Raw genomic sequence first — 919175 nt, 5'->3', positions numbered from 1 at the left:
GTATGAAAGGCCAGGAAGCCTCCGACTGGATCGTGGTCGATCTGGGCGAAGTGATCGTGCACGTGATGCAGGAAGAGAGCCGTCGCCTGTACGAGCTGGAAAAACTCTGGAGCTAAGCGGTGAAACTGCAATTGGTGGCGGTCGGCACCAAAATGCCAGACTGGGTGCAAACCGGCTTTATGGATTACCTGCACCGCTTTCCCAAAGATATGCCGTTTGAGCTGACCGAGATCCCGGCGGGCAAACGCGGCAAAAACGCCGACATCAAGCGCATTCTGGACAAAGAAGGCGAACAGATGCTGGCGGCGGTGGGCAAAGGCAACCGCATCGTTACGCTGGATATCCCAGGCACGCCGTGGGAAACGCCGCAGCTGGCGCAGCAGCTTGAGCGCTGGAAGCAGGATGGCCGTAACGTCAGCTTGCTGATCGGCGGCCCGGAAGGGTTGGCGCCCGCCTGCAAAGCCGCTGCCGAGCAGAGCTGGTCACTTTCTCCGTTGACATTGCCGCATCCTTTGGTGCGCGTCCTGGTGGCCGAAAGCCTCTACCGCGCCTGGAGTATTACTACAAATCATCCTTACCACCGGGAATAGCCGGTGGTGACCGTGACAGAGTGAAATAAAGCAGCGGGATGAAAATAGAACGTAACCCTTTTCGCGACTATACGGCTGAATCCGCCCTGTTTGTACGCCGCGCCCTGGTGGCGTTCTTGGTCATCCTGGTGCTGTCCGGCATCCTGATCGCCAACCTGTATAATCTGCAAGTGGTCCGCGTCGAGGATTACCGCACCCGCTCCAACGAAAACCGCATCAAGCTGGTGCCTATCGCGCCCAGCCGCGGCATTATCTACGATCGCAACGGCACCCCGCTGGCACTCAACCGCACCATTTATCAGCTGGAGCTGATGCCGGAGAAGGTTGACGATCTCAAAGCCACGCTGCAGGCGCTGCGCACGGTGGTCGACCTGACCGACGACGACATCACCAATTTCGAAAAAGAGCGCAAGCGTTCGCGCCGTTTCGTCTCCATTCCGGTGAAAACCGCGCTGACCGAAGTGCAGGTCGCCCGCTTTGCGGTTAATCAGTTCCGCTTCCCCGGCGTGGAAGTGAAAGGCTACCAGCGCCGCTACTACCCTTACGGCTCCGCCCTCACCCACGTCACCGGCTACGTGTCGAAGATCAACGACCGCGACGTCGAACGCCTGGACAAAGACGGCAAGCTGGCCAACTACGCCGCGACCCACGACATTGGCAAGCTGGGCATCGAACGCTATTACGAAGACACGCTGCACGGCAAAACCGGCTACGAAGAGGTCGAGGTCAACAACCGCGGCCGGGTGATCCGCCAATTGCACGAGCAGCCGCCTTCCGCCGGTCAGGACGTCTACCTGACGCTCGATCTCAACCTGCAGCGCTATATCGAGCAGCTGCTGGTAGGCAGCCGCGCCGCGGTGGTGGTGAGCGATCCGCGCACCGGCGCCATTCTGGCGATGGTGTCCAACCCGAGTTACGATCCGAACCTGTTCGTGGACGGCATTTCCAGCAAGGACTATCAGGGGCTGCTGAACGATCCGAATCGCCCACTGATCAACCGCGCCACGCAGGGGGTTTACCCGCCCGCGTCGACGGTGAAGCCTTACATCGCGGTGTCGGCGCTCAGCGCCGGGGTGATCACCAAAAACACCGTGGTGTTCGATCCCGGCTGGTGGCAGCTGCCCGGCTCGGAAAAACGCTTCCGCGACTGGAAAAAATGGGGCCACGGCCGGCTGAACGTCACCAAGGCGCTGGAAGAGTCCGCAGATACCTATTTCTATCAGGTCGCCTATGACATGGGGATCGATCGGCTGTCGACCTGGCTGACCAAATTCGGTTACGGCCAGTACACCGGCATCGATCTGTCCGAAGAGCGCTCCGGCCTGATGCCGACGCGCGAATGGAAGCTGAAGCGCTATAAAAAGCCGTGGTATCAGGGCGACACCATTCCGGTGGGCATCGGCCAGGGTTACTGGACCGCCACGCCGATCCAGATGGCCAAGGCGCTGAACACCCTGATCAACGACGGCACCGTCAAAACGCCGCACCTGCTGCAGAGCACCCGCGTCAACGGCGCGCTGGTGCCGTTCAAACAGGAAGAAGACACGCAGATCGGCGATATTCACTCCGGCTTCTGGGAAATCGCCAAAGACGGCATGTACGGGGTGGCCAACCGTCCGAACGGGACGGCGCGCAAATACTTTGCGGACGCCCCTTACAAAGCCGCGGCGAAATCGGGTACCGCACAGGTATTCGGCTACGAAACTTACAACGCCCATAAACTGGCGGAGCACCTGCGCGATCACAAGCTGATGACCGCCTTCGCGCCGTTCAACAATCCGACGGTGTCGGTCGCCATCATTCTGGAAAACGGCGGCGCCGGTCCGGCGGTGGGCACCATCACCCGCCAGATCCTCGACCATATTCTGCTGGGCGACAACAATACGCAATTGCCAAGCGAGGCCCCACTGCCGCCTGGCGTAGAAGGTGACTAAGGTAGAACATGACTGAAAGCCAACAAAAAGGCTCGATCTGGACCAAAATCCACATCGACCCGACGTTCCTGCTGCTGATCCTGGCCCTGCTGGTCTACAGCGCCTTCGTGATGTGGAGCGCCAGCGGCCAGGACATCGGCATGATGGAGCGCAAGATCGGGCAGATCGTCATGGGGCTGATCGTGATGGCCGTCATGGCGCAAATCCCGCCGCGCGTATACGAAAGCTGGGCGCCCTATCTGTATATCTTCTGCGTGATTTTGCTGATCCTGGTGGACGCCTTCGGGCAGATCAGTAAAGGCGCGCAGCGCTGGCTGGATCTCGGCGTGGTGCGCTTCCAGCCGTCGGAAATCGCCAAGATCGCCGTGCCGCTGATGGTAGCGCGCTTTATGAACCGCGACGTCTGCCCGCCTTCGCTGAAAAACACCGCCATCGCCCTGGTGCTGATCTTCCTGCCGACGCTGCTGGTGGCCGCGCAGCCGGATCTGGGCACCTCGATCCTGATCGCCGCCTCCGGCCTGTTCGTGCTGTTCCTGTCGGGCATGAGCTGGAAACTGATCGCCGTCGCCGCCGTCGCGCTGGCGGCCTTTATCCCGGTGCTGTGGTTCTTCCTGATGCACGGTTATCAACGCGACCGCGTGATGATGCTGCTCGATCCGGAAAGCGACCCGCTCGGCGCCGGCTACCATATCATTCAATCCAAGATTGCCATCGGCTCCGGCGGCCTGTCCGGCAAGGGCTGGCTGCACGGCACCCAGTCGCAGCTGGAGTTCCTGCCGGAACGCCATACCGACTTTATCTTCGCCGTGTTGGCCGAAGAGCTGGGGCTGATCGGGGTGTTGGTGCTGCTGGCGCTTTACCTGCTGGTGATCATTCGCGGGCTGATGATCGCCGCCAAGGCGCAAACCACCTTCGGCCGCGTGATGGTCGGCGGCTTGATGCTGATTTTGTTCGTTTATGTCTTTGTTAACATCGGTATGGTCAGTGGCATTTTGCCGGTAGTTGGCGTACCTTTGCCTCTGGTCAGTTACGGGGGTTCGGCGCTGATAGTGTTGATGGCCGGTTTCGGCATCATCATGTCGATCCACACGCATCGGAAAATGCTGTCTAAAAGTTTATAAGAGGTGAGTAATGCGTAAGGAATGGCTTTGGATCGGCGTCGCGGCGGTATTGCTCTCCGCCTGTACCGCCCCGACCACGGAACAGCAGGCGCCACAGCAGCCGTACAACGGCCCGGTGGTGGAAATCGGTGGCGTCGAGCCTCAATATGAACCCTATAACCCTAATAACATGCAGGATTATAAGGTTAATGGCGATACTTACCGCATCGTAAAAGATCCGCAGAACTTCTCGCAGACCGGCCTGGCGGCCTGGTATGGCGAAGAAGCCAACGGCAACACCACCGCGCTGGGCGAGCAGTTCGATCCGAACGGCCTGACCGCGGCGCACCCGACCTTGCCGATCCCTAGCTATGTACGTGTCACCAACCTGGCCAACGGCCGTCAGTTGGTGGTGCGCGTCAACGATCGCGGGCCTTACACCAAGGGCCGCATCATCGATCTGTCGAAAGCCGCCGCCGATCGCCTCAACCTGTCCAACAACACCAAGGTCAAAGTCGATTTCATCAACGTGGCGCCGGACGGCACGCTGAGCGGCCCGGGCACCATCGGCACCATCGTGGCGAAACAGAGCTACGCCCTGCCGGCACGCCCGGATCTCGGCTCCAGCGGCATGGGCACCCCGATCCAACAGGACGTGCCGGTCGCCAGCGGCGCGGCGGTGCGCCCGATCGATAACAGCACCCTGCGCACCGACGACAACAACGCGCCAGCCGCCGGCGGCAACGCAACCGGCGGCCGCAGCGGTTTCCTCGGCGCGCCAAGCGCTGTACCGGCCGGCGTGCTGGAAGGATCAGAACCTGAAGCCGTGGCCGCACCGGTCGCGGCCGGCGCCGCGGCTGCCGGCATGGCTGCCGCGTCTTCCTCCGGCGGCTATGTGGTGCAGGTCGGTGCGCTGAGCAGCGCCGAGCGCGCCCAAAGCTGGCAGCAAAGCCTGAGCCAGCAGTTTGGCGTGCCGGGCAAAGTGGCGGCTAACGGCAACGTTTATCGCGTCCAGCTCGGCCCGTTCAGCAGCCGTCAGCAGGCGGCCCAGCTGCAGCAACGCCTGGCCAGCGAAGCGCAACAACAGTCTTTCGTTACTGCTGCACCCTAAGCGTTAAGCCCGGCGGGCATTCGCGGCTGATAAGCGGTTATTTAGCTGAAACATTTTCTTGCAGCTAAAAGTTCTCTAACCGCAATTAGTCAGATGAATGGGTAATGCCTGCCGGGATCGCATCTGCTATAGTGTGGCTCGTTTTTTAACTTTACTTTCACGGATGTTGTAGTCCCGATCATGAAACAAGTAACTTCTTTTCGCTTAATCAAAAGCATCGCACTCGGCACCGTTATCGCAATGAGCGCAGCCTCCGTTGCACATGCCGATGACGTTAACATCAAAACCATGATCCCAGGTGTCCCGCAGATCGATGCGGAAGCGTACATCCTGATTGATTACAACTCCGGCAAGGTGCTGGCCGAGATGAACGCCGACGCGCGTCGCGATCCGGCCAGTCTGACCAAAATGATGACCAGCTACGTCATCGGCCAGGCGCTGAAAGCGGGCAAAATCGGCCAGGACGATCTGGTGACCGTCGGTCAGGACGCTTGGGCGACCGGCAACCCGGTGTTCAAAGGCTCCTCGCTGATGTTCCTGAAGCCAGGCGATCGCGTGCCGGTCTCCAAACTGACCCGCGGCATCAACCTGCAATCCGGTAACGACGCCTGCGTGGCGATGGCCGACTACGTCGCCGGCAGCCAGGACGCGTTCGTTAACCTGATGAACACCTACGTCAGCAAGCTGGGCCTGCAGAACACCCACTTCCAGACGGTACACGGCCTGGATGCCCAGGGCCAGTACAGCTCGGCGCGCGACATGGCGCTGATCGGCCAGGCGCTGATCCGCGACGTGCCGGAAGAGTACGCGATTTACAAAGAAAAAGAGTTCACCTTCAACAACATCCGCCAGATGAACCGCAACGGTCTGCTGTGGGATAACAGCCTGAACGTCGACGGCATCAAAACCGGCCACACCGATGCGGCGGGTTACAACCTGGTGGCTTCGGCGACCGAAGGCCAGATGCGTCTGATCTCCGCCGTGATGGGCGGCCGCACTTACAAAGGCCGCGAAGCCGAGAGCAAGAAACTGCTGACCTGGGGCTTCCGCTTCTTCGAAACCGTAGCGCCGCTGAAGGTCGGTAAAGAGTTCGCCTCCGAGCCGGTCTGGTTCGGCGATGCCGACCGCGTTGAGCTGGGCGTGGACAAAGACGTCTACCTGACCATCCCGCGCGGCCGCATGAAAGATCTGAAGGCCAGTTACGTGCTGAACACCCCTGAAATTCACGCGCCGCTGGCGAAAAACCAGGTGGTCGGCAGCATCAACTTCCAGCTGGACGGCAAAACCATCGACCAGCGTCCGCTGGTGGTGATGAACGAAGTGAAAGAAGGCGGTTTCTTCAGCCGCATCGTGGACTACATCAAACTGATGTTCCACCACTGGTTCGGTTAACGGTTGAATCGGGCGAAATTGCCCCCATATACTGAATAACATTAACTCCCGCCCCGGCGGGAGTTATAATTTATAGATTAGCTAGCACTCTGGAGCGCACGCACATGCAAAAAACTAAACTGAACGAACTGCTCGAATTCCCTTGCTCGTTTACCTACAAGGTGATGGGCCTGGCGCAGCCTGAGCTGGTTGACCAGGTAGTTGAAGTGGTGCAGCGCCATGCACCGGGCGATTACAACCCGCAGGTTAAGCCAAGCAGCAAAGGCAACTACCACTCCGTTTCCATCACCATTAACGCCACTCACATTGAGCAGGTCGAAACCCTGTACGAAGAGTTGGGCAACATTGAAATTGTTCGCATGGTGCTGTAATTCCAGCATAAACCCCTGCTTATCAACCCGGGATGGCGCAGCGTCTTCCCGGGTTGCGCATTTTTGGTCAGCGAAAGGCTGGTCGCAGGCCGGAGCGCCCGGTATAATGGCTTTACCACTTCTGTAACCTGACGATGACTCTTTTGCAACCAGACAAGATCATTTTGCGTCAGCTGGGGTTGCAGCCCTACGCGCCTGTATCCCAAGCCATGCATAACTTCACCGACAGTCGTACCGAGACTACGCCGGACGAGCTGTGGCTGGTGCAGCATCACCCGGTCTTCACCCAGGGCCAGGCCGGCAAAGCCGAGCACGTGCTGATGCCCGGCGATATCCCGGTGGTCCAGAGCGATCGCGGCGGCCAGGTGACCTACCACGGGCCGGGCCAGCAGGTGATGTACGTGATGGTCGATCTGAAACGCAGCAAGGTCGGCGTACGCCAATTGGTTACGGCGATAGAAGATACGGTTATCAACACCCTCGCCCACTTCCGCCTCGAATCGCGCGCCCGTCCCGATGCGCCTGGCGTGTACGTGGGGGAGCAGAAAATCTGTTCGTTGGGTTTGCGGATCCGCAAAGGCAGCTCATTCCACGGCCTGGCCCTGAATGTGGCGATGGATCTCAGCCCCTTCCAACGCATCAACCCTTGCGGTTACGCCGGCATGCAAATGACGCAGGTCAGCGCGCTGGCGCCCGGCGTTGGCATTGAAGACATACACCCAATCCTGGTACAGGAATTTGTTCATTTACTCGGCTACCAGACGGTCGAGCTTCGTAACTGGAACCTGCACGATTATGAGTAAACCAATTCAGATGGAACGCGGCGTCAAATACCGCGATGCTGACAAAATGGCGCTGATCCCGGTCAAAACGGTGGTCACCGAACGGCAGGAGCTGTTGCGTAAACCCGAGTGGATGAAGATCAAACTGCCTGCCGACTCAACGCGCATTCAAGGCATCAAAGCCGCCATGCGTAAAAACGGCCTGCACTCCGTCTGTGAGGAAGCCTCGTGCCCTAACCTGTCCGAGTGTTTCAACCACGGTACCGCTACCTTTATGATCCTCGGCGCCATCTGCACCCGTCGCTGCCCGTTCTGCGACGTGGCCCACGGCCGCCCGATCGCGCCGGACGCCAACGAGCCGGAAAAGCTGGCGCAAACCATCGCCGACATGGCGCTGCGTTACGTGGTGATCACCTCGGTTGACCGCGACGATCTGCGCGACGGCGGAGCTCAACACTTTGCCGACTGCATTTCGGCCATCCGCGCCAAGAGCCCGAACATCAAGATTGAAACGCTGGTGCCGGACTTCCGCGGCCGTATGGACCGCGCGCTGGAGATCCTCACCGCCACGCCGCCGGACGTGTTCAACCACAACCTGGAAAACGTGCCGCGCGTTTATCGCCAGGTGCGCCCGGGCGCCAACTACGAGTGGTCGCTGAAGCTGCTGGAGCGCTTTAAAGAAGCACACCCGGATATCCCGACCAAATCCGGCCTGATGGTCGGCCTGGGCGAAACCAACGCGGAAATCGTCGAAGTGATGCGCGATCTGCGCCGCCACGGCGTGACCATGCTGACGCTGGGCCAGTACCTGCAGCCGAGCCGCCACCACCTGCCGGTGCAGCGCTACGTCAGCCCGGCCGAGTTCGACGAGATGAAAGAAGAAGCGATGGCGATGGGCTTCACCCACGCCGCCTGCGGCCCGTTCGTGCGTTCGTCTTATCACGCCGATCTGCAGGCCAAAGGGATGGAAGTGAAATAACGCGTAATAGTTTGTTACGCTAAAGACGGCGGAAACGCCAAAAAACGGATGTCCGCCAGGCATCCGTTTTTTATTGCTCGCCCTCAGACGGGATTAAACGTCTTTCTTCTCGACGCTCTGCTGAGCGGACTGGCTCTCGGCGGTGTTGCTGCCAGCGGCCGGCGGCGTGCTGTCGTCACCCACGGCTTTTTTAAAGCCTTTCAGCGCCGCGCCAAGATCGGCACCGAGCGTGCGCAGCTTGCTGGTGCCGAACAGTAAAATCACCAATACCGCAATCACCAGAAGTTTGGTAATACTGATACCTTCCATACTCACCTTCTTATCATAGAGCGCTGCGTGAACAGCGAGAAAAACTGACCTTGCCTGCGAATATTTAGCGACTTTCCCCCCGCTCGCACAACCGCAACATGTAACAGAGTGAGATCCGTCGCAGGAATGCCACGCCGCCTCACGACGTGAATCCCAGACTATTCTTAGTTTATCACCCGCATGATACGCTGCCGTGATACTTATCAGGGAGATGCCGGATGTATATTGCCCCACCCATTTTCGATGCCCGAAAATCCGGCCTCAGCTTCGCCAAACGCACCTATCTGCCCCGCGTCGCCGGTCTGGGGCTCGGCTTTATCTGCGTTTGCGCCGCACTCTATCCCTTGGCTCCGCCCACGGCGGTCTGGCTATTGCTGGCCTTTCACGGTTTTCTCTGGCCGCATCTCGCCTACCGCCTGGCCTGCCGCGCCAAAGATCCGTTCAAAGCCGAGATCCGCAACCTGCTGATCGACTCCGCCTTCGGCGGTTTCTGGGCGGCGATGATGGCGTTCAACGCGCTGCCGGCGATCGTCATCCTGTCGATGATGAGCATGAACAACATCGCTTCGGCCGGTAAGGCACTGTTTGTCAAAGGGTTGGCGATTCAATTGGCCGCGGCGGCGCTGACCGGCGCGCTGCTCGGTTTCCCGTTCCACCCGCACAGCACGCCGCTGCAAATCTATCTGTGCCTGCCGATGATCTACCTTTACCCGACGCTGCTCGGCCTGGTGACCTACCGCACCGCCAAACGGCTGGCGGAAAAAAAACAGGAGCTGCAACGCATCAGCACCCGCGATGGGCTGACCGGCTTGTACAACCGCCGCCATTGGGAGCATCTGCTGCATCGTCAGTTCGACAGTTGCCGCCGCTACCAGGACAACGCCACGCTGATCCTGATGGATATCGATCGTTTCAAAACCATCAACGATACTTTCGGCCATGCGCTGGGGGATGAGGCCCTGGCGGCGCTGGCGGAAGAGCTGCTGATTGGCTTGCGCAACGTGGATATCGTCGGGCGCTACGGCGGCGACGAGTTTGGCGCGGTGCTGCCGAACACCAGCGCCGAACAGGCGGAAACCGTCCTGCGGCGCATCCAGCAGCGGTTGGATGCCGTTATCTTCAAAGAGGCGCCACAGCTGCGGCTGCAGATCAGCGCCGGCATCGCCAACTACCACCCCGCGCTGGGCGGTTATCTGGACTGGCTGAAAGCGGCCGACGGCGCGCTTTACCGGGCGAAGCAAAATGGCCGCAACCGGCTGGAAACGGCGGTGCAGACGGGCGACTAACTTACTGGTTTAATAACTTGGCAAAATACTTCGGCGCTTCGACAAAACCTTCACGCCGGTAAAACGCATGCGCCCGCTCGCGGCGGCTGTGGCAATGGACTTCAAGCCGATCGCAGCCGCGACGGTGCGCCAGCGCCTCGCCCTCCGTCAACAGCCGCCGCCCTACGCCCGCGCCGCGCGCTCGGTCGTCGACGCAAAAATAGCTGATGCGGCCAATGTCGCCGGCCAACGCCAGCTGCGGCAGAAAATGCAGCGACAGCACGCCCAGCACCCGCTCGCCCTCCACGGCCACCAGCAGCGCCTCGTCCGGATGCGCCAGCAGCTGGCGCATTCGCTGCGGCAGAAACGCCTCGGTGCCGGGATAATCCAACGCCGTCATTAATTCGGCGATAGCCTGGCGATCGCTCAGGCGCGCCGTTCTGATTTCCATGGGGTGACCTCGCAGATTGTCGATACTACAAAATAGGCGGCGTTAGGTGTAACATCCACCGGGTACGGCAAAAAAGGCCGTGCGGCACGCTGGAGATGACATTCCTCCCTAACCGCCTTCACAGGCTGATGATGTCTACGTAACCTCTCGGAGAGAGGCGCGTAGCGTTACGCCTGTCTCTTTCCGAGCCCCGTGAATTTCTCTGATTGAAAGGTAGTTGCCCCATGTTGAGCTCTTTACTGGCCGTATTTATCGGCGGCGGCGTCGGCAGCGTTTTGCGCTGGGCGGTAAGCATGAAAATGAATCCGCTGAACGCCCACATTCCGCTCGGTACGCTGATGGTCAATCTGATCGGCGGTTTTATCATCGGCCTGGCGATGGCGATTTTCACCCGCATGACGCATCTGGACCCCACCTGGAAATTACTGATCACCACCGGGTTCTGCGGCGGCCTGACCACCTTCTCCACCTTTTCGCTGGAGGTGGTGTACCTGATGCAGGATGGCCGCTTCGGCTGGGCGCTGGCCAACATGCTGCTCAACCTGGCCGGCTCGCTGGCGATGACGCTGCTGGCTTTCATGCTGGTGATGTGGGTCAACGGGCGCTAAGCCCTTAATGTTTCCTTAATCTTGCATGCGCATAATCTCATCCAGTACTCCTGACTGGATGAGAAACCGCTATGTTTAGCCTGCCGAAAACCGCCACCGAAGCGATTGCCGTTGCGCTGTGCGTGCTGATCGTCGCCGCCTTTATCAAATCCTACCTGTTCGCTTAAGCGCCTTTTCCCCACAGCACGCGTTCATCTTGCGCCTTTCCGGCCGATTGCACTACAATTGAGAATGAACGTTCACACCCAAAAATGTGAACCCGGCTCACGCGTAGCAAAGGATCGGGCAAATGCTCCCCCCCAACGACAGTAAACAGGCCAAGGTGCAGGCCCGCCGCGATCAGATCGTCGAAGCGGCGAAAACCAGCTTCCGCCGCCACGGCTTCCACGCCGCCAGCATGGCGGAAATCGCCCAGGGCTCGCAGCTCAGCGTCGGGCAAATCTATCGCTATTTCGCCAATAAAGACGCGATTATCGAGGAAATCGTCAACCGCATCATCGCCAGCAAGATGCAGCGGCTGGAAAATCTTGGCGATCACATCAACCTGATCGCCGGCACGCTGGCGGCGCGCACGCTGTTTCAGCAGCCGGGCGAGAGCGAAACCGATCACATGCTGATGCTTGAAGTGACCGCCGAGGCCACGCGCAACCCGGTGGTGGCCAAAATGCTCAGCGATGCGGAAGCGCGGCTGTTTCGCCACGTGTGCCACAACCTGCAGCGGCTGTATCCCCATTTCAGCGCGGAAGAGATCGCCGCGCGGGTGGAGTTTATCGCCGTCATGAGCGAAGGCACCGGTTACCGCATCCTTACCACGCAAAAAGCCGATGCGTCCCTGCTGCGCGATCTGTATCAGCAGGCCATTTCTCACCTGTTCAGGAAACTCTAATCTCCCATGACCAAACACTTAGCCAGACAACGTCTGGTGTACGCCGTCGTGCTTGGCCTGTTGGCCGCGCTGGGGCCGCTGTGCACCGATCTCTATCTGCCCGCCCTGCCGGAAATGGCGGGCGAACTGAATACCTCTACCGCCGCCGCGCAGCTCAGCCTGACCGCCGGGCTGCTCGGCCTGGGCGTCGGCCAGCTGATTTTCGGTCCTTACAGCGACAAACTGGGCCGCATGCGTCCGCTGTTGCTGTCGCTGATCCTGCTGCTGGGCGCTTCGCTGTGGTGCGCGCTGGCGCCCACCATCGACCAGTTGCTGATCGCCCGCCTGCTGCAGGGCATCGCCGGCGCCGGTGGCGCGGTGATTTCCCGCGCCATTGCCCGCGATCTGTATGCCGGTCATGAGCTGACCCGCTTCTTCGCCCTGCTGATGCTGGTCAACGGTCTGGCGCCGATCGTCGCGCCGGTGCTGGGCGGCGTTATGCTGCAGGTGATGAACTGGCGCGGCATCTTCGGCGTGCTGGCGGCCATCGCCGTGCTGCTGTTCAGCCTGTCGGCGCTGAAGCTGCGCGAGTCCCTGCCGGCCGAGCGCCGCAGCCAGGGCGGCATTCTGGCGATGCTGATGTCGCTGGGCAGTCTGTTGACCCAACGCTATTTCATGGGCCTGTGTCTGACGCAGGGCTTCGTGATGGCCGGCATGTTCGCCTATATCGGCGCCTCGCCTTTCGTCTTGCAGCAGATCTACGGCCTCAGCCCGCAGATGTTCAGCCTGTGTTTCGCCATTAACGGCGTCGGGCTGATCATTGCGGCGCAGCTGGCCAGCCGCCTCAGTTCGCGTTGGGGGGAGCGCCGGGTGTTGAGGAGTGGGTTAACGCTGGCGGCCGTCGCATCGCTGTTGCTGCTGTTGGCCGCCGCGCTGCATGCGCCGCTGGTGTTGTTGCTGGTGCCGCTGTTCTTTTCGGTGGCGGTGATCGGCATCGTCGGCCCAACCGCCTCTTCGCTGGCCATGCAAAGCCAGGGTGACAAAGCGGGCAGCGCGTCGGCCTTGATCGGCGTGTGCATGTTCGCGCTCGGTGCCTGCGCCGTGCCGCTCACCGGGCTGGGCGGCACGTCCAGCTTGTCGATGGCGCTGACCATCGTCGGCTGCTACGCCGTCGCCATCCTGCTGTTCAGCCTGTTAGGCCGCCGCAGCGAGGCATAACGCGCCCAATAAAAAACCCGCTCAATGAGCGGGTTTTAAGAAATTCAGCTACGCAGCTTAGATAGCAGTAACGTTAGCGGCAGATGGGCCTTTGGCACCGTTCGTGATTTCAAATTCTACACGCTGGCCTTCAGCAAGCGTTTTGAAACCGTTGCTAACGATGGCAGAGAAGTGAACGAAAACGTCCTTGCTACCATCTTCCGGAGTAATGAAACCGAAGCCTTTGGATTCATTAAACCACTTAACGCTACCTTTAATCTTAGACATCAAACTTACCTTTAACGTGAATGAAAGACACAAAACCTGTGTCTATTACAGTACAGCAAGCAGGCAGGATTTTGTCCACCACCGCGATCACAGAAATCCGATAAAGAGTGAAAAAATCCGTGTTGTCCGGTGTAAATTGATTGCACCGGTTGCGATAAGTTACCGTGCCAGGTCAATCCTCTCCACGCGCCGGCGAACAACGAGCGAACGCCCAAACTCGCCCGCTTCCCCCAGAGTTGACGCTCCCGCGCAGACGCAATCGCTATGAAATATAACCAGATGGTCTTTTTGCTTCGGCGGCCGCTGCACTAGGGTTAGGGTTTATTTCCCACTGTGAGCCAAGCCTATGACCAGCCAGTTGGCAGACAAAATCATCGCCTATCGGCGTGAGCTGCACCAAAACCCGGAGCTTTCCAATCACGAATTCGCCACCACCGCCCGGCTGACGCGCTGGCTGCAAGAAGCGGGCATTCGCCTGCTGCCGCTGGCGCTGAAAACCGGCGTCGTGGCGGAGATCGGCAGCGGCAAGGGGCCGATCATCGCGCTGCGCGGCGACATTGACGCTCTCCCGATCGACGAAATCGCCGACGTGCCCTTCAGCTCGCAAAACCGCGGCGTGATGCACGCCTGCGGCCACGACTTTCATACCTCGGTGATGCTCGGCGCCGCACACCTGTTGAAAGCGCGTGAGGCCGACCTGCCCGGCACGGTACGCCTCTTCTTCCAGCCGGCGGAAGAGACCTTCAACGGCGCCCGACACCTGATCGACGCCGGCGCGCTGGATAACGTCGCCGCGGTGTTTGGCCTGCATAATGCGCCGGAGCTGCCCACCGGCACCTTCGCCACCCGCGCCGGGCCGTTCTACGCCAACGTCGATCGCTTCCAGATCCTCATCACCGGCAAGGGCGCGCACGCCGCCAAACCGGAACAGGGCGTCGACACCATCGTCACCGCCAGCCAGCTCGTCGGCGCGCTGCAGACGCTGCCCAGCCGCAGCTTCAGCTCGCTGGAATCGCTGGTGGTAAGCGTAACGCGCATCGAAGGCGGCAATACCTGGAACGTGCTGCCGCAAACCGTGGAGCTGGAAGGCACGGTGCGCACCCACAGCGACGCGGTGCGCCGCCAGGTGCCGGACAAGATTCGCCAGGTGATCGACGGCATAGCCGCCGCGCTGGGTGCGCAGGCCGAACTGCGCTGGCAGCCGGGGCCGCCGGCGGTGATCAATGACCCGCATTGGGCGGCGTTCAGCAAAACCGTCGCCGCCGAGGCCGGCTACCGGGTCGAAGAAGCGGAGTTGCAGATGGGCGGTGAAGATTTCGCGCTGTATCTGCATCACGTACCGGGCGTATTTGTCAGCATCGGATCCGCCAGCGAGTTCGGCCTGCATCATCCGCGTTTCAATCCCGATGAACGGGCCCTGTTCCCGGCGGCGCAATATTTCACGCTGCTGGCGGAACGCACGCTGCAACAATTAACCACCGCGCCAGAAAAAGCCCTCAGCAACGCCTGAATAACGGAACATATTATTTCCCCGACGCCGCACATGCCGCGTCGGGCCCTATTATTTTTACCCGCCGTGATATTTGCAGTTTTCAACATTTGAATATGCTGTTTTGTTGTTTTACATCCCGCCGCCGCTCATCAATAGTGAACCCATCAGACACCGCGCGCCTCTGCAGCGCATGACAGGATAATCACGATGAGCGACAACGCGAATAATCAACGGCAATTGCGCCTGGGCGCCATTCTGCATGGCGCATCGGGAAATATGTCCGCCTGGCGCCACCCGGACGCCACCGCCGACGCCAGCATTAACCTCGAATTTAATATCGCCTCGGCGAAAAAAGCCGAACAGGGAAAATTCGATTTCGTCTTCGTCGCCGATGGGTTATATATCAACGAAAAATCCATTCCGCATTTTCTTAATCGTTTCGAACCGCTCACCCTGCTGGCCGCGCTGTCCGCCGCCACCGACAAAATCGGCCTGGTGGGCACCCTCTCCACCTCCTACAGCGATCCGTTCACCGTCGCCCGCCAGTTCGCCAGCCTCGATCACCTGAGCAACGGCCGTGCCGGCTGGAACGTGGTGACGTCGCCGCTGGAAGGCTCGGCCAAAAACTTCTCGCGCACAGAACACCCGGAACACAGCCTGCGTTACCGCATCGCCGGCGAGTTTCTCGACGTCGCCAAAGGGCTGTGGGACTCCTGGGAAGACGATGCCTTCGTGCGTAATAAAGCCAGCGGCGAATTCTTCCGCACCGGCAAACTGCACACTCTCAATCACCAGGGGGAGTTCTTCTCGGTACAGGGGCCGCTGAACATCGGCCGCACGCCGCAGGGGCGCCCGATCCTGTTCCAGGCCGGCGCCTCTGAAGACGGCAAACGGCTGGCGGCCCAACACGCCGATGCGATCTTCACCCATCACGACACGCTGGAACAGGCGCAGGATTTCTATCAGGACGTGAAGCGGCAGCTGGTGGAACAGGGGCGCGAACCGGACGATCTGCGCATCTTCCAGGGCGTCAGCGTGATCGTCGGCGACGACGACGCGGACGTCGAGCGCCAGTACCAGGAAACCGCCCGCCTGGTCAGCATCGAGAACGCCCTCAACTACCTCGGCCGCTACTTCGAGCATTACGACTTCGCCCGCCATCCGCTGGACGCGCCCTTCCCGGACATCGGCGATCTGGGGCAAAACAGCTTCCGCAGCACCACCGACGCCATCAAGCGCAGCGCCCGCGAGCGCAACCTCACGCTGCGCCAGGTGGCGCTGGAAGCCGCCTCGCCGCGCCCGGTGTTCAGCGGCACGCCGGAAGCGGTGGCGGACGGTCTGCAGCGCTGGTTCGACGGCGAAGCCGCCGACGGTTTCATCATCAGCGGCGGTACGCCCAACGCCTTCGGCCACTTCGTCGATCGGGTGGTGCCCGTCCTGCAACAACGTGGCCTGTTCCGCCAGGCGTACCACGGCGACACGCTGCGCGAGCACCTGGGCCTGAAGCGCCCGTTGAACAGATTCACCCAATAATAAGATCGCTTTCAGGGATACCCGCTATGCAGAAAACCGTTACCGCCGCCCTCGTGGCGGCCTTGCTGAGCCTGACCGGCGCCGCACTGGCGGGCACCGGCATCGATTTGCAGGCCAATGAAACCCCGATCCACGCGCCGAAAAACCCGCAGGCGATCGCCAAACTGCCGGCCGATTTCCACTTCGTGAAGCCGGGCCAATTCACCGTCGCGATCGCCGCACTCAACACGCCGCCGCTGGCGCTGTTCGCCGCCGACAACCGGCGACTGATCGGCAGCGAAGTGGATATCGCACAGCTGGTGGCCGACAGCCTGGGCCTAACGCTTAACGTGGTGCAAACCTCGTGGGAAGACTGGCCGCTGGGGGTGGTTTCCGGCAAGTATGACGCGGCCATCACTAACGTCACCGTGACCAAAGAGCGCAAAACCCGCTTCGACTTCGCCACCTACCGCATCGACTCGCTCGGCTTTTATGTCAAAACCGGCGGCAAGATCGCGACGATCAAACAGCCTGCCGATATCGCCGGATTAAAAATTATCGTCGGCTCCGGCACCAATCAGGAAGCCATCTTGCTGGCATGGGACAAGCAGAATCGGCAGCAGGGGCTTAAACCCTTCCAGCCGATCTACGTGACCGACGATGCGGCCGCCACGCTGGCGATCCAATCCGGCCGGGCCGACGCCTACTTCGGGCCGAACGTGCTGGGCGCCTATAAAGCGGCGCTGAACGGCCGCACCCGGCTGGCGGGCACGGTGGAAGGCGGTTGGCCCAAGGCGGCGCACATCGCCGTCACCACCCGTAAAGGCAACGGCCTGGTGCAGGCGGTGAACGAAGCGCTGAACGGCGCGATCCGCGGCGGGCAGTACGATCGGGTGCTCAACCGCTGGGGCGAGAGCGTCGAACGCCTTGCGCAGTCGGAAATCAACCCGCCCGGCCTGGGCGACTAGGAGCGCGCGATGACGCAAGACACCTTCATTCAGACGCTGCCGACCGACCCGCTGATCGCCCCGGTAATCGAGGGGCTGTTCGGCGAATATCGCCAGCGTTACGGCGACTATTTTGGTGACCAGGAACCGGAACCGCTGGATCTGTACGCGCCGCCGCAGGGGGCCTTCATCGTGCTGCTGCGCGCCGGTGCACCGATCGCCATGGGCGCCTTCAAACGCTATGACGCACAAACCGCCGAGCTGAAGCGCATCTGGACGCGGGGCGATCTGCGGCGCCAGGGCCTGGCGCAGCGGGTGTTGCAGCAGCTCGAAACGCTGGCGCTGGCGCAGGGATATCGCCGGCTCTATCTGACCACCGGTTTTCGCCAGCCCGAAGCGGTGGGCCTGTATCTGAGCAACGGGTATCAGCCGCAGTTCGATCCCACCGTCGACAGCGAGGTTTACAGCCGCCCACCCTACGATGGCCGCCTGCCGTTCCGCAAAAGCCTGATTGCAGAGGACGCATGTTGTTGCGCGTCGGAAAGGAAAATCGCCTAAGGCCCCTTTATCTGTATCAGGAGACATGACATGTCCAAACAAGACGTCTTGAAAGTGGTGCCCGCCCGCTATCCGCTGCGGCTGATCGGCGCGCTGTTTTCGCTGTTTATTCTGGCCGCCATCGTGCAATCGGTGGCGGGCAACGCGCGCTGGGAATGGGGCGTGTTCGCCGAGTGGTTCTTCGCGCCTGCGGTGCTGGCGGGGCTGGGGCAAACCCTGCTGCTGACGCTGCTCGGCACGCTGTTCAGCATCCTGTTCGGTACCCTGCTGGCGCTGGCGCGACTGTCGCGCTCTTACCTGTTGGCGTCGCTCGCCTGGGGTTATATCTGGCTGTTTCGCTCGCTGCCGCTGATTCTGGTGCTGATCATCCTGTACAACTTTTCCTACCTGTACGACGCCATCTCGCTGGGCATTCCCTTCACCTCCGTGGTGTTCGCCAGCTATCCGACCATCGACATTCTCGGCCAATTCGCCGTGGCGGTGCTGGGCCTGACGCTGGTGCAGTCCGCCTACACCGCCGAGATCATCCGCGGCGGCATTTTGGGCGTGGATTACGGCCAGCACGAAGCGGCGGCGGCGCTGGGCCTGCCGGGCTATCGCCGCACCTTCCGCATCATTCTGCCGCAGGCGCTGCGCTCCATCATTCCGACCGGCTTCAACGAGATCATCAGCCTGGCGAAAGGCACCTCGATCGTTTACGTGCTGGCGCTGCCGGAGCTGTTTTATACCATTCAGGTTATCTATAACCGCACCCAGCAGGTGATACCGCTGCTGATGGTCGCCACCGTCTGGTATCTGTTCATCACCACCGCGCTGTCGGTGATCCAATACTACATCGAGCGCTATTTCGCCCGAGGCGCGGTGCGCGAACTGCCGCCGACGCCCTGGCAGAAACTGGCCGGCTGGCTAAAACGTTAGGAGACCCGCATGTCTGAAGCCATTGATTATTACGCCTTGCCCGAGCAGCCGGCGCGCAACCTCACCCCAGTGCCGGCGCGCGGCCTAATCGAAATCAGCAACGTCAGCAAGTTCTTCGGCAAACACAAGGCGCTGGACGACGTCAGCCTGACGCTGCAGCCGGGCACCGTCACCGTGATCCTCGGCCCTTCCGGCTCCGGAAAGTCGACGCTGCTGCGGGCGATCAACCACCTGGAACGCGTGGACGAAGGCTTTATCCGCATCGACGGCGACTACGTCGGATATCGCCGCAAGGGCAACCGGCTGTATGAGCTGAAGGAAAAGGCCATCCTTCGGCAACGCATCAACGTCGGCTATGTGTTCCAGAATTTCAACCTGTTCCCGCACCTGACGGTGCTGGAAAACATCATCGAAGCGCCGGTGGTGCACAAGATCCACTCCCGCGAACGGGCGAAAGCGGTAGCCTATGAGCTGCTGGATACCGTCGGGCTGCGCCATAAGGCGGACGCCTACCCGCGCCACCTCTCCGGCGGCCAACAGCAGCGCATCGCCATCGCGCGTGCGCTGGCGCTGAACCCTAAGGTGATCCTATTCGATGAACCGACCTCCGCGCTCGATCCCGAGCTGGTCGGCGAAGTGCTAGACGTGATAAAGGGGTTGGCGGATCTGGGCGTCACGCTGGTGGTGGTCACCCATGAAATCGGCTTTGCGCGCGAAGCGGCGGATCGGGTGGTATTTATGGTCGACGGGCAGATCGTCGAGCAGGGCGACGCCAGGCAAGTGCTGGCTCAGCCGCAGCATCCGCGCACCGTCAACTTTCTCAACAAAGTGCTGTGATCGTCGGGGCGCCGCGGCGCCCCGTACCCGAGCCGCTTACCGGCCGGCGAAACGCCGTTTCTCGGCGGCGAAATCCAGCGGGCGGATCCCCTGCTGGTTTTTGTCCTCTTCGGTCAGCAACGCCGGCGGAATAAACCAGGTCACCTCGAACAGCAGCCCGTCCGGATCGTGGCCATAAATGCTTTTGTGCACGCCGTGATCTTCTTCCAGCCCGAGAATGCCGCGTTCAGCCAGCTGGTGACGAATGCGCTCCAGCTCCTCCAGGCTGTCCACTTCCCAGGCCAGATGGTACAGCCCGGCCGGTGGCTCATGCTCCGCCGGCGGCTCGTTGTTGGCGCGAAATACCCCGGCACGCTGCTGGCCCAGGTTCTTGCTGAACAGCGCCAAATCGTGATCGTTGTCCGAATCGGCGGCCTGGGTAAACACCGCCCGATCGGGGCTGTCGGACGGCTTGAGCTTGAACCCCAACACCTGATGATAAAAGTCGGCGCTCTGCCGCACGTCGCTGACATACAGCACGGCGTGATTGAGACGTTTGATGCCCATCGCTATTCCTTTTTCGCATTGAATGAAGTCAGCATGAACATAGCATGTGGGGAGAAAGCCGCTAAATGCCGTTATCGCATGACTAAATGCCGCCCGCGCAATCTGTCGCTGCAAGGCATTCCGCGCTATCATAAGCGCTGTATAGAACCCTTTTGTGAGAATAGCGATGAACGGCAAGATAACGACTTTTTTTGAAGACAAAGGCTTCGGCTTTATTACCGACGAGAACGGAGAAAATCGTTATTTTCACGTGATTAAAGTGCAGAACCCGGAGCTGATTAAGAAAAATGCGGCGGTGACCTTCGAACCGACCAATAACACCAAAGGCCCGTCGGCTTATGCGGTCAAAGTGTTGGCGCCCAGCAAATACATCATCATCGCCAACGAAAGAATCAAGATCGCCAGCATCAAGTCTTTCAACACTTTCACCAAGGAAGTGCCGGTCAAAGCCGACGTGGATAAAGAGAACACCGTGCTGTCGGTCGGCCTGCTGATGAACCGCATTCGCCCGCAGTCCGAAGACCAGGCGCAGACCATGCAAACGCTGCGCATGCTGACCATTACCACTTTCCAGAACACCACCCATACCTTCTCCGAGCACGAGATCGATATGGATGAGACCATCAAGGCGCTGAAAAGCCTGTAAGCGCCGGTTGCCCAGCGTCGAGCCCTAGCGGAACAGGATATGCTCGACGCTGTTGCCGTTCACCACGTTGAACGACTCCACCCGATTACGCCCCTGCGATTTGGCGCGATACAGCGCGATATCCGCCATATTCATCAGCTGCTCCAGCGATTTCACTTCGTTCATCGCCAGGCTGGCTACGCCGACGCTGATGGTAATTTTCAACGTTTGTTTGCCTTCCGCCTGCAGTTCCGCCTGCTCCACCAGCCGGCGCAGATGTTCCCCCAGCGCCACGCCCTGTGCCGCCAGCGCGCGCGGCAACATGATGGCGAACTCTTCCCCGCCCAAGCGGCCGAACAGCTGATCGTGGCGCAGCTCGCGCCGCACGATGTGCGCGAACGACGCCAAAACCTGATCGCCGGCGCTGTGGCCATGCGTATCGTTGATCTGCTTGAAATGGTCGATGTCGATCAGCAGGAGCGACACCGCCTCTTTGGAGCGGTGCTTGTGCTCCAGCAGCTCGCCCGCTTTGCGCGTCATCGCGCTGCGCGCCAGCACCCCGGTCAGAAAATCGTGGTTGGCGCTGTGCTCCAGACGCCGCATCAGCTTGCGGTTGGCGGCGATAGAGCTGGCGAGGATCAGCGGCCCCATCACCAGCATGGCGATGCCCAAGCGGGCGGACATCAGCGTGTCGAGGAAGGCGTTGTGGTTGTTCGGCGTTTCGTACAGCACCAGGTTGGCGGAAATGCTGCTGATCTCGGTCATGCCGGTCAACAACGTCAGCAACGTCACGGGGAACAGCTGATAACGCACCGCGCACCACAGCAGCGCCGGGATCGGGAAGGCGATAGCGCCCGGCCCGCCGATATAGACGCTGAATATCAGCGACAGCAGCAGCGCCAGCAGCGGCAGACAGCCTTTCAAACGCCAACGCACCTGTATGCGCAACAGCTGCTTCAGCCGCGGTGCCGCCATCAGCACCGGCAACAGCAGCAAGGTCGTCGAGAACTGCTCGCTGAACCAGGCCAGCCACGCGACCACCACCGTGTTGTTGTACAGGCTGTCGTTGCGCAGCACCGACAGCGTCGACGCCACCGCCGCACCGGCCAGACTGGCGCTGAACATATAGAGTATCGCCTGGGGTTTGCCCATGCGCCGTTGCGACTGGGGCAGCATCAGCATGATGCCGTAACCGACGGCGATCAGCGACATGTTGCAGGCGTTCAGCCACAGCGCCAGGGACCAGCCTTCGCCGGTGCTGAGATCGGCGGCAACCATGCCCAGATAGGTGGTAAGCCAGCCGAGCGGCGTGGCGTAAACGGGTTTGCGCAGCAGCAGGCCGAGCAGAATCGCATTCACCGGCCAAAATAAAGAAAGCGAACCAATTGGCCGGCTAAGAATACCCACCAGAGAAAGTAAAAAGGCCAGCATGAAAAGATTGATCAGCTGAACCGTCAGAGGCAGGCCATGCCTGGCGTTTATTCTGACGTTCATCGCCTCGCCCATATTTCGCTAATAACCAGAATAATAATGTGCATACTCTCTCGCCCGGCCAGTGAGGGATAGTCAACTCGGATTTCAACCAAAAAAGCCAGACAAATCAATAATAAAAAACGTTAACATTTAATTAACAGACTTTTCTTAGCCTGATGCGACCGCGGCGGGCTCACCCGCATAGCGTCAGCAAATAATGCCGACTCTGCTGTCAGCATAGCGCATAGCGTAATAGGCCGCCGACGGCGTTAATTACATTAATAAGTTTGTGGTTATTGGTCGTTGAATGATGTTTGAATAACTACGCGATTATTTTCCTGCAACTGGGCCGCCCGTGCAATAACAACCCAAAAAAAGCCCGCATAGCGCGGGCTTGCTTGAACAACAGCAAATCGACAGTTACGACACAGCCATACGTTGCATGCCTGTGCTGCCGCGCAGTATAGCGGTGAAAGCTTAAGCAGACCTTAGCAACAAAAAACCCGGCCTAGGAACCGGGAATATTTGTACGAAATGCAGTGTTAGCCCAAGCAGGCTAATAACATTTCGCAGCTTACACGCCAATTGTGCAGAGAAAATGAACGCGGCGTCCGTTCAGTCGCGTCACTGCCCTCTCCGCACGGAAGACCTTACGCCAGTTTGGCGGCAAAACCCGCTACGCGCTGGCCATAGAGCTTGGCGGTCGCCAGATCGCCCGACAGCATCTCATCCACGCCGGCATCCGCCGGGGTCTGCACCAGCAGCCCCACCGAACCGCCCAGGTTATTGACGTCGGTGCGCTGCGCCGATTTGGTGTTGGCCGGCAGCAGCCCCAGGCTGACCCACAGGCCGCCATGTTGCGAAGCCAGCGTCTGCAGCGCGATCAACGTGACCTGCTTGTCGCCGTTCAGGCTGGCGCTGTTGGTAAAGCCGCCAAACACTTTGTCCTGCCACTTGCGGCCGAACCAGGCCTTGGAGCTGGCGTCGGCGAATTTCTTGAACTGCCAGGATGGGCCGCCCATATAGGTCGGCGAACCAAAGATGATGGCGTCCGCCTCATCCAGCGTCTGCCAGGCTTCGTCGCTGATATCACCGTTCTGGTCGATGGCGATCAGTGCCGCCCCGGCGCCTTCCGCCACCACTTTCGCCAAACGCTCGGTATGGCCGTAGCCGGAATGAAACACCACTACTGTCTTCGCCATAGAAATTCTCCACTCATTGCACAAAGGCGCCGACGGCGCCCCTCTCGCGTTCAATCTAATCAAGCGCGCAGCGGCTGAATACCGAATAAAACTGACGGTGTTATTCAAAAAAATCGCGTTATGCGCCCTGCTCTGCCTGTTGACGGGCGAAGTCGATAAAAGCACGCAGCGGGCGCGGCATTTGGCGGTTTGCCGGATAGTACAGATAGAAACCGGGGAACGGCGGCGTCCAGGCATCGAGCAGCGGCAACAACCGGCCATCGGCCAAACCGGCGGCAATTTGTTGCTCAAACAGGTAGGCAATGCCAGCCCCATCCATCGCAGCCCGCACCAAGACTTCCGGCTCATCGACTATCACCGGCCCTTCCACGGCGATCTCCTGCTTTTCACCGTCGCACTCAAACTCCCAGCGATACAAACTGCCGTTGGTCGGCCAGCGGTAATTCAAACAGCGATGTCGATGCAGATCGCCCGGTGTTGACGGCCGGCCGTGACGCGCCAAATACGCCGGTGAAGCAACGACGCGCATCCGCACCTCCCCGCCCAGCTTGACCGCCACCATATCTTTCGCCAGTTTCTCGTGCAGCCGCACGCCGGCGTCAAAACCGCCGGCAACGATATCCACCAACCGCTCCTCAACATTGAGATCGAGCGTAATATCAGGATATTGATGATGAAACGGCGCGATCAAAGGCGCCAGAAAATGTAACGCCGCCACGCGGGTTACATTAAGCCGCAAAAGACCCGAGGGGTTCTGGCGTTGCTCGACCGCCTGTGCCACCGCCGCGTCAATCTCGGCCATCGCGGGCGTCAGGCGCGCCAACATCTGTCTTCCGGCTTCAGTCAGCGCCACACTGCGAGTGGTGCGATTCAGTAAACGCACACCCAAACGCGCCTCCAGGTTGCGCAGCGTTTGGCTGAGCGCCGAAGCGGACATGCCCAAATGTGCAGCGGCGCGAGCGAAACCGCCGTGCTCAACAATCGCGGCAAAGGCGCGCAACTCGGCGAAATCACTGCCCCTCATTATGCTCTCCTTCCTTAATAATTCATGAAGATTATAGCGCATTCCTTAAACAACCTGCGGGCGCTACTGTAGACGCTACCTACACGGGAGAATGCCTATGAACACGTCACTATCGCTGGATCACTATCGTTTATTGGGCCGTTCCGGCCTGCGCGTTTCACCGCTGGCGCTGGGCACCATGACCTTCGGTGCCGACTGGGGCTGGGGCGCCGAACTGGCCGAAGCCCGCCGTCTGTTTGACGTTTATGTCGAACGCGGCGGCAACTTTATCGATACCGCCAACCGCTATACCGAGGGCAGCGCCGAACGTTTCGTGGGGGAATTCGCCGCCGGGCGCCGCGATCGGTTGGTGATCGCCACCAAATACACCCTGCCGATGCAGCCGGACGATCCCAATTCCGGCGGCAATCACCGCAAAAGCATGCTGCGATCGGTGGAGGGAAGCCTGCAACGGCTCAATACCGATTACATCGACCTGCTCTATCTGCATGCCTGGGATTTCACCACGTCGGTGGAAGAGATCATGCGCGCCATGGACGATTTGGTACGCGCCGGAAAAGTGCTGTATGTGGCAGTATCGGACCTTCCCGCCTGGCAGGCGTCGAGAATGCAAATGCTGGCGGACCTGCGTGGCTGGTCGCCGCTGATCGCTCTGCAAATCGAGTACAGTCTGCTGGAGCGCACCGTCGAACGCGAGCTGATGCCGATGGCGCAAGAATTGGGGATGGGCGTGATCCCTTGGTCGCCGCTGGCCGGCGGCGTATTAAGCGGCAAATACCGGCGGCAGGATCTGCAACCGTCGCCCGATGAAGCGGGCTCTCGGCGTGAAGCCGTGCGCGCCAAGGGGACATTGAACGCACACAATCTTGATATCGCCGACGCCGTCAACCAGATAGCTGATGAGACTGGATATTCCCCATCACAAATCGCGCTGGCCTGGACACTGCGTCACCCGATGGTCACCGCGCCGATCGTCGGCGCCCGAACCCTGGCGCAATTGGAAGATAACCTCGGCGCATTGAAGGTGGCGCTGGCGGAAGATCATTGGCGACGATTGGACGATCTCAGCGCCATCGAGCTGGGATTCCCGCACGATTTTCTCGCCCTGCCAGCCACCCGCAACATCATGACCGGCGGCGTGCATCTCGCCCGGCGCAGATAAAAAAAATCCCGCGCAAGGCGGGATAAACTTAACAGGGATGGGGTAATACACTACAGGGAATGGATAACACACAACATCATCGGGTAGAGCTACAGTACCAATCCCAATGTATAGAACTGTCATCCCCGCGTAAGTTTGCTCGGCCAGATGTAACGCCGAATGGGGAGATGAAACAACCGATAAACTCATCCACGGCCATATAGCCGAGAGTGACGCGCCCCCTTAAACCCGTTTGAATGTGAAGATGTCACTAAGCCCTCGTCATACCATGCAAACATTTACTGAATTCGTTGTTCAATCATTCATCCTTGCGCAAACAATAGCATTAAACATCAGCACAAATAATTAACAATCATAATAATCACAAAAAGTATTAATCACCCAATTCGTGAACCAGAGTCCGCCCTATCAGACCGCCATTTTTTCTTTCGCCCCCGGAAACATGGACGACAGGAAGGGCTCGGGAGAGAAACCCCATTATCGCAGTCGATTAAAATCGCCAAATAGCAACAACAAGGCAGTTTTTAAAACCAACACTATGCGAATTTAACAATACAAAAAACCAAAACATCAATTTTTTCTATTTTCATAAGCTATAAAAATAGCTCTTTTTTTCATCCTTTTTATTCTGTGACCGCCCACTCATTATTAAAAAATCAAGGAATACTCAACGACAGCCTGATTGCAGACTTATCAAGGCCTGCAGCGACACTCACCTTAAATCAGCAGAAAAAACATTAAAATAAATTAACCTTACTGATTGACTTGGATATAGCTTATAGATAAATAATATTTGCATATATTTACCTTTGATTAACAAAAGAGGACTTAACCTTACATAACATCACAATCCCTACCAGCAGCAGCGTGATGATAAAAGTCTTTTAAAAACAACAAAAAAAACCTAATCACTTCGCCAAACACAGGCACAAATGGTTAGCAAGGTAATTAAATAGATTCTAATAATTTGTTTTTGGCAGTGAATGCCCATTGCGGTATGTCGCGGGTATTTAGCTGTCTCTCACATTCAATACAGGAAGAAGCAATGAACGGAAGACAGATGTCCTCTGATAACGCCAGCGAGCAAACGCACGTCAATCACGCCCTATTGCAATTCATTCTCATCCTATTGTCAGGTTTGGGGCCAACCTCATTCCAAATTTTCCTGCCTTCAGTGCCTAGCCTGGTTAAATACTTTGAAACAACACCTGCGACCGCCAACCTGACAGTCTCTCTATCGATGATCAGTTTTGCCCTTGCTTGTCTGGTATATGGAAGATTGGCTGATCGACTGGGACGCAGAACAATATTACTGTTAGGCATGGCGATCCTGATTATTGGTAGCTTCATTTGTTTATCGGCGCAGTCCATTGAAGCCGTAATTTTGGGCCGTATTATTCAACCGGCGGGCGGGGCGGCCGGCGTTATTGCGGCGCGAATTATCGTCATGGATATCTATCACAGCGAAAAAGCGGCAAATGTCATGTCGAAACTGGTCGCTTCTATGATGATATCGCCTCTACTGGGCGTGCCATTGGGTGGTTTATTAACGGATAACTTTGGTTGGCGTTCCAATTTCATTCTGATCGGCGCTATTGCAGTCATCGTGTTTATTATCATCTTGTTCAGTCTCCCCGAAACCCGCAAAGCGCAAACTGGCGTAGAAGCAGGCAAAAGCAATCTGTTCCATGACTATGGGCAGTTGGCGAAAAACGCCACCTTTCTCGGCAATGCCTTTCAATTTGGTTTCGCTCAGTCGGCCTTTATGGCCTTTATGGCTGCCGCACCCATCGTGCTGACGCAGACCTTCCAACTTTCCGCCTCTGGCGCCAGTTTACTGCTATTGATGGTGTCTGGCAGCGCCATTATCGGTAACTTGTCGGCCAGCCGTTTACCGCAAAGTCTGTCGCTACGGCGCCGTTTGCTGTTGGGCAGCATCATCGGCTTTATTTTCAGCTTGCTCGCTCTGACGCTAAGCCTGATAAACATCTGGTCGATTCCCGCACTGGTCATCCCAACGATGGTATTCAGTATTTTCTACGGCATCACCAGCCCGGCAGCGCAGGCCGGTGCCATTGGTGCGATCAAGCCTCTGGCGGGCACCGCGGCAGGATTGAGCATGTTCATCAGTATGCTTCTCGCAAGCGTTGCCACGCAGTTTATTGCCGAGTTTAATAGCGGAACTCCCCTGGTTATTACTTTTAGCCTGGCCTTATTGGCGTTGCTCTCGTTAATTGCCGCAATTGTCACGCTAAAAAAATCTGAATAAAAATAGGAAAAATGGCATCACGGCGGGAATACAGCCCGCCAGCTATTTCCCCTTTTCACATAAAATAATTAAGGACTTAGCATGGGTAATCATTTTATCCGTGAGCTGTCTGCATCACGGCCGTCGGCCATAAATTTAATTTGCTTTGCTCATGCCGGTGGGGGTACCAGCCGATATCGTACCTGGCATGCCGAATTACAGGAATATGCCAATATTCTTATTCCCGTTATTCCCGGCAGAGAAGAACGTTTTATTGAACCTGCCTTTTCCACGCTGGAGCAAGTGGTCGATGACGTATTCGCTCGTATTAAACCCTATCTCGATGCGCCGCTGGTGTTGGCTGGCATCAGCTACGGCGGCCTGCTGGCCTATGAGATGGCAACGCGGCTGGAACAGCATGGTGCCTGCGTTCACGCGCTATTGATCGCCAGCCAGAGGTCTCCCCACTATCACAAAACTCGACAAAACTGGCATCAGATGTCGGCGGAAAAGCTGATCGATTGCCTGGTCAAACTGGGTGGCATCAACGCACAGGATGCCGCGACACCGGAATTTTATGAGCTTTTTCTGTCAACCATCCGCGCAGATTTGGAGGCGAGTGACGGCTATGCACCAACGGGTAAAGCCCCGTTGACATGTCCAATACACGTTTGCCACGGCTTGCACGACCAGGTGATCGATCGCCAGGCAACTCGCGGCTGGCTAGACGTTACCGCCAATACCGTCGAATGGCGCGAATTTAATGCTGGCCATTTCTTATTTGACGAACAAAAAGATATTTGGTTGCAAGACGTGAAAAACGTACTCGCCAGATTATCTCGGCACATGCCGCCGACATCCCAGGGGAATCATGCTCATGCCTGAATTAGAAAAAACTCTCGACAATGAATTTACCGGCATCGAACTGGCCGTCATAGGAATGGCCGGGCGTTTTCCCGGGGCAGGAGACATCGACGCTTACTGGAATAATCTCTGTCAGGAGATCGATTCCGTTACTTGGCACGCTGATTTTGCGCCGCAAGCCTCCACGGACGGTTCCTGGCACGTCCCCGCAGGCTACCTGCTAACCGATGTCGATCAATTCGACGCAAAATTTTTCGCTATGTCGCCAAAAGAGGCGGCGATCACTGACCCACAGCAACGCCTGCTACTTGAGTGCGCGTGGGAAGCGTTGGAAAACGCCGGCTATGCCGCCACATGTCACCAACAAAACGTCGGTGTCTATGTCAGCAGCGGTCCCAGCGGGTATTGGTTGCATAATCTCGCGAACAATAGGCAGCTTTGCGCCACCACCAGCAAAATGCAATTGCTGATTGGCAATGACAAGGATTACGCGGCCAACCGCATCTCCTACAAACTCGATTTGAAAGGCCCGAGCATCGTCGTTCAATCTGCCTGTTCCAGTTCATTGCTGGCCGTACACACTGCAGGCCAGTCCCTGCTGGCAGGAGAGTGTGATATCGCCCTGGCCGGTGGTATCTCACTGGAATACCCGGCTGAAGAAGGCTATCGGTATGAACCGGGCAGCATTCTCTCACAGGACGGGCATTGCAAACCGTTCAGCGAACATGCCAGCGGCACAGTGCGCGGGAATGGCGGAGGGATCGTGGTATTAAAACGCCTGGATGATGCGATCAACGATCGGGATCATATTTATGCCATCGTCCGCGGCTCTGCAACCAACAATGACGGCGCACAAAAAGTGGGATATGCCGCCCCCAGCGTCGAAGGCCAAACCCGTGTTATCCAAATGGCGCACGCTGTTGCTAACGTGACGCCCGACGCTATCGGATACGTTGAAACCCATGGCACGGCCACCAGCTTGGGCGATCCGATAGAAATCGCCGCGCTGGCGGCCGCTTTTGGCGACGACTGTCCAGCCGCAAGCTGTAAGATCGGTTCGGTCAAATCCAATATAGGCCATCTTGACGCCGGTGCCGGTATTGCCGGATTTATCAAGACCGCGCTAAGCCTTTATCACGATTATATTCCCGCTACGCTGCATTACCGGACGCCCAACCCCGCCATCCATTTCGCCGGTACCCCGTTTACCGTGACGAGTAAAGGAACTTCCTGGGAAGGAAGCTCGCCACGCAGGGCGGGAGTCAGCGCCTTCGGCATCGGCGGCTCTAATGTCCATGTCGTCATGGAGCAACCCCCGGTTTCCACCGTCTCCCCTGCCGCAGAACCCGCCACCTGCGCATTACGCTTCTCGGCCAAAAACCAGGTCGCCTTGCGCGCGACAATGCAGCAACTAGCCCATTATTTACGCAACCATACCGAGGCATCTCTCGCCGATGTCGCCTATTCGTTGGCGACAGGTCGAAAAGCGTTTCCCGTGCGCGCCGCCATAACGGCCGACAGTGTGGAAGAGGCCATCGCGCAGCTGGAAACCGAGCGAGCCAAAACCATGTGCTTCGGAGAAGCCTGCGACGCGCCGATGAAAATAGCGTTTATGTTTCCTGGCCAGGGAACACAATATCAGGGTATGGGAGCCAACCTGTATCACACCGGCGACATCTTCACCCAAGAGTTCGATCGGCTGGCGCAGCTGTTCCAACCGTTTATCGACCACGACTTACGCTCACTGTTGTTCAACAAGGCGCAGGACAATGACGAATTGCTGGCGCAAACCCGGCTTTCGCAACCGGCGATTTTCGCCGTCGAATATGCGCTGGCGAAACATTGGCTGGCTTCCGGCCTGATCCCCGAAGGCATGATAGGACACAGCATCGGCGAATATGTCGCAGCCTGCCTCGCCGGCGTTTTTACGCTTGAAGATGCCGTCAAGGTCGTTTCGGCACGCGGCCGCTTGATGCAAAGCATGGATCACGGCGAGATGTTGGCCGTCATGTCTGACGAGGCAAGCCTGCACTCTCGGCTACCCTCCGCCCTATCCATCGCGGCCGTCAATCGGCCGGCGTTGACCGTCATCTCTGGCCCCGCCCATGTTATGGACACGTTTCGCCGGTCATTGGAGCGCGAGGGCATCAGTTGCCGAGCCCTTGAAACCTCTCATGCTTTCCATTCGGCCATGATGGAACCTTGCTTGCAGGCTTTTGGTGACGTGCTGGCTCAGGTCACCCTGACACCGCCGCGTCAGCGCTTTATCTCCAATCTCAGCGGAACATGGATCACTGATGAAGAGGCGACGGCCCCTGATTATTGGGTGCGTCATCTGCGTGGCACCGTGCGTTTTGCCGATGGGTTGGCAACGCTTATCGATCAACACGCCTTCCTGTTGTTCGAGTGCGGGCCAGGCACCTCATTGAGCCAAGCTGCGCGCGCCATTGGCGCCGGCCGCAAAGATGTCAACGCCATCCCGTTGCTATCGCCCGAGCACACGGGATTAAGTGGCCCGGCGTCACTTCTGCGCATCCAGGAGCAGCGCTGGTGTTACGGCCAGACGATACCCCACTCATCGCGGGGCAACAAAATTCCGCTGCCGACTTACCGCTTTGATCGCGCCCGTCACTGGGTCGACCCTGAACCGCAAACCACTAACGCGGTGCCGGCCATCAGCGCCGTCGACAACGAAAATGCGCCTGAACAGGCGAAACCGGCGAACACCCTGGCGGAAAAACTGACGCAGCTGTGGAGCGAAGCGCTGGGAGTCGCGCATATTGAGCCGAAAGAAAACTTCTTCGACCTCGGTGGCGATTCCATTCTCAGCATCCAGATTGCTAACCGCGCGCGTACGCTGGGGTTGCATTTTGGCCCCGGAGACATCCTCGAATTTCCGACGGTGGAAAGCTTGCTCGCCGCTTTGGAGAGCCGTGCAGGGCAACGCGACGCAGCGGCGCAACCGGAAGAAGATCTGGCCAGCATTTATGCAAGCGCCTTGGAAATCCGTCCGGACGAGGCGTTCTTGCCGTTCCCACTTACCGATATTCAACACGCATATTGGGTTGGACGTAACGCGGGCAATAACTCGGGCAATGTTGCAGCACATGCCTATGAAGAGTTTGAATGCGCCGATCTGGATCTTGCACGTCTAGAACAGGCACTCAACGCCTTGATCGCTCAACACGATATGCTTAGAGCCGTCATGACGCACGACGGCATGCAGCGCGTTCTCCCCCACGTCCCCCGATATATCATTGACACTAACGATTTTAGTCAGTTGAAACCTAAGGACGCCGTGGCTCAGTTAACGGCGCTCAGGGAGCAGAAATCTCATCAGCTGATGCCCTGTGATCAATGGCCGCTGTTTGATATTTCCGCCTCGCGATTGCCCGATGGCACCGTACGGCTGCACGTCAGCTTCGATCTGCTGATTATGGACGCCTGGAGCATTACGTTATTCTGGCGCGAACTGGAGGAGCGTTATTACCACGCCGATTACCAGCCCGAATCGGTGGCCATCACATTCAGAGATTACGTGCTGGCCGAACAGCGCCTGGAGCAGAGCGCCGCCTATCAGCGCGCTCGCGACTATTGGCTTAAACGCGTCGACACTTTCCCTTCTGCCCCGTCCCTGCCGCAGCGAATCGCTCCGCAAAGCCTGGAGCATCGCCGCTTCATTCGCCGGGAAACGACGATACCTAACGCCGTCTGGCGCAAACTGAAAGACGCCGCCGCACGCCAGGGCCTCACGCCGTCCACCATATTGCTCACCGCCTATACGGAGATATTGGCTAACTGGAGCGAAACACCACATTTTTGCCTGAATCTGCCGGCTTTCAATCGTCTGGAGGTGCATCCACAGGTCGATCAGGTGATGGGGGATTTCACCTCGGTTCTGCTGTTCGAAGCCGATCTGCGGCAGGAGGAGACCTTTACTCAACGCGCAAAAAAAACGCAAAAACGCCTCTGGGACGATCTTTCTGCCTTGCAGTACAGCGGCGTAAAAATGTTGCGAGACATTGCGGAAAAAAGCGCCGAACGGCCAACCATGCCCTATGTCTTTACCAGCCTGATCTTCCCGTCCGCCGATGATAAACCGATTGTGAGCCGGCTCGGTAAATTGGTGGAAGGGATATCGCAAACGCCACACGTATGGCTCGACTGCCAGGTTTACGAAGAAAAAGGCAATCTCCTCATCAACTGGGATGCGGTCGACGGCCTTTTCGATCCTGACATGCTTGACACCATGTTTATGGACTATCGCGCATTGCTGATGCGTTTGCCCAAAGAAGAAGCCATCTGGCATGAAAACAATTGGCGCGATGCTCTGGCTCAACGCGTCAACAGCGGCGCCATCGCCGAAGCCAATCGTACGGCCGTCGCCTTTGACGAAAGTTGCTTGCATCAGGGTTTCTTGGCCTATGCAAACAAGAAGCCGTCGGCGCCCGCTATCCTGGGGGAAACCGTCCTCACCTATGCGGATTTGGCGAATATCTCCGCCCATGTGGCGCTGTCGCTGACCAAGCAGGCGCTCCAGCCCGGTGCACGCGTAGCCGTAGTCGCAGAAAAAGGCTGGCAGCAAGTCGCCGCTGTGTTAGGTATTTTGCGCGCCGGTTGCGTCTATGTTCCACTTGATCCAACCCTACCGAAGGGGCGTATGCAGGCGCTTTTGAGCGAGGCCGACATTCGAGTCGCACTAACGACGCCCGCCAGCGACGGGCGCGTTGAGTGGCCGGCAACCGTCGCGCATCTGCCCATCACTGAAGCGATGAATGCATTCACGGACGAATGGCGCGATGGCGAGATCGACGCGGCATCGCCGGCTTACATTATCTTTACTTCAGGCACGACCGGTAAGCCCAAAGGGGTCATTGTCACCCATGCCGCCGCCGCTAACACCGTTATCGATATCAATTCGCGTTTCGCTATCGGCGAGGACGATCGCGTGTTGGCACTTTCCTCACTCTCTTTCGATCTGTCGGTTTACGACATTTTCGGGCCACTGACGCGCGGCGCGGCCATCGTGATGCCGAAAGATGAGCTTGCCAAAGATCCTGCGCACTGGGAAACCTGCGTGCAGAAATACCGGGTCACCGTCTGGAACTCGGTGCCGGCCTTGGTTGAACTCTTGGTCAATCATCTGTCCGCCAATCAAAGCGAAACGCTGAGGAGCATCAGGCTGGTCATGATGAGCGGCGATTGGATCAACGTTGCTTTACCGGAGAAAATTCACCGCGCAATGCCAAACGCCCTGCGCGTCAGCCTTGGCGGCGCCACCGAAGCCGCCATTTGGTCCATTTTCCACCTCATCCAGGATATCGATCCGACGATGACCAGCATTCCTTATGGCAAGGCTTTGGCAAACCAACGTTTCTATGTTTTGGACACCCATCTTCGCCACCGGCCCGAAGGCGTTGCGGGCGAGCTTTATATCGCCGGCAAAGGGCTGGCCGCCGGCTACCTGAACAATCCCGCAGAAACGGCAGCGCGCTTTATCACCCATCCGCAAAGCGACGAGCGATTATACAAAACCGGCGATCTGGGACGCTGGTTGCCTGACGGCACCATCGAATTTTTGGGGCGCAGAGACAATCAACTAAAGATCAATGGATTCCGTATTGAAACCGGTGAAATAGAGCGCGCCGCCGGTAAACACCCGGGAGTCGATCGCTGTGTGGTTCGTCTTCACCGCCAGGACGGCTCAGCGCTGCTACTCGCCTATCTTTGCCCGAGGCAAGATGCCACGCTCGACGAAATGCAGCTTCATCGTCATTTTGCCGAACAACTGCCGGACTACATGGTGCCAAGCGTCATTATAATCCTGCCGACGTTGCCGCTGTCAGCCAATGGCAAAGTCGATATTTCACAGCTGCCGACGCCGCAACTGTCACGCCATAGCGGTGAATTTATCGCTCCGGCGGACGATATCGAGCGTCGTCTCTGCCGGCTTGGCCAGAATATTTTGGGTGGCGAGGCGTTGAGCGTTACCCAAGATCTGTTTAAATCCGGGATTGACTCACGCCGTCTCACCGATTTGGTGACCCAAATTCGCCGAGAATTTACCCCGGCATTCCCGCTTCGCGCCGCCTTTGAAACGCCCAACATGCGGGGCATTGCTGAAGCCGTCAGGAATGCGCTGGATGTGGAGCGCACCGAGGACGAACTGCCGCCTATCGTCAAGGTACCGGCCATGTCCCGCTGGCCGCTTTCCTCCGCCCAACAGCGGCTGTGGTTCCATGATCAGCTTCATCCGGGAAACTGCACCTACAACCTGGTGGAACCTTTCGAACTGAACGGCTTGCTTAATGTGGATGCCTTGTCCCAGGCCCTGCGAATCTTTGTCGCCAGACATTCGGTGCTGACATGCCGCATTCTCGACGATAGGGCTGACGCCTATATGTCCCCGTCGCTGGAGACCTCATTTCAGCTGCAGTTGGAAGAGGCGTTCGACATCCCCTCTCACGAGCGAGAGGGCTACATGCAGCGCGCACTTGCGGCCGCGGCGACACGCCCGTTCGATACCCGTTGCGGCGATATGTTCAGAGCCAGCCTCATCGCATTCTCCGCACAGTGTCACCTCCTGATCATCGCCGTGCATCACATCGTATGGGATGGCTGGTCCACTGCCATTATGGCGGGTGAGATCAGCGAGATATATAACGCTCTCGTCGCAGGGAGGACACCTGCCGAATCGTCCGACAGGCTCAATTTCCTTGACGTCGCGCAATGGGAGCAAACGCAATGCGCATCCCGGACCTTTAACACCCAATTGGATTACTGGGTCAATCAGCTCGGCGATAATCTGCCGGTGCTGGCTTTGCCGACAACGCCTGTCGATACCGGCCGTCTGACCGCTACCGGCGCGCGTCATCCTTTCCATTTAAGCGCGACGCTCACCGCACGCTTCGATGCACTCTGCGCCAAACTGGGTGTCACGCCTTTCATGGGGTATATGACCGCCTGGCAGTTGCTGCTGCATTGGTGGTGTCAACAAGACGACATCGTGGTGGGAACGGCGGCAGGCCATCGTTCCCGTCCCGAACTCGCCGGCGTCATCGGATTTATGGTGAACAGCCTCGCCATCCGCACTCGCTTCCAACGCCATGACGTCTTTGCAGATCTGTGCCTGCGCGTCAAACAAACCTGTCTGGATGCCTACCGGCATCAGGATCTGCCGTTCGATCAAATCGTCAACGCGCTGCGACCGAAGCGAAAAATGTCGCAGTCGGCGCCGATTTACCGCTCGTGGTTCGTCTTGCATGACGTAGCGACCCCGCCATGGACGTTATCAGGCATTAAGGCCACCTTGCTCGATGCGGAATTTCTGCTGGACGTGCACGACATAAAACTGTCGCTGGTTACCATACAGGGTGCAATGGAAGGCGGGCTGGATTACCGCACAGCCTTGTTTACACCCGACGTAATCGCAAATCTTGCCGTCGCCTTTACTCAGTTAATCGAGAAGGTTTCTGAGGACATGACGATCGCCTTGCCGGAAATAAAAGGCTATCTCGATGCACAACAACCAAAAGTCGATAACGCATCAGCCTGTTCAGACGAACTGCCCTCTTGGGACTTTTCGGTTAATCGCCGCAAATAAATAAGGGTTAACAATGCAAAGCATGAAAGGTATTGGACCGGAAAACCAGACGCAATCCCATACGCTGCACGCAGCCGTCTTCACTCAGGCGATGGCAACGCCACTACGCCCGGCCGTGATCGACGAAAGCGGCATAATGGACTATCAATGCTTACGGCATGCTGCGTTGAGTATCGCACAGCAATTGTCCGCGCTTAATCTGGCGAAAGAAACGGCCGTCGGCGTCTATCTTCCGCGCGATCGCTATATCCCCGCCAGCTTATTGGGCATCATGGCGGCGGATTGCGCTTATCTGCCGCTCGATCCCAAGCATCCCCAGGCACGCACCGAACTGTTGCTGGAGATCGCCCAGGCCAAATACGTCATTACAACAGCGGCGCTAGCGAGCAGGCTGCCCGACGCCATTACGCCCGTTTTCATCGACGAAAGCGTGCGCCCCGAGGCAGCCATACTGCAGCGAAACGCCTGCGCCACCCAACTGGCTTACTTTATCTTTACTTCCGGTTCCACCGGCGTTCCCAAAGGGGTGATGATCGAACACGGCAACGCCCTGTCGCTTATCGATTGGGCCCACCAAACCTATACTGACGAACAACTGTCGCAGGTCGCTTGTGGCACGTCGATCACCTTCGATCTCTCCGTCTTTGAAATCTTTGCTCCGCTTACTCAGGGCGGGTGCGTGCATATGCTGGCAGATCCCCTAGCGTTATTACAGTGGCACAAGCGTGACGATATTACGCTGTTCAATACCGTACCTTCGGTCATCAACGAGATAGTTAAAATCGGCGAGTTGCCATCCCATTTGCCGATTATCAACTTAGCCGGGGAACCGCTGCCGATGCACCTGGTGCATACGCTCAGGCGGCAATGCCCGACGGCAAAAATCTTTAATCTCTATGGTCCCTCGGAAGATACGACCTACTCCACCGGCGGTGAAGTTTTGGCCTCAGACCCGCATCCCACCATCGGCACGCCACTGACGGGCCGACGCTGTTACCTGCTTGACGCGGAAGGCAACGCCGTAGCGCCAGGAGAAACGGGGGAAATCTACGTGGCCGGCCCTGGCGTCGCTCGCGGTTACTACCATCGCCCAGAACTCAACGACGCCTTCCTGCCCGACCCCGCCGGCCCCAAAGGGGCGCGAATGTACCGTACAGGCGATTATGGCAAGCAGCTTGAAGATGGGCGCCTGCTCTACCTCGGCCGTCGCGACGACCAGGTCAAGATCCGCGGCCATCGTATCGAAATCGGTGAGATTGACGCCCTGCTCCGTCGGCATCCCGGTGTGCGAGAAGTGGCGGTGGTGGTGGTCGAATCAGCGAACAAGGGCAAATCTTTACGCTGCGCGCTGGAACTGCACTCTCCGGCGGATCGTCATGCCATTATCGCCTGGACTGCAACCCAACTGCCGGTCTACATGCTACCGGCGGAGTGGATGACCTTCGATGAACTTCCCCGTTTGCCTAACGGAAAAATTGACAGAGGCGCCTTAAGACACTGCCGAATGCAACATGAAAATCGTGCGGGCCAAGCGCCTGAAGGCGCCACAGAGCTATCGTTGGCTGGACTTTGGTGCCAGCTGCTGGACTGTGCTGACGTCTATCGCGCCGATACGTTCTTCGGTCTCGGCGGGCATTCTTTACTGCTCGCCCGACTGGCTCATGAGATCAAAAAGCAGTTTTCTGCTGACCTTGCGATAGAACAGCTCCTGGCTGCCGATACGCTCTCACATCAGGCACGGCTTATTGAACAATGGACGAAAAACGCCGATGCGCCGCCGTGCGTCGGCCATACGCGACAAATCACTCTCGAAGCACCCTGTTCGCCCTCGCAATCGAGAATGTGGATGCTGGAAAAACTGTTGCCCGGCTCGCCTCGCTACAACATTCCCACCGCTTTTCAAATCGTGGGGCCACTGGATCTGAGCCGTCTTTCCAACGCGGCGGAACAAGTCGTGATGCAACATGCCATCTTGCGTACGCGCTATGCAGAAGGCGCGCAGGGCCTGCGGCAATGCATCGCCCAAACCTACCCGCCGGTGGTCCATCATGAAAACCTGTGTGAGTGGGATGAAAAAGCAGCCTGGGAACAGGCCTGGAACCGCGCGAATGCCTTCGCTCGCACGGCGTTCGATCTGACCGGAGAAATCCCGTTCAAGGTGCTGGCCCTCAAGATCAAGCAAGACCTGCATCTGGTGGTGGTGCTGACGCACCACATCGCCGTTGACGGCTCCATGGACATCTTGCTGGCCGAACTCTCCGCGGCCTATGAGAATACGACCTCGGATACCTCTCCTGCGCCCCTCAGTTACCAAGACTATTGCCACTGGCTGACACACTGTGAAAGCCGGCAAACCGAGGCTCTGGCTTATTGGCAACAACAGCTGGCCGAACCACCGGCCGCCCCGCAACTTCCCTGCGATCGACCGCTGCCGCGCCAGGAGCGGGGGCAAGGTCGCCAGTTAAGCGTCTCCATTCCAGAAGATAAATTCATCGCGATCTCTCAGCTTTGCCGCCGACACGAAGTCTCTCTGTTCCACGGGTTACTGGCGCTGACCTGGGCTTATTTGGGGCGCCTGGCGGATACCGACGATGTCCTGTTGACCGCACCGCTACATACGCGAAACAACCACGATTTTGCCGCAACTATCGGCAATTTCGTCAATACGGTTATTTTGCGCGGCGATATGCGGCACCAGCCGCGCGTCGGTGAATTATTGCGTCAGGCCAGGCAATGTACCCAGGAAGCCATGCAGTTCGGCCAGGTTCCTTATGAAACGGTGATCGATAACGTCAAAGGACTACGCACCGCCAATGGCGCGCCGGCGCTCAACGTCATGCTATCACTGCAGCAAGAACAGCCACTGTGGACGATGAGGGATACCGGCTCCAGCCACCTGCCCATCGACTTGTTGACCAGCCGTTTCAGCCTGGGCTTCTTTTTCCGTCTCAGCAACGGCGGCCTTGAGCTGAATCTCGAATACGACACGGAACGCTTTACCGATGCCGCGGTTCAGCGCCTGATCGGCCATTGGTTCACGCTGATGAGTGCAGCGCTCGCAAACGATGAGGCCGTCGTCAATACCCTGCCTTTGCTCTCTGACGATGAGCGCCGCAACATGCTCGACGGCTGGAATGCCACGCAATGCGATTATGCCGGCGATCGGCTGGTTCATCAGCTGTTCGAAGCGCAAGTCAGTCAGGTACCTCACCACATCGCGCTATGCAATGCGCGGAACCAGATGAGTTACGCTGAGTTGGATGCGCGTGCCAATCGTTTGGCCCATTATTTGCTGGCCCAGGGATTCGACGCCGGCGCACGCATCGCTATCCTGTGCGATCGCAGCCCGGCGATGGTCATCACCATGTTGGCTATTCTGAAAGCGGGCTGTGTTTATGTGCCTTTCGATCCCGCCAGCCCTCCCGCTCGTTTTCAAGCGATGATCCGTATCGCCGGCATCACCGGTATCGCAACTGACGCGCTGTTTGCCGATACCGCCGCCGCCTTGATTGCACAAGCGCCTACCTCGTTGGCGCACGTGCACGTCGCAATAAGCGAGGACCTCTCCTGGCCTTCGATTCCCGTGGAGAGCCGCATCACATCGGATGCGCTGGCTTACATCATCTTTACATCAGGAACGACCGGCGATCCCAAGGCGGTCGCCGTCAGGCATAAACCGGTAATCAATCTGATCGAGTGGGTAAACAAGACCTTCACCGTGAACGCCAGCGACAAGTCGCTGTTCGTCACGTCACTGGCCTTCGACCTGTCCGTCTACGATCTGCTGGGCATGCTTGCCGCAGGCGGAACGATTCGCCTCGCCGACCGAGATGAAACCAGAGATCCGAGTACACTGGCCAACATCGTCTGTGCAGAGGGCATCACCTTCTGGAACTCAGCGCCCATCGCGCTCGATCAATGCGAGTCCTATTTCCCGTCGTACCCGATTCCCACATTACGCCTGGCCTTCTTGTCCGGTGACTGGATCCCCGTATCGCTGCCGGACAAGCTGCGTAAAACGTTCCCCAACCTGCAGCTGGTCGGCTTGGGCGGCGCCACTGAAGCCGTCATTTGGTCCAACTTCTTTATCATCGAGCGGGTAGCGCCGGAGCAGAGCAGCATCCCTTACGGCAAACCGATTCAAAATGCTCGCTACTACATACTGGATAAGCAACTGCAGCCCGTTCCTATCGCGGTCGAGGGCGACCTGTTTATCGGCGGCGAGGTATTGGCCGAAGGTTACTTCGGCGATCAAGAGAAAACGGTGCGCAGTTATCTGCCCGATCCATATGGCCTGACGCCAACCGCCAGAATGTATCGAACCGGCGATAGAGCCCGATTCTCTCCGGATGGCACCATCGAATTCCTGGGACGGCAAGATACGCAGATAAAAATCAATGGATACCGCATTGAAACGGGCGAAATCGAAGCTGCGCTACTCACACAACCCGGCGTAAACGGCGCTTGCGTCGTGATTAAAGGTGAGCGTCATCGCCTCTGGCTGTGCGCCTATATCGTCAGCGAGGAACACAATCAGGAGGCGATTGCACGGCTACGCGCCAATCTGCGCACCAAATTACCCGAATACATGATCCCCGCCGTATTCACCTGTCTGTCAGCATTTCCTTTAACTGCCAATGGCAAATTGGATAAACAGCGGCTCCCGGAGCCAACAACGATGAACGGTGCCGGCGATCGGCACGCCCCCCCGTCAGGACGCTATGAGATGACGATTGCCGATATCTGGAAGGACGAACTTAACTGCGAGGCACTGAACGCTACGGATAACTTTTTTGATCTCGGCGGCAACTCCGCCAGCTTGATAAGGACACACAAAACGCTGGAGAACGCGCTGAATCGCACGATCCCCATCGTCACGCTCTTTCAGTACACCACTTTGCGCAGCCTCGCCGAGTGGCTGGCCGGTCACATAGAGAACGATGCAGCGGGCGCGTCTCAGGCAACCGCACAGCGGCTCTCCGGCCGACAACGTCTAATGCAACAAAGAAAACAACGAATCACCGCCAACGACTGATCTTATTCACAGGAAAAAATGATGGATGCAGATGCCAAGCTTATCGCGCAATACCAGCCGCAGTTGGTGAAGTTGGGCGCACATAAAGTGGCTCATTTAGATGAGCCACTAATGAATCATTTAATACGAACACACCATCTTCTCAGGGAAATGGAATGTGACGAGACGATATGCTTATCCGGATTATTTCACGGCGCATACGGCACACAGGGATTACATACTGATGAGATTGGTGACATTCCGTCATCTCAAAGGGAAATTGTCAGAGCCAGTATCGGCGAAAGCGCCGAACAGCTGGTTTATCACTTCTCTGTCATGAGTTACGAATCATTGAGTAAAAGCTTCCGTAATATCCTCAAACCGGAAGGACAACCTTGTCTGAAGGATCGTAGGAACGGCCGAACACTCAACGTTTCATTAGGTCATTTCCAAGCATTGTTAGCCTTAAAACTGGCGGACGTGCTGGCACACACCCCTACGCAGAAATATCACACCTGCCTAAATCTGCCGGCGGAATACGGCATGTTTTGGGAGTTAGTCGCGGAATATCTAGGTGAAAAACCCTTGTCCATTTGGAACAAAACCATTAACGGGTAATAAAAAATGAAAACTGCAGAAAACATGGTATTACCAGAGAATAACTGGGAAGGGTTTCCCCTGTCTTTTCAACAGCAACAGCTGATTAAGCAAAATACTCGAAATAGCCCGAAATATTTCACCGCAACGTATTCTCTGTCAGGATCTTTGGACCCTAACCGTTTAATCACGGCCTTGTCCACGCTGATTACTGAACATGAGATTTTGCGAACGTCCTTCAGAAACGTGTTGGGAGAACACAGCGATGTGCTGATGGTCATCAATGAACCCTATCAGCCCGAGCTGATTATGGCGGACGGTGAGCCTTCTGACGTTAACCCGTTCAACGAGGGAGAAGCGGCATCGGCATGCGTAAGCCCCGTAGCTACAGCACGGCCACTCAAAGCCGCGCTTTACCGCATGACAGCCGACCGACATACGCTGGTGATTTCACTGCCCGCCGCCAGCCTGGACTATGTTTCCGCCGACGCGATGATGGCGGTGCTGAGCCGCCTCTATGCCGGTGAGGCTGGCGCGTCGTCCCCCATCGTACAATACGTCGATTTTGCCCAATGGCAGCGTGAGGATTTCATCCCGCAAACCGCCGTTGCTCATGTCGAGCCCAACTCTTCTTTGCGCCTGCCGCTCGAGTTCAAGTCCGACAGCCAGGATAGGCAATGCCGCCCCATAACGCTGGCGAGGGAAACACGATCTCAGCTACAAGCGCTGGCAACAGGTAACGCATTGTCCCTTCGCGCTCTGCTTTACGCTTGTTGGAGCGCTGCGTTATGGCGCATAGCGGAATATCCCGACCGTGTTGCGCTCAGCACAAACCTTGCCGGCCGCCCTTTTGCGGAACTTCAGCAGGCTTTGGGTCGCTTCGAATATGCAGTGCATACGATCGTGCAGCCCAACGCTGACATGACGTTGCTGCAGTTCGCTGAACATTGTCAGCAAGCGCTGCGACTGAGCGAGCAACAAGACGGCCGCCAGCCGGGTGATGCGCATTCAGCCGGCGAGATCGGCTATCAATTCTTCAATGCGGCGTCGGCAATCGAAACGCCCCTGCTACATTGGGAAAACCGTACCGCCATCCCTGTACCGGAACACTGCAAATTATCTCTGCAGGTGAATGCCGGTGAACGCCTCCACCTTGAGTTGCAGATACAGCAAGGCGTCTTCGATGCGGCAGGGATCGCAACGATTGAACAAGCGTTCCGCGCCACGCTGCAGGCGCTGCTCAAGACACCGCAGGCCATGCTCGATCGCTTTCCGCTTATGACTGACGATGAAACACGTATTCTGATTGAAAGCACTCATAACGCGCTGTCGTCATCGCCAGCCCTCGGTTGTTGGTACCATACTTTCAGCCGCCAGGCGGCGCAGACTCCCGATGCGCCGGCGTTAAAGTACAACTCGCGAATTTGGCGCTACGCCGAGCTGGATGCCTTCACCAATCAGTTGGCTCGCCATTTGCTGAACAATGGGGTGGAACAGGGCGCAGCGGTCGGCCTGATGCTTGAACGCAGCGATCTGGCGCTGGCAGCTATCATCGCCATCCACAAAGCCGGAGCCTGCTATGTCCCTTTCGACCCTCAACTGCCCCAGCAGCGGGTGGAGACCATTCTGAAGCAAACCAGGCCGGCACTGATGCTTGTCGCTCAAACGCAACATCGCCAGGCAAAGCTCACCCTCCCCGTGATGGCGCTGGATGCACAGTGGAATGACATTGGCGTGCTGGATGACTCCGCGCTGCCATTCACCGCGTCTGCCGACAGCCTCGCTTATGTGCTCTACACCTCCGGCTCTACCGGAGAGCCAAAAGGCGTCAAGATCGCTCATCATCAATTGCAGAACTATGTGTCCGGCATTATTGAGCGTGCGGAACTGGGTGCAGCGCTCACCTATCTCTCCATTGGCCCCATCACCACCGACTTGGGCAATACCACCCTGTTCCCCGCACTGGTCACCGGTGGCTGCATCGACATCTCACCGTTCACACACGCCGAGGATATTCAGGAGCAAATTCGCTATATGGAGCAAAGCGAGTATGACGTCCTCAAATTGACCCCTTCTCATATGGCATCTCTATTCGCGCTGGCGGACGCGCCAGCGCGCCTGATGCCTAGCAAGGCCTTATTGCTGGGGGGCGAAGTGTTGAGCTGGGGGATGTGGCGCCTGTTCAACGATTTTGCGAACGGTTGTCGCATCTACAACCATTATGGGCCAACCGAAACCTGCGTGGGCGCCATTGCGCAGCAGGTAGCGTCGGATAAATACGCCAGGCTGGCTTCCACCGTTCCCCTCGGTACCCCCTTGCCGCATGCCCGCTGCTATGTCGTCGACCCGCATGGCGCATTGCTTCCCATCGGCGTCGCGGGTGAGTTATATATTGGCGGCGAAACGGTCGCTTGTGGCTACGTGCAGAGCGCTGAAGATCAGCGTCCCCGTTTTATCGCCGATCCCTGGAGCCCGCGATCCAATGCCCGGCTTTACCGTTCAGGGGATAAAGTTCGCCGGCTTCCCGATGGCAGCCTGGAGTTCCTTGGCCGTATCGACCGTCAGTTGAAAATCCGCGGATTCCGGGTAGAACCGGCCGAAATAGAAAGAACGCTGCGCAAACATGCGGAAGTTTTGGACAGCTGCGTCGTTGAACAAGGCGAATCCGGCAGCGCGCATCTGTTGGCTTACGTGGTCCTACAAAGCGGCGACAACGGCAATGCCGATTGGTTGCGTGAGCATCTCGCCGCTTACCTGCCGGATTTCATGATCCCCTCACAAATCGTGTCGCTCTCCCGCTTCCCGTTAAACCACAACGGCAAAGTCGATCACCGCATGCTACCGGCACCGGATACACTTATCGCCGCCAACGCCGATGACTATGTCGCGCCGCAAAGCGAAACGGAAAAAAGTGTCGCGGCCATTTTCCAGGAGTTGCTGCTGGCCAACCGTGTAGGCATACACGACGACTTCTTCGACATCGGTGGGCATTCGCTTATCGCCACAAAGTTGGTCGCTCAAATCCGTTCCACCTTCGATATTCCGTTCAATCTGCGCAGCGTGTTTATGGATGCGACCGTAGCCGGCCTCAGCCGCAACATTGATAAGCAACGTCACTCTCAGGAACTGGCAATATGAACGAAACAACAAGCGGTTTATTCGTCCGACGGCGCCAGAGCCAAGGCGTATCCATCACCAGTCTGGTCACCGCGTCACCACTGACCCATGCCGGCGCTAAAGGTGTCATGTTGCGCCCGGTGCTAGCCAACCTATCCGCCCCCGAGTGGGGACAAAACAGCTGGGATTATATCGCCAGTCTGTTAGCCGAATCTGGCGCCGTTTTGCTTCGTGGCTTCAAGGTCGCGGATGTCGCGGCTTTTCGCGCTTTTGTGCAAACGTCGGCAGGCGCATTGTTGGGATACACCCACCGCTCCACGCCGCGGAGCAATATCAGCGAAGGGATATACACTTCGACCGAGTATCCGGCCGACCAACATATTCCCCAACACAATGAGATGTCCTACACCCGCAGTTGGCCCAAGCGGCTGTTCTTCCACTGCGCCGTCAAACCAGGCGCTCAGGGGCAGACTCCGCTTGCCGACAGTCAGGGTGTCTATGCGCGCCTGCCGGAAGACCTGCGCGCGCGTTTTGAAGCCCATGGCGTGATGTACGTGCGCAATTTTGGACAGGGTTTGGATCTCAGCTGGCAGCAGGTATTCCAAACGGAAAATCAGGCGGAGGTTGAGGCTTATTGCCAAGCGAACGACATCCAATGCCAATGGTTGGGGGAAGGACGCCTGCGCACACGCCAAATTTGTCAGGCGACCCTTGCCCACCCGCGAACGGGGGCGGGGATCTGGTTTAATCAGGCGCATCTGTTCCATATCAGCAATCTGCCGGCGGAAGCAGAACGTGAGTTAAGACGCGAATTCGCCGAGCATGAGCTGCCGCGCAATGCTCTGTTTGGCGACGGCAGTCCCATCCCGTCAACCGACCTGACGCTGATTCGACAAGCCTATCAACAAGAAGAAATCCTGTTCGACTGGGAACAGGGCGACATTCTAATTTTGGATAACGAAACCATTTCCCACGGCCGGCGACCATTTACGCCGCCGCGTAACATCATGGTGGCAATGACATGAGCGAATCAGGTTCATTTAAAGATGTACGTCGTGAAGTGGCGTACGCTTATGAAAAGGTGAAGTTTTTTAAAACTCACATGGAAATGTCGGGCCTACGGCCCGACGACATTAAAACCCTGGCGGACTTTAAACGCATCCCCGTCACACGCAAACTGCACTATCGGCGCAACTATCCGTCAGGGGTGTTAGCTGCCGGATTTACGCTGACCGGGCCGCATGTGATGCGCTTTCAAAGTTCGGGGACCTCAGGAGAGCGCTTGAACAGCGCGATCCTTTCCTATGACCTGGCGCGGCGACAGGCAACCAGCATGGGCGTTAATGCAAACTTCAACGCGCTGTGGCGCCCTGGTGCCCGGCCGCGCATTTGCCGCTATGCCCCGCCTAACTGCTCCGACGTAGAGTGCGGCATCGGTCTGACGACCATGGAGGAACGCACGCTGGCCGACGGCACGCTGGTCTTGCCTGTCGCTCACGACTTATTGGCGACCCCAGCCAGGATGATCAAGCAAGCGCTGGACGAAATCGCCGCCTACGATCCGGAAATTTTGGTGGTGGACCCGACGCATTTAGCCTTTTTAACTCGAGAGGCCGCCAAATTGGGACGCACTATCGTCACCACTAACAAGCTGCATATCGTTTGTGGCTATACCCATTTGACGCAGGTTGCACGACGTCAAATTCGGCACTTCTTCGGTGACGGAACACCAATCGGCAACATGCTGGGCATGTCGGAACTGGGTTACCTCGGTTTCGAATGCCACCACGGCTGTTTGCACATCAACAACCAAGACTTTTTCCTGGAGTTTTTAAGCGGGGAGCTGGAATCGGCCTTGGATGAAGTCGGTGAGTTGGTCATTTCCACCATTGATGACAGCTTGCTACCGCGCATTCGTTACGCCACCGGCGACCTGTACCGCCTGTCGTCAGAACCCTGCACCTGTGGCGCCACTTTGCCGGTAGTCAACATCGAAGGGCGCGCCACCCACAACGTCATCGGTAAAAACGGGGCGATAGTGACGCCTGCCGAGGTCGATCTGGCGGTGACCGATTGCCCAAGAATAGATTTATATAAGTTGGAACAAGACGAGCTCGGGAATCTTCGTTTTCGCTATATCCTCAATCAAGCATCATCGTCTGAGCTATTCGCATTGCAACAACGCATCAGCGCACTTTGCCAAACCCGCGACATCATTTTCGAAGCCGTGGATTACATCGCCTGCGAACGCAGCGGAAAATTCCAATCCTGCATTTCCAGATATAACGGGGCATCTCATCCATGACGAATCATTTTATTGACCGCAGTCAGTTCCCTGCGCTGATGCAGGAAATAGACGGACGGCCTCTCAACTATCTCGACAGCGCCGCGACGACCCTAAAGCCGCGCGTCATGATTGATGCCGTAACGGAGTATTACAGCCAGAACGGCGCCAATATCCATCGCGGCAAACACCGTCTCTCCGACGAAGCCTCCAATGCCTATGAAGCCGCGCGCCTCTCAGTAGCGGACTACATCAGCGCACAGGCCAACGAAGTCGTGTTTACCCACAATACGACCCATGCGCTGAACATCGTGGCGCAAGGATTGGCGCTGAGAAAATCGGATCTGGTTATCGCTGGCATCGATTCACATCATTCCCAACTATTGCCCTGGCGGCAAGTAGCCACCCTGAGGTTCATCCAAACCGATGATCAGGGCAGGATCGATTTGGATCATTTCCAGACGCTGCTCGCGCAACGACCGAAAGTGGTCGCCCTGACGCACTGCTCCAATGTCACCGGCGTTGTGCATCCCATTGAGCAGATGATCGCGATGATCCGCACACAAAGCGATGCCGTTATTGTGCTGGACGCCGCACAGTCTCTCCCGCACGGCCGTCTCAACCTCCATACGCTGGGCGCCGACTTTGTCGCCTTCTCCGCACACAAAATGCTGGGCCCAACCGGGTTGGGCTTTTTGTACGCGAACCAGCATCGCCTCGATGCACTTAAACCACTGCAATTCGGTGGCGGTACGGTTGACTGGGTGGATGCCGATAGCCAGGTCAATCGTCGGGCGCCCTATCATCTCGAGGCCGGCACGCCGGCGATTGCCTCCGTCATCGGCGCCGGCGCGACTTTTCGTCTGTTAGCCGGCTTCGATGAGACGACACGGCGTGAACACGACAAAGGTTTGGTCAACGCGCTGCTTTCCGGGGCGGCCTCTCGCCCTTATCTCAAACTTGTCGGCCCCGCTGACGGTGAAAACCGCCATGCCATAGGCGCTTTCAAGTTCTCGAGCTGCGTTTCGGTCGGAGAAATCGCCCGCTTGCTCAGCGACGCCTACGGCATTATGTGCCGCAGCGGTTACCTGTGCGCGCAACCTTTCGTCGGCACTCTGGCCGGTGGAGAGATCCTGCGCGCATCCGCCTATTTATACAACACGACGGCTGATATCGATGCCCTGTATCAGGCCCTTGATGACCTGGCGGAGTGCATGGGGCTGCCCACGGTAAACTGATGAAAAACGGCCCGGCGTTTGCAGGGCGTTTTATCGCTATAACGCGACGAGGAAAAAAAGATGCGATTGATGAACTATGCCATTTTTCCGAACCTGACGTTCTCTGACCCCTTCTGGGTACAGCTCCGGCAAGAGGCAAAAGCCTTGGCCGAAAGAGAAGGGGTGATGAGCAAACTCCTGCAGCAAGGAGTATTGCAGCATGCCACCTTCAACGAGGCGCTCGCAAACCGCCTGGCCTTGAAACTGGCCAATGACGATATCGATGCAACGAGCCTGAGAAACGTTGTTGAACAAACGCTGCAACGCGCGCCCGACATTGTCGACGCCGCATTGGCGGATATGCGCGCGGTTTACGAACGCGATCCCGCCTGCCACAGTACGATACAGATATTTTTTTTCTTCAAGGGATTCATCGCATTGCAAGCCTATCGTGTCTCACATGCGCTGTATCAGCACCAGCACCGTGAAATGGCCTATCACATCCAAAGCCGGGTATCAGAACTCTTCTGTATCGATATCCATCCGGCCGCCAAGCTGGGCAAAGGCATCATGCTCGACCATGCTCACGCGATTGTCATCGGTGAAACGGCGACGGTGGGCGACAACGTCTCCCTGCTGCATTCGGTGACGCTGGGAGGAACAGGAAAAGCCGGCGGCGATCGCCATCCCAAGGTGGGTAATGGCGCCGTTATCGGCGCCGGAGCCAAAATATTGGGTAATGTGCGGATCGGCGACAGTTGCTGTGTTGCCGCCGGCGCCGTTGTGCTCAAGGACATTCCGCCATCGGCCACGGCAGTGGGCATTCCCGCCCGGATTGTCGGCCTCTAAGCGCCTCCCACACTCCGGTAGCGGCGAAAAACTATCGGTGTGTGGGGGCTTCCGAGACATTAGGCATTTATCCGGCTATCTGAGGTCGCGCACCACGAACAGACGCGATTCGAAGCCGCCGCTCTTGAAGGTGCCGGTATTGACCCACCCCGGCGGCGAACGGCCGAAGTCCTGATTGAAATCCCCGCCGCTCACCAGCCAGACCCGGCGATGGCCTTTCGATAAAACGCTGAGCTTATCGACATAGGTCTGCGCCGCCCGATCGTGGAAAAAGGTGCCGAAGCCATAGGCATTGGGCTTGCCCGAAATGCCGTTGGGCCTGGCCGGGGTATACAGCAGGGCGCGATAGCCCTTCTTGTTGTAATACACATAGCTCAGGTAGTTGAACATGTTGCTGACCACTACCGCATCGTTAGGCTGATAGTGGCTGTTGATATAGTGCACCATCACCTTGAACTCATCTTTCTCGACCGGGTAGTCGTTACGCACGCCGCAGCCGAACAGCAAGCTGAAAAACAACAGCAAAGAGATCCCGCGCACCCGGCTTTTCGTTCCGGCGATCAGCACGCCCAACACCAGCGGAATGCCGAGCGCGGCGGAATAGAGGTAGCGATCGACAAACAGCGGCGTGCGCCAGGAAATGGCGAATACCAGCGTCACCGGGATCAGAATGCCACCAAGCAGCAACAGCGAGAATGTCCTTGGCATCACGCGCCGTTTCAGCAGCAGCGCGCACAACGCGATAAACATCGCCGGCAGCAGCCAGAGAATCGCCGTGGGATAGTTGCTGCCGTCATGGCCGGTGAGAAAACGCCAATACATTGCCGGCAGATCGCCCCAGGAAACCTGAGGGATCCAACCGACGTCGCCGCCGACCCGCAGTTCGGCGATATGCGCCAGCAGATTGAACAGCACCAGCAGCCAGGGAATGTAGGCCCCCCCAATCGCCACATTGGCCAGCCACCACGCCGGCTGCTTGATGTAACGTACGCCTTCTCGGCGGCATGACAGCGCCAACACCACCAGCCAGTGGGCGATCAGCGTGAAAATGGTGAAGTAATGGGTATAAAAGCTCAGCGTCATCAACAACGCATACAGCGCCAGATAGCGGCGGTTATCCGGCGTTTTCAGCCACTTAGCCAGCACCATGGCGGCGGCGATCGCCAGCATCCCCATCAGCGCGTACATGCGCGCCTCCTGGCTGTAACGCACCGCCATCGGCATGATTGCCATCAGCCATCCCGCTATCAGCGCCGCCCGCTCGCTGGCCAACCAACGGGTAAAGCGCATCGCCAGCGCTACCGTCGCCACGCCGAACACCAGGCTCAGCGAACGGGCGGCCATGATGCCGTCGCCAAACAGTACCATCCAGGCATGCAGCAACAGATAATAAAGCGGCGGGTGAACGTCGAAGGAAGCGTGGTACAGCAAAGCGCCCACATCATAGCGGCTGGTCAGCACGCTGGAGGCTTCATCACACCAAAAGTACCGATCCGTTAAGGAAATAAACCGCACGATCGCCGAAAACGCCACGATCGCCAACGCGTAATGTTTGTAACTGATGCCCTTTAAGCCGTTGTTGCTCAAAGAGACATTCGAAACCTGTTGCAGTGACATAACCGCATTCCGCCCAAGAGAACCACACAGTGTGGAGACGCAGCGTCATCATTGCCGACGGCGGGTAAATGGCGGGTAAATCAGTACGAAAAAATCGGCACAGTCACCGCGGCGCCGCACGACTCTCAGCGGATTTCAACGCTGATATCCGGGTAGGCCTTCTCGCCGTCGCTGAGATAATGCCCCAGCGCTCGGTAAGCCATCACGTACAGCACGGCGGCCGCGCACAGGCACAGCAAGGTCACGAGCAGGAATCTGGATTTGCGCACGATAGGCTCCATGGGGAAATTTTCGCCTATTGTAGCGCGGCAAAATAAACGAAAGTTCAATTGCCGGCGGGTCGAGCGCCTCGCACTCATTCGGCGAGGCGGCTCGTATCATTTCTTCAACATGTAGATAAACGAATCGACGGTTTCGCCGCCGGCGGTGGTGACGCTGACCGCTACCCGTTCATACCCCTCGCCTTCGAACGCATCGAGAGTCGGCCAGTGGTTGACGAGATTCGCTGAACGGAACAGAAAACCTTTCACCCGATTGCCGCTGTTATCCAACACGATGCCTGGGTAGCCCATCTCGGCGCCCCAGCCTTCGTTAAGCAGCGATCCGCCAACGCTGCCTTCTTCCCAGCTGCCGCCGATGGCTTCCATGATGTGCGCGTTGGGTCTGCCCGGCCCCAGGGTGCCGTATACGAATAAGCTTTGCATTTTTCACTCTGCCACTGACTGAAAGTTAGCGCATGAACATAGCACGACGCTCAGCGGCGAGCCAACGGGAGTACGGGTTACGCAGTCGAGTTTTCAAGGGAACGAGTAGGGGGAAGAAAATCAAGGGAGTAATGGCACGCCCTATAGGATTCGAACCTATGACCTACGGCTTAGAAGGCCGTTGCTCTATCCAACTGAGCTAAGGGCGCATTGAGATGCGGCAACCTGCGGCTGCGGGTTGGGATTATACGGTCAGAGGTTAGCGAGTCAATGCCTTTTCATGACGTTACGGCGGCGGCCGTGCTTTATGGCGCTTTTTCCGCCAGCGCCCGCGCGGCGAGGGTTCCCGTCAACCGAGCGCCGCCATGCTGAACCAGGCCGACACCTACGTAAATCGGCGCGCGTTCAGACCACCGCCGCCCATCCTCCCTCCACCGGCAAAGGCGAGCGGACTGCACGACTGCGGCGATGTCGCCCCAATCGGCATGCTCAACCACCCCCGCGTTGCAGGTCGCCGCCACCCTTTCCCCCAGTGTGGCGTCTGGGCGTGCGCTGTTTAAAGAAGCCTGGCTCCCCGATGCCCAAACCAGTAACAGCGTGCAGCCTGCCCAGAAGCAGCCCTTCATGCACATAACTTCCGCCACAGCGCATTCAGGCGTGCCCGCCACGACGGCGCCGCCTCATGCTTGCTGAGCTGATGCAACGCGGTGAGTTGCGCGCTGTCCGCCGGATGCAGTGAAGAATCGAACACCGTTTCCCCCACATGTTTAGGCTCCGTCGGTTGCTCGTCAGGCTGATGATGCAACGGGTAAAGCCGGGTTATCGCTCTCATGATCCTGCCCTCTTTCGCCCTGTGAACAGCCCCAGCGTATCCAAATACAGGTAAAAATGACGTAGAGGATCCTGAGGCCGGCATAAAAAAAGCGTAAATCGGCGTCGGCAACGGCCACGAGGGTGATTCTGCGCCTGACAGCGCGCTCAGCTTCTGCCAGAATAGCGGCATCCCCCGCTTTTCTTAATTGATGGATTTCCACACTGATGTCAGCAAAGATTATTGATGGTAAAACGATTGCGCAGCAGGTTAGAAACGAAGTGGCTGAGCAAGTGAAACAACGTCTGGCGGCCGGCAAACGCGCCCCAGGGCTGGCGGTTGTGCTGGTCGGCGAGAACCCGGCTTCGCAAATTTACGTCGCCAGCAAGCGCCGCGCCTGCGATGAAGTCGGCTTCCTTTCCCGCTCCTACGATCTGCCCGCTGCCACCAGTGAAGCCGAACTGCTGGCGTTGATCGACCAGCTGAACGCCGATGAGGAAATCGACGGTATTCTGGTGCAGCTGCCGCTGCCGGCCGGCATCGATAACGTCAAGGTGCTGGAACGCATCCACCCGGACAAAGACGTCGACGGCTTCCACCCGTACAACGTCGGCCGCCTGTGCCAACGCGCGCCTAAACTGCGCCCGTGCACGCCGCGCGGCATCGTCACCCTGCTGGAGCGTTATAACATCGATACCTACGGCCTGAACGCCGTGGTGGTCGGCGCTTCCAACATCGTCGGCCGCCCGATGAGCATGGAGCTGCTGCTGGCCGGCTGCACCACCACCGTCACCCACCGCTTCACCAAGAATCTGCGTCATCACGTCGAGAACGCCGATCTGCTGGTGGTGGCGGTCGGCAAGCCGGGCTTCATTCCGGGCGACTGGATCAAACCGGGCGCCATCGTGGTGGACGTCGGCATCAACCGTCTGGAAAGCGGTAAAGTGGTGGGCGATGTCGATTTCGACGCCGCCAGCGAGCGCGCCGCCTACATCACCCCAGTGCCGGGTGGCGTCGGCCCGATGACCGTTGCTACACTGATCCAAAATACCTTGCAGGCCTGCGAGGAATATCACGACGTTCAACCTAAATAAGTAAGGCAGTATGGAAATTTTCAATCTGGACAATCATCCCCACGTCGAACTGTGCGATCTGCTAAAGTTCCAGGGCTGGTGTGAAAGCGGCGGCGCCGCCAAAGAAGTCATCGCCGAAGGGCAGGTGAAAGTCGACGGCAAGGTCGAAACCCGCAAGCGCTGCAAGATCGTCGCCGATCAGGTGGTGGAATTCAACGGCGGCAAGGTCACGGTTAAACCCTAACCCGCAGCCATAGAAAAAGGCGCTGAATTCAGCGCCTTTTTTGTTTTTCCCTGCGGCCGGATTACTTGCGGCGCCAGGTCGTGCCCTGCGGGCCGTCTTCCAGCACGATGTTCATCTCGTTCAACCGATCGCGGGCAGCATCCGCCAGCGCCCAGTCCTTGGCGGCGCGCGCTTCGTTACGCTGTTTGATCAGCGCTTCGATCTCCGCCACTTCGCCGTCGTCAACCTGAGCGCCCCCTTGCAGGAACTGCTCCGGCTCCTGCTGCAGCAGGCCGAGCACGTTCGCCAGCTTACGCAGTTCCGCCGCCATACCGTTGGCCGCCGCCATGTCTTCACCCTTGAGGCGGTTAACCTCGCGCGCCAGATCGAACAGCGCCGAGTAGGCTTCCGGGGTGTTGAAGTCGTCGTCCATCGCTTCGCGGAAGCGGGCTTCGAACGCTTCGCCGCCGGCCGGCGCGGCGTCGGCATCGGTGCAGCGCAGCGCGGTATAGAGGCGCTCCAGCGCGGTGCGCGCCTGTTTGAGGTTCTCTTCGCTGTAGTTCAGCTGGCTGCGATAGTGGCCGGACATCAGGAAGTAACGCACCGTCTCCGCATCGTAATGGCCGAGCACGTCGCGAATGGTGAAGAAGTTATCCAGCGATTTGGACATTTTCTCTTTGTCGATCATCACCATGCCGGAGTGCATCCAGTAATTGACGTACGGGCCGTCGTGGGCGCAGCTCGACTGTGCGATCTCGTTCTCGTGATGCGGGAACATCAGATCGGAACCGCCGCCGTGGATATCGAAGTGGGTGCCCAGCTGCTTGCAGTTCATGGCGGAGCATTCGATGTGCCAGCCCGGACGGCCCGGCCCCCACGGCGACTGCCAGCTTGGCTCGCCCGGCTTGGACATCTTCCACAGCACGAAGTCCATCGGGTTGCGCTTCACATCGTCGATCTCTACGCGCGCGCCGGCCTGAAGCTGATCCAGATCCTGACGCGACAGCAGCCCGTATTGCGGATCGCTGTCGATGGAGAACATCACGTCACCGTTGCTGGCCACATAGGCGTGATCGCGATCGATCAGGCGCTGGGTGATCTCGATGATCTCGGCGATGTGCTGGGTCGCGCGCGGCTCTTGATCCGGGCGGTCGATCAGCAGCGCGTCGAAGTCGGCGTGCATTTCCGCCAGCATGCGTTCGGTCAGCTGGTCGCAGGTTTCATGATTTTCCGCCGCGCGGCGGATGATTTTGTCGTCCACGTCGGTGACGTTGCGCACGTAGTTCAGCGAATAGCCGAGATAGCGCAGGTAACGCGCCACCACGTCGAAAGCGACAAAGGTACGACCGTGGCCGATGTGACACAGGTCATAGATGGTTACCCCGCACACGTACATGCCCACTTTCCCGGCATGAATGGGTTTGAATTCCTCTTTTTGACGACTCAGGGTATTAAAAATCTTTAGCATCGGGAGATTCCGTGGTGTGCGTGATAACAAAAAAGATAACCGGGCTTCAGGTTTTCCGCCCGGTAGCGTATTGAAACCTGAAGCCTGATCTATTGCAAGGTTAAGGCCATGCTTTGCTGATTTCACGCGAATAAAATGCGCGAAATTCGGCGGCTGGCGCAATTGTTATAATATAACATAAATGCAATTACCACAGACAGTGCACGGTTGAGCCGCTGCTGACTCGCTGGGGCGGATATGTTATAAGGGCGGTCTGAATGTTCACTCGCTTTACGTGACGTCTCACTTCACCTTGTTAGGATTAAAACTATGGTTACTTTCCACACCAATCACGGCGATATCGTTATCAAGACCTTTGCTGACAAAGCGCCGGTTACCGTTGAAAACTTCCTGAACTACTGCCGCGCCGGTTTCTACGACAACACCATCTTCCACCGTGTGATCAACGGCTTCATGATCCAGGGCGGCGGTTTCGAGCCGGGCATGAACCAGAAAGCGACCAACGCGACCATCAAGAACGAAGCCAACAACGGTCTGAAAAACACCATCGGCACCCTGGCAATGGCGCGCACCAACGATCCGCACTCCGCCACCGCACAGTTCTTCATCAACGTGGCTGACAACGACTTCCTGAACTTCCGCGGCGAAAACGTGCAGGGCTGGGGCTACTGCGTGTTTGCTGAAGTGGTTGAAGGCATGGACGTGGTCAACAAAATCAAAGGCGTGAAAACCGGCCGCAGCGGCATGCACCAGGACGTACCGGTAGAAGACGTCGTGATCAACAGCGTGACCGTCAGCGAGTAATCGCGGCTGCATGAGTACGCTGTTCATCGCAGATCTGCACTTGTGCGCACAGGAACCGGCAATCACTGCCGGTTTTCTGCGTTTTTTACGGCGCGAAGCAGTTCACGCCGACGCGCTGTACATCCTCGGCGACCTGTTTGAAGCCTGGATCGGCGACGACGATCCCGAGCCGCTGCACGCGGAGATCGCCGCGGCGCTGAAAGCGCTGCAACAGGCCGGCGTGCCCTGCTACTTCATCCACGGCAACCGCGATTTTCTGCTCGGCAAGCGCTTCGCCCGCGCCAGCGGCATGCAGCTGCTGCCGGAAGAGAAAGTGCTGGAGCTGTACGGCCGCAGGATCCTGATCCTGCACGGCGACACCCTGTGCACCGACGATCAGGCCTATCAGCAATTCCGCCGTAAAGTGCACAACCCGCTGATTCAAAAATTGTTCCTGGCGCTGCCGCTGCGCTGGCGACTGAAGATCGCCGCCAACATGCGCGCCCGCAGCCAGCAATCCAACCAGTACAAGTCGGAAGCCATCATGGACGTCAACCCGCAGGCAGTCGAACAGACGATGCTGCGCCACGACGTGCACTGGATGATCCACGGCCATACCCATCGCCCGGCGGTGCACCGGCTGGCGTTGAGCAACGGCGAAGCCCATCGCGCGGTGCTGGGCGCCTGGCACGTCGAAGGATCGATGGTCAAAGTCAGCGCCGACGCCGTCGAGCTGATCCAATTCCCATTCTGAGCCCCGGACTGGCGCGCGAGTGAAAATTCGCGCTTTCGGCGGTGAAAACCGGCGACGCAACCGTTTTCCTCGCCGTGCGCTCATGGTATGCTCTACGCCCTCATTCGGCCCTCAGCCGACGCCAGACAAATCACAGGAGCCTTACACCCATGGGAGCCAACGCCGCTTCAGCCGCCACTACCGGGGCGAAAATCGCAATTGTAATGGGATCGAAAAGTGACTGGGCCACCATGCAGTTCGCCGCCGAAGTCCTGACCCAGCTCGAAGTCCCCTTCCATGTCGAAGTCGTTTCCGCCCACCGTACGCCGGACAAGCTGTTCAGCTTCGCCGAGCAGGCTACCGCCAACGGCTTTGACGTGATCATCGCCGGCGCCGGCGGTGCGGCACACCTGCCGGGCATGCTGGCGGCGAAAACCCTGGTGCCGGTGCTGGGTGTGCCGGTGCAAAGCGCCGCGCTGAGCGGCGTAGACAGCCTCTACTCCATCGTACAGATGCCGCGCGGCATTCCGGTGGGCACGCTGGCGATCGGCAAAGCCGGCGCCGCCAACGCCGGGCTGCTGGCGATGCAGATCCTGGCGCTGCACGACGCCGCGCTGGCGCAGCGTTTGGCGGACTGGCGTCGGGCGCAGACCGAAGAGGTGTTGAACCACCCCGATCCGCGGGAGGACGCATGAAGCCGGTTTGCGTACTGGGCAACGGCCAGCTGGGGCGCATGCTGCGCCAGGCCGGCGAACCGCTGGGCATCGCCGTTTACCCCATCGGCATCGATGCCGAGCCCGAGGCGGTGCCGTATCAGAACAGCGTCATTACCGCCGAGATCGAACGCTGGCCGGAAACCGCGCTAACGCGTGAACTGGCGACCCACAGCGCCTTCGTCAACCGCGACATCTTCCCGCGCCTGGCCGATCGCCTGACGCAAAAACAGCTGCTCGACCAGCTCGGCCTGGCGACCGCGCCGTGGCAGCTGCTGGCGAGCGCCGCCGAATGGCCGCAGGTATTCGCTTCGCTGGGCGAGCTGGCGATCGTCAAACGCCGGGTCGGCGGCTATGACGGCCGCGGCCAATGGCGCTTGCGCCCGGGCCAGGAAGCCGAACTGCCGGCCGACGCCTATGGCGAGTGCATCGTCGAGCAAGGCATCAATTTCTCCGGCGAAGTGTCGCTGGTGGGCGCGCGCGGCCACGACGGCCGTTCGGTATTCTACCCGCTGACCCACAACCTGCATGAAGACGGCATCCTGCGCACTAGCGTGGCGCTGCCGCAGCCCAACCCGGCGCTGCAGCAACAGGCCGAGCAGATGCTGGCGGCGATCCTGAACGAGCTGAACTACGTCGGCGTGATGGCGATGGAGTGCTTTATCGTCGGCGATCGGCTGCTGATCAACGAACTGGCACCGCGCGTGCACAACAGCGGCCACTGGACGCAAAACGGCGCGTCCATCAGCCAGTTCGAGTTGCATCTGCGCGCCATCCTTGGCCTGACGTTGCCGCAGCCGGTGGTGAGCACGCCGTCGGTGATGGTCAACCTGATCGGCACCGCCGTCAACGAACAGTGGCTGTCGCTGCCGCTGGTGCATCTGCACTGGTATGAGAAAGAGGTGCGCCCGGGCCGCAAGGTCGGCCACCTCAATCTGAACGACCCGAGCGCCGCCGATCTGCGCCAGGCGCTGCAGGCGCTGGCGCCGCTGCTGCCGGGCGAATACCAAAGCGGGCTGGCCTGGGCACAGCAGAAGCTGGCCTAAAGCACCGCCGCCGAAAGTAAAAGGGGCTAGCCTTAGGCTAACCCCTTTTTTCATCCCGCTAAGTCAACATCACCCCTCATAACTGCGGAACAGCGCCCGGCCGCGCAGCAGGCGCACGCCCAGCCAGCCGCCGCACAGCGACAGCAGCAGCGCGCTGGCCATCGGCAACGCCCACCACAGCACCGGCGTCGGCGTCCACGGGAAGTCGAATACCCGGCTCTGCAGCAGCCACAGCGCCGCCTCGGCGCCCACCGCCGCCGCGATGCCCGCCACCAGCCCCAGCAGGGCGAACTCACACCACAGCGTGCGGCGCAGCAGCCGTTTGCCGGCCCCCAGCGTGCGGTACACCACCAGCTCCTGGCGGCGCTGACGCATGCCGACCTGCACCTGCGCCAGCAGCAGCAGGCCACCGCACAACACCACCAGCACCACCATCACCTCCAGCGCGCGGCTGACCTGCTGCAGCACGCCGCCGACCTGTTTCAGGATCGCGCCGATGTCCAGCAGGCTGAGCGTCGGAAATTGGCGGTTGAGCTGGGTCAGCATCTGGCCGTCGCCGTCGTAGCGGAAGCTGGTAAGCCAGGTCTGCGGCTGGCCGTCCAGCGCGCCCGGCGGGAAGATAAAGTAAAAGTTCGGCTTCAGGCTTTCCCAATCCACCTGGCGCAGACTGGTGACCTTGGCGCTGAACGCCTGGGTATCGCCGCTGAAGGTCAGCGTGTCGCCCAGCTTGATCTTCAGCCGCCCGGCAATGCCTTCATCCATCGAGACTTCGCCGCTTTTCGGCGGCCAGCTGCCCGCCACCAGCGGATTATGATCCGGCAGATCGGCCAGCCAGGTCAGGTTCAGCTCGCGGTTCACCGCCTCGCCGCCCGGATCGTCTTCATGCACCCGCTCGGTCGCCAGCTGCTGGTTTATCTCGGTCAGGCGCACCCGGACGATCGGATAATAGGTTTCCGGCTTGATCTGGTGCTGCTGCAGGAAGGTTTTCACCTGCGGCACCTGCGCCTCGGTCATGTTGAGCAGGAAATAGTTCGGGCTGTCCGGCGGCAGCTGTTGCTGCCAGCGTTCGAGCAGATCGCCGCGCAGCACCAACAGCAGCGCCAGCAGCATGAACGACAGCGAAAATGCCGCCAGCTGGCTGATGGTCACCCACGGCTGATGCAGCAGGCGGTTAACCGCCAGCCGCAGCGCCAGGCTCTTGAGCGTGATGCGGCGCAGCAACAGCAGGCTGCCCCAGCCGATGCCGCCCAGCAGCAGCGCCAGCACCGCCATACCGGCCAGGATCGCCCACAGCAGCGTGCTGGCCCCCATCAGCGTCACCAGCAGCGCCACCACGACCGCCGCCGTCACCGGCAGGAAGTAGCGCAGCGGCCAGACGTTGGCCACCACGTCGCGGCGCAGCACCCGCAGCGGTTGGGTAGCCAGCAGCTGACGGTACGGCCGCAGCCCGACCAGCAGTGAAATCAGCACCAGCGCGCCGAGCGCCCACAGCCACGGCCAGGCGCCGGCGGCAGGCAATGCGGCCGGTAACACCGGTTTCAGCAGGCGAATCAACAGCGCTTCGAACGCCAGCCCGATCGCCCCGCCGCACACCGCCGCCAGCGCCATCACCGCCAGCCACTGGCCGACGATCAGCTTACGCAGCGCGCCGTGCCCGGCGCCGAGGGTTTTCAGCACCGCGATCAGATCGTAGCGGCTGCGGCAATAGTGGCTCATCGCCACCGCCACGGCGGCGATCGACAACAGCAGCGTCAGCAGGGCCGACAACAGCAGGAACTGTTGGGATCGCTGCAGCGACTTGCCGAGCGCGCTGCCGGACTCCTGCAGCCCGAACCAGCGCTGATCCGGCGTCAACTGCGGCGTCAGCCGTTCTTCGTAACGTTGAATATCCGGCTCGGCGCCGGCGAACATATAGCGGTAGGTCAGGCGGCTGCCCGGCTGCACCGCGCCGGTCTTATCGACGTCCGCCAGGTTGATCATGATGCGCGGCGCGGTCTGGAACGGGTTGAAGCCGGCGTCCGGCTCCTGAATGATTTCACCGGCGATGCGCAGCGTGGTGTCGCCCACCTCGAGCGAATCCCCGACTTTCACGTTCAGCAGCGCCAGCAGACGCGGTGCCACCAGCACGCTGCCCGGTTCGGGCTTGATGTTGGCCGGGCGCGTTTCCAGCTTGCCGTACAGCGGATAGGCCAGATCGGTGGCTTTCACGTCCGCCAGCTGCGGCCGATCGCCGGCATAGGTCATGGTGGTGAACGACAGCTGACGGCTCAGCTTCAGCCCCTGCTGCTGCGCGTCCAGCAGCCAGCCTTCCGGCACCGGATGCGCGCTGCGCAGCACCCGATCGCCGGCGATAAAGTCGCGGCTCTGTTGACTGAGCCCTTTGTCCATACGATCGCTGATGCTGCCCAGCGCCAGCACGCAAGCCACGGAGAGCGTCAGCGCCAGCCAAACGATCAGCAGCGACGGCGAGCGCCATTCGCGCCAGAACCAGCGCCAGATCATGCTTCCTCCCACAGCTTGCCTTCGCGCAGCCGCAGCCGCCGCTGGCAGCGCGCCGCCAGGGTTTCGTCATGGGTCACCAGGATCAGGGTGGTGTCAAAATCGCGATTGAGGGAAAACAGCAGGTCGGCGATGCGATCGCCGGTCTGACGATCGAGGTTGCCGGTCGGTTCATCGGCGAACAGCACCCGCGGCCGGCCGCTGAAGGCGCGCGCCAGCGCCACGCGCTGCTGCTCGCCGCCGGACAGCTGCGCCGGCAGGTGATCGAGCCGTTTGCCCAATCCCAGCTGTTCCAGCAGCTGCACCGCCTGCTCGCGGCTTTGCCTGTCGCTCTCGCCGCGCAGCAGCGCCGGCAGCTGCACGTTTTCCAGCGCGTTCAGCGTCGGCACCAGCATGAACGACTGAAACACGAAGCCGACGTTCCTGGCGCGCAGCGCGGCGCGGCCCTCTTCGTCCAACGCGGTCAACGACTCGCCAAGCAGGCGCACCTCGCCCTCGCTGCCGTCATCCAGCCCGGCCAAAATGCCCAGCAGGGTCGATTTCCCCGATCCGGATTCGCCGATCAGGGCGATCGTCTGCGCGGGTTTGACAAGCAGCTCGACTCCGGTAAGGATGGTGAGCTGATGCTCACCCTGACCAACGTGTTTACTAAGATGATGAACTTCAAGAACGTTTTCCGCTGGCATCTTCCCTTCCTTTTGCTGTTGGGATTATTCAGTTTACGCGCTGTCGCCGCCGATACCTTGTTGATTTTGGGCGACAGTTTAAGCGCCGGCTACCGCCTGCCGATCGAGCGGGCCTGGCCGACGCTGTTGGCCGAACAGTGGCAGAAAAAACCGGGCGCGCCGCAGCTGGTCAACGCCAGCATCAGCGGCGACACCGCCGCACAGGGGCTGGCGCGTCTGCCCGCGCTGCTGAAACAGCATCAGCCGCGCTGGGTGCTGATCGAGCTGGGCGCCAACGACGGCCTGCGCGGTTTCCCGGCGCAGGACGTACAGCGCGATCTCGGCCAGATCATCACACAGGTGCAGCAGGCCGGCGCACAGCCGCTGCTGATGCAGATCCGCATCCCGCCGAACTACGGCCGCCGCTATACCGAAGCGTTCAGCGCCGTTTACCCGGCGCTGGCCAAGCAGTTCAACATTCCGCTGCTGCCGTTCTATATGGAACAGGTGGTGGTGAAGCCGGAATGGATGCAGGATGACGGATTGCACCCCAATGGGGACGCCCAGCCGTTTATCGCCACCTGGATGGCGGAGCGCCTGGAACCGCTAGTAAAACATGAGTCTAACTAAATTAGGGTCGTACACTAGGTAAAGTTATGCAAAAAGCAGTATTGATAACCGGCTGCTCCAGCGGGATTGGACTGATTGCGGCGCAGGATCTGCGCAACCGCGGCTATCGGGTGCTGGCCGCCTGCCGCAAACCGCAGGACGTGGAAAACATGCGCCAGCTCGGGCTGGAAGGCATCGAGCTGGATCTGGACGACAGCGCCAGCGTCGAGCGCGCCGCCGCCGAGGTGATCGCGCTGACCGGTGGCCGCCTGTACGGCCTGTTCAACAACGGCGGCTTCGGCGTTTACGGCCCGCTCAGCCGCATTTCGCGCAGCCAGCTGGAGCGGCAGTTCGCCACCAACCTGTTCGGCACCCACCAGCTGACCCAGCTGCTGTTGCCGGCAATGCTGCCGCACGGCGAAGGGCGCATTATCCAGACCAGCTCGGTGATGGGGCTGGTCTCCAGCGCCGGGCGCGGCGCCTACGCCGCCAGCAAGTTCGCGTTGGAGGCCTGGTCGGACGCGCTGCGCATGGAGCTGCACGGCAGCGGCATTCAGGTCAGCCTGATCGAACCGGGGCCGATTTCTACCCACTTTAGCCAGAACGTCAACCAGGCACAGAGCGACAAGCCGGTGCACAACCCCGGCATCGCCAAGCGCCTGACGCTGCCGCCGGAGGCCATTCTGCCCAAGCTGCGCCACGCGCTGGAAAGCCCGCGCGCCAAACTGCGCTACCCGGTGACCCTGCTGGCGCACGCCATGAGCGTGCTGCGCCGCATTCTGCCGGGCCGCTGTCTGGATTGGCTGCTGCGCGGCAACGCTTAATTCGCCCGCCGGGGTTGAAGAATGGCGGCGCGCCCCCATCTACACCCCATGGCTCCGCACGATCAGAGAGAAAAAAGATGCTAGCTCAAGCTGTTGTTGATATTAACGAAACTAACCTGCACCAGACGCTGGAACAATCGATGTGCATTCCGGTGCTGTTTTACTTCTGGTCCGAGCGCAGCCAACACTGCCTGCAGCTCACGCCGGTGCTGGACAAGCTGGCGGCGGAATACGCCGGTCAGTTTATTCTGGCCAAGGTGGACTGCGACGCCGAACAGATGATCGCCTCCCAATTCGGGCTGCGCTCCATTCCGACGGTCTACCTGTTCAAAGACGGCCAGCCGGTCGACGGCTTCCAGGGCCCGCAGCCCGAAGAAGCGATCCGCGACTTGCTGCAGCGTTTCCTGCCGAAGGAAGAAGACCTGAAACTGGCGCAGGCGCAGGAACTGCTGGCCGCCGGCAACGCCGCCGAAGCGTTGCCGCTGCTGAAAGACGCCTGGCAGAGTAGCCAACAGCGCAGCGACATCGGCCTGACCCTGGCCGAAACCCAGATCGCGCTCAGCCGCAGCGAAGACGCCGAAGCGGTGCTGGCAACCATCCCGCTGCAGGATCGCGATACCCGCTATCAGGGCCTGGTGGCGCAGATTGAACTGTTGAAGCAGGCGGCGGACACGCCGGAAATCCAACAGCTGCAACAGCAGGTGCAGCAGCAGCCGGACAACGTCGAGCTGGCAGTGCAGCTAGCGCTGCAGCTGCATCAGGTCGGGCGTAACGAAGAAGCGCTGGAGCTGCTGATGGGGCATCTGAAGAAAGATCTGGCCGCCGCCAACGGCAACGCGCGCAAGACCCTGATGGACATTCTGGCCGCGCTCGGCACCGGCGACGCGCTGGCCGCTAAGTATCGCCGCCAGCTGTACTCCCTGCTGTACTGATATACCCTTCTTCTTTCCAACCGCATCGTTATCGGCTGCATGTTCGAACCCCAGTCACTTAGTTATCTAAGCTCCTGGGGTTTGTCACGTTTGCCGCCTGGACGCAACTGGAAATCCATTGGGTATATCTGTTGTCCCAAAGTAAATATTGAAGGGTATCCCCTAAATAGTTCGAGTTGCATCAAGGCGGCAAGTTTGTAAGTCCCCGGGAGCTTACTCAAGTAAGCGAGCGGGGCGCGCAAACGCAGCCAACACAGATGCAGCTTGAAATATGACGGGGATATCAGCGATAGACCCGCACCCCACCTTCCACGCCCGCCGGGCTGAACAACACCTGCCACAGCTGAATGTTGCGCGAACGGAACGCGCCGGCGCAGGCGTTCAGGTAATAAGTGAACATGCGTTCGAAGCGCTCGGAATAGCCGCCGGCCAACTCTGGCCACGCCCGTTTGAAGTTCTCCAGCCAGGCCATCAGCGTGCGATCGTAATCGGCGCCAAAGTTGTGCCAATCCTCCATCACAAAACGCCCTTCGCTGGCCTCGGCGATATGCCGCACCGAAGGCAGGCAGCCGTTGGGGAAGATGTATTTGTCTATCCAGGCGTCGACGTTGAGATCGGTCTGATTGGAACCGATGGTGTGCAGCAGGAACAGGCCATCCGGCTTCAGGTTGCGCGCCGCGACGCTGAAATAGGTCTCATAGTTTTTCGGCCCGACGTGCTCGAACATGCCGACCGATACGATGCGATCGAACTGGCGATCCAGATCGCGGTAGTCCTGCAGCAAGATCTCGACGTCCAGCCCGGCGCAGCGTGCCTGCGCCAGCTTCTGCTGCTCGGCGGAAATGGTCACGCCGTGCACCGAGACGCCGTAGTTTTGCGCCGCAAACTGCGCCAACCCGCCCCAGCCGCAGCCGATATCCAGCAGCGTCATGCCCGGTTTCAGCTGCAGTTTTTCGCAGATCATCCGCAGCTTGGCCTGCTGCGCCTGCTCGAGCGTCTGCGCCTCTTTCCAGTAGCCGCAAGAGTATTGCATGTAAGGATCGAGCATCGCCCGGAACAGGTCGTTGCCGATGTCGTAGTGCTCTTTGCCCACCTGCCAGGCGCGCTTGCGCGATTGGCGGTTGAACAGCCGGGCATAGGCAACGCGCGCGATGTCGCTCAGGCTTTTCGGCAGCCGCTCATCGACGCCGGCCTGCAGAATGCGGGTGAACAGCATGTCCAGCCGTTCGCACTCCCACCAGCCGTCCATATAGCCTTCGCCAAAACCGAGCGAGCCTTCCTGCAAAATGCGTTTGAACAGCGCCGGGTTGTGCACCCGGATATCCCAGGCGCGCGGGCCGTTGATGGCGACGCCGGCTTCCGCCAACATCTCCTCCACAATGCGATACCAGCGATCCTTCTTCTGGGCGAGTTCATCAACACTGAGCGAATCCATAACAATCCTTGGCCGAAATGTCATTTCAAAAAGCATAGTCGCAAATAAAAATGACAAATTTTTGACGGTAAATACGGGGGTGTTTTTACTCTAGCCAAGGCGAGCAACATCATGAAATGAATAAAAATTATTGAAATCATGCCATTTAGGCATACTTATCCGCGCCAGCGCGGGCGCGGATAAACCGACGGCGGCTAAGGCAAAATAGAGGTGCCGGCCTGGCCCGCCAGCACCGCGTCGATATCCTGCAGGCCACCGATATGGGCCGTCCGCCCGGTGCGATCGACGAAGCGGCTGACCGCCATGATCTTCGGCCCCATGGCGCCGTCCGCCACCGCCATCGGCGCCAGTTCCTGCGTGGTGGCGCGCCGGATAGCGCGCTGGCGCGGCGTGCCCCACTCCTGGTACACCGCGTCGGCATCGGTGAGGATCACCAGATGATCGGCCCCCACCTGCTCCGCCAACAGCGCCGCAGCCAGATCTTTGTCGATCACCGCTTCGCTGCCCGTCAGCCCATGCTCGCCGGCGATCATCGGGATACCGCCGCCGCCGTTGCAGATCACGATGTGCCGCTGCGACAGCAGCAGCGTGATCGCCTCGATGTCGAGGATCTTTTGCGGCGCCGGCGAAGGCACCACCCGGCGGATGTAGTTGCCGTCCGCCTTCAGCGTCCAGCCGTATTTGGCCTCCAGCGCCTGCCGCTGTTCCGGCGCATACACCGGCCCGATGAACTTGCTCGGCGCCTGATAATCCGCATCCTGCGCATCCACCAGCACCCGCGTCAGCAGCGTGGACACCGGCTGCTGCGGATGGCTGGCGCTCAGCTGCTGCGCCAGCATATAGCCGATCATGCCCTGGCTTTCGGCCACCAGAATATCCAGCGGATAAGGCGGCACATCGCGGTACGCCAGGTTCTGCAACGCCAGCAGCCCCACCTGCGGCCCGTTGCCGTGTACGATGGCAATGCGGTATTTCTGCGCCAGCTTGCCGATGGCGTCGGCGATAAGGGCGATGCTCTTATACTGATTTTCCGCAGAGAGCACGGCTCCGCGCTGCAATAGGGCGTTGCCGCCCAACGCAATGACCAAGGTTTTCATGGTTTGCACCCGTAGTTGAAATCATACCGTCCCGGCCGGATCCGCGATCCGGCCCTCGTGTTCACACCGCGCGCCGCACAGTGCGTTAATCGTCGTCACCCCCAGCCACACGCCCAGCAGCGTGTCCGCTCCCGAGAAGTGCCCCAGGCTCAGCACCGCCGCCACCGCCGCCGATACGCCTTCAGGCGCCCGCAGCCCCTGCGCCAACGCATGCAGCGGCGTGGCGAACAGGCCCTGCTCGGCGTAACGCAGGTAGTGCGCGCTCACCAGCGTGGTCAGCGCGTCCAGCGGTGGCGTCTGGGCGAAAAACGGCGCCAGCCCGCTAACCGGGATGCGGCTGTCGAGGTGGGCGCTCAGCAGCAGGCCGAGCAAGGTGTCGTCGTTGCTCGGCGTCAGCCCCGGCCCCTTGCCCAGCGCCTGGTGCCAGTCGACCGTGTCGCCCCGCAGCCAACGGGAAAAATCCCGCACCAGCGCGGCCGGCTCCGGCGTTAACGGCTGCCTCACCAATCGGCCCAGCTCGCCGTGCAACCCGCACTGCGCCGTGCAGCGCTGCAATACCGCCGTCAGCGGCCGATCGGCAATGGCCGCACGCGGCGCCAGCGCCAGATCCCGCGCCGCCGTGGCGGGCCGCACCAGGAGCGCATCCAACGTGATGCCTGTGGCGGAGAAAGCGCAGCGTCGTACGGACGGCACCACACGCCGCACGCGATCGAAATCCCGCGCGCCGAGCTGCCACCCCATCGGACTCAGGCCGCTGCCGGCGCGGTGCAGCGTCAGCAGCCGTGCGTTTTCCGTCAGGAAATTGATCGCGTTGTTGAAGCTGCCGACGCAGCGCAGCGCGCCGTAATCCTGCGTCGCATGGCGGCTGCCGGCCAACGCGATAATGTCCATATGCGCCTCCGTTCGCTTACGCCGTAATGCCGAGCTTGTCGGCCAGCGCTTCGATCGCTTTCTCGAAGCAGCCGAGCGGTGCACGCACCGTACCGGCGCCAATTTGCCCGACCCCGGCTTCGCGGTGGGCGATGCCGGTGTTGATCAGCGGCGTGATGCCGGTTTCCACCACCCGCCGGGCATCCAGCCCCAGGCAGGCGCCCTGGAAGTCCCAGGTCGGGATCTGCAGCATCATGTTGCGCTCGAGGTAGATTTCCGCCATTTCCTCGGAGATGTCGGTGGCGGCGCTCATGCCGCCGGAAGCCCCGACGAAGCGCGTCACGCCCGGTGCCGCCACCATCGCCGCGCCGCCAATGCCGAAGGTTTCGGTGATCGCGCTGTCGCCGATGTCCGGGTTGGCGTCTGCCTGGCTGAAGCCGGAGAAGAACAGCCCTTCCGGCGTGTTCACCGGCGCGGTGAACCAACGATCGCCCATCCCGCTGATCTTGATGCCGAAATTCTTGCCGTTGCGGGTCATTACCGTGACGATGGTGCCCTGCTCAATCTCCGCCCCGGCGTCCATCGCCGCCTTGCAGTAGGCCATCGCCAGATTGAGGAAGAACTGATCGGTGATGCTGAGGAACTGCATCACCTGCGCCAGCTCCGCCTTATCGCGCGGCAGCAGGCTGATCTCCGGCGCCAGCCTGCGCATCAGCAGCGCCGAGGCCGCGATATTGCGCTGGTGGAATTCGTCCCCCATGCTGATCGCCTGCGCCATCAGCGCGGTCAGATCGATCCCTTCCTCCAGCGTCGCCAGCACCGCTTTCAGCACCGGGGCCAGCGAGTCGCGCATCCAGCGCAGGCGCTGCTGCACGTCCTCGCCGTAGGCGCCGAAGCGCATCACTTTGCCGATGCCTTCGTTCATGTTGCAGTAGGCGTAATTGCCGTGAACGGTGTTCCTGACCACCACCATCGGCATGTGGGCCGAGGTGATGCCGCCCATCGGCCCCACCGCGCTCACGCTGTGGCACGGGATAAACTCGATTTCCCCCTGCGCCAGCAGCGCCAGCGCCTGCTGCTCATCCTGCGCCCAGCCTTCGAACAGGCAGGCACCGATGCAGGCGCCGCGCACCGGGCCGCTCATCTCTTGCCAGGTGACCGGCGGGCCGGCATGCAGCAGCTTGCGCCCTTCGGCCAGTTGCGGGATCAAGCGGTGCGCCAGATCCACATCCTGCCAGTGCGGGCGCGCCTCGCGGATACGGGCGATAACGGCGGCGTTTGCTTGCTCAATCGTTGCGTACATAGCGGTTCCTTACTTTAATTTTTTCAAGATGTTGGCTAATCGTTGATCGCCACCGGCTACCGGCGCCCACTGGTAATGCACCACCGGAATGTCGCTGGTTTGCAGGTCATCGGCGAAGCTGCGCAGCCCGGCGTTGATCACCGCGACGCCGTCCAGCAAGGCCGGCCGTTCGCGTTCGAGTGCGGGTAAGACGGGGGTAATCAGCTGATGCGCCAGCGCGACCGCCGCCGGCAGCGACGGCATCACCGCGATGCCGGCTTCCTGCAGGGTGGCGATTTGCCGCGAGCGCTGCTGCGGATCCTGTTCGGTGCCGGTGACGGTGGCGATTGCCGCCAGCGGGTGGGCCGCGCCGCGCGCCGCGCGCACGTTGGCCACCTCAGCCGCCAGCGACGCCGCCGGATCGTCCTGAGCGCCGAAGCCGATCACCACGTCCAGCAGCAACACGCCAGTCTGCGGCTGCTGCGCCAGGCGGGCGATTTCTTGATTGCGGGCGGTCGGGTCAATCATCGGGTGCGGGCGCCCCTGGGTATAAAAGTCATCGCCCATGTCGATAATGCGATGGCCGTCGGCCACCAGCATGGCGCCGCGCGGGTGTTCGCTATCCACCGGCAGGGACAGTTTTTCCGCCAGCAGCATCGCGCATTCGGCCGCCAGCGTGCCGCCGGCGTACAGCCCGGCGATTTTGCCGCCGGGGACCGCTGGCTGCTGCGCCGCCTGTTGCTGCACGCAGCCCAGCATCGCCGCCAGCCGCGCCGCTTCATCCAGCGTGGCGGCGAACGTGATGTTGCCCTCCTGGCGCACGGCGGACTGCGCGCCGAGGAACAGCGCCACCACCGGCTTGCCGAGCGCTTTCATCTCGTCGATCACCCGTTGGCGCACCTCGGGTGCCGGCGGTTTGGACACGAACGCCAGCACAAGACTCTGCGGATCCGCTGCCAGCATGCGCAGCGCGCTGATGGCGCTGATGCCGCCGATCTCCGCCGTCAAATCCCGCCCGCCGAGGCCAATGGCGTGCGAGATGCCCTGGCCTGCCAGGGTAATTTGCGAAATAAGCTCCTGAATGCCGGTGCCGGAGGCGCCCACTACGCCGATAGAGCCGGCGGGCGCCACGTTGGCGAACGCCAGCGGCGCGCCGGCGATGCAGGCGGTGCCGCAGTCCGGCCCCATCACGATCAGCCCGCGCTCGCGCGCCTTGGTTTTCAGCGCCACTTCCTGCGCCACGCTGACGTTGTCGGAGAACATCATCACGTTGCAGCCGTCTTCCAGCGCGCTATCCGCCAGCTCCGCCGCGTATTCGCCGGCGATCGAGATCAGCGCCAGATTGGCGGCGGGCAGCTTCTGCCTGGCGGTGCGCCAGCTACGTGCCCGCAGCAGTTTTTTGCCGCCCTGGCCCCCCTGCGCAATCGCCTTGAGCGCCGTCTCCAGCGCCGCGCCGATCTCCTCGGCGATCGTCTCGTCGGCGGACTCCGCTTTGATCGCCACGCAAATATCGTTCGGCGTCGCTTCGCTAAACTGCGGGTGCCAGAAACCGGTCACCTCCAATAAGGACTTATTGGCCGGTGTCCCCATCATGACGGATATTTCCTCGACCTTGGGAGATTCACTGAGTTTGCGGGAGATCAACATCAGGCTGACGGAATCCTGAAAGCTCCCCTTTTTAATAAAAGCATGGATCATGGTGATATCCTTAAGACAGCATTTAATAATATCGGCAATATTTCCCGCACCGGCGGTGCGGCGATGCATTGAATCCAGCGAAAAGGTTAATGATCAAGCTACAAATTAAAACCACGCCCAGAGGTGAGTACGGTCACACTTTATCTATTGTTAGAAAAAATAACTTAATCGCCTGAATATTAGTTAATCCAGACGGGAATAATCATTTATAAAAAAACTTCTAACAATGGCGATTTAATTCAACGAATTTTTAATCCAATCGGATAAAACGCATCTGGATCACATTATTCCCCCCCGGTATTTATACATTACAACGCAGAGGCGAATTAAATAAACCGTAGTGATAAAAGGACTGTATATGAAGGTCTCTAAACAACAATTACATCAGCTTATCCAGCAAAAAATTCACGCCGCCGGCCTGAGCCAGGAACACGCCGGCATCGTCGCCGACGTGCTGGTTCATGCCGATGCGCGCGGCATTCATTCTCACGGCGCGGTCAGGGTCGAATACTATTCCGAACGCATCAGCAAAGGCGGCACCAACAATCACCCGCATTTCACCTTTGAAAAAACCGGCCCCTGCAGCGCCATTTTCGACGGCGACAACGGCGCCGGGCACGTGGCGGCCAAGCTGAGCATGGATCGCGCCATCGAGATGGCGAAAGAGAACGGCGTGGCGGTGGTGGGCGTACGCCGCATCGGCCACAGCGGGGCACTGTCGTACTTCGTGCAACAGGCGGCGCGCGCCGGCATGATCGGCATTTCGCTGTGCCAGTCCGATCCGATGGTGGTGCCGTACGGCGGCGCCGAAGTCTACTACGGCACCAACCCCATCGCCTTCTCCGCGCCGGGCGAAGGCGACGAGCTGATCACCTTCGATATGGCCACCACCGTACAGGCCTGGGGCAAAGTGCTGGACGCCCGCTCGCGCAACGCCGCCATCCCGGATACCTGGGCGGTGGACGCCGAGGGCAAGCACACCACCGATCCGTTCGCCGTCAGCGGGCTGCTGCCGATCGCCGGGCCGAAAGGCTACGGCCTGATGATGATGGTCGACGTGCTGTCGGGCATTTTGCTCGGCCTGCCGTTCGGCAAACACGTCAGCTCGATGTATCACGATCTCAGCGCCGGCCGGGAATTGGGCCAATTGCATATCGTTCTGAACCCGGGTTATTTCACCAACGAATCCGCATTCCGTAAAAATATCAGCCAGGTCATGAAAGAATTGAATGCCGTTAAGCCGGCGCCGGGCGTCAGCAAAGTGCTTTATCCAGGGCAGAACAGCCATGCGCGTGAAATGGAAAGCGAGAAAAACGGTATCGAAATCGTCGACGATATTTATCAATACTTAATTTCAAATGCTATTTACCAGCGTTCTTACGACCATAAAGATCCCTTCGCCAGTTAACGCACTCTTATTATCGTGGGCTTTTTACGCCGCGGCTCGCGGTTGATATGTCAGAGCCGGGGAGAAAAAAGAAAACCTTCATCAGCGCGCTCAGCGCAATAGGCCGGCCGGCGGCGAATAGCATCAGCCCTGGCCGCATCGCCGCTGAGACACAACATGCGGGCAGGTAAAAATGAAAGACTTCCAACAAGAAATCCGTGATATTTCCGGCTGGTTATCGAAAATCGGCGCCGATCCCAGCGGCGGCATGACGCGTCTGCTTTATACTCCGGAATGGATCGAAGCGCAGCACGCGTTGAAAAATACCTTCGAGGCCGCTGGGCTGAGCACCCATTTTGATGCGGTCGGCAACCTGTTCGGCCGACTGGAGGGCAGCAAATACCCCGACCAGGTGATTCTCTCCGGTTCGCACATCGACACGGTGGTCAACGGCGGCAACCTCGACGGCCAGTTCGGTATCGAAGCCGCCTTCATGGCGATCAAACACCTCAAAGACACCTACGGCCCGCCGCTGCGCAGCCTGGAAGTCATCGCGCTGGCGGAAGAAGAAGGCAGCCGCTTCCCTTATGTGTTCTGGGGCAGCAAGAACATCGTCGGCCTGGCCCGGCGGGAAGACGTGCAGCACATTACGGACGCCAAGGGCGTCGGCTTCGTCAACGCCATGCGCGACGCCGGTTTCGATTTCCCTCCGCCGCATCAGCCGCTGCGCAGCGACATCGCGGCCTTCGTCGAGATCCACATCGAGCAGGGCAAGGTGCTGGAAACCGAAGGCAAAACCATCGGCGTGGTGACCAGCATCGTCGGCCAACGGCGCTATGACGTGCGTCTGCAGGGCGAAGCCAACCACGCCGGCACCACCCCGATGAGTTACCGCCGGGATACCGTGCACGCCTTCAGCCGCATCTGCTGCGAATCGATCGCCAAGGCGCGCGCCGAGGGCGATCCGCTGGTGCTGACCTTCGGCAAGGTGGAGCCGAAGCCGAACACCGTCAACGTGGTGCCGGGCTTCACCCACTTCACCCTCGACTGCCGCCACACCGATCAGGCCGCGCTGCTGCGCTTCACGCAGGAGATCGAGCAGGATATCCAGCGCATCTGCGCCGAGATGGGCATCGAGGCCGAGATCGATCTGTGGATGGACGAAGCGCCGATCCCGATGAACGAACAGCTGGTGGCCTGCGTCAGCCGCCTGTGCGAAACGCAGCGGCTGAATTACCGCATGATGCACAGCGGCGCCGGACACGACTCGCAAATCTTCGCCCCGCGCGTGCCGACGGTGATGATGTTCGTGCCGAGCATCGCCGGTATCAGCCATAACCCGGCGGAAAAAACCGCCGTCGCCGATCTGAACGAAGGGGTGAAAATCCTGGCGCAGACGCTGTATCAGCTGGCCTACACCGAACAGGGGGCCGAGGCATGAGCAACGACATCGACCCGCGCTACTGGAAAAAGATCGTCGTCGTGCTCTGTCTGGGCTGGGCGGTGATCTGGATCTATCGCACCGTCCTGACGCCGATCTTCCCCGAGATCCAACAAACCATCGGCGCGCACTCCAATGCGGAAATGGGGCTGATCGCCAGCTTCTACTTCTTCGCCTACACCGGGATGCAGATCCCGGCGGGCATCCTGGTGGACAAATTCGGCAAGAAGGTGGTGCTGATCCCGGGCTTCTGCCTGTTCATCATCGCCACGCTGCTGATCGGCAACGCCACCAGCCTGACCATGGTCTATGCCGGCAGCCTGCTGGCGGGCATGGGCTGCGGCTCTTATTACGGCTCGGCCTACTCCCTGTCGTCGGAGAATATCCCGCTGGAACGCCGTGGCCTGGCGACCGCGGTGATCAACAGCGGCTCGGCGCTCGGCATGGCCATCGGCCTGATCGCCTCCAGCCTGCTGGTGAAAAGCTTCAACATGAACTGGCAGATCATGCTGTTCATCATCACCGGCCTGCTGGTGGTGATGACGCTGGTGTTCGCCGTGGTCATCAAAGGCTCGCAGCCTCAAGCCCCGGCGGCCGTCAGCCAGACCGCTGCGCCGACGGCTGCCGAGCCCGAAGAGGACGGCCAGGCCAGCGGCCTGTTCAGCCTGCGCATGATCTCCGCCTACGCAATGTACTTCGCCACCTGCTACGGCTACTACATGATAGTCACCTGGCTGCCCTCGTTCCTGCAGCAAGAGCGCGGCTTTGAAGGGGTGGCCATCGGCTTCTCCTCCGCCCTAGTGGCGTTCGCGTCGGTGCCGGGCGCGCTGTTCTTCAGCCGCATGTCCGACCGTTTCCGCAACAAGAAGGTGCAGCTGATCATTTTCCTCGAGCTGTGCGCGGCGGTGATGCTGGTTTGCACCGTCATTTCGCCGGACTCCACCATGCTGCTGATCAGCCTGATCCTGTACGGGTTGCTGGGTAAGCTGGCGGTCGATCCGATCATGATCTCCTTCGTCGCCGACAACGCGCCGAAGAAAGGCTATGGCACCAGCTTCGGCGTGTTCAACTTCTTCGGCATGTCCTCGTCGGTGATCGCCCCCTTCCTCACCGGCGTGATCTCCGACAGCACCGGCTCCAAGGTGATGGGCTTTTACATCTCCGCCGCCATCCTGCTGGTGGGCACCGCCATTTTCTTCACCGTCAACGTCTTGATGAAACGCACTACGGCAGCCCGAACGGCCACCGAGGCCTGACGGCGCTTTTTTACCGGGCGCCGCCGCGGCGCCCTTTCAACGATCAGGAGAATCAACGTGGGTTACTTCAACAATCAAACCGGTTATCCAACCGACATTCTGTCAACGCGCGCCATCATCAAACGCGGCAACTATGCGCTGATCCCGCCGAACGGCCTGGTGCGCAACGTCATTCCCGGTTTTGAAAACTGCGACGTCACCATCTTGTCGACGCCGAAACTGGGTGCCACCTTCGTCGATTATCTGGTGACGCTGCACGACTGCGGCCGCAACACCAAAGGCTTTGGCGGCGAAGAGCTCGAAACCTTCGTGTACGTCATCGACGGCGCCATCACCGCTTCCGCCGACGCCACCGACTACCCGCTGACCGCCGGCGGCTACCTTTACTGCCCGGCGGGCGTCACGATGCGGTTGGAAAACGCCAACGGCGGCCAATCCAGCCGCCTGTTCCTCTACAAGCGCCGCTATCAGCGCATCAAGGGTTACGAGGCGCACGTGGTCAGCAACAACGTCGCCAACCTGGAGCAGATCCACTACGAGGGCATGAGCGAGGTGATCCTGCAGGATCTGCTGCCGAAAGATCTGGGCTTCGACATGAACATGCACATCCTCTCCTTCGCCCCCGGCGCCAGCCACGGCTACATCGAGACCCACGTGCAGGAGCATGGCGCCTACATTCTCAGCGGTGCCGGCGTGTACAACCTGGACAATGAATGGATGCCGGTGAAGCAAGGCGACTACATCTTCATGGGCGCCTATGTGCAACAGGCGGGCTATGCGGTGGGCCAGGAAACCTTCAGCTACATCTACTCCAAGGACTGCAACCGCGACGTCGAGCCGTAAGCGCTTCGCCGCCAAAACCAAGGCCACCTGCTCGCGCAGCGTGGCCTTCTTTTTTATTTATCCCAATCGCCGGCCGATGCGCATCGCGCGGGCGACGTTGGCGGCGCTGCGCTGCAGGTTGAGTTCCCCTTGCGACAGCGCGACCGCCAGCGTACTCAGGCGCGGCAGAATACTGAACATCGCGTCGATCCCCTGCGCGTGCAGCGCCTCCGCCCCGTCCTCCACCACGCCGGCCAGCGCGATGACCGGCAGGCCGCGCGCGCGCGCCAGACGAGCGACGCCGGACAGCGCCTTGCCGCCCAGCGTTTGGCTGTCGATGCGCCCTTCGCCGGTGACCAGCAGATCGGCCTCCGCCAGCGCCTGCTCCAGGCCCAGCGCCGCCATCACGATCTCGATGCCCGGCTTCAGCGTTGCGCCGAGAAACACCTGGCAGGCGATCCCCATGCCGCCCGCCGCCCCGCCGCCGGCGACGTGCCGCACGTCGCGGCCGGTACTCTGGCGGATCACCTCGGCATACTGCGTCAGGCCCTGTTCCAACTGCGCCACCATCGCTGCCGTCGCGCCCTTCTGCGGCCCGAACACCACCGCCGCGCCACGCGGCCCCACCAGCGGATTGTCTACGTCGCAGGCGACCTCAATCCGGCACTGCCGCAGGCGCGCATCCAGCGTACTGAGATCGATTCCGCTCAGCGTCGCCAGCTCGCCGCCGCCCCACGGCAGCGCCTTGCCGTCCGGGCGGTAGAAGCGCCCGCCCAGCGCCTGCACCATGCCGACGCCGCCATCCACCGTGGCGCTGCCGCCGATGCCGAGGATCAGGTGGCGAATGCCCTGATCCAGCGCATGCAGGATCAGTTCGCCGGTGCCGTAGCTGGTCGCCAGCAGCGGGTTACGGCGCTCGGCCGGCGTCAGCATTAACCCGCTGGCCGCCGCCATTTCGATCACCGCCGTCTTGCCGTCGCCGCTGACGCCGTAAAACGCCGCCACCCCTTCCCCCAGCGGCCCCGTGGCGGTCACGCTCACTTTGCGCCCGCCAGTGGCGGCCACCAGCGCGTCCACCGTGCCTTCGCCGCCGTCGGCGATCGGCAGGCACACGCACTCGGCATCGGGATAAACCTCGTGAAAGCCGCGCGCGATCGCCCGCGCCGCCCGCTCCGCGCTGACGCTTTCTTTAAATGAATCCGGTGCAATAACAATTTTCATGATGCCTCCTTTATTCGAGACGAAATAAAAAATGGCCATGCCTTCCCCCGCTGAAATAATCAGATGAGAAATGCACGGCGAAATAAAATAAAACTGTTGCCGACTATTTAATGAAGATAATGGGAAGTGTTATTTATTGACCCATTTCGCCGGCACGCTGTAGGTTAATATCGCCCCCAGTATCATCATTGTCGATAAGACGCACATCGCCGCCAAATTGCTGTGGGTCAGCTGTTTGAAATAACCGATGATATAAGGCGAAATAAAACCGCCGATATTGGCGATGGAATTGATGAGCGCAATGCCCGCCGCGGCGCAGGTGCCGGTAAAAATGGCGTTCGGCAGGCTCCAGAACAGCGGCGACGGCACCAGGCTCGACGCCACCGCCACGCACAGCGCCGCCATCACCACGTGCTTGTTGTCCGGGAACAGGCCGATAAAGATCAGCGACACCGCGGCGATGCAGAACGGCACGATGATGTGCCAGCGCCGCTCGCGATGCTTGTCCGAACTGCGCGCGGCCACCAGCATCGCCACCACCGCCAGCATGTACGGCAGCATGGTCAGCAACCCGATATCCATCACCGAGGTCACGCCGGTGTCGCGAATGATGGTCGGAACCCAAAACGCCAGCCCGCCCTGGCCCATCACGGTGCAGAAGCAAATCAGCCACATTTTGGTGAACGCGGACGATCTCAGCATGCTTTTCATCGTCCATTCCTGCCCGCCGGCACCGCCCTGGCGCGGCGCGCTCTGCGCCATATCCTCTTTGATCAGCGCCTTCTCCTGCGGGCTGAGCCACTTGGCGCTCTGATAGGTATTATCCAGGAAACAGAAGATGACGACGGCGATCAGCAGCGCGCGCGGGCCGCTGATAAAGAACAGCCACTGCCAGCCGGAGAGGTTCATCAGGCCGTTCATGTGCTCGATGATCCACCCGCACAGCGGGCCGCCGATGATGTTGCTGACCGGGATGCCACACACGAACAGCGCGGTCATCTTGGCGCGCTGGCTGGACGGGAACCACAGCGTCAGATAGAGGATCACGCCGGGGTAGAAGCCGGCCTCCGCCAGCCCCAGCAGGAAACGCGCCAGGTAGAATTGCCAGGGATTGGTGATAAAGATGCTCAGCATCGAAATCGCCCCCCACACCACCATCAGCAGCGCGATGATCTTTCTGGCGCCGTAGCGGCTCAGCAGAATGTTACTGGGTACCCCGGCGATGATATAGCCGATGAAAAACACCCCGGCGCCCAGCCCGTAAACGGCTTCGGCCATCGAGACATTGCCGTTCAGAATATCGGGCATCATTTGAAATTTCGAAAACGAGATCCCAACCCGATCGAGATAACCGACGATATAGCTCACTAATAAAATGGGCATAATGCGCCAGGCGATTTTTCGATATAAACGGTTTTTGTCAGGGGCGGTAAGAATATCTTTATTAATAACAGCATTATCGGTTGCCATATTCAGTGTCTCCTCGGTTGGCATCCTGCTTTTTACTTTTTATTGTGCTGAATCATTTTTTATTGGATTGGCGGGGACCCTCTTTATTTATCATAAAGAGGGCGTTATTAATGTCGAACATCTCTGATTCTAACGATAAGCCGGCAAATCAAATGCCGGGGGTGCTCTTAGCCGGCCACCCGGTGGTTGCCCATGATTTCCAGCGCCCGCACCAGCGCGGAGTGATCCAGCTCGCCGTCGCCATTGGCGGCGCAGACGTTGAACAGCTCCTGGCAGGTGGCGGTATTCGGCAGGCTGAGCGCCAGCGCCTTCGCGCCCTGCAGCGCCAGGTTGAGATCCTTCTGGTGCAGCGAGATGCGGAACCCCGGCGCGAACGCCCGCTTGATCATCCGCTCACCGTGCACCTCCAGAATGCGCGACGAGGCGAAACCGCCCATCAGGGCTTCGCGCACCCGGGCCGGATCGGCGCCGGCGCGCGAGGCGAAGACCAGCGCCTCGGAGACCGCTTCGATGGTCAACGCCACGATGATCTGGTTGGCGACCTTGCAGGTTTGCCCGTCGCCGTTGCCGCCGATCAGCGTGATGTTCTTGCCCATCAGCGCCAGCAGTGGCTGCACCCGTTCGAAGGTCGCTTCCTCGCCGCCCACCATGATGGTCAGCGTGCCCTGTTTGGCACCCACTTCGCCGCCGGAAACCGGCGCGTCCAGATACTGGGCGCCCAGCTGGTTGATACGCTGCGCGAATCGCTTGGTCTCCAGCGGTGAAATGGAGCTCATGTCCACCACCACTTTGCCGTTCAGCTTGCCGGCGGCGCAGCCGCGTTCACCGAACAGCACCTCTTCCACCTGCGGCGTATCCGGCACCATGATAAAGATCACGTCCGCCTCATCCGCCACCTGCTGCGGATCGCGGCAGGCGATGGCCCCTTGCTGCAACAGTGCCGCCGGCACCTCATGCCGGGTGTGGGCGTAAAGCGTGTGCCCACCCGCCAGCAGTTTTTCCGCCATCGGCGCGCCCATGATGCCCAGACCGATAAATCCCACTTTCATTTTCATCTCCTCAAGACAGGTATTTTTTAATCCATGACAGGCCGCTTTCCGTGGTGGTGAGCGGTTTGTATTCACAGCCGATCCAGCCGCGATAACCCATGCGATCCAGCTGCGCGAAGATAAACTCGCAGTTGATTTCACCGGTGCCCGGCTCGTGCCGCCCCGGATTGTCGGCGACCTGAATGTGGTCGATCTTCGCCAGCAGGCGCTCAAGGGTCTGCGTCAGCTCTCCCTCCATGCGCTGCATGTGGTAAAGGTCGTACTGCAGATACAGGTTGGGGCTGCCGATCGCCTCGATCAGTTCGATCGCCTGCCGGGAGGTTTGCAGGTAGAACTGCGGCATGTCGTAACGGTTGATCGGTTCGATCAGCAGACGGATATTCTGCCGCGCCAGAGCGTCGGCGGCGTAGCTCAGATTCTCTTTCACCCGTTCGTCGGTGGCGTGGCGGCCGACGGCGGGATCCGGATTGCCGATCAGACAGTTGATGCGATCGCAGCCCAGCGCCTGCGCATACTCGATCGCGCGCCCAACGCCGTCGCGGAACTCCGCTTCGCGCCCCGGCAAGCAGGCGATGCCCCGTTCGCCCGCTGCCCAGTCGCCGGCCGGCAGGTTGAACAGCACCTGGCTCAGGCGATGCGCCTCCAGTTCGCTGCGCAGCGCGGCGATCGGGTAGTCATAGGGAAACATGTATTCCACCGCGCTGAAGCCCTGCTCCTTCGCCCGGCGGAAGCGCTGCATGAAATCGACTTCGGTGAACAGCATGGACAGGTTGGCTGAAAATTTCGGCATGGTAAGGTTCCTCAACGGTAATCAAAGAAGTTGACCGAGGTCGGCGCGTCTTCCGGCGTTGCCGCCACCGGTTCGAACTCGTTGACGTTATCCAGCTCGGTGCCCATGGAAATATTGGTGACGCGCTCCAGGATGATTTCCACCACCACCGGCACCCGGTGCTGCTGCATCAGCTCCTGGGCCTGACGAAACGCCGGCGCAATCTCTTCCGGTTTGAACACCCGCAGCGCCTTGCAGCCCAGCCCTTCCGCCACCTTGACGTGATCGACGCCGTACTCGCCAATCTCCGCATTGTTAATGTTTTCAAACGACAGCTGCACGCAGTAATCCATGTCGAACCCACGCTGCGCCTGGCGGATCAGCCCCAGATAGGCGTTGTTCACCAGCACGTGGATATAGGGCAGTTTGAACTGTGCGCCGACCGCCAGCTCTTCAATCATAAATTGGAAATCATAGTCGCCCGACAGCGCGACCACCTTGCGCTGCGGATCGGCGGCGCATACGCCCAGCGCCGCAGGCAGCGTCCAGCCCAGCGGGCCGGCCTGGCCGGCGTTGATCCAGTGACGCGGTTCGAAAACGTGCAGCATTTGCGCGGCGGCGATCTGCGACAGACCGATGGTGGTGACGTAGCAGGCATCGCGGCCAAAGGCGCGGTTCATCTCTTCATACACCCGCTGCGGCTTGACCGGCACGTTGTCGAAGTGGGTTTTGCGCAGCAGCGTTTGCTTGCGCTGCAGACAGGCGGCGCACCAAGCGTCGCGATTCGGCAACTCGCCGCGCTCGAAGCGGCGCTTTGCCGTATCCACCAGCATTTGCAGCGCGATGCGCGCGTCGGAGACGATGCCCAGATCCGGGCAGATCACCCGGCCAATCTGCGTCGGCTCAATATCGATGTGCACCACCTTGCGCCCGGCGGTGTACTTGTCCACCGAGCCGGTGTGGCGGTTGGCCCAGCGGTTGCCGATGCCGAACACCAGATCCGAATCCAGCAGGTTGGCGTTGCCGTAGCGGTGCGAGGTTTGCAGGCCCGCCATGCCCGCCATCAGCGGGTGATCGTCCGGAATGGCGCCCCAGCCCATCAAGGTCGGGATCACCGGCACGTTGCAGATCTCCGCCAACTGCTGCAGCAAATCCGCCGCGTCGGCGTTGTGAATGCCGCCGCCGGCGATGATCAGCGGTTTTTTCGCCGCGCACAGCAGATCCAGCGCTTTGTCGATCTGCGCCTGGGTGGCCGCCGGCTTATAGGCGGGCAGTGAAGAGTAGGTGTCCGGATCGAACTCGATCTCCGCCATCTGCACGTCGAAAGGCAGGTCGATCAGCACCGGGCCCGGCCGGCCGGAGCGCATCAGGTGGAACGCCTGCTGCAGCACGCGCGGCACCAGCGCCGGTTCCTGCACGGTGACCGCCATCTTGGTCACCGGCTTGGCGATCGATTCGATGTCTACCGCCTGAAAATCTTCTTTGTGCAAACGCGCACGCGGCGCCTGGCCGGTGATGCACAGGATCGGGATCGAATCGGCGGAGGCGGAGTAAAGGCCGGTGATCATGTCGGTGCCCGCCGGGCCGGAGGTGCCGATGCACAAGCCGATGTTGCCGGCGGCGGCGCGGGTGTAACCTTCCGCCATGTGCGAGGCCCCTTCCACGTGCCGCGCCAGGTAGTGTTTGATGCCGCCGTGCCGCCGCATCGCATCGTAGAACGGGTTGATCGCCGCGCCGGGCACGCCGAACGCGGTGGTGATCCCTTCTTTTTCCAGCACGTGCATTGCCGCGTCTACCGCTCGCATAATTGCCATGTGATGCTCTCCTTAATTTATTGGAAAATTTTTCCAACTTAAAATTGCGGTCAAAAAAACCCGTTTGCTCATCAAACGGGGAGTCTTGCTCCGCGCCGGTTCAGCCCGGCGCGCGACGTTTACGCCTTGCTGCGCGATTCGCCCAGCGCGGCGCTGATGTCTCTGGCCACTTCACCCACCAGTTCGCCCAGCTCCTTGAACCGCTCCTTGCCGACCCGCGAACTCGGCCCGGAGATGGAAATGGCGGCGATCACGTTGTTGTTGCGATCGAAAATCGCCGAAGCCAGGCAGTTCAGGCCAAGCGCGTGCTCTTCATCGTCGATGGTGTAGCCCTGCGCCAGCGACTGATGCAGATCCTTGCGCAGCAGGTTCACGCTGGTCAGCGTCTTGGGCGTGTAGGATTGCAGCCCCGAACGCACGATCAGATCCAGCATCTCCTCTTCCGCCAGCGGGTACAGCAGCGCTTTGCCGGCGCCCGAGGCGTGCAGCGGCAAGCGGCTGCCCAGCGGCGCGCACATGCGCACCATCGCCTGGCACTCGCATTGGCGAATCAGCACCGCGTCGAAATTGTTGCGGATCGCCAGGTTGGCGGTCTCGCCGGACAGCAACATCAGCCGGCGCATGAACGGCCCGGCCACCGATACCACGTCGCGATCGTTCATGTAAGCGGAACCGACGGTGAACGACTGAATGCCGATATGCCACCAGCCCAGCTGTGGATCCTGAAAGACGAATTCCGATTTCTCCAGCACTTTCAACAATCTGAAGGTGGTGGACAGCGGCAGCTCCAGCTTTTCGGACAGCACGGAAACCGACGAACTCCCCCCGGCGTTGGCCAGGTACTGGAGGATCTCCAGCCCGCGATCCAACGCCTGCGCCCCTTTGGTGGCGCCGGCTTCGGTGGCGGGTCGTCCTTTCCTGCGTAATTCGGTCATTCAAGCTTCCTTTGTCAGTAACGGCATGGGTGACGCTATGATAAACGCCCTGCGCGGCGTGCGGCCAGCGCTATGCCAAAACTATGCGATACGGCTCCGGCAAGCGGCTGACCACGCAGTTGTCGGCACCTGCGCGATCGATGGTGAAAAAGTCGGTAACCTTCGCATAGGCAAACAGCGGATGGTGCCAGACATTGCGGTGATAGTTAATTCCCTGCTTGCCGTTGGTGATAAAGGCGCGCAGCGTGCCGATGGGGATGGTTTCGCCCGGTTCGGCGACGATCACCACGAAGCGTTCGCCGTTCATCGGCACAAAGGCCTGCGACGAGAGCGGATGCTTTTCCAACAGGGAAAAGGTCATCGGCAGATCGCAGGGTTCCGCCCGGTTGATGCTGGCCAGCACCCGGTTGCCGTCGGACACCTCTATCTTGGCGAGATCGTGATAACGCTCGGTTTTTCCGTCATTGATATGAAAGAAACGCGAGCCCTCTATCTGCAATACATCGCCGTAAGGCGCAAAGGCCGCCGGCGTTAATTCTTCGATGACTAAATCCATGTGATTCTCCCAAGCGCATGACCCAGACGGCGATTGAACGGCGATATTTCACCCAACGCCTTCACTCTAGACAGCGCGTGGTGAATTTGACAGCATTTTTTTGGAAAATTTTTCCACAACAAGATCACCCGCACACTTTACGATCGAAGAGCCATATTAATTGCTTTAAATCAATGAATTAAAAAACCGCTCAATTCATCATCGGGCAAAATGGGGCGGCGCGCGTTCATCGCTATCGGGTGATTCTGTGACCGGGATCGTGGGGTTGGGCTTTGCCGCTGCCTATCGCGCCGCAACATCAGTAGATTCTTCTCACCGATAACCGAAAAGGCGGTGTCAGCCAAGGACCCCTCATGCTGGATCACGAAACCATTCGTTCGTTTATCAAAGTTGCCGAGTGCCAAAGTTTCTCCCGCGCGGCGGAGCTGCTGCACAAAACCACCGCCACCATCAGCTACCGCATCAAAACGCTGGAAGAGAGCATCGGCACGCAGCTGTTTATCCGCACCACCCGCACCGTCAACCTGACGCCGGCCGGAGAGTATTTGCTGGAACGCTGCCGCCAGTGGCACACCTGGCTGGACGCCATGCCGGGCGAACTGCGGCAAATCAACGACGGCGTAGAGCACCAGGTGAATATCGTTGTCAACAACCTGCTGTATGACGCCGCCGCCGTGGCCGGGCTGTTGACCCACCTGCACGCCAAATACCCGTTCACCCAATTTCATATTTCCCGCCAGGTGTACATGGGCGTGTGGGACGCGCTGCTGAATGAGGATTGCCATCTGGCGATCGGGGCGGCGGGCAATGAATCGCTGGAAAACAGCATCAAGGTGCTGCCCCTGGGCAAGATCGATTGGGTGTTCGCCATCGCGCCGACGCACCCGCTGGCCGACGCCGCCGATCCGCTGAACGAAACGCAGCTGCGCCCTTACGCGGCGATCAACGTCGAAGATACCGCGCGCCATTTGGCCAAGCGCACCGCCTGGCTGCTGTCGGGCCAGCAGGAGATCAAAGTGCCGGACCTGCGCACCAAGCTGGAGTGCCATCTGCGCGGTCTCGGGATCGGTTTCCTTCCGCGCCAGCTGTGCCAAACTTACCTTGATAGCGGCGAGCTGGTGGCTAAGCAGCTCAAATATCCGCGCCAGCCCTCTCCCCTGTCGCTGGCCTGGTCCGATGCTCGCGGCGGTGAGGCGGTGCGTACCCTGATCGGCCTGTTCCAGACGCGGGATCCGCTGATCGCGGGTTTGGTCAGCGCCCTGGATTAAGTCGCGGTAACGGTAGGCATTTTTCCGGCGCTGACGTAATATCTGTTTACATATGTCTGACAGGAGGTTTGCATGCTTACTTTTATTCCCATCGTGATCGTCGTCGCACTGATTGTGGTGTTCGCCGGCGTCAAAATTGTGCCGCAGGGGTTCCAATGGACGGTAGAACGCTTCGGCCGCTACACCAAAACGCTGATGCCGGGCCTGAACCTGGTGGTGCCGTTCATGGACCGCATTGGCCGCAAAATCAACATGATGGAGCAGGTGCTGGACATTCCCTCGCAGGAGGTGATTTCCCGCGATAACGCCAACGTCGCCATCGACGCGGTGTGCTTTATCCAGGTGGTCGATCCGGCGCGCGCCGCCTACGAGGTCAGCAACCTCGAACAGGCGATCGTCAACCTGACCATGACCAACTTCCGTACCGTGCTCGGCTCGATGGAGCTGGACGAAATGCTGTCGCAACGCGACAGCATCAACAGCCGCCTGCTGCACATCGTCGATGAAGCGACCAATCCGTGGGGGGTGAAAATCACCCGTATCGAGATCCGCGACGTGCGGCCACCGGCGGAACTGATCGCCTCGATGAACGCCCAGATGAAGGCCGAACGTACCAAGCGCGCCGACATCCTCGAGGCGGAAGGGGTGCGCCAGGCGGCCATTCTGCGCGCCGAGGGGGAGAAACAATCGCAGATCCTGAAGGCCGAGGGCGAACGCCAGTCGGCGTTCCTGCAGGCGGAAGCGCGTGAACGCGCCGCCGAGGCCGAGGCGCGCGCTACCCAGCTGGTGTCCGACGCCATCGCCAGCGGTAACATTCAGGCGGTGAACTACTTCGTGGCGCAGAAATACACCGACGCGCTGCAGAAGATCGGTTCCTCCAACAACAGCAAAGTGGTGATGATGCCGCTGGACGCCAGCAGCCTGCTCGGCTCGATCGGCGGCATTACCGAACTGCTGAAAGAAAGCAAAGGCAAATAATCATGCTCGAACTGATCGCGGCGAATCCGCTGTGGTTTTGGCTCTCCCTCGGGGGCGTGTTGCTGGCGGCGGAAATGCTCGGCGCCGGCGGCTACCTGCTGTGGAGCGGCGTGGCGGCGCTGTTGGTCGGCGCTCTGATCTGGCTGCTGCCGCCGCTCTCCTGGGCGTGGCAGGGCATGATCTTCGCCGTCCTGACCGTCGTCGTCGCCTACCTGTGGTGGTACTGGCTGCGCCGGCGCCCGGCGGCCGCATCCGGCGGTTCGCCGGTGCTCAACCAGCGCAACCGCCAGCTGATCGGCACCCGCGCTACGCTGACGGAGCCGATGCACAACGGTATGGGGCGCATCAATATCGGCGACAGCAGCTGGCGCGCGCAGGCGGCAGAAGATCTGCCCGCCGGCACCGAAGTAGAAGTGGTGGCGGTGGAAGGCGTCACGCTGGTGATCCGCGCCATCAGCCGTTAATTCGAACGACAACACCCCGCCAGGTTGTTGATGATGGGGCACTCCGCCCCCTCGTCGCCCGGGCATTGGTCGGCCAGCGCCAGCAGGCGCTGGCGCATGTCGCCCAGTTCGCTGATGTGCCTTTCGATCTCCGCCACCTTCTGCAGCGTGCGCGCCTTCACGTCGGCGCTGTGGCGGGCCGGATCGTTGAACAACGCCACCAGCTCGCGGCACTCGTCCAGGTTGAAGCCCACCTGCCGCGCCTGGCGCAGCAGCGTCAGCTCTTCAACGTGCCTGGCGGAATAGTGGCGATAACCGTTATCGCTGCGGATCGGGGCGGTAATCAGCGCTTTCTCTTCGTAAAAACGAATCGTCTTGCTGGTTAGCCCGGTTTTTTTCGCGACGTCGCTAATATTCATTTTCCCTCCTTGACCTTACCCTTGCTGGAAGGTTTAAGCTCCATTCTTAGTGAAAACAGGTCAGGCGGTCAACCTTTAAACACCGCCCTTTAAGCAAGGAGTTCAATCATGTCACACACCACTATGCTGGCATTGCAGGGGCTGTCCTGCATGAACTGCGCGCAGCGGGTGAAAAAAGCCCTGGAAAGCCGCAGCGATGTCGAACAGGCGGACGTTAACGTGCATTACGCCAAAGTGACCGGCGACGCGCCGGACAGCGCGCTGATCGACAGCGTGATCGCCGCCGGCTATCAGGCCGAAGTCGCGCCGCACGCCGATACCGAACTGCAGCTGAGCGGCCTGAGCTGCATGCACTGCGTCGGCACCACCCGCAAGGCGCTGGAAGCGGTGCCGGGCGTGTTCGCCGCCGATGTCGCTATCGACGGCGCGAAAGTATACGGCGATGCCGATCCGCAGGCGCTGATCGCCGCGGTGGAAGATGCCGGCTATCACGCCAGCGTAGCGGGCGCCGTCGCCCCAAAAACTGAGCCGTTGACTGACGCAACACCTTCGTTGCCGGACGTTCAGCCAGCGGCGCAATCTCCCCTTCCGGCAACCGACGGCGCGGACGACAGCGTACAGCTGCTGCTCAGCGGCATGACCTGCGCCAGCTGCGTCAATAAAGTGCAGCAGGCGCTGCAAAGCGTTCCCGGCGTAGAGCATGCGCGCGTCAACCTGGCGGAACGCAGCGCGCTGGTGACCGGCGCCGCCGATGCGCAGGCGCTGGTGGCGGCGGTGGAAAAAGCCGGCTACGGCGCCGAAATGATTCAGGATGAAACCGAACGCCGCGAGCGCCAGCAGCAGACCGCACGCGCCAACATGAAGCGCTTTAGCTGGCAGGCGGCGCTGGGTCTGGCGTTGGGTATCCCACTGATGGCCTGGGGGCTGTTCGGCGGCAGCATGACGCTGACGCCGGAGACCCAGCGACCCTGGCTGCTGGTCGGCGTCATCACCCTGGCAGTGATGGTGTTCGCCGGTGGGCACTTCTACCGAAACGCCTGGCGCGCGCTGATGAACGGCAGCGCCACCATGGACACCCTGGTGGCGCTCGGCACCGGTGCTGCCTGGCTTTACTCGATCGCCGTCAACATTTGGCCCGATTTCTTCCCGATGGAGGCGCGCCACCTCTATTACGAGGCCAGCGCGATGATCATCGGTTTGATCAACCTCGGCCATGCGCTGGAGCAGCGCGCCCGTCAGCGTTCTTCGCAGGCGCTGGAGCGGTTGCTGGATCTGACGCCGCCTACCGCGCGGTTGGTAACCGACGACGGCGAGCGCGATATTCCGCTGGCGGAGGTGCAGCTCGGCATGACGCTGCGGCTGACCACCGGCGATCGCGTGCCGGTCGACGGTGAAATCGTGCAGGGTGAAGTCTGGCTCGATGAAGCGATGCTGACCGGCGAAGCGGTGCCGCAGCAGAAAGGTGCCGGTGACACGGTGCATGCCGGGACGGTGGTCGATGACGGCAGCGTGCTGTTCCGCGCCGCCGCCATCGGCAGCCAAACCACGCTGGCGCGCATCATCAAACTGGTGCGCCAGGCGCAGAGCAGTAAACCGGCGATCGGCCAACTGGCCGACCGCGTCTCGGCGGTGTTCGTGCCGGCGGTGGTGGCGATCGCCCTGTTCAGCGCGGCGATGTGGTACTTCTTCGGCCCGCAGCCGCAGCTGGTCTACACGCTGGTGATCGCCACCACGGTGCTGATCATCGCCTGTCCGTGCGCCTTGGGATTGGCGACGCCGATGTCGATCATCTCCGGCGTCGGCCGCGCGGCGGAGTTCGGCGTGCTGGTACGCGACGCCGACGCCCTGCAGCAGGCCAGCCAGCTGGACACCCTGGTGTTCGACAAAACCGGCACCCTGACCGAAGGGAAACCGCAGGTGGTGGAGGTCCTGACCTTCAATCAGGTCAGCGAGCAGCAGGCGATCGGCTGGGCCGCCGCGCTGGAGCAAGGCTCCAACCACCCGCTGGCGCGCGCCATCATGGAACGCGCCGCCGGGCAAACGCTGCCGCAGGTCGCGCAGTTCCGCACCCTGCGCGGCGCCGGCGTCAGCGGGGAGATCGACGGCATGCCGGTGCTGCTGGGCAACGCCGCGATGCTGGAGCAGCATCAGGTTGCGACCGCCGAACTGGAAGCGCCGATGCGCGCCCAGGCCGAACGCGGCGTGACGCCGGTGCTGCTGGCCGTTAACGGTAAACCGGCCGCACTGTTCGCCATTCGCGATCCGCTGCGCGAGGACAGCGTCGCGGCGCTGCAGCGCCTGCACCAGCAGGGCTATCAGCTGGTGATGCTGACCGGCGACAACCCGGTGACCGCCAACGCCATCGCCAAAGAGGCCGGCATCGATCGGGTGATTGCCGGGGTGCTGCCGGACGGCAAAGCGGCGGCGATCAAGCAGTTGCAGGCGCAAGGCCAGCGCGTGGCGATGGTCGGCGACGGCATCAACGACGCCCCGGCGCTGGCGCAGGCCGACGTGGGCATCGCGATGGGCGGCGGCAGCGACATCGCCATCGAGACCGCCGCCATCACCCTGATGCGCCACAGCCTGCACGGCGTGGCGGATGCGGTAGCGCTGTCGAAGGCCACGCTGCGCAACATGAAGCAGAACCTGTTCGGCGCCTTTATCTACAATACGCTGGGTATCCCGATCGCCGCCGGCGTGCTCTATCCGCTGACCGGCACGCTGCTCAGCCCGGTAGTGGCGGGCGCGGCGATGGCGCTGTCGTCGATTACCGTAGTCAGCAACGCCAACCGGCTGCTGCGTTTTAAACCCAGGAAGTGATCGCCGGGGCGCCGTCATGGCGCCCCGCTGTTTTCCGGGCTTTCCTGCGCGGCGGATAGCGTTTAGCATGAATGACGATTTTCCCTCGCCTTTCATGCTGAAACGCGCACCCGTTATTCAGGAGCCACGCCGTATGGGTCAACTGTTACGCCGCCTCGCCGCCTTTCTCGGCCTGATCTCGCCCAAACGTTACGCTTATCCGGCGTTGGACATCACTCTGCCGGGCGATCGTCGGCTGCATCTGGTGGGCAGCATCCATATGGGCACCGTCGATATGTCGCCGTTGCCGCCCCGGCTGGCCGCCCGGCTGCAACAGGCCGACGCGCTGATCGTCGAAGCCGATATCACCGATTCCGCCTCGCCTTTCGACCACGCCGAGCTGCAGCCGGCGCTGGAACAGCGCCTGTCCGCCGAAGAATATCAACGGCTGCTGGCGCTGTGCCATGAGCTTGGCGCCGATCCAGACGCCTTCGCCACCCTGCCCGGCTGGCAGGTCGCGCTGATGATGCAGGCGCGCCAGGCTCAGCGTCTGGGGCTGCGGGCAGAGTACGGCGTGGACTATCAGCTGCTGCAGGCCGCCCGGGCGCAGGACAAACCGGTGATCGAGCTGGAAGGGGCGCAGCAGCAGCTGGCGATGCTGGAACAGCTGCCGGAAGGTGGCATTGCGCTGCTGCGCGATACGCTGGAGCACTGGCACACCAACGCGCGGCTGCTGCAAACCATGGTGAGCTGGTGGCTGGACGCCAAACCGCGCGGCACGCTGGACACCCTGCCCGCCACCTTCAGCGCCGGGCTGTACGACGTGCTGATGCATCAGCGCAATCGCGACTGGCGGCGTCAGTTGGAGGCGCTGCCGGCCGGGGACTATGTGGTGGCGGTTGGCGCATTGCACCTGTACGGCGAGGATAACCTGCCGGCGATGCTGCAGCCGCAGGGCTAAAAAAGAGGCCAATATCGCTATTGGCCAGTCAAAGAGGAATTTCTTGTATTCTAGTTATACGCATAGCAACCGTGTTAACGGTTACAGTAAACAGGGTAGCAACCCGGTGAATATCTTGGCAACCCGCTTTATGTAACAGCCGCTCAGGTTGCCGGGCAGGTCGGATTTTTGTATTTTTAAAGCTGGTTATCACCCTTCCCCCGCAGGGGGCATTCTGGACAACACATCATGACGCCCGCAGTCGTTCTGCTCGAAAAACAAAAGGTCACCTTTACCCTTCATCCGTATCACCACGACAGCGACGAAACTAATTTCGGCGACGAAGCGGTGAGAAAGCTGGGGCTGGATGCCGATCGGGTTTACAAAACCTTGCTGGTGGCGCTGAACGGCGACGCCAAACACCTGGCGGTGGCGGTCACGCCGGTCGCCACCCAGCTGGATCTGAAAAAGGTCGCCCGCGCCCTCGGCGCCAAAAAGGCCGAGATGGCCGATCCGCAGCTGGCGCAGCGCGTCACCGGGTATCTGGTGGGCGGCATTAGCCCGCTGGGGCAGAAAAAACGGCTGCCGACGGTGATCGACAGCCCGGCGCAAGCGTTCGCCACCATCTACGTTTCCGGCGGCAAACGCGGGCTGGACATCGAGCTGGCCGCCGCCGATCTGTGCCGCCTGCTGGCCGGCAGCTTCGCCGACATCGCCAAGCGCGACTGACGCCGCGCGCTCAGCGGCACACCACCGTAGCGTCACAGGCCGCCAGCGTCTCGACCAGGCGGTCCTCCAGCGCCTTCACCTCCGCGCCGGGCACCAGATAGTTGTTGCTGATGATGGCGAACGCCAGCGGCCGTCCGGTCGCCGAGTCGACATAGCCGCTGAGCGACGAGACCCCGGTCATGGAACCGCTCTTGGCGTGGGCGCGGCCCGCCGCCGCCGTCTTCACCATGCGGCTCTGCAGCGTACCGCCCACCAGCAACCCCGGCTGGCCCGCGATGGGCAAGGCATTATACCAGGCGGCAAACCACGGCTGTTTCCTGGCTGCCAGCAGCAGCGTCGTCAGCTGCTGCGCCGTGATCTGGTTCATGCGTGACAGCCCGGAACCGTCTACCTGACGGTACGCGCCGGCCGCGATGCCCTGGCTTTGCACAAACTGGCCGATCGCCTGCAGGCCGGCGGCCCAATCCCCCTTGCCCTGCGTCTTGCGGCCCATCGCCTTGGTCAGTACCTCGCCGTAACCGTTGTTGGACACCTTCAGGAAGGTGACGGCCAGGCGAGAGAGCGGCGGCGAGGTTTTTTCGGCCAGCAACCGGGCATCGGCAGGGGTCACGCCCTCTTCCGCGTTACCGCGCAGCGTGATGCCGTGCGCGCGCAGCGTATGTTGCAATAAGGCGCCGATCACGCGGGCCGGTTGATCGACGGTGATCAATCGCGAGCGGGTCTCCGCCTGCGCGGCGATGGTGCCGCTGACCACGATTCGGTTGCTGCCCGGCTGGCGATCGAACGTCAGTGCGGTGTCGCCGCCGGTGGTGGTGCGGTTGACCAGCGTCACCGCGTCATTGGCGGGATAGAAACCCACCCGCCCTGGCGCACCGGCGCGGGCCCCCGGCTGCACGTCCACCCGCACCACGTTGATATCGCCACCGGGGGTAAAGGCGTAGTTCAGCGCCGAGATCGGCGCGCCGAAAGCGAAGGGTTCGTCGTCCCAGCTCCAGCCGGCGCCGAAGGGCGTTTGATCGAACGCGCTGGCGTCCAGGATCAGCCGCCCATGAATATGGCGAATGCCGCGCTGCGCCAGCGTGGCGGCGAAGGTGTCGAGATCGTCAGGGTGCAACGTCGGATCGCCGCTGCCCTGCAGATAGAGATCCCCCTGCAAGATGTCGCCGCGCTGCTCGCCGGTGGTCAGCAGCCGGGTTTCAAACCGGTAATCCGCCCCCAGCACGCCGAACGCCGCCAGAGAAGTGAACATCTTCATGTTGGAAGCCGGCGCCAGGCGCTGCTGCGCGTGCGCCTGATACAGCACGGTGCCGCTGTCGGCATCACGCACCATCACGCCGCTCGACGCGCCAACCAGCGCCTTGTCTTGGCCGATGGCCGCCAGCGCCTGGCTGAGCGTTTGCTCATGGCGTTGGCCGGATGACGAACACCCCGCCAGAGCCAGGATGGCGGGCAGCAGCCAGCCTGCGGTTTTCAACATGTCATCTCCCTGCTTGCGTTATCAAAACCAAATTGTTGCTCAGGCTATCATTGGAAGGCGGCGGCGGCGACTTTTGCGTGCGTTTGAAGGAGGATTTCGGCGGGAAAACAGGCGGCCCGCCCATGGGGAGCAGGCCGCTGCGGTGGCGATTAGCGATAAACGATTTCGCCCTTCGGTTCATAAGCCGCCGCATCCAGCGGCGAGTGTTTCTCGATGTACTGCTTGAGCACCTCGGCATCGATAAAGCCGGTGTTGACGTAGCTCGGCAGCCCGTCCAGCTTCGGATAGCCGTCGCCGCCCAGCGCGTTGAAGTTCAGCGTCGCCATGCGGTAGGTTTTATCCGCCTGCAGCGGCTGGCCGTTGATCTTCACCTCGCTGACGCCCTTGCCGTCCGCCACCAGGCTGACGTTGGCGAACTGGGCGTAGGCACCGGAATCCGGCTTCATGTTGGCCACTACCGCCAGGTACTGCTCAACCTCACGGCCTTTCATATCGACATGCACCAGGGTGTTGCCGAACGGCTGTACCTTGAGCACGTTTTTGTAGGTGATATCGCCGCTTTCAATGGAATCACGCACCCCACCGCCGCTCATCACCGCGAAGTCAGCATCGGCGCGCTCCCTCTGCGCGGCCAACATCACCCGCGCCAGGTTGGTTTGCACGAAGCGCACCTTGCTGCGATCGCCCTCCAGCTTGCCGTTAACGCTGCCGATCTTCACGCTCAGCTGCTCTTTGCCCTTCTCCTGGAACGGCGTCAGCAGCTTCATCATGGTCGGATCTTCCGCGATCTGCTGGGTGTAATACACGCGCTCGCTGGTGCCGTCCGCCTTCTCCACCTTCTTCTTCAGGTTCACCGGGATCAGCTGATAATGCACCAGCTTCAGCTCACCGTTGCGGAATTCGAAGTCGGCGCGGCCCACGTATTTGCCCCACTCATGCGCCTGCACGATCCAGGTGCCGTTCTGGCGATCCGGCGAGCACGGCGTGCCCGGCACATAATCCACCTGCTTACGGTTGTCGCCGGCCATGCACACCGGATCCTGCGAGTGGCCGCCGACGATCATGTCAAGATACCCGGCCGGCAGGCTGCGCGCCATCTCCACGTCGCCCGGCGCGTTGGAGCCGTGCTCGCCGTTGTCATAGTGCCCCATGTGGGTAGCGGCGATGATCACGTCCGGCTTCTCGTCCTTGCGCAATTGCTCCACCACCTGCTTCGCTTCCTGCGCCGGCACGCGGAACTCCATGTCGGTGAAGTATTCCGGATTGCCAATCTTGGCTGTGTCGTCGGTCGTCAGGCCGATCACCGCGATCTTGATGCCCTGCTTGTCGAACAAGGCGTAAGGCTTGAACAGCCGCTGGCCGGTGCTTTTCTGATAGATGTTAGCGGACAGCAGCGGGAAGGTCGCCCATTTTTCCTGCTGGCGCAGTACGCTCAGCGGGTTGTCGAATTCGTGGTTGCCGATCGCCATCGCGTCGTAACCCACCAGGTTCATGCCGCGGAAGTCCGGCTCGGCGTCCTGCAGGTCCGATTCCGGCACGCCGGTGTTGATATCGCCGCCCGACAGCAGCAGCAGGCTGCCGCCCTGCGCCGCCACTTCCTGACGAATGCCGTCCACCAGCGTTTTCTGCGCGCCCAGGCCGTATTCGCCGTGATCGTTCTGCCAGAAGTGACCGTGATGATCGTTGGTGTGCAGAATGGTGATGGCGTAGGTCTTATCCTTTTCCCAGGCACTGGCAGCCCCCGACAGCAACGTCAGGGAAACGGCCAACGCGCATGCGGTGGTTTTCAGCGAAAAGCGCATGGCGGATCTCCGTGTATTAAATGGCTTTTATGATGAGGGCGAAATTGTAGCGCGAATTAATGACAGCTGATTTCAAATTTTTGCGATGTGAGTCTGATTATTTCAGATATGGTAAAAATTGAGCGTCCTGCCTAAGATGTCATCTCTGTGCTCAACAACTTATCAGGCTAATAATAATATGACCGACAGTAGCCAAAGCGCGATGCCGCCCGCCAAGGGCAGCGCGGTGAAGGGAACCGCCTTCTCCATCCTTGGCGCCATCAGCGTGTCTCACCTGCTCAACGATATGATCCAGTCGCTGATCCTGGCGATTTACCCGATCCTGCAAGCCGATTTTCACCTCAGCTTCGTACAGATCGGCATGATTACCCTGACCTATCAGCTGACGGCCTCGCTGCTGCAGCCGCTGATTGGCTATTACACCGATAAACACCCGCAGCCTTACTCGCTGCCGATCGGCATGGGCTTTACCCTGTCCGGCCTGCTGCTGCTGTCGGTAGCGAGCACCTTCCCGCTGGTGCTGCTGGCGGCGGCGCTGGTGGGCACCGGCTCATCGGTCTTCCACCCGGAATCCTCGCGCGTGGCGCGCATGGCCTCCGGCGGTCGGCACGGCCTGGCGCAGTCGCTGTTCCAGGTCGGCGGCAACTTCGGCAGCTCGCTCGGCCCGCTGCTGGCGGCGCTGATCATCGCGCCTTACGGCAAGGGCAACGTCGCCTGGTTCTCGCTGGCGGCGCTGCTGGCGATCGTGGTGTTGCTGCAGGTCAGCAAGTGGTATCAACATCAGCACCGGGCAACTAAAGGGCAGCCGAAAAGCCCGTCGCTGCTGAAACCGCTGCCAAAACGTACCGTTGCCTACTCGCTGGGCATCCTGCTGGTGCTGATTTTCTCCAAATACTTCTATCTTGCCAGCATCAGCAGCTATTACACCTTTTATCTGATACATAAGTTCGGCGTTTCGGTGCAGAATGCACAGATTCACCTGTTCGCCTTCCTGTTCGCAGTGGCGGCCGGCACCATTATCGGCGGGCCTCTCGGTGACAAGATAGGGCGCAAATATGTTATTTGGGGCTCCATTCTCGGTGCGGCACCGTTTACCCTTGTTTTACCCTATGCATCCCTGTATTGGACCGGCATTTTGACGGTGATCATCGGGGTTATTCTCGCCTCGGCGTTCTCCGCCATCCTGGTCTATGCGCAGGAGCTGATCCCCGGTAAAGTCGGCATGGTTTCCGGCTTATTCTTCGGTTTTGCTTTCGGTATGGGTGGGTTAGGTGCGGCAGTTCTTGGTTATGTCGCCGATTTGACCAGTATCGAGCTGGTCTACCAAATCTGTGCTTTCCTGCCGCTGATCGGCATTATCACGGCGCTACTGCCCAATATGGAGCATAAAGCGCAATAACCCCGCTGAATGCCCGGATGAAATTATTTATTCATCCGGGTTATCCCACGGATAAACCAATGTTATTTGGCTTATCTGACACAAAATCTCCTCATTGCCGCGCCTTAAGTGAAATCCTCTGCTTTTTTACAAAAAAGGCCAAATTAGCCAAGCAAGCCGCGAACAAATGCAATAAACTAAATGTATCTTTTCGTAACTTTGTTGCGTTTCTCCCGTGCCGCGATGCATAGCCAGAAGGAGTATGGATGCATAATTCAACACCGCTCATCACCACCATCGTCGGAGGGTTAGTACTCGCCTTCCTCCTCGGCATGCTGGCGAACCGCCTGCGCATCTCCCCTCTGGTGGGGTATCTGGCCGCAGGGGTGCTCGCCGGCCCGTTCACCCCCGGTTTCGTCGCCGATACCTCACTGGCGCCGGAACTGGCGGAAATCGGCGTTATCCTGTTGATGTTCGGTGTTGGCCTGCACTTCTCTTTGAAAGACCTCCTCGCAGTAAAATCTATCGCCATTCCCGGCGCCGTGGCGCAGATAGCCGTCGCTACCCTGCTCGGTATGGGGCTGTCCAAGCTGCTCGGCTGGGATCTGATCTCCGGTCTGGTGTTCGGCCTCTGCCTCTCCACCGCCAGCACCGTGGTGCTGCTGCGTGCCCTGGAGGAACGGCAGCTGATCGACAGCCAGCGCGGGCAAATCGCCATCGGCTGGCTGATCGTCGAAGATTTGGCGATGGTGCTGACGCTGGTCTTGCTGCCCGCCTTCGGCAATATGCTGGGCAACGACAACGCCAGCAGCAGCCAGCTGCTGATGGAGCTGGCGCTGACCATCGGTAAGGTCATCGCCTTCATTGCGTTGATGATCGTGGTCGGCCGCCGCCTGGTGCCGTGGATCCTGTCGAAAACCGCCAGCACCGGCTCGCGCGAGCTGTTCACCCTGGCGGTATTGGCGCTGGCGCTCGGCATCGCCTACGGCGCGGTGAAGCTGTTCGACGTCTCCTTCGCGCTGGGCGCCTTCTTCGCCGGCATGGTGCTGAACGAGTCCGAACTGAGCCACCGTGCGGCGCACGACACCCTGCCGCTGCGCGACGCGTTCGCGGTGCTGTTCTTCGTCTCGGTCGGCATGCTGTTCGATCCGATGATCGTGATTAACGAACCGCTGGCGGTGCTGGCGACGCTGGCAATCATCGTGTTCGGCAAATCTGCCGCCGCGTTCCTGTTGGTGAAAATGTTCGGTCACTCCAAGCGCACCGCGCTGACCATTTCCGCCAGCCTGGCGCAGATCGGCGAGTTCGCCTTTATTCTGGCGGGCCTCGGCATCGCGCTCGGCATGATGTCGGAACACGGGCGCAATCTGGTGCTGGCCGGCGCCATTTTGTCCATCATGCTCAACCCGCTGCTGTTCACCCTGCTGGAGCGCTATCTGGCCAAAACCGAAACCATCGAAGAGCAAATTCTCGAAGAGGCGGTGGAAGAAGAGAAGCAGATCCCGGTGGACATGTGCAACCACGCGCTGGTGGTCGGCTATGGCCGTGTCGGCAGCCTGCTGGGCGGCAAACTGGCCGAGGCGGGTATTCCGCTGGTGGTGATCGAGAACTCCCGCCCACGGGTGGAAGCGCTGCGCGAACAGGGCATCAAGACGGTGCTGGGCAACGCCGCCAATCCGGAAGTGATGGATCTGGCGCGGCTCGACTGCGCGCGCTGGCTGCTGCTGACCATCCCCAACGGCTATGAGGCCGGCGAGATCGTCGCCTCGGCGCGCGCCAAGCGGCCGAACATCGAGATCATCGCCCGCGCCCACTACGACGACGAAGTGGCCTACATCACCGATCGCGGCGCTAATCAGGTAGTGATGGGCGAACGGGAGATCGCCAACAGCATGCTGAACATCCTGCAGCTGGACACCCTGAGCGAAGAAGAAAAAATGGGCGGCTGTCCGATCTGAAGCGCCACGGCGCACAAAAAAGGTCCGGCATTGCCGGACCTTTTCTTTTTCAGCGGGTTAACGCTCCCAGTAGGACTCTTCCAGGCTGTCTTCCCGCTCCGGCAGGCCACGGGTGAGGCGCGGCGAATGCTGGTTCAACACCTGGTAGCTGACGCGGTTGGCGTATTTGCACACCTGCGCCAGGGAGGAATAAGTCAGGTAGCTGCGCACGTGCTTGCTGGAATTCGGCACGTTATGGCGGTGATAGCCGTTGGCGGCAATATCGTGCAGCAACGCCGACAGCGCGCCGTCGCCGGCGCCGTTGGTGTTCATGATCCTCTCCGGCCCGCCCATATACGGCGCGATGTGCGAATAAACGCGCAGCGGATTTTCACAGTGTTCACGGCGCATGGCGCGGCTGAATTCGTAGCGGTTGAACTCGGCGATATGCCCCGGCAGCAGCGGGTGCTGGGTCTGGCGCTTGTTGGCCTCTTCGGTGTAGCCCGCCATATACAGGCCGTTCGGCCCGGCGGTGCACAGCACCAGATCCACCCACTCCAGCGCCATGTCCGAGGCGGTCAACGGATCGCTCAGCCCGGTCAGCTCCAGCGCTTCGTCTTCGTTCATCGCCAGAATCGTCACGTTTTCCTTCAGGAAGTCGCGCCACCACTGCGGGTTGTCGGCGATCACGTACTTGGTGCCCAGCGTCAATACCACCGGCACGTCGTGTTTTTTGGCGTATTCGATCGCCTGCAGGGTGGCGACCTTCATCGGCTCCCCTTCCTTGCAGCGCACCAGATAAGAGCTCAGCACCAGCGCCGACGCGCCAGCGATCACCTCTTCAGGAATGCTTTCCGGGCGCAGCTGGTTCATCTGGCCCGGGTTGATGGCGAAGGTGCGCTCGCCGCTTTCGCCAATCAGCGTGAAACAGCGGCCGATGGCGCCATCAACGCCCTGCAGATAGTTAAGATCGGTACGGCTGGAGGTATTGCACAGGTAACGGTAGGCATAGCTGCCGATTTTCACGTTGCTGCACATCACGCCGAGCAGCACCGAGCGATCGTCCGCCAGCACTGAATAGTTGTGCATGGTATTGCCGATGGTGCCGCCGGCGAACTGATGGGTAACCAGGTTGTTGTCATTCAGTTCCTGATACAACGCCTCGGCGACGTCGTCTTCGATCACCAGAGAGTGGCCCAGGCTCAGGCCGTAGCGCTGGACAAAAGCGTCGTCCACTTTCGCCTCGATATCCACCAGCGTCTGATCGATGCCGACGATATACGAGGTGCTGATTTCACTTTCGGGCTGGGCCTGCTGCAGAAGCGGATCGCGGGCGCTCACCGGGAAATAGTGTTTGGACTTGCGTTTACCAGGAAATTTCATGTGATTGGCGGTGGTGACGGTTTAACAAGCGGAGAATGTTAACACATCCCCGCCCGATCACGATGCATCTAATATACAGATTATGGATGATTACAGGCGCTGCGCCACCAGCTGCTGCATCATATCGATATGCGCCGGCTCGTCGTTCAACGCCGAGATATATTCAAACTTCTCGCCGCCGGCCTTGAGGAAGATCTCGCGGTTCTGTTCTTTGATCTCTTCCAGCGTTTCCAGGCAGTCCGCCGAGAAACCGGGGCAAATCAGCTGAATGTGCTTCACGCCCTGCGCCGGCAACCCCTTCAGGGTCTCATCGGTGTACGGCGTCAGCCACGGCTCGCGGCCGAAGCGCGATTGGTACGTCATCATCACGCGTTCCGGCGCCAGCGGCAGCGTGGCGCTCAGCGCACGCAGGGTGTCCTCGCAGCGCTGCGGGTAGTCGTCGCCCAGGCGCGCATAACGTTTGGGAATACCGTGGAACGACAGCACCAGCCGATCCGGCTGGCCGTGCTCGGCGAACGAGCGCTCCACGCTTTGCTGCAGCGCGGCGATGTAGGCCGGATGTTCGGCGTAATCGCGGATGAAGGCCACAGAAGGCAAACGGCGATAGCCTTTCAGCACCCGCGCCACGCCATCCCATACCGCCGCGCTGGTGGAACAGGAATATTGCGGATAGAGCGGCAGCACCACCAGGTTGGTCACGCCCTGCGCCAGCAGCTTGTCGATGGCTTCCGCCAGGCTCGGCGAGCCGTAGCTCATGCCCAGCTCCACCGGCGTATTCGGCATGCGCGCCGCCAGCGCCCGCTGTTGGCGGCGGCTGTACACCAGCAGCGGCGAGCCCTCTTCCATCCACACCGACTGATACAGCTTCGCCACGCGCGGCGAACGGATCGGCAAGATCGCGCCGTTGAGGATCGGCCACCAGATCAGCGGCGCCGTATCGACCACGCGATCGTCACTGAGGAATTCCTTCAGATAGCGTTTGACCGCCGACGAGGTCGGCGCATCTGGTGTGCCCAGGTTCACCAGCAATACGCCGTGTTTCTCTTGCTTCATCTCAGTTCCCCTCATTTCCTTTCCGGCCGGCATTCCGTTCTGGGTCGGGATGTCAGCAGCCATTAATGCCGGCTATTGTAACGGAAAAGTCCTGCGTCGAAACCGATAACAGCAACAGGCTATGCCTGTGGGCCTTCCCTTTGCGCCAGTTGCCACACCGCCGCCACGTTGCGCGCCGTCACCTGCAGATTGCGATCGGCGTCCGCCAGCGCTTCTTCCAGCGTCACGATGCGGTCGAGCACCGAAAACGCCGCGTCGATGCCGTGTTGATGCACCACCTGGTAATCCGGCGTCAGGCTGCCGGCGATGGCGATCACCGGCACCCCGTGGCGCTTGGCCACCCGCGCCACGCCGATCGGCGTTTTGCCGTGGATCGACTGGCTGTCCAGCCGCCCTTCGCCGGTGATCACCAAATCGGCATCGCGCACCGCCTCATCCAGACGCAGGGTTTCGGTGACGATCTCGATGCCCGGCCGCAAGCGCGCGCTGAGCATGCCGAGCAGCGCCGCCCCCATGCCGCCCGCCGCTCCCGCGCCCGGCTGGGTGAGCACGGCGCGGCCGGTTTCTCGTTCCAGCAGTTCGCCATAGTGATGCAGTGCCGCATCGAGCTGCGCCACCATCTCCGGCGTCGCCCCCTTCTGCGGCCCAAACACCGCCGAGGCGCCCTTTTCGCCGCACAGCGGGTTATCGACGTCGCAGGCGGCGGTTACGCTCACCCGTTGCCAACGCGCATCCAGCCCGGCGAGATCGAGGTGCGCCAGCTGCGCCAGGGCCGCCCCGCCCACCGGCAGCGGCCGGCGATCCTTATCCAACAATTTAACGCCCAGCGCCTGCATCATCCCGGCGCCGCCGTCGTTAGTGGCGCTGCCGCCGATGCCGAGAATGATCGCCTTCACGCCGCGCTCCAGCGCCGCCAGCATCAGTTCGCCGGTGCCGTAACTGGTGGTGATCCGCGGATCGCGCCGGCCAGGCGGTGCCAGATGCAGCCCGGAAGCCGCGGCCATTTCAATCACTGCGGTTGCGCCATCGCCCAGCAGGCCATAGAACCCCTGCACCGGCTCCCCCAGCGGCCCAGTGACCGTCACCTGGACGATTTCGCCGCCGGTGGCCGCCACCATCGACTCCACCGTGCCTTCGCCGCCGTCCGCCATCGGCAGCTTCACGTAGTGCACCTGCGGATAAATTTGGCGGAATCCCCGCTCGATGGCGTCGGCAACGCCGAGCGCGCTCAGGCTCTCTTTAAAAGAATCCGGGGCAATAACCACTTTTTTCAGCGTTTTCATCACTGTTCCTTATCCCGCCAGGTTAAATACGCCAAACATCAGCGCCGAGATCGTCGCGATGGTGAATCCCACCAGCGTTTCATACGGCAACAGCTTCAGCCGCTCGTGCACCGCCATATTGACGCTGCCGCCGGTAGCGTGGAAGAAGCTGCCGTGCGGCAGGTGATCCAGCACCGTGGCGCCCGCATGGATCATCGCCGCACCGGCCAGCCCGCTCACGCCCAGCTCGAGCAGCGTAGAGCTGAACACCCCGGAAGCCACGGCGGTGCCGGCGGTGGTCGATGCGGTCGCCATCGACATCAGCGCGCCGGACAGCGGCGCCAGCAGCCAGGCCGGCAGCCCGGTGTGCGTTAAGCCGTTAATCAAGACATCCTTCAGCGCCGAGTTGGCGATAATGCCCGCCAGCGTGCCGGTGCCGAGCAGCATGATCGCCACCGGCGCCATGCGCGACAGGCCGGAGACCATAAAATGATTGCACTGGCGGATACGCCCCATCAGCAGCGCGCCCGCCAACCCGCCGGCCGGCAGCGCGATCAGCGGATCGACGGCGATACCGGCGAGCGGCCGCAGCGACAGCAGCAGGATCGCCACCAGCGGCGCGCTGATCGCCGCAGCGAAGCCCGGCCGAGCCCCTTCGGCATGCTGAGTCAGCTCTTCGGCCATCACTTTGCTGCCTTTATCGCTCAGGCGACGCGCCAGCAGATAGGCCACCACCAGGCCGCACAGCCCCGGCACGATGCCGGCCATCATCACCGAAGTGAGCGGCACGTGGAAGTTGTCCGCCGCCGCAATGGTGTTCGGATTAGGTGACATCACGTTGCCGGCCTTGCCACCGCCGATCATCGCCAGCAGGATCGCCGCGCGCGAAATGCCGGCCTTCTGGGCGATCGACAGCGCGATCGGTGCGACGGTGATCACCGCCACGTCGATAAATACCCCCACCGCCGTCAGGATCAGTGTAGCCACCGCCAGCGCCAGCAGCGCGCGGGTTTCACCCACCTTGCGCACGATGGTTTCGGCGATGGTGTGCGCCGCGCCGGATTCGATCAGCACTCCGGCCAGCACCCCCGCCGCCAGAATGCGCATCACGGCGTTGGTGATGCCCTGCGCCCCGCCGATCATCAGCGTTACGGTCTGCACCAGGTCGGCGCCGCCGCACAGCCCGCCCGCCAGCGCGCCGGCGATCATGCCGTAAGCCGGTGGCACCTTGCGTAGAATCAGGACGATGGCGACGGCTAACGCCACCAGTGCCCCCAGCGTGGATACGGTTGTCATTGTTGTTTTCTCCGTGGTTGATGTGCAGGCCAACATATCCCGCGCGCCCGGCGTTGGCCTGAGGGGAAACAACAAAAAATCGCCGGGTGAACGGCGTGGAATTTGTGGGTTGGCACAACTCAGTCGTGCATCAGCATGCCGATATACAACCGCAGAGCGTCGGTTAATTGATTGATTTTCATGCCGGTTATCGCTTCGATGCGCTGCAGGCGATAGCGCAGGGTATTGACGTGGATATGCAGCTGCGCGGCGGTCTGCGTCTGATCACAATTCTGCGAAAAATAGTGGCGCAGCGTGCCGCGCAGCACGCCTTTTTCGTCCTGTTCGCCCAGCGTTCGCCAGGGGCGCCCCAGCTCCTGCGCGCGCCAGTCCTCCCCCAAATCGCACAACAGCGACGGCAGCGGGTAGTCGTGGTAGAACAGCGTGGCGTGACGCAGTTTCAGGCGCTGCGCCATCGCCTGGGTGGCGCGTGCCGTCAGGCTGGAACGGTAGGCGCTTTGCGGATCGTCATAAAAACCGCCGACGATCAAGCGCACCCGAAAGCGGTGTTTGAGTTGGTTTTGCAAACGCTGCGCCTGCTGGCGTTCCAGCTTCAGGCTCCATTCACCCTGCGCCATGCAGGCCGGGCGCAGCAGGGTCATTTCATTGAAGCCGGTAATGGCGATCAACGCATCGCGCTGGGTGGCCTCCAGCTCCGCCAGCAGCTCGCGCAGCAGGTGCGGCTGCGCCTCTTGCAGCTCGACGATCCACACGATGCGCGCCTGGCGCAGATCCAATCCCAGATACGCCGCCATCGCTTGCAGCGACGCGGTGTTCGGCTGCGGCTGCAGCAGCTGATTCGCCAGCTCTTCCCGGTAGCGCTTTTCCCACTGGTGCTGATCCAGCAGCGCCGCCTGCTCCACCATCAACTCCGCCGCCATCTTCACCAGCTCGGCGTAGGCGCGCACCTCGGCCGGTTCGCCGGAGATGCCGATCACCCCCACCCGCTGGTTGCGAAAGCTGAACGGCAGGTTGATGCCGGGCCGCACACCCTTCAGATGCTCGGCGGTGGCGCGGTCGATTTCCACCACCCGATTCTCGGCCAGCGCCAGCACCGCGCCTTCATGGCGCTGGAACAGGCGCTGCGGGTTGCCGGAGGCGATGATCACACCGTTGCTGTCCATCACGTTGACGGAATGGCTGATGATGCCCATCGCCCGCTGGACGATCTGGCGCGCGGTGGCTTCCGCCAGAAGATTGGTTTGTCTGAGCATGCCCGGCTCCCTGCTGAGGGTGAAAACGCAGGCTTGTTATACGCCATTTGGCGCGGGCGATTAATGGGCACGGCCGCAACAAGCCGCCGCGATCACAATTTGGCAGGAAAACGGCAAAAAAAAACGCCGGGCCACAGGCCCGGCGTCATGCACAATCCGCTTGCGATCAACCGAGGATGGTCGCCAGCTCTGCGCTCACTTCGGCGACCTTGCGGGTGCCGTCGATTTTGCGGTATTGGGTGTTACCCGCTGCCGCTTCTTTGCTGTAGTAAGAGATCAGCGGCGCGGTCATCTGATGGTATTCCACCAGGCGCTTGCGCACGGTCTCTTCCTGATCGTCCTTGCGCGTGGTCAGCTCTTCGCCGGTCACGTCGTCTTTGCCTTCCACCTGCGGCGGATTGAACTTCACGTGGTATACGCGGCCGGACGGCGCGTGCACGCGGCGGCCAACGATGCGGTCAACGATCAGCTCGTCCGGCACGTCGAACTCCAGCACGAAGTCCACGTTGATGCCGGCTTCTTTCATCGCGTCAGCCTGCGGAATGGTGCGTGGGAAACCGTCCAGCAGGAAGCCCTTGCGGCAATCTTCCTGAGCGATGCGCTCTTTGACCAGCGCGATCACCAGCTCATCGGTCACCAGCTTGCCGGCGTCCATGATCTCTTTCGCCTGCTTGCCCAGTTCACTGCCGGCCTTCACGGCTGCGCGCAACATATCACCGGTGGAGATTTGCGGAATGCCGTATTTCTCCATGATGAATTGAGCCTGAGTACCTTTACCAGCGCCCGGAGCGCCCAGCAGAATGATACGCATTGCGTAAATCCCCTTGCTATGTAGTTTTTATAAAATTGCGAAAACGCTCAACGATACCATTTCAGGGGGGGCAGGCTCAAGGCGCGCGAAGGAAATCGATTGCGGAATGTGCAAAAAAGCGGGCAAGCAAAAGGCGAGAAAAAGCGGGGAAAAATCGACAATGCGCCCCTAACGGTGCCGTTAAGGGCGCATATCTTCAGCTTTAGGCGGACAGTAACTTATTCATGCGGCGGATGAACAGGTTCGGATCCTCCAGCGTGCCGCGTTCAGCCAGCAGCGCCTGATCCAATAACAGGTCGATCCATTCGGCGAAATGTTCGTTATCGCCCACATCGGATGCTCGTTTGACCAACGCATGCTCCGGGTTAAGTTCGAAAATGTACTTCACCTCCGGCGCCTGCTGGCCGGCGGCGGCGAACAGCTTGGCCATCTGGGTGCTCATTTCGTCGGCGTCGGTTACCACGATCGCCGGCGTATCGGTCAGGCGGTGCGTCAGGCGCACATCCTTCACGCGCTCGCCCAGCAGGGTTTTCACGCGCTCGATGAAGGGTTCCAGCTGCTTCTCGGCGGCCTTCTGCTCTTCGGTTTCATCCGCCAGTTTATCCAGCGTTTCATCCGCTTTGCTGACCGACTGGAACGGCTTGCCGTCGAACTCGGTCAGGTAGCTCATCATCCACTCGTCGATGCGATCGGACAGCAGCAACACTTCGATGCCTTTCTTGCGGAACAGCTCCAGGTGCGGGCTGCTCTTGGCGGCGGCGTAGCTGTCGGCGGTGATGTAGTAAATCTTCTCCTGCCCTTCCGCCATGCGGCCGACATACTCTTCCAGCGACACGGTCTGCGCCGAGCTGTCGCCGTGGGTGGAGGCAAAGCGCAGCAGCTTGGCGATCGCTTCCTGGTTGCCGTTGTCTTCCGCCGGGCCCTCTTTCAGCACCAGACCGAACTGCTGCCAGAATTTCTGGTAGCCTTCGGCGTCGTCTTTGGCCAGCTTATCCAGCATCTGCAGCACGCGCTTGGTCAGCGCGCCGCGCAGGTTTTGCGTCACGCGGCTGTCTTGCAGGATCTCGCGCGACACGTTCAGCGGCAGATCGTTGGAATCGACCAGGCCACGCACGAAGCGCAGGTAGTTCGGCATGAACTGCTCGGCGTCGTCCATGATGAACACGCGCTGCACGTACAGCTTCAGGCCGTGCTTGTGATCGCGGTTCCACATGTCCCACGGCGCCTGCGCCGGGATATACAGCAGGCTGGTGTACTCCTGCTTGCCTTCCACCCGGTTGTGGCTCCAGCTCAGCGGATCGGTGAAGTCGTGAGCGATGTGCTTGTAGAACTCTTTGTACTCTTCGTCGGTCACGTCCGCCTTGCTTCGGGTCCACAGGGCCTGCGCCTTGTTGATCTTCTCCCAGGTGACGGTATCGTCTTCTTCGTTTTTGCTTTCGATCTCTACCGGCAAGGCGATGTGATCGGAATATTTGCCGATCACCGAGCGCAGGCGCCAGGCGTCGAGGTACTCATCTTCGCCTTCGCGCAGATGCAGGGTGATTTCGGTGCCGCGGGTCTCTTTGGTGATATCGGCGATGGTGTAGTCGCCTTCGCCGGCGGACTCCCAGAACACGCCTTCGTCATCGGCGGCGCCGGCGGCGCGGGTGCGCACGGTCACTTTGTCCGCCACGATGAACGCCGAGTAGAAACCGACGCCGAACTGGCCGATCAGCTGGCTGTCTTTCGCCTGGTCGGAACCGATGGATTCCAGGAACGCTTTGGTGCCGGACTTGGCGATGGTGCCGAGGTTTTCGATCACTTCTTCGCGGCACATGCCGATGCCGTTGTCGGCGATGGTGAGGGTGCGCTGCTCTTTATCGAAGGACAAGCGTACGCGCAGCTCGCCGTCGCCGGCGTACAGCTCTGGCGCGGACAGGGCGCGAAAGCGCAGCTTGTCGGCGGCGTCAGAGGCGTTGGAAATCAGCTCGCGCAGGAAAATTTCTTTGTTGGAGTACAGCGAATGGATCATCAAATGAAGCAGCTGTTTTACTTCAGACTGGAACCCGCGGGTTTCTTGACCTTTCATACTCATTGATTACCTCAAAAGACAATGGCTACCAAAATCGAACAATGAGGATCAGATGAGGGTCAGGGTCTTGTTTTTCAAGCGGACGGCGGGAGATTTTTGGCAAAAAAAAGACGGGGCCGAATGGCCCCGTCCGGGAAAACATCAGAACTTGATGGCGTGACGCCCGGCCAGCGAATGCGACAGTGTGGTGCCGTCGACCATTTCCAGCTCGCCGCCCACCGGCACGCCATGGGCGATACGGCTGGCGAGCACGCCATACTGGCCGCACATCTCGGCGATGTAGTTGGCGGTCGCTTCCCCTTCCACCGTCGGGTTGGTGGCGAGGATCACTTCGGTGATGCTTTCCTTTTCCAGCCGTTGCTCCAGGCGATCCAGACCGATATCGCCCGGCCCGATGCCGTCCAGCGGCGACAGATGGCCCATCAGCACAAAGTAGCGCCCGGCGAACTGGCCGGTCTGCTCGATGGCGTGGATATCCGCCGGGCTTTCCACCACGCAAATCTGGCCGTTTTGCTGACGACGCGGATTGGCGCAGATGGTGCAGATGTCCTGCTCGGTGAAGGTGCGGCAATCGGCGCAGTGGCCGATCTCCGACATCGCGCGCGTCAACGCCTGCGCCAGGCGCATGCCGCCGCTGCGATCGCGCTGCAGCAGCTGAAACGCCATGCGCTGCGCCGATTTCGGGCCGACGCCCGGCAGGCAGCGCAGCGCCTCCATCAGGGATTCAAGGAGCGGGCTGGTTTGCATCAGAACGGCATCTTGAAGCCAGGCGGCAACTGCATGCCGCTGGAGACGGAAGCCATTTTCTCTTTCTGGGTTTCTTCGATGCGGCGCGCGGCGTCGTTAAACGCGGCGGCGATCAGATCTTCCAGCATGTCTTTGTCGTCTTCCATCAGGCTAGGATCGATCTCCACGCGGCGGCAGTTGTGCGCGCCGTTGATGGTGACTTTCACCAGGCCCGCGCCAGATTCGCCGGTCACTTCCAATTTGGCGACTTCTTCCTGCATCTGCTGCATTTTTTCTTGCATTTGCTGGGCTTGCTTCATCAGGTTGCCCAGACCGCCTTTACCAAACATAGTCGTCTCTCGTCGCTAGGGCCGCGCACCTCGCGCGGCGTTTAAAGGGGGCGGATACTCTCTTCATCCAGATCCGCGTCGAAGAACCGGCACAGCGTCTGAATATGGGTATCCGCAACGATGGACTGGCGCGCCTGCGCCAGCTTTTCTTCATAGATGGCTTGTCGCCACTCCAGCGGGGTGCGCTCCGCCGGATTATCGTCCTCTATCACGGTCAGCTCGATCGGGCTGCCGTACAGCTCACCGAGCGCTTCGGCCAACGTCTTCTGCGCCGAAGGCGAATTCAGATGACGCTGCGAAGACCGCAGATGGAGGCAAATCTTGCCCGCTTCCGGCTGCTGCTTGAAGGCGTTCAACGCCAGCTGCTGCACCAGTTTCGGGATCTTCAGCCTGTCGATTTCCGCCGCCCAGGCGTCGCGCTCCAGCGACTCCACCACCAGCTTGGCGGCCAGCTCCGGCGTTTTCTCGTGCTCCAACGCCGTGCGCAGCGCTTTCGGCGTCGCCAGCGGTTCCGGCGCCGCTTCCGGCTCGGTCTGCGCGCGCCAGCGATAGGCTTCCGGCTTGGCCGGTTTTTCCGGCACCTTCTTCTCTGCCAGACGCTGCTGGCTACGCTCGGTCACGGAAGCCAAACGCCCCAGCGCCGAGTTTGCCGGCCGCGCTATTCCTGGCGCCGCCGGCTCATTCTTTTTTGGTGTGGATGCTCCCTGCTGCCGCTGCAGCTGGGACCGCGCTTTCAACAGCTGGGCGGTGGCATCCGGTAATGGGGTCGATGATTGTCGCGGTGGCGCGGCCGGCTGCCCTAGCGGCGGCGGCGCGTCCTGAAACTGCGGCGGCTGTTGCGCTGCGGCGGCCTGCGGCTGCGCCATCGGTGCCGGCGCGGTCTGCACCAACGCCACCGGCTCCGGGATCACCGCTTTCGGGTGAAACGCCAGCGCACGCAGCAGGGTCATCTCAACCCCCATGCGGCGATCCGGCGCATAGGCCAGCTCTTTGCGGCCCACCAGCAGCGTCTGGTAGTAAAGTTGCACATCGGCCGGCGGCAAAGTGCGTGCCAGCTCGCGCAGCCGTTGTTCCACGGCGGCGTAGTGGTTGTCGAGCATCGAAGGCAGCAGCTGCACCATCGCAATGCGGTGCAGCAGCGCCAGTGTCTCCACCAACAGGTTTTCCCAGTCCACGCCGCGCGAAGCGGCCTGCGCGACCTGCGCCATCACCTTTTCGCCGTCGGCGCTGACCAGCGCTTCGAGGATCGCCAGCGGCTGCTCGTCATCGAGCGTGCCGAGCATCTGGCTGACGGTGGCGGCGGTCACCTGCCCCTGCCCCATGGCGATCGCCTGATCGGTCAGGCTCAGCGCATCGCGCATGCTGCCGTCGGCGGCGCGCGCCAGCAGCTGCAGCGCACGGGCGTCGCTGGTGATCTGCTCCGCCGTCAGCACCGTTTCCAGCTGCTGGCGGATCTGATCGACGTCCAGCGCCTTGAGGTGGAACTGCAGGCAGCGCGAGAGAATGGTCACCGGCAGCTTTTGCGGATCGGTGGTGGCCAACAGGAATTTGACGTGCGGCGGCGGCTCTTCCAGCGTCTTCAGCAACGCGTTGAAGCTGTGGCGCGAGAGCATGTGCACTTCGTCGATCAGGTAGACCTTGAAGCGGCCGCGCGCCGGCGCGTACTGGGCGTTGTCCAGCAGATCGCGGGTATCTTCCACCTTGGTTCGGGAAGCGGCGTCGATCTCGATCAGATCGACGAAGCGCCCCTGCTCGATCTCGCGGCAGTTGTCGCATTGGCCGCACGGCGTGGCGGTGATGCCGGTTTCACAGTTCAGGCCTTTGGCCAGCAGGCGCGCGATGGTGGTTTTCCCCACGCCGCGGGTGCCCGAGAACAGATAGGCGTGATGGATCCGCCCCAGCGAGAGGCCGTTGGCCAGCGCGGTCAGGACATGTTCCTGGCCGACCACGTCTGCGAACGTTTGAGGGCGCCACTTACGGGCGAGAACCTGATAGCTCATTAATACCGGAGAAGTCGAGGAATCTGGAGGGTCATGCTAACACAGCCCCGCGGCGATCCGCGAGGCCGTTGTGCCCAAGGGGCGATGCCGCCTCAATGGCCGGCGAAGTCCACCAGGCAGTAGCAGTCGATGCCCAGCTTGTTCAGACGCGCTTCCCCGCCCAGATCCGGCAGGTTGATGATGAACGCGGCGTCTTTCACTTCACCGCCCAGGCGGCGGATCAGTTTGGTGGTCGCTTCGATGGTGCCGCCGGTCGCCAGCAGATCGTCCACCACTAGCACTTTGTCACCCGTGGTGATGGCGTCGGTGTGGATCTCCAGCTTGTCGGTGCCGTACTCCAGCTCATAGCTTTCGCTGAGCGTGGCGCGCGGCAGTTTGCCCGGTTTGCGTACCGGCACGAAACCGACGCCCAATGCCAGCGCGACGGGCGCGCCGAACAGGAAACCACGCGCTTCGGTACCCACCACCTTGGTCACGCCCGCTTCGCGATAGCGCTCAACCAGCAGCTCGATGCTGGCGGCGTAGGCCAACGGGTTTTCCAGCAGGCTGGTCACGTCGCGGAACAGGATGCCCGGCTTCGGATAATCCGGGATGGTTTTGATACTGTCTTTAATAAACTGAAGCTGCTGCGCAGTAGCGGTCATAATTGTTGCCTGATAAAACTGCCTGAAAACCGGCGCGCCGCTCACCCACCGCCCCCGGGTGAAACACACCGGAGAAGAAATGGCAGGCGATCCGCGCACGAAAACGCCCAAATCTATGCAAACTGGCGGACAAATGCAACTCTCCCCTGCATCTTTCAACCCGCAGCGTTGTTGACTGCGCGCATTCCCCCCGGTCACTTACCTAAGTAAGCTCCCGGGGATGCCTGCGTTTGTCGCCTGGCTGCGGCTTGAAAGCTATTGGGGAGTTTAAGGCACAATCAGCGCTGTTTTTGTTGCGACAGGTCAATAACCGGCAGGCGCAGCATAAAGGTCAGCAAAATGGCCAGCATCAGCAGCAACAGCCCGCGCACCCACCAGATTTTCACCAGCCACAGCGAACAGGCGAAGGTGAGCACGATCACCAGCACCGCCTTCCATTTCGCCCCCGGCGGCAGCGCGCGATGCTGCTGCCAGTGGCGCAGGTAGGGACCGAACCAGGAGCGGTGCAGCAGCCAGTGATGAAAGCGCGGCGAAGAGCGGGCGAAGCACCAGGCGGCCAACAGCAGGAACGGCGTGGTCGGCAGCAGCGGCAGCACCACGCCCAACGTTGCCAGCACCACCGCCAGCCAGCCTAAAATGATCAATAACCCACGCGTCATACGGCTCTTCGCTCCTCAATCGGTTGCCGCCTACTGTAGCATCGGCGCCGCGCCGGCGGAATATGCGTGCGGCGCTTGTTTCACGGCAGGATCGCGGGCAAGCTTACGCCTGTTGAAATCAAGAGGGAGCTTATGTGAGCACTCAGCGTCTATTACAGGTGTTGGCACAGCAGATCGCGGCGCTGGCGGCCGAAGTGACCCCGCGCGGCGATGTGCCAATCCCGCAGGCGCGCTTCGACGCCGCCCTGTTCGCCAATCGCGGCACGCGGCTGCGCGACTACCTGGCCGAGGTGGAGAAGAATTTCGCCCAGCTGCAAAGCGCCGCTAATGACAGCCGCACCAGCCAGGTGGCTTTTCTGGCCGAAAAACTGGTGGCTCAGATCGCCGCCCTGCAGCGCGAGCTGGCAACCCAGGCGCTGCGGCGCAAGAACCAGCCGAAAGAAGCCCCCGAGGCCGATCTGTACCACAAGCTGGCAGAGCATCAGGACTACGAACGCCGGCTGATCGGCATGATTCAGGATCGGGAAAGCCTGCTGGGGCGCCAGACCACGCTGGCGGCGCAGCAAAAGCTGCAGCACGAGCTGGCGGCGCTGGAGGGGAGACTGATGCGCTGCCGCCAGGCGCTGGCGCGCATCGAACGCAATATCGAGCGCAAAGAAAACGGTTTTTGAAGATTTATCACAATATTTTAATGATTATTCCCGGTTGCGCGCCGGGTTCACTATACTCTGCCGGTACGCGAGTTATTCATCCCATTAATTAATATAAGCGCAGGTGCTATGTCTCTGGAAAACGCGTCACCCGAACTGCAGCTGGCGGTAGACTTGATTTACCTGCTGGAGTGCAACGAGATCGATCCGGCCACCGCGCTGGCGGCGCTGGATATCGTCAAACGGGACTATCAGGAAAAGCTGCAGCGCGCCGGCGTCACCTCTCCCTATCTGCCTGCCGGACAGTAACCCGGGACAGCACCGCTGTCCCTATCGTTTTTCAACGCTTATCAGCCCGCCGTCTGGCCGCCGTCATCCGGCGACAGCGTTCTTTTCACTTCCTGCACTTCGTTGCCCTGCTGGTTATGCAGATACACCTCCAGCTGGTTGAAAGCGATGTCGATGTCGTTTTCCCGACACAAACGATCGATTGAGCGGTTCAGCTCGTCCACGGTGTAGCTGCGATCGCGCAGTTCGCGCACATACAGCCGCAGCTCGTGATCCAGCGTGCTGGCGCCGAAGTTGAGGAAGAACACCTGCGGTTCGGGATCGGTCATCACCCGCGGGTTGTCATGCGCCGCCTGCAGCAGCACCTTTTTCACCTTGTCGAGATCGGAACCGTAGGCCACGCCCACCTTGATCAGCACGCGGGTGATGGTGTCGGACAGTGACCAGTTGATCAACCGCTCGGTGACGAACGCCTTGTTCGGAATGATCACCTCTTTGCGATCGAAGTCGGTAATGGTGGTGGCGCGAATGCGGATCTTGCTGACCGAACCGGAGAAGGTGCCGATGGTGATAGTATCGCCGATGCGGATCGGGCGTTCGAACAGAATGATCAGGCCGGAGACGAAGTTGGCGAAGATTTCCTGCAGGCCGAAGCCCAGCCCGACCGTCAGACCGGCGGCCAGCCATTGCAGTTTGTCCCAGGAGACGCCCAGCGATCCCAGCGCAACCACGGCGCCCACGGCGGTGATCAGGTAAGTGAGCACGGTGGTGATGGCATAGGATGCCCCTTGCCGCAGCTGCAGCCGCGACAGCACCACCACCTCCAGCAAACCGGGCAGGTTGCGGGTGAGCACGTAGGCGACGATCACCGCGGCGACCGCCACCATCATGTTGCCCAGCGTCACCGCCTGCGACACGCTGCTGCCCGCCACGGTGCTGGTGTAATGCCACAGCGTGATGCTGTCCAGGTAAGCGATGACCGTCACCAGATCCGACCAAATGGCGTAGAAGGCGCTGGCGAAGATAGCAAACAGCACTAGGGTGGTCAGACGCAGCGACTGCTGGTTGATCTGATCGAGCGCCAGCGGCGGCTCTTCCACCACGGCTTCACCGCCTTCGGCCCCCTCCTTCGCCACGTTTTGCCGCCGCGCCAGCGCGCGCCGGTAGGCCAGACGCCGCGCCGCCACGCTCAGGCCGCGCAGCGCGGTCAGGTACACGATATTCCACAGGAAGAACAGATACAGGCTGTCTATCCAACGGCTGGCCAGCCGCAGCGTGGTATAGAAGTAGCCGGCGAACATCAGCCCCAGCAGGATCAGCGGCGTGGCGGCGAGCGCGGTGACCACCACCAGCCGCACGGCGTGCGAGCCCTTTTCACGCCAGCTGTCGCGGCACAGCGGGAACACCAGCACCGTGAGCAGCGCCAGCGTCAACATCACCACGATCTGGCCGATGACGTCCTCCACCAGGCGCAGCGGCGCTTTTTCGCCCAAGACCGACCAGAAGATCAGCGGCTGCAGCGCCAGCCCCAGCCGCAGCGTCTGGCGGCGGTAATGTGCGCACAGGTTGGCGCCGAAGTTAAAATGCCGCTCGGCGATGCCGCCCGGTTTCAGCATGCGGTAGCTGAAACCGAATACCAGCCATGACAGCGCCAGCTGCTGCGACAGCGCCCAGATAAAGTCGCTGATGCCGAAGTCCGCGCGATACATCCAGAAACCGACGCCGAGCAGCAGCGCGGCGCCGGGCAACACCTTCAGCAAGGTCAGCGCGATGGCCTTCGGCGTATGCAGTTGGCCATCGCGTTTAAGCTGCCCCACGTCGTTGGCCAGCTTTTGCAGATGGCCGTCGATCAGCCGGTAGCGCCAGCGCAATAGCCCGATCGCCAGCAGCATCGGGATCAGGAACACCAGCGCATTCAAACCGCCCTGCAATAACTTGCCGCCATCGAATTTGATATCGAGCCCGGCGAGCTGATCGCGCACCGCCTCAGGCATCGCCTTCAGCCACGCCAGATCGACCGGCTTGTTGCTGTTGACCCAGAAAATCTGCTGGGTCAGCGTATCCTGCAACGAACCGTAGACGCTGGTCAGCTGCTGCTGGTTGATCTGCAGGTTGATCGATAATGACAGCTGGTTGCTGAGCTGCTTGTTCAGCTGATCCAGCAGCTCGCGGCGCATGTCGACAATTTCGTTCAGCGCATCGATCACTTCCGGGCCGGCCTTTTCCTTGCTTTCGGCCACCAGCTGATTGATGTAATCCTCCCCCTTGAACAGATCGTCGCGTTGCTGATTGATATCGAACTGCTCCAGCCGCAGATCGGCGATGCGCGTGTCTATATCCGCCAGCAGCGTGCCCTGCGGCAGGCTCTGCTGCTGCTGATACAGAATGCGCGACAGCACCAGGCTGCCCTTCAGAACCTGAATCTGCTCTTTCAGGTTACGTTCCGCCTGCAGACCGCGATCGAGCCAGTTTTTGACCCGAATATTCTGCTGGAACAGGGTGTTGCTCTCTTCGGTGGCGGCGATCAGCTGCTGGCTCAGCTGGCGGTTGACGTCCAGCTGCTTGCTGACCAACTGATCGTGCTGGATATCGGTGGCGTCTTCCGGGTTCTGCGCCTCTTTGGCGGTTTTTTCAGACAGCGTCAGGCGCTTGCTGTTGACGAGCTCCTGCAGCAGCTGCACCGACCGATCCAGCGCGTCGATATGCGCCGTGGTGTAATCGCGCTGTTTTTGCAGCAGATCTTGTAGCGTGGTATTGGCTTCCAGGCTCTTGCGCTGCAGCTCCAGCTGCGCGTTGAGCAGCGCCTGTTCGGTGTTCAGCATCACCTGCTGGCTGTTGCGCAGCGAATCTTGCCCCGGCGTCTGGCCGCTGAGCTGGCTGCGGATCTCCTGCAGACGCTGCGAAGCGGCGTACATGGTGCTCTGCACCCGTTCAGGCTGGGTTTGCAGCGACACCAGTTGGCTGTTGTAGGTGGAGAGGCTCTCCTGCGCGCTTTGCAGCTCGTCGAGCGTTTGATACAGCCGGCTTTCCAGCTGGCGCAGCGACAGCGGCAGCAGCGCGGCGCGCGCGGCCGCGTTGTCCGTCGGCCGCTTCAGCGCATCCAGTTCGGCGGTGACCTGATTGAGCTTCGCCGGCGCCTGCTGCACCTGCTGTTTAAGCTGTGCGGCGTCCTGCCGGTTGCGCTCGATGGCGTCCAGCAGCTCCAGCGTACGGGTTAAATCCTGTTGGGAGAGCTTTTCGACCGGCGTCAGGGCTTTTTGCTTGTTCAGCGTTTCCAGCTGGCTTTGCACTTCGCTGCGCTGCGGCAGATCGCCGTTCAGCGCCGCCTGTGCCGGCAAGCAGCACGCAAAAATCAGGAAAAGGAGTGTCGCGGCGGCGATGCGCCGCCGGCATGCGCCGACAAACGTGAGCGGCGCCAGAGAAGGCAGAGTCAACCAGCGATGCATGATTTGGCTTCGGATCGGTAAAGAAGCCTGAAGATTATCACGATCGCCGGCGGGCAACGAACAACAAAAGCGTTGCCGGTGATGTCCCGTTGTCGCGAAATCAGAAAGTCAGCACTTTCTCCGCCGCCAGCGTCCACTGCGCCAGCTCGACCAGCGTGCCGATCGCTACGCCGTCCGCCAGCGGCAAGCGGCTGACGCCGCGCGCGTCGGCGCAGGTCTTGCACAGCTTGACCGGCACCTGCTGCGCGGTGAGGATCTCCAGCATCTGCTGCAGGTGATACCCTTCGTGCGGCTGCTGCCCGGCCAGCCCGGCCACCACCGCGTCGGACATCAGAAACAGCCGCAGGTCGAGGCTACTCTGCTGCTCTTTCATGGCAATGGCCAACCGCAGCGCATTGAACAAGGATTCATGGCCATAGGCGGCGCCATTGGCGATGAGAACGATGGATGACATGAAATCTCTCCTTATAAAGGAAGGCGGTCGGCGTCAGGCGTCGCCGCATCGGGTTTGAGGCGCAAGGTGGGGCAAAACTGCAGCATCTCCAGAAACGCATCCACCAGCGCTTCGGCTTCGGCCCGCAGATCGAAACTTTCCGGCATAAACAGCCAGTTTTCCATCAGGCCGGTGATATAACCGCGCAGGATGATCGCCGCACGGCGGGTATGTAAATCGGCGGGCAATTGCTCGTGGTGAATGCAGTTATACAGCACCGCTTCAATGCGTTCGTAGCCGGCGAGGTACAGCACCTTGCGCGAATCCAGCAGCGGCATCATTTCACCGACAAACTCGCATTTGTGGAATATAATTTCCATCAACGCCCGTCTACGGCCGTCTTCAACCGTAGACGTCAGAATGTAAATCAGAATTTCTCGGATAACCCGCAGTGGATTATCGGGAAACTTTGCCTGATACTCTGTTTCGAGCTGGTCAATTTTCGGCTCGGTAGATTCCCAAACTTCATTAAACAGGTCTACCTTATTCTTGAAGTGCCAGTAGATGGCTCCACGCGTAACCCCGGCAGCGGTGGCAATATCTGTCAGTGACGTTGCAGCAACGCCACGTTCAGAGAACTCTCTCACCGCAGCATCAAGGATTTGCTGTCGGGTTTCTTGCGCCTGCTGTTTGGTTTTTCGTGCCATGGCATTGTTATTTAGGGGGAGTGTGATTTACATACATTCGCGAATGTATGTACCATAGCACGCACATATAATTAACGCAGCAATGGGTTTTAAAGCTTGTGATCCATTGATCATTTTGAAATCGGACACTTGAGGTTTTTCTATGAACAAAAACAGAGGGTTAACGCCTCTGGCGGCCGTTCTGATGCTTTCAGGCAGCTTAGTGCTAACAGGATGTAACGATAAAGAAACCCAACAGCAAGGCGCCCACCAGCAGGCTCCTGAAGTGGGCGTGGTGACCTTGAAGGCCGAGCCTCTCAACATCACTACCGATCTTCCTGGCCGTACCGCTGCGTATCGTATCGCCGAAGTTCGCCCTCAGGTCAGCGGCATCATCCTGAAGCGCAATTTCGTTGAAGGCAGCGATATCAAGGCCGGGACGTCCCTGTACCAAATCGATCCCGCCACCTATCAGGCCAGCTACGACAGCGCAAAAGGCGATTTGGCCAAAGCACAGGCCAGCGCTTCCATCGCGCGCGTGACGGTAAACCGCTACAAGCCATTGCTGGGTACCAGCTACATCAGTAAGCAGGACTACGACAACGCCGTCTCCACGCTGCAGCAGGCGGATGCCGCCGTGGTGGCCGCCAAGGCCGCCGTGGAAACCGCGCGCATCAACCTGGCGTACACCAAGGTGACCTCCCCGATCTCCGGCCGCATCGGCAAATCCGCCGTGACCGAAGGCGCGCTGGTCAGCAACGGCCAGGCGACCGCCCTGTCTACCGTGCAACAGTTGGATCCGATGTATGTCGACGTCACCCAGTCGAGCACCGACTTCCTGCGCCTGAAGCAAGAACTGGCCAGCGGCGCGCTGAAGCAGGAAAACGGCAAGGCCAAGGTGAAACTGATGCTGGAAAACGGCGCTGAATACGCGCAGGAAGGCACGCTGGAATTCTCTGACGTCACCGTCGATGAGACCACCGGCTCCATCACCATTCGCGCCCTGTTCCCTAACCCGAACGATACGCTGTTGCCGGGCATGTTCGTGCGCGCCCGTCTGGACGAAGGCGTGCGCAGCGATGCGCTGCTGGTGCCTCAGCAAGGCGTTACCCGCAACCCGCGCGGCGACGCGACGGCGTTGGTGGTCGGGGCAGACGACAAAGTTGAGCTGCGTACGCTGAAGGCAGACCAGGCGATTGGCGACAAATGGCTGGTTACCGATGGCCTGAAAGCCGGCGATCGCGTGATCGTCTCCGGCCTGATGAAAGTGCATCCGGGCGCGCAGGTAAAAGTGCAGGAAGTTGACACTCAGGCGCAAAAACAGCCGCAGTCTGAAGCGCAGAAGTCATAAAAAGGAGCCTGTAATACATGGCTAAGTTCTTTATAGATCGCCCAATTTTCGCCTGGGTAATCGCCATCATCGTCATGTTGGCGGGGGTGCTTGCAATAATGAAACTGCCTATCGCGCAGTATCCCACTATTGCACCGCCGGCGGTGAGCATTTCCGCCAACTACCCGGGCGCAGATGCCAAAACGGTGCAGGATACCGTCACGCAGATTATCGAACAGAACATGAACGGTATCGATAACCTGATGTACATGTCCTCCACCAGTGATTCCTCTGGTAGCGTCACCATTACCCTGACGTTTGATTCCGGCACCGATCCTGACATCGCGCAGGTTCAGGTCCAGAACAAACTGTCGTTGGCCACCCCGTTGCTGCCGCAGGAAGTTCAGCAACAGGGCCTGAAAGTAGAAAAATCCAGCAGCAGCTTCCTGATGGTGGCCGGCTTCGTTTCCGACGATCCGAACATGACTCAGGACGATATTGCGGACTATGTGGCGTCCAATATCAAGGACCCGATCAGCCGTTCGTCCGGCGTGGGTGAAGTGCAGCTGTTCGGTGCCCAGTACGCGATGCGTATCTGGCTGGATCCGAACAAGCTGAACAACTACCAGCTGACGACCACGGACGTGACCTCCGCCATCACCGAGCAGAACAACCAGATCGCCGCAGGCCAGCTGGGCGGCCTGCCGCCGGTGCCGGGGCAGCAGTTGAACGCCTCGATCATCGCGCAGACCCGTCTGACTTCGCCGGAAGAGTTCGGCAAGATCCTGCTGAAGGTGAATACCGACGGTTCCCAGGTGCGCCTGCGCGACGTCGCTCACATCGAGCGCGGCGCGGAAAGCTACGCGGTTACCGCTCGCTATAACGGCAAGCCTGCCGCCGGTCTGGGTATCAAACTGGCTACCGGTGCCAACGCCCTGAACACCGCCAAAGGTGTGAAAGACGAGTTGGCCAAGATGGCGCCATTCTTCCCGCAAGGGATGAAAGTGGTTTATCCGTACGACACCACCCCGTTCGTTAAAATCTCCATCAACGAAGTGGTGAAAACGCTGATCGAAGCCATCATCCTGGTATTCCTGGTGATGTATCTGTTCCTGCAGAACTTCCGCGCGACGCTGATCCCAACCATCGCGGTGCCGGTGGTACTGCTGGGGACCTTTGCGATCCTTGCGGCGTTCGGCTTCTCGATAAACACCCTGACGATGTTCGGCATGGTGTTGGCGATCGGCCTGCTGGTGGATGACGCCATCGTGGTGGTGGAAAACGTCGAGCGCGTCATGTCCGAAGAGGGGCTGCCGCCGAAAGAAGCGACCCGTAAATCGATGGGCCAGATCCAGGGCGCGCTGGTGGGTATCGCCATGGTGCTGTCGGCAGTATTCGTGCCGATGGCGTTCTTCGGCGGTTCAACCGGCGCCATCTATCGCCAGTTCTCGATCACCATCGTGTCCGCGATGGCGCTGTCGGTGCTGGTGGCCTTGATCCTGACGCCGGCGCTGTGCGCCACCATGCTCAAACCGATCCCGAAAGGCGATCACGGAGTTAAAACAGGCTTCTTCGGCTGGTTTAACCGCATGTTCGAGAAGAGCACGCATCACTATACCGACAGCGTGGGCAACATCCTGCGCAGCACCGGCCGCTATCTGATCATCTACCTGCTGATCGTGGTTGGCATGGGCCTGCTGTTCCTGCGCCTGCCTTCCTCGTTCCTGCCGGACGAAGATCAGGGCATCCTGTTGACCATGGTGCAGCTGCCTGCCGGCGCCACCGAGTCCCGCACCAACAAAGTGCTGGAAGAAGTCTCCGACTACTTCCTGAACAAGGAAAAGGACAACGTGGTTTCGGTGTTTACCGTCGCGGGCTTCGGCTTCAACGGTAACGGCCAGAACAACGGCCTGGCATTCGTCAGCCTGAAAGACTGGGGCGAGCGTCCAGGGGCCGGGAACAAGGTCGAAGCGATCGCAGGCCGTGCCATGGGCGCGTTCTCGCAGATTAAAGAAGGCCTGGTGTTCCCGTTCAACCTGCCGGCGATTATCGAACTCGGTACCGCAACCGGCTTCGACTTCGAGCTGATTGACCAGGGCGGCCTGGGGCACGAGAAACTGACCGAAGCACGTAACCAGCTGTTGGGCATGGTTGCTCAACATCCGGACGTGCTGGTTGGCGTGCGCCCGAACGGCCTGGAAGATACGCCGCAGTTCAAACTGATCGTCGATCAGGAGAAAGCCAAGGCGCTGGGCGTCAGCATCACCACCATCAACAGCACGCTGAGCACCGCCCTGGGTGGTTCGTACGTCAACGACTTCATCGACCGCGGTCGTGTGAAGAAAGTGTACGTACAGGCCGAGGCGCCGTTCCGTATGCTGCCGGAAGACATCAACAAATGGTACGTGCGCGGTACGAGCGGCCAGATGGTGCCATTCTCCGCCTTCTCTTCGGCGAAATGGGAATACGGCTCACCGCGTCTGGAACGCTATAACGGCTTGCCGTCGATGGAAATTCTGGGCCAGGCCGCACCGGGCAAGAGTACCGGTGAAGCGATGAACCTGATGGAACAGCTGGCGTCCAAACTGCCAAGCGGCATCGGTTACGACTGGACCGGCATGTCCTATCAGGAACGTCTGTCGGGCAACCAGGCGCCGGCGCTGTACGCCATCTCGATTCTGGTGGTGTTCCTGTGTCTGGCGGCGCTGTATGAAAGCTGGTCCGTGCCGTTCTCGGTCATGCTGGTATTGCCGCTGGGGGTTATCGGTGCGTTGCTGGCCGCGACGATGCGCGGCATGAACAACGACGTGTACTTCCAGGTGGGGCTGCTGACCACCATAGGCCTGTCGGCGAAGAACGCCATCCTGATCGTGGAATTCGCCAAAGACCTGATGGAGAAAGAAGGCAAAGGCCTGATCGAAGCGACGTTGGAAGCGGTGCGTATGCGTCTGCGTCCAATCCTGATGACGTCTCTGGCCTTCATCCTCGGGGTTCTGCCGCTGGTTATCAGCAGCGGTGCAGGCTCCGGCGCACAGAACGCGGTAGGTACCGGCGTAATGGGCGGGATGATCACCGCCACCGTCTTGGCGATCTTCTTCGTACCGGTGTTCTTCGTGGTGGTTCGCCGCCGCTTCAGCAAGAAGAACGAGGACCTGGAACACAGCCATCCGGTAGAGCACCACTGATCGCTCAGTGATGTGAGCTCCACCCGATAATCGAAAAGGCCGCGCATGCGGCCTTTTTCTTTTGCTTCAGTTGCTTAATGCAAACCGTTCTCATTAATTCACTCTTGTGTGCAATTTGCGCTTGATCGTGATGCCAGGTCGGCGCATAATTATTGTTATAGTATAACATTACACGAGAGAGCCATTATGAAACCCGGCATCCACCCCGATTACCGCACCGTGGTCTTCCACGACGTCAGCGCCAATGCCTACTTCAAAGTGGGATCGACCATCAAAACCGATCGCACCATCGAACTGGACGGCGAAAGCTGGCCGTATGTCACCCTCGACGTCTCTTCCGCTTCGCACCCGTATTACACCGGCAAGCAGAAAGACTATTCCAAAGAAGGCAGCACGGCGCGCTTCCAGCAGCGCTTTGGCCGCTTTATCGGCAATAAGTAACAAGGAACCCCCATGCAGGTATTGAGTTCATTGCGTTCGGCGAAAAATCGCCACCCGGATTGCAAAGTCGTGCGTCGTCGTGGCCGCATCTATGTGATCTGTAAAAGCAATCCGCGATTCAAAGCGGTACAGGGACGTAAGAAAAAGCGTTAACTCCAAAGTGTCATCTGTCGCAAAGCCCCGTTGCTGCTCAACGGGGCTTTTTTTATGGCGAGAAAGTGCCTGTAGGCCGTCCCCCGCCGGCAGGCGGGGGCGGAGATTACTTCATGCTGTTCAGCAGCGCGTCGACATTGTGCTTGAACGCCTGCTCATAGGTGGCCGCCGGGCCGCCCGCGCGGGAGAGCGCTTCAGGGTACAGCTCGCCGCCCGCCTTGGCGCCGGTGGCGGCGGCAATCTGTTTCACCAGCCGCGGATCGGTCTGATTTTCGATAAAGTAAGCGTTAACCTTTTCCTGCTTGATCTGCTTGATCAGGCTCGCCACGTCGCTGGCGCTGGCTTCTGCCTCGGTGGAAAATCCGACCGGGGCAAGGAAGGTGACGCCATACTCTTGCCCAAAGTAGCCAAAAGCATCATGACTGGTCAGCACCTTACGTTTCTGTGGCGGTACTGCCGCGAACTGGGTTTTGGCCCACAGATCCAGCTTTTGCAGCTGCTGAATATAGTCGGCTCCGCGCTGACGAAAATAGTTGGCATCCTCGGGATCGGCGGCAATCAGGGCATTCATCACGTTGGTAGCGTACTGTACGCCGTTTTTCATGCTGTTCCAGGCGTGAGGATCGGTAATCGGTTTGCCGTCCTCTTCCATCTGACGAGTACTGATCCCCTGTGAAGCGGTGATCACCTGCCCTTTATAACCCGAGGCGCTGACCAGGCGATCAATCCACCCTTCCAGCCCCAGGCCGCTGACGAACACCACATCAGCCTGAGCCAGCTTCTTGCCGTCCTGCGGCGAGGGCTCGAAGCTGTGCGGATCACCATCCGGCCCCACCAGCGTGCTGACCTTGACGTGATCGCCGCCCACCTGTTTGACGATATCGCCCAGAATGGAAAAGCTGGCGACGGCGTCAACGGTCTTCGCCATCGCCCATGGGCTGGCCAGCAGAGCAGCGACCGCCAGCGATATAGGTAAACGTTTCATACTTTCTCCTTGCAAATGGCACTTCTCAACGGCGCACGAAGGCGCAAATGCCTCCGCGCGTTCCAAACAGGATCGAGACGAAAAAGATGACGCTGGCGCTGAGCACGATCGCCGGGCCGGCAGGCAGCGAAGCGTAATAGGACCACACCAGCCCAATCACGCTGGAAAGCGCGCCGATGCCCATCGCCGTCGCCAGCGTCTGCGGCAGATTGCGCGCCCAGAAGCGCGCGCTGGCGGCGGGCAACATCATCAGCCCCACCGACATTAAGGTGCCAAGGATCTGGAATCCCGCCACCAGATTGACCACCACCAGCGCCAGAAACAGGCCGTGGATCAGCGCCAAGCGGCGCGGCGCGTTGACGCGCAGAAAAGTCACGTCGAAGGATTCGATCACCAACGCACGATACAGCGCCGCCAGCGCCAGCAGCGAAACCGAGGCGATCGCACCGACCATCACCATGGCCTGTGCATCCACCGCCAGAATCGAACCGAACAGCACGTGCAGCAGATCCACGCTGGAACCGCGCAGCGAGACCAGCGTGACCCCCAGCGCCAACGACCCCAGATAGAACCCGGCGAAGCTGGCATCCTCTTTCAGCGGCGTGCGGCGGCTCACCAGGCCGGACAGCATCGCTACCGCCAGCCCGGCAATAAAGCCGCCCACGCCCATCGCCACCAGCGACATGCCGGAGATCAGATAGCCGATCGCCGCGCCCGGCAACACCGCGTGTGACAAGGCATCCCCTACCAGGCTCATGCGGCGCAGCAGCAGAAACACGCCCAGCGGGGCGGCGCTGAGCGACAACGCCAGGCACGCCATGAGCGCGCGGCGCATAAAACCGAAAGAGAGGAAAGGATCGATAAGCGCATGCCACAGCATCATGGCGACACCGCCCGCAGATCCGGCTGCCGTTCAGTGGCGTGATACCTCGGCACCTGCTCCAGCACTCGCTCGGCCGCGCCCCAGTGGCAAGCCTGCGGCGTCAGCAACAGCGCCTGCGGAAAATGCTCGGCAACCATCGACATATCGTGCAGCACGGCGATCACCGTTCTCCCCTGCCGGTGCAGCTGCGCAATCACCTGCAGCAAAATTTGCGTGGTGGCGCTGTCGATGCCGGTAAAAGGCTCATCCAGCAGGATCAGCGGCGCCTGTTGGACCAGCAGGCGTGCAAACAGCACTCGCTGCAGCTGGCCGCCAGACAGCTCGCCCACCGGGCTGTGCGCCAGCGCACTCATGCCAACGTTCGCCAGCGCCTCATTGACCTGGCTCGCCGCACGCTTGTTCATGCCGCCGAACATGCCGCTTTGCGGCCAACAGCCCATCGCCACCAGATCGCTCACCGCGATGGGGAACTGCCGGTCCAGCTCCGCCTGCTGCGGTAAATACGCTCTGCGCGGTGGCTTTCCGCCGCTAAAACTCAGGCTGCCTCCCAACGGCGGCAACAATCCGGCGAAGGTTTTCAGCAGCGTCGACTTACCTGCCCCGTTGACGCCCACCACCGCAGTGAGCGATCCGGCGGTAAACTGCCCGCTCAGCGGCGGGAAAAGCGGCGTGGCCCCATAGCCAATCGCCAGCTGACGCAAGGTAATCATGGCAGCGACACCGCCCAGAAAATGCCGAGCCACAGCAGGGCTAGCAGCGCAACGGCCCCCGCACAGCGCACGGCAGCGGAGGTGGTAAACAGCGAATTCAGTGACGACGCGGCGTCATGTTGTGAAGAGGGAGTCAATGTCGTGATCAACGCGATGAATTAATGGTTATAATATAACATCACACTCACTGCGACGTCTCAAGCTCTGCCGTGCCAATTAATGCAACGGAACGTAACAGCCCCGCGCAGCGCGCTCTCCCCCCCGCCACGTTCCCCCTTATCAACCTCAGGGATATTCCCGTTCGACAGAAATGTTGGCATAGGGTAAAGAACGGCGGTAAATCGAAAAATTTACCGACGAGGCCGGAAAAGGAGTAAGATAAGCAGATAACATTGCTGTTGGCCGAGATTAATGCTTGTTACCCTTGCCTGTAGCCTGGAAGTGAACGCACTTTCTGTTAAAAAATTAAAGAAAGTGATTAATGACAATATAGCGGAGTTAGTGCCGGCGCTGACCAGCGGACTCAGTTTTTATTCTGAAAGCGCACGCTATGCCGAGGATTCATTAGAAATACTTGATATAGTGCCACAAGGTGACGGCGGTTATTCAATGAGTTATCGCTATAAGTGGGGCATTTTTAATGCCTGTCTGGATATCAACAGCGAGGATATCATCAACGACAGCGTCCGGTTTCGAGTGACGGCGCGGGGTTTAATCTTCGACATCATTGATAACTCACGTCCATCAACTGCGGATGAATTGTAAGTTTACGTAATAACTGCAGGCCAAACGCGAAAAAATGATTTATATTCATTTTACGGAAAGTTTATTTAACCACCGTTAAGCTGCCTCCGTTCATGATGTAAATCAGCTTACTCACATAGTGTTATCACACCGCAATTAAGACTTACGGAGGGGATGATATGGATGAGTATTCGCCTAAGCGACACGACATTGCTCAGCTCAAATTCTTGTGCGAAAATTTGTATGATGAAGGCATCGCGACCCTGGGAGACAGCCACCACGGGTGGGTCAACGATCCGACATCCTCCGTCAACCTGCAGCTTAATGAGTTGATCGAACATATCGCTTCGTTTGTGATGAGTTATAAAATTAAATACATGGACGAATCAGACCTGTCGGAGTTAGTCGAAGAATATCTCGACGATACTTATACGCTGTTCAGCAGCTACGGTATCAATGATTCCGACCTGCGCCGCTGGCAAAAGACCAAGGCGAGATTATTCAGAATGTTCTCAGGAGAGGACATCTGTACGACAATGAAAACTTAGGGGATAATTATTCCCGAGCTATTTTACGGTTATTAAACTAAAAGGCCACCATGACTAAAACCGACTATCTGATGCGTTTACGTAAATGCACCACGATTGATACTCTCGAACGTGTTATTGAGAAAAATAAGTACGAGCTTTCCGATGATGAACTGGAGCTGTTTTACTCAGCGGCCGATCACCGTCTGGCGGAGCTCACCATGAACAAACTGTATGACAAAATCCCCACCTCCGTTTGGAAATATGTCAGGTAATCAGACCCCAACGCGTTGAGCCGATGCTTTTATCGGCTTCAATGTCCACGTTGAATACGTATTTTTCCTATTGACAATGAAATGTTAATTACGTTCATCTTTATCGTTAATAATAAATAGACACACTTCTCTGTTCCTGTTCGGGGTATAACGCGATTAACGCGTGATGACTCTCGCCCCTGCTTTACGGCCACCAGCGTAACGGCCATGCCGCCAACTCCCCTATGCTCCTCGCGGCCACGCCGCCGCACTGCCTCCGGGCGGCGTGATCGCCCCGTAAAATCAGAGCATGCGGCGCAAAATCGCCTGCCGGGCAAAACAGTGGTGTTTAATCACCGCCGCGACGTGCAGCACGATCATGGCCGACAGCGCGATACACGCATAACGGTGCACGGCGAAAAAGAAGCGGTTAACGTCGAGATTTGCAATCGGGCGTGGGAAGTCAATCGCGCCGAAAACGGCAAAGCCGTGCTCCAGCATGAGGAATCCGCTGAGCAGCACCACGAAAATCAGCAGGTAGAATATTTCGTGCAGCAAATGCACCAATCCCTTCTGGTGCCCTTGCAACATATCGCCATAGGGCACCTTCGGCCGGAAAAAGCGCCAGATAAAGCGCGCCGCCATCAGCGGTGTCAGCACCAAGGCCAACGACATATTGGTCACGGAGAAAAAAGCGAAGATGCGCGCATCCGTCATAAAATGCAGCGAATAACCAACGATCATTACGTAGATCATGACCGCGGCAATGCCCCAATGCAGTAACCGACTAAAAAGATCGTAACGGGCAGGTTCGTGTGACATAAAACTCCTTGAAAAGCGGCCATCGCTGGCCGCTTGGCTATCCGATTTACGCTTACTTTTTCAGGATCCAGGCATCCTGCCAGTTGGATCCCACGCCCGGCTCATAATGAGTCGCGCCGCTGTTCCACTGCATGCAGTAACCGCTGTAAGGGAAAGGTTTGCACTGATACACCTTACCGTTCTTCGGCTGCAGCACCGTGGTGCCGGCGGTGTATTTACTCAGCTCGTTCGGGAAGACGAAGTTGTAGTCGCCGTTGCCGCCACCGCCGGTGGAGTCTGCTTCCAGGTTGAAGTTTTCGATATCAGGCTGAATGCTCTGCCCGTTGTCGTTGCTGGCGATCACTTTCAGCATGTGGTGGCCTTCGCTGACGTTGGTCAGCGCGATGGTCAGCGGCTGGCTGGCGTCTTCCAGCGTCTCTTTCACATAGCCTTTCTCCGTCTGGCCGTGATCGTAAACGCGCGCTTCAACCGTCAGCTTGCCTTTGACCTCGGCATTGAAGGTCAGCTGGGCTTTACCGTCCTTGATCTTGGTGCTGGACAGATTGCCGATGCGGATCTCCTCGGTAATGGCCGGCGTTTCTTCCTCATAGGAGATCACTACGCTCTTCATCGGGCTACCCTGCTTGGCGAAGACCGCGTTATTGCCGAATACCGGGTTGACGTTGCCTTTGCCGTCTTTCACTCCGGCGCGCACCGTTTTCTGCTCGACGTTGATCTTGGTTGCCAGTGCGTGGCTCCAGCGGTTTTTGTCGGTCAGCGCCTCGCTGTCGATCGCCAGCTCGGTTTTCATCGCCAGCACTTCGCCGCTCGCGTCGAAGAAGCGAGCGATCACTTTATCGCCAACCTGCAGGTTTTTACCGGTGAGGGATCCCTGCAGCTGCTTGCGCCATTCGGATACGACGCCGTCGTCCTCGAAGTTGACGTCAACCACCTGATAGAAACTGTTCACCGTGTCATTGATTTCCCACACGCCGTAAATCACCTGATAGCCGGTTCTCTCCGGCACCACGCACTGGTGCACTTCGCGATCTTTTGGCGCCTGAGCATGGCCATCAACCTCGCAGAACGGCTCTTTTTCGAAAGCCTCGCGCGACAGCGGCTTGTTCACGTCCCAGTCTTGTTTGGTGATGTAGTAACGCCAGTTATTGGTTTTGTGCTTGGCGGTGTGGTACCAGGTGAACGTCTGCGGCCCCGGCTTCATGGTGTTCAACGCCCAGACGTTGACGCCCTGGCGATCCAGCGGTTCGAAGCCATTAACCCCGCCGCTGGCCAGCTGGCCGTCGAGCGGCGTAGCGCCGCCAGGGAAGCCGGAAATCTGCTCAACGCTCTGCGGTTCCCACTGCGCCCGGCCGCAGTCGGTGTTGCTGCCCAGCTTGCACTTGTAGGCGCGGCTTTCGGGAACTTCGATATACCCATGCGACCAGGCGGCCGACGAGGCAGCAAGCGTTGCCATCATCAGGGCGATTTTGGATAATTTCATTACGACTCCAGTTAAATTTATTGGATTCCAACTGAGTGAGAAGAAACTCAAAGAGATGCGGCGATACCGCGAGAGGAATAATAAGTAGAAGCCCTGAACGCCCGGCACTTAGAATGCATTAAAATAATAAAACCTAATACGGCCAAGATATTAAATGGCATGACAAACGTTTAAAATAATCCGGAAATCGCGAAGCGCCGCCTTGCGGCGAAAGAAATAAGCGCACCGTTCCTATTCCACAGAGAGAATAACGTGACATTGAAAAATATCGCCGCAGCGGTCTTGGCCTCCCTGCTGCTCTCCGGCTGCCAGCACGCCGCCAAATCGGCCCCTGACGCCGCCGCCCAACGCGACCAGCTGTCGTCGCTGGTCGGCGCCGGCTTGTTTTTGAGAGAGCGTTGCAATCGCGCCGACATCCCGGCCGACGATAAGCTCACGGCGGCGGCGCTGCAGGAAGCAGAGAAAAAAGGGTGGTCGCCGGCGCTCAATCGCGCCCAGTTGCTTGCTGCAGGTCAACGCGTCGCCGCACAGCTGGCGGCCGACGCCACGCCGCTGCAGGAGAAGTGCAGCGAATTCAATCGGTCACTGGCGCCCTTTCTAGCCCAGCTCCGTTAGCCCCCCAGCGGCAGCGCAAACCATTGGCAGGCCACCGCGCCTGCGCCCGCCGTCGCCAGCCCCGGCCCGAAAGGCAGGGGCTGAGTTCCATCACCGCCGCGCCATACGCGCAGCAACAGCCACAGCAGGCTGCCGGCGGAGGCAAACAGCAGGATCGACGGCAAAGCGGCATACCCGCCCCAGGCGCCAAGCGCCGCCAACAGTTTAAAATCGCCGTATCCCAGCCCCTCGCGGCCGGTCGCCAGACGAAATGCCCAATACAGCAGCCACAGCGTCAGATAGCCCGCCATCGCGCCGACCACCGCCGCCGGCAAAAAGGCCGGGTGCGCCAGGCAATGCCACAGCAACCCGCCCCACAACAGCGACAGCGTCAGGCAATCCGGCAGGAGTTGGCGCTCGCTGTCAATCGCCGCCAGCGCCAGCAACAACGCAACAAACGCCAGCATGAAAAACCAATCAACCCCGATGCCGAGACGCCAGGCCAGCATGATTCCCATCAGCATCAGAAATAACTCCACCAGTGGATAACGCACGGGAATAGGGCTGCAGCAATAACGACAGCGGCCACGTAACAGCAGCCAACTTAATAATGGAATATTATCGAACGCCGATAATTGTTTTATGCATGACGGGCAAAATGAACGCGGCCAAACGAGATCAAATCGCTCGGCCTGCGTTGTTTCTATTTCACGCTCAAGCATGATAGGCAGCCGATAAACGACCACGTTAATAAAACTGCCGACGCACAGACTCAACACGGCGCTAAATAACAGCCAGTGTTCATCCGCCGCCGCGTTTAGGGCGAATAGCATGATTTTTTCTGATTCCTGATGATTCGTTAGCGTGGGTTACATCGACGGCGGCGTCGTCACCTGCAGCCGGCTGACCTGCACTACGCCCGGCGCCTGCCCCGCGCGCTCCACGGTGAGCGCGAGCACGCGGATACCGTGCTCGCGCTGCAGGGCCGCCAGCCACGACAGCAGGCTTTCGAACGGCACAGGCGGCAGCCTCACCAGCATCTCCGCGTCACTCTCCGTCAGGTCGGCGATGGGAATGCGGTACGCTTGCGCGCTCTGCCGCAGCCGCTCCGGCAGTTGCTCGCGCGCAGCGGCGCCCGGCGGCAAGCGAGCCTGCAGTTGCTGGATGACACGTGCCTGCCCCTGCAGCGCCGCCAGCTGTTGTGCGCTTTTCTGCGCCTGTGAAAACTGATACAGGCAATAGCCGCAGGCTACCAACAACAACAGGCTTAACAACACCGCCCGCCGCAACGCCTTATCGTGCCATCCGATATTCATCGCTCACCTCTCACCGTCAGGACCGCCTGGTTGGGTGCGCCGCCTTCGCTGAACGTCATGCTGACCTCGCCATCGTTAACCGGTGCTGGCAGCGGCACGTCGTTTCTGTTCACCGTCACCACCAGACGATCGTCGGCAGCGTCGAAAGCCAGCGCCTGCAGCTGCGGGGGCGCCCATAAAGCGAGTGCCCCGGCCGCGTAGGGCAGCAGCCTGAACAGCTGCGGCGCATTCAGGGCGTCTTGCATACGCCGCACCTGCGCTTTCGCCGCCTGTTCCGCAAACGCCGGCGCGGTCTGGCCAGGCAGCAGGCGCTGAGACAGTACCGCTATCCGGCTCTCGTTCTGCCGGGCCATCTGTTGGTGATGCAAACCGCCCACCAGCAGCGAGCCACTGAGCAACAGCAGCGCGCAGACGGTCTTATCGGGCAGGCGACGCGGCCAGCGTACGCTCGGTTTGAAACGCCCCTGCAGCAGCGTGGCGGGGCTGCTCCAGGCCTCTTGCGCCAGTTGCCAGAGCGGATCCTCGTCAATGCGCGCCGCTTCCCAGCCCGCCGGAATCTCCCCGCCGCAGTGCAGACACCAATCCGGCGTCGGCAGCGGAGTGCAATCCCGCCAGGCATCGGGCAGCGACAAGCTCTGCCCATTCCCCGTTCGGATCAGCCAGCGATCGCGCCAGCGCAGCGCGCTGCATTGGCCCGGCAGCGGCAATGCCAGCACGTCGGGCAGCATTTTATCGGCGCGAATGCCGCAGGCGCTCAGGCGCTCGACCCAGCCCTGCATCTGCGCCAGCGCGACGCCGGCGAGGGTGAAATCACGCTGCGCCTTGCCCAGCACCGCCCAGTGCATCTGCTCGGTATCGGTCAACAGCCCGGCCTCGTGGGCGTAGGCCAGCGCCAGCGGCGTCGCCTGCCGGGCCTTGCCCTGGAATGTCGTTTGTCTCAGCACCACATGACGGGCAGGCACCAGTACCACGACTCGGCTGCCCTGCGCCATGGCTGCCAACTCGCCGCCGCCGTCGGTCAGCTCGAGGCGGGCGCCAAAGCGGCAGCGCGTCTCGCCGACGTGGCCCCAGCGCACATCGGCCATCGAGTCCTCGCTCAGCGCGATAAGCAGGATTGTGTTCGCCACCCTTTACTCCTCCCCTCTGTCGAACTGGCGTCCGCTGACCGTGATGCCTGACTGGCCCGGTTGCCACGCGCTGACGAGCCGATAGCGCCCGTCATTCAGCGTCAGCTGCAGCTGCGCAATCCAGCGGCTGTCGTCGAACTTCAATCGCTCGTCGAGAGCGTCGTCATCCAAGGCTTGCAGCGCTTTTTCCTGCGACAAAAACGTCAGCGTCTGCCACCCCTGCGGCGGGCGGGCCGCCAGCAACGTCCGCAGCCGTTCTCCGCCCAGGGCGTTCATCAGCATCGCCCGCAGCAGCGGCAACCGGGCCTCATCCACGGCGTCCGGGTTGATCTGCAATTCAGCATCCGGCGCCGCACAAAGCTGCGGCGCGAGGCGCAGGTATAGCTCACGATCGATACCGGCCAGCTCCCGCAGTTCGCTGATATCCCCCATCAGGTACCCTTCGCCATAAGCCCGGGCGACGATCGCATCGGCAATCGCGCCTGCCTGCGCGTCGGCGATGCCCAGGTTGTTCAGTAACAGCATGAATATCCGCCTCTCTTTATTGGGGGGAACCCCCTCGCTATCTCCGACCTCCGTTGGGCCGGCGGCGCGGATCAGGGCGTTTACGTTGAAACAGGCATCGACCCGGCGCAGGCGTATCGCCACTTCCCCCTCTTCGGTACGCATACTGAACGCCGCCCCAGAGGCTCCCCAGGCCTTGCGCTGCTCTCCTGCCTGCCGCCACCGCTGTTGGGCGTAGATCTCCCCGCCCAACAGCAGCCATTTCGCCCTCAGCCGATCCTGCTGAGACTGGGTGCGCGCCAGCGAACGCTGCCAGTGGTCATTGATATTGACCGCCACGATCGCCATCAGCGACATCATCAGCAGCACCATCAACAGCGCCATACCGCGTTGTTTTTTCATCATGGCCTCGCCGAGGGCAGCGCGATGATGCGCCGTATTTCCCCCAACGCGGGGGTCTCGACGGTGATCTCCACCGCCTGCGGCAGCAGCCCGCCGGCGCGCCAGGCCGTCAACCATTCGCCTTGCCGGTAAAAACGCAGGCGGAACCGCGTCACCTCCGGCAGCAACAGCACGCTGCGCGCCGTCGCCTGCGGGCTGCTCAAATTCGGGTAGCTGAGGCGCTCCAGCCGCCCCTGCCGGTGGCGATAGGCCACCCGCTCCTGCGTGGCACGCGGCAGCCGGGCCTGCGGATTCGACCAGCCGCTTCGGATCAGCAACAGCTGAAAATCCACGTCTTCCCCCTCCGCCGTCTGCAGCACCGCGAATTCCGGCGCCGCCGGCCTGCGTTTATCACCGATCGGCGCACGCGCCTGCGCATGAGCAAAATCGCGCTCGACGATCGCCAGCGCCCGTTGCAGCTGGGTCAGCTGCGTCGATTTGCGCTGGGTAATTTCGTCGTTTTTCAGCACGCCCCTGAAGACCGCCAGGGCGGTGAGCGACAGCATGGCGAACAGGGCGATGGCCAGCAGCATTTCCACCAGCGTAAAACCGCGTTGCAAAGCGCGCTTCATGGCAACCCCCGGTAAGCCTGTAACTCCGCCAGCACGTTGCGATCCTGCGGATCGCGCCTGACTTCGATCGCGATCGCCCGCATTCCGGCGTCGCTGGTCTCCTGCCCACGATAACGCCAGTGCCAGGTCTCACCGGCCATCACCGTGGTGCCCGAATGCCAGGCCAGCGTCGGCGGCTGCGGATCGAGCTGCAGCAGCGTCAGCTGGTTGTCCGCTACCCACAGCGCAACGGTCTTGGCTTCGATCTCGCTCAGGCTACGCACCTGGCCGCCGGTGCTGTTGATCAGCGCCAGGCAACCGATGGCGAAGATCATCAAGGCCACCATCACTTCCAGCAGTGTCATGCCCTGCTGGCGTCTCATTTTCCGCGTCATCGCAACGAATGTCCGTCGTTTCAAATACGAAGTAACCGGGCGCCTGCAATCGCCACAGGCACCGCCCCTGCGACAGCGCTACGCTGAACGCCGTGGTTTCGCCCCCCGGATGCAGCCACACCTGCGGCGGCCGCGCCGCCGCGTCATCGAGCGCGACGGTTTGCCCTTCAACGCTCAGCCACAGCGCGATGCCGTCCGGCAGGGCGTATGCCTCCCGGCTCGCCTGCCCCGCAGCGGCAACGCTGCGCCAACCGCCGCTGCCGAACGCCACGCCATAACTCACCCCTTCGCGCTCGGCCCGCTCGGCGAGGGCATTCAACCAATGGTTCAGCCGCTCCCCCTGCCGTGCCAACGCTTTCTCATCCGCCGGAAAACTCAGCATCACCAGGCCGCTGGTCACCCCCAGCAGCAGCAATACCAGCATGATCTCCAGCAGCGTAAAGCCGCGTATGCGCCTCATGGCGCGTCGGCGTCGGCCACCCAGTTGCCGATATCGTCATCGGTGTCGGCGATGCCGTCCGGCCCCAGAGAAAACACGTCCAGCTTGCCGTGACGCCCCGGATTACGCAGACGATACTCCTGCCCCCAGGGATCTTGCGGCAACCGGCGGATATAACCGTCTTCGGGATAATTTCTCGGGATCGGCGCCAGCGCCGGCCGGGTCACCAGCGCCGCCAGCCCCTGTTCCGCGCTGGGATAACGCCCGTTGTCCAGCTTGTACATATCCAACGCGTTCTCCAACGCGACGATATCGCTGGCGGCCTTTTGCCGATCGGCCTTCTCCTTGTTTCCCATCAGGCTTGGAATAGTCAGGCTGGCCAACAGCCCCAGAATGACGATCACCACCATGATTTCCAGCAGCGTAAACCCTCGCTGCCGCGACCTGCGCATCTTGCTGATATGACTCACTTTACTCTCCATTAACGGCATGATTAGCCGACCATATTATTGAGCTGCAATATCGGCTGCAGGATGGCCAAAATGATAAACAGCACCGAACCGGCCATCGCGATCACCAATAAAGGCTCAAACAGCCCCAGCGCCAGCGTGACTTGCCGGCCGAAGGCCTCCTGCTGCATCGTCGCCGCCCGTTCGAGCATCATGTCCAGCTCACCGCTGCGCTCGCCGGACATGATCATGTGCCGCATCATCGGTGAGAACAGCGCGGTGCCCTCAAGCGACGGCGACAATCCTTCGCCCTCCCGCACCCGCTCCATCGCCGCCAGCAGCCGTTCGCGGGCGGCATCGTTGCCCAACACGCCGGCGCTGATGCGCATCGCCTCCAGCAACGGCACCGCGCTGGCGTTCAAAATGCTCAGCGTTTTGGCGTAGCGCGCCGTGTTCACCGCCAGCGACAGCTTGCCGACCACCGGCAACCGCAGGATGAACGCATGCCAGCGCACGCGCCGCGCCGGATCCCGCAGGCGATAGCGGAACGCGCCAAGGCCCGTCAGCACCGATATCAGCGCCAACGCCCCCCATCGACGCAGCCCGTCGCTAGCGCCGAGCAGCATCCGGGTCGACAGCGGCAAGGTCTGCTTCATATGCACAAACTGTTCGATCACCTTCGGCACCACCGCCGTCAACAGGATCGCCACCACGCCGATTGCCACCGTCGTCAGCACCATCGGGTACACCAGCGCCTGCACGATTTTGTTCTTCATTTGCTGGCGCTGTTCGACGTAGTCGGCCAGCCGTTCCAGCACCGGCGCCAGATGGCCGGAAATCTCACCGGCGGCCACCATGGCGCAATAGAGGCGGTCAAAAATCTGCGGATGCTGACCCAGCGCCTGCGCCAGCGGAAAGCCCTCCAGAATGCGCTGCCGCACCTGAGACAACGCCGCCTGCAGACCTTTTTTCTCCGTTTGCCGCGCCACCGCCATCAGCGCTTCCTCCAGCGGCAGCGCAGCGGACAGCAGCGTCGCCAGCTGCCGGGTCAACAGCGCCACATCGCCGCTGCTCACGCCGCTCATCCAGCGGCCGGCAAACATGCCGGCGAAAGCGGGCCGCCTGCGTGCTTGCACCGCCAGCACCTGCCACCCCTTTTCACGCAGGCGATCGCGGGCGTGGCGCAGAGAATCCGCCTCCAACACGCCGCGCTGGGCGCGCCCCTCACGATCGCAGGCGCGATAATCAAACTTCATCGCCGTCCCCTTCGCGCGTCACTCGCAGCACTTCCTCCAGGCTGGTCTCCCCGGCGCGCATTTTGGCGATCCCATCCTGGCGCAGCGGCAGATAGCGTTCGGCGGCCAGTTTCGCGATGTCCAGCTCGCCGTCACCGCGATGGATCGCCATGCGCATCGGTTCATCCAGCACCAACAGTTCGTGCAAGCCGATTCGGCCGTGATATCCCTGCCCGCCGCAGGCCTCGCACCCCAACGGGCGCCAGCAGGTCACCGCCGGCGTCGGGGGCAGCCCCAGCAGGTGCCGCTGCGCGTCAGGCAACGCATAAGGCTCACGGCACTGCGGGCACAGCCGGCGCACCAGGCGCTGCGCCAACACGCCGCTGAGCGAACTCGAAAGCAGAAACGGTTCGACCCCCATGTCCCGCAGCCGGGTCACGGCGCCGATCGCCGTGTTGGTATGCAGGGTCGACAGCACCAAATGCCCGGTCAATGAGGCCTGCACCGCGATCTGCGCCGTTTCGCCGTCGCGGATCTCACCGATCAGCACCACGTCGGGATCCTGACGCAGCAGCGCGCGCAGCCCGCGCGCGAAGGTCATGTCCACCTTGGGATTCACCTGCGTCTGCGCAATGCCGGCCAACTCATACTCGACGGGATCTTCGATCGTCATGATGTTGCGCTGTTCATCGTTGATCTGGCTGAGCAAGGTATAGAGCGTGGTGCTCTTGCCGGAGCCGGTCGGCCCGGTGACCAAAATGATGCCGTGCGGCTGGCGGATCAGGCGCAGCAACGCCTGCTGGTGCGCCGGCGCCATGCCCAGGCTGGGCAGTTCGAGCCGCACGCCCTGTTTGTCCAACAGGCGCATGACCACGCGTTCGCCGTGGCTAGCCGGCATCACCGACACCCGCACGTCAATCGCTCGCCCGCCGACCTTCAGCGCCATGCGCCCATCCTGCGGCACGCGCTTCTCGGCGATATCCAGCTTCGACATCACCTTGATGCGCGACACCAGCAGCGCCGCCAGCTTGCGCTGCGGCGCCAAAATCCGCCGCAGCGCGCCGTCGATGCGAAAGCGGATCACCAGCTCGCTCTCGTAGGTTTCGATGTGGATATCGGAGGCGCGCTCTTTGATCGCCTCGCTCAGCAAGGCGTTGATCAGGCGGATAATCGGCGCATCGTCCTGTTCGTCCAACAGGTCTTGCTGCTGCGGCAGCTCCTCGGCCAGCGCGTAAAAATCCAGTTCGCCGCCCAGGTCGTCGATCATTTTCTGCGCCTGGCCGCTTTCCTGCTGGTAGTGCGCCACCAGCCGTTGATCAAAAGCCTCCGCCTCCAGCCGGGCCAGCGCCGGCTCGCCGGGCAGGCAGCGGTAGGCCTCCATCAATGCGGCGTGGCTTGTGTCAGGGTGACAATAAATCTGGATACCGTGCTGCCCGTCAACGGCCAGCACGCCATGCTGGCGCGCCCAGGAAAAAGGCAGCAGCGGCCCCGCAGAACGGGGCTTCACGGGCGCACTCCCCGCGAATAAAACGCGTCGATACTTGCAACGGTGGCGAGAAACGCCCGATTGTCGAGCGCCTTCTTATCGCCGGCGATCTCGCCGCGCAGTGCGTCATTCAGCTCACGATCGTCCTGCTGTTCGGCGTCGAACTTGCCTAACTTGCGTTGGCTCTGCCGGGCATATCCCTCGGTGCTGCGAATGATGGTCGGGCGGATAAACAGCATCAAATTACGCTTGCTCGCTTTGGTGGCGGTCGAGCGAAACAGCGCCCCCACCAGCGGGATCTTGCCCAGGATCGGCACGCTGCTCTCCAGCTCCGAGTTGGACTTGTCCAACAGGCCGCCCACCACTACGGTTTCGCCGCTGTCCACCAGCACCGTGTTGTTAACCGTGCGGATATTGAAGGTCGCCCCCAGCGAATCCGGCGTAGCGCCGGCGCTGTCGGCAACGCTGGAGACCTCCTGTTCGATCTGCATCAGCACGGACTGGCCCTGGTTGATCTGCGGTTTGACCTTGAGTTTGATCCCCACCGTCTTGCGCGACACGGTATTGAAGACGTTATCGCTATTGGTGGTTTGCGAACCGGTCAGGATCGGCACATCCTGCCCGACGCTGAATTCCGCCTCGGCGTTATCCAGCGTGACGATGCTCGGCGTGGCCAGGATATTATTTTGGTTGTTGCTGGCGATGGCGGTCAGCAATACGCCCCAGTTACCGCTGTAGAAACCGGTCATCAGGCCGTTGGCCTTGCCGAACACGTCGCTCATGCCGTTTTCGAACCCCGCCGACACCCCGGGCATCTGGCCGGCGAACTGCGTGCCACCACCGTATTTGTTGGCCCACTGCACGCCGATGTTCAGCCCCTGCCCATCCTGCACTTCGACGATCACCGCTTCGACCAGCACCTGCGCGCGGCGCACATCGAGCTTGGCGACCACCGCCTCCAGATCGCGCATCACATCCGGCGCGGCGGTGATGATCAGCGCATTGGTCTGCTCATCAGCCTTGATCACCACATTTTTCAGCAGCGCCACGTTGGCGGCGGCGCTCTCCTTCTCATTTTGCAGGCCCGCACTCACGCCGGTCAGCACCTCGACCAGGCTCTGCGCCTTGGCGTATTTGAGAGGGATAACCTGGGTATTGCCCTGGGTGACGCTCTTGTTATCCAGCTGGTCAATCAGTTCTTTGGCGTGTTCGCGGCTCCGATCATCCCCGGCGATCATCACGCTGTTGGTCCGCTCATCCGCCACCAGCCGCAGCGAGCTCGCGCCGGCCGTGCGCCGTTTGCCCTCTTCGCGAAACAGTTCGTTCACCATGCGCGCGATCTCCGGCGCCGCCGCATGCTTCAGCGCGAGAGTTTCGACCCGATTGCCATCGTCCTGATCCATCTCCCTGACGAGCTCGAGCAGGCCATTGACCACGCTGGCCCGGCCGGTGATCAACAACGCGTTTCCCTGCTCGTAATGCGCCACGCTGCCCACGCCGATGCTGTCGTTGAGCTGGCGCAATATCGGCGAAACGTCTTTGGCCGCGATATTGCGCAGCGGTACCACGCGCATCACCACTTCATCCCCTTCGGCGATCGCCTCGCCGCCGTTTTGTGCCAGCGCGGCTCTTTTTCCCTCTTTGGCGGCGATCACCTTCAAGACGTTATTGGGCATGCCGATGACCGTATAGCCATAGACATCCAGCACGTTGAGAAAGAACTGGTAATACTGCTTCTCGTCGAGCTGTTCATAGCTGCGCACCGTGACCTTACCTTTCACCGCCGGATCGATAATGATGGTTTTGCCCAGGTTTTTACTGACCGTATTGATAAATTCCTGAATGTCCGTGCCTTTGAAATTGGCGGAGAATTGCTCCGCGCGCGCCGCGCCAGCCAGCACAATCATGACGGCCACCGCCGCTAACGCGCGCCATAAGCCGGCGCTCCAGCCTGGGCCGGAACGATAAATAAAATGCGTAATCACAATGTCGCCTTATGCTATAAAACACCCCGCGCCGAAACGGCGCGCCGGCTACTCTTTAAACGTCAGCGTGGCGTAATAGCCGTTTTCATCGAGCAGTATTTTATTTTTCACTATCCGCACGATGACGGCATTGCTGCCGGCCAGACGGTCGCCAACGCCATAACCGGTTTGCTTGCCGCCATGCTCGACGATGACCAGGCTTTTTTTGGCGTTATCGCTGAACAGCAAACCCGCTATCTTGCCAAGCGCAGCGGCTTCCGGTGCGTTAGCCAGCAGCTCGGCACCGATCGCCCATTCGCCGACTTTATACCCGTGCGCCTTTTCGCCGTCTTTCGCCGCTTGATAGCGGCCAAACCAGTGCGCGTCATTAATTTTTCCGATGTCCTCTTCCTGAGGAAAGACAATATGGCGCCCCGGCCCGGGCGCGTTTTCACGGCTCGGCTCAACGGGCGCGCCATCCCCGGCCATCATTCGCCATCCCAGCTGAAGCATGAACGCCAGATTCGTCAGAAAAAAAAGAAGCATAAAAAAATCTATCAACCGTTTGCTCACGGCACCCCCGGTTATTCAACGGCGCCAACGCTAAGCGGAAATACCGACCACCATCGCGACGGAAAACAGCAGCGTGATGACCAGAGCCACTTTATAATTCACGGCGTCCAGCCACGTTCGCCGGCGATTATTAACCGATGACGACGGGCATTCCCCCTGCAAATTAGCGGCCGCACGCTCGCAGGCTTGAAAGCTCAACATCACGCCAAATCGGGGAATGGTCTTGATCACCTCGCCAGGAATACCGTGGCGGGAGAGCAAAGAGCGGCATTGGAATATCATCTGATAATAGTTATTGTCGCTGATGGTCTCATGGTTGCAAAACCAGACAGCGCGAATAATGTCGTTCTTCTTATAAATACCGCTCAACAGGCACAGCATGAAGCGCCGCTGTAATTCGGTCATTTCAATGAGCACATTCTCTTTTTTAAACAACAGCGTTTTTTCATTGTTGTTTAATATTACCAACTCATTTTCCAACAGAGTCTCGTTCAGGGCAATGTTATGTATGTCCATCTCTCGCCTATCAGTTTAATGAAGTTCAAAGGCCCTCTGTGCCATCACCTTTGCACGCATGCGGCGAGATGCATTTTCAATGAAAATTAATGGTTCGCCGTTTCAAGAGCGGCCTCAATTAATCATGCGAAAAACATTCATGCAACTTATTTCTTTAAAATAAACAATATAAAATTAATATGGTCACATCACATTACCTTAGATTCATTAAATCATTTAAAAACATGACGATAGCAGGTTTTATAAAATAGCTAAACCACCATTAAATTTGATTAATGATAAAGAAAATAGACATTCACGCATAATAACCCATGTTATTAGTTGCGTGCTAAAAAGGCAGGAGGCGAGGATGTAAAGGGTAACAGAAATACACCTTAAGCTCACATAAAAAACGAGATAAAAATCAGGATTCGATATTACATAAAAACATCGGCGAGTAGGCATTGCTGAACATCAACGTATTCTTGTCTACGCTGCGAATATGATAAAACGTCGATTCATTGCTGAAAAAGTAAGTATACACCTCTTCCGGCAAGGTATCGCGCGGTGAATAATTCACCTCACCATAGTGGAAACGATAGAAACTGCCTTGCGAGACATAGCTGAAATTAACCCGTCGGTTGACGAAATACTTCTCTTCACCGTCGTTGGCCAGGCCCGACAAGATCATCACGCCCTTATCGCCCGACAAAAAGATGTAGTTTATTTTTAGCGACAGCTGGATGTCATCGTGTGCCGCCTGCGCGTCCAGCGAATTGAAATAATTGAACGTGGCGTTCGCTTCGCAGGAAAAATCACCGAACTCATGATGGCTGCGAACCAGGGAATACACCACGCTGCCAGTCAACACGCACAGGCCGACCAGCGTGGCTGACAAAATATTTAACTTTTTTTCCATGCCCGGATGTACTCGCTCTCACAATTATGCAAAACGGCCGCACTGTCCTTCGTGCATTTGGCGATAAACTGGCGTCCGCTGTCTTCATTGGCATTATGAGAACGGTTAACCTTGGTAATGACAATCTCACCGGGGCGGCAACGCTGGCCATAAAGATCCTTCCTGACCAAGAACTGCAAATAGTCGTCCTGATGATTCTCCAAAAAATGGCCGGCATAGTAGATCGGGCAGCCGTTTACCGTCCCCACGTAAGACAATACCTGCTTCTTTTCACTGTCGCGATGATGTTTGTAATAGATAAAGCACAGCGCCAGAAAAGATAATGGCACGACGATCGATAAGCTGCGCAGCAGAATAAAAAAATAGTGGTGGGTGTTTTTTGACGTTGCGGTCGGCGCAGCCAAGGGAACCGGGGCATCGGCAAGCGGCGGGGGATCGGGTAAATCAATCCGCAGTCGGTCGATCGGTATTATTCTATTGAGTCTATACCCCTTTTTAGAGAGGGTAACGATCAGGCGTTCATTGAAACCGACAGACGTCAATGCCCGCCGCGTCAGGCTGATATATTGATTCAACGTCGCCGAAGAGGCGCTCAGGCCGTGATCGGTCCACACCTGCTGCAACAGCGTATCCCGGCTCACCGCCTCGTGGCCATGCTCAAGCAAACATTTGAATACTCTAGAATTAACGCTGGATAAGAAAACTTCCCGTCCCTTCTTTATACTCTTCAATGAACCGTTTTCAGTGTTAAATGTAATATCTTTATCAATGATATAAATCATGTTCAGCCTGACAGCGCACACGGGTTATTATTTAAACTTATTCAGCGAGTTCGACGACCGCCGCGAAGCGCGGATAGTTTTTTCGCACAGAGAATAAACAATACTAACGCCATCCCAACAGGCGTGCAACTTTAAGAATTTTCCCTATGCCTGCGCCATTATTTGCCCCACAAATAACGATATAAACGCTATTTTTTTCACCGTCATCGGATCTGTTGGCAACCCTATAGGGGGAGAAGGGCAAAAACGGCGCAGAGGAAAAGACGCTCGCTCGCGGCGTACGAAATGACGCTTGTGCAGCTGTCGACAGGAAGAATAACGGGGAAAAACGTTTTTGCGGGCCGCAAATGGGTGGGGACCCTGCCATCAGCCGTTAGTACTAAATTGTGTCGGTTAATCAATTGGTTATCATGGTAGTACTACAACAGTACTGTACCACTCTCGATAGTACCGTCCAGCACAAAATCTTGCAAGTTAACGTGTTTGTAAGATTGGGTACATAACGTCAACTTCTGGGGATTTGTAGTGTCGTTAGTGCTCACCAAGTGCACACAAAAAAGGGGCGACAAGCCCCTATCCGGTTACTTCTTGTCTTTTGGCGGACAAGGATCGTTACCATGCGAATCTTTTTTCGCAATCTTGCCATCCTTGTTATGGATGACAAGCTCACTCTTTTGGTTTGTAGCAATCCCTCTTGCAGCATCCACCGCAGATTGCTTTGTTGGATGCACAGAAGTCGCTTTACTGTTTCCAGCTCCCTTAACTGCCCAACCATCATCATGAGGAACAACATGCTGATCTTTACCCATTATCAGACCCTCTATTTCAATGGAAATATCAGCATATAGTTATTTTATCAATCACTCAATACTACATATTGTGTTTCTCTTTGACTTTTATCACAAAAACAAGGATGGATATCGAAAGGATTTGAACCGTTCCCCCTTACACAAACCCTTTCCTTTACCCCTTCTGCTATATCAGTCCTAAGTACGGGTAGTACTGGCAAGCATTTCCTTTTTGACACGGAACACCGTCGCCCTTCCGCAGTCGCACAACTTAGCGATCTCGTCCGGTGTGTTCTTACCTACCTGAAGCATTTCAATGATTTTGTTATGAAGCTCTTTGTTCTTCTGCTTGCCCTTGTATCTTTTGGCCTCTTTAGCAAGGGCAATCCCTTCATTTCGTCGTGATGCAATCATTCCCCTTTCAAATTCAGCTACAGCTCCCATCATGGTTAAAATCAAACGGGATTGTGGGGAGTTATCGAAACTCATAGAGTTTGCAAGAAAGCGAACAATGATCCCCCGCTCTACAAGACCATCAATCATTTCAAGTAAATCACGGGTATTACGAGCAAGACGGTCGATTGAATGAGTAATCAAGGTATCACCGTCGCGGAGGTGTGAAAGCAGGTTCAACAGTTCAGGTCTGTCACTGGTAGACTTCCCTGATTCCTTCTCTGTAATGATTTTATCGCAGATAGGTTCCAGTACTGCTAACTGACGTTCCAGATTTTGATCCTTCGTAGACACTCTCGCGTAACCAAAAATCATTTTCCTACCCTCGAACTTTATTTCGTATCATTTAAGTTAACCTAACGATACAGTATCATTTAGATCCTTTCAACCTATAAATGAGACTAAACGAGACGATAAAGTAGAGTATCGTTGGGGAGTACTCAAAAGAGACCCGTTCTATGTATTCTAATGTACTAGAGTACTTTGCCTCTCCATGTCTATAAGCGAATACAAACTGCTCACTCAGTCATCCTGCATTGTTGAACTTTTAGGCACCATACTATTGAGGCCCTTCTAGGGTAGCGTTATAGTGTCCAGATACTTTTAAGTACTGGCATAGAGGATTGCTACTTGGAACCTGATTTTAATATCTCACTAGAAGGGTTTAATACTGCTGAAGAAGCAAATGAGATAGGTAATTTAGTGCTTACCGCTACTAAAGCCCTAGCAGAACAGCATAATATGAACATTTCCAAGCTAAAAGCGATTGTCATTTCCTATGATTTTGGAACTGCCCTACAACGGGTAACCTCTAGCTACAACCATAAATCATCTAGCTCATTCACTGATAGTAAACAGGGTACGGCTGTAGGGCAACTAGTGTCGAAAATAGGGTCAAATGGGCTGTGCAATGAATATACATTAGTTTTGTCTGCTAACTTTTTTGTTGAATTGTTTAATGATGAGGGAAAGGTTTCTGTTAAAGAGGAGGGTATAAGAGCTGTCATTCATCGCATTCACCACGAGCTAGTACATGTTCATGAAAAGAATACACTTACCTGTTTAGATCAAAGCCTTAGTGTTAATGACTATGGCGAAGCACTTCTTATTTCAGCGACAAAAGCATGGTCTGAGTATCTTGCTAACTTTATGTCCTCGCGATCTGCTCCACAGGAAATTGTCGATGATTTCCTGGATAATCTTAAAACAGTCATAATTGAAGTTCCCAATGAAATTGATACATTCATCTGGAACTATAAGAATCACATAACTCCATTAGATATAATGTTTTTTGAGGTAAAAAAAAGAATAAAACTAATAATAAATTCATATGGATATGCTATTGGTTATGTTCATGCACTCAATATCAACCTCGAAATATACTTCCCGGAACTAGCTGCCATACTTTCCGATTCAAAATTAAAAAATTCCTTAGCTGACCTCAGTAATGCCTTTGAAAACTTAATGGAAAAGTATAAAAGTAACAATATTGAAGGTTACAGTGATTTTCGTGATATCACAGTAGCCGTAGACTCTATTTTCAAGGTGTTTGGCCTTATTCTAGAATGCCCTGATTGGTCTAACGAATCTAGTCTCTATGTACATGTAATATAAAAACCATTGTAATTCATAAGAATAACAAGAAGCATTATTTTCTCAATAAGTTTGGAGATGCCAGTTGGTATCTCTATTACTTATTAACTCATCTCAATTCTATACTTCATTTTCTGTTAATTATACTTACAATAGTTAAATGGAGTTTGTAACGTTGTTAGTCTTACATGGCAGTAAAGTACTTACATTTTGTAGCGGTACTGGCTCATACAACTCTCCTTGTACACCCCATACACCCCAATCTCGCAAGTACCGCAATAATTCACTATCAAAAACACCTGATACGATAACCCTCGGGCAATACTTTATTATATCCTTTAGTAGTACTGGAAAGCTGTTTCTGTAGAATTGAGTACTGAAATAGCTTTCATCTATCTTAACTGCCTCATAAAATTTACTTATATCAGATTTCAGATTATCAATACCATGACAATGGAGAAAAAGAGTATTACTACCGTGGGAAAGCGATTTCAGTACCGAATTACTCATCCCCTCAGAGATCAGTAGCTTTAGATATGGCATTGATTTTATAAGTATCTGAATGTATGCGTCATGCTTCAAAATCAATGCAGTACTTGCGTCAATACTTAGAGAGCAAAAAAGTTTGCTATCAATGAAAAATTCTTCATTGTTGGTAATAAAGTGTATTATATCAATAAGAAAAGCTCGTTTTTCTTGGATAGTCCAGCCCTGTATTATATCAATAGACAAAGGACTGAGTACGTTAAAACCGTTTTCTCGGAATGTAGTAACTACTTCTACCCCTAACAACTTCTGATCTGTGCTCATTACAGGTTGTGCAAAGTATTGGGTAATCATCGCCGAGTATCCTGACTTTTAATGTACTGATATTTTATTGTACCAGGTACGTCAGCTACAAACTAATACGACTAAAAAACACCCTATTTTTACTTTGCGTAGGAATCCCACCAACTTTATTGTTCGGAGCTGACTGGTCTGGGCAGTGAACTTATGGCAACCTTAAGAGTAGTAACTTAGCGTAGGTAGCAATAACAGAATAACAGGCTGCTATCCTCGACCTCGATGAATCCGATTTCATTGAACTTAGGCAGTGCCTATGTAAATTATTTGATTTAAAATCAATACATTTAGCAGATATTTTTATCAAAAGGATTTTTATGAGTAAGATTTCTGAGCGTTTGAAACATGCAAGAATTAGTGAAGGGTACTGTGTCATTTGTGGTTCTTTTGGACATTTGAGCAAAGATCACGTGCCGCCACGCTGTGCGACAACGATCCAACCTATGTTCCAAAAAACAGTCTCTGAACATTATTCTTCTGAGGAAATCAAGCCAATAAATGCTCATGCTGGAGCAACCTTTAAAACAATATGCAAACATTGTAATAATAACTTACTTGGAACATTAGATGCCGATATCAAAAAACCAATAGAAAAGTTTCTTTTAGAAATAAACAAATATATAACTGGCACTCATTATTATGGGAATACTATCTCAGTACCTTTCAATGCAATTCCATTTCTAAGAGCAATGATCGGCCATCTCCTAGCAGCTACTTCGGTAGAAGTCTGTAAAAAAGGACCGATTGATAGTGATTTTTATACACCACTAAGAGAATTTGTATTAGGTCGTAATATACAAATAGAAGATACTCACGATTTTTATTATTGGTTTTATCCAAACAAAACTCAAATAACAGCCCAGTTAATATCATTCTTTAACAATGGACATATATGCCATTGTAGTTGTATGCATTTTTTCCCTATGGCATTTTTAATTACTTTTAAGGGCGAAGGAACATATCCTGCACATTCAACAAAATTAAATGTTGATGATAGGAATTTATACTTTAATATGACTCAAGGAAATTTAGATTATGTCGCATTCCCATTTGTTCCCCTCAGAGGAAATCAAATGACTGTGATGACGTCTAGTTTCACTTCTGCCAGTTACCCACAAAAGTAGAAATGTCCACCAATCACATCCATCAAAAGCTGTGAGAGGTGGAAAGACTTAAATTTTTTATTTCGTATGGTTTAGGCTTGAACGGATTTATACTTCTCGATGAAAGCACTTCGTTCTAAACCAGAAGCCGACACCAGATCTTTCAGTTCTTGGTTCATGTTTCCAGTAACAGGTATCTTGTACTGTTTACCATCGACAGTTATATCAACACGTTCTCTTTTCGTTGTAACGTTAGACTTAGTTTTTGTTTTACTGCCTTTGCTTAGCGAAATGCCCAAAGATTCAATTAAGCTATTTCTTGCGTCTTCATTTAACCCGTTGATTAGTGCAGCTAGATCAGCGACTTTAGACTTATCAATTTCTTTCTTGTACTCGTCAGCCACCATAACGAGATTCTGAGAGAGACGACGTAGCTGTTCAATGAAGCGATCAGCGTCCTCTTTGAACAACTTATCAATATCAGATTTACTATCTGACAGTTTGAAATTTTTACCACTGGCACGCGAAATTAAAGTTTTGTATCCATTTACATCAAGATCGTGAACAATACCGTTATCACTCTGATTGTTAGTACTTGCCATGTATGATTTCCTTTCTAAATTGGGATATGTAGTACGATACTTATAGAAAGATAGTAATATGTCAAGCACTTAGATTATGGTGATAATATCATGAGTAAAACTAAGGCCGCTTTCGCGACCTTGTTGAACACCGAATTCATTGAGAACGTTCAAGTACCATGTATATTGGCTCACACATGCTGCCACGTTCCTGTAACCAGTAGTAATCAAGATCTGCAACCCTGTCATTCAGCCCTGAATCCACGCGGTTGATCTGTAACCGTAGACCTACTGTATCTTTGTACGATAAACCAGATTTAACATTGTACTTGTACAGAACACCGTTTTCCTCTTCAAAAACCTTGAGGAATGGAGTCATGCGTTGCTGGATCTCTTTTAAACAAATCACTTCATTATCAATCACAAATGGCTTTTCTGTTTTCCCATCTGGTGAGGTTGCTGCAACTGTAGTTAATGATGTTACAGTTAACAGTACTGCGTATAGTATTCTTCTCATTTTCCTACATCCTAAAACAAATAAAAGTAAACTGACTATTACTTTGAACATATTTGTGTGATTGTTCCGTTATGGTTAAAGTCAATGATAATTATCTTTATAGTATTATCATTCAGCACTGATACGAAATAATTATTTGATGCGTTGCCATATTTCCGAGATCCATCATCTGCAATCTTATTGAATTTTGCAGTATCAGTACTGTCATCAAACCCCGGTGTTGTCATCTTAGTACTTAATGTATTTTCAGTAATTTTGTACGTAATATTAGTCCTTTGATCTGAATAAAATCCAGAATTTTTTTTCGTTCCCTGCCGTGTCTGAGTGATTGCCTCAAATTTATTACAGGTGTAAATGTCATTCCTAGCTGTATTAGTATTACTGTTCGCTACTACTTTATCAGAGGTATTATCTTTATTATCCGACGATACAATTACAGCACCAACCCCCATAGATATAACGAAGACAAAAAAACTTAATAACAAAGATGTAAAAAACGTTCTTGGCTTCCCTAATCCCTTTGTTCTCGAACGGTTAGAGACTTTCTTAAAAGTAAGTACAGCAAGAATGATACAAATAATGAAAATAACAAACCCTGCCATAAAATCCTCTCAAAGTATACGTATTGAAAGAGATCAGAATATCATGTGAAACCACAATGATCGACAAAATCGATCGATTATCGATTTTTGATCGCTAAAATCTATCAAAATCTATTAATCATCAACAAATCAATAGGTAAAAACGATCAGAGAGCATGGGAAGTACTGAACACGCATTTCACTGCCCAAAGCAAACCATTTAACCCTTTTTAAACGCAGCCTACATAGTTCTGAGGCGTTTTTAGGGTTCATAAGTATTTGGGGTTTGATTTTGAGTTAAATCGCTTGTAGGGGCTTTCTGTACGTTTTGTCTGAAACACCATCATAGAAGGGGATTGATCGGATCAATTTTCGCTCCGCTCTGTGCAGTACTGATAGTGCTTTTGTGGTAACCGGAATTGCAGATAATTAGGTAATGCTTGTCTCAAGCACCTACTGAACCGATCAGGTTGTCTTACAGTAAGGGCTTGAACAACCCGATAACTCCGACAAGGAGCCACGCGACGCGTAGTTACTCACGGAGACTTTAGGCCAGAGGCCGACCCAAATCATTTTGATAAAGTCGGTTTGTCAGTACTGTTATCTGTTTGAGCGAGAGCGAGTAAGGGCTTTGGCGTTCTTTCGAGTACTGGCGAGAAAAACGCAAAGTTACGATCTAATATTTGTTTTTATAGAGACTAACGAGCGAAAGCGAAGTTAGGCTCTCTAGAGACGGAATATCAGTAAGACCTTTATACTTCAAAGTTATGGGTATTGGTTAATATTAATATAAGGTCGCAAGATGCCACGCATCTCAATATATAGTAGTAAAATCAATGAATAACACATCATACACAGCCACACATTCGGCCATCTTGCGAAGTAAACACTCATGTTGCAACGCGTTTATTTCGCAGAATCATCAATCATTTTCTGTAATGCGGTGATCATTTCCTGTGCAGAAAGGCCGCTATCGTACATCTTATCGATTTCATACTTCTGTACGGGTGTTATGTAGTACATGCCATCTTGTGCGGTTTTGAATAACTTTACCCCATTGTTGTGTGCCTCTACCATCGCAACGGACAATTGCTTAGTGATAGTGAGAAACTTACGTATCGTGTAATCAGAAGATGGTGAATCATCCCTATGTAATCCATTGTAGTACTGTAGCCAGTACTTAATGCTATCCCTATTCACTTTCAAACAATTGAATAGTACATAATATACTTTCTCTTTCGGATAACCTTTCTTACCTGCACATTTTGTAATAATGTCGATTACTATCCTTTTTCCTTCAATTGTTAGATCACTATACCTTTTGAAGTTGCCCGCTAATGATATAAATTCGCTGTTATCGAAATTTTGTTTTTTTCCTGCCATATTTCTCCCTATGATAGGATTCAATTAGTATTAATTTGTAGAGTTCGAATGCTAAGACTATTGTTATGATGTTTCTTAGTTGCTGGTACAATACTGATTTAAACAGTGTCAATATATCAATTGTCAACAGCGTTAATAATCTCACCTATCATTTATTTTAGAAATATATTATACCATATCTTTATTTTTCGTTTCATTTATTGCCAATGACAATATAATGCATTGTACTTACTATTAAATTATACCATTTAAACAAAAGTCATCTCATGGCAAACGTCTTACGGCTGCTGTGTTTTTTAGAATGGCTATATGTTAACGAGCAAAATTGACTCAATCAAGGAATAGTTGCAACTTTTTCTTGACAATCTCATCACTATTCAGATTTGAAAATCATATATCATTTTTGCACTATCTCTGTACTTTCTAACAGATACACCCTTCGATTAATTCGTGAGTATCTTTGTACTTCTTAACTGATACATTCATTAATGTATTTCAAATGTACTCTTGTACATTCCAAGTGGTACAGAATTCCATGCAACCGTACGATCCAATGGGATACTGGACTATAAAATATAAAAAATTAGCTGTAAATCAATACAAACACGTTAACTTGCAAGATTTTGTGCTGGACGGTACTATCGAGAGTGGTACAGTACTGTTGTAGTACTACCATGATAACCAATTGATTAACCGACACAATTTAGTACTAACGGCTGATGGCAGGGCCTCCACCAATTTGTATCTAAGTACTTAATAAGTAATGATTAAAGTACTGAAATCCCGCCTCCATAGCCTTAGTGGTACAAAAACTGTGTATCACCAGTAGGGCTTCACGATGTCTCTTATGCTCTCCCGTCAATAAGCGGGCTCTTAGTAAAGAGGCTGCTTAGAACGAGATCAAATATGCTCCAATAGATCATATAATCGCGACACAGCCACTGATTTGCCATATCTCCTGTATGTGATTGAGTTATCTGCATGTCCCAAGAATGCAGCAGCGTAATGCTCCACTACACCAGCATTTTTAAACTTAGTTGCAACGTAATGTCTCAGTGAATGAAACTCAGGAACGCCTAATCTTTTACGATAACCGCTAAACCAACGGGTGAAGTAGTGGCTATATGATCCCTTATAGAGAGTTAGCTGGGGAAATAATCTGCCTTTTTGCTTTTGTACATAGTGCAAAAAACCAATATCTATCAATTTTTTATGAATTGGTATGGTACGTTTACTGTTCTCTGTTTTAACCACTTGTCCTTCATAACGATCATCTATCCTGATGCACCACCTCCCATCATTTTTGAATATATCGTTATGATATAGTTGGCAAATTTCGTTTGCCCTCATCCCTGTAAAACGACCAAGTAAAACAATCCACCTCTTCCATTCAGGCAAAGTAGTGCTCCCATTCTCAAGATGTTTAATCTGAAAATCTGTATATGCCTCTCGCTTTTGGGATACTGGCTCACGATCCTTCTGGAGCAATCCTTCAAAAGGGTTTTGGAAATCATAGTCAGTATGATGTTTCAGCCATCGGAAAAATCCGCTGATTTTCTTAACATATTTGTTCTTCGTAGGAATGGCGACATCTAGCCCGCTAATGAATTCAGAAGCCCTACTACGCTTAAATACCTGATCAGTAAAGTTAAAGTACTTGCCAATACAGCGTTTGATAGAAGCGACTTCCCTCTCGCAAACTTCAAGGCTTTTAAACTCAACATACTGTACAGCCTGTAGTTTTAGCTCTTGGAATGACAATTCTGATTGAGGGGTTTGGCTCATACCGATTGTAGGACTGACAGTTTCAGTAATCAGCCAAGGGCGATCTGCAAAGCGTAAAGATCGCTTTGTCGCTTCAGTCTTTGAACGAGTACCTAACGAACGACGAAACTCACGACGTTTACCACAGGGTAAAACGTTAACTTTACGGTAATACCAGATCCCATGACGGGAGAGCATAAGAGACATCGTGAAGCCCTACTGGTGATACACAGTTTTTGTACCACTAAGGCTATGGAGGCGGGATTTCAGTACTTTAATCATTACTTATTAAGTACTTAGATACAAATTGGTGGAGGCCCTGCCAGCTACATCCCGGCACACACGTCACCTGCTGCGGCTGCTTCCTTCCGGACCTGACCGAGTTCACAAGTTAGTGTTGCGGGAGAACCAACAGGGCCCCCATTGACGGCTTCTGTACTCCGAAGCGGTGGGCATTATCGGCGATGCCCTATCAAATAGCAAGCCAACCGGGACCAACCGCTGTTTTCTTACCCACCTGCGCTGTGGCACACTCTCCGCCTGGGTTTTGACTCGCGCAGGAACAGCAACATGCAACCAGAAGACGCCTCTTTCAGCCAGCGGGTATTCCACATCGTGGCCGCCATTCCTTACGGCAAAGTCACCACCTACGGCGAAGTTGCCCGGCTGGCCGGTTCACCGCGCGCCGCACGTCAGGTCGGCGGCGTGCTGCGGCGTTTGCCGGAAGGCAGCACGCTGCCCTGGCACCGGGTGATCAACCGCCACGGGCAGATATCGCAGCAGGGGGAGGATTTTCAACGGCAGCGGCAGGCATTGCTGGCGGAGGGGATTATTTTCGGCCCGCACAGCACGGTCGATTTCGATCGCTACGGCTGGCGCTGGTAAAACAAAACAGCCTTTGGCCGAAGCGCAAAGGCTGTTGATTTCATCTTGCTGTACCGCAGTAAGATTACTGCATGGCGGTTGGCGCAGCCTGAATCGGCACACCCTGAACCGGAACCAGCAGCAGATCGGCACGGGTGCCGTTGCGGTTGACCACTTCCTGGATGGTGTCGGTAATAAACATCAGTCGCCCGTTGACCGTCACCGCCGCGCTCAGAATGATACGCGCATTCGGTTGGATGTCGGACGGGTTATACGGCAGCGTAAAGCTGAACGGCGCCTGTTGCCCTTCAGTGCGTACCGCGCGCTGTGCAATCACTTTAGACGGCGCATCCGCCAGCGAGGCGTCAGAGAGGGTGACCGTCAGTACGGCGTCCGGCGGCAGCGCAATGCGCTGACGTATATTAACCGAACCTGTCACCGCCGGGCCCTGAATCTGCGTTTGCGCAGCCGCCGGGTTACCGGCCGCCTGTGTAGGCACATCAGCACTCTTTTGCGCGCATCCTGCCAGCGTGATCGTCAGTGCCGCGGCACCGCCTACGATTTGCCAGAGTTTCATGGATCGGTCTCCTTTTTTATTATCAACATGTTGGTGGCTTTCACCACCGCACCTATTAAACTTAGCACAAAACACTGACAAATCCACTTTGCTCCACCTATTAATCACTTAGCCTGTCCAAAGCGCCCACTATTAAGAGCATTCTCATCGGCCCTATAACGCAAGATGTTGACGCCGCGCCGTGATATTCCGCACACTGCGCAAAATGATTATTAGAAAGGTAACAACTTTATGAGCCAGGCATTGCAAAACCTCCTCGATCTGCTGGATCTGGAGAAAATCGAAGAAGGGCTGTTCCGCGGCCAGAGTGAAGATTTGGGGCTGCGCCAGGTGTTCGGCGGGCAGGTGGTCGGCCAGGCGCTGTACGCCGCCAAGCAGACGGTGCCGGATGAACGCAGCGTGCATTCTTTCCACAGCTACTTCCTGCGCCCGGGCGACAGCAGCAAGCCTATCGTTTACGACGTGGAAACCCTGCGCGACGGCAACAGCTTCAGCGCGCGCCGCGTCAGCGCCATCCAGCACGGTAAACCTATCTTCTATATGACCGCCTCCTTCCAGAGCCCGGAGGCGGGTTTCGAGCACCAGAACCTGATGCCGGACGTGCCGCCGCCGGAAGGGCTGCTGTCCGAATCAGAGATCGCCCAGAAGCTGGCGCATATGCTGCCGGAAAAAGTGCGCGAAAAATTTATCGGCCAAAAGCCGATCGAAATGCGCCCGGTGAAATTCCACAACCCGCTGAAAGGCAGTGTGGAAGAACCGCATCGCTACGTCTGGTTCCGCGCCAACGGCAGCATGCCGGACGATCAACGCATCCACCAATACCTGCTGGGCTACGCGTCGGACTTTAACTTCCTGCCGACCGCGCTGCAGCCGCACGGCGTCGGCTTCCTCGAGCCGGGCATGCAGGTGGCCACCATTGACCACTCCATGTGGTTCCATCGCCCGTTCCGCATGGATGACTGGCTGCTGTACGCGGTGGAGAGCTCCTCCGCCTCCGGCGCACGGGGCTTTGTTCGCGGCCAAATCTACACCCGCGACGGCGTCCTGGTCGCCACCACCGTGCAGGAAGGGGTGATTCGCCAGCGCGACGCCTGATCCGCAGCATAAAGAAAGGGGCGATGTTTCCATCGCCCCTGTCGGCTTCATCATTATTTTAGTCTTTAGCGCACTGCCCTGCTTCGAGTCTTATTGGTTGTAGGCGCTCTCGCCGTGGCTGTTGACGTCCAGCCCCTCGCGTTCCTGCTCTTCCGGCACTCTCAGGCCCACCATCGCGCCCGCGATCTTGAAGGCGATAAAGGCGGCGATGCTCGACCACACCAGCGTGATCAGCACGCTCACCAGCTGGATCCAGACCTGATGGCCCATCGTCACCCCTTCGGCGTAGCCGGTGCCGCCCAGTGAAGAGGCGGTGAACACGCCGGTCAGCAGGCAGCCGACGATGCCGCACACCCCGTGCACGCCGAACACGTCGCAGGTGTCGTCCACCTTCAGCCATTTTTTCAGCGTCACGACACCCCACAGGCCGGCGACGCCGCCCACCAGGCCGATGATCAACGCCCCGCCCACGCCCACGGTGCCCGCCGCCGGCGTCACCGCAACCAGTCCGGCGATCATGCCGGAGCAGGCGCCCAGCAGCGAAGGCTTGCCGCGCAGCACCCATTCGGCGAAGGTCCAGGAGAGAATGGCGCCCGCGGTGGCGACCACGGTATTGAGGAATGCCAGGGCCGCAATGCCGTTGGCCGCGCTGGCGGAGCCGGCGTTAAAGCCGAACCAGCCGATATACAGGATGGACGCCCCGGTAAACACCATCGGCAGGTTGTGCGGTTTGAAGGCCTCTTTACCGAAGCCGGCGCGCTTGCCGATCAGGTAGGCGCCGACCAACCCGGCGCTGGCGGCGTTGATGTGCACTACGGTGCCGCCGGCGAAGTCCAATGCGCCGTCGGTGGCCAGGTAGCCGCCGCCCCACACCATGTGCGCGATCGGCAGATAAGACAGCGTGAACCACACAATCGCGAAGATCAGCACCGCCGAGAAGCGAATGCGTTCGGCGAAGCCGCCCACCACTAGTGCGACGGTGATACAGGCGAAGGACGCCTGGAAGGCGACGTGGATCATCTGGCTGATGCTGCCGGTGACGCTATCGATGCCGATGCCTTTCAGCATCGCCGTTTCGAACCCGCCAAATACCGCATTGCCCTCGCTGAACGCCAGGCTGTAGCCATACAGCACCCACAGCACGCAGACCAGCGCGAAGGTGACGGTGACCTGCGTCAGCATCGACAGCACGTTTTTGCCGCGCAGCAGGCCGCCGTAAAACAGCGCGATGCCCGGCAGCGTCATGAACAGCACCAACGCAGTGCAGATCATCATAAAGGCGTTGTCTGCCTTATCAGCGACCGCCGGGGCGGCCAGGGCCAAAGAAGGAACCAGGGTTACCGAACTCAGGCCCAACATGGATAACAGTCTTTTCATTATCAATCCATCCCCATCACTTAGCTGAGTTCGCGGTTACAGTGCCGATTCGTCGGTTTCGCCGGTGCGAATGCGGATCACGCGTTGCAACTCGGCAACGAAAATTTTGCCGTCGCCGATTTTGCCGGTGTAGGCGGCTTTGCTAATCACATCAACCACTTCATCCAACTGATCGTCAGCGATGGCGATGTCGATTTTGACCTTGGGCAGGAAGTTGACGTTATATTCGGCGCCGCGATACAGCTCGGCGTGCCCCTTCTGGCGGCCAAAGCCCTTCACTTCGGTTACGGTCAACCCCTGAATGCCCACGGAGGACAGAGCCTCGCGCACGTCCTCCAGCTTGAACGGTTTGATTACCACGGTCACCAGCTTCATATTGCCCCTCCACGAATTAAACCCAAACTCACCCCTGGTACGCGTCATATGTAGCAAGGCCTGTGCCAGATTTGATTTTGCATGACGATTCAGCGGATTAGCGGGAACGCGGGCACCATCAGACCGCGGCGCCATACCGATACCCTGAATTGATTAAATATCGCGCACTGATTTGGTGCGCATCGCGTCGAAAAAGTGCAGAAAGGGGGCATGGCGCAGGCGGGTTGCCTGCTTGTGGTGCGTGGGAAAAAAAGAAGGGCCGCGATCGCGGCCCATGCTCAGGCGGGTTGGCTCTCTTCGCGCACCGCTTCCGCCAGCTGCTCGCCCGCCAGCTGCAGCTGGTACATCTGGTAGTAGCGCCCCTGCTGCGCCAGCAGCTGCTGATGGTTGCCCTGCTCTACCGCCTGGCCGCGATGCAGCACCAGGATGGAATCGGCATCGACGATGGTCGACAGCCGGTGGGCGATCACCACCAGCGTGGTGTGCTCGCGGATCGCACGCAGCGCGCGCTGGATCGCCTGTTCGGTGCCCGAGTCGATATTGGCGGTCGCCTCGTCGAGGATCAGGATCTGCGGCGCCTGCACCAAGACCCGCGCCATCGCCAGCAGCTGTTTCTGCCCGACGGACAGGTTATTGCCCTGCTCTCCCAGCCGGGTGTGAATACCCTGCGGGAAGCCGCGCACCAGACTCGCCAGCTGCACCGTTTCCAGCGCCTGCCACACGGCGTCTTCCTCGATGTTGCGCCCCAACGTAACGTTGGCCAGCACCGAATCGGCGATCACCACCGGATCCTGCTGCACCATCGCCACGCCCTGGCGCAGCGTGCGGTGCGACAGGCTGGAGATCGGGCGGCCATCGAGACGCACTTCCCCCTCGCTGACCGGGTAATAGCCCATCAGCAGGTTGGCCAAGGTGCTCTTGCCGCTGCCGGTATGCCCAACCAGCGCCACGAAACCGCGCGAAGGCACCGCCAGCGAAATGTGCTGCAGCACCTTTTTGTCCGCGCGGTAAGCGAAGCTCAGATCGGTGATGTCGATGCGGCCACCGGCCAGCGGACGATCGTCGGCGCCGTAACTCTGCTGGCTGCGATCCATCAGCTCGAAAATGCGTTCACCGGCCACCACCGCCTGCTGCAGGATCGACTGCTGCGACGTGAGCTCGATCAGCGGTTCGTTCAGGCGCCCCAGGTAGTTGATGAAGGCATAGAGCACGCCGACGCCAATCACCCCCTCGCCGCTGAAGCCGAACAGCATCAGCAGCCCGCACAGCACCAGCGCCGAAAACAGGCTGAGCAGCGGTCGCAGCAGGAAACCGTCGAGCCGCAGGGTCTGCATGCGCGCCAGATAGTGCGACTGACTGGCGGCGCTCATGCGTTCACCGAAGCGCACCTGCTGGCGGAACTGCTGAATCACGCCCATGCCGTTGATCACTTCGTTGAAACCGTCGTTGATGTCCGCCAGATAGCTGCGCACCCGGCGCACGATCGGCGTGCTGTAGTATTGATAGATGCCCATCACCACAAACACCGCCGGGAAGATGCAGACCGCCACCAGCGCCATGCGCCAGTCGAGGCTGAACATCGCCACCAGCATGGCGCCGATCAGCGCGGCGCTTTTCAGCACCGTGGAGACCACCATCACGTACAGATCCTTGATCACCTCAGTGTCGTTGGTGACGCGCGAGATCAATTGCCCGACCGGCTGCGTGTCGAAGGCGCTGAGCGGCTGGCGCAGCGCGGCGTCCATCACGTCGGTGCGCAGCCGCTGGACCACCCCCACCGCCGCCTGGTTGAACAGCAGCGCCTGGAAGTAGTGCAGCGCCGCCGCCAGCAGCTCCAGCAGAATGTAAGCCGCCGCCAGCCCACCGACGATCGTCAGCGGCAGTTGCCCTTTGGCGACGTAATTATCGATAAAATAGCTCACCAGGATCGGCCCGGCGACTTCCGCCGCCGCCGCGATCCACAGCATCAGCACCGCCAGCCCCAGCGGTTTGCGGTACGGCGAGCCATAGGCCAGCAGCCGCTTCAGCGTCGGCCACAGCTTTTGCACTTTATTCATCGGCCAACGCCTCCTCGCCGTTTTCCGGCGCTTCATCCAGCGCCGCTTCCAGCTGCTGATAACGGTACATATCGCGATACCAGCCCGGCTGCGCCGCCAGCGCCACCGGATCGCCGCGCTGCGCAACGCCGCCGTGCTGCATCACCAGGATCTCGCTGGCTTCTGTCAAGGCCGACAGCCGGTGCGCGCTGATGATCACCGTGCGATCTTGCCCCCAGCTGCGCAGGTTGTGCAGGATCTGGTGTTCGGTACGGCCGTCCACCGCCGACAGCGCGTCGTCGAGGATCAGGATCTCCGCATCCAGCAGCAGCGCACGCGCAATGGAGATACGCTGTTTCTGCCCGCCCGACAGCATCACGCCGCGTTCGCCCACTTCGGTGTCATAGCCCTGTGGCAGCCGCAGAATGTCCTCATGGACGCTGGCCAACCGCGCCGCCTGTTCGATCTGCGCCTGCGTCGCCCCCGGATGGCCCAGCGCAATGTTGTTCGCCACGGTATCGGAGAACAGGAACGGCGTCTGGCTCACCACCGACAGCCGCGAACGCCAGTCGTCGAGTTTGACCTGCGGCAACGGCAGGCCGTGATAGCGGATCTGCCCTTGGTCGACGTCGAACTGGCGCTGGATCAGCGACAACAGCGTCGACTTGCCGGCACCGGTCGGCCCGCACAGCCCCAGCATCTGCCCCGGCTTCAGCGTCAGCGCCACGTCATGCAGCGCCGGATGCGGGTTTTCCGGGTAGTGGAACGCGCGGATATCCACGTCCAGCACGCCGCGGCCGGCCGGCAACGCCTGCGGGCCGTCCTGCACCGCCGGCGCCTCGTCGAGCAGGCTGCGGATGCGGCTGTAGGCCGCGCTGCCGCGTTCGACGATGTTGAACATCCAGGCCAGCGCCAGCATCGGCCAGATCATCAAGCCGAGATACATCACAAAGCTGGTCAGCTGCCCGAGCGTCAGCGACCCGTTCACCACCATCCAGCTGCCGCCGCCGATGGCCAGCAGGTTAGAGGCGCCGATGGCGATATAAATGGTCGGATCGAAGCGCGCATCCACCCGCGCCACGTGCATGTTCTTGGCGCCGGTCTGCGCCGCCACCTCGGCGAAGCGGTTGGATTGGTGATCTTCCAGCCCAAAGGCCTTGATCATGCGGATGCTGGTCATGCTTTCCTGCGCCTGATCGTTCAGGCTGGAAAACGCCGCCTGCGCCGATTTAAAGCGCTGGTGCAGCTGGTCGCCGTAATATTTGATGGCGATCGCCATCAGCGGCATCGGGATCAACGCCAGCACCGTCAGCTGCCAGCTGATTTGGGTGCTCATCACCACCAGCACCACCAGCCCCATCACCAGCGAGTCCACCAGCGTCAGCACGCCTTCGCCGGCGGCGAACACCACGCGGTCCACGTCGTTGGTGGCGCGCGCCATCAGATCGCCGGTGCGGTGGCGCAGGTAGAACGCCGGGTTTTGCCGGCTGAGTTGGCGGTAAAAGTTTTCGCGCAGCTCGACCGCCAGCTGGTAGGAGGCGCCGAACAGCAACACCCGCCACACATAGCGCAGCAGGTAAACGACAATCGCGGTGCCGATCATCAGCCCGAGCCAGGCCATCAGCACGCCGGTAGACATTTGTTTTTCGGTGACGCCGTCCACGATGATGCCGACCAGCTTAGGCGGCAGCAGTTGCAGGATGGCGATGACGATCAGCAGCACCACCGCCCCGAGGTAGCGGCGCCACTCCCGGCGGAAGTACCAGCCGATTTGAGCAAATAATCTCACGCAGTTTGATTCCAGGGTTTTATGGGATTTGTCTCTTTTTCTGCTTCAGCAGAGCAGGATACCACCGTTGAGCCGCCCGTCCGGTGAACTTTTCACTCCGGCACCGGCAGCGCGGTGGTGTATTTGATTTTTTCCATGGCAAAGCTTGAGGTGACATCGATGAGGCCCGGTACGCCGTTCACCAGGCGCTTATAAAAGCCGTCGTAGCTTTTCATGTCCGCCACTTCGACCTGCATCAGATAGTCGTACTCCCCCGCCATGCGGTAGAACGCCAGCACCTCGGGCATCTGGCTGGTCAGTTGCACAAACGCCTGATACCACTCGCTGCTGTGCTGCTGGGTCTTGATCAGCACGAACGCCGTCAGCCCCAGGCCGAGCTTTTCGTTATCCAGCAGCGCCACCCGGCCGCGGATATAGCCCTCGTCTTCCAGGCGCTTCAGCCGTTTCCAGCACGGCGTCGAGGTCAAATTGACCGCATCGGCCAGCGCCTGCAGCGACTGGGTGCAATCTTGCTGCAGCATGCATAGCAGCTTACGGTCTGTTTTATCTAACATAGCGGCCACCAGGAGAAAAATTTTCTCTAATTAGGCGATTAAACAGGAAAAATGGCAATCCTTTTTTCCTGCCGACAGGCTATGCTACGCCATAAACCAGCCCCCTATTTTGAGGCCAAATCATGACAAACTCTTGGGTAAAATATGCTATTGGTGAAATAGAAGCGGATTTTCAGCGCTCCGCCGATACGCACCTGATTCGCCTGAACCTGCCGGCGTTTCCAGGCATCTGCCTGTATTTGAAGGACGAGAGCACCCACCCGACCGGCAGCCTGAAACACCGCCTGGCGCGCTCGCTGTTCCTTTATGGCCTGTGCAACGGCTGGATCACCGAGAACACCACCATCATCGAGGCCTCTTCCGGCAGCACCGCGGTGTCCGAAGCCTACTTCGCTCGTCTGATCGGCCTGCCGTTCATCGCGGTGATGCCATCCTGCACCGCGCGCCGCAAGGTGGAGCAGATCGCCTTTTACGGCGGCCGCTGTCACTTCGTCGATCACGCCGCCCAGATCTACGCCGCCTCCGAACAGCTGGCGAAAGAGCTGAACGGCCACTATATGGATCAGTTCACCTATGCCGAACGCGCCACCGACTGGCGCGGCAACAACAACATCGCCGACAGCATCTTCCGCCAGATGGCACGCGAACCTTTCCCGGTGCCGAAACACATCGTGATGAGCGCCGGCACCGGCGGCACCTCCGCTACGCTGGGGCGCTACATCCGCTATCAGGGGCACGACACCCAATTGACGGTGGTCGATCCGGAAAATTCGGTGTTCTATGACTGCTTCCACCACGGCGATCGCACCCTGATCGGCAGCTGCGGCAGCCGTATCGAAGGCATCGGCCGCCCGCGCGCCGAGCCGTCGTTCATCCCGTCGGTGGTCGACAACATGCTGCGGGTGCCGGATGCCGCCAGCGTCGCCACCATTCACTGGCTGGAAGGCGTGTTAGGCCGCAAGGTTGGCGCCTCCACCGGCACCAACGTCTGGGGTGCGCTGCAGCTGGCGAAACAGATGCGGGAAAACGGCGAGCAAGGGTCGATCGTCACCCTGCTGTGCGACAGCGGCGAGCGTTATCTGGATACCTATTACAACCCGGAATGGGTCAGCAACAACATCGGCGATCTGCAGCCGTATCTGGCGCAGCTGGCGGATTTGTAACGCCAGGCTCCGGATAAAAAAAAGCCGGGTAGTCATACCCGGCCGGCTGTAAGGAGAACCTCATTCTTCGGGGGAATAGGTGAGGCAAGGTGAACGCAGCCAATGTTGTAAATAGTGGGCCACCGCCTGTTGCTGGCAATGGCCGATAACCGGTAGCTGCGGCAGCAGGGATTTCAGCTGCGGCAGGGCGTTGCCCATCACCACGCCGTGCCCCACCGCCCCCAGCATCTCTTTGTCGTTCATCGCGTCGCCGAACGCCATGCAGTCGGCCATCGTCAGCCCCAGATGGCGGCTCAGCCGGTCCAGCGCCGTGCCTTTGTTGCAACCGAGCGGCAGCACTTCCAGACAGTCGTAAGCGGAAAAGCACAGGTCTGCCTCGTCGCCCAGCTGTGCCCGCAGCTGCACCTGCAACGCCAGCAGCTCCTCGTGCGGCGCGACAAAGCACACCTTGCTGTTGCCGAACGCCGGCAGGCGGCGCACGTCAGCCAGCTGAAAACGAAAGCCGCTCAGGTGGTGCGCCCGCAGCATCTCTTCCGGCACGGGAAACTCGGTCAGCCAACCTTCATCGCGGAACACATGCATGCTGGCGCGGGTGCGCCAATGATGATGCAGCACCTCTTCGGCGACCGCCGCCGGCAAATCGGTGGCGTGCAGCTGTTGGCCGCGGTTGTCATACACTCGCGTGCCGTTGCCGGTGATCAGGTAACCCTGCAGCCCCAGCTGCGCCATGATCGGCTGCGCGTCGAGGTAGTGCCGCCCGGTGGCGAACGTCACCACCATTTCCCGCTCTACCAGCTGGTTCAGCACCGCCAGCGTTTCCGGGCCAACCCGGTGATCCGGCATCAACAGCGTGCCGTCCATATCGAAAGCAGCCAGGCGATACATAAAGACCTCTTGAATGTGAACGCGATTGCAATCCGTGCAGTATGGGATGGTATTTGCGGAAGTAATAGTGAACAATTTGAGAAAACTGTTCCGGATTTCTGCCCATGCGCCTGGTTCACCGTCTCAGCCAATATCAACGCCTGTACCAACAGCTCGGCAGCGCGCCGGTCGCCGTGACCATCGGCGAGCTGGCGGCGATGTTCTACTGCAGCGAACGGCACGCCCGCACGCTGGTGCAACAGCTGCAGGATCAGGGCTGGCTGAGCTGGTATTCGCAGCCCGGCCGCGGCAAACGCGCCCGCCTGCATTGCCTGAAAACCCCGGATGAACTGCGCGCGCAGCTGCTGCAACAGCTGCTGCAACAGGGCAACCATCAGGGGGCGCTGGAAATGGCGCAGCTCGATCCGCAGCACCTGCAGGATCTGCTCAGCCCGCACCTCGGCGGGCAATGGCAGGCCGGCAGCCCGACGCTGCGCATTCCCTATTACCGCACGCTGGAAGCGCTCGACCCACTCACGCTGACCGGCCGCGCCGAGCAACATCTGGTATCGACCCTGCACGCCGGGCTGACGCGCCTGATGACCGGTAACCCGGAACCGCAGCCCGATCTGGCGCACCACTGGCAGATTGGCGAGCACGGCCTGCGCTGGCGCTTCTTTCTGCGCAGTCAGCTGCGCTGGCACAACGGTGAACCGCTGACCGGCCAACAGCTGCTGCAAACGCTGGAAAAGCTGCAGCGCCACCCGCGCAGCCAACCCAGCCTGGCCAACGTCGCACACATCAGCCTGCCGCATCCGCTGTGCATCCAGTTCGATCTGCACCTGGCGGACTATTGGCTGGCTCACCGGCTGGCGGAGCTGCCTTGCCTGATGACCCACCCGGAGCTGCCGACCATCGGCGCCGGCCCGTTCAAACTGGCGCTGAATGAACCGCAGCTAGTGCGGCTGGAACAGCACGCCGGTTACCATCTGCAGCACCCGTATCTGGACACCATCGAGTACTGGATCACCCCCGACCTGCCCACCGCCGGCGCCGACACCAGTTGCCAGCATCCGGTGCGCATCACCATCGGTCAGCAAGACGATTTGGCGCAGGCCAGGCCGGTGCAGCGCAGCATGAGCCTGGGCTGGTGTTATCTGGCGCTGAACCTGCGCCACGGCGTGCTGAGCGAAGCCCAAGGGCAAAAGCTGCTGATGCTGATCCAGCAGTCCGGCCTGCTGAGCCGTCTACCTATTCCCAACAGCGTGATCACCCCCAGCCATGAAATGCTGCCCGGCTGGCGTATTCCCAGCCAACGGATTGAGGAAGATGTCACCCTGCCCGCCCGGCTGACGCTGCTGTATCGGCCGCCGGTCGAGCTGGAAACGGTGACGGTCGCGCTGCAGCGGCTGCTGGCGCAGCACGGCTGCGAGCTGGAAGTGCGTTACTACGCCGGTAAACGCTGGCAAAGCGAGGCGCAGATCGCCCAGGCCGACCTGCTGCTGGCAGACAACCTGATCGGTGAAGCGCCGGAGGCGACGCTGGAGAGCTGGCTGCGGCAGGATACGCTGTGGCGCGGCATCCTGACGGAAAGCCGCTGGCAGCAGCAGCAGGACACGCTGCAGCAGATCCAGCAGCTGCAGGCGCAGCAACCGCGCTTCGCACAGTTGCAGGCTTATTATCAACGGCTGATGGCCGCCGCCATCATCACGCCGCTGTTTCACTACCAGTATCAGATCAGCGCGCCGCCGCGCATGCATGGCGTTACGCTAACCGCCCACGGCTGGTTCGATTTTTGCCAGGCGTGGCTGCCGCCGCCGGTGGACGACGCACCGGCCTGAGCCGAACCGCCCTGCGCCTGGTGGCCCTTTCTGCTACTATTGTCGCCGCAACGCAATTTTTATCCTGCCGCCCGAATGTGTATCGGGAGAGGCCAAAGCCCAAAAAGGTGATTTTATGAAGCGCGCGGTTGTCGTTTTCAGCGGTGGACAAGACTCCACGACCTGCTTGATCCAGGCATTGCAACAGTATGATGAAGTTCACTGCGTCACGTTCGATTACGGCCAGCGCCATCGCGCCGAGATTGAAGTGGCTCAAGAGCTGTCGGTAGCCCTCGGCGCCAAGGCACACAAGGTGCTGGACGTAACGCTGCTCAATGAGCTGGCCGTCAGCAGCCTGACGCGCGACAATATTCCGGTTCCCACCTACGATCCCAATCAGAAAAATGCGCTGCCGAGCACCTTCGTGCCGGGCCGCAACATCCTGTTCCTGACGCTGGCGGCGATCTACGCCTACCAGGTGGAAGCGGAAGCGGTGATCACCGGCGTGTGTGAAACCGATTTCTCCGGCTATCCGGATTGCCGCGACGAGTTTGTTAAAGCGTTGAACAAGGCGGTGACGCTGGGCATCGCCCGCGATATCCGCTTCGAAACGCCGCTGATGTGGCTAAACAAGGCCGAGACCTGGGCGCTGGCGGATTATTACCACCAGCTGGATCGCGTGCGCCAGGATACGCTGACCTGCTACAACGGCATCAAGGGTGACGGCTGCGGCGAATGTGCCGCCTGCAACCTGCGCGCCAATGGCCTGATGCAGTACCGGGCCAACCAGGCGGAAGTGATGGCGGCGTTGAAACAGAAGGCCGCTCTGGCCTGAGGCAGTGACGGCGGCAGCCTCTGCCGCCCGTGAGCTTACTGCAGATTATCCTTCGGCGTGAGCGCCTCCAGGCGCTCGCGCAATTCTCCTTCGATCGGCAGCGCACGCTGCGTTTTCAGATCGACGCACACGAAAGTCAGCAGCGCGTCAGCCACCGGCGTCCCCGCCGGATCCTGCGTCACCTTTTGGCTCAGCACCCCGCTCTTGCCGTTGAGCTGCACCATCTGGCTGTCGATACGCAGCTTATCCCCCAATACCGCCGGGCTGCGGTAATTGATATTGATGTTCACCACGATGAAAGCGATGTTGTTTTCCGTCATCCAGCGGAACCCGGCCTCGTTCTCCAGCCACTCCCAGCGCGCCTCTTCCAGAAACTCCAGATAGCGGGCGTTGTTAACGTGCTGGTAAACATCAAGGTGATAACCGCGAACTTTGATAAAGGTTTGCATAGGGAACGATCGCTCCTGCCTGGTGATTACAGAAAGAGGGAGCCGCAGCGGCTCCCTCGCCCGTTTGGTCAACGCGCCAAACTGGTAAGACCTGTAAAATGTAGCAGAGGAGTGACGGCCTCAGCGGCATTTTGCCACGCAGCCGCGACCGTGATCACATTTTCAGCCGGGTGCGGTTCTTCTCAAACAGCGCCGGCCCGATGCCCGGCACCTCCTGCAACTGCTCAACCTGGGTGAACGGCCCGTTCTGCTCGCGGTAGCGCACGATGCCTTCCGCCTTCTTCAAACCGACGCCGCTCAAGGCGGCGGCCAGCTGTTCGGCGGTGGCCTGATTGATGCTGACCGCCGCCTCCTCGGCTGTCTTGGTCATCACCGATTGCCCGCCATTGCTCGCCGGTGCTGAGAGCATGGGTGCCGGCGCCTCGGCTTTATCCACCGCGGCGGCCGGCCCCGTCAGGCACAAAAGCAGCGCGGTGAGCGCAGCTTTGACGTGATGACGGTAACCTGATAACGCTTTTTTCTCTGTATGTTGCATGCTGTATCCTCCTTGTGTGTGACAGCACGGCTACCTTGCCGCGGCGGCGAATATTCAGCAATCGGCGGATATCAGATGTGGAAAAGGCCGCGAAAGCGGCCTTTGTTTGTTGCACTGCGTTGCAGAAAAATGCGGCGATTACTGAGGCTGTTGCTCAGCGGCGCCCATTTTGATCTTGGCTTCTTTACGCAAGCTCGCCAGCAGCGAATCGAAGGAAACGCCGGTCGCGCCCTCTTCCATCTTGCCGACGAAGGTTTTCATTTCGTCTTCCGGCAGCGTGCCTGGCTTCACCGCATCGAGCGCGATCAGCACCACGTTGTCCTGGCGATCCTGCGACATGCCGTACACCGGTTTGCCGTCCTGCGGGTGCGGCAGCGCGAACACGCTCTCCACCAGCTGGCTGTCTTCCGGCGCGCGCGCCATCTTCTGCACGGCGCCAAAGCTCAGGCCGGCGGCTTTCATCGCCTCATCGCCCTTGCCCTGCTTCAGCTCAACCAGCAGCTTCTCGCCCTGCAGTTTCGCTTCCTGCACCGCTTTGTTGCGCTTCACCAGCTCGGCCACGCGGTCTTTCACCTGGTCGAATGGTTCGATACCTTCCGGCTTATGGCCGCTCACGCGCACCACGAAGGCGCGGTCGCCATCTACGGTGATCACGTCGGAGTTGCTGCCCGGCGCGCCGTTCTCGCCGATCAGCGAGCCGTCGAAGATCGCCTGCACGACCGGCTTGAAGTTCAGCGCGGCAGGAATGTTGTCACGGGTAAACCAGTCGCTTTGCGCCGCTTTCACGCCGGCCGCTTCTTCAGCCGAGGCCAGAGATTCGTTGTCGCTGGTCGCCGCTTCGCTCACCTTCTGCTGCAGCGCGTAATACGCGTCTACCGCTTTCTCCTGCTGCACCTGCTTGGCGATGGCGTCATGCACTTCGCTCAGCGGCTTCACTTTCTCAGGTTCGATATCGTTCAAACGCACGATCAGGAAGCCGACGGAAGATTTCACCACGCCGGACAGCTGCCCTTTCTCGGTCAGGTTAGCCTGCTTCAGCTCGTCGGCGGTGGTTTCCGGCTCCAGCCAGCCCAGCTCGCCGCCGGTGCGGCGTGAGATGATATCGGTGGATTTCTCTTTCGCCAGGGTGGCGAAATCGGCGCCCTTCTTCAGCTCGTCCAGCACGGCGTTGGCTTCCGCCTCGGTTTTCAGCTGGATCACGCTGTAGTTCTTACGCTCCGGCTGGCCGTAGCTGCTCTTGTGCTGGTCGTAGTAAGCGCTGATGTCTTCTTCGCTCACTTTCACCTTGTCCTGCATGGACGCGGCGTCCAGCGGGATATAGCTCACCTTCACCTGCTCTGGTGCGATGAAGCTGTTTTTGTTCTGATCGTAATACGCCTTCAGTTCGTCGTCACCAGCGCTCTGTTTCGCCTGCAGCGCCTTCAGATCGATGGTCGCCAGGCGCACGTCGCGCTCCTGCAGCACCAGCGCCGCCATGGCTTGCGATTCGGACGGCAGCACGAAGCCGGACTCGCCGAAGGCCTGAATCAGCTGCTGATTGACCAGCTGCTGGCGCATCGACTGCGCGAAGTTGTCGGCGGTGTAGCCCATGCGGCCGATCAGGTCGAGGTATTTGGCGTTATCGAACTGGCCGTTGGTCTGGAAGTAAGGCGCCTTGCGGATGGCGTCCTTGATCTGATCGTCGCTGACCGCCAGGCCCAGCTTCTTGGCGTACTGGTCGAGCAGCATGTTGTCGATCAACTGGGACAACACCTGACGGCGCATCTGCTGCATGTAGCCTTCGTTGCCGGCCAGCGCGGAGAACTGGTCACCCAGCTGCTGCTGCATGCGGCTACGCTCGCTTTGGAAAGCCTGTTCCAGCTGAGCGCGTTCGATCGTCTGACCATTTACTTTCGCAGCATAATCGCCGGAGCCGCCGATCAGGTAGTTACCCACCCCGGTCAGAACGAATGACAGGATGATCAGGGCCAGGATGATTTTGAGCACGACGTGATTAGCAGCCGCGCGTAAATTGTCCATCATAGTGTGACAACACTCCGCTGTGATGTGGATTAACAACCCTTGTGCAGGCGCGTTCCCTGCGACAAAAATAAAAAAAGCGCATCAGTCCGATGCGCCTTGTATCTTACCTTACCAGCACCGCTGCGTCAGGTGATTGTTTATTACAAAACCCTGTTACGCTAAACGGTTAGACGCTAAATCAGTTTACAGCGTCTTTCAGCGCTTTCCCTGCACGGAAGGCCGGTACTTTGGCTGCCGCGATTTTGATCTCTTTACCGGTCTGCGGGTTGCGGCCGGTACGAGCCGAACGTTCACGCACGGTGAAGGAACCGAAACCTACCAGAGCCACGTCATCCCCTGCTTTCAGAGAGTCGGTAACGGAAGCGATTACTGCGTCTAAAGCACGTCCCGCTGCCGCTTTGGAAATATCAGCACCTGCGGCAATCTTGTCGATCAGTTGTGACTTATTCACTCTATCATCCCCTCTAGAATTCTATCGTCGCACCGAAAAATCCCTACGGTTGCGACAGCGCAGCTGTTATATCAATCCCATCGAACCTTAGCAAGCCACCGACTGGGTGGCAAAACGCGGGCCGACAGAGATCTAACTTAGCGGTACAAAAAAATACTGGCAAGTCCGAAATGGCTTGCCAGTATAAGTTTTATCAATGGTTTTTGCGATTCGTCACTATTTTGCCGCTACCGGCAGTGCGCCGAAGGCCGGGTTTTGCAACGCAATGTTCAAAACTTCATCGATTCGCTGCACCGGATGAATCTCCAGATCGGCGATAACATTGTCCGGGATCTCTTCCAGATCGCGCTTGTTCTCGTAAGGGATCAGCACGGTTTTGATGCCGCCGCGATGCGCCGCCAACAGCTTCTCTTTCAGGCCGCCGATCGGCAACACCTGACCGCGCAGCGTGATCTCGCCGGTCATCGCCACATCGGCGCGTACCGGGTTGCCGGTCAGACAGGAGACCAGCGCGGTGCACATCGCGATACCGGCGCTCGGGCCGTCTTTCGGCGTCGCCCCTTCCGGCACGTGCACGTGGATGTCGCGTTTCTCGTAGAAATCGGCGTTGATGCCCAATTTCTCCGCGCGCGCGCGCACCACGGTCAGCGCCGCCTGAATCGATTCCTGCATCACTTCACCCAGAGAACCGGTGTAGGTCAGCTTGCCTTTGCCCGGCACGCAGGCGGTTTCGATGGTCAGCAGATCGCCGCCCACTTCCGTCCACGCCAGCCCGGTGACTTCGCCCACGCGGTTTTCGGTATCCGCACGGCCGTAATCGACGCGCTGCACGCCCAGGTAATCCTTCAGGTTGTCGCCGTTGATCTCGATATGCTTGCGCTTCTTGTCCATCAGCAGCGTTTTCACCGCTTTACGGCACAGCTTGGAGATTTCACGCTCCAGGCTACGCACCCCGGCTTCGCGGGTGTAGAAGCGAATGATACCGATGATGGCGCTGTCGTCGACCGTCAGCTCGCCTTTTTTCAGCGCGTTGCGCTCAAGCTGCTTCGGCAGCAGGTGCTGCTTGGCAATGTTGAGCTTCTCGTCCTCGGTGTAACCCGACAGGCGGATCACTTCCATACGGTCCAGCAGCGGCGCAGGAATGTTCATCGAGTTCGAGGTGGCGACGAACATCACGTCGGACAGATCGTAATCCACTTCCAGGTAGTGGTCGTTGAACGCCACGTTCTGTTCCGGATCCAGCACCTCCAGCAGAGCGGAGGCCGGATCGCCACGCATGTCGGAAGACATCTTGTCGATCTCATCCAGCAGGAACAGCGGGTTCTTCACCCCAACCTTGGCCATCTTCTGGATCAGTTTGCCCGGCATCGAACCGATGTAGGTACGGCGGTGACCGCGGATTTCCGCTTCGTCACGCACGCCGCCCAGCGCCATGCGCACGTACTGGCGGCCGGTCGCTTTGGCGATCGACTGCCCCAGTGAGGTTTTACCCACGCCCGGCGGCCCTACCAGACACAGGATCGGCCCCTTGATTTTGCTGACGCGGCTCTGTACCGCGAGGTACTCGAGGATGCGATCCTTGACGCGCTCCAGGCCGTAGTGATCGGTATCGAGCACTTCCTGCGCCTTGACCAGGTCTTTTTTCACCTTGCTGCGCGCATTCCACGGCACCTGCAGCATCCAGTCGATGTAGCCGCGCACCACGGTCGCTTCCGCTGACATCGGCGACATCATCTTCAGCTTCTGCAGTTCCGCTTCGGTTTTCTCGCGCGCCTCTTTCGGCATCTTCGCCGCATCGATCTTGCGCTTCAGCGCTTCGTGCTCGTCCGGCGCGTCGTCCATCTCGCCCAGCTCTTTCTGAATCGCCTTCATCTGCTCATTCAGATAGTACTCGCGCTGGCTCTTCTCCATCTGCTTCTTGACGCGGTTGCGGATGCGTTTCTCGACCTGCAGCAGGTCGATCTCCGACTCCATCATCGCCATCAGGTATTCCAGACGCTCGGTGATGTCGGACATCTCGAGCACCGACTGCTTGTCGCTGAGTTTCAGCGGCATGTGGGCAGCGATGGTGTCCGCCAGGCGCGCGGCGTCGTCGATGCTGTTCAGTGAAGTCAGCACCTCCGGCGGGATTTTTTTGTTCAGCTTGATATAGCCTTCAAACTGATTGATCGCGGTGCGCACCAGCACTTCCTGCTCGCGCTCGTCGATCGCTGGCGACTCAAGGTATTCCGCCTGCGCGGCAAAATGCTCACCGCTGTCGGACAGCGTAGTGATGCGTGCGCGCTGCAGCCCCTCGACCAGCACTTTTACCGTGCCGTCCGGCAGCTTCAACATCTGCAGGATCGACGCTACGGTGCCAACCGAGAACAAGTCGTTAATGCCAGGTTCATCCGTTGAGGCCTCTTTCTGTGCCACCAGCATGATCTTCTTATCGTGATCCATTGCGGCTTCGAGGCACCGAATCGATTTTTCCCGGCCAACAAATAACGGGATCACCATGTGCGGATAAACCACCACGTCGCGCAATGGCAGGACGGGGATTTCAATGCGTTCGGAACGCTCAGGGTTCATAGAGCTCTCTCTTAGTTTAATTTCCGCCAGGTTGAGGGGGAATCTCATGAGACGCAAGCATCTAACGTTTCATAAAATCTGGTTAATGAGTATATGGGGATGAATCTCTTACATTCAACGGCAAGAATGCAGGAAAAAGAAATGGGGGATGAAATCCCCCATTTTGCTGATAACGCTCTGGTTTAACTGGCTAATTATTCGCCAGATGCCTGGGCTTCCGGCTTGCCGTAGATCAACAGCGGCTTGGATTGGCCGGCGATGACCGACTCGTCGATCACCACTTTGTCTACGCTGTCCATCGACGGCAGATCGTACATGGTGTCGAGCAGCGCGCCTTCCACGATGGAACGCAGGCCGCGGGCGCCGGTTTTGCGCGCCATGGCTTTCTTGGCGATGGCGTTCAGCGCTTCGTCGCGGAACTCCAGCTCCACGCCTTCCAGATTGAACAGCGCCTGATACTGCTTGGTCAGGGCGTTCTTCGGCTCTTTCAGGATCTGAATCAGCGCATCTTCGCTCAGCTCGCTCAGGGTCGCCACCACCGGCAGACGGCCGATGAACTCTGGGATCAGACCGAACTTGATCAAATCTTCCGGTTCGGCCTGCAGCAGCAGTTCGCCCTCGGTCGCCTTCTCGGACTCGCCCTTGACGGTCGCGCCGAAGCCGATGCCGGAGCCGGTGTTGACGCGCTGACCGATCACCTTATCCAGGCCGGCGAAAGCGCCGCCGCAGATAAACAGGATCTTGGAGGTATCAACCTGCAGGAACTCCTGTTGCGGATGCTTGCGCCCACCCTGCGGCGGAACCGCGGCGATGGTGCCTTCAATCAGCTTCAGCAGCGCCTGCTGCACGCCTTCACCCGAGACGTCACGCGTGATCGACGGGTTGTCGGACTTGCGGGAAATCTTATCGATTTCATCGATATAAACGATGCCGCGCTGCGCTTTCTGCACGTCATAGTCACATTTTTGCAACAGCTTCTGGATAATATTTTCCACGTCCTCACCCACGTAACCGGCTTCGGTCAGCGTGGTGGCGTCGGCCATGGTGAACGGCACGTCCAGGAAGCGCGCCAGCGTTTCCGCCAGCAGGGTTTTACCGCTGCCGGTCGGGCCGATCAGCAAGATGTTGCTCTTGCCCAACTCGATACCGTTGCTGGTATCGCCGTTGCGCAGGCGTTTGTAGTGGTTGTACACCGCAACCGCCAGCACTTTCTTCGCCTGCTCCTGGCCGATGACGTAGTCATCCAGGTGGTGGCGGATCTCGTGCGGCGTCGGCAGCGCACTGCGCTCACGATGCGGGGCAACTTCTTTAATCTCTTCGCGAATAATGTCGTTACACAGATCGACACATTCATCGCAGATATACACTGACGGCCCGGCAATCAGCTTACGCACTTCATGCTGGCTTTTGCCGCAAAAAGAGCAGTACAGCAGCTTTCCTGAACCGTCTTTGCGCTTATCTGTCATCAGTCAAACCTCTTCTTTAGTCTTGTCCCGCAGGAAAATCACGGCGGCAGTGCGCCCAAACTCATATCGGGAACGCCGAGGGGCCACAACAGAGCGAGCCCCTGCCCACTCTGATTACTATAGTCCATCGGCGCCGCGTGGTTCTAGCTGCGGTGTGTCAGAATGCCGTCAACCAGGCCGTATTCCACGGCTTCTTCCGCGGTCATAAAGCGATCGCGCTCGGTGTCGCGCTCGATCTGCTCCAGCGGCTGGCCGGTATGCTCGGCCATCAGTTCGTTCATGCGCGCTTTCACCTTAAGGATTTCACGCGCATGGATTTCGATGTCCGTCGCCTGGCCCTGGTAGCCGCCCAGCGGCTGGTGAATCATCACGCGCGAGTTAGGCAGGCAGAAACGTTTGCCTTTGGCACCCGCGGTCAGCAGGAAGGAGCCCATCGAGCACGCCTGGCCCATACAGATGGTGCTGACGTCCGGCTTGATGAACTTCATGGTGTCGTAAATCGACATGCCCGCGGTAATTACCCCACCCGGCGAGTTGATGTAGAGGTAAATGTCTTTTTCCGGGCTTTCCGCTTCGAGGAACAGCATTTGCGCCACGATCAGGTTGGCCATGTGATCTTCCACCTGGCCGGTCAGGAAAATGATGCGCTCTTTCAGCAGGCGGGAATAAATGTCGTAAGAACGCTCCCCGCGTGAAGTCTGCTCTACCACCATCGGCACCAGCGCCATGTTCGGTGCAAATTGATCTCGTTCGCCACTGTATGACATTACCGTCTCCTAATAGAAATTGCCTTGGCGGCCAGGGTGTCACCCTAATACGCCGATTCTACTTGAGAACGGCCATGATGACTATGCTCAAGCATTCGACCCGCGCCACACGTACCCGACGGTTATTTCATCCCGCGCACTTTGGCAAACAGCCCCAGAATTATTCTTAACAGATTGGGGGATCCCGGCGCGATTTCAAGCCCAGAGGCCGATTTTCTCCGCGCGCCGAAAACGATGCCGTTATTCTGACCGTTATCATGCCAGCCAGTTCCCCAGGCAACAGGGTAAATATAGTGCATATTGCCCCGCTTAACCTGAGATTAATCAGCAACGTGGCAAAAAGAAAAGCCCGCAACCTGAGGTTGCGGGCTTTTTCATCGTGCGCCGGTTCGCCAGGCGAAACCGGGGGCGCCGTTCATCGCGCCCGGCACGCCGGCATTACGCCTGTTGAGTCTGGTTCATCAGCTCGCTGAAGGTAGTGGCTTTTTCAGTCACTTTCGCTTTTGCCAGCAGGGCTTCAACCGCTTGCTCTTCCAGAGCCACGTTGCGCATGTTGTTCATCAGCTCTTTGTTTTTGCTGTAGAACTCGATGACTTCGCTCGGATCTTCGTAGGCAGAAGCCATTTCTTCGATCAGCGTCTTCACGCGGTCTTCGTCAGCTTTCAGATCGTTGGTGCTGATCACTTCGCCCAGCAGCAGGCCAACCACTACGCGGCGTTTCGCTTGCTCTTCGAACAGCTCGCGTGGCAGTTCCAGCGCTTGCTTCTCGTTGCCGCCGAAACGCTGTGCAGCCTGACGACGCAGTACGTCGATTTCGCCGTCGATCAGGGCAGCAGGCACGTCGATTTCGTTCGCGCTCACCAGACCGTCGATCGCCTGAGACTTGATGCGGTTACGCACGGCGCCTTTCAGCTCGCGCTCCATGTTCTTGCGAACTTCGGTGCGCAGGCCGGCAACGGAACCGTCCGCCACGCCGAAACGCTTGATGAACTCTTCGGTCAGTTCCGGCAGCTCGCGCTCTTCAACTTTCTTCAGCACGATAGCGAATTTGGCCGCTTTGCCCTTCAGGTTTTCCGCGTGGTAATCTTCTGGGAAGTTCACGTCGATGGAGAACTCTTCGCCCGCTTTGTGACCGACCAGGCCTTCTTCGAAGCCTGGGATCATGCGGCCCTGGCCCATTGCCAGTACGAAGTCGGACGCTTTGCCGCCTTCGAACTCTTCACCGTCGATAGAACCGGTGAAGTCAACGGTCACGCGATCTTCAGCTTCCGCTGCGCGATCGGTTTCTTTCCAGGTCGCCTGCTGCTTGCGCAGAGTGTCCAGCATCGCGTCGACGTCTTCGTCGTTCACTTCAACCACTGGTTTTTCAACTTCGATGTTTTCCAGGCCTTTCAGCTCAACTTCTGGATACACTTCGAATTCAACGGCGAAAGTGAAGTCTTCACCTTCTTTGTACTCGCCCGGCACGTAGTTTGGTGCGCCGGCCGGATTAATCTTTTCTTTGATGATCGCGTCAACGAAGCTGCGCTGCATCGCTTCGCCCAGCACGTCCTGACGAACAGAGGCGCCGTAACGCTGTTCCACGATGTTCATCGGCACTTTGCCTTTGCGGAAGCCGTCGATACGCACGCTTTTCGCTGCGTTGATCAGCTCTTTCTTCACCGCCTGCTTGATAGTATCAGCCGGTACAGTAATAGAGAGACGGCGCCCAAGGCCTTGAGTGGTTTCTACTGAAACTTGCATCTTGTTACCTCAAAAAAATCACAGTGCTCGGTCAACTCCGTTCCAAGAACCAGGACGGCTACAAATAAGAACCGAGTTCCCTGATGACAGAAGCGTCCCGAAACCATTCCGGAAAAATAAGACGCGACATTATAGCGGCGCATGCATGGCGAGTCGAGGAAAGCTAGGCGGCGCAGGCGCGCTAAAACTCACACTTTTGCCGATTCAATCGCCAAAAGGCCGCCAAAACAGACCGAACGTTGGCCATATTGCGCGTCGGCCGTGTCGTCGTCAAAAACAGAAACGGCCCGCAGGCCGTTTCAAAATTCGTCAGTAGTAATACCCTAATTCGAGGGCAAAGTTCCACTGATACCTGAAAATTTCCCCCTCAGGCCAGCGTCCCGGCGCCGCGGCACGGCGGCGAGGCCGGCACGGTATCCTGCAATCCCTCCCACTCTTTGAGCGTATAGGTGTGCAGCGCCAGCGCGTGTACGCCATCGGCCAGTTCTTCCGACAGTACGCCGTAGATAGAGCGGTGACGCGTCAAAAACCGTTCGCCGACGAAGCGATCGCTGACCAATACCACTTTGAAATGACTTTCTGAACCCGCCGGAACGTTATGACGATAGCTTTCATCAACGACTTCCAGATACGCGGGCTCAAACGCCGCCCTTAACTTTGCTTCTATTTGCTCGCGAATCATAGGATCTCCTTACAACACCGGCAGAGGACCGTGCCCATCTAGTTCAATATTAGCCGGTTTTCCCCCGTTTAGACCATCACCGGGACAAATTTCTCTTTTCTGCGGTCAGATGATGAGCGTCATCCCCGCCGCTTGGGGGATTATCCGATTGAGCGGGCCAAAAAAGCGTGTTTTTATCAACGGCAGGTAAAAATTTGTCACTCAGGCGCCTTCCGCGCTTCCACCGCACGGCGGCGATGCTATGATGTCGGCAATTTGTTGTCGGCTATCCCGCTCTGATTATTGCTAAATCCATCGAGAATGAGACAGAAAACATGTTAAAGAAACTTTGTCTTCCTTTGCTGGCCGCCCTGCTGCTGGCCGGTTGCGCGACCAGCAGCAACACCCTGAACGTCACGCCGAAAATCGTTCTGCCGCAGCAGGATCCTACCCTGCAGGGCATCACCATCAGCATCAACGGCGCGGATCAGCGCACCGATCAGGCGCTGGCCAAGGTGAATCGCGACGGCCAACTGGTCACGCTGACGCCATCGCGCGATCTGCGTTTCCTGCTGCAGGAAGTGCTGGAGAAACAGATGGGCGCTCGCGGCTACATGATCGGCGCCGACGGCCCGGTGGCGCTGCAGATCGTCGTCAATAACCTGTACGCGGACGTTTCCGAAGGGAACCTGCGCTACAACATCACCACCAAAGCCGACATCTCGATCATCGCCCAGGCGAAGAACGGCAACAAGCAGGTGAAAAATTACCGCTCGACGTATAACGTGCAGGGCGCCTTCACGGCCACCAACGAGAAGATCACCGACGCCGTCAACTCCGTGCTGGGCGACGTGATCGCCGACATGGCGCAGGACACCAGCGTCAACGACTTTATCAAGCAAAACGCGCGCTAATCGACGCGCCTTGCGCCGCCCGGCGGATCGGGCGGCGCAGACAGGGAACTCATGTCGAAACACTATCTGAACATCTTCACCCAGCGTAACTCCGCCATTCTGCTGCTGCTGGGCTTCGCGTCGGGTCTGCCGCTGGCATTGACCTCCGGCACGCTGCAAGCCTGGATGACCGTCGAAAACATCGATCTGAAAACCATCGGCATTTTCTCGCTGGTGGGCCAGGCCTACGTATTCAAATTCCTCTGGTCGCCGTTCATGGACCGCTATACCCCGCCGTTTCTCGGGCGGCGGCGCGGTTGGCTGCTGATCAGCCAGCTGCTGCTGGTGGCGGCGATCGTGGCGATGGGCTTCATGCAGCCCGCGCAGCACCTGTGGTGGCTGGCGGCGTTGGCGGTGCTGGTGGCGTTCTGCTCCGCCTCGCAAGATATCGTGTTCGACGCTTATAAAACCGACCTGCTGAAAGCCGAAGAGCGCGGGGCGGGTGCGGCGATCTCGGTGCTGGGCTACCGGCTGGCGATGCTGGTTTCCGGCGGCCTGGCGCTGTGGCTGGCGGATCGCTATTTCGGCTGGCAGGCCACCTACTGGCTGATGGCCGGATTGATGCTGATCGGCGTGGCCGCCACGCTGATGGCGCCGGAGCCGGATGAAAGCATCCCGGCGCCGCGCACCATGGAACAGGCGGTCGTCGCGCCGCTGCGTGATTTCTTCGGCCGCAACAACGCCTGGCTGATCCTGCTGCTGATCGTGATGTACAAAATGGGCGACGCCTTCGCCGGCAGCCTGAGCACCACGTTCCTGATCCGCGGCGTGGGGTTCGACGCCGGTGAAGTCGGGCTGGTCAACAAAACGCTCGGCCTGTTCGCCACCATCGTCGGCGCCCTGTTCGGCGGCGTGCTGATGCAGCGTCTCACCCTGTTCCGCGCACTGATGCTGTTCGGCGTCCTGCAGGCGGTCTCCAACCTCGGGTATTGGATCCTGGCGGTGACCGACAAGAGCCTGCTCACCATGGGCAGCGCCATCTTCCTCGAAAACCTGTGCGGCGGCATGGGCACCGCGGCCTTCGTAGCGCTGCTGATGACGCTGTGCAACCGTTCGTTCTCCGCCACCCAGTTCGCGCTGCTGTCGGCGCTGTCCGCCGTGGGGCGCGTCTATGTCGGCCCGATCGCCGGCTGGTTCGTCGAAGCCCACGGCTGGCCGTTGTTCTACCTGTTCTCTATCGCAGCAGCCCTGCCCGGCTTGCTGCTGCTCGGCATCTGCCGCCAGACGCTGGAACACACCCAGCAACATGGCGACTTTATGCCGCGCACCGAGTTTTCCGGATCTTACCGCTGGGCGCTGCGCCTGCTGACGCTGGGCTGTTCGCTGTTGGGCCTGTGGTTGCTGTTGCTGATCGCCAATGCGCTGGACTGGACGCAGGCACCGCTGTTGGCCGATCGGCTGCTGCAGGTCGGCGCCGCGCTGAGCCTGCTCGGCGTCGCGATGGGCAGCGCGCTGGATTACCTGGCCCTGCGCCGCACCCGTTTGGCATAATCTGACCGGCCGGCGATTTCGCCGGCCGAAAAAAAAGCGATCCGCGGGTATATTTATTTTGGTAAAAAAAGATAATCGACGCGGAAATTATTTTTTTATCCGACTGCCGCACTCGGAAATAAAATTAAATTCACCTTTAAGACACAATTATTTTACATTAAATAAACCTTTTCTGCGTATTTCCCCGCCGCGCATTTCTTCGCCAAATTCATCATACCTTTAGTTTTCCTTAACATACGGGCTGCTCGTCACGATTCAGCGTGCCAACGCGTTGTTGTCATTGGTAAATTGTCACGCAGGGTTACATCTGTGACCCCCTTAACAGAAAGTGTCAACAAGCCGCTGACACTCCCTTAAGCATGTTTACAGTACTGCAACCTTCCCGTAAAATGCCCGCACACATGAAACGACAATTGAGCCTTTGTTATTGAGGTCGTTAGATGAGACTTAAGAAATACAATAAAAGTATTGGGATGCTGTCATTAATCGCAGGCACTGTATTGCTCAGTGGCTGCGATATGGTTTTGATGAATCCCAAAGGAGCAATTGGTGTTGAGCAACGGACACTGATTATCACTGCAATCGCGTTGATGTTGATCGTGGTGGTGCCAGTTATCTTCATGGCGTTCGCCTTTGCCTGGAAGTATCGTTCTTCCAACAAAGACGCCAAGTACAGTCCGAACTGGGCCCACTCCAACAAGATCGAAGCGGTCGTCTGGACCATTCCTATCATTATCATCGCCATCCTTGGCACCATTACCTGGAAGACTACCCACGAGCTCGACCCGTTCAAGCCGATTGTCACCGACAAGAAGCCGATGACGATCGAAGTGGTGTCGCTCGACTGGAAATGGCTGTTCATCTACCCGGAACAAGGCATTGCGACCGTTAATGAGCTGGCTTTCCCGAAAGATGTTCCAGTCGAATTCAAGATCACCTCTAACTCGGTAATGAACTCGTTCTTTATCCCGCAGTTGGGTGGACAGATTTATGCGATGGCCGGCATGCAGACCAAACTGCACCTGATCGGCAACGAAGCCGGTGCCTACAAGGGCATCTCCAGCAGCTACAGCGGCGCAGGCTTCTCCGGTATGAAATTCACCGCGATCGTTACCCCGACCGAAGGCGACTTCGATCAGTGGGTGGCCAAGGTGAAGGCATCGCCTAAAAACCTGAACACCACCGACGACTTTAACAAACTGGCAGAGCCGAGTGAAAACAACCCGGTTGAGTACTTTGCCGCTGTCAAACCGAATTTGTTCAAAGAAACAATTGCCAAATTCATGGGCGACATGGATATGCACAAGGGCGCTGGCGCGCACGAAGGCATGGACATGAGCCAAGGTATGGACATGGGTGAACATGCTGCTCACGCCGGAGCCGAGGAATAACTGATGTTGGGAAAATTAACACTTGATGCGGTTCCGTACCACGAACCGATCATCATGGTCACCGTAGCCGCAATTATTGTCGGGGGCCTGGCAGTGCTGGCGCTGCTGACATATTTCGGCAAATGGAAGTGGCTGTGGAGCGAATGGCTGACTTCGGTCGACCATAAAAAAATTGGTATCATGTACATCATCGTGGCGATGGTCATGCTGCTGCGCGGCTTCGCTGACGCCATCATGATGCGTAGCCAGCAGGCGTTGGCGTCCGCCGGCGAAGCCGGGTTCCTGCCGCCGCACCACTACGACCAGATCTTCACCGCGCACGGCGTTATCATGATCTTCTTCATGGCGATGCCTTTCGTGGTCGGCCTGATGAACGTCGTGGTGCCGCTGCAAATCGGTGCGCGCGACGTCGCCTTCCCGTTCCTGAACTCCCTGAGCTTCTGGTTCTTCGTGGTGGGCGTTGTGCTGATCAACATCTCCCTGGGGGTCGGTGAGTTCGCTCAGACCGGTTGGCTGGCGTATCCGCCGCTGTCCGGTAAAGAGTACAGTCCTGGCGTCGGGGTCGATTACTGGATCTGGAGTCTGCAGATTTCCGGTCTGGGTACCCTGCTGACCGGCGTGAACTTCTTCGCCACCATTCTGAAAATGCGTGCCCCTGGCATGCCTATGATGAAGATGCCGGTGTTCACCTGGGCGGCCCTGTGTACTAACGTCCTGATCATCGTTTCTTTCCCAATTCTGACCGTCACCATCGCGCTGCTGACCCTGGATCGCTATCTGGGCACCCATTTCTTCACCAATGATATGGGCGGCAACATGATGATGTACATCAACCTGATTTGGGCCTGGGGTCACCCAGAGGTGTATATCCTGGTTCTGCCGGTGTTCGGCGTGTTCTCCGAAGTCACCGCGACCTTCTCCAGAAAACGCCTGTTCGGCTATACCTCACTGGTATGGGCAACCATCGCGATCACCGTTCTGTCGTTCATCGTCTGGCTGCACCACTTCTTCACCATGGGGTCCGGCGCGAACGTTAACGCCTTCTTCGGTATCGCCACCATGATCATTTCCATCCCTACCGGGGTGAAAATCTTCAACTGGCTGTTCACCATGTATCAGGGCCGTATCAAGCTCAACTCCGCGATGCTGTGGACCGTTGGCTTCATCATCACCTTCTCCGTAGGTGGTATGACCGGCGTTCTGCTGGCCGTGCCGGGCGCGAACTTCGTGCTGCACAACAGCCTGTTCCTGATCGCTCACTTCCACAACGTCATCATCGGCGGCGTGGTGTTCGGTTGCTTCGCGGGCCTGACTTACTGGTTCCCGAAATCCTTCGGCTTCACGCTGAACGAAAAATGGGGCATCCGCGCGTTCTGGTTCTGGATCATCGGCTTCTTCACCGCCTTCATGCCGCTGTACGCATTGGGCTTTATGGGCATGACCCGTCGTATCAGCCAGAACATCAACCCTGAGTTCCACCCTCTGCTGCTGGTTGCAGCCGGCGGTGCGGCGCTGATCGCCTGCGGCATCCTGTGCCAGCTGATCCAGATCTTCGTCAGTATCCGTGACCGCGAACAGAACCGCGATCTGACCGGTGATCCATGGGGCGCTCGTACTCTGGAGTGGTCAACTTCGTCTCCACCGCCGTTCTATAACTTTGCCGTAGTGCCACAGATTCATGACCGTGATGAATTCTGGGACATGAAAGAAAAAGGCGAAGCGTATAAGAAACCGGCTAAATACGAACCGATTCATATGCCTAAGAACACCGGCGCCGGCGTGATCATCGCCTTCTTCAGCCTGGTCTTCGGTTTCGCAATGATTTGGGAAATCTGGTGGATGGCTCTGGCCGGCTTCATCGGTATGATCGTTGTCTGGATCGGCAAGAGCTTCGATCACGATGTTGACTACTATGTGCAGGTTGATGAAATCGAGCGCATTGAGAACCAACACTACGAACAAATCCGTAAAGCAGGCGTGAACCATGTCAACTGAAACTCTGACCAATCATAACGCAGCCCATGCAGAGCATGGGCACCACGATGCGGGTGAGACCAAAGTCTTCGGATTCTGGATCTACCTGATGAGCGACTGTATTTTGTTTGCGAGCTTGTTCGCAACTTATGCAGTCCTGGTGAACGGGACCGCGGGCGGTCCCTCAGGCAAAGACATCTTCGACCTGAAGTTTGTCCTGGTCGAAACTTTCCTGCTGTTGTTCAGCTCCATCACCTACGGCATGGCGATGATCGCCATGAACAAGGGTAAAGTTGGCGGTGTAAACACCTGGCTGTTCCTGACCTTCCTGTTTGGTCTGGGCTTTGTGGCGATGGAAATCTATGAATTCCATCACCTGATCGCCGAAGGCTTCGGTCCGGATCGCAGCGCGTTCCTGTCCAGCTTCTTCGCGCTGGTCGGCACCCACGGTCTGCACGTAACTTCCGGCCTGATTTGGATCATCGTGATGATGATTCAGGTGAGCAAGTTCGGCCTGACCGCGACCAACAAAACCCGCCTGATGTGCCTGAGCCTGTTCTGGCACTTCCTGGACGTGGTCTGGATCTGCGTATTTACCGTTGTCTACCTGCTGGGGGTTATGTAATGAGCCATTCATCCCATGAAACCTCTCACGGCGGCGCAAGCCACGGCAGCGTGAAGTCATACCTGGTCGGCTTTATCCTGTCGATCATCCTGACGGTAATTCCATTTGTGATGGTAATGAACGGCACTGCCTCTCATTCCACCATCCTGGCGGTTGTTGTCGGTATGGCGGTTATCCAGGTGGTTGTTCACCTGGTTTACTTCCTGCACATGAACACCTCATCGGAAGAGCGCTGGAACCTGGTGGCATTGCTGTTCACCGCTATGATCATCGGTATCGTTGTTGTAGGTTCACTCTGGATTATGTACAACCTCAACATCAATATGATGGTCGATTAAGAGCTGAGCTGCACGTGATGATTAAGCAATACCTGCAAGTCACTAAACCAGGAATTATTTTCGGCAATTTAATTTCTGTCGTTGGGGGATTCCTGCTCGCTTCCAAAGGGAGCATCGACTATCCCCTGTTTCTCGCCACCCTGGTGGGTGTCTCGTTGGTGGTCGCGTCGGGCTGTGTGTTTAACAACTACATCGACCGCGACATCGACAAGAAAATGGAGAGAACGAAGAATCGGGTGCTGGTAAAAGGCCTGATCGCGCCGAGTGTCACCCTGGTTTATGCGACCGTGTTGGGTATTGCGGGCTTCGCGTTGCTGTATATCGCGGCCAACCCGCTGGCCATGTGGCTGGCGGTGATGGGCTTTGTGGTTTATGTCGGCGTTTACAGCCTGTACATGAAACGCCACTCGGTCTACGGCACGCTGATCGGCAGCCTGTCGGGCGCCGCGCCGCCGGTTATCGGCTATTGCGCGGTGACCAACGAGTTCGACGCCGGCGCGTTGATCCTGCTGGCTATCTTTAGCCTGTGGCAGATGCCGCATTCTTATGCGATCGCTATCTTCCGCTTTAAAGATTACCAGGCGGCCAACATTCCGGTCCTGCCGGTGGTGAAAGGCATTTCCGTCGCCAAGAACCACATCACGGTCTACATCCTGGCGTTTATGATCGCCACGCTGATGCTGACCTTGGTAGGTTATGCCGGCTACAAGTACCTGATCGTCGCTGCGGCGGTGAGCGTATGGTGGCTCGGCATGGCGCTGCGCGGTTACAAGACCGAAAACGACAGCGTCTGGGCGCGTAAACTGTTCGTGTTCTCCATCGTCGCCATCACCTCGCTGAGCGTGATGATGTCGATCGACTTCAGCGCCACGGCGGCGCCTGAAGCGCTGGTGACCTACGTTTGGTAAGCCAAATCATCTGTGAATGGGCCGCTTTTGCGGCCCATTTTATTTGTCACGCCGAAAAGCGGCCGAACTGTAATATCTGTTAAACAACATTCGATTTACCCCCCCTGCCCTGCACACTAAAATGACGCAGCTTTACAGAAGTCATGCCATCAGGCGCTGTTTCAACGTCTGATGGCATGGTTTTTACCGAGGTTTGATGTGAACGATAATTCAATGACCCCGCAGGAGCGCCGCGCCACCTGGGGATTGGGCACCGTATTCTCCCTGCGCATGCTCGGCATGTTTATGGTACTGCCGGTGCTGACCACCTACGGCATGGCGCTCAACGGCGCCAGCGAAGCGCTGATCGGCATCGCCATCGGCATCTACGGCCTGGCGCAGGCGGTGTTTCAAATCCCGTTCGGCCTGGTGTCCGATCGCATCGGCCGCAAGCCGCTGATCGTCGGCGGCCTGCTGATCTTTGCCCTCGGCAGCGTGATCGCCGCCGCGACCGATTCGATCTGGGGCGTGATCCTCGGCCGCGCGCTGCAAGGCTCCGGCGCGATCGCCGCCGCGGTCATGGCGCTGCTCTCCGATCTGACCCGCGAGCAGAACCGCACCAAGGCGATGGCGTTTATCGGCGTCAGCTTCGGCATCACCTTTGCCATCGCCATGGTATTGGGCCCTATCATCACCCACGCCTTCGGCCTGCATGCGCTGTTCTGGATGATCGCCGTACTGGCGCTGGCCGGCATTGTCATCACCCTGGCGGTAGTGCCTTCCGCCGACACTCACCTGCTGAACCGCGAGTCCAGCATCGTGCGCGGCAGCTTCCGCAAAGTGCTGAGCAACTCGCGCCTGCTGAAGCTCAACTTCGGCATCATGTGCCTGCATATCCTGCTGATGTCGAGCTTCGTGGCGCTGCCGCTGGCGATGGAAAAAGCCGGGCTGGCGGCCAGCGAGCACTGGATCGTCTACCTGGTCACCATGCTGGTATCGTTCGCCGCCGTGGTGCCTTTCATCATCTATGCCGAAAAATATCGCCGCATGAAGCAGGTCTTTATGGGCTGCGTGGCAGTGCTGTTCTGCGCCGAAGTGCTGCTGTGGCTCTCCGGCGCGCACCTGTGGGGCATCATCGCCGGCGTGCAGCTGTTCTTCATGGCCTTCAACGTGATGGAAGCCATTCTGCCTTCGCTGATCAGCAAAGAGTCACCGGCCGGCTACAAGGGCACCGCGATGGGGGTCTACTCCACCAGCCAGTTTATCGGCGTGGCGATCGGCGGCAGCCTCGGCGGCTGGCTGTACGGTTTGCAGGGGGCGGGCTTGGTGTTTATCGCCGGCGCCGTGCTGGCCGCGCTCTGGTTCCTGGTCAGCAGCACCATGAAAGAACCGCCGTATGTCAGCAGCCTGCGCATTACGCTGTCGGAACTGGCGGTGAAAGATTCGGCGCTGGAAAGCCGCCTGAAGGCGCAGCCCGGCGTGGCCGAGGCGATCGTAGTGCCGGAAGAGCGCAGCGCCTACGTCAAGGTGGATACCAAGCAGACCAATCGCGGTCAGTTGGAAGCGCTGGTCAATTCGCTGTAAAGAATCAGGGCCGGCAATGCCGGCCCCGTAGAGATTAATCGCGGAAGTTCTTGAACTGGAACGGCTGCCCCAGATCGCCGCCGCGCACCAGCGCCATCACGCTCTGCAAATCGTCGCGTGACTTACCGGTCACCCGCACTTCTTCGCCCTGGATCTGCGCCTGCACCTTCAGCTTGCTGTCTTTGATCAGCTTGACGATTTTCTTCGCCACAGAGGTTTCAATCCCCTGCTTCAGCTTGGCTTCCACGCTGTAGGTTTTACCGCTGTGGGTAAACTCTTCCGGGATCTCCAGCGCGGCGCCGTCGATGCTGCGCTTGCTCAGCTTTTCGCGCAGAATATCGAGCAGCTGCTGCACCTGGAAATCAGACTCGGTGGCAACCTTGATGCTTTGATCTTTCTCGTTTAGCTCAAAGCTGGCCGGCACGTTGCGAAAATCCCAGCGGGTGCCGAGATCGCGGGTGGCGTTCTCAACGGCGTTACGCACTTCCTGCATATCAATTTCGGAAACGATGTCGAAAGATGGCATACTTCTTCCTCCTGAATGAGTGCCTAATAGCTTAGGCGATTTTGATGCCGAGCATGATAACCGCTTTGCCGCCTCAGACAAAATCTGCTGAACGCACGCAGGGATAGCGCTTCGGGCTGCCATAAAGCCTATAGTTAATTCACGGTAATTGAGCGGTATTCCCGTGTTTCCAAGGAGACTGAATGAAAATAACCATTCTTGGTTGCGGCGCGCTCGGACAACTGTGGCTCTCCCGGCTGTATCAGCAGGGCCACGATGTACAGGGATGGCTAAGAGTGCCGCAGCCTTTTTGCGCGGTGAACGTGATAGAGCCGGAAGGCGTCTCGTTTAATCGCAACTTGCCCACTAACGATCCGCAGCACCTTGCGCAAAGCGAGCTGCTGCTGGTGACGCTGAAAGCCTGGCAGGTGTCCAGCGCGGTCAGCGCGCTGCTGCCGAAGCTGAACCCCCAGTGCGCCATTTTGCTGCTGCACAACGGCATGGGCACCCAAGAGGAGCTGCCGCCGAACGGCCAGCCGATCCTGCAGGGCACCACCACCCACGCCGCGCGCCACGAAGGCAGCACCATTATCCACGTCGCCACCGGCATCACCCACATCGGCCCGACCTCGCCGGCCGCCCAGCACCTCAGCCACCTGGCGGAAGTGCTGCATCAGGCGCTGCCCGACGTTGCCTGGCACAACAACATCGCCTCGGCCAACTGGCGCAAGCTGGCGGTCAACTGCGTGATCAACCCGCTGACGGCGCTGTACGGCTGCCGTAACGGCGATCTGCAGCGTTACCCGGAACAGATCGAAACGCTGTGCCGTGAAGTCGCCAGCGTGATGGCGATGGAGGGCTACCACACCTCCTGCGAAGGCCTGATGCAATACGTGATGGACGTGATCCACAGCACCGCCGACAACGTTTCGTCGATGCTGCAGGACATCCGCAACCAGCGGCACACCGAGATCGACTACATCACCGGCTATCTGCTGCGCCGCGCGCGCAGCCACGGCCTCACGCTGCCGGAGAATGCGCGGCTGTTTGAACTGATTAAACGAAAGGAAAATGAATATGAGCGTATCGGCGCTGGTCTGCCTGGCACCTGGTAGCGAAGAAACCGAAGCCGTCACTGCCATCGATCTGCTGGTGCGGGCGGGCGTAAAAGTCACTACCGCCAGCGTTGCCGGCGACGGCGAGCTGACTATCGTCTGTTCGCGCGGCGTCAAACTGCTGGCCGACGCGCCGCTGGTGGCGATCGTCGATGAGCCGTTCGACGCCATCGTGCTGCCCGGCGGCCTGAAAGGCGCAGAATGCTTCCGCGACAGCCCGCTGCTGGTGGAAAAGGTGCGGCAGATGCATCTGCAGGGCAACATCGTCGCCGCCATCTGCGCGGCACCGGCGCTGGTGCTGCAGCACCACGATCTGTTCCCGGTCGGCAACATGACCGGCTTCCCTGGCCTGAAAGACCAGATCCCGGCGGATAAATGGATGGAGCGCCGCGTGGTGTACGACGCCCGCGTCAACCTGCTCACCAGCCAGGGGCCGGGCACCGCGATGGAGTTCGCGCTGAAGCTGATAGACCTGCTGCTCGGCAAGGCCAAAGCGGCGGAGATCGCCGCGCAGCTGGTGCTGATCCCGGGGATGTACGATTTTCGCGACTGAGCGGCTTGCCGATAAAAAAAGGGCTGAACACCGGTTCAGCCCTTGTCGTTTATGCCGCTCCGTGCGTTACGGGCGATAAACCTTCACGTTGCTGAAGCCTTGCTCCAGCAGGTACAGCGCCTGCAGGCGGCTCATCACGCCGCGCTCGCAATACAGCAGATAGGTTTTGCTCTGATCCAGATCGCCGAACTGGGTGCTCAGCTTGTAGAACGGCAGCGCTTTCACTTCAACCTGTTCCAGCTGCAGCGGCTTCTCTTCCTGCTCGTCGTTGGAGCGGATATCCAGGATCACCTCGTCGGCGCCGAAGGCCGCGACGGTTTCCACCTCGGTTACCTGCTCCTGCGCCTGCTCGGCGATAGAGCGAATATCGACGTTCTTCGCTTCGCTCACCACCCGGTCGAGAATGCTGAAATCGAAGTGGCTCTCTTCCTCTTCGATCTTGGCCTTGATCGCTTTCACCGTCGGGCTCTTCGAAATCACACCGCAGTATTCCGGCATGGTTTTGGCGAAGTCTTCGGTGCCGATTTCGCGCGCCAGTTTGATGATGTGCTCTTTATCGTGCGAGATCAGCGGACGCAGGATCAGGGTATCGGACGCATTGTCGATCAAACGCAGGTTGGTCAGCGTCTGGCTGGAGACCTGCCCCAGCGCCTCGCCGGTCACCAGCGCCTGCACGCCGTAGCGTTCGGCCACTTGCGAAGCGGCTCGCACCATCATGCGCTTGAGCACCACGCCCATCTGGCCGTCGTCGACCTTCTCCAGGATCTCACCCACCACCGGCTCGAAGTCGATGGCGACGAAGCGCACCTTGTGCGAGCTGGCGAAGCGATTCCACAGGTAGTGCGCCACCTGCTTCACGCCGATCTCGTGCGCGGCGCCGCCCAGGTTGAAGAAGCAGAAGTGCACGCGGCAGCCGCGGCGCATCAGCATGTAGCTGGACACGCCCGAGTCGAAACCGCCGGAAATCAGCGACATTACGTCTTCCTGAGTGCCGACCGGGTAACCGCCGATGCCTTCGAGGCGGCGTTTGACCAGCATCAGCTTGTCGTCTTCGATCTCCAGGTTTACCGTGACCTGCGGGCGGGTCAGGTTAACGCGCGCGCTTTCGATGTGTTGGTTCAGGCCGCCGCCGACGTAGCGCTCCACGTCCTGCGAGTTGAACGCCTGCTTGCCGCGGCGCTTGACGCGCACGCAGAAGGTTTTGCCTTCCAACTGGGCGCGGTAGGCTTCCAGCGTCTGCTCAAAGATGTGGTGGATATCGGTATAAGCGCGATCTTCCACTTCCAGAATATGGTGGATACCGGGAATGCGCGTCAGGGCGTCGGCAATGATCGGCCGCTGGTTTTCATCTTTGGCGCGAACTTCGATATGATCCCAGTGACGGACGACCGCCAGCGTTTCATCATACTGCTTCAGGACGTTGCGAATATTGGTCGAGAGAATCTTGATAAAGCGCAAGCGCACAGATTGGCTCTTGATGGTGATTTCCGGGAACAATTTAATGATAAACTTCATGGCGGTCTTTGTTGTCAGATAAGAATTACGGCGCGGAGTATATCACCATATCGCCGTGCTCTGCGCACAAAACCACACATGAGCGCCATGATTTGCTAATCAAGATCCGCTAGGATAGGCTCTGGCGCCACGGTTCACATGATGACGTAAAAAGAAAATTATGCCGAAAAAACCAGCACAATCAGCCAGTACAGAGCAAACTGCCAGCTTTGAAAGCGCCCTCGGCGAGCTGGAAAGCATCGTGACGCGTCTGGAGTCGGGCGAACTGCCGCTGGAAGACGCGCTGAACGAGTTCGAACGCGGCGTACAGCTGGCGCGTCAGGGCCAGCAGAAACTGCAACAGGCGGAACAGCGTGTGCAGATACTTCTTAACGACAGCGCTGACGATGCGGCGCTGGCGCCTTTCACACCGGATGCCGAGTAACCGACATGTCTGAGATCGCCCCATCGGCCGCTTTTGCCGATCAACTGCAGATTTTCCGCCAGCGCGCCGATCGCGCGCTGCTGGACTTCATCGCCCCGCTGCCGTTCAACGACGGCAACATGGTGGCGGCGATGCGTCACGGCGCCTTACTGGGCGGCAAGCGCCTGCGCCCATTCCTGGTGTACACCACCGGCCAGATGTTCGGCGTGTCGCTGGCTAACCTGGACGCGCCGGCGGCGGCGGTGGAATGTATTCACGCCTACTCGCTGATCCACGACGATCTGCCGGCGATGGACGACGACGATCTGCGCCGCGGCCAGCCGACCTGCCACATTAAATTCGGCGAAGCCAACGCGATACTGGCCGGCGATGCGCTGCAAACGCTGGCGTTTTCGATCCTGGCCGATGCCGAAATGCCTGACGTAGCCCTGCGCGATCGGCTGGCGATGGTCTCTGAACTGGCGACCGCCAGCGGCGTAGCCGGCATGTGCGGCGGCCAATCGCTGGATCTGGAAGCCGAAGGCAAGCGCGTTGATCTGCAGGCGCTGGAGCAGATCCACCGCCATAAAACCGGCGCGCTGATCCGCGCGGCGGTGCGCCTGGGCGCGCTGAGCGCCGGCGAAGCCGGGCGCGCGGCGCTGCCGCAGCTGGATCGTTACGCCGCTGCGGTTGGCCTGGCGTTCCAGGTACAGGATGACATTTTGGACGTTGTCGGCGAGACTGAAAAAATCGGCAAGCGCCAGGGAGCGGACCAACAACACGGAAAGAGTACCTACCCGGCGTTACTCGGGCTTGACAGCGCGAAAGCAAAAGCGTGGGATCTCTATCAGGAAGCATTAGCTGCATTGGACACTTTGGCAGCGCAATCTTATAACACAGCGCCATTGCGAGCGTTAGCCAGCTTCATTATTGAACGCGACAATTAACGTATGACGTTAACTCCTCTGATATGAGTATCGAATGAGTCTTGATATAGCCAAATACCCAACCCTGGCGCTAGCGGAAAACCCCGAGGAACTCCGCTCACTGCCCAAAGAGAGCTTGCCGAAGCTGTGCGATGAGCTGCGGCAATACCTGCTGAACAGCGTCAGTCGCTCCAGCGGCCACTTTGCCTCCGGGCTGGGTACCGTCGAACTGACGGTGGCGTTGCATTTCGTCTACAACACGCCGTTCGATCACCTGGTGTGGGACGTCGGCCACCAGGCCTACCCGCACAAAATTCTGACCGGCCGCCGCGACCGTATCGCCACCATTCGGCAAAAAAACGGCCTGCATCCGTTCCCGTGGCGCGCCGAAAGCGAATACGACGTGCTGTCGGTCGGCCACTCGTCGACCTCGATCAGCGCCGGCCTCGGCATGGCGGTGGCGGCGGAGCGTGAAGGCAAAGGCCGCCGCACGGTGTGCGTGATCGGCGACGGCGCCATCACCGCCGGCATGGCGTTCGAAGCGATGAACCACGCCGGCGACATCAACCCGGACATGCTGGTAGTGCTGAACGACAATGAGATGTCGATCTCGGAAAACGTCGGCGCGCTGAACAATCACCTGGCGCAGCTGCTGTCCGGCAAGCTTTACTCCACCCTGCGCGAAGGCGGCAAGAAAGTGCTGGCCGGCGTGCCGCCGATCAAGGAGCTGGTGAAACGCACCGAAGAGCACCTGAAAGGCATGGTGGTGCCGGGCACGCTGTTCGAAGAGCTGGGTTTCAACTACATCGGCCCGGTAGACGGGCACGACGTGCAGGGGCTGGTTGCCACGTTGAAAAACATGCGCGATCTGAAAGGCCCGCAGCTGTTGCACATCATGACCAAGAAAGGCCGCGGTTACGCACCGGCGGAGAAGGATCCGATCAGCTTCCACGCCGTACCGAAGTTCGATCCTGCCAGCGGTACGCTGCCGAAAAGCGCCGGCGGTCTGCCGACCTATTCGAAAATCTTCGGCGACTGGCTGTGTGAAACCGCCGCCAAAGACAGCTCGCTGATGGCAATCACGCCGGCCATGCGCGAAGGTTCCGGCATGGTGCAGTTCTCCCGCGACTACCCGCAGCAATATTTCGACGTGGCGATCGCCGAGCAGCACGCGGTCACCTTCGCCGCCGGGCTGGCGATCGGCGGCTACAAGCCGGTGGTGGCGATCTATTCCACCTTCCTGCAGCGCGCCTACGACCAGCTGATCCATGACGTGGCAATCCAGAACCTGCCGGTGATGTTCGCCATCGATCGCGGCGGCATCGTCGGCGCCGACGGCCAGACTCACCAGGGGGCGTTCGATCTGTCGTTCATGCGCTGCATCCCGACCATGGTGATCATGACGCCGAGCGACGAGAACGAATGCCGCCAGATGCTGTATACCGGCTATCACTACAATGCCGGCCCGAGCGCCGTGCGCTATCCGCGCGGCACCGGCACCGGCGCGGCGCTGGAGCCGCTCAGCCTGCTGCCGATCGGCAAAGGCGTGGTACGCCGCCAGGGGGAGAAGATCGCCATTCTCAACTTCGGCACCCTGCTGCCGGAGGCCGCGCAAGCGGCGGAAGCGCTCAACGCCACGCTGGTCGACATGCGCTTCGTCAAACCGCTGGACGAGCAGCTGGTGCTCGAACTGGCCGCCAGCCATGAAACGCTGGTCACGCTGGAAGAGAACGCGATCATGGGCGGCGCCGGCAGCGGCGTTAACGAACTGCTAATGGCCAAACGCCGTCCGGTGCCGGTGCTGAACCTCGGCCTGCCGGACAGCTTCGTCTCGCAGGGCACCCAGGAAGAACTGCGCGCCGATCTGGGGTTGGATGCCGCCGGCATCCAGCGGCAAATCGAAACCTGGCTGGCGCAGTAATCGCCACTCGCGCCTGACAAAACGCCTCCGCCTTCGGGGGCGTTTTCATTTCCGCCCTCCGGGATCCGCGCTACAGTTACTGTCTGAGCTGTGAATGGGAGGCAAGCATGAAGTACCTGAAACTGGGCAACACCGATCTGAACGTCTCGCGTATCTGCCTGGGTTGCATGACCTACGGCGAACCGAACCGCGGCAATCACGCCTGGACGCTGCCGGAAGAGAGCAGCCGCCCGCTGCTGAAACAGGCGCTGGAAGCCGGCATCAACTTTTTCGACACCGCCAACAGCTATTCCGACGGCAGCAGCGAGGAAATCCTCGGCCGGGCGCTGCGCGACTATGCACGCCGCGAAGACGTGGTGGTCGCCACCAAGGTGTATTTCCCGCTGAGTAACCTGAAGCGCGGTTTATCGCGCGCCAACATCATGCAGTCCATCGACGACAGCCTGCAGCGCCTGGGCACCGACTATGTCGATTTGCTGCAGATCCACCGCTGGGATTACGAAACGCCGCTGGAAGAGACGCTGGAAGCGCTGCACGACGTGGTGAAAGCCGGTAAGGCGCGTTACATCGGCGCCTCCTCGATGTACGCCTGGCAGTTCGCCAAGGCGCTGTATACCGCCGATCTGCACGGCTGGACGCGCTTCGTCAGCATGCAGGATCAATACAACCTGATTCAGCGCGAAGAAGAGCGCGAAATGCATCCGCTGTGCGCCGCCGAAGGCATCGCCGTGCTGCCGTGGAGCCCGCTGGCACGCGGCCGCCTGACCCGCCCCTGGGGCGAAACCACCGCGCGGCTGGTTTCCGACCAGTTCGGCAAGAGCCTGTATGAGGAAACTGAAGGCATCGACGCCATTATCGCCGAGCGCGTCGCCAGCCTCGCCGAGGAACGCGGCGTTTCACGCGCACAGATCGCGCTGGCCTGGCTGCTGAACAAACCGGCGGTCAGCACGCCGATCGTCGGCGCTTCGCGCAGCGAACAGCTGGACGACGCCATCGCCGCGGTCGATTTGAGTTTGTCGCCGCAAGAGGTCGCGGAGCTGGAGACGGCTTACGTGCCGCATCGGGTGACGGGATTTGAATAAGAGAGACGGGCGCGAAACAGCGCGCCCGTCTGTCAGAACAGCCCGATCGGCCAGTGGTGCCCAATCAGGTAGATGATGCCGGCGGACAGCACGCCGGCGATGATATCGTCGACCATGATGCCCATGCCGCCATGCACGTTGCGGTCGAACCAGCGGATCGGCCACGGTTTCCACATATCCAGAATGCGGAAGATGACGAAACCGGCGGCAACCCAGCGCCAGTCGTTGACCGGCAGCGCCATCAGCGTGATCCACATGCCGACGAACTCGTCCCAAACGATGCTGCCGTGATCGTGCACCTTCATGTCTTTTGCCGTGCGGTGGCAAATATAGACGCCGATGCAGATGCTGAACATCACCGCCAGCGAGTAAAGCTGCCACGGTAGCTGGATCAGCAGCAGCCAGAACGGGATCGCCGCCAGCGATCCCATGGTGCCCGGCATCACCGGCGACAAACCGCTGCCAAACCCGGTGGCCAGCAGGTGCCACGGATTGCTCATCCGCAGCCGACGCTTGGCTTCATCCATGGGTGCCCGGCTCCGCGTTGAAATGATCGAACCCAATCCAATCCAGCTCTACCGCTTCGTCGTTGCGATAATAGCGGATGCCTTCAGACAGCGGGCCAATTTGGCCGATGCAGGTGTAGTCGGCCCCGAGGTGGCTCAGCGCCACTTCCAGCGCGCCGCGGTTGATCTCCGGCACGGTGAAGCACAGTTCGTAATCTTCACCGCCCGCCAGCGCCCAGCGCAGCGCCTGCTCGGCATCGGCGTGGCTGCTCAGCGCCTGCGACATCGGCAGCTCGTCCAGCACGATGCGCGCGCCACAGTCGCTGGCCTTCAGGATATGCTTCAGATCGGAAATCAGGCCGTCGGAGATGTCGATCGCCGAGCTGGCCAGATCCCGCAGCGCCTGCCCCTGCAGCACCCGCGGCTGCGGCCGCAGATGGCGGGCGACCAGATAATCGCGCGCCGCCGCATCCTTCACCGCCAGGCGATCCTGCAGGATCGCCAGACCGGCGGCGCTGTCGCCCAGCGTGCCGGTCACATAGATCCAGTCGCCGATGCGCGCACCGCTGCGGGTCAGCGCCCGGCCGGCCGGGATCAGCCCCTGAATGGTCAACGTCATGCTCAGCGGGCCGCGCGTGGTATCGCCGCCGATCAGTTGCATGCCGTAATAGTTGAGCTGGTCGAACAGGCTGTCGCTGAAGGCCTTCAGCCAGGGCTCGTCCACCTCCGGCAGGGTCAGCGCCAGCGAAAGCCAGGCCGGATCGGCGCCCATCGCCGCCAGATCGCTCAGATTGACCGCCAGCGCCTTATAGCCGAGATCGGCCGGATCGATGTCCGGCAGGAAGTGAATGCCCGCGACCAACGTATCGGTACTGACGGCCACCAGCTGTTTTTCCGGCACTGCCAGCAGTGCGCAGTCATCTCCAATGCCCAACTGTACATCCCGGCGCACGCGCTTAAACCGGTCAAAATAGCGGGCAATGAGGTCAAATTCGCCGCATGCCATATCGATATTCCACTAGAAGAAATTAAGGCCGGGAATGCCGGCCTTAAAGTTTTACTTTTTCTTGCGAAGGGTTGGCGCCACTTTATCCAGCACGCCGTTCACAAACTTGTGGCTGTCTTCCGCGCCGAAGGTTTTCGCCAGTTCGATCGCTTCGTTGATTGCCACCTTGTAAGGGACATCCTCGCGCATTTTCAGTTCAAACAGCGCGACGCGCAGCACCGCGCGCTCCACCTGGCCCAGCTCTTCGAGCTGACGCGACAGGTAAGGCGCCATCAGTTCGTCCAGCATACCTGCATTCACTGCCGCGCCGGACAGCAACTCGCGAAAATAGGCGACGTCAACATCTTTGACATCCTGCTCCGTCAGGAACTGGTGTTCAACATCGGCAAGGTCGTTTTTAGACAACTGCCAAGAGTAAAGCGCTTGAACAGCGCACTCACGAGCGCGGCGACGAGCAGCAGGTTTCACGGAATTCCCCTTAACTAAATTCAGGCTTTAATAGCTTTGATAACATTAATCATTTCAAGTGCGGTCAGCGCGGCTTCAGCGCCCTTGTTGCCCGCTTTGGTGCCGGCGCGTTCGATCGCCTGCTCGATGCTTTCGGTGGTCAGCACGCCAAAAGCAACCGGGATTTCGGCATTCATCGCAACGTTGCCGATGCCGGAGCTGGCTTCGCCCGCCACATATTCGAAGTGCGCGGTGCCCCCACGGATAACGGTGCCCAGCGCGATAACCGCGTCGTATTTGCCGGTTTTGGCCAATACGCTCGCCGTCAGCGGCAGCTCGTAAGCGCCCGGGACCCAGACAACGGTGATGTTGTCGTCAGCAACCTGACCAATGCGTTTCAGCGCGTCGATGGCGCCTTCCAGCAGGCTGTCGTTGATGAAATTGTTAAAACGTGCAATTGCGATCGCCACACGGGCATTTGGAGTAGCAACAACACCTTCGATAACTTTCATGGGCTTTCCTTAAAAATGGGTTCAATACCCCGCAGGGGGGCGGATTCTATCATATTCTTTCATCGCCTGCGCGGCGCTTTTGTAAAACCGGCGCGCGGGCGCGAGATTCAGTGTTTCGCCCGCAGGCGCAAACGCAGATCGGGGCCGACCTGACGCACGTCGCTAAAGACGAATTCCGGCGCGTCGGCCAATCGCTCCAGGCCCGGCAGGTGGCACAGGCCACGGCCATTATCGCCCAACAGTTTCGGCGCGATGTACAAAATGAGCTCATCCACCAGGCCGGCCTGCAGCAGCGCGCCGGCCAGCGATGCGCCCGCCTCCACCCAGATTGAATTCACCTGGCGCTTGGCCAACAGCATCATCATCACCACCAGATCGACGCCGCCGCCGTGCGCCGGGCAGATAAACTGCTCAACGTCTTGCGGCCAGGCCTGTTCATCCGCCTGCAGGCGTGCCAGCCAGGTGGCGCCAGGCTGCTGCACCACGCGGTGCTGCGGGGTAATGCGGTTTTGGCTGTCGAGCAGGATGCGCAGCGGCTGGCGTAGATTGTCGCGCGGATAGAGGCGCTGCGTCTCGGCGTCCAATTCATCCCAACGCACCGTCAGCGACGGATCGTCCGCCAGCACGGTGGCGCTGGTGCTGAGAATGGCGGCGCTCTGCGCGCGCAGGCGCTGCACGTCCTGACGCGCTTCGGGTGAGGTGATCCACTGGCTCTCGCCGGAGGCCATCGCCGTGCGGCCGTCCAGCGACGCGCCCAGCTTCAGCTGCACGTAAGGGAAGCCGGTGCGCATGCGCTTGAGGAAGCCCAGATTGACCGATTCGGCCTCGGCCAGCATCAGGCCGTGCCGCACCTCGAGGCCGGCCTGCTGCAGCTTGTACAGCCCGCGCCCCGCCACCTGCGGGTTAGGATCTTGCATCGCCGCGACCACCCGCGTCACGCCGGCGGCCACCAGCGCATCGGCGCAGGGCGGCGTGCGGCCGTGATGGCTGCACGGCTCGAGCGTAACATAGGCGGTGGCGCCGCGCGCCTTGTCGCCCGCCATGCGCAGCGCGTGCACTTCCGCGTGCGGCTCGCCGGCGCGCAGATGGTAGCCTTCACCGACAATTTCGCCGTCGCGCACGATAACGCAGCCGACGTTCGGATTGGGCGCGGTGGTAAAACGCCCCAACCGCGCCAGTTCGAAGGCGCGCGCCATGTAAAATTCGTCGTGATGCATGAAAGATCCTTTAGTCTTGCAGGCGGGCAATCTCTTCGCCGAACTCGCGCACGTCTTCGAAGCTGCGGTACACCGACGCGAAGCGAATATAGGCGACCTTATCCAGCTTTTTCAGCGCGTCCATCACCAGATTGCCCACCAACTTGGTCGGCACTTCGCGTTCGCCGGTGGCGCGCAGTTGGGATTTGATATGGTTAAGGGCGTTTTCCACGTCGTCCGAGCTGACCGGGCGCTTTTCCAGCGCTTTCAGCATGCCGCGGCGCAGTTTGTCTTCGTTGAACGGCTCGCGCACCTCATCGCTTTTAATCACTCGCGGCATCACCAGCTCGGCCACCTCAAAGGTGGTGAAGCGTTCATTGCACACCAGACACTGGCGGCGACGGCGCACTTGCGAACCGTCCCCCACCAGGCGGGAATCAATGACTTTGGTATCAACGGCGGCGCAGAAAGGGCAATGCATAACACGTCCTGATAAACGTTTTTTATAGATAAAAGCAGTTTACCCCGAAGTGCAGCCACAACAAAGGGCGGCGGCCATTTGTTGCGACACGCGGCCAGGAAGCGGCACCGATATGACTTTCCCCTCCGGGCGGACTAAGCTGATAGCAGGAGATTCAGCATAGGAAATCGCCGACATGACAACCTGTTACCCCAAAATCGCCCTGCTCGCCGCCGCCGTGTTGTTGACGGGCTGCGCGCACAACGCCGCCGTGCCTCAGCTGCGCCATCAGGTCGCCGCGCTGAACCAGAAAGTGAGCGTGCTGACCGATCAAACCACCGCGCTGGAGCGGCAGAATCAGCTCAATCAGCACTCCGACAACGGCGTCTACCTGCTGCCAGCAGCCCGGAGCGCCGCCCGTTTGCAGAGCAGCCTCGGCGAACTGAGCGTTTCGCTGAGCCACATCAAGAGCGAAGCCAACGGCACGCAGGCGCAGCTGCATGTGCGCATCCTCTCGCAGGCCACGCTGCCGCCGTTCAACGCGGTGGTGGAATGGGGCCCACTGGATGAAGCCACCGGCCGGCCGTTGACCGCCGAGGCGCTGTCGCAACCGATCGCCAGCGCCGATTCACTGCTGCCAAAACCCGGCCAGGACTTCGAACTGCGCTTCAGCGGCCTGACGCCGGAACAGCTGGGCTATATCCGCCTGCACAGTCTGGTTTCGACCGCCCAACCGGCGGTGGTGCAGCCGTACTGAAACCCGAAGCAAAAAAAAGGAGCGCCATCGGCGCTCCTTCTCATTTCGCTGAATACTGCGGCGGTTAAGGCAGAATCGAAGGCTGATCTGCGCCCTCTTTTTCCACTTTTTGCTGCAGCATGTGTTCGCGTTTCATCCCCAGCTTCAACGCCAGCGCGGACGCGACGTAGATGGAGGAAACGGTACCGATCGACACGCCGATCAGCATCGCCAGCGAGAAGCCTTGCAGCATCGCGCCACCGAAGATGTACAGCATCAGCACCACCATCAGGGTGGTCCCGGAAGTCATCAGCGTACGGCTCAGCGTCTGGGTCAACGACACGTTCATGATTTCGTAAGGCGTGCCGCGGCGGATCTTGCGGAAGTTCTCACGAATACGGTCGGAAACCACGATGCTGTCGTTCAGCGAGTAACCGATAACCGACATCAGGGACGCGACGATGGTCAGGTCAATCTCGATGTGGAACAGCGACAGCACGCCCAGCGTGATGATCACGTCGTGCGCCAGCGCGATAACCGCCCCCAGCGCCAGGCGCCATTCGAAGCGGAAACCGACGTAGATCAGGATACAGATCAACGCCACCAGCAGCGCCATGCCGCCGGTTTGCGCCAGCTCGCTGCCCACGCTCGGGCCGACGAACTCAATGCGCTTCACGGTGGCGTTTTTATCCACCGAGTCGTTGATCACGCCGATCACCTTGTTGCCCAGTTCCTGGCCTGCGGTGCCGGTCGCCGGTGGCATGCGCACCATCACGTCGCGGCTGCTGCCGAAGTTCTGGATGATCGGATCCTGGAACCCGGCCTTCTCCAGCGTATCGCGCATCAGGTCGAGATTGGCCGGCTTCTCCAGGTTGATTTCAATCACCGTACCGCCGGTGAAATCCAGACCCCAGTTAAACCCGCGCACCGACATGGTGACGATCGACGCGACCAACAGCAGCAACGAGATGCCGAAGGCCACGTAGTCCCAGCGCATAAAGTCGTAGACTTTACGGCCGTAGTTGAGTTGCTCAACAGTATAATCCTGTGCCACAACGCACTCCTCAGATAGACAGCTTGTTAATGCGTTTGCCGCCGTAAAGCAGGTTGACGATGGCACGGGTACCGACAATCGCGGTGAACATGGACGTCGCCACACCGATAGCGGTGGTGATCGCAAAGCCTTTGATCGAACCGGTGCCCACTGCGTACAGGATGACCGCGGTGATCAGCGTGGTGATGTTGGCGTCGACGATACTGGAGAACGCGCCTTTATAGCCTTCATGGATCGCCTGCTGAACGGACCTGCCGTTCTTCAGCTCTTCCTTGATACGTTCGTTAATCAGTACGTTGGCGTCAACCGCCACCGCCAGCGTCAACACGATCCCGGCAATGCCCGGCATGGTCAGCGTCGCCCCTGGCAACAGGGACATCACGCCGACGATCAGCACCAGGTTGGCGACCAGCGCCGTGGTGGCGATCACGCCGAACTTACGGTACCAGACCACCATGAAGACGATGGACGCCACCAGGCCCCACAGACAGGCTTCCAGACCTTGGGTAATGTTCTGCTGACCCAGGGTTGGACCGATGGTGCGCTCTTCGACGATCTGAATCGGCGCGATCAGCGCGCCCGCACGCAGCAGCAGCGAAAGCTGACGCGCTTCGTTCGGGTTGCCGATACCGGTGATGCGGAAGCTGTTGCCCAGACGCGACTGAATGTTCGCCACGTTGATCACTTCTTCCTGTTTCACCAGCACCGCGCGGCCATTGGCGTCTTTCTTGCCGCTGTCCTTATACTCCACGAACAGGGTCGCCATCGGCTTGCCGATGTTGTCCTTGGTGAAGTTGGACATGGACGTGCCGCCGGCGCTGTCCAGCGAGATGTTAACCTGCGGCTGGTTGTATTCGTCGGTGCTCGAGGTAGAGTCGGTGATGTGATCACCGGTCAGGATCACGCGCTTGTACAGCACGATCGGCTGGCCGTCACGGGTGTATTTCACCTCGGAATCGCCAGGCACGCGGCCGTTGGCCGCCGCAGTGGCGTCCGCATTGGTGTTCACCAGACGGAACTCCAGGGTCGCGGTGGCGCCCAGAATTTCTTTGGCGCGCGCGGTGTCCTGAATGCCCGGCAGCTCGACCACGATGCGGTCGGCGCCCTGGCGCTGCACCAGCGGTTCGGCGACGCCGAGCTGGTTGACGCGGTTACGCAGGATAGTGATGTTCTGCTGGACGGCGTATTCGCGCGCTTCGCTCAGACGGGCATCCGTCAGGCTGGCTTTCATGGTGTTGGCGCCGTTGGCGGACAGCACCAGATCGCGCTGACGCGGGCCGATGTAGCTGATGGCCTGATCGCGGGCCGCATCGTCACGGAAGCGAACTTCCACGCCGTTGTTGTCCAGCTTGCGGATAGACGCATAAGGAATGCCCTTCTCGCGCAGCTCGCTGCGCAGGGTATCCATGGTCTGTTCCTGCAGCTTGCTCAGCGCGGTGTCCATGTCCACTTCCATCAGGAAGTGCACGCCGCCGCGCAGGTCCAGGCCGAGTTTCATCGGCTCTGCGCCCAGCATGGCCAGCCAGGTCGGCGTGGCCGGCGCCAGGTTCAGCGCCACGACGAATTTGTCACCCAGCTCGGTCACCAGCGCTTCGCGGGCGCGCAGCTGAACGTCAGGATCTTTAAAGCGAGCCAGGATGGCGCCATTTTCCAGCGCAATCGACTTGCTCGCGATGTTGTCTTTTTCTAATACGGTACGGACCTGGTCCAGCGTAGTTTCACTGGCGGCGACGCCGCGCGCGCCAGTGATTTGTACGGCCGGATCCTCACCGTAGATGTTGGGAAGCGCATAAAGCAGACCGACGAGGATCACGACGATCAACATCAGATACTTCCACAAAGGATAACGGTTTAGCACGGCAATTCCCTTCGGGAAAAAAGATTACAGGGCCTTCATGGTACCTTTCGGCAGAACGGCCGCCACGAAGTCACGCTTGATCATCACTTCCGTGGTGTCGTTCAGCGCGATGGCGATGATGCCGGTGTCGGCCACTTTGGTCACACGACCGATCAGGCCGCCGGTGGTCAGCACTTCGTCGCCTTTACCGATGGAGTCCATCAGCTTCTTGTGATCTTTAGCGCGCTTCTGCTGTGGGCGCAGGATCATGAAGTAGAAGATCAGGCCGAACACCACCAGCATAATGATCAGAGAGTACGGGCTTCCCTGAGCCGGAGCCCCTGCGGATGCGACGGCGTCAGAAATGAAAAAGCTCATTGAAATTCCCTCATTAAGTTATCAATTATTAGATCAAGCGTTTAAAGGCGGAATCGGCTTGCCGATCCGACCATAGAAATCCGCAACAAACTGCTCTAATTTACCCTCTTCGATAGCCTGGCGTAAACCCGCCATGAGGCGCTGGTAGTGACGCAGGTTATGAATCGTGTTCAGTCGAGCACCCAATATTTCGTTGCAACGGTCGAGATGGTGCAAGTAGGCGCGGCTGTAATGGCGACACGTGTAGCAATCACAGTCCTTATCCAGCGGAGAAGTATCATCCTTGTGCTTGGCATTACGGATTTTTACCACACCGTCAGTCACGAACAGATGGCCGTTGCGGGCGTTGCGGGTCGGCATGACGCAGTCGAACATGTCGATGCCGCGACGCACGCCTTCCACCAAATCTTCCGGCTTGCCGACGCCCATCAAATAGCGTGGCTTATCTTCCGGAATTTGCGGGCAAACGTGTTCAAGAATGCGATGCATATCCTCTTTCGGCTCGCCTACAGCCAAGCCGCCCACAGCGTACCCGTCAAAGCCGATATCCACCAGCCCTTTGACGGAAACATCACGTAAATCTTCGTAAACACCGCCCTGAATGATGCCGAACAGCGCATTTTTATTTTCCAGCTCGTCGAAACGCTTGCGGCTGCGCTCCGCCCAGCGCAGCGACATTTCCATCGAACGCTTGGCGTAGTCCCAGTCGGCCGGATACGGTGTACATTCGTCGAAGATCATTACGATGTCGGAACCCAGGTCATACTGGATTTCCATCGATTTTTCCGGGCTCAGGAACACCTTGTCGCCGTTGATCGGGTTGCGGAAGTACACGCCTTCCTCTTTGATCTTGCGCATCGCCCCCAGGCTGAATACCTGGAAACCGCCGGAATCGGTAAGGATCGGCCCATGCCACTGCATGAAGTCGTGCAGATCGCCGTGCAGTTTCATGATCTCCTGGCCCGGGCGCAGCCACAGGTGGAAGGTGTTGCCCAGCAGGATCTGTGCGCCGGTCTCTTTCACTTCTTCCGGCGTCATGCCCTTGACCGTGCCGTAGGTACCGACCGGCATAAAGGCCGGGGTTTCCACCACGCCGCGGTCGAAGATCAGGCGGCCGCGACGCGCGCGGCCATCGGTAGTTTGTAGTTCGTACTTCACAAAGCCTCCAGCATCAGAGAAACAGTCTGATGTCGTTGAAACGGGGCCGCGCCGTGGGCGCAGCCCGGGAAATTAACCGCCGACGGACTCGTTTTCCGCCTGCGGGTTACGGCTGATGAACATCGCATCACCGTAGCTGAAAAAGCGATACTGCTCGGCCACCGCCTGCTGATAGGCGTTCATGGTATTTTTATAGCCGGCGAAGGCCGACACCAGCATGATCAGGGTCGATTCCGGCAGGTGGAAATTGGTCACCAGCGCGTCGATCACCTGATAGTGATAGCCCGGATAGATAAAGATGCTGGTATCGCCGAAGAACGGCGCAATCAGCGCCTCTTTGCTGGCCGCCGCGGCGCTTTCCAGCGAACGCACCGAGGTGGTGCCCACCGCCACGACGCGTTTGCCGCGCGCCTTGCAGGCCAGCACCGCATCGACCACGTCCTGCGGCACTTCGGCGTATTCGGCGTGCATCACGTGATCTTCGATGGTTTCCACGCGCACCGGCTGGAAGGTGCCGGCGCCGACGTGCAGCGTCACGAACGCCATTTCCACGCCCTTGGCGCGCAGCGCCGCCAGCAGCGGTTCGTCGAAGTGCAGGCCGGCGGTCGGCGCGGCGACCGCGCCGGGTTTCTCGCTGTAGACCGTCTGATACAGCTCGCGGTCCGCGTCTTCATCCGGGCGGGCAATATAAGGCGGCAGCGGCATATGGCCGGCGGCGTTGAGGATAGTGAACACGTCGCGCTCGTCGTTGAAGCGCAGCTCGAACAGCGTCTCGTGGCGCGCTACCATGGTGGCGGCGATGCTCTCGTCATCCCCCAACAGCAGCTCGGCGCCCGGCTTCGGCGCTTTCGACGCGCGCACGTGCGCCAGCACGCGATGGTCGTCCAGCACGCGCTCCACCAGCACTTCAATCTTGCCGCCGCTGACCTTGCGGCCGAACATGCGCGCCGGGATCACGCGGGTATTGTTGAACACCAGCAGGTCGCCGGCTTCCAGCTTATCCAGCAGATCGGTGAATACGCCGTGCGTCAGCGCCCCGCTCGGCCCGTCCAGCTGCAGCAGGCGGCATGCGCTGCGTTCGGCCTGGGGATAGTGGGCAATCAGGGATTCGGGAAGTTCAAACGAAAAATCAGCGACGCGCATGGGTATTCACTTCTTCAATTTAGGGCTGGTTGGTAAAAAACAGGCGGCCTAGTCTAAAGCCGGGGGCGGTCAGCGGCAAGAAATAAGGAGGATTTGCCTGACTTCGGGTATAGTTGAGGGATGAATTTTCTCGCTCATCTTCACCTGGCCATGCTGGCGGACAGCTCGCTGCTGGGCAACCTGCTGGCCGATTTCGTGCGCGGCAACCCCGCCGCCGACTACCAGCCCGACGTGGTGGCCGGCATCATGATGCACCGCCGCGTCGACGTGCTGACCGACAGCCTGCCGCAGGTCAAAGCCAGCCGCGACTATTTCAGCGCCCCCTACCGCCGCGTGGCGCCGATCACCCTCGACGTGGTGTGGGACCATTTTCTGGCGCGCCACTGGCAGCAGCTGGAGCCTTCGCGCGACCTGCACCAGTTTACCCAGGAAGCCCGCAGCCAGATCGAACCTTTTCTGCCGCTCACGCCGCCGCGCTTTCAAAACCTGAACGGCTACCTGTGGCCGGAACGCTGGCTGGAGCGCTACGCCGAATTGCCGTTCATCGCCCGGGTGCTGCAGGGCATGGCCAGCCGCCGCCCGCGCCTCGATGCGCTGGCCGGCTCGTTCGCCGACGTCGAGCAACATTATCATCAGCTTGAAACACAGTTCTGGCAGTTTTACCCGCAAATGATGCGGCAGGCGAAGGACAAAGCGCTCTGAGGTCAAGCCCAAGCCATTGAAATTGCAACGCCTTGCAAGAATTTACGTTTTGCCGCTTGCCCTTTTGTGGGAAAAGGTTATTTTTAAAGCTCGCTAAATTATATCAACGACTTTGATAGGTGAAAGCTATCTCATCGATTGGTCTTTTACCCTTTATTCACCAAGTCGCGGCCCCTATACTGGCCCTTGTTTTTACATCCACCCTTTAACACCTATTACAGGAGTAATTATGGTCCTGGTAACTCGTCAAGCCCCTGACTTCACTGCAGCTGCCGTACTGGGTAGCGGCGAAATCGTTGAAAACTTCAACCTGAAGAAGCACCTGAACGGCAAACCGGCCGTGCTGTTCTTCTGGCCAATGGACTTCACCTTCGTATGCCCTTCCGAGCTGATCGCTTTCGATCACCGCTATGAAGAGTTCCAGAAGCGTGGCGTTGAAGTGGTTGGCGTTTCCTTCGACTCAGAGTTCGTCCACAACGCATGGCGTAAAACCCCTGTCGACAAAGGCGGCATCGGTGAAGTGAAATACGCAATGGTTGCTGACATCAAGCGTGAAATCCAGAAAGCTTACGGCATCGAACACCCGGAAGCCGGCGTTGCGCTGCGCGGCTCCTTCCTGATCGACAAAGACGGCATCGTGCGTGCTCAGGTTGTTAACGACCTGCCAATCGGCCGTAACATCGACGAAATGATCCGTACCGTTGACGCGCTGCAATTCCACGAAGAGCACGGTGAAGTGTGCCCGGCTCAGTGGGAAAAAGGCAAAGCAGGTATGGGCGCTTCCCCAGACGGCGTTGCAAAATACCTGTCTGAAAACGCTGCCAAGCTGTAATTTCAGCCTGATAGTGAATCAACCGGCCCACGCGGCCGGTTTTTTTATGCCCCTTTATGGGGCAGACCGCCCACCTTCAGTGCTTTATTTCCCTGTTTCCGCTCACATTTCCCACCCTGCTCGCCGCGCGCACGCCCATCTGCGGCTACTATCAATAACGCTGGCTCGCGCTTTGCAAGTGAACAGCGGCAAGCAAACACAACACAATAAAAAACTGACAGGGTAGGAATAACTATGTTTTTACAGAAATGGAGCAAACCCCTGACCATGGCGGCGCTGCTGGTCAGCGGCAGCCTGTATGCGGCATCCAACCCGGCGGTGGAAGCCAAAAACGGCATGGTGGTCACCTCGCAACACCTGGCCTCGCAGGTCGGCGTGGATATCCTGAAGATGGGCGGCAACGCCATCGACGCCGCCGTGGCGGTGGGCTATGCGCAGGCGGTGGTTAACCCCTGCTGCGGCAACATCGGCGGCGGCGGCTTTATGACCGTCCACCTGGCGGACGGCACCGACACCTTCATCAACTTCCGTGAAACCGCGCCGGCGGCGGCCAGCGCCAACATGTATCTGGATGCCGACGGCAAGGTAAAGAAAGACGCCAGCCTGTACGGCTATCTGGCGGCGGGCGTGCCGGGCACCGTGCTGGGGATGGAAACCGCGCGTGAGAAGTACGGCAAGCTGAGCCGCGAACAGGTGCTGGCGCCGGCTATCAGGCTGGCGCGCGAAGGCTTTGTGCTGACCCGCGCCGATACCGATATCCTCGACACCACCGTCGCACGCTTCAAACAGGATCCCGAGTCGGCCAAAATCTTCCTGCGCCCGGACGGCAGCCCGCTGCAGCCGGGGGACAAGCTGGTGCAAACCGATCTGGCCAATACGCTGGAAGCCATCGCCAAAGGGGGAACCGACGCCTTCTATAAAGGCAAGATCCCGCAGGCGGTGGAGGCGGCGGCCAAACAGAGCGGCGGCATATTGACCGCCGCCGACTTCGCCAATTACAAGGTCACCGAAACGCCGCCGATTACCTGCAGCTATCGCGGCTACAAGTTCGTGTCGGCGCCGCCTCCCAGCTCCGGCGGCGTGACGCTGTGCGAAATCCTCAACGTGGTGGAAGGCTACGACCTGAAAAGCATGGGCTTCAACTCGGCGGCGGCCATTCACACCATGACCGAAGCGATGCGTCATGCCTACATGGACCGCAACACCTACCTCGGCGACCCGGAATTCATCAAGAACCCGATCGACCGGCTGGTGAGCAAGAGCTACGCCGAGCAGATCCGCAAGAAAATCGTCGCAGACAAGGCCACGCCGTCGGAAAACGTGCAGCCCGGCATGGAACCGCATGAAAAACCGGAAACCACCCACTATTCGATCGTCGATCACGATGGCAACGCCGTCTCCACCACCTATACCGTCAACGGCCGCTTCGGCGCCGTGGTGATCGCACCGGGCACCGGCTTCTTCCTCAACGACGAGATGGACGACTTTACGGTCAAAGTGGGCGAGAAAAACCTGTACGGACTGGTGCAGGGCACAGCCAACAGCATTGCCCCCGGTAAGCGCCCACTATCGTCGATGAGCCCGACTCTGGTGACCAAGGACAACAAGATCTTTATGGTACTGGGCTCACCGGGCGGTTCGCGCATCATCACCATCACCCTGCAGACCGCGTTGAACGTGATCGACCACGCCATGGCGCCGCAGGAAGCGGTGGACGCACCGCGCATCCATCACCAATGGTTGCCGGATGAGGTGTACTACGAACAGCGCGGCGTTTCCGCCGATACGCTGAAGCTGCTGAGCGGCATGGGCTATAAGATGGTCGAGCAAACGCCGTGGGGCGCCGCCGAACTGATTCTGGTCGGTTTGCCGGGCGCGGCGGGCGTCAGCCCGGCCAACTCCGGCAACGACTCGGCGGTTTCCGGCAAGGTGCGCGAAGGCTATCTGTACGGCGCCAACGACGTGCGTCGCCCGGCAGGTTCTGCGGTCGGTTACTGATGTAAACGCCTACTCACTTTTATCGCGGGGGCCCTTTGGCCCCCGCAGTTGCTTTAGCCTTCGCAGCGCCACACGGTGGCCGACTCTTCCGCCAGCTGCAGGCGCAGCCCGCCTGCCGTTTCGCTCAACTCTCCCCGCCCTTCCACACGCCGCCACGGACCGCGCGCCAACAGCGGGTTGTGCGGCAGCTGCGCCTGGCCGCTGCCGTCGCGCTGCAGCGCCACCAGCACCTGCTCCTGCTGATACAGGCGCACGAACACCAGCGTTTCTCCGCTGGCATACAGCACCTGACAGCCGCCGCGACGCAATGCCACGCTCTGTTTACGCAGCGCCGCCATGCGCTGGAACAGCGCCAACAGCGGCCGGTCCCAGTCGCCGACGTCCCACGGGAACGGCTTGCGGCAGAACGGATCGTTGCCGCCGTCCAGACCAATCTCATCGCCGTAGTAGAGACAAGGCACGCCAATCCAGCTCAGCAACCACACCGCTGCCATTTGCATGCGCGCCGCGTTCCCCTGCAACAGCGTGAGAAAACGCGCGGTATCGTGGCTGTCCAACTGGTTGAACTGGATCAGCTGGCGGCCGTGCGGCAGCCCGGCGCGGTAACCGTCCATCCACTGCGCGCACCCGGCGGCGTCCAGCCGCACCGGGTGATAGGCCACGTCCAGCCCCGCCAAAAATGCCCGCACCGGCAGCGCGAACCCCATGTAGTTCATCGCCGCATCCTCCACGCCGGCGTGCAGCCAGCGGCGCGCATCGCCGAAGTGCTCGCCCAAGACGTAGGCCTGCGGGTTCTCCTGCTTCACCGCCTGATAGATGCCAGCCAGGTGGTGCAGGTTGCCGGTGGCGCCGCCGTTCTCCCCCAGCATATGCACCACGTCCAGCCGCCAACCGTCGATGCTGTACGGCGGGCGCAGCCAGTGGCGCACCACGCTGCCTTCCCCGCGATAGATCGCTTCCGCCACCTGCGGCTCGGCGAAGTTGAGCTTCGGCAGGCTGGCGTTGCCCTTCCAGTCGAGCGCGCGGCCGTCCGGGTAAAAGTTGAACCAGCCGCGATACGGTGAATCAGGGTGGTGACAGGCGCCGTTTTCGCCCTGGCGATGGCGGTCGAACCACGGATGCGAGTCTCCGGTGTGGTTGAATACCCCGTCCAGCACCAGTTTCATGCCCACCTTGTGAGTGCTCACTCGCAAACGCTGCAGCGCCGCGTTGCCGCCAAAGTGCGGATCGACCTGGTAATAGTCCTCGGTATCGTACTTATGCACGCTCGGCGCGGTAAAAATCGGGTTCAGATACAGCGCCGTCACGCCCAGCTGCTGCAAATACGGCAGTTTGGCGCTGATGCCGTCCAGATCGCCGCCGTAAAAGGTCGAGGCGGCGTGGCGATCCTCCAACGGGTGCTGCCAGTCACGCCGAATCACCTCGGCGCCGGCCGCGTGATGGCGGTAGCTGCCGCTTTGGATGCCGTGCTCGCCGCCGCTGCTGGCGAAGCGATCGGGGAAAATCTGGTAGAACAGCTGATCCGCCACCCACTCGGGGCCATGGTCGGGCTCGTCGACGGCGAACTGCGCCAGCTGGCCCGGCGGCGTTGGCGACCAGCCCTGCGGGCCGAACCACTGCTGGCGATCGGCCCACAGCAGCTTGAAGCAGTAACGCCGCGTCGGCTCGCCCTCATTCAGCGTCAGGCTGGCCTGGTAGCGCCGCATTCCCTCGTGGCGCTGCGCTTTCATCACCAGCAGCCACTCTTCGTTGTCCGGTTCGGCGCGCAAAAACACCCGTTCCGGCAGTTCATCCCCCTGTAACCACAGCGTGATATCCAAACGTTGCCCTTGCTTCACCACAAAAGGCGGGACCGGTTGATGCCAGGCGTTAAGCATACTGTTTCTCCTGCTGTACCAAACGAAATCGACGGCGTTCTTCAAGAAGCGAACAATGCCACGTTAAGTGCAACTCCCCCTCCTCTCTGGCCGCAAAACCCGGGGATGAGCCGGGGGGCGGAGACCGAAAAATAACGCTAACCCGATGTAAAAAAAGGTAAACAGGCACAAATCCTGCACGTTACCCCTTAGGCTAACGCGTTTTAAGTTTACAGGATATTTTTTGCGCATTTTTTAAGGAGCGGTAATGCAACAACAGATAACGCGCTGGCTGGAACAGTTTGGTTTGGAATTCGGCGGAGTGATGTCGCTGTTGATGGTATTGGGGTTGATTGTCCTGATCTCGGTCGCGATCCACCTGGTGCTGCACCGGGTGGTGCTGGCCGCCCTTCAGCGCCGTGGCCAGCAATCGCAGCGCGTCTGGCAACAGGCCATCACCCAATACAAACTGTTCCAGCGCGTGGCGCTGCTGCTGCAAGGGGTGATCATCAGCATCCAGGCGACGCTGTGGTTGCAGAGCGGCAGCCAGACCCAGGCGGTGATCGTCACCGCCGCGCAGGTGTGGATCCTCGCCTTCACCCTGCTGTCGCTGTTCTCGCTGCTGGATACGCTGCTGGCGCTGCTGCGCCAAAGTCCGATCTCCAATCAGCTGCCGCTGCGCGGCATTTTCCAGGGCCTGAAACTGGTGGCGGCGATCCTGATCGGCATCATGATCGTTTCGTTGCTGATGGGCAAATCGCCGCTGCTGCTGCTCAGCGGCCTGGGTGCCATGACCGCGGTCTTGATGTTGGTGTTCAAGGATCCGATCCTCGGGCTGGTGGCCGGCATTCAGCTCTCCGCCAACGATATGCTGAAGATCGGCGACTGGCTGGAAATGCCGAAATACGGCGCTGACGGTGCGGTCACCGACATCGGCCTGACCACGGTCAAAGTGCGTAACTGGGACAACACCGTCACCACCATTCCCACCTACGCGCTGATCTCCGACTCGTTCAAAAACTGGCGGTCGATGTCGGAATCCGGCGGGCGTCGCATCAAACGCAGCCTGAATATCGACACCGGCAGCGTGCACTTCCTGTCGGAAGAGGAACAGCGCCGCCTGCAGCGCAACCCGCTGCTGCACAGCTACCTGAACGTCAAGACCCAGGAGCTGAGCCAGCATAACCAGGAGATCGCCGTCGATCTGGCCTCGCCGCTCAACGGCCGCCGCCTGACCAACCTCGGCACGCTGCGCGCCTATCTGGAAGCCTATCTGCGCGCTCACCCGCGCATTCACCAGAACATGACGCTGATGGTGCGCCAGCTGGCGCCGACGCCGGAAGGCCTGCCGCTGGAAATCTACGCCTTCACCAACACCACGGTCTGGGCGGAGTATGAAAGCATTCAGGCGGATATTTTCGACCATATTCTGGCGGTGATCGACGAGTTCGGCCTGCGCGTGCATCAAACGCCAACCGGCAATGACCTGCGCGGTATGCTTCTACAAAACGCGAACGCTTCCTGACGTCGGCTGACGTAACTGTGTCTGCTGGTAATGATGTTCTTTCAATTGCCAGCAGATATCTCCATCCCCTTCTTTTCCCCGGCGAAAACGGCGTTAATGCGCCATCACCTTCACCACCGAGAGGGAAAGCCCTTGCTGAAACGGTTACGTCATCGGCTGTTTGCCCTGATGGCCACCCTGCTGTTTATCGGCTGCCTGCACAGCGCTTCGCTGGACGAAAGCCGCATGCCCCGCAATCTGCAACCTTCGCTGAGCGCCCTCAGCAGCAACATGCAGGACATTCGCGAAGTGCTGGCGCGCTGCGCCGGCGAGGAAGAGGAAGAACGCCTTAACGGCGGCGACATGCGTATCGAAGCGCGCGCCGCCGGGGAGGATGAAGTGGAAGACAAACGCTAAAAAAACACCGGCCTCAGCCGGTGTTTTTCCATTTAGTCTTGCTGCGTCGCCAGCGGCGCGCGTTTTTTCTGATGGTTGACCTTAAACCAGTATCCCGCCAGCAGCAATACCACCCAGACCAGGCCGGCGTACAGCGAGACGCGCGTGGTCGGGAAGTAGCCGATCAGGCCGATGATGAACACCAGGAACACGATCGCCACCACCGAGGTGAACACCCCACCGCGCAGCGGGAACGCCAGCTGCTTCACCTGCTCTTTGCTCAGGCTGCGGCGGAAGGCGATTTGGGAGAACAGGATCATGATCCACACCCACACGGTGGCGAAGGTCGCCAGGGACGCGATCACCAGGAACACGCTCTCCGGCATGATGTAGTTGAGGTATACCGCCAGCAGCAGCGCCAGCATCATCACCACCACCGTCACCCAGGGAATGCCGCGTTTCGACACCTTGCTGAACATCTTCGGCGCGTGGCCCTGCTCGGCCATGCCGTGCAGCATGCGACCGACGCCGAACACGTCGCTGTTGATCGCCGACAGCGAAGCGGTGATCACCACGAAGTTGAGAATGCCCGCCGCCACGGTGATGCCCATATGCTGGAAGGTCAGCACGAACGGGCTGCCGTTGGTGCCCACCTGGTTCCATGGGTAGATAGACATAATGACGAACAGCGTGCCGACGTAAAACACCAGAATGCGCCACGGCACCGAGTTGATGGCTTTAGGAATCGATTTTTTCGGATCTTTGGCTTCGCCGGCGGTGATGCCGATGATTTCAATGCCGCCGTAAGCGAACATCACCAGCTGCAGCGACAGGATCATGCCGATAAAGCCGTTGCTGAAGAAGCCGCCGTTCGACCACAGGTTATGAATGCCGGTCGGTTGCCCGCCGTTGCCGATGCCCCAGATGATGATGCCGATGCCGGCCGCGATCATGATGATGATGGTGGCGACCTTGAAGAACGAGAACCAGAACTCCAGCTCGCCGAATACCTTGACGCTCATCAGGTTGATGGCGCCGATGATCAGCACCACGCTCAGCACCCAGATCCAGTGCGGCACTTCCGGGAACCAGACCCCCATATAGATGCCGAAGGCGGTCACGTCGGCGATGGCGACGATCAGAATTTCAAAGCAGTAGGTCCAGCCGGTGATGTAACCCGCCATCGGGCCGAGGTAGTCCTGCGCGTAGCGGGAAAACGAGCTGGCCTGCGGGTTGTTGACCGACATCTCCCCCAGTGCGCGCATGATGATAAAGGCCACGATGCCGCCGATCAGGTAAGCCAGCAGCACGCTCGGGCCGGCCATTTTGATGGCGTCCGCCGAGCCGTAGAACAACCCGGTGCCGATGGCCGATCCCAGCGCCATAAAGCGGATATGACGCGTACTGAGGCCGCGTTTCAGCTTATTGTCGGGGGCCGTGGTGGGTGACTGTTGTTGCATGAAGATGACCCATAGTTTTAAACGTAAAAAAGCCACGGACATGTCCGTGGCCCTGGATTAAGCCGGGGAATTATCAGTGCGCGGTCACTCGGGAACGCGTGCACACCCGATCATAAATCGCGACCAGCACCAGCATCAGCAGCGAAGGCGGCAACCATGCCAACCCCTGCTCTGCCAGCGGCAGGTGAGTGGTCCAGGCCGGCAGCAGCTGCTGGAAACTGGAGGCTTTCACCGCGTCAAGGATACCAAACAACAGGCTGACAAGCATCACCGGCGCGATGATGCGTGGCGCGCTGTGCCACCAACGCAGGGTGAAGCTCAGCACCACCAGCACGATGCACGGCGGATAAATCGCGGTCAGCACCGGAATGGAGATCTGGATCAGGTGGCTCAGGCCGAGGTTGGACACCACCATCGAGAACAGGCCCAGGATAAATACCAGCGTCTTGTACGAGAACGGCAGGTATTGCGCGAAGAACTCGGCGCAGGCGCAGGTCAGGCCGACTGCGGTCACCATACAGGCGATGAAGATCAGCGCCGCCAGGAAGAAGCTGCCCAGGCCGCCGAAGGTGTTCTGAACGTAAGCGTGCAGGATCACCGCACCGTTGGTGGCGTCAGGCACCAGCGCGCCGCTGCCGGAGCCCAGCTTGAACAGGCTCAGGTAAACCAGCGTCAGGCCCACGCCGGCGATCAAACCGGCCAGAATGGTGTAACGGGTCAACAGACCGGCGTCTTTCACGCCGCGCGAGCGCGCCGCGTTGACGATAACGATGCCGAATACCAGCGCACCCAGCGTATCCATGGTCAGATAGCCGTTAACGAAGCCGGAGGAGAAAGGCACGCTCTGGTAAGCCGCCGTCGCCGGGATCGGCGCGCCGGCAGGCCACAGCAACGCGGCGATGCCCAATACGGCCAGCGCCACAATCTTCAGCGGTGCTAGCACGTGGCCGACGGTGTCGAGCAAGCGGCCCGGATACAGGGAGATGCCGATCACCAGCGCGAAGTACACCAGGCTGTAGATGAACAGCGGCATGGCGCCGTCGCCGGTCAGCGGGGCGATACCCACTTCAAAGGACACGGTGGCGGTACGCGGCGTGGCGAACAGCGGGCCGACGGCCAGGTAGCAGACGGTCGCCAGCAGCAGGCCGGCGCCACGGCCGATCGGTGAGCTGAGGGCGTCGATGCCGCCGCCGACGCGCGCCAGCGCGATGACGGTGATGACCGGCAGACCGACGGCGGTGATCAGGAAGCCCAGCGCCGCGGTCCAGACGTGTTCACCGGACTGCAAGCCGACCATCGGCGGGAAGATGATGTTCCCAGCCCCAACGAATAAGGCAAAGGTCATGAAGCCCAGTGCCAGGATATCTTTTGACGTTAAACGATGACTCATACGATGTCGTGTTGCCTGTTCAAATGAAAAAAATTGTCCGATAGCGTGGTGGCGTAACGCCCCACCCGGTTGCCGGCATGCCCGATCGTTGCAGCGCCAAATAAGCACCCTAAACGCAGTCGATCCGGCGTTTATGTCCCTATTCGAAAGTGGCCGCTCATGAAGATGGGCAAAATTTTAGGAGTTATAAAAATGGAGGTTTAATCCGACAACGAGGGCTAAGGTAAACGTTTATAGCGCTTCAAGGCAAGCCACACGGCGAAAAGCAGAGCTATCGACCATATAAACTTTAGCCACCAGTCGATCATATTGGCTATCAATAAATATACACTACATGATTTGTATCATTTTTGAACAACGAATTCACGAAACGTGAAGCATATACCACTTTACCGCGCGAAAACGCCAGTAAATGCCCGGTTTTCGCGTGGTATAAGCTCCATTTGGCCGTGAAAAAAGGCGAAAATTACGCCGCTTTTTGTCGCTTATTGCACCGTGGCCGACGCGAGCGGCTGCAGCCCGAGGGCCTGACGGGTCTTCTGCAAGGCGCCCGGCGGCAGCGGCAAATAGCCGTCGTGATTGACCAGGCTCTGCCCTGCGGTCGACAGCACGCGATCGAGGAACGCGGCGGTCAGCGGCTCCAGCGGTTGATTGGGGGCTTTGTTGATGTAGATATACAGATAGCGCGACAGCGGGTAGCGATCGTTGCGCACGTTGGCGGCGGTAGGCGCGACATAGTCCTCTCCCGACTCCGCCAACGGTAGCAGCCGCACGCCGCTGGCGCGAAAACCGATGCTGGCGTAGCCGATGCCGTTGAGCGAACCGGCCACCGCCTGCACCACCGAGGCCGAACCGGGCAGCTCATTGACGCGCGGCATAAAATCGCCGCCGCACAGCGCGCGCAGTTTGAAATAGCCGTAGGTGCCGGATGCCGAGTTGCGGCCGAAACGCTGCAGCGAGCGCGTCGCCCAGTCGCCGCTGAGCCCCAGCTCGCCCCAGCGCGTCAGCGGTTTGCTTTCGCCACAGCGCCGGGTGGCGGAGAAAATGCGATCGAGCTGCTGCAGATTGAGGCCGCGCAGCGGGTTGTCCTGATGCACCAACACCACCAGCGCATCCACCGCCACCGGCACCGCCACCGGCGCATAGCCGTAACGGTGTTCGAACGCCGAAACCTCGGCGGCCTTCATCGGCCGGCTCATCGGCCCCAGCTGCGCGGCGCCCGCCGCCAACGCGGTCGGCGCGGTCGACGAGCCGGCGGCCTGGATCTGCAGGTTAACGTTGGGGTAATGCCGGCTGAAATCCTGCGCCCACAGCGCCATCAGATTCGCCAGGGTGTCGGAGCCGACGCTGGACAGGTTGCCCGCCAACATGCCATCGGGCTGCGCCAGCGCGCCGCGTCCGGCCAGCAGCGCCAGGCAAAGCAACAGCCCTCGGGTTATTCGGGTCATACCGGTGTCTCGCGTTAATTTTTCACCGCATTCTCTGATAAAGCGGCGGGAACAATCAACCGGTTGGGTAAGGTAAAGATAAAGCGTGTGCCGATCCCCGGCTCGCTGAGGATCTCCAGCCGCGCGTCGTGATGGCTGAGCGCGTGTTTGACGATCGCCAGCCCCAGCCCGCTGCCGCCGGTTTGGCGCGAACGGGCCTTGTCGACGCGGTAAAAACGCTCGGTCAGGCGCGGAAGGTGTTCGGCGGCGATGCCCGGCCCGTTGTCGCTGACCTGGAACTGCGCGCCGTGCGCCGTCTGCTGCCAGCTCACTTCGATATGGGTGCCCTTCGGCGTGTGGTTGACCGCGTTGTACACCAGGTTAGACACCGCGCTGCGCAACTGGTCTTCATTACCGAACACGTTGAGCTGTTCGTTAACCCGGAAGGTGATCTCGTGATTGCCACCACTCAGCGACTGCGCCTCGCGCTGCAACACCCGCAGCATCAGCGGGATATCCACCCGTTCGTTCATGTCGACATTGGGCGCCGCCTCAATGCGCGACAGCGTCAGCAGCTGCTTGACCAACCCGTCCATCCGACGGGTCTGCTCTTGCATGGTGCTGAGTGCCTTGCTGCGCAGCGAGCCGTCCTGCTCTTCATCGCCCATCATCTCCAGGTAGCCCTGCAGCACCGTCAGCGGCGTGCGCAGCTCATGGCTGACGTTGGCGAAGAAGTTGCGCCGCGCGCCCTCCAGCTGGCGCATCTGGGTGACGTCGCGCGCCACCATCAGCAGCTGCCCTTCGGAGTAAGGCATTACGCGGAATTCGACGTAGTGTTCGTTGTTCAGCTGCAGCGTCAGCGGGCGCGAGAACTCCTGCTGCTGCAGGTAGTGGCTGAATTCCGGATAGCGCAGCAGGTTGAGGATGTGCTGGCCGTTGTCTTCCGGCCAGCGGAAGCCGAGCAGATGCTGCGCCAGCCCATTACACCAGAAGATATTGCCTTCGACGGTGGTCATCACCACCGCATCAGGCAGCGATTCGGCCCCGCTGCGAAAGCGCTTGATCAGCAGCGCCAGCTCGCGCCGGCGGCGGCGATTGCGCTGCTGCATCTGATACAGGCCATAGAACAGCGGCTCCCAGCTCCAGCGGCCGGGCGGCGGCGTCATGCTGCGGTCGATCCACAGCCAATGGGAGAGTTTGAGCTGGTTGTAGAAATTCCACACCAGCGCAGCCAGCGCGGAGGCCAGCAGGAACCAGGGCAGATAACCGAAAATCAGCCCCAGCAGTAAGGCGGGCAGACAAAAAAGAGCCAGCTCCAGAGCCAGCCTCTTCCACGACAGACGTTCTAACACGGCATATTCTCCAGCGCGGCGCGATCAGTAGCGCGTTGAGAACCGGTAGCCGGTGCCCCGAACGGTTTGAACCATTTTATCATGCCCACTGGTTTCTAACGCCTTGCGGAGCCGACGGATATGCACGTCAACGGTACGGTCTTCCACATAAACGTTAGTGCCCCAGACGTGATTAAGCAACTGCTCACGGCTATAAACCCGCTCTGGGTGGGTCATAAAGAAGTGCAGCAGCTTGAACTCGGTCGGCCCCATGTCCAACGCCTGATCGTTAGCCATCACGCGGTGGGAGGACGGATCCAGGCTCAGCCCTTGCATTTCAATCACTTCTTCCACCGCCATCGGTGAAATGCGGCGCATGACCGCCTTGATGCGCGCCACCAGCTCCTTGGGCGAGAACGGCTTGGTGATATAATCATCCGCCCCCACTTCCAGGCCGCGCACGCGGTCTTCCTCTTCGCCGCGCGCGGTCAGCATCATGACCGGAATATCGCGGGTCAGCGCTTCGCGCTTCATATGTTTGATAAACTGAATGCCGGAACCGCCGGGCAACATCCAGTCGAGCAACACCAAATCAGGGAACGGCTCAGACAGGCGCGTCACGGCGCTGTCATAATCCTCGGCTTCCAACGGTTGGTAACCATTCTGTTCCAACACAAAGCACACCATCTCACGGATCGGCGCTTCGTCTTCCACCACCAGTATGCGTCTTGCCATCGTCAATCCTGCCAATGTGTTAGCGACTTTGCGGGCGCCATTATGCGTCAGTTTTGTGACACTTTTATGAAAAAAAGCGGCTGTTATAGGCAGTAAGCATAGCGATTATTTCCCGGTGCAAAGAAAAATCATTCCGTAGTCGTCGCTATTGCGCCGGGACAGGCGCCGCCGCGGCCTTTATAATCATCGCCATTACCTTTGCATCCGGGAGTGTCATGCGCCTGATCCACACCTCTGACTGGCATCTTGGCCAGTACTTTTTCACCAAAAGCCGCGCCGCCGAGCACCAGGCTTTTCTGAACTGGCTGATCGAACAGATCGAGCAGCAGCAGGTGGATGCGCTGATCGTCGCCGGGGACCTGTTCGATACCGGCTCGCCGCCCAGCTACGCCCGCGAGCTGTACAACCGCTTCGTGGTGGAACTGCAGCGCACCGGCTGCCAACTGGTGGTGTTGGGCGGCAACCACGACTCGGTAGCGACGCTGAACGAATCGCGGGAACTGCTCTCTTGCCTGAACACCACGGTGATCGCGAGTGCGCAGGGCTCCCTTGAGCAGCAGATCGTGGTGCTTAACCGGCGCGACGGCCAGCCGGGCGCCGTGCTGTGCGCCATTCCTTTTCTGCGGCCGCGCGATCTGCTCACCAGCCGCGCCGGCGAATCCGGCGCGCAGAAACAGCAGGCGCTGCAGGAAGCCATTGCCGAACATTACCAGGCGCTGTATCTGGCGGCCTGCGAACGCCGCGAGCAGCTGGGCCTGCCGCTGCCGATCGTCGCCACCGGCCACCTGACCACCGTCGGCGTCACCACCTCCGACTCGGTGCGCGACATCTATATCGGCACCCTCGATGCCTTCCCGGCGCAGGCCTTCCCCCCTGCCGATTACATCGCGCTGGGCCACATTCACCGCGCGCAGAACGTCGCCAAGTCGGAACATATTCGCTATAGCGGCTCACCGATTCCGCTCAGCTTCGATGAACTGGGCAAAGCCAAAAGCGTCTTCCTGGTGGATTTCGCCGACGGTGCCCTGCAGCAGGTAGAAGCGTTAACGATCCCGCAGTTCCAGCCCATGCAGCTGATCAAAGGCGATCTGGCCGAGATCGAACGGCAGCTGCAGCAATTTGCCGACTATGCCGGCGAGCTGCCGGTGTGGCTGGATATCGAAGTGGCGACGCAGGACTACCTCAGCGATATCCAGCGCCGTATCCAGCTGATGGCGGATGAGCTGCCGGTGGAAGTGGTGCTGCTGCGGCGCAGCAAAGAGCAACGCCGCCAGGCGATCGCGCAGCAGGACAAGGAAACGCTGAACGAGCTGAGCGTCAACGAGGTGTTCGAACGGCGCCTGGCACAGGAGGCCGACATGCCCGAAGCGCGCCAAAGGCGGATGCATCAACTGTTCCGCCAGGTGGTCGATGCGGTGCAGCACAATCCTGAAGAGACTCACCCATGAAGATCCTCAGCCTGCGGTTAAAAAACCTCAACTCGCTGCAGGGCGAGTGGAAAATTGACTTCACCGCCGAGCCGTTCGCCAGCAACGGCCTGTTCGCCATTACCGGCCCGACCGGCGCGGGCAAAACCACCCTGCTGGACGCCATCTGCCTGGCGCTGTACCACCAGACGCCGCGTCTCAACGTCACGCCGAGCCAGAATGAACTGATGACCCGCCACACCGCCGAATCGCTGGCGGAGGTCGAATTCGAGGTCAAGGGCGTCGGCTATCGCGCCTTCTGGAGCCAGCGCCGCGCCAAAAACGCGCCGGACGGCAATCTGCAGGCGCCGAAGGTCGAACTGGCGCGCCGCGAGGACGGCAAGATCCTGGCAGATAAAGTGCGCGATAAGCTGGAGATCACCGCCGCCATCACCGGGCTGGACTTCGGCCGCTTCACCAAATCGATGATGCTGTCTCAGGGGCAGTTCGCCGCGTTCCTCAACGCCGACGCCAACGATCGCGCCGAGCTGTTGGAAGAGCTGACCGGCACCGAAATCTACGGGCGGCTGTCCGAACAGGTGTTCGAATCCCACAAGCAGGCCAAAACCGACCTGGATGCGTTGCACCAGCGCGCCAGCGGCATCGAGCTGCTGAACGATGAACAGCGCCACTCCCTGACTGAACGGCTGACGGCGCTGAGCGCGCAGGAAAGCGCTCTCGGCAAGCAAACCCAGCAACAGCAACAGGCGCTGAGCTGGCTACAGCAATGGCAGCGCCTCCAGCAACAGCAAAACGAGGGGCAACGGCGGCTGGAAACCGCCCAGCGCGAGCAGGCCGAGGCCGCCCCGCAGCTGCAGCGGCTGGCGCTGAGCGAACCGGCCGAGAAATTGCGGCCGCTGCGCGGCGAACGCGATCGCTGCCGCGCCGAGCTGCAGACGATACAACAGCAGGCAGCCCAGCTGACGCAGCAACAGGAGCAACACTCGGCGCAGCTGGCGCCGCTGCAGCAGGCGGTGGAAAAGGCCCGTCTGGCGCAGCAAGCCCATGCCGAGCATATGCGGCAGCAGCAACAGCTGATCGATGACCAGGTCGCCCCGCTCGACCATCAGATCGCCCAACTGCAGTCGACGCAGGCCGAGCGGCGACAGGCCGGCGATGCCGCCACGCAGCAGTGCGCCCAGCAGCAGACCGCACTGGAGCAGCTCACCGCCCAGCGCAGCCAGCTGACGGCGCAGGCCGCACAGCATCAGCAGCAGCTGAACGCGCTGACCGAAGCGCTGGCCGCTCAACGGCAACGGCAGCAGGCGCTGGAGGCGCAAACCCCGCTGGCCCCGCTGCGCCAGCGCCTGAGCGTCCTGACGGATCTGCGCCCGACGCGCCAGCAGTTATTCACGCTCGCTTCCCTTTACCGTCAGACCCGCGAGCGTCTGGCCCGGCAACAGGCGGAGCACGCCGAGCGGCAAACGCAGCTCGCCGGGCTGCAACACCAGCTGGAGAACGCGCGTCAGCAATTCAAACAGCACAAGGCGCAGCTGCAGGAAGTGGAGCGGATCCACGAGTTGGAAAAACGCATCGTCAGCCTGGAAGCGGAGCGCGCCCTGTTGCAGAGCGGCGCACCCTGCCCGCTGTGCGGCTCCACCAGCCATCCGGCGGTGGAGCAATATCAGGCGGTGCAGCCTTCGGCGACGGAACAACGCTTGGTTGAGATGCGCACCCTCGCCGAGAAACTGCAAACCCAGGGCACCGAGCTGCGCACCCGCTGTGAAGGCCTGCAAGAGCAGCAGCAACGCCAGCAGCAGGCTATCGCGCAGGATGAGCAGCAGCTGGCTGCCCAACAGCAGCAATGGCAGCAGCTCAGCGCGCCGCTGGCATTCGACTTTACCCTGGCGGAGGGCGAGCAACTCAGCGCCTGGCTGAGCGGCTGCGACGACGAAGAGCGGCGCGGGCAGCACGCGCTGCAGCAGCATGAACAGGCGGCGCAGGCGGTACAACAGGCAAAAGACGCGCTCGCCGCTCTGCAAACGCAGCAGCAGCAGGCGCAGCAACAGCTGGCGCTGCTCGAAGAGCGCTTTACGCTGCTGCAGAAAACCCACGCCGACAGCCTGCAACAGCAGCAAGACCTGCTTCAACGCTGGCAGGAAGGCGAGAAGACCCTCGCCGAGCGGCGCGCGCAGCGGCTGGCGCTGTTCGGCGAACAGCGAGTCGCCGAGGTGCGGGAACAGCTGCGCGCCAAACAAACCGCCTGTGAACAGGCCAGCTTGCAGGCCGCCGAGCAGTGGCAAAAGGCGCAGGAACTACGCGAGCGCCTGGCCGGCCAGCAGGCCGGGTTGCAACAACAGCACACCCAAATGCAGGAACGGCTGCAGCAGGCGGAGCAGCAATGGCAGCAGGCGCTGGCCGACAGCGAATTCGCCGATGAAACTGCCTTCGCCGCCGCGCTGCTGGACGACGCCCTGCGCCGCGAATTGCAGCAGCGCAAAGAGCAGCTGCAGCAGCGGCAGGTAGAGGCTGCGGCCCTGCTGGCTCAGGCAACGCAAACGCTGGAGCAGCATCGGCAGAACCGCCCGGAAGGGACGGATGAGGCCAACGCGGATCTCGACGCACTCACCCAATCGCTGGCCGAGCTGGCACAGCAGTTGAAGGCACTGCAGCTGAGCCAGGGCGAGCTGCGCAACCAGCTGGAAAGCGACGCCGCCCGCCGTCTCAATCAACAGGCGCTGTTCGAGCAAATCGCCCGCAGCCAGCAAGACTACGACGACTGGAGCTACCTCAACCAGCTGATCGGCTCGAAAGAAGGCGACAAGTTCCGCCGCTTCGCGCAGGGGCTGACGCTCGATCATCTGGTTTATCTGGCCAACCTTCAGCTCGGCCGGCTGCACGGGCGCTACCTGCTGCAGCGCAAAACCAGCGACGCGCTGGAGCTGCAGGTGGTGGACACCTGGCAGGCCGACGCGCTGCGCGATACCCGTACCCTGTCCGGCGGCGAGAGCTTCTTGGTCAGCCTGGCGCTGGCGCTGGCGTTGTCCGATCTGGTCAGCCACAAAACCAGCATCGACTCGCTGTTCCTCGACGAAGGCTTCGGCACGCTGGACGCCGAAACCCTCGATACCGCGCTGGACGCGCTGGACAGCCTGAATGCTTCCGGTAAAACCATTGGCGTGATCAGCCACGTCGAGGCGATGAAAGAGCGCATTCCGGTGCAGATCAAAGTGAAAAAGGTCAACGGGCTCGGCGTCAGCCGGCTGGAGGCGCACTTCAGGCTGGAATGATCCCGCCGTGCGCGGCACAGAAGTGTGACCGCGGCGGCACTCCGCGGTGAAAAGCGTTGAGCCGCGGCGAGCACGGGTTATTATGCAGGCATAACAGGATTGTTACTGTATCCCCTCCGCCGCTCAGGCCACAGGACAGAAACATAAAATACAGGCAAAACCTGACGCCCGGGATCGCTTCCGGGCGTCAGGTTTTTTCGTTTTCAGGATGCTGAAACACCGGGAAAGACCATGAAAATCGCTAAAATACTCAATAATAACGTGGTGATTACGCTGGACGACCGTCAGGAAGAGACGGTGGTAATGGGAAAAGGAATCGGCTTTAAAAAGAAGCCCGGCGACACGCTGGACGAAAGCCTGATCGAAAAGGTGTTCACCCATAACGGCGGCGAAATCGCCGAGCGCTATAAAGAGCTGCTCTCCGAGATCCCGCTGGCCTGCGTCACCACCGCCGACAAGATTATTACCCTCGCCCGCGAACGGCTGCCGGGCAAGTTGCATAACATCGTCTACATCACGCTGACCGACCACATCCATTTCGCTCTGCAGCGCCATGCGGAAGGGTTGGATATCAAAAATGCGTTGCTGTGGGAGATTAAAAAGCTCTATCCGGCCGAGTTCGCCGTCGGCCTGGAGGCGCTGGCCCTGATCGCCCAACGGCTGGATACCGCGTTGCCGGAAGACGAAGCCGGATTTATCGCCCTGCACCTGGTCAACGCCCAGCTTAACGACGAGATGCACAATACGCTGCACATCACCCGCGTGATGCAAGAGATCCTCAACCTGGTCAAATACCACTTCCGCTTTGATTACAACGAGGAAGCCCTGAGCTACCACCGTTTCGTCACCCATTTGAAATTCTTCGCCCAGCGCCTGCTGGGGAAAAACTACGTCGACAGCGACGACGACTCGCTGTATCAGGTGGTGAAAGAGAAATACCGTGAGTCATTCGCCTGCGCCGGCAAGATCAACCGCCACATCGAAAAGCACTATCAGCATCAGCTCACCACGGAAGAGATGATGTTCCTGACCATTCATATCGAACGGGTGCGCAGCGAAAGCGAGGAAAAATCGGCTTAACGGCGGGCGTCCGCCACCCGCACGCCGTACTGCGGAAACACCGCGTCGGCGGAGATCAGCGTCAGCCCTTCGGCCTGCGCCTGTGCGATCAGCATGCGATCGAAAGGATCCTGATGATAGGGCGGCAACTGCCCGGCCTGTTGGCAGTGAAAGGCGTCCATCGGCAGCGCCAGAAAATCTTCGGCCTCGATGATCGCAAAGATGTCTTCCGGCAGCGCCAGCTTGCCCAGCGCCTGTTTGATCGAGATCTCCCAAATGCTGGCCGCGCTGACGTACACCGCATTGCCCGGATCGGCGATCTGCCTTTTGGCATTCGCGCCCAGGCAGGCGTCATCAATCAGCCACCACAGCAATGTGTGGGTATCCAGCAGCAGACGCTTCATTCATCGCCCTCAAACAGCGCCGCAATGGCCGCATCCCCCGCGTTGAAATCCGCCGGCACGGTGAACTTGCCTTTGGCGACGCCGGGGCGGCGCGCTTCGCCCTGGATGGCGACCAGCTGTACGTACGGCTTCCCTGCTTTTGCAATAATCACGGTTTCTCCCTCCGCGGCTCTGTCCGCCAGCTGGCTCAGATTGGATTTGGCTTCGTGCATATTGGCCTGAATTGCCATACGCGTCCTCCTTAGCTAAGTTAGCTAAAGCATAAAGTGCCGTCCAGTTTTTGTACAGGGAGTCGTTTAAAGCGCGAGCAGTCTCGCGCTTTGTTGCAACGCTTAGCGCTGCTGTTGCGGCCACAGCCAGGCCGCACCGCGTACGCCGCTGGAGTCGCCGTGCACCGCCTTGCGGATCGGCGTTTCACACTCGCCGCCAAATACCCAACCTTTCACCCTTTCAGGCACCGTGCGGTACAGGCGATCCACGTTGCTCATGCCGCCGCCGAGCACCACCACGTCCGGATCCAGAATGTTGATCACGTGCGCCAACGCTTTCGCCAGCCGCATTTCGTAGCGAACGATCGCCTGCTCCGCCAGCGCATCGCCCCGCTCGCTCAGCGCCATGATCTCGTACCCTTGCAGCGCGTTGCCGCTCAGGCGCGCATAGTCGGTGGCGAAACCGGTGCCGGAAATAAAGGTTTCGATGCAGCCCGGCTTGCCGCAGTAGCACGGCACTTCGCGGGCGTAACGCAGCTCATCGTCATCCTGCCACGGCAGCGGATTGTGGCCCCATTCGCCGGCGATGCCGTTGCCGCCGGAATGCGCCTGGCCGTTCAGCGCCACGCCGGCGCCGCAGCCGGTGCCGATAATGACCGCAAACACGGTTTGCGCGCCGGCGCCTGCGCCGTCGGTAGCTTCCGACACCGCCAGGCAGTTGGCGTCGTTGGCGATACGCACCTCGCGCGCCAACAGCACCGACAGATCCTTGTCCAACGGTTGGCCGTTGAGCCATACCGAGTTGGCGTTTTTCACCCGCCCGGTAAACGGCGACAGCGTGCCGGGAATGCCGATCCCGACCGATCCCTGTTCGCCGGTATGATCTTCCGCCAGTTTCACCAGCCCGGCGATCGCCGCCAGGGTTTGCCCGTAGTCATGGCGCGGCGTGGCGATACGATGGCGAAACAGCTCCCGCCCGTCGTCCGCCAACGCAATCACTTCAATTTTTGTCCCGCCCAAATCGATGCCAATGCGCACGTTTTTTTCTCCTCGATGCAGCGCAGCGTTGCCACAGCCTAATGTAAGCGCGCGGATGAATCACCTGTTTCCCTCTCCCCGGCCAGGCCTTTTCCGCTGCGTACGGCGACGCAATTCGGAGAGAATGGGGCGATTTTTCAGCGTCAATTCGTTATCATGCCGCCCTGCTTTTGACGAATCAGCGTGCCGAACGCACGCCCAGCCAGGGATAACATTATGCTGTGGTTTAAGAATTTGATGGTTTACCGTTTGAGCCGCGAAGTGGCGTTAAACGCGGATGAAATGGAAAAACAACTCAGCGCGTTCGCCTTCACGCCGTGCGGCAGCCAGGACATGGCGAAGACCGGCTGGGTCTCCCCGATGGGCTCGCACAGCGATGCGCTGACGCACGCGGTCAACGGCCAGATCGTCATCTGCGCGCGCAAGGAAGAGAAAATCCTGCCGTCGCCGGTCATCAAGCAAGAGCTGCAGGCCAAGATTGAGCGCCTGGAGGCGGAACAACACCGCAAACTGAAGAAAACCGAGAAAGACGCGCTGAAGGACGAAGTGCTGCACAGCCTGCTGCCGCGCGCGTTCAGCCGCTTCAACCAGACCTTCATGTGGATAGACACCGTCAACGATCTGATCATGGTCGATGCCGCCAGCGCCAAACGCGCCGAAGATACGCTGGCGCTGCTGCGCAAAAGCCTCGGCTCGCTGCCGGTGGTGCCGCTGACCATGGAAAGCCCGATCGAACTGACGCTGACCGAATGGGTGCGTTCCGGCGAGATGCCGGCCGGCTTCGCCATTCAGGATGAAGCGGAACTGAAAGCGATTCTGGAAGAAGGCGGCGTGATCCGCTGCAAGAAACAGAATCTGATCAGCGACGAAATCGCGGTGCATATCGAAGCCGGCAAGCTGGTGACCAAACTGGCGGTGGACTGGCAGGAGCGCATTCAGCTGATGCTGTCGGACGACGGCTCGCTCAAGCGCCTGAAGTTCGCCGACACGCTGCGCGAGCAGAACGACGATATCGATCGCGACGACTTCGCCCAGCGCTTTGACGCCGACTTTATCCTGATGACCAGCGAGCTGGCGGCGTTGATCAAAAACACCATCGAAGCGCTCGGCGGCGAAGCCCAGCGTTAATCCCGCCGCAGAAACGACCAGGGCCCAGCATCCGCTGAGCCCTGCGTCCCCCTAACGAACAAAATTTATTTGCTCAGGTAGCGGCACAGATAGGCGGTCGCGTCGGCCACCTGCAGGTTGAACTCGCTGTGCCCCGGCACGAAGAACTTCTCGCCCGGCGTAAACACCTGCCAGTCCGGCGCCCCCGGCAGCAGCACTTTCAGCGCCCCGGTGATCACCGTCATTTCTTCCGGTTGCGCGGTGGAGAAGGTGTATTCCCCCTCTTCCATCACGCCCACGCTGGTAAGACCGATGCTGCTACTGTCAAAACCGATAGACTTCACTTTTCCGGCAAAATACTCATTCACTTTCAGCATAGACTGGCACCCGCGTAATCATCTTGATGGAAAATCCATATTGGGGGATTGCGGTTGATCTGTCACTGGTTTTTCGCGCGAAATGCGATCGCGGCGCAGAGGAAAACGCTGCAGGGCCTCTCACCGGCAGCCAGGGCTGCTGAAGCCCTGGGCGATCCCTGGGCGCAAAGCGCCTGAGGCCGCGTCGAGCGGTGACTTATCGCTATTTGAATCAGTCGATTAACTCTGCGGCCAGCTTGGCGACCAGTACGTTCGACAGCAGCACCGGCACCGACAGACGCGCCTGCAAAAAGGCGCGATGGCGCTGGTGATAACCGATGCAGTCGAGCACCACCACCTCCGCCCCCTGCCGCAGCAGTGCGCAAGCCGCCTGCTCCAGCGCGGCCTCATCTGCCAGATAGGGGCTGGCGACGGCATAGCTCGGCGGCGTCGCCAGCTGCCGCCATTTACCCGCCTGCTGCCCAACCTGTTCCGCCATCGGCACCACGATGCCGACGCGGTGTGCGCCGACGATCGCGGAGATCAACGGCGGAATAATGCGATCCGGCTCCAGCAACAGCGCCTGTTCCGCCTGCAAGCGGCCGAATTCGCCGGTGCACAGCAACAGGATCACCTGGCACCCCGCCGCCTCCAACTCGCGGATCTTCTGCTGCAACCCGCTTTCGACGCGAGCGGCACCGAGCGTCACCTGCGTGCCGTCCAACAGGCGCGACACCAGCAGCTTATCGCCCTGTTGCGGCGCATAACGCTCGGCGATCTGCCCGGCATCCAGGCCGTCCAGCAAACCGACGTGCCTCACCCGCTCCGCCGGCAGATAAGCAGACAGCAGCGGCATGATATCGCTGCGCGGCGCCTGACCGAGGGTCAGCGTGGCGAATGAAGCCGTCATGGGTCTATCTCCTTTTTTGCAGGTGGCTCAGGCTGCCATACAGCGCCAGCAGCTGGCCGTATTCGGCGGCATCGTAGAACCGGCAGGTGCCGCGGCCGAATTCTTTGGCAACTTCCACCGAGAATTTGGCCGCCAGCGCGATGTCCGTTTCGTGGCTGGCGCCGGTGCCGCAGCCCGGCACCACCGATTCGCTGCAAATCGCCACGCCGACCACCGGCGCCGCAGTAGCGGTCGAGGGCTGCAGGATGCTGTTGAGGTGATGCACGCCGTTGCCGTAAGGGGTGATGTCCTGCGTGGTGATCGGGAAGGTCACCGCTGGGCGGCCGCTGGTCATCTCCATGATGCGCAGCAGATCTTCCGCCACCCGCAGGATGTAGCCCTCTTTCACCGTCGGCGACAGCGCATAGCCTTTGTGATTGATGATGCGGTTGCCTTTGGTGGTATCGATCGACAAGATGGCGTCCGCCTCCGGCACCACTTCATTATCGTTCATCGTCACGTCATCGATCGGCGAATCCATAAAATCGACCGGATCGTGCGGGCGGGTCGGCGCGTTCGGGCAAATATGGGTGGTGACGATCACATCGCCTGGCAGCGTGTCGCCCTTACGCTGCATCTCCGCCAGCTTCAGCGCGGCGGCAATGGCAGCGATCGCGCCGTCGCCGTCGGACACCAGCCCGATACGCGTCGGCCGCGCGCCGATGCCGCCCAGGCGGCCGATAATGCCCAGCGTCGGCGCCGCACCGCCAGCGAATTTGCCTGCGCTACCGAGGATCTCGATGCGCACGAAATCGGTGCCACCCTTCGGCCCGTCGGCGCGCAAGGTGCTGGCCCGGATCGCCGGGTAAGGCGCAAACAGATCGACGACGTCCTGGCCGCTGACGAATGCGCTATCCATCAATTCAAAAACCTGCAGCGTTTGTTGCAAACTCATGGTCGTTTTACCTCACCAATGTCATCGGCAGGGGCTATTTGCCCTTGCTGGAAAAAATCGAGCTGAAGAAGTTGTAGAGCGCGTCGCCGGCGATAAACCCGGCCGCCATGATCTCCATCGGCGTGCGGCCGCGATCGCCCCAACGGCGCAGGATCGCTACGCGCAGCGCGATGCCCACCAGCACCGCCCACCCGGCCAAGGCGTTGTTGATCAGCAGGCCGGTCGCCAGCAGCACGCCGAGCTGGCGCTTAGGGCCGCCGATCAGCTGTACCACGGCGCCGGGGATCGCCCAGACCAAAAGGCTCCAGGCGATGCCCGGCTGCGCACCAGCCTCGATGGTCTTCGCGTAAACGCGCGCGACCGGCGGGATCAGGTCCTGCAGGAAATAGCTGTGATAAGAGAGGTAAACCACCGGAATGGCGATGAGGAAGGCGATCAGCGCCGCAAACAGCTGAATGCGGCGCCCCAGCAGCTCCTGCCGCAGATCCTCGCCGTAGCCGCGCAGGATGAAGCCGGCTTTCAAATCAAAGCCCATGTCGGCGAAAGCCGGCCCGGTGGCGGCGGTAAAACCGGTCAGGATGCACAGCGCCAGCGGTGGGAAACCGATCAGGATACCGACGATCAGGGTGATCAACGCCACCGCGAACGCCGGAAACCAGCCGGAGTGCATGGCGGCGATACCGACGATCAGCTCATGAACGAAAGCGGCGAACGCCGCGTAAATCACGAACAGCGCCAACATCGGCAGCGACATCTCGCTAAACAGCCCGCCGACCAGAGCCAAAAACGCGGCGATGGCGATGTAGCCGACTGCGCCCAGGCCGAGCGCTTTGCTTACCGCACTGTCCGGCTGGGTATAACCGGCGCTATCGGCGCGGCGGCTACGGATCACCTGCGCAACCTGGATCAGCGCCACCAGGCCGGCGCCGACCATCACGCCGTGCGGAATAAAATGGGCGTTGATATCAAAATCGGCTACCGGCTCGGCGTAGGCCCGCAGCAATAGCCCGACGCCGAACATGCTCAGCGCCCAGATATTGCCAATAAAAGCGGTGCCGAAGGCCGCCATGGGGATCTTGAGCATTGATCCGGCGATGCCCACCCCTACGCCCACCACCAAAAGCCAGGCCTGCTTGCCGCCGCGATCGCCGGCTTTAATCGCCTCCGCGGCGGCGACGCCGGGCGGCCAGGCATTGGCGGCGGGGAACACTTTGGTATCGAACAGGCGATAAAGCAGATAGGCGTCGAGCAGCATCGCCGCCGCCACGCCGCAGAACATCGGTAAAATAAGCTGCGGTTGCCCCATCACGTAAGGCACCGCAATCGGCATCAGCAGGCAATTGGCCGCGCCGAAGGTGGCGGAGGAGATCACCGTCTGCGCCAGGTTCTGGGTGTGCACCGAGCGGTAGCGTTGGAACATTTGCAGCGGAATACGTGCCAACAGCATGGCGATCAGCGCACCGATGATCGAGGTGTTGGGCGTCACGCCCAGCGTGGTAATCAGCTGAACGCCGATGATCGCTCCCACCACCGAAAGCAGCGCCATGACCAACAGCGTGCCGGCCTCTTTTAGCGGATTATTTGATTTCATGCTTGGTTTCCCTGAATATTCCCTGCCGCGTGGCGGAAATAACGCCAGGCGATAGCTCGCCGCGGCAGTTCCATTATTTGGAACTGCCGGCGTCATAACGTGATTATTTTCTTATTTACCCTATCTATTTATCACCAATAAAATACGGTGAAATATAATTAATGAGTTCCCTGGTGTCGGCGCTCGTTAATTATGATGCAACACGATAGCTCAGGCGCGTTATTTGATCTGCTGCCAATAATCATCGCCATATTTTTCCGCCAGTTGGCGGCTGACTGCGATTAATTCAGCCAGGACTTCCGGTACAAACGGCTGCTCCTCGCCCTGCGAGGGGAAGGACAGGCACAACCCCACCGTCTCGCTGCCGTGCTTGTTCACCAGCGCGGTCGCCAGCGAACTGATGCTGTTCAGGGTTTCATTGCACGCCAGCGACCATCCCTCACGCCTCACCTGCTGCAACTTCTGCAACAGCGCATCCAACGTTTGCGGCGCATTGGGCGAAGTCGCCCGGTAACCGCCGGCGTAACGCGCCCGAACCTGCTCGTCGCTTTCACGCGCCAATATCGCCCGGCCGACCGAGGTTTCCGCCGCCGGTGAACGGTAACCCGCCGGAGTCACCACCTGCAAAAAGTGGCGGCCGGGGAACATGCGCATCACCATGATTTCCTGCCCTTCCAATATCGAAAGGTAGCCGGTACAGGCCGTCTGGCGGCACAGCTGCGCCATACTGGCCGCCAGGCTGTCCACCAGCGGCATCGACAGGTAGTGGCTGGATGCCGCCAGCAACAGCGCGCCGATGCGGTAACGCCGGCTATCGGGATCGCGCTCCAGCATGCCCTGATTTTCCATGGTCTGCAGCAGGCGCGATACCGTGCTTTTCGGCAACGCCAGTTGGCCCACCACGTCGCTGAATGCAATGCCCGGCTGGCCATGCATCACGCGTTGTTGAGAAAAGAGTTTTAATACCGCAGCGGCATTTTCCAGCGTTGTCATGATCCGCCTTGTTCCATTATATGGAACTCAGTTCCTGTTTTATAATTAAAAACTAGAACCCGAACTCCTCAGCGTCAAGCTGTTTATTTTTTGTCAGCCGCGAAATAAAAGGCATTCGTGCTTTTTAAATGAAAATATCGCGCAGAACGCCAACTTATCCGCGCCAAATAAAATAACGATACGCTTCAAAAATAATGAATGACAGGACAAGCTGCTGAAAAATGAGTTTATCAGGAGGAGATATTGTCGCGGCTCAAAAACCCGCGCCGCGCAAACTGAAATCGATCGGCAACGTCAATTCCACCGTGCCGTTGACGTAAGCATCCGCCGGCGGCGTAGGCAACGGCGAAGCGCGCTTGACCAGCGCCTGGATTTCGCGATCCAGCGACGGCAGCCCGGCGCTGCTGACCAGCGTCACCGCCAGCACATGGCCCTGCCTGTCCAACGTGAAACGCACCTGCCCAACGCCCTGGCGCTTCAGCCGCAATGCGTCTTTGGGGTAACGCTTAAAGCGATTAAGGCGGCTGTTGATACGGCTGCGCCAGCTATCCTCCCCCGCCTGCGCATAGGGCGTCAGGCGGGTTTGCGGCGCGGCCGTTTTATCCGCCCGGCCTGGCGGCGGCGCGCCGACGCTTTGCTCCTGAACCTTCGGCGGCGCGATCGTTTTCTCCTGCGGCGGCGTGCGTGGCGGGAGGGTTTTCTTCACCGGCTTGGGCGGTTTTTTCTGCTTCGGCGCTACGGCGATGTTCGGCCGTACGGCTTCAGGCACCTTCACCGTCGGCAAGGGTTCCGGCGGCGCCGGCGGTTCAACCTGAGGCGGCAGCGTCCTTTCTCCCGGCGGTTGTTTTACCTCGGCCGGGGCCTGCGGTGCGGCGGCCATCACCACCATGACCGCCGGCGGCGGCACCCACGGCGGCGCGGCCTTGTCTCGCCAGGGCCAGAGCAGCGCCGCGGCCAGCAGGTGCAGCGCCAGCACCAGCACCAGGCAACGGCGCCAGGGCATGGCGGCGCCGGGCGCGGCGAAAGGCAGTGGAGAAACCGACATGCTCACTCTTCCGTCAGCGCCAGGTGAAGGCGATCGGTCAGCGGTTTGAACAGGTAGTTCATCATCGAACGCTCGCCGGTGCGGATGAACCCTTCGACCGGCATCCCCGGGCGGATCTCCAACCCGTTCAAGCGCTGCAGGCCCGCTTCGCTGACCTTGGCGCGCACGCTGTAATAGGGCGCACCGCTTTTCTCGTCGGTCAGGCGATCGGCCCCGACCAGCGTCACTTCGCCCTCAACGCGCGGCGTGGTGCTTTGGTTAAACGCCGAGAACAACAGCTCGACCGGCAAGCCCACCTGCACCTTGTCGATCAGCTCGACCGGGATACGCGCCTCTACCTGCAGCCCCCGATCGCTGGGCACGATCTCCATCAGCTGCTGACCGGCACCGATCACGCCGCCTTCGGTGAACACGCTCAGCCCCACCACGGTGCCTGCCACCGGCGCTTTCACCTGCGTATGGCCCAGATCGGCCTCCGCCTTGGCCAGGCGGTTATCCAGTTCGTCCAGCTTCATCCGCACCTCGGCCAGCTGGCTGCTGACCTCTTTCTGATACTCTTCCCGCCGCTGGATCGCCCGCAGCTTCAGCTCCAGGATCTGGCGCCCCAGGCGGCCGATATTGCCCGTGTCCTCGGACGCCTGGCCGTCGATCTGCGCATACTGCCCTTCCAGATCCAGCAGCCGGTTGCGCGCCACATACCCCTGTGCCGCCAGCTTGCGCATGCCTCCCAGCTGCTCCTGCAACATGGCCTTTTGCCGCTGTTTGCTGGCGTAAGACTGCCGGATCCCCTCCAGCATCGCCTGCGATCCGGCGATGCTCTCCGCGATCGCCGCCAGCTCGCTCTGCAACGCCGCACGGCGGCTGGTGAACAGCTGCTGTTGCAACAGCATCAACGACATCACCTCCGGCTCCTCCCGCCGCGCTTGCAACAACGCGGGGAAAACGATCGCCTGCAGGCCGTCGCGCTCGGCCTGCAGCCGCGCCCGCTGCGCGGCGTTGCTCAACTGCTGGCTGCGCAGCGCATCGCGCTGGGTGCGGCTGTCGACGGTATCCATCAGCAACAGCACCTGCCCGGCGCGGACCCGATCCCCCTCATGCACCTGAATTTGCGACACCACGCCGCCGCTCGGGTGCTGTACCGCCTTGCGGTTACCGGCCACCACCACGCTGCCGGAAACCGGCACGCCCTTATCCAACGGCGCCAACAGCCCCCACAGCAGGAAGCCGCCAAATCCCAGCAGCACCAGCCAGCCGCCGAGCCGCAGATGACGCCCTTCGTCGAACTGTCGGGAAAGGGCGTCGATATCGCCGGGGATCACACTCTGATTGCTCATACTTTTCGTTCACCGCTGGCCGTTTTGGCAAAGTTGGCGTAGTTGACGTTGAAGCCGCCGCTGCTGCGCCCGACGTTGGCCGGTACGGCAGCGGGCGCAAAACCAGGCAGTTTCTTCAGGATGGCGTCGCTGGGGCCGAAGTGCTGCACCTGGCCGGCGGCCAGCACCAGCAGTTTGTCGGTCGTCGCCAGGATCGCCGGTTTGTGGGTCACCAACACGATGGTGGTGCCGCGCGCCTTCAGCGCTTCGATCGCCCGTTGCAGCGCCTCTTCCCCTTCACGATCGAGGTTGGCATTCGGTTCATCCAGCACCACCAACGCCGGAGAGCCATACAGCGCGCGCGCCAGCGCCACCCGCTGACGCTGGCCGCCGGACAGGCCGCTGCCGCCCTCGCCCAGCTCGGTTTCATACCCTTTGGGCAAATGCAGGATCAATTGGTGCACGCCGGCCAGCGCGGCGGCGGCCACCACCTTCTCGGCGTCAACCTGGCCAAAGCGGGCGATGTTTTCCGTCAGCGTACCGGCGAACAGCTGGATATCCTGCGGCAGATAGCCGATATGCGGCCCCAGCTGCTGTTTGTCCCACTGCCGGAGATCCGCGCCGTCCAGCCGCACGTCGCCGCTGAGCGGCGTCAGCGCGCCGACCAGTTGGCGCATCAGCAGCGTTTTGCCGGAGCCGGATGCGCCAATGACGCCCAGCACCTCGCCGGCCTCCAGACGAAAACTGACGCCGTGCAACACCGGTACGCTCTCCCCGGGCGCAGCGGCGGTCAGCTGATTCACGGCCAATGCGCCGCTGGGCGCCGGCAGCGGCAGGCTCGCCGCCTGCGGCGGGTTGGCGGCCAGCATCACCTCCAGCCGCTGCAGGGACTGGCGCGCCGACGACCACTGCTTCCAGGCGCCGATCAGCTGATCGATCGGCCCCAGCACCCTACCAATCAGGATCGATCCGGCGATCATCATGCCCGGCGTAATGTCGCCGCTGACCGCCAGCAGCGCGCCGCAGCCCAACATCAGCGACTGCAGCGCCAGCCGCACGGTTTTCGACCAGGCGGTGACGGCGGCGATTTTCTCGCTGGCGCGGTTCTGCAACAGCAGGAACTGCTGATGCTGCCGCAGCCAGCGCAGGCGCAAGTCGGTCAGCATCCCCATGGCGGCGATGGCCTCCGCATTGCGCAGGTTACCGTTGGCCTGCTGCGTGGCGCTCAGCGCGACCCGGCCGGCCTCCGCGAGCGGCACCTGCGACACCCGCTGGTTGAGCCAGGCCAGCAGCACCAGCACGATCACTCCGGCGCTGGCCAACGCGCCAAGCCAGGGGTGGAGCAGAAAAACCACCAGCAGATAAACCGGGAACCAGGGGGCATCGAAAAAGGCGAACAGCGCATTGCCGGTGGCGAACTGGCGCAGGTTGGTCAGATCGTTCAGCGCCTGCCCCGCCAGCGGGTTGCCGGTTTTCAGGTTGGTTTCGAAGGCGGCGTCGTAGACCCGCTGATTCAGGCGCATATCCATCTGGGCGCCGAGGCGGATCACCACCTGGCTGCGCACCCACTCCAGCAGCCCCATAAACAGGTAAAGGCCGACCACCATCAGGGTCAGCATCGCCAGCGTCATGCGGTTGCCCGACGGCAACACGCGATCGTAGACCTGCAGCATGTACAGCGCCGGGGCCAGCATCAGCAGGTTGATCACCGCGGTAAACAGCGCGATGCCCCAAAATCCGCGCCGGTATGCGGCCAGCACGTTCATCACTTCTCCGCGCCTGACGGCGTTTTTCATGGCGTTTTCCATCGGCTAAAAACGAGAAAATGCCCGCCGGGGCGCGCGGCACCGGCGGGCAAACGGCCGCGATCAGGCCGCCAGCAGTTCCGGGCTGTCGGCATGCTGCACGCCCACCGCCGTCGCCGCCGCCACCTGATCGAAGGTGGAATTGACGCTCAGGCCGTAGTCGTCGAGGATGCCGTTCAGCGCGGTTTCCAGCGCGCCGGTATCGCCGGACATCAGGCCGTACACCACCTGGTGCACCACGCCATCGTGGCCCTGCGCCTGCAGGCTGCTGAGGTTCAGGCCACCGAAGCTGACGTCAGGCACCTGGATGTTGTACGGCGTGGAGCCGCCGCCGTTCAGGCCATCGCCGAACGACAGCGAATCCAGCTGGCCGTACAGGGTGTGCGCCGGGGCATTGAACAAGGTGTAGGTCAGGTTGCCGCCCGCCACGAACGAGGTAACGTTGTTGGCGGTGCTGGTCACGGCGTATTGGCTGCCGGACAGGCTGCCGCCATAGAAGCCGCCGCTGTTGGAGTCGGTGACGTTACCGTTGGTGTGGTTGATATCGCCAAATGACGACGCCCACTCGTTCAGATAGTTATGGATGCTGTAGCTGCCGAAGCTGCTGTCATAGTTGACTGAAAATGCCATTTCTCTATCTCCATTGATGAATGGCGCCCCTTGCGAGGCCGCCCTTGTGCTCAAGAATGAGCAACGCCCTTTTACTGCTTAAAAACGGTATTCCACCCCGCCCTGCACGGTGCGGCCGCGCCCCAGCGTGTTGGCCAGCGTCTCGCCGTAGCTGACGACGTAGGCGCGGTTGGTCAGGTTCTCCACCGAGCCGCGCAGCGTCAGGCTGTCGGTCAGCTTGTAGCTGGCGTACAGATCGAACAGGGTATACTTCGGCCAGTCGGCCAGGTACGGGTAGTTGGACGGCACCGAGCTGTCCTGATAGCCCGGCGCGAAGCGCACGGTCACCCCGGCGTCCAGCTTGCGATCGAAAGCGCGGCCGCCCAGCGTCACCGAGCCGCGATCGCCCGGCAGATAGGCGGCCGTGCCGAACTGCGAGCCGCCGTCGCACGTGACGGCATCATTGGACGCGGCATCCGGTTCAACATAGAAGTTGCCGCGGCGCGAACCGTCGCCGTAGCGCAGACGCCCTCCCAGCCAGGCTTTGTTCGAGCAGAACTCGTTTTTGCCGATCATGTGGGTGTAGGTCAGGTCGGCGTAGAACACCCCGGCGTCATAGTTGAGCTGGTACTCCAGCCCGCGGAAGCGGGTTTTCGACAGGTTGTTGACGTAAGCGGCATTGCCGATGCTCGGCTGCACCAGCCCCGGTTTATTGCGGTCTATCGCCAGGTTGATGTAGTTATCCACTTTGGTGTCGAAGTAGGCCACCTTGGCCACCAGCCGATCGCCCTCAAACCACAGATCCGGCTGCTGCACGTTGAACCCGACTTCCCAGGCGCGCGAGCGCTCGGCCTGCAGGAACGGGTTGGGGTATTGCGTGGAGGTACTGTGCGCGCTGCCGTTGGTCAGCGTTTCGGTGATCGCCGGCGGCCGCCAGGATTTGCCGTAGGTGGAATACAGCTCCAGCCACTCCACGCCGGGGCGCACCGCCACCGCCAGCGTCGGCGACAGTTTGCCCTGATCGCGGTCAACCGCCCAATCCTCGCGGGTGGTGGTTGAACAACCAGTCAGACGCAGCGCTTTGCAAGGATTGTCAATCGTGTAGCGTTGCCCATCCTTAGCCAAATCCGGATAGCTCAGGCCGGTCTGGCCGCGCAGGCGATAGCGGTCGTAACGTAGCCCGCCCTCCAGCGTCAGCCAGCCGTCGTAGTCGTAGGTCAGGTTGGCGAACAGGCTGGCTACCGAACGGTTGCCGGCCGGCGTCACCCCTTCCATGCCCTGGCGGGAAGAGTCGCTGGTCGCTTTGTCGTAATAGAACTCCAGCCCGTAGTTGGCGCGGAAGTCGTGCCCCGGCGCCAGGCTGAAGCGCGAGGTGTTTTGCGCCTGCGCGCCATAGGTACGCAGACGAGTGCGCGTCGCGTAGCCGTTGTCCAGCAGCGAGCTGGTGCTGTAGGTGTCGCTGTCGTCCTGAGTATCGACGTAATACAGCTTGGCCTGAAAATCGAGCCAGTTGACGCCTTCCGGCGCCAGGCTGTAGTCGAATGCCGCATTGCGCGCCATCACGTCGCTGTAACCGGTGCGCTTCCAGCCCAGTTCATAGGGCGGGCGGGTGCCCAGGTTGGTCAAGGTGCCGGCGATCGGCGACGCGGTCTGGGTCTGCAGATAGCTCAGCTGCAGGCGCTGATTGGCGGGCAGGTTCCAGCCCACCTTGGCCAGCCGCGAGTGCATGCGGTAATTTGTGTCGGGGATTTTGTTGTTCTTGATGCTCTCGGCGTAGCGATCGTAATTGCCAGTGTCGTTATTGATGCGAATGTTGCCGATGTCGCCCTTGTTGCCGGGCCAATAGTCGCCGAGGTGGCGTTCGCTGGCGGCCAGCAGGATATCGCCGGTTTCGTTGCCCAATGCCAGTATGCCGCTGCCGATGAAGTGGGTGCCGTTATCGCCGGTGCTGGCGTGCAGCTTGCCGCCCAGCTCTTTGCCCGGCGCCAGGAAATCGCTCGCGCTGACGGTATTGAAGGTGGCGATACCGCCGAGCGTACCGGCGCTGCCCATGCCGCCGGAGGTGCCCTTGTCGATGGTCACGCCGGACAGCAGCTCGGAATCGATGTACATGGTACCGTTACGCTGGCCATGGCCGCTCTTTTGAAAATTCTGCCGCATGCCGTCGATGTTCATGTTCACCCGGCCATAGTCTTGTATGCCGCGGATGTTGACCGACAGCGCCGGATCTTGCTGGCTGACGCTGGAATAGGCCCCCGTCGTCTGCTCCAGAATATCGGCCGCGTGTCGCGCCGGGCGGTTGTCCATCTGTTCGCGGCTGATGACGCTGACCGAGCGCGGTTCGTCGTAAACCCAATCGTTGGCGTTGATGCCGCCGGCGCCCAACACCGTCAGGCTATCCAGCGCCAGCGCGCCGCCGTCGCCGTTTGCCGTCGGCAACCGGCTCAATACGATCTGCCCCTGCGGCTGCAGGCGGAAAGCCACCGGATTGTCGCCAATCAAGTGCCGCAGGCCCTGTTCAACGCTCATGCTGCCGTTCAGCGCCGCCGCCTGCATGCCGTCGAGCTTCACCTCGTCGAAAAATACCTGCATATCGGCCTGCTCGGCGAAGCGCAACATGGCGCTCTGCAGCGGCTGCGCCGCAATGTTGAAATGCTTTTGCTGTGCGGCCTGCGCGCTGCTCGCGTCAGCCTGGGCGGCGAGCGCCACCGCCGGCTGAGTCAGCATCATCGCCGCCAGCGCGGCGCGTACCGCCGTGGCCAATCGGCCGGCCGGCGTGGTTCCCTTGTGAATAAACATGCGTGTGTGTTCCACCCGAAAGAATGTCAAACCAAGTGATAATGGAAATCAATCTCGTTTAAACATAAGGACGTTCCGGGAGGCAAAAACCCGTAAAGATTTTTTACAGAAAGTGAAAATAGCGGCGAAACGGGCATCCCGGCCCGCCTTTGCCGCTCAGTACAGCAGCGTGATGCCGGGGAGATTCAGCTGACGGGCGGAGAGTTCCTGACGAATGGCGCCGACGCCGTCATCGAGTTTATTGAGCGCGAACACGCCGCTCACCGTGCGTGCTCTTAGCGCGGGGTTGACCGCCACGATGCGGGTTTCGCGATAGCGATTGAGCTGCGCGAGCGCCTGCGCCAGCGGTTGGCGGTCGATCACCAGCCAGCCGCGCCGCCAGGCGTCATCACCGGCCGCTTGCCGCGTCAGCCACAGCAGGCCGCTGCGGTAATGCGCCGCCTGACGTTGCGCGACCACCAGCGAGCGCTCGCCGCGCTCGAGCGTCACCCGCACACTGTGCTGATGCACGCTGACATCCACGCCCTGCTCGGTGCGCGCTACGCTGAACTCGGTGCCCAGCGCCTGCGTGACGCCATTTTCCGCCTCCACCCTGAACGGGCGACGTTCCGCCCCGCCCAGCGGCGCGACGATAAAATAGGCGGTGCCGCGCAGCAATCGCACCTTGCGCTCGTCTGCAGAATACGCCAGCGCGATCGCGCTGCCGCTGTCCAGCGCCACCCGGCTGCCGTCCGGCAACGCAACTTCGCGCACCTCGCCGCGAACGGTTTGATAATCCGCCTGCATGCCGATCCACAGATCCGGCCCGCGATAAACGCCGAAGGAAACGGCGATCGCCACAGCCGCCGCCACCGCCCAGCGTGGCCATCGATGGCGAGAGGGCGTTTTCAGCGCCGCCACCTGCGGCTGTAAGGCCTGCCGCTGCTCTGGCGGCAACTGCCCCAGCGTCGTCCAAAGCTGGCGCGCCTGACGCAGCGCCGCCGGATGCTGCGGATCATCGGCCAGCCAGGCGTCCAGCGCTTGCCGCCGTTCGGCGGGCAGCGCCCCTTCGGCCAGGCGTACGGCCCAGGCGGCCGCCTGCTGTCGCGCCTGCGCGGTTAGCGGTTTCATGATGACGTAGCCCCCTGTTTTTTCTGGTTATAGGTTAAGACGTCTGAGGGCGGATAAACCCGTAAAAAAATTGCCATTATTGTTCTTCCATACGCGCCATCAGCCGCTCGAGCGCGCTGGCCAGGTGTTTTTCCACCGTGCTGAGCGACACGCCCAGCTGCGCCGCCACCTGCGCCTGGGTCAGGCCATCGAGCCGGTTAAGGCGGAAAATCTGCTGCGTGCGCGACGGCATGCCCGCCAACGCCTGTTGCAACAGCTGCAGCAGTTGGCTATCGATCGCCAGTTGTTCAAGCGCCGGTTCGCCGGAGGGATACTGCGCCAGAATGTCGTCTTCTACCGCTTCGGTCTGCCGCCGCTGCTGCTGGCGCAGATGGTCGAGCATCAGGTTTTTGGCGGTTTTATACAGGTAGGCCTCAATATCGAGAATGTTACCCTGCGGGTATTGCTCGGTAAGGCGGGTAAAACTTTCCTGCGCCAAATCCGCGGCCAGCTGAGGGTCGCGCAGTTTGGCGTTCAAATAAGTTTGCAGCGGCCGCATGTGGCGCAGAAACAGCGCCTGCAACTCGGAATTGGACATCTCTTTTCCCAGAAGTGAAACACCCAATAGGGGCGATAAAAATCACATAAATGATTATCATTATCAATATTGTTCTGGGAAATATGTGCTAAGGCGGGGATAAACAGGAAACCGGCCTGACGCCGGTTTCCGCTGGGCTGCAGGTCAGAGCTCTAACGCCTCGTCCTCATAGCGATGCTTGGCGTCGAGCGCTTCCTGCTCGGTTTCATGTTCACTGAGCAGCGTATTCGGCTCAATGTCGTCGGTGCGCACTTCAAAACGGCGCAGATGCAGGCTCGGGTCGCCCCGAAACACCTCTACGACGCGGGCGCTCCGTGGATAAGCAGGTTGATCATTTTCGCGCATGCCGTTCTCCCGTGTGTTTCACACAGTAGCAAGTATAGCAGCCGCCCTCATTCCGACACGCGCGAGCCAAGATCGCGATCGCCGGGGGAGCCCGCCAACAGCTCGGTCAGTTCGTCACAGGCGCAAATGCGGCCCTCACGCACGGTGAAGTGCGCCAGCACCCGCACGCGGCTGCAGGAACCATCGCACTTTTCCAGCTCGACCAGATGGTGGGTCAGCACCGCCTCGCCCTGCTCCGCCGCCGCGATCACGCTCAGCGTCATGCGGCGGGTTTGCCGCTTCAGCAGCGCCATGTGTTGCTCAAACTGCTCGAAGTTCAGCGCCTTGCCATCCACCTGCTGGCGGTAGCCCGCGCTGAAGCGGGCGGCGATCTGCGCCGGGCGATGTTCCGGGCTGGCGACGACCTGCTGCAGCGTATCGAGTACCAGATCCAGTGGGGTAAGTTGAGTCATCACGTTTCTCCGAAATAGGGTGAACGACGATCCTATCCCGCTCAGGCGATGGCATAATAACCACATCAAGACTTTTAGTAACGTTAAACGGCCAACATGACGCAGATCCGCAGCCAACGCCTTCAGCATGAAAAAAAACACCTGACGCCCTGGCACCGGCACGAAGGCGGCCAGATCTATCTCTTGACGCACGGCATGCTGGCCATGGAACTCCCGGGCCGGCAATGGGCGATCGCCGGCGGTACGCTGGGCTGGCTGCCGCCGGGATGCGCCCATCAGGCGCTGGCCTGCGGCGACGTGGCGGGCTGGAGTCTGTATCTGCCGGTGGAAAGCCTGCCGGAGATGCCGCCGCAGCCGCAGCTGTTCACGGCCTCTGCGCTGTTGCAAGCCCTGGTGGAGCGCATCGCGCAGTTTCCCGCCGGCCCGCTGAGTGCGCCGCAACAGCGGCTGCTGCAGGTGCTGCTGGACGAAATGCACGCGGCAAGCCGCGCCCCTTTGCAATTGCCGCTGCCGCAGGACGCACGGTTGCTGAACATCGCCCGGGCGCTGCTGAACGATCCCGCCAGCCTGCGCAGCCAGCGCGACTGGGCCGCCTGGGCCGGGCTCAGCCCGCGCACCCTGAGCCGCCGTTTTCTGCAGGAAACCGGCATCAGCTTCGCGCTGTGGCGCCAGCAGGCGCGGGTATTGCGTTCACTGGAGGGATTATCACGCGGCGAAGCGGTCAGCGAGGTGGCCGACGCCTGTGGCTATGACAACGTCAGCGCCTATATCGCCGCCTTTCGCCGCCGCTTCGGCGTCACGCCCGGGGCGTACTTTGCGCCGGCTCGGCAAACGGAATAAGAAAACGGGCGCCCAGCGCCCGAAGAGAAGAAAGGGTTACTTCACCGTCTCACGCGGCAGCACCGCGAGGATTTGTTCCACCACCCGCTGCGGATCGGCGGCGCCGTCTATCACGTAATGCGCGGCGTCCTGATACAGCGCTTCGCGCGCCGCCAGCACCTCGAGCATCTCCTCGGCGATCGGCCTGCCGGTGAGCGTCGGGCGCTGCGCATCTTCCGGGAACTCTTCCAACCGCCGCGCCAACACGCTGGCCGGCGCGCGCAGGTAGATAACGGTGCCATGTTGACGCATAAACTGACGGTTCTCCTCCGCCAGGATCGCCCCGCCGCCGGTGGCAACTATAGTTGACGGCTTGGTCACGGTTTGCAACGCGATGGTCTCGCGGCGGCGGAACCCCAGCCAGCCCTCGCACTCAACCATTTCCGCCACGCTCATCTGCGCCGCCTGCTGCATAAACAGATCGGTATCGACGAACTGATAGCCCAACGCCAGCGCCAATGCGCTGCCTACCGTCGTCTTGCCGGCTCCGCGAGCGCCTATCATGAACAGGGTTTGTGTCATTACGGGTTGTCCCTTATGCGGTGACTTGAGTGCATTGCATACCAAAATACCGAGCGGGTGCGATGGCGTGGTGGCAGCATCATACCCTGCCCGCTCTGTATTTCAATATTTACGATAGTGTAAATTCCATGGCACAGCGACTGCCGACGGCAAAGCCGTGCGCCAGATCCTCATCCAGATGCCGCCGCAGGGCAGCCGTGAGCCGCGCGTCGTCGAGCGGCCGGAATCCCAGCCGCCGGTAGTAAGGCGCATTCCACGGCACCTCAATGAAGGTAGTGAGCGTCAGGCGGCCAGCGCCCTGCCGTTTGGCCTCTTCCGCCACCGCGCCGATCAGGCGACGGCCGACGCCCTGCCGCTGCCAGGTGCCGGCGACCGACAATTCGGCGATGTGCCAATCGCCCCCCTGAACCTGCACGGCGATAAAACCGGCGCACTCGCCGTTGTCGCTTTCCGCCAGCCATTCACGGCGTTCGGCAATAAACGCGGCATGCTGCTGCGGGGCCATCACCTCGCCTTCGGCGATAAAGCGCCATTCCGGCTGCTGGCGAAACAGCTGCGCCGCCGAACGTTCAACCGCCATCAGATGCACGATATCCCGCTGCTGCGCCAAACGAATCTGCAGGCTCATGGGTTCTCCTTAACGTTGGGGCGGTTATTTAAGCAAATTTCACCGCCCGTAGCTTAGAAATCGATACTGCCGCGCAGCACCACCTCACGCGGTTCCCCCACCGCCACGCGCAAATTACCGCCGCTGGACGGGTAGTAGGTTTTATCGAACAGGTTCTTCACGTTCAGCTGCCATTTCACCCGATAGCCGTTGATCGGCATGGTGTAAGCGGCGAACGCATCGGCAACGGTGTAATTATCCAGGGAGAAGCTGTTGGCAGCGTCACCCGGGCGGCGTCCTACGTAGCGCGCACCGGCGCCAATGCGCACCTCATCGCCGCTGTACAGGCCCGGGCTGCCCAGGTTCTGGGTCAGGAACAGCGAGGCGGTGTGGCGCGCCACGTTGGTCATCTCTTTCCCCTTGTTGTCCGGATCGTCCACCACCCGCGCGTCGGTATACGCATAGGAGCCGATCAGGCTCAGCGAATCGGTGAGGTTACCGGCTACGTCCAGCTCCACGCCCTGCGAACGCACACGCCCGGCGGTGCGCGTCACGGTTTCGCCCTCCACCAGCTCATTGACCATCACGTTGCGCTTGGTGATGTCGAACAGCGCCAGCGTGCCGGTGACGCCGTTCGGCAACGCCAGCTTGCCGCCGACTTCCCACGACTTGCCCTGCTCCGGCGGCAGCGAACCAATTTGGGTGGCGATGGAAGAGTTCGGCTTGAACGACTCGGTATAGCTGCTGTACAGCGACACATAAGGCGTCAGCTTGTACACCACCCCGGCGCGCGGCACCAGCTTGCTGTCCGAGCTGTCGGTATTGGCCTGGAACGGCCGCCCCTTGCCGGCATAGACGTCGAAAGCATCGTAACGCAGCCCGCCCATCACCAGCCATTTATCGGTTAGCTGGATGGAATCCTGCATAAACCAACCGTAGCTGGTGAGGTTTTCCCGCTGGTCGCTGTCTTTGGCGCTGACCGCCGTCGACGGCGGCATCAGGCCGTATACCGGATGATAGATATTGAAATCGCTGTTCTTTTTGCCGCGGATCATGTCGCCGCGGTAGGTGCGGTTATCTTCAAAATCGAAGCCGAACAGCATCTGGTGGTTGATGCTGCCCCAGTCCACGTCGCCATTGAGCGTCAGCTGCACCGCGTTGGCGTGGCTGACGGCGTTGGCGGTCGAGTCGGCCTGGCGGCTCAACACGCCGGTCACCGGGTTCAGCGCCGTGGCGCGCGCCTGGTTGTCGCTGTAGCTGTTGCGGCTGTAGGCGTAGGTCAGCGAGCTTTTCCAGCGCTCGTTGAGCGTTTGATCGATCTGCAGGGTAATGCTGTCCTGATCGCCGCGGGTGGCGTTATAGGCCTCGTCAAAACGGCGATCGCGCGGCGTATTCACCGGTTTGCCGGTGCGCGAATCGATAATGGTGCCGCGATCGAACGGCACCAGATATTCCATATGTTCATAGGCCAAGCGCACGGTGGTGTTCTCGCCGTACCACATCAACGACGGCGCGATCACTGTCTGGCGATTGCGGCCAAAGTTGCGCCAGTAATCGGTTTCATCGTGATCGACGATCATGCGATAGGCAAACCCCGACGTGCCGAGCGGCCCGGTAACGTCGAGCTGGCCGCCGCCGCCGTTGAAGCTGCTGCCCCAGCCTTCCACGTGGGTGTGCTGCTGCAGCTGGGGTTTTTTGGTGATCATATTGATCATCCCGCCCGGCTCGCCCATGCCGTACAGCATCGAGGCCGGCCCCTTGAGCACCTCCACCCGCTCGGTGGTCGGCGTAAAGTTGCGCGCCTGCACCGAGCGCACGCCGTCGCGCAGAATGGAGCCGTCGCGGTTGTCGCCGAAGCCGCGTTTCATGACCGCGTCCTGGGTGCCGCCCAGCGTGTTGGCCTGGGTAATGCCGCTGACGTTGTACAGCGCTTCGTCCAGGCTGCTGACCGCCTGATCGGTAATCACCTGCTGCGGCACCACGTCGATCGCCTGCGGCACGTTCAGCAGGTTGGTTTCGCTGCGGGTGCCGGTGACGCTGGTCAACGGCTGATAGCTCTGCACGCCGTCGGCATCTTTGCGGCCGACCACAACCAGGCTCTCTTCCTGCGGCGCGGCTTTCTCCGCCGCCCACGTCGGCGATGTCGCGCAGGCCGCCAAAGGCAATGCGCACCACCAGCCGCGCTTGTTGTTATTCATTATCTAACTGACTCCAATAGGTCCCTGAAAAAGGTAACGGCAAAAACTGCTGATACAGCTGTTGGAAGGTCTGCTGCGGGTTAATGTCGGCGAACAGATCCGGGTAAAACGCTTTGGCGAACATCTCGACCAGCACCACGTGGTACGGGCTGAGGTAAAAGTTGTGCCAGACGCTCCAGGCGCGGTGATGCTTCACCGCCTGCAGGCTGGCCAGCATCGGCTGTGTGGCGATCAGCCGGCGGAAGCTGTCGGCGGCGTCCTGTTGGCTGACCTGCGGCCCGAGGCGCAGATCGGACAGCCGCTTGCCCTGCGGCCCGGCCATGCCGGTGGCGAGGTAAACGTCGGGATTGGCGCTCAGGATGGTTTCCGGGTTCAGCTCACCGTACACCCCTTTGACGCTGGCGTTGGCGATGTTGTCGCCGCCGGCGAAGGTCAGCAGATCGCCAAGGTTGCCATGCGCGGCGGTGGTGCAGCAGGTGTCGCGCCGCCCCAGATGCAGGTGCAGCATCACTTTGGGCTTCGGCCCCTGATAGCCCGCCAGCCGCTGCTGAATCACAGCCATATGCTGCTGATAAAACGCGATGAACTGCTCAGCGCGCTGCTGGCGATTGAGCACTTCGCCCAGCAGCCGTACGCTCGGCACGGTGTTGTTCAGCAGATCGATGCGCAGATCGACGTAGATTACCGCCACGCCGGCCTTGTTCAGCGCGGAAACCAGCAGATCGTTATCGCCGTCTTCACGCGCGTAGCGCGCCAGGATCACCAGATCCGGCTTCAGCTGCAGCAGGCTTTCAATATTGACCTGGCGGAAATTATTGCCGCTGATAATGGGGATCGCGGCGATCTGCGGGAACTTCTGCGTATAGAGCTGCCAGCTTTGCGCATCGAACCGCGCCAGATCCGCCGGCCAGCCGACGATGCGCTGCGCCGGGTTGCCCGGCTCCAGCAGCGCCAGCGTATACAGCATGCGGCTTTCCCCCACCACGATGCGCTGCGGGTTGTCCGGCACCACGACCTGGCGGCCGGTGATATCGGTCACCGTCTTCGCCTGAGCGGAGAACACGCCGAAGCACAGGGAAAGCAGCAGTAAAATGAGGGAATTGCGCATGATTAAGCCGACACGGGGGAAATAGTGTGCGCATGATAATCACTCTCATTAGCACTTGCAATCCTGCACGGCGATTGCCAAAAGAAATCCGGGAAACGGCGCCGGGCGCGCGGCGAAACATGGCGAAACCGCTAAAAGAGCGGCTTTAAAAAGTTAAAAAAATGGCGGGGAAATCGGTTAAATAGAGCGGAAACCACCAAAATAGGGAGACATCCATGGATCAACGCATTATTCCGCTGTCGGAGTGCCCGCAGTTTGCCGATGTGTGCGCCGCCTGGGCCTTCGGCCAGTGGGGTTCACAACGCGGCGGCACGCTGGAGCGCACCCAGCTGCGCTTCGCCCAATGCAGCCGGCCAAGCGGCGATCACCTGACGCTGATGATGATCGACGGCGATCGCCCGGTGGGCATGGCCAGCCTGTGGCCCAGCGACGATCATCAGCGCCAGGATCTCACCCCGTGGCTGGCCGGCGTCTTCGTGCATCCCGATCACCGCCGCAAGGGCATTGCCCACCGCCTGGAGATGGCGATCGTCGAAGCGGCGCGGCAGCGCCATCATTCGATTTTGCATCTCATCACCGACAAATCGGAAGCGCTGTACGCCGGCTGGGGTTGGCAACCTCTGGAGCGCCGGCGGCAGTATGACGAAGACGTGGTTGTGATGGTGAAAACGCTGTAGTTAACGCGGCGTACAGACATACACCAGCGCCGGCGGGAAATTGCGCACCACCCGCAGGCGCTTCCAGTGAAAATAGCGGGACAGCAATTTTTCCGACAGGTGGCTGTATTGGAACAGCACCAGCGTGCCGTTGCGCGCCAGCAGCCGCTGCCGGGCCTGCTGAAGGATGCGCACGCTGATCCTGACCGGGATCGACAGCAGCGGCAGGCAGGAAAACACCACGTCATAATCCGTGGCCATTTGTGTCGCCGAATGGGCCATCACCTGCAGCCGCCGATCGTCTATCCCCCGCAGCCGATGCACGAAATGCGGTTGGATCTCGAAAGCCTCCAGCGCCGCATCGGCGCGCATCCGCCCCAGAATGCGTTTGGTCAATACGCCGTCCGCCGCCCCCAGCTCCGCGATCGACAGCGCCCGGGTCCATTCAACCTGGTTCAGCATCGCCTGGCACAGCCACGGGGAAGAAGGCGCCAGCGTACCGACGGTGCGCGGTGAAGCCATAAATTGCTGCAGGTAAGCGAAGTGATTCATCAGTTGCAGCCGGGTCGCATTTAACATTGAGGCCTCCTTGGGTTAAGTCCTCAATGTGAGCCGAATTTCTTAAGTATTCATTAACATGATTCCGAAAGCGGCGGACACAGTTGTAATAAAATGCAACCTCAGCCGCAGCGGAAAAATGAAAAACGGTCGTAATAATGACCTGAAAATAAGCCGCCCACGCGCGCCCTATCAGATAATTATTACGACCGTTTATTTTATTGGCCACGTTGCCGTGGCCAGAGGGTAAAAAACCAACGCTTAGCGATAAATTTCCGCATTGCCGCGCCAGTTGCTGGAATCCCCGGGGGTGTCCAGACCGATAATGCGGTAATGGCCGGCGCCGTCCGCCGCGGCTTTTTCTTTCAGGGCGTGAATGGCGTCATGCGGTGAGCCGCTAATGCCGGAAACCGACACCACGCCGAGGCTTTGCAGATTGGCGGCCTGTTCGCTGTTGACCTGTTTCACCGACGACAGCGGCGCGGCGAAAGTGGAGAAGGAAGCGGCGGCGATCAATACTGCTGCGATGCTTGGGATAAGTTTCATGATTGACTCCAGGTGTTCTTGTTTATTAGCTCGTTGTCAGTGATGTTAATTATCCGCTAGCCAATGAAAACGGACGTCATGCAACGTAAAGAACATCAATCATTGTGAGGAGAATAAGGAGGAAGTGAGAGCGAGTGTGTATTTTAAGGCGGAAATGACTTTATAGGGTTCACCTTACCCTTATTTGATGAACAATTAAAGACGGGGAGAAAGAAAGAACGCGCGCCGCCGCTATTTAAGATTTTTTACCCGCCGGGGCGCGCTGAGCTACGCTGATTTTGTGGCTTACCCTTTTAAGGAAGAACGCTTATGTCGCAAAACCTGCTGCGCGTGCGTGACGGTCAGGGCGCTTCAGTCTCGTTTTCCGAGCTGCTGTTCGATCTGATCTACGTTTTCGCCGTGACCCAACTTTCCCACTATCTGTTGCATCACCTGACGCTGACTGGCGCGCTGGAAACCCTGTTGCTGTGGTTCGCCGTCTGGCTGGCCTGGCAATACACCGCCTGGGTCACCAACTGGTTCAATCCGGATACCCGTCAGATCCGCCTGCTGCTGTTCGCTATCATGCTGCTGGGGCTGTTCGCCGCCGCCGCGCTGCCGCAGGCGTTTGGCGAGCGCGGCCTGATCTTCGCGCTGTTCTATGTCGCCATTCAGGTCGGGCGCTCCGTCACGGTACTGCGCCTGCTGGCGCCCGGTCATCCGTTAAAACGAAACTTTCACCGCATCCTCGGCTGGCTGTGCATCTCCGCCGTCTTCTGGATCGCCGGTGGGCTGGCGGAAGGCAACGCCCGCCTGGCGCTGTGGGCGGTCGCGGTCTTGTGCGAATACGTCTCGCCGATGTTCGGCTTCCGGCTGCCGGTGCTGGGGCGCTCGGACAGCAGCAGCGAATGGACCATCGAGGGTCACCATCTGGCGGAACGCTGCCAGCTGTTCGTGATCGTGGCGCTGGGGGAAACCATTCTGATCACCGGCGCCACCCTGAGCGAGATGGAAAGCTGGAGCCTGCCGGTGCTCATCGCCTCGCTGGTGGCCTTTCTCGGCAGCCTGGCGATGTGGTGGGTCTACTTCGACACCAGCAGCAAAGCCGGCAGCCATGCCATCAGCCAGGCGGAAAACCCCGGCCAGCTGGGCGCTTACTTCCATTACGTGCACGTCGCGCTGGTGGGGGCGATCATCGTCTGCGCCGTGGCCAACGAGCTGGTGATCGCCCATCCCGACGGCCGCATCCAAAACGCCACGGCGGCGGTGTTGCTGCTCGGCCCGGCACTCTACCTGTTCGCCAACGCGCTGTATAAACGGCTGGTGTATCATCGCTTTCCGCTGTCGCACCTGGTGGGGCTGCTGGCGCTGGCGGTATTGGCCCCCGTCGCCTATTTCACCGATCTGCTGATGGTCAATGGCCTGACGACGCTGATCATGGTGGTGGTGGCGGTGTGGGAGAGCATCTCGCGCGGCAGAGCGCCGCAGCGGCACGCGGAAGCCTGAAGCAAACGGGGGCGTCACCGCCCCCGCTGTGAGATTGATGACAAACCTCATGCCATTGCCGGGTTTGCAGAGAGCAGCGGATAAAAAATAAGGAAAATCAATTTATTGATTTTCGGTTGATGGCCACAAAGGAGGAAAAACCACGTTTTTTCCTCCTTTGTCAACGGTCTGACGGGGGCGCTATCGCCCCCGCTGTCTCACTTCAAGGGATGCGGCAAGGTGAGCACCCAGAGCTCGCTCAGCGACTCCGGCTGCTCCAGCGGGCGCAATTCGATACGGGCGTCGGTCTTGTCACCGTCGAGGCTCAGCCGCCCTTCTTTCTCCAGCTGATAATCGCCGATTTTCTTGCTCTTTGGCGATGCGTCCACCAGCTTGGCCTGCAGGCCGAAATCGTTGTCATTAATCACCGCCAGCGTGCGATCGTCGATCAGCGCCAACCCTTCCGCTTTCTCCTGGCGCCAGCCCAACTGGCGCAGGTCCGCCACTTCCTGTTTCTGCGCCAGCTTCACGCCGCGTTTGGCGAGATCTTTCGCATCGTCGAACTCCAGCGCTTTCCCCTGGCCGTCAAACGCGCTCAGATCGCTGGCCTGCGCGAGATCCACCAGATAGATCTTGTTGATCATCGTCTTATCTTTACCGGTTCCTTGTTCAATCAACAGGATGCGCTGGTTGTCCAACGCCACCACATCGCCAATCTTGGCGTCTTTGGCTTTTTTATAGCTGTCGATATCGATGGGATAGCCGTACATGGCGGTTTTGCCATTGCGCGGATCGAAGCTCACCAGCCGGGTAAACTGCGCCTTGTTCTTGCTTTTGCCATCGACATCCAGCGTGCTCTGCACCGCCGCCAGAATGCGCCCATCCGGCATCCGGGTCAGCCCCTCAAAACCGCGGTTGGGCTGGCGCCACTTCAGGATGTTCGGCAAACCACTCGCCACCGCCTGCTCGCCGGCCTGCGGCATTGGGCCGTATTTGGCGAGAATTTTACCGTTGCCGTCGACATGGATCAGAAACGGACCGTACTCATCGCACAGCCAATAGCCGCCGTTGCCGTCACCGATGATGCCTTCGGTATCCAACCCGCGGCGATCGCCGGGCAGCGGCTGCAACGCGTCGTTCAACGCCACTTCGTTCGTGGAACCAATCAGCTCGCTCGGCAGCGGCAGCCCGCTAATCGGCCCTTTTTCGTCATGCAAGGGCCGTGCATTCTCGGCCACGGCCTTGCCGCCGCCGATACGAATGTCCATCAACAGGGGCACGAATTGCGGGTTGGCGAAAATCTTGGCTTCTTGCTTGCCCACCGCCGGGGCATCGGCATTCGGGCCGCGATCGGTCAGCGTCGTCAGCACCAGATCGTCGCCCTGCTTGCGATTGAACGTCAGCCCGGAGCCGATCCCCACCGGCAGCCCCTGCGGGAAATTCTTGGCGAACGCCCCCTGATAGGCGACGCGTTCCCCGCCGGGGAAGCCGACCAGATAACGCGCCACCTCAATATCTGCAGCGTAGGTGAATACAGGAAACAGTGAAGCCAACAGCAGGGAGAGCGATTTTATTTTCATGGTTTTTACCCGAGGTTGAATGAAGCGTTATCAGGCAGACGAAGATATTAATTTAGCATGACACCTAGATGACAACAGGCAATTCGTCAAATGTGCAATAGGCAATAGGTTGGCTGGCAAATAGAAATTAGCAATTAACCTGGGGATATTGAATGGAGAAAACCGCTGGAAAAAATCGCCCGAAAATAGCCCGTCATTTCGCTTAGGGTAAATTCTTATGGCAAAGATAAAAAAATCGGCAAACGCACGCCAGCACGGCAAAAAACGGTGTTTTTCTCATAGACAAAATAAAATACCGGGGATTTAATACCGCCGTTATTCAAGGTGCATTAAGAAAATTCTATAGAATATCTGCATGAACTGAAAAAGCTGTTCTATAGTTTTTAGTGCTAACGCCCGTTAGTCTATTCCGCAGGATGGAATCTATGTCAAAGCGACTTTTTGCTGAATTTTTTGGCACATTTTGGTTGGTGTTTGGTGGTTGTGGTAGCGCAGTATTAGCCGCAGCATTCCCACAGCTGGGTATTGGTTTCCTCGGCGTCGCGCTCGCTTTCGGTCTGACCGTGGTGACGATGGCCTATGCCGTCGGCCATATTTCCGGCGGGCACTTTAACCCGGCGATCACCGTCGGCTTATTCGCCGGCGGCCGTTTCGCGGCGAAAGACGTGATCCCTTACGTGATCGCACAGGTGATCGGCGGTATCGCCGCAGCGGCGGTGCTGTATTTGATCGCCAGCGGCAAAGCCGGTTTCGACGCCACCGCGGGCGGTTTCGCCTCCAACGGTTACGGCGAACACTCACCGGGCGGTTATTCCCTGCAATCAGCCATCGTGATTGAGCTGGTGCTGACCGCCTTCTTCCTGATCGTTATTCATGGCGTGACCGACAAACGCGCGCCGGCAGGCTTTGCCCCGCTGGCGATCGGCCTGACGCTGACCCTGATCCACCTGATCAGCATCCCGGTGACCAACACCTCCGTCAACCCGGCGCGCAGCACCGGTGTAGCGATCTTCCAGGGCACCTGGGCGCTGCAGCAGCTGTGGGTCTTCTGGCTGGTGCCGCTGGTCGGCGGCATTATCGGCGGCCTGATCTACCGCTGCCTGCTGGAAGATAAAAAATAAGCGCATCGCAGCCGATAGCGTTTCACGGGGCAGCCTTCATCGGCTGCCCCGTTGCTTTCAGCCCTTCGTCACGTCAAACATCATGATATCGCTGGTAAAGGAGCCGTCCGGCTGAATGGCGAAGTGCGCCGCGACCTCCTGCGACACGCTTTGCTGCAGCGCGCGGATCGCGGTAACGAAATGCGCCGGCGTGCGCATGCGCGCCACCCAGCTGCCGAACTCCAGCATCAACCGATCCGACGTCACCTCGCGCACCACCAGCCCGGCTTCGGTCAATAACGCCAGCCACTCGCCCGGCGCATAGTTGCGCACGTGCGAGGTGTCGCGCAGCACTTCCACGGTTTGCAGGTAGATATCCAGCAGCGGATGCCCCGGCGAGACCACGTCCATGAAGATCGCTCTGCCGCCCGGCTTGAGTACCCGCTTGACCTCACGCAGCGCCTGGCCAACGTCGTGCCAGTGGTGCGCCGAATAGCGGCTGATGACCAGATCGAAGCTGGCGTCCTCAAACGGTAAAGACTCCGCCACGCCCTGCTGCAGCTGAATGTTACTCAAGCCTTTTTCCGCTGCCGCCTGCTCCACCACCGCCAACATTTGCGCCGACAGATCGTAGGCCACCACCTGCGCCACCCTGGCCGCCGCCGTGAAGCTGGCGTGCCCGGCGCCGCAGCCCAGATCGAGCAAACGCGCGCCGGCATGCGGTTCCAGTAACTGTGCAAGGCGTTGTAAATCCTTGCCCTGCGCGTGCACCGCGCTGGTTAAGTAAGCGTTGGCCTGCTCGCCGAACTGCCGGTCTACCGCGTTTTTATGGCTGTTGCTGATGCTCATGTTTGCTCCCGTTATTATCCGGCTTGCGCCTGTGCCTGAAGGCTTTCGGCTACTATAATCAGGCTACTATACGGGTACAATATGAGCAGTTATCCTGGTATAAATAGGTACCACGCTATGTCATCAGAAGCCTTATCCGGGCCAAAGGCCCTCGGCGCATTCCTGCGCGCGCACCGCGAGCGCATCACGCCGGAAATGCTCGGCCTGCCCAGCTCCTCGCGCCGCCGCACCAGCGGCCTACGGCGCGAAGAGCTGGCGCAAATCAGCGGCATCAGCGCCACCTGGTATACCTGGATCGAACAGGGGCGCGAGGTGTCCATTTCCCCCTATACGCTGGCACGCATCGCCAAGGCGCTGCGGCTCGGCCCCGCCGAACGCCACTACCTGTTTACCCTGGCCCGCGTCGCCGATCCCGAGCAGGAAACGCACCGCGAAACCGCCAACGACGCGGTGCTGCAAAGCGTGCACCAAATGACGGTGCCCTGCTACCTGCTGGACGTGACCTGGAACGTCGTCGCCTGGAACCCGCAGGCGGCGGCGCTGTTCAGCGGCTGGCTGGATGTGGCCAACAGCCCCAACCTGCTGCACTTCATGTTCTTCCACCCATTGGCGAAAACGCTGGTCAGCGATTGGGAAGAACGTGCCCGCCGCGTGGTGGCTGAGTTTCGCGCCGAGACCAGCCATCACCAAAACACCGAAGAGATGCGCGCCTTCGTGCGCAACATGACGCACAACAGCGCGGACTTTAATCACTGGTGGAAACAGCATGACGTGATGGCGCGCGAAGGCGGCGAGCGCGCGTTCGAGCACCCTCAGCAAGGTGCGCTGCGCTATCGCCAGCTCACCTTCCATCCGGCGGAGCACGGCGGTCTGAAGCTGGTAATGCTGATCCCGCTGCCGTAATTGGTAACAAATTCATAGACAGGTTTACCCGCCATTTATTTATTGGTTCATGCAAACGCGCTAGGGTGATTGTTACCGATGACAACGATCATCCAGCACCGTTATTTATCTCCCGAGGTACGCCTATGCAATCCGAAGAACAACGCCTTATCGATGGTCTGTTTGGCCGCCTGAAAGAAGCCGAGACCAAGACGGGCCCACGGGATCTCCAGGCAGAACAGCAAATTAATCAGCATATTCGCGAGCAGCCTTCCGCCCCTTATTACATGGCGCAGGCAATGATCATTCAGGAAGCGGCGCTCAAACAGATGGACCAGCGGGTCAAAGAGCTGGAAGCCCAGGTCGCGCAGCTGCAGCAAACCGCCAGCGGCCAACAGAGCAGCGGCGGCTTCCTGGCCGGCCTGTTCGGCGGCGGCAGCCGCAGTACGCCAAGCCCGCGTGAACAGTATCAGGCGCAGCAGCAAAATACGGCGGCCTGGAACAACGCGCAGCAAGGGGGCTACTCACAGCCGCAGCAGCCAGCCTATGCCCAACCGCAGCAGGCGGCGCCTTCGCGCGCCGGCGGCTTCCTGGGTGGGGCTTTGCAAACCGCGGCGGGCGTCGCCGGCGGCGTGGTATTGGCCGACATGCTGACCGGCATGTTCCGCCATTCGCAGCCGCAGGAAATCGTGAATATTATCGAAGAAAACCCGGCACCGCTGGACGACAGCGCGATGCGCAATTTCGACGCCTCCAACAACCTTGATACCTTCAACAACGGCGACGGCGGCAGCTTCCTGAATAAGGACAACGGCTTCCAGAACGCCAACTATCAGGATGACACGGACTACGCCGACGACGATTACAACGACGACGACGATTCCTTCCTGTAATGCTCCTCTCCCCCTCTCACCCGCAGAGGGGGATTTCCCGTTTCGCCGATCTGGACTACAGTGAACGCTGTTCATTGATCCGGCCGGGAGAAACGATGCCGAGCTTTAATCCTTCAGCCCCGTACTTCAGCGAGCGCCTGCAGATGCGGCCGCCGGTGATGGCGGACCTCGAACGTTTCTACGCCATCTTTGGCGATCCGCAAACCCAACGCTTCAACCCCGCCGGCCCGCTCACCAGCGAAGCGCAGGCCGCTTTGGCGCTGCAGGAGCGGCTCGCCGTCTGGCGGCAACACGGCTACGGCTCCTGGGCGCTCGCCCTGCGCGAACGGTCGGATTGGGTTATCGGCTTTGGCGGCTTGTCCTGGAAACCGCTCGGCGCGCAGCGCACCGTTAACCTCGGCTATCGCTTCGACACCCGGGTGTGGGGCATGGGGCTGGCCACCGAGATGGCGCGGGCTTCACTGCAATACGGGTTTGTCGGTCTGGAGGTGGGTGAGATTTCTGCCATTGTGCGCGCGGAGAATCAGGCTTCGTGGCGGGTGCTGGAAAAGATTGGCATGCAGCGGGTGGATACGCTGGATGACGTGCCCGGCGCAGCGCCGAGCCTGGTGTATACGCTAAAGCGCGGCGACTATCAGGGCTGATCGTCGCTGATTTTGGCCAACGCCATGCGGTAAGATTTGACCTTCTGACGCTTTTTCAGCCAGGTGGCGGTAGAAACGATGAACACCGCGCCCGACATCGCCAATACGCCGGTCGGGTGGCCGTAAAACACCATCAAGGCAAAGTACACGGCGGAAACGATCGCCACCCATTTCGCCGTATTGCCCATGTCGTTCTTCTCCTGGGTCAAACGGCGGATGTGCTCTTCTTCACTGATTCCCATACGCGCTCCTTGTTGGCTGAACGTTCCATTATATGGAGCCGGAGTGTTGATATTTCAAGCGGTTGGATGGTAAAGAAGCGTAAAGCTCAGGCCGGCGGTTCCCGCCGCCGGGGCAGATAGCGCCCGGGCTGGTCGGCGCCCGGCAAACCGGTGCCGTCGTTGCGGCCAAATAGCCGGTAGCGATTGCCGGCAACCGCATCGTAGACCTTGTCCGCCAGCCGCGGCGGCAGGTAACGCGCCAGCGCCAGCGCGCGATGCGGCCACCCCAATTGGCGCAACGCCTGGAACAGCGCCGCCGAACGCAGCCAACAGCGCCCCTGCTCAACATAGACCACGGAATCGAAACGATCGGTCGGCAATCCCAGCGCCTGCAGGATCGCCTGCCCTTCGACGGATTGCACCGTCGCCAACAGAATGCGCCGCTGCCGATCGGCGCGAATAAGATACCTCACCAGCCCGTGACACAGATTGCATTCGCCGTCGAACAACAGCGCGCACTCGCCGGGCTGGAGACAGGGCAGTTGTGCTAAAAGGGTCATCCCGCCTCCCGATAAACGCTCGCCTTAGCCTAACGCGCCTTGAGCGTGCGAACCAGAGCGGGATGACAGGGCCCGTTAAGGCGCAGGCGGGGCGTCAGGCACGGCCACCACCGCGACGCGCACCTCGTAATGCTTGGCGCTGCCCGCCGGGATCACCGCCGTCAGTTTGTTGATGGTTTCCACCGGATTGTCGCTGGCCGAGGTGGCGCAGAACAGTTCGCCGCCGTGGCAGAACCCCGGCTTGGGCGGGTGCCCGCCCGGGAAAGGCGGCATGCGCATCGGTTCATCCGCCACAGGCGGCAACGCTTTGGCCGCAGGCGCCTCAGGGGCCGACATCGCGCTCGCGCTGAACAACAGCGCCATGCCCATGCAGGGCAGCGCCAGGATCTTGATTGCTTGTTTCATTGAATTAGCCTCATTTGCCGGGTTCGGGATTACGCTACCCCGCCCCCGACCCATGAGAAAGCCGCTTTTCGCTACCTTTTCGCCCCGCTACGTTTTGCTTACATCCCGCGTCTAACGTGATGAAAACAGAAGATTTGGTAAGCATTCCGACTTTTCCATCCTTCCACACAGCGCATGCCACCCTACGTGGAAACTCTTCATGTTATTTTTCTAATCCCCCCTTAACGGGGTATGAGCTAGCTTTCCTGCTTATCTTTTCTCTTCTGCCTAAAGTTTTCGTCATTAATACAATATTGGTAAGAATCAACGATCAAACCCGTTAGCCGCAAAATATTTTCCGGGCGGTCGATAATGATATGCCCCCCTGCAGCCAACTCCAGCCCGGCACGAGTTATCTCAGCCAGCCTGGCATCGTCTATCTCAAGCGGAAGCAAAATGGTTGGGCGTTGCTTATTGTCGAAATAACGCAGAACCCATCGCGTCGTCTTCCCTTGAAAGAGGATGCTGTAATAGCTTTCCGTGTCTTTCGCAATCAGCTCTGCCTCAGCGCCCAAGATCATCGCCACATTGTCAAACAAGCACCTTTCTGCAAAGGTCGTCACTATTTTACTATTTTCGGGATCAACGATCGGGGCGAGCGGATCGGGTCTGTTTTGCGTTTCACCTTCATCTGAGGATTCAGACGCTACAACATTTTCCGACGTCACTGACAGGCCAGAAACGACCATCGCACTCACCGCTTTTTCAACAGCCAAACGAACCAATGGCGTTATTGTGTCCAAAAAACGTTGGTTTAGCTGACGCTGAACGTTAGAACGACTTGCCACATAACGAACAAAATCTGAATCAACGTCTCGAAGGCTGGCGCTGATAGTTTTTGTAAATGAAGTCAGATAGATACTTTCTTCAGCTAACGTCCGCAATGCTTCAGGCTGAAATTGGTCGTGCCTAAATCTATATAGCTGATCAATATCAGAATCATTTAGATTATTAAAATCTATTTTCAGGAATGGCGTATCATCCATGATGTTCTTATCTTTCAGATCGGTGAAAAATCGCCATTCTTTTCCATTGGTTATTGCAGAAACCGTGACCTCTGGTGTCGCATTAAAATAACGAGATAGCTGGGGGCTATGGTTTGACAGATTTTGACTGAAAGACTTCGCCTCGATGAACATGACGGGAACTGCATGGCAAAAAAGGGCGTAATCAACGCGTTCACCCACCTTAACACCTGGAAAATCAGCACCATACTCTGCCTTCACTTTAGTGGGATCATACGGGTGAAAGCCTAAGGTTTCTAATAACGGCAAAATTAATGCCTGCTTAGTCGTTTCCTCAGTATTGCAATGCTGGCCAACAGAGGCCACATGAAGAACATGGGCCTTAAGCTTATCTCTGAATGCATTCATCAACCGTCCCTCTGCTGTGTTAAGTCGCTGTAGTCTTAAATCACACGTTCAAAAGTGCTTTTCTTGCAAAAAAGCGGGGTTCTTAAATAGAACTCCGTCAATATTTAATAGAATTAACATTAATTATTAGTTATATAGCAGAACAAATGGCCTTAATCAAAATAGGAACACAAAGACCTACAGCCGATCACAATAAAAAGAGATAAGTATTAACAGATGGAAATTTATAGCGAGTGAACCATTATTGGTACTTATACAGAATCTAGATACAAATGATGGGCAGGGAATACTGCCCATCTATCGCATTATTTACCGTTCGTCAGCGTGTTATAGCTGGTCATCAGATTGCGGTAGTCCGGGATATGGTTGGAGAACAGCGTGCCCAGGCCTTCGATGTCGTTGCGCCAGTCGCGGTGCAGCTCGCAGGCGACGCCGAACCAGGTCATCAGCTGCGCGCCGGCGGCTTCCATGCGGCTCCAGGCCGACTGACGCGTCAGCTCATTGAAGGTGCCGGAGGCGTCGGTCACCACAAAGACCTCAAAGCCTTCATTGAGCGCCGACAGCGCCGGGAATGCCACGCACACTTCGGTCACTACACCGGCGATGATCAGCTGTTTACGGCCGGTGGCTTTTACCGCCTTGACGAAGTCGTCGTTGTCCCAGGCGTTGATTTGGCCGGGGCGAGGAATAAAAGGGGCATCGGGGAATTGGGCCTTCAGCTCCGGCACCAGCGGGCCGTTGGGGCCGTTTTCGAAACTGGTGGTCAGAATGGTCGGCAGATTGAAGTACTTCGCTAAATCACCCAGCGCCAGCACGTTGTTTTTAAACCGATCGGGATCGATATCGCGCACCAGCGAAAGCAGCCCTGCCTGATGATCCACCAGCAATACGGCGGCCTGGTCCTTGTCGAGGCGCTTGTAATTTGCAGTCATGGTTTTACTCCTGTGGGGGTTGATGTTGCGGATGAAACGCCCCGCCGCTGGGACGGGGCGTTGAGGTTTAAGTGTAGCGCCTGGGCCGGGGAACACGTCCCGCCCCAGGCACCAAGGTCAGCCGGCGCTCGCTTCGGCGTTCATGCTACCGAACTTGCCGCTGTTGAAGTCGCGGAACGCCTGCTGGATTTCCGCGTCGCTGTTCATGACGAACGGGCCGTAGCCGACGATAGGCTCATCGATCGGTTCGCCGCTCAGCACCAGCAGCGCGACGTCGTTGTTGGCTTCAATCGTGATCGAATCCCCCGCCCGGTCGAAACGCACCATTTGGGTTTCGCGCACCACCTCTTCGCCGTTGACCAGGATCGCGCCATGCAGCATCACCAGCGCCAGCGTATGGCCTTCTTTCACCGTCAGCGTGGTGGTGTGGCCGGCATTCAGCTTCATATCCCACACGTTGAGCGGGCTGAAAGTGCGTGCCGGGCCGGCGTGGCCGCCAAAGTCACCGGCGATCACCCGCACCTGCCCTGCGCCGTCCGCCAGCGGAACCACCGGAATATCGGCGTTTAGCAGCGTCTGGTAACCGGGCTCGGCCATTTTGTCCTTGGCCGGCAGGTTGACCCACAGCTGCACCATTTCCATGGTGCCGCCCTTGCGCGAGAAGTCCCGCGAATGGAACTCTTCGTGCAGAATGCCGGAGGCGGCGGTCATCCACTGGACGTCGCCGGGGCCAATCACCCCGCCGCTGCCGGTCGAGTCGCGGTGTTCCACTTCGCCCTGATAGACGATGGTCACCGTTTCAAACCCGCGATGCGGATGCTGACCCACGCCGCGGGTGCCGGAGGCAGAGCGGAATTTGGTGGGCGCCGCATGATCCAGCAGCAGGAACGGGCTCATTTCCGCCCCCAAATCGTTATAAGAGAACAGCGAATTCACCAGGAAACCGTTACCGACCCAATGTGCTTCCGGGCTGTTGTGAATACCGAGGATTTTTTTCATCTTGAACTCCCGTTTCAGACCTCACGGCCTTAAGTTGATGGCAGAAGTTTAATCTGTCGGGGTTTGCTGCAGTAGTAGGCAAGATGTACACTCAGCGTTCTACTGGTAGAACGATAAGGGATACGATGCTGACCGATCTGAACGATCTGTTTTTCTTCGCCAGCGTGGTCGATCACCAGGGATTTGCTCCCGCCGGCCGGGCGCTGGGCATTCCCAAATCCAAGCTCAGCCGCCGCGTGGCGCTGCTGGAAGAGCGGCTGGGCGTGCGCCTGATCCAGCGCTCGACGCGGCGTTTCTCGGTGACCGAGGTCGGCCAAAACTATTACGCACACTGCAAGGCGATGCTGGTGGAAGCGGAAGCGGCGCAGCAGGCGATCGAACAGACGCGCGCCGAGCCCTGCGGCACGGTGCGCATGTCGTGCCCGGTGGCGATCCTGCACACCCGCGTCGGCAGCATGGTGGCGGCCTTTATGGCCGACTATCCGAAGGTGACGGTGCATCTGGAGGCCACCAACCGCCGGGTGGACGTGGTGGGGGAAGGGTTGGATCTGGCGATCCGCGTGCGGCCGCCGCCGCTGGAAGACAGCGATCTGGTGCTGAAGATCCTGGCGCAGCGCACCTGGTGCGTCGCCGCCAGCCCGGCGCTGGTGCGCACCCTCGGGCCGGCGCACACGCCGGAAGACCTGCGTAAATACCCGACGCTCGATCTCGGCCCGGCGCGCGCTCAGCACCAATGGCGGCTGACCGGCCCGCAGGGTGAACGGGTCGAGTGGGAACACACGCCGCGGCTGGTCACCGACGACATGCTGATGCTGCGCACCGCCGCCATCGCCGGCGCCGGCATCGTTCAGCTGCCGGCGATGATGATGCGTGACGACATGCTGCGCGGCGAACTGGTCCAGCTGCTGCCCGGCTGGCAGCCGCAGGGCGGCGTGGTGCATGCGGTCTACCCGTCGCGCCGCGGTTTATTGCCGGCGGTGCGGCTGCTGCTCGATTATCTGGGCGAGCAGTTCGCCAGCATCGAAGAGGAGTGATTAGGCGGTAATTTCGATCGCGTTGCCGTCCGGATCGCGGATGACGGCCTCATAGAAGCCGTCGCCGGTCCAGCGCGGAGCGGACTGCAGGATACCCTCCTGCTGCGCGCGCTGCGCCAATCGATCGACCTGCCGTTCATCCCCCAGCGACAGCGCGATGTGCGCCCAGCCCACCCGTTCTTCCAGGGCCTGCGCCGGCAACAGCGTCGGCACGCGCATGATCTCCAGCGTCGGCCCGGCCGCCAGGCTGACGAAACGGGAAACAAACCCCGGCCGGTTGCGGCTGACGTACTCCTCACCCGCCTCACCGTTGAAATAGCGCTGCCAAAACGCCAGCTGCGCGTCGATATCACGGGTCCACAGGGCAACATGGGTTATTTTCATCATCATTCTCCGGTCGGTAAATCGCTGTGCCAAACCTGGCCGCCGCCCTGCGCCACCTGCAGCTCGAGCTGCGGGTGCGCGCCGCGCGCCGTCACCAGATGATCCACCCGCCCGGCGGGCAGGAAGGGGTAAGGCGCGTAGGTATTGAGCTTGTCGCGGGTACACAGCACCGCCACGCTGCCGGCGCGCGTCAGCAGCCGCTTTTTGAAGGTGGCGTCCTGGTAGCTCAGCGCGGAGAAGCCGCCGTCCGGGTCGTAGGCGCAGATGCCGGTGAACACCAGATCGAAATGGAAACCATCTATCTCTTCCGCCGCCTTGGCGTCCACGCAGCCGCCAACCTGCGCATCCAGCTCACCGCCGATCAGGATGGTGCGGATCCCCGGCCGTTCCAGCATTTTGCCGGCGATGCTCAATGCATTGGTCACCACCGTCAAACGCCGATCGCGCGGCAACATATCCGCCAGATACAGGTGGGTGCTGCCGGCATCGAGGAAGATCAGCTGCTCTTCACCGATCAACCCCAGCGCGGTCTGCGCCAGCGTCAGCTTCTCATCGCCGCTGAGCGCCATGCGCGCCGCAACGGGGCCTTCGGCCGGCGTCGGCGCCAGCGCGCCGCCATAGATACGTTTACACAGGTTCTGCGCCGCCAGCTGGCGCAGATCGCGGCGGATGGTGGCTTCGGTGGTATTCAACCGCTGCGCCATCTCCAGGGCCAACACCCGCCCCTGTTGGCGAAGCGCGTCGAGAATGGCCTGGTGGCGTTCATTCGGTAACAGTTTGGACATCGCGTAAATCCGGTGACGCTAAAGTGATCACGAATGTACATAAACGTACACAATCGAACAATCATTTTTTTCGCCACGCTGAAGCGGCGGCGCTCGTCTAGACTGAGAGTGACATCACCGATAAGGGATTATGACGCGATGACCTCCGCCGTGCTTTATACGCTGTTTCCCGCCGCAGCCACCGTCATCGGCGCTGCGGTGGCACTCTATCGCCGCCCCGGTGCCGCCACGATGCGCGTCATCCATCACTTTACCGCCGGCATCGTTTTTGCCGCCGCCGCCACCGAAATCCTGCCCGATCTCAAGCAGCAGTCGCCTTTGGCCGTGTTGCTGGGCGGCGCTGCGGGGGTGCTGTTAATGCTGTTGGTTAGGCAACTAGGTGAAAAAGCGCAGGGGCCGGTCGGTTTTATCGCCGCGGTCGGCGTCGATATCTTTATCGATGGGCTGGTGCTGGGTATTGCCTTCGCGGCCGGTGCCAAGGCCGGTCTGCTGTTGACGCTGGCGTTGACGCTGGAAGTGCTGTTCCTGGGGTTGTCGATCGTCGGCGATTTGAAAGACTTTCTCGGCAGGCGGCTGCGGGCCATGGCGGCGATAGTCGGCCTGGCGCTGCTGCTGCCCATCGGTGGCCTGCTGGGGGCGCCGGTGGCCATGCTGGGCGCATTTTGGCTGACCGCCTTTTTGGCCTTTGGCCTGATCGCCCTGCTCTACCTGGTCACCGAGGAGCTGCTGGTCGAAGCGCATGAAGGCGGAAAAGAGACACCGTTCGCCACCGCGATGTTCTTTGCCGGCTTCCTGCTGCTGTTGCTGTTAGAGGAAGGTTTGGGGTAAAAAAACAGGAATTTCATGGCGCATGCCGCCCGGAGGCAACGCTTTGGCTATACTGAGGCAGGCGAAGTTACCGTAGACGTAACGGCTTGGGCGTAAAGGGAAAACGATGTTATTGACGATCGCAAGGTGGCTGTTTCAACTCCCCGGGAAGCTGTTCGGGCTGATTTTTAAAAATCGCCTGAGGATATTTTTGTTCTTTATGCTGGTCGCCATCGCGGTGCTCGGCGCCAAGCGCTATCTGCGCGCTCATCAATATGACGACGAGTTCAGCCTCGCCGCCCCCACCGATTACAACCGCGCGATAAAGCGCGAAATGCCGCTGCGCGAGGCGCGTGAACAGTGCGGGGGGCCGCTGCACGACAATGCCGGGCAGCCGTGGCCCGCCTCAGCCGGTTATCTGCACCAGCCGACGCGGCTGCCCGCGACCGGTCTGCATCGGCTGACGCTGGATAATCAGGGCAACGATTTCGCGGTGCTGGTCAAGCTGGAAACGCCGACGGCACCGCAGCAGCTGGCGGAAGTCTTTATTCCGCCCGCCGGCAGCTTCGAGGTGAAAATCAATGCGGACGCGGAACACGTCATGAAAATCAAGAACATCAAGACCGGCTGCATGTTCCGCTCCCGGCCGTTCAACCTGGATAAACAGAGCGATTGGCGCATGCCGCTGACGCTACAAAAAGACGGCAGCCTGCAGCTGCAGTCGATAGGGGATCGCCAATTCTGATCGGGCGCCGGGCGGAAGCGCCGGCGCCGCGAGGGTTACTTTTTCACCGGGTGATCGCGGCGGAACAGTTCCCAGCTTTCAATTTCCTGCCCACTCGGCAAGGTGCAGGTGGAATACTGGCCTGCCGCGTTCTCTTTGGCATTCAGCTTGCCGCCGATTTGGGTGCAATACACGTCGGCCGGGTTCGCCATGCCGATCGGTTTCACCTGCGGCGGTGGCGGCGCATCGTTGGATTTCACGGAACACCCCTGCAACATCGTCATCCCCGCCAACAGGGAAAGCATCAACGTTTTTTTCATTTTTCCAGCTTATGCAAAAAAGAACGGCGGAGCGCTCCGCCGTTCGTTCATCATGAAATAAAGGATTTGCCCTGTTTCAGCACCAGATCGCAGGCTTTTTGCTTCACCTTCTCGGTGATCTGCGAGGTGCCCAGGCTGTTCAGATCCAGGCTCTTGCCTTCGCCGGTCTGCAGCAAGCCGCCCAGGCCCTGCTGATAATCCTGGCTCTTGGCGTTTTCGGTGCTGGTGATGCCCAGCTTGCTGAGCAGCTGATCTTTCACCCCTTCGGCACCGTTAGCCGACAGCACGTTGTTTTTCACACAGTACTGCAGGATACCGGCGGCATTGGTCATGCTGCTGGAGCTCAACGCCTTGTCGCCACCGTTCAACAGGCCGGTCAGCGAGGAGAGCGACATGCCGCCGCTGCTGTCGCCGCCCGACTTGCTCAGTTCGCCCGCCGCGCTGCTGAGGGAATCCATCAGCCCGGCAGCCTGAGTGGCGCCGCTAGCCAGGGTAGCGGACAGCGCCAAGGCCAGCAGTAAACGATGTTTGGTGATCATAGTGGTAAAACTCCTGTAATAACGGCATGCGATCGGCGCAGCGCGCCGGGATACCCTTCCGACGCCGCCGGCGGCGACAAGTTCCTTTTATCTCGCCGCCGCGCCGTTTTTCGGAATTCAGGAAATTTAGAACTGCCAGCGCAGCCAGGCGAAGAACACGTTGCCGTTGTTATAGGTGCCGGGAATGTAGGTCGCCTGGAACGTCAGCCGCTGATAGCCGATAGAGGCCAGCGGCAGCGGTGCCGGGATAGGAATGTATTTCCAGTTGTCACGCGCGGTGACGCTGGCGGTGAAGCCCAGCCCCAGGCGGAAATCCTTGTCATCCAGCGGGCGCCAGATCTTCTCGTAGGCGTAGCCGCCGATCGGCTCCCACTTGTTGAAGGAATCCTTGAACGCCATGATGTAGATGCCGTGCCAGTCACCGTCGCTGTCGTAGCGGGAGATACCGTAACCGGCCCCCCACGGGCGCTCGTTGTACTTATCGATATGTTCATCATCGTAAGTCCAACGGTTGTGCCAGGTGATGGCCGGAATATAGAGATCGTGGTTAGGCGAGTTGTTCCAGGTCTCCGCCACGTTATCGGTAAAACGCTGCCATAGACCCGGTTTTTCAGCCTGCGCGGTATTGCCACTTTCTGTACCAACCTCAGCGTAAGAAGGCAGTGCAGGAAATATCAACGCCAGAGAACATGCCAAAAGAGTCCGTTTGAGAAACATCGTAAAGCTCCTGTAAAAATACGGCCGAAGATTCTTACCGATAGCCCAGGCAAGATCAAGCTGTATCTAATTTATCCAACGCCCGTTGTGCTTTGGTTAAGTTTAGCACCGGAAAATTCCCGATAACTTTTAACAGGTTGTGCCGGCCTGCGTATGCTATCGCCTTTCGGGCGGCAAAGCCGTGGGAAAAGTCCGCTTTGTCGCACACGACTCGCGGGCAAGGTGCTTGACCAACACATCGACATCGAGACGGTTCACAAACTCCAGGGAATAAGAAGAATAGAGACCGAACAGGCGATTCTGGTGCCCGACCACCACCAGATCGATACCGGCCTGATGAATGAAATCGTTGACGTCCTTAAAGCGCCGGATAGTGACGATTTCCTTGACCGCAACCGGCGCCTCGACGGCGCTCACCAGCCGGCTCAGCATCGCCTTGGCGGCGATCACCTCCTGCGCCTGGCGATCTTTGACCAGCGCATCGCTGCCGTACTCCAGCTCCGCATAGTCGGCGTTGAGGTGGCCGACGGTGATGGCGATCGGCAGCCCGCCCGCCATCGCTAGCGTTTGACGCAGTAACGGCAGCCCATCGCGCTCATCGTGAATCAGTACCAGAATGTGTCGATAGCTTTTCATCGCTCTTTCCCCCGTCAGTCAGTGCCACTGGGGCACCGCCCTCTTTGGTAGGTATACGCCATCTGCGCGCACGTAGAGAAAAGTTTACGTATCACTTCCCACGGAATGTGATGGCCACCACGTTATCTTAGCGACCGTGGCGGCGCATTTTAACGCCGGCCCGACGTGGCGCGCACCGCCGCCCCCGTAAAGCAAAGCTGACGGAAACCGACGAATAAAAAACGATCGCTGTTAATTTTTTGTTTTTAATTGGTTACAGAATGGTTTCTTGAAATAAGCGTGCGGCGGATCACCAAAATCCCCCTTTACGTCAGCGTCGGCTTTTCTTTTCCAGGCTAACTGCCGGGTACCGCCAGACAGGATTTAACGCGGCATCAAAAGTACCGGTAAACTCCCCCTGCGTCATGATAAATGCCAACGCGGCGCCGTTTCTCTGCTGATATTCCATCAAGGAAAAATACCGCCGCACGCCAACACGCAATATCCCTACTTTTTATGTATTACTCAATCGCGTAAAGCGCCGAATACAAACCGCCCATTTTTCGGCTGCCAACCCTATCTTGAACAAGTCGACGCTTTAAATAACTGTTAAAGCTAACGACACAACATCGCCAGCAATTTATTTTTGCTGATTTTCGCCTGACAAAATAAAGATAAATAATCCGGAGCAATCAATGAAAATAACTATCGGGTCATTCATTCTGCAACAGCTTCACGCCCTGAACGTCGATCGTATTTACGGCGTGCCCGGCGACTATAACCTCAGCCTGCTGGAGCTGCTGGAAAGCGACGACCGATTGGCGTTTATCGGCAACTGCAATGAATTGAACGCCTCCTACGCCGCCGACGGCTACGCCCGAATGAAAGGCGCCGGCGCGCTGATCGTCACCTACGGCGTTGGCGATCTGGCCGCGCTGTCCGGCATCGCCGGTGCCTATGCCGAATCTTCGCCGGTGATCTGCATTGCCGGCACGCCGCCGCTGCACGCGATGAAGAATCATCAGCTATTGCACCATACCCTGGGCGACGGCAATTTCGACAACGTCATGAACTGTTTTAAACAATTCACCGTTGCTCAAGCCTTGATTACGCCGGAAAATGCCGCGCAGGAAATTCCGCGCGTTATTTCCCGCGCCTGGATAGAGAAGAAACCGGTCTATTTACAGCTGCCTTCCGATATTTGCGACGTCGAAATTGAAATCACCGCAGCCGCAGCGGCGCCGCAGTTGCCGGCCAGCGATAAATACAATGTGCAATTAGCGGCGATGGCGCTGTTAACCAAAATAAAACGCGCACAGCGCCCGATCATGTTGATCGACCAAATGGTGGATCGCTATCAGCTGCAGCAGCGGGTTATCGAGGTCGCTCATCGCTTTGCCATTCCGCTGACCAATATGCCGACCGCCAAATGCATTATTCCGGAAGATACCGCCGGTTGGATGGGCGGCTACAGCGGCAACCTGTCGCGCCCCGAACTGTATGAACGCATGGCCCACTCGGACTGCGTGCTGAGCTTCGGCGTGCGTCTGGTGGACTCCACCACCGGCTATTTCTCGCAGCAAATTCCCGCCGCCGCTCAGGTGGATATCCAGCCGTTCTCGCTGAAGCTGGACAACACCTCCTACCCGGCGGTGGCGGCGGCGGATCTGCTGCAGGCGCTGCTGGATCTGAGTGAAGACGCGCCGGTACAGCCCCTGGCGCCGCTGCCCGATCCACGAGAGAAGCTGGCGACGCCGAGCGATACCCCCATCGACCAGGCCTATCTGTGGCAACGGATCCAGCGATTTATCCGGGCAGATGACGTGGTGGTGGTGGAAAACGGCACCTCGGGCGCCGCCATCGGCGGCATGCGCATGCCCGGCGGCGTCAAGGTGGTCAACCAACCGATCTGGGGTTCGATCGGCTATACCCTGCCGGCGCTGCTCGGCACCCTGATGGCGGCGCCGGAGCGCCGGCATCTGCTGTTCATCGGTGACGGCTCCTTCCAGCTCACCGCGCAGGAAGTGTCTACCCTGCTGCGCTGCGAGCAAAAGCCGATCATCTTCCTGATCAACAACGACGGCTACACCATCGAGCGTTATATCCTCGGCGAAAACTCGTCCTACAACGACATCGGCCCGTGGGACTACGCCAAACTGCCGGCGGTGCTGAATACTCAGGCGCAGCCGTTCAGCGTGGCGGTGGAGACCACGCAGCAGCTGGAAATGGCCCTGGAACGCGCCTCGCGGCAGGATCGGCTGGCGTTTATCGAGGTGAAAGTGCCGATGATGGACACGCCGCCGGTGATGAAAGAGTTCTGCAACCGCTGCAACAGCTTTAACTTCGGCCTGACCAACCCACGCCGCAGCGCCTGAGGCGCTACCGCGCCGCCGGTGGTTCAGGCCACCGGCGGCATTTTTTTATGTCGTTACCCGCCGGCGCGCGCCATGCAACGCTGGCGGCGTTCGTCCACCCGCTTGGCGAACCAGGCGGTGGTCAGCTTGCGGGTGATTTTCGGGCTCTCCAGCTGGATACCCGGCAGCATCTCACGCGGCAGCTTGCCGCCCGCCAGCGCGTAGACCTTCTTATACAGGTCGGTGTCGGCAAAGCCGGCCGTGTCGCCTTTCTCGAGCGCCCGGCGAATGGCGCTGTCGCTCATGTTCAGGCGCTTGCCGAGCGTGCGCACCGCCAGCTCGGTCGAGCCGGGCTTGTCGCTGCCGAAATCGATCAGGTCGCCGTCCAGCGCCAGCGGAATCGCGCTCGCCCGGCTGACCGCGTTTTGGAACGCCGCGTTGCGGCTGGCGTACCAGCCGGCGTTGAAGTCGGCAAAGCGATAAATCGGCCGGCTGTAATCGACCGGATACCCCAGCAAATGCATAATGCCGAAGTACATGCCACCGCGCCGGCTGAAGACTTCGCGGCGAATCGAGCCGTCGATCGGATAAGGGTACCCTGTGGCGTGCGCCTCGGCGAAGGCGACGCTCACCTGCATCGGGCCGCCGGTATGTACCGGGTTTAAATGCCCGAACAGCTTCTGCCCCATCGGCACGCGGTCGATCATGTCATCGAAGATATCGCTCAGATCCTTCTCGGTACGCACCTTATCCAACCGCTCGCTGTAGCTCTTCCCGTTCGACGACGAGATCTTCAACGCGGTGTGCACCAAAAAGTTCGGGATGTGCATCTGATCGGCACGGCGATCGATCTCCTTCCAGGCGATCTTCGGCAGCCCCGGCACCTGCGGGTTGGCCTGGAACGTCGACTCCTGTTCGGTCACCGCCAGCACCGAACACAGGTTCTCATCGCTCGGCTCGATGCCCTGCGCGGCGAAGGCGGCGGTAATATCGGTAGCCCAGCCCTGACGATCGCCGGCGTTGGCCGGGATCAGCGTCATCAGTCGGGCTTTGACGTCGGCGGGGCGCGCCGCCGGCGCCGTGGTGGGGGTTTTACTGGTACAGCCCGCCAGCGCCAGCAGCGCGGCCAGGCTCAGCCAACGGAAGGGCGTCGGGTGAAATAAACGAGGTATCGGCATCTTTTCCCTGAACGTGATGACATGAACAGCACTGAAATTAGCCCAGCCGCCGCGCACAATCCAGTATAAAGATATCGCCGCGCCTTCCCGTCAGGCCGCTATGTTCAAACGCCTCATAAAAATGTATTTTATATACATCATATAAATCACTTTGCTTGCCCAGCCAGAGGAGCCCCTTATGGAGCAGCAGCTGCTTTGCTACAAAACCCTGCCGGAATGGAACAGCGACACGCTGCCGGAGGCCTTCCGCCAGCGCCACAACACCCAGAGCGGCACCTGGGCGAAGCTCACCGTCCTGAGCGGCAGCCTGACGTTCGCCATGATGACCGAAGACGGCGCCACCACCGAGACCTGGCAGTTCAGCCCCGAAAGCCAGCCGCCGTTTATCGCGCCGCAGCAGTGGCATCGCATCGTTTCCTTCTCGGACGACATGACCTGCCGGCTGGCGTTTTACTGCACGCCGGAAGATTACTACCACAAGAAATACGAACTGACGCGCACCCACTCTGAAGTGATCGAGGCGGCGGCGCGCATCGCGCCGGGCAAGGCGCTGGATCTGGGCTGCGGCGGCGGCCGCAATTCGCTCTATCTCAATCTGAAAGGTTTCGACGTCACCGCCTGGGACAAGCACGCGCCGTCGATAGACCGCCTCAATCAGATCATCGACGCCGAGCAGCTGACCCGCCTGAGCGCCAGCGTGCAGGATCTCAATACCCACCGCTTCAGCGGCGAATACGACTTCATCCTGTCCACCGTGGTGATGATGTTCCTCGAACGCCAGCAAATTCCGTCTATCGTGCAAAACATGCAGGACAGCACCGTGCGCGGCGGCCATAACCTGATCGTGGCGGCGATGGATACCGAGGATTATCCCTGCCCGCTGCCGTTCCCGTTCACCTTCAGCCCGGGTGAGCTGAAGCATTATTATCGCAACTGGGAGATCCTCAAATACAACGAAGACGTCGGCCAACTGCACAAGACCGACGCCGCCGGCAACCGCATCTCGCTGCGCTTCGCCACCCTGCTGGCGCGCAAGCTATAGCGCGTCGTGAAAGATAACCCCCAGCGTGTGGCGTTGGCCGGCGTGTATCCGGCTGACGCCGTGGCGCAGATTGACCCGATAGTAGCCTTTCACTCCCGCCACCGGCCGGTGATGCACGGCGAACACTACCGCGTCGCCCTGCTGCAGCGGCACCACCTCAGGCCGACTCTGCATCCGCGGCCGCTGTTCGGTCAGCACGAATTCGCCGCCGGTGAAGTCCCGTTCAGGGGCGGAAAGTAAAAACGCCACCTGCAGCGGAAACACCCGCTCGCCGTACAGATCCTGATGCAGGCAGTTGTAATCCCCCGCTTCGTAACGCAACAGCAGCGGCGTCGGCCGCCGTTGGCCGGCCCGGTGGCATTCGGCCAGGTAGGCCTCGTGTTCGGCGGGATAGCGCGCCGTCAAACCCAATAAGGTATTCCAGCGGTTGGCCACCGGCGCCAGCCGTGCATACATCAGGCTGCGCACCTCGGCCACCGGAAGCGGCAGCGGATAGGCGAAATACCGGTACTCGCCGCGGCCAAAACCGTGCCGCGCCATCACGACGCGGCTGCGGAAGTGCGCATCGTGCGGGTAGAGCGCCGCCAGCTCGCTGCACAGGTCTTGGCTGAGCACGCCAGGCAGCCGCGCGCAGCCCTGCGCATCGAGTTCGCGTTCGATTGCCGCCCAGTCCAATTCGGCCAGCCGCGCCGCCAGCGGGCCGCTCATCGCTGCGCCTCTTTTTCCAACAAGGCTTGCTTGCGCTCGACGCCCCAGCGATAGCCGGACAAGGCGCCGTCGTTACGCACCACCCGGTGACAGGGGATCGCCACCGCCAGCACGTTGGCGGCGCAGGCGCCGGCCACCGCGCGCACCGCTTTGGGCGCGCCGATGCGCCGGGCGATATCGGCATAGCTGACGGTCTCGCCGACCGGTATCGCCCGCAGCGCCTGCCAAACCCGCTGTTGAAACGCGGTGCCGCGAATATCCAGCGGCAGCGCCAGCCCGTTTTCCGGCGCTTCAATCAACCCCACCACCTGCGCCATCAGCGCTTCATACTGCGCATCGCCGCCGATCAGCTCGGCATTAGGGAACTTATCCTGCAGATCCTGCACCAACCGCTGCGCATCGTCCCCCAGCAAAATGGCGCAGATGCCCACCTCGCTCTGCGCCGCCAGGATCTCGCCCAGCGAACAGCGCCCGACGGCGAAATGGATGCGCATGCCTTTGCCACCCGCCCGGTAGGCCTTCGGCGTCATGCCCAGTGCGGCGTTGGCTTGCTGATAGAAGCGGCCGTTGGCGCCATAGCCGGCGTCGAAGATCGCGTCGGTCACCGTCTCCTGCTGCGTAAGACCGGTGCGCAGCCGTTGGCTGCGCTGCGCGTCGGCATAGCCTTTCGGCGTCAGGCCGGTGATCGCTTTGAACAGCCGGTGGAAATGGTATTGGCTCAACCCGACGTGGCGCGCCAGCGTCTGCAGCGACGGCGCTTTCTCCGCCCGTTCGATATAGCGGCAGGCCTCAGCTATCTGCCGCGCATGCTGCTCCGTCAACGGCGTCAGCCCCTGGCGGCAGCGTTTGCAGGGCCGATAACCCGCTGCCTCCGCCTGCTCGGCGTCGTCGAACAGCTCCACGTTTTGCCGGTTCGGCTGGCGTGACGGGCAAGAAGGTGAGCAATACACGCCGGTGGTTTTCACCGCGTAGATAAAGCGGCCGTCGGCGTGCTTGTCGCGGCTGACGATCGCCAGCCAGCGCGGATCGGCGCTGTCGATTACGTTTTTCATCATCCGTTCCTCACTGCGGTTTCGATGTTAACCAGCATAGTGACGGGCCGTTGGCGAAACACGCCGACTCTTGCTTTTTAATTCGGCGCCGACGTTTTCGACAATGTTTCGACAATTTTTAACCAACAACATGAAGTTTATTACGTTGCCAACCCGGTTGCACAGCGTTAGGATCGCGGCCGGCCACGGGCGTGGCCAGTGTTTTTGCCTGTTAGTTGCGCGCATGGAGAGGTTATTGTGTTAGAGAGTTTTGGCGTCCTGAATTTATGGACCTATTTGGCCGGGGTGGTCTTTATTATCATTCTGCCGGGGCCGAATACGCTGTACGTGCTGAAAACCGGCGTATCGCGCGGCGTGCGCGCTGGCTACACCGCAGCGCTCGGCGTGTTCATCGGCGATGCGATCCTGATCTTCTGCGCCTATATCGGCGTGGCTTCGCTGATCCGCACCACGCCGTTCCTGTTTACCCTGGTGCGTTTTCTCGGCGCGATTTACCTGCTGTTCCTCGGCGCAAAAATCCTCTACGCCACCTTCGTGCAGAAGGCGCAGGCGCAACAACAGCAGATTGAAGGCGGCCACAGCATTCTGCGCAAGTCGCTGACGCTGAGCCTGACCAACCCGAAAGCTATCCTGTTTTACGTGTCGTTCTTCGTGCAGTTCATCGACTTCAACTACGCGCACACCGGGCTGTCGTTCACCATTCTGGCGCTGATCCTCGAAGCCGTCAGCTTTATCTACATGAGCACGCTGATCTTCTCCGGCGCGATGCTGGCGCATTTCTTCAATCACAAGAAAGGCCTGGCGAAGCTCGGCAACGGCCTGATCGGCCTGCTGTTCCTCGGCTTCGCTACCCGTCTGGCGACCCTGAGCTCGTGATCCCTCCCGGCCGGCGCCCGCCGGCCGCGGTTTACTCGTTCGTCACGGCAAAGTGACACGCAGGGCAAACCGAATGTCAGGCAGACCAAAGCCGCCGCTTTCCCGCTGATCTAGACTTGCAGGGTTAACGATAACCTGATGAGCCTGATTGGAGGATGTATGTCTGACAATACCGTAGCCGTGCTGGATAGCGTGTCGCGTTTTCTCGATCGTCAGCATGGGCTGTATATCGACGGCCAGTGGCGTGCGTCCGCCGCGGAAGGCCGCCTGGCGGTGTATAACCCCGCCAATGGGCAGCAGATCGCCACCACCGCCGACGCCAACGAACACGACGTCGCGCTGGCGGTGCAGTCCGCCCACAAAGCCTTCAGCGAAGGCGTCTGGGCGCAGCGTCTGCCGGTAGAGCGCGAACGCATCCTGCTGCGCTACGCCGATTTGGTGGAGCAACACGCCGAGGAGCTGGCGCAGTTGGAAACCCTGGAGCAGGGCAAGTCCATCAACATCGCCCGCGCCTTCGAAGTCGGCAGCACCCTGAACTGGATGCGCTACACCGCCGGTCTGGCGACCAAAATCACCGGCCAGACGCTGGACGTCTCCATTCCGATGCCGCCGGGCGCCAAATATCAGGTTTATACCCGTAAAGAGCCGATTGGCGTGGTCGCCGGCATCGTGCCCTGGAACTTCCCGCTGATGATCGGCATGTGGAAAGTGATGCCGGCGCTGGCGGCAGGCTGCTCCATCGTCATCAAGCCGTCGGAAACCACCCCGCTCACCCTGCTGCGCATGGCCGAACTGGCGAGCGAAGCCGGCGTGCCGCCGGGCGTGTTCAACGTGGTCACTGGCCGCGGCACCCTGTGCGGCAAGGCGCTGACCGAACATCCGCTGATCGCCAAAGTCAGCTTTACCGGCTCCACGCCGGTGGGCAAAAGCATCGCGCGCGCGGCGGCGGATCGCCTGACCCGGGTGACGCTGGAGCTGGGCGGCAAAAACCCGGCCATCGTGCTGAAAGACGCCGATCCGCAGCAGGTGATCGAAGGCCTGATGCTCGGCAGCTTCCTCAACCAGGGGCAGGTGTGCGCCGCCAGTTCGCGGATTTATATCGAAGCGCCGATTTATGACCAACTGGTGGCCGGTTTCGAACAGGCGGTGAAATCGCTGTCGGTCGGGCCTGGCATGGACACCGGCGCGCAAATCAACCCGCTGGTGTCGCTCGCGCACCGCAACAAGGTGGCGGCCTACCTGGACGATGCCCGGGCGAAAAACGCCGAGCTTATCGGCGGCGCGGCCGGGCCGGATGCCAATGGCTTCTACATCCCGCCAACGCTGGTGATCAACCCGGACGACAGGCTGAACCTGACGCGCGAGGAAGTGTTCGGCCCGGTGGTTAACCTGATTCGGGTAGCGAGCGCCGAAGAGGCATTGAGCAAGGCCAACGACACCGACTTCGGGCTGACCGCCAGCCTGTGGACCACCAGCCTGCAGAAAGCGATGGCGCTGACGCCGCGCATCCAGGCCGGCACCGTGTGGGTCAACACCCATACGCTGATCGACCCGAACATGCCGTTCGGCGGGTTCAAACAGTCGGGCAGCGGCCGTGACTTCGGCCCGGATTGGCTGGATGCCTACACCGAAACCAAATCGGTCTGCATCCGCTATTGAGTGAGGCGGCGCGGGCCTGGCCCGCGCCCTGACTTATTGATATTGCCGGCGGTACTCGCTCGGCGACATGCCGAAACGCTGCTTGAAAGCGGTCGAGAAATGGCTGTGATCGGCGAAACCCCAGTCGAGGCCGACTCCGGCCAGCTTTTCCTGCCCGGCGGCACTGCGCAGCGCCTGCGCGCACAGATCCAGCCGGCGATTTCTGATGTACTGCGCCACCACCAGCCCCTGGCGGGCGAACAGCCGATACAGGCTGCGCAGCGACACCCCCAACTCGGCCGCCACCCATTCCGGGCGCAGCTGCGCCGACTGAATATGCCTGTCAATCAACGCCAGCGCCTTGTCGAAAACCGGCTGTTGCCCCTCCGGGCGCGCCTGTTCGAGCGCCAGCGCCGGGCGCAGCAGCGCCGCCAGCGCATTCAGCACCGCCTCGCTTTCCGCCGCGGCGAGCTGAGGATCCTGCATGCTGCTCAGCACCAGTTGGCGGCTGAGGCGCACCGCGCTGAGCTCTGCTCCGAGACGCTGGGCACAAGGCGGCGGCACCGGCAGACAACCGCGCGGCAACAGCAGTGAGATTTGGCGCGAATCGCGCTGGAAGGTGAAGCTGCTGGGCCGTGAGGCGTCGATCAGCGTGATGTCGCCGGGAGAGAGCACCGTCTGGCTCTCGCCCTGTTCCATCAACGCGCTGCCGCGCAGCTGGAAGACGGTAAAAAAGTGCGCGCCGTCGCTGCGGGCGATCTCGCGCGGCGTGCGGTACAGCCGGGCCTGAGACACGTCGACCACGCTCAGGCGCAGCGCATGGGCGCGGAATTCCTGCATCGCCCCGCTGAAGCCCGGCCCCAGCGTTTTCGCGCAGAATCGGCCGCAGGCGGTGTTGATTTTCCCCAGCCACTCTTCGAAGCCGACGTCCCGGAGCGTTGCCAATGCCGTCATGATCTCTCCCTTCAAACAGCAGCGGTGCTGCGCCGTTGAACAGAAAAACACCATAACAATCCGTTAACACACAATCAATGGCGAGCGGGGGATTTGGCGCCGCGATCACAGTTCGCCCGGCGCCCGTCATCAATCCGCCACGAAACCGTCATCTCATCGTCACAGGCCTCGCCAAAGATACAGACTGCTCCCCTTTCACTTTGACACCCTGGACATGACCCGATGAAATCGTTGCAGAAATCCGTTTTAGCGCTGTGTTTGTTTACCACCAGCGCCCTGACCGCGTTCCACGCGCAGGCGGCAGAGGAAGCCCAACCGTTCACCACCGCGCAGCAGGTGGATCTGACCCACATCCTGCCGCCACCGCCGGTCAACGACTCGGCGCAGACCCAGCGCGAACTGCGGGAAGTGCTCGACATGCAGCAGAAACGCACGCCGGAAATGGCCAGCCAGGCCAAGGCGGATGCGGAAGAGAACGTCTGGGTGTACAGCAACGTGATGGGGCCGAAGTTCAACGCCAAAGCGTTGCCGGCCGTGAGCGCCTTCTTCGATCGCATCGTCGCCACCGAAGCGGCGGTGGTCGATCCGGCGAAAGATTTCTGGAAGCGCCCGCGCCCGCATATGCTCGACAGCCGCATCGAGCCGATCGTCAAGCGCTCCAGCTCCGGCTCCTGGCCTTCCGGCCACACCACGCTGGGCACGCTGATGGGCATCACCCTGGCCAACATGGTGCCGGAAAAGCGCGCCGCCATCATGACGCGTGCCTGGCAATACGGTGACAACCGAGTGGTGGCGGGGATCCACTACCCTTCCGATATCGAGATGGGCCGCATCGCCGGCAGCGTGATCAGCCAGCAGCTTTCACAGCAGCAGGATTTCCAGCAGCAGTACCGGCAAGCGCGCGACGAGCTGCGCCTGGCGCTGGATTTGCCTGCGGAAAAATAGACCCGGCGGCTAACACCGGGCCCTGACGGCCCGGTTTACGGCTGTTTGTCCAACAGGTAACGCACCACCGCCGCGTACTCTTTGGCGTAGCCTTCAACGCTGGTGCTGGCCATGCCGGCATTGTCTATCTTGTATTTGCCTGCCACGTAGAACGACGGGGTGCCGCGCACCTCGAACGCTTTCACCGCTTCGTTCTGCTTGGCGATCAATCCTTTGACCAGCAGGCTGTGACGCGCGTTTTCATAGGTAGCGGCATCGATGCCGGCCGCCGTGAACACCCGCTGAATATCTTCGGCGCCGTTGACGGCGCGCTGTTTCTGCACCGCGTCGAACATCGCCCCTTCAATCTTGTCTTCCACGCCCAGCACCGTCGCCACCGCCCAGGCTTCGGTCAGCTCATTGCCCAGTTTACCCATCAGGCTGACGTGATATTTGGTGACTTTCTCACCGGCGGGCAACGCCTGAGCAACGGTACTGCCTACGCGGTAGGTATCGGCAAACTGATAGCAAGGGCCGCAGTAGAAGGAGAAGAACTCCACCACCGCCGGCGCGGCGGCCACCGGCTTATCCAGCCGGGTGTATTGCTCGCCCGCACGGTAATCCGCGGCCTGAACCGCGGGCAACGCCAACATCAATACGACGGCGGCGGCGAACGAACGCTTAACTTTTGCCAACATAAACACTCCTGATTTCGATTATGAACATCGTCCTTAGCGGCGGTTTTTATAATCAAATAACCGGCAGAAGGCCAGTTTTTATTACCTTCTGTTTATGTGGGATTCAGTCAGCGCCCTTCGTAGCCGTCCCAATAGGCGCCCACCGCTTCCTGCGACAGCACCTGGCGACGCTTAGGATTGTCGGAGCCGCTGTAGGCGCGATTGATGAAAATGGTTTTGTGTTCCATGTTCTGCTGGAATTCCGGGCTGGCCAGATAGTCGGCCTTTTTCTGCGCCTCGCTGCGCGCCACGCCCGCCGCGCGATCCTTTTTCCCCTGCTGGTAGAACTGTTCGAACATCGGCACGGCGTTTTTAATGCTGCCGTTCACATCGGTGCGGAATTGCGGATCGAAGTCGTCGCGGGTTTGATAAACGTAGTGTTTGGCATGCTGCTCGGCGCTGCTGAGGTGATGAGTGCAGGCGCTGAGCGCCAACAGCGGCAACAACAGCGCCGCGCTTTTCAGTCTTTTCATGTCGTCTGTCCCTGTCAGTGAGGAAGGTTCCTTTAGCGCCACGAGCATAGCGCCGGCCCCCGGTGAACGTCAAACGACAAATCGCGCATCACTTTGTTTTATATTAATATTATATACATTGATTGGTATTCATTGCCTGAAACACTATGCTTTAACAGACAGGGTAAACACTCACCGACAGCGAGGCGGCCAATGAAACCGATCGACAAAAACGTGGGGGAGTACGACCTCACAGCGGAAAAAAAAGCGGGCATGATCACCGGCACTATCCGCGGTGAACTGCCGGACAGCGACGCCAACCTGCCGCTGGTGCCCTTCTCCGGCACCTTCGCCGGCCCGAGCGTGGCCGACGCCATCGCCGATATCCAGCAACAGTTCCCCGACATCGAACCGGCGATTATCGACGACTTGCGCGAGGAACTGCTGAAGGCCGGGTTCTAAATCGGATCGCGGTGCCGCACGAACGGGCTGTAGACCGGCGCGCCGGGCTTCAGCGCCAGATCGGCGTCAAAATCGTCATTGCGGTTGAACGGTACCGCCGGCCAAGCGGCAAGATCGCTTAAGCCTTCCCGATACGCCTGCGTCACCTGCGCCAAAGCGGCGTTCTGCGCCCGCAGCTCCTCGCCCGCCAATCCGCCGCGCACGCCATAGACCAGGAACGGCTCCAGCACGCTAAAGCCGATATAGTGCAGCGCATGCATGATCGGCCACAGCATCAGCCGCATATCGCCGTCGCGCCCGTCCGGCGCGCAGGCCTGAGCGGAAGCGCCGGCGGTGACGGTCAGCAGCGCCCGTTTGCCGCGCATCACGCCGTTCTCATGGCGGTGGCGGCTGTCGTACACCCCGCCGTAAACGAACACCCGATCCATCCAGCCTTTGAGGATGGCCGGCGCGCCGAACCACCAGAAAGGGAACTGCAGCACCAGCGTATCCGCCCAGCGCAGCAGCTCGATATGCCGCCGGATCTCCGCCGGCAGCGCCTGGATCGTCCAGTGATGGCGCTGCTCCTGCATCGCATCGAACCTGTCCGCCTGCTTTCTGCTGGGGTAATGGCCGGCGCCTTCGCGCGGATCAACCCCCTCCTGATACAGATCGACCGTCTTCACCTGGTGCCCCTGCGCCAGCCAGGCCTGCCGCGCCTGTTCGGCCAAATGGGCATTGAAAGAATGTGGCTCGGGGTGAGCCAGCACAATCAGCACGTTCATCCTGTTTCTCCCGCGGTAAGGTGGTGCTGCTATGCTGTGGCTTTATCGCATCCTTGGCAATTACGCACCTGAAGGTAACCCCCCATGGCCTATCCCGGCGACGTCTATTCGAGTAAATGCTCCGCGCGCGATGCGCTGGCGCTGATTTCCGGCAAGTGGGTGATGCTGATCCTGCCCGCGCTGGCGCAGCGGCCGATGCGCAACGGCGAGCTGCTGCGCCGCATCGACGGCATTTCACAGAAGGTGCTGACGCAAACGCTGCGCCAGCTGGAACGCAACGGGCTGCTCGAACGGCTGGATTTAAGTGAAAAGAATCAGGCGCATGTGGAATACCGGCTCAGCGCCGTCGCCTGCTCGCTGGTCGAGACGCTGACGGCGCTGGACCGATGGGCGGAATACCATTTCCCCGAGTTGGACGCCGCCCGCGAGCGCTATGATGCCGACCGCAAGCGCGCGGCCGATTAAAGCGGTTTGGCCCGCAGCGTCTCGCCGCTGCGCACGAAGTTGCCCGCCCCCAGATGATGAATCGTATGCAGATCCGCATTGGCGGCGGTGAAGTTCCAGCGCCCTTGCTGGAACACCCGCTCGTCCGCCGCCGCGCTCAGCACCTCGCCGAAGCAGGTGTCGTATTTTTCCTGCGCGCCGCTTTCCGGCAATAAGCGGCACTCCAGCCACGCCACGCAGCCCTGTTCGATCAGCGGCACCTGCAGGGTGGCGCTCGGCGCGGCAGCGATGTGGAAGCGGGCGAACTTGTCGTCATCCAGCCCGGACACGCTGCCGACCGCGTAGGTGGCGTCGATGAACATGGCCGCCGGCACGCAAATGCCGAATACGCCGCTTTCCTCGATCATTTGCCGGCTGTGCGCCCCTTTGTCCACCACGATGGCAATGCGCGGCGGGCTGAACTCCACCGGCATCGACCAGGCGGCAGCCATCACGTTGCGTTTGGCGCCGTCGCGGCTGCGGCTGGTGATCAATACCGTCGGGCCGTGGTTCAGCAGGCGGCTGGCGTGTTCGAGGGCGACAGGGCGAAAGTGGCTCATCGGGAAATCCTTGCGAGTGACTGATTGTCACGCAGTGTAGATCTGCGCTGCGGCGGCAGGCAACGCGGGGCGCACAGAATGCGCAGCTGAGGCGCTTGTTCCCCGTCGCGCCATCCGTTATCTATAGTTAAATCAATTCGCCGCTAACGGCTCCCCCCACCTGAGGATCTTGCCTTGACGTTTTCAAAACACCCTATCGCCGCGCTGGCGCTGGCAAGCGCCGGCCTGCTGTCGGCGGGCAGCGCGCTGGCCGCTTCCGATGCGCTGGTGTACTGCACCGTCGCCTCGCCGGAATCGTTCAACCCGCAGCTCTCCAGCTCCGGGCCGACCTTTATCGCCACCTCGCAGGTGCTGTACAACCGGCTGGTAACTCTGCGCGAAAGCGATAAAACCCCTGCCCCTTCGCTGGCCACCGAGTGGAGCGTCAGCCCGGACGGCAAGACCTACACCTTTACCCTGCGCCAGGGCGTGAAATTCAACAGCAACAAATATTTCACCCCAACGCGCGACTTCAACGCCGAAGACGTGGTGTTCACCGTGATGCGGCAGAAGGATCCCGCTAACCCGTATCACAAGGTCTCCGGCGGCAACTATGAATACTTCACCGACATGGGCCTGGATAAACTGATCGCCAAGGTGGAAGCGGTGGACGAGCATCACGTGCGCTTCACGCTGAGCCAGCCCAACGCCGCCTTCGTCGCCGACTGGGCGATGGATTTCGCCTCAATCCTGTCCGCCGAATACGCCGACGCCATGCTGAAAAAGGGCACGCCGGAATACGTCGACAACTGGCCGATCGGCACCGGGCCGTTCGCGCTGCAGCAGTACAAGCAGGATTCGCTGATCCGCTACATCGCCAACCCGCACTACTGGCAGGGCGAAGTGGCCAGCAAGCATCTGATCTTCTCGATTACGCCGGATCCGCAAACCCGGCTGGCCAAGCTGAAGACCAACGAATGCCAGATCATCCCCGCGCCGCTGCCGGAACAGTTCGCCGCCATCAAGGCCGACGGCAACCTGCAGCTGCACGACATCACCGGGCTGAACGTCGGCTATCTGGCGTTCAACACCCAGAAAAAACCGTTCGACAACCTGCTGGTGCGCCAGGCGCTGAGCTATGCAGTGGACAAGAAAGCGATCGTCGCCGCAGTGTTCAAAGACAGCGGCACGCCGGCCAACTCGCTGCTGCCGCCGGGCATGCTGGGCTACAACGATAAACTGCCGGAGTACGCCTACGATCCGCAGAAGGCGCGCGAGCTGCTGAAGCAGGCCGGGCTGGAGCAGGGCTTTGAGACCGACATCTGGTCGATGCCGGTACAGCGCCCCTACAACCCGAACTCGAAGCGCATCGCCGAGATGATCCAGAGCGACTGGGCGAAGGTAGGCGTGAAAGCCAAGATCGTCACCTGGGAGTGGGGCCAGTATCTGGCCGGGCTGCGCAAAGGCGAACAGCAGAGCGCGCTGTACGGTTGGGTGTCGGACAACGGCGATCCGGACAACTTCGCCACCCTGCTCGGCTGCGCCGGGGTGCAGAGCGGCGCCAACGTGGCGCGCTGGTGCGATAAGGATTACGACAGCCTGATCCAGCAGGCGATTCAGGAGAATCAGCCGCAGGCGCGCGCCAAGCTGTATCAACAGGCGCAGGTGATCTTCGCCAAACAGGCGCCGTGGCTGCCGCTGGCCACCGGCAAAGTGTTCTACGCCACCCGCAGCAACCTGAGCGGCTACGTGGTGGACGTGAACGGCAGCGACTTCGCCAAGGCCAAATTGAACTGATCCCAGGCGCCGCGGCGAGAGCTGCGGCGCTACCCGCCTCATCGCTTAATAAGCTGCCAGCCTCTGAACCTACCGCGCATTAACTTCACAACTTACGATGCTAGCGCCCTCCCCTGCCGCCAGGCATTTAATCCACTAAGTTCATAGCTTAATAAGCGGCGTAATCCCTGGCATTTTGCTTAAACTGCACGCAGGCGCTTTCCTCGCCTGTAACATTTCGTTACCATCGGCACACAGACCCTTTAACATCAAAAGGTAACCCGGTGCAGAACACCTACATGCCGTGGCAAATTCGCCTGCACTGGCTGGTGGCGATCCTGCTGGTCATCACCTGCGTCACCATCGAGCTGCGCGGCTTTGCCGAACCGGGCAGCGCCCCCTGGTACGTGCTGGTTGTCACCCACTTCAGCTGCGGCGTAACGGTGTTTGCGCTGATGATCGCCCGCCTGTTCCTGCGCTGGCGCCACCCTTCGCCCGCTATCGTGCCCAAACCGCCGAAGTGGCAAACCGGCCTGGCGCACCTGACGCACACCCTGATTTACCTGCTGCTGCTAACGCTGCCGGTACTGGGGGTGTACTCGCGCTATCTGGGCGGCAAGGAGTGGTATCTGTTCGGCCTGCCGATGCCGTTCGCCGACGTGGCGGATCGGCCGCAGGCGCGGATGATTATCGGCTGGCACAAAACGCTGGCGTCGTTCGGCTACTGGCTGATCGGCCTGCATGCTGCCGCCGCGCTGTTCCACCACTATATCGTCAAGGACAATGCGCTGGTGCGCATGCTGCCACTGATGAAAAAGCGCTGACTACCCGGCGCCAGGGATGAATTTTCGGGCCACGCCCGCTGACAGGGAATGACATGCAAACCCAATTTTTTCATGTGACCGTCGAGCAATGCGCTAGCCAACAGACGGCGCCCGACAACCTGGTGAGGATCATCGCTTCCGGCCAGACGTTCTTTTTTTACCGTGACGACTTCAGCGACAGCGAAAATCTGCTGGCCAGGCTCGCCGCCGGCGATCGGGTGAAGATTGGCGCCCACCGCCTGCAAGACGGCAGCTATTGGCTGCACTGGCTGCTACACGGCACTAAAGGCCGGCTGGAGCCCGACAGAACGCTGAAATACAAGCTGAAATACTTCGCCCTGCTGGTGCTGGGCGCGGCGCTCACCGGCGGTTTCCCGGCGGCCTTTTTCATCATGGACCGAGAAGATTCCTGGCTGACCATCGTCCTGTTCTTTATCGCCATCATTGCCGGCCTTATCGGCATCGGCATGGTGCTGTTCGTCGGTTCAGAGCTCTTGCTGATCGGGCATCGCGGCCGCAGGCGCCTGCTCAGGGCACTGGATCGCGTGCTGCTGGGGCAAGACGTCACGCCGCCCGGCTCGCTCAGCCTGAAAATCCCCGGCATCAGATACCGGGCCGTCCGTGCAGACGCCGTGCCGGCGACCGCACCGCTGCAGACCGCGCCTCCCCTCCCGAACGGCGTCGAGGCCTCCGGCATCGAGACGGTAAACGCCCTGAGCTACGAACTCCGCGACTATAAGCTCCCGCGGCAGGTGCAGTATTTGGACACTTATGCGTGGCGCCAGAAGGAGACGCACTTCGCGTTGACGACCCGCGCGCTCAACGTTCCCAATACCAAACTGCATCCGGTATTTCGTCGGCAACATCCGCTTTTCATCGCCAAAGGCGATCCGCTGCAGGTGCTGTATTGCGAGAACGACACCGTCCCCGAGTTGCCGACGGTGCGTGGGATCATCAACCATCGCGATCGCCAGACCTATCTCATCGGCGGCAGCCGCTACTTCACCGAAGCCGGCCTAAACCTGAGCGCGCGCGTCGTCTTCATCCTCGGCGCGATCATTATGTGCTTGATGCTCGGCATGATCGTGTGGGATAACGCCGATACCCCAGCAGGCTTTTACCTGGATGCCTGGACCCTGGAGCGCCTCGGCAGTGAATTGCCGCCGATTCTGCTGCTGATGATGCTGATGATCAGCGGCCTGGCGCTGCTGATCGAGGGCTTCGCCCAGATCTGCCGCCTCTACGCGTTTGACCAGCACCGCACGTTTAAAACGTTCAAATACCTGCGCCATCTGCGCCACAGGCTATGGCGGCAGGAACAGGTGACGGAGCTGAAATGATGACGTTAGCGCTTTATAAAAGACCCCTTATTATCCTGATGCTATTTTTGGCCAGCGCGCTGGGCGTCTATTTCCTCGCCCCTGAACAACGCTATGCACAGTGGCAATGGACCCAGAGCGACGAAGCCTTGCCGACGATAGCCCGTTACGATCTCATCCACAGCTACCCGGCGCAGGACGGTGCTCTGCTGCTCATCAGCAAAAGGAGTGAACGCGGGGCCTACAATAGCTTTTACGGCTGGGCGGCCAGCTACCTCAGCCAGGTGTTATTCACCGGCCCGAAGGGGTTGCAGATGCTGGGGCAACTCGACGAATCGATCTACGATGCGGTTTGCGTCGAGCAGGAGTGCGCGCTTTTTCTGTCCAAGGGGCGCCGGCTGGTCGATGTGCAACGGGGCACCATCGGGGCGCTGATCCCCTGGCCGGAGGGCGACGACAACCAGCCTTCCTTTATCGGCGGCAAACTGGTGGCGCTGCCGGGGCAACGCGCGCTGTATTTCATCAGCACCGAAGGCGTATTCTACAGCCCGGACTTTGGCGCCCATTGGCGGCAGACGCTGGATCTGCCGGCGCAGCTGGACGCGCGGCAGCTGCTGGGCTTTGAGCGCGGCGAGGAGGACTCACCGACGGCTAACGCCGCCGGAAAGCGCAAATCCATGCCCGAGATCTTTACCGCCGTTGATGGCGAACGCGTGCTGTTCTGGATGAACCCGGTGCTCGGTTCCGGCGCCTTGCACATTGCCGTTAACGGCAAAACCGGCGAGGTGGCCGAACTGCATTGGCTACCGGTACGCGTGAAGGAAAGCGCGCAGGCTCCGGATGGCGGCATCTACCTGATCGCGCAAACGCTGGACAGAGGGCTGTATCAGCTCCTGCGTTATAAATCCGACGGGCAGTTGGCGGTGCTGTTGGAAAACGGCGATAAATCGCTGTATCAGCTGTGGGCGGGCAACGACAAGCTGGTCGCTCAAACGGATAACGGCGATGCGCGCCTTTCGCTGATTTTCGATCTGCGCTCATCCGACGTGCGCTACCGACAGCCGTTGGAATACCGCTACAACGGGCGCGACGACGCACGCCAAACCGTGATCGAACCGGAAAGCCACTATGGCGATGACGGGGAGACCCCGCCACTGCCCTACTTCGTCCGCTATCGTTCCACCACGCCGTGAACATAAGGAACTTGCCATGCTGTTAGGTTATGGCGCCGGCGCCGCGGGGCTGCTGGCGCTGTTGTTGGCCCTGCTGCTCACCGGCATCCTGATCGCCTGGTGGGGCCGGCGCTACATCGCCGCCCGCTGCGGCCGACCGCGACCGCCGCTCTCCTGGGGCGGCTATCTGCTGGCCTCGGCGCTGGCGGTCTACCCGGTGGCGTGCGCGCTAATGCTGATCGGCATGGCCATCCAGGACATCAAGAGCCAGCGGGCGGAAGATCGTTGGAATCAACGCAGCTACCTGACGCTCGACGAAGCAAAGCCGTTTGGTGAAATCACGCTGCCGAAGGGAAGCTGGGTAAATCGGCAGGAGCCACGCCTGCCCGGCACCGAAGACAGCCCTATCACGATGGACGGCGTGACCGCCGTGCGTTTTCCTCAGCTACAGAGCGTGGCCGGCGTGCCGATCATCGCCTTTGAGGTTTTACCGCCGGTGATGGAGCTGGCGAGCGCGCACACCTTTACCCGCCCGAGCGGCCAAAGGGTGCGCTGCGAAGCCGGTTGGCTGGTCACCTTCTTGTTGCCGCCGGATCGGCCGGCTCCGCAATGGGAGGAGTGGCAGGCCGGGCTGCCTGCGGCAGCGTTTCGGCCCAGCAGTTGGGCCTTTAGGGAGTGCTTCTCCGGCAGCCCGATCGCCGTACTGACCTTGCACAACGGCGAAGTCAGGGTGCTGCCTTAAGCCTTACGCCGTGGCGTTGGGCAAGCGCACGGTCACGCGGTTATTGGCCGTGGGCAGCTGCAGCGGCGCTTCCTGCCAGCTCACCGCGATAACCAAGACCGGCGGCGCCGCTACGCGCGGCGCACGCCCGTCGGGCCCCACGCCGTAGGCATCCCATTCAATCACGAACACGCCGCCGTCTTGCGGCTCGACCCGCTCGACGAAAAAAGTGGTGTCCGAACCGCGCCCGCCCGCCGGTTTGTGCGCGTGAGAGAGCAGGCTGAACCACTCGCCGGCGAAGTACAGATGGTACAGACCATCGACAATATGCTCGCCGTGGAACTGGCAGCCGCCGACGCTCAAGCCGTCACCCGCCGGGGATTCCGCCACGCGTTCGAGATCGCGCACAAAACGATCCGTCGGCCGGTTATCCAGCAACAGCTCATAAGGGGGCGCGTGCAGCAACGCGGCCGGATCGTCCGCCTGGCGCAGATCCGCCGGCAACATCGAGCGCGCCGCCAGCGCCCGCCCACTGGGCAAGGCGATCTCCAGACGATCGGCCGGATCCTCTGTCCACGGTGGCACCCACAGACCGCGCACCGGATGCAACGGCGTGGCCTCCGCCTGCCGACACCTCGCCCGCAGCCGCGCCAGCGCCTCGGCGGTACCGGCGGCCAACGCGTCCTGCTCGCGATCGGTCAATGCCGGCAGCGCGTACATCATCCGGGCGGCAGGCTCGTACACCGTCAGCCCCTCACCCTCGCGGCTGCGGGTCGGGATCAGGCGCAGCTTGCCGCCGTCCACGTCCTGCGGCGCCGCACAGGCGCTATGCACAATCGCCCCGTCACGCAGCAGCAGCGTCCAAAAATTGGGGCCGCCCATACCCAGCTCCCCCACGCCGCCAATCTGCCGATCGCTGTCGCCGGCGTGCGCCATCTCAATCGGCTGCGAGCGCCAGTCGGTCTTGCGCCATTCTGCCGCCTCTGCGGGGTCTTGCGCGCTTTTAGCGGCGTACTTCGCCCATTGCAGCACGGCAAACAGCGCGATGCACAGCACGCCGAAAACCGGGTGATCCTGCCAAATCAACAACCAACCGACGATCAAAAGGGCCCAGGCGGCCATGGCGATATCCTTTTCCACGAGAAAACCGCCTGATTCTAGCTCAGGCGGTTAGCGGGGTTGAAAAATATCGCCATCAAGCCAGGCGCTATTTGCCCTTGGCCTGGAACAGCTGGTTCACCAAGGTCGTCGCCGGCATATCCAGCGCCCCGTACAGCTCGCCGGCTTTGGCATCGCCATTATCCCCCAGCCACTCTACTCCCACCGTACCGTAATCCGTCGGGATCACTCCGGCCTGAATCAGCCGAGCCATCCCCGCTTCATGCTTGGACTGGTTGAAAGTGCCGGAGGCATCGATCACCACATAGGTGTCGTACCCCGCCGCTTTGGCGGTGATCGCCGGGAACCCGGCACACACTTCCAGCGATACGCCGGCGATCACGATCTTTTTGCGGCCGGTGGCCTCGACCGCTTTGCGCACGTTTGCATCGTCCCAGGCGTTGACGCTGTGGCGATCGATGATTTTCACACCCGGCAACGCAGCCTTGAGCTCCGGAATGATCGGCCCGAACGGACCGTTGGCACCGGTCGATGTCACGACCACCGGGATCCCCATCACCTGGGCCGCTTTGGCGAGCGCCACGACGTTATGTTTCAGCGTCGCGCCGTCCATATCACGCACGCCGGTGATCAGGCCGATCTGATGGTCAACCAACAACAGTACCGAGTTGTTGCGATCCAACAGCTGCAAAGGGCCAGACGCCTGCTGCGTCTGAGTATGTGGCTGCGACGCAGTCGGCGCGGCGAAGGCCGGCTGCGCCGCCCCGGCCATCGCAATGGCCAAGGCCAACGTGCGGTAAAGGGTTTTCATGATGTTTATCCTCATTTCAACAATGGTGTGCCTGCAGGATAAAACCGCATCAATGAGGGTTAAATAGGCGACAATAGAAGCTATCATTGCAAAAATGATCACAATGAGGTGCGCGATGTCTGTTTTTCCGCTCGATCTCAACGCCATGTATTTTTTCACCCAGGTCGTTGAGCACAAAGGATTTACCGCTGCCGGCAAAGCGCTGGGCATCCCCACCTCTCGCCTGAGTCGCCAGGTGGCGCAATTGGAACGCCAACTCAACCTGCGGTTGCTGCAAAGAACCTCGCGGCGTCTCCAACTCACCGACGTCGGCCACGAGGTCTATCAGCACTGCGTCGCAATGATGCAGCAAGCGCATCAGGCCCAGCAGGCGGCCTTGCGCACGCTGGCGGAACCGAACGGTACCGTACGCTTCAGCGTGTCACCGCTGCTGGCAGACGAAGTGATCGCATCTATTTTGCCGACGTTCATGGCGCGCTTCCCCCGAGTGAACGTGGAAACGCACGTCACTGCCCGACGGGTAGATCTGTTGGAAGAAGGGCTGGACTTCACCCTCCGCGGACTTGGCATCGCCAACGAGGCCGCAGGGCTCATTCAACGGCGGCTCGGCACCGCCAAATGGCTGCTGGCCGCCAGCCCGGCATGGCTGGCGCGACACGGCGCCCCCGCAACGCCACAGCAGCTGAGCGATATGCCCTGCCTGCTTTACCCGCCACAGCAAGGCGCGCCGGGCTGGCGGCTCTACGGGCCGGAAAACGCCGTGATTAACGTGCCCTTCTCGCCCCGGTTAAGCAGCGATAATTTGCAGGTCATCCTGCATGCCGCCCTTGATGGACAAGGCATTTGCGGTATCCCCTACTACGCCTGCCGCCAGGCGCTCGCGCGCGGGGATTTACAAGAGGTGCTCAGCGGGTGGCATCCACAAAATGGCGAGCTGGTGCTGCTTTACCCATCACGGCGTGGTGTGCCACCGGCGGTAAAAGCGCTGATCGAATTTTTTTGCCGGGAAATACCGCCGCTGCTAGACAACCGCTAACCGCAGGTAAAGGTGATTATTCCAAACGAAGTGAATAATAAGCCTGGCAATATATCCACATGACCCTTGACGTTATTTATGTAACTGCACGAATCACATAAATAACGCTTCACAGAGTGATTCCAACGTAAAGAAACAACTCTCTTAATATCAATCAAATACTTATGACCAGATTAAAAAACGAAAGATAAATGCAGAAAAAAACCGCAATAATTTGTGTATATTCTAAACATTGACTATGTTTAGACATACTATTTATATGCAGATAAAAACGCCAAATAAAAAGGAGAAAGGCGTTTATCGAAGTTAAACCAACCCCGTCAACCACGAGGGTAAAAACTATTTTATAGCAATATTCCGATGGGATTTTATTTCCACGGAACGGGTAACCTTGCGTTTTATCAAGCCAATAGGCTACACACCGCAATTAATATCATTATTAGTATTCCGGAGAGCGACAATGAAAATCGTTACAGGCATCATCCTTACCTCTGTAGCCGCCTTCAGCGGCGCGGCTTACGCGGCCGATGCGCAGCCTACCACCGGCAGCGCGGCAGTGACGCTGGAACACGTGCACGCCGTGATGGAAAACGGCAGCCCAGCGCCACAGCACGACGCCGCCTGCAAAAAAGAACTTTCCATGTCGGAATCGAAATATATGGGCATGAAGGTTAAAACCGATTACACCATCAACAGCAGCACCATGATGATGTCGGCCAAATCGATGTTCCCATCACCGGATTCCATGAAGCCCATGGAGCTGACGGTCGATCTCTCCGCGTTGGGCCTGGCGGATGTGTATGCCTTCGGCGCCTTTAAACCGGCCGCACTGCCGCAGGCCTATATTTATTTCACCATCGACAAGGATTTTAAAAATCCGGTCAGCACCTTTATGATCATCAACCAAGGCAAGCAATATAACTGCGTCATCTCCAGCTCGAATAAAATGATGAGCAAAGAGATGCGCGGCAAGATGATGATGAAAAAACAGTAGCGGAATGAAAAGCGGCGCTCCCCTTAACAGGAAGCGCCGCCAGAAAACGCGTTAAATCAGACCAGGGTTGTATTTCTGGTTGAATTTCTCTTCCGACTGGAACAGATAAATAATGCCTTCGATAAAGCCGACAATCGCCGGGATCCCCGTCCAGCAGAACAGCAGGTAGAACAGCCCCCACCACTTCATCCCTAAGTAAAACTTGTGAATGCCCAACCCACCCAGGAATATGGCCAGCAGGGCCGCCGCGAGCTTGTCTTTTCTGCTCATAGTGCACTTCTCCTAACTTCTCACCGAACCACCGGCATGTCCAAAAAACGGATGCCGCTCCACAGAGCGCCACATCACAATGCTTGAGGAGAAAAACATTCATCCATCAAGACTCAACAGGGGTAATTATAACAGCGGATGATTAAACGGTTGTTTAACCGGCGAAAAGGTAAGCAAAGGGAATCTGAAGGAGAGGTGGTGCCGATAATAGGAGTCGAACCTACGACCTTCGCATTACGAATGCGCTGCTCTACCAACTGAGCTATATCGGCATCGAGCCGGGCCTGCGGGGCAAGCCGGAAGTGCGTTGAACAAGGTAGACCTGTGCACGAAATGAGTCAATAGCCGCCGGGGCGTTTGGTTGTTTTGCAAGCAGCCACACTGCCGCGCGTTGGCCCTTCCAAAAAAATTAGGGCGCAGCCCGCTGCACCCTGACGTCTTTACTGTCGCAATCCGGCCTTAGCTGCGCACCAGATCGTCGCCGTAGCCGATCCACTTGTAGGTGGTCAGCGCGTCCAGGCCCATCGGGCCGCGGGCGTGCAGTTTTTGGGTGCTCACCGCCACTTCCGCGCCCAGGCCGAACTGGCCGCCGTCGGTGAAGCGGGTGCTGGCGTTGACATACACCGCCGAGGAGTCCACCGCGCGCACGAAGTGCTCGGCGCTGCTCAGCGAGCGGGTGAGGATCGCGTCGGAGTGGTTGGTGCCGTGGGTGCGGATGTGGTCGATGGCCTGATCGATATCGTCCACCAGCAACACGTTCAGATCCAGCGACAACCATTCATCGTCGTAATCTTCCGCGTTCACTGGCACCACCGTCGCCGGGCCGCCCTGCAGCAGCGGCAGCGCGTTTTCCGCCGCGTGCAGCGTCACGCCCGCCGCCGCCATTTTGGCGCTCAGCGCCGGCAGGAACTCGGTGGCGATGCTGCGGTTCACCAGCAGCGTCTCCAGCGAGTTACAGGCGCTCGGGCGCTGGATCTTGGCGTTTTCAATCACCGTCAGCGCCTTGTCGAAATCGACGTCGGCATCCACGTAGGTATGGCACACGCCGATGCCGCCGGTGATTACCGGGATGGTCGATTGCTCGCGGCACAGCTTGTGCAGGCCGGCGCCGCCGCGCGGGATCAGCATGTCGACATAGCGATCCAGGCGCAGCAGTTCGTTCACCAGCGCACGATCCGGACTGTCGATCGCCTGCACCGCCGCCGCCGGCAGGCCGCACTGTTCCAGCGCCTGCTGGATCACTTTCACCGTTGCCTGGTTGGTATTGTGCGTCTCTTTACCGCCGCGCAGGATCACCGCGTTGCCGGTTTTCAGGCACAGGCTGGCGACGTCGATGGTGACGTTCGGCCGCGCCTCGTAAATCACGCCGATCACGCCGAGCGGCACCCGGCGGCGCTCCAGCTTCAGCCCGCTGTCCAGCAGGTTGCCGTCCAGCACGTGGCCGACCGGATCGTTCAGGCGGCACACCTGGCGCACGTCGTTGGCGATCGCCGCCAGCCGCGCCGGGGTCAACAGCAGGCGATCGAGCAGCGCTTCGCTCATGCCGGTGGCGCGCGCCTGTGCCATGTCTTGTTCGTTCGCCAGCAGGATCGCTTCGCTGCTGGCTTCCAGCCTGTCGGCCATCACCGACAGCACCTGATTCTTCTTCGCCGTGCTCAGCACCGCCAGCTGCCAGGAGGCCTGCTTGGCGGCCTTCCCCATCTGCTCCAGCATGCTCACTCCTTAACTGACAATCATATCGTCGCGGTGCACTGCCACCGGACCGTATTCATAACCGAGGATCTCGCTGATTTCCTGCGAGTGGTGCCCGGCGATCATGCGCATCGCGTCGCTGTTGTAGCGGCTGACGCCGTGCGCCAGATCGCGCCCCGCCAGGTTGCGGATGCGGATCACTTCGCCGCGCGAGAAGTCGCCCTTCACTTCGCGAATGCCCTTCGGCAACAGCGAGCTGCCGCGCGCCATCATTGCTTCCACCGCGCCATCGTCGACGGTGATCTCACCGGCCGGCGGCGCGCCGAAGATCCAGCGTTTGCGGTTTTCCAGCGGGGTTTCCAGCGCGTGGAAACGGGTGCCCACCGGTTTGCCTTCGATCACGTCCGCCACCACGCCCGGCTTGCTGCCCGCGGCGATCACCACGTCGATGCCGGCGCGGCAGGCCACGTCGGCCGCCTGCAGCTTGGTGCCCATGCCGCCGGTGCCCAGGCCGGAGACGCTGTCGCCGGCGATGGCGCGCAGCGCGTCGTCGATGCCGTGCACTTCACGGATCAGTTCAGCCTGTGGGTTGTTACGCGGATCGGCGGTGTAGAGGCCCTGCTGATCGGTCAGCAGCAGCAGTTTGTCGGCCCCGGCCAGAATGGCCGCCAGCGCCGACAGGTTATCGTTGTCGCCCACCTTGATTTCGGCGGTGGCGACGGCGTCGTTCTCATTGATTACCGGCACGATGCGGTTGTCCAGCAGCGCCGTCATGGTGTCGCGCGCGTTGAGGAAGCGCTCGCGGTCTTCCAGATCGGCGCGCGTCAGCAGCATCTGCCCGACGTGGATGCCGTAAATGGAGAACAGCTGTTCCCACAGCTGGATCAGCCGGCTCTGCCCCACCGCTGCCAGCAGTTGCTTGGAAGCGATAGTGGCGGGCAGCTCGGGGTAGCCCAGGTGTTCGCGCCCGGCGGCGATGGCGCCGGAGGTGACGATGACAATGCGGTGGCCCGCGGCGTGTTGCTGCGCGCACTGGCGCACCAATTCGACGATGTGGGCGCGGTTCAGACGCAGCGATCCGCCGGTCAACACGCTGGTGCCCAATTTCACAACCAATGTCTGGCTGCCGTTCATAGTATTTCTGCCGTGTGTAATGATGAGAAGAAGAGTGCAAAGGTCTTTGTAACAGGAGAGACGCGTTATGCCAACAGGCACAACGCGAAATCAGCACAATACGTGGTCAAACGGGGTCAGGCGGAGAGTTTGATCAGTTTTTCTTTGAAATCGTCGGCGGGTTCCAGCCCCAGTTCCATGGTCGCCAGCAGCTCGCCCAGGCGGCGATGGAAGTCGCGCAGGGTGTCTTCCAGCTTGGCACTCACTTCATCATCCTTAATGTTTTGCGCCGTCCAGTCGCCTTCCTTGTCGAACAGGCCGAATTGGTACGAATAGGTGAAGCGCGCCTCTTCCGCCTGCAGCTCCATCCACCAGCCCCAGAACTCGCGCTTCTCCGGAGCGGGCTTTACATTGACGCAGACGGCCAAACAATCAAAGAAAAAACGGTCGTTTTCACATTGCCCTTCACGCAGGTACGGCCCCAAGCTGGCAAAACGTTTCATTAGTCGGCTTTTAGGGTGACCACTCGGTAACGTCATTCTCTAACCTCCTCAATGTAGACCACTCTTTTTAACAAACTGTTAAAATTTAGCAACTAATTAACGCATTTTGTCCCTCAGCCAACCGGACATCTGCAGCAACGCCCGGTGGAAGCTGTCGTAAACCGGGGTGCGCGGGATGGCGACCAGCTTGCCGCTCACCGAGGAGGTGACGATCAGCTGCGACTCTTCTTTTGGGCTGAGCGTATCGCGCTCCCAGTAGCCGGAGATCATCGGCGTCGGGCAGCGGCGCCCCAGCAGCCCCTGCATTTTCAGCGAGTAGCTGTTCAGCTCCACCTTCAGCACGTTGTCCGAGGCGTTAGCCATGCCCATGCGGCTGGCCAGCACGTCCATATACATGTCCGGCACGTTCAGCTGGGTGCTGCTGTCACACAGCAGGCGATGCACCACCGGCCCCAGGCAGGCCACGCCGCGCAGCCGCTGCGGCTCCAGGTAGGCCAATCGCACCGCCACGTTGGCGCCGAAGCGGAAGCCAAAGGCGCTCACCCGCTGATGGTCCACCCACGGCACCGAGGCCAGCTGGATCAGCACCTGTTGGTGCAGGTAGCTGGAGTCCTGCGTCAACTTCCATTTGCAGGAGGAACCGATCGACGGCATGTCGAGCGTCAGCATGGCGATGCCGTGCGGCGCCAGGTAATCGCGGAACAGGCGGTGGTAGTCGGTCTGCAGCGTGTCGAGGCTGCCGCACATCAGCACCGTCGGGAACGGCGCTTCGCCCTTCTCCGGCATGTGCAGGAAACCGGTGACGCTGCCGCCGCCCTCGATGCGGAACTCCAGCTCTTTCAGCTGATACGGCAGCAGCAGCGCCGCCTCTTCGTAAGCGCGGTTGGCGAGCATCTCCGCCTGTTCGGCCAGCTCGTCGCCCTTCAGGTGCGGGTAACCGGCGATGCTGTACAGGCTCGCGGCCTTCAGCCAGTATTCGCCGCCGAGCAGCGGATCCTGCTGCTCCGTCGCCCGCTGCTGCCACTGCATGCCCTGATGGATCCACTCGTAGATCCAGTTGCCGTTGCGGTAGCCCACCACGGTATCCAGCCGCTGCGGATTGCTGCGCTCGGCGTCCGAGGCGGCGATGCGCGCCAGCACTTCGTGGATTTCGATCGGGCTGACGCCGCGCCAGGCCCACAGCAGCGGATTCAGCATGCGGTACCAGCTGCCGGTGGTGTCGCCTTCCAACGCGGAATGCATGGCGGCGCTCACTTTGTTGCGCGCGCGCAGCACCAGCGTCGAGGTTTCAGGGTGTTTGAATTTAGGCTTGAAAAGAATTTCAGAAAGGTTGGCCTGTGCCATGGTAACAACAGCCTCCGTAAATCTGGCGATAGGCCGCAAAAGGCCTACTTAACTGGAGGTAGTGTACCTAACTCTGGCGGGATAAACCAAGATAACGCAAACGCCCGGCATAACCGGGCGTTGACTTAGAACTGGCTGGGCTTAGCGGCCGCCGATAGGGGGAACGAAGCTGACGCCCATGTCCCACGGCTGTTCGATCCAGGTATCCTGCGGGATGTCGACCTCGTAGTCGTCCACCAGCGGACGGCCCGCCGGTTTGGCGAAGATGGTGACGAAATGCGCTTTCGGGTACATGTCGCGGATCGCTTTCGCGGTGCCGCCGGTATCCACCAGATCATCCACCACGATGAAGCCTTCACCGTCGCCTTCGGCGCGCTTGAGCACTTTCATTTCGCGTTGGTTGTCATGGTCATAGCTGGAAATGCAGACGGTATCCACATAGCGGATGCCCAGTTCGCGCGCCAGCAGGCCCGCCGGTACCAGACCGCCGCGGCTTACGGCAATGATGCCTGTCCATTTGTCGGCAGGCAGCAGGCGGTGCGCCAGCTTGCGTGCGTGCATTTGCAGCATATCCCAGGTAACAACGTATTTTTCGCTCATAGAATCGTGTCCCAGCCGGCGGTGAAGCGGCTTATTTTATAGTTCAGGGGAAAAAAGGTTGCGCGAGATTATAGAGACTGGCCGCATTGAATTCCAGCTGTACCGAGGAAAACCTCGCGATTTCCGCCGCGCGGCTTTCCGGTGATTGATGCTGAAAAAACGAACGTTACCGCAGCGAAGCCGTGTGATCAAGCGCTTAAACCGCACAATACGGGGCGCGCACCGCCGGAAATAAAGTGATATTCTCTGATGATCGTGCCACGACGCACAGATGCCCACTCACCTTAACCGCGCGGCACGCCCGTCCTGTCGGAGCCTGCCGTCACAGGAGACTTATAGTGTCTGAATTGTCTCAGCTTTCGCCACAGCCGCTGTGGGATATTTTCGCCAAGATCTGTTCTATCCCACACCCTTCTTATCATGAAGAAGCGCTGGCGCAGCACATCCTCACCTGGGCCAAAGAAAAGAACCTGCACGCAGAGCGCGATCGGGTCGGCAATATCCTGCTGCGCAAGCCGGCCACCAAAGGCATGGAAAACCGCAAGCCGGTCGCGCTGCAGGCGCACCTGGACATGGTGCCGCAAAAGAATAACGACACCGTACACGACTTCGCCAAGGATCCGATCCAGCCTTATATCGCCGGCGAGTGGGTGAAAGCGCGCGGCACCACGCTGGGCGCCGACAACGGCATCGGCATGGCCTCCGCCCTGGCGGTGCTGGCCGACGACAGCGTTGAGCACGGCCCGCTGGAAGTGCTGCTGACCATGACCGAAGAAGCGGGCATGGACGGCGCCTTCGGGCTGCAGCCGAACTGGCTGCAGGCGGACATACTGATCAATACCGACTCCGAAGAAGAAGGCGAAATCTACATGGGTTGCGCCGGCGGTATCGACTTCATCACCACCCTGCCGCTGCAGCGCGAAGCGGTGCCGGCCGGTTACCAAACCCTGAAGCTGACCCTCAAGGGCCTGAAAGGCGGCCACTCCGGCGCCGAGATCCACGTCGGGCTGGGCAACGCCAACAAGCTGCTGGCGCGCTTCCTGTTCGCCCATGCGGCGGCGCTGAACCTGCGCGTGCTGGATCTGAACGGCGGCACCCTGCGCAACGCCATCCCGCGTGAAGCCTCCGCGGTGGTTGCGGTGCCGGCGGACAAGGCCGACGCGCTGAAAGCCCTGAGCCAGGAGTTCCTGGCGGTGCTGCAGAACGAACTCTCCGCCAAAGAGAAGAACATCACCGTGCTGCTGGAGCCGACCACCAGCGCTTCGCAGGCGCTGAGCGCCGACAGCCAGCAGCGTTTCCTGGCGCTGCTGAACGGCACGCCGAACGGCGTGATCCGCATGAGCGACGCGGTAAAAGGCGTGGTGGAAACCTCGCTGAACGTCGGGGTGGTCACCACCAGCGAAAACGAAGCGGAAATCATCTGCCTGATCCGCTCCCTGATCGACAGCGGCAAAGACTACGTGGTCGAGATGCTGACCGCGCTGGGCCAGCTGGCCGGCGCCAAGGTGGCACCGAAGGGCGGCTACCCGGGCTGGCAGCCGGACGCCGACTCGCCGGTGATGCACCTGGTGCGCGAGCTGTATCAGGAGCTGTTCGACAAGACGCCGAACATCATGGTGATCCACGCCGGTCTGGAATGCGGTCTGTTCAAAAAGCCGTATCCAGACATGGACATGGTATCGATCGGGCCAACCATCACCGGCCCGCACTCGCCGGATGAGCAGGTGCATATCGAAAGCGTCGGTCTGTACTGGAAGCTGCTGACCTCGCTGCTGAAAGCGATCCCTGAGCGCGCGTAAGCTGCGCGCTTAACGCAAAAAGCCGGCGACCGCCGGCTTTTTTATTCCCAAGGCAGTGCCAGCTGCCGCTCCAGCTGCGGATCGAGCAGCGTCACATGCAGCCCCACCAGCCGCACGCCGCGCCCTTCGCGCCGCTCGCGCCACGCCTGCCGCGCCACCTCCAGCAAATCCTGCCGGTTCAGCACCGGGAACACGTGCTCCTGGGTGGTTTGCTGAAAATCCTGAAACTTCAGCTTCACGCCCTGCCGGGCGATGTGCAGATCCGGCTTCACCTTGCGCAGTCGCATCTCCAGCTCGGGATAGAGTTTGTCGATAATCAGCGTTTCGCAGTCTTCCCAGTCGTGAATGTCTTCCGCCAGCGTGCGCTCCACCCCCACCGATTTGCGCAGCCGCTCCGCCGAGATTTCGCGCCGATCGATGCCTTGACAGCGCTCCCACAGCACCCGGCCGAATTTGCCGAAGCGCTTGAGCAGCTGTGCCAAATCGTATTGCTGCACGTCGGCGCAGGTGATAAGCCCCACCTCTTCCAGCCGCTTGGCGGTCACCTTGCCGACGCCGGGGATCTTGCTGAGCGGCAGCTGTTGCAAAAACGCCGGCACCTGCGCCGGCGTGATCACGTATTGCCCGTTCGGCTTGTTTATCTCGGAGGCGATTTTGGCGAGAAACTTGATCGGCGCAACGCCGGCCGAGGCGGTGAGGTTCAGTTCGTCGGCGATCGCCTGGCGGATCTCCTGGGCGATCAGCGTTGCCGAGCCATTGCATTGCGGGCTGTCGGTCACGTCGAGGTAGGCTTCATCGAGCGACAGCGGCTCGATCAGCGGAGTATACCGGGCGAAGATTTCGCGGATATGCAGCGAGGCCTCTTTGTAGGCCGCCATGCGCCCCGGCAACAGGGTGAGGTGCGGGCACAGCTTGAGCGCCATTGCCGTGGACATGGCGCTGTGTACGCCGTAGCGCCGCGCCGGGTAGTTGGCGGTGCTGATCACCCCGCGGCGATCGGCGCTGCCGCCAATCGCCAGCGGGATATCGCGCAGGCTGGGATCGTCGCGCATTTCCACCGCCGCGAAGAAGCAGTCCATATCGACATGAATGATTTTACGCATCGCACCCTCCAGTAACACTGTATAAGTATACAGTCAGATACCGAAAGCTCAAGGCCGCAGGATTCGACGAAAGCACCGTTTCCGCCAGATATTTCCGCGTTGTTAAAAAAGCTTAATTTTTCAATAGTATGATTTCCGCCATCCCGTGCGGCTCACCACAACGATAACGACAGGGTACCCTACATGATCAGATTTTCTTATTTGCTGCTGGCTTCCGCGCTGTCGCTGAGCGCGCTGGCGGCCAGCGCTGCCGGTCACGCGCCGGCGATCGTCGCCCACCGCGGCGGCACCGCCGATGCGCCGGAGAACACCCGCATCGCCATCGAAACCGCGCTGAAAAACGGCGCCGACGCCATCTGGATCACCCTGCAAGAATCCAAAGACGGCGTCATCGTGCTGTATCGCCCTTCGGATCTGAAAGCGTTGACCAACCGGCAGGGCCCGGTCTCTGCCTATACCGCCGCGCAGCTGGCCGAGACCGACGCTGGCTGGGCCTTCGCCAGGGGGGATACGCACCCGTTCCGCGGCCAGGGCATCGGCATTCCGCGGCTGGACGACGTGCTTAAAGCGTTTCCGCACGTCACCTTCTATCTGGACATCAAATCCCCGGACGCCGATCCGGCGCAGTTTGGCCAGGCGCTGCTGGCGACGCTGGAAAGCACCGACAGCCTGAACCGCATCCGCGTCTACTCCACCGACGCCAAATACCTGCAGGTGCTGCCGCCGGCCATCCCGCGCTTCGAAAGCCGCGACGAGACCCGCACGCTGCTGGCCAACGTCACCATGGCGCACCAGTGCGACGTCAAACCGGATAACCGGCAGCCGCGCTGGTACGGGCTGGAGCTGAAGCGCGAGGTGGAAGTGGTGGAGAAATATACCCTCGGCGAAGGGCGTTCGAAGGCGTTTCTGACCTGGGATAAAGAGTCGATGGACTGCTTCCGCTCGCAGGGCCCGGCGCACATCATCCTGTTCGGCGTCAACTCGCCGCAGGAGTATCAGCAGGCGCTGGCGCTGGGCGCCGACGGCGTGATGGTCAACTCACCGGCCGAGGCGAAAAGCTTCCGCAAGGCGAAATAAATCATCGGCCAAGGGCATAAGGCGGTTCGACAAACCCACCTTATGCCCCCCGGCTTTCAACATCCGTTAGTGAGCAGGAACCACCTGGATGATGCCATTTTCATTGCGTACGCTAAACCCTGCCCCAAATAGCCGGGCAGCAGGCTCAATACCTTTACTTCGTTTATCCCGCGACAACAGCGTTACCGAAACCCCGTAAGACCTCCCGCCCTCGAATTTATAGTTATCGTCAGAAATGCACGTAGCCGCGGTGACCGCAGGCATCTCGTTATCCGCGAAGTTCTTGCCGAAGATAGCGTTGGCGTTGCCGATTTCTTCGATAATGACGCCGGCCAACCGCTCGTCCCCTTCCGGTTGAACCCGCACGCAAACGTGGTTATCAACGACAGCGACGCTGGCCGCGTAGTTCTTTGGCCTCGGATCGTTCATGTGCATACAGCCGGCGAGCAGCAAAGTCAGCGTTCCAGCCAAAATAATGCGGTTCATCCTGTTACCTCTGCTTAAAAAACTGAGAAAGCGCATATTCGTATTTTCTGGCGATCGTTTTATCCGTTACACCCTGAAAATTCACGCCATTGTTAATCGCGCCTAGCCAGACTTTCATACGCCTTTCGACAAGGCCCAAATAAAAAACCCGGCCAAGGCCGGGTTTTCGCTACAGCTACAGAATGCGGTGCTTGTCCAGCTGCTCGCGCCGCTGCGCCGCTTTGGCTTCGCGCTTTTTGCGCGCATCGCAAGGTTCCGGGCAGTCGCAGACTTTCTCCATCCCCAATGCGGTGATGCCGCCGCAGCTGCCCTGCAGGCTTTTGCGTTTGAACACGTAGCCCAGCGACATCCCGCCGACGATCAGCAGGAACAACACGAAGGTGGCGGCGAATACCGTCAGCATAGCAACCTCACGAACTCTTTTTCAGGTAGGGTTTGAACGCGTCCGAATAACGCTCCTCAAACCCGTCGGCGGTTTTCACGATCATGAACACCGGGATACCGAGCAGATTGGCCAGCGCCAGGCCGCGCTCCGGCCCCATCACGTTCAGGCCGGTGGACAGGCCGTCAGCGGTCATACAGGTCGGGCTCAGTACGGTGATCGACACCAGGCGGTGGTTGATCGGCCGGCCGGTGATAGGATCGATGGTGTGCGAATAGCGCACCCCGTCCTGCTCGAAGTAGTTGCGATAGTCACCCGAGGTGGCGATCGACATCTCCCCTGGCTGGATCACCAACTGCGCCTGCTGCTGCGCACCGGCGGTCGGGCGCTCGATGGCGATGCGCCACGGCTTTTGCTCGCCGTTGCGCCCGCGCGTGCGCACCTCACCGCCGATATCCACCATGTAATTTTGCACGTGTTGCGATTGCAGATACTCCGCCACCACGTCCACGCCGTATCCTTTGGCGATCGACGACAGGTCGACATACAGCTCGGGGATGCTTTTCACCAGCGCGCTGCCCTGCACCGTCAGTTTATCGGCACCGGTCCAGGCGCGGCGGTGCGCCAGCTCCGCCTCGCTCGGCACTTTATCCGGCCGCCCTTCCGGGCCGAAGCCCCACAGATTGACCAGCGGCCCGACGGTCACGTCCAGCGCGCCATCGGTCACGCGGTTGATGCGCAGCGCTTCGCGCACCACCTCGGCGGTCGCCGGCGAAACCGGGAATGGCCGGTCAATGTCGCGGCTGGCGTTGAAGCGGCTCAGCTCGGAGTCCGGCCGGTAGGTGGACATCTGGTCGTTCACCTGCTCCAGCCGTTTATCGATCTCCGCCTGCATCTCGCGCGCCGACGGCGTATCGTCGCCGGTCACATAACGGATCGAATACGAGGTGCCCATGGTTTTACCCGTCAGGTCCACCTGTTCCGGCCCGCAGCCGGTCAGCAGCAGGGTGGCGCTCAGCGCCACGCCCGTCAGCCAGTTCTTCATCGCCAATGCGCGCATTTAGCCACCAAAGTCATCCAGCATGATGTTTTCGTCTTCGACGCCCAGATCTTTCAGCATCTTGATCACCGCAGCGTTCATCATCGGCGGCCCGCACATGTAAAACTCGCAGTCCTCCGGCGCCGGGTGATTCCTCAGGTAGTTCTCCAGCAGGACATTATGGATAAAGCCGGTGTAGCCGGTCCAGTTATCTTCCGGCTGCGGATCCGACAGCGCCACGTGCCAGGTGAAGTTGTCGTTCTCCGCCTGCAGCTGGTTGAAGTCGTCTTCATAGAACATCTCGCGCAGCGAACGCGCGCCGTACCAGAAGGTGATCTTGCGCTTCGAGTTCAGGCGCTTGAGCTGATCGAAGATGTGCGAACGCATCGGCGCCATGCCCGCGCCGCCGCCGATGAAGATCATTTCGGCGTCGGTTTCCTTGGCGAAGAACTCGCCGAATGGCCCGGAGATGGTCACCTTGTCACCCGCCTTCAGCGACCAGATATAGGAAGACATGATGCCCGGCGGCACGTCCGGGTTGTTTGGCGGCGGCGTGGCGATACGCACGTTGAGCATGATGATGCCCTTCTCTTCCGGGTAGTTGGCCATCGAGTAGGCGCGCACCGTGGTGTCGTTCACCGTCGAGCGGTAGCGGAACAGGTTGAACTTGTCCCAGTCGCCGCGATACTCCTGCGGCACGTCGAAGTCGGCGTAGCTGATGTCGTGCGCCGGGGCTTCGATCTGGATGAAACCGCCCGCGCGGAACGGCACGTCTTCGCCATCGGGGATCTTCAGCTTCAGCTCTTTGATAAAGGTGGCTTTGTTATCGTTGGAGATAACCTCGCACTCCCATTTCTTCACGCCGAAGATCTCTTCCGGCAGCTCGATCTTCAGGTTCTGCTTCACGTTCACCTGGCACGCCAGGCGGCAACCCTCTTTTGCTTCGCGCTTGTTGATGTGCGAGAGCTCGGTCGGCAGGATATCGCCGCCGCCCTCTTTGATCACCACCCGGCACTGGCCGCAGGAACCGCCGCCGCCGCAAGCCGAGGAGACGAAAATTCCCTGGCTGGAGAGCACGTTGAGCAGCTTGTCGCCCGCCGGCGCATGGAAGCTCTTATCCAAATCGCCGTTGATCTCCACCGCGATGTCGCCGGTGTTCACCAGCTTCGATTTGGCGAACAGGATCAGCAATACCAGCACCATCACGATGGTGGTGAACATTGCTACGCCTAAAATAATTTCCATAAATTCTTCCCGCCTTTACAACTGAACACCGGAGAAGGACATGAAGCCCAGCGCCATCAGTCCGGTGGTGATAAAGGTAATGCCCAGGCCGCGCAGTCCCGCCGGCACGTTGGCATACTTGAGTTTTTCGCGGATCCCCGCCATGGCGACGATCGCCAGCATCCAGCCGGTGCCGGAGCCGATGCCGTACACCACCGATTCGGCGAAGTTGTAGTCGCGCTGCACCATGAAGGACACGCCGCCGAAGATGGCGCAGTTCACGGTGATGAGCGGCAGGAAGATGCCGAGCGCGTTATACAGCGACGGGAAGAAGCGATCGAGGATCATCTCCAAAATCTGCACCAGCGCCGCGATCACGCCGATGAAGGTGATGAAGTTGAGGAAGCTCAGATCGACGCCTTCCACCAGCGCGCCGTCGCGCAGGATCAGGTTGTAGACCAGGTTGTTCACCGGCACCGAAATGCCGAGCACGATGGTCACCGCGATGCCCAGGCCAAAGGCGGTCGAGACCTTCTTCGACACCGCCAGGAAGGTACACATCCCGAGGAAGAACGCCAGCGCCATGTTCTCAACGAACACCGCGCGCACAAACAGGCTGATATAGTGTTCCATCGGCCTTTACTCCTTTTCGATCTGCGCCGGCTTCAGGGTGCGCAGCACCCAGATCAGCAGGCCGATGATGAAGAACGCGCTCGGCGCCAGCAGGAACAGGCCGTTCGGCTGATACCAACCGCCGTTCTGCACCGTTTCCAGCACCGGGACGCCGAACAGCTTGCCGGAGCCAATAAGCTCGCGCAGGAAACCGACCAGCACCAGGATCACCCCGTAGCCCAGCCCGTTGCCGATGCCGTCCATAAAGCTCTCGATCGGCGGCGACTTCATGGCGTAAGCCTCGGCGCGCCCCATCACGATACAGTTGGTGATGATAAGGCCGACGAACACCGACAGCTGCTTGGAGATCTCGAACGCGTAGGCGCGCAACAGCTGATCGACCACGATCACCAGCGAGGCGATGATCGCCATCTGCACGATGATGCGCACGCTGTTGGGAATATGGTGACGGATCAGCGAGATGAAGAAGCTGGAGAACGCCGTGACCAGCGTCACCGCAATGGTCATCACCACCGCCGTCTCCAGCTTGGTGGTCACCGCCAACGCAGAACAAACGCCCAGCACCTGCAGGGCGATCGGGTTATTGTCGAACAGCGGCCCCAGCAGGACCCGCTTTATCTCTTTGGAATCAGCCATTTTTCAGCGCTCCTTCACGAACTTTTTTCAGGAACGGGCCGAAGCCGTGCTCGCCCAACCAGAAATCAAACGTATGCTGCACGCCGTTGGAGGTCAGCGTGGCGCCGGACAGGCCGTCCACCCCGTGCACATCCCCCTGACGCGCGCCGCCTTTCACCACGCGGATCGCCGGCTGGCCGTTGTCGTCGAACAGCTGTTTGCCGACCCACTGCTGGCGCCAGGACGGGTTCTCGACCTCGCCACCCAGCCCCGGGGTTTCCCCCTGGTCGTAGTAAGTGATGCCCTTGACCGTGTTGCCGTCGTTATCCAGCGCCACGAAGGCGTACATCATCGACCACAGGCCGGTGCCGTATACCGGCAGCACAATCTTGTTCACCTGGCCGCTTTCATCGCGCACCAGGTAGATTTCCGCCTGATTGCTGCGGCGCTTGATGCCGGCCGGATCGTCGCCCGCCGCCAGCGCCACGCTTTTGGCGTCGTCGCGCAGCGCGGCGCCCAGATCGAACGCCGCCGCCTTGCCGGCGACAAACTCGCCGCTGTTCAGATCCACCAGGCGCGGCTCGATGCGCTCGCTGTACAGGCGCTTGACCTGCTCGCTCTCCATTTTCGGCTGCAACAGGCCGGCTACGTCGAGAATATTGCGCTGCTTATCGAGCAGCTTTTGCTCCTGCTGTTTGGACTTCAGGCCGACGGCGGAGCCCGCCACCACCACTGAACACACCAGACACAGCAGCAGCACTACCAGCAGCGTTTTACCGATGCCGTCGTTTTTCGCTTCATTCGCCACGGGCTTTTCTCCGCTTGATGTTGGCCTGCACCACCAGATAATCGAACAGCGGTGCGAACAGGTTGGCGAACAGGATCGCCAGCATCATGCCTTCCGGATAGGCGGGGTTGACCACCCGGATCAGCACGCACATCACGCCGATCAGAATGCCGTACCACCATTTCCCCTTGTTGGTGAAGGAGGCGGAAACCGGGTCGGTCGCCATAAAGATCATGCCGAAGGCGAAACCGCCCAGCACCAGATGCCAGTACCACGGCATGGCGAACATCGGGTTGGTATCGGAACCGATGGCGTTGAACAACAGGGCGGAAGCCACCATGCCGAGCATTACGCCGGCGACGATGCGCCAGGAGGCCACGCGGCCGAACAGGATAATCGCCCCGCCGATCAGGATCATCAGCGTGGAGACTTCACCGATGGAGCCGGGAATGTTGCCGAGGAAGGCGTCCATCCAGCTGATGGACTGGCCGGTGGCCACGTTGCTCAAGCTGTGCGCCCCGCCTGCGCTCCACTGCGCCAGCGGCGTCGCGCCGGAGAAACCGTCCGCAGAGGTCCACACCAGATCGCCGGAGATCTGCGCCGGATAGGCGAAGAACAGGAAGGCGCGGCCGGCCAACGCCGGGTTGAGGAAGTTGCGCCCGGTGCCGCCGAATATCTCTTTGGCCACCACCACGCCGAAGGTGATGCCCAGCGCGGCCTGCCACAGCGGCAGGGTCGGCGGCACGATCAGCGCGAACAGGATAGAGGTGACGAAGAAGCCTTCGTTGACCTCATGCTTGCGGATAATGGCAAACAGCACTTCCCAGAAGCCGCCGACGACAAACACCACGGCGTAGATCGGCAGGAAGTAACAGGCGCCCAGCACCATCTTGCTGACCCAGCCGGCGTCGGCCGCCAGCGAGGCGCCGAGCCACTGCGCCAGGCGATAATGCCAGTCGCCCGCCAGCACCTGTTGCAGCTCGTCGCCGCTGTACAGATGGTGCAGCGCCGGGATTGCCTGCTGGCCGACGTTGTACATGCCCCAGAACATCGCCGGGAATACCGCCAGCCACACCAGGATCATCATACGTTTCAAATCGATGGCGTCGCGCACGTGCGAAGCGCCGCGCGTCACCGTGCCGGGGGTATAAAACACCGTGGTGGTCGCTTCATACAGCGGGTACCACTTTTCCAGTTTGCCGCCCGGCGTGAAGTGGTGCTCTATCTTCTCAAAATAATTCTTCAGGCCCATCGGTTATCCTTCCTGCTCAATCTTGGTCAGCACCTCGCGCAGCACCGGCGCGTACTCATACTTGCCGGGGCAAACGAAGGTGCACAGCGCCAGATCTTCCTCGTCCAGCTCCAGGCAGCCCAGCGCCTGCGCGCTGTCGCTGTCGCCCGCCAGCAGATCGCGCAGCAGCAGCGTCGGCAGAATATCCAGCGGCATCACCCGCTCGTAGTTGCCGATCGGCACCATGGCGCGCTCGCCGCCGTTAGTGGTAGTCGAGAAGGCGAACAGTTTGTTCTTCAGGAAGTGGCCCAGCGTGGTGCGGGTAATGGAGAACTTGTTCGGCGAAGGCACGATCCAACCGAACAGCTCTTTGTCGCGCCCTTCTTCCAGCACCGACACCTGCGAGTGGAAACGGCCAAGCCAGGCGTTCGGGCCGGCGGCGTGCATGCCGTTCAGCACCGAACCGGAGATCACCCGGTTCTCGCCGTCTTTCAGGCGGCCGGCGGTCAGCTCCTCGAGGCTGGCCCCCAGGCGGGTGCGCAGCAGCGCCGGCTGCGCCACCTGCGGCCCGGCCAGCGCCACGACCCGGCGGGTATCGAGCTTACCGGTGGTGAACAGCGTGCCGATGGCGATGACGTCCTGGTAGCCGATGTGCCAAACGGTTTTCTTCAGGCTGACCGGTTCCAGGAAGTGAATGTGCGTACCCACCAGCCCGGCGGGGTGCGGGCCGGCAAATTCGCTGTAGGCGATCTGCGGGCTGCTCTGCTGGCCAACGGAGGCACCGGCGGCGTGGCATACGTGTACCTTGCCCGTCGTCAGGCGCGCCAACACCAGCAGCCCGGCGTTGAACGCCGCCTGCTGTTCGGCGATGATCACCTGCGGATCGGCGGCCAGCGGCTGGGTATCCATCGCGGTGACGAAAATAGCGCGCGCTTCGCTGCCGGGGCTCGGCGTTTTGCTGAACGGACGGGTGCGCAGCGCGGTCCACAGGCCGCTGGCTATCAGTTCACTCTCGACCTGTTCGCGCGGCAGCTGGGCCAGCTCACCCAGCGGGTAATGCGCAAACTCGAGCTGATCGTCACCGCCGTTTTCCAGCGCAATCACCACCGATTGCAATACGCGCCGTTCGCCGCGGTTAATCGCGGCGATGCGGCCGCTGGCGGGAGCCGTGAAGAAAACCCCGGGGTTTTTCTTATCTTCGAACAACGCCTGGCCTTTCTTAACGGTATCGCCTTCCTGCACCAGCATGGAGGGACGCATTCCGACATACTCTTCCCCAAGCAGGGCGACATGCTGAATGTTCGGGCCGTCTTGGATCGCCTGAACCGGAGCCCCGGCTATCGGCAGATCTAACCCTTTTCTGATCTTAATCATAGGATTTATACGATGTAGTTTGGTTTACACGTCTGCCCGGCCCCAGAGGCGGGTGCTGACGATGCCAGGATTGCCGGGCAGTGCGCATGGCGGCACGCCCAACATGAACTTTCTCGCAGTGAAAAATCGGGGTAACGCGCATTCCCTTGATTCCCCCTTTCCGTTGTTTGCTCGACAGTCGATGTGTTAACGGCCTGTAGCCAAATAACCATCAAAACGGCCGGGTTATATGCCATAACCCCTGCCGCTTCAATCGCCACAGCGCGTTAAATTGAAGAGGGAATATTAACATTGTTCGCAACATTGTTCTGCGTTCCGTCGTGACTTGGGTCAAGCAAACGCAATTAAATTTCGCCTGTTTTTCACTACTTATCGTTAAAATCTGCCGGTCATTTCACTTTTATCGAGCTTTGTCGTTTTTTTATACATATCACGTATTGCTAAAAATAAACGCGCTGGTAATCTGGCGGTGTTTTGCAGCAGTAAAAACAATAATCAGTGGCATGCCGACCAACGTCATTGCGCCGGCAGATAAATATAAGCAGGAATAATAATGAGCAAAATCGCGCTGTTGTTTGCGATGCTTGTTTCTATGCCGATGATCACGGCCTGCAGCGCCAGCGAGCAGGTACCGGAAACGCCGGTAGTTAAACAGCAATTATTGGGTTCGCCGGTCTATATTCAGATCTTCAAAGAGGAACGCAAGCTGGAATTGTATGCCAAAATGGGCAATGAATTCCGCCTGGTCAACACGTTCCCGATCTGTAATTTCTCCGGTGGGCTGGGTCCTAAACGTCGTGAAGGCGACTTTAAAAGTCCGGAAGGCTTTTATAGCGTTGACGCGCGCCATCTGAAACCCGACAGCAAGTATTATCGGGCGATCAATATCGGTTTCCCTAATGATTACGATAAATCGCAGGGCTATTCCGGCGCTTATCTGATGATCCACGGCGAATGTAAATCGATCGGCTGTTACGCGATGACCAACACCTATATGGATGAAATCTATCGCTACGTCGAAGCCGCCTTCGCCTATGGCCAAAGCCGCGTCGACATCAGCATCTACCCGTTCCGCATGACCGAGCAAAACCTCAAGCGCCATGCGTCATCCAGCTATATCGCCTTCTGGCGCCAGCTGAAGCCGGGCTACGATTACTTCGCGAAGAACCACCAGCCGCCGATGATGACCGTGGACAACGGCCAGTACGTGCTGGGTCAACCGTTGATGAGCAGCGGCCAGATGACGCAGTACGCGTCAGCCAGCCCGACGCCCAACACCAACCCCTTCGCTCAGAACAAGCCGCTCACCGAAGTGAAATAACGCGAACTCGCCTGGCTCAATCTTGTGCCAGGTTTCGTTGGCGGTCAGCGGTTGGGTGGCGATCACCGTGACCACATCGTTCGGTGTGGTCTGCTGCTGAAAATCGATTTCCACATCCTGATCGAGCAGCGTCGCCTTGCCGAACGGCGCGCGGCGCGTGATCCAATACAGGTTGGTAGAGCAATAGGCCATCACGAAGCGCCCGTCCGACAACAGCATGTTGAATACCCCTTTCTTGCGCAGCTGGTTCGCCAACAGGCCGATGTAGCGGAAAACCGCCGGCCACTGGCTCGGGGTGCGCGGGTATTTCAGCGCCAGCTGATGCAACAGCCAGCAGAACGCGTATTCGCTGTCGGTCTGGCCGACCGGGCGAAACGTGCCGGTATCCAGCTGACGGTAGCCTTTCAATTGGCCGTTGTGCGCGTAGGTCCAGTTGCGGCCCCACAGTTCGCGGGTGAACGGGTGGGTGTTTTCCAGCGCCACTTCGCCGCGGTTGGCCTGGCGAATATGGGACACCACCGCACAGGACTTGATCGGGTAGTCCTGCACCAGGCGGGCGATCGGCGAGTTGAAGCTCGGCTGCGGATCCTTGAATGTGCGGCAGCCGTTCCCTTCATAGAAGGTAATGCCCCAGCCATCCTTATGCGGCCCGGTGCGGCCGCCGCGCTGTACCAGGCCGGTAAAGCTGAAGCAGATATCGGTCGGTACGTTTGCGCTCATCCCGAGCAGTTCACACATCGCCAGCACTCCTTAACCACACTGACACAGGCCGTGCGGGCGCAGCATGCGGCGCCCGCAGTCTTATTCTTGGGGAGCCGCAGCTCCCCGCAGGCTATCAAGCCTTAACCATCTCTTTTTCGATCAGCTGAATCAAGATGTGAATCGCTTTGATGTGGATTTCCTGAATGCGGTCGGCGTAGCCGAAGTGCGGCACGCGAATTTCCACATCGGCGGAACCCGCCATCTTGCCGCCGTCCTTGCCGGTCAGGGTGATCACTTTCATCCCCTTGGCGCGCGCCGCGTCGATGGCCTTGATGATGTTGCCGGAGTTGCCGGAGGTGGAAATGCCCAGCAGCACGTCGCCTTCGCGGCCTACCGCTTCCACATAGCGAGAGAAGACGTACTCATAGCCGAAGTCGTTGCTGACGCAGGACAGGTGGCTCACGTCCGAGATGGCAATCGCCGGGTAGCCCGGGCGGTTTTCACGGTAGCGGCCGGTCAGCTCTTCGGCGAAGTGCATCGCGTCGCAATGGGAACCGCCGTTGCCGCAGGAAATCACTTTACCGCCGGCTTTGAAGGAGTCCGCCAGCAGCACCGCCGCACGTTGGATGGCGTCGATGTTGGCGTCGTCATTGATAAATTTCGCCAGGGTATCAGCCGCTTCGTTCAGTTCACTGCGAATAAGGTCGTGGTACATGAGGAACCTCTTGTTATCGTCAAATCTTCCGCTCCGCAGTGTACCGGATCGCGGAAACAGCGAGAAGCATTCTCAGCCAAACAGCGCGCCGGTTAAGGAAGCGGAGAGGTTTTTGATGATTGGTGCTGTCAGTTTGTGACCTGAGTTGTAATTAAACTGTAAACGCATTGATAAAAATTCTGCCTTGTACTAAAACCTATTACATACACACAACAGGTCAGACCTCTTACTACTTCGGAGCTTCTTATGATGGTTCTTAGTATTGTCGTTTTACTGGCTCTCCTCGGCGTGGTGTTCTACCACCGAGTGAACCTTACCCTCAGCAGCCTGATCCTGGTGGCGTACACCGCCGCCATGGGCGCGATTGGCCTGTGGAGCTTCTGGCTGTTGCTGCCGCTGGCGATCGTGCTGCTGCCGCTGAACCTTTCCTCCCTGCGCCGTTCCCTGCTCTCCGCACCGGCGTTGCGCGCCTTCCGCAAGGTGATGCCGCCGATGTCCACCACCGAGAAGGAGGCGATCGACGCCGGCACCACCTGGTGGGAAGGCGATCTGTTCCGCGGCGCGCCGGACTGGAACAAGCTGCACAGCTACCCGAAACCGCGCCTGACGGAAGAAGAGCAGGCGTTTATCGACGGCCCGGTGGAAGAAGCCTGCCGCATGGCCAACGACTTCCAGATCACCCACGAACTGGCCGATCTGCCGCCTGAACTCTGGGCGTACCTGAAAGAACACCGTTTCTTCGCGATGATCATCAAGAAAGAGTACGGCGGTCTGGAATTCTCTCCTTATGCTCAGGCGATGGTGCTGCAAAAACTGGCCGGCGTTTCCGGTATCCTGGCGATCACCGTCGGCGTGCCGAACTCCCTCGGCCCGGGCGAACTGCTGCAGCACTACGGCACCGAAGAACAGAAAAACCACTATCTGCCGGGCCTGGCGCGCGGCGACGAGATCCCTTGCTTCGCGCTGACCAGCCCGGAAGCGGGCTCCGATGCCGGCGCCATTCCGGACGTCGGCACCGTGTGCATGGGCGACTGGCAGGGCAAACAGGTGCTGGGCATGCGCCTGACCTGGAACAAGCGCTACATCACGCTGGCGCCGGTCGCCACCGTACTGGGCCTGGCGTTCAAATTGCATGACCCGAACCGCCTGCTGAGCGACAACGAATCCCCGGGCATCACCTGTGCGCTGATCCCGACCAGCACGCCGGGCGTGGAAATCGGCAACCGCCACTTCCCGCTGAACGTGCCGTTCCAAAACGGCCCGACCCGCGGCACCGACGTGTTCGTCCCGATCGATTACATCATCGGCGGCCCGAAAATGGCCGGCCAGGGCTGGCGCATGCTGGTTGAGTGTCTGTCGGTCGGTCGCGGCATCACCCTGCCGTCCAACTCTACCGGCAGCCTGAAATCCATCGCCCTGGCGACCGGTGCCTACGCGCACATTCGCCGTCAGTTCAAGATCTCCATCGGCAAGATGGAAGGGATCGAAGAGCCGTTGGCGCGCATCGCCGGCAACACCTATGTGATGGACGCCGCCGCTTCGCTGATCACCTATGCGCTGGTGCAGGGCGAGAAGCCGGCCGTGCTGTCGGCCATCGTCAAATACCACTGTACGCACCGCGGCCAGCAGTCGATCGTTGACGCCATGGACATCGCCGGCGGTAAAGGCATCATGCTCGGCGAATCCAACTTCCTGGCTCGCGCCTATCAGGGCGCACCGATCGCCATCACGGTGGAAGGCGCGAACATCCTGACCCGCACCATGATGATCTTCGGTCAAGGCGCGATCCGCTGCCATCCTTATGTGCTGGATGAAATGGCGGCGGCGCAGAGCAACGATCTGAACGCCTTCGATAAATCGCTGTTCGGCCATCTGGGCCACGTTGGCAGCAACAAGGTACGCAGCTTCTGGCTGGGCCTGACCAACGGCCGCACCAGCGCCACGCCGACCAAGGACGCGACCCGTCGTTACTATCAGCAATTGAACCGCCTGAGCGCCAACCTGGCGTTGCTGTCGGACGTTTCCATGGGCGTGCTGGGCGGTAGCCTGAAGCGCCGCGAGCGTATCTCCGCTCGCCTGGGGGACATCCTCAGCCAGATGTATTTGGCTTCCGCCGTGCTGAAACGCTTTGACGACGAAGGCCGTCAGAAAGAAGATCTTCCGCTGGTGCATTGGGGCGTGCAAGACAGCCTGCATAAAGCCGAACAGGCGCTGGATGACCTGCTGCGTAACTTCCCGAACCGCTTTATCGCCGGCGCGATGCGCTTCGTGGTCTTCCCGCTCGGCCGTGTGCATACCGCACCGTCCGATCGTCTGGATCACCAGTTGGCCAAGATCCTGCAGGTACCTTCCGCCACCCGCAGCCGTCTGGGGCGCGGCCAGTACCTGACGCCGAGCGAACATAACCCAATCGGCCTGCTGGAAGCGGCGCTGGCCGACGTGATGGCCGCCGAGCCGATTCACGAACGTCTGTGCAAGGCGGCCGGCAAAAACCTGCCGTTCACCCGTCTGGATCGTTTGGCGGAACGCGCGCTGGAAGAAGGCAAGATCAGCGCCGACGAAGCGAAAATTCTGGTGAAAGCCGAAGAGAGCCGTCTGCGCTCCATCAACGTGGACGACTTTGCGCCGGATGCGCTGGCGGCCGCCAAGCCGGAAAAGCCGGCGGCGCAGTCTAAGCGCCAACAGCAGACCGAAGCGGCTTAACGCCAATTCAAGCTTCACGCATCCAAGGGGCGATCATCATCGCCCCTTTTTCTTTTCTTGCATCACGAACTGCGCATCGCGCCACAGGTTGGCGCAACGGCGGATTTCACGGGAAGGAAGTTCGAGTAGACTGCGCGGCGGGTGCTCTGGATCTTTCTGTCCGGAGCCTTGGCAAAGGAGAGAAAGAGAAAGGCCCCGAGTCGATATTATCAACCCGAGGCCACTCTGATGCCAAGCAACATCAGGTTAGCCTCTTACCCGCCGCAAGGCAAGGATAGGGAGGTCAAAAATGCAGCAAAAACGGGTCGTACTTAAACTGGTGATCGTCTGTATGACGCTGATCGCGTTCATCTGGCTAACCCGCGGTTCGCTGTGCGAACTGCGCATCAGGCTGGGAGACTCGGAGGTTGCGGCCACTTTGGCTTACGAATCCGAACGGTAAGGCAACCCAACGGCGGGGTTCGCCCCGCCCGTTGGCCGATGGTGTCAGGCAGGATCCACGAGCACCCGCCTTTTCAACCGCTGACCGTCAGTTTGTCGTAGCCGCGCAGGCGGTAATTCACCACCGACACCAACCAGCAGAAGATGAACACGGCGATCACCCAATAGCCCATCTCCCCCAGATGATCGTTGAGCCGCGCGACGGCGTCCCACAGCGGGCCGGACAGCGCCAGCTTGTCGGCGATAAGCCCGAGCGCTTCGATGCCGCCGATAAACACCGCGATGATCACCGACGCCGCCGTGATGGTCATGTTGTAGTACAGCTTGCGGATCGGTTTGGAGAACGCCCAACCGTAAGCGCCAATCATCACGAAGTTGTCGATGGAGTCGATCAGCGCCATCCCGGCGGCGAACAGCGCCGGGAACAGCATGATGCTCCACAGATTCATGCCATGGCCCGCACCGGCGGCCGAAATCCCCAGCAGCCCGACCTCGGTGGCGGTGTCGAAGCCCAGGCCAAACAAGAAACCCACCAGGTACATGTGCCAGCTCTGGTTCACCAGCCTGAACAGCGGGCGGAAACAGCGCGCCAGCACACCGCCGCCGCTCATCAGCAGATCCAGCGATTGATGCGCAGGCAGTTCGCCCGCCTTCACCTGCCGGAACGCTCGCCACACGGAGATCAGCACCAGCAGATTGATAAAGGCCACCGTCAGCAAAAACAACGAGGACACCAGCGTGCCGATCAGGCCGCCGGTTTCGTGAAACCAGCCCATCTGACGGCTGAACATCATCGCCGTCGCGGCAATCGCGGCCGAGGCCAGCACCACGATGGTCGAGTGGCCGAGCGAGAAGAAGGTACCGACCGCCACCGGCGTTTTGCCCTGCTGCATCAGCTTGCGGGTCACGTTGTCGATCGCGGCGATGTGATCGGCATCCACCGCATGGCGCAGACCAAAACTGTAGGCCAGTAAGGCGGTGCCCATCAGCGCGGCATTGTCTTTGAACACCGACAGCGCCAGCAGCCAGACGATGACGTTGACCGCCACCAGCCCCAACAACAGGGATACCGCCCGTCGCCGGGCCGCGCCATGCAATCCTTCGGAAACTACCGCCATACCCACACTCCTGTTTTATCGTTATGTTCAAATCAATGGATTAGCGCCGCGCCGCGATCACCGCCGGATTGGCGCTCAAAAACAGCCAGGACGCGATCACGAACGGCATGGTCAACGACGGCATGCCCAGCGGGGCCAGCAGGGTATTGAACGCGCCCTGCACCAGCACCGTAAAAATCACGCCGAGCAGCGTATAGATCAGCACTCGCCGGCCGGGTGGGTTGAAGACGGATCCCAGCGCCACCGCCGTCAGCACTGCGCTGAAGGCGTACAGCCCGGCGAAAACCGCCTGCGGATCGGCGCCGATCGCCAGCGATGTGGCCACCGCCAGCAACGCGCCGAAAAAACCCAGCAGCATCGCGCGCGGCGACGACACCGCCAGCCCGAGCAACAGCAGTACGCCACCGCTCACGCTGCTGCACAAAAAGACCTGAGAAACGCCATGCAGCGCGCCGCTCAGCATCTCTGCGACGCCGGGATGCGCGTAGAACACCGCCCCGTCGGCCGGGATGGCCGCCGCCGGCAACCGTACATGCCGCAGATGGCTGAACGGGTAGCTGGCCAACAGCACCGTCCAGGTGGTCAGCACGAAAGGCGCCGTCAGCGCCGCGATCTTCCAGGTGCGCAACAGCCGATTGAGGCCAACGGTGACGATCACCGAGATCGTGCTGCTGAACATCACGCCGATCCACAGCCAGGCCGAGGGCAGTAAAAAGGTCGGCAGCGCGGCGCCGACCAGGCAGCCGTTGTAGCCATACAGCCCAGAGCGCAACGCCGTGCGATCGTCCACCAGCCACGCCGCGCTCAGCGTCGCCGACGCGGTGCCCAGCAGACAGCCGAAGGCCACCTGCGGCAACCCTTCCTCATAGGCGCCCACGAAAATGGCGATAAAAAACAGTAATCCGGTCAACGGGTTATTTTGAAACATCACCTGCGAACAGCCGCGCAGCACCGCATCCGCCGCCGCCGCTATCCGGCTGTGGGCACACAGACCGCCCCAACTCCACCTTGTCGTCATGACCGCTTCCCGCTGCAGATTAGCGCCAGATAAAGGGCTCCGGCAGCGTCACGCCCAGGATCTCTTCCCGGGCGACGCGCCAGAAAACGCGAATGGCCGCCTTCACCTGGCGCGCCTCTTTGCCCAGGGCCTTAAAGATCAGCCCACACTCGTTGGGCAACCGGCTGACGCCGCTGGCGATCCCCTCAACCTCGTCATAATGGGGCGCGATGCGATCGAGGATCCGCTGATGGTGCTCGGGCGGCGTCAGCAGGATCACATTGCCGAACACGTCGAACGGCCCCATCACGCCGACCCCGTTCAGCGGGTGTTTATGCGGCTCCAGCACATAGCGTTCGACAAACAGCGTCTTGCCCTCGGGGCGGCAGGCACTGATGCGCGAGGAGTACACGTCGAATCTGAACCCGCGATCCGCCTGATGGTGTTTGCGCCCCGACATCAGGATCTCGCCGTAGAGCAGCGTCGCCGTCGGGTGTAGCGTAATGCGGGTATCGGTAATGAAGCGCGAACCGCAGTGGGGGATCACCGGATCGGGCATCATCTCCAGATAGCTGCCCTCTTCGAGCGTCAGCGTCTGCATCTGCGCCGCGTAATTATTTTCCATGGCGTGGATCTTGGTCGCCGACTGGGTGGTGACATGCCCGCAGGCCTGGGGAGCGACCTGCACCTCGAGCGTCAGGCGATCGCCCTGCAAGATGCATCCCGAGGTGGAGATGACGAACACGCACGGCATCTGCGGCAGCGCTTCATCCCAATACAGCGCCCGCTGCACCAGAAACGGTACGCGCCGCTCCATCTGCCGCAGCACGCTGCGATGCCCGCTTAGCGCAAACCCCAGCCGCAGATAGCCGGTTTTGCCCACGCCGCCGCTGGCCATTTGCGGCGGCTCATCCTGATAATCGGCCAGCTCCGGCGCATCGGCGCCAAGCTGCGCGACGCGCCTCGCGGCTTCGCTGACCGCCGTCATACCGCCGCCGACGGCGCATGGGTGAACAGGAAATCACGCATGATCATGTCCACCAGCTCGTCGATGCCTTCGCCGGTTTTGCAGTTGGTGAGAATATAAGGCCGCTCGCCGCGCACCACGCGGGTGTCGTGTTCCATCACCGCCAGGCTGGCGCCGACATAGGGGGCCAGATCGATTTTGTTGATCACCAGGATGTCGGCCTGCACCAGGCCCGGCCCGTTTTTACGCGGGATCTTTTCCCCTTCGGCGACGTCGATGACATAGATGTAAAAGTCCGCCAGCGCCGGGCTGAAGGTCAGCGTCAGATTATCGCCGCCGCTCTCGATCATCACCACGTCGCTTTCCGGAAAGCGGGCCTCCATCTCCTCTACCGCCGCGATATTCATGCTCGGATCCTCCCGCACGGCGGTATGCGGGCAAGCGCCGGTTTCCACGCCCAGAATTTTCTCCTCGTCCAGGATCCCCTTGAGCGTGCGCTTGACCTGTTTGGCGTCTTCGGTGGTGACGATGTCGTTGGTGATGATCAGCGGGCTGATGCCCCGCTCGATCAAGCGCGGCGTGATGACTTCAATGATCGCGGTCTTGCCCGAGCCTACCGGGCCGCCGATACCGATGCGGGTAATTTTTTTCACTCTGCTCGTTCCTTATTATCAGTTGCTGAACAGTCGGGTAAATGCGCCGACGTGCAGTGCGGCCAGGACATCGGTCACCGGCGCGTAAGAGGCCATTTGTTCAACGCCGCCGCGTTCGGCTTCGTCACAAAAAACGTCGATGTCCCGGTTGAGTTGAAACAGGATGCGTTGGGTGTCGATATGGGTGACGCGCATCAGGCGCATGGCGGCGCTGAGAATGGTCATCGCCACGCCGTACTGATGCATCACCGCCACCTCGCGCGGGCCGGCGCCCAGCGCCGTCATCACCACCGCCTGCGTCACCGGATAGGTGCCGGCGGCGCGGCCGGTTTTGATCTGCTCAAGCCACCAGACCACCTGAGGTTCGTCGCAGATGGCCGCCGCCATTTCCGCCAGCTTTTTTCCCATCCGCACCACCATGTTGCGGCCCTCTTCGTTCAGCTTGCGGTTGAACAGTGCCCAGTCGTGGCCCATCGCCGCCTCGCGATCGCCGGCCTGCAGCGCCCGGCAGGCCGCCGTCACCGCTCGGCCGTCGCCGCCCGCCGCCTGTTGCAAGGCGGTGCGGGTGAACGACTGCAGCGTGTCGGCATCGCGCACGATGCCGGCCTGGATCGCCGACTCGACGCCGTTGGAAAAGGCGAACGCCCCCACCGGCAGCACCGAGTCGGCAAACTGCAGAATGCGAATCAACTGGACGGCGTTCATTTCAGTTTGATCACATGCTGGCCGAGGAAGGGGCTGTCGACATGCACATGGGTGGCGGAATCCTCCGCGCCACCGAACAGCAAGCGCGCTTCGGGCTGGGTCAAATGCGGCAAAATGCTTTCGCCCTTCACGAACGAATAAGGCAACGCGTGGAAACCGTGGGTTTTCATCACCGAATCCATCACCTTGGTCGCCACCGTCAGCGGAATAAAGATGCGATTCCCTTTGATGACCGATTTCCAGTGCTGATTGCCCAGCGCATGCCCCAGTTCGAACGCAGTCTTCAGCACCGTCGCCATATCGGTCGCCAGCAACGACTCAAGATGGATGACCATCACGTCGCGCAGGTTCATCTGCACCACCACCGCGCTGCGGTTCGCTTCGTCCCAAAGCAACACGTCGCCGTCGGCCAGCACCTGATGACGATCGAGGGAGATGCCAAGATCCTGGCCGTCGCGAGTCGTCTTGCGGCAGCGGCTTTTCTGCGCCTCCCACTGCGAAAGCGCCAGCACGTCCAGCGAGGCGTGTTGCAAGCGTTCGCGCCAGTCGGCATCCCGTTTGATATTGCCGAGTATCTTTTCAATCACGATCATGGGCGGCGGTTCCTAGCTGAAGAAGTAGCGTTGATTAAGCACGGCGGTGGAGATGGGCTTCACCGTGGCGTGTTCGCCGTTGACCTTGACCGCGAAGGTTTCGGGATCCACCTCGATGTTCGGCGTTTCCGCATTGCGCACCATGTCCTGCTTGGAGATCGCCCGGCAGTTATGCACTGCCATCACCTGCCGCTCCAGCCCCAGTTTCTCTTTGATGCCGTCGTGCAACGCGGCGCCGGAGACGAAGGTGACGCAGGTTTCCTGCAGCGATTTGCCCATGGCGCCGAACATCGGGCGGTAGAACGTGGGCTGCGGCGTCGGCAACGACGCGTTGGGATCGCCCATCACCGCCCAGTTGATCATCCCCCCCTTGATCACCAGCTTCGGCTTGGCGCCGAAGAAGCGCGGCTCCCACAGCACCAGATCGGCCATCTTGCCGACCTCGACCGAACCCAGCACGTGGCTGATGCCCTGCGCAATCGCCGGATTGATGGTGATCTTCGCCACGTAGCGCAACACGCGGAAGTTGTCGTGCTCCGCCGCGTCTTCCGGCAGCTTGCCGCGCGCGACTTTCATCGCATGTGCCGTCTGCATCACCCGCAACCAGTTTTCGCCGACCCGCCCCATCGCCTGGGAATCGCTGGAAAACATCGACAGCACGCCCATGTCGTGCAGCACGTTTTCCGCCGCGATGGTTTCCGGCCGCACCCGGCTTTCAGAGAACGCCACGTCGGCCGGCACATTGGGATTGAGGTTGTGGCACACCATGATCATGTCGAACAATTCGGCCTGGCTGTTGATGCCGAACGGCAGCGTGGGGTTGGTGGAGCTCGGCAACACGTTCATCTGCGCGGCAACCTTGATGATATCCGGCGAGTGCCCGCCGCCGGCGCCTTCGGTGTGGAAGGTGTGGATGGTGCGCCCTTCAAAGGCGTCGATGGTGTCCTCGACGTAGCCGCCTTCATTCAGGCTGTCGGTGTGCACCGCCACCTGAATATCCATGTCGTCGGCCACGCGCAACGCGTGGCGCAGCGCGGAGTTGGTGGCGCCCCAGTCCTCATGCACTTTCAGCCCCGCCACGCCGGCGGCGATTTGTTCGACCAGCGGCGCAGCGTGCGAAGCGTGCCCCTTGCCGAGCATCCCCACGTTGACCGGCATAGTCTCGAAGGCGCGCAGCATGCGGTGGATATGCCAGGGCCCGGCGGTCACGGTGGTGCCGTTGGAGCCGTCGGTCGGCCCGACGCCACCGCCGAAGAACGTCGTCACGCCGTTGGAAAGCGCATGCGCCGCCTGCTGCGGCGAAATGAAGTGGATATGCGTATCGATGCCGGCGGCGGTCAGGATCAGGTGCTCGCCCGAGATAGCGTCGGTGCTGACGCCCACCACCATCCCGGGCGTGACGCCGTTCATCATCGCCGGGTTGCCGCTTTTGCCGATGCCGGCGATCAGGCCGTTTTTGATGCCGACGTCCGCCTTGATCACCCCTTGCCGGGCGTCCAAAATCGTTACGTTGGTAATCACCAGATCCAGCACGTTATCGCTGGTTAATCGGTTGTCGGCGCCCATGCCGTCACGCAGCGACTTGCCGCCGCCGTAGACCGATTCCTCGCCGTAGCCGCGCAGGTCTTTCTCTATTTCAATAAACAGTTGCGTATCGCCCAAACGAATTTTATCGCCGGTGGTTGGGCCGAACAGCCCGGCATATTCTTGCCTGGAGAGAGTTGGCATGCGTTATTCCTCGCTCGTTTTCGTCGGCGCCTGATCGAGGTTTTTATAACCCAGCTCAATAGCTCGCTTTACATCTATCGTTTTCTTTACTCTTTCACCGGCCGCAACCGGGCTGTCCCCCGCCCAACCGTCCACCAGATTATTAAATCCGTAGACCGTTTGTTTGCCGCCGATGGCAATAATCGCCACCTCAATCTCGTCACCGGGTTCAAAACGGATCGCCGTCGTGGCAGTGATATTCAAACGCTTGCCAAAGGCGGCAGCGCGATCGAATTGCAAGGCTTTGTTGGCCTCAAAGAAATGAAAATGCGAACCGACCTGAATAGGTCTGTCGCCGGTGTTACGCACCGTTAAAATAAGGCTTTCGCGATCTTCATTGAAGGTAATGGGGGTTTCGGACAGGATATAGCCGCCGGGCGGCACGTGCTTTTCTGGGTCATGCTTTTTCATCGAAATACCTGTGCTGATAAGGTTTATCCGTGGCAATCAGGAACGCAAACCGCACTTACTGAATCGGATCGTGCACCGTCACCAGGCGGCTGCCGTCGCTGAATATCGCTTCGACCTGCACGTGCGGGATCAGCTCCGCCACGCCGTCCATCACGTCATCGCGGCTCAATACCTGCCGCGTGTCGTTCATGACTTCTTCCAGCGTTTTTCCCTCGCGGGCGCCTTCCAGCGCTGCGGTGGTAATAATCGCCACCGCCTCGGGGTAATTCAGCTTTATCCCTCTGGACTTTCGCTTTAATGCGACGTCGGCCAGGGTATAGACCATCAACTTTTCAATTTCTCTTGGCGTTAATTGCATGGGGCACTCCGATCTCGATAGGAATAATCAGACAAAACGAGGCCAAAGGTGATTAATAGTTAATAACCTTGCGTTATTTATTTGCGTTTATCTGACCCTCGAACAATCTAGGAGGTAATATTGAGATGATCAACCCACAACTTTATTCACGTTAGAGCATGAATTATCCCACGCCATAAAAAAGTAACGGTGACATGATAGTTTTTATCGATAAAATTTCTTTTTTTCTCTTTCTGTTTCCACAATAAAACGATCAAAAAAAGCACAGCCCACCCTGCTTTGTTTTCACCACCTCAATAAAACCCAGAAAAATACCCTCCTCAGGCACCAAACCACCAATATTAAAGACATGTAACCAACGGTCAGAAAATATAATTAAATTTACAAATAGGGCACGAACAAAAATACATTTTTAGTTAAAAACAATTTATCTATTCTATTGCTGATACCAATAAGTTCTTAAAAATAAAAAACCCGGCCGCAGCCGGGTTTGCCTCATTGCCGAGTTATTCAGCCTTGTTGACGAATGCGCGCCAACAGCGCGTCAATATGCTCGATCTGCGGCGCATTGACGATCAGCGTGCGCCCCAGTCCCAGCGCATGACGCTGGCAGTCGAGGCGCATGTCGGCGTCGGCGATGCTGTCCAGATCGGCGACGTGCGCCAGGCCGATGGTGCGCCGAATCAGTTCGGTACCGCAGTACCCGACCGCATCGGCCCAGACCTGTTGCAGGAACTGCTCGGCGTAACCCGGCGTCGCCAGTGCCGCATCCCGGCTTTGCTGATGGCACAGCGCCAGGAAGCGATCGGCAAAGATCAGCCACAGCTCGCGCACATCCTGCAAGCGCTGCTCGCGCCCGGCGGCGGCGTCGCGCGGCCCGAACAGCCCCGGCAGCCCGCAATAGTTGAGCAGCAGATTGCCCAATGCGGTGCCGATATCGAAACCGATCGGGCCGTAGAAACCGAATTCGGCGTCGATCGCTTTCAACCGTCCTTCCGCCACGAAGATCGAACCGCTGTGAATATCGCCGTGCAGCAGCGCCTCCGCCTTGCTGAGAAAGCGATGTTTCAGACCGGCGACGGCCAGCTTCAGCGGCGTATCCTCACGCAGCGCCTGCACCTGCGGCAACAGCGCCGCCTCGAAGCGATTGCGCTCATGATCGATATAAGGATCGGTAAAGAACAGATCTTCGGTGATCTGGCACAGCTCGGGGTTGGTGAAACGGCTGACTTCCGCCTTCTTCTGCTGCGCCGACTGATAAAAATCGGAGGTGTGGAACAGCGTCTGCGCCAGGTATTCCGCCAGTTGCCCGGCCGCCAGCGGGTGATAGTTGCCCTGCACCAGCTCGCTGCGCCAGATGCGATGGTCGGAAAGGTCTTCCTGCACCATCACCGCCAATTCGGGATCGTGATGCAAGACTTTTACCGTATGCCGCGGGCAGAAGCCGCCGTGGACCAGCAGCGTTTCCGCTTCGATGCGCGCCCGATCCAGCGTCAACGGCCAGGATTCGCCCACGCAACGTACGTAAGGCAGCGCCTGTTTGACGATCACCCGGCTCACCCCTTCGCGATCGCGGATCTTGAACACCAGATTCAGGTTGCCGTCACCGATCTCGTCAGCGCTGACCAGTGCCTGCGGTTCAGACACCCGACCGTATTGGCGGGCGTATTCAACGGCGTCGGTAGCCGTAAACGTACGATAAAGCGACATTCCCCAACCCCTCTGTTCTCTCTCACCGATCCCAGCGATTCTGTTTATTTAGACGTAAAAGCATTTGGACGTCTATACATCTGGAAGTCATGTTGGCAGAATAGCGTTTCAGATGCAATAACCACGCAACAAGGAATTAACCGCCGATGCAAGCGCTTAACACCACCAGTTTGACCCTGCAGGACAACCGCCTTTGGATCCTCGATCAGCAAGCCCTGCCGCAGGAAAAGCGGTGGCGCGCCTGCGACAGCGTGGAGGAATTGGTCGGGCACATTCACAGCCTGCGGGTGCGCGGCGCGCCACTGATCGGGCTGTCTGCCAGCCTGCTGTTGGCGCTGCTCGCGGAACGCGGTCTGCCGCGCGCCGAGCTGGAGCAGGCGCTGCACACGCTGCGCGCCGCCCGCCCGACGGCGGTCAACCTGATGAATAATCTGGATCGCATGAAGCTGGCGCTGGCGGAGCCTGATTGGGTGCCGGCGATGGTGAACGAAGCGCTGCGGTTGGTGGAAGAAGATCGCCGATTGTGCGATCGCATTGCCGATCACGGCGCTGGGCTGGTCAAGCCCGGCAGCCGCCTGCTGACCCACTGCAATACCGGCGGGTTGGCCACCGCCGGCGTCGGCACCGCCATCGGCGTGCTGCTGCACGCTCACCGGCAAGGCAAGGTGCAACAGGTGTGGGTCGATGAAACCCGGCCGCTGCTGCAGGGCGGCCGCCTGACCGCCTGGGAACTGGGCGAGCTGGGCATTCCCTATCGCCTGATCTGCGATTCGATGGCCGCCAGCCTGATGGCACAGGGCCAGGTCGATGCGGTGTGGGTCGGCGCGGATCGCATCGCCGCCAACGGCGACGTCGCCAACAAAATCGGCACCTACAGCCTGGCGGTGCTGGCGCACTACCACGGCATCCCGTTCTACGTGGCCGCCCCGCATACCACCCACGATCCGCACTGCCCGGACGGCGCTGCCATTCCGATCGAGCAGCGCGCGGCGGCCGAAGTCACCGGCGTTTCAGGCAGCTTCGGCGCCTGTCAGTGGGCGCCAAACGAGGCACCGGTCTACAATCCGGCGTTCGACGTTACGCCGGCCAAGCTCATCAGCGGCTGGGTATTCGACAGCGGCGTGATTACGCCGCAGCAGGTTGAAGCGGGGATTTTCCGGCGGGCGCTGGGGTAACGCCCGCGGATTGACGCTCAGTCCAGACGCGGATAGACATCGGCGATCTTGTCGCCGGTAAAATGCGCCACCCAGCCCTCCGGGTTGTCGAACACCCGGATCGCGGTAAAGTGCGGCGCCGATCCCATATCGAACCAGTGGCGAGTGTTGGCCGGCACCGAGATCAGATCGTTCTTTTCGCACAGGATCTGGAAGATCTTGCCGTCCAGATGCAGGCAAAACAGCCCTGCGCCTTCGACGAAAAAGCGCACTTCATCTTCGCCGTGCGTATGTTCGGACAGGAATTTTTCACGCAGCGCCTGCCGCTGCTCATGGTCCGGCCGCATGCTGATCACGTCCCAGCTCTGGTAGCCCTTTTCCGCCACCAGCCGGTCTATCTCATGCTGGTAGGCGGCGATCACCGCCTCCGGCTGCGGGTTGTCGCCCAGCTCGCGATCCGCTTGCCAGCGCTCAAAGCGCACGCCGATCTGCGCCAACTGGCGCTGGATCTCCTGCGCGTCGCGGCTCTGCCACAGCGGCTGCTGCGGCGCTTTATCGCTGAAAATGGTCAATCCACTCATGAAACGAACTCCCCTAAATCGATACGATCAAAACGGTTAACCTGCGGATGCCGGCTCTGCTCGTCCGCCTCATCGCGGATCAGCTGGCAGGTATGCCAGCCGGCGGCCTGCGCCGCATCCAACTCCTGGTGGATGTCGGACAAAAACAGCAGCTCGTCGGGCGCGATGCCGATAGCCTGCGCGATGTTGCGGTACGACGCGGTTTCACGCTTGGCGCCGACGTGCGTATCGAAATAACCACTGAACAGCGGCTGCAGATCGCCCGCATCGCTGTGGCCGAACAGCAGTTTCTGCGCTTCCACCGAACCGGAGGAATAGACGTAAAGCTTCACCCCCTGCCGCTGCCAGGCGGCCAACTGCCCCGCGACTTCCGGATACAGATGCCCGCGAAAGTCCCCTTCGCGGTAACCGCTGCGCCAAATGATGCCCTGCAACGCCTTGAGCGCGGTAGATTTACGGTCTTCATCCATAAAGCGGTACAGCGCGGCGATCAGCGCGTCAAGATCTGCCTGCGGCTGGTCAATTTCAGCGCGCAGCGCCGCCAGCGGCGCGGCGACTTCGCTCTCAGCGGCATGGCGGCGCACAAAATCCGCCAGCCGTTCGCGGGCGTAAGGAAACAGTACCTGATGCACAAAGCGAATATCGCTGGTGGTGCCTTCAATATCGGTCACGATAGCGCGGATCATTTCGCCTCCAGTAAGCGGCGTTGCAGTTCACACTGGAACAGGAATTCCAGCCCTTCGAGATGGCGGCGGGCTTCCGCCACCTGGCTCCCCCAGCAATACAGGCCGTGGCCGCGTACCAGAAAGCCGTATTGCAGCGGCGTGGCCTCGGCATAGGCCGCCACGCGCGCCGCCAGCCGGGGGATGTCCTGATCGTTATCGAAAATGGGGATCGCCACGCTGTCCAGATGGCTGCGCTGGCCGGCCAGCGACTTCTGCATTTCGTACCCCTGCAGCACCAGCGCATCGCCGCGCTCCACCCGCGACAGGACGGTAGCGTTGACGGAATGGGTATGCAGCACCGCGCCGATGTGCGCGGACAGGCGGTAGAGCAGCGTATGCAGCCCAGTCTCCGCCGATGGCGTGCGGCCGCTCGGCACATGATTGTCGGCGATATCCACCCGCAGAAAATCGGTAGCGCTGAGGCTACCCTTGTCTTTGCCGGACTCGGTGACCAGGCACTGACGTTCGTCCAGGCGCAGCGACATGTTGCCGCCGGTCGCCGGGCACCAGCCTTTGTCGCCAATCCAGTGGCAGGCCGCCAGCAATGCGGTAAGTTGCGGATTCTCCGTCATTATTATCGTTTCCCGTTCGGTAAGGCGGTCGGCAGATGAAACGTTGCCTGCCGCGTGGCGGGCTAAGCACTTTTTCGCATTTAGCCATCTAAGCGTCTTGATTGCCAAATACTAGCATCGTGTTATATTGACGGCAATATAAGCGCCTGGAGTATTCACCTGCTATGAGCACTTCCGCATTGATTCCCGAAAGTAAACTGCCTGCCCTGGGCACCACCATCTTTACCCAGATGAGCGCGCTGGCGCAGCAGCATCAGGCGATCAACCTGTCGCAGGGCTTCCCCGATTTCGACGGCCCGGACTACCTGAAAGAACGTCTGGCCTGGCACGTCGCCCAGGGCGCCAACCAGTATGCGCCAATGACCGGCGTGGCGCCGCTGCGCGAAGCCATCGCCGACAAAACCGCCGAGCTGTATGGCTGGCAACCGGACGCCACCGCCGAAGTGACCGTCACCGCCGGTGCCACCGAAGCGCTGTTCGCCGCCATCAGCGCGCTGGTGCGCCCCGGCGACGAAGTGGTCTGCTTCGATCCCAGCTATGACAGCTATGCGCCGGCGGTCACGTTGGCCGGCGGCATACTCAAACGCATCGCCCTGCAGCCGCCCGCGTTTGCCGTGGATTGGCCAGGGTTCGCCGCCGCGCTGTCGCCGCGCACCCGCCTGGTGATCGTCAACACGCCGCACAACCCGTCCGCCACCGCCTGGCAGGCGGAAGACATGCAGCAGCTGTGGCACGCTATCGCCGAACGCGAAATCTACGTGCTCAGCGACGAGGTTTACGAACACATCTGCTTCGCCAAAGGCGGGCACGCCAGCGTGCTGGCCCACCCGCAGCTGCGCCAACGCGCGATCGCGGTGTCCTCTTTCGGCAAAACCTTCCACATGACCGGCTGGAAAGTGGGCTATTGCGTGGCACCCGCCGCGCTGAGCGCCGAGGTGCGCAAAGTGCATCAATACCTGACCTTTTCGGTCAATACCCCGGCCCAGCTGGCGCTGGCGGATAGCCTGCGCGCCGAGCCGGAGCACTGGCGACAGCTGCCGGCGTTCTATCGCGCCAAACGCGACCGCTTTGTGCAGGCGCTGACGAGCAGCCGACTGGAAATTTTACCCTGCGCAGGTACATACTTCTTGCTGGCGGACTACAGCGCCATCTCCGATCTGGACGATGTGGCATTCTGCCATTGGTTAACCGAGCACGTGGGCGTGGCGGCCATTCCGCTGTCGGTCTTCTGTGCCGATCCTTTCCCCCATAAATTGATCCGGCTGTGCTTCGCTAAACAGGACGCCACGCTGGATGCAGCTGCGGAGCGGTTATGTCGACTTTAAAAATTACCCTGTTGCAGCAACCGCTGGTCTGGCGCGACGGCCCCGCCAACCTGGCGGCTTTCGATGCGTTGCTGGCGCCGATCGTTGGCCGAGATCTCATCGTCTTGCCGGAGATGTTCACCACCGGTTTCGCCATGGATGCCGGCGAGAGCGCCCTGCCCGAACAGCAGGTGATCGACTGGCTGCACGGTTGGGCGGTGAAAAGCCACGCGTTAATCGGCGGCAGCGTGGCGCTGAAAACTGACGAAGGTGCGGTCAACCGCTTCCTGCTGGTCGAGCCGGGCGGCCAGGTGCACGCCTATGACAAACGCCACCTGTTCCGCATGGCCGGCGAACATCTGCACTACCAAGCCGGCAACCGGCGTGAAATCTTCGAATGGCGCGGCTGGCGCATCCTGCCGCAGATCTGCTACGACCTGCGTTTCCCCGTCTGGGCGCGCTATCAGCAGGATTACGATCTGGCGCTGTACGTCGCCAACTGGCCGGCGCCGCGCAGCAGCCATTGGCAAACGCTGCTGGCGGCGCGGGCGATTGAAAACCAGGTGTACGTGGCGGGCTGCAACCGGGTGGGCGAAGATCCCAACGGCCTGAGCTACAGCGGAGACAGCCTGATCATCAGCCCACAGGGCGAGATCCTGGCGAATGCGGAGCCCGGCACGGCCACGCGGCTGGACGCCGAGCTGTCGCTGGAAACCCTGCAGAGTTACCGCAGCGCCTTCCCGGCCTGGCGCGATGCCGACAGCTTTCTGCGTTTAGACTGAATGCCCGGCTCCCCTGGTCGATAACGCAAGGAGAAGTGATATGGATATGACGACGCTCTTGCTCTATACCGTGGCCGTCGCGGCGGTCACCATCATACCGGGCCCCACCATGCTGTTGGCGCTCAATAACGGCGCCACCAAAGGCAAACGCGTCGCCGCCTTCGGCATTGCGGGCGCGGCGCTGTCCGACCTGCTGTTGATCGGCGCCGTCGGCTGCGGCCTGGGGGCGATATTGCAAGCTTCCGAACAGCTTTTCACGCTGGTCAAATGGGCCGGCGCCGCTTATTTGTTCTATCTCGCCTACCAACTGTGGCGCGCGCCGCTTGGTGCCCCGCAGGCGGCGCAGGACACCATGCCCGGCGCCCGCAACGGCCGCGCTGCGTTTATGCGCTCGCTGCTGGTCGCACTCTCCAATCCCAAGGGGCTGCTGTTCTTTTCCGCCTTTCTGCCACAGTTCATTCGGCCAGAGGGCGACGTGGCGCTGCAATACGTCATTCTCGCTCTGGTGACGGCCCTGATCGATATCGCCCTGATGAGCCTCTACGCGCTTGGCGGCCACCATGCCATGCGTATCTTGTCCGGCCGCGCTCTGCGCTGGCTGAACCGTACCTGCGCCGGGCTGCTGGCCGGATTGGCCGTCGCTCTGAGCCTCTATCGCCGCAACGCCTCGTCTTAGGGATGCCGTCCTGCCAGCAGGCTACTCCCAGCCGGCGATCATCTGGCAATAGGCCCGGATCGCCAGCGCCACGTCCGCCTGCCGCACCGCTTCGTCCGGATGATGGCTGACGCCGCCGGCGCAACGCACGAACAGCATGCCGACCGGCCATTGCGCCGCCACGGCGATGGCGTCGTGCCCGGCGCCGCTCGGCAACGCCAGGCTACGGCCCTGCACTTGTGCGACAGTCGCCTGCCAGCGGCGCTGCAGGTCCGCGTCGCAGGCGGTGGCATCGATGCGATAAAACGCCTCGCTGGCGAAGCGCACTCCGCGCCGCGCGCAGATCGCCTGCGCCTGCGCCAGCAACGCCGTCAATAGCGCCGCCAGCGGCGCATCCTGCGGGCCGCGCACATCGAGCGTCAATTTCACCTCGCCGGGGATCACATTGACCGCGCCAGGCAGACTCTCGATGCAGCCGACGGTGGCCACCAGTGGCGAATCAGCGGCGCAGGTCAGCGTTTCTACCGCCGTGATCCATTCTGCCGCGGCCACCAGCGCATCTTTGCGCTGCCCCATCGGCACCGTGCCGGCGTGGCCCGCCTCGCCGCTGAAAGTGCAGTTAAGCCGGCGCGCGCCATTGATCGCCGTCACCACGCCCAGCGCCAAATCGGCCGCCTCCAGACATGGGCCCTGTTCGATATGTAATTCGAGATAGGCGCGAATTTCGTTTGGTGCGCGACGCGCCTGCGCAATCGCCGCCGGATCCAGCCCAAAGTCGCGCATCGCCTGCGCTATGCTCACGCCGTCGGCGTCAGTGCGCGCCAGCCACTCTGCGGGCCACTGGCCGGTCAGGCCGCGGCTGCCGAGCAGCGTGACGCCAAAGCGCGCGCCCTCCTCGTCGGCAAAACCGATCACCTCCAGCGCCAGCGGTAATCGATGCCCCTGACGGTGATAGTGCGCCACCGTTTCCAGCGCCGTGAGCACGCCGAGCATGCCGTCATAGCGCCCGGCGTTACGCACCGTGTCCAAATGCGAACCGAGCAGCAGCGCGGGGGCACCGGGCGTGTGCCCTTCATAACGGCCGCAGATATTGCCGACGCTGTCCTGCCAAACCTGCATGCCGCTCTCACGCATCCACTCCCCAACCCGGTGATTGGCGCGCCGATGTTCGGCGGAGAGATAAAGACGCGTCAGCCGATCGGGCTCTGCGCTGATTGCCGCCAGCTCGTCACAGCGCGCCATCACCCGTGCGGCGGCCTGCTGTGCCTCCAGCGGCGTCATCCACGCTTGCCTGCGTCATAAACGTTCCAGGCAGCCTGCAACGCCTCGCCCTGCTTGCTGGCGAAACCGAGGCGGTTCAGCACCGCCTCCAGCGCCGCCAGGGTTTGCAGCACGCAATCTTTGCGCGCGTTGTAGCCCATGGTGCCAATGCGCCAGATCTTGCCCTGCAGCGGGCCGAACGAGGTGCCGATTTCAATGCCAAAGTCGTTCAGCATCATCTGCCGCACCTGTTCACCCTGTACCTGCGGCGGGATCATCACGCCAAGCACGTTGTTCATGCGGTGCTCGAGATCGCCGAACACCGCCAGCCCCATGCCCCGGATGCCCGCCAGCATCGCCGCGCCGTGCAGCCGGTGGCGGGCGATGGCGTGATCCAGCCCTTCTTCGAGGATCACCCGCGCACACTCTCGCGCCGCGAACAGCATGCTGGTGGCTTCGGTATGGTGATTGAGACGCTCCGGCCCCCAATAATCCATGATCATGCCGATGTCGAAATAGTTGGAGTAGATCATCTCGTCGTCGCCGTCGGCGTGCTCGGCGGTGCGGATCCCCTCCTCCACGCATTTACGGCGGCGCACAATCTCTTCAAACTGCGGGCTGAGAGTGACCGGCGAGCTGCCGGAGGGGCCGCCCAGGCACTTCTGCAGCCCGGCGGAGACCGCATCCAGCCCCCAGGCATCGGTCTCCAGCGGATTACCGCCGAAGGAAGCCGTCGCGTCGGTATAGAACAGCACGCCGTGGCGGCGGCAGATATCGCCCAGCTCATGCAGCGGCTGCAGCATGGTGGTGGACGTGTCGCCCTGCACCGTCAGCAGCAGGCGCGGGCGCACTCGCTTAATCGCGTCTTCGATGCGATCGGCGCTGAACACTTCGCCCCACGGTACCTCGATCGTGTGGACCTCGGCACGGCAGCGGCGGGCAATCTCGCACAGCAGATGCCCGAAACGGCCGAAGACCGGCACCAGCACCTTATCGCCCGGCCGAATGGCGGAAACCAGCAGCGCTTCGATGCCGGCGCGTGAGGTGCCGTCCACCAGCATCGTCCAGCGGTTTTCGGTGCGGAACAGCGCGCGGTACAGCGACATGACCTGATTCATGTAACCGGTCATCGCCGGATCGTACTGGCCGATCAGCTGACTCGACATGGCGCGCAGCACGCGCGGATCGGCGTTGATCGGCCCCGGCCCCATCAGCAGGCGCGCCGGCGGGTTAATCTGATCGAATTGCGAAATATCCAACATGTTCATTCCCTGTCAGCTTAGTAAGTTATTGAGTTATGCCGTCAGCGTCGACATGACGTTTGTTTGCTGCCCAACAGCCTACTCCCGATAGGGATTCAATTGAAACAAAAGATTCTTATGGTCAATTAATGAAACCAAAGTAACAAAATGAGGTGACCGATCCGCCTTAAACGGCGGAAGGTGAAAGAAGGGAAATGAACTGCCGTGCTTAACGCAGCTCCAGTTCGTCCAGCGCCTGGAACAGTTCGGCGACGTGATGAATGCGCTGCCGCCCCTGCGCCAGCCTCTCATGCAGCAACGCATTGCTGAGCAGGCTGGCCAGGCTCATGGCGGCAGCATAGCTGTCAAAGGCCGACACGCTGTCGAGCGGCACGGTCAAATGCCAGTTGGCCAACGGGAACAACGCCTGCGCCTGCGGTTCACAGATCAACAGCGTCGGCACCCCGCGGCTTTGCAACAGCGCCAGCACTGCCTTTATCTGGCGCGGCCGGCGACGGAACGCCACCACCACCGCCACGTCCTGCGGCGTCAGCCCCGCCAGATCTTCTGCCAGCGTCTGCCCCGGCTGCGGCGCCAACAGCACCTGTTCACGCACCTGCATCAGCTGCTGGCGCAGGTGCATCGCCACCGGATAGCTGTTGCGCAGCCCCAGCAGCATTACGCCTCGCGCCTGCGCCAGTGCGGCGATCGCCGCGCTGAACTGCACCGCATCGATCTGCTTTACCCAGCGGGTGAGATTGGCCATTTCCTGCTTACAGTGCCGCGCCAGCAGCGTATCGCCCTGCACCGCATCGCGGCTGTCTGTCAGCGGCATGCCACTTTGGCGCAGGGTGCGCAGCTCATCGCGCATGGCGCGGTAGTTGGGGTAGCCCAGCCGTTTGAACAAGCGGCTGACCGTGGCTTTGGAAACGCCGCTCAGGCGCGCCAGCTCGGCGCTGTTGTAACCGATCAAATCGTCATAGTGATCGAAAATGAAGTCGGCCACCCGCTGCTCCTGTGGCGTCAGCTGTGGGTAGTCGCGGCGCAGGCGTTCGTCGAACCGTTGCATTATCGTTCTCGCTGTAACCTTCGTTTCAGCGGAACATAGCACGGTCGAACTACCCGCTGGCAAGCAATTATTCGTGGGTGGGGAATGGCAGCGGCATGCCCTTCTCCCGCGTCAATGCCGGAAAAGGGCCGCGCGTTCAGCACCAATAGGCCATGAAGTTGACGGTAGCGCGATCCAGATCGCGTTCGCCGATCAGATAACGCCGCAGCGTTTTCACCGTGGAAGACTCGGCCGCCACCCAGGCATAAAAAGCGTTACCGCCGGCCGCACGCTCCCACAACACCTCATCGCTCAGGCTGCTTTCCGCCAGGGACTGCGCCTGCGCACACGCCGACGCGGGGATAACGACCCGCTGGCGCACCGCCTCCGCCAGCAGCGTGCCATGCGCCATTTGGTGGCCCACGTCACGCGGCAGCCAGTAAACCTCGGCGAACGGGAAACGGGCCAAATCCAGGCAATCCCCCGCCACCGGCACCTCAAAAAATGCCTGCACTCGCGGCGGATTGGCCTGCTGCGCCAGCTGCTCCAGAATACCCATCGCCGCCGGCACCGCCGTCTCATCGGCGATCAACAGCGCCTGCTGCAACTGCGCCGGCGGCACCCATTCGTAGCCGCCGCTGTCGCCGTCGAAGTCAGCGTTGGGAGCGACCGTCTGAAGGGCGTCACCCGGCTCGGCGTGGGTCGCCCAAGCGGAGGCCGGGCCGTTCACGCCATGCAGCACGAATTCGACGTCCATCTGATTCTGCTCACAGCGCAGCGCACGCAGCGTATAGGTGCGCATCACCGGACGCTGTTCTTTGGGGATCGCCATGTAATCGCCGTACCAGTCCGGGCCGTTGACCAACTGCGGGATCTTGCCGTCCTCCGCCGGGAACAACAGTTTGATGCGCTGATCCGGCGCTTCCAGCTTCATCCGATGAATATCCGCACCTTCAAACACGCAGCGCACCAGCGAAGGTGAAATCAGCGTTTTGCTTTTCAAGGTGATATCAAAAATTCTGTAGCTGGCGGACATGTTCTCGATTCTCCGGCAACGGCTGTCGCTTATACGTATGGCCGATCGGCTACCGTTTGACGGCGTGGAGTGCGCGATCGTGCAGCGGATAAAATGTTAATAAAACTAATTAATTACGTTAATGTATCGCAAAAAATCATATCATGATTTTATTGATAACAAGAAACGTTATTGATAAAAGAATCATTCTCAAAAATAGAGTAATAACAATATCACCTGGGAAATAACGATGAAACGCAAACACCTTTGGGTATTGAACCCTTGTCTGCTGGCAATGCTTGCGCCGGCGGCTTGGGCAGAGGATCAGAAAGCCGGCAACGAAGAGCAGTTGGTGGTCTCCGCCAGCCGTTCGCACCGTAGCGCGGCGGAAATGGCGCAGACCACTTGGGTCATCGAAAGCCAAGAGATCGAACAGCAGGTTCAGGGCGGTAAAGAGATCAAAGACATGTTGGCGCAGCTGATCCCCGGTATGGACGTCAGCGGCCAGGGCCGCACCAACTATGGCATGAATATGCGCGGCCGTTCGATGATGGTGATGATCGACGGCGTACGCCTGAATTCATCGCGCAGCGACAGCCGCCAGTTGGATTCGATCGATCCGTTCAATATCGATCATATTGAGGTGATTTCCGGCGCGACCTCGCTGTACGGCGGCGGCAGCACCGGCGGCCTGATCAACATCGTCACCAAAAAAGGGCAACAGGAACAGCAGGTCGAGTTGCAGATCGGCGGTAAAACCGGCTTTGGCAGCCATAACGATCACGACGAGAACGTGGCGGCGGCGGTCAGCGGCGGCAACGACAACGCCTCGGGACGCCTGTCCGTTTCTTACCAACGCTACGGTGGCTGGTACGACGGCAAAGGCAACGAGGTGCTGATCGACAATACCCAAACCGGCCTGCAGTATTCCGATCGCCTCGACGTCATGGGCACCGGCACCCTCAACATCGACGAACACCAACAGCTGCAACTGACCACTCAATACTATAAAAGCCAATCCGACGGCGATCACGGCCTGTTCCTGGGAGAGAACTTTGCGGCGGTGACCGGCAACGCCAAGGCATACAACAGCGGCAACTTAAATTCCGACCGTATCCCCGGCACCGAACGCCATCTGATCAACCTGCAGTATTCCAACACCGATTTCCTCGGCCAGGATTTGGTGGCACAGGTCTACTACCGCGACGAAACCCTGACCTTCTACCCGTTCCCGACGCTGGCGGGCAAAGCGCCGAACTATTACGTCAGCAGCATTGGCGCTTCGCAGCAAAAAACCGATTTCTACGGCGGCAAGCTGACGTTAAACAGCAAGCCTGTCGATGCACTGACGCTGACTTACGGTCTCGACGCCGAGCATGAGAGCTTCAACGCCAACCAACAGTTCTTCAACCTGGCGAAGGCGCAACAGTCCGGCGGCATGACGCTGGAGAACGCCTACAATACCGGCCGCTACCCGAGCTATACCACCAGCAACCTGGCGTCGTTCCTGCAGGCCAGCTACGACATCAACCCGATCTTCACCCTGAGCGGTGGCGTGCGTTACCAGTACACCGAAAACAAGATTGACGACTTCGTCGGCTATAACCAACAGCAGGCGATCGCCACCGGCGCCGCGACGTCCGCCGACGCGATACCGGGAGGGAAAACCGACTACAACAACGCGCTGTTCAACGCCGGCCTGTTGGCGCACCTGACCGATCGCCAGCAAACCTGGTTCAACTTCTCTCAGGGCTTCGAGATCCCGGACCCGGGCAAGTATTACGGCAACGGCACCTACGCGTTGAACGGCGGCCATTACCGGCTGCTGAAGAGCGTTAACGTCGGCGATTCCAAGCTGGAAGGCATCAAGGTCAATGCCTTCGAGCTGGGTTGGCGCTATACCGGCGATAACCTGCGCACGCAAATCGCCGCCTACTATTCGCTGTCCGACAAGAGCATCGCCATCAACAAAACCGACATGACCATCAACGTCAATGCGGACAAGCGCCGCATCTACGGGATGGAAGGCGCGGTGGATTATTTCTTTGAAAACAGCGACTGGAGCGCCGGCACCAACTTCAACGTTATCCGTTCCGAAACCAAGGTCAACGGCGAATGGAAGAAGCTGGTGGTGGATACCGCCAGCCCATCGAAAGTCACCGCTTATGTCGGCTGGGCGCCGGGCGACTGGAATCTGCGCTTACAGTCGCAGCAAACCTTCGACGTGTCGGACGACGGCGATTACACCAAGGCCAACTCCACCCAGGGCCGCAAAATCGATGGCTACAACACTCTCGATTTCCTCGGCAGCTATACCCTGCCGGTAGGGAAAGTCAGCTTCAGCGTGGAAAACCTGCTGGACAAGGAGTACACCACCGTTTGGGGCCAACGCGCGCCGATCCTGTACAGCCCGACCTACGGCTCGCCTGAGCTGTACAGTTATAAAGGCCGCGGACGTACCTTCGGCTTGAACTACTCGGTGTTGTTCTGAGGAATAATGGGCCGGTCTGCCGGCCCCGTTTATTGGGCCGCACCGTTTTGCAGAGAGCAGAAACGACGAAGCCCTGAGTTATCGCTAACTCAGGGCTTCTGAATAGTGGCGGAACGGACGGGGCTCGAACCCGCGACCCCCTGCGTGACAGGCAGGTATTCTAACCAACTGAACTACCGCTCCGCGCCATTCCCTCTTGCGGGGGAACGAGGCGCATATTACGGACGCCTCTCGGTTCCGTCAACGCCTTTTTCTCACCAAATGAACCGTTTGCACAGTTTTTCAACGAAGGTTCATCCGGTGCGTTTTTTTCGTGCAACAATGCCGTTACTCGGCCGGCGCACCGCGCCACAGGCAGCTGCCGCCCTTTTTCGCCACCAGATCCAGACGCGCCTCGTGCGCCTTCACTTCTTCGTCGCTGGCGTAGACCACTTTCATCGCGGTCGCCGGGCGGACAATGCGCTGAATTTCTTGCGCGGCGTCGTTTTGCTGGGTATCACCCTCCATCTGGAACGCTATCGAGGTCTGACCGCCGGTCATCGCCAGATAGACTTCCGCCAGGATCTCGGCATCGAGCAATGCGCCGTGCAGCGTACGCTTGCTGTTGTCTATCTCATAACGGCTGCACAAGGCATCGAGGTTGTTGCGCTTGCCCGGGAACAGGCGACGCGCCATCAGCAGGCTGTCGGTGATGGTGCAGAAGGTCTCGGTCTTCGGGATGCCCTGCTGCAACATGCGGAATTCGTGATCCATAAAGCCGATATCGAACGCCGCGTTATGGATCACCAACTCGCCGCCGCGGATAAAGTCGAGGAATTCGTCGGCAACCTGATCGAAGGTCGGCTTGTCGGCCAGGAAATCGTCGCTGATGCCGTGTACGCCGTAAGCTTCCGGATCCACCAGCCGATCCGGCTTGATGTAAACGTGGAAATTGCGCCCGGTCAGGCGGCGGTTAATCACCTCCACCGCACCGATTTCGATGATGCGGTGCCCTTCGTAGTGCACCCCAAGCTTGTTCATACCGGTGGTTTCGGTATCGAGGACAATCTGTCTGGTGGTTGTAGAGATCATATTGCAGTGCTCACAGCGCTCGTTTATGTCAGACTTGGCTTTTATAAAACTGATAGGAAGAGTCTACCAGAGATGCTCAAACAGGTAGAAATTTTCACCGATGGCTCCTGCCTTGGCAATCCCGGCCCTGGGGGTTACGGTGCGATATTACGCTATAAGCAGACGGAAAAAACCTTCAGCGAGGGTTTTCGTCTGACCACCAATAACCGCATGGAAATGATGGCGGCGATCGTGGCGCTGGAAGCGCTGACCGTACCCTGCGCCGTGACGCTCAGCACCGACAGCCAGTATGTGCGCCAGGGCATCACCAGCTGGATCCATAACTGGAAGAAGCGCGGCTGGAAAACCGCCGACAAAAAGCCGGTCAAGAATGTCGATCTGTGGCAGCGGTTGGATCTGGCCATTCAGCGCCACGAGGTAAAATGGGAATGGGTCAAGGGCCACGCCGGCCACCCGGAGAACGAACGTTGTGACGTGCTGGCGCGCGAAGCGGCCGGCAAGCCGACGCAGGAAGACGTCGGTTATCAACCGGAAGCCTAAGGCAGTTTGCGGTAGCTCTTGGTCGCGCCCACCGCGCGGCTGAGAGACGGTTTTCTCGCCCCCAGTTTCATCGGCGTGGGCGTCAGCGGCAAGGTGCGTTTGCGCGCCACAATCACGCTCATGCAGCCCAGCGCCGGCAAATGGGTGCATAAAAATTTTCCACCCTGGCGATGCCACGGCAGCACGTGAAAACGCGCCTGGTGCAGCACCTCATAATTCAGCAGGCTAAGCCAATCCAGCAGCCGCATCTGGGTAAACATGCGGCTGACATAGGGCTGGCGATGACGCAATCCGGGCACCAGCTTGCCCAATCCCAACAGGCTGAACGGATTGAAGCTGCTGATAACCAACCAGCCGTCGTCGATCAATACCCTGTCCACCTCGCGCAACATGCGGTGCGGATCGTCCGCGTAGGACAGCGTATGCGCCAACAGGCAGGCATCCACCGACTTGGCGGCAAACGGCAGTTGATAAGCATCGGCGATCACCTGCAGCCCTTCGCCCTCCAGCCCTACGTTGACCTGATGGGAAATCGCGCATTTGTCCGTGGCCAGCTCGGCGCTGAGCATGCCCATCTTCAGCAGATGGAAGCCGAACAGCTTCGGCCACCAGGGTTGCAACTGCCGCTCGAGCGCTTCACGATAGTACTCCCCCCACGGCAGCGCCGCCCAGGACTGCGGGCCGGTGAGCTTTTGTAGAGTATGGGCTGGTTTCATGATTTATTATCTTCTTTCAAGCCGTTGCCAACGAGAGGTACACCATGAATCTTATCAGCATTCCCGCCTTCCAGGACAATTACATTTGGTTATTGGATGACCGGCAGGGACGCTGCATTATCGTCGATCCGGGTGAGGCGCAGCCGGTGCTCGAAGCGCTGCAGCGCCTGCAGCTGGTGCCGGCGGCGATCCTGCTGACCCACCACCATCACGATCACGTCGGCGGCGTGGCGCAGATCGTGGCCCAGTATCCCGGCCTGGCCGTCTATGGGCCGCAAGAAACCGCAGACAAAGGCGCCAATCACATCGTCCGCGACGGCGACACCTTTGACATCGATGGCCGCCATTACAGGACGTTCGCCGTCCCCGGCCATACGTTAGGCCATGTGGCATTCTATAGTGCCCCTTATCTGTTCTGCGGCGACACAATGTTCTCTGCCGGCTGCGGCAGGCTGTTTGAAGGCACCGCCAAACAAATGTACGACTCATTTCAACAACTCGCGCAACTTCCCGATAACACCTTAATTTGCTGCGCGCATGAATATACTCTTTCAAATCTTAAGTTTGCGCGGGCTATTTTGCCGGAAGATCGAGAGATTGAAACATATCAACAACATGTTGAAGCGTTAAGGGCAAAAGGCCAAGCCAGCGTGCCGACCACATTGCAATTAGAGCGCAAAATTAACCTGTTTTTACGTTGCCATGACGCTGATTTACAAAAGAAATTAGGCTTTAATTCACCACCAGAAAGCCTTCATTCAGTTTTTTCCGAATTACGCCTGCGGAAAGATAACTTCTAAGCTTTTAGTTGTGTTATTTGGCGAAGCAAAGTATTATTGCTCGTCTTTTAAGCAACTACATTGACACACACATGAAGGCTAAAGCGATATTCCTCGCCTCAGTCTTGCTAGTGGGTTGCCAGTCGTCCAGGCAGGACGCACCGGCGCCAGAACAGCATGCACAGAGTTTGTCTTCGGCTGGTCAAGATGGTGAAGCAGGAGAGTACACAGCAAATGGCCGAGCGAGCTCGGCGCGGTGGTTGGATAACAACAGTCCCGCCGCGCAACAGGACCTGTGGAACTTCATTAGCGACGAGCTGAAGATGGAGGTTCCGGAAAATTCCCGGATCCGTGATCAGAAAAGAAAGTACTTAAAAAGTAAGAGCTATCTCCACGATGTAACATTACGGGCAGAGCCGTACATGTACTGGATAGTCGGGCAGATTAAGAAACGTAATATGCCGATGGAACTGGTACTGCTACCCATAGTGGAGAGCGCTTTTGACCCACACGCCACGTCAAGTGCCAACGCCGCAGGGCTATGGCAAATCGTGCCGCAAACGGGTCGCAATTATGGTTTGAAAAACAATCAGTGGTATGACGGTCGACGCGATGTCGTCGCCTCGACAACCGCTGCGCTTAACATGATGCAACGCTTGAACCGCATGTTTAACGGCGACTGGTTATTGACCGTAGCCGCCTATAACAGTGGTGAAGGCCGCGTGATGCAAGCGGTGAAGGCAAACAAACGCCAGGGTAAGCCAACCAATTTCTGGGCGCTGTCGCTTCCGCGTGAAACGTCAATCTATGTCCCGAAAATGCTGGCGCTGAGCGACATCATCAAGAACAGCAAGAAGTACGGCGTGAAACTCCCGAAAACGGATGAAACCCGTGCGCTGGCGCGTATCGATGTCGGACAGCAGATCCAGCTGACTCAGGCGGCTGAGATGGCAGGGCTTTCGGTCACCAAGATGAAAGCGTATAACCCAGGTTACAAAAAAGGCGTTACGGCACCTAACGGGCCCCATTACATCATGGTTCCCAAAGGGCACGCCGATCAGCTGAAAGACTCGCTGGCCGATGGCCAGATCGCCGTGACTCAGCCAACGACGCAGTTGGCGAAGAACAGCGGTTTGTCCGGTGGCAGTTCGTATAAAGTACGCTCCGGCGACACTTTATCGGGTATTGCCAAGCGGCTGAACGTTAAGACCAGCGATTTGCAGAGTTGGAACAACTTGCGCGCCAAGAGCGCCTTAAAAGTTGGGCAAACCCTGCAAGTGGCCAGCAATACGGGCAGTAACAGCAGTATCACCTATCAGGTTCGCAAAGGTGATTCGCTCGCCAGCATTGCACGTCGTCACGGCGTCGATATTAACGACGTGATGCGTTGGAATTCAACGCTCGGTAAAGGCAGTCTGCAACCCGGTCTGAAGTTGACCCTGTTTGTCGGCAACAAGCTAACGCCGGATACCTAAGTTTCCGGCACAAAAAAAGCACCCCTTGGGGTGCTTTTTTATTACCTGCGATTCACCAGACGGGGGAGTCTTTTTCCGGGTGGAACTCCACCAACAACGGATTGTGATCCGACGCGCTGGTCACCAGCACCGAGGCCTCAACAACACCCAGGTTACGGTAAAACACGAAGTCCAGCGGGCGACCAAAGGCCTTGCGACGATGATCGTCGGTGAAGCTAACCTCGCGCAGCGCCATTTCGCCGGCAAAGTCATACAGCGCGTTGATACGTTTACGGCTCCAGGCGTTGAAGTCCCCCGCCATGATCACCGGCCCCCGATGGCTGGCGATCTGCTCGCCAATCGGCCCCAGCTGCTTGCTGTAGACGTCGACTCCCAGGCTGAAGTTCACCGCATGGATATTCACCACCATCAACAGCTCGCCATTGTACAGCGGGTAAACGGTGATCAAGGCCGATTTGGACAGCCGCAGCAGCGGCTCACGCTCACGCAGCGGGCAGCAGTAAACCGGATGAGCGGCTGCCAGCGTCATCACGCCGGAAGGATGTTGCGGCAACACAAAGGCCGGCACCTGATCGGCCGCCAGATAGTTGGCGGTAGCGTAGCTCACCAGTTCCGGCGTGGTTTGCGCCTCTTGCAACAACACCAGCTGCGCATCTTTGCCATGATTTTTCAGCACCGAAAGCCAGTCGGCTCGTTGCTGTTTGAAAATGTTCCATACCATGACGCGCAGAGCGCCGGTCGTCGGCAGCGCAGCCCCTGGCGGCAACGGCTGGTTAACGGCGCCAGGAAAAATTCGTTCGACTGGCTGGCCTGCAACATACCTCATTGCATAAGTTCGTTTCGGCACGCGATTCGCCTATTACCCATTAGCATGAAACTGGCGATGAAGACTTCGCCAACGGTGAATTGATTATACGCCTGCCCCGCACAGAGGGCATGGCTTTTACAGGCATAACCTTTTCAGTTATAGGGGCCGTCTGCGGTGATTTCAATATTCTGAGGGTATAGCTGTGTAAAGGTGACGCATCAGAGGTGAAAAATGCGAAAAGGCCAGCAAAATGCGCACGGGATATCGGAATGTACAGGTTCGCGCTCAAGTGGGTGACGGCGATGCTCCGACGTGATTAAATGACGAAATCGCTCAAAATTTCAAACGATGTTTGCCCGTGGAGCAAAAATGAAAGCGAATTCGGACGAGCTTATCACCTTTGTCACCGTAGTGGAGAGCGGCAGCTTCAGCCGGGCGGCAGAGCGCCTGCAGCAGGCCAACTCCGTGGTTAGCCGTACGGTAAAAAAACTGGAGAGCAAGCTGGGCGTGACCCTGCTCAACCGTACGACACGCCAAATCAGCCTGACACAGGAAGGCGAAAACTACTTTCGGCAGGTGCAAAAGGTGTTGAGCGATATGGCCGCAGCGGAAAATGCGTTGCTGGAAAGCCGCCAACGCCCGCAGGGGCTGCTGCGCGTCGATGCCGCAACGCCGGTCGTCTTGCATCTGTTGACGCCGCTGGTCGCCGAGTTTCGTGAACGCTATCCGGAAATGTCGCTATCGTTAGTCTCTTCGGAAAACTTCATCAATTTGATCGAACGGAAAGTGGATATCGCAATCCGCGTCGGCGAGCTGACGGACTCTACGCTGAAAGCGCGCAAGCTAATGGCCAGCTATCGGCGCATCCTGGCCTCCCCCGCCTACCTGGCGCAGTATGGCGCGCCAAAGACGGTGGCCGATCTGGAACACCATTGCTGCATCGGCTTTAACGACCTGCCTAACCTAAACCGCTGGCCGCTGGCCTGTGCCGATGGTCGCCAACTGGAGATCGTTCCGGGGCTGACCACCAACAGCGGCGAAACCCAGCGCCACCTGTGCCTGCACGGCAACGGCATCGCCTGCCTGTCGGACTTTATGAGTGATGAAGACGTCAAACGCGGGGATCTGGTCCCCCTTCTGGTGGGGGACACGCTGCCACTCGAAATGCCGATCAACGCGGTGTACTACAGCGATAGCGCCGTCAGTAACCGCCTGCGCAGCTTTATCGATTTTATCAGCGAGCGGTTAAAGTGATAAAAAAGGCGCTCTCTCGAGCGCCTGAGGTCATCATATCTGAAGATTAGTCCCAGTCGGGTGCCAGACCTTCCGGGCTGACCAACCGGCCGTTGCTTTCCAGCGCGGCAATCTGTGCCATATCTTCATCACTCAGCTGCAGCTGCTGCGCTAGCAGGTTGCTTTCCAGGTTTTCACGCTTGGTCGAGGAAGGGATCACCGCGTAGCCGAGCTTCAGCGCCCAGGCCAGGACCACCTGTGCCGGCGTCGCCTTGTGCCGCGCCGCGATACGCTTGATCGTCTCCTCCTGCAACGCTTTGCCATACGCCAGCGTCATATAAGAGGTGATGGCAATGCCATGCTGCCGTGCGAACGCCACCACTTTCTCATTCTGCAAGAACGGCGACAGTTCGATCTGGTTGGTTGCGATCTGATCGGCACCGACCGCGTCAATCGCCTGCTGCATCAGATCGACCGTGAAATTGGATACCCCTATCTGACGGGTTAGCCCCAATCGCTTGGCTTCCAGCAATTCAGCCATAAACTCGGCGACCGACACTTCATCATTTGGCGATGGCCAGTGAATCAATGTCAGATCGACATACGAGGTCTGCAGTTTGACCAAGCTGTCTCGCAGGCTGGGAATTAATGACCCCTTGGCCAGATTCGCGATCCAAATTTTGGTCGTGATGAACAGCTCGTCACGCGGCACACCGCTGGCTGCGATAGCCTGGCCGACGGCCGCTTCGTTTTCATAGATCTGTGCGGTATCGATAGCCCGATAGCCCAGTTCCAGCGCCGTACTCACCGAGTCGATAACGACCTGATCCTGAAGGCGGAAAGTACCTAAACCAAATGCAGGAATGCTCACAATTTTTACTCTCTCATTAGTGGATAAATAGCAATGCGAGAGAGTATGGCAATATTTTTAGTGAGCAAAAACGCCAGGTTCGGCATAAGACTTTTGATCAACAGGCAACAATATTGAGGAAAAGCGGCAGGAGCGGTGGCAATTTCGACGATATTCCGTGAATTTTGCATATGAAAAAGCCCTGAGTCAGAGACTCAGGGCTTATCAATTAAGTGGCGGAACGGACGGGGCTCGAACCCGCGACCCCCTGCGTGACAGGCAGGTATTCTAACCAACTGAACTACCGCTCCACCGATTCTTTTACGTTGCATCTCTCGATGCCGGCAAAATCGCGCTCTGCGATTTGCGCATTACCAGTCGTCACACTGATAACGTTTATTTGATGCCTGGCAGTGTCCTACTCTCGCATGGGGAGACCCCACACTACCATCGGCGCTACGGCGTTTCACTTCTGAGTTCGGCATGGGGTCAGGTGGGACCACCGCGCTATTGCCGCCAGGCAAATTCTGTTTCATTCCAACCGCGCCACTCTCGTGTCGCCATCAGAACCAATCTGTAAACAAGCTGAATATTGTCTTGGTCTCACCAAAACACCTTCGGTGTTGTAAGGTTAAGCCTCACGGATCATTAGTACTGGTTAGCTCAATGCATCGCTGCACTTACACACCCAGCCTATCAACGTCTTAGTCTTAAACGTTCCTTCAGGGGCCTTGAAGGCCCAGGGAAGACTCATCTTGAGGCAAGTTTCGCGCTTAGATGCTTTCAGCGCTTATCTTTTCCGCACTTAGCTACCGGGCAATGCCATTGGCATGACAACCCGAACACCAGTGGTGCGTTCACTCCGGTCCTCTCGTACTAGGAGCAACCCCTCTCAATCTTCCAACGCCCACGGCAGATAGGGACCGAACTGTCTCACGACGTTCTAAACCCAGCTCGCGTACCACTTTAAATGGCGAACAGCCATACCCTTGGGACCTACTTCAGCCCCAGGATGTGATGAGCCGACATCGAGGTGCCAAACACCGCCGTCGATATGAACTCTTGGGCGGTATCAGCCTGTTATCCCCGGAGTACCTTTTATCCGTTGAGCGATGGCCCTTCCATTCAGAACCACCGGATCACTAAGACCTACTTTCGTACCTGCTCGAGCCGTCACTCTCGCAGTCAAGCTAGCTTATGCCTTTGCACTAACCTCACGATGTCCGACCGTGATTAGCTAACCTTCGTGCTCCTCCGTTACTCTTTGGGAGGAGACCGCCCCAGTCAAACTACCCACCAGACACTGTCCTCACCCCAGATTATGGGGCCGAGTTAGAACATCAAACATTAAAGGGTGGTATTTCAAGGATGGCTCCACGCAGACTGGCGTCCACGCTTCAAAGCCTCCCACCTATCCTACACATCAAGGCTCAATGTTCAGTGTCAAGCTATAGTAAAGGTTCACGGGGTCTTTCCGTCTTGCCGCGGGTACACTGCATCTTCACAGCGAGTTCAATTTCACTGAGTCTCGGGTGGAGACAGCCTGGCCATCATTACGCCATTCGTGCAGGTCGGAACTTACCCGACAAGGAATTTCGCTACCTTAGGACCGTTATAGTTACGGCCGCCGTTTACTGGGGCTTCGATCAAGAGCTTCGCCTTGCGGCTGACCCCATCAATTAACCTTCCAGCACCGGGCAGGCGTCACACCGTATACGTCCACTTTCGTGTTTGCACAGTGCTGTGTTTTTATTAAACAGTTGCAGCCAGCTGGTATCTTCGACTGGCTTCAGCTCCATCCGCGAAGGACTTCACCTACATGCCAGCGTGCCTTCTCCCGAAGTTACGGCACCATTTTGCCTAGTTCCTTCACCCGAGTTCTCTCAAGCGCCTTGGTATTCTCTACCTGACCACCTGTGTCGGTTTGGGGTACGATTTAATGTTACCTAGAGCTTAGAGGCTTTTCCTGGAAGCAGGGCATCAACTACTTCTGCACCGTAGTGCATCGTCATCACGCCTCAGGGTTAGTATGCAACCGGATTTACCAGGTCACACCCCCTACACGCTTAAACCGGGACAACCGTCGCCCGGCTAGCCTAGCCTTCTCCGTCCCCCCTTCGCAGTAACACCAAGTACAGGAATATTAACCTGTTTCCCATCGACTACGCTTTTCAGCCTCGCCTTAGGGGTCGACTCACCCTGCCCCGATTAACGTTGGACAGGAACCCTTGGTCTTCCGGCGAGCGGGCTTTTCACCCGCTTTATCGTTACTTATGTCAGCATTCGCACTTCTGATACCTCCAGCAACCCTCACAGGCCACCTTCAACGGCTTACAGAACGCTCCCCTACCCAACAACGCTAAGCGTCGCTGCCGCAGCTTCGGTGCATGGTTTAGCCCCGTTACATCTTCCGCGCAGGCCGACTCGACCAGTGAGCTATTACGCTTTCTTTAAATGATGGCTGCTTCTAAGCCAACATCCTGGCTGTCTATGCCTTCCCACATCGTTTCCCACTTAACCATGACTTTGGGACCTTAGCTGGCGGTCTGGGTTGTTTCCCTCTTCACGACGGACGTTAGCACCCGCCGTGTGTCTCCCGTGATAACATTCTTCGGTATTCGGAGTTTGCATCGGTTTGGTAAGCCGGGATGGCCCCCTAGCCGAAACAGTGCTCTACCCCCGAAGATGAGTTCACGAGGCGCTACCTAAATAGCTTTCGGGGAGAACCAGCTATCTCCCGGTTTGATTGGCCTTTCACCCCCAGCCACAAGTCATCCGCTAATTTTTCAACATTAGTCGGTTCGGTCCTCCAGTTAGTGTTACCCAACCTTCAACCTGCCCATGGCTAGATCACCGGGTTTCGGGTCTATACCTTGCAACTAATCGCCCAGTTAAGACTCGGTTTCCCTACGGCTCCCCTATACGGTTAACCTTGCTACAAAATATAAGTCGCTGACCCATTATACAAAAGGTACGCAGTCACACCACGAAGGTGCTCCCACTGCTTGTACGTACACGGTTTCAGGTTCTATTTCACTCCCCTCGCCGGGGTTCTTTTCGCCTTTCCCTCACGGTACTGGTTCACTATCGGTCAGTCAGGAGTATTTAGCCTTGGAGGATGGTCCCCCCATATTCAGACAGGATGTCACGTGTCCCGCCCTACTCATCGAACTCACGACCTGTGCATTTTAGTGTACGGGGCTATCACCCTTTGCTGCGCGACTTTCCAGACGCTTCCACTAACACACAAGCCGATTCAGGTTCTGGGCTCCTCCCCGTTCGCTCGCCGCTACTGGGGGAATCTCGGTTGATTTCTTTTCCTCGGGGTACTTAGATGTTTCAGTTCCCCCGGTTCGCCTCATGCCACTATGTATTCATGACATGATAGTGTGTCGAAACACACTGGGTTTCCCCATTCGGGTATCGCCGGTTGTAACGGTTCATATCACCTTACCGACGCTTTTCGCAGATTAGCACGCCCTTCATCGCCTCTGACTGCCTAGGCATCCACCGTGTACGCTTAGTCACTTAACCTCACAACCCGAAGATGTTTCCATCGTTCGCGCTGCAAACATTTGAGAGACTCTATGACAGGTTACTCTTTATCCCAGTACATCTACGGAGGGATAAATTTCAGCCGTCATGTTTCAATTTTCAGCTTGTTCCAGATTGTTAAAGAGCAATATCTTAAACATGACTCGCAAGTCATCTTTAAGATTTTTTCGGTTATCGCTAACCGGTGATAATGTCTTTCACTCATTATCGGAATGGCGTCCCCAAGGGGATTCGAACCCCTGTTACAGCCGTGAAAGGGCAGTGTCCTAGGCCTCTAGACGATGGGGACACGAAAATCCGATTAAACTGAATAACTTAATCGGTTCGTATCAGCATGAATAACTCATGGCATCAACAGGTAGCGCTTTGCTCGTTACTTTTTCATCAGACAATCTGTGTGAGCACGCCACTCGAATCAATATCTTTAGGTAAGGAGGTGATCCAACCGCAGGTTCCCCTACGGTTACCTTGTTACGACTTCACCCCAGTCATGAATCACAAAGTGGTAAGCGCCCTCCCGAAGGTTAAGCTACCTACTTCTTTTGCAACCCACTCCCATGGTGTGACGGGCGGTGTGTACAAGGCCCGGGAACGTATTCACCGTAGCATTCTGATCTACGATTACTAGCGATTCCGACTTCATGGAGTCGAGTTGCAGACTCCAATCCGGACTACGACATACTTTATGAGGTCCGCTTGCTCTCGCGAGGTCGCTTCTCTTTGTATATGCCATTGTAGCACGTGTGTAGCCCTACTCGTAAGGGCCATGATGACTTGACGTCATCCCCACCTTCCTCCAGTTTATCACTGGCAGTCTCCTTTGAGTTCCCGGCCGAACCGCTGGCAACAAAGGATAAGGGTTGCGCTCGTTGCGGGACTTAACCCAACATTTCACAACACGAGCTGACGACAGCCATGCAGCACCTGTCTCAGAGTTCCCGAAGGCACCAATCCATCTCTGGAAAGTTCTCTGGATGTCAAGAGTAGGTAAGGTTCTTCGCGTTGCATCGAATTAAACCACATGCTCCACCGCTTGTGCGGGCCCCCGTCAATTCATTTGAGTTTTAACCTTGCGGCCGTACTCCCCAGGCGGTCGATTTAACGCGTTAGCTCCGGAAGCCACGCCTCAAGGGCACAACCTCCAAATCGACATCGTTTACAGCGTGGACTACCAGGGTATCTAATCCTGTTTGCTCCCCACGCTTTCGCACCTGAGCGTCAGTCTTCGTCCAGGGGGCCGCCTTCGCCACCGGTATTCCTCCAGATCTCTACGCATTTCACCGCTACACCTGGAATTCTACCCCCCTCTACGAGACTCTAGCTTGCCAGTTTCAAATGCAGTTCCCAGGTTGAGCCCGGGGATTTCACATCTGACTTAACAAACCGCCTGCGTGCGCTTTACGCCCAGTAATTCCGATTAACGCTTGCACCCTCCGTATTACCGCGGCTGCTGGCACGGAGTTAGCCGGTGCTTCTTCTGCGAGTAACGTCAATTGATGAACGTATTAAGCTCACCACCTTCCTCCTCGCTGAAAGTGCTTTACAACCCGAAGGCCTTCTTCACACACGCGGCATGGCTGCATCAGGCTTGCGCCCATTGTGCAATATTCCCCACTGCTGCCTCCCGTAGGAGTCTGGACCGTGTCTCAGTTCCAGTGTGGCTGGTCATCCTCTCAGACCAGCTAGGGATCGTCGCCTAGGTGAGCCATTACCCCACCTACTAGCTAATCCCATCTGGGCACATCTGATGGCAAGAGGCCCGAAGGTCCCCCTCTTTGGTCTTGCGACGTTATGCGGTATTAGCTACCGTTTCCAGTAGTTATCCCCCTCCATCAGGCAGTTTCCCAGACATTACTCACCCGTCCGCCGCTCGTCACCCAGGGAGCAAGCTCCCTTGTGCTACCGCTCGACTTGCATGTGTTAAGCCTGCCGCCAGCGTTCAATCTGAGCCATGATCAAACTCTTCAATTAAAAGCTTGATTTGCTTCCACTCGAGAAGCGATGCTCAAAGATTTACTGCATGAATTTTACTTCAGTTAGTCACTCTTCAAGACTTGATATTTTTTTGCATCCGAAGATGCTGGATATCGTCTTGTGGAGTGCCCACACAGATTGTCTGATAAATTGTTAAAGAGCAGTGCCGAGAAACTCATCGGCGCGGGCTGCGTATATTACGCTTTTCGCCCGGAGAGTCAAGCGTTTATTTCGCTTTCTTCTCGCTGACCCGGCGGCTTGTCAGTCGTTGTTCCCGGTCAGTGGAGGCGCATTATAGGGAGTTCTCGGCGGGCCGCAACCCCTAAATGCAAAAAACTTTTCAAGCGTTCAAATAATCACCAAAAATGCCTTTTTAGGATGTTTATTAGTCAAAAAATACCGGTTTTAGCACAGTAATAGCGGCAAACCCTGTAAATAGGGACAAACGAAGATAAAGAAAAGGGAGCGGTCACCCGCTCCCTTTCATCTTTATTACGCTCGATTGCCGTTATTGACGTGCAACAATATGGTCGTTTTCCACATCCAGCGTGACCAGCTTGCCGGGGATCAGCTTACCGGACAGGATTTGCTGCGCCAGCGGATTCTCGATCTCCTGCTGAATAGCGCGTTTCAACGGACGCGCACCATACACAGGGTCGTAACCGGTTTTGCTCAACAGCGCCAGGGCCGGTTCGGTCATGGTCACTTCGTAACCGCGCTCTTCCAAACGCTTGTACAGACGCGACAGCTGAATCTTGGCAATTGCAGCAATGTGTTTCTCGCCCAGCGGATGGAACACCACCACTTCGTCGATACGGTTGATGAACTCCGGGCGGAAGTGGTGACTCACCATCTCCATCACCGACTCTTTCATCTGTGCATAGTTCATCTGACCGAAATGCTCCTGGATCAGATCGGAGCCCAGGTTGGACGTCATGATCACCACGGTATTGCGGAAATCGACGGTACGACCTTGACCATCGGTCAGTCGGCCGTCATCCAACACCTGCAACAGAATATTGAATACGTCCGGGTGCGCTTTCTCGACTTCATCCAGCAGAATCACCGAATAAGGCCGGCGGCGCACGGCCTCCGTGAGGTAACCGCCCTCTTCATAGCCGACATAACCCGGAGGCGCGCCGACCAGACGAGAAACGGAGTGTTTCTCCATAAACTCGGACATGTCGATACGCACCATGGCGTCGTCGCTGTCGAACAGGAACGAAGCCAGCGCTTTGCAGAGCTCGGTTTTCCCCACCCCGGTCGGGCCCAGGAACAGGAACGAACCGATCGGCCGGTTAGGATCGGACAACCCGGCACGGCTGCGGCGAATAGCATTCGAGACCGCGCTGACCGCTTCGTCCTGGCCGATAACCCGCGAATGCAGCTCTTGCTCCAGGCGCAGCAGTTTGTCACGCTCCCCTTCCAGCATTCTGGCAACCGGGATCCCGGTCGCACGCGCCAGCACTTCAGCAATCTCCGCATCGGTCACCCGGTTGCGCAGCAGCTTCATGCTCTTGCCTTCGGCCTGCGTGGCGGCGGCGAGCTGTTTCTCCAGCTCAGGAATTTTGCCGTACTGCAGTTCCGACATCCGCCCCAGATCGCCGACGCGGCGCGCCTGCTCCAGAGTGATTTTGGCCTGCTCGAGTTCGGCCTTGATGTTCTGAGTACCGGAGAGCGAGGCTTTTTCCGCTTTCCACTCTTCTTCCAGCTCCGAATATTCGCGCTCTTTCTGCCCCAGCTCGTCGCTGAGCATGTCCAGGCGTTTCTTGCTGGCGTCGTCAGACTCTTTATTTAACGCCTGTTGTTCCAGCTTCAACTGAATGATGCGGCGTTCAAGCCTGTCGAGCGATTCCGGCTTGGAATCCATCTGCATACGAATGCTGGACGCCGCTTCGTCGATCAGGTCGATAGCCTTGTCCGGCAATTGACGATCGGCGATATAACGGTGTGAAAGCGTTGCCGCCGCCACGATGGCCGGGTCGGTGATCTGCACGTGGTGGTGCAGTTCGTAACGTTCTTTCAAGCCGCGCAGGATAGCGATGGTGTCTTCCACGCTCGGCTCCGCCACATACACTTTCTGGAAACGACGTTCGAGCGCCGCATCCTTCTCTATATATTGACGATACTCGTCGAGCGTAGTCGCGCCGACGCAGTGCAGCTCGCCGCGCGCCAGCGCCGGTTTGAGCATGTTGCCCGCATCCATGGCGCCATCCGCCTTACCGGCGCCAACCATGGTGTGCAGTTCGTCGATAAACAGGATAACGCTGCCTTCCTGCTTGGCCAGATCGTTGAGCACGCCTTTCAGACGCTCTTCAAACTCGCCGCGATACTTGGCGCCGGCGATCAAGGCGCCCATATCGAGGGACAATACGCGCTTGTGCTTCAGCCCTTCAGGCACTTCGCCGTTGATGATGCGCTGCGCCAGGCCTTCGACGATGGCGGTTTTACCCACGCCAGGCTCGCCGATCAGCACCGGGTTGTTTTTGGTACGGCGCTGTAGCACCTGGATGGTGCGGCGTATCTCTTCGTCACGGCCGATTACCGGGTCAAGTTTGCCCTGCTCGGCGCGTTCGGTCAGATCGATGGTGTATTTCTTCAATGCTTGCCGTTGGTCTTCGGCGCCTTGGTCTTCCACGCTGTCACCGCCTCTCATTTGTTCAATGGCTTTGCTGATTTTGTCGGCCGTTGCGCCGGCCGCTTTCAACAAGTCGGTCAACGAGCCGCGGTCTTCCAGCACCGCAAGCACAAACAGCTCGGAAGAAATGAATTTGTCCGCGCGCTTCTGCGCCAGCTTGTCGCACAGGTTCAAGACGCGCACCAGCTCGTGGGACGGTTGAACGTCGCCACCGGTGCCTTCTACCTGCGGTAAACGGGACAGCGCCTGTTCGATTTCGGTGCGCACGCGCCCGGCATCGATACCTGCGGAAGTTAATAGTGGACGAACCGTGCCCCCTTCCTGATTGAGCAGGGCGCTCATCAGATGTAGCGGTTCAATAAACTGGTTGTCGTGCCCAAGGGCTAGTGACTGGGCATCGGCGAGGGCAAGCTGGAATTTGTTGGTAAGACGATCCAGACGCATAACACCTCCAAGATGGGTCGAAATTGCTACTGGAGATTAAATGAGGTCATCCCTCAAATTTTCAAGGTTATCTCGACGCTAAATTTTCGGTACAACGCCATGCGTCGTTGGATCGTCCTAATTCAATAGGTTATATCAGCCAGATTAAACTTGCCAGACGTCCGGTTATTCCATCGCGTCGATAGGAGAAAAAATGACTCTTTTCGTTAACCGTGCAGCGGTCGCCGCCATAGATGGCCTGCACGCCTGCCCGCAACAAACGTTGGCGCGCCAGTAAGTAGATATTAGCCAAAAACTTATCGCCGTGCGGCATAAACGCCGCCGCGGCTTCGGCGTCTTCCGCGATAAAGGCGGCACGCACCTCCGGCCCGACTTCAAACTGCTGCGGGCCAATCGCCGGCCCCAGCCAGGCGCGGATCTGGCCCGGTGCGGCGCTGAACGCCGCCACGGTTTGTTCCAGCACGCCGTGGCACAACCCACGCCAGCCGGCATGGGCGGCGGCCACTTCATCGCCGTTCTGCGAGCAGAACAGCACCGGCAGACAATCCGCCGTCATCACGGCACACACCTGCCCCGGCACGTTGCTGTACACCGCATCCGCCCGCAGATCGGCGGGCGCTTGCCCCGTCAACGTCACCACGCGGGTGCCATGTACTTGCTCGAGCCATACCGGCATCTGCGGCAAGCCGGCGGCGGTAACCAACCGTTCCCGATTGCGCTTCACCGCTTGCTCCTCGTCACCGACGTGGGCGCCGAGGTTCAGCGAGTCATAAGGCGGCAGGCTGGTGCCGCCGCCGCGCGTGGTGCTGCAGGCCTTAACGCCGGAAGGCAACGGCCAGTCGGGCAGAATGAGTGAATTCATTACCAGTCCATCTGATCTTTGAATTCTTCGGTGTCCGCCTTCAGCGCGTTGATCAGATCGACCATGTCTTGCGGCAGCGGCGCATGCCACTCCATCTGGATACCGCTGATCGGATGATACAAACGCAGCATGGTGGCGTGCAGCGCCTGGCGGTCAAAGCCGCGCAGCGTGTTGATGAAGGCTTCCGAAGCGCCTTTCGGCGGACGTGGACGGCCGCCGTACAGCGGATCGCCCACCAGCGGATGGCTGATGTAAGCCATGTGTACGCGGATCTGGTGAGTACGGCCGGTTTCCAGGCGCAGACGCAGGCGGGTGTGCGCACGGAAGTGTTCCATAATGCGGTAGTGCGTCACCGCCGGTTTACCCATCGGGTGCACCGCCATGTGGGTGCGCTTGGTAGAGTGACGCGCGATAGGCTCTTCTACCGTGCCACCGGCGGTCATGGTGCCGATCGCCACCGCTTCGTATTCACGGGTAATTTCACGCGCCTGCAGCGCTTCCACCAGCCGGGTTTGCGCCGGCACGGTTTTCGCCACCACCATCAGACCGGTAGTGTCTTTATCCAGACGGTGCACGATGCCGGCGCGCGGCACGTCGGCGATTTCCGGATAATGATGCAGCAATGCATTGAGCACCGTGCCGTCCGGGTTACCGGCGCCAGGATGCACCACCAAATCGCGCGGTTTGTTGATCACCAGGATGTCGCTGTCTTCATAGACGATATCCAACGCGATATCCTGCGGCTCCCAACGCGCCTCTTCTTCAATCTGTGCATCGATGGCGACGGTCTCTCCGCCCAGCACCTTCTCTTTCGGTTTGTTTGACGTTTTGCCATTGACCTTCACCCGATCGCCCAGGATCCACTCTTTTATGCGAGATCGTGAATAATCAGGGAACAATTCGGCCAAAGCCTGATCTAAACGTTGTCCGAGTTGAGATTCGGCCACCGTTGCGGTGAGTTGTACTTGTTGTGCCATATGCAGCTTCTTCGTTAACGTTGGGTTTTCACGGCGATGCCGTTTAATATAATGTGCTATTGTACCTGGTCTTTGTCGGGAGCTTAACGGACAGTCTCCCGGAATAACACCCTGAGGATAATCAAAACGTCATGACGCGTATGAAATATCTGGTGGCGGCAGCCACGTTGAGCCTGGCGCTGGCAGGTTGCTCCACATCCAAGGATGCGGTTCCCGACAACCCACCTTCGGAAATCTATGCTACCGCGCAGCAAAAACTGCAGGACGGTAACTTCAAGGGCGCGATTACGCAACTCGAAGCGTTAGATAACCGCTATCCTTTCGGGCCGTATTCCCAGCAGGTCCAGCTGGATTTGATTTACGCCTACTATAAGGCTGCCGACTTGCCGATGGCTCAGGCATCCATCGATCGCTTCATGCGTCTGAACCCGACGCACCCGAACATCGATTACGTGATGTACATGCGCGGCCTGACCGACATGGCGCTCGATGACAGCGCACTGCAGGGCTTCTTCGGGGTTGACCGTTCTGACCGCGATCCTCAGCACGCTCGCGCTGCGTTCCGCGACTTCAGCCAGTTGATTCAGCAATACCCGAACAGCCAATACGCGACCGACGCCAACAAGCGTTTGGTGTATTTGAAAGACCGTTTGGCCAAGTATGAGCTTTCGGTGGCGGAATACTACACTAAACGCGGTGCTTACGTCGCGGTCGTTAATCGCGCCGAGCAGATGTTGCGTGAATTCCCGGATACCAAAGCAACGCACGACGTGTTGCCGCTGATGGAAAATGCCTACAAGCAGCTGCAGCTGAACGGCCAGGCTGACAAAGTGGCCAAAGTGATCGCCGCCAACCCGCAATAACCGCGCGTCGGCAACGACAGAAAAACAAAACGGCAGCCTCGGCTGCCGTTTTCATTGGCGTGGACCGGTTTTTTACTGGAGAAATACACAAGTAAAAACACGGTGTTAGCTAACGTTCCTCACCGGTCAACTCATCGATAATGCGCCATCCGGCGGCAACTCTCAAGCATTAGATAGCCAATTCAGATGCTGAATCACAGATTGAACTAACTTTGCAAAAAGTGACAAAAAATCGTGATTTACATCACGCATTTAAACAAAAAGCGGGGTATGCTGGATTCACCAAGACGGAAAGACAGAGAGGTAAGTTATATGACATTGAACATTACCAGCAAACAAATGGATATCACTCCCGCAATCCGCAATCACGTCGAAGACCGTCTCACCAAACTGGAAAAATGGCAGACCCAGCTGATAAACCCACATATCGTCTTATCTAAAGAACCGCAGGGGTTTGTCGCCGACGCTACCATTACCACGCCTAACGGCCCGCTGGTCGCCAGCGCCAAACATGATGACATGTACACCGCCGTTAATGAGCTGATCGCCAAGCTGGAGCGCCAGCTGAACAAGGTGCAGCACAAAGGCGAAGCGCGCCGCTGCAATGCCAGCGTGAAAGACATCGTGCCGGAAGTCACGCAAGAGCAAGAATAACCGTCCGACAGCGATTGCCGCATCAAACGCGCCCGAGGGCGCGTTTTTTGTCGGGTATTTTTGTTGACGGGGTAAAGGCCAGCGGTTACTTTAAAACCTGATCACATTAACCTTAGGTAGACCATGCCACGCACACCGTTTTTCTTCGCATTCTTTTTTACCTTCCCCTGACTGGGAGGCGTTTCGTCGTGTGAGAAAGAATGCGAAGACGAACAACAAGGCCTCCTGGAAACAGGGGGCTTTTTTTATGGCTATTTTACAACGAATAAGAACTGAAGGCGGAAGCTGATTATGACTGACAACCCGTTATTGGTGCTGCGCGAGCGCATCAGCGCACTGGACTTGAAACTGTTGGCCCTGCTGGCGGAACGCCGTGAGCTGGCGATCGAAGTCGGCAAGACCAAGCTGCACTCTCACCGCCCGATCCGCGATAAAGAACGCGAGCGCGACCTGCTGGACGCGCTGATCGCCGCCGCCAAACCTTACGATCTGGACGGCTTCTACGTCACCCGCCTGTTCCAACTGATCATTGAAGACTCCGTTCTGACCCAACAGGCGCTGCTGCAGCACCAGCTCAACCCCGTCAGCCAGCACTCCGCCCGCATCGCCTTCCTCGGCCCGAAAGGCTCTTATTCACATCTGGCGGCGCGTCAATACGCCGCCCGCCATTTCGATCAGCTGATCGAATGCGGCTGCCAGAAGTTTCAGGATATCTTCACCCAGGTGGAAACCGGCCAGGCGGACTACGCGATACTGCCGATCGAGAACACCAGCTCCGGCTCGATTAACGAGGTGTACGATCTGCTGCAACACACCAGTCTGTCGATCGTCGGCGAGCTGACTAACCCGATCAACCACTGCGTTCTGATTGCCGGCGACAGTGATTTGAGCCAGATTGAAACCGTCTACAGTCACCCGCAGCCGTTCCAGCAGTGCAGCCAGTTCCTGAACCGCTTCCCGCACTGGAAAATCGAATACACCGAAAGCACCGCCGCCGCGATGGAGAAAGTCGCCAAGCTGAGTTCACCGAAGGTAGCGGCGCTGGGCAGCGAAGCCGGCGGCGCACTGTACGGGCTGCAGGTGCTGGAACACAACCTTGCCAACCAGCAGCAGAACATCACCCGCTTTATCGTCCTAGCGCGTAAAGCGATTGACGTCTCCGAACAGGTGCCGGCCAAAACCACGCTGATCATGGCGACCGGCCAGCAATCCGGCGCACTGGTCGAAGCGCTGCTGGTTCTGCGCGACAACGGCATCATCATGACCAAGCTGGAGTCACGCCCGATCAACGGCAATCCGTGGGAAGAGATGTTTTATATCGATGTGCAGGCCAATCTGCGTGCCGACGCGATGCAAAAAGCGCTGCGCGATCTGGCACCAATCACCCGCTCGCTGAAGGTACTGGGCTGTTACCCGAGCGACACCGTGGTGCCGGTCAACCCATCCTGAAACCATAAAAAAAGGGTTCGGCCAAGCCGAACCCCTTACCTTTACGTTTACCACCCGCGTTTACTGCCGGCTGTCGTTAGCCTGCCGCAACAGCGTGCGGCTCTCCACCAGGAAGCGCTGGGCGTAATCGCCGAACCAGTGCTCCACCTTGCGGAAACTGTCGATAAACGCCTGTTTGTCGCCATGCTCCAACAACTTTATCGCCTCGCCGAAGCGCTGGTAGTAACGCTTAATCAGCGCCACATTTTCCTCCGACGACATGATGATGTCGGCGTACAGCTGCGGATCCTGCGCAAACAGGCGGCCAACCATCGCCAGCTCCAGCCGGTAGATCGGCGAGGAGAGCGCCAGCAGCTGCTCCAGTTGCACGTTCTCTTCCGCCAGGTGCAACCCGTAGGCGAAGGTGGCGAAGTGCCGCAGCGCCTGAATAAACGCCATGTTTTGATCGTGTTCGACCGCGCTGATGCGATGCAGCCGCGCCCCCCACACCTGCAGTTGTTCAAGCAACCACTGGTAAGCCTCCGGCTGGCGGCCATCGCAGTAGACCACTACCTGCTTCGCCACGCTGCCCACGTCCGGACCGAACATCGGGTGCAGCCCCACCACCGGGCCGTTGTGCACCGCCAGCATCGCATGCAGCGGACGGTTCTTCACCGACGCCAAATCCACCAGAATACAGTCGTCGGGCAACGTTGGCAGGCGGCTTATCACCTGCTCTGTCACATGGATCGGCACGCTGACGATCACCATGCCGGCGTCGGCCAACAGCTGTTCCGCCTGTGGCCAATCTTCCTGATCCAATACCCTGACCTGATAACCCGACAACGTCAGCAGACGGTTGAACAGCCGGCCCATCTGGCCGTTGCCGCCGATGATGACGATCGGCCTCAGCTGCGGGCACAGGGTTTTAAAGCCTTTATCGTTCTCGCTGACGTATGATTCGCGCATCACGCGGCGCAAGACGTCCTCAATCAAATCCGGCGGCACCCCGAGGTTTTCCGCCTCCTGACGGCGCGAGGCCAGCATCGCCGCCTCGCGCTCCGGCACATAAACCGGTAAACCGTGGCGGCTTTTCACCTCCCCCACTTCCGCTACCAGATGCAGGCGTTTTGCCAGCAGATCCAGCAACGCTTTGTCCACCTCGTCGATTTGATCGCGCAGCGCGGTCAGTTCTGCCACCATAACTTACTTTTCTCCCGTGCGTGCCGTCAGCGCAGCGCCGAGTTCCTGATGCATATGACGCAGCAGCGTTTCCGTGCTCTCCCAGTCGATGCAGGCGTCGGTGACGGACACACCGTAACGCATGTCTGCACGCGGCTGTTCGGAAGACTGATTGCCCTCATGCAGATGGCTCTCCAGCATAATGCCGGTGATCGAACGGTTGCCCGCTTTGATCTGCTCCACCACGGACTCGGCCACCGCCGGCTGACGGCGATAGTCTTTATTCGAGTTGCCATGGCTGCAATCTATCATCAAGGACGGATGGAGTCCCGCCTCGAGCATCTGTTTTTCACAGGCCGCAACGTGCTCGGCGCTGTAGTTCGGGGTTTTGCCGCCGCGCAGGATCACGTGCCCGTCCGGGTTGCCCTGCGTCTGCAGCAGGCAAACCTGGCCCGCCTGGTTGATGCCGACGAAGCGGTGCGGCATAGCGGCGGCGCGCATGGCGTTGATGGCGGTGCCCAGACTGCCGTCGGTGCCGTTTTTGAACCCGACCGGCATCGACAGGCCGGAAGCCATTTCGCGGTGGGTCTGCGATTCGGTGGTGCGCGCGCCGATCGCCGACCAGCTGAACAAGTCCCCCAGGTACTGCGGGCTGTTCGGATCCAACGCTTCGGTAGCCAACGGCAAGCCCATGCCCACCAGATCCAGCAACAGGCGACGCGCGATATGCAAGCCTGCTTCAACGTCAAACGAACCGTCCATGTACGGATCGTTGATCAAACCTTTCCAGCCGACAGTGGTTCTGGGTTTTTCAAAATAGACGCGCATAACGATATACAGCTGATCGCTCAAGTCAGCCGCCAGGGTTTTCAAACGACGGGCGTAGTCCAGCGCCGCATCCGGATCGTGGATCGAACAAGGCCCGCACACCACCAACAGGCGATGATCGCGCCCCTGCAAAATGTTGGCGATGGTGTTGCGCGCGGTGGCGATTTCATTTTCGTCGTCGGCGCTAAGCGGGAACTGGTTCTTCAGCTCCTCCGGCGTGATGAGAACCTGTTCTGCACTGATATGTACGTTATTGAGCGCGTCTTTTTGCATGATGCTATTCCTGTCGTTTGGCGTTATGCGTTGAAATGGAACATTGAGCGTTTCAGGGCTCTACCTTATCACGCGATGTAAAGATTTCAATCCAATTTTCGTAAATAAAAAATTACCGTGCTTTTGCTTATAAAAAAACATGTATAAAAACATCAATAAAATACAATTAAATTCATTTAAATCAATAATATAATAAAATTACAGGATCATCAAAACGCGCCTAGGCACCCTGCGAACCAAAACACCCAATCGTAAACATATTTGTACAATTAGTTTTACAGGGAAGATACACCGCCCGTCTCGGCGCCCACGAACGGACAGTAGCGGATACCGTCAGGCTCAGCACGAAATGCCGCCGAAAGCGATGAATTTAAGTAGAAGAAAAGCGAATAAATGAGGAATAAAAATTAAAAACTTAAGCTAATGGCGGCTATTTTTGTCGCCGAAGTGAACCGATATAATGTGACCGTCATCAACAATAACCACCCTTAACAACTGGATCCAAGATGCTCTCTTCTCGCGCTCGTCGCGCTTTTCCGCTGTATATTTGCTGCTTAACGACTTTCACCAGTGTTTCAGCCCTTGCCGACAATACGCTTTTCACCGCGATGGACGATCCGGCCACCGCCAAGAAACCGTTCGAAGGCAACGTGCAGGCGGGCTACAACGCCCAGTCCGGCAACTCGCAAAGCTCCACCCTGTTGGCCAACACCAATATGACCTGGTTCAATACCGACGCGGCATATAGCCTGTGGGGGGCGGCCAACAACACCACCTCCTCCAACGTGCGCTCGTCCGAAAAGTACCAGGCCGGTGGCCGTACGCGCTATAACCTGACCGATCGCAACTACCTGTTCGGCCAGGCCAGCTGGCTGAGCGACCGTTTCAACGGTTATGACTCGCGCTCCACGCTGACCGGCGGTTACGGCCGCCAACTCCTCAACGGGCCGCTCAGCGATCTGCGGGTGGAATTTGGTCCCGGCGTACGCCATGACGAATACCACGGCGGCGGCCGCTCGACCAAAGGGCTGGCCTACGGTGCGGCCAACTATTCCTATCAGCTGACCGACAACACCAAGTTCATTCAGGGCGTTTCCGCGCTGGCGAACGAGGAAACCACGCTGAACTCGGAAAGCGCGTTGAACGTGGCGATCAACGATCGCTTCTCACTGCGCGTGGCCTACACCGTGACCTACAACAGCAAACCGCCGGCCTCCGCACCGAAAAACACCGATACCACCACCTCGGTCACGCTGGTCTACGGCCTGTAACCTCCCCCCGCCCAGAATCTCTCGAAGCCCATCATCGATGGGCTTTTTTTTTATGCCTGCGGCGTCAACGTTAACCAGACCATGCCAAGCGCTTTCAACGCATCCGGGGAACATTGGAAGTCGACGTTGCTGCCGCTGACCCGCACCTGGTTGCCCGGTAAACGCGCTATATCGTAAACGTCCAGGTTACCGTCGATGTCCACCAGCCAGCGGCCATTGGCGATATGCGTAACGGCCAGATCCACCAGCCAGGATACGCGCCCGCCATCAACGTAAGCCGGTTGAGCCACACCATCAGGAATCAAAGAGCAGTCTGCCGACCACTGCCCCACCTCTTTCAACTGCCCGGCGAGCAGGCGATATTTCGGTATCGTGCGAGCCCCTGACACCGGTGTCGCCGGTGCGGCATCGCCCCACATTTCACCCTGTCCCGTCGCCAGCCACAGCAGCGAGACGCCTGTATCCAAAGCACAGGTCACCACGATATCGCCAGGGAAATAGTTGCGGCGTACCCAGGTGCTCATCGTGCCTGAAGAGATACCCAGCAGGTCGCCCAACTCTTTTTGCAGATTGAAACCATAAGCGTCCAAAATGCGGCGCAATACCCCTTTTCCGCCAGAAGCCAAAACGCGATCGTAAAGCACTTTACCTTGCGCAGATGACGCAGGCTTGCGATTATTTTTTGATTTTGCAAACTCACCAGTCATCAGCCAGGCCAAGTCTGCCCCCGTGGCCAACGCGCAGTTGATGATGACGTATCCGGGAACGCTACCCCGCTGTTGCCAACTACTGATGTTATTCGGCGCTATCCCAAGGATTTCACTCAATTCCTTCTGCGTGCCAACGCCATAAGATGAAAGAACTCTTTCAATCACCGCTCCCACGGAGGTGTTGTTGTTTGTCGCTTCTTCACGCATATCATCACCGATTAAAATAAAATTTGCATTTACAAGTCGCATTTTGCGATTTAAAGTAACATCAATTCGCCGTCGCTCGGCATGTCGATCGCTTTAGTTAAGATGATGCGACATGACTGATTAAAATGCAAATACTGTAAAGCGGCAACAATCTTGCACAACGACTTTGTTTACAGTGTATTGACTCAAAATTGCGCCAGAGAAAGACGGTTAATCCATCTTGTTTTTGCAAGCAACCATCAAACATCAGATAAGGAGAGTGCCATGCTGCTGGCCAGCGAGGAGCAACGGGCTATCGGCCTGCGGCGTATTGCTGAAATCCGCCGCACACTGTTTACCCGGCAAACCAATCATGCCGAAGCGATCTACAACACGGCTCCGCTGCACGTGCGTCATACGTTTTGCTTTCACGCCGGGCTGACCGAGCGCCATGTATGGTTAAAATTTCATGAAATGGGTTATGCCGAACGGCGGCAAATCGTCGCGGCACTCAATGAGCTCATCTCGCTCAGTCAATCGTTACCGCGCTATATCAGCGAAGCAGACTGTCTGTTAACCCAGAAAAAATAACCTTGCGAAAAAAACTGGCCTGTAACCCGCCGGGCACCGCTCGGCCCAAATTCACCCGATTCAATCCCAGGAAAATGTTATGGCAGATACTATTGATATGGCCCAGGAGCGCCAGGCATTGATGCTCGAGAAACAAATCGCGTACGCCAGGCCGGTGGTCGCAACGCCCTCGGCGTTCTCTTGCAGCGATTGTGAGGCGGCGATCCCTGCAGCGAGGCGTATCGCGGTTCCTGGCGTTAGCCGCTGCGTGACCTGCCAGGAGATCACAGAAGCCAAACAACGCCATGTCGCCCACCGTTAAAAACATGCCGGCGGCATTTCCACCGGCAAATCCCCCTGCGACACGACACACGGCGTCTGATGATTACGCCTATCCGTGGAACGCGCCACGTCGTGCGATAGGGCGCGAAACGGCGCTCAATCGCGACCAACTGCGCCAATGGCAAGCGATACTGCAGTGTATTCATAACCTACCTTATTATCTGCGCACGCCGTTCCTTGAGCGCCACCGCCAGCTGCTCAGCCAAAAGGGGGCTCATGCTGCCTGGCATTATCTGGTGCGAGTTTTCCATCGGCGGATATGGCCACGCATTCAGCAGGTAAATAATAATTTCGGTTTGGATCAACGAAAATCACTGCACTTTGGCAGTGAAGCAGACAGCTATAGCGCACTGCCCACACTGGGCGATAAAGCGCTGGAGCAGTTGGCGCGGCGTATCGGGGGCCAACTTTCTGCGCTCTACCAGAGTGAATGTGACGCCTTGCTGGTGAAACACAGCAATAATGTAGAAATCCTGTTACACGCGGATATACAGCGTCGCCTCTATCGCCAAATTGCCACGATGGCACGCGCCTTCAATATCCAGCCCATGCACTGGCGCTGTTATCGTAAAGGCAAGTTGGACAGCGAGCGGGCGATTGCGGCGCTGTCGCGTCTGACCGACGATCGCTGGTGGATCCGTCGTCTCAAAATGCAGCGCATGCAGTGGCGCGAGGCGCTGCAAATCGCGATAGGCAACGTCCGCAGCAACGCGTCACCCTATGCCAGCCGGCAGGCCATACACGATGTCAACGCACGGCGCCAATCGAACCTCGATTACCTTAATCGTTGTGAGCTGGAAAACGTCGCCACGGGTGAACGCATCGATCTTATGGAAAAAGTGCTTGGCAGCATCGCCAATCCCGCCATTCGGCGGATGGAATTGATGAACACCCTCGCCGGTATAGAAACCTACGCCGTCCGCAACGGTCACTGTGGGCTGTTTGTCACGCTGACGGCACCGGCCTGCTTTCACCCTGTCCAGCAGGCCGGCGAACGAGGCAAAACGCGTTTCAATTCGTGCTGGCAACGGCAAGCTTTCACACCAAAGGACGGCCAGCGCTATCTGGTGGCCCAGTGGGGGAAAATGCGTACCGCTTTCAAGGATCGTCGCCTGCAGGTCTACGGTATGCGGGTAGTTGAGCCTCATCATGACGGCACGCCCCACTGGCATCTGATGATGTTCACTCTGCAGGCGCAACGTCAGGCGGTGATCGACATCATGCAACGTTATGCCCTGCAGCAGGATGCGGAAGAACCCGGCGCCCAACAACATCGTTTCCAGTGCAAACACCTCAACCGCGGCGGCGCCACCGCCTATCTGGCTAAATATGTCGCCAAAAATCTCGATGGATATGCGCAGGAGGAAGAAATCGATCGCGAAACCGGTGCCCCGCTGAGCGATACCGCCCGCGCGGTCAGCGCCTGGGCCACCACCTGGCGCATCCCGCAGTTTCATCCCTTCGGCCTGCCCAGTATTGGCGTCTACCGCGAATGTCGGCGCATCCGCGGCCAAGACCTGTCGCCGCAGTTTGACGCCGGCACCGAAGCCGTACGCGCCGCTGCCGATGCCGGTGACTTTGCCGGTTACATACAGGCGCAAGGCGGCACCAATGTGCCACGCAGCCACCAATGGGTGCGTGTTGCGCGTGAAGCCTCAGAAACACGAAACGCTTATGATGAACCCATAGCAAAAGTTGTCGGCATCTATGCACCACATTTGGGTGCTGAACGGGTATACCGAACGCGCACCGTGCAATGGCGGATCGTCGCTAAAAACCTTGCCGCCGCAACGCCTTGGAGTTCTGGCAATAACTGTGGAACACGCCACCTTCAACTGCCGGCCCCGGCGGCACCTTCAGCTCGGCTGACACCGCCACAACGGCAACAGTGTCTGAATATTGCCCGCACGCTTCGGGATAGGGGCATCGAACCGCAACGCTGGCAGTTGGAGGTGCTTGCCCGCGGCGGCAAAATCCGTTTCGACGGCCATCTTGTACAATTTCCGCTAATCAATGATTGGCCGTATTTTTACTGCACAAATGATAAGTCTAACCATTGACGCCTTTAGCGTTTTGCTTAATACTGTATAAATACACAGTATATTCAAGAGAGGGCAAAACAGTGGAAATTATGGATAAACAACAAGTAACACTGTCCCGCATCCAGTTCATCGCCGATGTTTCACAGGCTGCACAATGCAGCGCCTCCGAGTTTCTGATTGCCATGTCGCTGATCTCCGATCTGGCCGGCCAGGTACTGCCGAACAACGATTATCAAGAAATATTTTACCCCGCTGACGAATAGCCTCCCGCTAACCCCACCAGCCACACGTTTTCAACCCTCGCCTACGGCGGGGGTTTTTGTTTTTGCCAACCTCACTTTCGCTGGCCGGTTGTGCCATCGCAACCACAACCCACTCGCGTTGCCCCTCCCCGCTCGCGCGCGGGAAACTGAAGGCATCCGGGGCCAACGCCCTCTCCCCCTAACGCTATCGCAGGATGGTAATGATGAAAATTTACGCACAACAAGGTGACACCATTGACGCGATCTGCTGGCGCTATTACGGCAGCACGCTGCACCAGGTGGAACAAGTCTATCAGGCCAATCGCGGCTTGGCCGAGCTGGGCCCCTTGCTACCACACGGCCAACCGGTTGAATTGCCGGATCTGCCTGTGGCAGCCCAACGAGAAACCGTCAAATTGTGGGATTGAGCAATGGAGAAACTCACTTCAACCCTTGCGTATCTCGTGGCGGCTTGCCTGGCCTGGTTAGGGAGCCATTCTGCGCAGGACATCGCCATCCTGGTCGGAGCCGCGGTTGGCGTTGGTACCTTCGCCGTGAATTGGTATTACCGACGTAAAAGCTACCAGCTGTTGAAATCGCTAAAAAAAAACGGCCTGAAACGCGGAGTCTACGATGAACTCACTCGCTAAACGCTGCAGCGTGGCGGCTATTTTAGCGCTCGCCACCCTGCTGCCTCAGTTCAATACGCTGAAAACCTCCGAACAAGGTTTGCGCCTGATCGCAGATTTCGAAGGCTGCCGGCTATCATCCTACCAATGCAGTGCCGGCATTTGGACCAACGGCATAGGCCACACTGCCGGCGTGAAGCCGGACACCGTCATCGACGAACGCAAGGCGGCCGCCAATTTGATCGAGGACGTGCGCACCGTAGAGCGCGGCATCGCGCGTTGTATGGACGTCGACATGCCACAGCAGGTTTACGACGCCGTCAGCGCTTTCGCTTTCAACGTCGGCGTCAGTGCCGCCTGCCATTCAACGCTGGCCACCTTTATCAAACGCCGCCAGTGGCGGGCGGCCTGCGATCAACTGCCACGCTGGATTTATGTCAACGGCGTCAAAAGCAAAGGCCTGGAACGCCGTCGAACGGCTGAGCGTGCGCTATGCCTGAGCGCCGTCCCACACTGATCGCTTCTCAACGGACTCCCATTCAAACCGCTTCCCTTTCAGGAGATTCATCATGTTAAAACCCGAACAGCTGCGTGCCAAATTGCTCAATACGGTCCCCATTTTGCAACAAAACCCCGAACGGCTGCGTCTTGGCATTGCTAACGGCCGAGTGGTCTCAACGCTCGCCACCTCGCTGTCCTTCGAATACCGCTATCAGCTTAATCTGGCACTGGATGGGCCGTCAGCCGACGACGATCTGATCATCGTCACCGTGCTGGCCTGGTTACGCAGCCACCAACCCGACCTCTTCGCCAATCCAGAAAAACGAAAAAATGATTTTTCGTTTCAAAGAGATATCGAGACTCCGAACCAGCTGACAGTGCGGCTTCAACTCACCGAAAGAATCCTGGTGGAGATGCGCGATAGCGCACTGCATATCATTCCGCAGGCTGAACCCCCCGAACCGGAGAACGTCATTCGCTTCACCCAGGTTTATTTGCACGGCGAGCTACTCAGCGAATTTCGGCAACCGTAACGCCATACAGGCGGCTTCAGTTGTGCTGGCGGCAGCCAAACGCCGCCGCGTTGTTCCCCTTTTCATCCAGCGGCATTCTTGAAACATGAACACAGACAATTTCGATATTCAGCGCCTGGTGCGCAATCTGATACGTATCGGTACCGTCAGCGAGCTCGACCTCGAACGCGGGCGCTGCCGCGTCGCCACCGGCGGCAATCTTACCGACTGGCTCAACTGGCTGACCGGGCGCGCCGGCGATGCGCGCAGCTGGTGGGCGCCCAGCATTGGCGAACAGGTCTTGGTGTTGTCACTTGGCGGCGAACTTGAAACCGCTTTCGTGCTGCCCGGCGTATTTTCCGATGCTCACCCCGCACCGTCAGCCTCGGCACAGGCAGCACATATCGCTTTTCCTGACGGCGCAGCGATCGAATACGAGCCGGCGACCGGTGCGCTGAAGGCCGTCGGCATAAAAAGCGCCGCAATCGAAGCCGCCGAGCGGATCACACTGACGGCGCCAAACATCACCTGTATCGCCAGCGGGAAAATCACGCTGGATGCCCCCGAAGTGGAGTGCACCCAGTTGCTCACTACCGGCACCATCGCTATCCGTCAGGGCGGTTCGATGACCGGCGATCTCAATCACACCGGTGGCAGCATCAGCTCTAACGGCATTGTGGTGCATACCCACACCCATGGGGGCGTGCAAAACGGCGGAGGCCAAACGGACAAACCAGCATGAACAACGCGAAATATCTTGGTATGAACCGCGGCAACGGCCGCGCAATCGCCGATCTCGAGCACATTCGTCAGTCGGTGAGCGACATCCTGATTACGCCTATCGGCTCACGCGTCATGCGCCGCAGCTACGGCTCGTTGCTGTCCGAGTTGCTGGACCAGCCGCAAAACGACGTGCTGCGATTGCAAATGATGGCGGCCTGTTACAGCGCCCTGCTGCAGTGGGAGCCGCGTATTCGGCTGACGGGCATCAGCTGCAACACCACCTTTGACGGAAAAATGGTGGTCGACATCACCGGCAACCGCACGGATACGCCGGATTCCTTTTCTCTTTCTGTTTCAGTGAGCTAACACCATGGCAACCATTGACCTGAGTTTATTACCCGCCCCGACGGTGGTGGACCCTCTCGATTACGAGTCACTGTTGGCCGATCGCAAGGCCACGCTGATTTCCCTTTACCCGGAAGAGCAGCGTCAAGCCGTCGCACGCACATTGGCGCTGGAGTCGGAGCCAATCGTCAAGCTGCTGCAAGAAAATGCTTACCGCGAGCTGCTGTTGCGCCAGCGCGTCAATGAAGCCGCACAGGCCGTGATGCTCGGCTATGCCAACGGCAGCGATCTCGACCAACTAGGCGCAAACTTCCAGGTTCAACGCCTGGTGGTACAGCAGCCAGATAACAGCGTCATCCCACCGCTGCCGGCGATCATGGAATCAGATAGCGATTTCCGCGTGCGGATCCAGCAGGCATTCGAAGGCTTGAGCGTAGCAGGCTCCAGCGGCTCTTACGAGTATCACGGCCGCTCTGCCGACGGCCGGGTCGCCGACGTTTCCGCGACCAGCCCCAGCCCGGCTAACGTGCTGATCTCTGTACTGTCACGCGAAGGAGACGGCACCGCCAGCGCGGAACTGGTGGCGATCGTCGATAAAGCGTTAAACGATGAAGACGTGCGCCCGGTGGCGGATCGCGTCACCGTCCGTTCGGCCAACATCATCAGCTACACCATCGATGCCGTGCTGTATCTCTACCCTGGCCCCGAGGCCGAGCCGGTGCGCCGCGCCGCCGAAGCCAAGCTGAAAAATTACATCAGCGCCCAGCACCGTTTAGGCCGCGATATTCGCTTGTCGGCAATCTATGCCGCGTTGCATGCCGAAGGGGTACAACGCGTTGAGCTGAAAGCCCCACAGGCCGACATTGTGCTGGACAAAACCCAGGCGTCGCATTGCGCCTCCTATCGTCTGACGGTGGGAGGTTCCGATGAGTAACCGTCTGCTGCCAGTCGGCTCTTCCCCACTGGAGGTCGCGGCCGCTGCCGCCTGTGCCGAGCTGGCCGCGATGCCGGTGCCGCTGCGCGACTTGTGGGATCCGGCCACCTGTCCGGTCAACCTGTTGCCGTACCTGGCCTGGGCCTTCTCGGTCGATCATTGGGATGAAACCTGGACGGAAGACGCCAAACGCAGCGTCGTAGCCGCCGCTTTCTTCGTCCACCGCCATAAGGGCACCATTGGCGCCATTCGCCGCGTGGTAGAGCCGTTGGGTTATCTGATCAAGCTGCGTGAGTGGTGGGAAACCAACGGTGAACCCGGTACCTTCTCGTTGGATATCGGCGTGCTGGAGAATGGCATCACCGAAGAGATGTATCTGGAAATGGAACGGATGATCGCCGACGCCAAACCGGTCAGCCGCCATCTGACGGGCCTGGCGCTGAATCTTGAAGCCGCCGGCACGATGAACATCGCCGGCGGCCATTACGACGGTGAGCTCACCACCGTGTACCCCGACTATACCGATCTCGCCCGGCAAATGCTGGCGGGGCATTACCAATTCTTGCAGCGTAACACCGGCACCACGCAGGACTCGACGCAGCAACACTTCGTGCTCAACAGCGAACATGTCTTGGCCGACTCGCGCCATGAACGCGAGCTATCACGCATGGCGGGGTTGCCGAATGACGCCACCACCGAAGGCCAGTCTTTGCAGATCCTCGGCTATGCCCATGCGTATCTGGCGACTGGAGAACAGAAGTATTTGGATCAGGCCATCGCCTGTTTTGACGCCTATGTGGCCTACTTTTACGACGGTGCGCCGATCCCTGACAGCCCCCAGCGCTGGATCGCCAACTGGATCGTCAATGCCAAAGAGCCGGTGCCCGCCAATTGGCCCGTCGATACGCAGGATCCGACGCACAGCGGCTTCAAAGGCATTCCACTGACCTTCAACCAGGGCCGTACGCTGATCCCTCACGGCGCACCCTACTGGGGTGAATATCTCGACATCGCCACTTTCGCCTTTGACGGTGCGCTGGCATGGGATGCCGTCAACGCCCAGATACGCGCAGTTAACGCCGCCGGCGAAATCGACTGGAACAGCGACGGCAAACGCCATGATGTAGCCTGGATCATCAATTGGCAGGGTTACCAGATCGACGCCGACGGCGAGATCCTGGCTAAAGGACTGCCCGCAGAACAATTCGGTACGGTGCAGTTAAAAGACATCACCCTCAGCGGCACTCACAAACTGAACTTTGCCAATCGGCAACCGGCCGAACACGGCGGCGTGATGATTGAACGCAATCAGATCCAGCATAACCGCCCGCTGCATGTGCCGGTACCCCACAACGCCATGGGCAACGCGGCCGATGCCGAGCTGTGGTTTGCTGACGCCTGCTATCTGCTGCACAAGATCACCGGCGAGCAGCGCTATTTCAATGCCTGGAAAAGCGTTGAATTCACCGCGATGGAATATACCGATATTGATGCGCAGGATAAGTTCTTCCGTCAAAGCCGCAGCGCCAATACGCCGTTCACCGACGGCATCGCCTACGATTGGTCATACCCTTCCGGGGCGCCGGTAAGCTACGGCCGCAACGCGGAAGGCATGATCACCATTCGCAAGGAGATAGCGTCGCAACAATCGCTGGAACAGCAGGCCATTTGGTTCCGCGCCAATCGCCAGTCAAAAATCCGCACCTGTTTCGGCGGCGTTGACGACCAGAACCAGCCGATCTCATGCAAAGTACAGCTGTCTATCGCGCTGGAAAAGAACGCAGCGAACACCACAGAATGGGGCATCGGTCTACCGCAGTCGCACCAGCCCCAGGTCAAAATCTACGATATCGCGCTCAGCAGCCTGGCGGCGCTGACGAAAGAAGACGGCAGCGACTATCTGCTGGCCGATCTTCGTGCTGTGACCGACTACGGCGGTTGCGCGATCGTCAGCCAGTTTGAGGAGCGGGTATACGACAGCCGCAGCGCGACGGTGATCCAAGCCCGTTTCCCTAATGATGACGCCGGCATGGTGATCGGCGCTTGGTTGACTGCAGAGGAAAATTTCCCCGTCACGCAGTTGGTCTATCGCGCGGACGCCAACTTCAACCTGCGGCTCGAAGATGATGATAAATGGCGCTGGTATTGGAGGCTACCCGCCACCGGCGGCAAATGGCAAATCGCGACTTTCGCTCCGCAGTCGGCCGCGCTGAGCGGCTATCAGCCGGACCATCAGGATGCCGAGCCCAGACCGGCCGCACCTCGCTTCAGCCGCGTCAAGCAAGTCACCATTCTGCAAGACGGCAACGTACCGGATGCCACGTTCAGCTACTACGTACTGAACGACATTCCGCCGACGTTCAACGCCGATGACGGCTACACGATCCGCTATCGCATAACGCTCCAGGCGGAGCATCCGTTCAGCGCGCTGTTGGGCGACTGCACCCTCCTGAATCACCGCCACGACAGCCTGTTCTGTACGCCGGGCGTGATCCCGTTCTCCAACATCTATCAGGTAGACAGCCAACAGTTCGATGGCTGGCACGGCATGCCTTATCCAGGTTACCAGTACCCATTCATTTTCGTGCACGCCGCCGCCGATCCCGACGGGGTGATGCTCAACAACATGGTCGAGTTTCTGTGGCAGTCACAGCAGTGGTACCAACAGCAGTTCGGCGTGCTGGGCCCGGGCGCATCGGCCTATATCTGGAACCGCTGGGACAATCTGAGTTACGGCCCGGCGGATAGCTGGACCATGTACCACTGGGGTAACGGCACCGCCTGGTCTGGCTATCAACCACGTGCCTTCTTCGGCGCGGCGCGAGCCTGGTTCGAATTACGGCAAGCGAACAAAACGCCACCGCTCAAGCTGGTGGAATATGTCGAGAACTGGTTGCGCTGGCTGATTGATTTCACCAATAACGCCGGCGGTGTCACACCGACCGATTTCCCGATGACCGGTCTGCCGCAACCCGATGCGCAGGACTTTACCGGCCACATGTGCGGCCTGTGGCTGGCCGGCGCAGTGATGGCAAAAATGGCCGGCAGCGAAATAGAGGGCCTCGAACACTTTATCGAACAATGCGTTACGGAATTACAGAGGCACTACCTCAGCACCGGGGACGTGATGGACGGCGGCTGGTCGCCCGCGCCGCGCCCCGGCACCGATAACGGCATGTTTTTCGGCTTTTGGTCAGGCGAAATCCTGCGCGGATTGAGTCTGTATGTGATGTACAAAAACGGCCTTACCTACCCGGCCGGCAAACAGAAGAGAACCACACCATGACAGCAAAATACCGCGTCCTGCTCACCGATCAGGGCAAAGCGCTGCTGGCTAACGCCACAGCAACCGGCCAAAAGCTGGAAATCACGCATATGGCGATCGGCGACGGCGGCGGCTCGCCAACGCAGCCCGGTGAAAATCAGACTAAGCTGGTGAACGAAAAACGCCGCGCTACGCTGAATTCACTGCAGGTAGACGCCGGCAACAGCAACCAGGTGATCGCCGAACAGGTCATTCCGGAGGACGTCGGCGGCTGGTGGATCCGCGAGCTTGGGCTGTATGACAAAAACGGCGTGCTGGTGGCGATCGCCAATACGCCCGATACTTACAAGCCCCTGCTGACCGAAGGCGCCGGCCGCACCCAGGTCGTACGCATGGTGCTGCTGGTCAAAGGCGACGCCAACGCGACCATCGTCGCGGACAAGACCGCCCTGCTGGTATCGCGCGATACGCTGAATGCGGCCATCGCCGAACATGCCCGTTCGCGCAACCACCCGGACGCTACCTTACTGGCCAAGGGCTTCACGCAGTTGAGCAACGACAGCAACAGCGCCAGTGAAACGCTCGCCGCCACCCCCAAAGCGGTGAAAGCGGTCAACGACACCTCGCTGAAAATCGCCGCGAACCTGAAAGACGTACCGAACAAGTCCGCTGCGCGCGACAACCTGGAACTGGGCACCGCCGCCACCCGTAACGTCGGCACGCAAAAAACTAATCTGATGGAGGTGGGTGCGTTCGGTTTAGGAGATGGTCCCAAACATCGCGAAGACGCCTTGAGCAACCTTGGCGAAATCTATCGAGTCAACGGCACATCGAAAAACGCCCCTGGTGGCGGTGTCTATGGCGTCTTGAACCTGCCGTGCGACGGTGGCCCCTCCAGCGGCTATCTGGCGATACAAACCAACGGATGGTGTTACATCGGCACATCCACAACTGCTGATAAGCCGTTGAATTGGTATCGGATTTACACGACAGGTTTTAAACCAACGGCGGCGGATGTCGGCGCTTACAGCAAGGCGGAAGCCGACGGCAAGTTCGTCAAACAGAGCGGCGATACCATTACAGGCAGCTTGACGGTCAACGGCTCAATTGAAACGAAATCGGGATTGACCACGCCTTACGCCACAGTGATAGGATCGTTAACCACCAAAGGCGGCGTCGAATTATTCGGAACCTCGCCCTATATAGATTTCCATTATGGCAATACGAACACGGATTATGATGTTCGCATCATTAATGATAGCCAGGGTCAATTAAGTCTGGGTGCAAAAAACGTTCGGGCCAATGAAAACCTTACCGTTGGTTTAGACGCCCACGTTGATAGAACTCTGTATATCAATGGCCAAGATTTTATTACTAAAAAAGGGGTAATAACCGAAACCAGTGGTAATCGCAATACTCAAGGGCTGCGCATACAAGGTGCAGGTAATCAGTATGTTGATCATTACTTTTATGAGGAGATAGGTAAGCGCGCATTTGGCGCAATGCATGTTTCCTCTGGCGGCTCTGATGGCTGGTTCCAATTTGGTCATCAAGGCGATATTCGCAGCAATGGCCCTTGGCCACGCCTGATGTTAGGTGAAGCAACCTACTTTAATGACGGTAATATCAACGGCAGCATTTGGGGTGGCTATTTAAGCAACTATCTCAACCAAAACTTTGTGCGCGATGTTCGTCTGGGTAATGTGGAAAGCATCGCTACCTGGCGAGGCCCCGGTTACTCGGACAGTGCGGGTTATGTCCTGACCGGTGCAGCAAACAACAATGTGGATGAATACATCGACGTGATTTTCCGTCGGCCGCTGCAAAAGCACATTAATGGTAATTGGGTTACCGTCTGGAGCGTTTAATGATGAATAACATGAAGAACTTTACCCTCGCCGAACCGGAAACGGTAGAGCAGAAACAGCTGGCCGCCTCGCACGGTGTTTTGTTTTTGAAATCTGACACCGGAGAAGACTGGTATGAATGTCAAAAAAGCTTCCGACCTGAGACGGTAAAACTGATGTATGACAAGGACGGGATCATTCGTTCAATCACCGCAAAACCGAATACCGAAGGTCATTATGACGTTTCCGGATTTTTCCCGGAAAATATGAGCGTGGCGGAAATAAAGAGTCTACCTGAAGGGGCAGATATAAACGGACGCTGGCTATTTGACGGAGAAAAAATCACGCTCAGGGAATATTCAGAGGAAGAGTTGCAACAGCAAGCCGCCAATAAAAAAAAGGAGCTGATTAAGCAGAGTTCATTGCAAATAGAAACGCTCAACGACGCCGCCGATCTGGGCATGGCCAGCGAAGAAGAAAAGCGGCTGCTGGCCCGCTGGAAAACCTATCGCGTGCTGCTTAATCGGATCGATTCCGAAGCGGCCCCTGATATCGACTGGCCGCAACCGCCGCAATAACACCGCTCAACGCCCCGCCTGGGGCGTTTTTTTTCTTTATTTTTCCTGCTGTTGTACCAGTTATCCCACACCCCGAATGAGATGCGACACCGCCTCCCAACAGGCATTCTGTCATCACCAACCACAAACGGAGTAATGCTATGGGTGACTATCACCACGGCGTGCGTGTCCTCGAAATCAACGAAGGCACCCGCGTAATTTCCACCGTCTCTACGGCCATTGTCGGCATGGTTTGTACCGCAGAAGATGCCGATACAACCCTGTTTCCTCTCAACACCCCAGTGCTGATTGCCGACGTGCTGGCCGCCAGCGGCAAAGCAGGTAAAAAAGGCACGCTGGCGCCTTCGCTGCTGGCGATCGCCGAGCAGGCTAAGCCAGTGACCGTCGTGGTACGCGTGGCGGAAGGGAAAGACGAAGCCGAAACCACGTCAAATATCATCGGCGGCGCCGATGAAAATGGTAAGTACACCGGCATGAAAGCGCTGCTGGCCGCCCAGGCCGAGCTGGGTGTGAAACCGCGCATTCTGGGTGTACCGGGCCATGATAATCAGGAAGTGGCGACCGCGTTGGCCAGCATCTGCCAACAGCTGCGCGCTTTCGGCTATATCAGCGCTTACGGCTGCAAAACCGTGTCCGACGCCATCAAATACCGAGCCAACTTCAGCCAGCGCGAACTGATGCTGATTTGGCCGGACTTCATCAACTGGAACACCGCCACCAACAGCAGCGACATCGCCTTCGCCACGGCGCGCGCACTGGGGTTGCGTGCCAAGATCGACCAGGAAACCGGCTGGCACAAAACCTTGTCCAACGTCGGCGTCAACGGCGTGAGCGGCATCTCGGCCAGCGTATTTTGGGATCTGCAAACCGCCGGCACCGACGCCGATTTGCTGAATGAAGGCAGTGTCACCACGCTGATCCGCAAAGATGGCTTCAAGTTCTGGGGTTCCCGCACCTGCTCCGACGAGCCGCTGTTCCAGTTTGAAAACTACACCCGCACCGCGCAGGTATTGGCCGATACGATGGCTGAAGCCCACCTGTGGGCTGTTGATCGTCCGCTCACCCCGACGCTGATCCGCGACATGATCGACGGCATCAAGGCCAAGTTCCGCGAACTGAAATCCGCCGGCCTGATCATCGACGGCGACTGCTGGTATGACGAAAGCGCCAACGATAAAGAGACCCTGAAGGCCGGCAAGCTGTTTATCGACTATGACTACACCCCGGTGCCTCCACTGGAAGATCTCACGCTGCGTCAGTGCATTACCGATCGTTACCTGGCGAATTTCGCCACATCCGTGAACAGCTAAGGAGACTGCATCATGGCACTGCCAAAAAAACTGAAATACCTGAACCTGTTTAACGATGGCTTCAACTACATGGGGGTAGTTTCCTCTATGACGCTGCCGAAACTGACCCGCAAACTGGAAAAATTCCGCGGCGGCGGCATGAGCGGCGCAGCCTCGGTGGACTTCGGCTTGGACGATGATGCGCTGGTGGTGGAGTGGACCATGGGCGGCATTGACGAACTGGTGCTCAAGCAATGGGGCCGTATCGATGCAGTGCCGCTGCGCTTTACCGGCTCTTTCCAACGCGATGACACCGGCGACGTCTCCGCACTCGAGGTGGTGATGCGTGGTCGTCATAAAGAGATCGACAGCGGCGACTTCAAGCAGGGTGAAGATACCGAAACCAAGGTTTCCACCGACTGCACCTACTTCAAGCTGAGCATCGACGGCAAAGAGCTGATCGAGATCGATACCGTCAACATGATCGAAAAAGTCGACGGCGTAGACCTGCTGGCGGCGCACCGCCGCGCCATCGGCCTGTAATTTTTCACCTCAACGGCCAGCCTCTGCGCTGGCCCCTTTTCCCAAATTAAAAACTGGATACCCCCATGGAACTGAATGCATCCCCGGAAAATACCATCATCCTGAACACCCCGATCAAACGCGGAGAGAGCGAGATTACCAGCGTACAAGTAACCAAGCCGAATGCCGGCAGCCTGCGCGGCATCGGCCTGGCGGCGCTGGCCAACGCCGATGTCGACGCATTGATCACCATTCTGCCCCGCGTCACTTACCCGAACCTGACCAAGGAAGAGTGTGCTCGCCTTGAACTGCCGGATCTGATCGCGCTGGCCGGCCAGGTGATCGGTTTTTTGTCGCCGACATCGGCCGAGTAACGGTCGATCCCTGTCTGACGGTAGATGACCTGATGGCGGATATTGCAGTGATTTTTCACTGGCCGCCGTCGGAAATGAACGGCATGACGCTGGCGGAGCTGATCGGCTGGCGTCACAGAGCGCTGCAACGCAGCGGAGTAAATACAGATGAGTGATACCGGCAGCAAAGCAGCGTTAAAAGACGCGGACAACACCGTCCGCAAATATCGTCAGCAGCTCAAAATCGAGCGGAAAAACCAATCCCAGCTCGCCGAATTGTTGAAGGTCAAAACGGCGCAAACGGACGCGCTACGCGAACTGGATGATATCCGCAATATCCGCGCAAGCTTGCCCGCGTTCTTATCTTCTCCAGAGGATATTGCGACGGCGCAACAGGCAAACTTAAATTACGTCGTGCAAAGCGCGCGGAAAGCCCTCGCATCTCGCAGTCAACAGCGTCTGGAACAGCAATTGCAGTCGAGAGAGGTGGATATCACCGACTTACCCCTTGCCCAACGCACATTCCAAAAGAAGTCAGACGTGACGCAAAGCCTCCTTACTCATCAACGCGACCAACGCCAGGGCCTGCGCCAAAAGAGACGTGAGGAGGTGCTTAGCGATTACCAACGTCGCCAAGAAAAAATTGGCAAGTTTCGCGACTTCAGCGCACAAAGCGCAGACACGGCCGGTGAAATTTTCGGTGCAGGAAAGACGTTGTTTACACCGGGCATGAAATTCGAGCAACAGATGTCGGGCGTACAGGCACAGTTGGGGTTGAATAACGGCGATCCATATCTGGCCGGTTTGCGCCGGCAAGCAACCGGCATGACTACCGAAGGACAATCGCCGCAAGAGGTCGTTCAAGCACAAACCGCGCTGGCAAGCTCCGGTTACAATGCGCAGGAGGTGCTGGCCGCCGCACCGGCGGCGTTGAGCCTGGCCACAGCCAGCGGCAGCAGCATTGAGGATGCGGTAAAAGCGCTGACGGGGATCCAAAGCACCTTTCAGCTGCCAGTCGCTCAAGCAGGCAATATCGCTGATGTATTGGCCAAAGCCGGCGCCAGTTATCAACTGAGCCTGAGCGAGCTCGAAACCCAGCTGCGTTCGGCCGCGCCCGCAGCGAAACGCGATGGCCTAAGCCTGGAGCAAGCCGCAGCACAACTGGCGCCGTCGGGACGCAGCCTGGGCAAGGTTGACGGCGCGGCCCAGCTATTGGTCACCGTTAAAGGCGACAATCTGGATGGCGATGTCAAAAAGCTGTTCACCTCATGGGACAGTCTGCGCATCGGCCTGTTCGATGGACAGACTGCCGCTTTGCGCCAGCTGACGCAAACCGCTACCGGCTGGTTGACCGCGCTCGACCAGTGGACGCAGGCCAACCCGGCGCTGGCCAATACCTTGATGACCGTCGGCACTGCCATTACCGCATTGGTCGGCGGCCTGTCATCCATCGGTGTTTTCATCGCTCCGGCATTGAGCGCCGTCAATATGCTGATGGCTGGCGCCGGCCTGTTGGGCACGGTATTCACCTCCGTTGGCGGCATGATCGCCGGCGCATTCGCCGCGCTCAGTCTACCGATCGCAGCTGTCGTCGCAGCGATCATCGGCGGCGCCGCCTTAGTGTATAAGTACTGGGAGCCGATCAGCGCCTTTATGGGTGGCGTCGCCAGCGGTTTCGTCGCCGCCATCGCCCCTATCGTCGAAAGTTTCACTCCTATGCTGTCGCTGTTCGAAGGGGTCATCGGCCTGGTCAAAGCCGGCTTTAATGCGCTGCTGGAGCTGCTGACGCCGATCGAGATGACGCAAGAAGGGTTAAACAGCGCCGCTGGCTACGGCAAAGCGTTCGGTGAGATCCTGACGACCGTCTTGACGGCGCCGATCGCGATGTTTGCCAAGCTCAGCGGTAGCGTGATACGGCTGTTGAAAGCCTTCGGCCTGTTGAGCGCCAACCCACCGGACCTGGATGATGAGCAAATCAAAACCGTGCAGAACGATTTGGCAGCCGGCGCGCTGAAAGAGGGGGCGGCGGTACAGAACTATCAACCGGCCATGGCCCCGGGAGCTATCTCAACGGCCAACAACCGTAACATCACCAATCATATGACCATCAATACCACCCCGGGTATGGATCGTCAGGAAGTCGAACAAATCATCAACCATGTGAATCGCCAGAACCAGCTGGATAGCGACAACGCGGTTTATTCAAACTATCGCTTTGCATAAGGAACTTTCATCATGATGCTAACGCTTGGGCTGTTCGTATTTATGTTACGCACAGTCCCTTATCAAACCATGAATCGTCAGATGGACTACCGTTGGCCTGAAAACAACAGGGTTGGACAACGTGCCACCTCACAGTTTCTTGGCGTCGATACGGAGACGATCACGCTCAGCGGTCAACTGCTGCCGGAACTGACCGGCGGACGTCTTTCGTTGCTCACGCTGCAGACCATGGCGGAGCAAGGCCGCGCCTGGCCGCTGATTGAAGGCAGCGGCACCATTTACGGTATGTTCGTGATCCAGAAAATTTCTCAAACCAGCACCCACTTCTTTCCGGATGGGCAGCCGCGACAGATTAATTTCGATATCACGCTGAAACGCGTCGATGAGTCGTTGCATGCCATGTTTGGCGATCTGCGGCAGCAAGCGACCGACTTGCTCGATAAAGCGCAAAAAGCGACGGGGATAAGCTTATGATCACTGAAACCTATCAACCCGTGGGGGCGAAACTCGCCCCCGACTTTATTCTGACACTGAGCGAAAAAGACGTCACGGAGAATATCCGCGATCGGTTGATCTCACTGAAGATGGAGGATTTCAGCGGGTTCAAAGCGGACACCCTCAGCCTCACATTGGATGACGGCGACGGCCAGCTGCGTATGCCCGAGCGGGGGGCGATTCTTGAGCTGTTCCTCGGCTGGCAGGGTTCCGCCTTAATCGGCCAGGGAAAATTCGTCGTCGATACCGTTATCCACAGCGGCACGCCGGATACCCTGCAAATCACCGCCCGCAGCGCGGATTTTCGCAGCTCGATGACACAATTGCGCAGCCTGTCTTATCACGAGAAAACGGTTGGCGATATCGTGCAACAGATCGCCGATCGCAATAACTTGCCGGCTCCCTCGCTGGCGGCGGAGATTGCAGCCATCAGCATTCCTCACATCGACCAAACCAACGAGTCAGACCTGCAGTTTCTCACCCGCCTTGCCATCCTTAACGGTGCTCAGGCCAGCATCAAGTATCAGCGGATTTTGTTTCTGACGCCGGGTATGGGGCGCACAGCGAACGGTGATCCGATCCCTATGATGACGTTGACGCGCAACGACGGCGATCGCCATACCTTTCAATTGGCGGATGCCAAAGCCTACAGCGGCGTCTCCGCCGTTTGGCTCAACACGGATAAGCCCGAAGAGGCGCAGAAAAAGGTCAGCCTTCACCGCCAGCCTTTGGCGCCCAGGAGCGGCGAAGCGCGGCATCCCGCCGCCAAGCCCGGCACGCCCGTCGCCAAGCAGGAGAACGCGTCAAGTTATATGGCGGGCCAACCCGACCAGGTCTACCACATACCGAAAGTATTCCGCGACAAGGTTTCCGCCATGCGCGCGGCCGAAGCAGTATTTAAGCGCATCCAAAAAGGCGTAGCCAGGTTTACGATCAATCTGGCGGTAGGACGTCCAGACCTGTTTCCTGAACGCCCTATTCAGGTGCGCGGCTTTAAAAACGTCATCGATGACCAGCGGTGGGTCATCGATAAAGTCACCCATAACCTGAGCGCCGCAGGCTATACCTGCAGCCTGGATCTGGAGATCTCGTTGGTCGACCTGGCGTACCAAAGCACCGAGTCGTGATATTTCATTTGCATCTTAATCTTGCTTTTGCGAGTTTATGGGCTATTATAAGTCATATAACTTGACGTAGCAGAACGAGGGATTCAACTATGATGCACTGTCCACTATGCGGTCACGTGGCTCACACTCGCTCCAGTCGCTATCTGAGCGAGTCGACCAAAGAGCGTTACCATCAATGCCGCAACATCAACTGCAGCTGTACATTCGCCACTCACGAATCCGTTGCACGGGTGATCGTCAAGCCCGGCGATGACATTGTCCCGGCGCAGCCGCACCCGCCGGAGAATCAGCATAAACAAAGCGCTGCCGCGCTGTAATGCAAAAAGCCTGCTGATGCAGGCTTTTTAATGTCGCTACAACGTGGCCAAATCTCGCAAATGCAACCAAGCCGGATTTTCAGATAAAAAAAGGGGTTGGCATAGGCCAACCCCTGATAACTATTAACTTTTGGATGCAGCGTTAGTTAACGCGGTTCAGACGCTCTTTGATACGAGCAGCCTTACCAGTACGTTCACGCAGGTAGTACAGTTTAGCTTTACGAACGGCACCACGACGTTTAACAGTAATGCTGTCGATTACTGGGGAGTGAGTCTGGAATACGCGCTCAACACCTTCGCCGTTGGAAATCTTACGAACAGTGAATGCAGAGTGCAGACCGCGGTTACGGATAGCGATAACCACGCCCTCGAATGCCTGCAGACGTTTTTTGCTACCTTCAACGACCCATACCTTCACTTCCACGGAATCACCCGGACGGAATGCAGGTACGTCTTGTTTCATCTGCTCTTGTTCAAGTTGCTTAATAATGTTGCTCATAATATGTCTCTTACCCTAGGTAAACTGATATATCGGTCCCGTCTGATGTCAGACGTTTCCTTCATAGTCCTGTTGCCTGGCCTGATGTTCCCGTTGGAACTCAGCCAGCAACACCGCTTGCTCGTCAGTCAGAGCTAGGCTTTCTAGAAGTTCAGGTCTTCTAAGCCAGGTTCGGCCCAGCGACTGCTTTAAGCGCCAGCGACGTATCTCGGCATGGTTGCCCGACAGTAGAACCGGCGGTACTTCCATCCCTTCCAACACCTCTGGGCGGGTATAGTGCGGGCAGTCCAGCAATCCGTCGGCGAAGGAGTCTTCCTCCGCTGAGGCCTGATGGCCCAGCACACCCGGTATGAAACGGGCGACTGAATCAATCAGGGTCATCGCCGGCAGTTCCCCGCCGCTGAGAACGTAATCGCCGATTGACCACTCTTCGTCAATTTCGGTTTGGATTACGCGCTCATCTATCCCTTCGTAACGGCCGCACACCAGAATCATCTTCTGATTGGCCGCCAGTTCGCACACGCCGGTTTGATCCAGCTTGCGCCCCTGAGGTGACAGATAAATCACCTTTGCTCCCTCGCCTGCCGCTTCTTTCGCCGCATGAATGGCTTCCCGTAAAGGTTGCACCATCATCAGCATTCCCGGGCCGCCGCCATAAGGGCGATCGTCCACGGTGCGATGCCGGTCGTAGGTGAAGTCGCGAGGACTCCAACACTGCACGCTCAGCAGGCCATTTTTTACTGCCCGGCCAGTCACCCCGTAATCGGTGATAGCGCGGAACATCTCAGGAAACAGGCTTACAATACCGATGAACACAAGCCAATCCCCTTACCGTTATTCCACTTGCTTCGACCGTTTGATCCGGGGGTCAAAAACCAGGATCCCAATCTGCCTCAATCACGCGGGCAGTGAGATCGACTTTCTTGATAACCTGCCCATGAAGAAACGGAATCAACCGCTCCTTCATGCCGAACGCATCTTTCAGGTTCGCTTTCACAACCATCACATCGTTCGAGCCGGTTTCCATCATATCGATGACTTTACCCAGCTCGTAGCCGGCGGTGGTGACTACCTGGCAGCCCATCAGGTCTTTCCAGTAGTAATCGTCACCCTCCAGCGGAGGAAGTTGCTCAGAATCCACCATAATCTCGCGATTAGTCAGCAGATTCGCCGCGTCCCGATCGTCAATGCCTTTGACCTTGATGATCAGATCCTGACTGTGGCGCTTCCAGTCTTCCAACTCGATATGCTGCCACTGACCCGCCTGCTGGATAAACCACGGCTGATAGTCAAAAATGCTTTCGGCGTTCTCGGTGGATGAAAACACTCTGAGCCAACCACGAATGCCGTAAGCGGACCCCATTTTACCGAGTACAATCGGCTGCTTAGGCGCTACCGGTTTGAGTTGCTTGCTCATTGCCACCACCGCGACAGATTAAGCTGCTTTCTTAGCGTCTTTGATCAGCGCGTGAACGCGATCAGAAACGGTTGCACCCAGACCAACCCAGTGCTCGATGCGGTCCAGGTCCAGACGCAGTGCTTCAGCCTGACCGGAAGCGATCGGGTTGAAGAAGCCTACGCGCTCGATGAAACGACCATCACGAGCGTTGCGGCTGTCGGTCACTACTACTTGATAGAACGGACGCTTTTTAGCGCCGCCACGTGCCAAACGAATTGTTACCATAACATCCTCTTTAGTTAATAAAACAGCCGGGCCCCATTGAGGGACGGGGCCCGGTTGCAATATAAAAAGCCCGAAAATTTTACTCATTTTGGCGCAAAAAGCAATCTAAAGCGTCGATCGCAGGGGACAACTTTTGCAACTTGTCAAATTTCGGGCGGTTTTCACCGCGAACGGCGAATGCTGAAAGCGCCCGCACTCGGCGTGCGGAGGCCCATCAGCGGCCCGGGAAGCCCGGCGGCATCATACCTTTCATGCCGCGCATCATCTTCGCCATACCGCCTTTCTTCATCTTCTTCATCATACGTTGCATTTCGTCGAACTGCTTCAGCAAGCGGTTGACGTCCTGCACCTGCATGCCGGCCCCCATCGCGATGCGGCGCTTGCGCGAGCCCTTGATGATTTCCGGTTTGGCGCGCTCTTTCAGCGTCATCGAGTTGATGATCGCCTCCATGCGCACCAGCACTTTATCGTCCATCTGCGACTTGACGTTGTCCGGCAGCTGGCCGGCGCCCGGCAGCTTGCTCAGCATGTTGGCCATGCCGCCCATGTTGCGCATCTGCTTGAGCTGCTCCAGGAAGTCGGTCAGATCGAAACCGTCACCCTTCTTCAGCTTGTTGGCCAACTTCTCCGCCTGCTCGCGGTCGACCTTGCTTTCGATATCTTCGATCAGCGACAGCACGTCGCCCATGCCCAGGATGCGCGATGCCACGCGATCCGGGTAGAACGGCTCCAGCGCTTCGGTCTTCTCGCCCACGCCGAGGAATTTGATCGGCTTGCCGGTGATATGACGGATGGACAGCGCGGCACCGCCGCGCGCGTCGCCGTCGACCTTGGTCAGCACCACGCCGGTCAGCGGCAGCGCTTCGTTAAACGCCTTGGCGGTATTGGCGGCGTCCTGGCCGGTCATGGCGTCGACCACGAACAGGGTTTCCACCGGCTTGATCGCCGCGTGCACCTGTTTGATCTCGTCCATCATCGCTTCGTCAACGTGCAAACGGCCGGCGGTATCGACGATCAGTACGTCGTAGAACTTCAGCTTGGCCTGTTGCAGCGCGCGATTGACGATGTCGATCGGTTTTTCTTTGACGTCAGACGGGAAGAAATCGATGCCGACGCCTTCCGCCAGCGTTTCCAGCTGTTTGATCGCCGCCGGGCGATAAACGTCCGCGGAAACCACCAACACTTTCTTCTTCTGTTTTTCTTTCAGGAATTTGCCGAGTTTACCGACGCTGGTGGTTTTACCGGCACCCTGCAAGCCCGCCATCAGCACCACCGCCGGCGGCTGGGCCGCCAGATTCAGCTCGGTGTTGACTTCGCCCATCGCGGCGATCAGCTCGCCTTTGACGATCTTGACGAACTCCTGCCCCGGCGTCAGGCTCTTGTTGACTTCATGGCCGACCGCGCTCTCTTTGACGCGGTTGATGAAGTCGCGCACCACCGGCAGCGCAACGTCCGCTTCCAGCAATGCCATGCGCACTTCACGCAGGGTTTCCTTGATATTCTCTTCGGTCAGCCGCCCGCGGCCGCTGATATTGCGCAACGTGCGCGACAATCGATCGGTTAAATTTTCAAACATCGTCTCATGCTCAACGTGTAATGACAGGCCGCTCCGGCGACACAATTGCGCCGATGATAACACGAAGCGCGGCGGATCTCTGCCTCAGCGTTGGAGATAGGTTGGAGTGAAACGCGCGCAACGTTATACTGACACTCCAATTAACCACGCCGAAGCAAAATTAAACGCTATGCCAGTTTTCTCCATTGTGGCTTTGATGGCCTACCTGCTCAGCCTTGGACTGATCATTCCCAGCTTGTTGCGGAAGAACAGCGCATACCGTCGGCTTGCCCTCGTCTCGGCGGTGGTGGCGCTGATTTGCCATGCCATCGCGCTGCAGCAGCGCATCTTTGACGTCAGCGCCGGGCAGAATCTCAGCCTGCTGAACATTGGCTCCATCGTCAGCCTGATCATCTGCTCGGTGATGACCTTCGTCGCCTCGCGCGACCGCGGCTGGTTCCTGCTGCCGATCGTCTACAGCTTCGCGATGATCAACCTGGCCTTCGCCAGCTTCATGCCCGGCGAGTTCATCACTCACCTGGAAGCCAGCCCGGAACTGATGGTGCATATCGGCCTGGCGCTGTTCTCTTACGCTACCCTGATCATCGCCGCGCTCTACGCCTTGCAGCTCGCCTGGCTCGACTACCTTCTGAAAAACAAGAAGTTGACCTTTAGTGCCGACATGCCGCCGCTGATGAGCATCGAGCGCAAGATGTTCCATATCACCCAGATCGGCGTGGTGCTGCTGACGCTCACCCTGTGCACCGGCTTGCTGTACATGGATAATCTGTTCAGCAAAGAGAACGTGCATAAAGCCGTGCTGTCGATCATGGCCTGGTTCGTGTATATCGTGCTGTTGTGGGGCCATTATCATGAAGGCTGGCGCGGCCGCCGCGTCGTCTGGTTCAGCTTCGCCGGCGCCTTCCTGCTGACGCTCGCCTACTTCGGCAGCCGTCTGATTCAGCAGGTGATGGTGCGCTAAGCCAGCCCGGTTCAATTCTCCCTATCTATAAGGAATACTGCATTGGAGCATGTGTCGACGGGGACCCTCATCATTATCCTGGTGATCATGATCGTGGTCTCCGCTTACTTCTCCGCTTCCGAAACCGGCATGATGACGCTCAACCGTTATCGCCTGCGTCACCTGTCCAAACAGGGCAACCGCTCGGCGCGTCGGGTGGAGAAGCTGCTGCAAAAACCGGATCGACTGATCGGCCTGGTGCTGATCGGCAACAACCTGGTCAACATCCTCGCCTCGGCGCTAGCGACCATCGTCGGCATGCGGCTGTATGGCGATCTCGGCGTGGCGATCGCGACCGGCATACTGACCTTCGCCGTGCTGCTGTTCGCCGAAGTGCTGCCAAAGACCTTCGCCGCCCTCTATCCGGAACGTATTGCCTTCCCCAGCAGCGTCCTGCTGGCCCCATTGCAAAAGGTGATGTTCCCGCTGGTCTGGCTGCTCAACGGCATCACCAGCCTGACCTTGCGCCTGTTCGGCATCCGCACCAACGTGCGCATCAGCGACGCCGTCAGCAAGGATGAGCTGCGCACTATCGTGCGCGAATCCCAGTCGCAAATCTCCCGACGCAACCAGGACATGCTGATCTCGGTGCTGGACCTGGAAAAGGTGACGGTTAACGACATCATGGTGCCGCGCACCGAGATCGTCGGCATCGACGTCAACGACGACTGGAAATCGATCATGCGCCAGCTGACCCACTCGCCGCACGGCCGCATCGTGCTGTATCGCAGCTCGCTGGACGACGCGATCGGCATGCTGCGCGTGCGCGAAGCCTACCGCCTGATGACCGAGAAAAAAGAGTTCAACAAAGAGAACCTGCTGCGCGCCGCCGATGAAATCTACTTCGTGCCGGAAGGCACGCCGCTCAACGTGCAGCTGGTGAAGTTCCAGCGCAACAAAGAGAAGGTCGGCATCGTGGTCGACGAGTACGGCGACATTCAGGGCCTGGTCACGGTAGAAGACATTCTCGAAGAGATCGTCGGCGACTTCACCACCTCAATGTCACCAACGCTGGCGGAAGAGGTCACGCCGCAGAGCGATGGCTCGGTCTTGATCGACGGTACCGCCAACGTGCGCGAACTGAACAAGGCCTTCAACTGGACCCTGCCGGCCAGCGAGGCCCGCACCGTCAACGGCATGCTGCTCGAAGAGCTGGAAGAGATCCCTGAAACCGGCACCCGGGTGCGTATCGGCCATTACGATATCGACATTCTCGACGTGCAGGGCAACATGATCAAACAGGTGCGAGTCACGCCGATCACCTCGCTGCAATCCAGCGTCGGCCACCACTGACCGCCAGTCTGAAAGTAAAAAAGACGCGAAATCGCGTCTTTTTTTATCTCTGCGGGAAACTCGCGGCTAGATATGCAGTTCCTGCAGCTTCTCTTTCGGCAGCGCCAGCTCGTCGTTGTGGTTAACCACCACGTCGTTATCCAGGATGTGCTTGGCGATCTCCTGCGCTTCTTCCAGCGAGTGCATATGGTAAGTGCCGCACTGGTATTCGTTCAGCTCAGGGATTTTGCGCTGGTCGGTCACTTTCAGCACGTCGGCCATCGCCGCTTTCCACGCATCGGCTACGCGCTGCTCTTCCGGCACGCCGATCAGGCTCATGTAGAAACCGGTACGACAGCCCATCGGGGAGATGTCGATAATCTCCACGCCCTGGCCGTTCAGGTGGTCACGCATAAAGCCGGCGAACAGGTGCTCCAGCGTGTGAATGCCGCGCTCGGGCATCACTTCCAGGTTCGGGCGGCAAAAGCGCAGATCAAACACCGTGATGGTATCGCCATGAGGCGTTTTCATGGTTTTCGCAACGCGGACAGCCGGAGCTGCCATACGGGTATGATCGACGGTAAAGCTATCCAGCAATGGCATTTCGCTACCTCCTCGTAAAAGAGCATTTATTTCGAAACTTTTTTTCCTAACCGGGAAACCTTTTCTAACCCTGCGAGTCTGAGTATGTGAAAGACGCGCATTTGTTATCATCATCCCTGTCATCAGAGATGCATATTTGGCCACATTGATGTGGCCTTTTTCTTTTTCAGCTTCCGCCGTTTTGCTTCAGGAACGCTTCAAAGCTTAGCGTATCATTGGCTTCTATGTCGCGTTGGCGCTGCCACGAGGCTTCCCGCTCTTTATCCAGCTCGGCTTCGTTCAGGATTTCCAACGGCTCTTCCAGCAACGTCTGACGATACTGCTCCGCCAGCTGCAACCCGACGCGCCCGGTGCCTTCCGCCTTCATCGCCTTCAGAATGCGCGCAGAGAAGGTCAACTCAGGATCGTCGAACGCGGCAACCAGCTCATCACACACCTGCTGGTATTGACGGTTGCCGGCTTCGCCGTCCAACACTTCCGCCACCCGACGCAGATCGGCGAACAGCGCCTTACCCACTTTTTCGAGCGGTTCATGGCTGGCGCCACAGCCGATGCCGATGGTCTGGCCCGGCTTACGCCCTTCCAGAATCACCCGGTTCCAGTTCTTGCGCGTGCACAGCAGTTCATCGCTGCTCATCTCCGGCGCATCGGCCAGCGCGCACCACACCAGGAACAGATCCAGGAAACGCGCCTGCACCGAGTCCACGCCGATTGGCGAGAACGGGTTGATATCCAGCGAACGCACTTCGATGTATTCGATGCCGCCGCGCAGCAGCGCGTCCGACGGCGTCTCGCCGCTTTGGGTCACGCGCTTCGGCCGGATCGGCGCATACAGCTCGTTCTCGATTTGCAGCACGTTGCTGTTCAGCTGCAGGTAGCGATCGCCCTCTTTCACGCCCAGCTTGGCGAACTCTTCAGAAGGCGTCGCAATTGCCCGCTTCAGACCGGCCACATAGCTGTGCAGATCGTTGAAGGTGATACCCAAATTGCTCTGCGACTTGTTGGTGTAACCCAGGTCGCTCAGACGCAGCGAGGTGGCGTACGGCAGGTAGCACATCCCCTGCTCGGTGCGCTCGAACGGCAGATTGGTCTCACGCCCTTTGAGGAACGAAGAACAAATGGCCGGCGATGCGCCGAACAGATACGGGATCACCCAACCGAAACGGTAATAGTTGCGGATCAGGCGGAAATACCCCGCCGAGATCTGCTCTTTACCGCTTTCTGCGTCCTGCACCCCGGCCCAGGCCTGCCAAAACTCCAGCGGCAGCGAGAAGTTGTAGTGCACGCCGGAAATGGTCTGCATCAGCGCGCCGTAGCGATTCTTCAGCCCTTCGCGGTACAGCGTCTTCATGCGGCCGATGTTCGACGAACCAAACTGCGCCAGCTCGATATCCTGCTCGGCTTCGATAAAGCACGGCATGCTGAGCGGCCACATACGCTCATCGCCGATATTGCGCGCCACGTAACGATGAATATCGCGCAGGAACGTCAGCAGGTGATCGATGTTGTCATCAACCGGCGTAATGAACTCTAACAGCGCTTCGGCGAAATCCGTGGTGATCCAGTGGTGCGTCAATGCCGCGCCCAGCTTTTCCGGATGCCCGGTGGTCGCCAAGGTGCCGTTCGGCGTGACCCGCAGCGTTTCACGCTCGATGCCACGACGAATACCTTTTAATGCCTGGGGATGGGCTTCCAACCAAGAAAGCGCCTGTGATACGTCCGGGATCAAATTGACCTCCCGCTTCTAAAAACAATAACTCGTAAGCATACTGAATCCGCACCCGAGAGAATATTGAGTTATATTCACTTGGTTACTGCCACCAGGCGATGCCCTGTACCGTTATCATAGCCAAAACGATGTAACGCAGCGCCTTTCCGATACACAGAAACAGCGCGACAGAGCCCCAGGGCATGCGCAGCCAACCTGCCAACACGCACAACAAATCGCCCACCACCGGCACCCAGCTGAGCAGCAGCGCAGCCGGGCCGAAGCGTTGCAGCCACCCGAGCGCCGTTGCCAGCCCCCGCTGTGGTTTCAACGCCGGTAACAGGCGCCCGATAATGACATTGGTCAAGCCACCCAGCGTGTTGCCCAGAGTCGCGGCCAGCACCAGCAACTCCGGCGAGACGCGACTCTGGGTCAGCAAGGCGACCAGAACGATTTCTGAATTTCCCGGCAGCAGCGTCGCACTGAGGAAGCTACTGCCAAATAACGATATTACGACTAGCGTACTACTCACAGCGTACGGACGTCTACCACAGCCATACCGGCACTTTTCGCCGCCTGAATGCCGAAATCGGCGTCTTCAAACACCACGCATTTTTCCGGCGGCACGCCGATCAGTTCGGCACAGCGCAAGAAGGTGTCCGGCTCCGGTTTGTGGCGCTGCACGTCGTCCGCACCGACGATCGCGTCGAAGCAGTTGAACAGGCCGAGATGACGCAGCAGCATTTCCGCCATGCGGTGCTCGCTGCCGGTACCGACCGCCATCGGACGGCGGCCGTGATAGGACTTCACCACCTCGATCAGCGGCAATGGACGCACGCTGTCCAACAGCATCGCTTCCACCGCGCGGGTTTTCTCCGCGGCCAGGTGATGGGGATCGAGATCGGCCTGATGGCTGGCGATAATCGCCTGGGCGATGCGCCAGGTCGGTGAACCGCTCAGCGCCACCATGGCCGCTTCATCAAACGTCATGCCATAACGGGACAGCACTTCACGCCACGCTTTGCGGTGCGTTGGCTCGGTGTCCAGAATCGTGCCGTCCATGTCGAAAATAAGACCCTGATAGCGGTCGTACATCGTTACTCCATGATCGTTGAGGAAAGAAAACTACTTTAGCGTAAAGCCGTTGGGTTGTCGCTGACTGCGTCATAACGGAATGTGCTGTGCCCGATCGGGCGCAAAGGAGGACGGGGGAGAGAGAATGGCTAAATGCTGAAAAGCGAAAAACCCGCCGAAGCGGGTTTCTCTTAGATGGTGCATCCGGGAGGATTCGAACCTCCGACCGCTCGGTTCGTAGCCGAGTACTCTATCCAGCTGAGCTACGGATGCATTACTATTTTTACTGCTTGCCTGCTTCGCTAATGAAGCCAGACTTAAAGAATGGTGCATCCGGGAGGATTCGAACCTCCGACCGCTCGGTTCGTAGCCGAGTACTCTATCCAGCTGAGCTACGGATGCACAGTAATTCTTTGATACCCTATGGTACTTTGTTCCCAACTCTACCATACGGCTAATATGGTGCATCCGGGAGGATTCGAACCTCCGACCGCTCGGTTCGTAGCCGAGTACTCTATCCAGCTGAGCTACGGATGCAAATGGCGGTGAGGCGGGGATTCGAACCCCGGATGCAGCTTTTGACCGCATACTCCCTTAGCAGGGGAGCGCCTTCAGCCTCTCGGCCACCTCACCAAACGCTTCTTTCGAATTGCGCCTAACTTGCTTTAGAGAAGCTCATCGGCACTGCGTGGCGCACATATTACTTTCTCCGACTTTTAAGTCAAACAATTTTTCCCAACTCATGCGCGTTTGCACAATTCGCACCCAACATGGGCGATTTCACGGCAAAAAGGGCGTTTTATCAACAGGCAACCGCAGCATCTGTAGCAACAAAGCAGGGAACTAACCGGGAAAATAATCACGAAAAAGAGAGGGGAGAACGAAAGAAGTGGGTAAAACGATGCAGTAGCGTCTCGTCTGGCAACGAGACGCTGCTTCGGAATCAGTAAGTCGTCTGCTGAGACTTCTCTGCCTGAATGCGCTGATAGATTTCTTCACGGTGAACCGAAACCTCTTTGGGGGCGTTCACACCAATACGCACCTGGTTGCCTTTTACCCCTAGCACAGTGACCGTAACCTCATCGCCAATCATGAGGGTTTCACCAACTCGACGAGTCAGAATTAACATTCTTTGCTCCTTGAAAGATTAAAAGAGTCGGGTCTCTCAGTTTCCCCGTCATTATCCATCATATGTGGTGAAAACGTAAGCCGCGCAACCCACAATAAGTGTAAGCAGACTTGGTCCCACCTCAGATAATGGTAAGTTTAGCCGACCTGAAAAACTTTGTTCCCGCAATTGTAACTAAATTGTGTTAGCACAGTATGAAAACGCCATAATCAACAAAGTATTATGGCGTTTGTGCGTGCTATTTATTTATGTTCACAGCTTCGAGGCCACCCAGGCTTCTACGCTGTTTAACGCCGCTGGCAGGGCGTTGATATCCGTCCCCCCCGCCATCGCCATATCAGGGCGACCACCGCCCTTGCCGCCTACCTGCTGCGCCACGTTGCCAATCAACTCGCCGGCTTTCACGCGGTCAGTCAGATCCTTGGTCACGCCTGCAACCAGGCTGACTTTGTCATCAGCCGTCGTTGCCAACACGATGATGGCTGAACCCAATTGATTTTTCAGGTCATCCACCATGGTGCGCAGCATTTTGGCTTCGACATTGTCCAACTGGCTGACCAACAGCTTCACGCCGTTAACCACTTTTGCCTGGCTGGACAGCGACGCGCTTTCCTGCGCCGCCTGCTGATCTTTCAACTGCTGCAGTTCTTTTTCCAGCGCGCGGGTGCGATCGAGCACCGAGCGCACTTTATCGGTCAGGGTGTTGCTGTCGCCCTTAACCAGCTGCGCAACGTCTTGCAACAAATCGCTTTGCTGGTGCAGCGTGGCGATAGCGCCTGCGCCGGTCACCGCTTCAATACGACGGATGCCCGCCGCGGTGCCCGACTCGCTCAGAATACGGAACAGGCCAATATCGCCGGTGCGGCTGGCATGAGTACCGCCACACAGCTCGGTGGAGAAGTCGCCCATGGTCAGTACGCGCACGTTGTCATCGTACTTCTCGCCAAACAGCGCCATCGCGCCCTTCTCTTTGGCATCTTCCAACGCCATCAGCTCGGTCTGTACCGGCAGGTTACGACGCACCTGCTGGTTCACCAGATCTTCCACCGCGCGGATTTGCTCCGGCTTCATCGCTTCGAAGTGCGAGAAGTCGAAACGCAGATATTTGTCGTTAACCAGCGAGCCTTTCTGCGCGACGTGGTCGCCCAGCGTTTGGCGCAGCGCGGCGTGCAGCAAGTGAGTCGCGGAGTGGTTCAGACGGATGCTGTTGCGGCGCTCAGCGTCGATCTGCGCATCCACGCGATCGTTCAGCTTCAGCGAGCCCTGCGCCAGTTTGCCCTGGTGGCCGATAGCCTGGCCGTATTTCTGGGTGTCGTTGACCACAAACTCTACGCCGGCGGCTTTCAGCACGCCTTTATCGCCGACCTGGCCGCCGGATTCACCGTAGAACGGCGTCTCATCCAGCACCACCACCGCCTCTTCGCCGGCGTTGATCCGATCGACCGGCTGGCCGTCGCGGAACAGCGCGATGACAGTTGCCTGCTGCTCGTCGTGATCGTAACCGCTGAACTGGCTGCTGCCGTCCACGCGGATCAGGCTGTTGTAATCGGCGCCGAAACCGCTGGATTCGCGCGCACGGCGGCGCTGCGCTTCCATCGCTTCTTCAAAGCCCGCTTCATCGACTTTCAGACCGCGCTCGCGGCAGACGTCAGCGGTCAGATCGACCGGGAAACCGTAGGTATCGTACAAACGGAAAGCGGTTTCGCCGTCCAGGGTATCGCCCTGCAGCTTGGCCAGCTCTTCGTCCAACAGCGCCAGGCCACGCTCCAGCGTGCGGGCAAACTGCTCCTCTTCGGTTTTCAGCACCTGCTCCACCAACGATTGCTGGCGTTTCAGTTCGTCGGCCGCCGGGCCCATCACTTCGATCAGTGGCGCCACCAGCTTGTAGAAGAAGGTGTCTTTCGCGCCCAGCATGTTGCCATGGCGGATCGCGCGACGAATGATGCGGCGCAGCACGTAGCCGCGGTTTTCGTTAGACGGGATCACGCCATCCGACACCAGGAAGGCGCAGGAACGGATGTGGTCGGCGATAACGCGCAGGGATTTGTTGTCCAGATCGGTTGCACCGGTCACTTTTGCCACGGCGGCGATCAGGGTACGGAACAGATCGATTTCGTAGTTGGAGTTCACATGCTGCAACACCGCCGCGATGCGCTCCAGGCCCATACCGGTATCCACCGAAGGTTTCGGCAGCGGCAGCATGGTGCCGTCGGACTGGCGGTTGAACTGCATGAAAACGATGTTCCAGATCTCGATGTAGCGGTCGCCGTCTTCTTCCGGGCTGCCAGGAGGGCCGCCCCAGATGTGATCGCCGTGATCGTAGAAAATCTCGGTGCACGGGCCGCATGGGCCGGTGTCGCCCATCTGCCAGAAGTTGTCGGAAGCGAAAGGCGCGCCCTTGTTGTCGCCGATGCGGATAATGCGCTCGGCCGGTACGCCGATTTGCTTCTGCCAGATGTCGAACGCTTCGTCATCGGTTTCATACACGGTGACCCACAGTCGCTCTTTCGGCAGGTTGAACCAGTTTTCACCGGTCAGCAGTTCCCACGCGTAGCTGATCGCGTCATGCTTGAAGTAATCGCCGAAGCTGAAGTTGCCCAGCATTTCAAAGAAGGTGTGGTGACGGGCGGTATAGCCGACGTTTTCCAGGTCATTGTGCTTGCCGCCTGCGCGCACGCAGCGCTGCGAGGTGGTGGCACGGGAATAGGCGCGTTTGTCCAGCCCCAGGAAAACATCCTTAAATTGGTTCATGCCGGCATTGGTAAACAGCAATGTCGGATCATTGTTAGGCACCAGGGAGCTGCTCGCTACAACCTGGTGACCCTTACTATGAAAGAAATCGAGAAACGCTTGACGGATCTCAGCGGTGCTCTTGCTCATAATTTTCCTGGAAAGGCTAGAATAACGACACGTGAGCCGGTGACGCGTCATCCCGACGATGACAACCAGCTCACGAACAAAAAGTGGGGATAAGATAAATTTTCTTCAGAGGGAAGTAAAACCCCGTGTGCGCTCATTGCGCAAAATCACGGTAAATTGACTGAATTTCTTCCTGGAAGAAGCCGCGATAGAGCAGATAGCGCTGCACTTTGGCTTTCTCTTTCCAGTCGGTTGGCAACGCATCGCCAAATTTTCGCTGCGCCACCTGTTTCGCCTGTTCGCACCAGTCGATGTCGCATTCTGCCAGCGCGTCCTGCACCAGCGCTTTGTCGACGCCCTTTTGCATCAGTTCACTGCGGATACGCTGCGCACCGTAACCTTTGCGGCTGCGGCTGCCGATGTAGCTGTGAGCGAAACGCTTATCGTCTAGCCAATTATGCTGGTAACAGTAGGCAATAACCTGCTCGATCAGCGCAGGATCCACCGGCTCTTCAGCCCCCGGCGGTGATGCCGGCGCATGTGGCCCCCTGCCGCCAAAACGGGCTTTCGCCACAAACGGCTGCGCCGCAAGTTTGCGGCGCAGTTCAGCTTCACTATGATCGCGTTGCGACAGCAGGCGCATGGCGCGGCTTAGCAAGTCATTCATCATTCAAGCCTGAATTTATGGGATATGCGCCACACGAACGGCGGCGCATATCTTCAGCGATTAGAACTGCTCGCTGGTTTCCGCTTCGTCGTCTTCGAAGTCGTCACCGGAAGCGGCCACCAGTTCACCGCCGCTGTGCAGCAGCAGGTCACGCAGCTTCTTATCCAGCTCAGCGGCGATAGCCGGGTTTTCTTTCAGGAAGTTACAGGCATTCGCCTTGCCCTGACCGATCTTCTCGCCGTTATAGCTGTACCAGGCGCCGGCTTTTTCGATCATCTTGTGCTTCACGCCCAGATCGACCAGCTCGCCACGGCTGTTGATGCCTTCGCCGTACATGATTTGGAACTCAGCCTGCTTGAACGGCGCAGCGATTTTGTTCTTCACCACTTTCACGCGGGTTTCGCTGCCCACCACTTCGTCGCCCTCTTTGATGGCGCCGATGCGGCGGATATCCAGACGCACCGAAGCGTAGAACTTCAGGGCGTTACCGCCGGTCGTGGTTTCCGGGTTGCCGAACATCACACCAATTTTCATACGGATCTGGTTGATGAAGATCAGCAGGGTATTGGCGTTTTTCAGGTTGCCGGCCAGCTTACGCATCGCCTGGCTCATCATGCGTGCCGCCAGGCCCATGTGTGAATCGCCGATTTCACCTTCGATTTCCGCCTTCGGCGTCAGCGCCGCCACGGAGTCGACGATGATGACGTCAACCGCGCCGGAGCGGGTCAGCGCATCACAGATTTCCAGCGCCTGCTCGCCGGTGTCCGGCTGGGAGCACAGCAGGTTGTCGATATCGACGCCCAGCTTTTTCGCATAAATAGGATCCAGCGCGTGCTCGGCATCGATGAACGCACAGGTTTTGCCTTCGCGCTGCGCAGCGGCGATGACCTGCAGCGTCAGGGTGGTTTTACCGGAGGATTCCGGGCCGTAGATTTCAACGATGCGGCCCATCGGCAGGCCGCCGGCGCCCAGAGCGATATCGAGTGACAGTGAGCCGGTGGAGATCGTTTCCACGTCCATGGAACGGTCTTCACCCAGGCGCATGATGGAGCCTTTGCCGAACTGTTTCTCAATCTGGCCCAGTGCCGCAGCTAACGCCTTTTGCTTGTTCTCATCAATAGCCATTTTTGCTCCTTCGTTTCGCAATGCCGGTGTTACCCCACACTGCCACTGAATGTATGTTGTGCAGGAAATGTCACTAATTATACTGTATGGTCATACAGTATCAAGCCTAATTTACAAAAATTCGTCGATGGCGGTTTGCAGCGCGAAAATCGTCGCCTGCAGCCGCACCGCGTCGCGGTCGCCCTCGAATTGCATCTTACGCGACAGCCCCCGGCCATCGCTGCCGGCGAAGCCGAACCACACGGTACCGACCGGCTTTTCCGCGCTGCCGCCGTCCGGGCCGGCGATGCCGCTCACCGACAGCGCCAGATCGGCCTGCGCCGCCCGCAGCGCCCCTATCGCCATCTCGCGCACCACCTCTTCGCTGACCGCGCCGTGCACCGCCAACGTGGCTTCGCGCACCCCTAGCAGGTCATGCTTCGCCGCATTGCTGTAGGTGACGAAACCGCGATCGAAATAGGCGGAGCTGCCGGCGATATCGGTAATGGCCTTGGCAATACCGCCGCCGGTGCAGGATTCCGCACAGGTGATCCAGCGGCCCTGTGCCTTCAGTTTTTCCCCCACCAGCACGCTGAGCCGACGCAGTTGGTTTTCACTCATAACCTCTCCCTCGCGAATTCAGGTATATGCGCCCGATAGTAGCATTTATCAAGGCGATGCGGCGGCCGACGCGTGGAAATGCGCAGCGCCTCGCAGGAGGTGCGGTTTTAAGCGCCCAGCCAAGCTGCTAGTATCAAAAGAAGCGCCCCAGCGAGCGGCGGCGCACCAGCACAAGGAACATCACGGAGGCGGCACGCTGCGGCGGCGGCCTCAGGGCGCACCAGAAGAGATTAGGATGATAGCGTGAAAAAAACGTTGGGCGTATTCTTGCCGTTGTACACCACCACCCTGCTGCTGCTGTTGGGCTCGGGCCTGCTCACCACCTACGTCTCGCTGCGGCTGGCCTCCATCCACGTCAGCAGCGCGCTGATCGGCGCCATCATCGCCGCCAACTACATCGGGTTGGTGATCGGTGGCAAGGTCGGCCACTTTCTCATCGCCCGCGTCGGGCATATCCGCGCCTACGTGGCCTGCGCCGGCATCATTACCGCTGCGGTGCTGGGGCACGGCCTAACGGAGTTCATTCCCGCCTGGGTCGCCCTGCGCCTGGTGATCGGGCTGTGCATGATGTGTCAGTACATGGTGCTGGAAAGCTGGCTGAACGACCAGGCGGAATCCAACCAGCGCGGCATGGTGTTCGGCTTCTATATGGCAGCGACCTATCTCGGCATGTCGCTGGGCCAGATCGTGCTGATGCTGCAAAGCAACCTGGGCATCACCACGCTGCTGGTGATCGCGCTGTGCTTCGCGCTCTGTCTGGTGCCCATCGCCCTCACCACCCGCACCAATGCGCGCCACATGTCGCCGGCGCCGATGGAGCTGCGCTACTTTGTCGGCGCCATTCCCAAGGTGCTGGCCACCACGTTGGTGATCGGCATGGTGGTGGGCTCGTTTTACGGCCTGGCGCCGGTCTATGCCAGCCTGCAGTCCTTAACCACTCAACAAACCGGCCTGTTCATGGCACTGGCCATCTTCGCCGGGCTGGTGGCGCAGTTCCCACTCAGCTGGCTGTCGGATCGCTATAGCCGCCCGTTGCTGATGCGACTCAACGCTATTTTCCTGATCGTGGCGGCGCTGCCGCTGGCGCTGCTGCCGCACATCGATTTCCCGCTGCTGCTGGCGGTGGGATTCGTCGTCAGCATGCTGCAGTTTACGCTCTACCCGTTGGTAGTGGCGCTGGCCAACGATCTGATTGAGCCGGAGCGCCGCGTCTCACTGGCCGCCTGCCTGCTGATGGCGTTCGGCGTCGGCGCCAGCATCGGGCCCTTGGCGGTCGGCGCGCTGATCGAGCCGCTTGGCGGTAATATCCTGTACGCCTTCTTCGCCCTGTGCGGCGTGCTGCTGGCGGCCCTCAGCCGCACGGCGAAAGCGGAGGAACCTCAGCTGGCGCAGGACGCACCGGTGCCGCATATTCCGCTGCCGGACAGCCTCGCCAGTTCGCCGCTGTCGCCGGCGCTCAATCCGACCTTCGATGAGCAGATCATTCACGACACCATGCCGCCGCCGGAAGCGGCGCCCGATGTCGACGAGCCGCAGCCCGAGGAACAGGAGGCGGAGCCCCTGCCTCAGGGGGCCGATCCGCAAGAGGATACCGGCCTGAAAAAGGCGCACGCCATGCTGTAAACGGCAGCGCTACAGATCCAGGAAGGAGCCCAACATGAAACCGCGTTCGGCGATCGCCGCTTTCAGCGTCGGCGCGGTCAACACCTCCAGCTCGACGAGGCGCGGGTGACAATATTTGCTCTGCAGGATCGTCGCGTCGAGGAACGCCGGGTGGCACATCATTTCCAATGACTCGGCGCCCTGCTCGTCGGCGCGCGTCAACCGCTGCAGGAACAAGGCTTCGGAAATCATTTCACCGTAGAATCCCGCGTCAAACGCGTCGGTGCTGCAGGGCGTCTGCAACGTAATATCGCGCCGTTTCGCCTCTTCGCGATCGAGACGCAGCGGCAGACCCTGTGCCTGCGCAAACGCCTCCACCAGCGGGTAAATCTGCGGCTGCATATGCACATGGTGGTGGCTGTCGATGTGCGTCGGCGGCCTGCCGAACAGCGTCACAAACCGCGCGAACTGGCGCTGCAGTTCCTCCTGAATCTCGTCCAGCTGCAGCTCGCCGGCCTCGGCGCGGCACCACAGCCATTTACCCAGTTCGCCATGCTCGTTGACCAGCGAAGGCATGGCGCCCAGCGGCCTACCATGGGTCAAAACGAAATGCAGCCCGATCGGCAGCCCGGGATATTGCCGGCTGAGCGCCGCCGCGTGCTGGGCGCCGCCGCCGTTCACCATCGCCGTGGTAGAGGAAACCACGCCATGCTGATACGCCTCGATGACGCCGTAGTTTTGCCCCTTGCTCAGGCCGAAGTCGTCGGCATTCACGATCAGTAGTTTTTCCATAATGGCTCCCGCGAGATGGATTTTTGGCAAGGGAAGCCCGACCGACCGACGCGGCATTCCCCTTCTCTAAGGTAAAAATCGAATGATTAACCGGCCGGCGGCCTGAAGCTCATCGGCATATCGGCGTTGATACTGATCGGGAGCGGCCCTAAAGAGGGCCGTAGCACTTTTTTCGGTAGTTGCCTGGGGTCACGTCGGTGAGCCGCTTGAAGTTCTTAATGAACAGGCTGACATCGCCATAGCCGGAATCAAAGGCGATATCGGAAACCGAAGAGTTGGTGACCTCCAGCTGAGTCTTGGCGAAATTGATGCGGATCTCATTGATCACCTGCATCGGCGTCTTATGGTAGTAACGCCGCATCGCCCGGGTCAGATACTCCTGAGTCTTCCCCGACAGCGCCACCATGTTCGCCAACGCCCTTTCGCCGAACATCGCCTTGTCATGCATGCCGGCCAGGGTGTTCTTCAGCCACTGCGGGATATCATCGCCGCCGTCGTTTTCTTCCTTATAGTGACGAATGCGGCTGATCACATAAAAGGTCAGCGTTTCGAGAAATTCGGCGAAATCATCCTCGCGAAACTGCGGCGAACTCACCACCGATTCGATATAGGCCAAAAACTCGCTCCTCAGGCTGTAGGCCTGCGAGGCGACGAAACAGCGCGGCAGCTGCTGCAAATAGTGCTCTTCAAAGAACGCTTTGCTGACCGCCACGTTGAAGATTTTCGTCGCGCCGAACTCGTAAAAGCTCTGGTGGTAGGAGCCGATAGGGATAAAGACGAAATCCCCGCGTTCCAGCAGCACCCGCTTGCCGTTGATCTCCTGGTAGCACTTGCCGCTCAGTACGATGGTGAACTCGTAATAGTCGTGCTGATGCAGCCCGGTGGCGCTTTCCACCTTGTTGTAGATAAACAGGTGAAAATCTTTGCAGTTAAAAAAATCCTGCTCGCGAATCAGCTTCACGTCGTTCGCACTCAGCGAAATTCGGTTGTCGGACACGGCGCCGGCCTCCCGTTAGTCAAATCCGTTGCGTCTGGCCGCCTCGGCAAACCAGTAGCCGCTTTTCTTGATGGTGCGGCGCTGATCCGCCCGATCCAGCCGCACCAGCCCATAACGATTCTTGTAGGCGTTCAGCCAGGACCAGCAGTCGATAAAGGTCCACAGATGATAGCCTTTGCACTGCGAGCCTTCCGCCAGCGCGCGGTGCAGCCATTTCAGGTGCTCGCGAATAAAGTCGATGCGGTAATCGTCCTCCACCCGCCCATCGACGCCGATAAACGCCTCTTCGCCTTCAACGCCCATGCCGTTTTCCGAAATATAACAAGGCAGATTGCCGTAGTTCTCTTTCAGATCCATCAGGATGTCGTACAGCCCCTTTTCGTAGATCTCCCAGCCGCGGTGCGGATTGATTTTGCGGCCCGGCATTGCATAGTAACTGAACAAATCCTCCGGCGATGCGATCGGCCCCTCGGCACGGCGCCCCTCTTTCGCCTGCACCCTGCGCGGTTGGTAATAGTTGACGCCGAGGATGTCCACCACGCCGTCTTCAATCAGCTGCGCATCTTGCGGCTCGCAGTGGGGCATCAGCCCATGCCGCTCCAGCAGCTGCAGCAACGCCGCCGGATAACGCCCTTTGGCGACCGGATCGAGGAAACTGCGGTTGAGCAGCAGATCGGCGTCGTGTGCGGCCTGCCGATCCTCCAGCGCATCGGAACGCGGATAGGTCGGGCTCAGGTTCAAAATAATGCCGATATTCCCCGGCAGCTCCCGCGCTCTGAAACGCTGCACCGCCATGGCATGCGCCAGTACGCTGTGATACGCCACGGTGACCGCCCGTTTGAAGTCCACTACACAAGGGTAGTGCAGGTCATTCAGGTAGCCGGCCTCCACCGGCACGATCGGCTCGTTGAAGGTGAACCAGTGGGTGACCCGATCGCCAAACAGACCGAAACAGGTATCGGCGTAACGCGCATAGGCTTCGACCACCGCCCGGCTTTCCCAGCCGCCGCGCTGCTGCATGCACAGCGGCATATCGAAGTGGTAGAGATTGATAAACGGGGTGATGCCCTGCACCAGCAGTTCGTCGATCATCGCGTTATAGAAAGCCACCGCCTGCGGGTTCACCTCGCCGTCGCCGTCCGGGATCAGCCGCGACCACGAGATCGACGTTCTAAAGGTGTTGTGGCCCAACGTTTTGAGCAGCCCGATATCGGTACGGAAATGGTCGTAAAAGGTTGAGGCCTCGCCCGGCCCCACCCGATCGTGAAAGCGCTCGGGCGCGATCTCGTACCAATAGTCGAAGATGTTGCGGCTCTTGCCGTCCCGTGCGGCCGCCCCTTCAGACTGCGGCGCGGAGGTGGCGCTGCCCCACCAGAACCCGTCGGCAAATTGATATTCCATACTCGCGTCCCTCGCGGGGCGGCCACGCCGCCCCGTTCCACTGTTAGAATTTCAGCGCCTTGGCGATGTCTTCTTCGCTTTCCGTCGCCGCGTCGATCTGGCTCTGCGCCTTGTTGGAGATCGCCACGAACGGCAGATAAATCACGGTGGCGACCGCCAGGTTGAACAGGCTCAGCAACAGGGCCATGATGCTGCCGTTGGTGTTGAAGAACGCCCCCAGGCCGACCGGCATGGTCCAGGGCGCGATGTTGGTGATAGGCGGGATCAGCCCGGAGTAATAAGCCAGCGAGGTGATGATGGTCAGCACCGGCTGCACCAGGATGAACGGAATGAACATCACCGGGTTCATGATAACCGGCAGGCCGAACAGAATCGGTTCGTTGATCTGGAAGATGCCGGACGGCGTCGCCAGCTTGGCGACCTGGCGGTAATCTTCGCGGCGCGAGGCGATGAAGATGGCGATGATCAGGCCCAGCGTCGAGCCGGTGCCGCCGAGGTAAATGTAGGAGTCGACAAACGGCTTCGCCCACATATGGAACTCTTTCCCGGCGGCCACCGCCGCTTCGACCGAACCGTATTTGTTGTACAGCTCCACGTTTTCCAGCGCGAACGGCGTCATGATGCCGCTGTCCAGCGCCGCCAGCGCCATGGAGCCGTGCACCCCAAAGAACCACAGCAGCGAAGAGAACAGCACGTACACCCAGCCCACCACGCTGCCCATCTTGGCCAGCGGCGCCGAAATGCCGTCCATGATGATCTGGTGGAAGTTGGTGCCCCAGTGCGCCAGCGCGAACGCCACCAGCCCCATGATGGAGAGGATGATGAAACCGGGGATCAGCGCCGAGAAGGAGCGCGACACCGAAGCCGGCACGCTGTCCGGCAGGCTGATCACCCAGTTGCGCCGCACGATGAAAGCGAACATCTCGGCCACCACCAGCCCAATCACCATACCGGAAATGATGTTGGCGCCGCCCAGCCAGTTGGCGCCCACCGCATAGGCCTCGCCGACGTTAAACGGCGTGACGGTCATAAAGGCCGCCACCGCCAGCAATGCCGAAGCCAACGGATCGACCTTGCGCTCTTCGGCCAACGCCATGCTGATAAAGAACGGCGTCATCAGGGACATGATCCCCAGCGTGCCGTTGTAAACGCTGCCGCCGATGCTCTTCAGCCCGTTCAGCGTCTCGATGGTGGAGGCATCCAGGCGCACGCCCAGCGAATAGAAGAACGATCCTTCGCCGAAGCTCAGGAACACGTTGTTGATCAACACGAACATCGCCCCGGTCAAGGTCAGCGGCATCAGGCGGATAAAGCCGTTCTTGATGGCGTTGACGTGGGGCTGCTTACCGATTTTTACGGCGAAAGGCAGGATAACCTTCTCGAGCGAGGCAATGAGGGTATTCACGGCGGCCTCCTGTTATTGATTGGCTTTCTTGATGGCGGCCACCGCGGCCTTCAGCACCCCCAGCCCATCGACCTTGCCGTACAGCAGCGGATCGATGACTTCAACAGGTTTGTTGGGCAGCTGTTTTTGCACTTCCGGCAAGGTGTAGGCGATCTGTGGCCCCAGCAGGATCAGATCCGCTTCAATGCCTTTCTCCGCGGCCAGCGCCTCCGGATAGGCGGCGATGATCACCGGTACTTCGTATTTCTCGGCCTGCGCCTTCATTTTTGATACCAACAGGGAAGTGGACATACCGGCAGAACAAAACAGATAGATTTTTTTCTTTTCCATACCAAGCACCTCAGATAATCAAAAAAACCCCGTGTTATTTGTATGCCAGATGCAATCACGATTGCTTCACGCACATTCCTTATGAAAATTTCCGTCACGTTGCCCTGGTTGCAGACAGTATACGGAGCATGAAAAACGGATCGGTAAGCCAGCTAGGATAATAACCGTCTCTCCTTGACCTACTGGCTTGACCCCCTTCACATTTCACATAAAAAAATAGTGTGACCGGGCTCTCAAATAACCGATAAAAACTCGGAATATTCGCAATAAGTACTCAAATAGCAATTATAAACAGCCAGTTATAAACTCGCCGGGAATTTAAGGGATTATTTGCGCCCGAACAAACGAAGGGGGAATAAAAATAGTTCAAGCTTGATTCGCTTACTTGCCATCCGAACGCGATGGCCGGTAAAGAAGATTAGGTGGGCAGACGCAGCAACTCGATCACCGTGGTCAGCGCCACGGAATGATTCCTGCGGTTGGGATAATAGAGGTAAAAACCGGGAAACGGCGCGCACCAGTCGGCCAACACCCGCCGCAGCCGCCCGCTCGCGAGGTGTTCTTCCACCTCCTGTTCGATGGCGAAAGCGATGCCAACGTGCGCCAACGCCGCCTGCAGCAACAGCCTGGCGTCATCCACGATAAGCGGGCTGTTGACCGCCACGGAAAATCGCTGCTCGCCCTGCTGAAATGCCCATTTGTAGCGCTCGCCCGAAGAGGCCTTGCGCCAACCGATGCAGCGGTGCTGCAGCAAATCCTGTGGATGCGTCGGTTCGCCGTGCCGTTGAAAATAGTCCGGCGTGGCGACGATGGCAAAACGCAGATCCGGCGTCAGGCGCACCGCACGCATATCGTTGTGCAGATCCTCGCCGAGCCGAATACCGGCGTCAAAGCCTTGCTCGACGATGTTGGCAAACCCTTCGTCCGCCACTACCTCCAGCGTAATGCCGGGGTACTCGCTGGCCAACCGCCCCAGATGCGGTACGATGGCGAGATCGATCGCCGAACGCGGCGCGTTGATGCGCACCAGGCCGCGTGGCCCTTCGCGAAACGCATTCAGGCTCTCCAGCGCGGCGTCGATGTCGGTAAAGGCCGGCACCAGCTGTGCCAACAGATGCTCACCGGCCTCCGTCGGCGAGACGTTGCGGGTGGTGCGGTTCAGCAGGCGAATGCCCACCTGCGCTTCCAGTTCGCGCAGGGTGTGGGTCAGCGTCGGCGGCGTCACGCCCAGTCGGGCGGCGGCGCGGCGGAAGCTGCGTTCACTGGCGATAGCCACGAAGGCTGCCAGGCCGGACAATTCGGGTTTCTTCATGCTATTAATATAAATTATCTAATAGTGAGATGAATTTTTAGCGGATAGTTATCCGTCATCTAACAACATAGCATTGCGATCGAACCCATTACCAGGTATCGATGCGATGATTAATACTACAGCCCCAACTCATGAAACGCCGCGCCGTCTGGCTGACAAAGTCGTGCTGGTAAGCGGCGGCGGCACCGGTATCGGCCGCGCAGCCGCGCTGGCCTATGCCCGCGAAGGCGCAAAAGTGGCGCTGGCCGGCCGGCGTGCGGCGGAAATCGAAGCCACGGCGCGCGACATCGCGCTCGCCGGCGGCGACGCCCTGCCCATCGTGGCCGACGTCTCCCAGGAAAACGACATCCGCAGGCTGCTCGCCACGGTGACCGCCCACTACGGCCGGCTCGACGTCGCCTTCAACAACGCCGGCATCATCGGCAACTTCGCCCCCATCACCGAACAGAGCAGCGAGGATTTTGACCGCGTGATCGCCATTAACCTCCGTGGCGTCTGGCTGGCGATGAAATACGAGATTGAAACCTTCCTGGCGCAACATTCAGGCGGCGTGATCGTTAACACCTCCTCCTGGCTGACCCACGGCGCGCTCGCCGGCTCATCCAGCTATTCCGCCAGCAAAGGCGCGCTCGATGCGATGATCCGCGCGGTGGCGCTCGAATACAGCGGCCAGGGCATCCGCGTCAACAACATCAACCCCGGCATCATCGACACGCCGATGGCGCGCGGCAGCGTGGCTGACAGCGCGGCGTTCGCGCCCTTTATCGCCCACACGCCCGCCGGCCGCCTGGGCGAATCGGAAGACATCGGCGATGTGGCGCTGTGGCTGGCGACGGACGAAGCCCGCTTCATCACCGGCCAAAGCCTGCTGGTGGACGGCGGTTACACCATCGCCGGCATGCGTTGAGGGGGCGACGCCATGAACTACGTTCGGCTTGGCGACAGCGGCCTGCAGGTGTCCCGCCTTTGTCTGGGCGGCATGACCTACGGCGATCCGGCCTGGCGGCCCTGGGTGCTGAAAGAAGAGCAAGCGCGCCCCTTTATCCGTGAGGCGCTGGAGGCGGGCATCAATTTTTTCGATACCGCCAACATTTACTCCGGCGGAGAAAGCGAGCGCATTCTCGGCCGCGCGCTGAAGGCGTTCGCCCGTCGTGAAGACGTGGTGATCGCCACCAAAGCCTACTTTCCGATGGACGCGCAGCCGAACAGCCGCGGGCTGTCGCGCAAGCACCTGCTGCACAGCGTCGACGCCTCCTTGCAGCGGCTAGGAACGGATTACCTCGATTTGTTCGTCCTGCACCGCTTCGACACCGAAACGCCGATCGAAGAAACTGCCGACACCCTCGACGGCCTGGTGCGGGCGGGCAAGATCCGCTATCTCGGCGCGTCTTCACTGCACGCCTGGCGCCTGATGAAAATGCTGGCCTTTCAACGTCAGCACCGCCTGGCGCCGTTTATTTCGTTGCAAAGCCAATACAACCTGGTGACGCGTGAAGACGAAGAAGAATTGATCCCGCTGTGCCTGGAGGAAGGTCTTGGCCTGACGCCCTGGTCGCCGCTGGCCCGCGGCGTGTTGGCCGGCTCCGCCAGTGGCGGCACGCTGCGCGCCGCCACCGACGAACAGGCGCCCCGTTGGTACGGCGGCAGAAACGAGGTGGAATGCACCGTCGCTGCCGTAGCGGAGGTGGCGGCCGTGCACAGCGTTCCACCGGCGCAGATCGCGCTGGCCTGGCTGTTGGCCAAACCCGGCGTAGCGTCGCCGCTGGTGGGCATGTCCAAGCCACACCATCTGCAGGATGCGCTGGCGGCGCTCGACCTCAGGCTATCGCCGGAAGACGTGGCCGCGCTGGAGGCGCCAATGGCACACGCTGCCCGCCCCGAGCGCTGGTAGCCCCCTTTCCCTCATTCCCGGAGAGAAACATGTCATACGCTGTTACCGCGCGAGCGGCGTTGTTCACCCTCGCTGCCGCATTCACCCTTAGCGCGCCGGCGCAGGCCGCCGTCAGCGCAGACTGCACAGAAAGCAGCATAACGCTGCCGCCCGGCGCACTTTACCCCAACGGCATCGCCCGCGCGGCGGACGGTACGCTGTATGTCGGGCTGATCACCAGCGGCAACGTGCTGCGCAAACGGCCGGGTCAGGCGTGGGAAACCTTCTTCCCCGGCGCTGACACGGTGTTCGCCTCAAACGCGCTGCGGCTGGACGAACGGCGCGGGCTGCTGTGGGGGAACTCGCCGGACTTTCTCTCCGGCGGCAAAACGCGCGCCAACCGCATCTATGCGCTGAACGTCGTGGATGGCACCCTCAACCGCAGCCTGGCGCTGCCGGCGGGGGAAATGGGCAACGATATCGTGCTTGGCGCAGACGGCACGGTGTACGTGACGGAAACCCGCGGCGGCGGCATCCTGCGCCTGCGGCCGGGCGAAACGGCATTCAGTACGCTGTATCGGGATCCGCAATTGGCGGCTCCCAGCGGGTTGGGGGCCGCCGGGATCGTGCTGCTCGACGACCGGCTGATGGCAGTCGCCAATTTCGGCACCGGTAAGCTCTACACCCTCAGCTATAACGATCCAAAGCCGCAGCTGACGGAAATGCAGCTGCCGCGCCTCATCGAAAACCCGGACGGGATGGGGTTGGCACCGGACGGCGCGCTGATCGTGCTGGAAAACGGGATCCAGAGCGGCCAGGGGCGGATCCTGCGGATCCCTTCCCCCAAGGCGGCAGGCATGCACCGGATTGAGATCTTGCGCGAAGGCATGGAATCGCCGGTCAACCTGACTATCACGCCACAAGGCTGCGCCTTCGTCAGCGAATCGCGCATCCGCCACCGCCTGCTGCCCGGCCATGAAACCGAAGTGCCCGACAGCTTCCGCCTCTATCAACTGCCTTTGCCTCTCACCGCCGCGCAATAACCTTTCCACCACCACTGCGGGCGGCGACTTGCGTTGTTGCCCGCAGGCGAACAACAATCTCGCTGCGTTACAAACCGGCCTTGCGCAGCGCTTCCCATTTTTACCTGTGACAGCCGATTGCCCGCTGGGCTAGTATAAGCGTCTGTGCAAACCTCGGGTTTGAGCGCGCCGTCTGGCGTTTTGATGATTTGATTTGCGCCGCCCGGCAAGCGCTAAAGGGGGCGGCGCCTGCTGAAACAATGTGATAGCGAATGATGACAATGAAAATCACAGTGACCTTTACATTCAATGGATTGGAAAAATAATCGCATGAATAGCACCGATAAACTCGATTCGCACACGCCAATGATGCAGCAGTACCTGCGCCTCAAGGCCCAGCATCCTGAAATCCTGCTGTTCTACCGCATGGGCGACTTCTACGAGCTGTTTTACGACGACGCCAAGCGCGCTTCCCAACTGCTGGATATCTCGCTGACCAAACGCGGCGCCTCGGCGGGTGAACCGATCCCGATGGCCGGCGTGCCGCACCACGCGGTGGAGAACTACCTGGCCAAGCTGGTGCAGCTCGGCGAGTCCGTCGCCATCTGCGAGCAGATCGGCGATCCGGCCACCAGCAAAGGGCCGGTCGAACGCAAAGTGGTGCGTATCGTCACCCCCGGCACCATCACCGACGAAGCGCTGCTGCAAGAGCGTCAGGACAACCTGCTGGCGGCGATCTGGCAGGACGCGCGCGGTTTCGGCTACGCCACGCTGGACGTCAGCTCCGGCCGCTTCCGCGTCGCCGAGCCGCAGGATCAGGAAACCATGGCCGCCGAGCTGCAGCGCACCAATCCGGCCGAGCTGCTCTACCCGGAAACCTTCGAACAAATGGCGCTCATAGAACAGCGCCACGGCCTGCGCCGCCGCCCACTGTGGGAATTCGAGCTTGAGACCGCGCGTCAGCAGCTCAACCTGCAGTTCGGCACCCGCGATCTGACCGGCTTTGGCGTCGAGCAGGCGCACCAGGCGCTGCGCGCCGCCGGCTGCCTGCTGCAGTACGTCAAAGATACCCAGCGCACTTCACTGCCGCACATTCGCGGCCTCACCATGGAGCGCCAGCAGGACGGCATCATCATGGACGCCGCGACCCGCCGCAATCTGGAGCTGACGCAAAGCCTGTCCGGCGGCAGCGACAACACGCTGGCGGCGATCCTCGATCGCACGGTCACGCCGATGGGCAGCCGCATGCTGAAACGCTGGCTGCACATGCCGACCCGCGATATCAAGGTTCTCACCGCCCGCCAACAGGCGATCGGCGCATTGCAGGACCTGTTCACCGATCTGCAGCCTTCTCTGCGTCAGGTGGGCGATCAGGAGCGAATTTTGGCGCGTCTGGCGCTGCGCACCGCGCGGCCGCGCGATCTGGCGCGCATGCGCCATGCTTTCCAGCAACTGCCGGACATCCGCGCGCTGCTGCAAGACGTGGACACCCCGCACGTGCAGCAGCTGCTGTCACAGGTGGGCCAGTTCGACGAGCTGCGTGAGCTGCTGGAACGCGCGGTCATTGAATCGCCGCCGGTGCTGGTGCGCGACGGCGGCGTGATCGCCCCCGGGTACAACAGCGAACTGGACGAGTGGCGCGCACTGGCCGACGGCGCCAGCGACTACCTCGATCGGCTGGAGATCCGCGAGCGTGAAAAGCTGGGGCTGGATACGCTCAAGGTCGGTTTTAACGGCGTACACGGCTACTACATTCAGGTCAGCCGCGGCCAAAGCCACCTGGTGCCGATCCACTATGTGCGCCGTCAGACGCTGAAAAACGCCGAGCGCTACATCATCCCGGAATTGAAAGAGTACGAAGACAAAGTGCTCACCTCCAAGGGTAAGGCGCTGGCGATCGAGAAAAGCCTGTACGACGAGCTGTTTGATCTGCTGCTGCCGCACCTGGCGGAACTGCAGCAAAGCGCCGCCGCACTGGCCGAGCTGGACGTGCTGGCCAACCTGGCCGAGCGCGCCGATACCCTGAACTACGCTTGCCCAACCATGAGTGAACAGCCGGGGATCCGCATTACCGAAGGCCGCCACCCGGTGGTAGAGCAGGTGCTGAGTGAGCCGTTTATCTCCAACCCGCTCACCCTGTCGCCACAGCGCCGCATGCTGATCATCACCGGCCCGAACATGGGCGGTAAAAGCACTTATATGCGGCAAACGGCGCTGATCGTGCTGATGGCGCACATCGGCAGTTACGTGCCGGCCACCAAGGCCACCATCGGCCCGGTGGATCGCATCTTCACCCGCGTCGGCGCGGCGGACGATCTGGCTTCCGGCCGCTCTACCTTCATGGTGGAGATGACCGAAACCGCCAACATTCTGCACAACGCCACCGAGCACAGCCTGGTGTTGATGGATGAAATCGGCCGCGGCACCTCCACTTACGACGGCCTGTCGCTGGCCTGGGCCTGCGCCGAGAACCTGGCCAACCGCATCAAGGCGATGACGCTGTTCGCCACCCACTACTTCGAGCTGACGACGCTACCGGAGAAAATGGAAGGCGTGGTCAACGTGCATCTGGACGCGCTCGAACATGGCGATACCATCGCCTTCATGCACAGCGTGCAGGACGGGGCTGCCAGCAAAAGCTATGGCCTGGCGGTCGCCGCGCTGGCCGGCGTGCCGCGCGACGTCATCAAGCGCGCCCGTCAGAAGCTGCGCGAGCTGGAGTCTATCTCCAGCCACACCGCCTCGGGCAGCGTCGATGCCACCCAGATGACGCTGCTGCAGGAAGAGACCTCGCCGGCGGTAGAAGCCCTGGAGGCGCTGGATCCGGATTCCCTGTCGCCACGCCAGGCGCTGGAATGGATCTACCGGCTGAAAAATATGGTGTAGTCTGGTGCCAAACGCGGGCATAAAAAAACGGTGAGCATCATGCTCACCGTTTTTATTTGATGCGGTTCAACAACCGGCGTTATTCGCGGAACAGCGCCTCAATGCTCAGGCCCTGCATCTGCAGAATCTCACGCAGGCGGCGCAGGCCTTCAACCTGAATCTGACGAACGCGCTCACGCGTCAGGCCAATCTCCCGGCCTACGTCTTCCAGCGTCGCCGCTTCATAGCCCAGCAGGCCGAAACGACGCGCCAACACTTCACGCTGTTTGGCGTTCAGTTCGAACAACCATTTGACGATGCTTTGCTTCATATCGTCGTCTTGCGTGGTGTCTTCAGGCCCGTTGTCCTTCTCGTCGGCCAGAATGTCCAGCAGCGCTTTCTCCGAATCCCCGCCCAGCGGCGTATCCACCGAGGTGATGCGTTCATTCAGACGCAGCATGCGGCTGACGTCATCCACCGGCTTGTCGAGTTGCTCGGCAATCTCTTCAGCGCTCGGTTCATGATCCAGCTTGTGGGAAAGCTCGCGCGCGGTGCGCAGATAGACATTCAGTTCTTTGACGATATGGATAGGCAAACGAATGGTACGGGTTTGGTTCATGATCGCCCGTTCAATCGTCTGACGGATCCACCAGGTTGCGTAAGTGGAGAAGCGGAAACCGCGTTCCGGGTCGAATTTTTCCACTGCGCGAATCAGACCGAGGTTACCCTCTTCGATCAGATCCAGCAGCGCCAGACCGCGGTTGCTGTAGCGGCGGGCGATTTTCACCACCAGCCGCAGGTTGCTTTCAATCATGCGGCGGCGGGACGGCACGTCACCGCGCAGAGCACGCCGCGCAAAATAGACTTCTTCCTCTGCGGTCAGCAGAGGTGAATAACCGATCTCACCCAGATAGAGCTGCGTCGCATCCAATACGCGTTGCGTAACGCCTTGAGACAACAGCTCTTCTTCCGCTAAATCGTTCTCGCTGGTCTCTTCTTCTACCAGCGCTTTTTCATCAAACGACTCAGCCTCAGCTCCATTCTCGTCGAAATCCGCATCATCATGTAACTCGTTAACTTTCAGCGTATTTTGGCTCATATGCTGCTCCTACCCGTGATACCGCGAGCAGAATCTCAGCGTATTCTGCCCAATCTATCGCTGCGGAAGATAACGCAGCGGGTTTACGGATTTCCCCTTGTAACGAATTTCAAAATGCAAACGTACTGAACTGGTACCGGTGCTACCCATGGTGGCTATTTTTTGACCCGCCTTCACTTCTTGTTGTTCCCGGACCAGCATTGTGTCGTTATGAGCGTAGGCGCTCAGGTAATCATCATTGTGTTTGATGATGATTAGATTACCGTAACCCCGTAAAGCGTTGCCGGCATACACTACGCGGCCATCGGCGGTAGCGAAGATAGGCTGCCCACGGGAACCGGCGATATCGACGCCCTTATTCCCACCTTCTGATGAGGAAAAGTTATCAATAATCTTACCGTCAGTCGGCCATCTCCAGGTACTGACCGGAGAACTGTTGCTGACGGTGCTGCTCACGGGTGGAGCGGCTTCCGGTGCGGTAACAGGCGCAGTCGCGGTCCCAACCGCTGCGGCACCTGCTGCAGGTAACATCTTACCTACATTCTGTTTACCCGAGTTTTCAGAATACGCGTTAGTTGATTGAGAATCAACCGTTGCCGTCTGGATCTGGGAGCTGGAAGGTGGCTTCGGAACGCCGCCTTTGGTCGCGTCTGTCGTCGCCAGCATGCCGCCGCCGCCGTTGGCAGAACCATTACCAAGCTGAATGGTTTGGCCAACATTCAGGCTGTATGGCTCAGGAATATTGTTGCGCTGCGCCAGGTCGCGGAAATCGTTGCCGGTGATCCAGGCGATATAAAACAGCGTGTCGCCGCGCTTGACCGTATAGGTTTCACCGCCGCTGTAGCTCCCTTTAGGGATAGCGTTATAACTGCGGTTATAGACAATGCGGCCCTCGGGGCTGACCTGCTGCGCCCCGCCATTATTATTGCCGGATGGAACGGCACCGCCGCCACCCACGCTGCTGATAGGGGCCGACGTCGAGGCATTGTTCGTACAACCCGCCAACCACAAACTTACCATCGTACACACCGCTACCCGGCGTAACGTAATCATTGGGCTTCCCGTGCTCATGCTTCCCCCATGACAGCAATATCAGTGATATATCCAAAATACCCTTTACATCGTAGCCGAGCTTTTGCCACTTCCCAGTCCCTGCGATGTAAAGGCGCCGCCGGCCGATCCCTGAACGCCAGGTCATCTCCCGCCGGAGCATCAAAACGCGCGCCAATGCTAACCACATTGGCGTTGCCGCACCATAAGACAACTACGTAGAAAGGCCAATTCTAGTGAAAATTAGCCTGATTGGAACGAGAAAACCTTATCCGGACGTGATGAAAGTGCAACAGATTTTGCAGACGGTCGAAAAATCAGACAATCGCTAGGCCAATTCGCCTTTCACCAGCGGGACAAAGCGCACCGCTTCCACCGCATCGACAACGAACTCGTTGCCATGGCGTTGAATGCGTTTGAGGGTTTGGGCCTGCTCGCCCACCGGCAGCACCAAAATGCCGCCGTCGTCCAATTGTTCCACCAGCGCCTGCGGGATCTCCGGCGGTGCGGCGGTGACGATGATCGCATCGAACGGACCGCGCGATGCCCAGCCCTGCCAGCCGTCGCCGTGGCGGGTGGAAACATTATGAAGATCGAGCTGCTTCAGGCGGCGCTTGGCCTGCCACTGCAGCCCCTTGATGCGCTCGACGGAACAAACGTGTTGCACCAGATGTGCCAGGATAGCGGTCTGATAACCGGAACCGGTGCCGATCTCCAGCACCCGTGAAGTGGGCTTCAAATTCAGCAGCTCGGTCATCCGCGCCACCATATAAGGCTGGGAAATGGTCTGGCCGGAGCCGATCGGCAGCGCGGTGTTTTCGTAGGCCTTATGATCCAGCGCTTCGTCGACAAAACGCTCGCGCGGCACCGCTTCGATCGCCCGTAGCAGCTTTTCGTCCCGGATCCCCTGCTGCCGCAGCTGCGTCAGCAATGTTTGCATACGCTTGTTCACCATTCCCCGCTAACCTCTGCCTTGGTTAACCATGTTTTCACGACTTCCTGCGCCGCGTAGGCGGTCAAATCCACCTGCAGCGGCGTGATCGCCACATAGCCTTGTTCCACCGCCGCAAAGTCGGTATCCGGCCCGACATCAAATTTATCACCAGGCGGCCCGATCCAGTAGAGATTTTGTCCGCGCGGATCCTGCTGGCAGAACACCTTGTCGGCGGGATGGCGGCTGCCGCAGCGGGTAACGCGCAGGCCTCTAATCTCCGCCAGGGGCAGATCCGGTACGTTGATATTCAGGATTTTTCCGGTACGCAACGGCTCACGCCGCAACGCGCGCAGGATACGGCAGGTAATGACGGCGGCAGTCGCATAGTGCTGGTGGCCGTTCAACGACACCGCCAATGCGGGCAGCCCCAAATGCCGGCCCTCCATCGCCGCTGCGACGGTGCCGGAATAGATGACGTCGTCGCCCAAATTCGGCCCGGCGTTGATGCCAGAGACCACGATATCCGGTGCCGGATGCATCAGTGCGTTGACGCCAAGATAGACACAGTCGGTCGGCGTCCCCTGCAGCACCGCAATATCGCCGTTGGCCAGCGTCTGCGTGCGCAGCGGCGATTCCAGCGTCAGCGCATTGGAAGAGCCGCTGCGGTTACGATCCGGCGCCACGACCTGCACCTCGGCGAATTCCCGCAGCGCCGCCGCCAGCACCTGAATGCCCGGAGCGCTGACGCCGTCATCGTTACTCAGCAATATCCGCATCACTGTCATCCTGCTGCATGATCTCGCGAACTACGCTGGTGGCGAAGCTGCCTGCCGGCAGCCAGAAGCGCAGTTCCACGGTAACGTCATCCCACCAGTTCCACAGCATATTTTGCGGCTGCAACAGCAGGGCCCGACGAGCGGGTTCGACACGCTCGCGCTTTAAAAGCGTAAGCAATTCCGGCTGCTCCGCCAAGCATTGTTGTTCAAATGCCAACGCATCGCCGGCAGTACCCGGCTCGCCGTCGCCCGGCAACGTCGCGGTGACAACCAGCTCGCCAGCATCCAGGCGCTGTTGCAGCGTCTCCAGCTCATCGGCTTTGGCGACAAACCAGCTGCCGCGGCCGCTCAGCTGCAGGGCGTCACCTTCCAGCACGGTGCGCTGCAGGCCGTCGGCCAGGCGCCTGCTCGTGACCTGATTAAACAGCGCGCTGCGGCTGGCGGACAGGTAGAAACTACGCTTGCTGCGCTCTTTGACGCGAATTTCGTCATTCGCCCAGCGGCGCGCCATCACCAGGTTGTTGCCGCCGCGGCCGAAACGCTGGCTGCCGAAGTAGTTCGGCACGCCCTGCGCGGCGATGGCCTGCAGGCGGCGTTCCACGTCCTGCCGGTCGGAAATCTGGCGCAGCACCAACGTAAAGTGGTTGCCCTTCAGGTTGCCGATGCGCATTTTACGCAGGTGGCGGGCGTACGAGAGCACCTCGCAGCCTTCCAGCGTAAACCGGGAGAAATCCGGCGTGTCCTTACCCGGCATATGCAGGCAGAACCACTGCTCGGTCACCGCGTGGCGATCCTTCAAGCCGGCATAGCTGACGGCACGGGCGTGAATACCGGCGAAGCGCGCCAGGTAATCGGCCACGAACTGGGTATTGCAGCCGTTTTTACGGATGTTCACCAGTACGTGCTCGCCTTCACCGTCCGGCGCAAAGCCCAGGTCTTCCACCACCACGAAATCTTCCGGATTGGCTTTCAACACCCCGGTGCTCTGCGGCCGGCCATGCAGCCAGGTCAGATTCGCCATATCCATGCGGTTATTCCTTGATCAGCAAGGCGACCGCTTCGCAGGCGATGCCCTCGCCGCGCCCGGTGAAACCGAGCTGCTCGGTGGTGGTGGCCTTCACGTTGACGTCATCCATATGGCACTGCAGATCTTCCGCCAGGAAGACGCGCATCTGCGGGATGTGCGGCGCCATTTTCGGCGCCTGGGCGATGATGGTGATATCGAGGTTGCCGAGGCGGTACCCTTTGGCGCGGATGCGTTTCCAGGCTTCGCGCAGCAGTTCGCGGCTGTCGGCGCCTTTGAACGCCGGATCGGTATCGGGGAACAGCTTGCCGATATCGCCCAGCGCCGCCGCGCCCAGCAGGGCGTCGGTCGCGGCATGCAGCGCGACGTCGCCGTCGGAGTGGGCCAGCAAACCTTTGTCGTAAGGGATGCGAACGCCACCGATCACCAGCGGGCCTTCGCCGCCGAATTTATGTACGTCAAAACCGTGACCGATACGCATGATGCGCTCCTTAATTGTCCAACTGAGTCAAATAAAACGCCGCCAGCGCCAAATCCTCCGGCCGCGTTACTTTAATGTTGTCCGCCCGGCCGGCGATCAGCTGCGGATGATAACCGCAATGCTCCAGCGCCGAGGCTTCGTCGGTGACGTTCGCACCTTCATCCAGCGCGCGCTGCAGGCACTGCTTGAGCAGCGGCAGCGGAAACAGCTGCGGCGTCAGCGCGTGCCACAGATCCTGGCGTTCGACGGTGTGGGCGATGGTTTCGCGGCCGGGTTCGGCGCGTTTCATGGTGTCGCGCACCGGGGCGGCGAGAATGCCGCCGACCTTGCTGTGTGCGGTGATCGCCAGCAGGCGCTCGAGATCGTCGGCGTGCAGGCAGGGACGTGCAGCGTCGTGCACCAGCACCCAGTCCGCATCGCCCGCCAGTTTAAGCCCGGCCATCACCGAATCGGCGCGCTGTTTGCCCCCCTCAGTGACGATCACCCGCGGATCCTGGGCGATCGGCAACTGTTCGAACTGGCGATCTTCGGGGCCGATCGCCACGATCACCCGCTCAATGCGCGGATGACACAACAGGGCATGGATAGCGTGCTCGACGATGCTGTGCCGACCGATGGTTAAATATTGCTTCGGGCATTCCGCCTGCATGCGGCTGCCGATACCGGCAGCGGGCAGGACGGCAATCACCGAGGGAAAGGTGCCTGCGGAGTGATTCATGCGTTATTTTTGTGCGTTATTTTGCGAGGAAGACGCCGCGTTGCGTCTGGATTGGTCAGGAACCAGACGATAGAAAGTCTCACCGGGCTTGATCATGCCCAGCTCATTACGCGCTCGCTCTTCGATCGCTTCCTGACCGCCGTTCAAATCATCGATTTCGGCAAACAGCTGATCGTTACGCGCTTTCAACTTGGCGTTGTTGCCCTGTTGGACCGCAACGTCTTCATTGACTCGCACGTAATCGTGAATACCATTTTTGCCCAGCCACAGTGAATACTGTAACCAACCGAGCAATGCCAGCAATAGCAGCGTAAGTTTTCCCATCTCCGCCCCCTGAAAAACCGACCAATCATCCCACAACTTTTCGTTGGACTCCACACTGAGAGCGGCATTTCAACGCCAAATTCAGAATACGGATGAAGGGTTCCCGAGTTTATCGCCCAATTCCGCGGCGAAAGCGGCAAAAAAAGCCCCTTACACCCGATGCGCACGACGCGTTTTCCAATGAGGCACACACTGCCCTTCACCCATTATGCAGCAAGAACCACTGCACCGCCGCTTTCTGCCCCATCGCTTACTCCGCCACAATGCAAAAAGTGAATATTTACCACCATAGAAAGAATAATCCTTATGCAGGGGTTGTGCTTTCATTCATTGAAGCTTATTTTTATGCACTACCAGTGCATAAATAATTCCAATATATAACCTTTCATTATCGGGGATCGCGATGTTAAAACGTTTAGTTCTGATCGGCGCCTGCCTGGCCGCCACCTTCTCCACCGCCGCGTTGGCGGCTGAACCTACCTACGTCGTCGGTTCCGGCGGCACCTATCGGCCGTTCGAGTTTGAAAACAGCCAAAAACAGCTGGAAGGTTTCGACATCGACATCATCAAAGCGGTGGCCAAGGCCGAAGGCTTCCAGATCAAACTGATCAATACGCCGTGGGAGGGGATCTTCGCCACGTTGAATTCCGGCGATCGCGACATCATCATTTCCGGCATCACCATCACCGACAAGCGCAAACAAATGGTTGATTTCTCGGCGCCTTACTTCCCGGCCGAGCAGGCTATCGTGGTGCCGCAGGACTCGACGGTAGACTCCATCGCCGCGCTGAAAGCGCTGAAGGTCGGCGTGGTGAACTCCAGCACCGGCGACATCGTGGTGTCCGACGTGCTGGGCAAAAACAGCACCGCCATCAAGCGCTTCGACAATACCCCGCTGATGCTGCAGGAGCTGTATGAAGACGGCATCGGCGCGGCGGTCGGCGACGTCGGCGTGGCCAAGTTCTATATCAAAACCCATCCTGAGAAAGCCTTCAAGCTGGTGCCCGACGCCAAGTTCGAGCGCCAGTATTTCGGCATCGCCGTCGCCAAAGGCAACGACGAACTGCGCAACAAGATCAACGCCGGCCTGAAGAAAATCGTCGCCGACGGCACCTACGCCAAGATTTACCAAACCTGGTTCGACAGCAACGTACCGACGCTGCCGGCGGAATAATGCCCTGTCGCCGGCGCCCGCCAGGCCGTCGGCGCACCACCGTTTCAGCCTACCAAGAAGGAATACCTTTTGAACTTCCGCTGGGAGATCATCCAGGAATACGCGCCGCTGTTTATGGAAGGTGCCTGGATGACCATCAAATGCACCATTATCTGCGTACTGCTCGGCACCACCTGGGGATTGATCCTCGGGCTGGGCCGTTTGGCGCAAGCGCCGCACGGCATCTGGAAACCTATCCTGCATTACGGCGTTCAGTGGCCGGTGCGCATTTACATCAGCGCCTTTCGCGGCACGCCGCTGTTCGTGCAGATCATGGTGGTGCACTTCGCACTGGTGCCGCTGTTCATCAACCCGCGCGACGGCCTGCTGGTCACCAGCGGCCTGATGAGCGTCGATTTTGCCCGCGCGCTGCGCGCCGACTACGGTGCCTTTCTCTCCTGCGTAGTGGCGATCACGCTCAACGCCGGCGCCTATGTGTCGGAGATCTTCCGCGCCGGGATCCAGTCGATTGACCGCGGCCAGATGGAGGCCTCGCGCTCGCTGGGCATGAGCTACGGCAAGACCATGCGCCAGGTGATCCTGCCGCAGGCCTTCCGCCGCATGCTGCCGCCGCTGGGCAACAACGCCATCGCCATCGTCAAGGATTCGTCGCTGGCCTCCGCCATCGGCCTGGCGGATCTGGCCTATGCCGCCCGCACCGTCTCCGGCGCCTACGCCACCTATTGGGAGCCCTACCTGACCATTTCGCTGGTCTATTGGGTCATCACCTTCCTGCTCTCGCTGCTGGTGCAACACATGGAAAAGAGGTTCGGTAAAAGTGATTCGCGTACATAACCTGCAAAAACAGTTCGGCGAGAGCCACGTGCTGCGCGGCATTTCCTGCCGGATCGCCGCCAACGAAGTGGTGTGCGTCATCGGCCCTTCCGGCTCCGGGAAGAGCACCTTCCTGCGCTGCATCAACGCGCTGGAAACGCTCTCCGGCGGCGAGATCGAGGTCAACGGCTTCGCCGTTCACGATCAAAAAACCGACCTAAACAAGATGCGTGAAAGCGTAGGTATGGTGTTCCAGCGCTTCAACCTGTTCCCGCACATGACGGTGTTGGAAAACATCATCATGGCACCGGTGAGCGTGAAGAAACGGCCGCGCGCCGAAGCCATCGCGCAAGCCGAGCAGCTGCTGCACAAGGTCGGGCTGCTCGACAAGATAGACGCCTACCCCAACAGCCTCTCCGGCGGCCAGCAGCAGCGGGTAGCGATCGCCCGCGCGCTGGCGATGGAGCCGAAGATCATGCTGTTTGACGAACCCACCTCCGCGCTCGATCCGGAGCTGGTGGGCGAAGTGTTGGCGGTGATGAAATCGCTGGCGCACGAGGGCATGACCATGGTGGTGGTCACGCATGAGATGGGCTTTGCCCGCGAGGTGGCCGATCGAGTGCTGTTTATCGATCAGGGGATCATTCAGGAGGAAGGTGCGCCGCAGCAGATCTTCAGCCATCCGGCCAATCCGCGCACACAGGCGTTTCTGAGCAAAGTTTTGTAACCTTCGGCACCGCTTTGCAATCCTTCGGGCGCCGGCATCGGCGCCCGCTCTCTCACCACCCGGTCAAGAAGCTGAACACCAGCCAGAACAGGCACAGCACGATGGCGCCGGTCAGCAGCAGCGTCAGGATCAGACGGCCGCGCAACAGCATGCTGAGGGTGATGCCGATCAGCACCGACAGCGGCATCAGCGCCAGGAAGAACGGCCAGGTATAGAGCAGGAAAAACAGCGTGTTGGAACCGTAAACCAGGAACGGCAACGCGAACGCCAGCCAGTAGAAAACAAAGCCGCTGACGCCGCCCAGGAAAGAATAAGAAGGCTCCTCTCTCTCCTGTTTTGACTGCTTGGAGTCGATCAAGATAGGCGTGACATTTTGCATAGTGATCCCTGGTTATTCGGCTCGCTCTGCGGCGGCTTAGAGTAAAAAGCGCATGGCGAAAAACGCCACACGCTTTTTTTGAATTCAGGGTTTGATAATAGCCTGGCCACGCAACACGTCTAACAATTGCGCAATCAAATTTGTTACCAATTGTTGGCCATCAAGGTGGATTTCCGGCTGCTGCGGCGCCTCGTAAACCGCGTCGATACCGGTGAAGTTGCGCAGTTCGCCGGCGCGCGCTTTTTTATACAATCCCTTCGGATCGCGCGCCTCGCAGATCGCCAACGGCGTGTCGACGAACACTTCGATAAAGCGATCGTCGCCGAGCATTTCGCGCACCATCTGCCGCTCGGCGCGGTGCGGCGAAATAAACGCGGTCAGCACCACCAGCCCGGCATCCACCATCAGTTTGGCCACTTCCCCCACCCGGCGGATGTTCTCGCGCCGATCCTCGTCAGAGAAGCCGAGATCGCGGCACAGGCCGTGGCGCACGTTATCGCCGTCCAGCAGATAGGTGCTGACGCCGAGCTCGTGCAGCGCCTGCTCCAGCGCGCCGGCGACGGTGGATTTGCCCGAGCCGGACAGCCCGGTAAACCACAGCACCACGCCGCGATGGCCGCTGCGCGCTTCGCGATCCGCGCGCGTCACCGCATGCGGATGCCAAACCACGTTCTCATCGTCCGGCCCGGTCGCCCTCAGTTCAGCGGCCACCTTATCGACCACCGAGCAGATCACGTGCGCCCCAGTGCGGGAAGTGCTTACGCACCAGCGCATTCAGCTCCAGCTCGAAGGCACTGAACTCGCCGTGCGCCGCCGGGGTGGCCTGCAGCGTTTCGCGCACCAGACCGGCGCCTACCGTGACGTTGCTCATGCGATCGATGAAGATCAGCCCGCCGGTGTCGTGATTGCTCTGATAGCTGTCCAGCACCAGCGGCTCGTCGAAGGTCAGCTCCACCAGACCGATGCCGTTAAGCGGCAACGTGTCTGCCGGGTGCTGCGCCAGCGTATTGATCTCCACCTGATGGCGGATACTCTCCACGCGGGCGCGGGTCTTTTTACCGGCGATCTTGATGTCGTAGCTCTGGCCCGGCACCAGCGGCTGCTCGGCCATCCATACCACGTCCACCAGCGCGCTCTGCGCCGCCTGCAGGCTTTCGCCGGCGTCGACCAGCAGATCGCCGCGGCTGATGTCCACCTCATCCTTCAGCACCAGCGTAATCGCCTCGCCCGGCACCGCCTCTTGCAGATCGCCGTCGAAGGTCACGATGCGCGCCACGCTGGACTCCACGCCGGAAGGCAGCACTTTGACCCGTTGCCCCACCCGCACCACGCCGGCGGACAGCGTGCCGGCATAGCCGCGAAAATCGAGGTTCGGGCGGTTGACGTACTGCACCGGGAAGCGCAGCGGCTGGTTTTCTCGCTCGCTGACCACGTCAACGCTCTCCAGCACTTCCAGCAGCGTCGGGCCGCTGTACCACGGCATATGGGCGCTTTCGCTCGCCACGTTGTCGCCGTCCAGCGCCGACAGCGGCACGAATTTGATGTCCAGATCGCCTGGCAGCTGCTGGGCAAAGGTCAGGTAATCCTGTTTGAACTGCTCGAACACCGTTTCCTGGTAGTCCACCAGATCCATTTTGTTCACCGCCACCACCAGATGGCGAATGCCCAGCAGGGTTGCGATAAAACTGTGGCGACGAGTCTGGTCCAGTACCCCTTTGCGCGCGTCGATCAACAGGATCGCCAGATCGCAGGTGGAGGCGCCGGTGGCCATGTTGCGGGTGTACTGCTCATGCCCTGGGGTATCGGCGATGATAAATTTGCGTTTTTCGGTCGAGAAATAGCGATAGGCCACGTCGATGGTGATGCCCTGCTCGCGCTCGGCCTGCAGGCCGTCCACCAACAGCGCCAGATCGAGCTTCTCGCCCTGGGTGCCGATGCGTTTGCTGTCGCTGTGCAGCGTCGACAGCTGATCCTCGTAGATCTGGCGGGTATCGTGCAGCAGGCGACCTATCAGGGTGCTTTTGCCGTCGTCGACGCTGCCGCAGGTCAGAAAGCGCAGCAGGCTCTTGTGTTGCTGCGCGTGCAGGTAGGATTCGACGCCGCCCTGGTCAGCGATTTGTTGTGCAATTGCGTTGTTCATCCGGCGGCTCCTTAGAAATACCCTTGACGCTTTTTCAGCTCCATCGAGCCGGACTGATCGCGGTCGATCATCCGCCCCTGGCGTTCACTGGTGGTGGAGACCAGCATCTCTTCGATGATCTCCGGCAGGGTTTGCGCCTGCGAATCCACTGCGCCGGTCAGCGGCCAACACCCCAGGGTGCGGAAACGCACCATGCGCTGGCTGATCACTTCGCCCGGCTGCAGATCGATGCGATCGTCGTCCACCATCATCAGCATGCCGTCGCGTTCCACCACCGGGCGCGGTTTCGCCAGGTACAGCGGCACGATGTCGATCTTTTCCAGGAAGATGTACTGCCAGATGTCCAGCTCGGTCCAGTTCGACAGCGGGAAGACGCGGATGCTCTCCCCTTTGTTGATCTGGCCGTTGTAGTTGTGCCACAGCTCCGGCCGCTGGTTTTTCGGATCCCAGCGGTGGAAGCGATCGCGGAACGAATAGATGCGCTCTTTGGCGCGCGATTTCTCCTCGTCGCGCCGCGCACCGCCGAAGGCGGCGTCGAAACCGTACTTGTTCAACGCCTGCTTCAGGCCCTCGGTCTTCATGATGTCGGTATGCTTGGCGCTGCCGTGCACGAACGGGTTGATGCCCATCGCCACCCCTTCCGGATTTTTATGCACCAGCAGCTCGAAGCCGTACTCTTTCGCGGTGCGATCGCGGAACTCGTACATTTCGCGGAACTTCCAGCCGGTATCGACGTGCAGCAGCGGGAACGGCAGCGTGCCGGGGAAGAACGCCTTGCGCGCCAAATGCAGCATCACGGAAGAGTCTTTGCCGATGGAATACAGCATCACCGGGTTGGCGAATTCAGCGGCGACTTCACGGATGATATGGATACTCTCCGCCTCCAATTGCCGCAAATGAGTGAGTCGTTTTTCGTCCATAACAGGTCCTTAAAAGCCTTGCCTATGCCAAATTCACGACGGCCGGGCGCGCGGCCCCTTCCGTCTGCGATTGATGCCCGAACCAGGCGATTTGATGGTGCAGTTCCACCACTTCGCCAATCACCAGCAGCGCCGGCAGCGGCGCCCGTTGGGCCAGATGTTCCAGTTGATCCAGCGTGCCGATCTGCACCTGCTGATCGGCGCGCGTGCCGCGACTGATCACCGCCACCGGCGTATCGGCAGCGCGGCCGTGGGCGATCAGGCGTTGGCTGATGTCCGCCGCCTTCATGGTGCCCATGTAGATAGCCAGCGTCTGCCGCGCCCGGGCCAGATCGGCCCAGTCCAGGCCATCGCCGTCGGGGCGGCAGTGGCCGGTGATAAAGGTCACGCTCTGCGCGTGGTCGCGGTGCGTCAGCGGAATGCCGGCGTAGGCGGTCGCCCCCGCGGCGGCCGTGACGCCCGGCACCACCTGGAACGGAATGCCGGCGGCGGCGGCTACCTGCAGCTCTTCGCCGCCCCGGCCAAAAATGAACGGGTCGCCGCCCTTGAGGCGCACCACGCGTTTGCCCTGCTGCGCCAGCTCCACCAACAGCCGGTTGGTCTCTTCCTGGATCACCGAGTGCGCGCCGGCGCGCTTGCCCACGCAGATGCGCTCGGCGTCGCGGCGCACCAGATCGAGGATCTCGCCGCTGACCAGATGGTCATACAGCACCACGTCCGCCTGCTGCATCACCTGCAGCCCGCGCAGGGTCAACAGCCCCACGTCGCCCGGCCCGGCGCCCACCAAGGCTATCTCACCCTGCACGCCTTCATCGCCTGCGGCGAAGCTTTGCAAATCCTGCTCAAGCTGCCGCTCCGCCTGCGCCGTCTGGCCGTTGGCCACCAGCGTGGCGAAACGGCCGCCGAAGGTTTTCTCCCAGAAACGGCGACGCTCGCCGATCGAGGCCAGCCGCTGTTTGACCTGGCCGCGCCAGCGGCCCGCCACCTGCGCCATCTGCCCCAAACTGGCGGGCAGCAGCGCCTCCAGCTTTTCGCGCAGCAACCGCGCCAGCACCGGCGCCTGGCCGCTGGACGATACGGCCACCACCAGCGGCGAGCGATCGATGATCGACGGGAAGATGAACGAGCAGCGCGGCTGGTCGTCCACCACGTTGGCTAACACCCGGCGTTTATCCGCTTCGGCAAACACCGCGGCGTTCAGCGCGTTGTCGTCCGTGGCGGCGATCGCCAGAAACACGTCGTCCAGCTGCGGCGGGTCAAAGGTTTTCCCCAGCCAGAGCAGTTGCCCTCGCTGACGTTGTTGTTCCAGTTCCGGTGAGAGCGACTGCGCAACTATCCGTATTTCAGCCCCGGCGCGCTGAAGCAGATCGACTTTGCGCGCAGCCACGTCACCGCCGCCAACGACCAGCACCGGACGTTGTTTCAGATCGGCGAATATTGGTAGATAGTCCACAACAGCCTTTTCATATAACAGAAAGATAGTGTGACTATACGGGCTGAGATTTAGCCTCTGAAATGACGAAAAGGAATGATTAGTTCCTTTATGGAATATAGGCCGCAACGCCAGAGGCAAACGGTGATAATCGCACGGCGGTTTGCGCATTCGCGCGAAAATTAAGAGACGGGGAAATTGTGTAATGCCGCCCGGCGTCTCATACTGGGTGCCGCAGAAAAATGATCGGCAGCGCCGATAGCAAAGAAGGATTTTTCGGTATGTTTTCCCGTTTTTACCTGAAGACCAGCCTGCTGGCCCTCGCACTCGGCGGCGTCTTCAGCGTTTGTGCCGCACAGCCCGCAAAAGACGCGCCAATGGGCCGTTTCGCCGCCGAACAGACCCGCCACATCGCCACTTACTTCCCCGGCCGCATGGCGGGCAGCCCGGCCGAATTGCTCACCGCCGACTACCTGAAGCAGCAGTTCGCCAAGATGGGTTACCAAAGCGACATTCGCAGCGTCAACACGCGCTACCTCTACACCAGCAAAGACGGCAAGAAGAACTGGAACAACGTCACCGCCAGCTCGGTGATCGCCGCCCGCAACGGCGACAACCCGAAACAGATAGTGATCGTCGCCCACTTCGACACCTACACGCCGCAGAGCGACGAAGATCTGGATAACAACCTCGGCGGCCTGACGCTGCAGGGCGTCGACGACAACGCCTCCGGCATCGGCGTGATGCTGGAACTGGCGGAGCGCCTGAAAAGCATCCCCACTGCCTACGGCCTGCGCTTCGTCGCCACCAGCGCCGAAGAGCTCGGCTCGTTGGGCGCACAGAACTACCTGCAGCGCATGAGCGCGGAAGAGAAAAGCAACACCGTGCTGGTGATCAACCTCGACAGCCTGATCACCGGCGATCGCCTGTACTTCAACGCCGGGCGCAACACGCCGCCGCAGATGGCGAAACGCTCCCGCGATCGCGCGCTGGATATCGCCCATCGCTACGGCATCGCCGCCGCCAGCAATCCGGGTAGCGCACAGCATCCGAAGGGCACCGGCTGCTGCTCCGATCAAGAGGTATTCGACGCCGCAGGCATCCCGGTGCTGTCGGTGGAGGCCACCAACTGGTCGCTGGGCGACAAGGACGGCTACCAGCAGCGCGCCGTCAGCCCGCACTTCCCGCAGGGCATCACCTGGCACCGCCCGCAGTATGACAACCTGCAGTACCTGGATCGCTACCTGCCGGGACGGATCGACAAACGCAGCCGCGACAGCGTGCAGATCCTGCTGCCGCTGATCAAAGAGCTGGCGCAGGCGCACCCGCCGAAAGCACAGAAGAAAAAGTAGCCCGCAAAAAAACAGGGCCCAGCATTGCTGAGCCCTGTCGTGTGATTCGCCTCGTTTAGCCTTCGTGCAGGCCGCACTCGCGCTTCAGCCCGAAGAAACGCGTCTCTTCCTCGCTCATGCCCGGCTCCCACTTCTGGGTGGTATGGGTATCGCCTACCGACAGGTAACCCTGCTCCCACAGCGGGTGATAGTTCAGCCCGTGCTCGGTCAGATACTGGTAAATCTTGCGGTTGTCCCAGTCGATGATCGGCAGGATCTTGAACACCCCGCGCTGCACCGCCAGCACCGGCAGATTGGCGCGGCTGCCGGACTGCTCGCGCCGCAGGCCGGCGAACCAGCTCTGTGCCCCCAGCGTCTCCAGCGCGCGGTTCATCGGCTCAACCTTGTTGATCTGGTTGTACTTTTCAATCCCTTCCACGCCCTGTTCCCACAGCTTGCCGTAGCGCGCCTCTTGCCAGGCGGGAGACTGTTCGGCGCGGAACACCTGCAGATTCAGCTTCAGCTGGTCGGTCAGTTGATCGATAAAGCGGTAGGTTTCCGGGAACAGGTAACCGGTGTCGGTCAGGATCACCGGGATATCCGGCCGGATGCGCGTCACCAGGTGCAGACACACCGCCGCCTGAATGCCGAAACTGGACGAGAGTACGAACTCGCCGGGCAGATGCTCCAGCGCCCATGCAACGCGCTGTTCGGCGCTGAGGGTCTCCAGTTGGCCGTTGACCACCGCCAATGCCAGCGCCTGCCCGGATTTGGGCAACGCGTTCAGCGCCGCCAGATCGAATTCAGCCATGTTGTCTCTCCTGCTACTTGAAATTACCTGTGCGGCCCCTCTGCCCAGGGACCGCCCGGCCTCACTCCCAGAAATCTCGCGCCGGATCCAGCACCGGTTTGACGATGCCCGCGCGAACGGTGAAGTCGCCGAAGCCTTCGCCGGCGTTGCGCTCCTTCGCCCAGCGCCCCACCAACAGGTCGATCTCGCCCAGGATCTCGTCTTCGTTGATGTTCTCGCGGTACATGCGCGGAATGCGCGTGCCTTCGCGGTTGCCACCCAAATGCAGGTTATAGCGGCCGACCGCCTTGCCCACCAGCCCCAGCTCCGCCAGCAGCGCGCGGCCGCAGCCGTTCGGGCAACCGGTGATGCGCAGCACGATATGCTCGTCGCCCACCCCGTGCCGATGCATGATCCCTTCCACCTTGGTGACGAACTGCGGCAGGAAGCGCTCAGCCTCCGCCATCGCCAACGGGCAGGTCGGGAACGATACGCAGGCCATCGAGTTCTTGCGTTGCTCGCTGATCTCGTCGTCGATCAGGCCATGATCGCGCGCCAGGGCTTCGATCTTTGCCTTCTCGCTTTCCGGCACGCCGGCGATGATCACGTTTTGGTTCGCCGTCAGACGGAAGTCGCCTTTATGGATCTTGGCGATCTCCGCCATGCCGGTCTTCAGCGGGCGCCCCGGATAGTCCAGCAGGCGGCCGTTCTCGATAAACAGCGTCAGGTGCCACTGATCGTCGATGCCCTTCACCCAACCGATGCGATCGCCGCGGCCGGTGAATTCATACGGCCGGATCGGCGCGAAGGTGATGCCGGCGCGCTTTTCCACTTCGGCGCGGAAAACGTCCACCCCGACACGTTCCAGCGTGTATTTGGTTTTGGCGTTCTTGCGATCGGTGCGGTTGCCCCAGTCGCGCTGCGTGGTCACCACGGCCTCCGCGACCGCCAGCGTATGTTCGAGTGGAATGTAGCCGAACTCGCTGGCCTGGCGCGCGTAGGTTTTCTTGTTGCCGTGCTCGATGGACAACCCGCCGCCCACCAGCAGGTTGAAGCCTACCAGCTTGCCGTTTTCGGCGATCGCCACGAAGTTCATGTCGTTGGCGTGCAGATCGACGTCGTTCTGCGGCGGGATCACCACCGTGGTTTTGAACTTACGCGGCAGGTAGGTCGGCCCCAGAATCGGCTCTTCGTCGGTAGTGGCCACCTTCTCCTGATCCAGCCACACCTCGGCGTAGGCGCGGGTGCGCGGCAGCAGGTGTTCGGAGATCTTCTTCGCCCACTCGTAGGCTTCCTGATGCAGCTCGGACTCCACCGGGTTGGAGGTGCACAGCACGTTGCGGTTCACGTCGTTGGCGGTCGCCAGCGCGTCCAGCCCCAGGCGGTTCAGCAGCTGGTGCACCGGTTTGACGTTGCCTTTCAGAATGCCGTGAAACTGGAACGTCTGGCGGTTAGTGATGCGAATGCTGCCGTACAGCGTGCTCTCCTGCGCGAACTTGTCGATGCCCAGCCACTGCTGCGGGCTGATGATGCCGCCCGGCAGGCGGCAGCGCAGCATCATGGCGTGGCGCGGCTCCAGCTTCTGCTCGGCGCGTTCGGCGCGAATATCGCGGTCATCCTGCTGATACATGCCGTGAAAACGGATCAGCAGGAAGTTGTCGCCGTTGAAGCCGCCGGTCAGGCCGTCATTCAAATCTTCGGCGATGGTGCCGCGCAGGAAGTGGCTCTCCTTCTTCATGCGCTCCGCATCGGCCAGTTTGCCTTCGACTACCAAAGGCCCGGGGTGTTTATCACTCATCAGTAAACATCTCGCTGATAACGGCGCTCAAGGCGCAGCTCACTTAAAAATTCATCCGCCTGCTCGGTATCCATGCCACCGTGCTCGGCCACCAGTTCCAGTAATGTGTTTTCCACGTCTTTCGCCATGCGATTGGCATCGCCGCAGACGTAAATGTGCGCGCCTTCCTGAATCCAGCGCCACACTTCCGCGCCCTGTTCGCGCAGTTTGTCTTGTACGTATATTTTATGTTGTTGGTCGCGGGACCAGGCCAGATCGATGCGGGTCAGCAGGCCGTCTTTCACATAGCGCTGCCATTCGACCTGATACAGGAAATCTTCGGTAAAGTGCGGGTTGCCGAAGAACAGCCAGTTCTTGCCGCCGGCGCCGTCGGCGTCGCGCTGCTGCATAAAGGCGCGGAACGGCGCGATGCCGGTGCCCGGGCCGATCATGATCACCGGCGCTTCCGGATTGGCCGGCAGGCGGAAGTTGTCGTTGTGTTCGATAAACACCCGCACGTCGCCGTCCTCCTCCAGGCGATCCGCCAAGAAGCCGGAGGCGCCGCCGCTGCGGGCGCGCCCGTCGATGTCGTAACGCACCACGCCTACGGTGATGTGCACTTCGCTTTCGTTCTCCGCCTGCGAAGAGGCGATGGAGTACAGGCGCGGCGTCAGCGGGCGCAGCAGACCGACCAGCTGTTCGGCGCTCAGGTCCGCCGGCGCCTGACGCACCATGTCAACGATCGGCGTGTTGTGCGCATAGTGCTGCAGCGCGGCTTTATCCGCCAACAGGCCGATCAGCGTTTCGTCGCGCGACAGCGCGGCGTATTTATCGACGATCGGCGTGGTGTTCTGCGTCAGTTCGAAATGGCTGCGCAGCGCCTGCGCCAGCGGCAGGGTTTGCCCTTCCACCTCGACCGGCTCGTCGCCTTTCAGCCACAACAGCTGCACCAGTTCGTCCACCAGCGCCGGATCGTTGTCGAACCATACGCCGAGCGCATCGCCCGGCTGATAGCGCAGGCCGGAGTCGCCCAGATCGATCTCGATATGGCGCACGTCTTTATCCGACGCGCGGCCGGTAATTTTCTGATTGACCGCCAGTTGGGCGGTGAGCGGCTGTTCCTTGCTGTACGGGCTGCTGTCGATCAGATCGACCGCGCCGCTGGCCAACACGCCCGGCGCGGCGCTTTCCGCCGGCGCGCGCGCCTTCAGCACCGATACCACCTGTTTGCGCCAGGCGGCGGCCAGTTCCTGGTACTCCACGTCGGCGTCCACGCGCTCCACCAGGCGCTCGGCGCCCAGCTCGGCCAGCTTGCCGTCGAAATCCTTACCAGACTGGCAGAAATTCTCATAAGAGGTGTCGCCCAGCCCGAACACCGCAAAAGCGGTATCATTCAGCTTCGGCGCCTTCTTCGAGAACAGGAATTTATGCAGCGCCACCGCTTCTTCCGCCGGTTCGCCCTCCCCCTGCGTCGAGGCGACGATCACCAGCAGGCGCTCTTGAGCTATCTGCTTGAACTTGTAGTCGCCGGCGCTGATCAGCGTGGCGCTCAGATTGGCGGCCAGCAGATCGTCGCGCAGCTGCTCCGCCAGGCGGCGCGCATTGCCGGTCTGCGAAGCGGAAATGATGGTGATGCTGGCGGCAGCCGCAGGGGCGACAGGCGCAATGGCCACGGCTCCGGGCTGTTGATTGACCATGCCCCAAAAATAGCCGGACAGCCACGCCAGCTGCGTCGGCGAATAGTCGCCGATCGTCGCCTGCAGGCGCGCCAGCTGTTCGGGCGTCAGCGGGAGCAAAGATGTTGGAGGAGCCTGAGTCGTCATTGCTGTACTTATTTCCTATACTTAGCGCCTTTCCTGCCAGGCGCGCGCCAGTGTCAGTCGCTGTCTCTTCGCTGCGTCGGGTGTGCGGAAAAGATCAGGAGAGTTTGTAAGGTTACCGAGCAGAATAGCAACGATTAAATAAGGGATAGCAATAAATCATAACCAAAATGACTAAGCTGTTTTTCTGGTAAGGGATAACGCTTAAACCGTTAAACAAAGTTTTTTATCCAGATGAAATTAAAGCGCTTTTTTTCATCGTTTTTTCACCGTTCAACATTTCGGCTCATTACCCCAGCCGATAGGTGCCGCAAACACCAAACAAAAAAAGTGTTAACCGGGCGCAGTTATCGCGGCGCTAGACCATAACGGTATAAATGGCAAGCAGACGCGCTTTCCGGTACTATGCGGCGGTTTTTGAGTCAATGAGGCCGTAATAATGGCAACCACGCTGTTTAAAGATTTTCAGTTTGAAGCCGCACACCGTTTGCCGCACGTGCCGGAGGGCCATAAATGCGGCCGCCTGCATGGGCATTCGTTTATGGTGCGTCTGGAAGTGACCGGTGAAGTGGACCCCCACACCGGTTGGGTGATGGATTTCGCCGAGCTCAAGGCTGTGTTTTCCCCGATCTGGGAGCGGTTGGATCACCATTATCTGAACGATATTCCAGGATTGGAAAATCCCACCAGCGAAGTGCTCGCCGCCTGGATTTGGCAGCAGCTCAAGCCCCAGTTGCCGGAACTGACTGCGGTGATGGTGAAAGAGACCTGTACTGCGGGATGCGTATATAAAGGTTAAAAGAAAGGGCGCCGCAAAGGCGCCCTGGTTTTAGGCGATGTTCAGATACTTGTGGGTCTGCATCGACAACCGCCAGTTGCGCGCGATACAGGTTTCGATGCACAGGCGGGTCGCCTCTTCTTTCTGGCTGATCGGCTGCAGCGCAATAATCCGTGCCTTGTCGTCCTGCAGCGTCGCCAGCAGCGCGTCCAGCGCCTCGATGTCGCGCTCGCGCGCCACCGGATGCTTCACCTCGTCGGCGCGCCGCAGCGCCTGATCCAACACCTTCATGCCGCCGCGCATATTCACCTTCGGCGAAACCGTCACCCAGGTTTTGGCGGAACAGCGAATGTCGTGGGTGCCGCTGGTCTCAATCTGGCAGCCGTAGCCATGCTGTTCGAACAGCTCGGTCAGCGGCGTCAGATCGTAGATGCAGGGTTCGCCGCCGGTGATCACCACATGGCGCGCGGTGTAACCTTGTTGGCGCATCACCGCCAGCAGCTGCTCGGCGCCGGCATTGCCCCAGGCGTCGCTTTCCTCTGTTTTGACCAGGATCCGTTGCAGGTCGACTTCCCGATTGGCTTCCTTTTCCCAGGTATGTTTGGTATCGCACCAACTGCACCCTACCGGGCAGCCCTGCAGGCGGATAAAAATGGCCGGCACGCCGGTGAAAAAGCCTTCGCCCTGCAAGGTTTGGAACATCTCATTGATCGGGTACTGCATCGGTTTCTCAATCTGGAAAAGTAAAAAGCGATTATCGCAGATTCCGGCCCGCCGACCAAACGGCCAAAATTGTATTAAATTTTATTCTCCGCGCCGCCGCCAGCATATCCCACCGCCAATGGCGCTCATTTAATTTGTGAGTCGTGCTTTGGCCTTTCATCCGCGGTGCAACCTGCTCCACAGAAAACAACACGCAGTTAACAAATAAGATAATTATATTTGACATAAAGCGCCGACGCGCAGATGTATATACAAGCAAACACAAGCCGAGCGCCAGTTTCGGCCACGTTCCATCCATCACGACTACATCTGCGTTTAGAGGGTGCCATGACTCATTCCACCAGCGAGTTGAACATTCAGCAGGCCATCGACGACAGCAAGTTTTCGCTGTTTCACTGGACCCTGATCATTCTCGGATTCCTGATCCTCGCCATCGACGGTTTTGATACCGCCGCCATGGGCTATATCGCCCCCTCGGTCGCCAAAGACTGGGGCATCGTCAAACAGGATCTGGGGCCGGTGCTGAGCGCCGCGCTGCTGGGGCTGTCGCTCGGCGCGCTGATCGCCGGGCCAATCTCCGACCGCATCGGCCGCAAGCGCGTGCTGGTGTTTTCCTGCCTGTTCTTCGGCCTGTCGAGCCTGGCCACCGCCTACGCCGGCTCGCTCAATAGCCTGACGCTGTGGCGTTTCCTCACCGGCCTCGGGCTGGGAGCGGCGATGCCCAACGCCATCACGCTGATCTCCGAATACGCGCCGCAGCGCTGCCGTTCGCTGGCGATCAATACCATGTACTGCGGCTTTCCGCTGGGCGCGGCCGGCGGCGGTGCCATTTCATCGTGGCTGATCCCGAGCTACGGCTGGCACAGCGTGCTGTTGCTCGGCGCCATTGCGCCGCTGGCGTTGACGGTCTTGCTGATCCTGCTGCTGCCGGAATCGGTCAAATATATGGTCAACCGCGGGCAGGATGCGGCGAAGATCAAGCGCATCGCGCAACGCTTCGTCAGCCAGAGCCTTGACGGCGTGACGCGTTTTTATCTGTACGAAGAGAAGCTGACGCAGGCCAAGACCAGCGTCGGCCTGCTGTTCAGCCGCCCTTACCTGCTCGGCACGCTGATGCTGTGGGTGACCTACTTCATGGGGCTGGTGATCTACTACGTGTTGCTGAGCTGGATGCCAATCCTGATGCAGGGGCTGGGCTATCAGCTGGAACAGTCGGCGATGCTCACCTCACTGTTCACCTTCGGCGGCACGCTCGGCATCCTGGTAGCCGGCTGGCTGATGGATCGCTGGAATGCGCACAAGGTCGTCTCGAGCGGCTTTGTCGTCACCGCCCTGCTGATCGTGGCGATGGCGACCGAAGACAAGCAGATCGTATTGCTGGGCGCCTTCATCTTCCTGATGGGCGTCACCATGAACGGTGCGCAGTCCGGGCTGCAAACGCTGGCGGCCACCTTCTACCCCACCCACAGCCGCGCCACCGGCATCGCCTGGATGCAGGGCATCGGCCGCTTCGGCGGCGTCGCCGGCACCATGATGGGCGCCCAACTGCTGGCGATGCAGTGGGAAGTGCAGAGCATCCTGATGTTCCTGTGCGTTCCGGCGCTGATCGCCGCCATCGCCACGGTGTGCAAGATGAGCCGCAAGCCGATGTTGCAACCGGCCGCCTGAGCCTGGCAAGCCCGCCCACGGCGGGCTTTCTTCCCGCGGTGATAGGGCTTGTTTATCCTCCGCCGCCAACTGTAATCAGTCTGTAAAAATATTGTGACTAGCCGCCCAAAAATGAGTCATTTTTAATTCATTTTTGCCGAACAGCTCACTTTTCTCCGGCTTTTCGTACATGAAGCCGGCGATGAAAAATCGCATATCAACCTGATATAAAGAGAAAATAACTTTTTCTTATGCCACTTTTCAGCGGCAACTGGTCAGTGTTGCATATGCTTGTACATACAAGTATATGTTAATAAGCCCTACGCATTGTTATGCCGTGGTACTCATCCCCACCGCGGCATGGAATCTGCACCGATACTGTTTGAGGAAACTGCTGTGACTACAAATAACAAAGTTCGCAATGTCGATGTACGCGCGCCACGCGGCACACAATTAAACGCAAAAAGCTGGCTGACCGAAGCGCCGTTACGCATGCTGATGAACAACCTCGATCCTGAAGTTGCGGAGAACCCACACGAGCTGGTGGTGTACGGCGGCATCGGCCGCGCCGCACGCGACTGGGATTGCTACGACAAGATCGTCGAAACCCTGAAAACGCTGGAAGAAGACGAAACCCTGCTGGTGCAATCCGGCAAGCCGGTCGGTGTCTTCAAAACCCACAACAACGCCCCGCGTGTGCTGATCGCCAACTCCAACCTGGTGCCGCACTGGGCGACCTGGGAACACTTCAACGAACTGGACGCCAAAGGCCTGGCCATGTATGGCCAGATGACCGCCGGCAGCTGGATCTACATCGGCAGCCAGGGCATCGTTCAGGGCACCTATGAGACCTTCGTCGAAGCGGGCCGCCAGCATTACGACGGCAGCCTGCAGGGCCGCTGGGTACTGACCGCCGGCCTGGGCGGCATGGGCGGCGCGCAGCCGCTGGCCGCGACGCTGGCGGGCGCCTGCTCGCTGAACATCGAATGTCAGCAGAGCCGCATCGATTTCCGCCTGAAAACCCGCTACGTCGATGAGCAGGCCAAAGATCTGGATGACGCGCTGGCCCGCATCAAAAAATACACCTCAGAAGGCAAAGCCATCTCCATCGCCCTGTGCGGCAACGCGGCGGAAATTCTACCGGAGCTGGTTCGCCGCGGCGTGCGCCCGGACATGGTCACCGATCAGACCAGCGCCCACGATCCACTGAACGGCTACCTGCCGAAGGGTTGGAGCTGGGAAGAGTATCGCCAGCGCGCCCAGACCGAGCCGGCTAAAGTGGTCGCCGCCGCCAAACAGTCGATGGCCGATCACGTCAAAGCCATGCTGGCGTTCCAGCAGATGGGCGTGCCGACCTTCGACTACGGCAACAACATTCGCCAGATGGCGAAAGAAACCGGCGTCGACAACGCCTTCGACTTCCCGGGCTTCGTGCCGGCCTACATCCGTCCGCTGTTCTGCCGCGGTATCGGGCCGTTCCGCTGGGCGGCGCTGTCCGGCGATCCGCAGGACATCTACAAAACCGACGCCATGGTGAAAGAGCTGATCCCGGATGACGAACACCTGCACCGCTGGCTGGACATGGCGCGCGAGCGCATCAGCTTCCAGGGTCTGCCGGCGCGCATCTGCTGGGTTGGCCTTGGCCAGCGCGCCAAGCTGGGCCTGGCGTTCAACGAGATGGTGCGCCGCGGCGAACTGTCCGCCCCGATCGTCATCGGCCGCGACCACCTGGATTCCGGCTCCGTTTCCAGCCCGAACCGTGAAACCGAAGCGATGAAAGACGGTTCCGATGCGGTTTCCGACTGGCCGTTGCTGAACGCCCTGCTGAACACCGCCAGCGGCGCCACCTGGGTTTCCCTGCACCACGGCGGCGGCGTCGGTATGGGCTTCTCCCAACACTCCGGCATGGTGATCGTCTGCGACGGCACCGACGAGGCCGCCGAGCGCATCGCCCGCGTCCTGCACAATGACCCGGCTACCGGGGTCATGCGTCACGCCGACGCCGGTTACGATATCGCTATCGACTGCGCCCGTGAGCAAGGCCTGAACCTGCCGATGGTTGCCGCGACCCAAGGAGAAAAAGCATGAAAGCGCTGACTATTCGCCCTGGCAAACTGACGCTGGCCCAGCTACGCGACGTCTATCAACACCCGGTGACGCTGACACTGGACGACAACGCCTACGCGCCAATCCAGCAGAGCGTGGCCTGCGTGGAACGCATCGTTGAAGAAAACCGCACCACTTACGGCATCAACACCGGATTTGGCCTGCTGGCTTCGACGCGCATCGCCCGCGACGATCTGGAAAACCTGCAGCGTTCGATCGTGCTGTCACACGCCGCCGGCGTGGGCGAGCCGACCGACGACAACCTGGTGCGCCTGATCATGGTGCTGAAGATCAACAGCCTGTCGCGCGGCTTCTCCGGCATTCGTCTGGAAGTCATTCAGGCGCTGATCGCACTGGTCAACGCCGAAGTCTATCCACATATTCCGCTCAAAGGCTCCGTCGGCGCCTCCGGCGACCTGGCGCCGCTGGCGCACATGAGCCTGGTGCTGCTGGGCGAAGGCCAGGCGCGCCATCAGGGCCAATGGCTGCCGGCGACCGAAGCGCTGGCCAAAGCCGGCCTGAAACCGCTGACGCTGGCGGCGAAAGAGGGCCTGGCGCTGCTGAACGGCACCCAGGTCTCCGCCGCCTTCGCGCTGCGCGGCCTGTTCGATGCCGAAGATCTGTTCGCCGCCGCGACCGTGGCGGGCAGCCTGACGGTGGAAGCGGCGCTGGGCTCTCGCAGCCCGTTCGATGCGCGTATCCACGAGGTGCGCGGCCAGCGCGGCCAGATCGACGCCGCCCTCGCCTATCGCCACCTGCTCGGCGCGCGCAGCGAAGTCTCCGACTCGCACCGCAACTGTGAAAAAGTGCAGGATCCTTACTCCCTGCGCTGCCAGCCACAGGTAATGGGTGCCTGCCTGACGCAGATCCGCCAGGCCGCCGAGGTGCTGGAAATTGAAGCCAACGCCGTCTCCGATAACCCGCTGGTGTTCGCCGAACAGGGCGACGTGCTGTCCGGCGGCAACTTCCACGCCGAACCGGTAGCGATGGCCGCCGATAACCTGGCGCTGGCGTTTGCCGAAATCGGTTCGCTGTCCGAGCGCCGCATCTCGCTGATGATGGACAAGCACATGTCGCAGCTGCCACCGTTCCTGGTGGAGAACGGCGGCGTGAACTCCGGCTTCATGATCGCCCAGGTGACCGCCGCGGCGCTGGCCAGCGAAAACAAAGCGCTGGCGCACCCGTCGAGCGTCGACAGCATTCCGACCTCCGCCAACCAGGAAGACCACGTTTCCATGGCGCCGGCCGCCGGTCGCCGCCTGTGGAGCATGGCGGACAACGTGCGCGGCATTCTGGCGGTCGAATGGCTGGCCGCCTGCCAGGGCCTGGATTTCCGCAACGGCCTGAAGACCTCGGAAGGTCTGGAGCAGGCGCGCCATCTGCTGCGCGAGCATGTCAGTTTCTACGACAAGGATCGTTTCTTCGCCCCCGACATTGAAGCCGCCAGCCAACTCTTGGCGGCCGGTCACCTGACATCGCTGCTGCCTGCGGCGCTGCTGCCTAGTCAGGCATAATCATCACTCTCTGAATCACGCAGTTTGTTCTGCCCCGCCGGGTGCGTTCCACCCGGCGCGGGCAGCGCGTGCCTGTTCGGCAAACACTTAACGGGAAGCAACATGCGTAACGAAACGACACAACTCAGACGCGGACTAAACGCGCGGCACATCCGTTTCATGGCTCTCGGCTCGGCGATCGGCACCGGCCTGTTCTACGGCTCTGCCGGCGCCATCCAGCTGGCCGGCCCGGCCGTGCTGCTGGCCTACCTGGTGGGCGGCGCGGCGGTGTTCATGGTAATGCGCGCGCTGGGTGAAATGGCGGTACATCAGCCGGTTTCCGGCTCGTTCGGCCACTACGCCAGCCACTATCTCGGCCCGCTGGCCGGGTTCCTCACCGGTTGGACCTACACCTTCGAAATGGTGATCGTCGCCCTGGCGGACGTCACCGCCTTCGGCATTTATATGGGGCTGTGGTTCCCGGAGGTCGCCCAGTGGGTCTGGGTGCTCAGCATCATTCTGTTTATCGGCGCGCTCAACCTGTGCAGCGTCAAGGTATTCGGCGAGCTGGAATTCTGGCTGTCGCTGGTCAAGGTCGCCGCCATCGTGGCGATGATCGTCGGCGGCGCAGCGGTGATGCTGTTCGGCTTCGGCCAAACCCAGCACGCCACCGGTATCAGCAACCTGTGGCAGCACGGCGGCTTTATGCCTAACGGCATCGGCGGCGTGGTCGCGTCATTGGCGGTGGTGATGTTCGCCTTCGGCGGCATCGAGATCATCGGCATTACCGCCAGCGAGGCGAAAGACCCCGCCAAAGTGCTGCCGAAAGCGATCAACGCCGTGCCGGTGCGCATCCTGCTGTTCTACGTGCTGACGCTGACGGTGCTGATGGCGATCTATCCGTGGAACAGCATCGGCCAGAACGGCAGCCCGTTCGTGGAGATCTTCAGCAACCTCGGCATCAGCTCCGCCGCCAACGTGCTGAACGTGGTGGTGATCACCGCCGCCATCTCGGCCATTAACAGCGACATCTTCGGCGCCGGCCGCATGATGTACGGCATGGCGCAGGACGGCCAGGCGCCGCGCAGCTTCACCAAACTGACCGCCAGCGGCGTGCCGTGGATGACGGTGCTGGTGATGTCGATCGCTCTGCTGCTGGCGGTGGTGCTCAACTACCTGATCCCGGAGAAGGTCTTCATGATCATCGCCTCGATCGCCACCTTCGCCACCGTCTGGGTGTGGCTGATGATCCTGCTTTCGCAGATCGTCATGCGCCGCACGCTGTCGCCGGAGGAAACCCGTCAGTTGAGCTTCCCGGTGCCGTGGTGGCCAGTGGCGCCGGCATTGGCGACCGCCTTTATGGCATTTGTCATCGGCCTGCTCGGCTACTTCGAAGAGAGCCGCATCGCGCTGTACGTCGGGCTGGTGTGGATCGCTTTACTCACCGTGGCTTACTGGCTGTGGGTGCGCAAGAAAGGCGGCGGCTCGCCGGTGAGCGCGGCAACGCAGCAGATGTAACGCTCGCTTCTGATAAAACCCGCTGCGGCGGGTTTTTTATTGCGCTTTTGGCCAAACGCCGGCCATAAAAAAACCCGCCGCAGCGGGTTTTTATTTAACAACCGAATCGGTCGAACTTACTGGCCTTTAACTTCTTTCAGGCCGTTGAACGGCGCACGGTCACCCAGCGCTTCTTCGATACGGATCAGTTGGTTGTATTTGGCAACGCGGTCAGAACGGCTCATGGAACCGGTTTTGATCTGGCCAGCCGCAGTCCCTACCGCCAGGTCGGCGATGGTCGCGTCTTCGGTTTCACCGGAACGGTGAGAGATCACCGCGGTGTAGCCAGCGTCTTTCGCCATCTTGATAGCAGCCAGCGTTTCGGTCAGAGAACCGATCTGGTTGAATTTGATCAGGATGGAGTTAGCGATGCCTTTCTCGATGCCTTCTTTCAGGATCTTGGTGTTGGTCACGAACAGATCGTCGCCCACCAGCTGGATTTTGTCGCCCAGAACTTTGGTCTGGTAAGCGAAGCCCGCCCAGTCGGATTCATCCAGGCCGTCTTCGATAGACACGATTGGGTACTGTTTGGTCAGATCTTCCAGGAAGTGAGTGAACTCTTCGGAAGTGAAGGCTTTATTGCCTTCGCCGGCCAGCACGTATTTACCGTCTTTGTAGAATTCGGAAGCCGCACAGTCCATCGCCAGGGTCACGTCTTTGCCCAGCTCGTAGCCCGCCGCTTTTACCGCTTCAGCGATAACCGCCAGCGCTTCGGCGTTGGAACCCAGGTTTGGTGCATAGCCACCTTCGTCGCCCACGGCGGTGTTCATGCCTTTGGCTTTCAGAACTTTCGCCAGGTGGTGGAACACTTCAGAACCGATGCGCACCGCTTCTTTCAGGGTTTTCGCGCCAACCGGCTGAATCATGAATTCCTGAATGTCGACGTTGTTGTCAGCGTGCTCGCCGCCGTTGATGATGTTCATCATCGGCAGTGGCATGGAGAATTTGCCTGGGGTGCCGTTCAGTTCAGCGATGTGCTCGTACAGCGGCATGCCTTTAGAGGCTGCGGCCGCTTTCGCTGCTGCCAGGGAAACCGCCAGAATGGCGTTGGCGCCGAAGTTGGATTTGTTCTCGGTGCCGTCCAGATCGATCATGATCTTGTCGATGTTCGCCTGGTCTTTGGCATCTTTACCCAGTACTGCCTGAGCAATCGGACCGTTTACTGCAGCAACGGCTTTCAGTACGCCTTTACCCAGGAAACGAGACTTGTCACCGTCACGCAGTTCCAGCGCTTCGCGGGAACCGGTAGAAGCACCTGACGGCGCAGCAGCCAGGCCTACGAAACCGCCTTCCAGATGAACTTCGGCTTCAACAGTCGGGTTACCGCGGGAGTCGATGATTTCACGACCGATGACTTTAACGATTTTGGACATTAGGTTTTCCTCAGTACAAGTTAAACTAAAACTCCAGACAAACAGCGCGCGGTTCTCACCGCGCGCCGCCTACCAAATATTTTATTTCACCTGGCGCTTCTGATGCTCGCCTGCGGCTTTCACGAAGCCGGCGAACAGCGGATGCCCATCACGCGGCGTAGACGTAAATTCCGGGTGGAACTGACAGGCTACAAACCACGGGTGATTCGGCAGTTCAATGATCTCAACCAGCTTGTTGTCGGCGGAACGACCGGCGACACGCAGCCCTGCGGCTTCGATCTGCTTCAACAGCATGTTGTTAACTTCGTAACGGTGACGGTGACGCTCGACAATGGTCGGTTCGCCGTACAGCTGACGCACCAGGCTGTTGTCGATCAGGTTGCACTGTTGGCCACCTACGCGCATCGTGCCGCCCAAATCGCTTTCTTCGCTGCGCACTTCGACGTTGCCGTCTTCGTCGCGCCATTCGGTGATCAACGCCACCACCGGGTACTTACAGTCTGGCATAAACTCGGTGGAGTTGGCGTTTTCCATGCCCGCCACGTTGCGAGCGAACTCCATCAACGCCACCTGCATGCCCAGGCAAATGCCCAGATAAGGAATGTTGTTCTCGCGCGCATAGCGTGCGGTCATCACTTTGCCTTCCACGCCGCGGTAGCCGAAGCCGCCTGGGATCAGGATCGCATCCAGCCCTTTCAGCACTTCCACGCCGCGGGTTTCCACGTCCTGCGAATCGATCAGCTTGATGTTCACGGTCAGACGGTTTTTCAGCCCGCCGTGCTTCAGCGCTTCGATCACCGACTTGTAGGCGTCCGGCAGCTCAACGTATTTACCGACCATACCGATGGTCACTTCGCCGCCCGGATTGGCTTCTTCGTAGATCACCTGTTCCCATTCGGCCAGGTTGGCTTCCGGTGCGTTCAAGCTGAATCGTTTACAAATATAATCGTCCAGCCCCTGAGATTTCAATAGGCCTGGGATTTTATAAATAGAATCAACGTCTTTCAGAGAGATAACCGCTTTTTCCGGCACGTTGCAGAAAAGCGCGATTTTAGCGCGTTCGTTAGCAGGAACCGCGCGATCGGAACGGCAAATCAGCACATCCGGCTGAATACCGATGGAAAGCAGCTCTTTTACGGAATGCTGGGTCGGCTTGGTTTTCACTTCACCAGCTGCCGCCATGTACGGCACCAGCGTCAGGTGCATGTACAGAGTGTGCTCGCGGCCCACTTCCACCGCCATCTGACGGATGGCTTCGAGGAACGGCAGCGATTCGATATCGCCGACGGTGCCGCCGATTTCCACCAGCACCACATCGTGGCCTTCGCCACCTTCGATGATGCGCTCTTTGATCGCGTTGGTGATGTGCGGAATGACCTGCACGGTCGCACCCAAATAGTCGCCGCGGCGTTCTTTACGCAGCACGTCGGAGTAGATGCGGCCGGTGGTGAAGTTGTTGCGACGCGACATTTTGGTGCGGATGAAGCGCTCGTAGTGACCCAAATCCAGATCGGTTTCTGCGCCGTCTTCGGTGACGAAAACTTCCCCATGCTGAATCGGGCTCATGGTGCCCGGATCCACGTTGATGTACGGGTCCAGTTTCATGATGGTAACGTTGAGGCCACGGGCTTCAAGAATAGCCGCCAGAGAGGCTGCGGCAATGCCTTTACCCAGAGAGGATACGACCCCGCCGGTCACAAAAATATAATTAGTTGTCATGCTGAACCTGAGAGTTTAGGTTTAAAGACGATGGAAGAACCAGGACGGGAAAGTAGTATACCCGAACCTCTCCTGACCTACAAACGATCGTTTTGCTGTCCATCATCTCGGCCGCCCTCCCGTGTTCATCAGGGTTTACTCCGCCGGCGCCGCCTAAACCCTCCAGGTAAAACAAAGAGTTAGCAGAGAAAATTTCTTTTTACCGCCCCTCAGGAGCGATAAAACGCCTTAGATTTCAGTTTGTTGCCCTTTTGCTGCCGCCGGCAGCCATGCGCCTCTAACCTGACCGAAAGCTTAACCGTTTCAGCTTGAGCGAACCTTGTCGGCGATCAACATTGTCGCGGCGATTCAACTTTCCTGACGTTTCACCTGCTGCCAGGCCTCTTCCATCTGCTCCAGCGTGGCGTCTTCAAGCCGCAGCCCGCTTTGCTGGACAATCTCTTCCACCTGGCGGAAGCGGCGCTCGAACTTGCGGTTCGCCGCCTGCAGCGCGTTCTCCGCCTTGTGGCCTAAATGGCGCGACAGGTTCACCGTGGCGAACAGCAGATCGCCGATCTCCTCTTCCAGCTTGCTCTCGTCGACCACCGCCTGGCGGGCTTCGTGCATCACTTCGTCGATCTCTTCGTACACTTTGTCCAGCACCGGGCCCAGGGTATTCCAGTCGAAGCCGACCGAGGCGCAGCGTTTCTGGATCTTGTGCGCTTTCATCAACGCCGGCAGCGCCTGCGGAATATCGTCCAGCACCGAGTGCAGCGCTTTCTCGGCGCGCTCACCGGCCTTCAGCTGCTCCCAGCGCGCCGCCACGGCTTCGCTGTCTCCGCCCTCGGCGTCGCCGAAGATGTGCGGGTGACGGCGCTCCAGCTTGTCGCTGATGGCGGTACACACCTCATCGAAATCGAACAGCCCCTGCTCCTGCCCCATTTGCGCGTAGAACACCACCTGAAACAGCAAATCACCCAGCTCGTCGCGCAGATCGGCGTAGTCCTGCCGCTCGATGGCGTCCAGCACTTCGTAAGTCTCTTCCAACGTATAAGGCGCAATGGTGGCGAAGGTTTGCTTGCGGTCCCACGAGCAACCGATCTGCGGGTCGCGCAGCGTTTTCATGATGTTCAGCAGACGCTGCAGCGGAGTGGATTGGGTCATAAAAAATCTCTGAGAAAGCATGGGGGCGCAGGGGAGCGCCCGCCGAATTCATGGATTTCGGGCCGCATCCGCTATCGATACGGCCCGAAAGGCGATGTGGGCTTAGTTGCCGTGCAGACGCTTGGCGTCTATCACGTCCGGCAGCTGGTTCAGCTTCGCCAGCACCCGGCTCAGCACCTGCTGGTTGTAGATTTCGATATCCATGTCGATGGTGGCCAACTGCTTCTTGGTGTCGCTGCGGCTGGCGACGCCCAGTACGTTGACCTTTTCGTTGGCCAGAATGGTGGTAATGTCGCGCAGCAGCCCGCTGCGATCGTTGGCCATCACGCGCACCACCAGCGAATAACCGCTGGAGTAGCTTTCACCCCATACCGCGTCGACGATGCGCTCCGGCGCGTGCGATTGCAGATCGACCAGCTGATCGCAGTCCGCACGGTGGATCGAAATACCGCGCCCCTGGGTGATAAAGCCGACGATGTCGTCGCCCGGGATCGGCTGGCAGCAGCGGGCGATGTGGTGCATCAGGTTGCCCACGCCCTCCACCACCACCCGGCCATTGTCCTTGTTGCGGGTCGGCGGCGGCGCTTTCTGCTGCACCAGCTGGCGCAGCGCCTCGCGATCCTGCTCTTCGGCGCTCGGCTTGTTGAACTTGCCCTGCAGGTAATTCACCATCTGGTTCAGGCGAATGTCCCCACCGCCGATCGCCGCCAACACCTCGTCCAGCGAGTTCATGTTGTAGCGCGGGATCAACAGCTTCTCGGCCTCTTTCAGGCTGATGCCGAGATGCTCCAGTTCGTTGTCCAGCATCTGACGACCGGCGAGGATGTTCTTGTCGCGATCCTGCTTGCGGAACCAGTTATGGATCTTCGAGCGCCCGCGGCTGGTGGTGACATAGCCCAGGTTCGGGTTCAGCCAGTCGCGGCTCGGGTTCGGCTGCTTCTGGGTGATGATCTCAATCTGATCGCCCATCTTCAGCTGATAGGTAAACGGCACGATGCGGCCGCCGATCTTGGCGCCGATACAGCGGTGACCGACGTCGCTGTGAATGTGGTAAGCGAAATCGAGCGGCGTGGAGCCGGCCGGCAGATCCACCACGTCGCCTTTCGGCGTAAACACATAGACCCGATCGTCGAACACTTGGCTGCGCACTTCGTCGAGCATCTCGCCGGAGTCCGCCATCTCTTCCTGCCAGGCGATGAGCTTACGCAGCCAGGCGATGCGTTCTTCGTAGCCGGAGCGCACGGTCACGCCCGCGCCCTCTTTGTACTTCCAGTGCGCGGCCACGCCCAGCTCGGCGTCTTCATGCATTTGCCGGGTGCGGATCTGAATCTCGACGGTTTTGCCGCGCGGCCCCAGCACCACGGTGTGGATCGACTGGTAGCCGTTGGGTTTCGGGTTGGCGACGTAGTCGTCGAACTCGTCCGGCAGATGGCGGAAATGAGTATGCACGATGCCCAACGCCGCATAGCAATCCTGCAGGCGCTCCGCCACGATGCGCACCGCGCGCACGTCGAACAGTTCGTCGAACGCCAGGTGCTTTTTCTGCATCTTGCGCCAGATGCTGTAGATGTGTTTCGGCCGGCCGTAGATCTCCACCCGAATGCCTTCGCTGGCCATCTCGGTGCGCAGCCCGGCGACGAAATCGTCGATGAACTGTTCGCGATCGATGCGGCGCTCATGCAACAGCTTGGCGATGCGCTTGTATTCTTCCGGATGCAGGTAGCGGAAGCAGAAATCCTCCAGCTCCCACTTCAGCTGGCCGATGCCGAGCCGGTTGGCCAGCGGGGCGTAGATGTTGGAACATTCCTTCGCCGCCAGCACGCGTTCGTCTTCCGGCGCGTCTTTCACCTCGCGCAGATGGGCGATGCGCTCCGCCAGCTTGATGACCACGCAGCGGAAATCCTCCACCATCGCCAACAGCATGCGGCGCACGTTGTCGACCTGCTCGGAGGCCATCGAATCGTTTTGGGTGGCTTTCAGTTGGCGAATGGCGTCCATGTCGCGCACGCCGTGCACCAGCGCGACGATGCCCTTGCCGAACGCTTCGGTCAGGGTCTCTTCCTGCACGATGCCGGCGTCCACCAGCGGGAACAGCAGCGCGGCGCGCATGCTGTCGTTGTCCATGCTCAGCGTCGAGAGGATTTCCACCATCTCCAGACCGCGCCACAGCAGCAGCGAGGCGTCGGGATGGTTCTGGGTCTGCTGCTCACAATAACGCCAGGTTGCGGCCAATCGCTCACATGACTGCGGGTTAGGTAGCCCCAAGCCAGCGATCCACTCATCGAGAGCGAATTCACCCGCCGTATTCAGATGTGCACTTCTTACCGCAACCATAACTTCTCCCTACTTTGCAGCGACCTCTGGCGCGCGCTCGTTGATAAACAGCGCCATTGATTCAAGATGCCCCGTGTGCGGAAACATATCCAACATCCGCACGCGCGCAAGACGATAACCGGCGCTCAACAGCACTTTGCTGTCGCGAGCCAGCGTGGTGGGGTTACAGGAAACATACACCACCCGCGCCGGCGCCAGTTTTACAATGTGTGACATCACCCCGGCCGCACCGGCACGGGCGGGATCCAGCATCACCTTATCAAACCCTTGTGCTGCCCAAGGTTGCCGCGCAACGTCGTCCTCCAGATTCTCGTGGAAGAACGATGCATTATTCAGCTTATTCTTATGTGCATTATATTGCCCATTCGCTACCAGCGTGGCAACACCTTCGATGCCCACCACCGCAGCGGCGCGGCGCGCCAACGGCAGGGTGAAGTTACCCATGCCGCAGAACAGGTCCAGCACCCGATCATTGGGTTGAATATCGAGCCATTCAAGGGCCTGCGCCACCATTTGTTGGTTTACGACGTCATTGACCTGAATAAAGTCGCGCGGACTGAAGTCTAAGCGTAGCCCGTCAACCTGATAATACGGCGTGTCACCGCACAGTTTCTCCACGCGATCGCTGTCCGGCGCCAGATAGACGGCGACGTTTTCCCGCTCGCCAAACGCCAACAGCGCCTGCCGATCCGCCTCTTTCAGCGCGTCGAGATGGCGCAGCACCAGCAGCGGGCCGTTGTCCGCCAGCACCAGCTCCACATGCCCCAGCCGCCGTACCGCCTGCAGCCCGCTCAGGCAGGCGCGCACCGGCGCCAGCAGCTGTTCCAGCTCCGGCCGCAGCACCGGGCAGTGCTCCACCGCCACCAGCTCGTTGGAGGCCGCCTGTCGAAAACCCATCATCAGGCGCTGCAACTTCGGCTGCCATGCCAGGCTCAGGCGAGCGCGGCGGCGATAGCCGTATTCCGGGCCGGCGATCACCGGTTCCTGCTGCGGGGTCACCCCGGTTTCGCGGGCGATCATGCGCACCAGCGCCGCCGCCTTGCTCTGCTGCTGCAGCGCTTCATCCGCATGCTGCTGCTGGCAGCCGCCGCAGACGCCGAAATGCGGGCAGCGCGGCGTCACCCGCTGCGGGCTACGGCTCAGCAAGCGTTTGAGCTTGCCTTTGGCGAACTGGCGCTTGTCTTCGGTCAGCTGGATTTCCGCCTGCTCGCCAGGCAATACGCCCGGCACGAACACCGCTTTGCCGTCGTGGCGCGCCACGCCCTGGCCGAAAGGATCGAGATCGCTCACCGTCACGGTGAAGATTTGTGAGCTCTGCCGGGTCGTCACGCGGCGTTTGGGAGAGTAGAATTGCGCCATATTTGTCGATTGTGTGCTGGTTCATTAAGCTAGTGTCAGCTGTCAATTCTCCCACATTGGAATCCCATGACCAAATACAGCCTGCGTGCGCGCATGATGATCCTGATTCTGGCCCCGACCTTGCTGATTGGTTTGCTGCTCAGCACCTTCTTCGTGGTGCACCGCTATAACGAGCTGCAGGAGCAATTGGTCGACGCCGGCGCCAGCATCATCGAGCCGCTGGCGGTGGCCAGCGAGTACGGCATGACGTTCCGCAGCCGCGAATCGGTCAGGCAGTTGGTCAGCCTGTTGCACCGCCGCCATTCGGACATCGTGCGTTCGATCACCGTGTTCGATGCGCAGAACAATTTGTTCGTCACCTCCAATTATCATCACAACTTCGCTCAGCTACAGCTGCCGAAAGGCGTGCCGTTGCCCACCGAGCTGATGCTCACCCGACGCGGCGATTCGCTGATCCTGCGCACGCCGATCCTGTCGGAAAGCCAGTATCCGGATGAAACCGCCGACGGCGGCAGCCACCCCGACAACAACCTGGGCTATGTGGCGATCGAGCTGGATCTGCAGTCAGTGCGGCTGCAGCAATATAAAGAGGTCTTCGTCTCCACCCTGCTGCTGTTGCTGTGCATGTGCATCGCCATCCTGTTCGCTTACCGGCTGATGCGCGACGTGACCGGCCCGATCCGCAACATGGTGAACACCGTCGACCGTATCCGCCGCGGCCAGCTCGACAGCCGCGTGGAGGGCTACATGCTCGGCGAGCTGCACATGCTGAAGAACGGCATCAACTCGATGGCGATGTCGCTCACCGCCTATCACGAAGAGATGCAGCAGAACATCGATCAGGCCACCTCCGACCTGCGTGAAACCCTGGAGCAGATGGAGATCCAGAACGTCGAGCTGGATCTGGCGAAAAAACGCGCACAGGAGGCGGCGCGCATCAAGTCCGAATTCCTGGCCAACATGTCGCACGAGCTGCGTACACCGCTCAACGGCGTGATCGGCTTCACCCGCCAGATGCTGAAAACCGATCTGAGCGCGACCCAGACCGATTATTTGCAGACCATCGAACGCTCGGCCAACAACCTGCTGACCATCATCAACGACGTGCTGGACTTTTCCAAGCTGGAAGCCGGCAAGCTGGTGCTGGAGCATATTCCTTTCGCCCTGCGTGAAACGCTGGACGAAGTGGTGGTGTTGCTGGCACCCAGCGCCCACGACAAGGGGCTGGAGCTGACGCTGGATGTGCACAACGACGTGCCGGAGCAGGTGATCGGCGACTCGCTGCGCCTACAGCAAATCATCACCAACCTGCTGGGCAACGCCATCAAGTTCACCGAAACCGGCAATATCGACATTCGCGTCGAGCTGCGCAAACAGCTGGATCGCCGGGTGGAGGTGGAAGTGCAGATCCACGACACCGGCATCGGCATCTCCGAACGCCAGCAGTCGCAGCTGTTCCAGGCGTTCCGTCAGGCGGACGCCAGTATCTCCCGCCGCCACGGCGGTACCGGGCTGGGGCTGGTGATCACGCAAAAACTGGTGAAAGAAATGGGGGGCGATATCTGCTTCCACAGCCAGTTGAACCGCGGCTCGACCTTCTGGTTCCACATCACGCTGGATCTGAACGAGGGCATGCTGTCGCTGGCGCCGAGCCTGCCGGATCTGAGCGGCAAAACGCTCGCCTATATCGAGTCCAACCCGACGGCGGCGCAGGCGACGCTCAACATGCTCAGCATCACGCAGCTGGTGATCACCCACTCGCCGACGCTGGGCCAGTTGCCGCCAGGCCACTATGACTTCCTGCTGGCCGGCGTGCCCATCCCGTTCCGCGACAACATGGCGCAGCACGAGGACAAATTGCTGGCCTCGCTGAAGCTGGCCGATCGGGTGATTCTGGCGCTGCCGTGCCAGGCGCAGATCGACGCCGAACTGCTTAAACAACAAGGCGCGCTCGGCTGTCTGATCAAGCCGATCACCAGCACCCGACTGTTCCCTCTGCTCCGGATGGAAGCGCCGGCACGCCTCACCGCGCAGCCTGAGCGTAAACGCCTGCCGCTGACGGTGATGGCGGTTGACGACAACCCGGCCAACCTGAAGCTGATCGGCACGCTGCTGGGGGAACAGGTAGAAAAAACCCTGCTGTGCGAGAGCGGTGAGGAAGCGCTGGCGCTGGCGCGCGACAACGTGCTGGATTTGATCCTGATGGACATTCAGATGCCGAAGATGGACGGCATTCACGCCAGCGAGCTGATCCGCCAGCTGCCGCATCACAACTCCACGCCGATCGTCGCCGTTACCGCCCATGCCGCCAGCGGCGAGCGCGAGCACCTGCTGCAGGCCGGGATGGACGACTATCTGGCCAAACCGATCGACGAGAAAATGCTGACCCGCGTGCTGTCGCGCTACCACAGCGGCGACGTGGAAAACGCCATCGCCGACGACGCACCGCTGTCGCTCGACTGGCCGCTGGCGCTGCGTCAGGCGGCCAACAAACCGGACCTGGCGCGCGATCTGCTGCAAATGCTGCTCGATTTCCTGCCGCAGGTGCGCGAACGGGTACAGGCGCTGCTCGACGGCCAGCATGACGACGAGATCCTCGATCTGGTCCATAAGCTGCACGGCAGCTGCAGCTACAGCGGCGTGCCGCGCCTCAAGCAGCTGTGTTTCTACCTCGAGCGGCAGCTGCGTCAGGGCATCACCAACGACGAACTGGAGCCGGAGTGGCTGGAGCTGTTGGATGAGATTGAACTGGTGATCCACGCGGCGCGCGCGCATCTGGCGCAACCCGCCTGAATCCTCAGGCCATAACGCAAAAAGGCACGCCGCAGCGTGCCTTTGTTTTTAACGCCTGACGCCTATCACTGCGCCAGCAGGTACAGCTGGCTCTCGCCGCGCTGAATATTCAACGCCAGCACCGACGGCTTGCTGTCGAGGATTTTACGCAGCTCACCCAGGTTCTGGATCGGCTGTTGGTTCACGCCCAGGATCACGTCGCCCTTTTTCAGGCCGATGCGCGCCGCGGCGCTGCCGGCTTTCACGCTGTCGACCTTGACACCCTTCACGTTGCCGACCTGGGTATTGCTCAGCTCGGCGCCTTCGATGCCGGTGTAGATATTGCCCGAGGCCACCTGGGTCTGCGCGCTTTGCTCCAGCGTGACGTCAATCGTCACCGGCTTGCCGTCGCGAATAATGCCCAGCGACATCTTGCTGCCGACCGGCAGCGTGCCGATCTCCGCCCGGAACGAGGCGAAGCTGGAGATGGCCTTGCCGTTCATGGTGACGATCACGTCGCCGGCCTTGATGCCCGCCTTCGCCGCGGAAGACTTCGGCATCACCTGGCTGACGAAGGCCCCGCGCTGCGCGTCGACCTTCATCGCCTTGGCCAGCTCAGAGTTCAGCTCGGTACCCATGATGCCCAGCTCGCCGCGTTTCACCTGGCCATATTCGACCATTTGCGCCGTCAGGTTTTTCACCATGTTGCTCGGAATGGCGAAGCCGATACCGATGTTACCGCCGTCCGGCGCCAGGATCGCGGTGTTGATGCCGATCAGCTCACCGTTGAGATTAACCAGCGCACCGCCGGAGTTACCGCGGTTGATCGCCGCATCGGTCTGGATAAAGTTTTCGTAGTTTTCGATGTTCAGGCCGCTGCGCCCCAGGGCGGATACGATACCCGAGGTGGCGGTTTCACCCAGCCCGTACGGGTTGCCGATCGCCACGGTGTAATCGCCGACGCGCAGCTGATCGGAATCCGCCATCTTGATCGCCGTCAGATTCTTGAAGTCTTTCAGCTGGATCAGCGCAATATCGGAACGCGGATCCTTGCCGATCACCTTGGCGTCGAAACGGCGGCCGTCGCTCAGTTGCACCTGGATCTTGTTGGCGTTGTCCACCACGTGGTTATTGGTCACCACGTAGCCCTTGGCGGCATCGATGACCACCCCGGCGCCCAGCGCCTGGAATTTCTGCTGCGTGCCCTGCGGCTGGCCATCCGGCCCAGGCTGTTCGCCGCCCTGACACATCGGCGAGCCCTGGAACGGCGAGCCGTCCTGGCAGAACGGCGAATCTTCGCCGAAGAACTGTTGGAACTGCTGCGGCATGCGCGGCGTATTGACCGTGGTGCTGCCCTCCACGTTAATGCTCACCACGGAAGGCATTACCTTTTCCAGCATCGGCGCCAGGCTCGGCAGCTGTTGGGTGCTGGAAGAGGCGGTTTCAGCGGCGCTGGCCGTGACCGGGCCCATCGCCATACCGATACTGAATGCCAGTGCGCTCAGAACTAATGCGGTTTTTTTCATCTGTGTGTCTCTTATAAAGTCGTTCAAAAAGAATGGCTGTCTTGCGTGCTTATTCAGAGTTAATTAATAGCCCGAAGTTCCGGCACAGATGATTGGCAATAGTAAACAAATATTGTCCGTCTTTACAAAACTCGAGACAGCCAACCGATTGGAATTGCTAAAATTATTCTTCAGCGTAATTATTCCGCCGCCATCAATCGACGATATTCGTCATAGGCGTAAAGGTCGGTCATTCCGCTGATATAGTCCTGCAATAAACGCGCGCGGAAATAATATTCCCGAATGGCTTGCTGCTCCGGCGATAAATGCTGCAGCCCCTCTACCGCCTCCGCATACGCCAGCCGATGCTTGGTGGACAGCTTGTGGAACAGGCGCGTTTCGATCGGGTAAGCGCGATGGCTGTCCTCGCGCACCAGCTGGCTGAAGTCCGCCAGCGACATCGCCAACAGCGGGCTGTAAATGTCCAGCAGGCCGCTGATCACCCGGTAGCCTTGCAGCTCGAGTTGCTCGACCTCCGGGTGGTTGAACACGTGCTTGAACGCCACATTTTTAAATATTTTCAGCAGCCGGTACGCCGGGCTGGAGTCCTCCAGCAGCGCCTGATTGAAACTGCCCTGATAGACCGCATCCAGATTGTCGATAAAGCGCTGCGCCGCGTGCGGCACCAGCCGCGCCACGGTAAACACCCGCAGATACATGAAGAACTGATCTTCCGCGCTGCGCCGCGCGCCGCCGCGATCGATCTTGCGAAACGCGCTGGCGACGGTCTTGTCGAACAGATCGCCCGGCGCCACCTCGCCCCACTCCTGAATCAGGTGCTGATACAGCTGCTCGACGGTGAAAATGCTCTTCTCCACCGCGTCTTCCAGATCGGCCACGCAGTACGAGATATCGTCGGCGGCCTCCATGATATAGGTCAGCGGGAAACGATCGAACTCGCCCATGTGCAGCTCGCGCCGCAGCCGATCGACGAAGGCCTCTTCCGCCAGATAGTAGCCGGGCTTTTTCATCAGGTAACTGTGGCTGGCGGGGATGTCGCTCGCCCAGTAGGCCGGGCGGGTGTATTTCAAAATGCAGCCGACCTGCGCGTAGGTCAGGTTGAGCTTGAGCAGGCTGTACACCATGCGGATCGCTTGGGCATTGCCCTCGAAGTGGCTGAGATCCTGACGGATCCGGCTGCGCAGCCGGTTCAGATCGCTCTCCCCCTCATGCAGGCGCAGCGTCGCCACCTGGCAGCGATCGTGGCTGCCCGGCTCGCTGCCGCAGCTGGCGGGATCGAGCCGTTGGGCAAACCAGTCGTTGATCGCCGACTCGCCGAAGTGACCGAACGGCGGATTGCCGATGTCGTGCATCAGGCAGGCCATTTCCACGATGCTTTCAAACGGATCGAGCAGCCGGGTCAGGCCGAGCTCATCAATTCTCCCCGCCTGTTTGAAGCGGTTGAGGATCTCTTTGGCGATGTGGCGCCCAACCTGCTGCACCTCCATCGAGTGCGTCAGGCGGCTGCGCACCGCCGCGTTGCGCTCCAGCGGAAACACCTGGGTTTTTTGCTGCAGACGGCGAATGGCGGCCGAGTTGACGATGCGCCCGCGATCGCTCTCGAATTGCCGCACGATGTCGTACTCTTCCTCGGCCTCGATCGGTTTGCTGAAAGGCCGTTGGAAGCTGATTTTTTGCTTGAAGTCGATCCCGGACATCTGTTTCTCCGCCGTTGCGCCCTGCCCCCGTGATAACAATTCCCGGCAGCGGATGCAACGCATTATCTCTCATACACAGCCATGATAGACTATGCCGCAATTCTCACGGCCAATCAGCGAGTGTTATTTATGAAAGTAGGCATCATCGGCGCAATGGAGCAGGAAGTCACCCTGCTGCGCGATCAAATCGAAAACCGTCAAACCATCCAGCGTGCGGGCTGCGAAATCTACACCGGCCAGATCGGCGGCGTTGACGTGGCTCTGCTGAAATCCGGCATCGGTAAAGTCTCGGCGGCCATGGGCACCACCCTGCTGCTGGAACACTGCAGCCCGGATCTGGTGATCAACACCGGTTCCGCCGGCGGCCTGGCCAGCACCCTGCGCGTGGGCGATATCGTGGTGTCGGAAGAAGTGCGCTACCACGACGCCGACGTCACCGCCTTCGGCTACGAGCCGGGCCAGATGGCCGGCTGCCCGGCGGCGTTCGTCGCCGACGACGCGCTGATCGCGCTGGCGGAAAGCTGCATCAAACAGCTGGATCTGCACGCGGTGCGCGGCCTGATCTGCAGCGGTGACGCCTTCATCAACGGCGCCGAGCCGCTGGCGCGCATTCGCGCCACCTTCCCGCGCGTCGCCGCCGTGGAAATGGAAGCCGCAGCGATCGCCCACGTCTGCCATCTGTTCGGCACGCCGTTCGTGGTGGTGCGCGCCATTTCCGACGTCGCCGACAGCGAATCGCACATGAGCTTTGACGAGTTCCTGGTGGTAGCGGCCAAGCAGTCTACGCTGATGGTCAACGCCATGCTGCAAACCCTGGCCAAGCGCGGTTGATGTGAGGCTGCGCTTCACCTCGATGCTCTGTCTGTTGGCGCTCTGGCTGGCCATGCCGGCCGGCGCCGCTCAGCGGGTGATCAGCCTGGCGCCCAACGCGACCGAACTCGCCTATGCCGCCGGCATGGGCGATGTGCTGGTGGCGGCGAGCGCCTATTCCGATTATCCGCCGCAGGCCGCCAAGCTGGAACAAGTGGCCTCCTGGCAGGGCATCAATCTGGAGCGGGTGCTGGCGCTCAAGCCGGACCTGATCCTCGCCTGGCGCGGCGGCAATCCGCAGCGCGTGCTGGATCAGCTCGCTGCGTTCGGCATCCCGATTTTCTATGCGGACGCCGACACCCTCGAAGGGATCGCCGGTTTGCTGGACCAGCTGGCGCAATACAGCCCGCACCCGGAGCAGGCGCATCAGGCGGCGGAGGGCCTTCGCCGCCAGTTCGCCGCTCTCAAACAACAGTATGCCGCTAACCCATCACGGCGCGTGCTGCTGCAGTTCGGCACCCAGCCGCTGTTCACCAGCGCCGGCGCCACATTGCAAAGCCAGGTGCTGGCGCTGTGCGGCGGGCAGAACGTCTTTGCCGACAGCCGCACCCCTTGGCCGCAGATCAGCCGCGAGCAGGTGTTGGCGCGCCAGCCGCAGGCCATCGTCATCACCGGGGGCGCGAAAGCAGCCGCCAGTGTGAAAGCCTTCTGGGCCCCGCAGCTGCAGGTGCCGGTGATCGCGCTGAACGAAGACTGGTTCAACCGCGGCGGGCCGCGCATTGCGTTGGCGGCGCAGCAGCTGTGCCGCCAGCTGGCGGAGATCCGCTGATGCTGGTGTTCTGGTTGGATATTCTCGGCACCGCAGTGTTCGCCGTCTCCGGCGTGCTGTTGGCCGGCAAGCTGCGCATGGATCCGTTCGGCGTGCTGGTATTGGGCGTGGTCACCGCGGTCGGCGGCGGCACCATCCGCGACATGGCGCTGGCCAACGGCCCGGTGTTCTGGGTCAAGGATCCCACCGATTTGGTGGTGGCGATGATCACCTGCGTCTTGACGCTGCTGCTGGTGCGCCAGCCGCGCCGGCTGCCGAAGTGGGTGCTGCCGGTGCTGGACGCCGTCGGGCTGGCGGTGTTCGTCGGCATCGGCGTCAACAAGGCCTTCGCGGCCGGCACCGGCCCGCTGGTGGCAATCTGCATGGGAGTGATCACCGGCGTCGGCGGCGGCATTATCCGCGACGTGCTGGCGCGCGAGATCCCGATGATCCTGCGCACCGAAATTTACGCCACCGCCTGCATCATCGGCGGCATCGTGCACGCCACGGCGTTTTACACCTTCCACATGCCGCTGCAACAGGCCATGATGCTGGGCATGATCATCACCCTGGCCATTCGCCTGGCGGCCATCCGCTGGCACCTCAAACTGCCCGCCTTTATTCTCAAACGCTGAGCCGTCGCCCTGCGGGGCGACGCTTTGCAACGCCGCACCTGGTGATTTATTAGACTATTAACGGGTTTAATGGTATTATTTTCGACCGAAAAATAGCGTAGTGACGATGTAAAATTCTGTTATCCGCAGGTTAATTCCTTTCCCACGCTGTTAAAACTTTTTAACTTTTTGCCGATAAGTCATCACAAGATGGCTTACGGATGACTATTCCCGCAATGATGAAAAAAATTCTGCTTGCCTGCTGTGGCACCCTGCTGAGTGGCGCCGCGTATGCCGATGCCGTCAGCGGCCAGATCGGCGTTACCCTGACCATTGAACCGCAATGCGCCGTGCGCCTCGAGGCCGCCGCCCCACAGGCCGAATGCAGCCACGCAACGGCGCAGCCGAACATCATCCACAGCCCACCGGCACAGGAGAGCGGTGCAGAAGTGATCCTCGTGGAATGGTAGGCATAAAAAAACCCGCCGGCCGTAAGGCGAGCGGGTTGATATTCTGACAGGCAAACTCAGATGCTAAACGACGAACCGCAACCGCAGGTGGTTTTGGCATTCGGGTTGGTCACCACGAAGCGCGACCCTTCCAGCCCTTCGGTGTAGTCCACCGAGCCGCCGACCAGATACTGCAGGCTCATCGGATCGACCACCAGCGCCACGCCCTGCTTCTCGATGGTCATGTCGCCATCGTTGACCTTGTCGTCAAAAGTGAAGCCGTACTGGAATCCGCTGCAGCCGCCGCCGGTAATGTAAACCCGCAACTTCAGGTTCGGATTTTCTTCGTCAGCAATCAGGAACTTAACCTTGCTTGCTGCTGCCTCGGTAAATTGCAGGGGCAGTGCCGTTTGATCACTCATACTCTTTACTCCCAACATTGTTCAGCATCAGATCGCGACTATGGCTGCCTGATTAATATTAACGATTATCCGATACCTGAGTGTTGCGTTCAAGTATTCACCGCATTTGTTGTATTTTCCTTACCTGTTTTCTCCGCCGCTTCCCGCGCCAGCTGCGCCTCCTGCCTTTGCAGCGTGCGGGCCAGGATCGACGAATACAGCGGCTTGCCGCCGAGCAGCTGCGCCACCACCGTGGCGCCGAGGCAGGTGATGATCATCGGTAAGATGAGTTGGTAGTTGTCGGTCATTTCCAGTACCAGCACGATGCCGGTCAGCGGGGCGCGCACCGTAGCGGCGAACAGCGCCCCCATGCCGGCGATGGCGAAGGTGCCCGCCTCGATGCCGTACTGCGGGAACAGATGCGCCCCCGCCAGCCCAAAGGCGGTGCCGAACAGCGTGCCCAGCGCCAGCATCGGCGCAAAGATGCCGCCCGGCGCGCCGGAACCGAAGCACAGCAGCGTAGTGAAGATGCGGGTGATAAAGATAAACATCAACATGCCGACGCTGTAATTGCCCGCCGCGGCGATCGGGATCAACCCAAAGCCGCCGCCCGCCGCCTCCGGCTGGATCAGCCCCAGAATGCCGCACACGCCGCCGAGCAGCCCGCCCATCAGCAAAATATTGCGCATTCTGCCGCCGTGCAGGCGCGCAAACATGTCTTGAGTGCGGAAAATCAGCGCGTTGAACCCCACACCCACCGCACCGAATATCGCCCCCAGCACCAGATAGAGCCACAGGGTATTGATGGGCGCCGAAGAAAGTTTGTCGACCGCGATCACCGATCCCTGGCCGTTAAACAGCTGGAATACCACACTCGACATGATCACGCCGATAAACACCGCTTTAATCGAGATCAGGTTGTAGCGGAACTGCGGCCGCATCTCTTCGATGATGAACAAGATGCCGGCCAGCGGCGCGTTGAACGCGGCGGACAACCCGGCGGCGGCCCCGGTCGCCAGCAGCGTATGACGCGCCTCGGCGCCGCGAATGCGCAGCACGTCCAATACCATGCGCCCGACGTTGCCGCCCATTTGCACCGTGGGGCCTTCGCGGCCCAGCACCATGCCCGCCCCCAGCGTGCCCATGCCGCCGATGAATTTCACCGGGATCACGCGCCACCAGCGCACCGGCCGCAGCTCCTCCAGCGCGCCTTCGATCTCCGGAATGCCCGAGCCGCCCGCCTCAGGCGCAAAGCGCCGCACCAGGTAATAGCCCAGCGCCGCCAGCGCGGCGGACAGGATAAACGCCAGCGGCCACACCAGGATCCAGGAGTCGGCGACCTGCGCCAGCGAAGCCAGCCGCTGCTGCTGCACCCACTCCACCGCCTTATCGAAGGCCACGCCGAGCAAACCGGCCAGCGTCCCCACCAGCGCGGCCATCACCAGGATCGCCACCGGGGTCTTATCGCGGCGAATAAACTGACGCACCGCATCGCTGCGGCTAAGACGCGGGCTCAACGTCCCGACTGGCTGTGATTGTGATTCCGTCATCGCGAGTAATTCGTCAGGTAATTTGTAATACAAATAGGCAAGGCGGTTATTCTACCCCAACCCGGTGGCGGGCGCTGCCGTTAATGGTATCTGACTGTGATCGTTTCATAACGCGGCGCTCTCCTCTAGAATAGCGCGGTCAAATCATTCAAAAGAGAATCCAGGAGCCGATTTATGAGCCTACACAGCAAGTCCGAAAGTCTGTACGCCCAGGCGCAACAGTTGATCCCCGGTGGGGTGAACTCTCCGGTGCGTGCATTCACCGGCGTAGGCGGTGTGCCGCTGTTTATCGAGCGGGCTGACGGGGCTTACCTGTTCGATGCCGACGGCAAGGCCTATATCGACTATGTCGGTTCCTGGGGGCCGATGGTGCTGGGGCACAACCACCCGGCGATCCGCGACGCGGTGATCGAAGCGGCGCAGCGCGGCCTGAGCTTCGGCGCGCCGACCGAGATGGAAGTCAAAATGGCGCAGCTGGTCACCGAACTGGTGCCTACCATGGATATGGTGCGTATGGTGAACTCGGGCACCGAAGCCACCATGAGCGCCATCCGCCTGGCGCGCGGCTACACCAACCGCGACAAAATCATCAAGTTCGAAGGCTGCTACCACGGCCACGCCGACTGCCTGCTGGTGAAAGCCGGTTCCGGTGCGCTGACCCTCGGCCAGCCGAACTCACCGGGCGTGCCGGCCGACTTCGCCAAGCACACCCTGACCTGCACCTATAACGACCTGGATTCGGTGCGGGCCGCCTTCGAGCAGTACCCGTCCGAGATCGCCTGTATCATCGTCGAGCCGGTTGCCGGCAACATGAACTGCGTGCCGCCGCTGCCGGAATTCCTGCCGGGCCTGCGCGCCCTGTGCGACAAGTACGGCGCGCTCTTGATCATCGATGAAGTGATGACCGGTTTCCGCGTGGCGCTGGCCGGCGCACAGTCCTATTACGGCGTCGAGCCGGATCTGACCTGCCTCGGCAAAATCATCGGCGGCGGCATGCCGGTGGGCGCCTTCGGCGGCCGCCGCGACGTGATGGACGCGCTGGCGCCGACCGGCCCGGTCTACCAGGCGGGCACCCTGTCCGGCAACCCGATCGCCATGGCGGCGGGCTATGCCTGCCTGACCGAAGTATCACAGGTAGGCGTGCACCAGACGCTGACCGAGCTGACTGAAATGCTAGCCGCAGGCCTGCTGCATGCGGCGCAGGAAGAGAATATCCCGCTGGTAGTCAACAACGTCGGCGGCATGTTCGGCCTGTTCTTCACCGACGCGCCGACAGTGACCTGCTATCAGGACGTGATGCAGTGCGATGTGGAACGCTTCAAACGCTTCTTCCACCTGATGCTGGAGGAAGGGGTGTATCTGGCGCCGTCCGCCTTCGAAGCGGGCTTCATGTCCGTGGCGCACAGCAAGGAAGACATTCAGCGCACCATCGACGCCGCGCGTCGCTGCTTCGCCAAGCTGTAATCCCGGCCGAATGGCCAAAAAAACGGGCGCCTCGGCGCCCGTTTTGTTTTTCGCTGCCGCTTAAAGCAGCGTGCCGTAAATGGTCAACAGCGCCACTACCACCACGATGATCATCGTCACCTTGCGAGCCAGCGTCACCGCCGCCCGCGGCGTTTGCACCGGATCCATATGCGGATCGCGCGCCAGCGAGAACTGCGCCAGCCGCGTCAACACCTGATACGACGACGAATGCCGATCCCCCAGCGAGGCGAACCAGGCCGGCAGCGCACGCTCGCCGTGGCCGAACAGCGCGTAGGCCACCCCGGCCAAACGCACCGGGATCCAGTCCAGCCAGTTCAGCAGATGATCGATACCCGACTGCGAACGCTCCAGCGGCGTATTGTGACGCGCCAGCCAGGTTTGATAGGCGCGCAGGAAGGCATACCCCGCCAACGCGATCGGCCCGTAAGGCCCAAAGACCACGAACCAGAACAGCGGCGCCAGGTAATAGCGGAAATTGATCCACAGCAGCGCGTTTTGCAGCTCGCGCAGGCGCAGCTCTTCGCTGCAGTCCACCGGCAAACCGTGGATCAACGCCAGCTCTTCCGCCATCTGATCGCTGGCGTGGGTATCGCCCTGCCGCGCCGCTTTCAGGTAGGCGCGGTAGTGTTTGCGCTTGATGCCGGCGCCGACGCACAGCAGATCGATGACGATCCACAGCAGCAGCGTCACCACGCCGAAGAACAATCCGTGAGACAGCCACAGAACGCCCCAGACGATCACCATCCAGGCGGCAGTCATCGCCAGCGTCTGCGCCAGCGAAACCCGATGCAGCCGCTGAAACACCACTTCGAGACGGTGATCCAACTGCCAGTGTTCTCCCAGCTTAAACAGGCGCTCCCAGGCCAAAACCAGCAACAGCGTAAACAGCGTCATTAGCGATTCCTCTCCCTTTTTCTTGCCTCAAGCATAGCGTCGACGGACGCGTCGCGTTGTTCCAGAGATGCCAGATAGCGATCCCAATCGAACGCCGGCCCGGGATCGGTCTTGCGGCCGGGGGCGATATCGCAATGCCCGGCGATATTGGCCACCAGCGGCGGATAATGTTCGGCCAGCAGCGCGGTGACAACCTGCAGCGTGCGGTATTGCGCCTCGGTGTAAGGCAACAGATCGGTGCCTTCCAGCTCGATGCCGATGGAGAAATCGTTGCACCGATCGCGCCCCTGATACAGGGAAACGCCCGCGTGCCAGGCGCGTTGGTCGAAGGGCACATACTGCACGATCTCCCCGTCGCGGCGGATCAGACAGTGCGCCGACACCCGCAGCTGATGGATCTCGGCGAAATAGGGGTGCTGCGCGGGATCGAGCGTACCGGTAAACAGCTGGTCGATATAGGGGCCGCCGAATTCGCCGGGCGGCAGGCTGATGTTGTGGATGACCAGCAGCGAGGGGGGCTCGTCATCCGGACGCCGATCGCAGTGCGGCGAGACCACTCGCGTCACCCCGACAATCCAGCCATTTTCCAACTGCATCAGACACCTCTCTGCGGTGGTACTTATTCCTGCAACAGAGTAGCATGTTCCCCTACGATCTAACCGTCCATTTCGGAGTTTTCCATGCCGACACGCCGCTACAGTGCCGACCGTCGCCGCACCGAGCTTCTTGAACGAATTGAAAGTGATATTCCCTATGCCGTCGCCCAGGCGCTGCGCGAAGACCTGGGGGGTGAAGTCGACGCCGGGCGCGATATTACCGCGCAATTGTTACCGGCGGACAAGCAGGCCGAAGCCACCGTCATCACCCGCGAAGCCGGCGTATTCTGTGGCCGCCGCTGGCTGAATGAGGTCTTTATTCAATTGGGCAACCAGGTGCAGGTGGAGTGGCTGGTGGCGGACGGCGACCGTCTGACGCCGAACCAACCGCTTTGCCGGCTGCGCGGCCCCGCGCGGGTGATGCTGACCGGCGAGCGCACCGCGCTGAACTTCGTGCAGACGCTCTCCGGCGTGGCGACCGAAGTCAGCCGCTACGTGGCCCTGCTGGAAGGCACCCGGACTCGCCTGCTCGATACCCGCAAGACCCTGCCCGGCCTGCGCACCGCGCTGAAATACGCCGTACTGTGCGGGGGCGGCAGCAACCATCGGCTGGGGCTGTCCGACGCCTTCCTGATCAAGGAAAACCACATCATCGCCTCCGGCTCTATCAAGAACGCGGTGGAAAAAGCCTTCTGGCTGCACGCCGACGTGCCGGTGGAAGTGGAAGTCGAATCGCTCGATGAGCTGCAGCAGGCGCTGGATGCCGGTGCCGATATCATCATGCTGGACAACTTCAGCGTCGAGATGATGCGTCAGGCGGTCGCTCAAACCCAGGGCCGCGCCCAGCTGGAGGTGTCCGGCAACGTCACCAGCGAGACGCTGCGCACCTTTGCCGAGACCGGCGTGGATTACATTTCGGTCGGTGCGCTGACTAAGCACATCACTGCACTCGATCTGTCGATGCGCTTCAAATGATCCCCCTCGCCCCCGGCCGCTGTCGGGGGCGTTACCGTAAAATTGCGAACCTCCTCTCACCGTTTTTTTCACCGCTGCAAACGACATCATTACTGATGGAAGCGCGCCGAGAAACGCGCAAAAGCCCCTCGCCGAGCCCCCGAGCAAGCCGCTACCGTTGTCTTCCACACCCCAATGGAGAAAACAACGTATGGAAACGCAACGCGGCTTTACCCTGATAGAACTGATGGTGGTGATTGCCATCATCGCCATCCTCAGCGCCATCGGCATCCCTGCCTACCAACGCTACATCCAGAAAGCGGCAATGACCGACATGCTGCAAACCATGGCGCCGTATAAACTGGCGGTCGAGCTGTGCGTGCTGGACGAAGGCGCCCCCACCGGTTGTGAGGCCGGCAGCAAAGGCATTCCCACCAGCGGCACGTCGCGTTACGTCAGTGGGGTGAAAGTCGCCAAAGGCGTGATCACGCTGACCGGCACCCAAACGCTGCAGGGGCTGGCGGTGGCATTAACCCCCAAAGCGAACGCCGATGGGCTGACCCGCTGGAGCCGGCTGTGCAGCAGCGAAAACGCAACGCTGGTTGAGGTGTGCCAGGAAGTCTTCCGCTTCGACAACGCGGCGGAGTAACGGCAATGAACGCGCAAATCAGCGAAGAGGTTCACGCCCTGTGCCGGCGCTATCAGGCGCTGGCGCTGAACGAAGACCCGACCACTCTCACGATCGCGCTCAACGAAGAAGCGCCGCAGGGGCTGCTGGCGGCGCTGCGTTTCGCCACCGGCAAGCGCATCCATCTGGAACACTGGCCGGCGGCCAGGCTGGAGCAGGCGCTGAACCAACGCCACGAATCGCTGCCGGCGCCGCTGGCAGCCGAAGAAGACACCGCCGACATCGCCTACCCCGACGACGGCGATGCACCGGTGGTGCAGTTCATCAACCAGACGCTGCGTCTGGCCATCCAGCGCCGCGCCTCGGATATCCACTTCGAGCCCTTTCGGCAGCATTTTCGCATTCGCCTGCGCATCGACGGCGTGCTGCAAACCCTCGCCTCACCGCCGCCGCAGCTGGCCGCGCGCCTCATCGCCCGGCTGAAGATCCTCGGCCAGTTGGATATCGCCGAGCGCCGTCAGCCTCAGGACGGGCAACTCAGCCTGACGCTGGACAGCGCGCGCTATGCCATGCGTATCGCCACCCTGCCGACGCTGCACGGCGAAAAGGTGGTGCTGCGCGTTCAACAAGGTGAGCAGCAGGAGCTGCCGCTGGATCAACTGGGCATGGGCCGGGCGGATCTGGCGCGCTACGCGACGGCGCTGGCCTGCCCGCAAGGTTTGATCCTGGTGACCGGCCCAACCGGCAGCGGCAAGACGGTCACGCTGTACAGCGGTCTGCGTCAGTTGAACGATGCGCAAAGCAACCTGTGCAGCGTCGAGGATCCGATCGAGATACCGCTGTTCGGCGTCAATCAAACCCAGATCAACGCCAAAACCGAGCTGAGTTTCGCCCGGGTGCTGCGCGCCCTGCTGCGCCAGGATCCGGATGTCATCATGATCGGCGAGATCCGCGATGCGGAAACCGCCGAGATCGCAGTCAAGGCCGCGCAAACCGGCCACCTGGTGCTGTCGACACTGCATACCAACTCCACCGGCGAAACCCTGACGCGGCTAATGCACATGGGTATCCCCGGCTACCTGCTCGCCGGCTGCCTGAAGCTGGTCATCGCACAGCGGCTGGTGCGCAGGCTGTGTCGCCACTGCCGCTACCCGCACAGCCAGCCGACGCATTTTCCTACCTCGGTCTGGCCGGAGCCGCTGACCGCCTGGCGCGCCGACGGCTGCGAGCATTGCTTCGGCGGCTACTATGGGCGCATCGGCGTGTATGAGCTGTTGGCCATTACGCCGGAAATACAGGCGGCGTTGCTGGCGAACGCCGCGCCTAGCCTGCTGGCGGATGTCGCCCGCGAGCAGGGGCAGCTTTCGTTGCTGCAGGCCGGGCTGGCGCTGGCCAGCGAAGGCACGACCTCGCTGGAAGAACTGTACCGCGTGATCGACGTCGTCCAGCTCGGCGTAACCGCGCCATGAAAGCGCGCCGGCTGTTCCTTTGGCAGGCTTTCGACGCCCAGGGCGCCTTGCGCCGCGGCGAACTGATGAGCGATGAAAAGCGGCAGGTGAGTCGGTTGCTGATCGAACAAGGCCTGCAACCTTGGCGGATTGGGCACGGCAAACGCATCACGCCCGGCCAGTGGCGCGGAGAACCCTTAATCCACTTCACCCGCCAACTCGCCACCCTGTTGCAGGCCGGGTTGCCGCTGGTCAATACGTTGCAGCTGCTGGCGGCAGAGCACCCTTCGGCAGCCTGGCGTTGCCTGTTGCGCCAGTTGGCAGAACAGGTGCGCGAAGGGCAGCCGCTCTCCGAAACCCTTGCCGCGCAGCCAGGCGTTTTTCCACTTATCTATCGCCAACTGATCGCCATCGGCGAACTGACCGGCAACCTCGATCGCTGCTGCCTGCAGCTGGCACAACAACAGGAAGCCCAGCTGATGCTGCGCCGCAAAGTGACCAAAGCGCTGCGGTATCCCCTCTTCATCTGTGCGGTGGCGCTGCTGGTCAGCGTGCTGATGCTGGTGATGGTGCTGCCGGAATTCGCCAAGGTTTATCAGTCGTTCGATGCGCCGCTGCCCTGGTTTACCCAAGGGTTATTGGGGGTGTCCGCGCTGCTGATCGCCGTTGGCCCCTATTTGGCGCTGCTGCTCGGCGCATTGCTGCTCGGCTATTGCCGCTGGCTGCATCCACGCCCGCCATGGCGCCGACGTGAACAGGCCGCCTTGCTGCGCCTGCCGCTGATCGCCCGGCTGGTGAGCGGCGGCGCGCTGAGCCAAACCTTTCGTATTCTGACCATGACCCAACGCGCGGGGCTGACGCTGGTGGAAGGGTTGAACGCGGCGGCACTGGCGGCGGATCATCTGCTGTACCGACAGGCGCTGGAGCAGGTGCAGCGGCAGATCGCCGAAGGCGAGGCGTTTCATCATGCCCTGGGCCTGCAACCGCTGTTTCCGCCGCTGTGCCGGCAGCTGGCGCGGGTGGGCGAAGAATCCGGTTCGCTGGACGCCTTGCTGGATAAATTGGCGCAGTGGTACGAACGGCAGACGCACGAGCTGGCCGATACGCTGGCGCAAACGCTGGAGCCGCTGCTGATGCTGGTGGTGGGCGGGATTGTCGGCGCTTTGGTGATCGCCATGTACCTGCCTATCTTTCAACTGGGCAGCGTACTGGGATAAAGAGAGGATAGCGGGCGCCGCTGTGCGCTGCGCCCGATGCAAGGTACGGCTTATTTGCTGCCGAAGACGCGGTTTTCCTGCTCCGCCACGCGGATAAAGGTGGTGCGCTTGGTCAACTCTTTCAGGCGCTCGGCACCGACGTAGGTGCAGGCGGAGCGCAGGCCGCCGAGGATATCGCGCACGGTAAACTCCACCTCGCCACGCAGCGGCAGCTTGACGGTTTTGCCTTCGGCCGCACGATACTCCGCCACGCCGCCGACGTGGCGTTTCATCGCCGACTCGGAGCTCATACCGTAGAACAGCATGAACTTCTCGCCGTTCTCTTCCACCACGGTGCCTTCGCACTCGTCGTGGCCGGCCAGCATGCCGCCCAGCATCACGAAGTCAGCACCGCCGCCGAAGGCTTTGGCAACGTCGCCCGGCACCGAGCAGCCGCCGTCGCTGACGATTTGGCCGCCCAGCCCGTGGGCCGCATCGGCGCATTCGATCACCGCCGACAGCTGCGGGTAGCCCACGCCGGTCTTCACGCGGGTGGTACAGACTGAACCCGGGCCGATGCCGACCTTAACGATGTCGGCGCCGGATAGGATAAGCTCCTCCACCATCTCGCCGGTCACTACGTTGCCGGCGCAGATCACGTGATTCGGGCAGGCTTCGCGCGCTTTCTGCAGGAAGGCGACGAAATGTTCAGAGTAGCCGTTGGCCACGTCGATGCAGATGAATTTCAGCGCCGGAGACAGGGCCAGGATCTGCTGCATTTTGGCGAAGTCGGCTTCGGAAGTACCGGTGGACACCATGACGTGGCGCAGCACCGATTCCGGCATGCGCTGCACGAAGTCAGCCCATTGCTCGACGCTGTAATGTTTGTGTACGGCGGTGAGAACGTCGAAAGAAGCCAGGGCCTCGGCCATGCGGAAGGTGCCCACCGTGTCCATGTTAGCGGCGATAATCGGCACGCCGGACCAGCTGCAACCTGAATGCTTGAAGGTAAACTGACGTTCCAGTTCAACCTCGGAGCGGCTTTTCAGCGTGGAGCGCTTAGGGCGGATCAACACGTCTTTAAAGCCCAACTTCAAATCTTCTTCAATACGCATGACTTATGATTTCCTGGTTAATGGCGACGGATCGCAAGGAGGATATTCGAACCTCTGCCCGACGGCTTTCCAGTGGCGCAAAAAGACGGCGGCGAGATTAATGCCAGTTCCAGTGACGTTATAATACGCGCTAATAATCGCCGAACAAGACTGCGAATTCGCCTTTATTTACGCTACAATCCGACAAATTTACCTGCATAACCGCAGTGTGATTGCCCGCTCATTTTTGCCGTGCCGCTGCGCTTTTTCTCGCCGTCCGATCGGTGCCGATGCGCAAGCGCCGCCTGCCGACTTGCACTTCTGCGCGATCGCTTTATGATTCGACTATTATTTTTTTATGAACATCGGATGCACCTAACACCATGGCCTACATTGTTGCGTTGACCGGGGGCATAGGCAGCGGCAAGACGACCGTCGCGAACGCCTTTGCGCGCCACGGCGCAACCCTCGTCGATGCCGACGTGATCGCCCGTCAGGTCGTCGAGCCGGGCACCCCTGCTTTGGCCGCGATCGCCGAGCGATTTGGTAATGAAATGTTGCTGCCGGACGGCGCATTGAACCGCGCTGCGCTGCGTCAGCGCATCTTTAGCCATCCCGATGACAAAACCTGGCTGAACCAGCTGCTGCATCCGCTGATACACCGTGAAACCCAGCGCCAACTGGCGCAGGCCACCAGCCCGTACGCGCTGTGGGTGGTGCCGCTGCTGGTGGAAAACGGTCTGCAGGATCGCGCCGATCGGGTGCTGGTGATCGACGTCGACGCCGAAACCCAGCTGGTTCGCACCATCGCGCGCGACGGCGTCAGCCGTGAGCAAGCGCAGAGCATTCTCGCCGCCCAGGCCACGCGCCGGCAGCGCCTCGCCGTGGCGGATGACATTATTGACAACAGCGGCGCCGCTCAAGGGATAGAGCCACAGGTCGCCGCACTGCATCGTCGCTACCTTGAACTGGCGGCAACAGCGCCCCAACAGGATTAAACTGCATGAGTGATGTTTCCCCAACCGTTCTCTTTGAACACCCGCTGAACGAAAAAATGCGTACCTGGCTACGCATCGAATTTCTGCTGCAACAGCTGCACGGCCAACGCGCCCTGAGTGAAACCGCCATCGCCCTCACCTTCTTTCGCACCGTCTCCGACTTGCTGGACGTGCTGGAGCGCGGCGAAGTGCGCACCGAACTCCTCAAAGAGCTGGAGCGCCAGCAGCAGAAACTGTTGGCCTGGGCCGATGTGCCGGGCGTGGATATGGCGCTGATCGACCAGCTGCGCGGCCAGTTGAAATCGCGCTCATCGGCGCTGATGGCGGCGCCACGCCTCGGCCAGGCGCTGCGCGAAGATCGGCTGATCGGCCTGGTGCGCCAGCGGCTGAACATTCCCGGCGGCTGCTGCAGCTTCGATCTGCCGACCCTGCACATGTGGATGCACGCGCCGCAGCAGGATCGCGATGCCGACGTCGCCACCTGGCTGCAGTCGCTGGATCCGCTGAACCAGGCGCTGATCATGGTGCTGGATCTGATCCGCCAATCCGGGCCGTTCCGCAATCAAATCAGCCTGAACGGCTTTTTCCAGGACAACGCCGAAGGGGCGGATCTGCTGCGCCTGCGCCTCCATCTGGCGCCGCAGCTTTATCCGCAGATTTCCGGCCACAAGACCCGCTATGCCATTCGTTTCCTACCGCTGGATAGCGAAAATGGCGTGGTGCCTGAACGCCTGACGTTCGAACTGGCCTGTTGTTGAACTTGTGAAAGAAAGCCTTCCCAGCACTGACAGAAGGCGTAAGGAACCGTTATGACGACCGTAGTAAAATGCCCAACCTGTGGCACCGGCGTGGTTTGGGGTGAAGTTAGCCCGTTCCGGCCGTTTTGCAGCAAGCGCTGCCAGCTGATCGATCTCGGCGAGTGGGCCGATGAAGAGAAGCGTATTCCGAGCAACAGCGATCTGTCGGAAAGCGAAGACTGGAGTGAAATGGACGATCGTTGATCGTCCACGATTGGCCTGGCGCCCGCCAGGCCAACCTTGTTATTGCGCAGCGTTCGCCTGCGCCACCAGCAGCTGAATAATGCCGGCGTTGGCTTCCGGGAACTCGTCTTCACGCAGCTCCGCCTGTTTAACCCAGCGCATCGGTTGCCCCTCGCGGCCGAACGGCTCGCCCGCCCAGGCTTCCACCAGATAAAAATTCAGCGTCACGATGCGATCGCTGAAGCGGTGCTCCACCACCTCCAACAGTTCGGCACGTTCGGCTTCGATACCGGTCTCTTCCCGCAGTTCGCGACTTAGCGCCTGCTTCGGCGTTTCGCCCTGTTCGATCTTGCCGCCGGGGAACTCCCAGAATCCGGCCATGTGCGCGTCGGCGGCGCGGCGGGTAATAAAGATCTCCCGTTGCGCATTACGGATGATGCCCACGGCGATATTTAGATGTTTCATCTCACCCTCCTGATGGGTGTCAAAAAACAGGGGCTCAGCAAGCTGAACCCCTGGGTATTATCGATTAATCGCAGCCGGCATTACTGCAGGCGGCCGTGGCACTGCTTGTATTTCTTGCCGGAACCGCATGGGCACGGATCGTTGCGGCCCACTTTACGCTCGGCGGTCGCCGGCGCGTTCGGATCTTCGGTCACCAGCGCGTTCTCGTCGTGGTGGCTCAGCTGTTGGTGCTGCGCCAGGCGCTCGGCCTCTTCACGGCGCTGCTGTTCCAGCGCTTCCACCTCTTCCGGCATCCGCACCTGAACCTTGCTCAGCACGCTGATCACTTCATATTTCAGCGATTCCAGCATAGTGGCGAACATGTTGAAGGATTCACGCTTGTACTCCTGCTTAGGATCCTTCTGCGCATAGCCGCGCAGGTGAATACCCTGACGCAGGTAGTCCATCGCCGCCAGGTGCTCTTTCCACAGGGAATCCAGCGTCTGCAGCATCACGCCCTTCTCGAAGTTGCGCATCATTTCGCTGCCGACCACTTCTTCCTTACGCTGGTACTGCTCTTTGGCGTTCTCCAGAATGCGTTCGCGCAGCGTCTCTTCGTGCAGCTCCGGCTCTTTGTCCAGCCATTGTGCGATCGGCATCTCCAGATCGAAGTCGTTCTTCAGGCGCTCTTCCAACCCCTGAATGTCCCACTCTTCTTCCAGCGACTGCGGCGTAATGTAGTTGTCGATGGTGCTCTTGAACACGTCCTCGCGGATGCTGGCGATGGTTTCGCTCACGTCGGACACGTCCAGCAATTCGTTACGCTGGCTGTAGATGGCGCGGCGCTGATCGTTAGCGACGTCGTCGTATTCCAGCAGCTGCTTACGGATGTCGAAGTTGCGGCTCTCTACCTTGCGCTGGGCGTTGGCGATCGCCTTGGTCACCCACGGGTGCTCAATCGCTTCGCCTTCTTTCATACCCAGTTTGCGCATCATGCCGGACACGCGATCCGACGCGAAGATACGCATCAGGGCATCTTCCATCGACAGGTAGAAGCGGGATGAACCGGCATCGCCCTGACGACCGGAACGGCCGCGCAGCTGATTATCGATACGGCGCGATTCATGGCGCTCGGTGCCGATGATATGCAGGCCGCCCGCCGCCAGCACCGCGTCATGGCGCACTTTCCAGGCCGCTTTGATGGCCTCGATCTGCTCTTCGGTCGGCTCTTCCAACAACGCCACTTCGGCCTGCCAGCTGCCACCCAGCACGATATCGGTACCACGGCCCGCCATGTTGGTGGCGATGGTTACCGCACCGCTCTGGCCGGCCTGGGCGACGATGTCCGCCTCCATGGCGTGGAATTTGGCGTTCAGCACCTTGTGCTCGATGCCCGCTTTGGTCAGCTCATGGGAAACCACTTCGGATTTCTCGATTGAGATGGTACCCACCAGCACCGGCTGGCCTTTGGCGGTACGCTCGCGGATGTCTTCGATGATGGCGCCGATCTTCTCTTTCTCGGTCATGTACACCAGATCCGGCATGTCCTTACGGATCATCGGACGGTTGGTTGGCACCACGATGGTGTCCAGCTTGTAGATCGAGCTGAATTCGAAGGCTTCGGTATCGGCGGTACCGGTCATCCCGGCCAGCTTCTCGTACAGACGGAAGTAGTTCTGGAAGGTGATCGAAGCCAGCGTCTGGTTCTCGTTCTGGATCTCCACGCCTTCTTTGGCTTCCACCGCCTGGTGCAGGCCGTCGGACCAGCGGCGGCCCTGCATGGTACGCCCGGTGTGCTCGTCGACGATGATCACTTCGCCGTCTTTCACGATGTAGTCAACGTCGCGGGTGAACAGCACGTGGGCGCGCAGCGCGGCGGTAACGTGGTGCATCAGCATGATGTTGGTCGGCGAGTACAGCGATTCGCCCTCATCCATGATGCCGGCTTCCACCAGCATCTCTTCGATCAGGATCAGGCCGCGTTCGGTCAGGTGGACCTGACGCGCCTTCTCATCCACCGAGAAGTGCCCTTCACCCTTGAAGGTGTCGGAGTCTTCTTTCTCCTGGCGGATCAGTTTAGGGATCAGCTTGTTGACCTTGATGTACATCTCGGAGCTGTCTTCGGCCGGGCCGGAGATGATCAGTGGCGTACGCGCTTCATCGATCAGGATGGAGTCCACCTCATCCACCAACGCATAGTGCAGTTTGCGCTGCACACGCTCTTCCGGGCTGAACGCCATGTTGTCGCGCAGGTAGTCGAAGCCGTATTCGTTGTTGGTGCCGTAGGTGATGTCAGCGGCGTAAGCTTCACGCTTGGCCGGCGCCGGCATGCCCGGCAGGTTGATGCCGATGCTCAGGCCGAGGAACTCGAACAGCGGACGGTTGTTTTCGGCGTCACGCTGCGCCAGATAGTCGTTGACGGTCACGACGTGCACGCCGCGGCCGCTCAGGGCGTTCAGGTAGGCCGGCAGCGTCGCGGTCAGGGTTTTACCTTCACCGGTACGCATCTCGGCGATGCAGCGGTCGTTCAGCACCATGCCGCCCAGCAGTTGCACGTCGAAGTGACGCATGCCAAACACGCGCTTGCTCGCCTCACGCACTACGGCGAAGGCTTCCGGGATCAGGCTTTCCAGCGACTCACCTTTCTCCAGGCGCGCACGGAACTCGTTGGTTTTCGCTTTCAGTTCGTCATCGGACAGTTTTTCCATGTCCGGTTCCATGCGGTTGATCTGCTCAACCACTTTGCGCATGCGGCGCAGGGTACGATCGTTACGGCTGCCAAAAACTTTGGTTAATAATTTCACTAACATGATGTTTGATATCTCTGTCATGACGGCCGAATACGGCAGTCAACTTGCTATTATTTATGGTTTTTGTGCCCTGAGGGCGGAGTCAGACGAGCGCGGCAGGCCCGGCGCGAATGCCCTGTACCTGCGCCACCCACAGGCCGGTCTGGTGCCGTGCCAGCGTTGGCAGCACCTCAAGGTGGGTATGGCGAATGATGGTCGGCGGCTTCGGCTCGTGCGTCAGCAGCGCGTTGAGGGTAGAAAGCAGCGCCAGTTGCGCTACCTGCAAAGGCGGTTCGGCTTCGGCTTCGCTCTCCTGCACCCGCGCATAAACCGCCTGCGGCGCCAGCGCGAAAGAGAGGTGACGAATGACGGTGCGCAGCGCATGTTGCTGCCAGTAATCTACGCTGAAGGTAGGACGACGGTGCGCGTCCTGCAGCAGGGCCAGGCTGTTGAAGGTGCCGTTGGCCGAATTTTGCCGGTTAAGGCTGGACGACGTATTCGGCAGTGCGGCCTGATCGGGGGCGCCGGGCAAATTGGAAGACGCGCCAAGCGTGGCCGCAACCATCCCTAACAGGAGATGGGGCCAGAAATAACGTCTGCCAAATTGTCGCCAACGATTTAGAATACCGATCACGAGTTTATAATCCGCCGGAGCCCATTATGCGCGATAGCCGTCCACAATTATTAGATGTCCTGTTCGACGACGCGTCTGCCGGCAGCAAAGGGCCGCTGCATAACGTCCAGCAACGCGCGGTGGCGCTGCTCAAGCTTAACCGTGCAGTGAAGGGCCTGTTGCCTGCTCCCCTGCATCCCTGGTGCCGCGTCGCGAATTTCCGACAGGGTATTTTAGTGCTCGAAACGGCAAATGCCAGTTGGATGATGCGCTTGCGCTACGAACAACCCGCTTTGCTGTCTGCACTACGAGCGCAAATTCTACCATCATTGTCGTCGATCGACATCAGGATTAATCCGGCCTTGATGGCGAAAGGCAGCCACCAGGTGCAAAACGCAGAGAAAGCGCCGGAAAAACCCGTGCCGATGCGGCATTTGAGTCTGGAAAGTGCGGAAGAACTGAGAGGATTGGCGAGCCGTAGCCCGGAGAAACTGCGCAAGATATTGGAACGGCTGGCTGCATTGGCCGGAGAGGGTACCAACACAACCAGTCGTGATAAGTAATCAGCGACACAGCTGCAAAACATCAGACGGCATCACGAGCCTGAATTCTCAGGCTCTCAGAGGATGCGCCTGCCGTTATTCGCAGCAGGCGAGGAATTCAGACCTTACGCCAATACGGTGGACGGTGCCTTGAATGCCAGCGGCATTTCGGCTTCGTCCTGGAAGGTCACGTATTCCCACGCTTCCTGCTTGGCCAGCACGGCCTGCAGCAGTTTGTTGTTCAGCGCGTGGCCAGACTTGAACGCGGTGAACGCGCCAATGATGTTGTGGCCGCACATGAACAGGTCGCCGATGGCGTCCAGCATTTTGTGACGTACGAACTCGTCTTCGAAACGCAGGCCGTCTTCGTTCAGCACGCGGTAGTCATCCACCACGATAGCGCAATCGAAGCTGCCGCCCAAGGCCAGGCCGCGGGACTGCAGGTATTCGATGTCGCGCATAAATCCAAAGGTGCGCGCGCGGCTGATTTGACGAACGAACGACTCAGCCGAGAAATCGAGACGATAGCGCTGAGAGCTGGCGTCGATAGCCGGGTGGTTGAAGTCGATGGTGAAGTCCAGGCGGAACCCGTTATGCGGGGACAGCTCGGCCCATTTGTCGCCATCTTCAACACGCACGGTCTCTTTCAGACGCAGGAATTTCTTCGCCGAGTTCAGTTCTTCGATGCCGGCATCCAGCAGCAAGAACACGAACGGACTGGCGCTGCCGTCCATGATTGGGATTTCAGCGGCGTCGACTTCGATAACGATGTTGTCGATGCCCAACCCAGCCAGCGCGGCGTTGAGGTGCTCAACGGTCGAAATACGCACGTCATGCTCATTCACCAGGCAAGTACAGAGCATGGTATCACGCACGGATTTTGCATCAGCCGGAAAATCAACCGGTGGATTCAAGTCAGTGCGACGATAGATGACCCCGGTATTAGCCGGCGCTGGGCGCATTGTCAGCGTGACTTTCTTGCCGGTATGCAAACCGACGCCAGTCGCCTGAACAATACGTTTTAATGTCCTTTGTTTGATCATCGTTTTATCTCGCAATGTTATCCATCCTACCAGCCAAGCATACAGCATGGCCGGCGGGACAGTTTAGCACAAAGAGCGGAGATTCCAAATTCTCAGGATATTCTTAGTCTGCCTGTTTACGCAGGAAGGCTGGAATATCAAGATAGTCGGGCTCTTTATTCGGCTGCGCAGCTTGGTCGTTGACCACCTTGGCGGCAGGTTTCACTTCCTGCGGCAGAGGCGACATGCCGTGCTGCTGATAACGGTGATCCATCACCGGCTGGCTGGCCTGCTTATTGGTCACCAGGGTGATTTCAGGACGTTTGTCCATACCGATACCGGTTGCAACCACGGTTACGCGCAGTTCGTCGTTCATTTCCGGATCCAGCGAGGTACCGATAACCACGGTAGCGTTGTCGGACGCGAACGCACGGATGGTGTTACCCACGGTTTCGAACTCATCCAGACGCAGGTCGAAGCCGGCGGTGATGTTGACCAGCACGCCGCGCGCGCCGGACAGGTCGATGTCTTCCAGCAGTGGGCTGGAGATCGCCATTTCGGCCGCTTCTTCGGCACGGTCTTCACCGCAAGCCACGCCGGAACCCATCATCGCGTAGCCCATTTCGGACATCACGGTGCGCACGTCGGCGAAGTCGACGTTCATCAGGCCCGGACGGGTGATCAGCTCGGCGATACCCTGCACCGCGCCTTTCAGCACGTCGTTGGCCGCGCCGAACGCGTCCAGCAGAGAGATGCCGCGACCCAGAACTTTCAGCAATTTATCGTTCGGGATGGTGATCAGCGAGTCCACGTGTTTGGACAGCTCAGCGATACCCTGCTCCGCGAATGCCATGCGCTTCTTGCCTTCGAAGTTAAAAGGCTTGGTCACCACGGCCACGGTCAGAATACCCAAATCTTTAGCCACTTCAGCCACCACTGGTGCCGCACCGGTACCGGTACCGCCGCCCATGCCGGCCGCGATGAAGACCATGTCTGCGCCGTCCAGCGCTGCGCGCAGGGCTTCGCGGTCTTCTTCCGCTGAATTGCGACCCACTTCCGGGTTCGCGCCCGCACCCAGACCTTTGGTAATACCGCTACCGATCTGGATGGTTTGGCCAACCGCCGTTTTGCGGAGCGCCTGGGCGTCCGTGTTCACAGCGAAGAATTCAACACCTTCGATGCGCTCGCGCACCATGTGTTCAACGGCATTGCCACCGCCGCCGCCGACGCCGATGACTTTAATCACCGCGTCATTGGTTAGTTCCATTGGTTCAAACATAGTTTCTCTCCGTTTTGTGCCTGTCGCTGCGAGATCATAAAAAGATTACTCAGCATGATCTCTTTGTTGAAACATTAAAACTCTTTTCTCAGCCAGCTATTGATGCGTTTAAACCAATTGCCCACCGAGGCGCGTTTTTCTACTTCCGTCTCACCGCTCAGGTGAGACTCTTTTCCATAGTGCAGCAGACCTACCGCTGTCGAGTAGTAAGGCTCCTGCGCATAATCCGTCAGACCCGTGATGTTCAAGGGTTGGCCGATGCGTACCTGGGTGTGGAACACCCGTTGCGCACAGGCTGCCAGGCCATCAATCTGGGCGGCGCCACCGGTCAGCACGATACCGGCTGCCAGATGATGCTTCACCCCTTGCTGACGCAGTTGCTCCTGCAATTGCAAAATTTCATCGTTAACCAGATTCAACAGTTCGGTGTAGCGTGGCTCAATGACTTCAGCCAGCGTCTGTCTTTGCAGACTGCGCGGAGGACGTCCCCCGACGCTAGGCACCTCTACATTCTCATCCTTGCTAACAATCGACCCAAGCGCACAGCCGTGTCGAACTTTAATCGCTTCCGCGTCGGTCGGCGGCGTGCCGAAGGCGTAGGCGATATCGCTGGTGACCACGTTCCCGGCATAAGGGATCACTTTGGTGTGGCGCAGCGCACCGCCGGTGTACACCGCCATATCCATGGTGCCGCCGCCGATATCCACCACGCAAACGCCGAGTTCGCGTTCATCTTCAGTCAGCACCGCGTAGCTCGCGGCCAGACCGGCGAAAATAAGTTGGTCAACTTTCAGGCCGCAACGTTCCACGGCCTTGACGATGTTCTTCGCCATATCGTTATGGCAGGTAATCAGATGCACCTTGGCCTGCATACGCACGCCGGACAGCCCAACCGGGTTTTTGATGCCTTCCTGATAATCGATGGCGTATTCCTGAGGAATCACGTGCAGAATGCGGTGTTCGTCGCGCACGCGCACCGATTTGGCGGTGTGCACCACGTTCTCCACGTCGTCCTGCGTCACTTCCTCTTCCGAGATCGGCACCATGCCGATTTCGTTCTGGCAGCTGATGTGTTTGCCCGACAGCGCCAGGTACACCGAGGAGATCTGGCAGTCCGCCATCAGCTCGGCCTGATCGATGGCGCGCTGTACGCACTTCACCACCGACTCCAGGTCGTTTACGCCACCCTTATCCATGCCGCGAGACGGGCAGCTGCCCACCCCGATAATGTTGACCATGCCATCGGGCAGAACTTCCCCTACCAACGCGGAGACTTTTGCAGTACCGATCTCCAGTCCAACTACCAGTTTTCTGTCCGTCGACTTGATCATTGTTGTTTTGCCTGTGCCTGATTCTGTTGCTGATTACTGTTTTGCTGACCGCCAAGCGCCTGCGGATCGACCAACACCGGAGCCCACCCTACCGAAGCGCCGGACTCGTAGCGCAGATCGACATAGCTGACACGCTTGCTCTCCGCCTGGCCCTGCTGCTGCAATACCGGGTAAAGCTCGATAAACCGCTGCAAACGCCCGTTGCGGTCATCTCGCCCCAGCTCAAGCCGGACATCGTTGTCCAGCGCCAGCTGCCAGGAATGGCGCGCGGTCATCGCCGCCATTTTCAGCGTATATTTGCTGGCCGCCAACGTGGCGCTCATCGCCCGATAGCCTTCCAGCACATCCTGCTCGCTCCCTTCCGGCCCGTAGAGCAGCGGCAACTTCTGTTTGCCCGCCCGCTCCGCCGGCACGCTGAACGCTTTGCCTTCGGCGTCCACCATGTGCAAATCGTTCCAGCGCGCCACCGGGACGTACTCCACCAGATGGATCTTCAGCTCATCCGGCCATTGTTTGCGCACGCTGGCCTGCTTGATCCACGGCAGACGTTCGATCTGCTGCTGGATGACGTCCACATCCTGCGTCATAAAGGTGCCGGGCGCGCCCAGCGCCAGGATCGCCTGACGAATATCATCGTTGGTGGTGTAGTGGCGTTCGCCGGTCACCACCAGCCTTGAGAGCGGCAGGCGACTGGCGTCTTTCATCCAGCCAAGCACCGCCCAACCGCTCCACACGACCGTTCCCAACACCATCAGCAGGAAAATCATTCCCGCCAACTGGGTTCCATTGCTGCGGCGCGGGCCGTTATCCACCTCGCGATCGCGCGCATTCAGGGCAGCTTGCGACATATCAGTCGGCCAACTCCAAAATTCTCGCCACCAACTGCGAGAAGCTTAATCCAAACTGGCGCGCCGCCATCGGCACCAGGCTATGACTGGTCATGCCCGGAGAGGTGTTCACCTCAAGCAGATAGAAGCTGCCATCGCTGTCTTGCATCACGTCGACGCGGCCCCAGCCGCTGCAGTCCAGGCCGCGATAGGCGCGCAGCGCCAACGCCGCCATCTCGGCTTCCTGCTCGGCGCTCAAACCGCTCGGGCAGAAGTACTGCGTGTCGTCCGAAATGTACTTGGCCTGGTAGTCGTAAAACACGCCGGCCGGCTGGATGCGGATCGACGGCAGAACCTGGTCGCCCAGCATCGCCACGGTATATTCCGGGCCGCTCAGCCACTTCTCCACCAATACGTCGTCATCATGGCGGAAGGCCTCTTCCAACGCGGCTTCCAACGCGGCGCTTTCGGTGACCTTGCTCATGCCGACGCTGGAACCTTCACGGCTCGGCTTGACGATCAGCGGCAGGCCGAGCTCCGCCACGCGCGCCAGCAGCGCCGCTTTTTCGCCGCTGAGGTACAGCTGGCGATTCAGCGCCACGTAAGGCGCCACCGGCAAACCCATCGACTGCCACACCATTTTGGTGCGCCATTTGTCCATGGTCAGCGCCGAGGCCATCACACCGCTGCCGGTATAAGGCAGTTCGAGGAACTCCAGCAGCCCCTGCAGGGTGCCGTCCTCGCCGCCGCGGCCATGCAGCGCGATAAACACTTTGGTGAACCCCTGCTCTTTCAGCTGGGTCACCGGGAAATCGCGGGTATCGACGCCGTGCGCATCGATACCGGCTTCGCGCAACCCGGCCAGCACCGCGGCACCGGATTGCAGAGAGACTTCACGTTCAGCGGAGGTGCCGCCCAGCAGAACTGCAACTTTATCAGCCATGGTGCTCCTCCTCTTTCTTCGGCGGCTGCAGCTTCAGCTCGGCCAGTTTACGGGCGATTTTGCCCACGTTGCCGGCGCCTTGCACCAGCACCAAGTCTTCATCCTGCAGCAGCTGCGCCAGGGTTTCCGGCACGGTATCGGCATCGGAAACCAGTATCGGATCCAGCTTGCCGCGGCTGCGGATGGTGCGGCACAGCGAACGGCTGTCCGCGCCCGGGATCGGCGCTTCGCCAGCGGCGTACACGTCGAGCATCAGCAGCACATCCACCTGCGACAGCACGTTGGCGAAATCGTCGTACAGATCGCGGGTGCGCGTATAACGGTGCGGCTGGAAGATCATCACCAAACGCTTGTCTGGCCAGCCGGCGCGCGCCGCTTTCAGCGTGGCGTCCACCTCGGTCGGATGGTGGCCGTAGTCGTCCACCAGCATCGCGCTGCCCGCTTTGCCGTTGACCGGCTCCAGCGGGAACTCGCCGAGGAAATCGAAGCGACGCCCGGTGCCCTGGAAGCCCGCCAGCGCGCGCAGGATATCTTCGTCGTCGATGCCTTCTTCGGTTGCCACCGCCACCGCCGCCGCCGCGTTCAACGCATTGTGGCGGCCCGGCGCGTTCAGCGTCACCGTCAGCAACGGTTTGTCCTGACGGCTCAGGGTAAAGTGCCCCTGCGGCCCAATCTGCCGGTAGTCTTCGATGCGCACATCGGCATCTTCACTGAAGCCATAGGTGGTGATGTGGCGACCCACGCGCGGCAACAGCTCGCGCACGACCGGATCGTCGATGCACATCACCGCACGGCCGTAGAACGGCAGGTTGTGCAAGAAATTGATAAACGTCTGCTTCAGGTTCTCGAAGTCGCCCTGGTAAGTGTCCATATGGTCGGCTTCGATGTTGGTGACCACGGCCACCATCGGCTGCAGATGCAGGAACGACGCATCGCTCTCATCCGCTTCCGCGATCAGATAACGGCTGGACCCCAGTCGCGCGTGGGTGCCCGCCGCCTTCACCAGCCCGCCGTTGACGAAGGTCGGGTCCAGGCGGGCTTCGGCGTAAATGCTCGAAACCATCGCCGTGGTGGTGGTTTTGCCGTGCGTGCCGGCGATAGCGATGCCGTGGCGAAAACGCATCAGCTCCGCCAGCATTTCTGCGCGGCGGATCACCGGGATGCGCGCTTCACGGGCGGCGACGATCTCCGGGTTGTCGGCGGAGATGGCGGTAGACACCACCACTACGCTCGCATCCAGCACGTTTTCCGGACGGTGATTGAAATAAATCGTCGCCCCGAGCGCGCTCAACTGTTGGGTGACCGGATTCGGCGCCAGGTCGGAGCCGCTGATCTGATACCCTTCGTTTGCCAACACTTCGGCGATACCACCCATGCCGGCGCCACCGATGCCGACAAAGTGAATGTGCCGGACGCGACGCATCTCGGGCACGATAGTACGTAGTTTCGCCAGTTGTTGTGTATTCATCACTCTCTCTAATCCGGATCCGGTACCCCGGCCCTACATCACATTGCTTTTATTCAGGTTCGGCGCACCGAACCCCTGCACTCGTTACTTGGCGAGCCGCACCAGCTCCGCCGCCACGCGCTCGGTGGCGTCCGGAATGGCGACCGCGCGCGCTTTCTCGGCCATGGCCAGCAGCGTCTTGCGATCCCAGCTCGCCAGCAGTTCAGCCACCACATCGGCGTTGAACTGCGGCTGTTCGATAATCTTCGCCGCGCCGGCTTCTTCCAGCGGACGCGCGTTCCAGTACTGCTGACGGTCCTTGTGCATGAACGGCACGAAGATCGCCGGCAGCCCCGCTGCCGCGATTTCGCTGACGGTCAACGCGCCGGAGCGGCAGACCACCACGTCGGCCCAGGCGTAGGCGGCGGCCATGTCGTCGATGAACTCGGTCACCTTGTGCTGCGTCTGCCCTACCCTTTCGTAGTCGCTCAGCACCGTTTCCAGCGCGCCCTTGCCAACCTGATGCCAGAGCGTAATTCTATCGCCCAAACGCGCCGCGACTTCAGGAACTGTCTGATTCAGCACGCGCGCGCCCTGACTTCCGCCAATCACCAGCACGCGGATCGGGCCTTCGCGCCCCTGCAACCGCTCCGCCGGCAACGGCAGCGCCAACACGTCGGTACGTACCGGGTTGCCCACCACCTCGGCGTTCGGGAATGCGCCGGGGAAGGCCTGCATCACTTTGGCGGCGATGCGCGCCAGCCAGCGGTTGGTCAAGCCGGCGATGCCGTTCTGCTCGTGCAGCACCACCGGGATGCCGCACTGCCAGGCTGCCAGGCCGCCGGGGCCGGAAACGTAACCGCCCATCCCCAGCACCACGTCCGGCTGATAGCTGCGCATGATGGCTTTCGCCTGACGCACCGCCTGCCAGATCCGCAGCGGCGCAGTCAGCTGGGCCTTCAGGCCTTTGCCGCGCAGGCCGGAGATGCGGATAAAATCAATCTCGATCCCGTGCTTCGGCACCAGATCGGCTTCCATTCGGTCTGCGGTTCCGAGCCAGCGCACCTGCCAGCCCTGCGCCATCAGATGATGCGCGACCGCCAGCCCCGGGAACACGTGCCCGCCGGTACCGCCTGCCATCACCATTAAACGCTTAGGTTTCCCGCTCATCCCTTACCTCTTCACAAACGCCTGAGCCTTGGTCAGGCGCGTTTCATAATCAATTCGCAGCAACAGCACGATGGCCGTCGACATAATCAGCAAGCTCGAGCCGCCGTAACTGATCAGCGGCAGCGTCAGACCTTTGGTCGGCAGCATGCCCGCGGCGGCGCCGACGTTAACCAGCGCCTGGAAGCTGAACCATACGCCGATCGCGCAGGCCAGGAAGCCGGAGAAGCGTTGGTCGATCTCCAGCGCGCGGCGCCCGATGGACATCGCGCGAAAAGCGACGAAGAATACCATTAACAGGGCTAAAACCACACCGATATAGCCCAGTTCTTCACCCAAAATGGAGAAGATGAAGTCGGTGTGTGCTTCCGGCAAATACTCCAGTTTCTGCACCGAGTTGCCGAGCCCCTGTCCCCAGAACTCGCCGCGGCCGAACGCCATCAGCGACTGGGTCAGCTGGTAGCCGCTGCCGAACGGATCGGCCCACGGGTTCCAGAACGACGTCACGCGGCGCATACGGTACGGTTCCGCGATGATCAGCAGCACCACGGCGAACACGCCGGAGCCGATGATCGCCAGGAACTGCCACATTTTCGCGCCGGCCAGGAACAGCATCGCCAGCGTGGTGATGAACAGCACTACCACGGTACCGAGGTCCGGCTGCGCCAGCAGCAGCACTGCCAGCACCACCATCACGCCCATCGGCTTGCAGAAGCCCCAGAAGTTGCTGCGTACCTCTTCCACCTTGCGCACCAGATAGCTCGCCAGGTAGCAGAACAGCGACAGCTTGGACAGCTCCGCCGGCTGAATACGCAGCGGGCCGAGCGCGATCCAGCGCGAGGCCCCGTTCACCGAACTCCCCACCACCAGCACGATCAGCAGCATCACGATCGACATCAGCAGCATCACGTTGCTGTAGCGCTGCCAAATCTCCATCGGGACGCGCAGCGTCACCAGCGACAGGCCGAACGCCAGGCCGAGGTACAGCGCGTCGCGTTTGGCGAACAGGAACGGATCGTCCGCCAGGCGTTGGCCGATCGGCATCGACGCCGAGGTCACCATCACGAAGCCGATGATCGCCAACCCGAAGGTCAGCCACAGCAGGGTGCGATCGTACAGCACCATGTTGACCGCGTCGTTGTCGCGCGCGCCGGTCACCCAGTCTTTCAGTCGTTCTGTCAGCCCGAAGTTCGGCAAGCGTAGTTTCATCCGCCAAGCTCCTGCGCCAGGCGGGCGAACTCATCGCCGCGCACTTCAAAATTACGGAACTGATCGAGGCTGGCGCAGGCCGGCGACAGCAATACCATGTCGCCAGGCTGTACGCGGCCGGCGATGGTGCGCATCGCCTGCTCCATGGTCTCGGTCAGCGTCGCCACCTCCGGCCGCAGCTGTGCCAGCTGGGCGCCGTCGCGGCCAAAGCAGTACAGACGCACGTTGTCGCCCTGCAGATAGCGCGCCAGCGGCGAGAAATCGGCGGACTTGCCGTCGCCGCCCAGCAGCAAATGCAACGTGCCGTCTACCTGCAGGCCGTTCAGCGCCGCTTCGGTGCTGCCGACGTTGGTGGCTTTGGAGTCGTTGATCCAACGCACGCCGTTGTGCTCCCAGGCCAGCTGGAAGCGGTGCGCCAGGCCGGTGAAGGTGGTCAGCGCCTTCAGGCTGGACGCGCGCGGGATATTGACCGCATCCGCCAACGCCAACGCTGCCAGGGCGTTGGTGTAGTTGTGGCGGCCGGTCAGTTTCATCTCGCGCGTATTCAGCACTTTCTCACCGCGCACCCGCAGCCAGGTTTCCCCCTGCTGACGGTTCAGGTGATAGTCGCCCACGTCGGCGCCGAAGCTGACGCAGCGCTCGTCGGCGCCGCGCACCGGCATGGTCAGTGCATCGTCTGCGTTCACCACGCACACGGCGGCGTTTTCATACACGCGCAGCTTGGCGCCGCGATACTGCTGCAGGCCGAACGGATAGCGATCCATATGATCTTCGGTCACGTTCAGGATGGTCGCCGCCGCCGCCCGCAGGCTATACGTCGTTTCCAGCTGGAAGCTGGACAGCTCCAGCACGTAAAGCTGGCATTCCTGACGCAGCAGGCTCAGCGCCGGCAGGCCGATATTGCCGCCCACGCCCACCGCCCAACCGGCGGCTTTCGCCATCTCGCCCACCAGGGTGGTGACGGTGCTTTTGCCGTTGGAGCCGGTGATCGCCACGATCGGCGCCTGCGCTTCACGGCAGAACAGTTCGACGTCGCCGACGATTTCCACGCCGGCATCCGCCGCGGCGCTCAATGCCGGGGTCGCCAGCGCGACGCCCGGGCTGGCAACGATCAGATCCGCCGCCAGCAGCCAGTCCTGATTCAGATCGCCCAGATGACGCTCCACGCTCTCAGGCAGTTTGTCCAAGCCTGGCGGCGCGATACGGGTATCCATCACGCGCGGCGTCACACCGCGCGCCATGAAGAAATCGACGCAGGACAGGCCGGTGAGGCCCAACCCGATGATGACGACTTTTCTACCCTGATAGTCTGCCATGATTAACGCACCTTCAGCGTTGCCAGGCCAATCAGCACCAGCATCAGCGAAATGATCCAGAAGCGCACGATAACGCGCGGCTCAGGCCAGCCTTTCAATTCATAGTGGTGGTGAATCGGCGCCATGCGGAAAATGCGTTGCCCGCGCAGCTTGAACGATCCCACCTGCAGGATCACCGACAGCGTCTCTACCACGAATACGCCGCCCATGATCACCAACAAGAACTCCTGACGCAGCAGCACCGCGATGGTGCCCAGCGCGCCGCCCAGCGCCAACGAACCGACGTCGCCCATAAACACCTGGGCCGGGTAAGTGTTGAACCACAGGAACCCGAGGCCGGCGCCGACGATGGCGGTACACACGATCACCAACTCACCGGCATGACGCAGATACGGAATATGCAGGTAGTTGGCGAAGTTCATGTTACCGGTCGCCCAGGCCACCAGCGCGAAGCCGGCCGCCACGAATACCGTCGGCATGATAGCCAGGCCGTCCAGGCCGTCGGTCAGGTTGACCGCGTTGCTGGTGCCGACGATCACGAAATAGGCCAGCAGGATGTACAGCAGGCCCAGCTGCGGCATCACGTCCTTAAAGAACGGCACAACCAGCTCGGTGGCTGGCGTGTCTTTTCCTACGGCGTACATGGCGAATGCGACAATCAGCGCAATCACCGACTGCCAGAAATACTTCCAGCGGGCGATCAGCCCTTTGGTGTCCTTACGCACCACCTTGCGGTAGTCGTCGACGAAGCCGACGATGCCGTAACCCACCAGCACGAACAGCACGCACCAGACATACGGGTTGGACGGGTAAGCCCACATCAGCACCGAAATGGTGATGGAGGTCAGGATCATGATGCCGCCCATGGTCGGCGTGCCGCGCTTGCTGAAGTGCGACTCGGGGCCGTCGTTACGCACCACCTGGCCGAAGGACATTTCTTGCAGGCGCTTGATCACCCGAGGGCCCATCCACAGCGACAGGAACAGTGCGGTCAGCAGGCTGACAATGGCTCGGAACGTCAGATAAGAAAAGACGTTGAAGCCTGAGTAATACTTGACCAAATGCTCGGCCAGCCAAACTAACATGGTGCTTTCTCCTGTAACGCGCGTACTACCTGCTCCATTGCGGCACTACGTGAACCTTTGATTAACACGGTAATGACCGCATGTTCCGACAGTAATTCCGCCACGCGCGCGATCACTGCTGTCTTGTCTTGATAATGTTCGCCGTTGCCGGACGCTTCGCTCAGCACGCGGCTCAAACCGCCGACGCTGATCACCTTGTCGACGCCGGCCAGACGGGCGGCTTCGCCCACCTGACGGTGGCACTCTTCCGCTTCCGCGCCCAGCTCGGCCATATCGCCGACCACCATCACGCGGTAGCCCGGCATCTCTGCCAGCACCTGCGCCGCCGCGGTCATCGACCCGACGTTGGCGTTATAGCTGTCGTCCAGCAGCAGCTTGCCTTCGGCCAGCGCCACCGGGAACAGACGCCCCGGCACCGCCTGCAGTTGTTTCAACCCCTGACGCACCGCTTCGAGGGTGGCGCCTACCGACGTCGCCAGCGCGGTCGCCGCCAGCGCATTGGCCACGTTGTGGCGCCCCGGCAGCGGCAGCGCGATCTCGGCGGTGCCGAACGGGCTGTGCAGCGTGAACTGCGTGCCTGCACCGTTCACCCGCACGTTATCCGCGAAGAAGTCCACGCCTTCGGCAGCCTGCGGCGAGAAGCGCCAGACGGTTTTGTCGCCCAGCATGCTCTGCCAGTGCGGCCAGTCGTTGTTATCGGCGTTGATGATCGCCACGCCGTCGGCCGGCAGGCCGGTAAAGATTTCACCTTTCGCCTGGGCGACGCCGGCCAGCGAGCCGAAGCCTTCCAGGTGCGCCGCCGCCAGGTTGTTCACCAAAGCGGTCTGCGGACGCGTCAGTGCGGTGGTGTAAGCGATTTCGCCAATATGGTTAGCGCCCAGCTCTATCACGGCAAAATCATGCTGCGGCTCCAGACGCAACAGCGTCAGCGGCACGCCGATGTCGTTATTGAAGTTGCCGGCGGTATACAGCACTTCGCCGCATTCGCGCAGAATGGCGGCGGTCATTTCTTTCACCGAGGTCTTGCCCGAGGAACCGGTCAGCGCCACCACGCGCGCCGGCACCTGCTGACGCACCCAGGCGCCAAGCTGCCCCAGCGCCAGACGGGTGTCTTGCACCACCAGCTGCGGCGCGTCCACCAATAAGCGCTTACTGACCAGCAGCGCCCCGGCACCTGCGGCTACGGCATCCGCCGCAAAGTCGTGAGCGTCGAAACGCTCGCCTTTCAGCGCCACAAACAGGCAACCGGCGGTCACCTTGCGGGTGTCTGTCGTCACCTCGACAATTTGGCAATCGGCGCCGATCAGTTCAGCGCTCAATACCTCAGCCAGTGTCTGAAGAGAGACAGGGATCATGCCAGCACCCCCAGCAGTCGGGCGACCGTCGTGCGGTCGGAGTAATCCAGGCGGCGGTTGCCCACCAACTGATAATCTTCGTGGCCTTTGCCTGCCACCAACACCACATCCTGTTCCTGCGCCTGCATGATGGCGCTGGTCACCGCTTCGGCGCGGCCGTGGATCACCAGCGCCTGCCCGGCGTCCAGCAATCCGGTCAGGATATCGTTGATAATCGCGCGCGGCTCTTCGGTACGCGGGTTGTCATCGGTGATCACCACGCGATCGGCGAACTGCTCGGCGATGCCGCCCATCAGCGGACGCTTGCCCTTGTCGCGATCGCCGCCGCAGCCGAACACGCACCACAGCTGCCCCTGGCAGTGCAGGCGCGCGGCTTCCAACGCTTTCTCCAGCGCATCCGGCGTGTGGGCGTAATCCACCACTACCGTCGGTTTGCCCGGCGCGTTAAACACTTCCATGCGGCCACAGACCGGCTGCAGGCGGCTGCCGGTTTCCACCAGCGCCTCCAGCGGATAGCCCAGCGACAGCAGCGTCGCCAAGGCCAGCAGCAGGTTGCTGACGTTGAAAGCGCCCATCAGGCGGCTTTCGATCTCGCCATCGCCCCAGCTGGAGCTGAAACGAACGGTGGCCCCGTTGTCGTGATAATCGACCGCCGTGGTTTTCAGCCAGCGGCCGTGGCCGCCCGGCTGCAGGTTACCCTGCATCGTCACCGCCACCGCATCCGGCAGCTTGCTCAGCCAGCGCAGACCGACTTCATCGTCGGCGTTGATGATCGCCTGCCCCACGCTGTGGGCGGCGAACAGCGACCATTTGGCCGCCTCGTAATTGGCCATGTCACCGTGGTAATCCAGGTGATCGCGGCTCAGGTTGGTGAAGACCGCCGCGGCGAACGGCAGCGCCGCCACCCGGTGTTGCACCAGACCGTGGGAAGAGACTTCCATGGCGGCGAAGGTCGCGCCCTGTTCCGCCAAATCGTTTAATACGTGTTGAACATCCACCGCAGAACCGGTGGTATTCTCGGTCGGGCACACCTGGCCCAGCAGGCCGTTGCCGACGGTGCCCATCACCGCGCTGGTTTCGCCCAGCAGTTGGCTCCACTGCGCCAGCAGTTGGGTGGTGGTGGTTTTGCCGTTGGTACCGGTCACGCCGACCAGACGCAGACGCTCGCCCGGCTGGTGGTAAAAACGCCCGGCCAGCGCGGAAAGGCGCTGGTTCAGTTGGCTCAGGTAGATCACCGGCACGCCATGCATTTCAATGATGGCGCCGTCTTCGGCCTGACCGTCAGCTTCGGCGATCACGGCGGAGACGCCCTGCGCGATGGCCTGCGGAATATAGCGGCGTCCATCCGTTTGATGGCCGACAACGGCGACAAACAGATCCCCGGCAGCCGCCACACGGCTGTCTAATGTCATTTCCCGCAGCGCGCGCCCGGGTGCCGTCGGCACCCACGGGGCGAGTAAGTCGCGCAAATTACGATCTGCCACCTGAACCCTCTTTCTTGTTAATCACTAATTCGCTTTTGTCACCGGTAGGCAACGCGTCAGGCTCGACGTTCATGGTGCGCAATACGCCGCCCATGATGGCACCGAACACCGGCGCGGAGATTGCGCCACCATAGTATTTCCCCCCCTGAGGGTCGTTGATGACGACCACCAGGGCAAAACGGGGGTTACTTGCCGGCGCGACGCCGGCGGTATAAGCGATGTATCGGTTGACGTATTTGCCGTCCGGGCCCACTTTTTTCGCGGTACCGGTTTTGATGGCAATACGGTATCCCTTGATGGCGGCTTTCACGCCGCCGCCGCCCGGCAAGGCCACGCTTTCCATCATGTGCACCACGGTGCGCACCAGAGGTTCAGGGAAAACGCGTTCGCCGGCGACCGGAGGGTCAACCTTGGTGATCGACAATGGGCGATATACGCCCAGGCTGCCGATCGTTGCATAGACTCGCGCCAACTGTAACGGAGTTACCATCAGCCCGTAGCCGAAAGAGAAGGTGGCCCTCTCTATGTCAGACCACCGTTGTTTTTTTGGGTATATGCCACTGCTTTCTCCGACCAGCCCCAAATTGGTCGCTTTTCCCAGCCCAAAACGAGAGTAAGTATCTACTAACGCTGAGGACGGCATCGCTAACGCCAGCTTTGAAACACCGACGTTACTCGACTTCTGCAAGATCCCGGTCAATGACAGCTCCGAGTACCGCGCCACGTCTTTGATCTCGTGGCCCTGAATGCGGTACGGGATGGTGTTCAACACACTGTTTTCTCTCACCACGCCGTTTTGCAGCGCGGTCATCACCACCATCGGCTTCACGGTTGAACCGGGTTCAAAAATATCGGTGATAGCACGGTTACGCATGGTCTCTTTCGGCGTACCGGCCATGTTGTTCGGGTTGTAAGACGGGCTGTTGGCCATCGCCAGCACTTCGCCGGTGTTCACGTCGATCAGCACCGCAGTGCCCGACTCGGCCTTGTTGAACGCCACCGCGTTGTTCAGCTCGCGATACACCAGCGCCTGCAGGCGTTCATCGACGCTCAGCACCAGGTTGTGCGCCGCCTGGCTGTCTACGGAGGAAATATCTTCGATGACCCGGCCGAAGCGGTCCTTACGCACCGTTCTCTCGCCCGGTTGCCCGGTCAGCCAGCGGTCGAAGCTCTTCTCGACGCCTTCAATGCCTTGTCCGTCGATGTTGGTCACGCCGATGATGTGCGACGTCACCTGCCCCGCCGGGTAGTACCGGCGCGACTCCTGCCGCAGGTAGATCCCCGGCAGCTTGAGCTTGTGGATGTAGTCGCCGATCGCCGGGTTCACCTGGCGCGCCAGATAAACGAAGCGCCCTTTCGGGTTGGCGTTGATGCGGTTGGAGAGTTGGTCCAGCGGGATGTTCAGCGCATCAGAAAGCGCTTTCCAACGGCTGTCCAGCGTGATACCGCCGCGCTCGTTCAGCTCTTTCGGATCCGCCCACACCGCATTGACCGGCACGCTGACCGCCAACGGACGGCCGGCGCGATCGCTGATCATGCCGCGCGCGGTCGGCACTTCCTGCACGCGCAGCGAACGCATGTCGCCTTCTTTCACCAGACGATCGGGGTTGATGACCTGCAGGTACGCGACGCGCAGCATCAGGCCAACCATCGCCAGCAAAATGCAGCCGCACAGCAACGCAAAACGCCAGCTGACAAAGCTGGCCTGATCTTCCTGGCGTCTCAACTTACCGGGGCGCGCTGCTTTCATGCGTTTCCTTTCTACTCCGTGTCATTATTCCGGTTAAACCATTCATTGTTTAACGATGATATTTTCCTGCGATGGATCAACGTGTTGCATCTGCAGTTTTTCTGTCGCGATACGTTCAACCCGGCTGTGATCGCCGAGGGCGTTCTCTTCTAAAATCAGGTTGCGCCACTCGATATCCAGCGCATCGCGCTCCAGAACCAGCTGTTCGCGCTCGGCGGTCAGCAGGCGGGTGCGGTGCGCGGTGGTCACCACGAAAATCGCGGAGACCAGTGACGCAATCAGTAAAATCAGGGGGATCTTGGCGTTGCGCAGCAGGTCGCCGCCAATAACCCCGACCAAACCGTGGCGTTCGTTGCCGATCACGCGGGCATCCTCTCAGCAATACGCAGCACCGAGCTGCGCGCACGCGGGTTGTCCGCCACTTCCGCTTCCGAAGGCATCATTTTGCCCAGCGCTTTCAGCGTTCGCCCGCCCATGCTGCGCAGTTGCTCTTCGGTCAACGGAATGCCCGCCGGCACCTGGGCGCCGCGGCTATGGTGACGCATAAAGCGTTTGACGATGCGGTCTTCCAGCGAGTGGAAGCTGATGATCGACAAACGGCCCTGTGGGGCCAGCACTTCCAGCGCGCCGTCGAGCGCACGCTCGATCTCTTCCAGCTCGCTGTTGATATAGATACGAATCGCCTGGAAGCTGCGCGTCGCCGGATGCTTGTGCTTTTCACGGAACGGACTGGCATCGGCAATCAGATCCGCCAACTCTTTGGTGCGCGTCATCGGCTCCACGCGGTTTCTTTCCACGATGGCGCGTGCGATGCGCTTGGCGAAACGCTCTTCGCCAAAGGTTTTCAGCACCCAAGCGATGTCGTCCGCTTCGGCCTTCATCAGCCACTCTGCGGCGGACAGGCCGGTGGACGGATCCATGCGCATGTCCAGCGGACCGTCGCGCATAAAGGAGAATCCGCGCTCTGCGTCGTCAAGCTGCGGCGAAGAAACGCCCAGATCGAGCAGAACGCCGTCGATCTTGCCCACCAATTCACGTTCCCGCACGTAGTGCGACAACTCGGAGAATGGGCCGTGTACGATGGTAAAACGAGGATCTTCAATAGATTTGGCGGCTGCAATCGCCTGAGGGTCACGGTCAATCGCCAGCAAGCGCCCTTCCGGCCCCAGCTGGGACAGAATCAGACGAGAATGGCCACCGCGACCAAAAGTACCGTCGATATATATGCCGTTGCTGCGGATGTTGAGGCCGTTGACGGCTTCGTCCAGCAGGACGGTGGTGTGTTTATAGTTTTCCAACATGCTTATAGCGACAAGTCCTGTAGCCGCTCAGACAACGGTTCCTGAGTCGACTGTTCAGCGTCAATATCATCCTTGACTTGTTGATACCAGGTCTGTTCATCCCACAGTTCAAACTTGTTGAACTGACCGACCAGCATCACTTCTTTCGTGAGCCCGGCGTGTTGCCGCAGCGTATTGGCTAACAGCAAACGACCGGCACTATCCATCTGACACTCACTGGCATGCCCCAGCAGCAGGCGCTGAACGCGGCGCTCGGCGGGATTCATGCTCGACAGACGTGATAATTTTTGTTCAATAATTTCCCATTCGGGCAAAGGATAAAGCAGCAGGCAGGGCTGATGGAGGTCAATGGTACAGACCATTTGGCCTTGCGATTCCTCGTTGAGCAATTCCCGATATCGGGTAGGTACGGCAAGCCGCCCTTTGCTGTCGAGGTTGACCATCGTCGCTCCACGGAACATTCCTGAGCTACCCCTTAGAGACCGTTTTCACCACTTTACCCCACAAATTCCCACACAATGGAGTTTACGGAGGGTATGAAAACCTTGTCAAGCCAGAGCGCCAGCGCTTTGGCAATATTTCTCTGGTCATTTTGGGAGCTGACTCGCGAAAGAAACTCTGATTATTCGACGATTAAAAATTAACACCATGATAAACGGAGAGAATTTTCTAAGCGGAAAGAATCTGATTAAAAACCTGACGAACTGGCGATTAATTAACTCATTACTTCCTTCTGCAAGCCATGTCTCATTTTTCAGCTCGGCAATCTCAGTGCGGTAACCGCTGGCGAGCCGCGCCCGCCAAGGCTCGGCGTTGGGCGAACCGATCGCGGAATAAGGCCATAACTCCTTGAGTTAATAACGCTCAATCGTTATTCACCGTAAAACCGGGCGCTATTTTACTTCAATTTGCACGGCCGTGATGCGGCCGCGATAAAAATAAATGGTTCGGATATTACGAGCAGAAGTAATTTCGATTTAAATCAATTTGGTAAGATTATTCCCAAAATACCTGTTTACAATTATGGTTTCATTTTCTTACACCTTTATTTCCACAATTTTTGCCGGAAAAAATCCCCATTCGACGCCCAAAATCGCAACCGTATGTTTTTAATGAATTTATTTTAAATTGCCGATTTTAATCTCTCTACCCTCTCCTATCGCCCGGTTCTGCGGGACAAAAACCGAACAAATGTTAAAAATAAAAATATAAATCTAGTTAAAAAACACAATGCAGATTAGTACACTATATAAAAAGCAAAAAAGCAGCTTTAACAGCCAACAATTAATAAATTAACAGAATTTTAACCAAATGGAGATAACACATGCTTTCGCCCGCTGCTCACTGGCGTAGCGCCGCTGCCGATACGTTCGCACTGGTGGTGTACTGCTTTATCGCCGGCATGGCGATAGAAGTGTTGATCTCCGGCATGAGCTTCCAGCAATCCCTCTCTTCGCGCCTGCTGTCGATCCCGGTCAACATCCTGATCGCCTGGCCTTACGGTCGCTATCGCGATCTGTTTATCCGCACGGCGCGCCGCTGTCCACGCGGCCAGCTCGTGCTGCGCAACCTCGCCGACCTGCTGGCCTACGTCAGCTTCCAATCGCCGGTTTATGCCGCCATTCTGTGGAGCGTAGGCGCCGACGGTCAACAAATGCTGGCGGCGGTCACCAGCAATGCGCTAGTCTCCATGGCGATGGGCGTGGTGTATGGCTATTTCCTGGAATATTGCCGGCGGCTGTTCCGGGTGGTGGGCTACGTCTAAACCAGGAGCCCGACATAGCGGGCTCCTGTAGAGCGGACTATTTGCGGCTCAGGCTGCCGCGGCGGAACAGATTGCGGCGGATACGCGTCAAACCCGGTTTGGGTTTACGCGGTTCATCCAGGCTGGCCAACACCAGCTCCAGCACGCGTTCGGCTACGTCACGATGGCGCTGCGCCACCGCGAGCACCGGGCACTCGAGGAAATCCAACAGTTCATGGTCGCCGAAGGTGGCAATCGCCAGATCGGTCGGCAAACGGCCACGTTGCTTCAGCGTCACGTCCATCACGCCCTGCAACAACGAGAACGAGGTGGTGAACAGCGCCTGCGGCATCGGGTGCGTTTTCAGCCATTCGGCAAACAGCGCGCCGGCGGCTTCACGTTCATAGCTGTTGGCGTACAGATAATCGACGTGGCGGGGATCTTCTTGCCAGGCCTGACGGAAGCCCTGCTCACGCAGGAAGCTCACCGAAAGCTCCGGCAAGGCGCCCAGATACAGCACCGATTCAGCCGGGAAGGTGCGCAGCTCCTGCGCCAGCGCAAAGGCGTCTTCCTGATCGGCCCCGACGACGCTGATGAAATGCTCGCGATCCAGCGCGCGGTCCAGCGCGATGATCGGCAGCGGATCGTTGGCCCAGCGTTGATAGAAAGGATGCTCCGGCGGCAAGGCGGTGGAGACGATGATGGCGTCCACCTGGCGCTGCAGCAGGTGCTCGATACAGCGCATTTCGTTGTCCGGCTGATCTTCGGAACAGGCGATCAGCAATTGGTAACCACGCTGGCGCGCCTGGCGTTCCAGGTAGTTGGCGATGCGGGTATAGCTGGTATTTTCCAGATCCGGGATCACCAGACCGATAGAACGGGTACGCCCGGCGCGCAGCCCCGCCGCGACGGCATTCGGGTGATAGTTATGCTCCCTGACCACGGCCATCACTTTCTCGACGGTTTTATCGCTGACACGATACTGCTTCGCCTTGCCGTTGATGACGTAACTGGCCGTCGTGCGCGAAACGCCCGCGAGACGCGCGATTTCATCCAGTTTCACATTAACCCCTTAATGACGCTGAAAATAGAAGTGAAGGCTGTGCTCGGATTAACCATGACATCCCGTACGGTTATTCAATCCAGCCTCTGCGATCTAACAGCAGAAAACACTGCCTAGCAACCGCTTTTGCCGAAAGGTGCCAGCAATCGGGCAAAAAATACCGAAAAACAAAGGGCGCAGCCACGCCGCGCCCCCGATTATTCGCCGCCAGACCGCGCTCAGCGCATGATTTTGTCGCCGCGCGACACGCCAACCACGCCGGAACGGGCCACTTCCACGATCTCCGCCACTTCACGCACTGCGCTCAGGAAGGCGTCGAGCTTGTCGCTGGTGCCGGCCAGCTGTACCGTGTACAGCGTCGCCGTCACATCGACGATCTGGCCGCGGAAAATGTCGGCGCAGCGCTTCACCTCTTCACGGCCGTAGCCGCTGGCCTGCAGCTTCACCAGCATGATCTCGCGCTCGACGTGGGCGCCCTGCACCAGCTCGCTGACGCGCAGCACATCCACCAGCTTGTGCAGCTGTTTCTCAATCTGCTCCAGCACTTTCTCGTCGCCGACGGTCTGGATAGTCATGCGCGACAGCGTCGGATCGTCGGTCGGTGCCACCGTCAGGCTCTCGATGTTATAACCGCGCTGGGAAAACAGCCCGACCACGCGCGACAAAGCGCCGGATTCGTTTTCCAGCAAGACAGATAAAATACGGCGCATGATCAGGTCCTCTCCGTTTTGCTAAGCCACATTTCGTCCATGCTTCCACCGCGGATCTGCATCGGGTAAACATGTTCGGTTTCATCGACGGTCACGTCGACGAACACCAGCCGCTCTTTTTCCGCCAGCGCCTGCGCCAGCTTGCTTTCCAGCTCATCCGGCGTGCGGATGGCGATACCGACATGGCCGTAAGCCTCGGCCAACTTGACGAAGTCCGGCAGAGAATCCATGTAGGACTGCGAGTGACGGCCGGAATAAATCATGTCCTGCCACTGCTTCACCATGCCCAGATAGCGGTTGTTGAGGTTCACCACCACCACCGGCAGGTTATATTGCAGCGCGGTGGACAGCTCCTGAATGTTCATCTGAATGCTGCCGTCGCCGGTCACGCACACCACGGTTTCCTCCGGCAGCGCCAGCTTGACGCCCAATGCCGCCGGCAAACCGAAGCCCATGGTGCCGAGGCCGCCGGAGTTGATCCAGCGGCGCGGTTTGTCGAATGGATAATAGAGCGCGGCGAACATCTGGTGCTGGCCCACGTCCGAGGTGACATAGGCGTCGCCTTTGGTCAGGCGGTGCAGGGTTTCGATCACCGCCTGCGGCTTGATGGTGCCGCTGTGCTTGTCGTAACCCAGACAGTCGCGGGCACGCCACTGCTCGATAGACTGCCACCAATCGCGCAGCGCATCGTGATCCTGCGCTTTCTCGTCCTGCGCCAGCAGCTCCAGCATCTGCACCAGCACCTGTTTGGCATCGCCGACGATCGGTATATCGGCATCCACCGTTTTGGAAATCGAGGTCGGATCGATATCGATGTGCAGCACGGTGGCATCCGGGCAGTATTTAGCGAGGTTATTGGTGGTGCGATCGTCGAAACGCACGCCGACGGCGAAGATCACGTCGGCATGGTGCATGGTTTTGTTGGCTTCATAGGTGCCGTGCATGCCGAGCATGCCGACGCTCTGGCGATGGGTGCCTGGGAAAGCGCCCAATCCCATCAGGCTGCTGGTCACCGGCAGGTTCAGCTGCTCCGCCAACGCCAACAGTTCGGCTTCGCAGCCGGCGTTGATCGCGCCGCCGCCGACGTACATCACCGGCTTTTTGGCCGCCAGAATGGTTTGCAACGCGCGTTTGATCTGCCCGCGGTGGCCCTGCACCGTCGGGTTATAAGAACGCATGCTCACGTCCTGCGGGTAGGCATAAGGCATCCGCACCGCCGGGCCGACGATATCTTTCGGCAGATCGATCACCACCGGGCCGGGGCGGCCGCTGGAAGCCAGGTAGAACGCCTTCTTCAACACCGCCGGGATGTCTTCGGTGCGTTTTACCAGGAAGCTGTGCTTCACCACCGGGCGAGAAATCCCCACCATATCGCACTCCTGGAAGGCGTCGTAGCCGATCAGCGAGCTGGGCACCTGCCCCGACAGCACCACCATCGGGATCGAGTCCATGTAGGCGGTGGCGATGCCGGTAATGGCGTTGGTAGCGCCGGGGCCGGAGGTCACCAGCACCACGCCCACTTCACCGGTGGCGCGCGCGTAGCCGTCGGCCATGTGCACCGCCCCCTGCTCGTGGCGCACCAGAATATGATCGATCCCTCCTACCGTATGCAGGGCGTCGTAGATATCGAGCACCGCCCCGCCGGGGTAGCCGAATACATGCTTAACGCCCTGATCGATCAACGATCGGACGACCATCTCGGCTCCTGACAACATCTCCATGGGTTTGCCTCCAGGCTTGCTTATTCTTCTCTGGCGCCGGAACGTAGCGCCTGCTGCGGGGCAATGCCCCAAAGTTTTTATGGGTTGTCGCTATCGAATTAACATAACGTCAGAATATGGGGCAGGCAAACGGCAAAATGGCTTAACGGTAGCGGGGTTATTGCCAAGCGGCTGGAGATCGCGGCTTTATAAAAACAATGCGCTAGCCTCGGGGTTGTCAGGCTAGGCATTGTTTCGAACAGGCGGGAAATTACAGAACTAAATCAGGTGAAGGATATGCCGCTTTTTTGGCCGGGCACATGGCCCGGCGGCGTCAGGCCTGTTCCTGGTACATCGAGTCGATTTCACGCTGATAGCGCTGCAGGATCACTTTACGGCGCAGCTTCAGCGTTGGCGTCAACTCCCCCAGCTCCATCGAAAAGGCCGCCGGCAGCAGCGTGAACTTCTTCACCTGTTCGAAGCGCGCCAGCTCCTTTTGCATCTCGCGCAGGCGCTTTTCGAACATCTCGAGGATTTCGCCGTTGCGCAGCAGTTCCAGGCGATCCTGGTATTTCAGGTTCACTGACTTCGCGTACTCTTCCAAAGACTCAAAGCACGGCACGATCAGCGCGGAAACGAATTTACGCGCATCGGCGATGATCGCCACCTGCTCGATAAAGCGATCCTGCGCCAGCGTGCCTTCCAGCATCTGCGGCGCGATATATTTGCCGCCGGAGGTTTTCATCAAATCCTTCAGGCGTTCGGTGATGAACAGGTTGCCCTCTTCATCGATCGCCCCGGCGTCGCCGGTTTTCAGCCAGCCGTCCTCGGTAAAGGTCGCGGCGGTTTCCAAAGGTTTGTTGAAATAGCCGCGCATCACAATCGGCCCGCGCACCTGGATTTCATTTTCCTCGCCAATGCGCACCTCGACCTCCGGCAGCGGTTTACCGATGGAGCCGAAGCGGAAATGCCCCTCTTCCCAGCAGGAGACGGTCGCACAGGTTTCGGTCATGCCGTAACCGTACTTGATGTTGACGCCCATCGCCTGGAAAAACAGGATCACATTGTCGTCCAGCTTGGCGCCCGCCGCCGGCAAAAAGCGCACCCGGCCGCCGAGGATACCGCGCAGCTTGCTCAACACCAGCTTATCGGCCCAGCGGTGGGTGAAGTCGAACACTTTGCCCAACGGTTTGCCGGCGCGCTCCTGCAGGAATTTGCGCTCGCCGCAGACGATCGCCCAGTGGAACAACGCACGGCGCAGCCAAGGGGCGCGCGCCACTTTTTCGTGCACCGCGCTGAAAATCTTCTCGTAGAAACGCGGCACCGCACACATCAGCGTCGGGCGGACCTGCCCCATCGCTTCCCGCACCCAGTCGGTGTTCGGCAGGAAAACGTTCTGCGCGCCGGAATGCATCACAAAGAAGCTCCAGGCCCGCTCAAAAACGTGCGACAGCGGCAGGAAGCTGAGCGACACATCTTCTTCGCCGACCGTCAGCCTTTCATCATGAAGGTAGAGCTGCGCCGCCAGGTTGCGGTAGTCCAGCATCACTCCTTTCGGCTCGCCGGTAGTGCCCGAGGTATAGATCAGGGTGAAGAGATCCTGCAGGTCGCACTCTTCAATACGCTGCTGGCGTTGAGCGGCAAAAGTCGCCGGATCGGCAGCGCGCTCGAAGGTGCTCAGATGCTGTGCGATCTCGCAGCCGCGCAGATCGGCCCCCTCGTCGAAGACGACAATATGACGCAGCTGCGGGCAGACGCCGCGCAGCGCGATGGCGGCGTCAAGCTGCGCCTGCTCGCCGACGAACAGTATACGGATGTCGGCGTCGTTGGTGATGAACGCCGCCTGTGCCGGCGTATTGGTGGAATAGAGCGGAACGCTGATGCCGCGCAGGTGAAGGATAGCGAGATCGGTCAACGCCCAGGCCATCGTGTTATTGGCGAAAATACCGATGCGTTCTTGCACTTCGACGCCCAGCCCCAGCAACCCGGCGGCAATGCAATCAATACGAGTGGCGGCCTCTCCCCAGGTCAGCTGCAACTCGCCGTTGGGCGACCATTGGCGAAAAGCTGTGCGATCGGCGCGGTGGATGATTTGATGCTGTATACGATGGATCAAATGGTATTGCAGCAGATTAGTGATCATAGTGCTCTAAGCCTGAAATGAATCAAACAGTTAAGCCGGAACGACGCCTTACGGCCCTCATCTCAGCTTACACGTGTTTACTTTTTTCTGCGCAGTCTACCTAGTCTCAGGCAGGGGGAAAAGCGATTTCAGCGTAGAAGTGTGAGCCAAAACTCAGTCCGGCTTCCGCACTTTCATTGGTTGGACAAAACGGGGAGGAAAAGGTTTGCTGATGGCAATAAAACGCGGCCCATCCGGGCCGCCGCATCGAGTTAGTTTAAAATACCAGCCGGAAAGTAAAAATCAGAATATTAATTTATATTAATTATTTTTGCTGAACGAACAAACTCACTCTGAAAATAAGTTATTTTATCGCCGTAAAACCAAGAAACATCTTAATAAAAACACAGATAGTTCTTAGTTTTTATCATGAGAAAAAAACGCTCAGTTGAATATTATCTTTATGTGGCTCCCATTCTTTATCGCTTTACTTTGGGTTACCCGCCTCAATCAGGACGGATTTCATCCACTGGTGGCCTTTATCCCGCTCGGAGGATTCATGCCAGGAGAGATAGCAGGTGGCTTTATTCTCGTTGCCACATAAAGGAACCGCCTTTATTTTCAACGCTTCCGTCTGCTGTCGCACCAACCAAGCGGGCGCAATCGCCACCATTTCCGTTTGCGACACCATATTCAACACGCTGTAGAGATCAGTGCACTGTTGCGTCACAGCGCGCAGCATCGGCTCCTCTAAATAAAAAGGTTTACTGAACGATCCAAAACTCTCCAGGGAAACCGCAGCGTGCTGCTCGGCCAGCATGTGCTCCGGCGTCACTTCCTCGCCTATTCTCGGATGCGCCTGCGCAACCGCCAGCACTAATTCGTCGTCGAACATCGCCAGGCTGCGAAACTCCGCCGATTCGAAACGGCTGTAGCCGATGACAAACTCGACGTCCTGATAACGCAATTGATGCTCAATATTATTGTTGATGTACGACTTTATTTGCAGGTTAAGCTGCGGCGCGATCTGTTTGACGTGATTGATTATCCCGGCGCCCAGACGCAAATCGAGCGGGCTGCACAGCGACAGGGAGAACGCTCGCGTGCTGGTCAGCGGTTCGAACTCGGCGCCCGGCAACTCATTTTGCACCAGCTGCAGCGCTTGCCGCACCGGCCCAAAAAGCTGCCTGGCCCGCATGGTGGGCTGGATCCCGCGCCCGCAACGCACGAAAAGCTCATCGTTGAACATCACCTTCAGGCGCGCCACCGCGTTGCTCACCGCCGGCTGCGACATCCCTAACGAATTAGCGGCTCGCGTAATATTTTGCATTTGCATCACGGCGTCAAACACCGTCAGCAAATTAAGATCGACGCTGCGCAAATGAATCTCCGCCGGCTCTTTGACCATGGCGATTTCTGAATCATATTCAGCCATATTTCACTCCACTAAATCCTGTGTAGATAATCTAATCCTTGTGCTCGACAAACAATGAAACGCCGCATTGTCTTATCTTTGCACGACAAATCCTGCCATTACCGCCATCAGCCGATAAAAAACCTCGTGTTATCGTCACGATATAAGTCGTATGTGGAATACATGTCAGCAGCTTCTCCCGTCAGCGGGAAGAATGCCACCTGGGTGGTACTAATAATTAGGTATCAACAATGATTAAGACAATTAAACAACCTAACCGCACAGTATGAGACAAACTATAGAAACACATCATAAGCAATCAAACCATCTAAAAACACCGCTCACTTTGTGTAAAAACGCATTATTTTGTTATATTATGACTAAAACAATCGATTAATCATATGAATTCAATTTAAATCATTTGTATTAAAAATGTTATTTTATTGCCCCCCGTGATTAATTCCTCTTATTTTTTCATCACAAATCTTAACGCAACGAAATCCAGAAGCAATTAGCGCAGTATATATTCGATTCGTTTATGCTAAGCAGCACGCAAACTGGCCCCGTTTTTTCTCTAGGGCGTCGCTTTTTTGCCGCATGATCCTCTGTTCGGCCGATTCGCCGATGCATTGTCCCCGCATTCAATCAGGTGTTGACATCGCCAGGGCAATCACGTATCAAATTAGGCAGACACCCCATTTAAGAGAAGCTGAACCCTTATGATCCGTACTCACCGTCTACTAGGCCTACTACTTAACGCATCTTGTTTGCGCGGTATGCCTGTGGACGAAGTTCGGAGCTGACTCAGCCGATCACCCATAAGAAACCCGCGCTACTGCGCGGGTTTTTTTTTGCCCGCTTAGCGTGAAATCAACACGATAAGGAATGCACCGATGAGCCAACAAGTCATTATTTTCGATACCACGCTGCGTGATGGCGAACAGGCATTGCAGGCCAGCCTGAGCGTAAAAGAGAAGATTCAGATTGCGCTGGCGCTGGAGAGAATGGGCGTCGACGTGATGGAGGTCGGCTTCCCGGTCTCCTCGCCGGGCGACTTCGAATCGGTGCAAACCATCGCGCGCCAGATCAAGAACAGCCGCGTCTGCGGCCTGGCCCGCTGCGTAGACAAAGACATCGACGTGGCCGCAGAAGCGTTGCGCGTCGCCGAAGCGTTCCGCATCCACGTGTTCCTGGCCACCTCGACCCTGCACATTGAATCGAAGCTGAAACGCTCGTTCGACGAAGTGTTGGAGATGGCGGTGCGCTCGGTCAAACGTGCCCGCAACTACACCGACGACGTAGAGTTCTCCTGTGAAGACGCCGGCCGCACGCCGATCGACAATCTGTGCCGCGTGGTCGAAGCCGCCATCAACGCTGGCGCCACCACCATCAATATCCCGGACACCGTCGGCTATACCACGCCGAACCAGTTCGGCGGCATCATCACCACCTTGTATGACCGCGTGCCGAACATCGACAAAGCCATCATCTCCGTGCACTGCCACGACGATTTGGGCATGGCGGTCGGCAACTCCATCGCCGCGGTACAGGCCGGCGCCCGGCAGGTGGAAGGCACCCTGAACGGCATCGGTGAGCGCGCCGGCAACTGTTCGCTGGAAGAGGTGATCATGGCGATTAAAGTGCGCCAGGACATCATGAACGTGCACACCAACATCAATCATCAGGAAATTTTCCGCACCAGCCAGATCGTCAGCCAGCTGTGCAACATGCCGATCCCGGCCAACAAGGCGATCGTCGGCTCCAACGCCTTCGCCCACTCCTCCGGCATTCACCAGGACGGCGTGCTGAAGAACCGCGAAAACTACGAAATCATGACCCCGCAGTCGATCGGCCTGAAGGATGTGCAGTTGAACCTGACCTCCCGCTCCGGCCGCGCAGCGGTGAAACACCGCATGGAAGAGATGGGCTACCAGGAGCAGGACTACAACCTGGATACCCTGTACGCCGCCTTCCTGAAGCTGGCCGACAAAAAGGGCCAGGTGTTCGACTATGACCTGGAGGCGCTGGCCTTCATCAATAAACAGCAGGAAGAGCCGGAGCACTTCAGCCTGGGCTACTTCAGCGTGCAGTCCGGCAGCAGCATCATGGCCACCGCCTCGGTGAAACTGATCTGCGGCGGCGAAGAGAAAGCCGAGGCCGCCACCGGCAATGGCCCGGTCGATGCGGTTTATCAGGCAATCAACCGCATCACCGACTACCCGATCGAGCTGGTGAAATACCAGCTGACCGCCAAGGGCCATGGCCGCGACGCGCTGGGCCAGGTGGATATCGTGGTCTCATACAACGGCCGCCGCTTCCACGGCGTAGGTCTGGCGACCGACATCGTCGAATCCTCCGCCAAGGCGATGGTGCACGTGTTGAACAATATTTGGCGCTCACAGCAGGTAGAAAAAGAAAAGCAGCGCCTGCAGCAAAACAAACATCAAAATAATCAGGAAACGGTGTGAACATGACGAAGACTTATCACATTGCCGTCTTGCCCGGAGACGGCATCGGCCCGGAAGTAATGGCTCAGGCGCGCAAAGTGTTGGACGCGGTGCGTCAACGCTTTGACATTCGCATCACCACTGCCGAATACGACGTCGGCGGCATCGCCATCGATCGCCACGGCAGCCCGCTGCCGCCGGCGACCGTCGCCGGCTGCGAGCAGGCCGACGCCATCCTGTTCGGATCGGTAGGCGGCCCGAAATGGGAACACCTGCCGCCGGCCGAGCAGCCGGAACGCGGCGCGCTGTTGCCGCTGCGCAAGCACTTCAAGCTGTTCAGCAACCTGCGCCCGGCACGCCTGTATCAAGGGCTGGAGGCATTCTGCCCGCTGCGCGCCGACATCGCCGCCCGCGGCTTCGACATTCTGTGCGTGCGCGAACTGACCGGCGGCATCTACTTCGGCCAGCCGAAGGGCCGCGAAGGCCAGGGCATGCAGGAGCGCGCTTTCGATACCGAGGTGTATCACCGTTTCGAGATTGAACGCATAGCACGCATCGCCTTCGAATCCGCCCGCAAGCGCCGCCACAAGGTGACGTCGATCGACAAGGCCAACGTGCTGCAGAGTTCTATCCTGTGGCGTGAGGTGGTCAATCAGGTCGCCAAGGATTACCCGGACGTGTCGCTGTCGCACATGTATATCGACAACGCCACCATGCAGCTGATCAAGGATCCGTCCCAGTTCGACGTGCTGCTGTGCTCCAATCTGTTCGGCGACATCCTGTCCGACGAATGCGCGATGATCACCGGCTCGATGGGTATGTTGCCGTCCGCCAGCCTGAACGAGCAAGGCTTCGGCCTGTACGAACCGGCGGGCGGTTCCGCGCCGGATATCGCCGGCAAAGGCATCGCCAACCCGATTGCGCAGATCCTGTCCGCCACCCTGCTGCTGCGTTACAGCCTGGGCGCCGATGAAGCGGCCGACGCCGTGGAGCGCGCCATCAACCAGGCGTTGGAACAGGGCTACCGCACCGCCGATCTGGCCGGTGACGGCAAAGCCGTCAGCACCGATGAAATGGGCGACATCATCGCTCGCTTTGTAGCTCAGGGGGCATAACATGGCCAAGACCTTATACCAGAAGCTGTACGACGCCCACGTGGTGCACGAAGCGCCGAACGAAACGCCGTTGCTGTATATCGACCGTCATCTGGTGCACGAAGTCACTTCGCCGCAGGCGTTCGACGGCCTGCGCGCCATGGGCCGCAAGGTGCGCCAACCCGGCAAAACCTTCGCCACCATGGATCACAACGTGTCGACCCAGACCAAAGACATCAACGCCAGCGGCGAAATGGCGCGCATCCAGATGCAGGAGCTGATCAAGAACTGCGCGGAATTCGGCGTTTCGCTGTATGACCTGAACCACCCGTTCCAGGGCATCGTACACGTGATCGGGCCTGAGCAAGGCATGACGCTGCCGGGCATGACCATCGTCTGCGGCGACTCGCACACCGCCACCCACGGCGCTTTCGGCTCGCTGGCGTTCGGCATCGGCACCTCCGAGGTGGAACACGTGCTGGCGACCCAGACCCTGAAGCAGGGCCGCGCCAAGACCATGAAGATTGAAGTCACCGGCGACGCCGCCGTGGGCATCACCGCCAAAGACATCGTGCTGGCGGTGATCGGCAAAACCGGCAGCGCCGGGGGCACCGGCCACGTGGTGGAGTTCTGCGGCAAGGCAATCGAAGCGTTGAGCATGGAAGGCCGCATGACCCTGTGCAACATGGCGATCGAAATGGGCGCCAAGGCCGGGTTGGTCGCGCCGGACGACACCACCTTCGCCTACCTGAAAGGGCGCCAGTTCGCACCAACCGGCGAAAACTGGGAGCAGGCGGTCGCCTATTGGCGCACGCTGAAGTCCGATGCCGACGCCCAATTCGATACCGTGGTGACGCTGCACGCCGAAGAGATCGCGCCGCAGGTCACCTGGGGCACCAACCCCGGCCAGGTGATCGCCGTCAATCAGGCGATCCCGGCGCCGGAATCGTTCAGCGATCCGGTCGAGCGCGCCTCTGCGGAAAAAGCCTTGGCTTACATGGATTTGAAACCGGGCATCAAATTGACCGACGTGCCGATCGATAAAGTGTTCATCGGCTCCTGCACCAACTCACGCATCGAAGATCTGCGCGCGGCGGCGGCGATTGCCAAGGGGCGCAAGGTCGCCAGCGGCGTGCAGGCCATCGTGGTGCCGGGATCCGGCCCGGTGAAGGCCCAGGCGGAAGCCGAAGGGTTGGACAAAATCTTTATCGAAGCCGGTTTCGAATGGCGTTTACCGGGTTGTTCGATGTGCCTGGCGATGAACAACGACCGCCTGAATCCGGGCGAGCGCTGCGCATCCACCAGCAACCGTAACTTCGAAGGGCGTCAGGGCCGCGGTGGGCGTACCCACCTGGTCAGCCCGGCGATGGCCGCCGCGGCCGCCGTCGCCGGTCACTTCGCCGACATCCGTGATATTCACTAAGGGGCTAACGTGGCTAAATTTACTCAACATACCGGCTTAGTGGTGCCTTTGGATGCGGCCAACGTCGACACCGACGCCATTATTCCCAAGCAGTTTTTGCAGAAGGTGACCCGTACCGGCTTCGGCCAGCACCTGTTCAACGATTGGCGCTTCCTCGACGACGCCGGCCAACAGCCGAACCCGGAGTTCGTGCTGAATAAACCGCGCTATAAAGGCGCGAGCATCCTGCTGGCGCGCGAGAACTTCGGCTGCGGTTCCTCGCGCGAACACGCGCCCTGGGCGCTGACCGATTACGGGTTCAAAGTGGTGATCGCGCCGAGCTTCGCCGATATTTTCTACGGCAACTCGTTCAATAACCAGCTGTTGCCGGTGACGCTGAGCGAGCAGCAGGTGGATGAGCTGTTCAACCTGGTCGGCGCCAACGAAGGGACGGAGTTCGTGGTGGATCTGGAGAACCAGACGGTCAACGCCGGCGGAAAAAGCTATCCGTTCGAAATCGACAGCTTCCGCCGCCACTGCATGATCAACGGGCTGGACAGCATCGGCCTGACGCTGCAGCACGAAGCGGACATCTCCCGCTACGAAGCGCAGCAGCCGGCGTTTCTGAATTAATCCCCTTCACCCGCCGCCCGGCGGGTGAATATTTTCCTCACCAGTAGCCCAACAGCTTCCACCACGCCCCGCCGATCAGCATCCAAATCAGCAGGTTAACCACGCTCATCACCAGCCCCGCTTTCCACCATTCCCCCAGCGTCACGTAGCCGGAGCCGAAGATGATCGGCGCGGTGCCGGTGCCGTAATGCGTCAGCGACATCATCAGCGAGGAAGAGAACGCCAGGATCAGGCCCAGCAGCGCCGGCGGCGCGCCGAGCGCGATGCCGGCGGCGAAGAAGGCGGCGAACATCGCCGTCACGTGCGCGGTGGTACTGGCGAAGAAATAGTGAGAATACAAATAGATGAGGGTCAGCAAGATCGTGCCGCCCACCCAGCTCATGCCCATATGGTCGATGCCGTTGCCCACGGTTTGCGACAGCCAGCCGATCAGCCCCAGCTTGCCGAGGAAGCTGGCCATCATCACCAGCGCCGAGAACCACACCACGGTGTCCCAGGCACCTTTATGCTTGAGCACATCCTCCCAGCTCAGCACGCCGGTGGCCAACAGCACCGCCAGGCCGATCAGCGCCGCGGTGGTGGGATTGACCGCCAGCGCCGGGCCGAAGATCATCGCCGGAATGCCGGCCCACAGCACCAGCAACAGCGAGAACACCCCGAGGGTGATTTTCTCCGGCAGCGTCACTGGCCCCAGCGCCTGCAGTTTTTCGCGCGCGAAGCGCGGCGCGTCCGGGGTCCTCTTCACCTCCGGCGGATACAGCAGATAGATAACCAACGGCATCACGATCAGCGAGCACAGCCCCGGCACCAGCGCGGCGACTGCCCACATCGACCAGGACAGTTCGAAGCTGCCGTGGGTGCCTTTGGCAATCAGGCTGACGATCAGCGGGTTAGGCGCGGTGGCGGTGATAAACATCGCCGAAGTGACCGGGTTGATGTTGTAGTTCACCAGCGACAGATAGCGACCGATTTTACCGGAGGTATTGAGCTCGGGTTTGGAACCGAAGCTGTCAGCGATCGACTTCATGATCGGGTGAATGATACCCCCGCCGCGTGCGGTGTTGCTCGGCGTCACCGGCGCCAGCGTGGTTTCCGCCAGCGTCAGCGCATAGGCGATACCCAGCGTTTTTTTGCCAAACAGCGAAATGAAGTAGTAGCCAATGCGCGCGCCCAGCCCGGTTTTGTTCAGGCTGAGGGAGATCATGATCGAAAAACCGATCAGCCAGATCAGCTGGTTGGAAAAGCCGCTGAGCGCGTCGTCCAGCGCGGCGCCCGGCTTGCCGGGGTTGGTGACGCCGGTCACCGCCACCAGGGCGATGGCGATCACCGAGACCGCGCCGATCGGCATCGCCTTGCCGATGATGGCGATGATGGTGCCGATAAACAGCGCCAGCAACTGCCAGGCGTTGGGTGCAACGCCCTCCGGCACGGGAATGAGGAACCAGATAATCAGCGTGGCGGCGAGGGCGCACAGGGAAGGAAGCGGTTTGAGCGGTGTGAGTTTATCCATAACGTTCCCACTGTTCTAAACAACAAGGCGGCGTCTCAATAGCGAGACGGGCGTGGGCGCAACGATCGCGCTCCATATGCCTTCAGCTTGGGCGTCCGTTTCAGCCTTCTCAATGACTTGCATCAAGAATGCCGCCGTTTGACCTCACACTTCACGCACTTTGGCGCTCATCCAGAGCGCTGCCAGCGCCAACAGCGCCGCCATCCAATACACCGAACCATGACCGAAGTTCTCCACCAGCGCCCCCTGCAGCACCCCGGCCAGGATCACCCCGGTCGAAATACTGTTGGTGAACAGCGTGGTGGCGGCGCCCGGTCGGCCCGGCATCAAATCTTGAAAATAGAGCATGCCGATACCGGCGACGATGCCGATAAACACCGCGTTGAGCAGCTGCAGCGCGATCAGGGCCGGCTTGGCCGCCAGCACTATCAGCCCGAGATAAAACAGCACGCCCGCCGCCACCGCCAGCAGCATCATGTTGCGCTTGCCGAAGCGTTTGACGTAATAACCGGCCAGCAGCATTGCCGGTATCTCCAGCCCGGCGGCGGTGCCCATCAGCCCCCCGGCCAGCCCTTCCGGCAGGCCGAGATCGGCGGTGATATACAGCGGCATGTCGATAATGTACAGGGTGTTGCAGGTCCACATCAGCATTGAGGCAATGAATAGCCAGCGCACGTCGCGATTGCGCCAGGCACTGGCGGGCGCAATCGGCGCGGAAGCGCCTTCCCGCAACCCTTCGCCATCCGCCGCGCGCGGCACCGAAGGCAGCATGAATCCGACCAGCAGCACGCAAACCGCGAAGGTGGCGGCGGCGATCAGGAACATCACGGTAAAGCCGTAGTTCAGCGCCAACGCAAACGACAGCGGCGGGCCGATCACCCAGGCCAGCGAAAGCTGGGCGCGCATCACCGAGCTGAACATCACCACTTCACGCGCCTCGCTGTCGGCGTATTCCCGCGCCAGGGCGAAGATCTGCGGCATGGCGGTGTTGGCGATCGCCGCCATCAACACCCCGGCGGTGATCAGCGTCAGGTAATCGCGGTTAAAGGCGAACAGCAGGCAGTTGCCGACCGCCATCAGGCAGCACAGCAGGATCAGCCTGCGCCGGTCGCCGCGGGTGTCAGAACGTTTGGCCAGCAGGAAGCTGACCACGATGCCGGCCACGGCGTTAGCGGTGTAAAACAGGCCGACCCACAGCGGCCGCACCTTGACCTCGGAGGTCAAAAACAGGCTGAGCGTCGGCGTCAGCAACGCGCCGGCGATGCCGGAGAGAAAAGCGATCAGCAGGAATGCGGCAAAGATGGGGTTGATGCGCAGTGACAACCGGCTCAGGCGTTGCATATCGTCTTCCCTGACCTTAAAGCAGAAGAATGAACCTTAGGTCACGGCGAGAAAAATGCAAGCATATCGCCATGACCACGCATAAAAAAACCAGTGGGTCGCCCCACTGGCTGGTGAAACAGCACCATTACTCAGAAATTGGTTGCCGCCGCCCTTACAGGTGCTCGCGATACTGCTTATCGGTCATCTCTTTGATATCCCACTGGGTCAGGTGCGCCAGCATCGCCAGCCGCGCCTGTTCGGGCACCACGCTCAGCCAGTCGGCACGCTGGCGGCGCACCGCGCTGAAATAGCGTTGATAGAACTGTCTGGATAAGAAAGCTTTCATGATTACGCCCTCCCCTTTCATTGATGAAAATTATCGGCGTAATATAGGGAAAGAAAAATTGACGAGTTGAGGCAGGAGCGTTCCTCTTTTATGTCTACGTCCCGATTGCAGCAGCAGTTCATCCGCCTGTGGCAGCGTTGCCACGGTGAAACCACTGACACCACGCTGCAGGCGCTGGCGGAGGTGCTGAGCTGTTCGCGGCGCCACGTGCGCTCCCTGCTGAGCGCCATGCAGCGGGAGGGTTGGCTCACCTGGCAGGCGGAGTCGGGGCGCGGCAAGCGTTCGCGGTTAACCTTCCACTACACCGGCCTAGCGCTGCAGCAACAGCGGGCCGAGGAGCTGCTGGAACAGGACCGCATCGATCAGTTGGTGCAGCTGGTGGGCGACAAAAACGTGGTGCGCCAGATGCTGCTGTCGCAGCTGGGGCGCAGCTTCCGCCAGGGTAAACACATCCTGCGGGTGCTCTACTACCGGCAGCTGTACAACCTGCTGCCCGGCTCGGCGCTGCGGCGTTCGGAGACCCATTTGGCGCGCCAGATCTTCAACGGCCTGACGCGCATAAATGAGGAAAACGGGGAACTGGAGTCCGATCTGTCTCACCATTGGCAGGCGCTGACGCCTCTGCACTGGCGGTTTTACCTGCGCCCGGCGATCCATTTTCATCACGGCCGCGAGCTGGAGATGGCAGACGTCATCACTTCCCTTTCGCGACTGACCTCGCAACCGCTGTTCTCGCATATCGAGAGCGTCACCTCGCCGACGCCGTTCGTTATCGACGTGCAGCTGCGCAGCCCCGACCACTGGCTGCCCTGGCTGCTGGGCAGCGTGCAGGCCATGATCCTGCCGCGCGAATGGCGCGAACTGCCGGATTTCGCCCGCCATCCGGTCGGCACCGGCCCCTACCGCATGGTGCGCAACCATCCCAGCCAGATGAAGATCCACGCCTTCGACGACTATTTTGGCTACCGGGCGCTGATCGACGAGGTGAACATCTGGGTGCTGCCGGAGTTTTCCGAAGAGCTGGTGCACTCCGGCGTGCAGCTGCAGGGCGATGAAACCGGCAACAGCGAGCTGGAAAGCCGGCTGGAAGAGGGTTGCTATTTCCTGCTGTTCGATCAGCGTTCTCCGCTGGCCGCCGACCCCGCCATTCGCAGTTGGCTGTGCGAATTGATCAACCCCATTTCGCTGCTGAGCCACGCCGGGCCGCTCTACCAGCGCTATTGGTCGCCGGCGTACGGCCTGCTGCCGCGCTGGCACCACAACCGCACGCTGGCGCAGCAGCCCAAGCCCGCGGGCCTGACCGAACTGACGATGACCCACTTCAATGAACATTCGGAGTTTCACGCCATTCGCCAGGCGATCGAACCGCTGCTGGCGCAGCACGGCATCCGCCTGATCGTGCAAAGCGTGGATTACGCCACCTGGCACCAGGGCGACGCGCGCAGCGATCTGTGGCTCGGCAGCGCCAACTTCTATCTGCCGCTGGAGTTTTCGCTGTTCGCCACGCTGTACGAACTGCCGCTGATGCAGCATTGCATGAACGAAGATCTGGCGCAGGACGCAGCGCTGTGGCGCGCCAACCGTTTGCCGTTGGCCGAGTTCTGCCAGCGTCTGGTCAGCAACCACCAGCTGCACCCGCTGTTCCACCACTGGCTGCAGCTGCACGGCCAGCGCAGCATGCGCGGCGTGCGGATGAACACCCTCGGCTGGTTCGACTTCAAGTCCGCCTGGTTTGCCCCGCCGGAGGCATAAGCGCCTTTCGCCCGGGTCGGTTAATCTTTACAATAGCGCCGTCTCAACGGGGTGCGGTAAGTCGGGCCGCGTGATAAGCCCGATTTTCCGCTGAGAGCACACCCGTCGAACCTGATCCGGTCAATACCGGCGGAGGGATTTGAGCCCAGCGAACCGGCGACGCCGCCTCGCCCCCTCAGATGCCCTTGCCCCCTTATTTTTCAGGAGTGCAACGTGGTCAAAACATATCTGCCCTGCTTATTGCTACTGTGTGCCGCGCCGGTGTTCGCCAAGCCGACGCTGACGGTTTACACCTACGATTCCTTCGCCGCCGACTGGGGCCCAGGCCCGGCGGTAAAAAAAGCCTTCGAAGCCGAGTGCGACTGTGAACTGAAGTTCGTCGCGCTGGAAGACGGCGTCTCGCTGCTGAACCGCCTGCGCATGGAAGGCAAGAACAGCGCCGCCGACGTGGTGCTGGGGTTGGACAACAACCTGTTGCAGGCGGCGCAGCAAACCGGCCTGTTCGCGCCGAGCGGCGTCGACACCGCCAAACTGACGGTGCCGGGCGGCTGGCAGGACGCGACCTTCGTGCCATACGACTACGGGTATTTCGCCTTCGTCTACAACAAAGAAAAACTGAAGAACCCGCCAAAAAGCCTGCAGGAGCTGGTCAGCAGCGATCGCAACTGGAAAGTGATCTACGAAGATCCGCGCACCAGCACGCCGGGCCTCGGCCTGCTGCTGTGGATGCAAAAAGTGTATGGCGACAAGGCGCCGGCCGCCTGGCAGCAGTTGGCGAATAAGACCGTCACCGTCACCAAAGGCTGGAGCGAAGCCTACGGCCTGTTCCTGAAAGGCGAAGGCGATCTGGTGCTCAGCTACACCACCTCTCCCGCCTATCACCTGATCGAAGAGAAAAAAGATCTCTACGCCGCCGCCACGTTCAGCGAAGGGCACTACCTGCAGGTGGAAGTGGCGGGCAAGCTGAAGGCCGCCAAACAGCCTGAGCTGGCGGAGCGCTTCATGCAGTTCATGGTGACGCCGGCCTTCCAGAACACCATCCCGACCGGCAACTGGATGTACCCGGTGATCAACACCCCACTGCCCGTCGGCTTTGAGCAGATGAACGTGCCGCATACCGCGTTGCAATACAGCGCCGAAGAGGTGGCCAAACAACGCGGCGGTTGGATCCGGGCATGGCAAACCGCCGTCAGCCGCTGATCCCCCGCTGGCTCTGGCCGGGGCTGCTGGCCGCCGGCGTGATCCTGCTGGTCGCCGCGCTGGCGATGGGCTCGCTGTGGCGTCACGCGCCGGACAGCGACTGGCGCGGCCTGTGGCAGGACAGCTACCTGTGGCACGTGGTGCGCTTCACCTTTTGGCAGGCGCTGCTGTCGGCGCTGATTTCGGTGCTGCCCGCCGTTCTGCTGGCGCGCGCGCTCTATCGCCGCCGCTTCCCCGGCCGGCAGCTGCTGCTGCGGCTGTGCGCCATGACGCTGGTGCTGCCGGTGCTGGTGGCGGTGTTCGGCCTGCTCAGCGTCTATGGGCGCCAGGGCTGGCTGGCGACGCTGTGCGGCTGGCTGGGCGTCGAGTATGGCTTCTCGCCCTACGGCCTGCAGGGCATTCTGCTGGCGCACCTGTTCTTTAACCTGCCGCTGGCCACCCGCCTGTTGCTGCAGGCGCTGGAGAATATCCCAGTGGAGCAGCGCCAGTTGGCCGCCCAGCTGGGCATGAATGGCTGGCAGCAGTTCCGCTTCGTCGAATGGCCGGCGCTGCGCCGCCAGATCCTGCCGAGCGGCGCGTTGATCTTCATGCTGTGCTTCGCCAGCTTCGCCACCGTGCTGTCGCTGGGCGGCGGGCCGCAGGCCACCACCATCGAACTGGCGATCTATCAGGCGCTGAGTTACGACTACGATCTGGGCCGCGCCGCCATGCTGGCACTGATCCAGTTAAGCTGTTGTCTGGGGCTGGTGTTGATCAGCCAGCGGCTGAGCCAGGCGCTGCCGGTGGGCCATACCCACGCCCAGCGCTGGCGCAACCCGGAAGACAGCCGGTGGCGGCGCGTCGGCGATTTTCTGCTGATCGCCGCCGCGCTGCTGCTGCTGCTGCCGCCTCTGCTGGCGGTGATCGCCGACGGCGCCAATCAGGCCGTCGTCAGCGTGCTGCGCCAGCCGGTGCTGTGGCAGGCGCTGTTCACGTCGCTGCGCATCGCCCTCGGCGCCGGGCTGTTGTGCGTGGCGCTCACGATGATGCTGCTGTGGAGCAGCCGCGAGCTGAAGCTGCGGCAGCACCTGCGCGGCGGCCAGGCGCTGGAGCTGAGCGGCATGGTGATCCTGGCGATGCCGGGCATCGTGCTGGCCACCGGCTTCTTCCTGCTGCTGAGCGATACGATCGGGCTGCCGCAGTCGCCCTATGCGCTGGTGATCCTCACCAATGCGCTGATGGCGGTGCCCTATGCGCTGAAGGTGTTGGAGAACCCGATGCGCGACCTCGCCGAACGTTACAACCCGCTGTGCCTGTCGCTGGATATCCACGGCTGGCAACGGCTGCGGCTGATCGAACTGCGCGCGCTGCGCCGCCCGCTGGCGCAGGCGCTGGCCTTCGCCTGCGTGCTGTCGATCGGCGATTTCGGCGTGGTCGCCTTGTTTGGCAACGAGCATTTCCGTACCCTGCCTTTTTACCTGTATCAGCAGATTGGCGCCTACCGCAGCAACGACGGGGCGGTGACCGCGCTGCTGTTGCTGCTGTTGTGTTTCCTGCTGTTTACCCTGATCGAACGCTTACCGGGGCGCCATGCTGACGCTTGAAAAACTGACCTATCTGTACGAACACCTGCCGATGCGCTTTGATCTGCGCATCCAGCCGGGCGAGCGCGTCGCGGTGCTCGGCCCCAGCGGCGCCGGTAAAAGCACCCTGCTGAGTTTAATCGCCGGTTTTCTGCCGGCGGCCAGCGGCCGGCTGCTGCTGAACGACGAAGACCACACCGCCACGCCGCCGGCCAAACGGCCGGTGTCGATGCTGTTTCAGGAGAACAACCTGTTCGCGCACCTGACGGTGGCGCAGAACATCGGGCTGGGGTTGGATCCCGGTCTGCGCCTGACTGAACAGCAGCGCCAACAGCGGGCGCATATCGCCCGTCAGGTCGGTCTGGAGGAGCACCTGGAGCGCCTGCCGTCGCAGCTTTCCGGCGGTCAGCGTCAGCGCGCCGCGCTGGCGCGCTGTTTGATTCGCCAACGGCCGATCCTGTTGCTCGACGAGCCCTTCTCGGCGCTCGATCCGGCGCTGCGCAACGAGATGCTGCAACTGCTGCAGACGGTGTGCGAACAGCGCAACCTGACGCTGCTGATGGTGTCGCACAACCTCGACGACGCCGCGCGCATCGCGCCGCGCACGCTGCTGGTGGTCGACGGGCGCATCTACTACGACGGCCCGACGCAGGCCCTACTGGACGGCAGCGCGCCCGAAGCGCGCGTGCTGGGCATTTCGGGTAAAGCGTGATCTGACGCGCGTTTTTTATGCTGCGGCAATAAACCTGTTGTGCGAATTTTGCGCCTGTGCTTTTATAAAAACCTGACTTTTTTTACTGATGATAAGGTTCCCTGTGATCGCATCCTCGCTGACTTCGACCCTACTAGTTACCGCGCTACCAGCCGCGGTGGTCGTCGTGCGTGTGGTGGTGGTCGTCGGCAATGCGCCGTAGGGTCCGAATCAACGCATCGATTCCCAAACCCCGCCGGCGCAAACCGGGCGGGGTTTCTTGTTTTAGCACCCTGCCCAGAAAAGCTCACCGGCCTTGAGAAAGGACAGGAACATGGCAACTTCGGGCACGCCTCAGCCGGGCACCAGCTTCACCGGCGCACAATTGATCGTTCATCTGCTGGAGCGGCAGGGCATCACCACCGTCGCCGGCATCCCCGGCGGCGCGGCGCTGCCGCTGTATGACGCGCTGAGCCAAAGCACCCACATACACCACGTGCTGGCGCGCCACGAACAGGGCGCGGGCTTTATGGCGCAGGGCATGGCGCGCGCCAACGGCAAAGCGGCGGTATGCATCGCCTCCAGCGGGCCGGGCGCCACCAACCTGGTCACCGCCATCGCCGACGCCAAGCTCGACTCCATTCCGCTGGTATGCATCACCGGTCAGGTGCCCTCCTCGATGATCGGCACCGACGCCTTCCAGGAGGTGGACACCTACGGCATTTCCATTCCGATCACCAAGCACAACCATCTGGTACGCGATATCCGCGAACTGCCACAGGTGATCGGCGACGCGTTCCGCATCGCCGAGTCCGGCCGCCCCGGCCCGGTCTGGATCGATGTGCCGAAAGACGTGCAGACCGCCACCATCACCCTGGAGGAGCTGCCGCCGATCGCCGTGCCGGACGCCGCACCGAGCTTCGATCCGGCGCTGGTTTCGCAGGCCGCCGCGATGATCAACCAGGCAAAACGCCCGATCCTCTACCTGGGCGGCGGCATCATCTGCGCCGACGCTCATCGGCAGGCGCTGGAACTGGCCGAACGCGCCGGTCTGCCTACCACCATGACGCTGATGGCGCTGGGGGCGATGCCGGTGGAACACCCGCTGTCGCTGGGCATGCTGGGCATGCACGCGGCGCGCAGCACCAACTTCATTCTGCAGGAGGCCGATCTGCTGATCGTGCTGGGCGCGCGCTTCGACGATCGGGCAATCGGCAAAACCGAGCAGTTCTGCCCTAACGCCGCCATCATTCACGTGGATATCGACCGCGCCGAGCTGGGCAAGGTCAAACAGGCCAACGTGGCGATCCATGCCGACGTCGGCCAGGTACTGCAACAGCTGCTGCCGCAGATCGACACGCAACCGCGCAGCGCGTGGCTGAGCACCGTCAACGACCTGAAACGCGAGTTCCCGTTCAACATGCCGAACGCCGACGATCCGCTGAGCCATTACGGCCTGGTGCTGGCCGCCGCGCGCTGCGTGGACGACAGCGCCATTATCACCACCGACGTGGGCCAGCATCAGATGTGGGTGGCGCAGGCCTATCCGCTGAGCCGGCCGCGCCAGTGGCTGACGTCGGGCGGCCTGGGCACCATGGGCTTCGGTCTGCCGGCGGCGATCGGCGCGGCGCTGGCGGAGCCTGAGCGTAAAGTGCTGTGCTTCTCCGGCGACGGCAGCCTGATGATGAACATTCAGGAAATGGCCACCGCGGTCGAACACGATCTGGACGTGAAAATCATTTTGATGAACAACCAGGCGCTGGGGCTGGTGCACCAGCAGCAAACCCTGTTCTACCAGCAGCGCATCTTCGCCGCCGCCTATCCGAAGCGCACCGATTTCCTGAAGATCGCCGCCGGATTCGGGCTGGATACCTGCGATTTGAACGCCGCGGAAGATCCGCAGGCCGCACTGGCCGAAGCGATCCAACGCCCGGGCCCCTGCCTGATCCACGCGCTGATCGACATCAACGAAAAAGTGTTCCCGATGGTGCCGCCGGGCGCCGCCAACATCGACATGATTGGAGAATAAGCCATGCTGCAACCACAAGATAAACCCCAGGTGATCCTGGAGCTGGCCGTGCGCAACCATCCCGGCGTCATGTCGCACGTTTGCGGGCTGTTCGCTCGCCGCGCGTTCAACGTCGAAGGCATTCTGTGCCTGCCGCTGAAGGACGGCCAGCAGAGCCGCATTTGGCTACTGGTGGCCGACGACCAACGGCTGGAGCAGATGATAAGCCAGGTGGAAAAGCTGGAGGACGTGCTGCAGGTGAAGCGCCACAGCGAAGACGTGCGGGTATTTGAACAGCTGGAAGCGTTCTTCCAGTAAGGCGAACGGGGGCTGACGCCCCCTATCCATTATGATGATTGCCCGGACAGCACCTGCCACAACAGGTGCCGATACACCGGCATCAGCGGCTGCTGGCTCAGCAGATAACCGACCGCCAGCGCCGCCAGCCAACTCACGGCGCACACCACGCGCAGCCGCAGCGGCGTCAGCCAACGGCTCAGCCGATCGGCGTTGCGCTTGCCCTCACGCCACCAGCGCCAGCTCAGCCACACCGCCAGCCAGAGGGTGAGCGCCGCGGCGAGCAGCAGCCACTTGAACATCGCGCTGTTGGCGCCGGCGGGAATGTCGATCGCCACGCCCGCCAGGATGCCGGGGAAAAAATAGACCGGCGGCCAGGTCAGGCAGCCGATGATGTTCGGCAAGGCAAACTTGTACGGCGGCAGATCGAGCATGCCGGCCACCATCGGCACCAGCGGGCGCGTCGGGCCAACGAAGCGGCCGATCAGAACGGTCGCCATGCTGTGCTGGTGCAAGGCGTGTTCGGTTTTGTCGAGCAGCGCTTTGTTCTTCTTCAGGAACGACCAGCGGTGCAAGGGCCCTTTGAAGGCGCGGCCGACGAAATAGGAGATCCAGTCGCCGAGCAGGCAGCCGACGATCCCCGCCGCCCAGGCGTAGTAGAAGTCCACCTTGCCGCTGCCGATCAGGGCGCCGATGCTGGCCATCATCACCGTGCCGGGCAGCAGCAGCCCTACCAGCGCCAGCGACTCGAGAAAAGCGACCAGCAGGACGACCATCAGGGTGAAAGCCAGTGACTGGGTGATCAAATCTTGTAAATAGGCTTCCATTACACCTCTGCGGATTATTCGGCCAAACGGGCGAAGGATTTTCCAGTGCAGCCGCAGACGAGTCAATCGATGAATTGTATGCGTATTTGGCAACGCCGCACGGCAATGGACAATCACTGTATAAAAACCCATACTATAATTTATCTATATTAGCGCCAAAACCGACATCTCGCTGAATGTCGCGCACGCCGCCCGGCGGAAGACGAAGGGGTTATGACAGCACTGCAACAGGGTTTCCTGCTCACTCGCCACTGGCGCGATACGCCCGCCGGCACCGAGGTCGAATTTTGGCTGGCGACCGACGCGGGCCCGCGTCAGTTGCGTCTACCGCCGCAAACCTCGGTGGCGTTTATCCCCGCCGAACAAAAGCCGCGCGCGGAACAGCTGCTGCGCGAAGAACGGCAAGTCGAACTGAAACCGCTGGCGCTGACGGATTTTCATCACCGCCCGATGCTGGGGCTGTACTGCCGCCAGCACCGTCAGCTCATCAAGCTGGAAAAGCTGCTGCGGGAAGGCGGCGTTACGGTCTACGAGGCCGACATTCGCCCGCCCGAGCGCTACCTGATGGAACGCTTCATCACCGCGCCGGTATGGTTCAACGGCCAGGGCAACGGCGATGGGCCGTTGCTCAATGGCCAGATGAAGCCGGCGCCGGACTACCGCCCGACGCTCAGACTGGTGTCGCTGGATATCGAAACCACCGCCCACGGCGAACTTTACTCCATAGCGCTGGAAGGCTGCGGCCAGCGCCAGGTCTACATGCTGGGGCCGGCCAACGGCGGCGATGCGCCGCTGGATTTCGATCTGGAATACTGCGCCAGCCGCCCCCAGCTGCTGGAACGGTTGAACGCGTGGCTGGAGCGCCACGATCCTGACGCCATCATCGGCTGGAACCTGGTGCAGTTCGATCTGCGGGTGCTGCAAAAGCACGCCGAACGCTACCAGATCCCGCTGCGGCTGGGGCGCGGCGGCAACCTGCTGGAGTGGCGCGAGCACGGCTTCAAACAGAACCACTTTTTCGCCGCCGCCGCCGGCCGCCTGATCATCGACGGCATCGAAGCGCTGAAATCCGCCACCTGGAACTTCCCCTCCTTCAGCCTGGAATACGTTTCGCAGGCGCTGTTGGGTGAAGGCAAGGCGATCGACAACCCTTATCAGCGCATGGCGGAGATCGACCGACGCTTCGCCGAAGACAAGCCGGCGCTGGCCCGCTACAACCTGAAGGACTGCGAGCTGGTGACGCGCATCTTCGCCAAGGCCGATCTGCTCAACTTCCTGCTGGAACGCGCCACCGTCACCGGGCTGGCGGCCGATCGCAGCGGCGGATCGGTCGCGGCCTTCAGCCACCTCTATATGCCGCGCATGCACCGACTGGGCTTTGTCGCCCCCAACCTCGGCGAACAGCCGGAGGAACACAGCCCCGGCGGATTCGTGATGGACTCCCAGCCCGGTCTGTACGATTCGGTGCTGGTGCTGGACTATAAAAGCCTGTATCCGTCGATCATCCGCACCTTCCTGATCGATCCGGTCGGGTTGGTGGAAGGCATGCGCCACCCAAGCGACGCCGATTCGGTGCCCGGCTTTCGCAACGCCCGCTTCTCGCGCAGCAAACACTGCCTGCCGGCGATCGTCGAGCAGATCTGGCAGGGGCGCGAAGCCGCCAAGCGCCAGCACAACAAGCCCCTGTCGCAGGCGCTAAAGATCATCATGAACGCGCTGTACGGCGTGCTGGGATCGAGCGGCTGCCGCTTCTTCGATCCGCGGCTGGCGTCGTCTATCACCCTGCGCGGCCACGAGATCATGCGCCAAACCCGCGAGCTGATCGAAGCCGAAGGCTATCAGGTGATTTACGGCGATACCGACTCCACCTTCGTGTGGCTGAAACAGCCGCATGACGAGCAGCAGGCGGCGCAGATCGGCCGGGCGCTGGTGCAGCGGGTCAACGCCTGGTGGCAGCAGCATCTGCAGCAGCAGTTCGGGCTGGAGAACGCGCTGGAGTTGGAGTTCGAAACCCACTATTCCCGCTTCCTGATGCCGACCATTCGCGGCGCCGAACAGGGCAGCAAGAAGCGCTACGCCGGCCTGATCGCACGCGCCGGCGGCGAGGAAGAGATGGTGTACAAAGGCCTGGAAACGGTGCGCACCGACTGGACGCCGCTGGCGCAGCAGTTCCAGCAGCAGCTCTATCAGCGCATCTTCAAACGGCAGCCCTACCAGGACTATGTGCGCGACTACGTCGGCAAAACCCTGAACGGCGACTTCGACGATCAGCTGGTGTACCGCAAGCGCCTGCGCAGAAAGCTCGACGACTATCAGCGCAACGTGCCGCCGCACGCCCGCGCCGCGCGCATCGCCGACGACTACAACCGCAGCCAGGGGCGGCCGCTGCAGTATCAGAACGGCGGCTGGATCAGCTATGTGATGACCGTCGCCGGGCCGGAGCCGCTGGAAACGCGCCATTCGCCCATCGACTATCAGCATTACCTCGAACGCCAGCTGCAACCGGTGGCAGACGCTATACTCCCTTTCTTGCACGACGATTTCACCACGCTGGTCACCGGGCAGATGGGGCTGTTTTGAGATTGCGCCAGGTTAAGAAAAATCATCCGGTTTTGCAGGTGACGAACGCGCCGCCTTCCATTACCATAGCGCCCTTCCCAAAACTGAACCACGCTTAGCCCTGCCGTCTCGCGACGTCTGCATGGCGTGAACGGCTATTGCCCGTCAAATTTAAAACAAACCGGGATTAGCAGACGTTCAGTACAGGTGCCGTGGCCCTTCCCGCCCGGTAACAAGACTTACTTACAAAGAATCGAGCCGACAATATATGCCTTTTACTCTTGGTCAACGCTGGATCAGCGACACGGAAAGCGAATTAGGACTGGGCACCGTCGTGGCGCTGGACGCGCGCATGATTACCCTGCTTTTCCCCGCCACCGGTGAAAACCGCCTCTATGCCAGAAACGATTCGCCGATCACCCGCGTGATGTTCAACCCGGGCGATACCGTCAGCAGCCACGAGGGATGGCAGCTGCAGGTGGAAGAGGTGAAAGAGGAAAACGGTCTGTTGACCTATATCGGCACCCGCCAGGACACCCAGGAAAACGGCGTAGCGATGCGCGAAGTCCTGCTGGACAGCAAGCTGACCTTCAGCAAACCGCAGGATCGTCTGTTCGCCGGCCAGATCGACCGCATGGACCGTTTCGCGCTGCGTTTCCGCGCGCGCAAATACCAGAGCGAGCAGTATCGCCTGCCGTTCGCCGGCCTGCGCGGCATGCGCGCCAGCCTGATCCCGCACCAGTTGCACATCGCCCATGAAGTCGGCCAGCGCCATGCGCCGCGCGTCCTGCTGGCGGACGAAGTCGGCCTCGGCAAAACCATCGAAGCCGGCATGATCATCCACCAGCAGCTGCTGGCGGGCCGCGCCGAGCGCGTGCTGATCGTGGTGCCGGAAACGCTGCAGCACCAGTGGCTGGTGGAGATGATGCGCCGCTTCAACCTCTACTTCTCGCTGTTCGACGACAGCCGCTACGCCGAAGCCAAGCTCGACAGCAGCAACCCGTTCGAAACCGAACAGCTGGTGATCTGCTCGCTGGACTTCGTGCGCCGCAACAAGCAGCGCCTGGAAGAGCTGGCAGACGCCCAGTGGGATCTGCTGGTGGTCGACGAAGCGCACCACCTGGCCTGGAGCGAAGAAGCGCCTAGCCGCGAATATCAGGTGATCGAACAGCTGGCCGAGCATATCCCCGGCGTGCTGCTGCTGACCGCCACCCCGGAGCAGCTGGGCCAACAGAGCCACTTCGCGCGCCTGCGCCTGCTCGATCCGAACCGTTTCCACGACTACGGCGAGTTCGTTGCCGAGCAGCAGAAATACCGTCCGGTGGCCGACGCCGTCACCCTGCTGCTGAGCGGTGAGCGCCTGGCCGATGACAAGCTGAACCTGCTGGGCGAGCTGATCGACGAGCAGGACATCGAACCGTTGCTCAAAGCCGCCAACAGCGAAGGTGACAACGCCGAGCAGGCGCGTCAGGAGCTGGTTTCCATGCTGATGGATCGCCACGGCACCAGCCGCGTGCTGTTCCGCAACACCCGTAACGGCGTGAAGGGCTTCCCGCACCGCAACCTGCACCAGATCAAGCTGCCGCTGCCGACCCAGTATCAGACCGCGATCAAAGTCTCCGGCATCATGGGCGCCAAGAAGTCCGTCGAAGCGCGCGCGCGTGACATGCTGTACCCGGAGCAGATCTACCAGGAATTCGAAGGCGAAAACGCCACCTGGTGGAACTTCGACCCGCGCGTCGAGTGGCTGCTGGACTACCTGCTGGCCAACCGCAACGAAAAAGTGCTGGTGATCTGCGCCAAGGCCGACACCGCGCTGCAGCTGGAGCAGGTGCTGCGCGAGCGTGAAGCGATCCGCGCCGCGGTGTTCCACGAAGGGCTGTCGATCATCGAGCGCGACCGCGCCGCCGCCTACTTCGCCTCCGAAGAGGAAGGCGCGCAGGTGCTGCTGTGTTCCGAGATCGGCTCCGAAGGCCGCAACTTCCAGTTCGCCAGCCAGCTGGTGATGTTCGATCTGCCGTTCAACCCGGATCTGCTGGAACAGCGTATCGGCCGTCTGGACCGTATCGGCCAGATGCACGATATCCAAATCATGGTGCCTTACCTGGAGCACACCGCGCAGGCGGTGCTGGGCCGCTGGTTCCACGAGGGGCTGGATGCCTTCGAACACACCTGCCCGACCGGCCGCACCATCTACGACAGCTGCTACGAGCAGTTGATCGGCTATCTGGCCGCGCCGACCGAACAGGAAGGCTTCGACGAATTCATCCACGCCTGCCGCCAGCAGCACGATCAGTTGAAAGCACAGCTGGAACAGGGCCGCGACCGCCTGCTGGAGATGCACTCCAACGGCGGCGACAAAGCCCAGGCGCTGGCCGCCGCCATCGCCGAGCAGGATAACGACGTCAATCTGGTGGGCTTCGCGCTCAACCTGTTCGACATCGTCGGCATCAATCAGGAAGACCGCAGCGACAACCTGATCGTGCTGACGCCGTCCGATCATATGCTGGTGCCGGACTTCCCGGGCCTGCCGCAGGACGGCTGCACCGTCACCTTCGACCGCGATCGGGCGCTGTCGCGCGAAGACGCGCAGTTCGTCAGCTGGGAGCATCCGATCATCCGCAACGGCCTGGATCTGATCCTGTCCGGCGACACCGGCAGCTGCGCAGTGTCCCTGTTGAAAAACAAAGCGTTGCCGGTCGGCACCCTGCTGGTTGAGCTGGTTTACGTGGTAGAAGCCCAGGCGCCGAAGCACCTGCAGCTGACCCGCTTCCTGCCGCCGACGCCGATCCGCATGCTGATGGACCGCAAGGGCACCAACCTGGCGGCGCAGGTCGAGTTTGAAAGCTTCAACCGCCAGCTGAACGCGGTCAACCGCCACACCTCCAGCAAGCTGGTCAACGCCGTGCAGCAAGACGTGCACGCCATGCTGCAGCAGGCGGAAAGCCTGGTGGAAGCGCAGGCGCGCACGCTTATCGAACAGGCGAAGCAAGAGGCGGACGACAAGCTGAGCACCGAGCTGGCGCGTCTGGAAGCGCTGAAGGCGGTCAACCCGAACATCCGCGACGACGAAGTCGAAGCGCTGGAGTTCAACCGCCGTCAGGTGCTGGCCAACCTCAATGAAGCCGGCTGGCGCCTGGACGCCATTCGTCTGGTGGTGGTCACCCACCAGTAACCGGCGCGACGCGGGGAGGCAAGTGCCTCCCCGTTCGGCCCTTATCGCGGAGCCAAGATGGAACCCTACAATCCCCCGCAGGACCCGCTGCACATCCTGTATCAGGATGAACATATCATGGTGGTCAACAAGCCCAGCGGCTTGCTGTCGGTGCCCGGCCGCGCGCCGGAAAACAAAGACAGCCTGATGACCCGCATTCAGGCCGATCATCCGGCCGCCGAATCGGTGCACCGGCTGGACATGGCCACCAGCGGGGTGATCGTGGTGGCGCTCAACAAGGCCGCCGAGCGTGAGCTGAAGCGTCAGTTTCGCGAACGCGAACCGAAGAAATCCTATATCGCCCGCGTTTGGGGGCATATGGAGCATGACGAGGGGTTGGTGGATTTGCCGCTGATCTGCGATTGGCCGAACCGGCCGCTGCAAAAGGTGTGTTTTGACACTGGCAAAGCGGCGCAAACGGAGTATCGGGTGCTGTCGCGCGACGCCGACGGCAGCACCCGCGTGAAGCTAACGCCGATCACCGGCCGCTCGCACCAGCTGCGGGTGCACATGCTGGCGCTCGGGCATCCGATCCTCGGCGACGGTTTCTATGCCCCGCCGGAGGCCAAGGCGATGGCGCCGCGGCTGCAGCTGCATGCACAAGAGCTGCGCATCACCCACCCCGCTTTCCAGACGCCGATGCACTTTCGCGCCGAGCCGGATTTCTAAGGCTAAAACCCAACGGGCCCGGCATAGCGGGCCCGCTTACATCGCTTATTTAAAGCCTTTCTCGCGTTTGATCAGGTCGTACGCCGCCTGAATCTCCTGCGCTTTCTGCTTGGCCATTTCCATCATCTGCGGCGGCAAGCCTTTCGCCACCAGCTTATCCGGATGGTGTTCGCTCATCAGTTTGCGGTAGGCGCGTTTGATGGTGGCGGCATCGTCGCTGCTGCGCACGCCGAGCACCTTGCACGCGTCGTCGAGCGTCGGGCCGCGCTGAGCCTGCTGATAGCCGCCCTGCGAATATCCGCCCTGCTGACCGCCGCCGAACTGGCGCCCACCTTCCATCATGCTGAGGAACTGGTCGAACTGCGCGCGTGAAATGCCCAGCTCCTCGGCGATGACGTACAGCACCTGGCGTTCGTTCGGGTGCAGCGAGCCGTCGGCAAACGCCGCCTGAATCTGAATTTCCAGAAACATCCGAATCAAATCGAAGCGGCCAAAACAGATGCTGCGGAACTGCTGCAGCGTCTCACGCAGCGGGAACTGGCTCTGTTTGCCCTCGCGGAACGCCTGCTGCGCCGCGGTGCGCGCTTCGCCGTGCAGCTGCAGGCGATCCATGAACAGGCTGGCGATCTGGATATCCGCCTCGGTAACGCGTCCTTTGGATTTGGTCAGGTGGCCCATCACCTGAAAAGTGGTGCGGAAAAACAGCGTTTGCCGCGTTTGCTGGTCGGTGAAGAACCCCCGGCTGCGCTTGTTGCTGCGCGCCGTATCGATCATATGACCGATAATCAGCCCCAGAACTACACCCCAGAATCCCGCGCCAGACCAGATGGCGACGATGACGCCGAGCAGTTTTCCCCAATACTGCATATACTCCTCAATTATCATGCCGAAAGCCGCCCACTCCCCTTCGCTTCAGGAAAGGGTGCAGGCGATTTTTCCTAGAATTTGGATTATCATACCTGTCATTTATCTTTGCGCCTAACGACGACGCAAGTAAACGGCTGGATTTAGCACTAGCGCAACGCAGATGAGTAATATAGTCTCTGACCGTTTGCCGGACATGACGCCTCTGATGACGGAACACCAAAACCGCGTATGAAAAAAAGTTTCCCAACACTGCTGGCCACGATGATTTGGACGGCACTCTACAGTCAGCATGCGCTGGCTGATCTGGCCGAGCAATGCATGCTTGGCGTTCCCGTTTACGACAAGCCTTTGGTCAGCGGCGATCCGAACAGCCAACCGGTGACGATCAATGCCGATGACTCGCGCGCTGACTACCCGAAAAGCGCCCTGTTCAGCGGCAACGTGCGCGTCGAGCAGGGCAACAGCACCCTGACCGCCAAAGAAGTTGAGCTGAACCAGACGGAAAAACCCGGCCAGACGGAGCCGGTGCGTACCGTCACCGCAACCGGCGACGTGCACTACAGCGACAATCAGATCAAACTGAAAGGCCCGAAGGCCTGGTCGAACCTGAACACCAAAGATACCGACGTCTATGAAGGCGACTACCAGATGGTAGGCCGTCAGGGGCGCGGCGACGCCGACAAGATGAAGATGCGCGGCGCCAACCGTTACACCATTCTGGAAAACGGCACCTTTACCTCCTGTCTGCCGGGCGACGACAGCTGGAGCGTGGTCGGCTCCGAAGTGATCCACGATCGCGAAGAGCAGGTGGCGGAAGTGTGGAACGCCCGTTTCCGCATCGGCGGCGTGCCGGTGTTCTACAGCCCATACCTGCAGCTGCCGGTCGGCGACAAGCGCCGTTCCGGCTTCCTGATCCCGAACGCCAAGTACGGCAGCAACAACGGCTTCGAGTTCATGTTGCCGTACTACTGGAACATCGCGCCGAACTACGACGCCACCATCACACCGCACTATATGTCCAAGCGCGGCCTGCAGTGGCAGACCGAGTTCCGTTATCTGGTGCAGCCGGGCCTCGGCCTGATGGAGTTCGACTGGCTGCCGGACGACAAGGAATACGGCAAAGATCATGACGACAACAAACGCTGGCTGTTCTACTGGAACCACAACGGCGTCATGGATCAGGTGTGGCGCTTCAACGTCGACTATACCAAGGTCAGCGACTCTAAATACTTCACCGACCTGGACTCCAAGTACGGCTCCACCACTGACGGCTACGCCACGCAGAAATTCAGCCTCGGCTATGCCAACGAGAACTGGAACGCCACGCTGAGCTCCAAACAGTTCCAGATTTACGACGACACCGATCGTTCACAGTCGGACTCGTATAAAGTCCAGCCACAGCTGGATCTGAACTACTACAAGAACGACCTCGGCCCGTTCGACTTCCATATCTACGGTCAGGCGGCCAAGTTCACCAGCGTCAACCCATACAGCCCGGACGCCACCCGTCTGCACATGGAGCCGACGCTCAACCTGCCGTTGACCAACGGCTGGGCCAGCCTGAACACCGAAGCCAAGGTGATGGCGACCCATTACCAGCAGGATATTCCTGACGGTTTCGCCGCCAACTACCAGAGCCGCAAAGGCGTCGCTGCACCGGAACTTGATGACTCGGCCAACCGCGTATTGCCGCAGTTCAAGGTCGACGGCAAGCTGGTGTTCGAACGGCCGATGATCTGGGCCGAAGGCGCCACCCAGACGCTGGAGCCGCGCGTGCAGTACCTGTACGTGCCGTACCGCGACCAGAGCAACATCTACACCTACGACACCACGCTGCTGCAGACCGACTACTCCGGCCTGTTCCGCGACCGCACCTACAGCGGCCTGGATCGCATCGCTTCGCAGAACCGCGTCTCCACCGGTTTGACCACCCGCATTTATGATGACGCGCTGGTTGAACGTTTTAACGCTTCCGTGGGTCAAATCTACTACTTCAGCCGTTCGCGCACCGGCGACCAGGTAACCGGGTACGACAACAACGACGATACCGGCAGCGTGGCCTGGGCCGGCGATACCTACTGGAAAATCGACGATCGTTGGGGCCTGCGCGGCGGCCTGCAGTACGACACCCGCCTGAACAGCGTCTCGCTGGGCAACGGCGTGGTGGAATACCGCCAGGATGCCGAGCGCGTGGTGCAGCTGAACTACCGTTACGCCACGCCGGAATATATCCAGACGGCGTTGAACACCAAAACGGTTCCGGCCTTCCAGGACGGCATCTCGCAGGTGGGCATCACCGGCAGCTGGCCGATCGCCGATCGTTGGGCGGTGGTCGGGGCGTATTATTACGACACCCGCGCCAAACAATCCGCCGATCAGCTGGTGGGGCTGAAGTACAACACCTGCTGCTGGGCAGTGACCCTGGGCTATGAGCGCAAGATCACCGACTGGAACAACAGCAACAATACCAGCGTTTACGACAACAGAGTTTCGTTCAACGTCGAACTGCGCGGCCTGAGCAGCGATCATAGTCTCGGCTCCGCAGAAATGCTGCGCTCCGGCATTCTGCCGTATCAGCGCGCATTCTGACGCTTTGCAACACTTTGAAAACGAGAACTTTCACCCGCATTTGCGGATTACATAATGGGAAATGTATGAAGAACTGGAGAACGCTTATTCTCGGATTGGTGGTTTGCGCCAATGCCGCGTTCGCAGCACCCCAAGAAGTGGATAAAGTCGCCGCCGTCGTGGATAACGGCGTGGTACTCGAAAGCGACGTCAACGGTCTGTTGCAGTCAGTGAAGCTCAACGCCCAGCAGGCCGGCCAACAGCTGCCGGACGACAAGACGCTGCGCCATCAGATCATCGAACGCCTGATCATGGATAACATCCAGCTGCAGATGGCCAAGAAAATGGGCATCACCGTGTCCGACGCCGATCTGGATAAAGCGATCGCCAATATCGCCGCACAAAACAAGATGAGCGTCGATCAGCTGCGCAGCCGCCTGTCGTACGAAGGGTTGAACTACAACACCTACCGTTCGCAGATCCGCAAAGAGATGCTGATCTCCGAAGTGCGTAACAACGAAGTGCGCCGCCGCGTCACCATCCTGCCGCAGGAAGTGGACTCGCTGGCCAAACAGGTGGGCGCGCAGAACGGCAGCGACACCGAAATGAACATCAGCCACATCCTGATCCCGCTGCCGGAGAACCCGTCTCAGCAGCAGGTCGACAAAGCCGAAGAGCTGGCCAAACGCCTGGTGGGTGAGATCAACAGCGGCGCCGACTTCGGCAAGCTGGCGATCACTTACTCCGCCGACTCTCAGGCGCTGAAAGGCGGCAACATGGGCTGGGGCAAGCTGCAAGAGATCCCGACCCTGTTCGCGGAACGTCTGGTGAGCGCCAAGAAAGGCGACGTCGTCGGCCCAATCCGCTCCGGCGTCGGCTTCCACATCCTGAAAGTGAACGACATCCGCGGCGCGAGCCAGTCGGTGTCGGTTACCGAAGTGCACGCCCGTCACATCCTGCTGAAACCTTCGGTGGTGCTGACCGACGATCAGGCGCGCGCCAAGCTGCAATCCGTTGCGGAAGCGATCAAGAGCGGCCGCGCCAAGTTTGCCGACGAAGCCAAACAGCTGTCGCAGGATCCGGGTTCCGCCATGCAGGGCGGCGATCTGGGCTGGGCTTCCCCGGACATCTACGATCCGGCCTTCCGCGATGCATTGCTGAAGCTGAGCAAGGGTGAAATCAGCGCGCCGGTCCACTCTTCCTTCGGTTGGCACCTGATCCAGCTGCTGGATACCCGCCAGGTGGATAAGACCGACGCCGCGCAAAAAGATCGCGCTTACCGCATGTTGTTCAACCGTAAGTTCGCCGAAGAAGCACAGACCTGGATGCAGGAACAGCGCGCCCAGGCTTACGTGAAGATCCTCGATGGCAGCGATGCACAGCAATAAACGCGTCGTCATTACCCCCGGCGAACCCGCCGGGGTAGGGCCGGATTTGGTGGCAGCGCTGGCGCAACAGGATTGGCCTGTTGAGCTGGTGGTGTGCGCCGATCCGGCCCTGCTGCTTGAACGCGCCAAGCGTTTGGGCCTGCCGCTGACGCTGCGCGACTACCAGCCGCAGCCGCCGGCCGAAGCGCAACGCGCCGGCACGCTGACCGTGCTGCCGGTCTCGCTCGCTCACCCGGTCACCGCCGGGGAGTTGAACGTCGGCAACAGCGCCTACGTGGTGGAAACCCTGGCGCGCGCCTGCGACGGCTGCCTGAACGGCGAATTCGCTGCGCTGATCACCGGCCCGGTGAACAAGGGCGTGATCAACGACGCCGGCGTGCCGTTTATCGGCCATACCGAATTCTTTGCCGATCGCAGCCGCTGCGATCGCGTGGTGATGATGCTCGCGACCGAAGAGCTGCGCGTGGCGCTGGCGACCACCCACCTGCCGCTGCTGGCGGTGCCGGGCGCTATCACGCAACAGAGCCTGTTCGAAGTCATCCGCATCCTCGACCACGATCTGAAAACCAAATTTGGCATCGCCCGGCCGCACATTTACGTTTGCGGTCTGAATCCCCACGCCGGGGAAGGCGGCCATATGGGGCACGAAGAGATAGACACCATCATCCCGGCGCTCGACGCGCTGCGCGCTGAGGGCATCCATCTTGTCGGCCCGCTGCCGGCGGACACCCTGTTCCAGCCCAAATATCTGCAAGATGCCGATGCGGTGCTGGCGATGTATCACGATCAGGGGCTGCCGGTGCTAAAATACCAAGGGTTCGGCCGCGCGGTGAATATCACCCTCGGTTTGCCTTTCATACGCACCTCGGTCGACCACGGTACCGCTCTGGAACTGGCCGGCACCGGCACCGCCGATGTCGGCAGTTTCCAAACGGCCCTGAATCTCGCCATTAAAATGATAATTAATTGTAATGAATAACAGAGTCCACCAAGGGCACTTTGCCCGCAAACGCTTTGGACAAAACTTTTTAACCGATCAGTTTGTCATCGATAGCATTGTCTCCGCCATTCACCCGCAGCCGGGCGAAGCGGTGGTCGAGATCGGCCCCGGCCTCGGCGCCCTGACCGAGCCGGTCGGCGCACGCATGGACCGCATGACGGTGATCGAACTGGACCGCGATCTGGCCACCCGGCTGGAGAACCACCCGCGGCTGAAAGACAAGCTGACCATCCACCAGCAGGACGCCATGACGGTGAATTTCGCCGAACTGGCCGAGGAAGCTGGCCAACCGCTGCGCGTATTTGGTAACCTGCCGTACAATATTTCGACGCCGCTGATGTTCCACCTTTTCAGCTATACTCAGGCAATCCGCGACATGCACTTTATGTTGCAAAAAGAGGTGGTCAACCGTCTGGTGGCCGGCCCGAACAGCAAGGCCTACGGGCGTTTGACCGTGATGGCGCAGTACTACTGCAACGTCATTCCGGTGCTGGAAGTGCCGCCGACCGCGTTCGCGCCGCCGCCGAAGGTCGATTCCGCCGTGGTGCGCCTGGTGCCGCACAGCGTGCTGCCGAACCCGGTGGGCGACGTGCGCATGCTGAGCCGCATCACCACGCAGGCGTTCAACCAGCGGCGGAAAACCATCCGCAATAGCCTGGGCGACCTGTTCACGCCGGAGCAGCTGACGGAGCTGGGCGTCGATCCTTCGCTCAGAGCAGAAAATATTTCTGTGGCGCAGTACTGCAAGCTGGCGAACTGGCTGTCAGCCAATCCGACGCCGCAGCAATAAGGAGTTGTTGTCATGATTGATTCGCCCCGCGTGTGTATTCAGGTTCAGAGCATCTATGTGGAATCACAGTCGATCCCTGAAGAAGAGCGTTACGTCTTCGCCTATACCATCACTATCCGCAATCTGGGGCGGACCGACGTGCAACTGCTGGGCCGTTACTGGCTGATCACCAACAGCAACGGCCGCCAAACCGAAGTTCAGGGCGAAGGCGTGATCGGCGAACAGCCTGTCATTCCGCCCGGCGGAGAGTTTCAGTACACCAGCGGCGCCATTCTGGAAACGCCGCTGGGCACCATGGAAGGCCATTACGAAATGGTGGACCATCAGGGTCAACCGTTCCGCACCGCTATTCCCGTGTTTCGCTTAGCCATTCCAACGCTGATCCATTAATTATGTCGACATACCTTATCGGCGACGTTCACGGCTGTTACGATGAACTGAAGTCGCTGCTGGCTCAGGCTGCTTTCGATCCCGAGCGCGATCGGCTGTGGCTGACCGGCGATCTGGTGGCGCGCGGCCCCGCCTCGCTGGACGTGCTGCGCTTCGTGCGCTCGCTCGGCCCGGCGGTGCGCATGGTGCTGGGCAACCACGATCTGCACCTGCTGGCGGTCTACGCCGGCATCAGCCGCAACAAACCCAAAGATCGCATCACCCCGCTGCTGGAAGCGCCGGACGCCGACGAGCTGATCAACTGGCTGCGCCGCCAACCGGTGCTGCAGGTGGACGATGAGCAAAAGCTGGTGATGGCGCACGCCGGCATCACCCCACAGTGGGATATCGACACCGCGAAAATGTGCGCGCGCGAAGTGGAAGCGGTATTGAGCAGCGACAGCTACCCGCTGTTTCTCGACGCCATGTACGGCGACATGCCGAACAACTGGGCGCCGGAACTGAGCGGCCTGGCGCGCCTGCGTTTCAGCACCAATGCGTTCACACGCATGCGCTACTGCTTCCCCAACGGCCAGCTCGACATGATCTGCAAAGATGCGCCGGGCACCGCGCCGGCGCCGCTGAAGCCGTGGTTCGAGCTGCCGCGCCTGGTGGATCCGGAATACACCATCGTCTTCGGTCACTGGGCCTCGCTGGAAGGCAAGGGCACGCCGGAAGGCGTGATCGGGCTGGACACCGGCTGCTGCTGGGGCGGCGATCTGACGATGCTGCGCTGGGAAGACCGCCGTTACTTCACACAGCCCGCCAACCGTGGCGAAGCGCCTGACCACGCCGGCAGACTGGCCGCGTCCTGAAAACATAAAGGCGGCTCCAGGCCGCCTTGTTTCTCTTTACCGCTTACGCCCCAATCACCCCGCCATCTTCACGCGTGATCATCAATACCGATGAACGCGGGCGCGGGCTGTTGTTCGGGAAGTGCGAATCGCCCTCTTCTCCCGGATGCTGCACGTTGACGAACATCGTCTTGTAGTCCGGAGTGAAGGTGATGCCGGTCAGTTCGCAGGACTTCGGCCCCACCATGAAACGGCGAATTTCGCCGCTGACCGGATCGCCCACCAGCATCTGGTTGTTGCCCTGCCCGACGTAATCCCCCTTGTTGCTGTACTTGCCGTCGGTGAGGATCCACAGGCGGCCGGCGCGATCGAAGCCCAGCCCGTCCGGGCTGTTGAACGTGTTGTCCGCCGTGATGTTCGGCGTGCCGCGGTTGATGCCTTCCGGGTGGGCAATCGGGTTGCCACACAGCGCATACATGTCCCAGGCAAAGGTGCCGGCGGTGGCGTCACCGCCTTCGTCCCAGCGAATGATCTGGCCATAGATATTGTTCGGCCGCGGGTTGGCGGCGTTCAGCGGCATCCCTTCCTCACCGCGCTTACTGTTGTTGGTCAGCGTGCAATAAGCGCGGCCGTCATGCGGGTTCACCGCGATCCACTCCGGGCGATCCATCTTGGTGGCGCCGACCTGCTGTGCCGCCTTGCGGGCGAAGATCAGCACTTCGGCCTCATCGCGGAAGCCGTTCTCCGGCGTCAGGCCATTCTTGCCGAACTCGAGCGCAATCCAGCGCCCTTTGCCCTTCAGCGGCGTGCCGGCGTCGTCACCGTCGAACTGCGCCACGTACAGCGTTCCCTCATCCAGCAGCGTGCGATTGTTGGCCGGATTGGCGGCGTCGACCACGCCTTTGGAAACGTACTTATAGATATGTTCGCCGCGCTCGTCGTCCCCCATGTACACCACCAGGCGGCCATCTTTGGCCACGGTCACCGCCGCATTTTCATGCTTGAAGCGGCCCAGCGCGGTGTGCTTGATGGGCGTCGAAGTCGGATTCAGCGGATCGATCTCCACGATCCAGCCGTGGCGGTTGAATTCGTTGGGGTTCTTCGCCACGTCGAAGCGCTCGTCATAGTCCGGCCAGTTACGCTCCGGCTCGCTGACCTTCAGCGTATAGCGCTTCTGTTCCGGCGTGGTTGGGTAATCGGCCTGACGGGTGCCGAAGTAGGTATCGAAGTTTTCTTCGCAGGTCAGGTAAGTGCCCCACGGCGTCTTGCCGTTGGCGCAGTTGCCGAAGGTGCCCAGCACCTTGCGTCCGCTCGGATCGGCGGCGGTCTGCAGCAGCGGATGCCCGGCGGCCGGGCCGCTGAACTGCATGTCGGTGTTGGCGGTGATGCGGCGGTTATAGCGCGACGGGCGCTCCACTTCCCAACGCTGGCCGTCGCCGACGCGCTTTACCGCTACGATGGAAACACCGTGCGCCGCCTGGGATTTACGCACCTCTTCCAGGCTGGTGGCCTTGGTGCCGCCGTGGGCGAACAGGTATTGCTCGTTGACGTATTCGTTATTGATGGCCATCACGCCGTGGCGATCGTCGATCGGGAAGAAACTCATGCCGTCGTTATTGTCGCCGAACTGTTTTTCCTGATCGGCGGCGCTGTTGTTGCCCTGCGGATCGAAGGCCGGTGCGCCATCCACCAGCGGCTCCCCCCAGGAGATCAGCACCTCCGCACGGTAGCCCGGTGCGATGGTCACCTCGTCGGCGGTAGAGGCGGCGATGCCCTGAAAGCCCAGCAGTTTGTTCGGCGGCAGATCCTCGGCCAACGCCTCGGCGGAGACCGACCAGATGCCGCCGCCGAGAAAGCCGGCCAGGCCGACGGCGCCGGCGCTGCCGAGCAGCAGTTTGCGGCGAGTGGGATCGATCAGGCGGTCGGCGTCTAATTGCTCAATTTGCTTGGTCATAGCGTGGTTACCTTTTTAGTTATGGCGCCGCGGTCAAGATTCACCAGAGTTGCCGGGGCGCTCGGAGTTGGGCTTCATACTAATCAGGTAATGTGACGGAAAGGTTACGGACGACTGGCGCAAAAAGGCCGGGGGCGCAATTGCTTGCGCCCCCGGGGAGAGTTGGCTAACGCGCTGAAATCAGCGGCGCTGCAGGATCTCGAAGCAGTAGCTGTGCGAGTTCAGATCGTCAGCGTCGTGGAACTCGCTGAACGTGGTTTCCCACTCGTCCGGCTCGTAATCCGGGAAGTGGGTATCGCCGCCGACCTCGGCGTCGATGTGCGTCAGGTACAGGCGATCGGCACGCGGCAGCAGCTGGGTATAGATGCGCCCACCGCCGATCACCATCACTTCTTCCACGTCGCCGGCGGCGGCCAGCGCTTCATCCATCGAGGTCACCCAGGTCACCCCGGCTTCGCTACCCGGACGGCTGCTCAAAACGATATTGTGGCGGCCCGGCAGCGGGCGGCCGATGGACTCGAAGGTCTTGCGGCCCATAATAACCGGCTTATTCAACGTGTTGCGTTTAAACCACGCAAGGTCCGCCGGCAGGTGCCACGGCATGGCGTTTTCCATGCCAATAACGCGATCCGCCGCCAAGGCAGCGATCAGGCTGATAATCATTGTTTAACCCTGTGTAGGCAGCAAAATTGGTGACACTATACGTAAAGGCCTGAGTGCCGTCGATAGGCTAATCAAGCAAGATGAATATATAAGATAGCTCTTATCAGCATATCTAATAACCAACGATCTCCCGCCGGGAAATTTCACACGCCGGGGCGTTTGCGGTACAGCCACAGGCCCGGCAGCGACAGGCCGATCGACAACGCGCCGACGATGAAACTGGCCTTGAGGAAGTTGGTGATCATGGTCTCCATCAAGGCTTCGCTGTAGCCCAAATGTGAGATCTCTACCACAGTTATCATCGCGGTATAGGCGGAAATGCCGGGGAACATCGGGATCACCGCCGCCACGGTGAACACCTTCGGGTGCGCCAGCAGCCAGCGCGACCAGTAGATACCGATGATACCGATCAGGATCGCCGCCAGCAGCGAGGCCCACTCGATGTTCATGCCGCCGTGCATCATCAGCATGCGCGAACCACGCCCGATGGCCCCAAGCAACGCGCAATAACGCAGCGCGCGCAGCGGCACGTTGAACACCATGGCGAAGCCCAGCGCCGGCACCGCCGCCAACAACATCTCCTGCAACAAGGCCCACAGCAGACTCATGACCACCCCCGCAGATCCCACAGCGACATCGCCATCACCACCCCGATGCAGGTCGCCAGCGTCAGCAGGCTGGCCATCGCCCAGCGCGCCAGCCCGGTATTGACGTGCCCCTTGAACATATCGGCCACCGCGTTGATCAGCGGGAAGCCCGGCACCAGCAACAGCACGCTGGCGGCCATCGCCACGCTCGAGGTGTCCTTAAACGCCGGCAGGCGCAGCAGCAGCCCGGAGATCGACGTCGCGACAAACGCCGTCAGGCAAAAATTGATCAGCGGATTCATATGGCGGGCGGTGAGAATTTGGCGCACCAGCATCGCCGTGCCGCTGGCGATAAAGGTCACCAGGAAGGCGTCAGCGCCGCCACCGTTGAGCATGCTGAAGCACCCGCAGGACAACCCCACCATCAGCACCACCAGCCAGCGCGGGTAGCGCAACGGCCGGATCCGGTCAAAACGGCGCGCCACGTCGTGCGCATCCGCCAGGTGGTGCTCGGCGAGGATCACGATATGCTGCACTTCGGTCACCACCTGCATATTGATGCCGCGATCGACGTTCTTGCGGGTGGTGGTCAGACAGGCGCCGTGGCTGAGGGTGGTCAACACCACCGCATTGGCGGAGATCGAGCTTTCCACGCTGTCCATCCCCAGCGCCAGCCCCAGGCGGGTCGACAGCTGTTCCACCACCGTGCTCTCAGCGCCGTGCTGCAACAGCAGCAGCGCGCATTGAATGCACAGGCGGGTTATTTCACGCTGTTGCCGGTGCGGTTCCGGCATGTCTGTGGCGTTAGTCTGCTGCATAGGGCTCCGTCGCTGGCGGTAGATGAATAATTATCATAGAGCCTAACAATACCTCATTGGGTTGATGCGCATCAGAGGAAGCGGCGTTATTATCGCCAGAACTCTGTCTTTTGCGCGAGACGCTCCCATGCTTGAAACTTCGCTGTTCGTCGCCGGCATTGCCGCCCTCGGCATGCTCTCCCCCGGCCCGGATTTTTTCCTGGTGATCAAAAACGCCGCCCGCTATCCGCGGCTGGCCGCCATGATGACCGCCTTTGGCGTGATCTGCGGCGTCGCTACCCACATGTCCTACTGCGTCGCCGGGCTGGCGGTGGTGATCACCACCACGCCGTGGTTGTTCAACCTGCTGAAATACGCCGGGGCGGTGTATCTGGTGTGGATCGGCATCCAGGCGCTGCTGTCGCGCGGCGGCGGTAAGATGAACGTCAGCAATCTGCCGCAGCAGCAGGTCAGCCTGAAGAGCGCCTTTGCGCAAGGCTACCTGTGCAACCTGCTGAACCCGAAAGCCACCCTGTTCTTCCTGGCGGTATTCACCCAGGTGCTGCAGATCGATTCCGGCCTGGGCGACAAGCTGTGGTACGCGGGGATTATTCTCGGCCTGTCGGTCATCTGGTGGCCGCTGCTGGTGTTCCTGATCCAGAGCGGGCCGGTGCGCCGCGGGTTGGAAAAGACCCAGAAGATCGTCGACAAGCTGCTGGGCGGTATGCTGATCGCCTTGGGCATCAAGGTCGCACTGAGCTAAGCAAAAAAAGGGGCGCCGATCTGGCGCCCCTACTCTTATCCTTTAGCTTCCACCACTTCATCCTCCGGCGCCTTGCCGTCGATACTGCCGCGCCAGCCGGTCTGCTGCACCCGCGCCAGCCGATTCTGATCCTGCTCGATGGCCGCGCTGAGCATCTCCTTGGCCCGCTGCAGGCTGGCGATGCGGAACTCGGTGTCCTGATAATTCTCCAGCGTGTCTTCCAGCATCTTCAGGTTATAGCGGCGGAACGTATCCGCCTTCTCGCGCGCCTCATAGGCGTCCAGCCCCAGCAGCTCAAGCGTTTCACGGCCGATGCGCAGTGAGCTTTCAAAGGTTTCGCGCTCCGGTTTTTCCACCCCCAGCTGCCGCAGCTGATACCAGTGATCGACGTCGCGCGCTCGCGCCACCACCTTCAGATGCGGGAAGTGCTGCCTGGCCAGCTCGGTTAACGCCAGGCTGTCTTCCACGTCGTCGATGGCGTTGATCAGCACCTTGGCGTGGGCGGCGCCGGCGGCCTCCAGCAAATCGGCGCGCGTGGCGTCGCCGTAGAACACCTTGGTGTCGAATTTGCGCAGCGTCTCGATATGGTCCGGATCGTGATCCAGTACCACGGTGTGTACGCCGTTGGCCAACAGCAAACGGCCGGCGATCTGACCGAAACGGCCGAAGCCGGCGATGATCACGCTGGCATTCTCGTCGTCGATAACGTCAGCCGGGCGCTCCTCTTTCGGCGCATTTTTCTCCAGCTGCGCGGCGATCACCAGCAGCAGCGGCGTGGCCGCCATCGACAGCGCCACCGCCAGCGTCAGCGACTTGGCCCATTCGACCGGCAGGACGCCGGCCAGCTGCGCGGCGCTGAAGATCACGAAGGCGAATTCACTGCCCTGCCCCAGCAGAATGGCGAACAGGCCGCGCTGGCGCTTCGGCACGCCGAGCAGCGGCCCAATCAGCCACAGCAGCGCCGCCTTGATCAGCATAAAGCCCAGCAGCAGCGAGGCGATCAGCAGCGGGTGATGGAACAGCGTGCCGAAGTCGATCGACATGCCGACGCCGATAAAGAACAGCCCCAGCAGCAGCCCCTTGAACGGCTGAATATCGCTCTCCAGCGCGTGGCGGTATTCCGAGCTCGCCAGCAGCACCCCGGCGAGGAACGCCCCCATCGCCATCGACAGCCCGGCCATCTCCAGCAGGATGCCGAAACCGAACACCAGGAACAGCGCCACGGCGCTGAACACCTCGCGCATGCCCGAACGGGCGACGAAGTGCAGCAGCGGGCGGGTGACGTAGCGGCCGAGCAGTACCACTATCGTCAACGCGCCCACCACCTTGGCCGCCGACAGCACGAAAGCGCCCAGCGTGGTGGTGGCGCCGCTGCTGGCCAGCAGCGGGATCATCGCCACCAGCGGGATCGCCGCAATATCCTGGAACAGCAGCACCGCAAATGCGCTGCGGCCGATCGGCGACGGCGTCAGGTTGCGTTCGCTCATCGCCTGCATGGCGATGGCGGTGGATGAGAGCGCCAGCGTCAGGCCAATCAACAGCGCCACCTTCCAGTTGAGGCCCAGGAAGTAACAGAAGGCGCTCAGCGCCAGGCCGCAGCCCACCATCTGAATGCTGCCGCCGCCGAACACCGAGGCGCGCAGCGTCCACAGCCGCTTGGGATCCAGCTCCAGGCCGATGATAAACAGCATCAGCACCACGCCGATCTCGGCGAAGGTCAGGATCGACTCGGCATCCGACACTAGCTTCAGCCCCCAGGGGCCAATGATGCAGCCGGCAATCAGGTAGCCGAGCACCGAGCCCAGCCCCAGTCGCACCGCGATCGGCACAAACAGCGCGGCGGAGCCGAGGTAGATCAGCCCCTCGATCATCATGTGGTGGTTATCCATGGCTGGCCTCCCGTGTTTCCGCTTCGGCATGTTCCATCAGGTAGTCCACCAACCGCTGCCGATAGGCTTCGCCGGCGGCGAGCAGCGCCGGTTCGTTGCAGGTAAAGGTGTTATGCAGGGCGAAATAAGGCTGCCAGTTCATGCCGCAGTAAATCGCCGTGGCCTGCAGCGGCTGCGCCAGCGCGGCGAAGTTGGGAAAGTCGCCCAGCTCGAAGTGGTGCTCGTCGCCGCCGCTGGTCACCGCCCACAGGCAGTCTTTACCCACCAGCGCGTTGCCGTCGTGGCCGTAGGCCCAGCCGTGCTCCAGCACTTTGTCGATCCACAGCTTCAACAGCGGCGGGAAGCTGTACCACTGCATCGGATGCTGCAGCACCACCAGGTCGGCGCGCTCCAGCGCCCGCTGCTCGGCGTTGATGTCGATATTGAAATCGGGGTACAGCTCATACAGCGAGCGCACCTCTACCTCGGGGAGATCCCTCACCGCCTGCAGCAGGCGCTGGTTGGCATGCGAATGCCGGGGATACGGGTGAGCATAAATTATCAGAATCATTGTTATCGTCGTTCCTTCGTTCCTTGCCAATACACCAAGCATATACCAATCACACAGGGTGACAGTTTGCCCACTGATTGATAGCGGAAATTTTTAACGCCAGCCGACAAATTCGCTGAATAAAAAAGGGCGCTGCATCTGCAGCGCCCCTGGCGTAGCGTTATCGCGCGGTTATTTGCCGATGCGCGCGTGCATTTCCTGCACCGACGTGACCTGTTCGGTCGGATCCGCTTTCAGCGCCATCGCGGTGGCGAAGCCGCCGTTCAGCGTGGTGTCGTAGTGCACCTTGTACTGCAGGGCGCTGCGGCGAATCAGCTTGGAGTCTTCAATCGCCTGACGGCCGGCCGTGGTGTTGACAATGTAGGTGTACTCGCCGTTCTTGATACGGTCCTGAATGTGCGGACGCCCTTCGTGCACCTTGTTGACCAGGCGCGGGTTGATGCCCGCTTCGCCCAGCACCACCGCGGTGCCGTGAGTGGCGTCCAGCTCGAAGCCCTGCTTCAGCAGGCTGGCGGCCAAATCGACCACGCGAGCCTTGTCGCCTTCACGCACCGACAGCAGCGCGCGGCCCTGCTTTTTCATGCCCGAGTTACTGCCCAGCATCGCTTTGGAGAAGGCTTCCGCGAAGGTGCGGCCCACGCCCATCACTTCCCCGGTAGAGCGCATTTCCGGCCCCAGAATCGGGTCGACGCCCGGGAATTTGTTGAACGGCAGCACCACTTCTTTCACCGAGTAGTACGGCGGGATAATTTCTTCGGTCACGCCCTGCTCAACCAGCGTTTTGCCCGCCATCACGCGCGCGGCCACTTTGGCCAGCGGCACGCCGGTCGCTTTGGACACGAACGGCACGGTACGCGCGGCGCGCGGGTTCACTTCAATCAGGTAGACTTCGTTGTCTTTCACCGCGAACTGCACGTTCATCAGGCCGCGTACCTGCAGCTCGAACGCCAGCTTTTCCACCTGGCGACGCATCACGTCCTGAATTTCCTGGCTCAGGGTGTATGCCGGCAGCGAACACGCGGAGTCACCGGAGTGCACGCCCGCCTGCTCGATGTGCTCCATGATGCCGCCAATCAGCACGCGCTCGCCGTCGCAGATGGCGTCGACGTCCACTTCCACCGCGTCGTCCAGGAAGCGGTCCAGCAGCACCGGCGCATCGTTGGACACGCTGACCGCGGTCTGGAAGTAGCGGCGCAAGTCGGTTTCGTCATAGACGATTTCCATCGCCCGGCCGCCCAGCACGTAGGAAGGGCGCACCACCAGCGGATAGCCGATGCCCGCCGCCTTCTCCACCGCCTGCTCGATGGCGGTGACGGTGGCGTTGGCCGGCTGCTTCAGGCCCAGACGGTTAACCGCCTGCTGGAAGCGCTCGCGGTCTTCGGCGCGGTCGATGGCGTCCGGGCTGGTGCCGATGATCGGCACGCCCGCGGCTTCCAGCTCGCGCGCCAGCTTCAGCGGGGTCTGGCCGCCGTACTGCACGATCACGCCCTTCGGCTTCTCGATGCGCACGATTTCCAGCACGTCTTCCAACGTCACCGGCTCGAAGTACAGGCGGTCGGAGGTGTCGTAGTCGGTGGAGACGGTTTCCGGGTTACAGTTGACCATGATGGTCTCGTATCCGTCTTCGCGCAGCGCCAGCGAGGCGTGCACGCAGCAGTAGTCGAACTCGATGCCCTGGCCGATACGGTTCGGCCCGCCGCCCAGCACCATCACTTTCGGCCGGTCGTTGGTCGGGTTGGACTCGCACTCTTCTTCATAGGTGGAGTACATGTAGGCGGTGTCGGTGGCGAATTCCGCCGCGCAGGTATCCACGCGCTTGTACACCGGATGCAGGCCGTGGCTGTGGCGCAGCTTGCGAATTTCGCTCTCGGCGACGCCGGCCAGCTTGGCCAGACGCGCATCGGCGAAGCCCTTGCGTTTCAGGGTGCGCAGGAACGCTTTGTTCAGGCCGTTGATGCCCGCTTCGGCCACCTGCTCTTCCAGGCGCACCAGCTCTTCAATCTGCACCAGGAACCAGCGGTCGACGTTGGTCAGGTTGAAGACGCCGTCAACCGACAGACCGGCGCGGAAGGCGTCGGCGATGTACCAGATGCGGTCAGAGCCGGCGTCTTTCAGCTCGCGGCGGATCTTGGTCAGCGCTTCCGGATCGTCCAGGCTTACTTTCGGGTCGAAGCCGGTAGCGCCCACTTCCAGGCCGCGCAGCGCTTTTTGCAGCGACTCCTGCTGGGTGCGGCCGATGGCCATCACTTCGCCGACCGACTTCATCTGGGTGGTCAGGCGATCGTTGGCGCCGGCGAACTTCTCGAAGTTGAAGCGCGGGATCTTGGTCACGACGTAGTCGATGGACGGTTCGAACGATGCCGGGGTGCGGCCGCCGGTGATGTCGTTCATCAGCTCATCGAGGGTGTAGCCCACCGCCAGCTTGGCGGCGATCTTGGCGATAGGGAAGCCGGTGGCTTTCGACGCCAGCGCCGAAGAGCGCGACACGCGCGGGTTCATTTCGATAACGATCAGGCGGCCGGTTTTCGGGTTGACCGAGAACTGCACGTTGGAGCCACCGGTTTCGACGCCGATCTCACGCAGCACCGCCATCGAGGCGTTGCGCATGATTTGGTATTCCTTGTCGGTCAGGGTCTGGGCCGGTGCGACGGTGATAGAGTCGCCGGTGTGGATGCCCATGGCGTCGAAGTTTTCGATGGAGCAGACGATGATGCAGTTGTCGTTCTTATCACGCACCACCTCCATCTCGTATTCTTTCCAACCGATCAGCGATTCATCGATCAGCAGCTCGTTGGTCGGCGACAGGTCCAGACCGCGTTCGCAGATCTCTTCGAACTCTTCGCGGTTGTAGGCGATGCCGCCGCCGGTGCCACCCATGGTAAAGGAAGGGCGGATGATGCACGGGAAGCCGACGTCAGCGGCTACCGCCAGCGCTTCTTCCATGGTGTGCGCAATGCCGGAACGCGCGGTGTCCAGACCGATTTTCTTCATCGCCACGTCGAAACGGCGACGGTCTTCGGCCTTGTCGATCGCATCGGCGGTCGCGCCGATCATGGTAACGCCGAACTCGGCCAGCACGCCCTGACGCTCCAGCTCCAGCGCGCAGTTCAGCGCCGTCTGGCCGCCCATGGTCGGCAGCACCGCATCCGGGCGCTCTTTTTCGATGATCTTGCGCACCACTTCCCAGTGGATCGGCTCGATATAGGTCGCATCGGCCATTTCCGGGTCGGTCATGATGGTCGCCGGGTTGGAGTTGACCAGAATGACGCGGTAACCCTCTTCGCGCAGCGCTTTACACGCCTGGGCACCCGAGTAGTCGAACTCACACGCCTGGCCGATAACGATCGGGCCAGCGCCGAGGATCAGGATGCTTTTTATGTCTGTACGTTTTGGCATTTTTTACTGCTCCTGATTATTTGGCGTTAGAACGGTAAGTCTCAATCAGTTCGATGAAGTGATCGAACAGCGGCGCGGCATCGTGCGGGCCTGGGCTGGCTTCCGGGTGACCCTGGAAGCTGAACGCCGCTTTGTCGGTGCGGTGAATGCCCTGCACCGTGTGGTCGAACAGCGATTTGTGCGTGACGCGCAGGTTCGCCGGCAGGTTGTTTTCATCGACGGCGAAGCCGTGGTTCTGCGCGGTGATCATCACGGTGTTGTTATCCAGATCCTTCACCGGGTGGTTGCCGCCGTGGTGGCCGAGCTTCATCTTCATGGTTTTCGCCCCGCTGGCCAGCGCCAGCAGCTGGTGGCCCAGGCAGATGCCGAACACCGGAATGTCGGTTTCCAGGAACTGTTTGATGGCGGCGATGGCGTAGTCGCACGGCTCCGGATCGCCCGGGCCGTTGGACAGGAAGATGCCGTCCGGATTCATTTTCAGCACCTCGTCGGCCGGGGTCTGCGCCGGCACCACGGTCAGGCGGCAGCCGCGATCCACCAGCATGCGCAGGATGTTGCGCTTGGCGCCGTAGTCGTAAGCCACCACGTGGAACGGCAGTTCCGCGGCGGTTTTGGCTTCAGGCAGGTCGCCTTCAAGCGTCCAGCTGCCTTGCTGCCAGCTGTAGGCTTCTTGGGTGGTGACCTCTTTCGCCAGATCCATGCCTTTCAACCCCGGGAAACCTTGCGCCTTGGCCAGGGCCAGCGCGGCGTCCGGCGAGTCGGCGGCGATGATGCAGCCGTTCTGGGCGCCCTTCTCGCGCAGCAGGCGGGTTAATTTACGGGTATCGATATCGGCGATTGCCACGATGTTGTGACGCTTGAGGTAGTCGGACAGGCTTTCTTCGTTGCGGTAGTTGCTGGCGATCAGCGGGAGGTCACGAATGACGAGGCCTTGGGCGTGTACTGCGGAGGATTCTTCGTCGGAAGCATTGGTGCCGACATTGCCGATATGAGGATAAGTAAGAGTAACGATCTGGCGGGAATAGGAAGGATCAGTGAGGATTTCTTGATAACCGGTCATCGACGTATTGAAGACCACTTCCCCCACTGCCGTTCCCTCTGCCCCGATGGCCCGACCGTGGAATTGGGTTCCGTCTTCCAGAACCAATAGCGCTGACTTTATCAAAACATCCTCCGAGGAATAATCAATCACAATATTTGCATATTAATTCAGATATCGCGATCTAAATCAATGCAAAAACCGTCCGCGAGGCCAATTTTTGGCAAATTGGGCGCATTTTAATGATGAGTGCCAGGCTTGTCTACCCAAACTGCCGTTTTTTGTTTTATTTTTGCAGTTCTCACCGCTCATGCGGCTTGAGCGGCGATAAAAACACAGAAAACCGGGGCTGGAAAACGGTTGCGAGGCTGAATGACGAAAAATGGTGCCAGAATGGGCTCCAAAAGACGCTGAAATAAGATCTGGTGGATAAAAACGGGATGATTAGCAAGGTAAACATCAATAAATAACAATCAATGAAATAAAAACACACCAACGCTTCTTTTTTCATGTTAAAAAAAAGGACAATAAAATTATTGTCCGATTATCATAGCATTATGATCAATACAACCACATCACGATGGTATGCAAATTAATTATAATTGGTCCAGATTCAGCACATCACGCATATCAAACAGACCTTTATCCCGGTTATGCAACCAGGCAGCCGCACGCACCGCGCCGCTGGCAAAAGTCATCCGGCTGGAGGCCTTATGGGTAATTTCCACCCGTTCACCGATGTCGGCGAACATCGCGGTGTGCTCGCCGACGATATCGCCGGCGCGAATGGTGGCAAAGCCGATGCTTTTCGGATCGCGTTCGCCGGTATGGCCTTCGCGCGCATAGACCGCGCAGCTTTTCAGGTCGCGCCCCAGCGCGCCGGCGATCGCTTCGCCCATGGCCAGCGCCGTGCCCGACGGCGCATCCACTTTGTGGCGGTGGTGCGCCTCAACGATTTCGATATCGGTATAGTCGCCCATCACCTGCGCGGCCTTCTCCAGCAGTTTCAACACCAGGTTGACGCCGACGCTGAAGTTGGCGGCGAACACGATGCCGATATGCTGCGCCGCATCGCGGATCGCCTGTTTGCCGGCGTCATCGAAGCCGGTAGTGCCAATCACCATCGCCTTGTGGTGCGCCACGCAAAAATCCAGGTAACCCCGGGTGCTTTCCGGGCGGGTGAAGTCGATCAAAATATCGAACTCGTTCACCACCTTCTCCAGACTGTCGCTCACCTTGACGCCCAGCGCGCCGATGCCCGCCAGTTCGCCGGCGTCGACGCCGACCAGGCTGGAACCCGGGCGCGACAGCGCCGCCCCCAACACCACGCCTTCCGCCTGCTGCACCGCCTGGATCAATTGACGGCCCATCCGGCCGCCGGCGCCCGCAATCGCAATGCGGATTTGTGAATCACTCATGCTTGCTCTCTTCTTGATTTGACGCCTATCCCATTAGGCTATCGATTCAGGGTAACCGCCCCGCTTCAGCGTCGCCAGAGGATTCATTTCATAATTAGAAAATTATGATATTCCTCCGTTCTCATCAGCGGCGCTGTCGTGAGATTAACATTCAACCGATTTGGCGGCCTGCGACGATTGTACATAATCATGCAGTTTCCATGGCAAAAAAATGCAGAAAAAAGGCGCCGAAAACGGCGCCAGAGGAAGGAAGAACGGCGAGGTCAGGCGGTAATGGCGGCCACTTCGTTGGCGATCGCCGTCAGCGCGTCGTGGCGGGCATAGTCCTCACGCACCAGCGCCGCGCGTTGCCGATAGATCGGCTGTTGCAGAATGCGCGTCGCCGCCGCCAGGATCTGTTCGGCGGTCGGCGTGCTGGTGTGCAGGCTGATGCCGCAGCCGGCGGCCACCACGCGCGCGGCCGCCTCCAGCTTGTCCTCGCCGGTGCCGGCGACGATCAGCGGCACGCCGCTGTCCAGCGCATAGTTGATCGAGCCGTAACCGCCGTTGGTGATCAGCAGCGCCGTCTCCGGCAGCCAGCGTTCGAAGGAGATAAACTCCCGCACTCTGGCATTGCCCGGCAGTGCCTCCATCAGCCCTTCCGTCGCCCGTCCGCCGGTCGTGGCCAGCACGCGCACCGGCAGATGCGCCAGCGTTTGCAGCGTCGGTACGATCAGCTGATGCAAATCGACATTGGCCAGCGTGCCCTGAGACACGATCACCAGCGGCCGATCATCGTCCTTCTCCCACAGCGTCTCTTCCGCCGCCGGCTGGCCGCCGCTGCGCAGCGGGCCGACGAAGCGCACGCCGCTCGGCAGATCGTCACGCTCATATTCCAGCGCCGTGGTAGCCAGCTGCAGGAAACGCTCGCAGCCGCCGATCAGCGCGTCGGTGAATGGGCGATCCAGCGCCCGCCCGCCCGCCTGCACCAGCGCGGTATCGAAGCTCTGCTGTACTTCATCAAGCAGCACGCGCGTTTCTTCATCCACCAGCTGCTCACGGGTCAACGCCTGTGGCAGCAGCGCCGGCGGGATACGCGGGCCATAAAAAATAGCATCGCGCGAAGAATACGACAGCGGCGTAACGCCGATACCGAAGACCGGCGGCCGCTCGGCGGACTGCAGCAGCGGCAGCACGCCGTAGAAGCAGTTCTCCACCATCAGCAGATCGGTCTTTTCGGCGGCGATGGCCGCCCGCAGCTGTCGATCCAGCAGCGGGATCGGTGCGGCGAAGAAATCCTTCAGCGCCAGCGCCATCTGCGCATTGCCCGGCGGCAGCGCGGCGCGCGCCGGAAAGTGCTCTTCCAGGTGGCGATAGTCGAAATCTACCTGCGCGTCGAACGGCACGAAGTTCGCGCCCGCCGCCTCGGCGCGTTCGCGAAACAGCGCGCCGGTCATCACCCGCACCTGATGCCCTTGGGCAATCAGGTGGCGAGCGATGGCTAACATCGGGTAAACGTGCCCCGGAGTGGCGACCGCCGCCATCAGTATCCTTGCCATAATGCTCCTTTACGCTTCTGCGTTGGCCGGCTTCAGCGCCAGATTGGCGCACACCGGGTTGCTCTGAATATGCACGCGCTGCAAATGACGCGCGGAACGGGCGGTAAAGCCCTCACGGCCGTGCAGCAGCGAGAAGTTGTCCGCCACCACCACGTCACCCTGTTGCCATTGGTGGGCATAATAGTGACGCGGATCGTACAGGTGCTGCTGCAACGTGTGATGGAACTGTTCCTGCTGCTGTTCCGGCACGCCGTGATATTCCAGCGCATGCTGGTTGAGGAATTTTTTCCCCTCCGTCGGCGGTTCATTGTAGCGCATGATTAACCCCCTGCCGTTCGGGTGCTGCACCACCAGCGGCGAACAGACCTCACCACCGTAATGCACCACCTGCTTGATGCGGTAGGTGATCGAGACCGACAGCCACTGATCCAGCAGCGCTTCGTCCGCATTGGCCAGCAGCCGCGTGGTATCGACGAAGGTGGTGCATCCGCCTTCGTCCTGAGAAGGTGCCGCTACGCAGTGGAACAGCTGGAACTCGGGGATGGTCGGTTTATACATGCCATCCCAATGCAGCGGGACGTAGCTGCTGTCGAAGATATGATCCTTGGCGTCCGGATGTTCCTTCACGTCCAGCACCGCACCGAACGGCCACATCATGATTTCGCCCCACTGTTCGGCATAGCGAGTCAGGACTTCCGCCTCGCTGAAACCGGAGTCGAATCCGCGCAGCACCAGCAAGTGGTGTTCCTGCGCCAGCGCTCGCAGCGCCGCCACCGGCAGCTCGCCGATCTTTTGCCCCGGATGCTGCGGCGTCAGGATCGCGCCGAACGGGGTATTCGGTTGGATATGGCAATTAAGCGGTTGGTTGTTCATCGGTGATTCTCCTTGCATCGAATGTGCTGCTCACACGGCAACGTGCCGTCAAAAACGCGCCCGCCAGGATTTCGGGCGCAAAAGCCTGCGGCGGCCTCAGGCCATCTGTGGCTGCTCGATCAGGTAATGGCTCGGCGTGCCGCGGATCTCCACCAGTTCGCCGTCCAGGCTCTGCGCGTCTTTACGCTTCATCAGCACGAACTGGCCGTTCACGTTCGCCGCCACGCCGTGCCACGGCGTCAGCCAGTCGTCTTTGGTCGGCATCATGTGGATGCCCATTTTCAGGCTGTCGACCGGCTGCGGGTGAATCGACAGGCGGATCGCAGCCGGGAAATGTTGCGCCAGCAGGTTGCCCCAGGCCCAGCTGCGTTGGATCACGCCGCAGGCGCGCTGCTTGGCGTCCTTCTGCAGCGCGGCGTTGGAACCGCTGTAGCCCGGCAGCTGGCTGTCTTCATACAGGAAACGCGTGATGGCGCGGTACAGCAAGAGGCCCTGTTCGTCCTGCATCAGCTGTTGCTTGATCGCCTCTTCCGACTCGGCGTAGCCGTCCACCAACAGCCGGCGCAGCAGATCGTAATCGTCGGTATGCTCCGCCAGGCCTTTGACGTCGCCGAGGTTGAACACGCTCAGGTGCGTCGCACCCACTTCATGCAGCAGGCCTTCAATCTCGCGCTGATAGTGGTTGATCGCTTCGTCGCTGACGCGGATCAGATCGCCGAACACGTGGCCGTCGGAGCAGATAACGATATGCGCACCCGGCGGGTAATAGAGTTGAATACGCTGGCACAGCGAGTTGAGGAAGATCAGCGACAGCCGCTCCGCCATGTCCGGCACCGCGCCGATCACCTTGTTGGTGTTGGGCGACTTGGTCGGAAAGGCCGGCAGCACGAATTCGATGCGCTGCTCGTTTTCAATGAATGCCCGAATGCGTGGCAATTGCACCTGAGTGACCCGTTGTTCTTCTTCGGCAATTGAGGTGTCGCCACCGGGGAAACGGCGGCGGTATTGCAATAATTCACGTAGGATTTTTAACGCTATTTCATCTTTCTGAACGCTGTCCACAATGTGCTCCTGTTGCGATGCGGCGCGGGTGTATTATTGAAAAGCGCAATAAGATTTATCAAAAAGAGAAAAAACCTCTGCGAGATAATAATTAGCCCGGCGTTTATATGCTTCAGGCAATATAGAAGAGATGGTGCTATATTATTAGCCCGTATAATTCACAATCTTGGTTAAGTTGTGCTTAACAAACTATGAGCAATATTTTAAAACGCATGGCCATTTTCTCAAAAGTGGTCGATTGCGGCGCATTCAGCATGGCGGCAAAAGAATTGGGCATGACGACCTCGGCCGTCAGCCAACATATTCGCCAGTTGGAGGAACATCTGGGCATTCAATTACTGTTGCGGTCGACGCGTTCATTGAGTCTGACCGAAGCCGGATTGTGCTTTTATGAAGATTGCCTGCTGATGATCCACGCCGCCGAACGCGGCCAACAACGGATCGCCGCGCTGCGTGGCGAACTGGTGGGTGAACTACGCGTCGCCACCTCGACCGAATTCGCCACCCACTATCTGGTGCCGGCGCTGCAGAGCTTCCTCGACGAGCACCCGCGGCTCACGCTGCGGCTGGAAATCCACGATGAGAAGATAGACCTCATCACGCAACGCATCGATCTGGCGATACGCGGCGGCGTGCTGGCCGACTCCAGCTACGTTTCCACCCGGCTGGCGCGCTGCCGCGAAGTGCTGTGCGCCTCGCCGGCCTACCTGGCGCACCACGGCGTGCCGGATTCGCCGCAGGCGCTGACGCATCACCACTGGGTGACCTTTACACCGCTCGGAAACCCGCAATTTGTTCGTCTGATCCATCGCGACGGCGGTGAACACCGCATGCGCATGACCGGGCGCTTGTTCACCAACAGCGGTATGGCGATGAAGGAGTTGGCGCTGACCGGCAAGGGTATCATTCGCAATTTCTTCGCCAACGTTGAGCGTGAGTTGCTCAGCGGCGAGCTGATTGAAATATTGCCCGACTGGCGATTACCGGAAATAAATTGCTATGCCATTATGCCGCGTCGGGAGATTCAGCCATTAAAAGTCCGACGATTGCTGGAGCATATGAAGCTCTATTTAAAGGAGAAAGGATTAAACGCCTTAGAACATATTCGGCAGGAATAAAATAAGAAACATCTGCAACACCCATTATTGTAATTATTGTAATCACCTTGCCAACGCCAGGCCTTATTTAGATTGCAGACTAATGATACCTTGATTAATGACTTTTCGTCAGCTTATATAATTAATGACACCGACGCTATTTCAAATACTCAGAATAAATTTGACTTTAGTTAGCAGAAAATTTGAATATGCGCAGCGTTTTATTTTCAATGCCATGCGAATGCCCAAAAAAAACGGGAAGCCTGAGCTCCCCGTTGTCATCCGCCGGCGCCTGTCAGTCTATCTGACGAACGTCCACGCGCAGCTCTTTCGGCACTTCGAACACGATGTTCTCTTCACGCCCGCTGATTTCATGCACGTCCATACCGCCCAGCGCTTTCAGGCGAGAGATCACCTCCTGCACCAGCACGTCCGGCGCTGAGGCTCCGGCGGTAACGCCGATATGGCGCGCCCCGCTCAGCCAGCTCTCCTGAATATCCGCCGCCGAATCGATAAGATAAGCCGGTTTGCCGACGCGCTGCGCCAGTTCCGCCAGTCGGTTGGAGTTGGAGGAGTTTTTTGACCCCACCACCAGCACCACGTCCGCATCGCCGGCCAGGTTACGCACCGCCTCCTGACGGTTGGTGGTGGCGTAGCAAATGTCATCCTTGCGCGGGCCGATAATGCTCGGGAAACGCTGGCGCAGGGCGTCGATCACGTCCGAGGTATCATCTACCGACAGCGTGGTCTGCGTCATGAAGCACAGGTTGCTTTCATCTTTCACCTGCAGCTTCCACACGTCTTCCGGCGACTCGACCAGGTACATGCCGCCCTGCGGGTTGCTGTACTGGCCCATGGTGCCTTCCACTTCCGGGTGCCCGGCGTGGCCAATCAGAATCGCTTCGGTGCCGCGGCGGCTGGCGCGCGCCACTTCCATATGCACCTTGGTCACCAGCGGGCAAGTGGCGTCGAACAGCATGGTCAGATCGCGCGCCTTGGCTTCGGCGCGCACCGCCTGAGAAACGCCGTGCGCCGAGAAGATCAGGATAGAGCCGTCCGGCACTTCCGCGATCTCTTCGATAAACACCGCGCCGCGCTCACGCAGGCTGTCGACCACGTAGCGGTTGTGCACCACTTCATGCCGCACGTAGATCGGTGCGCCATACAGTTCCAGCGCGCGTTCCACGATGCTGATCGCACGATCAACCCCGGCGCAGAAGCCGCGCGGGTTAGCCAGCAATATTTGCATGCATCTCCTCCTGCTGCGGATCGATCTCCAGCACTTCGATATCGAAGGTCACCGGATGGCCCGCCAGCGGATGGTTGAAATCGACGGTGATCGAATCTTCCGCCACCGCGCGCACCACGCCCGGCATTTCACTGCCGTCGATGGCGGTAAACAGCATGATGGTGCCCACGTCCGGCACGCCGGTTTCCGCGAAGTCGCGGCGCGAGAAGAACTGGACCAGATCCGGGTTCTCCGCGCCGAACGCCGCTTCCGGCTGCAGGGTAAAGGCGCATTTGTCGCCCGCGCGCAGGCCAAGCAGCTGCGCTTCCAGCGGTGCCGACAGGCTGCCGTCACCCAGGCGGAACAGCGCCGGCTTGCCGCTGCTGCGGGTGGATTCGGCGGTCGAACCGTCTTCCAGTTTCAGCGTAAAGTGAACCAGCACCGCGCTGTCACTGATAACCTGAGCCGTCATATTACTCACCTTTACTCTTTGCGTCTTTGTTCGCCGGCGACAGGAAACCTTCCAGCACGATCATCGCCGCGCCCACGCAGATGAAGCTGTCCGCCAGATTGAAGGTCGGGTAGTGCCAGTCACCGACGTAGAAGTCGATGAAATCGACCACGAAACCGTGCCACAGGCGATCGAACAGATTGCCCAACGCCCCGCCGATAATAAAGGCGTAGGCGATGTTGTTCAGCTTCTGCTGCGCGGTGCTGCGGTACATCATCACCAGCAGCACCGCAACGATGGCGATGGCGATGGCGGCGAAGAACCAGCGCTGCCAGCCGCCATGGTCGGCCAGGAAGCTGAACGCAGCGCCGTAGTTGCGCGCGTAAAACAGGTTGAACGACGGGATCAACGGCTGGGACTGGCCCAGCGTAAAGTTAGCGAGGATCCACTGCTTGCTGCCAAAATCCAGCGCCAGCACCGCCACCACAACCCACAGCCAACGCAGGCCGGTCGAACAAATTGATTTACTCATCAGGCGCGAGTTCTCAGGCAAAGTTACGCTTCTCGCCGTCACCGGCGACGTTGCTCACACAGCGGCCGCAGATGTCTGCGTGTTCCGCCACCAGGCCGATATCGGTGGTGTAATGCCAGCAGCGCGGGCACTTCTCACCCGGTGCCGTGCTGAAGGCGATCTTCAGCCCTTTCAGCAGCTCGGAAGCCTGCGCGTCGGCCGGCGCATCCGCCAATGGCGCAACGCTTGCCGCAGAGGTCAGCAGCACGAAGCGCAGCTCATCCTGCAGGCTGTTCAGGCGCGCCGCCAGCTCGCTGTCGGCATACAGCGTTACCGCCGCTTCCAGCGAACCGCCGAGGCGTTTGTCGGCACGCGCCTGCTCCAGCACCTTGTTCACTTCGCCGCGCACTTTCAGCAGCTCGGCCCAGAAAGCGTCGTTCATCGGCTCGCCTTCCGCCAGCCCGAACAGGCCGTCGTACCACTCTTCGGTGAACACGTACTGCGCACGCTTGCCCGGCATGAAGCCCCAGATCTCGTCCGCAGTGAACGACATGATCGGCGCCATCCAGCGCACCAGCGCTTCCACGATGTGATACAGCGCGGTCTGGCAGCTGCGACGGGCGACGCTGTCGCTCTTCGCGGTGTACTGACGATCCTTGATGATATCCAGATAGAAGGAGCCCATCTCGACCGAACAGAACTGCATCAGACGCTGCACCACTTCGTGGAAATCATAGTTGGCGTAAGCCTGCTCGATATCCTGCTGTGCCGCCAGCGCACGGCCGACCGCCCAGCGATCCAGCACCACCATGTCTTCCGGCGCCACGCAATCGGTGCTCGGCTCGAACCCGTTCAGGTTGGCCAGCAGGAAGCGCGCGGTGTTGCGGATGCGGCGGTAAGAATCGGCGGAGCGCTTGAGGATCTCGTCGGAGACCGCGATTTCGCCGGTGTAATCGGTCGATGCCACCCACAGACGCAGAATGTCGCCGCCCAGCTTGTTCATCACGTCCTGCGGGCTGACGGTGTTACCGATCGACTTGGACATCTTGCGGCCCTGGCCGTCGACGGTGAAGCCGTGGGTCAGCACTTCTTTATAAGGCGCCTTGCCTTTCATCGCGGTGGAGATCATCAGCGATGACATGAACCAGCCGCGGTGTTGGTCGGAGCCTTCCAGATACATGTCGGCGCTGTGGCCCTGGAACTCAGGGCGCACGTCGACCACCGAAGCGTGGGTGGAACCGGAGTCGAACCACACGTCCAGTGTATCCGGCACTTTCACGTAGTCGGCAGCTTCCGCGCCGAGGATATCGGCCGCGTCCAGATCCCACCAGGCCTGAATGCCGTCTTGCTCGACGCGCTTGGCCACTTCTTCCATCAGCTCAACGGTGCGCGGGTGCAGCTGCTCGGTTTCTTTGTGCACGAACAGCGACATCGGCACGCCCCAGGTGCGCTGACGCGAGATGCACCAGTCCGGGCGGTTGGCCACCATCATTTCGATGCGCGCCTGGCCCCAATCCGGGATCCACTGCACGCCTTTGATCTCTTCCAGCGACTGCTGACGCAGGCCTTTCTGATCCATGCTGACGAACCATTGCGGCGTGGCGCGGAAGATGATCGGCGTCTTGTGGCGCCAGCAGCACGGGTAGCTGTGCAGGAACTTCTCGACGTGCAGCAGCGCGCCTTTCTCACGCAGCAGGTCGACGATCAGATCGTTGGCCTTGAAGACGAACTTGCCGTCCAGCAGCGGGTGAGTGCCGGTCAGGTAGCAGCCGTTCGGCCCTACCGGGTTGGCGATCTCCAGACCGTATTTTTGGCTGATGACGAAGTCATCCGGGCCATGACCGCCTGCGGTGTGCACCGCACCGGTACCGGCGTCCAGCGTCACGTGCTCGCCGAGGATCGCCGGCACGTCGAAGCCCATGAACGGGTGATTGAAGCGCAGCAGCTCCAGATCGGCGCCTTTGCAGCTGCCCAGCACCGTCCACTCGGTGATGCCGGCGCGTTTCATCACGCTTTCCACCAGCTCGGCCGCCAGGATCAGGCACTGGCCGTCAACCTGCACCAGTTGATAGGTGAAGTCCGGGTGCAGCGAGATCGCGCGGTTGGCCGGCAGGGTCCACGGGGTGGTGGTCCAGATAACCAGGGAGATAGTCCCGTTGAAGTGGCTCACGCCGAACTTGGCCGCCACGGCAGCCGCGTCGGCCGCATGGAAGCTCACGTCGATCGACGGCGAAGTCTTGTCGTAGTACTCCACTTCCGCTTCCGCCAGCGACGATCCGCAGTCGGTGCACCAGTGAACCGGCTTGGCGCCTTTCAGCAGGTGGCCGTTGCTGATGATCTTGCCCAGCGCGCGGATGATGTTGGCTTCGGTTTTGAAGTCCATGGTCAGGTATGGGCGATCCCAGTCGCCCAGCACGCCCAGGCGAATGAAGTCCTTCTTCTGGCCTTCAACCTGCTCGGCCGCGTACTCGCGGCACTTCTGACGGAATTCGGCCGCCGTCAGCTTCTCGCCCGGTTTGCCGTACAGCTGTTCAACCTTCAGTTCGATAGGCAGGCCGTGGCAGTCCCAACCCGGCACATAAGGCGAGTCGAAGCCGGCCATCCCTTTCGACTTGATGATAATGTCTTTGAGAATCTTGTTAACCGAGTGACCAATGTGAATGCTGCCGTTCGCATACGGAGGGCCGTCATGCAAAATGAAGGTTTTTTTGCCCTTTTTGGCAGTACGAATAATCCCGTACAGATCCTGTTCATACCAACGTTGCAGCATGCCAGGTTCGCGCTTGGCGAGATCGCCGCGCATCGGGAACCCTGTTTCCGGCAAGTTCAGGGTATTCTTGTAGTCACTCATTAGATTCTCGGTTCCGTTTTCGGCTATAGAGATTAAACCGGTGTCTGTAGCCCGAAGAACTTCCGGGCCGTCACCACATCATTGGCGATTTGCTGCTTCAGGGCATCGAGCGAAGCAAACCGTTGTTCATTGCGCAATTTTGCGCGGAGCACCACCTCAATATGGCGCCCGTAAAGATCCATTGTGACATCCAGCAGATGCACTTCCAGCTGCTGGCGCACGCCGGCGACGGTCGGGCGCGTACCGATATTGGCCACGCCCGGCAGCGGCTGCGGCCCCAGGCCGTACACTTCTACCGCATACACCCCTTTCACCGGCGCCACCAGGCGCTTGAGCGGCAGGTTGGCGGTCGGGAAGCCGATGGTGCGGCCCAGCTCGTCGCCGTGCACCACGCGCCCGGAAATGCTGTACGGGTGGCCCAGCAGGGTCTCCGCCAGCGGCAGATCGTCCTCGCTCAGCGCGGTGCGGATCGCGGTGCTGCTGATGCGCCGCTCGCCTTCGCGGAAGGTCGGGGTGCTGACCACCTCGAAGCCGTACTCTTTTCCGGCCTGCTGCAATAGCGGAAAATCGCCCTGACGCCCGGCGCCAAAGCGAAAATCATCCCCCACCATCAGGAATTTGACGCCCAGTTTTTCCACCAGCAGCTCGGCGACGAACGCCTGCGCGGTGTTGGCGGCAAAACGCGGATCGAACTTGACGCACAGCAGGTAGTCGACGCCCGCCTGCGCCAGGTAGTTGGCCTTGTCGCGCAGGCGCGTCAAACGGGCCGGCGCTTTGTCTGCGGCGAACATCTCCAGCGGCTGCGGCTCAAAGATCATGACCATCACCGGCAGCCCGAGGCGTTGCCCTTGTTGCTTCAACTGCTCCAGCAGCGCCTGATGACCGCGATGCACGCCGTCAAAGTTGCCGATGGTGAGCACGCAACCATGGTGGCGCGCCCGGATATTGTGAATGCCGCGAATTAGCTCCATAGCTGGCTCAAAACAGTGGAAATCGGCGGATTATACCTTGTACAGCCGGTAAGGTTAACCCGCGATTGGTGCCTTTATGTAATAGACATACCATACCGGAGATAATCTGCGCGTGAAACGGCTTCGCCGCAGTTTATCCGGCACTGCCGGGCCGATTCTCGACCACGGCCAACGGCTTGCGTCCGCCGCGGCAAAACATTGGCGAATTTTCTCGCGAAACACTGTATTCCCAAGAGCGAAGCTGGTAAAATCCTGCGCCATCACAACGTAGCGAGTGCCGCCTGTACAAACGGCGCTTATTTGCACAAATCCATTGACAAACGAAGGCTAAAAGGGCATATTCCTCGGCCTTTGAATTGTCCTCAATAGAATATATTTGGGAGTTGGACCTTGGCTAATATCAAATCAGCTAAGAAACGCGCCGTACAGTCTGAGAAACGCCGCAAGCATAACGCTAGCCGTCGCTCAATGGTGCGTACCTTCATCAAGAAGGTAGACGCAGCTATCGCAGCTGGCGACAAAGAAGCAGCACAAACTGCATTCCTGGTAATGCAGCCACTGGTGGACCGTCAGGCAGCTAAAGGCCTGATCCACAAAAACAAAGCAGCGCGTCATAAGTCAAACCTGACTGCACGCATCAACGCAATGCAATAAGCATTTCGTTATCTGCTTGATAAAAAAACCGGCTCAGGCCGGTTTTTTTACGCCCTGCGTTCAGTGAACCACTAGCAGGAAAACAGCGCCGAGAAGTCTTTGTTGCACACGCGCTGCACCGCCGGATGCTGGATCATGCGCTCAGCGAAGATGATGTAATACTCCTCCTGCACGCTGTCGATGCGCCCAATCTCCACCACGTTGTCATCGTTATAGGTATCCTGCGCATACAGCGTCGGCGCCACGAAAATCGCATTGTGATACATGCCGAAGGCCTTCATCAGCGCCGCATCGTCGAACTCGCCCAGGATCTCCACCTGAATGCCCTGCGTATTAAACCAGTTGAGCAGCTTGCGCCCCAGCATCGAGCGGCGGCCGGGGATCAGCAGCTTGCGCTGCTCCAGGCAGGCCGGGAACGGCAGCTCCGGCGCCGGCTGGCGGCAGAAGAAGCTGATGCCGCACTCGCCCAGCTTCAGCGAGAACAGCCCTTCCTGCTGGCTGGAGTCTACCGGGCAATCCGACAGGATCATATCCAGCTTGTGCTGGCTGAGCTGCTCCAACAGCATCTCGTGCGTCGATTCAAAACAGCGCAGGTGGATCTGTTCGTTATCCACCACTACCGCCGTTTCCAACACCTGGCTGACCAGGCGCTTCGACAGCGCGTCCGCCACGCCAACGTCGAACAGCAGGTTCGACTCTTTGCGGTAGTTGACGATATCCAGCATTTCCTGGCTGAGCATAAACATCTTGTCGGCATAGCGGAACACCAGCTGCCCCAGCTCCGAAGGCACCAACCCGCGCCCCTGGCGTTTGAACAGCTTGCCGTCCAACCGCTCTTCCAGCGCTTTGATCTGGCCGGTGATGGTCTGTGGCGTCAAAAACAACGCTTCGGCGGCACCGACCACGGAACCGGCCTTGCAGACCTGCCAGAAATAGTAAAGGTGATTAAAGTTGATATGCGACATCCTCACGAGCGGCTCTCCTTAACAACGTTTCGCAGCGGCAAACGGTGTGCCGTGACGAGCGACAAACTTCCTTTCCCTGCTTCAGACAACGTATAGCCCCATTAGTCCCAACGAAGAACGGCCGAAGCTGCACATATTTTATACCGCGCAGCTCCGACCAGCCATTTTATTGTGTGCCCTTATCGGGCACACGCAGGATTAACGCACCCGCGGCAACGCCAGACGCAGCAACCCATACCCTGCCACCGCCGCCGCAGTGGAGCCCAGCAGGATCCCCAGGCGGGAATAGGTGCTGAGCGCCGCATCCGCATCGCCGAACGCCAGCGAGGCGATGAAAATCGACATGGTGAAACCAATACCACAGAGCACCGAAACGGCAAACACCTGTTTGAAACCGATCCCCTCAGGCAAGCGGGCGATGCCCATTTTCACCGCCAGCAGGCTGAAGAGGAAAATCCCCAGCGGCTTGCCGATAAACAGCCCGGCCGCAATCCCGACCGGCAACAGCGACGTCAACCCTTCCAGCGATACGCCCTGCAAAGAAACCCCGGCGTTGGCGAATGCGAACAGCGGCAGGATCATAAACGCGACCCAAGGGTGCAGCTCATGTTCCAGCGTCTCCGACGGCGACGGCCCCTTCTTGACGTTCAGCGGGATCATAAAGCCGACGATCACCCCGGCCAGCGTCGCGTGCACCCCGGACTTGAGGATCGCGACCCACAACACCAGGCCGACCATCATGTACAGCGAGGTTTTACCCACGCCGCGCCAGTTCATCACCGCCAGCAGCACCGTCGCCGCCGCCGCCACGCCCAGCGCCACCATCGACACTTCATGGGTGTAGAACAGCGCGATGATGATAATCACGCCCAGGTCATCGATGATCGCCAACGCCAGCAGGAACACTTTCAGGCTGGTCGGCACGCGGTTACCCAGCAGCGCCATTACGCCCAGCGCGAAGGCGATATCGGTCGCGGCCGGGATCGCCCAGCCCTGGCGGGTGACTTCATCTGCGCCGTTGAACAGCAAATAAATCAGCGCCGGCGCCAGCATGCCGCCCAGCGCGGCGATCGCCGGAAACACAGCCTTGTCACGCCCGGACAGCGAGCCCTGCATCAGCTCGCGCTTGACCTCGAGCCCCACCACCAGGAAGAAGATGGCCATCAGGCCGTCGTTGATCCACAACAGCAGCGGCTTGGCGATCTCCAGCGAAGCAATCTTCACCATCACCGGCAGGTTAAGGAATGCCTGATAGATCCCCTGCGCCGGGGTGTTGGCCATGATCAGGGCGACGATCGCCGCCGCGATCAGAATGATGCCGCCCGCGGCTTCCTGACGTAAAAATTGACGAATGATGTTGGTCACAATACGTCTCTCCAAATCCGTGCAGGGCGTAGCGCCCTGCGAACCACAGTCATGAAGTGAGTATAGAGGGCGTTTTAGTTCGAAAAAATAAGTTTATAAATGCTAAATAACTCGATAAAACCGATCAAAAGCACGAATAAGTCACATTATTTATAGGGGATTAGGGGTGCGACATGCAAATAAAAACCCCGGGACAGACGCCCGGGGTTCTAATATAAACCAGCAGAAACAGCAGGTTAGCGAGTCAGGTCGTCAAAGAACTTTTTCACCCCGTCGAAGAAGCTCTTCGAACGCGGGCTGTTCTTGTCACCGGACGGGCCGCCCAGGCTCTCTTCCAGCTCGCGCAGCAATTGCTTCTGCTTGTCGTTCAGATTGACCGGGGTTTCCACCACTACGCGGCACAACAGGTCGCCCTGGCTGCCGCCACGCACCGATTTCACGCCCTTGCCGCGCATGCGGAACAGTTTGCCGGTTTGGGTCTCCGAAGGCACCTTCAGTTTCACCCGGCCGTCCAGCGTCGGCACTTCAATCTCGCCGCCCAGCGCCGCCATGGCGAAGTTGATCGGCACTTCACAGTACAGGTTGTTGCCTTCGCGCTCGAAGATCGGGTGCGCCTTCACCTGCACCTGAACGTACAGATCGCCCGCCGGTGCGCCGTGCTCGCCGGCTTCGCCTTCACCCGCCAGGCGGATGCGGTCACCGGTATCGACGCCGGCCGGAATTTTCACCGACAGCGTTTTGGATTTTTCTACCCGGCCGTGGCCGTGGCACTTGTTGCACGGATCTTTGATGATCTGACCGCGGCCATGGCAGTGCGGACACGCCTGCTGCACGGTGAAGAAGCCCTGACGCATCTGCACCTGGCCCTGGCCGTGACAGGTTGGACAGGTCACCGGCGAGCTGCCCGGCTTGGCGCCGCTGCCGTGGCAGACGTCGCACTCTTCCAGCGTCGGGATGCGGATCTCTTTGGTGACGCCACGTACCGCTTCCTCGAGGGTCAGCTCCATGTTATAGCGCAGATCGGAACCGCGGCTGGCGCGCTGACGGCGGCCTCCGCCGAAGATGTCGCCAAACACGTCGCCAAAGATATCGCTGAAGTCAGCACCGCCGCCAAAGCCGCCGCCGCCCATGCCGCCCTGTTCAAAGGCCGCGTGCCCGTACTGATCGTAGGCCGCGCGTTTCTGGTCGTCGGTCAGGACTTCGTAAGCTTCTTTAACTTCTTTAAACTTGGTTTCGGCGTCTTGTTCCTGGTTGCGGTCAGGATGGTATTTCATCGCCAGGCGTTTGTACGCCTTTTTGATCTCACGTTCATCCGCCGTCTTGCTGACGCCGAGAATCTCGTAATAGTCTTTCTTCGCCATTCTTTCGCTTACCCTTAACATGCGTGCACGGGCGCAGAGTTGCCTCGACGCCCGTGCTGGTTTCCGGGAGCGGCATCTCGGCCGCCCCGTGCCCGCTTAAGGGCGATTATTTTTTGTCTTTAACTTCTTCGAACTCAGCGTCAACCACGTCGTCGTCTTTCTGCGCCGCGTTGTCCGCGCCGGCGTCAGCACCCTGCTGAGCCTGCTGCGCCTGGGCCATTTCCAGCAGTTTGCCGGAAACCTGCACCAGAGCCTGAGTCTTCGCTTCGATCTCGGCTTTATCTTCGCCTTTCACTGCCGCTTCCAGATCTTTCAGCGCCGCTTCGATCGCCGTTTTGTCTTCCGCCGGCAGTTTGTCGCCCGCTTCTTCCAGCTGCTTGCGAGTGCCGTGGATCAGGTGATCGGCCTGGTTACGTGTCTGTACCAGCTCTTCGAACTTGCGGTCGGCTTCAGCGTTCAGCTCGGCGTCGCGCACCATTTTCTGGATTTCGTCTTCGTTCAGGCCAGAAGATGCCTTGATGGTGATCTTCTGCTCACGACCGGTGTTCTTGTCTTTGGCAGACACGTGCAGGATGCCGTCGGCATCGATATCGAAGGTGACTTCGATCTGCGCCATGCCGCGCGGTGCCGCCTGAATGCCGTCCAGGTTGAACTGGCCCAGAGATTTGTTATCGCTGGCGCGCTTACGCTCACCCTGCAGCACGTGGATGGTTACCGCAGACTGGTTGTCTTCAGCGGTAGAGAACACCTGGCTGTGCTTGGTCGGGATCGTGGTGTTTTTGGTGATCAGCGGCGTCATCACGCTGCCCATGGTTTCGATACCCAGCGACAGCGGGGTCACGTCCAGCAGCAGAACGTCCTTCACATCACCGGCCAACACGCCGCCCTGTACCGCAGCGCCCACGGCAACCGCTTCGTCCGGGTTCACGTCTTTACGCGGCTCTTTGCCGAAGAAGTCTGCGACTTTCTTCTGCACCATTGGCATACGGGTCTGGCCGCCCACCAGGATCACGTCCTGGATGTCGGAAACCGACAGGCCTGCGTCTTTCAGCGCCACTTTCAGCGGCTCGATAGAACGTGCAACCAGATCTTCAACCAGCGACTCGAGTTTGGCGCGAGTCACTTTGATGTTCATGTGTTTTGGACCGGTCGCGTCTGCCGTGATGTACGGCAGGTTAACGTCGGTCTGCTGAGCGGAAGACAGTTCGATCTTCGCTTTCTCAGCGGCTTCTTTCAGACGCTGCATCGCCAGCGGATCGTTGCGCAGATCGATACCCTGATCTTTCTTGAACTCTTCCACCAGGTAGTTGATCAGACGGCTGTCGAAGTCTTCGCCACCCAGGTGGGTGTCACCGTTGGTCGCCAGCACTTCGAAGGTTTTTTCGCCGTCAACGTCGTCGATTTCGATGATGGAGATATCGAAAGTACCGCCGCCCAGGTCATAAACCGCGATGGTGCGGTTGCCGACTTCTTTGTCCAGACCGTAGGCCAGGGCCGCAGCGGTTGGTTCGTTGATGATGCGCTTGACTTCCAGACCCGCGATGCGGCCGGCGTCTTTGGTCGCCTGACGCTGGGCGTCGTTGAAGTAAGCCGGTACGGTGATAACCGCTTCAGTTACCGGTTCGCCCAGGTAATCTTCCGCCGTTTTCTTCATTTTCTTCAGCACTTCCGCAGAGATCTGCGGCGGAGCCATTTTCTGGCCTTTCACTTCCAGCCAAGCGTCGCCGTTGTCGGCTTCGACGATTTTGTACGGCATGATCGCTTTGTCGCGCTGCGCTTCTTCATCCTGGAAGCGGCGACCGATCAGGCGCTTGATGGCGAACAGGGTGTTTTCAGGGTTGGTCACTGCCTGACGCTTAGCCGGCTGGCCAACCAGAGTTTCACCGTCCTGGGTATATGCGATAATAGAAGGAGTGGTGCGGTCGCCCTCGGCGTTTTCCAGCACGCGTGCCTTGGCACCATCCATAATTGCTACGCAAGAGTTGGTAGTACCCAGGTCGATACCAATAATTTTACCCATCTAAACGTCTCCACTAAAAAATTCATAATCAGTCAGGTTGCTAACCTATATGCGGGCGATTTTTTGCTTTTCAACTGCCCGATATCTCAGTGCGACCCGCGGTTAGCAACTGCGGTTGCAAATAAGATGGGGCCATCCAATCCGGCATCAAGGGGCAAGGCGAAAAAAATTTCTTTTTTTTATCGTCATTCAGATCATTGTTTCCGGCTGCGGGGATCATTATGATGCGCGCGCTCTGGTGGAAAACTTCGATTTTTTGGCCATTCAGACCATTTATTATTTTACTTCGCTGTTTCCGTTAATTTTCTGTTATCGCAGAGGACTTATGCACACCAACAAGTTGGCGAATCCCGGCCCTCTCGGCCTGATGGGCTTCGGGATGACCACCGTCTTGCTGAACCTGCACAACGCGGGCTTTTTCCCACTGAACTCCGCCATCATCAGCATGGGGATTTTCTTCGGTGGCCTGGCCCAGATCCTGGCCGGTCTGCTGGAATACAAGAAGGGCAACACCTTCGGCATGACCGCTTTCACCGCCTACGGCAGCTTCTGGCTGAGCCTGGTCGGTCTGCTGCTGCTGCCGCGTCTGGGCCTGGCTGAGGCCACCGAGGCGCACGTGCTGGGCATCTACCTGGCGCTGTGGGGCGTCTTCACCCTGTTCATGTTCTTCGGCACCCTGGCCGCCAACCGCGTGCTGCAGTTCGTGTTCGCCAGCCTCACGCTGCTGTTCGCCCTGCTGGCCGTCGGCAACATCACCGGCAATCACGCGCTGCTGACCTTCGCCGGCTATGAAGGCATCATCTGCGGTGCCAGCGCCATTTACCTGGCGATGGCCGAAGTGCTCAACGAGCAATACGGCCGCAAGGTGTTGCCGATTGGCGAACCGGCTCCGGCCCGCGTCGCGGCCTCACCGGTGGCGGCGTAATCGCCCTTCCCTGATGAAAAAGCCCTGCAGTGCAGGGCTTTTTTTTAGCTGTAGGAATCGGCTCGCCGCTCCCCGGCTTCGCTGTTCAGATCGCGATGCAGGTAGAAGCCGAGCAGCAGCCCGATGAGCGACAGCGCCAACACGTAGTAAGCGGGTGCTAACGGGGTCAATTTCATGATCAGCGTCACAAAAATAGGGGTTAAACCGCCAAAAATAGCGTACGAGACATTATATGAGAACGAGATGCCGGTAAACCGCACTTCCGCTGGGAACGCCCGCACCATCACGTACGGCACGGCCCCCACCACGCCTACGCTGAACCCCACCAGCGCATAGCAGGCGAATAGCATTTCCGGGTGCACGCCCACCGTCTGATAGAACAGCCAGCTGCAGCCGGCCAGCAGCACACTGCCAACCACCAGCGTTTTGCTGGCGCCAAAGCGATCGGCCGATAAACCGGCGACGATGCAGCCGGCGATCAGCATGATGGTGGCGATGCTGTTGGCCTGCAGCGTCAAGGCCGGCGCAATGCCGAACTGCTTTTGCAGATAGGTCGGGGTCATCAGGATCACCACCACGATGCCGGCGGAGAGCAGCCAGGTCAGCAGCATCGATACCACCACTTCCCGCTTGTGGTTGAGCACCACCGACTTCAGCGGCAGCTCCTCGGCCAGCGCTTTACGCGCCTGCATCTCGATGAAGATCGGCGTTTCCTGCAGCCAGCGGCGCAGGTACATCGCCACCAGGCCGAACATGCCGCCCAAGAGGAAAGGAATGCGCCAGCCGCCGCCGGCGATGCTCTGCGGGCTGAGCGTAGTGTTGATCACCGTCGCCACCACCGAGCCCAGCAGGATGCCCACCGTCAGCCCGGCGGTCAGCGTGCCGCAGGCGAAGCCGATGCGCCGGCGCGGCACGTGTTCGGCAACGAAGACCCAGGCGCCCGGCACCTCACCGCCGATCGCCGCCCCCTGCAGCACGCGCATCAACAGCAGCAGCAGCGGCGCAGCAATGCCGATGCTGGCGTAGGTCGGCAGCAGGCCCATCGCCAACGTCGGCAACGCCATCAGCAGAATGCTCAGGGTAAACATCTTCTTGCGGCCGACCAGATCGCCGAAGTGCGCCATCACGATGCCGCCCAGCGGGCGGGCCAGATAGCCGGCGGCGAAGATGCCGAAGGTTTGCACCAGACGTAGCCACTCCGGCATGTCCGCCGGGAAGAACAGATCGCCGACCACGGCGGCGAAGAACACGAAGATGATGAAGTCGTAAAACTCCAGCGCGCCGCCCAACGCGGCCAACGTCAGCGTTTTGTAGTCTTGCCGGTTCAGCCGGCGATTAGTGTCGTGAGGCATAGGGCACCGTCGGTAAAGGCTGTAAAAATAAAAGCCGCAGGCTTTCTGTAAAAGAATCCTTACTATAGCGGCAAATTATTTTCACACCAGACGGGCTGAAGCCGATCTCGCAGAATGCTGAAATTTAGAGGTTTATCTCGCGACGCGCGCTCTTTGGCCGAAATGCTGCTACCACCGCGGCGTGCGTTTCGACGTAAGGCCCGTCGAGCAGTTGAATGCAATAAGGCACGCTGGCGAAGATGCCGTGTACCACCGCATTGCCCTGCTCATCCTTTACCCCTTCCAGCGTTTCCTTGATCGACTTCGGTTGGCCGGGCAGGTTGATGATCAGCGCCTGTTTGCGGATCGCCCCCACCTGGCGAGAAAGAATTGCCGTTGGCACATAGTGTAGGCTGATCTGACGCATTTGCTCGCCGAAGCCGGGCATCACGCGATCGGCGATCGCCAGCGTGGCGTCGGGGGTGACGTCGCGGCGCGCCGGCCCGGTGCCGCCGGTGGTCAACACCAAATGGCAGCCCATTTCGTCCACCAATTCGCACAGCGTCTGTTCAATTTGCGTCTGCTCATCGGGGATCAGCCGGGTTTCCAGCTTGAAGGGCGTCGCCAGCGCGCCGCTCAGCCACTCTTCCAGCGCCGGGATGCCTTTATCCTGATAAACGCCGCCGGAAGCGCGATCGGAAACGGAAACCAAACCAATACGTAAAATATCCATGCGTAACCTCTACAGCCTGATGGGGTCCGAACGGGTTCGTCTCCCGTTCTGTTGTCATTGCCGAGAGTATAAGGGCTTCCCCCGCCGGCGGGAGCGTCGGGCATAAAAAAAGGTGGCCTGAGCCACCTTTTTACTGCGCGATCTGCGGGAATTACAGCAGGTCGGCGATCATTTTTTCCAGTTTGCCCTGGTCTACGGCAAACTTGCGGATACCGTCGGTCAGTTTCTCAACCGCCATCGGATCCTGGTTGTGCTGCCAGTAGAACTCAGGTTCGGTCAGTGCGGCAGGACGCGCCTTCACTTCACCGGTGTAAGACAGTTTGCGCTCCAGCGCGCCTTCGCTCTCCGCCAGCTCTTTCAGCAGCGCAGGGGCGATGGTCAGGCGGTCACAGCCGGCCAGTTCGATGATTTCGCCGACGTTACGGAAGCTGGCGCCCATCACCACGGTGTTGTAACCGTGCTGTTTGTAGTACTGGTAAATTTCGGTCACGGAGATCACGCCCGGATCTTCGTGCGGGGCGAACTCTTTCTTGTCGCCGTTGGCTTTGTACCAGTCGAGGATACGGCCGACGAACGGCGAGATCAGGTAAACGCCGGCTTCGGCACAGGCGCGAGCCTGAGCGAAGGAGAACAGCAGCGTCAGGTTACAGTTGATGCCTTCTTTCTCCAGCTGCTCCGCCGCGCGGATGCCCTGCCAGGTCGAGGCCAGTTTGATCAGGATGCGATCGTTGCTAATGCCGGCTTCGTTGTACAGTTTGATCAGGCGTTTGGCCTTGGCCACGCTGGCGACGGTGTCGTAAGACAGACGCGCATCCACTTCGGTGGAGATACGGCCCGGAACCAGTTTGAGGATTTCCAGACCGATGTTGACCGCCAGCTTGTCGGCGGCGTCGGCGATCTGCTGCTCGCGATCGCTGCTCTGGCCGCGCGCCCAGGCGATGGCTTCGTCAATCAGTTTGCGGTATTCAGGAATTTGGGCTGCATTGAGGATCAGCGAAGGGTTGGTTGTAGCATCCTGCGGTTGATACAGCTTCATTGCCGCGATATCACCCGTGTCTGCAACCACCGTGGTCAGCTGGCGCAGGGAAGTTAATTTGTCGGTCATGTTGGCATTATCTCATCGTTTGTGCATGAACTTTTGGCATTGTTCAACCATGCCCTACCCTGATAATAACATGCGCCAAGCCCGGTGCAAGGCTGGAAAACCGCGGCGCGCAAGCATCTGTTTTATCCTTGGGCGAGCAACCGTTTACGCCGATATCTTTCGCCATAACCGAGCGGATGGAAAGGCAATAACGTGCTATTGTCCGAATAAATTATGTTAAATTCGAAAAAATTGATGCAATTCGTCCGCTAATCTGCGAAAAATCTTAATCGACTGACGCCGGACCAATTCCAGCTAAGCTCTTGTAAAAAATAGGCCAATGTTTTTCACCTGCGGTGGATGCTGCAAGGTGCGCATTAAATTTCGATAAGAGGAGGGATCCCTTGACGGACCTGATGAACTTTATAAACAATATTTTGTGGGGGTCGGTGCTGATTTATCTGCTGCTCGGCACCGGCATCTACTTCACGTTGCGCACCCGCTTTATCCAGCTCCGCCACTTCAGCCACATGTTCTCGGTGTTGAAAAACAGCAATAAAAGCGACAGCGCCGGCATCTCCTCTTTCCAGGCGCTGTGTACCACGCTGGCGGCGCGCGTCGGCACCGGCAACCTGACCGGCGTCGCCATCGCCCTGACCGCCGGCGGCCCCGGTGCCATCTTCTGGATGTGGGTGGTGGCGTTTATCGGCATGGCCACCTCCTTTGTGGAAAGCTCGCTGGCGCAGCTCTACAAAACCAAAGACGATAACGGCAACTACCGCGGCGGCCCGGCCTACTACATGGAAAAGGGCCTCGGCATGCGCTGGATGGGCGTGCTGTTCTCCATCTTCCTGATCATCGCGTTCGGCCTGGTATTCAACGCTGTGCAGGCCAACTCCATCGCCCAGGCCTCTGCCGTCGCCTTCCATTTGCAGCCGCTGCACGTCGGCATCGGCCTGGTGGTGTTGAGCGGCGTGGTAATCTTCGGCGGCATTCGCTCCATTGCCAAAGTGGCCGAACTGGTGGTGCCGCTGATGGCGGGCGCCTACCTGCTGTTGGCCCTCTGGGTGATTGGCCATAACATCGAACACATGCCGGCGATCCTGGCGCTGATCTTCAAAAGCGCCTTCGGCCTGCAGGAAGCCGCGGCCGGCGCCGTCGGTTACGGCATCTCCCAGGCGATGACCCAGGGCGTGCAGCGCGGCCTGTTCTCCAACGAAGCCGGCATGGGTTCGGCGCCCAATGCGGCAGCGTCCGCCTCGCCTTATCCGCCGCATCCGGCTTCGCAAGGCTACGTGCAAATGCTCGGGGTATTTATCGATACCATCGTCATCTGCAGCGCCACCGCGGCGATCATCCTCTCCTCCGGCATTCTCGATCAGCCGACCGACAGCATCAGCGGCATCGATCTGACCCAGCGCGCGCTGTCGACCGCCGTCGGCAGTTGGGGGGCGCCGTTCGTCGCCATCGCCATCTTCTTCTTCGCCTTTACCTCGATCATCGCCAACTACGCCTATGCCGAGAGCAACCTGGTATTCCTCGAGCACAACCACCCGGGCGGCCTGATCATTTTCCGCTGCGTGGCGTTGGGCATGGTGATGTTCGGCGCACTGGCGGAGCTGCCGCTGGTGTGGAAAATGGCGGATACTTCCATGGCGCTGATGGCCATCACCAATCTGACGGCCATCCTGCTGCTGTCGCGGGTGGCGCTGAAGCTGGCCGACGACTACCATCGCCAACGCCGCCTGGGCAAGCTGCCGACCTTCGACGCCAACCGTTATCCGGAGCTGAAGTCGCAGCTGGAGCCGGGCGTGTGGGACGGTCATCAACCACCGCGCTGAGTTTTCCGGGGCGCGTGCGGTGCGCGCCTCGGCCTATTGGACCGATTGCCCCTTTTTCCCGCGCTTTTTGCTACAGTATCCGCACTTGGATAAACAGGATCTGGCCATGCTCGTTATTATTTCCCCTGCAAAAACTCTCGATTACGACAGCCCGCTGGCGACAGAACGTTTCACGCAGCCCGAACTGCTGGACAAGTCTCAGCGGCTTATCAAAATTTGCCGCGAGCTGACGCCGGCGCAAATCGCCAGCCTGATGAGCATCAGCGACAAGCTGGCCGGGCTGAACGCCGCGCGCTTTAGCGAGTGGCAGCCCAAATTTACCCCAGACAATGCCCGTCAGGCGCTGCTGGCGTTCAAGGGCGACGTTTACACCGGCCTGCAGGCGCAGGATTTCAACGAGGCCGATTTCGACTTTGCCCAGCAGCATCTGCGTATGCTGTCCGGCCTGTATGGCGTGCTGCGCCCGCTCGATCTGATGATGCCGTACCGGCTGGAGATGGGCATCAAGCTGGAAAACCCGAAAGGCAAAGATCTGTACAGCTTCTGGGGCGATCAAATCACCCAGAAACTCAATGAAGCGCTGGAGCAGCAGGGCGACGACGTGGTGGTCAACCTGGCGTCCGACGAGTATTTCAAGGCGGTGAAGCCGGCCAAACTGCACGGCGCGCTGATCAAACCGGTGTTCCTCGACGAGAAGAACGGCAAGTTCAAGGTCATCAGCTTCTACGCCAAGAAAGCGCGCGGGTTGATGAGCCGCTTTATCATCAAGAACCGCCTGACGCGCAGCGAGCAGCTGGTGGACTTCAACCTGGAAGGCTACGCCTTCGACGAAGCCGCCTCGCAGGGCAATGAACTGGTGTTCAAACGCCCGGAGCAGGCATAAAAAAAGCCGTCGCAAGACGGCTTTTCGTATTCTAGCCTGCCGAACTTCAGGCCGGCAGCGCCATCAGGAATTTGCGCAGTTCGGCAAAGCCGGCCGGCAGCGTGTGCGACAGCAGCGGCAGATCGGCCCGCAGCGCCAGCGCTTTCGGCAACGGCAGTTCCTGGCCGAGGATCGCTTCTACGCTCTCTTTAAACTTGGCCGGATGCGCCGTGCCGAGGAACAGACCGAACTCCCCTTCCTGCAGCTGATCGCGCAGCGCGCGATAGGCAATGGCTGCGTGCGGTTCTGAGATATAACCCAGCTCGGCCAGTTCACGCATCGTTTCCCTGGTGGTCTCATCGCTGACCGCCGCGTGGCCCAGCTCTTTCAGCTGCCAGACCTTACGACGGAACAGCTCTTCCACGCGCGGCCAGTTGTTTGGCTGGCTGACGTCCATGGCGTTGGACAGCGTCGCGACCGTGGCGTGCGGCTGCCACTGGCCGCTGGTCAGGAAGCGCGGCACGGTGTCGTTGGCGTTGGTGGCGGCAATAAAGCGCTTCACCGGCAGGCCCAGCGACTTGGCCAGCAGCCCGGCGGTCAGATCGCCGAAGTTGCCGCTCGGCACCGAGATGACCAGCTGATTGCGCGCTTCCTGCGGCAGCTGCGCCACCGCTTCGAAGTAGTAGCAGATCTGCGCCAGCAAGCGGCTGATGTTGATCGAGTTAGCCGAGTTCAGGTGCAACGCGTCTTTCAATTCTTGATCGTCGAACGCCTGCTTCACCAGCGCCTGGCAAGCATCGAAGTCGCCGTCGATCGCTACGGTGTGAATGTTGCCGCCCAGGGTACAGAACAGCTTCTCCTGCAGCGGACTGATTTTGCCCTGCGGATAAAGGATCACCACCCGGACGTTTTTCAGGCCGTAGAAGGCGTGCGCCACGGCGGCGCCGGTGTCGCCGGAGGTGGCGGTCAAAATGGTCACCGGCTGATCGCCGGCCACTTCCGCCAGCATCTGCGCCATAAAGCGGCCGCCGAAGTCTTTGAACGCCAGCGTCGGGCCGTGGAACAGCTCCAGGCAAGAGACGTCTTCGGTCACTTTCGCCACCGGAGCCGGGAACTCAAAGGCGGCCTGCACGCGTTTCTTCAGCGCCGCTTCCGGTACCTCTTCGCCGATAAAGGCCGACAGAATGCGGCTGCTGCGGGTGACAAAGTCCTGCTCCAGCAGCTGGTCGATCTCGGTCAGTTCGAACTCCGGCAGCTCCAGCGGGAAGAACAGCCCCTGCTGCTTGCCCAGGCCTTGTTTGATCGCCTGCGCGAAGCTGACCTGCTCGTTGTGATCCTTAAGGTTGTACAGTTTCATGCGTTATCCCAGTAGTCGAGCGCCTGCGGTATCCAGACGGCAAATATGAACAAAACCTTCGTCGTTTTGCAGATAGTGTTGTTGCAGCCAGGCGGCCATGCGTTGCGCGGTGGCGCCGTCGTTGCAGACGGCGAACAGCGTCGGGCCGGAACCGGAGATGCCGCAGGCCAGCGCGCCGATCTCCTGCGCCGCCTTGCGCGCTTCGGCGAAGCCCGGCAGCAGCCGGGTGCGGTACGGTTCGGCGATCACGTCCTGCATCAATTTGGCGGCCAGCTGCGGCTGACGGGTGTGGCAGGCATGGATAAAACCGGCCAGATAGCGACCATGGCTGATGCAATCCTGACGACGGTATTGCGCGGGTAAAATGGCGCGCGCTTCGGCGGTGGAGACCTTGATGCCCGGATAGGCCATGACCCACAGCCAATCGTCGAAGCACGGCACCTCCTGGCTGATGATGCCTTCTTCTTCCAGCATCAGCTGCAGACCGCCCAGATAGCAAGGCGCCACGTTGTCGTAATGCACGCTGCCGGAAATGCGGCCTTCCAGCTCGCCCATCAGGCCGAGCAGCGTCGTCTTATCCAGCGGCCGATCGCAGAACTCGTTCATCGCCATCAGCCCGGCGACCACCGAACAGGCGCTGGAGCCCAGCCCCGAACCGATCGGCATGTTCTTTTCCAACCGCATCGCCACCGGCACTTCGCGGCCGATCTCCTGGCAGAAACGCTCCCAGCATTGATAAACGATGTTCTCTTTCGGCTCGGCCGGCAGCTTGCTGACGAAGCGCCCGGCATTTTGCAGACTGAACGTCTCGGCGGCTTCGACGCTGACGCAGTCGCCCAGCAGCGTGCCGTCGATCGGCGAAACCGCCGCGCCCAGCACATCGAAACCGACGCTGACGTTACCGATCGAGGCCGGTGCATACACCTTAACCATATTAAACTCCCAACTTCCATGACAGTGTGCGCAGCAGATCGGCGAACACGCCCGCTGCGGTCACATCGTTACCGGCGCCGTAGCCGCGCAGCACCAGCGGCAGCGGCTGATAGTAGCGGCTGTAGAAGGCCAGCGCGTTCTCGCCGTTCTTCACTTTATACAACGGATCGTTGCCGTCCACCGCCTCGATGCGCACCTTGCAGCGCCCTTCGTCGATCAGGCCGACATAGCGCAGCACCTTGCCTTGCTCGGCGGCGTTGGCCACGTTGCGCGCGAACTCTTTATCCAGCTCCGGCAGCCGCGCCAGGAACTGATCCACGTCGCCCGATGCGTCGAAGGACGGCGGCAGCACCGGCTCGACCTCGATATCGCTCAGCTCCAGCTTGTAACCGGCCTCGCGCGCCAGGATCAGCAGCTTGCGCGCCACGTCCATACCGGACAGATCGTCGCGCGGATCCGGCTCGGTGTAGCCGTTGGCCCGGGCCTGCAGGGTCGCCGCCGACAACGACAGCCCTTCGTCCAGCTTGCCGAAGATAAAGGACAGCGAACCGGACAGGATGCCGGAGAAGCGCACCAGCTCATCGCCGGCGTTCAGCAGGTTTTGCAGGTTCTCAATCACCGGTAAACCGGCGCCGACGTTGGTGTCATAGAGGAACTTGCGGTGCGAACCGGCGGCGGCTGCACGCAGTTGCTGATAATAGTTCATCGACGAGGTGTTGGCCTTTTTGTTCGGCGTCACCACGTGGAAACCGTCCGCCAGGAAGTCCACATACTGATCGGCCACCGCCTGGCTGGAGGTACAGTCGACGATCACCGGGTTCAGCAGGTGATACTCCTTCACCAGCCGGATCAGACGGCCGAGATTGAACGGCTCCTGCGCGCCGGCCAGCTCGTCGCGCCAGCTGTCCAGCGCGATACCGTGCACGTTGGTCAGCATCACGCGCGAGTTGGCGATGCCGCACACCCGCAGGTCGATATGTTTTTGCTTCAGCCACGGCTGCTGGCGGTAGATCTGCTCAATCAGCGCCCCGCCGACGCCGCCGACGCCGATGACGAACACTTCGATCACCTGATCGGTGTTGAACAGCATCTGGTGGCTGACGCGCACGCCGGTGGTGGCGGAATCATTGCTGACCACGACCGAAATTGAACGCTCGGAAGAGCCCTGGGCGATGGCGACGATATTGATGTTGGCGCGCGCCAGCGCGGAGAAGAAGCGCGCGGAAATGCCACGCAGGGTGCGCATGCCGTCGCCGACCACCGAGATGATCGCCAGGCGTTCCATGACGTCCAGCGGATCCAGCACGCCGTCTTTCAACTCCAGATAGAACTCCTCCTCCAGCGCGCGGCGGGCGCGCTGCAGTTCGCCCTGCGGCACGCAGAAGCTGATGCTGTATTCGGAAGAGGATTGGGTGATCAGCACCACCGAAATGCCGGCGCGCGACATCACGGCGAACACCCGCGCGGCCATGCCGACCATGCCTTTCATGCCCGGGCCGGAGACGTTGATCATCGCCATGTTGTTCAGGTTGGTGATGCCTTTCACCGGCATCGCGTCATCGGTGCTGTCTTTGCCGATCAGCGTGCCGGGGGCCTGCGGGTTGGAAGTGTTTTTAATCAGGCAAGGGATTTGGAACTGGGCAATCGGCGTGATGGTGCGAGGGTGCAGCACTTTGGCGCCGAAGTAGGAGAGCTCCATCGCCTCCTGGTACGACATCGATTTCAGCAGCCTGGCGTCCGGCACGGTGCGCGGATCGCAGGTATACACGCCGTCGACGTCGGTCCAGATTTCGCAACAGTCGGCGCGCAGGCAGGCGGCCAGCACGGCGGCGGAATAGTCGGAGCCGTTGCGGCCCAGCACCACCAGCTCGCCCTTGTCGTTACCGGCGGTGAAACCGGCCATCAGCACGATGTGGTCGGCCGGGATCGCCGCCGCGGCGATGCGCAACGTGGACTCGGCGATGTCCACGGTGGACTCCAGGTAGTGGCCCTGCGCCAGCAGTTTCTCCACCGGGTTGATCACCGTGACCGGGTAGCCCTTGGCGCGGAATACCCCTTCCATGATGGCGATGGAGAGCTTTTCACCGCGGCAGATAATAGCCGCGTTCACGCTGTCCGGGCACTGCCCCAGCAGTGAAACGCCGTGCAGCACCTGCTTGAGCTGCGCGAACTCTTGATCGACCACGCCCTTCAGCCTGTCGTATTCAAAGCCCGGCAGCGCCTGCGCCAGGCCGCTCAGTAGATCGACAAAGATCCGCTCGGCGTCGCTGATATTCGGCAGAATGTCCTGGCCTGCCACCGTTTTGTCGATCATCGCCACCAGATGGTTGGTGATCTTTGCGGGGGCGGACAAGACCGTGGCTACCTGTCCCTGACGCGCGTTACTCTCCATGATATCGGCGACGCGCAGAAAACGTTCTGCATTCGCCACCGAGGTTCCGCCAAATTTCAGCACTCGCATGTGTGATCTCTCCGAATTTAAGCCGAAAAAAAAGCCCGCACTGATTAGGTGCGGGCTTTTTTCTGTGTTTCCTGTGCGCGTCAGCCCGCCCCGTTACCTGTGGTATCGGTGGTGGTAATAATTGTGGTATTCAGGCTGATATTGCGCATGTTGTCTGTCTGTCTCATGAAATACTCTGTCCCCTCTATTGGTTAAAGCAATCGCTATCCCAAGTCAAACGATTTCTTTTTTTTGCTTATTTTCCGTTCAGCGGCGACATTGCGCGATACCGGAGGTAAAAAGCAAAATGACAGAACAAAAAAACAACTTAAAGCCGATTTAATAGTGGATCACTCTGGGTAACCGCTTGATGAAGCCGCTATCACTTGGCGAGTTTTTTTTCGATGTCGTGCAGCAACGTATGCAACATCGCCGTATCTCGCTGTTGCAGCACGCCGAGCCTCTGGTGCAGCCAGTCGCGCAATTTTTGGTCATCGCCGACCTCCAATGCGTTCAACAAGGCATCGGCACGGCGGCGCAGCGCCTTGAGCTGCCCTTCCGACGCCGCCGTTTCCTGCGGCGTGCTGACGCCCATCAAGCTCGCCAACTGGTAGCAGTACACCATCACCGCTTGCCCCAGATTAAGCGACGGATAGTCCGCCTGCATCGGCACGCCGGTCAGCAAATCTGCCAGCGCCAGCTCTTCGTTGGTCAGGCCGGAATCTTCACGGCCGAACACCAGCGCGGCCTGGCCGACCCACTGCTTACGCTCGCTCAACTGTTCCAGCAGCTCAGGCGGCGTGCAGTAGTAGTGAAAACGCGCGCGGCTGCGGGCGGTAGTGGCGACGGTGAAATCCACGTCCGCCAGCGCCTGCTCCAGCGTGGCGAACGTTTGCACGCCGTCGAGGATCTCGCCGGCCCCGTGTGCCACCCAGCGCGCCGCCGGCTGCAGGTGCGCCTCGCTGTCGACGATGCGCAACGACGTGAAGCCCATGGTTTTCATCGCGCGCGCCGCCGCGCCAACGTTTTCCGGCCGCGCCGGAGCCACTAAAACAATATGAAGCTGCATCACTCTTCCACCGAAGGCGGGCCTGCGTTTTTGACGGTGGCGCAGCGCCCGCTTATATTTACAATTGCGTAACAATAAACGCGTTAATAGCAACAAACAAGATTAAACGGCTCGTTGAGCTAATAAACCCGTCGTAATAGTCATTATTCGTGCTTATGTTTTACTGCATTTATTTATCAATGAGTTAAAACAAGACGATGATCAATAAGCGAATAATTGTATCCTATCGGGCCGGATAATGCTGAATCGTTCACAGAATTTGAGGTTCTGTGACTTAAACTGGCATTTCTGTAAGTGTTTTTCACAAATCTGTTAACGTGCTACAATTGAATTTGATATATGTCAACAAAGCGTAGTTTTGTTGGGTGATGAATTCGGCACGCGCTGTTATATTGCTGTTAATGGGGTTAGGATATGCGCCGATTTGGCACCCCAAGGGGTTGTAGGGAACAGCATCCCCACCAGGCTAGCGATCTTGTTGACATGAGATGGAAAGTGCATCAAGAACGAGTTTACGTACTTTAGTCATTTGCTGAGAGGGAACGTGGCGCTATCTCTGCCCTCCTCTAAGAAAACAGAGACTTCTGTACTTCCGATTTTCTATTTTGTTGGCAATTTTAGGTAGCAAATATGCAGACCCCGCACATTCTGATTGTCGAAGACGAGTTAGTCACTCGTAACACCCTGAAGAGCATTTTCGAGGCGGAAGGCTACATTGTTCATGAAGCCAATGATGGTGCAGAGATGCACAATATCCTGTCTGAAAATGATATCAATCTGGTCATCATGGACATCAACCTGCCAGGCAAAAACGGCCTGCTGTTGGCGCGCGAACTGCGCGAACAGGCCAGCGTCGCCTTGATGTTCCTGACCGGTCGCGATAACGAAGTGGATAAAATCCTCGGCCTGGAAATCGGCGCCGACGATTACATCACCAAACCGTTCAACCCGCGTGAGCTGACCATCCGCGCACGCAACCTGCTGTCGCGTACCATGAACCTGGGCAGCCTGGGCGAAGAGCGCCGCCTGGTCGAGAGCTACAAGTTCAACGGTTGGGAGCTGGACATCAACAGCCGCTCGCTGATCAGCCCGGCCGGCGAACAGTACAAGCTGCCGCGCAGCGAATTCCGCGCCATGCTGCACTTCTGCGAAAACCCGGGCAAGATCCAGTCCCGTGGCGAACTGCTGAAGAAAATGACCGGCCGCGAGCTGAAGCCGCATGACCGTACCGTGGACGTCACCATCCGTCGCATTCGCAAACACTTCGAATCGACGCCGGACACGCCGGAAATCATCGCCACCATTCACGGCGAAGGCTACCGCTTCTGCGGCGATCTGGAAGAGTAATTCCGGCCTGCCGTCATGAAAACGGGGTTCAGCATGCTGAACCCCGTTTTTTTTATTTCGTCTCGGCCCACGGCATGATCGGCACCGCGCTCAGCGCGTTCTTCGGCGAGCCGTCGATCACCTTGTCGGAGTAGCTGAGGTAAATCAGCGAATTGCGCTTGGCGTCGTAGAAGCGCACCACCTGCAGCTTCTTGAACACCAGCGAGGTGCGTTTCTGGAACACCACATCGCCTTCCGCCTTGCCGTTTTTGATCTTGTCGCTCAGCTCGATAGGCCCCACCTGCTGGCAGGAAATGGCCGCGTCGGCGGTGTCTTCCGCCAGCCCCAGGCCGCCTTTGATGCCGCCGGTTTTGGCGCGGCTGATATAACAAGTTACATTTTTAACATCCGGATCGTCGAACGCTTCCACCACGATTTTGTGGTCTGGCCCCAACAATTTAAACACCGTATCAACGGAACCTACCTGCTCCGCCTGCGCGCTGCCAACGGTTGCGCAAACCAAACCGAATAAAAATATCCAGCCTTTTTTCATTTACTTAACTCCGATATAACCTTGCCGCAAAAATAGGTTCGGCGATCGCCATTATTTATGTCTAAGCTCACGGAATCGGTTTTTTACGGCTCCGCACCGTCCGTTTTAGCACAGAGCGTGACAAAAATCTTTGAGAGTCGCGGAGTAAAAAAATTGCTATGATGCGGCGTCGTTATTTCTTTGCGCCCACTACGGTGTACCCCAATCCAACTCTGGCGCGGCATGCGCAGCAGAGGCAAAGAGTGCAACGCATAATGGCTCATGGATCGGTCTGATAGCGCAGCACCAGCGTGACGAATCAACAGTTCGGGTTCCTACCCCCAAGCTTTACGAGGAAGATCTATGGATCAAGCCGGTATCATTCGTGATCTGCTTAGCTGGCTGGAAAGCCATTTGGACCAACCCTTGTCGCTGGATAACGTGGCGGCCAAGGCCGGCTACTCCAAATGGCATCTGCAACGGATGTTCAAAGATATTACCGGTAACGCCATCGGTGCTTACATCCGGGCAAGGAGGCTGTCCAAAGCCGCCGTCGCGCTGCGTCTGACCGGCCGGCCGATTTTGGATATCGCCCTGCAATACCGTTTCGACTCGCAGCAGACCTTCACCCGCGCCTTCAAAAAACAGTTTGCGCAAACGCCAGCGCTGTACCGCCGTGCCGAAGACTGGAACGCGTTCGGCATCTGTCCGCCGATCCGTCTGGGGGCCTTCACCCTGCCGCAGCCGGAATTCGTTTCGTTGCCGGATAAGCATCTGGTTGGCCTGACCCAAAGCTACTCCTGTACGCTGGAACAGATCACCACCGTGCGCACCGAACTGCGCTCGCAGTTCTGGCGCCAGTTCCTCGGTGACGTCGATACCCTGCCGCCGGTGTTGTACGGGCTGCACCACTCGCGCCCGAGCCAGGAGAAGGACGACGAACAGGAAGTGCTGTACACCACGGCGCTGGAGCCGGATCAGGTGCCTGACAAAGTACAGGAAGGCCAGCCGCTGGTGTTGCCGGGCGGTGAATTCGCGATGTTCAGCTATGAAGGGCCCACCGAGGGGCTGCAAGACTTCATCCTGACGGTGTACGGCACCTGCCTGCCGGCGCTCCAGCTGACGCGCCGCAAGGGGCACGACATCGAGCGTTTCTATCCGAAAGGCGAGCGCCGTCCGCATCAGGCGCCTATCGAGATCAAGTGCGATTACCTGATCCCGATTCGACGTTAACGCTGCAGTTCGTCCAACGCGGGCATGTCCAGATGCGTGACATCGCCCGCCGTTTCCACTATCCAGCCGGAAGCCAGCCACGGGCTCTGCTGGTGATCGACGCGCGACAGTGAGCAGTTGCGCAAGCGCAGGCGACGTTCCGCATAGGCCGGCAGCCCGAGCACCGTACTGATCAAACACCCCAACGCGATGCCATGGCTGACGAGCAGCGGCTTGCTGCCTTCCGGCAGCATCAAGCAGCTCTCCAGCGCGGCACGCATGCGCTCGCCCAGCTCCTCCATGGATTCGCCTTGAGGGATACGGCCGTCAGGAGTACCATCGACCATCTGTTTGCGCCACTGCTCTTCCTGCGGCGTCAAACTGTCGATCAGGCGTTCTTCCAGAACCCCCATGTGCAGCTCACGCAAACGCGGATCGCAAATCACTTCGCAGCCACAGGCTTCGGCGATGATCTGCGCGGTGCGGCGCGTGCGCCCCAGATCGCTGGTAATGATATGCGTAATGCCTTCTTTGCTGACGCGCCTGGCGACCAGACGGGCCTGGTGTTCACCCATGGCGGTTAACGGGCTGTCGGACTGACCCTGGATGCGGCGAGCCGCGTTCCATTCCGTTTCGCCATGGCGAACGAGGTATACCTGTAACATTTTTGTTTTCCGTTATACTGCGTGAAATTTGCGTTTATCCCCGGCCCGGCGGCGCTTTTGCCGCTGCCCGGCGTATCGGCCAGAAGGATATCAAACCCGTTATGTACCATGTTGTCGCTGCAACTACCAACCCGGCAAAGATCAAGGCTATTCAACTGGCCTTCGACGACGTCTTCGGCGCGGGCCACTATCGCATTGAAGCCGTCGACGTCGCCAGCGGCGTCTCGCTGCAGCCGATAGGCAATCACGAAACGCGCACCGGCTCGCGCCAACGCGTCATGGAAGCGCGCCAGGTCAGGCCCGAGGCCGATTTTTGGGTCGGCGTAGAAGCCGGGATTGAAGAGAATATGACCTTCGCCTGGATGACCATCGAGAACCCGCACATCCGCGGCGAATCCCGCTCGGCGAGCCTGATGCTGCCGGAAGTCATCTTACAAGGTATTCGCGCCGGTCGCGAATTGGGCAGCGAAATGGCGGCAATCACCGGCAACCCCGAGGTGAAGCGTCAGGGCGGCGCCATCGGCGTCTTCACCGACGGCCGGCTGAGCCGCACCAGCGTTTATCATCAGGCGCTGCTGCTGGCGCTGGTGCCGTTCCACAACGCCATCTATCAGCAATAACCCCGAGCCTGTTAGGGCGCGTCGTGCAGCAACTGCTGCTCAAGCCACTGTTTCAGCGCCGGTGAAGCCGCTTTCAGGCTGTTCGATCCGCGGGTGATGGTGGCAATCCCCGCGCCCAGTTCATTTTTCAGCTCACGCTGGCTCATTTCGCCGCGCATCAGTTCCTGAATGATCCGTACCCGAGTGCCCAGCGCGGTGCGCTCGTCCGGCGTCAGCATCAGCTGCAGCAGCGGTTGATGCAGTTCTTGCGCAAACGAATTCTGCAGCAGCGCGACGAAGCGCAGCCAATCCTCATTGCCTTGTTCTGAAAGAGCGGGGTCGTTTAACGATAATTGCGTCATGGCAGCCACCATACTATTTAACTAGTACAGCAGCATACCATAGGGCCGTCAAAATCAATAACGTCTCTGCCACTCGGCGTCGGTCAGCACCTTGGCCGGCCGGTGCGTCAGATAGCGGTAAAACGCGTCATAGGCCAGCACGTTCTTGACGTAGCCACGGGTTTCCGAGAACGGAATGCTTTCGATGAACGCCACCGGATCGATCCGCCCTGCGCTGTTGCCCAGCCAGGTGTTCACCCGCGACGGGCCGGCGTTATAGGCGGCGGTCGACAGGATGCGGTTGCGGCCGAACTGCTGATAGACCGACTCCAGATAGCTGGTGCCGATGGTGATGTTGGTCTGCGGATCGAACAGCTGGCTCGGGCCGACGTAACCGGGGATGTTGAACATCTGCACCGTATGCTGCGCGGTGCGCGGCATCACCTGCATCAGGCCGGAAGCGCCAACCGGCGACTGTGCCTTCGGATTCCAGGCGCTCTCCTGACGCGCTATCGCCATCGCATAGCTGGTGGTGATCCCCTTGTCATCGGTGGCGCGGCGGAACTCCTGCGGCCAGGCGACCGGGAAGCGTTCCTCCAGGTGATCCCACAGCTTGCCGACGATGGTCGCCTGCACGCTCAGATCGGCCCATTTTTGCTCAAAGGCGTAACGCGCCAGCGCCTCTTGTTCCGGCCGGCTGCGGCTGGCGACGTAGGAACCCCACTCGCTGCGGGCCAGGTTGTCCATATTCCAGTACATCAGCTCGCGCACCCGGGCGACTTCCGGCCCGTCGGTCAGCGACGCGCGCGGCTTGGCCGCCACCGCCACCATCACCGGATAAGTGGCGTTCAGCTTCTGCGCCGCCACCATCGGATAGAAGCCGCGTTCGGTCATCAGGTTACGCAATATCTCCTCGCCTTCGGCGCGTTTCCCTTCGTCCATCAGTTGACTGGCGCGCCAGTAGCGCCACTCATCCTTGTTGCGCGACTCTTCCGGCAGGCGCGCCAGCCAGGTCGCCACGCCCTGCCGATCGCCGTTACCCAGCGCCATGCGCACCCGGCGCTCCAGCAGCGAAGGCGAACGGCTGCGCAGGATCACCTGATCGCGCCACTGCGCCTGTTCAAAGGTGGCATCGCTGCCCATCAGGCGCCAGGCCACCGCCTCTTCCAGCCCCAGCCGCTCGTCGTCGCTCATTTTCTGCAGCCGCGCAAGCGTCGGGATCATCGCCCGCGCGTTTTCCACATCCTGCCGCGCCAGGCGCTCAAAGGCGATGCCGGTGGCGGCGCGGGTAAAGTCGGTCGGCCCCACGCTGCGGGCGAAGGCTTCCACGGTGGTCGGATCGTTTTGCAAGCGCACCAGGGCGTTGCCCATGGTCTGGTAGTCGGCCGGCAGTTGGCTGTAGAGGTTGCTGACCAGTGAACTGTTACCCTCTTTCAGCGCCAGCTTCATGCGCGCCAGAATATCGAGCGGCGTCTGCTTGCCCGCGCCGCGCCAGACGCTGAACAGCCGATCGCAAGCGCTCGGCAGCGTTTTGCCGTTCAGCCACAGTTCGTCGGCGCCGCTCCAGGCCGCCTGCTGATCGCCGGTGGCCCACTTGGCGTAGTAATAGTTGCAGCGCGCCGCCACCGGTTTGGGCGGCTGCGGGCTGAAGGCCAACAGGGTGCGCCAGTCTTCGCGACGCGCCAGCTCATTGACGAAGCGCGGCGCCAGTGATTTCGCCGGCGGCAGCGTCGGGTTGCGTTTGATAAAGTCGTTCACCTCGGAGAACCCCGCCTGACTCAGATCCTGCGTCAGCTCGCGGTATTCCAGGTAAGGATAAAGCGGGTAATCGCGCAGCGTCGGCATCAGCTGCGCCACCACGTCCATCTGATTGCCGTCCCACGCCTGTTTGATCTGCTGGTAGCGCTGACGTTGCGCATCCAGAGAATCCGCCAGCGCCGCGCCGGAAAACGCCGTCAGGCACAGCCCCATCGCCAACAGCCGTCGCTTGTCCACCTTGACCATCCTCGCTCTTTCCTCACTGGTTATACCGCAGGAGCCGCCCAGCTCCCCGGTGACCGCCGCGCCACGGCGCCGCGGGACAAAATAAAGCCGGGCGCACGGCCCGGACGCAGATATCTACCATAGACAGCGCAATCGCTTATCCATTCAATACTGTAGAAGAAGAAGTGTATCGCCATGACGGGAGCCAGGTAAAAAACGTTTACTTTGGCTGACAAATCAGGCCGGCGGGATATTTCCAGCCACCGGATTTTTATTAGCCGCCCCGGTGCTTATTGGAGAAGTAAAATACTTTTTAATTATTAGCTATCACATTATTACATTTTCGAAATGACGCAGTCGTTGCGCAAATCGCCTGACAGCTGGCCAAACGCGCCAACTTTGCAGAAAAGCGGTGGCAAACCCGGGTAGGCATTTTTATACTATCAAAAATAAGTAGGATAATTCCGAGAAAACAGCACATAAAGCGCCCAACGAAGACATCTTATAATACAATCCGCGCCAATTATGGGTTAGATAGTGTTCATTAGGCAGTGCGACTGACAGCTTTCAGCAAAACGATTGTCCCTTCAAGCGGGCCGGATTTTTCCTTGTCAGGCCACGGCCTGCGGGCGGTGGATCAGGCCGGAATGGCGGGTGAAAATGGCAAGTAAGACCGCGATAGCGATGCGTTGCGCAAAAAGCCCCGTGCCGGGCTTCCATGCCGCACGCCTGAATATCGGTCGCCTGTTGCTGATCGTTTTGTTGGTGCTGCTGACGTTGCCCGGGCCTGCGCGCGCCGCCGATGATCCCTATCAAAAGCGCACGCACGCCGTAACGACCGTGGTGGTCGGCATCATCAGCTACGCCCGCTGGTCGCGTGAACCCAATCCGATCCGGTTGTGCGTGACCGCACCCACCCAGTATGCCGAAGGGTTGTTCGATCCGATCCTGCTCAGCGCCCCGCGTCCGATTAAAGCCGAGCGCGTGCCGTTCGACAGCCCAACGCTGAGTACCGGCTGCGATGTTATCTACTTAGGGAACATCACCGCCGCGCAGAGACAAAATTTCATGCAGCGCATTTCCGGCAACTCCATTCTCAGCATCAGCGAGAACGATAGCGAATGCTCCGCCGGCAGCGCATTTTGCCTGCAGATCGATGGGGATCAGGCCAGCTTCAAGGTCAACCTGGACGCCCTGGCGCGCAGCGGCGTGCGCGTCCACCCCAACGTGCTGCAGCTGGCACGCAAACAGGCGCCGCCGCTATGAGGCTGTTGCGTAAAAACCGTTCCGGCAATGCGCGCCCGACGCTGGGCCGAGTGCTGCAGCGGGTGCATCTTGGGCTGGCGCTGATCGCCGTCGGCACCGCCGGCATCTTTTTGACGCTGGTGGCGCTGTTTGCACTGCGCGCCTATGCCAACCACAACCTGCACCTGATCGCGCGCTCCATCAGTTATACCGTCGAGGCCGCCGTGGTGTTTGAAGACCGCACCGCCGCGCGCGAGGCGCTGATGCTGATCGCCTCCAACGAAGAAGTATCGGACGCGCGGATCCTCGACAACAACGGCAAGATGCTGGCCAACTGGCGCCATCCCACCGATGGGCCGCTGCACGGCCTGGAGCAGATCGTCGCACACTGGGCGCTGCCCGAACCGGTCATCCTGCCCATCACCCACGAGGGTAAGCAGGTCGGCCAGGTCTGGCTGAGCGGCAACGGCGGCAGCCTGCTGCGTTTCCTGTTGCGCGGCATGGTCGGCATGATCGCCTGCCTGGTGCTCAGTACCTTGTGCGCCCTGGTGTTGTCGCGCCGTATGCTGGTCGGCATCGTCAGTTCGCTGGACGACATCGCCAACGTGGCGCACGCGGTGCGCCGCGATCGCACCTTCGGCCTGCGGGTGCCGTCGGCGCCGATCGCCGAGCTGCATGAGCTCAGCAACGATTTCAACGGCTTGCTCGACGAGCTGGAGGCCTGGCAGGCCCACCTGAAGCAGGAGAACGACTCGCTGGCCCACCGGGCGACGCACGACAGCCTGACCGGCTTGCCGAATCGCGCCTTCTTCGAAGGGCGGCTGAGCCGCGCCCTGGGCGATATCGAGCCGCCGGCAAAATTGGCGGTGCTGTTTATCGACGGCGATCGCTTCAAGGAAGTGAACGACAGTTACGGCCACGCCGCAGGCGATGCGGTGCTGACCACCATTGCCGGACGCATTCGCGCGCAGCTGCGCGAGACCGATCTGGTCGCGCGTCTGGGCGGGGATGAATTCGCCGTGCTGCTGGCGCCGGTACACGGCACGGAAGATGTCCTGCAGATCGCTGACAACATCATCGACTGCATGACGCAACCGGTCATTTTGCCGAACGACGAGGCGGTCATTACCTCTCTGAGTATCGGTATTGCGCTGTACCCTGATCACGCCTCGACGCCTCAGGGTCTTTTGCACGAAGCTGACGATGCGATGTATCAGGCAAAGCATCGTTATAACGGAGGCTGGCGGCTGGCTATACATAAATAAGAGCCCCGGCTATAACACTTGAACTAGGGATTTTGACTATGATACAGCAACTGTTTAAAGGTCGTTTTTCACTGCTGACGATGGTGTTCGTCGCCCTGCTGGCGCTCGCCGGCTGCCAGAGCAAGCCGCAGGGCCTGACGCCCGAGCAGATCGCGCTGCTGCAATCGCAGGGCTTCAAGCTGACCGATAACGGCTGGGAGTTTGGCCTGTCGGATAAGGTGCTGTTCGGCAACAACATCGGCAAGCTGAACCCGGAAAGCACCGAGACGGTGCAGAAGATGGGCCGTGCGCTGCTGAGCGTCGGCATCACCAAGTTCCGCCTGGACGGCCATACCGACAACTACGGTGAAGACAGCTATAACGATCAGCTCTCCCTGCGCCGCGCCGATGCGGTGGCCGATCTGCTGGCCAGCGTCGGCATTCCGCGCGCCAATATCGAAACCCGCGGCATGGGCAAGCGCGATCCCGTTGCCGATAACCGCACCTCCAGCGGCCGCGCGGAAAACCGCCGCGTCGCGATCGTCGTCACGCCATAAGCCACCAATATGCGCCTTTATCGGCGCATAAACGGTTATACTTAGCGATCGCTGAGCGATGTCTGGGATCCGAGATCGAAACGGGCTACACTCATGCCGCCAGACATCCTATAAATACTGATATAGAGAGGCTTAGAGCAACGTGGCTCAATACGTCTATACCATGCACCGCGTCGGCAAGGTCGTACCGCCGAAGCGTCATATTTTGAAAAACATCTCCCTGAGCTTCTTCCCTGGGGCCAAAATCGGCGTACTGGGCCTGAACGGCGCCGGTAAGTCCACCCTGCTGCGCATCATGGCCGGCATCGATACCGACATCGAAGGGGAAGCGCGCCCACAGCCGGGCATCAAGATCGGTTACCTGCCGCAGGAGCCGCAGCTTAACCTCGAACACACCGTGCGTGAATCGGTGGAAGAAGCGCTGGCAGAAGTGGTCGGCGCGCTGAAACGCCTGGACGAAGTGTACGCGCTGTACGCGGAAGAAGGCGCAGACTTCGACAAGCTGGCCGCCGAACAGGGCCGCTTGGAAGAGATCATTCAGGCGCACGACGGTCACAACCTCAACGCCCAACTGGAACGCGCCGCCGATGCGCTGCGCCTGCCGGACTGGGACGCCAAAATCGCCCACCTGTCCGGGGGTGAGCGTCGCCGCGTAGCGCTGTGCCGCCTGCTGCTCGAAAAACCGGACATGCTGCTGCTGGACGAACCGACCAACCACCTGGACGCCGAGTCCGTGGCCTGGCTGGAACGCTTCCTGCACGATTTCGAAGGCACCGTGGTGGCGATCACCCACGACCGTTACTTCCTGGATAACGTGGCCGGCTGGATCCTCGAACTGGACCGCGGCGAGGGCATTCCATGGGAAGGCAACTACTCTTCCTGGCTGGAGCAGAAAGACGCGCGTCTGGCGCAGGAAGCCTCCGCCGAAGCCGCTCGTCGCAAGTCGATCGAGAAAGAGCTGGAGTGGGTGCGTCAGGGTGCCAAAGGCCGTCAGTCCAAAGGCAAGGCCCGTTTGGCCCGCTTCGAAGAGCTGAACAACACCGAATACCAGAAACGCAACGAAACCAACGAACTGTTCATTCCACCTGGCGCACGCCTGGGCGATAAAGTGGTCGAAGTCAGCAACCTGCGCAAGTCCTACGGCGACCGCCTGCTGATCGACGACCTGTCGTTCTCAGTGCCGAAAGGGGCAATCGTCGGCATCATCGGTCCGAACGGCGCGGGTAAATCCACGCTGTTCCGCATGATGTCCGGTCAGGAACAGCCTGACTCCGGCAGCATCGTGCTGGGCGATACCGTCAAGCTGGCGTCCGTCGATCAGTTCCGCGACAGCATGGACGGCTCGAAAACCGTGTGGGAAGAAGTTTCCGGCGGGCAGGACATCATGCGCATCGGCAACACCGAGATGCCGAGCCGCGCCTATGTCGGCCGCTTCAACTTCAAGGGCGTCGATCAGGGCAAACGCGTGGGCGAGCTGTCCGGCGGTGAGCGTGGCCGTCTGCACCTGGCCAAGCTGCTGCAGGTTGGCGGCAACGTGCTGCTGCTCGATGAACCGACCAACGACCTGGATATCGAAACCCTGCGCGCGCTGGAAAACGCCCTGCTGGAATTCCCTGGCTGCGCCATGGTGATCTCGCACGACCGTTGGTTCCTCGACCGTATCGCCACCCACATCCTGGACTACCAGGACGAGGGCAAGGTGGAATTCTTCGAAGGCAACTTCACCGAGTACGAAGAGTACAAGAAGCGTACGCTGGGCGCCGACGCGCTCGAGCCGCACCGCATCAAGTACAAGAAGATCGCCAAGTAATCCCCCAGGCGCCGCATGCGGCGCCTTTTTTTATTCCCGCGCCAGCTCGCGCGCGTAGTCATCAAACGCCGGGTGCTGCAGCACCACATCGATAAAACAGGCCAGCGCCGGGGAATTCAGCTTGCGGCTCGGGTAGACCAGATACAGCTCATTACCCTCCGCGCGCCACGCCGGCAAGACTTCCACCAACAGCTTCTGCGCCACCACCTCGCGGCTGAGAAACGCCGGCAACAACGTGATCCCCGCACCGGCGATAGCGCATTCACGCGCATACAGCAGGTTGTCGGTGGTGTGCGCCAGCGGCAGCTGCCAACGGTAATAGTCGTCGCCGCAGCGCAGATTCCAGGCCGTCCAGGCGCGGTGGGCGATGCAGCGATGCTGTTGCAGCTGCTGCGGGTGTTCGATCGGCGGATGCTGCGCCAGATAGGACGGCGCCGCCAACAGATAGCGCGGCGCATACCCGAGACGGCGACCGATCAGCGAAGAATCCTGCGGCTTGCCGGTGCGCAACGCGGCATCGAAGCCTTCCTGTACCAGATCCACCATGGCATCGGACACCGACACCTCCAGCGAAACGTCCGGGTACTGGCGCTGAAAATCCGCCGCCAGCCGCGCCACCAGGGTCGCCCCCAGCCCGGCGGGCGTCGAGATGCGCAGGCGGCCGCTCGGGTTATCGCGCAGCCGCTGCAGCGCCAGATCGGCGCGTTCGGCGGCGGACATCATCGCCTGACAATGTTCCAGATAACGCTCACCGGCGAAGGTCAGGTTCAGCTGGCGCGTGGTGCGGTTGAGCAAGCGCAGCCCCAGCGTCTGTTCGAGCTGGCTGATGCGCTGGCTGACGCTGGATTTCGGCAATCCCACGCGCTGTGCGGCGGCGGTGAAGCTGCCGCACTCCGCCACCAGCGCGAACAGCGCCATGTCCTGCAGCTGTTTGAATTCCATTGTTCACCTTAAACGAACACTCAGTTAGATATTGTCCATCTTATCACCCCACTGCCGCGGGTCTACACTGGGGGCATCATTTGAAAGGAGTACAATCATGTCGATAAAAGCCATTGCCGTAGACCCGCAGAACCCCGCCGGTTTCATCGAAATTTCACCGGATATGCCGGTTCCCGGCCAGTACGATCTGCTGGTGGAGGTGAAAGCCGTGTCGGTCAACCCGGTGGACACCAAAGTGCACGCCGGTCTGCAGAAAAGCGGCCTGCAGCAGCCGCGCATTCTCGGCTGGGACGCCAGCGGCATCGTGGTGGGCGTGGGCAGCGGCGTCAGCGGCTTCAAGCCCGGCGATGAAGTCTGGTACGCCGGCGACATCACCCGTCCCGGCAGCAACAGCAGCCACCAGCTGATCGACTCACGCATCGCCGCGCACAAGCCGCGCAGCCTGAACTGGGCCGAGTCCGCCGCCCTGCCGCTCACCGCCCTCACCGCCTGGGAGGCGCTGTTCGAACACCTGAACATTCAGAATGCGCCGGAGCACAAGACGCTGTTGATCATCGGCGGCGCCGGCGGAGTCGGCTCGCTGGCCATTCCGCTGGCCGCATTGCGCAGCAAGGTGAAAGTGATCGCCACCGCCTCAAGGCCGGAATCCGCCGCCTGGTGCCGTGAACGCGGCGCCGATCTGGTGGTGGACTACCGCGATCTGAAAGGCAACCTGGCTCAGCACGGCATCGAGCAGGTGGATTACATCCTGTGCCTGAACGATACCGACGGCCACTGGCCGGTGATGGCCGAGCTGGTCGCGCCGCTGGGCCATATCTGCACCATCGTCGAGAACGCGCAGCCGTTGGATCAAAACGCGCTGAAGCTGAAAAGCGCCGCGCTGCACTGGGAATTCATGTTCACCCGCAGCATGTTCACCACCCCGGACATCGCGCAGCAAGGCAAGATCCTGCAGCAGATGGCGCAGTTGCTGGACGAAGGCAAGCTGAGCACCACGCTGAGCGAAACCCTGCACGGGCTGTCGGTAGACACGCTGACCGCCGCGCATCGACAGTTGCTCGGCGGCCATATGCAAGGCAAGCTGGTTATCGCTTACTAAGTCTGAATCGCGGCGGCGCCCTGCGCCGCCGTTACTGCGGGCGGACGAAGCCGACGCACAGCGTCTGCTCGTCGGCATGCGGATCGGCGCGGAACGTCAGCGTCTGCTGCCAATCGAGGCGCATCTTCGGCCAGTGGGCCAACTCACCGCCGAAGTCGCTGTGCGCGCAGTCTTCGCCCAACCGGCCGAACAGGGCGACGCCGTGCTGCGCAATCTGCGGATAGCTGATGTTGACGTTGTAGATATTCGGGCGCGTATGATTGGACCAACGCGTAATGGTCTGCGGCCGGGAACCGGCGTACACCGTCATCCACTGCGACAGGTATTCGCCGCCAACGTAGCGTAGATCGACGCCATACCGCTCCTGCCACTGCCGCTCCACCCCGGCGCTGAACGCCTTGATACCCACCATTTTCTGGCCGGCGTTGCGCACGTTGCCCACCATCACTGCGGCATACCCCAGATAGACCGCCAGCGCTGCGCACATCAGCCCGAGGGTCGCCGCGCGCAGTGAACGCACCGGCGGCTGACGCACGCAGCCGACCAGCAGCGCGGGCGCCAGCATGAAGAACGGCTGCAGCCACTCGGTCAACCGGCCGCCGACGTTGAAGGAGAACCAGAAAGTGATAATGCCGAGCGGCAACAGATAGATCCACAACAGCACCCGCATCGGCAACGCCGATGGCCAGGCCAGCACCGCCCCGCTGCGCCGCAGGATCGCCCACAGCACCAGCGACGGATAGAACACCAGCAGCAGCGACTGCAGCATGTCGAGGTTGAGCTGCATCTTGATCTGCGAATCCACCCATTTGAAGGCGGCAAAGTCGTGGTTCCAGAGCCAGAACACGTTCGGCAACACCAACGCCAGCCAGATCGCCACCGCCAGATAGAACTGCGGCTGCCGATAGCAGCGGCGGACCTGCGGTACGAACAGCGTCGACAGCGCCACGAAATAGACGAAGGCGAAGGTCGAGTATTTCGCCATCATCGCCAGACCGGCCACCAACGCGAAGGCCGGCCACCAGTTGGCCGAACGCGAGATCGCCATGTGGAAGAACAGCGCCATCCACGGCCACAGCATCACCAACAGGTAGTTGTCGTTGTAGGGAATAATGTCGAAATTGATGATGCCGGACAGGTTGAGCGTCAGCAGCGCCATCCAGGCCAGCGAGGTGCTGCCGCTCAGGCGCCGCGCCAACAGCCAGACGCCCAACATGCCGATGGCGATGGCGATGAAGTGCCCGCCATACCAGTAAACGTTCAGCGGCAGCCACGACAGCCAGATCGCCGGATGCATCGCCGCACCGACCAGCCACGGATTTTTCGGTGAGCCCCACTCGCCGTTGAGGCCCCAGTTGAGCGCCTCGACGGCGTCGTAAGGCAGGGTAGGATCGAGATGAACAGTCAGCAGCGTCCAGGCTGCGGCATAGCAGACCAACCAGAGAGCGAGTAAGCGATAAGACATGTCTTCTTCTAAGCGTTATTGTAAAGAAAATCTTAACTTAGTCGCTGTCGAATGAACCATGTTTAAACAAGCCGTTAAATGTGCGCCTGGGTGGCGTTTCTGCCGCATCGATCGCACATTACGCTAATTTTACTCAGCCTGCCGCGTGACGATGGGCGGGCGCGCTCAACCGGCCGGCGTCCGCCGCCAGCAGCTGTTGCACCAGCTCGACGCAGCGCAGGAAACGCTCTTCGTAATCGCTGGACTCAACGTGCACGTACTCGATGTTGTTGGCGCGCAGCATCTCCTCCAGCAGGCGCTGGAACGCCAGGCGATCGGCGGTGCTGCCGAGGCTGCGCAGGCCGTCCGCCACCCACGGCGTGTTGTTTTCCAGCAGGATCACCAGATCGAAACGGTATTCGTCGATCAGCGCCTGCACGAAGGGGTGTTCACGCCCTTCGTACTTTTTGCAAAATGCCTGCGTAGTCACGAAATCGGTATCGATAAACGCCACCTTGTTGGCGTACTTGACCGCGAAATCCACGTATTGCGCCTGCCCGAGGGCAATTTTGTCGTAGTCGGAATACTGCAGCGCCATCTCGTCGCCGCCCAGGTGCGAAAACACGTAATCGCGGCCATATTCCCAGGCACTGGTGGTGTTGAAGATGTTGGCCAACTTGTTGACCAACGTCGACTTGCCGCTCGATTCGCCGCCGAGGATCGCTACGGTGCGCACGAAGAACGGCTTCACCTCGGTCGGGATGTAGTCCCAATAGCGGAACGGATCTTGGCGGATCTGATTGCCGCTGATGTTCATGAACGAACGCTCGGGGTCGACCAAAATGGTTTCGATGCCCAGATGCTCGCGGTAGCGCGGCGCATCCTGCGCTTCGCTGGAATAGATGAAGCTCGGCACGATGCCCTTCTGTTCCATAAAGGCCTTCATGCCGTCGCTCCACACGTTCCAGCCGTGCGGATAGGGTTCGATGCCCTGTTCGTCGAACGAGTGGATATGGATGTTTTTCTGGTACTTGAAGGTCTGCAGCAGCCAGCGCAGGCGATCGCTGACCGTCGGCTGTTGCGACATCGAACTGTTCTCGAACAGCTCGCGATCGCGCGGCTCGTCATGGCACAAGATAACGTGCAGCTCGTCCACCTGGCTGCAGGCGCGCTGGATCAGGTAGATGTGGCCGGTGTGCAGCGGGTAAAATTTACCAAACACCACGCCGACTTTAACCTCTTTACGCGGGAACTCCAGCCCGAGAAAACGGTGCAGCGCCTCGAGCTTTTGCGCGCTCGGGCTTTTGATCTTGTCGTTCAACAGCTGGCTGAGATAGCCTTTGGTCATGCCGCTGGCATCCGCCACCTGCTGCAAAGTACAGCCCTTTTGCTTAATGGACGTCTTCAGGTAATCAAATTGCGGCATGGCCACCTCCGTTTAGTATGCTAAACAAAATAGCATATCTTTCTCGCCGTCGGCGACATTAATAAAACTCTTCCAGCACGTCCAGCGCGTCCGCCAGCTTCTTGACCCCGAACACCTGCATGTTGGCCGGCGGCTTCTTCGGCATGTTGCCGTGCGGCACGATGGCGCGCTTGAAGCCGTGCTTGGCCGCTTCGGAGATGCGCTCCTGGCCGCTCGGCACCGGGCGGATCTCCCCCGCCAACCCCACTTCGCCGAACACCACCAGATCGTTCGGCAGCGGCCGATCGCGCAGGCTCGAAACCAGCGACATCAGCAGCGCCAGATCGGCGCTGGTCTCGCTGACCTTTACCCCGCCGACCACGTTGACGAACACGTCCTGATCCGACATCTGCAGCCCGCCGTGCCGGTGCAGCACCGCCAGCAGGATCGCCAACCGGTTCTGCTCCAGGCCCACCGCCACGCGGCGCGGGTTGGACATCATCGAGTGATCCACCAGCGCCTGGATCTCCACCAGCAGCGGCCGGGTACCTTCCCACACCACCATCACCGAGCTACCGGAGGTGACTTCGTCGCCGCGGCTGAGGAAGATCGCCGAAGGGTTGCTGACTTCGCGCAGCCCCTGTTCGGTCATGGCAAACACGCCCAGCTCGTTGACCGCGCCGAAGCGGTTCTTGTGGCTGCGCAGAGTGCGGAAGCGGGAATCGGCGTCGCCATCCAGCAGCACCGAACAGTCGATACAGTGTTCCAGCACTTTCGGCCCGGCCAGCGAGCCGTCTTTGGTGACGTGGCCGACCATGACGATCGCCACGCCGCGCGTCTTGGCGAAGCGCGTCAGATAGGCGGCGGTTTCCCGCACCTGCGCCACGCTGCCCGGCGAAGACTGAATGTCCGCCATGTGCATCACCTGGATCGAGTCGATCACCATCAGCTTCGGCTGCTCCTGCTCGGCGATCAGGCAGATCTGCTCGATGCTGGTTTCCGACAGCATGTTCAGGCCGCCGGTCGGCAGCCCCAGACGGTGAGCGCGCATCGCCACCTGCTGCAGCGACTCCTCGCCGGTGACGTACAGGGTTTTCATCTGTTCGGACAGTTTGCACAGCACCTGCAGCAACAGGGTGCTCTTGCCGGCGCCGGGGTTGCCGCCGATCAGAATGGCGCTGCCGGGCACCACGCCGCCGCCCAGCACGCGGTCGAACTCGAGAAAGCCGGTGGTGAAGCGCGGCAGAGCCTCAAGGCTGATTTCCGACAGCTTCTGTACCTTGCTGACGCCGGCGTCGCCGGCATAACCGCTGAGGCGATCGTTGCGCGCCGCTGCGGGCGACGCGGCCAAACGCACTTCCGTGATGGTGTTCCAGGCATGACAGGCGCTGCACTGCCCCTGCCAACGCGGATAGTCCGCCCCGCACTCATTGCACACAAATGCCCGTTTTGCCGCTTTTGCCACGTCTTACCTCAATCTTTCGTTATCGCACTTCGTGTTTCAGGCTGCCGGTGAGAATACACAGCACGCCCATCAGATCCGCATGCCGGATCGCCACCTGCGCTTTTTCATACACTTTCGGTTTGGCGTGGTAGGCGATGCCCAACCCCGCCGCCTGCATCATTTTCAAATCGTTGGCGCCGTCGCCGATGGCCACGGTCTGCGCCAGCGGGATCTCAAGCTTCTCCGCCAGCCGCAGCAGCGTGTCGGCTTTGAACTGTGCGTCCACCACCGGCCCCAGCACTTCGCCGGTCAGCTTGCCGTCGCGGATCTCCAGCTCATTGGCCGCTGCCGCCACCAGCCGCAGCCGGTTGCGCAGGTATTCGGCATAGTAGGTGAAGCCGCCGGAGGCGATCGCCACATGCCAGCCCATCGCCTGCAGCTTGCCCACCAGGCTGGTCAGCCCCGGCATCAGCGGCAGCTCGTCGCGCACCTGCTTGAGGATGTTGGCGTCGGCCCCTTTCAGCGTGCCGACGCGCTGGCGCAGGCTGGCGGTAAAGTCCAGCTCGCCGCGCATCGCGCGCTCGGTGACTTCCGCCACCTGCTCGCCGACGCCCGCCAGCTTGGCGATCTCGTCGATGCACTCGATCTCGATCGCCGTCGAATCCATGTCCATCACCAGCAGCCCCGGCGTGCGCAGGTGTGGGATCTTGCCGAGCGGCGCCACGTCCAGCCCGCTCTCCGCCGCCAACAGCTTGGCGCGCGGCGTCAACGTGCCCGCCAACCGCACCACCTGATAGTCGTCCACGCCCCAGGCGGTGACGATCACCATCGCCGCGCCGAGCTTACGTTGGAATTGCGTAATGCGCGCCTTGTCCAGCTTTCTGCCGTATAACAGCCACCCGGTATTGCCCGCCCGGTAGTCCAGCGGCATCACTTCGTCGCCGCTGAGCGAAAGGGGAAGACCCGGCCATTGAGAGATCTCCGCCGGAAGATCGCAATAGGTCAGACTGTTTGACATCATTGACTCCTGAATGGACAAAAACGCTGCATGATAAAACGACGCATCAAGCTATCCTATCGCCAGCGGTTCTGGCAACATAAAGTGTCCCCGATGCCCAAGGAACCTGCATGGCTCGCGCTAAACTGAAATTTCGCCTGCACCGCACCGCTATTATCCTGATTTGCCTGGCTTTGCTGGTGCTGCTGATGCAGGGCGCCTCTTATTTTAGCCTGAGTCACCAAATGGCGCGATCCGAGCAGGTTGAAGAACTGGCGCAGACGCTGACCAAACAGGTCGCCTACAGCCTGGCGCCGCTGCTGGACGACGACGGCAACACCCCGCGCATCGACGCCATCCTCAAGCAGCTCACCGATCACAGCCGCATTCTCGACGTCAGCGTGTATCAGCTGGACGGCACGCTGGTCTCCCACGCCGGGGAACAGATAAGTATACGCGATCGCCTGTCGCTCGACGGCAAACGCGCCGGCAGCTACTTCAACCACCAGTTGGTCGAATCCATTCAGGGCAAAGACGGCCCGATCGGCTTTATCCGCATCACCCTCGACACCCACGTGTTGGCGACCGAATCCAAGCAGGTGGACAACACCACCAACCTGCTGCGCCTGATGATCCTGCTGGCGCTGGCGATCGGCATCATTCTGGCGCGCACCCTGCTGCAACACCGCCGCAGCCGCTGGCAGCAGTCGCCGTACCTGTTGACCGCCAACACGCCGTTGGCAGAAGGCAATACGGTGGAAGACGACGAAGAGGATGCGCCGGAGAAAAAACAGGAAGCGCCGAAGCAGGGGTAACTCAGGCTGGGCGCTGAATGCGCTCGTGCCGTTTTCTTGTCCTTTCGGTGAATAGATTGTCCGTAACAACGGGATCCACAACCAATTGAAAGGTAAAGCGTTAGCCAAAACTGGCCAAGCGGAATGAATAGATTGACGGGCGGGCGCCATGATGACGCCCGCCGGGGTATTACGCTTTGTCGCCCAGCAGCACGGATTCCAGCGCGATAACGATCATTTCGTTAAAGGTGGTCTGGCGTTCCGCCGCCGTGGTCGCTTCGTGACGCAGGATGTGGTCGGACACGGTGCAGATGGTCAGCGCCTTGCAGCCGAACTCTTCGTACAGCTCCGCCGCCACGCCGTAGATGCCGGCCGCTTCCATTTCCACGCCCAGGATGCCGTACTTCTTCATCACCTGGAACATGTCCGGATCCGGCGTGTAGAACAGATCGGCGGAGAAGATGTTGCCCACGCGCGCCGGGATGCCCTGCGCCGCCGCCGCGTCGACCGCGTTGCGCACCATGTCGAAGTCGGCGATCGCCGCGTAGTCGTTGTCCTTGAAGCGCAGACGGTTCACCTTGGAGTCGGTGCACGCGCCCATGCCGATCACCACGTCACGCAGTTTGATATCGTCACGCACCGCGCCGCAGGAGCCCACGCGAATGATCTTCTTCACGCCGAATTCGGCGATCAGCTCACGCGCATAGATGGAGCAGGACGGGATGCCCATGCCGTGGCCCATTACGGAGATGCGGCGGCCTTTGTAGGTGCCGGTGAAGCCCAACATGCCGCGCACGTTGTTCACTTCCACTGCGCCTTCCAGGAAGGTTTCGGCGATGTATTTTGCACGCAGCGGATCGCCCGGCATCAGTACTACGTCAGCGAAATCACCCATCTCAGCATTAATGTGCGGCGTAGCCATAATTTTCTTCCTTTAGAAATCTTATTTAATAAAAACGTCAAACATCTAAGCCTTGAATGTCGAGTTGCAGCCAGGCAGCTAGCGGGTGAATCCCCAGGAGCTTACTTGAGTAAGTGACTGGGGTTCACGCGTGAAGCTAACAACGCTGCGGCTTGAAAGACAGGGCTTAGAACATGCTCTTACCGTAATCCATCGGCGACAGGCCAAAATAATTGGCGACGGTCTGGCCGATGTCGGCAAAGGTCTCGCGGTGGCCCAGCGAGCCCGGCTTCACTTTCGGGCCGTAAACCAGCACCGGGATGTGTTCGCGGGTGTGGTCGGTGCCCGGCCAGGTCGGGTCGCAGCCGTGGTCGGCGGTGAAGATGATGATGTCTTCGTCTTTCACCAGCTTCAGCAGCTCCGGCAGGCGGCGGTCGAACAGCTCCAGCGCGGCAGCGTAGCCCGCCACGTCGCGGCGGTGGCCATAGGAGGAGTCAAAGTCCACGAAGTTGGTGAACACGATGGTGTTGTCGCCGGCCTTTTCCATTTCGATCAGGGTCGCGTCGAACAGCGCGTCGATGCCGGTCGCCTTCACCTTCTTGGTGATGCCGACGTTGGCGTAGATGTCGGCGATTTTACCGATCGACACCACTTCACCACCTTTCTCGTCCACCAGCTTTTTCAGCACGGTCGGCGCCGGCGGCTCTACCGCCAGATCGTGGCGGTTGCCGGTGCGCTGGAAGTGGCCCGGCTTATCGCCGACGAACGGACGCGCGATCACGCGGCCGATGTTGTAGCCGCCTTCGGTCAACTCTTCACGCGCGATTTCGCACAGCTCATACAGGCGATCCAGGCCGAAGGTTTCTTCATGGCAGGCGATCTGGAACACCGAGTCGGCGGAGGTGTAGAAAATCGGCTTGCCGGTTTTCATGTGCTCTTCGCCCAGCTGATCGAGGATCACGGTGCCGGACGAGTGACAGTTGCCCAGGTAACCCGGCAGCTTGGCGCGCTCGACCAGCTTGTCCAGCAGTGCCTGCGGGAAGCTGTTGTGCTCGTCCGTGAAGTAGCCCCAGTCGAACAGCACCGGCACACCGGCGATTTCCCAGTGGCCCGACGGCGTGTCTTTACCGGAAGAGAGCTCGCTGGCGTAAGCGTAAGCGCCGATGATGTCGGCGTTGCGGTCCAGCCCCTGCGGGAAGTTGCCGGTGGACTCTTCCGCCGCTTTACCGAGGCCCAGACGGCTCAGGTTAGGCAGCGTCAGCGGCCCCTGGCGGCCCACGTTGGCCTCACCGCGCGCGCAAACCTCGGCGATGTGGCCCAGGGTGTCGGAACCCTGGTCGCCAAAACGTTCGGCGTCTTCGCTGGCGCCGATGCCGAAGGAGTCCAATACCATAATAAATGTGCGTTTCATCTGTGCTCTCCTGCGTGTTCTCACGCTTTGGACGGCCGCGAAAAAGCCGCGGCCGTTCCTGATTCTTGGGTTATTCCGTGATGCGCTTATACACCACCGGCGTCGCTTCCGGCGCCTTGTCGCTCAGCGTCATTGCGCTGCGCACCGCATCGGCCGCCTGCTGCCAGCTCTCTTCATCGTTGGCGTGGATCATCGCCAACGGCTGCTGGGCATCCACTTTATCACCCAGGCGCGCCACTTCGGTCAGCCCAACGCTGTAGTCGATGGCGTCGCTCGCCCGGCGACGGCCGCCGCCCAGCGAAACCACCGCCATGCCCAGCGCGCGGGTATCCATGGCGCTGATGATGCCCGGCTTTTCAGCATACACCGGCTTGCTCAGCGTTGCCGCCGGCAGATAGCTATCGTAGCGTTCGACGAAGTCTATCGGCCCCTGCTGCGCCGCCACCATGCGGCCAAACACCTCCGCCGCCTTGCCGTTGTCCAGCACCGCCTGCAGTTTGGCGCGCGCGTCGGCCTCGTCTTGCGCCAGGCCGCCGGACAGCAGCATTTCCACGCACAGCGCCAGCGTCACTTCCAGCAGGCGCGGGTTGCGGTATTCGCCGGTCAGGAAGCGCACCGCTTCGCGCACTTCCACCGCGTTGCCGGCGCTGGAGGCCAGCACCTGGTTCATGTCGGTCAGCAGCGCGGTGGTCTTGCAGCCCGCGCCGTTGGCCACGCCGACGATCGCCTGCGCCAAATCTTGCGACAGCGCATAGGTCGGCATAAAGGCACCGGAGCCGACCTTCACGTCCATCACCAGCGCATCCAGCCCTTCCGCCAGCTTCTTGGCCAGAATGGAGGCGGTGATCAGCGGAATCGAATCCACGGTAGCGGTAATGTCGCGGGTGGCATAGAAACGTTTGTCCGCCGGCGCCAGCGAGCTGGTCTGGCCGATGATCGCCACGCCGACGTCCTGAATGATTTTGCGGAAGGCGTTATCGTCCGGGAAAATATTGAAGCCCGGAATGGCTTCCAGCTTGTCCAGCGTGCCGCCGGTATGCCCCAGGCCGCGGCCGGAGATCATCGGCACATAGCCGCCGCAGGCCGCCACCATCGGGCCGAGCATCAGCGAGGTCACGTCGCCCACGCCGCCGGTCGAATGCTTGTCGACGATCGGGCCGTTCAGCGCCAGACTCTTCCAATCCAGCACGGTACCGGAATCGCGCATCGCCATGGTAAGCGCCACGCGCTCCGGCATGCTCATGTCATGGAAATAAATGGTCATCGCCAGCGCGGCGATCTGCCCTTCCGACACCACGTTGTCGCGAATGCCGTTGATGAAAAAGCGGATTTCCGCTTCGCTTAACGGCTGGCCGTCGCGTTTTTTACGAATAATTTCTTGAGCCAGGAACAAAGCATCCCCCTGTGTCGCCGAGAGTCGGTGCAGACGGGCGCGCCTGGCGCCCGCCAACGAAATCGATCAGTAGCCGCCGCCGGCGGTCTGGGTCTGGTGGCCCAGCGCGGTCAGCAAGCTGGCCAGCAGGCTGGAAGCGCCAAAGCGGAAATGCCGCGCATCGGCCCAGCCTTCGCCCAGAATACGATCGGCAAGTTGCAGATAATGCAGCGCATCCTCTGCGGTGCGCACGCCGCCGGCCGGCTTGAAGCCCACCGTCTTCGCCACGCCCAGATCGCGGATCACCGACATCATCAGCTCGGCGCTTTCCAGCGTGGCGTTGACCGGCACCTTGCCGGTGGAGGTCTTGATAAAGTCCGCCCCGGCCTTGATGGCGATTTCGGACGCCTTGCGGATCAGGTCGGCCTGCTTCAGCTCACCGGTTTCGATGATCACTTTCAGCAGCACGTTGGCCGCCTGACAAGCCTGCTTGCACTGTTTCACCAGCTCGAAGCCGACCTGTTCGTTGCCGGCGATCAGCGCGCGGTAAGGGAACACCACGTCCACTTCATCCGCGCCATAGGCGATGGCCGCGCGGGTTTCCGCCAGCGCGATGTCGATATCGTCGTTGCCATGCGGGAAGTTGGTCACGGTGGCGATACGGATATCCGGCGTGCCTTGCTCACGCAGCGCCTTGCGCGCTACCGGGATAAAACGCGGGTAGATGCAGATGGCCGCCGTGTGGCCGGCCGGGCTGTTGGCCTGACGACAGAGGGCGATTACTTTCTCGTCGGTGTCATCATCATTCAGCGTGGTTAAATCCATCAGGTTCAGCGCACGTTGCGCTGCTGCGGTTAATTCGGTCATAAAACTCTCCAACTGAGTACCTGGGTGTTGGCGAGCGGACTTGGTTCCATGAAGATAGCGCAGGGGAACGGCGTTCCCTCGGCGGCAACTGAGATCCTTCTCACCGCACATGGCCACCCGCCTTGCGGCCGGCCAGTAATAGCTATTTGAACACGAATGCCAAGGGCGATTCGCGTTCATCGTCACACTATATGAAATAGCACTGTAACAGACCGGAATTATATGTGAAGAGCATCACAAAATAACGCGATATCGTTCACAAATTCGCTAAAGAAGCGGCTGAAGATCGCGGGTGCGGCAAGCACCCGCGTTGCTTAGAGTATAGGCGGAGTCCCGCGATCGGTCGCGCCGTCGCGGGCTCCGGGATGGCTTACAGCGCCAGGAAGAAACCGGCGATGGTGGCGCTCATCAGGTTGGACAGCGTGCCCGCCGCCACGGCCTTCAGACCGAAACGCGCGATGTCGTGGCGACGGTTGGGCGCCATGCTGCCCAGACCGCCCAGCAGGATCGCCACCGAGGAGAGGTTGGCGAAGCCGCACAGCGCGAAGGAGATGATCGCCTTGGTATGGGCCGACAGCACCTGCAGGCCTTCCGCAGCCACCACGTCGTCCGGACGCAGATAGGCGCCGAAGTTCATGTAGGCGACGAACTCGTTGACGATGATCTTCTGGCCGATAAACGAACCGGCGGTCATCGCCTCGCTCCACGGCACGCCGATCAGGAAGGCGATCGGCGAGAACACCCAGCCGAGGATCAGTTCAAGCGACAGCTGCGGATAATCGAACCAGCCGCCGATACCGCCGAGAATGCCGTTAAGCAAGGCGATCAGCGCGATAAACGCCAGCAGCATCGCACCGACGTTCAGCGCCAGCTGCATGCCGGAAGCCGCGCCGGAAGCCGCCGCGTCGATCACGTTGGCCGGACGATCTTCTTCGGCGATCAGCTTCATCGCATCGTCTTTATCGTGGGTCTGCTCGGTTTCCGGCACCATCAGCTTGGCGAACAGCAGCCCGCCCGGCGCGGCCATGAAGGACGCGGCAATCAGGTATTCCAGCGGCACGCCCATCTGCGCGTACCCTGCCAGCACCGAACCGGCTACCGAGGCCAGGCCGCCGCACATCACGGCGAACAGCTCTGACTGGCTCATGGTGGCGATATACGGGCGCACCACCAGCGGCGCTTCGGTCTGGCCAACGAAAATGTTGGCGGTCGCCGACAGCGATTCGGTGCGCGAGGTGCCCAGCAGCTTGTGCAGGCCGCCGCCCAGCACGCGGATCACCAACTGCATGATGCCGAGGTAGTACAGCACCGCAATCAGCGAGGAGAAGAACACGATCACCGGCAGAACGCGCAGCGCGAACACGAAGCCGCCGCCGCCGAACACCTCGAACATCTTGTCGGACACCAGCCCGCCGAAGATGAACGAAATGCCCTGATTGCCGTAGGCGATAACGTTTGCCACGCCGTTAGACATACTGCCGAGGATGCTGCGGCCCAGCGGCACATACAGCACCAGCGCGCCGATGCCGATCTGGATGATGAACGCCCACACGACGGTGCGCAGTTTAATGGCCCGGCGGTTGCTGGAGAGCAGCACCGCAATGGCGATCAGCACCGCCATACCGACCAGACTCATGATGAGTTGCATGCAAAGTTTCCCTGTTGCAAAAAATAAAGTACATCCCTGCTCATGAAGAGAGGTCTGCTATTGGAGTGTTTCGGGGGGGATTATACTGAGCGAGGTCACCCTCGCACCGATTTATGTCACAAATGTATACAACGAGACGCAAATGAAAATCTTATAACGTGACGCAAGTCACGTTATAAACCCATCAATCCGGCATGGCGAACAGTGCCTGAGTATTGCGTTGCAGGTGGGCGGCGATCTCGTCGGCCGGTTCCGGCCGCAGCTCGCACAGCGTTTGAAACACCTCGGCGGCGCGTTCGGGGCGATTCGGCTGCCCCTGATAGCCGGCCAGCGGCATGTCCGGCGCATCGGTCTCCAGCAGCAGCGCCTCGAGCGGCAGCTGCGCCATCACGCCGCGCGTTTTTTGCGCCCGCTCATAGGTGATGGTGCCGCCCACGCCGATGTAATAGCCAAGGCGGATAAAGGCCTGCGCCTGCGACAGGCTGCCGGCGAAGCCGTGCACCACGCCGCGACGCGGCAACTGCATGCGCCGCAGCGCCGCGGCCAGCTGATCGTGGGTGCGACGCGAATGGAGGATCACCGGCAGGTCATGCTGTTTCGCCAGCCTCAGCTGGGCCAGCAGCACGCTTTGCTGGCGCTCGAACTGCGGGTTGTCCATATACAGATCGAGCCCGATCTCCCCCACTGCCACCAGCTTGCGCGGCCGTTCGGCCAGCAGCGTTGCCAGCTGCTCCAACTGCGGCTCATGATGCTGCGCGATATACAGCGGGTGCAGCCCCAGCGCGGCGAACAGCGGCGCGTGATCTTGCGCCAGTCGCAGCACCCGGGCAAAGCGATCGGCGGTGACCGTCGGGACGATGATGCGCTGCACGCCGGCGCTTGCCGCCCGCGTCAGGCTCTCGGCCTCATGCCCGGTAAAGGGCGGAAAATCGAAATGGCAGTGAGTATCGGTAAAGGCGTAACTCACAGCGCCCCCCCTTCACCCGGCGGCAAATCACCCGGCAGAATGATCTTCGGCGCCGCTACCGCGGCCTCCGGCTGCGCGCCCAGCTCGGACGGCATGACGATATCGGTCACGATCGGCGAAGGCATTCTGACGTTCTCCGGCTGGATCAGGCGGCGCGACAGCGCTTTTTTCACCTTCATGCCGTCCGGCTCCGGCTGCGCCATCCACTGGCCGACGGTGGCCAGGAAGTATCGGCCGCAGCGGCGCCCCAGGTGATAATCCTGATTGAGCGACCCCAGTCGGCTGCCCAGCGCATTGCTGGCCAGCGGCTTCGGCGGAAAGATTTCGAAGATCCGCAGCTTGCCCGGCGGCTTCTCGATAAAGCGCTGGATGCGGTGATAGCTTTGCTCGTGATGCTGCAGGATACGCACCATCTGCTGCAGGCTGCTGTCGCTCAGCCAGTGCTCCATGCGCTTCATCCACTGCGGGGTGTAGTACATCTGCGAGGGCACGGTGCGGATCACCACGATGGTGTCAGCGCCGCGACGATAGGCCTCTTCCACCGGGATCGCATCGCTGATGCCGCCGTCCTGATAGCTGACGCCGTCCAGCTCCACGCCCTGGCGATAAAAACCGGGAATGGCGCTGGAGGCCTTAATGGCCGGCAGCCAGCGTTCGCGCTGCGCCGGCAGGTAGGTCGGCTCAAAGTCATCGCTGCGGCAGGCGCACAGCAGGAACTCGCGCCCGTCGGTAAAGTGCTGTTCCGCCACGTCCATCGCCAACGGCATCTGCGCCGCCGCCGTATCGACCAGCCAATCGAGATCGATGAGATGCCCGCCGCGCACGAAGCGCAGCGGATTGAAGAACTGGGCAGAAGTGGTGTAACGGGTGATCACTCGACGTGCGTAACCCACCTGCCCGCAGATATAGGCGGAGAGATTCTGGGCACCGGCCGACGTGCCGATCAGCAGATCGAAAGGGTTAAAGCCCGCACGCTGAAACTCGTCCAGCACGCCGGCGGTGAAAATGCCGCGCTGGCCGCCGCCTTCGCAGACCAGCGCCATCTTGCCTGGCCGAAAGGGTTTAGACGCCAGCGGTTCTATATTGCCGAGCGTGATGGGTATTCTGTATCCCAACTTGGCATCCTCAGTGAGACGTTTTCTCCGAGGATACCGCGTCTCGCTCTCTTCCGTAATCCTCTTGCAGTACGCCGGCGAGGAAATCGTTGCTGCCGGTCAGCCAGGCATAATCGCTGCCTGACCATTCTGCCCACGCCTGCCATACCTGGCCTTTCAGCTGTTTCCAGCGCCCGACGATGATGTCGCTGTTCATGGCCGGCCCTCCCCGACGTGAGAAAAGGAGTTAAGCTTTGTTACAGTTTACGGGAAAATGCCCGCCGGCTAAGGGCGACGGCGGCCGGTGAACAGGCTGACCAGGAACAGGATGATGCCGACAACGAACACGATTTTAGCCGCCCAGGCAGCGGTGCCCGCCAACGAACCGAACCCCAGCGCCGCAGCGATAAGCGCGATGACTAAAAAGATAATGCCCCAACGAAACATAAGCTTCTCCTTACCATTGTGAAAAAATTCGCTGCCATCTACCACCCCGACAACGGGACGTCGACGGCAAATCAGTTTCTTTTTTTGGTGTTACATGCCGGGCCGCCTTCACGGCCCGACAGATGCGGCTTGTTGTTGCTTGTTACGGGTGCCTAGCGGAATTACTGCTTGACCACCAGGTCGTTTTTCACGCTTTTCACGCCGTCGATGGCCTTGGCGATGCTTTCCGCACGCTCAGACTGCGCCTGCGTTTTCACCTCACCGGAAAGCTGCACCACACCATCGGTGGTTTCCACTTTCACATTGCGCGACGGCACGATGTCATCGGCCAGCAGCTTGGCTTTCAGCTCGCTGGTAGTGGCGGTGTCGCCGGCATACGATTTGATCGACTGGTTGGCTTCATCTTTCACGTGCAGCTTGTCGCTGACGGTCTTGACGCCTTCCACCTTACCGGCGACCGCGACCGCATGCTCCGCCTGCGCCTGGCTGCCGACGAACCCACTCAGGATCACGGTGCCTTTTTCGGTTTTCACCGAAATGTCAGAACTTTTGATGGTCTTATCTTCCACCAACGCACTTTTAACTTTAGCCGTTATCGCGCTGTCATCCATGTAACCGTCAACTTTTTTCATGGAGCTATCGATTTTGGCACCGGCACTATCCGCGGCGTTAGACGCCTTGTTGAGCAGACTGTCTTCGGCCAGCGCACTGCCGCTTACCAAAGCAGAACCCAATACGACAGCCATCAGCGAGTGTGCAAATTTGGTCTTTTTCATCGATCTCTTCCTTTTGTTGGGGGCTCTCGACGCCAAAGCGCCGGAACCCTGCGGCCACCTTCACGCGGCCTTCTCGGTAAATACTTCATCATCGCTATACGATTAAGCGTTCACGACAGGAGTGTTGCAACGGCCGTGCCAACTCAAAAAATACCTTAATTATCAAAGATAAAAATCTTTCAGTCGGATTTTTAATCAAAAAACTGTCGTCTATTGACGACAGGCTAAGTTACACAAAACTGAAATATGGCTATCTCATTGATATTTAAAGACACTGACTGTCTCCTATCGGCAACACATCAGAATAACTCACCAAACAAATAGCGTATTACAGTGATTTACTCTCAAGCAATGTGCGGACATCTCGTTAAAGATAGACCATCAGACGGAAAACGCAGGCCGAACGAACATCGCCTGGCGATAGCGGTTCGCAGGATAAAATATGAGGAAGATTTATTAATTAGCGCAGTGAGGATAGGAGAAGCGTGCAGGGCGCACTGGGCGCCCTGCCGAGCGATCAGTGTTCGCGGGTTTTGCGGAAGGTCACGTCAGGATAGCGTTCCTGCGTCAGGTTGAGGTTCACCATGGTCGGCGCGATGTAGGACAGGTTGTCCCCGCCGTCCAGCGCCAGGTTGATCTCGTTCTTGCGCTTGAACTCTTCGAACTTCTTCACGTCGTCGCACTCGACCCAGCGCGCGGTCGACACGTTGACCGATTCGTACAGCGCTTCCACGTTGTACTCGCTCTTCAAACGCGCCACCACCACGTCGAACTGCAGCACACCGACCGCGCCGACGATCAGATCGTTGTTGGCGATCGGACGGAACACCTGTACCGCGCCCTCTTCGGACAGCTGCACCAGCCCCTTCAGCAGCTGTTTCTGCTTCAGCGGATCGCGCAGGCGAATGCGGCGGAACAGCTCCGGCGCGAAGTTCGGAATACCGGTGAACTTCATGTCTTCACCCTGGGTGAAGGTATCGCCGATCTGAATGGTGCCGTGGTTGTGCAGGCCGATGATGTCGCCCGGGTAGGCTTCTTCCACGTGCGAACGGTCGCCGGCCATAAAGGTCAGCGCGTCGGAGATCACCACGTCTTTGCCGGTGCGCACCTGGCGCAGCTTCATGCCCTTCTCGTAGCGGCCGGACACCACGCGCATAAAGGCCACGCGGTCGCGGTGTTTCGGATCCATGTTAGCCTGGATCTTGAAGACGAAACCGGTGAATTTCTCTTCCGCCGCCGTCACTTCGCGGGTGTCGGTTTTGCGCGGCATCGGCGCCGGCGCCCAGGCCACCAGGCCGTCCAGCATGTGATCCACGCCGAAGTTACCGAGTGCGGTACCGAAGAACACCGGGGTCAGCTCGCCGCTCAGGAAGGCCTCCTGATCGAACTCGTGGGAAGCGCCCTGCACCAGCTCCAGCTCATCGCGCAGCTGCGCCGCCAGATCTTCGCCCACCGCCGCATCCAGCTCCGGGTTGCCCAGGCCTTTGACGATGCGCACTTCCTGGATGGTGTGGCCTTTACCGGTCTGATACAGGTAGGTTTCATCCTTGTACAGGTGGTAAACGCCCTTGAACAGCTTGCCGCAGCCGATCGGCCAGGTGATAGGCGAGCAGGCGATCTTCAGTTCGCGCTCGACTTCATCCATCACTTCCATCGGATCGCGGATGTCGCGGTCCAGTTTGTTCATGAAGGTCAGGATCGGCGTGTCGCGCAGACGGGTGACTTCCATCAGCTTACGGGTACGATCCTCAACGCCCTTGGCGGCGTCGATCACCATCAGACAGCAGTCGACGGCGGTCAGGGTACGGTAAGTATCTTCGGAGAAGTCTTCGTGCCCCGGGGTATCCAGCAGGTTAACCAGGCTGTCGCGGTACGGGAACTGCATCACGGAGGTGGTGATCGAGATCCCACGCTGCTTTTCCATTTCCATCCAGTCGGATTTGGCGTGCTGGCTGGAGCCACGGCCTTTTACCGTACCGGCGGTCTGGATCGCCTGTCCGAACAGCAGCACTTTTTCGGTAATGGTGGTTTTACCGGCATCGGGGTGCGAGATGATGGCGAAAGTTCTTCTTTTGGAGACTTCGCGGGCAAATTCACTAGGAGACATGGTTTTCAGGTTCTACGGTTAGTCCGCCCTGCGACATCATCAGAACGCGCCGATCGCGGCGCCGGGCAAAGCGGTGAATAAAAGATAACAGCCGGGCATTTTCGCCGATTTGCCAACCGGTGACAATCAATGCTTTTACCGGCCGGGCGGATTACGCCAGCGGCAGCGCCATCACGATCGCGTCTTCGCGGCCGTGGATGCTCGGGTAATAATTGCGGCGCACGGTGACCTCGTTGAAACCGAGATCTTCATACAGTGCGATCGCCGCCTGGTTGGAGGCGCGCACCTCCAGCCACAGCGTCACCACGCCACGGCTCTCCAGCTGTTCGATCACCGCGTTGAGCAGCAGGCGGCCAAAGCCCCGGCGCTGCCACCGCGGATGAATGGCGATGTTGAACAGCGTGGCTTCGTCCAGCACGATCTGCGTGATGGCGAATCCCGCCATTTCCCCATCGGCGTTCAGCTTCAGGTTAAGGTAGCGATCGCCCTGATTGCTGGCGAAGGTGGTTTCCGTCCAGGGGAAAGCGTGGCTGGCTTGCTCAATGGTGAAGGCCGTGGCCAGGTCGGCCGCCGTCAGGGTAGAAATCGTGTTCATGATGACAAATCTGCTGCCAGAGGGCGCGTTTGGCCCCCGCGTCTTGGGAAAGCTCGGCCAGCGCCGGGCTGTATAGCTGCGCGCCGGCGACCGCAAGCGGTTCCGCCACGCCCAGCCGCCAACTGTTGCATGCGGTCTCTTCAGGCAGCATCGCCGCCTGTTCCGGCGTCAGGCTGTAGGTTTGCGCCGGCGTCAGCCCCAGGCTGAGCAGCACGTCGCAAAACAGCGGATCGTCGGACGCGGGCAGCGTCTGCGCCACCACCAGCAGGCGCGCCTCGGGCGGCAGACTGACCGCCACTTCGCCCTGCAACACGCTCGGGCGGCGCAATGTCCACTGCGTAATACCCAGTTGTTGTAACAGCCAGTCGCGTTTTGATGCCATGCCGATTCCTACCCGTTGTGGTGCGCCATGCCTGCCATGCGCCGCGCTATGCTAACAAACCCGCGCAGCCCGCGCCAACAAACCCGTCGAACATATCGCCACAAAGCTCTATAATCCCCGGTCTCATTTCCAGGAGCCAATATCTGATGTCTGCATTAACCCCCGCCAGTGAAGTCATGCTGCGCCACAGTGATGAATTTATCGAACGCCGCGTGCTGTTTGCCGGCGACCTGCAGGACAGCCTGCCGGCCCAATTCGAGGCCGCGGACGTGCGCGTCCACACTCAGCAATACCATCACTGGCAGTTACTGAACCGGACGATGGGCGATAACGTGCAGTTCGGTTTGACCATCGATCCCGCTTTCGTCGCCAACTGCGATACGCTGGTTTACTACTGGCCGAAGAGCAAGCAGGAAGCGCAATTCCAGCTGTGCAACATCCTGGCGCTGCTGCCGGTGGGCGTAGACGTGTTCGTGGTCGGTGAAAACCGCAGCGGCGTGCGCAGCGCCGAGCCAACGCTGGAAGGCCACGTTGCGCTGGTGAAAATCGACAGCGCGCGCCGCTGCGGCCTGTATCACGGCCGTCTGGACGCACAGACCGAATTCGACCTGAACGACTGGTGGGACAGCTATCAGCTGCACGATCTGGAAGTGAAAACGCTGCCGGGCGTGTTCAGCCGCGACGGCCTGGACGTCGGCAGCTCGCTGCTGCTGTCGACGCTGGAAAAACACATGAAAGGCAAGGTGCTGGACATCGGCTGCGGCGCCGGCGTGATGGCCTCGGTGATGGCCAAGCTGTCGCCGAAGGTGAAACTGACCCTCAGCGACGTCAACGCCGCCGCGGTGGAATCCAGCCGCGCGACGCTGGCCGCCAACGGCATCGAAGGCGAAGTGATCGTCAGCAACGTTTACTCCGACATCACCGGCCGTTTCGACATGATCATCTCCAACCCGCCGTTCCACGACGGGCTGCAAACCAGCCTGACCGCCGCTGAAACCCTGATCCGCGGCGCGGTGAAACACCTGCCGATCGGCGGCCAGCTGCGCATCGTCGCCAACGCCTTCCTGCCATACCCGGACATTCTGGACGCCACCTTCGGCAGCCACGAAGTGCTGGCGCAGAACGGCCGCTTCAAGGTGTATCAGGCCACCGTCGGCCGCCCACCGCGCGCGCCGAAGAAGAAATAATTCGCCGTTGGCGGAAAACGACAGAGCGCGGCCTGAGGCCGCGCTTTTTTTTAGCCGTTGATATAGGCCATCGACTCGGCGCCGTAGCGATCGCCGGCCGCTGCACTCAGCGGAAACACCGCTTCGATCGCCGCCAGTTCGGCCGCGCTCAGCGTTATCTCCGCCGCCGCGACGTTCTCTTCCAGATAGCGACGGCGTTTGGTGCCGGGGATCGGCACGATGTGCTCGCCCTGCGCCAACACCCAGGCCAGCGCCAGCTGTGAAGGCTTGACGTCCTTCTGCGCCGCCAGCTCACCCACCTTCTCCACCAGCGCCAGGTTGCGGGCGAAGTTTTCGCCCTGGAAGCGCGGATTGCCGCGGCGGAAATCGTCCTCGGCCAGATCCTCCGGCCGCCGGATAGCGCCGGTAAGGAAACCGCGCCCTAACGGGCTGTAAGGCACAAAGCCGATCCCCAGTCGCTCACAGGCGGCCAGCACGCCCTGTTCAGCATCGCGCGTCCACAGCGAATACTCGGTCTGCAACGCCGTGATCGGATGCACCTTGTGCGCCCGCTCCAGCGTGGCGACCGACGCCTCGCTCAGGCCGATATGGCGGATCTTGCCTTCGCGGATCAGATCCGCCATCGTGCCGACGACGTCTTCGATCGGCACCTGCGGATCGACCCGATGCTGATAATAAAGATCGATCTCCTCTACGCCCAAGCGCCGCAGGCTGCCTTCCACCGAGCGCCGGATATACTCGGGCCGGCTGCTGACGCCGCGCGCCGAAGGATCCGCCGGATCGCGCAGGATGCCGAACTTGGTAGCCAGGAACACCTGTTGCCGTTTGCCCTTGATCGCTTCCCCCACCAACTCTTCGTTGGTGTGCGGACCATACATGTCGGCGGTGTCGAGCAGCGTGACGCCCAGCTCCAGCGCCCGGTGCAGCGTGGCGATGGCCTCCTGCCGATCGGCGCCGGTAGAGTAGAAGTCGCTCATGCCCATGCATCCCAGCCCCAGGGCGGAGACGACGGGACCGTGGGAACCCAGTTTACGTTGTTGCATTGTGCAGCCCTCATGCGATGAACGGATAACGCAGCAAAGTCTGGTTGTTTACGCTACAAAGATAAATAATGCAGATCGCACATCACTGTTCAAAAATCACCAATAATCCGGAGTGGACATGGATCAGGTTCAAGCCATGCGCATTTTTACCCGCATCGTCGAACTGGGTAGCTTCAGTCGGGCGGCCGAGCGCCTGCAGCTGCCGCGCGCCACGGTCAGCAACGCGCTGAAACGGCTGGAGCAGCGGCTGGGCGTGCGCCTGCTGATCCGCACCACCCGCCAGGTACAGGTGACCAGCGAAGGCAGCCTTTACTATCAACGCTGCGTACAGCTGCTGGGGGCGCTTGAGGAAGCTGACACGCTGTTCAGCCACCATAAGCTGCAGCCGTCCGGCAAAGTGCGCATCGATATGCCCCATTCGCTGGCGCGCCAGATCGTCATTCCGGCGCTGGACGACTTTTACCGGCGCTATCCCGACATCACGCTGGCGCTGGGTGCCAACGACACCCACGTCGATCTGTTACGCGAAGGCGTAGACTGCGTGCTGCGCGCCTGGGAAACCGAAGACGACAGCCTGGTGGCGCGGCGCATCGCCCAGCTGCCGCAGATCACCTGCGCTTCCCCCGCTTACCTGCAGGCCAGCGGCACGCCGCTCGACATCGATAGCCTGGCGCCGCACCGCGCGGTAGGGTATTTTTCCCTGGCCAGCAACCGCGATTATCCGCTGGAATTCTGCCGTGGCGGCAAGGTGGAACTGCGCGAACTCCCTGCCCGGCTGAGCGTCAGCGGCGCCGACGCTTACATCGCCGGCGCGCGTGCCGGCATGGGGTTGATTCAGGCGGCGCGCTATTCACTTGCTCCCTGGCTGGAACGGGGCGAACTGGTGGAAGTGTTGGCGGACACGCCACCTCCGCCGATGCCGATTTACATCATGTATCCACCCGGCCGTTTCCTGGCGCCACGGGTCAGGGTGTTGATTGATTGGCTGATTTGGCTGTTTGACCAGCAGAAAAGCGGCGATATGGCTGTTTTTCCAGCAAACGCCCGCAAAGCGGGGAAATAACTGTTGACGTGCCCGCCAAAATCTCTAGAATTCGCCTCCGTGGTAACGTTACTCCGGTAATGTTTCTGGTACGCGAAGGTGGCGGAATTGGTAGACGCGCTAGCTTCAGGTGTTAGTGTCCTTACGGACGTGAGGGTTCAAGTCCCTCTCTTCGCACCAAATAACCACATGATTTATATTGCACTCAGCATCGATGCGAAGGTGGCGGAATTGGTAGACGCGCTAGCTTCAGGTGTTAGTGTTCTTACGGACGTGAGGGTTCAAGTCCCTCTCTTCGCACCAAGCTGGCGACGTAATATAAATCAAAGCAACGACATCGACTGTGCGAAGGTGGCGGAATTGGTAGACGCGCTAGCTTCAGGTGTTAGTGTCCTTACGGACGTGAGGGTTCAAGTCCCTCTCTTCGCACCAATTGATGATCTCTCCGGTAGTTCCTTCGAAAAAATCCCAACGCATTGATGATAAACACGCCTAAGCGTGGTTTTGCCGTTTCCGGCGTTTACGCGAAGCTGAAGTTGAGGCTGATTGCCGCCAGGCCGCCCGCCAGCGCCATGCAGGAAGGCAGCAGCAGATAGTGACGCAGCCGGCTGTTGAACAGCATCACCAGCGTCGCCAGCATCGCTATCACAATCAGGGTGCGCAGCTGCATCATATTCAGATCGATCAAGGCCAGCAGCGGCATCAGCGCGCACGGCAGCAAAACGCCCCAGGCGCTGGCCAGGCGATCGCCGAGGCACCAGCTGACGCCCCACAGTCCACACGCGGCAATCATGGCGGTGAGCATGATAACCCCCCTTTAAGTGATAATGATAACCAATATCATATAACACTTTTTTGGCCGCCGCATCATTTTCACTGCGGTGACCAAACCCAGATGACACCAGCATGAAAAAATGATAATTTGACATAAGAAAATTCCTAGTCCTGTTTGCATGATAATAATCACAATCATCAACCATGCAACTTCCGTGGATATTTCGCGCCGAGGGAATGCTTCTCAACCTTAATTATTCGACAGAACGACTTTGCAAAGAGTGACCTCCGTATGAACGCCCGTTCTTATCAGGAATTACTGAACAGCAAGCAGCGCCTGGCATTATTTCTTTTTCTGGTGATGAATGCCGCCTCTTCCGTATTTACGTTATTGTTCCCTTTTAGGGATACGCCCTCATTTACCCTACCTTTATTATGTATACCGCTATTTTGTCTGGCGGCGGCGCTATTCTCCCTGCAAACGCCGCGGAAATACCTCTGCAAACTCAACCTGTTCGCCAGCGTGCTCGGCCTGCTGTGGGCCGCCCATATTTACGTTAAAAGTCAATATTGCCTACCGAATAACCAAGATTTTTTATTAATTAGTTTGTTCAGCATCTTTTTTATCAGCGCTATTTCTCTGACGGATAACTTTACCGCCTTTTGTTTACACGCCGTGCCTTCCGCAATGGTGATCCTGGCTTTAGACGGTATGCATAATACCCTGCGGATATTATTCACCACGCTATTACCTATTATCGCTTTCTCCATCCACCACCTGATGTTGAAACGCAGTGAAATCTTTACCCACGCGCTGGTGGCCAACCTGTATAACGAACGGGACAAATTCAATAATTTAAGCATGCTCGATCCCCTGACCGGTCTTTATAACCGCCGCGGGCTGGAGAATAAGATCAACATGCTGCTGGAACCGCAAACCGGCCGCCACTACGTGCTGCTGCTGGATATCGACCACTTCAAGGTCTACAACGACAGCTACGGCCACGCGATGGGCGACCGGGCGCTGGTGCAGGTGGCGATCGCCATCCGCGATGCGGTACGTTCACGCGACATCGTGGTGCGCTACGGCGGGGAAGAGTTTTTGGTGCTGCTAACCAACGTGCACGAAGGCTACGCGGCGCAGCTGGCCGAACGGGTGCGCCAACGGGTGGCGGAACTGAACATCCCACACGGCGCCAGCCCGCAGCACAGCGGCACGCTGACGCTCAGCGCCGGCATCTCCGCGCTGGAAAAGCTGGACGTCGAATCGGCGATCGGCGCGGCCGACGCCGCGCTCTATCTGGCGAAGCACAGCGGCCGCAACAATATCCAGCTGGCGCAAAACGTCCAGCCCGCCCTGCTGCAGCCGCAGGAGTAACAGGTTCGCTAATCGACTTCCCAAATCGCCCTGCCCTGCCAGCGCCGTTCGATCGCCGCCAGGAACAGCTTCACCTTGGGGGAGAGATGGCGTCGGCTGGGGTAGACGGCGCAGATCGGCGGCCCCGGGCGACAATGGCGCTCCAGCACCGGCACCAGCGTGCCGGCCGCAATCTGCTCGCCGACCAGAAACGCCCCCACCTGGCACAGGCCGGCTCCGGCGACGGCCGCATCCCGCAAGGCTTCGACGTTGTTGAAACGCATCCGGCCACGCACCGGCTGTTCGTGCAGTTGGCCGTTGACCAAATAGCGCCAGGGCGCCGGCAGCCCCTGATGGCTGAAGACCAGCGTCTCGTGCTCGCCCAACGCTTCCGGTTTTGCAGGCGTACCGTGCCGCGCCAGATAATCCGGCGCCGCGCAGGTGATCAGGCGATGCGGCGCGAGCACCCGCCGCACCAGCCGGCTATCGTCGCTGCCGCCGACGCGGACAGCCACGTCGATGCCGTCGCGCACCAGATCGCTGTACTCATCGGAGAAGCTGACGTCGGCGTCCACCTCCGGCCACTGCGCCAAAAACTCCCGCAGAATCGGCAGGATATGCAATCGCCCCAACGAGACCGGCAGATCCAGCCGCAGCCGCCCGCGCGGCGTTTGCCGCCGCGTATTCAGCGCCGTTTCCGCCTCTTCGGCCTGCGACAGGATACGCTGCGCATACTCGTAAAACACCGCGCCGTCTTCGGTCAGGCTGACGCTGCGCGTGGTGCGCTGCAGCAGCCGAGTGGCCAATCGCTCCTCCAACCGGTTCACGCATTTGCCCGCCGCCGAGCGGGAGATGCCCAGCCTCTCGGCCGCCAGCGTGAAGCTGCAGGCGTCGGCGACGCGAATGAATACCAGCAGGTCGGTCAGGTTATCCAACGGCATAGACGGTAAATTAGCCACGATTTGTCCCCAATGTTGCGCATTAAGGCCAGTTTATCAGCCATTTTGGCGCGGATACACTGAGGCTCTTCATCTGTTGGGAGAGTCATTATGAGTGCCTTACACGCCGGCGGCGGCGCAAAACCCTGGCTGGCAACCTTCGCGATCGCCCTGTCCACCTTTACCGTCGTCACGGCAGAAATGCTGCCCGTCGGGCTGCTGACTCCGATCGTCAGCACCTTGAACGCATCGATAGGCCGCGCCGGGCTGCTGATTTCCCTGCCCGCCCTGTTTGCCGCGCTGTTCGCCCCGCTGGTGGTGCTGGGTGCCCGGCGCACGGATCGCCGCAGCCTGCTGATCGCCTTTCTGCTGCTGCTGATCGCCGCCAACCTGCTGGCCGCCGCCGCCACCTCCATGGCGCTGCTGTTTGCTGCGCGCATCCTGCTGGGCTTTTGCATCGGCGGCATCTGGGCCATCGCGGGTGGGTTGGCGGAACGTCTGGTGCCGCCGACTTCCGTCGGATTGGCGCTGTCCGTCATCTTCGGCGGCGTAGCGGCGGCCTCGGTGTTCGGCGTGCCGCTCGGCGTATTCCTCGGCGAAGCGCTGGGCTGGCGCATGGCGTTTCTGGCCGTCGCCGTCCTGGCGGCGCTGACCCTGCTCCTGCTGCTGTGCGTGCTGCCGCCGCTACCGGTCACGCAGGCGATAAGCTGGCGGTCGTTCACCGTGCAGCGCGCGAATCGTCGGCTGATGACCGGGCTGCTGCTGACGTTTCTGCTGGTCGCCGGCCACTTTATGGCTTACACCTTTGTCCGCCCGCTGCTGCAGATGGTCGCCGGCATCGAGGGCCGCTGGGTGGGTCCGCTACTGTTCGCCTACGGCGCCGCCGGTATCATCGGGAATTTCATCGCCGGCCAGGCCGCCGCCAAACGGCTGCGCCGCACCCTGGCGCTGATCGCCCTCGGGCTGGCGCTCGCCGTCCTGCTGCTGCCGCTGCTGGGCCACGCGCCGCTGAACGGCGGCGCCTTCCTCCTGCTGTGGGGCATCGCCTACGGCGGCGTTTCCGTTTCGCTGATGGCATGGATGCTCAAGGCGGCCCCCGACGCGGTCGAGGTCGCCTCTTCGCTGTATATCGCGCTGTTTAATCTGGCGATTTCCTGCGGTTCACTGGCGGGCGGGCTGGTGGTGGATGCAGGGGGATTGACGCTAAACGGCGTGCTGTCCGGCATCGTGCTGCTGCTGGCGTTGGCGATCCTGATGCGAACCCGCCCACAGGCGCTGACAACGGCGGCGAAAGCCGATTCGCCGCCGGGTTGAATCAGGCGCGGCGCTGCCGCAGGCCGTAAACCAGCACCACCGCGAAGCACAACAGCGGCAGCAGATAAGAGAGCGCGGTGCTGTAACGGTCAGCCAGCGCCCCCATAAAGTACGGCATGATGGCGCCGCCGACGATCGCCATGATCATAAAGGAGCTGGCGCGCTTGGTGTGTTTACCCAGGTTTTTCACCCCCAGGGCGAAAATGGTCGGGAACATGATCGACATAAAGAAGAATACCGCGATCAGCGCCACCACCGACACGCCGTCAACGCTCAGCATCACCACGCCGCACAGCGCGATGTTGATCAGCGCATAGGCCGCCAGCAGCGTCGCCGGTTTGACTCGCCCCATCAACCAGGTGCTGAAGAAGCGCCCAACCATAAAGCAGATCATGGCGATTGACAGCAGGTAAGAGGCGCTCTGGTTAGACACCTCGCGCCAGTGTTCGGTGGCGTAGTTGATGAAGAACGCCCCTACGCCCACCTGCGCCGCCACGTAGAAGAACTGCGTGATAACCCCGCCGACGAAATGCGGATGCTGCCACAATCCCTGCGCTATCACGCCGTGCACCGGTTTTTCCTCTTCGCGGATCGCCGGCAGCCGGGTGCGGCTGAACAACAGCGCGATCAGCAGCACCAGCACGGCGATCGCCACATAGGTCATCTTCACCGCGCTCTGATCGCCGCCGCCGGCGGACTGGCTGGCGGAGAAGAACAGCGTGCCGCCGATCAACGGGCCGATAAACTGCCCGAGGCCGTTGAACGACTGGGCCAGGTTGAGCCGCCGTTCGGCGCCCTGCGCGTCGCCCAGCACCGTGGCGTACGGGTTGGCGGCCGTTTCCAGGCAGCCCAAACCGCTGGCGATAACGAACAGCGCGAACAGGAACACGCCGAAGCTGTTGGCCGACGCCGCCGGCACGAACAGCAGCGCCCCCAGCGCATACAAACACAGCCCGACCAGAATGCCCGCCTTATAGCCCTTGCGGTCCATAAAGTATCCGGCGGGCAGCGCCACCAGGAAATAGGCGCCGAAATAGGCCGCCTGCAACAGCCCCGACTGCGCCTTGGTAACGTGCAACGTCTCCTGAAAATGTTTGTTTAATACGTCCAGCAGGCCATAGGACAGCCCCCACATGAAGAACAGGCTGGTGACCAGGATAAAGGCCCAGCGCAGATTGGCGGTCACGGCGACGCCCGGCTGCGCGGAGGCCGCACTTTTTTCAGCAAGCATGGTGATACCCTCGTATCGTCTGGCGATGATGATGTTGGCGTTATTGCTGTTGCAGAGAAAATATCCGCGCCATTTCCACCCATTTTTCGCCCTGCGGCGTCCAGGGGGTGGCGGCCTGGTAGTGCCACATCAGCGCTTCCCATCGCTGTACTTCGGGGTTGTTCAGGCTGGCGGCGTCAAAACGCGCGGCATCGAAATCGGCGCTGACCTCCACGATCATGAACAGCCGGGTGCCCAACCGGTAAATCTCCATGTCCAGAATGCCGTGCTCGCGCAAATGCGCGGCGATGCCCGGCCAGATGCGCTGATGATGCTGCTGGTACTCCGCAATCAGCGCCGGTGAGTCAATCAGATCGAGCGCCTGGCAGAAACGGCGCCGCCCTGCCGCCGCGCCGCTCACGTCAGCGCCCGATCGAGATGCAGGTAGCCACCGTCCACCGACAGCCATTGCCCGGTGGTATGCGACGACCGCGACGACAGCAGGAACGCCACGGTGTTGGCGATCTCTTGCGGCGTGGTCATGCGCTGCCCGAGCGGAATGCGCGCGGTGATTTTCGCCATCTGCCGCTGCGGCTCGGCGAAGGTGTTGAGCCAGCGCTGGTACTGTGGGGTGATCACCTCCGCCGGCACCACCGCGTTCACCCGCACGCCGTCATGGCGCAGCGACACCGCCCATTCGCGCGTCAGCGCCAACACCGCGCCCTTGGCGGCGGTGTAGCCGCTGGTGCCACCCTGGCCGCTGAGCGCGGTCTTGGAGGCGATATTGACGATGGCGCCCCGGCTCTCCTGCAGCGCCGCCTGGCACAGGTGCGCCATCAGGTAGTAGTGCACCAGGTTCTTTTCCAGCGAACCGACGAACGCTTCGCGCCCTGCCTCCAGCCCGACGCCGTCGTTGACCCCGGCGTTATTCACCAGCCCGTCGATACGGCCGAAGGCCGCCAGCGTCTGGCTGACCGCGCGGCGGCAGGCCGCCTCGTCGCACAGTTCGGTGAGGATCACCTCGGTGCGCGGCTGCAGCCGCTGCAAATCGGCCAGCAGCGCCGCCTCCGGCGCGGCGTTGGTGACCAGCACCGGGATCGCCCCTTCTTCGGCCAGCACATGAGCAATCGCCGCGCCGATGCCGGCACCGCCGCCGGTGACCAGCACCACCTTATCTTGCAGATACAGATCCATAACCAGACTCCGTTAAACCGTAAATTCGCCAGGCGGTGTCGCCCCAAATCGCCGCCTGCTCGGCGGCCCCCAGCGTCGACAGCGCCCGTTCGCACAGTTGCACCACCTGGCGGTAGTCGCCGGCCAGCAGGCACACCGGCCAGTCGGAGCCGAACATCAGCCGCTGCGGGCCGAACGCCTCCAGCGCGGCGTCGAAGAACGGCAGCAGTTCTTCCGCCTGCCACCGGCCACCCGGCGCCTCGGTGATCAGCCCCGACAGCTTGCAGGCCACGTGCGGCAGCGCCGCCAGCGGCCGGATTTGCTGCGCCCAGTGCCGCGCGCCGCGCGCGATGTCCGGCTTGCCGAGATGATCCAACACCAGCCAGTGCTCATCGTGGCGGGTGGCGAACGCCGCCGCGGCCGCCAGATGCCGGTGCGTCACCAGGATCTCGTACACATACCCGGCGCGCTGCAGCGTTTGCATGCCGCGTTCCACCTCCGGCCGCGCCAGCCAGGCCGCCGGATCCGCTTCGTCCTGCACCTGATGGCGCACCCCGCGCAGCGCGCTGTAAGGCCGCAAGGCCTCCAGACGCTGCGCCAGCTGCGGCGCGGCGATGTCCAGCCAGCCCACCACGCCGCATATGCCCTCGCCCTGCTCAGCCAGCGCCAGCAGGGCCAGCGTCTCTTCCTCGCTGGGGCGCGCCTGCACCGCCAGCGCGCCGTCGAAACCCTGTTCCTGCAACAGCGGCCGCAGCCGGGGCGGATCGAAATCCTGCCGCAGCATGCTCATTCGCTCGTCGATCCACGGGTAGTGCTGGGGGTGATAGCGCCAGTAGTGCTGGTGAGCGTCGATGCGCGGCATGCGATCCTCCCGCCTCACCCGCGGAACCGATACTGCGCGATCGACGACGGATGCATCTCGATCGAATAGCCGGGACGGCTCGGCGGCATGTAGGCCGCGCCTTTGATCACGCAGGGATCGATAAAGTGTTCATGCAAATGATCGACATACTCGATCACCCGGCCTTCATGGGTGCCGGCAATGCACAGGTAGTCGATCATCGACAGGTGCTGCACGTACTCGCACAGCCCGACGCCGCCGGCGTGCGGGCAGACCGGCAGCTGGTATTTGGCCGCCATCAGCATCACCGCCAGCACTTCGTTGACGCCGCCAAGGCGGCAGGCGTCGATCTGCACCACGTCTACCGCGCCGCGCATGATGAATTGCTTGAACATGATGCGGTTCTGGCACATCTCACCGGTGGCCACCTTGACCGGCGCCACCCCTTCGCGGATGCGGCGGTGGCCTTCCACGTCGTCCGGGCTGGTCGGCTCTTCGATAAACCAGGGTTTGGCGAACGCCAGATGCTTCACCCACGGAATGGCTTCGTCCACCTCCCACACCTGGTTGGCGTCGATCATCAGCCGGCGATCCGGGCCGATCACCTCGCGGGCGATGCGCACCCGGCGGATGTCGTCTTCCAGATCGCGCCCGACCTTCAGCTTCAGGTAGGAGAAACCGGCGTCGACCGCTTCCTGGCACAGGCGGCGCAGCTTGTCGTCCGGATACCCCAGCCAGCCGGCGGAGGTGGTGTAGCAGGGATACCCCTCCTGCAGCAGCCGCGCCAGGCGCTGCTCTTTGCCCTCGGCACGCTGCTTGAGCAGCGCCAGCGCCTCCTGCGGCGTGATGCAGTCGGTGATGTAACGGAAGTCGATGCAGCGCACCAGCTCCTCCGGCGTCATCTCCGCCACCAGCCGCCACACCGGCTTGCCGACCGATTTGGCCCACAGATCCCACACCGCGTTGACCACCGCGCCGGTCGCCAGGTGAATGGCCCCCTTGTCCGGCCCGATCCAGCGCAGCTGGCTGTCGCTGGTGAAGCGCCGCCAGAAGGCGCCCATGTCGGCGGCGATATCCTCCAGCCGCTCACCAACGATCTGATGCTCCAGCGCGCGGATCGCCGCGCAGCAGATCTCGTTGCCGCGGCCGATGGTGAACGTCAGCCCGTGGCCGCTGAGATCCGCACGATCGGTCTCCAGGATCACGTAGGCGGCGGAATAGTCGGGATCCGGATTCATGGCGTCGGATCCGTCCAGCCCCAGCGACGTGGGGAAACGAATGTCTTCAACCCGCAGTGCGGTAATGGTGGTCATGGCGGCGCTCCCGGTTAGGCCTGTACGGTTTGCTGGCGCTGTTCGCCCAGCCCTTCGATGCCCAGACGCATCGTCTGGCCCGCCCGCAGATAGATAGGCTGCGGTTTCTGCCCCATGCCGACGCCCGGCGGCGTGCCGGTGGAAATCACATCGCCCGGCTGCAGGCTCATGAAACGGCTGAGGTAGCTGACGATCTGCGGAATGCGGAAGATCATGGTGCTGGTGTTGCCATCCTGATAGCGCTTACCGTCCACCTCCAACCACAGGTTCAGGCTGTGCGGATCGGCGATCTCGTCGGCGGTCACCAGCCAGGGGCCGATCGGCCCGAAGGTGTCGCAGCCTTTGCCCTTGTCCCAGGTGCCGCCGCGCTCAATTTGATATTCGCGTTCTGAGACGTCGTTGATCACGCAGTAGCCAGCGACGTGACGCATCGCGTCTGCTTCGCTGATGTAGCGCCCGCCCTGGCCGATCACCACGCCCAGCTCCACTTCCCAGTCGGTTTTCTGCGAGCCGCGCGGGATCTCCACCCGATCGTGGGGGCCGACCACCGCGCTGGTCCATTTGTTGAACACCACCGGTTCCTCAGGAATGGCGGCACCGGTCTCCGCCGCGTGATCGGCGTAGTTCAGGCCAATGCAGATAAACTTGCCGATGCCACCGACGCAAGCGCCGAGGCGCGGCTGCCCTTCGACCAGCGGCAGCGTGGTGCTGTCCAGCGCACGCAGTTTGGCGAGCGACGCCGGCAATAACGCGGCGCCCCCCACGTCGGCGATATGCTGCGACAAATCACGCAGGCGGCCTTGCGCATCCAACATACCGGGGCGCTCTTGCCCAGGTTGCCCATAACGTAAAAGTTTCATGCCTTCCTCTCTCAAAAATGGCGGCTCAGTTGCTCCAGCCGCCGTCGATGATCTGCACCGTGCCGGTGGTGTATGAACTGGCGTCAGAGGCCAGATACAGCGCCAATTGGGCGATTTCCTCGGTGGTGCCGATGCGCCCGATCGGCTGACGGGCGACGAACGCCTGATACACCTCTTGCTCGCTGCGCCCCTGCTCGCGCGCCTGCTCGGCAATGCGCTGGCGCAGCGACGGCGACTCCACCGTGCCGGGGCAGATGGCGTTGCAGCGGATGCCCTGCGTGACGTAGTCCGCCGCCACCGAGCGCGTCAGGCCGATCACCGCCGCCTTGCTGGCGCTGTAAGCGAAGCGGTTCGGCACCCCTTTCACGCTCGAGGCCACCGAGGACATGTTGATGATCGAGCCTTTGCCGCGCGCCAACATGCCCGGCAGGAAAGCGCGGATCATGCGGAACATCGCGGTGACGTTGAGATCGAGCGCGAACGCCCACTGATCTTCGGTGCAATCGAGGATCGATCCGCTGTGCACCACGCCGGCGCAGTTGAACAGCACGTCGATCGGGCCGATCGCTTCCGCCGCCGCCGCGATGGCGGCCGGATCGGTGACGTTTAGCGTCAGCGCGCGGATCCCGGCAGAGCCCTGCAGGCGCTCGAGGTTGATGTCGCTGGCGATCACTTCAGCGCCGGCGGCGGCGAACAGCCTGGCGGTGGTAAAACCGATCCCTTGCCCGGCGGCGGTGATCAGTACGCGTTTCCCGGTTAAATCCATCTTGACTCCTCGGCCTAAAGGTCTAATGGTCAGGCCACTAAAGGCGGTTAAAGGTCAGGCCTCTAACATGACAAAAGACGCTTTACGCGTTATCGTTGGGTGAAGAAGTTAATAAAACAGCCTTGAAACCGCATTTCAATTAACCATTTTTTTACACTTGAATAACGATTACTCAAGCGCCTTGTCGCATAATTGTGCGCCAAATCACTGAACGCCGAATCGTCAAAGGTCAAAAATGCCGATTACCCGACTGGAAAACCCAAGGATTTACAGACAGATAGCTGACCAGCTCAAACGTCTTATCGAAAATAACGAATTTCCGCCGGGCAGCCGCCTGCCCTCGGAGCGCGATCTCGCCCAGCAGTTGCAGGTCAGCCGCGCGTCGGTGCGCGAGGCGCTTATCGCGCTGGAAGTGATCGGCCTGGTGGACGTCAAGGTCGGTAACGGGGTGATCGTGCGCTCGCCAACGCCGCTGGCGCCGTCGCAGGAGCCGGTGATGACCCAGGCCGGCCGCAACCAGTGGGCGGAGATCGACGACGAACTGAACATCGAGCTGGATTTCAACGCCGAGCTGCCGCCGTTTTCTCTGCTGCAAACCCGTCTGCTGATCGAACCGGAGACCGCCGCGCTGGCCGCGCGCCACGCCACCGACGAAGAGCTGGCGGGCATCCGCGCCGCCTACGAGCAGAACTGCCGCGATAACCGCGCCGGTTCCGCCACCCACCCCGGCGATCGGCTGTTCCACATCCGCATCGCCCAGGCCAGCGGCAACCCGGCCTATGCGTTCATCATCGGCCACCTGCTCGGCCACCGTTACGGCAGCATGTTCCGCGTGCTGCAACGCCACTATACGCCGGACGACATGCCGCACCGTTCCGAACTGGAACACCGGGCGATCCTGGCGGCGATCGAAGCGCGCGACGTGCGCGGCGCCCGCAAGGCGATGAAGGCGCACCTCGATGAAGTGATCGCCATTTTCGCCCGCGCGCAGTAGCTCGCCGGCGGTGAAAAAATTTTATCGCCACCGCTCTTTTTTCTACATGCAGCCGGGGCCCGGGCGCATTACACTGGGCGACGGATAAGCCCTTTCCCCGCTGCATTGTTAAATGGATAACGACCGTTGAAAAACTCTGTCTCCGCTTTATTGCTGGCGCTGGGCCTGTGCGCCGCGCCGCTGGCCGTGCAGGCCGCGCCTCCGCAGCTGGCTTCGCAAATCGTCGACCAGTATGCCGAACATATTTTCTACAACAGCGGCGCCACCGGCATGGCGCTGGTGGTGATCGACGGCAATCAGGTGGTTAACCGCAGCTTTGGCGATACCAAACCCGGCAACAACCTGCGCCCGCGCCCGGATTCGCTGATCCGCATCGCTTCGATCACCAAGCTGATGACCAGCGAAGTGATGGTGAAAATGGCGGCGGCAGGCCAGGTCAAACTGACCGACCCGCTGCGCAAGTACGCCCCCAAAGGCGCCTATGTGCCGGCTTACAACGCCGGGCAGCCGATCACCCTGCTGAACCTGGCGACGCACACCAGCTCGCTGCCGCGCGAGCAGCCGGGCAAGAAGCCGCCGAAAACGCCGGTGTTCACCTGGCCGACCAAGGCCCAGCGCTGGCAGTGGCTGGCGCATGCCAACGTCACGGTGCCGCCGGGCGTACACGCCGCCTACTCCAACCTGGCATATGACCTGCTGGCCGACGCGCTGTCGCGCGCCGCGGGCAAGCCTTACAACGCGCTGCTGAAAGAGAAAATCACCGCGCCGCTCGGCATGGTCGACACCACGCTGACGCCGAGCCCCGAGCAGTGCTCGCGCCTGATGGTGGCGGCGGCCGGCCCGAGCGCCTGCCGCGACACCACCGCCGCGGCCGGCAGCGGCGGCGTCTACTCCACCCCGCGCGACATGCAGCGCTGGATGCAACAATTCCTCTCCTCCAGCGCCAGCGGTCCGCGCAAAGCCACCGCCGCCAGCGAGCAAACCATGTACTTCCAGCGTCACGATCTGGTGTCGCTGAAGGGTATGGACGTGCCGGGGCAAGCGGATGCGCTGGGGTTGGGTTGGGTGTATATGGCGCCGAAGGACGGGCTGCCGGGCATCATTCAGAAGACCGGCGGCGGCGGCGGGTTCATTACTTACATGGCGATGATCCCGGCGAAAAACGTCGGGGTGTTCGTGGTGGTGACCCGCTCGGAGCTGAGCAAATTCACCAACATGAGCGATCCGGTCAACCGCCTGGTGAGCGATCTGGCGACTAACAAGAGTTGAAACGCGGGGCGCAGCAGGCTGCGCCCCAACGCCTCAGGCCGGCACCGCCATCGGGTGGATCACCGAATGGAAATTGCGCTTGAAGTAGATCAGCCCGTTGCCGGCTTCGCTCAGCGCGATCTGCTTGATCTGCACCAGGTACATCTGGTGGGTGCCGATGCTCTGGATCTGCTCGATCTCCCCTTCCAGGCTGGCCAGGGTATTGCGCAGCACCGGCTGCCCCAGCGCACCGAGCTGCCACTCTTCCAGCCGGAAGCGATCTTCCATGCTGACGCCGGTCATGCCGGCGAAGTGGCGCGCCATCAGCTCCTGCTCGTGGTTGAGCACGTTGACGCACAGCCTGCGGTTTTCCTGAAACACCGGGTTCATCGCGCTGTTGCGGTTGATGCACACCAGCAGCGTCGGCGGCGTATCGGTTACCGAGCATACCGCCGTGGCGGTGATGCCGCAGCGCCCCGCCGGGCCGTCGGTGGTGACGATATTCACCGCCGCCGACAGGCTGGCCATGGCGTCGCGAAAGCGCAGGCGCTGTTCATTTTCCTGAGACATACCACCTCCTCCTGAATTACTTCAGCAGATTATCCAACTGATTAATATCGTCATTGTTCCGCAGGTGCGGCACCTTCCAGCCGTGCTGATCGTAATCGGCCAGGCACTTGTCGACCATCTGCATCATGCGATCCATGTTGCCGGATCCCTGCGCGTGACGCAGGCACTGCAGGCGGATTTCATCCTGGCTGCCGGCGTAGTTGATCTCATACAGCTCGTGGCGGCCGCCGAATTCGCTGCCGATCGCATCCCACATCAGCTTGAGGATCTTGATGCGTTCGACGTGATCCATACCGTCCGATCCGCGCACGTAGCGCGCCAGGTACTTGTCGATCTCCGGGTTGTTCATGTCGCGCACGCTGGACGGCAGGTAGATCAGGCCGCTGGTGACGTTCTTCTCGATGATGTGTTTCACCTTGGTGTAGGCCATCGGCGCCATCACGCGGTAGGTCTGCAGCGCGGCGGAATCCGGCAGGTAGGCGCCGTTTTCCCATTTTGTGGCTTCGGCACACATCGCGTCGCTCAGCGACCAGAACAGGTTGCGCCAGGCCACCACTTCGCCCAGATCGGCCTGCACGCCGCGGAACTCCAGCACGCCGGTGCACGAGAGGCTCTTTTGCAGCAGCGCGGTGATAAAGTCCATCTTCACCGCCAGGCGCACGCAGGCCTGCAGCGGGAACAGCCGGGCGAAACCGCCCTGGGTGCTCCAGCGGCGGCAGCGGTCGAAATCGCGGTAGATCAGCACGTTTTCCCACGGGATCAGTACATGATCCATGATCAAGATCGCGTCGTTCTCGTCGAAGCGGCTGGTGAGCGGGTAGTCGAACGGCGATCCGGTGGCGCCGGCCACCAGCTCGTAGGAGGCGCGCGAAATCAGCTTCACCCCTTCGGCGTCCATCGGCGCCACGAACATCAGCGCGAAGTCCGGGTTATCGCCCATCACCTGCGCCGAACCGAAGCCGATGAAGTTGTAGTGGGTCAACGCCGAGTTGGTGGCCACCACTTTGGCACCGCTGACGATGATGCCGGCGTCGGTCTCTTTCTCCACCTGAATGTAGACGTCCTTCACCTCGTTGACCGGCTTGTGGCGGTCGATCGGCGGGTTGACGATGGCGTGGTTGAAATAGAGCCCGGTTTCCTGAATGCGTTTGTACCAGTGGCGCGCGTTGTCGGCAAACTGGCCGTAGAACTCCGGATAAGCGCCCAGCGCGCAGCCGAAGGCCGCCTTGTAGTCCGGCGTACGCCCCATCCAGCCGTAGCTTTGGCGCGACCAGTCGGCGATGGCATCGCGCTGCTGGCGCATCTCTTCCGGGCTGCGGGCGTAGCGGAAGAATTTGTGGGTATAGCCGCCGTTGCCGGTGTCGGTATTCCAGCACAGGCGATCCTGGCTGGCCGGATCGTGCAGCGCGTCGTACAGTTGGCCGACTGACGCCGCCGCGTTGCGGAACGCCGGGTGCGTGGTGACGTCTTTCACGCGCTCGCCGTAAATGTAGATTTCGCGGCTGTCCTGCAAACTTTTCAGGTATTCGGCGCCGGTGAACGGGCGTTTGCTGTCGGCACGAAAGTCTTCTGGTTTCATCGGGTCTTCCTCGTCATCGGCATTTTTCAGGCCGTGGATCCGGCCATTTGTTAAAATAATGTTTTCTTTTGGTTGCTTAATTGAAGCTGCCAAAGCCGGTTTCGAGAAGAGACTTTTGCGGCAATCGCCGGTACTTTTCAGGTCAGTTTGCCGCTTTCGCGGCAAACTGTGATCGCGGTTACGAAAGGGCGTGTTGCGCCGCGCGGTAGGTCGAGGGGGAACAGCCTTCCAGCCGATTGAAAAAACGGGCGAAATAGGCCGGATCCTTGAAACCGAGGCTGTAGGCGGTTTCATGCACCGTACAGGCGCTGAACAGCAGCATGCGTTTGGCCTCGCGCAGCAGCCGATCGAAGATCAGCCGCTTGGGCGGCCGGTTGGCGAAGCGCCGGCACAGGTCGTTGAGCCGCGATTCGGTCACCCCCAGCGCCTGCGCATACTCCGGCACCGGCAGGTGCTCGCGAAAACGCTCGTCCACCATCTTGTTGAACCGCTGAAACAGCTGCAATTCGCCGCGCACGCCGCTGTTGGCGCTGTCTTCCAGCGCGGTGTTGCGCAGCAGCAGCGTGAACACCGCCTGCGCCAGCAGCGCCAGCGTCTGTTCGCGCCCGGCCAAATTCTGGCCGAACTCGCGGCGGATCAGCGCCCAGTAGTGGCTGAGCGCCGTCAGCTCCTGCGGCGCGTCGGCCAGCGACAGGCAGATGCCCGGCATGTCCAGCGCCAGGTTGCTGCCGGGATACAGGCGCTCCAGCAGCGGCCAAATCAGCTCCTGGCGCACCGTCAGCACGTGGCCGTCGCTGTCCGGTTCGGTGAAGAACGCATGCGGCACCGACGGCGGCGTGAGGATGAACAGCGGCGCCTGCACCGAATAGTGCTGATCGTCGAGCTGCAGCTCTATCTTGCCGGTCTCCAGGAAATGCACCTGGAAGAAGCAGTCGTGCCAATGCACCTGCATGTCGCGGCCGAAGAACGCCGCCAGCCCGGCGAAGGTTTCGTAGTGCACCTCATCGGCGGCGTAGCGCGCGTCATACTCTTTGCAAATATCGATGTTGGCGATAAAGCCGGTACTTTTCCGCACCTCATGACCTCCTGCAATCATGCCCACTTGCGCATCAAGGCGTCGCTCTCGGGCGCGAATCCTTCATCGGAATGCGCCACACCAGCACGGCGCCGACGATCAACAGCGCCGAGACGAAATACAGCCCGGAGTTAAAGCTGCCGGTCAGATCCTTGAACCAGCCGATCAACAGCGGGCTGAGCGCCGATCCGATGTTGCCGGTGGCGTTGATCACCGCGATCCCCACCGCGCGCGCTTCCAGACTGATCGACTGATCCGGCGTGGTCCAGAAGATCGCCATGGCGGTAAAGGAGCCGACCGAGGCCATCACGATCCCGAGCAACTGGATCAGGCTGTGATCGGTGGCGGACGCCAGCAGCCAGCCGGCGGCGGCGAACAGGTACGGCAGCGCGGTGTGGTGCTTGCGCTCCTGCAGCCTGTCGGATCGTTTGCTCCACCACACCATGCCGGCGATGGTGCAGATCTGCGGGATCGCCGCCAAAATGCCGATCGTCACGTTGCTGCTGCCCTGGTTAAAGCTTTGCAGGATCTGCGGCGTCCAGATGTTGATCGCGCTCAGGGTGTTGGTCAGGCAGAAATAGGCCAGCGTATACATCAGCACGATCGGCGTGCAGATCTCGCGCCACAGGCTGCGCTGTTGCAGCGCGCGGTGGCTGCTCGGCCCGTTGGGCTGCACCAGCTGCAGCTTGTCGGCCTCCATCATCGCCTGCAGGCTGGCTTTCTCCTCGTCGGTCAGCCACTTGGCCTTGGCCGGCGTATCGTCGAGGTAGAACCACACCACCACGCCCAACAGCACCGACGGAATGCCTTCCAGCAGGAACAGCCACTGCCAGCCCTTCAGGTTCATGACCCCGTCCAGCCCCAGGATATAGCCGGAGACCAACGAGCCGATCGCCATGGTCACCGGCATGGCGATCATGAACAGCGCGTTGGCGCGGGCGCGGTAGAACGCCGGGAACCAGTAGGTGAGGTACACCAGAATGCCCGGCAGGAAACCGGCCTCGGTGATGCCGACGATCATGCGCAGCACATACAGGCTGGTCGGCCCGGTGGCGAACATGGTGCAGGTGGAGGCGATGCCCCACAGCACCATGATGGTGGCGATCCAGCGCCGCGCACCGACCCGGCTCAGCATCATGTTGCTCGGAATGCCGAAGATCACGTAGGTGACATAGAACAACGTCGCCGCCAGCCCGAACATGGTCGAGCTGAGGCCGAGATCTTTGCCCATCGTCAGCCCGGCGAAGCCGATGTTGATACGATCGAGGAAAGAGAAAACAAACAACACGAACAGGAAAATGATCAGGCGCCGAAACAACTTTTTAATCACCGATTGCTCGGCGGCGGTTAACGCTTTATGTTGCTGCGCCGGGTTGGCCGGCTGCAGCGAATCGACGTGGTTCATGGTTCAGTAGACTCCCGATGAAGGCGCTTGCGCCCCGCCCCGTTTGAATTCGTCCGCCAGGGCTTCCGCCGCCCGTGCCAGCAGGGTGGTGTCCACCCCCACCGCAACGAACAGCGCGCCGGCCTCCAGATAGCGCTGCGCCAGTGCCTTGTTGGCCATCAAAATGCCCGGCGCCTTGCCGGCGGCGCGGATGCGCGCGATGGCGTCGTCGATGGTGCGCTGCACCTCCGGGTGCTGCGGGTTGCCAGCGAAGCCCATGTCGGCGCTGAGATCCGCCGGGCCGATAAACACGCCGTCCACCCCATCCACCTGCAAAATGGCGTCGAGGTTTTTCACCGCTTCGCGGGTTTCAATCTGCACCAGCACGCACATCTGCTCATCGGCCTGCTGCAGGTAATCGGGCACCCGGTTCCAGCGCGAAGCGCGCGCCAGGGCGCTGCCGACGCCGCGCACGCCGTGCGGCGGATAGCGCGTGGCGCGCACCGCGTCGCGCGCCTGTTCGGCGTTTTGAATCATCGGGATAAGCAGGGTTTGCGCGCCGACGTCCAGCAGCTGCTTGATGATCACCGCGTCGTTCCACGGCGGCCGCACCACCGGCTGGCTCGGGTAAGGCGCGACCGCCTGCAGCTGCCCCAGCACCGTTTGCACGTTGTTGGGCGCATGTTCGCCGTCGATCAGCAGCCAGTCGAAACCGGCGCCGGCCAGCAGCTCGGCGCTGTAGCTGCTGCACAGCCCGAGCCACAGCCCGATCTGCGGGCGTTTTTCCTGCAGCGCACGCTTGAAGTGGTTGGTTAACATCGCATTCTCCCTGACAAGCGGGCGTAGCGCATGGCCCCGCCCGGTTTATTGCGGCCCGGTTCGCCGAGCCTGCTTTTTAGACGAAGCGGCAGCTGATGCAGCCCATCGGGCCGTAGTCGACGTGGAAGGTATCACCGCGCCGCGCCGGCACCGGCCGGGTGAAGGAGCCCCCGAGGATCACCTGCCCCGCTTCCAGCTCCACCTCATACGGCGCCAGCTTGTTGGCCAGCCAGGCCACGCCGTTGGCCGGGTGGTTGAGCACCGCCGCCGCCACGCCGGATTCTTCAATCACGCCGTTGCGGTACAGCAGCGCGGAGATCCAGCGCAGATCCAGCGCATCCGGCTTGATCGGCCGCCCGCCCATCACCACCCCGGCGTTGGCGGCGTTGTCGGAGATGGTGTCGAACACCTTGCGCGGCCGCTGAGTCTCGGGATCGACGTTGTGGCTGCGCGCGTCGATGATCTCCAGCGCCGGAATGACGTAGTCGGTGGCGTTGTAGACGTCGAACAGCGTGCAGTTCGGCCCGCGCAGCGGCTTGGCCAGCACGAACGCCAGCTCCACCTCCACCCGCGGCACGATAAAGCGATCGATCGGAATGTCGCTGCCGTCGTTGAAGAACATGTCGTCCAGCAGCGCGCCGTAGTCCGGCTCGGTGATCTGCGAGCTCACCTGCATGGCGCGCGAGGTCAGACCGATCTTGTGGCCTTTGAGCGTGCGCCCCTCGGCGATCTTCAGCTCCACCCACTGCCGTTGAATGGCATAGGCGTCTTCGATGGTGATCTCGGGATGATCGAGCGACAGCGCGCGGATCTGTTCACGACTCTTTTCCGCCTGATGCAGGCGCTGTACGGCGCGGTTAACCTGCTCTTTATCCAGCATTTACGACCCCTTATTCACGCCTTGTTGAACAGCGCGTGGACATTGTTCTGTTTGTAATTCAGCACCGGATCCAGCTCTTCCATGGTGAAAGAGAGCGCCAGGTAACGCTGCGCCATCAGCGCGGCGAAGTGTTCCTTGATCAGCGCAAACAGCATCTCGCCCACCTGCTGCTGGCTTTCCAGACTGCGGCCGTGGCCGATCTTCAGCGTCATGTGCACGAAGGCGTAGTCCTGCTTGCCGTCGGCCATCTGCCAGGTGTCGAGCCAGATGGCGCGGCTGCGCACGCCGGCCAGCGGGAAGATGCCGGTCGCCGCCAGCGCCTCGTTGACCTTGGCGAACAGGGTGGGCAAATCCGCCTCGCGGCGGATGTTGTCGGTACATTCAGCGTAAAAATGGGGCATAGCGTTCTCCAGACGGCAAATATGCGCGGGCGCCGCCCGCGCAGCGGCATTTACAGCGTATTGCCAAGCTTGAAACCTTTTTCCGTATCGCCCTCACGGGTATAGGAAAAACCGTCTGCGCCGATGGTGACGGCCATTTCGCTGGGCGCACTGCGCTCGATGACCGGCTGTGGCTGCCCATCGAGATCCAGCACCAGCGATCCTTCGGTATACCAGCTCGGCACCACCGGATTGCCCCACCAGTCGCGGCGCTGGTTGTCATGCACGTCCCAGGTCACGGTCGGGTTGTCCGGATCGCCGGTGTAGTAATCCTGCGTGTAGATTTCCACGCGGTGGCCATCGGGATCGCGCAGGTAGAGGTAGAACGCGTTGGAGACGCCGTGCCGGCCGGGGCCGCGTTCGATCAAATCGGATTTGCGCAGCGCGCCGAGCTTGTCGCAGATGGCCAAAATATTGTGCTTTTCATGGGTGGCGAAGGCGATGTGGTGCATGCGCGGCCCGGCGCCGCCGGTCATCGCGGTATCGTGCACCGTCGCCTTGCGGCGCATCCAGGCGGCGTAAACCACGCCGTCTTCATCGCGGATGTCTTCCGTCACGCGGAATCCCAGCCCCTGGATGTATTCCACGGCGCGCGGCACGTCAGGGGTGATTTGGTTAAAGTGGTCGAGGCGCACCAGCGCGCCCGGCGTATACAGATCGTAGCGCCAGGCCAGGCGCTCGACGTGCTGCACGTCGTAGAAAAACTCATACGGGAAACCGAGCGGATCCTCTACCCGCACCGCATCGCCGATGCCTTTGGCGAACCCGTTCACCCGCCGCTCGGTACGGCAGCCAAGCGCCTTGAAATACGCTTCGGCGCGATCGACGTCTTCCGGCGTGCGCACGCGGAAAGCAAACGCCGCCACGGCGGCGACCGGGCCTTCGCGCAGCACCAGGTTATGGTGAATAAACTCTTCCATCGAACGCAGGTAGAGGGTTTTGTCATCTTCGGCGGTCACGACCAGGCCGAGGATATCGACGTAAAATTCGCGTGCGGCTTTAAGGTTCGTGACCTGAATTTCCATGTAGGCACAGCGCACGACGTCGGGAGCAGGGACAGCATCAGTGGTCAGTTTTGTCGTCATTGTTCTCATCTCTTTCGTTATTATTGTGGCCTGAGGCTCAAACGCCCCATTTCGGGATCGGGTGGTCGCCCATGGAAATGCACACGTTCTTCATTTCGGCGAACACTTCGAAGCTGTATTCGCCGCCTTCGCGGCCGGTGCCGGAGGCTTTCACGCCGCCGAACGGTTGGCGCAGATCGCGTACGTTTTGGGTGTTGACGAAAACCATGCCCGCTTCAATGCCGCGGGCCAGGCGCAGAACCTTGCTCACATCCTGCGTCCAGATGTACGACGCCAGGCCGTACTCCACGTCGTTGGCCATGCGCAGGCCATCTTCTTCTGATTTGAACGGCAACAGGCAGGCCACCGGCCCGAAGATCTCCTCCTGCGCCACGCGCATCCGGTTGTCGACATCCGCCAGCACCGTGGGGCGCAGGAAGTTGCCGTGGCTCAAGCCGGCCGGTTTGTCCGGGCCGCCGGCCAGCAGGGTCGCCCCTTCTTCCACCCCGAGGCGGATATAGCCGGAGACTTTTTCCCAGTGCTGCGGGCTGATCAGCGCCCCCACCTGGGTATTGGGATCTTGCGGATCGCCCACGCGCAGACGGTTGGCGCGCTCGGCGAAACGTTTGACGAATTCCGGGTAGATGCTCTCCTGAATGAAGATGCGCGAACCGGCGGTGCAGCGTTCGCCGTTGATCGAGAAGATGGTGAACAGCGCGGCGTCGAGCGCCCGCTCGATGTCGGCGTCTTCAAAGATCAGCACCGGCGACTTGCCGCCCAGTTCCATGGAGAATTTTTTCAGCCCGGCGCTTTCGATGATGCGGCGGCCGGTAGCGGTGCCGCCGGTGAAGGAGACCGCGCGCACGTCTTTATGGCGCACCAGCGCGTCGCCGGCGGTGGCGCCGTAGCCCTGCACCACGTTCAGCACCCCGGCCGGAATGCCGGCTTCCAGCGCCAACTCGCCCAGGCGATCGGCGGTCAGCGGCGACAGTTCGGACATCTTCAGCACCGCGGTGTTGCCCAGCGCCAGGCAAGGCGCGGTCTTCCAGGTGGCGGTCATGAACGGCACGTTCCACGGCGACACCAGCGCACACACCCCCACCGGCTGCACCAGCGTGTAGTTGAGCATCTTGTCGTCCACCGGGTAGGTCTTGCCGTTCATCTGCTGGCACACCTCGGCGAAGAACTCGAAGTTGTGCGAAGCGCGCGGGATCAGCACGTTTTTGGTCTGGTGGATCGGCAGGCCGGTGTCGGCGGTTTCCAGTTCGGCGATCTGCGGCACGTTCTGGTCGATCAGCTCACCCAGGCGGCGCATCAGGCGCGCGCGCTCTTTCATCGGCGTGTTGGCCCACTTGGGGAACGCCTCTTTCGCCGCCGCCACCGCCTGGTCTATCTCCAGCTGGCCGCCAGAGGCCACCTCCGCCAGCACCTCGCCGTTCGCCGGGTTGGTGGTGGTGAAGTACTCTTTGCTGGCGACGTTCTTGCCGTTGATCCAGTGGTTGATGGTTTTCATCGCAGGCTCTCCTCGTAATCTTTTTCACTGATAATGTGGTTAACCAGACGGCCGATGCCCTCGATCTCCACCACCACTTCGTCGCCCGGCTGCACGTCGGCCAGCCCTTTCGGCGTGCCGGTGGCGATCATGTCGCCCGGCTGCAGCGTCATGAATTCGCTCAGGTAGGCGACCAGGAACGGAATGTCGAAAATCATGTCGGCGGTGCTGCCGCGCTGGCGCAGCTCGCCGTTGACGTAAGTGCTGAGCGCCAGCCGGTGCGGATCGGCGACGTCGTCGCGATCGACGATGTAAGGCCCGATCGGCGTCAGGGTGTCGCGGCTCTTCACCCGCAGATTCGGCCGGTAGTAGTTTTCCAGGTAATCGCGGATGGCGTAGTCGTTGCACAGGGTGTAGCCCGCCACATACTCCATGGCGTGCTCGCGGCTGACGTTACGCGCGGTCTTGCCGATCACCGCCACCAGCTCGGCTTCGTAATGCATGTACTCCACGCCGGCCGGGCGCACCGACACCTGGCGGTGACCGGTCAGGGTGTTCGGTGCCTTGAGGAACACCAGCGGCTCTTCCGGCGCCTTGAATTCCAACTCGCTGGCGTGGTCGGCATAGTTCAGCCCCAGGGCGAACACCGTGCCCTGCGCCGGCGGCAGCCATTCCACTTCGCGCTCCTGCAGCACCTCGCCGTTCGGCAGCGTGACGCGCAGCTGCTCGTCCACCTGCACGTTGAAGACCTGGCCATGATGGCGAATACGGGCATGTTTCATGATGCGGCTCCTGCCTGGGTGACGCGGTTGGTCAGCGTGGGCAGGCCGGCGGCGCGCACCGTCACCTCATCCCCCGGTTTGATCTCCACCCGCTGGTGCGGGGTGCCGATCAGCACCGCATCGCCCGGCTGCAGGGTGATAAAGTCGCTGATGGCGGCGATCAGCTCCGGCACCGAGCGCACTAGATCGGCGGTGGACCAACGATCCTGCTCCACGCCGTTGATCTCGGTGACGATCTCCAGCCGATCGGCATTCGCCAGCTGGCCGATTTCCCCCAACGGGCAGAACCCGTCGCGGCATTTAGCCTTGATCGCCGGGCGGTAGAAGCTGCTCTCCGGCAGGCTGACGTCGTTGGCCAACGCGTAGCCGGCCAGATAACGGCTCACCTGCGCCACCGGCACCTTGCGCGCGGTATCGCCGATGATCACCGCCAGCGTGCCGCCGCTGTGCACGGTTTCACCGGCCGGAAACGGGATCGCCCCGCCGTTGGCGAGGTGGGTGTTGCGCGGTTTGATAAACCAGACCGGGGTTTTGGGCGGGGTCTGATACGGCGGCTGGTGAAACGCCTGATCCCAGGCGTCCAGTTGGCTGCGGTGATTCAGCGCAACGGAAAATACGGTGCCTTTCATGCGAACTCCTCCAATGGCAAAACATGACAACCGGCATTCATTAATATATTAATGATTACTTTTATACGCTGTGCAGCTTTTACGCAACGCGCTTGGAGTGATTTGTGATCGTGATAACAAAATATTCACAAATAACGAACATTAGCGTGATTATTCAATGCATTAATCATTTTTCGCGCCATTTTTCGCTGCACCCTGCATTTTTGCTTTATCCCTACGGGTAACTTTGGCTACTATTAAGTTATTAACAAAATCGGGCTTTGCGGGGCAGGCGCCCCCATAACGAGCGCCGTAACAACGAACACCTTGATAGCTAAGGCCAAACTTATGCATGAATCGTTAACCATCGCCCTGCTGCAGGCGCGTGAAACCGCCATGGGGTTCTTCCGCCCGATCCTGAAAAGCCACAATCTGACCGAACAGCAGTGGCGCATCATCCGCGTGCTGGCCAACAGCCGCTCGATCGAATTCCACGAGCTGGCGGCGGAAACCTGCATTCTGCGCCCCAGCCTGACCGGCATTCTGTCGCGCATGGAGCGTGACAAGCTGATCTTCCGCCTGAAGCCGGTCAACGATCAGCGCAAGCTGTACGTGTCGCTGACCCAGCAGGGCCAGGATCTGTATGAAGTGGCGCGCCACCAGGTGGAACAGGGCTACGCCGAGATTGAAGCCGCTTTCTCGCGGCAGAAAATGGACCAGTTGATGACGCTGCTGGACGAGCTGATCACCCTGGGCGACAGCCTGCCCGCCAACGTCACCGCGCATCCTGCCAAGCAGTGATTTAACCAACCGGAATTCTCAAATTAATTGACGTTGCAGCCAACAACGCTGCAGCGTCAGGTAAGCAGAGAATTCGTTTCCGGCAGCAGCGCGCCGCCGTCCACCACCAGCGTCTGGCCGGTGATGTAGGCCGCCGCCGGCGAAGCGAGAAACACCATCGCCGCGGCGATGTCTTCCGGTTCCCCCAGCCGCCCGAGCGGCACCGAGGCGGCGATCGCCTGATTCACCTGCGCGTCGCCCAGGTTGGCCATCGCCGGCGTGCGGATCATCCCCGGTTCTACGCCGTTGACGCGAATTTTCTCCGCCGCCAGCTCCAGCGCCGCCGCGCGAATAAACCCGTTCACCCCGGCCTTGGAGGCCGCGTAGTGCGCCAGCCCCGGGTAGGCCACCCGCGGACCGGTCACCGACGAGGTCACCAGAAGGCAGCCGCCGCCCCGGCGGCGCATCCACGGCAGCGCCGCCTGCGCCAGAAAGAACGGCGCCATCAGATTGACGCTCAGCGTGCGTTGCAGCAGGGCCGCGTCGATGGCGGCGAACGGCGTCAGCGGAAAGTAAGCGGCGTTGTGGATCACCACGTCCAGCCGTTGATGCCGCTCACCTACCGCCGTCACCAGCTCGGCGATCTGCCCCGGTTCGGCCAGATCGCAAGCCAGCGCCTGCACGCCCAGCCCTTCGTCCCGCAGCGCCTGCGCCGCCGCCTGCGCCTGCGGCAGCTGCACGTCCGCGATCGTCACCTCGGCGCCCAGGCGGGCAAAGGCGCTGACGATCGCCAGCCCAATGCCCTGAGCACCGCCGGTCACCAGCACCGCCTGCCCCGCAAAGGCGTCGGCCGCATAGGTTGCGCTCATCACCCTATCCTCGCGGGTGGCGCGTGGTGTTCAGCACCTGCGCATGGGCGCCGACCGCAAAGTTGCTCAGCGCGCTGAAATCGCTGCCCTGATAACCGAGGAGCTTGCCGTCGGTGCGCATGCCCTGCAGATCGATCATCACCACGCCCAGCGTCGGGATGATCTTCTCGCGCCAGACGAACAGATAAAGCTGCTCTGCCACCTTCACGTAGTGGCAGCGATCGACGTCCGCCAGCCCTTTCTCCACCCCGTCCAGACACTGCCAGGCGTAGAAGTTGTCGTTCAGGTAGATGTGCTCGTACCGTTCGGTCGGGCTGTAGGTGTACATGTTGCGCATGCCGATCAGCTCATCGGTAAAGCCCGGTGGCGCCACGTCGGCGTCATCCAGCGTGCCGAAGCGGAATTCGGCCTCGACCGCGGTCAGCGGCAGCCCCTGCTCCACCCGGCTGAAGGCGTCGAGCCGCGCCTGCGCTTCGTCCGGCAGCTGGCCGTATACCGCAGTGAAGTTGCCCTGATTGCGGTCGCATACCAGCGTAATGCTGGCGTTGGCGCGGGCAGGATCGAGAAAATCGATGAACAGCACGCCGGGGCGAATGCTGGTGGCGCGATAGGCGACGCTGCGCCGTTCGCCCCACTCCAGCGTCTGCTCGTCGGTAAACCGGCAACGCTGCGTCGCGCCGTCGCTAAAGCGCAGCGTCAGCGTGGTGCCCGCCAGCCCGTGCTGCCGTTCCAGCGTATTGCTGTGCGGCGCAAAGCCTTCCGCCAGCGCGCCAACCTGAATGAATACCGCTTCTGAACTCATGGAAATGCTCCTTACAGGGAAGTGAAAGCCAGGGTCGGCACATCGACGATGGTGGAGCCGCCGTCGGCCACCAGCGCCGCGCCGGTAATGATTGAAGCCTCGCTGGAACACAGGAAACGGCACACGCGGGCGATCTCCTCGGCGCTGGCCGGGCGGCGCAGCGGCACGTCGCGGCAGACCATCTGGTAAGCCTGCTCCAGCGAAATCTGATGGGCGTCCATCAGCAGTTGCATCTCTTCGTCCGCCATCGGCGTGGTCACCCAGCCCGGGCACACCGCGTTGGCACGCACGCCCAGCGGGCCATAGTCGCGGGCGATGGAGCGCATCAGCCCGATCAGCGCGTGCTTGGCGGTGACGTAGCCGCAGACCTCCGGCCCGGCGGCCAGCGAGGCGATCGAGGCCACGAACAGCAGGTTGCCGCCGCTTTTAATCAGCTCCGGCAGGCAGGCGCGCGCGCTGGCGAAAGCGCTGTTGAGGTTGCTGTCCATCGCCCCTTGCCACTGCGCGTCGGTCATCTCGGTGATGCGCTTGAAGCCCATGCCGCCGGCGCTGCCGATCAGGCAGTCGATGCGCCCGGCTTCGCGCAGAATGGCCGGCAGCAGCGCGTGGTTCCAGCTCTCGCCGCTGGCGGCATCGCCCACCAGCGCCTGTGCGCCGATCTCTTGCGCCAGCGCCGCCAGCGGTTCCGGGCGGCGGCCGATGATGAACACCCGATCGCCCTGCGCCGCCAGCAGACGGGCGCAGGCGGCGCCGACGCCGGTGCCGCCGCCGGTAATCACAACCACTCTATTCATGATTCAGCTTCTCCATCAGTTGGCCGATCATCAGCAGGCTGCTCAACAGCAGCCGCCGCTGTTCGGCATCCAGCCGCAGATAGCGGCGGCCGGCCGGCAAACGGCTGACCACCTCCGACGCGGCGAAATGCTCAATCTCCACCTGCCAGCGCCCGTCGTTCACCGTCAGCCGCACGCGGCGAAAATCCAGCTGCGCCAGCGTCTCGCCGATCTGCGGGTAGCGCTGCAGGCCGTCCAGCACCCGCTGCGCGGCCGCATGGCGCTGGCGCAGCAGATAACGCACCCCACGCCGCCGCAGCCAGCCGCCGGTCACCACGTCCAGCGTCAGCGGAAGCTGCATCGCGCACGTGCCCTGCAAGCGAAAGCGGTGGCTGACGATATGCGCCATAAACAGCCCCTGCACCTGTTCGCCGATCTCGATCTGCGGCCCCTGCGGCAGCGTCAGCCGCAGCAGGCCCGGCGCCAGGCGTTCGCACGCGTAGGGCTCCAGGTTGCGCGCCAGACGATCCAGCGCGGCGCCCGGCCGATAGCCCGACGGCGCTCGCCGCCAGGCGCGATTAAGTGAGGGAAGTAAGCCGATCAAACTGCGCCTCCTCGTTTTCACCCTTGGCGAACGCGTTCTCCAGCACCTGCTCGACCGGCACCGGCTTGAACGGATTCACTTTTTGCACGCACAGCGTCCAGAACAGCGCATAGGCGGCGGTCAGACCGATCATCCAGCCGAAGGGAATGTAGATATCGCTCGGGTTCATTCCCGGCGGCGTGATGTAAACGATGGCCAGCACGATGCCAACGCTGGAAACGATCTGCGGCAGCGGGAACCACGGCGATTTATAGGCGCGCGGCAGATCGGGGCGGCGTACGCGCAGGATCACCACCGAGCAGGTCACCAGCAGGTAGGCCACGCCCCAGGCGCACACCGCCGCCAGCACCAGCGGAATGATCCTGTCGAGGTTGCCCTGAATGGCGAAGGCGTGTACGCAGGGGATCAATACCGCCACCAGAATGCCGACCACCGGCGTTTTAAAGCGCGGGTGCAGATAAGCGAACATGCGTGGCAGCGCGCCGTCCAGCGCCATGCCGTACAGAATGCGCGGCACCGCCGCCATCAGCGTATTGATGGTCGCGGCGCCCGCCAGCAGCAGGCCGACGCCGAGCCAATATTTGCCGAACTGGCCCATCACCTGGCCGGCGAACGCCGGGATGGCCATCGGCGTTTCCAGCAGGCGTGTGCCGCTGGCGGCGTCGATCACCACGTTTTCCACCTGGTGGCTGAGCGCCGCGCCATACAGCGCCATGCACACCGCCACGCCGCACAGCCCCAGCGCCATCGCGCGCGGGATCACCCGATCGCAGCGTTTGATCTCCGGCGCCATCGGCGTCACCAGCTCACAGCCGACGAACATAAACATCGCCATGCCGATCAGGCTGAACACCGCGAAGGGATCGTTCAGGCTCAGCGTGCTGCCGAACCAGCCCTCGAGCGGCACCGCATGCGGCGACAGCAGCCCGACGATGCCGAAAATCACCAGCGTGCTCCACATGGCGAAGGTCAGCACGATCTCCGCCTTGCCGAAGGCCTCGATGCCGAACGCGTTGAGCAGGCCGAACACGATTACCAGCCCGACGCCGACCATCCAGGAGGCGTTGTGGCTTTCCATCAGGGTGTTGAGGTGCTCGAAGTTCACCAGCGCCATGATGCCGGAGAGAATGGTCTCGGCGGTGCCGGCGAATATGTGCACGATCAGGTAGGCCGACAGCGCGCCGGTGATGGCGAAAAAGCGCCCCATTCCGCAGGAGATGTAGTCGTAAACCGAACCGGAGGTCGGCAGCAGCGCCGCCGCTTCGGAGAAGGTGGTGAGCTGCGCCTGCATCATGATGAAGGCGATCAGCATCGCCAGCGCGAAGGTGTCGCCGCCGATGCCGAAGCCGCTGGTGACCGTCAGGATCACCGGGCTGGCCATGATCACCCCGACCGAACTGGCCAGGGTGGTGGGAAAGCCGACCTTGCCTCGAGCCAGGTGGGCGTGCAACCGCGACGACAGGTTCATGGTTATTTCCTCTTATAGTTTTGGCCTGATGCATGCAGGTGCTTGCAGGTTTTTCGCCGCCAGCGGCGGTAATCTCACTATAGAGAGGAAAGGAAAATGCTGACTATCGTCCTTAAGGACGAGACGCTTTCAACCTGCGGCCGCGCTCACGGCGGCGCGCCACTGCATCGCCCCCTGCGGGCTGCGCGGGTAGGCGCGCAGCGGTGCCAGCAGCGCGGAAAAAAAGGCGTAATAGCCGGCGCACAGCCGGTTGTAGCGATCTTCGCCCACATGCGCCGGGCAGCCGCCCTGGCAGACGCTTTTCACGCTGCAGCGTTGGCACTCGCGGCGCAGGCTCTTGTTTTTACCGAACGGCATCTCCGCCGCCCTTGCCGCCAGGGTGGCGAGCGGCGTGTGGCGATCGGCATGGCCGAGCAGGTGCTGCGCGTTGATCAGATGATCGCAGGCGTAAAGCCGCCCGTCCGGCTCCATCACCAGATTGCCGCCGCAGCGTTCGGCGTGTACGCAGCTGGGGCTAACGTGGGTGAAATACTGCGCGTAGACCTGCTCAATGTTCATCACGAAGACCTGGCCGACGTGCCCGCGGCTGCGCCAGCGGCGGTATACCGCCAGCATGAAGCGCCCCCAGTTGGCGGCGCTCAACCCATAGCCGGCGGTGGGCGCGTCCCCTTCCAGCATCAGCGGCTGGAACTGCAGATAGCGCGCCCCGATCGCCACCGCATGATCGTAGATCGCCTCGGCGCGATCCGCGACACCGTCGTGCACCACCATCAGCAGGTTGAAGTCGATCTGATAGCGCTGCAACAGCGCAATGCCGCGCAGCGCCGCGTCATAGCTGGCGCCGCCGCGCTTGTCCGGCCGGTGGGCGTCCTGCACCTCGCGGTCGCCGTCCAGGCTGACGCCGAGGATAAAGTGATGCTGCCGGAACAGCCGGCACCAGGCGTCGTTCAGCAGGGTACCGTTGGTCTGCAGGCTGTTGCTGATCCGCACGCCCGGCGGCGCGTAGCGGCGTTGCAACGCCAGCGCCCGCTTGTAAAAACCGATCCCCGCCAGCAGCGGCTCACCGCCCTGCCAGACGAAGTTGATCTCGCGGCTGTAACGCGGCTGGGCGGCGATATAGCCCCGGATAAATTCCGCCAGCAGGTCGTCGTCCATCTTGCGCGTCCGTTCTTCCTGGCGCTGCGGGTAGTAGCAGTAGCGGCAGCCCAGGTTGCAGCCGGCGCCGATCGGTTTCACCAGCAAATGAAAAGGCGCCGCCGCGCGCGGTTCGCTCTCTACCGGGATCTGCTGCGCGCGCAGCTGGGCCAGGTTCATGGCGCCGCCTGCGGCAACGGTTTGTGGGTCAGCGGATCCAGGCCGATGTAGTCGCCAGTGCTGGCGTCGACGCCGAGGTAGTCGATCGCTGCGCCTTTGGCTTCAATGACCATGCCCTGCTGCGCAAAGCGGCGATACGCCTCGCTCAGCCGTTTGACCCGCTCCGGGTCGGCGGCGGCCAGATCGCGCGTCTCCAGCGGATCGTCATGCAGGTTGAACAGCCCCCACGGCGCCATCTGCGCCGTCGGCCCGGCCTTCACCAACCGCCGCAGCTTCCAGATACCGTCCACATAGGCGGCCTGGTTATGCAGCTCCACGCCGTAGGTCGCGCGCGGCACGCCGTCGGCCTCGCCGCTGAAATAGCGCTTGAAGCTGACGCCGACCATCGGCAGCGTCGGTTTGGCCTTCAGCGGTTTATTGGCGTCGATGCCGGCATAGTCATACAGCGTCGGGGCGATGTCATACACCGCCATCGGCGTGCGGTCGATGCCGCCGCGCCCCTTCAGCCGCGGCGCGGAGATGATGAAATCGGTATTGATGCCGCCCTGCGCGCTGGTGGTTTTGTGGTAGTTGGCGTACGGCGCATTGCTGACGTTGGCCCAGTGCGGCCCGTAGGAAATGAACGATCCCTTGCGGCCGAGGTTGGCGTAGCTGTTGTCGAACTGCCGCCAATACTCCGGCTTCGAGCCGTAGTAGAAGCCGCTGGCCGGGTTGGCGCCGTTGTCGGTGGCGAACACAATCACCGTATTTTGGTCGCGGCCGGTCTGCTTGAGGGTATTCAGCACCGCGCCGACCTGATCGTCCATGTAAGCGATCATCGCCGCGTACACCTGCATGGTCTTGGCTTCATATTTTTGCTGCTCGGGCGTCAGCGCATTCCAGGCCTTATCCAGCGTCAGCGTCGGCATCGGCGTGCGGTCGGAAATCAACCCCAGCGCCTTCAGGCGCTGAATGCGCTGCTGATAGGCCTGCTGGTAACCGGCGTCGTATTTGCCGTCGAATTTGGCGATCCAGTCATCCGGCGCCTGCAGCGGATCGTGCGGCGCGGTAAACGCCAGATAGGCGAAGACGGGTTTGCTCTGCGGCGTATCGCGGATCCACTGTTCCAGCTGATCGGCATAGGCCTTGCTGGAATAGAAATCTTTGGGCAACGACACGCGTTTGCCGTTCAGGGTGTAGAAGGTATGGAACGCCTCCACGGTGCCCAGCGGTTTCGCGTCGTCGAAATGGCTGGTGCCGCCCCCCATAAAGGCGAAGGCGCGCTCGAAGCCGCGATCGGTCGGTTTGGCGCCGTCGACGTAGCCCAGGTGCCATTTGCCCGCCATCATGGTGGCGTAACCCGCGTCGCGAAAACGCTCCGGCAATGTGGTCACGCGGTCGGTCAGCCGCATTTCATAGCCCGGCTGCGCGGCGGTGCTCTCATACCACCACATGCCGCCCATGCCGGCCTGCTGGTTGGTGTTGCCGGTCATCAGCATCGACCGCGCCGGTGCCGACATCGGCGAGGTGTAGTACTGGCTCATACGCACGCCCCGTTCGGCCAGCTCCTGCAGGTTGGGCGTCGGTATCTCGCCGCCGAACGGGCTGATGTCGGAGTAGCCCATGTCGTCCACCAGAATGATCAGCACATTGGGGCGATCGGCGTCCGCCCCCTGCGCCAGGCCCGATAAGGCGCCGCTCAACGCCACCGCCAACGTTTTTTTCTGCATCGTTCGTTCCCCGTATGGTCATGCGGACTGAACAACCCGACGCCTCAGCCCGAGAAAGGTCATCATTTTTTCGTCTTATACGTTTGGCGCCGCCTGGCGCTATCTTCAATTCGCAGTGTAGGAAGCGGCGGAAAAGCCTGGCTATCGTTCTTAAGAACGAGGAACGGCTCCAGTCGTGCCGGTTGTAGCACGCGCAGGGCGGCGAAGGCTGCACCCGGGCAAACATTGAAAAGCGCTGTAAATTCAGCGGGAAAAGCGGTGAATTATTTCATTAACCTATTAATGAAAATCGCGATAAATCCGAACTGAAAAGCCCTGATTAACGCAGTGTCATCTTGTTATTTATGTGTTTTATTGCAATCGGCCTCACGTTGTTAATATGTTTTTATTGTGTTGCCAAATTGCTACAACTATGCTTGTATCGTTCATATATTGACCGCCAACCTTCTCCAGATTGAATGATAAAGGGAGGAACACGAATCATGCACAGCACCGCATCCGATGCCTTTATCAACAGTTGTTTGGCGACCATCACGCACCTGATCCCGGTGTCCGCCGGGGTGTTTTATCTGGTCGATCGCGACCTGCGGCCGGATCACTACATCCTGCACGGCATGCCCGATAAAACGCATCAGCAGTATCTGAACCACTTCCAGCAGATAGATCCGCTGCAGCCGGCCAATTTCCATCGCCAGGACATCACCATGGTCGGCATGAGCCCGGCGGCGATCGCCGGCAACCGCCGCTATTACCACGACTTTATGCTGCCGAACGACATGCGCGACATGACGGAGATCTTCATCCGCCAGCGCAAGCGCATCGTCGCCGGGGTATCGCTGATCCGCGATACGCCGTTTACCGAAGTGGAGCGCGGCCGCCTGCGCGCGGTGCTGCCGCTGATCGAGCTGGCGACGCGCGATCTGTTGCCCGACGGCGAGGCGCAGCTGCTGACCGCCAAAGAGCAAGAGATCGTCAACATGGTGCGCGAAGGCGCCAGCAATAAGCGCATCGCCCTGAAGCTGGGCATTTCGCTGTCCACGGTGAAAACCCATATGCGCAATATTTTCGCCAAAACCGACGTGGTGAACCGCACCGAACTGGTCGCCGGCGGCTTTCTCGCCCACGGTTAACGCCCGATAACGGCCGCCGCTGCCGACGGCCGGAAAATAACGCCAAAACGTATTCGCCATTTATGGCGCGGCCTCCCCCTGCCCGCAATCGGGCCGGGCGGGATATTTCATCGTCACTCAACGCTTGGGGAAAAGGTTTATGTCCAGTGATTCGGTTTCCGCGCCCGCCGTCGGCGCGGCGCTCCCCTGCCCGCCGCGGCTGCTGACCGCCATTATCGTCTTCGCCGCCATCGCGCCGGGCATTCTGATGACCGCCCCCGCCGTGGCCGCCCAGCTCGCCGCACAATGGCAGCTCGGCCCGGCGCAGATCGGCCACCTGTTCTCCACCGAACTCGGCGCCATGAGCCTGGCCACGCTGCCGGCGTGGTGGTGGATCGGGCGCATCAACTGGCGGCGGGTCGCTACGCTGTCGGCGCTGGTGTTTATCGTCGGCAACCTGGCTTCGGCGCTGGTGCAGGACTTTACCCTGCTGCTGCCGCTGCGCTTTATCGCCTCGCTGGCGGGCGGCACCCTGATGATCCTGTGCATCACCTGCGCCGCCGGCACCGCCAATCCCAGCCGAGTCTATGCCTTCTGGGTGCTCGGCCAACTGGTGCTGGGCGCGGTCGGGCTGCTGGTGCTACCGCCGCTGTTCGCGCACTTCGGCCTGATGGCGGTCTACCTGATTCTGGCGGCCATCATGCTGTGCTGCCTGCCGCTCATCCCGGCATTCCCCAACGGTTTCACCGCCGCCCGCGCCGCCCGCAGCGGCCCCGCCGCCTCGCTGGCGCGCAAGCTGTGCGCCGTGCTGGCGGTGCTGACCTTTTACATCAGCCTGAGCGCGGTCTGGACCTTTATCGGCGGCATCGCCGCCGGCACCGGGCTGTCGCCGGCCCACAGCGGCCAGGTGCTGGCCGTCGCCACCTTGCTCGGCATCGTCGGCGCGGGGGCCGCAGCGCTGATCGGCGCGCGCTTCGGCGGCGGACGCCTAATCGTGCTGGGGTACGCCCTGCTGCTGGCCAGCGTGGCGCTGCTGACGGGCCAGCCCCTGCTGCTGCGCTTCGCCCTGGCGGCCCTGCTGTTCAAGTTCACCTGGACCTTCGTGCTGCCGTTCATTCTGGCGCGGGTCGCCGGGCTGGATAACGACGGCAAGCTGATGAACGGCATCAACCTGGTGATCGGCGGCGGCATGGCCATCGGCCCCACGCTGGCCGGCTCTCTGATCGAATCTTTCGGCGGTTTCAACGCTTTGCTGTTCGGCGCGCTGGGCTGCGCGCTGCTGTCGCTGCTGTTGATTTCGCTGGCTTCACCGCGCGCACCGCGCCGTATAACAGGAGGAGAAAGGTGAAAAGAACAACCGGTTTCTTGTTTGATGAACGCTGTTTCTGGCACAGCACCGGCCTGCACGCCACCACCCTGCCGGTCGGCGGCTGGGTGCAACCGCCTTCGGGCGCCGGCCATGCCGAGTCGCCGGAAACCAAACGGCGCATGAAGAACCTGATGGACGTGTCCGGCCTGCCACGCCAGCTCACCCTGCTGAGCGCCGAACCGGCGACGGAAGAAGACCTGCTGCGCATTCACCCCGCCCACTACCTGCAGCGTTTCAAACAGGTGAGCGACAGCGGCGGCGGCCTGCTGGGAGAGGAAGCGCCGCTGGGGCCGGGCAGCTATGAAATCGCCAAGCTCTCCGCCGGGCTGGCCTGCGCGGCGGTGGAGGCGGTGCTGCAGGGCGAGCTGGATAACGCCTATGCGCTGTCGCGCCCACCGGGCCACCACTGCCTGCCGGATCAATCGATGGGCTTCTGCTTCCTGGCCAATATTCCCATCGCCATCGAGCGCGCCAAGGCCCGCCATGGCCTCGGCAAGGTGGCGGTGCTCGACTGGGACGTGCACCACGGCAACGGCACCCAGCACATCTATTGGCAGCGCGGCGACGTGCTGACGCTGTCGCTGCATCAGGACGGCTGCTTCCCGGCGGGCTATTCCGGCGAACGGGATCGCGGTGAAGGCGCCGGGGCGGGCTGCAACGTTAACGTGCCGATGCTGGCCGGCGCCGGCGACGACGGCTACCTGCACGCCATGCGGCGCATCATTATCCCGGCGCTGGAAAAATTCGAGCCGGAGCTGATCATCGTCGCCTGCGGCTACGACGCCAACGCCCTCGATCCGCTGGCGCGCATGCAGCTGCACAGCGACAGCTTCCGCGCCATGACCGCGCTGGTGCAGGACGCAGCCGACCGGCTGTGCGGCGGCAAGCTGGTGATGGTGCACGAAGGCGGCTATGCCGAATCCTACGTGCCGTTCTGCGGGCTGGCGGTGATGGAACAGCTGAGCGGCGTGCGCACTGAAGTGCAGGATCCGCTGCTGGCGTTTATCCAGCAACAGCAGCCGCGCGACGCCTTCAACCGCTTCCAGCGCGAAGCGCTCGACGAGCTGGCGCGCCAGTTCGGCCTGTAACCCCCTCTTTGCGGGCGCCGCACCCGGCGCCCCTGACAACCTCGCCACCAGCCGCTACGCTGAAGGGCAACCCTACCACCATGAGAACAATAAGATGCCCGAACAAACCGTCAGCTTTATCAAAGGCCGTCACGGCGACATCGCCGTGCACGACTGGGGAAACGACCAGCCGCGCTATCTGGCGCTGCTGATACACGGCTACGGCGAGCACCTCGGCCGTTATCAATACGTGGCGCGCACGCTGCAGGCACAGGGCGCACGGGTGTTCGGCCCCGACCACCTCGGCCACGGCCTGTCGCAGGGCGAACGCGTGCTGATCGAAGATTATGACGCCGTGGTCGACGACGTGCAGCGCGTGGTCAGCCATTTCCGGCAGCGATACCCCACCTTGCCGCTGGTGGTGATCGGCCACTCGATGGGCGGCATGATCGCCACCCGCTACGTGCAGCGCTACGGCGAGGAGGTGCGTGCGCTGGTGCTGTCCGGCCCGCTGCTTGGCGACAGAACGGCGATCTCCGATCTGGCCGAACTGCCGACGCTCCCCGACGCGCCGCTGGATACCGCCACCCTGGCGCGCGATCCGGCGGTCGGCGCGGCCTATCAGGAAGATCCGCTGGTGTGGCACGGGCCGTTCAAGCGCCCCACCCTGCGCGCCATGCAGCGGATCCTCGCCGCCATCAACGCCGGGCCGGGCTTCGGCGCGCTGCCCACGCTGTGGATCCACGGCGACGACGATCGGCTGGTGCTGATGAGCGAAACGCAAACCGCGCTCGATCATCTGCGCGGCGACGATTTCGAACGGATGATCAATGCGGGCGGGCGGCACGAGAGCTTTAACGAAACCAATAAGGATCAGATCCTCAAGCGGATGACCGATTTTATTGCGCGGGCGTTAGGCTAAGGCGCTCCCCCTCAGCGGGCCGAGGGGGGCATGACGGCGTCAGCCTTCGACGATGGCGAGGTAGTGTTTGACGAAGCGATCCGAGGTGATGTCCCAGCGCACCGGGGTGCCCTTCTCGACGAACCAGGAATCGCCGGCCTGATACTGCACCGATTCGCCGGTGCGTTCGTTGGTCAGGGTCGCGCTGCCTTCCCACACCGTGGCGTGCTCGGCGAACGGATACTCCATCACGAAGCTGCCGCGGGTGCAGCTGAACACGCCGCAGTTCAGGTTGTCGGTCGGTTCGCCGAAAATGCTGGCCACGCCGACGTTTGGCGTGCCGGCGATCACCGTGGCGCCCAGGTTGCTGACGCTGCCGATCTCCAGCAGTTCCGGCAGCGGTTGTTTAAGCAGTAACGGTTTCATGAGATTCTCCTCTGAGGGTTAACGGCGGCCTTTCCAGTAGCCGGATGTCTGGTGCCAAACCTTACCGGCGGTGGTCATCACCCGCCGCAGCTTGTCCTTGCCGAAGATGTTGACGTGCGGGATCGAGCTCATCAGATCGTAACGATCGGATCCTTCGCTCATGCCCTCCGCCAGCACCTTGCACACGATGTGGCTCGGCGTCACGCCGAAGCCGGAGTAGCCCTGTACGTAAAACACATTGTCGCGATCCGGCAGCGTGCCAATCTGCGGGAACAGGTTGGCGCTGCAGCACAGCGGGCCGCCCCAGGCCAGATCGATCTTCACGTCTTTCAGGTACGGGAACACCTTCAGCATCAGGTTGCGGTTCCAGGCCTTGAGATCCGACGGGAAATATTCGATCAGGCGGGTGGCGCTGCCGAACAGCAGCCGGTTTTCGTTGGTCACCCGGTAATAGTCGATCACCGGGCGGATGTCGCTGTAGGCGCCGCGGATCGGGCTGATCTGGCGGATCAGATCGTCAGACAGCGGCTCGGTGGCCAGCTGGAAGGCGTAGGTATTGATGGTCTTGCGGTAGATCTGCGGCTCCATACCGTTGAGGAAGCCGTTGCAGGCCCACAGCATCTTGTTGGCGCGCACCGAGCCCATGGCGGTGCGCACCGTGATGCGCGGCCCGTACTCCACGTTGAGCACGCTGCTGTTCTCGAAGATTTTCACCCCGTAGCCGCTCAGCGCCTTGGCCTCGCCCAGCAGCAGGTTGAGCGAATGCACGTGGCCACCGCCCATGTGTTTCAGCGCGCAGGTGTAAGCGTCGGAGCCCACCACTTGCTTCACCTCCGCGCCGGTGTAGAGCTCAATCTCCTCCTGCGGCGCTACCGCCTTGAACTCCTTCAGCCAGCCGCGCAGGGTCTTCTCCTGGCGCGCGTTGCTGCCGAGATAGCCGTAGCCGAAGCAGAAGTCGGCGTCGATGTCATATTTCTTGATGCGCTCGCGGATAATGCCGGCGCCGAGATTGCTGATTTTGAAGATGGTTTCCAGCCCGGCCGGGCCAACGTGGCGCTTGATCTTCTCCAGATCGTGGCCGATGCCGGCCATCACCTGGCCGCCGTTGCGCCCGGTGCCGCCGTAGCCCAGATAGCGGCCTTCGAGAATGGCGATGTTGGTGATGCCCTTCTCCGCCAGCTCCAGCGCGGTGTTGATGCCGGAGAAGCCGCCGCCGATGATCACCACGTCGACGTCCAGATCCTCTTCCAGCGTCGGGAAGCGCAGATCGTATTTTTTGGTCGCCGCGTAGTAGGTTAAGGACTCGATTTCGTTGTTCACTGCCGCACTCCCGATTGCCTATGCCATGACATCGGATTATCGGGAGCAGTGGATTAGTCCGCTATGTCCCCTTAGGGACATTCGCTACAAAAAATTAACATTCACGCGCTGCGGCGCTGAGGGGCGGTCAGCAACAGGCTGAACAGTTCGGCCTGCGAGCCGATGTTTAGCTTGCCGTAGATGTTCTTGCGGTGATTTTTTACCGTGCCGAGGCTGATGAACAGCCGGTCGGCAATCTGCTGCGAACCGCAGCCGGCGAGGATCAGATCGACGATCTCGCGCTCGCGCGGCGTCAGCAGATAACGCGCCTGCGCGCCATCGTCGTTCCCCGTGTCGGCCTCGGCCGGTGCCGCCACCACTTCGCCATGCAGCCGCGCCACGCTTTTCACCAGCGTCAGCGCGCTGCGCAGATCCGCCCGCTGCGGGTAGCGCACCGCCACCGTGCGGCGCGCCGAACCGAAGAACACCCCCAGCCCGCGCTCCGGCGTCAGCTGCAGCAGCACGCCGGCCTCATCGTGCCAGCCGGTCTTGCGATAAAAATTACGGTAATAGTCGCTGTGATAGAACCCGCAGGGCGCCAGCTGGCGCAGCGTGAGCACCTCGCCTTCGCCGCCGTCGTTCAGCGCGCGGTAAAACGGATCCTGCAGATAGGCGCCCTGTTGGTAGATCTGGTTAACCGCATCGCTGTTTTCCCGCTCGGTTTTGATCAGGCAGCGCGGCGGCCGGCCGCGTTCGAAGGCATAGACGATGGCGTTGTCGAAGGCGAAAAACCCTTCCAGCCAATTCAACAGGCTGGGATAAAAGCGCGGGCTGGCCACCGCATCGATCACCGCAGACAAGCGTTCAACCTGAATATCCATACCCGCCTCGCCATTATTAATACATTAACAACCTACCGATTTCGGATGGGGTTAGCCGCATGGCGGCCAGTACTGTTAAAAAAAGCATCCGGCGCGCCGAAATGCAAGAACACGATCGTTTACATGTTAAACAACTCACAAGTTGCCGCAGCGGGGAAAGCGGTGGCCGCTCCGCGCCCGCTGGCTTATGCTGTGGCATCGCGCCCTGCAACGCCGTCAAGGAGACCTCATGTCCGTCAGCCACATCATCGCCAACCGCCAGACCTGGTTCGGCCACGGCAGCATCCAGCAACTGCCGCCGCTGCTGCTTGCCGATCCGCAGCCGACGCTGCTGTTCAGCTGCCGATCTTTTCTCAACGGCCCGGTGTACGCCGGCCTGCGCGAATCGCTGACGCCGCTGCTCATCGGCACCGAGATCGTCAGCCACGAGGCGTCGCCGCAGGAAATAGACGCCTGGGTGGCGCGCTGGCGCGGCCAGGCACTGCGCGTGGTGGCCATCGGCGGCGGCAGCGTGCTGGATGCCGCCAAGGCGTTCTCCGCACTGGTGGAGCATCCGCTGCCGACGCTGCGCTATATGGAAAAAGTGGGCGACAGCAAAATCAGCGGCGCCACCCTGCCGCTGATCGCCATTCCTACCACCGCCGGCACCGGCAGCGAGGTGACGCAGAACGCGGTGATCACCGACACCCAGGTCAGCAAAGTGAAGGCCTCGCTGCGCCACAATAACTTCGTGCCGCACACCGCCATTCTCGATCCCCAGCTGCTGGCCGACGCGCCGGACAAGGTGCTGGCCTACTGCGCCATCGACGCCTTCACCCACCTGTTCGAGGCCTATCTGTCGAAAACCGCCGGCACCATGACGCGCGACATGTCGCTGAGCGGCATCCGCCACTTCCTTGCGGCCTGGCCGGCGCTCAACCGCAGCGACGCGGCGCGCGAAGCGATTATGCAAGCTTCGTACCTTGGGGGGCTGACGCTGAGCGCCGCCGGGCTGGGGGTGATCCACGGCATCGCCGGCGAGATCGGCGCGCTGCGCGACTACCACCACGGCCAGGTCTGCGGCCGCCTGCTGCTGCCGTTCCTTGCCCTGTTGGAAAGCAGCGAACAGCCGCAGCAACGCGCGCTGATGGCCGAGCTGGCCGCGCGCCTGTACCCGCACTGGCAGGGCAGCCCGGAGAGCTACCTGACCGATTTCATCACCCGCCACGCCATCGCGCCGTTCTGGCAGGACGATTTGCCGATTTCCGGCCAGGAACTGGCGGTGGCGCTGGAGAAATCCAACAGCAAGAATTCCTGGATCGACTATGCGCCGGCACAGCGGCAACGGATGATCGAAGAGGCGTTTCGCGTCGAATGATGATATCTACCCTAACTAAATAGTTGGAGCGGCATCCCGGCGGCAAGAGGTGGCTCGCCAGGAGCTTACTCAAGTCAGTGACTGGCGTACGCACTCGCAGCCAACACAGATGCAGTTTCAAGTATGACGGGTATAATCAGATCAACGCACTAGCAGGAGTTAAGGAAATGGGCATCATCGGCTGGATCTTCGCCGGCATCGCGGTCGGCATCCTGGTCGGCGCGCTGATCAAAATCTTCGGCAAGAAGAAAGAGCAGTAAGCGACTTTAAGCAGCATCAAATGCCTGCTCGACAATACCGTCTTTTCTCAACAAATAGCGGCGGTGTGTTCCCAGTTCGAGCAGGCAAAGCGCCCCACGGTTGGCGATATCAAACGCGCCATAATCCAGGTTGCACATATTGCCCAATTGGCGCGCACCTTCACCTGGCGTATGCCCGCACAGTACATAACCGACATTCATTATTGGCCCATCGTACTTGGCACGGTTACGCCGGCGCCCAAAAAGACAGCTATGCGTACTCACCGGGTCTCCAGATTGCAACCCTGTAAGGAACGTTTCGAGGCAATCTATTTCAGGAGGCACCTCAGCATGAATCACGCAATAATCGACTTGAGCGACGGTGAGTTTAATCACCCAAGGGAGCATCATGGCTAGCTGCTGGCAGCGGTACCGCATCGCATCGTCCAGTTCAAAAAACCAATCCCCGCCCATCATCTTCCATCTCTGAGCGATCTCACTTTGCCGCTGGCTCTCGGTCGCTTGCCTATAATCAAGCAGCACTTTCTCATGATTGCCCAACACAGAAAAAAACCAGGGCTGCTCAAGTAATGTCAGACACCCCAAACTGTTCGTGCCACGATCGATTAAGTCACCCACGGCGACCAGACGATCACGGCGTGTGTCGAACCCGACATGCTCAAGCAGCACACGTAACTCATCCAGGCAGCCGTGCAGATCGCCAACGGCAAAATCTCGTCCCTGTTCATTCTTGGCCAATTCGGTAATCATCCTTCCTCACCTGTCGAGTAATCACTTGCAGCACACCACTTTTGTTCATAGTATTAATTTGTTCACGACTCATGAACAAAAGGAGAGTATGAACAAATGTCTAAACCAGAAACCGAAGATGCGCTTTTGACCGCAGTAAGCGAAAATTTGCCGACCAACCTGCACCTGACGGTGAAACGCTCTTCGAACAATGAGGACTACGACGGTCTGGCAATCCTGACTGTCGGACGCGATCAAACCTTTGACTTCAAGATAGAGATAAAATCGATCCACCGGAAAGAAAATCTCTTTTTGCTGAAAAAAGCATGGCACGACGATGCAACAGACCAACGTCTGCTTATCTGCCCTCACCTGACCGCCGCTCAAGCCGAGATTTGTGAAGAACTGCGTCTCAATTTCATTGATGCCGCCGGTAATGCCAGCATCGTTACTAAAGGGCTGTTTCTGCGTATTTCCGGCAAAAAGCCGGTTAAATCCCTCACTAATAGTGATAATAGTGTAGCCAGGATCAGTGAAGGAACACTAAAACTACTGCTGGTGTTGTTAAACGACGAACAGGCGATCAATGCAACCTATCGCGAGCTCTCCGCCGCTGCGGGCATCTCACTGGGGATGGTCAGTAAGGCGTTCGAGTATCTGGAAAGTCAGCGCTATTACCGCAAATCGAAAAGCGGACGCAGATTATTGTCACCTGAATCGCTGACAGCACTTTGGCTGCGTGAATATGCAGTCATGATCCGACCAAAGTTAAAAAGGCTCAATCTGGTCGCGCCAACAAACTGGCAAGACCTGACGTTGAAGCCAAACGAGATTTGGGGAGGAGAAGCGGCCGCGGCGCTGCTAACCGAAGGTTATCTTTACCCCGAGACCTTGATGCTGTTTACCCACACCCCATTGCAGCAACGTAGAAAAGAGCTGGGTATGCTTCCTCAGCAACATGGCGGGCTGCAAATGACCGGTGCATTCTGGGGTGAGACGCTGAAACTCACCCTACGTTCTCAGGCCATGCTCAGCATCGCTGAATTACTCGCCAGCCGAGATAGCCGTAATCTCGAAGTCGCCAGGATGATAAATGACAAATACCTTGGTCTTACAGATAGCGCTCTCTTCAGAGACTGAAAAGCTGCTCACGCAAATTGTCACCGTTTGCGCGCAGCAAAATGTGGCTTTCTTCGTTGCGGGCGCAACGGCACGCGAAGTGCTAATACACCATATCCATGGCCGAAGGCCCGGGCGCAGAACCAGCGACATTGATATCGCCATCTTTGTCGATGATTGGTCGTCGTTTACGGAACTGCAGGCGGCTTTCATCGCCGAAGGCGCAACAACCACAAAAGGCAACCCGCACCATTTGATCTGGGCGGAAAACCACTTGGATATCATTCCGTTCGGCGGCGTAGCGGAAGAGAATAAAATCGCCTGGCCTCCCGACCGAGCGATAGTCATGAATGTCGACGGCTTCCGGGAAGCCTTTGAGCATACGGTCGTCGTGCGCTTGTTTAACGGTGCTGAACTGCCGTTTTGCTCTTTACCGGGATTAGCCATGCTAAAAATTTTCGCCTGGCAAGCCCGCGGACATGGGAACGGGAAGGACGCCATCGACCTTTTCACCATCATTAGCGAATATGGCAACATTGAAGAAGAACGCATTTGGGACGCCCCGCTTGAAGAGGATGACCTGGACGCGGATCTGGAGAGAATGGGTGCATTTCTGCTTGGTCTCGATATTGCCGCACTTCTGCAACAAAGTTCACACGGCATTACTGCCGCTCAATTATTGTCGCTGCAAAGCCATAAAATTGTCGATGCGATTGTCTCCTCAAATACCCGGGAAACCCCAGATCGCATTGAACAACTGGTCGAGGATTTTTGGCGCGGCATCGCGTTCAGAGAATAATCCTCATTCCATTCCGTGGGCCGCCAGCAGGCACTCATGGAACAGCTTCACCACCCGCTGCGGCACCGGCGAGCGGCGCAGCACGCTGGAGTATTCGCAGTGATAGCGGAACAGCGCCGGTTTGATCGCCCGCATCATATTCTGCGCCACGAAAAACGCCGCGTAGTGATCCGGCAAAAAGCCGACGTATTTGCCGGACAGGATCAGCGTGGCGATCGACTCCTGCGCGAACCCCGTCGCTTTGCGATGCAAATGTTGCTGCAGGCTCAGTTCCATATTCGGCGAATGGTAGCCTAATCCGGCGAAGGCATAATTGTGCAGCAGATCCCAATTTAATGTTTCATGGGGGGCGGAAAATAATTCATGCTGCGCGCCGCAATATAAGAACATCCTCTCACTGAATAACGAATGATAAGATAAACTTTCCGCGCTGCGGTGCATGGGAATAACGCCAACCTGAAATTGCCCGTCAATGACGCCGCGTTCAATGGTATTAATCGGCTCCACGTACATTTGCAAAGAAACCTCCGGCGCACGCTCGCTGAATAACGCGATGGCCCGGCCGATCTGCGCCTGCGGATTGCTGACCGTATGATCGAATATTGCCACGTGCAGCTGCCCGCCCATGCGCTGGTGCACCTCGTCCACCCCGCGCCGGAACGCCTCGGTGGCCGCCAGCAGGTTGACCGTTTCCTGGTAGATAAGCAGCCCCTCGTCGGTGACCGCAAAGCCCTCGCGCCCGCGCTGGCACAGCGTCAGGCCCAGCCGCTGCTCCAGATCCTTGATGTGCTTGCTGATGGTCGACAGGCTGATGTTCAGCTCCAGTTCGGCGGCGCTCATGCCGCCGCAGTCGACCACGGCCTTGAATACCCGCAGCAAACGCAGATCCATATCCGACAATTGCCCTAACAGCGCGCGCTTTTTTACTTGCATAAAACCTTAAGTAAGTTTCGACATATGATTATTCACAGTAGAGAACAAGCGGTACATAGTCAATTTCGCACAACAATCCGTTAACAACTCGGTTTATTTCATTAATCGCTCTTATTTTCCTGTTCGGAGGAAAACATGGCCGCTGAAAATCACCCGCTAAATAGTCTCGATGCCGAAGGGTTAGAGGCCCATTGGATGCCTTTTACCGGTAACCGTAATTTTAAAGCGCAGCCGCGCATCATTACTCAAGCCGCGGGGGCGTATTACACCAGCCATGACGGCAGAAAGATTTTCGACGGCCTGTCCGGATTATGGTGTTGCGGATTGGGGCACGGCCGGCAGGAAATCACCGACGCCGCCCAGCGCCAGCTGGCGACGCTGGATTACTCGCCGGCGTTTCAGTTCGGCCACCCGCTGTCGTTCGAACTGGCCAACAAGATCAAGGCACTGACGCCGGCGGGGCTGGATTACGTGTTCTTCACCGGCTCCGGATCGGAAGCGGCGGACACCTCGCTGAAAATGGCGCGCGCTTACTGGCGCGCCAAAGGCCAGGCGGGCAAAACCTGCTTTATCGGCCGGGAAAAGGGCTATCACGGCGTTAACTTCGGCGGTATCTCGGTCGGCGGCATTGCCGGCAACCGCAAGACGTTCGGCGCCGGCGCCGAAGCGGACCACCTGCCGCACACCCTGCTGGCCGGCAACGCCTTTTCGCGCGGCATGCCGCAACAGGGGGCAGAGCTGGCGGAAGAGCTCAACCGCATCATCGCGCTGCGCGACGCCTCAACGATCGCCGCGGTGATCGTCGAACCCTTCTCCGGCTCCGCCGGGGTGATCGTGCCGCCGGTCGGCTACCTGCAGCGCCTGCGCGAAATCTGCACCCAGCATGACATCCTGCTGATCTTCGACGAAGTGATCACCGCCTTCGGCCGCTGCGGCGCGATGACCGGCGCCGAGGCGTTCGGCGTCACGCCGGACATCATGAACATCGCCAAACAGGTGACCAACGGCGCGCAGCCGATGGGCGCGGTGGTGGTGCGGCCGGAGATCTACCACACCTTCATGAACGGCGGCGAGCCGGACTACCAGCTCGAATTCCCGCACGGCTACACCTACTCCGCCCACCCGGTCAGCTGCGCGGTCGCGCTGGCGACGCTGGACATCCTGCAGCGCGAACAGATGGTGGAGCGCGTACAGGCGCTGGCGCCCTACTTCGAGCGCGCGGTACACAGCCTGCAAGGAGCCAAACACGTCGCCGACATTCGCAACATCGGCCTGGCGGCCGGCATTACGCTGGCGGCACGGCCGGGCGAACCGGCGCGGCGCCCCTTCGAGGCGGCGATGCGCTGCTGGGAAAGCGGATTTTACGTGCGCTACGGCGGCGACACCCTGCAGCTGGCGCCGCCGTTCATCAGCAGCGAAGCGCAGATCGATGCGCTGATCAACGCCGTGGGCGACGCCCTCAACGCCACCGAATAAGGAGAGAACCATGACCATTACCCATTGGATCAACGGCGAGCCCGCCGCCGGCGGCGAACGCAGCCAGCCGGTTTACGACCCGGCCACCGGCCAATCGGCGCAGGAGGTGCAGCTGGCCGACCGCGCCACGGTGGAGCGCGCCATCGCCGCCGCCGAACAGGCCTATCCCGCCTGGCGCGACACCCCGCCGCTGAAGCGCGCGCGCATCATGATGAAGCTCAAGGATCTGCTGGAGCAGCACGCCGACGCCATCTGCCAACTGATCACCGCCGAGCACGGCAAGGTGCTCAGCGACGCCCTGGGCGAACTGCAGCGCGGCATCGAGAATATCGAATATGCCGGCTATGTGCCGGAACTGCTGAAGGGCGAACACAGCAAAGAGGCCGGCCCGGGCATCGACAGCTGGAGCGAGTTTCAGCCGCTGGGGGTGGTGGCGGGCATCACGCCGTTCAACTTCCCGGCGATGGTGCCGCTGTGGATGTGGCCGATGGCGGTGGCGTGCGGCAACACTTTCGTGCTGAAGCCTTCCGAGCGCGTGCCTTCCGCCGCGCTGTATATCGCGCGGCTGGCGGCGGAAGCCGGGCTGCCGCCGGGGGTGCTCAACGTGGTCAACGGCGATCGCGAAGCGGTGGAGACGCTGCTGCATGACGGGCGCGTCAAAGCGATCAGCTTCGTCGGTTCGACGCCGGTGGCAGAACACATCTATCACACCGGCTGTGGGCAGAACAAACGGGTGCAGGCGTTGGGCGGCGCCAAGAACCACGCGGTGGTGCTGCCGGACGCCGATATCCCCGGCGCGGTCGGCGCGCTGATGGGCGCCGCCTTCGGCTCCTGCGGCCAGCGTTGCATGGCCATCCCGCTGGTGGTGGCGGTGGGCAACGGCACCGCCGAAGCGCTGATCGCCGGGTTGCGGCAACAGATGGCCGCCATGCGCGTCGGCCCCGGCAGCGACAACCGCAACGACATGGGGCCGCTGGTGACCCAACAGCATTATCAGAAGGTAAAAGGCTATATCGATCAGGGCGTAGCCGAAGGCGCCGAGCTGCTGGTGGACGGCCGCGAGCTGAGCGTGATCGGCGCAGACGGCCGCCCCAGCCAAGGGTATTTCCTCGGCCCGACGCTGTTCGATCGCGTGACGCCCGGCATGCGCATCTATCAGGAAGAGATCTTCGGCCCGGTGCTCGGCGTGGTGCGCGCGGCTTCGCTGCCGGAGGCGATGGCCTTGATCGACGCCCACGAATACGGCAACGGCACCTGTCTGTTCACCCGCGACGGAGAAGCGGCGCGCTACTTCTCCAGCCGCATTCAGGTCGGCATGGTGGGGATCAACGTGGCGCTGCCGGTACCGGTGGCCTACCACTCGTTCGGCGGCTGGAAGCGCTCGCTGTTCGGCGATCTGCACGCCTACGGCCCGGATGCCGTCAGGTTCTACACCAAACGCAAGACCGTGACCCAGCGCTGGCCGGCCTCCGGCGATGCCCGGCGCACCAGCTTCAGCTTCCCGTCGGGACAGGGGTAACACATAAGAACAATAAACTTCCGGGGAGCAACGCTCCCCGGCATTTCCGCGCGCTCCATTTGATTCCTGCGTACAGCCTGTGCAGCAAAACAATAATTCACTCACACGTTAATGGAGTCGTTATCCCATGAAAGAGTCCGCCCCTGAACACACCTTCAAAGGCAATCTCAGCGTCCTCGACGTGGTGATGATCACCGCGTCCGGCGTGACGCCGGCCAGTTCGATTTTCGTCATCGCCCCGCTGGCGATCGCCAGCGCCGGCAGCGGCGCCTTTCTGTCGTTTCTGATCGCCGCCTGCGTCGCCGCCGCCATCGCGCTGTGCTATGCCGAGCTCGGCGCCGCACACCCCAGCGCCGGCGGTGAGTACAGCATCATCAAGCGCCTGTTCGGCACCCTGTGCGGGTTGCAGACCTACCTGTTTATCCTCAGCGCCTCACTGTTCGTGCCGGCGGTGCTGGCCACCGGCGCGGTGCCCTACCTGAACACCGCGCTGGGCACCCAGTTCGACGCCTCGACCGCCGGCATGCTCACCGTGCTGGTCGGCGGCATCTGCGCCATTTTCAACATCAAGGCCAACGCCCTGCTGACCGGCGCCTTTCTGGTGGTGGAAGTGGCGGTGCTGGCGCTGATCGCCTGGCTCGGCTTCAGCCACCCGCATCAGAGCACGGAGATCCTCACCGCGCCGGTGATGCTGGACGCGCAGGGCAGCCTGGCCCCGGTGTCGCTGCCGCTGATCGTCGCCATGGTCGGGGTCGCGCTGTTCTCCTACAACGGCTACGGTGCGGCGGTGTACATGGCGGAAGACATGCGCGAACAGGGCAGGCCGATGGCGATCGCGATCATGCTGACGCTGGTCATCGTGGTGCTGGTGGAACTGGTGCCGTTCACCGCCCTGCTGATCGGTTCGCCGTCGCTGACCGAGATGGCCAAACAGGCCGATCCGGTCGGCTATGTGGTCACCCAGCTCGGCGGCCCGACGCTGGCTCGGGTGGTAAGCGGCGCGATTTATCTGTCGGTGTTCAACGCCATCATCGCCATCGTGGCGCAGTTCAGCCGCATGATGTTCGCCAGCGGGCGCGACGGCTTCTGGCTGCCGACGTTTAACCGGGCGCTGAAAATCATCCACCCGCGCTTCGGCACCCCCTGGATCGCCACCCTGCTGTTCGGCGTGCCGTCGGCGCTGCTGGCGTTTTGCTCCGATCTCGAATCGCTGACCTCGTTCACCGTGATCCTGCTGCTGCTGGTGTACATCATCATGGCGGTGGCGGCGCTGATCAGCCGCCGTCGCCGCCACTTCCACCACCCGTACCTGATGCCGCTGTGGCCGCTGCCGGTGGTGGTGGCGCTGCTGTGCTGCCTGTACGTGCTGTGGACGATTTTGATCGCCAGCAGCCTGAAAGACTTTATTATCATTGCCGGCATTATCGGCTTCGGGCTGGCGCTGAACCATCTGCGCGGCCGCCAGACGGCGCCCCTCGCCGCCCCCTCAATAGAAGGAGAATAACCATGACGCAGCGCGCTCAGGATCTGGGCATTATCATCGGACAGGGCACGCCCGGCCCGCTGAACGCCATCACCGACGTGCCCGGCGTGCGCGTTGGCCATGCCAGCATTCATGCCGATTTGGCGGACGGGCGCAGCGTGCGCACCGGCGTGACGGTGATCGAACCGCGCCCCGGCTCCGCCCGCCACGCCCCCTGCTTTGCCGGCGTGCACGTGCTGAACGGCAACGGCGACGCCACCGGCCTGGAATGGGTGCGCGAAGCGGGCCTGCTGACCAGCCCGATCGCCTTCACCAACACCCACAGCGTGGGCGTGGTGCGCGATGCGTTGATCGCGCTGGAGCGTGAAACGCTGCCCACGGGCGACAACGCGGTGTATTGGAATATGCCGGTGGTGATGGAAACCTTCGACGGCCTGCTCAACGACATCAACGGCTTTCACGTCAAGGCCGAGCACGTGCGCCAGGCGCAGCAGGCGGCCCGGGGCGGCTTGCCGCAGGAAGGCGCGATCGGCGGCGGCAGCGGCATGATCTGCCATGAATTCAAAGGCGGCAGCGGCACCGCGTCGCGCCGCTTGCCCGCCGTTCAGGGCGGCTGGACGGTGGGCGCCATCGTGCAGGCCAACCACGGCAAGCGCGAATCATTGCTGGTCGGCGGTTACCCGGTAGGCCGGCATCTGGGGCATCTCCCCTCGCCGTTCACGCCGCAGTTGCCGCATCCCGGCATGGGCTCCATCGTGGTGGCGCTGGCGACCGACGCGCCGCTGCTGCCGCACCAGTGTGCGCGGCTGGCGCAGCGCGCCAGCATCGGCATCGCCCGCACCGGCGGCGGCACCGAGGACTCGAGCGGCGACATTTTCATCGCCTTCGCCACCGGCAATGACGGCCTGCCGCCCGCCGACTACGCCAATAAAGGCGCCTTCACCACGCCGCTACGCATGGTGAACAACGACTACATTTCGGCGCTGTTCGCCGCAGCAGCGGAAGCGGTGGAGGAAGCGATCGTGAATGCGCTGCTGGCGGCCAATACCGTCAGCGGCAACGGCCACCGGGCGGAAGGGTTGAGCGCCAAGCAGCTGGTGACGGCGCTGGAGAAGGCTGGCTGGCGACGGTAAAAACACAGGGCGCGGGGATTAACCGCGCCCTGCTTATCAGGATTCGCCGCCCGGCTTGGGCGGCGGGTAGTCGTAATCCAGCCGCAGCGGTTCGGCGTAGACGCTATTCCACAGCTGTTGGTACAGCTGGTCCAACCGCCCGCTCATCGCCGCACTGTGCATCACCAGCTCCAGATTGCGCGAGTTGTCCAGATAGCCGCCGGTCCAGTTGCTGGTGCCCACCCAGGCAATCTCATCGTCGATGGTCATCAGCTTGCTGTGGATCACGCGGGCAAACGGAATGAAGCCGCTGCTGGCCGGTGGTATGGTCACCACTTTGATCTGCACGTTCGGCACCAGCGCCAGGCTCTTCAGCCAGGCGATATCCGGCTTTTTGGTGTTCCAGTTGGCCACCATCAGCTCGATCTGCACCCCGCGCGCCGCCGCGCTGCGCAGCGCGTTGTCGATCACCGCGTAGAAGGGGCGGCTGCGTTCGGGGCCGAACGACAGCGGCGCGTAATCCATCACCTGCACCCGCACCCGCCGCTTGGCGCCGGCCAGCAAGCGCGGCAGCTCGGCCTGCGAATCAATCACCCCCGCCGGGTTGTAGGCGCGCGGGCTGGCCACCAGATAGTTGCCCTGCGTCGGCGCCGTCATCGGCGAATCGGGCAGCGGCGGCACCGGTTTATCCTGCGCCAGCAGCGCCTGCGCCTGCCAATCTTGCTCGAAGATCGCCTGGATCTGCCCCACCACCTTGGCGTCGCTGATGCGCAGCCCGGTTTCGTGAATATGCTCCAGCGCGCGCCAGTCGAAGTTCTGGCTGCCGACGAACGCCTGCTCGCCGTCCACCAGCAGATACTTGGCGTGCAGGATGCCGCCGCTCAGCTTCTGGTAAGGAATAATGCGCAGCTCCAGATTGGGGATCGCCTTCAGCTGTTCCAGCGTCTCGGCGGTAGAAATGCGAATGCCCTTATCTTCCACCAAAAAGCGGATTTTCACCCCGCGTTCGCCGGCCGCCTTCAGGTGCTGCAGCACGCCATCCAGCAGCGAACCGTCCTGATTCGCCACGTAGAACTGCCCCAAATCGATGCGGGTTTTCGCCGCGTCGAACATCTCGCGCCACACCTCGGCGGTGTTGCGCAGGTCGTCGGCCTGCAGCGCGGTTTCCACCGGTGCGGTGTACACCAGCTCATAGCCGGGAATCGCAAAACGCGCCGCAGCGCTCTGGCTCAACATCAACAAACAACCGCCCCACAATGCCGTATAAAGGCGGCCGAGCGGCCGCCGTACTGGATAGCCATTAGGCATAGCGCGGCGCTCCGCTGTCAACCCATTGTTCGCCGCTGCCGCTCTCCGGGCGGCTGGCCGGTTGGCCGGCGCGGATCAACAGCACCTTCAGCAGTTCGTTGATGCGCTCCATGCGGCTCTGCAGGAAGTTGTTGGCCACCAGGCACAGCAGCGCGATGGCGATGCCGAGGCCGGTGGCGTACAGCGCGGTGCCCATCCCGGCCGACACCAGGCTCGGCTCGGACACCCCCGAGGCGGCCAGCGCCTTGAAGGTTTCGATGATCCCCATCACCGTGCCCAGCAGCCCCAGCAGCGGCGCGGCGGTGACCACGGTTTCCAGCAGCCACAGGCCGCGCGCCATCGGTGGCTTGCTCAGCAGGTACTGGGCGTCGATCAGATCGCCGATCGCCTCGCGGTCGCCGGCGCGGTGCTTCTGCGCCAATACCGGCGCGATCACCGCCATCGGCAGGCTGTTACGCTGGGTCAGCTCGTCCGGCAGATCGGCGGCGCGGCGTACGTCCGGCGTCAGCGCCTGCTCCAGCCGGCGCGCCTGGCGCTGGGTATAGGCGAAGTACAGCGTGCGTTCGATGATGATCACCAGCGCGATCGCCAGCGCGGCGTACATCACGTAGAAAATAATGTCGTGCAACAGATTGGCGTCCATACAGGGCTCCTCTTTCCCGCCGCCCGGCAGGCGGCGGGGTATTCAGTTAAAAGGTGGCTTCCAGCGAGACGCTGAAGGTGCGTTCTTCGCCGACGTTGTAATACGGCGTGCTGGCTTTCACGCCGCCGTAAGGTGCCGCGTTGAAGGTGGTGGTGCGCACCGAGGTCAGGTATTCCTTGTCAAACAGGTTGCTGATGCCAAAGCGCAGCGCAGCGCTTTTGACGATTTTCTTGTCCACCGGCAGATGCACCCCCGCCGCCAGATCGAACACCGTGCGGCCGCCGATCTTCTCGTCGTTGGTCAGATCGCCGTAGAACGAACTGACGTACTTGCCGCTGACGCTGCCGTAATACAGCCCGTCGTCATAACCCAGCGTCATGTTCAGCAGATTTTTCGGCACGTTCGGCACCTCTTTGCCGGAGGTCGGCAGCGGCAGCCCGCCGTTGCTGACAATGTCGCTCTTCTGCTTCGACTCGGTGTAGGTATAAGAGGTGTAGTAGTTGAAGTTATGCGGCAGTTGGCCGCTCCACTCCAGCTCCAGCCCTTTGTTCTCCACGTTGCCGATGTTCATCATCTCGTAGTCGCCGGCCGAGTTGGTGGTGGAGATTTGGCGATCGCTGTAACGCATGTAGAACAGCGTGGCGCTCAGCAGCATGTCTTCCTGCTGGAAACGCCAGCCCAGTTCGTGGTTCCAGCTCAGTTCCGGCTTGGTGCTGAGCGAGTCGCCGACGTTGTACAGCACGTAGTTTGGCGGCGTGCGCATGTTGCGCGTCAGGTTGTAGAACACCTGGTTTTCCTGGTTCACCTTGTAACTGGCGCTGAAGTTCGGCAGGAATTCATGATAGGTGGCTTTGCGCTTCTCCGGCACGTTGTACAGGCTGCCGCGGTTGTCCCCTTTGCGCTCCACGTACTGATAGGCCAGGCCGCCGACGAAGGTCCAGTCCGGCGTGGCGAACCAGGTGTCCTGCAGCCACACCTTCTGCGCCGGGGTGATGGTGTACTGGTTGCGCCCCTGAACGGTGTTGCCGTTGGCGTCCTTCACCTGATCGGATCCGCCCGGCTGGCCCCAAATCTGCGACGGGTTGCCGTCGCCCTTGATGCTGATGAACGGCTGAGTCTGCAGCTGGCGCGCGCGCTCATACCAGTAGCCGACGTCCAGGCTGTGCTGCTCGTTGATGTCCCACTTCAGCTTGGTGGTGATGCCCGGCCGCCAGGTTTGGGTCCACGACGGGCGGTAGTAGGTGTTGGATTTCAGGTTGCTGAGATCGTACTGCCCGGCCTTGCTGGAGGTGTTGGACAACACCGACGCCGTCTGGCCGTTGAAGCTGCCGCCGTTGCCCCAGTAGTAATACGGCTGCAGGGTCAGCGACAGGTTATCGCGCAGCTGCAGCTTCTGGGTGAACGACAGCGTGAAGTTTTCGAACGGGTTGCGTTCAATCTTGTAATACTTGTTCAACTGCCCTTTGTTGTTGTACTCCGGCGTGGTGACGTAGTCGGTGTCACGGCCGTCGTTTTGGAACTGCGCCTTGCTCAGAGTGTTGTAGTTGGTGTTGTTCTGGCGGTTGTACTTCATCACCAGATTGCTGCTGTTGCCGTTGCCGTCTTCATACAGCGAGTTCATCTCGAACTTGTCGGAGTACAGTCGCCCTTCGCCGCGCCACTTCTTCGCTTCGGTGTGCGAATAGGAGAGCCAGTTACTGAAGCCGTTGTACTCGCCGGTGTCCAGGCGGGCGAAGGTTTTGCTCAGGCTGTTGCTGCCCAGCGTCTGCTTGACGAAACCGCCGAAGTCTTTCGCCGGGCGGCGCGTCACCAGGCCGATGTTGCCGCCGCTGGAGCCGATGTGCGGGCCGTCCGCTTCGGAAGACCCCTGGGTGACGAACACCTCCTCCAGGTTTTCCGCATCGCCCAGCAGGTTCGGGTATACCGCGTAGTTGCCGGAGTCGTTGATCGGAATGCCGTCCATCGACAGGCCGATCTGATCCGAGTTCATGCCGCGCATGGTGTAGTCCACGCCGCTCAGGCCGCTGGCGTCGTTGCTGTTGACGTTCAGGCCCGGCGTGTATTTCAGCTTGTCGATGGCGTTGGCCGCCGACGGCATTTTGTCCATCGCCTCTTTGGTGACGGTGGAGCGCGCCTTGGCGCTGTCATCCTGCACCATCATGCCGCCGCCGAGCGACTGCCCCTTGACGCTGATGGTGCCAACATCGGTGGCGTCGGCCGCCAGCGCGGCACCCGGCAGCATCGCCGACATCACCGCCAGATAGATCCCAGAACGATTAAACGATTTCATTGTGTGCATCCCATAAAAATCAAACGATTAACCCTTGCGCTAAGGCGCCTGATAATTGAACGTTGCGGTAAATCTTTTGGTTGTTTGCCCGGCGAACGCCTCGCTCGGGAACGGCTTCACTGAACTGATGCTTTGCAGGCTGCTCATCGCCGCGCGGTTCAGCAGCATGCTGGCGGCTTTGTTGGCGATGCCGGAAGAGAGCACCCGCCCGCTGCGATCGACCTCCAGCCACACTTCGACGTTGCCCTGCGGGCGCTCGAGCGAGGCCTGGCGCCCGCTCGGGTAGCGCTTGCGCTGTTCCAGCTCGCGGCGCAAGGCCAGCAGATAGCCGTTTTCAATCGCCTGCGCGTTCACCTTCGGCGCCGCCGGGGCGGCCGGTGCGGGCTGCGCCGCCGGTTTGCTCACCAGCGCGCGCGGGGCGGCAGGCGCCGGCGTCGCTTTAGGCTTCTCTACCGGTTTGGCTTTCTCCTTCACCGGTTTGGGTTTGGGCTTCGGCTGCGGTTTCGGCACCGGCTTGGCTTCCACGATCGGTTCCGGCGCCGGCACGACCGGTTCGGGGATCGGCTCCGGCTCGGGCGGCGGCGGTTCGGGCTGGGGTTCCGGCGGCGTTTCCGGTTGGGGTTCCGGCGCCGGTTCAGGCTCCACCAGCGCCAGTTCGATGGCGGTTTCGTCGTAGCGCGGCTGGATCTTCAGCGCCGCCTGCTGGCTGGCGAACAGCAGGCAACCGGCGACAATCAGCGCCGGCAGCCAGCTGAAAAGATGACGTGAGCGATAGAGCAGATACATGTCACAGCTTCCGTGTCGCGATGGAGACGGAGAGGAAACCGCCCTGGCGCAGGTTGTCCATGACCGCCACCAGCCGCTCGACCGCCACGCCCTTGTCGCTGTTGACGATGATGGTGGTGGTCTGGTTGGCCTGCTGCTGTTGCTTCAGCGTGTTGACCAACGCGTCGAGCGCAATCGGCTGGCCATCCAGCTGCAGCTGCTCGTCAGCCCCCAGCGTGACGATCGCTTTTTTCTGCGGTTTCAGCTGCTGCGCGCTGCCGGCAGACGGCAGCTGCGTTTTCAGCCCGAGCGCCGGAATGACGTTCAGGCTGATCAAGACGAAAAACACCAATAAAAACATCATCACGTCGATCATCGGGATCAGCTCGATGTGCGCTTTATTCTTTTTCGGTTCGTTCCAGTTACGCATGACACTCCCTCCCAAAAGCGAAGCAGCCAATATAGGAGGGGTTTGTTTACCTTTTGTTACGCTTGTGTGATCTTATTTTCACAGTGTGGATTTTTTGCGAGAATTCTTTCAATGACGGGAGGCGAGCGCGGAGATATAACCCATTAATTAGCTATAGTTTTTAATGGAATAATCACAGGGCGGACGTACTCTCCTCACCGGTGACAGGGCCTGAAATGTGAAAATAGTGACAGCCACGGCGGGCCCACGGCAACGACAAGAAGAAATCGCCGCAGCCCGTCCGCAATAAGGGCATGATGGGGTTTCCAGTGATATCGCCTTTTTTAACCAAGAACATTCTCAACCCCTGTCATAAAAATATCGACAGAAAATAAATAGTCGCATATATAACCAAACAATATTCCTCATTGGATATATTATTGCCAACAGATTATCAGCTGTTATATTTTTAAAGTGGAATAGCGCCACAGCGTTATTCTCGGTATTAATTAACCCCACTAAGTCACCCTTTTATTTATAAGGATTGTATATGAAAGTACTTAGTCAATATGAAGAGCAGTACGTTAGCGGTGGCGATCTGAACGCGGCCTGGGATGGGTTGCTGGACGGCGCCATGACCGGCGCGCTGATTGCAGGCAAATCCGCAGGGGCCGGCGGCTTTATTGCCGGCGCCGTCGGCCAACTGGTCGGTACCATCATCGGCGGCGTCGCAGGCGGTGTGGGGCTGGGGCTATATGGCCTGACCCATACGCAGCAGGAAGTGGCGGACTACGCAAAACATTTCCGCGAAACTATCGGCTCCACCTCGACCTCGGTCGGCGGCAGCCTGTAAGCACGAATAGATAGTCACCCCCGCGGTGGCTATTTATTTTATTGCCGCCCTCCCCCTACGCCGCCCGCTGAACGCTGAACGCTTGACCATTATCGCATCCCGGTATTCTTTCAAACCTGCGGCTATCGCGTCGGTATTTAATTGCGAAACCATCCACGGGCTGAAACCAAAAGGCGTTAATTTTACCGCCGCCATTAAATGATTGAGCTCGACCCAGGCATAATCCGCGACCTCATCCGGATTGCGATGGAGCGCGCCTTTTATTTGCGCGGCAAATACCGGGCAAACTTCATTTTCCATTACACCGGACGCATCGGTAGCCTGATAGCTGAAAGCTTCGCTCAGCAACATTATCTGCTCCACCTCCGTGCCCAGTTCAACCTGGGCACGGCGCATCACCGCCTGTGCCAGCGCCTCTTGCGGCAGGGGATGGCCGCAAAAGGAATTGGTCCAAACCCCCGGCCAGGCGGTTTTACTCAACGCACGTCTTGTGGCCAGCACGTTGCCCTCTGGGGTAAAGAGGTAGCATGAAAAGGCCAAATGCAGCGGCGTATGATGCGTGTGCACCTGATTTTTCGGCATCGTTCCGCAAGGCTGCCAGGCGGCATCGAGCAAAACGACGTCTTCGTTATTCATCATAGCGATTTCCATCAAAAGACGGGCTCTTGCCCGTCTTTGGGTTCATTTCGTCAAAAGAGGAGGAATGGCCGGCACTTCCGGCGCATTATCGATATCCTGCTGAGTCATGCGAAACTCAGGCGGATAATGCTCCCGTTCCGTTCTGCGGGCGGGTTCGGTATTCCGCCAGGTATAAAGACAGTGCTGGCACTGGTATACCGTCCATACGCCCTTGACCGGTGAATGCGCCATGACGTCTATCTGTTTATCGGCACAACGAGGACAAATCATAGGAGCTCCTTAAGGACGGTTAGCCAACATGGCGGTTAATTTATCCACCCACAGGGCGGTCTCAGGTAAATCCTTGACCGGCTGACTGTAGTGGCCACGCGCATCCGGAGCCACCGGCGTTGTCGCGTCGATGATCAACTTGTCGGTAATCCCCGCGGGGCTGGAGCCGGGATCCAGTTCCAGCACGGACATGTTCGGCAATTGCACCAGATCGCCGGCCGGATTGACCTTGGCGGACAGCGCCCACATGACCTGCGGCAGATTGAAGGGATCGACATCCTCATCGACCATGATCACCATTTTCACATAGCCCAATCCGTGCGGCGTGGTCATTGCCCGCATCCCCACCGCGCGCGCGAAGCCGCCGTAACGCTTTTTGGTGGAAATGATGACGAGCAGCCCGTGGGTATACATCGCATTGACCGCCTGCACTTCCGGAAACTCGGCTTTCAGCTGCTGATACAACGGCACGCAGGTGGCCGGCCCCATCAGATAGTCGATTTCTGTCCAGGGCATGCCCAGATACAGGGATTCAAAAATCGGCCGTGTTCGGTAAGAAACCTTATCGATACGCACCACCGTCATGTTGCGGCCACCGGAATAATGGCCCGTAAATTCGCCGAACGGGCCTTCAATCTCGCGCTTGCGGCCTTCAATCACCCCTTCGATGATCACTTCAGACCCCCACGGCACATCGAAGCCGGTCAAAGGGGCCGTCGCTATCGGATAGGGGCTTTCGCGCAGGGCGCCGGCCATCTCATACTCCGACTGATCGTATTTCAACGGCGTCGCCCCCATCAGCGTAATGATGGGATCGTTGCCCAGCGTAATGGCAATCGGCAGATCCTCTCCGCGCTCTTCGGCTTTATGCAGATGCAGCGCGATGTCGTGCATCGGCACCGGTTGCAAACCCAGCTTGCGTTTGCCCTTCACCTCCATACGGTAAATGCCGACGTTTTGCTTGCCGAAATGAGCGGGATCTTCAGGATCACGGGAAACGATGCAGGCCTTATCCAGATAAAAACCGCCGTCGCCGTCGTTTAGGCGAAACAACGGCAGGATTTCAAACAGATTAATCTCCTCGCCGTTGACCTCATTTTGCGCCCAGGGAGGATTATCGCGGCGCTCTGCAGAGACAGGGAAATGATCCCAGCGGCGAATATACTCATCGATTTGCTGTTTCACCGGCGTGGTCGGCGGCAGGCCCAGCGCGATGGCGTGATTCTGCCATGAGCCGAGGGTGTTCATCACCACATGCGCATGTTCAAAGCCTTTAATGTTCCTGAATGCAATGGCGGGGGCGCCCTCACCGATTCTTCCGGTGGCGTTGGCCGCCGCGGCGATATCCGGTTCCGCCTGCACCTCCTCGGCAATGTCGAGTAATTGCCCGGCCTTATCCAATGCCGCCAAATAACTTCGAAGATCGTCATAAGCCATATTTAACCCTCCTGACTGTAAACCTCTTTTTTTAATCCAGCCCAGCGTTTTGCCCGGCTGTAATCAAGGCCAAACTGGTCCAGAACCCGTGCGACAATATGATCGGTGACGTCATCAATATGAGTGGGATGGTTATAATAAGCGGGCATCGGGGGGACCAATGAAACGCCCAGCTTCGAGAGCGCCAGCATATTTTCCAGGTGGATGGCGCTCAGCGGCGTTTCCCTTGGAACCAACACCAGCTTCCGCCCTTCTTTAATCATGACATCCGCCGCTCGGCCAATAAGCCCCTCGGCATAACCCGCGCGAATTCCCGCCAACGTTTTCATGCTGCAGGGAATAATGATCATGCCATCCATGCGAAATGAACCCGAGGAGATCGTGGCGGCCTGGTCGGCCGCACTGTGTGTGACATCAGCCATCGCCATCACGTCACGTAGGCTGTGCTTTGTTTCAAGTTCAATGGTCTTTTTGGCCCACCGGCTCAAGATCAAATGCGTCTCTATACCTTCGATATCTTTCAGGGCCTGGAGAAGCGCCGTACCGAGCGGTGCCCCGGTAGCACCCGTCATCGCGATCGTTAATCTCATGCCTACCTCGACAAAGTTCGTATACGAACAATATGTCAAATCTAGCCCTGGGATCGGGATAAAACAAGCGGGCAAGATGTAACCGTTCGTAAACGAACGACCTGCCAGGGCAAGTATCTCTTAGCGGTCAGTTTTGTTATATTGATATTATTGCTCGCTTTTTTCCTCTTAAGGAATAAACGTATGAACAGAACGCTGGCCAATACTTTTTTCCATCTCATCCGCGAGTTGCTTCAGGATCATAGTTCTCAATGGCAGAAATCGCTCCCTGAACTCAGTAAACAGCAATATTCCATTCTGGCCACCGTTTCAGAAACTCCGGGTATTGAGCAAGTCGAGTTAATGGAGGCGGCAATCAGCAGTAAAGCCGCGCTGGCTGAATTACTCAGCCGAATGGAAGGGAAAGGTCTGTTAAAGCGTGAAGCAGGCGAGCAGGACAAGCGCCGCCGATTTATTTACCTGACGCCTGCGGGACAGGCGCTGTTCGAAGCCAGCCGCCCAATCGCCGACGCGATTGATAACAGGTACCTTGAACGGGTCAATAAAGAGCAATATGAGTCGGCGCTTTTCGCTTTACAGACGATGGTGGGAAAAAAATAAATTAACCCTCTCGGCAGAGATAAAGATTCAACAGCCATAAAAAAAGACGCCCGCAGGCGTCTTTTTATCGCGTTCACTGAAGCCCGAGGCAATCAGTTCACTTTCACCGGCATACCGGAACGGGCCTTGATCGCCGCGTCCACTTCGCTCTGGTTGACGCCGGCGTCCATCAGCACTTTGCCGACCGGCGCGGAAATGGTCAGCGGCACCGGATCTTTCGATTGCAGCTGCTCTTCGTTGGCCGACAGCGGGTTGTGCACTTCCACGTAGCGCGAGCCGTCCGGCTCGACGGTGGCTTTCATCGGTTCGTTGATGAACTGCACGCGGGTGCCGACCGGCACTTTCTCGAACAGGTACTTGATGTCGTCGGCGCGCAGACGCACGCAGCCGTGGCTCACGCGCAGGCCGATGCCGAAGTTGGCGTTGGTGCCGTGAATGGCATACAGGCGGCCAACATACAGCGCATACAGCCCCATCGGGTTATCCGGGCCGGCCGGGAACACCGCAGGCAGGATTTCACCGTCGGCCGCATATTCGGCGCGCATCTTGGCGGTCGGCGTCCAGGTCGGGCCGTCTTTCTTGCGCTGTACGGTAGTGGTCCAGTTCAGCGGGGTGTCTTTACCCAGCTGGCCGATACCGATCGGCAGCACCACCACGGTGTTAGATCCTTTCGGGTAGTAGTACAGACGCATCTCGGCGCTGTTGATGATGATGCCTTCACGCGGCGCGTCCGGCAGGATCAGCTGCTGCGGGATGGTCAGGGTGCTGCCGGCCTTCGGCAGGAACGGATCCACGCCCGGGTTGGCCTCCAGCATGTTGCTCAGCCCCATCTGATACTGGGCGGCGAAGCTTTCCAGCGGCAGTTTGCTGTCTTCCGGTACGGTGATTTGGATATTCTCGCCCACCAAACGGCTGTCTTTTGGCGGCAGCGGGTAGACGACGGCGAAGGCAGCCTGGCTGAATGCAACCAGTGCCGTAAACAGGGTTAATAACGCGCGAATGCTCATTTTCATCTTCGTGTTGGTCAAGGCCACTGGCGATTATGGGTATCGGTTTCTACGGCCACTTTACCCCATTGCATTTCAGCCGGCAGCCAACGGCGCTGCGGCCTGAAAAACCAGGGGGGATTTGACCGGATGCGCATTATATGTGCACATCAATCAAAGTGTGAACCATTACCGATGTAATATCGCAATTTTTTGTAACCTGACGCGCCACGAAGGCGATTTTTTGCGAGAACCGCCGCCTAACCGGCGGCGGCCAACGCTTCCACCCGCCGAATAGGGATCAGATATTCGCAGCGGATCGCCGCGCCGCCGAGCGGGCAGCTGCCCTCCTGCGCCGGGTAGAAACGCTCAATATCCTGCCCCGGCCGGCGGACGGCGTTCATCTGCGGCATCGCGGTGTCGTACAGCCGCACGATAAAGTTTTGTAACCCTTCCGCCTGCCCTTGATAGGTGAAACGGGCATACTCCCCCTGTTCGATAATCACCCGCTCCCCCATCGCCCCTTCGTCCGGCAGAGCGGCGGTATAGGCCATGCGCGGATTACCCCGGCGTTGCCTGTCGACCTCCAGACTGGTGAGGCCGTATACCACCTCCGGCAGCGCCTGCGGCTGCAGCAGTTGCCGCCAGGCGTGGCGGCGCAGCTCGCACTTGGAGGCCGCCAGCTGCCCCAGCGTAAAGCTGCGGCGCTGGGTGTTGCCCACCAGCTGCATGGCGGGCAGCGTCACGATGTCGGCCTGCGGCAACGGCGTTTCGGTCAGCCGCAGCGGCGGCTGCAGGCCGTAGCTCGACCAATCCTGGCTGCGGCGATAGCTGGCCGGCGGCAGACCGAACTGTTTGCGGAAGCAACGGGTGAAGGTCTGCTGCGAATCAAACTGGTAAGTATCAGCGATGCAGGCCACGCTGGTGCCGGTCAGGCGCAGTTCGCGCGCGGCGGCGGTCAGCCTTCTGCGGCGGGCGTAAGTGCCGAGAATATGGCCGGTATGTTGCTTGAACATCCGCTGCAAATGCCACTTGGAGTAGCCGGACTTGGCGGCAATGTCGTCCAGCGTCAGCGGCTGATCCAGGCTCTGCTCGATCCAGGCCAGCAGCTGTTCAATCACCTGTTGCTGGTGCATGGTATTCCCCTTATTTTAACAATAATGTCTGCGCCAATACCCGCCCTGCGGCTTCATCGGCGGCCACCAGCACCGGATAGCCCCAGAACTTGGCGCCGTATTCGGCGAATTCTTCCGCCGCCGCGCGTTTGGCGTCGTCCGGTTCCAGCATGATCATGCCTTTCACCCACAGCTTCAGCGCCTCACGGTTATCGCGCTTCCACAGCGCGACCTGGGTGCGGGCATCGCGGTCATGTTCTTGTTCTTCATCGCCGACGCTGCGGTCGGTCATCAGGACAAAGGGTTCGGCGCGCGCCAGCAGCGCGCTGAATTCGGCCAGTTCGGCCTGGGTATCGCGCCCGTTTTGGCGCATCCATACCAGCGGAAAATCGGCGGTATCCAATGACATAATCAGTTTCCTCAGGAAATGGTTTAGGACTGGCGCTTACTTTATCGGCACCGGCGCTAGACCACATTGCGCAATCAGGACATAATACTTTTCAATTCCGCCAAATTGAGAATTGTTCTCATGAAAGTACAGATCCCCCGCCACTGTCTGGATATCGATCAGGTGCCGCGCCCGCTGTTTGCCCTGCAAGGTTCGACCCTCGAGCAGGACTGGGAAGTCGAGCCGCACCGCCATCAGAAGGCGCAGCTGATCTACACGGTACGCGGCATGATCCGCTGCGAAGTGGAAAACGGGCTGTGGCTGGTGCCGCCGCAGTGCGCGCTGTGGATGCCGGGCAACGTGTTGCACAACGCTCAGGGCGCCGGCTCCACCGAGGCCTACTGCCTGTTCGTCGATCAACATGCCGCCGCCGGTCTGCCGCAGAACTGCTGCACGCTGTCGGTCTCGCCGCTGCTGCGCGAGCTGCTGCTGCAGGCCAGCACCTTCGAGCCGCTCTACGACGAACAGGGCGCCGAGGGGCGCCTGACGGCGGTATTGCTGGACCAGCTGGCGGCCGCGCCGATCGAGAACCTGCATCTGCCGGTGTCCGACGACGCACGCATTCGGCAGTTGACCGAAGGCATGCTGAGCAGCCCGGCGGACAAATCCACCCTCGGGCAGTGGGCGCAGCGCATCGGCATGAGCGAGCGCTCCCTCAGCCGCACCTTGCAACAGCAGATGGGCATGAGTTTCGGCCACTGGCGGCGCCAGCTGCACGTGATGCTGGCGCTGCAGCGCCTGACGCAGGGCGAGAGCGTACAGACGGTGGCGCTGGATCTGGGCTACGAGAGCGCCAGCGGCTTCGTCACCATGTTCAGAAAGGCGGTAGGCAAACCGCCGGCGCGCTACCTGGCGGAGCGAAACGCCTCTGGAGAGACCCTGGGCGGCGCAATTACCATGTGAAAAAGCCGGCGCAGGCGCCGGCTTGAAGCAGGTGAGAATCAGAAGTCGTAGAACACCGTAATCCAGGTGGAGTCCGGCTCGTTGTCGCTGCTGTTGGCCAGCGTGCGCTCCACATACACCGACAGTCCGTAACCGATGGTGGTGCCCGCGCCGAGGTAAACGTGGTTGGCGTGATACGCCTCGTCACCTTTCAGCCGCAGCGAGTCCGCCGCCACGTAAGGCTGGATCGATTTGAGGAATGGCTTGTCGATATTGAAGGTGTAACCGACGAAGCCTTCCAGCCCGTAGCCGTCACCGGCGAAGAAGTGCGACAGCGTGCGCTGGCGGGTGCTTGGCACATAGTCTTTGTAGTAGCTGGCGGTGCCGACGATGTACCAGTTGTTCGGCTGCCAGGTCAACGCGGTGCCGGACAGCTGCTGGTGATAATCCTTTTCGCTGTACAGATTGTCTTTGATCTTCGCATCGGTATAACTGTAGGCCGCGCTGAAGGTGAAATCTTTCGTCACCTTGTAATCGAAGCCCAACCCGCCCCCGCCCTTGCGGCGATAAATCAGGTTATCCGCGGTGTGCAGATCGTCTTCCGGCAATAAATAGTTGGCATACAGCGTTACCGGCCCAAAATCATTGGTGTACTTGATGCTGTTTTTCGGTTTATTGCCGCCGTCATAATCGCCGGAAATACCGATGCCGGTGCCGCCCGCATGGCCATCGTTATCCCAGACGTCGCTTTTGATGCCGACCACCGAATAATAGATGCCGTATTGATGGCCGTAGGTCAGGGTGCCGTAACGATCGTCTTTGAAACCGGCGTACAGCTGGCGCTGATAGTCGCGCTTGCCGTCTTCGTTATAGTGCCCGTCCCAGCTGAGCGCGTGCGCCAGATCGACGCCCCACTCGTAATAGCCGATGATCGAAGTGTCCTGCGTCAGCGCATAGTCGCCGCTGAAGCGAAAACGCGTGCCGCCGTCGTGGCCGTTTTTGTCATAGCCCGGCTCCGGGCCGTTATTGAAGATCCACTCGGGGCGAATGCTGCCGCCCACTTTTATACTGAGCGGCGCCAGCAACACATTGCTCTGCGGGTTTTTATCCAGAATGGTGATCTCGGCCTGTGCGCCGGCGGATAACGCCGACAGCAAGACGCCGCCAATGAATATTGGCGTTGTATTTTTTCTCATTATTACCCCTGCCCGAAAAAATTATTGTTATAAACACGGTGGTCTTAAGCCACGCAGAAATAATTAACCGATGTGAACAGCGCACGCAAGATATAAAAATTCACGCCATAACCTGTCATTATTTCAGGTTGGATTTAATTTCAGCAAAAACGTGTTCATCTGTAACGCGAAGAAAAATAATGTAATAACCGCAGCACGAAATAAACCAATCCGCACGTTTCACCCAAAATAAACCGGCGTGATTATCCGGGAATAAAAATAGCAAATAACAAATAAATATTATTGCCGCAGGTAAACCGTCACGCAGGGGAATTAACTGATGGCGGGAAATAACGACGGAGCGCGTTGCGCGCTCCGAGAGAGAGAATTCACTACTGTGCCAGCCAACCGCCGTCCATGTTCCAGGCGGCGCCGCGCACCTGCGCCGCCGCATCGCTGCACAGGAACAGCGCCAGCTCGCCGAGCTGCTCTGGCGTGACGAACGCTTGCGAAGGCTGCTTCTCCGCCAACAGCTCATCGCGCGCCCGCTGCGGGTCGGTCCCGGCGGCAATACGTTTGTCGATCTGCTGCTGCACCAGCGGCGTCAGCACCCAGCCGGGGCAAATGGCGTTGCAGGTGACGGGCGTGCGCGCGGTCTCCAGCGCCAGCGTCTTGGTCAGCCCCACCACGCCGTGCTTGGCCGCCACATAGGCCGACTTGTCTTTCGACGCCACCAGCCCGTGCACCGACGCCACGTTGATGATACGCCCCCAGTTGCGTTCGCGCATCCCCGGCAGCGCCAATCGGCAGGTGTGGAACACCGCCGACAGGTTGATGGCGAGGATGGCGTTCCATTTCTCCACCGGGAACTGATCCAGCGGCGCCACGTGCTGAATGCCGGCGTTGTTCACCAAAATGTCCACGCCGCCGAACTCGCGTTCGGCATACTGCATCATGTCCGCTATCTGGCCCGCATCGCCGAGATCGGCGCCGTGATACCCCGGCGCGGCACCCAGCCGCGCGACCTGCGCTTGCGCCTGCTCCACGTCGCCGAAGCCGTTGAGGATCACGCGCGCGCCGGCTGCGGCCAACACAGACGCTATCCCGAGGCCGATGCCGCTGGTCGAGCCGGTCACCAGCGCGGTTTTGCCTTGTACACTCATGGTATCGCTCCTTTAAACAATGCCGGTCAGGTAGAACACGCCGATCACGAACAGCACCGCGGCGCTCTTGATCAGGGTGATGGCGAAGATGCCGCCATAGGCCTGCCGGTGGCTGAGGCCGGTGATCGCCAGCAGGGTGATCACCGCGCCGTTGTGCGGCAAGGTGTCCATGCCGCCGCTGGCCATCGAGGCCACCCGGTGCAGCACCTCCAGCGGAATCTGTGCCGCATGGGCGGCGGCGATAAAGCTGTCGGACATCGCCGCCAGCGCGATGCTCATGCCGCCGGAAGCCGATCCGGTGATGCCGGCCAACAGGGTGACGCTGATCGCTTCGTTCAGCAGCGGGTTGGGGATCGCCGACAGCGCCTGCGACAGTACCAAAAAGCCCGGCAGCGCGGCGATCACCGCGCCGAAGCCGTATTCGGAGGCGGTGTTCATCGCCGCCAGGATCGCGCCGCCGACCGCCGTCTTGCTGCCTTCCGCCAGCCGGCCGCGAATATTGCGAAAGCCGAACACCACCACCAGCAGAATACCCGACACCAGCGCCGCTTCCACCGCCCAGATGGCGGTGATCTTCGCCACGTCGGTGGTGATCGGCTTGGCCAGCCCCGGCAGCGTCAGCTCGTGGTTGGCGCCGTACCACTGCGGGATCCAATGGGTGAAGCCAAGGTTGAATACCCCGACCAAAATCAACGGCAGGATAGCGATCAGCGGGTTCGGCAGGTTGATGTCGTCCGGGGTTTCCGGCTCGTTCAGCAGATCGGTACCGTACCCTTCTCCCTTCAGCTGCGCCTTGCGCCGCTGGCGTTCAAGATACAGCAGACCGACCGCGATGATGAACAGCGAGCCGATCAGCCCCAGCCAGGGCGCGGCCCAGGCATTGGTGCCGAAGAAGCTGGTCGGGATGATGTTTTGGATCTGCGGCGTGCCGGGCAAGGCGTCCATGGTGAAGGAGAAGGCGCCGAGCGCCACGGTGGCCGGGATCAGCCGCTTGGGGATACCGCTCTGGCGGAACAGCTCGGCGGCAAACGGATAGACCGCGAACGCCACCACGAACAGCGACACCCCGCCGTAGGTCAGCAGCGCGCACACCAGCACGATCACCGGAATGGCGTGACGCCGGCCGAGAATGCGGATCGCCGCCGCGACGATCGAACGGGAAAAGCCGGACAGCTCGATCAGCTTGCCGAACACCGCCCCCAGCAGGAACACCGGGAAGTAGAGCTTCACGAAGCCGACCATCTTCTCCATAAACAGCCCGGTGAAAGTCGGCGCCACCGCGCCGGGATCGGTCAACAGCACCGCGCCCAGCGCGGCGATCGGGGCGAACAAAATCACGCTGTAGCCGCGATAGGCGGCCAGCATCAGTAATCCCAGTGCTGCCAGGGCAATCAAAACGCTCATCGGTCACCTCAGTATCGTTGTTATTGTCAGGTACGGAGTGCGAAATTACGGTTTCAGCGCAAAGCGCAGCTGATGCGCCCGTCGCCGTTGAATGCGTTCCCTGCGTGCGTCATCCCAAAGATAAAATCCCCGGCCGCTGCGCTGGCCGGTATCGCCGCGCTGCAGCCGCTGTTCCACCAACGCCATCATCTCGTCGCCGGTCGCCAGTTCAGGGAACAGGTGGCGAGCGATGTCCGCCACCGTCGGCAGCCCGGTCATGTCAGCGGCCTCCAGCGGGCCGACCATGGCGTAGCGCCGCCCCAGCGAGGCGCGCATCACCTGATCCACCACCTCGGCGCTGGCGATGCCGCTGTGGACGATGTGCAGCGCCTCGCGCAGCACCGCAAACTGCAGCCGGTTGCCGACAAACCCCGGCGCGGCGCGCTCCAGCAGCACCGCCTCCAGCGCCATCCCGCCGAGCAGCGCCTGCACCGCCGCCAGATGGCGCGGATCGGTGGCGCGGCCGGGCACGATCTCCACCAGCGGGATCAGGTGCGGCGGGTGCCAGAAGTGGGCGATCAGCAGGCGCTGCGGGTGGGTCATGCGCGCCGCCAGCTCGTCCGGCGGCAGGCCGCTGGTGTTGCTGGCAATCACCGCGTCGTCGGCGATCAGCCCTTCCAACTGCTCATACAGCGCGTGCTTCAGCTCGAGCCGTTCCGGGATCGCCTCAATAAGCAGCCGGGCGCGCGCCACGTCGTTCAGCTCGCCGGTCACGCGCAGGCGCGCCAGCGCCGCGTCGCGCTCAGCGTTATCAAACTGCCCGACGTCGCTCAGCTCGGCCAGAATGCCGCTCGCCACCGCCGGCGCCTCCACCCGCCGCTGCGGATCCGGGTCATACAGCAGCACCTCATGGCCGTGGCGAATAAAGTGGGTGGCGATGCCCACCCCCATCAATCCGGCGCCCAGTACCGCATAATCAGATGACTGCATCGTGCCCTCCTCGGTTGTTTACGGGCGCTCTACCGCCAGCGCCACGCCCTGCCCGCCGCCGATGCACAGCATCGCCAGCCCCTTGTTCACCCCGCGGCGCTGCATTTCGTACAGCAGCGACACCAAAATGCGACAGCCGGACGCGCCGATCGGATGCCCCAGCGCGATCGCCCCGCCGTTGACGTTGACCCGCTCCGCCTCCCAGCCCAGTTCTTTGCCCACCGCCAGCGCCTGCGCGGCGAAGGCTTCATTGGCTTCGATCAGATCGACCTCCTCCAGCCGCCAGCCGGCTTTCTCCAGGCAGCGCCGCGCGGCCGGCGCCGGGCCGATGCCCATGATCGCCGGATCGACGCCCGACGAAGCGTAACCGGCGATGCGCGCCAGCACCGGCAAGCGCAGCGTGGCGGCTTTTTCCGCGCTCATCAGCAGCACCACGGCGGCGCCGTCGTTGAGCGACGAAGCGTTGCCGGCAGTCACCGTGCCTTCCTTGCGAAACGCCGGGCGCAGCCGCGCCAGCGCCTCCAGGCTGGTGTCGCGCGGCTGTTCGTCGTGCCCCACACTCAGCGCCTCACCCTTCGGCTTCGGCACCGTCACCGACGTGATCTCCTGCGCGAAACGCCCGGCCTGCTGCGCCGCCTGCGCCTTCTGCTGCGAGCGCAGCGCGAACCTGTCTTGTTCTTCTCTACTGATGGCGTATTTCTCCGCCAGGTTCTCGGCGGTGATGCCCATGTGATAGTCGTTGAAGGCGTCCCACAGGCCATCGTGGATCACGCTGTCCACCATCTGCGCGTGACCGAGGCGCAGGCCGGCGCGCGCGCCGGCCATCAGGTAAGGCGACTGGCTCATGCTCTCCTGGCCGCCGGCAATCACCGCCTCGGCGTCGCCGCTGCGGATCGCCTGCACCGCCAGATGCACCGCCTTCAAACCGGAGCCGCACACCTTGTTGATGGTCAGCGCCGGCGTCGTAACGGGCAGCCCGGCATTCAGCGCGGTCTGGCGCGCCGGGTTCTGCCCGCAGCCGGCGGTCAGCACCTGGCCGAGGATCACTTCATCAATCTGCTGCGGCGCCACCCCGCTTTGCGCCAGCAGCCCCTGCACCGCCGCCGTGCCCAGTTCCACCGCCGTCAACGGCGCCAGCGCGCCGTGAAAACTGCCGACCGGCGTGCGCGTTGCCGCCACGATCACCACTTCACGTTGTTGCACATTCACCTCCCGATTCAGAAACGCATTTCCGGCACTTGCTCCGGCACGATCAGCCGGCCGGCGGTTTTGGCGACAATCTCCGCCACGCTGACGCCCGGCGCGCGCTCGCGCAGCACGAAGGCGCCGTCTTCAATTTCCAGATAGGCCAGATCGGTCAATACTTTGCGGATGCAGTTGGCGCCGGTCAGCGGCAGCGTGCAGCGCGGCAGCAGCTTGGACTCGCCGCCCTTCGCGGCGTGGGTCATCACCACGATGATGTTCTCCGCCCCCGCCACCAGATCCATCGCACCGCCCATGCCCTTGACCATCTTGCCGGGGATCATCCACGAAGCGATGTTGCCCTCGACGTCCACTTCAAACGCCCCCAGCACGGTCAGATCGACGTGGCCACCGCGGATCATGGCGAACGACTGCGCCGAATCGAAGATCGACGCGCCGAGGCGCGCGGTGACCGTCTGCTTGCCGGCATTGATCATGTCGGCGTCCAGCTGCTGCTCGGTCGGGAACTCGCCCATCCCCAGCAGGCCGTTTTCCGACTGCAGCATCACGTCCATGCCCGCCGGCACATAGTTGGCCACCAGCGTCGGGATGCCGATGCCCAGGTTGACGTAGTAACCGTCCCGCAGCTCTTGCGCCACGCGCTGCGCCATTTGTTCACGGGTAAGCATGCAAATTCTCCTTATGCCCGCAGGGTGCGTTGTTCGATACGCTTCTCGAAGGTGCCCTGGATCAGCCGATCGACGTAGATGCCGGGGGTGTGGATCGCCGCCGGATCCAGCTCGCCCGGCGCGACGATCTCTTCCACTTCCACCACCGTGATGCGCCCGGCGGTCGCCATCAGCGGATTGAAGTTCTGTGCGGTGTGGCGGTAGATGACGTTGCCGAAGTGATCGGCCTTCCAGCCTTTAACGATGGCGAAATCGCCGGTGATGGCGGTTTCCATGATGTAAGGGCGGCCGTTGAACTCGCGCACCTCTTTGCCTTCGGCGATCGGCGTGCCGTAACCGGTGGCGGTGAAGAACGCCGGGATACCGGCGCCGCCGGCGCGGATCTTCTCCGCCAACGTGCCCTGCGGCGTGAGATCCACCTCCAGCTCGCCGCTGAGCGCCTGCTGCTCGAACAGCGCGTTTTCGCCGACGTAAGATCCCACCACCTTGCGGATCTGCTGGGTTTCCAGCAGCCGCCCGAGGCCGAACCCGTCGACGCCGCAGTTGTTGGAGACCACCGTCAACCCGCGCACGCCGCGCCGGCGGATCTCTTCGATCAGGTTTTCCGGGATGCCGCACAGGCCAAAGCCGCCCGCCAGCACCGTCATGTTGTCCGTCAGGCCTGCCAGCGCTTCCTGGTAGCTGCCGACGCGTTTGTCGAGCCCTGCCATATCGTTGCCCCTGCATGTTGCGGCGCAGGGCGAAATGCCCTGGCTTGCGTGAGGGCATCTTCAGGTCACAAAAATGATTTGTTAATTTTGTTTTTATGCCGCATTCATTTAGAATTTTTATTAATTATTCGTTAACCGACAATTAACAAAGAGTTAACGCCAGCCAAAATGAAAATGAGCATCAAACAGTTACGCGCGTTTTTAGCGGTAGCTCACACTCTGAACTTCGCCCAGGCCAGCGAGCGGCTGAATATTTCTCAGCCGGCGCTCAGCCTGGCGATCCGTGGGCTGGAAGACGCGCTGGGCGGGCCGCTGCTGCTGCGCACCACCCGCCGGGTGACGCTGACGCCGGAGGGGGAAACCTTCTTCCCGATGGCGCGCCAGCTGCTGGCGGATTGGGATAACGCGGAAGAGGCAATGCGCCAGCGCTTCACCCTGCAGATGGGCAAGGTGGCGATCGCCGCCATGCCATCGTTCGCCGGCAACCCGCTGCCGCCGATCCTCAAGGCGTTTCGCGATCGTTACGCCGGCATCAACGTGGCGGTGCACGACGTCATCAACGAGCAGGTATTTGAAATGATCCGCGAAGGGCGGGTGGAGATGGGCATCGCCTTCGAGCCGGAGCCGAGCGACACCCTGCACTTCACCCCGCTGTGCCGCGATCGCTTTCTGGCGGTGGTGCCGAAGGATTCGGCGCTGGCGCGCAAGGCGCAGGTGAGCTGGAAGGAGCTGCTGACGCTGGATTTCATCACCCTGCAGCGGCCATCGGCGGTGCGGCTGCTGCTGGAGCAGGAGCTGGCCCGCAGCGGGCGAACGCTGGAGGTGGCGTTTGAAAGCCACCAACTGGTGACGGTCGGCCGCATGGTGGCCAACGGCCTCGGCGCCAGCGCGGTACCGGCGCTGTGCGAGAAACAGATGGATGAGCTGGGGGCAGTCTGCGTGCCGCTGATCGGCCCGATTATCGAACGGCGCGTGGGCCTGATCCGCCTGGCGCAGCACCAACTCTCTTCCGCCGCGCAGGCGCTGGCGACGGTGATCGAACGGGAAATGGCGGGGAGTGGCGGGCAGCCTGCGCTTAAACCGTAAACCCGACGTGCTTGCCGCCCGGCAGCTCAACGTCCAGGCGCAGCGTGCCGCCCATCGCTTCCACGTAGCGTTTCAGGGTCGAAATCTTCAGCTCATTGCCGCGCCCTTCGATGGCCGCGACAGAAGGCTGGGAAATGCCCAGCGTTTTCGCCAGCTCCTGTTGGGAAATATTCAGCGCTTCCCGCAGCTGGTGCAGGTGCGCTTCAAACAGCATCTCTTCGGCCATTTCCTCGATGCGCCGGCGGCTCTCCGGGGTGCGGGAGGCCAGCAGTTGCTTTAAGGTGCTCATGGGTTACTCCTTGAAATAACACATCAAATATTGGGTGAACTGCGCATCCGCGATGGGCAGCATCACTTTATAAAACCGCTTCTCATTACCCGTTTTGTCGCCCGCACACAGCACAATCGCCTGCCGCGCCGGATCAAAGGCGAAAAAAGCGCGAATCGGCCGCCCTTTGTGCTGAATACGCAGCTCTTTCATGTTGGAATGCAGCGAGCCTTTCAGCACGTCGACAAAAGGCCGCCGAAGAGAAGGCCCTGCACGCTCGAGCATCACCAGCGCGGCCAACACCTTTTCCTGCGTCGATTCATCCTGTTCACAGAGCCACCGATCAAACTCTTCCGTTGTCATTACCATCCACATGGCATCTCCTGATTATATAGTACAATCTATGACAAGACGATAGACCAGAATATATAATTTTCTCCAGACCGCCATTGGCGTTTTGCCTGGCAGCTCGAAAAAACAGTGGTGATTGTCTTGCGGCTTGAGCATGGAATGCGACGAGATACGGGAACAGCGAGATCAGTATCGGCCAGAGAAGAAAACATGCGGATTTGGCGAGGCAATAAAGCACGCAACCCGGCGTTTTTATTTTTGAATATATATAAAAGAAATAAAATCATTTTTCATATCAATCAATAGATTGCACCCAACACGCCTTTGCCTTTCCGTCTTGTGAGCGAACGCAAAAGATTGCGACAAAGTGGGTTAATCATGTCTGAACTTTCGCTATGGTGTTTTTTCATGTTTTAACGGATTAAAACCATGGCCACAACTCACGGAAACGCCAGAAAACTTACGGCCGGTGAACACCGATTTTATCTCTCTTTGCTATGCGCACTGCTACTGAATGGCTGTCAATCCACTCCCCCCTGGTACCATCCGTTGGATGTCTCGCTAAAAGACAACCAACCTTGCTTTGCCGTGCCCATCAACAGTGTTCGCAGCGGCGACAGCCTGCAAAACCGGGGAATGATCGTCTCACGACAGGAACAACGGCAATGGCATATCGTCTGGACCTCACCAGAAGTCACTCCGTTGCCTGAACTGAAACCAGGGCAATGCGTCACTTATCCGCAAGTAAACTGGGCTGCGGGAGAATACTCGGTCTTGCTCGGCGTCTCGATGAATAACGATACGGAAAGGCGTAAATACATGAGAACCTTTACTTTGAGCATCGAGCATAATGGAAAGACACTATTACGTAGCGATCATTAAGCTACCCATCATTGTATTTTCAGATGATACTTCGGCCGCGAACAGGAGGGCGCCAAGATCGCGGTGAAGGGATACAGTCATTTTGCGGCAAGTACTGCGGCGGGGATTTGGGCAGGGAATGCAGGTGCAGGTCTTGCGATTGCAGCCTGTTCAATTGTGTTGGGTGCAGCAACAGCAGGAACAGGTGTGATCGTTTGTGGTATCGCTGGAGCCGCTATAGGAGGCGCAGCAGGATCCACACTCGGTGGCATGGGTTCCGATTATTTGACGACGTTAGTGGTAGGTGAATGATGAAATTTATCGTCATATCGTGTTTGATATTGCTGGTTTTAAGCGCCTTCATCCAGTTCATTGGTTACCGTCGCCATAAAAAAGAGTTTGACGCTTTCTATCAACGTTACGCCGGCAGCGGACATTTTATTCCGCCCTACGTCGCCTTTGCCGATAGCCTCGGCATGCTTGGAACCTCATTGAAAGCACAGTGGTTTCTTTGGATTCTGAAAAGGAAAAAAATAAAAATAAAGGATCAAGTTTTGCTCGATGCGAAAACCTACGATTTCGTGCAAAAAACTGCCTCTCCTGAGCTACAGAAGTGGCTGGCGATGGATTTTATACTTTTGCTCGTAGAGGCCATTATTACCACCGTGGGCTGTATTTTTATTTATTTCATCAAAATCAACGTATAAAAATGATCAATTATATTGAGTCTTACATAAAAGAGATAAAACTCTTAGTGGTATTACTATTCTTTCTTTGCCTTCTTATCGCTATTATCCAATTTATTTACTATCGACTTCATAAAAAAGAGTTTGATCTCTTTTATCAACACTATGTGGTGAGTAAACACCCTGTTCCACTTTTTGTCGTGATAGCGGACAACCTTAACTTCATCGGTGTTTCACTAAAAGCCCAGTGGTTTCGTTGGATTTTGAACAACCGGAAATTAAAACTGACTCGCAACGTTTGGCTAAGCCCCAAAACCTACGACTTCGTTCGAACTGCTTCATCACCAAGGCTACAAAGTTGGATCCGTAATGATTTCAGACTATTAATGCTACAAGGAGCACTCTTAATCATCATGTGTCTCCTGAGCTATCTCCTGAAGTCGGTCTAATCCCCCTCCACCGCCTGCACCGCCGCCTTCTGCGTGGCGCGCTGATATAAGCACAGCTCCCTGCCCGGCTTGTTTTTCATAAACGGCTGCGGGTAGCGCCCGCCGATAAACAGCGCCGAATAGCCGACGTCATCGCCGTAGTGAACGATCGCCCCTTCCACCCTGGCGTTTTTTAGCCCGCTGGCTTTCAGGCAGGCGGCGCGCATCGCCCTTTCGCTCTCGGCCCACGCCTGTGGGGAAGACGCGGTGGCGTTGAACGCGGCCAGCGCGGCGATAAGCAGCCCTATTCTCTTCATCGTTATCTCTCCTTCAACGGCCCGTTTCGCCAGTATAGACCGTGCCGGCGCGGCCAACCCGCCAACGCCGCCGTACTCTTTACGGCATTTTTATTCCGCGCCCCGTTAACGTTACGGCGTTTTTACAGACAGTTTTTGCCGCCGCAGATACCCTTTTCACATCGCCGCTATGGCCTTACAAGAGAGTTGTCCCATGCGTTTATCCCTGCCTCTGGCCGTGACCGGCCGTCGTTCTGGAGCGCGCCATGCATTCTAATATCATCGGCTTCAATCCGCTGCTGGCGGAGCTGCCCGCTTCGCCAACGCGCGCCTTCCACAAAGAGCTGGAACACTACCTGCAGCGCTATCCGCAGACCGAACAGCTGGATATTTATCTGCACGATCTGAACGGCCAGCTGCGCGGCAAGCGGCTGCCGATCGCCGAAGCCTTTGGGCTGGAGAAAGGCTGCTACTTTCCGCTGTCGATCTACGCCCTGGATCTGCACGGCCGGGTGATTGAAGAAAGCGGGCTGGGGCAACGGGCGGGCGAGCCGGACCGTCTGTGCCTGCCGGTGCCCGGCACGCTGCGCCCCTGCGCGCGCGATCCCGAACGCCACGCCCAACTGCTGCTGACGATGCAAAACGCCGACGGCGGCGCCTGCGAGCTGGAGCCGCGCGTGGTGCTGCAACGGGTGCTGAAGCACCTGCACGAGCGCAACTGCTTCCCGGTGGTGGCGGCCGAACTGGAGTTCTACCTGCAGGATCCGCAGCACCCCGCCGAGGCGGAAACCTGCCCAACGCAGAGCTTCGCGGTGGATGCGCCGGAACGTCACCATGCGCTGCTGAGCGACATCGAACGGCACGCCCGCCTGCAAAACCTGCCGTTGACCGGCGTGGTGGCCGAAGCCGCCTCTGGCCAATACGAGCTGAATCTGCATCACAGCCGGCGTGTGCTGGAAGCCTGCGACCAGATCATGGCGCTGAAACGCCTGACGCGGCAGATTGCCGAGCAACATCACCAGCATGCCTGCTTTATGGCCAAGCCCTGCGCCCACGCCGCCGGCAGCGGGCTGCATTTCCACATCAGTTTGCAGGACGAGCACGGCGAGAACCTGCTGACCGGCGCGCCGGGCGAACTGAGCGACAACATGCAGCAGGCGATGGCAGGCATGCTAGCGCTGATGCCGGCGTCGATGGCGATCCTGGCGCCCAACATCAACGCGTTCCGCCGCTTCCGCCCTGGCATGCACGTGCCGCTGCGCGCCTCCTGGGGCCACAACAACCGCACGGTGGCGCTGCGCCTGCCCTGCGCCGACAGCGCCAACCAGCGCATCGAATATCGCCTGGCCGGCGCCGACGCCAACCCCTACCTGGCGCTGGCGGTGATGCTCGGCGGCCTGCTGCACGGGCTGGCAAACCCGCTGCCACTGCCGCCCGCAGCCAACGGCTGCGAGAGCGACAACGCCGCGCCCTTGCCGCTCGGCCAACAGGAGGCGCTGGCGCTGTTCCGCCACAGCGATCCGCTGCGTGAGCTGCTCGGCCCGGCGTTTTGCACCCTGTGGCACACCTGCAAAAGCGCCGAACTGCGCCGCTTCGAGGAACAGGTCACCGCCGCCGAACTCGGCTGGATGCTGTAACCACCCGGTTCATTAACCTAAGGATAATCATGAATATGCAACCGCAACGGACGCCCGTGCAGCCGCTGCTCTGCTGGCGCAAAGGCGTTTTTCATATCAGCACCGATCGGCAGCTGTTGGATATCGAGGCGATCCAACGTTTCCTCAGCCTGCCGGATCGGGCGGCGGCCGAGCGCCTGGTGCACCACGGCCTGTGCTTCGGGCTGTACCGCAAGCGCCACCTGCTCGGCTTCGCCCGCATGGTGACCGATTACGCCACCTTCGCGTCGGTGAGCGAACTGTTCGTCAGCGCCGAATACCGCGGCGTCGGGCTGGGAAGCTGGCTGACGCGCTGCTGCCTGGCGCATCCGGCCTTGCGCGGCCTGCGCGTCACGCTGCCCGCGCTGCAGGCGCCCTGGCGCGCCGATGGTTCGGCGCACGCCCTGCGCGCCCTTCACTGATAAGGAGGCCCCCATGTCTCGTTTGGTGCTGATTTCCAACAAGCAGTGCGACGGTAAGGATCTGGCCTGCGCCGGCCAGACGCTGGCGGCCGACGCCGAGCCGGGGCTGTGGCTCGGCTGGAACGGCGACGTGCAGAATTTCGCGCAGCGCCCGATCAGCTGCCGGCAGCGCGCCGGTTACGATCAGGTGACCTTTCCGCTGTCGATCGAGGAGTTCCGCCGCCACTATCAGGGCTATTACCACGACGGCCTGTGGCCGGTGTTCCACAACCAGCCGGAGAAGGCGCATTTCACGCCGGAAAACTACCGCGCCTACCGGCAGCTGAACCGCCGTTTTGCCGATATCGCCTGCGAGCACCTGTGCCCCGGCGACATCGTCTGCATCGACGACTATCAGCTGCTGCCCTGCGCCCAGGCGCTGAAGGAGCAAGGGCTGCTGAACGCCTGCGCGTTCTTCTTCCACCTGCCGTTCCCGTCGGCGGCGCTGCTGCGGCGCATCCCGGAACATCGCCAGCTGATCGCTTCGCTGCTGTTCTACGATCTGATCGGCTTTACCACCACGGACGATCGCAACGCCTTTCTCAGCTGCCTGGCGGCCGAGTTCCCGCTGGAGATGCTGCCCGACGATCAGATCCAGGCCAACGGGCATCTGTTCGCCACCGGCATTTTCCCCGCCGGCATCAACGGCAGGCAGGTTTATTGATTTACGGCGGCGCGCCCCCTTCAGGCGCGCCGTTTTATTTCGCCGCGATTTATTTTTACCGCCTTTATTGCCATCACCATGCGTTATTTCATTTTCCGGATATAGCGATTAAAAAATGAATATTCATCCTGTTACATATCAACCGTAAAAACCCTATTCCACCAATTGCTTTTTATTAGTGAAACACATTACCCTCTCCCTGCCATATTTAAACCGAGGAGGGCCCCATGGGCGATGAAAGTTTTAGTTTTACGCTAATGCTATTGGGCGTCTTTCAGTAATGCCATCCAGGTTGCATTCTGAAAGACACGGAATGCGGCAACCGCTCCCCTTCTGACGGCCTTTCCCGCTCTGCCGGCCCACCCATCGCCCCGCTGCGAAAACAACGTCTGTCTCAACCGCTACGGCGGTATTTATCTGGTGTCGCCGGGCATATTCCCCGAGCGCCGACGGATTTCTTATGGGAAAAATAAGGTATTGCGTTATGCAAAATAACCGGGGTACATCTATTTTCAGAAAGTCTTATTTAAACGACTTTATCGTTATCGCCATCGGTGTTTTTTTCATTGCCTTTTTTATTCGTGCCTGGGGTGACATGCACGGTGACTTCAATGAACAAAACGTCTCTGCCATCAGTCTTGATGCCTGGAACCTGCTTTATTATTCGCTCAGAACCAGCATGCGCTTTCTCCTCGGCATGGCCTGGTCGCTGCTGTTTTCTGTGGTATTCGCCGTGCTGGCCGCGCGCTATACGCCGCTGCGCCGGGTGATCCTGCCCTTCGTCAACTTTATGGAGTCGGTGCCGCTGGTGGGGTTCCTGACCTTCACGACCGTGTATTTTCTCAACCTCTACCCGCACAGCGTGATGGGGCTGGAGTGCACCGCCATCTTCGCGGTGTTTACCGGCCAAGCCTGGAACATGATGCTGACGCTGTATCAGACGCTGCGCATCGTGCCCAAGGAGCTGGATGAAGCCGCCCGCAGCTTCAATTACAACCCGTGGCAACGCTTCTGGCGGCTGGAGTTCATCTATTCGGTGCCGGGCCTGCTGTGGAACGCCATGGTGTCGCAATCCGCCGCCTGGTTCGCCCTGGTGGCCTCTGAAGCCATTCCGGTCGGCGATCGCTCGGTCGAACTGCCCGGCGTTGGCTCCTACATCGCCGAAGCGCTGGCGCAGCAGAACGTGCCGGCGATCCTGTATGCGATCGTCGCGCTGGCCGCCAACATCGTGCTGCTCGATCAGCTGGTTTTCCGCCCGCTGGTGCGCTATACCGCGCGCTTCAAATACGAAGACGTCACCGCCAGCCGGCCGCTCGGCAATCCGTGGTTCTACAACAGCCTGGCCTTCTCGCACGTCGGCACGGCGCTCGGCCGCACGCTGCGCGCGCTGGCTGACCTGTGGCTGTTCAAGCTGCCGCGGCTGTGGTACGCCCTCGGCCTGCACCGCCTGTTCAGACTCGCCGCCAAGGGAAACTGGCTGTGGCGCAGCCTGTGGTATCTCGGCGTGGTGCTGGCCTGCGTCTGGTTCGGTTACCGGCTGTGGGAATACTTCCCCAAACAGTACTTCGCCATGCTGCCGGAATGGATGCTGCTCACCACCGCGCGCGTGGCCGCGGCCATGCTGCTCAGCGTGGCGATCTTCACGCCGTTGGGGGTGTGGATCGGCATGAATCCGCGGCTGGTGAAGATCTTCCAGCCGATCATCCAGATCCTGGCGGCCATTCCGCCCAACATTTTCTACCCGCTGATCGCCGCCTTCATCGCCATTTATCATCAGGATCTCGGCTGGTGGGCCATCCCGATGATCATGCTGGGTACCCAGTGGTACGTGTTGTTTAACGTGATCGCCGGCGTTTCCGCCATTCCGACGCAGATCACCGAAGTCAGCGAAACCTTCGGCCTGCGCCGCTTCCGCTGGTGGCGCTACTACATGCTGCCGGCGATCTTCCCCTACATCGTGACGGGCATCATCTCCGCCGCCGGCGGCGCCTGGAACAGCGCCATCGCCGCCGAGGTGATCCAGTGGGGCAGCACCACCCTCAGCGCCACCGGGCTGGGCGCGTTCATTTCCGTCGTCACCGACGCCGGCAAGAACCCGGAGTCCGCGCTGGGCTGCGCCGCCATGTGCGCGCTGGTGGCGCTGTGCATCATCTTCGTCTGGCAACCGCTGTATCGCATCGCGGAAACCAAATTCAAATATGACTGATCAAGGGGGAACCACATGGTGACTCAAGACGTGATTATCAGCGCCCGCCGGCTGAACAAGACGTTTATCGGCGAAAACAAGCGCCCCAAACCCGTGCTGCGCGACGTGACGCTGACCGTGCACGCCGGCGAGTTCGTCACCATTCTGGGGCAATCCGGCTCGGGCAAGTCCACGCTGCTGCGCATGCTGGCCGGGCTGATCCCAGCGGACAGCGGCACGCTCACGCTGGCGGGCAAACCGGTCGACGGCCCGAGCACCAACGTCGGCATGGTGTTTCAGTCCTACGCGCTCTATCCCTGGCTAACGGTGTACGACAACATCGCCTTCGGGCTGCTGGCGCAACGGCTGCCGCCGCAGACGATCGCCGAGCGGCTGGGAGCGCTGCTGCGCCTGGTGGGCCTGACCGGCTATGAGCACGCCTGGCCGCGCGAGCTCTCGGGCGGCATGCGTCAACGGGTGGGCTTCGCCCGGGCGCTGGCGGTAGAGCCCGACCTCTTGCTGCTGGACGAACCCTTCTCCGCCCTCGATATCTTTACCGCGCAAAAACTGCGGGGCGACCTGCTGGCGCTGTGGGGAGACAACCGGCTGCGCACGCGCGCCATGGTGATGGTGACGCACGACGTCGAAGAAGCGGTGCTGATGTCCGATCGGGTGCTGATCCTGGACGCAACCAGCAAACGGATCGACGACGAATTCAGCGTCAACCTCCCGCGTGCGGCGCGCAACCGGGAAAGCCTGCGGCACCTCACCGATCGGATCCGCAGCTGTCTGTACAAAAAAATCGCGCAAGCGCAATCGGCCGGTTAACGGCCCTGTTTTCATCCACTTGGGGAACTGAAATGAACCATAAAAGCGTGCTGATGACGCTGCTCATCCTGCTGCCGGCCGCCGCCAGCGGCGCGGAAATCGTCAATAAAGACGGCAATAAACTGGATCTGTACGGCCAGCTGAACGGCGTGCATTACTTCAGCAGCGACGCCGACAATAACGGCGACCGCTCCTATACCCGCTTCGGTTTCAAAGGCGAGACGCAGATCGGCGACGCGCTGACGGGATATGGGCAGTGGGAATATCAGGCAGGGCTCGATCAGCCGGAAAGCGCCGGGCCGGGCGACAGCTATACCCGCCTGGGCTTCGCCGGATTGACGTTCGGCCACTGGGGCAGCCTGGATTACGGCCGCAACTATGGCCTGCTGTATGACGTGGCCGGCTGGACGGACGTGCTGCCTGAATTCGGCAACGACAGCTACGAAGCGGCCGACAACTTTATGACCGGCCGCGCCAACGGCCTGCTGACCTACCACAACCGCAGCCTGGGCGGCCTGGTCGACGGCCTGGATCTCGGCCTGCAATATCAGGGGAAGAATCGGGGGGACGACGCTCAACGGGCGAAGGATATCCAGACGCAAAACGGCGATGGCTACGCCTTTTCCGCCACCTACGACACCGGCGTGGGGCTCAACGTTGGCGCCGCCTACGCCAACTCTGCGCGCACGCTGGCGCAACAGCGCTTCGGCCTGGCTGACGGCGATCGCGCCCGGGCCTGGACGCTGGGGCTGAAATACGACCAGGACAACCTCTACCTGGCGGCAAGCTACGCGCGCACCGAGAACATGACCTACGTCGACGGCGATCGCTACGCCGGCTTCGCCCCCCGCGCGGACGCTATTGAGGCGGTCGCGCAGTATCACTTCGATTCCGGCGTCACGCCCTCGCTGGCCTACCTGCAAACGCGCGGTCGCAACCTGCCCGGCATTGGCGACGCCGATCTGGTCAAATACCTGGATCTGGCACTGAATTACTGCTTCAACGCCAACATGTCGACCTACGTAGAGTACAAACTCAACCTGCTGCAACGGCAGAACGCCGTCGGCGCCGGCGCCGACGACATCGTCGAAACCGGCATCATGTATCAGTTCTGATCCCCATCCCGGCCGGAGGGCGCTCTCCGGCCGGTTCATGATTTAACTTTCGTCCGCCCCCTTATTCTCTCGTTTAACTCAGGTTTATATTTCCATAAAATGATGCCTATATTCATTCTGGCACTTTCTGTTTACGCCCCGTTTAATGAATAAAGAAAATCTTTCCCGCATTCATATTAAATTACATTTTGCCGCCATAATTCGGCGTAACCACATTGAATAACAGGCTATGGCACGCGTATTATGGCCACACGAAAAATAACGGGAGAATGATATGGACGGCGACAGTTGGTTGTTTATTTTATTGTTGGAATCGCTGAGGTCACAGGAGCAATAGTCATCCCATTGCATCCTGAAAGTGTCAGGATATGAGTCAGTTATAGCATCCCTTCGCTTTACCCTTCAGCCTCTGGCCTGCGCGCATGCCGCACCGGCACGCCCGATGGGCTAACCCCTCCAGCATAAACGTATTAACAGTCCGATAACGGTCAGGCTTATTTGCACCCGCATTTATTTTACGCCTGCCCGGCGATAAATATCGGCCCTTTTTCCATGCTCATATTTTAATTGGGTGGATACGGATCATGATGGTAAAAAAAACCACGCTGCTGACGGTGAATAACGTCAGCAAAAGCGTTCAGCCTACCGGTAAAGAAAAACGTCTGGTGCTGAATGAAATCAATTTGCGCCTTTACGACAACGAGGTCGTCAGCATTTTGGGGCAGTCCGGCTCGGGCAAATCCACCCTGCTGCGCATGCTTTCCGGCCTGATCGCGCCGGATCTGGGCAGCGTGATGCTGGGGGATAAAAAAGTCTCGGGGCCGAATCCACAGATCAACATGGTGTTCCAGACCTTCGCCATTTTCCCGTGGCTGAACGTTTACCAAAATATCGCCTTCGGGCTGCAGGCGCAGGATCTGCCGCCTCAGGTGGTCGAAGCCCAGACGCTGAAAATGCTCGATCTGGTCGGGCTCACGCCCTACCGCGACGCTTACCCGCGCGAGCTTTCCGGCGGCATGCGCCAGCGGGTCGGCTTCGCGCGCGCGCTGGCGGTAGAACCGATGCTGCTGTTGCTGGACGAGCCGTTTTCCGCGCTGGACGTCTATACCGGCGAACACCTGCGCAGCGACCTGCTGCGTATCTGGAGCACGCGCCAGATCAAAACCCGCTCCATCGTGCTGGTGACCCACAGCGTAGAGGAGGCGGTGATGATGTCTGACCGCATCCTCCTGCTGGGCGCCGGTACCCTCGACGGCTGCTATCACATCACGCAGCGCCGCGAGGCGCGCACCCGCGAGGGGATGCAGCCGCTGACGGACAAAATCAGCGAGACGCTCAGCCGGCAGATCGCCGCCGCGCACTGAGCGCCGCCCTGGACTGGCGGGACGGAACCCCGCCAACTTAACTACCTGTTTATCAAGAGTTACCCCACCACGGGTGGCTCATGATAAGCGGATAATACATCGAGTTATTATCATGCATTTCATTCATACACTGCTGACGCTGCTGACCGCGTCCATCCTGGGCGCGGCCATCGGCTACGAAAGACAGTTCCGCCAGCGCACCGCCGTGCTGCGCACCAACACGCTGGTGGCCACCAGCGCGGCGATCTTCGTCCATCTGGCCATGACCATCGACGGCAGCGGCGGCGCGGTGCGCGTCATTTCCTACGTGGTCTCCGGCGTCGGCTTTCTCGGTGCCGGGGCCATCATGAAGGAAGGGATGAACATCCGCGGCCTGAACACCGCCGCCACGCTCTGGGGCTCCGCGGCGGTCGGCGCCTGCGCCGGCTGCGGCCTGTACGGTGACGCGCTGGCCGCCACGCTGTTCGTGCTCGCCGCCAACACCCTGTTGCGCCCGCTGGTCAATATGGTCAACAAACAGCCCTTCAATGACGTTAACGGCGAGTCTACCTACCAGATTTGCGTCATTGCCTTCGAGCATGAGCAGCGTGAGGCGCTGGCCAAATTCAAACAGGTGCTGCAAGGGGAAAACTGCTTTATCTCGCATCTGGATATCGAACCCTTTGGCGACGACGACGTGGAGATCACCGCCACGCTGATGCCGGCCTCCGTCACCACGCCGGTGCTCGACCAGACCATCAATAAATTGCTGAACGACAGCATGATGAAACAGGCCTATTACAGCCGCATCGCCGGCTCCGGCTGATGCCTTTCACTTCCAGGGAGATCAACCATGAAAACTATGCCAAAGCTGGCGCATCTGACGATGTTCAAAGACATTGTCCACTGTGGAAGCTTGCACGAGGCCGCGAAAAAGCTGGCCATCTCGCAGCCGACGCTCAGCCGGGTGCTGAAAGAGCTGGAAATGACCATCGGCGCGCGGCTGCTGGAGCGCAGCAACCGCGGCGTGCGCCTGACGGCGGTCGGCGAGCTGTTTTACCGGCGGATAGACGCCGCCACCAATCAGTTGCTCAACGCGTTTGACGAGCTGCGCGGCCTGAGCGCTGACGGCGAGAAGCGCCTGCGGGTGGGGATGAGCGTCGATCCGCTGCTGTGCTACCTGCCTCAGGTGCTCGAAGGCTTCAACCGCCGCTACCCGCATACCCGGGTGACGGTGGTGGAAGACGGCCCGGAAGGCCTGCTGGCCCGGCTGCGAAACTGCGAGCTGGATTTGGCGGTCAGCAGCCTGAACGGCGCGGCGGGCGGCGCCGATCTGGCCATGCAGGCGCTGAAGAGCGAGCGCTTCTCGCTCTATCAGGGAGGCGATCTTACCGCAGCCGGGCAGCCGCCGGCCGAGGCCAAATGGGTGGTGCCGCGCTCCTGCTCGGTGGGGCATGCCGCCATCCGCGAGATCGCCGAACGCTATACGCCGCACGGCCAGATCGTCGAGACCGACTCCTTTCTGGCGACCTGGTGCCTGGTCAGGCAGCAAGGCTATATCGCACTGCTGAGCGATCGGGTGGTCGCACACTACGCCCCGCAGCTGCACCTGCAGAAAATCCCGACGCACGAGATCGACATCAGCGCGCGCTTTTACGTCTTTACCCGCCATGAGCCGGCCACGCCGCCGCTCAGCGCCGCGTTTATCCACCTGCTGCAGGCCATGCAAACGGTTTGAGGAGACAGGCTGCCGCCCGCCGGCGGCCGATTCTCTGGTTCAGGCCGCCAACCGCTCACCCCGCCAATCCAACCGTTCACCCGGCGAATCTGACCGCTGACCGAAATACGCCTGTCTTCCCCCCTTACCCCCGGCGATGATGAGCTGTTCCTAAACCCGCCTTACCTCGGGAAAGACGCTACGGCTCACCGCGCCACTCTGACATCTCTTACAAGCGGATGAGTTCATTCATATTTTGCAGACTGGAATTAAGGATACCTCATGAAACGAGAGGGGATTTTAAAGCACATTCCGTGGATGCTGCTGGGGATACTCGGCGCAGCCTGCCTCGGCGTGGTGGCGCTGCGCCGCGGCGAACACATCAGCGCGCTGTGGATCGTCGTCGCTTCGGTGGCGGTGTATCTGGTGGCCTACCGCTACTACAGCCTGTACATCGCCACCAAGGTGATGAAGCTGGACGCCGGCCGCGCCACCCCGGCGGTGGTCAACAACGACGGCCTGAACTACGTGCCGACCAACAAGAACGTGCTGTTCGGCCACCACTTCGCCGCCATCGCCGGCGCCGGGCCGCTGGTGGGGCCGGTGCTGGCCGCGCAGGTCGGCTACCTGCCCGGCACGCTGTGGCTGCTGGGCGGCGTGGTGCTGGCGGGGGCGGTGCAGGACTTTATGGTGCTGTTCATCTCCTCGCGCCGCAACGGCGCCTCGCTCGGTGAGATCATCAAAAAAGAGATGGGGCCGATACCGGGCACCATCGCGCTGTTTGGCTGCTTCCTGATCATGATCATCATCCTGGCGGTGCTGGCGCTGATCGTGGTGAAAGCGCTGGCGGAAAGCCCGTGGGGGGTGTTCACCGTCTGCTCCACCGTACCGATCGCGCTGTTTATGGGCATCTACATGCGCTATCTGCGCCCCGGCCGCGTGGGTGAAGTGTCAATCATCGGCATCGTGCTGCTGGTGGCCGCCATCTGGTTCGGCGGCGTGGTGGCGCACGACCCGTACTGGGGCCCGGCGCTGACCTTTAAAGACACCACCATCACCTTCACGCTGATCGGCTACGCGTTCGTCTCCGCCCTGCTGCCGGTGTGGCTGATCCTGGCGCCGCGCGACTACCTGGCGACCTTCCTGAAAATCGGCGTGATCGTCGGGCTGGCGATCGGCATCGTGATCCTCAACCCTGAGCTGAAAATGCCGGCGGTCACCCAGTTCGTCGACGGCACCGGCCCGGTGTGGAAAGGTACCCTGTTCCCGTTCCTGTTCATCACCATCGCCTGCGGCGCGGTCTCCGGCTTCCATGCGCTGATCGCCTCCGGCACCACGCCGAAGCTGCTGGCCAATGAGACCGACGCGCGCTTTATCGGCTACGGCGCGATGCTGATGGAGTCCTTCGTCGCCATCATGGCGCTGGTGGCGGCGTCCATCATCGAGCCGGGCCTGTACTTCGCCATGAACACCCCGCCGGCGGCGCTGGGCATCACCATGCCGGATCTGCACCGCCTGGGCACCGAAGACGCGCCGATGATCATGGCTTCGCTGAAGGACGTCACCGTGCACGCGGCAGCGGCGGTCAGCTCCTGGGGCTTCGTCATCAGCCCGGAACAGATCCTGCAGACCGCCACCGACATCGGCGAACCTTCGGTGCTGAACCGCGCCGGCGGCGCGCCAACGCTGGCGGTGGGCATCGCCCACGTGTTCCACCAGATCATTCCGGGCGCCAACATGGGCTTCTGGTACCACTTCGGCATTCTGTTCGAGGCGCTGTTCATCCTGACCGCGCTGGACGCCGGCACCCGCTCCGGCCGCTTTATGCTGCAGGATCTGCTGGGCAACTTCGTGCCGTTCCTGAAGAAAACCGACTCGCTGGTGGCCGGCATCGTCGGCACCGCCGGCTGCGTCGGGCTGTGGGGCTACCTGCTGTATCAGGGCGTGGTGGATCCGCTCGGCGGCGTGAAGAGCCTGTGGCCGCTGTTCGGCATCTCCAACCAGATGCTGGCCGCCGTGGCGCTGGTGCTGGGCACCGTGGTACTGATTAAGATGAAGCGCACCCAATACATCTGGGTGACCGTACTGCCGGCGGTGTGGCTGCTGATCTGCACCACCTACGCGCTGGGGCTGAAGCTGTTCAGCGACAACCCGCAGCTGGAAGGCTTCTTCTTCCTGGCCGGCGAGTACAAGCGCAAGATCGCCGAAGGCGGCGCCGAGCTGAGCGCCCAGCAGATCGCCAACATGAACCACATCGTGGTGAACAACTACACCAACGCCGGGCTGAGCATTCTGTTCCTGCTGGTGGTGTACAGCATCATCTTCTATGGGGTGAAAACCGCGATGGCGGCGCACAAAAACCCGAAACGCACCGACCAGGAAACGCCTTACGTGCCGGTGCCGCAGGCCGCGCCCGCCGACGGCGTAACTGAGGGGGAGGTCAAAGTTTCGACCCAGCATTGATGTGATTTAACGGATACCCTGCATAATAAACGTTAAGTAGTACCCAAAGCCGCACGGCCTGCGTATCGCAAGATGCTAGGCGTGCGGCGCGATGCAATCGAGATACCCGGGGCGACCCGGAGGTGGGGCATCCCTGCGGGAACCCCATCCCCCGGCTTCCCCTAATATCAGGCTTAAACAAGCGCTGTAGTGATGCAGGGTAAAGTTGGAGAAGGCTTATGTTCGGAAATCTCGGCCAGGCGGGGAAGTATCTCGGGCAGGCGGCGCGCATGTTGGTGGGCGTGCCTGACTATGATACCTACGTCCAGCACATGAAAGACAACCACCCGGACAAGCCGGTGATGACCTATAAAGAATTTTTCCGCGAGCGCCAGCAAGCGCGCTACGGCGGCGACGGCAAAGGCGGCATGCGCTGCTGTTAACCCGCAGTCACAAGGACCTGTATGAAACCCATCGCAGTCACCATCCTGACCGGCTTTTTGGGCGCCGGCAAAACCACCCTGCTGCGCCATATCCTGAACGCCGAACACGGCTATAAAATCGCGGTCATCGAGAACGAGTTCGGCGAAGTGCCGATCGACGACGCGCTGATCGGCGATCGCGCCAGCCGCATCACCACGTTGAGCAACGGCTGCATCTGCTGTAGCAAATCCAACGAACTGGCAGACGCGCTGCTGGATCTGCTGGACGGCGTCGACAGCGGCCAGCTGGCGTTCGACCGGCTGATCATCGAATGCACCGGCATGGCCGATCCCGGCCCGATTACCCAGACCTTTTTCTCGCACGAGATCCTGTGCGAGCGCTTCCTGCTGGACGGCATCATCACCCTGGTGGACGCGGCGCACGCCGAGCAGCAACTGAGCCAGTTCAGCATCGCCCAGGCGCAGGTGGGCTACGCCGACCGCATCCTGCTGACCAAAACCGACGTGGCGCCGGACTGCGAAGCGCTGATGCAGCGGCTGCAGCGGATGAACGCCCGCGCGCCGGTCTACAAGGTGACGCACGGCGACATCGATCTGAGCGTGCTGTTCGACATCGAAGGCTTTACGCTGAACGACAAGCTCAACCTGACGCCGCCCGCCCCGCTGTTCCGCCGCATCCCGCAGCCGCAGAGCGACATCCGCTCAATTGTCGTGACGCTGGAGCGCCCGCAGCCGCTGATGCAAATATCGGAAGTGATGGAAGGCCTGCTGCTGGAATACGCCGACAACCTGCTGCGCTACAAAGGCATTCTGTCTATCGAAGACGAGCCGCGCCGCCTGCTGTTCCAGGGCGTACAGCGGCTGTATAACGCCGACTGGGATCGGGAATGGCTGCCTGATGAGGAACGCCGGAGCACCTTGGTATTTATTGGTGTGAACCTGCCGGAGGAGGAGATTCGGGGCAGGATTGGAGGGTTGGGGTAAGCGGGGTTGGGATATGGGGGCCTGTGAGGGCTCCAACTCCTAAGTTCGTTTGAGCTGTTCCAGCTTGTGTTCTGTTTTCCATTGCAGCATGGTAAAGAACGCTACCGCTGTAGTGCCCCAGCTCTCCGGAACAAACTCATCTGTAAAATGCTCCGCCATGCCCTCGTTTATACGCCCCGCATAGGTGGCCTGAAACTCTTTAGTCTCCTCGAGGATATCGCGGATGACTTGGCTGCCGTTTTGCTCAAGGAAGCCGTCAATCACATCCTCGGCCGTTTCGGCATCAGTAAACAGATCATAATCCTGACCGAAGTAAATACTGAATAAGCTACTGAGCTCGCTAAAGTGATTGCGAATCATGATGGTGCTCAAAGCGCTTTCACCGCAGCACTTCTGGCCTGTTGCAGGAATGCGAAAACCGTGGTTCCCCATAGCTCCGGGCTGAAGGTAAAACCGAAACGTTGGTTGAATAAGGACTCCACATTATCCTGCGCCAGTAGCTCATCGAGCTCATTGACCAAAGCCTCGCGCTGCTGATGAGTCGCCAGACGAATGTACTCTGCGATCAGCGCAGTAATATCGCCCTCTGCATTTATCAGGTCATAATCTTGACCAAAATAAACGACGATCAGGTTATCGAGTTCACTGGTTTTCATCGGCTTATCTCGCAGGGAAAGCGCTAAGGATAAAGTAAGGTTTGCCATTATAGCGGGTAAACTCAATCACGACGCCAACCCGATGACATTGATAGACGTCAGTGCTGCCGCGTAACACGCCATAACCTACTGATTCTGTGAAATTGTGATACACACTCAAACGGCTGCCGGGAGACGCGTACTTCATCCAATTCACAATATCTGCACGGTTCGCCTTTACCGTGACAGATACATACTTTTCGGCCTCCTTTACCGATCTGAAGGTACTTGCCGCGATCAGTTTCGGGCGCCTGGCTAGCCTGGCAATAAGCGCTTCCGGAGCTATGCTTATATGCCGAGCCAATGTGTGCCCGCCCGGATATTTACCGCTAACGGACTCGTGCTCAATCAGCTTAACCCGCCCCATGCGCACGGATGCGACTCTGGCAGCGCCAACCACTCCGGCAAAGACAAAAGGCACGGCAATATCGACCGTTAAACCGACGTTATAGGCCGTTTCCCTATCGGCACCCAATGTTTGCGCCAATAAAACGGCAGACTGATAAGTATCGGTCGTTGTTGGATGCCCGGTAATCATCTGATTGGAAGCGGCTTTGATGCTGTCCAGGCTATGCGTTCCCACCACCACACACCCAACTTTGGTGATAAACGTCGGATCCGGCGCATAGCACAACACCCCCGCTCCCATCAGCTCAACGACACCACCGGCAAGCCCCAAACCGCCAAGCAGACGGTTACTGAGCGTTTCACCTTCAGTGACGCTTTCATCAGACAGCACCGCCGCAAGTTGCACCGGCGACAGGGCAATGCGCAACTCATCTTCATTCGCCATGTTCGTTCATCCGTGAATTAGCAAGGCCGTATGATTAACATAAGCTCTAGAAAGGATAAATACTGGAACGGTTAACGCCGAATTAACCGGCACCTTATCTGCAAGGTTCAGTCAATACTGAAGCACTGTTATTTCAATAGAGCGCCTCGTTATTGGATGTTTTCGATAGCAAAGTGATTATTGACTCTTTTCACTTTGAAGTGAGCGATAAAGGCCCTGCCGGAGACATCCTGCAGATTTCTGCGCTTCTCAATCGGTACGAAATTTAGCCTCATGCTGTAGATATGATTTTCCTGAAACGGGTAATCGTTCTGCGTAACGCAAATGCCCTTTTTCAGATCCTGATTCACCACCTCAATCAATTTATCATCCGTATCACCACTGAGATAGAGCGTACCTTGCCTTTCGTTTTCCTTTGGTGACGGATAGATGCAGATGTCGCCATTCGCTTTAGCATGGGCGGCGATAGGGATGTCCGGTGCATAGCGCTGATCGAGACAATCGCCGGTGCAGGCACTTAACAATATCGATCCTGCAATGGCCAGCAAGAAATTAGCTTTCATCATATTCCATTATTTATAAATCTTAATGAGGAAATATTATCCATGAATGGATAACTGATAGTTCAACGCAAAGATGATATGCCGAATTGCGAGGTACATTCCAATCCTAAAAGTAAATAAACTGTAATTCCATACAGCTTATTTTTTCCTTTTACTGATAACGTTATAGTTTTTCCGCTGCGGCAAAATCCACAGCCGGAGTTAGCGTTCCGAATCCCCCAACCCTGTTCGAATATGGTATAAATTCGAGCATGCCGATGCGCACCCAAACAATGGTGGCTCGGACGGTGCTTCCTCCGGGAAGGCCGGTATCCGTTGGGGCCGGTACGCTAACGCCGTTCGAGCTACCACCCGAGTTTAGCGTCTCTTCTGGTAGCGGTATTTCTCTCCCAATGGAAATAGCCGATATGGAAAACACAAACTTACCCAACGCTTCTGAAACCATCCCCAACACCCTCACCTTTTATCGCCAACTGTTTAACCACCTCGATCTCAGCGCTTTTAACCCTTCAGAACTTTTAGACCTGGCCGCACTCTCTGCCGAGCAGGCGGAAGGGCTTTGCCACGGCCTGATGCTGTTTGGCCATTTACTGCAAAAGACCCCACAGCTAGATGCCGAAGGCTGGGAACAGTTGAATCGTTATCTCAACGCCACGGCACATCTGGTTCCTGCGTTGTGTAATCTTTATGGGCGGGCACTGCGAGAGATGGAAACCTGCGGCTAACGTAAATGGCAATCAGGGCGATGCTCATCGCCCTTCCCAACCACGTTTTTCCAATAGATCTGACTGACATATCACAACAAAAGCATTCATCAAGGTAGGCATTTCTTCCCCTACCTGGCATAGTTAACGCATTCGGTAAATCGATGAGTTAACTGCTGGGTATTGATGCATACTGCTCTCGTCAGCAAGCACATTGCCCAGAGCCTACTCGGTAATATGAGGGAGTGGTTTTGGCAACTGCAATAGAGGCGTTATCTTCAAAAGAATCCGTTTTAAAAGCCATCGAAGAATATAAAAAAATTGGCCGAGATGAATTCTTAAAACAACATGAAATAAAACGATTTAAAAAATACACCCTTCATTATAATGGCGAGAAGTACGACATCCGAGGCATTGCCGCTAGAGCATACAGTGAGCAGCATTGCTATCCGTTTAAAGGAATCAATGCCGATAGCGGAACGGAAAAAGCCATTCAGTTTCTCAAAGACCTCGATTTTGAGATCGTCGAAACGCCGCATCCTTTTGACTATTTAACCGAAGGCAAGCTGTACACACGCAAAGCGCTTATCGAGCTTTACGGCGGGCAGCTGCAAGGCGGTATCTGGACCCCGCGGGAATTCCCGGTGATCTTTATCTTCACCGGAGAAAGCGGCGAAACCTACGGCTACAAAGATGGATGGACAGCCGAAGGCAGCTTCTCTTATACGGGTGAAGGCCAAAAAGGCCCTATGGAATTTATTCGGGGTAATAAATCCATCCGCGACCATAAAAAAGACGGTAAAGACATCTTCCTATTCGAAGACAACAAGAAAGAAAAAGGCGTCCGCTATCTTGGCATGTTTGAGTGCGACTCTTGGGATCACATTCAGTGCTTAGACTTCGAAAATAACATGCGCCAAGGCATTACCTTTAACCTGTTCAAAGTCTCATCACTGCATGCGGTTGAAGAAGAACCAGAAACCGATGAAGCCGATACGCAGACAGAGACGCTCGAACAGTTACGCAAGAAGGCATTGCAGTCCTCACAGCAATCTGGCCAGCGCCAACAGAGCGACAGCAAAAAATCCTGGTTCAAACGCAGCGAAGACGTAAAAAAATACGTGCTCAAGCGCGCCAATGGCATCTGCGAAGCCTGCGACCAGCCGGCACCGTTCAAGAAAAGGAACGGCGAGCCCTACCTCGAACCTCACCACACCAAGCGCCTAGCCGACGAAGGCCCCGATCACCCGCAGTGGGTGGGCGCCATCTGCCCAACTTGCCATCGCCGGATTCATAGTGGGGTGGATGGTAAAGAGGTGAACAAGAAGCTGATGGTGAAGTTGGAGTTGAAAGAGGCAGCTATCGGTTAAAAGTTGCCTGCAACAGCGTGCTACCTGTCAACTTCAAAACCAGGTTTGTGCAGTATCATAGGAATAATAAAGAATAACAGGGAACCTCAGCATGTCAGTACCAACCTACGACCAATTCATCGAGCCAGTGCTTCGCTTTTTGGCAACCAAGCCCGAAGGCGCACTTGCTCGAGATGTGCAAGATGCAGCAGCAGACATACTCAGCCTAAACGAAGAACAACGGGCAGAGACCATTGCCAGCGGCCAACTGGTTTATAAGAACCGTACCGGCTGGGCTCACGATCGTTTGAAACGTGCAGGGCTCTCGCACAGCTTATCCAGAGGAAAATGGTGCTTAACCGCCAAAGGCATCGACTGGTTAAAGCAGCATCCAAACCCGCTCACTGCAGCAGAAGTAGAGCATCTCGCTTTGGCTTATACCAACGTCAAACTTCAACAAAATAGTGATGCGGTGGATTTGGACCCGGTTACAGAACCTCTTCTCACCGAAGCGATGTTAACAAACAGCCCAGACGATCGCCTGGAACAATCAATCAAAGAGATCCGCGAGGCTGTTGCAACAGAACTCCTGGAGAACCTGAGCCAGGTATCCCCAGGTCGCTTCGAAGTTATCGTGTTGGATGTGCTGCACCGTTTAGGCTACGGCGGCCACCGCGATGATTTAAAACGAGTCGGAGGCAGCGGTGATGCGGGGATTGATGGCGTAATTTCTTTAGACAAGCTCGGCTTAGAAAAAGTGTATGTGCAAGCCAAACGCTGGCAAAACACCGTAGGCCGCCCTGAGTTGCATGCCTTCTACGGTGCACTTGTGGGACAAAAGGCCAAACGAGGGGTATTTATCACGACGTCTGGCTTTACCAAACATGCCGTTGCCTACGCGCAATCGGTAGAGGGCATGGTACTTATCGACGGTAACCGATTGGTGCACCTGATGATGGATAACGAGGTGGGTGTCAGTTCGACGTTGCTTAAAGTGCCAAAGTTGGATAGTGATTATTTTGATCAGTAATAAGTGCGTCCAATCTCAAATAAAGAATTGCTTTGGAGACTAATAAAATGATCAGCAGTCATCGATTTGTCTTAGGATGAATCAGCTATGACTCCCTCTCGCTTTGCTGCCAAAAGTAATGTGATATCCTTTCCAGAAATGCTGTTGTATCCACGATATAAGGCGATGATTGATGGAGCAGTCTCTCAATTTTGAAATGTTGCGCAGCCAGTGGCCGGAACTGGCGGAACTCGCGTGTATGGCAGAACGTTACGTTCACACCGACCCGGAAAGCAGTCTGGTGAAGCTGCGCAACTACACCGAATTGATGGTGCGTTGGTTATATCGTCAGGAACGGCTGCCTGAAGGCATCAAAGCAAATCTGTATGATTTAATGAACGCCGATGTCTTTACCAGCATGATGCCGGAAGCCATCATCATGAAAATGGATGCGCTACGTATACACGGCAACCGCGCCGCGCACGGTGGACGTATCAAGGCCAAAGATACCTACTGGCTGCTTAAGGAAGCGTATTTATTAGGTGTCTGGCTATATGTTCGTTACGCCCACGGTAATGTTGATAACTGCCCCAAATTTTCTCTCCCTCCGTTAACGCAATCTTCAGGTCGTGCAGATGAAAAACGTCTGGAAGATGCAATCAGGGCTCAAGATGAAAGCCGTGAGCGCGAATTGGCATTACAACGCGCATTACAACAGGAGCAGGAAAAGGCCGAACACCTCACTCAGCGCCTGAATGAAGCCAGGGCGCGTAACCAGCATGTTGCCGATATCCTCTCTATTGATGAAGCGGAAACCCGCCGCCGCCTGATTGATTCTCGTCTGCTTGCTGCTGACTGGAATGTAGGTGAAGAACTTAAGAATACCGATCAGGTTACGCAGGAACACCCGGTTAAAGAACAACCTACTGCAACCGGCGACGGTTATGCGGATTATGTCTTGTGGGATGAGGCGCATAAACCGCTGGCAGTGGTGGAAGCAAAAAAAACCAGCGTCAATGCCGAACAAGGACGAATTCAGGCCCGACTGTATGCAGACTGGCTGGAAAAAGAATACGGTCAGCGTCCGGTCATTTTCTACACCAACGGCTACGATGTCTGGCTATGGGACGATCATAAAACTCATGGCTATCCTCCGCGCCGGGTATTTGGCTTCTATTGTAAGGAAAGCCTGCAATATCTTATTCAGCAGCGTGAAACCCGTCTGCCGCTGAATAGTGTGCCGCATGTCAAAGACAACGAAGGTAAGGCCGTTGCCGGACGTTTGTATCAGCTTGAAACTATTGCCCGCGTCAGCGAACGGTTTACCAACAAGTACCGACAATCGTTAATTGTACAGGCCACTGGTACAGGCAAAACCCGCGTGGCAATTGCACTAAGTAAACTGATGATTGATGCTCGCTGGGTAAAACGCGTCCTGTTTCTTTGCGACCGTAAAGAGCTGCGTAAACAGGCGGCGAATGCCTTCAATCAGTTCACCAATGAGCCGCTGTATGTGGTCGGGAAATCAAAGAAAGCAGACAGACAGAATGCCAGAATCTACATCGCTACCTATCCGGGCATGATGAAAATCATGGACCATTTCGATGTCGGTTATTTCGATCTGATCATCGCCGATGAATCCCACCGCTCTATCTACAACGTCTACGGCGATCTGTTTAAGTATTTTGATGCCCTCCAGATTGGCCTGACGGCCACGCCGATCGACATGGTGAGTAAAACTACTTTCGGCCTGTTTGGTTGTGAAGGACGTATCCCTACCGCCAACTACAGCCTGGAAGATGCCATCGCCGATAACAATCTGGTTCCCTATGAGGTTGTCACGCATACCACAGAATTCCTGCGCGAAGGCATAAAACGGGAGAGATTAAGTGACGCTCAAATCCGCGAGCTGGAAGAACAGGGTATCGATCCCAATACGCTGGAATTTGACGGCAAGGCGCTTGATGAAGCAATTTATAACAAAGACACCAACCGCTATATTCTGCGTAACCTGATGGAAAATGGCCTGAAAGATCAGGACGGCCAGTTGCCCGGTAAAACCATCATTTTCGCCCGTAACCACAAACACGCGCTGCTGTTGAATGAATTGTTCGACGATATGTACCCGCAGTTTGCTGGACGCTTCTGCCAGGTTATCGACAACTACGATCCTCGTGCCGAGCAACTGATTGACGATTTTAAAGGGCTGGATGAAAGCACCAACAAAGAGCTGACCATTGCTATCTCTGTTGACATGCTCGATACCGGTATTGATGTCCCGGAGATTGTGAATCTGGTCTTTGCCAAACCAGTCAAATCGAAAGTGAAGTTCTGGCAGATGATTGGCCGTGGTACGCGTCTTTGTTCAGGGTTGTACGGCTATGATGACAACGGCAAACCGCTGGATAAACAAAAATTCCGTATCTTCGATCACTGGGGCAATTTTGAGTATCACGAGCTGCATACCGAAGAGGCCGAAGTCACAGCAACAAAATCGCTGGCGCAAAAACGTTTCGAGGCATGGATCACTCTAGGGGCCGCAGCGCAGCGTAAGTTCGATAAACAGGCGGTGGATTTAGTCGCTCACCAGCTTCGTGAGCAGATCAACGCACTGGATGAAAAGTCGATTGCCGTGCAGGAGAAGTGGCAGCAAAAAGCGCAGTACAGCGATGAAAAAGTGCTGCGCCAGCTTTCCCCGAAGACACAGCAGGATCTGCTATCTGTCCTGGCCCCACTGATGCAGTGGCTGGACGTGCGCGGGCAAAGTGATGCCATGCGCTTTGATATGGATATTCTGGCGGCGCAAACTGCACGCTATACCAACCCGGAAGAACTGGATGTGCTCTGGCCGGTCATCGTGGAGAAAGTGGAGCGCCTGCCGCCACATCTGGCACAGGTTCAGCAGCAAGGGGAGCGAATTAATCAGCTTCGTGATTTAGGCTGGTGGAAGCAAGCTAGCCTGGAAGAGCTGGAGGATATCCGCATTCATTTGCGCGGCATTATGCACCTGATGGAAAAAGATGCGACGCCGCAATTTGGTTCGATACAGGTGGATATTACCGAAGATGCGAACCTGATCCAGACGGAGACCCGCAAAACCAACATCCGCTCAATTGATTTCAAACTCTATCGTCAGCAGGTTCAAGGAGCGCTGGAGCCGCTGTTCCAGCAAAACCCGGTGCTGAAGAAAATCCGCAACGGCGAGCCGGTGACGCAAAGCGAGCTGGATGAGCTGGCAAAGCTGGTGCTGATCCAGAACCCCAACGTTGATATTCGTGCGTTGAAAGAGTTCTATCCGCAGGCAACCGCCAGCCTGGATAAACTGTTGCGTACCATCATCGGGATGGACAGCGACGCGGTGGAAGTGCGCTTTGCCCAGTTCGCCGCTGACAACAGTTTGACCAGCCAACAACTGCGCTTCCTGTCATTGCTGAAAAACCACATTCGCGATTACGGCACCATTGAAATGCGACAGCTCTTTGAACAGCCGTTTACGCATATCCACAACGAAGGCGTTACTGGCGTGTTCCCGGATATAGAGCAGATCGCCCGGCTGCAAAAGATAGTCGAAGAGCTGGGTGTTGTGACCGACGCAGCGACGGTATAATACGCACATGACAAGCCCCGGCAGCGGGGCTTTTGTATTTATAACAAGGTATAGACGTTAACAATGATCACCGGTGACTTAAAAAGTAAAATCGACGGCCTGTGGGAAGATTTCTGGGTAGGCGGCATAACTAACCCGCTGACCGTTATCGAACAGATCACCTACCTGATGTACTCCCGGATGCTGGATACCCAGGAACAACGCGACGAGAAGCGTAAACAAATCGCGGGCGTTGATTTTAAACCACGCTTTGCGCCTGAGCAGCAGGAGTTCCGCTTCAGCCACTACAGCAACCTTGGCTCAGACGAAATGATGGAAGTAGTGCGCGACGGCGTATTCCAGCATTTCCGTCAGCTTGGGCAAGCTGAAGATACGAAAGTGACGCTGCTGGGCAACTTTATGAAAGATGCTCGCCTGGAGATTGTTAAACCGTCACTGCTGACCAAAGCCGTGGAGGTGATCAAAAACCTGCCGCTGGATCGTGGCGACACCAAAGGCGATCTCTACGAATACCTATTAAGCAAGCTAACCACCGCCGGGATCAACGGTCAGTTCCGTACGCCGCGCCACATTATCCGCACAATGGTTGAAATGATGGAGCCGAATCCAGCACGTGGTGAGACGATTTGCGATCCGGCCTGTGGCACTGGTGGTTTTCTGGCGACCAGCTATGAGTACCTGTTGGAAAAATACAGCTCGCTGGAGTCCATTCATACCGAGATTGGCAGCAACGAACGCGGTGAGCTGGAAGAGCAAAAAATCTTTACTGGTGATCTGCTGACGCCGTGGCGTGACCATGTGGATAACAACATGTTCCACGGCTACGACTTTGATACTACTATGCTGCGTATCGCCGCTATGAACCTGATTATGCACGGCGTGGAAGAGCCGGATATCCACTATCAGGACACCATGAGCCAGAGTTTCAGCACCAACTTCCCACAGGCCAGCAAAAATGCTTTCAACCTGATATTGGCGAACCCACCCTTTACCGGTTCACTAGATGAGGAAGATATCGACGCCACGCTGTCGGCGATGGTGAAAACCAAGAAAACTGAGCTGCTGTTCCTGGCGCGAATTCTGCAAATGCTGAAAGTAGGTGGACGCAGCGCCACTATCGTGCCGCAGGGCGTGCTGTTTGGCTCCAGTAAGGCGCACCAATCACTGCGTAAAACGCTGGTAGAAGATAACCAGTTAGAAGCGGTGATCAATCTGCCTTCCGGCGTATTTAAACCTTACGCTGGTGTGGCGACGGCGATCCTGATCTTTACCAAAGGCGGTCAGACGGACGAGGTCTGGTTCTACGATCTGCAAAATGATGGCTACAGCCTGGATGACAAGCGTAACCCGATAAAAGACAACGATCTGCCGCATCTGCTGGCAAGCTGGAAGCACTACCGTGCTCTGCGTGGTTTGCCAGTAGATAACTTTATGGGCGAGAAATTTGCCTCGTTGCTGAAACAGCAGTACCCGGAAGGGATTGCTGCTGGTGTTGATTTTAAAGATCGAACGCAGGCGGCATTTGTGGTGTCGAAAGAGGATATTGCAGCGCAGAAATACGACCTCTCTATTAATCGTTATAAAGAAGTGGTGTATCAGGCTGAAGAGTATGAAGATCCAAAGGTGATACTGAAGCGGCTGAAGGACTTGGAGAAAGAAATTCTCGCGGATTTAGATGAGCTGGAGGGGATGCTATGAGTTGGCCGATGGTGAAACTTCATGATATTTGTAGACCAAAACAGTGGAAAACTATAGCTGCCAGTAGTTTAATTGCATCTGGTTACCCAGTTTATGGTGCAAATGGGAAAATAGGGTTTTATTCTAAATTCACGCATGAATTCCCAACGTTGATGATTACTTGCCGTGGAGCTACTTGCGGTAATGTGCACATTTCTGAGCCCATGGCATATATTAATGGGAATGCCATGGCATTGGACGATATAGACCGAAGTAAGGTTGACATCAAGTATTTGTACTATTTTTTTCTAAAACGGGGATTTGACGATGTGATTTCTGGCTCAGCACAACCACAAATTACTGGCCAGGGTTTAACTAAAGTAGAGATTCCTCTCCCTCCGTTATTAGAACAAAAACGAATTGCAGCTATTCTTGATAAAGCCAATGATATACGCCAAAAACGTGAGCAAGCTGTCAAACTCGCTGATGATTTTTTGCGTGCCACGTTTTTGGAGATGTTTGGTGATCCTGTTGCAAATCCGAAGAAATGGGATGTGGCTTCTTTGTTAGAATATGGTTCATTTAAAAATGGAATGAATTTTACGAAAGGTGAGTCAGGCTCGGTACTGAAGTGCCTGGGAGTTGGCAATTTCAAATCACTAGCAACTATTACCTGTATGGACAATATCGATGAAATTGAATTAAATACTCTTCCTTCCGATGATTATCTTTTGAAAGATGGTGATATCGTCTTTGTCCGCTCTAATGGTAATAAAGCCTTGGTCGGAAGATGTCTTACTATTTATCCAAATAAAGAGAAAGTCACATTTAGTGGATTTTGCATTCGATACAGAATAGAAAAATCTGCAATAACGGCAGAGTATCTTAACTTTCTCTTCCGTACACCTTCAATGAAACAGCAAATGTTGAGCGGGGGCCAGGGAGCTAATATTCAGAATATTAGCCAAGGTACCTTATCTGCACTCAGGATACCTGTACCTCCATTGGATAAACAACTTGCTTTTGCCAAATTGGTTGATTTCCGTGCATCTATTTTGAAAAAACAATATGATAAAATGTCTGAATCTGAAAAACTCTTCGATGCTTTGACTGGCGATTTTTTCATATTTAATGAGTGATGGTTTATAGAATAACTCATTCATTACAAGAGATTATTAAACACATAGAGGGGCAAATGGGTACATATATCTCAGATAAAACAGAAACATGTTTTGATGAATATTCTTTAATCGAAAAAGTCGAGGATGGCTATGAGATTAGTGTGTACTCATTTAAGCTTCATGCAGGAAATCCTTACCAACCACATATATCAGAAAGTTATAGTGGTGATATTTTTATTAGCTATTTGTACTATGGAAATGATTCTTACTACGAGCGTAGGCGTCAGGAGTACAGAAAATATTTATCATTAAAAGAAATCCATCTTGCTATTCTAACGATATTTCCAGATGAGCGAAGAATCGCGATAGGTATAAAAAAAGAAAGCTATAGCATCGTTAAAATATCTTATGTGGCAGCGGATGAAGTATATCTTCTTGATATTGCAAATAAAGAAATGTTATTGCTAGATAATATATTTTGCCTTCATAATATTATTTCCAAGCATGAAAGCAATATTAATAAGTTGGAAGGTGAATTAGCAAGTGGTAAAAAAGAATTCCAAAGCATGAAGTTAGATGTAAAAGAAAAATGTAAATCTATTCTTGATATTGTTGATCAGTAAAAATAACCCCAGTGGCTATAATTTATTGATGTGGAACTCTTCTAATGGCTGAAATACTTTCTTTGCGTTATGATGCTTTGCTTCTACAACCTTGTGATTTCACGTCAGGAAAGTAACCATGCCTTTAGATTTAAGTAACACTTTAGTTATTGGCATCAGCGCAACTGCGCTTTTCGACATGAGCGAATCCGACCGCATGTTTCGCGAAACGTATGCAACCGATCCTGACAGTGCTATTGAAAAGTATCGAGCCTACATGCTGGAACACGAAAACCAGCCTTTACAGCCCGGAACAGGTTATCCCTTAGTCAAAGCGCTTCTGGGTCTGAACCGGTACCGCCAGCCGGATGATAAATCGCCGCTGGTTGAGGTTGTTGTGATGTCGCGTAACAGCCCTGATACAGGTATCCGCGTTCTGAATACAATTCGTCATGACAAACTCGATATCACTCGCTCTGCTTTTACAGCAGGCGAAACCGTTGCCGATTATCTTGATGCCTTTGATGTCGATTTGTTTTTAACGACCAACGTCGAGGACGCGCAAAAGGTTATTGATTCTCGATTCTGCGCCGCTGCAATCCTCAAAGATCCTCCCTCCGACGCCTCCGATATCCCGGAAGGGCAGGTACGTATCGCGTTTGATGGTGATGCCGTGCTTTTCTCTGATGAAAGTGAGTTAGTTTATAAAACTCAAGGGATGGCCGCTTTTCACGCCTTGGAGGATGCGCAGCAAGATATCCCGATGGCTGAAGGGCCCTATGCAACTTTGCTAAAAAAAATAGCCAAGCTTCAGGAGCGACTACCGACAAGGGTTGAGTATTCACCTGTCCGTATTGCACTGGTGACAGCCAGAAACAGCCCTTCGGAAATGCGCGTCATTAAAACACTGAGAAGCTGGGGGGTGTATGTCGATGAAGCTTTTTTTCTTGGCGGTGTAGAGAAAACAAAAGTTCTGAAGGCGTTTAAACCACACATTTTCTTTGACGATCAGGATGTGCATTTGATCGCGGCGGCAAAGGTTGTACCTTCTGGAAAAGTCCCTTATGCCAGCAACTCCGAACTTGCAGAACGTGAAGCATCGTAATTATCGCTGACAAACCATTTAGTCATCAAGGCTGAATGGTTTGTATGCCACAGCCAAAATAACACCCCTACCCCAGATCAATACTCTCCTCTGAACACCTCTTTCCTGTGCCATTCCACAAACTGCTCGCCCGGATAATTTTCTTTAACCGGTGGCAACGCAATCGCCTTTCCCGCAAAATCCCAGAACAGCCGCTGTACCACCCCACCACCATTTACCGCGCCGGAAACCATCACACGCATATTTTCATCCAAACCAATCGAACCACGATCAAACGCTTTATGATGGATTGCGCACAATGCCAGGCCATTAGGTACTTCACAAGGCCCATGGTGCTGCTTCCATCTGATATGGGCAGCTTCCAGAGCAATCGGCGCATTATCGTGGCGCATGTTAAAGCCGCAGATAGTGCACTGATAATTGTAAGCACGTAGCACCATCTGGCGGAACTTCGGGTCGCGTTGACGGAGAGAGGTGCGAATATCAAAACCCATTTCGTCAGCGATGTCTTCCTGAATACTCGCCGGGAAATGCGCCTCCAGAAGCTGCTGCGCCAGTGTATCAATTAACCTATGGTTTTTTGCCACCAACGCAAAATTATCGGCATCAAATCCACCCGCGACATTATATTCGATGAGTTCACGTCGGGGAGGCTGGCGGCTACCATTGGTTGAGCACAGTTCCGCGTTTTGTAGTTCCCAGAAGCCATCGCCCTTCAGACGCCAGAACGGCATGTCCGGGCGCTGGTCACGACGCTGCGGTCCATAACGTTCCAGGAGATCCAACAGGGGCTCGTAGATTTCAGAGCCATAGTTAAACAGGCGCTCATGATCCTGCCGATAGTGTGAGAGGACGTGCAGCAGCAATAAAGGCTTATGTGGCGCACGCTGTTCGCCTTTGCGCCAAATAGTAATATTTGATATCGCTTGCTTTAGGGTTTTGTCAGAGGTCATTGCATTGAAGAATCCATGAGCACATGTTTGCGATGATGCTCGCAACTATATGTACATTCAAGGCATTATGAAAGCGGCACCAGATGAGGTGTACGAATTTTTGATCCCGGTGAGAATGTCTCACGCCAGATATAGGCTCTCGTTCAGAAGGGGTCATCCACATTGACGTTTCAAAATCTATCCCTGACCAGCGAGCCAAACGCAGCTCACTGGAACGAATAAAGATAAGTAGAGTGAGTTACGCAGCCCAGCGGTAAGTGGTCTACCAGTATAACCATTTATTTTCTTTAATAACTCAGGGATGTACTTTAGCTCCAAAGCCGAACGACATTGTCTATTTCCAGAAGCAACTGCCCCTATCCTCTTCTGCGCAGGATTATAATCAACCAGTCCGCTCTGCACTATATAACGCATAATAGCTGTGGCACGCTGTTGAAGCCAGGCTGCAACTTCAAGACGTTCAGACATTTCTATGGCCTTATACAGACTTTGATCTCTGTTAACGCCATGCTTATGTCCCCCGTTGGTACAAACATTATAGAACCGGGATATGCCTCCAGTTGTACCCGCACCAGTAAGTTGATGCAGATTGAGTCAGAATTGAGTTAGGTTGAGTGAAAAGGCGAAGAAAGCCTTGCAGATACTGGATTCCAGGCACAAAAAAACCACCTCTCGGTGGCTTCTTGTTCGCGCGGTACTTAATGGTGCCGAAGGCCGGACTCGAACCGGCACGTATCTCTACGGTTGATTTTGAATCAACTGCGTCTACCGATTTCGCCACTTCGGCACTGAAGTAGTATGCGGAAAACGGGTGAATTATACCTTCCCGCGACCAGCACGCAACACTTATCCGTTGTTCAATGAGTTAAGTGTCGAAAAAACCGCCGCAACGTGCGTTTGCCCGCCCCGCCTTCTCTCTGCGCGCCCTTCACAACCCCGTTGATGATGAGCAGGCTGTTGCAACGAGCATCTGGGGATGAGGTACACCACACTCACACGATACCGTCCGATTCCATATTCCAGCATCGTTGCACAGAGCAATGATGACTCCTGTGCCGAACGTCACTCCCTCCCACTAGCCAGAACCGCTCGCCCAGCTAGCGAAACAGGTTCAGGAACCCGTCAAACTGAAGGACGCACCAGCCTCCCCCATCACCGCTGTCTAACCCAGCGCCTATCAAAAACAAAATAATCCCCAGCCGCAATGACAACGCTGCAAATAATTACACATTCATGTGTCAGCCAATAAAGAATGAGGTTGCGCAACATTTCGAGAACACTATTTTTTCATTGCTGAATGTCAGGTGAAAAATAAAAAATAGAAATCTAGGCTATCAAACGGTAGAGGTTATTCACGTTGGATGGGCTTTATCTGAAATCACCAGAAAATAACGTGTATACATAACAAAATGGCTAGTTAATGCCTAAAAACCAGCTGAGATCGCTTGCCTCTGCGGAGTTAATAGCTTTAAGATGGTGCAAGAAAATTTTCCCTGGTGTTGGCCAATATTGGCAACCTGGCCCTACGCGGTCAGGTTTTTTTTTGTATTTTTATCAAAAAATTACCGGGGAAGTGTATCGCCTTAAGGGGCGAGAAACTAGTTAGACTAAAGTACAGTCCCTTACTAGACCTTTATCAGTTCAACCTGGTGATTATTTCAAATTGCAGAGTTCGGAGCCGCCGATACGCTATTGCGGCCTTCACGTTAATCGCCACGGCGCCAAATCAATACCGGTTAACGCTCGCTATTTCCCGAATCGAAAGACGCTGCTCGCCAGCCGATATTTTCTCCCTTTAGACGTATCCCGCTGATGAGTTCTGCGCAGCCGTTGCCTCAGTATTCCACGGGCTAACTAGCCCGTCACTCCACCGGCTTAATCAGCCGCAGCTCCATCCCCAAGCGCACAGCATGTCGGGCATTCGTGACCCCCAGCTTTTTGACAATGTTGGACATATGAAACTTGATGGTGCCGGTCTTTATGCCCAGGATCATCGCCGTTTCCTGGTAGGTTTTACCCACGCTGGCCCAATAGAGGATTTCGTTTTCCCTGTCGGTAAAGCGGGCGTTACGCTCCAGGGATGCGGCGTTTTTTGCTGACAGTGGGGACAGCGCCAGGTACGACTCATGGATTGAGGCCAGCAATACCGAAATGTCGCCTTTACGCTCGGTGAGCGCCTGGATGGCTGCCATTTTCTGTTCCGCGCTGAAGGCAAAAGAAAGCGTGACGAGGTTGTCGTTGTAATCGTGCAGCACGAAGGTATAGCCGTGCGTCACGCCAAACTCGCGGGCCTGCTCGAACAGTTCGGGAAAGTGCAGCCCTGCGTCAGCCATAATTTGCTCGTCCCAGGCGAACGGGGTCAGGCGGTTGCGGGCGGTAAGCACCACCGGATCAATGTACTGCAACCCCTGCTCTTGATACTTTTTTACCCATTCACTCGGGTAGTTGGTGACGCCAAAGATGCAGGCAATGTCTTTTTTGGATAGCACCACATACGCCCACAAGAGATCGCCCAACTCCCCGAGTGCCGCTTCCAGGCGCTTGCCGATAATGTTGCTGAGATTATATTCGTCTTCCATTGGCTGCCAGCTCCCTCTCCCTGCATTGCCACTGAAGTGACTATAACACGACAAAAACCGCAGGCGGGGGCATGCCGCACCAACAAAAAAGGCGCGGCCCCACGGCCACGCCTTTCTTCACTACCGATCGCCCCGCTACTTGCGTTTGAGCAGCATATACACGCTGATCAGCAGGAACAGCATGCTCGGCAGCAGCGCGCCCAGCACCGGCGGCATGCTGTAGACCATGCTCAGCGGGCCGAAGATCTGATCCAGCACGTAGAACAGGAAGCCGAAGCTGATGCCGGTCACCACGCGGATACCCATCGGCACGCTGCGCAGCGGGCCGAAGATGAACGACAGCGCCATCAGCATCATCACCGCCACCGACAGCGGCGAGAAGATTTTGCTCCACATGTTGAGCTGGTAACGGTTGGATTCCTGGCCGCTCTGCTTCAGGTACTTCACGTAGTTATGCAGCCCGCTGATGGAGAGCGAATCCGGATCCAGCGCCACCACGCCCAGCTTGTCCGGGGTCAGGTTGGTTTTCCATTCGCCGGTCAGCGTCTGGGTGCCGGTCACCTGTTTCGGGTTGGTCAGATCCGAGGTGTCCACCTGCGAAAGCTGCCACAGGCCGTTCTCGAAGCTGGCGGTGGCGGCATAGCGCACCGTCTCGAGGCGACGCTGATCGTTGAAGTGGTAGATGTTCACGCCGGAGAGTTCTTTATCGCCGGAGACGCGCTCGATGTAGATGAAGTCGTTGCCGTCCTTCGCCCACAGCCCGCTCTTGGTGGAGAGCAGTGAGCCGCCGTACATCTGCTGGGCGCGGTAGTTGCGCGCCATCTGCTCGCCCTGCGGCGCCACCCACTCGCCGATCGCCATGGTCAGCAGCACCAGCGGAATGGCGGTTTTCATCACCGAGCCGGCGATCTGCAGGCGGGTGAAGCCGGAAGCCTGCATCACTACCAGTTCACTGCGCGTCGCCAGTTGGCCCAGGCCGAGCAGCGCGCCGAGCAGCGCCGCCATCGGGAAGAAGATCTCGATGTCTTTCGGCACGCTCAGCAGGGTGTACATGCCGGCGCTCAGGGCGGTGTATTCGCCCTGGCCGACCTTGCGTAGCTGATCGACGAACTTGATGATGCCGGACAGCGACACCAGCATGAACAGCGTCATGATGATGGTGTTGAAAATCGTTTTACCGATATACCGGTCTAATACGCCAAACATCAGGCCGCTCCTCTCAGGCGTGCGCGCAGCTTGCGCATCGGCACGGTATCCCACAGGTTCAGCGCCAGCGCGATCGCGAAGTAAACGCCGTTAACCAACCACAGCCACAGCATCGGATCCAGCTTGCCCTTGCCGGCGTTGGAGCGCAGCGAGGTCTGCAGCAGGAAGAAGATCAGATACAGCAGGATGGCCGGCAGCATGCTCAGCACGCGGCCCTGGCGTGGGTTCACCACGCTGAGCGGCACCACCAGCAGCGCCATCAGCGCCACCGAGACCACCAGCGTCAGGCGCCAGTGCAGCTCGGCGCGCGCGTCCGGATCGTCGGATTCCCACAGCGTCTGCATCGACATCTGTTCGGATTCGGTGTTGTCCGCCGCCACGGTGCGGTGGCCAATCACCGCCTTGTAGTCGGTGAAGTCGGTAATGCGGAAGTCGCGCAGCAGCGCGGTGCCTTCAAAGCGGGTGCCCTTGTCGAGCGTCACCACCTGCGAGCCGTCTTTCTGCTGCACGATGTTGCCGTGCTCGGCCACCACCACCGACGGGCGTTGGTTGCCGTTCGGCCGCAGCTGCGCCAGGAACACGTCGTTGAAGGTGCTGCCCTTCACGTTGCCGATAAACAGCACCGCGTTGCCGTCCTGCGAGGGTTTGAACTGCCCTTCCGCCAGCCCGGCGATGCTCGGGTTGGCCTTGGCTTCGTTCACCACCACGTCCTGATAGCGCGAGGCCCAGGGGCCGGCCCAAAACACGTTCACCGCTGCGACCGCAGAGGTGAGCAGCGCCAGGATCATGGCGGCGATAATCAGGGTGCGTTTGCCCAGCCCGCAGGCGTGCATAACGGTGATTTCGCTCTCGGTATACAACCGCCCAAGCGTCATCAGCAAGCCGAGAAACAGGCTCAAAGGCAGGATGAGCTGCGCCATTTTCGGCACGCCCAACGCGAGCAGGGAGAGTACTAAGTTTGTCGGGATATTGCCGTCCACCGCGTCGCCCAACACCCTGACCAGGTTCTGACAAAAGAAGATCAGAAGCAGGATGAACAGGATGGCGATTTGGCTCTTGAGCGTTTCCCGTACCAGATATCTTATGATGATCACGCTTATTACGCCTGTGAAAACTTGTCTTTTTGCAGGAAAATCGATAATTTCATCGTTAATCCGCCATTTATTCTCATCATATGGCAACCTTCACAGCTAAAATAGTATTACAACATCAAGCCGTTTGGGTGTCCTATAGGAACTTGCTTATAGTCGCCAAAACAGAGCAATTTATGCCGTTCAGGTTAACATAATCCGTTAACTCAAATGGCAGGAGATCGTTACGGAGTCGGTTATTCTAGCCGTAGCGTCCGCCTTTGTCTTTAAGATTCAGGAGAGTGCATGGAGTTCAGTGTAAAAAGCGGTAGCCCGGAAAAACAGCGCAGTGCCTGTATTGTAGTCGGCGTTTTCGAACCGCGCCGCCTGTCCCCTATCGCAGAACAACTCGACAAAATCAGTGATGGTTATATCAGCGCATTGCTGCGCCGTGGCGAACTGGAAGGCAAGGTCGGGCAGACGCTGCTACTGCACCATGTGCCCAACATTCTCTCCGAGCGCATCCTGCTGATCGGCTGCGGCAAAGAGCGCGAGCTCGATGAGCGCCAATACAAGCAGGTGATCCAGAAAACCATCAATACCCTTAACGACACCGGCTCGATGGAAGCGGTCTGCTTCCTGACCGAACTGCACGTGAAAGGCCGCAATACCTACTGGAAAGTGCGTCAGGCGGTAGAAACCGCCAAAGAGACGCTCTACACCTTCGATCAGCTGAAAAGCAACAAGGTGGAGCCGCGTCGTCCGCTGCGCAAAATGGTGTTCAACGTACCGACCCGCCGTGAGCTCACCAGCGGCGAGCGCGCTATCCAGCACGGCCTGGCGGTGGCTTCCGGCATCAAGGCGGCCAAAGATCTCGGCAACATGCCGCCGAACATCTGTAACGCCGGCTACCTGGCCTCGCAGGCCCGCCAGCTGGCGGACGCCTTCAGCACCCACATCACCACCCGCGTCATCGGCGAACAGCAGATGAAAGAGCTGGGCATGAACGCCTATCTGGCGGTCGGTGCCGGTTCGCAGAACGAATCATTGATGTCGGTGATGGAATATAAGGGCAACCCAAATCCGGACGCTAAGCCGATCGTGCTGGTAGGCAAAGGGCTGACCTTCGACTCCGGCGGCATCTCGATCAAACCGGCTGACGGCATGGACGAGATGAAATACGACATGTGCGGCGCGGCGACCGTGTACGGCGTGATGCGCGTGGTGGCGGAGCTGAACCTGCCGCTGAACGTGATCGGCGTGCTGGCCGGCTGTGAAAACATGCCGGGCGGCCGGGCGTACCGTCCGGGCGACGTGCTGACCACCATGTCCGGCCAGACCGTCGAGGTGCTCAACACCGACGCCGAAGGCCGCCTGGTGCTGTGCGACACCCTGACCTACGTCGAGCGCTTCGAGCCGGAGCTGGTGATCGACATCGCCACCCTGACCGGCGCCTGCGTGATCGCCTTGGGCCACCACATCACCGGCCTGATGTCGAACCACAATCCGCTGGCGCACGAGCTGCTGGGCGCTTCCGAGCAGGCCGGCGACCGCGCCTGGCGCCTGCCGATGGCCGACGAGTACTACGAGCAGCTGGACTCCAACTTCGCCGACATGGCAAACATCGGTGGCCGCCCTGGCGGCGCCATCACCGCTGCCTGCTTCCTGTCGCGCTTCACCCGCAAGTACACCTGGGCGCACCTGGATATCGCCGGCACCGCCTGGCGTTCCGGTAAAGCCAAGGGCGCGACCGGCCGCCCGGTGGCGCTGCTGTCGCAGTTCTTGCTCAACCGCGCGGGCCTGAACGGCGACGATTAAATACCCTTCATCTTTCAAGCTGCAGCGTTGTTGGCCGCATTCGTTCACCCCAGTCACTGACTTGATGTCAGCTCCTGGGGATGAACGAACTTGCCGCCTAGCTGCAACTTGAAATCTATTGGGTATATAATCCTCTCAGCAGCGAAGGGGTAGAGTTATCTGCTCCGTTCCCTAAAAGGGCGCAACCTACATGTTGTGCCCTGTTTTTTTTATCGGCAGCGGTGGATCCTTAATGAAACAGGCGACGTTTTATTTGCTCGACAACGCGGAACCGTCTGGCGCGCTCAGCGCCCATGAGGCCGTGGCCTGCGCCGTTGCCGCCGAACGCTGGCGCGCCGGCAAGCGGGTGCTGATCGCCTGCGAGAGCCAGGAGCAGGCCCAGCGGCTGGACGAAGCGCTGTGGCAGCGCGAGCCGCATGAATTCGTGCCGCACAACCTGGCCGGCGAAGGGCCGCACTACGGCGCGCCGGTGGAACTGTGCTGGCCCGGCAAGCGCGGCAACGCCCCGCGCGATCTGCTGATCGCCCTGCTGCCGCAGTTTGCCGATTTTGCTACCGCTTTCCATGAAGTGGTAGACTTCGTTCCTTACGAAGACACTCTGAAACAGTTGGCGCGCGACCGTTACAAGGCCTATCGCAGCGTCGGCTTCCATTTGACCACGGCTACGCCGCCAACTCACTGAATACGATAAAGAATGGAAAAGACAAACAGTCAGCTCGACACCGCATACGACCCAAAACAGATCGAACAGAAGCTGTACGATCATTGGGAGAATCAGGGTTACTTCAAGCCGAACGGCGACACCAGCCAGGAAAGCTTCTGCATCATGATCCCGCCGCCGAACGTCACCGGCAGCCTGCACATGGGCCACGCGTTCCAGCAGACCATCATGGACACCATGATTCGCTATCAGCGCATGCAGGGTAAAAACACCCTGTGGCAGGCGGGCACCGACCACGCCGGCATCGCCACCCAGATGGTGGTGGAGCGCAAGATCGCCGCGGAAGAAGGCAAAACCCGCCACGACTACGGCCGTGACGCGTTCATCGACAAAATCTGGCAGTGGAAGGCGGAATCCGGCGGCACCATCACCCGCCAGATGCGCCGTCTGGGCAACTCCGTGGACTGGGAGCGCGAGCGCTTCACCATGGACGAAGGCCTGTCGAACGCGGTGCGCGAAGTGTTTGTCCGTCTGCACAAAGAAGACCTGATCTACCGCGGCAAGCGCCTGGTGAACTGGGATCCGAAGCTGCGCACCGCCATCTCCGATCTGGAAGTGGAAAACCGCGAGTCCAAAGGCTCCATGTGGCACCTGCGCTACCCGCTGGCCGACGGCGCGAAAACCGCCGAGGGCAAAGACTATCTGGTGGTCGCCACCACCCGTCCGGAAACCGTGCTGGGCGATACCGGCGTGGCGGTCAACCCGGAAGATCCGCGCTATAAAGATCTGATCGGCAAAGAGATCATTCTGCCGCTGGTCGGCCGCCGCATCCGCATCGTCGGCGACGAACACGCCGATATGGAAAAAGGCACCGGCTGCGTGAAGATCACCCCGGCGCACGATTTCAACGACTACGAAGTCGGCAAACGCCATGGCCTGCCGATGATCAACATTCTGACCTTCGACGGCGACATCCGCCAGGAAGCGGAAGTGTTCAACACCCTGGGCGAAGTCTGCACCGACTACTGCAACGAGATCCCGGCCGAGTTCCGTGGCCTGGAGCGCTTCGCGGCGCGTAAAGCGGTGGTTGCCGCCTTCGATAATCTGGGCCTGCTGGACGAGATCAAACCGCACGACCTGACGGTGCCTTACGGCGACCGCGGCGGCGTGGTGATCGAGCCGATGCTGACCGACCAATGGTACGTGCGCACCGCGCCGCTGGCCAAAGTGGCGGTGGAAGCGGTCGAACAGGGCCAAATCGAGTTCGTGCCGAAGCAGTACGAAAACATGTACTTCAGCTGGATGCGTGACATTCAGGACTGGTGCATCTCGCGTCAGCTGTGGTGGGGCCACCGCATCCCGGCCTGGTATGACGTGAACGGCAAAGTCTACGTGGGCCGCAGCGAAGAAGAAGTGCGCATCGAGAACAACCTGGGCGCCAACGTGGTGCTGACCCAGGACGAAGACGTGCTGGACACCTGGTTCTCGTCCGGCCTGTGGACCTTCTCTACCCTGGGCTGGCCAGAGCAGACCGACGCGCTGAAAACCTTCCACCCGACCAGCGTGATGGTCAGCGGCTTCGACATCATCTTCTTCTGGATCGCGCGCATGATCATGCTGACCATGCACTTCATCAAGGATGAAAACGGCAAGCCGCAGGTGCCGTTCAAGACCGTCTACATGACCGGTCTGATCCGCGACGACGAAGGCCAGAAGATGTCCAAGTCGAAAGGCAACGTGATCGATCCGCTGGACATGGTCGACGGCATCTCGCTGGAAGATCTGCTGGAAAAACGCACCGGCAACATGATGCAGCCGCAGCTGGCGGAGAAAATCCGCAAGCGCACCGAGAAGCAGTTCCCGAACGGCATCGAGCCGCACGGCACCGACGCCCTGCGCTTCACCCTGGCGGCGCTGGCCTCGACCGGCCGCGACATCAACTGGGACATGAAGCGCCTGGAAGGCTACCGCAACTTCTGTAACAAGCTGTGGAACGCCAGCCGCTTCGTGCTGATGAACACCGAAGCGCACGACTGCGGCTTCAACGGCGGCGAGAAAGTGCTGTCGCTGGCGGATCGCTGGATCCTGGCCGAATTCAACCGCACGGTGAAAGCCTACCGCGAAGCGCTGGACACCTACCGCTTCGATCTGGCGGCCAACATCCTGTACGAATTCACCTGGAACCAGTTCTGCGACTGGTATCTGGAGCTGACCAAGCCGGTGGTGAGCAACGGCAGCGAAGCGGAACAGCGCGGCACCCGCCACACGCTGATCACCGTGCTGGAAGCGCTGCTGCGCCTGGCGCACCCGATCATTCCGTTCATCACCGAAACCATCTGGCAGCGCGTGAAGCCGCTGACCGGCACGACCGCAGACACCATCATGCTGCAGCCGTTCCCGGCCTACGACGCCGCGCTGGAAGACGAGCAGGCGCTGAACGATCTGGAGTGGATCAAACAAACCATCATCGCCGTGCGCAACATCCGCGCCGAGATGAACATCGCGCCAAGCAAAGCGCTCGACGTGCTGCTGCGCAACTGCAGCGCCGACGCCCAGCGCCGCGTGCAGGAGAACCAAAGCTTTATCGCCCGTCTGGCGCGCCTGGAATCTATCGCGCTGCTGCCGGCCGGTGATAAAGGCCCGGTCTCCGTCACCAAGCTGGTGGACGGCGCCGAGCTGCTGATCCCGATGGCCGGTTTCATCGACAAGGACGCCGAGATCGCGCGTCTGGCGAAAGAGATGGGCAAGCTGGATGCGGAAATCGCCGCGATCGAAGGCAAGCTGGCGAACGAAGGCTTCGTGGCGCGCGCGCCGGAAGCGGTAGTCGCCAAAGAGCGCGATCGTCTGGCGGCCTGCAAAGAAGGCAAAGTGAAGCTGCAGGAACAGCAGGCGACCATCGCCGCGCTGTAATCCACCGGCTCACGCCAACGCCTGAAAAACAGCGGGGTCTTCCCCGCTGTTTTTTTATCGCCGTTGCATCCGGGCCGGGTTAGATGTTATTACAAGATATTACTGCTGCAGGGACGCCGCCGGGAAATAACCCCCGGCGCGTTTCGTGCTGCGATAAAAACGAAAATGAACGTGGTCTCTTTCAATGGCGAGTGTAAACATGACAACAGCAACCCCGGCGCGCCTGCTGGTGCGCCCCATCACGGCGGAAGACAATCCCGCCATTGCTCACGTCATTCGCGAAGTCTCCGCCGAGCACGGCCTGACGGCGGATAAAGGCTATACCGTCTCCGATCCCAATCTGGACGCCCTGTATCAGCTCTACAGCCTGCCGCGCAGCGCTTACTGGGTGATCGAGGTGGACGGTCAGGTCGCCGGCGGCGGCGGCATCGCGCCGCTGCAGGGCGGCGCAGACGATATTTGCGAATTGCAGAAGATGTATTTCCTGCCGGTGTTGCGCGGCAAGGGATTGGCGAAGCGCCTGGCGCTGCAGGCGCTGGATTTCGCCCGCCAGCACGGCTTCCGCTGTTGTTACCTTGAGACCACCGCCAGCCTGACGCAGGCCGTTGCGCTGTACGAACACCTGGGCTTCGAACACATCGACCATGCGATGGGCGCCACCGGCCACGTCGATTGCGAAGTTACCATGCTGAAAACGCTGTAATCGCCCCCCGCCGTCTCTATCATGGCGCAGCTTTCTGCGCCATTTTATTAATATCGCAATCAATCAGTAAAACTCGCTATAACGCCGTTTTTCAAGCAGATAAACTGACGTTAAAAACCACGATGTAAATTTAATGTGAAGTTCGTTAATAAATTAACGATCGCAAATTGACCGTTTTTCCCCCCGCGTTACTCTGCCAGTATCCCAATCGCGCACGGAGAGCTGTCATGTCGGAAAACACCTTTGATTACATCATCGTCGGCGCCGGTTCTGCCGGCTGCGTGCTGGCGGCGCAGCTGATCCGCCGCACCCAGGCGCGGGTGCTGCTGCTGGAAGCCGGCGGCGACGACAATAACCTGTTCATCAAGATGCCGGCCGGGGTGGCCAAGATCATCGCCAAAAAGAGCTGGCCCTACGAGACGGAACCGGAACCGCACGCCAACAACCGCCGCATGCAGATCGCACAGGGCAAGGTGCTGGGCGGCAGCAGCTCGGTCAACGGCATGATCTACCTGCGCGGCCAGCCGCAGGACTACGATGACTGGGCCGAACGCTACGGCTGCACCGGCTGGAGCTACCGGGAGGTGCTGCCCTATTTCAAACGCGCCGAGGCCAACGAAAGCCTGTCAGACGACTACCACGGCGCCGACGGGCTGCTGCCGGTCAGCGAAAACCGCTACCGCCACCCGCTCAGCATGGCGTTTATCCGCGCCGGCCAGGAGCTGAACCTGCCCTACCGCAACGACTTCAACGGCGACAGCCAGCACGGCGTCGGTTTCTACCAAACCACCACCCACAATGGCGAACGCGCCAGCACTGCCCGCACCTACCTGAAGGCGGTGCGCGACGAACGGCGGCTGGTGGTGAAACTGAACGCCCTGGCGCACCGGCTGACCTTCGAGGGCAACGTCGCCACCGGCGTGGTCTACAGCCAAAACGGCGGTGCGGAAGTGACCGCGCGCGCCACCAAAGAGGTGATCGTCAGCGCCGGCGCGGTCGGTTCGCCGAAGCTGCTGATGCTGTCCGGCATCGGCCCGCGCGACCACCTGCAACAGCTGGGCATTGAGGTGCGGGCGGATCTGCCGGTGGGCAAAAACTTCCACGACCACCTGCACATGTCGATCAACGTCAGCACCCGCGAGCCGATCAGCCTATTCGGCGCCGATCGCGGCCTGCAGGCGCTGAGCCACGGCGCGCAATGGCTGGCGTTTCGCAGCGGCGTGCTCTCGTCCAACGTGCTGGAAGGCGCCGCCTTCACCGACAGCCAGGGCGACGGCCGGCCGGACGTGCAAATCCACTTCCTGCCGCTGCTGGACAGCTGGGACGACGTGCCCGGCGAGCCGCTGCCGAACATTCACGGCTTCACGCTCAAGGTCGGCTACCTGCAGCCGAAGGCGCGCGGCGAAGTGCAGCTGCGCAGCAGCAACCCGCGCGATCCGGTCAAGCTGCACGCCAACTACCTCGGCCACCCGGACGATCTGGCCGGCAGCGTGCGCGCGGTGAAGTTCGGCCTGGATTTCCTGCAAACCGCGGCGCTGAAGCCGCTGATCAAAGATCTGCTGATGCCGCAGCCGGAATGGACGCGCGACGAAGCGCAGCTGGAAGAGTTCGTACGCAACTTCTGCAAGACGGTGTATCACCCGGTGGGCAGCTGCCGCATGGGGCCGTCGCCGCAGGACGCGGTGACCGATCCGCAGCTGCGGGTGCACGGTTTTGAACGGCTGCGGGTGATCGACTGCTCGGTGATGCCGCAGCTCACCAGCGGCAACACCAATGCGCCGACCATCATGCTGGCGGAAAAGGCGGTGGATCTGTTGCTGGGCGCGCCGCAGTAGGGGCGCGCCTCAACCTCAGGCGGCGGCGGGCACGCCGCTGTGGAAGCGCAGTTCGCTGTCCGGCGACAGGATCAGCTCAGCTTCGAGACGGCCGAAATGCACCACCCGTTCGCTGATGTCGCCGCCGGCGATCTGTTCCGCCAGCGTCAGGTAGTCCTGATAGTGACGCGCTTCGGATCGCAGCAGCGAGACGTAAAAGCGGTTCAGCTCGTCGTCCAGGTGCGGCGCCAGTTTGGCGAAGCGTTCGCAGGATCGCGCTTCGATGTAGGCGCCGCAGATCAGTTTGTCGATCAACGTCGCCGGATCGTGGGTGCGGATCTCGCGGATCATGCCCTTGGCGTAGCGGCTGGCGGTGATCTTGCGATACGGGATCCCGCGCGCCTGCATGATCTCCAGCACCTGCGAGAAGTGATGCAGCTCTTCCTTGATTAACAGCACCATGCGATCCGCCAGATCCTGGCCGTAGGCCGAGCCGTTTTTCGGCAAGATCTTGCGGGTGAACTGGCCCTGGCGGAACAACGTGTCCGGCGCGCCCTGCGCCTCGTGCAGAAACGCCTCGTAAGGGCGCAGCAGCGCCAACAGCGCGTCGCCGCTCTCTTTGTCCGCCACGTAGCGGCGGATCAGCCACATGCCGGTCTGCGCGGCTTTCAGCTCGCACACCAGGTGGTCGGTCAGCAACAGCTGCAGGTTTTCCGGACGGCGCGCGGCGTCGATCCAGGCGTCGGGCGTTTCACAGTGCAGGAAGCTTAAAATCGGGGCTAACAGGGATTGGTATGTCATGGCGTTTATCAGGGGCCGGCGAGAACCGGCCCATGTGAATAAGCGGGGTTAATCAGTGGCGTTTGCCGTCGTCGTCTTCGTCGATGTAGTCGCCGTCTTCGTCATCCTCACCGTCTTCACCGTTCGGATCTTCGAAGTAGGTGCCCCAGCCGTCGTAGTTGACGCCGCAGCGCTCCGCCAGCGCCACCAGCTGCTCGACCTGAGCGTCGATCAGCTCGGCGTTCAGGCCGACTTCGCTGATCACGTCGCAGCACATCACCATCGAACCGTCTTCCACTTCCAGCTCTTCGGCGTCGGTCACTTCGTAGCCCAGCTTGAAGGCTTCAACGGCGGCCTGCTCCAGAACCTCAAATTTCTCGGCGGACAGATGGTGCTCGATGGTGTAGAGCGCGTCCGGATCGCTGCCGTCTTCCAGCAGTTCTTCGATGATCAGGCGGGTCTCTTCACGTTGTTCTTCCAGCAATTCGCGGTTTGCCATGCCTATATCCTCAAGTCAAATGGCCTTCATTCCTTCTATTTTCACACACCGCCGACATTGCTTCCACGATAAACGTGAAAGATTTCCTCGCTGGGGTTGAAATTGAATATTCATACATATAAAGTGAATTTTAATTCAATTACACAATCAGGGAATCGGACTATGAGCACCGGCAATGCGTTCTACCAACGTCACTTTCTGAGGTTAATGGATTTCACCCCCGCCGAGCTGCAGGCGCTGCTGCGGCTTTCGGCCGATCTGAAGCAGGCCAAGAAGCAAGGGCAGGAACAGCGCCGGCTGCAGGGCAAAAACATTGCGCTCATCTTCGAAAAAGACTCGACCCGCACGCGATGCTCTTTCGAAGTTGCCGCATTCGATCAGGGCGCCCAGGTCACTTACCTCGGCCCGAGCGGCAGCCAGATCGGCCATAAGGAATCGATGAAAGACACCGCCCGGGTGCTGGGCCGCCTGTACGACGGTATTCAGTATCGCGGCTACGGCCAGGCGCTGGTGGAAACCCTGGCGGAATACGCCGGCGTGCCGGTATGGAACGGCCTGACCGACGAGTTCCACCCCACCCAACTGCTGGCGGATCTGCTCACCGTGCAGGAGCACTTGCCGGGCAAGGCGCTGAGTGAAGTGAAACTGGCGTACATCGGCGACGCGCGCAACAACATGGGCAACACGCTGCAGGAAGCCGCCGCGCTGGCGGGCATGGATCTGCGGCTAGTGGCGCCGAAGGCCTGCTGGCCGCAGCCGGAGCTGGTGGCCGAATGCCAGGCGCTGGCGCAGCAAACCGGCGCGAAACTCACCCTGACCGAAGACATCGCCGAAGGGGTACAAGACGCCGACTTCCTCTACACCGACGTGTGGGTGTCGATGGGCGAACCGAAAGAGACCTGGCAGGAGCGTATCGCGCTGCTGCGGCCGTATCAGGTCAACATGGCGATGCTGAAGCTGACCGGCAACCCGAACGTGAAGTTCCTGCACTGCCTGCCGGCGTTCCACGACGATCAAACCACGCTCGGCAAGCAGATGGCGCAGCAGTACGATCTGCACGGCGGCATGGAAGTGACCGACGAAGTGTTCGAATCGGCGCACAGCGTGGTGTTCGATCAGGCGGAAAACCGGCTGCACACCATCAAAGCGGTGCTGGTCGCCACGCTGAGCGAAACCCTCTGACAGTCCTCCCCTCCGCCCTGGCGCCCTCGGCCAGGGCGGCTAATATATTCCTGGAATATCAAATAGCGTATTGGCCTTTGCCCGCCGCGGGCAAAGGTTCTACCGTGACAGGCCGACGGCGCTCGCGCCGTAAAAACCAACGATAACAAACCGTTCTCAGCGCCGCCTGGCGGCGCCTTCAGGGGATACACACCGATGAAAGCCAAACTCTTGCCGCTGTTCCTGCTCGCCGCCCTGCCCGCCGCCGCGTTAGCCGCCACGCCGCCGAATACGCTGGTGGTGGTGCAATCGCTGGATGACATCGTCAGCCTCGATCCGGCGGAAGCCAACGAACTCTCCAGCATCCAGACGGTGCCCAGCCTGTATCAACGATTGGTGCAGGCGGATCGCGACGATCCGGCCAAGGTGGCACCGGTGCTGGCGGAAAGCTGGCAGAGCGATGCGGCGGCCAAAACGCTGACGGTGAAACTGCGGCCGCAGGCGGCGTTCGCCTCCGGCAACCCGCTGACCGCCGACGACGTGATCTTCTCCTACAGCCGCGCGGTCAAGATGAACAAGTCGCCGGCGTTCATCCTCAACGTGCTCGGCTGGCAGCCGGACAACATCGACGCGCAGCTGAAGAAGATTGACGAACATACCGTGCAGCTGCGCTGGACGGCGGACGTCAGCCCGGCGGTGGCGCTGAATATTCTCTCGACGCCGATCGCTTCGATCGTCGACAGCAAGGCGGCGCTGGCCAACGTTAAAGACGGCGACTTCGGCAACGCCTGGCTGAAAATGCACTCCGCCGGCAGCGGCCCGTTCAAGATGCGCGTCTATCAGCCGCACCAGGCGATCGTACTGGACGCCAACCCCTCGACGCCGGGCGACAAGCCGCAGCTGAAAAACATCATCATTAAAAACGTGCCGGACCCGGCCACCCGCCGCCTGCTGATCCAGCAGGGCGACGCCGATATCGCCCGCGAACTGGGCGCCGATCAGACCGACACGCTGAAAAACCAGCCGGGCGTCAAGGTGCTGGAGATCCCGTCCGCCGAGCAAAACTACCTGGTATTCAACACCGGCAACGGCACCAATCCGCTGCTGAACAACCCGGCGTTCTGGGAAGCGGCGCGCTACCTGGTGGATTATCAAGGCATCACGAAGGATCTGCTGAAGGGCCAATACTTCGTGCACCAGAGCTTCCTGCCGGTCGGGCTGCCGGGCGCGCTGGAGACCAACCCGTTCAGCTACGATCCGGCCAAGGCGAAAGCCATCCTGGCCAAGGCGGGCATCACCCACGCCGCCTTTACGCTGGACGTGGAGAACAAGCCGCCGTTCATCACCATCGCGCAGGCGCTGCAGGGCAGCTTCGCCGCCGCCGGCGTGAAAGTAGAGCTGCTGCCGGCGGCGGGCAGCCAGGTTTACTCCCGCGTGCGCGCCAGGCAGCATCAGGCGGCGATCCGCCTGTGGATCCCGGATTACTTCGACGCCCACTCCAACGCCAGCGCCTTCGCCTACAACGACGGCAAAAGCAGCACGGTAGCCGGACTGAACGGCTGGCAGATCCCGCAGTTGAACCAGCAGACGCTGGCGGCGCTGGCCGAAGCCGATCCGGCCAAGCGCCGCGCGCTGTACACCGCCATGCAGCAGGAGCTGCAGCGCAGTTCGCCTTACGTGTTTATCGATCAGGCCAAAACCGAAGTGGTGCTGCGCGACAACGTCAAAGGCTACCAGCAGGGGCTGAACGCCGACATGGTCTACTACGATCGCGTCAGCAAATAGCCGGCGGGCGGCCATCGCCGGCCAATCGATTGCGGGGCGGCAAAAAACGGCGTTTTAGCGCTTGCAGTAGAGAAAAGCGCGAGTATAATGCGCCACAATTTGCCAGGAGAAAGCATGAAAAACGACGTTTGTTTTGTTAGCCACAATCGACAAAACCGACTGCCTATCGGCGGCCAGCTGCCGTTGTTTCTCCTGTTGCTAAACCGATCGTTTCAAGCCCCTCATTGAGGGGCTTTTTTTTGCCTTGAGAATATCCCAAAGTCCCGCGCCACGGGCACGCGTCGAGGAGGAGTGAAAAATGGCCAACCCGCTGTATCACAAACACATCATCTCTATTAACGATCTCAGCCGCGAGGATCTGGAGCTGGTGCTGCGCACCGCCGCCGGTCTGAAAGCCAACCCGCAGCCGGAACTGTTGAAACACAAGGTGATCGCCAGCTGCTTCTTCGAAGCCTCGACCCGTACCCGCCTGTCGTTCGAAACCTCGATGCACCGCCTCGGCGCCTCGGTGGTGGGCTTCGCCGACGGCAGCAACACCTCGCTCGGCAAGAAAGGCGAAACCCTGGCCGACACCATCTCGGTGATCAGCACCTACGTGGACGCCATCGTGATGCGCCACCCGCAGGAAGGCGCGGCGCGCATGGCCGCTGAATTCTCCGGCAACGTACCGGTGCTCAACGCCGGCGACGGCGCCAACCAGCACCCGACCCAGACCCTGCTGGATCTGTTCACCATCCAGGAAACCCAGGGCCGCCTGAGCAACCTCAGCATCGCCATGGTCGGCGACCTGAAGTACGGCCGCACCGTGCACTCGCTCACCCAGGCGCTGGCCAAGTTCGAAGGCAACCGCTTCTACTTCATCGCCCCGGACGCGCTGGCGATGCCGGCCTACATCCTGAAAATGCTGGAAGAGAAAGGCATCGAGTACAGCCTGCACAGCAGCATTGAAGAAGTGGTGCCGGAGCTGGATATTCTCTACATGACCCGGGTACAGAAAGAGCGCCTCGATCCTTCCGAGTACGCCAACGTGAAGGCGCAGTTCGTCCTGCGCGCTGCGGATCTGGCCGGCGCGCGCGCCAACCTCAAGGTGCTGCACCCGCTGCCGCGCATCGACGAGATCGCCACCGACGTGGATAAAACGCCGTACGCTTACTACTTCCAGCAGGCGGGCAACGGCATCTTCGCCCGCCAGGCGCTGCTGGCGCTGGTGCTTAACGCAGATTTGGCTCTTTAAGGGGGAACCGCCATGACTCACGACAACAAACTGCAGGTCGAAGCGATCAAATGCGGCACGGTGATCGACCACATTCCGGCGCAGATCGGGTTCAAACTGCTGACGCTGTTCAAGCTGACCGCCACCGACCAGCGCATCACCATCGGCCTGAACCTGCCCTCCAACGAGCTGGGCCGCAAGGATCTGATCAAGATCGAAAACACCTTCCTGACCGAGCAGCAGGCCAACCAGCTGGCGATGTACGCGCCGAAGGCCACGGTAAACCGCATCGATAACTATGAAGTGGTGCGCAAACTGACCCTCAGCCTGCCGGATCACATCGACGGCGTGCTGACCTGCCCGAACAGCAACTGCATCAGCCGCAGCGAGCCGGTGGCGTCGAGCTTCAGCGTGAAACCGCGCGACGGCGAAGTGCACCTGAAGTGCCGCTATTGCGAGAAAGAGTTCGAGCATCAGGTGGTGTTGCAGGCCGACTGATTTCTGCCCTTTTAGCGGGAGCGGCGCTGTTAATCTGCGCGTCACTCCCTATAATGGATGCCTGAAAATAACTCTACCCACGTTGCTACCCATCGAATTTCAAGCTGCGGCCGACCGCGCGGCGGCGTGAAAGACAACGGGTCTATCAGGAGAAAACATGTCACGTAACATCAGCACTGAACTCGCCCCGGCAGCCATTGGTCCTTACGTGCAGGGCGTTGATCTGGGCAGCATGATCATCACTTCCGGCCAGATCCCGGTCGATCCGAAAACCGGCGCCGTTGCCGACGACGTGGCCGCTCAGGCGCGCCAGTCGCTGGAAAACGTCAAAGCGATCGTCGAAGCCGCCGGCCTGATCGTTGCCGACATCGTGAAAACCACCGTGTTCGTGAAAGACCTGAACGACTTCGCCACCGTCAACGCCGCGTACGAAGCCTTCTTCACCGAGCACAGCGCGCCGTTCCCGGCCCGCTCCTGCGTGGAAGTGGCGCGTCTGCCAAAAGACGTGAAGATCGAAATCGAAGCCATCGCCGTGCGTCGTTAATCGACGCTCACGCGAATCACGGCCAGTGCAGACTGGCCGTTTTTATTGATAAGAATTTTATTAATTCAATTAATTTATAGCGATAGCGTAATATCACTCACATTTACAATCCCACAATAAAAATACGCCTATAATTGTTTTTCACCCGGCCGGGTCATTGCTGTTTCATTTCGTTCACCCCGTGAATAATGACAGGAGATAACCATGGCACCTAGCGTATTGGATTATTTTATCCAACAAGTTTCCCGTTATCCGGAAAAACTTGCCGTCGTCGGCAATAATAAACACCTGACCTACCGTCAATTGGATGAAGCCAGCAGCGCACTGTGCGCGCTGTTGCTACGACGGGGCGTGGCGCCCGGCAGCTATGTGCCGCTCGTCACGCTGCGCACGCCGGAAATGCTGATCGGTATGTTGGCGATCGTCAAAGCCGGCGCAGGCTATATTCCCATCGACGCGCGTTACCCGGAAAAAAGAATACAGGATATCGTTACGCAAAGCGGTTCCCCTTTAATACTCGCCAGCAACGCGACAATTGCGTTATCGGAAGATAATTTCAGCGAAGACGTTATTTATATTGATAATATATCAATTTCGCCACAGGAAAATATAACGTTAATCTCTCCGCCTCCCGATGCCATCGTTTATCTCATTTTCACTTCAGGCACCACCGGCAAACCGAAAGGTGTGCTGATCGAACATCAGTCGCTGCTGAATTTAATTCTCTGGCATAACAAGCAATTCGCTATGGATGCCGAAAGTCGTTCTACGCTGATCGCCGGCTTGAGTTTCGACGTCGCGCAATGGGAGATCTGGTCGCCTCTGACCAGCGGCGGCACATTGTATCTGCCGCCGGAAGACGCTCGCCTGCAGCCGGAAGTGCTGCTGGTCTATTTTGCCGAACAGGGTATCACTCACGCCAGCCTGCCCGCAGTGCTGGTCGCCGACGTGGTCGGCGCGCCGCAGCCGGCCAATCTGGCGCTGCGGTATCTGTTCAGCTCGGGGGAAAAACTTCATCCGGTTGATCTGCGCGGCATCGATTATCCCTTGATCGATTACTACGGCCCGACAGAAGCCACCATATTCGTCACCTGTAACCGGGTGGCTTGCGCCACGCAAAATCCGCCCGCCAGCATTGGGCGGCCCATCGGCGATACCGAAATATTCATCCTCGATGACCGACTGCAGCCCGTGATCGGCGATCGCCCCGGCGAGCTGTATATCAGCGGTCGTTGCCTGGCACGCGGCTACCTGAACAATCCGGCATTGACGGCCGAACGCTTCATCACCCCGCCTCACTTCGCCGGGTTACGTCTGTATCGCAGCGGCGATCGGGCTCGTTGGCTGGCGGATGGCCGCATTCAATATCTGGGCCGTATCGACGATCAGGTTAAAATCCGCGGCAATCGCATTGAACTGGGCGAAATCGAAAACGCCATGTTGCAGGTTGCGGGCGTTCGTAAAGCGGTGGCCGCCGTGGCGATGGCAGATGATCCGCTGGGCAAGAAAATCGTGGCGTTTCTGATCGCGGAGAGTGACGGCGAAAGCGTGATCGCACGCGTCCGACAGAAACTGAAAGAAACGCTGCCCAGCGCATTTCTGCCCGCCGATTATCGTTTACTGCAACACATGCCGCTGAACAACAACGGCAAGATAGACAAAGCGGCCCTGTTGGCGCATTACCAACCGGTCAGCGCCGGCGTTGCGCAGCCGCTGACCGCCGACCAGCGCGTCGTCGCCGATCTATGGCGCTCATTGCTGAAGGTGGAACAGCCCGCAACCGACGATGATTTTTTCTCGCTGGGCGGCCATTCGCTGTTGGCGGCCAAGCTGATGGCGGCATTGGCCAAGGCATTTGCCGTCGAGACCTCGGTGCACGACATCTATGAATATCCCACTCTGGGTGCCCTGGCGCAGGCGCTGGCACAACGCAAAGACCGGCAACCGACACAGCGGCAAGGCGAAGCGCGCACCTTGCAGGATGATGTGTATTTGCCGCCGGATCTCGTCATCGATCCGACGTTCGATACGCGGCAAATCAGCGCACCGCGCGCCATTTTGCTGACCGGCGCCACCGGCTTCGTCGGCGCACATCTGTTGGCCGATCTGCTGCGCACCACCGATGCCGAGCTGTACTGTCTGGTGCGCGACGGCGCCAAACTGCCGCCGAGACAGCGGCTGGAGGCGGTGCTGCAGCGCTACCGGATCGCGCTGAACGCCAGCCAGCACGCGCGCATCCATATGGTGCCTGGCAACGTCGCGGAACACGACTTTTCGCTGACGCCTGCGGCCTACAGGGCGTTAAGCCGAGATATCGACCTGGTTTACCATTCGGCCAGCGCGGTGAATTTTATCCAGCCTTACGCCTATATGAAGCGCGACAACGTGCAGGGCCTGCGGGAAATCATTCGCTTCGCGGCGCATAGCCGCACCAAGCCGCTGATGCTGCTGTCGACCATCTCCGTTTACAGCTGGGGGCATCTGCACACCGGCAAACGGGTGATGCGGGAAAACGACGATATCGACCAAAACCTGCCGGCGGTCAGCCGCGATATCGGCTACGTGCGCAGCAAATGGGTGATGGAGAAAATCGCCGATCTGGCGGCGAAACAGGGCCTGCCGCTGATGACCTTCCGCCTGGGCTACGCCACCTGCCACAGCCTCACCGGCGTCAACGCCGATTACCAATGGTGGGGGCGGCTGGTGAAAACCTGCATCAGCAGCGGCACGGTGCCGGATTTACAGGAGATGCGCGAAGGGTTAACCACGGTGGATTACATGACCCAGGCCATCGCCCACGTCTCTCGCAACCCGCAGGCGCTGGGGCAGAAATTCAACCTGATCCATCAAGGTGACAATAATCTGACGCTGCGTGAATTTTTCAGCCTGCTGGAGCGCGAGTTCGGTTATCGCTTTCGCCCTCTGCCCTTCGCACAGTGGCGGGCCCAATGGGAAAACGACAGCGACGCGCCGCTGTACCCGCTGCTCAGCCTGTTCAAGGATCCTATGGTGGACGAGCTATCGACGGTGGAGCTCTATCAAGACACCTATCGGTGGGACTGCAGCAACCTGCAACGCTTCCTGCAGGGCAGCGGTATCGATGAGCCGCGCTTCACCCGCCAGCTGCTGCTGAATTACCTGCAGCACGCCATCGGGTATGCGCCGCTGTCGCTACGGGCGTAACAAGACCGGGGCTCAGCTCGTCGAGCCCCGTCACCCTCACTCCGTTTTAAGGCCGCGCAGCAGCGCCTCCAGCGGGTAAACCGCCGCAATCACCACTTCGTCGCGCGTCTGCGCCGCCGCATCCAGCTGGCGCTGCGCTTGCTCGGCCTCGGCCCGGCTCAGCGGTTTGCCCTGCTGATGGCAATCCAGCAGCGTTAAGCCCAGCGCGGCCAAAGCATCGACGTCCTGCGCCACCGGCGCCAGATCGCGCAGCGTACGGTTGCCCGCGATCGCCGTCTGCAGTGCCGCGCCGTTCGCCTGCCAGCGCTGCAGCCGTTCGCGCAGCGCCTGCGCCGCCGCCTTATCGCGCTTATCCTGCAACAAGGCCGCGACCTGGGCATGCATGTCGCGCACCGCGCCGCTCTCCGGCGGCAGCGCATCGGCAAAGCGGTTCAGCGGTTCGAACTGGTGATAGTTGCCGGCCTGGAACTTCAGGTGCTGACGGGTGTAATACTGCGCCGGCTCCACCGCCTCGGCCAGGATCTGCAGCGGCAGGATCTGCACGCTGTTGCTCAGCCGGGTGAATTCGCGCGCCGTTTCCGCGTGCTGCTGCAGGCCGACCGACACCACCGACCAGGCGTCGATCGCCGCCAGCCGCCGGTACATGTTGCTTTCGTCGGTAACGTCCTGCGCCGACCACAGCCGCTCCGCCACCGCGAAGGCGCGCGGCCACAGCTTGAGATCGAGAAGCGGCGCGCGCACGTTTTCCGCCCACAGCGCCGCTTCGCCGCCGAGAATGTTGGCCTGCCCTTTCTCGTCCGGCACCACCGGCATCTTGCCCGCCGGCACCGCCGCCAGCTTGTCGCCGCGGGTGGGGTAACGCACGTTGCCGACCAGCGTATAGCCGCTGAGCTTGTCCTGCTGCAGCGTGAACACCGGCCGCGTGTCGCCCATCCAGGTATCGACGCGGAACGTCACCTGCTGCGGCGTGCGCCAGACGATGTCGTGCACCGCGCGGCGCGACTTGCCGTTGAAATCGATAAAGCCGCGCCAGCCCTGCTTGCCCTCGATCAGCGTGAAGCTGCCCTCCACCGCGCTGCCCTTCAGGCGCGGCATGCTGAAGCCCCAGCTTTGCGCCTGCTCGCCGGGCTGCACCGCCGTCTCGATCCCCAGCGGCTGCGGCAGAATTTCATTGCGGTAGTGATAGGCGGTGCTTTGCGGCTGATCGAGGTAGAAACCGGTGGAGAGAATGCCCTGATAGCCGTCCTGGGCGCTGGCGCCCAGCGAGTCTTGCCCCTGCCAGGATTGAATGACGATCGAACGCGGCAGCGACGGGTGGTAGATCTCGTCCCAGCCGACCATCTGCCGCTGGTGCTTCTCGAGGATCTTTTCCAGCTTCTGGTTGAAGTAGGCCTGCAGCGCATGGGTATCCGCCAGCCCGTTCTGCTGCATAAACGCCTGAATCGACGGCGACGCCCGCCACTGGCTGGCGTCCACCTCGTCGCCGCCGATGTGCAGATAAGGATCGGGGAAGATCGCCGCCAGCTCGCCGACGATCGTGTCGACAAACTGATACACCTCGTCGCGGGTCGGATCGAGCGTCGGCTTATGCACGCCCCACTCGCGCTCCATGCGATACGGCCCCGGCGCGCTCATCAGGTCGGGATAGGCCACCGCGATGCTGGAGGCGTGCCCCGGCATGTCGATCTCCGGCACCACGCGAATGCCGCGCGCCGTGGCGTAAGCCACTACCTGCCGCATCTGCTCGCGGGTATAGAACTGGCCGTCGCTAGCCTGCTGTTGCAGTTTGGGGTAATGCTCGGAGGCGAAGCGCCAGCCCTGATCGTCGGTCAGGTGCCAGTGGAACACGTTAAGCTTGGCCGCCGCCATCCCGTCGAGCTGGCGGAGAATGTCCGGCAGCGGCAGGAAATGGCGCGCCGAATCCAACAAGACGCCGCGCCACGGGAAGCGCGGCACATCGCGGATATCCACCAGCGGCAGGAAGGTGTTTTGCCCGTCGGTCTGCAGCAGCTGCAGCAGGGTCTCCATGCCGCGCAGCGCGCCGAAGCGGGTGTTGGCGGTCAGCGTGGCACCCTGCGGCGTGACCGCCAGCCGGTAACTTTCGTCGCTGCCCGGCAGCGGCTGCGCCGCCACCCGGTCCTTGATCACCACCTTGATCGCCGCGCCGTTCGCTTCTTCCATCGGCGCCAGCGTCCAGCCGGTCTGCAGTTCGATGCGCTGGCGCCAGCGCGGCAGCGCGTCGCCCAAGTCGTCACCCTGGACGCTTAACGACAACTGGTGATCCAAAACCAGCTTGCCCGCCGGTTGCGTCACTTCCACCTGCTGCGGCCAGGGCATCAGCGGCAGATCGCCGGCCGGCTGCGCCAGCGCGCCGCAAGAAAACCATAACGATGAAGCCAGTAGCGTATAACGGAAAGGTCTGTGCATCGGAAATTCCTCAGAGGAAAAAAACAAAATATCCCCAATGAATTTCAAACCACCGCTAGGCGATAAACAACAACGCGGTGGCTTGAAAGGCGCAGGGGAAAACAGCCAACGCTGTAGATAAAGACTTAGCACAGAACAGATGTCCAACCGTTGCGGTGAAAAAGCGGACGGGATCACAGTTGCCCCCTCCCGGCCGGAGGGGGCGAACGGGTTATTGCCAGCCGTAGCGGCGCACGAACCAGCCTTTCACGCACTGGGTCAGCACCATGTAACCGGCGAGGATCAGCACCAGCCACGGGAAGTAGGCGAGCGGCAGCGCCTGCAGCTGCAGGAAGCCGGCCAGCGGCGAGAACACCAGGCCGATGCCGGTGGCGATCACCGCCAGCGTCATGATGCACAGCGGCCAGGATGGGCGGCTCTGGATAAACGGAATTTTGCGCGTGCGGATCATGTGCACGATCAGCGTTTGCGACAACAGCCCTTCCACGAACCAGCCGGACTGGAACAGCGTCTGCATTTCCGGCGTATTGGCCTTGAACACCCACCACATCAGGCAGAAGGTCAGCACGTCGAAGATCGAGCTGATCGGCCCAAAGAACACCATAAACCGCCCCAGATCGGCGGAGTTCCAGCGCTGCGGCTGGGTGATCTGATCGTCGTCGACGTTATCGAACGGGATGGCGATCTGCGAGATGTCGTACATCAGGTTCTGAATCAACAGGTGCAGCGGCAACATCGGCAGGAACGGCAGGAAGGCGCTGGCGATCAGCACGCTGAACACGTTACCGAAGTTGGAGCTGGCGGTCATCTTGATGTATTTCAGCATGTTGGCGAAGGTACGGCGCCCTTCGATCACCCCCTGCTCCAGCACCATCAGGCTTTTTTCCAGCAGGATGATGTCCGCCGCTTCCTTGGCGATGTCCACAGCCGAATCGACGGAGATGCCGATATCGGCCGCGCGCAGCGCCGGCGCGTCGTTGATGCCGTCGCCCATAAAGCCCACCACGTGCCCCTGGCGGCGCAGCAGTTTGACGATGCGCTCTTTGTGCAGCGGCGTCAGCTTGGCGAACACCGTGGTGCGCGCCGCCGCCTGGGCCAGCTGCTCGTCGTCCATCTGCTCGATCTCGCTGCCGCACAGCAGGTGCTCGGCCGCCAGCCCGACGTCCCGGCACACTTTGGCGGCCACCAGCTCGTTGTCGCCGGTGAGGATCTTCACCGTGACGCCGTTCTGTTTCAGCGCCGCCAGCGCCGGCGCGGTGCTCTCCTTCGGCGGATCGAGGAAGGCGACGTAGCCTTCGAGGATCAGATCCGACTCGTCCGCCACGCCGTATTCATGGGTTTGCGCCGGCAGGATCTTGTTGGCCACTGCCACCACCCGCAGCCCCTGCTGGTTGAGATCGTCGGTGATGCGGCGAATGCGCGCCAGCAGCGCCTCGCTGAGCGGGATCACCTCGTCTTCGTGGCGCACGTGGCTGCAAATCGCCAGCATCTCTTCCAGCGCGCCCTTGCACACCAGCTCGTGATACTCGTTGTCTTTCGCCACCACCACCGACATGCGGCGGCGCACAAAGTCGAACGGGATCTCATCCACCTTGCGGTAGTGCTGCAGCGCTTCCGGCTGCTGATTTTGCTCCGCGCAGCTCAGCACCGCCACGTCGAGCAGGTTTTTCAACCCGGTCTGGTAGAAGCTGTTCAGCCAGGCGTAGCGCAGCACCCGCTCGCTGCTGGCGCCGAACACGTCGGTATGGCGCTCCAGTACGATCTTGTCTTGGGTCAGGGTGCCGGTCTTGTCGGTGCACAAAATGTCCATGGCGCCGAAGTTCTGGATGGCGTCCAGGCGTTTGACGATCACCTTCTGGCGCGACAGTTTCACCGCCCCTTTGGCCAGCGTCGAGGTGACGATCATCGGCAGCATTTCCGGCGTCAGCCCGACCGCCACCGACAGCGCGAACAGCGCCGCTTCCCACCAGTCGCCCTTGGTGTAGCCGTTGATCAGCAGCACGATCGGCGTCATCACCAGCATAAAGCGGATCAGCAGCCAGCTGACCTTGCTGATGCCGCTCTGGAAGGCGTTCGGCTGCTCATCCTGGCTGGTGACGCGCTGCGCCAGCTGGCCGAAATAGGTGTTGCCGCCGGTGCCGATCACCATCGCCAGCGCGGTGCCGCTGACCACATTGGTGCCCATGAAGCACAGGTTCTGGCAGTCGAGCGGATCGGCCGCCAACGCCTGCGGCGCCGCGGATTTTTCCACCGGCAGCGATTCGCCGGTCAGCGCCGCCTGGCTGATGAACAGATCCTTGGCCGACAGCACGCGCAGATCCGCCGGGATCATGTCGCCGGCCGCCAGCTTGATGATATCGCCAGGCACCAGCTGCGCGATCGGCAGCTCCACGTGTTCGCTCTTGCCGGTGAGCGCATCGCTGCGGATCACCGTGGCGGTGTTGCTCACCATGGCCTTCAGCGCGTCGGCCGCCCGGTTGGAGCGCGCCTCCTGGATGAAGTTCAGCAGCGTGGAGATCAGCACCATCAGTGCGATCACCAACGCGCCGGTGAGATCCTCGGTGGCATAAGAAATCATGCCGAGCGCGGTCAGCAGCAGGTTGAACGGGTTGCGGTAACAGTGCCAGAGGTGCTGCCACCAGGCCTCTTTCTGCTGATCGTCGATGACGTTCTCGCCGCAGCGCTGGCGCACCTGTTCCGCCTCATGGGCGGTGATGCCTTCCGGGTGGCTGTGGAAACGCTCAAACAGCTGCATCGTCTCTGCGGCGGCGCATTCCAGCCGCTGCTGCGCCAGGCCGGCCGGCATATCGCGCGCAGCGCCGCCGACGCTGTCCAGCAGGCTGTCGCGGCGCACCAAACGGCGCGGGAGGCCGCGGGCGAACAGGCCCAGCAGCTGACGGGGGAGTTTTTTCAGTTTCATGGTCGCACCTCGTCGCCCGGTGCCTCACGGCAGCGGGTAAACGGGGATCGTCATCGGCTGGGCGGATGGCGGGCACGCCAAAAAGCCTCTGCCAATGCAGATCCTTATTCTTTTTTTCAGCAGCAGGAGCGAACGACGAAGCGCGCGCCACCGGTTACCGTGATGTACTTCACCGGTAAAACAGCAGCGCCAGGCGGAGAGGTTTTACCGGAGAACCGAGTGAGTGTCTAAAGCAGTCGGGTCGGGGTCCATATGGGGTATAACCTCCGGTAAAGGGAAAAACAGAGCGGCAGGAGCGGCAGGAGCGGCCGTTCATCGCAATGTCACAATCCCGTTTTGCATCAAGATCCGCGTCGGAAAATGAGCTATGCTGACGGGCATTCATTATTGGCCGTCAATTTACGCCTTACAACCTAAACGACAAGTAAACCATGCAAAACCGGCTGACCATCAAGGACATCGCACGCCTGAGCGGCGTAGGCAAATCCACCGTCTCACGCGTGCTGAACAATGAAGGCAGCGTGAGCCCGCAAACCCGCGAACGGGTGGAAGCGGTGATCCGTCAGCAGGGGTTTACCCCCTCCAAGTCGGCGCGCGCCATGCGCGGCCAGAGCGACAAGGTGGTGGGCATCATCGTTTCCCGTCTCGATTCGCCGTCGGAAAACCAGGCGGTGCGCACCATGCTGCCGCTGCTGTATCAGCAAGGCTTCGACCCGATCGTGATGGAGAGCCAGTTCGAAACCCGCCTGGTGCAGGAGCACCTGCACGTGCTGCGCCAGCGCAACGTCGACGGGGTGATCCTGTTCGGCTTCACCGGCCTGACCGCGGCGATGCTCAAACCGTGGCAGGAAAAAATGGTGGTGATGGTGCGTGAATACGACGGCTTCTCGTCCGTCTGCTACGACGACGCCGGCGCGGTGAACCTGCTGATGGATCGCCTGCACCGGCAAGGGCACCGGCATATCGGCTATCTGGGGGTGCAGCTCAGCGATGCCACCACCGGCCAGCGCCGCTATCAGGCCTACCTCGACGCCTGTGAACGCCTCAAGCTCACGCCGCGCGCCACGCTGGGCGAGCTGAGCTACCAGAGCGGTTTCCAGCACGCCGCCGAAGTGATCGACTCGCACACCAGCGCGCTGATCTGCGCCTCCGACAGCATCGCCCTGGGGGCGATCAAATACCTGCAGCAACAGCCGGCGCACGCCATTCAGGTGTGCGCCATCGGCAACACCCCGCTGCTCAGCTTCCTGTTCCCCGATACTCTGTCGGTCGAGTTCGGCTACGGCAGCGCCGGCCTGCTGGCGGCGCAGCAGCTGCTGGCGCAGCTCAGCGGCGAACAGGGGATCCGCCGCCTGGTGGTGCCCAGCAAACTTTCCTGACGACCTGCTCAGAAGTTGACCATTTTTTGTCATTTTGTGATCCTCGCCCCAAACCGGGAACGTTCCCATTTCATTCAAAAAGCCGAGTGGCTAAGCTTTGATCATTACTCAGTCAACACCTCTGCAGGTATCCCATAATGAGCAAAGTAAAACAGCAGGATATTGATCGCCTGATTGTTTTGGTCGGCGGCCGCGAGAACATCGCCACCGTCAGCCATTGCATTACCCGGCTGCGTTTCGTTCTCAATGACCCCAGCAAGGCCAGCCCCAAAGAAATCGAAGAGCTGCCGATGGTCAAAGGTTGCTTCACCAACGCCGGGCAGTTCCAGGTGGTGATCGGCACCGACGTCGGCGACTACTATCAGGCGCTGATCGCCAGCACCGGCGTCAACGAGGCCGACAAGGAACAGGCCAAGGTCGCCGCGCGCCAGAACATGACCTGGACCGAGCGCACCATCTCTCACTTCGCCGAGATCTTCTTCCCGCTGCTGCCGGCGCTGATCAGCGGCGGTCTGATCCTCGGCTTCCGCAACGTGATCGGCGACATCCCGATGTCCGGCGGCCAAACGCTGGCGCAGATGCACCCGGCGTGGAAAACCGTTTACGACTTCCTGTGGCTGCTCGGTGAAGCGATCTTCATGTTCCTGCCGGTGGCCATCTGCTGGTCGACGGTGAAAAAGATGGGCGGCACGCCGGTACTCGGCATCGTGCTGGGCGTCACCCTGGTGTCGCCGCAGCTGATGAACTCCTACCTGCTCGGCCAGCAAACGCCGGAAGTGTGGAACTTCGGCTGGTTCGTGATCCAGAAAGTCGGCTATCAGGCGCAGGTGATCCCGTCAATCCTGGCGGGCATGGCGCTGGGCTGGATCGAAACCCGGCTGAAAAAGATCGTCCCCGACTATCTCTATCTGGTGGTAGTGCCGGTGGTTTCGCTGCTGCTGGCGGTGTTCCTGGCGCACGCGCTGATCGGGCCGTTCGGCCGCATGATCGGCGACGGCGTCGCCTGGGCGGTGAAAGCGGTGATGACCGGCAGCTTCGCCCCGGTGGGCGCCGCGCTGTTCGGCTTCCTGTATGCGCCGCTGGTGATCACCGGCGTGCACCAGACCACGCTGGCCATCGACATGCAGATGATCCAGAGCATGGGCGGCACCCCGGTATGGCCGCTGATTGCGCTGTCCAACATCGCGCAGGCCTCGGCGGTGCTCGGCATCATCATCATCAGCCGCAAGGCCAACGAGCGTGAAATCTCGGTGCCGGCGGCGATCTCCGCCTACCTCGGCGTGACCGAACCGGCGATGTACGGCATCAACCTCAAATACCGCTTCCCGATGCTGTGCGCGATGATCGGCTCCGCGATCGCAGGCCTTATCTGCGGCCTGGACGGCGTGATGGCCAACGGCATCGGCGTCGGCGGCCTGCCGGGCATCCTGTCTATCAAACCGCAGTTCTGGCTGATTTACTCGCTGGCGATTCTGGTGGCGATCGTCATCCCGCTGGTGCTGACCATCATGGTCTACAAGCGCAAGGCCGCCCGCGGCGAGCTGCCGGTTTAATTGACGCAAAATGAATGTAGGGGCCTGCTCACGCAGGCCCGTTGTCACGATTCAAAGGTATTGATCTATGAGCAATCCAACCCCCTGGTGGCAGAACGGCGTCATCTACCAAATTTATCCGAAGAGTTTTCAGGACAGCACCGGCAACGGCTACGGCGATTTGGCCGGCGTGACGCGGCGGCTGGACTATCTGCAGGAGCTGGGCGTCGACGCCATCTGGCTGACGCCGGTCTACGTCTCACCCCAGGTGGACAACGGCTATGACGTGGCGGACTACTGCGCCATCGATCCGGCTTACGGCACCATGGCGGACTTCGAGCAGCTGGTCGCCGCCGCCCACCGGCGCGGCATCCGCATCGTGATGGACATGGTGTTCAACCACACCTCGACCGAGCACCCGTGGTTCAAGGCCGCGCAGGATCGCCACAGCCCGTATCGCCAGTTCTACGTCTGGCGCGACGGCGAGGGGGATACGCCGCCGAACAACTGGCGCTCCAAGTTCGGCGGCAACGCCTGGCAGTGGCACGCCGACAGCGGCCAGTACTATCTGCACCTGTTCGCCGCCGAGCAGGCGGATCTCAATTGGGAGCACCCACCGGTGCGCGAAGAGCTGAAGAAAGTGTGTCAGTTTTGGGCGGACAAAGGCGTCGACGGCCTGCGCCTCGACGTGATCAACCTGGTGTCCAAGCAGCAGGACTTCCCGTCCGACAGCCAGGGCGACGGCCGCCGCTTCTACACCGACGGCCCGCGCATTCACGAGTTCCTGCAGGAAATGAGCCGCGACGTGTTCCAGCCACGCGGCCTGATGACGGTGGGCGAGATGTCTTCCACCACGCTTGAGCATTGCCAGCAGTACGCGGCGCAGAGCGGCGAAGAGCTGTCGATGACCTTCAACTTCCACCACCTGAAAGTGGACTACGCCAACGGCGAAAAATGGACGCGGGCGGCGCCGGATTACGTGGAGTTAAAGCAGATCTTCCGCCACTGGCAGCAAGGGATGCATAACCGCGCCTGGAACGCGCTGTTCTGGTGTAACCACGATCAGCCGCGCATCGTGTCGCGCTTCGGCGATGAAGGCGCACTGCGGGTGCCGGCCGCCAAAATGCTGGCGATGGTGCTGCACGGCATGCAGGGCACGCCTTATATCTACCAGGGTGAAGAGATCGGCATGACCAACCCCGGCTTCCGCGCCATCGAGCAGTACCGCGACGTGGAAAGCCTGAACATGTACGCCGAGCTGAGCGCCCAGGGCCGCAGCGACGCCGCACTGCTGGCGATCCTGGCGGACAAATCGCGCGACAACGGCCGCACACCGATGCAGTGGAGCGCCGCGCCGCACGCCGGTTTCACCACCGGCACGCCGTGGATCGGCTGCGCCGAGAACTACCCGCAGATCAACGCCGACGCGGCGCTGGCCGATCTCGACTCGGTGTTTTACGCCTACCGCCAGCTGATCATCCTGCGCAAGCAGTATCCGCTGCTGACTCACGGCGACTATCAGGATCTGGCGCCGGATCACCCGGCGCTGTGGTGCTATCAGCGCAGCTGGAACGGCCAGCGCCTGCTGGTGGTGGCCAACCTGAGCCGCGAGCCGCTGGCCTGGGCGGCGGAAGGCGTGGAAGCCTCCGCCCAGTGGCGCCCGCTGATGAGCAACTACAGCGACTCGGCGGATCAGCCGCAGGCGCTGACGCTGCGGCCGTTCGAAGCGGTGTGGTGGCTGCTCGAAGACTGACCCCGCAGGGCGCGGCGAGCGCTGCGCCCTACAATGTCCCCATCAGCGCCACCACCCCGGCGGCCGCTTGCGCCAACTGCTCATCGCTCATGTCGCTCACGCCCTGCACCAGGTGCGGCGGCAGGTAATCCATGCCGGTCAGGTTAGCCAGCGCGTGGAACGGCAGCAGCAGATCCTGCACCGGATAACGGTTGTAGCCTGCCGGCGTGTAGGCCTGCGCGTTGCCGCCGGTGCTCACCACCAATTGCAGCGGCTTGCCGTGCAGTTTGGTGCCCTCGCTGCCGTAGGCGAAACCATAGGTTAATACCGCGTCCTGCCATTCGCGCAGGATCGCCGGCGAGCTGTACCAGAAAAACGGGAACATCATCACCACCGCATCGTGGCTTTCCAGCAGTGCCTGTTCGCGCGCCACGTCGATGCGGTAATCCGGGTAAGCGCGGATCAGTTCGTGCACGGTCACGTTAGGCAACGGGCGCACGGCCTCGATCAGCGCCTGGTTGATGCGCGACTCATCGGGGGTGCGGTGGGCGGTTAACACTAAAATGCGTGACATAAAGGATTCCTTGAACGTAAAGAAGATGAGGCATTTTTCCATTTCTGCCGCTTCGGGTGTAGGCTGTTCAAGGTCACTTCAATTTCAACCGAAAGTATCAACCATTATGTCGCTGCCCTTTGACGTGCACCGCCTGCTGCCGGCCTTCCTCGCCGCCGCGCAGGCGCAAAATTTCTCCGCTGCCGCCCGCCAGCTGGGCGTCACGCCGGCGGCGGTCAGCAAAAATATCCGCGCGCTGGAAGAGAAGCTGGCGCTGCGGCTGTTTCAGCGCAACACCCATAACGTGCTGCTGACCGACGAGGGCAAAGCGCTGCTGGCGCAGGTGGCGCCGCTGTGGCAGGCGTTGGCGGCGACGCTGGAAAGCGCCGGCGGCGAGCGGCAGGCGCCGGCCGGGGTGGTGCGCGTCACGATGATCCCCGGCTTCGGCCGCCAGATGCTGATGCCGTTGATCCCGCAATTTCTGGCGCGCTACCCGCAGATCGATCTCGATCTGTCGCTGGACGCCCGGGTGGTGAATCTGGTGGGCGAAGGCTTCGACGTCGGCATCGGCAGCCGGGTCGATCCCGACAGCCGGCTGGTGGCGCGCCCGCTCTACCCGATGCACATGGCGCTGGCGGCGTCGCCCGACTATCTGGCGCGGCGCGGTGAACCGCAAACGCCGCACGACCTGCTGCGGCACGACTGCCTGCTGCACCGCAACCCCAGCAACGGCCGCCACGTCAAATGGCAGCTGCGCCATCAGGGCGAAACGCTGGCGCTGGATCTGAACGGCCGATTGGTGGTGAGCCGCCCGGAAATGTTGCTGGATGCGGCGCTGGCCGGGCTGGGCATCGTCAACCTGGCGCGCTGGTACCTCGAAAAGCACTTTGAGCAGGGCACGCTGCGGCCGGTGCTGGCGGAATGCTGGCCGCGCCCGGTGCAGCTGTGGCTCTATTACGCCTCGGCGGATCTGCCGCCGCGGGTGCGCGTCTGGGTCGACTTTCTGCTGGAACATTTTCGCGATCGGCCAGTGAGCGATTGACGACTGTTCAGCTTGCGCACGCTCTTCCGATTTCCTTGTTCTACATCAAAAGAATCTCGCCAATATCTATATATAGTGCATTAAGAATTGCGAACACCTATATATAGTAGTTATCCACAAAATCATCCACACACCGCCACAGCCCTTGCGCGCTGCGGCTTTGCCCTGTGGATAAGCGAAATTTGACGGTTGCTCGCCACGCCAGGCGGGTATGAACGCTCCCTCGGGGAACAAGGAGTACAACGTGAAACCAGTAGTGATTAAGCGGGACGGTTGCCAGGTACCTTTTGACGAAGCGCGCATCGCGCAGGCCATCGAGCGCGCCGCGCTGGCGGTGGGCGTGGTCGACGCCGACTACTGCGCCACCGTCGCCCGCGTGGTCGCTCAGCGCATGGAGCAGCAGCCGCGCGTCGATATCCACGAGATCCAGCAGGCGGTGGAAAACCAGCTGATGGCCGGCGAGTACAAACAGCTGGCGCGCGCCTATATCGAATACCGCCACGATCGCGACGTGGCGCGCGAGCTGCGCGGCCGCCTGAACCAGGAAATTCGCGGCCTGGTCGAGCAGAGCAACCGCGCGCTGCTGAACGAGAACGCCAACAAGGACAGCAAGGTGATCCCCACCCAGCGCGACCTGCTGGCAGGCATCGTCGCCAAACACTACGCCAAGCAGCACATCCTGCCGCGCGACGTGGTGCTGGCCCATGAACGCGGCGAAATTCACTACCACGATCTCGACTACTCGCCGTTCTTCCCGATGTTCAACTGCATGCTGATCGATCTGAAAGGCATGCTGACCAACGGCTTCAAGATGGGCAACGCCGAAATCGAGCCGCCGAAGTCGATCTCCACCGCCACCGCCGTGACCGCGCAGATCATCGCCCAGGTCGCCAGCCATATTTATGGCGGCACCACCATCAACCGCATCGATGAAATTCTGGCGCCGTTCGTCGACGAGAGCTTCCGCAAACACCTGCAGGTGGCGGAGGAATGGCAGATCCCGGACGCCAAAGGCTATGCCATGGCGCGTACCGAGAAAGAGTGTTACGACGCCTTCCAGTCGCTGGAGTACGAGGTCAACACCCTGCACACCGCCAACGGCCAGACGCCGTTCGTCACCTTCGGTTTCGGCCTCGGCACCAGCTGGGAGTCGCGCCTGATCCAGCGCTCGATCCTGAAAAACCGCATCGCCGGGCTGGGCAAAAACCGCAAGACCGCCGTGTTCCCCAAGCTGGTGTTCGCCATCCGCGACGGTCTCAACCACCAGTACGGCGATCCGAACTACGACATCAAGCAGCTGGCGCTGGAGTGCGCCAGCAAGCGCATGTACCCGGATATCCTCAACTACGATCAGGTGGTGAAAGTCACCGGCTCGTTCAAAACGCCGATGGGCTGCCGCAGCTTCCTCGGCACCTACGAGCAGGACGGCGAACTGGTGCACGACGGCCGCAACAACATCGGCGTCATCAGCCTCAACCTGCCGCGCATCGCGCTGGAGGCGATGGGCGATGAGTCGCGCTTCTGGACGCTGCTGGATCAGCGCCTGCAGCTGGCGAAAAAGGCCCTGATGACGCGTATCGCCCGGCTGGAAGGCATCAAAGCGCGGGTGGCGCCAATCTTGTACATGGAAGGCGCCTGCGGCGTGCGGCTCAAGGCCGACGACAACATCGCCGATATCTTCAAAAACGGCCGCGCTTCAATTTCGCTGGGCTATATCGGCCTGCACGAGACCATCAACGCGCTGTTCGGCGGCGAAAATCACGTGTATGACGACGAGGCGCTGCGCGCCAAAGCGGTGGCGATCGTCGCACGGCTGCGCGCCGCCGTCGATGCCTGGAAAGACGAGACCGGCTACGGCTTCAGCCTCTACAGCACGCCGAGCGAGAACCTGTGCGATCGCTTCTGCCGGCTGGACACCGCCGATTTCGGCGTGGTGCCGGGCGTCACCGATAAGGGCTATTACACCAACAGCTTCCACCTTGACGTGGAGAAGAAGGTCAATCCGTACGACAAGCTGGACTTCGAAGCGCCCTACCCGCCGTTGGCCAGCGGCGGCTTCATCTGCTACGGCGAATACCCGAACCTGCAGCATAACCTGAAGGCGCTGGAAGACGTGTGGGACTACAGCTACAGCCGGGTGCCTTACTACGGCACCAACACGCCGATCGACGAGTGCTACGAATGCGGCTTCACCGGTGAATTCTCCTGCACCAGCAAAGGCTTCACCTGCCCGAAATGCGGCAACCACGACTCGGCCAAGGTCTCGGTCACCCGCCGGGTGTGCGGCTATCTCGGCAGCCCCGATGCCCGGCCGTTCAACGCCGGCAAGCAGGAAGAGGTGAAACGCCGGGTGAAACACCTCGGCAACGGGCAGCTCGGCTGAGAAACGCCGTGCAACCTAGGCAGAAGCCTGTTCATCAGGCGTGATTGTCGCAGCCAGTTTGCCTTCGGGCAGTGCGCACCAACCGCAGCGTACACGCAGTACGTGAGGATTGGCAGCACTGCCCGGAGGCAAAATGGCCAGTAAAATAGCCTGATGGGCAGGCCTCACATGAATTATCACCAGTACTATCCGATCGACGTCGTCAATGGCCCCGGCACCCGCTGCACGCTGTTTGTCGCCGGCTGCGTGCACCAGTGCCCCGGCTGCTACAACAAAAGTACCTGGCGGCTCAACTCCGGCCAGCCGTTTACCCCGGCGCTGGAAGAGCGCATCATCGCCGATCTGAACGATCCGCGCGTGCCGCGCCAGGGGCTGTCGCTCTCCGGCGGCGATCCGCTGCACCCGGCCAACGTGCCGAGCATCCTAAAGCTGGTGAAACGGGTGCGCGCCGAGTGCCCTGGCAAGGATATCTGGCTGTGGACCGGCTACCGGCTGGCGGAACTGGACGCACAGCAAATGCAGGTGGTGGACAGGATCAACGTGCTGATCGACGGCAAGTTCGTGCAGGATTTGAAAGACCCGGCGCTGATTTGGCGCGGCAGCAGCAACCAGGTGGTGCATAGGTTGCGTTGAGCTAGGGGTACTTGTCTCAACATGTGTTAGCCCCAGTTCAACCGGGTATGGCTACAGTATGGAGACAATCTGATGGGCGGGTCTGTGCCATGAGCGGACGTTGGTTGTACATCTGGTTGAATATAAAGTATTATTTGCTTTATTCATGAAATAGACACACTTTGAGCAAATCCACAGGCTCTGGTAAAGCCAGAGAAAGTGTGTCAGCACAATATACAAATTTCAAGCGCCGAGAGCCATACAGTCTCCCCTAAATAAATCAAATTATAGAATAAATTTTATGATTACAAGAGGCTACTTCATTGGTCAGATAATCGATGAATTGACATCAATCACAGATAAAATAAAGAACCGTGCAAAGCTAGGCCTGACAGACATTCATATCCATCTCGAAGACTTTTATAGAGACATTCTTAACATCACGCTAGATTTGAATCTAATAAATTTAAACCAAGAAAGACAGAATAGTCCTGGGCTTGACTTGGGTGACGTGGCAAAAGAGATCGCGTTTCAAATTACAGGAGACAAGAGTTCCGCGAAAGTAAATGAAACGCTTGGGAAAGCGGCATCATACAAAAAAATAAGGATACTAACTTTACAAAACAAGCAAAGTTCATACTCCATAAATGCAGAATTATCCAAGACATTTGAATTTACAGAGGATGACATTTGGGATGTAAATGACGTTCTTAATAAAGTCATGCACTTAGAGCTTGATAAACTCCAAAGGCTAAGCGAGCTCATTTCAAAAGAAGTTGCTAGAGTCACTATTGAGTTAGAAATACCTGACGAAAATGGGAAGTATCAAACTAGCATAGATAAATTCATTGAGAAAATCCCCAACGAGCGATTCAATGGCATATCTGCATATTATCATTTTCACTCAACAAAGACTGAACCGTTCGGTCTCACAGAAGAAGATTTTTTAAATGACATTGAACTTCTTATTAAAACACTCAAGAAACTACCAAGAATAACGCGGCAGTTTTTTTCAGTCATATATTCTCGTGGCGAATGGGAGGATACAGAAAAGTATATTAATCAAGACTACCTCAAAAGAATCTGCACGTTCCCCGACATGGAAGGGGAACTGAGGCTCCTAAATGAGGCTGGCTTGTGCTTTTAGCAGGAGCCCGATGATCAAGGGCAAAGCGCAACTTTCCAAATAAGGCTTCCTCGACAGGCTAAAAGCGACTATTTCTCATGTGAATTTAGCGAGTTTATAAACGTAAAAAAACTCAATCTTGAGAATGTGTTAGTAACATTGGACTTTTCAGGTTTTGAGTAAAACTCCTAACAAGTCGTTCAATAGGGACGTCTATGGCTTGCGCTAAAGACGCCTCTTAACTCCAATGTTAATGTCCGATGTTCGCTCAAAGCAGACCTTCTAGTCCAGCAAGCCTGTTTGCTCCCTGCCATGAGCGGACAAAAAGCAGTAGGAAAAAGGATAGATAAGATACAATCTCAGTCAATGATTAGGAGTCAGCTCTATTTAGAAGGTCAGAAATAGTAATTCCTCACCCGGTAAAAATCATATTATCGGGTGAGGTTGCTACGTTTCCAGATCAAGGTATCTGTGACTTACTTCCGCTTTGTTTTTCATGAATCTGAATATCAATAGCAGAATCATCACTACGTACCTCGTAGTAACGTTCAGGCTTCCGATAAACATTCACCATCTGATGGCCAGTCGAGAATGTATTCTCTTCAAGATATCTTGCATTGCCCCAAATCATCTTCTCAATTTCATTCGATCCATATTCGTAGTACGCATCACTTGCTTTCACCAGCCTCTCAATCTCAGTAACTTTGCGTAAATTTCCAATATTCTCTGTTTCAGCATCAGGCATAACAATGAACAAGTTATCGCGTGCGCGGCTGATCGCTACATTAAGAATATTCTGTTTGTTCAGGAACATCCGGGAGTCACTTGAAATGTTTGGCGGCGGATTAAGCACCGCAATAATAATATTGCATTCATCCCCTTGGAAGCCGTGTATCGTACCGACCTGAACATTTACAGTATCAGGTTTGGTAAGCCATGAATCATTCAACTTGCTCAGTATATTAGCTTGAGCGCGATAAGGAGCGATGACTCCTATACGGATTATCTCTGAATTTTTTCTCTGTATCTTCCCTGACAGCCAGCGAACAAACTCGAAAGTGAACAATGCTGAATAAGTCTGATAAGGTGTTCCGCTTTCCATTCGTTTTGCCCGGTAAATACTTTCATATTTACTGACCGGAAATTTGATGAGATTTATCGGCATAGCATCGAATTCGCAGAAACTAAACGAACAGGGAGATTCTGTCGTACGGTGATGTTGCAAGATCCCGTCATAAGTGAAACGGCTATAAACTTCACCAATTGCAGGAATACTACGGTACTGTGTTTCCAGATTGACTATCGGGTAATCATGAGGCTCTGTCGACGGCTGCGCAAAAGAACCTCGCTTATTGAGACCGACCAACGTGTAAATGTTCTCATCTTTCCATTCTTCTACAGCAACAATCGGCCCGATCTGGAAAGGATCTCCAGCGATAATGAACTTTCGTGGGTGTGTGCGGTAAAGTGGATAGATGATATTGGCTAACGAAATCATTGATGCTTCGTCAATGACGACGGTATCCCACTCCATTTCATAAAGTTTCTTACCGTACTCACCAGTAAATCCATCATAGGCGAAGCGAGCAATGGTGGTGATCGTTATAGAGCGATCCAATGCGCCGATGTTGAATGTTCTGTCCCGCCATACTCCAGCGTTTTCAATACGCACATCAACAGATGATCCGAAACGCACCAACCACTCCTGATATGAGGTATCCCCAACCATCGCCTCCATGACGCGGGTCGTCAACACATCTGCAGCCTTGTTGGTTGGCGCTAGGACAAGCACGTTTTCCTTCCCGCTACCCTTCATTCTTGGTATCAGTACTTTTTCTGCGAGATGAGTCGTCTTACCTGTTCCTGGTGGACCAAACACAAACTCAATGTCAGACGTCAGGCCCGCTTTCATCGCAAACGTTTCGCCTAATCTCAATTCCTGGAATCGTTCCAGCAACACCTGCTGCAGGAACGATGGATTCTGGACTTCAATACGTGCTTCCACCACTTCTTCCAGTGCCATCCCTTGTAAATCATCGGCAGATTCCAGTTTACCCAGTAATGAAAATTCTCTGGCCGTAAACGACTCAATATGTAACTTTCCTGTACGCCCATTACCAAAATCGAGATCCACACGTATGCCGGAAAGTTCTTCAATAGATTGCGGAATGAAGCGACTGGGTTCTTTCAGTACGATGGTTCTGGATGATTGTTCATCGTGCTCCACCTTGCCAAAGCCAATAGAAATAGTCTTACTGTCAGCATTCTTTGTTCTGGTTGCTAAGCACTCAAGTTCCAACAAAGCCAGAAACCAGCCATAACTGTAACGAGGTAATTCGTTGGCCTTGTCATATAACGTCTGCTCATGCTCCAGACAGTCAATTTCACTGGCATAACGGTCTTTGGCCAAGTCAATTTTTTTGCCGTAGTCAACCGTTTTTGGCGTGTAATCGTCTGTGTCTATACTTTCGTCGCTTTGACGATCTGCTACCGCAGAATCGTCTTTCTGCGGGCCATCCGAGTGGGTGTCCTGGATGGATGGACGGCGTCGAGCAATATCACGGATGAATGGTGAGTCGGCCGCTGGCTGATCTTTGTCAACGGGCTCCACGATGGGTTGGGATGAATCTTGCTTTTTTCGCTTAGCATCTTCAATCGCTATGCGGATTTCGTCCTCTGACAAACCGGAGTGTTCAATTGCATCCGCCAGTCTAATTTTTCTGGCTTCCTCGGGGCTTAAATGTGTCTCATCGCGAATGTGCAAAAAGTTGATGAGCATCTTTGCTTCTGCACTGACTATGTCGTATTGCTCTGCAAGCGTTTGAATCGTGATCTCTTTGGCTGAAACCCATGCTCCATCCTTATCAAGGATCCAACGGGCTGTACGCAATTTTTCTTGCTCTGCGGATTCGTAAGACTCGCTTCGATTTGTATAATAAAACCATACATGCTTGCCGCTAAGCTGGTGAATGAATTGTGGAAGTAATTTCCACAGCAGGAGTGACCGTGGCAAGTCAATATTTGCCATGATCTGCTGACAGCCATCAAGGTTTTTTTCATACAGCTTGTGCGAATGTCCCTCTAAGGATAAGTGTCGATCGCGCCGCTCTTGCCACTCAATATAGCGCTCTTCGGTGATTATTTTAGGGCGATCCGCAATTCCCAGTTTTTTGAAAAAGTCCTTGAGTGCAGGATATTCTTTTTCGCTAAACATCTCGTGGTATTTGTCCAAAAACAGAAATGGTGTTTCTGGCTTGGTCGTGAACCAGGTTTGCAAATCCTCGGTCGGCATATAGATGTCATCGGCTTTGCCATGAGAAAACTCATTTTTCCCAGCCGTTGTGTAGAGAAGAAAAGCCCTATCCTTAATAAGCTTAATAAATTCTGAAACGTCTTCGTTTTTACACTCTTTGAAGTAACGGAAGAATCGGCCGAAATGGTTGTCTGCGTTAACAGGGCTGCTGGTGCTGTTATAGGCCGGGAGGATCTTGTTGTAGATCTCATCACGCAGGCTTGGCTTCTTGATTCCAAATTTTTCAATAAACTCACGAGTGCTCTCGTCGGACAGCAATTCGGCGTTGACGGTCTTGTAGCCGTCAATATCGTCGTCTGGTAGAAACAGGATGAGTTGATTCCAGGCGTCAAAGGCCGGGATTGCCTGACCTTGCTGGTCAAGAAAGATAGGTTTATCTTTCACAAATTTTTGGTAAGAATCGCGTCCGGCAAGGTATATATAGAGTCTGTGCAGCCATTCTATTGATTGGCTGGCGATGAAGTCAGCGGTAATTTTCTTAAGGGTAGCTTCGGGATCAAGACTTGATACGATCAGATTAGGTTCTCTTATTGACCATACCCTAGCATCGCCACCGTCGATGTATTCGGCCAGGGCCTTATTAACATTTTGTACGTCTTTCTTGCCACGACTACGAAAAATCCAGCTCGCGTTCTCTGTACCCGTCAATTGCGCCAGTTGCATGTCAGAGAATAATTCAACCAGTTCACTGTCTGCTGCCCAATAGGAGCAGTTTTTTGGTGAGTAGTTGGCATTGGCGGCGGGGAGCAACGTGTCGGTCTGGAGTTTGGTTTTGATAGCAGAATAGAACGGCTTGAACGAAATTTTTCTCCGGTCGTCTAGTTCACTGAACTGACTTTCGTCATAGGGAATAATGTCAAAGATGCCATCATCGAGCAGTTTTTTATCACGAATAATGGGTAAACTATCCGCTGTAAGTTTCGCCAGCTGCTGAATCAGTTGCTGGTTATGCTTTTCTCCTGCTTTGATACCTTCACGACTATCCGTTAACAGAAATGGCGCGTGAAGGATAAATTTCAGATGCGTTATTTCTTTGGTCGGGAAAAAACAGAACGCTGGATGTTCAACAGGCTCGAGTTTCCCGTCTTCTCCAATTGCATACCCGATTGTGCAGACATTTCTGTTCGCGTGATTGTGTGTAAACAGGAGTAATTGATGAATAGCCTTACTGTCACCCACTTCTAATGTCAGCACCAGTTTTTGCGCCAGAATGTCTTCTTGCTCCAGTTCCTCTACAATTTTTTTAGTATATCTGCCAGTAGTTTCACCTACGGTAAAGGATACCGATTTTAACGTCGAAAGGAATAAGACAGGAAATTCAAGCGATTTCAATTTTTCAAAAATTTCGTTGTAGCTCTCCAGGGGCGTTTTTTCTTTATGGTCAAACGGAAAGAAAAAAACGGTATCTGAAGCATTGCGCCAATCAAGGTCAGCATTTAGCATCTGCGGCACGATGAAACGTTCGATCTTAAAACGAATTCCAGGGTCGTATATGTGTGGGGTTTGCGTGTATTGAAAGACAGCTTTAAATCCTACACCGAACTTACCTATAGACGCCTCCGTCTTACTTGAGTTAGCGATGGAGGTGATTGAATTAATATGTCCTAAAGCACCGTTGCCAGCGTCTTCACCTTCACAGTGCGGGTCAGATACGGAAAAGTGAATAGAGCCATTATGAATGAAATAAAGTCCATCTTGATCAAGGCGGAAGCTCACCGATGTTGCTCCGACATCATCTGCGTTTTGCAAAAGCTCGTAGATGAAATGCGCCTGGTCGGAATACTTGTCCACAACGCTGCGCTGGATACCACGCATTGATGGTTTTTCCAGAGTGTTAGCATTATCCGCACGATCTTGCATTAGGGCGTAAAACCATTCTTTTTCCTGTTCGGTCAATCCATCTTCATGCGATTTCATCTAAAAATTAACCTTAAAGTTTAGTTGTGCTGTGTTCATTCAAAAACAAACTCAGACGATATTCAATTCACTACTGGAGAAATAGATCCTACTTTTTTTAGTAGCATGCCCTATATAGTTGCATGAATCGACACGGGTCTAACAGACACCTCAGAGTCATTTTTGGACTGACCCCACCCCGGTAGACGATCCTGCCCTATAGTTGGACTGCCCCTTGCTCTTGCGTAGCGTATGGCTTCCAACATCCTAGAAACCTGCACGGCATCCGCACTTGCCGTACTCAGTCAAAACCGCGTTGTGTGGAACTGGCTGGCCCTTTGTAAGTATCCGCTTAACTAATCCATTCACTTTTAGAGAATTCTCAGTGAACGGTTCAGGTATCCTATAAGGCCAATGTCCGCTTTTCACTCAAAGCCGACCACCAACTGCCAGTGACCTACTCCCCGTAAACGCTGCCAGCCCAGCCCTGAACCAATCCCCCTCAACACCCCCGCCGATAACGTTCCCATATTTTCGCTTTAAATAAAGCCATTCGTTTTTCTACCTCCGAATGGCTGAGATAAACCGCGGTGCCGTTTCTTAAGCGTTCAAGGGCGGCATCCACCCTTTCACGCAACGCTTGCTCCAACAACATCGCCTCTACGTCCATTTCAGGTTTATTCCGCTGTTCCATTTCCATCTCCTCCATTGAGACAGCATCGGGTCATGAATCAGTTACACCAACCCCATCCCCACCACGCCGGTCAGCACGCCGCACAGCGCCACCAGCGCCGCCGTCAGGCACAGCGCCCGGGCGGAGAAGGCCTTGTTGAGCATCAGCAGCGAAGGCAGGCTGACTGCCGGCAGGGTCATCAGCAGCGCCAGCGCCGGGCCTGCGCCCATGCCCGCCAGCATCATGGTCTGCACGATCGGGATTTCCGCCGCGGTGGGGATAACGAACAGGCAGCCGACGATCGCCAGGCCGATGATCCACAGCAGGCTATTGTCGACGGCGCCGTCGGCATGCGGGAACAGCCAGACCCGCGCTGCCCCCAGCGCCAGCACCGCCAGCACGTAGATCGGGATGGTCGACCAAAACAGCGCCCACAGCGCTTTCCCCCAGCGGGCGAGGAACGGCCGCTCGTCGCTCTGCGCCGTCAGCACCAAAGGCTGCGGCGCGGCGGGCTGCGGGTCGTTGGCCGTCATGCGCTGCACCAGCCAGGCGATGCCCAGCACCATCACCACGCCCGCCACCAGGCGGATGGCGGCGAACGGCCAACCGAGCACAAACCCCATAAACACCAACGTCGCCGGGTTCAATACCGGGTTGGCGAGCCAAAAGGCCAGCGCGGCGCCGCTGGACACCGACTGGCGGCGCATGCCGGCGGCGACCGGCGCAGCGCAGCAGGTGCACATCATGCCCGGCAGCGCGATCAGCGCCCCCAGCACGGTGCCGGAAAAACGCCGGTGGCCAAGCGTGCGCGCCAGCCAGTCGCGCGGGATCAGCACCTGCACCAGCGAACCTAACAGCACCCCGAGCAGCGCCGCCTTCCATACTGCGGTGAAGTAGACCAGCGCGTACTGCCAGGCCGCCAGCCAGGGGCTCGCGGCGCCGTCGGCCAGGATCGATTTGCCGATCGAGTGGCTGTCCGCCGCTACGAACGCCTTGCCGTAGTAAGGCTGCCATTTGACGTAGTAGAGGCCGACGGCCACCACCAGCAGAAACAGGATCGGTTTCCACAGCGGCCAGGAGCGTGGGGCGTGTTCGGGGGCGTTCAGAGGTTGCGGCATGGTCGCGGCCAGAGTCAGTCAACAGTGGCGCCAGCATAGCGCGCCGCCGCCGCCCGTGCACGCCCGGGCTGTCCTAAATAGTTCATCTGTTCGCCACCGAGGCGTAACGCGATTGTCATCTGCGCCCGGCACCATGATGCCAACTTGAAAACCACAGGGTAGACGCCCGATGAAACGCACCGCTTCCGCCTTCATCGCACAGCCATCGGTATGACGAGGTTTTTATTATGATGGAGTTATCTAGACATCCGACCACTTATCCCACCCGCTATCAGCAGATCGCCGCGCAGCTGGAACAGGAGCTGCGCACGCAGTACCGCTGTGGCGACTACCTGCCTTCGGAACAGCAGCTGGCCGAGCGTTACCAGGTCAATCGCCACACCCTGCGCCGCGCGGTGGATCAGCTGGTGGAGCGCGGCTGGCTGCAGCGCCGCCACGGCGTCGGCATTCTGGTGCTGATGCGGCCTTACGACTATCCGCTGCACGCCAATACCCGCTTCAGCCAGAACCTGTTCGAGCAGGGCAGCCACCCCACCAGTGAGCGCTTACTCGCTGTCTTGCGCCCGTGCAATGGGCATGTCGCCAGCGCACTCTCGCGTGAAGAGGGCGAAATGGTGATCCACCTGCGCACCCTGCGCCGGGTCAACGGCGTGCCGATGAGCGTGATCGACCACTATCTGCCCGATCTGGACTGGTGGCCGGCGCTGCAGCAGTTCCACAGCGGTTCGCTGCACCAGTTTATCGAACAGCACCTCCAGCAGCCGCTGACCCGCCGCCAGACGCGCATCAGCGCGCGCCGCGCGCAGGCCAAAGAGAGCCGGCTGCTGGAGATCGCCACCCACGCGCCGCTGCTGTGCGTGCGCACCCTTAACGTCCGCAGCGGCGGCGAAGACGTGGCGGAATACTCCGTCAGCCTGGCCCGCGCCGACATGATTGAACTGACGATGGAGCACTGAATGCAAGCCTTAGAGTCGAGACAACGCTGGATGTCGGTGCTGGCGCACAGCCGGCCCGAGCAGCTGCGCAGCCACTGGCAGGCGCTGAACCTCAGCCCGTGTTACCGCAGCATCCGCGCGCCGGAGATCGGCCTGGCCCAGCTGCAGGGGCGCATGGGCGCCACCGGCCGCCGCTTCGTGCTGGGGGACATGACGGTCACCCGCGCGGTGGTGCAGCTGGACAACGGCGGCTACGGCTACAGCTATATCGCCGGGCGCGACAAGGCGCACGCCGAGCTGTGCGCGCTGGCCGATGCGCTGCTGCAACAGCCGGAACACGGCGAACGCCTGCAACAACAGCTGATCGCGCCGCTGGCCGCGCTGCAGCACGAACAGCGCCAGCTGCGCGCCCGGGCGATCGCCGCCAGCCGGGTGGACTTCTTTACGCTGGTGCGAGGGGATTAAGCCATGAGTTTATTGACCGGTTTTGAGCAACCGATAGATCAATCGCAGCACGCTTTCCGTTTGATTCTTAAAGCCTTGAGCGAACCGGGCCACCGGGTGACGCTGCCGAACGGCCCGGCCTGGGCGCCGCTGAACGCCGCCAGCACCGCCGCGCTGCTGACGCTGGCCGATCAGGAAACGCCGCTGCAGCTGTGCGCGGCGCTAAAAAGTGAGCAAGTGCTAACAAACATTCGTTTTCACAGCGGTGCGCCGCTGGCCACCACGGCGCAGGAGGTCTGTTTTGCCCTGTTCGATGAGCAGTTGCAGGCCGCCGATCTGCAGGCGTTGCCGCACGGCACGGAAATCTCGCCGGAGTTCGGCGCCACGGTCATCGTGCAGCTCAGCGAGCTGGAGAACGGCGCCGCGCTGCGCCTGACCGGCCCCGGCATCGAGAGCCAACGCCTGATTGCGCCACGCCTGCCGCCGGCGCTGCTGGATTATTTGGTCAACCGCCCGCAGCGCTTCCCGCTGGGGCTGGATATCTTGCTGACCTGCGGCGATCGCCTGCTGGCGATCCCGCGGACCACCCGCGTGGAGGTGTGCTGATGTACGTAGCGGTAAAAGGGGGCGAAAAAGCCATTGAGGCCGCCCATCAGCTGCAGGAACAGCTGCGGCGCGGCGACGACGCGCTGCTGGCGATCGGCGCGGAACAAATCGAACAGCAGCTGGGGCTGGCGGTGGATCGGGTGATGACCGAAGGCGGCATCTACGATCGCGAGCTGGCGGCGCTGGCCATCAAACAGGCCAGCGGCGATCTGGTGGAGGCGATCTTCCTGCTGCGCGCCTACCGCACCACCCTGCCGCGCCTGGCGGTCAGCGAGCCGCTGGCCAGCGAAAACATGCGGCTGGAGCGGCGCATCTCGGCGGTTTACAAGGACTTGCCCGGCGGGCAGGTGCTGGGGCCGACCTACGACTACACCCACCGGCTGCTGGACTTCGCGCTGCTGGCGGAAGGCGAGGCGCCGCGTGCGCCGCAGGCCGACGAACCGCTGCCGGACAACTGCAGCCACGTGTTCGATCTGTTGTGTCGCCAGCAGCTGGCGCGCGAGGAACAGGACGACGGCAGCACGCCGGACGACATCACCCGCAACCCGCCGGTTTACCCCTGCTCGCGCTCGGCGCGCCTGCAGCAGCTGGTGCGCGGCGACGAAGGTTTTCTGCTGGCGCTCGGCTACGCCACCCAGCGCGGCTACGGCCGCAACCACCCGTTCGCCGGCGAGATCCGCACCGGCCACGTTTCGGTGGAGATCGTGCCTGAAGAGCTCGGTTTCGCCATCGATATCGGCGAAATCCTGCTGACCGAGTGCGAAATGGTCAACGGCTTCGTCGATCCCAAGGACCATCCGCCGCACTTCACCCGCGGTTACGGGCTGGTGTTCGGCCGCGCCGAACGCAAGGCGATGGCGATGGCGTTGGTGGACCGCGCATTGCAGAGCCCCGACTACGGCGAAGGCGTCGCCGGCCCGGCGCAGGACGAAGAGTTCGTGCTGGCCCACGCCGACAACGTCGAGGCCGCCGGCTTCGTCTCCCATCTCAAGCTGCCGCACTACGTCGACTTCCAGGCCGAACTGGAGCTGCTCAAGCGGCTGCGACAGGAATACAGCGAGCGTCAGGAGGCCCGCGATGAGTGAAGTATTGACCGGCTATAACCTCGGTTATCTGGACGAGCAGACCAAGCGCATGATCCGCCGCGCCATCCTGAAGGCGGTGGCAATCCCCGGCTATCAGGTGCCGTTCGGCGGCCGCGAGATGCCGATGCCCTACGGCTGGGGCACCGGCGGCATTCAGCTCACCGCCAGCGTTATCGGCCGCGCCGACGTGCTGAAGGTGATCGACCAGGGCGCCGACGACACCACCAACGCGGTGTCGATCCGCCGCTTCTTCCAGCGCGTCGCCGGGGTGGAAACCACCGAACGCACGCCGGAGGCCACGCTGATCCAGACCCGTCACCGTATTCCGGAAACCGCGCTGCGCGAAGACCAGATCCTGATCTATCAGGTGCCGATCCCGGAGCCGCTGCGCTTTATCGAGCCGCGCGAAACCGAGACCCGCAAGATGCACGCGCTGGAGGAGTACGGCGTGATGCAGGTGAAGCTGTATGAAGACATCGCGCGCTACGGCCATATCGCCACCACCTACGCCTACCCGGTGAAGGTCAACGATCGCTACGTGATGGATCCTTCGCCGATCCCGAAATTCGACAACCCGAAAATGCACATGATGCCGGCGCTGCAGCTGTTCGGCGCCGGGCGCGAGAAACGCATCTACGCCCTGCCGCCTTTCACCAAGGTGGAGAGCCTGGACTTCGACGACCATCCGTTCAGCGTGCAGCAGTGGGACGAACCCTGTGCGCTGTGCGGCTCGCGCCACAGCTACCTGGACGAGGTGGTGCTCGACGATCGGGGCAACCGCATGTTCGTCTGTTCGGACACCGACTACTGCCGGCAGCAGCTGGCGCAATCTTCGCAAGAGGCGCAGCACTGATGACTTCCACCCCTTTGAGCACCACTCCGCTGCTGTCGGTGAACCGGCTTACCCACCTGTACGCCCCCGGCAAGGGCTTCAGCGACGTGTCGTTCGACATCTACCCCGGTGAAGTGCTGGGCATCGTCGGCGAATCCGGCTCCGGCAAAACCACGCTGCTGAAATCGATCTCGGCGCGGCTGGCGCCGCAGCGCGGGCAGATCCTTTACCGCCCGCAGGCGGGCCAGGAACAGGATCTGTACGCCATGGCGGAGAGCGATCGCCGCCGCCTGCTGCGCACCGACTGGGGCGTGGTGCACCAGCACCCGCTCGACGGGCTGCGGCCGCAGGTCTCCGCCGGCGGCAACATCGGCGAGCGGCTGATGGCCATCGGCCAGCGCCACTATGGCGACATTCGCCGCCAGGCCGGCCAGTGGCTGGAAGACGTCGAAATCCCGCTGTCGCGCCTCGACGATCTGCCGACCACCTTCTCCGGCGGCATGCAGCAGCGGCTGCAGATCGCCCGCAACCTGGTCACCCACCCCAAACTGGTGTTTATGGATGAGCCGACCGGCGGGCTGGACGTGTCGGTGCAGGCGCGCCTGCTCGATCTGCTGCGCAATCTGGTGGTGGAAATGCAGCTGGCGGCGGTGATCGTCACCCACGATCTCGGCGTGGCGCGGCTGCTGGCCCACCGCCTGCTGGTGATGAAACAGGGCGAAGTGGTGGAGAGCGGCCTGACCGACCGGGTGCTGGACGATCCGCACCATCCCTACACCCAGCTGCTGGTTTCTTCGGTGCTGTCGTAACCCAAGGCGATAACAGATGACTATGCAAATCCGAGTTGAACATCTCAGTAAAACCTTTGTGCTGCACCAGCAGTACGGCACCCGCCTGCCGGTGCTGCACGACGCCAACCTGACGGTCCACGGCGGCGAATGCGTGGTGCTGCACGGCCACTCCGGCAGCGGCAAATCCACCCTGCTGCGCTCGCTGTACGCCAATTACCTGCCGGACAGCGGCCATATCTGGATCAACCACCAGGGCGACTGGCTGGACATGGTCAGCGCCGACGCGCGCCAAATTCTGGCGGTGCGCCGCCATACGCTGGGCTGGGTCAGCCAGTTCCTGCGGGTGATCCCGCGCATCAGCGCGCTGGAGGTGGTGATGCAGCCGTTGCTGGAACAGGGCGTCGAGCGCGCCGAGTGCCGCGAACGCGCCGAAGCGCTGCTCGCTGCGCTCAACGTGCCGCAGCGCCTGTGGCCGCTGGCGCCGTCCACCTTCTCCGGCGGCGAGCAGCAGCGGGTGAACATCGCGCGCGGCTTTATCGTCGATTACCCCATTCTGTTGCTGGATGAACCGACCGCCTCGCTCGACAGCCGCAACAGCGCGGCGGTGGTGCAGCTTATCGAACGCGCCAAGGCGCGCGGCGCGGCGATCGTCGGCATTTTTCACGATGAAGGCGTCCGCCAACAGGTCGCCGACCGGCTTTATGACATGCAGGCGCCGCAGGCGCTGGAGGCCCTCTGATGATCGTCAATAACGTTAAGCTGGTGCTGGATGACCAGGTGGTGCAAGGCTCGCTGGAGATGCAGGACGGCGTGATCCGCAGCTTCGCCGACGGCCCGAGCCGGCTGCCGCAGGCGCTGGACGGCGACGGCGGCTGGCTGCTGCCGGGGCTGATCGAGCTGCATACCGACAACCTGGACAAGTTCTTTACCCCGCGCCCGAACGTTGACTGGCCGGCCCATTCGGCGATGAGCAGCCACGACGCGCTGATGGTGGCCAACGGCATCACCACGGTACTGGACGCGGTGGCGATCGGCGACGTGCGCGACGGCGGCCACCGGCTGGAAAACCTGCAGAAGATGATCGACGCAGTGATCCACAGCCAGCGCGCCGGGGTGAACCGCGCCGAGCACCGGCTGCACCTGCGCTGCGAGCTGCCGCACGAGAGCACCCTGCCGCTGTTCGAACAGCTGATGGACAAGCCGGGCGTGTCGCTGGTGTCGCTGATGGACCACTCGCCGGGCCAGCGCCAGTTCGCCTCGCGCGAAAAATACCGCGAATATTATCAGGGTAAATATCACCTCAACGACCAGCAGATGAGCGAGTACGAGGAGCAGCAGGTCGCCCTGTCCGCCCGCTGGGCAGCGCCGAACCGCGAGGCGATCGCCGCCCACTGCCGCGCGCGCCGCATCTCGCTGGCCAGCCATGACGACGCCACCGCCGCACACGTGGCCGAGTCCTGCGCGCTGGGCAGCGCCATTGCCGAGTTCCCCACCACCGAGGCGGCCGCCCGCGCCTCGCACCAGCAGGGCCTGCAGGTGCTGATGGGCGCGCCGAACATCGTGCGCGGCGGTTCTCACTCCGGCAACGTGGCGGCGCACCACCTGGCGGCGCTGGGGGTGCTGGATATTCTCTCTTCCGATTATTACCCGGCCAGCCTGCTGGACGCGGCGTTTCGCCTCGCGGCGGACGAGCGCAACGCCTACGATCTGCCCCAGGCGGTGCGCATGATCACCCGCAACCCGGCGCGGGCGCTGGATCTGCAGGATCGCGGCACCCTCGCCGAAGGGCTGCGGGCGGATCTGGTGCTGGCGCGGCCGCACGGCGAGCACGTTTACGTGCAGAACGTGTGGCGCCAGGGCAGGCAGGTGTTCTGATGGCGCGGCTCATCTACCTGATGGGGCCTTCCGGCGCAGGCAAGGACAGCCTGCTGGCCGCGTTGCGGGCCGACGCCGACCGCGCGCCGCTGGTGGCGCACCGTTACATCACCCGGCCGGCGGACGCCGGCTGCGAGAATCACATCGCGCTGAGCGAACCGGAATTTCTGCGCCGCCGCGCCAAGGGGTTGTTCGCGCTCGACTGGCAGGCGCACCAGCAGCGCTATGCGTTCGGGATCGAGGTGGATCTTTGGCTGCTGCAGGGGATCGACGTGGCGGTCAACGGTTCGCGCGCCCACCTGCCGCAGGCGCAGCAGCGCTATGGTGCGCAGCTGCTGCCGGTGTGCCTGCAGGTCAGCACCGGGATCCTGCGCCGGCGCCTGCAGGATCGCGGGCGAGAAAGCGCCGAACAGATCGAGCAGCGGCTGGCGCGGGCGGCAGAATATCAGCAGAGTCTGCCCGCCGGCTGCCGGGTGCTGCACAACGATGGCCCACTCGACGACACCCTGGCGGCGCTGCTGGCGCTGCTGCCCACCCCTACCCGACAAGCTCAGGATGCGACGCCATGAACGACTTTGCCCAGCCGAAAATCGGCGACAACGTGACCCTTAACCGCACCCGGCTCGGCCAGTATGTGCATCTGGCCGACGATGCGATCCTGGAAGAGGTGGAGATGGGGGACTACTCCTACACCGCCGGGCACAACCAGATTTTTTACGCCACTATCGGCAAGTTCGTCTCCATCGCCTCCTATGCGCGCATCAATCCCGGCAACCACCCGACCTACCAGCGCATCGCGCAGCACCACTTTACCTACCGCGCCTCTGAATACGGGCTGGGGGAAGACGACGCGGCGTTCTTCGACTGGCGGCGCGAGCACCACGTCACCGTCGGCCACGACGTGTGGATCGGCCATAACGCCATTCTGATGCCGGGCGTCAGCGTCGGCAACGGCGCGGTGATCGGCAGCGCGGCGGTGGTCACCAAGGACGTGGAGCCTTACAGCATCGTCGCCGGCGTGGCGGCCAAGAAGATCGGCATGCGCTTTGACGACGCGCTGATAGAACGCATCGAACGCAGCCAGTGGTGGCACTGGGATCACGCCACGCTGCAGGCGCGGCTGGCAGATTTTCGCGACATCAACCGCTTCGCGGAGAAATACCTTTAACGGAGGGGGAGCGATGCAACTGACCTTTCTCGGCACCGGCGGCGCGCAGCAAGTGCCGGTGTTCGGCTGCGACTGCCTGATCTGCCAACGGGCGCGGCGCGAGCCGGCATTTCGACGGCGAGCGTGCAGCGCCATGCTTAACTATCAGGGGGAAACGACCTTATTGGATGCGGGATTACCGGCTTTGGAGCGGCGATTTTCGGCGGGGCAAATTCAACGTTTTTTACTGACACATTACCACATGGATCACGTTCAGGGGTTATTTCCTTTGCGTTGGGGGTGCGGAAATTCTATTCCGGTGTATGGCCCGCCGGATGAACAGGGCTGCGACGATCTGTTCAAACACCCCGGCATTCTGGCGTTTCAGCCGCCGCTGGCGCCCTTTGCCACCGTCGAGCTGGGCGGCATGCGCATCACCCCGCTGCCGCTGCAACACTCCAAGCTGACCCACGGCTATCTGATCCAGGCGGCGGGCGCTGCGCTGGCCTACCTGACCGACACCGTCGGCCTGCCGCCGGCCACCGCCGACTATCTGCAAAACGTGGCGCTGGATCTGCTGGTGCTCGATTGCAGCCTGCCGCCACAGCCGCAGGCGCCGCGCAACCACAATGACCTGACCCGCGCGCAGGAGACGCAGCGGTTGCTGCAGCCCAAACGCACGCTGCTGACGCACATCAGCCATCATCTCGATCTGTGGCTGTTGGACAACGAACTGCCCGCCGGGCTGGAGCTGGCGTTCGACCACCTCAGCGTCAGCCTCGGTAGCAGTGCAGCCGATCCGACTCCAGCACCCTGACCCCTTCGCCCGGCGTAAACGCCTGCTGCAGCAGCGTTTGCGCCACGTCTTTGGCGGAAACGGCGCGCCATTTGCCGGGCAGCAGCCTGAACAGCGGCAGCGTGAGGCGCTCCATCAGGCGCGGCGCAGGGCGATCCCCCACCAACATGGAAGGCCGCACCAGCGTCAGGCGCGGCCAGTGCTGTTCGCGCAGCGCCTGCTCCATCTCGCCTTTGGTGCGGTTATACAGGAAGGTGGAATCCGCGTTGGCGCCCAGCGCGCTCACCACCAGACAGTGCTGCGCCCCCAAGCGGCGGCCGGTCAGCGCGCTCTCCACCACCAGTTGATAATCGACGTAGCGGAAGGCATCGGCGCTACCCGCCGCCCGGCGGGTGGTGCCCAGGCAGCAGAACACCAGATCGACCGGCTGCTGCAGACTACTCAGCAGTTCGAACAGCGCATCGCCGACCGGGTTGGTCAGCTTGCCGTGCGGCGGCAGCGGCGTGCGCGTCGGCGCCACGATGGCCGTTATCTGCGGATCGCTTTGCAACAGCTGCAGCAACTCGCGCCCCACCAGCCCGGTTGCGCCGACTAACAGTGCTCGCGCCATGCAATCTCCCGTTGTAATCAATACGTCGACTTAAAGTATAGACCGCGCCCAATGCAGCTTCTTGCCGAAGCCGAGGGTGTTGTCGGTCATCTTCACCTCGTGCAGATCCAGCCGCCAAACCGAGGCTTTCATCGCCCTGGCGATCGGGAAACGCTTGCAGTAACGCGCGCGCGCCGCCTCGGCTTCTTCGCCGCTCAGCAGCACCGCCTCGGCGCGATACTGCACGCCGCGGATCAGCGCGATGCTTTTCGGCTTCGGCGCGATGGTGCCGACCACCCGGCCGTTGTTCAGCATCAGCCCGCCGTGGCGGGTGTGCGGTTCGGTCATCAGCCACAGCGCCATCGCCGCGGCGTCGAACACGTAAAAACAGTTGGCGCACCACATGTCGAGACCGTCGCCGGCGCACAGCGTCAAGACGTGTTGTTTGCCGATGAAATCCGCAATCTGCTGCCGTTGTTCTGGGGTATTCAAGGTTACTCGCCTCCCTGTTCACTCACTTCATCTTACCCTGCGTTGTTGAGGCGAGTCACAAATAACGATAATCATCAAAAACCCAAAGTGAATATAAAAACATAATAAATGCATTTTTATTAATTTAAGCCCAAAGCGGATTTATAACATAAAAAATACAAGACGGATTTATTTGATCGTTATGCAACCGGTTAATCGCGCGATTTTATTTTTCCTATCCTGACGGCATGCAAAATTAGCGCACCGCCCCGGTACCGATTAGCAATTCGTTTACATGCCTGTTAGCCCGCCTGAACGCTGTTTATGCAACCCACTGCATAACAGGTGAATAGTTATTTATAAACACCGGCATTTATGTGACTTTCATCACGATTTCTAGCTCACCTTGCGTTAAAATAGCGCCATCTTTTCACTCAGCAAGGTGGATTAGAAAATGGAAAACAATAACCGCAAAATGGCGCATATCAGGCGCACAACCCATATTATGATGATGGCTCATCGCAGCTGCTTTAGCTTCGCATTCTTCAACTACAGATAACCCTCCCCCTCGCTCTTACGCCGTTAACAAGAGTGTCATTGCGTTTTCATTTATTCTCCGCACGCCGGTGATAATATCTCTTTCTCGCTAACCGGGAAGGACACGCAATTCATTTTTAATTTCGGCCAAGCGCATCCAAGCTAAATAAAATAACGAACACAGTTAATGCCTTTCGGCATCGCTGGGTTCTCGCACACCTTTATTTTCGTGAAGGCGTTAACGGCAAATGGAATTATTTGCCGGCGGACTGCCTTTGCCTGAAGAATGAGAAAAATGAAAAAATTAAAAATTGCCGCCAACACCCAAACCCTCGGCTGCTTTGAAACTGAACGCGACATCGTCGATGTGCATCACAGCGATTTTAATGACGTCTCCGCCATCGTGCTGTCGGTAGACGACGTCGCGCAAGGCATGGTGGCGCGCATCGAAGAGCACGGCCTGAACATTCCGCTGTTCGTCGCCGTGTGCTGCGAAGAAGAGCTGGATAACGCCGTACTGCCGGCGCTGCACGGCGTGTTTGAGCTGTGCGGCAAGAATACCCAGTTCTACGGCAAACAGCTGGAGGCCGCCGCCGCCAAATATGAGAGCGAGCTGCTGCCACCGTTCTTCAACACGCTGACGCAATACGTAGAAATGGGCAACGCCACCTTCGCCTGCCCCGGCCACCAGGGCGGCGAGTTCTTCCGCAAACACCCGGCGGGCCGCCAGTTCTTCGACTTCTACGGCGAAACGCTTTTCCGCTCCGACATGTGCAACGCCGACGTCAAACTGGGCGATCTGTTGATCCACGAAGGCGCGCCTTGCGCCGCCCAGCAGCACGCCGCCAAGGTATTCAACGCCGACAAGACCTACTTCGTGCTCAACGGCACCTCGGCCTCGAACAAGGTGGCGACCAACGCCCTGCTGACGCGCGGCGATCTGGTGCTGTTCGACCGCAACAACCATAAATCCAACCACCACGGCGCGTTGATCCAGGCCGGTGCCACGCCGGTGTATCTGGAGACCGCCCGCAACCCGTTCGGCTTTATCGGCGGCATCGACGCGCACTGCTTCGACGAACGCTACCTGCGCCAACAGATCCGCGAAGTGGCGCCGGAACGCGCCAACGAAGCCCGCCCGTTCCGCCTGGCGATCATCCAGCTCGGCACCTACGACGGCACCATCTACAACGCCCGCCAGGTGGTCGACAAGATTGGCCACCTGTGCGATTACATCCTGTTCGACTCCGCCTGGGTGGGCTATGAGCAGTTCATTCCGATGATGAAAGACTGCTCGCCGCTGCTGCTGGAGCTGAACGAAAACGATCCCGGCATCATCGTCACCCAGTCGGTGCACAAACAGCAGGCCGGTTTCTCGCAGACCTCGCAGATCCACAAAAAAGATAAGCACATCAAGGGCCAGAGCCGCTACTGCAACCACAAGCGCTTCAACAACGCCTTTATGCTGCACGCCTCCACCAGCCCGTTCTATCCGCTGTTCGCCGCGCTGGACGTCAATGCCAAGATGCACGAGGGCAAAAGCGGCCAGCGCCTGTGGCAGGAGTGTGTGCGCGTGGGGATCGAAGCGCGCAAAATGCTGTTGGACACCTGCACGATGATCAAACCGTTCGTGCCGGATCAGATCGACGGCAAACCGTGGCAGGCCTATGACACCGCGGCGATGGCCAACGATCTGCGCTTCTTCAACTTCGTGCCCGGCGAAAAATGGCACGCCTTTGAGGGCTATGCCGAATCGCAGTACTTCGTCGATCCGTGCAAACTGCTGCTCACCACGCCGGGCATCGATACCGCCACCGGCAGCTACAGCGAATTCGGCATCCCGGCGACCATTCTGGCCAACTACCTGCGCGAAAACGGCATCGTGCCGGAAAAATGCGATCTCAACTCGATCCTGTTCCTGCTGACGCCGGCGGAAGACATCGCCAAGATGCAGCATCTGGTGGCCCTGATCGCCCGCTTCGAGAAGCATATCGAGCAGAACTCCCTGCTCAGCGAGGTGCTGCCGGCGGTCTATAAAAACCACCAGCAGCGCTACAAAAACTACACCATCCGCCAGCTGTGCCAGGAAATGCACGACCTTTACGTCAGCTACGACGTTAAAGAGCTGCAAAAAGAGATGTTCCGCAAAAGTTATTTCCCGCGCGTGGTGATGAATCCGCAGGACGCCAATACCGAGTTCGTGCGCGGCAATGTGGAATTGGTCTCGCTGGCTAAAGCCGAGGGCCGCATCGCTGCCGAAGGCGCCCTGCCTTATCCGCCGGGCGTGCTGTGCGTCGTGCCCGGTGAAATTTGGGGCGGCGCCGCGCAGCGTTATTTCCTGGCATTGGAAGAAGGTATCAACTTATTGCCGGGATTCGCGCCGGAATTGCAGGGCGTTTATATCCAACAGGATGAGGACGGCTGGAACCGCGCTTACGGCTACGTCATGAAAAATTAATCACCTTACGGGGCGGCGATTATTTTCGCCGCCCGGATCGCATCCTAAAAGAGAAAATGATCATGAGTAAGTCCAATAATAAAATGGGGGTCGTACAATTAACGATCCTGACCGCCGTGAATATGATGGGTTCCGGCATAATTATGCTGCCGACCAAGCTGGCCGAAGTGGGCACGATTTCGATCGTTTCCTGGCTGGTGACCGCCGTCGGCTCGATGGCGCTGGCCTACGCGTTCGCCAAATGCGGCATGTTCAGCCGTAAATCCGGCGGCATGGGCGGCTACGCCGAATATGCCTTCGGCAAATCGGGCAACTTTATGGCGAACTACACCTACGGCGTTTCGCTGCTGATCGCCAACATCGCCATCGCCATTTCCGCCGTCGGCTACGGCACCGAGCTGTTTGGCGCTACGCTCAGCCCGCTCGGGATCTGTATCGCCACCATCGGCGTGCTGTGGCTTGCGACCGTCGCCAACTTCGGCGGTGCGCGCATCACCGGTAAAATCAGCGGCATCACCGTCTGGGGCGTGATCATTCCGGTGGTGGGCATCTCGGTCATCGGCTGGTACTGGTTCAGCGGCAGCGCCTACGTCGCCGCCTGGAACCCGCATCAGGTGCCGACCTTCGAAGCCATCGGCGCCTCGATCTCGATGACCTTGTGGGCATTCCTGGGGCTGGAATCCGCCTGCGCCAACACCGACGTGGTGGAAAACCCGGAGCGCAACGTGCCGATCGCCGTACTGGGCGGCACCCTCAGCGCGGCGGTGATCTATATCGTTTCGACCAACGTGATCGCCGGCATCGTGCCGAACATGGATCTGGCCAACTCCACCGCCCCGTTCGGGCTGGCATTCTCGCACATGTTCAACCCAACAGTCGGCAAGATCATCATGGCGTTGATGGTCATGTCCTGCGTCGGCTCGCTGCTCGGCTGGCAGTTCACCATCGCTCAGGTGTTCAAATCCTCCGCCGACAGCGGCTTCTTCCCGAAAATCTTCTCCAAGCTGAGCAAGGCCGACGCGCCGGTTAAAGGCATGCTGACCATCGTCGTCATCCAGAGCGGCCTATCGCTGATGACCATCAGCCCGTCGCTGAACAAGCAGTTCAACGTGCTGGTGAACCTGGCGGTGGTGACCAACATCATCCCTTACATCCTGTCGATGGCGGCGCTGGTCATTATTCAGAAAGTGGCGAAAGTGCCGGACAACAAGGCGCGCATCGCCAATATCATCGCCGGCATCGGCGCGCTGTACAGCTTCTACGCGCTCTACAGCTCCGGTGAGGAAGCGATGATGTGGGGCGCCATCGCCACCTTCCTCGGCTGGACGCTGTACGGCATCGTCTCGCCGCGCTTCGAGCTGGCGGGAAAAAAGGGGTAAAGCGGTAGGGCACCAGCGGCCGGGGATGGGATTGTGATGGCGAACATGCCATCATACGCCGACCCTGGCCACCGAAACGGCGTACGATGACCGACACTTCCCCCACTCTCTGGCACCTCTACATGCTGCGTCTACCGAGCGGCATGCTGTATACCGGCATCACCACCGACGTGGCGCGCCGCATGGCGCAGCATCAGGCCGGCAAAGGCGCCAAGGCGCTACGCGGCAAAGGGGAATTGACACTGGCGTTTCACTGCCAGGTGGGGGATCGCTCAACGGCGCTGAAGCTGGAATACCGCGTCAAACAGCTGAGCAAAATACAAAAAGAGCGGCTGGTGAATCACCCGCCGCTGTCGTTGGAGTATCTATTGCCGGTCGTTAAAAGCGATTAAACGGCGCCGAAAAAGCCACTTCGCCGCTGACGCCATTCAGGGCGTCTTCCGCCAACGGGTAGACCTGGAACGCGCTTTCCGTGTCCGGCCAGCGGCAGTGCAGGCCATAGGCGGCGGCCGGTTTAAAGCCGAAGCGGCCGTAGTAAGCAGGATCGCCCAGCACCACCACCGCGGCGTAGCTGAATTCGTTCAACGAATCCAAGCCTTCGTACACCAGCTTTTCAGCCAGCCCCTGGCGGCGCAGGCTTTCGTCTACCGCCAGCGGCGCCAGCGCCACCCATTGGCGGTCTTCGCCGGCCACGTCTACCGGGCTGAACGCGGCGTAACCCACTACCCCGCCTTCGTCGTCAGTGGCGACCACGCCCAGCGTCAGCAGGCCGTCTTCGCGCAGCTGCTGCACCAGATCGGCTTCGTCGTCGCGGCCAAAGGCGCGGCGCAGCAAGGCATCGATGCCCGCCGCGTCTACCGGGATCTCTACGCGGATCAGCATGATACCGCCACACGGGAAGCCGACGCCGTGCCCTCCTGCAACCCTGCTTCGACAAAATCCGCCAACTGCAACAGCCCCATGCGCAGCGGCGCGGGCATGCTTTCCAGCTCGATGGCGTCCATCAAATTTTTCACATACAGGCCCAATTCGGTATCCCCTTCAATCTGCAGCCGACGCTGAAAGAACAGCGTATCCGGATCTTGCTTGCGCGCCGCGATCAGGATCAGATCGTTGGCGTCGCCGCTGAAGCTGACGTCCGCCTCGGCGTGCTGGCTGACCACCAGTTTGTCGTTTTCTACCGTCATAAACCATTGTAGCGCCAGATCGCGAACTTCGATCTTCAACCAGCGCGATTCGAGAAATTCCAGATCCCCATCCGCCAACGCCTGGCGGAACTGCCAGCTCAGCACCTGTTGCAGCAGCTGGCGCTGCAGGGCGAACGGCGTGAATTTCAGCGGGATGCGCAGCAGCGACGGCCCCTGGCGCACAAGGCGTGCTCGTAGTTGTTCCAACACGGTCATCCACTCCTTTCAATACGGACTACCGCTATTTTGCCACACTGGCGCGCGGCTTCAGCGGTCTATATCAACAAATAGTGCATTTCACCGCCATGTTTATCAATACGCCATAAGCTGCCCCAAATCAAAACCTGTGTGCGCCCCTTTGCCTAAAATGGCCTCCCCGATTCGCGTTTGCCGGCGGAACACCGCCTTCGGCAACCTTTAAAGACAGCGTGCGCCCGGCCGGGCGCACGGCTAAGCCAGGATAAATCTATGGAGCTGCTTTGTCCCGCCGGCAACCTGCCGGCCCTGAAGGCCGCGGTGGATAACGGCGCCGACGCCGTTTACATCGGTCTGAAAGACGATACCAACGCGCGCCACTTCGCCGGCCTCAACTTCACCGAGAAAAAGCTGCAGGAAGCGGTCGATTACGTGCATCGCCACGGCCGCAAGCTGCATATCGCCATCAACACCTTCGCCCATCCCGACGGCTACGCGCGCTGGCAGCGCGCGGTGGATATGGCGGCCCAGCTGGGCGCCGACGCGCTGATTCTGGCGGATCTGGCGATGCTGGAATATGCCGCCCAGCGCTACCCACAGCTGGAGCGCCACGTTTCGGTGCAGGCCTCCGCCACCAACGAAGAGGCGATCCGTTTCTACCAGCGCAACTTCGACGTGGGCCGGGTGGTGCTGCCGCGCGTGCTGTCGATGCATCAGGTGAAACAGCTGGCGCGCACCAGCCCGGTGCCGCTGGAAGTGTTCGCCTTCGGCAGCCTGTGCATCATGGCCGAGGGGCGCTGCTATCTCTCTTCCTACCTGACCGGCGAGTCGCCGAACACCGTCGGCGCCTGTTCGCCGGCGCGTTTCGTGCGCTGGCAGCAAACCCCGCAGGGCATGGAGTCGCGCCTGAACGACGTGCTGATCGACCGCTACCAGGACCATGAAAACGCCGGTTACCCGACGCTGTGCAAGGGCCGCTATCTGGTGGACGACGTGCGCTACCACGCGCTGGAAGAGCCCACCAGCCTCAATACGCTGGAGCTGCTGCCGGAGCTGCTGGCTGCCAACATCGCCTCGGTGAAGATCGAAGGCCGCCAGCGCAGCCCGGCTTACGTCAGCCAGGTGGCGCGCGTCTGGCGCCAGGCGATCGACCGTTGCCAGGCCGATCCGGCCGCCTACCGCGCCGACGCCGCCTGGATGGAGACGCTGGGCGCGATGTCCGAGGGCACCCAGACCACGCTGGGCGCCTATCACCGCAAATGGCAGTAGCCGGAGGAAACATGAAATACGCACTGGGGCCGGTACTCTACTACTGGCCGAAAAACGACATCGCGGCGTTCTATCAACAGGCGGCGGAGAGCAGCGCCGACATCATTTACCTCGGCGAGAGCGTCTGCACCAAGCGGCGCGAGATGAAGGTCGGCGATTGGCTGGCGCTGGCGCGCGAAATCGCCCGCAGCGGCAAGCAGGTGGTGATCTCCACGCTGGCGCTGTTGCAGGCGCCATCCGAGCTGAATGAACTGAAACGCTATGTGGAGAACGGCGAGTTCCTGTTTGAAGCCAACGATCTGGGCGCGGTGAACATGGCGGCGGAGCGCGGTCTGCCGTTCGTCGCCGGCCATGCGCTGAACTGCTACAACGCCTATACCCTGCGCCTGCTGCGCCGCCAGGGCATGATGCGCTGGTGCATGCCGGTCGAACTTTCACGCGACTGGCTGGCCAACCTGCTGGCCCAGTGCGACGAGCTGGGGTTCCGCCACGACTTCGAGGTGGAGGTGCTGAGCTACGGCCACCTGCCGCTGGCCTATTCGGCGCGCTGCTTCACCGCCCGCTCGGAGAACCGCGGCAAGGACGAGTGCGAAACCTGCTGCATCAAGTATCCGCAGGGCCGCATGATGCGTTCGCAGGAGCAACAGCAGGTGTTCGTGCTCAACGGCATCCAGACCATGAGCGGCTACTGCTACAACCTCGGCAACGAGCTGCCGAGCATGCAGGGGCTGGTGGACATCGTGCGGCTATCGCCGCAGGGCGCCGAGACGCTGGCGCAAATCGATGCCTTCCGCGCCAACGAACGCGGCGAGCAGCCGCTGACCTTGACCGACCACGCCGACTGCAACGGCTACTGGCGCAGCGTGGCCGGGTTGGAGTTGGTGGGGTGATCCTCGCTCCCCTCCTCACGGAGGGGAGTTTTCAATCAACTCGCCCGCCGCTTCCTGAACATCCCGCGCAGCGCCACGCTGTTGCGCAAGAAGCCCACGCCGAAGCCCAGCAGGGTGTAGACCACGCCGAGCACCAGCATCATCATCACGTCGCCCCACACTTCGTTCAGCGACAGCCCCATCTGGTTGACGCCGGCGATCGCCTTGGTGCCCCAGGTGGAGGGAATGCTGTACGAGATGGCGCGCACCCAGGCCGGCATCGACTGCAACGGCCAGATGGTGCCGGACAGGTAGAAGATCGGCGTGGTGATGAACGCCAGCGTCAGGTAGATCATTTCGACGCTGCGTAGGCACTCGGTCACCAGCTTGCCCAGCCCCAGTACCGCCAGCAGGAACGGGAAGGTCAGCAGCAGCAGTTCGGCGATGTTCGCCGTCTGCCTGTAGCCCAATACCCACGGCCACAGCACGAACAGCACGATAGACAGGAACAGCCAGATCGGCAGCAGCGCCGTCAGCCCACCGAGGTGCGCCGCCAGCGGCGCCTTGCCGCCGGGCATGCTCTTCATGGCGATGTTGACGCGGATACAGGCGATCAGCAGCGAGTGCTGCAGCAGCATCACCAGCAGGCCGGGGAAGATGATCGCCGCGAAGCTGATACCGGGGTTAAACACGTCCAGCGTTTGCCCCAGTATCGGCGTCAGCAGTATCTGCGCCTGCCGTTCGCTGAAGCCGCTGCGCAGCAGCAGCCCGTTGTTGTACTCCGTCAGCAGCTGCTGGTAGGCCGCCACCACGTCCTGTTGGATCTGGCCATTGGCCAGGCGGTTGGTGGCGTCGCCGTACACCGGCACCACGATGTTCTGCCCGCTGAGGATCTTCTTCTCCAGATCCACCGGCATGATGATCACCGCAAACAGCTTGCGCCAGCCGAGATCGCGCTGCGCCTGTTCCAGGCTGTCGTAGGTTTCGATCGCTATCTTGGAGGTGGCGTCCAGCTGACGAATCAGCTTCCGGCTGGCGGTGCTGTGGTCCTGATCGACCACCCCCACCGGCAGATCCCACACCGTGCGATTGGCGTACACCATGCTCATGATGCACAGCGACAGGATCAGCATCAGCCACACCGGCCGCTCGAGCATGCCGAGCAGCACCTTAACGAAGGTTTGCCAATAGAGCTTCATCCGGCGTTCCCCTCTTTTGCCAGCCGCGCCGGCAGGCGATTACGCACCAGCAGCGCGGCCACCAGCGGGTAGACCGCCAGCAGCGCACACACGCTGAAGATGGCGCTGGCGTGCACCTGCCGCAGGAACACGTCGAACATGGCGTACAGCGCGTGGGTCAGCGGTTCGATGTTGGAAATGATGCGCGCCGGCAGCGGCATCGACAGCTCAGGCACCGCCATGCCGGAGAAGGTCATCGCGATACTGACCAAAATACCGATCAGGCTGTAGGCGGTGATGGTGCTGCCGGTAAAGGTGTACAGCAGCAGGCCGATGCTCTGCGCCGCCATCACGTAAAACAGGCCGATCATCAGCATAAACAGCGGGTTGCCGCTGACGCGGGCGTCAAAGATGCCCACCAGCGCCGCGATCTCCACCATCAGCAGGGTGGTGAAACACAGCGTGTAAGGCGCCAGCTTGCCGAGCAGCGCCAGGCTGAACGGCTTGGCCTGCAGCAGCGATTTGCTGCGCGCCAGCACGTAGATCATGCAGGTCACCACGAACAGCTGCAGCAGGTGAATGGTGGCGGCGAACTGCTGATAATAGATATAGCTGCCGCTGGCGTTGAACAGGCTGCCGTAAGAGAGCGTCACGTCCGCCAGCGGCGGCAGCGATTTGCCCATCTCGGTGGCGATGATGCTGCGGGTGCTGGCGTTGATTTCGTTCATCAGGCCGCCGAAGTCCTGAGTGGAGTACAGCCCGGCGCCGTAGAACAACGCGTTGTAGTACATCACCACGCTCGGCTGCTTGCCCGACAGCGCGTTGGCCTCAAAGTCCGGCGGGATGTACAGCAACGCGTAATCCTGCGCGCTGCGCAGGCGGTTCAGCGACTCCGGCAGCCCGCCGCCGTAGGCCTCGACGTGGGCGTGTGACCCGGCGTCCAACCGCCGCGTCAGCGACTTGGACAGCGGGCTGTGATCGCTGTCCACCACCGAGACCGGCAGATCGAGCAGCGTGCCTTCGGAGAAGTTGCTGCTGATCAGCCCAAACAGGATCAGCGGAAAGATCCAGCTCAGCCAGTGCACCACCGGGCTGCGAAAGGCGACGCGGCACTCTTTATCGAACGCGTGACTGAAGCAGCGCCAGCCGGCCCTTACTCTTTCCATTGCCATAAGGTGCTCATCCCCGGACGCAGGCCGTCCACCGGCTGTGACGGATACAGGCGCACTTCGAAGGTTTTCAGGTCGAAGTCGCCGGTGGCGCGGGTGGCGCGTTTGGTGGCGTAATCCCCCAGCGGCGCGATGTAGCGCACCTCGGTGTCGATCATTTTGTCCTTCAGCGCCGGCACCCGCAGCTTGACCTTGTCGCCTTTGCGCACGTGGGCCAGGATGTCTTCGCGCAGGTTAAACACGAAGTAGGCGTCCGGCACCCGGATCAGCGTCACCAGCGGGCTGCCGGCGTTCAGCAATTCGCCCACTTCGGCCGGGATCGGCCCCACTTCGCCGTCTACCGGCGCTTTCACCTGCAGATCGTCGCTCTGCGCCTGGATCTGCAGCAGGTTCTCTTCCGCCGCCCGCAGCGCCGCCGCGTATTGTTGCCGCAGCTCGACGCGGTCGCCGTTGATACCTTCGTCCAGGTTGGCCTTGGCCGCCTGCACCTGCTGGAAGGCGGTATCGCGCGACCGGCGCGAAGCGTCCAGCTCGGACTTCGAGATATAACCCTTGCCGGACACGCTCAGGTTGCGGTTGTAGTCGTTTTGCGCGTTGCGGTACTGCGCCTCGGCCTGCGCCAGGTTGGCTCGCAGGTTGCGGATGCTCTCTTCACGGGTGCCGTGCAGCGACTGATCGAGCTGCGCCTTGGCTTCGTCGCGCGTCGCCTGCGCGGAACGCAGCTGCGCCATCAGTTCGGGGCTGTCGAGCTGAATAATCAGCTGGCCGCTTTTCACGTCGTCGCCGCGTTCGATCAGGCGTTCAACCACCCGGCCTTTCGCTTTGGAAGCGACGATCACTTCGGGGGCGTCCACTTCACCCTGCAGTAACAGATCCTGATTATGCGCGCGGAACAGGATCGCCAATGCGATCGCCACCATCATCAGCAACAGGGTAAACAGCGTCTTTTTTTTCATTATATCGGCTCCCGGAACGGTAAGCGGCGGGCGGGGATCATCATTTCCATATCTCAAATTGCTCCAAAAAACACCATTGCTCTCATGAGGATATCACAAGCACATATCTCCTCTTTTATAACTATAAATTGGATTATGCTTTTAACACTAAAAAGCATCATTTTCGGCTTTTTGGTATGCAGACTCCTGCAATCGCCCTTTAAGCGATCCACTCTCTGATGGACGATGTCATGACTGAAAACACTGCCGTACCGCTGTCGGTACTGGATTTATCGCCAATCCCGCAAGGGGCCAAAGCGCGCGACGCTTTCCACTGTTCGCTGGATCTGGCACAGCACGCCGAACGCTGGGGCTACCGGCGCTACTGGCTGGCCGAGCACCACAACATGACCGGCATCGGCAGCGCCGCCACCTCGGTGCTGCTGGGCTATCTGGCCGCCGGCACCCAGAGCATTCGCCTCGGCTCCGGAGGCGTGATGCTGCCGAACCATGCGCCGCTGGTGATCGCCGAACAGTTCGGCACGCTGGAGTCGCTTTACCCAGGGCGCATTGACCTGGGGCTGGGCCGCGCGCCCGGCACCGATCAGCGCACCATGATGGCGTTGCGTCGCCATCTGTCCGGCGATGTGGATACCTTCCCGCGCGACGTGCAGGAGCTGCAAAACTACTTCTGCGACGCGCAGCCCGGCCAGCCGGTGCAGGCGGTGCCTGGCCAGGGGCTGCACGTGCCGCTCTGGCTGCTCGGCTCCAGCCTCTATAGCGCGCAGCTGGCGGCGCAGCTCGGCCTGCCGTTCGCCTTCGCCTCGCACTTCGCCCCGGATATGCTGTTCCAGGCGCTGCAGCTGTACCGCGAGAACTTCAAACCGTCCAAACAGCTGGCGCAGCCGCACGCCATGGTGTGCGTCAACGTGATCGCCGCTGAGAGCGATAGCGATGCGCGCTTCCTGTTCAGCTCGATGCAGCAGCAGTTCATCAATCTGCGCCGCGGTTCGCCCGGCCCGCTGCCACCGCCGGTGGATAACATCCACGCGCTGTGGACCGCCGGTGAGCAATACGGCGTCGAGCAGGCGCTGCGGATGTCGATCGTCGGCGATGAAAAAACCGTGCGTCACGGGTTGCAAACGCTGCTGCGTGAAACCGATGCCGACGAGATCATGGTCAACGGCCAGATTTTCGATCACCAGGCGCGGCTGCGTTCGTTCGAGATTGTTGCCGGAGTGCAAGGCGACATCGTGCAGGGATAAAACGCGAAAAGGCGGTGGGGAGCCCCACCGCCTCGGCGTTAACGCTGGATCAAATAGCGGATGGTCGGCCCGTCCTGCTGGATATCCAGCACCTTGTAGCCGTGGTTGCGCGCGTCGAGCGGAATGTTGTTGATCGACTGCGGGCAATCGCTGATCACCTCCAGGATTTCCCCTGGCTTCAGCTGCGGCATCGCCTCCAGCGTCGCCACCGCCGGGTACGGGCAAGGCTCGCCCAGCATGTCCAGCCGGTAGTCCGGCACTATCGTCGTCTCTTTCATGGCATGCTCCTCAAATTCACCACCTGCGCCTCAGGCCGGGCGCGGAAAAAGCGTTTCTCCCACCACAGCATGGCAGCGAAGGCCAGCGCCAGCAGCAGATAGGTCACCAGCAGGCCGCCGATCGGGCCGAAGGTATCGAGCAAGTTGATCTTGTCGTAGTCGGTCGCCAGCGCCGGCGCCAGATCGTCCCAGTAATAGGCCAGCAGCGTGGCGCCGATGATGTTGCCCAGCCCCACCCACCAGTAGTGCACCTGCCCTTCCACCGCGCGGTACATCCAGCCGGTCTCGCAACCGCCGGCCAGCACGATGCCGAAGCCGAACAGCAAGCCGCCCAGCACCGCATTCGGGCCGGCCCACATGATTTTCGGCGCCACGCCGAGCTGCACGTAGCTGAAGATGCCGATAGCGCTCACCGCCATGCCGATGATGATGGCTTTCGCCATGTGGGTGCGGCCGGTGATCCACAGATCGCGGAACGCCGAGGTGAAGCAGATCTGCGCGCGTTCGATCAGCAGACCGAAGCCGATGCCGAACAGCATGGCGATGCCGAGTTTCGGCGCATCGAACAGCGTCCACAGCGACCAGGCCACCGCCAGGCCGAAGACCGCCATGCCCAACCGGAAGCGGCGGCGCGCCTGCTCAGGTTTCTGCGTCAGCGGCGCGGCGGCCTTCACCTTTTGCAATTTGACCGGGATGCGGAACATCGGCAGCAGCGTGAATTTGGCACCGAAGTACGAACCCGCGGCGGTCGCCAGCGCGAAGAACCAGGCGTGCAGCGAGAACTGCGGAATGCCGGTGAAGAACGCCGCCAGGTTGCAACCCATCGCCAGGCGCGCGCCGAAGCCGGCGATAATGCCGCCCAGCAGCGCCTGCACGATGCGAATGCGGTGCTGCGGCTGGCGCAGCTTGATGTTGTTGGCCCACAGCGCGGCGGCGATGCAGCCGGCGAACATACCGATGATCATGCGCCCGTCGATGCGCTCCAGCGGCGTGCCCTGCAGGCCGATAACCTTGAAATAGCCCCACTGCTCGGGGTGCAGGCCGAACCACTGCAGCACATGGCCGCCCCAGCGGGTGAACTCGCCGGTCACCGCCCAGAAGGTGCCGGTCATGCCGAAGTAGTAGGTAGAAAGGATCCCGGCGGCGACCACCGCCGGCAGCGGCGCCCAAAAGCGCACCAGGTATTGAGATTTGAACTGCTGCCAACTCATGGCATCTCCCGTGCATATCATCCGTAAGAAAAAACCTTATGAATGATACGCCATTCAGGGACGTTTGACGGCAACTTTCAGGCATAAAAAAACCAGCCCGCAGGCTGGTTTTTCAGAGCGCTTCACCGCGAACGGTGAATCAGCGATTACGCGTCGCCGAAACGACGACGTGGTGCTGCCGGTGCGCCGTCATCACGGCGTGGCGCCGGTTTGCCGTCACGGTTGTAGTTACCGCCACGACGCTCGCCGCCGTTGCCGCCTTCACGACGTTCGCCGAAGGAACGACGTGGGCCGCCTTCGCGACGTTCGCCGTTGAACGGACGACCGTTACCACGACGCTCGCCACCGTTGCCACCGTCACGACGCTCGCGACGTTCGAACGGCTGTGCATCGCCCAGCAGCTGCATGTTCATCGGCTTGTTCAGAATGCGGGTGCGAGTGAAGTGATTCAGGATCTCGCCCGGCATGCCTTTTGGCAGCTCGATGGTGGAGTGGGAAGCAAACAGCTTGATGTTACCGATGTAACGGCTGCTGATGTCGCCTTCGTTAGCGATAGCGCCAACGATGTGACGGACTTCTACGCCATCGTCACGGCCCACTTCGATGCGGTACAGCTGCATTTCGCCAACGTCACGACGTTCGCGACGCGGACGGTCGCCGTCACGGCTATCGCGGCTGTCGCGACGGTCACCGCGACGATCGTCACGGTCGTTGAACTCGCGGCGCTGACGCGGCTTGAAGACCGGATCCGGTGGCAGGATCAGCGGACGTTCGCCCTGTGCCATTTTCAGCAGCGCTGCGGCCAGGGTTTCCATATCCAGCTCTTCTTCCGGCTGCAGTTTGGTCAGCAGTGCGCGGTACAGATCCAGATCGCTGCTTTCCAGCTGCTGCTGAACTTTTGCGGCGAACTTGGCCAGACGACGCTCACCCAGCAGTTCTGCGTTCGGCAGTTCCACTTCCGGGATGGTCAGCTTCATGGTGCGTTCAATGTTGCGCAGCAGGCGGCGTTCGCGGTTTTCCACGAACAGCAGCGCGCGGCCGGCGCGGCCCGCACGACCGGTACGGCCGATACGGTGAACGTAAGACTCGGAGTCCATCGGGATGTCATAGTTGACAACCAGGCTGATGCGCTCAACGTCCAGGCCACGTGCCGCAACGTCGGTCGCGATCAGGATATCCAGACGACCGTCTTTCAGACGCTCCAGGGTCTGCTCACGCAGCGCCTGGTTCATGTCGCCGTTCAGCGCGGCGCTGCTGTAACCGCTGCGCTCCAGCGCTTCGGCCACTTCCAGGGTCGCGTTCTTGGTACGGACGAAGATGATCGCCGCGTCAAAATCTTCAGCTTCCAGGAAACGCACCAGCGCTTCGTTTTTACGCATGCCGTAGACCGACCAGTAGCTCTGGCTGATGTCCGGACGGGTGGTCACGCTGGACTGGATGCGCACTTCCTGCGGCTCTTTCATGAAGCGGCGGGTGATGCGACGGATCGCTTCCGGCATGGTGGCGGAGAACAGCGCGGTCTGATGTTCAGCCGGGATCTCAGCCATGATGGTTTCTACGTCTTCGATAAAGCCCATGCGCAGCATTTCGTCGGCTTCATCCAGCACCAGACCGCTCAGGTTAGAGAGGTTCAGGGTGCCGCGCTTCAGGTGGTCCAGCAGGCGGCCTGGGGTACCCACAACGATTTGCGGGCCCTGGCGCAGAGCGCGCAGCTGCACGTCGTAACGCTGGCCGCCGTACAGGGCTACCACGTTGACGCCGTTCATGTGTTTGGAGAAATCGGTCATCGCTTCGGCAACCTGAACCGCCAGTTCGCGGGTCGGTGCCAGCACCAGGATCTGAGGTGCTTTCAGGTCTGCCTGCAGGTTGTGCAGCAGCGGCAGCGAGAACGCTGCAGTTTTACCACTACCGGTCTGTGCCATGCCCAGCACGTCGCGGCCGTTCAACAGGTGAGGAATACACTCAGCCTGGATCGGAGATGGTTTTTCATAGCCCAGATCGTTCAGGGCGGAAATGATTGGAGCAGACAGCCCCAGATCAGCAAAAGAGGTTTCAAACTCAGTCGTCATGTACACGTGCCTCATTAATAATGGCAGCCAGTCTACATAACTCGTCGAGAAAATTTTCAGTCATTTTCATTGAAAAGTGTGAACCGGCTCAAATTAGATTATAAAACGAACAAAAAAGCCCTCGCCCGTGAAGGCGATAACTTTGGTTAAAAACCAATGTCCATCAGGCTGATAGGTGTTCGTCAGCTATTGCTGGTCCGATTCCGATAGGTCGTCTTGCTCTTGGCCCAAAAGCGCCAATTCCAACAATGCATAGCGGTGCTCAACGAAGTTGTGAACGTTGTTAGACACCGTCAGTTTGAACAGCGCCGAAGCGGTGTCCTTGTCCCCCAGACTCAGGTAGTGTTTACCCAAATAGAAGTCAGTTTCACTGAGATGCTCAGCGAGCGAAGTGTTATCCGTTGCATCTGCCTTGAGGCGTTCCATCAGCGTTTTTTCGCTGATCTTGCCCAGGTAGAATTCGACAATATTCCATCCCCATTGCCCTCTGTCCGCTTTGTCATAGCGCTGCTGAAGCGCTACCTCGGCCTTCTTGGGATCGATTTCTCGCTCCACCAGATACAGCCATAACGAACGGAAGGGATCGTTTGGGTCGTCTTGATAAAACGCCTGCAGATCATCCTGCGCCAACGGGAAGCGGCCGCCATAATACAGTGCGATGCCCCGGTTTAAACGCGCGTAATTGTAAGTTGGATCAAGCTCTAGTACAGAATCAAACGCTTCATAGGCAGCATCAAAATTGCCTGCCTGCGTTAAGTAAATGCCCAGGTAGTTGAAAACTTCCGGCATGTCGGGACGTATCGCCAGCGCCTGCGAGAAATCATTGCGCGCTAATGCACGTAACCCGAGGCTATCATACAGCACACCGCGCTCATATAAAAGCTGTGCGCGTTCGTCGTCCGTCAGTGCCCGGCTGGCAAGAATTTGTTCCATGCGCGCCAGGATCACTTCCTGCTGCAACGTTGGCTGCAACGGGATTGCCAAAACTTCGTCTTTACGCCAATCATGGTTGCTGCATCCTGCCAGCATGAGTGCTGTCGCAACGTAACACCAGCGCAAGAAAGGCTTCATTTCCCACTCCCGAAGACAAACATTGGATGAACGTCCTGTCCTCCGTTTGCTAATACGCGGGCATCCTACCCGCGCGATACGAACAGCTCCCAACCCCATGGCGGGGAGCTGTAAAACTATCTATACAGTTATTCTGCTTCAGGCGCAGGTGAACCCGCTTCCGGCGCCATCGCTTCTTTGATGCTCAGACGCACGCGGCCCTGACGGTCAACTTCCAGCACCTTAACCGGTACTTCCTGACCCATCTGCAGATAGTCGGTCACTTTCTCGACGCGCTTGTCGGCGATCTGAGAAATGTGTACCAGACCTTCTTTACCACCGCCGATGGCGACGAACGCGCCGAAATCAACGATACGGGTCACTTTACCCTGATAGATACGGCCCACTTCGATCTCTGCCGTGATCTCTTCGATACGACGGATAGCGAATTTCGCCTTCTCACCGTCGGTCGCAGCGATTTTAACTGTACCATCATCTTCGATTTCGATGGTAGTGCCAGTCTCTTCGGTCAGTGCGCGGATAACGGAACCGCCCTTACCGATCACGTCTTTGATTTTATCCGGGTTGATGCGGATAGTATGAATACGCGGTGCGAATTCGGAGATATCGCCGCGCGGGGTGCTGATAGCCTGTTCCATCACGCCCAGGATGTGCAGACGCGCGCCCTTGGCCTGGTTCAGAGCCACCTGCATGATTTCGCGGGTGATGCCTTCGATTTTGATGTCCATCTGCAGCGCGGTGATACCGTCGCGGCTACCGGCCACTTTGAAGTCCATGTCGCCGAGGTGATCTTCGTCACCCAGAATGTCGGACAGAACCACAAAGTTATCGGCTTCTTTCACCAGGCCCATCGCGATACCCGCAACGGCAGCCTTGATTGGCACGCCAGCGTCCATCAGCGCCAGAGACGCACCGCACACGGAAGCCATGGAAGAAGAACCGTTGGATTCGGTGATTTCAGACACCACGCGAACGGTGTACGGGAAATCTTCCGGTTTAGGCATCATAGCCAATACGCCGCGTTTCGCCAGGCGACCGTGACCGATTTCACGACGCTTAGGTGAACCGACCATGCCGGTTTCGCCCACGGAGTACGGAGGGAAGTTGTAGTGGAACAGGAAGCTGTCGGTCTTTTCGCCCATCAGCTCGTCCAGGTTCTGTGCGTCGCGCGCGGTGCCCAGGGTCGCGGTAACCAGCGCCTGAGTTTCACCACGGGTGAACAGCGCGGAACCGTGGGTGCGCGGCAGTACGCCGGTACGCACGTCCAGGCCACGGATCATGTCTTTTTCACGGCCGTCGATACGCGGCTCGCCACGCAGTACGCGGCTGCGCACCACGTTTTTCTCGACGTTGCCCAGGATGTCTTGAATTTCAGAGGCATCCAGAGTCTCGTCCTGCGCCAGCAGGGTTTCAACGACGCTGTCTTTGATCGCGTCAACCTGAGCGTAGCGCTCTTGTTTTTCGGTGATGTGGTAAGCGTCGCCCAGGCGAGCTTCGGCCAGTTCAGCCACGCGCGCGTGCAGCGCTTCGTTGACCGCAGGCGCCTGCCAATCCCACTTCGGCTTGCCGGCTTCGGCAACCAACGCGTTGATGTTTTCGATAACCACTTGCTGCTGGTCGTGGCCGAACACCACGGCGCCCAGCATCTGGTCTTCGCTCAGCACGTCCGCTTCGGATTCAACCATCAGCACCGCACCCGCAGTACCGGCAACCACCAGATCCAGACGGCTTTCTTTCAGTTCGTCAGTCGTTGGGTTCAGTACGTACTGGTCGTTGATGTAACCCACGCGCGCTGCACCGATTGGGCCGTTGAACGGAATACCGGACAGGCTCAGGGCCGCGGAAGCACCGATCATCGCAACGATGTCCGGGTTCACCTGCGGGTTAACGGAAACCACGGTCGCGATCACCTGAACTTCGTTCAGGAAGCTGTCCGGGAACAGTGGGCGGATCGGACGGTCAATCAGACGGGAAGTCAGCGTCTCGCCTTCGCTCGGACGGCCTTCGCGACGGAAGAAGCTGCCCGGGATACGGCCGGCGGCGTAGGTACGCTCTTGGTAGTTAACGGTCAGCGGGAAGAAGCTCTGGCCCGGTTTGGCTTTTTTCTGGCCAACGACGGTAACGAAGACGGCGGTGTCATCCATGCTCACCATAACGGCGGCAGTGGCCTGACGAGCCATCATACCGGTTTCGATGGTGACGGTATGCTGGCCATACTGGAATTTGCGAATGATCGGTGTCAGCAAAATTATATCCTTGATTAGCGGCGCGCAATCGCATTGACGACTCGACACGCCTGTGACTCGATTTGCCTTCTCACTACATCCTCGCGACTAATGACAATCCTTATCTCAGACGGGAGATAAAGCCTCTCATTAGCCGCGCGAACCTCTGTAACGGAAGAACCTGTTTGGAAACATCAGTAATACATTAACCTGATTTGCTTATGCTTCCTAGAAGAAAGGGGCCAAAATAGGCCCCTTTCCACTGAAACTTGCTAGATTAGCGACGCAGACCCAGACGCTCGATCAGGCTGGTGTAACGTGCTACATCTTTACGCTTCAGGTAGTCCAGCAGCTTACGACGCTGAGAAACCATACGCAGCAGACCACGACGGCTGTGGTGATCTTTTTTGTGCTCGGAGAAGTGGCCTTGCAGATGGTTGATCTGCGCAGTCAGCAGGGCAACCTGAACTTCGGTAGAACCGCTGTCGTTAGTACCACGACCGAAATCAGCTACGATTTGAGCTTTAGCTTCAACACTTAGAGACATTGTAATACTCCAGATTATAGATAATAAAAACAGGCGCCGATCTCTAATTCAGCAACCCAATGCATAAGCTGCGCCATTCTACTCTTAGCGCAGTGCGATCGCAAGGCGACGCAGTGCCCCGCCGTCAGTCGAAATGCTCGACCACCAGGCGGCGCGGCGCCACACGACCGTCCTCGGCGATGTCACCAACGCCGATGAATTTTCGCTCTTCACCCTCGGTGATACGCACCAGGCCGGAAGCCGGCGCGCCGGCCACTTGCACCGGTTGCCCCTGTTTGACGTAGCCCGCCACCACCGGCAGCAAATTCACTTCCGGATAGTTCTCAACCGGGCTGTCCATCGGCATCAGCAGCGGATCGAGCAGTTCGCCGGGTGCGATGTCTTGTTCCTGCGCCTGTGCCAGCAAAGCGTTCAGCTGTTCCAGCGTCACCATGCGCGCGATCGGATAAGTCGCCACCTGCAGGCGGCGCAGATAGATCACGTGCGCGCCGCAGCCCAGCAGCTCGCCGAGATCGTCGGTGATGGTGCGGATGTAGGTACCTTTCGAGCAGTGGATCTCCAACTCCAACTCATCCCCTTCCCAGCGGATAAACTGCAGCTCGTACACCGTGATGCTGCGCGCTTCGCGCGGCACTTCAATCCCCTGGCGCGCATACTCGTAGAGTTTCTTGCCTTGGTATTTCAGCGCCGAATACATCGACGGCACCTGCTGGATATCGCCGCGGAAGGTGTCCAGCGCCGCGTCGAGCTGCGCCTGGGTAAAATTCACCGGGCGCACCTGCACGATCTGGCCGTCGGCGTCGGAGGTATCGGTGCGCTGCCCCAGCTTGGCAATCACCCGATAACGCTTGTCGGAATCGAGCAGGTATTGCGAAAACTTGGTCGCTTCGCCCAGGCAGATAGGCAGCATGCCGGTCGCCAACGGATCGAGCGCGCCGGTATGGCCCGCCCGGTTCGCGTTGTACAGGCGTTTTACTTTTTGCAGCGCATCGTTGGATGACAAGCCTTGCGGCTTGTCCAGCAACAGCACGCCGTGGATATCACGGCCGCGGCGACGAGGGCGACTCATTAATCCTCCTTGTCATCGCCTGAGGCGGAACGGCGCTCGGCGTCGTTCTTCACCACGTTGGTCACCAGGTTGGACATGCGCATGCCTTCCACCAGGGAGTTGTCGTAGGCGAAGGTCAACTCCGGCACCACGCGCAGGCGCATCGCTTTGCCCAGCAGGGTGCGGATGTAGCCGGAAGCGTCCTGCAACGCTTTAATGCCGTTGGTGACCAGATCCGGATCGTGGTTCTCGGTCAGCACGTTCAGGAAGGTGACGTAAACCTTGGCATACGCCAGGTCTCGGGACACTTCCACGCCGGAAACGGTCGCCATGCCGACGCGCGGATCTTTCACTTCACGCTGCAGAATGATCGCAATCTCTTTCTGCATCTCTTGCGCCACGCGTTGACCGCGGCTGAATTCTTTTGCCATTTTGGATTCTCCAGACAAATCGGGGGGCACAAAGGCCCCCCGTAAACAGATATAAGCAGATGTGCAATCGTTAAGCGATGGTGCGTTGGATCTCAATGATTTCGAACACTTCGATCATGTCGCCGACGCGCACGTCGTTATAGTTCTTAACGCCGATACCACATTCCATGCCGTTACGGACTTCGTTAACGTCATCTTTGAAGCGGCGCAGGGATTCCAGCTCGCCTTCATAGATAACCACGTTGTCGCGCAGTACGCGGATTGGGTTGTGACGCTTGATGGTCCCTTCGGTAACCATACAGCCGGCGATAGCGCCGAACTTAGGCGATTTGAACACGTCGCGCACTTCGGCCAGGCCGATGATCTGCTGCTTGTATTCCGGCGCCAGCATACCGCTCATCGCCTGCTTCACTTCGTCGATCAGGTTATAGATCACGGAGTAGTAACGCAGATCCAGGCTTTCCGCTTCGATTACGCGGCGCGCAGAAGCGTCGGCACGCACGTTGAAGCCCAGGATGATGGCGTTGGAAGCCGCAGCCAGCGTCGCGTCGGTTTCGGTGATACCACCTACGCCGGAGCCGACAATCTTCACCTTCACTTCGTCGGTGGAGAGTTTCAGCAGCGAGTCGCTGATCGCTTCGCAAGAACCCTGTACGTCGGACTTCAGTACAATGTTCAGCTCGGACACTTCGCCGTCGGTCATATTGGCGAACATGTTTTCCAGCTTGGACTTCTGCTGACGCGCCAGTTTGACTTCGCGGAACTTGCCCTGACGGTACAGCGCCACTTCACGCGCTTTCTTCTCGTCACGCACCACGGTCGCTTCATCACCCGCTGCAGGCACGCTGGACAGACCCAGGATTTCCACAGGGATAGACGGACCGGCAGAGGTCACTTCACGGCCCAGCTCGTCACGCATCGCACGCACACGGCCGTATTCGAAGCCGCACAGGACGATGTCGCCCTTGTTCAGCGTACCTTCCTGAACCAGCACGGTAGCCACAGGGCCACGGCCTTTATCCAGGAAGGACTCGATCACCACGCCGCTCGCCATGCCGCTGCGAACCGCTTTCAGCTCCAGCACTTCGGCCTGCAGCAGGATAGCCTGCAGCAGCTCGTCAATACCGGTACCGGCTTTCGCGGACACGTGGACGAACTGCGCTTCGCCGCCCCACTCTTCCGGCATAACGCCGTACTGAGACAGTTCCTGCTTAACGCGGTCCGGATCGGCTTCCGGCTTGTCGATTTTGTTCACCGCAACCACCAACGGCACCTGCGCCGCTTTCGCGTGCTGGATAGCTTCGATGGTCTGTGGCATCACGCCGTCGTCGGCCGCCACTACCAGAACCACGATGTCAGTCGCCTGAGCACCGCGAGCACGCATCGAGGTAAACGCGGCGTGGCCCGGGGTATCCAGGAAGGTGATCATGCCGTTCTCGGTTTCTACGTGGTAGGCACCGATGTGCTGGGTGATGCCGCCGGCTTCGCCCGCCGCCACTTTGGTGGAGCGGATGTAGTCCAGCAGAGAGGTTTTACCGTGGTCAACGTGGCCCATGATGGTCACGACCGGCGCGCGCGGCTCGGCCGCAGCGCCCGTATCACGGTCGCTCATCAGCGCTTCTTCCAGCTCGTTTTCACGACGCAGGATAACTTTGTGGCCCATCTCTTCGGCAACCAGCTGTGCGGTTTCCTGGTCGATAACCTGGTTGATGGTGGCCATGGCGCCCAGCTTCATCATCACTTTGATGACCTGAGAACCTTTTACCGCCATCTTGTTGGCCAGCTCGGCCACGGTGATGGTTTCGCCGATCACCACGTCACGGTTAACCACCTGCGCCGGCTTGTTGAAGCCCTGCTGCAGAGCGCTAGGCTTGCGTTTGCCTTTACCGCCACGGGTAACGGCACGCGCTTCTTCGCGGTCCGCTTTGGACTCGGACAGCTTGTTGCCTTTCTTCTGCTTGGTGGCTTTGCCGCCGCGGGTGCGGCTGCGACGATCGCCTTCAACTTTGGCGTCGTTCTCGTCTTCTGCGGCACGGGCGTGCTGAGAGGTGGTCACGTGATAGTCGGCGCTTTCAACCGCGGCGCTTGCCGCGTCTGCCTGGGCCCACTTCTCGCCGTTCTCTTCGGCCATGCGACGGGCTTCTTCCGCCACGCGCTTGGCTTCCTCTTCAACCTTGCGGCGCACTTCCTCTTCCGCTTTGCGTTTCAGTTCAGCGGCTTCGGCTTCACGGCGTGCTTTTTCCGCCTGAGCTGGCTTGGTCATTTCGTCGGTATGTTGATTGGTCACTTTTTCTTTTTCCGCTGAATTACGCTTAGCAATCTCCGCGGCCTCACGTTTGGCTTGCTCTTCGGCAGCGCGCTTCGCTTCCGCTTCGCGTTTTGCGAGCTCTTCCGCTTCGCGCCGTGCCTGCTCTTCCGCTTCACGCTGTGCCTGCTCTGCCGCTTCAGCCAACTGGGCTTCCTGCGTATCGCGATTTACATAAGTGCGTTTCTTGCGGACCTCAATTTGCACCGATTTACTTTTACCGCCGGTGCTCGGGATATTCAAGGTGCTGCGCGTTTTGCGCTGCAAAGTGAGTTTACCCGGCGCGCTGCCGTGTTCACGGTTCAGGTGCGCCAGCAATGTTTCTTTTTCTTGCTGGGTAACAGAGTCCGACTCGGACTTGTTGATCCCTGCATCAGCAAACTGCTGTACCAGGCGATCAACCGGAGTCTGAATCTCTGCTGCCAGCGATTTTACGGTTACATCTGTCGTCATGCTGTTCCTTCCTGCTACAGTTATTACGCGTTGTCGCCAAACCAACAGATATTGCGTGCAGCCATGATCAGCTCACCGGCTTGCTCGTCGCTAAGCCCTTCAATATCAGCCAGATCGTCAACACCCTGCTCGGCAAGATCTTCCAGCGTACAAACCCCACGCGCGGCCAGTTTAAAGGCCATGCTGCGCTCAAGACCCGGCAGGTTGAGCAAATCGTCGGCCGGTTTGTTGTCGCCCAGGCTTTCTTCTTGTGCCAGGGCCAGCGTGGTCAATGCAGCTTTGGCGCGTTCGCGCAATGCTTCAACCGTATCTTCATCCAGACCGTCGATTTCCAACAGCTCTTTGATCGGCACGTAGGCCAGCTCTTCCAGCGTGGAGAAGCCTTCTTCAACCAGTACGGTGGCGAAATCTTCGTCGATATCAAGATACTTGGTGAAGGTATCAATAGCGGCATGAGCCTCGGCCTGGTGCTTGGCCTGCAGGTCGTCCGCCGTCATCACGTTCAGTTCCCAACGATCGTCGCCGCGGTGTTGTTTCAGCAGCTGGGAAGCCAAACGCACGTTTTGGCCGTTACGGCCGATCGCCTGCGCCAGGTTGCTGGCTTCAACGGCGATATCCATGGTGCAGTTATCTTCGTCTACCACGATCGACGCGACGTCGGCCGGCGCCATGGCGTTGATGACGAATTGCGCTGGGTTATCATCCCACAGGATGATGTCGATGCGTTCGCCGCCGAGCTCGCTCGACACGGCCTGAACGCGCGCACCGCGCATACCTACGCAGGCGCCGACCGGGTCGATGCGCTTGTCGTTGGTTTTCACTGCAATTTTCGCGCGGGAGCCAGGATCGCGGGCTGCCGCTTTAATTTCGATCACTTCTTCGCCGATTTCCGGCACTTCGATGCGGAACAGTTCTTTCAGCATTTCCGAGCTGGAACGGCTGACGAACAGCTGCGCGCCGCGAGCTTCAGGACGCACGGCGTACAGTACGCCGCGAATGCGGTCGCCCGGACGGAAGTTTTCGCGCGGCAGCATGTCTTCACGGCCAATCACCGCTTCGGCGTTGTTGCCCAGATCCAGCGCGATGCTGTCACGGTTCACTTTCTTCACCACGCCGGTGACGATCTCACCTTCGTGTTCACGGAAAGCGTCGACCACCATCGCACGCTCGGCTTCGCGCACTTTCTGCACGATAACCTGCTTGGCGGTTTGGGTGGTGATACGGTCGAAGGTCACGGACTCGATCTGATCTTCGACGTAGCCGCCGAGCTCGATGCTCGGGTCTTCAAACTGAGCGGCTTCCAGCGTGATTTCACGCGTTGGCTGAGTCACTTCATCTACGGCGACCCAACGGCGGAAGGTATCGAAATCGCCGGTTCTGCGGTCAATGCTGACGCGCACGTCGATTTCCTGCTCGTATTTTTTCTTGGTTGCGGTGGCTAATGCAGTTTCCAGCGCTTCGAAAATCTTCTCGCGCGGAAGGGATTTTTCATTGGAAACTGCTTCAACAACAGCCAGAATCTCTTTGTTCATCCTAGTTGCCTCTTCCAAACTTTAAAAGTGGGGTACCAGGTTCGCTTTCTGGATGTTGCTCAGCGCGAACACTTCATCTTTCCCTTCCACAGTAACCGTGATCATCTCGCCTTCGACAGACTTGATAATACCCTGCCACTTGCGACGGTTTTGTACCGCCATGCGCAGGACCAGGCTGACTTCTTCACCGAGGAAACGCGTATAGTGCTCAGCGGTGAACATCGGGCGATCAAGGCCAGGAGAGGAGACTTCCAAGTTGTAAGCGACCGTGATTGGATCTTCGACGTCCAATACAGCGCTGACCTGGTGGCTGACATCAGCGCAATCATCAACATTGATGCCGTTATCACTATCAATATAGATGCGGAGCGTCGATTGGCGCGCACGAATGAATTCGATGCCTACAAGCTCAAAGCCCAACGCTTCTACCGGTGCCGAAAGCATCTCTGTTAACTGTTGCTCTAATGTGGACAAGCCCACCCCCAAGACATAAAAAAAGGGCTAAATAGCCCAGTGCTTCTGTTGCCAAATAACAAAAAACCCCGAAAAATCGGGGCTTTATGCAACTGGACCCTGTTTGCCGCTAGGCGGCCTCGGTACAACTTTCGAGCAAGTGTCATTTTCAAATGTTGATCGAGAAAAGCGGGTTTCAATCGAAAAGTGTATTTGAAAATAAACACTTAAAGGAAAGTGGTTGCGGGGGCCGGATTTGAACCGACGACCTTCGGGTTATGAGCCCGACGAGCTACCAGGCTGCTCCACCCCGCGTCCGAAAACGTGGCAAATACTACGCCGATAATCGCAAAATTGCAAGTTATCTCTGGGATTTGGTACCGAGGATGGGACTCGAACCCACAAGCCCGTTAGGGCACTACCACCTCAAGGTAGCGTGTCTACCAATTCCACCACCTCGGTACTGATTCTTACTGCTAACGGCCGTTGTTCTTTCGAGTTCACAACCACCGTTTTCAAACTTTGTTGCGGCTTACTGCGGGATATCGCTGCTCGGCTTGGCAGGTGCTGCCGGCGCGGTTGTCTGCTCAGTTTTCACTGGCTGACCCAGGTTTTCCCACTCGCTGCCTTTCTTGCTTTGGTTGCTGCTGAGGTTGCCCAGAATCAGGCTGATGACGAAGAACAGCGTCGCCAGCACAGCAGTCATGCGGGTCATAAAGTTACCGGAACCACTCGAACCGAACAACGTGCCTGATGCACCTGCTCCGAAAGAGGCTCCCATATCAGCGCCTTTACCTTGCTGCAGCATAATCAGAGCGACCAGCCCGATTGAGATCAGCAGGAAAATTACCAGAAGAGCTTCGTACATAGTAGTACCCGTATCCTTGCGGCCTCACCGCATGCCAAATGCTTCACACTCATCAAGCAGGCGTTTTTATAAACTGCCTACTGAAGCGGGTGTGAATACTAACCAAAGCCGCCAACCCGCGCAAGGGCAATTTGCAGCCGCCGGCGCGTTTGCGGAAAAAAACGCCAACAATCGCCTCTCCGGGCTCAGCTTTGCCGAGCCCGGCGGCTAACTGTCTGTTTTAACCAGCGGATTTCACCGCGTCGGCGATGCGATGCGCCAGCGCGGTCACCTGCTGTTCGTCCTCGCCTTCCACCATCACGCGGATCAGCGGTTCGGTGCCCGATTTGCGCAGCAGCACCCGGCCGCGGCCGGCCAGTTCGGCTTCCACCTGCTCGGTGACTTTACGCACCGCGTCGGACTCCAGCGGGTTGTGATCGCCGGCGAAGCGCACGTTGACCAGGATCTGCGGCAGCAGCTTCATGCCGCTGCACAGGTCATGCAGGCTCATGTGGTTGCGCACCATGGCGGTCAGCACCTGCAGCCCGGCCACGATGCCGTCGCCGGTGGTGGTTTTGTCCAGCAGGATCACATGGCCGGAGTTTTCCGCACCGATGCGCCAGCCCAGCTCCTGCAGCTTCTCCAGCACGTAACGGTCGCCCACTTTGGCGCGAGCGAACGGAATGCCCAGCTGTTTCAGCGCCAGCTCCAGTCCCATATTGCTCATCAGGGTGCCGACTGCGCCGCCGCGCAGCTGGCCCTGACGCAGGCCTTCACGGGCGATGATGTACAGGATCTGATCGCCGTCCACCTTGTTGCCCAGATGGTCCACCATCATCACGCGATCGCCGTCGCCGTCGAACGCCAGGCCCACGTGCGCTTTTTCCTTGAGTACGCGCTCCTGCAGCTGACGCACGTCGGTAGCGCCGCATTTTTCGTTGATGTTCATGCCGTCCGGCTCAACGCCGATGGCGATCACCGTGGCGCCCAGCTCGCGCAGCACGCTCGGCGCGATGTGGTAAGTCGCCCCGTTGGCGCAGTCAACCACGATTTTCAGCCCCTTCAGGCTCAGCTCGCTCGGGAAGGTGCCTTTGCAAAATTCGATGTAGCGGCCGGCGGCGTCGATGATGCGGCTGGCTTTACCCAGCTCGGCGGACTCCACGCAGGTCAGCGGCTTTTCCATCTCGGCTTCGATCGCTTCTTCGACGTTGTCCGGCAGCTTGGCGCCGTCGATCGAGAAGAACTTGATGCCGTTGTCATAAAACGGGTTATGCGACGCGGAGATGACGATGCCGGCTTCGGCGCGGAAGGTGCGCGTCAGATAAGCCACCGCCGGGGTGGGCATCGGCCCGGTGAAGGAGGCGGACAATCCTGCGGCCGCCAGGCCGGCCTCCAGCGCGGACTCCAGCATATAACCGGAGATGCGCGTGTCCTTACCGATGATGATTTTGCGCGAACCGTGACGCGCCAGCACTTTACCCGCCGCCCAGCCCAGCTTCAGCACGAAGTCCGGCGTGATGGGGCTGTCCCCGACCTTGCCACGGATGCCGTCGGTGCCAAAATATTTGCGCTCGCTCATGTCTCTACTGTCCCTTAGCTGAAAGTGTTGCCTCGACGACACGCATCGCCTCGACGGTTTCTTTAACGTCATGCACTCTGACAATCTGCGCGCCCTGCATCGCCGCAATTACCGCGCAGGCCACGCTGCCGATAACCCGTTGATCCGGCGGTACGTTCAGCAGTTGTCCTATCATCGATTTGCGCGACATGCCGACTAACAGCGGCAAACCGAAATGATGAAACTCCGACAACCGTGCCAGAAGCTGATAGTTGTGCGCCAAATTTTTACCGAAACCGAAGCCTGGGTCGAGCAGCAATTTCTGATTTGTTATCCCCGCCTCGTTGCAGCGCCGAATATGGTGCTCGAAAAACGCCTGAACGTCGGCGATCAGATCGTCGTAGTGCGGTGCCTGCTGCATGGTGCGTGGCTGCCCTTGCATGTGCATCAGGCAAACCGGCAGGCCGCTTTCCGCCGCCGCCGCAAGAGCACCTGGCTCCTGCAGCGAGCGAATGTCGTTGATCAGGTGTGCGCCGGCGTGTGCCGATTCGCGGATCACGCCCGCTTTCGAGGTATCGACCGAGATGAAGACTTCGAAGCGTTGCGCCAGCGCTTCCACCACCGGCACGACCCGTTCCAATTCTTCCTCTTCACTCACCTCCGCCGCCCCCGGCCGGGTCGATTCACCGCCGATGTCGATCATCGTGGCACCGGCCGAAATCAGCGCATGCGCGTGCAGCAGCGCCTGGTTCAGCGTGTTGTGGCGGCCGCCGTCGGAAAACGAATCCGGCGTCACGTTGAGGATACCCATCACCTGCGGATGGGAGAGGTTGAGCGTCATGTCGCGCACGGTTAACTGCATGGTTGGTCCACCTTACTGTTGCCTGGTTCACTGCCCGCCGGGCAAAAAAAAACCCCGGCGTACCGGGGTTTGATGTTATTACACAGCCGCTGTTACTTGTCGAGCTGTTCGGACATGGTGTTGCCCGGCGTTGGGGTGCGCGGCTCATCTACCGGCGTCGGGGCTTTCGGGGTGCCGCCGTTGTCGGAACTGTTGCCTTTGTTCGCATCGTCCCAACCCGCCGGCGGACGCACGTCTTTGCGGTTCATCAGATCGTCGATCTGCGGCGCATCGATGGTTTCGTACTTCATCAGCGCATCCTTCATCGAGTGCAGGATGTCCATGTTTTCCATCAACAGCGAGCGAGCACGCGTGTAGTTACGCTCGATCAGCGACTTCACTTCCTGGTCGATGATGCGCGCGGTTTCATCCGACATGTGCTTCGCCTTGGCCACGGAACGGCCCAGGAACACTTCGCCCTCTTCTTCCGCATACAGCAGCGGCCCCAGCTTCTCGGAGAAGCCCCATTGGGTCACCATGTTGCGGGCGATGGAGGTCGCCACTTTGATGTCGTTCGACGCACCGGTAGAGACTTTTTCCGGCCCGTAGATGATCTCTTCCGCCAGACGGCCGCCATACAGAGTGGAGATTTGGCTCTCCAGCTTCTGACGGCTGGCGCTGATCGCATCCCCTTCCGGCAGGAAGAAGGTCACGCCGAGCGCACGGCCACGAGGAATGATCGTCACCTTGTGTACCGGATCGTGTTCAGGAACCAGGCGGCCAATGATGGCGTGGCCCGCTTCGTGATACGCGGTCGACTCTTTCTGCGCTTCGGTCATCACCATGGAGCGACGTTCCGCACCCATCATGATCTTGTCTTTGGCTTTCTCGAACTCCACCATCGACACCACGCGCTTGTTGCCGCGGGCAGCGAACAGCGCCGCTTCGTTGACCAGGTTAGCCAGGTCGGCACCGGAGAAGCCCGGCGTTCCGCGCGCAATGACGGAGGCGTCGATGTCGGCAGCCAACGGCACGCGGCGCATGTGCACCTTCAGGATCTGCTCACGGCCACGCACATCCGGCAGCCCGACCACGACCTGACGGTCGAAGCGGCCCGGACGCAGCAGCGCAGGGTCAAGCACGTCAGGACGGTTGGTGGCCGCGATGACGATGATGCCTTCGTTGCCTTCGAAACCGTCCATCTCAACCAGCATCTGGTTCAGAGTCTGCTCGCGCTCATCGTGACCGCCACCCAGGCCGGCGCCACGCTGGCGGCCGACGGCGTCGATTTCATCGATGAAGATGATGCACGGCGCGGCTTTCTTCGCTTGTTCGAACATGTCGCGCACGCGGGATGCACCCACACCGACGAACATTTCGACGAAGTCAGAACCGGAAATGGTGAAGAACGGCACCTTCGCTTCGCCGGCGATCGCTTTCGCCAGCAGCGTTTTACCGGTCCCCGGCGGGCCAACCATAAGCACGCCTTTCGGGATCTTGCCGCCCAATTTCTGGAAACGGCTCGGCTCGCGCAGGTATTCCACCAGTTCGCTCACCTCTTCTTTCGCTTCGTCACAACCGGCGACATCGGCGAAAGTGGTCTTGATCTGGTCTTCCGTCAGCATGCGGGCCTTGCTCTTGCCGAAGGACATCGCGCCCTTGCCGCCGCCGCCCTGCATTTGCCGCATAAAGAAGATCCAGACCCCGATCAGCAACAGCATCGGGAACCAGGAGATAAAGATAGAAGCCAGCAGGCTCGGCTCTTCAGGCGGCTCGCCGACCACTTTCACATTCTTCGTTAACAACGTATCCAGCAACTTAGGATCGTTGACAGGGATGTAGGTCGTGTATTTGTTACTGTCTTTCTTGGTAACGTTAATTTCACGTCCGTTGATTCGCGCTTCGCGAACCTGGTCCTGGGTCAGTTCGGACATGAAGGTAGAGTAATCCACCCTACGGCCATTCGACTCGCTGGGCCCAAAGCTCTGGAATACAGACATCAACACTACCGCGATGACTAACCAGAGAATTAGGTTTTTCGCCATGTCACTCAAGGGATTAACCTCATCTTACAACTGTGTTAACAAACAGCGTTAGGGTACTACAGTTTGCGCCCTGTCGCTACAATGTACACTTCGCGCGAACGGGCGCGGGAAGCGTCTGGCTTACGAATCTTAACCTTCGTAAACAGGGAGCGAATTTCCCGTAGGTACTCGTCAAAGCCATCTCCCTGGAACACCTTCACCAGGAAACTTCCGCCTGGTGCGAGGACATCACGACACATATCCAGCGCCAACTCCACCAGATACATCGACCTTGGAATATCGACCGCCGGGGTGCCACTCATATTCGGGGCCATATCGGACATGACCACCTGAACCTTACTCTCGCCTACTCGTTCCAACAGCGCCTTCAGCACCAGTTCATCACGAAAATCGCCCTGAAGGAAATCGACGCCAACGATAGGATCCATTGGCAAAATATCACAGGCGATGATGCGCCCGGTACCGCCGATTTGGGTGACCACATACTGCGACCAGCCGCCCGGTGCGGCACCCAGGTCAACCACGGTCATGCCCGGTTTGAACAGTTTGTCGCTCTGCTGTATTTCATCAAGTTTAAACCAGGCACGGGAACGCAGTCCCTTTTTCTGTGCCTGCTGTACATATTTATCGCTAAAGTGTTCTTGTAACCAGCGACTGGAGCTAGCCGAACGCTTTTTATTAGCCATCTCGTTTTCCAACTATCATAAAAAGAGTCTTATGTCAGGGTCGCTGCTCACGTAGACTCACACCGGTGAAGACCGATTTGGTGATATACATGAGATGGCGGTAGAATGTACCGTTTTCAATCCCAACTTAAGCAAAAAAGACAATGAATCTGAATAATAAACAAAAACAGCACCTGAAAGGCCTGGCGCATCCGTTAAAACCGGTGGTGATGCTGGGCAATAACGGTCTTACCGAAGGGGTGCTGGCTGAAATTGAACAGGCTCTGGAGCATCATGAGCTGATCAAGGTGAAAATCGCCGCTGAAGATCGCGAAACCAAAACCCTGATCGCCGACGCTATCGTGCGTGAAACGGGCGCCTGCAATGTGCAAGTTATCGGCAGCACGCTTATTCTTTACCGCCCGTCGAAAGAGCGCAAGATCAGTCTACCGCGTTAATAACCATCAGGTTAACGAAAAGGTGCCATGCGCCTGACCAAGATAAAAGGCCGCTTGCGGCCTTTTTCCTATCTTTACAAAACGCTGGCGCATTAATGACCAACGGCCTCGATCAGAGATACTCAACCTTCAGGATCTCATACTCGACGTCGCCGCCAGGGGTTTTGATCACCACCACATCGTCTTGCTCTTTGCCGATCAGGCCGCGCGCCATCGGCGAGTTTACCGAAATCAGATTTTTCTTGAAATCGGCCTCATCGTCGCCAACGATGCGGTAAGTCACTTCTTCTTCACTGTCCAGATTCATCACCGATACGGTGGCGCCGAAGATCACCCGGCCGGTGTTCGGCATCTTGGTGATATCGATCACCTGAGCATTGGACAGCTTGGCTTCGATTTCCTGAATGCGACCTTCGCAGAAACCCTGCTGTTCGCGGGCGGCGTGGTACTCGGCATTCTCTTTCAAATCGCCGTGTTCGCGCGCTTCCGCGATGTCCGCAATGATTTTCGGACGGCGCACGCTTTTCAGATATTCGAGCTCTTCGCGCAGTTTTTCAGCGCCAAACAAGGTCATCGGAATTTGGTTCATCGTATAAATACCTCTAAATCTTTCCTGTTCAAATAACCGTCATCCTGACGTATTCGTATGAAAACACGGTTGGCATACCGCCACCCGCCTCCAGGCGACAAACAAAAGAAACCTGACTCGGAACGGGGCCCAAGCCAAGATCGGTTTTGCATTTTGATACGCATTTTAGCCTAGAGTTCCTTGAGGGTCATCGTTTACTTTTTCCCTGATTGCACCGTAGTATGACGGCACGTTATCCAGCTGTTATCCCGAGATTATGCGTTTTTCACGAATTGTCAGTGCATTGGCTTGCGCATTTGTTCTGAATGCGAATGCGGCCCCGGTTGAAGAGTACACACAATATCTGCCTGATGGGGCCAACCTTGCCCTGGTCGTTCAGAAGATCGGCGCCAGCGCGCCGACGATCGATTACCACTCTCAGCAGATGGCGCTGCCGGCCAGTACCCAAAAAGTGCTGACGGCGCTGGCTGCGCTATTGCAACTCGGGCCCGATTACCGTTTCACCACCACGCTGGAGAGCCAGGGCGATATTCGCGACGGCGTGCTGCGCGGCAACCTGATTGCCCGCTTCAGCGGCGATCCGACCTTCAAACGCCAGAGCCTGCGCAATATGGTGGCCGTCCTGAAGAAGCAGGGCGTGCGCCAAATCAGCGGCGACGTGCTGGTCGATACTTCGGTCTTCGCCAGCCATGACAAGGCGCCCGGCTGGCCGTGGAACGATCTGACGCAGTGCTTCAGCGCGCCGCCGGCCGCCGCCATCGTCGATCGCAACTGTTTCTCGGTCTCGCTCTACAGCGCGCCGAACCCGGGCGACATGGCGTTTATCCGCGTCGCCTCCTATTATCCGGTCAATATGTTTAGCCAGGTGCGCACCCTGGCGCGCGGCTCCGCTGACGCGCAGTACTGCGAACTGGACGTGGTGCCGGGCGAGCTGAACCGCTTTACCCTGACCGGCTGCCTGACGCAGCGCAGCGAACCGCTGCCGTTGGCCTTCGCCATCCAGGACGGTGCCAGCTACGCGGGCGCCATCCTGAAAGACGAGCTGACGCAGGCCGGCATCCAAATCGACGGACATTTGAAACGCCAGACGCGCCCTGGCATCACCGGCACGGTGATCGCGCAAACCCAGTCAGCGCCGCTGCACGATCTGTTGAAGATCATGCTGAAGAAATCGGACAATATGATCGCCGATACCGTCTTCCGCACCATCGGCCACGAACGCTTCGGCGTGCCGGGCACCTGGCGAGCCGGTTCCGATGCGGTACGGCAGGTGCTGCGCCAGAAGGCCGGCATCGATCTGGGCAATACCATCATCGCCGACGGTTCCGGCCTGTCGCGCCACAACCTGCTGGCGCCGGCGACCATGATGCAGGCGTTGCAGTACATCGCGCAGCACGACAACGAGCTGAACTTCATCTCGATGCTGCCGCTGTCCGGTTATGACGGCACCTTGCGCTACCGCGGCGGCCTGCACGAAGCCGGCGTCGACGGCAAAGTGTCGGCCAAGACCGGCGCGCTGCAGGGCGTGTACAACCTGGCGGGCTTCATCACCACCGCCAGCGGCCAGCGCATGGCCTTCGTGCAGTATCTTTCCGGCTACGCCGTACCGCCGGAAGATCAGAAACAGCGCCGCGCACCGCTGGTACGCTTCGAAAGCCGCCTGTATCGGGATATTTACCAAAACAACTGAGGATCGTCATGAAGCTGTTGGTCGTTGAGGATGATGAACTGCTGCAACAGGGGCTGGCGCTGGCGCTGACCGGCGAAGGCTACGCCTGCGACTGCGCCGCCACGGCGGCGGAGGCCAACAGCTTGCTCATCACCAGCCAATACAGCATGGTGATCCTGGATCTCGGCCTGCCGGACATGGACGGCGCCGCGCTGCTGCGGCAGTGGCGCCGCCAGCAGATCGATCTGCCGGTGCTGATCCTGACCGCCCGCGACGCCCTGGAAGATCGCGTCGACGGGCTGGACGCCGGCGCCGACGACTACCTGGTCAAACCCTTCGCGCTGGTTGAACTGCAGGCACGCGTGCGCGCCCTCCTGCGGCGCTACCAGGGCCACAGCGACAATCTGATGCAGGTGGATGACCTGCAGCTGAACCTCTCCAGCCAGCAGGTCTATCTGCAGCAGCAGCCGGTGGAGGTTACGCCGAAAGAGTTCGCCATTCTGGCGCGTCTTATCATGCGCGCCGGCCAAACGGTCAACCGTGAACTCCTGCAGCAGGATCTCTACACCTGGCAAGACGATTTGGGCTCCAACACGCTGGAAGTGCATATCCACAACCTGCGCCGCAAGCTGGGCAAGGATCGCATCCGCACCGTGCGCGGCATCGGCTACCGTCTGGAACCTTCTTCATGATCAGCATGCGCCGCCGCCTGCTGCTGATGCTGGCGCTGATCCTGCTGGTCACGCAGCTCATCAGCGCCTTCTGGCTGTGGCACGAAAGCCAGGAACAGATCAGCTTCCTGGTGGACGAAACCTTGTCCGCCAAAGTGCGCAGCGAGCGCGTCGATACCGAGATAGCCGAGGCCATCGCGTCGCTGCTGGCGCCTTCGCTGATCATGATGATCGTCACGCTGCTGGCGTCGTTCTGGGCCATCAGCTGGATCACCCGCCCGCTCAACCAATTGCAGCAGCGGCTGGAAAAGCGCTCTGCCGATAACCTGACGCCGCTGCCAATCAACAGCGACAGCCTGGAGATGGTGGCGGTCACCAATGCGCTCAATCAGCTGTTCTCGCGGCTGGACAACACCATCCAGCAAGAGCGCCTGTTCACCGCCGATGCGGCCCACGAGCTGCGCACGCCGCTGGCCGGCATTCGCCTGCATCTGGAACTGATGGAGAAACAGGGCGTCAAAGGCAGCCAGGCGCTGATCGCCCGCATCGATCAGCTGATGCACACCGTTGAGCAACTGCTGATGCTGTCGCGCGCCGGGCAAGACTTCGCCAGCGGTCATTACCAGCATTTCGATTGGGTGGCCGATGTGATTCAGCCGCTGCAGGAAGAACTCGGCGAAATGACCGCCCAACGCGCGCAGACGCTGGACTGGCAATTGCCGGCCACCGCTGCGGTGAACGGCGATCCGGTGCTGCTGCGGCTGCTGCTGCGCAACCTGGTCGAAAACGCCCACCGTTACGGCCCGGAAGGCGGCGCGATACAGGTGCGGTTAACGCCGCAGGACAGCGGCTATCTGCTGCAGGTCATCGACGATGGCCCGGGGATCAAGGAAGAGATGGTCGGGGAGCTGACGCAGGCGTTTCGCCGCATGGATCAACGCTACGGCGGCAGCGGGCTGGGCTTGAATATCGTGATCCGCATCGTGCAGTTGCACCAGGGGCGTTTGACGCTGGAAAACCGCCGCGATGCCCGCGGCCTGAACGCCCAGTGCTGGCTGCCGGAAAAGGCGCTCAAATAACAAGGGCCCAGCGTTGCTGAGCCCTTTATCACCGAATTACTTCTGGTAAATGATTTCGACGCCTTCGTCGTCGTCTTCGTCCCAGTCGTCATCCCAGTCATCTTCTGCTTCGGCTTCCACTTCCGCGATTTGCTCGCGGTGGTAGTCATCCCACATGAATTCGACTTTTTCCGGCGCGCTTTCTTCGATCGCCATCGCTTTCGGCTGGGTGTTGATGAAGTTCATTACGTCCCAGCACAGCGCGTTGACGCCTTCGCGGTTGGCGGCGGAGATCATGTAGTACTTCCCTTCCCAGCCCATGCCTTCCACAATCGCCTTGGCGCGTTCGGCGGCTTCTTCCTCACCAATCACATCAATTTTGTTGAACACCAGCCAGCGTGGCTTCTGCGCCAGATTTTCGCTGTATTGGTTCAACTCGTTGATGATGACTTTGGCGTTTTCCACCGGATCGGATTCGTCGATCGGCGCGATGTCCACCAGGTGCAGCAGCACGCGGCAACGCTCCAGGTGTTTCAGGAAGCGAATGCCCAGGCCCGCGCCTTCGGATGCGCCCTCGATCAGCCCCGGAATGTCGGCGACCACAAAGCTCTGCTCGTGGTCCATACGCACCACGCCCAGGCTCGGCACCAGCGTGGTAAACGGATAGTCGGCCACCTTCGGCTTGGCGGCGGACACCGCGCGGATGAAGGTCGATTTGCCGGCGTTCGGCAGGCCCAGCATGCCCACATCGGCCAGCAGCAACAGTTCCAGCAACAGGTCGCGCGCTTCGCCAGCGGTACCCAGCGTCTTCTGACGCGGTGCACGGTTGACCGAAGATTTGAAACGGGTGTTGCCCAAGCCATGCCAGCCGCCCTTGGCGACCATCAGCTTTTGCTCGTGGCGGGTCATGTCGCCGAGGATCTCGCCGGTGCCCTGATCCTTCACGCGCGTGCCGACCGGCACCTTGATGATGACGTCTTTCCCGCGTTTACCGGTACAGTCGCGGCTCTGGCCATTCTGGCCGCGCTCGGCGCGGAAAGACTTCTCAAAACGGTAGTCGATCAGGGTGTTGAGGTTCTCGTCCGCCAGCAGGTAGACGTCGCCGCCGTCGCCGCCGTCACCGCCGTCAGGCCCACCGTTCGGGATATATTTTTCGCGGCGGAAGCTGACGCATCCGTTGCCGCCGTCGCCTGCAACGACCAGAATCGCTGCTTCATCTACAAACTTCATTTACCGTCTCCGTAAATCATTCACCGGGCTGCTTCAAAGGAGCAACCAGGGGGGGTTCTGCCCGTCGCGGCCACCACCGGTGACCAATTGCGGAAAACATGGCGCCCGCCACGACCACAAACGCGCCAACATAGCCGACGACATTCAACGTCGGCGCGGCGAATGCCTGGGGCCAGGCCAACGCCAATAAATCTGAAAACAGCAGGGTAAACAGCGGGGTCAGCGTCACCAACGCGCTCACCTGCGCCGCCTGCCAGCGCGCCATCGCCTCTGCCAACGCACCATAGCCGATCAGCGTGTTGGCGCCGCAAAACAGCAGGCACGCCAATTGCCAGCCGCTAAGCTGGAAAATCACCTCGGGTTTGGCCAGAGGGAACAACGCTATCGCACATAAAGTGTACAACATAACCAGGATCTGCGGCGAAGCCAGCCGGCGCAGCAATACCTTCTGCGCCACGCCGTAGCTCACCCAAACCATCGCCGCACACACGCCCAGCATAACGCCCAGCGTGTAGTCCGTCAGCCGGGTGAAGATCTCTATCAGACTGACGTTGAAAAACAGCATCAGCCCGCCGATCAGCATCAGAGCGCCAATGACCTGGGTGACACGCATGCGTTCTTTTAAAATCAGCACGCTGGCGAACATCATGCCCACCGGCGACAGCTGGCCAATCACCTGCGACGCCGTCGGGCTCAGGTATTGCAGCGAGGAGCTGAAGAACACAAAGTTGCCCAGCAGTCCCGCCGTCGCGATCGCCAACAGCAGCAGCCAGCGCGGCTGGCGGAACATCGTCAGCGGCGGCAGCTTGCCGCGCACCGCGAGGATCGCGCCCAAACCGATGGCGGCCATGGTAAAGCGATACCAAACGACGGTAAACGGCTCCATCACCGTCAACACTTCTTTCATCGCGATCGGCAACGCACCCCAGCAAACCGCCGTGGTTAACGCCAGGGAAATACCAACGCCGACCTGCTGCTTCGTATCCATATCACCTTCGCCAACGCTGACAGGCCAACCCCCAGGCAGCCCATAAATGTAAAAAGCCCCGCAACGAATTGCGGGGCTTACATCTATTTCGTAAGGCTCGAAAAATTATTCAGCTTCGATGCTGATGAATTTACGATTGCTCGGGCCTTTAACTTCGAATTTGACTTTACCGTCTTTCAAAGCAAACAGAGTGTGGTCTTTGCCGCAACCCACGTTGGTACCAGCGTGGAATTTGGTGCCGCGCTGACGAACGATGATGCTGCCTGCCAGTACTGCTTCGCCGCCAAAGCGTTTTACGCCCAGACGTTTAGCTTCTGAATCGCGACCGTTACGAGTCGAGCCGCCAGCCTTTTTGTGTGCCATTAATCCGCTCTCCTAACTTAAGCGCTGATGCCGGTGATTTTAACGTCAGTGAACCACTGACGGTGGCCCTGCTGCTTACGGTGGTGCTTACGACGACGAAACTTAACAATCTTAATTTTCTCGCCACGACCGTGAGCAACGACTTCAGCTTTGATCTTGCCGCCATCGACGAAAGGAACGCCGATTTTGATATCTTCGCCATTAGCGATCATCAGAATCTGGTCAAACTCAACCGCTTCACCAGTTGCGATGTCCAGCTTTTCCAAGCGAACGGTCTGACCTTCGCTTACTCGGTGTTGTTTACCACCACTTTGGAAAACCGCGTACATATAAAACTCCGCTTTCCGCGTGCCCGACTGTGTTAGTTCAGAGCGCGCTATAAATATTCACAATAGGGCGCGAATTCTACGCAAAAAAGCAGCGCATGACAAGAGCAGAATAAGACCAGAAGGAGAAAAAAGAAGAAAAAAAGCGCAGTTTCTTTCGTGGCGTTTATCTGAACCGTTTTTCAAGTACAATCATAGGGACAGTTACCGCCATGTACCGATGTGAGCAGCGATCTCAACGCGGTGAAGAGAAACACAGCTGAAAAAAACACAATGAACCTAGATCAAATTACCGAGTTAACCGCGCAAGATATGGCGGCCGTGAACGCAACAATTCTCGAACAGCTGAATTCCGATGTCACGCTCATCAATCAGCTTGGCTATTACATTATCAGCGGTGGCGGTAAGCGCATCCGGCCGATGATCGCCGTCCTGGCGGCGCGGGCGTTGGGCTATGAAGGCAACAAGCACGTCACCGTTGCCGCCCTGATCGAATTCATTCATACCGCCACGCTGCTGCATGACGACGTCGTCGACGAATCGGACATGCGCCGCGGCAAAGCCACCGCCAACGCGGCGTTCGGCAACGCCGCCAGCGTGCTGGTCGGCGACTTTATCTATACCCGCGCCTTCCAGATGATGACCAGCCTGGAATCCCTGCGCGTGCTGGCGCTGATGTCGGAGGCGGTCAACGTCATCGCCGAAGGCGAAGTGCTGCAGTTGATGAACGTGCACGATCCCGACATCAGCGAAGAAAGCTATATGCGGGTGATCTACAGCAAAACCGCCCGCCTGTTCGAGGCAGCGGCGCAATCGTCGGCGATCCTGTCCGGTGCCAGCGCCGAACAAGAGCAGGCGCTGCAAGACTATGGCCGCTACCTCGGCACCGCTTTCCAGCTGATCGACGATCTGCTCGACTACAGCGCCGACGGCAGCACCCTGGGCAAAAACACCGGCGACGATCTGAACGAAGGGAAACCGACCCTGCCGCTGCTGCACGCGATGCACAACGGCGACGACGCGCAGCGTGACATGATCCGCGGTGCGATTGAGCAAGGTAACGGTCGTCATCTGTTGGAGCCGGTACTGCAGGCGATGCAACAATGCGGTTCGCTGGAGTACACCCGCAAACGCGCCGAAGAAGAAGCCGACAAGGCGATCGCCGCGCTGCAGGTCTTGCCGGCATCGGAGCACCGTACGGCGCTGGAGGGCCTGGCCCATCTGGCGGTGCAACGCGACTTTTAAGAAATATTAATTTCTTAAAAACCATCAGGCCCGCGTACGCGGGCCTGCCTAGCTATTGCTCTCTTCGTCGATGCGCGCCAACAGGCCGCCGATCCCTTCCCGCATCAGGAAAGCCACCATTTTCTCGCGCTCGCTCTCCGTCAAATGGTAGTAATACTCGATCCAGACCGCCAACGGATCCTGACGCTCTACGTCATATACCGCCCCGTCCTCCTTCAGCACCAGCAGGTTACGCACGTTTGAAGGCAGGCTGTCGATATGGTACTCCAACGCTTTTCCCTGCACGCCTTTACGCCTGCGGCTGATCCAGCCTTCGCGCCGGGCCATCAGATTAATTCCCTGTGGTGAGGAAGGTAATCCTGCGATGCCTGTCAGTTCCTTGGCGGCAAACCACTCGTTTTTCATGGCCATCATCTCTGGGCAATAGTGGGCAACGTCATTTTTGGAAATTACTTGGGTATTTTTTTGGAAATTTAATGGTATTCTGGTTTCTGAATAAGCGATTCACGTTGTGCAAACGCCTAACCTTGACCCGTTAGTTATACCACTAACGCAACTTTGGCTAATCAGAAAAGGAATGTAAACATGAATTCAAGGAACCCAGATTGGCATCCGGCAGATATCATCGCGGCGCTCCGCAAGCAGGGCACCACGCTGGCGGCAGTGTCGCGCAAGGCCGGATTAAGCTCATCAACGCTGGCCAACGCGCTGTCGCGCCCGTGGCCAAAGGGGGAGTGGCTGATCGCCGAAGCGATAGGCATCCACCCTTCGGAGATCTGGCCAAGCCGCTATTACGATCCGCGCAGCGATTGCCTGCTGGATCGCAAGGCACGCATCAAATCGTGAACGCGGGGCAAAAAAAACCGCCGGAACAGCGTCCGGCGGCGTTTATCGGCTGACTATCGGCAACGATCAGTTATTGATGAACTTCTCGCCCAGCTCGATATCTTTGTGCAGCACGTCCAGCATCTCGTTCAGCGCTTTCTGCTCGAAGGCGCTCAGGGTGCCGATATCTTTGCGCTCTTCAACGCCGTTTTTGCCCAGTACCAGCGGTTGTGCGAAGAAGCGAGCGTATTTGCCGTCGCCTTCAACGTAAGCGCATTCCACCACGCCTTTCTCGCCCTGCAGCGCACGCACCAGAGACAGACCGAAACGTGCGGCCGCCTGGCCCATGGACAGCGTTGCAGACCCGCCGCCGGCTTTGGCTTCCACCACTTCGGTGCCGGCGTTCTGAATGCGTTTAGTCAGATCCGCCACTTCCTGATCGGTGAAGCTCACGCCTGGGATCTGCGACAGCAGAGGCAGGATGGTCACGCCAGAGTGGCCGCCGATGACCGGCACGTTCAGCTCTTCCGGCTGTTTACCTTTCAGCTCGGCCACGAAGGTGTTGGAACGGATGATATCCAGCGAAGTCACGCCGAACAGTTTGTTCTTGTTGTAAACGCCGGCTTTTTTCAGCACTTCCGCCGCGATGGCGACCGTGGTGTTAACCGGGTTGGTGATGATACCGATGCAGGCTTTCGGGCAGGTTTTCGCCACTTGCTCAATCAGGTTACGCACGATGCCGGCGTTAACGTTGAACAGGTCAGAGCGATCCATGCCAGGCTTACGGGCCACGCCGGCGGAAATCAGCACCACGTCCGCACCGTGCAGAGCCGGGGTCGCGTCTTCGCCGCTGAAGCCTTTGATTTTAACTGCGGTTGGGATGTGGCTTAAGTCGACGGCAACGCCTGGGGTAACGGGGGCAATGTCGTAGAGAGAGAGTTCAGAACCTGAAGGAAGCTGGGTTTTGAGTAGAAGGGCGAGGGCCTGGCCGATACCGCCAGCAGCACCGAGAACTGCAACTTTCATCCTATACTCCTTTATTATCTTAAATATATAAAGCGCCGTGAATGTGTTGGTTACGGACCTTAAGTTATTACACCTTTAAAAACAATAAATTAGCCAATTCTTGCCTGCAGGTGTAATAAAACGGCCGCTGTCGCGTCCATTTTAGATTAAATCGCTTACGCATGAAGGGCATAGCGCACATTAATCAAAAATAGTGCGAGGTTATTCACGAGCAAGTTAACCGGCCGTTACATTACACCCTTACGCAACATCAGAACAACATCATTTTAATAACATTTTATTTACCACCGCAGGCCGATTTTCCGTCGTCAAAAGGGCATATTCATCGCTGCCGGATTTTGTTAAAATGCCGTCCTTTCCTCGCCGCCCGGTCATGTTTATTTTCTTTGGGTCGGCCTTTGTTGCATAAAAATTCATCTATATGCATAATCATGACTTCCACTATCAACATTCCACGGTGCAAAATGCGTAATCCCGCAAAACAGGAAGATCTGATCAAGACGTTCAAAGCGTTATTGAAAGAAGAAAAATTCAGTTCTCAAGGCGAGATCGTTTTGGCGCTGCAAGAAGAAGGCTTCGAAAACATTAACCAATCCAAAGTATCGCGCATGCTGACCAAGTTCGGCGCGGTACGTACGCGCAATGCCAAAATGGAAATGGTGTATTGCCTTCCTGCCGAACTCGGCGTGCCGACCACCACCAGCCCATTGAAGAATCTGGTGCTGGACGTCGACCATAACGACGCCGTCGTGGTGATCCACACCAGCCCGGGCGCCGCGCAGCTGATCGCTCGCCTGCTCGACTCATTGGGTAAATCCCAGGGCATCCTCGGCACAATTGCCGGCGACGATACGATTTTCGTCACCCCCTCCAACGGCTTTACCGCTCAGAAACTGCATGAAGCTATTCTGGGCGTGTTCGAGCAAGAGCTGTGAAACCTGGCGCTAACAAAGTGCGGCTGTAGCCCGCACTTTGTTAGCGCTTCTTTAACCCCCGCGTTACCTTCCCTGCCTTCAACCGCGTTTAACACTGCTTTTTTATCCCTCAGCAACACATTTCCATGACATCTCCATGTAACCAGCAGTACCCACTGTGATCTTCCGCACTTTTGGTCAAAAGCACTTACCTCATTGAAATTACATAAATTTAACATCAAAAGATCGTTTTATGAGCGTTTTTTATTCCTTATGGTTATAAAAAATAAGGATCATGAGGTTAAAGTTTCACTAGCAACTGTTAGCGAACTATTAATTTTTCGCGTTACTAGCTGTATACTCATTTTCGTGAACTGAATCACAGTTCGTTGGAACTGATAAAAGAATACGATGAGGTGAGATGATGAAAATTAAAACTACCGTTGCAACCCTGAGCGTTCTGTCCATGCTTTCATTTGGTGCATTCGCAGCACAATCTGTTGACGCAACTCAGGCCGCAAAACTGCAGCCGGCCGGTGTGATCACCGTGAGCGGCGTTGCCGCAGCGCCTTCCGACATTCGCCAGGCGCTGTCCGACAAAGCTGACGCCAAAGGGGCAACCGCTTACCGCGTGATCGAAGCCCGCAATGACGGCAACTTCCACGCGACCGCTGAAATCTACAAATAAGTACCGGCATTACCCGGCAACGGGCAATACATCTCTGGAATCAAACGCTGTCGTAACGGCCTTCAAGAATAAAAATCGCTGCCAAGCCCTTCCAGGCTGTTATGACCAAGGATCGCTATCATGAACATGAAAACTACTGTTGCTGCACTCGGCCTGCTGTCTGTCATCTCCTTCGGCGCTTCTGCCGCCCAGTTGGTGACTAACGATCAGACCGCCAACCTGCAATCTATCGGCACCATTACCGTCAGCGGCATCGACGGCGCGCCGACCGACATTCGCCAGGCGTTGTCGGAAAAAGCCGACGCGAAAGGTGCGACCGCCTACCGCGTGATCGAAGCGCGTAATGAAGGCAACTACCACGCCACCGCCGAGATTTACAAATAACAACTCTGGGAACGGCTTTGCAGAGCTGATTACCCTCGTCACTGCCACTGCCGAGTTCTGACGCAAACGCCGATTTCCCAGAGACCCTCTCGTCGTCCTATCCGACGAACCCCGTTGCCCTCGCTCGCGAGGGCTTTTTTATGGACGTAAAAAAGGCCGCGAATGCGGCCCTTGGATTGTCTGATGCGGCGGAGCGATCAGTAGGTGACTTTCGGTTCCTGCTTTTTCGCCAGCGCGTCCAGCAGGCGATCGTGAATGCCGCCGAAGCCGCCGTTGCTCATCACCAGAATGTGATCGCCCGGCTGTGCGGTTTTCACCACCATGTCCACCAGCGTGTCGAGATCCGCGCTCCAGTGCGCCGGCTGCACGCAGGCATCCGCCACTTCCGCCACCTGCCACGGAATGTGGTGCGGCTGGAACAGGAACACTTCGTCGGCGCGGCCGAGCGAAGGCGCCAGATCGTTTTTGCTGATGCCCATTTTCATGGTGTTGGAGCGCGGTTCCAGCACCGCCAGAATGCGCGCCGTGCCGCCGACCTTGCCGCGCAGCGCGGCCAGAGTGGCGAGGATCGCCGTCGGGTGGTGTGCGAAGTCGTCGTAAACCGTGACGCCGTTGGCTTCGCCACGCAGTTCCAGACGGCGGCGGGCGTTGATGAAATCGCCCAACGCGCGGCAGGCGTCCGCCGGCTGCACGCCGACATGACGGGTGGCGGCGATGGCCATCAGGCCGTTATGCATGTTGTGCTCGCCCACCAGCGCCCAGTTCACTTCGCCGACCTGTTCGCCGTCGAGGAACACCGCGTAATGGCTGGCGTCCGGCGTCAGCTTCTGCGCGCGCCAGGTGCCCTCTTCCCCCACCAGCTCCTGCTCGCTCCAGCAGCCCATCGCCATCACCTGCTTCAGGTGGCTGTCGTTGTCCGGCAGGATGATCTTGCCTTTGCCCGGCACCAGACGCACCAGGTGGTGGAACTGTTTCTGGATGGCTTTCAGATCGTCGAAGATATCGGCGTGATCGAACTCCAGGTTATTCATGATCAGCGTGCGCGGGCTGTAGTGCACGAACTTGGAGCGCTTGTCGAAGAACGCGCAGTCATACTCGTCGGCCTCGATCACGAAGAACGGGCTGCCGCCAAGGCGAGCCGAAACGTCGAAGTTGCCGGGCACGCCGCCGATAACGAAGCCGGGCTGGTAGCCGCAGGCCTCGAGGATCCAGGTCGCCATGCCGGCGGTGGTGGTTTTGCCGTGGGTGCCGGCAACCGCCAGTACCCAGCGATCGCGCAATACGGCGTCGTGCAGCCACTGCGGGCCGGAAACGTAAGGAATGCCACGCTCCAGCACCGCCTCCACGCACGGGTTGCCGCGCGTCATGGCGTTGCCGATGATCACCAGATCCGGCGCCGGATCCAGCTGGGCTGGATCATAACCCTGAATAAGATCGATCCCCTGGTTCTCCAGCAGCGTGCTCATCGGCGGATAGACGTTGGCGTCCGAACCGGTGACGTCATGCCCCAGTGAGCGCGCCAGCATCGCCAACCCGCCCATAAAGGTGCCACAGATCCCAAGAATGTGAATGCGCATAGGTTTCTCATGTGAGTGCATCGAATGTCGGCATATTCTAACGCTCAGAATCGTCCAGAAGAAATGGATTTGCCTATGAATGGCGCGCATCTTTGGGCTACACTGCACGCGAAAACGTTGGCGGTTTGTTAACAGGCCGCTATCCATCCGTAGATTCAGGGATTGTGTCATGAAAACGTTAGGCGAATTTATCGTCGAGAAACAGCACGACTTCTCGCACGCCACCGGCGAGCTGACCGCGTTACTTTCTGCAATTAAACTGGGCGCCAAAATCATCCACCGCGACATCAACAAGGCCGGCCTGGTTGATATTCTGGGAACTAGCGGGGTGTCCAACGTACAGGGCGAAGTTCAGATGAAACTGGACCTGTACGCGAACGAAAAACTGAAAGCGGCGTTGAAAGCGCGTGGTGAAGTTGCGGGTATCGCTTCCGAAGAAGAAGATGAAATCGTGATATTCGACGGCGAGCGAGCTGAAAATGCCAAGTATGTCGTTTTGATGGATCCGTTGGACGGTTCGTCCAACATCGATGTCAACGTCTCGGTCGGTACGATTTTCTCTATCTACCGTCGCATCACGCCGGTCGGCACGCCGGTGACCGAGGAAGACTTCCTGCAGCCGGGCAGCGCCCAGGTCGCCGCGGGTTATGTGGTTTACGGTTCGTCCACCATGCTGGTGTACACCACCGGTTACGGCGTCCACGCCTTTACTTATGACCCGTCTCTGGGCGTGTTCTGCCTCTCCCACGAGAAAGTGCGCTTCCCGGCGAGCGGCAACATGTATTCCATCAACGAAGGCAACTACATCAAGTTCCCTCTCGGCGTGAAGAAATACATCAAATACTGCCAGGAGCAGGATGAAGCGACGCAGCGCCCTTACACCTCGCGCTACATCGGTTCTCTGGTGGCGGACTTCCACCGCAACCTGCTGAAAGGCGGCATCTACATCTACCCAAGCACCGCCAGCCACCCGCAAGGTAAGCTGCGCCTGCTGTACGAATGCAACCCGATGGCGTTCCTGGCCGAACAGGCCGGCGGTAAGGCCAGCGACGGCAAAAACCGCATTCTGGACATCACGCCGGTGAAACTGCACCAGCGCGCGCCATTCTTCGTCGGCACCAAGTCGATGGTAGAAGACGCAGAACGCTTCATCGCCGAAAACCCGGACGAGTAACGCGTTCTTTGCAAGGGTTCGGCGCCACGCCGAACCCTTATCGCCTTACAGCTTGAACGCCGCCATGCTCTGCGCCAGCAGCTGAGCCTGATCTTCCAGCGAGCGCGTCGCCGCCGCCGACTCTTCCACCAGCGCCGCATTCTGCTGCGCCACCTGATCCATCTGCGCCACCGCCAGGTTCACCTGTTCGATGCCGCTGCTTTGTTCCCGCGTCGCCGCCGAGATCTCACGCATCAGCGCCGTGACCCGGCCCACTTCGCCGGTGATGCCGCTCATGGTCTGCGCCGCCGACTCCACCATCTGCTCGCCTTCCTGCACCCGGTTTTGCGACGCTTCGATCAACCCTTTGATCTCTTTCGCCGACTGGGCGCTGCGCTGCGCCAGATTGCGCACTTCGCCGGCCACCACCGCGAAACCGCGGCCCTGTTCGCCGGCACGCGCCGCCTCTACCGCCGCGTTCAGCGCCAGGATATTGGTCTGGAAGGCGATGCCGTCCATCACGCTGATGATGTCGGCGATGCGGCGCGAGCTGTCGGTGATCGCCTGCATCTTGCTCATCACCTGGCTGACCACGTCGCTGCCCTGGTTGGCGATATCGGACACGCTCAGCGCCAGTTGGTTGGCCTGTTCGCAGTTCTCGGCGTTCATTTTCACCGTCGAGGTCAGCTGTTCCATGCTGGCGGCGGTCTCTTCCAGCGAAGCGGCCGATTCTTCGGTGCGCTGCGCCAGATGCAGGTTGCCGGCCGCCAGTTCGCGTGAACCGGTGTCGATCTGGCTGCTGGCGTCACGCACTTTGCTGACCGAACTGGCCAGCGCCTGCTGCATGCGCTGCATCGCCCGCACCAGGCGGCCCATCTCGGTATCGCCCTCACCGCGGATCTCATGGGTCAGATCGCCGCCGGCGATGTGTTCCAGCTGCGCGATGGACTCGTCCAGCGGGCGCAGAATGATCACCCGCAGCGCGAACCAGGCCAGCACCGCCAGCAGCACGCTCAGCAGGCCCGCCACCACGATCAGCGAGATCTTGGTGCTGGCGTTGTTTTCCGCGTCATACACCTGCTGCGCGCCAAGCTTCATCGCGAAACTGCGGAAATCGCTGAGATCCTTTTCGAACGCGATGCTCAGCGCGGAGATGCGCGTTTCCTGAATGTGATAATACTCATCGATCTTGCCGGCCTTGATGGCGGCGGCCATCGGCTTCACGCCCTGCTCCAGATAGGCGCGGTAGCTGTTTTGCAGGCGGTTGGAGAGTTCACGGCCGCGATCGGTCACGGTGCCGACGCCGACAAAGCGCGCCATTTCCTTGTTCGACTGCTCGAGGTAACCGTAGATGCGGCCCACGGTGGCGTCGGAGACATCGACCTGGCCGATCTCCCGTTGGCGCACCGCCAGCGAGGCGGCGGTTCGGGCGCGCAGCGTCAGGTTGGAGCTGTTGGCCAGCGAGCCCAGCTCTTCGCCGAGGATCTGGTTAAGGGTATGGATCGAGCGCGATCCTTCGTTAATCGCGTTGACGCCAATAACGCTGACCATGATCAGCAGCATGGTCATCAGGCTCAGCAGGGCGATCAGCCCAGCCTTCACCGTAATCTTTTTTAGCATGAGTTCTTCCCGGCTTCAGAATAGTGAGATCAGACGTAGTAGGGGTGGCAAAACGCGGAGCCAGCTTTGCTGGCTCATTATTGTTTGTTGAAGTTATCGGCAGGCGAAGGCAAAACTTCATGCCGCGGCGGGATTAATCTGGAAATTCTCCGTGCGTCGGCACGCTGGGTTTTCAACGATGAAAAGGGCAGGAAATCGCAAAAGAGTCCGCTATAATAGCCGCCACTCCATTTCTGGTTTGATGATTAAAGGAAACCGACATGAGCTTGAATCTGGTCCCTGCTGGCAAAGACCTGCCGGAAGACATCTACGTAGTAATCGAAATCCCGGCCAACGCCGATCCAATCAAATACGAAATCGACAAAGAAACCGGCGCGCTGTTCGTTGACCGTTTCATGTCCACCGCGATGTTCTACCCGTGCAACTACGGCTACATCAACCACACCCTGTCTCTGGACGGTGACCCGGTTGACGTGCTGGTCCCAACCCCATACCCGCTGCAACCGGGCTCCGTGATCCGCTGCCGTCCGGTTGGCGTGCTGAAGATGACCGACGAAGCCGGTGAAGACGCCAAGCTGGTTGCGGTACCGCACAGCAAGCTGACCAAAGAGTACGATCACGTGAAAGACGTGAACGACCTGCCGGAACTGCTGAAAGCCCAGATCGCTCACTTCTTCGAGCACTACAAAGATCTGGAAAAAGGCAAATGGGTGAAAGTGGAAGGCTGGGCAGACGCTGCCGCAGCTAAAGCGGAAATCATCGCCTCCTTCGAACGCGCTGCCAAGAAGTAATGCCAGCCGCCGTCCGATGAAAAAACACCGCTCATTGAGCGGTGTTTTTTTTTCTTACTGTTCGTCGAGACGCTTCAGCCAGTCGCCGCTGGTAATCCGCGGGTAACCGTCCACGCTGTGTTTGTACAGGTAGATCCACGCACTCCCATAAGGCGTCTGAATCAGCTCGCGCTTATAGTCCTTGGTGTTGCTTTTCAGTTCGTCCAGCTCTGCCAGAATCGATGAGTTAATACGATACACCTCGCAATGTATCGTGCCCTCTCCAGGGATCGCCGCCGGGTAATGGCCCAGATTATAAATCTGATAGCCTTCGAGCTCGTGCTCGCCGAGCCATTGGGCGTTGGTCATCCAATGGCTGTTTCCCTGTTTGCGCCGTAAACTGCCGTAGACAATTATTCGCATCGCTAAAACTCAAACTGATAGAGCAAATCTAATGCCTGATCGAGACCAGACACCGCTTCAAGATACAACTTAGGCATCAGGCGATAACGCAACGTCAGCGTGGCCAGCGAGTCGAAAATGCCCACCCCATATTTTACTTGTAAGCCTGGGAGGACATAGCCGCTCACGACAACCTGGGAATTGTCGCCAACCCCCTGAGTGTCCAGAGCCAAATTACTCACGCCGAATGCCTCGCCGATTTTACCCACAAGTTGACCACTTTGTGCAACCCCCATGCCGATTAACATCGAGGTCATGGCGTTGCCGTCGGCGCCGGAGCTGCTCAAGCCCTGGCCGCGCAGCAGATAAGACAAGGCTTCCTGCTGCGATTTGGCCGGATCGGAGAACACTTCCAGCTTCGGCGCATCCGCCAGGCCGGTCACGCGCACACCGGCGGTCACATCGTCCTCGGTGGATTCCGGGTTGCGGATCGCCTCGATATTCAGCAACGGCTGATCCGGCGGGCCGGAGAACATCAGCTGCCCTTTACGCACGATCAGATCCTGACCATAAGCATGGAATCGGCCGGAAGGGATGTCAATCTGGCCGTTGAGGCCCAGCCCTTTCTTGTCCTGCACCACTTTCAAATCGCCCTTCAGGCGGGCCTTGAGGCCGAAAGCGTCCAGCCGCACGTCGTTGCCGACGTGGATCATCAGATTGCTGTTGATCGGGATCGACGCGGTCTTCGGTTGAATCGGCTTCAGCTGGTCGTCCAACATCACCTCGTCGGAAGAGACGCCCACCGCGCTTTCCGGCAGCTCCTGCACCGTGATACGCGCCCAGGGAATGTCGACCTTGCCGTTGAGCGAGAACAGCTGCGGCGTGGCTTCAAACACCAGATCCGGCGACACGTCGATGCGGATCATCGGCGGCACCGTCACCCGCAGCTTGTCGCCCCTGGCGGCAATGCGCGCACGCCAGGCGTTGATATCGCGCCAGTCGGCATCGCCCGCCAGATTCAGCTGGCCGCGCGTGGTGCTGAGCAACCCTTCCAGCGTCGAGGTCATGCCGTTGAAATTCACCGCCAGCCGCGCGTCGGTCATGTCGAACGGCATCCAGTGCCCCTGCACTTTCGCCCGATCCAACGCCAGGCGCCCGAACACCAGCGGCTTCTGCGCGCTGCCGCCCAGGCGCAGGTTGGCGTTCAGCATGCCCGCCGCGCTTTCGCCCTTCATCAGCGCCGGGTTGATCAGCGCCAGCGAGATGTTGGTGATATTGACGTTGCCGCTGATGGTGCGTCGCACCTGCGGATCCGCCACCTGGATATTGCCGTCGAACTGGCCGTTGTTGGTCAGTTTGATCCGCCAGTCGGCCTGCGCGCGGCCGTTGTTCAGGCCGGCGTTGAGGGTCAGCGTATCGAAGGCGATCGGCAGCGCGTTGCCCTGAACCTGCTGCACCACCTTGACGCCGTTGCCGGCCAGCGTGACTTTCGCCTCCGGCAGCGCGCCGCCCGGCTTCCAGCTGACGTCGGCCCGGCCGGTGAACACGCCGCTCAGGGCGGTGTCCGGGCCGAGGAACGGCTTGATCATCGCCAGGTCGAACCGGTTGAGCACCACGCTGGCCTGGCCGCTCTGGCCGGCTTCAATGGTCTTAGGCACGCACAGCTCGGCGTTTGGGTTCTGCCAACAGTGCGGCCCGACGCTGATCTTCTGCTCGGTGTTCAGGTAGTCCAGCGCGATGGCGCGCGTCAGGCGCCATTCCCCGACCGGCGTATCGAAACGGGTGTTGTTCAGATTGCCGCGCCAGCGCTGCTGCTGACGATCGAAGCTGCCCTGCAGCGCCAGCTGGCCGGAGACCGGCTTGCCGTCAATCTTCAGCTGCAGCTGGTGCTGCTTCTCGCTGCCTTTGGCGTCGAGGGTCAGCAGGCTGACCTCCAGCGCATCCTGCTTCACCTGTTCGACGCGTACCGCCAACTGCCCCTGGATCTGATCCGTGGAGCGCACGTCGCCATCGATCTTCACGCGGTTGATGCGCAGCGCCTGCCACTGCAAGCCGGAAGCGGTCAAATCCGCCAGCAGCTGCGGCGCCTGCAGATTGCCGCGCAGCTTCAGCAGCCCTTTGGCGGTGCCGCCCAGGCCCGGCAGCGCGCCGTCCAGACGCGGTGCGTCGATGTTGGCGTCCAGGTTCCAGCTCTTCTCGTCCAGCTGCCCTTTGACGTTCAGTTGGTTACGCCCCAGCGCCAGATCGATGCCGGGGATTTTCCACTGCCCGGCGGCGTTGCCGCTCAGCGTACCGCGCGCCGTGACCTTGTTCTGCTTCACGTTGCCGTCCAGCTGCAATACCGGCACCTGCAGCTGCCAGCTGCCGCCGTGCAGGCTGCCGCGCGTGGTGATCTTGCCATCCAGCTTCGCCGGCCATTCCGGCCACTGCTTGGCGGTATTGATGCCGCTCAGCGTCAATTGCGAGGTCCAGCTGATGGCTTTGCTCCAGTCCACCAGCGCGGTAAGATCGGTATTGCCCTGCAGCGCCGCCAGGCGCAGGCGCTCCAGCTTGAACTGCTCGACGTTGCCTTTGCCGTCCAGCGTCAGCACCGCCGGCGGCAAGTCCTGGCCTTTCAGATTGGCGCGCGTCGACAGCGCGTAGTCGGTCGCCTTGCCGTTAAAGCGCAGGCGGAAGTCATTGACCTGATACTGCGCCTCGCCGCTCAGCGGCCATTTCAGCTGCTTGCTCTGCAACGTCAGCGCCAGCGGCAGGCCGGCTTCGGCCAGCCGGGTTTGCACATCGAGCTGGGCGCCGACCGGGCCGGACAGGTTCAGCGCCACCTTCAGCTCGTCACGCAGCCCACCGCCGATGTTCAGCTTCACCTTCTCGCCCTTCAGCGGTTCGATATTCAGCGCGCTGTTGGCGGTCAGGGCCACCGGCCAGTCGCCGGTCAGGGTTGCCTGCCCCTGCACTGACAGCGTGCCCTGAGGCGACTTCACGTCGAAGTTGTCCAGTTGGATATGCTGATCCTGCGTGCTGGCCTGCAGTAACAGGCTCGTGATTAGCACGTCGGTATCGCCGGTCAAGCGCAGCTGCTCGCCGCTGATCTCTTTGACGGTGATATCCAACGGCAGGCGGATGTCCGGCAGATCCGGCAACAGCGGTTTGGCGAACAGTTCTTTCAGCGTTTCGCCCAGCGGCTTCTCTTCCGGCTGAGGTGCCGGCTTCGCCGCGTCGGTAACCTGCTCGCCGACCTTTTTCGCCACCTCGACCGCCGGCTGCACCGCTTCCGGCAACGGGTTTTGCGGCGTTTTCGGCAAGGCGATCAGCAGCGAGCCGATCTTGGTCGGCATCAGCGTCAGCGCGCGCTCTTGCCACTGCGCGCCGGTGCGGAACTCGGCCAGAGAGATGGCGGTGTCGTCGACGGTGACCTTGACGTTGTTCAACGCCAACAGGCGCAGCGTGATCGGATAAGGCGTGCTGAGATTGGTGGTCGGCTCACTGCTCTCCTCCATCGGCGCGGAAGGCGCCATCTCTTTGGTGTTCACCGCCACGTCCACATCCTGGGCGGTCAAGGCATTGACGCACAGCGAGCTGCGTTTAAAGCAGGACAGGTCAAGGGAGAGATGGAACTGCCCGGCGTTGACCGTCACACCCGGCATCTGATATTTCACGCCCTTCAGCGTCAGATCGCGCCAGCCGCCGCTGACGCCGGCGATCTCCAGCCCCGGCACCCAGCGCGCCGCGCCGTTGATGACCATATGCAAACCGGTGGTGGTGCCTATCAGGAAGGCCAGGCCGCCGATCAGCAACAGCAGAACGACCAGAAATCCGAGACAAATCTTTTTAACCAGGCTCATAGTTCAGGCCCCAAACCGATGTAGAACTGCATCCCGTGGGTGTCCTTGTCTCCCACAGGCGCGGCGATATCCAGCTTCACCGGCCCCACCGGCGACTGCCAGCGCACGCCTACGCCGGCGCCGGTCTTGAAGTTGCTTTTCTTGATATCGTTCACCGCTTCACCGGAGTCGACGAACATCGCCCCCCACCATTTGCCGGTCACGTTGTACTGGTACTCCAGCGAGCCGGTCAGCATCTTGGAGGCGCCGGTCAGCTTGCCGTCGCCATCGCGCGGCGAAATGTCTTTGTACTTGTAGCCGCGAATGCTGCGGTCACCGCCGGCGAAGAAGCGCAGATCCGGCGGCACCTTGTCGAAGTCGTTGGTTTCGATCCAGCCCACCTGGCCGCGCGCCACGAAACGGTGCTTGTCGGCCAGCGTGCGGATCCACACGTTCTGCGCCTGCATCAGCGCGAAGTCCACGCCGGACCCCCAGGTGGTGTCGGACACGTCGATAGAGTAGCGCTGGCTGTCGCCCCAGGTCGGCATCAGGCCGCCGCGCGAGCGGGTGCGGTTGAAACTGACGCCGGGATACAGCAGCATGGTGGTGTTGCTGACGTTACCCTGGGTAAAGTTATCCCAGCGCCAGGTCAGGTTGATCGCCCGCTGCCAGCCGCTGGAGAGATCCCAGTTGCGCGAGGCCACCACTTTGGAGGTGACGGACTTGGTGTCGTTAAGATTGACGTTCTTGAGGCCGCCCTGCAGCAGGTAATACTGCTCCAGCGGGTTCTTCAGCAGCGGGATCTTGTAGGTCAGATCCAGCTGCTGCTCCGGCGCCGACACGCTGGCGCTGGTTTCCAGGCTATGCCCGCGATCGTTGAGCCAGGGCTTTTTCCAGGTGCCTTTCACCCGCGGGCCGACGTCGGTGGAGTAACCGATACCGGTTTCGACGGTGTTGCGCGTGCGCGGCGTCACCAGCGCGTCCAACGGCAAAATCTTGTTCTCTTTGGCATCGTTGAAATCAGGGGATACCACCACCGAGTTGAACCAGTTGGTGGCGGACAAACGGCGGTTCAGCTCGGCCAAATCCTCCGAACTGTAGTAATCCCCCTGATGAAAGGGCACCAGATTTTGCAGATAGTCTTCGCGGATTTGCGAGCCGGTGAATTTTACCTTGCCGAAGCGGTAACGTTCGCCGCTGTTGAAATCGATATCCCAAAACGCCTTGTGCAGATCTTCGGCCACGCCGAGCTGGCTTTTGGTCATGTCGGCATCGAAATAGCCTTTGCGCAGCGCCAGGCCGGTGAGCGAGCCTTTGAAACTGTCATACTTGCCGTGGTTAAGGATCTCGCCGATGGTCGGCCGGTCCTTCTTTACCAGCGCCAGGTAGTCCTCATCGGTCTTCGCGCCGCCTTCCAGCACGATGTTGGCGCCGGCGATACGCACCGGTTCGCCCGGATTGACCTTGGCATGCAGCACCGGGCGCGACATCCCCGGCCGATCGTCCAGCGTAAATTCGATGGTCGGCTGATAATAGCCGAGCGCGCGCAGCCCCTGGCGCACCGCCTCATCCACCCGTGCGCGGAAGCGACCGTCGGTGCCGACCTCTTCAGGCGTGATCGACGACAGGCGCACCCGAACGTTTTTTTCCAACTCTCCGCTTAACCCTTCCACCTGCAACCGCACGTTCGCCGCGTAGGCTGCAGGTGCCGCAAGCAACACAGCTATCAAGCACATGACCGGGTACTTTGGCACGTGTTCTCCTTATTGATTTTACTTTCCTGTTATGGTGTTCGCTCCGGGGCCAGGGCAGACTCCGCGCTATCATGACGGCAGCCCTCTTCAGCCTTGTTCCGGACGCCGCCCGCCGCGCTTTGCCACCGCCGCGCAACAGGCGAATTCTTCACTTTTGGCGCTCAAAATACTGCGTTAAGCTTATACATAAACCCAACTTGCCACTTATTGTGGGCAAAGACGCGGTGAGATACAACCGAACCGCCCCCATGTAGGGTCAATTCTTACTGTGACAACAGGAGTCAACCGTGGTGCCATTTTTTGATAAATCACAAACCGTCGATAAGGCAAGCGCGCTGCCTGGCCGCACCACGCCAATGCCTGTCGCAACGCTCAACGTGGTCACCGAACACTCGATGACCCAGGTGCCGGCAGGCATGGAAGTGGCGATCTTCGCCATGGGCTGTTTCTGGGGCGTTGAGCGCCTGTTCTGGCAGCAGCCGGGCGTCTACAGCACCGCCGCCGGCTACAGCGGCGGCTACACGCCGAACCCGACCTACCGCGAAGTGTGCAGCGGCCAGACCGGCCACGCCGAAGTGGTACGCGTGGTGTTCGATCCGCAGGTCGTCAGCTACAAACAGCTGCTGCAGGTATTCTGGGAAAATCACGATCCGGCGCAGGGCATGCGCCAGGGCGGCGACGTCGGCACCCAGTACCGCTCGGCGATTTACACGCTGAGCCCGGAGCAGCAGGCCGAGGCGGAAAGCAGCCTGCAGCGCTTCCAGCAGGCGATGGACGCGGCGGGCGACAAGCGCGTCATCACTACCGAGATCGCGCCGGCGCTGCCGTTCTATTACGCGGAGGACGATCATCAGCAGTACCTGTTCAAGAATCCGGAAGGCTACTGCGGGCTGGGTGGCATCGGCGTTTGCCTGCCGCCGCAGGGCTAATCCGATGCCGGCCGGCGGCACTTTTTTAACCGCTGGCGGCCCCTGTGGGGCAACTGCTATACTATGCGGGCCGCTTCTGCGGCCCGATAGCTTCCCTTCTGGTTGTTATCGCTGCTTTTTTTACTATGTACTACCCTTCCTCAAGAGCGCCGGCATCCCGTCGGCACGTATGGATAGATTATGTTAAACAGTATTTTACTGATTCTTTTTCTGATCGCGGTGAGTGCGTTCTTCTCACTGTCGGAAATCTCTCTGGCCGCCTCGCGCAAGATCAAACTGAAGCTGATGGCGGACGAAGGCAACATCAACGCCGCCAGAGTGCTTAAACTGCAAGAAACCCCAGGCATCTTCTTCACCGTGGTGCAGATCGGCCTGAACGCCGTGGCCATCCTCGGCGGTATCGTCGGCGATGCGGCTTTTTCTCCCACTTTCAAGGTGTTGTTCGATCGTTTCCTGTCGCCCGAACTGGCGGAACAGGTCAGCTTCATCTGCTCCTTCGTGCTGGTGACCAGCCTGTTTATCCTGTTCGCCGATTTGACCCCGAAGCGCATCGGTATGATTGCACCAGAGACGGTCGCCGTCCGGATCATCAACCCGATGCGTTTCTCCATCATGATCTTCCGCCCGCTGGTGTGGTTCTTCAACGGCATGGCCAACCTGATCTTCCGCATGTTCAAGCTGCCGATGGTGCGTAAGGACGACATCACCTCCGACGACATCTACGCGGTGGTGGAAGCCGGTGCCCTGGCGGGCGTGCTGCGCAAGCAGGAACACGAGCTGATTGAAAACGTGTTCGAACTGGAATCGCGCACCGTGCCGTCTTCGATGACCTCGCGTGAAAGCGTGGTGTACTTCGACCTGCGCGAAAGCGAAGAGAGCATCAAGGAGAAGGTCTCGACCCATCCGCACTCCAAGTTCCTGGTGTGCGACGGCCATATCGATCAGGTGGTCGGCTACGTCGATTCCAAAGACCTGCTGAACCGCGTGCTGGGCAATCAGAGCCTGGTGCTGAGCAGCGGCGTGCAGATCCGTTCTGCGCTGATCGTGCCGGATACGCTGACGCTGTCCGAAGCGTTGGAAAGCTTCAAGACCGCCGGCGAAGACTTCGCGGTGATCCTCAATGAATATGCGTTGGTGGTGGGCATCATCACCCTTAACGACGTGATGACCACGCTGATGGGCGATCTGGTTGGCCAAGGCCAGGAAGAGCAGATCGTGGCGCGCGACGAAAGCTCATGGCTGATTGAAGGCGGCACGCCGATCGACGACGTGATGCGCGTACTGGACATCGACGAGTTCCCGCAGGCGGGCAACTACGAGACCATCGGCGGCTTTATGATGTATATGCTGCGCAAGATCCCGAAACGCACCGACTTCGTCAAATACGCCGGCTACAAGTTCGAAGTGGTGGATATCGACAGCTACAAGATAGACCAGCTGCTGGTCACCCGGCTGAGCGACAAACCGGCGGCGGTACTGCCGAAAGCCCCGGAAGACACCCCGGCGGCTTGACGCCAGCCGGCAAAAACATCAGCGGCCCCATCGGGGCCGCATTTTTTTTACCGCTGTCAGCGCAGTGTTCAGCCAAACTCGGCCTGCAACAGCAGCACCTGGCGGTTTACTTCAGACATCACGCTGAAATGGCGCTTGTCACGAATCTTCGGCGGCAGGATTTTCCCCTCGTCGAATTCAAATGCGCCCACGTCCTTGATATACAGCCTTCCGCGAAACAGGGTCTTAACGTACTTTGCCACTTTCAAAGGGTTATAACGCTGGAAGATTCTCATTCTTTTACGCTCCTCCCGTTGATCCATGCGCTCAGCGAGCCGCCAAAGGTGGCAGCCTCGAAATTCAGAACGCAACTTGATTGCATGTAGTAGACCCAGTAAAGACCAGAACGTTCACTTCTGCCCGGTGATCTACGCTGGATTTACACTTTTTGACAGAATTGTATATGATAATTTATAACGTTTTCAGTATATCCCTTCAAAATCTGATGATTAGCGAACCAAGGGAAAATCTGCGATCCGGTTAACAGGACAGACCTCTTATCACATCCTATGCTTTAGGCTGTCGAAGTGCTGTCGCACAAATTCCACTCATTACAAGGAGAAAGCATGAAAACAAGTCGCATGCTGATGGTATCCCTGCTGCTCGCCCCGCTTTTCGCTTCCGCGCACAACTTCCAGCTCCAGCAGCGCGTAGCGCCGGTCGGCGTCAGCGACAAAGGAGAGCTCAATTACGCTGACGGTAATTTTAGCTACCAGAACTGGAACAGCGCGCAGCTCAGTGGAAAAGTGCGAGTGATACAACATATTGCCGGCCGCAGCTCCGCCAAAGACATGAACGACCCACTGATTGAAGCGATCAAGAAAGCGAAGCTACCACACGATCGTTACCAAACGACGACAATCGTCAACACCGACGATGCCCTGATGGGCACCGCGATGTTTGTGCGCAGCAGCATTGAAGACAGCAAGAAGGAGTTCCCATGGTCGCAGTTTATCGTCGACAGCGACGGCAACGTGCGCAAGGCCTGGGATCTGCAGCCGAAAGGCTCCGCCATCGTGGTGTTGGATAAGCAAGGGCGCATTCAGTTCGCCAAAGACGGCGCGCTGACGCCGGAAGAGGTGCAGCAGGTGATGTCCAAGCTGCACCAGCTGTTGGCGAACTAACTCAGAACAGCGACACCCGGAAGCCGGGGTTGAGGAAAGATTCACGCGGGGTATAGAGCAACGGCTTGCCCTGCCAATCGTGAATTTGCGCCCCGGCGGCCACCGCCACCGCATGCCCTGCGGCGGTATCCCAAATGTTGGTCGGCCCGAAGCGCGGATAGAGCTGCGCCTTGCCTTCCGCCACCAGGCAGAACTTCAGCGAGGAGCCGACGGACACGGTCTGGTGCTCACCCAGCTGCTGCAAATAGTCTTTCAGTTCATCGTCGATATGCGAGCGGCTCACCACCACCAGCGGCGGATGCGCGTTGCTGACGCCGATCGCCTGCCGCACGCCCTTCTCTTCTTTCCAGGCCTTGCCGCGCTCCGCCAGATACAGCACGTCGATCGCCGGGGCGTACACCACCCCCATCACCGCCTGCCCGTCTTCAATCAGGGCGATATTGACCGTGAACTCACCGTTGCGGTGCAAGAACTCTTTGGTGCCGTCCAACGGATCGACCAGCCAGTAGCGCGTCCAGTTGCGGCGTTCTTCCCACGCCGGCGGATCTTCTTCCGACAGCAGCGGCACCTCGGGCGTCAGCGCCGCCAGGCCGCGCTTGATGATGTGATGTGCCGCCAGATCGGCCGCCGTCACCGGTGAATCATCTTTTTTCTGTGCGACATCAAGCGGTTGTTCACCGTCGTACACCGCCATGATCGCCGCCCCCGCCTCGCGGGACAGTTGGCAAATTCGCTCTAACATCATGCACCTCAACTCTGCATCTCCGTGGGAAATTTCCCCCTGTCTCTGCTAGCAGACTAGTTTTTTTTACGCCGAATATCCATCTCAACCGGCTAACCCCCGGGAATTCCTCAGATCTTGTTGGGCACAACTGTGAACTTCCCCGCGTTACCTGCCGCCGTTTTCTGCCACACTTCACAGTTTGCTGTGGCAAGCAATGTTAATTACATTTCCCTCTGCGATAACACTCGAATAATGGAATGGAGAGAGCCCAAAATGATGAAGCATCCCCTGACGCTGTCCGCGCTTGCGCTGCTGGTGTGCGCCTCGGCGCAGGCGGCCACCGTCGACCTGCGCGTGCTGGAAACCACCGACCTGCACAGCAACATGATGGACTTCGATTACTACAAGGACACGCCGACCGATAAATTCGGCCTGGTGCGCACCGCCAGCCTGATCCAGCAGGCGCGCCAACAGGCTACCAACGCAGTGTTGGTGGACAACGGCGACATCATTCAGGGCAGCCCGCTCGGCGACTACATGGCGGCCAAGGGGCTGAAACCGGGCGACGTGCATCCGGTCTATAAGGCGATGAATACGCTGAACTATGTGGTCGGCAACATCGGCAACCATGAATTCAACTACGGGCTGGACTACCTGAAGAACGCCATCGCCGGCGCCAAGTTCCCGTATATCAACGCCAACGTCATCGACGCCAAAACGCAAAAACCGCTGTTCACGCCGTACATCATCGTCGATACGCCGGTGAAAGACCGCGACGGCAAGGCGCATACGCTGCGCATCGGCTACATCGGCTTCGTGCCGCCGCAGATCCTGGTGTGGGACAAGGCTAACCTGCAGGGCAAGGTGACGGTGGACGACATCACCGCCACCGCCAAACGCTACGTGCCGGAAATGCGTAAACAGGGCGCCGATCTGGTGGTGGCGATCCCGCATTCCGGGCTGTCCAGCGAGCCTTACAAGGCAATGGCGGAAAACTCGGTCTACTACCTCAGCCAGGTACCGGGCATCGACGCCATCATGTTCGGCCACGCCCATGCGGTGTTCCCGAGCAAGGACTTCGCCAATATCAAAGGCGCGGATATCGATAAGGGCCTGCTGAACGGCGTACCGGCGGTGATGCCGGGCCAATGGGGCGATCATCTCGGCGTGGTCGACCTGCAGCTCAACAACGATAGCGGTAGCTGGAAAGTGACCGCCGCCAAAGCGGAAGCACGGCCGATCTACGACAAAGAGAACAAGAAATCGCTGGCGGCGGAAGACGCCGCGCTGGTGAAAGTGTTGGCGGACGATCACAAGGGCACGCGCGAGTTCGTCAGCCAGCCGATCGGCAAATCCGACGGCAACATGTACAGCTACCTGGCGCTGGTGCAGGACGATCCGACGGTGCAGATCGTCAACAATGCGCAGAAGGCCTACGTTGAACATTACATTCAGGGCGATCCGGATCTGGCCGATCTGCCGGTGCTGTCGGCGGCGGCGCCGTTCAAGGTCGGCGGCCGCAAGAACGATCCGGCCAGCTTCGTCGAAGTGGAAAAGGGCCAACTCACCTTCCGCAACGCCGCCGATCTCTATCTCTACCCCAATACCCTGGTGGTGGTGAAGGCCAGCGGCAAAGAGGTGAAAGAGTGGCTGGAGTGCTCCGCCGGCCAGTTCAACCAGATCGACGTCAACAGCGCCAAGCCGCAGGGCTTGATCAACTGGGACGGCTTCCGCACCTATAACTTCGACGTGATCGACGGCGTCAATTACCAGATCGACGTCAGCCAGCCGGCGCGCTACGACGGTGAATGCCAGCTGATCAACGATAAGGCGGAGCGCATCAAGCAGTTGACCTTCAACGGCAAGCCGATCGATCCGAACGCCACCTTCCTGGTCGCCACCAACAACTACCGCGCCTACGGCGGCAAATTTGCCGGCACCGGCGACAAACACATCGCCTTCGCTTCGCCGGATGAAAACCGTTCAGTGCTGGCGGCCTACATCAGCGCCGAAACCCAGCAACACGGCGCGGTGCATCCGCAGGCGGACAACAACTGGCGTTTGGCGACCTTCAGCAGCCAGCAACCGCTGGATATCCGCTTCGAGACCTCGCCGTCGGACAAAGCGACGGCGTTTATCAAGGAGCACGCTCAATATCCGATGACCGCCGAAGGCAATGACCGCATCGGTTTCGCGGTGTATCGCATCGATCTTAGCGCGAAATAATCACCCGGCCGGGGTCCCCAGCCCCGGCCACTTTCTCTTCGATTTTCCCGCTGGCGCGCCCTTTAAATTGCATTTAAAATGCATGTTATAGGATTCCTTCGTTTAAAGAGGCACTACCATGGATTACCGCAATCAATCCCTTGGCGCGCTCGCTATCGCCATTCCCCGTGCATCCCGTCTGTTTCGCCAGCATCAGCTGGATTTCTGCTGCGGCGGCCGGCAATCGCTGGCACGCGCCGCCGAGCGCAAAGGGTTAGATATCGACAGGCTGGAAAACGAACTGGCCGCCCTGGCCGCCACGCCGGAGCCAAGCCGGGACTGGCGCACGGCGCCGCTCGGTGAGGTGATCGATTACATTCTGCCGCGCTTTCATCAGCGACACCGCGAGCAGCTGGCAGAACTGGTGCTGATGGCGGAAAAGGTCGAACGCGTGCACGGCGACAAGCCCAGCTGCCCGCGCGGGTTGGCGAAGCAGCTGAACCTGATCCGCCTGGATCTGGAGAATCACATGATGAAAGAGGAGCAGATCCTGTTCCCGCTGATCAAACAGGGCATGGGGCCGCAGGCCGCCGGACCGATCTCGGTGATGGAGCATGAACATGACGAGGCGGGTGAGCAGCTGGAAGTGGTGAAGTTCCTCACCGATAACGTCACGCCGCCGGAGGGCGCCTGCACCACCTGGCGAGCGCTGTACACCGGCATCGACGAGTTCATCGGCGATCTGATGGAGCACATCAGCCTGGAAAACAATCTGCTGTTCCCGCGCGCGCTGCGCGGCGCATAAAATAAGGGCGCCACGAAGGCGCCCAGAGCAATCCTCGGTGGGATTACAGGATTTCCAGCAGCTCGACGTCGAACACCAGCGCGCTGAACGGCGGGATGGACGCGCCAGCGCCACGCTCGCCATAGGCCAGGTTGTGCGGGATATACAGCTGCCATTTGGAGCCGACCGGCATCAGGGTCAGCGCTTCGATCCAGCCTGGGATCACGCCGCTGACCGGGAATTCTGCCGGCTGGCCGCGCTCGACCGAGCTGTCGAACACGTCGCCGTTGATCAGACGACCGGTGTAGTGCACACGCACGCGGTCCTGACGGGACGGGATCGGGCCGTTGCCCTGCTCCAGCACGGAGAACTGCAGGCCGGACTCGGTCAGCGTCACGTCGTCGCGCTTGGCGTTGTCGTCCAGGAATTTCTGGCCTTCAACGGCCATCGCCTGCTGGCGCTCGCGGCGCACCGCGTCCGCACGCTCGTGGATCTCACGCAGCGCACGGTGCACCACGTCTACCGGAACCGCCGGGGCATTCCCTTCCAGCGCGTCACGCAGACCCGCCAGCAAAGCTTCCGGTTGCAAACCTTCCAGCCCGGACTCTTGCAGCTGCTGGCCGACCTGTAAACCAATCCCGTAACTTGCTTGCGCTTCAACGCTGTCAAAAGAAGGGGTTGTCATGGGGTTTTCCTTAAGTCTGTAAAAAGTCGAAAGCGCAGCATAACAGCGCGTCAATGCCGGGTAAAATCTTGTGTGGAGAATGATGACTTTTGTCGTAGAAAAAGAAACAATAACCTTCTGTTAACGCCCGCAGCCGCAAACCGCGGCTCTGCCGCTCAGCTGCCTTTCGCTTCAATCAGTTAGCGGACTATACTGAAAGCAGGATATCGGGCAGGCGAGGCGCTTGCCGCGCCGCGCTAATTACTACGCCGTCGAAGAGAGGTCACCATGGGCAGAATCGCGCCCAGGAGAAGGAAAACCACCCGCATCTACCAGCCGCTGCTGCGCACCTGGCTGAATGTCAGCCAGCGCCTGAAACCGGGCGCCGCACCCACGTCTGAAGGCGCGGAACCGCCATCGGAGCCACCGCCGGCCAACGACAAAATGCAGCAGGTCAAAGCGCTGCTGGCCAAAGTCTGGCATCTGCCGGACGGTTTCCATTGGATGGAGCCACTGCCCTACTTCCACCGCCGCTGGGTGCTGATCTTCGGCATCATCCTGCTGCTGGCCCTGCTGTGGCCGTACTCGCCCGAAAGACAGCCGTTCCCGGTTTCCCAGCAGGAAACCAGCGTGCCGCTGCAGGCCGATCTGCAAAACGGCGGCACCACGTCTGCCAACGAACCAACGCCGGCGGGCAACTGGCAGCGTTATCAGATCCAGCCCGGCCAGACCCTGGCCCAGCTGTTTCGCGACAACAATCTGCCGGTGAATGAAGTGTTCGCCATGGCGCAGGTGGAAGGCGGCGACAAGCCGCTGAGCAACATGAAAGCCGGCCAGGAAGTGCGCATCGAACGCGACGCCAACGGCGTGATTAACGCGCTGTCGGTTACCACGGTGGACAACAGCCAGGCGCTGTTCCGCCGCCAGGCCGACGGCAGCTACCGCCGGGAACGCTAATCCCTACAGCTGCGCCAGCAAAAACTCGCGCAGCACCACGCCCTGGTTGTGCTCGGTATCTTTGCTGCCATACAGCAGCGTCAGCGTTTGCCCCTGCCGTAACAGCGCCACCAGCGGCTGCCAGGCGTCGTTGGCCGCCAGCTGTTGGCGGTAACGCGCCTCGAAGACCGCCCACTGGTCGGTATGCTGATGGAACCACTTGCGCAGTTCGTCATCCGGCGCCACCTGTTTCAGCCACTGCACGCCCGTCAGCCGCGCCTTGCTGATGCCGCGCGGCCATAGCCTGTCTATCAGATAACAGTGTTCCGGCGCCGGCGCGCTGAAATCATAAACCCGCTGTAGCGTAATCTTTGCCATCGCACGCTCTCCTTTTCATCCCGTCTTCAAGCGTAGCGCGTTTTGCCGGGCGCAGAAAAGCAAAACGCCAGCGCGAGGCTGGCGTTTTAACCGGGTTAACAGCAGCGTAAATTACGCTTCTGCAACCACAACTACATTCAGCTGTGCGAACACGTCGCTGTGTACCTGGAAGTGCACTTCGTGCTCACCAGTGGTACGCAGAACGCCGTTCGGCAGACGAACTTCGCTCTTGGCAACTTCAACGCCTGCCGCAGTCACTGCGTCAGCGATGTCGCGGGTGCCGATAGAGCCGAACAGTTTACCTTCGTCGCCAGATTTGGAAGCGATGGTGACTGAACCCAGTTCGTTGATCTTGGTTGCGCGAGCTTCAGCAGCAGCCAGAACGTCAGCCAGTTTGGCTTCCAGTTCAGCACGGCGTGCTTCGAAGAACTCAACGTTTTTCTTGGTAGCAGGAACAGCTTTGCCCTGTGGTACCAGGAAGTTACGAGCGTAGCCCGCTTTAACGTTAACTTGATCACCCAGGCTGCCCAGGTTTGCTACTTTATCAAGCAGAATAACTTGCATTACCTTATCCTCTCAAAGTCGTTAATGGACAGTGGCCGATTACTGATGACGATCAGTGTACGGCAACAAAGACAGGTAGCGCGCGCGCTTGATAGCACGGGCCAGCTGGCGCTGATATTTTGCACGAGTACCGGTGATACGGCTCGGTACAATTTTACCACTTTCGGTGATGTAGTTTTTCAGCGTAGCGATGTCTTTATAGTCAATCTCTTGAACGCCTTCCGCGGTGAAACGGCAGAACTTGCGACGACGGAAATAACGTGCCATTTGGCTAGTCTCCAGAATCTATCAATTCAATCTGCTCGGCATGCAGAACCAATTTGCTCAGCCCGTTGCGCCCTTGATGGCAGCTTACAAAGCCTTGCACGGTAATCTGACTGCCGACCGTTAATCTTTGAGTTAGTGCTTGTGACTGTTGTCCGCTGACAACCACGGGCATTCGGCACCATGCTTGTCTGCTGAATCCGGCTTCCATCTGCTGCGAACGGTGCTCTAGCACAAATTGGCAGTGCGGTATCCCGGAAGGACTCACTTTTCGAACCGGCGCCTTGCACACAGTGCCCGACAAAACCAGACGATTAGCCGTCACGGCGGCAATTACTCTTCAGAATCCCCAGCATCTGCATCATCTGCGGTTTCGTTAGCGAAGTCTTCGCGGCGATCGCCACGACGTTCGTCTTTCGCTTTAACCATCGGAGATGCTTCAGTTACCGCGTGCTTAACGCGCATAACCATGCTGCGGATAACGGCGTCGTTGAAGCGGAAGTTAGTTTCCAGCTCATCGATCGCTTCCTGCGGCGCTTCAACGTTCAGCAGAACGTAGTGAGCCTTGTGCAGTTTGTTGATCGGATAAGCCAGCTGACGGCGGCCCCAGTCTTCCAGACGGTGAATCTGACCTTGCGCGTTAGTGATGGTAGCACTGTAACGCTCGATCATGCCCGGAACCTGTTCGCTTTGGTCAGGATGGACCATAAAAACGATTTCGTAATGACGCATCGAATTGCTCCTTACGGATTATTCAGCCTCCTGTCAGGGTCAACCGCGGCCCATGGAAGCAAGGAACGTGTTTAGTGTGCGGCTGAAAAATGACGCGTAATCATACTGACGCAGGGCGGGAAACTCAAGGACTGCGTGGGTTTTATTCGCGTTAATGCGAGGCGTTATGGGAAATAGCACAATTTGCTCGTGGGAGAACCTATGTACGCCGATCCATCGGTTTCAAAAATCTTTCAATGAAATCAGCGCTGAGTCACAAATCTATTTCACTTTTTTTGAAAGAGGTCATCAAAAGCCCCCGCTTTTTAATCCGCCGCAACGGACTAAAATTAACCATATCCGCCGCAGACAGCGCGACGAAAAAGATTTCAGGTTATTCAATGCAGATAAATGACTTTTTGCCGCAGCGACATTCGCTGTCAGGCCGTAACGGCAAAGGGTTAAGAGAGGCACTATGAAACGCATCATTCTCGCAACGGCGCTGGCCGCCCTGTTTTCCGCCAACGTAATGGCCGCAACGGAGATCACCTCGCACCAGGCCGATCAACGCCAGAGCGTCGGCTTCGTCACCCTGAACCAGAACGTGGTTTCGCCGGATGACGCCAGCAGCCAGGTCAGCAAAATCGCCGATCAACGCGGCGCAAGCTCTTATCGCATCATCGCCCTGCACGAACCGGGCGACAACAGCACGATGCACGTCAGCGCCGAGCTGTACCGCTAAAAACGCACGCCACGCCAGGGAAATCCCCAGGGCTTCATCAGAAAGCCTGTTCAGTCCGCACCGGAGCGCCGCCCGTTGGGCGCTCCGCTTCCCTCATCACAGCTTGAGCAGCGTCGGCATGCTGAACGCCTTGCCCGGATTATGTAATTGCAGCGCCATCTGCAGATAATTTGTCCGCGTTTGCAACAACTCGGCGCTACCCGTCAGGGTCGCCCGCTGTTCGAACGAGAGCGTATCGGCCGCTGCGGTGTGAGTGGCTGCCGCTTTCGGCGCGGAGGCGAACAACGCCGTCATGTTTTGCACCGTCTGCGCCGTGATGCGCGACAGCGGATTCGCCTGGTTTTGCCGCGCCTTGCCGTCGGCGGCCCCCAACATCTCACTGAAGGCCGCTGAGTTAAGCTCGGCGCGCGCTTTCATCGTTCCCATTAAACCGGCCGTACTGCCGATGCTTTTTATCATGCCCTCTGCTCCTTGCTGCCCTGAAAGAATTCACGCTGACATTCTCCCCTTCATTCGGCCAAACGATGGCCGAAACAGCAGGCACAGAGCGGTGCAATTCCTGGCATCGCGCCCGGCGGAGCATTACAGTTCGCGGCGGAAGAAGTCGGCCGTGGCGGACAGCGCCAGCGGCGTGATGCGGTGCTTCACCCCCGGTTCGATGAGCGACGTCAAACGGCCGTCCGCGCCTTGCTGCCGCAGTTCAGCCGCCAAACGCAGGCTGTCCGCCGCCGGCACCACGTCGTCCGTCTCGCCGTGCCACAGCAGCAGCGGCCGCCCGGCGATCGCCGCCAAACGCCCTTCCAGCTCATACTCCGCCAGCACGGCGGTGCGCGCCGCAAACGCTGGCGGAGAGAGCGCCTCGCCCTCTTCGCCCAACGGCGGATACAGCGTTTGCGCCAGCGCACGGTAATAGCCGGAACCCATCAGGCTGGCGGCCGCCCGGATCCACGGGAAGCGCGCGAAGGCGCCAAGCGCGGTCATGCCCCCCATAGAGGCACCGGCGACGCCGATACGCCCGTCGGCAATCAGGCCGAGCCGCTCGAAATGCGCCTTGATCTGCGGCAGCTCGTCGATATTGCTGCGCAGGATCTCCCAAAACGTGGCCAGACGCCGCGCCTCATCGCCGTCGAACCGCTCGCCGTGCCGATCGGCATCCGGCAATATCACCCGAAAACCGGCGCGCGCCAGCGCATAGGCGAAGTAGGCGTACACCTCTTTCGACGAGGTATAGCCATGACAGAAGAACACCGTCGGCAAGGGCCGCTGATAGTGCCCTGCGGGGACGGCATGGATCACCGCAATATCGCCCGCCCGCTCGTCATGAATTTCGATCATCCGTTCATCCTCAACTCACCTGTTGGCATTCATCATGACAAACTTGCGCCAGCCAGCGTTAGCTCAATCTGTTCCAGCTTATATTGCGTTACACTGAAGCCATCGTACCGGCTCTTTCGAGGTCACCATGACGCTTGTCCGCACACTCATCGCCCTGACGCTGGCCGCACAGCTTTCCGCCTGCGGCATCATGACCACCACGCCGAAACCGCCGCCACCGCCCACCGCACAGGCGCAGGAGATCGTCCGCGCACAGACCACCGAGCTGGTGAAGATAGGTACCGTCACCGCCGTGGTGCGCGGCAGCCCGATGGACGTGGAAGCGGAGATCCAGCGCAAGGCCACCGCCGCCGGCGCCCGGTATTACGTGATCATCATGAACAGCGAAACCATCGTGCCGGGCCAATGGTATTCCCAGGCGATCCTGTATCGGTAAGGCGGGGATTTTTTAAGCAGATTTACACTGGCTTTGCACAGGCTGAAGTAGGGTATTGCACACTGTCGGACAGCATGCCGCATGTTGCGGGTGCGATTCAGGATCTGACGAAGGGGAACGCCATGAAACGCTCCACCGCACTCACCTCCCTCCTGCTTTCAGTAGGGCTGCTCAGCACCGGCGCACAGTCCGCCGAGCTGGCGCCCGCCGATCGCGTGACGCCGCTCAGTGAAATCGCCGAGATCACCTTTAACGATCTGCCCGGTTCACCGCAGGAGGCGGAGCAGGCCATCGCTCGCACCGCCGGCCAACACGGCGCCAGCTATTACCGCATCCTGCGGATGGAAGAACAGGCGCACCCGCTTGGCTGGCGCGCCTCGGCCATCTTATACCTTTAGTAGCTCATGCAAGCCGCATTCAACACGCCGCCGCTCACGGAGACGCCCCCCAGGAAAATCCCGGCGGCCAGGTGGTTCGCTTCGATCTTGTCGCTGATGCGTGGCATGTAGATCTTCACGGCCGCGAACAGCAGCAGTTGCACCACCAGCGCCACTACGCCCCACAGCAGGTAATCCAGCAGGCTGATCGAGTTGATCGCCGCGCTGGCCAACGGGATCACATACCCCAGGCAAGCGCCGATGAAAGCAAAGGCGGCGGATTGATTATCGGCCTTGATCAGCGCCCATTCGTCGTGCGGAGTGATGCGGGTATAGACGAACAGAAACACCAAAATCATGGCGAAACCGCTGAAGAAATAAGAGGCGAACGCCGCCAACGCGCTGAGAATATCCATGTGCATTTTCCTGTCAGAGTGAGGCTGAATTAAAAAGGTTTTCGCCGCCGCGCGCCACCCTTTTCCCTAACCGCCGATAGCGCGGTTGAGCAGCAGTTCGCACACCTCGGCCGACAGCAGGCTCTCGCCGCGGTGATCCAGCGTCAGGTGGCACCAGGCGTCGGCTATCTGCGGGCTGGCATGCTGCAGCAGCTGCGCGGCACAGCACAGGTCGAACAGCTGCTGGGTCAGCAGCCGCCCCATCTCTTCACGCGGTTGCCGGGCACGCTGCTGCCACTGCCGCCAGGCGTGATCGAACAAGCGATTCTGGCCGCGCACCGGCTGCAGCTCGAACTGCAGCATTTCGAGCGCGCCCGGCAGCTTGTGCAGGCTGCGCAACACGTCCAGACACATGATGTTGCCGGAACCTTCCCAGATGCTGTTGACCGGCATCTCGCGATACAAGCGTGGCAGCTCGCTCTCTTCGCAGTAGCCGATACCGCCCAGCACCTCCATCGCCTCGGCGATGAACGGCATGCCCTGGCGACAGATGCTGTATTTGGCCGCCGGGGTCAGCAGGCGGCTGTAGATCAGTTCGCCCTCATTGCTGCGGCTTTCCCAGGCGCGGGCCAGCCGGAACAGCAACGCGGTATGCCCTTCCAGCCGCAGCGCCATACGCGCCAAAACCTGGCGCATCAGCGGTTGTTCGATCAAGAGCTTGCCGAACGCCTGCCGCTGCAGCGCATGATACAGCGCCACCGACAGCCCGCGGCGCATCAGGCCGTGGCTGCCAAGCGAGCAGTCGAAACGGGTCAGGCCGCCCATCTTCAGGATATGCCGCACGCCGTCACCCTCATCCCCCAACAGCCAGGCGGTGGCGTCCTGAAACTCCACTTCGCTGCTGGCGTTGGAGCGGTTACCCAGCTTGTCTTTCAATCGCTCCAGGCGAATGGCGTTGCGGCTGCCGTCCGGCAAAATGCGCGGCAGGAAGAAACAGGACAACCCGCCTTCGGCCTGCGCCAGCACCAGGTGCGCATCGCTCTGCGGCACCGAGAAGAACCACTTGTGCCCCACCAGCCGGTAGGCTTCACCCGGCCCGCGCGCGCCGAGCGGCGCGGCGGTAGTGGTATTGCTCAAAACGTCGGAACCACCCTGCTTCTCCGTCATGCCCATGCCGATCAGCAGGCCGCGCTTTTGCCCGCCCGGCAGCAGGTGAGCGTCATAACGATCCGACAGCAGCGGCGTCAGCCAGGAGCGAAACTCGGCCGGCAACGCCTGCAGCAACAGCGGCGTAGCGCCGAAGGTCATGGTCACCGGGCACAGCGTACCGGCCTCAACCTGCGCATGCAGCATAAAGCGCGCGGCGCGCGCCACGAAGGAACCGATGCGCGCATCCTCCTGCCAGGGCAGGTTGTGCACCCGGTTGGCGATCAGCCCCTGCATCAGGATATGCCAGGCGGGATGAAAGCGAACGTCGTCCAGCCGCTGGCCAGTGGCGTCGTAGCGCAGCAGCTCCGGCGGGTTGGCGTTGGCCAGGCGGCCCAGCTCCAGCGACTCCTGGGTGCCAAGCTGCTGGCCCAGCGAAGCCAATACCTCGGCGTCCCAGCCGCCCTGCTCGCGCTGCAACGCTTCGCGCAGCGGCGTATCGGAGAGAAACAGGTTGCTGTTGCCCAGCGGCTTGGGTTGGTTAAAAACGGTGTGCGTAGTCCAGACCATGAGAGTGCTCCCTGAGAAAAGCGTCAGGAGTAAGTATGGTCGGCGCAGAGATTTCTGCCGAAGGCGGGATCACAAGAGGGGGAATTAACGGGGGCTCAGGGCCCCCGTCAGGAGGATCAGCCGCGCTGACGCACCGCTTCGAACAGGCAAATGCCGGTGGCGACCGACACGTTCAGCGAAGAGACGGTACCGGCCATCGGGATACTGATCAGCTCGTCGCAGTGTTCGCGGGTCAGACGACGCATGCCTTCGCCTTCCGCGCCCATCACCAGCGCCATCGGGCCGGTCATTTTGCTCTGATACAGCGTATGGTCGGCTTCGCCGGCGGTACCCACCACCCAGACGTTCATTTCCTGCAGCAGGCGCAGCGTGCGCGCCAGGTTGGTCACGCGGATCAGCGGCACGCTCTCGGCGGCGCCGCAGGCCACTTTCTTGGCGGTGGCGTTCAGTTGGGCAGAACGGTCGCGCGGCACGATCACCGCGTGCACGCCGGCAGCGTCGGCGCTGCGCAGGCAGGCGCCGAGGTTATGCGGGTCGGTCACGCCGTCCAGCACCAGCAGGAATGGCGTTTCCACTCTCTCCAACAGGCCTGGCAGATCGTTTTCCTGATACTGACGCCCTTCGCGCACCCGGGCAATGATCCCCTGGTGTACCGCGCCTTCAACCTTGTCATCCAGCCACTGGCGGCTCGCCACCTGGATCACGATGCCGGTCGCTTCCAGCTCGGCGATCAGCGGTTGCAGGCGGCGATCTTCGCGGCCTTTCAGGATAAACACTTCCAGGAAGCGTTGCGGATCGCGCTCTAACAGGGCTTTGACGGCGTGAATGCCGTAAATAATTTCGCTCATGATGCTCTTTTAAATTCGTGCGGCCGGCGATAACCGGCCGATGGTAACGATGTGCGGCAGGTTAAGCCTGCTCGGCACCTTTCTTCTTGGCTGCGCGTTTGGCTTTGGTCGCCGCCGCGATTTTCCGCGTTTTGTCGGACGCTTTCTTGGCTTTCTTCTTCGCCTTCTTCACGTTGTCCGCGGGCTTGGCGTCATCCTGCTTGCGGAAGGCGCTGTCCGGCTCGAAGTTGGCCGGCGGTTTGCCGCCGCGGCGCTTGCCGCGCCCCGCGCTACCGCTGTCGCGCAGCGTGCGCTGGCCGCCCTTCTTGGCGCGATCGCGCTCGGTTTTGCCTTCACCGCGCGCTTTGCGGGTGCTGGACACCAGCGCGAAGTCGATCTTGCGCTCGTCCATATGCACCGCGTCCACGCGGATCTCCACCGTATCCCCCAGGCGATAGACCGTGCCGGAAGACTCGCCGATCAGGCGTTGGCCGATATTATCGTAGCGATAGTAATCATTATCCAGCGTTGATACGTGCACCAGCCCGTCGATGAACAGATCGTTCAGGCGCACAAAGAAGCCGAAGCCGGTCACGCTGGAGATGATGCCGCTGAACACTTCACCGACGTGATCCTGCATGAAGTCGCACTTCAGCCAGTCGGCGACGTTGCGCGTCGCTTCGTCCGCGCGGCGCTCGGTCATCGAGCAGTGTTCGCCCAGCTGCAGCATCTCTTCGAATTCGCTGTGCCAGCCGCCGGTCGGCGTCCAGCGCTCTTTCGGCTCGCCGTGTTCTTTGGCCAGCTGATATTTGATCGCGCGGTGCAGCGCCAGATCCGGATAACGGCGGATCGGCGAGGTGAAGTGGCCGTAAGACGCCAGCGCCAGGCCGAAGTGGCCGCGGTTTTCCGGATCGTAAATCGCCTGCTTCATCGAACGCAGCAACATGGTTTGCAGCATTTCGTGGTCAGGGCGCTCGGACACTTCATCCATCAGCACCGCATAGTCCTTCGGCTGCGGCTTGTTGCCGCCGCCCAGCGTCAGACCCAGCTCGCTCAGCACGCTGCGCAGCGCGGAGATGTGGTCGTCGCTCGGACGATCGTGCACGCGGTACAGCGCCGGCTCGTTGCGTTTCTCGACGAAGCGCGCGGCCGCCACGTTGGCCATGATCATGCACTCTTCGATCAGCTTGTGGGCGTCGTTGCGCACCGTCGGCTCCACGCGCTCGATGCGGCGTTCGGCGTTGAAGATGAACTTGGCTTCTTCGGTTTCAAACGCGATGCCGCCGCGCTCGGCGCGCGCCTTATCCAGCACCTTATACATCGCGTGCAGCTCTTCCAGGTGCTTGACCAGCGGATGGTAGTGCTCGCGCAGCTCCTGATCGCCCTGCAGAATGTGCCACACCTTGTTATAGGTCAGGCGAGCGTGCGAGCTCATCACCGCTTCGTAGAACTTGGCCGTGGACAGGCGCCCCTGGGCGGAGATGGTCATCTCGCACACCATGCACAGGCGATCGACCTGTGGGTTCAGGGAGCACAGCCCGTTGGACAGCACTTCCGGCAGCATCGGGATCACCTGCGACGGGAAGTACACCGAGTTACCGCGGCTGCGCGCTTCATCGTCCAGCGCGGTGCGCGGGCGCACGTAGTAACTGACGTCGGCGATCGCAACCCACAGGCGCCAGCCGCCGCCGCGTTTTTTCTCGCAGTACACGGCGTCATCGAAGTCGCGTGCGTCTTCACCGTCGATGGTGACCAACGGCAGCTTGCGCAGATCGACGCGGCCCTTCTTGGCCGCTTCCGGCACCTGCTCACTGAGATCGGCCACCTGCTTTTCCACCTGCGGCGGCCAGGTATGCGGGATCTCATGGGTGCGCAGCGCGATGTCCACCGCCATGCTGGTGCCCATCTTGTCGCCGAGGATCTCGACGATCTTGCCGACCGCCTTGGTGCGACGGGTCGGACGCTGCGTCAGCTCCACCACCACCATAAAGCCCATGCGCGCGCCGCTGACGCTGTCCGCCGGGATCAGAATATCGAAGCTCAGACGGCTGTCGTCCGGCACCACGAAGCCGGTGCCGGCATCCATGAAGAAGCGGCCGACAATCTGGCTGGTTTTCGGCACCAGCACGCGCACGATGCGCGCTTCGCGGCGCCCTTTGCGATCCGCGCCCAAGGCCTGCGCCAGCACCACGTCACCGTGGATCGCCATTTTCATCTGTTCGGCAGACAGGTACAGATCGTCTTTGCTGCCTTCCACGCGCAGGAAGCCGTAGCCGTCGCGGTGGCCGATCACCGTGCCGCGCAGCAGATCCAGACGTTCCGGCAGCGCGTAGCACTGGCGGCGGGTAAACACCAGCTGGCCATCGCGCTCCATGGCGCGCAGGCGGCGGCGCAGCGCTTCCAGCTGCTCTTCACCGCTGAGACCCAGTTCGTTGCCCAGTTCTTCGCGGCTGGCCGGCGTTTCACGTTTCGCCAAATGGGCCAGGATATATTCACGACTGGGGATGGGGGATTCGTATTTTTCTGCTTCTCGTTCCAGGAATGGATCTTGTGACATTGCGGTTCCTCCGTTGTCATCAGCAGGATGACGTTGAGCCTTGTCTTCTCAACGTCGTTTTATTCGACAAGCAATAGCTTGTAGAGCGGCGGATTGTCTTCGACCATATCGGCCAACGTATGCTTATCCAGCTCTTCAAGGAAATTCTGTACGCCCTGTTGGAGCACCTGCTTCAGTCGGCAGGCAGGGGTGATGTGGCAAAACTCGCTGCTGCAGTTAACCAGCGCAAGCGGCTCCAGCGCCCGCACCACGTCGCCGAGGCGAATGCTCTCGGCCGGTTTGCCCAAACGGATGCCGCCATGCTTGCCGCGCACCGCCGTGACAAAACCGACCCGGCTCAACTGATTGATGATCTTCACCATATGGTTGCGAGACACGCCGTAAACCTCGGTCACTTCCGAGATACTGGTCATCTTGTCCTGCGGCAACGAGGCCATGTAGATCAACGCCCGCAGGCCATAATCAGTAAAACTTGTTAACTGCACATCTTACCTCTGGGTATCGTTTTACCCGTCTGATACGCCGCTTTTCGGCGCTATTCAAAAGATTACTCATTGGATAATAAACCAGCCGGAGAGTTCGTCGCTAATTATTTAGCGAATCCCGCGCCCTAAGGCGGGTTTATGAAAGGATTTTTTGACGTGAAACCGCAATCGGAGGGAGTCAGGATAAAAACAAACCGGGACGCGCCCGGTTTGTTTACTGCCGCAAAGCCTGATTATGCGTCGAACGGGTCGCGCAGGATCATGGTTTCGCTGCGATCCGGGCCGGTAGAGATGATGTCTACCGGTACGCCGGTCACTTCTTCGATGCGCTTGATGTAGTTCAGCGCAGCCTGAGGCAGCTTGCTATGCTCTTTCACGCCAAAGGTGGTTTCGCTCCAGCCCGGCATGGTTTCGTAGATAGGCTCAATGCCTTCCCAACCTTCAGCCGCCAGCGGAGTAGTGTCCACTTCGCGGCCGTCCGGCATGCGGTAGCCCACGCAGATCTTCACTTCTTTCAGGCCGTCCAGGACGTCCAATTTGGTCAGGCAGAAGCCGGACAGGGAGTTGATCTGCACGGCACGACGCACCGCTACCGCGTCCAGCCAGCCGGTACGACGACGGCGGCCGGTAGTGGCGCCGAACTCGTTACCCTGCTTGCACAGGTACTCGCCGGTTTCATCGAACAGTTCGGTTGGGAACGGGCCTGCACCCACGCGAGTGGAGTAGGCTTTCACGATGCCCAGCACGTAGTCCACATAACGCGGGCCGATGCCGGAACCGGTAGCCACGCCGCCGGCAGTGGTGTTGGAAGAGGTGACATACGGGTAAGTACCGTGGTCGATATCCAGCAGGGTGCCCTGAGCGCCTTCGAACATGATCAGGTCGCCACGCTTGCGCGCGCCGTCCAGCAGTTCGGAAACGTCAACCACCATGGCGGTCAGGATGTCGGCGATAGACAGCACGTAGTCCAGCGTCGCCTGATAATCGACGGCTTCAACTTTGTAGTAGTTGACCAGCTGGAAGTTGTGGTAATCGACGATCTCTTTGAGCTTAACGGCGAAGGTTTCTTTGTTGAACAGGTCGCTGACGCGCAGGCCGCGACGAGCCACTTTATCTTCGTAAGCCGGGCCGATGCCGCGACCGGTGGTACCGATCGCTTTCGCGCCGCGCGCTTTCTCACGCGCGTTGTCCAACGCGACGTGGTAAGGCAGGATCAGCGGGCAAGCTTCAGAGAGTAACAGACGTTCGCGTACCGGGATGCCACGCGCTTCGAGTTCACCCATTTCTTTCATCAATGCGTCCGGCGCCAGAACAACACCGTTGCCGATGATGCTGGTGACGTTTTCACGCAGAATACCTGAAGGAATTAAATGAAGGACGGTTTTTTCACCGTTGATTACCAGAGTGTGGCCAGCGTTATGGCCACCTTGGTAGCGCACAACATATTGAGCCCGTTCAGTCAGCAGGTCTACAACCTTGCCTTTACCTTCGTCACCCCATTGGGTGCCCAGTACGACGACGTTCTTACCCATTTTTCAAAATCACCGATTGCTTAAAAATGGATTCTACCACCGTAATTTTCGATTTTCAGCACTTTTAGCATACGATTGCATAAATTTTGGGCTAGACTTTAAAGACCCGTGCGGCCGCTCAACATGTAGTAGATCACGCAGCCCGCAACCACTATTCCGCCGCCAAATCGCCGCAGCGTCGCGTCCGGCAGTTGCGACATCGCCACAATCATTTTGCGCCAGGCCTGCGGAAACAGCATCGGCCCTAATCCTTCCAGCACCAGAACCAGCCCGAGCGCCAGCCAAATCGTTGAGTTCATGCATCCCCCAAAAACGAGAAAGGGCCCGCGTAAACGGGCCCTCGATCAGATTGCCTGCCGCGCTTACTTGCGCAGGGTATCAGGCGACTTCATGTAGCGGAAGAAATCGCTGTCCGGGCTCAGTACCAGCACGTCCTGGTTGTCCTTGAAGCTGGCTTCATAGGCACGCAGGCTGCGGATAAAGGCATAGAAGTCCGGATCCTGGCTGAACGCGTTGGCGAACAGCTTGGCCGCTTCTGCATCGCCTTCACCGCGGGTGATACGCGCCTGACGCTCGGCTTCCGCCAGGGTACGGGTCACTTCGTAGTCCGCGCTGGCGCGCAGCTTCTCGGCTTCTTCCTGGCCCTGCGAGCGCAGACGACGGGCTACCGCTTCACGCTCGGCGCGCATACGCTGGTAGATGGCGTCGGACACTTCCGCCGGCAGGTTGATCTGCTTGATACGCACGTCGATCACTTCGATGCCCAGCGCCGCCATGCTGTTCGGGTTCACCTGCGGCTGTTTGCCGGTGGTTTCCCGCTCAACGCGCGCCGCCGCAGAGGCGATAGCGTCATCGGCTTCGGTGGTCGCCACTTCTTCGCCGTCACCCACGGTGCCGGTGTTCAGCGCGTCACGCACGTCGGACATCAGCTTGCCGCGCGAGTCGGTCACGATGTCTTTCACGTCCAGGCGGCCGATTTCGGAACGCAGACGGTCGCTGAACTTACGCTTCAGCAGCACTTCGGCCTGGGAGACGTCGCCGCCGCCGGTCGCCAGATAGTAACGGCTGAAGTCGCTGATGCGCCACTTCAGATAGGAGTCGACGATCAGGTCTTTCTTCTCGCTGGTCACGAAACGATCGGCCTGGTTATCCATGGTCTGGATACGCGCATCCAGGTTCTTCACGGTCTCGATGAACGGGATCTTGAGGTGCAGACCCGGCGCATACACCAGCGGCTTGTTTTCGCCGTCGCGCAGAACCTTGCCGAAGCGCAGCACGATGCCGCGCTGGCCTTCCTGCACCACGAACAGCGAAGCGTACAGCACCACCAGCACCGCGAGGACAATAACTACAAAAGACTTACGCATTGATTACTCTCTCCCTACGCGAGTGGTGTCGTCACGCTGCGCATTCGCCCGGCGCTGATCCATAATCGAACCGCCGCTGGTACGCGGAGTGCTGCTGTTGGCAGCCGGCGCAGGATTCGGATTGAGGCGAATCAGGCTGGTATCCTTGTTGCCGCTCTCCGGCGCCGCGCCTTGACCGCGCAGCATCTGATCCAGCGGCAGCACCATCAGGTTGTTGCCTTTGTCGCTCACCAACACCTTACGGGTATGGCCCAGCACTTTTTCCATGGTTTCGATATACAGACGCTCGCGGGTGATCTGTGGAGCGGACTTGTATTCCGGCAACAGTTTGGCAAAGCGCGCCACCTCACCCTGCGCTTCCAGGATGGTACGGTCTTTATAAGCCTTGGAATCTTCCAGCAGACGCTGCGCCTGGCCGTTCGCACGCGGCTGAACTTCGTTGGCGTAAGCTTCCGCTTCACGGATGTATTGCTGCTCGTTCTCACGCGCGGCGATCGCATCGTCGAACGACGCCTTCACCTCTTCCGGCGGACGCGCCGCCTGGAAGTTGACGTCCAGCAGCGTGATGCCCATGTTGTAAGGACGAATGGTCTCTTCCAGCATGCGCTGCGTATCGTTACGCACCACGGTACGGCCTTCGGTCAGGATGCGGTCCATCGAGTATTTGCCGATCACGCCGCGCAGGGCGCTGTCGGTCGCCTGGCTCAGGCTGTCGTCGGCATTGACGACGCTGAACAGGTACGCTTCCGGGTTGGTCACGCGGTACTGCACGTTCATTTCCACGCGCACCACGTTTTCATCGGAGGTCAGCATCACGCCGGACGCCGCCAGCTCGCGCACGGATTCCACGTTCACCGGACGCACGTCGTCGATGAAGGTCGGCTTCCAGTTCAGACCCGGCTGCACCAGGTGGCTGAACTTGCCGAAACGCGTCACGACGCCGCGCTCAGCTTCCTTGATGGTGTAGAAGCCGCTGGCGGCCCAGATCACCACCACGGCCACCGCCGCGATACCGATAATGCGGCCGCTGAAGCCCGGACCAGAGGTGCCGGTGCCGCCGCTATTGCTGTTGGAGCCTTTGCCCCCGCCAAAACCGCTCAATTTCTTGCTCAGTTTACGGAAGATATCGTCCAAATCAGGTGGCCCTTGATCACGACCGCCTTTGTTGTTACCGCCAGAGTTGCCGCCATTGTTATTGCTGCTCCCCCACGGGTCGCGGTCCTGTCCGTTATTACCGGGCTGATTCCACGCCATGTTTTAGCTCCATATTCTGTGATTGGGTACTTCAGGCTTTCGCGAAGCATAAATGTAACAGGATATGATCATACGATAAAGTCAATCAGGTCCTGTTCTTGCTTGCAGAGACGACGCCATTCGACGATCGGCATTCGCACCACCACGCCAATGCTGCCGTCCTCTTCGTTCCACTCTTTTTCAATCGCCTGAAGCTGGTAAAAACGGCTGCGAAGACGGCCTGCCCGTGGCGGTAAGCGCAATTCGTAATGCGCGATCTCCCCCGATAAGCGCTCCGTCAACGCCTGATACAGCAACGGAATACCCTCTCCGCTGGCGGCGGACAGCCACACCCGGATCGGCAGGTTTTCGTCGTTGCGGTCGATACGCGGCACAAAATCGTCCAGCATATCTATTTTGTTCATCACTAACAGTGTAGGGATTTCATCCGAGTCTATCTCCGCCAGCACGGTGTTCACCGCTTCGATGTTCTCATCGACGCGCGGATCTGCGGCATCGATGACGTGCAGCAGCAGAGATGCCTGGCGCGTTTCCTGCAGCGTCGCCTTGAAGGCGGCCACCAGATCGTGCGGCAGGTGCCGGATAAAGCCTACGGTATCCGCCAACACGGTATCCCCCACGTCCGGCACGTCAATGCGCCGCAACGTAGGATCCAGGGTGGCAAATAGCTGGTCCGCCGCATACACCTCGGCAGACGTTATTCGGTTAAACAGGGTGGATTTGCCGGCGTTGGTGTAGCCCACCAGCGATACGGTCGGCACATCGGCGCGGGTCCGCGCGCGTCGGCCTTGTTCACGCTGCTTTTCTACCCGCTCCAGGCGGCGCAGAATCAAGCTGATGCGATCGCGTAACAGGCGACGGTCGGTCTCAAGCTGGGTTTCCCCCGGCCCGCGCAGGCCAATCCCCCCTTTTTGCCGCTCCAGGTGCGTCCAGCCGCGTACCAGACGCGTGGCGATGTGACGCAACTGCGCCAGCTCCACCTGCAGCTTACCTTCATGGGTGCGGGCACGCTGGGCGAAGATGTCTAAAATCAGCCCGGTGCGATCGATCACCCGGCATTCGCACAGGCGCTCGAGGTTTCTTTCCTGCGCCGGGGAAAGGGAATGATCAAACAGGACAACAGACGCGCCGCTGGCTTTCACCGCATCTGCAATTTCTTCGGCCTTTCCTTCGCCGACAAAGTACTTCGGATGCGGGGCTTTGCGGCTACCAGTCACCACTTGCAAAGCTTCGACACCGGCTGAGGAAACCAACGATTCGAACTCGTTGAGGTCTTCCGTATCTTTGTCTTGCGAGAAATAGATATGAACCAGTACGGCCTGCTCACCGGCTTCATAACGGTCAAACAAGCGTGCAACCTCTCAAACGGACACTCACCGTGAGTTTGGGGGACATAAACAGCCCGCGGCTGCTTATGCTCCCCGTCATGGTTGACTTGCAACGCGCTTTATTCAGCGTCATCGCTTTCCTGCTGCGGCTGTTGCTGCGCAGACGGATTGTTGCCATGGTGATAGTTGCTTGAACCGCCGCTCGGGTTGTTGCTGTGATGCGAAACCGGACGTGACGGGACAACGGTAGAGATAGCGTGCTTGTACACCATCTGGCTAACCGTGTTCTTCAACAGGATGACAAACTGGTCAAAAGACTCAATCTGGCCTTGCAGCTTAATACCATTCACCAAATAAATAGAAACCGGAACACGTTCACGACGCAATGCGTTCAGGAACGGATCTTGCAAAGATTGCCCCTTAGCCATTCTATCTTTTCCTTATTTGCTTGTTGTTTGTAACTAAGAACCTGTCGGCTCTAAAATAAACGACGTAAAAAATTTGCGCGCTGAATACTCAGCAATTGTACACAATCACCCAACCTATGCACTAACAACCTGTGTCACCGAGTCCAAAGCCTCTCCCGGCTTTTCACTGTCCAACCAATGGACCGACTCCCAACCCCGTAACCAGGTCATCTGGCGTTTAGCCAACTGACGTGTTGCGCAAATACCACGATAAACCATCTCATCGTAACTAATTTCACCAGACAAGTATGACCACATCTGGCGGTAACCGACACAGCGAATGGAGGGCAAGTCCGTATGCAAATCACCCCGTGCGAAAAGTGCACGCGCTTCCGTCTCAAAACCCGCCGCCAACATTTGATGGTACCGCAGCTCGATGCGTTGATGGATCAACTCACGGCTGGTCGGCGCTATCGCAAATTGGTGAACTTGATACGGTAACGATTCACCCGAAATTTTAGTCAGTTCCGTTAAAGTTTTACCCGAAATAAAAAAAACTTCCAGTGCTCTGGACAGTCTCTGCGGATCATTCGGATGAATTCTCAATGCCGCGACCGGATCGATCGCCCGTAACTGACGGTGCAACGCTTCCCAACCCTGCTCCGCCGCTTGCCGTTCGATGCGCTCGCGCACCGCGGGATCGGCAGACGGCAGCGGCGACAATCCTTCCAACAACGCCTTGAAATACAACATGGTGCCGCCGACCAGCAGCGGAATGCGCCCGGCGGCGGTGATGTCGGCCATCTCCTTCAGCGCGTCGGCGCGAAACTCCGCGGCCGAGTAAGCTTCGGCGGGATCGCGAATATCGATCAGCCGATGCGGCGCCTGCGCCAATTCTTCAGCGCTCGGCTTGGCGGTGCCGATATCCATGCCGCGATAAATCAGCGCGGAATCGACGCTGATCAGTTCCACCGGCAGGCGTTCGCGCAGCGCGATCGCCAGCGCGGTCTTGCCCGAGGCGGTCGGCCCCATGATGAAAATAGCCGGGGGACGTGGTGTCATTTCAGTTTCAGTCATGCTTGAGGGCCGCCAGTGCGGCCTGTAAATCAACGGGTTGTAAAAGTCCGCTCGGTGGCGATTTGACCAGCTGCGGGCAAAGTCGTTCAACGTCGGTCAGCAATTGTATCGCTTGAGAGGTGTTCCACTGTTCATGTTCGCTGCCAAGGCGGCGAGCGAGCCAGGTGGCCAGCACCGCGGGCGACATCTCCTGATGTTCGGCCAGATAGCCTAACAGTTCGGGTATCAGTTTTTGTAAATTTTGTTGGCGTAATGGTAAAGGCACTGCGCGCAGCGTCACACGGCCGTGATCCGCCTGCAGATCCAGCCCCATCATCGTCAGCAGCGCCTGATGCCGCGCGATGGCCGCCACTTCGCGCTTGTCCAACGTCAGCTTGACTGGGATCAGCAGCGGCTGCGGCCGCAGCCCTTCCGTCGGCGGGTTGAGCTGCGCCTGGCGCAGCCAGCGCTCGGCCACCGTCAGATTGAGCAACGCCGGCTGCTGGCGCTGTTCAATCAACGCGTAGCACGGCGGGTGGATCATCAGCACCCGGCCAAAACTGTGCTGGCCGCTCGCCAACGGCGTTTCCGCTGCGGCTTTCGCCGACGGGAACAGCGGCGGCTTGCTCGAAACTTCCGGCGCCGCATCGGCCTGCGGCTCGGCGGCGGGCTGCATCAGTTTACCGTACAGCTCGCCTTCGCGTTTCTGGTAACCGCCCGCCGTTTGCCAACCCGTCTGCGGTGCACGCTCGCGGGCGACGCCGGCCGGTGGCGGCGTTTCGCGACGCGGCGCAGGCTGAGAAAAATGGTTGCCGCCGGCGGCGACGCGGTTTTCCGGCTGCCAGACCGGCGCAGGCGCTTCGTCAGGCGTTTCCGCCAGCGGCAGCGGCGGCGTCTGACCGGCCTGCTGCAGCACGGTGGTTACCGCCTGGTAGATAAAATCGTGCACCAGCCGCGCCTGATGGAAACGCACTTCGTGCTTGGCGGGATGAACGTTGACGTCCACCTGGTGCGGATCGACCTCCAGATACAGCACGTAAGCGGGCTGCTGATCGTCTTTCAGCTGATCCTGATAGGCCTGACGAATGGCGTGGTTGATCAAGCGATCGCGCATCATGCGGCAGTTGACGTAGCAGTACTGCATTTCACCCAGCTGGCGCGCCCCGGCCGGATCCGCCACCCAACCGCGGATGCTCAGATCGCCGTGCTGCCAGTCGATGTTCAGCGCATGCTGCAAAAATGCCGGGCCGCAGATGCTGCCCAAACGGCGCTCGTGCTGGCTCTCTTCTTTCGCCGCCCGGTATTGACGGATCAGTTTGCCGTTGTGGCTGAGGTTGATCGCCACATCGAAACGCGCCAGCGCGATGCGCCGCACCACTTCGTCGATATGGCCGAATTCGGTTTTCTCGGTGCGCATGAACTTGCGGCGCGCCGGGGTGTTGTAAAACAGATCCAGCACTTCCAGCGTGCTGCCGACCGGGTGCGCGGCGGGTTTGACCGTCACCGCCTGCTCGCGCCCTTCGGCATAGGCTTGCCACGCCTCGCTCTGCTCGGCGGTGCGCGACGTCAGGGTCAAACGGGAAACCGAACTGATACTGGCCAGGGCTTCGCCGCGAAAACCGAGGCTGACGATCGCCTCCAGGTCGTCGAGCGTGCTGATTTTACTGGTGGCGTGCCGCGCCAGCGCCAGTGCCAGATCGTCCTTGCCAATGCCGCAGCCGTTGTCGCGAATGCGGATAAGCTTGGCGCCGCCGCGTTCAATGTCGATATCGATGCGCGTCGCGCCGGCGTCCAGGCTATTTTCCACCAGCTCCTTGACGACCGACGCGGGGCGTTCAACCACCTCTCCGGCGGCGATCTGGTTGGCGAGCTGTGGCGGTAACACCTGGATAGGCATGCTGACTCCTGTAGCGATGGCGCTAGGCCTGCGGAATGGTCAGCGTCCGATCCAGCGGCGCGACGTCCGACTTCAGATTATTGACCCGTTTCAGATCGCCGACGCTGACCCCATAGCGAGAAGCGATGGAGGAGAGCGTATCCCCGCGGGCCACTTTATGTTTAGACGGCTTCTTGGCCGGCGTTCTCGCCTTGGCGACGGTGGTGACGGCGGCGGTTTTCCCCGCCGGCACCTTCAGGCGTTGCCCGACCCACACGCCGTCTTTTTTCAGTTTGTTCAGATCCCGCAGCGCCGCCATGGTGGTGCCGTAGCTGTCGGCGATGCCGGACAGCGTTTCCGCCCGCTTCACCACGTGGATCTGGGTCTTGCCGCTTACGCTGCGGCTCGCGCCGGCCGAGCTAACGATAGGCTCAGGCTGGCGCACGTCTGGTGTTGAGGTGTTAACCGCCGCTGCGACGTCCAGCGGTCGGTTTTCCACCTTTGGGTCGGCTTGCAGCGGATGCGCCAGGAAGTAGCTGCGCAGGCCGTTATGAATGGCCTTGGCAATCTTCTCCTGATACGCGCTACTGCCCAGCAGCCGCTCCTCCGTGCTATTACTGATAAATCCGGTTTCCACCAGCAGCGAGGGAATATCCGGTGAGCGCAGCACGCCCAGGCTGGCATGTTCCGGCCGGCGTTTGTGCAGCGATCCGACGCTCTGCAGCTGCTGCAGCACTTTCACCGCCACGTCATACCCGACGCGCTGCGAGTGGCCGAACTGCAGATCCAGCACCGCCTGGCTCAGGTAAGGGTCTGCCTGGCTGTTGGCCAGCAGATCGCCGGCGCCGCCGAGCAGTTCGGATTGTTTCTCATGCTGTTCGAGCCAGCCGGCCATTTCGCTGTTGGCGCGGCGATTGGACAGCACCCAAACGGAGGCCCCGCTGGCGCTGCGGTTTGGCGCTGCGTCGGCGTGGATGGAGACCAGCACGTTGGCGCCCTGTTTGCGCGCAACGTCGGAGCGCCCCATCACCGAGATGAAGTAGTCGCCGGTACGCGTCAGCACCGGTTTGAACTGCGGATCGGCGTCCAGCATCGCCTGCAGGCGGCGCGCAATGGCGATGGTGACATTCTTTTCTTTCAGCCCGCTCGGGCCAATGGCGCCCGGATCCTGGCCGCCGTGGCCAGCGTCGATCGCCACCACCACCCGATCGCCGGAACCGGCGGAAACGCGGCTGCTGCGCGGCGTGACTTCGGTGGCGGTGCCTGCGACGACGGTCTGTTTATTGGTAAAGGGATTCGATCCCGTCGGCGCTTTGCGCAGCGGCGGCTCCGGCGCTTCACGCACCGCGACCGGCGCCTGACGCGGCGGTGGGTTGACCGCAACCGGCGCAGGCGTTTGCACCGGTGCCTTGCGCGCCACCGTATTGGCACTGCCTTCGGCCGTAATGGTGAACACCACGGTATGCACGCTGCCGTTCTGGCGGGTGGAGACGCGGGTTTTGGCGCGCTGGGTCAGATCAAACACCAGGCGCACGCTCTGAGCGTCTTTCGGCGCGCTGGAGCGAATGCTTTTCACCAGGTTTTGGCCGCTGAAATTGAGCGGCAGGCCGCCGACCTTGCCCTTCTGGTTAACGTCCAGCACCACGCGATCCGGGCCGTGCAGCGGGAAAAACGCGTAGTCCGGCGGGCCATTGAAGCTCACCGACACCGTCGCTTCACGCTGGGCGTTGGACACTTTGATATCGGACAGCGAAGACGCCGCCAGCGCGTTCAGCGCGCCGAGTGGCCCCAGCACGGCGATCAGCATGATGACCGCAAATTTTTTCAACACGTGCGTCATTGCGGCATCATCCCTGTGATCCATGAATGCGGTCTAACAGCTGGCTGCCGTAAGTGGAAATCGCCTCGATCTTCGCCTCTCGCCCCTCGCCCTGATAGCAAAGATGCAGCGCCAGATCCGGCTCCGGCAGCACGCCGGTGCCCTGTTGCGGCCATTCGACCAGGCAGATGGCGTCTTGCGCGAAGTAATCGCGAATGCCCATGAATTCAAGCTCTTCAGGATCGGCCAGGCGATACAGATCGAAGTGATACACCGCCAGCGGCTGCAAGGCATAGGGTTCCACCAGCGTGTAGGTCGGGCTTTTGACGTTGCCCTGATGCCCTAACGCCTGCAGGAAACCACGGCTGAAGGTGGTTTTACCGGCGCCTAGGTCGCCGTAGAGATAGATGACGCTGGCGCGATCGCAGGCCTTGGCCAAAGTGGTGCCCAAAGCGACAGTCGCTGCCTCGTCCGGCAGAGGTAAAACGAGTTCTTTCATTCGATAAAGTCTATTTTGCCCACTCAGGGTTAACGAAATGAAGGATGTCCGGCAGTAAATCGGTCGCCAACATGCCTCTTGTTCCTTGTCTTTCCGCTACGCGATCGCCGGCCGCGCCGTGTACGACGCAGCCCGCACAGGCGGCATCATACAGCGGGAGCTTTTGCGCCAGCAAACCGCCGATGATACCCGACAGCACATCGCCCATGCCGCCGGAGGCCATGCCGGCGTTGCCGACGTCGGCGATCGCCATCTGCCCCTGCTCATCGGCAATCAGCGTGCCGGCGCCTTTCAGCACCGCCACGCCGCCGTAGCGCGCCGTCAGCTTGCGCACGGCAAGTAAGCGATCACTCTCGATGTCGGCAGTGCTGCAGCTCAACAGCCGCGCCGCCTCTCCAGGATGCGGAGTCATCACGCGATTCTGCCGTTTCTCGGGATTTAATGCCAGCAAGTTCAGCGCATCGGCGTCCCACAAGGCCGGTTTATCGCTGGTTTGCAGCACGTTCAAGGCGTTTTTGCCCCATTCAGCCTGGCCCAGCCCCGGGCCAATCACCAGCACATCCGCCCATTGCATCGCCTGCCGCAGCGTCGCCTCGTCCAGCGCCTGCGCCATCAACTCCGGCCGGGCCGCCAGCAGCGGTGCGACGTGTTCAATGTGAGTAAGCACTCGCACCAATCCCGCCCCGCTGCGCAGCGCCGCTTCCGCCGCCATGCGAATGGCGCCGCCGAATCCGCGGTCGCCGCCCACCAACAGCAGGCGGCCATGCTCGCCCTTATGGGCGCAGGGGCGGCGCGGATGCAGCCAGCGCGGCAACGCCTCGGCGGTAAGCCGCTGAATCTGTTCCGGTTGCTTCGCCAGCCAACCCGATAAGCCTAGCGCATTCTGATGAAGTTGCCCGACCCAGTCACGCGCCTGGCCGGTCAGCAATCCCGGTTTGAGGCCGATGAACGTGACGGTGTGCGCGGCACGCACGACCGCGCCCGGCACCGCGCCGCTTTCCGCCAGCAGGCCGGACGGGATATCGAGCGCGACCACCGGCGCCGAATGGCGGTTGACGGCCTCGATCAGCGCGTCGTAAGGCGCACGCGGCGCGCTGCCAAGGCCAGTGCCTAACAGGCCGTCGATAATGAGAGAGACAGACGCCGGCCAGCGGCTGTTCGCCGGCAGAATATCACCGCCGGCGGCCAGCCAGGCCTGACGGGCCGCTGCGGCTTCCGGCGGCAAAGGCCGTGCGCCTTCGCAGGCGATCAGCGTCACCTGCAGGCCCGCCGCCTTCGCCAGGCGCGCCACCACATAGCCGTCGCCGCCGTTGTTGCCGTGGCCGCACAGCACCAGCCAGTGGTCGCGGGAGGGGTACGCGTTGCGCGCCAATGCGTAGGCCGCCTGACCGGCGCGCTGCATCAAATCGTAAAGAGAAATACCGAGCGAGGCCGCCGCCGCGGGTTCCGAGCGACGGATCCAATCCGCAGGCCAGACAGAGTGTGGTAAACTGTCAGCGTATGCTTTTTCACTGTGGCCCGTCATGACGCACCCCCTCGATCTCCATCAACTCGCCCAACATATCAAGCAATGGGGGCAATCGCTAGGATTCCAACAGGTTGGCATCTGCGATACCGACCTGAGCCTCGAAGAGCCGAAGCTGCAGGCCTGGCTCGACAAGCAGTACCACGGCGAGATGGAATGGATGGCGCGCCACGGCATGCTGCGCGCGCGCCCTCACGAACTGTTGCCGGGCACGCTGCGGGTGATCAGCGTACGCATGAACTACCTGCCGGCCAAGGCGGCGTTTGCCAGCACCTTGCAAAATCCGCAGCTGGGTTACGTCAGCCGCTACGCGCTGGGGCGCGACTATCACAAACTGTTGCGCCAGCGCCTGAAAAAGCTGGGCGATCAGATCCAGGCCTACTGCGGCGAGTTGAATTTCCGCCCCTTTGTCGATTCCGCGCCGGTGATGGAACGCGCGCTGGCCGCCAAGGCGGGCATCGGCTGGGTTGGTAAACACTCACTAATTCTCAACCGCGAAGCCGGGTCGTGGTTTTTCCTCGGCGAGCTGCTGATCGACCTGCCGCTGCCGGTGGATAAGCCGCAGGAAGAGCAGTGCGGCCGCTGCGTCGCCTGCATCACCACCTGCCCGACCGGCGCCATCGTCGCCCCCTATACCGTAGACGCCCGGCGCTGCATCTCCTACCTGACCATCGAGTTGGAAGGCGCGATCCCGGAGGAATTCCGGCCGCTGCTCGGCAACCGCATCTACGGCTGCGACGACTGCCAGCTGATCTGCCCGTGGAACCGCTTTTCGCAGCTCACCGACGAAGACGATTTCAGCCCACGCGCCGCGCTGCATGCACCGCAGCTGATCGATCTGTTCAACTGGACGGAAGAAAAATTTCTGCGCATCACCGAAGGCTCAGCAATACGCCGCATCGGCCACCTGCGCTGGCTGCGCAATATCGCCGTGGCGCTGGGCAATGCGCCCTACGAGGACGGCATTGTGCTCGCGCTGCGCACGCGCCTGGGCCAGGACGCCATGCTGGACGAACATATCCACTGGGCGCTGGCGCAGCAGCTTGCCCGCCGCGAGGCGCAGGGCATCGAGGTGCAGACGGCGCAGAAAAAACGGCTGATACGGGCTGTGGAAAAAGGTTTGCCAAGGGACGCCTGACGGCGTGCGCCGCGCGGCTATTTCACCGGATGTCTCACTCTGTGGATTTGTGCATAAAAATAAAAACACGTTGTCTTTCAACTGCAACAAAAAGAGCAAGTGATCGGCATAACGTTTTGGGATAAATAAATAAACTTATAAATCAAATAGATAAATATTTAATTTGTATGACGTTGATTTTTCAGGCAGGCGGGTTTATGTACAGAGGCTGTGGATAACTCTGTTTACAACATTTTTACCAGGCGTGTAAAACGGGACAAAAACCCGCGCCGGATAAGGCGTTGGATTTGAATTTGAAACGAAGAGAAAATTGGAGCGGGAAACGAGACTCGAACTCGCGACCCCGACCTTGGCAAGGTCGTGCTCTACCAACTGAGCTATTCCCGCATTGAGATGCTTTTGGCATCCGGTCACCAAACACTGGCGTGACCTTTGAATTTTTGGAGCGGGAAACGAGGCTCGAACTCGCGACCTCAACCTTGGCAAGGTTGCGCTCTACCAACTGAGCTATTCCCGCGTCGCATAGGTACTGCTTGATACTGCTTTATTTATTCATCATGCCGCATCGCGACATTGTTGAATTTGGAGCGGGAAACGAGACTCGAACTCGCGACCCCGACCTTGGCAAGGTCGTGCTCTACCAACTGAGCTATTCCCGCCCGGCGTATCGATGGTGGAACGTTACGAAATTCTTCATCGGTACGGGGTGCGCATTATACGAGAAATCCTTTTTGTCGCAAGCCCCTGAAAGCAAAAAAACGCGATTTTTGTTTGATTGCCGATTAAAGCGCCAGATTGGCGAATTAAGCGGCTAAAAACGGCGTTTTTTCCCCGCAGGGGCCGCCATCGCCTTAAAGCTGAATGAAATGTTCGCGGTAATAAGCCAGCTCGGCCACCGATTCGCGGATGTCGTCCAGCGCCTGATGGGTGCCCTGCTTCTTAAAGCCGGCGAGAATTTCCGGCTTCCAACGGCGCGCCAGTTCCTTCAACGTGCTGACGTCCAGATAGCGATAATGGAAGTAGGCCTCCAGCTCCGGCATGTAGCGGAACAGGAAACGGCGGTCCTGGCCCACGCTGTTGCCGCAGATCGGCGATTTGCCGGCCGGCACCCACTGCTGCAGAAAGGCTATCGTTTCCAGCTCGGCGGCGCGATCGTCCTGGCGGCTGGCTTTCACCCGCTCCACCAGCCCGCTGCCGGTATGGGTGCGCACGTTCCACTCGTCCATCAAGGCCAGCTGCTCGTCGGATTGGTGCACGGCGATCACCGGCCCTTCCGCCAGGATGTTCAGGTTGGCGTCGGTGACCAGCGTGGCGATCTCGATAATGCGGTCACGCTCGGGATCCAGCCCGGTCATCTCCAAATCGATCCAAATCAGGTTATTTTCGTTTCCTGTCATGATGTTTCCTGCCTAAAAGCCGAGAGAAAAACGCTGTGCGGACGAGACGACGGGCGCCGCCGGTGGCGACGCGCCGCAGCCGGCGGCTAACAACGGTTATTTAATATAAAATAGCGTGTATCATAGTCTTTTTGGTCGCCCTGGGCGACATATACCCTGACGGGTTCAAGGCTGCGCTCGGGGCAAGTCCCCCGCCGCAGCTGTGCGTATACGTAAAGGTATAAAACCGATTCAAGTGAGGCGCAGTGAGTAAGAACAAACTGTCCAAAGGCCAGCAACGCCGCGTGCAGGCGAACCATCAGCGCCGTCTGAAGCGCGCTGATAACAAACCGGAACCGGATGATTCCCAGCTGGGCGAGCCGCAGGAAGGCGTCGTTATCAGCCGTTTCGGCATGCACGCCGACGTTGAGGCGCCGGATGGCACTCAGCACCGCTGCAACATCCGCCGCACGCTGCGTTCGCTGGTCACCGGCGATCGCGTGGTGTGGCGCCCCGGCCTGGGCACCCATGAAGGGGTAAAAGGCATCGTGGAAGCGGTGCACGAGCGCACCTCGGTGCTGACGCGCCCGGACTTCTACGACGGCGTGAAGCCGATCGCCGCCAATATCAATCAGATCGTCATCGTGTCGGCGATCCTGCCCGAGCTGTCGCTGAACATCATCGACCGTTATCTGGTGGCCTGCGAAACGCTCGAAGTCGAGCCGCTGATCGTGCTCAACAAAATTGACCTGCTGGACGCCGAAGCGCGCAAGCTGGTCGACGGCATGATGGATATCTATCGCAAGATTGGCTACCGGGTGTTGGAAGTTTCCAGCCAGACGCGGGAAGGCATGGCGGAATTCGAACAGGCGCTGGCGGGGCGCATCAGCATCTTCGCCGGCCAGTCGGGGGTCGGCAAGTCCAGCCTGCTGAATGCGCTGCTGCCGCCGTCCGAAGAGCAAATTCTGGTAAATCAGGTTTCCGACGTTTCGGGCCTCGGGCAACATACCACCACCGCCGCGCGGCTGTACCATTTCCAGCACGGCGGCGACGTGATCGACTCCCCGGGGGTGCGCGAGTTTGGCCTGTGGCATCTGGAGCCGGAACAAATCACCCGCGGATTTGTCGAATTCCGTGATTATTTAGGCGGTTGCAAATTCCGCGACTGCCGCCACGATACCGATCCCGGCTGCGCCATCCGCGCGGCGATGGAGAAAGGCGATATCGCGGAAGAGCGTTTCGACAACTATCACCGCATTCTGGAAAGCATGGCGCAGGTGAAGGTTCGCAAGAACTTCACGGACGCCGCAGACTGACACTGACGGGCGGGCATTGACGACGGCGGAGCCCTCGTTACAATGCGCGCCCTTTACCCTGATTCACGAGGTTAACGTGCTGGATAGCATCAAGATTAAATTGCAATATTGGTTGCCGAAGCTGGCGCTGACCCGCCTGGCAGGCTGGGGCGCCGACAAACGGGCCGGCTGGCTGACCCAACTGGTGGTCAAGGCCTTCGCCCGCTTCTACCGCGTAGACATGCAGGAAGCGCAAAATCCGGACCTGGCGTCTTACGCCACCTTCAACGACTTCTTCGTGCGCCCGCTGCGCGACGGCGCGCGCCCGATCGTCGCCGACGCCAACTGGCTGGCGCTGCCTGCCGATGGCGCCATCAGCCAGCTCGGCCCGATCCGCGACGATCAAATCTTCCAGGCCAAAGGCCACCACTACAGCCTGGAAGCGCTGCTGGCCGGCAACTACCTGCTGGCCGAGCCGTTCCGCAACGGCCTGTTCGCCACCACCTATCTGGCGCCGCGCGACTACCACCGCGTGCACATGCCGTGCGCCGGCGTGCTGCGCGAGATGATCTATGTGCCGGGCGATCTGTTCTCGGTCAACCCGCTCACCGCCGCCAACGTGCCTAACCTGTTCGCGCGCAACGAGCGCGTGATCTGCGTGTTCGACACCGACATCGGGCCAATGGTGCAAATCCTGGTCGGCGCCACCATCGTCGGCAGCATCGAGACCGTCTGGGCCGGCACCGTCACGCCGCCGCGCGAAGGCATCATCAAACGCTGGACCTACCCGGCCGCCGGTGAAGAAGGCGCCATCGCGCTGGAAAAAGGCGCCGAGATGGGCCGCTTCAAACTCGGCTCCACGGTGATCAACCTGTTTACCGCAGGCAGCGTGCAGTTCGCGCCGCAGCTGCATAACGGCACCGTCACCCGCATGGGTGAGGCCTTCGCCGAGATCCCGGCCGCCGCTGAAACACCACAGACCCCGCTCTAAAGGAATCGACGCCGTGCGCCTGATCATCACGCTTTTGCTCGGTTGCCTGCTGTGGCAACCGGCGCTGGCCGCCCCCGTGCCGACCGAGAACCAGCTCAAACAGGAGCTGAAGCAGGCGGAAAGCAGCAAAAACGCGCCAAATCAGGCGGAGACCACCGAGGCGCTGCAAAGCGCCCTCAACTGGCTGACGGAGCGTAAAGAGTCGCAGACTCGCTCTGAACAGTATCAGAAGGTGATCGACGATTTCCCGAAGATGACGCAGGAACTGCGCCGTCAGCTGGTGCTGGAAAGCAACAAGATCCTGCCGAACGGCGACGATCTGCCGGCCGCCGAGCTGGAACAGCAGATCCTGCAAACCAGCAGCCTGCTGCTGGAACAGGCGCGCCTGCTGCAACAAGAGCAGGATCGCACGCGGGAAATCAGCGATTCCCTCGGCCAGCTGCCGCAGCAGCAGACCGACGCCCGCCGCGCGCTGACCGAAGTGCAGCGCCGTCTGCAGGCGCAGCCCGCCAACCCGACCACCCCGTACGCGCAGGCCGCCCTGGCCCTGCTGCAGACCGAAGCCGCGGCGCGCAAAGCCAAAGTGGACGAGCTGGAGCTGGCGCAGCTGTCGGCCAACAACCGTCAGGAGCTGGCGCGCATGCGCGCCGAGGTCTATAAAAAGCGCCACGAGAAAATAGACGTTCAGCTGCAGGCGCTGCGCAACAACCTCAACGCCCAGCGCCAACGCGAAGCGGAACTGGCGCTGGAAAAAACCGAGCAGCTGGCCGAGCAGAACGGCGACTTGCCAAAAAGCATCAGCCAACAGCTGCAGATCAACCGCGAACTGTCCGCCGCGCTGAACAGCCAGGCGCAGCGCATGGATCTGATTTCGTCGCAGCAGCGGCAGGCGGCGGCGCAGACGCTGCAGGTGCGCCAGGCGCTGAGTACTATCATCGAACAGGCCCAGTGGCTCGGCTCGTCGTCGGCGCTGGGGGAAACCCTGCGCGCCCAGGTGGCGACGCTGCCGGAGATGCCCAAGCCGCAACAGCTGGACGGCGACATGGCCCAGCTGCGCGTGCAGCGCCTGCAGTTTGAAAACCAGCTGGAAAAACTGTCGCAACGCGAATTCAAACGCGACGACGGCAGCGCGCTGACCAACCAGGAGCAGCGCATCGTCGATGCCCAGCTGCGCACCCAGCGCGAGCTGCTGAACTCGCTGCTGTCCGGTTGCGACACCCAAATCCTCGAGCTGACCAAGCTGAAGGTGGCCAACACCCAGCTGATCGAAGCGTTGAACGAAATTCGCGACGCCACCCACCGCTATCTGTTCTGGGTGCCGGACGTCAATCCGATCAACTTCTCTTATCCGCTCAACGTGGCGCACGATCTGACGCGCGTCCTGTCGCTGGACACGCTGTCGCAGCTCGGCGGCGCTTTCATGATGATGGTGACCAGCCGCGAAACGCTGATCCCGATCTTCGGCGCCCTGCTGCTGGTGATTTTCAGCATCAGTTCGCGCAAGCACTATCACGCCTTCCTCGAGCGCGCCAGCAGCCGCGTCGGCAAGGTGACGCAGGACGAATTCTTCCTGACGGTGCGCACCGTGTTCTGGTCGATTCTGGTGGCGATGCCGCTGCCGGTGCTGTGGGCCGCGCTCGGCTACGGCCTGCAGAGCGCCTGGAACTACCCGGTGGCGGAAGCGATCGGCAAGGGGGTGACCGCCACGCTGCCGATCCTGTGGATCTGCATGATCTGCGCCGCTTTCGCCCATCCGCAGGGGCTGTTCATCGTGCACTTCCGCTGGCCGGCGAAGCAGGTTTCGCGCGCCATGCGTTACTATAAGATGTCGATCTGGCTGATCGTGCCGCTGATCATGGCGTTGATCACCTTCGATAGCCTGAAAGAGCGCGAGTTCGCCAACACCCTGGGGCGGCTGTGCTTCATCCTGCTGTGTCTGGCGCTGGCGCTGGTCACCCACAGCCTGAAGCGCGCCGGCATCCCTCTCTATCTGGATAAAAACGGCTCCGGCGACAACATGCTCAACAGTGCCTTCTGGGGGCTGCTGCTGTCGGCGCCGCTGCTGGCGGCGCTGGCCTCGACCGTCGGTTACCTCACCACCGCGCAGGCGCTGTTGGCGCGCCTGGAAACCTCGGTGGCGATCTGGTTCCTGCTGCTGGTTGTCTACCACATCATCCGCCGCTGGATGCTGATCCAGCGGCGGCGCATCGCCTTCGATCGCGCCAAACAGCGCCGTGCCGACATCCTGGCCCAGCGCGCCCGCGGCGAAGACGAAACTTCGCACACCCCGAACAGCACCGAAGGATCCATCGATCCGGACGATTCGGACTTCGATCTGGACACCATCAGCGCTCAGTCGCTGCGGCTGGTGCGTTCGATCCTGACGCTGATCGCGCTGGTGTCGGTGATCGTGCTGTGGTCGGAGATCCACTCCGCGTTCGCCTTCCTGGAAAACATCTCGCTGTGGGATGTGACCTCGACGGTGAACGGCGTGGAGACCGCCCATCCGATCACCCTCGGCGCGGTCCTGATTGCCATTCTGGTGTTGATCATCACCATGCAGCTGGTGCGCAACCTGCCGGCACTGCTGGAGCTGGCGGTGCTGCAGCACCTGGATCTGACGCCGGGCACCGGCTACGCCATCACCACCATCACCAAGTACCTGCTGCTGGTGTTCGGCGCGGTGCTCAGCTTCGCCTGGATCGGCATCGAGTGGTCGAAACTGCAGTGGGTGGTTACCGCACTCAGCCTGGGGTTGGGCTTCGGCATGCAGGAGATCTTCTCCAACTTCATCTCCGGCCTGATCATCCTGTTCGAGAAACCGATCCGCATCGGCGACACCGTGACGATCCGCAACCTGACCGGCACCGTCACCAAGATCAACACCCGCGCCACCACCATTTCGGATTGGGACCGCAAAGAGATCATCGTGCCGAACAAAGCCTTCATCACCGAACAGTTCGTCAACTGGTCGCTGTCGGATAACCTGACCCGTGTGGTGCTGACCGTGCCGGCACCGGGCGAAGCCAACAGCGAAGAGGTGACCAAGATCCTGATGAACGCCGCCGAACGCTGCTCGCTGGTGCTGGATAACCCGGCGCCGGAGGTTTACCTGGTCGATCTGCAGCAAGGTATCCAGATCTTCGAGATGCGTATTTACGCCGCCGAGATGGGCCACCGCATGCCGCTGCGCCACGAGATCCACCAGCTGATCCTGGCGGGCTACCGCGAGCACGGCATCACGCTGCCGTACCCGCCGTTCCAGGTGCGCACCGAGACGCTGTCGCGGCTGACCAACAACGGCCGTACGCCGCCGTCTACGCCGGCGCCGAACACCAAGCGCGACGCCGGGGGCCTGTAAGCGGTTCTCGCGATAAAAAAAGGGCCGGCAAATGCCGGCCCTTTTTGCTTTTCTTACCGCCTGAAACGTCAGGCGATCCCGACCGGGAAGGCCAATACGTCGCTCAGGCTCTCGGCGCCCAGCGCCAGCATCACCAGGCGATCCACGCCCAGCGCCACGCCGGAACACTCCGGCATGCCGTGCTGCAACGCCGCCAGCAGGTTATAGTCGATCGGCTGCTGCGGCAGGCCGCGCTCCGCGCGCTTACGGTTGTCCTGCTCGAAGCGCTGCTGCTGTTCACGGCCGTCGGTCAGCTCGCGGAAACCGTTCGCCAGCTCGATGCCCTTGAAGTACACCTCAAAACGCTCCGCCACGCGATGGTCCTCGGTGCTGATCTCCGCCAACGCCGCCTGGCTGGCCGGGAAGTGGTAAACGAACGCCGGCTTTTCACGGCCGATATGCGGCTCCACGCCCACGGTGAACAGCAGCTGCAGCAGCGTATCGCGATCTTCTTCGGTATCGGCGATGTTGCTCAAGTCGAGTTTGGCCGCCGCTTCGCGCAGCTGCGCCTTCTCCGCCGACAGCGGATCGATGTCCAGATGGCGCAGGAAGGCCTGCTGATAAGACAGGGTCTCCGCGCTCTCGCAGTCCAGCACCTGTTGCAGCAGATCGTCCACTTCGTTCATCAGGCGGTACATGTCGTAGTGCGGACGGTACCACTCCAGCATGGTGAATTCCGGGTTGTGATGCCGCCCGGCTTCTTCATTGCGGAAGCTGCGCCCCATTTGGTAGATCGGGCCGCTGCCCGCCGCCAGCAGGCGCTTCATGTGATATTCCGGGCTGGTCATCATGTATAGCGTCAGGCCCTCTGCCGCCCCCGGCCCGACGAAACGCGTCTCGAACGGGAACAGGTGAACGTCGGTGACCGTCGCCTGGCTCATGGTGGGCGTCTCAACTTCCAGCACGCCACGATCGGCGAAGAAACGCCGGATCTCAGCCAGAATCGCTGCGCGTTTCAACAAATTGGCGATGGGTGCACTAGGCTGCCAGCTTGCCGTTTCGCTCATGGTAATTAACTCCGAAATCAAACAGGGGATGCAGTCTACTCGCATCCTTGCAGCCAAACAAATTCTTCACGATACACAACCGGCCATAACGCCAATTTCCGATAAATAGGCGGCAAAAGCGCGTTAAAAAGGGTAAAGCACGCCGAACACGCGAAAAGGCAGGCAAGCCTGTTGGTCGAGCGTTAATCGACAAAACAATCGATCACATCAAATTTCGACTACTTAACTTTAGGTATAGTTAATTCCCCATTATTGGTGGGAGATATCTATCCTTAACCTTTAAGCAACATTAATCGGTTCAATTAGTTAGCACCCGAAGAGTTCGCTAAATTTTAAGCATAGATATTTAACTTGCCGTTCTTAATAAGAACATTGGAGGAATGCAGTGCAAACCTTTAACGCCGATCTTGCCATTATTGGGGCCGGGGGCGCTGGTTTACGTGCAGCAATAGCCGCAGCGGAAGCCAATCCCCAACTGAAAATCGCGCTGATCTCTAAGGTCTACCCGATGCGCAGCCACACGGTCGCCGCCGAGGGGGGCTCCGCCGCCGTCACCCAGGATCACGATACCTTCGACTACCACTTCCACGACACCGTCGCCGGCGGCGACTGGCTGTGCGAACAGGACGTGGTCGATCACTTCGTGCATCAGTGCCCGCGCGAGATGACCCAGCTCGAGCAGTGGGGCTGCCCGTGGAGCCGCAAACCGGACGGTTCGGTCAACGTGCGGCGCTTCGGCGGCATGAAGATCGAACGCACCTGGTTCGCCGCCGACAAGACCGGCTTCCACATGCTGCACACCCTGTTCCAGACCTCGCTGAAATACCCGCAGATCCAACGCTTCGACGAGCACTTCGTGCTGGATATCCTGGTGGATGACGGCCAGGCGCGTGGCCTGGTGGCGCTCAACATGATGGAAGGCACCCGCGTGCAGATCCGCGCCAACGCGGTGGTGATGGCCACAGGCGGCGCCGGGCGCGTCTACCGCTACAACACCAACGGCGGCATCGTTACCGGCGACGGTATGGGCATGGCGTTCCACCACGGCGTGCCGCTGCGCGACATGGAGTTCGTGCAGTATCACCCGACCGGCCTGCCCGGTTCCGGCATCCTGATGACCGAGGGCTGCCGCGGCGAAGGCGGCATCCTGGTGAACAAGGACGGCTACCGTTACCTGCAAGATTACGGCATGGGCCCGGAAACCCCGCTGGGCGAGCCGAAGAACAAATACATGGAGCTGGGCCCGCGCGACAAAGTGTCCCAAGCCTTCTGGCACGAATGGCGCGCCGGCCGCACCATCGCCACCCCGCGCGGCGACGTGGTCTACCTCGATCTGCGCCACCTGGGCGAGAAAAAGCTGCTGGAGCGGCTGCCGTTCATCTGCGAACTGGCCAAGGCCTACGTCGGCGTCGACCCGGTGAAAGATCCGATCCCGGTGCGCCCTACCGCGCACTACACCATGGGCGGCATTGAAACCGACCAGAACTGCGAAACCCGCATCAAGGGGCTGTTCGCAGTCGGCGAATGCTCCTCCGTCGGCCTGCACGGCGCCAACCGTCTCGGCTCCAACTCGCTGGCAGAACTGGTGGTGTTCGGCCGCGTCGCCGGTGAGCAAGCGGCCCGCCGCGCGCTGGAAACCGCGCCGGCCAACGGCAGCGCGCTGGATGCGCAAACCCGCGACGTCGAAACCCGCCTGAGCAACCTGATGAAGCAGGAAGGCAACGAAAACTGGGCGAAGATCCGCGACGAAATGGGGCTGTCGATGGAAGAAGGCTGCGGCATCTACCGCACGCCGGAGCTGATGCAAAAAACCATCGATAAGCTGGCGGAGCTGAAAGAGCGCTTCAAGCGCGTCAACATCACCGACAACTCCAGCGTGTTCAATACCGATCTGCTGTACACCATCGAGCTGGGCTACGGCCTGGACGTCGCCGAATGCATGGCGCACTCCGCGTTTAACCGCAAAGAGTCGCGCGGCGCTCACCAACGCCTGGACGAAGGCTGCACCGAGCGTGACGACGTCAACTTCCTCAAGCATACGCTGGCGTTCCATAACCCGCAGGGTGCACCACGCCTCGAATACAGCGACGTGAAAATCACCAAGCTGCCGCCGGCCAAACGCGTCTACGGCGCAGAAGCCGAAGCGCAGGAGAAAAAGAATAAGGAGCAGGCAAATGGCTGAGATGCAAACCCTGAAGATCGAAGTCATGCGCTATAACCCGGAACGCGACGCCGAGCCGCATTTCGTCACCTACGCCGTGCCTTACGACGAACAGACCTCGCTGCTCGACGCGCTGGGCTACATCAAGGACAACCTGGCGCCGGATCTCTCCTACCGCTGGTCCTGCCGCATGGCGATCTGCGGCTCCTGCGGCATGATGGTCAACCGCGTGCCGAAGCTGGCGTGCAAAACCTTCCTGCGCGATTACGTCGGCGGCATGAAGGTCGAAGCGCTGGGCAACTTCCCGATCGAGCGCGATCTGGTGGTCGACATGACCCACTTCATCGAAAGCCTGGAGGCGATCAAGCCTTACATCATCGGCAACGATCGCAAACCGGAAGACGGCCCGAACGTGCAGACCCCGGCGCAGATGGCCAAGTATCACCAGTTCTCCGGCTGCATCAACTGCGGCCTGTGCTACGCCGCGTGCCCGCAGTTCGGCCTCAACCCCGAGTTTATCGGCCCGGCGGCGATCACGCTGGCGCACCGCTACAACCTGGACAACCGCGACCACGGCAAGAAACAGCGCATGCCGCAGCTTAACGGCCAAAACGGCGTCTGGAGCTGCACCTTCGTCGGCTATTGCTCCGAAGTCTGTCCGAAACACGTCGATCCCGCCGCCGCCATCCAGCAGGGCAAGGTGGAGAGCGCCAAAGACTTCATGATCGCCATGCTGAAGCCGCAATAAGGGAGAAAAATTGCCATGACAACTCAACGTAAGCCCTATGTGCGCACCATGACGCCCACCTGGTGGCAAAAGCTCGGCTTCTACCGTTTCTACATGCTGCGCGAAGGCACCTCGGTGCTGGCGGTGTGGTTCAGCATCGTGCTGCTCTACGGCGTGTTCGCGCTGAAGGGCGGCGCCGAGAGCTGGGCCGGCTTCGTCGGCTTCTTGCAGAACCCGCTGGTGCTGTTGATCAACGTCGTCGCCCTGCTGGCGGCAGCGCTGCACACCAAAACCTGGTTCGATCTGGCGCCGAAGGCCGCCAATATCGTGGTCAACAGCGAGAAAATGGGGCCGGGCCCCATCGTGAAAGGGCTGTGGGCCGTCACGGTCATCGTCAGCGTGGTCATCCTGGCCGTGGCCCTGATCTAATCCGGAGGAAACATGATAAATCAAGCACCTAAACGCTCCGACGAGCCGGTTTTCTGGGGATTGTTCGGCGCCGGCGGCATGTGGGGCGCGATCGTCGCACCGGCCATCGTGCTGCTGGTCGGCATTCTGCTGCCATTGGGGCTGTTCCCCGGTGAAGCACTGGGTTACGAGCGCGTGCTGGCGTTCTGCCAGAGCCTGATCGGCCGCCTGTTCCTGCTGCTGATGATCATTCTGCCGCTGTGGTGCGGCCTGCACCGCATCCACCATGCGATGCACGATCTGAAGATCCACGTACCGGCCGGCAAATGGGTGTTCTACGGTCTGGCGGCGATCCTCAGCGTGGTCACCGTTATCGGCGTCGTCACCCTGTAAACCGCTCAGGCGGCCAACGCCCGTTGGCCGCCCTTTTCTCATCGGCTACACTGTCTACTCGCCCCCGGTAAACAGGAGTCACCGATGCGTTTATGGTCAAAGCTTAGCGTCATGCTTTCCGCCCTGCTCTCCGTCGCTTGCAGCGTCTCCCCGCCCAAAGACATCAAGGTCGTGACCCCTTTCGACAGTCAGCGCTATCTCGGCACCTGGTACGAAATCGCGCGTCTGGATCATCGTTTTGAACGCGGTTTGCAGCAGGTGACCGCCCACTACAGCCCACGCGCCGACGGCGGGCTGAAAGTCATCAATCGCGGCTTCAATCCGCAGAAACAGCAATGGCAAGAAAGCGAAGGCAAAGCCTACTTTATCGGTTCACCGCAGATCGCGGCGCTGAAAGTGTCGTTTTTCGGCCCCTTCTACGGCGGCTATAACGTGATTGCCCTGGACCCGGACTACCGCTACGCGCTGGTTTGCGGCCCAAACCGCGACTATCTGTGGATCCTGTCGCGCACCCCGACGCTTGACGCCGGCGTACGCGACAGCTTATTGCAGACGGCCAAGGGCTACGGTTTCGCCACCGATGCACTGATCTGGGTGCAACAGTCCGCCGATCAGTGACTGCTGAACTTCAGCCCGAGGATGCCGACCACGATCAGGCACAGGCTGATGATACGCGCGATATTGGTCGACTCGCCCAACAGCACCATGCCCATGATGGCCGCGCCCACCGCGCCGATGCCGGTCCACACCGCATAGGCGGTGCCGGCGGGCAGCGTTTTCATGGCGTTGGCCAACAGCAACATGCTGACCACCATCGCGGCGATGGTGATGATGCTCGGCGTCAGCCGGGTAAAACCGTGGGTGTATTTCAGACCGATAGCCCAAACCACTTCGAGCAAACCGGCGATAAGCAGAATAATCCAGGCCATGAGACGGCCTCCCTACCACTGGGGTCGTCCCCGATATAATGACGCGTAAACGGGTCGTCCCGTTCAGCGGGGTGATGAACGGCGGGTAACCTCACCCGCACTGCGGCAGGATAGCAGCAGCGTTAACGCTCAGGCAAGAGGAGGAAATGCGGCGGCCCTCCGCGCGCGGAACGCCGCCGGGTGGAGAACGGATTATTCCGCGCTGCGCTGAATGGCCTTGCCGCCGGCCTGAATGTCCTCACCCACGCCGCGGGTGGTGTTACAGGCGGTCAACGAGGTCAAAATCATCAAAGAGAAGATCGCGATAATACTTTTCTTCAGCATAAGAAAGTCCTTATTTGTCGTTGATGAAAAAGTACGGCTTTCTAAGCTTAGTCAAAATTGGCGCAGAGAGTGGGATCGCCACCGGCTTTGTGGCGCAAATACATCGGGTTAAAGGACGGGATCAGCTGGCCGTGCGGGAGATGGCGCCGCCGAGATGCTGAACGTCTTCGCCGAAACCGCGAAACGTATTGCAACCGCTAAGGGAGAAAAGGAACAACAGGGAGAGCACGGCCAACAACGTTTTCTTGAACATGCGGGTTTTCTGCAAACGAACGGGGATGGGATAAAACAGAGGAACCGCGGGGGTTCCTCTGCTTTGAAACTTATTTAACGCGAGAGACGTATTCGCCAGAGCGAGTGTCAACTTTGATCACTTCGCCGATCTGGACGAACAACGGCACTTTAACCACGGCGCCGGTGCTCAGGGTAGCCGGCTTGCCGCCAGTCCCTGCGGTATCGCCTTTCAGGCCCGGATCGGTATCGGTGATTTCCGCTTCGATGAAGTTCGGCGGCTGAACGGCGATTGGACGGCCATCCCACAGGGTGATGATGCACTCTGCGTTGTCCTGCAGCCATTTGGCCGCATCGCCTACGGTTTTGCCGTCAACCTGATGCTGTTCAAAAGACTCAGGGTGCATGAAGTGGTAGAACTCACCGTCGCTGTACAGGTAGTTCATGTTGGTGTCCATCACGTCTGCGCCTTCGCAAGAATCGGTAGACTTGAAGGTTTTTTCCACGCGGGTGCCGGTCAGCAGACGACGCATTTTCACGCGTGCAAACGCCTGGCCTTTGCCCGGCTTAACGAACTCACTGGCTTCGACGGCGTAAGGTTCGCCCTCGAACATGATTTTAAGACCCGGACGGAAATCGTTGCTAGAATAAGTCGCCATGATGGCCCTCTGAATATTTGAACTGGTAGCTTAGCCAAAAAAATGGCACACATTATAACCCAAAGTACGGCACATAGAGAAGATTGGTTGCATCAACTCGCCGATGTTATTACCGATCCTGATGAATTACTGCAGCTTTTGTCACTGAATACGCACCCGGAACTGCCGCAGGGGCGCGATGCCCGCCGGCTGTTCGCCCTGCGCGTGCCGCGCGCCTTCGCCGCACGCATGCGCCCCGGGGATGCCAACGACCCGCTGCTGCGCCAGGTGCTGACCGCCAGAGAGGAGTTCATCAACGCCCCAGGGTTCACCACCGATCCGCTCGATGAGCAGCGCAGCGTGGTGCCGGGCCTGCTGCACAAATACCGCAATCGCGCACTGCTGCTGGTCAAGGGCGGCTGTGCGGTCAACTGCCGTTACTGCTTCCGCCGCCACTTCCCCTATCAGGATAATCAGGGCAATAAGAACAACTGGCGGCAGGCACTGGATTATATCCGCCAACACCCGGAACTGGACGAGATCATTTTTTCCGGCGGCGATCCGCTGATGGCCAAAGACAGCGAGCTGGAATGGCTGGTTGGCGAACTGGAGGCCATCCCGCACCTGAAACGCCTGCGCATTCACACCCGCTTGCCGGTGGTGATCCCGGCGCGCATCACGCCGGCGCTGTGCCGCCTGCTGTCGGCCTCGCGCCTGCAGGTGCTGATGGTCACGCACATCAACCACGCCAACGAAATTGACCGCGATCTGCAAAGCGCCATGGCGCAGCTGCGCCTCGCCGGCGTCACGCTGCTCAACCAGAGCGTGCTGCTGCGCGACGTCAACGACGATGCCGACACGCTGGCGGCGCTCAGCAACGCGCTGTTCGACGCCGGTATCCTGCCTTACTACATCCACGTGCTGGACAAGGTGCAGGGCGCGGCGCACTTCATGGTCAGCGACGATGAAGCGCGCGCCATCATGCAAGCGCTGCTGAGCAAGGTGTCCGGCTATCTGGTGCCGCGCCTGACGCGCGAAGTGGGCGGCGAACCGAGCAAAACGCCGATCGATCTGCGCCTGATGCAGGAGTGACGCGCGCCAAGTCCCCCAACGAAAAGAGGAATGCCGTGGCATTCCTCTTTTTTTATCTCTTTGCGGCTCCGGCCTCAGCGCCTTACGGGCACTTGTAAACCTGGCCGACCATTTTGCTGTCCAGCGGTGCGAAGCTGGAGAGCAGATTCTGGCTCGGGCTGTTGGCGCCGTAGATTACGTTGCCGCCCATGGCCGCCGCCTTGTTGCGCAGATCGTTGGCCGCACCGCGCATGGAGCTGCCTTCACCGCCATTGCCGGACAGCCAGTTGCTCTGGGTGCCGGTCACTTCCCCCAGCAGCTGGCATTCCGCCGCCGGCTTGCTGTCGGTGAACTTGATCTGCTGACCCGCAGCGGTCAGTTCATGAGTGGTGCTGCAACCCGCCAGCAGCATCGCTGCCGAGAGACCCAGTAAGGCTTTAATCCGCATCTTGTTCCCCATTCGATGTTGAGAATTACGCAAAAGCTTATCAGAAAGCGATGCCATCTCTTAAGCATCCGTTGCCACGCGAGCGGGCCAACGTCTTGAGCGACAGCTGATGACTTACCAGTTTACCAGCTAAATCGCCCCGGGCGGCAAAAATATCATCAAATACAGTGCGGCGGCGTTAGGCCCAAGCGGCAACGGCCGCCGATGCCTGCGCCTCCACGTCGCCCTGGTGCGGTTCCCCCTCCGCCAGTTGGAATACCGCCACCGCCTGCGCCAGCAGGGCCGCCTGCTCCTCCACGCCGACGGCGGTGGTCGCCACCTCCTCCACCAGCGCGGCGTTCTGCTGGGTCACCTGATCCATCTGGGTCACCGCTACCCCGACCTGCTCGACGCCCTTGCTTTGCTCTTCCGACGCGTACGAGATGTTATCCATCAGCGACGTCACCTGGTTCACCGAGCCAACGATGGCATTCATCGTCTCGCCTGCCTGCTCCACCAAGCGCACGCCGGCGGCGATATCGCCGGTCACGCCGTCGACCAAACTGCTGATTTCCTTGGCCGAAGTCGCGCAGCGCTGCGCCAGATTGCGCACCTCGCCGGCCACCACCGCAAAACCCCGCCCCTGTTCACCGGCCCGCGCGGCCTCCACGGCGGCGTTCAGCGCCAGGATATTGGTCTGGAAGGCGATGCCGTCGATCACGCTGGTAATATCCCCCACCTGGCGCGCGCTGTCGTTGATCGCCCGCATCTTGTCGACCGCGCTGGCCATCAGCGTTTCGCCGTTGCGGGCAATGCCGGCGGTCTGATTGACCATCCCGGCGGCCTGGTTGGCGTTATCGGCGTTTTGCCGCACCGTCGCGGTGATCTGTTCCATGCTGGCGGCGGTTTCCGTCAGCGCGCTGGCCTGTTCTTCCGTGCGGCTGGAAAGATCGGCGTTGCCGACGGCGATCTCGTGCGTACCGTGGTTGATCGACTCCACGCCGTCACGCACCTGCTGCACGGTGGCGCTCAGCTCCTGCTGCATCGTTCGCAGGCTGGCAAACAGCATGCCGATCTCATTGTTGTTGCGTACCGCGATCTCGCAGCGCAGATCGCCGCGCCCAACCTTTTGCAAGTGTTCGGCGATCTGGCGCAGCGGCAGGATCAAGCGCCGGCGGAAATCACGTTGCACGGCGACCAGCAGCAGCAGGATCGCCGCCAGGGTGCCGCTCAGCAGGCGTGCAAAGACTTTTTGGGTCTGCTCCGCCTCTTCCACCGCCAGACGGTGGGCGGCCACCGTGGCCCGCATGTAGTCAGCAAACTGGCTATCCAGCCGCTGGCGCACCTGGCACTTCTCTGCCGCCATGGCGTGCAGCCGCTCGATCAGCGCCGCCTGCGGCGTGTCGGCCAACAGCGTCAGCTCTTGCTTCAGCACCGCCTGCTGCACCAGGTAGACCTTTTTCATCGCCTCGCCCAGATCCGGGCGCGATACCGTCAGGCCCGGCGTCTCCCAGAACAGGTTGAACGCGACGTCGGCGCTGCGCAGCTCGTTACGTGCCTCAATGATGCCCTGCCGGATATCGGCGGCGTCCGTCTGCGCCATGCGCTCGAACGCCATGTTGTCGATCAGCGTCTGCGTTTGCAGCAAAGCACGCCAACTGCGGTTCAGCGCGGCTTCCTCGTCGGAGAAAGTGCTCATCCTGCCGATGCTGTTGCCGTTTTGCTGCATGAAATAGAAGGCGATGGCGCCGGTTCCCATGGGCATCAAGCCCAACAGCAACAGCATCAACATCAGCCAGGTGGCTATTTTCATATTTTTCAGCATAAGTCGTCTCCGTTGACAGTCACACCGGCGAGGGAAAATTCCCCGCCTGGTAGGGGCTATATCGGTACGAAACGACAACGGTTTAGGGTAAAAGCAAAATAATGCAATAATTCATTCAGTGAACTAATAACAAGCTAAATAAACATTCTTTTTATTGATTTTTAAGATAAAAAAAACCCCGGTCGTTTGACCGGGGTTCTCAGCACACAAGCGTGTGGGGGATGATTACATCATGCCGCCCATGCCGCCCATGCCACCCATGCCGCCTGCTGCGCCCAGATCCGGTGCGTCAGCCTTCGGCAGGTCGGTGACCATGCATTCGGTGGTGATCATCAGGCCAGCCACGGAAGCCGCGTACTGCAGAGCAGAACGGGTCACTTTGGTTGGATCCAGGATACCCATCGCGATCATGTCGCCGTATTCTTCAGAGTAAGCGTTGTAGCCGTAGCTGCCTTCGCCCGCTTTCACCTGGTTGGCGATAACGGAAGCTTCTTCACCGGCGTTGACCACGATCTGACGCAGAGGGGCTTCCATTGCGCGCAGCGCAACTTTGATACCCACGTTCTGGTCTTCGTTGTCGCCTTTCAGCGCGGCGATTTTGCCTGCAACGCGGATCAGCGCTACGCCACCGCCGGCCACCACGCCTTCTTCCACTGCAGCGCGGGTCGCGTGCAGGGCGTCTTCAACGCGGGCTTTCTTCTCTTTCATTTCAACTTCAGTGGCTGCGCCAACCTTGATAACGGCAACGCCGCCGGCCAGTTTCGCTACGCGCTCCTGCAGTTTTTCACGATCGTAGTCAGAGGTCGCTTCTTCGATCTGCTGACGAATTTGAGCAACGCGGCCCTGGATGGTCGCTTCGTCGCCCACGCCATCGATGATGATGGTAGTGTCTTTGTTGATCACAACGCGTTTTGCCTGGCCCAGGTCTTCCAGGGTGGCTTTTTCCAGCTCCAGACCGATCTCTTCAGAGATAACGGTACCGGCAGTCAGGGTCGCGATGTCCTGCAGCATGGCTTTACGACGGTCGCCGAAGCCAGGCGCCTTAACGGCAGCCACTTTCACGATGCCGCGCATGGTGTTGACCACCAGGGTCGCCAGCGCTTCGCCTTCTACGTCTTCAGCGATGATCAGCAGCGGTTTGCCTGCTTTGGCAACGGCTTCCAGCACCGGCAGCATTTCGCGGATGTTGGAGATCTTTTTGTCAGCCAGCAGGATGAACGGGCTTTCCAGCTCAACAGAACCGGTTTCCGGCTTGTTGATGAAGTATGGGGACAGGTAACCGCGGTCGAACTGCATACCTTCAACCACGTCCAGCTCGTCTTGCAGGCCGGTGCCTTCTTCAACGGTGATAACGCCTTCTTTGCCCACTTTCTCCATCGCTTCCGCGATCAGTTTACCCACGGTTTCGTCGGAGTTGGCGGAGATGGTGCCTACCTGAGCGATAGCTTTGGAATCGGAGCAAGGTACGGACAGTTTTTTCAGTTCTTCAACCGCAGCGATAACCGCTTTGTCGATGCCGCGCTTCAGGTCCATCGGGTTCATGCCTGCAGCAACCGCTTTCAGGCCTTCGGTGATGATGGATTGCGCCAGTACGGTTGCCGTGGTGGTGCCGTCGCCCGCCGCGTCGTTCGCTTTGGAGGCCACTTCTTTCACCATCTGTGCGCCCATGTTCTCGAACTTGTCTTCCAGTTCGATTTCACGCGCAACGGAAACGCCGTCTTTGGTGATGGTCGGTGCGCCGAAAGATTTATCCAGCACTACGTTGCGGCCTTTCGGGCCCAGAGTCACTTTTACTGCATCAGCGAGAACATTCACGCCGCGGAGCATTTTCACGCGAGCGTCATTGCCGAATTTTACGTCTTTAGCTGCCATTGGTATTTCCCTTCAACTCGTTCAGTTCAGAAGATAAAGCGCAATTACGCTTCAACAATTGCCAGAATGTCGCTTTCGGACATGATCAACACTTCTTCATTGTCGATCTTCTCTGCTTTCACGCCGTAGCCGTCGTTGAAAATCACGATATCGCCAACTTTCACATCCAGCGGTTGGATGTTGCCGCTTTCCAGCACACGCCCTTTACCCACTGCAACCACTTCACCGCGAGTGGATTTACCCGCCGCAGAGCCAGTCAGGACGATGCCGCCAGCAGATTTTGATTCAACTTCTTTGCGCTTGACGATAACGCGGTCATGCAATGGACGAATACTCATTGAACGCTCTCCTGTAAGAAGGTCTCTATCAGATTTAGGGTTGTACACCGGATGGTTGTTATTACCGGCCTCGTGGGATTTGAGATGGGGGCGTTCCAGCCCCCTTCAAGGGGGCTAACGAAAAAAATTTCGCATTTTTGGTCGCGCGGGTGCTACAGAGATGAAAAACGCGGCCTGAGCCGCGTTTGCTTAACGATCGTGGGGCTTGCGCTCCTCGTCCGGGCGGTGTTCCAGCACCGGGCGTTCGTCGTCCTTGCGCTGGAATTCACCGTCGAAGGTGTTGCCGTTGGCGGCGTCGCCGCCCGTCCAACCGCCGGGGCGATAAACCGACAGGTGAGGCATCAGCTTCAGCGTCAACGATTTTTGCACCGGCGGCAGCAGCAGTAACAGGCCGAGGAAGTCGGTAAAGAAGCCCGGGATCAGTAGCAGGAAGCCCGCCAGCACCAGCGAAACGCTTTTCACCATTTCCGCCGCCGGGCTTTCGCCGGCCGCCAGTTTTTGCTGCATCTGCACGAAGGTTTTCATGCCCTGATTGCGCACCAGCGAAATGCCGACGCAGGAGCTGAACACCACCAGCAGCAGGGTGACAGCCACGCCGAGCACGGCGGCGACTTTGATAAAGATGGATATTTCTATGTAAGCCAGCAGAAATATCAGCAGTAGCGGTAACCAGCGCACCTGGTTCTCCTATCGGTAGGTAAAGCGCGGCCGCCACGGGGCGACGGCGCGAAAAAAGAGGCCGTAAACGGCCGACACCATTACAATGAGGGCATCACCCCACCATTTCAACCGAGAGCCGGTTTTTATTGCTAAAGTTCACAAACGTGAAAGAAGTCACAGAACCGGAAAAGGGCATATCCTTAAACACCATAAGGTGATCTGGATTCAGTCATTTCTTACCAACCAGCATATGATCTGGGCAGCAACGGGCGATTTGGTTAATCGTTTCACGCCCCAAGCCTTCGGCAATATTAATTTAGGCTGTGCCCTTACTAGCCTTGACCTGACAAATTATTAATTCGGCAGCAACACATAGAGAAGGTTCTCATGTCAAACAACATTCGTATCGAAGAAGACCTGTTAGGAACACGTGAAGTCCCCGCAGACGCTTACTACGGAGTTCACACTCTGCGTGCGATTGAAAACTTCTACATCAGCAACAGCAAAATCAGCGATGTCCCCGAGTTCGTTCGCGGCATGGTGATGGTGAAAAAGGCCGCGGCGATGGCCAACAAAGAACTCAAAACCATCCCGCGCAAAATCGCCGACGTGATCATCCAGGCCTGCGACGAGGTGCTGGATAAAGGCAAATGCATGGATCAGTTCCCGGTGGACGTGTTCCAGGGCGGCGCAGGCACCTCGCTAAACATGAACACCAACGAAGTGCTGGCGAACATCGGCCTGGAGCTGATGGGCCACCAAAAAGGCGAATACCAGTACCTGAACCCGAACGATCACCTCAATAAGTGCCAGTCCACCAACGACGCCTACCCGACCGGGTTCCGCATCGCGGTGTACGCCTCCAACCAGAAACTGATCGACGCCATCAACCAGCTGCGTGAAGGCTTCGACCGCAAGGCGAAAGAGTTCGAAACCATCCTGAAAATGGGCCGCACCCAGCTGCAAGACGCAGTGCCGATGACCCTCGGCCAGGAGTTCCACGCCTTCAGCGTGCTGCTGAACGAAGAGACCCGCAACCTGCACCGCACAGCGGAGCTGCTGCTGGAAGTGAACCTGGGCGCCACCGCCATCGGCACCGCACTCAACACCCCGGAAGGCTATCAGCCGCTGGCGGTGCAAAAACTGGCGGAAGTCAGCGGCCTGCCGGTGGTGCCGGCGGAAGACCTGATCGAGGCCACCTCCGACTGCGGCGCCTACGTGATGGTGCACAGCGCGCTCAAACGCCTAGCGGTGAAACTGTCCAAAATCTGCAACGACCTGCGCCTGCTCTCCTCCGGCCCGCGCGCCGGCCTGAACGAAATCAACCTGCCTGAGCTGCAGGCGGGATCGTCCATCATGCCGGCCAAAGTGAACCCGGTCGTGCCGGAAGTGGTCAATCAGGTGTGTTTCAAGGTGATTGGCAACGACACTTGCGTTACCATGGCGGCCGAAGCGGGCCAGCTGCAGCTGAACGTGATGGAGCCGGTGATCGGCCAGGCGATGTTCGAGTCGATCCACATCCTGACCAACGCCTGCTACAACCTGCTGGAAAAATGCATTAACGGCATCACCGCGAATAAAGAAGTCTGCGAACACTACGTCTTCAACTCGATCGGTATCGTCACCTATCTGAACCCGTTCATCGGCCACCATAACGGTGACATCGTCGGGAAGATCTGCGCCGAAACCGGCAAGAGCGTGCGTGAAGTGGTGCTGGAACGCGGCCTGCTGACCGAAGCCGAGCTGGATGACATCTTCTCCGTGGAGAACCTGATGCACCCGGCCTATAAAGCCAAACGCTATACGGATGAAAATGAACAATAACAGACCTACCCGGTAGCCCTGAAAGGCACGCTAAATCCTCTGGATAGCGTGCCTTTTTACTTTCCGGCGCCCACAAAATTTTAACGTTTGATTTTCAATTTCTCTCATTTTAAGGAGTAAACACTATGCTAGCCTTGGAATTGGTTATCGTTCTGCTGGCCATCTTTTTAGGGGCCAGGTTGGGCGGTATCGGTATCGGGTTCGCGGGGGGATTGGGCGTTCTGGTCCTGGCGCTGATCGGCGTCAAGCCGGGCAGCATTCCCTTCGACGTGATTTCCATCATCATGGCGGTGATCGCGGCGATCTCCGCGATGCAGGTCGCCGGAGGGATGGACTATCTGGTGCAGCAGACCGAAAAGCTGCTGCGCAAGAACCCCAAGCACATCACCATTCTCGCCCCTATCGTCACCTACTTCCTGACCATCTTCGCCGGCACCGGCAACATCTCGCTCTCGGCGCTGCCGGTGATCGCCGAAGTGGCGAAAGAACAGGGCATCAAGCCTTGCCGGCCGCTGTCCACCGCCGTGGTGTCCGCCCAGATCGCCATCACCGCCTCGCCGATCTCCGCCGCGGTGGTGTACATGTCTTCGGTGATGGAAGGCCACGGCGTCAGCTACCTGCACCTGCTGATGGTGGTGATCCCGTCCACCTTCTGCGCCGTGCTGGTGATGTCGCTGCTGGTGACCTGGCTGTTCGACTCCAAGCTGTCTAACGATCCGGTGTACCTGAAACGCCTGGAAGAAGGCCTGATCACCCTGCGCGGCAACAACGCGCTGGCGATCAAACCGCGCGCCAAAGCCTCGGTGCTGCTGTTCCTGCTGGGCGTGCTGTGCGTGGTGGCTTACGCCATCATCAACAGCCCGGGCCTGGGCCTGGTGGCCAAGCCGCTGATGAACACCACCAACGCCATCCTGATCATCATGCTGAGCGTCGCCACGCTGACCACCCTGCTGTGCCGCGTCGACACCGACATGGTGCTGAACTCCAGCACCTTCAAGGCCGGCATGAGCGCCTGTATTTGTATCCTCGGCGTCGCCTGGCTGGGCGATACCTTCGTGCAGGCCAACATCGACTGGATCAAAGAGACGGCCGGCAGCGTCATTCAGGCGCACCCGTGGCTGCTGGCGGTGATCTTCTTCTTCTGCTCGGCGCTGCTGTACTCGCAGGCCGCTACCGCCAAGGCGCTGATGCCGATGGCGCTGGCGCTGAACGTATCGCCGCTGACCGCCGTCGCCTCCTTCGCCGCCGTCTCCGGCCTGTTCATCCTGCCGACCTACCCAACGCTGGTCGCCGCGGTGCAGATGGACGATACCGGCACCACGCGCATCGGCCGCTTCGTGTTCAACCATCCGTTCTTCATTCCCGGCACCATGGGCGTGATCTTCGCCGTGGTATTCGGCTTCCTGCTCGGCAGCATCATGCTGTAACGCTCCGACCGGGGCTGCGGCCCCGGTTTTCCTTCTGGCGATAAACTCGCCTTCTAGCCAATCCGCCTTCAGGGTATAGTGCCCATTCGAACCGATGAGAGGGCTGAAGATGTCTGATTGCGAAGCTGTCGTCATACTCTGTACCGCACCCGATGAAGCCAGCGCCCAGGAACTGGCGGCGCGGGTCCTGGGCGATAAGCTGGCGGCCTGCGCCACGCTGCTGCCCGGCGCTACCTCGCTGTATTACTGGGAAGGGAAACTGGAACAGGAATACGAAGTGCAGATGCTGTTCAAAAGCGATCGCCGCCGTCAGCAGGCCCTGCTCGACACCCTGAAACAACATCACCCTTACCAGACGCCCGAGCTGCTGGTGCTGCCGGTGATGGCCGGAGATAAAGACTACCTGTTATGGATCAACGCTTCCTTAAACTGATTTTGCTGCTGTGCAGCCTGTTCTTCCTGCCGCAGGCGGCGCAGGCTTCGCTGTTCGCGCCGAAGGGCGGCAGCCAGTTCGTGCCTGTCGATCAGGCCTTCGCCTTCGATTTCAAACAGCAAGGCAGCCAGGTAACGCTGAACTGGCAGATCCGCCCCGGCTACTACCTGTATCGCCAGCAGATCAAACTGGTGCCGCAGCAGGCGACGCTCGGCGCCTTTACCCTGCCCGAAGGGTTGAGCCACAAGGACGAGTTCTTCGGCGAAGTGGCGATTTTCAAACAGCAGCTGAATCTGCAGGTGCCGCTGCAACAGGCGGCGGCCAACGCCAGCCTCAGCGTCACCTATCAGGGCTGCGCCGAGGCCGGCTTCTGCTATCCGCCGGAAACCCGGATCATCCCGCTGGACGCGGTCAGCGCCGGCGCGACCGCCCCGCTCCCGGCGGTTGACACCGCACCAACCGAACAGCCCGCTACGCCGGCCAGCCTGCCGTTCTCGCCGCTGTGGGCGCTGCTGATCGGTATCGGCATCGCCTTCACCCCGTGCGTGCTGCCGATGTACCCGCTGATTTCCGGCATCATCCTCGGCCGCGACCGGCCGCAAAGCAGCGGCCGCATTCTGGCGCTGGCGGTGGTTTACGTGCAAGGCATGGCGCTCACCTACACCCTGCTGGGGCTGGTGGTGGCCGCCGCCGGCCTGCAGTTCCAGGCGGCGCTGCAGCACCCTTACGTGCTGATCGGCCTGTCGGTGCTGTTTATCGCGCTGGCGCTGTCGATGTTCGGCCTCTATTCCCTGCAGCTGCCCTCTGCGCTGCAAACCCGGCTGGCGAGCTGGAGCAACACCCAACGCGGCGGCTCGCTGGCCGGCGTGTTCCTGATGGGCGCCCTGGCCGGGCTGATTTGTTCGCCCTGCACCACCGCGCCGCTCAGCGCCATCCTGCTGTATATCGCCCAGAGCGGTAACCTGTGGGCCGGCGGCGGCACGCTGTACCTGTACGCACTGGGGATGGGCATTCCGCTGGTGATCGTCACCCTGTTCGGCAACCGCCTGCTGCCGCGCAGCGGCCCGTGGATGCAGTATGTGAAAGAGGCCTTCGGCTTCGTCATTCTGGCGCTGCCGGTGTTCCTGCTGGAGCGGGTGATCGGCGATCTGTGGGGCCTGCGCCTGTGGAGCCTGCTCGGCCTGGCGTTCTTCGGCTGGGCCTTCGCCCTGAGCCTGAGAAGCACACGTGGATGGACGCGCGCCCTGCAGCTTCTGCTGCTGGCGGCGGCGGTGATCGCCGCGCGGCCGCTGCAGGACTGGGCCTTCGGCGCCGATCAGGCGCAGCAGGCGGCTCAACCGCACCTGACTTTTACCCGCATCAACAACGTCGAACAGCTCGATCTCGCGCTGCAACAGGCGCGGGGCAAGCCGGTGATGCTGGACCTGTACGCCGACTGGTGCGTGGCCTGTAAAGAGTTCGAGAAATACACCTTCAGCGATGCGGCGGTGCAGGCGAGCCTGGCCAACGCGGTGCTGCTGCAGGCGGACGTCACCGCCAACGGTGCGGAACAGGCGGCGCTGCTGAAGCATCTGCAGGTGCTGGGGTTGCCGACGATCCTGTTCTTCGATCCGGCCGGCCAGGAGCTGACGGCCCAGCGGGTCACCGGTTTTATGAAGGCGGAAGCCTTCAACGCGCATTTGCAGAAAGTGATGCGATAAATGACACTGAAGATCGGAAGCGAATGGGAGGAAGCACAAGTGCAACGTGAACACGTCCTTGATACCGCGCTGGGCCTGTTGGAACAACAGGGCCTGGCGACCGCCACATTAGAGATGCTGGCGGAAAAACTCGACGTTCAGCCCGGCGATCTCAAACGGTTCTGGCCGGATCGCGAAGCGCTGCTGTACGACTGCCTGCGCTACCACGGCCAACAGATCGACACCTGGCGCCGCCAGCTGCTGCTGGATGAAAACCTGAGCCCGCAGCAAAAGCTGCTGGCGCGCTATGACGTGCTGGCGGAATACGTGCAGCAAGACCGCTACCCCGGCTGCCTGTTTATCGCCGCCTGCAGCTTCTTCCCGGAAACGGATCACCCGATCCACCAGCTGGCGGAGCAGCAAAAGCTGACCTCGCTGGAGCTGACCCGCGAACTGCTACGTGACATGGACGCCGACGACGCCGACATGGTGGCGCAGCAAATGGAATTGATTCAGGAAGGCTGCCTGAGCAAACTGCTGGTAAAACGCCAGCTCCAAGACGTATCGGTCGCCAAACGGCTGGCGGAAGACATCTTGCAGGTGGCACAGTGCCGCCGCAACGGGGCGCTGAGCTAAGCGAACCGCGCTTGCGGCGCCGACAGCCCAAGGTGATAGCCACAGCAGGCGCATTTTTTGCGCCCTTTGCCTGAAAAGCCAGCAACCGGAGGCATTTTAACGTCTTTCACGCATAAAGCCGTTGACGGCCATCGGCCAATACGGTTTAATGCTGCCCGTTGCCCGGATAGCTCAGTCGGTAGAGCAGGGGATTGAAAATCCCCGTGTCCTTGGTTCGATTCCGAGTCCGGGCACCATATTTAGAGAACCCAGCCTATGGCTGGGTTTTTGCTTTTCAGGGACAGGACTCTCCATCGAACTACGTTCGATTATTCGGCCAAAGGCCTCACCCTACGGACCAGCGCTGAAGCGCTGTTCAACCCGGCGCAAGCGCCGGTTGTCCGAGTCCGGGCACCATCTTCAGAAGAACCCGCCTATGGCGGGTTTTTCGCTTTCTGGGGTACGGACTCTCCATCGAACTGCGTTCGATTATGAGGCCTGAAGACCTCACCCTGCGGGCCAGCGCTGTTCAACCCGGCGCAGGCGCCGGTTGTCCGAGTCCGGTCGCCCTATTTAGAGAACCCAGCCTATGGCGGGTTCTTCGCTTTCTGGAGTTCGAACTCTCCATCGAACTGCGTTCGATTATTCGGCCAAAGGCCTCACCCTACGGGCCAGCGCTGAAGCGCTGTTCAACCCGGCGCAAGCGCCGGTTGTCCGAGTCCGGGCACCATCTTCAGAAGAACCCGCCCAAAAGGCGGGTTTTCATTATTCTGAGCAGGGTATCAGTCCCCTTCCCTCCCCCGCCAGACTCCCCAATCGACCATATGTTCCTGAATGGTTAGTCGTCTTTTCTTCATACGCTTTGCGTGCTGAAAAAACGAATACAGACTCAAAAAAAACAGAAATACTGCCAGAAAAAACAGATCCACATGACCTCCCTGTGCTGTCCGGCACAGAAGCACGACATCACAGTCGCGCCCCTCTCTCGGTATCAGCCCGGTATTATTTCCCTAAGTCATCAATAGTGCTCAATTAATAGCCCTGGCCGACAAAGGACGAAAAAAAGCAGAACCCTCCCTGCTCGTCGAATAACATGTATTGGCAAAAGACTGCCGGCCTCTCACAACTAAAACCGGCGAGACAACAGAGATAAACAAACTCGCTTTATTTGCCGATTTATTTCGCCGACGCTTGCCTGAGGCATAGGAGCACCCGAGCGTAATTAATTACGCCAAACCAATATCTTTAGAAAAAACATCAACGGTATTTATTAATTAATACCCGCCACGCTAAATTTTCGCCGTCAGAATTTAACAAAACACAGGAAATAGAAAACCCCTCGTTAGGGTTAAGATAATTCTCCCTCGTGCGATAAAAGCCAGTACAAAAATTCATGGTTGCGATAGAGCATTAGCTTACCCATAACGGAGCGCTTATGGCTATGCACCGTTTTCACACTCACCCCCATCACTTTGGCGGTTTGGGATTGATCAAACCCCCTTCTAAGATAATTCACTACCTGGCGCTCACGATGGGTTAGAGGTTGATACTCGAACCGTCTTGTAGCTCGTGTATCGCTCAACATTTCAGCCAACAGCAGGAACAATTTATCAGGGCTATCTGTTCGATACAGTACACGGGATGCTTCATGAGAAATAATCGGCCTTTCCTGTATCGTGACGACAGGAGGAGCACCATCACCATGCGCCGCTTTTCGCCAGCGCTGAGCAATACGCCTTGATGAAACGAATATCACATCGGGTCGGATCATGGCATCCTGTTTCAAAAAACAAATCTCCTTATTATTGGCCTGCGCATATTCTTTTATGCTGCTTTGCAGACCAGATGAAAAATAGCGATTTTCATCATCAATAATGATATTGATCGCCTTCATCCTTACCCCCTAGAATTGGATCAGAGCAATATAACCCACAAAAAAAATGCAGAGCCTGCTTATGCCCGTGATTATCATAACAATGACAACTTCCATAGCCATTGGGTCTCTAAACGGGAGCTCCACATATCCACATAGATTATAAATTCCCGTTGCGTATTATTAATAAGCATTTATGATAAGAATGCCATTGCCGCTGAACGGCCCCTCTTCAATATTCCCGACGGTATACAGGGTAGATTCCAAATCAATAGGCACCCCGCCCGTCGGAATGGCAATTTTCTTGCCGGTGATGCCAGGCACACCGTCAACTGTGACGGTGGAATAAAGGCTGCCGTCGCCCTTCAACATGATTTTTTCATTGGCAGTATTGCTCACCACCGACACTTCCGCGTTAGCCGGGTAGGTGCAGGATATCCGCACAGTCTCTTTCTTCTTATTGCCATTGACTTCATCCGTAGTTAACGAGCCGTGATCCAGCGTTACGGCACCCGCGTCAATTTTACATTCATTATTGGGCGGCGTCGGGCCAATGCAGTTTTGCCCAGGAAAAGCCTTATAGTAAGCAGTGCTGAAAGTGAAAACTAACGCGTAACATATTTTTGAATAGGCCTCCCACTTATTCTTGATGATACATGTCTTATCAAATCCAGGATCACAATAGCCCAAAGTAGTCCCTAACGCCTCGATGCCCACATTCAGTTTCCCCCCAAAATCGTCTCCAATTTTACTTAGCAAAGAGTACAACTCTCCCATTGTTCTTTGTTTCTGTATATCTTTAATAGTATTCGAATTCCAAATGAGTCTAAACGACGGCGTTGATGTGTATGAAGCTGCATAAGTATATGCGTGAGAAAAGTTATGATAAGCACCAACGGTAATTATGCAACCGGCATTATAACAAGGGTTAGGCGTCGGATCATTGAAATCTATGCTTACCAGCCGAGCTAAAGCACTATAGCGACTGCTATTTCCGCTACTAATATATCCATCAACGATAGGCGCATTCAGGGTCTGCCAAACCATTCCAGCCTCTGTGTTAAATGTGAAAGCAGAAAGAGAAAACAAAACAAGCTTACCCAACCATGTAAGTTTATTTTTAAAAAAAGATAAAATAGAAAAACTCATAGATTCCTCTTGAACCATCACCGGCGTATTAAAAATAAAATAAGCACAAACGCTAACTCAGCCATCAACGCATGTTCACATTAATACGCGCGCAGAAAAACTGCCCTGTGCGTCATTACACTTCGGTGTCAACGCCCCCGACACCACTCTCGCTACGCAATGGCTACCTCATATATTGCGCTTTTCATGCTACCCGCCCCGATTTCCTGCAACCCGGCGTAGACAACCCAGTTGCAGGAACCGTTATTACTCATACTCGGCAGTTAACGTCGCGTTTCCGGTAAAATCAGCCCCCACCAGCATGGTACCTGGGCGTGCGATAGGCACTGCGTAAAGTTTCGTCGGGTTAGCGGCATTAATAATCAGTTTGGTATCGCTGACGTAAGTGGTATCGCCTGCACCTTGCGTGATACGTAATCCAAGGTTGCCCACGCTTGACTGCAGTGGTTTACCATCCCCCCAGGATACCGGCGCAAAGCTCAAATTCACTTTCAGATCGCCAGCGTTTTCAGAACCACCGCTACAGGAAACGCTATAGGGAATTTCCATTTTTTTGTAAGCGACCCCATCAATTTTATTAATGACGACGTTGGCAAAATCCACGCTAATATCTTTACCGTCATTCAGCGTACAGACCGGTTGTTCTACCAGTTTGCCGGTGAAATTTACCTTCACCGCTTGTGCAGGCACCATGGCCAGCAACCCCATACAAGCCATTGCCGCCAGACCTGAGTTATACGCCATTTTCATTTTTTTCATTTTAATTACCCTCATTTTCATTCTCTTATTATTGAACCGCTAAGACTAATGTAGCACTGCTGGAAAAATCCCCGCCTTTCAGCGTAGCGCCACTGCGTTTTACCGGCACGGCGTATAATGCCGGCACCTCCGGATAGGTAAAATTAAGCCATGTATTCAGCTGCAACTGTTGGCCGTTCTCTTGCAGCAGCTTAATCGCCAAATCGTTATTACTGGTGCGTAATAAGCTGTTACCAAAATCCGGCAACACGCCGTTCAAACTCAATTTCAAAAGCCCCGCGCTACCCGATGTATTGCCGCTGCAACTCACCCCAAATGGGATCGGCCGCTTGCCGTATTTTTCGCCATCAATCTTGGCGGTGATCAGCTCGTTGAAATTCACGAAAATATCCTGGCCGCCATTAATTTCACAATTTAGCTTGGCGACAACGGTCCCTTTTACCGTGACCGGCGCCGTCGCTGCCCATCCGGCTTGACTAATCAGCAGCACCGCCAATACGCTTAATGCCGAGGAGAGCGCCATGGTGATCACCAGAGAGCAAGAGAGCCGAACGCATTCCCCCACGTTTAGCCATACGCTACGCCATAGGTTGCCCATTGTTTGCACCTCAGTCATAGCTCATCCGAAAATCAATGGCGGCCTGATAGGCACCTGCAACCATAGGCGCACGCGTGCGCTCCGCCATCACATAGAAATTCAACGCGTCGCTTCCAACTGCCAGTCGCTGTGGCCGGCTGCGACTTCCCATGCGCACATCTTTTTTATCGCTATCTAACAGGCGCAACGCCAGCCCACCGGCCCCACGCACCTTCACCAACTGTGGGTTATCCGCATCGGCGGGCGCATTAAAACTCACCGTAACGGCAGGTTGGTAGGTGTCCCATGTCCGAGTTCCCAAACGTTCATCCTGCATTGCAGCCCCCACGCGCAGACAATCTCGCAAGCGAAGCTGGAAAGCGACCGGTTGAGCGCGTTCGCCCACCCTGGCCAAACTGCCCGTCGTCACCTCGCCTAACCAGACATCCTGATACGCCGACGCCATATCCAACCGGCAGGCCCCCTCCGTCAATGCACCATGGACAAACAACACACCGTGATTCCCTTCTTCCGCTTTCGCGAGACCGGCCATCAGCAACGTCAACGCCAATATGGCGCCCATCCCTCTTTGCTGCTTCAAAAAACCGCCCTTCAAATTGCGCTTTCCCTTGCCCATTCTTTGCATTGCTTTTTCCCCGCTCGCCTCAATAGCCGGTAAAAATGCCACCGATTTTTGTTATCCTTTTGAGTCCGGCACAACCTGGCAGTCACCGGCGCCGCATTTGAATGTCAGCGTCGGACGGCCACCGTAATCATTGACGTAAGTCAGCACCGGCGCATCGCCCAACCCAGAAGCCCCCAGCGCAATGCTGCCTTTAGGCGGCACCATTAACGGCTCAAAACCCTGCGCCGTTTTTCCCTTTTTGCTGTTGCTGGCATCAACCAGAGTGATGTAATAAGGCGTAGGATTATTCACTTGGAAACCATTACCCTGGCGAGTCAGCGTTAGCTTCTCCTGCCACGGCGTAAAAGCGCTACCTCTGTCTGGCGTAATCGCCACCGGGCGATAGAACAGTTTGATGCGCGTCTGCAAGGCGATTTGCAATGTGTTGGCCTTCTCACTTTTCGGCGGTATTTCACGCAGGTTGAAATAGAACAGGGTTTCACGATCCTGAGCCAACAAATTCGCCGCTGGCGTCGTCTGCACTTTTATTTGACTCTGCGCCCCTGGTTCCAACCGCTGCACTGGCGGTAATACCACCAGTGGACTGGTAATCTTCTTGCCATCGGCATCTTCCAGCCACCCCTGCGCCAAATACGGCAACTGGGTATTTTTATTGCTGATATTCAGGCTTACCGATTTCTCAGCCCCATTAAAGACCACGCGGGTACGATCCAATGCGATAGCAGCTTGGACCTGACTGCTCAATACCGTTGCCGACAGTGCCCCGGCCATTGATAATGCTTTTACTACGTTATTTTTCATAGAATTGTTCCGTCTCATAAAGCTTGCTCTTACTAAAATAATCGCGGGAGTATCGGTTTACTCTGTCTGTGTCCCGATGCTCGCCCTGCATGGCAACAGCAGGTTGCTCAACGCTATATCCGTGCGGATTTCCGGCAATGTGATCCGACATTGCGCTTTACCATCCCAATTCACCGTCATCTCCGTATTGGGCTGAATGCCGCTTAGGTATACGCTACCCTCATCATTCACCAGACCTGTCTGCTGCTGCCGGCTGTTGTATATCTGTGCGCCAAACGGCGGTGCGCTGCCGTCGGCCAGGCGAATAACGGCCATCGCCTTTTGCCCTGAAATCACGTCAAAACGCCGGTAACCAATCGCGCCCTCGGTCAATGTCGCCTGCACCACCGACTGCGTTGCGTCAACATCATCCGGCAAGGTATTCAGATCAATACTCGCCCTGCTGCGGTAATAACTGCTGACATCCGCGACTACCGCCTTGCCAAACATATTGGTACGCGTCGTTGCGCCATACCCGCGGATCGGCACCCCGGCTACGCCTTGAGTGTCCAGCAACAAACGTGTTCCGCCAAAACTGCCATTCCGATGCAGCGCAGCCCCCTTGGCCGTTGCCGTCATTCCGCCTTGCAAAGAGAACCCCATAGATGAGTAGCTGCCTCCCTGGTAACTGGCGTTGGCACCGATACGCGCGTTATCCCCCTCGTGGGTATAGAAAGCGCTGGCCGAGCCCCCCTGGCGTGATAGGCCACTGCTCAATTGGTAGTTGTTGTGCTCATCCAGCCTTTCGTAATATCCCACCCGCTGTGTGCTTTCGTTACGGTTCCACGAGCTGCTGTAACTAATGTTGGTATTTACCCCCCACGGCAAGGTGAAGGACAGATACATGCCATCGTCATTGGTTCCTTGATATTTATTTCGATACGCCGTGAGCGACGCGCTCATATTCCTCAGCGAGCCCAAATCGAAATAACGGGAAAGCGCTAAGCTATAACGCTCACTCACGGGCTGATCCCAATAGGTCTGGTGGCTGTAATTGAGATAGCTGCTTATGCCCAAATCACGAAACTGTTTATTCAGCGTGATGGTGTACATCTCTCGGCTCTTTCCGAGGTTATTGTCGTAGTAACGGGCATCCAGATATTCACTCATTGTCATAAAGTTCTGCTGCGAGAAGCGATAGCCGGCAAAGGTGATTTGGCTATCGTATTCGTCAAAGCTTTTTGAATAACTGATCCGGTATGATCCACCGCTTTTAGTGCCATCCCGTTGCGGCAATTCCGCACGTGATTGCGTGGAGTCAAATGACACCGCCCCAAAGGCCAGCAGATCACGCCCCACCCCCATAGACAAGGCCTTATAGTCCCCGCCCCCCAAAGCGCCACCGTACAACGACCAACCGTTGCTCACCCCCCAAGAGAACTCGCCGGTAGCGAACAAAGGCCCCTGCACGCGATGATTCCAATCTGAAGGCCTGCCGCTGGCAAATTTGTAACGCACTGCACCTGGCCGCGTCAGATAAGGAATATTAGCGGTGTCTACCTTGAACTCCTGCACACTGCCGTCTTGCTCTTCTACCCGAACATCCAACTGCCCGTAGATGGAGTCATTAATGTCTTGGATGCGAAATGGCCCCGCAGCAACCCGGGTTTCATACAGTACCCGGCCGAGCTGACTAATGACGACTTTAGCGTTGCTTTTGGCTATCCCAGTCACTTCCGGCGCATAGCCACGGAGGTTAGGCGGCAACATATTGTCATCCGAACTTACGCTGAAACCGGTGTAACGAAAACTGTCGAAGATATCCGTCGCCAGATAGTCCTCTCCCAAGGTCAGCCGAGCGCCCCAGTTAGGCAGAGCGCGGAAAGCGTAGTACCGGCTCCAATCGAAATCTTGCTGCGTTGATAAACCGGAGCCGGTTTGATGATTGATGTTCATCTGCCAGTCAGCACGCAAACGCCAGGCCCCCAAGTTGGCCCCTGTCGTGCCGTTCCCACTCAGGCTGTAGGACTGCAGCCCGGTTTGCTGAGTGCGTTGCACCTGTGAATTCAGGTTGTAATCCAACAACACCCCCGGAATGCCTTCATCCCAGCGTGCCGGCGGATCCCAATCCGGGGACGAATACACCAAATAAGCCTGAGGAACGTTCAAATACAGGGCGGATGTCGCCAAATCACCTTTGGCCTCCAAACCGTTCAGACTGGTGAGGTCAAGACACTGTTCGCCGTGCCACCAACGCAACTTGGCCAAGACATCTGTTTTAAACCCGAGCTTTTCAACCAACGCTGGCGATATGCACGCTGCACTACCCTTCGCCTCATATTCCGGCGCATAGAAGGCTATAGGTTCTTCGGACAAAACCTGCGTGTTCAGGTGAATCGACATGATATATTTCCCCGGCATAATAAAGCCGCCACGGGAAAACTGACTCAGGTCAATATTTTTCCTGTCGTTTAGATCCAACACGTCAATGTTAAACTGCACCTCATCGTTCGCCTGCAATTGAAAAGGCACGCTGCATATCGCCAAAGAAATACACACCCCCAGCAGACTCAATAAAGGTGCTTTCGAGTTATTTGCGTTCAATTTCATGGTGCCGCCAACCTTTAACTTATTTATAATCAGTAGTAATTCAATTTAAAACGGATAGCGGTTCTATAATCCCCGGCATGTAATATCTGGCGATTAGCTACCAGCTGCATGGAATAGTTTAAGTAACTCTCTTTTATTATTGAGCCATCTATTGGCATGGCGAGACCCGGGTAAATCACATTGCCTACGCCGTCTGAGAGACGTAATGCAATTCCCTTTGCCTCTCCCGTCACCCCGAATAATCCATTATCGACCCGGCCATCAAACGTCATTTGGAAATGCTGACGACCGGGTTGCATTTTCCCCACGTCTGCTAAGCTGCAGTTCAATAACCGCAAACTGAATGGTTTGGTCAGCCCGTAACCGTCTCGGGCAATTTGCGCTACCGGCAATGCTTGCATATCAATGGTTTGATCGCGACTCACTGCTTCAATAGCACAAGCAGCATCGACAATGGCACCTTCCATATTGACTCTGCCCCACCCAATCACAGAGCTCTGCGCTATTGATGGCTGGGTAATAAAAATCAGGATCAACAGGGAAGGTACCACTAAGGCCTGGGTTTTCTGAAACATATACAAGTTCCTGGCAATAAGATTCCATTTTAAAAAGCATGCGGTTACCCGCATGCTGAATAAGCTTGTGAATATGACTTATTGATAGTTCAGAGCGAAGTTAACAACGCTAGTGAACGCACCTGGGACGATGGTATCCAGAGCGCCGCCATTGCCTTTCAGGAAGGCTTTGAATGCCAGCTCAGCGCCAGTATCACCGATCTCGAGCTTCTGGCCGGCGGTAGCCGTGCCCAGTTCAACGACAGCGTTAGCATTATTGGTATCAGTAATCACGATACTTGCCCCTTTAGCGGTGCTCCCACTACCCAACGCGATCATTTTCTTGTCAGTACCTGCAGCACCACCAGCCTGACCGGTAAAGGTTGTTTTTACAGTTTTTGCAGTTGCAATGGTGCAGTCTTCCAGAGTGATCTTAAACGTCTCTTTTACTTCGGACTCACGGCCGTCTTTCAGGCTCAGGTTGGAAACCTGGCCCAGTGGTACGGTTTGATCGATATTACCCGGTGCGATAGAGCATGGCGCATCAATGATTTCACCGGTGAAGGTAACAGTACCGCTACCCTGGTTCGCTGCCTGGGCCATCATGGAAGAAGTGCCGAAAGCCAGCACGGCGGCAATCATAATTTTGTTCAGTTTCATATAAATCCCTTACATTCCTTAGTAAACAGTGGAGTAAATTAAATCCGTAAGTCACCGAGGCAATGCGGCAGTGTTTTCATTTTCTGTGCGTTGCCTCGATGGCTAATACGCTGCATTTGGCGCCCCGTATCAGTGGGAACAAATTTACATCCTCACATCGTCAAATGAAACGTTATGCTTAAAATAGACAAAAACACAGTTTTTAAATCTAAAAAATACAAATTAAATAGATTTAAAACCCAAAAAATAGCTTTTAATTATCGATATTTATTTTAAAAAACTTGTAAAAATGGAAATATTTCACCAAATTTATATCAATAGAGAGAAAAATCCTATTTACACCCAAAAGGGAGGATTGAAAAAAATACGCTCAGCCATCAGAATAATCTCTCGACAGGAAAGTTGACGGAAAGTAGAAATGATTTTCATCATAAATGACATCGTCCTTTATAATGAGGAGGACGGCACATTGGCGCATATCGATAACGCCAGCAATAAAATAGCTTTACTTAAGCCCAGCGCCAGACTGTTATCGATGTTCATTCGTAATAATAACAATCTGTTGCTGCGGGAGAGATTGCTTAATGAAGTGTGGGTCGAACACGGCCTGAAGGCTTCGAATAACAACCTGAATAATTATGTCTCCGGCTTGCGGAAGTCTTTGGCGCAATGCGGTACAGAAGATATTATCGTGACTTATCCACGCCAGGGGTTTAAATTCAGCGCCATTAGTATTCACGAGACAGATTCAAAACAGGAGAAATATAAGAAAGATCATGAAAACACGTTGGAAACCACCATCATCCCGCCACCGGGAAATAAACAGCCGGGTATACAGCGATCGCTACAAAGATTAATTATGATCATGGCGGCCTGCCTGGTGCCTTTTGCTGCCATCGTGCTGTATAAAAACAGCACGCGCATTAATGTATATCCTTTGGGAAGCTACGGAAATTGCCAGATTTACAGCATGACGTTAGGCAGCGGCGATTTAGGCCAAATCAAACGGGTTATACAACGCGCTGGTTTCAGTTGCCAAACGCGCGCCGACGTTTATTACTACGATAATATCCGCAATGAGGGCGCGGAAAACAATGAACAATGGGTGACGTACTGTCCCCGAGCCGGTAACAGCCCCTGCATCAACAATTATATCGATAACAAGCAGCATTGAATTTTACGAATTATCCCCCAGGGTCACCAAACTGCTCCCCCGGCAATGCCGGGGGAGTTATTCCTCTTTGGTCGCGCAAACAAACCACGGTGAATAATTGTTGCTCACCAGATAGTGGTAACGATCAACCTGCTCGATACGCAAATGATACAACGCCCCCACCGCGGGCAGCCGCCGATTCATCTCATCTTTCGTCACCGTATCTGCCGACTTTCTGATGTTTTCGTCAACACGCAATACATAGTTACTCCCCTGTCGTTGATACGATAACGCCACAGCCCGGCTGATATCGTAACGCGTATCCCCTTGATAAAAACTGCCGTTAAGCAACACAGTGGCTTTGCGTGGGCCGTCCGGCACGATACTGACCAGCAGCAAGCGTTTCCAGACTTCATTCGGCATCGTGTTCGTTATCTGTACCACCGCACGGCATTCCGGTATCTGCGGTTTAACAAACAGCCTATACCCGGCTATAGCGAAAATCAGTATGGTCACCGCGCTTAACAGTGCTAACCGATACTGCCAAATCCGCCTACAAACTCTGGTTTTCATGGAAATTCTCGCACTGTGCTTCCCCAACCTTCATCTTTGCCTGTGGGCAATAATAAAAGTAGAACGATCGGAACCGCCCAGCGGCATTCGGCAAAATGAATTTGCTGTCGTAATACAACACTGTTGCCGGCACATTGCATGGGATGTTTTTCTGCTCCAAGAGCCCTTTCAAACGGCTTAAATCAACCTCACCCGGCCCTGGCTTGTGGTATGAGGTAACAAACTTGATCTCACAGCTGCCGATGTTGCCCACCGCCATCGCGCTGAGCGGCGCATAGCCGCTGTCCTGCCAGGCCCAGATCCCGCTTCCTGCGGCCAACAGCAGCAACCCGCTCAGCCCAATGCGTTTGAAGCGCGTCAATCTAGCCGTGGGCTCTGCAGCAGGCGCGGCCTCGCCGACGGGCGCCGCGTTCTGCACCATCAGCGCCTCCGCCTGGCTATCTGTCGTCTTCAGCTCGCGAGCGGTAAACATAAACCCCTGCCGCGGCAGGGTGACGATGATCTCTTCCTCGCCGAGCGAAGAGAATGCTTTGCGCAGAATCGAAATGGTGTTGTTGAGGTTGTTGCCGGAAGCGACCTGGCCATGTGCCTCCCACACCTGCGTCAGCAGCGTTTCGCGGGAAAGCACCAGATTATTGTTGCGCACCAGGGCGGAAAGCAGGCGGTTCAGCGTGGCCGTCAGCACAATCGGCGGAATGTCGTCATGCAGCGAGATCAGCTCCGATCTATCTTCATGATATTTAATATTATTATTAATTATGTATCTCATAATTCCCTGCGCGATAAACTGGTTAACGCCCATTAGCCCCTATCAAACGTGGCAATATTAGCATAGCGCAAATGATAAGAAAATTCTTAACAAAAAGAATAAAATACAATAAAAACAAATACATATTCAATCTCACCATACAATTCACAGAGTGAATTTTGCAGCCTTTTTCTAATTCAATGCACGCATAAAGTGGATTAACAAACTGAGCATAAATAAAAAAACCCGCCATAAGGCGGGCCTGAGCAACGTTGGAAAATACTCAGCGTAGGCGGCGAATTTGCCGGTCTTGCCAGCCGGCGAGCAGCAGCAAACCGCATAGCGCGCCGAGCAGCGCGCAGAACATATCGGACTGGGTGTCCCACGGGTCGCCCTGGGTGCCGAGAAACTCGTCGGCGCCCTGGCCCAGCGCCAGCGCCGCCCACCACTCGATCAGCTCATACACGGCGCTGATGGCCAGTACGATGCAGCACACCACAAAGCCCAGCATCTTGCGGCCCTGCACATAGCCGCCGCGCAGCAGGATTTCGCGCGCCACCAGCGCCGGCACCAGCCCCTGGAAGAAATGCCCCAGTTTGTCGTATGGGTTGCGGCCAAGATCCAGCCACTGCTGCACCTCAAACCCCAGCGGCACGCGGGCGTAGCTGTACATGCCGCCGAAAATCAGGATCAGCGCATGGAAGAAAATCAGCGTGTAGAGCAGCGGCGTCAGCGGATAACGGCGATGGGTCAGCCACAGCAGCGGCAAGGCGATCAAAACCGGCGCCACCTCCATCAGCCAGGTGGTGCGATCGTAAGGGCGGATGCCGCTGTGGATCAACACGGCCAGCAGCAGCAGGGTGATAACGAACAACAACAGCGTGGTGCGCGAGGCGGGCATAACCAACGTTCCTTCGGGTTAACGGATCAATGCACACTTTATACCGCAGATCCTGGGGCGAAAAAAAACAGGCGGAGCGTCGCCGCTTCGCCTGTTCGGTGTGCGCTTACCCTGAGCGGGATTATTTCAGCGCTACGCGGATCACGTCGTCCGGCGCGGTGGCTTCTTTCTCGCGGCTGGAAGCCTGCTTGACGCTGACGTACAGCGTCTGGCCGTCCGGCGACAGCGCCAGGCTGTTCGGGTGGGTCGGCGTCTTGATGGTGTTCAGCACCTTGTAGCTCTTGGCGTCGATTACGCTCACTTCGCCCGCCTGGCGATGGGTGACGTAAACTTCATTGCGCGCCGGGTTGAACAGCACCGCCAGCGATTCCGGCACGTCGATCTTGCTCAGAACGTTGCCGTTGCGGGTATCCACCACCAGCACCTGCGGCTGCTTGGAATCGGTGATGAACGCGCGATGGGTAGCGGTATCCAGGCTGATGTTCAGGAAGAAGTGCTCTTTGGACTCATCCAGCTTCTTGCGCGACAGCACCTTGTTGGATTGGGTGTCGATGGTCACCAGTTCGCCGTCGGCGTTGGTGACGTACAGGCGCTTGGCGGCGGCGTCCAGCGCCAGGCCGGTGCCGTATTTGCCGGTGTCGGTCACGGTGGCGCGCAGGGTCAGATCCTTACCGTCCACCACCCACACCACGCTGGATTCACCCAGCCCGGTGATGTACAGGGTATCGCTGTCGGCATCCGCCACCAGTTCGCGCGGCGCCAGCGGCTTGACGGTCTCGGAACGCTTGCGCGCGTCCAGCACCAGGCGGCCTTTCACGTCGCCGGTCTTGGCGTCGATGGCGGTCACCGAGTTATTGACGGTGTTGCCGAAGAACAGCGTGCCGGTCTTGGCGTTGACGGCGGCGCCGAACGGTTTGATGTCGTTATGGATAATTTGGGTCACGTCCAGCGTGGTCGGATCCAGACGGTAAACGATGCCGCCCTTGTCCAGCTTGCGGCTCTGCGACGTGGCCAGGTAGAGCGCGTTCTCGCTCGGGCTGTAGGCCATTTCATAGGCGCCCTTGCCAACCGGCTTGCGCAGCACTTCCGGCGCGGTCTGCGCCAGCAGCGTATTGGAGAACAGCAGCGTGGACAGCAGCATCAGCGGGAATGCCGCACGTTTTCCCTTGGTGATCAAAGTATTCATCGAAATCTCCTTATAGAGCCAACGGGGCGGCCGCTCGGCCGCCCTCTTTCGTTATTAAAATCAGGCTTTCTCTTCGGAAAGCAGCGCCCACCAGCTGTCGATGGTCGGGTTGCGCGCCAGCGCGATAAAGTCAATGTCGCCGCGGATCTTGCGCCAGCGGGTCGCCAGCTCCATGATGCGCACCGAATCCAGGCCGTAATCGATCAGGTTCTCATCGTTGCCCATGTCTTCGCTGTCCTCGTCAAGCAGCGGCAGGATCTGCTGACGCAGCGCATCGATGCTGGCGATACCGGCAGCCGGCAACAGAGACGCGGTGGTCACCACCCGGCCGCAGCGGCCGGCGGTGTAACGCAGCGCCATCAGGTGTTCGTCGCGCGAGAAGTCCGCCAGGCCATCGGCCACCATGAACGGCTGGATATTGCGCATGAAGGCGTCGATGGCGGTGGTCAGGCAGCCGATGTGCGCATACACGCCACAGATGATCAGCTGATCGCGGCCGGACTCCTGCAGGATCTCCTGCAGCGGCGAGCGGTGGAAGGCGCTGTAGCGCCATTTCACCAGCACCGTGTCGTCTTCGTCCGGCGCCAGCGCGGCGGTCACCGCCTGCTGCTCGGGGTGTTTGTTCAGGCCCGGCCCCCACATGTCGTTCAACAGCGCGCGATCTTCATCGCTCTGCTGGTTCGGCTGCGCGGTATAGAACACCGGAATGCCCTGCTGTTTGCAGTAGCGGCGCAGGTTGGCGATGTTCTCCACCACCTGTTTAATCAGCGCGCTGTCTTCGCCCCAGAAATTGAGGAAATACTGCTGCATGTCGTGGATCAGCAGCGCGGCGCGCTGCGGTTCTACCTGCCAGGTGACTTTATTTTGCGGCAGTTCGTCCGCCGTCGGCAGCGCGTAATCATTAAGTTTTGGAATGGCCATCGATTAATCTCCCTGAGCCTGAGTCTGTAGTTGCGCGTCGAGCTGCTGGCGCAGCCGTTTTTTGTCCACTTTGCCGACCGGGGTCAGCGGCAGGCTGTCCACCTGAATAAAGCGATCCGGCAGTTTGAAGTCCGCCACGCCCTGCTCGCGCAGGTGGCGACGCAGCACCACCGGCTTCAGCGGCGCGTTGGCGATGATATAGGCGCAGCTCTTCTCCCCCATCAGCGCGTCCGGCATCGACACCAGCGCGGCGTTGATCACGTCCGGATGACGCAGCAGCAGGTTCTCGATCTCCTCGGCGGCGATCTTCTCTCCGCCGCGGTTGATCTGATCTTTCTGCCGCCCCTGCACGGTGATATAGCCGTCTTCGCTGATGCTGATCAGATCGCCGGAGCAGTAGAAACCGTCGGCGTCGAAGGCGTCGGCGTTGTGCGCCGGGCTCTGGTAGTAACCGCGGAAGGTATAAGGCCCGCGCGTCATCAACCGCCCGACCTCGCCCGCCGGCAACGGATTGCCGTCGTCATCCGCCACCCACACTTCGTCGTCCGGCGACATCGGCCGCCCTTGCGTCGTCAGGATGTGGCGTTCGTCGTCGTCCAGCCGGGTGTAGTTCACCAGCCCTTCCGCCATGCCGAACACCTGCTGCAGTTGGCAGCCGATTTCGTTCTGAATGCGCGCCGCCAGCGTTTCGCCCAGCTTGGCGCCGCCCACCTGCAGCAGTTTCAGGCTGGCAAGCTGGGCATTGCCGCCCCACTCTTCGATCGCCTGCAGCCACAGCGTGACCGCCGGCGGCACCAGCGCCGTCACGTTGATTTGGTGCCGTTCGATCAGGCGGAAGCACTGCCCGGCGTCCGGATCGGCGGCGAACACCACCAGCCCCGCGCCATAAAACACGCCCAACACGCCCGGCGAGCTCATCGGGTAGTTGTGCGCCACCGGCAGCGCGCACAGATAGCGGGTCTGCGCGTCGAAACGGCAGATCTCCACGCTGTGGCGAATGCTGTAGTAGTAATCATTGTGAGTGCGCGGGATCAGCTTCGGCGTACCGGTGCTGCCGCCGGAAAGCTGGAAGAACGCCACCTGATCGGCCGCGGAAGGCTGCGCGACGAAACCGTCGCTCGCTTCGTCCAGCCAGGCGGCTAGCGCCAGTTCACCCTCGGGCTGGCTGCGCAGCGCCACAACCCGCAGCGAAGGATGCGCATCGCGGAAGGCGCTCAGGAATTGATCGTCGGCAAACAGCCCGTGCTGGCGATCGGCGATCAGCAGCGCCGGTTTGATCTGCTCGGCATAGGCGTTCAGCTCGCTGCGCTGATGGCTGAATAGCGCGTTGACCGGCGCCACGCCAATTTTCAGCAGCGCGAAGAACACGATATAGAACTCCGCCACGTTGCCCAGCTGCACCAACGCGGTGTCGCCGGATTTCACGCCGCGGCGCAGCAGAGCGGCCGCCAGGCGATCGGCGCGCTGCTGCAGCTCGCGGTAGGTCAGGCTGCCCTGGGCGTCGATAATCGCCGGGGCGTCGTTGTTGGCCTGGCGGTCGAGGATCTCGGTCAGCGGCTTGTCAGTCCAGTAGCCGCGTTCGCGATAGCGGCTGGCGAACTCCGCCGGCCAGGGGGTAAAGGCAATGCTCATCTTGTCGTTATCCTTGATTCATACCAAAGGCACGCAGAATGGTGCTGAGTTTGGTGCCTGTTTCATGCCATTCAGATTCGGGTGAAGAGTCTTCCACGATGCCGGCGCCGGCGAACAACCGCACCCGGTTGCCGTCAACGGTGCCGCAGCGGATAGTCACTACCCACTCGCCGTTGCCTTCGTCGTCGCACCAGCCGACGATGCCGCCGAACAGGCCGCGATCGAACGGTTCCAGCTTGCCGATCAGGGCGTGCGCCTCGGCCGTCGGCATGCCGCACAGCGCCGGCGTCGGGTGCAGCAGGCAGGCCAGCGACAGGGCATTTTCATCTGGAGACGCCGCCTCGCCGTCGATCGGCGTAGAGAGATGCCACAGCGTCGTGGTGGTCAACAATTCAGGGGTGTGCGGCACGTTCAGGTAACGGCAGCGGCCGGCCAGCACGTCACGCATGCTTTCGGTGACGATGCGATGCTCGTGGCGATCTTTCGCCGAGGCCATCAGCCGCTCTCCCACTTCGCGATCGCGCTGCGGGTCAGCCTCGCGCCGGGCGGAACCGGCCAGCGGGTTGGAATAGAAACGGCCGCCGTCCTGGCGCAGCAGCAGCTCCGGGCTGGCGCCCAACAGCGCGCCCTGCTCCAGCGGCACATGGAAATGGAAACCGTGCGGGTTCTGGGCAATCACGCGCGCCATCAGCGCATGGCGATCCACCGGCTGGCGCGTTTCGATCTCCAGCAGGCGCGACAGCACCACTTTATCCAGTTCGCCGGCCTTCATCGCGTCGACGGCGTCGCTGACCATGTTCATAAACGGCTGCTGCTGCGGCAGCTCCGTCACGCCGGCCAGTTCAGGGCCGTTCGCCGGCGGCCGAACGCCGGCCATAAAGGCGGCGCGATCGAACCAACGGCTCTGCTGCGGAATAAACAGCGCCGAAGGCTGCCGGGTATCGAAAGGTATGGCGCCGCACAGCAGCGGTTTTTTGATGCCGGCCTGCCGGGCCTCGGCAAACGCCTGCCGTACGCTGCGCTGGAACTCGCCGTTCAGGTCGGCGCCGTCTGCGGCCGGCAGGCGAATGCGGCTGAAACAACCGGTGGTGGTCAAGCTGCGGAAAGGAGAGGTAAAGAAGAAGCCCGACGCCGGAGAAAAATCAGCGGCGAACCGGTGTTCTTCGCGCTCCTGCATTTCCTTTCGATTGATGTCGTTCACGGCAGTATCCATCGCTTCGCCCTCAAGGATTTGAAGTGATAACCAATATAATAATGATTATCATTTGAGTTAATTCCGCGCTAAATTACTCGCCGATATTTGCTATGTCAATAAACGTAAGCACTTCTTTCATTTCGAAATCATGACATAAACGCTGTGGGTTTTACGCATGCCGATGATAAGCATTGCTATTTGATCCCACAGCGTTGTCTTAACGCGTTCGACTACTTTTCTGTGGCGGGCTGCGGCTCCGGTTTGTGCAGCGTGACCTGGCGCAAACCGGTCATGGCGAACAGCAACAGGATGCCGAGCACCGCCGCGCCGAAGCCGAAACCGCTGGCGCTCATCGCCGGCAGCATGAAGGCGCCCATCGCCCCCAGCAATAATGCGCCCAGCGCATCGCCCACCACGTTCTGCGCCGTCCACAGACCGTTGATGCGGCCGAGGAAGTTGTCCGGCGTCAGGCTCTGGATCAGGCCGTATTGCAGCAGCGAGTTCAGCGCGCTCAGGTAGCCGAACGCCACCAGGCACAGCAATGCCAGGCTGTACCACGGCATCAGGCCGAACAGGCCAATGGCGGCGAACGCCGCGATCGCCGTCAGCAGCATCACCCAGCCGGGGCGCGCCACGTGCGCCACGCGCCCGCTGGTGAACGCACCGATAGCCGCGCCGAGCGGCACGGCGGCGTACATATAGCCGAGGTGGGCAGCGTCGATGTGCCAGCTCTCCGCCATCGCCGGGTACAGCACGCGCACCGCGCTGGCCATGGTCAGCAGCGCGCCGATCAGCGCCACCATGCCGATCACCTTGTTCTGGAACAGGAAGGCGAAGCCGCCCGCCAACGCGCGCAGCGGGTGTTCACGCGGCTGCGGCGGCGGCATCAGCTGCGGCAGGCTCAGCAGCGGCAGCAGCGTCAACAGGGTGCCAAACGCCGCCAGGCCGTAGTTCCAGGCAATGCCCATATGGGCAATCACCAGGCCGCCAATCGCCGGGGAAAGAATCGAGCCGAAGCGCACCGTCAGCATGCTGATGGCGCCTGCCTGCACGATGTTTTCGCGGCCCACCAGCGCCGGCGTGGCCGCCAGCAGCGCCGTCACCCCCACCGCGCCGAAGAAGCCGTCCCACACCGCCAGCAGATAAATGGCCGCCAGCGAAGGTGACGGCAATAGGGCGTTGAGGCACAGGCCGACGAAGCCGACGCCGCAGGTGGAACGCGCGAACAGGATCAGCCGGCGCCGCTCATAGCGATCGGCCAATACGCCTCCCATCAGCAGCCCGGCGAACATGCCGCCGCCGGCCAGCGTCACCGCCAGCCCGACCTGCAGGGTGGAACCGGTCAGCGCCTGGATCTGCACCGGGATGGCGATCGCCATCAGCCCCAGCGCCACAATGGAGATAAAGCGCGCGCAGAATACCGCGCGGAAAGCCCGGTTGGTTTTCAGCAGGCTAAAATCAAGCAGGATGGAGGGTTTGCTACTCATCGGTTGTTCACCACATCTTTAAACGGGGATTCTGCAGTTGCGGGGCGCTATGCTAGCACAGATGGCGAAATCAATAATGATAATAAAACTCATTGATATTCAACTGTGAGCAACCGCAAGAAACGCCGCCACACGCGGGGTAATCCCCGTGCCTGGCGGCGAGATGACCGGCGCGATTACAGCGTGCGCAAGATCCGGTTCAGCAGCGGCCCCAGCACTTTGAACGACGCCGGCGAAACGATATCGACATGCGCGCAGTCCAGCTCGTGCGCCTGCAGCGCATCGACGTACTGCGACCAGGTCTGCTGCACGTCCATCCCTTCCTGCAACGTGCGTTTGGCGACGAACAGCGTCGCCTGACCGCGGAAGCGGGCGGTACGCGTGTGCGACAGCAACCGCACCGAATCAGCGTAGTTGGCTTCGATGTTGTCGAACATCGCGGTGCGCGTCTCGCCCAGCGCCGGATCGAGCGTATCCTGCGACACCGCCAGGAACTGCTCGCGCTCGCGCTGCACTTCCTTCAACACGTTGTCGTCCAGCATCACGTCCCAGTTTTGGGTCTCCGGCGGATAGGTATCCAGCAGGCCGAGGAACGCCACCTGCTCGCCGCGCGCCTGCAGCCGGGCGGCGATGCCCTGCGCCAGCGTGCCGCCCAGCGAGTAGCCGATGAAGTGGTACGGCCCGTGCGGCTGTACCTGCAACACCGTCTGCAGGTGGGCATCCACCACCTGATCCATATCTTCGCTCAGCGCCAGCGGGCCGTCCGGCCGCGGCGACTGGATACCGACCAGCGACCAGTGCTGATCGAGATAGCGCGGCAATACGCTGAACTGCCACGAGAAACCGGACGCCGGGTGCAGACAGAACAGCGTCGGCCCCTCGGTGACGCGCAGCGGCAATACGCTGTCGAATCCGCTGCGATCGGCCTCTTCCTGCGTGCGATCTTCCGCCAGCAAGGCCGCCAACTGCTCAACGCGCGACGCCACCATCACCTGGCCGACGGACACCGCCTTGCCCAGATCGCGGCGCAGCTCTGCCGCCAGACGCATCGCCAGCAGCGAATGGCCGCCGAGCGCGAAGAAATCGTCGTCGGCGAACACCTGCTCGCGCTGCAGCAAGCGGGCGAACACCGCCGCGATCTCGCTTTCCAGCCCGGCCTGCGGCGGCCGTCCTGCCTTGCGTTCACCGCCCTGCGGCTGCGGCAAGGCCTTGCGATCCAGCTTGCCGTTGGCGCTCAGCGGCAAATCGCTCATTTCCACCAGCGCCACCGGCACCATGTGCGGCGGCAGACGGTCGGCCAGCGCCGCGCGCAGGGCTTCCGCATCCCAGTTCGCGCCAGGCTGCATCACCAGATAGCCTACCAGCTGGCGCGCATCGCCGCCGGCGTCCACCGGTGTGCCCTGCAGCACCAGCGCGTGCGTCACCGCCTGGCGCACGCCCGGCAGCGACAGCAAGGCGTGGTCGATTTCGCTCAGCTCGATACGCTGCCCGCGGATCTTCAGCTGATCGTCGCTGCGGCCCAAATATTCCACCGCGCCGTCCGGCAGCCAGCGCGCCACGTCGCCGGTGCGGTACATGCGCCCGCCCTCGCCGAACGGATCGGCGACAAAGCGGCTGGCGGTCAGATCCGGCCGGCCAAGGTAGCCGTGCGCCAGCTGCACGCCGGTCAGATACAGATCGCCCGCCACGCCCGGCGGCACCGGCCGCAGGCGCGCGTCAAGAATGCGCAGCCCGGTGTTCCACACCGGCAGGCCAATCGGCACGTTGGCGCCGGTCACCTTCGCCAGCGCCTCGCCGTAGGCCGGATGCCAGGTCACGTCCACCGCCGCTTCGGTCGGGCCGTAGAGGTTGTGCAACGGCACCGCCGTGCGGCTTTGCCACAGGCGGCACAGCTCCGCCGGCAGCGCTTCGCCGCTGCAGAACACCTGGCGCAGCGCGGCGCAGCTCGCCACCGCCGCGTCGTCGTCCAGGGCGGCCACGAAAGCCGCCAGCATCGACGGCACGAAGTGCAGCGTGGTAATGCGGTGTTGCGCGATCAGCTGTTGCAGTTGCTGCGGATCGCGATGCGCCTCCGGCGGGGCCATCACCAGCCGGGCGCCCACCATCAGCGGCCAGAAGAATTCCCACACCGAGACGTCGAAACTGCACGGCGTTTTCTGCAGCACCGCGTCGTCCGCCCCCAGCGGATACTGGTGTTGCATCCACAGCAGGCGGTTGACGATCGCCTGATGGCCGACCAGCACGCCTTTCGGGCGCCCGGTGGAGCCGGAGGTAAAGATGATATAGGCCGCATGGTCCGGCGTCGGGCCCGCGATCGCCACCCCGGCGGCGTGATCGGCCGTCAGCGGCGCGTCATACAGCAAGATTTCGCCCTTGTCGGCGAAACGCGCCTGCTGCGCCGGGTTGGTGATGACCAGCCGCGGCGCGGCGTCTTCCAGCATCATCGCCAGCCGCTCGTCCGGATAACCGGTGTCCAGCGGCAGATAGGCGGCGCCCGCTTCCACGATCGCCATCAACGCCAGCGACAGGAACACCGAACGCGGCAGCGCCACCGCCACGATGTCGCCCGGCCGCACGCCCTGCGCCACCAGCTCGCGCGCCAGCGCCGTGACCTGCTCGCGCGTTTCGCGGTAGGTAAAGCTGAAATGCGCATCCGCCAGCGCCGGCGCGTCTGGCGTGGTTTGCGCCTGCTGCGCCAGCAGCTGGCTCAGCGTGGTCGCCGGTACCGGGTGCGTCGTGTCGTTGACCCGCGCCAGCAGCGCGTGATCGTCGGCGGTCAGCATATCGGCTTCGCCGATCGGCAACGTTGCCTGCGCGGCGAACTGCGCCAGCAGCAGCGGCAGCCGCTGCAGGTGCGCCTGCAGTTCCTGGCGGCTGTATCGCTCGGCGTTGGCCAGCAGTTCCACCTTCAGGTGATGGTGCTCGTCGATAAACAGCGCAATCTCCAGATCGCGCACCGGCCCGGAGGCCAGATCGTGGGTGATGCCTTCGATACCGGCGAAGTCCAGCTGGTAATCGAACATTTTGAAGTTGAAGACCGTGCCGTACAGCGGTTCGCCGTCGCCGATGCGCCCCAGATCGCGCTGCACCTGTTCGGCGTCGTAGCGCTGATGGCGGCGCACCGTTTTCAGCTCGCGGCTGATGCGGGCGGCGGCCTCATACAGCGTGGCCTGCGGCTCGAGGTGCATCTCCATCGGCAGCACGTTGATCACCGGGCCGGCGGCGCACAGGGCGGCCGATCCGGTACGGCGCATGAAGATAAAACCGGCGCTGAAGCTCGGTTGGCCACTCAGGCGCGATACCCACAGCGCCACCAGCGCCACCGCCATATCGGCGGCGTTCAGCTTCTGCTGCGCGCCGCACTGCACCAGTTCGGCGAAGGCCTGCGGATCGCAGCGCTGTTCCAGCCGGTGGATGCGCGGCGTGGGGGTTTGCCCGGCCAGCGGCTGCGGGCAAAGGGTCGCCGGCGGCGGCAGCTGCCGCGCTTTTTCGAGCCAGAAATCGGCGTCGCGCTGCCAGGCCGGCGCCTCCCGGTAAGCCTGGTATTCCGCCACCACGTCGCTGAACGCCGTGAAAGGCGTCGGTTCCAGCGCGTCGCCGCGGCAAAGATGGGTGTAAATCGCCGCCACGCGGCGAGCGATGGCGGTGAAGCTGAAACCGTCCACCAGCAGATGGTGATAGCGCTGATACCAGAACCAGCGGTCATCCGCGAGGCGCATCACCACATGGCGATACAGCGGCGCGCCGCTGCTGGCGCGCAGATCGCTCGCCAGATCGATATCCATCAGCGCGCGCGCGGCGGCTTCGGGGTCCGGCGACGTCGTCAGATCGACGAGTTCCGGCTCGCGCACCGCCAGCGTGTTATCCCACCATTGCACCGGCACGCCGTCGCGTTCCGCAAAACGCAGGCGCAGCATATCCACCTCGCCCAGGCTCTGGGTAATGGCCTGCAGCAGAGGCTCTACGGCAATGGGGCCGTTGAGTTCGATGGCGTGGGCCACCGCGTAGGCATTGCGATGCGGGGAAATTTGATCGGCGACCCAGATGCCGGGTTGCGCCGCGACCAGCGGCCATTCGCCCGCAAGCGCCGGGCCGCTGAGAGAGTTAGGGGTGTGTGACACTGCTTATTGCTCCCGTGATTACCTGGCGCCGGTCACGCCTCGCGTGCTGCGACCGGCAGAATGTCTTGCCAATGCTGCTCCAGCCATTCGGCGCACGCAGTGCGCGCCGCCGGGCCGAAGACGATCGTCCACTCGGACGGAATGGCGCGGAAATCCGGCCACAAACTGTATTGTTGTTGTACGTTGCGCAGCACCAGGCTGCGCTGCTGTTGATCATCGAACGGATTCAGGCTTTCCATCATGTGTTCCTCGTGCCGTTGCCGTCGCCGATGCCGGATAAGCGGTGGCGAAAGCGGAAGCCCAGACCGCCTGCAGCCCGTCGGTCAGGCCGCTGCGCCAGCACAGCGCGTCGTGCCCGCCTTCCACCACCCGGTAGTGCACCCGATGGCCGGCGTCGCTCAGGCGCGCCGCCATTTCGCCGCTGACCCGGTGCACCAGCTTTTCCTGCGAACCGGCTTCCATAAATACCTTCAGCGCGCCGTGGTTGCCCAGGCCGTGTCGTTCCACCTGCTGCATCAGCCAGCAGGCATCGTCGGGAATGCTCGGCAACTGCAGCATGTCGCGCCGCGGCCACCAGTAGGAACCGGACTGGGTGATCACCGCGCCGAAGCGCTGCGGCCAGCGCAGCCCGGCATACAGGGAAGCCAGGCCGCCAAAGCTTTGCCCCGCCACCACCGTATCGGCCGGTTTGTCGCTGTGCGGCGCCCAGTCGGCCAGCTGCGGCATCAGTTCTTCCTGCACCGCCAGCCAGAAGTCGTCCTTGCAGGTCAGTTCGCGCGACCGGTGCGGCAGATCGATAATGTCGATCAGCACATACACCGCTTCCGGCAATGCCCCTTCACGGGTCAGCTGCATCAGCGGCTCCCAAACCGGCATCTGCTTCGCCCAGAACTGGCCGTCGAGCAGAATAGCCAACGGACGCTCGGCCGGCTTGCTGTCACCGGTGGTGTAGATCCAGACATCGCGGCTGTTGCCCAGGCGCTCGCTTTGCCAGGTATGGCGCTGCAAACGCGCCGGCAGCGGTGGCGTACAGCGCCCGCTGGCGATCTCGTACTCGTCGAACGAGCGCCATACCGGCTGCGGCGGCGCATCCGGCATGTGCAGGCCGGAGACGCTGTGGCCGCTGGCGCTTTGCCAGGAGCGATACGGGTTGAGCAGATCGGGGGTGGCGCTGGCGAACACCTGGTGCCACCAGTGGCGCAGGTTGTGCATGTTGGCGTGCGCATCGTCGCCGCTGAACGCCGGCGGCCGCTCGTCAAAGCAGGGGATAAAGCAGTAGCTGCCGCGCCAGGCGCCGCTCAGCTCGGTCTGCCAGTACCACACGTCGGTGCCGGCCAAACGCTGCAGGCTTTGCGGCGGATTCGGCTGATGATGGTCGGTCAGGCAGTTGATGTTGATCCACACGCGACGGTAGGCGGAGGTCAATTCGCATCCCTGAGGATCGCGCCAGAAAAAGGTGGTTCGCCAACGGCCGTTACCCGCCGGTTCTACCCATGGCGTACCGCGTCGTGCCACCGTCAACCACCACCCTGGACTGCCCGCATTGCTGCTGGCCAATAATCTGCTGCTTTCTGACTGTAGTTCTGTATTCACAACGCCTACCCATTTTGTAGTTGGCGGCACCGGGAACGTCGACTTTTCCCTATCGCCGGCCACCGCCCGAACGCACTGTACGCCAAATACTATTGATAATAATTTGCATTTGCAATAGTGTGTAAGGCTTGGAGATCGTGCTGGTATTGCGCGCAACGGACAGGGATCGGGGATACATCAATGGCATCCCTTGCCGCAGCCGATTTTCTATTTCCGACTACACAAAAACTACAACCGCCCTTCCCCCCGTTCGGCGAGGGATGGCAGCAAGGTAGGACACTCAGATGAAAAGCAAGCTATCACGTTATTCTTTAGCCACTCTTATCGGCTTGGGATTGGGCGCGTCCGCGTTCGCCAACGCCGCGCAGCAGACCGACACCACCACCACGGAAGAAAACAGCGGCACCACGGATAAAAAGCCGCGCGGCGAAGACACCATCGTCGTGACCGCCGCCCGGCAGAACCTGCAGGCGCCGGGGGTGTCCACCATCACCGCCGAAGAGATCAAAAAACGCCCGCCGGCGCGCGACATCAGCGAACTGATCCGCACCATGCCCGGGGTTAACCTGACCGGCAACTCCACCAGCGGCCAGCGCGGCAACAATCGCCAGATCGATATCCGCGGCATGGGCCCGGAAAACACCCTGATTCTGATCGACGGCAAACCGGCCTCCAGCCGCAACTCGGTGCGTCAGGGCTGGCGCGGCGAGCGCGACTCGCGCGGTGATACCGCCTGGGTGCCGCCGGAAATGATCGAACGCATCGAAGTGCTGCGCGGCCCGGCCGCCGCGCGCTACGGCAACGGCGCCGCGGGCGGCGTGGTCAACATCATCACCAAGAAGGCCGGCGATGCGCTGCACGGCTCGCTGAACGGCTACTTCAACGTGCCGCAGCACAAGCAGGAGGGCGCCACCAAGCGCACCGACTTCAGCCTGTCCGGCCCGCTGAGCGATTCCCTGAGCTTCCGCCTGTTCGGCGGCTACAGCAAAACGCAGGCCGACGCCTGGGACATTAACGAATCGCATAAATCCGAACGCGTAGGCGCCTACGCCAACAGCCTGCCCGCCGGGCGCGAAGGGGTGGTCGATAAAAACATCGACGCCTTGCTGCATTGGGACTTCGCCCATCTGCAGTCATTGGAGTTCGAGTATGCCTACGGCCGTCAGGGCAACCTGTATTCCGGCGATACCCAGAACACCAATACCAATGCCCTGGTGCAGAGCAACTACGGCAAAGAGACTAACCGCATCTACCGTGAAACCTTCGGCCTGACCCACCGCGGCGCCTGGGACAACGGCGTGAGCACCAACAACTACGTGCAGTTCGAGCGTACCCGCAATACCCGCCTGAACGAAGGCCTGGCCGGCGGCACCGAAGGCATCTTCGACACCAAAAATACCGGTTTCGGCACCACCAAGCTGGACGACTTCCTGGCGCACAGCGAAGTCAGCGTGCCGTTTGAGCTGGGCGTTTCACAGACCGCCACCCTGGGTACCGAGTGGACCCAACAGCGGATGAAAGACGGCACCTCCACCAGCCAAACGCTGATGGGCGGCACTATTCCCGGCATGGGCAACGGCACGCGCAGCCCTTACGCTTCCGCGCATATCTTCTCGCTGTTCGCCGAAGACAACATTGAGCTGACCGACACCACCATGCTGACGCCGGGTCTGCGTTACGATCTGCATTCAGAATCCGGCAACAACTGGAGCCCGGCGCTGAACCTGTCGCAGGAACTGGGCGACTACTTCACGCTGAAAATGGGCATCGCGCGTTCTTACAAGGCACCGACCCTGTACCAGACCAACGGCAACTACCTGCTGTACAGCAAAGGCCAAGGGTGTGCGGGCAGCGATGTCAGAAACGGCTGCTACCTGCTCGGTAACGACGATCTGAAGGCGGAAACCAGCGTCAACAAAGAGATCGGGCTGGAGTTCCATAACGAAGGCTGGCTGGCCGGCGTGACTTACTTCCGCAACGATTACCACAACAAGATTGAAGCGGGTAACTCGCGCATCGCCACCAGCAGCACCGGTACGGCGGTCTATCAGTGGGAGAACGTACCGAAAGCGGTGGTGCAGGGGCTGGAAGGCTCGCTGAACGTGCCGGTCAGCGAGACCGTCACCTGGAGCAACAACGCCACCTACATGATCGAGAACAAGAACAAGACCACCGGCGATTACCTGTCGGTGATCCCGAAGTTCACCGTCAACTCGACCCTCAGCTGGCAGGCTACGCAGGATCTGTCGATGCAGTCCACCCTGACCTGGTACGGCCGTCAGAAGCCGAAGAAGTACAACTACCAGGGTAAACCGGCCACCGGCGGCGAAACCCGCGAGGTCAGCCCTTATGCCGTCGTCGGCGCCAGCGCGACCTATGACCTGACCAAAAACGTCAGCGTCACCGCCGGCATCGACAACCTGTTCGACAAACGCCAGTTCCGCGCCGGTAACGCGCAGAACGTGGGCGACCCGATTACCGGCGCGATCAACATCGCCGGCGCGGGCGCGGCCACCTACAACGAACCGGGCCGTACCTACTACATGAGCATCAACACCCACTTCTGATGACATGACCCAACGACAAAGGGCGCCGAGGCGCCCTTTTTTATATTTATATTCAGTTAGTTGGTATGCAGCTGAATGCGCACCACGCTTTCCGGCTTACCGGCCTTGGTGGAAGCGCCGTCGTTTTTCACCGTCACGAACAGCGCGTCGCCTTTCGGATCCAACGCCAGGCTGTTAGGGTGCGGCGGCAGGTCTACGGTTTGCAGGCGCTTGAGCGTCTTGGCGTCGAACACCGTCAGCGTCCCGGCGCCATGATCCACGCGCACGCCTTTGCGGTTGGCGACATACAGCCGCTGACTGCGCTCGTCGAGCAGCAGGCCGATCGGCACCTCATCCGTCAGCTCGCTGGCCAGCACCTTGCCGCTGTCCGCATCCAGCGCAAACACCCGGTGGCCGCTGCTGCGCTTCACGTAGTCGTGCCCCAGATGATGGTTGCGGTAGTCGTCGCGATCGATGCCCTGATCGACGCCCAACAGGCGATTGCTTGCCGGGTCATACACCAGGTTCAGCAGCTGATCGGCCTGCACTTCATGCGTGGCGGTGATCGCCAGCGTGTCGGCGTTCAAGGTGATCACCTGCCCCTGCATGTTGGAGACGAACACCCGGCGGCCCTTCTCATCCAGCGTGATACCCACCGCGTTGTAGCCGAAGCCCGGGATCACTTTCTCCAGCTTGCCGGCTTTGGTATCGACCACGTACAGCACGCTGTCGACGCCGAAGCCCAGGCCCGGCAGGAACAGGCGGCCGCTTTGCGCGTCATATTTGATCTCGCGGAGGCGGTACAGATAGTCCTCAGTGATTTTAAACTTCTTCAGCTCCGCCAACAGGAAATCCAGACGCTTACCGCTGATGCCCGCCTGCTTGTAAGCCTGCTCCAGCACCGCTTTGTCCAGCAGCTTGATGCTGCCCAGCGCGTGGTTGGTGGTCGTGTCCACCACCCCGACTTCGCCGTTGAAAGCCTGCGTCAGGTACAGGCGATTGCCCGCATCGTTCAGCGCCACGCCGAAGCCTTTCACCTGCAGCGGGATCTCCGCCTTGATCGCCAGGGTGTTGGGATCCAGCCGCAGCACGCGGGAGCGCGCCTCTTCCTTCCAGTCCGGCGCGCTGACGAACAGCGCCTGTTGCGAGGTGCTGTAGGCCATCTCCACCACCGTCGATGACAGCGCCTCGCGCTTGATGTCCTGCGGTTTGATGCCGACATCGTCCGCCTGCGCGGCACCGGCGACCACCAGAGAGGCCGCCACCAGCAGCGACAGTAACGCGCGCGGGGTTGCTAGGGTTCCAGACATCCTTTTATCTCCTTGAAAATCATGCTTTCGGTTAGAGTGAAACAACGTCATGCCTGCGGCCCGGGCGGCAGCGCCGCCAGAGCGATATCGCCAGCGATGTGCTGCGCAAACTGGGTAAAGACGTGCTGAACGCCGTCGGCGATCAGATTGGCCTGCTCCCGGCTGTAGTGGTCCTGGCGGTAGGTCATCATCACCCGCAGGGATTTCTTCCCGGCCAGATCGTCTTCCATCACCTCAAACTGCAGGCCGAGCAGCGATTCGGCTTTCTCCGGCTCCACCTGACGGTAGGCGATCGCGCTGCCGTCCTGCAGCCGGAACTCGCCGTTCAGCTTGATGCGGCTGTGGATCTGGATAAACACTTCGAACATGTGGTTCTTGCGGTCGGCGTCCACGCCGAACAGCCCTTCCTCCACCAGATCGATCGGAATATCGGTGTACGGCAGCGAGCCATTGATGGTGTTTTTCACCTGGCTGACCAACCCGGCCACCGTCAGCCCCTCGTCGAAGCGCACGCGGTGCACCACTACGGTGGTGAAGTAGCCGACGGTATCGAAGAACTCGGCGTCGTTACGGCCGGAGGTCGAGGTGCCCACCAGCAGATCCGCCGGGCCGCCGAACAGGCGCAGCGCCGAGGTAATCCCGGCATACACCACGTTGAACAGCGAAGCGTTGTTGCGGCGGGCGAGCTGATACAGGCCTTCCGCCACGGCAGGGTCGACCTCGAACTCCAGCCAGCCGCCGTTGACGTCCGCCGGTGCCGGCACCGCCGGATGGGTGGACGGCTCTTGCCGGAAGATCGGCTGGCCGACCGGCGCGCCGCGCAGCGCGTCGAGCCAGTAGTCCAGATGTTGCTGCTGCACCCCGGAGGCCCGCTGCTGCCGGGCGAAAGTGTGGAACTGCGGCGGTTGCCCGCTCCACTGCGGCGCCTGGCCGACGACGCGATGGCGATAGGCGACGCCCAGCTCATCCATCATCAGGTTGAGCGACCATTCATCCAGCACCACATGGTGGAACAACAGCGACAGCAGCTGTTGGCCGTTGTCCGCATCGCGCAGCAGCGTGACGCGCAGCGGCAGCTCGGCGGCCAGATCGAACCGGTGCTGGCCGGCATCGGCCAACAGGGCGGCGGCGTTGCCCGCCGGCGTCTCGTGGGAGAAGCGGAACCACGAGTAGTCCGCGAGTTCGGCAGCCGGCACCACCACCTGCACCACTTCGCCCTGCTGCTCGACGAAGCGTGAACGCAGCACGGTATGGCGAGTCATGACGTCGATAAACGCCTGACGCAGCGCCGTTTCATCCACCGCATCGAAGAAGCGCAGAGAGAACGGCAGGTTGAAAATCTCGTCATGGCCGAAGGCTTCATACACCTTCCACAGCGACTCCTGCGCCAGCGACAGCGGCGCCTGCGCGCGATCATGGTCGTCGGCGGTGGCCACCGCGGCATTCGGCTGCGCGACGTTCAGGCGTTTGGCGTAGCCCGCCAACCCGCGCGCCGTCGGGTGGCTGAACAGATCGTTAATGTTGATTTCGATCTGATGCAGGCTCAGCAAGCGACCGATCACCCGGGTAGCGACCAGCGAATGGCCGCCGCGATCGAAGAAGTCTTCATCCAGGGTCATTTCCGGCGCCACCAGCGCCTCACGGAACTCCTGCAAAATCAGCGGTGCAACGCTTTCGTCCGCGTCGCCGTTCGCCGCCGGCGCGGCCATCGACGGGGAAGCGGCCTCAGCCGTCGGCAAGGCGACGGCAATCCTCTGCCCGGCCAGGAACGCGCTGAACTGCTCCAGCAGGAAAGGCGCCACATGGGGAGACAGGCGCGGGTCGGTGACCAGCTCCAGCGTCAGCGCTTCCGCCTCGGGCAAGCCCAGCAGCAGCGCCAGTTCAAACGGCGTATGCAGCGGCGGCAGCAACAGGCGTTCGGCGTGAACGCCTTCCAGCCGCCACTCTGCGGCCAGATCGTCGCGCCAGGCCACCAGCAGCTGCGCCCGTTGCGGGTCCGGCTGTTCAGCCACGGCCTGCGCCAGTAGCCGCTGCCCGACGTCGCTCTCGCCATGCTGTACGGTCAGGCGCATCAGCGGTGCCGCCGTCAGGCCAAGCTCCAGGCCGACGAACTCCGCCGTTTCTGCGGCCGGCACGCACAGCTGCACCGCTTGGCCGCCGGCCTGCGCGGCGACGAACTCGGCAAACCGTGCCGCCACCGCCGCCAGCAAGGCCCGCGGCGTGTCGTTGGCGGGCAACAGCGAGCGATCAATACGCGTGACCACGCGCGAGCCCACCGGCGGCAACGCTTCAGCGCGCTGCGCCGGGCTGCGGTAATCCTGCAGCGAGACCGCCTGGCGCACCCACGGCAGCTGCGGCTCCGGGGTTTCCGCCAGCTCGACCGGCGCCACCGCGAAAGGCAGAGGCATCGCATCCCCGTTGTAACGGGCGGACAGCATCGCCGGCAGGTGGCGCCAAGGCAGCGTTTCCGCCAGGATGTCATGCAAGACCACGCCCAAAATCACGGCATCGCCCGGCGTGAGCAACAGCAGGCAGCGCAGCGGCGCTTCGTTTTCCAGTTCAAACAGCGTTGCCTGCGCCTGCAGCAGGCAACCCATGGCGTGTTGTTCGTCCGCCACCTGACGAAGGCACACCGGCAACGGCGCCGAGCCGGCGGGGCGTTTCACCAGACCGTTTTCGTCATCAAAAACGTAGCGCACGTCCACGCCAGGCGTTTCCCGCACCAGCGCCTGCAGCGCCGCCGTCAGCCGGGCGATATCCACGTCCCCCGTCAGGCGCCAGGCCAGCGCCCGCTGCCCGCGTGCGTCACCCTGCTGCAGATGGGCGAACCACGCCCGCTCTTCGGCTTCGCTCACCGGCCGTTCGCCGTCCGCCGACGCCGCGCCCAGCGCCTGAAACGCGCTCTCCAGCCGCTGGGCCTCTTCATCGCTCAGAATGCTGTCAAAATCACCGATCACTGCGTTATCTCCTTTGCCCGGCCGTGCCGGGATAGCGCATAAAAAGGGGGACATTCGTCCCCCGTCATCGCGATAGCGTTAGAAATTCAGCTCAACTGCTGCACCGACCAAGCGGCCTCGCTGAAGAGTCGCCGTGTAGATGTCGTTGCTTCTGACCATCTCGCGGCGGTCTGAATCAAACAGGTTTTTCGCATACAGCGTGGCGCGGCCGTAGTCGAAGGTGTAAGCCAGCTGGGCGTTGGCCGTCCAATAGGAGCCGATGCGCCCGCGCGAATCGTTGTCGTATTGCGAATAGTAGGAGTCGGTAAACGCCACGTTGCTACTCAGCTCCCATCCTTTCAGGAATTGATATTTAGCACCCATGTTGGCGGTGTAAGCCGGTGCGCGCGCCAGCTCATGCCCTTCCACGCCGCTGCCCGAGAACTTCTTGATGTCGGTTTTCAGCAGGCCGAGGTTGCCGAACAGCTCGAAGTCCCAGCGCGGCTGCCAGGTGGCGCCGATTTCCGCGCCGTAGGTTTCCACCTTGTCGGCGTTACGGATCACGCTGGAGTTCTCACCCAACGAATAAGGCAGCTGCATATCCTTGTAATCGTTGTAGAAGATGTTACCCGTCAGCACCACATTGGCGTCTTTCAGGTGATGGCGGGTATACAGCTCGTAGTTCCACACATACTCGGAACCGTAGGTATAGCTGACCACCGGCGTACCGATCGTGATGCCACCACCGCCGGCGTTATAGCCGCGGGCGATCTTGGCACCGTAGGTTTGGGTATCCGTCGGTTTCCAGGCCACGTCCAGCTTCGGCAGGAACACGGTGTAGGTTTCGTCGAAGTCGATGCGCACCGCCTGGCTGCCGCCGTCGCGGCGACGGTGTTCGCGTTCCAGACGGCTGGCGGCGGTCACGTCCACCTGCGGCGTCAGCGCATAGGTCAGCTCGGCGAACGCCGAATGGGTATCGGTTTTATCCTTGAAGGTCGATCCGCCGAAGATGTTGACGAACTCATCCTGCGTGCCGTGGAAATAACGCAGCCCTGCCAGCCCGTGCAGGCGGCTGTCCGCGCCGCCGAAGCGCACCACCGGTTCTACGTGAACTTCCTGGCCGTCGATCTCGGCGTATTGGATGTTGTAAGCGGTCGGCCGATTGATATTGAAATCGGTATAGATAACGCGGTTTTCAAACGTCAGCGCATCGGAGGCCTCCCAGGCCAGATCCCAGATGGTGCTGTTCATGTTGCTTTTGAACACGGCGCGGCGCGGATCGTGACGCGGATTGGTCGGGTGCGGCTGCGGGTTGAGGCTTTCGTTCTGTGGCGCGGTGCTGCCGAAGTGGTTAAAGGTCAGCTTGGTAGTCAGATCGCGCAGGCCGGCCGGGTTGAACAACAGCTTGGCACGGGCGGTGGTGGCTTCCACTTCGCGCGGATCGCCCACCGGCGCATAGGCCGGCAGATCGGCTTCGCTGCGGCGGCGCTGGCGATCGACGCTGACGCGGAACGCCAGCTGATCCTCCACCAGCGGGCCGGACGCCATGGCGGCCAGCTGTGAAGAGTGCTGGTTACCGGCCCCACCCTTGAAGGCGCTTTCCCACTCGAAGGTCGGATCTTTACTGGCCATGACGATGGCGCCGGCGATGGCGTTGCGCCCCTGGATGTAGCTTTGCGGGCCGAGGAACACTTCGACGCGATCCAGATCCCACAGCGACTGCGGGCCGAACGCCTGTTCGTTATAGGTCAGCGAGCGGCCGTCCAACGACAGATTGAGGCGCGGGCGGGTGCCGCTGAGGAAGGCATTGGCGCCGACGTTCGGGCCGGAACCGTCGATGCCGCGCACGGTCGGTAGTTCGTTGCCGATGCCCAGATCCACCACGTTGGGGGTCATACGCAGCAGATCGGGGATCTGCACTGCGTCAGGCATCGAGGCGATGCGGTTGCTGTCGAACACCTGCACGCTGGAGCCGGTGTCGAAAATGGAACGTTTGATCTTCTCACCGGTGACCAGCAGCGTTTCCGCGTCCTGGTAGGTTTCGTTGCTCTTGGTTTCCGCCGCGTTGACGTTACCGATCGCCAGTGAACATACCCCTAAAAATACGGAGGAAAACGCCCCAATGGCTTTCAACCCCGCTTTTTCCCCGTTTCCTACGCTTTCATGCCGTTGAGCCGCAAAATGCTTGCCCATAGATGTCTTCTCCTTTCATCCCAGAGGTGCACAAAATTTGATTTTTTTTACACAACCTACATCGACACTCACACAGACCATGACGCTCCGGCCTTCCCGACCTTTCTGTTGCTTATCCCTGCGGCAAACCCATGCCTTGCGCGGCCGAACGGGCGCGGCCCCGTCCACGGCCAAGCCGCCGGCGGAGCGGCCGGCGGCTTGTATAAAAACGTAAAATAATGTTAAGAATGATAATATTTTGCATTTTCTAATGCAAATCATTATCAACAAAGGTGTGAGGAAAGCCGCGATAACAGACAGAAAACCTTATACTTTCGCAGGTAAAACAGGCGCTGCAATAACAAGCAATCATTACAATGCTAAGAATAATATAGATAAATTATTCACACCCAACGATACGCCCGTCCGCCCTCGCTAAAACCCCTTATAGATAGCACCCTCGCGTCAAATGGATTAAATAATAATAATTTTCATTCCTATTAACATTTGGATATATTCTTGCAGTCTCGTTGGCTGAATCAAAATGGATACCCGATGAAAGCTTTGACCACGATGCAGGCCGCCTATTGGGTAGGCCGACAGTCCGCTCCTCCCCTCGGCGGCATGGCCGCCCACCTGTATGCGGAATTCGACGGCGGCGAGCTGGATCTCGCCCGACTGCGCCAGGCCGTCGATGCGCTGTACCTGCATCATCCGCTGTTGCGCCTGCGCATTACCGATGATGGCCGGCAGACGATCGCGCCTCCCGGCCCCCGGCACACCTTGCATCTCGACGACTGGCGGCACGCCGATACAGCGACGCTGGCAGCCGCGCTCGCCGCCAAACGCCAGGCAAAAAGTACCCAGCTGCTGCCGCTGGAACAGGGCGTGCCCTGCGATATCAGCCTGAGCCTGTTGCCGGAAGGGCGCAGCCGCCTGCATGTCGATCTCGATATGATCGCCGGCGATGCCATGAGCTTTCGCCTGTTGATGGAAGATCTGACGGCGTTTTATCACCAGTGCCCACCGATACCCTCCCATGACGCGCCGCCGGCCTACTTCGATCACCTCGCACAACGTGACGCCGACGAGGCGATGCGCCAGCGGCGCGAACGCGGCCAGCGTTGGTGGCGTGAGCGTCTGGCGCAGGTGCCACCGGCGCCGCGCCTGCTGCGCACGCCGGACCGCTGCCGCAGCGATCGCCTGGCCATACAGCTGGACGCAGAGGAAAGCCGCGCGCTGGAGAACGTCGCCAAACGGCACCACACCTCGCTCTCGACGCTGTTTCTCGCACTGTTCGCCCTGGCCGTCGGCCAGGGGTGGAACATGACGCGCTTTCGGCTCAACGTGCCGCTGTTCCACCGCGAGAGCGAACGGGAGGACGCGCATCGCCTCATCGGCGATTTCTCTAACCTGGTGCTGCTCGGCGTGGAGCTGAACCCGACGGAAAACCTGAGCGCCTTCTGCCGGCGCCTGATGACCCAGTTGGCGGAGCTGATCGAGCATGCGGATTACCCCGGCGTGAGCGTGATGCGCGATCTGTCGCGCCTGCACGGCAGCCTGCAGCCTTCGCCGGTGGTGTTTACCGCCGGTTTCGGCATCCGCGGCAAGACACTGTTTTCCGAACGGGTCACCGACACCTTCGGCCGTCTCGGCTGGGTCATCTCTCAGGGGCCGCAGGTGGCACTGGATGCGCAGGTCGCCCACGTCGACGACGGCATTCTGATCAACTGGGACGTGCGGCTCGACGCGTTCCCCGAGCAGGTGCTGCCACGCCTGCTGACCTGTTACCGGGCGCTGCTGCACCTGGCCGCGCGGCAAACGGCGGCGTTCGATCGCCCGCTGTCGCACCTGCTGGCGCAATGCACGCCCGACGCGCTGGCGCAGCAGGCGCCGGTGCGCCAGGTGCTGCATCGGCTGCTGGCGCGGGTGGCCCCCGAGGCCGGCTTGCGCGACCACGACGATATCCACCGCTTGGCCTTGCCGGATGCCGGGGTGAACGCGCTGCTGACGGTGCTCAACAAGTATCTGGCGGCGGGGCTAACGGCGCAGGATCTGGCGGCGCATTCCTCCCCTGCGGCGCTGGCGGCATTGATCTGCCAACGCTCGCCCGAGGCAGGAAGGCATGCGAAAACGCTGCTCGCCGCGCTGGCGCCGCAGCACTGAGATCGGTTTCCGGGCGCGCGGCGCCCGGCTCGTTTTAATCGGTTAACGACTATAGGGAAGTACCATGGAGAGAGCTTTAACCGCACTGCAGCAGGCCTATCTTCTGGGCCGCAGCGATCGATGGCCGCTCGGCGGCGTGGCGATGCACGACTTTCGCGAATACCGCGCCCGGCAGCTGGACGTACCGCGCCTTGAAGCGCGCCTGACCGAGCTGGTACAGCATTACCCGGCGTTGCGCACCTGCATCAATGTGCAGCGCGGCACGCAGCACGTACGCCCGGAGGTGACGCTGCATCTGGATCGCCACGATTTGCGCGCCCTTGATGGCGAAGCGGCGCAGCGCCAGATCGAACAGCTGCGCGCGCGTTACTCCCACCAGCGCCACGATCCGAGCCAACCGCTGTGGCGCATCGCCGTGCTCCAACTTGCCGAACAGCAGGATCCGACGGGATCGCCGTACGATACGCTGATCTTCACCAGCTTCGATGCGTTGATCCTCGACGGCCAGGGGATCTCCACCGTGATCGCGCGCCTGTTTGACGATCGCCCTCTGGCGCCGACCGCCGCTGCGCTGCCGCCCCCTGCTGCACCTGCGGCGCAGCGCCAGGCCGATGCCGCCTACTGGCGCGACAAGCTGCAGGATGTCACCACCCCGTCAGCGTTACCGTGGCGCGCCCCGCTCGCCAATCTCACCTCGTCGCGCTATCGCCGCGCCACCCTGACGCTGCCGCGCGATACGATAAAACAGCTCGGCCGCCTGGGATCGCCACATGCGCTGCTGCGTAACAGCCTGCTGTCGGCGCTGATCCTCGATACGCTGGCCCACTGGACCACTGACGGCGAGCTGTGCGTCGGCGTGCCGGTGGCATTCCCCGCCGCCGACGGTGCACTGGGCAACGCCTCCAGCTTCGTAGCGGTACGCTATTCGCGCCACGGCGAAGATTTTATCCAGCGCGCACAAGCCTTGCAGGACGACGTGCTCGGCGCGCTCGACCACCTGACGTTTTCCGGCGTCGATCTGGCGCGGCAGTTGCTCGGCCAAAGCCAGGGCGGCCCGGCGCTGCCGGTGATCCTGACCAACTGCCTGGGCTGGGAGACGCTGCCGGCCGAGGCGCCGGTGCGCTTCCACGACGGCCTGACCCAAACGCCGCAGGTCGCCATCGACATTCGCCTGACGCTGGACAGCGAAAAAAACCTGCAGCTGTGCGTGGACTACGCCGAGCAGGCGCTGCACGGTGAACAGGTAGAAGCCATGCTGGCGGCATTGCAGCGACGCATCCTGCACAGCTGCCAACGGGCCGACCTGGCGATCGCGCCGCGGGACTTCATCGATCTGGCGCATTATCGCCACAACGACAGCGAAGCGAATTACGCACCTTATCCTTATCTGGCACAGCTGGCCGAGCGGCTGTTCGGCGCGCAAGGCGGCGGCAACGCGCTGATCTGCGGCGAACAGACGCTGACCTACCGCGAGCTGGGCCAGCGGATCGCCACGGCGATCGCCAATCTGCAGAGCCGCGGCGTGCAGCCGGGCAACGTGGTCGCGCTGTATCTGCCGCGCAGCCCGGAACAGATCATCTTCAGCCTCGCCTGCGCCCTGCAGGGCGTGATCTGGGTGCCTGTCGATATCAACTCGCCGCCGGAACGCACCGCCTATCTGCTGGAGAACTGCCGACCGACGCTGGTGGTGCACGGCGGCGATCTGGAGACGCCCATTGGCGTGACGCCGGCGACCCTGCTGGCGCCGACGGATCACGCGCCTGCGCTGCCGGATGAGCAGACGCTGGTTGAACGCAGCGCCAGCCAGGCCGCGAGCTACTACCTGTATACCTCCGGTACCACCGGTAAGCCCAAATGCGTGGTGCTCAACAACCGCGCCACCGCCAACGTCGTCCACCAGACCCAGCAGCGCTGGGCGGTCACCGCCGACGACGTCTTCATTTCCGTCACGCCGCCGCACCATGACATGTCGATGTTCGATCTGTTCGGTTCGCTGTGCGCCGGCGCTACGCTGGTGCTACCGGCGCCGCATCAGGAAAAGGACGCCATCAGCTGGAACCAGCTGGTAGAAAAGCATCGGGTCACCCTGTGGTGTTCGGTACCCGCGATTCTGGAGATGTTGCTCACCTGCAAAACGGCCGACAGCCTGCGTTCGCTGCGCCTGGTGGCGCAAGGCGGCGACTACATCAAGCCGGCGACGGTACAAACCCTGCGTACCCTGCGCCCGGATCTCGCGCTGTTCTCGCTCGGCGGACCGACCGAAACCACCATCTGGAGCATCTGGCACCCGATCGCCCCGCAGGAGAACGGCACCGTGCCTTACGGCCGCCCGCTGCCGGCCAACCGCTACTTCATCTGCCATGACGACGGCAGCCACTGCCCGGCTGGCGTGGTCGGCCGCATCCATACCGCCGGGATCAACCTGGCGTTGGGCTACCTGGAGCAGGGGGAGCTGAAGCAGCACGATTTCGTTACCCTCGAAGGGCCGGATGGGCAACCGCTGCGCGCTTTTCGCACCGGCGATCAGGGCTACTACCGGGCGGACGGCAACATCATGTTCGCCACCCGGGTGAACGGCTATGTGAAGATCCGCGGCGTGCGCGTCTCGTTGCCGGAAATCGAAGACGTGCTGCGCCGCCATCCGGCGATCCAGGACATGGTGGTGGTGGATTACCCCAGCGGAGAGAACAACGAGGCGGCACTCGGTGCCCTGTATCTGACCCGCGACGGCAAACCGCTGCCGCTGTCCGAGATCCGCGCCTTCGCCACCGGCTATCTGCCCTGTACCCATATTCCGACACGCTTTATCCATGCCGAGGCGCTGCCGCTGTCCGCCAACGGCAAAACCGACCGCCATCGCATCCGTGCCGACCTGAGCCACCAGCAAACCGCGCCGGCGCTGAACGCCTGTGCGGCCCCACCGCCGAACGCGCCTTCGGCGCGCAGCGCAGAGATCCTGACCATTTACTGGCAGGCGATCGGCGTGGCGCCGCGCCCGGAATGGGGAGAAGAGACGGCATTTATCGCCATGGGGCTGAAGCTGCCGCATATCAAACAGGTGGCGGAACGCCTCAATGACGCTTTCGGCACCCGGCTGGTGAGCAGTTCGCTCCTGCCGTGCAAGAACGCGCGCGAAGTGGCGGCGTTGTTGGCCAACTGAAACCACACCACTCGGGCGGGGACATCCCCCGCCCGCATTTTATCAGGCGGGCAACGCCATCAGGGCCGCCAGCGGCTGCTCCCAGGCTTCCCGCTGCAGCGCGCGCAACAGGAATTCCTGCAGCGCCTCGCCATAGTCCAGCGCATCCTCCGTCGGGAACTGCTCCAGATAAATATCGATATCCACCTGCAGATCGCGGGCGTCGGTGCGGCCGCGATAAGTCAGGTTAAAACCGTCGCCCGAGCCGCCGGCCAATACGCGGCGGGTGCCGCTACAGCCGACAAAACGAGGCGCATCGAAGGGTTGTACGTTGATGAAGGGGGAAATAAAGAAGCGCGAGTCAGGATCCACACCGCGATCGGCGGCCAGTTGGCGCAGGCGGTAGCCGGCGTGGCTGCGCAGCTCGCGCAGCTGCTGCGTCAGAGTGGTGAGAAAGCCCCCCAGCGTCTCCGCTTGCGGCGGTGACACCAGCAGCGGCAGGGTGTTGACCGCCAACGAAGGCACGTTGGTGGCGGCCTGCCCGCGGCGATTCATCGCTGGCATCCACATCGGCAACGCCTCGCCCTGCCGGGTGTCGCGGGGCATCACCTGAAATAGCCAGGCCGCCGACAGCGCCACCAGCAAGTCGGGCCAATTGATGCCGCTGCGCTCCGCCAGCTGCGCCAGTCGTTGCGATACCGCCGCCGGCAGCCGGTGGTGGGTGCTCAGACGCCGCACGCCATAGGCCTCACCGCCCTTGCGCACCGTCGGCAGCGCCTGCGACGGCGGCAGATAGCTCTGCCAAAAGCGCCGATCGCGCTCGCATCGCTCAGAACCCGCGTAGGCCAGCTCAGCCTGTTGAAAGGCGTCGAAGGCGCCCAGAGGCATGCCCGCGCTACCTTCACCCAGATAGTGTGCATACAACGCGGCGCAGCGGTGTTCAATTAGCGCCATACCGAAACCATCAACCAGAATATGGTGCGCACGTACGTACCAGAGGTAGCGCTCCGGCCCCAGCTTGATCAGCCAGGCGGCGGCTAACGGCTCGCAGTGCAGCGCCCGGCGCTGCGCGATATCTTCGCGCATCAGGTTTTGCGCCGCCTGCCAGGGATCGCCGTGCGTTTGCAGATCGATGCGTTGCAATGGCGGTATACGCTGTGGATCGTGCCGTAACGGCGGAGGAGAGTCGCCATGCCGCTCGCCAAAGCGCAGGGCAAACGCCTGCGTCTCGGCGAGGGTGGCGGCGATCGCCCGGCAGAGCGTCTCTTCCTCTACCGCGCCGCACAGTTCGGTGCAGTGTGCGACGGTGGACAGGGTCTGCCCGGGGTGCAAGGTGTGTTCTTCCCAGAAATCAAGCTGCGCTGGCGCCAGCGGCAACCATTCAGAGGCCAAAGCGGTGTCCGACATGTTACCTACCTTTGATAAGCCCGAATAAAGACGCCGAACGGGCGTAACCCCGCCGTTCAACGGCTTTTGCGTGTCTCCATACATCATCAAATGAAAATGATAATAACATCTATTATCATTTCCATTAATTTGGTAACACTTTAGATTCTGTTAAGCGGGGATGCAAGTCGCGCAGTGGGGACGGAGAAAAGAAAGTGGCGGAGAGAAGACGGCTAAAAACAAAACGCCCCGGCACAGCTGCCCGGGGCGTTTTTAACATCAGAGCTGCTCGATGATTAGGCCTGATTGGCCGGCTTCACCTTCTGCGCCAGAAACTCCGTTTCGTAGGCCAGCGCCTTCTTGCGATCGAACTGGTGCTCCCACTTGGCGATCACCAGCACCGCCAGCGCGTTACCCACGACGTTCAGCGCGGTGCGCGCCATATCCAGGATACGGTCCACGCCGGCGATGAACGCCAGGCCTTCCAACGGAATACCGACGCTGCCCAGCGTGGCCAGCAGCACCACGAACGAGACGCCCGGCACGCCGGCGATCCCTTTCGAGGTGACCATCAGCGTCAGCACCAGCACGATCTCCTGCCCCAACGACAGCTCGATGCCGTACAGCTGGGCGATAAAGATAGCGGCAATGCTCTGGTACAGCGTCGAGCCATCCAGGTTAAAGGAGTAGCCGGTCGGCACCACGAAGCTGGTGATCGACTTGGGCGCGCCGTAGGCCTCCATCTTTTCGATGATGCGCGGCAGCACCGTTTCCGAGCTGGCGGTGGAATAAGCCAGGATCAGTTCGTCTTTCAGGATACGGATCAACGTCCAGATGCGCAGGTTGCACAGCCGGGCGACAGCCCCCAGCACCACCAGGGCGAAGAACGCGATGGCGAAGTACACCAGCACCACCAGCTTGGCCAGCGGCAGCAGCGAGGCGAAACCGAAGTTGGCTACCGTGACCGCAATCAGGCCAAACACCCCGATCGGCGCATAGCGCATGATCATGTGGGTGACTTTGAACATGCTCTCGGACACCGCCTTGAACACCTTCAGCAGCGGCTCTTTGGTCTCTTTCGGCAACGACGACAGCCCCAGACCGAACAGCACCGAGAAGAAGATAATCGGCAGCATGTCGCCCTTGGCCATCGACGAGAAGACGTTCGACGGGATCAGCGACAGAATGGTCGCCACCAGACTGTGCGAACCGCTTTGCACCTGTTCGGTGGTTTTCTCATACTGCGAAATGTCCACCGTGGTCAGCGTCGACATATCGATGCCGTGGCCGGGTTGGAATACGTTGGCCAGCGTCAACCCCACCACGATGGCAACGGTGGTGATCACTTCGAAGTAAATAATGGTTTTCAATCCGATGCGGCCCAGCTTTTTCGCATCGCCCACGCCGGCAATACCGACGATCAGCGTGGAAATAACGATCGGTACCACAATCATCTTGATCAGGCGAATAAAGATATCACCCGCCGGGCTGAGAATATTGCTGACCAGCCACTCACGAGATTCTGTCTGGTTGTGCAATACCGCGCCAACAATAATACCCAGCACCAACGCGATCAGGATTTGCCAAGCCAGGCTAATTTTTACACTTTTCATACCCAAAAAGTCCTCAAAGACTCTTTTCGCCGTACAAAGTCGCAACACGGAGAAAAGAATACTTAATCATTTATTACAGGCTTATGTTAATTCAGTGGAAGCGTTCACCTGCCCTGGGTGCGACGCAGTATAAATCTGTATCATCCGGGCGGCATGCTCTGCAAGCCTTGATTTGTCAGGGTTGAGCGCTGAATCGAATAACAAAAATTTCGCGTTACTATTTCAAATGGCATAATTGCTTGTTATTAAAAACATAATTTCTCATGCAATGAAGCACATAACCGCGCCGACGACGTTTTTTTGAACGCCATTAAAATGCGTTATTTTTCGTCCATTCTGCATATTTAATCCGCATCAAATGTTTATATTTTGTTACGCAAAAGTAAAATAAATGAGAATTGACCGAGTGACATTTTCGACCATAAATGCAGCACTGCTTTATATTTAGCTTAAAAATCGAACGATGGCGCAGAGTGAATACCCCAGGGTATCACCCGGCCTTTCATCAGGAATTAAAGGTTAATAAAACGTTATTTCACGGCGTGCCGTCCATCGTTATATCGCGTTAATATCAACTTCGAATATTAATAGCGAAAAATAATCCAAAAAGATTTATAGCGTGAAATAACGCAGGCCTTTCTCACGCGATTAATCACGAGGAAAACAGTCTCGTCTTTTTTTATTCTTTTTTGTTCTTTAGATAAGTGTTTTTGGCTAAAAACGCGGGTTTATGATGAATTAAACGCCAAAGAGATAGATACGTCCTACAAATGCGACAGAACTATTACAAATCAATATCTTT

840 protein-coding genes, 19 tRNA genes, 3 rRNA genes, 1 other RNA gene, 2 pseudogenes, 2 riboswitches and 3 other annotated features (1 of these 870 cut by a window edge) are annotated in these 919175 nt (G+C 59.8%); of the genes and pseudogenes, 348 read left to right on the top strand and 517 right to left on the bottom strand.

Annotated elements, in window-relative coordinates:
• From rsfS to lipA, 9 genes are all read left to right on the top strand, one after another.
• Positions 1-116, top strand: partial view of a ribosome silencing factor gene (gene rsfS, locus V8N38_RS05640; RefSeq protein WP_016928774.1) — the 3' portion only. It extends 202 nt beyond the left edge of the window; only the last 116 of its 318 coding nucleotides appear in the window; its start codon lies off the left edge, out of view; it ends in the stop codon at positions 114-116.
• Between the two features lie 3 nt (positions 117-119).
• The gene (gene rlmH, locus V8N38_RS05635; protein WP_004940002.1) at positions 120-590 is read left to right on the top strand and encodes a 23S rRNA (pseudouridine(1915)-N(3))-methyltransferase RlmH; all 471 of its coding nucleotides are present in this window, start codon (positions 120-122) and stop codon (positions 588-590) included.
• 38 nt (positions 591-628) lie between these two features.
• A complete protein-coding gene (mrdA, locus tag V8N38_RS05630) occupies positions 629-2524 on the top strand; it encodes a peptidoglycan DD-transpeptidase MrdA (RefSeq protein ID WP_060423566.1) in 1896 nt (631 codons plus the stop codon).
• Positions 2525-2532: 8 nt separating this feature from the next.
• A complete protein-coding gene (gene mrdB / locus V8N38_RS05625) occupies positions 2533-3645 on the top strand; it encodes a peptidoglycan glycosyltransferase MrdB (protein ID WP_004940006.1) in 1113 nt (370 codons plus the stop codon).
• A gap of 10 nt (positions 3646-3655) precedes the next feature.
• On the top strand, positions 3656-4735 hold the full coding sequence (rlpA, locus tag V8N38_RS05620) for an endolytic peptidoglycan transglycosylase RlpA (protein ID WP_060423563.1): 1080 nt from the start codon (positions 3656-3658) through the stop codon (positions 4733-4735).
• Positions 4736-4915: 180 nt separating this feature from the next.
• Positions 4916-6127 (top strand): D-alanyl-D-alanine carboxypeptidase DacA, encoded by a 1212-nt coding sequence (gene dacA / locus V8N38_RS05615; RefSeq protein ID WP_004940010.1) that lies wholly within the window; start codon positions 4916-4918, stop codon positions 6125-6127.
• Between the two features lie 104 nt (positions 6128-6231).
• Positions 6232-6498 (top strand): DUF493 family protein YbeD, encoded by a 267-nt coding sequence (ybeD, locus tag V8N38_RS05610; RefSeq protein ID WP_004940012.1) that lies wholly within the window; start codon positions 6232-6234, stop codon positions 6496-6498.
• Between the two features lie 134 nt (positions 6499-6632).
• On the top strand, positions 6633-7301 hold the full coding sequence (lipB, locus tag V8N38_RS05605; RefSeq protein WP_049273643.1) for a lipoyl(octanoyl) transferase LipB: 669 nt from the start codon (positions 6633-6635) through the stop codon (positions 7299-7301).
• A complete protein-coding gene (lipA, locus tag V8N38_RS05600) occupies positions 7294-8259 on the top strand; it encodes a lipoyl synthase (protein ID WP_025301835.1) in 966 nt (321 codons plus the stop codon). The genes lipB and lipA overlap by 8 nt, the downstream gene beginning before the upstream one ends.
• A gap of 93 nt (positions 8260-8352) precedes the next feature.
• Here lipA and tatA read toward each other — a convergent pair whose 3' ends face one another.
• Positions 8353-8568, bottom strand: a complete 216-nt coding sequence (tatA, locus tag V8N38_RS05595) for a Sec-independent protein translocase subunit TatA (RefSeq protein ID WP_038877431.1) — start codon at positions 8566-8568, stop codon at positions 8353-8355.
• 218 nt (positions 8569-8786) lie between these two features.
• Here tatA and V8N38_RS05590 point away from each other — a divergent pair, with 218 nt between their 5' ends.
• Positions 8787-9854, top strand: coding sequence for a diguanylate cyclase (locus tag V8N38_RS05590; RefSeq protein ID WP_147839422.1), 1068 nt, complete (start codon positions 8787-8789; stop codon positions 9852-9854).
• A 1-nt stretch (position 9855) separates the two neighbouring features.
• Here V8N38_RS05590 and V8N38_RS05585 read toward each other — a convergent pair whose 3' ends face one another.
• On the bottom strand, positions 9856-10284 hold the full coding sequence (locus V8N38_RS05585; protein WP_147839421.1) for a GNAT family N-acetyltransferase: 429 nt from the start codon (positions 10282-10284) through the stop codon (positions 9856-9858).
• 82 nt (positions 10285-10366) lie between these two features.
• A riboswitch (Fluoride riboswitch) is annotated at positions 10367-10429 on the top strand.
• A 79-nt stretch (positions 10430-10508) separates the two neighbouring features.
• Here V8N38_RS05585 and crcB point away from each other — a divergent pair.
• The 3 genes from crcB (at position 10509) to V8N38_RS05570 (ending at position 12975) form a co-directional block, all read left to right on the top strand.
• Entirely contained in the window at positions 10509-10892 is a 384-nt protein-coding gene (crcB, locus tag V8N38_RS05580) for a fluoride efflux transporter CrcB (RefSeq protein ID WP_004940022.1), read from the top strand.
• A gap of 289 nt (positions 10893-11181) precedes the next feature.
• Positions 11182-11778, top strand: coding sequence for a TetR/AcrR family transcriptional regulator (locus V8N38_RS05575; protein WP_060423553.1), 597 nt, complete (start codon positions 11182-11184; stop codon positions 11776-11778).
• Positions 11779-11784: 6 nt separating this feature from the next.
• Positions 11785-12975, top strand: a complete 1191-nt coding sequence (locus tag V8N38_RS05570) for a multidrug effflux MFS transporter (RefSeq protein ID WP_060423550.1) — start codon at positions 11785-11787, stop codon at positions 12973-12975.
• Positions 12976-13032: 57 nt separating this feature from the next.
• Here V8N38_RS05570 and cspE read toward each other — a convergent pair whose 3' ends face one another.
• A complete protein-coding gene (cspE, locus tag V8N38_RS05565) occupies positions 13033-13242 on the bottom strand; it encodes a transcription antiterminator/RNA stability regulator CspE (RefSeq protein ID WP_004940030.1) in 210 nt (69 codons plus the stop codon).
• Between the two features lie 346 nt (positions 13243-13588).
• Here cspE and V8N38_RS05560 point away from each other — a divergent pair, with 346 nt between their 5' ends.
• The 6 genes from V8N38_RS05560 (at position 13589) to V8N38_RS05535 (ending at position 19506) form a co-directional block, all read left to right on the top strand.
• Positions 13589-14752: a M20 peptidase aminoacylase family protein gene (locus V8N38_RS05560; protein WP_147839420.1), complete on the top strand. Its 1164-nt coding sequence runs from the start codon at positions 13589-13591 to the stop codon at positions 14750-14752.
• Between the two features lie 189 nt (positions 14753-14941).
• Entirely contained in the window at positions 14942-16267 is a 1326-nt protein-coding gene (locus V8N38_RS05555) for an LLM class flavin-dependent oxidoreductase (RefSeq protein WP_049199977.1), read from the top strand.
• A gap of 26 nt (positions 16268-16293) precedes the next feature.
• Positions 16294-17214 carry an ABC transporter substrate-binding protein gene (locus V8N38_RS05550; RefSeq protein ID WP_049199975.1) on the top strand — a complete coding sequence of 307 codons (921 nt, stop codon included), beginning with the start codon at positions 16294-16296 and terminating at the stop codon, positions 17212-17214.
• Positions 17215-17223: 9 nt separating this feature from the next.
• Positions 17224-17751 carry a GNAT family N-acetyltransferase gene (locus tag V8N38_RS05545; RefSeq protein ID WP_015376925.1) on the top strand — a complete coding sequence of 176 codons (528 nt, stop codon included), beginning with the start codon at positions 17224-17226 and terminating at the stop codon, positions 17749-17751.
• Positions 17752-17781: 30 nt separating this feature from the next.
• Positions 17782-18669, top strand: a complete 888-nt coding sequence (locus V8N38_RS05540) for an amino acid ABC transporter permease (protein WP_049199974.1) — start codon at positions 17782-17784, stop codon at positions 18667-18669.
• 9 nt (positions 18670-18678) lie between these two features.
• Complete coding sequence (locus V8N38_RS05535) at positions 18679-19506, top strand: amino acid ABC transporter ATP-binding protein (protein WP_015376924.1); 828 nt, start codon at positions 18679-18681, stop codon at positions 19504-19506.
• A gap of 36 nt (positions 19507-19542) precedes the next feature.
• Here the strand turns inward: V8N38_RS05535 and V8N38_RS05530 are convergent, their stop codons facing one another.
• Positions 19543-20052 carry a VOC family protein gene (locus V8N38_RS05530; RefSeq protein ID WP_049199972.1) on the bottom strand — a complete coding sequence of 170 codons (510 nt, stop codon included), beginning with the start codon at positions 20050-20052 and terminating at the stop codon, positions 19543-19545.
• 166 nt (positions 20053-20218) lie between these two features.
• Between V8N38_RS05530 and V8N38_RS05525 the strand changes: the two genes are divergently transcribed.
• The gene (locus V8N38_RS05525; RefSeq protein ID WP_038877408.1) at positions 20219-20698 is read left to right on the top strand and encodes a cold-shock protein; all 480 of its coding nucleotides are present in this window, start codon (positions 20219-20221) and stop codon (positions 20696-20698) included.
• Between the two features lie 24 nt (positions 20699-20722).
• On the opposite strand, the gene V8N38_RS05520 is transcribed toward V8N38_RS05525, so the two are convergent.
• The 3 genes from V8N38_RS05520 to V8N38_RS05510 all read right to left on the bottom strand — a co-directional run bounded on the left by V8N38_RS05520 (position 20723) and on the right by V8N38_RS05510 (position 24376).
• Positions 20723-22171 (bottom strand): GGDEF domain-containing protein, encoded by a 1449-nt coding sequence (locus V8N38_RS05520; RefSeq protein WP_038877558.1) that lies wholly within the window; start codon positions 22169-22171, stop codon positions 20723-20725.
• A gap of 629 nt (positions 22172-22800) precedes the next feature.
• Positions 22801-23352: a flavodoxin family protein gene (locus tag V8N38_RS05515; RefSeq protein ID WP_041033835.1), complete on the bottom strand. Its 552-nt coding sequence runs from the start codon at positions 23350-23352 to the stop codon at positions 22801-22803.
• 118 nt (positions 23353-23470) lie between these two features.
• On the bottom strand, positions 23471-24376 hold the full coding sequence (locus V8N38_RS05510) for a LysR family transcriptional regulator (RefSeq protein WP_048322376.1): 906 nt from the start codon (positions 24374-24376) through the stop codon (positions 23471-23473).
• A 97-nt stretch (positions 24377-24473) separates the two neighbouring features.
• On the opposite strand from V8N38_RS05510, the gene V8N38_RS05505 reads away from it, so the two are divergent.
• The 11 genes from V8N38_RS05505 (at position 24474) to cysE (ending at position 49331) form a co-directional block, all read left to right on the top strand.
• Positions 24474-25538 carry an aldo/keto reductase gene (locus V8N38_RS05505; protein WP_048322375.1) on the top strand — a complete coding sequence of 355 codons (1065 nt, stop codon included), beginning with the start codon at positions 24474-24476 and terminating at the stop codon, positions 25536-25538.
• Positions 25539-26583: 1045 nt separating this feature from the next.
• Positions 26584-27807, top strand: coding sequence for an MFS transporter (locus V8N38_RS05500; protein ID WP_060440528.1), 1224 nt, complete (start codon positions 26584-26586; stop codon positions 27805-27807).
• 81 nt (positions 27808-27888) lie between these two features.
• The gene (locus V8N38_RS05495) at positions 27889-28671 is read left to right on the top strand and encodes a thioesterase II family protein (protein WP_072271038.1); all 783 of its coding nucleotides are present in this window, start codon (positions 27889-27891) and stop codon (positions 28669-28671) included.
• Positions 28664-36253, top strand: a complete 7590-nt coding sequence (locus V8N38_RS05490; protein ID WP_060440531.1) for a hybrid non-ribosomal peptide synthetase/type I polyketide synthase — start codon at positions 28664-28666, stop codon at positions 36251-36253. Before V8N38_RS05495 ends, V8N38_RS05490 begins: the two co-directional genes overlap by 8 nt.
• 13 nt (positions 36254-36266) lie before the next feature.
• Positions 36267-41288 (top strand): non-ribosomal peptide synthetase, encoded by a 5022-nt coding sequence (locus V8N38_RS05485; protein ID WP_147839418.1) that lies wholly within the window; start codon positions 36267-36269, stop codon positions 41286-41288.
• Positions 41289-41306: 18 nt separating this feature from the next.
• A complete protein-coding gene (locus V8N38_RS05480) occupies positions 41307-41885 on the top strand; it encodes a DUF6817 domain-containing protein (protein ID WP_060440533.1) in 579 nt (192 codons plus the stop codon).
• A 6-nt stretch (positions 41886-41891) separates the two neighbouring features.
• The gene (locus V8N38_RS05475) at positions 41892-45002 is read left to right on the top strand and encodes a non-ribosomal peptide synthetase (RefSeq protein ID WP_147839417.1); all 3111 of its coding nucleotides are present in this window, start codon (positions 41892-41894) and stop codon (positions 45000-45002) included.
• Positions 44999-46006 (top strand): TauD/TfdA family dioxygenase, encoded by a 1008-nt coding sequence (locus V8N38_RS05470; protein WP_147839416.1) that lies wholly within the window; start codon positions 44999-45001, stop codon positions 46004-46006. The genes V8N38_RS05475 and V8N38_RS05470 overlap by 4 nt, the downstream gene beginning before the upstream one ends.
• Complete coding sequence (locus V8N38_RS05465) at positions 46003-47286, top strand: phenylacetate--CoA ligase family protein (RefSeq protein WP_060440536.1); 1284 nt, start codon at positions 46003-46005, stop codon at positions 47284-47286. Before V8N38_RS05470 ends, V8N38_RS05465 begins: the two co-directional genes overlap by 4 nt.
• Complete coding sequence (locus V8N38_RS05460) at positions 47283-48503, top strand: aminotransferase class V-fold PLP-dependent enzyme (RefSeq protein ID WP_060440537.1); 1221 nt, start codon at positions 47283-47285, stop codon at positions 48501-48503. The genes V8N38_RS05465 and V8N38_RS05460 overlap by 4 nt, the downstream gene beginning before the upstream one ends.
• A gap of 60 nt (positions 48504-48563) precedes the next feature.
• Complete coding sequence (cysE, locus tag V8N38_RS05455; RefSeq protein WP_197779368.1) at positions 48564-49331, top strand: serine O-acetyltransferase; 768 nt, start codon at positions 48564-48566, stop codon at positions 49329-49331.
• A 75-nt stretch (positions 49332-49406) separates the two neighbouring features.
• Here cysE and V8N38_RS05450 read toward each other — a convergent pair whose 3' ends face one another.
• The 5 genes from V8N38_RS05450 to V8N38_RS05430 all read right to left on the bottom strand — a co-directional run bounded on the left by V8N38_RS05450 (position 49407) and on the right by V8N38_RS05430 (position 52484).
• A complete protein-coding gene (locus V8N38_RS05450; RefSeq protein WP_100396189.1) occupies positions 49407-50948 on the bottom strand; it encodes a glycosyltransferase family 39 protein in 1542 nt (513 codons plus the stop codon).
• A 125-nt stretch (positions 50949-51073) separates the two neighbouring features.
• Positions 51074-51217, bottom strand: coding sequence for a hypothetical protein (locus tag V8N38_RS05445; RefSeq protein WP_016928795.1), 144 nt, complete (start codon positions 51215-51217; stop codon positions 51074-51076).
• A 108-nt stretch (positions 51218-51325) separates the two neighbouring features.
• Complete coding sequence (locus V8N38_RS05440; protein ID WP_048322373.1) at positions 51326-51652, bottom strand: gamma-glutamylcyclotransferase family protein; 327 nt, start codon at positions 51650-51652, stop codon at positions 51326-51328.
• Positions 51653-51784: 132 nt separating this feature from the next.
• A tRNA-Arg gene (locus tag V8N38_RS05435) sits at positions 51785-51861 on the bottom strand.
• Positions 51862-52274: 413 nt separating this feature from the next.
• Complete coding sequence (locus V8N38_RS05430) at positions 52275-52484, bottom strand: hypothetical protein (protein ID WP_049278728.1); 210 nt, start codon at positions 52482-52484, stop codon at positions 52275-52277.
• A 206-nt stretch (positions 52485-52690) separates the two neighbouring features.
• On the opposite strand from V8N38_RS05430, the gene folD reads away from it, so the two are divergent.
• Together folD and ybcJ are read left to right on the top strand one after the other, a co-directional pair.
• Entirely contained in the window at positions 52691-53557 is an 867-nt protein-coding gene (folD, locus tag V8N38_RS05425; protein ID WP_004940177.1) for a bifunctional methylenetetrahydrofolate dehydrogenase/methenyltetrahydrofolate cyclohydrolase FolD, read from the top strand.
• A 10-nt stretch (positions 53558-53567) separates the two neighbouring features.
• Positions 53568-53780, top strand: coding sequence for a ribosome-associated protein YbcJ (ybcJ, locus tag V8N38_RS05420; RefSeq protein ID WP_049278727.1), 213 nt, complete (start codon positions 53568-53570; stop codon positions 53778-53780).
• 61 nt (positions 53781-53841) lie between these two features.
• Here ybcJ and cysS read toward each other — a convergent pair whose 3' ends face one another.
• Positions 53842-55227 (bottom strand): cysteine--tRNA ligase, encoded by a 1386-nt coding sequence (gene cysS, locus V8N38_RS05415; RefSeq protein ID WP_147839415.1) that lies wholly within the window; start codon positions 55225-55227, stop codon positions 53842-53844.
• 309 nt (positions 55228-55536) lie between these two features.
• On the opposite strand from cysS, the gene ppiB reads away from it, so the two are divergent.
• From ppiB to purK, 4 genes are all read left to right on the top strand, one after another.
• Complete coding sequence (gene ppiB / locus V8N38_RS05410; RefSeq protein WP_004940183.1) at positions 55537-56031, top strand: peptidylprolyl isomerase B; 495 nt, start codon at positions 55537-55539, stop codon at positions 56029-56031.
• 10 nt (positions 56032-56041) lie between these two features.
• A complete protein-coding gene (locus tag V8N38_RS05405; protein ID WP_060440541.1) occupies positions 56042-56764 on the top strand; it encodes a UDP-2,3-diacylglucosamine diphosphatase in 723 nt (240 codons plus the stop codon).
• Between the two features lie 149 nt (positions 56765-56913).
• Complete coding sequence (gene purE, locus V8N38_RS05400) at positions 56914-57438, top strand: 5-(carboxyamino)imidazole ribonucleotide mutase (protein WP_060423515.1); 525 nt, start codon at positions 56914-56916, stop codon at positions 57436-57438.
• On the top strand, positions 57435-58502 hold the full coding sequence (gene purK / locus V8N38_RS05395) for a 5-(carboxyamino)imidazole ribonucleotide synthase (protein WP_147839414.1): 1068 nt from the start codon (positions 57435-57437) through the stop codon (positions 58500-58502). Before purE ends, purK begins: the two co-directional genes overlap by 4 nt.
• Positions 58503-58571: 69 nt before the next feature.
• Here purK and ybbP read toward each other — a convergent pair whose 3' ends face one another.
• Together ybbP and ybbA are read right to left on the bottom strand one after the other, a co-directional pair.
• Positions 58572-61004, bottom strand: coding sequence for a putative ABC transporter permease subunit YbbP (gene ybbP, locus V8N38_RS05390; RefSeq protein ID WP_147839413.1), 2433 nt, complete (start codon positions 61002-61004; stop codon positions 58572-58574).
• Complete coding sequence (gene ybbA, locus V8N38_RS05385; RefSeq protein WP_004940192.1) at positions 61001-61687, bottom strand: putative ABC transporter ATP-binding protein YbbA; 687 nt, start codon at positions 61685-61687, stop codon at positions 61001-61003. The genes ybbP and ybbA overlap by 4 nt, the downstream gene beginning before the upstream one ends.
• Here ybbA and tesA point away from each other — a divergent pair.
• From tesA to V8N38_RS05370, 3 genes are all read left to right on the top strand, one after another.
• Positions 61658-62296, top strand: coding sequence for a multifunctional acyl-CoA thioesterase I/protease I/lysophospholipase L1 (gene tesA / locus V8N38_RS05380; protein ID WP_164268474.1), 639 nt, complete (start codon positions 61658-61660; stop codon positions 62294-62296). The two genes, ybbA and tesA, sit on opposite strands and share 30 nt — an antisense overlap.
• A 26-nt stretch (positions 62297-62322) precedes the next feature.
• A complete protein-coding gene (locus tag V8N38_RS05375; protein ID WP_048232880.1) occupies positions 62323-63099 on the top strand; it encodes an SDR family oxidoreductase in 777 nt (258 codons plus the stop codon).
• 77 nt (positions 63100-63176) lie between these two features.
• The gene (locus V8N38_RS05370) at positions 63177-64031 is read left to right on the top strand and encodes a co-chaperone YbbN (RefSeq protein WP_147839412.1); all 855 of its coding nucleotides are present in this window, start codon (positions 63177-63179) and stop codon (positions 64029-64031) included.
• A 283-nt stretch (positions 64032-64314) separates the two neighbouring features.
• Here the strand turns inward: V8N38_RS05370 and cfa are convergent, their stop codons facing one another.
• From cfa to V8N38_RS05345, 5 genes are all read right to left on the bottom strand, one after another.
• The gene (cfa, locus tag V8N38_RS05365) at positions 64315-65466 is read right to left on the bottom strand and encodes a cyclopropane fatty acyl phospholipid synthase (protein WP_049199945.1); all 1152 of its coding nucleotides are present in this window, start codon (positions 65464-65466) and stop codon (positions 64315-64317) included.
• Between the two features lie 194 nt (positions 65467-65660).
• Positions 65661-66563 (bottom strand): carbamate kinase, encoded by a 903-nt coding sequence (locus V8N38_RS05360; RefSeq protein ID WP_047025725.1) that lies wholly within the window; start codon positions 66561-66563, stop codon positions 65661-65663.
• A 21-nt stretch (positions 66564-66584) separates the two neighbouring features.
• On the bottom strand, positions 66585-67454 hold the full coding sequence (locus V8N38_RS05355) for a DUF2877 domain-containing protein (RefSeq protein WP_147839411.1): 870 nt from the start codon (positions 67452-67454) through the stop codon (positions 66585-66587).
• Between the two features lie 16 nt (positions 67455-67470).
• On the bottom strand, positions 67471-68736 hold the full coding sequence (locus V8N38_RS05350; RefSeq protein ID WP_055312589.1) for a DUF1116 domain-containing protein: 1266 nt from the start codon (positions 68734-68736) through the stop codon (positions 67471-67473).
• Between the two features lie 9 nt (positions 68737-68745).
• Positions 68746-70413 carry an acyl-CoA synthetase FdrA gene (locus tag V8N38_RS05345; RefSeq protein ID WP_147839410.1) on the bottom strand — a complete coding sequence of 556 codons (1668 nt, stop codon included), beginning with the start codon at positions 70411-70413 and terminating at the stop codon, positions 68746-68748.
• Between the two features lie 358 nt (positions 70414-70771).
• On the opposite strand from V8N38_RS05345, the gene allD reads away from it, so the two are divergent.
• The 4 genes from allD to allE all read left to right on the top strand — a co-directional run bounded on the left by allD (position 70772) and on the right by allE (position 75340).
• The gene (allD, locus tag V8N38_RS05340) at positions 70772-71821 is read left to right on the top strand and encodes an ureidoglycolate dehydrogenase (RefSeq protein ID WP_060423493.1); all 1050 of its coding nucleotides are present in this window, start codon (positions 70772-70774) and stop codon (positions 71819-71821) included.
• Between the two features lie 172 nt (positions 71822-71993).
• Positions 71994-73241, top strand: a complete 1248-nt coding sequence (gene allC / locus V8N38_RS05335; RefSeq protein WP_060423491.1) for an allantoate deiminase — start codon at positions 71994-71996, stop codon at positions 73239-73241.
• Positions 73238-74497: an MFS transporter gene (locus V8N38_RS05330; RefSeq protein WP_043146764.1), complete on the top strand. Its 1260-nt coding sequence runs from the start codon at positions 73238-73240 to the stop codon at positions 74495-74497. The genes allC and V8N38_RS05330 overlap by 4 nt, the downstream gene beginning before the upstream one ends.
• A gap of 57 nt (positions 74498-74554) precedes the next feature.
• The gene (gene allE, locus V8N38_RS05325; RefSeq protein ID WP_060423489.1) at positions 74555-75340 is read left to right on the top strand and encodes a (S)-ureidoglycine aminohydrolase; all 786 of its coding nucleotides are present in this window, start codon (positions 74555-74557) and stop codon (positions 75338-75340) included.
• Between the two features lie 57 nt (positions 75341-75397).
• On the opposite strand, the gene V8N38_RS05320 is transcribed toward allE, so the two are convergent.
• The 7 genes from V8N38_RS05320 to V8N38_RS05290 all read right to left on the bottom strand — a co-directional run bounded on the left by V8N38_RS05320 (position 75398) and on the right by V8N38_RS05290 (position 83133).
• Positions 75398-76540: a glycerate kinase gene (locus V8N38_RS05320; protein ID WP_087763301.1), complete on the bottom strand. Its 1143-nt coding sequence runs from the start codon at positions 76538-76540 to the stop codon at positions 75398-75400.
• Between the two features lie 129 nt (positions 76541-76669).
• Positions 76670-77923 (bottom strand): MFS transporter, encoded by a 1254-nt coding sequence (locus tag V8N38_RS05315; RefSeq protein ID WP_204275857.1) that lies wholly within the window; start codon positions 77921-77923, stop codon positions 76670-76672.
• Between the two features lie 254 nt (positions 77924-78177).
• Positions 78178-79059 carry a 2-hydroxy-3-oxopropionate reductase gene (glxR, locus tag V8N38_RS05310; RefSeq protein WP_033647242.1) on the bottom strand — a complete coding sequence of 294 codons (882 nt, stop codon included), beginning with the start codon at positions 79057-79059 and terminating at the stop codon, positions 78178-78180.
• Between the two features lie 10 nt (positions 79060-79069).
• The gene (gene hyi, locus V8N38_RS05305) at positions 79070-79849 is read right to left on the bottom strand and encodes a hydroxypyruvate isomerase (protein ID WP_033647243.1); all 780 of its coding nucleotides are present in this window, start codon (positions 79847-79849) and stop codon (positions 79070-79072) included.
• Between the two features lie 11 nt (positions 79850-79860).
• The gene (gcl, locus tag V8N38_RS05300; protein ID WP_100396198.1) at positions 79861-81642 is read right to left on the bottom strand and encodes a glyoxylate carboligase; all 1782 of its coding nucleotides are present in this window, start codon (positions 81640-81642) and stop codon (positions 79861-79863) included.
• Between the two features lie 119 nt (positions 81643-81761).
• Entirely contained in the window at positions 81762-82577 is an 816-nt protein-coding gene (allR, locus tag V8N38_RS05295) for an HTH-type transcriptional repressor AllR (RefSeq protein ID WP_038875050.1), read from the bottom strand.
• Between the two features lie 70 nt (positions 82578-82647).
• Positions 82648-83133 (bottom strand): ureidoglycolate lyase, encoded by a 486-nt coding sequence (locus tag V8N38_RS05290; protein ID WP_033647245.1) that lies wholly within the window; start codon positions 83131-83133, stop codon positions 82648-82650.
• 353 nt (positions 83134-83486) lie between these two features.
• Between V8N38_RS05290 and allS the strand changes: the two genes are divergently transcribed.
• The 3 genes from allS to V8N38_RS05275 all read left to right on the top strand — a co-directional run bounded on the left by allS (position 83487) and on the right by V8N38_RS05275 (position 85843).
• Positions 83487-84401: an HTH-type transcriptional activator AllS gene (gene allS, locus V8N38_RS05285; protein ID WP_100396199.1), complete on the top strand. Its 915-nt coding sequence runs from the start codon at positions 83487-83489 to the stop codon at positions 84399-84401.
• Between the two features lie 72 nt (positions 84402-84473).
• Positions 84474-85379, top strand: coding sequence for an SPFH domain-containing protein (locus V8N38_RS05280; RefSeq protein ID WP_004940203.1), 906 nt, complete (start codon positions 84474-84476; stop codon positions 85377-85379).
• A 2-nt stretch (positions 85380-85381) separates the two neighbouring features.
• Positions 85382-85843 (top strand): NfeD family protein, encoded by a 462-nt coding sequence (locus tag V8N38_RS05275; protein ID WP_025301808.1) that lies wholly within the window; start codon positions 85382-85384, stop codon positions 85841-85843.
• Here V8N38_RS05275 and cueR read toward each other — a convergent pair.
• Entirely contained in the window at positions 85840-86241 is a 402-nt protein-coding gene (gene cueR / locus V8N38_RS05270; protein WP_100396200.1) for a Cu(I)-responsive transcriptional regulator, read from the bottom strand. The genes V8N38_RS05275 and cueR overlap by 4 nt on opposite strands.
• Positions 86242-86349: 108 nt before the next feature.
• On the opposite strand from cueR, the gene copA reads away from it, so the two are divergent.
• The 3 genes from copA (at position 86350) to ybaK (ending at position 90709) form a co-directional block, all read left to right on the top strand.
• A complete protein-coding gene (copA, locus tag V8N38_RS05265; RefSeq protein ID WP_087763299.1) occupies positions 86350-89061 on the top strand; it encodes a copper-exporting P-type ATPase CopA in 2712 nt (903 codons plus the stop codon).
• A gap of 133 nt (positions 89062-89194) precedes the next feature.
• Positions 89195-90001 carry a TraB/GumN family protein gene (locus V8N38_RS05260; RefSeq protein WP_060440554.1) on the top strand — a complete coding sequence of 269 codons (807 nt, stop codon included), beginning with the start codon at positions 89195-89197 and terminating at the stop codon, positions 89999-90001.
• A gap of 228 nt (positions 90002-90229) precedes the next feature.
• Positions 90230-90709, top strand: a complete 480-nt coding sequence (ybaK, locus tag V8N38_RS05255; RefSeq protein WP_049272291.1) for a Cys-tRNA(Pro)/Cys-tRNA(Cys) deacylase YbaK — start codon at positions 90230-90232, stop codon at positions 90707-90709.
• A gap of 10 nt (positions 90710-90719) precedes the next feature.
• Here ybaK and dacB (V8N38_RS05250) read toward each other — a convergent pair whose 3' ends face one another.
• Together dacB (V8N38_RS05250) and ushA are read right to left on the bottom strand one after the other, a co-directional pair.
• A complete protein-coding gene (gene dacB, locus V8N38_RS05250; protein WP_087763298.1) occupies positions 90720-92186 on the bottom strand; it encodes a D-alanyl-D-alanine carboxypeptidase/D-alanyl-D-alanine-endopeptidase in 1467 nt (488 codons plus the stop codon).
• Positions 92187-92335: 149 nt separating this feature from the next.
• Positions 92336-93988 (bottom strand): bifunctional UDP-sugar hydrolase/5'-nucleotidase UshA, encoded by a 1653-nt coding sequence (gene ushA, locus V8N38_RS05245; protein ID WP_087763297.1) that lies wholly within the window; start codon positions 93986-93988, stop codon positions 92336-92338.
• A 178-nt stretch (positions 93989-94166) separates the two neighbouring features.
• On the opposite strand from ushA, the gene V8N38_RS05240 reads away from it, so the two are divergent.
• Positions 94167-95387, top strand: coding sequence for an MFS transporter (locus tag V8N38_RS05240; RefSeq protein WP_049272288.1), 1221 nt, complete (start codon positions 94167-94169; stop codon positions 95385-95387).
• Between the two features lie 245 nt (positions 95388-95632).
• Positions 95633-97324, top strand: coding sequence for a YbaL family putative K(+) efflux transporter (gene ybaL, locus V8N38_RS05235; RefSeq protein ID WP_004940247.1), 1692 nt, complete (start codon positions 95633-95635; stop codon positions 97322-97324).
• A 57-nt stretch (positions 97325-97381) separates the two neighbouring features.
• Here the strand turns inward: ybaL and V8N38_RS05230 are convergent, their stop codons facing one another.
• The 12 genes from V8N38_RS05230 to V8N38_RS05175 all read right to left on the bottom strand — a co-directional run bounded on the left by V8N38_RS05230 (position 97382) and on the right by V8N38_RS05175 (position 110811).
• Entirely contained in the window at positions 97382-98686 is a 1305-nt protein-coding gene (locus V8N38_RS05230) for an inosine/guanosine kinase (RefSeq protein WP_087763295.1), read from the bottom strand.
• Positions 98687-98776: 90 nt separating this feature from the next.
• Positions 98777-99739: a ferrochelatase gene (hemH, locus tag V8N38_RS05225; protein WP_004940253.1), complete on the bottom strand. Its 963-nt coding sequence runs from the start codon at positions 99737-99739 to the stop codon at positions 98777-98779.
• 119 nt (positions 99740-99858) lie between these two features.
• Entirely contained in the window at positions 99859-101022 is a 1164-nt protein-coding gene (locus tag V8N38_RS05220; protein ID WP_147839408.1) for a glycerate kinase, read from the bottom strand.
• A gap of 9 nt (positions 101023-101031) precedes the next feature.
• Entirely contained in the window at positions 101032-102297 is a 1266-nt protein-coding gene (locus V8N38_RS05215) for a GntP family permease (protein ID WP_147839407.1), read from the bottom strand.
• A 119-nt stretch (positions 102298-102416) separates the two neighbouring features.
• Positions 102417-103550, bottom strand: coding sequence for a sugar diacid recognition domain-containing protein (locus tag V8N38_RS05210; RefSeq protein WP_060423460.1), 1134 nt, complete (start codon positions 103548-103550; stop codon positions 102417-102419).
• Between the two features lie 166 nt (positions 103551-103716).
• Positions 103717-104361, bottom strand: coding sequence for an adenylate kinase (gene adk / locus V8N38_RS05205; protein ID WP_004940261.1), 645 nt, complete (start codon positions 104359-104361; stop codon positions 103717-103719).
• 202 nt (positions 104362-104563) lie between these two features.
• Positions 104564-106429, bottom strand: a complete 1866-nt coding sequence (htpG, locus tag V8N38_RS05200) for a molecular chaperone HtpG (RefSeq protein ID WP_187181532.1) — start codon at positions 106427-106429, stop codon at positions 104564-104566.
• 144 nt (positions 106430-106573) lie between these two features.
• Positions 106574-107179 (bottom strand): recombination mediator RecR, encoded by a 606-nt coding sequence (gene recR, locus V8N38_RS05195; RefSeq protein ID WP_025301791.1) that lies wholly within the window; start codon positions 107177-107179, stop codon positions 106574-106576.
• Positions 107179-107508, bottom strand: a complete 330-nt coding sequence (locus V8N38_RS05190; protein WP_025301790.1) for a YbaB/EbfC family nucleoid-associated protein — start codon at positions 107506-107508, stop codon at positions 107179-107181. The genes recR and V8N38_RS05190 overlap by 1 nt, the downstream gene beginning before the upstream one ends.
• Positions 107509-107549: 41 nt before the next feature.
• A complete protein-coding gene (gene dnaX, locus V8N38_RS05185) occupies positions 107550-109508 on the bottom strand; it encodes a DNA polymerase III subunit gamma/tau (RefSeq protein ID WP_147839405.1) in 1959 nt (652 codons plus the stop codon).
• Positions 108153-108217, bottom strand: a sequence feature (DnaX frameshifting element). It overlaps the preceding gene by 65 nt.
• Positions 109509-109600: 92 nt before the next feature.
• A complete protein-coding gene (gene apt, locus V8N38_RS05180; protein ID WP_087763293.1) occupies positions 109601-110152 on the bottom strand; it encodes an adenine phosphoribosyltransferase in 552 nt (183 codons plus the stop codon).
• A 278-nt stretch (positions 110153-110430) separates the two neighbouring features.
• The gene (locus V8N38_RS05175) at positions 110431-110811 is read right to left on the bottom strand and encodes a DUF454 family protein (protein ID WP_019454167.1); all 381 of its coding nucleotides are present in this window, start codon (positions 110809-110811) and stop codon (positions 110431-110433) included.
• A gap of 134 nt (positions 110812-110945) precedes the next feature.
• On the opposite strand from V8N38_RS05175, the gene priC reads away from it, so the two are divergent.
• Together priC and rsmS are read left to right on the top strand one after the other, a co-directional pair.
• Positions 110946-111482 (top strand): primosomal replication protein PriC, encoded by a 537-nt coding sequence (gene priC / locus V8N38_RS05170; protein WP_038875000.1) that lies wholly within the window; start codon positions 110946-110948, stop codon positions 111480-111482.
• A gap of 108 nt (positions 111483-111590) precedes the next feature.
• Positions 111591-111770, top strand: coding sequence for a pleiotropic regulatory protein RsmS (gene rsmS / locus V8N38_RS05165; protein ID WP_016928837.1), 180 nt, complete (start codon positions 111591-111593; stop codon positions 111768-111770).
• A 41-nt stretch (positions 111771-111811) separates the two neighbouring features.
• Here rsmS and mscK read toward each other — a convergent pair whose 3' ends face one another.
• The 3 genes from mscK to acrR all read right to left on the bottom strand — a co-directional run bounded on the left by mscK (position 111812) and on the right by acrR (position 116335).
• The gene (gene mscK / locus V8N38_RS05160; protein WP_087763292.1) at positions 111812-115195 is read right to left on the bottom strand and encodes a mechanosensitive channel MscK; all 3384 of its coding nucleotides are present in this window, start codon (positions 115193-115195) and stop codon (positions 111812-111814) included.
• 100 nt (positions 115196-115295) lie between these two features.
• Positions 115296-115649: a DsrE/DsrF/TusD sulfur relay family protein gene (locus tag V8N38_RS05155; protein WP_033647269.1), complete on the bottom strand. Its 354-nt coding sequence runs from the start codon at positions 115647-115649 to the stop codon at positions 115296-115298.
• A gap of 11 nt (positions 115650-115660) precedes the next feature.
• Positions 115661-116335 carry a multidrug efflux transporter transcriptional repressor AcrR gene (acrR, locus tag V8N38_RS05150; protein WP_049235198.1) on the bottom strand — a complete coding sequence of 225 codons (675 nt, stop codon included), beginning with the start codon at positions 116333-116335 and terminating at the stop codon, positions 115661-115663.
• 142 nt (positions 116336-116477) lie between these two features.
• Here acrR and sdeX point away from each other — a divergent pair, with 142 nt between their 5' ends.
• The 4 genes from sdeX to ykgO all read left to right on the top strand — a co-directional run bounded on the left by sdeX (position 116478) and on the right by ykgO (position 121423).
• Positions 116478-117665, top strand: a complete 1188-nt coding sequence (gene sdeX, locus V8N38_RS05145; protein WP_049199912.1) for a multidrug efflux RND transporter periplasmic adaptor subunit SdeX — start codon at positions 116478-116480, stop codon at positions 117663-117665.
• A 17-nt stretch (positions 117666-117682) separates the two neighbouring features.
• Positions 117683-120829 carry a multidrug efflux RND transporter permease subunit SdeY gene (sdeY, locus tag V8N38_RS05140; RefSeq protein WP_060423439.1) on the top strand — a complete coding sequence of 1049 codons (3147 nt, stop codon included), beginning with the start codon at positions 117683-117685 and terminating at the stop codon, positions 120827-120829.
• Between the two features lie 186 nt (positions 120830-121015).
• Positions 121016-121270 carry a type B 50S ribosomal protein L31 gene (locus tag V8N38_RS05135; RefSeq protein ID WP_004940303.1) on the top strand — a complete coding sequence of 85 codons (255 nt, stop codon included), beginning with the start codon at positions 121016-121018 and terminating at the stop codon, positions 121268-121270.
• A gap of 12 nt (positions 121271-121282) precedes the next feature.
• On the top strand, positions 121283-121423 hold the full coding sequence (gene ykgO / locus V8N38_RS05130) for a type B 50S ribosomal protein L36 (protein ID WP_004940304.1): 141 nt from the start codon (positions 121283-121285) through the stop codon (positions 121421-121423).
• 106 nt (positions 121424-121529) lie between these two features.
• On the opposite strand, the gene V8N38_RS05125 is transcribed toward ykgO, so the two are convergent.
• The 3 genes from V8N38_RS05125 to V8N38_RS05115 are packed head-to-tail and all read right to left on the bottom strand — an operon-like array spanning position 121530 to position 124001.
• The gene (locus V8N38_RS05125) at positions 121530-122408 is read right to left on the bottom strand and encodes a metal ABC transporter substrate-binding protein (protein ID WP_147839404.1); all 879 of its coding nucleotides are present in this window, start codon (positions 122406-122408) and stop codon (positions 121530-121532) included.
• Between the two features lie 25 nt (positions 122409-122433).
• Entirely contained in the window at positions 122434-123291 is an 858-nt protein-coding gene (locus tag V8N38_RS05120) for a metal ABC transporter permease (RefSeq protein ID WP_060440564.1), read from the bottom strand.
• Positions 123288-124001: a metal ABC transporter ATP-binding protein gene (locus V8N38_RS05115; RefSeq protein WP_060423430.1), complete on the bottom strand. Its 714-nt coding sequence runs from the start codon at positions 123999-124001 to the stop codon at positions 123288-123290. Before V8N38_RS05115 ends, V8N38_RS05120 begins: the two co-directional genes overlap by 4 nt.
• Before the next feature lie 411 nt (positions 124002-124412).
• Here V8N38_RS05115 and V8N38_RS05110 point away from each other — a divergent pair, with 411 nt between their 5' ends.
• The 3 genes from V8N38_RS05110 (at position 124413) to V8N38_RS05100 (ending at position 125547) form a co-directional block, all read left to right on the top strand.
• Entirely contained in the window at positions 124413-124766 is a 354-nt protein-coding gene (locus V8N38_RS05110) for a hypothetical protein (RefSeq protein WP_060423427.1), read from the top strand.
• A 158-nt stretch (positions 124767-124924) separates the two neighbouring features.
• Positions 124925-125293, top strand: coding sequence for an Hha toxicity modulator TomB (gene tomB / locus V8N38_RS05105; RefSeq protein ID WP_004940312.1), 369 nt, complete (start codon positions 124925-124927; stop codon positions 125291-125293).
• Between the two features lie 50 nt (positions 125294-125343).
• A complete protein-coding gene (locus V8N38_RS05100; protein WP_004940313.1) occupies positions 125344-125547 on the top strand; it encodes an HHA domain-containing protein in 204 nt (67 codons plus the stop codon).
• Positions 125548-125829: 282 nt separating this feature from the next.
• Here V8N38_RS05100 and V8N38_RS05095 read toward each other — a convergent pair whose 3' ends face one another.
• Positions 125830-126348 carry a cytochrome b gene (locus tag V8N38_RS05095; RefSeq protein WP_047728667.1) on the bottom strand — a complete coding sequence of 173 codons (519 nt, stop codon included), beginning with the start codon at positions 126346-126348 and terminating at the stop codon, positions 125830-125832.
• 52 nt (positions 126349-126400) lie between these two features.
• Positions 126401-127828: an N-acetylglucosamine-binding protein GbpA gene (gene gbpA, locus V8N38_RS05090; RefSeq protein ID WP_060423422.1), complete on the bottom strand. Its 1428-nt coding sequence runs from the start codon at positions 127826-127828 to the stop codon at positions 126401-126403.
• Between the two features lie 252 nt (positions 127829-128080).
• Here gbpA and gspS point away from each other — a divergent pair, with 252 nt between their 5' ends.
• Positions 128081-128443, top strand: a complete 363-nt coding sequence (gspS, locus tag V8N38_RS05085) for a type II secretion system pilot lipoprotein GspS (protein ID WP_060423419.1) — start codon at positions 128081-128083, stop codon at positions 128441-128443.
• On the opposite strand, the gene V8N38_RS26075 is transcribed toward gspS, so the two are convergent.
• The 17 genes from V8N38_RS26075 to V8N38_RS04995 all read right to left on the bottom strand — a co-directional run bounded on the left by V8N38_RS26075 (position 128440) and on the right by V8N38_RS04995 (position 142654).
• Positions 128440-129255: a prepilin peptidase gene (locus V8N38_RS26075; protein ID WP_147839403.1), complete on the bottom strand. Its 816-nt coding sequence runs from the start codon at positions 129253-129255 to the stop codon at positions 128440-128442. The two genes, gspS and V8N38_RS26075, sit on opposite strands and share 4 nt — an antisense overlap.
• Before the next feature lie 36 nt (positions 129256-129291).
• Positions 129292-129738 carry a type II secretion system protein GspM gene (gspM, locus tag V8N38_RS05070; RefSeq protein WP_147839402.1) on the bottom strand — a complete coding sequence of 149 codons (447 nt, stop codon included), beginning with the start codon at positions 129736-129738 and terminating at the stop codon, positions 129292-129294.
• The gene (gene gspL / locus V8N38_RS05065) at positions 129735-130865 is read right to left on the bottom strand and encodes a type II secretion system protein GspL (protein ID WP_147839401.1); all 1131 of its coding nucleotides are present in this window, start codon (positions 130863-130865) and stop codon (positions 129735-129737) included. The genes gspM and gspL overlap by 4 nt, the downstream gene beginning before the upstream one ends.
• Before the next feature lie 3 nt (positions 130866-130868).
• On the bottom strand, positions 130869-131774 hold the full coding sequence (gene gspK / locus V8N38_RS05060; RefSeq protein ID WP_230458162.1) for a type II secretion system minor pseudopilin GspK: 906 nt from the start codon (positions 131772-131774) through the stop codon (positions 130869-130871).
• Positions 131771-132382: a type II secretion system minor pseudopilin GspJ gene (gene gspJ / locus V8N38_RS05055; RefSeq protein ID WP_060440570.1), complete on the bottom strand. Its 612-nt coding sequence runs from the start codon at positions 132380-132382 to the stop codon at positions 131771-131773. The genes gspK and gspJ overlap by 4 nt, the downstream gene beginning before the upstream one ends.
• Positions 132379-132726 carry a type II secretion system minor pseudopilin GspI gene (gspI, locus tag V8N38_RS05050; protein WP_047728681.1) on the bottom strand — a complete coding sequence of 116 codons (348 nt, stop codon included), beginning with the start codon at positions 132724-132726 and terminating at the stop codon, positions 132379-132381. Before gspI ends, gspJ begins: the two co-directional genes overlap by 4 nt.
• Entirely contained in the window at positions 132638-133216 is a 579-nt protein-coding gene (locus V8N38_RS05045) for a prepilin-type N-terminal cleavage/methylation domain-containing protein (protein ID WP_123193169.1), read from the bottom strand. The genes gspI and V8N38_RS05045 overlap by 89 nt, the downstream gene beginning before the upstream one ends.
• Positions 133213-133647, bottom strand: a complete 435-nt coding sequence (gene gspG / locus V8N38_RS05040; RefSeq protein ID WP_047730782.1) for a type II secretion system major pseudopilin GspG — start codon at positions 133645-133647, stop codon at positions 133213-133215. Before gspG ends, V8N38_RS05045 begins: the two co-directional genes overlap by 4 nt.
• Before the next feature lie 41 nt (positions 133648-133688).
• The gene (gspF, locus tag V8N38_RS05035; RefSeq protein ID WP_147839400.1) at positions 133689-134900 is read right to left on the bottom strand and encodes a type II secretion system inner membrane protein GspF; all 1212 of its coding nucleotides are present in this window, start codon (positions 134898-134900) and stop codon (positions 133689-133691) included.
• Positions 134890-136386: a type II secretion system ATPase GspE gene (gene gspE, locus V8N38_RS05030; protein WP_060423399.1), complete on the bottom strand. Its 1497-nt coding sequence runs from the start codon at positions 136384-136386 to the stop codon at positions 134890-134892. The genes gspF and gspE (V8N38_RS05030) overlap by 11 nt, the downstream gene beginning before the upstream one ends.
• Positions 136383-138272: a type II secretion system secretin GspD gene (gene gspD, locus V8N38_RS05025; protein WP_070914181.1), complete on the bottom strand. Its 1890-nt coding sequence runs from the start codon at positions 138270-138272 to the stop codon at positions 136383-136385. Before gspD ends, gspE (V8N38_RS05030) begins: the two co-directional genes overlap by 4 nt.
• A gap of 126 nt (positions 138273-138398) precedes the next feature.
• Positions 138399-138902, bottom strand: a complete 504-nt coding sequence (locus V8N38_RS05020) for a type II secretion system protein N (protein ID WP_072265459.1) — start codon at positions 138900-138902, stop codon at positions 138399-138401.
• Positions 138903-138932: 30 nt separating this feature from the next.
• On the bottom strand, positions 138933-139418 hold the full coding sequence (locus V8N38_RS05015) for a winged helix-turn-helix domain-containing protein (RefSeq protein WP_141958125.1): 486 nt from the start codon (positions 139416-139418) through the stop codon (positions 138933-138935).
• Positions 139419-139821: 403 nt separating this feature from the next.
• A complete protein-coding gene (locus V8N38_RS05010) occupies positions 139822-140316 on the bottom strand; it encodes a FidL-like protein (RefSeq protein WP_047728690.1) in 495 nt (164 codons plus the stop codon).
• Positions 140301-141098 (bottom strand): winged helix-turn-helix domain-containing protein, encoded by a 798-nt coding sequence (locus V8N38_RS05005; RefSeq protein WP_060423389.1) that lies wholly within the window; start codon positions 141096-141098, stop codon positions 140301-140303. The genes V8N38_RS05010 and V8N38_RS05005 overlap by 16 nt, the downstream gene beginning before the upstream one ends.
• A gap of 581 nt (positions 141099-141679) precedes the next feature.
• The gene (locus V8N38_RS05000; protein ID WP_187181531.1) at positions 141680-141907 is read right to left on the bottom strand and encodes a DUF2188 domain-containing protein; all 228 of its coding nucleotides are present in this window, start codon (positions 141905-141907) and stop codon (positions 141680-141682) included.
• A 177-nt stretch (positions 141908-142084) separates the two neighbouring features.
• On the bottom strand, positions 142085-142654 hold the full coding sequence (locus V8N38_RS04995; protein WP_039995762.1) for a recombinase family protein: 570 nt from the start codon (positions 142652-142654) through the stop codon (positions 142085-142087).
• 315 nt (positions 142655-142969) lie between these two features.
• Between V8N38_RS04995 and V8N38_RS04990 the strand changes: the two genes are divergently transcribed.
• Positions 142970-143953 (top strand): hypothetical protein, encoded by a 984-nt coding sequence (locus V8N38_RS04990; protein WP_244951294.1) that lies wholly within the window; start codon positions 142970-142972, stop codon positions 143951-143953.
• A gap of 135 nt (positions 143954-144088) precedes the next feature.
• Here the strand turns inward: V8N38_RS04990 and V8N38_RS04985 are convergent, their stop codons facing one another.
• The gene (locus tag V8N38_RS04985; RefSeq protein ID WP_147839398.1) at positions 144089-144772 is read right to left on the bottom strand and encodes a hypothetical protein; all 684 of its coding nucleotides are present in this window, start codon (positions 144770-144772) and stop codon (positions 144089-144091) included.
• Positions 144773-145092: 320 nt separating this feature from the next.
• Between V8N38_RS04985 and V8N38_RS04980 the strand changes: the two genes are divergently transcribed.
• A complete protein-coding gene (locus V8N38_RS04980) occupies positions 145093-145899 on the top strand; it encodes a chaperonin (RefSeq protein ID WP_147839397.1) in 807 nt (268 codons plus the stop codon).
• Between the two features lie 71 nt (positions 145900-145970).
• On the opposite strand, the gene V8N38_RS04975 is transcribed toward V8N38_RS04980, so the two are convergent.
• The 6 genes from V8N38_RS04975 to ffs all read right to left on the bottom strand — a co-directional run bounded on the left by V8N38_RS04975 (position 145971) and on the right by ffs (position 151118).
• Entirely contained in the window at positions 145971-146480 is a 510-nt protein-coding gene (locus tag V8N38_RS04975; protein ID WP_039995765.1) for a hypothetical protein, read from the bottom strand.
• A gap of 136 nt (positions 146481-146616) precedes the next feature.
• Complete coding sequence (locus tag V8N38_RS04970) at positions 146617-146976, bottom strand: hypothetical protein (protein ID WP_039995766.1); 360 nt, start codon at positions 146974-146976, stop codon at positions 146617-146619.
• 38 nt (positions 146977-147014) lie between these two features.
• Positions 147015-147578: a hypothetical protein gene (locus tag V8N38_RS04965; RefSeq protein WP_039995767.1), complete on the bottom strand. Its 564-nt coding sequence runs from the start codon at positions 147576-147578 to the stop codon at positions 147015-147017.
• Between the two features lie 885 nt (positions 147579-148463).
• On the bottom strand, positions 148464-148940 hold the full coding sequence (locus tag V8N38_RS04960) for a hypothetical protein (protein WP_147839396.1): 477 nt from the start codon (positions 148938-148940) through the stop codon (positions 148464-148466).
• Positions 148941-149840: 900 nt separating this feature from the next.
• Complete coding sequence (locus V8N38_RS04955; protein ID WP_021180149.1) at positions 149841-150911, bottom strand: site-specific integrase; 1071 nt, start codon at positions 150909-150911, stop codon at positions 149841-149843.
• 110 nt (positions 150912-151021) lie between these two features.
• Positions 151022-151118, bottom strand: an RNA gene (ffs, locus tag V8N38_RS04950) — signal recognition particle sRNA small type.
• A 156-nt stretch (positions 151119-151274) separates the two neighbouring features.
• On the opposite strand from ffs, the gene V8N38_RS04945 reads away from it, so the two are divergent.
• Complete coding sequence (locus tag V8N38_RS04945; protein WP_033642088.1) at positions 151275-151589, top strand: MGMT family protein; 315 nt, start codon at positions 151275-151277, stop codon at positions 151587-151589.
• A gap of 64 nt (positions 151590-151653) precedes the next feature.
• On the opposite strand, the gene V8N38_RS04940 is transcribed toward V8N38_RS04945, so the two are convergent.
• Positions 151654-152145, bottom strand: a complete 492-nt coding sequence (locus V8N38_RS04940; protein ID WP_016928846.1) for a YbaY family lipoprotein — start codon at positions 152143-152145, stop codon at positions 151654-151656.
• 231 nt (positions 152146-152376) lie between these two features.
• On the opposite strand from V8N38_RS04940, the gene tesB reads away from it, so the two are divergent.
• Complete coding sequence (gene tesB, locus V8N38_RS04935) at positions 152377-153240, top strand: acyl-CoA thioesterase II (RefSeq protein WP_004940320.1); 864 nt, start codon at positions 152377-152379, stop codon at positions 153238-153240.
• A 90-nt stretch (positions 153241-153330) separates the two neighbouring features.
• Here tesB and amtB read toward each other — a convergent pair whose 3' ends face one another.
• The 5 genes from amtB to V8N38_RS04910 all read right to left on the bottom strand — a co-directional run bounded on the left by amtB (position 153331) and on the right by V8N38_RS04910 (position 159371).
• Positions 153331-154617 (bottom strand): ammonium transporter AmtB, encoded by a 1287-nt coding sequence (gene amtB / locus V8N38_RS04930; RefSeq protein ID WP_147839395.1) that lies wholly within the window; start codon positions 154615-154617, stop codon positions 153331-153333.
• A gap of 36 nt (positions 154618-154653) precedes the next feature.
• Positions 154654-154992, bottom strand: a complete 339-nt coding sequence (gene glnK / locus V8N38_RS04925) for a P-II family nitrogen regulator (protein WP_004940327.1) — start codon at positions 154990-154992, stop codon at positions 154654-154656.
• A gap of 278 nt (positions 154993-155270) precedes the next feature.
• Complete coding sequence (smdB, locus tag V8N38_RS04920; RefSeq protein WP_055312256.1) at positions 155271-157049, bottom strand: multidrug efflux ABC transporter permease/ATP-binding subunit SmdB; 1779 nt, start codon at positions 157047-157049, stop codon at positions 155271-155273.
• Complete coding sequence (smdA, locus tag V8N38_RS04915) at positions 157042-158817, bottom strand: multidrug efflux ABC transporter permease/ATP-binding subunit SmdA (RefSeq protein WP_060440573.1); 1776 nt, start codon at positions 158815-158817, stop codon at positions 157042-157044. The genes smdB and smdA overlap by 8 nt, the downstream gene beginning before the upstream one ends.
• Before the next feature lie 92 nt (positions 158818-158909).
• Positions 158910-159371: an Lrp/AsnC family transcriptional regulator gene (locus V8N38_RS04910; RefSeq protein WP_004940330.1), complete on the bottom strand. Its 462-nt coding sequence runs from the start codon at positions 159369-159371 to the stop codon at positions 158910-158912.
• Between the two features lie 122 nt (positions 159372-159493).
• On the opposite strand from V8N38_RS04910, the gene V8N38_RS04905 reads away from it, so the two are divergent.
• Entirely contained in the window at positions 159494-160534 is a 1041-nt protein-coding gene (locus tag V8N38_RS04905) for a PLP-dependent cysteine synthase family protein (RefSeq protein WP_015376851.1), read from the top strand.
• Between the two features lie 60 nt (positions 160535-160594).
• Here V8N38_RS04905 and cof read toward each other — a convergent pair whose 3' ends face one another.
• A complete protein-coding gene (gene cof, locus V8N38_RS04900) occupies positions 160595-161419 on the bottom strand; it encodes an HMP-PP phosphatase (RefSeq protein ID WP_033647299.1) in 825 nt (274 codons plus the stop codon).
• A 104-nt stretch (positions 161420-161523) separates the two neighbouring features.
• On the opposite strand from cof, the gene V8N38_RS04895 reads away from it, so the two are divergent.
• Positions 161524-163239, top strand: coding sequence for an SgrR family transcriptional regulator (locus V8N38_RS04895; protein ID WP_147839394.1), 1716 nt, complete (start codon positions 161524-161526; stop codon positions 163237-163239).
• A gap of 115 nt (positions 163240-163354) precedes the next feature.
• On the top strand, positions 163355-164053 hold the full coding sequence (gene queC, locus V8N38_RS04890) for a 7-cyano-7-deazaguanine synthase QueC (protein WP_147839393.1): 699 nt from the start codon (positions 163355-163357) through the stop codon (positions 164051-164053).
• Between the two features lie 35 nt (positions 164054-164088).
• On the opposite strand, the gene V8N38_RS04885 is transcribed toward queC, so the two are convergent.
• From V8N38_RS04885 to bolA, 9 genes are all read right to left on the bottom strand, one after another.
• A complete protein-coding gene (locus V8N38_RS04885; RefSeq protein WP_060423376.1) occupies positions 164089-164502 on the bottom strand; it encodes an acyl-CoA thioesterase in 414 nt (137 codons plus the stop codon).
• Between the two features lie 154 nt (positions 164503-164656).
• A complete protein-coding gene (locus tag V8N38_RS04880) occupies positions 164657-165037 on the bottom strand; it encodes a ComEA family DNA-binding protein (RefSeq protein WP_147839392.1) in 381 nt (126 codons plus the stop codon).
• 138 nt (positions 165038-165175) lie between these two features.
• A complete protein-coding gene (ppiD, locus tag V8N38_RS04875; RefSeq protein ID WP_049199887.1) occupies positions 165176-167059 on the bottom strand; it encodes a peptidylprolyl isomerase in 1884 nt (627 codons plus the stop codon).
• A 178-nt stretch (positions 167060-167237) separates the two neighbouring features.
• Positions 167238-167510 carry a nucleoid-associated protein HU-beta gene (gene hupB / locus V8N38_RS04870; RefSeq protein WP_004940351.1) on the bottom strand — a complete coding sequence of 91 codons (273 nt, stop codon included), beginning with the start codon at positions 167508-167510 and terminating at the stop codon, positions 167238-167240.
• A gap of 216 nt (positions 167511-167726) precedes the next feature.
• On the bottom strand, positions 167727-170081 hold the full coding sequence (lon, locus tag V8N38_RS04865; protein WP_019454189.1) for an endopeptidase La: 2355 nt from the start codon (positions 170079-170081) through the stop codon (positions 167727-167729).
• A 194-nt stretch (positions 170082-170275) separates the two neighbouring features.
• Positions 170276-171547, bottom strand: coding sequence for an ATP-dependent protease ATP-binding subunit ClpX (clpX, locus tag V8N38_RS04860; protein WP_004940354.1), 1272 nt, complete (start codon positions 171545-171547; stop codon positions 170276-170278).
• A gap of 143 nt (positions 171548-171690) precedes the next feature.
• A complete protein-coding gene (gene clpP, locus V8N38_RS04855; protein WP_004940356.1) occupies positions 171691-172314 on the bottom strand; it encodes an ATP-dependent Clp endopeptidase proteolytic subunit ClpP in 624 nt (207 codons plus the stop codon).
• Between the two features lie 438 nt (positions 172315-172752).
• The gene (gene tig / locus V8N38_RS04850) at positions 172753-174057 is read right to left on the bottom strand and encodes a trigger factor (RefSeq protein ID WP_004940358.1); all 1305 of its coding nucleotides are present in this window, start codon (positions 174055-174057) and stop codon (positions 172753-172755) included.
• 367 nt (positions 174058-174424) lie between these two features.
• Positions 174425-174739 (bottom strand): transcriptional regulator BolA, encoded by a 315-nt coding sequence (bolA, locus tag V8N38_RS04845; protein WP_004940361.1) that lies wholly within the window; start codon positions 174737-174739, stop codon positions 174425-174427.
• 314 nt (positions 174740-175053) lie between these two features.
• On the opposite strand from bolA, the gene V8N38_RS04840 reads away from it, so the two are divergent.
• From V8N38_RS04840 to V8N38_RS04805, 8 genes are all read left to right on the top strand, one after another.
• Positions 175054-175632, top strand: coding sequence for a lipoprotein (locus V8N38_RS04840; RefSeq protein WP_025160064.1), 579 nt, complete (start codon positions 175054-175056; stop codon positions 175630-175632).
• 51 nt (positions 175633-175683) lie between these two features.
• Positions 175684-177162, top strand: a complete 1479-nt coding sequence (ampG, locus tag V8N38_RS04835) for a muropeptide MFS transporter AmpG (protein WP_060423369.1) — start codon at positions 175684-175686, stop codon at positions 177160-177162.
• Between the two features lie 440 nt (positions 177163-177602).
• Positions 177603-178553 carry a cytochrome o ubiquinol oxidase subunit II gene (cyoA, locus tag V8N38_RS04830; RefSeq protein ID WP_060440576.1) on the top strand — a complete coding sequence of 317 codons (951 nt, stop codon included), beginning with the start codon at positions 177603-177605 and terminating at the stop codon, positions 178551-178553.
• Between the two features lie 3 nt (positions 178554-178556).
• Positions 178557-180548, top strand: a complete 1992-nt coding sequence (gene cyoB / locus V8N38_RS04825) for a cytochrome o ubiquinol oxidase subunit I (RefSeq protein ID WP_033637313.1) — start codon at positions 178557-178559, stop codon at positions 180546-180548.
• Positions 180538-181152, top strand: a complete 615-nt coding sequence (locus V8N38_RS04820) for a cytochrome o ubiquinol oxidase subunit III (protein WP_019454194.1) — start codon at positions 180538-180540, stop codon at positions 181150-181152. The genes cyoB and V8N38_RS04820 overlap by 11 nt, the downstream gene beginning before the upstream one ends.
• Positions 181152-181490, top strand: a complete 339-nt coding sequence (locus V8N38_RS04815; protein WP_147839391.1) for a cytochrome o ubiquinol oxidase subunit IV — start codon at positions 181152-181154, stop codon at positions 181488-181490. Before V8N38_RS04820 ends, V8N38_RS04815 begins: the two co-directional genes overlap by 1 nt.
• 17 nt (positions 181491-181507) lie before the next feature.
• Positions 181508-182398: a heme o synthase gene (cyoE, locus tag V8N38_RS04810; RefSeq protein ID WP_015376842.1), complete on the top strand. Its 891-nt coding sequence runs from the start codon at positions 181508-181510 to the stop codon at positions 182396-182398.
• 198 nt (positions 182399-182596) lie between these two features.
• Positions 182597-183961, top strand: coding sequence for an MFS transporter (locus V8N38_RS04805; protein WP_060423360.1), 1365 nt, complete (start codon positions 182597-182599; stop codon positions 183959-183961).
• Positions 183962-183995: 34 nt separating this feature from the next.
• Here V8N38_RS04805 and V8N38_RS04800 read toward each other — a convergent pair whose 3' ends face one another.
• Positions 183996-184487 carry a YajQ family cyclic di-GMP-binding protein gene (locus V8N38_RS04800; protein ID WP_025301759.1) on the bottom strand — a complete coding sequence of 164 codons (492 nt, stop codon included), beginning with the start codon at positions 184485-184487 and terminating at the stop codon, positions 183996-183998.
• Positions 184488-184669: 182 nt separating this feature from the next.
• On the opposite strand from V8N38_RS04800, the gene panE reads away from it, so the two are divergent.
• Positions 184670-185581, top strand: a complete 912-nt coding sequence (gene panE / locus V8N38_RS04795) for a 2-dehydropantoate 2-reductase (RefSeq protein WP_147839390.1) — start codon at positions 184670-184672, stop codon at positions 185579-185581.
• Positions 185544-186134, top strand: coding sequence for a protein deglycase YajL (yajL, locus tag V8N38_RS04790; protein ID WP_063918839.1), 591 nt, complete (start codon positions 185544-185546; stop codon positions 186132-186134). The genes panE and yajL overlap by 38 nt, the downstream gene beginning before the upstream one ends.
• Positions 186135-186200: 66 nt before the next feature.
• On the opposite strand, the gene thiI is transcribed toward yajL, so the two are convergent.
• On the bottom strand, positions 186201-187649 hold the full coding sequence (gene thiI / locus V8N38_RS04785) for a tRNA uracil 4-sulfurtransferase ThiI (protein ID WP_047728729.1): 1449 nt from the start codon (positions 187647-187649) through the stop codon (positions 186201-186203).
• A 160-nt stretch (positions 187650-187809) separates the two neighbouring features.
• On the opposite strand from thiI, the gene xseB reads away from it, so the two are divergent.
• The 4 genes from xseB to V8N38_RS04765 all read left to right on the top strand — a co-directional run bounded on the left by xseB (position 187810) and on the right by V8N38_RS04765 (position 191981).
• Complete coding sequence (gene xseB / locus V8N38_RS04780) at positions 187810-188073, top strand: exodeoxyribonuclease VII small subunit (RefSeq protein WP_015376838.1); 264 nt, start codon at positions 187810-187812, stop codon at positions 188071-188073.
• Between the two features lie 5 nt (positions 188074-188078).
• Positions 188079-188999 (top strand): (2E,6E)-farnesyl diphosphate synthase, encoded by a 921-nt coding sequence (gene ispA, locus V8N38_RS04775; RefSeq protein WP_047728733.1) that lies wholly within the window; start codon positions 188079-188081, stop codon positions 188997-188999.
• Positions 189000-189033: 34 nt separating this feature from the next.
• On the top strand, positions 189034-190899 hold the full coding sequence (gene dxs / locus V8N38_RS04770) for a 1-deoxy-D-xylulose-5-phosphate synthase (RefSeq protein ID WP_055316790.1): 1866 nt from the start codon (positions 189034-189036) through the stop codon (positions 190897-190899).
• 107 nt (positions 190900-191006) lie between these two features.
• The gene (locus V8N38_RS04765) at positions 191007-191981 is read left to right on the top strand and encodes an aldo/keto reductase (protein ID WP_087763279.1); all 975 of its coding nucleotides are present in this window, start codon (positions 191007-191009) and stop codon (positions 191979-191981) included.
• Positions 191982-192013: 32 nt separating this feature from the next.
• Here the strand turns inward: V8N38_RS04765 and pgpA are convergent, their stop codons facing one another.
• From pgpA to nrdR, 6 genes are all read right to left on the bottom strand, one after another.
• Positions 192014-192508, bottom strand: coding sequence for a phosphatidylglycerophosphatase A (gene pgpA, locus V8N38_RS04760; RefSeq protein ID WP_004940382.1), 495 nt, complete (start codon positions 192506-192508; stop codon positions 192014-192016).
• On the bottom strand, positions 192501-193493 hold the full coding sequence (gene thiL / locus V8N38_RS04755; RefSeq protein WP_070915536.1) for a thiamine-phosphate kinase: 993 nt from the start codon (positions 193491-193493) through the stop codon (positions 192501-192503). The genes pgpA and thiL overlap by 8 nt, the downstream gene beginning before the upstream one ends.
• A gap of 51 nt (positions 193494-193544) precedes the next feature.
• Entirely contained in the window at positions 193545-193961 is a 417-nt protein-coding gene (nusB, locus tag V8N38_RS04750; protein WP_004940384.1) for a transcription antitermination factor NusB, read from the bottom strand.
• Positions 193962-193981: 20 nt separating this feature from the next.
• Positions 193982-194452 (bottom strand): 6,7-dimethyl-8-ribityllumazine synthase, encoded by a 471-nt coding sequence (gene ribE, locus V8N38_RS04745; protein WP_004940385.1) that lies wholly within the window; start codon positions 194450-194452, stop codon positions 193982-193984.
• A 107-nt stretch (positions 194453-194559) separates the two neighbouring features.
• Complete coding sequence (ribD, locus tag V8N38_RS04740; RefSeq protein ID WP_147839389.1) at positions 194560-195669, bottom strand: bifunctional diaminohydroxyphosphoribosylaminopyrimidine deaminase/5-amino-6-(5-phosphoribosylamino)uracil reductase RibD; 1110 nt, start codon at positions 195667-195669, stop codon at positions 194560-194562.
• A 10-nt stretch (positions 195670-195679) separates the two neighbouring features.
• Positions 195680-196129, bottom strand: a complete 450-nt coding sequence (gene nrdR, locus V8N38_RS04735; RefSeq protein ID WP_004940387.1) for a transcriptional regulator NrdR — start codon at positions 196127-196129, stop codon at positions 195680-195682.
• Positions 196130-196304: 175 nt separating this feature from the next.
• On the opposite strand from nrdR, the gene V8N38_RS04730 reads away from it, so the two are divergent.
• On the top strand, positions 196305-196865 hold the full coding sequence (locus V8N38_RS04730; protein WP_147839388.1) for a DUF3251 domain-containing protein: 561 nt from the start codon (positions 196305-196307) through the stop codon (positions 196863-196865).
• A gap of 64 nt (positions 196866-196929) precedes the next feature.
• Here V8N38_RS04730 and secF read toward each other — a convergent pair whose 3' ends face one another.
• The 5 genes from secF to queA form a co-directional block, all read right to left on the bottom strand.
• Positions 196930-197898: a protein translocase subunit SecF gene (secF, locus tag V8N38_RS04725; protein ID WP_060423338.1), complete on the bottom strand. Its 969-nt coding sequence runs from the start codon at positions 197896-197898 to the stop codon at positions 196930-196932.
• 10 nt (positions 197899-197908) lie between these two features.
• Entirely contained in the window at positions 197909-199756 is a 1848-nt protein-coding gene (gene secD / locus V8N38_RS04720; RefSeq protein ID WP_071845295.1) for a protein translocase subunit SecD, read from the bottom strand.
• 24 nt (positions 199757-199780) lie between these two features.
• Positions 199781-200113, bottom strand: a complete 333-nt coding sequence (gene yajC / locus V8N38_RS04715) for a preprotein translocase subunit YajC (RefSeq protein ID WP_004940391.1) — start codon at positions 200111-200113, stop codon at positions 199781-199783.
• Positions 200114-200146: 33 nt separating this feature from the next.
• Positions 200147-201271 (bottom strand): tRNA guanosine(34) transglycosylase Tgt, encoded by a 1125-nt coding sequence (gene tgt, locus V8N38_RS04710; protein ID WP_033647322.1) that lies wholly within the window; start codon positions 201269-201271, stop codon positions 200147-200149.
• A gap of 72 nt (positions 201272-201343) precedes the next feature.
• Positions 201344-202414 carry a tRNA preQ1(34) S-adenosylmethionine ribosyltransferase-isomerase QueA gene (gene queA, locus V8N38_RS04705; protein ID WP_016928878.1) on the bottom strand — a complete coding sequence of 357 codons (1071 nt, stop codon included), beginning with the start codon at positions 202412-202414 and terminating at the stop codon, positions 201344-201346.
• A 120-nt stretch (positions 202415-202534) separates the two neighbouring features.
• Between queA and V8N38_RS04700 the strand changes: the two genes are divergently transcribed.
• The 3 genes from V8N38_RS04700 (at position 202535) to ggt (ending at position 205946) form a co-directional block, all read left to right on the top strand.
• On the top strand, positions 202535-203116 hold the full coding sequence (locus V8N38_RS04700; RefSeq protein WP_046688353.1) for an ACP phosphodiesterase: 582 nt from the start codon (positions 202535-202537) through the stop codon (positions 203114-203116).
• Positions 203117-203345: 229 nt separating this feature from the next.
• Entirely contained in the window at positions 203346-203948 is a 603-nt protein-coding gene (locus V8N38_RS04695; protein WP_019454212.1) for a peroxiredoxin C, read from the top strand.
• Between the two features lie 234 nt (positions 203949-204182).
• Positions 204183-205946: a gamma-glutamyltransferase gene (ggt, locus tag V8N38_RS04690; RefSeq protein ID WP_070915531.1), complete on the top strand. Its 1764-nt coding sequence runs from the start codon at positions 204183-204185 to the stop codon at positions 205944-205946.
• A gap of 53 nt (positions 205947-205999) precedes the next feature.
• Here the strand turns inward: ggt and malZ are convergent, their stop codons facing one another.
• On the bottom strand, positions 206000-207823 hold the full coding sequence (gene malZ, locus V8N38_RS04685) for a maltodextrin glucosidase (RefSeq protein ID WP_060423330.1): 1824 nt from the start codon (positions 207821-207823) through the stop codon (positions 206000-206002).
• A 247-nt stretch (positions 207824-208070) separates the two neighbouring features.
• Here malZ and V8N38_RS04680 point away from each other — a divergent pair, with 247 nt between their 5' ends.
• Both V8N38_RS04680 and V8N38_RS04675 read left to right on the top strand, forming a co-directional pair.
• The gene (locus V8N38_RS04680; RefSeq protein WP_049270771.1) at positions 208071-209327 is read left to right on the top strand and encodes a mechanosensitive ion channel family protein; all 1257 of its coding nucleotides are present in this window, start codon (positions 208071-208073) and stop codon (positions 209325-209327) included.
• Positions 209328-209459: 132 nt separating this feature from the next.
• The gene (locus V8N38_RS04675) at positions 209460-209723 is read left to right on the top strand and encodes a hypothetical protein (protein ID WP_147839387.1); all 264 of its coding nucleotides are present in this window, start codon (positions 209460-209462) and stop codon (positions 209721-209723) included.
• Between the two features lie 32 nt (positions 209724-209755).
• On the opposite strand, the gene proY is transcribed toward V8N38_RS04675, so the two are convergent.
• The 5 genes from proY to phoB all read right to left on the bottom strand — a co-directional run bounded on the left by proY (position 209756) and on the right by phoB (position 216045).
• Positions 209756-211162, bottom strand: coding sequence for a proline-specific permease ProY (gene proY, locus V8N38_RS04670; RefSeq protein WP_019454218.1), 1407 nt, complete (start codon positions 211160-211162; stop codon positions 209756-209758).
• Positions 211163-211235: 73 nt separating this feature from the next.
• On the bottom strand, positions 211236-212552 hold the full coding sequence (gene brnQ / locus V8N38_RS04665) for a branched-chain amino acid transport system II carrier protein (protein WP_147839386.1): 1317 nt from the start codon (positions 212550-212552) through the stop codon (positions 211236-211238).
• 485 nt (positions 212553-213037) lie between these two features.
• Positions 213038-214000, bottom strand: coding sequence for a PstS family phosphate ABC transporter substrate-binding protein (locus tag V8N38_RS04660; protein ID WP_147839385.1), 963 nt, complete (start codon positions 213998-214000; stop codon positions 213038-213040).
• Positions 214001-214014: 14 nt separating this feature from the next.
• Positions 214015-215331 (bottom strand): phosphate regulon sensor histidine kinase PhoR, encoded by a 1317-nt coding sequence (gene phoR / locus V8N38_RS04655; RefSeq protein ID WP_004940434.1) that lies wholly within the window; start codon positions 215329-215331, stop codon positions 214015-214017.
• Positions 215332-215355: 24 nt separating this feature from the next.
• The gene (phoB, locus tag V8N38_RS04650; protein WP_004940438.1) at positions 215356-216045 is read right to left on the bottom strand and encodes a phosphate response regulator transcription factor PhoB; all 690 of its coding nucleotides are present in this window, start codon (positions 216043-216045) and stop codon (positions 215356-215358) included.
• A 215-nt stretch (positions 216046-216260) separates the two neighbouring features.
• Between phoB and sbcD the strand changes: the two genes are divergently transcribed.
• The 3 genes from sbcD (at position 216261) to licT (ending at position 221821) form a co-directional block, all read left to right on the top strand.
• Positions 216261-217493, top strand: coding sequence for an exonuclease subunit SbcD (sbcD, locus tag V8N38_RS04645; RefSeq protein ID WP_147839384.1), 1233 nt, complete (start codon positions 216261-216263; stop codon positions 217491-217493).
• Positions 217490-220741 carry an exonuclease subunit SbcC gene (gene sbcC, locus V8N38_RS04640; protein ID WP_147839383.1) on the top strand — a complete coding sequence of 1084 codons (3252 nt, stop codon included), beginning with the start codon at positions 217490-217492 and terminating at the stop codon, positions 220739-220741. The genes sbcD and sbcC overlap by 4 nt, the downstream gene beginning before the upstream one ends.
• A 231-nt stretch (positions 220742-220972) precedes the next feature.
• Positions 220973-221821 (top strand): BglG family transcription antiterminator LicT, encoded by an 849-nt coding sequence (licT, locus tag V8N38_RS04635; protein ID WP_147839382.1) that lies wholly within the window; start codon positions 220973-220975, stop codon positions 221819-221821.
• Here licT and V8N38_RS04630 read toward each other — a convergent pair.
• From V8N38_RS04630 to mak, 3 genes are all read right to left on the bottom strand, one after another.
• A complete protein-coding gene (locus V8N38_RS04630; RefSeq protein WP_038873221.1) occupies positions 221818-222204 on the bottom strand; it encodes a type II toxin-antitoxin system VapC family toxin in 387 nt (128 codons plus the stop codon). The genes licT and V8N38_RS04630 overlap by 4 nt on opposite strands.
• Positions 222201-222434: a type II toxin-antitoxin system Phd/YefM family antitoxin gene (locus V8N38_RS04625; RefSeq protein ID WP_147839381.1), complete on the bottom strand. Its 234-nt coding sequence runs from the start codon at positions 222432-222434 to the stop codon at positions 222201-222203. Before V8N38_RS04625 ends, V8N38_RS04630 begins: the two co-directional genes overlap by 4 nt.
• A 102-nt stretch (positions 222435-222536) precedes the next feature.
• Positions 222537-223451, bottom strand: coding sequence for a fructokinase (mak, locus tag V8N38_RS04620; protein WP_060440588.1), 915 nt, complete (start codon positions 223449-223451; stop codon positions 222537-222539).
• A 216-nt stretch (positions 223452-223667) separates the two neighbouring features.
• Between mak and rdgC the strand changes: the two genes are divergently transcribed.
• Complete coding sequence (rdgC, locus tag V8N38_RS04615; protein WP_004940461.1) at positions 223668-224579, top strand: recombination-associated protein RdgC; 912 nt, start codon at positions 223668-223670, stop codon at positions 224577-224579.
• A 65-nt stretch (positions 224580-224644) separates the two neighbouring features.
• Here the strand turns inward: rdgC and ppnP are convergent, their stop codons facing one another.
• From ppnP to V8N38_RS04545, 14 genes are all read right to left on the bottom strand, one after another.
• Positions 224645-224935 (bottom strand): pyrimidine/purine nucleoside phosphorylase, encoded by a 291-nt coding sequence (gene ppnP / locus V8N38_RS04610; RefSeq protein WP_004940463.1) that lies wholly within the window; start codon positions 224933-224935, stop codon positions 224645-224647.
• Positions 224936-225146: 211 nt separating this feature from the next.
• The gene (locus V8N38_RS04605; protein ID WP_060423313.1) at positions 225147-225824 is read right to left on the bottom strand and encodes an AroM family protein; all 678 of its coding nucleotides are present in this window, start codon (positions 225822-225824) and stop codon (positions 225147-225149) included.
• Between the two features lie 4 nt (positions 225825-225828).
• A complete protein-coding gene (locus V8N38_RS04600) occupies positions 225829-226758 on the bottom strand; it encodes a DUF1177 domain-containing protein (RefSeq protein WP_147839380.1) in 930 nt (309 codons plus the stop codon).
• Positions 226759-226792: 34 nt separating this feature from the next.
• Positions 226793-228349 carry an OPT/YSL family transporter gene (locus V8N38_RS04595; protein WP_147839379.1) on the bottom strand — a complete coding sequence of 519 codons (1557 nt, stop codon included), beginning with the start codon at positions 228347-228349 and terminating at the stop codon, positions 226793-226795.
• A gap of 219 nt (positions 228350-228568) precedes the next feature.
• Complete coding sequence (locus V8N38_RS04590; protein ID WP_147839378.1) at positions 228569-229342, bottom strand: IclR family transcriptional regulator; 774 nt, start codon at positions 229340-229342, stop codon at positions 228569-228571.
• A 253-nt stretch (positions 229343-229595) separates the two neighbouring features.
• Complete coding sequence (locus V8N38_RS04585; protein WP_147839377.1) at positions 229596-230387, bottom strand: energy transducer TonB; 792 nt, start codon at positions 230385-230387, stop codon at positions 229596-229598.
• A gap of 2 nt (positions 230388-230389) precedes the next feature.
• Positions 230390-231721 (bottom strand): HlyD family type I secretion periplasmic adaptor subunit, encoded by a 1332-nt coding sequence (locus V8N38_RS04580; protein ID WP_064290409.1) that lies wholly within the window; start codon positions 231719-231721, stop codon positions 230390-230392.
• Positions 231718-233496 (bottom strand): type I secretion system permease/ATPase, encoded by a 1779-nt coding sequence (locus tag V8N38_RS04575; protein WP_147839376.1) that lies wholly within the window; start codon positions 233494-233496, stop codon positions 231718-231720. Before V8N38_RS04575 ends, V8N38_RS04580 begins: the two co-directional genes overlap by 4 nt.
• Before the next feature lie 72 nt (positions 233497-233568).
• Positions 233569-234135, bottom strand: coding sequence for a heme acquisition protein HasA (locus V8N38_RS04570; protein ID WP_033642038.1), 567 nt, complete (start codon positions 234133-234135; stop codon positions 233569-233571).
• Between the two features lie 78 nt (positions 234136-234213).
• Positions 234214-236913 carry a TonB-dependent receptor gene (locus V8N38_RS04565; RefSeq protein ID WP_147839375.1) on the bottom strand — a complete coding sequence of 900 codons (2700 nt, stop codon included), beginning with the start codon at positions 236911-236913 and terminating at the stop codon, positions 234214-234216.
• Between the two features lie 156 nt (positions 236914-237069).
• Positions 237070-238023, bottom strand: a complete 954-nt coding sequence (locus V8N38_RS04560) for a FecR family protein (protein WP_060440594.1) — start codon at positions 238021-238023, stop codon at positions 237070-237072.
• A 76-nt stretch (positions 238024-238099) separates the two neighbouring features.
• Positions 238100-238600, bottom strand: a complete 501-nt coding sequence (locus V8N38_RS04555) for an RNA polymerase sigma factor (RefSeq protein ID WP_060423284.1) — start codon at positions 238598-238600, stop codon at positions 238100-238102.
• A gap of 144 nt (positions 238601-238744) precedes the next feature.
• Entirely contained in the window at positions 238745-238945 is a 201-nt protein-coding gene (locus V8N38_RS04550; protein ID WP_046688340.1) for a YaiA family protein, read from the bottom strand.
• A 47-nt stretch (positions 238946-238992) separates the two neighbouring features.
• Positions 238993-239397, bottom strand: coding sequence for a nuclear transport factor 2 family protein (locus V8N38_RS04545; RefSeq protein WP_087763270.1), 405 nt, complete (start codon positions 239395-239397; stop codon positions 238993-238995).
• A 96-nt stretch (positions 239398-239493) separates the two neighbouring features.
• On the opposite strand from V8N38_RS04545, the gene V8N38_RS04540 reads away from it, so the two are divergent.
• Positions 239494-240237 (top strand): helix-turn-helix domain-containing protein, encoded by a 744-nt coding sequence (locus V8N38_RS04540; protein ID WP_147839374.1) that lies wholly within the window; start codon positions 239494-239496, stop codon positions 240235-240237.
• A 36-nt stretch (positions 240238-240273) separates the two neighbouring features.
• Here V8N38_RS04540 and aroL read toward each other — a convergent pair whose 3' ends face one another.
• The 4 genes from aroL to V8N38_RS04520 all read right to left on the bottom strand — a co-directional run bounded on the left by aroL (position 240274) and on the right by V8N38_RS04520 (position 244711).
• Entirely contained in the window at positions 240274-240798 is a 525-nt protein-coding gene (aroL, locus tag V8N38_RS04535) for a shikimate kinase AroL (protein ID WP_147839373.1), read from the bottom strand.
• 109 nt (positions 240799-240907) lie between these two features.
• Positions 240908-241426 carry a GNAT family N-acetyltransferase gene (locus V8N38_RS04530; protein ID WP_147839372.1) on the bottom strand — a complete coding sequence of 173 codons (519 nt, stop codon included), beginning with the start codon at positions 241424-241426 and terminating at the stop codon, positions 240908-240910.
• Between the two features lie 53 nt (positions 241427-241479).
• Positions 241480-243603, bottom strand: a complete 2124-nt coding sequence (locus tag V8N38_RS04525) for a TonB-dependent siderophore receptor (RefSeq protein ID WP_147839371.1) — start codon at positions 243601-243603, stop codon at positions 241480-241482.
• Positions 243596-244711 (bottom strand): ABC transporter substrate-binding protein, encoded by a 1116-nt coding sequence (locus V8N38_RS04520; protein WP_060423264.1) that lies wholly within the window; start codon positions 244709-244711, stop codon positions 243596-243598. Before V8N38_RS04520 ends, V8N38_RS04525 begins: the two co-directional genes overlap by 8 nt.
• Before the next feature lie 215 nt (positions 244712-244926).
• Here V8N38_RS04520 and V8N38_RS04515 point away from each other — a divergent pair, with 215 nt between their 5' ends.
• Positions 244927-245388: a GNAT family N-acetyltransferase gene (locus tag V8N38_RS04515; protein WP_089185551.1), complete on the top strand. Its 462-nt coding sequence runs from the start codon at positions 244927-244929 to the stop codon at positions 245386-245388.
• Here V8N38_RS04515 and V8N38_RS04510 read toward each other — a convergent pair whose 3' ends face one another.
• Positions 245389-245946, bottom strand: coding sequence for a class I SAM-dependent methyltransferase (locus V8N38_RS04510; protein WP_060423257.1), 558 nt, complete (start codon positions 245944-245946; stop codon positions 245389-245391). It lies immediately after the preceding gene.
• Between the two features lie 240 nt (positions 245947-246186).
• Positions 246187-246471: a YdgH/BhsA/McbA-like domain containing protein gene (locus V8N38_RS04505; protein ID WP_038873191.1), complete on the bottom strand. Its 285-nt coding sequence runs from the start codon at positions 246469-246471 to the stop codon at positions 246187-246189.
• Positions 246472-246780: 309 nt separating this feature from the next.
• Here V8N38_RS04505 and V8N38_RS04500 point away from each other — a divergent pair, with 309 nt between their 5' ends.
• Positions 246781-247956: a low temperature requirement protein A gene (locus tag V8N38_RS04500; protein ID WP_087763265.1), complete on the top strand. Its 1176-nt coding sequence runs from the start codon at positions 246781-246783 to the stop codon at positions 247954-247956.
• Between the two features lie 197 nt (positions 247957-248153).
• Here the strand turns inward: V8N38_RS04500 and V8N38_RS04495 are convergent, their stop codons facing one another.
• Complete coding sequence (locus V8N38_RS04495) at positions 248154-249515, bottom strand: esterase-like activity of phytase family protein (protein ID WP_147839370.1); 1362 nt, start codon at positions 249513-249515, stop codon at positions 248154-248156.
• 425 nt (positions 249516-249940) lie between these two features.
• Here V8N38_RS04495 and aqpZ point away from each other — a divergent pair, with 425 nt between their 5' ends.
• On the top strand, positions 249941-250636 hold the full coding sequence (gene aqpZ / locus V8N38_RS04490) for an aquaporin Z (protein ID WP_025301712.1): 696 nt from the start codon (positions 249941-249943) through the stop codon (positions 250634-250636).
• A 57-nt stretch (positions 250637-250693) separates the two neighbouring features.
• On the opposite strand, the gene V8N38_RS04485 is transcribed toward aqpZ, so the two are convergent.
• The gene (locus V8N38_RS04485) at positions 250694-251464 is read right to left on the bottom strand and encodes a class I SAM-dependent methyltransferase (RefSeq protein WP_087763262.1); all 771 of its coding nucleotides are present in this window, start codon (positions 251462-251464) and stop codon (positions 250694-250696) included.
• Positions 251465-251581: 117 nt separating this feature from the next.
• Between V8N38_RS04485 and V8N38_RS04480 the strand changes: the two genes are divergently transcribed.
• From V8N38_RS04480 to V8N38_RS04470, 3 genes are all read left to right on the top strand, one after another.
• The gene (locus tag V8N38_RS04480; RefSeq protein WP_038873182.1) at positions 251582-252367 is read left to right on the top strand and encodes a helix-turn-helix transcriptional regulator; all 786 of its coding nucleotides are present in this window, start codon (positions 251582-251584) and stop codon (positions 252365-252367) included.
• Positions 252368-252492: 125 nt separating this feature from the next.
• Positions 252493-253239 (top strand): DUF2076 domain-containing protein, encoded by a 747-nt coding sequence (locus V8N38_RS04475; protein ID WP_147839369.1) that lies wholly within the window; start codon positions 252493-252495, stop codon positions 253237-253239.
• A 95-nt stretch (positions 253240-253334) separates the two neighbouring features.
• Positions 253335-253883 carry a GNAT family N-acetyltransferase gene (locus V8N38_RS04470; RefSeq protein WP_147839368.1) on the top strand — a complete coding sequence of 183 codons (549 nt, stop codon included), beginning with the start codon at positions 253335-253337 and terminating at the stop codon, positions 253881-253883.
• On the opposite strand, the gene V8N38_RS04465 is transcribed toward V8N38_RS04470, so the two are convergent.
• The 6 genes from V8N38_RS04465 to V8N38_RS04440 form a co-directional block, all read right to left on the bottom strand.
• Positions 253874-254125, bottom strand: a complete 252-nt coding sequence (locus tag V8N38_RS04465; RefSeq protein ID WP_033642017.1) for a hypothetical protein — start codon at positions 254123-254125, stop codon at positions 253874-253876. The two genes, V8N38_RS04470 and V8N38_RS04465, sit on opposite strands and share 10 nt — an antisense overlap.
• 86 nt (positions 254126-254211) lie before the next feature.
• Entirely contained in the window at positions 254212-254664 is a 453-nt protein-coding gene (locus tag V8N38_RS04460) for a thiol-disulfide oxidoreductase DCC family protein (RefSeq protein WP_060423232.1), read from the bottom strand.
• Between the two features lie 75 nt (positions 254665-254739).
• Complete coding sequence (locus V8N38_RS04455; protein ID WP_025301705.1) at positions 254740-255069, bottom strand: hypothetical protein; 330 nt, start codon at positions 255067-255069, stop codon at positions 254740-254742.
• 236 nt (positions 255070-255305) lie between these two features.
• A complete protein-coding gene (locus tag V8N38_RS04450) occupies positions 255306-256481 on the bottom strand; it encodes a type I restriction endonuclease (RefSeq protein ID WP_060440607.1) in 1176 nt (391 codons plus the stop codon).
• 305 nt (positions 256482-256786) lie between these two features.
• Entirely contained in the window at positions 256787-257413 is a 627-nt protein-coding gene (gene ycaC, locus V8N38_RS04445) for an isochorismate family cysteine hydrolase YcaC (protein WP_004928476.1), read from the bottom strand.
• 117 nt (positions 257414-257530) lie between these two features.
• A complete protein-coding gene (locus tag V8N38_RS04440; protein ID WP_038873171.1) occupies positions 257531-258412 on the bottom strand; it encodes a pirin family protein in 882 nt (293 codons plus the stop codon).
• Between the two features lie 125 nt (positions 258413-258537).
• Between V8N38_RS04440 and V8N38_RS04435 the strand changes: the two genes are divergently transcribed.
• A complete protein-coding gene (locus tag V8N38_RS04435; RefSeq protein ID WP_049273915.1) occupies positions 258538-259446 on the top strand; it encodes a LysR family transcriptional regulator in 909 nt (302 codons plus the stop codon).
• Here the strand turns inward: V8N38_RS04435 and V8N38_RS04430 are convergent, their stop codons facing one another.
• Together V8N38_RS04430 and V8N38_RS04425 are read right to left on the bottom strand one after the other, a co-directional pair.
• Entirely contained in the window at positions 259447-259830 is a 384-nt protein-coding gene (locus V8N38_RS04430) for a VOC family protein (protein ID WP_147839367.1), read from the bottom strand.
• A gap of 2 nt (positions 259831-259832) precedes the next feature.
• Entirely contained in the window at positions 259833-260615 is a 783-nt protein-coding gene (locus tag V8N38_RS04425; RefSeq protein WP_060423217.1) for a DeoR/GlpR family DNA-binding transcription regulator, read from the bottom strand.
• A gap of 138 nt (positions 260616-260753) precedes the next feature.
• Between V8N38_RS04425 and V8N38_RS04420 the strand changes: the two genes are divergently transcribed.
• Positions 260754-261443, top strand: a complete 690-nt coding sequence (locus tag V8N38_RS04420; protein WP_060440611.1) for a ZIP family metal transporter — start codon at positions 260754-260756, stop codon at positions 261441-261443.
• 106 nt (positions 261444-261549) lie between these two features.
• The gene (locus V8N38_RS04415; RefSeq protein ID WP_047728779.1) at positions 261550-262167 is read left to right on the top strand and encodes a hypothetical protein; all 618 of its coding nucleotides are present in this window, start codon (positions 261550-261552) and stop codon (positions 262165-262167) included.
• Between the two features lie 35 nt (positions 262168-262202).
• Here the strand turns inward: V8N38_RS04415 and V8N38_RS04410 are convergent, their stop codons facing one another.
• The 4 genes from V8N38_RS04410 to V8N38_RS04395 all read right to left on the bottom strand — a co-directional run bounded on the left by V8N38_RS04410 (position 262203) and on the right by V8N38_RS04395 (position 264358).
• Positions 262203-262466: a DUF333 domain-containing protein gene (locus V8N38_RS04410; RefSeq protein ID WP_004940597.1), complete on the bottom strand. Its 264-nt coding sequence runs from the start codon at positions 262464-262466 to the stop codon at positions 262203-262205.
• A 50-nt stretch (positions 262467-262516) separates the two neighbouring features.
• Positions 262517-263005 carry a DUF2501 domain-containing protein gene (locus tag V8N38_RS04405; RefSeq protein WP_015376789.1) on the bottom strand — a complete coding sequence of 163 codons (489 nt, stop codon included), beginning with the start codon at positions 263003-263005 and terminating at the stop codon, positions 262517-262519.
• 126 nt (positions 263006-263131) lie between these two features.
• Complete coding sequence (gene pagP / locus V8N38_RS04400) at positions 263132-263722, bottom strand: lipid IV(A) palmitoyltransferase PagP (RefSeq protein WP_025301698.1); 591 nt, start codon at positions 263720-263722, stop codon at positions 263132-263134.
• Between the two features lie 156 nt (positions 263723-263878).
• Positions 263879-264358 carry a universal stress protein gene (locus V8N38_RS04395; RefSeq protein WP_087763256.1) on the bottom strand — a complete coding sequence of 160 codons (480 nt, stop codon included), beginning with the start codon at positions 264356-264358 and terminating at the stop codon, positions 263879-263881.
• Between the two features lie 674 nt (positions 264359-265032).
• Between V8N38_RS04395 and V8N38_RS04390 the strand changes: the two genes are divergently transcribed.
• Positions 265033-266712, top strand: a complete 1680-nt coding sequence (locus V8N38_RS04390; protein WP_060423204.1) for an alpha-keto acid decarboxylase family protein — start codon at positions 265033-265035, stop codon at positions 266710-266712.
• 53 nt (positions 266713-266765) lie between these two features.
• Here V8N38_RS04390 and V8N38_RS04385 read toward each other — a convergent pair whose 3' ends face one another.
• The gene (locus tag V8N38_RS04385; RefSeq protein ID WP_147839366.1) at positions 266766-267869 is read right to left on the bottom strand and encodes a DUF1615 domain-containing protein; all 1104 of its coding nucleotides are present in this window, start codon (positions 267867-267869) and stop codon (positions 266766-266768) included.
• A gap of 178 nt (positions 267870-268047) precedes the next feature.
• On the opposite strand from V8N38_RS04385, the gene tehB reads away from it, so the two are divergent.
• Positions 268048-268911, top strand: a complete 864-nt coding sequence (tehB, locus tag V8N38_RS04380; protein ID WP_060423195.1) for an SAM-dependent methyltransferase TehB — start codon at positions 268048-268050, stop codon at positions 268909-268911.
• On the opposite strand, the gene V8N38_RS04375 is transcribed toward tehB, so the two are convergent.
• Together V8N38_RS04375 and ada are read right to left on the bottom strand one after the other, a co-directional pair.
• Entirely contained in the window at positions 268906-269619 is a 714-nt protein-coding gene (locus tag V8N38_RS04375) for a 2OG-Fe(II) oxygenase (protein ID WP_147839365.1), read from the bottom strand. The genes tehB and V8N38_RS04375 overlap by 6 nt on opposite strands.
• Positions 269616-270671 carry a bifunctional DNA-binding transcriptional regulator/O6-methylguanine-DNA methyltransferase Ada gene (gene ada, locus V8N38_RS04370; RefSeq protein WP_060440615.1) on the bottom strand — a complete coding sequence of 352 codons (1056 nt, stop codon included), beginning with the start codon at positions 270669-270671 and terminating at the stop codon, positions 269616-269618. The genes V8N38_RS04375 and ada overlap by 4 nt, the downstream gene beginning before the upstream one ends.
• Positions 270672-270908: 237 nt before the next feature.
• Here ada and leuE point away from each other — a divergent pair, with 237 nt between their 5' ends.
• Both leuE and V8N38_RS04360 read left to right on the top strand, forming a co-directional pair.
• A complete protein-coding gene (gene leuE, locus V8N38_RS04365; protein WP_016928933.1) occupies positions 270909-271547 on the top strand; it encodes a leucine efflux protein LeuE in 639 nt (212 codons plus the stop codon).
• Positions 271548-271706: 159 nt separating this feature from the next.
• Positions 271707-273206 (top strand): aldehyde dehydrogenase family protein, encoded by a 1500-nt coding sequence (locus tag V8N38_RS04360; protein WP_060456776.1) that lies wholly within the window; start codon positions 271707-271709, stop codon positions 273204-273206.
• Positions 273207-273239: 33 nt separating this feature from the next.
• Here V8N38_RS04360 and feaR read toward each other — a convergent pair whose 3' ends face one another.
• Complete coding sequence (feaR, locus tag V8N38_RS04355) at positions 273240-274139, bottom strand: transcriptional regulator FeaR (RefSeq protein WP_038873140.1); 900 nt, start codon at positions 274137-274139, stop codon at positions 273240-273242.
• A 222-nt stretch (positions 274140-274361) separates the two neighbouring features.
• On the opposite strand from feaR, the gene V8N38_RS04350 reads away from it, so the two are divergent.
• Entirely contained in the window at positions 274362-275084 is a 723-nt protein-coding gene (locus V8N38_RS04350) for an acid phosphatase (protein WP_147839364.1), read from the top strand.
• Positions 275085-275119: 35 nt separating this feature from the next.
• On the opposite strand, the gene V8N38_RS04345 is transcribed toward V8N38_RS04350, so the two are convergent.
• Together V8N38_RS04345 and V8N38_RS04340 are read right to left on the bottom strand one after the other, a co-directional pair.
• Positions 275120-275761, bottom strand: coding sequence for a DsbA family protein (locus tag V8N38_RS04345; RefSeq protein WP_110157349.1), 642 nt, complete (start codon positions 275759-275761; stop codon positions 275120-275122).
• Between the two features lie 107 nt (positions 275762-275868).
• On the bottom strand, positions 275869-276273 hold the full coding sequence (locus V8N38_RS04340) for an Exc2 family lipoprotein (protein WP_089185538.1): 405 nt from the start codon (positions 276271-276273) through the stop codon (positions 275869-275871).
• Positions 276274-276465: 192 nt separating this feature from the next.
• Here V8N38_RS04340 and V8N38_RS04335 point away from each other — a divergent pair, with 192 nt between their 5' ends.
• Entirely contained in the window at positions 276466-276714 is a 249-nt protein-coding gene (locus V8N38_RS04335; RefSeq protein ID WP_038873128.1) for a hypothetical protein, read from the top strand.
• Here the strand turns inward: V8N38_RS04335 and V8N38_RS04330 are convergent.
• Entirely contained in the window at positions 276711-277478 is a 768-nt protein-coding gene (locus tag V8N38_RS04330) for an NAD(P)H-dependent oxidoreductase (RefSeq protein ID WP_147839363.1), read from the bottom strand. The two genes, V8N38_RS04335 and V8N38_RS04330, sit on opposite strands and share 4 nt — an antisense overlap.
• An 84-nt stretch (positions 277479-277562) precedes the next feature.
• On the opposite strand from V8N38_RS04330, the gene V8N38_RS04325 reads away from it, so the two are divergent.
• On the top strand, positions 277563-277943 hold the full coding sequence (locus tag V8N38_RS04325) for a winged helix-turn-helix transcriptional regulator (protein WP_038873124.1): 381 nt from the start codon (positions 277563-277565) through the stop codon (positions 277941-277943).
• Here V8N38_RS04325 and V8N38_RS04320 read toward each other — a convergent pair.
• Positions 277940-278521 carry a flavin reductase family protein gene (locus tag V8N38_RS04320; protein WP_060423165.1) on the bottom strand — a complete coding sequence of 194 codons (582 nt, stop codon included), beginning with the start codon at positions 278519-278521 and terminating at the stop codon, positions 277940-277942. The two genes, V8N38_RS04325 and V8N38_RS04320, sit on opposite strands and share 4 nt — an antisense overlap.
• Positions 278522-278695: 174 nt before the next feature.
• On the opposite strand from V8N38_RS04320, the gene V8N38_RS04315 reads away from it, so the two are divergent.
• The 5 genes from V8N38_RS04315 (at position 278696) to V8N38_RS04295 (ending at position 284333) form a co-directional block, all read left to right on the top strand.
• Positions 278696-280297, top strand: a complete 1602-nt coding sequence (locus V8N38_RS04315; RefSeq protein WP_055312975.1) for an ABC transporter substrate-binding protein — start codon at positions 278696-278698, stop codon at positions 280295-280297.
• A gap of 278 nt (positions 280298-280575) precedes the next feature.
• On the top strand, positions 280576-281100 hold the full coding sequence (gene cybB / locus V8N38_RS04310) for a cytochrome b561 (protein ID WP_072265465.1): 525 nt from the start codon (positions 280576-280578) through the stop codon (positions 281098-281100).
• 53 nt (positions 281101-281153) lie between these two features.
• A complete protein-coding gene (locus tag V8N38_RS04305; protein WP_100396251.1) occupies positions 281154-282440 on the top strand; it encodes a hypothetical protein in 1287 nt (428 codons plus the stop codon).
• 38 nt (positions 282441-282478) lie between these two features.
• Positions 282479-283612: a hypothetical protein gene (locus V8N38_RS04300; RefSeq protein WP_339102505.1), complete on the top strand. Its 1134-nt coding sequence runs from the start codon at positions 282479-282481 to the stop codon at positions 283610-283612.
• A gap of 16 nt (positions 283613-283628) precedes the next feature.
• Positions 283629-284333, top strand: coding sequence for a hypothetical protein (locus tag V8N38_RS04295; protein ID WP_100396253.1), 705 nt, complete (start codon positions 283629-283631; stop codon positions 284331-284333).
• Between the two features lie 3 nt (positions 284334-284336).
• On the opposite strand, the gene V8N38_RS04290 is transcribed toward V8N38_RS04295, so the two are convergent.
• Entirely contained in the window at positions 284337-285452 is a 1116-nt protein-coding gene (locus V8N38_RS04290) for a hypothetical protein (protein ID WP_244951293.1), read from the bottom strand.
• Positions 285453-285519: 67 nt separating this feature from the next.
• Positions 285520-286242, bottom strand: a complete 723-nt coding sequence (locus tag V8N38_RS04285) for an isochorismatase family protein (RefSeq protein ID WP_147839362.1) — start codon at positions 286240-286242, stop codon at positions 285520-285522.
• Between the two features lie 115 nt (positions 286243-286357).
• Between V8N38_RS04285 and V8N38_RS04280 the strand changes: the two genes are divergently transcribed.
• Positions 286358-287278, top strand: coding sequence for a LysR substrate-binding domain-containing protein (locus tag V8N38_RS04280; protein WP_147839361.1), 921 nt, complete (start codon positions 286358-286360; stop codon positions 287276-287278).
• A gap of 460 nt (positions 287279-287738) precedes the next feature.
• Positions 287739-288272, top strand: a complete 534-nt coding sequence (locus V8N38_RS04275) for a hypothetical protein (protein WP_147839360.1) — start codon at positions 287739-287741, stop codon at positions 288270-288272.
• 51 nt (positions 288273-288323) lie between these two features.
• Here the strand turns inward: V8N38_RS04275 and V8N38_RS04270 are convergent, their stop codons facing one another.
• The 7 genes from V8N38_RS04270 to gpt all read right to left on the bottom strand — a co-directional run bounded on the left by V8N38_RS04270 (position 288324) and on the right by gpt (position 293794).
• Positions 288324-288542 carry a TM2 domain-containing protein gene (locus V8N38_RS04270; RefSeq protein WP_015376761.1) on the bottom strand — a complete coding sequence of 73 codons (219 nt, stop codon included), beginning with the start codon at positions 288540-288542 and terminating at the stop codon, positions 288324-288326.
• Between the two features lie 196 nt (positions 288543-288738).
• Positions 288739-288814: transfer RNA gene (locus tag V8N38_RS04265), tRNA-Thr, on the bottom strand.
• Between the two features lie 187 nt (positions 288815-289001).
• Positions 289002-290255: a glutamate-5-semialdehyde dehydrogenase gene (gene proA, locus V8N38_RS04260; protein WP_060440625.1), complete on the bottom strand. Its 1254-nt coding sequence runs from the start codon at positions 290253-290255 to the stop codon at positions 289002-289004.
• Between the two features lie 9 nt (positions 290256-290264).
• Positions 290265-291368 (bottom strand): glutamate 5-kinase, encoded by a 1104-nt coding sequence (proB, locus tag V8N38_RS04255; RefSeq protein WP_015376738.1) that lies wholly within the window; start codon positions 291366-291368, stop codon positions 290265-290267.
• Between the two features lie 116 nt (positions 291369-291484).
• On the bottom strand, positions 291485-291886 hold the full coding sequence (gene crl / locus V8N38_RS04250) for a sigma factor-binding protein Crl (protein WP_033641981.1): 402 nt from the start codon (positions 291884-291886) through the stop codon (positions 291485-291487).
• A 60-nt stretch (positions 291887-291946) separates the two neighbouring features.
• Positions 291947-293194 (bottom strand): esterase FrsA, encoded by a 1248-nt coding sequence (frsA, locus tag V8N38_RS04245; RefSeq protein ID WP_021504999.1) that lies wholly within the window; start codon positions 293192-293194, stop codon positions 291947-291949.
• A gap of 141 nt (positions 293195-293335) precedes the next feature.
• Positions 293336-293794, bottom strand: coding sequence for a xanthine phosphoribosyltransferase (gene gpt / locus V8N38_RS04240; protein ID WP_025301674.1), 459 nt, complete (start codon positions 293792-293794; stop codon positions 293336-293338).
• A gap of 338 nt (positions 293795-294132) precedes the next feature.
• Here gpt and pepD point away from each other — a divergent pair, with 338 nt between their 5' ends.
• Complete coding sequence (gene pepD, locus V8N38_RS04235; protein ID WP_060445719.1) at positions 294133-295593, top strand: beta-Ala-His dipeptidase; 1461 nt, start codon at positions 294133-294135, stop codon at positions 295591-295593.
• Positions 295594-295634: 41 nt separating this feature from the next.
• Here pepD and dinB read toward each other — a convergent pair whose 3' ends face one another.
• Positions 295635-296696 (bottom strand): DNA polymerase IV, encoded by a 1062-nt coding sequence (gene dinB / locus V8N38_RS04230; RefSeq protein ID WP_060423844.1) that lies wholly within the window; start codon positions 296694-296696, stop codon positions 295635-295637.
• A gap of 183 nt (positions 296697-296879) precedes the next feature.
• On the opposite strand from dinB, the gene V8N38_RS04225 reads away from it, so the two are divergent.
• Positions 296880-297773: a glycerophosphodiester phosphodiesterase family protein gene (locus tag V8N38_RS04225; protein ID WP_100397108.1), complete on the top strand. Its 894-nt coding sequence runs from the start codon at positions 296880-296882 to the stop codon at positions 297771-297773.
• 66 nt (positions 297774-297839) lie between these two features.
• Here the strand turns inward: V8N38_RS04225 and V8N38_RS04220 are convergent, their stop codons facing one another.
• From V8N38_RS04220 to V8N38_RS04180, 9 genes are all read right to left on the bottom strand, one after another.
• Positions 297840-298259 (bottom strand): putative T6SS immunity periplasmic lipoprotein, encoded by a 420-nt coding sequence (locus tag V8N38_RS04220; RefSeq protein ID WP_060425299.1) that lies wholly within the window; start codon positions 298257-298259, stop codon positions 297840-297842.
• 175 nt (positions 298260-298434) lie between these two features.
• Positions 298435-298662, bottom strand: coding sequence for a (Na+)-NQR maturation NqrM (gene nqrM / locus V8N38_RS04215; protein WP_004930244.1), 228 nt, complete (start codon positions 298660-298662; stop codon positions 298435-298437).
• A 7-nt stretch (positions 298663-298669) separates the two neighbouring features.
• Positions 298670-299701 (bottom strand): FAD:protein FMN transferase, encoded by a 1032-nt coding sequence (locus tag V8N38_RS04210; RefSeq protein ID WP_060425297.1) that lies wholly within the window; start codon positions 299699-299701, stop codon positions 298670-298672.
• The gene (nqrF, locus tag V8N38_RS04205; RefSeq protein WP_033637209.1) at positions 299702-300925 is read right to left on the bottom strand and encodes an NADH:ubiquinone reductase (Na(+)-transporting) subunit F; all 1224 of its coding nucleotides are present in this window, start codon (positions 300923-300925) and stop codon (positions 299702-299704) included.
• A gap of 15 nt (positions 300926-300940) precedes the next feature.
• Positions 300941-301537, bottom strand: coding sequence for an NADH:ubiquinone reductase (Na(+)-transporting) subunit E (gene nqrE, locus V8N38_RS04200; RefSeq protein ID WP_015376732.1), 597 nt, complete (start codon positions 301535-301537; stop codon positions 300941-300943).
• 6 nt (positions 301538-301543) lie between these two features.
• Positions 301544-302173: an NADH:ubiquinone reductase (Na(+)-transporting) subunit D gene (locus tag V8N38_RS04195; protein ID WP_004930232.1), complete on the bottom strand. Its 630-nt coding sequence runs from the start codon at positions 302171-302173 to the stop codon at positions 301544-301546.
• Entirely contained in the window at positions 302166-302960 is a 795-nt protein-coding gene (locus V8N38_RS04190; RefSeq protein ID WP_015376731.1) for a Na(+)-translocating NADH-quinone reductase subunit C, read from the bottom strand. Before V8N38_RS04190 ends, V8N38_RS04195 begins: the two co-directional genes overlap by 8 nt.
• The gene (locus V8N38_RS04185) at positions 302950-304191 is read right to left on the bottom strand and encodes an NADH:ubiquinone reductase (Na(+)-transporting) subunit B (protein WP_033649926.1); all 1242 of its coding nucleotides are present in this window, start codon (positions 304189-304191) and stop codon (positions 302950-302952) included. The genes V8N38_RS04190 and V8N38_RS04185 overlap by 11 nt, the downstream gene beginning before the upstream one ends.
• 3 nt (positions 304192-304194) lie before the next feature.
• Positions 304195-305544, bottom strand: a complete 1350-nt coding sequence (locus tag V8N38_RS04180; RefSeq protein ID WP_060425296.1) for a Na(+)-translocating NADH-quinone reductase subunit A — start codon at positions 305542-305544, stop codon at positions 304195-304197.
• 553 nt (positions 305545-306097) lie between these two features.
• Between V8N38_RS04180 and dpaA the strand changes: the two genes are divergently transcribed.
• Positions 306098-306865 carry a peptidoglycan meso-diaminopimelic acid protein amidase gene (dpaA, locus tag V8N38_RS04175; protein WP_060425295.1) on the top strand — a complete coding sequence of 256 codons (768 nt, stop codon included), beginning with the start codon at positions 306098-306100 and terminating at the stop codon, positions 306863-306865.
• Here the strand turns inward: dpaA and V8N38_RS04170 are convergent.
• The gene (locus tag V8N38_RS04170) at positions 306800-307603 is read right to left on the bottom strand and encodes a class II glutamine amidotransferase (RefSeq protein ID WP_147839359.1); all 804 of its coding nucleotides are present in this window, start codon (positions 307601-307603) and stop codon (positions 306800-306802) included. The genes dpaA and V8N38_RS04170 overlap by 66 nt on opposite strands.
• A gap of 97 nt (positions 307604-307700) precedes the next feature.
• Positions 307701-308282: a D-sedoheptulose 7-phosphate isomerase gene (gene lpcA / locus V8N38_RS04165; RefSeq protein ID WP_004930220.1), complete on the bottom strand. Its 582-nt coding sequence runs from the start codon at positions 308280-308282 to the stop codon at positions 307701-307703.
• Positions 308283-308528: 246 nt separating this feature from the next.
• Here lpcA and fadE point away from each other — a divergent pair, with 246 nt between their 5' ends.
• On the top strand, positions 308529-310985 hold the full coding sequence (gene fadE, locus V8N38_RS04160; protein WP_126179863.1) for an acyl-CoA dehydrogenase FadE: 2457 nt from the start codon (positions 308529-308531) through the stop codon (positions 310983-310985).
• A 289-nt stretch (positions 310986-311274) separates the two neighbouring features.
• Complete coding sequence (locus V8N38_RS04155) at positions 311275-311427, top strand: Hok/Gef family protein (protein WP_004930217.1); 153 nt, start codon at positions 311275-311277, stop codon at positions 311425-311427.
• A gap of 73 nt (positions 311428-311500) precedes the next feature.
• Here V8N38_RS04155 and V8N38_RS04150 read toward each other — a convergent pair whose 3' ends face one another.
• From V8N38_RS04150 to mtnK, 10 genes are all read right to left on the bottom strand, one after another.
• A complete protein-coding gene (locus V8N38_RS04150; protein ID WP_147839358.1) occupies positions 311501-312544 on the bottom strand; it encodes a HoxN/HupN/NixA family nickel/cobalt transporter in 1044 nt (347 codons plus the stop codon).
• 40 nt (positions 312545-312584) lie between these two features.
• Entirely contained in the window at positions 312585-313562 is a 978-nt protein-coding gene (gene yut, locus V8N38_RS04145) for an urea transporter (protein WP_100397109.1), read from the bottom strand.
• Positions 313563-313581: 19 nt separating this feature from the next.
• Positions 313582-314529 (bottom strand): urease accessory protein UreD, encoded by a 948-nt coding sequence (locus V8N38_RS04140; protein ID WP_049202286.1) that lies wholly within the window; start codon positions 314527-314529, stop codon positions 313582-313584.
• Positions 314526-315161 (bottom strand): urease accessory protein UreG, encoded by a 636-nt coding sequence (ureG, locus tag V8N38_RS04135; RefSeq protein WP_019454316.1) that lies wholly within the window; start codon positions 315159-315161, stop codon positions 314526-314528. Before ureG ends, V8N38_RS04140 begins: the two co-directional genes overlap by 4 nt.
• A gap of 18 nt (positions 315162-315179) precedes the next feature.
• Positions 315180-315866 carry an urease accessory protein UreF gene (locus tag V8N38_RS04130; RefSeq protein ID WP_049202285.1) on the bottom strand — a complete coding sequence of 229 codons (687 nt, stop codon included), beginning with the start codon at positions 315864-315866 and terminating at the stop codon, positions 315180-315182.
• Positions 315863-316459 (bottom strand): urease accessory protein UreE, encoded by a 597-nt coding sequence (gene ureE / locus V8N38_RS04125; protein ID WP_047572557.1) that lies wholly within the window; start codon positions 316457-316459, stop codon positions 315863-315865. The genes V8N38_RS04130 and ureE overlap by 4 nt, the downstream gene beginning before the upstream one ends.
• A gap of 12 nt (positions 316460-316471) precedes the next feature.
• Positions 316472-318187, bottom strand: coding sequence for an urease subunit alpha (locus tag V8N38_RS04120; RefSeq protein WP_060440636.1), 1716 nt, complete (start codon positions 318185-318187; stop codon positions 316472-316474).
• Positions 318188-318190: 3 nt separating this feature from the next.
• Positions 318191-318637: an urease subunit beta gene (locus V8N38_RS04115; RefSeq protein ID WP_147839357.1), complete on the bottom strand. Its 447-nt coding sequence runs from the start codon at positions 318635-318637 to the stop codon at positions 318191-318193.
• Between the two features lie 55 nt (positions 318638-318692).
• On the bottom strand, positions 318693-318995 hold the full coding sequence (locus V8N38_RS04110; protein WP_100397111.1) for an urease subunit gamma: 303 nt from the start codon (positions 318993-318995) through the stop codon (positions 318693-318695).
• Positions 318996-319505: 510 nt separating this feature from the next.
• The gene (gene mtnK, locus V8N38_RS04105; RefSeq protein WP_060440637.1) at positions 319506-320705 is read right to left on the bottom strand and encodes an S-methyl-5-thioribose kinase; all 1200 of its coding nucleotides are present in this window, start codon (positions 320703-320705) and stop codon (positions 319506-319508) included.
• A gap of 146 nt (positions 320706-320851) precedes the next feature.
• Between mtnK and mtnA the strand changes: the two genes are divergently transcribed.
• Positions 320852-321880, top strand: a complete 1029-nt coding sequence (gene mtnA, locus V8N38_RS04100; protein WP_084826791.1) for an S-methyl-5-thioribose-1-phosphate isomerase — start codon at positions 320852-320854, stop codon at positions 321878-321880.
• 17 nt (positions 321881-321897) lie between these two features.
• On the opposite strand, the gene V8N38_RS04095 is transcribed toward mtnA, so the two are convergent.
• The 3 genes from V8N38_RS04095 to V8N38_RS04085 are packed head-to-tail and all read right to left on the bottom strand — an operon-like array spanning position 321898 to position 323737.
• Positions 321898-322440 (bottom strand): 1,2-dihydroxy-3-keto-5-methylthiopentene dioxygenase, encoded by a 543-nt coding sequence (locus V8N38_RS04095; protein WP_100397112.1) that lies wholly within the window; start codon positions 322438-322440, stop codon positions 321898-321900.
• Complete coding sequence (gene mtnC / locus V8N38_RS04090) at positions 322437-323126, bottom strand: acireductone synthase (RefSeq protein WP_043135516.1); 690 nt, start codon at positions 323124-323126, stop codon at positions 322437-322439. Before mtnC ends, V8N38_RS04095 begins: the two co-directional genes overlap by 4 nt.
• Positions 323123-323737, bottom strand: coding sequence for a methylthioribulose 1-phosphate dehydratase (locus tag V8N38_RS04085; protein ID WP_038871354.1), 615 nt, complete (start codon positions 323735-323737; stop codon positions 323123-323125). The genes mtnC and V8N38_RS04085 overlap by 4 nt, the downstream gene beginning before the upstream one ends.
• A gap of 164 nt (positions 323738-323901) precedes the next feature.
• Between V8N38_RS04085 and V8N38_RS04080 the strand changes: the two genes are divergently transcribed.
• The 3 genes from V8N38_RS04080 to V8N38_RS04070 are packed head-to-tail and all read left to right on the top strand — an operon-like array spanning position 323902 to position 326499.
• Entirely contained in the window at positions 323902-325062 is a 1161-nt protein-coding gene (locus tag V8N38_RS04080) for a pyridoxal phosphate-dependent aminotransferase (protein ID WP_141958030.1), read from the top strand.
• The gene (locus V8N38_RS04075) at positions 325050-325823 is read left to right on the top strand and encodes an amidohydrolase (protein WP_070915446.1); all 774 of its coding nucleotides are present in this window, start codon (positions 325050-325052) and stop codon (positions 325821-325823) included. The genes V8N38_RS04080 and V8N38_RS04075 overlap by 13 nt, the downstream gene beginning before the upstream one ends.
• Positions 325824-325863: 40 nt before the next feature.
• Complete coding sequence (locus tag V8N38_RS04070) at positions 325864-326499, top strand: LysE family translocator (RefSeq protein ID WP_038871364.1); 636 nt, start codon at positions 325864-325866, stop codon at positions 326497-326499.
• Positions 326500-326520: 21 nt separating this feature from the next.
• On the opposite strand, the gene hpxK is transcribed toward V8N38_RS04070, so the two are convergent.
• The 4 genes from hpxK to V8N38_RS04050 form a co-directional block, all read right to left on the bottom strand.
• Entirely contained in the window at positions 326521-327759 is a 1239-nt protein-coding gene (gene hpxK / locus V8N38_RS04065; protein WP_147839356.1) for an allantoate amidohydrolase, read from the bottom strand.
• Positions 327756-329000: a pyridoxal-phosphate-dependent aminotransferase family protein gene (locus V8N38_RS04060; protein WP_147839355.1), complete on the bottom strand. Its 1245-nt coding sequence runs from the start codon at positions 328998-329000 to the stop codon at positions 327756-327758. The genes hpxK and V8N38_RS04060 overlap by 4 nt, the downstream gene beginning before the upstream one ends.
• Positions 329001-329208: 208 nt before the next feature.
• Positions 329209-330048 (bottom strand): MurR/RpiR family transcriptional regulator, encoded by an 840-nt coding sequence (locus V8N38_RS04055; protein WP_060425266.1) that lies wholly within the window; start codon positions 330046-330048, stop codon positions 329209-329211.
• Positions 330049-330184: 136 nt separating this feature from the next.
• Positions 330185-331063, bottom strand: a complete 879-nt coding sequence (locus V8N38_RS04050) for a siderophore-interacting protein (RefSeq protein ID WP_147839354.1) — start codon at positions 331061-331063, stop codon at positions 330185-330187.
• 229 nt (positions 331064-331292) lie between these two features.
• Here V8N38_RS04050 and V8N38_RS04045 point away from each other — a divergent pair, with 229 nt between their 5' ends.
• The gene (locus V8N38_RS04045; protein ID WP_147839353.1) at positions 331293-333533 is read left to right on the top strand and encodes a TonB-dependent siderophore receptor; all 2241 of its coding nucleotides are present in this window, start codon (positions 331293-331295) and stop codon (positions 333531-333533) included.
• A gap of 106 nt (positions 333534-333639) precedes the next feature.
• Here the strand turns inward: V8N38_RS04045 and V8N38_RS04040 are convergent.
• Positions 333640-333716 (bottom strand) — tRNA-Asp (locus V8N38_RS04040).
• A gap of 144 nt (positions 333717-333860) precedes the next feature.
• The gene (gene dnaQ, locus V8N38_RS04035) at positions 333861-334604 is read right to left on the bottom strand and encodes a DNA polymerase III subunit epsilon (protein ID WP_038871384.1); all 744 of its coding nucleotides are present in this window, start codon (positions 334602-334604) and stop codon (positions 333861-333863) included.
• Positions 334605-334676: 72 nt separating this feature from the next.
• On the opposite strand from dnaQ, the gene rnhA reads away from it, so the two are divergent.
• Positions 334677-335144 (top strand): ribonuclease HI, encoded by a 468-nt coding sequence (rnhA, locus tag V8N38_RS04030; RefSeq protein WP_033649910.1) that lies wholly within the window; start codon positions 334677-334679, stop codon positions 335142-335144.
• On the opposite strand, the gene V8N38_RS04025 is transcribed toward rnhA, so the two are convergent.
• Positions 335141-335860 (bottom strand): class I SAM-dependent methyltransferase, encoded by a 720-nt coding sequence (locus V8N38_RS04025; RefSeq protein ID WP_060425259.1) that lies wholly within the window; start codon positions 335858-335860, stop codon positions 335141-335143. The two genes, rnhA and V8N38_RS04025, sit on opposite strands and share 4 nt — an antisense overlap.
• Positions 335861-335904: 44 nt before the next feature.
• Here V8N38_RS04025 and gloB point away from each other — a divergent pair, with 44 nt between their 5' ends.
• A complete protein-coding gene (gene gloB, locus V8N38_RS04020; RefSeq protein ID WP_072265509.1) occupies positions 335905-336660 on the top strand; it encodes a hydroxyacylglutathione hydrolase in 756 nt (251 codons plus the stop codon).
• A gap of 71 nt (positions 336661-336731) precedes the next feature.
• Positions 336732-338114 (top strand): murein transglycosylase D, encoded by a 1383-nt coding sequence (gene mltD, locus V8N38_RS04015; RefSeq protein WP_060440648.1) that lies wholly within the window; start codon positions 336732-336734, stop codon positions 338112-338114.
• 52 nt (positions 338115-338166) lie between these two features.
• Here the strand turns inward: mltD and V8N38_RS04010 are convergent, their stop codons facing one another.
• A complete protein-coding gene (locus V8N38_RS04010) occupies positions 338167-338940 on the bottom strand; it encodes an endonuclease/exonuclease/phosphatase family protein (RefSeq protein WP_033634121.1) in 774 nt (257 codons plus the stop codon).
• A 351-nt stretch (positions 338941-339291) separates the two neighbouring features.
• Between V8N38_RS04010 and yafC the strand changes: the two genes are divergently transcribed.
• The gene (gene yafC, locus V8N38_RS04005) at positions 339292-340176 is read left to right on the top strand and encodes a DNA-binding transcriptional regulator YafC (RefSeq protein ID WP_060425254.1); all 885 of its coding nucleotides are present in this window, start codon (positions 339292-339294) and stop codon (positions 340174-340176) included.
• A 46-nt stretch (positions 340177-340222) separates the two neighbouring features.
• On the opposite strand, the gene dkgB is transcribed toward yafC, so the two are convergent.
• The 9 genes from dkgB to rluD all read right to left on the bottom strand — a co-directional run bounded on the left by dkgB (position 340223) and on the right by rluD (position 351455).
• Positions 340223-341026, bottom strand: a complete 804-nt coding sequence (gene dkgB / locus V8N38_RS04000) for a 2,5-didehydrogluconate reductase DkgB (RefSeq protein WP_060425251.1) — start codon at positions 341024-341026, stop codon at positions 340223-340225.
• Positions 341027-341239: 213 nt separating this feature from the next.
• Positions 341240-341316, bottom strand: a tRNA-Asp gene (locus V8N38_RS03995).
• Between the two features lie 94 nt (positions 341317-341410).
• Positions 341411-341526, bottom strand: a 5S ribosomal RNA gene (gene rrf / locus V8N38_RS03990).
• Positions 341527-341632: 106 nt separating this feature from the next.
• Positions 341633-344539, bottom strand: a 23S ribosomal RNA gene (locus V8N38_RS03985).
• A gap of 234 nt (positions 344540-344773) precedes the next feature.
• Positions 344774-344849, bottom strand: a tRNA-Glu gene (locus V8N38_RS03980).
• Positions 344850-344989: 140 nt separating this feature from the next.
• Positions 344990-346531, bottom strand: a 16S ribosomal RNA gene (locus tag V8N38_RS03975).
• The 16S, 23S and 5S rRNA genes sit together here with 2 tRNA genes alongside, the layout of an rRNA operon.
• Before the next feature lie 511 nt (positions 346532-347042).
• Positions 347043-349616 carry an ATP-dependent chaperone ClpB gene (gene clpB / locus V8N38_RS03970; RefSeq protein ID WP_025301647.1) on the bottom strand — a complete coding sequence of 858 codons (2574 nt, stop codon included), beginning with the start codon at positions 349614-349616 and terminating at the stop codon, positions 347043-347045.
• 130 nt (positions 349617-349746) lie between these two features.
• On the bottom strand, positions 349747-350478 hold the full coding sequence (gene yfiH, locus V8N38_RS03965) for a purine nucleoside phosphorylase YfiH (RefSeq protein ID WP_070914976.1): 732 nt from the start codon (positions 350476-350478) through the stop codon (positions 349747-349749).
• Positions 350478-351455, bottom strand: coding sequence for a 23S rRNA pseudouridine(1911/1915/1917) synthase RluD (gene rluD, locus V8N38_RS03960; protein ID WP_004932452.1), 978 nt, complete (start codon positions 351453-351455; stop codon positions 350478-350480). Before rluD ends, yfiH begins: the two co-directional genes overlap by 1 nt.
• A gap of 131 nt (positions 351456-351586) precedes the next feature.
• On the opposite strand from rluD, the gene bamD reads away from it, so the two are divergent.
• From bamD to pheA, 4 genes are all read left to right on the top strand, one after another.
• Positions 351587-352318: an outer membrane protein assembly factor BamD gene (bamD, locus tag V8N38_RS03955; protein ID WP_004932456.1), complete on the top strand. Its 732-nt coding sequence runs from the start codon at positions 351587-351589 to the stop codon at positions 352316-352318.
• Between the two features lie 312 nt (positions 352319-352630).
• Positions 352631-352972, top strand: coding sequence for a ribosome-associated translation inhibitor RaiA (raiA, locus tag V8N38_RS03950; RefSeq protein ID WP_004932457.1), 342 nt, complete (start codon positions 352631-352633; stop codon positions 352970-352972).
• Between the two features lie 122 nt (positions 352973-353094).
• Positions 353095-353221, top strand: a sequence feature (Phe leader region).
• On the top strand, positions 353096-353143 hold the full coding sequence (locus tag V8N38_RS03945) for a hypothetical protein (protein WP_101428074.1): 48 nt from the start codon (positions 353096-353098) through the stop codon (positions 353141-353143). It overlaps the preceding feature by 48 nt.
• A 42-nt stretch (positions 353222-353263) precedes the next feature.
• Positions 353264-354421, top strand: a complete 1158-nt coding sequence (gene pheA / locus V8N38_RS03940; RefSeq protein WP_147839758.1) for a bifunctional chorismate mutase/prephenate dehydratase — start codon at positions 353264-353266, stop codon at positions 354419-354421.
• A 60-nt stretch (positions 354422-354481) separates the two neighbouring features.
• Here the strand turns inward: pheA and tyrA are convergent, their stop codons facing one another.
• Both tyrA and V8N38_RS03930 read right to left on the bottom strand, forming a co-directional pair.
• Positions 354482-355603, bottom strand: a complete 1122-nt coding sequence (gene tyrA / locus V8N38_RS03935) for a bifunctional chorismate mutase/prephenate dehydrogenase (RefSeq protein ID WP_100396071.1) — start codon at positions 355601-355603, stop codon at positions 354482-354484.
• Positions 355604-355606: 3 nt separating this feature from the next.
• Complete coding sequence (locus tag V8N38_RS03930; RefSeq protein WP_038871801.1) at positions 355607-356683, bottom strand: 3-deoxy-7-phosphoheptulonate synthase; 1077 nt, start codon at positions 356681-356683, stop codon at positions 355607-355609.
• Positions 356684-357189: 506 nt separating this feature from the next.
• Between V8N38_RS03930 and V8N38_RS03925 the strand changes: the two genes are divergently transcribed.
• The gene (locus V8N38_RS03925) at positions 357190-357954 is read left to right on the top strand and encodes a YdiY family protein (protein WP_047728881.1); all 765 of its coding nucleotides are present in this window, start codon (positions 357190-357192) and stop codon (positions 357952-357954) included.
• A 50-nt stretch (positions 357955-358004) separates the two neighbouring features.
• Here the strand turns inward: V8N38_RS03925 and V8N38_RS03920 are convergent, their stop codons facing one another.
• Positions 358005-358871: a helix-turn-helix domain-containing protein gene (locus V8N38_RS03920; RefSeq protein WP_371935052.1), complete on the bottom strand. Its 867-nt coding sequence runs from the start codon at positions 358869-358871 to the stop codon at positions 358005-358007.
• A 264-nt stretch (positions 358872-359135) separates the two neighbouring features.
• Here V8N38_RS03920 and V8N38_RS03915 point away from each other — a divergent pair, with 264 nt between their 5' ends.
• The 22 genes and pseudogenes from V8N38_RS03915 (at position 359136) to V8N38_RS03810 (ending at position 377706) form a co-directional block, all read left to right on the top strand.
• Positions 359136-359441: a hypothetical protein gene (locus tag V8N38_RS03915; protein ID WP_084826801.1), complete on the top strand. Its 306-nt coding sequence runs from the start codon at positions 359136-359138 to the stop codon at positions 359439-359441.
• A 79-nt stretch (positions 359442-359520) separates the two neighbouring features.
• Positions 359521-359742 carry a TraR/DksA C4-type zinc finger protein gene (locus V8N38_RS03910; RefSeq protein ID WP_084826802.1) on the top strand — a complete coding sequence of 74 codons (222 nt, stop codon included), beginning with the start codon at positions 359521-359523 and terminating at the stop codon, positions 359740-359742.
• A gap of 4 nt (positions 359743-359746) precedes the next feature.
• On the top strand, positions 359747-361822 hold the full coding sequence (locus V8N38_RS03905) for a replication endonuclease (RefSeq protein ID WP_147839767.1): 2076 nt from the start codon (positions 359747-359749) through the stop codon (positions 361820-361822).
• A 62-nt stretch (positions 361823-361884) separates the two neighbouring features.
• The gene (locus tag V8N38_RS03900) at positions 361885-362067 is read left to right on the top strand and encodes a hypothetical protein (protein ID WP_084826803.1); all 183 of its coding nucleotides are present in this window, start codon (positions 361885-361887) and stop codon (positions 362065-362067) included.
• A gap of 203 nt (positions 362068-362270) precedes the next feature.
• Positions 362271-362474, top strand: coding sequence for a tail protein X (locus tag V8N38_RS03895; RefSeq protein ID WP_084827882.1), 204 nt, complete (start codon positions 362271-362273; stop codon positions 362472-362474).
• 3 nt (positions 362475-362477) lie between these two features.
• Positions 362478-362696 (top strand): HP1 family phage holin, encoded by a 219-nt coding sequence (locus V8N38_RS03890; protein WP_074055887.1) that lies wholly within the window; start codon positions 362478-362480, stop codon positions 362694-362696.
• Positions 362680-363192, top strand: a complete 513-nt coding sequence (locus V8N38_RS03885) for a lysozyme (protein ID WP_089185493.1) — start codon at positions 362680-362682, stop codon at positions 363190-363192. The genes V8N38_RS03890 and V8N38_RS03885 overlap by 17 nt, the downstream gene beginning before the upstream one ends.
• A 52-nt stretch (positions 363193-363244) precedes the next feature.
• Positions 363245-363709, top strand: a complete 465-nt coding sequence (locus V8N38_RS03880) for a phage tail protein (protein ID WP_084826804.1) — start codon at positions 363245-363247, stop codon at positions 363707-363709.
• 85 nt (positions 363710-363794) lie between these two features.
• Positions 363795-364430 carry a phage baseplate assembly protein V gene (locus tag V8N38_RS03875; protein ID WP_084826805.1) on the top strand — a complete coding sequence of 212 codons (636 nt, stop codon included), beginning with the start codon at positions 363795-363797 and terminating at the stop codon, positions 364428-364430.
• The gene (locus tag V8N38_RS03870; protein ID WP_084826806.1) at positions 364427-364777 is read left to right on the top strand and encodes a GPW/gp25 family protein; all 351 of its coding nucleotides are present in this window, start codon (positions 364427-364429) and stop codon (positions 364775-364777) included. Before V8N38_RS03875 ends, V8N38_RS03870 begins: the two co-directional genes overlap by 4 nt.
• A 4-nt stretch (positions 364778-364781) precedes the next feature.
• On the top strand, positions 364782-365690 hold the full coding sequence (locus V8N38_RS03865) for a baseplate assembly protein (protein WP_084826807.1): 909 nt from the start codon (positions 364782-364784) through the stop codon (positions 365688-365690).
• A pseudogene (locus V8N38_RS03860) lies at positions 365683-366204 on the top strand (phage tail protein I); the annotation flags it as partial. The gene V8N38_RS03865 and the pseudogene V8N38_RS03860, both read left to right, overlap by 8 nt.
• Positions 366205-368972: 2768 nt before the next feature.
• The gene (locus V8N38_RS03855) at positions 368973-370823 is read left to right on the top strand and encodes a phage tail protein (RefSeq protein WP_244951305.1); all 1851 of its coding nucleotides are present in this window, start codon (positions 368973-368975) and stop codon (positions 370821-370823) included.
• The gene (locus V8N38_RS03850; RefSeq protein ID WP_084826808.1) at positions 370823-371380 is read left to right on the top strand and encodes a tail fiber assembly protein; all 558 of its coding nucleotides are present in this window, start codon (positions 370823-370825) and stop codon (positions 371378-371380) included. Before V8N38_RS03855 ends, V8N38_RS03850 begins: the two co-directional genes overlap by 1 nt.
• Before the next feature lie 140 nt (positions 371381-371520).
• Positions 371521-372690 carry a phage tail sheath protein gene (locus V8N38_RS03845; protein WP_147839756.1) on the top strand — a complete coding sequence of 390 codons (1170 nt, stop codon included), beginning with the start codon at positions 371521-371523 and terminating at the stop codon, positions 372688-372690.
• A 12-nt stretch (positions 372691-372702) separates the two neighbouring features.
• Positions 372703-373212, top strand: a complete 510-nt coding sequence (locus tag V8N38_RS03840; protein WP_084826810.1) for a phage major tail tube protein — start codon at positions 372703-372705, stop codon at positions 373210-373212.
• A gap of 65 nt (positions 373213-373277) precedes the next feature.
• On the top strand, positions 373278-373565 hold the full coding sequence (locus V8N38_RS03835; RefSeq protein ID WP_084826811.1) for a phage tail assembly protein: 288 nt from the start codon (positions 373278-373280) through the stop codon (positions 373563-373565).
• Between the two features lie 32 nt (positions 373566-373597).
• Positions 373598-373720, top strand: a complete 123-nt coding sequence (locus V8N38_RS03830; protein ID WP_084826812.1) for a GpE family phage tail protein — start codon at positions 373598-373600, stop codon at positions 373718-373720.
• A complete protein-coding gene (locus V8N38_RS03825; protein ID WP_147839755.1) occupies positions 373713-375767 on the top strand; it encodes a phage tail tape measure protein in 2055 nt (684 codons plus the stop codon). The genes V8N38_RS03830 and V8N38_RS03825 overlap by 8 nt, the downstream gene beginning before the upstream one ends.
• Before the next feature lie 12 nt (positions 375768-375779).
• Positions 375780-376241: a phage tail protein gene (locus V8N38_RS03820; protein ID WP_147839754.1), complete on the top strand. Its 462-nt coding sequence runs from the start codon at positions 375780-375782 to the stop codon at positions 376239-376241.
• Complete coding sequence (locus V8N38_RS03815) at positions 376238-377389, top strand: contractile injection system protein, VgrG/Pvc8 family (protein ID WP_089185487.1); 1152 nt, start codon at positions 376238-376240, stop codon at positions 377387-377389. The genes V8N38_RS03820 and V8N38_RS03815 overlap by 4 nt, the downstream gene beginning before the upstream one ends.
• An 89-nt stretch (positions 377390-377478) precedes the next feature.
• Complete coding sequence (locus V8N38_RS03810; RefSeq protein ID WP_016929021.1) at positions 377479-377706, top strand: ogr/Delta-like zinc finger family protein; 228 nt, start codon at positions 377479-377481, stop codon at positions 377704-377706.
• A gap of 142 nt (positions 377707-377848) precedes the next feature.
• Here the strand turns inward: V8N38_RS03810 and rplS are convergent, their stop codons facing one another.
• The 5 genes from rplS to ffh all read right to left on the bottom strand — a co-directional run bounded on the left by rplS (position 377849) and on the right by ffh (position 381465).
• Positions 377849-378205: a 50S ribosomal protein L19 gene (gene rplS / locus V8N38_RS03805; protein ID WP_015376707.1), complete on the bottom strand. Its 357-nt coding sequence runs from the start codon at positions 378203-378205 to the stop codon at positions 377849-377851.
• 48 nt (positions 378206-378253) lie between these two features.
• Positions 378254-379021 (bottom strand): tRNA (guanosine(37)-N1)-methyltransferase TrmD, encoded by a 768-nt coding sequence (gene trmD / locus V8N38_RS03800; protein WP_060440743.1) that lies wholly within the window; start codon positions 379019-379021, stop codon positions 378254-378256.
• Between the two features lie 52 nt (positions 379022-379073).
• The gene (gene rimM, locus V8N38_RS03795) at positions 379074-379622 is read right to left on the bottom strand and encodes a ribosome maturation factor RimM (RefSeq protein ID WP_019455135.1); all 549 of its coding nucleotides are present in this window, start codon (positions 379620-379622) and stop codon (positions 379074-379076) included.
• 18 nt (positions 379623-379640) lie between these two features.
• Positions 379641-379889 (bottom strand): 30S ribosomal protein S16, encoded by a 249-nt coding sequence (gene rpsP, locus V8N38_RS03790; protein WP_004932501.1) that lies wholly within the window; start codon positions 379887-379889, stop codon positions 379641-379643.
• A 214-nt stretch (positions 379890-380103) separates the two neighbouring features.
• The gene (ffh, locus tag V8N38_RS03785; protein WP_004932504.1) at positions 380104-381465 is read right to left on the bottom strand and encodes a signal recognition particle protein; all 1362 of its coding nucleotides are present in this window, start codon (positions 381463-381465) and stop codon (positions 380104-380106) included.
• A 169-nt stretch (positions 381466-381634) separates the two neighbouring features.
• Between ffh and V8N38_RS03780 the strand changes: the two genes are divergently transcribed.
• Together V8N38_RS03780 and V8N38_RS03775 are read left to right on the top strand one after the other, a co-directional pair.
• On the top strand, positions 381635-382426 hold the full coding sequence (locus tag V8N38_RS03780; RefSeq protein WP_004932506.1) for an inner membrane protein YpjD: 792 nt from the start codon (positions 381635-381637) through the stop codon (positions 382424-382426).
• Positions 382427-382468: 42 nt separating this feature from the next.
• Positions 382469-383758: an HlyC/CorC family transporter gene (locus V8N38_RS03775; protein ID WP_038871814.1), complete on the top strand. Its 1290-nt coding sequence runs from the start codon at positions 382469-382471 to the stop codon at positions 383756-383758.
• Positions 383759-383824: 66 nt separating this feature from the next.
• On the opposite strand, the gene luxS is transcribed toward V8N38_RS03775, so the two are convergent.
• From luxS to pncC, 13 genes are all read right to left on the bottom strand, one after another.
• Positions 383825-384340 (bottom strand): S-ribosylhomocysteine lyase, encoded by a 516-nt coding sequence (gene luxS / locus V8N38_RS03770; RefSeq protein WP_019455133.1) that lies wholly within the window; start codon positions 384338-384340, stop codon positions 383825-383827.
• Between the two features lie 166 nt (positions 384341-384506).
• Positions 384507-386069: a glutamate--cysteine ligase gene (gene gshA / locus V8N38_RS03765; RefSeq protein WP_147839753.1), complete on the bottom strand. Its 1563-nt coding sequence runs from the start codon at positions 386067-386069 to the stop codon at positions 384507-384509.
• Between the two features lie 82 nt (positions 386070-386151).
• Positions 386152-386580, bottom strand: a complete 429-nt coding sequence (locus V8N38_RS03760) for a YqaA family protein (RefSeq protein ID WP_147839752.1) — start codon at positions 386578-386580, stop codon at positions 386152-386154.
• On the bottom strand, positions 386577-387143 hold the full coding sequence (yqaB, locus tag V8N38_RS03755; protein ID WP_033637176.1) for a fructose-1-phosphate/6-phosphogluconate phosphatase: 567 nt from the start codon (positions 387141-387143) through the stop codon (positions 386577-386579). The genes V8N38_RS03760 and yqaB overlap by 4 nt, the downstream gene beginning before the upstream one ends.
• A 175-nt stretch (positions 387144-387318) precedes the next feature.
• A tRNA-Arg gene (locus tag V8N38_RS03750) sits at positions 387319-387395 on the bottom strand.
• A 52-nt stretch (positions 387396-387447) separates the two neighbouring features.
• Positions 387448-387524, bottom strand: a tRNA-Arg gene (locus V8N38_RS03745).
• Positions 387525-387582: 58 nt separating this feature from the next.
• Positions 387583-387659: transfer RNA gene (locus tag V8N38_RS03740), tRNA-Arg, on the bottom strand.
• A 3-nt stretch (positions 387660-387662) separates the two neighbouring features.
• Positions 387663-387755: transfer RNA gene (locus tag V8N38_RS03735), tRNA-Ser, on the bottom strand.
• 310 nt (positions 387756-388065) lie between these two features.
• Complete coding sequence (gene csrA / locus V8N38_RS03730; protein ID WP_004091602.1) at positions 388066-388251, bottom strand: carbon storage regulator CsrA; 186 nt, start codon at positions 388249-388251, stop codon at positions 388066-388068.
• 252 nt (positions 388252-388503) lie between these two features.
• On the bottom strand, positions 388504-391131 hold the full coding sequence (alaS, locus tag V8N38_RS03725; RefSeq protein ID WP_060425322.1) for an alanine--tRNA ligase: 2628 nt from the start codon (positions 391129-391131) through the stop codon (positions 388504-388506).
• 133 nt (positions 391132-391264) lie between these two features.
• Positions 391265-391777 (bottom strand): recombination regulator RecX, encoded by a 513-nt coding sequence (gene recX, locus V8N38_RS03720; protein WP_147839751.1) that lies wholly within the window; start codon positions 391775-391777, stop codon positions 391265-391267.
• 60 nt (positions 391778-391837) lie between these two features.
• Entirely contained in the window at positions 391838-392902 is a 1065-nt protein-coding gene (recA, locus tag V8N38_RS03715; RefSeq protein WP_004932541.1) for a recombinase RecA, read from the bottom strand.
• Positions 392903-393013: 111 nt separating this feature from the next.
• On the bottom strand, positions 393014-393502 hold the full coding sequence (gene pncC / locus V8N38_RS03710; RefSeq protein ID WP_147839750.1) for a nicotinamide-nucleotide amidase: 489 nt from the start codon (positions 393500-393502) through the stop codon (positions 393014-393016).
• A gap of 243 nt (positions 393503-393745) precedes the next feature.
• On the opposite strand from pncC, the gene V8N38_RS03705 reads away from it, so the two are divergent.
• Positions 393746-395125: an MFS transporter gene (locus V8N38_RS03705; RefSeq protein WP_049200345.1), complete on the top strand. Its 1380-nt coding sequence runs from the start codon at positions 393746-393748 to the stop codon at positions 395123-395125.
• Positions 395126-395134: 9 nt separating this feature from the next.
• On the opposite strand, the gene chbG is transcribed toward V8N38_RS03705, so the two are convergent.
• The 6 genes from chbG to V8N38_RS03675 all read right to left on the bottom strand — a co-directional run bounded on the left by chbG (position 395135) and on the right by V8N38_RS03675 (position 401341).
• Complete coding sequence (gene chbG, locus V8N38_RS03700; RefSeq protein ID WP_060425319.1) at positions 395135-395896, bottom strand: chitin disaccharide deacetylase; 762 nt, start codon at positions 395894-395896, stop codon at positions 395135-395137.
• 148 nt (positions 395897-396044) lie between these two features.
• Positions 396045-396893: a transcriptional regulator ChbR gene (gene chbR, locus V8N38_RS03695; RefSeq protein ID WP_060425318.1), complete on the bottom strand. Its 849-nt coding sequence runs from the start codon at positions 396891-396893 to the stop codon at positions 396045-396047.
• 15 nt (positions 396894-396908) lie between these two features.
• Positions 396909-398294 (bottom strand): glycoside hydrolase family 1 protein, encoded by a 1386-nt coding sequence (locus tag V8N38_RS03690; RefSeq protein WP_147839749.1) that lies wholly within the window; start codon positions 398292-398294, stop codon positions 396909-396911.
• Positions 398295-398337: 43 nt separating this feature from the next.
• Positions 398338-399699: a PTS N,N'-diacetylchitobiose transporter subunit IIC gene (gene chbC, locus V8N38_RS03685; protein WP_049200339.1), complete on the bottom strand. Its 1362-nt coding sequence runs from the start codon at positions 399697-399699 to the stop codon at positions 398338-398340.
• Between the two features lie 12 nt (positions 399700-399711).
• Positions 399712-400029 (bottom strand): PTS sugar transporter subunit IIB, encoded by a 318-nt coding sequence (locus V8N38_RS03680; protein WP_033641898.1) that lies wholly within the window; start codon positions 400027-400029, stop codon positions 399712-399714.
• 418 nt (positions 400030-400447) lie between these two features.
• Positions 400448-401341, bottom strand: coding sequence for a LysR family transcriptional regulator (locus V8N38_RS03675; RefSeq protein ID WP_060440751.1), 894 nt, complete (start codon positions 401339-401341; stop codon positions 400448-400450).
• A gap of 106 nt (positions 401342-401447) precedes the next feature.
• Between V8N38_RS03675 and V8N38_RS03670 the strand changes: the two genes are divergently transcribed.
• The 4 genes from V8N38_RS03670 to mutS all read left to right on the top strand — a co-directional run bounded on the left by V8N38_RS03670 (position 401448) and on the right by mutS (position 407119).
• Entirely contained in the window at positions 401448-402248 is an 801-nt protein-coding gene (locus tag V8N38_RS03670) for an SDR family NAD(P)-dependent oxidoreductase (protein WP_049200335.1), read from the top strand.
• Between the two features lie 12 nt (positions 402249-402260).
• On the top strand, positions 402261-403232 hold the full coding sequence (locus V8N38_RS03665) for an aldo/keto reductase (RefSeq protein WP_060425313.1): 972 nt from the start codon (positions 402261-402263) through the stop codon (positions 403230-403232).
• A gap of 29 nt (positions 403233-403261) precedes the next feature.
• Positions 403262-404254, top strand: coding sequence for a hypothetical protein (locus V8N38_RS03660; RefSeq protein WP_244951304.1), 993 nt, complete (start codon positions 403262-403264; stop codon positions 404252-404254).
• A gap of 309 nt (positions 404255-404563) precedes the next feature.
• Positions 404564-407119, top strand: a complete 2556-nt coding sequence (gene mutS / locus V8N38_RS03655; protein ID WP_147839748.1) for a DNA mismatch repair protein MutS — start codon at positions 404564-404566, stop codon at positions 407117-407119.
• Between the two features lie 79 nt (positions 407120-407198).
• Here mutS and rpoS read toward each other — a convergent pair whose 3' ends face one another.
• The 8 genes from rpoS to ftsB form a co-directional block, all read right to left on the bottom strand.
• Positions 407199-408197 carry an RNA polymerase sigma factor RpoS gene (rpoS, locus tag V8N38_RS03650; protein ID WP_004932578.1) on the bottom strand — a complete coding sequence of 333 codons (999 nt, stop codon included), beginning with the start codon at positions 408195-408197 and terminating at the stop codon, positions 407199-407201.
• A gap of 54 nt (positions 408198-408251) precedes the next feature.
• A complete protein-coding gene (gene nlpD / locus V8N38_RS03645) occupies positions 408252-409250 on the bottom strand; it encodes a murein hydrolase activator NlpD (protein ID WP_038871876.1) in 999 nt (332 codons plus the stop codon).
• A 325-nt stretch (positions 409251-409575) separates the two neighbouring features.
• Entirely contained in the window at positions 409576-410202 is a 627-nt protein-coding gene (locus tag V8N38_RS03640) for a protein-L-isoaspartate(D-aspartate) O-methyltransferase (protein ID WP_047728898.1), read from the bottom strand.
• Positions 410196-410957: a 5'/3'-nucleotidase SurE gene (gene surE / locus V8N38_RS03635; RefSeq protein WP_084826836.1), complete on the bottom strand. Its 762-nt coding sequence runs from the start codon at positions 410955-410957 to the stop codon at positions 410196-410198. The genes V8N38_RS03640 and surE overlap by 7 nt, the downstream gene beginning before the upstream one ends.
• Entirely contained in the window at positions 410938-411984 is a 1047-nt protein-coding gene (truD, locus tag V8N38_RS03630; RefSeq protein ID WP_147839747.1) for a tRNA pseudouridine(13) synthase TruD, read from the bottom strand. The genes surE and truD overlap by 20 nt, the downstream gene beginning before the upstream one ends.
• Before the next feature lie 4 nt (positions 411985-411988).
• On the bottom strand, positions 411989-412462 hold the full coding sequence (gene ispF / locus V8N38_RS03625; RefSeq protein WP_004932594.1) for a 2-C-methyl-D-erythritol 2,4-cyclodiphosphate synthase: 474 nt from the start codon (positions 412460-412462) through the stop codon (positions 411989-411991).
• A gap of 10 nt (positions 412463-412472) precedes the next feature.
• Entirely contained in the window at positions 412473-413180 is a 708-nt protein-coding gene (ispD, locus tag V8N38_RS03620; protein WP_147839746.1) for a 2-C-methyl-D-erythritol 4-phosphate cytidylyltransferase, read from the bottom strand.
• Between the two features lie 3 nt (positions 413181-413183).
• A complete protein-coding gene (gene ftsB, locus V8N38_RS03615; protein WP_016929043.1) occupies positions 413184-413504 on the bottom strand; it encodes a cell division protein FtsB in 321 nt (106 codons plus the stop codon).
• Positions 413505-413907: 403 nt separating this feature from the next.
• Here ftsB and V8N38_RS03610 point away from each other — a divergent pair, with 403 nt between their 5' ends.
• The 3 genes from V8N38_RS03610 to V8N38_RS03600 all read left to right on the top strand — a co-directional run bounded on the left by V8N38_RS03610 (position 413908) and on the right by V8N38_RS03600 (position 416218).
• Positions 413908-414678: a basic amino acid ABC transporter substrate-binding protein gene (locus tag V8N38_RS03610; protein ID WP_039568898.1), complete on the top strand. Its 771-nt coding sequence runs from the start codon at positions 413908-413910 to the stop codon at positions 414676-414678.
• Positions 414679-414792: 114 nt separating this feature from the next.
• On the top strand, positions 414793-415512 hold the full coding sequence (locus tag V8N38_RS03605; protein WP_042706788.1) for an amino acid ABC transporter permease: 720 nt from the start codon (positions 414793-414795) through the stop codon (positions 415510-415512).
• A complete protein-coding gene (locus tag V8N38_RS03600; protein ID WP_038871895.1) occupies positions 415496-416218 on the top strand; it encodes an amino acid ABC transporter ATP-binding protein in 723 nt (240 codons plus the stop codon). The genes V8N38_RS03605 and V8N38_RS03600 overlap by 17 nt, the downstream gene beginning before the upstream one ends.
• Before the next feature lie 52 nt (positions 416219-416270).
• On the opposite strand, the gene V8N38_RS03595 is transcribed toward V8N38_RS03600, so the two are convergent.
• The 5 genes from V8N38_RS03595 to cysG all read right to left on the bottom strand — a co-directional run bounded on the left by V8N38_RS03595 (position 416271) and on the right by cysG (position 421110).
• A complete protein-coding gene (locus V8N38_RS03595) occupies positions 416271-416597 on the bottom strand; it encodes a DUF3561 family protein (protein WP_004932611.1) in 327 nt (108 codons plus the stop codon).
• An 84-nt stretch (positions 416598-416681) separates the two neighbouring features.
• Entirely contained in the window at positions 416682-417371 is a 690-nt protein-coding gene (gene cysC, locus V8N38_RS03590; RefSeq protein WP_147839745.1) for an adenylyl-sulfate kinase, read from the bottom strand.
• Positions 417310-418737: a sulfate adenylyltransferase subunit CysN gene (cysN, locus tag V8N38_RS03585; RefSeq protein ID WP_055316082.1), complete on the bottom strand. Its 1428-nt coding sequence runs from the start codon at positions 418735-418737 to the stop codon at positions 417310-417312. Before cysN ends, cysC begins: the two co-directional genes overlap by 62 nt.
• 11 nt (positions 418738-418748) lie before the next feature.
• The gene (gene cysD / locus V8N38_RS03580; RefSeq protein WP_004932620.1) at positions 418749-419657 is read right to left on the bottom strand and encodes a sulfate adenylyltransferase subunit CysD; all 909 of its coding nucleotides are present in this window, start codon (positions 419655-419657) and stop codon (positions 418749-418751) included.
• Positions 419658-419679: 22 nt separating this feature from the next.
• Positions 419680-421110 (bottom strand): siroheme synthase CysG, encoded by a 1431-nt coding sequence (gene cysG / locus V8N38_RS03575; protein ID WP_147839744.1) that lies wholly within the window; start codon positions 421108-421110, stop codon positions 419680-419682.
• 260 nt (positions 421111-421370) lie between these two features.
• On the opposite strand from cysG, the gene V8N38_RS03570 reads away from it, so the two are divergent.
• The gene (locus V8N38_RS03570; protein WP_049272587.1) at positions 421371-422441 is read left to right on the top strand and encodes an aminopeptidase; all 1071 of its coding nucleotides are present in this window, start codon (positions 421371-421373) and stop codon (positions 422439-422441) included.
• Positions 422442-422496: 55 nt separating this feature from the next.
• On the opposite strand, the gene V8N38_RS03565 is transcribed toward V8N38_RS03570, so the two are convergent.
• The 3 genes from V8N38_RS03565 to cysJ all read right to left on the bottom strand — a co-directional run bounded on the left by V8N38_RS03565 (position 422497) and on the right by cysJ (position 426810).
• Positions 422497-423231 (bottom strand): phosphoadenylyl-sulfate reductase, encoded by a 735-nt coding sequence (locus tag V8N38_RS03565; protein WP_060440758.1) that lies wholly within the window; start codon positions 423229-423231, stop codon positions 422497-422499.
• 61 nt (positions 423232-423292) lie between these two features.
• Positions 423293-425008, bottom strand: coding sequence for an assimilatory sulfite reductase (NADPH) hemoprotein subunit (cysI, locus tag V8N38_RS03560; RefSeq protein ID WP_087762921.1), 1716 nt, complete (start codon positions 425006-425008; stop codon positions 423293-423295).
• Entirely contained in the window at positions 425008-426810 is a 1803-nt protein-coding gene (gene cysJ, locus V8N38_RS03555; RefSeq protein WP_060440759.1) for an NADPH-dependent assimilatory sulfite reductase flavoprotein subunit, read from the bottom strand. Before cysJ ends, cysI begins: the two co-directional genes overlap by 1 nt.
• Before the next feature lie 436 nt (positions 426811-427246).
• Between cysJ and queD the strand changes: the two genes are divergently transcribed.
• Positions 427247-427606, top strand: coding sequence for a 6-carboxytetrahydropterin synthase QueD (queD, locus tag V8N38_RS03550; RefSeq protein ID WP_004932638.1), 360 nt, complete (start codon positions 427247-427249; stop codon positions 427604-427606).
• Between the two features lie 30 nt (positions 427607-427636).
• Here queD and queE read toward each other — a convergent pair whose 3' ends face one another.
• Entirely contained in the window at positions 427637-428308 is a 672-nt protein-coding gene (gene queE / locus V8N38_RS03545) for a 7-carboxy-7-deazaguanine synthase QueE (RefSeq protein WP_047728915.1), read from the bottom strand.
• Positions 428309-428635: 327 nt separating this feature from the next.
• On the opposite strand from queE, the gene V8N38_RS03540 reads away from it, so the two are divergent.
• The 4 genes from V8N38_RS03540 to V8N38_RS03525 all read left to right on the top strand — a co-directional run bounded on the left by V8N38_RS03540 (position 428636) and on the right by V8N38_RS03525 (position 435072).
• A complete protein-coding gene (locus V8N38_RS03540; protein ID WP_015376678.1) occupies positions 428636-429976 on the top strand; it encodes an MFS transporter in 1341 nt (446 codons plus the stop codon).
• 375 nt (positions 429977-430351) lie between these two features.
• Positions 430352-432043 carry a urocanate hydratase gene (hutU, locus tag V8N38_RS03535; RefSeq protein WP_147839743.1) on the top strand — a complete coding sequence of 564 codons (1692 nt, stop codon included), beginning with the start codon at positions 430352-430354 and terminating at the stop codon, positions 432041-432043.
• The gene (gene hutH / locus V8N38_RS03530) at positions 432040-433575 is read left to right on the top strand and encodes a histidine ammonia-lyase (RefSeq protein ID WP_147839742.1); all 1536 of its coding nucleotides are present in this window, start codon (positions 432040-432042) and stop codon (positions 433573-433575) included. The genes hutU and hutH overlap by 4 nt, the downstream gene beginning before the upstream one ends.
• A 102-nt stretch (positions 433576-433677) precedes the next feature.
• On the top strand, positions 433678-435072 hold the full coding sequence (locus tag V8N38_RS03525) for an amino acid permease (protein ID WP_087762922.1): 1395 nt from the start codon (positions 433678-433680) through the stop codon (positions 435070-435072).
• A 116-nt stretch (positions 435073-435188) separates the two neighbouring features.
• On the opposite strand, the gene eno is transcribed toward V8N38_RS03525, so the two are convergent.
• From eno to rlmD, 5 genes are all read right to left on the bottom strand, one after another.
• On the bottom strand, positions 435189-436484 hold the full coding sequence (eno, locus tag V8N38_RS03520) for a phosphopyruvate hydratase (RefSeq protein WP_038873548.1): 1296 nt from the start codon (positions 436482-436484) through the stop codon (positions 435189-435191).
• 81 nt (positions 436485-436565) lie between these two features.
• Positions 436566-438203 (bottom strand): glutamine hydrolyzing CTP synthase, encoded by a 1638-nt coding sequence (gene pyrG, locus V8N38_RS03515; protein WP_033637139.1) that lies wholly within the window; start codon positions 438201-438203, stop codon positions 436566-436568.
• A 348-nt stretch (positions 438204-438551) separates the two neighbouring features.
• On the bottom strand, positions 438552-439346 hold the full coding sequence (mazG, locus tag V8N38_RS03510) for a nucleoside triphosphate pyrophosphohydrolase (protein ID WP_033649234.1): 795 nt from the start codon (positions 439344-439346) through the stop codon (positions 438552-438554).
• 102 nt (positions 439347-439448) lie between these two features.
• On the bottom strand, positions 439449-441680 hold the full coding sequence (gene relA / locus V8N38_RS03505; RefSeq protein ID WP_060422513.1) for a GTP diphosphokinase: 2232 nt from the start codon (positions 441678-441680) through the stop codon (positions 439449-439451).
• A 9-nt stretch (positions 441681-441689) separates the two neighbouring features.
• A complete protein-coding gene (gene rlmD / locus V8N38_RS03500) occupies positions 441690-443039 on the bottom strand; it encodes a 23S rRNA (uracil(1939)-C(5))-methyltransferase RlmD (RefSeq protein ID WP_147839741.1) in 1350 nt (449 codons plus the stop codon).
• 66 nt (positions 443040-443105) lie between these two features.
• Here rlmD and barA point away from each other — a divergent pair, with 66 nt between their 5' ends.
• A complete protein-coding gene (barA, locus tag V8N38_RS03495) occupies positions 443106-445832 on the top strand; it encodes a two-component sensor histidine kinase BarA (protein ID WP_038873538.1) in 2727 nt (908 codons plus the stop codon).
• Positions 445833-445897: 65 nt separating this feature from the next.
• On the opposite strand, the gene degP is transcribed toward barA, so the two are convergent.
• Positions 445898-447337, bottom strand: a complete 1440-nt coding sequence (degP, locus tag V8N38_RS03490; RefSeq protein ID WP_033637134.1) for a serine endoprotease DegP — start codon at positions 447335-447337, stop codon at positions 445898-445900.
• A gap of 179 nt (positions 447338-447516) precedes the next feature.
• A complete protein-coding gene (gene dgt, locus V8N38_RS03485) occupies positions 447517-449034 on the bottom strand; it encodes a dGTPase (protein ID WP_033649226.1) in 1518 nt (505 codons plus the stop codon).
• A gap of 129 nt (positions 449035-449163) precedes the next feature.
• On the opposite strand from dgt, the gene mtnN reads away from it, so the two are divergent.
• The 4 genes from mtnN to V8N38_RS03465 all read left to right on the top strand — a co-directional run bounded on the left by mtnN (position 449164) and on the right by V8N38_RS03465 (position 451736).
• Positions 449164-449865, top strand: coding sequence for a 5'-methylthioadenosine/S-adenosylhomocysteine nucleosidase (gene mtnN, locus V8N38_RS03480; protein ID WP_049200308.1), 702 nt, complete (start codon positions 449164-449166; stop codon positions 449863-449865).
• 22 nt (positions 449866-449887) lie between these two features.
• Positions 449888-450673: a vitamin B12 ABC transporter substrate-binding protein BtuF gene (btuF, locus tag V8N38_RS03475; RefSeq protein ID WP_060422567.1), complete on the top strand. Its 786-nt coding sequence runs from the start codon at positions 449888-449890 to the stop codon at positions 450671-450673.
• A complete protein-coding gene (locus V8N38_RS03470; RefSeq protein WP_147839740.1) occupies positions 450673-451287 on the top strand; it encodes a TRIC cation channel family protein in 615 nt (204 codons plus the stop codon). The genes btuF and V8N38_RS03470 overlap by 1 nt, the downstream gene beginning before the upstream one ends.
• Positions 451288-451502: 215 nt before the next feature.
• Positions 451503-451736 carry a hypothetical protein gene (locus V8N38_RS03465; RefSeq protein WP_102985449.1) on the top strand — a complete coding sequence of 78 codons (234 nt, stop codon included), beginning with the start codon at positions 451503-451505 and terminating at the stop codon, positions 451734-451736.
• A gap of 56 nt (positions 451737-451792) precedes the next feature.
• Here V8N38_RS03465 and erpA read toward each other — a convergent pair whose 3' ends face one another.
• Together erpA and clcA are read right to left on the bottom strand one after the other, a co-directional pair.
• Positions 451793-452137, bottom strand: a complete 345-nt coding sequence (erpA, locus tag V8N38_RS03460) for an iron-sulfur cluster insertion protein ErpA (RefSeq protein ID WP_033649222.1) — start codon at positions 452135-452137, stop codon at positions 451793-451795.
• Positions 452138-452226: 89 nt separating this feature from the next.
• The gene (clcA, locus tag V8N38_RS03455) at positions 452227-453666 is read right to left on the bottom strand and encodes a H(+)/Cl(-) exchange transporter ClcA (protein WP_049200304.1); all 1440 of its coding nucleotides are present in this window, start codon (positions 453664-453666) and stop codon (positions 452227-452229) included.
• 174 nt (positions 453667-453840) lie between these two features.
• On the opposite strand from clcA, the gene hemL reads away from it, so the two are divergent.
• Positions 453841-455130 carry a glutamate-1-semialdehyde 2,1-aminomutase gene (gene hemL, locus V8N38_RS03450; RefSeq protein ID WP_049272773.1) on the top strand — a complete coding sequence of 430 codons (1290 nt, stop codon included), beginning with the start codon at positions 453841-453843 and terminating at the stop codon, positions 455128-455130.
• Between the two features lie 60 nt (positions 455131-455190).
• On the opposite strand, the gene ampE is transcribed toward hemL, so the two are convergent.
• Positions 455191-456045, bottom strand: a complete 855-nt coding sequence (ampE, locus tag V8N38_RS03445; RefSeq protein ID WP_033631795.1) for a beta-lactamase regulator AmpE — start codon at positions 456043-456045, stop codon at positions 455191-455193.
• The gene (gene ampD / locus V8N38_RS03440) at positions 456045-456641 is read right to left on the bottom strand and encodes a 1,6-anhydro-N-acetylmuramyl-L-alanine amidase AmpD (RefSeq protein ID WP_147839739.1); all 597 of its coding nucleotides are present in this window, start codon (positions 456639-456641) and stop codon (positions 456045-456047) included. The genes ampE and ampD overlap by 1 nt, the downstream gene beginning before the upstream one ends.
• Positions 456642-456725: 84 nt before the next feature.
• On the opposite strand from ampD, the gene nadC reads away from it, so the two are divergent.
• The 4 genes from nadC (at position 456726) to hofC (ending at position 460888) form a co-directional block, all read left to right on the top strand.
• Positions 456726-457616, top strand: a complete 891-nt coding sequence (gene nadC, locus V8N38_RS03435) for a carboxylating nicotinate-nucleotide diphosphorylase (RefSeq protein ID WP_060422499.1) — start codon at positions 456726-456728, stop codon at positions 457614-457616.
• A gap of 190 nt (positions 457617-457806) precedes the next feature.
• Complete coding sequence (gene ppdD / locus V8N38_RS03430; protein ID WP_084826847.1) at positions 457807-458244, top strand: prepilin peptidase-dependent pilin; 438 nt, start codon at positions 457807-457809, stop codon at positions 458242-458244.
• A 5-nt stretch (positions 458245-458249) separates the two neighbouring features.
• Positions 458250-459692, top strand: coding sequence for a type II secretion system protein GspE (gene gspE / locus V8N38_RS03425; RefSeq protein ID WP_084826848.1), 1443 nt, complete (start codon positions 458250-458252; stop codon positions 459690-459692).
• A complete protein-coding gene (hofC, locus tag V8N38_RS03420; protein WP_147839738.1) occupies positions 459689-460888 on the top strand; it encodes a protein transport protein HofC in 1200 nt (399 codons plus the stop codon). The genes gspE (V8N38_RS03425) and hofC overlap by 4 nt, the downstream gene beginning before the upstream one ends.
• Positions 460889-460938: 50 nt before the next feature.
• On the opposite strand, the gene V8N38_RS03415 is transcribed toward hofC, so the two are convergent.
• Positions 460939-461982 carry a GMP reductase gene (locus tag V8N38_RS03415; RefSeq protein ID WP_015376656.1) on the bottom strand — a complete coding sequence of 348 codons (1044 nt, stop codon included), beginning with the start codon at positions 461980-461982 and terminating at the stop codon, positions 460939-460941.
• 362 nt (positions 461983-462344) lie between these two features.
• On the opposite strand from V8N38_RS03415, the gene coaE reads away from it, so the two are divergent.
• From coaE to yacG, 3 genes are read left to right on the top strand one after another with little or no spacing between them, the layout of a single operon-like run.
• Positions 462345-462959, top strand: a complete 615-nt coding sequence (coaE, locus tag V8N38_RS03410; protein WP_147839737.1) for a dephospho-CoA kinase — start codon at positions 462345-462347, stop codon at positions 462957-462959.
• 5 nt (positions 462960-462964) lie between these two features.
• Positions 462965-463717, top strand: coding sequence for a cell division protein ZapD (zapD, locus tag V8N38_RS03405; protein ID WP_038873498.1), 753 nt, complete (start codon positions 462965-462967; stop codon positions 463715-463717).
• Between the two features lie 51 nt (positions 463718-463768).
• A complete protein-coding gene (gene yacG / locus V8N38_RS03400) occupies positions 463769-463960 on the top strand; it encodes a DNA gyrase inhibitor YacG (protein WP_004932737.1) in 192 nt (63 codons plus the stop codon).
• A gap of 39 nt (positions 463961-463999) precedes the next feature.
• Here the strand turns inward: yacG and mutT are convergent, their stop codons facing one another.
• From mutT to secM, 3 genes are all read right to left on the bottom strand, one after another.
• A complete protein-coding gene (mutT, locus tag V8N38_RS03395) occupies positions 464000-464404 on the bottom strand; it encodes an 8-oxo-dGTP diphosphatase MutT (protein ID WP_147839736.1) in 405 nt (134 codons plus the stop codon).
• Between the two features lie 80 nt (positions 464405-464484).
• Complete coding sequence (gene secA / locus V8N38_RS03390) at positions 464485-467193, bottom strand: preprotein translocase subunit SecA (protein ID WP_038873493.1); 2709 nt, start codon at positions 467191-467193, stop codon at positions 464485-464487.
• Between the two features lie 82 nt (positions 467194-467275).
• A complete protein-coding gene (secM, locus tag V8N38_RS03385) occupies positions 467276-467806 on the bottom strand; it encodes a secA translation cis-regulator SecM (RefSeq protein WP_038873490.1) in 531 nt (176 codons plus the stop codon).
• Positions 467807-467832: 26 nt separating this feature from the next.
• Between secM and V8N38_RS03380 the strand changes: the two genes are divergently transcribed.
• On the top strand, positions 467833-468348 hold the full coding sequence (locus V8N38_RS03380; protein WP_033637110.1) for a DUF721 domain-containing protein: 516 nt from the start codon (positions 467833-467835) through the stop codon (positions 468346-468348).
• A gap of 104 nt (positions 468349-468452) precedes the next feature.
• On the opposite strand, the gene lpxC is transcribed toward V8N38_RS03380, so the two are convergent.
• From lpxC to mraZ, 16 genes are all read right to left on the bottom strand, one after another.
• Positions 468453-469370 (bottom strand): UDP-3-O-acyl-N-acetylglucosamine deacetylase, encoded by a 918-nt coding sequence (gene lpxC, locus V8N38_RS03375; protein WP_004932754.1) that lies wholly within the window; start codon positions 469368-469370, stop codon positions 468453-468455.
• A gap of 103 nt (positions 469371-469473) precedes the next feature.
• Positions 469474-470628, bottom strand: a complete 1155-nt coding sequence (gene ftsZ / locus V8N38_RS03370; RefSeq protein ID WP_004932757.1) for a cell division protein FtsZ — start codon at positions 470626-470628, stop codon at positions 469474-469476.
• Positions 470629-470702: 74 nt separating this feature from the next.
• On the bottom strand, positions 470703-471959 hold the full coding sequence (gene ftsA / locus V8N38_RS03365) for a cell division protein FtsA (protein WP_004932758.1): 1257 nt from the start codon (positions 471957-471959) through the stop codon (positions 470703-470705).
• Positions 471956-472807 (bottom strand): cell division protein FtsQ, encoded by an 852-nt coding sequence (ftsQ, locus tag V8N38_RS03360; RefSeq protein WP_004932761.1) that lies wholly within the window; start codon positions 472805-472807, stop codon positions 471956-471958. The genes ftsA and ftsQ overlap by 4 nt, the downstream gene beginning before the upstream one ends.
• A gap of 1 nt (position 472808) precedes the next feature.
• Positions 472809-473729, bottom strand: coding sequence for a D-alanine--D-alanine ligase (locus V8N38_RS03355; RefSeq protein ID WP_107226760.1), 921 nt, complete (start codon positions 473727-473729; stop codon positions 472809-472811).
• Entirely contained in the window at positions 473722-475197 is a 1476-nt protein-coding gene (gene murC, locus V8N38_RS03350; RefSeq protein ID WP_025301571.1) for a UDP-N-acetylmuramate--L-alanine ligase, read from the bottom strand. The genes V8N38_RS03355 and murC overlap by 8 nt, the downstream gene beginning before the upstream one ends.
• 84 nt (positions 475198-475281) lie before the next feature.
• The gene (murG, locus tag V8N38_RS03345) at positions 475282-476346 is read right to left on the bottom strand and encodes an undecaprenyldiphospho-muramoylpentapeptide beta-N-acetylglucosaminyltransferase (protein WP_060422475.1); all 1065 of its coding nucleotides are present in this window, start codon (positions 476344-476346) and stop codon (positions 475282-475284) included.
• Positions 476347-476349: 3 nt separating this feature from the next.
• Entirely contained in the window at positions 476350-477552 is a 1203-nt protein-coding gene (gene ftsW / locus V8N38_RS03340) for a cell division protein FtsW (RefSeq protein ID WP_038873480.1), read from the bottom strand.
• Positions 477549-478868, bottom strand: coding sequence for a UDP-N-acetylmuramoyl-L-alanine--D-glutamate ligase (murD, locus tag V8N38_RS03335; protein ID WP_025301569.1), 1320 nt, complete (start codon positions 478866-478868; stop codon positions 477549-477551). Before murD ends, ftsW begins: the two co-directional genes overlap by 4 nt.
• A gap of 2 nt (positions 478869-478870) precedes the next feature.
• Complete coding sequence (gene mraY / locus V8N38_RS03330; protein ID WP_004932782.1) at positions 478871-479953, bottom strand: phospho-N-acetylmuramoyl-pentapeptide-transferase; 1083 nt, start codon at positions 479951-479953, stop codon at positions 478871-478873.
• On the bottom strand, positions 479947-481308 hold the full coding sequence (murF, locus tag V8N38_RS03325) for a UDP-N-acetylmuramoyl-tripeptide--D-alanyl-D-alanine ligase (RefSeq protein WP_147839735.1): 1362 nt from the start codon (positions 481306-481308) through the stop codon (positions 479947-479949). The genes mraY and murF overlap by 7 nt, the downstream gene beginning before the upstream one ends.
• Positions 481305-482792: a UDP-N-acetylmuramoyl-L-alanyl-D-glutamate--2,6-diaminopimelate ligase gene (gene murE / locus V8N38_RS03320; protein ID WP_060422468.1), complete on the bottom strand. Its 1488-nt coding sequence runs from the start codon at positions 482790-482792 to the stop codon at positions 481305-481307. Before murE ends, murF begins: the two co-directional genes overlap by 4 nt.
• Positions 482779-484542 (bottom strand): peptidoglycan glycosyltransferase FtsI, encoded by a 1764-nt coding sequence (locus tag V8N38_RS03315; RefSeq protein WP_004932790.1) that lies wholly within the window; start codon positions 484540-484542, stop codon positions 482779-482781. Before V8N38_RS03315 ends, murE begins: the two co-directional genes overlap by 14 nt.
• 42 nt (positions 484543-484584) lie before the next feature.
• Positions 484585-484905 carry a cell division protein FtsL gene (ftsL, locus tag V8N38_RS03310; RefSeq protein WP_015376645.1) on the bottom strand — a complete coding sequence of 107 codons (321 nt, stop codon included), beginning with the start codon at positions 484903-484905 and terminating at the stop codon, positions 484585-484587.
• Entirely contained in the window at positions 484902-485843 is a 942-nt protein-coding gene (rsmH, locus tag V8N38_RS03305; RefSeq protein WP_049200285.1) for a 16S rRNA (cytosine(1402)-N(4))-methyltransferase RsmH, read from the bottom strand. Before rsmH ends, ftsL begins: the two co-directional genes overlap by 4 nt.
• Before the next feature lie 2 nt (positions 485844-485845).
• A complete protein-coding gene (mraZ, locus tag V8N38_RS03300) occupies positions 485846-486304 on the bottom strand; it encodes a division/cell wall cluster transcriptional repressor MraZ (RefSeq protein WP_025159638.1) in 459 nt (152 codons plus the stop codon).
• A gap of 863 nt (positions 486305-487167) precedes the next feature.
• Between mraZ and V8N38_RS03295 the strand changes: the two genes are divergently transcribed.
• Complete coding sequence (locus V8N38_RS03295) at positions 487168-487608, top strand: L-alanine exporter AlaE (RefSeq protein ID WP_147839734.1); 441 nt, start codon at positions 487168-487170, stop codon at positions 487606-487608.
• Between the two features lie 37 nt (positions 487609-487645).
• Here V8N38_RS03295 and cra read toward each other — a convergent pair whose 3' ends face one another.
• From cra to leuO, 5 genes are all read right to left on the bottom strand, one after another.
• Positions 487646-488650 carry a catabolite repressor/activator gene (cra, locus tag V8N38_RS03290; RefSeq protein ID WP_004932801.1) on the bottom strand — a complete coding sequence of 335 codons (1005 nt, stop codon included), beginning with the start codon at positions 488648-488650 and terminating at the stop codon, positions 487646-487648.
• Positions 488651-488868: 218 nt separating this feature from the next.
• Positions 488869-489360 carry an acetolactate synthase small subunit gene (gene ilvN, locus V8N38_RS03285; protein WP_004932806.1) on the bottom strand — a complete coding sequence of 164 codons (492 nt, stop codon included), beginning with the start codon at positions 489358-489360 and terminating at the stop codon, positions 488869-488871.
• Positions 489361-489362: 2 nt separating this feature from the next.
• Positions 489363-491081, bottom strand: coding sequence for an acetolactate synthase 3 large subunit (ilvI, locus tag V8N38_RS03280; protein ID WP_041033253.1), 1719 nt, complete (start codon positions 491079-491081; stop codon positions 489363-489365).
• 313 nt (positions 491082-491394) lie between these two features.
• Positions 491395-493203, bottom strand: coding sequence for an AMP-dependent synthetase/ligase (locus V8N38_RS03275; protein ID WP_147839733.1), 1809 nt, complete (start codon positions 493201-493203; stop codon positions 491395-491397).
• Between the two features lie 466 nt (positions 493204-493669).
• Positions 493670-494617, bottom strand: coding sequence for a transcriptional regulator LeuO (gene leuO, locus V8N38_RS03270; protein WP_060440779.1), 948 nt, complete (start codon positions 494615-494617; stop codon positions 493670-493672).
• A gap of 872 nt (positions 494618-495489) precedes the next feature.
• Here leuO and leuA point away from each other — a divergent pair.
• Genes leuA through leuD form a run of 4 tightly spaced genes read left to right on the top strand, consistent with a single transcriptional unit; the run spans position 495490 to position 500172 of the window.
• Positions 495490-497064, top strand: coding sequence for a 2-isopropylmalate synthase (leuA, locus tag V8N38_RS03265; protein WP_004932820.1), 1575 nt, complete (start codon positions 495490-495492; stop codon positions 497062-497064).
• A 2-nt stretch (positions 497065-497066) separates the two neighbouring features.
• The gene (gene leuB, locus V8N38_RS03260) at positions 497067-498158 is read left to right on the top strand and encodes a 3-isopropylmalate dehydrogenase (protein ID WP_033649192.1); all 1092 of its coding nucleotides are present in this window, start codon (positions 497067-497069) and stop codon (positions 498156-498158) included.
• A gap of 1 nt (position 498159) precedes the next feature.
• Entirely contained in the window at positions 498160-499560 is a 1401-nt protein-coding gene (leuC, locus tag V8N38_RS03255) for a 3-isopropylmalate dehydratase large subunit (RefSeq protein WP_084826856.1), read from the top strand.
• Between the two features lie 9 nt (positions 499561-499569).
• Entirely contained in the window at positions 499570-500172 is a 603-nt protein-coding gene (gene leuD / locus V8N38_RS03250; RefSeq protein WP_060422456.1) for a 3-isopropylmalate dehydratase small subunit, read from the top strand.
• Between the two features lie 37 nt (positions 500173-500209).
• On the opposite strand, the gene V8N38_RS03245 is transcribed toward leuD, so the two are convergent.
• The 3 genes from V8N38_RS03245 to sgrT form a co-directional block, all read right to left on the bottom strand.
• Positions 500210-501682 carry a DASS family sodium-coupled anion symporter gene (locus V8N38_RS03245; protein ID WP_147839732.1) on the bottom strand — a complete coding sequence of 491 codons (1473 nt, stop codon included), beginning with the start codon at positions 501680-501682 and terminating at the stop codon, positions 500210-500212.
• Positions 501683-501826: 144 nt separating this feature from the next.
• The gene (locus tag V8N38_RS03240; protein ID WP_147839731.1) at positions 501827-503023 is read right to left on the bottom strand and encodes an MFS transporter; all 1197 of its coding nucleotides are present in this window, start codon (positions 503021-503023) and stop codon (positions 501827-501829) included.
• Positions 503024-503177: 154 nt separating this feature from the next.
• Positions 503178-503351: a glucose uptake inhibitor SgrT gene (gene sgrT / locus V8N38_RS03235; protein ID WP_004932838.1), complete on the bottom strand. Its 174-nt coding sequence runs from the start codon at positions 503349-503351 to the stop codon at positions 503178-503180.
• 90 nt (positions 503352-503441) lie between these two features.
• On the opposite strand from sgrT, the gene sgrR reads away from it, so the two are divergent.
• From sgrR to ilvN (V8N38_RS03200), 7 genes are all read left to right on the top strand, one after another.
• Positions 503442-505103 carry an HTH-type transcriptional regulator SgrR gene (sgrR, locus tag V8N38_RS03230; protein WP_060440783.1) on the top strand — a complete coding sequence of 554 codons (1662 nt, stop codon included), beginning with the start codon at positions 503442-503444 and terminating at the stop codon, positions 505101-505103.
• Positions 505104-505140: 37 nt separating this feature from the next.
• Positions 505141-505259, top strand: a riboswitch (TPP riboswitch).
• A 57-nt stretch (positions 505260-505316) separates the two neighbouring features.
• Positions 505317-506303 (top strand): thiamine ABC transporter substrate binding subunit, encoded by a 987-nt coding sequence (gene thiB, locus V8N38_RS03225; RefSeq protein WP_147839730.1) that lies wholly within the window; start codon positions 505317-505319, stop codon positions 506301-506303.
• Positions 506279-507886 (top strand): thiamine/thiamine pyrophosphate ABC transporter permease ThiP, encoded by a 1608-nt coding sequence (gene thiP / locus V8N38_RS03220; RefSeq protein ID WP_147839729.1) that lies wholly within the window; start codon positions 506279-506281, stop codon positions 507884-507886. Before thiB ends, thiP begins: the two co-directional genes overlap by 25 nt.
• Positions 507873-508577 (top strand): thiamine ABC transporter ATP-binding protein ThiQ, encoded by a 705-nt coding sequence (thiQ, locus tag V8N38_RS03215; protein ID WP_038873430.1) that lies wholly within the window; start codon positions 507873-507875, stop codon positions 508575-508577. The genes thiP and thiQ overlap by 14 nt, the downstream gene beginning before the upstream one ends.
• Before the next feature lie 88 nt (positions 508578-508665).
• Positions 508666-508779: an ilvB operon leader peptide IvbL gene (gene ivbL / locus V8N38_RS03210; protein ID WP_154747116.1), complete on the top strand. Its 114-nt coding sequence runs from the start codon at positions 508666-508668 to the stop codon at positions 508777-508779.
• A 111-nt stretch (positions 508780-508890) separates the two neighbouring features.
• Positions 508891-510585, top strand: a complete 1695-nt coding sequence (ilvB, locus tag V8N38_RS03205; protein ID WP_147839728.1) for an acetolactate synthase large subunit — start codon at positions 508891-508893, stop codon at positions 510583-510585.
• Positions 510586-510588: 3 nt separating this feature from the next.
• On the top strand, positions 510589-510882 hold the full coding sequence (gene ilvN, locus V8N38_RS03200) for an acetolactate synthase small subunit (protein ID WP_016929110.1): 294 nt from the start codon (positions 510589-510591) through the stop codon (positions 510880-510882).
• Between the two features lie 29 nt (positions 510883-510911).
• Here the strand turns inward: ilvN (V8N38_RS03200) and V8N38_RS03195 are convergent, their stop codons facing one another.
• Positions 510912-511688, bottom strand: a complete 777-nt coding sequence (locus V8N38_RS03195; protein WP_038873425.1) for a DedA family protein — start codon at positions 511686-511688, stop codon at positions 510912-510914.
• 213 nt (positions 511689-511901) lie between these two features.
• Between V8N38_RS03195 and V8N38_RS03190 the strand changes: the two genes are divergently transcribed.
• The 3 genes from V8N38_RS03190 to rluA all read left to right on the top strand — a co-directional run bounded on the left by V8N38_RS03190 (position 511902) and on the right by rluA (position 518130).
• Positions 511902-514268 carry a DNA polymerase II gene (locus tag V8N38_RS03190; protein ID WP_087762934.1) on the top strand — a complete coding sequence of 789 codons (2367 nt, stop codon included), beginning with the start codon at positions 511902-511904 and terminating at the stop codon, positions 514266-514268.
• A 247-nt stretch (positions 514269-514515) separates the two neighbouring features.
• Positions 514516-517422: an RNA polymerase-associated protein RapA gene (gene rapA, locus V8N38_RS03185; RefSeq protein WP_147839727.1), complete on the top strand. Its 2907-nt coding sequence runs from the start codon at positions 514516-514518 to the stop codon at positions 517420-517422.
• Between the two features lie 57 nt (positions 517423-517479).
• Entirely contained in the window at positions 517480-518130 is a 651-nt protein-coding gene (gene rluA / locus V8N38_RS03180; RefSeq protein WP_147839726.1) for a bifunctional tRNA pseudouridine(32) synthase/23S rRNA pseudouridine(746) synthase RluA, read from the top strand.
• 45 nt (positions 518131-518175) lie between these two features.
• On the opposite strand, the gene djlA is transcribed toward rluA, so the two are convergent.
• Positions 518176-518997: a co-chaperone DjlA gene (djlA, locus tag V8N38_RS03175; RefSeq protein ID WP_015376627.1), complete on the bottom strand. Its 822-nt coding sequence runs from the start codon at positions 518995-518997 to the stop codon at positions 518176-518178.
• 228 nt (positions 518998-519225) lie between these two features.
• Here djlA and lptD point away from each other — a divergent pair, with 228 nt between their 5' ends.
• The 6 genes from lptD to apaH all read left to right on the top strand — a co-directional run bounded on the left by lptD (position 519226) and on the right by apaH (position 525987).
• The gene (gene lptD / locus V8N38_RS03170; RefSeq protein WP_147839725.1) at positions 519226-521586 is read left to right on the top strand and encodes an LPS assembly protein LptD; all 2361 of its coding nucleotides are present in this window, start codon (positions 519226-519228) and stop codon (positions 521584-521586) included.
• Between the two features lie 65 nt (positions 521587-521651).
• The gene (gene surA / locus V8N38_RS03165) at positions 521652-522953 is read left to right on the top strand and encodes a peptidylprolyl isomerase SurA (RefSeq protein ID WP_048232625.1); all 1302 of its coding nucleotides are present in this window, start codon (positions 521652-521654) and stop codon (positions 522951-522953) included.
• Positions 522940-523932: a 4-hydroxythreonine-4-phosphate dehydrogenase PdxA gene (pdxA, locus tag V8N38_RS03160; RefSeq protein ID WP_147839765.1), complete on the top strand. Its 993-nt coding sequence runs from the start codon at positions 522940-522942 to the stop codon at positions 523930-523932. Before surA ends, pdxA begins: the two co-directional genes overlap by 14 nt.
• Positions 523925-524743 (top strand): 16S rRNA (adenine(1518)-N(6)/adenine(1519)-N(6))-dimethyltransferase RsmA, encoded by an 819-nt coding sequence (rsmA, locus tag V8N38_RS03155; protein WP_060422426.1) that lies wholly within the window; start codon positions 523925-523927, stop codon positions 524741-524743. The genes pdxA and rsmA overlap by 8 nt, the downstream gene beginning before the upstream one ends.
• Positions 524744-524755: 12 nt before the next feature.
• Complete coding sequence (gene apaG / locus V8N38_RS03150; protein WP_016929119.1) at positions 524756-525133, top strand: Co2+/Mg2+ efflux protein ApaG; 378 nt, start codon at positions 524756-524758, stop codon at positions 525131-525133.
• A 2-nt stretch (positions 525134-525135) separates the two neighbouring features.
• Entirely contained in the window at positions 525136-525987 is an 852-nt protein-coding gene (gene apaH / locus V8N38_RS03145; protein WP_063991429.1) for a bis(5'-nucleosyl)-tetraphosphatase (symmetrical) ApaH, read from the top strand.
• A 43-nt stretch (positions 525988-526030) separates the two neighbouring features.
• On the opposite strand, the gene V8N38_RS03140 is transcribed toward apaH, so the two are convergent.
• The 4 genes from V8N38_RS03140 to V8N38_RS03125 all read right to left on the bottom strand — a co-directional run bounded on the left by V8N38_RS03140 (position 526031) and on the right by V8N38_RS03125 (position 529988).
• The gene (locus V8N38_RS03140) at positions 526031-527920 is read right to left on the bottom strand and encodes a PhoX family protein (RefSeq protein WP_147839724.1); all 1890 of its coding nucleotides are present in this window, start codon (positions 527918-527920) and stop codon (positions 526031-526033) included.
• A 180-nt stretch (positions 527921-528100) separates the two neighbouring features.
• Positions 528101-528583, bottom strand: coding sequence for a type 3 dihydrofolate reductase (gene folA / locus V8N38_RS03135; protein WP_038873402.1), 483 nt, complete (start codon positions 528581-528583; stop codon positions 528101-528103).
• A 143-nt stretch (positions 528584-528726) separates the two neighbouring features.
• A complete protein-coding gene (locus V8N38_RS03130) occupies positions 528727-529191 on the bottom strand; it encodes a threonine/serine exporter (RefSeq protein WP_033637072.1) in 465 nt (154 codons plus the stop codon).
• Positions 529188-529988 (bottom strand): threonine/serine ThrE exporter family protein, encoded by an 801-nt coding sequence (locus tag V8N38_RS03125; protein WP_060426347.1) that lies wholly within the window; start codon positions 529986-529988, stop codon positions 529188-529190. The genes V8N38_RS03130 and V8N38_RS03125 overlap by 4 nt, the downstream gene beginning before the upstream one ends.
• Positions 529989-530115: 127 nt before the next feature.
• Between V8N38_RS03125 and V8N38_RS03120 the strand changes: the two genes are divergently transcribed.
• Positions 530116-530730 (top strand): LysE family translocator, encoded by a 615-nt coding sequence (locus tag V8N38_RS03120; protein ID WP_015376619.1) that lies wholly within the window; start codon positions 530116-530118, stop codon positions 530728-530730.
• A gap of 35 nt (positions 530731-530765) precedes the next feature.
• Here V8N38_RS03120 and kefC read toward each other — a convergent pair whose 3' ends face one another.
• The 8 genes from kefC to pvcA form a co-directional block, all read right to left on the bottom strand.
• A complete protein-coding gene (kefC, locus tag V8N38_RS03115) occupies positions 530766-532619 on the bottom strand; it encodes a glutathione-regulated potassium-efflux system protein KefC (RefSeq protein ID WP_038873391.1) in 1854 nt (617 codons plus the stop codon).
• The gene (gene kefF, locus V8N38_RS03110) at positions 532612-533169 is read right to left on the bottom strand and encodes a glutathione-regulated potassium-efflux system oxidoreductase KefF (protein ID WP_038873389.1); all 558 of its coding nucleotides are present in this window, start codon (positions 533167-533169) and stop codon (positions 532612-532614) included. The genes kefC and kefF overlap by 8 nt, the downstream gene beginning before the upstream one ends.
• 171 nt (positions 533170-533340) lie before the next feature.
• A complete protein-coding gene (carB, locus tag V8N38_RS03105) occupies positions 533341-536565 on the bottom strand; it encodes a carbamoyl-phosphate synthase large subunit (RefSeq protein ID WP_038873387.1) in 3225 nt (1074 codons plus the stop codon).
• A 16-nt stretch (positions 536566-536581) separates the two neighbouring features.
• Complete coding sequence (gene carA, locus V8N38_RS03100) at positions 536582-537730, bottom strand: glutamine-hydrolyzing carbamoyl-phosphate synthase small subunit (protein WP_048232622.1); 1149 nt, start codon at positions 537728-537730, stop codon at positions 536582-536584.
• Positions 537731-538200: 470 nt separating this feature from the next.
• Positions 538201-539022, bottom strand: coding sequence for a 4-hydroxy-tetrahydrodipicolinate reductase (gene dapB / locus V8N38_RS03095; protein WP_060440790.1), 822 nt, complete (start codon positions 539020-539022; stop codon positions 538201-538203).
• A gap of 263 nt (positions 539023-539285) precedes the next feature.
• Positions 539286-540545, bottom strand: coding sequence for a glycosyltransferase (locus V8N38_RS03090; protein WP_147839764.1), 1260 nt, complete (start codon positions 540543-540545; stop codon positions 539286-539288).
• A 24-nt stretch (positions 540546-540569) separates the two neighbouring features.
• Entirely contained in the window at positions 540570-541433 is an 864-nt protein-coding gene (locus tag V8N38_RS03085; protein ID WP_049272798.1) for a TauD/TfdA dioxygenase family protein, read from the bottom strand.
• A 96-nt stretch (positions 541434-541529) separates the two neighbouring features.
• Positions 541530-542495, bottom strand: a complete 966-nt coding sequence (gene pvcA, locus V8N38_RS03080) for an L-tyrosine isonitrile synthase (RefSeq protein WP_060422401.1) — start codon at positions 542493-542495, stop codon at positions 541530-541532.
• A gap of 191 nt (positions 542496-542686) precedes the next feature.
• Between pvcA and V8N38_RS03075 the strand changes: the two genes are divergently transcribed.
• Positions 542687-543613: a LysR family transcriptional regulator gene (locus V8N38_RS03075; RefSeq protein WP_060422398.1), complete on the top strand. Its 927-nt coding sequence runs from the start codon at positions 542687-542689 to the stop codon at positions 543611-543613.
• Between the two features lie 274 nt (positions 543614-543887).
• Here V8N38_RS03075 and ispH read toward each other — a convergent pair whose 3' ends face one another.
• Genes ispH through ribF form a run of 5 tightly spaced genes read right to left on the bottom strand, consistent with a single transcriptional unit; the run spans position 543888 to position 549604 of the window.
• On the bottom strand, positions 543888-544841 hold the full coding sequence (gene ispH, locus V8N38_RS03070) for a 4-hydroxy-3-methylbut-2-enyl diphosphate reductase (protein WP_038873368.1): 954 nt from the start codon (positions 544839-544841) through the stop codon (positions 543888-543890).
• Positions 544822-545292: an FKBP-type peptidyl-prolyl cis-trans isomerase gene (gene fkpB, locus V8N38_RS03065; protein WP_033637057.1), complete on the bottom strand. Its 471-nt coding sequence runs from the start codon at positions 545290-545292 to the stop codon at positions 544822-544824. Before fkpB ends, ispH begins: the two co-directional genes overlap by 20 nt.
• Position 545293: 1 nt before the next feature.
• Positions 545294-545803, bottom strand: a complete 510-nt coding sequence (lspA, locus tag V8N38_RS03060) for a signal peptidase II (RefSeq protein ID WP_147839723.1) — start codon at positions 545801-545803, stop codon at positions 545294-545296.
• A gap of 13 nt (positions 545804-545816) precedes the next feature.
• Entirely contained in the window at positions 545817-548633 is a 2817-nt protein-coding gene (ileS, locus tag V8N38_RS03055; protein WP_147839722.1) for an isoleucine--tRNA ligase, read from the bottom strand.
• A 32-nt stretch (positions 548634-548665) separates the two neighbouring features.
• Positions 548666-549604 (bottom strand): bifunctional riboflavin kinase/FAD synthetase, encoded by a 939-nt coding sequence (ribF, locus tag V8N38_RS03050; RefSeq protein ID WP_033637054.1) that lies wholly within the window; start codon positions 549602-549604, stop codon positions 548666-548668.
• Positions 549605-549994: 390 nt separating this feature from the next.
• Here ribF and rpsT point away from each other — a divergent pair, with 390 nt between their 5' ends.
• Positions 549995-550258, top strand: a complete 264-nt coding sequence (gene rpsT / locus V8N38_RS03045) for a 30S ribosomal protein S20 (protein ID WP_033637053.1) — start codon at positions 549995-549997, stop codon at positions 550256-550258.
• Positions 550259-550329: 71 nt separating this feature from the next.
• On the opposite strand, the gene nhaR is transcribed toward rpsT, so the two are convergent.
• The 4 genes from nhaR to dnaK form a co-directional block, all read right to left on the bottom strand.
• Entirely contained in the window at positions 550330-551229 is a 900-nt protein-coding gene (gene nhaR, locus V8N38_RS03040; protein WP_004932962.1) for a transcriptional activator NhaR, read from the bottom strand.
• 192 nt (positions 551230-551421) lie between these two features.
• Positions 551422-552588, bottom strand: a complete 1167-nt coding sequence (gene nhaA, locus V8N38_RS03035; RefSeq protein WP_038873350.1) for a Na+/H+ antiporter NhaA — start codon at positions 552586-552588, stop codon at positions 551422-551424.
• Between the two features lie 236 nt (positions 552589-552824).
• Positions 552825-553949 carry a molecular chaperone DnaJ gene (gene dnaJ, locus V8N38_RS03030; protein ID WP_004932969.1) on the bottom strand — a complete coding sequence of 375 codons (1125 nt, stop codon included), beginning with the start codon at positions 553947-553949 and terminating at the stop codon, positions 552825-552827.
• 106 nt (positions 553950-554055) lie between these two features.
• The gene (dnaK, locus tag V8N38_RS03025; protein WP_004932972.1) at positions 554056-555969 is read right to left on the bottom strand and encodes a molecular chaperone DnaK; all 1914 of its coding nucleotides are present in this window, start codon (positions 555967-555969) and stop codon (positions 554056-554058) included.
• A gap of 325 nt (positions 555970-556294) precedes the next feature.
• On the opposite strand from dnaK, the gene satP reads away from it, so the two are divergent.
• Positions 556295-556894 carry an acetate uptake transporter gene (gene satP, locus V8N38_RS03020; RefSeq protein ID WP_147839721.1) on the top strand — a complete coding sequence of 200 codons (600 nt, stop codon included), beginning with the start codon at positions 556295-556297 and terminating at the stop codon, positions 556892-556894.
• A 44-nt stretch (positions 556895-556938) separates the two neighbouring features.
• On the opposite strand, the gene V8N38_RS03015 is transcribed toward satP, so the two are convergent.
• The 3 genes from V8N38_RS03015 to tal all read right to left on the bottom strand — a co-directional run bounded on the left by V8N38_RS03015 (position 556939) and on the right by tal (position 560063).
• On the bottom strand, positions 556939-558246 hold the full coding sequence (locus V8N38_RS03015) for an MFS transporter (RefSeq protein WP_060422391.1): 1308 nt from the start codon (positions 558244-558246) through the stop codon (positions 556939-556941).
• A 124-nt stretch (positions 558247-558370) separates the two neighbouring features.
• Positions 558371-558958: a molybdopterin adenylyltransferase gene (gene mog / locus V8N38_RS03010; RefSeq protein WP_004932980.1), complete on the bottom strand. Its 588-nt coding sequence runs from the start codon at positions 558956-558958 to the stop codon at positions 558371-558373.
• Between the two features lie 151 nt (positions 558959-559109).
• Positions 559110-560063 (bottom strand): transaldolase, encoded by a 954-nt coding sequence (gene tal / locus V8N38_RS03005; RefSeq protein WP_004932982.1) that lies wholly within the window; start codon positions 560061-560063, stop codon positions 559110-559112.
• A 383-nt stretch (positions 560064-560446) separates the two neighbouring features.
• On the opposite strand from tal, the gene V8N38_RS03000 reads away from it, so the two are divergent.
• Positions 560447-561883: an alanine/glycine:cation symporter family protein gene (locus tag V8N38_RS03000; protein ID WP_055317166.1), complete on the top strand. Its 1437-nt coding sequence runs from the start codon at positions 560447-560449 to the stop codon at positions 561881-561883.
• Between the two features lie 106 nt (positions 561884-561989).
• The gene (yaaA, locus tag V8N38_RS02995; protein ID WP_064290779.1) at positions 561990-562766 is read left to right on the top strand and encodes a peroxide stress protein YaaA; all 777 of its coding nucleotides are present in this window, start codon (positions 561990-561992) and stop codon (positions 562764-562766) included.
• 46 nt (positions 562767-562812) lie between these two features.
• Here the strand turns inward: yaaA and thrC are convergent, their stop codons facing one another.
• From thrC to V8N38_RS02970, 5 genes are all read right to left on the bottom strand, one after another.
• Complete coding sequence (gene thrC / locus V8N38_RS02990; protein ID WP_100396039.1) at positions 562813-564102, bottom strand: threonine synthase; 1290 nt, start codon at positions 564100-564102, stop codon at positions 562813-562815.
• A gap of 3 nt (positions 564103-564105) precedes the next feature.
• A complete protein-coding gene (thrB, locus tag V8N38_RS02985; protein WP_004932993.1) occupies positions 564106-565035 on the bottom strand; it encodes a homoserine kinase in 930 nt (309 codons plus the stop codon).
• Position 565036: 1 nt separating this feature from the next.
• Positions 565037-567496, bottom strand: a complete 2460-nt coding sequence (gene thrA / locus V8N38_RS02980) for a bifunctional aspartate kinase/homoserine dehydrogenase I (protein WP_147839720.1) — start codon at positions 567494-567496, stop codon at positions 565037-565039.
• A gap of 24 nt (positions 567497-567520) precedes the next feature.
• Positions 567521-567638 (bottom strand) — a sequence feature (Thr leader region).
• A complete protein-coding gene (thrL, locus tag V8N38_RS02975) occupies positions 567577-567645 on the bottom strand; it encodes a thr operon leader peptide (RefSeq protein WP_071998276.1) in 69 nt (22 codons plus the stop codon). (Overlaps the previous feature by 62 nt.)
• Positions 567646-567857: 212 nt before the next feature.
• A complete protein-coding gene (locus tag V8N38_RS02970) occupies positions 567858-568544 on the bottom strand; it encodes a tRNA/rRNA methyltransferase (RefSeq protein WP_060422374.1) in 687 nt (228 codons plus the stop codon).
• Between the two features lie 630 nt (positions 568545-569174).
• On the opposite strand from V8N38_RS02970, the gene arcA reads away from it, so the two are divergent.
• Positions 569175-569891 carry a two-component system response regulator ArcA gene (gene arcA, locus V8N38_RS02965; protein ID WP_004933003.1) on the top strand — a complete coding sequence of 239 codons (717 nt, stop codon included), beginning with the start codon at positions 569175-569177 and terminating at the stop codon, positions 569889-569891.
• A gap of 52 nt (positions 569892-569943) precedes the next feature.
• Here arcA and creA read toward each other — a convergent pair whose 3' ends face one another.
• Positions 569944-570423 carry a protein CreA gene (creA, locus tag V8N38_RS02960; protein WP_038878540.1) on the bottom strand — a complete coding sequence of 160 codons (480 nt, stop codon included), beginning with the start codon at positions 570421-570423 and terminating at the stop codon, positions 569944-569946.
• 342 nt (positions 570424-570765) lie between these two features.
• Between creA and robA the strand changes: the two genes are divergently transcribed.
• Positions 570766-571635, top strand: coding sequence for an MDR efflux pump AcrAB transcriptional activator RobA (gene robA / locus V8N38_RS02955; protein WP_038878537.1), 870 nt, complete (start codon positions 570766-570768; stop codon positions 571633-571635).
• Here the strand turns inward: robA and gpmB are convergent.
• Entirely contained in the window at positions 571632-572279 is a 648-nt protein-coding gene (gpmB, locus tag V8N38_RS02950) for a 2,3-diphosphoglycerate-dependent phosphoglycerate mutase GpmB (RefSeq protein ID WP_038878534.1), read from the bottom strand. The two genes, robA and gpmB, sit on opposite strands and share 4 nt — an antisense overlap.
• A gap of 101 nt (positions 572280-572380) precedes the next feature.
• Between gpmB and yjjX the strand changes: the two genes are divergently transcribed.
• On the top strand, positions 572381-572899 hold the full coding sequence (yjjX, locus tag V8N38_RS02945) for an inosine/xanthosine triphosphatase (protein WP_060440794.1): 519 nt from the start codon (positions 572381-572383) through the stop codon (positions 572897-572899).
• An 11-nt stretch (positions 572900-572910) separates the two neighbouring features.
• Here yjjX and trpR read toward each other — a convergent pair whose 3' ends face one another.
• Entirely contained in the window at positions 572911-573240 is a 330-nt protein-coding gene (gene trpR / locus V8N38_RS02940) for a trp operon repressor (RefSeq protein WP_016929152.1), read from the bottom strand.
• Positions 573241-573294: 54 nt separating this feature from the next.
• Positions 573295-575223 (bottom strand): murein transglycosylase, encoded by a 1929-nt coding sequence (sltY, locus tag V8N38_RS02935; RefSeq protein ID WP_060440795.1) that lies wholly within the window; start codon positions 575221-575223, stop codon positions 573295-573297.
• 639 nt (positions 575224-575862) lie between these two features.
• Between sltY and V8N38_RS02930 the strand changes: the two genes are divergently transcribed.
• The 4 genes from V8N38_RS02930 (at position 575863) to ettA (ending at position 580058) form a co-directional block, all read left to right on the top strand.
• The gene (locus V8N38_RS02930; protein ID WP_060422355.1) at positions 575863-576468 is read left to right on the top strand and encodes a YfiR family protein; all 606 of its coding nucleotides are present in this window, start codon (positions 575863-575865) and stop codon (positions 576466-576468) included.
• Entirely contained in the window at positions 576465-577712 is a 1248-nt protein-coding gene (locus tag V8N38_RS02925) for a diguanylate cyclase domain-containing protein (RefSeq protein ID WP_038878524.1), read from the top strand. Before V8N38_RS02930 ends, V8N38_RS02925 begins: the two co-directional genes overlap by 4 nt.
• A gap of 38 nt (positions 577713-577750) precedes the next feature.
• Positions 577751-578248 carry an OmpA family protein gene (locus V8N38_RS02920; protein WP_033649136.1) on the top strand — a complete coding sequence of 166 codons (498 nt, stop codon included), beginning with the start codon at positions 577751-577753 and terminating at the stop codon, positions 578246-578248.
• 142 nt (positions 578249-578390) lie between these two features.
• Complete coding sequence (gene ettA, locus V8N38_RS02915) at positions 578391-580058, top strand: energy-dependent translational throttle protein EttA (RefSeq protein ID WP_025159620.1); 1668 nt, start codon at positions 578391-578393, stop codon at positions 580056-580058.
• Between the two features lie 30 nt (positions 580059-580088).
• Here the strand turns inward: ettA and V8N38_RS02910 are convergent, their stop codons facing one another.
• Positions 580089-581000 carry a LysR family transcriptional regulator gene (locus V8N38_RS02910; RefSeq protein ID WP_038878520.1) on the bottom strand — a complete coding sequence of 304 codons (912 nt, stop codon included), beginning with the start codon at positions 580998-581000 and terminating at the stop codon, positions 580089-580091.
• A 97-nt stretch (positions 581001-581097) separates the two neighbouring features.
• On the opposite strand from V8N38_RS02910, the gene V8N38_RS02905 reads away from it, so the two are divergent.
• Positions 581098-582099 carry a zinc-binding alcohol dehydrogenase family protein gene (locus V8N38_RS02905; protein WP_147839719.1) on the top strand — a complete coding sequence of 334 codons (1002 nt, stop codon included), beginning with the start codon at positions 581098-581100 and terminating at the stop codon, positions 582097-582099.
• A gap of 31 nt (positions 582100-582130) precedes the next feature.
• On the opposite strand, the gene V8N38_RS02900 is transcribed toward V8N38_RS02905, so the two are convergent.
• From V8N38_RS02900 to serB, 4 genes are all read right to left on the bottom strand, one after another.
• The gene (locus tag V8N38_RS02900) at positions 582131-583564 is read right to left on the bottom strand and encodes a glycosyltransferase family 39 protein (RefSeq protein ID WP_060440797.1); all 1434 of its coding nucleotides are present in this window, start codon (positions 583562-583564) and stop codon (positions 582131-582133) included.
• A 133-nt stretch (positions 583565-583697) separates the two neighbouring features.
• Entirely contained in the window at positions 583698-584969 is a 1272-nt protein-coding gene (gene nadR, locus V8N38_RS02895) for a multifunctional transcriptional regulator/nicotinamide-nucleotide adenylyltransferase/ribosylnicotinamide kinase NadR (protein ID WP_049198077.1), read from the bottom strand.
• A gap of 58 nt (positions 584970-585027) precedes the next feature.
• A complete protein-coding gene (gene radA, locus V8N38_RS02890) occupies positions 585028-586413 on the bottom strand; it encodes a DNA repair protein RadA (protein ID WP_025159617.1) in 1386 nt (461 codons plus the stop codon).
• Between the two features lie 19 nt (positions 586414-586432).
• A complete protein-coding gene (serB, locus tag V8N38_RS02885) occupies positions 586433-587410 on the bottom strand; it encodes a phosphoserine phosphatase (protein WP_016929162.1) in 978 nt (325 codons plus the stop codon).
• 110 nt (positions 587411-587520) lie between these two features.
• Here serB and V8N38_RS02880 point away from each other — a divergent pair, with 110 nt between their 5' ends.
• A complete protein-coding gene (locus V8N38_RS02880; protein ID WP_060422328.1) occupies positions 587521-588204 on the top strand; it encodes a YtjB family periplasmic protein in 684 nt (227 codons plus the stop codon).
• Positions 588205-588373: 169 nt separating this feature from the next.
• On the opposite strand, the gene deoD is transcribed toward V8N38_RS02880, so the two are convergent.
• The 13 genes from deoD to V8N38_RS02815 all read right to left on the bottom strand — a co-directional run bounded on the left by deoD (position 588374) and on the right by V8N38_RS02815 (position 600750).
• Positions 588374-589105, bottom strand: a complete 732-nt coding sequence (gene deoD, locus V8N38_RS02875; protein ID WP_004933059.1) for a purine-nucleoside phosphorylase — start codon at positions 589103-589105, stop codon at positions 588374-588376.
• Between the two features lie 166 nt (positions 589106-589271).
• On the bottom strand, positions 589272-590495 hold the full coding sequence (deoB, locus tag V8N38_RS02870; RefSeq protein ID WP_049198074.1) for a phosphopentomutase: 1224 nt from the start codon (positions 590493-590495) through the stop codon (positions 589272-589274).
• A gap of 70 nt (positions 590496-590565) precedes the next feature.
• Positions 590566-591888, bottom strand: a complete 1323-nt coding sequence (gene deoA, locus V8N38_RS02865; protein WP_019454991.1) for a thymidine phosphorylase — start codon at positions 591886-591888, stop codon at positions 590566-590568.
• Between the two features lie 66 nt (positions 591889-591954).
• Positions 591955-592734, bottom strand: coding sequence for a deoxyribose-phosphate aldolase (gene deoC, locus V8N38_RS02860; protein ID WP_004933072.1), 780 nt, complete (start codon positions 592732-592734; stop codon positions 591955-591957).
• A gap of 370 nt (positions 592735-593104) precedes the next feature.
• Entirely contained in the window at positions 593105-594382 is a 1278-nt protein-coding gene (locus V8N38_RS02855) for a NupC/NupG family nucleoside CNT transporter (protein WP_038881921.1), read from the bottom strand.
• A gap of 184 nt (positions 594383-594566) precedes the next feature.
• On the bottom strand, positions 594567-595349 hold the full coding sequence (locus V8N38_RS02850) for a TatD family hydrolase (RefSeq protein ID WP_060422321.1): 783 nt from the start codon (positions 595347-595349) through the stop codon (positions 594567-594569).
• Positions 595346-596464, bottom strand: coding sequence for a patatin family protein (locus V8N38_RS02845; protein ID WP_060422316.1), 1119 nt, complete (start codon positions 596462-596464; stop codon positions 595346-595348). Before V8N38_RS02845 ends, V8N38_RS02850 begins: the two co-directional genes overlap by 4 nt.
• Positions 596465-596474: 10 nt before the next feature.
• The gene (locus tag V8N38_RS02840) at positions 596475-596660 is read right to left on the bottom strand and encodes a CsbD family protein (protein ID WP_147839718.1); all 186 of its coding nucleotides are present in this window, start codon (positions 596658-596660) and stop codon (positions 596475-596477) included.
• A gap of 68 nt (positions 596661-596728) precedes the next feature.
• The gene (locus V8N38_RS02835; RefSeq protein ID WP_004857650.1) at positions 596729-596890 is read right to left on the bottom strand and encodes a DUF1328 domain-containing protein; all 162 of its coding nucleotides are present in this window, start codon (positions 596888-596890) and stop codon (positions 596729-596731) included.
• Between the two features lie 161 nt (positions 596891-597051).
• Positions 597052-597666 carry a molecular chaperone OsmY gene (gene osmY / locus V8N38_RS02830; RefSeq protein WP_087762942.1) on the bottom strand — a complete coding sequence of 205 codons (615 nt, stop codon included), beginning with the start codon at positions 597664-597666 and terminating at the stop codon, positions 597052-597054.
• A gap of 517 nt (positions 597667-598183) precedes the next feature.
• Complete coding sequence (gene prfC / locus V8N38_RS02825; protein WP_087762943.1) at positions 598184-599773, bottom strand: peptide chain release factor 3; 1590 nt, start codon at positions 599771-599773, stop codon at positions 598184-598186.
• A gap of 151 nt (positions 599774-599924) precedes the next feature.
• Positions 599925-600368 carry a ribosomal protein S18-alanine N-acetyltransferase gene (rimI, locus tag V8N38_RS02820; RefSeq protein WP_087762944.1) on the bottom strand — a complete coding sequence of 148 codons (444 nt, stop codon included), beginning with the start codon at positions 600366-600368 and terminating at the stop codon, positions 599925-599927.
• A complete protein-coding gene (locus V8N38_RS02815; RefSeq protein WP_060440801.1) occupies positions 600313-600750 on the bottom strand; it encodes a DNA polymerase III subunit psi in 438 nt (145 codons plus the stop codon). Before V8N38_RS02815 ends, rimI begins: the two co-directional genes overlap by 56 nt.
• A gap of 146 nt (positions 600751-600896) precedes the next feature.
• Between V8N38_RS02815 and rsmC the strand changes: the two genes are divergently transcribed.
• Positions 600897-601937: a 16S rRNA (guanine(1207)-N(2))-methyltransferase RsmC gene (rsmC, locus tag V8N38_RS02810; RefSeq protein ID WP_087762945.1), complete on the top strand. Its 1041-nt coding sequence runs from the start codon at positions 600897-600899 to the stop codon at positions 601935-601937.
• A 50-nt stretch (positions 601938-601987) separates the two neighbouring features.
• On the opposite strand, the gene V8N38_RS02805 is transcribed toward rsmC, so the two are convergent.
• Positions 601988-602980: an aldo/keto reductase gene (locus V8N38_RS02805; RefSeq protein WP_087762946.1), complete on the bottom strand. Its 993-nt coding sequence runs from the start codon at positions 602978-602980 to the stop codon at positions 601988-601990.
• 118 nt (positions 602981-603098) lie between these two features.
• Between V8N38_RS02805 and V8N38_RS02800 the strand changes: the two genes are divergently transcribed.
• The 4 genes from V8N38_RS02800 (at position 603099) to V8N38_RS02785 (ending at position 604454) form a co-directional block, all read left to right on the top strand.
• Positions 603099-604043 (top strand): LysR family transcriptional regulator, encoded by a 945-nt coding sequence (locus V8N38_RS02800; protein WP_147839717.1) that lies wholly within the window; start codon positions 603099-603101, stop codon positions 604041-604043.
• A 72-nt stretch (positions 604044-604115) separates the two neighbouring features.
• Positions 604116-604202 (top strand) — tRNA-Leu (locus V8N38_RS02795).
• Positions 604203-604238: 36 nt separating this feature from the next.
• Positions 604239-604325: transfer RNA gene (locus V8N38_RS02790), tRNA-Leu, on the top strand.
• Between the two features lie 42 nt (positions 604326-604367).
• Positions 604368-604454, top strand: a tRNA-Leu gene (locus tag V8N38_RS02785).
• A gap of 88 nt (positions 604455-604542) precedes the next feature.
• Here V8N38_RS02785 and V8N38_RS02780 read toward each other — a convergent pair.
• The gene (locus V8N38_RS02780; RefSeq protein WP_048233751.1) at positions 604543-604827 is read right to left on the bottom strand and encodes a DUF1435 domain-containing protein; all 285 of its coding nucleotides are present in this window, start codon (positions 604825-604827) and stop codon (positions 604543-604545) included.
• Between the two features lie 261 nt (positions 604828-605088).
• Here V8N38_RS02780 and V8N38_RS02775 point away from each other — a divergent pair, with 261 nt between their 5' ends.
• Positions 605089-606174 (top strand): GGDEF domain-containing protein, encoded by a 1086-nt coding sequence (locus tag V8N38_RS02775; protein WP_060440803.1) that lies wholly within the window; start codon positions 605089-605091, stop codon positions 606172-606174.
• A gap of 8 nt (positions 606175-606182) precedes the next feature.
• On the opposite strand, the gene V8N38_RS02770 is transcribed toward V8N38_RS02775, so the two are convergent.
• Positions 606183-607094: a LysR family transcriptional regulator gene (locus tag V8N38_RS02770; RefSeq protein ID WP_147839763.1), complete on the bottom strand. Its 912-nt coding sequence runs from the start codon at positions 607092-607094 to the stop codon at positions 606183-606185.
• A gap of 108 nt (positions 607095-607202) precedes the next feature.
• Here V8N38_RS02770 and V8N38_RS02765 point away from each other — a divergent pair, with 108 nt between their 5' ends.
• Positions 607203-608405 (top strand): MFS transporter, encoded by a 1203-nt coding sequence (locus V8N38_RS02765; protein ID WP_147839716.1) that lies wholly within the window; start codon positions 607203-607205, stop codon positions 608403-608405.
• A gap of 1 nt (position 608406) precedes the next feature.
• On the opposite strand, the gene fucP is transcribed toward V8N38_RS02765, so the two are convergent.
• From fucP to V8N38_RS02730, 7 genes are read right to left on the bottom strand one after another with little or no spacing between them, the layout of a single operon-like run.
• Entirely contained in the window at positions 608407-609636 is a 1230-nt protein-coding gene (gene fucP / locus V8N38_RS02760; protein WP_033641777.1) for an L-fucose:H+ symporter permease, read from the bottom strand.
• A 40-nt stretch (positions 609637-609676) separates the two neighbouring features.
• Positions 609677-610036 (bottom strand): L-rhamnose mutarotase, encoded by a 360-nt coding sequence (locus V8N38_RS02755; protein WP_015376547.1) that lies wholly within the window; start codon positions 610034-610036, stop codon positions 609677-609679.
• A complete protein-coding gene (locus V8N38_RS02750) occupies positions 610033-610809 on the bottom strand; it encodes an SDR family oxidoreductase (RefSeq protein WP_087762950.1) in 777 nt (258 codons plus the stop codon). Before V8N38_RS02750 ends, V8N38_RS02755 begins: the two co-directional genes overlap by 4 nt.
• Complete coding sequence (locus V8N38_RS02745) at positions 610787-611650, bottom strand: amidohydrolase family protein (protein WP_147839715.1); 864 nt, start codon at positions 611648-611650, stop codon at positions 610787-610789. The genes V8N38_RS02750 and V8N38_RS02745 overlap by 23 nt, the downstream gene beginning before the upstream one ends.
• Before the next feature lie 14 nt (positions 611651-611664).
• Positions 611665-612942, bottom strand: a complete 1278-nt coding sequence (locus V8N38_RS02740) for an L-fuconate dehydratase (protein ID WP_102985481.1) — start codon at positions 612940-612942, stop codon at positions 611665-611667.
• Positions 612943-612956: 14 nt separating this feature from the next.
• Complete coding sequence (locus V8N38_RS02735) at positions 612957-613802, bottom strand: fumarylacetoacetate hydrolase family protein (protein WP_147839714.1); 846 nt, start codon at positions 613800-613802, stop codon at positions 612957-612959.
• Between the two features lie 25 nt (positions 613803-613827).
• Complete coding sequence (locus V8N38_RS02730) at positions 613828-614568, bottom strand: SDR family oxidoreductase (RefSeq protein ID WP_102985482.1); 741 nt, start codon at positions 614566-614568, stop codon at positions 613828-613830.
• Between the two features lie 235 nt (positions 614569-614803).
• Between V8N38_RS02730 and V8N38_RS02725 the strand changes: the two genes are divergently transcribed.
• Both V8N38_RS02725 and ampH read left to right on the top strand, forming a co-directional pair.
• On the top strand, positions 614804-615562 hold the full coding sequence (locus V8N38_RS02725) for a FadR/GntR family transcriptional regulator (protein ID WP_060422250.1): 759 nt from the start codon (positions 614804-614806) through the stop codon (positions 615560-615562).
• A gap of 126 nt (positions 615563-615688) precedes the next feature.
• Positions 615689-616831, top strand: coding sequence for a D-alanyl-D-alanine-carboxypeptidase/endopeptidase AmpH (ampH, locus tag V8N38_RS02720; protein ID WP_141957911.1), 1143 nt, complete (start codon positions 615689-615691; stop codon positions 616829-616831).
• 33 nt (positions 616832-616864) lie between these two features.
• Here ampH and hpaC read toward each other — a convergent pair whose 3' ends face one another.
• The 11 genes from hpaC to V8N38_RS02665 form a co-directional block, all read right to left on the bottom strand.
• Positions 616865-617380, bottom strand: coding sequence for a 4-hydroxyphenylacetate 3-monooxygenase, reductase component (gene hpaC, locus V8N38_RS02715; RefSeq protein WP_033636989.1), 516 nt, complete (start codon positions 617378-617380; stop codon positions 616865-616867).
• Positions 617381-617396: 16 nt separating this feature from the next.
• A complete protein-coding gene (gene hpaB, locus V8N38_RS02710; RefSeq protein ID WP_019454961.1) occupies positions 617397-618959 on the bottom strand; it encodes a 4-hydroxyphenylacetate 3-monooxygenase, oxygenase component in 1563 nt (520 codons plus the stop codon).
• 178 nt (positions 618960-619137) lie between these two features.
• Complete coding sequence (gene hpaA, locus V8N38_RS02705; RefSeq protein ID WP_038878427.1) at positions 619138-620034, bottom strand: 4-hydroxyphenylacetate catabolism regulatory protein HpaA; 897 nt, start codon at positions 620032-620034, stop codon at positions 619138-619140.
• Between the two features lie 34 nt (positions 620035-620068).
• Positions 620069-621439, bottom strand: coding sequence for a 4-hydroxyphenylacetate permease (hpaX, locus tag V8N38_RS02700; RefSeq protein WP_147839713.1), 1371 nt, complete (start codon positions 621437-621439; stop codon positions 620069-620071).
• 3 nt (positions 621440-621442) lie between these two features.
• Positions 621443-622237 (bottom strand): 4-hydroxy-2-oxoheptanedioate aldolase, encoded by a 795-nt coding sequence (gene hpaI, locus V8N38_RS02695; RefSeq protein WP_049235379.1) that lies wholly within the window; start codon positions 622235-622237, stop codon positions 621443-621445.
• A gap of 76 nt (positions 622238-622313) precedes the next feature.
• Complete coding sequence (gene hpaH / locus V8N38_RS02690) at positions 622314-623117, bottom strand: 2-oxo-hept-4-ene-1,7-dioate hydratase (protein WP_004933170.1); 804 nt, start codon at positions 623115-623117, stop codon at positions 622314-622316.
• A 14-nt stretch (positions 623118-623131) separates the two neighbouring features.
• Positions 623132-623518, bottom strand: coding sequence for a 5-carboxymethyl-2-hydroxymuconate Delta-isomerase (locus V8N38_RS02685; RefSeq protein ID WP_147839712.1), 387 nt, complete (start codon positions 623516-623518; stop codon positions 623132-623134).
• A gap of 50 nt (positions 623519-623568) precedes the next feature.
• Positions 623569-624642 (bottom strand): 3,4-dihydroxyphenylacetate 2,3-dioxygenase, encoded by a 1074-nt coding sequence (gene hpaD / locus V8N38_RS02680; protein WP_087762955.1) that lies wholly within the window; start codon positions 624640-624642, stop codon positions 623569-623571.
• 37 nt (positions 624643-624679) lie between these two features.
• Positions 624680-626134: a 5-carboxymethyl-2-hydroxymuconate semialdehyde dehydrogenase gene (gene hpaE / locus V8N38_RS02675; protein ID WP_033636981.1), complete on the bottom strand. Its 1455-nt coding sequence runs from the start codon at positions 626132-626134 to the stop codon at positions 624680-624682.
• Positions 626131-626895 carry a fumarylacetoacetate hydrolase family protein gene (locus V8N38_RS02670; protein WP_049272369.1) on the bottom strand — a complete coding sequence of 255 codons (765 nt, stop codon included), beginning with the start codon at positions 626893-626895 and terminating at the stop codon, positions 626131-626133. Before V8N38_RS02670 ends, hpaE begins: the two co-directional genes overlap by 4 nt.
• Entirely contained in the window at positions 626892-627524 is a 633-nt protein-coding gene (locus V8N38_RS02665; protein ID WP_060440814.1) for a fumarylacetoacetate hydrolase family protein, read from the bottom strand. The genes V8N38_RS02670 and V8N38_RS02665 overlap by 4 nt, the downstream gene beginning before the upstream one ends.
• A gap of 327 nt (positions 627525-627851) precedes the next feature.
• Here V8N38_RS02665 and hpaR point away from each other — a divergent pair, with 327 nt between their 5' ends.
• Positions 627852-628304, top strand: a complete 453-nt coding sequence (gene hpaR, locus V8N38_RS02660) for a homoprotocatechuate degradation operon regulator HpaR (RefSeq protein WP_004933183.1) — start codon at positions 627852-627854, stop codon at positions 628302-628304.
• A gap of 56 nt (positions 628305-628360) precedes the next feature.
• On the opposite strand, the gene V8N38_RS02655 is transcribed toward hpaR, so the two are convergent.
• The 7 genes from V8N38_RS02655 to V8N38_RS02625 form a co-directional block, all read right to left on the bottom strand.
• On the bottom strand, positions 628361-629152 hold the full coding sequence (locus tag V8N38_RS02655) for an SDR family oxidoreductase (RefSeq protein WP_060440815.1): 792 nt from the start codon (positions 629150-629152) through the stop codon (positions 628361-628363).
• Between the two features lie 4 nt (positions 629153-629156).
• On the bottom strand, positions 629157-629954 hold the full coding sequence (locus V8N38_RS02650) for a molybdenum cofactor biosynthesis F family protein (protein ID WP_147839711.1): 798 nt from the start codon (positions 629952-629954) through the stop codon (positions 629157-629159).
• Between the two features lie 11 nt (positions 629955-629965).
• Positions 629966-630748, bottom strand: coding sequence for an SDR family NAD(P)-dependent oxidoreductase (locus V8N38_RS02645; protein WP_033648535.1), 783 nt, complete (start codon positions 630746-630748; stop codon positions 629966-629968).
• Positions 630741-631331 carry a DUF3156 family protein gene (locus V8N38_RS02640; RefSeq protein ID WP_147839710.1) on the bottom strand — a complete coding sequence of 197 codons (591 nt, stop codon included), beginning with the start codon at positions 631329-631331 and terminating at the stop codon, positions 630741-630743. Before V8N38_RS02640 ends, V8N38_RS02645 begins: the two co-directional genes overlap by 8 nt.
• Positions 631306-632799, bottom strand: a complete 1494-nt coding sequence (locus V8N38_RS02635) for an APC family permease (RefSeq protein WP_033648536.1) — start codon at positions 632797-632799, stop codon at positions 631306-631308. The genes V8N38_RS02640 and V8N38_RS02635 overlap by 26 nt, the downstream gene beginning before the upstream one ends.
• Before the next feature lie 129 nt (positions 632800-632928).
• The gene (locus tag V8N38_RS02630) at positions 632929-634113 is read right to left on the bottom strand and encodes an anaerobic sulfatase maturase (protein WP_089186817.1); all 1185 of its coding nucleotides are present in this window, start codon (positions 634111-634113) and stop codon (positions 632929-632931) included.
• Entirely contained in the window at positions 634110-635822 is a 1713-nt protein-coding gene (locus tag V8N38_RS02625) for an arylsulfatase (RefSeq protein WP_147839709.1), read from the bottom strand. Before V8N38_RS02625 ends, V8N38_RS02630 begins: the two co-directional genes overlap by 4 nt.
• A 482-nt stretch (positions 635823-636304) precedes the next feature.
• Between V8N38_RS02625 and V8N38_RS02620 the strand changes: the two genes are divergently transcribed.
• From V8N38_RS02620 to V8N38_RS02605, 4 genes are all read left to right on the top strand, one after another.
• Complete coding sequence (locus V8N38_RS02620) at positions 636305-636952, top strand: helix-turn-helix transcriptional regulator (protein WP_038878402.1); 648 nt, start codon at positions 636305-636307, stop codon at positions 636950-636952.
• A gap of 139 nt (positions 636953-637091) precedes the next feature.
• Complete coding sequence (locus tag V8N38_RS02615; protein ID WP_147839708.1) at positions 637092-638279, top strand: MFS transporter; 1188 nt, start codon at positions 637092-637094, stop codon at positions 638277-638279.
• Positions 638276-639388 carry a class II histone deacetylase gene (locus tag V8N38_RS02610; protein WP_147839707.1) on the top strand — a complete coding sequence of 371 codons (1113 nt, stop codon included), beginning with the start codon at positions 638276-638278 and terminating at the stop codon, positions 639386-639388. The genes V8N38_RS02615 and V8N38_RS02610 overlap by 4 nt, the downstream gene beginning before the upstream one ends.
• Before the next feature lie 94 nt (positions 639389-639482).
• Entirely contained in the window at positions 639483-640289 is an 807-nt protein-coding gene (locus V8N38_RS02605) for an alpha/beta hydrolase (RefSeq protein ID WP_147839706.1), read from the top strand.
• A 39-nt stretch (positions 640290-640328) separates the two neighbouring features.
• Here the strand turns inward: V8N38_RS02605 and V8N38_RS02600 are convergent, their stop codons facing one another.
• The 3 genes from V8N38_RS02600 to V8N38_RS02590 form a co-directional block, all read right to left on the bottom strand.
• A complete protein-coding gene (locus tag V8N38_RS02600; protein WP_015376517.1) occupies positions 640329-640694 on the bottom strand; it encodes a cupin domain-containing protein in 366 nt (121 codons plus the stop codon).
• Between the two features lie 18 nt (positions 640695-640712).
• A complete protein-coding gene (locus V8N38_RS02595) occupies positions 640713-642014 on the bottom strand; it encodes an NAD(P)/FAD-dependent oxidoreductase (protein ID WP_033636959.1) in 1302 nt (433 codons plus the stop codon).
• A gap of 101 nt (positions 642015-642115) precedes the next feature.
• Positions 642116-642874: a helix-turn-helix transcriptional regulator gene (locus V8N38_RS02590; protein ID WP_047729076.1), complete on the bottom strand. Its 759-nt coding sequence runs from the start codon at positions 642872-642874 to the stop codon at positions 642116-642118.
• A 229-nt stretch (positions 642875-643103) separates the two neighbouring features.
• Between V8N38_RS02590 and V8N38_RS02585 the strand changes: the two genes are divergently transcribed.
• Positions 643104-644231, top strand: coding sequence for an iron-containing alcohol dehydrogenase (locus tag V8N38_RS02585; RefSeq protein ID WP_147839705.1), 1128 nt, complete (start codon positions 643104-643106; stop codon positions 644229-644231).
• Between the two features lie 266 nt (positions 644232-644497).
• Here V8N38_RS02585 and V8N38_RS02580 read toward each other — a convergent pair whose 3' ends face one another.
• Complete coding sequence (locus tag V8N38_RS02580; protein ID WP_087762965.1) at positions 644498-645241, bottom strand: metallophosphoesterase; 744 nt, start codon at positions 645239-645241, stop codon at positions 644498-644500.
• Positions 645242-645337: 96 nt separating this feature from the next.
• Between V8N38_RS02580 and V8N38_RS02575 the strand changes: the two genes are divergently transcribed.
• Positions 645338-646360, top strand: coding sequence for a type IV toxin-antitoxin system AbiEi family antitoxin (locus V8N38_RS02575; protein WP_141957881.1), 1023 nt, complete (start codon positions 645338-645340; stop codon positions 646358-646360).
• Positions 646314-647138 carry a nucleotidyl transferase AbiEii/AbiGii toxin family protein gene (locus V8N38_RS02570; protein WP_060440824.1) on the top strand — a complete coding sequence of 275 codons (825 nt, stop codon included), beginning with the start codon at positions 646314-646316 and terminating at the stop codon, positions 647136-647138. Before V8N38_RS02575 ends, V8N38_RS02570 begins: the two co-directional genes overlap by 47 nt.
• Positions 647139-647141: 3 nt before the next feature.
• On the opposite strand, the gene V8N38_RS02565 is transcribed toward V8N38_RS02570, so the two are convergent.
• Positions 647142-648071, bottom strand: a complete 930-nt coding sequence (locus V8N38_RS02565; protein WP_060440825.1) for a LysR family transcriptional regulator — start codon at positions 648069-648071, stop codon at positions 647142-647144.
• A 135-nt stretch (positions 648072-648206) separates the two neighbouring features.
• Here V8N38_RS02565 and V8N38_RS02560 point away from each other — a divergent pair, with 135 nt between their 5' ends.
• From V8N38_RS02560 to V8N38_RS02545, 4 genes are all read left to right on the top strand, one after another.
• Positions 648207-649547, top strand: a complete 1341-nt coding sequence (locus tag V8N38_RS02560; RefSeq protein ID WP_047729079.1) for an aspartate aminotransferase family protein — start codon at positions 648207-648209, stop codon at positions 649545-649547.
• 10 nt (positions 649548-649557) lie between these two features.
• Positions 649558-651066 carry a CoA-acylating methylmalonate-semialdehyde dehydrogenase gene (locus V8N38_RS02555; protein WP_147839704.1) on the top strand — a complete coding sequence of 503 codons (1509 nt, stop codon included), beginning with the start codon at positions 649558-649560 and terminating at the stop codon, positions 651064-651066.
• A 127-nt stretch (positions 651067-651193) separates the two neighbouring features.
• Complete coding sequence (locus V8N38_RS02550; RefSeq protein ID WP_060440827.1) at positions 651194-652570, top strand: APC family permease; 1377 nt, start codon at positions 651194-651196, stop codon at positions 652568-652570.
• Positions 652571-652572: 2 nt separating this feature from the next.
• Positions 652573-653682, top strand: a complete 1110-nt coding sequence (locus V8N38_RS02545; RefSeq protein ID WP_087762969.1) for a P1 family peptidase — start codon at positions 652573-652575, stop codon at positions 653680-653682.
• A 36-nt stretch (positions 653683-653718) separates the two neighbouring features.
• Here V8N38_RS02545 and V8N38_RS02540 read toward each other — a convergent pair whose 3' ends face one another.
• The 5 genes from V8N38_RS02540 to V8N38_RS02520 are packed head-to-tail and all read right to left on the bottom strand — an operon-like array spanning position 653719 to position 659097.
• Positions 653719-654969 (bottom strand): phospholipase D-like domain-containing protein, encoded by a 1251-nt coding sequence (locus tag V8N38_RS02540; protein ID WP_147839703.1) that lies wholly within the window; start codon positions 654967-654969, stop codon positions 653719-653721.
• Complete coding sequence (locus V8N38_RS02535; protein ID WP_019454931.1) at positions 654962-655612, bottom strand: MotA/TolQ/ExbB proton channel family protein; 651 nt, start codon at positions 655610-655612, stop codon at positions 654962-654964. Before V8N38_RS02535 ends, V8N38_RS02540 begins: the two co-directional genes overlap by 8 nt.
• A gap of 46 nt (positions 655613-655658) precedes the next feature.
• A complete protein-coding gene (locus V8N38_RS02530; RefSeq protein ID WP_064291107.1) occupies positions 655659-657902 on the bottom strand; it encodes a TonB-dependent receptor family protein in 2244 nt (747 codons plus the stop codon).
• 39 nt (positions 657903-657941) lie between these two features.
• Positions 657942-658688 carry an energy transducer TonB gene (locus tag V8N38_RS02525; protein ID WP_070915062.1) on the bottom strand — a complete coding sequence of 249 codons (747 nt, stop codon included), beginning with the start codon at positions 658686-658688 and terminating at the stop codon, positions 657942-657944.
• 1 nt (position 658689) lies between these two features.
• Positions 658690-659097: an ExbD/TolR family protein gene (locus tag V8N38_RS02520; protein ID WP_038878355.1), complete on the bottom strand. Its 408-nt coding sequence runs from the start codon at positions 659095-659097 to the stop codon at positions 658690-658692.
• Between the two features lie 529 nt (positions 659098-659626).
• On the opposite strand from V8N38_RS02520, the gene V8N38_RS02515 reads away from it, so the two are divergent.
• Positions 659627-659929, top strand: coding sequence for a hypothetical protein (locus tag V8N38_RS02515; protein ID WP_004933246.1), 303 nt, complete (start codon positions 659627-659629; stop codon positions 659927-659929).
• A gap of 33 nt (positions 659930-659962) precedes the next feature.
• Here V8N38_RS02515 and idi read toward each other — a convergent pair whose 3' ends face one another.
• The 4 genes from idi to V8N38_RS02495 are packed head-to-tail and all read right to left on the bottom strand — an operon-like array spanning position 659963 to position 662865.
• Positions 659963-660568: an isopentenyl-diphosphate Delta-isomerase gene (idi, locus tag V8N38_RS02510; protein WP_147839702.1), complete on the bottom strand. Its 606-nt coding sequence runs from the start codon at positions 660566-660568 to the stop codon at positions 659963-659965.
• 42 nt (positions 660569-660610) lie between these two features.
• Positions 660611-660838: a non-oxidative hydroxyarylic acid decarboxylases subunit D gene (locus V8N38_RS02505; protein ID WP_072265380.1), complete on the bottom strand. Its 228-nt coding sequence runs from the start codon at positions 660836-660838 to the stop codon at positions 660611-660613.
• Positions 660839-660847: 9 nt separating this feature from the next.
• Positions 660848-662275, bottom strand: coding sequence for a non-oxidative hydroxyarylic acid decarboxylases subunit C (locus V8N38_RS02500; RefSeq protein ID WP_060440832.1), 1428 nt, complete (start codon positions 662273-662275; stop codon positions 660848-660850).
• 2 nt (positions 662276-662277) lie between these two features.
• Entirely contained in the window at positions 662278-662865 is a 588-nt protein-coding gene (locus tag V8N38_RS02495) for a non-oxidative hydroxyarylic acid decarboxylases subunit B (RefSeq protein WP_147839701.1), read from the bottom strand.
• A 183-nt stretch (positions 662866-663048) separates the two neighbouring features.
• Between V8N38_RS02495 and V8N38_RS02490 the strand changes: the two genes are divergently transcribed.
• A complete protein-coding gene (locus tag V8N38_RS02490; protein WP_060422158.1) occupies positions 663049-663465 on the top strand; it encodes a MarR family winged helix-turn-helix transcriptional regulator in 417 nt (138 codons plus the stop codon).
• Positions 663466-663557: 92 nt separating this feature from the next.
• Here V8N38_RS02490 and V8N38_RS02485 read toward each other — a convergent pair whose 3' ends face one another.
• The 3 genes from V8N38_RS02485 to V8N38_RS02475 form a co-directional block, all read right to left on the bottom strand.
• Complete coding sequence (locus V8N38_RS02485; RefSeq protein ID WP_038878352.1) at positions 663558-664478, bottom strand: L,D-transpeptidase family protein; 921 nt, start codon at positions 664476-664478, stop codon at positions 663558-663560.
• A gap of 233 nt (positions 664479-664711) precedes the next feature.
• Positions 664712-665587: a helix-turn-helix domain-containing protein gene (locus V8N38_RS02480; RefSeq protein WP_060422155.1), complete on the bottom strand. Its 876-nt coding sequence runs from the start codon at positions 665585-665587 to the stop codon at positions 664712-664714.
• A gap of 10 nt (positions 665588-665597) precedes the next feature.
• Entirely contained in the window at positions 665598-665975 is a 378-nt protein-coding gene (locus tag V8N38_RS02475) for a hypothetical protein (protein WP_049202336.1), read from the bottom strand.
• Between the two features lie 120 nt (positions 665976-666095).
• On the opposite strand from V8N38_RS02475, the gene V8N38_RS02470 reads away from it, so the two are divergent.
• Positions 666096-666917: an AraC family transcriptional regulator gene (locus V8N38_RS02470; RefSeq protein WP_019453262.1), complete on the top strand. Its 822-nt coding sequence runs from the start codon at positions 666096-666098 to the stop codon at positions 666915-666917.
• A gap of 38 nt (positions 666918-666955) precedes the next feature.
• On the opposite strand, the gene V8N38_RS02465 is transcribed toward V8N38_RS02470, so the two are convergent.
• From V8N38_RS02465 to V8N38_RS02435, 7 genes are all read right to left on the bottom strand, one after another.
• A complete protein-coding gene (locus V8N38_RS02465) occupies positions 666956-668092 on the bottom strand; it encodes a porin (RefSeq protein ID WP_038878347.1) in 1137 nt (378 codons plus the stop codon).
• A gap of 371 nt (positions 668093-668463) precedes the next feature.
• Positions 668464-669234: a 3-hydroxybutyrate dehydrogenase gene (locus V8N38_RS02460; RefSeq protein ID WP_049202335.1), complete on the bottom strand. Its 771-nt coding sequence runs from the start codon at positions 669232-669234 to the stop codon at positions 668464-668466.
• A gap of 12 nt (positions 669235-669246) precedes the next feature.
• A complete protein-coding gene (locus V8N38_RS02455; protein WP_147839700.1) occupies positions 669247-670638 on the bottom strand; it encodes a GntP family permease in 1392 nt (463 codons plus the stop codon).
• A 45-nt stretch (positions 670639-670683) separates the two neighbouring features.
• Entirely contained in the window at positions 670684-671607 is a 924-nt protein-coding gene (locus V8N38_RS02450; RefSeq protein WP_060422138.1) for a 3-hydroxyacyl-CoA dehydrogenase family protein, read from the bottom strand.
• A gap of 18 nt (positions 671608-671625) precedes the next feature.
• Positions 671626-672810 carry an acetyl-CoA C-acetyltransferase gene (locus V8N38_RS02445; RefSeq protein ID WP_060440837.1) on the bottom strand — a complete coding sequence of 395 codons (1185 nt, stop codon included), beginning with the start codon at positions 672808-672810 and terminating at the stop codon, positions 671626-671628.
• A gap of 14 nt (positions 672811-672824) precedes the next feature.
• The gene (locus V8N38_RS02440; RefSeq protein WP_025305151.1) at positions 672825-673478 is read right to left on the bottom strand and encodes a CoA transferase subunit B; all 654 of its coding nucleotides are present in this window, start codon (positions 673476-673478) and stop codon (positions 672825-672827) included.
• An 11-nt stretch (positions 673479-673489) separates the two neighbouring features.
• Positions 673490-674188 (bottom strand): CoA transferase subunit A, encoded by a 699-nt coding sequence (locus V8N38_RS02435; RefSeq protein ID WP_049212496.1) that lies wholly within the window; start codon positions 674186-674188, stop codon positions 673490-673492.
• Positions 674189-674356: 168 nt separating this feature from the next.
• Between V8N38_RS02435 and V8N38_RS02430 the strand changes: the two genes are divergently transcribed.
• Positions 674357-675274, top strand: a complete 918-nt coding sequence (locus tag V8N38_RS02430; protein ID WP_049272489.1) for a LysR family transcriptional regulator — start codon at positions 674357-674359, stop codon at positions 675272-675274.
• Here V8N38_RS02430 and V8N38_RS02425 read toward each other — a convergent pair.
• Positions 675264-675563, bottom strand: a complete 300-nt coding sequence (locus V8N38_RS02425; RefSeq protein WP_019453270.1) for a helix-turn-helix domain-containing protein — start codon at positions 675561-675563, stop codon at positions 675264-675266. The genes V8N38_RS02430 and V8N38_RS02425 overlap by 11 nt on opposite strands.
• A 3-nt stretch (positions 675564-675566) precedes the next feature.
• Positions 675567-675917 carry a type II toxin-antitoxin system RelE/ParE family toxin gene (locus tag V8N38_RS02420; protein ID WP_147839699.1) on the bottom strand — a complete coding sequence of 117 codons (351 nt, stop codon included), beginning with the start codon at positions 675915-675917 and terminating at the stop codon, positions 675567-675569.
• A 405-nt stretch (positions 675918-676322) separates the two neighbouring features.
• Here V8N38_RS02420 and V8N38_RS02415 point away from each other — a divergent pair, with 405 nt between their 5' ends.
• Complete coding sequence (locus tag V8N38_RS02415) at positions 676323-676775, top strand: putative T6SS immunity periplasmic lipoprotein (protein WP_147839698.1); 453 nt, start codon at positions 676323-676325, stop codon at positions 676773-676775.
• Positions 676776-677062: 287 nt separating this feature from the next.
• On the top strand, positions 677063-677461 hold the full coding sequence (locus tag V8N38_RS02410; RefSeq protein ID WP_371935051.1) for a hypothetical protein: 399 nt from the start codon (positions 677063-677065) through the stop codon (positions 677459-677461).
• A 424-nt stretch (positions 677462-677885) separates the two neighbouring features.
• Here the strand turns inward: V8N38_RS02410 and V8N38_RS02405 are convergent, their stop codons facing one another.
• Positions 677886-678185 carry a hypothetical protein gene (locus tag V8N38_RS02405; protein WP_077791580.1) on the bottom strand — a complete coding sequence of 100 codons (300 nt, stop codon included), beginning with the start codon at positions 678183-678185 and terminating at the stop codon, positions 677886-677888.
• Between the two features lie 245 nt (positions 678186-678430).
• Between V8N38_RS02405 and V8N38_RS02400 the strand changes: the two genes are divergently transcribed.
• The 12 genes from V8N38_RS02400 (at position 678431) to yjiA (ending at position 692001) form a co-directional block, all read left to right on the top strand.
• A complete protein-coding gene (locus V8N38_RS02400; protein WP_147839697.1) occupies positions 678431-679801 on the top strand; it encodes a glutamine synthetase family protein in 1371 nt (456 codons plus the stop codon).
• Positions 679802-679830: 29 nt separating this feature from the next.
• Complete coding sequence (locus tag V8N38_RS02395) at positions 679831-680241, top strand: GNAT family N-acetyltransferase (RefSeq protein ID WP_147839696.1); 411 nt, start codon at positions 679831-679833, stop codon at positions 680239-680241.
• Positions 680242-680254: 13 nt separating this feature from the next.
• A complete protein-coding gene (locus V8N38_RS02390; RefSeq protein WP_060422105.1) occupies positions 680255-680944 on the top strand; it encodes a trehalose-6-phosphate synthase in 690 nt (229 codons plus the stop codon).
• A gap of 595 nt (positions 680945-681539) precedes the next feature.
• Positions 681540-683150 carry an ABC transporter permease gene (locus V8N38_RS02385; protein WP_226908225.1) on the top strand — a complete coding sequence of 537 codons (1611 nt, stop codon included), beginning with the start codon at positions 681540-681542 and terminating at the stop codon, positions 683148-683150.
• Between the two features lie 15 nt (positions 683151-683165).
• Positions 683166-683957: an ABC transporter ATP-binding protein gene (locus V8N38_RS02380; protein ID WP_060435450.1), complete on the top strand. Its 792-nt coding sequence runs from the start codon at positions 683166-683168 to the stop codon at positions 683955-683957.
• Between the two features lie 32 nt (positions 683958-683989).
• Positions 683990-685072 (top strand): porin, encoded by a 1083-nt coding sequence (locus V8N38_RS02375; protein ID WP_147839695.1) that lies wholly within the window; start codon positions 683990-683992, stop codon positions 685070-685072.
• A gap of 584 nt (positions 685073-685656) precedes the next feature.
• Positions 685657-686436 carry an ABC transporter ATP-binding protein gene (locus tag V8N38_RS02370; RefSeq protein WP_084826908.1) on the top strand — a complete coding sequence of 260 codons (780 nt, stop codon included), beginning with the start codon at positions 685657-685659 and terminating at the stop codon, positions 686434-686436.
• 112 nt (positions 686437-686548) lie between these two features.
• On the top strand, positions 686549-687241 hold the full coding sequence (locus V8N38_RS02365; protein WP_147839694.1) for an MgtC/SapB family protein: 693 nt from the start codon (positions 686549-686551) through the stop codon (positions 687239-687241).
• A 27-nt stretch (positions 687242-687268) separates the two neighbouring features.
• Positions 687269-688153 (top strand): LysR family transcriptional regulator, encoded by an 885-nt coding sequence (locus V8N38_RS02360; protein ID WP_038878288.1) that lies wholly within the window; start codon positions 687269-687271, stop codon positions 688151-688153.
• Between the two features lie 261 nt (positions 688154-688414).
• Positions 688415-690595 carry a carbon starvation CstA family protein gene (locus tag V8N38_RS02355; RefSeq protein ID WP_033648584.1) on the top strand — a complete coding sequence of 727 codons (2181 nt, stop codon included), beginning with the start codon at positions 688415-688417 and terminating at the stop codon, positions 690593-690595.
• Positions 690596-690813: 218 nt separating this feature from the next.
• The gene (locus V8N38_RS02350; RefSeq protein ID WP_004953088.1) at positions 690814-691017 is read left to right on the top strand and encodes a YbdD/YjiX family protein; all 204 of its coding nucleotides are present in this window, start codon (positions 690814-690816) and stop codon (positions 691015-691017) included.
• Between the two features lie 21 nt (positions 691018-691038).
• Positions 691039-692001: a GTPase gene (yjiA, locus tag V8N38_RS02345; protein ID WP_102985516.1), complete on the top strand. Its 963-nt coding sequence runs from the start codon at positions 691039-691041 to the stop codon at positions 691999-692001.
• Between the two features lie 39 nt (positions 692002-692040).
• Here yjiA and V8N38_RS02340 read toward each other — a convergent pair whose 3' ends face one another.
• From V8N38_RS02340 to V8N38_RS02325, 4 genes are all read right to left on the bottom strand, one after another.
• Positions 692041-692373, bottom strand: a complete 333-nt coding sequence (locus tag V8N38_RS02340; protein WP_102985517.1) for a contact-dependent growth inhibition system immunity protein — start codon at positions 692371-692373, stop codon at positions 692041-692043.
• Entirely contained in the window at positions 692370-692657 is a 288-nt protein-coding gene (locus V8N38_RS02335; protein WP_102985518.1) for a contact-dependent growth inhibition system immunity protein, read from the bottom strand. Before V8N38_RS02335 ends, V8N38_RS02340 begins: the two co-directional genes overlap by 4 nt.
• Before the next feature lie 4 nt (positions 692658-692661).
• A complete protein-coding gene (locus V8N38_RS02330; RefSeq protein WP_147839693.1) occupies positions 692662-693489 on the bottom strand; it encodes an RNase A-like domain-containing protein in 828 nt (275 codons plus the stop codon).
• A gap of 149 nt (positions 693490-693638) precedes the next feature.
• Complete coding sequence (locus V8N38_RS02325; RefSeq protein ID WP_102985600.1) at positions 693639-694052, bottom strand: putative T6SS immunity periplasmic lipoprotein; 414 nt, start codon at positions 694050-694052, stop codon at positions 693639-693641.
• Between the two features lie 407 nt (positions 694053-694459).
• Here V8N38_RS02325 and V8N38_RS02320 point away from each other — a divergent pair, with 407 nt between their 5' ends.
• The 8 genes from V8N38_RS02320 to V8N38_RS02285 all read left to right on the top strand — a co-directional run bounded on the left by V8N38_RS02320 (position 694460) and on the right by V8N38_RS02285 (position 705226).
• Complete coding sequence (locus V8N38_RS02320) at positions 694460-694777, top strand: hypothetical protein (RefSeq protein ID WP_102985519.1); 318 nt, start codon at positions 694460-694462, stop codon at positions 694775-694777.
• 230 nt (positions 694778-695007) lie between these two features.
• Positions 695008-696126 carry an HNH endonuclease signature motif containing protein gene (locus V8N38_RS02315; RefSeq protein ID WP_102985520.1) on the top strand — a complete coding sequence of 373 codons (1119 nt, stop codon included), beginning with the start codon at positions 695008-695010 and terminating at the stop codon, positions 696124-696126.
• Between the two features lie 91 nt (positions 696127-696217).
• Positions 696218-697135, top strand: coding sequence for a restriction endonuclease (locus tag V8N38_RS02310; RefSeq protein ID WP_102985521.1), 918 nt, complete (start codon positions 696218-696220; stop codon positions 697133-697135).
• A 172-nt stretch (positions 697136-697307) separates the two neighbouring features.
• Positions 697308-700721 (top strand): DEAD/DEAH box helicase family protein, encoded by a 3414-nt coding sequence (locus tag V8N38_RS02305; protein ID WP_147839692.1) that lies wholly within the window; start codon positions 697308-697310, stop codon positions 700719-700721.
• 63 nt (positions 700722-700784) lie between these two features.
• Entirely contained in the window at positions 700785-702419 is a 1635-nt protein-coding gene (locus tag V8N38_RS02300) for a type I restriction-modification system subunit M (RefSeq protein ID WP_147839691.1), read from the top strand.
• Positions 702416-703537 (top strand): restriction endonuclease subunit S, encoded by a 1122-nt coding sequence (locus V8N38_RS02295; protein WP_147839690.1) that lies wholly within the window; start codon positions 702416-702418, stop codon positions 703535-703537. Before V8N38_RS02300 ends, V8N38_RS02295 begins: the two co-directional genes overlap by 4 nt.
• Positions 703538-703593: 56 nt before the next feature.
• Complete coding sequence (locus tag V8N38_RS02290; protein ID WP_141971213.1) at positions 703594-704142, top strand: hypothetical protein; 549 nt, start codon at positions 703594-703596, stop codon at positions 704140-704142.
• A 118-nt stretch (positions 704143-704260) separates the two neighbouring features.
• Positions 704261-705226, top strand: a complete 966-nt coding sequence (locus tag V8N38_RS02285; protein ID WP_141971215.1) for a 5'-nucleotidase — start codon at positions 704261-704263, stop codon at positions 705224-705226.
• Between the two features lie 77 nt (positions 705227-705303).
• Here the strand turns inward: V8N38_RS02285 and V8N38_RS02280 are convergent, their stop codons facing one another.
• From V8N38_RS02280 to lptF, 6 genes and pseudogenes are all read right to left on the bottom strand, one after another.
• Positions 705304-706179, bottom strand: a complete 876-nt coding sequence (locus V8N38_RS02280; protein ID WP_147839689.1) for a phosphorothioated DNA-binding restriction endonuclease — start codon at positions 706177-706179, stop codon at positions 705304-705306.
• A 68-nt stretch (positions 706180-706247) separates the two neighbouring features.
• Positions 706248-706659 (bottom strand): annotated as a pseudogene (locus V8N38_RS02275) (tyrosine-type recombinase/integrase); the annotation flags it as partial.
• A 222-nt stretch (positions 706660-706881) separates the two neighbouring features.
• Positions 706882-706966, bottom strand: a tRNA-Leu gene (locus tag V8N38_RS02270).
• A gap of 1075 nt (positions 706967-708041) precedes the next feature.
• A complete protein-coding gene (locus V8N38_RS02265) occupies positions 708042-708758 on the bottom strand; it encodes a helix-turn-helix transcriptional regulator (RefSeq protein WP_147839688.1) in 717 nt (238 codons plus the stop codon).
• Between the two features lie 135 nt (positions 708759-708893).
• Positions 708894-709964, bottom strand: a complete 1071-nt coding sequence (lptG, locus tag V8N38_RS02260) for an LPS export ABC transporter permease LptG (RefSeq protein WP_019453290.1) — start codon at positions 709962-709964, stop codon at positions 708894-708896.
• Positions 709964-711058, bottom strand: a complete 1095-nt coding sequence (lptF, locus tag V8N38_RS02255; RefSeq protein WP_019453291.1) for an LPS export ABC transporter permease LptF — start codon at positions 711056-711058, stop codon at positions 709964-709966. Before lptF ends, lptG begins: the two co-directional genes overlap by 1 nt.
• A 282-nt stretch (positions 711059-711340) precedes the next feature.
• Between lptF and pepA the strand changes: the two genes are divergently transcribed.
• The 5 genes from pepA to V8N38_RS02230 all read left to right on the top strand — a co-directional run bounded on the left by pepA (position 711341) and on the right by V8N38_RS02230 (position 718961).
• Positions 711341-712852 (top strand): leucyl aminopeptidase, encoded by a 1512-nt coding sequence (gene pepA / locus V8N38_RS02250; protein WP_033636874.1) that lies wholly within the window; start codon positions 711341-711343, stop codon positions 712850-712852.
• A 232-nt stretch (positions 712853-713084) separates the two neighbouring features.
• Positions 713085-713534, top strand: coding sequence for a DNA polymerase III subunit chi (locus V8N38_RS02245; RefSeq protein ID WP_019453292.1), 450 nt, complete (start codon positions 713085-713087; stop codon positions 713532-713534).
• A gap of 12 nt (positions 713535-713546) precedes the next feature.
• A complete protein-coding gene (locus V8N38_RS02240) occupies positions 713547-716423 on the top strand; it encodes a valine--tRNA ligase (RefSeq protein ID WP_147839687.1) in 2877 nt (958 codons plus the stop codon).
• A gap of 199 nt (positions 716424-716622) precedes the next feature.
• Positions 716623-717126, top strand: a complete 504-nt coding sequence (locus V8N38_RS02235) for a GNAT family N-acetyltransferase (RefSeq protein WP_004933360.1) — start codon at positions 716623-716625, stop codon at positions 717124-717126.
• 227 nt (positions 717127-717353) lie between these two features.
• Positions 717354-718961, top strand: a complete 1608-nt coding sequence (locus V8N38_RS02230) for a GMC family oxidoreductase (protein WP_033638869.1) — start codon at positions 717354-717356, stop codon at positions 718959-718961.
• Positions 718962-718976: 15 nt separating this feature from the next.
• On the opposite strand, the gene miaE is transcribed toward V8N38_RS02230, so the two are convergent.
• Together miaE and rraB are read right to left on the bottom strand one after the other, a co-directional pair.
• Positions 718977-719741: a tRNA isopentenyl-2-thiomethyl-A-37 hydroxylase MiaE gene (gene miaE / locus V8N38_RS02225; RefSeq protein WP_100395988.1), complete on the bottom strand. Its 765-nt coding sequence runs from the start codon at positions 719739-719741 to the stop codon at positions 718977-718979.
• Positions 719742-719793: 52 nt separating this feature from the next.
• Positions 719794-720219, bottom strand: a complete 426-nt coding sequence (rraB, locus tag V8N38_RS02220; RefSeq protein WP_025305115.1) for a ribonuclease E inhibitor RraB — start codon at positions 720217-720219, stop codon at positions 719794-719796.
• Between the two features lie 162 nt (positions 720220-720381).
• On the opposite strand from rraB, the gene argF reads away from it, so the two are divergent.
• The 6 genes from argF (at position 720382) to V8N38_RS02190 (ending at position 728603) form a co-directional block, all read left to right on the top strand.
• On the top strand, positions 720382-721401 hold the full coding sequence (gene argF, locus V8N38_RS02215; RefSeq protein WP_147839686.1) for an ornithine carbamoyltransferase: 1020 nt from the start codon (positions 720382-720384) through the stop codon (positions 721399-721401).
• Positions 721402-721596: 195 nt separating this feature from the next.
• Positions 721597-723165 (top strand): ABC transporter substrate-binding protein, encoded by a 1569-nt coding sequence (locus tag V8N38_RS02210; RefSeq protein WP_147839685.1) that lies wholly within the window; start codon positions 721597-721599, stop codon positions 723163-723165.
• Between the two features lie 298 nt (positions 723166-723463).
• Positions 723464-724399, top strand: a complete 936-nt coding sequence (pyrB, locus tag V8N38_RS02205) for an aspartate carbamoyltransferase (RefSeq protein ID WP_038879020.1) — start codon at positions 723464-723466, stop codon at positions 724397-724399.
• A gap of 12 nt (positions 724400-724411) precedes the next feature.
• On the top strand, positions 724412-724876 hold the full coding sequence (gene pyrI / locus V8N38_RS02200; RefSeq protein ID WP_038879023.1) for an aspartate carbamoyltransferase regulatory subunit: 465 nt from the start codon (positions 724412-724414) through the stop codon (positions 724874-724876).
• A 157-nt stretch (positions 724877-725033) separates the two neighbouring features.
• Positions 725034-725420, top strand: a complete 387-nt coding sequence (gene ridA, locus V8N38_RS02195) for a 2-iminobutanoate/2-iminopropanoate deaminase (RefSeq protein WP_004933379.1) — start codon at positions 725034-725036, stop codon at positions 725418-725420.
• 204 nt (positions 725421-725624) lie between these two features.
• A complete protein-coding gene (locus tag V8N38_RS02190; protein WP_187181544.1) occupies positions 725625-728603 on the top strand; it encodes a non-ribosomal peptide synthetase in 2979 nt (992 codons plus the stop codon).
• Positions 728604-728639: 36 nt separating this feature from the next.
• Here the strand turns inward: V8N38_RS02190 and V8N38_RS02185 are convergent, their stop codons facing one another.
• Together V8N38_RS02185 and mgtA are read right to left on the bottom strand one after the other, a co-directional pair.
• Positions 728640-731030, bottom strand: coding sequence for a beta-N-acetylhexosaminidase (locus V8N38_RS02185; RefSeq protein WP_147839684.1), 2391 nt, complete (start codon positions 731028-731030; stop codon positions 728640-728642).
• 211 nt (positions 731031-731241) lie between these two features.
• The gene (gene mgtA, locus V8N38_RS02180; RefSeq protein ID WP_147839683.1) at positions 731242-733950 is read right to left on the bottom strand and encodes a magnesium-translocating P-type ATPase; all 2709 of its coding nucleotides are present in this window, start codon (positions 733948-733950) and stop codon (positions 731242-731244) included.
• Positions 733951-734381: 431 nt separating this feature from the next.
• On the opposite strand from mgtA, the gene treR reads away from it, so the two are divergent.
• The 3 genes from treR to treC all read left to right on the top strand — a co-directional run bounded on the left by treR (position 734382) and on the right by treC (position 738614).
• Entirely contained in the window at positions 734382-735329 is a 948-nt protein-coding gene (gene treR, locus V8N38_RS02175) for a trehalose operon repressor TreR (protein WP_038879034.1), read from the top strand.
• 137 nt (positions 735330-735466) lie between these two features.
• Positions 735467-736882 (top strand): PTS trehalose transporter subunit IIBC, encoded by a 1416-nt coding sequence (gene treB, locus V8N38_RS02170; RefSeq protein ID WP_019453304.1) that lies wholly within the window; start codon positions 735467-735469, stop codon positions 736880-736882.
• A 67-nt stretch (positions 736883-736949) separates the two neighbouring features.
• Positions 736950-738614: an alpha,alpha-phosphotrehalase gene (gene treC, locus V8N38_RS02165; protein ID WP_147839682.1), complete on the top strand. Its 1665-nt coding sequence runs from the start codon at positions 736950-736952 to the stop codon at positions 738612-738614.
• A 28-nt stretch (positions 738615-738642) separates the two neighbouring features.
• On the opposite strand, the gene V8N38_RS02160 is transcribed toward treC, so the two are convergent.
• The gene (locus V8N38_RS02160; RefSeq protein WP_060427301.1) at positions 738643-739167 is read right to left on the bottom strand and encodes an NAD(P)H-dependent oxidoreductase; all 525 of its coding nucleotides are present in this window, start codon (positions 739165-739167) and stop codon (positions 738643-738645) included.
• Between the two features lie 106 nt (positions 739168-739273).
• Between V8N38_RS02160 and V8N38_RS02155 the strand changes: the two genes are divergently transcribed.
• The 4 genes from V8N38_RS02155 (at position 739274) to V8N38_RS02140 (ending at position 744330) form a co-directional block, all read left to right on the top strand.
• Positions 739274-740188, top strand: coding sequence for a LysR family transcriptional regulator (locus tag V8N38_RS02155; protein WP_060431034.1), 915 nt, complete (start codon positions 739274-739276; stop codon positions 740186-740188).
• 244 nt (positions 740189-740432) lie between these two features.
• The gene (gene nrdD / locus V8N38_RS02150) at positions 740433-742571 is read left to right on the top strand and encodes an anaerobic ribonucleoside-triphosphate reductase (RefSeq protein WP_015376445.1); all 2139 of its coding nucleotides are present in this window, start codon (positions 740433-740435) and stop codon (positions 742569-742571) included.
• 168 nt (positions 742572-742739) lie between these two features.
• Positions 742740-743204 carry an anaerobic ribonucleoside-triphosphate reductase-activating protein gene (gene nrdG / locus V8N38_RS02145; RefSeq protein ID WP_147839681.1) on the top strand — a complete coding sequence of 155 codons (465 nt, stop codon included), beginning with the start codon at positions 742740-742742 and terminating at the stop codon, positions 743202-743204.
• A 280-nt stretch (positions 743205-743484) separates the two neighbouring features.
• Positions 743485-744330 carry an SMEK domain-containing protein gene (locus V8N38_RS02140; protein ID WP_147839680.1) on the top strand — a complete coding sequence of 282 codons (846 nt, stop codon included), beginning with the start codon at positions 743485-743487 and terminating at the stop codon, positions 744328-744330.
• A gap of 439 nt (positions 744331-744769) precedes the next feature.
• Here the strand turns inward: V8N38_RS02140 and V8N38_RS02135 are convergent, their stop codons facing one another.
• The 3 genes from V8N38_RS02135 to V8N38_RS02125 all read right to left on the bottom strand — a co-directional run bounded on the left by V8N38_RS02135 (position 744770) and on the right by V8N38_RS02125 (position 751309).
• Positions 744770-749539: a DEAD/DEAH box helicase gene (locus V8N38_RS02135; RefSeq protein ID WP_147839679.1), complete on the bottom strand. Its 4770-nt coding sequence runs from the start codon at positions 749537-749539 to the stop codon at positions 744770-744772.
• Between the two features lie 481 nt (positions 749540-750020).
• On the bottom strand, positions 750021-750212 hold the full coding sequence (locus V8N38_RS02130; protein WP_147839678.1) for a hypothetical protein: 192 nt from the start codon (positions 750210-750212) through the stop codon (positions 750021-750023).
• Between the two features lie 41 nt (positions 750213-750253).
• Positions 750254-751309 carry a permease gene (locus tag V8N38_RS02125; RefSeq protein WP_147839677.1) on the bottom strand — a complete coding sequence of 352 codons (1056 nt, stop codon included), beginning with the start codon at positions 751307-751309 and terminating at the stop codon, positions 750254-750256.
• A 227-nt stretch (positions 751310-751536) separates the two neighbouring features.
• Here V8N38_RS02125 and phnF point away from each other — a divergent pair, with 227 nt between their 5' ends.
• From phnF to phnP, 11 genes are read left to right on the top strand one after another with little or no spacing between them, the layout of a single operon-like run.
• Positions 751537-752265: a phosphonate metabolism transcriptional regulator PhnF gene (gene phnF, locus V8N38_RS02120; protein WP_015376439.1), complete on the top strand. Its 729-nt coding sequence runs from the start codon at positions 751537-751539 to the stop codon at positions 752263-752265.
• The gene (phnG, locus tag V8N38_RS02115) at positions 752266-752709 is read left to right on the top strand and encodes a phosphonate C-P lyase system protein PhnG (RefSeq protein ID WP_033652776.1); all 444 of its coding nucleotides are present in this window, start codon (positions 752266-752268) and stop codon (positions 752707-752709) included.
• Between the two features lie 3 nt (positions 752710-752712).
• The gene (gene phnH, locus V8N38_RS02110; protein ID WP_147839676.1) at positions 752713-753294 is read left to right on the top strand and encodes a phosphonate C-P lyase system protein PhnH; all 582 of its coding nucleotides are present in this window, start codon (positions 752713-752715) and stop codon (positions 753292-753294) included.
• Positions 753294-754379 (top strand): carbon-phosphorus lyase complex subunit PhnI, encoded by a 1086-nt coding sequence (locus tag V8N38_RS02105; RefSeq protein WP_147839675.1) that lies wholly within the window; start codon positions 753294-753296, stop codon positions 754377-754379. Before phnH ends, V8N38_RS02105 begins: the two co-directional genes overlap by 1 nt.
• Positions 754372-755232 (top strand): alpha-D-ribose 1-methylphosphonate 5-phosphate C-P-lyase PhnJ, encoded by an 861-nt coding sequence (locus V8N38_RS02100; RefSeq protein ID WP_004933420.1) that lies wholly within the window; start codon positions 754372-754374, stop codon positions 755230-755232. Before V8N38_RS02105 ends, V8N38_RS02100 begins: the two co-directional genes overlap by 8 nt.
• Complete coding sequence (phnK, locus tag V8N38_RS02095; protein WP_038879071.1) at positions 755232-756020, top strand: phosphonate C-P lyase system protein PhnK; 789 nt, start codon at positions 755232-755234, stop codon at positions 756018-756020. Before V8N38_RS02100 ends, phnK begins: the two co-directional genes overlap by 1 nt.
• A 16-nt stretch (positions 756021-756036) precedes the next feature.
• A complete protein-coding gene (phnL, locus tag V8N38_RS02090; protein WP_047729228.1) occupies positions 756037-756741 on the top strand; it encodes a phosphonate C-P lyase system protein PhnL in 705 nt (234 codons plus the stop codon).
• The gene (gene phnM, locus V8N38_RS02085) at positions 756741-757877 is read left to right on the top strand and encodes an alpha-D-ribose 1-methylphosphonate 5-triphosphate diphosphatase (protein WP_015376433.1); all 1137 of its coding nucleotides are present in this window, start codon (positions 756741-756743) and stop codon (positions 757875-757877) included. The genes phnL and phnM overlap by 1 nt, the downstream gene beginning before the upstream one ends.
• Entirely contained in the window at positions 757877-758446 is a 570-nt protein-coding gene (gene phnN, locus V8N38_RS02080) for a ribose 1,5-bisphosphokinase (protein ID WP_147839674.1), read from the top strand. The genes phnM and phnN overlap by 1 nt, the downstream gene beginning before the upstream one ends.
• Positions 758443-759045, top strand: a complete 603-nt coding sequence (locus V8N38_RS02075; protein ID WP_049198721.1) for a DapH/DapD/GlmU-related protein — start codon at positions 758443-758445, stop codon at positions 759043-759045. Before phnN ends, V8N38_RS02075 begins: the two co-directional genes overlap by 4 nt.
• 13 nt (positions 759046-759058) lie before the next feature.
• Positions 759059-759841, top strand: coding sequence for a phosphonate metabolism protein PhnP (phnP, locus tag V8N38_RS02070; protein ID WP_033641671.1), 783 nt, complete (start codon positions 759059-759061; stop codon positions 759839-759841).
• On the opposite strand, the gene V8N38_RS02065 is transcribed toward phnP, so the two are convergent.
• Entirely contained in the window at positions 759798-760430 is a 633-nt protein-coding gene (locus V8N38_RS02065; protein ID WP_033652768.1) for an NAD(P)H-binding protein, read from the bottom strand. The two genes, phnP and V8N38_RS02065, sit on opposite strands and share 44 nt — an antisense overlap.
• A gap of 30 nt (positions 760431-760460) precedes the next feature.
• Positions 760461-760901 (bottom strand): YhbP family protein, encoded by a 441-nt coding sequence (locus V8N38_RS02060; RefSeq protein ID WP_033648653.1) that lies wholly within the window; start codon positions 760899-760901, stop codon positions 760461-760463.
• Positions 760902-761334: 433 nt separating this feature from the next.
• Between V8N38_RS02060 and speFL the strand changes: the two genes are divergently transcribed.
• The 4 genes from speFL (at position 761335) to V8N38_RS02040 (ending at position 765646) form a co-directional block, all read left to right on the top strand.
• The gene (gene speFL / locus V8N38_RS02055) at positions 761335-761439 is read left to right on the top strand and encodes a leader peptide SpeFL (RefSeq protein WP_004933443.1); all 105 of its coding nucleotides are present in this window, start codon (positions 761335-761337) and stop codon (positions 761437-761439) included.
• 273 nt (positions 761440-761712) lie between these two features.
• On the top strand, positions 761713-763875 hold the full coding sequence (speF, locus tag V8N38_RS02050; protein WP_147839673.1) for an ornithine decarboxylase SpeF: 2163 nt from the start codon (positions 761713-761715) through the stop codon (positions 763873-763875).
• 62 nt (positions 763876-763937) lie between these two features.
• Entirely contained in the window at positions 763938-765254 is a 1317-nt protein-coding gene (gene potE, locus V8N38_RS02045; protein WP_028127578.1) for a putrescine-ornithine antiporter, read from the top strand.
• Between the two features lie 86 nt (positions 765255-765340).
• Positions 765341-765646 (top strand): GIY-YIG nuclease family protein, encoded by a 306-nt coding sequence (locus tag V8N38_RS02040; RefSeq protein ID WP_145958049.1) that lies wholly within the window; start codon positions 765341-765343, stop codon positions 765644-765646.
• On the opposite strand, the gene V8N38_RS02035 is transcribed toward V8N38_RS02040, so the two are convergent.
• Both V8N38_RS02035 and ubiT read right to left on the bottom strand, forming a co-directional pair.
• Positions 765633-766136 (bottom strand): GNAT family N-acetyltransferase, encoded by a 504-nt coding sequence (locus V8N38_RS02035; RefSeq protein WP_048321240.1) that lies wholly within the window; start codon positions 766134-766136, stop codon positions 765633-765635. The genes V8N38_RS02040 and V8N38_RS02035 overlap by 14 nt on opposite strands.
• On the bottom strand, positions 766130-766651 hold the full coding sequence (ubiT, locus tag V8N38_RS02030; protein ID WP_039567957.1) for a ubiquinone anaerobic biosynthesis accessory factor UbiT: 522 nt from the start codon (positions 766649-766651) through the stop codon (positions 766130-766132). Before ubiT ends, V8N38_RS02035 begins: the two co-directional genes overlap by 7 nt.
• A gap of 258 nt (positions 766652-766909) precedes the next feature.
• Here ubiT and ubiU point away from each other — a divergent pair, with 258 nt between their 5' ends.
• Both ubiU and V8N38_RS02020 read left to right on the top strand, forming a co-directional pair.
• A complete protein-coding gene (gene ubiU, locus V8N38_RS02025) occupies positions 766910-767905 on the top strand; it encodes a ubiquinone anaerobic biosynthesis protein UbiU (protein ID WP_048321239.1) in 996 nt (331 codons plus the stop codon).
• Positions 767906-767916: 11 nt separating this feature from the next.
• Entirely contained in the window at positions 767917-768795 is an 879-nt protein-coding gene (locus tag V8N38_RS02020) for a U32 family peptidase (RefSeq protein WP_147839672.1), read from the top strand.
• 35 nt (positions 768796-768830) lie between these two features.
• On the opposite strand, the gene V8N38_RS02015 is transcribed toward V8N38_RS02020, so the two are convergent.
• The 3 genes from V8N38_RS02015 to V8N38_RS02005 are packed head-to-tail and all read right to left on the bottom strand — an operon-like array spanning position 768831 to position 772077.
• The gene (locus V8N38_RS02015) at positions 768831-769973 is read right to left on the bottom strand and encodes an ABC transporter permease (RefSeq protein ID WP_060421950.1); all 1143 of its coding nucleotides are present in this window, start codon (positions 769971-769973) and stop codon (positions 768831-768833) included.
• Positions 769970-771124, bottom strand: a complete 1155-nt coding sequence (locus tag V8N38_RS02010) for an ABC transporter permease (RefSeq protein ID WP_087763015.1) — start codon at positions 771122-771124, stop codon at positions 769970-769972. The genes V8N38_RS02015 and V8N38_RS02010 overlap by 4 nt, the downstream gene beginning before the upstream one ends.
• The gene (locus V8N38_RS02005; RefSeq protein ID WP_060440881.1) at positions 771106-772077 is read right to left on the bottom strand and encodes an HlyD family secretion protein; all 972 of its coding nucleotides are present in this window, start codon (positions 772075-772077) and stop codon (positions 771106-771108) included. Before V8N38_RS02005 ends, V8N38_RS02010 begins: the two co-directional genes overlap by 19 nt.
• 230 nt (positions 772078-772307) lie before the next feature.
• Here V8N38_RS02005 and V8N38_RS02000 point away from each other — a divergent pair, with 230 nt between their 5' ends.
• Positions 772308-773321 (top strand): luciferase-like monooxygenase, encoded by a 1014-nt coding sequence (locus V8N38_RS02000; RefSeq protein ID WP_187181543.1) that lies wholly within the window; start codon positions 772308-772310, stop codon positions 773319-773321.
• A gap of 38 nt (positions 773322-773359) precedes the next feature.
• Here the strand turns inward: V8N38_RS02000 and yedF are convergent, their stop codons facing one another.
• From yedF to rlmE, 19 genes are all read right to left on the bottom strand, one after another.
• Positions 773360-773599 (bottom strand): sulfurtransferase-like selenium metabolism protein YedF, encoded by a 240-nt coding sequence (yedF, locus tag V8N38_RS01995; RefSeq protein ID WP_004933486.1) that lies wholly within the window; start codon positions 773597-773599, stop codon positions 773360-773362.
• Complete coding sequence (gene yedE, locus V8N38_RS01990) at positions 773596-774810, bottom strand: selenium metabolism membrane protein YedE/FdhT (RefSeq protein WP_126179787.1); 1215 nt, start codon at positions 774808-774810, stop codon at positions 773596-773598. Before yedE ends, yedF begins: the two co-directional genes overlap by 4 nt.
• Before the next feature lie 146 nt (positions 774811-774956).
• A complete protein-coding gene (locus V8N38_RS01985) occupies positions 774957-776879 on the bottom strand; it encodes a DEAD/DEAH family ATP-dependent RNA helicase (RefSeq protein ID WP_033641661.1) in 1923 nt (640 codons plus the stop codon).
• Complete coding sequence (gene yrbN / locus V8N38_RS26070; protein ID WP_223182019.1) at positions 776869-776943, bottom strand: protein YrbN; 75 nt, start codon at positions 776941-776943, stop codon at positions 776869-776871. The genes V8N38_RS01985 and yrbN overlap by 11 nt, the downstream gene beginning before the upstream one ends.
• Positions 776944-777065: 122 nt before the next feature.
• A complete protein-coding gene (nlpI, locus tag V8N38_RS01980; RefSeq protein ID WP_004933495.1) occupies positions 777066-777950 on the bottom strand; it encodes a lipoprotein NlpI in 885 nt (294 codons plus the stop codon).
• 128 nt (positions 777951-778078) lie between these two features.
• Positions 778079-780196 carry a polyribonucleotide nucleotidyltransferase gene (gene pnp / locus V8N38_RS01975; RefSeq protein WP_047729246.1) on the bottom strand — a complete coding sequence of 706 codons (2118 nt, stop codon included), beginning with the start codon at positions 780194-780196 and terminating at the stop codon, positions 778079-778081.
• Positions 780197-780452: 256 nt separating this feature from the next.
• Positions 780453-780722, bottom strand: a complete 270-nt coding sequence (gene rpsO, locus V8N38_RS01970; protein WP_004933502.1) for a 30S ribosomal protein S15 — start codon at positions 780720-780722, stop codon at positions 780453-780455.
• A gap of 124 nt (positions 780723-780846) precedes the next feature.
• Positions 780847-781791, bottom strand: a complete 945-nt coding sequence (gene truB, locus V8N38_RS01965) for a tRNA pseudouridine(55) synthase TruB (protein ID WP_147839671.1) — start codon at positions 781789-781791, stop codon at positions 780847-780849.
• Positions 781791-782201, bottom strand: a complete 411-nt coding sequence (rbfA, locus tag V8N38_RS01960) for a 30S ribosome-binding factor RbfA (protein WP_004933508.1) — start codon at positions 782199-782201, stop codon at positions 781791-781793. The genes truB and rbfA overlap by 1 nt, the downstream gene beginning before the upstream one ends.
• A gap of 70 nt (positions 782202-782271) precedes the next feature.
• Entirely contained in the window at positions 782272-784959 is a 2688-nt protein-coding gene (infB, locus tag V8N38_RS01955; protein ID WP_004933511.1) for a translation initiation factor IF-2, read from the bottom strand.
• A 23-nt stretch (positions 784960-784982) separates the two neighbouring features.
• On the bottom strand, positions 784983-786491 hold the full coding sequence (gene nusA / locus V8N38_RS01950; protein ID WP_019453340.1) for a transcription termination factor NusA: 1509 nt from the start codon (positions 786489-786491) through the stop codon (positions 784983-784985).
• A 21-nt stretch (positions 786492-786512) separates the two neighbouring features.
• Positions 786513-786965 carry a ribosome maturation factor RimP gene (gene rimP, locus V8N38_RS01945; protein WP_028127574.1) on the bottom strand — a complete coding sequence of 151 codons (453 nt, stop codon included), beginning with the start codon at positions 786963-786965 and terminating at the stop codon, positions 786513-786515.
• Between the two features lie 217 nt (positions 786966-787182).
• Positions 787183-787259 (bottom strand) — tRNA-Met (locus tag V8N38_RS01940).
• A 60-nt stretch (positions 787260-787319) separates the two neighbouring features.
• Positions 787320-787406 (bottom strand) — tRNA-Leu (locus tag V8N38_RS01935).
• A gap of 70 nt (positions 787407-787476) precedes the next feature.
• Positions 787477-787812 (bottom strand): preprotein translocase subunit SecG, encoded by a 336-nt coding sequence (gene secG, locus V8N38_RS01930; RefSeq protein ID WP_004933519.1) that lies wholly within the window; start codon positions 787810-787812, stop codon positions 787477-787479.
• Positions 787813-788032: 220 nt separating this feature from the next.
• Entirely contained in the window at positions 788033-789370 is a 1338-nt protein-coding gene (gene glmM / locus V8N38_RS01925) for a phosphoglucosamine mutase (RefSeq protein ID WP_038879137.1), read from the bottom strand.
• 4 nt (positions 789371-789374) lie between these two features.
• Positions 789375-790211, bottom strand: a complete 837-nt coding sequence (folP, locus tag V8N38_RS01920; protein WP_084826937.1) for a dihydropteroate synthase — start codon at positions 790209-790211, stop codon at positions 789375-789377.
• Between the two features lie 92 nt (positions 790212-790303).
• Positions 790304-792235, bottom strand: coding sequence for an ATP-dependent zinc metalloprotease FtsH (ftsH, locus tag V8N38_RS01915; RefSeq protein WP_004933529.1), 1932 nt, complete (start codon positions 792233-792235; stop codon positions 790304-790306).
• A 56-nt stretch (positions 792236-792291) separates the two neighbouring features.
• Complete coding sequence (gene rlmE, locus V8N38_RS01910) at positions 792292-792921, bottom strand: 23S rRNA (uridine(2552)-2'-O)-methyltransferase RlmE (protein ID WP_004933533.1); 630 nt, start codon at positions 792919-792921, stop codon at positions 792292-792294.
• A 143-nt stretch (positions 792922-793064) separates the two neighbouring features.
• Here rlmE and yhbY point away from each other — a divergent pair, with 143 nt between their 5' ends.
• Complete coding sequence (yhbY, locus tag V8N38_RS01905) at positions 793065-793358, top strand: ribosome assembly RNA-binding protein YhbY (protein ID WP_004933536.1); 294 nt, start codon at positions 793065-793067, stop codon at positions 793356-793358.
• Positions 793359-793470: 112 nt separating this feature from the next.
• Here the strand turns inward: yhbY and greA are convergent, their stop codons facing one another.
• A complete protein-coding gene (gene greA, locus V8N38_RS01900) occupies positions 793471-793947 on the bottom strand; it encodes a transcription elongation factor GreA (RefSeq protein ID WP_004933539.1) in 477 nt (158 codons plus the stop codon).
• A gap of 256 nt (positions 793948-794203) precedes the next feature.
• Here greA and dacB (V8N38_RS01895) point away from each other — a divergent pair, with 256 nt between their 5' ends.
• The 3 genes from dacB (V8N38_RS01895) to pmrB are packed head-to-tail and all read left to right on the top strand — an operon-like array spanning position 794204 to position 797366.
• Positions 794204-795637, top strand: coding sequence for a serine-type D-Ala-D-Ala carboxypeptidase (gene dacB / locus V8N38_RS01895; protein WP_048232490.1), 1434 nt, complete (start codon positions 794204-794206; stop codon positions 795635-795637).
• 8 nt (positions 795638-795645) lie between these two features.
• A complete protein-coding gene (gene pmrA / locus V8N38_RS01890) occupies positions 795646-796308 on the top strand; it encodes a two-component system response regulator PmrA (protein ID WP_147839670.1) in 663 nt (220 codons plus the stop codon).
• Complete coding sequence (pmrB, locus tag V8N38_RS01885; protein ID WP_087763017.1) at positions 796305-797366, top strand: two-component system sensor histidine kinase PmrB; 1062 nt, start codon at positions 796305-796307, stop codon at positions 797364-797366. The genes pmrA and pmrB overlap by 4 nt, the downstream gene beginning before the upstream one ends.
• A gap of 36 nt (positions 797367-797402) precedes the next feature.
• On the opposite strand, the gene cgtA is transcribed toward pmrB, so the two are convergent.
• The 4 genes from cgtA to rplU all read right to left on the bottom strand — a co-directional run bounded on the left by cgtA (position 797403) and on the right by rplU (position 800255).
• On the bottom strand, positions 797403-798575 hold the full coding sequence (cgtA, locus tag V8N38_RS01880) for an Obg family GTPase CgtA (protein ID WP_004933553.1): 1173 nt from the start codon (positions 798573-798575) through the stop codon (positions 797403-797405).
• A gap of 16 nt (positions 798576-798591) precedes the next feature.
• A complete protein-coding gene (locus V8N38_RS01875; RefSeq protein WP_123193164.1) occupies positions 798592-799563 on the bottom strand; it encodes a DMT family transporter in 972 nt (323 codons plus the stop codon).
• A gap of 105 nt (positions 799564-799668) precedes the next feature.
• A complete protein-coding gene (gene rpmA, locus V8N38_RS01870) occupies positions 799669-799926 on the bottom strand; it encodes a 50S ribosomal protein L27 (protein ID WP_004933559.1) in 258 nt (85 codons plus the stop codon).
• A 17-nt stretch (positions 799927-799943) separates the two neighbouring features.
• Positions 799944-800255 carry a 50S ribosomal protein L21 gene (gene rplU, locus V8N38_RS01865; RefSeq protein WP_004933561.1) on the bottom strand — a complete coding sequence of 104 codons (312 nt, stop codon included), beginning with the start codon at positions 800253-800255 and terminating at the stop codon, positions 799944-799946.
• 270 nt (positions 800256-800525) lie between these two features.
• Here rplU and ispB point away from each other — a divergent pair, with 270 nt between their 5' ends.
• Positions 800526-801497, top strand: a complete 972-nt coding sequence (gene ispB / locus V8N38_RS01860; protein ID WP_047729263.1) for an octaprenyl diphosphate synthase — start codon at positions 800526-800528, stop codon at positions 801495-801497.
• Positions 801498-801545: 48 nt separating this feature from the next.
• Here ispB and V8N38_RS01855 read toward each other — a convergent pair whose 3' ends face one another.
• Entirely contained in the window at positions 801546-801902 is a 357-nt protein-coding gene (locus V8N38_RS01855; protein WP_038879765.1) for a DNA-binding protein, read from the bottom strand.
• A gap of 180 nt (positions 801903-802082) precedes the next feature.
• Here V8N38_RS01855 and V8N38_RS01850 point away from each other — a divergent pair, with 180 nt between their 5' ends.
• Positions 802083-802343, top strand: coding sequence for a helix-turn-helix domain-containing protein (locus V8N38_RS01850; protein ID WP_038879152.1), 261 nt, complete (start codon positions 802083-802085; stop codon positions 802341-802343).
• Between the two features lie 66 nt (positions 802344-802409).
• On the opposite strand, the gene mdh is transcribed toward V8N38_RS01850, so the two are convergent.
• Positions 802410-803348, bottom strand: a complete 939-nt coding sequence (gene mdh / locus V8N38_RS01845) for a malate dehydrogenase (RefSeq protein ID WP_147839669.1) — start codon at positions 803346-803348, stop codon at positions 802410-802412.
• A 464-nt stretch (positions 803349-803812) separates the two neighbouring features.
• Here mdh and argR point away from each other — a divergent pair, with 464 nt between their 5' ends.
• The 3 genes from argR (at position 803813) to yhcN (V8N38_RS01830) (ending at position 805334) form a co-directional block, all read left to right on the top strand.
• Entirely contained in the window at positions 803813-804283 is a 471-nt protein-coding gene (gene argR / locus V8N38_RS01840; protein WP_004933572.1) for a transcriptional regulator ArgR, read from the top strand.
• 403 nt (positions 804284-804686) lie between these two features.
• A complete protein-coding gene (gene yhcN, locus V8N38_RS01835) occupies positions 804687-804950 on the top strand; it encodes a peroxide/acid stress response protein YhcN (RefSeq protein WP_038879766.1) in 264 nt (87 codons plus the stop codon).
• 120 nt (positions 804951-805070) lie between these two features.
• Positions 805071-805334, top strand: coding sequence for a peroxide/acid stress response protein YhcN (gene yhcN / locus V8N38_RS01830; protein ID WP_004933578.1), 264 nt, complete (start codon positions 805071-805073; stop codon positions 805332-805334).
• A 197-nt stretch (positions 805335-805531) separates the two neighbouring features.
• Here the strand turns inward: yhcN (V8N38_RS01830) and mpl are convergent, their stop codons facing one another.
• A complete protein-coding gene (gene mpl / locus V8N38_RS01825; protein ID WP_033636810.1) occupies positions 805532-806911 on the bottom strand; it encodes a UDP-N-acetylmuramate:L-alanyl-gamma-D-glutamyl-meso-diaminopimelate ligase in 1380 nt (459 codons plus the stop codon).
• A 169-nt stretch (positions 806912-807080) separates the two neighbouring features.
• Between mpl and fbp the strand changes: the two genes are divergently transcribed.
• Positions 807081-808085 (top strand): class 1 fructose-bisphosphatase, encoded by a 1005-nt coding sequence (gene fbp, locus V8N38_RS01820; protein ID WP_004933587.1) that lies wholly within the window; start codon positions 807081-807083, stop codon positions 808083-808085.
• A gap of 45 nt (positions 808086-808130) precedes the next feature.
• Here the strand turns inward: fbp and V8N38_RS01815 are convergent, their stop codons facing one another.
• Positions 808131-809684, bottom strand: a complete 1554-nt coding sequence (locus tag V8N38_RS01815; RefSeq protein WP_060421931.1) for a methyl-accepting chemotaxis protein — start codon at positions 809682-809684, stop codon at positions 808131-808133.
• A gap of 260 nt (positions 809685-809944) precedes the next feature.
• On the opposite strand from V8N38_RS01815, the gene ppa reads away from it, so the two are divergent.
• On the top strand, positions 809945-810475 hold the full coding sequence (gene ppa, locus V8N38_RS01810) for an inorganic diphosphatase (protein WP_004933594.1): 531 nt from the start codon (positions 809945-809947) through the stop codon (positions 810473-810475).
• 54 nt (positions 810476-810529) lie between these two features.
• Here ppa and V8N38_RS01805 read toward each other — a convergent pair whose 3' ends face one another.
• Genes V8N38_RS01805 through tamA form a run of 3 tightly spaced genes read right to left on the bottom strand, consistent with a single transcriptional unit; the run spans position 810530 to position 816413 of the window.
• A complete protein-coding gene (locus V8N38_RS01805) occupies positions 810530-810877 on the bottom strand; it encodes a gamma-glutamylcyclotransferase (protein WP_033648686.1) in 348 nt (115 codons plus the stop codon).
• Between the two features lie 2 nt (positions 810878-810879).
• The gene (tamB, locus tag V8N38_RS01800; RefSeq protein ID WP_147839668.1) at positions 810880-814698 is read right to left on the bottom strand and encodes an autotransporter assembly complex protein TamB; all 3819 of its coding nucleotides are present in this window, start codon (positions 814696-814698) and stop codon (positions 810880-810882) included.
• Positions 814695-816413 (bottom strand): autotransporter assembly complex protein TamA, encoded by a 1719-nt coding sequence (tamA, locus tag V8N38_RS01795; RefSeq protein ID WP_204275932.1) that lies wholly within the window; start codon positions 816411-816413, stop codon positions 814695-814697. Before tamA ends, tamB begins: the two co-directional genes overlap by 4 nt.
• Before the next feature lie 305 nt (positions 816414-816718).
• Between tamA and msrA the strand changes: the two genes are divergently transcribed.
• Together msrA and V8N38_RS01785 are read left to right on the top strand one after the other, a co-directional pair.
• Positions 816719-817360, top strand: coding sequence for a peptide-methionine (S)-S-oxide reductase MsrA (gene msrA / locus V8N38_RS01790; RefSeq protein ID WP_043139288.1), 642 nt, complete (start codon positions 816719-816721; stop codon positions 817358-817360).
• A gap of 180 nt (positions 817361-817540) precedes the next feature.
• On the top strand, positions 817541-818872 hold the full coding sequence (locus V8N38_RS01785; RefSeq protein WP_049270169.1) for a hemolysin family protein: 1332 nt from the start codon (positions 817541-817543) through the stop codon (positions 818870-818872).
• A 68-nt stretch (positions 818873-818940) separates the two neighbouring features.
• Here V8N38_RS01785 and V8N38_RS01780 read toward each other — a convergent pair whose 3' ends face one another.
• Entirely contained in the window at positions 818941-819147 is a 207-nt protein-coding gene (locus V8N38_RS01780) for a DUF1107 domain-containing protein (RefSeq protein ID WP_019453363.1), read from the bottom strand.
• Between the two features lie 330 nt (positions 819148-819477).
• On the opposite strand from V8N38_RS01780, the gene V8N38_RS01775 reads away from it, so the two are divergent.
• Complete coding sequence (locus V8N38_RS01775) at positions 819478-820035, top strand: YtfJ family protein (RefSeq protein ID WP_025159587.1); 558 nt, start codon at positions 819478-819480, stop codon at positions 820033-820035.
• A gap of 1 nt (position 820036) precedes the next feature.
• On the opposite strand, the gene cysQ is transcribed toward V8N38_RS01775, so the two are convergent.
• Positions 820037-820777 carry a 3'(2'),5'-bisphosphate nucleotidase CysQ gene (gene cysQ, locus V8N38_RS01770; protein WP_033644177.1) on the bottom strand — a complete coding sequence of 247 codons (741 nt, stop codon included), beginning with the start codon at positions 820775-820777 and terminating at the stop codon, positions 820037-820039.
• Between the two features lie 255 nt (positions 820778-821032).
• Here cysQ and V8N38_RS01765 point away from each other — a divergent pair, with 255 nt between their 5' ends.
• Positions 821033-822985: a bifunctional 2',3'-cyclic-nucleotide 2'-phosphodiesterase/3'-nucleotidase gene (locus V8N38_RS01765; RefSeq protein ID WP_060440889.1), complete on the top strand. Its 1953-nt coding sequence runs from the start codon at positions 821033-821035 to the stop codon at positions 822983-822985.
• Positions 822986-823103: 118 nt separating this feature from the next.
• Positions 823104-823769, top strand: coding sequence for an iron-sulfur cluster repair protein YtfE (gene ytfE / locus V8N38_RS01760; RefSeq protein WP_070913671.1), 666 nt, complete (start codon positions 823104-823106; stop codon positions 823767-823769).
• Between the two features lie 43 nt (positions 823770-823812).
• Here ytfE and fklB read toward each other — a convergent pair whose 3' ends face one another.
• Positions 823813-824433 (bottom strand): FKBP-type peptidyl-prolyl cis-trans isomerase, encoded by a 621-nt coding sequence (fklB, locus tag V8N38_RS01755; RefSeq protein ID WP_004933618.1) that lies wholly within the window; start codon positions 824431-824433, stop codon positions 823813-823815.
• A gap of 267 nt (positions 824434-824700) precedes the next feature.
• On the opposite strand from fklB, the gene V8N38_RS01750 reads away from it, so the two are divergent.
• Positions 824701-825369 (top strand): OapA family protein, encoded by a 669-nt coding sequence (locus tag V8N38_RS01750; protein WP_047729278.1) that lies wholly within the window; start codon positions 824701-824703, stop codon positions 825367-825369.
• Positions 825370-825372: 3 nt separating this feature from the next.
• Here the strand turns inward: V8N38_RS01750 and V8N38_RS01745 are convergent, their stop codons facing one another.
• The 5 genes from V8N38_RS01745 to rpsF form a co-directional block, all read right to left on the bottom strand.
• Positions 825373-825726, bottom strand: coding sequence for a DUF488 domain-containing protein (locus V8N38_RS01745; RefSeq protein WP_047569644.1), 354 nt, complete (start codon positions 825724-825726; stop codon positions 825373-825375).
• Positions 825727-825837: 111 nt separating this feature from the next.
• Entirely contained in the window at positions 825838-826290 is a 453-nt protein-coding gene (gene rplI / locus V8N38_RS01740) for a 50S ribosomal protein L9 (protein WP_004933629.1), read from the bottom strand.
• A gap of 39 nt (positions 826291-826329) precedes the next feature.
• Positions 826330-826557, bottom strand: coding sequence for a 30S ribosomal protein S18 (gene rpsR, locus V8N38_RS01735; RefSeq protein ID WP_000135199.1), 228 nt, complete (start codon positions 826555-826557; stop codon positions 826330-826332).
• 4 nt (positions 826558-826561) lie between these two features.
• On the bottom strand, positions 826562-826879 hold the full coding sequence (priB, locus tag V8N38_RS01730; RefSeq protein WP_049233092.1) for a primosomal replication protein N: 318 nt from the start codon (positions 826877-826879) through the stop codon (positions 826562-826564).
• Positions 826880-826887: 8 nt separating this feature from the next.
• Entirely contained in the window at positions 826888-827286 is a 399-nt protein-coding gene (rpsF, locus tag V8N38_RS01725; protein WP_004933634.1) for a 30S ribosomal protein S6, read from the bottom strand.
• 236 nt (positions 827287-827522) lie between these two features.
• Here rpsF and V8N38_RS01720 point away from each other — a divergent pair, with 236 nt between their 5' ends.
• Together V8N38_RS01720 and V8N38_RS01715 are read left to right on the top strand one after the other, a co-directional pair.
• Positions 827523-827744, top strand: coding sequence for a hypothetical protein (locus tag V8N38_RS01720; protein ID WP_126179771.1), 222 nt, complete (start codon positions 827523-827525; stop codon positions 827742-827744).
• Positions 827741-828007: a DUF1471 domain-containing protein gene (locus tag V8N38_RS01715; protein ID WP_004933636.1), complete on the top strand. Its 267-nt coding sequence runs from the start codon at positions 827741-827743 to the stop codon at positions 828005-828007. The genes V8N38_RS01720 and V8N38_RS01715 overlap by 4 nt, the downstream gene beginning before the upstream one ends.
• 96 nt (positions 828008-828103) lie before the next feature.
• On the opposite strand, the gene V8N38_RS01710 is transcribed toward V8N38_RS01715, so the two are convergent.
• Complete coding sequence (locus V8N38_RS01710) at positions 828104-828466, bottom strand: hypothetical protein (protein WP_084826943.1); 363 nt, start codon at positions 828464-828466, stop codon at positions 828104-828106.
• 123 nt (positions 828467-828589) lie between these two features.
• Positions 828590-829342: an esterase gene (yjfP, locus tag V8N38_RS01705; protein ID WP_087763021.1), complete on the bottom strand. Its 753-nt coding sequence runs from the start codon at positions 829340-829342 to the stop codon at positions 828590-828592.
• Between the two features lie 127 nt (positions 829343-829469).
• On the opposite strand from yjfP, the gene bsmA reads away from it, so the two are divergent.
• Both bsmA and V8N38_RS01695 read left to right on the top strand, forming a co-directional pair.
• On the top strand, positions 829470-829778 hold the full coding sequence (bsmA, locus tag V8N38_RS01700; RefSeq protein ID WP_147839667.1) for a biofilm peroxide resistance protein BsmA: 309 nt from the start codon (positions 829470-829472) through the stop codon (positions 829776-829778).
• Positions 829779-829900: 122 nt separating this feature from the next.
• Positions 829901-830176, top strand: a complete 276-nt coding sequence (locus V8N38_RS01695; protein ID WP_033638652.1) for a DUF1471 domain-containing protein — start codon at positions 829901-829903, stop codon at positions 830174-830176.
• Here the strand turns inward: V8N38_RS01695 and V8N38_RS01690 are convergent.
• The 16 genes from V8N38_RS01690 to nnr form a co-directional block, all read right to left on the bottom strand.
• Complete coding sequence (locus V8N38_RS01690; protein ID WP_015376394.1) at positions 830173-830571, bottom strand: DUF350 domain-containing protein; 399 nt, start codon at positions 830569-830571, stop codon at positions 830173-830175. The genes V8N38_RS01695 and V8N38_RS01690 overlap by 4 nt on opposite strands.
• A 66-nt stretch (positions 830572-830637) precedes the next feature.
• Entirely contained in the window at positions 830638-832266 is a 1629-nt protein-coding gene (locus V8N38_RS01685) for an isovaleryl-CoA dehydrogenase (protein ID WP_069100488.1), read from the bottom strand.
• 116 nt (positions 832267-832382) lie between these two features.
• Positions 832383-833114 (bottom strand): 23S rRNA (guanosine(2251)-2'-O)-methyltransferase RlmB, encoded by a 732-nt coding sequence (gene rlmB / locus V8N38_RS01680; protein WP_147839666.1) that lies wholly within the window; start codon positions 833112-833114, stop codon positions 832383-832385.
• Positions 833115-833175: 61 nt separating this feature from the next.
• Positions 833176-835650 carry a ribonuclease R gene (rnr, locus tag V8N38_RS01675; protein ID WP_060421893.1) on the bottom strand — a complete coding sequence of 825 codons (2475 nt, stop codon included), beginning with the start codon at positions 835648-835650 and terminating at the stop codon, positions 833176-833178.
• Between the two features lie 59 nt (positions 835651-835709).
• Positions 835710-836135 (bottom strand): nitric oxide-sensing transcriptional repressor NsrR, encoded by a 426-nt coding sequence (nsrR, locus tag V8N38_RS01670; protein WP_015376391.1) that lies wholly within the window; start codon positions 836133-836135, stop codon positions 835710-835712.
• Between the two features lie 233 nt (positions 836136-836368).
• Positions 836369-837667, bottom strand: a complete 1299-nt coding sequence (locus V8N38_RS01665) for an adenylosuccinate synthase (protein ID WP_033648701.1) — start codon at positions 837665-837667, stop codon at positions 836369-836371.
• Positions 837668-837765: 98 nt separating this feature from the next.
• Positions 837766-837966: a DUF2065 domain-containing protein gene (locus tag V8N38_RS01660; protein ID WP_004933666.1), complete on the bottom strand. Its 201-nt coding sequence runs from the start codon at positions 837964-837966 to the stop codon at positions 837766-837768.
• A 63-nt stretch (positions 837967-838029) separates the two neighbouring features.
• On the bottom strand, positions 838030-839034 hold the full coding sequence (gene hflC, locus V8N38_RS01655; RefSeq protein ID WP_004933669.1) for a protease modulator HflC: 1005 nt from the start codon (positions 839032-839034) through the stop codon (positions 838030-838032).
• 3 nt (positions 839035-839037) lie between these two features.
• Positions 839038-840288, bottom strand: coding sequence for an FtsH protease activity modulator HflK (gene hflK / locus V8N38_RS01650; protein ID WP_038879209.1), 1251 nt, complete (start codon positions 840286-840288; stop codon positions 839038-839040).
• Between the two features lie 68 nt (positions 840289-840356).
• Positions 840357-841637: a ribosome rescue GTPase HflX gene (gene hflX / locus V8N38_RS01645; protein ID WP_004933675.1), complete on the bottom strand. Its 1281-nt coding sequence runs from the start codon at positions 841635-841637 to the stop codon at positions 840357-840359.
• Between the two features lie 98 nt (positions 841638-841735).
• The gene (hfq, locus tag V8N38_RS01640) at positions 841736-842044 is read right to left on the bottom strand and encodes an RNA chaperone Hfq (protein ID WP_004933678.1); all 309 of its coding nucleotides are present in this window, start codon (positions 842042-842044) and stop codon (positions 841736-841738) included.
• Positions 842045-842158: 114 nt separating this feature from the next.
• On the bottom strand, positions 842159-843100 hold the full coding sequence (miaA, locus tag V8N38_RS01635; protein ID WP_147839665.1) for a tRNA (adenosine(37)-N6)-dimethylallyltransferase MiaA: 942 nt from the start codon (positions 843098-843100) through the stop codon (positions 842159-842161).
• Positions 843093-844976 carry a DNA mismatch repair endonuclease MutL gene (gene mutL, locus V8N38_RS01630; protein WP_147839664.1) on the bottom strand — a complete coding sequence of 628 codons (1884 nt, stop codon included), beginning with the start codon at positions 844974-844976 and terminating at the stop codon, positions 843093-843095. The genes miaA and mutL overlap by 8 nt, the downstream gene beginning before the upstream one ends.
• Before the next feature lie 22 nt (positions 844977-844998).
• Positions 844999-846795, bottom strand: a complete 1797-nt coding sequence (amiB, locus tag V8N38_RS01625; protein WP_147839663.1) for an N-acetylmuramoyl-L-alanine amidase AmiB — start codon at positions 846793-846795, stop codon at positions 844999-845001.
• 7 nt (positions 846796-846802) lie between these two features.
• Positions 846803-847273, bottom strand: coding sequence for a tRNA (adenosine(37)-N6)-threonylcarbamoyltransferase complex ATPase subunit type 1 TsaE (gene tsaE / locus V8N38_RS01620; RefSeq protein WP_038879220.1), 471 nt, complete (start codon positions 847271-847273; stop codon positions 846803-846805).
• Positions 847274-847283: 10 nt separating this feature from the next.
• Entirely contained in the window at positions 847284-848798 is a 1515-nt protein-coding gene (gene nnr, locus V8N38_RS01615) for a bifunctional ADP-dependent NAD(P)H-hydrate dehydratase/NAD(P)H-hydrate epimerase (RefSeq protein WP_084826949.1), read from the bottom strand.
• Here nnr and queG point away from each other — a divergent pair.
• Positions 848797-849936: a tRNA epoxyqueuosine(34) reductase QueG gene (gene queG / locus V8N38_RS01610; protein ID WP_060421876.1), complete on the top strand. Its 1140-nt coding sequence runs from the start codon at positions 848797-848799 to the stop codon at positions 849934-849936. The genes nnr and queG overlap by 2 nt on opposite strands.
• A 311-nt stretch (positions 849937-850247) precedes the next feature.
• Here the strand turns inward: queG and V8N38_RS01605 are convergent.
• The 4 genes from V8N38_RS01605 to orn all read right to left on the bottom strand — a co-directional run bounded on the left by V8N38_RS01605 (position 850248) and on the right by orn (position 851333).
• Positions 850248-850323, bottom strand: a tRNA-Gly gene (locus V8N38_RS01605).
• 54 nt (positions 850324-850377) lie between these two features.
• Positions 850378-850453: transfer RNA gene (locus V8N38_RS01600), tRNA-Gly, on the bottom strand.
• Positions 850454-850519: 66 nt separating this feature from the next.
• Positions 850520-850595: transfer RNA gene (locus V8N38_RS01595), tRNA-Gly, on the bottom strand.
• A 192-nt stretch (positions 850596-850787) separates the two neighbouring features.
• Positions 850788-851333: an oligoribonuclease gene (gene orn / locus V8N38_RS01590; RefSeq protein WP_033636776.1), complete on the bottom strand. Its 546-nt coding sequence runs from the start codon at positions 851331-851333 to the stop codon at positions 850788-850790.
• A 245-nt stretch (positions 851334-851578) separates the two neighbouring features.
• Here orn and rsgA point away from each other — a divergent pair, with 245 nt between their 5' ends.
• From rsgA to mscM, 3 genes are all read left to right on the top strand, one after another.
• Positions 851579-852628, top strand: coding sequence for a small ribosomal subunit biogenesis GTPase RsgA (rsgA, locus tag V8N38_RS01585; RefSeq protein WP_004929686.1), 1050 nt, complete (start codon positions 851579-851581; stop codon positions 852626-852628).
• A 76-nt stretch (positions 852629-852704) separates the two neighbouring features.
• Positions 852705-853598 (top strand): archaetidylserine decarboxylase, encoded by an 894-nt coding sequence (gene asd, locus V8N38_RS01580; protein WP_060440899.1) that lies wholly within the window; start codon positions 852705-852707, stop codon positions 853596-853598.
• Positions 853599-853611: 13 nt separating this feature from the next.
• The gene (mscM, locus tag V8N38_RS01575; protein ID WP_060421868.1) at positions 853612-856959 is read left to right on the top strand and encodes a miniconductance mechanosensitive channel MscM; all 3348 of its coding nucleotides are present in this window, start codon (positions 853612-853614) and stop codon (positions 856957-856959) included.
• A gap of 68 nt (positions 856960-857027) precedes the next feature.
• On the opposite strand, the gene epmA is transcribed toward mscM, so the two are convergent.
• Positions 857028-858005 carry an elongation factor P--(R)-beta-lysine ligase gene (gene epmA / locus V8N38_RS01570; RefSeq protein WP_004929681.1) on the bottom strand — a complete coding sequence of 326 codons (978 nt, stop codon included), beginning with the start codon at positions 858003-858005 and terminating at the stop codon, positions 857028-857030.
• Positions 858006-858390: 385 nt separating this feature from the next.
• Here epmA and frdA point away from each other — a divergent pair, with 385 nt between their 5' ends.
• The 5 genes from frdA (at position 858391) to blc (ending at position 862312) form a co-directional block, all read left to right on the top strand.
• On the top strand, positions 858391-860187 hold the full coding sequence (frdA, locus tag V8N38_RS01565; protein ID WP_038879239.1) for a fumarate reductase (quinol) flavoprotein subunit: 1797 nt from the start codon (positions 858391-858393) through the stop codon (positions 860185-860187).
• Complete coding sequence (locus V8N38_RS01560) at positions 860180-860914, top strand: succinate dehydrogenase/fumarate reductase iron-sulfur subunit (protein WP_033636770.1); 735 nt, start codon at positions 860180-860182, stop codon at positions 860912-860914. The genes frdA and V8N38_RS01560 overlap by 8 nt, the downstream gene beginning before the upstream one ends.
• Before the next feature lie 15 nt (positions 860915-860929).
• Positions 860930-861322, top strand: a complete 393-nt coding sequence (gene frdC, locus V8N38_RS01555; RefSeq protein ID WP_070914373.1) for a fumarate reductase subunit FrdC — start codon at positions 860930-860932, stop codon at positions 861320-861322.
• Positions 861323-861334: 12 nt separating this feature from the next.
• Positions 861335-861694 carry a fumarate reductase subunit FrdD gene (frdD, locus tag V8N38_RS01550; RefSeq protein WP_004929672.1) on the top strand — a complete coding sequence of 120 codons (360 nt, stop codon included), beginning with the start codon at positions 861335-861337 and terminating at the stop codon, positions 861692-861694.
• Between the two features lie 84 nt (positions 861695-861778).
• Complete coding sequence (blc, locus tag V8N38_RS01545; protein ID WP_087763025.1) at positions 861779-862312, top strand: outer membrane lipoprotein Blc; 534 nt, start codon at positions 861779-861781, stop codon at positions 862310-862312.
• On the opposite strand, the gene sugE is transcribed toward blc, so the two are convergent.
• From sugE to efp, 4 genes are all read right to left on the bottom strand, one after another.
• Positions 862306-862623 carry a quaternary ammonium compound efflux SMR transporter SugE gene (gene sugE, locus V8N38_RS01540; RefSeq protein ID WP_004929669.1) on the bottom strand — a complete coding sequence of 106 codons (318 nt, stop codon included), beginning with the start codon at positions 862621-862623 and terminating at the stop codon, positions 862306-862308. The genes blc and sugE overlap by 7 nt on opposite strands.
• Before the next feature lie 192 nt (positions 862624-862815).
• Complete coding sequence (locus tag V8N38_RS01535) at positions 862816-862947, bottom strand: entericidin A/B family lipoprotein (RefSeq protein WP_033636766.1); 132 nt, start codon at positions 862945-862947, stop codon at positions 862816-862818.
• A gap of 121 nt (positions 862948-863068) precedes the next feature.
• Positions 863069-863200 carry an entericidin A/B family lipoprotein gene (locus V8N38_RS01530; RefSeq protein ID WP_019453400.1) on the bottom strand — a complete coding sequence of 44 codons (132 nt, stop codon included), beginning with the start codon at positions 863198-863200 and terminating at the stop codon, positions 863069-863071.
• A gap of 70 nt (positions 863201-863270) precedes the next feature.
• Positions 863271-863837: an elongation factor P gene (gene efp, locus V8N38_RS01525; protein ID WP_004929666.1), complete on the bottom strand. Its 567-nt coding sequence runs from the start codon at positions 863835-863837 to the stop codon at positions 863271-863273.
• Positions 863838-863879: 42 nt separating this feature from the next.
• On the opposite strand from efp, the gene epmB reads away from it, so the two are divergent.
• Positions 863880-864908, top strand: a complete 1029-nt coding sequence (gene epmB / locus V8N38_RS01520; protein ID WP_033636765.1) for an EF-P beta-lysylation protein EpmB — start codon at positions 863880-863882, stop codon at positions 864906-864908.
• Between the two features lie 82 nt (positions 864909-864990).
• Here the strand turns inward: epmB and V8N38_RS01515 are convergent, their stop codons facing one another.
• From V8N38_RS01515 to V8N38_RS01495, 5 genes are all read right to left on the bottom strand, one after another.
• Positions 864991-865335: a DUF4156 domain-containing protein gene (locus V8N38_RS01515; RefSeq protein ID WP_025305007.1), complete on the bottom strand. Its 345-nt coding sequence runs from the start codon at positions 865333-865335 to the stop codon at positions 864991-864993.
• A gap of 178 nt (positions 865336-865513) precedes the next feature.
• On the bottom strand, positions 865514-867139 hold the full coding sequence (locus V8N38_RS01510; protein ID WP_147839662.1) for a methyl-accepting chemotaxis protein: 1626 nt from the start codon (positions 867137-867139) through the stop codon (positions 865514-865516).
• Between the two features lie 225 nt (positions 867140-867364).
• Complete coding sequence (gene groL, locus V8N38_RS01505) at positions 867365-869011, bottom strand: chaperonin GroEL (RefSeq protein WP_084826953.1); 1647 nt, start codon at positions 869009-869011, stop codon at positions 867365-867367.
• Positions 869012-869055: 44 nt separating this feature from the next.
• On the bottom strand, positions 869056-869349 hold the full coding sequence (locus tag V8N38_RS01500; protein ID WP_004952634.1) for a co-chaperone GroES: 294 nt from the start codon (positions 869347-869349) through the stop codon (positions 869056-869058).
• Between the two features lie 189 nt (positions 869350-869538).
• On the bottom strand, positions 869539-870027 hold the full coding sequence (locus V8N38_RS01495) for an FxsA family protein (RefSeq protein ID WP_019453406.1): 489 nt from the start codon (positions 870025-870027) through the stop codon (positions 869539-869541).
• A 369-nt stretch (positions 870028-870396) separates the two neighbouring features.
• Here V8N38_RS01495 and aspA point away from each other — a divergent pair, with 369 nt between their 5' ends.
• The 6 genes from aspA to V8N38_RS01465 all read left to right on the top strand — a co-directional run bounded on the left by aspA (position 870397) and on the right by V8N38_RS01465 (position 876244).
• Positions 870397-871833: an aspartate ammonia-lyase gene (gene aspA / locus V8N38_RS01490; protein ID WP_004929659.1), complete on the top strand. Its 1437-nt coding sequence runs from the start codon at positions 870397-870399 to the stop codon at positions 871831-871833.
• Positions 871834-871958: 125 nt separating this feature from the next.
• Positions 871959-873260 (top strand): anaerobic C4-dicarboxylate transporter, encoded by a 1302-nt coding sequence (locus V8N38_RS01485; RefSeq protein WP_038879248.1) that lies wholly within the window; start codon positions 871959-871961, stop codon positions 873258-873260.
• A 109-nt stretch (positions 873261-873369) separates the two neighbouring features.
• Complete coding sequence (gene cutA, locus V8N38_RS01480; protein ID WP_004929657.1) at positions 873370-873693, top strand: divalent cation tolerance protein CutA; 324 nt, start codon at positions 873370-873372, stop codon at positions 873691-873693.
• On the top strand, positions 873669-875393 hold the full coding sequence (locus V8N38_RS01475) for a protein-disulfide reductase DsbD (RefSeq protein ID WP_147839661.1): 1725 nt from the start codon (positions 873669-873671) through the stop codon (positions 875391-875393). Before cutA ends, V8N38_RS01475 begins: the two co-directional genes overlap by 25 nt.
• A gap of 39 nt (positions 875394-875432) precedes the next feature.
• Positions 875433-876008, top strand: coding sequence for a division control transcriptional repressor DicD (dicD, locus tag V8N38_RS01470; RefSeq protein ID WP_015376374.1), 576 nt, complete (start codon positions 875433-875435; stop codon positions 876006-876008).
• Positions 876009-876168: 160 nt separating this feature from the next.
• Positions 876169-876244 (top strand) — tRNA-Phe (locus V8N38_RS01465).
• Positions 876245-877335: 1091 nt separating this feature from the next.
• On the opposite strand, the gene V8N38_RS01460 is transcribed toward V8N38_RS01465, so the two are convergent.
• The 9 genes from V8N38_RS01460 to V8N38_RS01420 form a co-directional block, all read right to left on the bottom strand.
• The gene (locus V8N38_RS01460; RefSeq protein ID WP_147839660.1) at positions 877336-877881 is read right to left on the bottom strand and encodes a helix-turn-helix transcriptional regulator; all 546 of its coding nucleotides are present in this window, start codon (positions 877879-877881) and stop codon (positions 877336-877338) included.
• Positions 877882-878043: 162 nt separating this feature from the next.
• Positions 878044-879009: a PapG chaperone-binding domain-containing protein gene (locus tag V8N38_RS01455; RefSeq protein WP_187181542.1), complete on the bottom strand. Its 966-nt coding sequence runs from the start codon at positions 879007-879009 to the stop codon at positions 878044-878046.
• Positions 879010-879255: 246 nt separating this feature from the next.
• Positions 879256-879768, bottom strand: a complete 513-nt coding sequence (locus V8N38_RS01450; protein WP_187181541.1) for a fimbrial protein — start codon at positions 879766-879768, stop codon at positions 879256-879258.
• 28 nt (positions 879769-879796) lie between these two features.
• The gene (locus V8N38_RS01445) at positions 879797-880384 is read right to left on the bottom strand and encodes a fimbrial protein (protein WP_147839657.1); all 588 of its coding nucleotides are present in this window, start codon (positions 880382-880384) and stop codon (positions 879797-879799) included.
• Complete coding sequence (locus V8N38_RS01440; protein ID WP_244951302.1) at positions 880377-881033, bottom strand: fimbrial protein; 657 nt, start codon at positions 881031-881033, stop codon at positions 880377-880379. Before V8N38_RS01440 ends, V8N38_RS01445 begins: the two co-directional genes overlap by 8 nt.
• A 9-nt stretch (positions 881034-881042) precedes the next feature.
• Positions 881043-881792 carry a fimbria/pilus periplasmic chaperone gene (locus V8N38_RS01435; RefSeq protein ID WP_147839656.1) on the bottom strand — a complete coding sequence of 250 codons (750 nt, stop codon included), beginning with the start codon at positions 881790-881792 and terminating at the stop codon, positions 881043-881045.
• Positions 881793-881849: 57 nt separating this feature from the next.
• Complete coding sequence (locus tag V8N38_RS01430; RefSeq protein ID WP_147839655.1) at positions 881850-884381, bottom strand: outer membrane usher protein; 2532 nt, start codon at positions 884379-884381, stop codon at positions 881850-881852.
• 29 nt (positions 884382-884410) lie between these two features.
• Positions 884411-884956, bottom strand: coding sequence for a fimbrial protein (locus V8N38_RS01425; protein ID WP_147839654.1), 546 nt, complete (start codon positions 884954-884956; stop codon positions 884411-884413).
• 78 nt (positions 884957-885034) lie between these two features.
• Positions 885035-885595 carry a fimbrial protein gene (locus V8N38_RS01420; RefSeq protein WP_147839653.1) on the bottom strand — a complete coding sequence of 187 codons (561 nt, stop codon included), beginning with the start codon at positions 885593-885595 and terminating at the stop codon, positions 885035-885037.
• Between the two features lie 418 nt (positions 885596-886013).
• On the opposite strand from V8N38_RS01420, the gene V8N38_RS01415 reads away from it, so the two are divergent.
• On the top strand, positions 886014-886769 hold the full coding sequence (locus V8N38_RS01415) for a winged helix-turn-helix domain-containing protein (protein WP_147839652.1): 756 nt from the start codon (positions 886014-886016) through the stop codon (positions 886767-886769).
• 57 nt (positions 886770-886826) lie between these two features.
• Here V8N38_RS01415 and V8N38_RS01410 read toward each other — a convergent pair whose 3' ends face one another.
• The 11 genes from V8N38_RS01410 to fes all read right to left on the bottom strand — a co-directional run bounded on the left by V8N38_RS01410 (position 886827) and on the right by fes (position 901105).
• The gene (locus tag V8N38_RS01410) at positions 886827-887321 is read right to left on the bottom strand and encodes a hypothetical protein (RefSeq protein ID WP_147839651.1); all 495 of its coding nucleotides are present in this window, start codon (positions 887319-887321) and stop codon (positions 886827-886829) included.
• Positions 887302-888123 carry a winged helix-turn-helix domain-containing protein gene (locus V8N38_RS01405; RefSeq protein WP_244951301.1) on the bottom strand — a complete coding sequence of 274 codons (822 nt, stop codon included), beginning with the start codon at positions 888121-888123 and terminating at the stop codon, positions 887302-887304. The genes V8N38_RS01410 and V8N38_RS01405 overlap by 20 nt, the downstream gene beginning before the upstream one ends.
• Before the next feature lie 229 nt (positions 888124-888352).
• Positions 888353-888970, bottom strand: coding sequence for a DUF2238 domain-containing protein (locus tag V8N38_RS01400; RefSeq protein ID WP_147839650.1), 618 nt, complete (start codon positions 888968-888970; stop codon positions 888353-888355).
• A gap of 121 nt (positions 888971-889091) precedes the next feature.
• The gene (locus V8N38_RS01395) at positions 889092-890111 is read right to left on the bottom strand and encodes a YncE family protein (protein WP_371935057.1); all 1020 of its coding nucleotides are present in this window, start codon (positions 890109-890111) and stop codon (positions 889092-889094) included.
• A 105-nt stretch (positions 890112-890216) separates the two neighbouring features.
• Positions 890217-891077, bottom strand: a complete 861-nt coding sequence (locus V8N38_RS01390; RefSeq protein ID WP_004930014.1) for an isochorismatase — start codon at positions 891075-891077, stop codon at positions 890217-890219.
• 3 nt (positions 891078-891080) lie between these two features.
• Complete coding sequence (locus V8N38_RS01385) at positions 891081-892709, bottom strand: (2,3-dihydroxybenzoyl)adenylate synthase (protein ID WP_147839648.1); 1629 nt, start codon at positions 892707-892709, stop codon at positions 891081-891083.
• 7 nt (positions 892710-892716) lie between these two features.
• A complete protein-coding gene (locus V8N38_RS01380; protein ID WP_147839647.1) occupies positions 892717-893922 on the bottom strand; it encodes an isochorismate synthase in 1206 nt (401 codons plus the stop codon).
• Positions 893923-894134: 212 nt separating this feature from the next.
• A complete protein-coding gene (gene entS / locus V8N38_RS01375; RefSeq protein WP_047729313.1) occupies positions 894135-895391 on the bottom strand; it encodes an enterobactin transporter EntS in 1257 nt (418 codons plus the stop codon).
• A gap of 176 nt (positions 895392-895567) precedes the next feature.
• Complete coding sequence (locus V8N38_RS01370) at positions 895568-899512, bottom strand: enterobactin synthase subunit F (protein WP_147839646.1); 3945 nt, start codon at positions 899510-899512, stop codon at positions 895568-895570.
• A gap of 32 nt (positions 899513-899544) precedes the next feature.
• Positions 899545-899751 carry an MbtH family protein gene (locus V8N38_RS01365; RefSeq protein ID WP_048325765.1) on the bottom strand — a complete coding sequence of 69 codons (207 nt, stop codon included), beginning with the start codon at positions 899749-899751 and terminating at the stop codon, positions 899545-899547.
• The gene (fes, locus tag V8N38_RS01360; protein WP_072271055.1) at positions 899726-901105 is read right to left on the bottom strand and encodes an enterochelin esterase; all 1380 of its coding nucleotides are present in this window, start codon (positions 901103-901105) and stop codon (positions 899726-899728) included. Before fes ends, V8N38_RS01365 begins: the two co-directional genes overlap by 26 nt.
• Before the next feature lie 284 nt (positions 901106-901389).
• Between fes and V8N38_RS01355 the strand changes: the two genes are divergently transcribed.
• Positions 901390-903672, top strand: a complete 2283-nt coding sequence (locus tag V8N38_RS01355) for a TonB-dependent siderophore receptor (protein ID WP_060425198.1) — start codon at positions 901390-901392, stop codon at positions 903670-903672.
• 56 nt (positions 903673-903728) lie between these two features.
• Here V8N38_RS01355 and V8N38_RS01350 read toward each other — a convergent pair whose 3' ends face one another.
• The 3 genes from V8N38_RS01350 to V8N38_RS01340 all read right to left on the bottom strand — a co-directional run bounded on the left by V8N38_RS01350 (position 903729) and on the right by V8N38_RS01340 (position 910090).
• Positions 903729-904961 carry a YncE family protein gene (locus V8N38_RS01350; protein WP_038879328.1) on the bottom strand — a complete coding sequence of 411 codons (1233 nt, stop codon included), beginning with the start codon at positions 904959-904961 and terminating at the stop codon, positions 903729-903731.
• A gap of 47 nt (positions 904962-905008) precedes the next feature.
• Entirely contained in the window at positions 905009-907918 is a 2910-nt protein-coding gene (locus V8N38_RS01345) for a condensation domain-containing protein (RefSeq protein ID WP_147839645.1), read from the bottom strand.
• 78 nt (positions 907919-907996) lie between these two features.
• A complete protein-coding gene (locus V8N38_RS01340) occupies positions 907997-910090 on the bottom strand; it encodes a TonB-dependent receptor (RefSeq protein WP_025304960.1) in 2094 nt (697 codons plus the stop codon).
• 534 nt (positions 910091-910624) lie between these two features.
• Here V8N38_RS01340 and V8N38_RS01335 point away from each other — a divergent pair.
• Both V8N38_RS01335 and V8N38_RS01330 read left to right on the top strand, forming a co-directional pair.
• Complete coding sequence (locus V8N38_RS01335; RefSeq protein ID WP_147839644.1) at positions 910625-912235, top strand: condensation domain-containing protein; 1611 nt, start codon at positions 910625-910627, stop codon at positions 912233-912235.
• Positions 912236-912299: 64 nt separating this feature from the next.
• Positions 912300-915395: an amino acid adenylation domain-containing protein gene (locus V8N38_RS01330; RefSeq protein WP_147839643.1), complete on the top strand. Its 3096-nt coding sequence runs from the start codon at positions 912300-912302 to the stop codon at positions 915393-915395.
• Between the two features lie 42 nt (positions 915396-915437).
• On the opposite strand, the gene V8N38_RS01325 is transcribed toward V8N38_RS01330, so the two are convergent.
• Together V8N38_RS01325 and gltP are read right to left on the bottom strand one after the other, a co-directional pair.
• A complete protein-coding gene (locus V8N38_RS01325) occupies positions 915438-916781 on the bottom strand; it encodes a condensation domain-containing protein (protein WP_147839642.1) in 1344 nt (447 codons plus the stop codon).
• A 275-nt stretch (positions 916782-917056) separates the two neighbouring features.
• Entirely contained in the window at positions 917057-918373 is a 1317-nt protein-coding gene (gltP, locus tag V8N38_RS01320; RefSeq protein WP_015376334.1) for a glutamate/aspartate:proton symporter GltP, read from the bottom strand.
• Positions 918374-919175 lie beyond the last annotated feature (802 nt).

The organism is Serratia nevei, assembly GCF_037948395.1.
GTDB lineage: Bacteria > Pseudomonadota > Gammaproteobacteria > Enterobacterales > Enterobacteriaceae > Serratia > Serratia nevei.
This window is presented reverse-complemented; position numbering and strand designations above follow the sequence as displayed.

Excerpts from the sequence above, each read along its gene's own strand:
- mrdA (WP_060423566.1), top strand. The coding sequence starts at position 629 with ATGAAAATAGAACGTAACCCTTTTCGCGACTATACGGCTGAATCCGCC.
- mrdB (WP_004940006.1), top strand. The coding sequence starts at position 2,533 with ATGACTGAAAGCCAACAAAAAGGCTCGATCTGGACCAAAATCCACATC.
- rlpA (WP_060423563.1), top strand. The coding sequence starts at position 3,656 with ATGCGTAAGGAATGGCTTTGGATCGGCGTCGCGGCGGTATTGCTCTCC.
- dacA (WP_004940010.1), top strand. The coding sequence starts at position 4,916 with ATGAAACAAGTAACTTCTTTTCGCTTAATCAAAAGCATCGCACTCGGC.
- ybeD (WP_004940012.1), top strand. The coding sequence starts at position 6,232 with ATGCAAAAAACTAAACTGAACGAACTGCTCGAATTCCCTTGCTCGTTT.
- lipB (WP_049273643.1), top strand. The coding sequence starts at position 6,633 with ATGACTCTTTTGCAACCAGACAAGATCATTTTGCGTCAGCTGGGGTTG.
- lipA (WP_025301835.1), top strand. The coding sequence starts at position 7,294 with ATGAGTAAACCAATTCAGATGGAACGCGGCGTCAAATACCGCGATGCT.
- tatA (WP_038877431.1), bottom strand. The coding sequence starts at position 8,568 with ATGGAAGGTATCAGTATTACCAAACTTCTGGTGATTGCGGTATTGGTG.
- V8N38_RS05590 (WP_147839422.1), top strand. The coding sequence starts at position 8,787 with ATGTATATTGCCCCACCCATTTTCGATGCCCGAAAATCCGGCCTCAGC.
- V8N38_RS05585 (WP_147839421.1), bottom strand. The coding sequence starts at position 10,284 with ATGGAAATCAGAACGGCGCGCCTGAGCGATCGCCAGGCTATCGCCGAA.
- crcB (WP_004940022.1), top strand. The coding sequence starts at position 10,509 with ATGTTGAGCTCTTTACTGGCCGTATTTATCGGCGGCGGCGTCGGCAGC.
- V8N38_RS05575 (WP_060423553.1), top strand. The coding sequence starts at position 11,182 with ATGCTCCCCCCCAACGACAGTAAACAGGCCAAGGTGCAGGCCCGCCGC.
- V8N38_RS05570 (WP_060423550.1), top strand. The coding sequence starts at position 11,785 with ATGACCAAACACTTAGCCAGACAACGTCTGGTGTACGCCGTCGTGCTT.
- cspE (WP_004940030.1), bottom strand. The coding sequence starts at position 13,242 with ATGTCTAAGATTAAAGGTAGCGTTAAGTGGTTTAATGAATCCAAAGGC.
- V8N38_RS05560 (WP_147839420.1), top strand. The coding sequence starts at position 13,589 with ATGACCAGCCAGTTGGCAGACAAAATCATCGCCTATCGGCGTGAGCTG.
- V8N38_RS05555 (WP_049199977.1), top strand. The coding sequence starts at position 14,942 with ATGAGCGACAACGCGAATAATCAACGGCAATTGCGCCTGGGCGCCATT.
- V8N38_RS05550 (WP_049199975.1), top strand. The coding sequence starts at position 16,294 with ATGCAGAAAACCGTTACCGCCGCCCTCGTGGCGGCCTTGCTGAGCCTG.
- V8N38_RS05545 (WP_015376925.1), top strand. The coding sequence starts at position 17,224 with ATGACGCAAGACACCTTCATTCAGACGCTGCCGACCGACCCGCTGATC.
- V8N38_RS05540 (WP_049199974.1), top strand. The coding sequence starts at position 17,782 with ATGTCCAAACAAGACGTCTTGAAAGTGGTGCCCGCCCGCTATCCGCTG.
- V8N38_RS05535 (WP_015376924.1), top strand. The coding sequence starts at position 18,679 with ATGTCTGAAGCCATTGATTATTACGCCTTGCCCGAGCAGCCGGCGCGC.
- V8N38_RS05530 (WP_049199972.1), bottom strand. The coding sequence starts at position 20,052 with ATGGGCATCAAACGTCTCAATCACGCCGTGCTGTATGTCAGCGACGTG.
- V8N38_RS05525 (WP_038877408.1), top strand. The coding sequence starts at position 20,219 with ATGAACGGCAAGATAACGACTTTTTTTGAAGACAAAGGCTTCGGCTTT.
- V8N38_RS05520 (WP_038877558.1), bottom strand. The coding sequence starts at position 22,171 with ATGAACGTCAGAATAAACGCCAGGCATGGCCTGCCTCTGACGGTTCAG.
- V8N38_RS05515 (WP_041033835.1), bottom strand. The coding sequence starts at position 23,352 with ATGGCGAAGACAGTAGTGGTGTTTCATTCCGGCTACGGCCATACCGAG.
- V8N38_RS05510 (WP_048322376.1), bottom strand. The coding sequence starts at position 24,376 with ATGAGGGGCAGTGATTTCGCCGAGTTGCGCGCCTTTGCCGCGATTGTT.
- V8N38_RS05505 (WP_048322375.1), top strand. The coding sequence starts at position 24,474 with ATGAACACGTCACTATCGCTGGATCACTATCGTTTATTGGGCCGTTCC.
- V8N38_RS05500 (WP_060440528.1), top strand. The coding sequence starts at position 26,584 with ATGAACGGAAGACAGATGTCCTCTGATAACGCCAGCGAGCAAACGCAC.
- V8N38_RS05495 (WP_072271038.1), top strand. The coding sequence starts at position 27,889 with ATGGGTAATCATTTTATCCGTGAGCTGTCTGCATCACGGCCGTCGGCC.
- V8N38_RS05490 (WP_060440531.1), top strand. The coding sequence starts at position 28,664 with ATGCCTGAATTAGAAAAAACTCTCGACAATGAATTTACCGGCATCGAA.
- V8N38_RS05485 (WP_147839418.1), top strand. The coding sequence starts at position 36,267 with ATGCAAAGCATGAAAGGTATTGGACCGGAAAACCAGACGCAATCCCAT.
- V8N38_RS05480 (WP_060440533.1), top strand. The coding sequence starts at position 41,307 with ATGATGGATGCAGATGCCAAGCTTATCGCGCAATACCAGCCGCAGTTG.
- V8N38_RS05475 (WP_147839417.1), top strand. The coding sequence starts at position 41,892 with ATGAAAACTGCAGAAAACATGGTATTACCAGAGAATAACTGGGAAGGG.
- V8N38_RS05470 (WP_147839416.1), top strand. The coding sequence starts at position 44,999 with ATGAACGAAACAACAAGCGGTTTATTCGTCCGACGGCGCCAGAGCCAA.
- V8N38_RS05465 (WP_060440536.1), top strand. The coding sequence starts at position 46,003 with ATGAGCGAATCAGGTTCATTTAAAGATGTACGTCGTGAAGTGGCGTAC.
- V8N38_RS05460 (WP_060440537.1), top strand. The coding sequence starts at position 47,283 with ATGACGAATCATTTTATTGACCGCAGTCAGTTCCCTGCGCTGATGCAG.
- cysE (WP_197779368.1), top strand. The coding sequence starts at position 48,564 with ATGCGATTGATGAACTATGCCATTTTTCCGAACCTGACGTTCTCTGAC.
- V8N38_RS05450 (WP_100396189.1), bottom strand. The coding sequence starts at position 50,948 with ATGTCACTGCAACAGGTTTCGAATGTCTCTTTGAGCAACAACGGCTTA.
- V8N38_RS05440 (WP_048322373.1), bottom strand. The coding sequence starts at position 51,652 with ATGCAAAGCTTATTCGTATACGGCACCCTGGGGCCGGGCAGACCCAAC.
- V8N38_RS05430 (WP_049278728.1), bottom strand. The coding sequence starts at position 52,484 with ATGAGAGCGATAACCCGGCTTTACCCGTTGCATCATCAGCCTGACGAG.
- folD (WP_004940177.1), top strand. The coding sequence starts at position 52,691 with ATGTCAGCAAAGATTATTGATGGTAAAACGATTGCGCAGCAGGTTAGA.
- ybcJ (WP_049278727.1), top strand. The coding sequence starts at position 53,568 with ATGGAAATTTTCAATCTGGACAATCATCCCCACGTCGAACTGTGCGAT.
- cysS (WP_147839415.1), bottom strand. The coding sequence starts at position 55,227 with ATGCTAAAGATTTTTAATACCCTGAGTCGTCAAAAAGAGGAATTCAAA.
- ppiB (WP_004940183.1), top strand. The coding sequence starts at position 55,537 with ATGGTTACTTTCCACACCAATCACGGCGATATCGTTATCAAGACCTTT.
- V8N38_RS05405 (WP_060440541.1), top strand. The coding sequence starts at position 56,042 with ATGAGTACGCTGTTCATCGCAGATCTGCACTTGTGCGCACAGGAACCG.
- purE (WP_060423515.1), top strand. The coding sequence starts at position 56,914 with ATGGGAGCCAACGCCGCTTCAGCCGCCACTACCGGGGCGAAAATCGCA.
- purK (WP_147839414.1), top strand. The coding sequence starts at position 57,435 with ATGAAGCCGGTTTGCGTACTGGGCAACGGCCAGCTGGGGCGCATGCTG.
- ybbP (WP_147839413.1), bottom strand. The coding sequence starts at position 61,004 with ATGATCTGGCGCTGGTTCTGGCGCGAATGGCGCTCGCCGTCGCTGCTG.
- tesA (WP_164268474.1), top strand. The coding sequence starts at position 61,658 with ATGAACTTCAAGAACGTTTTCCGCTGGCATCTTCCCTTCCTTTTGCTG.
- ybbA (WP_004940192.1), bottom strand. The coding sequence starts at position 61,687 with ATGCCAGCGGAAAACGTTCTTGAAGTTCATCATCTTAGTAAACACGTT.
- V8N38_RS05375 (WP_048232880.1), top strand. The coding sequence starts at position 62,323 with ATGCAAAAAGCAGTATTGATAACCGGCTGCTCCAGCGGGATTGGACTG.
- V8N38_RS05370 (WP_147839412.1), top strand. The coding sequence starts at position 63,177 with ATGCTAGCTCAAGCTGTTGTTGATATTAACGAAACTAACCTGCACCAG.
- cfa (WP_049199945.1), bottom strand. The coding sequence starts at position 65,466 with ATGGATTCGCTCAGTGTTGATGAACTCGCCCAGAAGAAGGATCGCTGG.
- V8N38_RS05360 (WP_047025725.1), bottom strand. The coding sequence starts at position 66,563 with ATGAAAACCTTGGTCATTGCGTTGGGCGGCAACGCCCTATTGCAGCGC.
- V8N38_RS05355 (WP_147839411.1), bottom strand. The coding sequence starts at position 67,454 with ATGGACATTATCGCGTTGGCCGGCAGCCGCCATGCGACGCAGGATTAC.
- V8N38_RS05350 (WP_055312589.1), bottom strand. The coding sequence starts at position 68,736 with ATGTACGCAACGATTGAGCAAGCAAACGCCGCCGTTATCGCCCGTATC.
- V8N38_RS05345 (WP_147839410.1), bottom strand. The coding sequence starts at position 70,413 with ATGATCCATGCTTTTATTAAAAAGGGGAGCTTTCAGGATTCCGTCAGC.
- allD (WP_060423493.1), top strand. The coding sequence starts at position 70,772 with ATGAAGGTCTCTAAACAACAATTACATCAGCTTATCCAGCAAAAAATT.
- allC (WP_060423491.1), top strand. The coding sequence starts at position 71,994 with ATGAAAGACTTCCAACAAGAAATCCGTGATATTTCCGGCTGGTTATCG.
- V8N38_RS05330 (WP_043146764.1), top strand. The coding sequence starts at position 73,238 with ATGAGCAACGACATCGACCCGCGCTACTGGAAAAAGATCGTCGTCGTG.
- V8N38_RS05320 (WP_087763301.1), bottom strand. The coding sequence starts at position 76,540 with ATGAAAATTGTTATTGCACCGGATTCATTTAAAGAAAGCGTCAGCGCG.
- V8N38_RS05315 (WP_204275857.1), bottom strand. The coding sequence starts at position 77,923 with ATGCCCATTTTATTAGTGAGCTATATCGTCGGTTATCTCGATCGGGTT.
- glxR (WP_033647242.1), bottom strand. The coding sequence starts at position 79,059 with ATGAAAGTGGGATTTATCGGTCTGGGCATCATGGGCGCGCCGATGGCG.
- hyi (WP_033647243.1), bottom strand. The coding sequence starts at position 79,849 with ATGCCGAAATTTTCAGCCAACCTGTCCATGCTGTTCACCGAAGTCGAT.
- gcl (WP_100396198.1), bottom strand. The coding sequence starts at position 81,642 with ATGGCAATTATGCGAGCGGTAGACGCGGCAATGCACGTGCTGGAAAAA.
- allR (WP_038875050.1), bottom strand. The coding sequence starts at position 82,577 with ATGACCGAATTACGCAGGAAAGGACGACCCGCCACCGAAGCCGGCGCC.
- V8N38_RS05290 (WP_033647245.1), bottom strand. The coding sequence starts at position 83,133 with ATGGATTTAGTCATCGAAGAATTAACGCCGGCGGCCTTTGCGCCTTAC.
- allS (WP_100396199.1), top strand. The coding sequence starts at position 83,487 with ATGCTGGATCACGAAACCATTCGTTCGTTTATCAAAGTTGCCGAGTGC.
- V8N38_RS05280 (WP_004940203.1), top strand. The coding sequence starts at position 84,474 with ATGCTTACTTTTATTCCCATCGTGATCGTCGTCGCACTGATTGTGGTG.
- V8N38_RS05275 (WP_025301808.1), top strand. The coding sequence starts at position 85,382 with ATGCTCGAACTGATCGCGGCGAATCCGCTGTGGTTTTGGCTCTCCCTC.
- cueR (WP_100396200.1), bottom strand. The coding sequence starts at position 86,241 with ATGAATATTAGCGACGTCGCGAAAAAAACCGGGCTAACCAGCAAGACG.
- copA (WP_087763299.1), top strand. The coding sequence starts at position 86,350 with ATGTCACACACCACTATGCTGGCATTGCAGGGGCTGTCCTGCATGAAC.
- V8N38_RS05260 (WP_060440554.1), top strand. The coding sequence starts at position 89,195 with ATGGGTCAACTGTTACGCCGCCTCGCCGCCTTTCTCGGCCTGATCTCG.
- ybaK (WP_049272291.1), top strand. The coding sequence starts at position 90,230 with ATGACGCCCGCAGTCGTTCTGCTCGAAAAACAAAAGGTCACCTTTACC.
- dacB (WP_087763298.1), bottom strand. The coding sequence starts at position 92,186 with ATGTTGAAAACCGCAGGCTGGCTGCTGCCCGCCATCCTGGCTCTGGCG.
- ushA (WP_087763297.1), bottom strand. The coding sequence starts at position 93,988 with ATGCGCTTTTCGCTGAAAACCACCGCATGCGCGTTGGCCGTTTCCCTG.
- V8N38_RS05240 (WP_049272288.1), top strand. The coding sequence starts at position 94,167 with ATGACCGACAGTAGCCAAAGCGCGATGCCGCCCGCCAAGGGCAGCGCG.
- ybaL (WP_004940247.1), top strand. The coding sequence starts at position 95,633 with ATGCATAATTCAACACCGCTCATCACCACCATCGTCGGAGGGTTAGTA.
- V8N38_RS05230 (WP_087763295.1), bottom strand. The coding sequence starts at position 98,686 with ATGAAATTTCCTGGTAAACGCAAGTCCAAACACTATTTCCCGGTGAGC.
- hemH (WP_004940253.1), bottom strand. The coding sequence starts at position 99,739 with ATGAAGCAAGAGAAACACGGCGTATTGCTGGTGAACCTGGGCACACCA.
- V8N38_RS05220 (WP_147839408.1), bottom strand. The coding sequence starts at position 101,022 with ATGAAAACGCTGAAAAAAGTGGTTATTGCCCCGGATTCTTTTAAAGAG.
- V8N38_RS05215 (WP_147839407.1), bottom strand. The coding sequence starts at position 102,297 with ATGACAACCGTATCCACGCTGGGGGCACTGGTGGCGTTAGCCGTCGCC.
- V8N38_RS05210 (WP_060423460.1), bottom strand. The coding sequence starts at position 103,550 with ATGCTCAGACAAACCAATCTTCTGGCGGAAGCCACCGCGCGCCAGATC.
- adk (WP_004940261.1), bottom strand. The coding sequence starts at position 104,361 with ATGCGTATCATTCTGCTGGGCGCTCCGGGCGCTGGTAAAGGTACTCAG.
- htpG (WP_187181532.1), bottom strand. The coding sequence starts at position 106,429 with ATGAAAGGTCAAGAAACCCGCGGGTTCCAGTCTGAAGTAAAACAGCTG.
- recR (WP_025301791.1), bottom strand. The coding sequence starts at position 107,179 with ATGCAAACCAGCCCGCTCCTTGAATCCCTGATGGAGGCGCTGCGCTGC.
- V8N38_RS05190 (WP_025301790.1), bottom strand. The coding sequence starts at position 107,508 with ATGTTTGGTAAAGGCGGTCTGGGCAACCTGATGAAGCAAGCCCAGCAA.
- dnaX (WP_147839405.1), bottom strand. The coding sequence starts at position 109,508 with ATGAGCTATCAGGTTCTCGCCCGTAAGTGGCGCCCTCAAACGTTCGCA.
- apt (WP_087763293.1), bottom strand. The coding sequence starts at position 110,152 with ATGACCGCTACTGCGCAGCAGCTTCAGTTTATTAAAGACAGTATCAAA.
- V8N38_RS05175 (WP_019454167.1), bottom strand. The coding sequence starts at position 110,811 with ATGACGCGTGGGTTATTGATCATTTTAGGCTGGCTGGCGGTGGTGCTG.
- rsmS (WP_016928837.1), top strand. The coding sequence starts at position 111,591 with ATGTCTCTGGAAAACGCGTCACCCGAACTGCAGCTGGCGGTAGACTTG.
- mscK (WP_087763292.1), bottom strand. The coding sequence starts at position 115,195 with ATGCATCGCTGGTTGACTCTGCCTTCTCTGGCGCCGCTCACGTTTGTC.
- V8N38_RS05155 (WP_033647269.1), bottom strand. The coding sequence starts at position 115,649 with ATGTCATCCATCGTTCTCATCGCCAATGGCGCCGCCTATGGCCATGAA.
- acrR (WP_049235198.1), bottom strand. The coding sequence starts at position 116,335 with ATGGCACGAAAAACCAAACAGCAGGCGCAAGAAACCCGACAGCAAATC.
- sdeX (WP_049199912.1), top strand. The coding sequence starts at position 116,478 with ATGAACAAAAACAGAGGGTTAACGCCTCTGGCGGCCGTTCTGATGCTT.
- sdeY (WP_060423439.1), top strand. The coding sequence starts at position 117,683 with ATGGCTAAGTTCTTTATAGATCGCCCAATTTTCGCCTGGGTAATCGCC.
- V8N38_RS05135 (WP_004940303.1), top strand. The coding sequence starts at position 121,016 with ATGAAACCCGGCATCCACCCCGATTACCGCACCGTGGTCTTCCACGAC.
- ykgO (WP_004940304.1), top strand. The coding sequence starts at position 121,283 with ATGCAGGTATTGAGTTCATTGCGTTCGGCGAAAAATCGCCACCCGGAT.
- V8N38_RS05125 (WP_147839404.1), bottom strand. The coding sequence starts at position 122,408 with ATGAAACGTTTACCTATATCGCTGGCGGTCGCTGCTCTGCTGGCCAGC.
- V8N38_RS05120 (WP_060440564.1), bottom strand. The coding sequence starts at position 123,291 with ATGATGCTGTGGCATGCGCTTATCGATCCTTTCCTCTCTTTCGGTTTT.
- V8N38_RS05115 (WP_060423430.1), bottom strand. The coding sequence starts at position 124,001 with ATGATTACCTTGCGTCAGCTGGCGATTGGCTATGGGGCCACGCCGCTT.
- V8N38_RS05110 (WP_060423427.1), top strand. The coding sequence starts at position 124,413 with ATGCTTGTTACCCTTGCCTGTAGCCTGGAAGTGAACGCACTTTCTGTT.
- tomB (WP_004940312.1), top strand. The coding sequence starts at position 124,925 with ATGGATGAGTATTCGCCTAAGCGACACGACATTGCTCAGCTCAAATTC.
- V8N38_RS05100 (WP_004940313.1), top strand. The coding sequence starts at position 125,344 with ATGACTAAAACCGACTATCTGATGCGTTTACGTAAATGCACCACGATT.
- V8N38_RS05095 (WP_047728667.1), bottom strand. The coding sequence starts at position 126,348 with ATGTCACACGAACCTGCCCGTTACGATCTTTTTAGTCGGTTACTGCAT.
- gbpA (WP_060423422.1), bottom strand. The coding sequence starts at position 127,828 with ATGAAATTATCCAAAATCGCCCTGATGATGGCAACGCTTGCTGCCTCG.
- V8N38_RS26075 (WP_147839403.1), bottom strand. The coding sequence starts at position 129,255 with ATGCTATTCGCCCTAAACGCGGCGGCGGATGAACACTGGCTGTTATTT.
- gspM (WP_147839402.1), bottom strand. The coding sequence starts at position 129,738 with ATGAATATCGGATGGCACGATAAGGCGTTGCGGCGGGCGGTGTTGTTA.
- gspK (WP_230458162.1), bottom strand. The coding sequence starts at position 131,774 with ATGATGAAAAAACAACGCGGTATGGCGCTGTTGATGGTGCTGCTGATG.
- gspJ (WP_060440570.1), bottom strand. The coding sequence starts at position 132,382 with ATGAAGCGCGCTTTGCAACGCGGTTTTACGCTGGTGGAAATGCTGCTG.
- gspI (WP_047728681.1), bottom strand. The coding sequence starts at position 132,726 with ATGACACTGCTGGAAGTGATGGTGGCCTTGATGATCTTCGCCATCGGT.
- V8N38_RS05045 (WP_123193169.1), bottom strand. The coding sequence starts at position 133,216 with ATGAGGCGCATACGCGGCTTTACGCTGCTGGAGATCATGCTGGTATTG.
- gspG (WP_047730782.1), bottom strand. The coding sequence starts at position 133,647 with ATGCGCAGGTCGCGGCAGCGAGGGTTTACGCTGCTGGAAATCATGGTG.
- gspF (WP_147839400.1), bottom strand. The coding sequence starts at position 134,900 with ATGAAGTTTGATTATCGCGCCTGCGATCGTGAGGGGCGCGCCCAGCGC.
- gspD (WP_070914181.1), bottom strand. The coding sequence starts at position 138,272 with ATGATTGTGCTGGCTGGCGCGGCGCGCGCGGAGCAATTCTCCGCCAAT.
- V8N38_RS05015 (WP_141958125.1), bottom strand. The coding sequence starts at position 139,418 with ATGGACATACATAACATTGCCCTGAACGAGACTCTGTTGGAAAATGAG.
- V8N38_RS05010 (WP_047728690.1), bottom strand. The coding sequence starts at position 140,316 with ATGGAAAAAAAGTTAAATATTTTGTCAGCCACGCTGGTCGGCCTGTGC.
- V8N38_RS05005 (WP_060423389.1), bottom strand. The coding sequence starts at position 141,098 with ATGATTTATATCATTGATAAAGATATTACATTTAACACTGAAAACGGT.
- V8N38_RS05000 (WP_187181531.1), bottom strand. The coding sequence starts at position 141,907 with ATGGGTAAAGATCAGCATGTTGTTCCTCATGATGATGGTTGGGCAGTT.
- V8N38_RS04995 (WP_039995762.1), bottom strand. The coding sequence starts at position 142,654 with ATGATTTTTGGTTACGCGAGAGTGTCTACGAAGGATCAAAATCTGGAA.
- V8N38_RS04985 (WP_147839398.1), bottom strand. The coding sequence starts at position 144,772 with ATGATTACCCAATACTTTGCACAACCTGTAATGAGCACAGATCAGAAG.
- V8N38_RS04980 (WP_147839397.1), top strand. The coding sequence starts at position 145,093 with ATGAGTAAGATTTCTGAGCGTTTGAAACATGCAAGAATTAGTGAAGGG.
- V8N38_RS04975 (WP_039995765.1), bottom strand. The coding sequence starts at position 146,480 with ATGGCAAGTACTAACAATCAGAGTGATAACGGTATTGTTCACGATCTT.
- V8N38_RS04970 (WP_039995766.1), bottom strand. The coding sequence starts at position 146,976 with ATGAGAAGAATACTATACGCAGTACTGTTAACTGTAACATCATTAACT.
- V8N38_RS04965 (WP_039995767.1), bottom strand. The coding sequence starts at position 147,578 with ATGGCAGGGTTTGTTATTTTCATTATTTGTATCATTCTTGCTGTACTT.
- V8N38_RS04960 (WP_147839396.1), bottom strand. The coding sequence starts at position 148,940 with ATGGCAGGAAAAAAACAAAATTTCGATAACAGCGAATTTATATCATTA.
- V8N38_RS04955 (WP_021180149.1), bottom strand. The coding sequence starts at position 150,911 with ATGTCTCTTATGCTCTCCCGTCATGGGATCTGGTATTACCGTAAAGTT.
- V8N38_RS04945 (WP_033642088.1), top strand. The coding sequence starts at position 151,275 with ATGCAACCAGAAGACGCCTCTTTCAGCCAGCGGGTATTCCACATCGTG.
- V8N38_RS04940 (WP_016928846.1), bottom strand. The coding sequence starts at position 152,145 with ATGAAACTCTGGCAAATCGTAGGCGGTGCCGCGGCACTGACGATCACG.
- tesB (WP_004940320.1), top strand. The coding sequence starts at position 152,377 with ATGAGCCAGGCATTGCAAAACCTCCTCGATCTGCTGGATCTGGAGAAA.
- amtB (WP_147839395.1), bottom strand. The coding sequence starts at position 154,617 with ATGAAAAGACTGTTATCCATGTTGGGCCTGAGTTCGGTAACCCTGGTT.
- glnK (WP_004940327.1), bottom strand. The coding sequence starts at position 154,992 with ATGAAGCTGGTGACCGTGGTAATCAAACCGTTCAAGCTGGAGGACGTG.
- smdB (WP_055312256.1), bottom strand. The coding sequence starts at position 157,049 with ATGAATAAAGTGCAAAAGCTGTGGCCGACGCTGAAGCGGCTGCTGGCC.
- V8N38_RS04910 (WP_004940330.1), bottom strand. The coding sequence starts at position 159,371 with ATGTTAGATAAAACAGACCGTAAGCTGCTATGCATGCTGCAGCAAGAT.
- V8N38_RS04905 (WP_015376851.1), top strand. The coding sequence starts at position 159,494 with ATGACAAACTCTTGGGTAAAATATGCTATTGGTGAAATAGAAGCGGAT.
- cof (WP_033647299.1), bottom strand. The coding sequence starts at position 161,419 with ATGTATCGCCTGGCTGCTTTCGATATGGACGGCACGCTGTTGATGCCG.
- V8N38_RS04895 (WP_147839394.1), top strand. The coding sequence starts at position 161,524 with ATGCGCCTGGTTCACCGTCTCAGCCAATATCAACGCCTGTACCAACAG.
- queC (WP_147839393.1), top strand. The coding sequence starts at position 163,355 with ATGAAGCGCGCGGTTGTCGTTTTCAGCGGTGGACAAGACTCCACGACC.
- V8N38_RS04885 (WP_060423376.1), bottom strand. The coding sequence starts at position 164,502 with ATGCAAACCTTTATCAAAGTTCGCGGTTATCACCTTGATGTTTACCAG.
- V8N38_RS04880 (WP_147839392.1), bottom strand. The coding sequence starts at position 165,037 with ATGCAACATACAGAGAAAAAAGCGTTATCAGGTTACCGTCATCACGTC.
- ppiD (WP_049199887.1), bottom strand. The coding sequence starts at position 167,059 with ATGATGGACAATTTACGCGCGGCTGCTAATCACGTCGTGCTCAAAATC.
- lon (WP_019454189.1), bottom strand. The coding sequence starts at position 170,081 with ATGAACCCTGAGCGTTCCGAACGCATTGAAATCCCCGTCCTGCCATTG.
- clpX (WP_004940354.1), bottom strand. The coding sequence starts at position 171,547 with ATGACAGATAAGCGCAAAGACGGTTCAGGAAAGCTGCTGTACTGCTCT.
- clpP (WP_004940356.1), bottom strand. The coding sequence starts at position 172,314 with ATGTCATACAGTGGCGAACGAGATCAATTTGCACCGAACATGGCGCTG.
- tig (WP_004940358.1), bottom strand. The coding sequence starts at position 174,057 with ATGCAAGTTTCAGTAGAAACCACTCAAGGCCTTGGGCGCCGTCTCTCT.
- bolA (WP_004940361.1), bottom strand. The coding sequence starts at position 174,739 with ATGATTCGCGAGCAAATAGAAGCAAAGTTAAGGGCGGCGTTTGAGCCC.
- V8N38_RS04840 (WP_025160064.1), top strand. The coding sequence starts at position 175,054 with ATGTTAAAGAAACTTTGTCTTCCTTTGCTGGCCGCCCTGCTGCTGGCC.
- ampG (WP_060423369.1), top strand. The coding sequence starts at position 175,684 with ATGTCGAAACACTATCTGAACATCTTCACCCAGCGTAACTCCGCCATT.
- cyoA (WP_060440576.1), top strand. The coding sequence starts at position 177,603 with ATGAGACTTAAGAAATACAATAAAAGTATTGGGATGCTGTCATTAATC.
- cyoB (WP_033637313.1), top strand. The coding sequence starts at position 178,557 with ATGTTGGGAAAATTAACACTTGATGCGGTTCCGTACCACGAACCGATC.
- V8N38_RS04820 (WP_019454194.1), top strand. The coding sequence starts at position 180,538 with ATGTCAACTGAAACTCTGACCAATCATAACGCAGCCCATGCAGAGCAT.
- V8N38_RS04815 (WP_147839391.1), top strand. The coding sequence starts at position 181,152 with ATGAGCCATTCATCCCATGAAACCTCTCACGGCGGCGCAAGCCACGGC.
- cyoE (WP_015376842.1), top strand. The coding sequence starts at position 181,508 with ATGATTAAGCAATACCTGCAAGTCACTAAACCAGGAATTATTTTCGGC.
- V8N38_RS04800 (WP_025301759.1), bottom strand. The coding sequence starts at position 184,487 with ATGCCATCTTTCGACATCGTTTCCGAAATTGATATGCAGGAAGTGCGT.
- panE (WP_147839390.1), top strand. The coding sequence starts at position 184,670 with ATGAAAATAACCATTCTTGGTTGCGGCGCGCTCGGACAACTGTGGCTC.
- yajL (WP_063918839.1), top strand. The coding sequence starts at position 185,544 with ATGAGCGTATCGGCGCTGGTCTGCCTGGCACCTGGTAGCGAAGAAACC.
- thiI (WP_047728729.1), bottom strand. The coding sequence starts at position 187,649 with ATGAAGTTTATCATTAAATTGTTCCCGGAAATCACCATCAAGAGCCAA.
- xseB (WP_015376838.1), top strand. The coding sequence starts at position 187,810 with ATGCCGAAAAAACCAGCACAATCAGCCAGTACAGAGCAAACTGCCAGC.
- ispA (WP_047728733.1), top strand. The coding sequence starts at position 188,079 with ATGTCTGAGATCGCCCCATCGGCCGCTTTTGCCGATCAACTGCAGATT.
- dxs (WP_055316790.1), top strand. The coding sequence starts at position 189,034 with ATGAGTCTTGATATAGCCAAATACCCAACCCTGGCGCTAGCGGAAAAC.
- V8N38_RS04765 (WP_087763279.1), top strand. The coding sequence starts at position 191,007 with ATGAAGTACCTGAAACTGGGCAACACCGATCTGAACGTCTCGCGTATC.
- pgpA (WP_004940382.1), bottom strand. The coding sequence starts at position 192,508 with ATGGATGAAGCCAAGCGTCGGCTGCGGATGAGCAATCCGTGGCACCTG.
- thiL (WP_070915536.1), bottom strand. The coding sequence starts at position 193,493 with ATGGCATGCGGCGAATTTGACCTCATTGCCCGCTATTTTGACCGGTTT.
- ribE (WP_004940385.1), bottom strand. The coding sequence starts at position 194,452 with ATGAAAGTTATCGAAGGTGTTGTTGCTACTCCAAATGCCCGTGTGGCG.
- ribD (WP_147839389.1), bottom strand. The coding sequence starts at position 195,669 with ATGCATCACGACGAATTTTACATGGCGCGCGCCTTCGAACTGGCGCGG.
- nrdR (WP_004940387.1), bottom strand. The coding sequence starts at position 196,129 with ATGCATTGCCCTTTCTGCGCCGCCGTTGATACCAAAGTCATTGATTCC.
- V8N38_RS04730 (WP_147839388.1), top strand. The coding sequence starts at position 196,305 with ATGACAACCTGTTACCCCAAAATCGCCCTGCTCGCCGCCGCCGTGTTG.
- yajC (WP_004940391.1), bottom strand. The coding sequence starts at position 200,113 with ATGAGCTTTTTCATTTCTGACGCCGTCGCATCCGCAGGGGCTCCGGCT.
- queA (WP_016928878.1), bottom strand. The coding sequence starts at position 202,414 with ATGCGCGTCGCTGATTTTTCGTTTGAACTTCCCGAATCCCTGATTGCC.
- V8N38_RS04700 (WP_046688353.1), top strand. The coding sequence starts at position 202,535 with ATGAATTTTCTCGCTCATCTTCACCTGGCCATGCTGGCGGACAGCTCG.
- V8N38_RS04695 (WP_019454212.1), top strand. The coding sequence starts at position 203,346 with ATGGTCCTGGTAACTCGTCAAGCCCCTGACTTCACTGCAGCTGCCGTA.
- ggt (WP_070915531.1), top strand. The coding sequence starts at position 204,183 with ATGTTTTTACAGAAATGGAGCAAACCCCTGACCATGGCGGCGCTGCTG.
- malZ (WP_060423330.1), bottom strand. The coding sequence starts at position 207,823 with ATGCTTAACGCCTGGCATCAACCGGTCCCGCCTTTTGTGGTGAAGCAA.
- V8N38_RS04680 (WP_049270771.1), top strand. The coding sequence starts at position 208,071 with ATGCAACAACAGATAACGCGCTGGCTGGAACAGTTTGGTTTGGAATTC.
- proY (WP_019454218.1), bottom strand. The coding sequence starts at position 211,162 with ATGCAACAACAGTCACCCACCACGGCCCCCGACAATAAGCTGAAACGC.
- brnQ (WP_147839386.1), bottom strand. The coding sequence starts at position 212,552 with ATGAGTCATCGTTTAACGTCAAAAGATATCCTGGCACTGGGCTTCATG.
- V8N38_RS04660 (WP_147839385.1), bottom strand. The coding sequence starts at position 214,000 with ATGACCCGAATAACCCGAGGGCTGTTGCTTTGCCTGGCGCTGCTGGCC.
- phoB (WP_004940438.1), bottom strand. The coding sequence starts at position 216,045 with ATGGCAAGACGCATACTGGTGGTGGAAGACGAAGCGCCGATCCGTGAG.
- sbcD (WP_147839384.1), top strand. The coding sequence starts at position 216,261 with ATGCGCCTGATCCACACCTCTGACTGGCATCTTGGCCAGTACTTTTTC.
- sbcC (WP_147839383.1), top strand. The coding sequence starts at position 217,490 with ATGAAGATCCTCAGCCTGCGGTTAAAAAACCTCAACTCGCTGCAGGGC.
- licT (WP_147839382.1), top strand. The coding sequence starts at position 220,973 with ATGAAAATCGCTAAAATACTCAATAATAACGTGGTGATTACGCTGGAC.
- V8N38_RS04630 (WP_038873221.1), bottom strand. The coding sequence starts at position 222,204 with ATGAAGCGTCTGCTGCTGGATACCCACACATTGCTGTGGTGGCTGATT.
- V8N38_RS04625 (WP_147839381.1), bottom strand. The coding sequence starts at position 222,434 with ATGGCAATTCAGGCCAATATGCACGAAGCCAAATCCAATCTGAGCCAG.
- rdgC (WP_004940461.1), top strand. The coding sequence starts at position 223,668 with ATGCTGTGGTTTAAGAATTTGATGGTTTACCGTTTGAGCCGCGAAGTG.
- ppnP (WP_004940463.1), bottom strand. The coding sequence starts at position 224,935 with ATGCTGAAAGTGAATGAGTATTTTGCCGGAAAAGTGAAGTCTATCGGT.
- V8N38_RS04605 (WP_060423313.1), bottom strand. The coding sequence starts at position 225,824 with ATGACGGCTTCATTCGCCACGCTGACCCTCGGTCAGGCGCCGCGCAGC.
- V8N38_RS04600 (WP_147839380.1), bottom strand. The coding sequence starts at position 226,758 with ATGAGTTTGCAACAAACGCTGCAGGTTTTTGAATTGATGGATAGCGCA.
- V8N38_RS04595 (WP_147839379.1), bottom strand. The coding sequence starts at position 228,349 with ATGAAATCAAATAATCCGCTAAAAGAGGCCGGCACGCTGTTGGTCATG.
- V8N38_RS04590 (WP_147839378.1), bottom strand. The coding sequence starts at position 229,342 with ATGACAACGCTGGAAAATGCCGCTGCGGTATTAAAACTCTTTTCTCAA.
- V8N38_RS04585 (WP_147839377.1), bottom strand. The coding sequence starts at position 230,387 with ATGTCGGTTTCTCCACTGCCTTTCGCCGCGCCCGGCGCCGCCATGCCC.
- V8N38_RS04580 (WP_064290409.1), bottom strand. The coding sequence starts at position 231,721 with ATGAGCAATCAGAGTGTGATCCCCGGCGATATCGACGCCCTTTCCCGA.
- V8N38_RS04575 (WP_147839376.1), bottom strand. The coding sequence starts at position 233,496 with ATGAAAAACGCCGTCAGGCGCGGAGAAGTGATGAACGTGCTGGCCGCA.
- V8N38_RS04570 (WP_033642038.1), bottom strand. The coding sequence starts at position 234,135 with ATGGCATTTTCAGTCAACTATGACAGCAGCTTCGGCAGCTACAGCATC.
- V8N38_RS04565 (WP_147839375.1), bottom strand. The coding sequence starts at position 236,913 with ATGTTTATTCACAAGGGAACCACGCCGGCCGGCCGATTGGCCACGGCG.
- V8N38_RS04560 (WP_060440594.1), bottom strand. The coding sequence starts at position 238,023 with ATGAAACCGCTAACCGCGCAGGCGCGACAGCAGGCGGCCGCCTGGGCC.
- V8N38_RS04555 (WP_060423284.1), bottom strand. The coding sequence starts at position 238,600 with ATGTCCAATTCCGAGTTGCAGGCGCTGTTTCTGCGCCACATGCGGCCG.
- V8N38_RS04550 (WP_046688340.1), bottom strand. The coding sequence starts at position 238,945 with ATGCGCGAAAATGATCAACCTGCTTATCCACGGAGCGCCCGCGTCGTA.
- V8N38_RS04545 (WP_087763270.1), bottom strand. The coding sequence starts at position 239,397 with ATGACTCAACTTACCCCACTGGATCTGGTACTCGATACGCTGCAGCAG.
- V8N38_RS04540 (WP_147839374.1), top strand. The coding sequence starts at position 239,494 with ATGACGCAGATCCGCAGCCAACGCCTTCAGCATGAAAAAAAACACCTG.
- aroL (WP_147839373.1), bottom strand. The coding sequence starts at position 240,798 with ATGACACAAACCCTGTTCATGATAGGCGCTCGCGGAGCCGGCAAGACG.
- V8N38_RS04530 (WP_147839372.1), bottom strand. The coding sequence starts at position 241,426 with ATGAGCCTGCAGATTCGTTTGGCGCAGCAGCGGGATATCGTGCATCTG.
- V8N38_RS04525 (WP_147839371.1), bottom strand. The coding sequence starts at position 243,603 with ATGAATAACAACAAGCGCGGCTGGTGGTGCGCATTGCCTTTGGCGGCC.
- V8N38_RS04520 (WP_060423264.1), bottom strand. The coding sequence starts at position 244,711 with ATGCGCAATTCCCTCATTTTACTGCTGCTTTCCCTGTGCTTCGGCGTG.
- V8N38_RS04515 (WP_089185551.1), top strand. The coding sequence starts at position 244,927 with ATGGATCAACGCATTATTCCGCTGTCGGAGTGCCCGCAGTTTGCCGAT.
- V8N38_RS04510 (WP_060423257.1), bottom strand. The coding sequence starts at position 245,946 with ATGTTAAATGCGACCCGGCTGCAACTGATGAATCACTTCGCTTACCTG.
- V8N38_RS04505 (WP_038873191.1), bottom strand. The coding sequence starts at position 246,471 with ATGAAACTTATCCCAAGCATCGCAGCAGTATTGATCGCCGCCGCTTCC.
- V8N38_RS04500 (WP_087763265.1), top strand. The coding sequence starts at position 246,781 with ATGTCGCAAAACCTGCTGCGCGTGCGTGACGGTCAGGGCGCTTCAGTC.
- V8N38_RS04495 (WP_147839370.1), bottom strand. The coding sequence starts at position 249,515 with ATGAAAATAAAATCGCTCTCCCTGCTGTTGGCTTCACTGTTTCCTGTA.
- aqpZ (WP_025301712.1), top strand. The coding sequence starts at position 249,941 with ATGTCAAAGCGACTTTTTGCTGAATTTTTTGGCACATTTTGGTTGGTG.
- V8N38_RS04485 (WP_087763262.1), bottom strand. The coding sequence starts at position 251,464 with ATGAGCATCAGCAACAGCCATAAAAACGCGGTAGACCGGCAGTTCGGC.
- V8N38_RS04480 (WP_038873182.1), top strand. The coding sequence starts at position 251,582 with ATGTCATCAGAAGCCTTATCCGGGCCAAAGGCCCTCGGCGCATTCCTG.
- V8N38_RS04475 (WP_147839369.1), top strand. The coding sequence starts at position 252,493 with ATGCAATCCGAAGAACAACGCCTTATCGATGGTCTGTTTGGCCGCCTG.
- V8N38_RS04470 (WP_147839368.1), top strand. The coding sequence starts at position 253,335 with ATGCCGAGCTTTAATCCTTCAGCCCCGTACTTCAGCGAGCGCCTGCAG.
- V8N38_RS04465 (WP_033642017.1), bottom strand. The coding sequence starts at position 254,125 with ATGGGAATCAGTGAAGAAGAGCACATCCGCCGTTTGACCCAGGAGAAG.
- V8N38_RS04460 (WP_060423232.1), bottom strand. The coding sequence starts at position 254,664 with ATGACCCTTTTAGCACAACTGCCCTGTCTCCAGCCCGGCGAGTGCGCG.
- V8N38_RS04455 (WP_025301705.1), bottom strand. The coding sequence starts at position 255,069 with ATGAAACAAGCAATCAAGATCCTGGCGCTGCCCTGCATGGGCATGGCG.
- V8N38_RS04450 (WP_060440607.1), bottom strand. The coding sequence starts at position 256,481 with ATGAATGCATTCAGAGATAAGCTTAAGGCCCATGTTCTTCATGTGGCC.
- ycaC (WP_004928476.1), bottom strand. The coding sequence starts at position 257,413 with ATGACTGCAAATTACAAGCGCCTCGACAAGGACCAGGCCGCCGTATTG.
- V8N38_RS04440 (WP_038873171.1), bottom strand. The coding sequence starts at position 258,412 with ATGAAAAAAATCCTCGGTATTCACAACAGCCCGGAAGCACATTGGGTC.
- V8N38_RS04435 (WP_049273915.1), top strand. The coding sequence starts at position 258,538 with ATGCTGACCGATCTGAACGATCTGTTTTTCTTCGCCAGCGTGGTCGAT.
- V8N38_RS04430 (WP_147839367.1), bottom strand. The coding sequence starts at position 259,830 with ATGAAAATAACCCATGTTGCCCTGTGGACCCGTGATATCGACGCGCAG.
- V8N38_RS04425 (WP_060423217.1), bottom strand. The coding sequence starts at position 260,615 with ATGTCCAAACTGTTACCGAATGAACGCCACCAGGCCATTCTCGACGCG.
- V8N38_RS04420 (WP_060440611.1), top strand. The coding sequence starts at position 260,754 with ATGACCTCCGCCGTGCTTTATACGCTGTTTCCCGCCGCAGCCACCGTC.
- V8N38_RS04415 (WP_047728779.1), top strand. The coding sequence starts at position 261,550 with ATGTTATTGACGATCGCAAGGTGGCTGTTTCAACTCCCCGGGAAGCTG.
- V8N38_RS04410 (WP_004940597.1), bottom strand. The coding sequence starts at position 262,466 with ATGAAAAAAACGTTGATGCTTTCCCTGTTGGCGGGGATGACGATGTTG.
- V8N38_RS04405 (WP_015376789.1), bottom strand. The coding sequence starts at position 263,005 with ATGATCACCAAACATCGTTTACTGCTGGCCTTGGCGCTGTCCGCTACC.
- pagP (WP_025301698.1), bottom strand. The coding sequence starts at position 263,722 with ATGTTTCTCAAACGGACTCTTTTGGCATGTTCTCTGGCGTTGATATTT.
- V8N38_RS04395 (WP_087763256.1), bottom strand. The coding sequence starts at position 264,358 with ATGAAAAGCTATCGACACATTCTGGTACTGATTCACGATGAGCGCGAT.
- V8N38_RS04390 (WP_060423204.1), top strand. The coding sequence starts at position 265,033 with ATGAAAATAACTATCGGGTCATTCATTCTGCAACAGCTTCACGCCCTG.
- V8N38_RS04385 (WP_147839366.1), bottom strand. The coding sequence starts at position 267,869 with ATGCCGATACCTCGTTTATTTCACCCGACGCCCTTCCGTTGGCTGAGC.
- tehB (WP_060423195.1), top strand. The coding sequence starts at position 268,048 with ATGGAGCAGCAGCTGCTTTGCTACAAAACCCTGCCGGAATGGAACAGC.
- V8N38_RS04375 (WP_147839365.1), bottom strand. The coding sequence starts at position 269,619 with ATGAGCGGCCCGCTGGCGGCGCGGCTGGCCGAATTGGACTGGGCGGCA.
- ada (WP_060440615.1), bottom strand. The coding sequence starts at position 270,671 with ATGAAAAACGTAATCGACAGCGCCGATCCGCGCTGGCTGGCGATCGTC.
- V8N38_RS04360 (WP_060456776.1), top strand. The coding sequence starts at position 271,707 with ATGTCTGACAATACCGTAGCCGTGCTGGATAGCGTGTCGCGTTTTCTC.
- feaR (WP_038873140.1), bottom strand. The coding sequence starts at position 274,139 with ATGACGGCATTGGCAACGCTCCGGGACGTCGGCTTCGAAGAGTGGCTG.
- V8N38_RS04350 (WP_147839364.1), top strand. The coding sequence starts at position 274,362 with ATGAAATCGTTGCAGAAATCCGTTTTAGCGCTGTGTTTGTTTACCACC.
- V8N38_RS04345 (WP_110157349.1), bottom strand. The coding sequence starts at position 275,761 with ATGTTGGCAAAAGTTAAGCGTTCGTTCGCCGCCGCCGTCGTATTGATG.
- V8N38_RS04340 (WP_089185538.1), bottom strand. The coding sequence starts at position 276,273 with ATGAAAAGACTGAAAAGCGCGGCGCTGTTGTTGCCGCTGTTGGCGCTC.
- V8N38_RS04335 (WP_038873128.1), top strand. The coding sequence starts at position 276,466 with ATGAAACCGATCGACAAAAACGTGGGGGAGTACGACCTCACAGCGGAA.
- V8N38_RS04330 (WP_147839363.1), bottom strand. The coding sequence starts at position 277,478 with ATGAACGTGCTGATTGTGCTGGCTCACCCCGAGCCACATTCTTTCAAT.
- V8N38_RS04325 (WP_038873124.1), top strand. The coding sequence starts at position 277,563 with ATGGCCTATCCCGGCGACGTCTATTCGAGTAAATGCTCCGCGCGCGAT.
- V8N38_RS04320 (WP_060423165.1), bottom strand. The coding sequence starts at position 278,521 with ATGAGCCACTTTCGCCCTGTCGCCCTCGAACACGCCAGCCGCCTGCTG.
- cybB (WP_072265465.1), top strand. The coding sequence starts at position 280,576 with ATGCCGTGGCAAATTCGCCTGCACTGGCTGGTGGCGATCCTGCTGGTC.
- V8N38_RS04305 (WP_100396251.1), top strand. The coding sequence starts at position 281,154 with ATGCAAACCCAATTTTTTCATGTGACCGTCGAGCAATGCGCTAGCCAA.
- V8N38_RS04300 (WP_339102505.1), top strand. The coding sequence starts at position 282,479 with ATGCTATTTTTGGCCAGCGCGCTGGGCGTCTATTTCCTCGCCCCTGAA.
- V8N38_RS04295 (WP_100396253.1), top strand. The coding sequence starts at position 283,629 with ATGCTGTTAGGTTATGGCGCCGGCGCCGCGGGGCTGCTGGCGCTGTTG.
- V8N38_RS04285 (WP_147839362.1), bottom strand. The coding sequence starts at position 286,242 with ATGAAAACCCTTTACCGCACGTTGGCCTTGGCCATTGCGATGGCCGGG.
- V8N38_RS04280 (WP_147839361.1), top strand. The coding sequence starts at position 286,358 with ATGTCTGTTTTTCCGCTCGATCTCAACGCCATGTATTTTTTCACCCAG.
- V8N38_RS04275 (WP_147839360.1), top strand. The coding sequence starts at position 287,739 with ATGAAAATCGTTACAGGCATCATCCTTACCTCTGTAGCCGCCTTCAGC.
- V8N38_RS04270 (WP_015376761.1), bottom strand. The coding sequence starts at position 288,542 with ATGAGCAGAAAAGACAAGCTCGCGGCGGCCCTGCTGGCCATATTCCTG.
- proA (WP_060440625.1), bottom strand. The coding sequence starts at position 290,255 with ATGCTGGAGCAGATGGGGAAGGCCGCCAAGCAGGCCTCCTGGCAGCTG.
- proB (WP_015376738.1), bottom strand. The coding sequence starts at position 291,368 with ATGAACGGCAGCCAGACATTGGTTGTGAAATTGGGCACCAGCGTGTTG.
- crl (WP_033641981.1), bottom strand. The coding sequence starts at position 291,886 with ATGACGTTACCGAGTGGTCACCCTAAAAGCCGACTAATGAAACGTTTT.
- frsA (WP_021504999.1), bottom strand. The coding sequence starts at position 293,194 with ATGGCACAGGCCAACCTTTCTGAAATTCTTTTCAAGCCTAAATTCAAA.
- gpt (WP_025301674.1), bottom strand. The coding sequence starts at position 293,794 with ATGAGCGAAAAATACGTTGTTACCTGGGATATGCTGCAAATGCACGCA.
- dinB (WP_060423844.1), bottom strand. The coding sequence starts at position 296,696 with ATGCGTAAAATCATTCATGTCGATATGGACTGCTTCTTCGCGGCGGTG.
- V8N38_RS04225 (WP_100397108.1), top strand. The coding sequence starts at position 296,880 with ATGATCAGATTTTCTTATTTGCTGCTGGCTTCCGCGCTGTCGCTGAGC.
- V8N38_RS04220 (WP_060425299.1), bottom strand. The coding sequence starts at position 298,259 with ATGAACCGCATTATTTTGGCTGGAACGCTGACTTTGCTGCTCGCCGGC.
- nqrM (WP_004930244.1), bottom strand. The coding sequence starts at position 298,662 with ATGCTGACGGTATTCGCCGCCACCTTCGTGTTGTTCCTGCTGATCGTC.
- V8N38_RS04210 (WP_060425297.1), bottom strand. The coding sequence starts at position 299,701 with ATGCGCGCATTGGCGATGAAGAACTGGCTGACGGGCGTGGCGCTGAGC.
- nqrF (WP_033637209.1), bottom strand. The coding sequence starts at position 300,925 with ATGGAAATTATTTTAGGCGTAGCAATGTTCACCACCATCGTGATGGTG.
- nqrE (WP_015376732.1), bottom strand. The coding sequence starts at position 301,537 with ATGGAACACTATATCAGCCTGTTTGTGCGCGCGGTGTTCGTTGAGAAC.
- V8N38_RS04195 (WP_004930232.1), bottom strand. The coding sequence starts at position 302,173 with ATGGCTGATTCCAAAGAGATAAAGCGGGTCCTGCTGGGGCCGCTGTTC.
- V8N38_RS04185 (WP_033649926.1), bottom strand. The coding sequence starts at position 304,191 with ATGGGCCTGAAGAATTATTTTGAGAAGATAGAGCACCACTTCACGCCG.
- V8N38_RS04180 (WP_060425296.1), bottom strand. The coding sequence starts at position 305,544 with ATGATTAAGATCAGAAAAGGGTTAGATCTGCCGATAGCCGGGGCTCCG.
- dpaA (WP_060425295.1), top strand. The coding sequence starts at position 306,098 with ATGAGCAAAATCGCGCTGTTGTTTGCGATGCTTGTTTCTATGCCGATG.
- V8N38_RS04170 (WP_147839359.1), bottom strand. The coding sequence starts at position 307,603 with ATGTGTGAACTGCTCGGGATGAGCGCAAACGTACCGACCGATATCTGC.
- lpcA (WP_004930220.1), bottom strand. The coding sequence starts at position 308,282 with ATGTACCACGACCTTATTCGCAGTGAACTGAACGAAGCGGCTGATACC.
- fadE (WP_126179863.1), top strand. The coding sequence starts at position 308,529 with ATGATGGTTCTTAGTATTGTCGTTTTACTGGCTCTCCTCGGCGTGGTG.
- V8N38_RS04155 (WP_004930217.1), top strand. The coding sequence starts at position 311,275 with ATGCAGCAAAAACGGGTCGTACTTAAACTGGTGATCGTCTGTATGACG.
- V8N38_RS04150 (WP_147839358.1), bottom strand. The coding sequence starts at position 312,544 with ATGGCGGTAGTTTCCGAAGGATTGCATGGCGCGGCCCGGCGACGGGCG.
- yut (WP_100397109.1), bottom strand. The coding sequence starts at position 313,562 with ATGACGACAAGGTGGAGTTGGGGCGGTCTGTGTGCCCACAGCCGGATA.
- V8N38_RS04140 (WP_049202286.1), bottom strand. The coding sequence starts at position 314,529 with ATGACGGCGGTCAGCGAAGCCGCGAGGCGCGTCGCGCAGCTTGGCGCC.
- V8N38_RS04130 (WP_049202285.1), bottom strand. The coding sequence starts at position 315,866 with ATGAACGCCGTCCAGTTGATTCGCATTCTGCAGTTTGCCGACTCGGTG.
- ureE (WP_047572557.1), bottom strand. The coding sequence starts at position 316,459 with ATGATCGTGATTGAAAAGATACTCGGCAATATCAAACGGGATGCCGAC.
- V8N38_RS04120 (WP_060440636.1), bottom strand. The coding sequence starts at position 318,187 with ATGCCAACTCTCTCCAGGCAAGAATATGCCGGGCTGTTCGGCCCAACC.
- V8N38_RS04115 (WP_147839357.1), bottom strand. The coding sequence starts at position 318,637 with ATGAAAAAGCATGACCCAGAAAAGCACGTGCCGCCCGGCGGCTATATC.
- V8N38_RS04110 (WP_100397111.1), bottom strand. The coding sequence starts at position 318,995 with ATGCAATTAACGCCAAGAGAAATTGAAAAGTTGATGGTCTATACCCTG.
- mtnK (WP_060440637.1), bottom strand. The coding sequence starts at position 320,705 with ATGTCGCTTTATCGTACGTTTACGGCTACCGACGCCGTTGAATACGCC.
- mtnA (WP_084826791.1), top strand. The coding sequence starts at position 320,852 with ATGCAAGCGCTTAACACCACCAGTTTGACCCTGCAGGACAACCGCCTT.
- V8N38_RS04095 (WP_100397112.1), bottom strand. The coding sequence starts at position 322,440 with ATGAGTGGATTGACCATTTTCAGCGATAAAGCGCCGCAGCAGCCGCTG.
- mtnC (WP_043135516.1), bottom strand. The coding sequence starts at position 323,126 with ATGATCCGCGCTATCGTGACCGATATTGAAGGCACCACCAGCGATATT.
- V8N38_RS04085 (WP_038871354.1), bottom strand. The coding sequence starts at position 323,737 with ATGACGGAGAATCCGCAACTTACCGCATTGCTGGCGGCCTGCCACTGG.
- V8N38_RS04080 (WP_141958030.1), top strand. The coding sequence starts at position 323,902 with ATGAGCACTTCCGCATTGATTCCCGAAAGTAAACTGCCTGCCCTGGGC.
- V8N38_RS04075 (WP_070915446.1), top strand. The coding sequence starts at position 325,050 with ATGTCGACTTTAAAAATTACCCTGTTGCAGCAACCGCTGGTCTGGCGC.
- V8N38_RS04070 (WP_038871364.1), top strand. The coding sequence starts at position 325,864 with ATGGATATGACGACGCTCTTGCTCTATACCGTGGCCGTCGCGGCGGTC.
- hpxK (WP_147839356.1), bottom strand. The coding sequence starts at position 327,759 with ATGACGCCGCTGGAGGCACAGCAGGCCGCCGCACGGGTGATGGCGCGC.
- V8N38_RS04060 (WP_147839355.1), bottom strand. The coding sequence starts at position 329,000 with ATGTTGGATATTTCGCAATTCGATCAGATTAACCCGCCGGCGCGCCTG.
- V8N38_RS04055 (WP_060425266.1), bottom strand. The coding sequence starts at position 330,048 with ATGCAACGGTTCGACGAACGCCTGCGCCGCGACTACCCACAGCTGACG.
- V8N38_RS04050 (WP_147839354.1), bottom strand. The coding sequence starts at position 331,063 with ATGTCCGCCAGCTACAGAATTTTTGATATCACCTTGAAAAGCAAAACG.
- V8N38_RS04045 (WP_147839353.1), top strand. The coding sequence starts at position 331,293 with ATGAAACGCAAACACCTTTGGGTATTGAACCCTTGTCTGCTGGCAATG.
- dnaQ (WP_038871384.1), bottom strand. The coding sequence starts at position 334,604 with ATGATCTCTACAACCACCAGACAGATTGTCCTCGATACCGAAACCACC.
- rnhA (WP_033649910.1), top strand. The coding sequence starts at position 334,677 with ATGCTCAAACAGGTAGAAATTTTCACCGATGGCTCCTGCCTTGGCAAT.
- V8N38_RS04025 (WP_060425259.1), bottom strand. The coding sequence starts at position 335,860 with ATGAAACCAGCCCATACTCTACAAAAGCTCACCGGCCCGCAGTCCTGG.
- gloB (WP_072265509.1), top strand. The coding sequence starts at position 335,905 with ATGAATCTTATCAGCATTCCCGCCTTCCAGGACAATTACATTTGGTTA.
- mltD (WP_060440648.1), top strand. The coding sequence starts at position 336,732 with ATGAAGGCTAAAGCGATATTCCTCGCCTCAGTCTTGCTAGTGGGTTGC.
- V8N38_RS04010 (WP_033634121.1), bottom strand. The coding sequence starts at position 338,940 with ATGAGGTATGTTGCAGGCCAGCCAGTCGAACGAATTTTTCCTGGCGCC.
- yafC (WP_060425254.1), top strand. The coding sequence starts at position 339,292 with ATGAAAGCGAATTCGGACGAGCTTATCACCTTTGTCACCGTAGTGGAG.
- clpB (WP_025301647.1), bottom strand. The coding sequence starts at position 349,616 with ATGCGTCTGGATCGTCTTACCAACAAATTCCAGCTTGCCCTCGCCGAT.
- yfiH (WP_070914976.1), bottom strand. The coding sequence starts at position 350,478 with ATGAATTCACTCATTCTGCCCGACTGGCCGTTGCCTTCCGGCGTTAAG.
- rluD (WP_004932452.1), bottom strand. The coding sequence starts at position 351,455 with ATGGCACAACAAGTACAACTCACCGCAACGGTGGCCGAATCTCAACTC.
- bamD (WP_004932456.1), top strand. The coding sequence starts at position 351,587 with ATGACGCGTATGAAATATCTGGTGGCGGCAGCCACGTTGAGCCTGGCG.
- raiA (WP_004932457.1), top strand. The coding sequence starts at position 352,631 with ATGACATTGAACATTACCAGCAAACAAATGGATATCACTCCCGCAATC.
- pheA (WP_147839758.1), top strand. The coding sequence starts at position 353,264 with ATGACTGACAACCCGTTATTGGTGCTGCGCGAGCGCATCAGCGCACTG.
- tyrA (WP_100396071.1), bottom strand. The coding sequence starts at position 355,603 with ATGGTGGCAGAACTGACCGCGCTGCGCGATCAAATCGACGAGGTGGAC.
- V8N38_RS03930 (WP_038871801.1), bottom strand. The coding sequence starts at position 356,683 with ATGCAAAAAGACGCGCTCAATAACGTACATATCAGTGCAGAACAGGTT.
- V8N38_RS03925 (WP_047728881.1), top strand. The coding sequence starts at position 357,190 with ATGCTCTCTTCTCGCGCTCGTCGCGCTTTTCCGCTGTATATTTGCTGC.
- V8N38_RS03920 (WP_371935052.1), bottom strand. The coding sequence starts at position 358,871 with ATGCGTGAAGAAGCGACAAACAACAACACCTCCGTGGGAGCGGTGATT.
- V8N38_RS03915 (WP_084826801.1), top strand. The coding sequence starts at position 359,136 with ATGCTGCTGGCCAGCGAGGAGCAACGGGCTATCGGCCTGCGGCGTATT.
- V8N38_RS03910 (WP_084826802.1), top strand. The coding sequence starts at position 359,521 with ATGGCAGATACTATTGATATGGCCCAGGAGCGCCAGGCATTGATGCTC.
- V8N38_RS03905 (WP_147839767.1), top strand. The coding sequence starts at position 359,747 with ATGCCGGCGGCATTTCCACCGGCAAATCCCCCTGCGACACGACACACG.
- V8N38_RS03895 (WP_084827882.1), top strand. The coding sequence starts at position 362,271 with ATGAAAATTTACGCACAACAAGGTGACACCATTGACGCGATCTGCTGG.
- V8N38_RS03890 (WP_074055887.1), top strand. The coding sequence starts at position 362,478 with ATGGAGAAACTCACTTCAACCCTTGCGTATCTCGTGGCGGCTTGCCTG.
- V8N38_RS03885 (WP_089185493.1), top strand. The coding sequence starts at position 362,680 with ATGAACTCACTCGCTAAACGCTGCAGCGTGGCGGCTATTTTAGCGCTC.
- V8N38_RS03880 (WP_084826804.1), top strand. The coding sequence starts at position 363,245 with ATGTTAAAACCCGAACAGCTGCGTGCCAAATTGCTCAATACGGTCCCC.
- V8N38_RS03875 (WP_084826805.1), top strand. The coding sequence starts at position 363,795 with ATGAACACAGACAATTTCGATATTCAGCGCCTGGTGCGCAATCTGATA.
- V8N38_RS03870 (WP_084826806.1), top strand. The coding sequence starts at position 364,427 with ATGAACAACGCGAAATATCTTGGTATGAACCGCGGCAACGGCCGCGCA.
- V8N38_RS03865 (WP_084826807.1), top strand. The coding sequence starts at position 364,782 with ATGGCAACCATTGACCTGAGTTTATTACCCGCCCCGACGGTGGTGGAC.
- V8N38_RS03855 (WP_244951305.1), top strand. The coding sequence starts at position 368,973 with ATGACAGCAAAATACCGCGTCCTGCTCACCGATCAGGGCAAAGCGCTG.
- V8N38_RS03850 (WP_084826808.1), top strand. The coding sequence starts at position 370,823 with ATGATGAATAACATGAAGAACTTTACCCTCGCCGAACCGGAAACGGTA.
- V8N38_RS03845 (WP_147839756.1), top strand. The coding sequence starts at position 371,521 with ATGGGTGACTATCACCACGGCGTGCGTGTCCTCGAAATCAACGAAGGC.
- V8N38_RS03840 (WP_084826810.1), top strand. The coding sequence starts at position 372,703 with ATGGCACTGCCAAAAAAACTGAAATACCTGAACCTGTTTAACGATGGC.
- V8N38_RS03835 (WP_084826811.1), top strand. The coding sequence starts at position 373,278 with ATGGAACTGAATGCATCCCCGGAAAATACCATCATCCTGAACACCCCG.
- V8N38_RS03830 (WP_084826812.1), top strand. The coding sequence starts at position 373,598 with ATGGCGGATATTGCAGTGATTTTTCACTGGCCGCCGTCGGAAATGAAC.
- V8N38_RS03825 (WP_147839755.1), top strand. The coding sequence starts at position 373,713 with ATGAGTGATACCGGCAGCAAAGCAGCGTTAAAAGACGCGGACAACACC.
- V8N38_RS03820 (WP_147839754.1), top strand. The coding sequence starts at position 375,780 with ATGATGCTAACGCTTGGGCTGTTCGTATTTATGTTACGCACAGTCCCT.
- V8N38_RS03815 (WP_089185487.1), top strand. The coding sequence starts at position 376,238 with ATGATCACTGAAACCTATCAACCCGTGGGGGCGAAACTCGCCCCCGAC.
- V8N38_RS03810 (WP_016929021.1), top strand. The coding sequence starts at position 377,479 with ATGATGCACTGTCCACTATGCGGTCACGTGGCTCACACTCGCTCCAGT.
- rplS (WP_015376707.1), bottom strand. The coding sequence starts at position 378,205 with ATGAGCAACATTATTAAGCAACTTGAACAAGAGCAGATGAAACAAGAC.
- rimM (WP_019455135.1), bottom strand. The coding sequence starts at position 379,622 with ATGAGCAAGCAACTCAAACCGGTAGCGCCTAAGCAGCCGATTGTACTC.
- rpsP (WP_004932501.1), bottom strand. The coding sequence starts at position 379,889 with ATGGTAACAATTCGTTTGGCACGTGGCGGCGCTAAAAAGCGTCCGTTC.
- ffh (WP_004932504.1), bottom strand. The coding sequence starts at position 381,465 with ATGTTTGAAAATTTAACCGATCGATTGTCGCGCACGTTGCGCAATATC.
- V8N38_RS03780 (WP_004932506.1), top strand. The coding sequence starts at position 381,635 with ATGCCAGTTTTCTCCATTGTGGCTTTGATGGCCTACCTGCTCAGCCTT.
- luxS (WP_019455133.1), bottom strand. The coding sequence starts at position 384,340 with ATGCCATTGCTGGATAGCTTTACCGTCGATCATACCCGTATGGCAGCT.
- yqaB (WP_033637176.1), bottom strand. The coding sequence starts at position 387,143 with ATGTACGACCGCTATCAGGGTCTTATTTTCGACATGGACGGCACGATT.
- csrA (WP_004091602.1), bottom strand. The coding sequence starts at position 388,251 with ATGTTAATTCTGACTCGTCGAGTTGGTGAAACCCTCATGATTGGCGAT.
- alaS (WP_060425322.1), bottom strand. The coding sequence starts at position 391,131 with ATGAGCAAGAGCACCGCTGAGATCCGTCAAGCGTTTCTCGATTTCTTT.
- recX (WP_147839751.1), bottom strand. The coding sequence starts at position 391,777 with ATGAATGACTTGCTAAGCCGCGCCATGCGCCTGCTGTCGCAACGCGAT.
- recA (WP_004932541.1), bottom strand. The coding sequence starts at position 392,902 with ATGGCTATTGATGAGAACAAGCAAAAGGCGTTAGCTGCGGCACTGGGC.
- pncC (WP_147839750.1), bottom strand. The coding sequence starts at position 393,502 with ATGAGTGAAAACCAACTGCGTCGGCTCAGCGTGCTGGTGGGGGAAAAA.
- chbG (WP_060425319.1), bottom strand. The coding sequence starts at position 395,896 with ATGGAAAAACTACTGATCGTGAATGCCGACGACTTCGGCCTGAGCAAG.
- V8N38_RS03690 (WP_147839749.1), bottom strand. The coding sequence starts at position 398,294 with ATGGAATATCAATTTGCCGACGGGTTCTGGTGGGGCAGCGCCACCTCC.
- V8N38_RS03680 (WP_033641898.1), bottom strand. The coding sequence starts at position 400,029 with ATGGAAAAGAAAAAAATCTATCTGTTTTGTTCTGCCGGTATGTCCACT.
- V8N38_RS03675 (WP_060440751.1), bottom strand. The coding sequence starts at position 401,341 with ATGAAGAAACCCGAATTGTCCGGCCTGGCAGCCTTCGTGGCTATCGCC.
- V8N38_RS03670 (WP_049200335.1), top strand. The coding sequence starts at position 401,448 with ATGATTAATACTACAGCCCCAACTCATGAAACGCCGCGCCGTCTGGCT.
- V8N38_RS03665 (WP_060425313.1), top strand. The coding sequence starts at position 402,261 with ATGAACTACGTTCGGCTTGGCGACAGCGGCCTGCAGGTGTCCCGCCTT.
- V8N38_RS03660 (WP_244951304.1), top strand. The coding sequence starts at position 403,262 with ATGTCATACGCTGTTACCGCGCGAGCGGCGTTGTTCACCCTCGCTGCC.
- mutS (WP_147839748.1), top strand. The coding sequence starts at position 404,564 with ATGAATAGCACCGATAAACTCGATTCGCACACGCCAATGATGCAGCAG.
- rpoS (WP_004932578.1), bottom strand. The coding sequence starts at position 408,197 with ATGAGCCAAAATACGCTGAAAGTTAACGAGTTACATGATGATGCGGAT.
- nlpD (WP_038871876.1), bottom strand. The coding sequence starts at position 409,250 with ATGATTACGTTACGCCGGGTAGCGGTGTGTACGATGGTAAGTTTGTGG.
- V8N38_RS03640 (WP_047728898.1), bottom strand. The coding sequence starts at position 410,202 with ATGGTGAACAAGCGTATGCAAACATTGCTGACGCAGCTGCGGCAGCAG.
- surE (WP_084826836.1), bottom strand. The coding sequence starts at position 410,957 with ATGCGGATATTGCTGAGTAACGATGACGGCGTCAGCGCTCCGGGCATT.
- truD (WP_147839747.1), bottom strand. The coding sequence starts at position 411,984 with ATGGATATGGCGAATCTGACCTGGCTGCATGGCCGGCCGCAGAGCACC.
- ispF (WP_004932594.1), bottom strand. The coding sequence starts at position 412,462 with ATGCGTATCGGTCACGGTTTTGACGTACATAAATTCGGCGGCGAAGGC.
- ispD (WP_147839746.1), bottom strand. The coding sequence starts at position 413,180 with ATGAATCACTCCGCAGGCACCTTTCCCTCGGTGATTGCCGTCCTGCCC.
- ftsB (WP_016929043.1), bottom strand. The coding sequence starts at position 413,504 with ATGGGAAAACTTACGCTGCTATTGCTGGCATTGCTCGGTTGGTTACAG.
- V8N38_RS03610 (WP_039568898.1), top strand. The coding sequence starts at position 413,908 with ATGTTAAAACGTTTAGTTCTGATCGGCGCCTGCCTGGCCGCCACCTTC.
- V8N38_RS03605 (WP_042706788.1), top strand. The coding sequence starts at position 414,793 with ATGGAAGGTGCCTGGATGACCATCAAATGCACCATTATCTGCGTACTG.
- V8N38_RS03595 (WP_004932611.1), bottom strand. The coding sequence starts at position 416,597 with ATGCAAAATGTCACGCCTATCTTGATCGACTCCAAGCAGTCAAAACAG.
- cysC (WP_147839745.1), bottom strand. The coding sequence starts at position 417,371 with ATGCGCTGGTGCGTAAGCACTTCCCGCACTGGGGCGCACGTGATCTGC.
- cysN (WP_055316082.1), bottom strand. The coding sequence starts at position 418,737 with ATGAACAACGCAATTGCACAACAAATCGCTGACCAGGGCGGCGTCGAA.
- cysD (WP_004932620.1), bottom strand. The coding sequence starts at position 419,657 with ATGGACGAAAAACGACTCACTCATTTGCGGCAATTGGAGGCGGAGAGT.
- V8N38_RS03570 (WP_049272587.1), top strand. The coding sequence starts at position 421,371 with ATGTTTTCCCGTTTTTACCTGAAGACCAGCCTGCTGGCCCTCGCACTC.
- V8N38_RS03565 (WP_060440758.1), bottom strand. The coding sequence starts at position 423,231 with ATGGCTGAATTCGATCTGGCGGCGCTGAACGCGTTGCCCAAATCCGGG.
- cysI (WP_087762921.1), bottom strand. The coding sequence starts at position 425,008 with ATGAGTGATAAACACCCCGGGCCTTTGGTAGTCGAAGGCAAACTGGCC.
- cysJ (WP_060440759.1), bottom strand. The coding sequence starts at position 426,810 with ATGACGACTCAGGCTCCTCCAACATCTTTGCTCCCGCTGACGCCCGAA.
- queD (WP_004932638.1), top strand. The coding sequence starts at position 427,247 with ATGGCAACCACGCTGTTTAAAGATTTTCAGTTTGAAGCCGCACACCGT.
- queE (WP_047728915.1), bottom strand. The coding sequence starts at position 428,308 with ATGCAGTACCCGATCAATGAGATGTTCCAAACCTTGCAGGGCGAAGGC.
- V8N38_RS03540 (WP_015376678.1), top strand. The coding sequence starts at position 428,636 with ATGACTCATTCCACCAGCGAGTTGAACATTCAGCAGGCCATCGACGAC.
- hutH (WP_147839742.1), top strand. The coding sequence starts at position 432,040 with ATGAAAGCGCTGACTATTCGCCCTGGCAAACTGACGCTGGCCCAGCTA.
- V8N38_RS03525 (WP_087762922.1), top strand. The coding sequence starts at position 433,678 with ATGCGTAACGAAACGACACAACTCAGACGCGGACTAAACGCGCGGCAC.
- eno (WP_038873548.1), bottom strand. The coding sequence starts at position 436,484 with ATGTCCAAAATCGTTAAAGTCATCGGTCGTGAAATCATCGACTCCCGC.
- pyrG (WP_033637139.1), bottom strand. The coding sequence starts at position 438,203 with ATGACAACTAATTATATTTTTGTGACCGGCGGGGTCGTATCCTCTCTG.
- mazG (WP_033649234.1), bottom strand. The coding sequence starts at position 439,346 with ATGACCCAATCCACTCCGCTGCAGCGTCTGCTGAACATCATGAAAACG.
- relA (WP_060422513.1), bottom strand. The coding sequence starts at position 441,680 with ATGGTTGCGGTAAGAAGTGCACATCTGAATACGGCGGGTGAATTCGCT.
- rlmD (WP_147839741.1), bottom strand. The coding sequence starts at position 443,039 with ATGGCGCAATTCTACTCTCCCAAACGCCGCGTGACGACCCGGCAGAGC.
- barA (WP_038873538.1), top strand. The coding sequence starts at position 443,106 with ATGACCAAATACAGCCTGCGTGCGCGCATGATGATCCTGATTCTGGCC.
- degP (WP_033637134.1), bottom strand. The coding sequence starts at position 447,337 with ATGAAAAAAACCGCATTAGTTCTGAGCGCACTGGCATTCAGTATCGGT.
- dgt (WP_033649226.1), bottom strand. The coding sequence starts at position 449,034 with ATGTCCGGGATCGACTTCAAGCAAAAAATCAGCTTCCAACGGCCTTTC.
- mtnN (WP_049200308.1), top strand. The coding sequence starts at position 449,164 with ATGAAAGTAGGCATCATCGGCGCAATGGAGCAGGAAGTCACCCTGCTG.
- btuF (WP_060422567.1), top strand. The coding sequence starts at position 449,888 with ATGCTCTGTCTGTTGGCGCTCTGGCTGGCCATGCCGGCCGGCGCCGCT.
- V8N38_RS03470 (WP_147839740.1), top strand. The coding sequence starts at position 450,673 with ATGCTGGTGTTCTGGTTGGATATTCTCGGCACCGCAGTGTTCGCCGTC.
- V8N38_RS03465 (WP_102985449.1), top strand. The coding sequence starts at position 451,503 with ATGATGAAAAAAATTCTGCTTGCCTGCTGTGGCACCCTGCTGAGTGGC.
- erpA (WP_033649222.1), bottom strand. The coding sequence starts at position 452,137 with ATGAGTGATCAAACGGCACTGCCCCTGCAATTTACCGAGGCAGCAGCA.
- clcA (WP_049200304.1), bottom strand. The coding sequence starts at position 453,666 with ATGACGGAATCACAATCACAGCCAGTCGGGACGTTGAGCCCGCGTCTT.
- hemL (WP_049272773.1), top strand. The coding sequence starts at position 453,841 with ATGAGCCTACACAGCAAGTCCGAAAGTCTGTACGCCCAGGCGCAACAG.
- ampE (WP_033631795.1), bottom strand. The coding sequence starts at position 456,045 with ATGACGCTGTTTACGCTGTTGCTGGTTTTGGCCTGGGAGCGCCTGTTT.
- ampD (WP_147839739.1), bottom strand. The coding sequence starts at position 456,641 with ATGCAGTTGGAAAATGGCTGGATTGTCGGGGTGACGCGAGTGGTCTCG.
- nadC (WP_060422499.1), top strand. The coding sequence starts at position 456,726 with ATGCCGACACGCCGCTACAGTGCCGACCGTCGCCGCACCGAGCTTCTT.
- ppdD (WP_084826847.1), top strand. The coding sequence starts at position 457,807 with ATGGAAACGCAACGCGGCTTTACCCTGATAGAACTGATGGTGGTGATT.
- gspE (WP_084826848.1), top strand. The coding sequence starts at position 458,250 with ATGAACGCGCAAATCAGCGAAGAGGTTCACGCCCTGTGCCGGCGCTAT.
- hofC (WP_147839738.1), top strand. The coding sequence starts at position 459,689 with ATGAAAGCGCGCCGGCTGTTCCTTTGGCAGGCTTTCGACGCCCAGGGC.
- V8N38_RS03415 (WP_015376656.1), bottom strand. The coding sequence starts at position 461,982 with ATGCGTATTGAAGAAGATTTGAAGTTGGGCTTTAAAGACGTGTTGATC.
- coaE (WP_147839737.1), top strand. The coding sequence starts at position 462,345 with ATGGCCTACATTGTTGCGTTGACCGGGGGCATAGGCAGCGGCAAGACG.
- zapD (WP_038873498.1), top strand. The coding sequence starts at position 462,965 with ATGAGTGATGTTTCCCCAACCGTTCTCTTTGAACACCCGCTGAACGAA.
- yacG (WP_004932737.1), top strand. The coding sequence starts at position 463,769 with ATGACGACCGTAGTAAAATGCCCAACCTGTGGCACCGGCGTGGTTTGG.
- mutT (WP_147839736.1), bottom strand. The coding sequence starts at position 464,404 with ATGAAACATCTAAATATCGCCGTGGGCATCATCCGTAATGCGCAACGG.
- secA (WP_038873493.1), bottom strand. The coding sequence starts at position 467,193 with ATGTTAGTGAAATTATTAACCAAAGTTTTTGGCAGCCGTAACGATCGT.
- V8N38_RS03380 (WP_033637110.1), top strand. The coding sequence starts at position 467,833 with ATGCGCGATAGCCGTCCACAATTATTAGATGTCCTGTTCGACGACGCG.
- lpxC (WP_004932754.1), bottom strand. The coding sequence starts at position 469,370 with ATGATCAAACAAAGGACATTAAAACGTATTGTTCAGGCGACTGGCGTC.
- ftsZ (WP_004932757.1), bottom strand. The coding sequence starts at position 470,628 with ATGTTTGAACCAATGGAACTAACCAATGACGCGGTGATTAAAGTCATC.
- ftsA (WP_004932758.1), bottom strand. The coding sequence starts at position 471,959 with ATGATCAAGTCGACGGACAGAAAACTGGTAGTTGGACTGGAGATCGGT.
- ftsQ (WP_004932761.1), bottom strand. The coding sequence starts at position 472,807 with ATGTCGCAAGCTGCCCTGAATGCGCGCGATCGCGAGGTGGATAACGGC.
- V8N38_RS03355 (WP_107226760.1), bottom strand. The coding sequence starts at position 473,729 with ATGGCTGATAAAGTTGCAGTTCTGCTGGGCGGCACCTCCGCTGAACGT.
- murC (WP_025301571.1), bottom strand. The coding sequence starts at position 475,197 with ATGAATACACAACAACTGGCGAAACTACGTACTATCGTGCCCGAGATG.
- murG (WP_060422475.1), bottom strand. The coding sequence starts at position 476,346 with ATGAGCGGGAAACCTAAGCGTTTAATGGTGATGGCAGGCGGTACCGGC.
- ftsW (WP_038873480.1), bottom strand. The coding sequence starts at position 477,552 with ATGAAACTACGCTTGCCGAACTTCGGGCTGACAGAACGACTGAAAGAC.
- murD (WP_025301569.1), bottom strand. The coding sequence starts at position 478,868 with ATGGCAGACTATCAGGGTAGAAAAGTCGTCATCATCGGGTTGGGCCTC.
- mraY (WP_004932782.1), bottom strand. The coding sequence starts at position 479,953 with ATGTTAGTTTGGCTGGCCGAGCATTTGGTCAAGTATTACTCAGGCTTC.
- murF (WP_147839735.1), bottom strand. The coding sequence starts at position 481,308 with ATGATCCCTGTCTCTCTTCAGACACTGGCTGAGGTATTGAGCGCTGAA.
- V8N38_RS03315 (WP_004932790.1), bottom strand. The coding sequence starts at position 484,542 with ATGAAAGCAGCGCGCCCCGGTAAGTTGAGACGCCAGGAAGATCAGGCC.
- rsmH (WP_049200285.1), bottom strand. The coding sequence starts at position 485,843 with ATGTTGGAAAACTATAAACACACCACCGTCCTGCTGGACGAAGCCGTC.
- mraZ (WP_025159638.1), bottom strand. The coding sequence starts at position 486,304 with ATGTTCCGTGGAGCGACGATGGTCAACCTCGACAGCAAAGGGCGGCTT.
- V8N38_RS03295 (WP_147839734.1), top strand. The coding sequence starts at position 487,168 with ATGCTTTCGCCCGCTGCTCACTGGCGTAGCGCCGCTGCCGATACGTTC.
- ilvN (WP_004932806.1), bottom strand. The coding sequence starts at position 489,360 with ATGCGCCGTATTTTATCTGTCTTGCTGGAAAACGAATCCGGCGCTTTG.
- ilvI (WP_041033253.1), bottom strand. The coding sequence starts at position 491,081 with ATGGAGATGTTGTCAGGAGCCGAGATGGTCGTCCGATCGTTGATCGAT.
- V8N38_RS03275 (WP_147839733.1), bottom strand. The coding sequence starts at position 493,203 with ATGATCACTAATCTGCTGCAATACCATTTGATCCATCGTATACAGCAT.
- leuO (WP_060440779.1), bottom strand. The coding sequence starts at position 494,617 with ATGGCTGAATATGATTCAGAAATCGCCATGGTCAAAGAGCCGGCGGAG.
- leuA (WP_004932820.1), top strand. The coding sequence starts at position 495,490 with ATGAGCCAACAAGTCATTATTTTCGATACCACGCTGCGTGATGGCGAA.
- leuB (WP_033649192.1), top strand. The coding sequence starts at position 497,067 with ATGACGAAGACTTATCACATTGCCGTCTTGCCCGGAGACGGCATCGGC.
- leuC (WP_084826856.1), top strand. The coding sequence starts at position 498,160 with ATGGCCAAGACCTTATACCAGAAGCTGTACGACGCCCACGTGGTGCAC.
- V8N38_RS03245 (WP_147839732.1), bottom strand. The coding sequence starts at position 501,682 with ATGGATAAACTCACACCGCTCAAACCGCTTCCTTCCCTGTGCGCCCTC.
- V8N38_RS03240 (WP_147839731.1), bottom strand. The coding sequence starts at position 503,023 with ATGCAACGCCTGAGCCGGTTGTCACTGCGCATCAACCCCATCTTTGCC.
- sgrT (WP_004932838.1), bottom strand. The coding sequence starts at position 503,351 with ATGAAAGCTTTCTTATCCAGACAGTTCTATCAACGCTATTTCAGCGCG.
- sgrR (WP_060440783.1), top strand. The coding sequence starts at position 503,442 with ATGTCTACGTCCCGATTGCAGCAGCAGTTCATCCGCCTGTGGCAGCGT.
- thiP (WP_147839729.1), top strand. The coding sequence starts at position 506,279 with ATGGCAAACCGCCGTCAGCCGCTGATCCCCCGCTGGCTCTGGCCGGGG.
- thiQ (WP_038873430.1), top strand. The coding sequence starts at position 507,873 with ATGCTGACGCTTGAAAAACTGACCTATCTGTACGAACACCTGCCGATG.
- ivbL (WP_154747116.1), top strand. The coding sequence starts at position 508,666 with ATGATAAGGTTCCCTGTGATCGCATCCTCGCTGACTTCGACCCTACTA.
- ilvB (WP_147839728.1), top strand. The coding sequence starts at position 508,891 with ATGGCAACTTCGGGCACGCCTCAGCCGGGCACCAGCTTCACCGGCGCA.
- ilvN (WP_016929110.1), top strand. The coding sequence starts at position 510,589 with ATGCTGCAACCACAAGATAAACCCCAGGTGATCCTGGAGCTGGCCGTG.
- V8N38_RS03195 (WP_038873425.1), bottom strand. The coding sequence starts at position 511,688 with ATGGAAGCCTATTTACAAGATTTGATCACCCAGTCACTGGCTTTCACC.
- V8N38_RS03190 (WP_087762934.1), top strand. The coding sequence starts at position 511,902 with ATGACAGCACTGCAACAGGGTTTCCTGCTCACTCGCCACTGGCGCGAT.
- rapA (WP_147839727.1), top strand. The coding sequence starts at position 514,516 with ATGCCTTTTACTCTTGGTCAACGCTGGATCAGCGACACGGAAAGCGAA.
- rluA (WP_147839726.1), top strand. The coding sequence starts at position 517,480 with ATGGAACCCTACAATCCCCCGCAGGACCCGCTGCACATCCTGTATCAG.
- djlA (WP_015376627.1), bottom strand. The coding sequence starts at position 518,997 with ATGCAGTATTGGGGAAAACTGCTCGGCGTCATCGTCGCCATCTGGTCT.
- lptD (WP_147839725.1), top strand. The coding sequence starts at position 519,226 with ATGAAAAAAAGTTTCCCAACACTGCTGGCCACGATGATTTGGACGGCA.
- surA (WP_048232625.1), top strand. The coding sequence starts at position 521,652 with ATGAAGAACTGGAGAACGCTTATTCTCGGATTGGTGGTTTGCGCCAAT.
- pdxA (WP_147839765.1), top strand. The coding sequence starts at position 522,940 with ATGCACAGCAATAAACGCGTCGTCATTACCCCCGGCGAACCCGCCGGG.
- rsmA (WP_060422426.1), top strand. The coding sequence starts at position 523,925 with ATGAATAACAGAGTCCACCAAGGGCACTTTGCCCGCAAACGCTTTGGA.
- apaG (WP_016929119.1), top strand. The coding sequence starts at position 524,756 with ATGATTGATTCGCCCCGCGTGTGTATTCAGGTTCAGAGCATCTATGTG.
- apaH (WP_063991429.1), top strand. The coding sequence starts at position 525,136 with ATGTCGACATACCTTATCGGCGACGTTCACGGCTGTTACGATGAACTG.
- V8N38_RS03140 (WP_147839724.1), bottom strand. The coding sequence starts at position 527,920 with ATGACCAAGCAAATTGAGCAATTAGACGCCGACCGCCTGATCGATCCC.
- folA (WP_038873402.1), bottom strand. The coding sequence starts at position 528,583 with ATGATTATCAGCCTGATCGCTGCCTTGGCGGCGGATCGCGTTATTGGC.
- V8N38_RS03130 (WP_033637072.1), bottom strand. The coding sequence starts at position 529,191 with ATGAGTCTGCTGTGGGCCTTGTTGCAGGAGATGTTGTTGGCGGCGGTG.
- V8N38_RS03125 (WP_060426347.1), bottom strand. The coding sequence starts at position 529,988 with ATGCAGCAGACTAACGCCACAGACATGCCGGAACCGCACCGGCAACAG.
- V8N38_RS03120 (WP_015376619.1), top strand. The coding sequence starts at position 530,116 with ATGCTTGAAACTTCGCTGTTCGTCGCCGGCATTGCCGCCCTCGGCATG.
- kefC (WP_038873391.1), bottom strand. The coding sequence starts at position 532,619 with ATGGATAACCACCACATGATGATCGAGGGGCTGATCTACCTCGGCTCC.
- kefF (WP_038873389.1), bottom strand. The coding sequence starts at position 533,169 with ATGATTCTGATAATTTATGCTCACCCGTATCCCCGGCATTCGCATGCC.
- carB (WP_038873387.1), bottom strand. The coding sequence starts at position 536,565 with ATGCCAAAACGTACAGACATAAAAAGCATCCTGATCCTCGGCGCTGGC.
- dapB (WP_060440790.1), bottom strand. The coding sequence starts at position 539,022 with ATGAGTGATTCACAAATCCGCATTGCGATTGCGGGCGCCGGCGGCCGG.
- V8N38_RS03090 (WP_147839764.1), bottom strand. The coding sequence starts at position 540,545 with ATGGCGGCGGTCGCCACTCCGGGGCACGTTTACCCGATGTTAGCCATC.
- V8N38_RS03085 (WP_049272798.1), bottom strand. The coding sequence starts at position 541,433 with ATGAACAACCAACCGCTTAATTGCCATATCCAACCGAATACCCCGTTC.
- V8N38_RS03075 (WP_060422398.1), top strand. The coding sequence starts at position 542,687 with ATGAGCAATATTTTAAAACGCATGGCCATTTTCTCAAAAGTGGTCGAT.
- ispH (WP_038873368.1), bottom strand. The coding sequence starts at position 544,841 with ATGCAAATATTGCTGGCTAACCCGCGCGGCTTCTGCGCCGGGGTTGAT.
- fkpB (WP_033637057.1), bottom strand. The coding sequence starts at position 545,292 with ATGACGGCTCAGGTTATCAGTGACAGCGCGGTGCTGGTTCACTTTACG.
- lspA (WP_147839723.1), bottom strand. The coding sequence starts at position 545,803 with ATGAGTAAATCAATTTGTTCGACCGGCCTGCGTTGGCTGTGGGTTGTG.
- ileS (WP_147839722.1), bottom strand. The coding sequence starts at position 548,633 with ATGAGTGACTACAAGAATACCCTGAACTTGCCGGAAACAGGGTTCCCG.
- ribF (WP_033637054.1), bottom strand. The coding sequence starts at position 549,604 with ATGGAGCTAATTCGCGGCATTCACAATATCCGGGCGCGCCACCATGGT.
- dnaJ (WP_004932969.1), bottom strand. The coding sequence starts at position 553,949 with ATGGCGAAGAAAGACTATTACGAGATTCTCGGCGTCAGCAAGACGGCG.
- dnaK (WP_004932972.1), bottom strand. The coding sequence starts at position 555,969 with ATGGGTAAAATTATTGGTATCGACCTGGGTACTACCAACTCTTGCGTA.
- satP (WP_147839721.1), top strand. The coding sequence starts at position 556,295 with ATGCACACCAACAAGTTGGCGAATCCCGGCCCTCTCGGCCTGATGGGC.
- V8N38_RS03015 (WP_060422391.1), bottom strand. The coding sequence starts at position 558,246 with ATGCCTCACGACACTAATCGCCGGCTGAACCGGCAAGACTACAAAACG.
- mog (WP_004932980.1), bottom strand. The coding sequence starts at position 558,958 with ATGGATATTTTACGTATTGGTTTGGTTTCCGTTTCCGATCGCGCTTCC.
- tal (WP_004932982.1), bottom strand. The coding sequence starts at position 560,063 with ATGACCGACAAATTAACTTCCCTGCGCCAGCTGACCACGGTGGTTGCA.
- yaaA (WP_064290779.1), top strand. The coding sequence starts at position 561,990 with ATGCTCGTTATTATTTCCCCTGCAAAAACTCTCGATTACGACAGCCCG.
- thrC (WP_100396039.1), bottom strand. The coding sequence starts at position 564,102 with ATGAAACTGTACAACCTTAAGGATCACAACGAGCAGGTCAGCTTCGCG.
- thrB (WP_004932993.1), bottom strand. The coding sequence starts at position 565,035 with ATGGTTAAGGTGTATGCACCGGCCTCGATCGGTAACGTCAGCGTCGGT.
- thrA (WP_147839720.1), bottom strand. The coding sequence starts at position 567,496 with ATGCGAGTGCTGAAATTTGGCGGAACCTCGGTGGCGAATGCAGAACGT.
- V8N38_RS02970 (WP_060422374.1), bottom strand. The coding sequence starts at position 568,544 with ATGCAGCTTCATATTGTTTTAGTGGCTCCGGCGCGGCCGGAAAACGTT.
- arcA (WP_004933003.1), top strand. The coding sequence starts at position 569,175 with ATGCAGACCCCGCACATTCTGATTGTCGAAGACGAGTTAGTCACTCGT.
- creA (WP_038878540.1), bottom strand. The coding sequence starts at position 570,423 with ATGAAAAAAGGCTGGATATTTTTATTCGGTTTGGTTTGCGCAACCGTT.
- robA (WP_038878537.1), top strand. The coding sequence starts at position 570,766 with ATGGATCAAGCCGGTATCATTCGTGATCTGCTTAGCTGGCTGGAAAGC.
- gpmB (WP_038878534.1), bottom strand. The coding sequence starts at position 572,279 with ATGTTACAGGTATACCTCGTTCGCCATGGCGAAACGGAATGGAACGCG.
- yjjX (WP_060440794.1), top strand. The coding sequence starts at position 572,381 with ATGTACCATGTTGTCGCTGCAACTACCAACCCGGCAAAGATCAAGGCT.
- trpR (WP_016929152.1), bottom strand. The coding sequence starts at position 573,240 with ATGACGCAATTATCGTTAAACGACCCCGCTCTTTCAGAACAAGGCAAT.
- sltY (WP_060440795.1), bottom strand. The coding sequence starts at position 575,223 with ATGGTCAAGGTGGACAAGCGACGGCTGTTGGCGATGGGGCTGTGCCTG.
- V8N38_RS02930 (WP_060422355.1), top strand. The coding sequence starts at position 575,863 with ATGGCAAGTAAGACCGCGATAGCGATGCGTTGCGCAAAAAGCCCCGTG.
- V8N38_RS02925 (WP_038878524.1), top strand. The coding sequence starts at position 576,465 with ATGAGGCTGTTGCGTAAAAACCGTTCCGGCAATGCGCGCCCGACGCTG.
- V8N38_RS02920 (WP_033649136.1), top strand. The coding sequence starts at position 577,751 with ATGATACAGCAACTGTTTAAAGGTCGTTTTTCACTGCTGACGATGGTG.
- V8N38_RS02910 (WP_038878520.1), bottom strand. The coding sequence starts at position 581,000 with ATGGAATTCAAACAGCTGCAGGACATGGCGCTGTTCGCGCTGGTGGCG.
- V8N38_RS02905 (WP_147839719.1), top strand. The coding sequence starts at position 581,098 with ATGTCGATAAAAGCCATTGCCGTAGACCCGCAGAACCCCGCCGGTTTC.
- V8N38_RS02900 (WP_060440797.1), bottom strand. The coding sequence starts at position 583,564 with ATGTCTTATCGCTTACTCGCTCTCTGGTTGGTCTGCTATGCCGCAGCC.
- nadR (WP_049198077.1), bottom strand. The coding sequence starts at position 584,969 with ATGCCGCAATTTGATTACCTGAAGACGTCCATTAAGCAAAAGGGCTGT.
- serB (WP_016929162.1), bottom strand. The coding sequence starts at position 587,410 with ATGTCAAACAGTCTGACCTATTGCGATCTTCCGGCGGAGATCTCTCAA.
- V8N38_RS02880 (WP_060422328.1), top strand. The coding sequence starts at position 587,521 with ATGGCTCGCGCTAAACTGAAATTTCGCCTGCACCGCACCGCTATTATC.
- deoD (WP_004933059.1), bottom strand. The coding sequence starts at position 589,105 with ATGGCTACGCCGCACATTAATGCTGAGATGGGTGATTTCGCTGACGTA.
- deoB (WP_049198074.1), bottom strand. The coding sequence starts at position 590,495 with ATGAAACGCACATTTATTATGGTATTGGACTCCTTCGGCATCGGCGCC.
- deoC (WP_004933072.1), bottom strand. The coding sequence starts at position 592,734 with ATGACCGAATTAACCGCAGCAGCGCAACGTGCGCTGAACCTGATGGAT.
- V8N38_RS02855 (WP_038881921.1), bottom strand. The coding sequence starts at position 594,382 with ATGCAACTCATCATGAGTCTGGTCGGTATGGCGGTGCTGATCGCCATT.
- V8N38_RS02840 (WP_147839718.1), bottom strand. The coding sequence starts at position 596,660 with ATGAACAGCGACATCATCGTCGGGCGCTGGAAACAGCTGAAAGGCCAG.
- V8N38_RS02835 (WP_004857650.1), bottom strand. The coding sequence starts at position 596,890 with ATGTTTCGTTGGGGCATTATCTTTTTAGTCATCGCGCTTATCGCTGCG.
- osmY (WP_087762942.1), bottom strand. The coding sequence starts at position 597,666 with ATGAAAAAGACCAAATTTGCACACTCGCTGATGGCTGTCGTATTGGGT.
- prfC (WP_087762943.1), bottom strand. The coding sequence starts at position 599,773 with ATGTCTCCTAGTGAATTTGCCCGCGAAGTCTCCAAAAGAAGAACTTTC.
- rimI (WP_087762944.1), bottom strand. The coding sequence starts at position 600,368 with ATGAACACGATTTCTACCCTGACGGCGGCCGACCTGGCCACGGCCTTC.
- V8N38_RS02815 (WP_060440801.1), bottom strand. The coding sequence starts at position 600,750 with ATGGCATCAAAACGCGACTGGCTGTTACAACAACTGGGTATTACGCAG.
- rsmC (WP_087762945.1), top strand. The coding sequence starts at position 600,897 with ATGTCTGCATTAACCCCCGCCAGTGAAGTCATGCTGCGCCACAGTGAT.
- V8N38_RS02805 (WP_087762946.1), bottom strand. The coding sequence starts at position 602,980 with ATGCAACAACGTAAACTGGGTTCCCACGGTCCCGTCGTCTCCGCCCTG.
- V8N38_RS02800 (WP_147839717.1), top strand. The coding sequence starts at position 603,099 with ATGGATCAGGTTCAAGCCATGCGCATTTTTACCCGCATCGTCGAACTG.
- V8N38_RS02780 (WP_048233751.1), bottom strand. The coding sequence starts at position 604,827 with ATGCTCACCGCCATGATTGCCGCGTGTGGACTGTGGGGCGTCAGCTGG.
- V8N38_RS02775 (WP_060440803.1), top strand. The coding sequence starts at position 605,089 with ATGAACGCCCGTTCTTATCAGGAATTACTGAACAGCAAGCAGCGCCTG.
- V8N38_RS02770 (WP_147839763.1), bottom strand. The coding sequence starts at position 607,094 with ATGCCGTTGGATAACCTGACCGACCTGCTGGTATTCATTCGCGTCGCC.
- V8N38_RS02765 (WP_147839716.1), top strand. The coding sequence starts at position 607,203 with ATGAGTGCCTTACACGCCGGCGGCGGCGCAAAACCCTGGCTGGCAACC.
- fucP (WP_033641777.1), bottom strand. The coding sequence starts at position 609,636 with ATGCTTGCTGAAAAAAGTGCGGCCTCCGCGCAGCCGGGCGTCGCCGTG.
- V8N38_RS02750 (WP_087762950.1), bottom strand. The coding sequence starts at position 610,809 with ATGGATCTGTATCTGCAAGATAAGGTGGTGCTGGTCACCGGCGGCGGT.
- V8N38_RS02745 (WP_147839715.1), bottom strand. The coding sequence starts at position 611,650 with ATGCCGCGCATCGACGCTCACCAGCACTACTGGCGCTATCACCCCCAG.
- V8N38_RS02740 (WP_102985481.1), bottom strand. The coding sequence starts at position 612,942 with ATGACCACCATTACCGCACTGCGGGTTGAAGACATTCGTTTCCCCACG.
- V8N38_RS02735 (WP_147839714.1), bottom strand. The coding sequence starts at position 613,802 with ATGAAACTTTTACGTTATGGGCAACCTGGGCAAGAGCGCCCCGGTATG.
- V8N38_RS02730 (WP_102985482.1), bottom strand. The coding sequence starts at position 614,568 with ATGGATTTAACCGGGAAACGCGTACTGATCACCGCCGCCGGGCAAGGG.
- V8N38_RS02725 (WP_060422250.1), top strand. The coding sequence starts at position 614,804 with ATGCCGATTACCCGACTGGAAAACCCAAGGATTTACAGACAGATAGCT.
- hpaC (WP_033636989.1), bottom strand. The coding sequence starts at position 617,380 with ATGTCTCAGGAAAATGAACAGCGCCTGCGCTTTCGCGACGCCATGGCC.
- hpaB (WP_019454961.1), bottom strand. The coding sequence starts at position 618,959 with ATGAAACCAGAAGACTTTCGTGCCGACAGCAAACGCCCGTTCACCGGC.
- hpaX (WP_147839713.1), bottom strand. The coding sequence starts at position 621,439 with ATGAACCACGTCGATTCGCTGCAGCCGGCCAACCCGGCGCAGCAACAT.
- hpaI (WP_049235379.1), bottom strand. The coding sequence starts at position 622,237 with ATGTTAACCAACCACTTCAAGCGTGCGCTGCAGGAAAAACGCCCGCAG.
- hpaH (WP_004933170.1), bottom strand. The coding sequence starts at position 623,117 with ATGCTGGATAAAGAGCAGGTTAACCGCGCCGTACAGCGCCTGCATCAG.
- V8N38_RS02685 (WP_147839712.1), bottom strand. The coding sequence starts at position 623,518 with ATGCCCCATTTTTACGCTGAATGTACCGACAACATCCGCCGCGAGGCG.
- hpaD (WP_087762955.1), bottom strand. The coding sequence starts at position 624,642 with ATGACGACAAAACTGACCACTGATGCTGTCCCTGCTCCCGACGTCGTG.
- hpaE (WP_033636981.1), bottom strand. The coding sequence starts at position 626,134 with ATGAAAACCATCAACCACTGGATCAACGGCAAGAACGTCGCCAGCAAA.
- V8N38_RS02670 (WP_049272369.1), bottom strand. The coding sequence starts at position 626,895 with ATGAAACATGCCCGTATTCGCCATCATGGCCAGGTCTTCAACGTGCAG.
- V8N38_RS02665 (WP_060440814.1), bottom strand. The coding sequence starts at position 627,524 with ATGAAAGGCACCGTATTTTCCGTTGCGCTGAATCACCGCAGCCAACTG.
- hpaR (WP_004933183.1), top strand. The coding sequence starts at position 627,852 with ATGCATGAATCGTTAACCATCGCCCTGCTGCAGGCGCGTGAAACCGCC.
- V8N38_RS02655 (WP_060440815.1), bottom strand. The coding sequence starts at position 629,152 with ATGAGCGCAACCTATGCGGCCGACGCCTTTGCGGGGCAGGCGGTGCTG.
- V8N38_RS02650 (WP_147839711.1), bottom strand. The coding sequence starts at position 629,954 with ATGAGTTCAGAAGCGGTATTCATTCAGGTTGGCGCGCTGGCGGAAGGC.
- V8N38_RS02645 (WP_033648535.1), bottom strand. The coding sequence starts at position 630,748 with ATGAATAGAGTGGTTGTGATTACCGGCGGCGGCACCGGCGTCGGCGCC.
- V8N38_RS02635 (WP_033648536.1), bottom strand. The coding sequence starts at position 632,799 with ATGAACCTGTCGTCGCGGTTGCACGCCCACCTGGCTCGAGGCAAGGTC.
- V8N38_RS02630 (WP_089186817.1), bottom strand. The coding sequence starts at position 634,113 with ATGAACCTGGCCCAGCTGCGCGCGCAGCAGATCCCGGTAGAGAGCGAA.
- V8N38_RS02625 (WP_147839709.1), bottom strand. The coding sequence starts at position 635,822 with ATGCAGAAAAAAACGTTGGCGGTGGCGTTGAGCGGCGCCTTATCGGGC.
- V8N38_RS02620 (WP_038878402.1), top strand. The coding sequence starts at position 636,305 with ATGCACAGCACCGCATCCGATGCCTTTATCAACAGTTGTTTGGCGACC.
- V8N38_RS02615 (WP_147839708.1), top strand. The coding sequence starts at position 637,092 with ATGTCCAGTGATTCGGTTTCCGCGCCCGCCGTCGGCGCGGCGCTCCCC.
- V8N38_RS02605 (WP_147839706.1), top strand. The coding sequence starts at position 639,483 with ATGCCCGAACAAACCGTCAGCTTTATCAAAGGCCGTCACGGCGACATC.
- V8N38_RS02600 (WP_015376517.1), bottom strand. The coding sequence starts at position 640,694 with ATGAAACCGTTACTGCTTAAACAACCGCTGCCGGAACTGCTGGAGATC.
- V8N38_RS02590 (WP_047729076.1), bottom strand. The coding sequence starts at position 642,874 with ATGGATATTCAGGTTGAACGCTTGTCTGCGGTGATCGATGCGGTGGCC.
- V8N38_RS02585 (WP_147839705.1), top strand. The coding sequence starts at position 643,104 with ATGTCCGTCAGCCACATCATCGCCAACCGCCAGACCTGGTTCGGCCAC.
- V8N38_RS02580 (WP_087762965.1), bottom strand. The coding sequence starts at position 645,241 with ATGATTACCGAATTGGCCAAGAATGAACAGGGACGAGATTTTGCCGTT.
- V8N38_RS02575 (WP_141957881.1), top strand. The coding sequence starts at position 645,338 with ATGTCTAAACCAGAAACCGAAGATGCGCTTTTGACCGCAGTAAGCGAA.
- V8N38_RS02570 (WP_060440824.1), top strand. The coding sequence starts at position 646,314 with ATGACAAATACCTTGGTCTTACAGATAGCGCTCTCTTCAGAGACTGAA.
- V8N38_RS02565 (WP_060440825.1), bottom strand. The coding sequence starts at position 648,071 with ATGCAAGTAAAAAAGCGCGCGCTGTTAGGGCAATTGTCGGATATGGAT.
- V8N38_RS02560 (WP_047729079.1), top strand. The coding sequence starts at position 648,207 with ATGGCCGCTGAAAATCACCCGCTAAATAGTCTCGATGCCGAAGGGTTA.
- V8N38_RS02555 (WP_147839704.1), top strand. The coding sequence starts at position 649,558 with ATGACCATTACCCATTGGATCAACGGCGAGCCCGCCGCCGGCGGCGAA.
- V8N38_RS02550 (WP_060440827.1), top strand. The coding sequence starts at position 651,194 with ATGAAAGAGTCCGCCCCTGAACACACCTTCAAAGGCAATCTCAGCGTC.
- V8N38_RS02545 (WP_087762969.1), top strand. The coding sequence starts at position 652,573 with ATGACGCAGCGCGCTCAGGATCTGGGCATTATCATCGGACAGGGCACG.
- V8N38_RS02540 (WP_147839703.1), bottom strand. The coding sequence starts at position 654,969 with ATGCCTAATGGCTATCCAGTACGGCGGCCGCTCGGCCGCCTTTATACG.
- V8N38_RS02535 (WP_019454931.1), bottom strand. The coding sequence starts at position 655,612 with ATGGACGCCAATCTGTTGCACGACATTATTTTCTACGTGATGTACGCC.
- V8N38_RS02530 (WP_064291107.1), bottom strand. The coding sequence starts at position 657,902 with ATGAAATCGTTTAATCGTTCTGGGATCTATCTGGCGGTGATGTCGGCG.
- V8N38_RS02525 (WP_070915062.1), bottom strand. The coding sequence starts at position 658,688 with ATGTATCTGCTCTATCGCTCACGTCATCTTTTCAGCTGGCTGCCGGCG.
- V8N38_RS02520 (WP_038878355.1), bottom strand. The coding sequence starts at position 659,097 with ATGCGTAACTGGAACGAACCGAAAAAGAATAAAGCGCACATCGAGCTG.
- V8N38_RS02515 (WP_004933246.1), top strand. The coding sequence starts at position 659,627 with ATGAAAGTACTTAGTCAATATGAAGAGCAGTACGTTAGCGGTGGCGAT.
- idi (WP_147839702.1), bottom strand. The coding sequence starts at position 660,568 with ATGATGAATAACGAAGACGTCGTTTTGCTCGATGCCGCCTGGCAGCCT.
- V8N38_RS02505 (WP_072265380.1), bottom strand. The coding sequence starts at position 660,838 with ATGATTTGTCCTCGTTGTGCCGATAAACAGATAGACGTCATGGCGCAT.
- V8N38_RS02500 (WP_060440832.1), bottom strand. The coding sequence starts at position 662,275 with ATGGCTTATGACGATCTTCGAAGTTATTTGGCGGCATTGGATAAGGCC.
- V8N38_RS02495 (WP_147839701.1), bottom strand. The coding sequence starts at position 662,865 with ATGAGATTAACGATCGCGATGACGGGTGCTACCGGGGCACCGCTCGGT.
- V8N38_RS02490 (WP_060422158.1), top strand. The coding sequence starts at position 663,049 with ATGAACAGAACGCTGGCCAATACTTTTTTCCATCTCATCCGCGAGTTG.
- V8N38_RS02485 (WP_038878352.1), bottom strand. The coding sequence starts at position 664,478 with ATGAAAATGAGCATTCGCGCGTTATTAACCCTGTTTACGGCACTGGTT.
- V8N38_RS02480 (WP_060422155.1), bottom strand. The coding sequence starts at position 665,587 with ATGCACCAGCAACAGGTGATTGAACAGCTGCTGGCCTGGATCGAGCAG.
- V8N38_RS02475 (WP_049202336.1), bottom strand. The coding sequence starts at position 665,975 with ATGTCATTGGATACCGCCGATTTTCCGCTGGTATGGATGCGCCAAAAC.
- V8N38_RS02470 (WP_019453262.1), top strand. The coding sequence starts at position 666,096 with ATGAAAGTACAGATCCCCCGCCACTGTCTGGATATCGATCAGGTGCCG.
- V8N38_RS02465 (WP_038878347.1), bottom strand. The coding sequence starts at position 668,092 with ATGAGAAAAAATACAACGCCAATATTCATTGGCGGCGTCTTGCTGTCG.
- V8N38_RS02460 (WP_049202335.1), bottom strand. The coding sequence starts at position 669,234 with ATGAGTGTACAAGGCAAAACCGCGCTGGTGACCGGCTCGACCAGCGGC.
- V8N38_RS02455 (WP_147839700.1), bottom strand. The coding sequence starts at position 670,638 with ATGAGCGTTTTGATTGCCCTGGCAGCACTGGGATTACTGATGCTGGCC.
- V8N38_RS02450 (WP_060422138.1), bottom strand. The coding sequence starts at position 671,607 with ATGCAGTCATCTGATTATGCGGTACTGGGCGCCGGATTGATGGGGGTG.
- V8N38_RS02440 (WP_025305151.1), bottom strand. The coding sequence starts at position 673,478 with ATGCTTACCCGTGAACAAATGGCGCAGCGCGTGGCGCAAGAGCTGCGG.
- V8N38_RS02435 (WP_049212496.1), bottom strand. The coding sequence starts at position 674,188 with ATGGCAGGGCTCGACAAACGCGTCGGCAGCTACCAGGAAGCGCTGGCA.
- V8N38_RS02430 (WP_049272489.1), top strand. The coding sequence starts at position 674,357 with ATGAAAATGAGCATCAAACAGTTACGCGCGTTTTTAGCGGTAGCTCAC.
- V8N38_RS02425 (WP_019453270.1), bottom strand. The coding sequence starts at position 675,563 with ATGAGCACCTTAAAGCAACTGCTGGCCTCCCGCACCCCGGAGAGCCGC.
- V8N38_RS02420 (WP_147839699.1), bottom strand. The coding sequence starts at position 675,917 with ATGTGGATGGTAATGACAACGGAAGAGTTTGATCGGTGGCTCTGTGAA.
- V8N38_RS02415 (WP_147839698.1), top strand. The coding sequence starts at position 676,323 with ATGGCCACAACTCACGGAAACGCCAGAAAACTTACGGCCGGTGAACAC.
- V8N38_RS02410 (WP_371935051.1), top strand. The coding sequence starts at position 677,063 with ATGATGAAATTTATCGTCATATCGTGTTTGATATTGCTGGTTTTAAGC.
- V8N38_RS02405 (WP_077791580.1), bottom strand. The coding sequence starts at position 678,185 with ATGAAGAGAATAGGGCTGCTTATCGCCGCGCTGGCCGCGTTCAACGCC.
- V8N38_RS02400 (WP_147839697.1), top strand. The coding sequence starts at position 678,431 with ATGCATTCTAATATCATCGGCTTCAATCCGCTGCTGGCGGAGCTGCCC.
- V8N38_RS02395 (WP_147839696.1), top strand. The coding sequence starts at position 679,831 with ATGAATATGCAACCGCAACGGACGCCCGTGCAGCCGCTGCTCTGCTGG.
- V8N38_RS02390 (WP_060422105.1), top strand. The coding sequence starts at position 680,255 with ATGTCTCGTTTGGTGCTGATTTCCAACAAGCAGTGCGACGGTAAGGAT.
- V8N38_RS02385 (WP_226908225.1), top strand. The coding sequence starts at position 681,540 with ATGCACGGTGACTTCAATGAACAAAACGTCTCTGCCATCAGTCTTGAT.
- V8N38_RS02380 (WP_060435450.1), top strand. The coding sequence starts at position 683,166 with ATGGTGACTCAAGACGTGATTATCAGCGCCCGCCGGCTGAACAAGACG.
- V8N38_RS02375 (WP_147839695.1), top strand. The coding sequence starts at position 683,990 with ATGAACCATAAAAGCGTGCTGATGACGCTGCTCATCCTGCTGCCGGCC.
- V8N38_RS02370 (WP_084826908.1), top strand. The coding sequence starts at position 685,657 with ATGATGGTAAAAAAAACCACGCTGCTGACGGTGAATAACGTCAGCAAA.
- V8N38_RS02365 (WP_147839694.1), top strand. The coding sequence starts at position 686,549 with ATGCATTTCATTCATACACTGCTGACGCTGCTGACCGCGTCCATCCTG.
- V8N38_RS02360 (WP_038878288.1), top strand. The coding sequence starts at position 687,269 with ATGAAAACTATGCCAAAGCTGGCGCATCTGACGATGTTCAAAGACATT.
- V8N38_RS02355 (WP_033648584.1), top strand. The coding sequence starts at position 688,415 with ATGAAACGAGAGGGGATTTTAAAGCACATTCCGTGGATGCTGCTGGGG.
- V8N38_RS02350 (WP_004953088.1), top strand. The coding sequence starts at position 690,814 with ATGTTCGGAAATCTCGGCCAGGCGGGGAAGTATCTCGGGCAGGCGGCG.
- yjiA (WP_102985516.1), top strand. The coding sequence starts at position 691,039 with ATGAAACCCATCGCAGTCACCATCCTGACCGGCTTTTTGGGCGCCGGC.
- V8N38_RS02335 (WP_102985518.1), bottom strand. The coding sequence starts at position 692,657 with ATGAAAACCAGTGAACTCGATAACCTGATCGTCGTTTATTTTGGTCAA.
- V8N38_RS02330 (WP_147839693.1), bottom strand. The coding sequence starts at position 693,489 with ATGGCGAATGAAGATGAGTTGCGCATTGCCCTGTCGCCGGTGCAACTT.
- V8N38_RS02325 (WP_102985600.1), bottom strand. The coding sequence starts at position 694,052 with ATGAAAGCTAATTTCTTGCTGGCCATTGCAGGATCGATATTGTTAAGT.
- V8N38_RS02320 (WP_102985519.1), top strand. The coding sequence starts at position 694,460 with ATGGAAAACACAAACTTACCCAACGCTTCTGAAACCATCCCCAACACC.
- V8N38_RS02310 (WP_102985521.1), top strand. The coding sequence starts at position 696,218 with ATGTCAGTACCAACCTACGACCAATTCATCGAGCCAGTGCTTCGCTTT.
- V8N38_RS02305 (WP_147839692.1), top strand. The coding sequence starts at position 697,308 with ATGGAGCAGTCTCTCAATTTTGAAATGTTGCGCAGCCAGTGGCCGGAA.
- V8N38_RS02300 (WP_147839691.1), top strand. The coding sequence starts at position 700,785 with ATGATCACCGGTGACTTAAAAAGTAAAATCGACGGCCTGTGGGAAGAT.
- V8N38_RS02295 (WP_147839690.1), top strand. The coding sequence starts at position 702,416 with ATGAGTTGGCCGATGGTGAAACTTCATGATATTTGTAGACCAAAACAG.
- V8N38_RS02290 (WP_141971213.1), top strand. The coding sequence starts at position 703,594 with ATGGGTACATATATCTCAGATAAAACAGAAACATGTTTTGATGAATAT.
- V8N38_RS02285 (WP_141971215.1), top strand. The coding sequence starts at position 704,261 with ATGCCTTTAGATTTAAGTAACACTTTAGTTATTGGCATCAGCGCAACT.
- V8N38_RS02280 (WP_147839689.1), bottom strand. The coding sequence starts at position 706,179 with ATGACCTCTGACAAAACCCTAAAGCAAGCGATATCAAATATTACTATT.
- V8N38_RS02265 (WP_147839688.1), bottom strand. The coding sequence starts at position 708,758 with ATGGAAGACGAATATAATCTCAGCAACATTATCGGCAAGCGCCTGGAA.
- lptG (WP_019453290.1), bottom strand. The coding sequence starts at position 709,964 with ATGTTTGGCGTATTAGACCGGTATATCGGTAAAACGATTTTCAACACC.
- pepA (WP_033636874.1), top strand. The coding sequence starts at position 711,341 with ATGGAGTTCAGTGTAAAAAGCGGTAGCCCGGAAAAACAGCGCAGTGCC.
- V8N38_RS02245 (WP_019453292.1), top strand. The coding sequence starts at position 713,085 with ATGAAACAGGCGACGTTTTATTTGCTCGACAACGCGGAACCGTCTGGC.
- V8N38_RS02240 (WP_147839687.1), top strand. The coding sequence starts at position 713,547 with ATGGAAAAGACAAACAGTCAGCTCGACACCGCATACGACCCAAAACAG.
- V8N38_RS02235 (WP_004933360.1), top strand. The coding sequence starts at position 716,623 with ATGACAACAGCAACCCCGGCGCGCCTGCTGGTGCGCCCCATCACGGCG.
- V8N38_RS02230 (WP_033638869.1), top strand. The coding sequence starts at position 717,354 with ATGTCGGAAAACACCTTTGATTACATCATCGTCGGCGCCGGTTCTGCC.
- miaE (WP_100395988.1), bottom strand. The coding sequence starts at position 719,741 with ATGACATACCAATCCCTGTTAGCCCCGATTTTAAGCTTCCTGCACTGT.
- rraB (WP_025305115.1), bottom strand. The coding sequence starts at position 720,219 with ATGGCAAACCGCGAATTGCTGGAAGAACAACGTGAAGAGACCCGCCTG.
- argF (WP_147839686.1), top strand. The coding sequence starts at position 720,382 with ATGAGCACCGGCAATGCGTTCTACCAACGTCACTTTCTGAGGTTAATG.
- V8N38_RS02210 (WP_147839685.1), top strand. The coding sequence starts at position 721,597 with ATGAAAGCCAAACTCTTGCCGCTGTTCCTGCTCGCCGCCCTGCCCGCC.
- pyrB (WP_038879020.1), top strand. The coding sequence starts at position 723,464 with ATGGCCAACCCGCTGTATCACAAACACATCATCTCTATTAACGATCTC.
- pyrI (WP_038879023.1), top strand. The coding sequence starts at position 724,412 with ATGACTCACGACAACAAACTGCAGGTCGAAGCGATCAAATGCGGCACG.
- ridA (WP_004933379.1), top strand. The coding sequence starts at position 725,034 with ATGTCACGTAACATCAGCACTGAACTCGCCCCGGCAGCCATTGGTCCT.
- V8N38_RS02190 (WP_187181544.1), top strand. The coding sequence starts at position 725,625 with ATGGCACCTAGCGTATTGGATTATTTTATCCAACAAGTTTCCCGTTAT.
- V8N38_RS02185 (WP_147839684.1), bottom strand. The coding sequence starts at position 731,030 with ATGCACAGACCTTTCCGTTATACGCTACTGGCTTCATCGTTATGGTTT.
- mgtA (WP_147839683.1), bottom strand. The coding sequence starts at position 733,950 with ATGAAACTGAAAAAACTCCCCCGTCAGCTGCTGGGCCTGTTCGCCCGC.
- treR (WP_038879034.1), top strand. The coding sequence starts at position 734,382 with ATGCAAAACCGGCTGACCATCAAGGACATCGCACGCCTGAGCGGCGTA.
- treB (WP_019453304.1), top strand. The coding sequence starts at position 735,467 with ATGAGCAAAGTAAAACAGCAGGATATTGATCGCCTGATTGTTTTGGTC.
- treC (WP_147839682.1), top strand. The coding sequence starts at position 736,950 with ATGAGCAATCCAACCCCCTGGTGGCAGAACGGCGTCATCTACCAAATT.
- V8N38_RS02160 (WP_060427301.1), bottom strand. The coding sequence starts at position 739,167 with ATGTCACGCATTTTAGTGTTAACCGCCCACCGCACCCCCGATGAGTCG.
- V8N38_RS02155 (WP_060431034.1), top strand. The coding sequence starts at position 739,274 with ATGTCGCTGCCCTTTGACGTGCACCGCCTGCTGCCGGCCTTCCTCGCC.
- nrdG (WP_147839681.1), top strand. The coding sequence starts at position 742,740 with ATGAATTATCACCAGTACTATCCGATCGACGTCGTCAATGGCCCCGGC.
- V8N38_RS02140 (WP_147839680.1), top strand. The coding sequence starts at position 743,485 with ATGATTACAAGAGGCTACTTCATTGGTCAGATAATCGATGAATTGACA.
- V8N38_RS02135 (WP_147839679.1), bottom strand. The coding sequence starts at position 749,539 with ATGAAATCGCATGAAGATGGATTGACCGAACAGGAAAAAGAATGGTTT.
- V8N38_RS02130 (WP_147839678.1), bottom strand. The coding sequence starts at position 750,212 with ATGGAACAGCGGAATAAACCTGAAATGGACGTAGAGGCGATGTTGTTG.
- V8N38_RS02125 (WP_147839677.1), bottom strand. The coding sequence starts at position 751,309 with ATGCCGCAACCTCTGAACGCCCCCGAACACGCCCCACGCTCCTGGCCG.
- phnF (WP_015376439.1), top strand. The coding sequence starts at position 751,537 with ATGATGGAGTTATCTAGACATCCGACCACTTATCCCACCCGCTATCAG.
- phnG (WP_033652776.1), top strand. The coding sequence starts at position 752,266 with ATGCAAGCCTTAGAGTCGAGACAACGCTGGATGTCGGTGCTGGCGCAC.
- phnH (WP_147839676.1), top strand. The coding sequence starts at position 752,713 with ATGAGTTTATTGACCGGTTTTGAGCAACCGATAGATCAATCGCAGCAC.
- V8N38_RS02105 (WP_147839675.1), top strand. The coding sequence starts at position 753,294 with ATGTACGTAGCGGTAAAAGGGGGCGAAAAAGCCATTGAGGCCGCCCAT.
- V8N38_RS02100 (WP_004933420.1), top strand. The coding sequence starts at position 754,372 with ATGAGTGAAGTATTGACCGGCTATAACCTCGGTTATCTGGACGAGCAG.
- phnK (WP_038879071.1), top strand. The coding sequence starts at position 755,232 with ATGACTTCCACCCCTTTGAGCACCACTCCGCTGCTGTCGGTGAACCGG.
- phnL (WP_047729228.1), top strand. The coding sequence starts at position 756,037 with ATGACTATGCAAATCCGAGTTGAACATCTCAGTAAAACCTTTGTGCTG.
- phnM (WP_015376433.1), top strand. The coding sequence starts at position 756,741 with ATGATCGTCAATAACGTTAAGCTGGTGCTGGATGACCAGGTGGTGCAA.
- phnN (WP_147839674.1), top strand. The coding sequence starts at position 757,877 with ATGGCGCGGCTCATCTACCTGATGGGGCCTTCCGGCGCAGGCAAGGAC.
- V8N38_RS02075 (WP_049198721.1), top strand. The coding sequence starts at position 758,443 with ATGAACGACTTTGCCCAGCCGAAAATCGGCGACAACGTGACCCTTAAC.
- phnP (WP_033641671.1), top strand. The coding sequence starts at position 759,059 with ATGCAACTGACCTTTCTCGGCACCGGCGGCGCGCAGCAAGTGCCGGTG.
- V8N38_RS02065 (WP_033652768.1), bottom strand. The coding sequence starts at position 760,430 with ATGGCGCGAGCACTGTTAGTCGGCGCAACCGGGCTGGTGGGGCGCGAG.
- speFL (WP_004933443.1), top strand. The coding sequence starts at position 761,335 with ATGGAAAACAATAACCGCAAAATGGCGCATATCAGGCGCACAACCCAT.
- speF (WP_147839673.1), top strand. The coding sequence starts at position 761,713 with ATGAAAAAATTAAAAATTGCCGCCAACACCCAAACCCTCGGCTGCTTT.
- potE (WP_028127578.1), top strand. The coding sequence starts at position 763,938 with ATGAGTAAGTCCAATAATAAAATGGGGGTCGTACAATTAACGATCCTG.
- V8N38_RS02040 (WP_145958049.1), top strand. The coding sequence starts at position 765,341 with ATGACCGACACTTCCCCCACTCTCTGGCACCTCTACATGCTGCGTCTA.
- V8N38_RS02035 (WP_048321240.1), bottom strand. The coding sequence starts at position 766,136 with ATGCTGATCCGCGTAGAGATCCCGGTAGACGCGGCGGGCATCGATGCC.
- ubiU (WP_048321239.1), top strand. The coding sequence starts at position 766,910 with ATGGAGCTGCTTTGTCCCGCCGGCAACCTGCCGGCCCTGAAGGCCGCG.
- V8N38_RS02020 (WP_147839672.1), top strand. The coding sequence starts at position 767,917 with ATGAAATACGCACTGGGGCCGGTACTCTACTACTGGCCGAAAAACGAC.
- V8N38_RS02015 (WP_060421950.1), bottom strand. The coding sequence starts at position 769,973 with ATGAAGCTCTATTGGCAAACCTTCGTTAAGGTGCTGCTCGGCATGCTC.
- V8N38_RS02010 (WP_087763015.1), bottom strand. The coding sequence starts at position 771,124 with ATGGCAATGGAAAGAGTAAGGGCCGGCTGGCGCTGCTTCAGTCACGCG.
- V8N38_RS02005 (WP_060440881.1), bottom strand. The coding sequence starts at position 772,077 with ATGAAAAAAAAGACGCTGTTTACCCTGTTGCTGATGATGGTGGCGATC.
- V8N38_RS02000 (WP_187181543.1), top strand. The coding sequence starts at position 772,308 with ATGACTGAAAACACTGCCGTACCGCTGTCGGTACTGGATTTATCGCCA.
- yedF (WP_004933486.1), bottom strand. The coding sequence starts at position 773,599 with ATGAAAGAGACGACGATAGTGCCGGACTACCGGCTGGACATGCTGGGC.
- yedE (WP_126179787.1), bottom strand. The coding sequence starts at position 774,810 with ATGAGTTGGCAGCAGTTCAAATCTCAATACCTGGTGCGCTTTTGGGCG.
- V8N38_RS01985 (WP_033641661.1), bottom strand. The coding sequence starts at position 776,879 with ATGACGACTGAGTTTGAAACCTCTTTTGCTGATCTGGGGCTGTCTGCT.
- nlpI (WP_004933495.1), bottom strand. The coding sequence starts at position 777,950 with ATGAAGCCTTTCTTGCGCTGGTGTTACGTTGCGACAGCACTCATGCTG.
- rpsO (WP_004933502.1), bottom strand. The coding sequence starts at position 780,722 with ATGTCTCTAAGTGTTGAAGCTAAAGCTCAAATCGTAGCTGATTTCGGT.
- truB (WP_147839671.1), bottom strand. The coding sequence starts at position 781,791 with ATGAGTCGCCCTCGTCGCCGCGGCCGTGATATCCACGGCGTGCTGTTG.
- rbfA (WP_004933508.1), bottom strand. The coding sequence starts at position 782,201 with ATGGCAAAAGAATTCAGCCGCGGTCAACGCGTGGCGCAAGAGATGCAG.
- infB (WP_004933511.1), bottom strand. The coding sequence starts at position 784,959 with ATGACGACAGATGTAACCGTAAAATCGCTGGCAGCAGAGATTCAGACT.
- nusA (WP_019453340.1), bottom strand. The coding sequence starts at position 786,491 with ATGAACAAAGAGATTCTGGCTGTTGTTGAAGCAGTTTCCAATGAAAAA.
- secG (WP_004933519.1), bottom strand. The coding sequence starts at position 787,812 with ATGTACGAAGCTCTTCTGGTAATTTTCCTGCTGATCTCAATCGGGCTG.
- glmM (WP_038879137.1), bottom strand. The coding sequence starts at position 789,370 with ATGAGCGAGCGCAAATATTTTGGCACCGACGGCATCCGTGGCAAGGTC.
- folP (WP_084826937.1), bottom strand. The coding sequence starts at position 790,211 with ATGCAGTTAACCGTGCGCGACATGACGCTCAACCTCTCCCATCCGCAG.
- ftsH (WP_004933529.1), bottom strand. The coding sequence starts at position 792,235 with ATGGCGAAAAACCTAATTCTCTGGTTAGTCATCGCGGTAGTGTTGATG.
- rlmE (WP_004933533.1), bottom strand. The coding sequence starts at position 792,921 with ATGGCTAATAAAAAGCGTTCGGCTAGCTCCAGTCGCTGGTTACAAGAA.
- yhbY (WP_004933536.1), top strand. The coding sequence starts at position 793,065 with ATGAATCTGAATAATAAACAAAAACAGCACCTGAAAGGCCTGGCGCAT.
- greA (WP_004933539.1), bottom strand. The coding sequence starts at position 793,947 with ATGAACCAAATTCCGATGACCTTGTTTGGCGCTGAAAAACTGCGCGAA.
- dacB (WP_048232490.1), top strand. The coding sequence starts at position 794,204 with ATGCGTTTTTCACGAATTGTCAGTGCATTGGCTTGCGCATTTGTTCTG.
- pmrA (WP_147839670.1), top strand. The coding sequence starts at position 795,646 with ATGAAGCTGTTGGTCGTTGAGGATGATGAACTGCTGCAACAGGGGCTG.
- pmrB (WP_087763017.1), top strand. The coding sequence starts at position 796,305 with ATGATCAGCATGCGCCGCCGCCTGCTGCTGATGCTGGCGCTGATCCTG.
- cgtA (WP_004933553.1), bottom strand. The coding sequence starts at position 798,575 with ATGAAGTTTGTAGATGAAGCAGCGATTCTGGTCGTTGCAGGCGACGGC.
- V8N38_RS01875 (WP_123193164.1), bottom strand. The coding sequence starts at position 799,563 with ATGGATACGAAGCAGCAGGTCGGCGTTGGTATTTCCCTGGCGTTAACC.
- rpmA (WP_004933559.1), bottom strand. The coding sequence starts at position 799,926 with ATGGCACACAAAAAGGCTGGCGGCTCGACTCGTAACGGTCGCGATTCA.
- rplU (WP_004933561.1), bottom strand. The coding sequence starts at position 800,255 with ATGTACGCGGTTTTCCAAAGTGGTGGTAAACAACACCGAGTAAGCGAA.
- ispB (WP_047729263.1), top strand. The coding sequence starts at position 800,526 with ATGAACCTAGATCAAATTACCGAGTTAACCGCGCAAGATATGGCGGCC.
- V8N38_RS01855 (WP_038879765.1), bottom strand. The coding sequence starts at position 801,902 with ATGAAAAACGAGTGGTTTGCCGCCAAGGAACTGACAGGCATCGCAGGA.
- V8N38_RS01850 (WP_038879152.1), top strand. The coding sequence starts at position 802,083 with ATGAATTCAAGGAACCCAGATTGGCATCCGGCAGATATCATCGCGGCG.
- mdh (WP_147839669.1), bottom strand. The coding sequence starts at position 803,348 with ATGAAAGTTGCAGTTCTCGGTGCTGCTGGCGGTATCGGCCAGGCCCTC.
- argR (WP_004933572.1), top strand. The coding sequence starts at position 803,813 with ATGCGTAATCCCGCAAAACAGGAAGATCTGATCAAGACGTTCAAAGCG.
- yhcN (WP_038879766.1), top strand. The coding sequence starts at position 804,687 with ATGAAAATTAAAACTACCGTTGCAACCCTGAGCGTTCTGTCCATGCTT.
- yhcN (WP_004933578.1), top strand. The coding sequence starts at position 805,071 with ATGAACATGAAAACTACTGTTGCTGCACTCGGCCTGCTGTCTGTCATC.
- mpl (WP_033636810.1), bottom strand. The coding sequence starts at position 806,911 with ATGCGCATTCACATTCTTGGGATCTGTGGCACCTTTATGGGCGGGTTG.
- fbp (WP_004933587.1), top strand. The coding sequence starts at position 807,081 with ATGAAAACGTTAGGCGAATTTATCGTCGAGAAACAGCACGACTTCTCG.
- V8N38_RS01815 (WP_060421931.1), bottom strand. The coding sequence starts at position 809,684 with ATGCTAAAAAAGATTACGGTGAAGGCTGGGCTGATCGCCCTGCTGAGC.
- ppa (WP_004933594.1), top strand. The coding sequence starts at position 809,945 with ATGAGCTTGAATCTGGTCCCTGCTGGCAAAGACCTGCCGGAAGACATC.
- V8N38_RS01805 (WP_033648686.1), bottom strand. The coding sequence starts at position 810,877 with ATGCGAATAATTGTCTACGGCAGTTTACGGCGCAAACAGGGAAACAGC.
- tamB (WP_147839668.1), bottom strand. The coding sequence starts at position 814,698 with ATGAGCCTGGTTAAAAAGATTTGTCTCGGATTTCTGGTCGTTCTGCTG.
- tamA (WP_204275932.1), bottom strand. The coding sequence starts at position 816,413 with ATGTGCTTGATAGCTGTGTTGCTTGCGGCACCTGCAGCCTACGCGGCG.
- V8N38_RS01785 (WP_049270169.1), top strand. The coding sequence starts at position 817,541 with ATGTTAAACAGTATTTTACTGATTCTTTTTCTGATCGCGGTGAGTGCG.
- V8N38_RS01780 (WP_019453363.1), bottom strand. The coding sequence starts at position 819,147 with ATGAGAATCTTCCAGCGTTATAACCCTTTGAAAGTGGCAAAGTACGTT.
- V8N38_RS01775 (WP_025159587.1), top strand. The coding sequence starts at position 819,478 with ATGAAAACAAGTCGCATGCTGATGGTATCCCTGCTGCTCGCCCCGCTT.
- cysQ (WP_033644177.1), bottom strand. The coding sequence starts at position 820,777 with ATGTTAGAGCGAATTTGCCAACTGTCCCGCGAGGCGGGGGCGGCGATC.
- V8N38_RS01765 (WP_060440889.1), top strand. The coding sequence starts at position 821,033 with ATGATGAAGCATCCCCTGACGCTGTCCGCGCTTGCGCTGCTGGTGTGC.
- ytfE (WP_070913671.1), top strand. The coding sequence starts at position 823,104 with ATGGATTACCGCAATCAATCCCTTGGCGCGCTCGCTATCGCCATTCCC.
- fklB (WP_004933618.1), bottom strand. The coding sequence starts at position 824,433 with ATGACAACCCCTTCTTTTGACAGCGTTGAAGCGCAAGCAAGTTACGGG.
- V8N38_RS01750 (WP_047729278.1), top strand. The coding sequence starts at position 824,701 with ATGGGCAGAATCGCGCCCAGGAGAAGGAAAACCACCCGCATCTACCAG.
- V8N38_RS01745 (WP_047569644.1), bottom strand. The coding sequence starts at position 825,726 with ATGGCAAAGATTACGCTACAGCGGGTTTATGATTTCAGCGCGCCGGCG.
- rplI (WP_004933629.1), bottom strand. The coding sequence starts at position 826,290 with ATGCAAGTTATTCTGCTTGATAAAGTAGCAAACCTGGGCAGCCTGGGT.
- rpsR (WP_000135199.1), bottom strand. The coding sequence starts at position 826,557 with ATGGCACGTTATTTCCGTCGTCGCAAGTTCTGCCGTTTCACCGCGGAA.
- rpsF (WP_004933634.1), bottom strand. The coding sequence starts at position 827,286 with ATGCGTCATTACGAAATCGTTTTTATGGTCCATCCTGACCAAAGCGAA.
- V8N38_RS01720 (WP_126179771.1), top strand. The coding sequence starts at position 827,523 with ATGAAATCAGCGCTGAGTCACAAATCTATTTCACTTTTTTTGAAAGAG.
- V8N38_RS01715 (WP_004933636.1), top strand. The coding sequence starts at position 827,741 with ATGAAACGCATCATTCTCGCAACGGCGCTGGCCGCCCTGTTTTCCGCC.
- V8N38_RS01710 (WP_084826943.1), bottom strand. The coding sequence starts at position 828,466 with ATGATAAAAAGCATCGGCAGTACGGCCGGTTTAATGGGAACGATGAAA.
- yjfP (WP_087763021.1), bottom strand. The coding sequence starts at position 829,342 with ATGATCGAAATTCATGACGAGCGGGCGGGCGATATTGCGGTGATCCAT.
- bsmA (WP_147839667.1), top strand. The coding sequence starts at position 829,470 with ATGACGCTTGTCCGCACACTCATCGCCCTGACGCTGGCCGCACAGCTT.
- V8N38_RS01695 (WP_033638652.1), top strand. The coding sequence starts at position 829,901 with ATGAAACGCTCCACCGCACTCACCTCCCTCCTGCTTTCAGTAGGGCTG.
- V8N38_RS01690 (WP_015376394.1), bottom strand. The coding sequence starts at position 830,571 with ATGGATATTCTCAGCGCGTTGGCGGCGTTCGCCTCTTATTTCTTCAGC.
- V8N38_RS01685 (WP_069100488.1), bottom strand. The coding sequence starts at position 832,266 with ATGGTCTGGACTACGCACACCGTTTTTAACCAACCCAAGCCGCTGGGC.
- rlmB (WP_147839666.1), bottom strand. The coding sequence starts at position 833,114 with ATGAGCGAAATTATTTACGGCATTCACGCCGTCAAAGCCCTGTTAGAG.
- rnr (WP_060421893.1), bottom strand. The coding sequence starts at position 835,650 with ATGTCACAAGATCCATTCCTGGAACGAGAAGCAGAAAAATACGAATCC.
- V8N38_RS01665 (WP_033648701.1), bottom strand. The coding sequence starts at position 837,667 with ATGGGTAAGAACGTCGTCGTACTGGGCACCCAATGGGGTGACGAAGGT.
- V8N38_RS01660 (WP_004933666.1), bottom strand. The coding sequence starts at position 837,966 with ATGAACTCAACGATTTGGCTGGCGCTCGGGCTGGTTCTGGTGCTGGAA.
- hflC (WP_004933669.1), bottom strand. The coding sequence starts at position 839,034 with ATGCGTAAGTCTTTTGTAGTTATTGTCCTCGCGGTGCTGGTGGTGCTG.
- hflK (WP_038879209.1), bottom strand. The coding sequence starts at position 840,288 with ATGGCGTGGAATCAGCCCGGTAATAACGGACAGGACCGCGACCCGTGG.
- hfq (WP_004933678.1), bottom strand. The coding sequence starts at position 842,044 with ATGGCTAAGGGGCAATCTTTGCAAGATCCGTTCCTGAACGCATTGCGT.
- miaA (WP_147839665.1), bottom strand. The coding sequence starts at position 843,100 with ATGACTGAAACTGAAATGACACCACGTCCCCCGGCTATTTTCATCATG.
- mutL (WP_147839664.1), bottom strand. The coding sequence starts at position 844,976 with ATGCCTATCCAGGTGTTACCGCCACAGCTCGCCAACCAGATCGCCGCC.
- amiB (WP_147839663.1), bottom strand. The coding sequence starts at position 846,795 with ATGACGCACGTGTTGAAAAAATTTGCGGTCATCATGCTGATCGCCGTG.
- tsaE (WP_038879220.1), bottom strand. The coding sequence starts at position 847,273 with ATGAAAGAACTCGTTTTACCTCTGCCGGACGAGGCAGCGACTGTCGCT.
- queG (WP_060421876.1), top strand. The coding sequence starts at position 848,797 with ATGACGCACCCCCTCGATCTCCATCAACTCGCCCAACATATCAAGCAA.
- nnr (WP_084826949.1), bottom strand. The coding sequence starts at position 848,798 with ATGACGGGCCACAGTGAAAAAGCATACGCTGACAGTTTACCACACTCT.
- orn (WP_033636776.1), bottom strand. The coding sequence starts at position 851,333 with ATGACAGGAAACGAAAATAACCTGATTTGGATCGATTTGGAGATGACC.
- epmA (WP_004929681.1), bottom strand. The coding sequence starts at position 858,005 with ATGAGCGAAACGGCAAGCTGGCAGCCTAGTGCACCCATCGCCAATTTG.
- V8N38_RS01560 (WP_033636770.1), top strand. The coding sequence starts at position 860,180 with ATGGCTGAGATGCAAACCCTGAAGATCGAAGTCATGCGCTATAACCCG.
- frdC (WP_070914373.1), top strand. The coding sequence starts at position 860,930 with ATGACAACTCAACGTAAGCCCTATGTGCGCACCATGACGCCCACCTGG.
- frdD (WP_004929672.1), top strand. The coding sequence starts at position 861,335 with ATGATAAATCAAGCACCTAAACGCTCCGACGAGCCGGTTTTCTGGGGA.
- blc (WP_087763025.1), top strand. The coding sequence starts at position 861,779 with ATGCGTTTATGGTCAAAGCTTAGCGTCATGCTTTCCGCCCTGCTCTCC.
- sugE (WP_004929669.1), bottom strand. The coding sequence starts at position 862,623 with ATGGCCTGGATTATTCTGCTTATCGCCGGTTTGCTCGAAGTGGTTTGG.
- V8N38_RS01535 (WP_033636766.1), bottom strand. The coding sequence starts at position 862,947 with ATGCTGAAGAAAAGTATTATCGCGATCTTCTCTTTGATGATTTTGACC.
- V8N38_RS01530 (WP_019453400.1), bottom strand. The coding sequence starts at position 863,200 with ATGTTCAAGAAAACGTTGTTGGCCGTGCTCTCCCTGTTGTTCCTTTTC.
- efp (WP_004929666.1), bottom strand. The coding sequence starts at position 863,837 with ATGGCGACTTATTCTAGCAACGATTTCCGTCCGGGTCTTAAAATCATG.
- epmB (WP_033636765.1), top strand. The coding sequence starts at position 863,880 with ATGGCACACATTATAACCCAAAGTACGGCACATAGAGAAGATTGGTTG.
- V8N38_RS01515 (WP_025305007.1), bottom strand. The coding sequence starts at position 865,335 with ATGCGGATTAAAGCCTTACTGGGTCTCTCGGCAGCGATGCTGCTGGCG.
- V8N38_RS01510 (WP_147839662.1), bottom strand. The coding sequence starts at position 867,139 with ATGCTGAAAAATATGAAAATAGCCACCTGGCTGATGTTGATGCTGTTG.
- groL (WP_084826953.1), bottom strand. The coding sequence starts at position 869,011 with ATGGCAGCTAAAGACGTAAAATTCGGCAATGACGCTCGCGTGAAAATG.
- V8N38_RS01500 (WP_004952634.1), bottom strand. The coding sequence starts at position 869,349 with ATGAGTATTCGTCCATTGCATGACCGCGTTATCGTCAAGCGCAAAGAA.
- aspA (WP_004929659.1), top strand. The coding sequence starts at position 870,397 with ATGTCAAACAACATTCGTATCGAAGAAGACCTGTTAGGAACACGTGAA.
- V8N38_RS01485 (WP_038879248.1), top strand. The coding sequence starts at position 871,959 with ATGCTAGCCTTGGAATTGGTTATCGTTCTGCTGGCCATCTTTTTAGGG.
- cutA (WP_004929657.1), top strand. The coding sequence starts at position 873,370 with ATGTCTGATTGCGAAGCTGTCGTCATACTCTGTACCGCACCCGATGAA.
- V8N38_RS01475 (WP_147839661.1), top strand. The coding sequence starts at position 873,669 with ATGGATCAACGCTTCCTTAAACTGATTTTGCTGCTGTGCAGCCTGTTC.
- V8N38_RS01460 (WP_147839660.1), bottom strand. The coding sequence starts at position 877,881 with ATGAAGGCGATCAATATCATTATTGATGATGAAAATCGCTATTTTTCA.
- V8N38_RS01455 (WP_187181542.1), bottom strand. The coding sequence starts at position 879,009 with ATGAGTTTTTCTATTTTATCTTTTTTTAAAAATAAACTTACATGGTTG.
- V8N38_RS01450 (WP_187181541.1), bottom strand. The coding sequence starts at position 879,768 with ATGAAAAAAATGAAAATGGCGTATAACTCAGGTCTGGCGGCAATGGCT.
- V8N38_RS01445 (WP_147839657.1), bottom strand. The coding sequence starts at position 880,384 with ATGACTGAGGTGCAAACAATGGGCAACCTATGGCGTAGCGTATGGCTA.
- V8N38_RS01435 (WP_147839656.1), bottom strand. The coding sequence starts at position 881,792 with ATGAAAAATAACGTAGTAAAAGCATTATCAATGGCCGGGGCACTGTCG.
- V8N38_RS01430 (WP_147839655.1), bottom strand. The coding sequence starts at position 884,381 with ATGAAATTGAACGCAAATAACTCGAAAGCACCTTTATTGAGTCTGCTG.
- V8N38_RS01425 (WP_147839654.1), bottom strand. The coding sequence starts at position 884,956 with ATGTTTCAGAAAACCCAGGCCTTAGTGGTACCTTCCCTGTTGATCCTG.
- V8N38_RS01420 (WP_147839653.1), bottom strand. The coding sequence starts at position 885,595 with ATGAAACTGAACAAAATTATGATTGCCGCCGTGCTGGCTTTCGGCACT.
- V8N38_RS01415 (WP_147839652.1), top strand. The coding sequence starts at position 886,014 with ATGATTTTCATCATAAATGACATCGTCCTTTATAATGAGGAGGACGGC.
- V8N38_RS01410 (WP_147839651.1), bottom strand. The coding sequence starts at position 887,321 with ATGAAAACCAGAGTTTGTAGGCGGATTTGGCAGTATCGGTTAGCACTG.
- V8N38_RS01405 (WP_244951301.1), bottom strand. The coding sequence starts at position 888,123 with ATGGGCGTTAACCAGTTTATCGCGCAGGGAATTATGAGATACATAATT.
- V8N38_RS01400 (WP_147839650.1), bottom strand. The coding sequence starts at position 888,970 with ATGCCCGCCTCGCGCACCACGCTGTTGTTGTTCGTTATCACCCTGCTG.
- V8N38_RS01395 (WP_371935057.1), bottom strand. The coding sequence starts at position 890,111 with ATGCTGCTGTCCACGCTGCTGTTCTCCAATACGCTGCTGGCGCAGACC.
- V8N38_RS01390 (WP_004930014.1), bottom strand. The coding sequence starts at position 891,077 with ATGGCCATTCCAAAACTTAATGATTACGCGCTGCCGACGGCGGACGAA.
- V8N38_RS01385 (WP_147839648.1), bottom strand. The coding sequence starts at position 892,709 with ATGAGCATTGCCTTTACCCCCTGGCCGGCGGAGTTCGCCAGCCGCTAT.
- V8N38_RS01380 (WP_147839647.1), bottom strand. The coding sequence starts at position 893,922 with ATGGATACTGCCGTGAACGACATCAATCGAAAGGAAATGCAGGAGCGC.
- entS (WP_047729313.1), bottom strand. The coding sequence starts at position 895,391 with ATGAGTAGCAAACCCTCCATCCTGCTTGATTTTAGCCTGCTGAAAACC.
- V8N38_RS01365 (WP_048325765.1), bottom strand. The coding sequence starts at position 899,751 with ATGGAAAGCCTGAATCCGTTCGATGATCAACAGCAGCGCAGCCTGGTG.
- V8N38_RS01355 (WP_060425198.1), top strand. The coding sequence starts at position 901,390 with ATGAAAAGCAAGCTATCACGTTATTCTTTAGCCACTCTTATCGGCTTG.
- V8N38_RS01350 (WP_038879328.1), bottom strand. The coding sequence starts at position 904,961 with ATGTCTGGAACCCTAGCAACCCCGCGCGCGTTACTGTCGCTGCTGGTG.
- V8N38_RS01340 (WP_025304960.1), bottom strand. The coding sequence starts at position 910,090 with ATGGGCAAGCATTTTGCGGCTCAACGGCATGAAAGCGTAGGAAACGGG.
- V8N38_RS01335 (WP_147839644.1), top strand. The coding sequence starts at position 910,625 with ATGAAAGCTTTGACCACGATGCAGGCCGCCTATTGGGTAGGCCGACAG.
- V8N38_RS01330 (WP_147839643.1), top strand. The coding sequence starts at position 912,300 with ATGGAGAGAGCTTTAACCGCACTGCAGCAGGCCTATCTTCTGGGCCGC.
- V8N38_RS01325 (WP_147839642.1), bottom strand. The coding sequence starts at position 916,781 with ATGTCGGACACCGCTTTGGCCTCTGAATGGTTGCCGCTGGCGCCAGCG.
- gltP (WP_015376334.1), bottom strand. The coding sequence starts at position 918,373 with ATGAAAAGTGTAAAAATTAGCCTGGCTTGGCAAATCCTGATCGCGTTG.